Source organism: Micromonospora cremea, assembly GCF_900143515.1.
GTDB classification, from domain to species: domain Bacteria; phylum Actinomycetota; class Actinomycetes; order Mycobacteriales; family Micromonosporaceae; genus Micromonospora; species Micromonospora cremea.
Map to the genome: position 1 here is coordinate 57165 of NZ_FSQT01000001.1, position 922746 is coordinate 979910.

General features: G+C 68.8%; 792 protein-coding genes, 1 tRNA gene and 66 pseudogenes (2 of these 859 running past the window's edge). 501 read left to right on the forward strand and 358 right to left on the reverse strand.

The window, feature by feature from the left end; translation table 11 throughout:
- On the forward strand, window positions 1–208 hold the 3' portion of the coding sequence (locus BUS84_RS00270) for a DUF3037 domain-containing protein (RefSeq protein WP_074307742.1). It extends 161 nt beyond the left edge of the window; the window shows 208 of its 369 coding nt (coding positions 162–369); the start codon falls outside the window, past its left edge; its stop codon occupies window positions 206–208.
- Window positions 209–482: 274 nt separating this feature from the next.
- Window positions 483–1100, forward strand: a complete 618-nt coding sequence (gene wrbA / locus BUS84_RS00275; protein ID WP_074307744.1) for an NAD(P)H:quinone oxidoreductase — start codon at window positions 483–485, stop codon at window positions 1098–1100.
- A 105-nt stretch (window positions 1101–1205) separates the two neighbouring features.
- Here wrbA and BUS84_RS00280 read toward each other — a convergent pair whose 3' ends face one another.
- A complete protein-coding gene (locus BUS84_RS00280; RefSeq protein WP_074307746.1) occupies window positions 1206–3128 on the reverse strand; it encodes an anthranilate synthase family protein in 1923 nt (640 codons plus the stop codon).
- A gap of 263 nt (window positions 3129–3391) precedes the next feature.
- On the opposite strand from BUS84_RS00280, the gene BUS84_RS00285 reads away from it, so the two are divergent.
- The 3 genes from BUS84_RS00285 (at window position 3392) to BUS84_RS00295 (ending at window position 7863) form a co-directional block, all read left to right on the forward strand.
- Complete coding sequence (locus tag BUS84_RS00285; RefSeq protein WP_074307748.1) at window positions 3392–4804, forward strand: FGGY family carbohydrate kinase; 1413 nt, start codon at window positions 3392–3394, stop codon at window positions 4802–4804.
- A 99-nt stretch (window positions 4805–4903) separates the two neighbouring features.
- Window positions 4904–7444 carry a sensor histidine kinase gene (locus BUS84_RS40495; protein WP_280175081.1) on the forward strand — a complete coding sequence of 847 codons (2541 nt, stop codon included), beginning with the start codon at window positions 4904–4906 and terminating at the stop codon, window positions 7442–7444.
- Complete coding sequence (locus BUS84_RS00295; RefSeq protein ID WP_074307750.1) at window positions 7441–7863, forward strand: roadblock/LC7 domain-containing protein; 423 nt, start codon at window positions 7441–7443, stop codon at window positions 7861–7863. Before BUS84_RS40495 ends, BUS84_RS00295 begins: the two co-directional genes overlap by 4 nt.
- A gap of 76 nt (window positions 7864–7939) precedes the next feature.
- Here BUS84_RS00295 and BUS84_RS00300 read toward each other — a convergent pair whose 3' ends face one another.
- Window positions 7940–9283 carry a GH1 family beta-glucosidase gene (locus BUS84_RS00300; protein WP_074307752.1) on the reverse strand — a complete coding sequence of 448 codons (1344 nt, stop codon included), beginning with the start codon at window positions 9281–9283 and terminating at the stop codon, window positions 7940–7942.
- Window positions 9284–9468: 185 nt separating this feature from the next.
- Here BUS84_RS00300 and tnpB point away from each other — a divergent pair, with 185 nt between their 5' ends.
- The gene (gene tnpB, locus BUS84_RS00305; RefSeq protein ID WP_208869462.1) at window positions 9469–10452 is read left to right on the forward strand and encodes an IS607 family element RNA-guided endonuclease TnpB; all 984 of its coding nucleotides are present in this window, start codon (window positions 9469–9471) and stop codon (window positions 10450–10452) included.
- Window positions 10453–10971: 519 nt separating this feature from the next.
- On the opposite strand, the gene BUS84_RS00310 is transcribed toward tnpB, so the two are convergent.
- Window positions 10972–11637, reverse strand: a complete 666-nt coding sequence (locus BUS84_RS00310) for a DUF3159 domain-containing protein (protein WP_074311815.1) — start codon at window positions 11635–11637, stop codon at window positions 10972–10974.
- Window positions 11638–11789: 152 nt separating this feature from the next.
- On the opposite strand from BUS84_RS00310, the gene BUS84_RS00315 reads away from it, so the two are divergent.
- A complete protein-coding gene (locus tag BUS84_RS00315; protein ID WP_208869463.1) occupies window positions 11790–12677 on the forward strand; it encodes a phosphatase PAP2 family protein in 888 nt (295 codons plus the stop codon).
- On the forward strand, window positions 12674–13354 hold the full coding sequence (locus BUS84_RS00320) for a maleylpyruvate isomerase N-terminal domain-containing protein (protein WP_074307757.1): 681 nt from the start codon (window positions 12674–12676) through the stop codon (window positions 13352–13354). Before BUS84_RS00315 ends, BUS84_RS00320 begins: the two co-directional genes overlap by 4 nt.
- Before the next feature lie 6 nt (window positions 13355–13360).
- Here BUS84_RS00320 and BUS84_RS00325 read toward each other — a convergent pair whose 3' ends face one another.
- Together BUS84_RS00325 and BUS84_RS00330 are read right to left on the reverse strand one after the other, a co-directional pair.
- Window positions 13361–14224: a DUF1028 domain-containing protein gene (locus BUS84_RS00325; protein ID WP_074307760.1), complete on the reverse strand. Its 864-nt coding sequence runs from the start codon at window positions 14222–14224 to the stop codon at window positions 13361–13363.
- A gap of 51 nt (window positions 14225–14275) precedes the next feature.
- Complete coding sequence (locus BUS84_RS00330; protein ID WP_244298284.1) at window positions 14276–15496, reverse strand: low temperature requirement protein A; 1221 nt, start codon at window positions 15494–15496, stop codon at window positions 14276–14278.
- 155 nt (window positions 15497–15651) lie between these two features.
- Here BUS84_RS00330 and BUS84_RS00335 point away from each other — a divergent pair, with 155 nt between their 5' ends.
- The 3 genes from BUS84_RS00335 (at window position 15652) to BUS84_RS00345 (ending at window position 18516) form a co-directional block, all read left to right on the forward strand.
- Entirely contained in the window at window positions 15652–16635 is a 984-nt protein-coding gene (locus BUS84_RS00335) for an LLM class F420-dependent oxidoreductase (protein WP_074307763.1), read from the forward strand.
- Complete coding sequence (locus tag BUS84_RS00340) at window positions 16632–17423, forward strand: SDR family oxidoreductase (RefSeq protein WP_074307765.1); 792 nt, start codon at window positions 16632–16634, stop codon at window positions 17421–17423. Before BUS84_RS00335 ends, BUS84_RS00340 begins: the two co-directional genes overlap by 4 nt.
- Before the next feature lie 130 nt (window positions 17424–17553).
- Window positions 17554–18516, forward strand: coding sequence for a LysR family transcriptional regulator (locus BUS84_RS00345; protein WP_074307767.1), 963 nt, complete (start codon window positions 17554–17556; stop codon window positions 18514–18516).
- Window positions 18517–18604: 88 nt separating this feature from the next.
- Here BUS84_RS00345 and BUS84_RS00350 read toward each other — a convergent pair whose 3' ends face one another.
- The 6 genes and pseudogenes from BUS84_RS00350 to BUS84_RS41010 all read right to left on the reverse strand — a co-directional run.
- Window positions 18605–21049 carry a transglutaminaseTgpA domain-containing protein gene (locus tag BUS84_RS00350; protein ID WP_074311819.1) on the reverse strand — a complete coding sequence of 815 codons (2445 nt, stop codon included), beginning with the start codon at window positions 21047–21049 and terminating at the stop codon, window positions 18605–18607.
- Window positions 21050–21093: 44 nt separating this feature from the next.
- A complete protein-coding gene (locus BUS84_RS00355; protein ID WP_074307768.1) occupies window positions 21094–22293 on the reverse strand; it encodes a DUF58 domain-containing protein in 1200 nt (399 codons plus the stop codon).
- 14 nt (window positions 22294–22307) lie between these two features.
- Complete coding sequence (locus BUS84_RS00360; RefSeq protein WP_074307770.1) at window positions 22308–23303, reverse strand: AAA family ATPase; 996 nt, start codon at window positions 23301–23303, stop codon at window positions 22308–22310.
- 28 nt (window positions 23304–23331) lie between these two features.
- The gene (locus BUS84_RS00365) at window positions 23332–25956 is read right to left on the reverse strand and encodes a fibronectin type III domain-containing protein (protein ID WP_074307772.1); all 2625 of its coding nucleotides are present in this window, start codon (window positions 25954–25956) and stop codon (window positions 23332–23334) included.
- A 151-nt stretch (window positions 25957–26107) separates the two neighbouring features.
- Window positions 26108–27403: a hypothetical protein gene (locus tag BUS84_RS39250; protein ID WP_244298519.1), complete on the reverse strand. Its 1296-nt coding sequence runs from the start codon at window positions 27401–27403 to the stop codon at window positions 26108–26110.
- A gap of 1569 nt (window positions 27404–28972) precedes the next feature.
- Window positions 28973–29146: pseudogene (locus tag BUS84_RS41010) on the reverse strand (hypothetical protein); the annotation flags it as partial.
- Between the two features lie 233 nt (window positions 29147–29379).
- On the opposite strand from BUS84_RS41010, the gene BUS84_RS00375 reads away from it, so the two are divergent.
- A tRNA-Leu gene (locus BUS84_RS00375) sits at window positions 29380–29463 on the forward strand.
- Here BUS84_RS00375 and BUS84_RS38815 read toward each other — a convergent pair.
- A complete protein-coding gene (locus BUS84_RS38815) occupies window positions 29445–30656 on the reverse strand; it encodes a recombinase family protein (RefSeq protein WP_074307777.1) in 1212 nt (403 codons plus the stop codon). The two genes, BUS84_RS00375 and BUS84_RS38815, sit on opposite strands and share 19 nt — an antisense overlap.
- A gap of 65 nt (window positions 30657–30721) precedes the next feature.
- Window positions 30722–32089 carry an IS256 family transposase gene (locus tag BUS84_RS00385; RefSeq protein ID WP_074307779.1) on the reverse strand — a complete coding sequence of 456 codons (1368 nt, stop codon included), beginning with the start codon at window positions 32087–32089 and terminating at the stop codon, window positions 30722–30724.
- A 103-nt stretch (window positions 32090–32192) separates the two neighbouring features.
- Between BUS84_RS00385 and BUS84_RS00390 the strand changes: the two genes are divergently transcribed.
- Window positions 32193–34469 carry a family 43 glycosylhydrolase gene (locus BUS84_RS00390; RefSeq protein ID WP_244298286.1) on the forward strand — a complete coding sequence of 759 codons (2277 nt, stop codon included), beginning with the start codon at window positions 32193–32195 and terminating at the stop codon, window positions 34467–34469.
- A gap of 62 nt (window positions 34470–34531) precedes the next feature.
- Here the strand turns inward: BUS84_RS00390 and BUS84_RS00395 are convergent, their stop codons facing one another.
- The 5 genes from BUS84_RS00395 to BUS84_RS00410 form a co-directional block, all read right to left on the reverse strand.
- Complete coding sequence (locus tag BUS84_RS00395; protein ID WP_074307783.1) at window positions 34532–37267, reverse strand: beta-L-arabinofuranosidase domain-containing protein; 2736 nt, start codon at window positions 37265–37267, stop codon at window positions 34532–34534.
- Window positions 37268–37426: 159 nt separating this feature from the next.
- Window positions 37427–40141, reverse strand: coding sequence for an arabinofuranosidase catalytic domain-containing protein (locus BUS84_RS00400; protein WP_143728116.1), 2715 nt, complete (start codon window positions 40139–40141; stop codon window positions 37427–37429).
- 131 nt (window positions 40142–40272) lie between these two features.
- Window positions 40273–40449: a hypothetical protein gene (locus tag BUS84_RS36970; protein WP_159450934.1), complete on the reverse strand. Its 177-nt coding sequence runs from the start codon at window positions 40447–40449 to the stop codon at window positions 40273–40275.
- An 842-nt stretch (window positions 40450–41291) separates the two neighbouring features.
- Entirely contained in the window at window positions 41292–41384 is a 93-nt protein-coding gene (locus BUS84_RS40830; protein WP_342197056.1) for a hypothetical protein, read from the reverse strand.
- Window positions 41381–41596, reverse strand: a complete 216-nt coding sequence (locus BUS84_RS00410) for a hypothetical protein (RefSeq protein ID WP_074307787.1) — start codon at window positions 41594–41596, stop codon at window positions 41381–41383. The genes BUS84_RS40830 and BUS84_RS00410 overlap by 4 nt, the downstream gene beginning before the upstream one ends.
- Before the next feature lie 359 nt (window positions 41597–41955).
- Between BUS84_RS00410 and BUS84_RS00415 the strand changes: the two genes are divergently transcribed.
- The 3 genes from BUS84_RS00415 to BUS84_RS00425 all read left to right on the forward strand — a co-directional run bounded on the left by BUS84_RS00415 (window position 41956) and on the right by BUS84_RS00425 (window position 45054).
- Window positions 41956–42432, forward strand: a complete 477-nt coding sequence (locus BUS84_RS00415) for a hypothetical protein (protein WP_143728118.1) — start codon at window positions 41956–41958, stop codon at window positions 42430–42432.
- 264 nt (window positions 42433–42696) lie between these two features.
- A complete protein-coding gene (locus tag BUS84_RS00420) occupies window positions 42697–44007 on the forward strand; it encodes an IS110 family RNA-guided transposase (RefSeq protein ID WP_074307791.1) in 1311 nt (436 codons plus the stop codon).
- 657 nt (window positions 44008–44664) lie between these two features.
- Window positions 44665–45054 carry a hypothetical protein gene (locus tag BUS84_RS00425; protein ID WP_074307793.1) on the forward strand — a complete coding sequence of 130 codons (390 nt, stop codon included), beginning with the start codon at window positions 44665–44667 and terminating at the stop codon, window positions 45052–45054.
- Between the two features lie 47 nt (window positions 45055–45101).
- Here BUS84_RS00425 and BUS84_RS00430 read toward each other — a convergent pair whose 3' ends face one another.
- Window positions 45102–45917, reverse strand: coding sequence for a class I SAM-dependent methyltransferase (locus BUS84_RS00430; RefSeq protein ID WP_074307795.1), 816 nt, complete (start codon window positions 45915–45917; stop codon window positions 45102–45104).
- 205 nt (window positions 45918–46122) lie between these two features.
- Complete coding sequence (locus BUS84_RS00435; protein ID WP_074307797.1) at window positions 46123–46608, reverse strand: hypothetical protein; 486 nt, start codon at window positions 46606–46608, stop codon at window positions 46123–46125.
- Between the two features lie 852 nt (window positions 46609–47460).
- On the opposite strand from BUS84_RS00435, the gene BUS84_RS00440 reads away from it, so the two are divergent.
- Entirely contained in the window at window positions 47461–48261 is an 801-nt protein-coding gene (locus BUS84_RS00440; RefSeq protein WP_074311821.1) for a C39 family peptidase, read from the forward strand.
- Between the two features lie 258 nt (window positions 48262–48519).
- Here BUS84_RS00440 and BUS84_RS00445 read toward each other — a convergent pair whose 3' ends face one another.
- Window positions 48520–48717, reverse strand: a complete 198-nt coding sequence (locus BUS84_RS00445) for a hypothetical protein (protein ID WP_074307799.1) — start codon at window positions 48715–48717, stop codon at window positions 48520–48522.
- Window positions 48718–48916: 199 nt separating this feature from the next.
- Between BUS84_RS00445 and BUS84_RS00450 the strand changes: the two are divergent.
- Both BUS84_RS00450 and BUS84_RS00455 read left to right on the forward strand, forming a co-directional pair.
- Window positions 48917–49148: pseudogene (locus BUS84_RS00450) on the forward strand (ArsR/SmtB family transcription factor); the annotation flags it as partial.
- Window positions 49149–49289: 141 nt separating this feature from the next.
- Window positions 49290–50177, forward strand: coding sequence for a fructose bisphosphate aldolase (locus tag BUS84_RS00455; RefSeq protein WP_074307801.1), 888 nt, complete (start codon window positions 49290–49292; stop codon window positions 50175–50177).
- A 59-nt stretch (window positions 50178–50236) separates the two neighbouring features.
- On the opposite strand, the gene BUS84_RS41015 is transcribed toward BUS84_RS00455, so the two are convergent.
- Entirely contained in the window at window positions 50237–50839 is a 603-nt protein-coding gene (locus tag BUS84_RS41015) for a DUF305 domain-containing protein (RefSeq protein ID WP_143728119.1), read from the reverse strand.
- On the opposite strand from BUS84_RS41015, the gene BUS84_RS36975 reads away from it, so the two are divergent.
- From BUS84_RS36975 to recD2 (BUS84_RS00475), 4 genes and pseudogenes are all read left to right on the forward strand, one after another.
- Window positions 50798–51076, forward strand: coding sequence for a hypothetical protein (locus BUS84_RS36975; protein ID WP_143728120.1), 279 nt, complete (start codon window positions 50798–50800; stop codon window positions 51074–51076). The two genes, BUS84_RS41015 and BUS84_RS36975, sit on opposite strands and share 42 nt — an antisense overlap.
- Window positions 51077–51294: 218 nt before the next feature.
- Window positions 51295–51434, forward strand: a pseudogene (locus tag BUS84_RS00465) (transcriptional regulator); the annotation flags it as partial.
- A 413-nt stretch (window positions 51435–51847) separates the two neighbouring features.
- On the forward strand, window positions 51848–52528 hold the full coding sequence (locus BUS84_RS00470) for a hypothetical protein (protein WP_244298287.1): 681 nt from the start codon (window positions 51848–51850) through the stop codon (window positions 52526–52528).
- Window positions 52529–52894: 366 nt separating this feature from the next.
- Complete coding sequence (gene recD2, locus BUS84_RS00475) at window positions 52895–55108, forward strand: SF1B family DNA helicase RecD2 (RefSeq protein WP_074311826.1); 2214 nt, start codon at window positions 52895–52897, stop codon at window positions 55106–55108.
- 197 nt (window positions 55109–55305) lie between these two features.
- Here the strand turns inward: recD2 (BUS84_RS00475) and BUS84_RS36980 are convergent, their stop codons facing one another.
- Complete coding sequence (locus BUS84_RS36980; protein WP_244298288.1) at window positions 55306–55599, reverse strand: IS3 family transposase; 294 nt, start codon at window positions 55597–55599, stop codon at window positions 55306–55308.
- On the opposite strand from BUS84_RS36980, the pseudogene BUS84_RS38015 reads away from it, so the two are divergent.
- Window positions 55481–55756: pseudogene (locus tag BUS84_RS38015) on the forward strand (hypothetical protein); the annotation flags it as partial. The gene BUS84_RS36980 and the pseudogene BUS84_RS38015 overlap by 119 nt on opposite strands.
- Window positions 55757–55804: 48 nt before the next feature.
- Here the strand turns inward: BUS84_RS38015 and BUS84_RS36985 are convergent.
- Together BUS84_RS36985 and BUS84_RS38020 are read right to left on the reverse strand one after the other, a co-directional pair.
- Window positions 55805–56116 (reverse strand): hypothetical protein, encoded by a 312-nt coding sequence (locus tag BUS84_RS36985; RefSeq protein WP_143728122.1) that lies wholly within the window; start codon window positions 56114–56116, stop codon window positions 55805–55807.
- A 16-nt stretch (window positions 56117–56132) separates the two neighbouring features.
- The gene (locus BUS84_RS38020; protein WP_159450937.1) at window positions 56133–56273 is read right to left on the reverse strand and encodes a hypothetical protein; all 141 of its coding nucleotides are present in this window, start codon (window positions 56271–56273) and stop codon (window positions 56133–56135) included.
- 80 nt (window positions 56274–56353) lie between these two features.
- On the opposite strand from BUS84_RS38020, the pseudogene BUS84_RS41020 reads away from it, so the two are divergent.
- From BUS84_RS41020 to BUS84_RS00605, 23 genes and pseudogenes are all read left to right on the forward strand, one after another.
- A pseudogene (locus BUS84_RS41020) lies at window positions 56354–56620 on the forward strand (MFS transporter); the annotation flags it as partial.
- A 275-nt stretch (window positions 56621–56895) separates the two neighbouring features.
- The gene (locus tag BUS84_RS00500; RefSeq protein ID WP_208869465.1) at window positions 56896–58419 is read left to right on the forward strand and encodes an ABC transporter substrate-binding protein; all 1524 of its coding nucleotides are present in this window, start codon (window positions 56896–56898) and stop codon (window positions 58417–58419) included.
- Between the two features lie 110 nt (window positions 58420–58529).
- Complete coding sequence (locus tag BUS84_RS00505; RefSeq protein WP_074307812.1) at window positions 58530–59483, forward strand: ABC transporter permease; 954 nt, start codon at window positions 58530–58532, stop codon at window positions 59481–59483.
- Window positions 59480–60361, forward strand: a complete 882-nt coding sequence (locus tag BUS84_RS00510) for an ABC transporter permease (RefSeq protein WP_074307814.1) — start codon at window positions 59480–59482, stop codon at window positions 60359–60361. The genes BUS84_RS00505 and BUS84_RS00510 overlap by 4 nt, the downstream gene beginning before the upstream one ends.
- A complete protein-coding gene (locus BUS84_RS00515; RefSeq protein ID WP_074307815.1) occupies window positions 60361–61353 on the forward strand; it encodes an ABC transporter ATP-binding protein in 993 nt (330 codons plus the stop codon). The genes BUS84_RS00510 and BUS84_RS00515 overlap by 1 nt, the downstream gene beginning before the upstream one ends.
- On the forward strand, window positions 61311–62414 hold the full coding sequence (locus BUS84_RS00520; protein ID WP_208869466.1) for an oligopeptide/dipeptide ABC transporter ATP-binding protein: 1104 nt from the start codon (window positions 61311–61313) through the stop codon (window positions 62412–62414). The genes BUS84_RS00515 and BUS84_RS00520 overlap by 43 nt, the downstream gene beginning before the upstream one ends.
- Window positions 62411–63073 carry a hypothetical protein gene (locus BUS84_RS00525; protein WP_074307819.1) on the forward strand — a complete coding sequence of 221 codons (663 nt, stop codon included), beginning with the start codon at window positions 62411–62413 and terminating at the stop codon, window positions 63071–63073. The genes BUS84_RS00520 and BUS84_RS00525 overlap by 4 nt, the downstream gene beginning before the upstream one ends.
- Before the next feature lie 4 nt (window positions 63074–63077).
- A complete protein-coding gene (locus tag BUS84_RS00530; protein WP_074307821.1) occupies window positions 63078–64289 on the forward strand; it encodes a CaiB/BaiF CoA transferase family protein in 1212 nt (403 codons plus the stop codon).
- 68 nt (window positions 64290–64357) lie between these two features.
- Window positions 64358–65269 carry an isoaspartyl peptidase/L-asparaginase family protein gene (locus BUS84_RS00535; protein ID WP_074307823.1) on the forward strand — a complete coding sequence of 304 codons (912 nt, stop codon included), beginning with the start codon at window positions 64358–64360 and terminating at the stop codon, window positions 65267–65269.
- Between the two features lie 74 nt (window positions 65270–65343).
- The gene (locus tag BUS84_RS00540; protein ID WP_159450938.1) at window positions 65344–66237 is read left to right on the forward strand and encodes a MurR/RpiR family transcriptional regulator; all 894 of its coding nucleotides are present in this window, start codon (window positions 65344–65346) and stop codon (window positions 66235–66237) included.
- 91 nt (window positions 66238–66328) lie between these two features.
- Window positions 66329–67027, forward strand: a complete 699-nt coding sequence (locus BUS84_RS00545) for an SDR family NAD(P)-dependent oxidoreductase (protein ID WP_208869467.1) — start codon at window positions 66329–66331, stop codon at window positions 67025–67027.
- 9 nt (window positions 67028–67036) lie between these two features.
- On the forward strand, window positions 67037–68728 hold the full coding sequence (locus BUS84_RS00550) for a DUF885 domain-containing protein (protein WP_084756957.1): 1692 nt from the start codon (window positions 67037–67039) through the stop codon (window positions 68726–68728).
- Window positions 68729–68742: 14 nt separating this feature from the next.
- Window positions 68743–69594 (forward strand): alpha/beta fold hydrolase, encoded by an 852-nt coding sequence (locus tag BUS84_RS00555; protein ID WP_074307827.1) that lies wholly within the window; start codon window positions 68743–68745, stop codon window positions 69592–69594.
- Window positions 69591–70574: a ketopantoate reductase family protein gene (locus BUS84_RS00560; RefSeq protein ID WP_074307829.1), complete on the forward strand. Its 984-nt coding sequence runs from the start codon at window positions 69591–69593 to the stop codon at window positions 70572–70574. Before BUS84_RS00555 ends, BUS84_RS00560 begins: the two co-directional genes overlap by 4 nt.
- Window positions 70571–71281, forward strand: coding sequence for a creatininase family protein (locus BUS84_RS00565; RefSeq protein WP_074307831.1), 711 nt, complete (start codon window positions 70571–70573; stop codon window positions 71279–71281). Before BUS84_RS00560 ends, BUS84_RS00565 begins: the two co-directional genes overlap by 4 nt.
- The gene (locus BUS84_RS00570; RefSeq protein WP_208869468.1) at window positions 71278–72654 is read left to right on the forward strand and encodes a M20/M25/M40 family metallo-hydrolase; all 1377 of its coding nucleotides are present in this window, start codon (window positions 71278–71280) and stop codon (window positions 72652–72654) included. Before BUS84_RS00565 ends, BUS84_RS00570 begins: the two co-directional genes overlap by 4 nt.
- On the forward strand, window positions 72651–73829 hold the full coding sequence (locus tag BUS84_RS00575; RefSeq protein WP_074307833.1) for a dipeptidase: 1179 nt from the start codon (window positions 72651–72653) through the stop codon (window positions 73827–73829). The genes BUS84_RS00570 and BUS84_RS00575 overlap by 4 nt, the downstream gene beginning before the upstream one ends.
- A gap of 14 nt (window positions 73830–73843) precedes the next feature.
- The gene (locus BUS84_RS00580) at window positions 73844–75049 is read left to right on the forward strand and encodes a CaiB/BaiF CoA transferase family protein (RefSeq protein ID WP_244298289.1); all 1206 of its coding nucleotides are present in this window, start codon (window positions 73844–73846) and stop codon (window positions 75047–75049) included.
- Window positions 75049–75936 carry an HTD2 family dehydratase gene (locus BUS84_RS00585; protein ID WP_084756961.1) on the forward strand — a complete coding sequence of 296 codons (888 nt, stop codon included), beginning with the start codon at window positions 75049–75051 and terminating at the stop codon, window positions 75934–75936. The genes BUS84_RS00580 and BUS84_RS00585 overlap by 1 nt, the downstream gene beginning before the upstream one ends.
- A complete protein-coding gene (locus BUS84_RS00590; RefSeq protein ID WP_084756963.1) occupies window positions 75933–77198 on the forward strand; it encodes a methylaspartate ammonia-lyase in 1266 nt (421 codons plus the stop codon). Before BUS84_RS00585 ends, BUS84_RS00590 begins: the two co-directional genes overlap by 4 nt.
- Window positions 77191–78012, forward strand: a complete 822-nt coding sequence (locus BUS84_RS00595; RefSeq protein ID WP_074307835.1) for an HpcH/HpaI aldolase/citrate lyase family protein — start codon at window positions 77191–77193, stop codon at window positions 78010–78012. The genes BUS84_RS00590 and BUS84_RS00595 overlap by 8 nt, the downstream gene beginning before the upstream one ends.
- Window positions 78013–78030: 18 nt before the next feature.
- Window positions 78031–79347 carry an MFS transporter gene (locus BUS84_RS00600; RefSeq protein WP_074307837.1) on the forward strand — a complete coding sequence of 439 codons (1317 nt, stop codon included), beginning with the start codon at window positions 78031–78033 and terminating at the stop codon, window positions 79345–79347.
- Between the two features lie 327 nt (window positions 79348–79674).
- Window positions 79675–80055 (forward strand): MFS transporter, encoded by a 381-nt coding sequence (locus BUS84_RS00605; RefSeq protein ID WP_074307840.1) that lies wholly within the window; start codon window positions 79675–79677, stop codon window positions 80053–80055.
- Between the two features lie 994 nt (window positions 80056–81049).
- Here BUS84_RS00605 and BUS84_RS00610 read toward each other — a convergent pair.
- Window positions 81050–81931 carry a recombinase zinc beta ribbon domain-containing protein gene (locus tag BUS84_RS00610; RefSeq protein ID WP_074307842.1) on the reverse strand — a complete coding sequence of 294 codons (882 nt, stop codon included), beginning with the start codon at window positions 81929–81931 and terminating at the stop codon, window positions 81050–81052.
- A gap of 58 nt (window positions 81932–81989) precedes the next feature.
- Here BUS84_RS00610 and BUS84_RS00615 point away from each other — a divergent pair, with 58 nt between their 5' ends.
- The 3 genes from BUS84_RS00615 (at window position 81990) to BUS84_RS00625 (ending at window position 84957) form a co-directional block, all read left to right on the forward strand.
- Window positions 81990–82880 (forward strand): helix-turn-helix domain-containing protein, encoded by an 891-nt coding sequence (locus BUS84_RS00615; RefSeq protein ID WP_208869469.1) that lies wholly within the window; start codon window positions 81990–81992, stop codon window positions 82878–82880.
- 63 nt (window positions 82881–82943) lie between these two features.
- On the forward strand, window positions 82944–83525 hold the full coding sequence (locus BUS84_RS00620; RefSeq protein WP_074307846.1) for a dihydrofolate reductase family protein: 582 nt from the start codon (window positions 82944–82946) through the stop codon (window positions 83523–83525).
- 124 nt (window positions 83526–83649) lie between these two features.
- A complete protein-coding gene (locus BUS84_RS00625; protein WP_074307848.1) occupies window positions 83650–84957 on the forward strand; it encodes an ISL3 family transposase in 1308 nt (435 codons plus the stop codon).
- A 583-nt stretch (window positions 84958–85540) separates the two neighbouring features.
- Here the strand turns inward: BUS84_RS00625 and BUS84_RS00630 are convergent.
- The 4 genes from BUS84_RS00630 to BUS84_RS00645 all read right to left on the reverse strand — a co-directional run bounded on the left by BUS84_RS00630 (window position 85541) and on the right by BUS84_RS00645 (window position 88561).
- Window positions 85541–86698 (reverse strand): low temperature requirement protein A, encoded by a 1158-nt coding sequence (locus BUS84_RS00630; RefSeq protein ID WP_074311842.1) that lies wholly within the window; start codon window positions 86696–86698, stop codon window positions 85541–85543.
- A 244-nt stretch (window positions 86699–86942) separates the two neighbouring features.
- On the reverse strand, window positions 86943–87509 hold the full coding sequence (locus BUS84_RS36990; protein WP_208869470.1) for a DDE-type integrase/transposase/recombinase: 567 nt from the start codon (window positions 87507–87509) through the stop codon (window positions 86943–86945).
- Window positions 87506–87814, reverse strand: a complete 309-nt coding sequence (locus BUS84_RS39260) for an IS3 family transposase (protein WP_074307850.1) — start codon at window positions 87812–87814, stop codon at window positions 87506–87508. Before BUS84_RS39260 ends, BUS84_RS36990 begins: the two co-directional genes overlap by 4 nt.
- Before the next feature lie 45 nt (window positions 87815–87859).
- Window positions 87860–88561, reverse strand: a complete 702-nt coding sequence (locus BUS84_RS00645; protein WP_074307852.1) for a recombinase family protein — start codon at window positions 88559–88561, stop codon at window positions 87860–87862.
- 204 nt (window positions 88562–88765) lie between these two features.
- Between BUS84_RS00645 and BUS84_RS00650 the strand changes: the two genes are divergently transcribed.
- Window positions 88766–89545, forward strand: a complete 780-nt coding sequence (locus BUS84_RS00650; protein WP_084756967.1) for a transposase family protein — start codon at window positions 88766–88768, stop codon at window positions 89543–89545.
- 218 nt (window positions 89546–89763) lie between these two features.
- Here BUS84_RS00650 and BUS84_RS40500 read toward each other — a convergent pair whose 3' ends face one another.
- Window positions 89764–89892: a hypothetical protein gene (locus tag BUS84_RS40500; protein WP_280175082.1), complete on the reverse strand. Its 129-nt coding sequence runs from the start codon at window positions 89890–89892 to the stop codon at window positions 89764–89766.
- Between the two features lie 146 nt (window positions 89893–90038).
- On the opposite strand from BUS84_RS40500, the gene BUS84_RS00660 reads away from it, so the two are divergent.
- The 3 genes from BUS84_RS00660 to BUS84_RS00670 all read left to right on the forward strand — a co-directional run bounded on the left by BUS84_RS00660 (window position 90039) and on the right by BUS84_RS00670 (window position 92185).
- A complete protein-coding gene (locus BUS84_RS00660) occupies window positions 90039–90272 on the forward strand; it encodes a hypothetical protein (protein ID WP_074307855.1) in 234 nt (77 codons plus the stop codon).
- Between the two features lie 117 nt (window positions 90273–90389).
- The gene (locus tag BUS84_RS00665; RefSeq protein ID WP_074307857.1) at window positions 90390–91454 is read left to right on the forward strand and encodes an integrase core domain-containing protein; all 1065 of its coding nucleotides are present in this window, start codon (window positions 90390–90392) and stop codon (window positions 91452–91454) included.
- 182 nt (window positions 91455–91636) lie between these two features.
- The gene (locus BUS84_RS00670; RefSeq protein ID WP_208869471.1) at window positions 91637–92185 is read left to right on the forward strand and encodes an integrase core domain-containing protein; all 549 of its coding nucleotides are present in this window, start codon (window positions 91637–91639) and stop codon (window positions 92183–92185) included.
- A 474-nt stretch (window positions 92186–92659) separates the two neighbouring features.
- Here BUS84_RS00670 and BUS84_RS00675 read toward each other — a convergent pair whose 3' ends face one another.
- The gene (locus BUS84_RS00675; RefSeq protein ID WP_074307859.1) at window positions 92660–93655 is read right to left on the reverse strand and encodes a helix-turn-helix domain-containing protein; all 996 of its coding nucleotides are present in this window, start codon (window positions 93653–93655) and stop codon (window positions 92660–92662) included.
- A gap of 126 nt (window positions 93656–93781) precedes the next feature.
- Between BUS84_RS00675 and BUS84_RS00680 the strand changes: the two genes are divergently transcribed.
- A complete protein-coding gene (locus tag BUS84_RS00680; RefSeq protein ID WP_208869472.1) occupies window positions 93782–97498 on the forward strand; it encodes a S8 family serine peptidase in 3717 nt (1238 codons plus the stop codon).
- A gap of 532 nt (window positions 97499–98030) precedes the next feature.
- On the opposite strand, the gene BUS84_RS00685 is transcribed toward BUS84_RS00680, so the two are convergent.
- The 4 genes from BUS84_RS00685 to BUS84_RS39270 all read right to left on the reverse strand — a co-directional run bounded on the left by BUS84_RS00685 (window position 98031) and on the right by BUS84_RS39270 (window position 100095).
- Window positions 98031–98504 carry a hypothetical protein gene (locus tag BUS84_RS00685; RefSeq protein WP_143728126.1) on the reverse strand — a complete coding sequence of 158 codons (474 nt, stop codon included), beginning with the start codon at window positions 98502–98504 and terminating at the stop codon, window positions 98031–98033.
- Window positions 98505–98559: 55 nt separating this feature from the next.
- Window positions 98560–98892: a recombinase zinc beta ribbon domain-containing protein gene (locus BUS84_RS36995; protein WP_143728127.1), complete on the reverse strand. Its 333-nt coding sequence runs from the start codon at window positions 98890–98892 to the stop codon at window positions 98560–98562.
- Between the two features lie 104 nt (window positions 98893–98996).
- Window positions 98997–99947: an integrase core domain-containing protein gene (locus BUS84_RS39265; RefSeq protein WP_244298291.1), complete on the reverse strand. Its 951-nt coding sequence runs from the start codon at window positions 99945–99947 to the stop codon at window positions 98997–98999.
- Window positions 99928–100095: a hypothetical protein gene (locus BUS84_RS39270; protein ID WP_244298292.1), complete on the reverse strand. Its 168-nt coding sequence runs from the start codon at window positions 100093–100095 to the stop codon at window positions 99928–99930. The genes BUS84_RS39265 and BUS84_RS39270 overlap by 20 nt, the downstream gene beginning before the upstream one ends.
- A gap of 919 nt (window positions 100096–101014) precedes the next feature.
- Here BUS84_RS39270 and BUS84_RS00695 point away from each other — a divergent pair.
- The 4 genes and pseudogenes from BUS84_RS00695 to BUS84_RS00705 all read left to right on the forward strand — a co-directional run.
- Window positions 101015–101920: pseudogene (locus BUS84_RS00695) on the forward strand (glycoside hydrolase family 62 protein); the annotation flags it as partial.
- Entirely contained in the window at window positions 101903–102256 is a 354-nt protein-coding gene (locus BUS84_RS39275; RefSeq protein ID WP_280175119.1) for a PxKF domain-containing protein, read from the forward strand. The pseudogene BUS84_RS00695 and the gene BUS84_RS39275, both read left to right, overlap by 18 nt.
- An 83-nt stretch (window positions 102257–102339) precedes the next feature.
- A complete protein-coding gene (locus BUS84_RS00700; protein ID WP_074307863.1) occupies window positions 102340–104469 on the forward strand; it encodes a beta-xylosidase family glycoside hydrolase in 2130 nt (709 codons plus the stop codon).
- Between the two features lie 166 nt (window positions 104470–104635).
- Window positions 104636–105226 carry a helix-turn-helix domain-containing protein gene (locus BUS84_RS00705; protein ID WP_074307864.1) on the forward strand — a complete coding sequence of 197 codons (591 nt, stop codon included), beginning with the start codon at window positions 104636–104638 and terminating at the stop codon, window positions 105224–105226.
- Here the strand turns inward: BUS84_RS00705 and BUS84_RS36360 are convergent.
- Both BUS84_RS36360 and BUS84_RS36365 read right to left on the reverse strand, forming a co-directional pair.
- On the reverse strand, window positions 105216–105431 hold the full coding sequence (locus tag BUS84_RS36360; RefSeq protein WP_244298293.1) for an integrase core domain-containing protein: 216 nt from the start codon (window positions 105429–105431) through the stop codon (window positions 105216–105218). The two genes, BUS84_RS00705 and BUS84_RS36360, sit on opposite strands and share 11 nt — an antisense overlap.
- Window positions 105395–105970, reverse strand: a complete 576-nt coding sequence (locus BUS84_RS36365) for a DDE-type integrase/transposase/recombinase (protein ID WP_244298294.1) — start codon at window positions 105968–105970, stop codon at window positions 105395–105397. The genes BUS84_RS36360 and BUS84_RS36365 overlap by 37 nt, the downstream gene beginning before the upstream one ends.
- 300 nt (window positions 105971–106270) lie before the next feature.
- Between BUS84_RS36365 and BUS84_RS00725 the strand changes: the two genes are divergently transcribed.
- Window positions 106271–106498, forward strand: coding sequence for a sigma-70 family RNA polymerase sigma factor family protein (locus BUS84_RS00725; protein ID WP_143728128.1), 228 nt, complete (start codon window positions 106271–106273; stop codon window positions 106496–106498).
- Window positions 106499–106596: 98 nt separating this feature from the next.
- On the opposite strand, the gene BUS84_RS00730 is transcribed toward BUS84_RS00725, so the two are convergent.
- Window positions 106597–107607, reverse strand: a complete 1011-nt coding sequence (locus BUS84_RS00730; protein ID WP_208869474.1) for an alpha/beta fold hydrolase — start codon at window positions 107605–107607, stop codon at window positions 106597–106599.
- Window positions 107608–107661: 54 nt separating this feature from the next.
- Between BUS84_RS00730 and BUS84_RS00735 the strand changes: the two genes are divergently transcribed.
- Window positions 107662–108264 (forward strand): TetR/AcrR family transcriptional regulator, encoded by a 603-nt coding sequence (locus tag BUS84_RS00735; protein ID WP_074307868.1) that lies wholly within the window; start codon window positions 107662–107664, stop codon window positions 108262–108264.
- A gap of 237 nt (window positions 108265–108501) precedes the next feature.
- Here the strand turns inward: BUS84_RS00735 and BUS84_RS37000 are convergent, their stop codons facing one another.
- Window positions 108502–109830, reverse strand: a complete 1329-nt coding sequence (locus BUS84_RS37000; protein WP_074307870.1) for an LLM class flavin-dependent oxidoreductase — start codon at window positions 109828–109830, stop codon at window positions 108502–108504.
- 663 nt (window positions 109831–110493) lie between these two features.
- A complete protein-coding gene (locus BUS84_RS38830) occupies window positions 110494–111453 on the reverse strand; it encodes a hypothetical protein (RefSeq protein ID WP_208869475.1) in 960 nt (319 codons plus the stop codon).
- Window positions 111454–111856: 403 nt separating this feature from the next.
- On the opposite strand from BUS84_RS38830, the gene BUS84_RS00750 reads away from it, so the two are divergent.
- On the forward strand, window positions 111857–112465 hold the full coding sequence (locus tag BUS84_RS00750; RefSeq protein ID WP_084756975.1) for a hypothetical protein: 609 nt from the start codon (window positions 111857–111859) through the stop codon (window positions 112463–112465).
- 808 nt (window positions 112466–113273) lie between these two features.
- On the opposite strand, the pseudogene BUS84_RS00755 reads toward BUS84_RS00750, so the two are convergent.
- Both BUS84_RS00755 and BUS84_RS00760 read right to left on the reverse strand, forming a co-directional pair.
- Window positions 113274–114329: pseudogene (locus BUS84_RS00755) on the reverse strand (IS701 family transposase); the annotation flags it as partial.
- A gap of 589 nt (window positions 114330–114918) precedes the next feature.
- Complete coding sequence (locus tag BUS84_RS00760; protein WP_074307872.1) at window positions 114919–115917, reverse strand: helix-turn-helix domain-containing protein; 999 nt, start codon at window positions 115915–115917, stop codon at window positions 114919–114921.
- Window positions 115918–116101: 184 nt separating this feature from the next.
- Between BUS84_RS00760 and BUS84_RS38030 the strand changes: the two genes are divergently transcribed.
- Window positions 116102–120388, forward strand: coding sequence for a carboxypeptidase regulatory-like domain-containing protein (locus BUS84_RS38030; RefSeq protein ID WP_084756979.1), 4287 nt, complete (start codon window positions 116102–116104; stop codon window positions 120386–120388).
- A 477-nt stretch (window positions 120389–120865) separates the two neighbouring features.
- On the opposite strand, the gene recD2 (BUS84_RS00770) is transcribed toward BUS84_RS38030, so the two are convergent.
- Window positions 120866–123079, reverse strand: coding sequence for an SF1B family DNA helicase RecD2 (recD2, locus tag BUS84_RS00770; RefSeq protein ID WP_074311856.1), 2214 nt, complete (start codon window positions 123077–123079; stop codon window positions 120866–120868).
- Between the two features lie 174 nt (window positions 123080–123253).
- Here recD2 (BUS84_RS00770) and BUS84_RS00775 point away from each other — a divergent pair, with 174 nt between their 5' ends.
- From BUS84_RS00775 to BUS84_RS00800, 6 genes are all read left to right on the forward strand, one after another.
- The gene (locus BUS84_RS00775; RefSeq protein ID WP_084757393.1) at window positions 123254–123481 is read left to right on the forward strand and encodes a zinc-binding dehydrogenase; all 228 of its coding nucleotides are present in this window, start codon (window positions 123254–123256) and stop codon (window positions 123479–123481) included.
- Between the two features lie 334 nt (window positions 123482–123815).
- The gene (locus BUS84_RS00780) at window positions 123816–126548 is read left to right on the forward strand and encodes a winged helix-turn-helix domain-containing protein (RefSeq protein ID WP_074307874.1); all 2733 of its coding nucleotides are present in this window, start codon (window positions 123816–123818) and stop codon (window positions 126546–126548) included.
- Between the two features lie 209 nt (window positions 126549–126757).
- Window positions 126758–127045 carry a hypothetical protein gene (locus tag BUS84_RS00785; protein ID WP_074307876.1) on the forward strand — a complete coding sequence of 96 codons (288 nt, stop codon included), beginning with the start codon at window positions 126758–126760 and terminating at the stop codon, window positions 127043–127045.
- Window position 127046: 1 nt separating this feature from the next.
- Window positions 127047–127817, forward strand: a complete 771-nt coding sequence (locus BUS84_RS00790; protein WP_074307878.1) for a DUF4386 domain-containing protein — start codon at window positions 127047–127049, stop codon at window positions 127815–127817.
- A gap of 233 nt (window positions 127818–128050) precedes the next feature.
- Window positions 128051–128500 carry a hypothetical protein gene (locus tag BUS84_RS00795; protein ID WP_074307880.1) on the forward strand — a complete coding sequence of 150 codons (450 nt, stop codon included), beginning with the start codon at window positions 128051–128053 and terminating at the stop codon, window positions 128498–128500.
- Window positions 128501–128806: 306 nt separating this feature from the next.
- Window positions 128807–130312 carry a protein kinase domain-containing protein gene (locus BUS84_RS00800; RefSeq protein WP_074307883.1) on the forward strand — a complete coding sequence of 502 codons (1506 nt, stop codon included), beginning with the start codon at window positions 128807–128809 and terminating at the stop codon, window positions 130310–130312.
- 167 nt (window positions 130313–130479) lie between these two features.
- Here BUS84_RS00800 and BUS84_RS00805 read toward each other — a convergent pair whose 3' ends face one another.
- On the reverse strand, window positions 130480–131775 hold the full coding sequence (locus BUS84_RS00805) for an alkaline phosphatase family protein (protein WP_074307885.1): 1296 nt from the start codon (window positions 131773–131775) through the stop codon (window positions 130480–130482).
- Window positions 131776–132870: 1095 nt separating this feature from the next.
- Here BUS84_RS00805 and BUS84_RS00810 point away from each other — a divergent pair.
- The 4 genes from BUS84_RS00810 to BUS84_RS00830 all read left to right on the forward strand — a co-directional run bounded on the left by BUS84_RS00810 (window position 132871) and on the right by BUS84_RS00830 (window position 136775).
- A complete protein-coding gene (locus BUS84_RS00810) occupies window positions 132871–133650 on the forward strand; it encodes a transposase family protein (protein ID WP_084756982.1) in 780 nt (259 codons plus the stop codon).
- A 203-nt stretch (window positions 133651–133853) separates the two neighbouring features.
- The gene (locus tag BUS84_RS00820) at window positions 133854–134291 is read left to right on the forward strand and encodes a YunG family protein (RefSeq protein ID WP_244298296.1); all 438 of its coding nucleotides are present in this window, start codon (window positions 133854–133856) and stop codon (window positions 134289–134291) included.
- Window positions 134292–134439: 148 nt separating this feature from the next.
- The gene (locus BUS84_RS00825) at window positions 134440–134967 is read left to right on the forward strand and encodes a PH domain-containing protein (RefSeq protein ID WP_074307887.1); all 528 of its coding nucleotides are present in this window, start codon (window positions 134440–134442) and stop codon (window positions 134965–134967) included.
- Window positions 134968–135374: 407 nt separating this feature from the next.
- The gene (locus tag BUS84_RS00830; RefSeq protein WP_244298297.1) at window positions 135375–136775 is read left to right on the forward strand and encodes an alkaline phosphatase family protein; all 1401 of its coding nucleotides are present in this window, start codon (window positions 135375–135377) and stop codon (window positions 136773–136775) included.
- A gap of 347 nt (window positions 136776–137122) precedes the next feature.
- Here BUS84_RS00830 and BUS84_RS00835 read toward each other — a convergent pair whose 3' ends face one another.
- On the reverse strand, window positions 137123–137479 hold the full coding sequence (locus tag BUS84_RS00835; RefSeq protein ID WP_074307891.1) for a hypothetical protein: 357 nt from the start codon (window positions 137477–137479) through the stop codon (window positions 137123–137125).
- A 238-nt stretch (window positions 137480–137717) separates the two neighbouring features.
- Between BUS84_RS00835 and BUS84_RS00840 the strand changes: the two genes are divergently transcribed.
- The 4 genes from BUS84_RS00840 (at window position 137718) to BUS84_RS00855 (ending at window position 141109) form a co-directional block, all read left to right on the forward strand.
- Window positions 137718–138122, forward strand: a complete 405-nt coding sequence (locus tag BUS84_RS00840; RefSeq protein WP_074307893.1) for a cytidine deaminase — start codon at window positions 137718–137720, stop codon at window positions 138120–138122.
- Between the two features lie 277 nt (window positions 138123–138399).
- Window positions 138400–138741 carry a GIY-YIG nuclease family protein gene (locus tag BUS84_RS00845; RefSeq protein WP_074307895.1) on the forward strand — a complete coding sequence of 114 codons (342 nt, stop codon included), beginning with the start codon at window positions 138400–138402 and terminating at the stop codon, window positions 138739–138741.
- 185 nt (window positions 138742–138926) lie between these two features.
- Window positions 138927–140282, forward strand: a complete 1356-nt coding sequence (locus BUS84_RS00850; protein WP_074307897.1) for a hypothetical protein — start codon at window positions 138927–138929, stop codon at window positions 140280–140282.
- Window positions 140279–141109, forward strand: a complete 831-nt coding sequence (locus tag BUS84_RS00855) for a hypothetical protein (protein ID WP_074307899.1) — start codon at window positions 140279–140281, stop codon at window positions 141107–141109. Before BUS84_RS00850 ends, BUS84_RS00855 begins: the two co-directional genes overlap by 4 nt.
- 128 nt (window positions 141110–141237) lie before the next feature.
- Here BUS84_RS00855 and BUS84_RS00860 read toward each other — a convergent pair whose 3' ends face one another.
- Window positions 141238–141525, reverse strand: coding sequence for an HNH endonuclease (locus BUS84_RS00860; RefSeq protein ID WP_074307901.1), 288 nt, complete (start codon window positions 141523–141525; stop codon window positions 141238–141240).
- Between the two features lie 1028 nt (window positions 141526–142553).
- Between BUS84_RS00860 and BUS84_RS00865 the strand changes: the two genes are divergently transcribed.
- The 3 genes from BUS84_RS00865 to BUS84_RS00875 all read left to right on the forward strand — a co-directional run bounded on the left by BUS84_RS00865 (window position 142554) and on the right by BUS84_RS00875 (window position 147281).
- On the forward strand, window positions 142554–144137 hold the full coding sequence (locus BUS84_RS00865; RefSeq protein WP_084756983.1) for an amidohydrolase: 1584 nt from the start codon (window positions 142554–142556) through the stop codon (window positions 144135–144137).
- Between the two features lie 635 nt (window positions 144138–144772).
- A complete protein-coding gene (locus BUS84_RS00870; RefSeq protein WP_208869476.1) occupies window positions 144773–145375 on the forward strand; it encodes a hypothetical protein in 603 nt (200 codons plus the stop codon).
- Between the two features lie 328 nt (window positions 145376–145703).
- Window positions 145704–147281: a protein kinase domain-containing protein gene (locus tag BUS84_RS00875; protein ID WP_244298298.1), complete on the forward strand. Its 1578-nt coding sequence runs from the start codon at window positions 145704–145706 to the stop codon at window positions 147279–147281.
- Window positions 147282–147332: 51 nt separating this feature from the next.
- On the opposite strand, the gene BUS84_RS00880 is transcribed toward BUS84_RS00875, so the two are convergent.
- On the reverse strand, window positions 147333–147698 hold the full coding sequence (locus BUS84_RS00880) for a helix-turn-helix domain-containing protein (protein WP_074307909.1): 366 nt from the start codon (window positions 147696–147698) through the stop codon (window positions 147333–147335).
- A 1303-nt stretch (window positions 147699–149001) separates the two neighbouring features.
- Here BUS84_RS00880 and BUS84_RS00885 point away from each other — a divergent pair.
- From BUS84_RS00885 to BUS84_RS40505, 9 genes are all read left to right on the forward strand, one after another.
- Window positions 149002–153375 carry an ExeM/NucH family extracellular endonuclease gene (locus BUS84_RS00885; RefSeq protein ID WP_244298299.1) on the forward strand — a complete coding sequence of 1458 codons (4374 nt, stop codon included), beginning with the start codon at window positions 149002–149004 and terminating at the stop codon, window positions 153373–153375.
- Window positions 153376–153477: 102 nt separating this feature from the next.
- The gene (locus tag BUS84_RS00890) at window positions 153478–154047 is read left to right on the forward strand and encodes a hypothetical protein (protein ID WP_074307911.1); all 570 of its coding nucleotides are present in this window, start codon (window positions 153478–153480) and stop codon (window positions 154045–154047) included.
- Between the two features lie 782 nt (window positions 154048–154829).
- Entirely contained in the window at window positions 154830–156038 is a 1209-nt protein-coding gene (locus tag BUS84_RS00895; RefSeq protein WP_143728130.1) for a sensor histidine kinase, read from the forward strand.
- Window positions 156035–156499 carry a roadblock/LC7 domain-containing protein gene (locus BUS84_RS00900; RefSeq protein ID WP_074307915.1) on the forward strand — a complete coding sequence of 155 codons (465 nt, stop codon included), beginning with the start codon at window positions 156035–156037 and terminating at the stop codon, window positions 156497–156499. The genes BUS84_RS00895 and BUS84_RS00900 overlap by 4 nt, the downstream gene beginning before the upstream one ends.
- 24 nt (window positions 156500–156523) lie before the next feature.
- Window positions 156524–156868 carry a DUF742 domain-containing protein gene (locus tag BUS84_RS00905; RefSeq protein WP_208869477.1) on the forward strand — a complete coding sequence of 115 codons (345 nt, stop codon included), beginning with the start codon at window positions 156524–156526 and terminating at the stop codon, window positions 156866–156868.
- Window positions 156846–157451: a GTP-binding protein gene (locus BUS84_RS00910; RefSeq protein ID WP_208869478.1), complete on the forward strand. Its 606-nt coding sequence runs from the start codon at window positions 156846–156848 to the stop codon at window positions 157449–157451. Before BUS84_RS00905 ends, BUS84_RS00910 begins: the two co-directional genes overlap by 23 nt.
- A 21-nt stretch (window positions 157452–157472) precedes the next feature.
- A complete protein-coding gene (locus BUS84_RS00915; protein ID WP_074307919.1) occupies window positions 157473–158714 on the forward strand; it encodes a styrene monooxygenase/indole monooxygenase family protein in 1242 nt (413 codons plus the stop codon).
- A gap of 272 nt (window positions 158715–158986) precedes the next feature.
- On the forward strand, window positions 158987–160060 hold the full coding sequence (locus BUS84_RS00925; RefSeq protein ID WP_143728131.1) for an IniB N-terminal domain-containing protein: 1074 nt from the start codon (window positions 158987–158989) through the stop codon (window positions 160058–160060).
- Between the two features lie 1404 nt (window positions 160061–161464).
- Window positions 161465–161587 (forward strand): hypothetical protein, encoded by a 123-nt coding sequence (locus BUS84_RS40505; RefSeq protein WP_280175083.1) that lies wholly within the window; start codon window positions 161465–161467, stop codon window positions 161585–161587.
- Between the two features lie 274 nt (window positions 161588–161861).
- Here the strand turns inward: BUS84_RS40505 and BUS84_RS37020 are convergent, their stop codons facing one another.
- From BUS84_RS37020 to BUS84_RS00940, 3 genes are all read right to left on the reverse strand, one after another.
- Window positions 161862–162158 carry a hypothetical protein gene (locus BUS84_RS37020; protein ID WP_143728132.1) on the reverse strand — a complete coding sequence of 99 codons (297 nt, stop codon included), beginning with the start codon at window positions 162156–162158 and terminating at the stop codon, window positions 161862–161864.
- A 158-nt stretch (window positions 162159–162316) separates the two neighbouring features.
- Window positions 162317–162829 (reverse strand): hypothetical protein, encoded by a 513-nt coding sequence (locus BUS84_RS00935; RefSeq protein WP_143728133.1) that lies wholly within the window; start codon window positions 162827–162829, stop codon window positions 162317–162319.
- Window positions 162830–163076: 247 nt separating this feature from the next.
- Window positions 163077–163307 carry a hypothetical protein gene (locus tag BUS84_RS00940; RefSeq protein ID WP_074307928.1) on the reverse strand — a complete coding sequence of 77 codons (231 nt, stop codon included), beginning with the start codon at window positions 163305–163307 and terminating at the stop codon, window positions 163077–163079.
- A gap of 235 nt (window positions 163308–163542) precedes the next feature.
- On the opposite strand from BUS84_RS00940, the gene BUS84_RS38835 reads away from it, so the two are divergent.
- The 11 genes from BUS84_RS38835 (at window position 163543) to BUS84_RS00985 (ending at window position 169953) form a co-directional block, all read left to right on the forward strand.
- Window positions 163543–163728, forward strand: a complete 186-nt coding sequence (locus BUS84_RS38835) for a hypothetical protein (RefSeq protein WP_143728134.1) — start codon at window positions 163543–163545, stop codon at window positions 163726–163728.
- A gap of 554 nt (window positions 163729–164282) precedes the next feature.
- Entirely contained in the window at window positions 164283–165287 is a 1005-nt protein-coding gene (locus tag BUS84_RS00945) for a hypothetical protein (protein ID WP_074307930.1), read from the forward strand.
- A gap of 738 nt (window positions 165288–166025) precedes the next feature.
- Window positions 166026–166439: a cupin domain-containing protein gene (locus tag BUS84_RS00950; RefSeq protein ID WP_208869479.1), complete on the forward strand. Its 414-nt coding sequence runs from the start codon at window positions 166026–166028 to the stop codon at window positions 166437–166439.
- 180 nt (window positions 166440–166619) lie between these two features.
- Window positions 166620–166805 carry a hypothetical protein gene (locus BUS84_RS00955; RefSeq protein ID WP_074307934.1) on the forward strand — a complete coding sequence of 62 codons (186 nt, stop codon included), beginning with the start codon at window positions 166620–166622 and terminating at the stop codon, window positions 166803–166805.
- A gap of 111 nt (window positions 166806–166916) precedes the next feature.
- On the forward strand, window positions 166917–167537 hold the full coding sequence (locus BUS84_RS00960; RefSeq protein WP_074307936.1) for a hypothetical protein: 621 nt from the start codon (window positions 166917–166919) through the stop codon (window positions 167535–167537).
- Between the two features lie 5 nt (window positions 167538–167542).
- Entirely contained in the window at window positions 167543–167794 is a 252-nt protein-coding gene (locus tag BUS84_RS41025) for a KUP/HAK/KT family potassium transporter (RefSeq protein WP_425293433.1), read from the forward strand.
- 230 nt (window positions 167795–168024) lie between these two features.
- Window positions 168025–168351, forward strand: coding sequence for a PadR family transcriptional regulator (locus BUS84_RS00965; RefSeq protein WP_074307939.1), 327 nt, complete (start codon window positions 168025–168027; stop codon window positions 168349–168351).
- The gene (locus BUS84_RS00970) at window positions 168348–168704 is read left to right on the forward strand and encodes a DUF1048 domain-containing protein (RefSeq protein WP_074307941.1); all 357 of its coding nucleotides are present in this window, start codon (window positions 168348–168350) and stop codon (window positions 168702–168704) included. Before BUS84_RS00965 ends, BUS84_RS00970 begins: the two co-directional genes overlap by 4 nt.
- A gap of 1 nt (window position 168705) precedes the next feature.
- The gene (locus BUS84_RS00975; protein WP_074307943.1) at window positions 168706–169032 is read left to right on the forward strand and encodes a DUF1048 domain-containing protein; all 327 of its coding nucleotides are present in this window, start codon (window positions 168706–168708) and stop codon (window positions 169030–169032) included.
- A gap of 261 nt (window positions 169033–169293) precedes the next feature.
- Complete coding sequence (locus BUS84_RS00980; RefSeq protein ID WP_159451022.1) at window positions 169294–169545, forward strand: WD40 repeat domain-containing protein; 252 nt, start codon at window positions 169294–169296, stop codon at window positions 169543–169545.
- 60 nt (window positions 169546–169605) lie between these two features.
- On the forward strand, window positions 169606–169953 hold the full coding sequence (locus tag BUS84_RS00985; protein ID WP_074307947.1) for a hypothetical protein: 348 nt from the start codon (window positions 169606–169608) through the stop codon (window positions 169951–169953).
- On the opposite strand, the gene BUS84_RS00990 is transcribed toward BUS84_RS00985, so the two are convergent.
- Window positions 169926–170798 (reverse strand): hypothetical protein, encoded by an 873-nt coding sequence (locus BUS84_RS00990; protein WP_074307949.1) that lies wholly within the window; start codon window positions 170796–170798, stop codon window positions 169926–169928. The two genes, BUS84_RS00985 and BUS84_RS00990, sit on opposite strands and share 28 nt — an antisense overlap.
- A gap of 16 nt (window positions 170799–170814) precedes the next feature.
- Window positions 170815–171447: an RNA polymerase sigma factor gene (locus BUS84_RS00995; protein ID WP_074307954.1), complete on the reverse strand. Its 633-nt coding sequence runs from the start codon at window positions 171445–171447 to the stop codon at window positions 170815–170817.
- Between the two features lie 556 nt (window positions 171448–172003).
- On the opposite strand from BUS84_RS00995, the gene BUS84_RS01000 reads away from it, so the two are divergent.
- From BUS84_RS01000 to BUS84_RS01005, 3 genes are read left to right on the forward strand one after another with little or no spacing between them, the layout of a single operon-like run.
- On the forward strand, window positions 172004–174448 hold the full coding sequence (locus BUS84_RS01000; RefSeq protein WP_143728135.1) for a LysM peptidoglycan-binding domain-containing protein: 2445 nt from the start codon (window positions 172004–172006) through the stop codon (window positions 174446–174448).
- A gap of 2 nt (window positions 174449–174450) precedes the next feature.
- Window positions 174451–175212 (forward strand): AfsR/SARP family transcriptional regulator, encoded by a 762-nt coding sequence (locus tag BUS84_RS39280; protein ID WP_244298301.1) that lies wholly within the window; start codon window positions 174451–174453, stop codon window positions 175210–175212.
- Window positions 175209–176402: a DUF2637 domain-containing protein gene (locus BUS84_RS01005; protein ID WP_074307956.1), complete on the forward strand. Its 1194-nt coding sequence runs from the start codon at window positions 175209–175211 to the stop codon at window positions 176400–176402. The genes BUS84_RS39280 and BUS84_RS01005 overlap by 4 nt, the downstream gene beginning before the upstream one ends.
- On the opposite strand, the gene BUS84_RS01010 is transcribed toward BUS84_RS01005, so the two are convergent.
- Window positions 176368–177867: a purple acid phosphatase family protein gene (locus BUS84_RS01010; RefSeq protein WP_074307958.1), complete on the reverse strand. Its 1500-nt coding sequence runs from the start codon at window positions 177865–177867 to the stop codon at window positions 176368–176370. The genes BUS84_RS01005 and BUS84_RS01010 overlap by 35 nt on opposite strands.
- 455 nt (window positions 177868–178322) lie before the next feature.
- On the opposite strand from BUS84_RS01010, the gene BUS84_RS01015 reads away from it, so the two are divergent.
- From BUS84_RS01015 to BUS84_RS01035, 6 genes are all read left to right on the forward strand, one after another.
- Window positions 178323–180014, forward strand: coding sequence for an AfsR/SARP family transcriptional regulator (locus BUS84_RS01015; RefSeq protein WP_074307960.1), 1692 nt, complete (start codon window positions 178323–178325; stop codon window positions 180012–180014).
- A gap of 585 nt (window positions 180015–180599) precedes the next feature.
- Complete coding sequence (locus tag BUS84_RS01020; RefSeq protein WP_244298302.1) at window positions 180600–181946, forward strand: alkaline phosphatase; 1347 nt, start codon at window positions 180600–180602, stop codon at window positions 181944–181946.
- A gap of 315 nt (window positions 181947–182261) precedes the next feature.
- Window positions 182262–182945 (forward strand): hypothetical protein, encoded by a 684-nt coding sequence (locus tag BUS84_RS01025; RefSeq protein WP_074307962.1) that lies wholly within the window; start codon window positions 182262–182264, stop codon window positions 182943–182945.
- Window positions 182942–183304, forward strand: a complete 363-nt coding sequence (locus BUS84_RS01030) for a transcriptional regulator (RefSeq protein WP_074307964.1) — start codon at window positions 182942–182944, stop codon at window positions 183302–183304. Before BUS84_RS01025 ends, BUS84_RS01030 begins: the two co-directional genes overlap by 4 nt.
- Window positions 183301–183459, forward strand: coding sequence for a hypothetical protein (locus BUS84_RS38035; protein ID WP_159450940.1), 159 nt, complete (start codon window positions 183301–183303; stop codon window positions 183457–183459). The genes BUS84_RS01030 and BUS84_RS38035 overlap by 4 nt, the downstream gene beginning before the upstream one ends.
- A 94-nt stretch (window positions 183460–183553) precedes the next feature.
- Window positions 183554–183766 (forward strand): DUF1737 domain-containing protein, encoded by a 213-nt coding sequence (locus tag BUS84_RS01035; protein ID WP_074307966.1) that lies wholly within the window; start codon window positions 183554–183556, stop codon window positions 183764–183766.
- Between the two features lie 116 nt (window positions 183767–183882).
- Here the strand turns inward: BUS84_RS01035 and BUS84_RS01040 are convergent, their stop codons facing one another.
- On the reverse strand, window positions 183883–184980 hold the full coding sequence (locus BUS84_RS01040) for a hypothetical protein (RefSeq protein ID WP_143728136.1): 1098 nt from the start codon (window positions 184978–184980) through the stop codon (window positions 183883–183885).
- A gap of 212 nt (window positions 184981–185192) precedes the next feature.
- Between BUS84_RS01040 and BUS84_RS01045 the strand changes: the two genes are divergently transcribed.
- The 3 genes from BUS84_RS01045 to BUS84_RS01055 all read left to right on the forward strand — a co-directional run bounded on the left by BUS84_RS01045 (window position 185193) and on the right by BUS84_RS01055 (window position 187401).
- Complete coding sequence (locus tag BUS84_RS01045) at window positions 185193–185516, forward strand: transposase (RefSeq protein ID WP_084756988.1); 324 nt, start codon at window positions 185193–185195, stop codon at window positions 185514–185516.
- Entirely contained in the window at window positions 185513–186409 is an 897-nt protein-coding gene (locus BUS84_RS01050; protein ID WP_074307970.1) for an IS3 family transposase, read from the forward strand. The genes BUS84_RS01045 and BUS84_RS01050 overlap by 4 nt, the downstream gene beginning before the upstream one ends.
- Window positions 186410–186594: 185 nt before the next feature.
- A complete protein-coding gene (locus BUS84_RS01055; protein ID WP_159450941.1) occupies window positions 186595–187401 on the forward strand; it encodes a phosphotransferase family protein in 807 nt (268 codons plus the stop codon).
- Between the two features lie 57 nt (window positions 187402–187458).
- On the opposite strand, the gene BUS84_RS01060 is transcribed toward BUS84_RS01055, so the two are convergent.
- Window positions 187459–187902: a YunG family protein gene (locus BUS84_RS01060; RefSeq protein WP_244298303.1), complete on the reverse strand. Its 444-nt coding sequence runs from the start codon at window positions 187900–187902 to the stop codon at window positions 187459–187461.
- A gap of 370 nt (window positions 187903–188272) precedes the next feature.
- Complete coding sequence (locus BUS84_RS01065) at window positions 188273–188983, reverse strand: hypothetical protein (protein WP_208869480.1); 711 nt, start codon at window positions 188981–188983, stop codon at window positions 188273–188275.
- 56 nt (window positions 188984–189039) lie between these two features.
- Here BUS84_RS01065 and BUS84_RS01070 point away from each other — a divergent pair.
- From BUS84_RS01070 to BUS84_RS01090, 5 genes and pseudogenes are all read left to right on the forward strand, one after another.
- Window positions 189040–189309, forward strand: a pseudogene (locus BUS84_RS01070) (transposase family protein); the annotation flags it as partial.
- Between the two features lie 50 nt (window positions 189310–189359).
- Window positions 189360–189512 (forward strand): annotated as a pseudogene (locus BUS84_RS39285) (DUF1737 domain-containing protein); the annotation flags it as partial.
- Between the two features lie 76 nt (window positions 189513–189588).
- On the forward strand, window positions 189589–190323 hold the full coding sequence (locus BUS84_RS37035; RefSeq protein ID WP_084756990.1) for a tyrosine-type recombinase/integrase: 735 nt from the start codon (window positions 189589–189591) through the stop codon (window positions 190321–190323).
- 68 nt (window positions 190324–190391) lie between these two features.
- Window positions 190392–190733, forward strand: a complete 342-nt coding sequence (locus BUS84_RS01085; protein ID WP_074307976.1) for a hypothetical protein — start codon at window positions 190392–190394, stop codon at window positions 190731–190733.
- A 219-nt stretch (window positions 190734–190952) separates the two neighbouring features.
- Complete coding sequence (locus BUS84_RS01090; protein ID WP_074307978.1) at window positions 190953–191438, forward strand: hypothetical protein; 486 nt, start codon at window positions 190953–190955, stop codon at window positions 191436–191438.
- Between the two features lie 426 nt (window positions 191439–191864).
- On the opposite strand, the gene BUS84_RS01095 is transcribed toward BUS84_RS01090, so the two are convergent.
- On the reverse strand, window positions 191865–192107 hold the full coding sequence (locus BUS84_RS01095) for a carbon-nitrogen hydrolase family protein (protein WP_074307981.1): 243 nt from the start codon (window positions 192105–192107) through the stop codon (window positions 191865–191867).
- A gap of 145 nt (window positions 192108–192252) precedes the next feature.
- On the opposite strand from BUS84_RS01095, the pseudogene BUS84_RS01100 reads away from it, so the two are divergent.
- From BUS84_RS01100 to BUS84_RS01110, 3 genes and pseudogenes are all read left to right on the forward strand, one after another.
- A pseudogene (locus BUS84_RS01100) lies at window positions 192253–193033 on the forward strand (transposase family protein).
- Between the two features lie 127 nt (window positions 193034–193160).
- On the forward strand, window positions 193161–193676 hold the full coding sequence (locus tag BUS84_RS01105) for a SigE family RNA polymerase sigma factor (protein ID WP_074307983.1): 516 nt from the start codon (window positions 193161–193163) through the stop codon (window positions 193674–193676).
- A complete protein-coding gene (locus BUS84_RS01110) occupies window positions 193673–194872 on the forward strand; it encodes a hypothetical protein (protein WP_074307986.1) in 1200 nt (399 codons plus the stop codon). Before BUS84_RS01105 ends, BUS84_RS01110 begins: the two co-directional genes overlap by 4 nt.
- A gap of 204 nt (window positions 194873–195076) precedes the next feature.
- Here the strand turns inward: BUS84_RS01110 and BUS84_RS01115 are convergent, their stop codons facing one another.
- On the reverse strand, window positions 195077–195733 hold the full coding sequence (locus tag BUS84_RS01115) for a response regulator transcription factor (RefSeq protein ID WP_074307989.1): 657 nt from the start codon (window positions 195731–195733) through the stop codon (window positions 195077–195079).
- Between the two features lie 50 nt (window positions 195734–195783).
- The gene (locus BUS84_RS01120) at window positions 195784–196929 is read right to left on the reverse strand and encodes a sensor histidine kinase (RefSeq protein ID WP_074307992.1); all 1146 of its coding nucleotides are present in this window, start codon (window positions 196927–196929) and stop codon (window positions 195784–195786) included.
- An 86-nt stretch (window positions 196930–197015) separates the two neighbouring features.
- Here BUS84_RS01120 and BUS84_RS01125 point away from each other — a divergent pair, with 86 nt between their 5' ends.
- Entirely contained in the window at window positions 197016–198503 is a 1488-nt protein-coding gene (locus BUS84_RS01125; RefSeq protein ID WP_074307995.1) for a DUF1349 domain-containing protein, read from the forward strand.
- 382 nt (window positions 198504–198885) lie between these two features.
- Here the strand turns inward: BUS84_RS01125 and BUS84_RS01130 are convergent, their stop codons facing one another.
- Together BUS84_RS01130 and BUS84_RS01135 are read right to left on the reverse strand one after the other, a co-directional pair.
- The gene (locus tag BUS84_RS01130; RefSeq protein WP_074307998.1) at window positions 198886–199611 is read right to left on the reverse strand and encodes a transposase; all 726 of its coding nucleotides are present in this window, start codon (window positions 199609–199611) and stop codon (window positions 198886–198888) included.
- Entirely contained in the window at window positions 199589–200167 is a 579-nt protein-coding gene (locus BUS84_RS01135; RefSeq protein WP_244298523.1) for an IS110 family transposase, read from the reverse strand. Before BUS84_RS01135 ends, BUS84_RS01130 begins: the two co-directional genes overlap by 23 nt.
- A 272-nt stretch (window positions 200168–200439) precedes the next feature.
- Here BUS84_RS01135 and BUS84_RS01140 point away from each other — a divergent pair, with 272 nt between their 5' ends.
- The 3 genes from BUS84_RS01140 (at window position 200440) to BUS84_RS01150 (ending at window position 204270) form a co-directional block, all read left to right on the forward strand.
- Entirely contained in the window at window positions 200440–201354 is a 915-nt protein-coding gene (locus BUS84_RS01140) for an SMI1/KNR4 family protein (protein WP_244298304.1), read from the forward strand.
- A 538-nt stretch (window positions 201355–201892) separates the two neighbouring features.
- The gene (locus BUS84_RS01145; protein ID WP_074311870.1) at window positions 201893–202552 is read left to right on the forward strand and encodes an HAD family hydrolase; all 660 of its coding nucleotides are present in this window, start codon (window positions 201893–201895) and stop codon (window positions 202550–202552) included.
- A 278-nt stretch (window positions 202553–202830) separates the two neighbouring features.
- A complete protein-coding gene (locus BUS84_RS01150; RefSeq protein WP_074308008.1) occupies window positions 202831–204270 on the forward strand; it encodes a M20/M25/M40 family metallo-hydrolase in 1440 nt (479 codons plus the stop codon).
- Window positions 204271–204991: 721 nt separating this feature from the next.
- Here BUS84_RS01150 and BUS84_RS01155 read toward each other — a convergent pair.
- The 6 genes and pseudogenes from BUS84_RS01155 to BUS84_RS01180 form a co-directional block, all read right to left on the reverse strand.
- Window positions 204992–205744: a tyrosine-type recombinase/integrase gene (locus BUS84_RS01155; RefSeq protein WP_244298305.1), complete on the reverse strand. Its 753-nt coding sequence runs from the start codon at window positions 205742–205744 to the stop codon at window positions 204992–204994.
- Between the two features lie 220 nt (window positions 205745–205964).
- Window positions 205965–206624, reverse strand: a complete 660-nt coding sequence (locus BUS84_RS01160) for an NAD(P)-dependent oxidoreductase (RefSeq protein ID WP_143728138.1) — start codon at window positions 206622–206624, stop codon at window positions 205965–205967.
- Between the two features lie 39 nt (window positions 206625–206663).
- Complete coding sequence (locus BUS84_RS01165; RefSeq protein WP_074308015.1) at window positions 206664–207872, reverse strand: FAD-dependent oxidoreductase; 1209 nt, start codon at window positions 207870–207872, stop codon at window positions 206664–206666.
- Entirely contained in the window at window positions 207869–208495 is a 627-nt protein-coding gene (locus BUS84_RS01170) for a PadR family transcriptional regulator (RefSeq protein WP_074311872.1), read from the reverse strand. Before BUS84_RS01170 ends, BUS84_RS01165 begins: the two co-directional genes overlap by 4 nt.
- Window positions 208496–208553: 58 nt before the next feature.
- Window positions 208554–209021 (reverse strand): hypothetical protein, encoded by a 468-nt coding sequence (locus BUS84_RS01175; RefSeq protein WP_074308016.1) that lies wholly within the window; start codon window positions 209019–209021, stop codon window positions 208554–208556.
- Between the two features lie 343 nt (window positions 209022–209364).
- A pseudogene (locus BUS84_RS01180) lies at window positions 209365–209776 on the reverse strand (hypothetical protein); the annotation flags it as partial.
- Between the two features lie 565 nt (window positions 209777–210341).
- Between BUS84_RS01180 and BUS84_RS01185 the strand changes: the two are divergent.
- Window positions 210342–211496, forward strand: coding sequence for a CapA family protein (locus tag BUS84_RS01185; protein WP_074308018.1), 1155 nt, complete (start codon window positions 210342–210344; stop codon window positions 211494–211496).
- A 612-nt stretch (window positions 211497–212108) separates the two neighbouring features.
- On the opposite strand, the gene BUS84_RS01190 is transcribed toward BUS84_RS01185, so the two are convergent.
- On the reverse strand, window positions 212109–213188 hold the full coding sequence (locus BUS84_RS01190; RefSeq protein WP_143728139.1) for a hypothetical protein: 1080 nt from the start codon (window positions 213186–213188) through the stop codon (window positions 212109–212111).
- 75 nt (window positions 213189–213263) lie between these two features.
- Window positions 213264–213449 (reverse strand): hypothetical protein, encoded by a 186-nt coding sequence (locus tag BUS84_RS01195; protein WP_074308019.1) that lies wholly within the window; start codon window positions 213447–213449, stop codon window positions 213264–213266.
- 304 nt (window positions 213450–213753) lie between these two features.
- Here BUS84_RS01195 and BUS84_RS01200 point away from each other — a divergent pair, with 304 nt between their 5' ends.
- Window positions 213754–215034 (forward strand): low temperature requirement protein A, encoded by a 1281-nt coding sequence (locus tag BUS84_RS01200; RefSeq protein ID WP_244298306.1) that lies wholly within the window; start codon window positions 213754–213756, stop codon window positions 215032–215034.
- On the opposite strand, the gene BUS84_RS39290 is transcribed toward BUS84_RS01200, so the two are convergent.
- Window positions 215008–215298: a hypothetical protein gene (locus BUS84_RS39290; protein WP_074308022.1), complete on the reverse strand. Its 291-nt coding sequence runs from the start codon at window positions 215296–215298 to the stop codon at window positions 215008–215010. The genes BUS84_RS01200 and BUS84_RS39290 overlap by 27 nt on opposite strands.
- A 434-nt stretch (window positions 215299–215732) precedes the next feature.
- Here BUS84_RS39290 and BUS84_RS01210 point away from each other — a divergent pair, with 434 nt between their 5' ends.
- The gene (locus BUS84_RS01210) at window positions 215733–216464 is read left to right on the forward strand and encodes an AfsR/SARP family transcriptional regulator (RefSeq protein WP_280175121.1); all 732 of its coding nucleotides are present in this window, start codon (window positions 215733–215735) and stop codon (window positions 216462–216464) included.
- 69 nt (window positions 216465–216533) lie between these two features.
- Here the strand turns inward: BUS84_RS01210 and BUS84_RS01215 are convergent, their stop codons facing one another.
- From BUS84_RS01215 to BUS84_RS01225, 3 genes are all read right to left on the reverse strand, one after another.
- A complete protein-coding gene (locus tag BUS84_RS01215; protein WP_208869483.1) occupies window positions 216534–219728 on the reverse strand; it encodes an efflux RND transporter permease subunit in 3195 nt (1064 codons plus the stop codon).
- A 33-nt stretch (window positions 219729–219761) separates the two neighbouring features.
- Window positions 219762–220205: a hypothetical protein gene (locus BUS84_RS01220; RefSeq protein WP_208869484.1), complete on the reverse strand. Its 444-nt coding sequence runs from the start codon at window positions 220203–220205 to the stop codon at window positions 219762–219764.
- An 84-nt stretch (window positions 220206–220289) separates the two neighbouring features.
- A complete protein-coding gene (locus BUS84_RS01225; RefSeq protein ID WP_208869485.1) occupies window positions 220290–223466 on the reverse strand; it encodes an efflux RND transporter permease subunit in 3177 nt (1058 codons plus the stop codon).
- 604 nt (window positions 223467–224070) lie between these two features.
- Here BUS84_RS01225 and BUS84_RS01235 point away from each other — a divergent pair.
- On the forward strand, window positions 224071–224889 hold the full coding sequence (locus BUS84_RS01235; protein WP_084757008.1) for a TIGR03619 family F420-dependent LLM class oxidoreductase: 819 nt from the start codon (window positions 224071–224073) through the stop codon (window positions 224887–224889).
- 179 nt (window positions 224890–225068) lie between these two features.
- Here BUS84_RS01235 and BUS84_RS01240 read toward each other — a convergent pair whose 3' ends face one another.
- The 21 genes and pseudogenes from BUS84_RS01240 to BUS84_RS01340 form a co-directional block, all read right to left on the reverse strand.
- Window positions 225069–226091, reverse strand: a complete 1023-nt coding sequence (locus BUS84_RS01240) for a C40 family peptidase (protein ID WP_074308033.1) — start codon at window positions 226089–226091, stop codon at window positions 225069–225071.
- A complete protein-coding gene (locus tag BUS84_RS01245; protein WP_143728141.1) occupies window positions 226088–226507 on the reverse strand; it encodes a hypothetical protein in 420 nt (139 codons plus the stop codon). Before BUS84_RS01245 ends, BUS84_RS01240 begins: the two co-directional genes overlap by 4 nt.
- A gap of 74 nt (window positions 226508–226581) precedes the next feature.
- Complete coding sequence (locus BUS84_RS01250) at window positions 226582–226896, reverse strand: hypothetical protein (RefSeq protein ID WP_074308038.1); 315 nt, start codon at window positions 226894–226896, stop codon at window positions 226582–226584.
- Window positions 226897–226986: 90 nt separating this feature from the next.
- The gene (locus tag BUS84_RS01255) at window positions 226987–227388 is read right to left on the reverse strand and encodes a hypothetical protein (RefSeq protein WP_074308040.1); all 402 of its coding nucleotides are present in this window, start codon (window positions 227386–227388) and stop codon (window positions 226987–226989) included.
- A gap of 40 nt (window positions 227389–227428) precedes the next feature.
- A complete protein-coding gene (locus BUS84_RS01260) occupies window positions 227429–227773 on the reverse strand; it encodes a hypothetical protein (RefSeq protein ID WP_244298307.1) in 345 nt (114 codons plus the stop codon).
- A 163-nt stretch (window positions 227774–227936) separates the two neighbouring features.
- Entirely contained in the window at window positions 227937–228416 is a 480-nt protein-coding gene (locus tag BUS84_RS01265; RefSeq protein ID WP_244298524.1) for a DUF932 domain-containing protein, read from the reverse strand.
- Window positions 228413–230242 carry a group II intron reverse transcriptase/maturase gene (gene ltrA / locus BUS84_RS01270; protein WP_074308042.1) on the reverse strand — a complete coding sequence of 610 codons (1830 nt, stop codon included), beginning with the start codon at window positions 230240–230242 and terminating at the stop codon, window positions 228413–228415. Before ltrA ends, BUS84_RS01265 begins: the two co-directional genes overlap by 4 nt.
- 663 nt (window positions 230243–230905) lie before the next feature.
- Window positions 230906–231442: pseudogene (locus BUS84_RS01275) on the reverse strand (DUF932 domain-containing protein); the annotation flags it as partial.
- 77 nt (window positions 231443–231519) lie between these two features.
- Window positions 231520–232800, reverse strand: coding sequence for a helix-turn-helix domain-containing protein (locus tag BUS84_RS01280; RefSeq protein ID WP_074308044.1), 1281 nt, complete (start codon window positions 232798–232800; stop codon window positions 231520–231522).
- 172 nt (window positions 232801–232972) lie between these two features.
- Window positions 232973–233413 carry a hypothetical protein gene (locus tag BUS84_RS01285; RefSeq protein ID WP_074308046.1) on the reverse strand — a complete coding sequence of 147 codons (441 nt, stop codon included), beginning with the start codon at window positions 233411–233413 and terminating at the stop codon, window positions 232973–232975.
- Between the two features lie 162 nt (window positions 233414–233575).
- Window positions 233576–234304, reverse strand: coding sequence for a hypothetical protein (locus tag BUS84_RS01290; RefSeq protein WP_074308048.1), 729 nt, complete (start codon window positions 234302–234304; stop codon window positions 233576–233578).
- 89 nt (window positions 234305–234393) lie between these two features.
- Window positions 234394–235086, reverse strand: a complete 693-nt coding sequence (locus tag BUS84_RS01295; RefSeq protein ID WP_074308050.1) for a hypothetical protein — start codon at window positions 235084–235086, stop codon at window positions 234394–234396.
- Window positions 235087–235392: 306 nt separating this feature from the next.
- A complete protein-coding gene (locus BUS84_RS01300; RefSeq protein ID WP_074308052.1) occupies window positions 235393–236244 on the reverse strand; it encodes a replication-relaxation family protein in 852 nt (283 codons plus the stop codon).
- A gap of 205 nt (window positions 236245–236449) precedes the next feature.
- Window positions 236450–238918: a type IV secretory system conjugative DNA transfer family protein gene (locus BUS84_RS01305; RefSeq protein WP_074308054.1), complete on the reverse strand. Its 2469-nt coding sequence runs from the start codon at window positions 238916–238918 to the stop codon at window positions 236450–236452.
- On the reverse strand, window positions 238915–240618 hold the full coding sequence (locus tag BUS84_RS01310) for a VirB4 family type IV secretion system protein (protein ID WP_074311877.1): 1704 nt from the start codon (window positions 240616–240618) through the stop codon (window positions 238915–238917). The genes BUS84_RS01305 and BUS84_RS01310 overlap by 4 nt, the downstream gene beginning before the upstream one ends.
- A gap of 44 nt (window positions 240619–240662) precedes the next feature.
- Complete coding sequence (locus tag BUS84_RS01315) at window positions 240663–241553, reverse strand: PrgI family protein (protein WP_074308056.1); 891 nt, start codon at window positions 241551–241553, stop codon at window positions 240663–240665.
- On the reverse strand, window positions 241550–242467 hold the full coding sequence (locus BUS84_RS01320) for a conjugal transfer protein TrbL family protein (RefSeq protein WP_074308058.1): 918 nt from the start codon (window positions 242465–242467) through the stop codon (window positions 241550–241552). The genes BUS84_RS01315 and BUS84_RS01320 overlap by 4 nt, the downstream gene beginning before the upstream one ends.
- A 9-nt stretch (window positions 242468–242476) precedes the next feature.
- Window positions 242477–242773 carry a pilin gene (locus tag BUS84_RS01325; protein WP_074308060.1) on the reverse strand — a complete coding sequence of 99 codons (297 nt, stop codon included), beginning with the start codon at window positions 242771–242773 and terminating at the stop codon, window positions 242477–242479.
- 659 nt (window positions 242774–243432) lie between these two features.
- Complete coding sequence (locus tag BUS84_RS01330) at window positions 243433–243951, reverse strand: hypothetical protein (protein ID WP_074308062.1); 519 nt, start codon at window positions 243949–243951, stop codon at window positions 243433–243435.
- A gap of 64 nt (window positions 243952–244015) precedes the next feature.
- Window positions 244016–244795 carry an IS5/IS1182 family transposase gene (locus BUS84_RS01335; protein ID WP_074308064.1) on the reverse strand — a complete coding sequence of 260 codons (780 nt, stop codon included), beginning with the start codon at window positions 244793–244795 and terminating at the stop codon, window positions 244016–244018.
- A 163-nt stretch (window positions 244796–244958) separates the two neighbouring features.
- Window positions 244959–245357: a VOC family protein gene (locus tag BUS84_RS01340; RefSeq protein ID WP_074308066.1), complete on the reverse strand. Its 399-nt coding sequence runs from the start codon at window positions 245355–245357 to the stop codon at window positions 244959–244961.
- Window positions 245358–245598: 241 nt separating this feature from the next.
- Here BUS84_RS01340 and BUS84_RS01345 point away from each other — a divergent pair.
- Window positions 245599–246335 (forward strand): annotated as a pseudogene (locus BUS84_RS01345) (VOC family protein).
- Window positions 246336–246341: 6 nt separating this feature from the next.
- Here the strand turns inward: BUS84_RS01345 and BUS84_RS01350 are convergent.
- The 6 genes and pseudogenes from BUS84_RS01350 to BUS84_RS01365 all read right to left on the reverse strand — a co-directional run.
- Window positions 246342–246602, reverse strand: a pseudogene (locus BUS84_RS01350) (molybdenum cofactor biosysynthesis protein); the annotation flags it as partial.
- 11 nt (window positions 246603–246613) lie between these two features.
- A complete protein-coding gene (locus tag BUS84_RS01355) occupies window positions 246614–248221 on the reverse strand; it encodes an alpha/beta hydrolase fold domain-containing protein (RefSeq protein WP_074308068.1) in 1608 nt (535 codons plus the stop codon).
- A gap of 233 nt (window positions 248222–248454) precedes the next feature.
- Complete coding sequence (locus BUS84_RS41030) at window positions 248455–249012, reverse strand: DUF7586 domain-containing protein (RefSeq protein WP_425293434.1); 558 nt, start codon at window positions 249010–249012, stop codon at window positions 248455–248457.
- Window positions 249013–249088: 76 nt separating this feature from the next.
- The gene (locus BUS84_RS01360) at window positions 249089–250282 is read right to left on the reverse strand and encodes a hypothetical protein (protein ID WP_208869486.1); all 1194 of its coding nucleotides are present in this window, start codon (window positions 250280–250282) and stop codon (window positions 249089–249091) included.
- Window positions 250279–250410 (reverse strand): hypothetical protein, encoded by a 132-nt coding sequence (locus tag BUS84_RS40510; protein WP_280175084.1) that lies wholly within the window; start codon window positions 250408–250410, stop codon window positions 250279–250281. Before BUS84_RS40510 ends, BUS84_RS01360 begins: the two co-directional genes overlap by 4 nt.
- Before the next feature lie 94 nt (window positions 250411–250504).
- On the reverse strand, window positions 250505–251515 hold the full coding sequence (locus BUS84_RS01365; RefSeq protein WP_084757009.1) for a mechanosensitive ion channel family protein: 1011 nt from the start codon (window positions 251513–251515) through the stop codon (window positions 250505–250507).
- A gap of 400 nt (window positions 251516–251915) precedes the next feature.
- On the opposite strand from BUS84_RS01365, the gene BUS84_RS01370 reads away from it, so the two are divergent.
- Complete coding sequence (locus BUS84_RS01370) at window positions 251916–253355, forward strand: SMI1/KNR4 family protein (RefSeq protein ID WP_159450943.1); 1440 nt, start codon at window positions 251916–251918, stop codon at window positions 253353–253355.
- A gap of 851 nt (window positions 253356–254206) precedes the next feature.
- Entirely contained in the window at window positions 254207–255058 is an 852-nt protein-coding gene (locus tag BUS84_RS01380) for a DUF4262 domain-containing protein (protein WP_074308074.1), read from the forward strand.
- A 167-nt stretch (window positions 255059–255225) separates the two neighbouring features.
- On the opposite strand, the gene BUS84_RS01385 is transcribed toward BUS84_RS01380, so the two are convergent.
- Window positions 255226–255645, reverse strand: a complete 420-nt coding sequence (locus tag BUS84_RS01385; protein ID WP_074308076.1) for a hypothetical protein — start codon at window positions 255643–255645, stop codon at window positions 255226–255228.
- Between the two features lie 190 nt (window positions 255646–255835).
- On the opposite strand from BUS84_RS01385, the gene BUS84_RS01390 reads away from it, so the two are divergent.
- The 3 genes and pseudogenes from BUS84_RS01390 to BUS84_RS01400 form a co-directional block, all read left to right on the forward strand.
- Window positions 255836–256768, forward strand: coding sequence for a PKD domain-containing protein (locus BUS84_RS01390; protein ID WP_143728142.1), 933 nt, complete (start codon window positions 255836–255838; stop codon window positions 256766–256768).
- A gap of 76 nt (window positions 256769–256844) precedes the next feature.
- Window positions 256845–257300 (forward strand): hypothetical protein, encoded by a 456-nt coding sequence (locus tag BUS84_RS01395; RefSeq protein ID WP_143728143.1) that lies wholly within the window; start codon window positions 256845–256847, stop codon window positions 257298–257300.
- A gap of 193 nt (window positions 257301–257493) precedes the next feature.
- Window positions 257494–257706 (forward strand): annotated as a pseudogene (locus tag BUS84_RS01400) (transposase); the annotation flags it as partial.
- A 65-nt stretch (window positions 257707–257771) separates the two neighbouring features.
- On the opposite strand, the gene BUS84_RS01405 reads toward BUS84_RS01400, so the two are convergent.
- On the reverse strand, window positions 257772–258677 hold the full coding sequence (locus BUS84_RS01405; RefSeq protein ID WP_074308082.1) for a hypothetical protein: 906 nt from the start codon (window positions 258675–258677) through the stop codon (window positions 257772–257774).
- Between the two features lie 595 nt (window positions 258678–259272).
- Between BUS84_RS01405 and BUS84_RS40515 the strand changes: the two genes are divergently transcribed.
- Window positions 259273–259398, forward strand: coding sequence for a hypothetical protein (locus BUS84_RS40515; protein ID WP_280175085.1), 126 nt, complete (start codon window positions 259273–259275; stop codon window positions 259396–259398).
- Window positions 259399–259653: 255 nt separating this feature from the next.
- On the opposite strand, the pseudogene BUS84_RS01410 reads toward BUS84_RS40515, so the two are convergent.
- Window positions 259654–260341, reverse strand: a pseudogene (locus tag BUS84_RS01410) (IS6 family transposase).
- On the opposite strand from BUS84_RS01410, the gene BUS84_RS38525 reads away from it, so the two are divergent.
- Both BUS84_RS38525 and BUS84_RS01415 read left to right on the forward strand, forming a co-directional pair.
- Entirely contained in the window at window positions 260259–260519 is a 261-nt protein-coding gene (locus BUS84_RS38525) for a hypothetical protein (protein ID WP_167627008.1), read from the forward strand. The pseudogene BUS84_RS01410 and the gene BUS84_RS38525 overlap by 83 nt on opposite strands.
- 58 nt (window positions 260520–260577) lie before the next feature.
- Window positions 260578–260988, forward strand: a pseudogene (locus BUS84_RS01415) (hypothetical protein); the annotation flags it as partial.
- 174 nt (window positions 260989–261162) lie between these two features.
- On the opposite strand, the gene BUS84_RS39300 reads toward BUS84_RS01415, so the two are convergent.
- Entirely contained in the window at window positions 261163–261753 is a 591-nt protein-coding gene (locus BUS84_RS39300; RefSeq protein WP_244298310.1) for an IS110 family transposase, read from the reverse strand.
- Window positions 261754–261809: 56 nt separating this feature from the next.
- Here BUS84_RS39300 and BUS84_RS01425 point away from each other — a divergent pair, with 56 nt between their 5' ends.
- Window positions 261810–262367 carry a dihydrofolate reductase family protein gene (locus BUS84_RS01425; RefSeq protein WP_074308086.1) on the forward strand — a complete coding sequence of 186 codons (558 nt, stop codon included), beginning with the start codon at window positions 261810–261812 and terminating at the stop codon, window positions 262365–262367.
- 372 nt (window positions 262368–262739) lie between these two features.
- On the opposite strand, the gene BUS84_RS01430 is transcribed toward BUS84_RS01425, so the two are convergent.
- Window positions 262740–263195 (reverse strand): hypothetical protein, encoded by a 456-nt coding sequence (locus tag BUS84_RS01430; RefSeq protein WP_244298311.1) that lies wholly within the window; start codon window positions 263193–263195, stop codon window positions 262740–262742.
- A gap of 81 nt (window positions 263196–263276) precedes the next feature.
- Window positions 263277–263495: a hypothetical protein gene (locus tag BUS84_RS01435; RefSeq protein WP_074308090.1), complete on the reverse strand. Its 219-nt coding sequence runs from the start codon at window positions 263493–263495 to the stop codon at window positions 263277–263279.
- Window positions 263496–263701: 206 nt separating this feature from the next.
- On the opposite strand from BUS84_RS01435, the gene cspE reads away from it, so the two are divergent.
- A complete protein-coding gene (gene cspE, locus BUS84_RS01440; protein ID WP_013283833.1) occupies window positions 263702–263905 on the forward strand; it encodes a transcription antiterminator/RNA stability regulator CspE in 204 nt (67 codons plus the stop codon).
- Window positions 263906–264331: 426 nt separating this feature from the next.
- On the forward strand, window positions 264332–264613 hold the full coding sequence (locus BUS84_RS01445) for a hypothetical protein (RefSeq protein WP_074311884.1): 282 nt from the start codon (window positions 264332–264334) through the stop codon (window positions 264611–264613).
- Window positions 264614–264786: 173 nt separating this feature from the next.
- Here the strand turns inward: BUS84_RS01445 and BUS84_RS01450 are convergent, their stop codons facing one another.
- Both BUS84_RS01450 and BUS84_RS01455 read right to left on the reverse strand, forming a co-directional pair.
- Complete coding sequence (locus BUS84_RS01450; RefSeq protein WP_074308092.1) at window positions 264787–265485, reverse strand: SGNH/GDSL hydrolase family protein; 699 nt, start codon at window positions 265483–265485, stop codon at window positions 264787–264789.
- The gene (locus BUS84_RS01455; protein ID WP_074308094.1) at window positions 265482–266225 is read right to left on the reverse strand and encodes a class I SAM-dependent methyltransferase; all 744 of its coding nucleotides are present in this window, start codon (window positions 266223–266225) and stop codon (window positions 265482–265484) included. The genes BUS84_RS01450 and BUS84_RS01455 overlap by 4 nt, the downstream gene beginning before the upstream one ends.
- 93 nt (window positions 266226–266318) lie before the next feature.
- Between BUS84_RS01455 and BUS84_RS01460 the strand changes: the two genes are divergently transcribed.
- On the forward strand, window positions 266319–266918 hold the full coding sequence (locus BUS84_RS01460) for a TetR/AcrR family transcriptional regulator (protein ID WP_074308096.1): 600 nt from the start codon (window positions 266319–266321) through the stop codon (window positions 266916–266918).
- A 270-nt stretch (window positions 266919–267188) separates the two neighbouring features.
- On the opposite strand, the gene BUS84_RS01465 is transcribed toward BUS84_RS01460, so the two are convergent.
- Entirely contained in the window at window positions 267189–268124 is a 936-nt protein-coding gene (locus BUS84_RS01465) for an RNA polymerase subunit sigma-70 (RefSeq protein ID WP_074308098.1), read from the reverse strand.
- Window positions 268125–268181: 57 nt separating this feature from the next.
- Between BUS84_RS01465 and BUS84_RS01470 the strand changes: the two genes are divergently transcribed.
- The 16 genes from BUS84_RS01470 (at window position 268182) to BUS84_RS01545 (ending at window position 287158) form a co-directional block, all read left to right on the forward strand.
- On the forward strand, window positions 268182–268562 hold the full coding sequence (locus BUS84_RS01470; RefSeq protein WP_074308100.1) for a nuclear transport factor 2 family protein: 381 nt from the start codon (window positions 268182–268184) through the stop codon (window positions 268560–268562).
- Complete coding sequence (locus BUS84_RS01475) at window positions 268549–268881, forward strand: TfoX/Sxy family protein (RefSeq protein WP_074308102.1); 333 nt, start codon at window positions 268549–268551, stop codon at window positions 268879–268881. The genes BUS84_RS01470 and BUS84_RS01475 overlap by 14 nt, the downstream gene beginning before the upstream one ends.
- A 404-nt stretch (window positions 268882–269285) precedes the next feature.
- Complete coding sequence (locus tag BUS84_RS38850) at window positions 269286–271622, forward strand: hypothetical protein (protein ID WP_074308104.1); 2337 nt, start codon at window positions 269286–269288, stop codon at window positions 271620–271622.
- Window positions 271623–271922: 300 nt separating this feature from the next.
- Window positions 271923–272111 carry a hypothetical protein gene (locus BUS84_RS01485; RefSeq protein ID WP_143728145.1) on the forward strand — a complete coding sequence of 63 codons (189 nt, stop codon included), beginning with the start codon at window positions 271923–271925 and terminating at the stop codon, window positions 272109–272111.
- 783 nt (window positions 272112–272894) lie between these two features.
- Window positions 272895–273824, forward strand: a complete 930-nt coding sequence (locus BUS84_RS01490; protein ID WP_074308108.1) for a glycosyltransferase family 2 protein — start codon at window positions 272895–272897, stop codon at window positions 273822–273824.
- On the forward strand, window positions 273821–275137 hold the full coding sequence (locus tag BUS84_RS01495) for a hypothetical protein (RefSeq protein WP_143728146.1): 1317 nt from the start codon (window positions 273821–273823) through the stop codon (window positions 275135–275137). Before BUS84_RS01490 ends, BUS84_RS01495 begins: the two co-directional genes overlap by 4 nt.
- Window positions 275134–276243: a GNAT family N-acetyltransferase gene (locus tag BUS84_RS01500; protein WP_074308112.1), complete on the forward strand. Its 1110-nt coding sequence runs from the start codon at window positions 275134–275136 to the stop codon at window positions 276241–276243. The genes BUS84_RS01495 and BUS84_RS01500 overlap by 4 nt, the downstream gene beginning before the upstream one ends.
- 99 nt (window positions 276244–276342) lie before the next feature.
- The gene (locus BUS84_RS01505; RefSeq protein ID WP_159450944.1) at window positions 276343–277764 is read left to right on the forward strand and encodes a GH39 family glycosyl hydrolase; all 1422 of its coding nucleotides are present in this window, start codon (window positions 276343–276345) and stop codon (window positions 277762–277764) included.
- The gene (locus BUS84_RS01510; protein ID WP_074308116.1) at window positions 277761–279077 is read left to right on the forward strand and encodes a nucleoside/nucleotide kinase family protein; all 1317 of its coding nucleotides are present in this window, start codon (window positions 277761–277763) and stop codon (window positions 279075–279077) included. Before BUS84_RS01505 ends, BUS84_RS01510 begins: the two co-directional genes overlap by 4 nt.
- The gene (locus BUS84_RS01515; RefSeq protein ID WP_159450945.1) at window positions 279074–280114 is read left to right on the forward strand and encodes a phosphotransferase family protein; all 1041 of its coding nucleotides are present in this window, start codon (window positions 279074–279076) and stop codon (window positions 280112–280114) included. The genes BUS84_RS01510 and BUS84_RS01515 overlap by 4 nt, the downstream gene beginning before the upstream one ends.
- A gap of 55 nt (window positions 280115–280169) precedes the next feature.
- On the forward strand, window positions 280170–282464 hold the full coding sequence (locus BUS84_RS38040; RefSeq protein ID WP_074308120.1) for a glycosyltransferase family 2 protein: 2295 nt from the start codon (window positions 280170–280172) through the stop codon (window positions 282462–282464).
- Window positions 282461–283276, forward strand: a complete 816-nt coding sequence (locus tag BUS84_RS01525) for a polysaccharide deacetylase family protein (protein WP_074308122.1) — start codon at window positions 282461–282463, stop codon at window positions 283274–283276. The genes BUS84_RS38040 and BUS84_RS01525 overlap by 4 nt, the downstream gene beginning before the upstream one ends.
- Before the next feature lie 39 nt (window positions 283277–283315).
- Window positions 283316–284665, forward strand: coding sequence for a lipopolysaccharide biosynthesis protein (locus BUS84_RS01530; RefSeq protein ID WP_074308124.1), 1350 nt, complete (start codon window positions 283316–283318; stop codon window positions 284663–284665).
- Window positions 284662–286506, forward strand: a complete 1845-nt coding sequence (locus BUS84_RS01535; RefSeq protein ID WP_074308126.1) for a hypothetical protein — start codon at window positions 284662–284664, stop codon at window positions 286504–286506. Before BUS84_RS01530 ends, BUS84_RS01535 begins: the two co-directional genes overlap by 4 nt.
- Window positions 286507–286610: 104 nt before the next feature.
- Window positions 286611–286949, forward strand: coding sequence for a hypothetical protein (locus tag BUS84_RS01540; protein WP_074308128.1), 339 nt, complete (start codon window positions 286611–286613; stop codon window positions 286947–286949).
- The gene (locus tag BUS84_RS01545) at window positions 286946–287158 is read left to right on the forward strand and encodes a hypothetical protein (RefSeq protein ID WP_074308129.1); all 213 of its coding nucleotides are present in this window, start codon (window positions 286946–286948) and stop codon (window positions 287156–287158) included. The genes BUS84_RS01540 and BUS84_RS01545 overlap by 4 nt, the downstream gene beginning before the upstream one ends.
- Window positions 287159–287590: 432 nt before the next feature.
- Here the strand turns inward: BUS84_RS01545 and BUS84_RS01550 are convergent, their stop codons facing one another.
- Together BUS84_RS01550 and BUS84_RS01555 are read right to left on the reverse strand one after the other, a co-directional pair.
- On the reverse strand, window positions 287591–288472 hold the full coding sequence (locus tag BUS84_RS01550; protein WP_208869487.1) for an aminoglycoside phosphotransferase family protein: 882 nt from the start codon (window positions 288470–288472) through the stop codon (window positions 287591–287593).
- A 278-nt stretch (window positions 288473–288750) separates the two neighbouring features.
- The gene (locus BUS84_RS01555; protein ID WP_159450948.1) at window positions 288751–290202 is read right to left on the reverse strand and encodes a DUF4241 domain-containing protein; all 1452 of its coding nucleotides are present in this window, start codon (window positions 290200–290202) and stop codon (window positions 288751–288753) included.
- A 533-nt stretch (window positions 290203–290735) separates the two neighbouring features.
- On the opposite strand from BUS84_RS01555, the gene BUS84_RS37055 reads away from it, so the two are divergent.
- Both BUS84_RS37055 and BUS84_RS39305 read left to right on the forward strand, forming a co-directional pair.
- Complete coding sequence (locus tag BUS84_RS37055) at window positions 290736–290924, forward strand: hypothetical protein (RefSeq protein WP_143728148.1); 189 nt, start codon at window positions 290736–290738, stop codon at window positions 290922–290924.
- Window positions 290924–291262 (forward strand): hypothetical protein, encoded by a 339-nt coding sequence (locus BUS84_RS39305; RefSeq protein WP_074308134.1) that lies wholly within the window; start codon window positions 290924–290926, stop codon window positions 291260–291262. The genes BUS84_RS37055 and BUS84_RS39305 overlap by 1 nt, the downstream gene beginning before the upstream one ends.
- Window positions 291263–291692: 430 nt before the next feature.
- On the opposite strand, the gene BUS84_RS01565 is transcribed toward BUS84_RS39305, so the two are convergent.
- Window positions 291693–292472: an IS5/IS1182 family transposase gene (locus BUS84_RS01565; RefSeq protein ID WP_074308136.1), complete on the reverse strand. Its 780-nt coding sequence runs from the start codon at window positions 292470–292472 to the stop codon at window positions 291693–291695.
- A 166-nt stretch (window positions 292473–292638) separates the two neighbouring features.
- Here BUS84_RS01565 and BUS84_RS01570 point away from each other — a divergent pair, with 166 nt between their 5' ends.
- The 6 genes from BUS84_RS01570 to BUS84_RS01590 all read left to right on the forward strand — a co-directional run bounded on the left by BUS84_RS01570 (window position 292639) and on the right by BUS84_RS01590 (window position 295810).
- Window positions 292639–292923: a hypothetical protein gene (locus BUS84_RS01570; protein ID WP_425293417.1), complete on the forward strand. Its 285-nt coding sequence runs from the start codon at window positions 292639–292641 to the stop codon at window positions 292921–292923.
- Window positions 292920–293054, forward strand: a complete 135-nt coding sequence (locus BUS84_RS41035; RefSeq protein ID WP_244298313.1) for a S24 family peptidase — start codon at window positions 292920–292922, stop codon at window positions 293052–293054. The genes BUS84_RS01570 and BUS84_RS41035 overlap by 4 nt, the downstream gene beginning before the upstream one ends.
- 39 nt (window positions 293055–293093) lie before the next feature.
- On the forward strand, window positions 293094–293231 hold the full coding sequence (locus BUS84_RS41040; RefSeq protein WP_244298525.1) for a S26 family signal peptidase: 138 nt from the start codon (window positions 293094–293096) through the stop codon (window positions 293229–293231).
- Window positions 293232–293234: 3 nt separating this feature from the next.
- Window positions 293235–293849, forward strand: coding sequence for a MauE/DoxX family redox-associated membrane protein (locus tag BUS84_RS01580; protein WP_074308138.1), 615 nt, complete (start codon window positions 293235–293237; stop codon window positions 293847–293849).
- Between the two features lie 38 nt (window positions 293850–293887).
- Window positions 293888–294463, forward strand: coding sequence for a hypothetical protein (locus BUS84_RS01585; protein ID WP_074308140.1), 576 nt, complete (start codon window positions 293888–293890; stop codon window positions 294461–294463).
- Between the two features lie 420 nt (window positions 294464–294883).
- Window positions 294884–295810, forward strand: a complete 927-nt coding sequence (locus BUS84_RS01590) for an alpha/beta fold hydrolase (protein ID WP_074308142.1) — start codon at window positions 294884–294886, stop codon at window positions 295808–295810.
- A 50-nt stretch (window positions 295811–295860) separates the two neighbouring features.
- Here BUS84_RS01590 and fxsT read toward each other — a convergent pair whose 3' ends face one another.
- The 8 genes from fxsT to BUS84_RS39325 form a co-directional block, all read right to left on the reverse strand.
- Entirely contained in the window at window positions 295861–299745 is a 3885-nt protein-coding gene (gene fxsT, locus BUS84_RS01595) for an FxSxx-COOH system tetratricopeptide repeat protein (protein ID WP_074308144.1), read from the reverse strand.
- Window positions 299742–300983, reverse strand: a complete 1242-nt coding sequence (locus tag BUS84_RS01600; protein WP_074308146.1) for a TIR-like protein FxsC — start codon at window positions 300981–300983, stop codon at window positions 299742–299744. Before BUS84_RS01600 ends, fxsT begins: the two co-directional genes overlap by 4 nt.
- On the reverse strand, window positions 300980–301621 hold the full coding sequence (locus BUS84_RS01605; protein WP_159450949.1) for a TIR-like protein FxsC: 642 nt from the start codon (window positions 301619–301621) through the stop codon (window positions 300980–300982). Before BUS84_RS01605 ends, BUS84_RS01600 begins: the two co-directional genes overlap by 4 nt.
- A gap of 101 nt (window positions 301622–301722) precedes the next feature.
- Window positions 301723–302565 (reverse strand): AAC(3) family N-acetyltransferase, encoded by an 843-nt coding sequence (locus BUS84_RS01610; protein WP_074308148.1) that lies wholly within the window; start codon window positions 302563–302565, stop codon window positions 301723–301725.
- Window positions 302552–304921, reverse strand: a complete 2370-nt coding sequence (locus tag BUS84_RS01615) for an FxsB family cyclophane-forming radical SAM/SPASM peptide maturase (RefSeq protein ID WP_074308150.1) — start codon at window positions 304919–304921, stop codon at window positions 302552–302554. The genes BUS84_RS01610 and BUS84_RS01615 overlap by 14 nt, the downstream gene beginning before the upstream one ends.
- 3 nt (window positions 304922–304924) lie before the next feature.
- On the reverse strand, window positions 304925–305101 hold the full coding sequence (locus tag BUS84_RS38045) for a hypothetical protein (RefSeq protein WP_159450950.1): 177 nt from the start codon (window positions 305099–305101) through the stop codon (window positions 304925–304927).
- Window positions 305102–305286: 185 nt separating this feature from the next.
- Window positions 305287–306117 carry a hypothetical protein gene (locus tag BUS84_RS39320; protein ID WP_244298316.1) on the reverse strand — a complete coding sequence of 277 codons (831 nt, stop codon included), beginning with the start codon at window positions 306115–306117 and terminating at the stop codon, window positions 305287–305289.
- The gene (locus BUS84_RS39325) at window positions 306078–306344 is read right to left on the reverse strand and encodes a hypothetical protein (RefSeq protein ID WP_244298317.1); all 267 of its coding nucleotides are present in this window, start codon (window positions 306342–306344) and stop codon (window positions 306078–306080) included. The genes BUS84_RS39320 and BUS84_RS39325 overlap by 40 nt, the downstream gene beginning before the upstream one ends.
- A gap of 463 nt (window positions 306345–306807) precedes the next feature.
- On the opposite strand from BUS84_RS39325, the pseudogene BUS84_RS01625 reads away from it, so the two are divergent.
- From BUS84_RS01625 to BUS84_RS01635, 3 genes and pseudogenes are all read left to right on the forward strand, one after another.
- Window positions 306808–307149: pseudogene (locus tag BUS84_RS01625) on the forward strand (transposase family protein); the annotation flags it as partial.
- An 11-nt stretch (window positions 307150–307160) separates the two neighbouring features.
- Complete coding sequence (locus tag BUS84_RS01630) at window positions 307161–308186, forward strand: hypothetical protein (RefSeq protein ID WP_143728149.1); 1026 nt, start codon at window positions 307161–307163, stop codon at window positions 308184–308186.
- 108 nt (window positions 308187–308294) lie between these two features.
- Window positions 308295–308849, forward strand: a complete 555-nt coding sequence (locus BUS84_RS01635) for a UPF0158 family protein (RefSeq protein WP_208869488.1) — start codon at window positions 308295–308297, stop codon at window positions 308847–308849.
- Between the two features lie 398 nt (window positions 308850–309247).
- Here the strand turns inward: BUS84_RS01635 and BUS84_RS01640 are convergent, their stop codons facing one another.
- Together BUS84_RS01640 and BUS84_RS01645 are read right to left on the reverse strand one after the other, a co-directional pair.
- Complete coding sequence (locus BUS84_RS01640; protein WP_074308157.1) at window positions 309248–309883, reverse strand: response regulator; 636 nt, start codon at window positions 309881–309883, stop codon at window positions 309248–309250.
- Entirely contained in the window at window positions 309871–311118 is a 1248-nt protein-coding gene (locus BUS84_RS01645) for a sensor histidine kinase (protein ID WP_074308159.1), read from the reverse strand. The genes BUS84_RS01640 and BUS84_RS01645 overlap by 13 nt, the downstream gene beginning before the upstream one ends.
- 513 nt (window positions 311119–311631) lie before the next feature.
- On the opposite strand from BUS84_RS01645, the gene BUS84_RS01650 reads away from it, so the two are divergent.
- Window positions 311632–312840 (forward strand): alpha/beta hydrolase family protein, encoded by a 1209-nt coding sequence (locus tag BUS84_RS01650; RefSeq protein WP_208869489.1) that lies wholly within the window; start codon window positions 311632–311634, stop codon window positions 312838–312840.
- Window positions 312841–313180: 340 nt separating this feature from the next.
- Here the strand turns inward: BUS84_RS01650 and BUS84_RS01655 are convergent.
- A pseudogene (locus tag BUS84_RS01655) lies at window positions 313181–314484 on the reverse strand (IS701 family transposase).
- Window positions 314485–314631: 147 nt separating this feature from the next.
- Here BUS84_RS01655 and BUS84_RS01660 point away from each other — a divergent pair.
- Window positions 314632–315720 (forward strand): IS630 family transposase, encoded by a 1089-nt coding sequence (locus tag BUS84_RS01660; protein WP_074308161.1) that lies wholly within the window; start codon window positions 314632–314634, stop codon window positions 315718–315720.
- A 54-nt stretch (window positions 315721–315774) separates the two neighbouring features.
- Here BUS84_RS01660 and BUS84_RS01665 read toward each other — a convergent pair whose 3' ends face one another.
- Window positions 315775–317964 (reverse strand): S9 family peptidase, encoded by a 2190-nt coding sequence (locus tag BUS84_RS01665; RefSeq protein WP_084757399.1) that lies wholly within the window; start codon window positions 317962–317964, stop codon window positions 315775–315777.
- A 191-nt stretch (window positions 317965–318155) separates the two neighbouring features.
- Here BUS84_RS01665 and BUS84_RS01670 point away from each other — a divergent pair, with 191 nt between their 5' ends.
- On the forward strand, window positions 318156–318782 hold the full coding sequence (locus BUS84_RS01670; protein WP_143728150.1) for a hypothetical protein: 627 nt from the start codon (window positions 318156–318158) through the stop codon (window positions 318780–318782).
- Window positions 318783–318870: 88 nt separating this feature from the next.
- On the opposite strand, the gene BUS84_RS01675 is transcribed toward BUS84_RS01670, so the two are convergent.
- From BUS84_RS01675 to BUS84_RS01720, 10 genes are all read right to left on the reverse strand, one after another.
- Window positions 318871–319332: a hypothetical protein gene (locus tag BUS84_RS01675; RefSeq protein WP_074308167.1), complete on the reverse strand. Its 462-nt coding sequence runs from the start codon at window positions 319330–319332 to the stop codon at window positions 318871–318873.
- Between the two features lie 137 nt (window positions 319333–319469).
- Window positions 319470–319844 carry an isochorismatase family protein gene (locus BUS84_RS40520; protein ID WP_084757028.1) on the reverse strand — a complete coding sequence of 125 codons (375 nt, stop codon included), beginning with the start codon at window positions 319842–319844 and terminating at the stop codon, window positions 319470–319472.
- Window positions 319745–320887, reverse strand: a complete 1143-nt coding sequence (locus BUS84_RS39335; protein ID WP_244298319.1) for an IS630 family transposase — start codon at window positions 320885–320887, stop codon at window positions 319745–319747. Before BUS84_RS39335 ends, BUS84_RS40520 begins: the two co-directional genes overlap by 100 nt.
- Before the next feature lie 216 nt (window positions 320888–321103).
- Entirely contained in the window at window positions 321104–321961 is an 858-nt protein-coding gene (locus BUS84_RS01690; RefSeq protein ID WP_074308171.1) for a carbon-nitrogen hydrolase family protein, read from the reverse strand.
- A 110-nt stretch (window positions 321962–322071) separates the two neighbouring features.
- Window positions 322072–322440 carry an isochorismatase family protein gene (locus tag BUS84_RS01695; RefSeq protein WP_074308173.1) on the reverse strand — a complete coding sequence of 123 codons (369 nt, stop codon included), beginning with the start codon at window positions 322438–322440 and terminating at the stop codon, window positions 322072–322074.
- Between the two features lie 366 nt (window positions 322441–322806).
- Window positions 322807–324300: a xylulokinase gene (locus BUS84_RS01700; RefSeq protein ID WP_159450951.1), complete on the reverse strand. Its 1494-nt coding sequence runs from the start codon at window positions 324298–324300 to the stop codon at window positions 322807–322809.
- 38 nt (window positions 324301–324338) lie between these two features.
- Window positions 324339–325193, reverse strand: a complete 855-nt coding sequence (locus BUS84_RS01705; RefSeq protein ID WP_074308178.1) for a DeoR/GlpR family DNA-binding transcription regulator — start codon at window positions 325191–325193, stop codon at window positions 324339–324341.
- A gap of 128 nt (window positions 325194–325321) precedes the next feature.
- Window positions 325322–326428, reverse strand: a complete 1107-nt coding sequence (locus tag BUS84_RS01710) for a substrate-binding domain-containing protein (RefSeq protein WP_280175086.1) — start codon at window positions 326426–326428, stop codon at window positions 325322–325324.
- Complete coding sequence (locus tag BUS84_RS01715; protein WP_084757033.1) at window positions 326401–327426, reverse strand: ABC transporter permease; 1026 nt, start codon at window positions 327424–327426, stop codon at window positions 326401–326403. The genes BUS84_RS01710 and BUS84_RS01715 overlap by 28 nt, the downstream gene beginning before the upstream one ends.
- Before the next feature lie 44 nt (window positions 327427–327470).
- Entirely contained in the window at window positions 327471–328985 is a 1515-nt protein-coding gene (locus BUS84_RS01720; RefSeq protein WP_074308182.1) for a sugar ABC transporter ATP-binding protein, read from the reverse strand.
- A 172-nt stretch (window positions 328986–329157) separates the two neighbouring features.
- Here BUS84_RS01720 and BUS84_RS01725 point away from each other — a divergent pair, with 172 nt between their 5' ends.
- From BUS84_RS01725 to BUS84_RS01735, 3 genes are read left to right on the forward strand one after another with little or no spacing between them, the layout of a single operon-like run.
- Window positions 329158–330888: a dihydroxyacetone kinase family protein gene (locus tag BUS84_RS01725; RefSeq protein ID WP_074311896.1), complete on the forward strand. Its 1731-nt coding sequence runs from the start codon at window positions 329158–329160 to the stop codon at window positions 330886–330888.
- 11 nt (window positions 330889–330899) lie between these two features.
- Entirely contained in the window at window positions 330900–331379 is a 480-nt protein-coding gene (locus tag BUS84_RS01730; protein WP_244298320.1) for a ribose-5-phosphate isomerase, read from the forward strand.
- A gap of 4 nt (window positions 331380–331383) precedes the next feature.
- Window positions 331384–332142 (forward strand): GolD/DthD family dehydrogenase, encoded by a 759-nt coding sequence (locus tag BUS84_RS01735; RefSeq protein WP_084757035.1) that lies wholly within the window; start codon window positions 331384–331386, stop codon window positions 332140–332142.
- Window positions 332143–332505: 363 nt separating this feature from the next.
- Here the strand turns inward: BUS84_RS01735 and BUS84_RS41425 are convergent, their stop codons facing one another.
- Complete coding sequence (locus tag BUS84_RS41425; protein WP_074311898.1) at window positions 332506–332853, reverse strand: DUF3024 domain-containing protein; 348 nt, start codon at window positions 332851–332853, stop codon at window positions 332506–332508.
- Between the two features lie 200 nt (window positions 332854–333053).
- Here BUS84_RS41425 and BUS84_RS01745 point away from each other — a divergent pair, with 200 nt between their 5' ends.
- Window positions 333054–333524 carry a UPF0158 family protein gene (locus tag BUS84_RS01745; protein ID WP_074308188.1) on the forward strand — a complete coding sequence of 157 codons (471 nt, stop codon included), beginning with the start codon at window positions 333054–333056 and terminating at the stop codon, window positions 333522–333524.
- 728 nt (window positions 333525–334252) lie between these two features.
- On the opposite strand, the gene BUS84_RS01750 is transcribed toward BUS84_RS01745, so the two are convergent.
- Window positions 334253–334861: a hypothetical protein gene (locus tag BUS84_RS01750; protein ID WP_143728151.1), complete on the reverse strand. Its 609-nt coding sequence runs from the start codon at window positions 334859–334861 to the stop codon at window positions 334253–334255.
- A 174-nt stretch (window positions 334862–335035) separates the two neighbouring features.
- Window positions 335036–335518 (reverse strand): annotated as a pseudogene (locus tag BUS84_RS01755) (transposase family protein); the annotation flags it as partial.
- 278 nt (window positions 335519–335796) lie between these two features.
- Here BUS84_RS01755 and BUS84_RS01760 point away from each other — a divergent pair.
- Window positions 335797–336837, forward strand: a complete 1041-nt coding sequence (locus BUS84_RS01760; protein WP_244298321.1) for a carboxypeptidase-like regulatory domain-containing protein — start codon at window positions 335797–335799, stop codon at window positions 336835–336837.
- A 181-nt stretch (window positions 336838–337018) separates the two neighbouring features.
- On the opposite strand, the pseudogene BUS84_RS41045 reads toward BUS84_RS01760, so the two are convergent.
- A pseudogene (locus BUS84_RS41045) lies at window positions 337019–337164 on the reverse strand (IS701 family transposase); the annotation flags it as partial.
- A 486-nt stretch (window positions 337165–337650) separates the two neighbouring features.
- On the opposite strand from BUS84_RS41045, the gene BUS84_RS01765 reads away from it, so the two are divergent.
- Entirely contained in the window at window positions 337651–338769 is a 1119-nt protein-coding gene (locus BUS84_RS01765; protein ID WP_074308194.1) for an IS630 family transposase, read from the forward strand.
- A 30-nt stretch (window positions 338770–338799) separates the two neighbouring features.
- Here the strand turns inward: BUS84_RS01765 and BUS84_RS36410 are convergent, their stop codons facing one another.
- On the reverse strand, window positions 338800–340422 hold the full coding sequence (locus BUS84_RS36410; RefSeq protein WP_159450952.1) for a pentapeptide repeat-containing protein: 1623 nt from the start codon (window positions 340420–340422) through the stop codon (window positions 338800–338802).
- A 650-nt stretch (window positions 340423–341072) separates the two neighbouring features.
- Between BUS84_RS36410 and BUS84_RS01775 the strand changes: the two genes are divergently transcribed.
- The 3 genes from BUS84_RS01775 to BUS84_RS01780 all read left to right on the forward strand — a co-directional run bounded on the left by BUS84_RS01775 (window position 341073) and on the right by BUS84_RS01780 (window position 344979).
- On the forward strand, window positions 341073–344030 hold the full coding sequence (locus BUS84_RS01775; protein WP_074308196.1) for a M4 family metallopeptidase: 2958 nt from the start codon (window positions 341073–341075) through the stop codon (window positions 344028–344030).
- Entirely contained in the window at window positions 343945–344277 is a 333-nt protein-coding gene (locus BUS84_RS41050) for a proprotein convertase P-domain-containing protein (protein WP_208869491.1), read from the forward strand. The genes BUS84_RS01775 and BUS84_RS41050 overlap by 86 nt, the downstream gene beginning before the upstream one ends.
- A 234-nt stretch (window positions 344278–344511) precedes the next feature.
- Window positions 344512–344979 (forward strand): GNAT family N-acetyltransferase, encoded by a 468-nt coding sequence (locus BUS84_RS01780; RefSeq protein ID WP_244298322.1) that lies wholly within the window; start codon window positions 344512–344514, stop codon window positions 344977–344979.
- A gap of 177 nt (window positions 344980–345156) precedes the next feature.
- Here the strand turns inward: BUS84_RS01780 and BUS84_RS01785 are convergent, their stop codons facing one another.
- Window positions 345157–346137 carry a helix-turn-helix transcriptional regulator gene (locus BUS84_RS01785; RefSeq protein ID WP_208869492.1) on the reverse strand — a complete coding sequence of 327 codons (981 nt, stop codon included), beginning with the start codon at window positions 346135–346137 and terminating at the stop codon, window positions 345157–345159.
- Between the two features lie 168 nt (window positions 346138–346305).
- Window positions 346306–346590, reverse strand: coding sequence for a hypothetical protein (locus BUS84_RS38050; protein ID WP_159450953.1), 285 nt, complete (start codon window positions 346588–346590; stop codon window positions 346306–346308).
- Window positions 346591–347066: 476 nt separating this feature from the next.
- Here BUS84_RS38050 and BUS84_RS01790 point away from each other — a divergent pair, with 476 nt between their 5' ends.
- Window positions 347067–347942, forward strand: coding sequence for a DUF1963 domain-containing protein (locus BUS84_RS01790; protein ID WP_074308198.1), 876 nt, complete (start codon window positions 347067–347069; stop codon window positions 347940–347942).
- 200 nt (window positions 347943–348142) lie between these two features.
- Here the strand turns inward: BUS84_RS01790 and BUS84_RS01795 are convergent, their stop codons facing one another.
- Entirely contained in the window at window positions 348143–348646 is a 504-nt protein-coding gene (locus BUS84_RS01795; RefSeq protein WP_074308200.1) for a winged helix-turn-helix transcriptional regulator, read from the reverse strand.
- A 105-nt stretch (window positions 348647–348751) separates the two neighbouring features.
- Between BUS84_RS01795 and BUS84_RS01800 the strand changes: the two genes are divergently transcribed.
- From BUS84_RS01800 to BUS84_RS01810, 3 genes are all read left to right on the forward strand, one after another.
- Complete coding sequence (locus BUS84_RS01800) at window positions 348752–349531, forward strand: transposase family protein (RefSeq protein WP_084757041.1); 780 nt, start codon at window positions 348752–348754, stop codon at window positions 349529–349531.
- A 202-nt stretch (window positions 349532–349733) separates the two neighbouring features.
- Window positions 349734–350831 (forward strand): serine hydrolase domain-containing protein, encoded by a 1098-nt coding sequence (locus BUS84_RS01805; protein ID WP_084757043.1) that lies wholly within the window; start codon window positions 349734–349736, stop codon window positions 350829–350831.
- 55 nt (window positions 350832–350886) lie between these two features.
- Window positions 350887–351420, forward strand: coding sequence for a pyridoxamine 5'-phosphate oxidase family protein (locus tag BUS84_RS01810; protein ID WP_074308204.1), 534 nt, complete (start codon window positions 350887–350889; stop codon window positions 351418–351420).
- 751 nt (window positions 351421–352171) lie between these two features.
- Here BUS84_RS01810 and BUS84_RS01815 read toward each other — a convergent pair.
- A complete protein-coding gene (locus BUS84_RS01815; protein ID WP_074308206.1) occupies window positions 352172–353161 on the reverse strand; it encodes an ArsR/SmtB family transcription factor in 990 nt (329 codons plus the stop codon).
- A 56-nt stretch (window positions 353162–353217) separates the two neighbouring features.
- Between BUS84_RS01815 and BUS84_RS01820 the strand changes: the two genes are divergently transcribed.
- From BUS84_RS01820 to BUS84_RS01830, 3 genes are all read left to right on the forward strand, one after another.
- Window positions 353218–354015 (forward strand): SDR family NAD(P)-dependent oxidoreductase, encoded by a 798-nt coding sequence (locus tag BUS84_RS01820; protein WP_425293418.1) that lies wholly within the window; start codon window positions 353218–353220, stop codon window positions 354013–354015.
- A 332-nt stretch (window positions 354016–354347) separates the two neighbouring features.
- Window positions 354348–354860, forward strand: a complete 513-nt coding sequence (locus tag BUS84_RS39340) for an MFS transporter (protein ID WP_244298526.1) — start codon at window positions 354348–354350, stop codon at window positions 354858–354860.
- 60 nt (window positions 354861–354920) lie between these two features.
- Window positions 354921–355820, forward strand: coding sequence for an aminoglycoside phosphotransferase family protein (locus BUS84_RS01830; RefSeq protein ID WP_074311908.1), 900 nt, complete (start codon window positions 354921–354923; stop codon window positions 355818–355820).
- 618 nt (window positions 355821–356438) lie between these two features.
- On the opposite strand, the gene BUS84_RS01835 is transcribed toward BUS84_RS01830, so the two are convergent.
- Together BUS84_RS01835 and BUS84_RS01840 are read right to left on the reverse strand one after the other, a co-directional pair.
- On the reverse strand, window positions 356439–357716 hold the full coding sequence (locus tag BUS84_RS01835; protein WP_143728152.1) for an IS701 family transposase: 1278 nt from the start codon (window positions 357714–357716) through the stop codon (window positions 356439–356441).
- 79 nt (window positions 357717–357795) lie between these two features.
- Window positions 357796–358380: a GNAT family N-acetyltransferase gene (locus tag BUS84_RS01840; RefSeq protein ID WP_244298323.1), complete on the reverse strand. Its 585-nt coding sequence runs from the start codon at window positions 358378–358380 to the stop codon at window positions 357796–357798.
- A 55-nt stretch (window positions 358381–358435) separates the two neighbouring features.
- On the opposite strand from BUS84_RS01840, the gene BUS84_RS01845 reads away from it, so the two are divergent.
- The 3 genes from BUS84_RS01845 to lpdA all read left to right on the forward strand — a co-directional run bounded on the left by BUS84_RS01845 (window position 358436) and on the right by lpdA (window position 361566).
- Window positions 358436–359044 (forward strand): TetR/AcrR family transcriptional regulator, encoded by a 609-nt coding sequence (locus BUS84_RS01845; RefSeq protein WP_074308210.1) that lies wholly within the window; start codon window positions 358436–358438, stop codon window positions 359042–359044.
- Window positions 359045–359129: 85 nt separating this feature from the next.
- Entirely contained in the window at window positions 359130–360044 is a 915-nt protein-coding gene (locus BUS84_RS01850) for a tyrosine-type recombinase/integrase (RefSeq protein ID WP_074308212.1), read from the forward strand.
- A 118-nt stretch (window positions 360045–360162) separates the two neighbouring features.
- The gene (gene lpdA / locus BUS84_RS01855) at window positions 360163–361566 is read left to right on the forward strand and encodes a dihydrolipoyl dehydrogenase (protein ID WP_074308214.1); all 1404 of its coding nucleotides are present in this window, start codon (window positions 360163–360165) and stop codon (window positions 361564–361566) included.
- 231 nt (window positions 361567–361797) lie between these two features.
- Here the strand turns inward: lpdA and BUS84_RS01860 are convergent, their stop codons facing one another.
- A complete protein-coding gene (locus tag BUS84_RS01860) occupies window positions 361798–362607 on the reverse strand; it encodes an MBL fold metallo-hydrolase (RefSeq protein ID WP_244298324.1) in 810 nt (269 codons plus the stop codon).
- A gap of 291 nt (window positions 362608–362898) precedes the next feature.
- On the reverse strand, window positions 362899–363813 hold the full coding sequence (locus BUS84_RS01865) for a GNAT family N-acetyltransferase (protein WP_074308218.1): 915 nt from the start codon (window positions 363811–363813) through the stop codon (window positions 362899–362901).
- A 558-nt stretch (window positions 363814–364371) separates the two neighbouring features.
- Here BUS84_RS01865 and BUS84_RS01870 point away from each other — a divergent pair.
- Window positions 364372–365151 (forward strand): transposase family protein, encoded by a 780-nt coding sequence (locus BUS84_RS01870; RefSeq protein ID WP_084757045.1) that lies wholly within the window; start codon window positions 364372–364374, stop codon window positions 365149–365151.
- A gap of 349 nt (window positions 365152–365500) precedes the next feature.
- Here BUS84_RS01870 and BUS84_RS01875 read toward each other — a convergent pair whose 3' ends face one another.
- Both BUS84_RS01875 and BUS84_RS01880 read right to left on the reverse strand, forming a co-directional pair.
- Window positions 365501–366169: an NAD(P)-dependent oxidoreductase gene (locus BUS84_RS01875; RefSeq protein WP_074308220.1), complete on the reverse strand. Its 669-nt coding sequence runs from the start codon at window positions 366167–366169 to the stop codon at window positions 365501–365503.
- Complete coding sequence (locus BUS84_RS01880) at window positions 366166–366999, reverse strand: NAD(P)H-binding protein (protein ID WP_074308222.1); 834 nt, start codon at window positions 366997–366999, stop codon at window positions 366166–366168. The genes BUS84_RS01875 and BUS84_RS01880 overlap by 4 nt, the downstream gene beginning before the upstream one ends.
- A gap of 66 nt (window positions 367000–367065) precedes the next feature.
- Between BUS84_RS01880 and BUS84_RS01885 the strand changes: the two genes are divergently transcribed.
- The 5 genes from BUS84_RS01885 to BUS84_RS01900 all read left to right on the forward strand — a co-directional run bounded on the left by BUS84_RS01885 (window position 367066) and on the right by BUS84_RS01900 (window position 371784).
- Window positions 367066–367554 carry a MarR family transcriptional regulator gene (locus tag BUS84_RS01885; RefSeq protein ID WP_074308224.1) on the forward strand — a complete coding sequence of 163 codons (489 nt, stop codon included), beginning with the start codon at window positions 367066–367068 and terminating at the stop codon, window positions 367552–367554.
- Between the two features lie 299 nt (window positions 367555–367853).
- Entirely contained in the window at window positions 367854–368768 is a 915-nt protein-coding gene (locus BUS84_RS01890; protein ID WP_074308226.1) for a tyrosine-type recombinase/integrase, read from the forward strand.
- A gap of 270 nt (window positions 368769–369038) precedes the next feature.
- Window positions 369039–370283, forward strand: a complete 1245-nt coding sequence (locus BUS84_RS01895) for an IS701 family transposase (RefSeq protein WP_167627036.1) — start codon at window positions 369039–369041, stop codon at window positions 370281–370283.
- 173 nt (window positions 370284–370456) lie between these two features.
- The gene (locus BUS84_RS39345; protein ID WP_244298325.1) at window positions 370457–370834 is read left to right on the forward strand and encodes a transposase domain-containing protein; all 378 of its coding nucleotides are present in this window, start codon (window positions 370457–370459) and stop codon (window positions 370832–370834) included.
- A 14-nt stretch (window positions 370835–370848) separates the two neighbouring features.
- Entirely contained in the window at window positions 370849–371784 is a 936-nt protein-coding gene (locus BUS84_RS01900) for an IS4 family transposase (protein WP_244298527.1), read from the forward strand.
- 92 nt (window positions 371785–371876) lie between these two features.
- On the opposite strand, the gene BUS84_RS01905 is transcribed toward BUS84_RS01900, so the two are convergent.
- A complete protein-coding gene (locus BUS84_RS01905) occupies window positions 371877–372368 on the reverse strand; it encodes a hypothetical protein (protein WP_074308230.1) in 492 nt (163 codons plus the stop codon).
- A gap of 90 nt (window positions 372369–372458) precedes the next feature.
- Between BUS84_RS01905 and BUS84_RS01910 the strand changes: the two genes are divergently transcribed.
- From BUS84_RS01910 to BUS84_RS01920, 3 genes are all read left to right on the forward strand, one after another.
- Window positions 372459–372824, forward strand: a complete 366-nt coding sequence (locus BUS84_RS01910; protein WP_074308232.1) for a MerR family transcriptional regulator — start codon at window positions 372459–372461, stop codon at window positions 372822–372824.
- A 526-nt stretch (window positions 372825–373350) separates the two neighbouring features.
- A complete protein-coding gene (locus BUS84_RS01915; RefSeq protein ID WP_244298326.1) occupies window positions 373351–373698 on the forward strand; it encodes a PadR family transcriptional regulator in 348 nt (115 codons plus the stop codon).
- A complete protein-coding gene (locus tag BUS84_RS01920) occupies window positions 373695–374750 on the forward strand; it encodes a hypothetical protein (protein ID WP_074308236.1) in 1056 nt (351 codons plus the stop codon). Before BUS84_RS01915 ends, BUS84_RS01920 begins: the two co-directional genes overlap by 4 nt.
- A 292-nt stretch (window positions 374751–375042) precedes the next feature.
- Here the strand turns inward: BUS84_RS01920 and BUS84_RS01925 are convergent, their stop codons facing one another.
- The 3 genes from BUS84_RS01925 to BUS84_RS01935 all read right to left on the reverse strand — a co-directional run bounded on the left by BUS84_RS01925 (window position 375043) and on the right by BUS84_RS01935 (window position 377133).
- The gene (locus tag BUS84_RS01925) at window positions 375043–375768 is read right to left on the reverse strand and encodes a transposase (protein ID WP_074307998.1); all 726 of its coding nucleotides are present in this window, start codon (window positions 375766–375768) and stop codon (window positions 375043–375045) included.
- Window positions 375746–376324 carry an IS110 family transposase gene (locus tag BUS84_RS01930; protein WP_244298523.1) on the reverse strand — a complete coding sequence of 193 codons (579 nt, stop codon included), beginning with the start codon at window positions 376322–376324 and terminating at the stop codon, window positions 375746–375748. Before BUS84_RS01930 ends, BUS84_RS01925 begins: the two co-directional genes overlap by 23 nt.
- A gap of 284 nt (window positions 376325–376608) precedes the next feature.
- A complete protein-coding gene (locus tag BUS84_RS01935) occupies window positions 376609–377133 on the reverse strand; it encodes a DUF6069 family protein (RefSeq protein WP_074308238.1) in 525 nt (174 codons plus the stop codon).
- Window positions 377134–377303: 170 nt separating this feature from the next.
- On the opposite strand from BUS84_RS01935, the gene BUS84_RS01940 reads away from it, so the two are divergent.
- Complete coding sequence (locus BUS84_RS01940; RefSeq protein WP_074311912.1) at window positions 377304–377666, forward strand: YciI family protein; 363 nt, start codon at window positions 377304–377306, stop codon at window positions 377664–377666.
- Window positions 377663–378907: an RNA polymerase sigma factor gene (locus BUS84_RS01945; RefSeq protein ID WP_074308240.1), complete on the forward strand. Its 1245-nt coding sequence runs from the start codon at window positions 377663–377665 to the stop codon at window positions 378905–378907. The genes BUS84_RS01940 and BUS84_RS01945 overlap by 4 nt, the downstream gene beginning before the upstream one ends.
- 101 nt (window positions 378908–379008) lie before the next feature.
- On the opposite strand, the gene BUS84_RS01950 is transcribed toward BUS84_RS01945, so the two are convergent.
- The gene (locus tag BUS84_RS01950; RefSeq protein ID WP_074308242.1) at window positions 379009–379200 is read right to left on the reverse strand and encodes a hypothetical protein; all 192 of its coding nucleotides are present in this window, start codon (window positions 379198–379200) and stop codon (window positions 379009–379011) included.
- Window positions 379201–379302: 102 nt separating this feature from the next.
- On the opposite strand from BUS84_RS01950, the pseudogene BUS84_RS01955 reads away from it, so the two are divergent.
- Window positions 379303–379911, forward strand: a pseudogene (locus tag BUS84_RS01955) (YdeI/OmpD-associated family protein).
- 10 nt (window positions 379912–379921) lie between these two features.
- Here BUS84_RS01955 and BUS84_RS01960 read toward each other — a convergent pair.
- Window positions 379922–380293, reverse strand: coding sequence for a hypothetical protein (locus BUS84_RS01960; protein WP_074308244.1), 372 nt, complete (start codon window positions 380291–380293; stop codon window positions 379922–379924).
- A gap of 452 nt (window positions 380294–380745) precedes the next feature.
- Between BUS84_RS01960 and BUS84_RS39350 the strand changes: the two genes are divergently transcribed.
- The 5 genes from BUS84_RS39350 (at window position 380746) to BUS84_RS01980 (ending at window position 384075) form a co-directional block, all read left to right on the forward strand.
- Window positions 380746–381270 carry a carboxymuconolactone decarboxylase family protein gene (locus BUS84_RS39350; RefSeq protein ID WP_280175122.1) on the forward strand — a complete coding sequence of 175 codons (525 nt, stop codon included), beginning with the start codon at window positions 380746–380748 and terminating at the stop codon, window positions 381268–381270.
- Window positions 381267–382145, forward strand: a complete 879-nt coding sequence (locus BUS84_RS01970) for an RNA polymerase sigma-70 factor (RefSeq protein WP_074308245.1) — start codon at window positions 381267–381269, stop codon at window positions 382143–382145. Before BUS84_RS39350 ends, BUS84_RS01970 begins: the two co-directional genes overlap by 4 nt.
- 427 nt (window positions 382146–382572) lie before the next feature.
- Window positions 382573–383022: a hypothetical protein gene (locus BUS84_RS39355; protein ID WP_244298327.1), complete on the forward strand. Its 450-nt coding sequence runs from the start codon at window positions 382573–382575 to the stop codon at window positions 383020–383022.
- A gap of 9 nt (window positions 383023–383031) precedes the next feature.
- Window positions 383032–383469: a hypothetical protein gene (locus BUS84_RS39360; RefSeq protein ID WP_244298328.1), complete on the forward strand. Its 438-nt coding sequence runs from the start codon at window positions 383032–383034 to the stop codon at window positions 383467–383469.
- Window positions 383470–383550: 81 nt separating this feature from the next.
- Window positions 383551–384075, forward strand: a complete 525-nt coding sequence (locus BUS84_RS01980) for a GNAT family N-acetyltransferase (RefSeq protein ID WP_074308247.1) — start codon at window positions 383551–383553, stop codon at window positions 384073–384075.
- 569 nt (window positions 384076–384644) lie between these two features.
- On the opposite strand, the gene BUS84_RS01985 is transcribed toward BUS84_RS01980, so the two are convergent.
- Both BUS84_RS01985 and BUS84_RS01990 read right to left on the reverse strand, forming a co-directional pair.
- On the reverse strand, window positions 384645–385304 hold the full coding sequence (locus tag BUS84_RS01985; RefSeq protein WP_074308249.1) for a LuxR C-terminal-related transcriptional regulator: 660 nt from the start codon (window positions 385302–385304) through the stop codon (window positions 384645–384647).
- The gene (locus tag BUS84_RS01990) at window positions 385292–386479 is read right to left on the reverse strand and encodes a sensor histidine kinase (RefSeq protein WP_074308251.1); all 1188 of its coding nucleotides are present in this window, start codon (window positions 386477–386479) and stop codon (window positions 385292–385294) included. Before BUS84_RS01990 ends, BUS84_RS01985 begins: the two co-directional genes overlap by 13 nt.
- 252 nt (window positions 386480–386731) lie before the next feature.
- Here BUS84_RS01990 and BUS84_RS01995 point away from each other — a divergent pair, with 252 nt between their 5' ends.
- Together BUS84_RS01995 and BUS84_RS02000 are read left to right on the forward strand one after the other, a co-directional pair.
- Window positions 386732–387490: an ABC transporter ATP-binding protein gene (locus BUS84_RS01995; protein WP_074308253.1), complete on the forward strand. Its 759-nt coding sequence runs from the start codon at window positions 386732–386734 to the stop codon at window positions 387488–387490.
- Window positions 387490–390054 carry an ABC transporter permease gene (locus BUS84_RS02000; protein WP_074311916.1) on the forward strand — a complete coding sequence of 855 codons (2565 nt, stop codon included), beginning with the start codon at window positions 387490–387492 and terminating at the stop codon, window positions 390052–390054. The genes BUS84_RS01995 and BUS84_RS02000 overlap by 1 nt, the downstream gene beginning before the upstream one ends.
- Window positions 390055–390256: 202 nt before the next feature.
- On the opposite strand, the pseudogene BUS84_RS02005 reads toward BUS84_RS02000, so the two are convergent.
- Both BUS84_RS02005 and BUS84_RS02010 read right to left on the reverse strand, forming a co-directional pair.
- Window positions 390257–391504: pseudogene (locus BUS84_RS02005) on the reverse strand (IS701 family transposase).
- A gap of 174 nt (window positions 391505–391678) precedes the next feature.
- Entirely contained in the window at window positions 391679–392326 is a 648-nt protein-coding gene (locus BUS84_RS02010; protein WP_074308255.1) for a CatB-related O-acetyltransferase, read from the reverse strand.
- 182 nt (window positions 392327–392508) lie between these two features.
- On the opposite strand from BUS84_RS02010, the gene BUS84_RS41055 reads away from it, so the two are divergent.
- The gene (locus tag BUS84_RS41055) at window positions 392509–392811 is read left to right on the forward strand and encodes a serine hydrolase (protein ID WP_143728375.1); all 303 of its coding nucleotides are present in this window, start codon (window positions 392509–392511) and stop codon (window positions 392809–392811) included.
- Window positions 392812–392924: 113 nt separating this feature from the next.
- On the opposite strand, the gene BUS84_RS02020 is transcribed toward BUS84_RS41055, so the two are convergent.
- Window positions 392925–393371 (reverse strand): anthrone oxygenase family protein, encoded by a 447-nt coding sequence (locus BUS84_RS02020; RefSeq protein ID WP_074308258.1) that lies wholly within the window; start codon window positions 393369–393371, stop codon window positions 392925–392927.
- A gap of 91 nt (window positions 393372–393462) precedes the next feature.
- On the opposite strand from BUS84_RS02020, the gene BUS84_RS02025 reads away from it, so the two are divergent.
- The 3 genes from BUS84_RS02025 to BUS84_RS02035 all read left to right on the forward strand — a co-directional run bounded on the left by BUS84_RS02025 (window position 393463) and on the right by BUS84_RS02035 (window position 396044).
- Window positions 393463–394041 (forward strand): TetR/AcrR family transcriptional regulator, encoded by a 579-nt coding sequence (locus tag BUS84_RS02025; RefSeq protein WP_074308260.1) that lies wholly within the window; start codon window positions 393463–393465, stop codon window positions 394039–394041.
- Window positions 394042–394427: 386 nt separating this feature from the next.
- Window positions 394428–394994 (forward strand): MarR family winged helix-turn-helix transcriptional regulator, encoded by a 567-nt coding sequence (locus tag BUS84_RS02030; protein WP_244298329.1) that lies wholly within the window; start codon window positions 394428–394430, stop codon window positions 394992–394994.
- Window positions 394995–395063: 69 nt separating this feature from the next.
- The gene (locus BUS84_RS02035; RefSeq protein WP_208869494.1) at window positions 395064–396044 is read left to right on the forward strand and encodes a zinc-binding dehydrogenase; all 981 of its coding nucleotides are present in this window, start codon (window positions 395064–395066) and stop codon (window positions 396042–396044) included.
- 337 nt (window positions 396045–396381) lie between these two features.
- On the opposite strand, the gene BUS84_RS02040 is transcribed toward BUS84_RS02035, so the two are convergent.
- Window positions 396382–397158 (reverse strand): hypothetical protein, encoded by a 777-nt coding sequence (locus BUS84_RS02040; protein ID WP_074308264.1) that lies wholly within the window; start codon window positions 397156–397158, stop codon window positions 396382–396384.
- 268 nt (window positions 397159–397426) lie between these two features.
- Here BUS84_RS02040 and BUS84_RS02045 point away from each other — a divergent pair, with 268 nt between their 5' ends.
- Window positions 397427–397999, forward strand: coding sequence for a hypothetical protein (locus tag BUS84_RS02045; RefSeq protein ID WP_244298330.1), 573 nt, complete (start codon window positions 397427–397429; stop codon window positions 397997–397999).
- Window positions 397992–398834: a TRM11 family SAM-dependent methyltransferase gene (locus tag BUS84_RS02050; protein WP_074308266.1), complete on the forward strand. Its 843-nt coding sequence runs from the start codon at window positions 397992–397994 to the stop codon at window positions 398832–398834. The genes BUS84_RS02045 and BUS84_RS02050 overlap by 8 nt, the downstream gene beginning before the upstream one ends.
- A gap of 117 nt (window positions 398835–398951) precedes the next feature.
- Here BUS84_RS02050 and BUS84_RS38865 read toward each other — a convergent pair.
- A pseudogene (locus tag BUS84_RS38865) lies at window positions 398952–399413 on the reverse strand (transposase); the annotation flags it as partial.
- Window positions 399404–399799 (reverse strand): AMP-binding protein, encoded by a 396-nt coding sequence (locus BUS84_RS38870; protein WP_074308270.1) that lies wholly within the window; start codon window positions 399797–399799, stop codon window positions 399404–399406. The gene BUS84_RS38870 and the pseudogene BUS84_RS38865, both read right to left, overlap by 10 nt.
- A 364-nt stretch (window positions 399800–400163) precedes the next feature.
- Here BUS84_RS38870 and BUS84_RS02065 point away from each other — a divergent pair, with 364 nt between their 5' ends.
- The 12 genes and pseudogenes from BUS84_RS02065 (at window position 400164) to BUS84_RS02120 (ending at window position 414228) form a co-directional block, all read left to right on the forward strand.
- Complete coding sequence (locus BUS84_RS02065) at window positions 400164–403124, forward strand: 3-keto-alpha-glucoside-1,2-lyase-like domain-containing protein (protein WP_074308272.1); 2961 nt, start codon at window positions 400164–400166, stop codon at window positions 403122–403124.
- A 257-nt stretch (window positions 403125–403381) separates the two neighbouring features.
- Entirely contained in the window at window positions 403382–404200 is an 819-nt protein-coding gene (locus tag BUS84_RS39365) for a hypothetical protein (protein ID WP_244298529.1), read from the forward strand.
- Window positions 404201–404202: 2 nt separating this feature from the next.
- On the forward strand, window positions 404203–406119 hold the full coding sequence (locus tag BUS84_RS02075; protein ID WP_074311922.1) for a CocE/NonD family hydrolase: 1917 nt from the start codon (window positions 404203–404205) through the stop codon (window positions 406117–406119).
- A gap of 122 nt (window positions 406120–406241) precedes the next feature.
- Window positions 406242–406466, forward strand: a complete 225-nt coding sequence (locus tag BUS84_RS02080) for a hypothetical protein (protein ID WP_143728154.1) — start codon at window positions 406242–406244, stop codon at window positions 406464–406466.
- Entirely contained in the window at window positions 406408–406677 is a 270-nt protein-coding gene (locus BUS84_RS41060) for a DUF5946 family protein (protein WP_425293419.1), read from the forward strand. The genes BUS84_RS02080 and BUS84_RS41060 overlap by 59 nt, the downstream gene beginning before the upstream one ends.
- Window positions 406678–406828: 151 nt before the next feature.
- Window positions 406829–407929 carry an NADP-dependent oxidoreductase gene (locus BUS84_RS02085; RefSeq protein WP_208869495.1) on the forward strand — a complete coding sequence of 367 codons (1101 nt, stop codon included), beginning with the start codon at window positions 406829–406831 and terminating at the stop codon, window positions 407927–407929.
- A 728-nt stretch (window positions 407930–408657) separates the two neighbouring features.
- A complete protein-coding gene (locus tag BUS84_RS02095; RefSeq protein WP_143728155.1) occupies window positions 408658–409794 on the forward strand; it encodes a hypothetical protein in 1137 nt (378 codons plus the stop codon).
- Window positions 409795–409971: 177 nt separating this feature from the next.
- Window positions 409972–410993, forward strand: a pseudogene (locus tag BUS84_RS02100) (DUF4192 domain-containing protein).
- An 11-nt stretch (window positions 410994–411004) separates the two neighbouring features.
- Window positions 411005–411457, forward strand: coding sequence for a hypothetical protein (locus BUS84_RS02105; RefSeq protein WP_074308280.1), 453 nt, complete (start codon window positions 411005–411007; stop codon window positions 411455–411457).
- Window positions 411458–411707: 250 nt separating this feature from the next.
- Window positions 411708–411986, forward strand: coding sequence for a hypothetical protein (locus BUS84_RS02110; RefSeq protein WP_074308282.1), 279 nt, complete (start codon window positions 411708–411710; stop codon window positions 411984–411986).
- A gap of 257 nt (window positions 411987–412243) precedes the next feature.
- Window positions 412244–412939: a GGDEF domain-containing protein gene (locus BUS84_RS02115; RefSeq protein WP_074308284.1), complete on the forward strand. Its 696-nt coding sequence runs from the start codon at window positions 412244–412246 to the stop codon at window positions 412937–412939.
- Window positions 412936–414228 (forward strand): AcrVA2 family anti-CRISPR protein, encoded by a 1293-nt coding sequence (locus BUS84_RS02120; protein ID WP_074308286.1) that lies wholly within the window; start codon window positions 412936–412938, stop codon window positions 414226–414228. Before BUS84_RS02115 ends, BUS84_RS02120 begins: the two co-directional genes overlap by 4 nt.
- Before the next feature lie 188 nt (window positions 414229–414416).
- Here the strand turns inward: BUS84_RS02120 and BUS84_RS02125 are convergent, their stop codons facing one another.
- Complete coding sequence (locus tag BUS84_RS02125) at window positions 414417–414947, reverse strand: GNAT family N-acetyltransferase (protein ID WP_074308288.1); 531 nt, start codon at window positions 414945–414947, stop codon at window positions 414417–414419.
- 64 nt (window positions 414948–415011) lie between these two features.
- Window positions 415012–416211 (reverse strand): helix-turn-helix domain-containing protein, encoded by a 1200-nt coding sequence (locus tag BUS84_RS02130; protein ID WP_084757405.1) that lies wholly within the window; start codon window positions 416209–416211, stop codon window positions 415012–415014.
- Window positions 416212–416764: 553 nt separating this feature from the next.
- Between BUS84_RS02130 and BUS84_RS02135 the strand changes: the two genes are divergently transcribed.
- The 15 genes from BUS84_RS02135 (at window position 416765) to BUS84_RS37085 (ending at window position 432490) form a co-directional block, all read left to right on the forward strand.
- The gene (locus BUS84_RS02135) at window positions 416765–417973 is read left to right on the forward strand and encodes an FAD-binding oxidoreductase (RefSeq protein ID WP_074308290.1); all 1209 of its coding nucleotides are present in this window, start codon (window positions 416765–416767) and stop codon (window positions 417971–417973) included.
- Complete coding sequence (locus BUS84_RS02140) at window positions 417970–418662, forward strand: N-acetyltransferase (RefSeq protein ID WP_074308292.1); 693 nt, start codon at window positions 417970–417972, stop codon at window positions 418660–418662. Before BUS84_RS02135 ends, BUS84_RS02140 begins: the two co-directional genes overlap by 4 nt.
- A gap of 208 nt (window positions 418663–418870) precedes the next feature.
- Window positions 418871–419131 carry a hypothetical protein gene (locus BUS84_RS02145; protein ID WP_084757054.1) on the forward strand — a complete coding sequence of 87 codons (261 nt, stop codon included), beginning with the start codon at window positions 418871–418873 and terminating at the stop codon, window positions 419129–419131.
- 11 nt (window positions 419132–419142) lie between these two features.
- A complete protein-coding gene (locus BUS84_RS02150; protein WP_074308294.1) occupies window positions 419143–420588 on the forward strand; it encodes an APC family permease in 1446 nt (481 codons plus the stop codon).
- Between the two features lie 167 nt (window positions 420589–420755).
- Entirely contained in the window at window positions 420756–421613 is an 858-nt protein-coding gene (locus BUS84_RS02155) for a hypothetical protein (RefSeq protein WP_244298331.1), read from the forward strand.
- Window positions 421553–422809, forward strand: coding sequence for a histidine decarboxylase (locus BUS84_RS02160; protein ID WP_074311930.1), 1257 nt, complete (start codon window positions 421553–421555; stop codon window positions 422807–422809). Before BUS84_RS02155 ends, BUS84_RS02160 begins: the two co-directional genes overlap by 61 nt.
- 53 nt (window positions 422810–422862) lie before the next feature.
- Window positions 422863–424014 carry a class I SAM-dependent methyltransferase gene (locus tag BUS84_RS02165; RefSeq protein ID WP_074308296.1) on the forward strand — a complete coding sequence of 384 codons (1152 nt, stop codon included), beginning with the start codon at window positions 422863–422865 and terminating at the stop codon, window positions 424012–424014.
- Window positions 424015–424114: 100 nt separating this feature from the next.
- Window positions 424115–424366 (forward strand): DUF397 domain-containing protein, encoded by a 252-nt coding sequence (locus tag BUS84_RS02170; RefSeq protein ID WP_074311932.1) that lies wholly within the window; start codon window positions 424115–424117, stop codon window positions 424364–424366.
- A 27-nt stretch (window positions 424367–424393) separates the two neighbouring features.
- Window positions 424394–424975 carry a hypothetical protein gene (locus tag BUS84_RS36430; RefSeq protein WP_084757056.1) on the forward strand — a complete coding sequence of 194 codons (582 nt, stop codon included), beginning with the start codon at window positions 424394–424396 and terminating at the stop codon, window positions 424973–424975.
- 13 nt (window positions 424976–424988) lie between these two features.
- Window positions 424989–425891 (forward strand): JmjC domain-containing protein, encoded by a 903-nt coding sequence (locus BUS84_RS02180; protein WP_084757060.1) that lies wholly within the window; start codon window positions 424989–424991, stop codon window positions 425889–425891.
- A gap of 771 nt (window positions 425892–426662) precedes the next feature.
- On the forward strand, window positions 426663–428168 hold the full coding sequence (locus BUS84_RS02185) for an RNA-directed DNA polymerase (protein WP_143728157.1): 1506 nt from the start codon (window positions 426663–426665) through the stop codon (window positions 428166–428168).
- 10 nt (window positions 428169–428178) lie between these two features.
- Window positions 428179–428712, forward strand: coding sequence for a hypothetical protein (locus BUS84_RS02190; RefSeq protein WP_143728158.1), 534 nt, complete (start codon window positions 428179–428181; stop codon window positions 428710–428712).
- A 396-nt stretch (window positions 428713–429108) separates the two neighbouring features.
- The gene (locus BUS84_RS39370) at window positions 429109–429504 is read left to right on the forward strand and encodes a hypothetical protein (RefSeq protein ID WP_074308302.1); all 396 of its coding nucleotides are present in this window, start codon (window positions 429109–429111) and stop codon (window positions 429502–429504) included.
- Between the two features lie 536 nt (window positions 429505–430040).
- A complete protein-coding gene (locus BUS84_RS36435; RefSeq protein WP_084757061.1) occupies window positions 430041–431684 on the forward strand; it encodes a PD-(D/E)XK nuclease family protein in 1644 nt (547 codons plus the stop codon).
- Window positions 431685–431686: 2 nt separating this feature from the next.
- Window positions 431687–432490 (forward strand): hypothetical protein, encoded by an 804-nt coding sequence (locus BUS84_RS37085; protein ID WP_143728159.1) that lies wholly within the window; start codon window positions 431687–431689, stop codon window positions 432488–432490.
- On the opposite strand, the gene BUS84_RS36440 is transcribed toward BUS84_RS37085, so the two are convergent.
- The 10 genes from BUS84_RS36440 to BUS84_RS02250 form a co-directional block, all read right to left on the reverse strand.
- Window positions 432487–433692, reverse strand: coding sequence for an ImmA/IrrE family metallo-endopeptidase (locus BUS84_RS36440; protein ID WP_084757063.1), 1206 nt, complete (start codon window positions 433690–433692; stop codon window positions 432487–432489). The two genes, BUS84_RS37085 and BUS84_RS36440, sit on opposite strands and share 4 nt — an antisense overlap.
- Window positions 433693–434084: 392 nt before the next feature.
- Window positions 434085–434795 (reverse strand): DISARM system phospholipase D-like protein DrmC, encoded by a 711-nt coding sequence (gene drmC / locus BUS84_RS02210; protein ID WP_074308308.1) that lies wholly within the window; start codon window positions 434793–434795, stop codon window positions 434085–434087.
- Window positions 434785–436851: a DUF1998 domain-containing protein gene (drmB, locus tag BUS84_RS02215; RefSeq protein WP_244298332.1), complete on the reverse strand. Its 2067-nt coding sequence runs from the start codon at window positions 436849–436851 to the stop codon at window positions 434785–434787. The genes drmC and drmB overlap by 11 nt, the downstream gene beginning before the upstream one ends.
- Entirely contained in the window at window positions 436848–440549 is a 3702-nt protein-coding gene (drmA, locus tag BUS84_RS02220; RefSeq protein WP_074308311.1) for a DISARM system helicase DrmA, read from the reverse strand. The genes drmB and drmA overlap by 4 nt, the downstream gene beginning before the upstream one ends.
- Window positions 440546–444484, reverse strand: a complete 3939-nt coding sequence (locus tag BUS84_RS39375; protein ID WP_244298333.1) for an Eco57I restriction-modification methylase domain-containing protein — start codon at window positions 444482–444484, stop codon at window positions 440546–440548. Before BUS84_RS39375 ends, drmA begins: the two co-directional genes overlap by 4 nt.
- A 125-nt stretch (window positions 444485–444609) precedes the next feature.
- Window positions 444610–447780: a DISARM system SNF2-like helicase DrmD gene (drmD, locus tag BUS84_RS02230; RefSeq protein ID WP_074308315.1), complete on the reverse strand. Its 3171-nt coding sequence runs from the start codon at window positions 447778–447780 to the stop codon at window positions 444610–444612.
- 431 nt (window positions 447781–448211) lie between these two features.
- Entirely contained in the window at window positions 448212–451043 is a 2832-nt protein-coding gene (locus BUS84_RS02235) for a pPIWI_RE module domain-containing protein (protein ID WP_074308316.1), read from the reverse strand.
- A gap of 28 nt (window positions 451044–451071) precedes the next feature.
- Window positions 451072–454566, reverse strand: coding sequence for a pPIWI_RE_Z domain-containing protein (locus tag BUS84_RS02240; RefSeq protein ID WP_074308318.1), 3495 nt, complete (start codon window positions 454564–454566; stop codon window positions 451072–451074).
- Window positions 454559–455752, reverse strand: a complete 1194-nt coding sequence (locus tag BUS84_RS02245) for a pPIWI_RE_Y domain-containing protein (protein ID WP_244298334.1) — start codon at window positions 455750–455752, stop codon at window positions 454559–454561. Before BUS84_RS02245 ends, BUS84_RS02240 begins: the two co-directional genes overlap by 8 nt.
- Window positions 455688–457406, reverse strand: coding sequence for a PD-(D/E)XK nuclease family protein (locus BUS84_RS02250; RefSeq protein ID WP_143728161.1), 1719 nt, complete (start codon window positions 457404–457406; stop codon window positions 455688–455690). The genes BUS84_RS02245 and BUS84_RS02250 overlap by 65 nt, the downstream gene beginning before the upstream one ends.
- 441 nt (window positions 457407–457847) lie before the next feature.
- Between BUS84_RS02250 and BUS84_RS02255 the strand changes: the two genes are divergently transcribed.
- The 6 genes and pseudogenes from BUS84_RS02255 to BUS84_RS02275 all read left to right on the forward strand — a co-directional run bounded on the left by BUS84_RS02255 (window position 457848) and on the right by BUS84_RS02275 (window position 470717).
- Entirely contained in the window at window positions 457848–458567 is a 720-nt protein-coding gene (locus tag BUS84_RS02255) for an IS110 family transposase (protein WP_143728162.1), read from the forward strand.
- A 338-nt stretch (window positions 458568–458905) separates the two neighbouring features.
- Window positions 458906–461971 (forward strand): DEAD/DEAH box helicase, encoded by a 3066-nt coding sequence (locus BUS84_RS02260; protein ID WP_074308322.1) that lies wholly within the window; start codon window positions 458906–458908, stop codon window positions 461969–461971.
- Window positions 461961–462251: pseudogene (locus BUS84_RS41065) on the forward strand (sacsin N-terminal ATP-binding-like domain-containing protein); the annotation flags it as partial. The gene BUS84_RS02260 and the pseudogene BUS84_RS41065, both read left to right, overlap by 11 nt.
- Window positions 462252–462470: 219 nt before the next feature.
- Window positions 462471–465110 (forward strand): hypothetical protein, encoded by a 2640-nt coding sequence (locus tag BUS84_RS02265; RefSeq protein ID WP_143728164.1) that lies wholly within the window; start codon window positions 462471–462473, stop codon window positions 465108–465110.
- Complete coding sequence (locus tag BUS84_RS02270) at window positions 465107–468841, forward strand: GTPase (protein ID WP_074308326.1); 3735 nt, start codon at window positions 465107–465109, stop codon at window positions 468839–468841. Before BUS84_RS02265 ends, BUS84_RS02270 begins: the two co-directional genes overlap by 4 nt.
- On the forward strand, window positions 468834–470717 hold the full coding sequence (locus tag BUS84_RS02275) for a GTPase (protein WP_084757066.1): 1884 nt from the start codon (window positions 468834–468836) through the stop codon (window positions 470715–470717). The genes BUS84_RS02270 and BUS84_RS02275 overlap by 8 nt, the downstream gene beginning before the upstream one ends.
- Here the strand turns inward: BUS84_RS02275 and BUS84_RS41070 are convergent.
- From BUS84_RS41070 to BUS84_RS02305, 6 genes are all read right to left on the reverse strand, one after another.
- Window positions 470681–471097, reverse strand: coding sequence for a DUF1295 domain-containing protein (locus BUS84_RS41070; RefSeq protein ID WP_074308330.1), 417 nt, complete (start codon window positions 471095–471097; stop codon window positions 470681–470683). The genes BUS84_RS02275 and BUS84_RS41070 overlap by 37 nt on opposite strands.
- A gap of 723 nt (window positions 471098–471820) precedes the next feature.
- Window positions 471821–472495, reverse strand: a complete 675-nt coding sequence (locus BUS84_RS02285) for a hypothetical protein (RefSeq protein WP_074308332.1) — start codon at window positions 472493–472495, stop codon at window positions 471821–471823.
- A complete protein-coding gene (locus BUS84_RS02290; protein ID WP_074308334.1) occupies window positions 472486–472884 on the reverse strand; it encodes a hypothetical protein in 399 nt (132 codons plus the stop codon). Before BUS84_RS02290 ends, BUS84_RS02285 begins: the two co-directional genes overlap by 10 nt.
- A gap of 28 nt (window positions 472885–472912) precedes the next feature.
- Entirely contained in the window at window positions 472913–473323 is a 411-nt protein-coding gene (locus BUS84_RS02295) for a hypothetical protein (RefSeq protein WP_074308336.1), read from the reverse strand.
- Window positions 473320–473601, reverse strand: a complete 282-nt coding sequence (locus BUS84_RS38885) for a hypothetical protein (RefSeq protein WP_074308338.1) — start codon at window positions 473599–473601, stop codon at window positions 473320–473322. The genes BUS84_RS02295 and BUS84_RS38885 overlap by 4 nt, the downstream gene beginning before the upstream one ends.
- Before the next feature lie 341 nt (window positions 473602–473942).
- The gene (locus BUS84_RS02305; RefSeq protein WP_074308340.1) at window positions 473943–474362 is read right to left on the reverse strand and encodes a recombinase zinc beta ribbon domain-containing protein; all 420 of its coding nucleotides are present in this window, start codon (window positions 474360–474362) and stop codon (window positions 473943–473945) included.
- A 276-nt stretch (window positions 474363–474638) separates the two neighbouring features.
- Here BUS84_RS02305 and BUS84_RS36460 point away from each other — a divergent pair, with 276 nt between their 5' ends.
- Window positions 474639–477332: a CBS domain-containing anti-phage protein gene (locus BUS84_RS36460; RefSeq protein ID WP_143728166.1), complete on the forward strand. Its 2694-nt coding sequence runs from the start codon at window positions 474639–474641 to the stop codon at window positions 477330–477332.
- Between the two features lie 62 nt (window positions 477333–477394).
- Here BUS84_RS36460 and BUS84_RS36465 read toward each other — a convergent pair.
- A pseudogene (locus BUS84_RS36465) lies at window positions 477395–478130 on the reverse strand (transposase); the annotation flags it as partial.
- Between the two features lie 117 nt (window positions 478131–478247).
- Here BUS84_RS36465 and BUS84_RS38065 point away from each other — a divergent pair.
- The 5 genes from BUS84_RS38065 (at window position 478248) to BUS84_RS02350 (ending at window position 485621) form a co-directional block, all read left to right on the forward strand.
- Window positions 478248–479093: an ATP-binding protein gene (locus BUS84_RS38065; protein WP_074308345.1), complete on the forward strand. Its 846-nt coding sequence runs from the start codon at window positions 478248–478250 to the stop codon at window positions 479091–479093.
- A 34-nt stretch (window positions 479094–479127) separates the two neighbouring features.
- Window positions 479128–482451 (forward strand): protein NO VEIN domain-containing protein, encoded by a 3324-nt coding sequence (locus tag BUS84_RS02335; protein ID WP_074308347.1) that lies wholly within the window; start codon window positions 479128–479130, stop codon window positions 482449–482451.
- 494 nt (window positions 482452–482945) lie between these two features.
- Window positions 482946–483776 (forward strand): TnsA-like heteromeric transposase endonuclease subunit, encoded by an 831-nt coding sequence (locus BUS84_RS02340; RefSeq protein WP_084757071.1) that lies wholly within the window; start codon window positions 482946–482948, stop codon window positions 483774–483776.
- Between the two features lie 94 nt (window positions 483777–483870).
- Window positions 483871–484971: a threonine aldolase family protein gene (locus BUS84_RS02345; RefSeq protein ID WP_074308349.1), complete on the forward strand. Its 1101-nt coding sequence runs from the start codon at window positions 483871–483873 to the stop codon at window positions 484969–484971.
- 431 nt (window positions 484972–485402) lie between these two features.
- Window positions 485403–485621 carry a hypothetical protein gene (locus tag BUS84_RS02350; protein WP_074308351.1) on the forward strand — a complete coding sequence of 73 codons (219 nt, stop codon included), beginning with the start codon at window positions 485403–485405 and terminating at the stop codon, window positions 485619–485621.
- Window positions 485622–485898: 277 nt separating this feature from the next.
- On the opposite strand, the gene BUS84_RS38070 is transcribed toward BUS84_RS02350, so the two are convergent.
- Complete coding sequence (locus BUS84_RS38070) at window positions 485899–486075, reverse strand: hypothetical protein (protein WP_159450956.1); 177 nt, start codon at window positions 486073–486075, stop codon at window positions 485899–485901.
- A 55-nt stretch (window positions 486076–486130) separates the two neighbouring features.
- On the opposite strand from BUS84_RS38070, the gene BUS84_RS02355 reads away from it, so the two are divergent.
- The 3 genes from BUS84_RS02355 to BUS84_RS02365 all read left to right on the forward strand — a co-directional run bounded on the left by BUS84_RS02355 (window position 486131) and on the right by BUS84_RS02365 (window position 489396).
- Window positions 486131–486895, forward strand: coding sequence for an IS110 family transposase (locus BUS84_RS02355; RefSeq protein ID WP_280175087.1), 765 nt, complete (start codon window positions 486131–486133; stop codon window positions 486893–486895).
- A gap of 80 nt (window positions 486896–486975) precedes the next feature.
- Complete coding sequence (locus BUS84_RS02360) at window positions 486976–487569, forward strand: flavoprotein (RefSeq protein WP_074308355.1); 594 nt, start codon at window positions 486976–486978, stop codon at window positions 487567–487569.
- Window positions 487570–488616: 1047 nt separating this feature from the next.
- Complete coding sequence (locus BUS84_RS02365; RefSeq protein ID WP_084757075.1) at window positions 488617–489396, forward strand: class I SAM-dependent methyltransferase; 780 nt, start codon at window positions 488617–488619, stop codon at window positions 489394–489396.
- Between the two features lie 259 nt (window positions 489397–489655).
- Here the strand turns inward: BUS84_RS02365 and BUS84_RS02370 are convergent, their stop codons facing one another.
- Window positions 489656–490192: a TetR/AcrR family transcriptional regulator gene (locus BUS84_RS02370; RefSeq protein WP_074308356.1), complete on the reverse strand. Its 537-nt coding sequence runs from the start codon at window positions 490190–490192 to the stop codon at window positions 489656–489658.
- A gap of 67 nt (window positions 490193–490259) precedes the next feature.
- On the opposite strand from BUS84_RS02370, the gene BUS84_RS02375 reads away from it, so the two are divergent.
- Window positions 490260–490664 carry a nuclear transport factor 2 family protein gene (locus tag BUS84_RS02375; protein WP_074308358.1) on the forward strand — a complete coding sequence of 135 codons (405 nt, stop codon included), beginning with the start codon at window positions 490260–490262 and terminating at the stop codon, window positions 490662–490664.
- On the opposite strand, the gene BUS84_RS37115 is transcribed toward BUS84_RS02375, so the two are convergent.
- The gene (locus BUS84_RS37115; protein WP_143728168.1) at window positions 490655–490888 is read right to left on the reverse strand and encodes a hypothetical protein; all 234 of its coding nucleotides are present in this window, start codon (window positions 490886–490888) and stop codon (window positions 490655–490657) included. The two genes, BUS84_RS02375 and BUS84_RS37115, sit on opposite strands and share 10 nt — an antisense overlap.
- A 32-nt stretch (window positions 490889–490920) precedes the next feature.
- On the opposite strand from BUS84_RS37115, the gene BUS84_RS02380 reads away from it, so the two are divergent.
- Together BUS84_RS02380 and BUS84_RS02385 are read left to right on the forward strand one after the other, a co-directional pair.
- Entirely contained in the window at window positions 490921–491358 is a 438-nt protein-coding gene (locus BUS84_RS02380; RefSeq protein WP_074308360.1) for a hypothetical protein, read from the forward strand.
- 225 nt (window positions 491359–491583) lie between these two features.
- Window positions 491584–491973, forward strand: coding sequence for a hypothetical protein (locus BUS84_RS02385; RefSeq protein WP_143728169.1), 390 nt, complete (start codon window positions 491584–491586; stop codon window positions 491971–491973).
- A gap of 923 nt (window positions 491974–492896) precedes the next feature.
- Here BUS84_RS02385 and BUS84_RS02390 read toward each other — a convergent pair.
- Entirely contained in the window at window positions 492897–494300 is a 1404-nt protein-coding gene (locus tag BUS84_RS02390; RefSeq protein WP_074308364.1) for an alkaline phosphatase PhoX, read from the reverse strand.
- 267 nt (window positions 494301–494567) lie between these two features.
- On the opposite strand from BUS84_RS02390, the gene BUS84_RS02395 reads away from it, so the two are divergent.
- The 5 genes and pseudogenes from BUS84_RS02395 to BUS84_RS40525 form a co-directional block, all read left to right on the forward strand.
- Window positions 494568–495062 carry a hypothetical protein gene (locus BUS84_RS02395; protein ID WP_208869497.1) on the forward strand — a complete coding sequence of 165 codons (495 nt, stop codon included), beginning with the start codon at window positions 494568–494570 and terminating at the stop codon, window positions 495060–495062.
- A 403-nt stretch (window positions 495063–495465) separates the two neighbouring features.
- Window positions 495466–497010, forward strand: a complete 1545-nt coding sequence (locus BUS84_RS02400; protein WP_159450958.1) for a PQQ-dependent sugar dehydrogenase — start codon at window positions 495466–495468, stop codon at window positions 497008–497010.
- A gap of 625 nt (window positions 497011–497635) precedes the next feature.
- Window positions 497636–497866, forward strand: a complete 231-nt coding sequence (locus BUS84_RS02405) for a hypothetical protein (RefSeq protein ID WP_074308368.1) — start codon at window positions 497636–497638, stop codon at window positions 497864–497866.
- Window positions 497856–498059 (forward strand): anti-sigma factor, encoded by a 204-nt coding sequence (locus BUS84_RS02410; RefSeq protein WP_074308370.1) that lies wholly within the window; start codon window positions 497856–497858, stop codon window positions 498057–498059. The genes BUS84_RS02405 and BUS84_RS02410 overlap by 11 nt, the downstream gene beginning before the upstream one ends.
- A 67-nt stretch (window positions 498060–498126) precedes the next feature.
- Window positions 498127–498489, forward strand: a pseudogene (locus BUS84_RS40525) (helix-turn-helix domain-containing protein); the annotation flags it as partial.
- 111 nt (window positions 498490–498600) lie between these two features.
- Here the strand turns inward: BUS84_RS40525 and BUS84_RS41075 are convergent.
- The 4 genes and pseudogenes from BUS84_RS41075 to BUS84_RS02435 form a co-directional block, all read right to left on the reverse strand.
- A pseudogene (locus BUS84_RS41075) lies at window positions 498601–498723 on the reverse strand (FAD-dependent monooxygenase); the annotation flags it as partial.
- A gap of 358 nt (window positions 498724–499081) precedes the next feature.
- Window positions 499082–500008, reverse strand: coding sequence for a sigma-70 family RNA polymerase sigma factor (locus BUS84_RS02425; protein ID WP_074308376.1), 927 nt, complete (start codon window positions 500006–500008; stop codon window positions 499082–499084).
- A 505-nt stretch (window positions 500009–500513) separates the two neighbouring features.
- Complete coding sequence (locus BUS84_RS02430; RefSeq protein WP_074308378.1) at window positions 500514–500813, reverse strand: hypothetical protein; 300 nt, start codon at window positions 500811–500813, stop codon at window positions 500514–500516.
- A gap of 205 nt (window positions 500814–501018) precedes the next feature.
- On the reverse strand, window positions 501019–501474 hold the full coding sequence (locus BUS84_RS02435; RefSeq protein ID WP_208869498.1) for a hypothetical protein: 456 nt from the start codon (window positions 501472–501474) through the stop codon (window positions 501019–501021).
- A gap of 348 nt (window positions 501475–501822) precedes the next feature.
- Between BUS84_RS02435 and BUS84_RS37130 the strand changes: the two genes are divergently transcribed.
- Window positions 501823–502143, forward strand: a complete 321-nt coding sequence (locus BUS84_RS37130) for a hypothetical protein (protein ID WP_143728170.1) — start codon at window positions 501823–501825, stop codon at window positions 502141–502143.
- Here the strand turns inward: BUS84_RS37130 and BUS84_RS02445 are convergent.
- The 3 genes from BUS84_RS02445 to BUS84_RS02455 form a co-directional block, all read right to left on the reverse strand.
- Window positions 502124–502705: a carboxymuconolactone decarboxylase family protein gene (locus tag BUS84_RS02445; RefSeq protein ID WP_074308384.1), complete on the reverse strand. Its 582-nt coding sequence runs from the start codon at window positions 502703–502705 to the stop codon at window positions 502124–502126. The two genes, BUS84_RS37130 and BUS84_RS02445, sit on opposite strands and share 20 nt — an antisense overlap.
- Entirely contained in the window at window positions 502705–503028 is a 324-nt protein-coding gene (locus BUS84_RS02450; RefSeq protein WP_084757410.1) for a carboxymuconolactone decarboxylase family protein, read from the reverse strand. The genes BUS84_RS02445 and BUS84_RS02450 overlap by 1 nt, the downstream gene beginning before the upstream one ends.
- Window positions 503029–503630: 602 nt before the next feature.
- Complete coding sequence (locus tag BUS84_RS02455) at window positions 503631–504830, reverse strand: ROK family transcriptional regulator (RefSeq protein WP_280175088.1); 1200 nt, start codon at window positions 504828–504830, stop codon at window positions 503631–503633.
- A gap of 432 nt (window positions 504831–505262) precedes the next feature.
- On the opposite strand from BUS84_RS02455, the gene BUS84_RS02460 reads away from it, so the two are divergent.
- The 9 genes and pseudogenes from BUS84_RS02460 (at window position 505263) to BUS84_RS02505 (ending at window position 513319) form a co-directional block, all read left to right on the forward strand.
- Entirely contained in the window at window positions 505263–506333 is a 1071-nt protein-coding gene (locus tag BUS84_RS02460; RefSeq protein ID WP_244298338.1) for a substrate-binding domain-containing protein, read from the forward strand.
- A gap of 123 nt (window positions 506334–506456) precedes the next feature.
- A complete protein-coding gene (locus BUS84_RS02465) occupies window positions 506457–507449 on the forward strand; it encodes a phosphotriesterase family protein (RefSeq protein WP_074308389.1) in 993 nt (330 codons plus the stop codon).
- Entirely contained in the window at window positions 507449–508495 is a 1047-nt protein-coding gene (locus BUS84_RS02470; protein WP_074308392.1) for an ROK family protein, read from the forward strand. The genes BUS84_RS02465 and BUS84_RS02470 overlap by 1 nt, the downstream gene beginning before the upstream one ends.
- Complete coding sequence (locus BUS84_RS02475; RefSeq protein WP_074308394.1) at window positions 508496–509476, forward strand: ABC transporter permease; 981 nt, start codon at window positions 508496–508498, stop codon at window positions 509474–509476. It abuts the gene before it with no gap.
- 19 nt (window positions 509477–509495) lie between these two features.
- Window positions 509496–510761: an alanine racemase gene (locus tag BUS84_RS02480; RefSeq protein WP_074308396.1), complete on the forward strand. Its 1266-nt coding sequence runs from the start codon at window positions 509496–509498 to the stop codon at window positions 510759–510761.
- Window positions 510758–511558 carry an ATP-binding cassette domain-containing protein gene (locus BUS84_RS02485; protein WP_074308399.1) on the forward strand — a complete coding sequence of 267 codons (801 nt, stop codon included), beginning with the start codon at window positions 510758–510760 and terminating at the stop codon, window positions 511556–511558. Before BUS84_RS02480 ends, BUS84_RS02485 begins: the two co-directional genes overlap by 4 nt.
- Window positions 511559–511687: 129 nt before the next feature.
- Entirely contained in the window at window positions 511688–512098 is a 411-nt protein-coding gene (locus tag BUS84_RS38900; RefSeq protein WP_074308402.1) for a Rossmann-fold NAD(P)-binding domain-containing protein, read from the forward strand.
- A gap of 427 nt (window positions 512099–512525) precedes the next feature.
- Complete coding sequence (locus BUS84_RS02500; RefSeq protein ID WP_244298530.1) at window positions 512526–512774, forward strand: DNA methyltransferase; 249 nt, start codon at window positions 512526–512528, stop codon at window positions 512772–512774.
- 273 nt (window positions 512775–513047) lie between these two features.
- A pseudogene (locus BUS84_RS02505) lies at window positions 513048–513319 on the forward strand (GlsB/YeaQ/YmgE family stress response membrane protein).
- A 127-nt stretch (window positions 513320–513446) separates the two neighbouring features.
- Here BUS84_RS02505 and BUS84_RS02510 read toward each other — a convergent pair.
- From BUS84_RS02510 to BUS84_RS37135, 3 genes are read right to left on the reverse strand one after another with little or no spacing between them, the layout of a single operon-like run.
- Complete coding sequence (locus BUS84_RS02510) at window positions 513447–515888, reverse strand: low temperature requirement protein A (protein WP_084757079.1); 2442 nt, start codon at window positions 515886–515888, stop codon at window positions 513447–513449.
- Window positions 515889–515913: 25 nt separating this feature from the next.
- Window positions 515914–516372: an IS3 family transposase gene (locus BUS84_RS02515; protein WP_074308412.1), complete on the reverse strand. Its 459-nt coding sequence runs from the start codon at window positions 516370–516372 to the stop codon at window positions 515914–515916.
- Complete coding sequence (locus tag BUS84_RS37135) at window positions 516318–516704, reverse strand: hypothetical protein (protein ID WP_143728171.1); 387 nt, start codon at window positions 516702–516704, stop codon at window positions 516318–516320. Before BUS84_RS37135 ends, BUS84_RS02515 begins: the two co-directional genes overlap by 55 nt.
- 6 nt (window positions 516705–516710) lie before the next feature.
- Between BUS84_RS37135 and BUS84_RS02520 the strand changes: the two genes are divergently transcribed.
- Window positions 516711–517697, forward strand: a complete 987-nt coding sequence (locus BUS84_RS02520) for a hypothetical protein (protein WP_084757081.1) — start codon at window positions 516711–516713, stop codon at window positions 517695–517697.
- Between the two features lie 7 nt (window positions 517698–517704).
- On the opposite strand, the gene BUS84_RS41080 is transcribed toward BUS84_RS02520, so the two are convergent.
- Window positions 517705–518337 (reverse strand): transposase, encoded by a 633-nt coding sequence (locus BUS84_RS41080; RefSeq protein WP_425293420.1) that lies wholly within the window; start codon window positions 518335–518337, stop codon window positions 517705–517707.
- 351 nt (window positions 518338–518688) lie between these two features.
- Here BUS84_RS41080 and BUS84_RS02530 point away from each other — a divergent pair.
- From BUS84_RS02530 to BUS84_RS02575, 11 genes and pseudogenes are all read left to right on the forward strand, one after another.
- Window positions 518689–519366: pseudogene (locus BUS84_RS02530) on the forward strand (YdcF family protein).
- Window positions 519367–519628: 262 nt separating this feature from the next.
- On the forward strand, window positions 519629–520780 hold the full coding sequence (locus BUS84_RS02535) for a pyridoxal-phosphate-dependent aminotransferase family protein (protein WP_074308416.1): 1152 nt from the start codon (window positions 519629–519631) through the stop codon (window positions 520778–520780).
- Complete coding sequence (locus BUS84_RS02540) at window positions 520777–521463, forward strand: RraA family protein (RefSeq protein ID WP_074308418.1); 687 nt, start codon at window positions 520777–520779, stop codon at window positions 521461–521463. Before BUS84_RS02535 ends, BUS84_RS02540 begins: the two co-directional genes overlap by 4 nt.
- On the forward strand, window positions 521460–522284 hold the full coding sequence (locus BUS84_RS02545; RefSeq protein WP_074308420.1) for a cyclase family protein: 825 nt from the start codon (window positions 521460–521462) through the stop codon (window positions 522282–522284). The genes BUS84_RS02540 and BUS84_RS02545 overlap by 4 nt, the downstream gene beginning before the upstream one ends.
- Window positions 522281–523732 (forward strand): MmgE/PrpD family protein, encoded by a 1452-nt coding sequence (locus tag BUS84_RS02550; RefSeq protein WP_074308422.1) that lies wholly within the window; start codon window positions 522281–522283, stop codon window positions 523730–523732. The genes BUS84_RS02545 and BUS84_RS02550 overlap by 4 nt, the downstream gene beginning before the upstream one ends.
- Window positions 523732–524658 (forward strand): ABC transporter substrate-binding protein, encoded by a 927-nt coding sequence (locus BUS84_RS02555; RefSeq protein ID WP_074308424.1) that lies wholly within the window; start codon window positions 523732–523734, stop codon window positions 524656–524658. The genes BUS84_RS02550 and BUS84_RS02555 overlap by 1 nt, the downstream gene beginning before the upstream one ends.
- Before the next feature lie 74 nt (window positions 524659–524732).
- Window positions 524733–525536, forward strand: coding sequence for an amino acid ABC transporter permease (locus tag BUS84_RS02560; protein WP_159450960.1), 804 nt, complete (start codon window positions 524733–524735; stop codon window positions 525534–525536).
- Between the two features lie 54 nt (window positions 525537–525590).
- Window positions 525591–526343, forward strand: a complete 753-nt coding sequence (locus BUS84_RS02565) for an amino acid ABC transporter ATP-binding protein (protein ID WP_074308430.1) — start codon at window positions 525591–525593, stop codon at window positions 526341–526343.
- 104 nt (window positions 526344–526447) lie between these two features.
- Window positions 526448–527122: a GntR family transcriptional regulator gene (locus BUS84_RS02570; protein ID WP_084757082.1), complete on the forward strand. Its 675-nt coding sequence runs from the start codon at window positions 526448–526450 to the stop codon at window positions 527120–527122.
- A 247-nt stretch (window positions 527123–527369) separates the two neighbouring features.
- Window positions 527370–527537, forward strand: coding sequence for a hypothetical protein (locus BUS84_RS38075; RefSeq protein ID WP_159450961.1), 168 nt, complete (start codon window positions 527370–527372; stop codon window positions 527535–527537).
- A 57-nt stretch (window positions 527538–527594) separates the two neighbouring features.
- Window positions 527595–528374: a transposase family protein gene (locus BUS84_RS02575; protein ID WP_084757412.1), complete on the forward strand. Its 780-nt coding sequence runs from the start codon at window positions 527595–527597 to the stop codon at window positions 528372–528374.
- A gap of 2693 nt (window positions 528375–531067) precedes the next feature.
- On the opposite strand, the gene BUS84_RS37140 is transcribed toward BUS84_RS02575, so the two are convergent.
- The 3 genes from BUS84_RS37140 to BUS84_RS02590 form a co-directional block, all read right to left on the reverse strand.
- On the reverse strand, window positions 531068–531460 hold the full coding sequence (locus BUS84_RS37140) for a Rossmann-fold NAD(P)-binding domain-containing protein (protein ID WP_143728172.1): 393 nt from the start codon (window positions 531458–531460) through the stop codon (window positions 531068–531070).
- Between the two features lie 192 nt (window positions 531461–531652).
- Window positions 531653–532249 carry a hypothetical protein gene (locus BUS84_RS02585; protein WP_074308435.1) on the reverse strand — a complete coding sequence of 199 codons (597 nt, stop codon included), beginning with the start codon at window positions 532247–532249 and terminating at the stop codon, window positions 531653–531655.
- A 5-nt stretch (window positions 532250–532254) separates the two neighbouring features.
- The gene (locus BUS84_RS02590) at window positions 532255–533046 is read right to left on the reverse strand and encodes a DUF4386 domain-containing protein (protein ID WP_074308437.1); all 792 of its coding nucleotides are present in this window, start codon (window positions 533044–533046) and stop codon (window positions 532255–532257) included.
- Between the two features lie 76 nt (window positions 533047–533122).
- Between BUS84_RS02590 and BUS84_RS02595 the strand changes: the two genes are divergently transcribed.
- The 7 genes from BUS84_RS02595 to BUS84_RS02625 all read left to right on the forward strand — a co-directional run bounded on the left by BUS84_RS02595 (window position 533123) and on the right by BUS84_RS02625 (window position 539437).
- Complete coding sequence (locus BUS84_RS02595) at window positions 533123–533860, forward strand: TetR/AcrR family transcriptional regulator (RefSeq protein ID WP_074308439.1); 738 nt, start codon at window positions 533123–533125, stop codon at window positions 533858–533860.
- Between the two features lie 30 nt (window positions 533861–533890).
- Complete coding sequence (locus tag BUS84_RS02600; RefSeq protein WP_208869499.1) at window positions 533891–534766, forward strand: SDR family oxidoreductase; 876 nt, start codon at window positions 533891–533893, stop codon at window positions 534764–534766.
- Window positions 534767–534940: 174 nt separating this feature from the next.
- Window positions 534941–535906, forward strand: coding sequence for an NAD(P)-dependent alcohol dehydrogenase (locus BUS84_RS02605; protein WP_074308441.1), 966 nt, complete (start codon window positions 534941–534943; stop codon window positions 535904–535906).
- Between the two features lie 68 nt (window positions 535907–535974).
- Window positions 535975–536781 (forward strand): DUF4386 domain-containing protein, encoded by an 807-nt coding sequence (locus BUS84_RS02610; RefSeq protein ID WP_084757086.1) that lies wholly within the window; start codon window positions 535975–535977, stop codon window positions 536779–536781.
- Window positions 536782–536991: 210 nt separating this feature from the next.
- Entirely contained in the window at window positions 536992–537654 is a 663-nt protein-coding gene (locus BUS84_RS02615; RefSeq protein ID WP_074308445.1) for a DUF4389 domain-containing protein, read from the forward strand.
- 81 nt (window positions 537655–537735) lie between these two features.
- A complete protein-coding gene (locus BUS84_RS02620; protein WP_074308446.1) occupies window positions 537736–538344 on the forward strand; it encodes a DUF4386 domain-containing protein in 609 nt (202 codons plus the stop codon).
- Between the two features lie 340 nt (window positions 538345–538684).
- Window positions 538685–539437: a DUF4386 domain-containing protein gene (locus BUS84_RS02625; protein WP_244298339.1), complete on the forward strand. Its 753-nt coding sequence runs from the start codon at window positions 538685–538687 to the stop codon at window positions 539435–539437.
- Between the two features lie 143 nt (window positions 539438–539580).
- On the opposite strand, the gene BUS84_RS02630 is transcribed toward BUS84_RS02625, so the two are convergent.
- Window positions 539581–540180 (reverse strand): helix-turn-helix domain-containing protein, encoded by a 600-nt coding sequence (locus BUS84_RS02630; protein WP_074308450.1) that lies wholly within the window; start codon window positions 540178–540180, stop codon window positions 539581–539583.
- 76 nt (window positions 540181–540256) lie between these two features.
- On the opposite strand from BUS84_RS02630, the gene BUS84_RS02635 reads away from it, so the two are divergent.
- The 4 genes and pseudogenes from BUS84_RS02635 to BUS84_RS41085 form a co-directional block, all read left to right on the forward strand.
- Entirely contained in the window at window positions 540257–541192 is a 936-nt protein-coding gene (locus BUS84_RS02635) for an NAD(P)/FAD-dependent oxidoreductase (RefSeq protein WP_074308452.1), read from the forward strand.
- A gap of 26 nt (window positions 541193–541218) precedes the next feature.
- On the forward strand, window positions 541219–541488 hold the full coding sequence (locus tag BUS84_RS02640; protein ID WP_074308454.1) for a putative antibiotic biosynthesis monooxygenase: 270 nt from the start codon (window positions 541219–541221) through the stop codon (window positions 541486–541488).
- A gap of 95 nt (window positions 541489–541583) precedes the next feature.
- Complete coding sequence (locus tag BUS84_RS02645; RefSeq protein ID WP_208869666.1) at window positions 541584–542066, forward strand: hypothetical protein; 483 nt, start codon at window positions 541584–541586, stop codon at window positions 542064–542066.
- 375 nt (window positions 542067–542441) lie between these two features.
- A pseudogene (locus BUS84_RS41085) lies at window positions 542442–542603 on the forward strand (ISAs1 family transposase); the annotation flags it as partial.
- Window positions 542604–542872: 269 nt separating this feature from the next.
- Here BUS84_RS41085 and BUS84_RS40845 read toward each other — a convergent pair.
- A pseudogene (locus BUS84_RS40845) lies at window positions 542873–543175 on the reverse strand (helix-turn-helix domain-containing protein); the annotation flags it as partial.
- 290 nt (window positions 543176–543465) lie between these two features.
- Between BUS84_RS40845 and BUS84_RS02660 the strand changes: the two are divergent.
- The gene (locus tag BUS84_RS02660; protein ID WP_143728173.1) at window positions 543466–547509 is read left to right on the forward strand and encodes a family 43 glycosylhydrolase; all 4044 of its coding nucleotides are present in this window, start codon (window positions 543466–543468) and stop codon (window positions 547507–547509) included.
- Between the two features lie 126 nt (window positions 547510–547635).
- Here BUS84_RS02660 and BUS84_RS02665 read toward each other — a convergent pair whose 3' ends face one another.
- From BUS84_RS02665 to BUS84_RS02695, 7 genes and pseudogenes are all read right to left on the reverse strand, one after another.
- Window positions 547636–547863 (reverse strand): DDE-type integrase/transposase/recombinase, encoded by a 228-nt coding sequence (locus tag BUS84_RS02665; protein ID WP_084757091.1) that lies wholly within the window; start codon window positions 547861–547863, stop codon window positions 547636–547638.
- Window positions 547864–547935: 72 nt separating this feature from the next.
- A complete protein-coding gene (locus BUS84_RS02670; protein WP_425293435.1) occupies window positions 547936–548298 on the reverse strand; it encodes a DDE-type integrase/transposase/recombinase in 363 nt (120 codons plus the stop codon).
- Window positions 548232–549041 (reverse strand): annotated as a pseudogene (locus BUS84_RS02675) (IS256 family transposase); the annotation flags it as partial. The pseudogene BUS84_RS02675 and the gene BUS84_RS02670, both read right to left, overlap by 67 nt.
- Window positions 549042–549068: 27 nt before the next feature.
- Window positions 549069–550213: pseudogene (locus tag BUS84_RS02680) on the reverse strand (IS30 family transposase).
- Window positions 550214–550263: 50 nt separating this feature from the next.
- Window positions 550264–550767: pseudogene (locus BUS84_RS02685) on the reverse strand (transposase); the annotation flags it as partial.
- Between the two features lie 110 nt (window positions 550768–550877).
- Window positions 550878–551360 (reverse strand): annotated as a pseudogene (locus BUS84_RS02690) (IS6 family transposase); the annotation flags it as partial.
- Between the two features lie 98 nt (window positions 551361–551458).
- Complete coding sequence (locus BUS84_RS02695) at window positions 551459–552154, reverse strand: IS6 family transposase (RefSeq protein ID WP_074311954.1); 696 nt, start codon at window positions 552152–552154, stop codon at window positions 551459–551461.
- Window positions 552155–552271: 117 nt separating this feature from the next.
- Between BUS84_RS02695 and BUS84_RS02700 the strand changes: the two are divergent.
- Window positions 552272–552577: pseudogene (locus BUS84_RS02700) on the forward strand (transposase family protein); the annotation flags it as partial.
- Between the two features lie 87 nt (window positions 552578–552664).
- Here BUS84_RS02700 and BUS84_RS02705 read toward each other — a convergent pair.
- From BUS84_RS02705 to BUS84_RS02725, 5 genes are all read right to left on the reverse strand, one after another.
- Window positions 552665–553363 (reverse strand): hypothetical protein, encoded by a 699-nt coding sequence (locus tag BUS84_RS02705; protein ID WP_074308461.1) that lies wholly within the window; start codon window positions 553361–553363, stop codon window positions 552665–552667.
- A 63-nt stretch (window positions 553364–553426) separates the two neighbouring features.
- Entirely contained in the window at window positions 553427–554401 is a 975-nt protein-coding gene (locus tag BUS84_RS02710; RefSeq protein WP_074308463.1) for a hypothetical protein, read from the reverse strand.
- A 7-nt stretch (window positions 554402–554408) separates the two neighbouring features.
- Window positions 554409–554699: a hypothetical protein gene (locus BUS84_RS02715; RefSeq protein WP_143728174.1), complete on the reverse strand. Its 291-nt coding sequence runs from the start codon at window positions 554697–554699 to the stop codon at window positions 554409–554411.
- 650 nt (window positions 554700–555349) lie between these two features.
- A complete protein-coding gene (locus tag BUS84_RS02720; RefSeq protein ID WP_074308467.1) occupies window positions 555350–555850 on the reverse strand; it encodes a hypothetical protein in 501 nt (166 codons plus the stop codon).
- A 96-nt stretch (window positions 555851–555946) separates the two neighbouring features.
- Window positions 555947–556420, reverse strand: coding sequence for a VOC family protein (locus BUS84_RS02725; protein WP_244298342.1), 474 nt, complete (start codon window positions 556418–556420; stop codon window positions 555947–555949).
- Here BUS84_RS02725 and BUS84_RS02730 point away from each other — a divergent pair.
- A complete protein-coding gene (locus BUS84_RS02730; RefSeq protein ID WP_074308469.1) occupies window positions 556329–557612 on the forward strand; it encodes an IS256 family transposase in 1284 nt (427 codons plus the stop codon). The two genes, BUS84_RS02725 and BUS84_RS02730, sit on opposite strands and share 92 nt — an antisense overlap.
- An 80-nt stretch (window positions 557613–557692) precedes the next feature.
- On the opposite strand, the gene BUS84_RS02735 is transcribed toward BUS84_RS02730, so the two are convergent.
- The gene (locus tag BUS84_RS02735) at window positions 557693–558715 is read right to left on the reverse strand and encodes an ATP-dependent DNA ligase (protein WP_244298343.1); all 1023 of its coding nucleotides are present in this window, start codon (window positions 558713–558715) and stop codon (window positions 557693–557695) included.
- A 280-nt stretch (window positions 558716–558995) separates the two neighbouring features.
- Here BUS84_RS02735 and BUS84_RS02740 point away from each other — a divergent pair, with 280 nt between their 5' ends.
- Window positions 558996–559670, forward strand: coding sequence for an HNH endonuclease family protein (locus BUS84_RS02740; RefSeq protein ID WP_074308471.1), 675 nt, complete (start codon window positions 558996–558998; stop codon window positions 559668–559670).
- A 98-nt stretch (window positions 559671–559768) separates the two neighbouring features.
- On the opposite strand, the gene BUS84_RS02745 is transcribed toward BUS84_RS02740, so the two are convergent.
- Window positions 559769–559978 carry a hypothetical protein gene (locus BUS84_RS02745; protein ID WP_244298344.1) on the reverse strand — a complete coding sequence of 70 codons (210 nt, stop codon included), beginning with the start codon at window positions 559976–559978 and terminating at the stop codon, window positions 559769–559771.
- Between the two features lie 71 nt (window positions 559979–560049).
- Between BUS84_RS02745 and BUS84_RS02750 the strand changes: the two are divergent.
- A pseudogene (locus BUS84_RS02750) lies at window positions 560050–560640 on the forward strand (IS5 family transposase); the annotation flags it as partial.
- Here BUS84_RS02750 and BUS84_RS02755 read toward each other — a convergent pair.
- The gene (locus BUS84_RS02755; protein ID WP_074311963.1) at window positions 560624–561100 is read right to left on the reverse strand and encodes an HIT family protein; all 477 of its coding nucleotides are present in this window, start codon (window positions 561098–561100) and stop codon (window positions 560624–560626) included. The pseudogene BUS84_RS02750 and the gene BUS84_RS02755 sit on opposite strands and share 17 nt — an antisense overlap.
- A 338-nt stretch (window positions 561101–561438) precedes the next feature.
- Here BUS84_RS02755 and BUS84_RS02760 point away from each other — a divergent pair, with 338 nt between their 5' ends.
- On the forward strand, window positions 561439–562671 hold the full coding sequence (locus BUS84_RS02760; RefSeq protein WP_244298345.1) for an ROK family transcriptional regulator: 1233 nt from the start codon (window positions 561439–561441) through the stop codon (window positions 562669–562671).
- 386 nt (window positions 562672–563057) lie between these two features.
- Here the strand turns inward: BUS84_RS02760 and BUS84_RS02765 are convergent, their stop codons facing one another.
- From BUS84_RS02765 to BUS84_RS02795, 7 genes are all read right to left on the reverse strand, one after another.
- Window positions 563058–564470 (reverse strand): GH1 family beta-glucosidase, encoded by a 1413-nt coding sequence (locus BUS84_RS02765; RefSeq protein ID WP_074308475.1) that lies wholly within the window; start codon window positions 564468–564470, stop codon window positions 563058–563060.
- Between the two features lie 44 nt (window positions 564471–564514).
- Complete coding sequence (locus BUS84_RS02770) at window positions 564515–565519, reverse strand: ABC transporter ATP-binding protein (RefSeq protein WP_074308477.1); 1005 nt, start codon at window positions 565517–565519, stop codon at window positions 564515–564517.
- Complete coding sequence (locus BUS84_RS02775; RefSeq protein ID WP_074308479.1) at window positions 565516–566565, reverse strand: ABC transporter permease; 1050 nt, start codon at window positions 566563–566565, stop codon at window positions 565516–565518. Before BUS84_RS02775 ends, BUS84_RS02770 begins: the two co-directional genes overlap by 4 nt.
- 3 nt (window positions 566566–566568) lie before the next feature.
- Window positions 566569–567546 (reverse strand): ABC transporter permease, encoded by a 978-nt coding sequence (locus BUS84_RS02780; protein WP_074308481.1) that lies wholly within the window; start codon window positions 567544–567546, stop codon window positions 566569–566571.
- A complete protein-coding gene (locus BUS84_RS41090; protein ID WP_084757093.1) occupies window positions 567543–568706 on the reverse strand; it encodes an ABC transporter ATP-binding protein in 1164 nt (387 codons plus the stop codon). Before BUS84_RS41090 ends, BUS84_RS02780 begins: the two co-directional genes overlap by 4 nt.
- 75 nt (window positions 568707–568781) lie before the next feature.
- Window positions 568782–570458 (reverse strand): ABC transporter substrate-binding protein, encoded by a 1677-nt coding sequence (locus tag BUS84_RS02790; protein WP_074308482.1) that lies wholly within the window; start codon window positions 570456–570458, stop codon window positions 568782–568784.
- 123 nt (window positions 570459–570581) lie between these two features.
- Complete coding sequence (locus tag BUS84_RS02795) at window positions 570582–571583, reverse strand: LacI family DNA-binding transcriptional regulator (protein ID WP_074308484.1); 1002 nt, start codon at window positions 571581–571583, stop codon at window positions 570582–570584.
- A 328-nt stretch (window positions 571584–571911) separates the two neighbouring features.
- Between BUS84_RS02795 and BUS84_RS41095 the strand changes: the two are divergent.
- A pseudogene (locus BUS84_RS41095) lies at window positions 571912–572127 on the forward strand (IS6 family transposase); the annotation flags it as partial.
- Window positions 572128–572194: 67 nt separating this feature from the next.
- Complete coding sequence (locus BUS84_RS38080) at window positions 572195–572341, forward strand: hypothetical protein (RefSeq protein ID WP_159450962.1); 147 nt, start codon at window positions 572195–572197, stop codon at window positions 572339–572341.
- 558 nt (window positions 572342–572899) lie between these two features.
- Here BUS84_RS38080 and BUS84_RS02810 read toward each other — a convergent pair.
- On the reverse strand, window positions 572900–574003 hold the full coding sequence (locus BUS84_RS02810) for an endonuclease/exonuclease/phosphatase family protein (RefSeq protein ID WP_074308488.1): 1104 nt from the start codon (window positions 574001–574003) through the stop codon (window positions 572900–572902).
- 423 nt (window positions 574004–574426) lie between these two features.
- Window positions 574427–575422, reverse strand: coding sequence for an NAD-dependent epimerase/dehydratase family protein (locus tag BUS84_RS02815; protein WP_074308490.1), 996 nt, complete (start codon window positions 575420–575422; stop codon window positions 574427–574429).
- 293 nt (window positions 575423–575715) lie between these two features.
- Between BUS84_RS02815 and BUS84_RS02820 the strand changes: the two genes are divergently transcribed.
- From BUS84_RS02820 to BUS84_RS02850, 7 genes are all read left to right on the forward strand, one after another.
- Entirely contained in the window at window positions 575716–576843 is a 1128-nt protein-coding gene (locus BUS84_RS02820) for a Gfo/Idh/MocA family protein (protein WP_074308492.1), read from the forward strand.
- Complete coding sequence (locus tag BUS84_RS02825; protein WP_074308494.1) at window positions 576840–578342, forward strand: sugar ABC transporter ATP-binding protein; 1503 nt, start codon at window positions 576840–576842, stop codon at window positions 578340–578342. The genes BUS84_RS02820 and BUS84_RS02825 overlap by 4 nt, the downstream gene beginning before the upstream one ends.
- Complete coding sequence (locus BUS84_RS02830; protein ID WP_074308495.1) at window positions 578339–579364, forward strand: ABC transporter permease; 1026 nt, start codon at window positions 578339–578341, stop codon at window positions 579362–579364. The genes BUS84_RS02825 and BUS84_RS02830 overlap by 4 nt, the downstream gene beginning before the upstream one ends.
- On the forward strand, window positions 579361–580374 hold the full coding sequence (locus BUS84_RS02835; RefSeq protein WP_084757095.1) for an ABC transporter permease: 1014 nt from the start codon (window positions 579361–579363) through the stop codon (window positions 580372–580374). The genes BUS84_RS02830 and BUS84_RS02835 overlap by 4 nt, the downstream gene beginning before the upstream one ends.
- Before the next feature lie 32 nt (window positions 580375–580406).
- Window positions 580407–581579 carry a substrate-binding domain-containing protein gene (locus BUS84_RS02840; protein ID WP_074308497.1) on the forward strand — a complete coding sequence of 391 codons (1173 nt, stop codon included), beginning with the start codon at window positions 580407–580409 and terminating at the stop codon, window positions 581577–581579.
- On the forward strand, window positions 581576–582427 hold the full coding sequence (locus BUS84_RS02845; protein ID WP_074308499.1) for a sugar phosphate isomerase/epimerase family protein: 852 nt from the start codon (window positions 581576–581578) through the stop codon (window positions 582425–582427). The genes BUS84_RS02840 and BUS84_RS02845 overlap by 4 nt, the downstream gene beginning before the upstream one ends.
- Window positions 582428–582524: 97 nt before the next feature.
- On the forward strand, window positions 582525–588527 hold the full coding sequence (locus BUS84_RS02850; RefSeq protein ID WP_084757097.1) for a ThuA domain-containing protein: 6003 nt from the start codon (window positions 582525–582527) through the stop codon (window positions 588525–588527).
- 354 nt (window positions 588528–588881) lie between these two features.
- Here BUS84_RS02850 and BUS84_RS39420 read toward each other — a convergent pair whose 3' ends face one another.
- Window positions 588882–589895, reverse strand: coding sequence for an integrase core domain-containing protein (locus tag BUS84_RS39420; RefSeq protein ID WP_244298346.1), 1014 nt, complete (start codon window positions 589893–589895; stop codon window positions 588882–588884).
- A 233-nt stretch (window positions 589896–590128) separates the two neighbouring features.
- Between BUS84_RS39420 and BUS84_RS37145 the strand changes: the two genes are divergently transcribed.
- The 7 genes and pseudogenes from BUS84_RS37145 to BUS84_RS02895 all read left to right on the forward strand — a co-directional run bounded on the left by BUS84_RS37145 (window position 590129) and on the right by BUS84_RS02895 (window position 600144).
- A complete protein-coding gene (locus BUS84_RS37145) occupies window positions 590129–590476 on the forward strand; it encodes a hypothetical protein (RefSeq protein WP_143728175.1) in 348 nt (115 codons plus the stop codon).
- 427 nt (window positions 590477–590903) lie between these two features.
- Window positions 590904–591359: pseudogene (locus BUS84_RS02870) on the forward strand (transposase family protein); the annotation flags it as partial.
- 730 nt (window positions 591360–592089) lie between these two features.
- The gene (locus BUS84_RS02875) at window positions 592090–594279 is read left to right on the forward strand and encodes a bacterial Ig-like domain-containing protein (RefSeq protein WP_074308507.1); all 2190 of its coding nucleotides are present in this window, start codon (window positions 592090–592092) and stop codon (window positions 594277–594279) included.
- A gap of 34 nt (window positions 594280–594313) precedes the next feature.
- Window positions 594314–594541, forward strand: coding sequence for a hypothetical protein (locus tag BUS84_RS02880; protein ID WP_143728177.1), 228 nt, complete (start codon window positions 594314–594316; stop codon window positions 594539–594541).
- Between the two features lie 200 nt (window positions 594542–594741).
- Complete coding sequence (locus BUS84_RS02885) at window positions 594742–594894, forward strand: SRPBCC domain-containing protein (RefSeq protein ID WP_208869501.1); 153 nt, start codon at window positions 594742–594744, stop codon at window positions 594892–594894.
- A gap of 471 nt (window positions 594895–595365) precedes the next feature.
- Window positions 595366–596355 carry a LacI family DNA-binding transcriptional regulator gene (locus tag BUS84_RS02890; protein ID WP_208869623.1) on the forward strand — a complete coding sequence of 330 codons (990 nt, stop codon included), beginning with the start codon at window positions 595366–595368 and terminating at the stop codon, window positions 596353–596355.
- A 972-nt stretch (window positions 596356–597327) separates the two neighbouring features.
- Window positions 597328–600144, forward strand: a complete 2817-nt coding sequence (locus BUS84_RS02895; protein WP_074308514.1) for an immunoglobulin-like domain-containing protein — start codon at window positions 597328–597330, stop codon at window positions 600142–600144.
- A 222-nt stretch (window positions 600145–600366) separates the two neighbouring features.
- On the opposite strand, the gene BUS84_RS02900 is transcribed toward BUS84_RS02895, so the two are convergent.
- Window positions 600367–602043, reverse strand: a complete 1677-nt coding sequence (locus tag BUS84_RS02900) for a family 43 glycosylhydrolase (RefSeq protein ID WP_159450963.1) — start codon at window positions 602041–602043, stop codon at window positions 600367–600369.
- Between the two features lie 626 nt (window positions 602044–602669).
- On the opposite strand from BUS84_RS02900, the pseudogene BUS84_RS40535 reads away from it, so the two are divergent.
- A pseudogene (locus BUS84_RS40535) lies at window positions 602670–603032 on the forward strand (ABC transporter permease subunit); the annotation flags it as partial.
- Window positions 603033–603153: 121 nt separating this feature from the next.
- The gene (locus tag BUS84_RS40540; RefSeq protein WP_280175124.1) at window positions 603154–603579 is read left to right on the forward strand and encodes an ABC transporter permease; all 426 of its coding nucleotides are present in this window, start codon (window positions 603154–603156) and stop codon (window positions 603577–603579) included.
- A gap of 548 nt (window positions 603580–604127) precedes the next feature.
- Here BUS84_RS40540 and BUS84_RS39425 read toward each other — a convergent pair.
- A pseudogene (locus BUS84_RS39425) lies at window positions 604128–604718 on the reverse strand (replication initiator); the annotation flags it as partial.
- A gap of 543 nt (window positions 604719–605261) precedes the next feature.
- The gene (locus tag BUS84_RS02915) at window positions 605262–605579 is read right to left on the reverse strand and encodes a hypothetical protein (RefSeq protein ID WP_074308518.1); all 318 of its coding nucleotides are present in this window, start codon (window positions 605577–605579) and stop codon (window positions 605262–605264) included.
- Between the two features lie 464 nt (window positions 605580–606043).
- Here BUS84_RS02915 and BUS84_RS02920 point away from each other — a divergent pair, with 464 nt between their 5' ends.
- From BUS84_RS02920 to BUS84_RS02935, 4 genes are all read left to right on the forward strand, one after another.
- Window positions 606044–607717 (forward strand): FAD-binding oxidoreductase, encoded by a 1674-nt coding sequence (locus BUS84_RS02920; RefSeq protein WP_074308519.1) that lies wholly within the window; start codon window positions 606044–606046, stop codon window positions 607715–607717.
- Window positions 607718–608618: 901 nt separating this feature from the next.
- A complete protein-coding gene (locus BUS84_RS02925) occupies window positions 608619–610028 on the forward strand; it encodes a hypothetical protein (RefSeq protein WP_208869502.1) in 1410 nt (469 codons plus the stop codon).
- A gap of 85 nt (window positions 610029–610113) precedes the next feature.
- Window positions 610114–610608 (forward strand): RidA family protein, encoded by a 495-nt coding sequence (locus BUS84_RS02930; RefSeq protein ID WP_074308522.1) that lies wholly within the window; start codon window positions 610114–610116, stop codon window positions 610606–610608.
- Window positions 610609–610774: 166 nt separating this feature from the next.
- A complete protein-coding gene (locus tag BUS84_RS02935; protein WP_208869503.1) occupies window positions 610775–612037 on the forward strand; it encodes an amidohydrolase/deacetylase family metallohydrolase in 1263 nt (420 codons plus the stop codon).
- A gap of 86 nt (window positions 612038–612123) precedes the next feature.
- On the opposite strand, the gene BUS84_RS36475 is transcribed toward BUS84_RS02935, so the two are convergent.
- A complete protein-coding gene (locus tag BUS84_RS36475) occupies window positions 612124–612384 on the reverse strand; it encodes a hypothetical protein (RefSeq protein WP_084757415.1) in 261 nt (86 codons plus the stop codon).
- A gap of 226 nt (window positions 612385–612610) precedes the next feature.
- On the opposite strand from BUS84_RS36475, the pseudogene BUS84_RS37150 reads away from it, so the two are divergent.
- A pseudogene (locus BUS84_RS37150) lies at window positions 612611–612757 on the forward strand (IS5/IS1182 family transposase); the annotation flags it as partial.
- Between the two features lie 197 nt (window positions 612758–612954).
- Here BUS84_RS37150 and eda read toward each other — a convergent pair.
- The 4 genes from eda to BUS84_RS02960 all read right to left on the reverse strand — a co-directional run bounded on the left by eda (window position 612955) and on the right by BUS84_RS02960 (window position 617427).
- Complete coding sequence (gene eda / locus BUS84_RS02945; RefSeq protein ID WP_208869504.1) at window positions 612955–613617, reverse strand: bifunctional 4-hydroxy-2-oxoglutarate aldolase/2-dehydro-3-deoxy-phosphogluconate aldolase; 663 nt, start codon at window positions 613615–613617, stop codon at window positions 612955–612957.
- Between the two features lie 4 nt (window positions 613618–613621).
- On the reverse strand, window positions 613622–614086 hold the full coding sequence (locus BUS84_RS02950) for a 2,4'-dihydroxyacetophenone dioxygenase family protein (RefSeq protein ID WP_074308526.1): 465 nt from the start codon (window positions 614084–614086) through the stop codon (window positions 613622–613624).
- A gap of 121 nt (window positions 614087–614207) precedes the next feature.
- Complete coding sequence (gene groL / locus BUS84_RS02955) at window positions 614208–615899, reverse strand: chaperonin GroEL (protein ID WP_074308527.1); 1692 nt, start codon at window positions 615897–615899, stop codon at window positions 614208–614210.
- A gap of 76 nt (window positions 615900–615975) precedes the next feature.
- On the reverse strand, window positions 615976–617427 hold the full coding sequence (locus tag BUS84_RS02960) for a mannonate dehydratase (protein ID WP_074308529.1): 1452 nt from the start codon (window positions 617425–617427) through the stop codon (window positions 615976–615978).
- A 582-nt stretch (window positions 617428–618009) separates the two neighbouring features.
- On the opposite strand from BUS84_RS02960, the gene BUS84_RS02965 reads away from it, so the two are divergent.
- From BUS84_RS02965 to BUS84_RS36485, 13 genes and pseudogenes are all read left to right on the forward strand, one after another.
- On the forward strand, window positions 618010–618975 hold the full coding sequence (locus tag BUS84_RS02965; protein ID WP_074308530.1) for a LysR family transcriptional regulator: 966 nt from the start codon (window positions 618010–618012) through the stop codon (window positions 618973–618975).
- Window positions 618976–619103: 128 nt separating this feature from the next.
- Window positions 619104–619877, forward strand: coding sequence for an SDR family oxidoreductase (locus tag BUS84_RS02970; protein WP_074308532.1), 774 nt, complete (start codon window positions 619104–619106; stop codon window positions 619875–619877).
- A gap of 43 nt (window positions 619878–619920) precedes the next feature.
- Window positions 619921–620574, forward strand: a complete 654-nt coding sequence (locus BUS84_RS02975; RefSeq protein ID WP_074308534.1) for an RraA family protein — start codon at window positions 619921–619923, stop codon at window positions 620572–620574.
- Between the two features lie 5 nt (window positions 620575–620579).
- Complete coding sequence (locus BUS84_RS02980) at window positions 620580–621521, forward strand: sugar kinase (RefSeq protein WP_074308536.1); 942 nt, start codon at window positions 620580–620582, stop codon at window positions 621519–621521.
- 14 nt (window positions 621522–621535) lie between these two features.
- Window positions 621536–622672, forward strand: coding sequence for an ABC transporter substrate-binding protein (locus tag BUS84_RS02985; protein ID WP_074308538.1), 1137 nt, complete (start codon window positions 621536–621538; stop codon window positions 622670–622672).
- Window positions 622669–623511: an ABC transporter permease gene (locus BUS84_RS02990; protein WP_143728178.1), complete on the forward strand. Its 843-nt coding sequence runs from the start codon at window positions 622669–622671 to the stop codon at window positions 623509–623511. The genes BUS84_RS02985 and BUS84_RS02990 overlap by 4 nt, the downstream gene beginning before the upstream one ends.
- A gap of 1 nt (window position 623512) precedes the next feature.
- Window positions 623513–624400 carry an ABC transporter permease gene (locus BUS84_RS02995; protein ID WP_084757106.1) on the forward strand — a complete coding sequence of 296 codons (888 nt, stop codon included), beginning with the start codon at window positions 623513–623515 and terminating at the stop codon, window positions 624398–624400.
- Complete coding sequence (locus BUS84_RS03000) at window positions 624397–625194, forward strand: ABC transporter ATP-binding protein (protein ID WP_074308541.1); 798 nt, start codon at window positions 624397–624399, stop codon at window positions 625192–625194. Before BUS84_RS02995 ends, BUS84_RS03000 begins: the two co-directional genes overlap by 4 nt.
- A complete protein-coding gene (locus tag BUS84_RS03005; RefSeq protein WP_208869505.1) occupies window positions 625166–625510 on the forward strand; it encodes a hypothetical protein in 345 nt (114 codons plus the stop codon). Before BUS84_RS03000 ends, BUS84_RS03005 begins: the two co-directional genes overlap by 29 nt.
- A gap of 41 nt (window positions 625511–625551) precedes the next feature.
- Window positions 625552–626240 (forward strand): annotated as a pseudogene (locus BUS84_RS40850) (radical SAM protein); the annotation flags it as partial.
- On the forward strand, window positions 626237–626419 hold the full coding sequence (gene amcA / locus BUS84_RS03015) for a multiple cyclophane-containing RiPP AmcA (RefSeq protein ID WP_074308546.1): 183 nt from the start codon (window positions 626237–626239) through the stop codon (window positions 626417–626419). The pseudogene BUS84_RS40850 and the gene amcA, both read left to right, overlap by 4 nt.
- 71 nt (window positions 626420–626490) lie before the next feature.
- A pseudogene (locus BUS84_RS03020) lies at window positions 626491–626844 on the forward strand (pentapeptide repeat-containing protein); the annotation flags it as partial.
- A 1-nt stretch (window position 626845) separates the two neighbouring features.
- Window positions 626846–627487: a hypothetical protein gene (locus tag BUS84_RS36485; protein ID WP_143728179.1), complete on the forward strand. Its 642-nt coding sequence runs from the start codon at window positions 626846–626848 to the stop codon at window positions 627485–627487.
- Window positions 627488–627922: 435 nt separating this feature from the next.
- On the opposite strand, the gene BUS84_RS03035 is transcribed toward BUS84_RS36485, so the two are convergent.
- Complete coding sequence (locus tag BUS84_RS03035) at window positions 627923–628981, reverse strand: Acg family FMN-binding oxidoreductase (protein ID WP_074308550.1); 1059 nt, start codon at window positions 628979–628981, stop codon at window positions 627923–627925.
- Window positions 628982–629600: 619 nt separating this feature from the next.
- On the opposite strand from BUS84_RS03035, the gene BUS84_RS03040 reads away from it, so the two are divergent.
- From BUS84_RS03040 to BUS84_RS03050, 4 genes are all read left to right on the forward strand, one after another.
- On the forward strand, window positions 629601–630275 hold the full coding sequence (locus BUS84_RS03040) for a hypothetical protein (RefSeq protein ID WP_074308552.1): 675 nt from the start codon (window positions 629601–629603) through the stop codon (window positions 630273–630275).
- A gap of 53 nt (window positions 630276–630328) precedes the next feature.
- A complete protein-coding gene (locus BUS84_RS41100; protein WP_425293421.1) occupies window positions 630329–630604 on the forward strand; it encodes a universal stress protein in 276 nt (91 codons plus the stop codon).
- A gap of 100 nt (window positions 630605–630704) precedes the next feature.
- A complete protein-coding gene (locus BUS84_RS41105) occupies window positions 630705–630812 on the forward strand; it encodes a universal stress protein (RefSeq protein ID WP_244298348.1) in 108 nt (35 codons plus the stop codon).
- Window positions 630813–630817: 5 nt separating this feature from the next.
- Window positions 630818–631300: a YflT domain-containing protein gene (locus tag BUS84_RS03050; protein ID WP_074308554.1), complete on the forward strand. Its 483-nt coding sequence runs from the start codon at window positions 630818–630820 to the stop codon at window positions 631298–631300.
- A gap of 113 nt (window positions 631301–631413) precedes the next feature.
- On the opposite strand, the gene BUS84_RS37155 is transcribed toward BUS84_RS03050, so the two are convergent.
- Complete coding sequence (locus BUS84_RS37155) at window positions 631414–631725, reverse strand: MDR/zinc-dependent alcohol dehydrogenase-like family protein (RefSeq protein ID WP_143728180.1); 312 nt, start codon at window positions 631723–631725, stop codon at window positions 631414–631416.
- Window positions 631726–632132: 407 nt separating this feature from the next.
- Here BUS84_RS37155 and BUS84_RS03060 point away from each other — a divergent pair, with 407 nt between their 5' ends.
- On the forward strand, window positions 632133–632552 hold the full coding sequence (locus tag BUS84_RS03060; protein ID WP_143728181.1) for a sigma-70 family RNA polymerase sigma factor: 420 nt from the start codon (window positions 632133–632135) through the stop codon (window positions 632550–632552).
- A gap of 159 nt (window positions 632553–632711) precedes the next feature.
- On the opposite strand, the gene BUS84_RS03065 is transcribed toward BUS84_RS03060, so the two are convergent.
- The 3 genes from BUS84_RS03065 to BUS84_RS03075 are packed head-to-tail and all read right to left on the reverse strand — an operon-like array spanning window position 632712 to window position 634609.
- Window positions 632712–633608, reverse strand: coding sequence for an SPFH domain-containing protein (locus BUS84_RS03065; protein WP_074308559.1), 897 nt, complete (start codon window positions 633606–633608; stop codon window positions 632712–632714).
- Window positions 633605–634168: a DUF5994 family protein gene (locus BUS84_RS03070; RefSeq protein ID WP_143728182.1), complete on the reverse strand. Its 564-nt coding sequence runs from the start codon at window positions 634166–634168 to the stop codon at window positions 633605–633607. The genes BUS84_RS03065 and BUS84_RS03070 overlap by 4 nt, the downstream gene beginning before the upstream one ends.
- A gap of 3 nt (window positions 634169–634171) precedes the next feature.
- Window positions 634172–634609: a LapA family protein gene (locus BUS84_RS03075; RefSeq protein WP_084757111.1), complete on the reverse strand. Its 438-nt coding sequence runs from the start codon at window positions 634607–634609 to the stop codon at window positions 634172–634174.
- A 567-nt stretch (window positions 634610–635176) separates the two neighbouring features.
- Here BUS84_RS03075 and BUS84_RS03080 point away from each other — a divergent pair.
- The 4 genes from BUS84_RS03080 to BUS84_RS38555 all read left to right on the forward strand — a co-directional run bounded on the left by BUS84_RS03080 (window position 635177) and on the right by BUS84_RS38555 (window position 638387).
- The gene (locus BUS84_RS03080) at window positions 635177–635899 is read left to right on the forward strand and encodes a GAF and ANTAR domain-containing protein (protein ID WP_074308564.1); all 723 of its coding nucleotides are present in this window, start codon (window positions 635177–635179) and stop codon (window positions 635897–635899) included.
- A gap of 95 nt (window positions 635900–635994) precedes the next feature.
- Window positions 635995–636723 carry a GAF and ANTAR domain-containing protein gene (locus tag BUS84_RS03085; RefSeq protein WP_074308566.1) on the forward strand — a complete coding sequence of 243 codons (729 nt, stop codon included), beginning with the start codon at window positions 635995–635997 and terminating at the stop codon, window positions 636721–636723.
- A 157-nt stretch (window positions 636724–636880) separates the two neighbouring features.
- Window positions 636881–637726, forward strand: coding sequence for a SigB/SigF/SigG family RNA polymerase sigma factor (locus tag BUS84_RS03090; RefSeq protein WP_074308568.1), 846 nt, complete (start codon window positions 636881–636883; stop codon window positions 637724–637726).
- 487 nt (window positions 637727–638213) lie between these two features.
- Window positions 638214–638387: a hypothetical protein gene (locus BUS84_RS38555; protein ID WP_167627020.1), complete on the forward strand. Its 174-nt coding sequence runs from the start codon at window positions 638214–638216 to the stop codon at window positions 638385–638387.
- Window positions 638388–638714: 327 nt separating this feature from the next.
- Here the strand turns inward: BUS84_RS38555 and BUS84_RS03110 are convergent, their stop codons facing one another.
- The gene (locus BUS84_RS03110) at window positions 638715–639746 is read right to left on the reverse strand and encodes an integrase core domain-containing protein (protein ID WP_208869506.1); all 1032 of its coding nucleotides are present in this window, start codon (window positions 639744–639746) and stop codon (window positions 638715–638717) included.
- A gap of 404 nt (window positions 639747–640150) precedes the next feature.
- On the opposite strand from BUS84_RS03110, the gene BUS84_RS03115 reads away from it, so the two are divergent.
- The gene (locus tag BUS84_RS03115; RefSeq protein WP_074308576.1) at window positions 640151–640921 is read left to right on the forward strand and encodes a VOC family protein; all 771 of its coding nucleotides are present in this window, start codon (window positions 640151–640153) and stop codon (window positions 640919–640921) included.
- Here BUS84_RS03115 and BUS84_RS03120 read toward each other — a convergent pair.
- A pseudogene (locus BUS84_RS03120) lies at window positions 640905–641116 on the reverse strand (ABC transporter ATP-binding protein); the annotation flags it as partial. The gene BUS84_RS03115 and the pseudogene BUS84_RS03120 overlap by 17 nt on opposite strands.
- Window positions 641117–641151: 35 nt before the next feature.
- Here BUS84_RS03120 and BUS84_RS38925 point away from each other — a divergent pair.
- On the forward strand, window positions 641152–641367 hold the full coding sequence (locus tag BUS84_RS38925) for a GNAT family N-acetyltransferase (protein ID WP_208869667.1): 216 nt from the start codon (window positions 641152–641154) through the stop codon (window positions 641365–641367).
- Between the two features lie 261 nt (window positions 641368–641628).
- On the opposite strand, the gene BUS84_RS03130 is transcribed toward BUS84_RS38925, so the two are convergent.
- Window positions 641629–642063 (reverse strand): SAM-dependent methyltransferase, encoded by a 435-nt coding sequence (locus BUS84_RS03130; protein WP_074308578.1) that lies wholly within the window; start codon window positions 642061–642063, stop codon window positions 641629–641631.
- Between the two features lie 94 nt (window positions 642064–642157).
- Between BUS84_RS03130 and BUS84_RS03135 the strand changes: the two are divergent.
- Window positions 642158–642574: pseudogene (locus tag BUS84_RS03135) on the forward strand (IS6 family transposase); the annotation flags it as partial.
- A gap of 378 nt (window positions 642575–642952) precedes the next feature.
- Here BUS84_RS03135 and BUS84_RS03140 read toward each other — a convergent pair.
- From BUS84_RS03140 to BUS84_RS38930, 3 genes are all read right to left on the reverse strand, one after another.
- Complete coding sequence (locus BUS84_RS03140) at window positions 642953–643156, reverse strand: cold-shock protein (protein ID WP_074308580.1); 204 nt, start codon at window positions 643154–643156, stop codon at window positions 642953–642955.
- A 198-nt stretch (window positions 643157–643354) separates the two neighbouring features.
- Complete coding sequence (locus BUS84_RS03145) at window positions 643355–644779, reverse strand: DEAD/DEAH box helicase (protein ID WP_074308582.1); 1425 nt, start codon at window positions 644777–644779, stop codon at window positions 643355–643357.
- A gap of 555 nt (window positions 644780–645334) precedes the next feature.
- Complete coding sequence (locus BUS84_RS38930; RefSeq protein WP_143728183.1) at window positions 645335–645514, reverse strand: hypothetical protein; 180 nt, start codon at window positions 645512–645514, stop codon at window positions 645335–645337.
- 784 nt (window positions 645515–646298) lie between these two features.
- Between BUS84_RS38930 and BUS84_RS03155 the strand changes: the two are divergent.
- Window positions 646299–646543: pseudogene (locus tag BUS84_RS03155) on the forward strand (transposase); the annotation flags it as partial.
- 804 nt (window positions 646544–647347) lie between these two features.
- Here the strand turns inward: BUS84_RS03155 and BUS84_RS03160 are convergent.
- The gene (locus BUS84_RS03160) at window positions 647348–648187 is read right to left on the reverse strand and encodes a MerR family transcriptional regulator (protein WP_074308588.1); all 840 of its coding nucleotides are present in this window, start codon (window positions 648185–648187) and stop codon (window positions 647348–647350) included.
- 913 nt (window positions 648188–649100) lie between these two features.
- Between BUS84_RS03160 and BUS84_RS03165 the strand changes: the two genes are divergently transcribed.
- The 6 genes from BUS84_RS03165 (at window position 649101) to BUS84_RS03190 (ending at window position 654999) form a co-directional block, all read left to right on the forward strand.
- A complete protein-coding gene (locus BUS84_RS03165) occupies window positions 649101–649928 on the forward strand; it encodes a hypothetical protein (RefSeq protein ID WP_074308590.1) in 828 nt (275 codons plus the stop codon).
- Window positions 649919–650143 (forward strand): hypothetical protein, encoded by a 225-nt coding sequence (locus tag BUS84_RS39455; protein ID WP_074308591.1) that lies wholly within the window; start codon window positions 649919–649921, stop codon window positions 650141–650143. Before BUS84_RS03165 ends, BUS84_RS39455 begins: the two co-directional genes overlap by 10 nt.
- A 185-nt stretch (window positions 650144–650328) precedes the next feature.
- Window positions 650329–652449 (forward strand): hypothetical protein, encoded by a 2121-nt coding sequence (locus tag BUS84_RS03175; RefSeq protein ID WP_342197896.1) that lies wholly within the window; start codon window positions 650329–650331, stop codon window positions 652447–652449.
- Window positions 652450–652815: 366 nt separating this feature from the next.
- Window positions 652816–653322 carry a hypothetical protein gene (locus tag BUS84_RS03180; protein ID WP_244298349.1) on the forward strand — a complete coding sequence of 169 codons (507 nt, stop codon included), beginning with the start codon at window positions 652816–652818 and terminating at the stop codon, window positions 653320–653322.
- A gap of 220 nt (window positions 653323–653542) precedes the next feature.
- Window positions 653543–653824 carry a DNA-binding protein gene (locus tag BUS84_RS03185; protein ID WP_074308595.1) on the forward strand — a complete coding sequence of 94 codons (282 nt, stop codon included), beginning with the start codon at window positions 653543–653545 and terminating at the stop codon, window positions 653822–653824.
- Between the two features lie 284 nt (window positions 653825–654108).
- On the forward strand, window positions 654109–654999 hold the full coding sequence (locus tag BUS84_RS03190; RefSeq protein WP_074308597.1) for a peptidase M23: 891 nt from the start codon (window positions 654109–654111) through the stop codon (window positions 654997–654999).
- Between the two features lie 731 nt (window positions 655000–655730).
- On the opposite strand, the gene BUS84_RS03195 is transcribed toward BUS84_RS03190, so the two are convergent.
- Both BUS84_RS03195 and BUS84_RS39460 read right to left on the reverse strand, forming a co-directional pair.
- Window positions 655731–657341 (reverse strand): M28 family peptidase, encoded by a 1611-nt coding sequence (locus BUS84_RS03195; protein WP_159450967.1) that lies wholly within the window; start codon window positions 657339–657341, stop codon window positions 655731–655733.
- 435 nt (window positions 657342–657776) lie between these two features.
- Window positions 657777–658001 carry a low molecular weight phosphatase family protein gene (locus tag BUS84_RS39460; RefSeq protein ID WP_244298350.1) on the reverse strand — a complete coding sequence of 75 codons (225 nt, stop codon included), beginning with the start codon at window positions 657999–658001 and terminating at the stop codon, window positions 657777–657779.
- 570 nt (window positions 658002–658571) lie between these two features.
- On the opposite strand from BUS84_RS39460, the gene BUS84_RS03205 reads away from it, so the two are divergent.
- Window positions 658572–659666, forward strand: coding sequence for an ArsO family NAD(P)H-dependent flavin-containing monooxygenase (locus tag BUS84_RS03205; protein ID WP_074308599.1), 1095 nt, complete (start codon window positions 658572–658574; stop codon window positions 659664–659666).
- 148 nt (window positions 659667–659814) lie between these two features.
- Here the strand turns inward: BUS84_RS03205 and trxB are convergent.
- The 7 genes and pseudogenes from trxB to BUS84_RS03240 all read right to left on the reverse strand — a co-directional run bounded on the left by trxB (window position 659815) and on the right by BUS84_RS03240 (window position 664094).
- A pseudogene (gene trxB, locus BUS84_RS03210) lies at window positions 659815–660734 on the reverse strand (thioredoxin-disulfide reductase).
- A 67-nt stretch (window positions 660735–660801) separates the two neighbouring features.
- Window positions 660802–661209, reverse strand: coding sequence for an arsenate reductase ArsC (locus tag BUS84_RS03215; RefSeq protein WP_074308601.1), 408 nt, complete (start codon window positions 661207–661209; stop codon window positions 660802–660804).
- Window positions 661209–661394 (reverse strand): hypothetical protein, encoded by a 186-nt coding sequence (locus BUS84_RS03220; RefSeq protein ID WP_074308603.1) that lies wholly within the window; start codon window positions 661392–661394, stop codon window positions 661209–661211. Before BUS84_RS03220 ends, BUS84_RS03215 begins: the two co-directional genes overlap by 1 nt.
- On the reverse strand, window positions 661391–662137 hold the full coding sequence (locus BUS84_RS03225; protein WP_074308605.1) for an aquaporin: 747 nt from the start codon (window positions 662135–662137) through the stop codon (window positions 661391–661393). The genes BUS84_RS03220 and BUS84_RS03225 overlap by 4 nt, the downstream gene beginning before the upstream one ends.
- Window positions 662138–662196: 59 nt before the next feature.
- Entirely contained in the window at window positions 662197–662859 is a 663-nt protein-coding gene (locus BUS84_RS40860) for an arsenate reductase ArsC (protein WP_074308607.1), read from the reverse strand.
- Window positions 662852–663541 carry an arsenate reductase/protein-tyrosine-phosphatase family protein gene (locus tag BUS84_RS03235; protein ID WP_074308609.1) on the reverse strand — a complete coding sequence of 230 codons (690 nt, stop codon included), beginning with the start codon at window positions 663539–663541 and terminating at the stop codon, window positions 662852–662854. The genes BUS84_RS40860 and BUS84_RS03235 overlap by 8 nt, the downstream gene beginning before the upstream one ends.
- A 223-nt stretch (window positions 663542–663764) precedes the next feature.
- Window positions 663765–664094 carry an ArsR/SmtB family transcription factor gene (locus BUS84_RS03240; protein WP_084757117.1) on the reverse strand — a complete coding sequence of 110 codons (330 nt, stop codon included), beginning with the start codon at window positions 664092–664094 and terminating at the stop codon, window positions 663765–663767.
- 63 nt (window positions 664095–664157) lie between these two features.
- On the opposite strand from BUS84_RS03240, the gene BUS84_RS03245 reads away from it, so the two are divergent.
- A complete protein-coding gene (locus BUS84_RS03245; protein WP_208869507.1) occupies window positions 664158–665267 on the forward strand; it encodes a flavin-containing monooxygenase in 1110 nt (369 codons plus the stop codon).
- Here BUS84_RS03245 and BUS84_RS03250 read toward each other — a convergent pair.
- A complete protein-coding gene (locus BUS84_RS03250; protein ID WP_074308613.1) occupies window positions 665239–665616 on the reverse strand; it encodes an ArsR/SmtB family transcription factor in 378 nt (125 codons plus the stop codon). The genes BUS84_RS03245 and BUS84_RS03250 overlap by 29 nt on opposite strands.
- An 85-nt stretch (window positions 665617–665701) precedes the next feature.
- Here BUS84_RS03250 and BUS84_RS38095 point away from each other — a divergent pair, with 85 nt between their 5' ends.
- The 7 genes from BUS84_RS38095 (at window position 665702) to BUS84_RS03280 (ending at window position 670945) form a co-directional block, all read left to right on the forward strand.
- A complete protein-coding gene (locus BUS84_RS38095) occupies window positions 665702–665851 on the forward strand; it encodes a hypothetical protein (protein ID WP_159450968.1) in 150 nt (49 codons plus the stop codon).
- Between the two features lie 22 nt (window positions 665852–665873).
- Complete coding sequence (locus tag BUS84_RS03255) at window positions 665874–666131, forward strand: hypothetical protein (protein ID WP_074311973.1); 258 nt, start codon at window positions 665874–665876, stop codon at window positions 666129–666131.
- The gene (locus BUS84_RS03260; RefSeq protein WP_208869508.1) at window positions 666128–667384 is read left to right on the forward strand and encodes a M28 family metallopeptidase; all 1257 of its coding nucleotides are present in this window, start codon (window positions 666128–666130) and stop codon (window positions 667382–667384) included. Before BUS84_RS03255 ends, BUS84_RS03260 begins: the two co-directional genes overlap by 4 nt.
- A gap of 13 nt (window positions 667385–667397) precedes the next feature.
- Window positions 667398–667724 carry an ArsR/SmtB family transcription factor gene (locus tag BUS84_RS03265; RefSeq protein WP_425293422.1) on the forward strand — a complete coding sequence of 109 codons (327 nt, stop codon included), beginning with the start codon at window positions 667398–667400 and terminating at the stop codon, window positions 667722–667724.
- Window positions 667724–668221, forward strand: a complete 498-nt coding sequence (locus tag BUS84_RS03270) for a GNAT family N-acetyltransferase (protein WP_074308617.1) — start codon at window positions 667724–667726, stop codon at window positions 668219–668221. The genes BUS84_RS03265 and BUS84_RS03270 overlap by 1 nt, the downstream gene beginning before the upstream one ends.
- 76 nt (window positions 668222–668297) lie before the next feature.
- On the forward strand, window positions 668298–669713 hold the full coding sequence (locus BUS84_RS03275; protein ID WP_074308620.1) for an FAD-dependent oxidoreductase: 1416 nt from the start codon (window positions 668298–668300) through the stop codon (window positions 669711–669713).
- Window positions 669713–670945: an MFS transporter gene (locus tag BUS84_RS03280; protein WP_143728192.1), complete on the forward strand. Its 1233-nt coding sequence runs from the start codon at window positions 669713–669715 to the stop codon at window positions 670943–670945. The genes BUS84_RS03275 and BUS84_RS03280 overlap by 1 nt, the downstream gene beginning before the upstream one ends.
- A 24-nt stretch (window positions 670946–670969) precedes the next feature.
- Here BUS84_RS03280 and BUS84_RS03285 read toward each other — a convergent pair whose 3' ends face one another.
- Window positions 670970–671782, reverse strand: a complete 813-nt coding sequence (locus tag BUS84_RS03285; protein WP_074308621.1) for an ABC transporter permease — start codon at window positions 671780–671782, stop codon at window positions 670970–670972.
- Window positions 671779–672768 carry an ATP-binding cassette domain-containing protein gene (locus BUS84_RS03290; protein ID WP_074308623.1) on the reverse strand — a complete coding sequence of 330 codons (990 nt, stop codon included), beginning with the start codon at window positions 672766–672768 and terminating at the stop codon, window positions 671779–671781. Before BUS84_RS03290 ends, BUS84_RS03285 begins: the two co-directional genes overlap by 4 nt.
- 83 nt (window positions 672769–672851) lie before the next feature.
- Here BUS84_RS03290 and BUS84_RS03295 point away from each other — a divergent pair, with 83 nt between their 5' ends.
- The 5 genes from BUS84_RS03295 to BUS84_RS03315 all read left to right on the forward strand — a co-directional run bounded on the left by BUS84_RS03295 (window position 672852) and on the right by BUS84_RS03315 (window position 676534).
- Window positions 672852–673196 carry a PadR family transcriptional regulator gene (locus BUS84_RS03295; protein ID WP_425293423.1) on the forward strand — a complete coding sequence of 115 codons (345 nt, stop codon included), beginning with the start codon at window positions 672852–672854 and terminating at the stop codon, window positions 673194–673196.
- A complete protein-coding gene (locus BUS84_RS39470; RefSeq protein WP_084757120.1) occupies window positions 673178–673753 on the forward strand; it encodes a permease prefix domain 1-containing protein in 576 nt (191 codons plus the stop codon). The genes BUS84_RS03295 and BUS84_RS39470 overlap by 19 nt, the downstream gene beginning before the upstream one ends.
- Window positions 673754–674293: 540 nt before the next feature.
- Entirely contained in the window at window positions 674294–674854 is a 561-nt protein-coding gene (locus BUS84_RS03305) for an alkylmercury lyase family protein (RefSeq protein WP_159450969.1), read from the forward strand.
- Between the two features lie 646 nt (window positions 674855–675500).
- Complete coding sequence (locus BUS84_RS03310) at window positions 675501–675725, forward strand: transposase (RefSeq protein ID WP_084757124.1); 225 nt, start codon at window positions 675501–675503, stop codon at window positions 675723–675725.
- Between the two features lie 95 nt (window positions 675726–675820).
- A complete protein-coding gene (locus BUS84_RS03315) occupies window positions 675821–676534 on the forward strand; it encodes an IS3 family transposase (protein WP_074308630.1) in 714 nt (237 codons plus the stop codon).
- Here BUS84_RS03315 and BUS84_RS03320 read toward each other — a convergent pair.
- Window positions 676431–677831 (reverse strand): IS30 family transposase, encoded by a 1401-nt coding sequence (locus BUS84_RS03320; protein ID WP_074308642.1) that lies wholly within the window; start codon window positions 677829–677831, stop codon window positions 676431–676433. The two genes, BUS84_RS03315 and BUS84_RS03320, sit on opposite strands and share 104 nt — an antisense overlap.
- Before the next feature lie 20 nt (window positions 677832–677851).
- Between BUS84_RS03320 and BUS84_RS38100 the strand changes: the two genes are divergently transcribed.
- The 5 genes from BUS84_RS38100 to BUS84_RS03345 all read left to right on the forward strand — a co-directional run bounded on the left by BUS84_RS38100 (window position 677852) and on the right by BUS84_RS03345 (window position 683048).
- Window positions 677852–678175 (forward strand): integrase core domain-containing protein, encoded by a 324-nt coding sequence (locus BUS84_RS38100; RefSeq protein ID WP_159450970.1) that lies wholly within the window; start codon window positions 677852–677854, stop codon window positions 678173–678175.
- Window positions 678176–678244: 69 nt separating this feature from the next.
- Window positions 678245–678616, forward strand: a complete 372-nt coding sequence (locus BUS84_RS03330; protein ID WP_074308644.1) for an ArsR/SmtB family transcription factor — start codon at window positions 678245–678247, stop codon at window positions 678614–678616.
- Between the two features lie 1346 nt (window positions 678617–679962).
- On the forward strand, window positions 679963–680724 hold the full coding sequence (locus BUS84_RS03335; RefSeq protein ID WP_143728197.1) for a DUF4190 domain-containing protein: 762 nt from the start codon (window positions 679963–679965) through the stop codon (window positions 680722–680724).
- 95 nt (window positions 680725–680819) lie between these two features.
- Window positions 680820–681596: a DUF4184 family protein gene (locus BUS84_RS03340; RefSeq protein ID WP_074308646.1), complete on the forward strand. Its 777-nt coding sequence runs from the start codon at window positions 680820–680822 to the stop codon at window positions 681594–681596.
- Window positions 681597–682157: 561 nt separating this feature from the next.
- Window positions 682158–683048 carry a L,D-transpeptidase family protein gene (locus tag BUS84_RS03345; protein WP_143728198.1) on the forward strand — a complete coding sequence of 297 codons (891 nt, stop codon included), beginning with the start codon at window positions 682158–682160 and terminating at the stop codon, window positions 683046–683048.
- 150 nt (window positions 683049–683198) lie between these two features.
- Here BUS84_RS03345 and BUS84_RS03350 read toward each other — a convergent pair.
- Window positions 683199–683460 (reverse strand): annotated as a pseudogene (locus tag BUS84_RS03350) (transposase); the annotation flags it as partial.
- A 522-nt stretch (window positions 683461–683982) separates the two neighbouring features.
- Here BUS84_RS03350 and BUS84_RS03355 point away from each other — a divergent pair.
- Window positions 683983–684355, forward strand: a pseudogene (locus BUS84_RS03355) (transposase family protein); the annotation flags it as partial.
- 102 nt (window positions 684356–684457) lie between these two features.
- Here the strand turns inward: BUS84_RS03355 and BUS84_RS03360 are convergent.
- Window positions 684458–684859 (reverse strand): hypothetical protein, encoded by a 402-nt coding sequence (locus tag BUS84_RS03360; protein WP_143728199.1) that lies wholly within the window; start codon window positions 684857–684859, stop codon window positions 684458–684460.
- 85 nt (window positions 684860–684944) lie between these two features.
- On the opposite strand from BUS84_RS03360, the gene BUS84_RS03365 reads away from it, so the two are divergent.
- Window positions 684945–685361, forward strand: coding sequence for an ASCH domain-containing protein (locus BUS84_RS03365; RefSeq protein ID WP_074311983.1), 417 nt, complete (start codon window positions 684945–684947; stop codon window positions 685359–685361).
- A gap of 103 nt (window positions 685362–685464) precedes the next feature.
- On the opposite strand, the gene BUS84_RS03370 is transcribed toward BUS84_RS03365, so the two are convergent.
- From BUS84_RS03370 to BUS84_RS03375, 3 genes are all read right to left on the reverse strand, one after another.
- Window positions 685465–686307, reverse strand: a complete 843-nt coding sequence (locus BUS84_RS03370) for an IS5 family transposase (RefSeq protein WP_084757132.1) — start codon at window positions 686305–686307, stop codon at window positions 685465–685467.
- A 67-nt stretch (window positions 686308–686374) separates the two neighbouring features.
- Window positions 686375–686533, reverse strand: coding sequence for a hypothetical protein (locus BUS84_RS38105; RefSeq protein WP_159450971.1), 159 nt, complete (start codon window positions 686531–686533; stop codon window positions 686375–686377).
- Window positions 686534–686659: 126 nt separating this feature from the next.
- Window positions 686660–688123, reverse strand: coding sequence for an NF041680 family putative transposase (locus BUS84_RS03375; protein ID WP_074308652.1), 1464 nt, complete (start codon window positions 688121–688123; stop codon window positions 686660–686662).
- Between the two features lie 234 nt (window positions 688124–688357).
- On the opposite strand from BUS84_RS03375, the gene BUS84_RS03380 reads away from it, so the two are divergent.
- The gene (locus BUS84_RS03380; protein ID WP_074308654.1) at window positions 688358–689251 is read left to right on the forward strand and encodes an IS5 family transposase; all 894 of its coding nucleotides are present in this window, start codon (window positions 688358–688360) and stop codon (window positions 689249–689251) included.
- Window positions 689252–689308: 57 nt separating this feature from the next.
- Here the strand turns inward: BUS84_RS03380 and BUS84_RS03385 are convergent, their stop codons facing one another.
- On the reverse strand, window positions 689309–690673 hold the full coding sequence (locus tag BUS84_RS03385) for an NAD(P)/FAD-dependent oxidoreductase (RefSeq protein ID WP_074308657.1): 1365 nt from the start codon (window positions 690671–690673) through the stop codon (window positions 689309–689311).
- Between the two features lie 248 nt (window positions 690674–690921).
- Between BUS84_RS03385 and BUS84_RS03390 the strand changes: the two genes are divergently transcribed.
- A complete protein-coding gene (locus BUS84_RS03390) occupies window positions 690922–691134 on the forward strand; it encodes a hypothetical protein (RefSeq protein WP_074308659.1) in 213 nt (70 codons plus the stop codon).
- 14 nt (window positions 691135–691148) lie between these two features.
- Here BUS84_RS03390 and BUS84_RS03395 read toward each other — a convergent pair whose 3' ends face one another.
- Window positions 691149–692510, reverse strand: coding sequence for a cytochrome P450 family protein (locus BUS84_RS03395; RefSeq protein ID WP_143728201.1), 1362 nt, complete (start codon window positions 692508–692510; stop codon window positions 691149–691151).
- A 527-nt stretch (window positions 692511–693037) separates the two neighbouring features.
- Here BUS84_RS03395 and BUS84_RS03400 point away from each other — a divergent pair.
- The 11 genes from BUS84_RS03400 (at window position 693038) to BUS84_RS40545 (ending at window position 710268) form a co-directional block, all read left to right on the forward strand.
- A complete protein-coding gene (locus BUS84_RS03400) occupies window positions 693038–696136 on the forward strand; it encodes a beta-L-arabinofuranosidase domain-containing protein (protein WP_074308662.1) in 3099 nt (1032 codons plus the stop codon).
- 447 nt (window positions 696137–696583) lie between these two features.
- On the forward strand, window positions 696584–697522 hold the full coding sequence (locus BUS84_RS03405; protein WP_208869509.1) for an ABC transporter substrate-binding protein: 939 nt from the start codon (window positions 696584–696586) through the stop codon (window positions 697520–697522).
- A gap of 140 nt (window positions 697523–697662) precedes the next feature.
- Window positions 697663–699237, forward strand: a complete 1575-nt coding sequence (locus tag BUS84_RS03410; protein WP_074308667.1) for a sugar ABC transporter ATP-binding protein — start codon at window positions 697663–697665, stop codon at window positions 699235–699237.
- Complete coding sequence (locus BUS84_RS03415; RefSeq protein ID WP_074308669.1) at window positions 699234–700319, forward strand: ABC transporter permease; 1086 nt, start codon at window positions 699234–699236, stop codon at window positions 700317–700319. Before BUS84_RS03410 ends, BUS84_RS03415 begins: the two co-directional genes overlap by 4 nt.
- The gene (locus BUS84_RS03420; RefSeq protein ID WP_084757134.1) at window positions 700316–701371 is read left to right on the forward strand and encodes an ABC transporter permease subunit; all 1056 of its coding nucleotides are present in this window, start codon (window positions 700316–700318) and stop codon (window positions 701369–701371) included. Before BUS84_RS03415 ends, BUS84_RS03420 begins: the two co-directional genes overlap by 4 nt.
- 49 nt (window positions 701372–701420) lie before the next feature.
- A complete protein-coding gene (gene araB, locus BUS84_RS03425) occupies window positions 701421–703166 on the forward strand; it encodes a ribulokinase (RefSeq protein ID WP_074308671.1) in 1746 nt (581 codons plus the stop codon).
- A 20-nt stretch (window positions 703167–703186) separates the two neighbouring features.
- A complete protein-coding gene (locus tag BUS84_RS03430; protein WP_208869626.1) occupies window positions 703187–703918 on the forward strand; it encodes an L-ribulose-5-phosphate 4-epimerase in 732 nt (243 codons plus the stop codon).
- Complete coding sequence (gene araA, locus BUS84_RS03435) at window positions 703915–705429, forward strand: L-arabinose isomerase (RefSeq protein ID WP_074308673.1); 1515 nt, start codon at window positions 703915–703917, stop codon at window positions 705427–705429. The genes BUS84_RS03430 and araA overlap by 4 nt, the downstream gene beginning before the upstream one ends.
- The gene (locus BUS84_RS03440) at window positions 705426–706373 is read left to right on the forward strand and encodes an aldose 1-epimerase family protein (protein ID WP_074308675.1); all 948 of its coding nucleotides are present in this window, start codon (window positions 705426–705428) and stop codon (window positions 706371–706373) included. Before araA ends, BUS84_RS03440 begins: the two co-directional genes overlap by 4 nt.
- Window positions 706374–706744: 371 nt before the next feature.
- Window positions 706745–707731: a LacI family DNA-binding transcriptional regulator gene (locus tag BUS84_RS03445; protein ID WP_074311991.1), complete on the forward strand. Its 987-nt coding sequence runs from the start codon at window positions 706745–706747 to the stop codon at window positions 707729–707731.
- Window positions 707732–708003: 272 nt separating this feature from the next.
- Window positions 708004–710268, forward strand: coding sequence for an immunoglobulin-like domain-containing protein (locus BUS84_RS40545; protein WP_074308677.1), 2265 nt, complete (start codon window positions 708004–708006; stop codon window positions 710266–710268).
- 557 nt (window positions 710269–710825) lie between these two features.
- Here BUS84_RS40545 and BUS84_RS03455 read toward each other — a convergent pair.
- The 5 genes and pseudogenes from BUS84_RS03455 to BUS84_RS03480 all read right to left on the reverse strand — a co-directional run.
- Entirely contained in the window at window positions 710826–711278 is a 453-nt protein-coding gene (locus tag BUS84_RS03455; protein WP_074308678.1) for a ribosomal maturation YjgA family protein, read from the reverse strand.
- Between the two features lie 192 nt (window positions 711279–711470).
- The gene (locus tag BUS84_RS03460) at window positions 711471–711896 is read right to left on the reverse strand and encodes a hypothetical protein (RefSeq protein ID WP_074308680.1); all 426 of its coding nucleotides are present in this window, start codon (window positions 711894–711896) and stop codon (window positions 711471–711473) included.
- Window positions 711897–712325: 429 nt separating this feature from the next.
- Window positions 712326–712778: a hypothetical protein gene (locus BUS84_RS03470; RefSeq protein WP_074308682.1), complete on the reverse strand. Its 453-nt coding sequence runs from the start codon at window positions 712776–712778 to the stop codon at window positions 712326–712328.
- Window positions 712775–712960, reverse strand: coding sequence for a hypothetical protein (locus BUS84_RS03475; protein WP_074308684.1), 186 nt, complete (start codon window positions 712958–712960; stop codon window positions 712775–712777). Before BUS84_RS03475 ends, BUS84_RS03470 begins: the two co-directional genes overlap by 4 nt.
- 60 nt (window positions 712961–713020) lie before the next feature.
- A pseudogene (locus tag BUS84_RS03480) lies at window positions 713021–713287 on the reverse strand (site-specific integrase); the annotation flags it as partial.
- A 430-nt stretch (window positions 713288–713717) separates the two neighbouring features.
- On the opposite strand from BUS84_RS03480, the gene BUS84_RS03490 reads away from it, so the two are divergent.
- Window positions 713718–714512, forward strand: coding sequence for a class I SAM-dependent methyltransferase (locus tag BUS84_RS03490; protein ID WP_074308688.1), 795 nt, complete (start codon window positions 713718–713720; stop codon window positions 714510–714512).
- A 44-nt stretch (window positions 714513–714556) separates the two neighbouring features.
- Here BUS84_RS03490 and BUS84_RS37195 read toward each other — a convergent pair.
- The 3 genes and pseudogenes from BUS84_RS37195 to BUS84_RS03505 all read right to left on the reverse strand — a co-directional run.
- Window positions 714557–714685, reverse strand: a pseudogene (locus BUS84_RS37195) (DSD1 family PLP-dependent enzyme); the annotation flags it as partial.
- Between the two features lie 244 nt (window positions 714686–714929).
- On the reverse strand, window positions 714930–716021 hold the full coding sequence (locus tag BUS84_RS03500; RefSeq protein WP_074308691.1) for an IS630 family transposase: 1092 nt from the start codon (window positions 716019–716021) through the stop codon (window positions 714930–714932).
- Between the two features lie 60 nt (window positions 716022–716081).
- Window positions 716082–716687 carry a TetR/AcrR family transcriptional regulator gene (locus BUS84_RS03505; RefSeq protein ID WP_074308694.1) on the reverse strand — a complete coding sequence of 202 codons (606 nt, stop codon included), beginning with the start codon at window positions 716685–716687 and terminating at the stop codon, window positions 716082–716084.
- Between the two features lie 84 nt (window positions 716688–716771).
- On the opposite strand from BUS84_RS03505, the gene BUS84_RS03510 reads away from it, so the two are divergent.
- Window positions 716772–718184, forward strand: a complete 1413-nt coding sequence (locus BUS84_RS03510) for an MFS transporter (protein WP_244298353.1) — start codon at window positions 716772–716774, stop codon at window positions 718182–718184.
- 988 nt (window positions 718185–719172) lie between these two features.
- A complete protein-coding gene (locus BUS84_RS03520) occupies window positions 719173–719628 on the forward strand; it encodes a hypothetical protein (RefSeq protein WP_074308697.1) in 456 nt (151 codons plus the stop codon).
- Between the two features lie 381 nt (window positions 719629–720009).
- On the opposite strand, the pseudogene BUS84_RS03525 reads toward BUS84_RS03520, so the two are convergent.
- Window positions 720010–720290 (reverse strand): annotated as a pseudogene (locus BUS84_RS03525) (transposase); the annotation flags it as partial.
- A 174-nt stretch (window positions 720291–720464) separates the two neighbouring features.
- Here BUS84_RS03525 and BUS84_RS03530 point away from each other — a divergent pair.
- Both BUS84_RS03530 and BUS84_RS03535 read left to right on the forward strand, forming a co-directional pair.
- The gene (locus BUS84_RS03530) at window positions 720465–721001 is read left to right on the forward strand and encodes an SgcJ/EcaC family oxidoreductase (RefSeq protein ID WP_084757137.1); all 537 of its coding nucleotides are present in this window, start codon (window positions 720465–720467) and stop codon (window positions 720999–721001) included.
- Between the two features lie 688 nt (window positions 721002–721689).
- Window positions 721690–722889, forward strand: coding sequence for an NHL repeat-containing protein (locus tag BUS84_RS03535; RefSeq protein WP_143728203.1), 1200 nt, complete (start codon window positions 721690–721692; stop codon window positions 722887–722889).
- A 389-nt stretch (window positions 722890–723278) separates the two neighbouring features.
- Here BUS84_RS03535 and BUS84_RS03540 read toward each other — a convergent pair whose 3' ends face one another.
- The 3 genes from BUS84_RS03540 to BUS84_RS03550 all read right to left on the reverse strand — a co-directional run bounded on the left by BUS84_RS03540 (window position 723279) and on the right by BUS84_RS03550 (window position 726037).
- Window positions 723279–723551, reverse strand: a complete 273-nt coding sequence (locus BUS84_RS03540; RefSeq protein WP_143728204.1) for a hypothetical protein — start codon at window positions 723549–723551, stop codon at window positions 723279–723281.
- 305 nt (window positions 723552–723856) lie between these two features.
- Entirely contained in the window at window positions 723857–724483 is a 627-nt protein-coding gene (locus BUS84_RS03545; RefSeq protein WP_143728205.1) for a hypothetical protein, read from the reverse strand.
- A 385-nt stretch (window positions 724484–724868) separates the two neighbouring features.
- A protein-coding gene (locus tag BUS84_RS03550) for an IS3 family transposase (RefSeq protein WP_143728206.1) occupies window positions 724869–726037 on the reverse strand; the annotation gives its coding sequence in 2 pieces (ribosomal slippage) (window positions 724869–725750 and window positions 725753–726037; 1167 coding nt in all).
- A 184-nt stretch (window positions 726038–726221) separates the two neighbouring features.
- Between BUS84_RS03550 and BUS84_RS03560 the strand changes: the two genes are divergently transcribed.
- Window positions 726222–727490, forward strand: coding sequence for a low temperature requirement protein A (locus BUS84_RS03560; RefSeq protein ID WP_143728207.1), 1269 nt, complete (start codon window positions 726222–726224; stop codon window positions 727488–727490).
- A 400-nt stretch (window positions 727491–727890) separates the two neighbouring features.
- Here BUS84_RS03560 and BUS84_RS37205 read toward each other — a convergent pair whose 3' ends face one another.
- The 3 genes from BUS84_RS37205 to BUS84_RS03570 form a co-directional block, all read right to left on the reverse strand.
- Complete coding sequence (locus BUS84_RS37205; RefSeq protein WP_143728208.1) at window positions 727891–728808, reverse strand: hypothetical protein; 918 nt, start codon at window positions 728806–728808, stop codon at window positions 727891–727893.
- 654 nt (window positions 728809–729462) lie between these two features.
- Window positions 729463–730104: a hypothetical protein gene (locus tag BUS84_RS03565; protein ID WP_074308709.1), complete on the reverse strand. Its 642-nt coding sequence runs from the start codon at window positions 730102–730104 to the stop codon at window positions 729463–729465.
- A 573-nt stretch (window positions 730105–730677) separates the two neighbouring features.
- A complete protein-coding gene (locus BUS84_RS03570) occupies window positions 730678–731136 on the reverse strand; it encodes a hypothetical protein (protein ID WP_074308712.1) in 459 nt (152 codons plus the stop codon).
- Window positions 731137–731279: 143 nt separating this feature from the next.
- On the opposite strand from BUS84_RS03570, the gene BUS84_RS37210 reads away from it, so the two are divergent.
- Window positions 731280–731507 (forward strand): hypothetical protein, encoded by a 228-nt coding sequence (locus tag BUS84_RS37210; protein WP_143728209.1) that lies wholly within the window; start codon window positions 731280–731282, stop codon window positions 731505–731507.
- A 121-nt stretch (window positions 731508–731628) separates the two neighbouring features.
- Here BUS84_RS37210 and BUS84_RS03580 read toward each other — a convergent pair whose 3' ends face one another.
- Entirely contained in the window at window positions 731629–732534 is a 906-nt protein-coding gene (locus tag BUS84_RS03580; RefSeq protein WP_074308716.1) for a hypothetical protein, read from the reverse strand.
- Between the two features lie 549 nt (window positions 732535–733083).
- Between BUS84_RS03580 and BUS84_RS03585 the strand changes: the two genes are divergently transcribed.
- Window positions 733084–733380, forward strand: a complete 297-nt coding sequence (locus BUS84_RS03585) for a GYD domain-containing protein (protein ID WP_074308717.1) — start codon at window positions 733084–733086, stop codon at window positions 733378–733380.
- A 441-nt stretch (window positions 733381–733821) separates the two neighbouring features.
- The gene (locus tag BUS84_RS41110; protein WP_074308719.1) at window positions 733822–734070 is read left to right on the forward strand and encodes a hypothetical protein; all 249 of its coding nucleotides are present in this window, start codon (window positions 733822–733824) and stop codon (window positions 734068–734070) included.
- Window positions 734071–734609: 539 nt separating this feature from the next.
- Here BUS84_RS41110 and BUS84_RS03595 read toward each other — a convergent pair.
- From BUS84_RS03595 to BUS84_RS03625, 7 genes are all read right to left on the reverse strand, one after another.
- Window positions 734610–735716, reverse strand: a complete 1107-nt coding sequence (locus BUS84_RS03595) for a lipocalin-like domain-containing protein (RefSeq protein WP_074308721.1) — start codon at window positions 735714–735716, stop codon at window positions 734610–734612.
- Between the two features lie 199 nt (window positions 735717–735915).
- The gene (locus BUS84_RS03600) at window positions 735916–736731 is read right to left on the reverse strand and encodes an NAD-dependent epimerase/dehydratase family protein (RefSeq protein ID WP_074308722.1); all 816 of its coding nucleotides are present in this window, start codon (window positions 736729–736731) and stop codon (window positions 735916–735918) included.
- 15 nt (window positions 736732–736746) lie between these two features.
- Window positions 736747–737151, reverse strand: a complete 405-nt coding sequence (locus tag BUS84_RS03605) for a cupin domain-containing protein (RefSeq protein WP_084757139.1) — start codon at window positions 737149–737151, stop codon at window positions 736747–736749.
- A 41-nt stretch (window positions 737152–737192) separates the two neighbouring features.
- Entirely contained in the window at window positions 737193–738590 is a 1398-nt protein-coding gene (gene pdxR, locus BUS84_RS03610; RefSeq protein WP_074308724.1) for a MocR-like pyridoxine biosynthesis transcription factor PdxR, read from the reverse strand.
- 418 nt (window positions 738591–739008) lie between these two features.
- Window positions 739009–739983: an RNA polymerase sigma-70 factor gene (locus BUS84_RS03615; protein ID WP_244298354.1), complete on the reverse strand. Its 975-nt coding sequence runs from the start codon at window positions 739981–739983 to the stop codon at window positions 739009–739011.
- Window positions 739984–740006: 23 nt separating this feature from the next.
- Window positions 740007–740369, reverse strand: a complete 363-nt coding sequence (locus BUS84_RS41115) for a sigma factor (protein WP_074308728.1) — start codon at window positions 740367–740369, stop codon at window positions 740007–740009.
- A 29-nt stretch (window positions 740370–740398) separates the two neighbouring features.
- Window positions 740399–740833: a hypothetical protein gene (locus BUS84_RS03625; RefSeq protein WP_143728211.1), complete on the reverse strand. Its 435-nt coding sequence runs from the start codon at window positions 740831–740833 to the stop codon at window positions 740399–740401.
- A gap of 147 nt (window positions 740834–740980) precedes the next feature.
- On the opposite strand from BUS84_RS03625, the gene BUS84_RS03630 reads away from it, so the two are divergent.
- The 7 genes and pseudogenes from BUS84_RS03630 to BUS84_RS03655 form a co-directional block, all read left to right on the forward strand.
- The gene (locus tag BUS84_RS03630) at window positions 740981–741685 is read left to right on the forward strand and encodes a copper resistance CopC family protein (protein ID WP_074308733.1); all 705 of its coding nucleotides are present in this window, start codon (window positions 740981–740983) and stop codon (window positions 741683–741685) included.
- 264 nt (window positions 741686–741949) lie between these two features.
- On the forward strand, window positions 741950–742087 hold the full coding sequence (locus tag BUS84_RS38110) for a hypothetical protein (RefSeq protein WP_159450972.1): 138 nt from the start codon (window positions 741950–741952) through the stop codon (window positions 742085–742087).
- 71 nt (window positions 742088–742158) lie between these two features.
- The gene (locus BUS84_RS03635) at window positions 742159–742578 is read left to right on the forward strand and encodes a hypothetical protein (protein WP_074308735.1); all 420 of its coding nucleotides are present in this window, start codon (window positions 742159–742161) and stop codon (window positions 742576–742578) included.
- A gap of 130 nt (window positions 742579–742708) precedes the next feature.
- Window positions 742709–743854, forward strand: coding sequence for a low temperature requirement protein A (locus BUS84_RS03640; protein ID WP_074308737.1), 1146 nt, complete (start codon window positions 742709–742711; stop codon window positions 743852–743854).
- Window positions 743855–744246: 392 nt separating this feature from the next.
- A complete protein-coding gene (locus BUS84_RS03645) occupies window positions 744247–744579 on the forward strand; it encodes a helix-turn-helix domain-containing protein (RefSeq protein WP_244298356.1) in 333 nt (110 codons plus the stop codon).
- 237 nt (window positions 744580–744816) lie between these two features.
- Window positions 744817–746059: pseudogene (locus BUS84_RS03650) on the forward strand (IS110 family RNA-guided transposase).
- A gap of 23 nt (window positions 746060–746082) precedes the next feature.
- Window positions 746083–746967 (forward strand): annotated as a pseudogene (locus BUS84_RS03655) (IS630 family transposase); the annotation flags it as partial.
- A gap of 101 nt (window positions 746968–747068) precedes the next feature.
- Here the strand turns inward: BUS84_RS03655 and BUS84_RS03660 are convergent.
- From BUS84_RS03660 to BUS84_RS03680, 6 genes are all read right to left on the reverse strand, one after another.
- Entirely contained in the window at window positions 747069–748196 is a 1128-nt protein-coding gene (locus tag BUS84_RS03660; RefSeq protein ID WP_208869510.1) for a sugar phosphate isomerase/epimerase family protein, read from the reverse strand.
- A gap of 196 nt (window positions 748197–748392) precedes the next feature.
- Window positions 748393–751845 (reverse strand): ThuA domain-containing protein, encoded by a 3453-nt coding sequence (locus tag BUS84_RS03665; RefSeq protein ID WP_074308743.1) that lies wholly within the window; start codon window positions 751843–751845, stop codon window positions 748393–748395.
- 281 nt (window positions 751846–752126) lie between these two features.
- Entirely contained in the window at window positions 752127–753068 is a 942-nt protein-coding gene (locus BUS84_RS03670; RefSeq protein WP_074308745.1) for a sugar phosphate isomerase/epimerase family protein, read from the reverse strand.
- Window positions 753069–753087: 19 nt separating this feature from the next.
- A complete protein-coding gene (locus BUS84_RS03675) occupies window positions 753088–755193 on the reverse strand; it encodes a PQQ-dependent sugar dehydrogenase (RefSeq protein WP_074308747.1) in 2106 nt (701 codons plus the stop codon).
- Window positions 755194–755580: 387 nt separating this feature from the next.
- Window positions 755581–755889: a hypothetical protein gene (locus tag BUS84_RS37225; protein WP_143728215.1), complete on the reverse strand. Its 309-nt coding sequence runs from the start codon at window positions 755887–755889 to the stop codon at window positions 755581–755583.
- A complete protein-coding gene (locus tag BUS84_RS03680; RefSeq protein ID WP_074308749.1) occupies window positions 755886–756104 on the reverse strand; it encodes a hypothetical protein in 219 nt (72 codons plus the stop codon). The genes BUS84_RS37225 and BUS84_RS03680 overlap by 4 nt, the downstream gene beginning before the upstream one ends.
- A 428-nt stretch (window positions 756105–756532) precedes the next feature.
- Here BUS84_RS03680 and BUS84_RS03685 point away from each other — a divergent pair, with 428 nt between their 5' ends.
- Both BUS84_RS03685 and BUS84_RS03690 read left to right on the forward strand, forming a co-directional pair.
- Complete coding sequence (locus tag BUS84_RS03685; RefSeq protein WP_074308751.1) at window positions 756533–756874, forward strand: hypothetical protein; 342 nt, start codon at window positions 756533–756535, stop codon at window positions 756872–756874.
- Window positions 756875–757162: 288 nt separating this feature from the next.
- Window positions 757163–757705, forward strand: a complete 543-nt coding sequence (locus BUS84_RS03690) for an excalibur calcium-binding domain-containing protein (RefSeq protein ID WP_074308753.1) — start codon at window positions 757163–757165, stop codon at window positions 757703–757705.
- A 984-nt stretch (window positions 757706–758689) separates the two neighbouring features.
- Here BUS84_RS03690 and BUS84_RS03695 read toward each other — a convergent pair.
- Together BUS84_RS03695 and BUS84_RS03700 are read right to left on the reverse strand one after the other, a co-directional pair.
- Window positions 758690–759958: a low temperature requirement protein A gene (locus BUS84_RS03695; RefSeq protein ID WP_244298357.1), complete on the reverse strand. Its 1269-nt coding sequence runs from the start codon at window positions 759956–759958 to the stop codon at window positions 758690–758692.
- A 358-nt stretch (window positions 759959–760316) separates the two neighbouring features.
- Window positions 760317–761246, reverse strand: coding sequence for a cation diffusion facilitator family transporter (locus BUS84_RS03700; protein ID WP_074308759.1), 930 nt, complete (start codon window positions 761244–761246; stop codon window positions 760317–760319).
- An 806-nt stretch (window positions 761247–762052) separates the two neighbouring features.
- On the opposite strand from BUS84_RS03700, the gene BUS84_RS03705 reads away from it, so the two are divergent.
- Window positions 762053–762637 (forward strand): TetR/AcrR family transcriptional regulator, encoded by a 585-nt coding sequence (locus BUS84_RS03705; RefSeq protein WP_074308761.1) that lies wholly within the window; start codon window positions 762053–762055, stop codon window positions 762635–762637.
- A gap of 31 nt (window positions 762638–762668) precedes the next feature.
- Window positions 762669–763211: a dihydrofolate reductase family protein gene (locus BUS84_RS03710; protein WP_074308763.1), complete on the forward strand. Its 543-nt coding sequence runs from the start codon at window positions 762669–762671 to the stop codon at window positions 763209–763211.
- A gap of 198 nt (window positions 763212–763409) precedes the next feature.
- Here the strand turns inward: BUS84_RS03710 and BUS84_RS03715 are convergent, their stop codons facing one another.
- The 3 genes from BUS84_RS03715 to BUS84_RS03725 all read right to left on the reverse strand — a co-directional run bounded on the left by BUS84_RS03715 (window position 763410) and on the right by BUS84_RS03725 (window position 767846).
- The gene (locus BUS84_RS03715) at window positions 763410–765347 is read right to left on the reverse strand and encodes a potassium transporter Kup (protein WP_143728382.1); all 1938 of its coding nucleotides are present in this window, start codon (window positions 765345–765347) and stop codon (window positions 763410–763412) included.
- 456 nt (window positions 765348–765803) lie between these two features.
- Complete coding sequence (locus BUS84_RS03720) at window positions 765804–766760, reverse strand: sulfotransferase family protein (protein ID WP_074308765.1); 957 nt, start codon at window positions 766758–766760, stop codon at window positions 765804–765806.
- A gap of 321 nt (window positions 766761–767081) precedes the next feature.
- Window positions 767082–767846 carry a group II truncated hemoglobin gene (locus BUS84_RS03725; protein ID WP_074308766.1) on the reverse strand — a complete coding sequence of 255 codons (765 nt, stop codon included), beginning with the start codon at window positions 767844–767846 and terminating at the stop codon, window positions 767082–767084.
- A 194-nt stretch (window positions 767847–768040) separates the two neighbouring features.
- Between BUS84_RS03725 and BUS84_RS39490 the strand changes: the two genes are divergently transcribed.
- A complete protein-coding gene (locus BUS84_RS39490; RefSeq protein ID WP_244298534.1) occupies window positions 768041–768178 on the forward strand; it encodes a winged helix-turn-helix transcriptional regulator in 138 nt (45 codons plus the stop codon).
- Here the strand turns inward: BUS84_RS39490 and BUS84_RS39495 are convergent.
- Window positions 768162–768476, reverse strand: a pseudogene (locus BUS84_RS39495) (IS3-like element ISMyma3 family transposase); the annotation flags it as partial. The gene BUS84_RS39490 and the pseudogene BUS84_RS39495 sit on opposite strands and share 17 nt — an antisense overlap.
- A 41-nt stretch (window positions 768477–768517) precedes the next feature.
- Between BUS84_RS39495 and BUS84_RS37235 the strand changes: the two are divergent.
- The 6 genes and pseudogenes from BUS84_RS37235 to BUS84_RS03765 form a co-directional block, all read left to right on the forward strand.
- Window positions 768518–768667: pseudogene (locus BUS84_RS37235) on the forward strand (IS256 family transposase); the annotation flags it as partial.
- A 72-nt stretch (window positions 768668–768739) separates the two neighbouring features.
- A pseudogene (locus BUS84_RS03740) lies at window positions 768740–769318 on the forward strand (transposase); the annotation flags it as partial.
- 148 nt (window positions 769319–769466) lie between these two features.
- Window positions 769467–770960: an ISL3 family transposase gene (locus tag BUS84_RS03745; RefSeq protein ID WP_425293436.1), complete on the forward strand. Its 1494-nt coding sequence runs from the start codon at window positions 769467–769469 to the stop codon at window positions 770958–770960.
- A gap of 27 nt (window positions 770961–770987) precedes the next feature.
- Window positions 770988–771701 (forward strand): annotated as a pseudogene (locus BUS84_RS03750) (IS256 family transposase); the annotation flags it as partial.
- A 150-nt stretch (window positions 771702–771851) separates the two neighbouring features.
- On the forward strand, window positions 771852–772526 hold the full coding sequence (locus BUS84_RS03755; RefSeq protein WP_074308769.1) for a hypothetical protein: 675 nt from the start codon (window positions 771852–771854) through the stop codon (window positions 772524–772526).
- A 636-nt stretch (window positions 772527–773162) separates the two neighbouring features.
- A complete protein-coding gene (locus BUS84_RS03765) occupies window positions 773163–773492 on the forward strand; it encodes an ArsR/SmtB family transcription factor (protein ID WP_074308773.1) in 330 nt (109 codons plus the stop codon).
- Window positions 773493–773878: 386 nt separating this feature from the next.
- Here BUS84_RS03765 and BUS84_RS38115 read toward each other — a convergent pair whose 3' ends face one another.
- Window positions 773879–774133: a hypothetical protein gene (locus tag BUS84_RS38115; RefSeq protein ID WP_159450973.1), complete on the reverse strand. Its 255-nt coding sequence runs from the start codon at window positions 774131–774133 to the stop codon at window positions 773879–773881.
- On the opposite strand from BUS84_RS38115, the gene BUS84_RS03770 reads away from it, so the two are divergent.
- Both BUS84_RS03770 and BUS84_RS39510 read left to right on the forward strand, forming a co-directional pair.
- A complete protein-coding gene (locus BUS84_RS03770) occupies window positions 774132–775532 on the forward strand; it encodes a phenylacetate--CoA ligase family protein (protein WP_074308775.1) in 1401 nt (466 codons plus the stop codon). The genes BUS84_RS38115 and BUS84_RS03770 overlap by 2 nt on opposite strands.
- A gap of 67 nt (window positions 775533–775599) precedes the next feature.
- Window positions 775600–775873, forward strand: a pseudogene (locus BUS84_RS39510) (transposase); the annotation flags it as partial.
- Window positions 775874–776209: 336 nt separating this feature from the next.
- Here BUS84_RS39510 and BUS84_RS03785 read toward each other — a convergent pair.
- Complete coding sequence (locus BUS84_RS03785; protein WP_159450974.1) at window positions 776210–776473, reverse strand: hypothetical protein; 264 nt, start codon at window positions 776471–776473, stop codon at window positions 776210–776212.
- A gap of 163 nt (window positions 776474–776636) precedes the next feature.
- Here BUS84_RS03785 and BUS84_RS03790 point away from each other — a divergent pair, with 163 nt between their 5' ends.
- Window positions 776637–777344, forward strand: coding sequence for an alpha/beta fold hydrolase (locus tag BUS84_RS03790; RefSeq protein ID WP_074308778.1), 708 nt, complete (start codon window positions 776637–776639; stop codon window positions 777342–777344).
- Between the two features lie 50 nt (window positions 777345–777394).
- Here BUS84_RS03790 and BUS84_RS37240 read toward each other — a convergent pair whose 3' ends face one another.
- The gene (locus tag BUS84_RS37240; protein WP_143728216.1) at window positions 777395–777628 is read right to left on the reverse strand and encodes a hypothetical protein; all 234 of its coding nucleotides are present in this window, start codon (window positions 777626–777628) and stop codon (window positions 777395–777397) included.
- A 119-nt stretch (window positions 777629–777747) separates the two neighbouring features.
- Between BUS84_RS37240 and BUS84_RS03795 the strand changes: the two genes are divergently transcribed.
- A complete protein-coding gene (locus tag BUS84_RS03795; RefSeq protein ID WP_074308780.1) occupies window positions 777748–777987 on the forward strand; it encodes a hypothetical protein in 240 nt (79 codons plus the stop codon).
- 403 nt (window positions 777988–778390) lie between these two features.
- Here BUS84_RS03795 and BUS84_RS03800 read toward each other — a convergent pair whose 3' ends face one another.
- Both BUS84_RS03800 and BUS84_RS03805 read right to left on the reverse strand, forming a co-directional pair.
- Entirely contained in the window at window positions 778391–778858 is a 468-nt protein-coding gene (locus BUS84_RS03800) for a YkgB family protein (protein ID WP_074312006.1), read from the reverse strand.
- Between the two features lie 653 nt (window positions 778859–779511).
- Window positions 779512–780534 carry an ATP-dependent DNA ligase gene (locus tag BUS84_RS03805; RefSeq protein ID WP_244298359.1) on the reverse strand — a complete coding sequence of 341 codons (1023 nt, stop codon included), beginning with the start codon at window positions 780532–780534 and terminating at the stop codon, window positions 779512–779514.
- 280 nt (window positions 780535–780814) lie between these two features.
- Here BUS84_RS03805 and BUS84_RS03810 point away from each other — a divergent pair, with 280 nt between their 5' ends.
- Window positions 780815–781489 (forward strand): HNH endonuclease family protein, encoded by a 675-nt coding sequence (locus BUS84_RS03810; RefSeq protein WP_074308782.1) that lies wholly within the window; start codon window positions 780815–780817, stop codon window positions 781487–781489.
- A gap of 50 nt (window positions 781490–781539) precedes the next feature.
- On the opposite strand, the gene BUS84_RS03815 is transcribed toward BUS84_RS03810, so the two are convergent.
- Window positions 781540–781824 (reverse strand): hypothetical protein, encoded by a 285-nt coding sequence (locus tag BUS84_RS03815; protein WP_244298360.1) that lies wholly within the window; start codon window positions 781822–781824, stop codon window positions 781540–781542.
- 117 nt (window positions 781825–781941) lie between these two features.
- Here BUS84_RS03815 and BUS84_RS03820 point away from each other — a divergent pair, with 117 nt between their 5' ends.
- Window positions 781942–782376, forward strand: coding sequence for a glutaredoxin domain-containing protein (locus tag BUS84_RS03820; protein WP_074308784.1), 435 nt, complete (start codon window positions 781942–781944; stop codon window positions 782374–782376).
- Between the two features lie 89 nt (window positions 782377–782465).
- On the opposite strand, the gene BUS84_RS03825 is transcribed toward BUS84_RS03820, so the two are convergent.
- The 5 genes from BUS84_RS03825 to iolC all read right to left on the reverse strand — a co-directional run bounded on the left by BUS84_RS03825 (window position 782466) and on the right by iolC (window position 787517).
- Complete coding sequence (locus BUS84_RS03825) at window positions 782466–782750, reverse strand: hypothetical protein (RefSeq protein ID WP_074308786.1); 285 nt, start codon at window positions 782748–782750, stop codon at window positions 782466–782468.
- Between the two features lie 147 nt (window positions 782751–782897).
- Complete coding sequence (gene iolD / locus BUS84_RS03830; RefSeq protein ID WP_074312013.1) at window positions 782898–784745, reverse strand: 3D-(3,5/4)-trihydroxycyclohexane-1,2-dione acylhydrolase (decyclizing); 1848 nt, start codon at window positions 784743–784745, stop codon at window positions 782898–782900.
- Complete coding sequence (gene iolB / locus BUS84_RS03835) at window positions 784745–785653, reverse strand: 5-deoxy-glucuronate isomerase (protein ID WP_074308789.1); 909 nt, start codon at window positions 785651–785653, stop codon at window positions 784745–784747. Before iolB ends, iolD begins: the two co-directional genes overlap by 1 nt.
- Window positions 785650–786537: a Cgl0159 family (beta/alpha)8-fold protein gene (locus BUS84_RS03840; RefSeq protein WP_074308791.1), complete on the reverse strand. Its 888-nt coding sequence runs from the start codon at window positions 786535–786537 to the stop codon at window positions 785650–785652. Before BUS84_RS03840 ends, iolB begins: the two co-directional genes overlap by 4 nt.
- Window positions 786534–787517, reverse strand: a complete 984-nt coding sequence (iolC, locus tag BUS84_RS03845) for a 5-dehydro-2-deoxygluconokinase (protein WP_074308793.1) — start codon at window positions 787515–787517, stop codon at window positions 786534–786536. The genes BUS84_RS03840 and iolC overlap by 4 nt, the downstream gene beginning before the upstream one ends.
- A gap of 190 nt (window positions 787518–787707) precedes the next feature.
- On the opposite strand from iolC, the gene BUS84_RS03850 reads away from it, so the two are divergent.
- From BUS84_RS03850 to BUS84_RS03890, 9 genes are all read left to right on the forward strand, one after another.
- On the forward strand, window positions 787708–788445 hold the full coding sequence (locus BUS84_RS03850; RefSeq protein ID WP_074308795.1) for a GntR family transcriptional regulator: 738 nt from the start codon (window positions 787708–787710) through the stop codon (window positions 788443–788445).
- Window positions 788446–788598: 153 nt separating this feature from the next.
- Window positions 788599–789996, forward strand: coding sequence for an extracellular solute-binding protein (locus BUS84_RS03855; RefSeq protein WP_074308797.1), 1398 nt, complete (start codon window positions 788599–788601; stop codon window positions 789994–789996).
- Window positions 789971–790918: a carbohydrate ABC transporter permease gene (locus BUS84_RS03860; protein WP_208869513.1), complete on the forward strand. Its 948-nt coding sequence runs from the start codon at window positions 789971–789973 to the stop codon at window positions 790916–790918. Before BUS84_RS03855 ends, BUS84_RS03860 begins: the two co-directional genes overlap by 26 nt.
- On the forward strand, window positions 790915–791805 hold the full coding sequence (locus BUS84_RS03865) for a carbohydrate ABC transporter permease (RefSeq protein ID WP_084757143.1): 891 nt from the start codon (window positions 790915–790917) through the stop codon (window positions 791803–791805). The genes BUS84_RS03860 and BUS84_RS03865 overlap by 4 nt, the downstream gene beginning before the upstream one ends.
- Window positions 791805–792974 (forward strand): ABC transporter ATP-binding protein, encoded by a 1170-nt coding sequence (locus tag BUS84_RS03870; RefSeq protein WP_074308799.1) that lies wholly within the window; start codon window positions 791805–791807, stop codon window positions 792972–792974. The genes BUS84_RS03865 and BUS84_RS03870 overlap by 1 nt, the downstream gene beginning before the upstream one ends.
- Window positions 792975–792976: 2 nt before the next feature.
- On the forward strand, window positions 792977–794185 hold the full coding sequence (locus BUS84_RS03875; protein WP_074308802.1) for a CehA/McbA family metallohydrolase: 1209 nt from the start codon (window positions 792977–792979) through the stop codon (window positions 794183–794185).
- Window positions 794176–795087, forward strand: coding sequence for a sugar phosphate isomerase/epimerase family protein (locus BUS84_RS03880; RefSeq protein ID WP_074308805.1), 912 nt, complete (start codon window positions 794176–794178; stop codon window positions 795085–795087). Before BUS84_RS03875 ends, BUS84_RS03880 begins: the two co-directional genes overlap by 10 nt.
- Window positions 795084–796229, forward strand: a complete 1146-nt coding sequence (locus BUS84_RS03885; protein ID WP_074308808.1) for a Gfo/Idh/MocA family protein — start codon at window positions 795084–795086, stop codon at window positions 796227–796229. Before BUS84_RS03880 ends, BUS84_RS03885 begins: the two co-directional genes overlap by 4 nt.
- The gene (locus tag BUS84_RS03890; RefSeq protein ID WP_074308810.1) at window positions 796229–798979 is read left to right on the forward strand and encodes a glycoside hydrolase family 38 N-terminal domain-containing protein; all 2751 of its coding nucleotides are present in this window, start codon (window positions 796229–796231) and stop codon (window positions 798977–798979) included. The genes BUS84_RS03885 and BUS84_RS03890 overlap by 1 nt, the downstream gene beginning before the upstream one ends.
- A gap of 512 nt (window positions 798980–799491) precedes the next feature.
- On the opposite strand, the gene BUS84_RS03895 is transcribed toward BUS84_RS03890, so the two are convergent.
- Window positions 799492–800592, reverse strand: a complete 1101-nt coding sequence (locus BUS84_RS03895) for a CapA family protein (protein ID WP_074308812.1) — start codon at window positions 800590–800592, stop codon at window positions 799492–799494.
- A 120-nt stretch (window positions 800593–800712) separates the two neighbouring features.
- Here BUS84_RS03895 and BUS84_RS37245 point away from each other — a divergent pair, with 120 nt between their 5' ends.
- The 5 genes from BUS84_RS37245 (at window position 800713) to BUS84_RS03920 (ending at window position 805234) form a co-directional block, all read left to right on the forward strand.
- Window positions 800713–801423 (forward strand): hypothetical protein, encoded by a 711-nt coding sequence (locus BUS84_RS37245; protein ID WP_143728217.1) that lies wholly within the window; start codon window positions 800713–800715, stop codon window positions 801421–801423.
- A gap of 584 nt (window positions 801424–802007) precedes the next feature.
- Window positions 802008–803324 (forward strand): ferredoxin reductase family protein, encoded by a 1317-nt coding sequence (locus BUS84_RS03905; protein ID WP_084757145.1) that lies wholly within the window; start codon window positions 802008–802010, stop codon window positions 803322–803324.
- Between the two features lie 49 nt (window positions 803325–803373).
- On the forward strand, window positions 803374–803859 hold the full coding sequence (locus BUS84_RS03910) for an FMN-binding protein (RefSeq protein WP_074308818.1): 486 nt from the start codon (window positions 803374–803376) through the stop codon (window positions 803857–803859).
- Window positions 803856–804590 carry an FAD:protein FMN transferase gene (locus tag BUS84_RS03915; protein WP_208869514.1) on the forward strand — a complete coding sequence of 245 codons (735 nt, stop codon included), beginning with the start codon at window positions 803856–803858 and terminating at the stop codon, window positions 804588–804590. Before BUS84_RS03910 ends, BUS84_RS03915 begins: the two co-directional genes overlap by 4 nt.
- Window positions 804591–804859: 269 nt before the next feature.
- Window positions 804860–805234 (forward strand): hypothetical protein, encoded by a 375-nt coding sequence (locus tag BUS84_RS03920; RefSeq protein WP_074308820.1) that lies wholly within the window; start codon window positions 804860–804862, stop codon window positions 805232–805234.
- Here BUS84_RS03920 and BUS84_RS03925 read toward each other — a convergent pair.
- The 8 genes from BUS84_RS03925 to BUS84_RS41430 all read right to left on the reverse strand — a co-directional run bounded on the left by BUS84_RS03925 (window position 805223) and on the right by BUS84_RS41430 (window position 812153).
- Window positions 805223–805867 (reverse strand): response regulator transcription factor, encoded by a 645-nt coding sequence (locus BUS84_RS03925; RefSeq protein WP_074308821.1) that lies wholly within the window; start codon window positions 805865–805867, stop codon window positions 805223–805225. The genes BUS84_RS03920 and BUS84_RS03925 overlap by 12 nt on opposite strands.
- 1 nt (window position 805868) lies before the next feature.
- Window positions 805869–807080 carry a sensor histidine kinase gene (locus tag BUS84_RS03930; protein ID WP_084757147.1) on the reverse strand — a complete coding sequence of 404 codons (1212 nt, stop codon included), beginning with the start codon at window positions 807078–807080 and terminating at the stop codon, window positions 805869–805871.
- Entirely contained in the window at window positions 807077–808396 is a 1320-nt protein-coding gene (locus BUS84_RS03935) for an FtsX-like permease family protein (protein ID WP_074308823.1), read from the reverse strand. Before BUS84_RS03935 ends, BUS84_RS03930 begins: the two co-directional genes overlap by 4 nt.
- Window positions 808393–809112 (reverse strand): ABC transporter ATP-binding protein, encoded by a 720-nt coding sequence (locus BUS84_RS03940; protein WP_074308825.1) that lies wholly within the window; start codon window positions 809110–809112, stop codon window positions 808393–808395. Before BUS84_RS03940 ends, BUS84_RS03935 begins: the two co-directional genes overlap by 4 nt.
- A gap of 359 nt (window positions 809113–809471) precedes the next feature.
- The gene (locus BUS84_RS03945; protein WP_208869515.1) at window positions 809472–809753 is read right to left on the reverse strand and encodes an NAD(P)H-binding protein; all 282 of its coding nucleotides are present in this window, start codon (window positions 809751–809753) and stop codon (window positions 809472–809474) included.
- A gap of 1 nt (window position 809754) precedes the next feature.
- Window positions 809755–810081 carry a Rossmann-fold NAD(P)-binding domain-containing protein gene (locus BUS84_RS03950; protein ID WP_074308827.1) on the reverse strand — a complete coding sequence of 109 codons (327 nt, stop codon included), beginning with the start codon at window positions 810079–810081 and terminating at the stop codon, window positions 809755–809757.
- Between the two features lie 489 nt (window positions 810082–810570).
- Window positions 810571–811476, reverse strand: coding sequence for a ferritin-like domain-containing protein (locus BUS84_RS03955; RefSeq protein ID WP_074308828.1), 906 nt, complete (start codon window positions 811474–811476; stop codon window positions 810571–810573).
- A gap of 356 nt (window positions 811477–811832) precedes the next feature.
- Window positions 811833–812153 carry a methylated-DNA--[protein]-cysteine S-methyltransferase gene (locus BUS84_RS41430; RefSeq protein WP_084757149.1) on the reverse strand — a complete coding sequence of 107 codons (321 nt, stop codon included), beginning with the start codon at window positions 812151–812153 and terminating at the stop codon, window positions 811833–811835.
- Between BUS84_RS41430 and BUS84_RS39520 the strand changes: the two are divergent.
- From BUS84_RS39520 to BUS84_RS03990, 5 genes and pseudogenes are all read left to right on the forward strand, one after another.
- Window positions 812095–812241, forward strand: a pseudogene (locus BUS84_RS39520) (MFS transporter); the annotation flags it as partial. The gene BUS84_RS41430 and the pseudogene BUS84_RS39520 sit on opposite strands and share 59 nt — an antisense overlap.
- Before the next feature lie 891 nt (window positions 812242–813132).
- Complete coding sequence (locus BUS84_RS03975) at window positions 813133–813729, forward strand: molybdopterin-dependent oxidoreductase (RefSeq protein WP_074308838.1); 597 nt, start codon at window positions 813133–813135, stop codon at window positions 813727–813729.
- On the forward strand, window positions 813699–814439 hold the full coding sequence (locus BUS84_RS03980) for a ferredoxin reductase (protein ID WP_074308841.1): 741 nt from the start codon (window positions 813699–813701) through the stop codon (window positions 814437–814439). Before BUS84_RS03975 ends, BUS84_RS03980 begins: the two co-directional genes overlap by 31 nt.
- 2 nt (window positions 814440–814441) lie before the next feature.
- Complete coding sequence (locus BUS84_RS03985) at window positions 814442–814735, forward strand: DUF6510 family protein (protein WP_074308843.1); 294 nt, start codon at window positions 814442–814444, stop codon at window positions 814733–814735.
- Between the two features lie 156 nt (window positions 814736–814891).
- Window positions 814892–815302 carry a GNAT family N-acetyltransferase gene (locus tag BUS84_RS03990; protein WP_084757151.1) on the forward strand — a complete coding sequence of 137 codons (411 nt, stop codon included), beginning with the start codon at window positions 814892–814894 and terminating at the stop codon, window positions 815300–815302.
- Between the two features lie 1093 nt (window positions 815303–816395).
- Here BUS84_RS03990 and BUS84_RS04000 read toward each other — a convergent pair.
- Entirely contained in the window at window positions 816396–817313 is a 918-nt protein-coding gene (locus BUS84_RS04000) for an NADP-dependent oxidoreductase (protein WP_074308847.1), read from the reverse strand.
- Between the two features lie 218 nt (window positions 817314–817531).
- Window positions 817532–818275, reverse strand: coding sequence for an SDR family NAD(P)-dependent oxidoreductase (locus tag BUS84_RS04005; RefSeq protein WP_244298362.1), 744 nt, complete (start codon window positions 818273–818275; stop codon window positions 817532–817534).
- A gap of 438 nt (window positions 818276–818713) precedes the next feature.
- Between BUS84_RS04005 and msrB the strand changes: the two genes are divergently transcribed.
- From msrB to BUS84_RS04025, 4 genes are all read left to right on the forward strand, one after another.
- Window positions 818714–819193: a peptide-methionine (R)-S-oxide reductase MsrB gene (gene msrB / locus BUS84_RS04010; protein WP_074308850.1), complete on the forward strand. Its 480-nt coding sequence runs from the start codon at window positions 818714–818716 to the stop codon at window positions 819191–819193.
- Between the two features lie 9 nt (window positions 819194–819202).
- Window positions 819203–819709, forward strand: a complete 507-nt coding sequence (msrA, locus tag BUS84_RS04015) for a peptide-methionine (S)-S-oxide reductase MsrA (protein ID WP_074308852.1) — start codon at window positions 819203–819205, stop codon at window positions 819707–819709.
- A gap of 116 nt (window positions 819710–819825) precedes the next feature.
- On the forward strand, window positions 819826–819972 hold the full coding sequence (locus BUS84_RS38120; RefSeq protein WP_159450975.1) for a hypothetical protein: 147 nt from the start codon (window positions 819826–819828) through the stop codon (window positions 819970–819972).
- Between the two features lie 324 nt (window positions 819973–820296).
- Window positions 820297–820953: a TetR/AcrR family transcriptional regulator gene (locus tag BUS84_RS04025; protein ID WP_074308855.1), complete on the forward strand. Its 657-nt coding sequence runs from the start codon at window positions 820297–820299 to the stop codon at window positions 820951–820953.
- A 30-nt stretch (window positions 820954–820983) separates the two neighbouring features.
- On the opposite strand, the pseudogene BUS84_RS41125 reads toward BUS84_RS04025, so the two are convergent.
- Window positions 820984–821384 (reverse strand): annotated as a pseudogene (locus tag BUS84_RS41125) (Ada metal-binding domain-containing protein).
- 384 nt (window positions 821385–821768) lie between these two features.
- Here BUS84_RS41125 and BUS84_RS04035 point away from each other — a divergent pair.
- Window positions 821769–822197, forward strand: coding sequence for an OsmC family protein (locus BUS84_RS04035; protein ID WP_074308859.1), 429 nt, complete (start codon window positions 821769–821771; stop codon window positions 822195–822197).
- 401 nt (window positions 822198–822598) lie between these two features.
- On the opposite strand, the gene BUS84_RS38125 is transcribed toward BUS84_RS04035, so the two are convergent.
- On the reverse strand, window positions 822599–822745 hold the full coding sequence (locus BUS84_RS38125) for a hypothetical protein (protein WP_159450976.1): 147 nt from the start codon (window positions 822743–822745) through the stop codon (window positions 822599–822601).
- A 122-nt stretch (window positions 822746–822867) separates the two neighbouring features.
- Between BUS84_RS38125 and BUS84_RS04040 the strand changes: the two genes are divergently transcribed.
- From BUS84_RS04040 to BUS84_RS04050, 3 genes are all read left to right on the forward strand, one after another.
- Window positions 822868–823059, forward strand: coding sequence for a hypothetical protein (locus BUS84_RS04040; RefSeq protein ID WP_074308861.1), 192 nt, complete (start codon window positions 822868–822870; stop codon window positions 823057–823059).
- Window positions 823060–823099: 40 nt separating this feature from the next.
- Window positions 823100–824992 (forward strand): Na+/H+ antiporter NhaA, encoded by a 1893-nt coding sequence (gene nhaA, locus BUS84_RS04045; RefSeq protein WP_244298364.1) that lies wholly within the window; start codon window positions 823100–823102, stop codon window positions 824990–824992.
- Between the two features lie 372 nt (window positions 824993–825364).
- Window positions 825365–826540 (forward strand): low temperature requirement protein A, encoded by a 1176-nt coding sequence (locus BUS84_RS04050; protein ID WP_208869516.1) that lies wholly within the window; start codon window positions 825365–825367, stop codon window positions 826538–826540.
- A gap of 122 nt (window positions 826541–826662) precedes the next feature.
- On the opposite strand, the gene BUS84_RS04055 is transcribed toward BUS84_RS04050, so the two are convergent.
- The 6 genes from BUS84_RS04055 to BUS84_RS04080 form a co-directional block, all read right to left on the reverse strand.
- A complete protein-coding gene (locus tag BUS84_RS04055; RefSeq protein ID WP_074308864.1) occupies window positions 826663–827091 on the reverse strand; it encodes a carboxymuconolactone decarboxylase family protein in 429 nt (142 codons plus the stop codon).
- Between the two features lie 393 nt (window positions 827092–827484).
- Window positions 827485–830427: a beta-L-arabinofuranosidase domain-containing protein gene (locus BUS84_RS04060; RefSeq protein WP_074308866.1), complete on the reverse strand. Its 2943-nt coding sequence runs from the start codon at window positions 830425–830427 to the stop codon at window positions 827485–827487.
- Between the two features lie 766 nt (window positions 830428–831193).
- Window positions 831194–831586 carry an NPCBM/NEW2 domain-containing protein gene (locus BUS84_RS04065; RefSeq protein WP_074308868.1) on the reverse strand — a complete coding sequence of 131 codons (393 nt, stop codon included), beginning with the start codon at window positions 831584–831586 and terminating at the stop codon, window positions 831194–831196.
- Window positions 831587–831969: 383 nt separating this feature from the next.
- Window positions 831970–832644 carry a DUF2848 family protein gene (locus BUS84_RS04070; RefSeq protein WP_074308869.1) on the reverse strand — a complete coding sequence of 225 codons (675 nt, stop codon included), beginning with the start codon at window positions 832642–832644 and terminating at the stop codon, window positions 831970–831972.
- Between the two features lie 46 nt (window positions 832645–832690).
- Window positions 832691–833470: a carbon-nitrogen family hydrolase gene (locus tag BUS84_RS04075; RefSeq protein ID WP_244298365.1), complete on the reverse strand. Its 780-nt coding sequence runs from the start codon at window positions 833468–833470 to the stop codon at window positions 832691–832693.
- A gap of 79 nt (window positions 833471–833549) precedes the next feature.
- Entirely contained in the window at window positions 833550–835043 is a 1494-nt protein-coding gene (locus BUS84_RS04080; RefSeq protein ID WP_074308870.1) for an aldehyde dehydrogenase family protein, read from the reverse strand.
- Window positions 835044–835179: 136 nt separating this feature from the next.
- Between BUS84_RS04080 and BUS84_RS04085 the strand changes: the two genes are divergently transcribed.
- The 14 genes from BUS84_RS04085 to BUS84_RS04150 all read left to right on the forward strand — a co-directional run bounded on the left by BUS84_RS04085 (window position 835180) and on the right by BUS84_RS04150 (window position 848675).
- On the forward strand, window positions 835180–836097 hold the full coding sequence (locus tag BUS84_RS04085; RefSeq protein ID WP_074308871.1) for an ABC transporter substrate-binding protein: 918 nt from the start codon (window positions 835180–835182) through the stop codon (window positions 836095–836097).
- A 67-nt stretch (window positions 836098–836164) separates the two neighbouring features.
- Entirely contained in the window at window positions 836165–836509 is a 345-nt protein-coding gene (locus BUS84_RS04090) for a cupin domain-containing protein (RefSeq protein ID WP_074308873.1), read from the forward strand.
- Window positions 836510–836667: 158 nt separating this feature from the next.
- Window positions 836668–837681: an ABC transporter substrate-binding protein gene (locus tag BUS84_RS04095; RefSeq protein WP_074308875.1), complete on the forward strand. Its 1014-nt coding sequence runs from the start codon at window positions 836668–836670 to the stop codon at window positions 837679–837681.
- Between the two features lie 4 nt (window positions 837682–837685).
- Window positions 837686–838591, forward strand: a complete 906-nt coding sequence (locus BUS84_RS04100) for an ABC transporter ATP-binding protein (RefSeq protein ID WP_084757161.1) — start codon at window positions 837686–837688, stop codon at window positions 838589–838591.
- Window positions 838588–839442, forward strand: coding sequence for an ABC transporter permease (locus BUS84_RS04105; protein WP_084757163.1), 855 nt, complete (start codon window positions 838588–838590; stop codon window positions 839440–839442). Before BUS84_RS04100 ends, BUS84_RS04105 begins: the two co-directional genes overlap by 4 nt.
- Window positions 839439–840200, forward strand: a complete 762-nt coding sequence (locus BUS84_RS04110) for an isochorismatase family protein (protein WP_208869517.1) — start codon at window positions 839439–839441, stop codon at window positions 840198–840200. Before BUS84_RS04105 ends, BUS84_RS04110 begins: the two co-directional genes overlap by 4 nt.
- 1 nt (window position 840201) lies before the next feature.
- The gene (locus BUS84_RS04115) at window positions 840202–841404 is read left to right on the forward strand and encodes an FAD-dependent oxidoreductase (RefSeq protein WP_143728219.1); all 1203 of its coding nucleotides are present in this window, start codon (window positions 840202–840204) and stop codon (window positions 841402–841404) included.
- 65 nt (window positions 841405–841469) lie between these two features.
- Entirely contained in the window at window positions 841470–842648 is a 1179-nt protein-coding gene (locus BUS84_RS04120; protein ID WP_280175126.1) for an MFS transporter, read from the forward strand.
- A gap of 48 nt (window positions 842649–842696) precedes the next feature.
- Entirely contained in the window at window positions 842697–843353 is a 657-nt protein-coding gene (locus BUS84_RS04125; RefSeq protein ID WP_074308881.1) for a hypothetical protein, read from the forward strand.
- Window positions 843354–843603: 250 nt separating this feature from the next.
- Window positions 843604–844110, forward strand: a complete 507-nt coding sequence (locus BUS84_RS04130) for a MarR family winged helix-turn-helix transcriptional regulator (RefSeq protein WP_074308883.1) — start codon at window positions 843604–843606, stop codon at window positions 844108–844110.
- A 459-nt stretch (window positions 844111–844569) separates the two neighbouring features.
- Window positions 844570–845838: a flavin-dependent oxidoreductase gene (locus BUS84_RS04135; protein ID WP_074308885.1), complete on the forward strand. Its 1269-nt coding sequence runs from the start codon at window positions 844570–844572 to the stop codon at window positions 845836–845838.
- 11 nt (window positions 845839–845849) lie between these two features.
- The gene (locus BUS84_RS04140; protein WP_208869518.1) at window positions 845850–846752 is read left to right on the forward strand and encodes a dihydrodipicolinate synthase family protein; all 903 of its coding nucleotides are present in this window, start codon (window positions 845850–845852) and stop codon (window positions 846750–846752) included.
- A complete protein-coding gene (locus tag BUS84_RS04145; protein ID WP_074308888.1) occupies window positions 846752–847186 on the forward strand; it encodes a GlcG/HbpS family heme-binding protein in 435 nt (144 codons plus the stop codon). Before BUS84_RS04140 ends, BUS84_RS04145 begins: the two co-directional genes overlap by 1 nt.
- Before the next feature lie 97 nt (window positions 847187–847283).
- On the forward strand, window positions 847284–848675 hold the full coding sequence (locus BUS84_RS04150) for an NAD-dependent succinate-semialdehyde dehydrogenase (protein WP_244298367.1): 1392 nt from the start codon (window positions 847284–847286) through the stop codon (window positions 848673–848675).
- Window positions 848676–848802: 127 nt separating this feature from the next.
- Here BUS84_RS04150 and BUS84_RS39525 read toward each other — a convergent pair whose 3' ends face one another.
- The 5 genes and pseudogenes from BUS84_RS39525 to BUS84_RS04170 form a co-directional block, all read right to left on the reverse strand.
- A complete protein-coding gene (locus BUS84_RS39525) occupies window positions 848803–849030 on the reverse strand; it encodes a DUF6745 domain-containing protein (RefSeq protein WP_244298368.1) in 228 nt (75 codons plus the stop codon).
- 1090 nt (window positions 849031–850120) lie between these two features.
- Window positions 850121–850447 carry a LysR substrate-binding domain-containing protein gene (locus tag BUS84_RS39530; RefSeq protein WP_244298369.1) on the reverse strand — a complete coding sequence of 109 codons (327 nt, stop codon included), beginning with the start codon at window positions 850445–850447 and terminating at the stop codon, window positions 850121–850123.
- Window positions 850448–850714: 267 nt separating this feature from the next.
- Window positions 850715–851809: an alpha/beta hydrolase gene (locus tag BUS84_RS04165; RefSeq protein WP_143728220.1), complete on the reverse strand. Its 1095-nt coding sequence runs from the start codon at window positions 851807–851809 to the stop codon at window positions 850715–850717.
- A gap of 560 nt (window positions 851810–852369) precedes the next feature.
- Window positions 852370–852788, reverse strand: a pseudogene (locus BUS84_RS41130) (transposase); the annotation flags it as partial.
- Window positions 852789–853051: 263 nt separating this feature from the next.
- Complete coding sequence (locus tag BUS84_RS04170; RefSeq protein ID WP_084757170.1) at window positions 853052–854725, reverse strand: M14 family metallopeptidase; 1674 nt, start codon at window positions 854723–854725, stop codon at window positions 853052–853054.
- A gap of 301 nt (window positions 854726–855026) precedes the next feature.
- On the opposite strand from BUS84_RS04170, the gene BUS84_RS04175 reads away from it, so the two are divergent.
- The 8 genes from BUS84_RS04175 (at window position 855027) to BUS84_RS04210 (ending at window position 864469) form a co-directional block, all read left to right on the forward strand.
- Window positions 855027–856265 carry a Glu/Leu/Phe/Val family dehydrogenase gene (locus tag BUS84_RS04175; RefSeq protein ID WP_084757171.1) on the forward strand — a complete coding sequence of 413 codons (1239 nt, stop codon included), beginning with the start codon at window positions 855027–855029 and terminating at the stop codon, window positions 856263–856265.
- Window positions 856266–856297: 32 nt separating this feature from the next.
- On the forward strand, window positions 856298–857458 hold the full coding sequence (locus BUS84_RS04180) for an acyl-CoA dehydrogenase family protein (protein ID WP_208869628.1): 1161 nt from the start codon (window positions 856298–856300) through the stop codon (window positions 857456–857458).
- Between the two features lie 4 nt (window positions 857459–857462).
- A complete protein-coding gene (locus BUS84_RS04185) occupies window positions 857463–859679 on the forward strand; it encodes a thiamine pyrophosphate-dependent enzyme (RefSeq protein ID WP_074308898.1) in 2217 nt (738 codons plus the stop codon).
- Window positions 859680–859911: 232 nt separating this feature from the next.
- Window positions 859912–860727 (forward strand): amino acid ABC transporter ATP-binding protein, encoded by an 816-nt coding sequence (locus tag BUS84_RS04190; RefSeq protein ID WP_084757172.1) that lies wholly within the window; start codon window positions 859912–859914, stop codon window positions 860725–860727.
- A gap of 55 nt (window positions 860728–860782) precedes the next feature.
- Window positions 860783–861673 (forward strand): glutamate ABC transporter substrate-binding protein, encoded by an 891-nt coding sequence (locus BUS84_RS04195; protein WP_074308900.1) that lies wholly within the window; start codon window positions 860783–860785, stop codon window positions 861671–861673.
- A gap of 85 nt (window positions 861674–861758) precedes the next feature.
- The gene (locus BUS84_RS04200; RefSeq protein ID WP_425293437.1) at window positions 861759–862409 is read left to right on the forward strand and encodes an amino acid ABC transporter permease; all 651 of its coding nucleotides are present in this window, start codon (window positions 861759–861761) and stop codon (window positions 862407–862409) included.
- Window positions 862406–863308 carry an amino acid ABC transporter permease gene (locus BUS84_RS04205; protein WP_074308904.1) on the forward strand — a complete coding sequence of 301 codons (903 nt, stop codon included), beginning with the start codon at window positions 862406–862408 and terminating at the stop codon, window positions 863306–863308. Before BUS84_RS04200 ends, BUS84_RS04205 begins: the two co-directional genes overlap by 4 nt.
- Window positions 863309–863359: 51 nt before the next feature.
- Window positions 863360–864469 carry an IS630 family transposase gene (locus BUS84_RS04210; protein WP_143728221.1) on the forward strand — a complete coding sequence of 370 codons (1110 nt, stop codon included), beginning with the start codon at window positions 863360–863362 and terminating at the stop codon, window positions 864467–864469.
- Between the two features lie 165 nt (window positions 864470–864634).
- Here the strand turns inward: BUS84_RS04210 and BUS84_RS04215 are convergent, their stop codons facing one another.
- Window positions 864635–865555, reverse strand: a complete 921-nt coding sequence (locus BUS84_RS04215; protein WP_074312043.1) for a LysR family transcriptional regulator — start codon at window positions 865553–865555, stop codon at window positions 864635–864637.
- A gap of 586 nt (window positions 865556–866141) precedes the next feature.
- Here BUS84_RS04215 and BUS84_RS04220 point away from each other — a divergent pair.
- On the forward strand, window positions 866142–867068 hold the full coding sequence (locus tag BUS84_RS04220; protein WP_074308906.1) for a hypothetical protein: 927 nt from the start codon (window positions 866142–866144) through the stop codon (window positions 867066–867068).
- A 130-nt stretch (window positions 867069–867198) separates the two neighbouring features.
- Here the strand turns inward: BUS84_RS04220 and BUS84_RS37260 are convergent, their stop codons facing one another.
- Window positions 867199–867510 (reverse strand): hypothetical protein, encoded by a 312-nt coding sequence (locus BUS84_RS37260; protein ID WP_143728222.1) that lies wholly within the window; start codon window positions 867508–867510, stop codon window positions 867199–867201.
- Between the two features lie 227 nt (window positions 867511–867737).
- Between BUS84_RS37260 and BUS84_RS04225 the strand changes: the two genes are divergently transcribed.
- The 3 genes from BUS84_RS04225 to BUS84_RS04235 all read left to right on the forward strand — a co-directional run bounded on the left by BUS84_RS04225 (window position 867738) and on the right by BUS84_RS04235 (window position 876986).
- Window positions 867738–870860, forward strand: coding sequence for a golvesin C-terminal-like domain-containing protein (locus tag BUS84_RS04225; protein WP_074308908.1), 3123 nt, complete (start codon window positions 867738–867740; stop codon window positions 870858–870860).
- A 120-nt stretch (window positions 870861–870980) separates the two neighbouring features.
- Entirely contained in the window at window positions 870981–874076 is a 3096-nt protein-coding gene (locus tag BUS84_RS04230; protein WP_074308910.1) for a golvesin C-terminal-like domain-containing protein, read from the forward strand.
- A gap of 138 nt (window positions 874077–874214) precedes the next feature.
- A complete protein-coding gene (locus tag BUS84_RS04235; RefSeq protein WP_074308912.1) occupies window positions 874215–876986 on the forward strand; it encodes a hypothetical protein in 2772 nt (923 codons plus the stop codon).
- Between the two features lie 147 nt (window positions 876987–877133).
- Here the strand turns inward: BUS84_RS04235 and BUS84_RS38130 are convergent, their stop codons facing one another.
- Window positions 877134–877271, reverse strand: coding sequence for a hypothetical protein (locus BUS84_RS38130; protein WP_159450980.1), 138 nt, complete (start codon window positions 877269–877271; stop codon window positions 877134–877136).
- A gap of 143 nt (window positions 877272–877414) precedes the next feature.
- On the opposite strand from BUS84_RS38130, the gene BUS84_RS04240 reads away from it, so the two are divergent.
- The 3 genes and pseudogenes from BUS84_RS04240 to BUS84_RS40550 all read left to right on the forward strand — a co-directional run.
- A complete protein-coding gene (locus BUS84_RS04240) occupies window positions 877415–878236 on the forward strand; it encodes an IclR family transcriptional regulator (protein ID WP_074308914.1) in 822 nt (273 codons plus the stop codon).
- Entirely contained in the window at window positions 878172–878474 is a 303-nt protein-coding gene (locus BUS84_RS41135) for a hypothetical protein (protein ID WP_084757175.1), read from the forward strand. Before BUS84_RS04240 ends, BUS84_RS41135 begins: the two co-directional genes overlap by 65 nt.
- A gap of 29 nt (window positions 878475–878503) precedes the next feature.
- Window positions 878504–878854: pseudogene (locus BUS84_RS40550) on the forward strand (2-dehydro-3-deoxyphosphogluconate aldolase); the annotation flags it as partial.
- A gap of 86 nt (window positions 878855–878940) precedes the next feature.
- On the opposite strand, the gene BUS84_RS04250 reads toward BUS84_RS40550, so the two are convergent.
- The 6 genes from BUS84_RS04250 to BUS84_RS04275 are packed head-to-tail and all read right to left on the reverse strand — an operon-like array spanning window position 878941 to window position 884992.
- Complete coding sequence (locus BUS84_RS04250) at window positions 878941–880128, reverse strand: mandelate racemase/muconate lactonizing enzyme family protein (protein ID WP_074308915.1); 1188 nt, start codon at window positions 880126–880128, stop codon at window positions 878941–878943.
- Entirely contained in the window at window positions 880125–881093 is a 969-nt protein-coding gene (locus tag BUS84_RS04255) for a glycoside hydrolase family 88 protein (protein ID WP_074308917.1), read from the reverse strand. The genes BUS84_RS04250 and BUS84_RS04255 overlap by 4 nt, the downstream gene beginning before the upstream one ends.
- Window positions 881090–882373, reverse strand: a complete 1284-nt coding sequence (locus BUS84_RS04260; RefSeq protein ID WP_074308920.1) for an ABC transporter substrate-binding protein — start codon at window positions 882371–882373, stop codon at window positions 881090–881092. The genes BUS84_RS04255 and BUS84_RS04260 overlap by 4 nt, the downstream gene beginning before the upstream one ends.
- A 26-nt stretch (window positions 882374–882399) precedes the next feature.
- Window positions 882400–883245 carry a carbohydrate ABC transporter permease gene (locus tag BUS84_RS04265; RefSeq protein WP_244298370.1) on the reverse strand — a complete coding sequence of 282 codons (846 nt, stop codon included), beginning with the start codon at window positions 883243–883245 and terminating at the stop codon, window positions 882400–882402.
- Complete coding sequence (locus BUS84_RS04270; protein ID WP_074308924.1) at window positions 883242–884189, reverse strand: carbohydrate ABC transporter permease; 948 nt, start codon at window positions 884187–884189, stop codon at window positions 883242–883244. Before BUS84_RS04270 ends, BUS84_RS04265 begins: the two co-directional genes overlap by 4 nt.
- A complete protein-coding gene (locus BUS84_RS04275) occupies window positions 884186–884992 on the reverse strand; it encodes an IclR family transcriptional regulator (RefSeq protein ID WP_084757180.1) in 807 nt (268 codons plus the stop codon). The genes BUS84_RS04270 and BUS84_RS04275 overlap by 4 nt, the downstream gene beginning before the upstream one ends.
- Window positions 884993–885105: 113 nt before the next feature.
- On the opposite strand from BUS84_RS04275, the gene BUS84_RS04280 reads away from it, so the two are divergent.
- Genes BUS84_RS04280 through BUS84_RS04300 form a run of 5 tightly spaced genes read left to right on the forward strand, consistent with a single transcriptional unit; the run spans window position 885106 to window position 891963 of the window.
- Complete coding sequence (locus BUS84_RS04280) at window positions 885106–888363, forward strand: AGE family epimerase/isomerase (RefSeq protein WP_074308927.1); 3258 nt, start codon at window positions 885106–885108, stop codon at window positions 888361–888363.
- On the forward strand, window positions 888363–889523 hold the full coding sequence (locus BUS84_RS04285) for a mandelate racemase/muconate lactonizing enzyme family protein (RefSeq protein ID WP_074308929.1): 1161 nt from the start codon (window positions 888363–888365) through the stop codon (window positions 889521–889523). Before BUS84_RS04280 ends, BUS84_RS04285 begins: the two co-directional genes overlap by 1 nt.
- Entirely contained in the window at window positions 889524–890420 is an 897-nt protein-coding gene (locus BUS84_RS04290) for a dihydrodipicolinate synthase family protein (protein ID WP_074308931.1), read from the forward strand.
- Window positions 890417–891139 (forward strand): SDR family NAD(P)-dependent oxidoreductase, encoded by a 723-nt coding sequence (locus tag BUS84_RS04295; RefSeq protein ID WP_074308933.1) that lies wholly within the window; start codon window positions 890417–890419, stop codon window positions 891137–891139. Before BUS84_RS04290 ends, BUS84_RS04295 begins: the two co-directional genes overlap by 4 nt.
- The gene (locus BUS84_RS04300; protein ID WP_159450982.1) at window positions 891136–891963 is read left to right on the forward strand and encodes an SMP-30/gluconolactonase/LRE family protein; all 828 of its coding nucleotides are present in this window, start codon (window positions 891136–891138) and stop codon (window positions 891961–891963) included. Before BUS84_RS04295 ends, BUS84_RS04300 begins: the two co-directional genes overlap by 4 nt.
- Before the next feature lie 210 nt (window positions 891964–892173).
- Here the strand turns inward: BUS84_RS04300 and BUS84_RS04305 are convergent, their stop codons facing one another.
- Complete coding sequence (locus tag BUS84_RS04305; RefSeq protein ID WP_084757181.1) at window positions 892174–892875, reverse strand: DUF305 domain-containing protein; 702 nt, start codon at window positions 892873–892875, stop codon at window positions 892174–892176.
- A 278-nt stretch (window positions 892876–893153) separates the two neighbouring features.
- Between BUS84_RS04305 and BUS84_RS04310 the strand changes: the two genes are divergently transcribed.
- Entirely contained in the window at window positions 893154–894923 is a 1770-nt protein-coding gene (locus BUS84_RS04310) for an LVIVD repeat-containing protein (protein ID WP_244298371.1), read from the forward strand.
- A 311-nt stretch (window positions 894924–895234) separates the two neighbouring features.
- On the opposite strand, the gene BUS84_RS04315 is transcribed toward BUS84_RS04310, so the two are convergent.
- Entirely contained in the window at window positions 895235–895570 is a 336-nt protein-coding gene (locus tag BUS84_RS04315; protein WP_244298536.1) for a DUF4352 domain-containing protein, read from the reverse strand.
- A gap of 911 nt (window positions 895571–896481) precedes the next feature.
- Here BUS84_RS04315 and BUS84_RS04325 point away from each other — a divergent pair.
- The 7 genes from BUS84_RS04325 to BUS84_RS38135 all read left to right on the forward strand — a co-directional run bounded on the left by BUS84_RS04325 (window position 896482) and on the right by BUS84_RS38135 (window position 905737).
- Complete coding sequence (locus BUS84_RS04325) at window positions 896482–897459, forward strand: LacI family DNA-binding transcriptional regulator (RefSeq protein ID WP_280175089.1); 978 nt, start codon at window positions 896482–896484, stop codon at window positions 897457–897459.
- A gap of 318 nt (window positions 897460–897777) precedes the next feature.
- A complete protein-coding gene (locus BUS84_RS04330; RefSeq protein ID WP_244298373.1) occupies window positions 897778–899883 on the forward strand; it encodes a glycoside hydrolase family 36 protein in 2106 nt (701 codons plus the stop codon).
- Window positions 899884–899893: 10 nt separating this feature from the next.
- Window positions 899894–901201, forward strand: coding sequence for an ABC transporter substrate-binding protein (locus BUS84_RS04335; protein ID WP_074308937.1), 1308 nt, complete (start codon window positions 899894–899896; stop codon window positions 901199–901201).
- 60 nt (window positions 901202–901261) lie between these two features.
- A complete protein-coding gene (locus BUS84_RS04340) occupies window positions 901262–902221 on the forward strand; it encodes a carbohydrate ABC transporter permease (RefSeq protein ID WP_208869519.1) in 960 nt (319 codons plus the stop codon).
- Complete coding sequence (locus BUS84_RS04345; protein ID WP_244298374.1) at window positions 902218–903048, forward strand: carbohydrate ABC transporter permease; 831 nt, start codon at window positions 902218–902220, stop codon at window positions 903046–903048. Before BUS84_RS04340 ends, BUS84_RS04345 begins: the two co-directional genes overlap by 4 nt.
- 131 nt (window positions 903049–903179) lie before the next feature.
- Window positions 903180–905582 carry a CBM35 domain-containing protein gene (locus tag BUS84_RS04350; RefSeq protein WP_143728224.1) on the forward strand — a complete coding sequence of 801 codons (2403 nt, stop codon included), beginning with the start codon at window positions 903180–903182 and terminating at the stop codon, window positions 905580–905582.
- Window positions 905579–905737, forward strand: a complete 159-nt coding sequence (locus tag BUS84_RS38135) for a carbohydrate-binding protein (RefSeq protein ID WP_159450983.1) — start codon at window positions 905579–905581, stop codon at window positions 905735–905737. Before BUS84_RS04350 ends, BUS84_RS38135 begins: the two co-directional genes overlap by 4 nt.
- A gap of 400 nt (window positions 905738–906137) precedes the next feature.
- Here BUS84_RS38135 and BUS84_RS39545 read toward each other — a convergent pair whose 3' ends face one another.
- Window positions 906138–907850, reverse strand: a complete 1713-nt coding sequence (locus tag BUS84_RS39545; protein ID WP_244298375.1) for a discoidin domain-containing protein — start codon at window positions 907848–907850, stop codon at window positions 906138–906140.
- Window positions 907851–909209: 1359 nt separating this feature from the next.
- Here BUS84_RS39545 and BUS84_RS04360 point away from each other — a divergent pair.
- From BUS84_RS04360 to BUS84_RS40555, 6 genes are all read left to right on the forward strand, one after another.
- Window positions 909210–909650, forward strand: a complete 441-nt coding sequence (locus tag BUS84_RS04360; RefSeq protein WP_208869520.1) for a hypothetical protein — start codon at window positions 909210–909212, stop codon at window positions 909648–909650.
- Between the two features lie 343 nt (window positions 909651–909993).
- A complete protein-coding gene (locus BUS84_RS04365; protein ID WP_074308948.1) occupies window positions 909994–910647 on the forward strand; it encodes a GNAT family N-acetyltransferase in 654 nt (217 codons plus the stop codon).
- Between the two features lie 295 nt (window positions 910648–910942).
- The gene (locus BUS84_RS04370) at window positions 910943–911293 is read left to right on the forward strand and encodes a DoxX family protein (protein WP_074308950.1); all 351 of its coding nucleotides are present in this window, start codon (window positions 910943–910945) and stop codon (window positions 911291–911293) included.
- Window positions 911294–911813: 520 nt separating this feature from the next.
- Window positions 911814–912329: an inorganic diphosphatase gene (locus tag BUS84_RS04375; protein ID WP_074308952.1), complete on the forward strand. Its 516-nt coding sequence runs from the start codon at window positions 911814–911816 to the stop codon at window positions 912327–912329.
- A 603-nt stretch (window positions 912330–912932) separates the two neighbouring features.
- Entirely contained in the window at window positions 912933–913634 is a 702-nt protein-coding gene (locus BUS84_RS37275) for a hypothetical protein (protein ID WP_143728225.1), read from the forward strand.
- Between the two features lie 143 nt (window positions 913635–913777).
- Window positions 913778–913900: a hypothetical protein gene (locus BUS84_RS40555; RefSeq protein ID WP_280175090.1), complete on the forward strand. Its 123-nt coding sequence runs from the start codon at window positions 913778–913780 to the stop codon at window positions 913898–913900.
- 40 nt (window positions 913901–913940) lie between these two features.
- Here BUS84_RS40555 and BUS84_RS04390 read toward each other — a convergent pair whose 3' ends face one another.
- The 8 genes in view from BUS84_RS04390 to BUS84_RS04425 are tightly spaced (at most 39 nt apart) and all read right to left on the reverse strand, a layout consistent with a single transcriptional unit that may run on beyond the window.
- Window positions 913941–915581 carry a DUF4127 family protein gene (locus BUS84_RS04390; protein ID WP_074308956.1) on the reverse strand — a complete coding sequence of 547 codons (1641 nt, stop codon included), beginning with the start codon at window positions 915579–915581 and terminating at the stop codon, window positions 913941–913943.
- Between the two features lie 2 nt (window positions 915582–915583).
- Window positions 915584–916291, reverse strand: a complete 708-nt coding sequence (locus tag BUS84_RS04395; RefSeq protein ID WP_074308957.1) for an N-acetylmannosamine-6-phosphate 2-epimerase — start codon at window positions 916289–916291, stop codon at window positions 915584–915586.
- Window positions 916288–917202, reverse strand: coding sequence for an ROK family protein (locus BUS84_RS04400; RefSeq protein ID WP_074308959.1), 915 nt, complete (start codon window positions 917200–917202; stop codon window positions 916288–916290). The genes BUS84_RS04395 and BUS84_RS04400 overlap by 4 nt, the downstream gene beginning before the upstream one ends.
- The gene (locus tag BUS84_RS04405; protein ID WP_074308961.1) at window positions 917199–918041 is read right to left on the reverse strand and encodes a carbohydrate ABC transporter permease; all 843 of its coding nucleotides are present in this window, start codon (window positions 918039–918041) and stop codon (window positions 917199–917201) included. The genes BUS84_RS04400 and BUS84_RS04405 overlap by 4 nt, the downstream gene beginning before the upstream one ends.
- Window positions 918031–918978 carry a carbohydrate ABC transporter permease gene (locus tag BUS84_RS04410; protein ID WP_084757187.1) on the reverse strand — a complete coding sequence of 316 codons (948 nt, stop codon included), beginning with the start codon at window positions 918976–918978 and terminating at the stop codon, window positions 918031–918033. The genes BUS84_RS04405 and BUS84_RS04410 overlap by 11 nt, the downstream gene beginning before the upstream one ends.
- 11 nt (window positions 918979–918989) lie before the next feature.
- Window positions 918990–920273: an ABC transporter substrate-binding protein gene (locus tag BUS84_RS04415; RefSeq protein WP_074308963.1), complete on the reverse strand. Its 1284-nt coding sequence runs from the start codon at window positions 920271–920273 to the stop codon at window positions 918990–918992.
- A gap of 27 nt (window positions 920274–920300) precedes the next feature.
- Window positions 920301–921896, reverse strand: a complete 1596-nt coding sequence (locus tag BUS84_RS04420; RefSeq protein WP_074312062.1) for an FAD-dependent oxidoreductase — start codon at window positions 921894–921896, stop codon at window positions 920301–920303.
- A gap of 39 nt (window positions 921897–921935) precedes the next feature.
- A protein-coding gene (locus tag BUS84_RS04425; protein ID WP_074308965.1) for a LacI family DNA-binding transcriptional regulator crosses the window boundary here: on the reverse strand, window positions 921936–922746 show its 3' portion. Its footprint extends 236 nt past the window's final position; 811 of the gene's 1047 nt are visible here — the last part of the coding sequence; its start codon lies beyond the right edge, outside the window — the gene reads right to left on this strand; the stop codon is at window positions 921936–921938.

Below are 922746 nucleotides of genomic sequence, written 5' to 3' on the forward strand. Positions count from 1 at the left end.
CGACCTGCCGGCGGTGGCCGAGGTGCTGGACTCCTGGGACCGGACCTGCGCCGGTGACGGGCCGGCGGCCCGGATGCGGCTCGGCGAGCGGTTCCACTGGCTGGCCGCGCCGCGCAGCACGATGATCCAGACCGGGCCGGTGCACACCGGGCTCACCAACGACCCGGCGGCGGAGCTGGAGCGACTGATGGCGGCCCTGGTCCGCTGAACGGGGCGTGACCGGGCCACAGGCCCCTGACCGCGCTACGCCAGCCCCGTTGCCGGCGGAGCGCGATCCCCCGTTCAGGCGCCCGGCGGCGGATGCTCCCGTCGGCACCAGTGGGACCAGGATCGCGTCCCGTGCCCGCCGTGGGGCTGGCACGCCCGGTAACTTGCGGAAAAATTGAGCCCGCCGTCGGCGGGGCAGCGTGGGCCGGATGCCGTTTGACGGCGCAAGCAACGGGTAGTCGCCGGAGCTGACTCAGACAGAAGGGGAACATCTGATGGCTGCCCAGACCAAGGTAGCGGTGATCTACTACAGCGCCACCGGCACCACGTACCAGATGGCGCAGGCCGTGTGCGAGGCCGCCGGCGACGCCGGTGCCGACGTGCGCCTGCGCAAGGTACGCGAGCTGGCGCCGGACGAGGCGATTCGCTCCAATTCGGGTTGGCAGGCGCACCAACTGGAAACCCAGGACGTGCCCGAGGCGATGGTCGACGACCTGGCCTGGGCCGACGTGGCGATTCTCGGCGCGCCCACCCGGTACGGCATCATCGCCGCCCAGCTGAAGCAGTTCATCGACACCACCGGTCCGCTCTGGTCCCAGGGCGGTCTGGCCAACAAGGTCTACTCCGGCTTCACCTCGACGGGGACGGCGCACGGCGGCCACGAGACCACGCTGACCTCACTCTTCAACGTCTTCTACCACTGGGGTGGCATCGTGGTCACCCCCGGCTACACCGACACCAGCCAGTTCATCGCCGGCAACCCGTACGGCGCCTCGCACACCAGCAACAACGGGGAGATCGCCCCGGACAGCGTGGCACTCGGCGCCGCCGCGCTCACGGCCCGCCGGGCGGTGCAGATCGGCACCGCGCTGAAGAAGGGCCTGGCCAGCTGACCGAGGCGGGACCGGCTGACCGACGCGGGGACCGGCGGCGCGGGCGGGGGCTCTCGGCCCGTCCGCACCGCCGGTCGATGTCAGCCGTACCCCCGCGCGGGGTGACTATGCCCGCCCCCCGGCCGCGGACAGCTCGTCCGGGTGGGGCGCCGGCAGCAGGTCGCCCAGCAGCTCGGTCAGCACGGCGAGCCCGTCCGGGCTGAGCACCGACTCCGGATGGAACTGCACCCCGGCGAAGCCGCGCCCGCGTAGGGCGTGCACGGCGCCGTCGCCCGCGTCCCGGGCCAGCTCCACCGGCCCGTACGCGGTGTCCAGCCGGTCCGCCCCGGCACGAGCGGTGAACGTGGAGTAGAAGCCCACCCGGCGGGCGCGCCCGAACAGCGGCACCTCTCGTTGCAAGCCCTGGTACGGCGCCTCCCGACGGTGCAGCGGCAGCCCCAACAGCCCGGCCAGCACCTGATGGCCGAGGCACACCGCGAGCGTCGGCCGGCCGCTGGCCAGCAGCCCGGTCAGCAGCCCCCGCAGCGCCACTATCTTCGGCGCGTCCGGGCTGCCCGGGTCACCCGGTCCGGGCCCGGCCACCACGAGGTCGTAGGCGTCGAGGGGGCCGCTGGCGTGCCACGGTCGCAGCGTGACCACCAGACCCAACGCGCCCAGCTGGTGGGCCAGCATCCCGGTGAAGGTGTCCTCGGCGTCCACGATCAGCGCCCGGCGGCCGACCAGCCCGGGCAGCCCCGGCGCGTCCGGTGCCCGCTGGTCCAGCCAGAACCGCGCCAGCGGGGCGTTACGCGCGGCCAGCGCGTCGCGTACCGCCGGATCGTCGGCCAGCCGCGCGACCGGCCCGCGGCCGCCACCGGGCGCCGCCGGGCCGAGACCGAGCGCGGCCAGCACCCCGGCCGCCTTGGCGTGCGTCTCGGCCACCTCGCCGGCCGCCGTCGAGTGCCGGACCAGGGTGGCGCCCACCGGCACCCGCAGCCGGCCGGTGGGGGAGATCTCGGCGGTACGGATCAGGATCGGCGCGTCCAACGTCTGCCGGCCCGCGTCGTCGTGGCCGAGCAGGGCCAGCACACCCGCGTAGTAGCCCCGGCCGACGCGCTCGTGTCGGGCGATCACCCGGCACGCGTTCTCCATCGGGCTGCCGGTCACTGTGGGGGCGAACATCGTCTCCCGCAGCACCTCCCGCACGTCGCGGGTGCCCCGTCCGGCGAGCAGGTACTCGGTGTGCGCCAGGTGTGACATCTCCTTGAGGTACGGGCCGATCACCTGGCCGCCGTGCTCGGCGACGGTCGCCATCATCTTCAGCTCCTCGTCGAGCACCATGTACAGCTCCTCGACCTCCTTGGGATCGGCGAGGAAGCGCAGCAGCGCCGCCCGGTCCGAAGCGCCGCCGGCGGGCCGGAAGGTGCCGCTGATCGGGTTCATCATCACCAGCCCGTCGTCGACGCTGACGTGCCGCTCCGGGCTGGCGCCGACCAGGGTCCGGGCGCCGGTGTGCACCACGAACGTCCAGTAGGCGCCGCGCTCGGCGACCAGCAGCCGGCGCAGCGCGGCCAGCGCGGCCACCAGCGGCGGGCCCTGCACAGTGGCGTGCAGGGTGCGGTGGATGACGAAGTTGGCGCCCTCGCCACGGCCGATCTCGTCGGCCAGCACCCGCTGCACGGTCCCCGCATACTCCTCGTCGGTGACGTCGAACGCGGCGTCGACGGCGCGCACCGGCTCGTCGGGCAGCGCGGCCAGCGCGTCGGCCAGGGCGATCCGGTGGTGCTCGCGGACCTGGAGGCACTCCAGCGGGGCGCCGTCGTCGACGCAGGCGAACCCGCGTTCGGTGATCTGCCGGTAGGGCACGATGGCCAGCGTCCGCGCCCCGGGCATTCCGGGTGGCAGCGGAATGTCCGCCAGCTGGTCCACGGCGTCGACCGGGCCGGTGAACAGCTCCAGGTCGTCGGCGCCCTCGCGGCGCAGCAGCGCGAAGGGGCCGGGGTCGACGCCGCGGACGACGGCGGCGAGCAGGTCGGTCAGGTGGGTCATCGGAGTCTCCGTCGGGCCGGGCGCCGCCGGGTGGGGCGGCCATCGGGGCCGGGAGATCCGGCGGCCGCCTCGATGGCGGCCGCGTGGATGGAGCTACGCGCGGTAGGTGGCCGCCAGGTTGGCGGGCCACCAGCAGGTCAGGTGCGCGAGCATGCGATCCACCCTACGCGCCCACCGCCCGCCCGGGTAGCCGATCGGGCGTACCGGTGCGCCCGGCCGGACCAGCGTTCCGGCACGCCCGGTACCGGGTAACTTGACCGGCGATGAACATTCTCGCGCTCGACCTGGGCACCTCCTCGGTACGTGGGCTGGTGCTGGACGAGGACACCCAACCGCTGCCCGACGCACTGGCCCGGCGGAAGGTCAACCTCGCCCTCGGCGACGACGGCACCGGCACCCTCTCCGGTCCCGCCTACCTCGCCTGCCTGATCGAGTGCCTGGACGAGCTGGCCGAGGGCGGGCACCTGCGCGAGATCGAGCTGGTGGCCGTCTCCGCGCAGTGGCACTCGGTGCTCCCGCTGGACCGCGACGGCACCCCGCTGGGCCCGGTGATCACCTGGCTGGACACCCGGCCGGCGCCGCTCGACGGGGCACCCGGGCCGGCCGACCCGGACGACTTCCACCAACGCACCGGCTGCTGGTGGCACCGCTCCTACTGGTCGGTGCGGCTGCCCTGGCTGCGCGAGATGTCCGGCACCCCGATCACCCGGTTCGTCGGCCTGACCGAGTACGTGCTGGGCGAGCTGCTCGACGCGGCGCCCATGTCGGTCTCCCAGGCCTCCGGCACCGGCCTGCTGGACCTGGGCAACCTGCGCTGGGACGACGAGGCGCTGGCGCTGGCCGGTACGCGACCGCAGGAGCTGCCGCCCCTGGGCGAGCTGGAATGGCACGGCCGGCTACGGCCCGACCGTGCCCGCCGCTGGCCGCAGCTGGCCGAGGCTCGGTGGTCGCCGCCGGTGGGCGATGGCGCGGCCTCGAACGTCGGCTCGGGCTGTGTCGACCCGAGCCGCGCCGCGGTCACGGTCGGCACCTCCGCCGCCGTACGACTGATGCAGCGGGTCCCGGTCGGCATGCCGCTGCCACGGCTGCCCGAACGCTTGTGGCGCTATCGAGTCGACCACGACCACGTGGTGACCGGGGCGGCGTACTCCAGCGGCGGCAGCCTGTTCGCCTGGGCCGACCGGGAGCTGCGGTTGCCCCGGGGCGCCGACCTGGACGCGGCGCTGGCGCTGGTGCCGGCGGGCGGTGGGCGGCCGGCGGACCCCCGCTTCGGCGGCGACCGGGCGCCAGGGCTGGCCCCGGCGGGCACCGGCGAGGTGCGCGGGCTCAGCCTCGGCACCACCGCCGTGGACATCCTGGCCGGGCTGATGCAGGGTCTGTGCGAGCTGGTCGCCGAGGACCTGACGGTGCTGGAGTCCACCATCGACAAACCAGTCGAGGTGGTGCTCGGCGGCGGCGCGGTGGCCGCCTCGGTGTGGTGGCGGCAGGCGTTCGCCTCCGCGCTCGCGCCGCGACCGGTGTCGCACCAACGCAACCCGGAGATCGGCGCCACCGGAGCCGCGTTGGTGGCGCTGGGCCGATACGGTGACGCGGTCGAACTCGCCGACATCGGCCGGACGGACGAGCTGGTCTTACCGACGACGACAGGACCCTCCCACCCGCAGTATCCTTCCTAAACTTCCTCCCCGTCCGGACCGTTGACAGCGCTCCCGAGCCTGGTTGGATGGACTGCGCTCCCCGGACCGCGGTGGACGCGGCAGGACGGAGGAGGCAGGGTGGCGGTAGGTCCCGACCCGGTGAACGGCGCGGTGTCGAACCATCGCCGGCGTCGCTTCGATGTCCGGGTCGTTCCGCACCGGCGCCGCTCGCCGTTCCGCCTACGGGACTGGCGAATGAGCACCAAGCTGGCCACCGTGCTGGTGGTGCCGTCGGTGGCGTTCCTGGTGCTCGCCGGCGTGCAGACCAGCGCCCTGGTGGGGCGGACGACGGCGCTGAACGACTTCGCACGGCAGGTCGGCATCGGCCGGCAGATCACCGCGGTCGTGCACCAGCTCCAGCAGGAGCGGGACCGCTCGGCAGGCGAGCTGGGCGAGCTGCGTAAGGGTGGTGACCGCGAGGCCGCGTCCACCGCCCTGAAGCCGCTGCAGGCGGCGACCGATCGGGCCATCGTGGACCTGCGCCGGGCGGCGGAGCCGCTGGCCGACGCCGACGCGTCCTGGCGGGTCGCCTTCTCAGAGGTGCTGGAGGCGTACGACCAGGTCGTCGACATCCGGCCGGCGATCCCGCCCGCGGTGCTCAGCAGCGACACCATCCTGAGCAACTATCACCGCGCCGTCGACACGCTGCTCGACCTGCTCGCCGAGCCAACGCCGGGCCAGGAGCGGCCGGCGTTGAGCGACGCGGTGCTGCGCTACGTCCAGATCGCCCGGGTCAAGGAGCTCTCCTCGCGGGTCCGGGCCCAGCTCTACGCCGCCGCCCGCGCCAGCCGGTACGGCACAGAGGACCGGGTGCTCCTCACCGACCTGCGCGCCCAACAGTTGACCGCGCTCGGCGCGTTCCGGGTGGCCGCCACCACCGACCAGATCCGCCGGTACGACGAGACCTCGGTGGACCCGATGTTCCTGGTCGCCACCCAACTGGAGGAGCGCAGCCTGCCGGCCGGCGACGCGGCGCCGGAGGTGCTGCCCTCGGAGCAGTGGTGGGCGGCCAGCCAGCAGCGCCAGGAGTTGCTGCGCCAGGTCGAGGCTGGGGTGCTCGACGACGCTGTCCGGCAGGCCGACGGCGCCAGCAGCGGCCAGCTGAGGACCACCCTGCTGGTGGCCGGTGGGATCGTCGCCGTGCTGCTGGTCGCCCTGCTGATCTCGCTGCTCGTCGGGCGCTCGGTGGCCCGGTCGATGCGGCTGCTGCGCAGCCAGGCGCTGCGGATCGCGCAGGTCGAGCTGCCGGACGCGCTGGACCGGCTGCGGACCGTCACCGGCGGGGTGCCGGGCATCGAGGTCGCGCCGGCGGTGGTCCGCTCGCTCGACGAGATCGGCGAGCTGGCGGAGGCGTTCGTCGCGGTGCACCGCAGCGCGGTCACCGTCGCCGTCGAGCAGGCGACGATGCGGCGCAACGTCAACGCGATGTTCGTCAACCTGGCCCGGCGCAGCCAGGTGCTGGTGGAGCGCCAACTGGAGCTGCTGGACGACCTGGAGCGCGAGGAGAGCGACCCGGAGCAGCTGGAGAACCTGTTCAAGCTCGATCACCTGGCTGCCCGGATGCGCCGTAACGACGAGAGCCTGCTGGTGCTCGCCGGCACCGAGTCCACCCGCCGGTGGAACCGGCCGGTCGGCCTCGGCCCGGTGCTGCTGGCGGCCGCCGCCGAGATCGAGCAGTACCAGCGGGTCCGCCTCGAGTCGGTGGGCGACGTGCACGTGGTCGGGCATGCCGTCGGCGAGCTGGTGCACATGCTGGCAGAGCTGTTGGAGAACGCCACCGCATTCTCCCGCCCGGACACCGTCGTGTCGGTGACCGCCCGGGTCGAGGCCGCGGGCGCGCTGATCGAGATCACGGACCGTGGCCTGGGCATGAGCCCGGCTGCCCTGGCGGAGGCGAACGGGGTGCTGGCCAGCCCGCCGGCCGCGGACGTCGCGACCGTCGAGCGGATGGGCCTGTTCGTGGTCAGCCACCTGGCCGCCCGGCTCGGCGTGCGGGTCCGGTTGGACGGCGGCCAGGACGGCCTGGTCGCCCGGCTCGCGCTGCCCGCCGTGTTGCTGGCCCCGGCGGGCGCGGTGGAGTTGGATCCGCGGGCCCCGGCCCGGATGCTGGCGGCCGGCGCCGCTCGGGGAGTCAACGCGCAGCGGATGCCCGGGGCCGCCCGGGCCACGGGCTCGTCCGGGCCGGCCGTCGCGCCGCTGGACCTGCCGGTTGCGGGCCGCCCGCCCGTGGCTGCCGCGCCACGTCAGGCCCGCCAGGTGCCGGTCCGCGCCGAGGACGTGCTCGCCCCGGCCCCGTCGGGTGCCGGCGGCGGCTGGTGGTCCCGGGAGGGCCCGGTCGGACCGGCGGAGCCGGGGCCGGTCGTGCCGCCGGCCACCCCGGTGATCGCCGGCACCAACGAGCGGGGCCTGCCGATGCGGGTGCCGATGGCGCAGCTCTCCGCGGTCACGCGCCCGGCCCGGCCGGAGTCGGCTCCGGCGCGTGACGACCTGGACCCGGAAGCGGTCGGTGGCATGCTTTCCCGGCTCTACAACGGGGTACGGCGTGCTGAGGCCGAGGACACCACCGAGATACCCGTGCCACCGTCCGGGGGGCACGATGAAGGGGGACGACGACAGTGACGACGTTGAGCCAGGAGGCACGGGACCTGAGCTGGCTGGTGAGCGCGTTCGCGGAGCGGGTGCCGGGCGTGGCGCACGCGGTGGTGGTCTCCTCCGACGGGCTGCTGGTGGCGATCTCCGACAACCTGCCCCGCGACCACGCGGACAAGCTCGCCGCGGTGACCTCCGGGCTGATGAGCATCACCGCGGGCGCGGCCCAGATGTTCGACGGCGACGTCGTCAAGCAGACGGTGGTCGAGATGGGCCGGGGCTACTTCCTGGTGATGCAGGTCCGGGACGGTTCGATCCTGGCCACCCTGGCCGCCGGGGACGCGGACATCGGCGTGGTGGGCTACGAGATGGCCCGGCTGGCGAAGCAGGCGGGGGAGATGCTCACCCCGGCGCTGCGGGCGGAGTTGCAGCAGGCGCTGCCCCGCTGACCGGCCCGGCCGTGCCCCGGACGGTCACCGGCTCACCGGAGCCGGCCGCCGGGGCCCGGCTGTCCGGGCGGCCCGCTCAGAATCCGCCGTCGGCGATGACCGAGCGGTACCAGTGCGCGCTGCTCTTGAGCACCCGCCGCTGGGTCGGATAGTCCACGTAGACCAGTCCCCACCGCTGGTCGTACCCCTCGGCCCATTCGAAGTTGTCCAGCAGCGACCAGACGTGGAAGCTCTCCAGCGGCACCCCGGCGGCGATGGCCCGGTGCGCGGCGGCCAGGTGGTCGCGCAGGAAGCTGATCCGGCCGGCGTCGTCGACGCTGCCGTCCGCGGCCAGGGCGTCCGGTGTGGGCAGCCCGTTCTCGGTGACGGTGAGCGGGATCGGGCCGTATTCGCGGGTGACCCGGGTCAGGATGTCGTACATCCCGTCGGGGTAGATCTGCTGCCACTCGGCCTCCGAGGTCGGCCAGCGGTGCTCGGTGCCGCCGTCCGCGGTGACGTAGATCGGCGTGTAGTACTGCACGGCGAGCAGGTCGACCGGCGAGGAGATCACGGCCAGGTCGCCGTCGCGGATGCCGCGAACCATCCGGCTCTGCGGGCCCAGGTCGGCCAGCACGTCCTGCGGGTAGCTGCCCTTGAGCAGCGAGTCGAGGTAGAGGCGGTTCTCGTAGCCGTCGTAGAGCCGGGCCGCCGCGGCGGCCTCCGGTGAATCGTCGGCGGGGTAGCAGGGGTGCAGGTTGAGCGCGGGGCCGATCCGACCGGTGCCGCCGGCGGCGCGCAGCGCGCGGACCGCGAGCCCGTGGGCGAGTTGCAGGTGGTGGGCGACGAGGTAGGCCGCGTCCGGGTCCTGCCGGCCCGGGGCGTGGTGGCCACCGAGGTAGCCGTTCTGCACCACGGTCTTGGGCTCGTTGATGGTCAGCCAGACCGGGACGCGGTCGCCGAGTGCGCGGAACACCGCGTCGGCGTAGTCGGCGAAGCGGTTGGCGGTGTCGCGCGACTCCCAGCCGCCGGCGTCCTGCAGGGCCTGCGGCAGGTCCCAGTGGAACAGGGTGGCCATCGGGGCGATGCCGCGCTCGTGCAGGCCGTCCAGGAGGCGGCGGTAGAAGTCGAGCCCGCGCTGGTTGGGCGCGCCGCTGCCGTCGGGTTGGATCCGGGGCCAGGAGATGGAGAAGCGGTAGCTGCGCAGCCCGAGGTCGCGCATCAGGTCGAGGTCCTCGACGTACCGGTGGTAGTGGTCGGCGGCCACGTCGCCGGTGTCGCCGTTGCGGGTGCGCCCGGGGGTGCGGCTGAAGGTGTCCCAGACCGATTCGCCGCGGCCGTCCTCCTTGGCGGCGCCCTCGATCTGGTACGCGGAGGTGGCCGCGCCCCAGCCGAAGTCGAGGGGGAAGCGCAGCGGGCCGGCGGGCCCGGTAGGTATCGACATGGATTCTCCTCGTGGATACGGGGCAACCGCCGAAATTCGGGAGCGCTCCCAGAATAGGGCAGGGGCTGCGGGCCCGGTCAGCCGGCCGTCGTGTCGGCCGTCAGTGGCGCGTTGCGGCGGTGTGGGCCCCGGACAGCGAACGAGGCCGACCGGGCGGCGCGGCGCGCCTGTCCCGTCGTCCGAGTGTGCGGTTTACCACCGGCAGCATCCGCGTCGAGCCGGACCGCAAATATGTCGTATTGCCGCGCCTGGGCCGGTTGAAGGTGCACGAGTCGGCCCGCAAGCTGGCGCGTCGGTTGGAGGCGGGCACCGCGCGGATCCTCGCGGCGACGGTGCGCCGCGAGGGCGGCCGCTGGTATGTGTCGTTCACCTGCGAGGTCGTTCGGGCTGCGCGCACCCCGACCCGACCGGACTCTGTCGTCGGGGTGGATCTCGGGGTGACGCACCTGGCGGTGCTGTCCACCGGCGAGCAGGTGCCCAACCCCCGCCACCTGGTCGAGGCCACCGGGCGCCTGCGCCGGCTGGCCCGTCGGGTGTCCCGGCGCGTCGGCCCAGACCGCCGCGTACGACGAGACCCGTCGAACCGGTGGCAGCGGGCCACCCGTCAGCTGGCCCGGGCGCACGCCCGCGTCGCGAACCTGCGCCGCGACGGCCTGCACCACCTCACCACCCGCCTCGCCCGCGAACACGCCACCATCGTGGTCGAGGACCTGAACGTGGCGGGGATGCTGCGTAACCGGCGGCTGGCCCGGCACATCGCCGACGCCGGCTTCGCCGAACTCCGTCGACACCTCCACTACAAGACCGAATGGAACGGCGGACGGCTGATCATGGCCGACCGCTGGTTCCCGTCCAGCAAGACCTGCTCGGGCTGCGGCACGGTGACAACCAAGCTGGCCCTGGCCGAGCGGACCTACACCTGCACCACCTGCGGCCTGACCCTCGACCGGGACCTGAACGCCGCGATCAACCTCGCCGCCCTCGCGCGTGAGGTTATCGACGACCGGAGTGGCCGGGAGTCGCTAAACGGACGCCGAGCCGACCGTAAGCCCCCGCCCGCGGGGCTGGTGGCCGTGAAACGTCCACCCGGCACCGCCATGGCGGGTAACACCGGGACCGTCCCACCGCAAGGCGGGACTACCCCTCGACTGCTCGTTAAAGCGCACTGAGAGGTAACGGCAACCCCCGTCCCCACCGTAACTGCACACACGGGCGGAGTTGGGTCCTGCCGTGCGTGTCGCGCGGGAGCCGGGCCACGCGAGTGGCTCTGGTTCCACCTCCCTCCCTGTGGCGGGACGATGGCTGACGGCGGTGTCCGGGCTGGCCCATCGTCAGCCATCGGGCTGGTTCCCCGGGCCCGTCAGAGACGGTCCCGGTGATCTTCTCGTTGGTGGCGCGCCCCGCCCACCCCGGGGTCCGGCCGGGTCCGGGGGAACGACGGGACCCGGCCGGCGGACGGCCTGACACCCACGGTCAGGCCGGGGTGGGCCGGCCATCCGGCCGACGCAGCGGGTCGGCCGGCCCACCCCACCGCCCGGACTGGAGGAAGCCGCGAAAAAGCCCAGAAATTCGGGCCGTCACGGGATCACGTGGACGACCGTGACGGAGTAACGTACGTCACCGGAGAGGCCGCTCCCCCCGTGGCGGCCTCTCCACTTTTATGCCCTGGTTTCCCTGGCCGGGCCAAGTCACCGGGGCGGGGCGGCCGGGCTCTCGACGACCGGGTGACGCAACCCCGGGTGCCCGGGCGGCAGCGACCGACGCAGCACCATCCAGCTCACCGCCAGCGCCGCCGCGACCAGCGGCCAGGTCAGCGCGACCCGGGCCACCACCAGCGCGAGCACCTGTCCGCTCAGGTACAGCGGCACGAACACCGCCACCCGCAGCACGTAGGTCGCCGTCCACACCCAGCTCGCGCGGCCGTACCCGCGCAGCAGCGCCGGGTCGCGCCGCCACCGGGAGCGCTGGCCCAGCACCGCGCCGACCAGCACCCCGAGCAGCGGCCAGCGCACCACGATGCTCACCGCCCAGGCCAGCGCGCTGGCGGCGTTGGAGAGCAGCTGGATCAGGAAGAAGTTCTCGGCCCGGCCGGTGCGTACCGCGATCAACGCGGCGACGCAGACGGCGAGCAGCCCGATGAGCACCGAGCGCGGCCGGTCACCCCGACGCAGCCGGACGCCGGCCACCACCGCGCCGACGGCCAGGGCCGCGCCGACCCCGGCCCAGATCGACTCCCCGCCGAGCAGCCAGCCCGCCGCGAACGCCAACGGTGGCAGGGTGGCGTCGATGGCACCGCGACGCCCGCCCAGCAGATCCGCCAGCGACTCCGCCCGGACCGGCCGATCGGCGCCCACGCCGACCCCGGCCCGCTGCTCCGAATCGGGCCTGACCTGGCCGGCGTCCCCCTCCGGTGTGCCGCTCACCGCCACCTCCTCACCTCCGCCCCAACCTAACCGCCGCCGCCCGGTGGGCCACCGGCCGCCCGAGCCACACCGGCCGCTACGGTGTGCGAATGCGCGCGACGGCAAGGGGTTGGACCGCGGTCTGGTTGGTCGTCATGGCCCTCGTCCAGGCGGCCGCCTTCCTCGCCGTCTGGCGGGTGGCCGTGCACAGCGAGATCGGCCAGTGGATCGACACGGTCGCGCTGACCGGCAACCGGATCGGCCAGGACCGCATCGACGGCCCGGTGGACAAGCTCCTCAACGCGATGTCGGTGGTCTCCCTGCTGGCCGCCACCGCGACGATCGGGTTCATCGCGCTGATGCGGGGTCGGATCGCCCTCGCCATCACCGCGACCCTGCTGATCGCCGGCGCGAACGTCTCCACCCAGCTGCTCAAGTACGGGCTGAACCGGCCGGACTACGGCCTCGACCCGGAACGCGCGGGGGTGGGCAACAGCCTCCCCAGTGGGCACACCGCGGTGGCCGCGTCGGTGGCGGTCGCGCTGGTGCTCGTGCTGCCGCCCAAAGTGCGGGCCGTCGGCGCCTTCCTCGCCGCCGGTTACGCGGCCGTCGCCGGGGTGGCCACCCTCTCCGCCGGCTGGCACCGGCCCAGCGACGCGGTCGCCGCGTACCTGGTGGTGGGCGTCTGGGCGGCGCTGGCCGGGCTGGTCCTGCTGATCACCCAGCGGGAACGGGCGCAGGTCGCCCCCGGCGACGCGCACCGGCTCGCGGCCCTGCTGCTCGGCGCCGTCGGCGTGCTCGCCCTGATCGGCTGCGTGCTGGCGCTGTCCTGGCTGGTGGACCTGCGCAGCACCGGGCCGGACGAGCTGACCCGGCGGCCGCTCTTCGTCGGGTACGCGGGCAGCGCCGCCGGCATCGCCGGCACGATGGCGGTGGTGATGGCGTTGGTGCTCATCGTCGTGCACCGGCTGGTGCCGCGGGTCAAGGGATGAGCCTGCCGGTGGATCCCGTCCGCGCGGCCTTCCGCGCCGAGTGCGCCCGACTCACCGAGATCCTGGCCGAGCTGGACGACGCCGACCTCGACCGGCCGACCGGCTGCCCGCCGTGGACCGTCCGCGAGCTGATCGCGCACGTGCGTACCGGCACCGGCCGGCTGACCGACATGCTCGCCGCGCCGGCCCCGCCGCGCGCCGAGGTGGACGCCGCCGGCTACTTCGGCGCGGCGAAGTTCACCCCGGAGGTGGACGCCGAGCGGATCGCCGGCGGCCGGCGGGACGCGCGGCAGGTGGACCGGGCGACGTTGCCGACCGACCTCGACCGGACCTGGCGGGCCGCCGACGCCGCCGTCGCCGCGGCCCCGCCCGAGCGGGTGGTCCGGACCCGCCACGGGGACGCGATGTGCCTCACCGAGTTCCTGCGGACCCGGGTCGTCGAGGTGGGCGTGCACGGCCTCGACCTGGCCGCCGCGCTGGACCGCCCGCCGTGGCTCACAACGCAGGCGGCGGCGGTGATCGTCGACCTGCTCACCGACGGGCGGCCGGCGCCGGCCGAGTTGGGCTGGGACCACCTGACGCTGATCCGCAAGGCCACCGGGCGGGCGGCGTTGACCGCCCAGGAACGGGCCGTCGTCGACGCCGCCGAGTTCCGCTGGCTCGCCTTCGGCAGCTGACCCGGGTCAGCTCGCGGAGCGGGGCGCGGGCACGTGCGGGGCGACGCCGCGCAAGTGCGTCAGCACCACCGGGTCGATCCGCCCCGGCACCAGCCGCTCTTCCAGGTTTTCCAGCCCTGCCCAGGAGACCAGCGCGCCCTCCGGGCCGTCGTCGGCCACCGGGTGGCCCAGGGCGGTGAGCAACGCCGCCACCTCGTCGGCCACCGCGCCGCTCAGGTCCAGCAGCGTGGCCGGGTCGGGCCGGCTGAACAGCAGGGTGTGCACGGCGAGCAGCCGATCCAGCTCGGCCACCGGATCGGGGTGATCGTCGACCCGCAGGTCGATCAGCACGTCGCTCCTGCCGCCGTACCCGCCGCCGGGCTCGACCACCAGCAGGCCGGCGCTCTGCCGGCCCCGCCGGTCGCCGCCGGCCTCGTCACCGGCGCGCAGAGCGGCGACCAGCCGCTCGGCGAACGGCAGCGCCGCACCGGCCAGCCAGGCGTCGCCCAGCGCGTCGACGACCTCCGGGCCGGTGAGCACGTTGCCCTGCGCGGCCCAGCCATCGCCGGTGCGCCCACCGGCCCACGGGTGGCAGGCCGGCCCGGTCCAGCTGGCACCCGGACCGTTGGCTCCCACCACGCCGAGCTGGCGGTGCTCCCGCTCGGCGTCGGCGGCGATCAGACCGGCCACCACGTCGGCGGCCGGAACCCCGGTGCGCAGCAGGGTCAGGCCCTGCGGGCGATAGGCGAGGTTGACGTGCGCCTGGGTGGCCAGCGCGCCGACCTGGGCCTCCGCGGCCGGCACGAGCGCCCCGGCGGCGAGGAACTTGCTGGCCACGACGACGCCGTGCAACCGGGCGTCGGCAGAGCGGGCCACGAGGGAGAAGGTCACCCGCCGAGATTAACCTGTCGCGCCGACAAGGCATCCACGTATGTCGATTTCTCAGAACGGCGTCGCTGCCGCCTCCGGTGGGGCGCCACGCGCCCGCCGGGCGTCGGTGACCGCGACGGCCGCCAGCACCAGTACCCCGGCGGCGGTCGCCACCACACCGGGCAGGAACAGCAGCGGCACCGCCACCGCCGCCAGCACCAGGATGGCGATCCACCGGGACGGGGAGACCCGCCCGAACACCTCGTACTCGAAACGGGCCCGGCCGACCAGGAACAGCGCCGGCCCGCCGAGCACCATGGCCAGCCACGACCCGGGCATCCGTTCCAGCGGATGCTCGATGATCAGCTCGTAGCCGACCGCGGTGGCGGCCAGGCCGATCACCATCACCAGGTGGGTGTCCGCCGCCGACCGGCCGATGTGCGCCGGGTGCCGGGCCCGCGCGACGGCCTCGCCGAGGATCTGCCCGGCGCGCTGGAAGTAGATCCGCCACAGCACGATCGTGGTGGCCAGCGCCAACGCGAACGCCAACGCGTGCCCCGACTCGTACGGCACCTCGCTGTACGCGAAACCGGCCACCAGGATCGTCTCGCCCAGCGCGACGAGGAAGAACTGCTGGTAGCGCTCGGCCAGGTGCTCGCCGGCGATGTCCCACTTCGACATCGTCGACCGGCCCAGCCCCGGCACCGGCCAGCCACACCGGCCGGCCACGTATTCGATGGTCAGCGCGAGCGTCCAGGACACCACCTGCATGTTGGTCGACAGCATCGACCCACCGATCCAGAACACGCCGCTGGTGGCGTACACCACCGCCATCCGGATCTTCAGCCGGCGGTACTCATGCGGCCTGAGCGCGATCGCCAGGATCAGCGGCCGGGACACCTGCGCGACCACGTACGCCACCGCGAACATCAGCCCGGTCTGACTGAACGCCCGCGGGGTCGCCACCCCCATCACCAAACTGCAGACCAGCGCGATCATCACGACGGCCTGCAACGGCACCTTGTACGGGTCGTAACGGCTGGTCGTCCACGCGGTGCCCTGCCAGAGCGCCCAGAGCGCGAGCAGCAACAGCAGGGTCTTGCCGCTCCCGGTGACCGCCGACCAGCCATGGGCGCGACCCGGCTCGTGGGTGAGGTCCTCGAACGCGCGCGCGGAGATCCGTGTGAGCGCGAAGACGTAGACCAGGTCGAAGAAGAGCTCCAGGAAGGTGGCGCGGCCCGGTTCGCCCGCCCCCGATACCGGCTCCAGGCGTCCCGCTGCCCTGGAACCCACGATCAGCGGCCTGCGCCGTCGGTCCGGTCCACCGGGCAGTCGTAACACCGCCAGACGGGCCGGGCGGCCCGATACCGGCAATTCCGCCCGGTTCGGGGATCTTGCTCGCGGACCCCGTGAACGGGCACGATCGATCGGTGACGAATCGATGGGGCATGACGGTGCCGTTGGGCGGGATCCCGCTGGCCGACCACGCCGCGGTCTACGCGACGCTCGACCGGGCCGGGTTCACCGACGTCTGGTCGTCCGAGGTCGCCGGGACCGACGCGTTCACCCCGCTGGCGCTCGCCGCGGCCTGGCAACCCCGGCTGCGGCTGGGCACCGCGATCGCCCCGGTCTTCACCCGGGGGCCCGGGCTGCTGGCGATGAGCGCGGCGGCGCTGGCCGAGGCCGCGCCGGGCCGGTTCGCGCTCGGCATCGGCGCGTCCTCGCCGGTGCTGGTACGCGACTGGAACGCCGTGCGGTTCGATGAGCCGTTCCGGCGGACCCGGGATGTCCTGCGCTTCCTGCGCGCCGCGCTGCGCGGCGAGACCGTGGACGAGGTCTACGACACCTTCACCGTGCGCCGGTTCACTCTGGAACGGCCGCCGGCGGTGCCGCCGTCGATCCTGCTCGCGGCGCTGCGCCCGGGCATGCTCCGGCTGGCCGGCGCCGAGGCGGACGGGGTCATCCTCAACTGGCTCAGCGCCGACGACGTGCCGCGCGCCCTCGCCGAGCTGGGCGAGCGCCGCGCCGGCTTCGAGGTCGCCGCACGGATCTTCGTCTGTCCCACTGAGGACGCCGGGTACGCCCGCAAGCTGGGTCGCCGGCTGATCACCAGCTACCTCACCGTCCCCGCGTACGCCGAGTTTCACCGCTGGCTCGGCCGCGACGAGGTGCTGGCGCCGATGTGGGAGGCGTGGGCCGCAGGTGACCGGCGCGGCGCCAGCGCCGCGGTGCCGGACGAGGTGGTCGACGCGCTCGTGCTGCACGGCTCGCCGGAGCACTGCCGCGCCGAGGTGCGCCGCTACGCCGACGCCGGCGTGGAGGTGCCCGTCTTCGCGCTGCTGCCCACCCCGGAGGTGACCGCCGGCGGTGCGGCCGCGCTGACCACCCTCATTGCCCAGTTGGGCACCGACTCCGTAGGAGCGTCGACGTGAACCTCACCGACCGGATCGTGGTGGTCACCGGCGGCGCCGGCGGCATCGGCGCGGCGCTGTCCCGCCGGTTCGCCGCCGAGGGCGCCGCCGCCGTGGTGGTCGCCGACCTGGACGCCGACGCGGCCCGCGCGGTGGCCGAGGGCATCGGCCCGGTAGCGCACGCCACCGCGCTTGACGTCACCGACGAGGATCAGGTGCGTGCGCTGGTCGACGACACCGAGCGGCGGTACGGCCGGATCGACCTGTTCTGCGCCAACGCGGGCGTGACCACCGGCGGGGGAGTGGAGGTCGACGACGCCGGCTGGGACCGTGCGTGGCGGGTCAATGTGCTCGCCCACGTCTACTCCGCCCGCGCGGTGCTGCCCGGGATGCTCGCCCGTGGCGGCGGCCACCTGCTGCACACCTGCTCGGCGGCGGGCGTGCTGACCGCGGTGGGCGACGCCGCGTACACCGCGACGAAGCACGCCTCGGTGGGCTTCGCCGAGTGGCTGGCCATCACCTACCGGGACCGGGGCATCCGGGTCAGCGCGCTCTGCCCGCAGGGGGTCGACACCCCGATGCTCGCCGACGGGATCGTCGAGGGCCACCTGGGCGCCCGGGTGATCGCCGCCTCCGGTGCGGTGCTCACCCCGGACCAGGTCGCCGAGGCGACCATCGCCGGGCTGGCCGAGGAGCGTTTCCTGATCCTGCCGCACCCGGAGGTGGCCGACTACGCGCGTCGCCGCGCCGAGGACCCGGACGGCTGGCAGGCCGGCCTGCGCAAGCTGGTCCGCCGCCTCTCCACCTGACCCGCACGTGGTGACTCTTGCGCACAACCGATGTTTGGGTCCCTGGATCACATCGGCTGCTCGCGGGCAGGTCAGACAACCGTCTTTCGGCGAGCCACAACCATCAGTTGGGCGGCCATAGGCTGGACCAGTGGATACCGAGGCGGTGCGATCGTTCGTTCGGGCGGCCGAGCTGGGACAACTGCAACATGCGGCCGACGAGCTGGGCGTGACACAGCAGGCGGTCTCGAAGCGGATCGCCGCCTTGGAGCGTGAGCTGGAGGTCCGTCTGTTCACCCGTACCGCCCGAGGGGTCGAGCTGACGCTCGACGGCCAGGCGCTTCTCCCGCACGCCCGGAGCATCGTGGCGGGTGTCGAGCGTGCCATCACCGCGGTCAGGCCGGGTTCCCGGGCTCTTCGGATCGACGTGCTCGGCCTGCGAAGCGCGCAGGCCGTTGTCCTGCACGACTATTGGCGGTCGCATCCCGGAACCAGCCTCGACGTGGTGACCCTCAGGGTCAACGACCCGCGCGTGGCGGTCGCTGCCGTCGAAGCGGGCGATGTCGACGCCTCGTTCCGCACCGTCACCGACCCGGCCGCGCTTCCGCGCGGCGTGCGCATGATCCACGCGTTCGACTCTCCGCTGGAACTCGTCGTCGGCCCGAGACATCCGCTCGCCTCAGCGCGAACACTGACCCCGCTCCAGCTGCGCAAGCACCGGATCTGGGTGCCGGGTATCGCGCCGCGCAGCGAATGGGCGGATTTCTACGATCAGCTCGCCACCGACTTCGACCTCCGCATCGACGCGGCGGGTCCGCACTTCGGCGACGAAGTCCTCCTGGACACCCTCGCGGACTCGGCGAATGTGGCCACCCTCGTCGGGGCGCGTGACCGATACATCTGGCCGGCGAACCATGACCTACGCCGCATCCCGATCGTCAATCCGACGCTCGCGTACCCGCTCTCCCTCATCCTCCCCGCAACGAACCCACACCCGGGACTTCGGGCGATCATCAACCACTTCGCAAACCTGGCACCCGTCCCGGAGACGACCTGGCGCCCATCCTGGGCACCGACGCCACGCCGCAACGATGGCGATGCCGCGCGCGCCTGACGTTGACGACGCGCGCGCCCGGTGGGACCCGGGCAGCGTGATGACCGGTGGGAACCCAGGTTCCCGATCGCGCCGCCGGCAGGGCCGGTCAGCGGCGGCGTAGCGGGCCGGGGTGGATGGACCAGAGCAGCCGTCGCCACCACGGGCGGGCGGCGCGCAGCGCATCCACGTACGTGGTGGCCACCGCACCGGCGCGGTCGGCCTGGGCCGCGGTGGTCGCGCCGGGCGCGAACGCCACTTGGTTGAGCAGGGCGGCCAGCTCGTCGACCCCGGGGACGTCCGGGCTCGCGGCACCCGCCGTGGTCGTGCCGCCGCCGGGTCCACCGCCAGTTTCCGCGACGCCATGCGAGGTCAACGGCCCGCCGCCGCCGCCGGTCTGTCGGGCGTCGGCGAGGGCCTGCCGGGCCTGGCCGGCCACCTCGGTGGCCGCCAGGTCATCGCCGATTGGCCGCCCGGCCAGGCGTAGCGCGTCGGTGACCTCCCGCCAGGCGCCGGCGATGCGCTGGCCGGGATCGTCGCGGCCGAGCCGGGCGCGGGTGAGCGAGCGGCGCATCGCCAGCAGGGTGAGCAGCAGGGCCCCCACCAGCAGCAGCAGACCACCGCTGCCGCCCGCGACCAACACCGGGGTGGACACCCCACCTTGGCCGGCCGGCCCGTCGGGGGCGGCCACCGGCTCCGGCGACGCGGTCGGCTCCACGGTGGGCTCCGGCGCCTCCGACGGCGGCGGATCGTCCGGCGTCGGGCGGAAGTCCTCCTCCACCGGCCTCGGCTCGTTGTCCGGGCGGGGCAGCGGGTCGAACGCCACCCACCCCAACCCGTCGAAGAGCACCTCCGGCCAGGCGTACGCGTCGCCGGCCCGCACCGGCCCCTGCCCGGTGGACTCGAAGCCCACCACCACCCGGGTGGGCAGCCCGGAGAGCCGGCCGAGCACCGCGAACGCCGCGGCGAACTGCTCGGAGGTGCCCCGCTGCCCGCCGGCGTTGCGCGGGCCGAAGAGGAAGAAGCCCAGGTTCGGGTACGCGTGCCCGCTCGGCGCGTCCGCCACCACCCGGTAGTGCTCGGCCAGGAATTGCTCGATCGCCGTGGCCCGCGCGTACGGGGCGCCGTTCTCCTCGGCGAGCTGCGCGGCCAGCCGGCGCAGCGGGTCGGGCACCCCGTCGGCGACCCGCAGCACCCGGGCCACCTCCTCGCCGGCGGGCACGTTCGCGGTGGGCAGGAGGTTGTTGTCCGGCTGCTCGCGGGCCGAGGTCACCGTGTACCGCAGACCCGGGGTCAGCCCCTCCGGTCGGATCAGCGTCCCCGTCGCCGGGTCGTACGCCACCCGCGCGCCGCTGACCTCGCGGGGGGTCGCCACGGCGGGCAGCAGCCGGCCGCTGAGGTCGGCCACGGTGATCTGCTGCCGGATCGTCTGCACCGTGCTGTCCCGGGCCGGCGTCGCGGCCGGCAGGATCCGACCGGCGTTGCGGTACGTCGCGCCGACCCGCCAGGTCACCCCGTCGTAGTCGCTGAGCACCGCCAGGCGGATCCGCACACTGTCACTGGCGTCGACCGCCGTACCCGGCTGGTCGTCGGTGCCGCCCTCCGGCCCGGCGCCGGCCGGTGGTGTCGCGGCGCCGGGACCGACGGTGCTCACGTCGAGCAGCTTCTGCTCCGGGTGCAGGGCCCATCCGGAGATCCGGATCAGCGGGTTCTCGTCCAGCGTCTGCACCTGCGGAGGCTCCACGTACCGCCGAGGGTCCACCGGCCGCCCGTCGACCTGCCCGGCGATCACCGGGCCGAGCAGCGCCACCAGCCCGACCACCAGGGCCACCCCGAGCGCCGCGGTGGCGGCGAGCCGGACCCGCACCGCCGCGCGGACCCGGGGGGCGAGGCCGGCGGCCGGATCACCGCCGGCCGGGGGTGCACCGGCGGGTGCCGCCACGCCCACCGCGGCGACCGCGACGAACGCCAGCGTCGCCCCGATCGCCGGTTCGGCGTTCGGACCGACCACGTAGAGAGCGGCGGCGTAGAGCCCCGCCGCCGGCAGGTAGCCCAGCAGCACCCGGCCGGTACGCAGCGCCACTTCGGCGCCGGCCAACCCGGCCAGCCACGCGGCGACCACCGGCATCAGCACCGTGTCGGGTGTGGGCTCGACCGGGATCATCGCGGTGAGCAGCCGGGGAATGCCGTTGCGCGCCGCGTCCGCGGTCACCTCCAGCAGGCCGCCCGGCAGCTCGGCGCGGGCGGCGGCCAGCCGCAGTGACCAGAGTGTCCAGCCGGCCATCGCGGCCACCGACACCGGCGCCACGAGCCAGGAGGGCAGCCGCCGGGCGGCCACGCTGACCAGCACCGAACCGGCCGCGGCGCCGATGACCAGCCGGGTCAGCAGGTCTCCGGCGTACACCCGGCCGAGCACCACCCCGGCGAGCGCGGTCAGCCCGATCAACGCCAGCGGCACGATGGCGGCCCGCAGCACCTGCGCCACTCGACCGGTGCCCCGCTGCGCCGATCCGTTGCCCGGCGGCGCGCCCGGCTCCGCACTCGTCGCAAGCACCGGGTCGGCGGTGGTCGTGCCACCACGCTGCTGGCCGACGCCCGTCACCACCGGCGCACCCCGTCCCACTCGGCGGCGAACTGCGCGCCGTCGGCCGCGTCGACCACCACCAGACCGGCCGTACCGGCCGGCGTCGGCTCGGCCGCGCCGAACACCCCGACCACCACCGACGGGTACGCGCCGCGCAGCGCACCCACGTGCCCCAGCTCGCCGCGGCCACCCGGCCCGGTCAGGAAGATCAGCGTGTCACCGAGCCGGTCCTGCCGCAGTCGGGTGGTGGCCGCGCGCAGCGCGTCGTCGTCGCCGGAGAGCTCGGCGGCGGCGAGCCGGTCCAGCGGCCCGAGCGGGTGGTCCTCGTCGTCCACCGCCCCGTCGGCCCGGTCGCCGCGCCCCCGCTCAGCCGACGTGGCCAGTTCCGCGGCGACCAGCACCAACAGCACCGGCAGGTCCGCGCGGTGCGCGGCGGTGACGATCGACGCCGCCGCCTCGCAGCCCGACTCGAACGACTCCGCCACCCCGTCCACCCGCTGGGGGTGCGCGGCGGCGCGGTTGTCCAGCAGCACCACCAGGCGGGGCAGACTCGTGTCCACGTTCTCCCGCACCATCAGCTCGCCGACCCGTGCACTGGTGCGCCAGTGCACGCGGCGCAGCTCGTCGCCCACCACGTACTCCCGCAGCGAGTCGAAGGTGATCGACCCGTGCGGCACCCCGTCCACCCGGCCGTCGAGGCTGCGGCCCGCGCCGGTGGGCACTGCCGTCAGCGGGTGGATCCGGGGGTGCACCCAGACCGGCGTGCTCGCACCGTACGGGCGGGCCAGCGCCACCAGGCCCAGCGGGTCGCGCCGGGTCACCCGCAGCGGCCCGATCGGCACCACCCCACGGCGGTGGGTCGGCACGTCGTAGCGGACCTCGGTGTCCCGGCCCGGTCGCAGGCGCAGCAGCGGCACCGGCACCGAGCGGTCCCCGCACCGGTCCTCGGCCAGCAGGTTCGCCGACCGCAGCCGGCCGGTGTTGCGGACGGTCAACGTCATGCTCGCCGGCTCGCCGCGGGCCACCCGGTCCGGGTCGGCGCGGCGGGCCACCACCAGCCGGGGACGCCAGGCCGCGGTCAGCGCGGCGTAGCCGACGGCCGCGCCGGCCGCTGCCCCCAGCAGCGTCAACTCGGGGTACGCGAACCGGAAGCCCACCCCGAGCAGGACGACGGCGGCGACGAGCAGCCCGACCCCGCGGGCGGTGATCCCCATGCCGGTGCTGCCGGTCAGCCCTGCACCGGCGCGGGCTGCCCCGACGGCAGCGGCACCGGCACCGAGGCGATGGCCTGGCGCAGCACCTCCGCGGCGGTCATCCCACGCACCTGGGCGTCCGGGGTGAGCAGCAGCCGGTGGGCGAACACCGGTTCGGCGAGCGCCTTCAGGTCCTCCGGCATGATCCACCCACGCCCGCCGATCAGCGCGTACGCGCACGCGGCGCGGGTCAGCGCGATGACGCCCCGGGGGCTGACCCCGACGCGCACGTGCTGGTGGGTGCGGGTGGCGGCGGCCAACCGGACCGCGTACGCGTAGAGCGGCTCGGCGATGTGCACCCGGCGGGCCATCCGGACCATCTCCCCGATGGTGGCGGTGTCGGTGACCGGGGTGAGCGCCTCGGGGGAGCGGACGGTCGCGCCGCGCAGCACCTCCACCTCGACCGCCTCGTCCGGGTAGCCCACGGAGAGCTTGACCAGGAAGCGGTCCAGCTGCGCCTCGGGCAGCCGGTAGGTGCCGTCCATCTCCACCGGGTTCTGCGTGGCGACCACCAGGAACGGCGCGGGCACCGGGTGCCGGACCCCGTCCACGGTGACGGTGCGCTCCTCCATCACCTCCAGCAGCGCCGACTGGGTCTTCGGCGACGCCCGGTTGATCTCGTCGGCGATGACGATGTTGGCGAAGACCGGCCCGGGATGGAACTCGAAGTCCCGGGTCGCCTGGTTGAAGATCGTCACCCCGGACACGTCGGAGGGCAGCAGGTCGGGGGTGAACTGGATGCGCCGCCACTGACCCTTCACGGTGGCGGCGATGGCCCGCGCCAGGGTCGTCTTGCCGACGCCGGGGACGTCCTCCAGGAGCACGTGACCCTGCGCGAAGAGCGCGGTCAGCGCCAGCCGGACCACCTGGGGCTTGCCGAGCACCACCGCGTTGACGTTCTCGGCCAGCCGGGCGGCCAGCGCGGCGAAGCCCTGCACCTCCGGCTGGGTGAGCGGCTCGTGGGTGTTCACGTTCGGTGGTGCTCCTTGCCTGGCTGGTCTAGCAGGTGGGCAGGACGTTGATGTTGTCGCCGCCCTCCAGGTTGAGCCAGGCCCAGGGGATGTAGTTCTTCCCGCTGTACTCGACCTGCACCCACCAGGTGCTCTGCTTCTGGTTGTTGTAGATCCACGAGTCGACGTTCTGGCCGGACTTCTTGCAGTACGCCTTCAGCCGAGTGCCGGGCTTCGCCCAACCCTCCTGCTGGTCGTTGTCCTGCCGGGTGACCCTGAAGATCTCGTTGCCGTTGCGGCCGCTCACTTCCTGGTCGCAGTAGGTCCGCTGGTCACCGTCCGGCCCGTTGTTGCAGGTGGCGACGCCGTACAGCGGGTCGGTGTCCTGCCCTCTGGTCGCGGTGCCCTTGCCGGCGGCGTTGCTGGCGGTCACCGTGAACGTGTACTTCGTGCCCGGATTCAGGCCCGGCACCGTGATGCTGGAGCACGGCCCGGCCTTCGCCGGCTCGCCCGGCGTGCTCACCGAGCAGGTGGCCTGCCCGCCGCCGGCGTCCACGGTGAACGTGACGGTCGCCGAGGTGGCGGTGGCCGACGAGCCGGTGACGGTGACCCGTGGTTCGGCGACCGTGCGGGCGGTGGTGGTGGCCTCCGGGCCGGACCCGGCCTCGTTGACCGCCTTCACCTTCACGGTGACGTTCTGGCCGTTGCCCAGCCCGGTGACGGTGGTCCGGGTGTCGGTCACCTCGCTGCTGCGCCCGCCGACGTCCACCAGGTATTTGGTCACCGGTCGGCCGTTCGCCTCGGCCGGCGCCCACTGCACGGTGATCGCGCCGGGCTGGGCGGCGACCGTGCCGGCCCGCAATTCGAGTGGTCGGCCGGGCGCCGCGAACGGCACCACCGTGTTGCTGACCGGCGAGGCCGCCGAGCCGGCGCCCTTGTCGTTGACCGCGACCACGGTGAACGCGTACTGGGTGCCGAACTCCAGCTCCCCGGCGGGCACCACCAGCTCCGTCTTCGTCGATTCGCCGGCCGGCGCGTTCGTCCCGGCCGAGCTGGCCGTCACCGCGTACTTCGCGATCTTGTTGCCCTGCCCGTTCGCCGCCGGCCACTTCACCAGCACGGTGCCGTCCGGCCGCTCCTGGGCGGTGACGCTCGCGGGCGGGTCGGGCACGGCGGCGGTCGGGGTGACGGGGTTGCTGTTGCGCGACGGGCCGTCGCCCTTGGCGTTCACGGCGTGCACCGCGAACCGGTACGTCTCGCCGTTGGTCAGCCCCTTGACCTCCACCGCCCGCTGGTTGGCACCGACCTCCAGGCGCTGGCCGGCGCCCTGCACCACGTACTTCATGATCTCGGCGCCGTTCGCGGCGGCCGGCCGCCAGCTCACCCGGGCCTGGGCGTTGCCGGCGGCGGCGGTGACGCTGCGCGGCGCGCTCGGCTTGCCCACCCGGGGCTTCTTCGGCGGAGGTGGCGGCGGGGGAGCGGGCGGCGGGTCGCCGCCGAGCACGTCGTTGGCGTACTTGTTGACCTCGCGCACCTGGTGCTTGTCGTCCACCACCCGAGCGGTCGCCGAGTCCGGGGAGTTGATGAAGAGATGGTTTTCCCGCACCTCCAGCTCCAGCGGCCCGTTCGCCCGGCCACGGATGGTGTCGACCAGTTGACCGCCGGAGTCGAAGGAGTAGATGGTGCCGGTGGCCTCGTCGGCGCAGTAGAACCTGTCCGCCCAGGCCACCGCCGGGCTGAGCCGGTCGCCGCTGCCCGGCACGGTGATCGCCCGCTCCTCGCCGGCGTCACCCACCACCAGCACCCGCCGCTCGGCCGACACGGTGACCGGGACGCGCGAGCCGCTGGTGCGGGCCGGCAGCGCCGCCGGACCGGTCAGCTTCAGGGGCGTCGGGTGCACCTTGCCGCCCTGCACCCGCACCAGCTTCCCGGCGGTGCGATCGAGCACCGCGACCCCGTCGTCCAGCGTGGAGACCACCAGCTCGTGACTGGCCTCGGCGACGTCGTACGTCTCGACCCGCTCCGGGCTGAGCCCGGCACCGGCGGGCGCGGCCGAGGCCGGCGCGGACGGCAGCTTCGCGGCGGTGACCGCCGACACCGTGCCCTCGCTGGGCACCGCGATCCAGAGCCGGCCCTCGCCGTCGAAGGTGCCGCCGGTGATGCCCGGCGGGTAGCGGACCGGCTCGCCGACCGGCGCCAGCGACCGCGGGTCGAGCTGGCGCACGATCCCCTGCACGGCGTCCACGACGAACGCCGCGTCCTCGTGCAGGGCGACGCTCACGCCCAGCCCGGGGGTGGTCCGGCTGGTCGCGGTGAGCTGCAGGGTGGCCAGGTCCAGTGAGCTGACCTGCCCGGTCTGCAGGTCGCGCAGGATCAGCAGCCGGTCGGTCTGGGTGACCTGCATGGGGTGCCGGCGGGCGTTGGGGACCTCGGTGCGGGTGTCGACGCGGGCGGTGACCCCGTTGACCCGGGCCAGCTCGCTGCGCGCCGCGCTCCACAGCCAGGAACTCGCGTCGTAGTTGGCCACCGCGTTGTCCGCCGCGCCCAACCCGAGGACGGTCAGCCCCATGGCGGCCAGCAGCGCGGCCACCGTGCCCACGGTCACCAGCCCGCCGCGCAGCCGGGACCGCGAACGGGGGGCGTCGGTGCGCGCGGCGTCCTCGATGCTGGCCACAGCCGGCTGCCTCCCCTGAGTCGTGGCAGGTGGCGCGCCTCGCGGCGACCCCTCCCCTGAGCCGGGTGCCATCATATGGCCCGGCCGGTGGCGGGGGAACCCGCACGGTCACCCCTGTGGATACCGAGCGTGTGCGTTGTGGACGCCCAGCTCAGCTCGGTGGGGTGCTGCGCTCCCGCTCGGTGCAGACCTGCCCCGAGGTGGCGAAGCTGTCGGTGGAGTAGACCGCCAGCACCGTGAAGCAGTAGTCCACTCGGGAGTTCAACCCGTTGACCGTGTAGCTGGTCCGGCCCGGGTCCACGGTCGCCATCACTCCCAGCGCCTGCCCGGCCCGGCCACCGGCGACCATGAACGGCACCGCGCCCTCGGACGGGTCCGTCCAGGTCAGCGTGATCGTGACCGCGTCGTCCCGCAGCTTCAGGTCGCCCGGCGGGGGCCCGGCCGCCGTCGGCGCCGCCGCAGTCGGCGCCGCCGCGGTCGGCGCGGTCCCGGTCGTCGGCGGCGCGCCGTCGCGGTTCAACACCACCGCACCCAGGCCGGCCACTGCCACCACGGCCACCCCGGCGGCCACCACCGCGCCGATCAGCGTCGCCCGGCCGCGGCCCGTCGACCCCTTTTCGGTGTACGCCGGGCGGTACCCGTCCTGGCCCGGGTGGTACTGCTGGCCCGGGTACACCTCCTGACCCGGGTGGTACTGCTGGGCCGGGTACCGCTCCTGAATCGGGTACTGCTCCTGGATCGGGTACTGCTCGGGAGCCGGCGAGGGGGCGGTCGGCGGCGGGTAGGTCGGGCCTGCGGTGGCCGGTGACGCGAAGGGACCCGAAGCCGCCACGTCCGGCGGGGCCGATACCGGCTGGGGGTACCCGCCGGAGACCGGCGTCGCCGGGGCCGGATCGGCGCTCGGTGACCAGGCGGACGGTGCCGTCTCAACCGGAGACGCGACGGGGCTCGACTGTCGGGCGATCGGGTCCGGTTGGGCGAGGCCGGCGTCGGGCATTGCCGGACCGCCGCTGGCCGGCCCGACGGGCGGGAACACCTCGGTCGCGGCCAGCGGCGTCACGCCCGTCGAATGCGCCGGCGCGCCCGGCGGCATCGCCGTGGCACCGAGCCCACCTGGCTCAACCTCAGCGTGCGCCTCGGCCCGGCGCCCATCCACCTGGGACCCGCCCGCCAGGTCGTTGCCGGCCGTGGGCGACGGCTGCGGTGGCGCGGTGCGGCTCCACGGCGGCGCGGTCAACCCCCACGGCGGTACGGGCGGCCCGCTGACCGGCGGTGCGGATACGGGTGGGCCGGACACCGGGTAGTCGTGGCCGGGTGGCGCGGAGACGGGCCGGTCGTAACCCGGCGGCCCGGACACCGGATAGGGCTGGGCCGGTGGTGCGGAGACGGATAGGCCGTAGCCGGGTGGCCCCGACACCGGATAGGGCTGGCTCGGCGGTCCGGACACGGGATACGGGTGGGCGGGCACTCCAGACACGGGATGGCGGTGGCCGGGCGGTCCGGAGACGGGGTAAGGGTGCCCGGGCGGGCCGGACACGGGGTAGGGGCCTCCGGGCGGGCCGGACACGGGGTGGTTGTGGCCGGGTGGCGCGGAGACGGGCTGGCCGTAGCCAGGTGGTCCCGACGCGGGGGAAGGCAGGGCCGGCGACCCGGAGACCAGGTACGGGTGCCCGGGCGGCCCGGAGGCGGGCTGGGGATGGCTCCCCGGGCCAGGATGGCCGTGCGATGTGCCGAGCTGCGCCGGCCGTTCCGTGCCCGTTGGCATCGGCGGTCCGGGAGGCCCGGAGATGGGTTGCGGGGGAGCGGACGGACCGCTCAGCCGGTGGCCAGGTGGTGCGCTCACCGGGTGGCCAGGTGGCGCGTTCACCGGGTGCGCCGGCTCGGGAGGGGTGCTGGTCGCAGAGGGCCCGCCCGCCGCCCCGCCTGCCGCGTTGGTTGATCCGCTCGTCTCGGGCGGCGTGACTGCGACCCGGGCCATCTCTTCGGCCAGCAGCGGCTCGATCTGCTGAACCTGGATCGTCGGGTTGTCCCACCGGGGAGCCGGCGACGGCGGGACCGCCGGGGCTGACGGCACGCCGGCCGGCACCGCGGCCGGTGGCGTCGGCGGGGCCGTGTCGGCCGCTGGGTGCTGCGGTTGGTCGCCCACCCGCTGACGCGGCGGCACCGGTGATCCGGACCCGGACCGGGATGGCTGCTGCGGTCCGACCAGCAGCTGCGGCTGCGCCGGCTGACTCGCCGCGCGTGGTCGAGGCGACGGGTCGACCGGCGGTCGGCCTAGTCCCGGCTGCTGCTCGGTGCGCTGGCGCGGCGGCGCGGGAGGTGCCGGGGACGGGGGCGGGGGAGGTGCCGGCGGCGGGGGCGCGGAAGTTGCTGGGGGCGCGGGCGGTCCAGGCTGCGGTGGCGCCGGCGGGACGGAGGTCGAGGCCGGTCGGACTACCGGCTGGGTGGGCGTCACCCGGGAGGCGGGAGCCGGTACCGGCGGCGCACCGGCGTCGGTGGGTGGCGGCGGTGCGGCGGGTGCGCGTACCGCCGGAGGGGTTGCTCGGGGCGTGACCGGCGGTGGCGGTGGCGCCCAGGGCGACGCGGCGGCCGGTGGACCGCCCGTCGATGGTCGCATCGCGGCCAGAGTCGCCAGGGACAGTGTCGGACCGGACAGCGCGGAGCGCGTCCCGGCGTCGTCCGCCGGAACGGGATCGGCGGACAGGTTGTCCGGGGCCTGCCGGGGTGCTGGCGGCGACGGGTGCCGCGTGGCTGTTGCGGGAGCAGCATCGCCGAGGTAATGGCGGGCGGCGCGTACCGCCGGGTGGTGCTCCCCGAGCACGGCGGGCCCGGCGGTGGCGACCCGGGTGTAATTGCGGCGCGCCTCGTGCCGGTTGCCCAATTCCTCGGCGACCTCTGCGAGTTCGAAGGCGAGCGCGAGCATCGCCGGATCGGAGTGCTCCCAGCGCCGCTCGCCCGCGGCGAACGCCTCCTCCAGCAGTCGGCGGGCGGCGAGCGGGTCGTCGGCCTCCCGGTGCAGCCGGGCCAGCAGGTGCGCGGTGTGCAGCACCTCGGGGTGGTCCTCGCCGTACGGCGGGCGGGCGGATCCGACGGCCTCCGCGAGCAGCTGCCGGGCGGCGCTGAGGTCGCCCGAGGCGCGCAGGGCGAGGGCCCGGTGCTGGGCGGCTGCCAGAGGAGAGGGATGGGGCACGTGGCAATGCTGCCGTCAGAGGGCCGCCGGACGCTACCCGGACACGCCTTCGGCGGTGTGTCGGTGAGCCCTCGCGAGGCGGTCTGAGCAGCGGTGGGAACGCCTCGAAGGAGGGGTCGGACGGCGATGTGCATGATCCACCAGTGGCGTGTACAGTAACTCCCCGTGCGGCCCGCTGGCCGACTGTCGGGTGTCAAGATCATCCAGGTCGGCGAGGTAGGCTGAACGAGCAAGTCCGGGTGGCGGAATGGCAGACGCGCTAGCTTGAGGTGCTAGTGCCCGTATAGGGCGTGGGGGTTCAAGTCCCCCCTCGGACACGAACCATAACCCCACGGTGCGCGCTGAGATCCACTGCAGCGCGCACCGTTTGCGTATCTGTCTGGTAGGTGAGCCGGAGGCCGAGCTGCCGGTAGACCTCGGCTTTGTCGTCGGGGTCGGCGTTGCGCAGCACGGTGGCGATGTCGCCGAGTGCTCGGACCAGGTCGGCGATCTGGGAGCGGCTCATCCGGCGTGACTCCGCTCGCTGGGTCGATTGAAGATCGGCTTCGGCTCGTGCCCGTTCGGCCTGGGTTTGGGTGATCCAGCCGGTGACTAGTGCGGGATCTGCGCCGGCGTCGAGGGCGGCGCGGTATTGCGCGAGCTTCGTGTCACAGACGGCGATGGTGGCCTGGGCTGCGGCAGTATGCGGCGTGAGTTGGTCCACGGGCTGGGCGTTGGCCATGGCGGTGATCGTTTGTTCGAGGTGGTCCGGGGTGAACGCGCATGCTAGCCACGCGTCGAGCGGGTCGGTGAGGGCGTCTTCGCGGAGGTAGACGTTGCGGGGGTGTTCGACCTCGTTGGCGGGGGCGTATTCCTGGGGGAAGCGGCAGCGGTAGTAGGCGGCTCCGTGGTTGTACTGGCCTTGCATGCGTCGCTGACAGGCGGCGCAGTAGATCATTCCGCGAAAGATGTACGGGTTGCGGGTGCGGCGCTGGCGTTCCTGACGGTCGACGGCTCGTGCGCGGCGGGTGAGTAGAGCTTGAGCTTGCTCGAAGGTGTCGTCATCGATCAAGGGTGGGTGGGTGATGTCTTTGGAGATCACCCACTTGTCACGGGTGTTCCAGCGCATGACGCCGGTGTGGCCCAGTGCTACGTCATCGACGTCGAGGAGGACTTCGTCGGTGCGTTGCTTGTTCCATACCTGCCGGCCGGTGTAGCGGGGGTTAGTGAGGATGACGCGTATGGCGCTCTTGGACCAGGCGATGCCGCTGCGGTGTGGATTCCGTGCGCGGTCGTGTGCCGAGGGGCAGGGGACATGGTTGGCGGTGAGTCCTTCGGCGATGGCGAAGAGCCCGTAGCCGGCGAGGAACTCGTCGAAGATCCGGCGGACGACGGGGGCGGTCTGGGCGTCCGGGGTGAGTCCGCGTAGGTGCTTGCCGTCGGCCGCCTTGGCGGGGTTGGGGTGAGGGGTGAGTTCACGCAGCGTGTAGCCGTCCCGACGACGGATCACGGCCGTCGCGGCGGCCCTCACCCTGGCGGTGGGATCCGCCCGCCGTGGGCCTGTCAAGATTTCTGTGTAAGTTGATCTATGGGTTGTCAGGTCAGGTAGGGGCCGAGGCGGTCGGGGTAGGCCAGGGCGAGGGCGCCAAGGGCTTGGCGCCAGCCTGGGACGGTGGCGCCTTCGACGAGGCGGGCCTGGGCGCGGCGTTGGCCGGCGGGTAGGCCTTTCTCCTTGGCGCGGTCGCGGGCGCGTTTGTCTTCGATGTCGCGGATGGCCAGCCAGAGCAGCTTGATCACGGCGTCGTCGGTGGGGAAATGCCCCCGGTTCTTGATGATCTTCCGCAGTTGGAAGTTCAGCGACTCAATCGCGTTCGTGGTGTAAATGATCTTTCGGAGTTCGGGTGGGAACGCCAGGAACGGCACGAACCGCTGCCAGGCGTTGGTCCACGTCGCGACCGCCGCCGGGTAGCGGCGGCCGAGATCGGACTCGCCGAACGCGAGCAGTTCGGCCTCGGCGGCCTCAACCGTCGGCGCGGTGTAGATCGGCTTGAGGGCCGCGGCGACCTTCTTGCGGTCGGTGTAGGACACGAACCGCATCGCGGCCCGGATCAAATGCACGGTGCAGGTCTGCACCGTACTCAACGGCCAGGTCGCCTCGATCGCCTCGGCGAAGCCGGTCAACCCGTCACAGCAGACGATCAACACGTCGCGGATACCGCGGTTGCGCAGCTCGGCGCAGACCCCGGCCCAGAACTTCGCCCCTTCAGCGGCCTGCACCCAGATCCCGAGCACATGCTTAACCCCGTCAAGGTCGACACCGACAGCGATGTGCGCGGCCCGATTACGCACCTGATGCCCGTCACGGACCTTCACCACCAGGGCATCGAGGTAGAGGATCGGGTAGATCTCCTCCAGAGGCCGCGACTGCCAGGCCTTGACCTCGTCCAGGACCGAGTCGGTGATCTTCGAAATCGTCTCGTGGGACAGCTCAGTGCCCAGCGTGCGAGCCAGATGATGCCCGATGTCACGGACCGTCATCCCACCGGCATACAACGAAATGATCATGTCGTCGAGGCCGCCGGCGCGCCGAACCCCCTTGGGGACCAGCCGCGGCTCGAACGTGCCCGCCCGATCCCGCGGCACCTCCAACGGCACCGCACCGACCTCAGTCATCACCGTCTTCGGCGTACTGCCATTACGCGAGTTCGGCGACCCACGCCCGGCCGGATCACCCTTCTCATAACCCAGATGCCCCGTCAGCTCCGCCTGCAGACCCCGCTGCAACACCGCCTTGAGCATCTCCGGCAGAAACCCACCCTCACCGGTCAACGCCACCTCACCGGCATCCACCCGACGCATCACCTCGTCGAGCAAACCGGCATCAACCATCTCCTCGACCGCCGCACGAGCCAACGACGGCGACGACAACGACTCACTCCCGCGCTGATCACCAGTCACGGTCATCTGTGTACTCCTTCAGCTCACGCTGATCTCGTTACACAGACCATCTGACACGCCCGCCGCCGTCGCGGCGGCGCCCGTCCAGGCCGCCAGCCCGAACCTCATCGTGAACGGCGGGTTCGAGGACGGCCTCGCCAGCTGGTTCGCGAACGACGGCAACGCCTCGGACACCGCCACGCTGTCGACCACGACGGACGCCTACTCCGGCACGGGCGCGGTGCTCGTGACCAACCGGAGCACCACCGGATCCGGCCCCATGCAGAACCTCTCCGGCAAGGTGCAGGCCGGCAAGACCTACCTGGTCACGGCGCGGGTGAAATACGAGAACCCGAACAGCCCGGCGACCAAGCAGTTCTTCATCACCATGCACTACGGCGGCTCCACCTACACCAACCTCGGCACCGTCACCGTGCCGCGCGGACAGTGGGGGCTCATCCAGGGCACCTTCACGATTCCCGCTGGGCAGAACGTCAGCACCGCGCGGATCTTCGTCGAGACCCCGTGGACGGCGAACCCGTCGACCGCGCCGGACACCCACCTGATGAACTTCAAGGTCGACGACGTTACGCTCCAGGAATACGTCGTATCGAAGACCATCGAGGTGGTCGGTAAGCTGCCCGGCGAGCACAACCCGCTCATCGGGCACAAGTTCGGCGCCGACGGGTTCGGCTTCGTGCACGACGGCCGGGTCTACCTCTACATGACCAACGACACCCAGGGCTACGCACCCAACCCGGCCACCGGCGTCTCCCCGGGCATCAACTACGGCGACATCAACCAGATCACCGTGATCTCCTCGACCGACCTGGTGAACTGGACCGACCACGGCGAGATCCAGGTGGCCGGCCCGAACGGCGTGGCACCGTTCACCGGCAACTCGTGGGCGCCCGGCATCGCCAAGAAGGTCGTCAACGGCGAGGAGAAGTTCTTCCTCTACTACGCCAACGGCGGCGGCTCGACCAACGTGATCACGGGCAAGTCGCCGCTCGGCCCGTGGACCAGCGAGCGCACCAGCACCCTGATCAACGGCAGCACCCCGGGCGCCGAGGACGTGGCGTGGAAGTTCGACCCGGCGCCGCTCGTGGACGACGACGGCCAGGCGTACCTCTACTTCGGCGGTGGCCCGGCGTCGACGAGCATGCCGGCGGTCGAGCGCTTCAACAACCCGAAGAACATCCGCAGCATCAAGCTGGGCGACAACATGATCGCCACCGAGGGGCGGGCGGCCGTGGTCGACGCTCCGGTCGCCTTCGAGGCCGGCCATGTGTTCAAGCGCGAGGGCAAGTACTACTTCTCGTACTCCTCGCACTTCGGCGGGAATGACTTCGGTGGTAACCAGCCGCGGGTGCCCGGCTACCCCGGCGGCGGCCAGATCGGCTACATGATCTCCGACAACCCGATGTCGTGGCCGAAGGAGACCTACGCGGGCGTGCTGTTCCCCAACCAGTCACAGTTCTTTGGTGCCGGCACCGGCGGCAACAACCACCAGTCGGTGTTCGAGTTCGAGGGCAAGTACTACTTCACGTACCACGCCCCGACGCTGAACAAGCGCATCAACGGCAACACCACCCAGGGCTACCGCAGCCCCCACATCCAGGAGCTGACCTTCAACCCGGACGGCACCATCCAGCAGGTCGTCGGCGACTACGCCGGCGTGGACCAGGTGCGCAACTTCAACCCCTACCGGGTGTTCGAGGCCGAGACCGTGGGCTGGAGCAAGGGCATTGCCACCGGCAAGGTCGACAGCGCCTCCGCCGAGTTCGGCACCGCGGCGCCGAACCTGGTGGTGCGTGACATCGACGAGAGCGACTGGACGGCGCTGTCGGCGGTCGACTTCGGCGCCGACAGCGCGGCCAGCGTGACGGCCAAGGTGCGGGCGCTGGCCGCCGCTGGAAGCATCGAGGTGCGACTGGACAACGCGGGCGGCCCGGTGGTCGGCACCATCCCGGTCGACACCCCGACCGGTGAATGGGCCCAGGTGACCGCCGACCTGCAGGGCGCCACCGGCGTGCACGACGTCTACTTCACCTACCGCGGCCCGGCCGGGGACGACCTCTTCGAGATCGACTCCTGGGCGTTCGAGGCCGTACCGCCGCTGGACCTGTCCGTCACGGCGGACACCCGGTGCGTCGGCGAGAAGGTGATGGTGACGGTCCGGGCCGCGAACAACGAGGCGATCCACGTGACGGCCTCGGCGGAGTCGGCGTACGGGACGCGGCCGTTCGGGTCGGTGCCGCCCGGCAAGGAGAAGTTCCGGTCGTTCCCCACCGACACGGCCGCCGTGCCGGCGGGTGAGGTGACGGTGACGGCCACCGCGACGGTCGACGGCGGGCCCGTGTCTGCGTCGTACAAGGCGAGCTACGCGGCCCGCTCCTGCGGCTGATCATCCTGACAGTGGCGGCGGCCCGGCATCGCCGGGCCGCCGCCACTGGCGTTTAGCCACGATCAGATGAAGCGCCAGAGGTGATCGCCGGCGCCGTTGTCGTCCCCGAGCACGACCTGCGCTCCAGTGGCCGTGGAGGCGTCCGTGACGCCGAGGACCCGGCCGCCGACGGCGCACTGGATCCGGAAGTAGCCGCCGGTGCCGTAGCGCAGCCGCCACCGGTGGTCGCCGGCGCCGTTGTCGGCCCACTGCACGACGTGGGCCCCGTCGCTGCCGGCGTCACCCTCGACGCCGAGGACCTTGCCGCTGTGCGCGTTGCGCAGCCGCAGGTAGCCGTCAGTGTCCAGGACGGCGGTCCAGCGGTGGTCGGCGGCGCCCGTGTCACCCCGCTGAATGACCGGCGCGCCGTCGGCGGTCGACATGTTCTGCACCCCGAGCACCAGCCCGCTGGCCCGGTTCTGGACGCGGCAGGCGCCGTTGGGCACGAACCGCCACTGGTTGTCCGGCGTGCCGTTGTCCTGGTCCTGCACCGCCTGCGCGCCCCAGGTGGTCGACGCGTTGAGAATGGCGAGCAGCTTGCCGGTGTGCACGTTGCGCAGCTTGTGGGACCCGTCGCCGACGTCCACCACGGTCCACAGGTGGTCGGCGGTGCCGTTGTCGCTCCACTGCAGGACACGAGCGTTGTCGGCGGTGGACATGTTCTCCACGCCGAGGACCTTGCCGCTGTTGACGTTGCGCAGCCGGAGGGCGGTCCCGTCGACCACGAGCTGCCAGTCGTGGTCGGCGGTCCCGGTGTCACCCCACTGCAGCGCCAGCCCGCCGTCGGCCAGCGACATGTCCCGGATGCCCAGGACCAGGCCGGTGGCGGCGTTGACCAGGCGGAAGCTCGGCGGGCTCTCGCCACCCGGACCGGTGGCCCAGTAGACGGTGTAGTTGTGCCCGTGGGCGTCGTAGAACGGCCCGAGGTCGACCGTGCTCCCGTTCGCGGTGGCGGTGAAGGCGAGTGCGCTGGGGCTGGTGCGGGTGATCGAGGCGGGGTCGAGCGACGGCAGGCCGCTCAGGGCCGCGTCACCGTAGTTGCCCGAGAGGACCACCGGGCCGTACGTGATCGCGGCGATGTCGGCGTTGTCGTTGGTGGCCTCCAGCACGACCCGCATCGGCAGGCGGACCGTGACGACGTCCCCCGGCGACCAGGACCGGGTGAGGCTGGCGTACGTCCCGGGCGTGGTGGCGATGTCCTGCGTCGCGCCGTTGACCTGGATGCTGGCGCCGCTGGTCCAGGCCGGGATCCGGATGCGCATCGTCCACGACTCCCTGAGGTTGCCGCGCACAATGAGGGTGGTGGTGTCGCTGACGGGATAGGAGGTCTTCTGTTCGACCACGATGCCGCGCTGCGACCAGACCAGCTTCGACGGCAGGAACAGGTTCACCGTCAGGGTGCTGCCGTCGTGGAAGTAGATGGAGTCCGCCAGCTTGGTGTTGGTCTCGATGCCGGTGCCCTGGCAGCACCAGAAGGAGTCGTAGTCCGTGCTCCAGGTGCCACCGCCCCAGGCCGGCCCCACACCCCGGCGGCCACCGGGGTTCAGCGGCGTGAAGTACGTGATGTGCCCGTGCTCGTCGGCCGGGTTCTGCTGACCGATGAGGTGGTTGAGCAGGGCCCGCTCGTAGTAGTCGAAGTAGGCGACCCGGTCCGGGTCCAGCAGCCACAGTTCCCGCGTCAGCTTGAGCATGTTGTAGGTGTTGCACGCCTCGCAGGTGTCCTGTCGCAGGTAGCCGGCGATGGCGTTCGGAGCCCGGAAATGCTCGGCCTGGCTGTTGCCGCCGATGGCGTACGTGTGGGCGCCGACCGTGATGTCCCAGGCGTTGCTGGCGATGTCGCAGTAGCGGGTGGTGCCGGTGGCCTTGAACTCCCGGGCCGCGCCGATCCACTTCGGTACCTGGGTGTTGGCGTGCAGCCCGTTGAGCTGGTCCCGGTTGGCGGCGAGCGGGTTCAACACGGCGGCGTGGTCGAAGCGCTGGGCGACGGCGAGCCAGCGGTCGTCGCCGGTCTGCTGGTAAAGGTCGGCCAGGACGGCGCTCATGCCGCCGAACTCGGTGCCCAGCATGGCCTGCATCTGGGTGGCGGTGAGCCGGCCGGTGCGTTCGTCGACCCAGCCGGCCAGCGCCAGGAGCACGTCGCGGGCCTGGGTGTTGCCCATGTGCACCCAGACGTCGAGCAAACCCACCAGGGTCTTGTGGATGCAGTAGTACGGCACGTTGCCGTTGCGCAGCGTCCGTGCCTCCAGGGCGGTGAAGTCCGACTCCGGGAAGCCAGACAGATATCCCGGGTTGAACCCGACGGCGGCGTTGTTAGCCTGGCACTTTGCCAGCTCGGCGACCATCTGGTCGGCCTTGTCCCGGCAGGTGGTCTCGCCGAGCACCGCCCACGCCTGGGCCCAGGCGGTCAGGAAGTGCCCCTGCATGTGGGTGCGAAACGGGAACGTCGGGCTGTCCCAGCCACCGTTCGGCGCGGCGTCGCCGGTGGGCAGGCCGTGATTCGCGCGGAAGTTGTAGAGCAGCCGGTCGACGTCGACGAAGCGCAGATAGTTCACGGTGCGGGTCTGGTTGTCCAGCCAGCGACCTGGGGTCAGGCGTACCTGGGTGAGGTCGAACGGGAGGGCGCCGGCCCCGATGTCCGGCCGGGCCGGCCGTACGGCCGCGTTCGCCGGAGTGCCCATGGCGAAGGTCCCGGTGGCCGAGGCGGCGGCGATACCGGCGGCTTGCAACAGCCGGCGTCGACTGAGCGATCCAGATGACACGATGCCTCCTGAGGGTTGGGGAGAGGGTGGGTGGCGACCGGCCCACGGCTGGGCGGGACCGGTCGCCGGGCGTGCGGACGCGGTGCGGAACCGCACGCCCGAGACTTCCGGCGCCCGCCGTGTCAGGCGGACACCGGAAGTTGCCAGCGGTTGCCGGCGTTATCTGGCGTTGGCCGCGCCGGGCGTGGGGATCGTGGTCGTGACGAAGTCACGGCAGAGGCTGTCGGTGTCGCTGCCGTCGGGCCAGCGGGCGTTGCTGCGACCCGGGTTGGCGGCCGCGCCAGCCACCACCGCGATGCAGCCGCCGCCGGCCTGGTCGGCCTCGAGGACGGCGAGCTCGGGGCTGGTGATGGTGCCGTTACCGCTCGAGCTGCTCTGCTGAGAGCCGTAGACGATGGCGTCGACGACCACCGAGCCGGTGGCGTCCCGCAGCGCGATCGAGCCCGCGCTGACCGAGAGGCTGCCACCGAACCACTGGTCGGGTGCCGGCGACCCCTGGTAGCCCGCCGTGGTGATCTGGGGATCGACCACGGGCGCGCCGGTCGGGTGGTCGTTGGCGAGGGGCTGGTCGAGGGTGATGCCAGCGCCCAGCGCCTGCACCGACACGCCGCTGCTGTGCGGCCGGCCGGTCGGCGGCCAGAAGCTGACGCCCGTACCGTGGCCGGCCAGGTCGACGGCCGACCGGTGGGCGAACCGCAGCGGCGCGGTCAGGTCGACGCCGGTGCCGTTGGCGCCGGTGGTGCCGATCGCCGCGACCGTGACGGTCTCCTTGTATTCCCCAGCGTCCACCGTCAGGGTGTCACCGACGGTCAGGTTGGCGTTGGCCGCGACCTTGAGGTTGGTCGCGCCCGCGGCCGCCGGCGCCGACAGGGTCGTCTGGGTGGCCGCCTTGCCGACCGAGGTGACGGTTGCCTGCTCGTAGCCGGCGCCCGCGTCGATGCCGATCTGCTGGCCGACGGTGAAGCCGGCCGCGCTGGTGACCGGGATGGTGGTCGACCCGGCGGGGATCGTGATCGAGCCGTGGGTGACCGGCACGAACAGGGTGGTCGCGGCGGTGGCCGCCGAGCCGACGCCGACGATCGTACGGGTCTCCCGGGTGGAGCCGGTGCCAACCTGGATCTGCTGGCCGCCGGCGAGGCCGGTGGTGCTCCGGACGTTGACGGTGATGGCGCCCGCGGCGGCGGGAGCCGCCAGCCCCGAGCCGGAAAGGCCGAGCAGGTAGTAGTCGCCGCTCGCCAGCTTCGTCCCGGCTGGGATCGTGGCCAGCGTGACGGCGGCCGAGCCGCTCGGGGTGTTGGTCAGGGTCCAGTTGGAGAGGTCGACCTCGTCGGCGGAGGCATTGTAGACCTCGACGAACTGGTCGGTCGCGTTGCTGCTGGTGCGGAAGCGGACCTCGTTGACCCGGACCGGGAGGGCGCTGCGCACCGCCTGGCTGGTGACCGTCGACTGCCGGCCGCCGCGGGTCGGGTTCGTCCACTGGGCCCGGCCCGTCAAATAGTCGGCACTGGTCGTCGCCGAGGTGACGGTGAAGGTCGCGCTCACGCTCGCGCCGGGCGCGACCGGGTCCTCGAAGGTCACCGAGGTGTCGTCGGTGCCGTTGACCACGGCGGTCCACCCGGCCGGCGCGGACAGGCTCAACTTGACGCCCACTGCGGTAGAGCCCGTGGTGTTCGTGAACGTCTGGGTGACCTCCTGGGCCGAGCCCGGGGTGAACGTGGTGGCCCGCGACAGGCTGAGCCGCTGCACGTCGTACTTCGCGGCCACGACGTTGGCCTGGACGGCGTCGATGGTGGCGTCGGTCGGGTATCCGGTCGTCATCACACCCTCATAGAAGGTGCCGGCCGAACCGTTGCCGTTGTCGCCGCCGTTGCCGAGCTGGATGGCTCCCCGCCGGTGCATCGGGAAGTAGTTGCTGTTGGTGAGGGAGCCGGGGCGGATCCCGCTGTAGTACGTGGTCAGCGGGCCCTGCTGCGCGTTGCCGCCGCGCAGGTCCCACTGGTTGCCGCCACCGCCGTTGACCACGCCCGTCACGAAGCGCCAGGAGTCGATGGTCGGCGCGGCGTCGTTCTGCCGGGCGTTGTATCCGGAGAACAGTCCGGCCTCCATGTCGGACATGATCCACGGGCCGGGGCCGGTGCCGCGCCCCCAGGCGGTGGCGGTGCCGAAATAGACGGTCTCCATGGTGCCGGTGCCCACCGCGCGGCTGTTGGTCGAGGTGTTGCCGTAGTTGTAGCAGCAGCCGCTGTCGTAGTGGGTGCCGTCGAAGACCGTGTAGATGCCCTCCGGCTCGTCCTCCTTCGCGAGGTACGAGGCGTCGTTGTTGCGGTACCCCATGCCCGGGATGATGTAGACGCCGTACGCCTTGTGGCCGCCGATCGTGATCGGTGCCATGTCGGCGATCGAGAGGGTGTTGTAGCCGCCCACGTCGGGGCCGCGGAAGGTGCCGGGGGGCGCCTGGTAGAGGTGGTTGCCCTTGCCGGACTGGTCGTAGATGACGGTGATCAGGCAGAGCGTGTTCGCGCAGAACGCGTCCTGGGCGGCCGCGTCCGCGTATCCGCCGGCATCGGCGAACGGCAGCGCGGCGGGAGCGACCACGCCGATGTCCTTGACGGCGTTGTCGGAGGTGCGCCGGACCTGGTAGAGCGGGCCGTCGTAGGACGCGTACAGGGCTCGGGTCGAGCCGTGCGCGGCGACGCAGGGGGTGCCACCCGCGGCGTAGATGTCACAGGGTCCCTCTGCTCTGGGCGGCGCGGCCGGCTTCGTGGCCTGCGCCGCCGGCGCCATCATCAGCGTTGCGCCGACCATCGCGAGCGCCATGGCGGTACGAGCGGCGAGGGTTCTCGTGCGTGCAGGGCGGTTGGGGGGTCTGACCATGTCGCAACAGCTCCTTTTCGCGACTCCTGGGGTGGGTGTGGGGCGGGCGATTCCGGCGCCCACCGGCGACAGTGGGCACCGAAAGCGGTCGAGCCTGATGGATCGTGAGGTCGTGCTCGGGGGGCGTCCCCTCAAGGTCGATCAGTCGTGCGGGTGGTGCCTCCCGGTGCCGGGCCGCATGGCGCGGCGACCAGCCAGCTCGCGTCGTCGGCGAACGAGACGGTGGTGTCCCACTCGTTGGCGCCGGGCGGGCCGGCGAGGTAGACGCCGCCGCTGCAGGCGCGCAGGGACCGCGTCGGAAAGCTCACCGACTGGAACGAGGAGATAGTTCGACGAGCCACTGGGCGCCGTGGTCGGCAGCGAGACGCGGGACCCGGCGAGAGGGTGAAGCTGACTGAACATGAGGGTTAGCTCCGATCCGTTGTCTGCCGATCGAGTCGGTCTGGCCCAGTCCGAGGGGGGGTCTCGTGGATCTGCGGCCGCGCCACCCCTGTGGCGGTGGTCCTCAGGACCGTCCGGTAGGCGGTCGCAGTGGTGAGGGTTTCTGCGAACTGCAGCGGAATTGCATCATGTGGGAATCGCTCTCCTCCGCGTCGATCCACAGGTATGACTGTTAGCGCCAACTGGTGCCGGTTGGCGTGCTGCCGTTCGAATATCCGGCACGACGGAGCAGCCCTGAGTGGGCAGGGTGCTCGGCGTTGATTAGCGGCTCATTGACGAGAAGGTTAGCGTTAACATATGTCGCTCAGTTCATTGAAACACCGTCGACACATTAGTGTCAATCAACGTGTCCACCTGATTTGGTGGTCACGCTCCCAAAGCGTCCCAGGTGGGCGTGGCCGGCGACCTCAGCCACGAGGGCTGCCGGTGGGCTACCCGAGAAACCGGGGGAACCTCAGCCAAGTTGAGCGTGGGAAGTTCGTTCCCGAGGGTGACCAGCGTCTGCCACAGTCGGCGGACCCACCGGCTCATCGCCGGGCTCCGGGGGCAGGACGGGACGTGGATCGATGGAGATGCGCTCATACTCCGCCCGACGGGCGCGGTGGGCGCTGCGATCCGATCCACAGCAGGGAGCCCGGCCCAGCCCCCATTCGGGGCTGTGCCGGGCTCGCTCTGCCTCACCAGCTGTCTGGTCTCCTGCCGGGCGCCGTCAGTCGATGAGCGTCCACAGGCCGTAACGGTCGCCGGGGGCCTGTTTGCGGGTCCACCACTTTGCCTTGTAGACGTGGCCCGGGTGGGTCACGGTGTCGCCGGCGATGAAGATCCGGGATGCGGTCCAGAGTCATCGTGGTCGGCCCGGCCGTAGACGGCCCGGTACCTCGGCTTGGCGATGGCGTTCCAGCTCGGGGCGTCGAGGGCGGCGTCGAAGTCGTCGACACCCCAGGTCAGCAGGCGGGGCACGGTGCCTTGGTGGATGGGTTTGGTGCCGTAGCCGGGCTGCCAGTCGTTCCACACCCCGCGGAGCGAGGCGACGGCGGCGACCTGGATGCGGGTGGCGAGGATGCCGGCGTGCAGCGCCCCTTAGGAGCGGCCAGCTAGGCCGGTCTTCGCGGCTGGAAGCAGCACGGCTTTGTCGGGCCAATCGTCCGCGACGTCTACACCGCGCTGCTCGCCGACTTCACCGCCCTGGCCACCTGACCTCAAAGGAACATCGGGATGGACTACCGCCTAGCGGCATGCTTCGATTGCTGAGGGCATGTTCGGGTGTCCTTGGGCGGCTCCGCCTCCCAAGACAGCGGAGGCGACAGATCAAAGACGGACTAGGAGACCTACGCTTCGAGCGCTGGGCCGATGGCAGCGCTCTGGTCTACCTCGTGCCTACGCCAGAAAATGAGGCCCTCGCGAACGCCCCGGCGCTGCCCATCGAAACGGCGTCGCTCGGCCGACTCGTGAGGCGCTTCGCCGGCCTCGCTGTCGCAGCCACGATGCTGGCCACCGCCGGGCTGCTGGGCGGCGCCTGGCTGATCGCGAAGGACCGGCCGACCGCTGGCATCGTGGTGAGCGCAGGGAGCACCTTCCTTGGCGCATCGGGCCTGTTCTTGGTCTTCGGCACGACCATAACCCCCGTCACGCGGCGCGGTCATCACTTCTGGCTTGACCCGGTGTCCGCGGCGAGCTTCCAAGACTCCCTTGCCCGAACCTGCGAAACGCTCGGCGCGGCACCCGAGCCAGGCGACGTCGCGGCGGCTCAGCAGGCCATGTGGAAGGAGGCGTTCGAGTGGCACTACGACCTGCAATCGGCGACCGGGAACAAGTCTTCGCCCCACGACACCGAACGCCATCCGGGATGACGCATCGCGCCCGAGGCCGGGCGAACCACGCCGGGGTGTGGCTTGACCATCCATAGGAGTCTCCGATGTCTCTGTCGTGACGCCCGTGCCGTGCGTGAAAATTTGGGGTGGTCGCCCGCCGACGTCGTTGATGCTTGGCACCTTGAAGCCGCATAGGAGTCTGACGCTGGAAGCGTGATCATAGGGGCCCTGCATTGTTGCTTCGAGCACGCGAGTCCGCCTCTGTCCTTCCCCTCAATGCTTCCGCGGGCGACCGCCTAGTGGATGCCCGGGAACGAAGGGGTGGTGCACGTGGAGGAGATCACTGAAGAACCGGTCCAGGTCGTGGCGCGGGTCTGCGCGATCGACATCGGCAAGGCGGGGCTGGTGGCGTGTGTGCGCGTGCCGCATGACACCAGGCCGGATCGACGTGTGCAGGAGATCCGCGAGTACATGACGGTGACACCGGCGTTGCTGGAGTTAGCGGACTGGCTGCGGGTCGAGCGGGTCGAGCTGGTCGCGATGGAGGCCACGTCGGACTACTGGAAGCCGGTGTTCTACCTGCTCGAGGCGGAAGGCTTCGAGTGCTGGCTGCTCAACGCCAAACATGTCAAGAACGTGCCCGGTCGGCCGAAGACCGATCGGCTCGATGCGGTGTGGCTGGCCAAGGTCGTGGAACGCGGGATGTGCCGGCCCAGCCTGGTGCACCCCAAGCCGATCCGGCAACTACGGGATGTCACCCGCTACCGGCGCAGTCTGGTACGCGAGCAGACCAGGGAGAAGCAACGCCTGGAGAAGACCCTCGAAGACGCGCAGATCAAGCTGGACTCCGTCATCAGCGACCTGCACGGGGTGTCCGGTCGGCAGATGATGCAGGCGATGATCGACGGGCAGCGGGACCCGAAAGTCCTGGCCGAGATGGCCCACGGATCGATGCGCCGCAAGATCCCCCAACTACGCGAGGCGCTGACCGGCCACTTCGACGACCACCACGCGTTCATCTGCGCCACCATGCTGCGCCGCATCGATGCCCTCGCTGCCGACATCGCCAACCTGGACGCCCGGATCGAGGAGTTGATCGCCCCTTTCGCGGCGGTGGTGGAGAAGCTCGATGAGGTCACCGGCATCGGCGTGCAGTCCGCCCAGGAGATCATCGCCGAGATCGGCGTGAACATCACCGTCTTCCCCACCGCCGCGCACCTGGTGTCCTGGGCGAAGTTCAGCCCCATCGACGCCCAGTCCGCCGGCCGCAAGAAGGCCAACTCCACCGGCAAGGGCAACCCCTGGCTGGCCGCCACCCTGGGCGAGGTCGTCGCTGGGCTGTCCCGCACCAGCACGTTCCTCGGCGACCGCTACCGTCGCCTGGCCCGCCGAAGAGGCAAGAAACGGGCAGTCGTCGCAGTCGGCAACTCGGTACTGACCATCGTCTGGCACCTGCTGACCGACCCCGACGCTCGCTACCAGGACCTGGGCCCCGGCTTCCACGAGTCGAGGATCCGCAAGCAGCGCCGTCAACGTGATCTCATCCGTCAGCTCGAACAGCTCACCGGCCAGAAAGTCGATCTCCAGCCCCTACCGCAACCAGCCATCGCCTAACCAGAAGCCGTCAACCCGACCCGGCTCCGCTGCGCTCCGCCGGGTGCTGCCGCCTGCCCACTCACTCACCGATTTTCGAGTCAGCATCGGGATGGCTTCCCATCCGTGCTCAATGATGCACATCTCCAATCAAGGATGCCAGCGTATGGATGTACGCCAGGCGCATGGTGACAAGGTACTCACCACGCAGCATTCGACGCGGGCACGCCTTCGCGTCAGTTGGATGACGTCGCGCTCCGGCAAGAAGCTACGCGGCTCCATGTCATCGATTATGATTGCCAGAGACGCCGGCGCAATGGGCCGGCGAGAGCGAACGGGTCCGCAGCTATACCGAGCTAATCGTTGCTCATGCCAAGTGCGATGCGTTCGCGCTCATTACCGCATGTCACCAACGGTTGCGAGTAGCCGCGACCTGGGCACTCGGATCCTCACTCCCGCCTGAGGGATTGACAAGGGGCTGTCGGCACGAGAAATGGTCGTGGCGGCGCGAGGCATACCGCCGTGATGGCCGTCCGGCACGAGCGCCAGGCGGTGGACCAGTGCCCGAGTACCGACCCGCAGTACCTGGCTCGCGCCAGTGTTACCACCGCCATCGCTTAGGTCGATGAGACGAGCGAATCGGTGCGCGTAAGGCAATCGTTCGGCGACCATGGGTGGATGGGGCAATCGTCGGAGCCGGCGCAAACCCGGAGCATCCTGCGCAGCGAGGAGGACGCCCAGCAGGCCAGCTTCGTGGAACTGTTCTTCGACCTGGTGCTGGTCTTCGCCCTGCTCGGGGTCGTCAGCCGGATGGTGCCGGACCCCTTCACCGCCTCGCCGACGATCGCGAAGCAACCGTACGTGAGGTCGCCACGACCCAACTCGCCCGCCTGCGCCGGACGCGCTGATAGCGGATACGGCACCCGTGGCTCGTCGGTCGGCCCAGCGCGCGCTGCCATCGGCACGAGTGTGCGCCAGCCCGAAGTCAGGCGGGCCGTGGGACCCACGGAGCGTGACGGGCTGCCTGTGAGCCGCAGCGCACGGTCGGCGGCAGATCCGTGCACCTGATCTCGGTCGGCGAGCGGCCAGCGGATGCCTGTCCGCCTGCGTGTCCGTCAAGTCACGGAGGCGGAGGCGAGCAGGGCGGCTGTGGGCAGTGCGAGGTCGCCGTCTGGGCCGCGGTATGCCGTGATGTGCTGCTCGTACTGATCCCGGATGCGCTCAGTCGTGCTCGAATCCTGGCGCTGCATGAGCGTTCCCGTTGCGCCGATGCCGTTGGCGGGTCCGTTCCACCATGCCTCAGGGTCGGTTCGATGGATCCAGGTGATCGTGTCGCAGCCCACGTTGTCGAGCCCCGTGCGGTGTAGCAGCTCGGACAGTCCGTCGCGGGTTCGGGAGAAGTCCTTGTCACGTGTGAGCCTGGGCAGGGCGATGGGGCGCCCGACGTCGGCGGCGTCGAAGATCTGGGCCCAGAGTTGCTGGGCCGGTGGTGGCGGGTAGGGCCAGATCGTCACGGCGACGCGGCCGCCAGGCCGCACGACGCGCTGCAGTTCAACAAGGGTGGCTGCGGGATCGCCGACGTGGTTGATGACGAAATTGGCCACGGCTGCATCGAAGAAGTCGTCGCTGAACGGCAGGTCAGGCAGGATCGCGTGGCAGACGTCGGCGGCAGGAGCCTGCCGGCGTGCCAGCATGAGCATGCTGGGCTCGGCGTCGATGGCCGTGACCTGTGCGGCGCGCGAGCATGCCAGGGCAGCGACGGTGCCGGTGCCGGTGCCGACGTCGAGCAGCCGGGTGCCTGCCTTGACGCCGGCGGCGTCCAGCAGGAGTCCGGCGGGATGGGCGCACAAGGCAGCCAAGCTGTCCTGGTATGCCGTCGCCCGGCCTGCCCACTGCAACCGCTCGTGATCGTCGAAAGCTGTTGTCGTCACTGGATCGGGCTCCTTGACGGGCGGGCGTGGTCGTCGACGGTAGCCCACGGTCAGGGGCACCCGCTCTCCGCAAGAGCACCGTACTCGAGGCCGTGGTTGGTAACTGGACCAGCGTGTACGAACGGTGACGGCCGGGTCGCTGCCAACTGCGCCCGCATGGCGGATGCCGATGAGGATGTCGAGCCGGCAGGTCGCAGCGGAAAGATCAGCTGTGTGCCTGACTGATCAGCGCCTGTCTGAGCGCGTCGAGTAACCCTCGACTGAAGGGGCTGTCCGCGTCCGGCGTCACGATAGTGACCAGCGACAAGTCGGCGGTGACCAACGTCGCCGGGTACGGCTCGAAGCCGAGTCCCCTTCGTTCGTAGGGATTCTCATTGAGCTGGATCTCGAACGCCGGCTGGCTGGAGGACTCGTAGAGCACCGCGAACGGTCCCTCGGCGTGCTCCATGAGCGAGTACCCAACATCGTCCCAGCACCGCTCCATCTCCGCATCGCGCGCGACGTACACCTCACCTGCGCCGGCCGGCACCTGCGCACGCGTCCTCCGCCATGGAAGAAACGGCCCGACGTGCTCCCCGCCCAAGGCGACCAACATGTTCGGCCATCTGCCATGCAGATCGTCCAGCATGGCTCGGATGCCGGCGTCTACCGGCGCGCCAGTGATGAGAACCGTGTCGTATCCCGTGATCATCTGCGCTCCGCTCGGCCGCGGATCCGTCCGCTCGCCCGTGCTCTATTCGGCACGCGTCGTACTCGCGCCCATTCTCCGAAGAAGATGATCGCACTGAAGATCGTCCGAACGGCATCCTCAACTTCGCAGATGCGGATGCGCCACACGATCGGTGCCGGGTCGTTGGTAACGGAACGTCACGACGGCCGCCCCGTTCCTGTGGGTCTCGCTGAGTCCGCTGGTCGGCTCGCCGGCGGTTGAAGCGTCGGACGTCCTGCCGTGCGGTCACGCCGCGGGTCCTCGAACGTGACGGGGTGGTGTGACCATGCCCAGGCCGCACACGACCGCCCTGACGCCGGTCGGAACCGTCACCGAGCACGATGGGGAGACCCTCAGGGATCAAGGGAATGCGCTGGCCGCCCAGCGCCTGGTGAGCGTCCTTGCAACGCGGACGCCGGCGATCTGCTCAGCATCGAGGTTGAGGCGGGCATCCCGGCGCCGCGGAGGCCTACCTCGCCCTTCTCGAAGCGCAGAGGCATCCCGACCTGGCGGCGACGCTGGACGCGTACGGCCGGGAACCGGGAAGAGCCTGCCCGTTCCCGCCTGAGCCGCTGCCGGTGAAGACGAGGAAGGGCAGGAGGAGGATCGCTGAAATCTCGAAGGCACCGCTGAAATTTGCACCGAAAAGAATCTTGACGCACTGAAGCCTCCGGTGAGAACCGACACAGGTACCCGCCCCCGCGCCCGGCTGACCGGGCGCGCCCCTGTCCGAGCGGTCCAGTGCCGGCCACGTCGCCGTAGGCGTCGTCGCGCGTGAGCTCCTCCGCGCGTTCCGGCCGGTGGTTGCCGCTCCCACCCCCCGTGGAGGATTACGTGAAGCACCACCTCAAGCGTCAGCTGCGCCGTCTGGCCACCGAACGCCCGTACCAGATCGTCGCCGGTTCTGCCGCGGCGCTCGTGCTGGCCTCCAGCGGCGTCGTGCTCGCCACCACCGATGACACGCCTGTCCGCCAGGAGACGGCGGCCGCTGTGGCCGAGCTGGCTCCGCGCACCGACGGCGCCGTCACCCGCAACCAGGCCCGCATCGCGGGGTCCCCGTCAACGTCGCCCAGCGCCACCTCGGCCAAGCCGGACCCGGACCTGACCCGCGCGGCGAAGCCGAAGCCGCCGTCGACCAAGGTCCTCGACTACACCTACCAGGCGCAGATCAGCTACTGGAACTGCGGTCCGGCGGCGGTGCGCAACGCGCTCAGCGCCACTGGCATCGAGCGGACCCAGGATGAGCTCGTCGTCCCCCTCCGCGCAACCGAGAACGGCACCAACTCGGCCGAGGACACCACCCGCGGGCTGAACCAGATGGTCAAGGGCAGCCCCTACAAGACACGCATGATCCCTGGCGCACCCACCTCGGCCCAGATCGACCAGCTTCAGGCCGACATTGTGAACGCGGTGACGGATGGCCGTGCCGTCGTGGCCAACACCGTTGGCACTGGTGTCGACACGGATGGCGGCTGGCACTCGTTCCCCGGCGGTCACTACATCGCCGTCGTCGGCTACAAGGACAACGGCCGAACGGTGCGGATCGCCGACTCCGCGAACCCCGCGACCGCCGCCTACTGGAAGACCACCGCCGATTTGGCGAACTGGATGGCCACCCGGGGCTACTCCGCCTGATCCGGCTCCGGCTCTCGGGCTCCGGCTCGCCATTGAGAGTCGGTGCCCAAGGCCGCATCGGCCCACCGCCCACCGCATGTAGCCCCGCTGCTGCGCCGTCGGGAGCCATGCGACGAGTGCCTCGTTCCGGCCGGGGCAGGCTGCAGCCGCCGCCCAGTAGGTCGATCTGAGACCCGTTGCGCCGGCGGTATGCTCGCGTTTCCGGCTCGGCGGTTGCCGCTGGGTGGCGCATGGGCCTGATGCCTGCTCGTCATGACGTCACTCGCAGCGGTCCTCGGCGCCTCGGCCGTAGGGCTGGCAGCAGTCCGGACGGTGTCGGTACACGCGCAGGTCCCGCCCGAGCCGGCGACCGTACTCTGGCGTGATCTCGTACAGGCAGGCCTGCCACACGACGGTTTCCCCGCCGCCGGGCATCACCTGGCCGTTACCAGGACCGCCGCGCAGCAGCACCTCCACGTCTCGACCGTACGCAATCGGCTAGGGCGTTGCCCGGAACTGGAGGCACAGCGGGACCCGCCGGTCCGGTAGATCGTGCTGCGGGATGAGCTATGCCGTGGGTTGGATCTCGAGGCCGGCCGGATCAGACCGCCTGATACCGCCCGTAGAGGTAGGCGGATCGCCGATATGGGGTTGCGTGGATGCTTCCGGTGGAAGGATGGCAGATGTGGGAAACGCGCCGACTGGAACGACCGTGCCTCAAATCTCGCCGCTTGCCGGCGAGCCGATCAAGCGTGCCGACGCCAAGCGGCTCGCGGGGGTTCTCAAGGCCCTCGCGGACCCCCGCCCGGCTGCGCCTGCTCAGCCTGATCCAGTCGGCCCCCAAGGGCGAGGCGTCGGTCTCTGACCTGATTGCGCCGCTCGGGCTTTCGCAGCCGACGGTCAGCCACCGCTGAAAATCATCTTCGGCCGTCGCCGCGCCGGAGCCCAACCAGGTCGGCCCCGATCAGCGCCGCACCGACCGCGGCGCGCCACCCCGTGAACGTGGCCTGATTCGAGCATCCCAGGAATCCGCAGAGAGGGGTCCGGCCATGAATGAGGCACAGCGGCAGAAAATTGCGGACGGCGCAGGCTTCGTCGCCGCCCTCGACCAGAGCGGGGGCAGCACCCCGAAAGCCCTCGCGCTGTACGGCGTGCCCGAGGCGGCGTACTCGACCGAGGACGAGATGTTCGACCTCATGCACGAGTTCCGCAGCCGGATCATCACCGCCCCGGCCTTCAACGGTGACCGCATCCTGGGCGCGATCCTGTTCGAGCAGACGATGGACCGCCAGGTCAACGGCATGGCCGCAGCACAGTACCTGTGGCAACACAAGAAGGTGGTCCCGTTCGTCAAGGTCGATGAGGGGCTCGCGGTCGAGGCCGACGGCGCGCGGCTCATGAAGCCGATCACCATGCTGGAGAGTCTGCTGGAGCGTGCCGTTCACCAGCAGGTGTTCGGCACGAAGATGCGCTCGTTCATCCGTCGTGCCGATGTCGGCGGCATCACCGCCGTCCTGGATCAGCAATTCGCCTACGCCCTGCGGATCCTGGACCGTGACATGATGCCCATCATCGAACCCGAGATCGACGTCGCCAGCGCCGAGAAGCAGCAGGCGGAAGAACTGCTCAAGCAAGGCATAGTCGAACGCCTGAGCGACGTGCCGGACGGCCTTCAGGTGATGCTCAAGCTTTCCATCCCGACACAGGACGACTTTTACGCCGACCTGATCCGGCACCCGAAGGTCCTGCGGGTGGTTGCGCTCTCAGGCGGATACTCACAGCAGGAGGCCAACACCCGATTGGCGAGAAGCCACGGGCTGATCGCCAGCTTTTCGCGGGCCCTGACGGAGGGACTGCGGCGACAGCAGAGCGACGAGGAGTTCCAGCAGGTCCTCGCCGCGTCGATCCAGGGCATCTACGCGGCGTCGACGGCCTGACCCGGGGTGACCTGCGCCCACTGGCGCACCCGCTCGGGCCACCGGCACGGTGATCAGGTTCAGCACGCGGTTCTGTCAGAGTGCTCGTACGAAATCCCGCATCGAGCTCCGTCTCCGGGTTCGGCGGCCCGCCACCGGGCAGGGGTCACCCGCTCGATGCGCTGTCGTCCGTGGATCTGCTCGTCAGCCAGGGCGCGGATCATCGACGCGTACGCGACGGGGACGTCGGGTCGTAGTGTTTTGGCGGTCGCCAGTGGTCGGGCGGGCCTGGTATGCCGCGGGTCGCCGCGGTCAGGGCCGGCCGGCGTCAGGGCTTGCCAGTGCTGCACGGTTGGGATTGCCGGGACGTGCGGTGGCGGTGGCGCCCGGCGGCCGTGTGATGCCGCGGGTGCCGCCGATTGGCGCGTGGTCAGGCGAACCGGGCGTGCAGCCAGGTTCGCATGAGCCGGATTTCGTGCAGTTTGGGACCGCACGACGGCGAGCTCGAGGTCGGTGAGCCTGTCATGCACCGTGCCGGGTAGCGCGGCCTTCGACTCCTTCACCGCCATTGTGTGGTGCGGGATCATCAGCCGTAGGAACTGGATGTCCGTCGCGCTGCCGGGGGCGGCTGCCCTGAGTGGGTGCTGGTCGACGCCGGCGACCAGGGCCTGGCCAAAGACCATCCCGAGCAGGTCACCGCGCCGCCGCTCAAGCCCCACCCCGAGGCGCCGGTAGCCCGTCACCTCGAGTGGAAAACCGAACGCAAGGCCCAGTCCTCGCAACGCATCCCCGTCGAACACGCCATCGCCGAAGCGAAATGGTGGCGCGTCCTGCAACGCTTCACCGGCCGCCGTGAACTACTACCCGAAACGATCAACGCCGTCGCCGGACTCGTCTCCGACAGGGTCATCACCTGGTAAAACACACCCACCACGACCATCGATCAATTGCGCACAAGGTCGTAAGCAACGAGCAGAGACTCACCGACCTACACCACGTCACGGGACGTGACCGCCACGAGGCCGGGAGTACCTCTCACTCGCTCCATGTGCTGGCTGGAGCAACGGCTACGGCTTGAGCACGTCGAGCCAATCATGGCGATTAGCCCCGCTTGATTCGAGGCGCCCTGAGGCAGAGGCGCCTCATCGCCGAGGCCGGCTTACTGGAGCGGGAGAAGCGCGGTGTCTGGGCGTACTACCGGCTGGTGTCGAGCGCGATCGCGACGATCGCGGATCTGCTGACCCCCCATGAAAGCGATCAGCGCGGAGAAGCCGCTGACGCGCGAGCCAGATTCGCGCCGGAGCAACTGATCCATTGCGTCGCGACGGTGCGGTCGATCTGCCACGTCGTACCGTGGCGGCTCACCCGGTAGGTCAGTCCCTGCCCGTTACGGCCGCTTTCGGTCACAGCGAGCGGGATCTCGGCCCGGTCGCCGTCGATGCTGATCCGGCCGAGGGTGACCAGGACCCCGCCGTCGATGACGTTGAGGTTCTTGTCGGTGACGGTGATGGGTTGAAATAACAGTTCAGGAGGCCTGCGGTACTTTCTTCACCAACACCGATCGGTGAACAGGTGGGGTTCCTGCCGCGTTGCCGGACGTCTTACATGAGGCGACAGCCGGTATCCACATTGGAGGCCATGATTCGATGAGTTCGTACACCATCACAATCGCCGCAGACGATCCCAGTCGAGTGACCACAACCCTGAAGGTCGAGGTGAGTGACACCATCGCGCGCATCACCGAGCTGGTGGTGCGCGCTGGCCAGGGGGACGGGCTGACCGCGGGTCAGATCCCCGCTGTCGACCTGGACCTGCTCTTGAGGGCGATCGCGCCCGCCGCCAGCGGGCAGCAGCAGATTGCTACGCCGCCCATTGCCGCATCTGACGAGGTGCCCGCAGCCGGCGGTGTGTCCGTTGACGACGGTGAGCCCGCCGCCGAACCGACGGCGGTCCAGGCCACCGCCCCTACAGCGGCTGCGGATGAGCCGGCGACGACTAACCCTGAGGGTGCTGGTGCGGTTGACGTCGTGGTGCCCAAGCAGGCGTCACCGGCGACCAAGGCAAGGGAGGCGAAGAAGGCCGTCCGGGCGTCGGGCGCTGGCGCGACCCGCAGCCGAGCGGGCAGGGGGAAGACCGCAGCGGGCGCCAAGGCCACGACTAACGCGGGGAAGGCCATGAAGCGGTCCGCGGAAGGCGGGTCCTCCGGAGGTGAGGGGCGGGTGTACCGGCGCTCACCGGCCGATCTCGAAGCGGTCTACCAGCAAGCCGGGAGTGTGGCTGCCGTCGCCGACCACTACGACGTGCCGCGGCATACCGCCCAGGGGTGGATTCGCACCCTACGTCGCCGGCAAGCCGGGCCAGTTCCTGAGTAGGGGAACCGGGTACCGGGTCGGAACGGGCCAACAGGTGTGTCGATTCAAGGCGGGATAGAACCGGACGGCGGGGGTCGCCGTCCGGCGACAACCCCACCAGCTCCCGTGTCATGCTTCTGCGCCATTGGTATGGCAGCACTCCGGCTGGCGACAATTCGAGGACGCGGTGGAGATGAGCGTCGAACAGGTCCACCGTGTCCGCACACGCATCGAACGCATCGTCTGCGCGTAGCTCGCCGAAGTCCACGTTGCCAGAGCCAGAGCCTGATGTCAGTCCCCCGGAATCGTGGCCTCCACGCTATCTGGGGGACCTCACGGGCGACGTGAGAGAGGGTGGGTGGCAATGTCACAGCAGTGGGCGGCACGATAGGTGCCGTGACGGCTCCCACCCGCCCGCCCCTGGCGGTCTTGGACGCGGTGCTGGAGCGGTTGACCTACGTCAACGAGGAGACCGGCTACACCGTCGCCCGGGTAGCCACCGACCGCAGCAGCGACCTGTTGACGGTGGTCGGTGCCCTGCTCGGCGCCCAGCCCGGGGAGAGCTTGCGCCTGTCGGGGCGGTGGTCGTCGCACCCACAGTACGGGCGGCAGTTCGAGGTCGATTCCTACACCACCGTGCTGCCCGCCACCATCCAGGGCATCCAGCGTTACCTCGGCTCCGGCCTGGTCAAGGGCATCGGCCCGGTCTTCGCCGAGCGGATCGTCGCCCACTTCGGCCTCGACACCCTCCGGGTCATCGAGGAAGAACCCGCCCGGCTGGTCGAGGTGCCCGGCCTGGGGCCGAAGCGAACGGCGAAGATCACCGCAGCGTGGGAAGAGCAGAAGGCCATCAAGGAGGTGATGGTCTTCCTCCAAGGCGTCGGGGTGTCCACGTCCCTGGCCGTGCGGATCTTCAAGAAGTACGCCGACGCCTCGACCTCGGTGGTGCGCAACGAGCCGTACCGGCTGGCGGCCGACGTATGGGGCATCGGCTTCAAGACCGCCGACACCATCGCCCAAGCCGTCGGAATCCCACACGACAGCCCACAGCGGGTCAAGGCCGGCCTGCAGTACACCTTGTCGGAGGCCACCGACTCCGGGCACTGCTACCTGCCCGCCCCGCAGCTCGTCGCCGATGCCACCAAGATCCTGAACGTGCCCGGCGACCTCGTCGCCGGCTGCCTCGACGACCTGATCGCCGAGGAGGGCGTGGTCCGTGAGGTGCTGCCCGGCCCGGACGGGGAGCAGGTGCCGGCGGTGTACCTGCTGCCGTTCCACCGCGCCGAGCAGTCCCTGGCCGGGTCGCTGCAGCGGCTGCTGGGAGTCCGCGCCGACCGCCTGCCCCATTTCGCCGACGTCAACTGGGACAAAGCCCTGGCCTGGTTGAAGGTCCGGACCGGCGCCGACCTGGCCGCGGAGCAGGAGCAGGCGGTCCGGCTCGCGCTGACCTCCAAGGTCGCCGTGTTGACCGGCGGGCCTGGATGCGGCAAGAGCTTCACTGTGCGGTCGATCGTCGAACTCGCCGCCGCGAAGAAAGCCAAGGTGACTCTCGCCGCCCCGACCGGCCGCGCCGCGAAGCGCCTGTCCGAGCTGACCGGCCATCCCGCGGCCACCGTGCACCGGCTGCTGCAACTGCGCCCCGGCGGCGAGGCCACCTACGACCGGGACAACCCCCTCGACGTCGACCTCCTGGTCGTGGACGAGGCGTCGATGCTCGACCTCATCCTGGCCAACAAACTCGTCAAGGCCGTCCCACCGGGCGCGCACCTGCTCCTCGTCGGCGACGTCGACCAACTCCCCTCCGTCGGCGCTGGTGAAGTCCTGCGCGACCTCCTCGCCGCCCCGGCCATCCCCCGGGTCCGGCTGACGCAGATCTTCCGCCAGGCCGCCCAGTCCGGCGTCGTCACCAACGCCCACCGCATCAACGCCGGCAAACCACCCCTCCTGCAAGGCCTCGCCGACTTCTTCCTGTTCGCCTGCGACGACACCGACGCCACCGCCGCCCTGACCGTCGACGTCGCCTGCACCCGCATCCCCGCCAAGTTCGGGCTCGATCCGCGCCGCGACGTGCAGGTCCTCACCCCCATGCACCGGGGCCCCGCCGGCGCCGCCGCCCTCAACGGGCTGCTGCAGCAGCGGCTCACGCCGGGTCGGGAGGGGCAACCGGAACGGCGGATGGGCGGGCGGGTGTTCCGGATCGGCGACAAGGTCACCCAGATCCGCAACAACTACGACAAGGGCCAAGCCGGCGTGTTCAACGGCACCCTCGGCGTCGTCACCACCCTGTCCACCGAGGAACAGTCCCTGACCGTGCGCACCGACGAGGACGAGAGCATCGACTACGACTTCGACGAACTCGACGAACTCGCCCACGCGTACGCCATGACCATCCACCGCTCCCAAGGATCCGAATACCCCGCCGTCGTCATCCCGCTGACCACCAGCGCGTGGATGATGCTGCAACGCAACCTGCTCTACACCGCCGTCACCCGCGCCAAACAGCTCGTCGTCCTCGTCGGCTCCCGTCGCGCCCTCGCCGCCGCCGTCCGCACCGTCGGCGCCGGCCGCCGTCACACCGGCCTCAAGCACCGACTCGCCTGACACCAGCTGATGCCGACGTCGCCCGGCAACCACGAACCGGGGCAGTCCCCCTCGCCCACGACACCGTCCGCCAGTTCACCGAGCACCCAGCCGGTACCGATCTCCTCATCCTCGCCACCATTACCGAGCAACCGAACACCGACCCGAACTGGCTACAGCGCTACCCTCTCAATCCCCTGGAATCGTGGAGGGCTCCGTTATGCGGCCTGGGCCTCCAGGGCGCGAGTGGTTGATCGTTCGTAGTCGATGGGCGATCGCCAGTCGCAGACGGAGTGCCGGCGGCGCCGGTTGTAGAAGTCGGTGATCCAGGTGGCGATCTTCAGGCGGGCTTCGGTGCGGGTGCGGAACTGGCGGCGGTGGACGTACTCGACCTTGGCCGAGGCGTGGCGCTCCGGCGCCAGTTCCTGGACGACCAGCCGGCGGCAGAGCTTCGCCAACGACCTGACCCGTCCGCAGTTGATCGCGGTGACGGACAACGTCAACCAGGCCAAGGGTGACCAGGACCCGTCCACCTGGCAGCCGCCGCTGTCGTCGTATCGGTGCACCTACAGCAAGATGTGGATCACCGTGAAGTACAGCTGGGGCCTCACGTTGCAGTCGTCGGAGAAGTCCGCGCTGCAGAGCATGCTCAACACCTGCAGCTCCTGAGCGCGACCGGCGGCCGGCGGGGCGCCCTTTGACGCACCGCCGGTCGCGCTATGCCTCGTTGGATGGAGGGGGTGCGTTGTCGCCGGGTTGCTTGCGCCACTGGCCGCCCGCGTCGGCGGCGAGGAGGCGTTTGATGATGGCGAAGGCTTCGTCCTCGGTGTCGAACTCCCACCGCAAGATCCGGCCGGTTTCGCTGTCCCCGGCGCGGGCGGCGATCTTCCACCGGATCTCGCGGGTCAGCCACACATCCGGGCGGCCCAGGCACCCCCAGTGGGGTCGGGCCGAAGCGCGGTGCCGGGCTTTCGTCCGGTCCGTTTCTTCGGCCCGCCCTCCGAACCGGACGTGCAGTTCTCGCTGCATCCGGCTCTCCACAGACTCACGTCGGCTGGGTCAGGCGACGCGTCGACGGTGTCCAGGGGTTGGGGATCACGCTGCGGCGTCGGTACCGGGTCACGGTGACCGAGGCCGGGTTGAACAGGGTGAGCTGTCCGTCGGTGATCGTCCATCCGCCGGCCATGTAGCGCCGTCGGAGTTGCTTCCACGTCAGGCCCCGCCCTGTGGGGGTTCGGCTCGCTCGTCGGCGGCTTCATCTACGGAGTGCTGCCCAAGCCACCGAGGGCGGCGATCCTGCTCGCCGCGCTCGGCGTCTCGGCGCTGCTCGTCCTGCCCTCGCCCAGCATCGGGTGGTTCGTCGTCCTCATCACGGTGAGCGGCATGTTCTCCGCCCCGGTCGTCGTCGGCGCGTCTAACGAGATCTCCCACCTCGTGCCCGCCGCCCATTGCGGCGAGGCCATGAGCTGGCACGGCACGGCGACGATCCTGGGCAACGCGCTCGGCGGCCCGGTGGTCGGCGCCGCACTCGATGCCCACCGCTGGCGGGGCAGGATGGTCGTGGCGGCGCTCGGAGGCCTCCTCGTCGCGGGGATCGGACGGTCAACCCACAGGCGCCGTCGTTACCCAGATGTGACCTGGGGTTTCTGGTCGGCTCTCGACGCGAGGTCCATCGGGCCCTATGGTTCGGGAGATACAAGACTCTTTCATTCGGGCCCGTTGGTATCAGCCGGTACACGCGAGCGACATCGGCTCACGAAGGGAGCAACATGCGCAAGGCAATGGCGGCAAGCGCAGTCGGTCTGGTCATGGCGGTCGCAATCACCGCGTGCAACGGGCCCGCGGGCAGCAACGACTCGGGCCCTGCGACCATGGGCGGCAACCTCGTCATCGGCCGTGACGGCGAGGGCTCGACCCTCGACAACACGAACACCGACTTCGAGAACTACTCGATCGCCATCTTCCAGCAGATCGGCGAGTCGCTGTACGCGACGACGAATGACGGCCAGAAGCTCGAGCCGCTGCTGGCGGCCGACATGCCCGTGATTTCCAAGGACGGCCTCACCTACACGGTGAAGCTGCGCCAGGACGTCACCTTCAGCGACGGCACCCCCACGACCGCGAAGGACGTGAAGTTCTCCATCGACGCCGACACGGCGGGCGCGGGCGACGGTGGCTGGGGCTTCGTCAACGGCGCCATCGACAAGGTCACCGTCATCGACGACCACACGGTCGAGTTCAAGCTAAAGCACCCGTGGGCCCCGTTCGTGGCCGACCTGTCGATGTTCTCCAACGCGATCCTCCCGGACAACTACGGGGGCAAGACGAAGGAGGAGTTCTACAAGAACCCGATCGGCACCGGCCCGTTCATGTTCAAGGAATGGGTCAAGGGCGACCACGCGACCGTCGTCAAGAACCCGAAGTACTGGCAGAAGGGAATGCCGACGCTCGACTCGGTGACGTGGCGGGTCATGCCGGACGCGAACACCCGCAAGCTGGCCCTCCAGAGCGGCGAGATCCAGGTCGAGCAGGTCACCGACTGGTCGAGCTGGGACGAGATGTCCAACACCCCGGGCATCACCGCCAAGGCGTTCCCGTCGACTGAGGTCGACTACATCGGGATGAACGTCGACCGCCCGCCGCTCAACGACCCGCACGTGCGAGTCGCCATCGCCAACGCGCTCGACCGCGACGCCATCATCAAGGCGGTGCTCTACGGCAACGGCACCCCTGCGAACTCGATCATCCCCAAGGGTGTCCCGTTCTACAACCCGGACAACGCCGGCCCGACGTTTGACCTGAACAAGGCCAAGGCAGAGATGGCTGCTTCCACTGTGCCGAATGGCTTCACCTCGACGATGCTCATCAAGTCTGGCGACGCCACGCAGGCCGCCATCGCCCAGATCCTTCAGAGCCAGCTCAAGCCGCTCGGCATCACGCTCAAGATCGAGCAGCTGGAGGCCACGGCGCAAAAGGCGCGCCGGTTCGCTACTGACTACGACATCGCGATCGGTGCCTGGACAATGGACATCCCCGACCCCGACCAGTGGACGACGGCTGCGCTCGACCCCAAGGGTGGTCTCAAGTCGGCGTACACCAACTACAACAACCCCGACATCGTCGCCCTCAACGCCAAGGCGCAGCAGACGAACGACGACGCCACGCGCAAGGACCTGTACACCCAGATCCAGGCAGACGTCACGAAGGACTCGTCGCTCGCGCTCATGTACTACGTGCCCTACGGCTGGGTGTACTCCAATGACGTCCAGAACTTCTTCGTCACCCCGCTCGGGTACCTGGACCTCAAGAACGTCAAGCTCGCCGCCAAGTAACCCTCAGCAGCACGCAGCACGCAGGCGCGACATCGAATCACTCTTGGGTGCGGGCGCTGCTCCAAAGCGTCCGCACCCAAGTCACAACGAAGTGACGAGAGGACCGAAGTATGCTCAACCGTCTCGGCTTCATTCCCTGGCGCTTGCTGCAGGCGATCCCGATCGTCTTCGGGCTCACGATCATCGTCTTCTCCCTGTCGAAGCTCCTTCCGGGCGACGCCGCGGTCGCCATGCTCGGGGAACGAGCAGGGCCCGACGCGCTCGAAGCCCTCCGGGAGAAGCTCGGGCTCAATCGCCCGGCAGTTGAGCAGTACTTCCTCTATATCGGACGGCTGCTTCACGGCGACCTCGGCGACAGCTTGATGTACCACATGCCCGTCAAGGACGTGCTCCCGAGAGCCCTGCCGGTGACGCTGTCCCTCGTCGTCTACGCCGTCATCCTTGCGCTCATCATCTCCATCCCGCTCGCGAGCCTCGCCGCCTCCCGGCCCAACGGCGTGCGCGACCTCGGGGTGCGCGGCTACACGCTCGTCGCCCAGGGAATGCCGCAGATGTGGGTCGGCATCATGCTCATGCTCCTGCTGTCCCTGCACTTCAGGATCTTCCCCATCGGCAGGTACGGCTCCGGGCTGGAGAATGTCCGCAACCTCTTCCTGCCGGCCCTCACGCTCGCCATCGCGCTGAGCCCAACGCTCATTAGGAGCCTGAGGCAGTCGATTATCGAGGTGCGCGATGCGGACTTCGTCGCCACCGCGAGGTCCAAGGGGGCCGGAGGGTTTGCCCTCTTCCGCGGCCACATCCTCCGCAACGCCATTCTCCCGACCGTCTCGGTCGTCGGCGTGCACCTCAGCTATATCGTCGGCGGCTCGATCGTCATCGAGCGGGTGTTCAACCTGCCAGGCATCGGGCAGCTCATGATCCAGGCGATCCTCAACCGCGACTTCCCGCTCATGCAGGCGGTCACGCTCCTTATTGGCCTCCTCGTCATCGCCATCGGCATCCTCACCGATGTCGTCTACGCCTTGCTCGACCCGCGGGTCGCTGTCGGACGGAGCAAAGCATGAGCGCTGCATCGGCCGTCATCCGGGGCAAGGTGCCCACGGCCCGGACGCACACACGACAGTTGCGCCCCTGGTACCAGAACCCGTCGCTCATCGCGGGCATCGTCGTCACCGGGCTGCTCGTGCTCATCGCCGTGCTCGCGCCGCTCATCGCACCGCACGACCCGCTCGCGCAGGACCTTCTCAACGCACGGAAGGGCCCGAGTGCAGAACACTGGTTCGGCACCGACACGCTCGGGCGTGACATTGCCTCCCGGCTCATCTGGGGGGCCCGGGTCAACCTGCGCATCGGATTCCTCGCCGTCCTCATCCCGTTCGTCTTCGGAACGATGGTAGGGGCGATCGCCGGCTACTTCGGCGGCTGGTTCGACATCCTTATCATGCGGATCGTCGACATCTTCTTCGCGTTGCCTTTCTACGTCATCGTCATCGCACTCGTCTTCGCCCTCGGGGCCGGTGAGGCGAGCATCTACCTGGCGATTGCCATCGTCTCGTGGGTGGCGTACGCGAAGATCGTCCGAGGCGAGGTCATGGTCGCGCGGCAGCTCGACTACGTGCGAGGCGCCCGGCTCGGCGGCCTGCCCACGTGGCGCGTCCTGGTGCGCCACATCGGCCCCAACGTCCTGAGCCAGGTGATCGTCTACGCCATGAGCGACATCGTCATGGACATTCTCGCGGTGGTCACCCTCGGCTACCTCGGGCTCGGGATCACCCCGCCGACGGCGGAGTGGGGCGGCATGATCGTCGAAGGCCAGACCTTCATCACGACGAACTGGCTCATGGCGACGATCCCGGGTCTCGCCGTGGTCGTCACGAGCCTTGGACTGTCCTGGCTGGGCGATGGGCTGTCCGATCTCCTCAACCCCGACAGGAGGAAGTAATGGCAGCCGAGAGTCTCCTCGAGATCGAGGGCCTGACGGTCGGGATCGACCATCACGGACGTCAGGTGCGGATTGCCGAGGACGTCAACCTGGCCGTGAGCGGCGGTGAACGGGTCGGGCTCGTCGGCGAGTCCGGTGCCGGGAAGTCGATGGTGCTGCGGTCCATCGCCGGGCTGCTGCCCCGCGGCGTCAAGGTTCTGTCCGGCTCGATCCGCTACGACGGGAAGAACCTCCTCGACCTCAGGCAGTCGCAGCGACGCAAGCTCATGGGACCCGAGATCGCCATGGTCTTCCAGGAGCCGATGACGGCACTCAACCCGCTCATGCGGGTCGGCGACCAGATCGCGGAGGGTACGATCAGGTACCAGGGCCTCTCCCACAAGGCGGCGCGCGCGCGGGCCGTCGAGCTCATGGCCCACGTCGGGATTCCCGATCCCAGGAGCAGGGCTACCGCGTACCCCCACGAGCTGTCCGGCGGGCTACGTCAGCGGGTCATGATCGCCATGGCCATCTCGCTCAAGCCGCGCCTGCTGCTGTGCGACGAACCGACCACCGCCCTCGATGTCACGGTCCAGCACCAGGTGCTGCGCCTGCTGGCGGAGTTGTGCGACGAGGTCGGCGCGGCGCTCCTCTTCGTCACCCACGACCTTGCCGTCATCAACCAGACCTGCCGACGGCTGGCCGTCATGTACGCGGGCCGTGTCATAGAGTCCGGCACGACGCGCGAGGTCCTCCACGATCCGCGGCACCCGTACACCCGGGGTCTGCTCGAATCCGCGCCCGATTTCGACAACCCCGACCGCGAGCTCATCGCGATTGCCGGTTCCGCGCCGAACATCGCCGAGCGTCCTGCCGGGTGCGCGTTCGCTCCCCGCTGCCGCGACGTGGTGGCAGCATGCCGAGAGTCGGCGCCGGTGCTGCGTTCGACCGGCGACGGGCGCCACACGGCGTGCATCCGCGCCGACGAGCTATTCCAGAAGGTGATGGCATGAGTTCGCAGACCACGCCGGCGCAGGAGCCCCTGCTGCGCGGAGTCGACGTCACCAAGCGGTACCGCGCGGGGCGCTCCCTCGGTGACCGGCTCGGCAGGCGGCCCGAGCGGGCCCTGACCGCGCTCGACGGCGTGTCCGTCGACGTGTATCCGAGCGAGGTGCTCGCTGTCGTCGGCGAGTCCGGCTCCGGCAAGTCGACGCTCGCGAAGGTCCTCGTCGGCAGCGAGATCGCCACCTCGGGCAGCGTCGTCTTCGAGGGCAAGGCGCTGTCGCCGAAGCGCCACTCCGTCGATGCCCGGCGTATTCAGATGGTCTTCCAGGACCCCTACTCGTCGCTTAACCCGCGGCTGACGATCGGCAGCGTCTTGACCGAGCTGCTGCGGTACCACCAGATCGTGCCGCGCAACGAGGTCAAGGCCGAGGCCAGCCGGTTGCTCGCACTCGTCGGACTCGACGACGACGCGCTGACCGCCTACCCGAGCCAGTTCTCCGGCGGCCAGCGCCAGCGTCTGGCCATCGCGCGTGCACTCGCCGTGCGCCCCGACGTCCTCATCGCGGACGAGCCGGTCTCGGCGCTTGACGTGTCCGTCCAGGCGACGATCCTCGACCTCGTCTCCGACCTGCGCGACAAGCTCGGGCTGTCCGTCCTGTTCATCGCGCACAACCTCGCCGTCGTCCAGCACCTCAGCCAGCGCGTCGCAGTGATGTACCTCGGCCGCATCGTCGAGATCGGCACCGCCCCCGAACTGTTCGCGAACCCTTCCCATCCCTACACGCGCGCGCTCATCGCCTCGATCCCACGGATGCGGGAGGGCAGTGTCAATAGCGCGTTCGAGGTGGAGGGCGAGCCGCCGAGCCCGTACGCGATCCCGGTGGGATGCCGGTTCCACCCGCGCTGCCCTTTGGCGACCGACGAGTGCCGGGTCACCGACCCGCAGCTCGCGCCCGTCGCGCCGGAGGGCGCAGGGTCCACCCACCTCAGCGCGTGCCTGCGGGTCGACGCGCTGCCCGCGGTCCAGAACGCAACCCGAACGATCCCCGTCGAAAGGTCCTCCCGTTGAACGTCTTCGCGTCCCAGGCCGGCTCACCGTGGGCTCTCGCCATCCACGGCGGCGCCGGCGGGCGGGTCGAGGAGCTGAGCGTCCAGGGTGACGGCGAGTACGAAGAGGGTGACCTGGCGCTGGTCTGGGACCGCGGCGGGCAGCCGCAGGGTCGGTTGGCCTCGCCCGTCCGGCTGATCGAGGGGTGGTGGCAGGTGATCTCCTGGTCGGTCGACCCAGCCGCCGGTACGGTGTCGCTGGCGCACCGGCCGGCCCACCCCGCTCCCCGGGGCATCGGGCACTGGAGCGGCTCGGCCTCCGCCGAAGGACTGCCGTCGACCGCGCTGACGCAGCTGCTCATCGGTGCGGCCCGGGTCCCGTCGATACCCGCCGCATCCACGGTGCCCGGCCGGCCCAGTCAGGGAACCTCCTTCAACGGCAAGATCGACGCGCCGGTGCTCGTGGCCGCGGCGATCCCCGCGCCGGAGCTTGCCCTGGCCACCCCGGAACAGGACGTGCGGGCGGATCTCGTCGTCACCGAGCAGGCCGCCGGCGGCTTCGTGTTCGCGACCGGATCCATCTCCTGGGTGCAGAGCATGGCCGTGGACGAGTTCGACAACGACGTCGCGCGGATCACCGAGAACGCGTTGCGCGCGGCGCTCTCCCGCGCGAAGGCGTGAGTCGGTGAGCGTCCTCGACGGGGTCACCGTGGTTGCGCTGGAGCAGGCGGTCGCGGCTCCGTTCGCCACCCGCCAGCTGGCGGACCTGGGTGCCCGGGTCATCAAGATCGAGCGACCCGGGCGGGGCGACTTCGCCCGGGACTACGACCAGACGGTCCGCGGAATGTCCTCGCATTTCGTGTGGCTGAACCGATCCAAGCACTCGGTGGAACTCGACCTGAAGACGCCCGCGGGTCGCGACGCCGTGTTGTCGCTCGTGGAAACCGCGGACGTGTTCGTGCAGAACCTGGCGCCGGGCGCGGCCGAACGGCTCGGCCTAGGCCCCGGCGCCCTGCGCGAACGCAATCCCCGGCTCGTCTACTGCTCGATTTCCGGATATGGCCCGTCCGGTCCCTACGCGGACAAGAAGGCCTATGACCTGCTGGTGCAATGTGAAACGGGGTTCGTGTCGCTGACCGGAACCCCCGAGGCGCCCGCCAAGGCGGGCGTCGCGGTGGCCGACATCGCCGCCGGCATGTACGCCTACTCGGGGATCCTCGCGGCACTGCTGCGGCGGGCGAACACCGGCCAGGGGGCGACCCTCGAGGTGTCCATGCTGGAGGCGCTGGGCGAGTGGATGGGTTACCCGCTGTACTTTTCGCAGTACGGCGGGGACCCGCCGCCGCGCAGCGGCACGTCCCACGCCACCATCGCGCCGTACGGTCCCGTCCCCTGCGCCGACGGCACCGTCTTCATCGGGGTCCAGAACCAGCGGGAATGGTCGGCGTTGTGCTCGGCCCTGCTGCTGCGGCGGCCAGGTCTGGTCGAGGAACCGCGGTTCGCCACCAACAGCCTGCGCGTGCGGCACCGTGCGGAGCTCGACGACATCATCGGCTCCGTCACCGCTGAACTGACGACAGCGCAGGTGACCCGGCTGCTGGACGAGTGCGGGATCGCGAACGCGCGGCTGCGCACGGTGGACGAATTCGCCGATCACGAGCAGTTGCGGTCCCGCGACCGGTGGCGGGAGGTCGGCTCGCCGGTAGGCCTGCTGCGCACGCTGCTTCCGCCGGCCGTGCTCGACGGCGAGGCGCCCGTCCTAGGCCCGGTCCCTGAGCTGGGCGAACACACGGCCCAAGTGCTGAGCGAATTGCCGGCCAGGCCGCCGGGCTCCGCCGACCGGATGCCGGGCCACGGAGCCGAACCGGACGACCAGACGCGCGTCGGCCAGCGGTGAACCGCGCCCGCGTCGAGCGGGAACGAGCAGCCGTCAACGGGCCGACGACTCACAGCGAAGAGAGAGAGATGACGCAGATTTACCGCGCGACCGCGCAGCAGGAATGGTCGCTGGCCCTCCATGGTGGTGCCGGCGGCCGGGTCGAGGAGCTGGCCGTTCAGGGGGAGGGCGAGTACGAGGAGGGGCTCCGGCGGGCGTACAACGCCGGTTGCGACATCCTCGCCCGGAGCGGCAGCGCGATCGACGCAGTCTGCGCGACGGTGACCGTGCTCGAGGACGACCCGCTCTTCAACGCGGGCCGCGGATCGGCCCTGCGCCACGACGGCTCGATCGAGATGGATGCGGCCGTCATGTCGGGCTCGGGCCGGGCGGGTGCCGTGGCGGCGACCCCGTGGGCTCGCAACCCGGTGCTGGCGGCGCGCCGCGTCATGGAGGACGGCAGCTGCGTCCTCCGGGCACGGCTGTCCCGGGAAACGATCGAACAGTGGGGGCTGGCCACCGCGGAGCAGGAGTACTTCGTCACACCAGGGCGCCTCGCCCAGCTGCGCAACGTCCAGGCCGGACTCATCCAGCCGCAGCGGCACGGGACGGTCGGCGCCGTCGCGCGCGACAGTGCGGGCCGGGTCGCCGCGGCGACCTCCACCGGAGGGACGGTGAACCAGCAGGTCGGCCGGATCGGCGACTCCCCGATCATCGGTTCCGGAACCTACGCCCGCGATGATGTCGTCGCCGTCTCATGTACCGGCTATGGCGAGGCCTTCATGCAGGGCGTCGTCGCCCATGAGATCGCCGCACGCGTCCGGCACGCCGGGCAGTCCCTCGCGGACGCTGTGGTCGGCGTGCTCCGCGAGGAGATCGGGGCCCGTAACGCCACGGGCGGGGTCATCGCGGTCGGGGGCAACGGAGAGGTCGTCGTGGCGCACAACTCGCCCGCAATGTTCGCCGCGTTCCAGGACCAGGACATCGCCGTCATCACTTGATGGAGGCGAGTGACGGTGCGGGGGCCTCCCTACGCACGCGGACGGCGAGGGAGAAGGGCGCTAGGCTCCGCTCCGTGGACGACATTCGTGATATAGTCACCCGCCGGGTCAACGATCTGACACCGGCGGAGAAGCGCTGCGCTCGTGCACTGTTGGCGGATTACCCAGCGGCCGGACTTGGCTCCGCATCCTCTCTCGCCGAGGCTGCCGGCACGTCGACTCCGACAGTGCTCCGATTCCTCGCGCATCTTGGTTTCGGGAGCTATCGGACTTTTCAGCAGCGCCTGCGGGACGAGATCACGCGGACAGCCACGAGCCCGGTGCAGCGCGCCACGCGGAGCCGCGCCGAACGCTCGGCGCCGACGGACTTCACCGCAGCGGTGGACCAGCGGATTGGGATCGCCGAGCAGCTCGTAAGGGCCGTGCCGCAACCGGAGTTCGACGCCGCAGTGGCCCTTCTGGCTGGCCGTCCACGAAGGACGCTGGTGGCGGGAGGCTACTTCACCCACCACCTCGCCGCCTTGCTCGCCTCCCAGCTCGACCAGCTCCTCACCGGGGTCGACTTCACACGAGACCCATTGAGGGCCGACATCGGCAAATATCTTGACCTCGGCAAGGACGGAGTCGTCCTGCTCTTCGACTTCCGCCGTTACGAGAAGGATGCGAAGCAGCTCGCCGAGCTCGTGAAGGAGCAGGGGGGCCGGCTGGTCCTCCTGACCGATCACGAGCTGTCGCCTTCGGCCCAGCTGGCCGATGTCGTGCTTCCGGTCTATGTCGACGGCGTGCCCTTCGACTCCGACGCTGGTGTCCTCATTCTCCTGGAGAGTCTGGTCGAGTGCGTCTTCAATGCGCTGGGGCCAAAGGCGATCCGCCGTATGGAGCGCTGGGAGGCGAGCGTGGAGATCCCCCGTGTGTTCTCCGCGTCCAAGTCCCGTTCCATTGCCGAGGAGGTGATCTCTCCTTTGTAACGGTTGTTAGATGCTGAGCCATGTGACATGATGCTGTAACTAGCGGAACACAGCAGTGTGGCACGCGTCGATCGGCATCCAGGAGGTCTCGGTGGCGGTACTCGAGGGCATGGTCGCGGTGGTCACGGGGACCGCCCAGGGGATTGGTCGCCGGATCGGGGACGCAGTCGAGGCAGCGGGCGCCGTCGTCCACCGCGTGGACCGGGAGCAGGTCGACCTTTCGAAGTCGGACGAGGCCGTGTCGTACCTCAGGGACCTCGGAAAGGTCGACATCCTCGTCCACTCGGCCGGCGGCGTCTGCGGCCAGACCCACGCACCGATCGAAGAGATCACCGACGCGGCCTGGGACGAGGTGGTCGACGCCAACCTGCGCACTGCCTTCAACGCCGTCCGGGCCGTGGCCCCCGGGATGAAGGAGCGGGGCTACGGGCGGATCGTCACCATCTCCTCCGGCGCGGGCCGGAGCGTCAGCCTGACTGGTGTCCAGGCGTACACGTCGGCCAAGGCGGGGCTCATCGGCTTCACCCGCCAGATGGCCTGGGAACTCGGCCCGTACGGGATCACGGTCAACTGCATCGCGCCGGGCTTTGTGCTATCGAATCCGACGACCCAGAAGCAGTGGGACAGCTACGGGCCGGACGGCCAGGCGGCGCTCGTCTCGCGGATCGCGACCCGGCGGACCGGAATCCCCGAGGACATCGCGCGCGGTGCCCTCTTCTTCGTCGACCCCGACGCGGGATGGGTCAGTGGGCAGACCCTGTCCATCGACGGCGGCCACTCGCTCTTCTGAGGAGGACCGATGACGACACCGAACGACGACGCCGTCCTCCTGCGCGAGCTAGGGGAGCGCTACTTCCGGACTCAGCACACCTACGACCCGTGGAACGCCTCGCTGCTCGGCCTGACCGAGTACGACCCGCTCGTCGGTGACGTGCGGGTCGAGGCCGGGGAGCGCGCAGCTGACGACCTCGCCGCCGTTCGGCGGCGCGCCGAATCCATCGATCCCGTCCGCCTCACGCCCGCCGACCGGGTGGACCGTGACGTCCTCATCCACCTCGCGGGCGGTGCCGAGAACGACATCCGGGACGCGCTGTGGGCGGCGAACATCTCGGCCAAGAGCTACGTGAGCCGGCAGGGACTGGTCTTCCAGACCATCCCGATCATGAGCACCGAGAACGAGGCCGGACGCGCCGCCTACCTGGCCCGGCTCGACGGTCTGGCCGGCCTGTTCGCCGGCCTCGCCGAGCGCTACCGGGAGGAGCTGGCGCGTGGCCGGACGCCGACCCGCGTCGGTGTGCGGCACGCGATGGACCAGCTGAACGGGTACCTCGCGCTGCCTGTCGACGGTGATGTCCTGCTCGGGCCGGCCGCCGGCACCGGCTGCTACGACCAGGCCCGCGAGATCGTGCGGTCGCGGGTCCGCCCGGCCATGGCCCGCCTCGCCGAAGCGTTGGGCCGGGACATCCTGCCGCACGCCCGCCCCGACGACCGGGCAGGGATCAGCCACGTGCCCGGGGGCCGGGAAGCCTACGCGCGCGCCGTGGCCCGGCACACGACGACCGACCTGTCCCCGGAAGAGGTCCACCAGATCGGCCACGACGCGCTGGCCGAGCTGCAGAGCCAGTGGCGGACCGTCGGCGAGCGGGCGCTCGGCACGTCCGACTTCCCCGAGATCGTGCGTCGGCTCCGAACGGACCCTGCGCTCCGCTTCTCGACCAGCGACGAGATCGTCGCGGTGGCCCGGGAGGCGCTCGAACGGGCGACGGAGGCCCTGGGGCGCTACTACGAGGGTCCCGCAGTCGGCCCGTGCGAGATCGTCGAGATCAACGCCGTGGAGGCCGAGCACGCCTCAATGGCCTACTACCGCCCCCCCTCGGACGACGGCAGCAGGCCCGGTGCCCACTGCCTGCTGACGGCGGACCCGACGCAGCGCTTCCGCTACGAGTACGAGTCCCTGGCCTTCCACGAGTCGGTCCCGGGCCACCACCTCCAGTTGTCGCACTGCCAGCAGCTGGACATTCCCCGCTACCGCCGGCATCTCGACGTCGAGGCGTGCAGCTTCAACGAGGGTTGGGGCCTGTACAGCGAGGTCCTCGCCGAGGAACTCGGGCTCTACACGAGCGACCTGGACATCCTCGGTCGGCTGTCCTTCACGGCCCTGCGCGCGTGCCGTCTCGTCGTCGACACTGGCATGCACCACCTGGGCTGGTCGCGGGAGCGGGCCGTGGCGTTCATGCGCGAGAACACGGCCACGACCGAATCCAACATCCGCAACGAGGTGGACCGCTACATAGCGTGGCCGGGCCAGGCGCTGGCCTACATGGTCGGCCAGCGGGAGATCCTGCGCCTGCGCGAGGCCACGCGTAAGCGGCTCGGACCCCGCTTCTCGCTGCCGGAATTCCACCGCCGCGTCCTCGAGCACGGCGCGGTCCCGCTCGCCGTCCTGGCCGACAACGTGCACGTGTGGGAACCGACACCGACTGTTCACTGACACCAGGAGAAGCCATGGAACTGACGATTAACGGGTGCCGCCTCACGGTCGAGGACCTCGGCCCCAGGGACGCACCACTGATCATCGCCCATCACGGCGGGGGCGGCATCGGGTCGCTCAAGGAGCCGCGGGACACCTTCGGCCCGCTGTCCGACGAGTACCGCGTCATCGTGTTCGATGCTCGCGGGTGCGGTACGAGCGAAGCCTTGCCGCCCTACTCGCACCAGCAGTGGGCCGCCGATGTGGACGCGCTGCGCGAGTGGGCCGGAGCCGAGAAGGTCACGGTCGCGGGCGGGTCGTACGGCGGCTTCATCGCAATGGAGTACGCCCTCGCGTACCCCGACCGGATCCAGGCGCTCATGCTGCGGGACACGGCGGCTGACGGCACGAACCTTGAGACCGCCTTCGAGAACGCGCGGAACCAGAACCGCATCGAGATCAAGTGGGACAACTTCAACCGCTACTGGACCGGCCAGATCCGCGACGACGCTGACCTCAAACAGTGCTGGAGCGAGATGATCGGGCTCTACGACCACGACTACGACCCGGAGCGCTCGGCCCGCGCTGTGGAGGAGGGCACCTACCGGCACGAGGCCCACAACTGGTGCTTCCAGCACAACTGGGGCAACTACGACCTGAAGGACCGGCTCGGGTCCATCACGGTGCCAGTACTGGTCACCGTGGGACGCCATGACTGGGTCACCCCGGTCAGCTGCTCGGAGACGATCACCAAACTGGTGCCGAACGCCGAGCTTGTGATCTTCGAGAAGTCCGGGCACTCGCCGCAGAAGGAGGAGCGCGAGCTCTTCCAGCAGGTCATCCGCGGCTTCATTCACCGTGCCGTGCCGCTGGCGGCAAGCGCATGAGGTACGTCTTCATCGGCGGTGGGGCCATCGGTGGCACGCTCGCCGCGCACATGATACGAGCGGGTCACGACGTCCTGATCTGTGACGCCGACGTCGCGCATGTCGAGGCGATCCGTGCCAACGGGCTGCACATCGAGGGCCCGGTGAACGAGTTCACCGTCGACGTCCCCGCCGTCACTCCGGCCGAGCTGCCAGACCGGATCGACCGCGCCCTCGTCGCGGTCAAGAGCCTGCACACCGCGGAGGCCGCCGCGCTGCTCACGGACCGGCTGACCCCCGAGGGCCTCGTCCTCAGCGTCCAGAACGGGCTGACCGCGGACCACCTGATCCGGGCGGTCGGACGGGCCCGGGTCCTGTCGAGCTTCGTCAACTTCGGTGCGGACGTCATGGCCCCCGGGCGGATCATGCAGGGCAACATCGGCACCTTCCGGGTCGGCGAGCTCGACCCCGGGCCGATCACCGACCGGGTGCGCGAGTTCGTATCCATCCTCCCGTACGCCGAGGCCACCGAGAACGTGCTCGGGTACCTGTGGGGCAAGGAGGCGTACGGCGCGATGCTCTGGGCCGGCGCCGTGTCGGACCTGTCCATCGCCGACAGCCTCGAGGATCCGCGGTACCGACCGCTCATGCTGGCCGTCGCGCGCGAGGTCCTCGCCCAGGTGCCGGTTCCGGTGGAGAGCTTCGACGGGTTCGTCCCGGACGACCTCGAGGGCTCGCTGAACCGGCTGGTCGAGTTCAACCGGAAGAGCGCGAAGAGCCACAGCGGCATCTACCGCGACCTGGTCGTCCGCAAGCGGAAGACCGAGATCGACGAGATGCTCCGCGACCTCGACGGCCCGATCTTCCACAAGATCGGCGAGCTGATCCACGACATCGAACAGGGGCGGCGCGTCTGCGAGGTGGCGAACCTCGACGAACTGGCGGCCTACGTCGCCGACCTCCAGAAGGCCGACCAGACACCGGAAGGACCCCGACCGTGAGGCTGCACGACCGCAACTGGATGCAGATCCGCGACTACCTCAAGCACGACGACCGAGTGGTCCTGCCGATCGGCTCCACCGAGCAGCACGGCTACCTCTCCCTCGGGACGGACGCGATTCTCGCCGAACGGGTCGCCGTCGAGGCGGCCGAGCCGCTCGGCATCCCGGTGCTGCCCGCCCTGCCGTTCGGGATGACGCCCTATCTCGCCGCGTACCCGGGCAGCATGACCCTGCGGATGAGCACCTACATCGAGGTCATCCGCGATCTGCTCGACTGCCTTCACCTGCAGGGGTTCCGCCGGATCGCCATCGTCAACGGCCACGGCGGGAACAGCCCGGTGACCGGCCTGGTCCGCGAGTGGCTCGCCGAGCCGCGCGAGGAGCGCGTCGAGGTGCTCTTCCACAACTGGTGGAACGCGCCCCGGACCGCCGCAACCGCCTCGCAGTTCGACCCGGACCAGATGCACGGCGCGTGGGTGGAGAACTTCCCGTGGACGCGGTTGGTCGGGGTGGAGATCCCGACCGAGCCGATCCCCGTCCTCGACCGCGAGCTGCTCGGCCGGCTCTCCCGGGACGAGATGCTCCAGATCGCGCCGGACGGCAGCCACGGCGGGCCGTACCAGCGCTCCGACGAGGACATGGCGGTCGTCTGGGCGGCCGGCGTGGCGGAGGTCCGTGAGCAGCTCGAGAACGGGTGGCTCAAGTGACCGCGATCGTCACCTCCGGCCGGCTCACCTTCCCCGACGCCCGTGACCTTCTTCCCGAGCTGGCCGGGTACATCAGTATCCCGAGCGTCAGCCGCGACAGCGACCCGCAGGTGATGCGCCGGGCCGCCGAGTGGCTCCGCGACCAGCTCGGCTTCGCCGGTGCGCGCCTCGATGAGACGGCTGGCAACCCCATCGTCCGCGCCGACTGGCTCGGCGTCCCCGGGGCGCCGACGATCCTCGTCTACGGGCACTACGACGTCCAGCCGCCCGGCAGCCTCGCGGAGTGGAACAGCCCGCCGTTCGAGATGACGACCGACGGCGACGTCATCCGGGGCCGCGGCGTCACCGACGACAAGGGGCCGGTCTTTATCGTCCTCAAGCTGGCGCAGGCGTTCCTGGCCCAAGAGGGCGGGCTGCCGCTCAACGTTAAGTTCCTCTTCGAGGGCGAGGAGGAGATCGGCAGCCCCAACCTCGCCGACTACCTTCGGGCACACGCCGACGAGCTGGCGGCCGACCTGGTCGTCTCCGCGGACGGGGCGATGTGGCGCCCCACCGAACCGTCGGTGTCGGTGGCCTCGAAGGGCCTGGTGTCCCTGTCCGTCGTCGTGGAAGGGGCGGCCACCGACCTGCACTCGGGCCGCTTCGGCGGCACGGTCGCGAACCCGGTGCACCAGCTCGCCGCGCTGCTGGCGAGCCTGCACGACGCCGACGGCCGGGTGGCGGTCGACGGGTTCTACGAGGGCGTTCACGAGCTGAGCGACGCGCGCAAGGCGGAGATCGAGGCGGTGGCCTTCGACGAGGAGGCGTACCGGACCGACCTCGGGGTCCCGGCGCTGTTCGGGGAGGCGGGGCTGAGCACCCTAGAGCGGCTGTGGGAACGGCCGACCCTGGAGGTCAACGGCGTCGAGGCGGGTGGGAAGTACACGGTGATCCCGCGCCGGGCCGTCGCGCACCTCTCCTGCCGGCTCGTCCACGAGCAGTGCCCCGATGCGGTCTTCGAGGCCATCGACCGTCACCTCCGGGAGCGGGCGCACCCGGCGGTTACCGTGACGGTTCACCCGGACCCCGGAGGCGTCCCGGCCTACCGGGTCGACGGGGACCACCCATCCATCGTCTGCGCCGTCGCCGCCCTGGCCGAGGTCTACCCGGGCCAGGAGGTCCTCCGGGCCGTCATCGCCGGGACTCTGCCGGCGACGGCGTTGTTCGAGGAGGTGCTGGACGCGAAGACCCTCTTCTTCTCGTTCTCCACCGCGGACGAGAAGCTGCACGCACCGAACGAGTTCCTGCGGATCCGCCGGATCGACGAGGGCCTGCGCGCCTGGGAGGTCCTCTGGCGCGAGCTGGCCCGGGCGCTGCCCCGAGGTGCGTCATGAGCGATCCGTACGTCGCCTATTCCTACCTCGACGAACCGCCATGGCGCGGCGAACTCGCGCCGGAGGCCGGCCGGGTTCCGGCCTACCGGCACGGCCAGCCTGAGCCGGTCGTCGAGCGCGCGGAGCGGCTGTTGCGCGACCACGTGACGATCAGCCTGCACGACCACCCGGTGCGCTTCCCGGCCGACATGGCAGACACCCCGGCCTACAACCGGACCGGTCGCCAGCACACCGCCTACGCGGGCCTGCTCACGTCTGGGCTCACCGCGGTGTTCGACAACATGATGGACGGGACGGCGTGCGTCACCGGGTCGGCGCCGTGGCAGTGGGACGACGTCGTCACCGACCTCGGGATGCGCCAGGCCGACCTCGCGCAGCAGGACCTGGTCACGGTGGTGCGCCGGCTCCGGGACATCGACGACGCACACGAGCAGGGCCGGGTCGGTCTGGTCTTCGGCCTGGAGGCGGCGACGCCCATCGGCAACGAAGTCGACAAGCTGGACGTCCTCTACGGCCTCGGCGTGCGGCAGATCGGCATCGCCTACTCGGACTCGAACGCCCTCGGGTCGGGGTTGAACGAACGGGTCGACGGCGGCCTGACGCTCCTGGGCCAGCGCGCCGTCCGGCGGATGAACCAGCTGGGCCTAGCCATCGACATCTCCCACTCCGGGGACCAGACCGGCATCGACACCTGCCGGGCGTCCGACGCGCCCGTGCTCATGACGCACGCCGGGGCGCGCGCGCTGTGGGACATTCCCCGGCTCAAGGGCGACGACGTGCTGCGAGCCGTCGCCGACACCGGCGGTGTCATCGGGATCTCGGCGGCACCGCACACCACCTGCTCGACGGCGCACCCCAGGCACACCATCGAGTCCGTCCTGGACCACTTCAACTACTGCGTCGACCTTGTGGGCATCGATCACGTCGCCTTCGGCCCGGACACGCTCTACGGCGACCACGTCGGGCTCCACACCACCTTTGCGCACCTGTTGCGGACCGGCGCGGCGAGCCCGCCGCCGCACGAGAAGGTGCCCTATGTGGATGGTCTCGAGAACCCTTCCGAGTGCTTTCACAACCTTACCGTGTGCCTCGTTCGGGACGGGCACTCCGATGAGGACATCCGCAAGGTCCTCGGCGGCAACATCATGCGGGCGCTCGGCGAGATCTGGCACTGAAGGAGAGATAGGTCGTGACGCTGCCCCTGTCGGGTGTGCGCATCCTCGCGATCGAGCAGTACGGCGCCGGCCCCTTCGGGAGCTCGCACCTGGCTGATCTCGGCGCGGAGGTGATCAAGATCGAGGACCCCGGGAGCGGCGGCGACGTCGGGCGGACGGTCCCGCCGTACGCCGAGGACGAGGACTCGCTGTTCTTTGAGGCCTTCAACCGCGGCAAGAAGTCGATCTCCCTTGACCTCGCGGCTCCGTCCGGTCGCGCGGTCTTCGAGGAGCTGGTGCGGGTCAGCGACGCGGTCTATTCGAACCTGCGCGGCGATGTCCCCGAGAAGATCGGGATCACCTACGCCCAACTGGCCGCGGTCAACCCGAAGATCGTCTGCTGCTCGCTCAGCGGGTACGGCATGACCGGGCCGCGGCGCAACGATCCAGGCTACGACTACGTGGTTCAGGCGCTGACGGGGTGGATGGACCTCACCGGGGAGCCGGACGGTCCGCCGACGAAGTCCGGCCTGTCGCTCGTCGACTTCTCCGCCGGCTACGTCGCCGCCCTCGCCCTCGTCTCCGGCATCCTCGCCGCGCGGCGCGACGGCGTGGGGATGGACTGTGACGTCAGCCTCTTCGACACGGCGATGGCCATGCTGACCTACCCCGGGGTCTGGCACCTCAACGCCGGCTTCGAGCCCAGGCGCACCCGCCATTCGGCCCATCCGTCGATCATTCCCTTCCAGGCCTTCGAGACGGCCGACGGATGGATCGTCGTCGCCGCGCCGAAGGAGAAGTTCTGGCGCCGGTTCACGGAGGTCATCGAGCGGCCGGACCTCGCGACCGACCGGCGGTTCGCCACGCTCGCCGACCGGCAGCGCAACGCCGCCGCGCTGCTGCCGATCCTCGAGGAGACCATGCGGCTGCGGACGAGCGCCGACTGGGACGAGCGGCTGCGCGCCGCCGCCGTGCCCAGCGGCCAGGTTCGCAGCGTCGCCGAGGCGTTCGAGGATCCGCAGGCGGTCGCCCGCGGGCTGGTTGTGGAGGCCGACCATCCCCGGTACGGCACGGTCCGCACGATCGCCTCGCCGGTGCGGGTCGGCTCCGCTGCGGCCACCCCCCGGCGGGCTCCGCGCCGAGGCGAGCACACCGAGGACGTCGTGACCGACCTGCTCGGCTACTCCTCGGACGACATCGAGCGGGCGCGCCGCGACGGTGCCTTCGGACGGGGGCTCTGATGAGTGGCGGGCACACACCGACGCCGGAGGCCGTCGAGGAGCCGGACCGGTCCTGGCTCGAGGAGCCCTCGGTCGTGCACGGCGCCTGGCAGGCCAGCGTCGAGCGTGCCGAGGACGTCCTTAGCCCGACGGCGGTCACCAACCTCCATCACCTGCTCGACCGTGCCGGGGACCCGCCGCAGGCCATTCCGGTCATGTGGCACCTCGTTGCCTTCACCCCGCGCTGCCCCCAGGCCGAACTCTCCCCGGACGGTCACCCGTGGACCGGCTCGTTCCTGCCGCCCATGGCCGCCCGGCAGCGGATGTTCGCGGGCAGCCGGGTCCGCCGCCAAGGGGTCCTCAGGTCCGGCGACGTGCTGGAACAGGTCTCGCGGGTCACCTCGGTCGACGTCAAGCACGGGCGCGCTGGCGAACTCGTCTTCGTCGGTGTCCGGCATCTCCTGACCGGGCCCAGCGGCTGGATCTGCCAGGACGACACGATCGTCTACCGGGAGCCGGCCCCCTTGCGCACGCCGCCGCCGGCGGACGAGCCCGGCCCGTGGACCATGACGAAGGTCGTGGATCCCGTGCTCCTCTTCCGCTACTCGGCGATCACCTACAACGCCCATCGGATCCACTACGACCGTTCGTACGCCTGTGACGTCGAGGGGTACCCGGGCCTCGTCGTTCACGGCCCGCTCCAGGCCACCCTGCTCGCCGACCTCGCCGGTCGGCATGTCCCCGAGCACCTCATCGCCGACTTCAGCTTCCGGGCCACGGCTCCCGCCTTCGACACGGCGGACTTCGAGATGACCGGCCGGCCGATCGCCGGCGGCGTGGAGCTGACCGGCCGAAGCGGCGGAGCCGTCACCATGCGGGCGACGGCACGACTGAAGGAAGACACGTGACTGATCCCGTCATCCAGGACGTCGTCGCCGTGCCGGTGGCCGGCGGCTACTTCTTCGACGACCAGGCCGCCATCCGGGCCGGAGCCACCCGCGACGGTGGCCGCTACCTCGGCAGCCCCGTCACGCCCGGCTTCGCCCAGGTGCGCGAGCCCGCCGAGGCCGTCTCGATCATCCTCCGCCTCTCCGATGGCAAGGTCGTCGTCGGCGACTGCGCGACCGTGCAGTACTCCGGCGTCGCCGGGCGCGAGCCCCGGCTGCGCGCCAAGGAGCTGGCCGAGGCGATCGAGGCCCGGGTCGCGCCACGGTTGCGGGGCCTGCCGGTCGGGCGCTACCGGTCGGCCGACGAGCAGGCCCGGGCGATCTGCGCCGAGGTGCTGGAGAACCCCCTGGCGGCCGGGTACGGCCTGTCGCAGGCGCTCCTCGCCGCCGCCGCGCACGCTGCGGGCCACGGGATGATGGCCTGGACGGTCCAGGAGGAGTGGGGCATCGAGACTCCGCTGCGCCGGCTGCCGCTCTACGCGCAGAGCGGCGAGGCCCGCCGCAGCAACGTCGACACGATGATCATGAAGAGCGTCGGGGTGCTGCCGCACGGCCTCATCAACGCACCCGAACTGGTCGGGTCCGACGGCAGCGCACTGGCGGCCTACGTGGCGTGGGTCGCGGAGCGGATCGACGCGATCGGCGCCGCGGACTACGCGCCCGAACTGCATTTCGACGTGTACGGGCTGGTGGGCGCGGCGGCCGGCGGAGACATCGACCGCACCGTCGACATCCTGCTGCGCCTCGAGCGCGCGGCCGGGCGTCATCCGATCCGGATCGAGCACCCCATCGACGCGGGGAGCCGCGAGGGGCAGATCGCCGCCTTCGCGAAGATCAGGTCGGGCCTGGCGGAACGAGGCTCACGGCTGCGGATCGTCGCGGACGAGTGGGCCAACACGGTCGAGGACATCGCCGCGTTCTGCGCGGCCGGCGCCGCCGACCTGATCCAGGTGAAGACACCGGACCTGGGGTCGCTGACGAACACGATCGAGGCAGCGCTGCACTGTACGGCCCACGGGGTCGGCGTCGTGCTCGGCGGCACCTGCACCGAGACCGACGTGTCGGCCAGGGCGACCACGCACGTGGGGCTGGCCATCGGCGCGACCCAGCTGCTCGCTAAGCCCGGCATGGGGGTGGACGAGCCGCTCATGATCGTCGGCAACGAGATGGCCCGCTGCCTCCGCTTGGACGCCCTGGGCCGGCCGGGCGGCCGGCGTGGCTGACCCGGCCCTGCCGCGCACGCACCTGTACGTCCCCGGCGACCGTCCGGACCGGTTCGACAAGGCGGTGGCCGCCGGCGCGGACGTCGTCATCCTCGACCTCGAGGACGCCGTCGCTCCGGACGGCAAGCAGCCTGCCCTCGAGGCGGTGACCGGCTGGCTGGCGAGCCGGCCGACGGCCGCCGGGCCGCAGCTGTGGGTCCGCGTCAACCGGGGCGCGCTGGACGAGGTCGAGGTCCTCGCCCGACGCGCCGCCCTCGACGGCCTCTGCCTGCCGAAGGTCGAGTCGGCGGCCGAGGTCGAGGCCGTCCACGCCCTCGCGCCGAATGTGCGACTCGCGCCGCTCGTCGAGTCCGCGGTCGGCGTGGCGCGGCTGTCCGGGATCGCCTCGGCCGCCGGGGTGGTCTGGTTGCACCTCGGCGAGCTGGACCTGGCCGCCGACCTCGGCATGACGGTCAGCACGGGTGACGAGCTGGACGCGGTGCGCACCATGGTCGTCGTGGCGAGCCGCGCCGCCGGCCTCGCCGCGCCCCCGGCGCCGGTGAGCCCCGAGGTCGCCGACATGGACCGGTTCGCCGCCTCGACGCTGCGGCTGCGCAACCTCGGCTTCGCCGGTCGGGCCTGTATCCACCCCCGGCAGGTCGAGGTGGTCCATCGGCTGGCTGCGGCGCGCGCGGGCGACGTGGCGTGGGCCCGGCGGGTCCTCGTCGAGGCCTGCACGCACGACGGCGCGGCCTTCGTGTTCGAAGGGTCGATGATCGACGAGGCGGTTCTGCGCCGGGCGCGCGACATCGTGGCCGGCGATGCCGGGGCCTAGCGGCCGACGGGAGGGCGCGTGGCGGCGCTCCTCCTGATCGCCGCCGCCGGGCTGGGCCACTTCGGCTGGGGGACGATCCTTCCGTACCAGTACGTCTACGCCTCGGAGACGCGGGGCTGGGGTCCGCTCGTCGGCGCCCTCGCCTCGTCGCTCTTCTCCGTCGGGGCACTCGCCGCGGCGCCGATGGCCGGCCGGCTCACCGACCGCCGCCGGCCCGCGTCGATCCTCATCGCGGCTCAGGCCGTCGCCGCATGCGGCAGCATCGGCATGCTCGTCGCCAACCAGGCGTGGGCGTTCTGCGCCTCGTCGTTTATCTTTGGCTGCGGCATGACGGGGGCGAGCCCCGCCAAGTCGGTGCTCGTCCTCCGCTGGTCCTCGGGTGCCGACCGGAGGCGGGTCTTCGCCTACCGGTTCACCGGCGAGAGCGTCGGCATGGCGCTCGGCGCCCTGGCCTCCGGGGCGTTCGTCGACCTCTCCCGGCCCGACGGGATGACGACGTCGTACGTCACGGCCTGCGTCGCGCTCGGTCTGGCGATGCTCGTCGTCGCGATCGCAGCGCGCACGGCCCGAGACCGCTCATGGCGTGACGAGGCGCGGGCCCCGAGCCGGGTGGCCCTGCGCTCCGCCGTCAAGCAGATCGCCGTGATCCGGCCGCTGCGGTGGGTCGCCGTCATCACGGTCTCGTTGTCGCTGGCCTTCTACGCCCAGTTCGAGGCGGGGCTGCCGGCCTACGCGCTGTCGGTCCTCCACGTGGACGAGGTGATGATCGGGCTCGGCGCCGCGGTCAACTGCGCGACGATCGTCGCCCTCCAGCTCGTCATGCTGAAGCTCACGGCGAACCGGCAACCAGGGCCGTTGCTCATGCTCGTCGGCGGGATCTGGGTGCTCTGCTGGATCCTGCTCGGCCTGGCGCCGGGCTGGCCGGCGGTGTCCACGCTGATCTTCGTCTCGCTCTACGGTGTCTTCGCGGTGGGTGAGACGATCTTCGCGCCGCTCCTCAACCCGCTCGTCGCTCAGCTGGCACCCCCCGCCATCGTGGGGACGACCCTCGGCGCGTTCGCGGCGCTCCAGACGACCTTCTCCGCCGTGGGGCCGCTCGTCGCGGGGGTCCTCCTCGGTGGAGGACTGCCCGAGGCGTTCGTCGGCCTGCATCTGGCGATCAGCGTCATCGCGGTCGTGGCGGCCTGGCGCTTGCATCGGCTCCTCGGGATGCCTCCGCAGCAGAGGCGCACAAGATCTGAGCCGCGCCGGCCCCTTCCGGCGTCACCCGCGTTCGAGCCCGAGGTCCGTCGCGTCGAGGCACCCGATCCGTCGGGCGGCCGAAGAGCCGGCTGAGCCCGGGGACCTGGACCACCAATGCGGTAGGTCGTGAACGCGATCGCCCCACGGCCGTACACCGCACCGAGCACGCGACCTCTGCCGAGCGGCTGAACGCCGTGACCAAGCACGCTGCCCTGTGGCCACGCCTGCGCACGCTCGCCTCGCGCACCACAAGAGCTTCAGGAACCTGAGGGCGCCGCGAATGCGCACGGCCCTTGGTAGGTAAGGGGCGGCGGGGAGGAACACCGCTGGTACCGCGCCGGGATCGATCGCGTTCCGGTTTGTCCTCTTCATGGGGGTCGTCGACCTCTTCGTGACACCACCTACTCCGGTGGCGCGAGCATGAACGGATTGTTCCTCGCCTCGCTCGGCGCCGGCGCCGCCGTGATCAGCAGCGCGGGTGGGCTCAGCGAGTTCCTGAACTACCTCACCAGCGGGGTGTCCGGCTACTTCGCCGACCGGATAGGCCAGCGCTGGCCATTGGCGTTCGTCGGCTACGGCGTGAACCTTCTGGCCGTGCCGGCGCTGGCATTCGCCGGTCACTGGCAGGCCGCCGCCGGGCTGATCGTGGTGCAGGGCGTCGGGCGTGGGATCCGCAAGCCGCTCGTCCAGGCCATGTTGTCCTACACCACCAGGCAGTACGGCAAAGGGCGGGACTACGGGGTGAACACGGCGCTGGATCACACGGGACGTACCCTCGGCCCGCTGGTCATCGCTGGATAGCTCCTCCACGCGGCAGCATTCCGGGCGGCGTACGCGCTGCTCGTCATTCCGGCGGTACTGGCGTTGATGGCGTTGACCGTCGCGCGGATCCGGTTTCCTGCGCCCGCCTCGTTCGAACGGGAGCAGTCTCCCGAGCCGGCGTCGTCGCAGCAACAGCGGCACAGGGCGGGCGCCGAGGGATTCACCCGGTCGTACTGGCTCAACCTGGCGGCTGTGCGTCCTTCGGGGCGGGCCTGATGAACTTCGAGTTGATCTCGTTCCATCTGTCCCGGAGCGGAGCCACGCGCGACAGCGTGCCGCTCTCTCTCGCTGGCCACGAGCGTCGGCCAGTGCGGTTCTCACCCAGCCATCCGAACAACTTGTGCAGTTCTCGTACGAACAGGTCCGCCAAGCGTATCGACCCGGCACATGGACCCCGAACCCGGCAAACGCCGTAAGCCCAGACCGCACTGCCGACGAGCTATCAAGCCCGTTTCGCACCAGTGCTGCCGCGCGCGGCAAATGACGACGACTTGAAACCACCCGAGAACTCCCAGGCGGCGGCTGCCCAAGCTATTCTCCGGCTGTGCGAACTCGTCGCAGCGGAGACCGGAACCGACGCTGGACTCGCCCATCAGCTCGCCGACGTTGACATTACCGCGCTGACCACAGCTGCAACTGGGTCAGCAGCACATCTATGCAGCCTCGCTCATGCCGCGGCGATAGAGGCCGACCTTGCCGGCCTCCACCCACCGACCGCCGACCGGCTCGTTCGATCAGGCCGCAACGCTCGTGACCACTGCCCGGCGCGGAGATGGCCGAGCACCTCACATCTTTCCCCTTACGGTTCGGGGACCCAGTGGCCACCGACCCGAAGGCAGGATTGACGACTGGCTGACCCGCGTGGCGCGGGCCAGCCATTTCATGATGCCGCAGCATCGGCGTCAGCGTGCATGTCCATGCATCAGTCAACACAACTGCAAGTCAGCGGCCATTTTGATCATGTAGTTATAGTTCAGCTCGGGCCTCGGACACAAACCATTGCCCCACGGTGCGCGCTGAGATCCACTTCAGCGCGCACCATTTGCGTTCCAGGATGGTAGGCGAGCCGGAGTCCGAGTTGCCGGTAGACCTCGGCCTTGTCAGCCGGGTCGGCGTCGCGGAGCACGGCGGCGATGTCGCCGAGCGCGTTCACCAGGGCCGTGATCTCTGCTCGGCTCATCCGGCGCGGGGTGGTGCCCGCGTTCGCGCGCAGATCTGCTTCCGCCCGGGCGCGTTCGGCCTGTGTCTGGGCGATCCAGCCGGTGACGACCGCGGGGTCGGCACCAGCGTCGAGGGCGGCGCGGTAGCGCTCCAGCTTGGCGTCGCACTCGGTGATGATCGTCTGGGCTGCTGTGCCGGTTGCGGGCGGATGATCCAGGGGCTGGGCGTCGGCCATCGCGGTGATCGTTTGCTGGATGCGGTGGGGCGCGAAGGCGGAGGCCAGCCAGGTGTCGAGCGGGTCGGTGAGGGCGTCCTCCCGCAGGTACACGTTGCGGGGGTGTGGGACCTGGTTGGCGAGGGCGTACTCCTGCGGGAAGCGGCAGCGGTAGTAGGCGTCGCCGTGGTTGTACTGGCCCTGCATGCGTCGGTCACAGGCGGCGCAGTAGATCAGTCCGCGGAAGACGTACGGGTTGCGGGTGCGCTGCCTTACGTGTTGTCCACCGGTACCCCGGCCCCGCCGTTGCAGGATGGCTTGGGCCTGCTCGAAGGTCGCGTCGTCGATGAGTGGCTCGTGGGTGATCTCCTTGGAGACCACCCACTCGTCGCGAGCGTTCCAGCGCATCACCCCGGTGTGGCCCATCGCCACGTCGTCGACGTCGAGCAGCACCTCGTCGGTGCGTTGCTTGTTCCACACCTGCCGCCTTGGGGACCGGAATGCGCCAGGGCGCCCGTCAGGGATCGGCGCCGGCTCGATGCTGGCGGCGGCGCGTGATGCCGGATGGGCCGTCGGCAATGATGTCGGCGTGGAGTATGTGGCTAGGGTGCCCGGTCCGCCGCTGGACGGGCTGATCGTCGACCTCTATTACCTGGAGGGCGCTCCGCCGTACTCCCGGTTGATGCTGCCGGCGGCGCCCGCGCCATTGCTCATCGTCAACCTCGGAGCGCCGTTTCTCATCCGCGCAGGCACCGACGTAGACGCCGTGGAGTACGCCGACGGCTGCGCGGTCGCCACGCCCACGCGTGCGTGGGAGTTCAGCTATCCAACCCCGACCCGGTCCGTGGGCGTCCACTTCAGGCCGTGGGGCCTGGCACCGTTCCTTCCGATGCCCGCGTTCGAGTTGTGCGACCGACCTGCGACGGTGGAGCAGATCTGGGGCCAGCCCGCTATCGCTGAATTGCGACACCGACTGACCTTGGCGGACGCACCGCACGAAATGCTGATGTTGCTCGAGGAGGAACTGGTGCGACGGCTGCGGGTGATCGACGGTCTTGACCTGGTCCGCCAAATGAGCAGCGCCGTCGCGGCGACAGGCGGGACGGTGCCGATCAGCGACATCGGTGTGGCGGCCCGCGCCAGCAGCACGTATTTGGCGAAGCGGTTCAAGGCCGTAGTCGGTGTCACGCCAAAACGGCTGGCTCGCAGCTACCGCTTCAGCTCCACCGTGTTGGCGCTCGACGTCGCTGCACCGATCGACTGGGGAGACGTTGCCGCTGGCGCGGGCTACTTTGACCAGGCCCACTTCGTGCGCGAGTTCCGGGAGTTCACCGGGCTCACGCCGACCCGGTACGCCGAAGTCCGGCGGCGATTCCTGCGCGATCATCCCGACCACGTCCTGGACGGCTGGCCGCTCCCAGCCGATTGATTTCGTACAAGAGCGACAGCTCACGCCGCACAAGACTTGGGACTCCAAACAGAGGAGGAATCCATGGGGAAAGTGGTCATGAACGCGTCGGTTTCGGTGGATGGTTTCATCGCGGCTGAGAACGACGATCCCGGTCCGATCTTCGAGTGGCTGGTCAGCGGTGACGTGCCGTTGGACGACAGTGGCGTTCTGAAGGTGTCGCAGGCTTCGTTCGACTACGTCCGGCCGTACTGGGACGAGGTCGGGGTGACCATTGCCGGCCGTCACGCCTTCGACATCACCGACGGCTGGGATGGGACGCCTCCGAGTGGGATCGACCATGTGGTCGTGGTGAGTCACCGTGGTGCGCCCGAGGGCTGGGACCTCCCGGCGCCGTTCCACTTTGCCGACGGCATCGAGCCGGCCGTGGCCAAGGCGCGGGAGCTTGCGGGTGACCGCACTGTCGAGTTCGCTGCTGGCGACGTCGGCGGCCAGGCGCTCGCGGCAGGTTGGGTCGACGAGGTACGCATGGACGTTGCACCCGTCGTGCTCGGGTCCGGTAAGCGTTACTTCGGCTCCGTCGACGCGCAGCACCTGCTGGAAGGCCCAGACGTAGTTGTTCAGGGCAACCGGGTGCTTCACCTGCGCTATCGGGTGCGCCGTTGACCGATCTGAGTGGGTACGCGAAGAAGACCGCTGCGACGGTGACACGAGATCGGGCGTCCGGCTGCGTTTGTGCATCGCTGCCCCGGGACGGAAGTCGTGGTCTTCCAGATTGGCACACCTCGACTTGACTAACGCTACCTTTGCCTGCCCTGACCTGACCAAGTTCTGCCGGCTCGACGAGCTCGGCCTGGCCGTCACCGGCCAACGACTCAGGCCCGACCGTGCGGTGCTGGCATGCCGGGTCGTCGAGCCGGACCCGTGGTGCCGTCGCTGTGGTTGCGAAGGCGTACCGCGCGACACCGTGACCCGGGAGCTGGCCCACGAGCCGCTGGGCTGGCGGCCGACGATGCTCGTGGTGACCGTGCGCCGCTACCGGTGTACCGCTTGCGGTCACGTGTGGCGCCAGGACACCAGCCTCGCGGCTGAGCCGCGAGCGAAGCTGTCGCGTCGCGGGCTGCGGTGGGCACTCGAGGCGATCGTGTGCCAGCACTTGACCGTGGCCCGGGTCGCCGAGGGACTCGGGGTCGCCTGGAACACTGCCAACGACGCTGTCCTGGCCGAAGGCAAGCGGGTGCTGATCAACGACGAGAACCGCTTCGACGGTGTCAACGCGATCGGGGTAGACGAGCATGTGTGGCGCCACACCCGCCGCGGAGACAAGTTCGTCACCGTGATCGTCGATCTCACCGCCGTCCGTGATGGCACCGGTCCCGCCCGGCTGCTCGACATGGTCGAGGGCCGCTCCAAGCAAGCGTTCAAGTACTGGCTCGCTGACCGCGACGAGGCCTGGCGGAAGGCCGTGGACGTGGTCGCGATGGACGGCTTCACCGGCTTCAAGACCGCCACCGCCGACGAGCTCCCCGACGCGACAGCGGTCATGGATCCCTTCCACGTCGTGCGGCTGGCCGGCGATGCGCTGGACCGGTGCCGCCGCCGGGTCCAGTTGGCGATCCACGGCCACCGCGGCATGAAGAACGACCCCCTCTACTCCGCGCGTAGGACCCTGCACACAGGTGCCGGGCTGCTCACCGACAAGCAGGCCGCTCGGCTCACCGCGCTGTTCGCCGACGAGGCGCATGTCGAAGTCGAGGCGACCTGGGGCATCTACCAGCGAATGATCGCCGCCTACCGACACGAGGACCGGCGCCGTGGCCGCGAGTTGATGGTCAAGCTGATCGACACGATCAGCACCGGTGTCCCGAACGCACTGGTCGAGGTCACCACGCTCGGCCGCACGTTGAAGAAACGCGCAGCCGACGTGCTGGCCTACTTCGACCGTCCCGGCACCAGCAACGGCCCCACCGAGGCGATCAACGGCCGCCTCGAGCACCTGCGCGGTTCCGCACTCGGGTTCCGCAACCTCACGAACTACATCGCCAGATCGCTGCTCGAGACCGGAGGCTTCAGGCCGCAATTACACCCTCGATCGTGAAGAGCCACTTAACTACCGCGATCCGCGCGGCTGTGCCTCTTGGCAAGGTCGGAGAGGGACGTGGTTAGCTCGGCCGGTGAGATTCGACGTCGAAGACTGGGTACGCCGGACGTTTTCACAGTGGAACGCCGTCACGATTGCTGCCACCATCCTCGGCGTTCTCCTGTTCGGCGCGGGGCTCGTGATGGCGTCGAGGTAGGTCGGCCCGTACCGTCCTCTCTTGGCGCTGACCGCGCACCCGGACAACGTCCGCTCGTGCCAATGAGCGGATGCCGACGGACTGGCTGTCTGCATGACACCGGAGTTGGCCCTGCACGCGCTGGCCGACAACGGTGCCGTCGGCTGGGTCATATGCTCGCCGGTCCTACAACCTCACGCGCTTTCGAGGTCTGCCCGCCACCGTACGGCCCACGGCCAGCACCGTAGCTGCTGGGATAGCCGTCCGTCGAACGACGCCAGACGCCCGCGAACAGCCCTGAATGAAACGATGAGTGAAACGAGCGCGGCTCCACAAAGTGGCATGGCATCGACGCGGCAAACCTTCCATCCGCCGTCGATGCCCCGCTCTTGCTTGGGGCGGCGGTCAGCCGGGCGGCGACGGGACCTCCGGTGGCTTGCCCGCCGCGTTGCGCCAGTCCAGCAGGGCGATGAGCAGCAGCACTGCGGCGGCGGTGGTCGCGGTGGCCAGCGGCGACACCCGCCCCATCAGCGGGGCCGCCGCGGCCAGCAGGGCGACGCCGACGATCCTGCGCCGCGAGACCCGGGCGAACACCAGATGCTCCAGGCGAGCCCGGCCGACGAGGAACAGTGCCGGCCCGCCCAGGATTGTCGCCAGCCACGATGGGTGTGTCACCTGGGTGTGGCTGTGCTGCACGATCCCGTGTCCGATTGCGGTGGTGACGATGCCCAGCACCATCACCGCATGCGCGAACGCGACTCGTCGACCCCACCCCGCGGGATCGCCTGCCGCGTCGAGGGCCTTGGGCAGCAGCTCACCGGCCTTTTGGAAGTACACCCGCCACAGCAGCGTCGTGGTGGCGAAAGCGATCACCAGGCCAGCAGTCTCGTAGAGGCCGTGCGGGTGGGTGCTATAGCTGACCCCGACGGCGAGGATGGTCTCACCGAGGGCGATCATCAACAGCTGTGCGTTGCGGTCCGCCAGGTGGTGCCCGGCGACCTGCCAGATGGTGTTCCGATGCCGACCCAGCCCGGGCGCTGGCCAGCCCAACCCCGCCGATCCCAGATCCACCACCGCCGCAACCGCCCACCACACCAGCTGGGCGGCGCCGCCGGCCAGCCCGCCGCCTACCCAAAACACCCCGGCCAGGCATGACCACGCCGTTACCCGCCAGTACAACCGGCGCAACCGGTGCGACCCCAGACCCAGCGAGATCACGGCCGGGCGCGCCACCCGCACCGTCACGAACACCACCGCGAACACCAGACCTTCACCGGCGAACGCCCCCGGCACAGCCGTCCCCATGATCATCATGGCGAAGGTGCTGAACAGCAGCATCACTTGGGTGCCCGCGCGGTGTGGCTCGAACCGGCCGGTGAGGTACGCGGTGGTGGTCCACAGGTACATCACCGGTATGAACAGCAACAGCGTCCGGCCGGCATTGCCCCACCGCCGCGCCGGGTCGTCGTTGAAGAAACCGGGCAACGACCCCGCGACCACACGGTCGAGCGCGAACACCACCGCCAGATCGAAGAACAACTCCACGAACGTCGCCTGCTGCATGCTGCCGCTCCGCCGCAGCAAACCCACCGCCCGACCCGCGGCCCGCCGTCGCCTCGCAACCCGGCTGCCCATTTGACCCATTCAACTGCCCGGCATGCCCGAACACACCCGATACCGCCAAGTCAACCGTGGCGGCCCGCGACTCCAGGCGACGCCTTGAGCGTGAGCATCACCCATGCACACCAGGGACCAGGCCGAGCCAGTGTGGCGGCGCGATTTGAACCCGCGGGGGGGGCGTAAACCCTCACACGCTTTCGAGGTCTGAGATGCAGCCAGCCAGGTCATCGCGCCGGGCAGCGGCGTTGTCCAGCGCGGCGACGGCCAGGCGGGACTTCATCCGCGAGTCGATGGAGTAGCCCACGATCCGGTTGGACCAGACGTCCTTGATCGCGCACAGGTAGAGCTTGCCTTCGGCGGTGTGGTGCTCGGTGATGTCGGCCAGCCACAGCTGGTTTGCCAGTGGCGCGGTGAAGTCGCGGCGCATGAGATCGTCATGCACCGGCGGGCTGACCCTGCGCCCCTTGCCGCGACGCTTCTTGCCGAACGCGCTGCACCAACCGTTCCCGGAGCAGATCCGCCACGCGGTTCGATCGGCCATCGGCTGTCCAGCGGCGCGGGCCTCGTCGACCAGGAACCGGTAGTCGAACTCCGGATCATGACGGTGGGCGTCGAACAACGCGTTGGCCCGATACGCCGACACCTGCTCGGCGTCGTGACTGGTCGGGCCAGCCACCGGTAGTAGGGCTGGCGAGCGATCTTCAAGACCCGGCGTCACCGCCAGAGGGATACCGTCGGCGGTCAGCTCGCTCACGAGCGGGTAGAGTCTTTTCCCGGCACATGCGCCTGCGACAAGTAGGCGGCGGCCCGGCGCAGAACCTCGTTCTCCTGCTCCAGCAACCTGATCCGCTTCCGAGCCTCGCGCAGCTCGGCCGACTCACTGCCGGCCACGCCGGGCGTGGCACCGGCCTCGATATCGTCCTGACGCAGACACTTGAACAACGTCATCGGGTGCACCCCGAAGTCCTTCGCGATCTGCTCGACGGTCACTCCCGCATCGCGGTTACGGGCCACCCGCACGACGTCATCGCGGAACTCTCGAGGGTATGGCCACGGCACAGCGAGATCCTTTCAGCCCGCCCACAGGGCAAGCCATCTCAGATGTCACCTACTGATGCAGCAGACCCGATCGTCGATTCCGCAGACGATGGAGACGTGTTGCTGCCGGAGTCGCTCCACGAGCTGCTCGTCTGTGCGTTTCGGCGCGAGCTGCTCGGCGAGCGGGAACAGCGCACCGCCGAGGCTGGCTGCGGCCTGCAGGTGGCCCAGGAGGTGGTCCTGCCGGCGGTAGAGGGTCGGACCTGCCTGCGGCGCCGACCGTGGTTTGGTGCTGTTGCGTCCGTGGCGGCATCGGTACCCGGCGCGGTCGTGGGTCCAGTGCGTTTCCATCCGCCGGTCACAGACGCCACAGCGCAGCAGCTCGGTGAGCAGGTAGGTGCGGGTGCTGCCGTCTTCCGGCTTCGGCACCGCGCGGATGCTCTGGGCCGCGACGAAGTCCTGTTCGCTGACCAGCGCTGAATGGGCCTGGCTCTTGGAGATCACCCATTCGTCAGGCAGGCTCCAGTGCCGCGGCGGCTGCCGATCCGCGAGCCGGGCCTCGACGTCGTCCTCGGCCGGGTGCCGCTTGTTCTGCCGGTTCCACACCTGGCGGCCGGTGTAGCGGGCGTCGCCCAGGATCGACGCGACAGTACGTAGCGACCAGGAGTGGTTGTGCCGGTGTGGGTTGCGTTCCGGGTCGGCATCCGACGGGCACGGCACCCCGGCCTCGTTGAGCGCGCGGGCGATGCCCGCGTAGCTGCTGCCCAAGGCGCTCCGCTTCGGTCCTCGGCCCGGTCGAGCCGACCAGCCTCTTCATCGCTTCGCCGCCGCGGATGTCGAGCGCCGCGAAGCGGAGGCGCCGGAGGATCCGCTCGGAGCGGTCCTCCGGGGCGAGAAGCCATACGGCCGCGCTAAGGGATGTCTCGCAACCCTGGCGTTTGTCCGCTGAGGACGTTGCGTCAGGATGCCTGGGTGCAGGTGATCACGGCAGCCCGTCCGGAGTGGGTCTTCCCGTTCACCGGGTTGCAGCCCGCCCAGTTCCGCCGGCTGGTCCGGCTGGTCGCCGAGCGTGGCGGTGACGGCATCGCCGACGGCCGGCCGGGCCGGCAGTGGGCCCTTGACCTCGCTGACCGGGTGCTGCTGGTGGCCGCCTACTGGCGCACGAACCTGACGATGCGGCAGATCGGCCCGCTGTTCGGGGTGTCGCACTCCGCGGCCCACCGGGTCATCGACACCCTCGCCCCGCTACTGGCCCTGGCGCCGGTGCGTAAACGGCCGGTCGAGCAGATCGCGATCGTCGACGGCACGCTGATCCCTACCCGCGATCACCGCCTGGCCGTCCGGAGCAAGAACTACCGGTACTCGACGAACCTGCAGGTCGCCATCGACGCCAGCACCCGCCTGGTCATCGCCGTCGGCGATCCGCAGCCGGGCAACCGCAACGACACGATCGTCTACCGCAGCTCAGGGATCGACCAGAAGTTGGACGGGCGGCCGGTGATGGCCGACGGCGGCTACCGCGGCAACCCCGAGGTGATCATCCCGTACCGCAAGCCCTCCGACGGCAGCGATCTGCCGGACTGGAAGGAAGCCCTGAACGTCGAACACCGGACCGTCCGGGCAGGGGTCGAACATGCCCTGGCCAGGATGAAGTGCTTCAAGATCCTTCGCGACTACCGCCGCGCCGCCCACACATTGGCCGACGCCGCTTCCGGCATCGCCAACCTCCACAACATCATCCTCGCCGGCTGACCACCAGCCCGGTGCCGGGCAACGCCTTCACCCAGTTACGAGACGTCCCTTAGCGTTCTCCAGCGCGGCACGGGCCAGGGAGTACGGGGCGTACATGTGCATCACGTGCGCGTCCTTCAGTACGGTGCGCAGGCAGTGCAGGTGGTCGACGGCGTGCGAGAGCGAGTGCCAGGCGGCCTGGCTGAGTTGGTGCGGGTGCGTCTCTTTGTTGTCGCGGCTCAGCTGGCTGCGTTCCTGAGGGCGCTCGTGCGGCCCTCGTCAGGGTCCATGCGCTTGAGCCACGGTTCGATCCTGTCGAGGTGCCGGAACATCTCGGCGAAGAACTGCTGCTCCCCGTCGGTGGTCATGACCCGACGGTATGGCGTCGTGGGGCGCTGGGAAACGCGATTCGGCGGCCAGTGAGCCAGCGGGGGTGCCCCGTTCTGCCGATGCGGGCACGTGCCAGATAGGCGAAACCGCTTCGCCACCACGCCGCGCCCTTGATGATCGGGGCATGTGGGAGCGGGTCGACGTGCCGGCCGTCGGGGGTCCCGTCGACGGCCGGAACCTGCTGGTGTCTGTCGATGAGGACGGCGTCCCGCCCGAGATCATCGACCAGAACTGGCTGTGGGTCGAGTACGGCGGGGACCTGCTCGACGCCGACGTCGTGGGGGTGTACGAGCTTGAGCCGGTTGCAGGCGCCGGTCCGCCGTGGGTGTACGTCTGGGTGCCGGCGGCCCCGGGATGACCGGGGGCGACTGGTCCGGGGTGGACCGACCGTGTTGGGCTCGTAAATTCGGTTCGGTGGCTGTGACGTGCGGCTTTGTGCGAGGTCGGCCCAATCGGGGCGGCGACGATCCAAGGTATGGCAGTCTCGCTGGTGTACCTGCTCCTGCGTCAGGTCCTGCAGATGCTGACCCAGCTCGCCCGGGACGGCGGGGCGAAGGACGTCGAACTCCTGGTCTTACGGCGTCAGGTGGCGGTGCTGCGCCGGCAGGTGCACCGACCCGATCTCCAGCCCGCGGACCGGGTGGTGCTGGCGGCGTTGTCGCGGCTGCTGCCTCGGCAACACTGGGCGGCGTTCTTCGTCACCCCGGCGACCCTGCTGCGCTGGCATCGACAGCTGATCGCACGACATTGGACCTACCCACACGCGCGACCCGGCCGGCCGCCCGTAGACCGCGAGATCCGGGAACTGGTCCTGCGCCTGGCTGCGGAGAACCCGACCTGGGGGCATCGCCGGGTGCAGGGTGAGCTGGCTCGTCTGGGCTACCGGCTCGCGGCCAGCGCGGTATGGAAGATCCTGCACCAGGCCGGCGTCGACCCGGCACCCCGCCGAACGGGACCGACCTGGAAGCAGTTCCTGACCGCTCAGGCGCACACCATCTTGGCCTGCGACTACTTCACCGTCGACACCGTGCTCCTGAAACGGATCTACGTACTGTTCTTCATCGAGCTCGCCACGCGCCACGTCCACGTCGTCGGTGTCACCGCACACCCGACCGGCACCTGGGTCACTCAGCAAGCACGGAACCTGCTCATGAGCCTCGACCAGCGCGCCGAGGGGATCCGGTTCCTGCTCCGCGATCGCGACACGAAGTTCACCGCCGCCTTCGACACGGTCTTCACCGCAGCGGACATCGACGTGATTAGGATACCGCCACAAGCGCCGAGGGCGAACGCCTACGCGGAACGGTGGGTCGGCACGGTGCGGCGTGAGTGCACTGACCGGATGCTCATCGCCGGCGAACGGCACCTGTCGAGCGTCCTGACCGAGTACACCAAGCATTACAACGGCCACCGGCCACACCGATCACTCGGCCAGCGACCACCGAACCCGCCACCGCAGGTCGTTGATCTCAGCAGTGCTCGCGTCCAACGACGCCCGATCCTGGGCGGATTGATCAACGAATACTCGCACGCAGCGTAGGCCGAATCTGATTTACGAGCCCGACAGGCTACCTACGCATCCAAGGCGAACTACTCGGACTCGGCCACCGCGTGGGTGCCTCCACGATCCGCCGGATCCTCAAACGACTCGGCATACCACCAGCGCCGCTACGCCGCGACCACACCACCTGGCGGCGGTTCCTGCGCACCCAGGCGTCGACCATGCTGGCCTGCGACTTCTTCCACGTGGACTGCACACTCACCCCCCAACGCCTGTACGTGTTCTTCGTCATCGAGGTCGACAGCCGCTACGTGCACATCCTCGGCATCACCACCAACCCCAACGGGCCGTGGACCAACCAGGCGGCCCGTAACCTCCTTATGGACCTTGGTGAACGCGCCGACCAGTTCAAGGTCCTCATCCGTGACCGAGCCGGCCAGTTCACCGCCGCCTTCGACGCCGTACTGGCCGATGCCGGCGTGACCGTGTGCAAGATCCCCCCGCAATGCCCGCGGGCGAACGCGCCTGCGGAACGGTTCGTCCCGACCGCCCGCAGCGAGGTGACCGACCGCATGCTCATCTTCGGCGAACGACATCTACGCCGAACACTCAATCAGTACGCACGTCACTACAACGGCCACCGTCCGCATCGGGCCCTGCAGTTGCAGCCCCCACGGTCCGACCGTCCCATCGTTGACCTCACGCATGAGCGGATCAAACGCCGACCCGTCCTCGGCGGGCTGATCAACGAGTACGAACGAGCCGCGTAGAAGTCCAGCTCGGGCCCCATGACAGGGATTCGGCACCCCACAGGGGTGCCCTCAGCAGAGTGTCGGCGTCAATTAGGTCAACCGCTCGTCGTGCTTTGACGAGGCGGTCGGAGAGCGCGCCTCCGAGATCGAAAACGTTGAAGACTCCGCGAGCGGGAAGCCGCATTCCAACGATTCTTCCATGTACCCGGTCAACGAGTGCTACGCACAGGAGGCACTCGCAGAGGCGCGGCGAGCTCTTCGGCCGGGAAGCATGACCGGCTAACTGCCAAGAACGCGGCGGATCTCGTCACGCAGGCTGGCGGGGTGCGCGGCGCAGCGCTCAAGTTCGGCGATCACCGTCCGCTCGCGACAATGAATCTGCCCGGAACCTCTGCGAACAGACAGGATCAAGAGAGGACCAGCAGGTCGATAGGCAGCAGCACGAGCCAAATTCCTCGCGGACGGACCGCCTGGCCGCACCAGGTCGCCCGCTCACAGCCAGCCGCGGCGTTCCGCCAGGCAGCCTGCTTGGAACCGGCTCGACGCTCCGAGCTCGGTCATCACGCGCTGGAGCCGGCGGTACGTCGTCCGGGTGCTCCAGCCGTTCACGCGCGCGATCGCCGTGTCGGTCAACCCCGCCATCATCATCGTGAGCAGTGATCGGGTTTCCTCGTCCGGCCGAGTGAGGCCACCAAAAGCACTCGGCGTCACCGCGGACGCGTCGAGCGGGGCGGCCTGGGCCCATTCGCCCTCGAACAGAGCTTCGAGGGCGGTGAGCAGCGGGGAGTGCCGGACGAGGTAGGCGACCTGCAGGCCGCTCCGGCTGAGGTCGAACGGGATGAGGGCGTCCTGGTCGTCGCGGATGATCAGCTTGATGGGCAGGGTCCGCCGGGTCCGGGCTTCTTCGCCGCCGCGTACGGCGGGCAGGATGTCCGTTTCCAGCTTCTGGGGCCAGGCCACCGCGTCCAGGCTGTAGATCACGCGGTGCGCCACGCCGTCCTTCTGGTGGCGGACGATCTGCGCCTGGGTGTTCCTGGCGGCGCCTGCGCCCCCGGGCACCTCGTAGTAGGGCGGCGTGTCGAACACCCGGACCTGCTGGTGCGCCTCGGATTCCAGGTGGGCGACGGCCGCGGCGATCGTTTCCCGGTCGGTCAGCTGCTCGATCACGAGTTCGGGGCTCGTCCGGTGCGCGCTGCGGTGAATTTCCGAGAGCGAGTGCACCTTCGCGCGCGCCGCGCTCAGTTCGCGTTCCCGCAGCTGCACGAGCTGGTTGATCGCGATGTCAGGGGGAGCGGCCAGGTACCGCGCCGGGCTCCCACTACCGGCCGCCAGGTGCTTCGCGTTGAGGGCGGCAAGGGTCCGCTGCACCGGGCCCGCCGGGGTCGACAAGTGGTCGGCGAGCGCGGCGACCGTTGACCCGGGCAGGGCGACCAGCGCTTCGTAGACCCGCTCCTCGTCAGCGGACAACCCCAGGACTGCGAGCTTCATTGTCGAGATTGTGCCAGGTGGCAGTATGCAGCCACGAGGGGATCTTGCGGCGTTGATCGACGGCTGGCACTGTTCGGCCGCAGTGGCGCCCGTTGAGCTGCGCCCGCGCAGGAAGGAACCCCACCATTGAAAACTTCACGCACGCGTCGGGCCATCGCGGCGGCCGCATGCCTCGCGTTGTCGCTCGGCTCGATCGTGGTCGCCGGTTCGGCGTCGGCCGCTCCCGGCGGATCATCGGGGCGCACCGCCCCGCAGACCCACACTGTCACCCTGATCACTGGTGATGTCGTCACGGTGAACGCGACCGGTGACGCCGGTGACATCGGAGGGACGATCTCGGTCAACGGACCGGACGGCGGACCCGCCGACGCGAGGATCTTGGAGTCGGCGGGAGACGTGTACGTCTTTCCGTCCTCGGCGCTGACCTACCTCGGCAAAGGCGTGCTCGACCGGCGGCTCTTCAACGTCACGGACCTGATCGCCGACGGCTACGACGACGCTCACCGCGCCGACCTGCCCCTGATCGTCTCCTACGCCACCCAGTCGGCGGGGTTCCGTGCGAACGCCGCGCCACGGGGATCGGCGCTGGTCCGTCCACTCACAAGTGTCGACGGTGCCGCCATCACCGAGAACCGCGTGCAGGCGCGCGATTTCTGGGCCGCGGTGACGGCAGGCACGCCGTCGTTCTTCGCGGCGGGTGAGGTGACCCCGGCTTTCGCGAACGGCATCAAGCAGATCTGGCTCGACGGCAAGGTGTACGCGGACCTGGCCGAATCGGTCGCGCAAATCGGCACGCCGGAGGTCTGGGCCGGCGGCGACACCGGGCAGGGCGTCGACGTCGCGGTCCTCGACACGGGTGTCGACGAAGGCCACCCCGATCTGGCGGGACGCATCGTCGAGACCCGCAGCTTCATCGCCGGCGAGGACGTCCAGGACGTCCTCGGCCATGGCACCCACGTCGCTTCCACCATCGCCGGCACGGGCGTCGCGTCCGGCGGCGCCGAGAAGGGTGTCGCCCCCGGCGCTCGCCTGCACATCGGAAAGGTGCTGGCGAACTCCGGCTCCGGCAGCGACTCCCAGGTCCTCGCCGGCATGGAGTGGGCGGCGGTCGAGCAGCACGCCAAGATCATCAACATGAGCCTGGGTACGCAGGAGCCTTCCGACGGTACGGATCCGTTGTCGCAGGCCGTGAACCGGCTCAGCGCGCAGACCGGCGCGCTGTTCGTGATCGCGGCGGGCAACACCTCCGGCCCCGGTACGGTCAGCTCGCCAGGTGGAGCCGACGCGGCACTCACCGTGGGCGCCGTGGACAGCGGTGACCACCTCGCCGATTTCTCGAGCCAGGGTCCCCGGGTCGGCGACGGCGCGCTCAAGCCGGAGATCACCGCCCCCGGCGTCGGCATCCTGGCCGCGCGGTCGCAGTACACCGCCGAAGGGGAGGGCTTTTACCAAACGATGAGCGGCACGTCGATGGCCACGCCGCACGTGGTCGGCGCTGCCGCGCTGCTCGCCGCGAAGCACCCCGAACTCACCGGCGCCCAGCTGAAGGACCTGCTGACCAGCACCGCCAAGCAGACTCCCGACTACACCGCGTTTCAGGCCGGCAGCGGCCGCGTGGACGTGGCAACCGCCGCCCGTGCCGGGATCTTCGCTTCGGCCACCGCCTCCGCCGGGCAGAACGAAGCCGGCCCGGTCCGCCGCCCGGTGACGTACACCAACCTCGGTGGCACGCCGACGACGCTCGCACTGTCGGTCGCGGCCTCCGGCGTACCCGAGGGAATGTTCCGGCTCTCGGACGACCGGGTCACCGTGCCCGCGCACGGCACCGTTACGGCCACCGTGACCATCGATCCGTCGGCCGCGCCCGGCGGGTCCAACGGCTTCAGTGCCCAGATCCTGGCCACCGAACCGGACGGCGCGCTCGCCGCGCACACCGCGGTCTCGGTCGGCGCGCCGGCGCACCTGCTGACCATCAACGTCAAGGACGCCGCGGGCAAACCCGCGTCGGCGTTCGTCATCGTGCTCCGGGCGGGCGATCCAAACCCGATACCGGTGCCGGTCGACGGCACGGTGAGCTTCTACACACCGGAGGACCAGTACTCGGCGCTCGGCTACCTGGCCGTGTCCGGGGTCCACGGCCCGAACTCACAGGGGCTGGCGCTGCTCGGCGATCCCGACTTCACGTTCACCCGGGACCGCACGATCACGCTGGACGCCGGCCGCGTCCGGCTGGTCGACGAGACCACCCCGCAGCCCGGCGTCCCCACCTACCTGCGGCTCGAGTACTCGCGGATGGTCCACGAGGACGGCCGCTGGCACGACTTCGTTCTCGCGAACGAAAGCGTCGACAGCCTGTGGATCCAGCCGCAAGGCAAGGTGACGCACGGCGACTTCATCGTCGGTGCGCGGTGGCGCAAGGAACAGCCGGCGCTGACGGTGTCCGCCCGGGGGACCGACTACACCGACGTCCTCCGGCAGCGGGGCGTCACCGCACTGCCCGACGGAACCCGGACCCTGCAGTTGGTCTTCGCGGGTGCGGGGGCGCCGTCGGACTACGCCGGCCTTGACACGAGGGGCAAGGCGGTGGTCATCCGGCGGTCCGCGTCGGCGACCCCGTCCGCGCTCGCCGAGGCGGCGGCTGACGCGGGCGCCAAGCTGCTGCTGGTGGCCAACGACCGGCCCGGCCGGCAGAGCCTCTACTTCGGGACGGACTCGGGGCAGCCGAGCCCCATCGACGTCGGGCTCCTCAGCTCCGACGAGGGCGAGAAGCTGATCGCCCAGGCGCGGCAGCGCAACGCGCTGCGCACGGAGTCGCACCCGGCGCCGGCCTACGTCTACGACCTCATGCACACCTGGGACAACGAGTTGCCCAAGAGCATGGTCGTCCGCGCTTCGAGCAAGAACCTCGCGCGCATCGACCAGACGTTCGCCGGCGCCGTCCCCGCTGGTGCGGGCGAGGAGTGGCGGTACGACTTCCCGGCGTACTCGGAATGGGGTATCGGGAACTACGTCGCCATGGCCGCCAGCGGCCGCCGCACGGACTGGGTCAGCACCGACGGTGCGAACCGGTGGGGCCACGAGGTCTACGACGGCCTCCTGGGCCAGTGGGGCGTCCGCCGGAGGTACAAAGCCGGCACCGTGTCGGACGACGAGTGGTTCACGCCCATCCAGCGGCCCTACCTCAACAACAACTACCTCGGGCCGGCGCGTACGGAGAACGAGATGCGGATCGACGTGCCGGGGTACGGCAACGCCGACCACACCGGCGCGATCTCGGACTTTCAGCACGCAAGTCAGACCGTGACCCTCTACCAGGGCGACACCCACCTGGGCACGTCCAGCAACGGGCTCATCATGTACCCGACGGCCCCCAGCGCCGGGCCGCGGCAGTACCGCCTGGTCGTCGAGAACCAGCGCGACGCGTCCGTCAGCCCCTACTCGTCCTCGACCACGACAGCATGGACGTTCACCTCCGCCGCCCCGAAGGTCCCCGGCCAACGGGACCTGCTCCCGCTACTGCAGATCCGCTACGCCGTTGACCCGGACGCCTCCGGATCCGTGCCCCGCGACTCGACGTTCGGCGTCACCGTCGAACAACGCGCCCCTGTCTCAGTCGGCCTGACCGCGGTAACGGTCGCCGGCGGCGGCACCCCTCGCTCGCCCGGCGTCGAGGTCTCCTACGACGACGGCGCCACCTGGACCCGCCTCCGCGACGACCACCGAGGCGCCTACCGCCTGGACGCACCGAAAAAGGCGCACTTCGCCTCCCTCCGGGTTACCGGCACCGATTCCGCCGGTAACTCCGTCACCCAAACAATCCTTCGCGCCCTCGGCCTCCACTAACCCTTACCCTTGCGGCCCGCCCCAAGGGGCGGGCCGCAAGTACGCGAACCTCAACGTTCTTTCGCGGTCACTTGCCCTGTGGGGTGCCAAATGGGTTTGTCTCGCGAACGGTGTTTCCGGCGGTCTTCTAGTAGGTCTCAGCGGGGGACTGTACAAATAACGACTGATCGACCGATCAAGGGAGAGACGCCAGATGACGACCGAGATCACCTCGGGGCAGGAGCCGGCCGGCGGGCCGGCGGGTCGGTGGGTGCGGTCACGGACCCCGGTTACGTCATTGCGGGGGTGGCTCACGCTCAGTGACATGGGGACGCGTACGGCATCGCAGGAGCGTAGCGCCGCCACTCGTCGGGACTGATCGGATCGCCGACGCTTGCGCAGATTTCGATGTGCAGCTTTGCGGGTGAGCGTGCTGGCGCGGGCCGCGATTTCGTCATCTGGGACGCCGATCCAACGGGCGATGTCCTGACCAGGCTCTTCGACCTGGAGACGACCTCATCGGCGGCCCCGAAGAGGTCACCTCCGGCTAGGCTCATGTGAGCTTCAGAGTTGTGCCGAGCCTCATCGATGGTGGGGCAATGGGTCGTGCCGCCCCTCGGACACGAACCATAACCCCACGGTGCGCGCTGAGATCCACTGCAGCGCGCACCGTTTGCGTTTCTGTCTGGTAGGTCAGCCGGAGGCCTAGCTGCCGGTAGACCTCGGCTTTGTCGTCGGGGTCGGCGTTGCGCAGCACGGTGGCGATGTCGCCGAGCGCTCGGACCAAGTCGGCGATCTGGGAGCGGCTCATCCGGCGTGGCTCCGTCTGCTGGGTCGATTGAAGATCGGCTTCGGCTCGTGCTCGTTCGGCCTGGGTTTGGGTGATCCAGCCGGTGACTAGTGCGGGATCTGCGCCGGCGTCAAGGGCAGCCCTGTACTGCGCGAGCTTCGTGTCACAGGCCGCGATGGTGGCCCGGGCTGCGGCCGTAACTGGCGTGAGTTGATCCACGGGCTGGGCGTCGGCCATGGCGGTGATCGTTTGTTCGAGGTGGTCCGGGGCGAACGCGGACGCCAGCCACTCGTCAAGCGGGTCGCTGAGGGCGTCCTCGCGCAGGTAGACGTTGCGGGGGGTGTTCGACCTCGTTGGCGAGGGCGTACTCCTGCGGAAAACGGCAGCGGTAGTAGGCAACGCCGTGGCTGTACTGGCCTTGCATCCGGCGCTGGCAGACGGCGCAGTAGATCAATCCGCGGAAGATATAGGGGTTGCGGGTGCGGCGGTGGCGTTCCTGACGGTCGACGGCTCGTGCGCGACGGGTGAGCAGGGCTTGGGCTTGCTCGAAGGTGTCGTCATCGATCAGAGGTGGGTGAGTGATGTCTTTGGAGATCACCCACTTGTCAGCGGTGTTCCAGCGCATGACTCCGGTGTGGCCCAGTGCTACATCGTCGACGTCGAGGAGGACTTCGTCGGTGCGTTGTTTGTTCCATACCTTGCCCTTGCCGAAAAACTCGTCCGCGCAGGTCAGGCGGCATGTCGGTACTCGTGGAGGATGCCGCCGAGGCGATCGCGTCGTCGTATGTCGAGGCGGGTTATCTTGTTCGGGTCGGCGATCTGCGCTGGCAACGGGCACAGCGGGCGGGCGTTGGCGATGCCCTGGTGCGGGCGGTGTCCGTTGTAGAACTGTTCGAACTCGCGCAGCGCGTGGAGCAGGTGCGGCTGGTTCCAGTTCAAGGTGCGGTCCAGTAGTTCGCGACGGCAGGTCTGTACCCAGCGTTCCATGATTGAGTTCATTCTTGGCATCTGGATGCCGCTGAGTACGACGTCGATGCCCGCGTCGGCGAGGATGGCGTCGAACATCTCGGGGAACTTGGCGTCGTGGTCGCAGATTATGAAGCGTGCCCGGCAGCCGGTGTCCTCGAGGTCCATGACGAGGTTCTTCGCGGCTTGCACCACCCAGGAGGCGGTCGGGTGCGCGGTAGCTCCCAGGACCCGGATCCTGCGGCTGGCGTGCTCGATCGCCGCGAACACGTACATCCGTGTCCCGGTGAGGGTGAACGTTTCCAGGAAGTCGCAGGCCAGGAGGGCGTCGGCTTGGGAGCGAAGGAAGTCGGCCCAGGTACTGGCCGCCCGCTCGGGCGCCGGGTCGATCCCGGCCTCCTGCAAGATCTCCCATACGGTCGACGCGGCCACCTTCACCCCTAGCACCAGCAGTTCGCCGTGCAGACGCCGGTAGCCCCAGCTGGGATTCTCCCGAGCCAGGCGCAGTACCAGGGCACGTATGGAACGAACCGTGCGCGGCCGGCCCGGGCGCTTGGGCCGGGAGGCAACTGCGTGCCGGCGGGCCAGCAGATCGCGATGCCAGCGCAGCACCGTGTCGGGGCGCACTAGCAACCGCAACCGCCGCAGCACGTCGCGCGGCAGCCGGTGCAGCAGGAACGCCAGGAACGCCCGATCACTCGCGTCGAGGCGCACCTTCTCCTTGCCCAGTTGGCGCTCCAGCACCGTGGATCTGATGGCGCAGGGCACGGATCTCCACGTCCTTGTCCCGGTCGCTCATCGGCAGCAGTCGCAGCACCGCGAACGCCTTCGTCATGCCCAGATACACCAGTCGCAGCAGCACGGCAGCCCATCATGCCGCATCGATCACCAGCTACGCGCGGACTCGCGCCCAGCAACCGGGCCAACGTCTCCGACACCACACACCGGTCCTCACCAGGGCGGATGGAGTTTTCGGCAGGGGCAAGGTCATCCACCAGCGAATCCCTGATGTTTTAAAGTCGATTGCGGTAGTGGCACAACCTTGCGGCCTTGCTCCAGGGCTCGACCCGGTCAGGCGCGTGGCGCCGACCGAGCGCGGGCGCGAGAAGCCGGCGTGGGAGCGCGCCCACGCCGTGTCGCCACTCGCGGTGGCCGCAATGCCGTCACCACAACGGGTACCGGTCACGTTCATCCACGTTGGATATTGGCTGGCTCAGGACGCGAACGTGGTCCCGTGACCCTTGACACCTTTGTGTCGGGGGTGTTAACAATAACTACGCACACAATGTTAGCGCCAACATGGCAACCTAACCGCAACAGGGTCTGAGTGAGCCCATCCGTACCTCACTCCAACCACTCGGTGTTGTCTCATCTCCACTAGAGATCGGATCGCTATGTTAGCGCTAACACACGCCTCAGGCGGGATGGTCCGTGTCGTGTTGGGTGGCTGACTTCGGGGTCAACTGGCGGCCTGCAGGCCGCGCACCGTGGCGGTCACATAGAACCGCCAGCCCTGGTCGGGCCACGCCGCTCCCCGTCAGCAGGGGGAGGAGCACGGTCCATCCCAACGAAGGCGAACGCAGTTCGTTGGCTCCGGCGACCCGCTGGCAAGTCCCCAGCCGGCGGGCAACAAAAGAACAGGAGTACCAGTGAGAGTGAAGAAACCCAGTATCCGTTCGTTAGGTCTTGCCGCCGTCATAACGCTGGCTGCGTTCGTGCCAGTATCGACCCAAGTTGCTTCCGCCGACGTCGACGACGCTCCGCTGGCCAACTCGTCCACGTCGTGTCCGCTTCCTTCAAAGTACAGTTGGACGTCCACGGGGTCACTCGCGACTCCGAAGGCGGGATCGGTCTCGCTCAAGGACTTCTCCACGGTCGAGTACAACGGCCAGCATCTCGTCTACGCGACCACCCACGACACGGGAACGTCGTGGGGCTCGATGAACTTCAGCCTCTTCGACGACTGGTCTGACATGGCCACCGCCACGCAGAACACGATGACCTCTTCCACGGTTGCGCCGTCGCTGTTCTACTTCGCTCCCAAGGACATCTGGGTCCTGGCCTATCAGTGGGGCCCGTGGCCCTTCATCTACCGGACCTCCCACGACCCCACCAACGCGAACGGGTGGTCGGCCGCGAGCCCACTGTTCACTGGAAGAATCTCCAACTCCGGCACGGGGCCGATCGACCAGGCGGTCATCGGTGATGACACCGACATGTACCTGTTCTTCGCCGGGGACAACGGCAACATCTATCGGGCCAGCATGCCGATCGGCAACTTCCCCGGCAATTTCGGTGCCGCCTCAACGATCGTGATGAGCGACACCCGCAACAACCTGTTCGAGGCGGTCCAGGTCTACAAGGTGCAGGGCCAGGACCAGTACATGATGATCGTCGAAGCGATCGGCGCCAACGGGCGGTACTTCCGCTCGTTCACCGCCACCAGCCTTGACGGTACGTGGACCCCGCAGGCCGCGACCGAGAGCAACCCCTTCGCCGGCAAGGCCAACAGCGGCGCCACCTGGACCAACGACATCAGCCACGGCGAACTGATTCGCACCAGCGCCGACCAGACCATGACCATCGACGCCTGCAACTTGCAGCTGCTCTACCAGGGCCGCGATCCGAGCTCGGGCGGTGACTATGGCCTCCTGCCCTACCGGCCGGGCCTGCTCACGCAGAAGAAGACCCTCAGCGGCTTCTACCAGCCAGTCGAAATGGACGGGGTGGTCAACGCCGTCAAGGCCGGAAGCACTGTACCGATGAAGTTCGAGGTCTACTCGGACGCCACGGAGCTGACCGACCCCGCCCTCGTAACCATGACAGTGGCCGATGTCGCCTGCGACGCCAGCGCGCCGACGGAAGAAGTCGAGTCTCTCACCACCGGCGAGACATCGCTTACCTACACCGACGGTCACTTCCAGTACAACTGGAAGACCCCGAAGAGCCCCGGCACCTGCTATGCCATTGCCGCCACGACAGAGGACGGATCGAGCATTACCGCTCAGTTCAGCCTCCGCTAGTCACGACACCGACAGGGAGGGGTTCCGCTCCGTCTCCTGCACCCCCTTCGTGAATCTCTAGAGTCGACAGTCCGGTCCAACTCGTGGACCGGACTGTCGAGTGTAAGGAAAGGAAGAGGTGCATTATGCCTTATCTGTTGACAAGAAGGCGGAGGGCCATCTTCGTCATGATGGCGCTCATCCTAGCTGTCGGGGGCCTGGCAACTGCCCAGCCCGCGCACGCAGATACGCAGGTCATCGGCTCGTCTGACAATGGTGACGGGACGTATGACAACCCAATGATCTGGGCAGACGTGCCCGATACGGACGTCATCCGGGTCGGTGACGCCTTCTACATGTCGAGCACGACAATGCATATGAACCCGGGTGTTCCGATCATGAAGTCATACGACCTCGTGAACTGGGAGATCATCAGCTACGCGTACCTGATCATGGATGACAGGCCGGCGACTACGCTGAAGAACAACCAGAACATGTACAGCCAAGGGACCTGGGCTAGCAGCCTAAGGTACAAGGACGGAATCTTCTACATCGTTGTCCCGTCACCGACAACGAACAAGACCTATTTCTTCCAGACCGAGGATCCAGAGCACCAACCGTGGCGCCGAACAGAGGTCAACACCCGGTACCACGACGGCAGCCTCCTGATGGACGACGACGGACGCAACTGGCTCGTCTACGGCAACAATCCCCTCAGGATCATTGAGGTCAACCAGACTGTGACCGGCATCGCCGCGGGCGCCCAGTCGCGGGTGCTCATCCAGAACATCCACGCGCCGGACCCGATCACTGGAATTACGCCCACGAGCGGGCTTGCAGAGGGCTGCCACATCCAGAAGATCGACGGCACCTACTACGTTGAGTGCATCACGTGGCCTTCCGGGAAGCCGCGTACCCAGGTTGCCCACCGCGCGAGTAGTCTCGAGGGCCCTTGGGAGTCCAAGACAATCGCCCAGGAGAATGTCCGGGTCGGGAATGGCACTGGCGGGCCAGCCCAGGGCAACATCGTCGACGACGGGCAGGGTAACTGGTACGGCGTAGTTTTCCGCGACAGCGGTTCAGTCGGCCGAATCCCTTGGGTCATGCCAATCCACTGGACCGATGGCTGGCCGATGTACGGTGACGACGAGACTGGCCTTCACCTTACGCGGGGTGGCCCGAAGCCAATTCAGGGCTTCGAGATGAAGAGCGTTGTCTCGTCAGATGAGTTCACCAATAGCGAGCCAAGGCCGACTTACAACGACGCGGTCCTGAATCCTCTTTTGCCGGAGTATGTATACAATGGTTCGAACCTCAAGCTCGAATGGCAGTGGAACCACAATCCAGACAATCGGTACTGGTCGCTGACCGAGCGCCCGGGTTGGCTGCGGCTTACAACGGGGCAGATGGCCACGAACATGCTAGATGCACGGAACTCGCTGACGCAGCGAACGTTTGGGCCAGCGTCCTCCGCTCAGGTAGCGCTCGATGTCAGTAGCATGAAGAACGGCGATCGTGCGGGCCTCGCGCTCTTCACTGCTAGATACGGCACGATCGAGGTGCGAATGGACAATGGTGCCAAGACCATCGTCATGATGAACAGCTCTTCGACCACGAACCACACCGATGTCGCGAGTTTTCCTCTCTGGTCGAACACCGTCTATCTTAAGGCGGATGCGGACTTCGCAGGTCAGTTGGACCGAGGAACGTTCTACTACAGCCTTGACGGCGTGCACTGGACCCAACTGGGTAACACCCAGCAGATGAGTTACAGCACGAATAACCACTTCATGGGGTACCGCTTCGCCCTGTACAACTACGCGACGACCGAACTCGGCGGTCACGTGGACTTCGACTACTACCGGATCAGCGACGAACTGCAGGGTGCAACGCCGCTGACGATCAGGGGCTTCTACCAGCCAGTCGACATGGACGGGGTGGTCAACGCCGTCAAGGCCGGAAGCACCGTACCGATGAAGTTCGAGGTCTACTCGGACACCACGGAGCTGGCCGACCCCGCCCTCGTAACCATGACAGTGGCCAATGTCGCCTGCAACGCCAGCGCGCCGACGGAAGAAGTCGAGTCTCTCACCACCGGCGAGACATCGCTTACCTACACCGACGGTCACTTCCAGTACAACTGGAAGACCCCGAAGAGCCCTGGCACCTGCTACGCCGTTGCCGCCACAATACAAGACGGATCGAGCATTACAGCTCAGTTCAACCTCCGCTAACACGACACCGACACGGAGGGGCTGCGCACACCGCAGCCCCTCCCGTCTTGTGCACTTCGCTCCTTCACCACAAAGTGAACCTGTTGGGCTCGTAAATTCGGTTCGGTGGCTGTGACGTGCGGCTTTGTGCGAGGTCGGCCCAATCAGGGCGGCGACGATCCAAGGTATGGCAGTCTCGCTGGTGTACCTGCTCCTGCGTCAGATCCTGCAGATGCTGACCCAGCTCGCCCGGGACGGCGGGGCGAAGGACGTCGAACTCCTGGTCTTACGGCGTCAGGTGGCGGTGCTGCGCCGGCAGGTGCACCGACCCGATCTCCAGCCCGCGGACCGGGTGGTGCTGGCGGCGTTGTCGCGGCTGCTGCCTCGGCAACACTGGGCGGCGTTCTTCGTCACCCCGGCGACCCTGCTGCGCTGGCATCGACAGCTGATCGCACGACATTGGACCTACCCACACGCGCGACCCGGCCGGCCGCCCGTAGACCGCGAGATCCGGGAACTGGTCCTGCGCCTGGCTGCGGAGAACCCGACCTGGGGGCATCGCCGGGTGCAGGGTGAGCTCGTTCGTCTGGGCTACCCGCTCGCGGCCAGCACGGTATGGAAGATCCTGCACCGGGCCGGCGTCGACCCGGCACCCCGCCGAACGGGACCGACCTGGAAGCAGTTCCTGACCGCTCAGGCGCACACCATCTGGGCCTGCGACTTCTTCACCGTCGACAGCGTGAACCGCCCCGGGTCTGGTGGAGTCCTCAGACTGTGACCAGTTCCGGCTGGTCGGGCTGGTGGTGAGCGTAGAACATCGATTCGTGTTCGGCGGGCGGGCGGTGTCCGATCGCGGAGTGCAGGCGGTGGTGGTTGTACCAGTCGACCCATTCGGCGGTGGCCAGCTCGACCTGGGCGAGGCTGCGCCAAGGCCGTCGCGGTTTGATCAGTTCGGTCTTGTACAGGCCGATCGTGGATTCCATGAGCGCGTTGTCGAGGGCGTCTCCGACGGTGCCGATGGAGGCGTCGATGCCGGCGGCGACGAGGTGGGTGGTGAACCGGAATGACGTGTATTGCGATCCGCGTCGCTGTGGTGGATCAAGCCCCGCGTCACGGTCCGGCCGTCGCGATCACGGCGCCAGAGGCCCATGTCGAGGGCATCGAGAACCAGGGGTGTGCGCTTGTTCGTCGCCGCTGACCAACCCACGATCGCCCGGGAGTACACGTCCACGACGAACGCGACGTAGACGACGCCGGCGAAGGTGGCGCAGTAGATCAGTCCGCGGAAGACGTAAGGATTGCGGGTGCGCTGCCTGATGTGTTGACCGCCGGTTCCCCGTCCCCGCCGTTGCAGTATCGCTTGGGCCTGCTCAAAGTCCGCGTCGTCGATGAGTGGTTCGTGGGTGATCTCCCTGGAGACCACCCACTTGTCGCGGGCGTTCCAGCGCATGACGCCGGTGTGGCCCATCGCCACGTCGTCGACGTCGAGCAGCACTTCATCGGTGCGTTGCTTGTTCCACACCTGCCGCCCGGTGTAGCGGGGGTTGGTGAGGATGACGCGGACGGAACAAGTACTACCAGTTCACCGCGATCGACGACTGCACCGGCCTGCGGGTGCTGCGCATCTACCCGACCCTCAACCAGAAGACGGCGATCCAGTTCGTGGACTACGTGCTGCAGCGGCTGCCGTTTCAGGTGCAGGTCATCCAGACCGACAACGGCGCCGAGTTCCAGTCGGCGTTCCACTGGCACGTGCTGGACAACGGCATCGCCGACACCTACATCAAGCTGCGGCAAGGGACCCGCCACCAGCCTGCAACCGGTGCACGGGCGCGACGAGGTGGCGCGGCTGCTCGTCGCGGTCGCCGCCAATGTCCCGGCGGGACTCGACATCCGCTACCGGTCGGTTAACGGCGATCCGGCCTCGATCCTGTTCGAACGCGGCGTCCCGTTCGCGGTCCTCGTGCTCGACCTTAACCCCGAGCGGGACGCGGTCCGCCGGGTCTTCTCCGTCACCAACCCCGACGAGCTCTCCCGGGTCGGCGGATGAGGCCGCGGCGCGGGCCGATCCGGGGAGGTTTCGTCGATCCCGCTACTCGATCCCGGCGACGAGTAGTAAGGGTCGTTCGGGCGTGGCGTGCCGTCCGGTCAGCTGTGTGGAGTGACGAGGTTGGCGATGTCGGTGGCGATCTGCTCGGGGCGTTCGCCGTTGACGGCGTGCGAGGCGCCCGGGTAGTGATGGACGGTGCCCTGGGGTAGAGCACGTCGGGCGGTCTGCGTTGCCGCCTGCGCGTCGTGCATGACGGAGTCGCTGGCGATGATCGCCAGGACGGGCAGGTTGAGCGCGCCGAGCTGCTTTTCGGTGATCCTGGTGGGTTGAGGTAGCCGTAGGGTGTAGTGCTGCATTCCGGCCTCGATCATGTCTGCCACAGGTACGTCCTCGACGGGAGCGCCACCGGCGGTGTAGGAGTTGAAGCTGTCGCGCCACGACTTCGGCAGCCAGGGCAGTGAGGCCGGCAGAGATCGCAGGATCGTGCCCAGCGGCATGTCCGCGAAGACGTAGACCGGGTCGACGAGGGTGAGCGTCGCGATGCCTGTCGGGTCGTGCAGCGCGAGGTTGACTGCTGTCCATCCACCGATGGAGACCCCGACGAGGTGGTACTCCTTCTCAGGCAGTGCGGCGAGGGTCTGGTGCAGCCAGACGGCCTGCTCCTCGTCGCTGGTGATGGGACGTTCCTGGATGCTCATGCCAGGCTCGCCGAGCAGGTCGATGGTGTAGACGTCGGCGATCTTCAGCAGGGACGGCAGGTTGTCGGCCCACATCGGTGAGGCCGACGCGCGCCCGGGAAGCAGCACGAGAGGTGCGCTGGTGTGACCGGTGCCGGCGAAGCGGTAGACCCGCACGATGCCAAAGTCCGTGCGTACGTCGATGCTTTCGGCGGGGGAGGGCATGTCGGCGAAGGCTTCGGCATAGGCGGCGCGGAAGCGGTCCTGGCCCTCGGCGCTGTCCCAGTAGCCGACCGGGGAGGGTGTGCGGATCGCGAAGGCGACGACCAGCGCGAGGAGCGCGCATGCCGTGACCGTGATGAGTGTGCGGCGTTTCCAGCGGCGGGCACGAGGTGCCGGGGTTTCGATCTCGATCTCGGTGTCGTCCGACACGTCTCGCTCCTAACCGTTCGGTAGATTTTCTAACCGTACGGTAGGCTGAGCTCCATGGCAAAACGACGAGACGAGGCATCGGAGGGGCCGCGGCGTGAGCTGACGTTCACCGAGCGCGCCCGGCGAGGGCAGTTGATCGAGTCCACGATCGAACTGGTCGCCGACAACGGCTACGCCGGCACGTCATTGGCGGGGATTGCCGAGCACGCCGGCATCACCAAGGCCGCCGTGCTCTATCACTTCCCGTCGAAGGACGCGCTGGTGCGCGACGCGTACGGGCACGTTCTGGGCGCGCTCGTCAGTGAGATCGCCGCCGTGGTCGGGGCCGCCGAGGTCGCCGACGGTCCCGCAGCCTACGTTCGGTCGATGATCGGCTATCTGCGTGATCATCCCCGGCATACCCGCATGATCGTCGAGGCGATGAGCCATGGTGATGGTGACCACGCCTCCAACGCGCGCTGGGGTCCGCTCGCCGAGATCATCACCGCCGCGCAGTCGGCCCGGGGTGTGCGGGCCGGTGACGCCCGGACCATCGCGATCATCGTCGGCGGGGCCATCGACGCGATCGTTGCCGAACGTCTCCATGACCCTGGCTACGACACCGTGACCGCAGCCGAGCGGCTCGTCCAGATAGTCGACGTGGCGCTGGCGCTGTAGGCGGCGCCCTTCCGAACTGCCGATCGCCGCGACGGAGACGATCCGGCTGGCGATCGCGGTCAACACCTATCGGATGGGGAGAGCCCCTCGACGAACCCCTTCGACGGCTTCCAAATCTCTCACCGAGGGTGTTCCCGACCGCGCCGGTCTAGGCTCAGTCAGGCAGCCGTCCACGGTGCACCCGTCGGGCGGTGGCGGCGCCGCGGCGCCGCGTGCCGTTGCGAATGTGGACTGCTCTCAGCCGTCGACGATGGCGCGCAGCTGCTCGACCTGCCGGACAGGGTCGCCGGCGATCGGGGTCACTTCCAAGATCGTAACCCCCGCCTCCCCGTACGCGGCCACTCGCTCGGCGACGTGCGACCGCGGGCCCACGAGGCTGGTCCGCTCCAGGAAGTCCATCGGCACGAGCCGCTCCGCCTCGTGCTTGTGCCCGGCCAGGTACAGGTCCTGGATCTTGATCGCCTCGCTCTCGTAGCCGTACCGGCAGGCCAGGTCGAAGTAGAAGTTCTTCCCGCGGGCTCCCATCCCGCCGATGTATAGCGCGAACGTGGACCGTAACTGGTCGAGCAGCCCCGACGTCTCCTCACCGATCGCCAAGGCGCCACCGGCCACCACCTGCAACGGCTCCAGGGTCGAGTCCCGCTCGCGGGAACCGGCTCGCAGAGGCTCGCCCCACACCTTCCCGGCGTACTCGGGGATGAAGAAGATCGGCATCCAACCGTCAGCCTGGCTCGCCGCCAGCCGCACGGTCTTCTCGCCCAGTGCCGCCAAGAAGATCGGCACGTTCGACCGCTCCGGCGTTGTCAGCAGCTTCAGCGGCTTCCCGAGCCCCGTTCCGTCCGGCGTTGGGATTGGGTGAGGGCCGTCGATCTGCAGCACGTCCCGGCGGAGGGCAGATCGCACCGTTCGGAGGATCTGGTCAGCGCGACCGAGCGGCTTCGTGTACGGCACACGGCCGGTGAAGCGCTGCAACTGTCGCCACCATTTCAGCTCGGCGATGGCATGTTCGACGGGAATCCGTTGTGATGACTGCTGTTTGCGTTCAGCTTCCCATGCGGTCTGACGTGCCGGTGGTGCACCGGGTCGTAGTTTCAGTGGCGGTGCGACGACCTGGCCCGGATGGGCCTTGGCCAAGCCTTGATAGCCGGCGTCGACCAGCACTGTCACCTGCGGGTAGGCGTCCAGCAGGGCATCAATGCCCTCGACCCGGGCGGCGGTGGTGTCATGCATCCGCCCCGGCCGGTGCCCACCGCACCACAGCGTCGACCCGTACTCGTCACTGACAACGGTGCTCTTGATCGTGTTCTGCTTCACCTTGCCGGACACGAACGCCTTCCGCCCGGGCCGCCCTACACGTGGGCGGCGGACCCGGATCTCGGTGGCGTCCAGGCGCAGGGTGACGCCTTCGGCGGCGGCGTAGGCGAACACGTCCGCCAGGGTGTGCAGTCGTATCCCGGTGGGCCGGGCATACCCTCGACGAGCCAGCAGCGGCCGGACCTGCCCGATCGCCCGGGTCACGGTCGAACGGTCCACCCCGAACGCCGCCGCCAGGGCTTCGTGCGGCACCCAGCCGCAGATGGGCGAGGGTGAGTATCAGCCGGTCGGTGAACCGCAGGGTCAGACGGCGACCGGCACCTGCCGCCCGCCGCCCGCCGCCGGCGATGCCCGCCCCGACGGGCATGCAACCGGCCCTCCGGTCCGGCCAGCCAGACCGGATACACCTCGGTTCGTAGCAGGTACAGATGCCGGCGGGAGATCCCACTGAACGCGGGATGACTGAACACACGACGCGCCCACCGGTTCGACACCCGAAGATCGTCACCCATACCAGGCTCACGCCACCGACCGTCCTATTGCGCACGAAGTCGTTAGCCCTCGTGCTCGCCGAGAATGGCTCCAGCCCACGGCTCGAAGAACTCCTGAGCTACGGCACGGCTAACGTCATTCCCGCCCAGCATGACAACGCCGTGAGATTCGCCGAATGGGTGCGGAACCGCGCAGCACGTTCAGCGTGAGCGGTCTGGCGACGTCCGCTCACTGGCGCGAGGCGCGCTGTCGTGCCGATGAGCGAGCGCATCCTCCGAAGAGGCAATCGTGCAGAGGAGCTGGTTGGCGTCATGCGGGCCGTGCCGGTGCCTCATGTCCACGATGGTTCGGCCTCGTTGTTGGTGGCCAGTTGAAACTCGCCATCGGCGGCCAGTCGGTGGGGAGCTAATTGGCCGCTGGCGGTCACTGTGCGTCACCATGCACAGGAGTGGTCCGAAGCCAGTACGAGCGGGCCGCGATGACCAGTGCGATCCCGTATGCAGCAAACGCGGCCAAGCCGATCCAGCCGACCAGCAGTGCGTCGCCTGAGGAGTGAAAGTCTCCGCGCCGTATCGTCACCACACCTGCGGTGGCCAGGGCTAGGTAGCCGACGCCGAGCACTCCGTACGGAGCGAGGGTGGCCGCACCTATCAGAGCCGGGGTCAGGGGGAGCCAGCGGGGGACGCGGCGACCGTGGAGGAACAGTGTCCACCGCGGGAAGATCTGACCCCACGGGCGGACCAGGCCCCAGAGCAGGAAGACGCCGAGTGCGGCCAGCAGCGCGGTGGCGTCCAGGCCCCAGGACTCCAGGGTGAGCCAGATCCCCGAGGCGCCGTTGCGTTCAGAGATCGCGCGCATCTCCTTGCCGCTGACCCCGGCGAAGGTACCGCCGGACGCCCAGACCAGCTTCATCATCGCGTACGGAAGGAAGGCCACCGTCCCAACGCAGGCGGCGAGTTGGACCGGCCCGGATGCGGCGGAGTGTGCCCGAAGGGGGGCCGCAGTGGACGGGCGGTGGTCCGACCGGGCGGTGGCCGCCAACAGGAGCATCCCCGCAGCCGCCAGCGCATGGTTCGCGGCGGACGTCCAACTTTCCACCGCCTGGCCGAACATCAGCGTGATCATGTCCATCAGCAGGCCGAACGCGGCCATACCCGCCAGCCCACACAACACCCACAGCAGCGCCCGCAGTATGGGCCGCAGCCCGTACCGCGCCGCCACCCCACATACCGGCGCCGCCAGTGCACCCCCGGCCGCGACCGCCCAACCCAGCGCGGAGGACCCCTGATGGCCGCCGAGAGAGAGCAGCGGGGTTCCGCTCAACGCGCACGCCAGGCCGAAGGCGGTGTACACCGCCGCCCAGAACATCGTTACCCCGCTCACCCAGCGCGGCCATAGCTGCCACCACCTACGCCACGACGTCCTCATCATCTGAAGACCACCAGTCATGCCCTGACCATCGCATCGACCGAGGCGCACAGCCTCCCTCGCCAGAGCGATCCCTCTCCCCCTGCCGAGTCCAGCCTTGCCGCGCAAACCGTGTCATGGAACGTGACAACGACTGGCCGTCGGTGGGGAATTTGAACGGGCCGCTGTCGCCTCGTCCGCCGTGCGTGTGGTCCAGGTCCCTCTTCCCCCGCGCGCGTGATCCGGTCCCCTCTCGAGGGGATGCGTGGGGCTCGGCGTGGCTGCGATCTTGAAACAGCAACGCTAGGCATTGCCCACCGGCTCGCGGGGTGCACATGGCCATCCGCAACGATCAGCGTTTGGACAAGGAGATTTCCCTATGACCGCTCGCACCATCCTGAGGAAGCTGCACGGCCGGACGGCGGTGGACGTGCCCCGCTGGGCCATGCTGGCCGCATACGCCGCCGCCCTGACCACGCTGCCCTCCACCATCTGGCGAATCACGGCCTTCGTCATCGAGGCTCCGCTCGTGAAGCGCGTGGACGCCCCGCCGCCAGGCCACGGTCCGATCCTGTTCGAAGGGGTCTGGTACATCATCACGCTCAGCCTGGTCAGCGAGGTGCTGGCACTCCTCGCCCTCGGGCTGGTGTGCGAGTGGGGCGAGGTGTGGCCGAGGTGGATCCCGGGCCTGCGCGGCCGCCGGGTACCGACCCTCGCCGCCGTCATCCCCGCCAGCCTCGGTGCGACCGCCCTGCTGATCTTCCCGTACGCGCTGGCCATGGTGGCCTCTGGCCGGATGCTCAACGGCAACCCGATCACGCCGATCACAGAGGGCTGGCAGAGCGTCGCGTTGTGGATCGCCTACCTGCCGCTGGTCGCCTGGGGACCGCTGCTCGGCATCTTGACCGTTCACTACTACCGGCGCCGCCGAGCTGCCCAGTCCGCCGCCGTCGGGTCCCGAGAGGCCGAGGTCGCCCTGGCCGGATGACAGGCCCATCCGAAGACGGCTCACAGCGTGCTCGATCATCTATCCGAATCACAATGCCCATGATTCGTGGCAGCGGGCTGACGCCGTCCGTACATCGGCGGGTGCTGGCCGCTGACGGATCAGCTAGCCGCAAGCCGCGCGGCCATCCTGATCTGCCGCCGACCGGGCGTGCCGTCGAGCCAGGAGCCGTCACACTCAGTGGTCGGTGCTCCCCGCTCGGCACTTTGAATTGCCGAGTCGATCTGCCGGCCGTGCTCCGGGCCGGCCGTGGTCCGTCGCCGCAGCACGCACCCCCGTCGGACCGCTCGCCTAGAGTCAGCCGCATGTACTTCGTGTGCCGGTGGCGTGAGGAATCGCCGTTCAGTAGACCTCGCCTACTACTTCATCGACGACGAGGCCGCCGCCGCATCGCCCGACCGGCTTGCCTTTCTGCTGCACGACACCTGCCCGCTGGCGTCGCCGCACCCGGCTCGGTCTTCAGCCACAGTGTGCCGGTCCGTACCGTCCGACCGGCCCCGCCCGGGCCGGACTCCGTCTACTCGGTCCGCCTGTGCTGGGAATCGTCCGGTACCGACCGGAATCTGGACCTGGCCGGCGCCGTGGTGTTCCCTGGCTTGACCCTGCCGGAACTAGTACTGCAACGGCAGTTATGGCGGGTAGCTGCGGTGGCGGTAGTGGCTGGTGCGGGCTTGGTGTTGGCGTCGGCGTCGCCAGTGTGACCAGGCCCAGATGCGGGCTGGGCAGGGTGGGGTGGTGAGGATCAGGGACACCATGAGTCGGCGGATTTCCGGTACGGTGTAGCCGATCATCATGCCCTCGCCGGTGCCGGTTCCCCTTTTGTTGTAAGGGTTTTGGCGGCGGCGAGCCAGGCGTGAGTGGCCATGGCGAGGGTGATGTGGGCGTGCCAGGCCCGCCAGTCGCGGACCTGGTAGTCGTCCAGGCCGGCTTCTTGTTTGGCTTGCTGGAAGCATTCCTCGATGGCCCACCGGCTGCCCGCGATGCGGGCCAGGTCGATCAGGCGGGTGCGGCGGGGTCCGTAGCAGACGTAGTAGGCGATCTCCCCGGTGGTGATGCTGCTCCGGGCGAGAAGCGAGTGGCCACGGCCGGCCCGCCAGCAGATGCGGATCGGCAGGCGGGCCTAGTCGTAGTCGCGGGGGCCGTGCGCGCCGGCGCCGGCGGACAGCCGGCACCATGCCTGGGCGGGTAGGGCGGCGATCAGCTGGTCGGCGCGGCAGGTGCCCATCGTGGTGGTGATCATGTCGTCGTTGCGGCGGGTGGCCAGCACATAGCCCACGTCTCGCTCTTCCAGCCAGACCCGCAGGCCTTTGACCTGCCCGTAAGCTTCGTCGGCGGTGACCCACCCGACCGGCACCCCGGCGTCCAGGGCCCGGGCCAGCATGGTCTTGGCGATCTGCGGCTTGGTCGCGAACTCGACGTCGTCCGGGATGCCCGCGGCGCGGCACCGCTGGCGGTCGTCGGTCCACACCGCGGGCAGATACAACTGCCGGTCGATCAGCCCGTGACCCTTGACCGTGCGGTAGGCCAGGAACACCCCGACCTGGCAGTTCTCGACCCGGCCGGCGGTGCCGGAGTACTGGCTGGGCCACCCCCGCCGAGCGGACACCCTCTTCAGGAACCCCGTGTCGTCGACGATCAGCACCCCTTGCGGGTCGCCGAGGTGCTCGACCAGGTAGTCCCGCACGTCATCGCGGACCGCCTCGACATCCCAGTCCGCCCACCGCAGCAACCGCTGCATCCCATCCGGCGACACCTCGCCCGCACGCTCGGCCAAGGTCCAGCCGTTCTTTCGCTGCAGCCCAGCGGCCAGCCCGCACAGGTATTGCCGCACCCGAGCCCGTGGCTCCTAGAGGGTGTGCGCCAGTGCTGCGGGCTTGCATGCAGGTGAGCATGCGAAGGGAGGCTTCCACCGCCGTCATCTCTCCGCGATCATTCGCTCGGTCGCAACGAGGGCCGGAAGGATCTGTGTGGCGGTGCCGCGCGTCGTCTGGGGTCATCTTCAGCCGCTGTTGGCACGGCGACGGCGCGCCCGCTGAAGGAGCTCCCGGAGCCAGGCGAGTCCCGGCCAACCCTGGACTCGCCTGGACCTGCTTGAGTTGCTATCAGTCGAGCGAGATGGCACCCAACAGGCGCAACCCCGGTTGGGTATCGGTTCGTGTCGATCATCGGACACCAGTACGTGTGGACATCCGCGCGAGATCAGCTCCCCTCGCGTGGGTCCTCGAGCAGACGCGAAGCACCTGTGCGCACCGGACCCTGGGAGTCGCTGCCACCTGCGCTGACACCACTGCATCCGCGGTGGCGGGGGCATAGGTGAGTTGCGACAGGCCGCGTCCTCGCTGGCACGACGAGCAGCTCGTCGAGGCGCTCGTGCCCACCCCGCGGTCGGTCGCACCACCGCAGCCGGCGCCGCTACTCCTGCCCGCGGATCCGGGTCAAAGCAGGCCGCGCTGGACCGCGCGAACACCGGCCTGGAACCGGCCGGAGGCGTCGAGTTCGTCGAGCAGCGCGGCGATCCGGCGACGGACCGTCCGCGGGCTCACCCCGAGGTGGCGCGCGATCGACTCGTCCTTCATCCCCGCGTTGAGCAGGTCGACGAGTTCGCTCGTGTCGGCGTCGCGGGCCACCGTGACGCCTTGGCGGCCCGACCCGAACCGGATGGGGCTGGCGTGCGACCACAGTTGCTCGAAGATGGCCTGGAGACCGTCGGTCAGCGCGGAACGCGCCGCCACGACCGAAAGGGTTTCCGGCGCGGTCTCTTCGCCAGCGAGGAGCACCACGGCGGTCTCCCGATCGACTACCAGCAACTTCATGGGTACCTGCGGCAGTGTCCGGGCCTCCTCGCCGTTGTCGACCATCCACTGGATACGGGCGACCAGCGCCGGTTCGTCGAGGACCTGGCTGGCGTACAGCGAGCGGAACCGAACGCCTCGGCGCAGCAGATTGAGTTCGGCGTCGCTGACGGGCGTGCTGTTCGGCGCGACGTACGGCGGGGTGTCGATCCCGACCACCTCCGTCCTCGCCGAACCGAGCAGGTCGTGGATGCGGCTCGCGGTCGCCGTGCGCCCCTCGACCACCTCGAACAGTCGTCGTGGTTCGGTGCGCATCAGTCCGGCGGCGAACACCCGTGACAACTCGTACGACGCGGCCTCGAGCCGGTCCAGGGCATGGCGGCGTTCCCGCACCAACGCGGCCAGGCCGGCGAGGGGGTCCACGGCCTGGTAACGGCCGTCGGTCTCGGTATCGCGGCGTATCAGGCCCAACGAGGTCAGACGGTCCAGCGCGGCGTGTACGTGCGCGGTCGAACACCGCAGCGCGTCGGCGTGGGACTCGGCGTCGGCCCTGGGGTCGAGCAGGAGCCGTCGGTACACCTGTTGGTCCAGGTCGGACAGCCCGACCAGGTCCCACGCTCCCCGCTCACCGTTGTCCGTCACAGCGCGAGCATAGGTCCGTGCGTCCGGATCGGGCACCTGGCCGAATCGGGCACCGTTGCGCGCCATCACGCTGTTATTGTCTCGCCGCCGGTGATCTAGGTGCATGAAGAGCATGTGGGATCCCCTCATGACGACGCGTGACCACCGTGACGCTCGGTGCCGGCACGATTGAGGAGGAGCAATCATGTCCCGTCGTCTGTTACGCGCGCTCGCGGTGACCGCCATCGCTGTCAGCACACTGGTCGCCCAAGGTTTTCCCGGTGCCATGGGCGTGGCCCACGCGGCTCCGCTGACCACGACATCCACAGGTTTCGCCACCACCGTGACCGGCCCCGGCCCGTCCAGCGAGTGGCGGCTCGAGCGAGTGTGCAGCGGGCCGGTGCGGGCGGGGTACGCACAGTGCCATTCGATCCGCCGCACCCCGCCCACGGCGTCGACGCAGCCGTCGCCTTCGACGTCCAGGCAGGCCGGCGCCGCCGAAACGGTCTACGGGTACGGGCCGGCCGACCTCGCCTCGGCGTACAACCTCCCCGCCGCGGCGGGTGACGGCGTCACCGTCGCGGTCGTGGCCGCCTTCGACAACCCTACGGCCGAGGCCGACCTCGCGGTCTATCGGGAACACTGGGGCCTGCCCCCGTGCACGACCGACAACGGCTGCTTTAAGAAGATCGACCAGCGCGGCGGCCAGACGTACCCCAGACCAGATGAATCGTGGGCAGGGGAGATCTCGCTCGATCTCGACTCCGTGTCGGCGGTGTGCCCGCGCTGCCACCTCCTGTTGGTCGAGGCCGACACCAACTCAGCCGAAGATCTGGGCCAGGCCGTCGATCAGGCCGTCGCCAGCGGCGCGCACGTGGTGTCGAACTCCTACGGCGGTCCCGAGGACGCCGACGTGAGCTCCACCTACGGGAAGCACTACCGGCACCCGGGGGTGGCGATCGTGGCGTCCTCCGGCGACAACGGGTACGGCATGTCCTTTCCCGCCTCGTCGCCGCACGTGACGGCCATCGGTGGCACCTCGCTCTCCCGCGACGACACCACCGGCCGCGGCTGGACCGAGCAGGTGTGGAACAACTACTCCGGGGCGCCGGGCAGCGGATGTTCTGCGGTGGAATCGAAGCCCTACTTCCAGGCCGATCCCGGATGCGACAAGCGCAGTGTCGCGGACGTGTCCGCCCTCGCCGACCCGCTCAACGGTCTGGCCGTCTACCAGACCTTCGGCGGCTACGGCTGGGCGCAGTACGGGGGCACGAGCCTCGCCGCCCCGATCATCGCCGGCGTGTACGCACTCGCCGGTCAGACGCCGGCCGGCGACATGCCGAACTGGTACCCCTACGCCGCGTCGGCCGGCAGCCTCAACGACATCACCACGGGCAGGAACGGCACCTGCGAGCCGGCGGCGGCGTACCTGTGCACCGCCAGTGAGGGGTTCGACGGCCCGACGGGCCTCGGGACCCCGAACGGTGTCTCCGCATTTCGGGCACCCGGCCCCCACGGCCATGTCGCGGGCACCGTGACCGACGCGAGCAGCCACGCGCCGGTCGCGAACGCCACCGTCACGGTGAGCGGCAGCGGTCGCAGCGTCACCGCCACCACCGATGCCGCCGGGCGGTACTACGTCACCGAACCCGTCGGCACGTTCACCGTGGCGGTCACCGCGTTCGGCTACGTCGACGTGGCCCGTAGCGTCGAGGTCGCCGACGGGCAGACGTCCACGGTGGATTTCGCGCTGCACGCCCAGCCGCTGGTCACGCTCTCCGGCACGGTGAAAGACGGTTCCGGGCACGGCTGGCCGCTGTACGCCACGGTGTCCGCACCCGGCACGCCACTGCCGGCCGTGCGCACCGATCCCTTCACCGGCCGCTACCGCATGCGGGTGCCCGTACAGTCCGCCCTGACCCTGCGCGTACGGGCCGAGCCGGCCGGATACCGGACCGCCGACGCGCCGGTCACCATCGACGCCACCGACGTCGGCCGGGACATCGCGGTGCCCGTGGAGGACGAGATCTGCACGGCCGCCGGCTATCACCACAACTACGCCGGCATGCCCGCCCAACCGTTCGAATCCACCGACGTGCCGGAGGGCTGGCGGGCCGGCAACGCGACAGAGAACGGCGGGTGGGAGTTCAACCGGGGCACGGTGATCCCGCGTACCAACGAGACGACGGGCAGCGGAAACTTCGCCCTCATCGACACCCAGTTCCAGAACCGCAAGGACACCACGCTCACCACACCGCCGGTCGACCTCACCGACGTCGACCATCCCGTCGTTGGGCTGCGCACCCGCTTCGTCGGGTACCTGCCGACGCAGTCGGCCGACGTTGGCGTGTCCATCGACGGCGGTTCCACCTGGTCGACGATCTGGAAGCAGGACGGGCTGGCCATCATCAACGGGCCGCTGGCCCTGCCGATCCCGCAGGCGGCCAACCGCCGCGGGGTGCTGGTGCGGTTCCACTACGCCGGGCAGTTCGCCCGCTACTGGGAACTCGACGACGTCTACGTCGGCAGGCGTACCTGTGACCCGGTGGCCGGCGGGATCGTCGCCGGACGGGTCCTCGACGCGACCACCGGCGACGGCGTCAACGGGGCCACCGTCGCGGCGGTCGCCCACCCGGACGCGCAGGCCAGGTCGGTGGCCACGCCCGACGACGACAACGTCGGCGACGGTTACTTCACCCTGTTCACGCCGGGCGACGGTGACCAGCAGTTCACCGCATCGGCGCGCAACCGGGTCAGCCTCACCCGGTCGGTGCACGTCGCCACCAACACGGTCACCGTGGCCGACTTCTCGCTGGCCGCCGCAGCGCTCACCGTCAGCCCGGCGACGGTGACGCGGAACGTGCGGCTCGGCGAGAGCGGGCAGGCGAAGTTCACCGTCACCAACTCCGGGTCGGCGGAAGCGCACGTCTCCCTCGTGGAGCAGCCCGGCGGCTTCACCCCGCTCGGCGCGCCGCCCGCCGCAGCAGCGGCGGTTCCGGTGCGACGGGTCCCCGGCGTCGCCGCCGGCGGCCGGCGCAGCGCCGGCGGGCAGCGGGCCAGCGCAGCGCCGACCGTCACCTCCCCGCCGGCCATGAGCGCCTCGGCAGCGTCCGGCGGTCCGGCGTGGGCGCCGCTGGCCGACTATCCGGGCGGCCCCATCATGGACAACGCGATGGCCCGCGGCGACGACGGCAAGGTCTACGTCGTCGGTGGCACGCCTGACGGGTACGGACCCACGGCGAAGGGATACGTCTACGACCCGGTCCGGCTGCTGTGGTCGGCACTGCCGGACCTGCCAGTGCCCGTGCAGAAGCCGGTGGCGGCGTTCGTCGCCGGCCGACTTGTCGTCGCCGGCGGCTGGGGACCTCTGGACGCGGTCACCGACGTGCAGATCTACGACCCGGCGACCGGAGCGTGGACGCGCGGCGCGCCGCTGCCCGCACCGCGCGGCGCCGCGGGCAGTGCCGTGCTCGACGGCTTGCTGTACGTGGTCTCCGGCTGCGACGTCGGCGACTGCATGACCGCCACCACCAGCGTCTTCGTGTACGACCCGGTACGCGACCGGTGGAGCAGCAGGGCGAACTACCCGGCCAGCGAGGCGTTCATGTCCTGCGGCGGACTGGCCGGACGGGTCATCTGCGCCGGAGGTGTCGACTTCGGGACCGGCAACGGGTCGGCCGCCGCCTACTCGTACGAGCCGCGCACGGACGTGTGGACCCGCGTCGCCGACCTGCCGACCGGCTGGTGGGGCGCGGCGTCGACGGTCGCCAACGGGCAGCTGCTGCTGAGTGGCGGCGTCGCCGGTGGCATGGGCCCGACGTCGTCCGTCACCAACGAGGGACACGCGTACGATCCGGTGGCCGGCAAATGGCACGCCCTGCCGAACGCACCCGCGCCGTTCTATCGCGGCGCTGCCGTGTGTGGCGTCTACCGGGTCGGCGGGGCGCGGCAACACTTCGAGGCCACGGCGAGCACCCAGGAGCTGCCGGGATACGACATCTGCGGGCCGTCCGGCGACGTGCCGTGGCTCTCCGAGAGCGACAGCGCCTTCACCCTTCGGCCTGGGGAGAGCAAGACCGTGACGCTCAAGCTGGACGCCGGCAACGCGTCAACCGTGGACCAGCCGGGCGACTACAGCGCCGCACTGGCGGTCCGGGTCGACGGCCCAGTGCAGCCCGCACCGGTCCAGGTCACGATGCACGCCGATCCGCCGAAGAGTTGGGGCCGGCTGAGCGGCACGGTCAGCGGTGCCGGGTGTACCGATTCCGTCGGGCCGCTGTCGCGCGTCACCGTCGCGGTTCGGACGAAACGCTCCACCACCACCCTGTGGACCGACGAGGCCGGCAACTGGTCGGTCTGGGTCGACAAGCGGGACAGCCCGATCACGCTGGTCTACTCCAAGGACGGATTCGGCAGTCTGACAAAGAGGGTCAAGGTGCGATCCGGTAGCACGGTCAGCACCGACGTGGTCCTGCAGCCAGCCCACTGCTGAGCCTGTGGGCACGGGCCGGCCAACGCTTCGGCGACGACCGGCCCGTGCCCGTTGGGTGCCTGATGGGTCACGGCGGACTGGGTCATGCCGGCCGCCCCTGCCAGCGCGGGCCTCATCAGCCGGGACCCTGATGACCCCGGCCAACGCGGCGTCGTCGTGTGGGAACCAGGCGAGTAGTTCGGCGGCGTTGGCCAACGTCGTTCGGCCGGTAAGGCCGCCACCTTGTCCCCGTCCGAGGAGGCTGGCGGTCTACGACTGCCGACAAGGTAATCCGCCGCAGTTCCAGCTTCGTTCGCCAGACACGGCGGCAGATGGAGATTGGCGGCTACCTACCGTGCTCGGTGGGTGACATGCAGTTCGCTCCTGTCATGCCTAGCCGGGCCGGCAGCGGCGCGGGTGTGAGCCCCGAATTGGGGGAGCAGGCTGGGGGCAGCAGGGTGCACTGAACGGCCGTGAACTGCGCCCAACGGACTGGTGTCAGGTAAGTCGGTGGTCTAGGGCGGTGTGACGGCGGCCGGCGCCGACGGTGCGGACGGCGGCGGCGAGGGCGCGACGGGAGCCGACGAGGACGACGAGTTTTTTGGCGCGGGTGACGGCGGTGTAGAGCAGGTTGCGTTGCAGCATCATCCACGCGCTGGTGGTCAGCGGGATGACGACGGCGGGGTATTCGGATCCTTGGGAGCGGTGGATGGTCATGGCGTACGCGTGGGCGAGTTCGTCGAGTTCGTCGAAGTCGTAGTCGATGCTCTCGTCCTCGTCGGTGCGCACGGTCAGGGACTGTTCCTCGGTGGACAGGGTGGTGACGACGCCGACGGTGCCGTTGAACACGCCGGCTTGGCCCTTGTCGTAGTTGTTGCGGATCTGGGTGACCTTGTCGCCGATCCGGAACACCCGCCCGCCCATCCGCCGTTCCGGTTGCCCGTCGCGGGTGGGGGTGAGGCGGTGTTGCAGCAGCCCGTTGAGGGCGGCGGCGCCGGCGGGGCCCCGGTGCATGGGGGTGAGGACCTGCACGTCGCGGCGCGGGTCGAGCCCGAACTTGGCGGGGATGCGGGTGCAGGCGACGTCGACGGTGAGGGTGGCGGTGGCGTCGGTGTCGTCGCAGGCGAACAGGAAGAAGTCGGCGAGGCCTTGCAGGAGGGGTGGTTTGCCGGCGTTGATGCGGTGGGCGTTGGTGACGACGCCGGACTGGGCGGCCTGGCGGAAGATCTGCGTGAGCCGGACGCGGGGGATCGTCGGGGCGGCGAGGAGGTCGCGCAGGACTTCGCCGGCGCCGACGGAGGGGAGTTGGTCGACGTCGCCGACGAGGAGCAGGTGCGCGCCGGGTGGGACGGCTTTGACGAGTTTGTTGGCCAGGATGAGGTCGAGCATCGACGCCTCGTCCACGACGAGAAGGTCGACGTCGAGGGGGTTGTCCCGGTCGTAGGCGGGCTCGCCGCCGGGGCGCAGCTGCAGCAGCCGGTGCACGGTGGCCGCGGGATGCCCGGTCAGCTCCGACAGGCGCTTCGCGGCGCGGCCGGTCGGGGCGGCCAGGATGACCTTGGCCTTCTTCGCGGTGGCGAGTTCGACGATGGAGCGGACGGTGAAGCTCTTGCCGCAGCCGGGCCCGCCGGTCAGCACGGCGACCTTGGAGGTGAGCGCGAGCCGGACCGCCTGCTCCTGCTCCGCGGCGAGGTCGGCGCCGGTGCGGGCTTTCAACCATGCCAGGGCTTTGTCCCAGTTGACGTCGGCAAAGTGAGGCAGCCGGTCGGCGTGGACTCCCAGCAGCCGCTGCAGCGATGCGGCCAGGGACTGTTCGGCGCGGTGGAACGGCACCAGGTACACCGCCGGCAGTGGCTCGCCGTCTCCGCCGGGCAGCACCTCGCGGACGACACCCTCCTCGGCGATCAGGTCGTCGAGGCAGCCGGCGACGAGGTCGCCGGGCACGTTCAGGATCTTGGTGGCGTCGGCGACGAGCTGCGGGGCGGGCAGGTAGCAGTGCCCGGAGTCGGTGGCCTTCGACAAGGTGTACTGCAGGCCGGCCTTGACCCGCTGTGGGCTGTCATGCGGGATGCCGACGGCCTGGGCGATGGTGTCGGCGGTCTTGAAGCCGATGCCCCACACGTCGGCCGCCAACCGGTACGGCTCGTTGCGCACCACCGAGATCGAGGCGTCGGCGTACTTCTTGAAGATCCGCACGGCCAGAGACGTGGACACGCCGACGCCCTGGAGGAAGACCATCACCTCCTTGATGGCCTTCTGCTCTTCCCACGCGGCGGTGATCTTCGCCGTGCGCTTCGGGCCCAGGCCGGGCACCTCCACCAGCCGGGCAGGTTTCTCCTCGATGACCCGGAGGGTGTCAAGGCCGAAGTGAGCGACGATCCGCTCGGCGAAGACCGGGCCGATGCCCTTGACCAGGCCGGAGCCGAGGTAACGCTGGATGCCCTGGATGGTGGCGGGCAGCACGGTGGTGTAGGAGTCGACCTCGAACTGCCGCCCGTACTGCGGGTGCGACGACCACCGCCCCTGGAGGCGCAGGCTCTCCCCGGGCTGGGCGCCGAGCAGCGCACCGACCACCGTCAACAGATCGGAACCGCGGTCGGTGGCCACGCGGGCGACGGTGTACCCGGTCTCCTCGTTGACGTAGGTCAACCGCTCCAGCACCGCGTCCAGTACCGCCAGGGGCGGGCGGGCGGGAGCGGTCACGGCCACTATGGTGCCGCCTCCAACGGGTGCGCTGCTACCCGGCGTCGACGTGACTGTGCCGTGTGGCGGTGGCGGCCAGGGGACGGTCAGGTTGCCGGGGTGGTTGCGCGGGCGAGGTAGTGCAGCAGGTCCTGGATCTGGTGATTCTCGGCCTCGGGGGACAGCGGCTCGTTCTCGGGCGGCATGAACCGTCAACTGCGGGGCCTGGCCCTGTCACGGTTCGTGCGCCAGCGAATCACCACCTTCATCGCCAGACAGCGCGCCATCGACCTCGAACGCCTCACCGATCTCCTCGAGGCGGGCAAGCTGACGCCCAGCATCGGCCGAACCTATCCCCTCGAGCAGGTCCCGCAGGCCATGCGCCACCTCGCGGACGGTAAGACACGAGGCAAGGTCGCCATCACCATCTGAGCGCGAACCACGGCACGTCGAAGCACTGCCCACTGGATCGATCTTCCGTACGCCCAAAGCACCCTGTTTCGCTTCGCGGGCGCCATCGGATTCACGTAGCACAGCGTCGCACTCGCCCAGCGAACGACCAACCGTCCGAACGCAGCGGCAACCGGGCGGCCTCGCCACCACCTACCCGCTCAGGCCGGTGGTGGCGAGCCGGCGTTTGCGGTCGGTCTTCAGGCCTTCCCCCTCCGGCTCAACGGCGGTGTAAGCCCTCGAGAGTGCCGTGCGGCACGGCTGGGTGCTCTACTCTCGGGCGCATCCCCGCCGAGGGCCCACGAGGGGAGCTGTGATGGCAAGCCCCCTGGTCGAGACCAAGCTGTACATCCCCAAGCTCCGCCACAGTCTGGTGGCACGCCAGCGACTGAGCGAGCGCCTGAGCCGCGGGGCAGAGTCGCGGCTGACGCTCATCTCCGCCCCCGCCGGCTTCGGCAAGACGACACTGCTGAGCGCGTGGCTGGCCGCCTCAGGCGCTGAGCAACGGTCCGTGGCGTGGCTCTCCCTCGAGGAGAGCGACAGCCAGCCCGGCCTGTTCTGGACCTACGCGATCACCGCCCTGCAGAACGTCGTGCCAGGCGTCGGCGCCGGCGCGCTGCCGCTCCTGCAGTCAGCCCAGACGCCGATCGAGACCGTCCTCGCCACCCTGCTCAACGAGCTCAGCGCCGCGCCGAACGAGATCCACCTGGTGCTCGACGACTACCACCTCGTCGACGGGCCCAACGTCGAGACCGGCATGGTGTTCCTGCTGGAGCACCTCCCGCCACACGTGCACCTGGTGATCAGCAGCCGGGCCGACCCGGCGCTGCCGCTGGCGCGGCTGCGGGCTCGCGGCGAGCTGGTCGAGGTCCGCGCCGCCGAGCTGCGCTTCACCCTGGACGAGGTCACGGACTACCTCAACGAGGTCATCGGGTTGAACCTGACCGCGAACGACATCGCAGCCCTGGAGGGTCGCACGGAGGGGTGGATCGCCGCGCTCCAGCTGGCAGCGCTGTCGATGCAGGGACGAGCCGATGTCGCCGGCTTCATCGCCGGCTTCGCAGGCGATGACCGATACATCGTCGACTACCTGGTCGAGGAGGTTCTGAGGCGCCAACCCGACCATGTCCGGACCTTCCTGGTCCAGACCTCGATCTTGGACCGGTTGAGCGGTCCGCTGTGTGACGCCGTCACCGCGCAGCACGGCGGCAAGGCCATGCTGGAGTCGCTGGACCGCGCCAACCTTTTCGTAGTCCCGCTCGACGACAGCCGCCGGTGGTACCGCTACCACCACCTCTTCGCGGACGTCCTGCAGACGCATCTGCTGAATGAACGCGCCGACGAGGCCGCGGACCTGCACCGCCGCGCGAGCCAGTGGTACGACCAGAACGGTGAGCCGTCGCCCGCAGTTCGCCACGCCCTGGCTGCCGGGGACGTCGAGCGCGCAGCGGGACTGGTCGAGCTGGCGATGCCGGCTCTGCGCCGGGACAGGCAGGATCCCACGATCCGTGGCTGGCTCGACGCCATCCCCGACGAGGTGGTCCGGGTCAGGCCAGTGCTTGCCGTCGGCCTGATCGGCGCGTTGATGTCGGGAGGCGAGTTCGAGGGCATCGAGGATCGACTGCGGGACGCCGAGCAGTTGCTGGACAAACCCCCCACCGACCGCGCGGAGATGGTCGTCGTCGACGAGGAGGAGCTCCTCCGCCTCCCGGGGGTGATCCAGATGTACCGAGCCGCGCTGGCATTGGTTCGAGGCGACACACCCGCCACCATCAGGCACGCCCATCGTGCTATCGACCGGACGGCGGTCGACGACCACCTCACGCGGGCCGGGGCATCGGCCCTCCTGGGGCTCGCGTTCTGGGGCAACGGAGACCTCGAGGCCGCGCATCAGGCCTACTCCGCCTGTGTCGAGGGGATGCGGCGGGTCGGGCACATCTCCGACGTCCTCGGCTGCTCGATCACGCTGGCGGACATCCGCATCACGCAGGGACGCCTCGGGGAGGCGCTGCGCACCTACGAGCAGGCTCTGCAGCTCGCCTCCCACCACGGCGGACCAGTGCTGCGCGGAATGGCGGACATGTACGTGGGGATGAGTCAGATCGCCTGCGAGCGCAACGACCTGGATGCCGCCACCCAGCACCTTCGGCGCAGCCAGGAGCTTGGCGAGCACACCGGGTTGCCGCAGAACCCCTATCGCTGGCGAGTCTCGATGGCCCGGGTCCTGCAGGCCCAGGGCGATCTGCGCGGAGCACTCCAACTGCTCGAGGAGGCACAGCACGTGTACGTGGGTGACTTCTCCCCGAACGTGCGGCCGGTCCCGGCGTTGACGGCACGCCTGCTGGCCGTGCAGGGTCGGATCGGCGAAGCGCTCAGTTGGGCGCGAGAGCAGGGTCTGTCCGTCGACGACGACGTGTCCTACCTGCGGGAGTTCGAGCACGCCACCCTGGCCAGAGTGCTTCTGGCGCAGTACACGGCGCACCGCGCAGGAGCCTCCGCCACCGAGGCGGCCCGACTCCTGGAGCGCCTTCTGACGGCTGCGGAAGCGGGGGAGCGGACGGGAAGCGTCATCGAGATCCTGGTGCTCCAGGCGCTCACCCACCACGCCCGCGGCGACACCCCGGGTGCCCTGGCCCCGCTGGAACGTGCGTTGACCCTGGCCGAACCGGAGGGCTATGTCCGCGTGTTCGCGGGCGAGGGACCACCGATGGTCTCCTTGCTCAAAGCGGTCGCGAAACAGCGGGTCTCCTGGGACTACGTTCGTCGACTCGTGAACGCCTGCGGCCACGCCGGCGAGACCCCGGTCAACCAGCCCCGGCGCCTCACACAGGGCCTCGTAGAGCCCCTCAGCGAACGCGAGCTGGAGGTGCTCCGGCTGCTCGGAACCGACCTGGACGGCCCAGCCATCGCGCGTGAGCTTGTGGTGTCCCTGAACACCCTGCGGACCCACACCAGGAACATCTACGCCAAACTCGGCGTCAACAGCCGACGGGCAGCGGTGCGTCAAGCCGGGAAGCTCAACCTGTTGTCGCGCACCCGCGAGCGGTGACCTCGGCACCACACGCTCCAGGAGCCCGGCCGCGCGTCGTCGCCTGCCGGGGCGCCCACCTCGCGGTGGCCTCGATCCAATAGTTCACCACGCTCGTCACCACACGTGGTGATGTCCGCTAATCAGGTCCGCTCCTAACGTGCGGTTATCCCGAAGGTCCGCCAAGCCGGCGGAGACCCCTGCGGACCCAGCACGGCAAGAGGAGCACCATGAGCGACACATCAGCCGGGCACCCGGACAAGCCGGGGCGGTACGAGATCCGCATCAAGGGACACCTTGCCTCCCGCTGGGCCACCTGGTTCGACGGGATGACCCTCACCGCCAACAGCGACGGCACCACCGTCCTCGACGGCCCCGTCGCGGACCAGGCCGCGCTACACGGACTGCTGCACAAGGTGCGCGACATCGGTCTGCCGCTGCTCTCGGTCGCCCAGCTCGACACCGATCAGCCGACGTGCCCGCCACCGAACCCCGACGACTCACACCCAGGAGACTGACATGACCACGACCGTAGGAATCGTAGCGCCAACGCGAGTCCCGGTGGACTCGACGAGGAAGACCTCCCTGGTAGCGGGCGCGCTCTACCTGATCACCTTCGCCAGCTCGATCCCCGCGGTGTTCCTTCTCAGTCCCGTGCTGAGCAACCCCGACTACATCGTCAGCGCCGGCGCCGACACCAGCGTGCTCCTGGGCTGCTTCCTCGACGTGGTCAACGCCCTCGCCTGTATCGGCACCGCCGTCGCCCTGTACTCGGTGGTCAAGCGGCAGCACGAAGGCTTCGCGCTCGGCTTCGTCACCACCCGCCTCCTCGAAGCCGCCATCATCGTGATCGGCGTCGTCAGCCTCCTGTCGGTCGTGACACTGCGGCAGAACCTGGCGGGAACGGCGAGAGCGGACGAGGCATCGCTCGTCGCCGTCGGGCAGTCGCTCGTCGCGGTCCGTGATTGGACGTTCCTGCTCGGACCCAACCTCATGGCAGCGCTGAACGCCCTGCTGCTCGGCACCCTGATGTACCGGTCCGGACTCGTGCCACGCCTCATCCCCACGATGGGACTCATCGGAGGCGTCCTACTCCTCGCCGACGTCACCGCCATCTTCTTCGGCAGCTACGAGCTTGGCGCCCTGTGGCATGGGATCGCGGCCGCCCCGATCTTCTCCTGGGAGCTGTCGCTCGGCGTCTGGCTGGTCGTCAAGGGCTTCAAGCCCTCCCCGATCACCACGAACACCGTCCCGGCAGGCGCCGCGCACCCCTCCTTCCCGGTCGCCTGACAACCCGCACCAGCGGGTGCCGCGGCGCTCCCGACACGGCAGCGCAGATCGCCGGAGCGGCCCACCGTGAATCGGTGGGCCGCTCCGCGCCCAACCAGAAGGTGCACGTCGCCCGCCCCCAGGGTCGGGCACCCCACGACCGCCCCGACCCGCCGACCCCGTGAGGAAGTTCCCCCGTCGAAGGTGGACCGTCCCTGGCGCCGGCCGCAACGCGACCGGTCCGCGAATGGATCGTGCTGGCTGCGGGCATCGCGGCCGTCATTGGCTCGTTCATACCCTGGGCGAAGGTCACCGCGCCGATCTTGGGCAGCATGTCGTTGTCCGGTACGGATGGGAAGGACGGCTGGATCGTTGTTGTACTCGGCCTCGTGGTGGCTGCCTACGGCGGGTTGAGTCTGCGGCGCCAGAGCGTGCCCATCGTCGCGCCGATCTTCGCTGGCCTCGCCGCCCTCGCATTGTTCGGAATCGGCGTGTGGAAGATTGTGGATCTGCAGGCGACAGAGGCGCAGATGCGGGAGAGCATGTCCGGTGAGGATGACCCGCTGGGAATCGGCAAGGCGATCAGCGCCGCCGCCCAGGTGAGCGTCGGTGCCGGGCTTTGGCTGGTCACGCTCGCTGGACTGTTGGGCGCCGCCGCCACGGCGCTGGTCATGCTCAGCCGTTACCGCGCCGCTGCCAGCTGATGTGACAGTTGCAGGTGGCGTCGCCAGCGGCACGCCTGGGTGACCTGCCAGGTTCAACCGGGGGCCGAGAACCGCAGCTCAGGGCCCCGGGTTGTTGTGCCAGCAGGCCCAAGTCCGACGCTCAGGACCCCATTCCTCCAAGCTGTCAGCGACGCCGGTCGTTTCCTCGGTGCCGATGGCGCGTTGACCAGCGTGGGGGATCGTCCACCACGAGGAACCCCTGAGGGTTCGTTCAATGACCCCGATGCCGGCCGCCGCGTCACCGCCCCCGTGTAGCGGCGCGCAGGGTTGGAGCAGTGAGGCCCCGTGCTGGGACGTCTGCTGGATGGCCGCTACCAGGCCGAGGAGCTACTGGGCAGCGGCGGCATGGGTGAGGTGTGGCGCGGTCGCGACCTGCGCCTGGACCGCCCGGTGGCGATCAAGGTGCTCGCCGAGGCCGGCCTGAAGGAGCCGATGGCCGCGGAACGCTTCGGCCGCGAGGCCCGTGCGGCGGCCGGGTTGACCCATCCGCACATCGTCGCTGTCCACGACTTCGGCGCCGAGGAGAATGACTCCTACCTGATCATGGAGCTGGTGGAGGGGCGGACCGTGTCCGCCCTGATCGCCGACGGCCCGCTCCCCGTCCTGCAGGCGTTGTCGATCGCCGTACAGGCCTGCGACGGGATCGCCGCCGCGCACGCGGCCGGGGTGGTGCACCGGGACGTGAAGCCGGGCAACCTGATCGTCACTGCCACCGGCACAGTGAAGATCTGCGACTTCGGCATCGCCCGACTTCCTTGGGCAGAGGGGGAGAAGACCCTCACCGAGCCGGCGACCAAGCTCGGCACCAGCTCGTACATGTCTCCCGAGCAGGCCCTCTGCCGGCCGGTGGACCACCGCACCGACCTGTACGGGCTGGGCTGCACCCTCTACGCCATGCTCGCCGGCGGTCCGCCGTTCGTCGGCGAGCAGCTCAGCGTGCTGCATCAGCACGTCAACGAGCCACCCCAGCCGCTGCGCGAGCGCCGGCCCGACGTACCCGCCGAGCTCGAAGCGCTGGTCGCCGAACTGCTGGCCAAAGATCCGGCCGACCGGCCGGGCGACGCGGCCGAAGTCCGGGACCGCCTCGCAGCCCTGCTGCCCCGGGCCGGCACTCCGGTTCCCCTCGTGCCGGTCACGCCGGCGGATCCGGGCCAGCCGGGACGGTCCACGCCGGTGATCGCTCTTCCGCCCATGCCGGACGCAGTCGGCCCAGCACGCCCCAGGCCGGGCTACCGCCCGGCACGGCGTCGCCGCGAAGCGCTGCTGGCGACGGCCCTGCTCGGCGTCGCGCTGCTCGCCGTGACCGGCTTCACGCTGCTCGACCGCGACGACCACACCTCGGTCGCGGGACCGACCACGCCGCCGGCATCGGCCACCACCGTCGTGGCGCCCCGCGTGCCGGCTGTGCCGGTCACCGTCGCGCCCGCCACGCCGACCCTGCGGGCCGTCGCGTCTGCCACCCGCACCCCGGCCAGCCCGACACCGAGCCCTCGGGCCACCTCCCGAAGGCCGAGCCCCACCCCACCCGCTGACCCGATCGCCGGCGTGCGCCAGTCGATCCGGGAGCAGGTGGAAGCCGGCCGGTTGAACCCGGATGCCGCGAAGGACCTGCACACGAAGGTGGACGCGATCGCGAAAGAGATCGCCGAGAGCGACACCGACCATGCCGAGGACCAGCTCAAGAAGCTGCGCGAGAAGCTCAGCGACCTGCGACGTGACGGCAAACTCACCGCCGACGGCTACGACGCCCTGACCGCCGACGCCGACCGGATCGCCGCCGATCTACGGTAAAACAGCGACAGCCCGGGGTTGTCCGGGCTGTCGCTGCTGTCGCCAGTCACGCATTTCGCGGCTGGGGGCCGGTCACAGGGTGACGACGGCGTCCTCGGCGAAGCCTCGGCGGCCGAGGGCGGAAACGCCGTGACGATGGAGGTCACCGCCACGGCGACGCTCCGGCGTCAGTCGCGGATCGACTCGCTCAGGACCCGACCCTGCGCGCCCGACGGCGGCTGGATGCCGAGCAGCGCGGCGATCGTCGGGGCGATGTCGACGTGGTGCGGGTCGACGGGGTGCACACCGGGCAGGACGCCGGCGCCGGAGAGCACCAGCGGGATGTGCAGCTCGGTCGTGGCGCCGTGACGGCCGGCGACGCCGCCCGCCGGGTCGCCGCCGATCGACCAGCCGGGCTCCGGCTCGATGACGAGCTCACCGAAGCGGGGGCTCATGTGCATCGCCTGCTGGGCGGCCTTGTCGAACACCTTGCTCACGTGCGGGGTCGCCTCGAGCGCGGCCTTGATCTTCGCGACGGCCTGCGGGTCGTTCTTCGCGGCGCCGACCAGGTGCAGGCTGCCGATGCCGCCGACGACGATGACGGCGTCGGTGTCGGGCATGGGCGTCTTGCCGGTCCCGAGGAGCTCGGCCTTGTAGCCGGCCTTGGCGATCGCGTCGATCACCTGCGTGCCGAAGCCCTTGGTGAACGTGGTCATGCCGTGGTCGCCGGTGATGACGAAGGTGGTGCGACCGAAGATGTCGGCGTCCTTGGTGGCCTGCACGATCCGGCCGATCTGGGCGTCGAGATCCGCCAGAGCGCCCGGGATCCGCGGGTCGTGGTCGCCACCCTCGTGGCCGATCGCGTCGAGCGCGTCGCAGTAGACCGCCATGAGGTCGGGGATCTTCGGGGCCGTGACCATGATGGCGCCGCTCTTGACGGGCTCGCCCTTGATCACCTTCACGATGTCCTCGACGCGACGCGAGCAGTCACCGCCGGGCTGGGTGTAGATGCCCTCCGGGTCGCCGTACGCCGTCCCGTGGTTCTGCACGATGAACCACTGCGACGACATCACGGTGCCGCCCTGGGCGCGGACCGCCTCCGCGATGGTGGGCACCGCGAGATCGCGCTCCTGGCCGCGGGCGCTGTGCGACACCGGGTCGTAGACGTAGGCGGTGTTGAGGTGCCGCTCCGGCCAGGCGCCGGTCGCGATCGAGGACCAGGACGGGTTGGTGATCGACTGCATGACGCCGGTCGACTCGGTGACGCTGCCACGCTTGACGAGCTGGTCGATGTTGGGCGTCGGCACCTCGCCCAGGTAGTCGTAGTCGAAGCCGTCGAGGCCGATGAAGATCACGTGGTCGGCCGCCGGCGCCGCCTGCGCCGGTAGGGAGTCCGGCACGGCGGCGTACGCCGGCAGCGACGTGAGCAGAGGGAGGGCGAGGACCGCGGTGACGCGGCCCAGGGTGCGGAGAGTTCGGATCATGGAGTGCACTGAATCGGGTCGGGTTGGCGCCCCCATGAGCCCAAGGTGGCGACGTCGTGAACGTGCAACGTGGTTTCGCGTCGTTCACACCTCGTCGCCCGGGAGCTTTGCCGGGCGCCCGGTCGGCAGGCCGCGGGCCTGCTTGGCCGCGCGGGCGCCGGCGGCACGCTCCAGCCGGAGCCGCCCAGCGGACCAAGGACCCTGCGATCCCCGAGCAAGTCGCCGCCGACCTCGGCATCAGCCGCTCCACGCTGTACCGAGAATTCCGCAAACACCGCGAAGGCTCCGCTACCGAAACCATCGTCGAGGAAGGCTGACCAACGGGCAGACCATCATCACTGTTGGTCAGGGATATCCGTTGTTTTGCGGCCATTACTACGGCGACCCCGAACAGGCCGCAGGTGGCGCCCAAGCTAACGATCACTCACCGTCGATCAACCCCGACCCAGCCTGGCGCCCAAAGAACCTGCCCTACTGGTGCCCGATCAAGGTGCCGAAATCACCCGGTCACCGTGGCCGCCCGTCTTGATCCGGCATGCCTCGGCGAGCAGTGCTGAGCGCGTCACACTCGGCCTCGGGGATGGCTGGCGTGGCTGCCGGATGCTCGGGCAACGAGGAGATCACTCTGCGGACGAGTGCGCTGGCGATGTGCCGCCGTTCCGCCCGGAGTACCCAGGCCCACGCAGCAGCTCCCGTCCGCCACCACCGTACGCGCCGAAACTTGCCTTGAATCACGGCCCTGAGTATGCGCCCGCGCGTCCAGCGGTGTTGGTAGCCAGGCGGTTGCTAGATCTGTACTCCGTACAGGACTCATGGTGGATGGGTCTCATGCGTCCTCGTCAGGGTCGTCGCTGAGGGAGGCCAGGGTCTCCCGCGCCAGCGCCCAGGACGGTACGGGTCGACCTACCTCGACGCCATCACGAGCCCCGCGCCGAACAGGAGCACGCCGAGGATGGTGGCAGCAATCGTGACGGCGTTCCACTGTGAAAGCGTCCGGCGTGCCCAGTCTTCGAAGTCGAATCTCACCGGCCGAGCTAAGGGACGTCTCGTAACCCTGGTGTCTGTCTGCTGAGGACGATCGGTCAGGATACCTGGGTGCAGGTGATCACCGCGGCGCACCCTGAGTGGATCTTCCCGTTCACGGGGCTGCAGCCCGCCCAGTTCCGCAAGCTGGTCCGTCTTGTCGCCGAGCGGGGCGGTGCCACGATCGCCGACGGCCGGCCGGGCCGGCAGTGGGCTCTGGACCTCGCCGATCGGGTGCTTCTGGTTGCCGCGTACTGGCGCACGAACCTGACGATGCGCCAGATCGGCCCGCTGTTCGGGGTGTCGCACTCCGCCGCTCACCGGGTCATCGACACCCTCGGCCCGCTGCTGGCCCTCGCGCCGGTGCGCCGGCGGCCGGTCGAGCAGATCGCCATCGTCGACGGCACCCTGATCCCCACCCGTGATCACCGCCTGGCCGCCCGGAGCAAGAACTACCGGTACTCGACGAACCTGCAGGTCGCCATCGACGCCTCCACCCGCCTGGTCATCGCCGTCGGCGACCCGCAGCCCGGCAACCGCATCGACACGATCGTCTACCGCACCAGCGGCATCGAGGAGAAGCTTGACGGGCGGCCGGTGATGGCCGACGGCGGCTACCGCGGCAACCCCGAGGTGATCATCCCGTACCGCAAGCCCGCCGACGGCAGCGACCTGCCGGACTGGAAGCAAGCCCTCAACGTCGAACACCGGACCGTCCGCGCAGGGGTCGAACATGCTCTGGCCAGGATGAAGTGCTTCAAGATCCTGCGCGACTACCGCCGCGCCGCCCACACATTGACCGACGCCGCTTCCGGCATCGCCAACCTCCACAACATCATCCTCGCTGGCTGACCGCCGGGCCCGTGCCGGGCAACACCTTCACCCAGTTACGAGACGTCCCTTAACCACGTCCCTCTCCGACCTTGCCAAGAGGCACAGCCGGGCGGATCGCGGTAGTTGGGTACGCCCGGCGGTGGCGCTCTTCGGCCAACCGGGAAACCCGTGGCCCGAGGTCTACTTGACCCTCGACCCGGTCGAGGGCTCACTCTGCATGGGTGACGTCCGGAGAAGGCGACAAGCGAACAGACCCGCTCTTGATTAGCCTGGAATTGCTGCAGCCGATACTGCGGGCCGGCTGGGGAGCGGATACCTGCGACCCGCATGATGTGCAGGACTGGCATCCAGACAACGCAGCCCGTGGTCAATGCGGAGTGACCGCACTGATCATTCAGGACCTGCTCGGCGGGGAACTGATCCTCGGTGAGGTCTTCGCCAGAGACGCCAAGGTCGGCTACCACTATTGGAATCGGTTACCCGACGGCCGCGACGTCGACCTCACCGCTGATCAGTTCTACCTGCAGGAAGTCGTTGTCGGCGGTCAGGTGCAGCAGCGCCCGCCCGGCCCTCCCCGGCGGTGTCGCCAGCAGTACGAGATCTTGCGGCATCGTGTCCTCGCCACCCTGTACGGCAGCACGGCAGAGGAACCCGCGTAGCGGTGACAGTCGACCAACAGCCACGCGCACGGTCGGCGGCAGATCCGTGCGTCGGATCTTGACGGTGGCCCGTTGGTCCGATGACGCGACGCCGCAGCCCGACGGACTACTCCGTTGCCCGCACGGGCCATCCGTACCATGTCCCGCCATGAGCCGCATCGTCATCAGGCCACGCATCCAGATCCCGATCCTGGTCGTCCTCTTCACTGTGTGGACCCTGCTGGGCGTCACGTACTTCACCTCCGGGGACGTAGTGGCCGAGCGCGAATGGTTCGGCATGGTGCTGGGATGCGTGCTCGTCACGAGCGGCGTGGCCGGAATCTGGCGGGCTCTTCGACTCGGCGTGGTCATCGACGCAGGCGGTGTCCGCGTTCGCGGCTTCGACAGCCGTGACAAGGTCACACCCTGGAGTGCGATCCAGGCGGTCGACTGCGCGCAGATCGACGTACGAGGAGGCTTGCCGCTCTATGCTCCGGTCCTCCGCCTCGGTGACGACGCCGACGCCGCCATGCCCCTCTCGGCGCTTGCCTCGTACTCACGGCAGGACGCCGAACGCAAGGTCGAACAGATGCGGAGCCTCAAGCGCTGCGCCCCGAGTTCCGGATCGGGATGCAGAGGCGGACGCCCGACCAGCGGCATGAGCGAGCATGCCGCTTCAGTGGCTCTCGCGGTGTGACGCGGCTGCGCTATCGGGTCTTGGGATCCCCACGCTCCCACGAATCGATCGGGGTGCACGGCAATGCCCCGAGGGGTGCGGGGCGCCAGGTTGGCTCTCCGATGTGCTGGCGATGGCACTGATGATCGGGGCTGACGACAAGACACCGTGCAAGTGAGAGCACCTCAACGATCTGCCGCACCAGCGCTCCACGGAACCCTGTACCGAGTCCGACAGTTCGCCGCCTTTCTTTCTGGGCCGTAGGTGCTGGTTAGGGTCCCGTTCACGCTTCTCGAAGATGATCAACGAGTCCGCAGTCAGCCCGGAGAGCAGAGGACTCCACCCCTATGCCAGAGAGCCCATCCCGATTCACCCGTCGACGACTTCTCGGGAGCGGGGCTGCTGCCGCCGCCCTCGGTGCTGCGTCGTTGGCGCTGCCGCCGAACGTGCAGAAGGCGCTTGCCACGCCGCCGACGACCTCCGGTCGTCTCAGCGACATCAAGCACGTCGTGATGTTGATGCAGGAGAACCGCAGCTTCGACCACTACTTCGGCACGATGTCGGGCGTCTGCGGCTTCGACGACCCGAATGCGCTGATCCTGGGGAACGGCCGTTCCGTCTTCCACCAGCCCTGGGATGGTCACCCGGACGGTTACGTGCTGCCGTTCCACCTTGACACCAAGAAGCTCGCCGGCCACGCGCTGCCCTCTACCGACCACGGCTGGCAGGGCCAGCACGAGGCGTGGAACGGCGGCAAGATGGACAACTGGATCCCGGCGCACATTCCGAGCGACGGCGAGAACGCTCCGTTCACCATGGGCTACCTGACCCGTGAGGACATCCCGTTCCACTACGCACTGGCTGAGTCCTTCACCATCCTGGACCACTACCACTGCTCGGTGATCGGCCCGACCGGCCCGAACCGGCACATGTGGATGTCGGGCACGATCGATGTCGACGGTCTGGCCGGCGGCCCCTCGCTGACCACCGGTGGTCCGGCCAACCAGTTCTCCTGGAAGACCTACCCGAAGCGACTCAGCGAAGCCGGCGTGAGCTGGAAGGTCTACCGCCAGCCCGGCGGCCTCACCGGATCGTCCGCGATCAGCAAGTTCACCGACTTCGCCCAGGCCCAGCCCGGCGACGGCTTCTACGAGAACGGCGTGGCGACCCAGCCCCTGGGTCAGTTCGAGTACGACTGCCTGAACGACTCGCTGCCGACGGTCAGCTGGATCCTGCCACCGTCCGGTTACGACGAGCACCCCTCCACCCCGGGCTCGGCCGCGGCCGGTGCGCAGTTCATCGCGGGCAAGATCGACGCCATCGCGTCGAACCCCGAGGTGTGGGCCAAGACCGTCTTCATCCTGTCCTACGACGAGAACGACGGCCTCTTCGACCACGTCGTTCCGCCGACCCCGCCGGCCGGCACCCCGGACGAGTTCGTCTTCAAGACCTCCAACGTCGGTGAGCAGGGCCGGGGATGGCCCAACGGCCTCGGTTACCGCGTGCCGTGCATCATCGTGTCGCCATGGACCGCGGGCGGTTACGTCTGCTCCGAGGTCTCCGACCACACCTCGCAGTTGCAGTTCCTGGAGCACATCACCGGGGTCAAGGAGACCAACATCAGCGCGTGGCGCCGGGAAACCTGTGGTGACCTGACCGCGGCGTTCCGGTTCAACAACGGGCGGGCCGAGGCCCCGACGATGCCGGACACTGTGGGCGACTACAACTTCACCCAGTACGCGATCAAGAACCTGCCGATGCCGGAAGGGCCACCGGCGAAGCAGCAGATGCCCACGCAGGAGAAGGGCAACCGGCCTCACGTCGGCTGACACCTACCGAGGCTCTTCGAAGGCCCGGCCGGGAAGCACTTCCCGGCCGGGCCTTCACCCTCTACGCGGGCACCCGGTACACCAATCATCCAGACGACCTCGACTTGTCCGGCGCTACCTTCGCGGTGGAAGTGCCGATCGTTGGATGAGAGGTTGCCTGGTCCAACTGGAGGGTGCTGACGGGCGTCTCGTCCAATGCGCGTCTAGTTCGGGCGCAAGTGCGTTGTAGAGGAACGACGAGTTCTTCTTCCGGACCCGCCGGTGTCGTGCGGGTAGCCCTCGACCAGGCCGCCGCCGGCCTGCGCGATTAGCTCGATGGCTCCGCGCAGGGCGATCGCCGCCAGGCCCTAACCGCGAAGGCCGCGTTCGACCAGGATGCAGGTGACCCGGTAGTCGGGCAGTCGCTCGGCAGTGGCGACGTACTCCTTGCGGTGATGGATGTTGGGCAGTTCCTCGGGTGTTCCGTACTCCGCCCAGGCGACGGCCCGGTCGCCGTCGTAGACCAGCGCCGCGTGCGCGATCCCGTCGGCCACCAGACGTTGCTTGAGCGCCCGGTTCCCCTCGGCGCTTTGGCCCTTCTCCGCGCAGTCGGGCCGGAAATACGTGCACCAGCAGCTGGTGAACATGCCCGTGTTCCGCTCGACGAGAGCGGCGAAGTCGTCGAACGTCTCCGGCGTGAGCGCCTTGATCGTGAAGTCGGACATGCCGGCAACGTACCCCCGGATTGCGGACGTTCACGCTCATCGGCAGATCCGTGCGCTCATGCTTCGCCGACCTGCCGCTAGGCCCTAGACCCCTGTCGCACATCACGTGACGAAGATGTGTAGCGAATCAGTTGGCGGATCACACCCTTGCGGGGGTGTGTCCGGTCCTCAGCACCTCCCTGACAGATCGGTATCAGGACCTCCATGGCGCTCCCTGGCGTGGCTGTAGCGTCACACTATGGATCTTGACCAGCACCTCGTCGATGCAGCTGTTGATCAGATGAACCGCCGCTGGCCGGCCGACGAGTACGGCGGGGCAGCGGCCGTGTACCTCGAGGACGGTCAGATCCTGACCAGTGTCTGCCTCGACAACCTCAACGCCGGGGTCACTCTGTGCCACGAAACCGGAGCTATTTGCCAGGCCTACACGCTGAACAAGCGGGTGACTGCGTCGGTGTGCGTGGGAAGAGAAGCGGACAGCACGGACATCTTTGTTCTGGCGCCCTGCGGGATCTGCCAGGAGCGTCTTGCCCTGTGGGGGCCGGAGGTTCAGGTGGGCGTAAGTGACCCTCTCAGCCCGTCTGGATGGACGGCGCGGACGCCCACCGGACAGTTGGCCTTTTCCAAACGGCAACTTTTATAGCCGCGGCAGTCGGACAGCGCGGACGCTATCCCGAGTCGCGACGCGTGTGAACGGCAAAACAGGGGCACGCAGTCTCTTGTAAGTCAGTCGTCAGGTAGCGAGGCGCAGGAGACAGCGCGAGCCTCGGTGCGAGTTGAACCGGGTCCTTGCAACAGCGGCACCCGGTGCTGCGGCGGCACCTGGCCGATGATCGGCCGGCAGCAGGCGGTGGTCAGCATTCCCGGTAGGTGGGCAGCCTGAGCGCGGCGCGCACCCTGCCGGCCTCCTTGGCTTCGCTGTGCGCCGCTACACGATGGAGGCTGTCGCCGACGCTCCCCGCGCACCCGGCGTGCACGTGGTCCTCGACGGCGGCACGGTGATCTACGTCGGCCGGACCGGAAACCTCCGCAACCGCCTCCGGCAGCACCTGACCGGTAACCGCGAGCCGTCGGTGTTGCACGAGCAGGTCGGCCAGCTCCTCGACGAGCAGGGCCCGGTGGCGACAGCGCAGGACATCGCCGGCTGGCTGGGTCGCTGCGAGGTCCGCTGGCAGGAGACCGACAACCCGGAGGGTACGAAGGAGGCCCTGGTCCTGGCCCTCAATCCCCGCTTCAACCGGCAGGTGCCGAAGCCGCGCTGATGAAACCCGCGGAGCTGGCAGGCGGCCGAGGCGGTGCGGAGGCTCGTGCGCCCCATCGTCCACCGCGGGTGGACGGGACCTAGATCAAGAGCGGGGCGGGCGGTGGGGTACAGCGCCAGTGGCGAGCCCGGTACTAGGATCTCGCCTGGCCGTCGGTACGCGGCTGGCCGACACGGGGAGGTGCCATGCGACGTCGTCAACTGCTGGCGTCCGGGATAACCGCGGCCATCGGGCTCAGTGCCGGGGAGCTACTGAGAGCAGCGCCGGCCGCCGCCGCGGGGGCCCCGCTGAGGAGCGTCGGCGTCCAGCTGCCGGTGGACGACCTGCGCGCGATCGAGCTCGACGAGGCGCGCGGCCGCCTCTACCTCGCACAGGGGGTCGGTGGCGGACTGCCGCTGGTGGTGACCGACCTCGACGGCCGGCTGCTGTCCCGGATCACCGCCGTCGCTGACATCTCCGACCTCGTCCTCAGCGACGACGGACGCATCCTGTACGCGGCCCAGGGCTTCAACCGGATCATCGCGTTGGACGCCGCCACGCTCACCATCATCGCCAGCTATCCCGCACCCGTCGGCGCCCACCTGTACACGGTCGAACCGACCGGCCAGAAGGTCATCGGCGGGTTCATCGACGCCGGCATCGGCTCCGGCGGTCTGCTGATCTGGTCCGCGCCCGGAATCCCGCCAGTGGTCTACACCGAAGGCCCCAACTACCACCCGATCATCGACGCCAGCCCCGGCGCGCCCGGTCTCCTCGTCGCCGGCGACACCGGGTATTCGCCCGTCACCACGTACGTCATCGACGTCTCCGGCGACAGCCCGACGATCGTCGCCCGGCGGGACAACACCGGCAGCAACCTCATCGACTACGCCGTGAGCCCGGACGGCACCGAGGTGGTGGAGACGGTCGGCCACCCGTACGAGCACCACTCGTACCGGCTGCCGGATCTCGCCGACGCCACCGTCTATCCGAGCGGCGTCTATCCGCAGGACGCCGCCTGGTCCGGGGACGGCTCGACCGTCGCCATCGGCCGCGCCTCGACCTCCTCCGGTGACGCCGACGTCTACCTCTACGGCAAGGGCAGCACGGTCCCGACGTACGCCGTCGACTTCCGCAGCGGCGACAGCCTCTGGGAGGGCACGCTGCTGGTCAACCGGGACGGCACCCGGGCCTGGGCGGTCACCTCGGCCGACCCCTACCAGGAAACCCAGCTGCTGCACTCCTTCGGGCCGGCGCACCCGCCGAAGCCGCCGGTCACCGATCTGGCCGTCACCGCCCAGGTCGGGACCGGCAAGGACAAGCAGACCGCGCAGCTCACCGTGACCTGGAGCTCCCCCATCGGTGACGACAATTACTGGTGGATCACCGCGTCGACCAACGGCGGGGCGGAGCGGGAGTTTTGGCGCAGCAAGCTGGACGCCAGCGGCAAATACACCCTCACCTACTCGCTGCCTCGCGGCACCACCACCTTCACGGTCCGGTACCGCGACTACTACGAGTTCTATCCTGACGGCTACGCAACCGCGACGCTGCAGCGATGAGCGCACCCGTCCGGCGGCGCCGTCCGCTCCTCCGCTACGGCGTACTGGCGCCGCTGCTGCTCGCCACGGGCGCTGCCGGCTGCGGCGAATCCGGTGCTGCCGGAGCCGTCTGGGCCACCCCGGCGCCCACCGTCGTGGCGACGGCGCCCACCGTCGTGGCGACGGCGCCCACCGCGGCGGCGACGACGAGTGCCGCCACGGCGGTGACCCCCACGCCCAGCAACCTGCCCGCGAGCGCCTCCCCGACGCCCAAGCCGCGCACGTCGGCGACAGCGCGGGCCGGCTCGGCCGCCGCCCCGGCCCCCGCCGGTAGGGCCACCCCGGCCCCGGAATTCCCCCGCGGCTACACCCTGCTGTCGCAGACCTGCACCCTTCAGGCCGGCAATCAGGTGTACGTCTCGCTCAGCGGCAAGACGAAGGGAAACTTCCGCTTCTGCACCCAGCGGCTGCGCAAGAACGACACGGGCGCCTACCACCTCAACCCGTACGTCTTCGTCGAGCCCTTCTTCTACGACGACGGCCGATGGACCCCGGACTCGCGTGAGCCGCTGAGCCTGACCATCACCTGCCGGGTCAGCCACGCCGGCGAACAGGACTACTCCCTCACCGCCACCTCACCGAGCGGGAACGGGCCCGGGCACACCGCGTCCTGCGGCCGGCTGGTCCCGCACGCGGTCACCCCGACGACGGGCAGCGACGCTTACACGATCCGATTCAGCGGATACACCTCGGGCGGTTACTACGGGGTGCTCGCCTTCGACACCGAGGTGCACTTCCCGGGCGCCGGCAAGCCGACCCCGGAGCAGCGGGTGACCGTACCGGACTGACGCGCACGTACCACCATTACGCCCCTAACTACGCCGACATCGAGTTCTCTACTCGTGCCCGGCAGATCATGGGCCTCGACAACGGGCCCGCGGCGGAAGTCCTCAACGAACCCCCTCCGCAGTAGTCATCAGCGACGGGCTCCTGCCCTATGCGCGTATAGCTTCTCCTTGTCCGGCCAGTCCGCGCGGCTGACTGGCCGCCGGAGTTCCTTACCATCGAGGTCCTTGTAGTGGCGCGACACCAGCTCGGACGAGGTGCGAATGCGATAGTTGCCGTCGATCCACATCAGGCCCTTGTCGAAGAGGTTGTGCACGTCTGCGCGAAGCAGCAAACCGTTGGTCACATCGTTGTTCCTGCCGCTGTACGGCTCGATGTGGGCGGCTTGCAACGCGTCCTCCGCGTCGCAGCCCGTCATCGCGCGATGTGGATCGTGGCTTCGGAGCTGGTCGGCAGGATGCCAGGATCAGCGCGGCACCCTCTTCTGCCGCAGAGGGCATCTCTTGGCGAACCTGCCGGGACCGGGACTGTACAAATAACGGCTGATCGACCGATCAAGGGAGAGATGCCAGATGACGACCGAGATCACCCCGGGCGGCCAGAATCGCGGGACGGGCCACGCGGACACCAACGATCACGAGGCGAGCGCCCAGCGGCCACGAGCGGGCGCGAGAAGCAACCCGGCCCGTTGCAACTGAAGGCGCGCGGCGCGAAGCTCGCCGGCACACGAGCATGCTCTGCCAGTCCCTCTGCGGTGCGGGGCCGAGAAAACCACAGGTGACGAGGTCGAAGGTCATGGAGCCGAAGCTTGGTCGCTTCTCGTACTCAAGGGCGAGAAGCGGCGTGATCGGTCAATCAGCCGATTGCGACTGATGGAGGGCGTGGTCATGTCGGCTCCTGGGGGAGTTTGGTTTGCGAAGTTCCATCGGTTACGGGGTCTTGGCAGCACCGCGCCGACCGGTACCCCTGTACCTTTTTGGGAACCAGTCACCTCACAGGCTTCATCCAGCCAGACGTACATGATCGGTCAGGTCTCGGTGACCGCCCGGCAGGCTGTCCTCGTCGAGGGCGACCAGCAGCACCATCGCGCACGGTCAGGCGCCAGGCGCCGCACATCCAGCTCACCCGCGTGGCATGGCGACGAATCGTTTCATCGATCTTGACCATTGAACTCGGCCGTTGATAGCGTCGTGGCGAAGGAAGCGGTCGACGGAATGGACCTCTGTCGGGCCCACGTCGCCCGCCCGTCGCGTGGACGACCCACGCTGCTCAATCCTCTGAGGAGTCTCCGTGTGTGAGGCCTGCGCCACTCCGCCCCCCACTCCCACCCTCACACGGGCGCAGCTCCTGAAATTGCTCGGCGTCGGCGTTGGCGCCGCCGTTCTTCCGGCACTGCCCGCCAGCGCGGCCCAGGCTGCCACGCCACATAGCACGGGACGAGGGCCGATGCTCGTGGACAACGTCCGCGGCTACACCCTCACCCGCAAGGGGCGGCTGCGCGAGTTCTCCAGCATCCTGATCGCCTCGAACGGGAAGGTCGCCGGGCTCGACGCCCACGCGGGCCGCGGCGTACGACGCATCAACGGCAAGGGCCGCATCCTGCTCCCCGGCATGCACGACGCCCACGGCCACCTCTGGAGCTACGGCGCCCTGGCATCGGAACTCGACCTCAGCGGCACCCGGTCCCTCGCGGAGGCACAGCAGGCACTCGCCGCGTACGCCGCGGCCCACCCGGACCTGGCCTGGATCACCGGACGCGGATGGAACCAGGTCATCTGGGGACTGGGGCGATTCCCGACGGCCGCCGACCTTGACGTGGTCGTCAGCGACCGTCCGGTGTGGCTGACCCGGGTGGACGGCCACGCGGGTGTGGCCAACACCGCCGCGCTGGCTCTCGCCGGCGTCACCCGGGGCATCCCCGACCCTGCCGGAGGTCAGATCATCCGCGACGCGGGGGGCAACCCGACCGGGACTCTGATCGACAACGCAATGGGCCTGGTCTCCTCCAAGCTTCCCGCGCCGACCATCGAGGACGTACGACAGCGCGCCCTCACCGCACAGCAGAAGCTCAACGCCGTCGGCATCACCTCCGTCTCCGACGCCGGGACCGACGCGGCCGGCTACGCCGTTCTGCGCGAGCTGGCGGGCGCGGGCACGCTGACGATGCGGGTGAATGCCTTCCTGACCTGGGACGCGTTCGCCGAGGTCGGTGCCGATGTCCGCACGGACTCGTTCGCAGCCGACATGCTTCGCGTCCGGACCGTGAAGCTCTACGTCGACGGAGCGTTGGGCAGCCGAGGTGCCGCCCTGCTCGAGCCATACAGCGACGACCCCGCCAACACCGGGTTGCTGCGTATCGAGCCCGAGGAGTTGGACAGGCGCGTCGTGGCGATCCTCCGCCAGGGCTACCAGGCGGCGGTCCACGCCATCGGTGACCGCGGCAACCGGCTCGTCCTCGACGCATACGAGAAGGCCTTCCGCAGGGTCGGCGACCGGGGCCTGCGGCACCGGATCGAACACGCCCAGGTCGTCGCGCTCGACGACATTCCTCGCTTCAAGGACCTGGACCTCATCGCGTCGATGCAGCCGGTGCACGCGACGGACGACATGAACATGGCCGAGGACCGGGTGGGTCCGGAGCGCATCAAGGGCGCGTACGCGTGGCGCAAAATGCTCGACCAGGGGACGATCATCGCCTCCGGATCGGACTTCCCGGTGTCCTCCGCCCTGCCCTTCGAGGGGATGCACGCCGCCGTCACCCGCACGGACCGGGAGGGTAGGCCGGCTGGTGGGTGGTACTCCGAGGAGGCCATGACGCCGGTCGAGGCGCTGCGCTCGTTCACCCTGGACGCCGCGTACGCGGCACACCAGGAGCGGGTGATCGGCAGCCTTGAACCGGGTAAGTGGGCCGATTTCACAATCACCGACCTGGATCCCTTCTGCCTGCCGGCCAACCGGCCGATGTGGCAGACCGGAATCCTGCAGACCTGGGTCGGCGGGCGGCGGGTCGGCGAATACGGCGACCTCTGAGCCGTTTCGGGCGTGACCGCTCGGGTTCGGGGAGCCAGTGGCGACCGGAGCCTTCGCCGGGTTGCTCGCCAGCGAGGAGGCGAGGCAGGTTGCGGGCGGCACCGGATGCTCCTACGGATCAGAAGGTTAGGGGTTCGAGTCCCTTCGGGCGCACAAGATCAAGAGGCGTTTGACCTGCCAAATGGCGGTCAGGCGCCTCTTGTCGTTCTATGCCGGTGAACGCAATGGTGCTCGATTGGTGATCGTACGACGAGCCCGTCCTACGTCCCGGCCTGTCCCTACGGCTGGCGGCAGCTGGCATCGATTCCAGCATGGGACATCCCTCGCGAGCCACGTCAATTCACCCGTCGCGGCCCCGGCTTTCCCGGCGAACTCGGGCGGGAAGCCGCTCTCATCAAACTTTCAAGAAACACCCCGGGTCTTCTCATCCGTGCCACGCATCGTTGAGGTCGCGCCGCCCGCCGGCGGCGCGTGGTGAGGCACTGGACGCCTGCCTCGACGGACGCCGTCACGTATTTGAGGAGACTGCCACCATGCCAAGTGGGAGCCGAAAGGCCGGGGCCGCCGCAGCTCGTAAGGCGGTCGAGCGGGCGCGCGCGCAGGAGAGCCGGCGACGGCGGCTCTTCGCTGGCGGCATGATCGGCTTGGTCGCGCTGATCGTTCTCTCCTTCGCACTGGTGCTCGATTTCCGTCAACCGGACAGGGGGATGGCCTCCCCGGCAATTCCGGCTTCTCCGGCGACAACCGCCGACGGCCGTGCGGACCAGCCGCCCTGGGCGGCGCCAGCGGATGCCATTGCCCAGGTGAACGCCGCCGGGCTGCCCATGCTCGGCGCGGAAGGCACAACCGAGCACATCCACGCCCACCTCGACGTCATCGTCAACGGACAGCCGGTCGTCGTGCCTGCAGGCATCGGCATTGACGAGGCTGCCCAACAGCTCAGTCCGTTGCACACACACGACACCACAGGGGTACTCCATGTTGAGTCGCCGGTGAAGGCTGACTTCAATCTGGGTCAGCTCTTCACGGAGTGGCAGGTCTCGCTGTCCGCCGACCACATCGGCGGTCTCAAGGTCGGCGACGGCAAGGCGCTCCAGGCATACGTCAACGGCAAGCCGTACCAGGGCGATCCAGCAGGCATCATCCTGCATGCGCACGATGAGATCGCGCTCGTGTACGGCACTTCCGCCCAGCAGGCCAACCCGCCGTCAAGCTACGCATTCCCCGCCGGATTGTAAGCCGCCAACGCCTGGCCTCGGACACCAAGCCCAGCCGCAAGAGCGGGTCCCACGGAAAATGGGCCTGGCATCCGGAACGAGCCGGGCATGATTCGGGAGGATCAGCGGAGCTGACGGAACGCAGGCACGAGACTCGCGGAGCGGGCGAGCCCGTCCCTTAGATCGCGGATTGTCATCACGACATTGTTGACGTCGCGCATCCTGACCAGTCCGCGGGGAGACGAGGCAGAGGACGTGCTCGGCGTGGTACTCGCCTTCTGCCTCCCAGCAGTCACGGTCGACCGGTTCTTCAGCCCGATCGCCGTGCGCGTGGGGCAGGTGCGAATGGGTGGCTCCTTTCAGCGCCGCCGCCGTACCCCAGTGGTGTCTCCTCGGCGCGCTCAGCCCGGCGGTGGCGGGGCGGTTGATGGCTGGTGCTGCCGGGCGGGCAAACTGGACGGCCATGTCGCCGTTCACGCCCACTCTGCGGTTGCACGATCGGTACGTCCTGCGCGAGCGCATCGGCCTCGGCGGGATGTCCGAGGTGTGGCGCGCCGACGACGAGGTGCTCGGCCGGCCCGTCGCCGTGAAGGCGCTCGCCGGTGAGTTCGCCGTCAACCCGCAACTGCGGGCCACCATTCAGCGCGAGGCCCGCGCCGCCGCCCGGCTGACCCACCCCCACATCACCCAGGTGTACGACTACGGCGAGGCGACCCTGGCCGGCGGCACGGTGGTGCCGTACCTGGTGATGGAGCTGGTCGACGGGCGCAACCTCGCCGAGCGGCTCACCGGCGGCCCGCTCGCCTGGCCCGAGGCGGTCCGGATGGCGGGCCAGGTCGCGGCGGCGCTCGCCGCCGCACACCGGATCGGGGTGGTGCACCGCGACATCAAGCCGGGCAACGTGATGCTCACCGACACCGGCGCGAAGGTGCTCGACTTCGGCATCGCCGCGCTCGCCGGCCCGCACCACCCGCTCGCCGGCCAGACAGGCGAACTGCTGATGGGCACCCCGGCCTACTTCGCCCCGGAGCGGCTGGCCGTCGGCCCGCCCAACCCGGCCAGCGACGTCTACGCCCTCGGTGCGCTGCTCTACCGATCCCTGGCCGGCCGGGCCCCGCTGCCCGTGCAGACCTGGGAGGACGCGCTCGAGGTGCACGCCGGGCGCAGCCCGGTACCGCCGCTGCGCATCCCCGGCCTGCCCGCCGACATCGCCGAGCTCAGCCTCGCCTGCCTGGCGGCCGACCCGGCCCGCCGGCCTACGGCGGCACTGCTCGCTACCCGGTTCGGCGCCGGCCAGCCGGCCGATCCGCCCACTGCGGTCCTGCCCACCCTGCCGGCCGGACGGGCGGCCGTCGCGCCCGCGCACCCGCCCACGCTGATCGACCGGTCGCTGCCCACGGCGCGACCGGTGCGCGCCGCATCGCCGGCAGGCCAGTCGCGCCGGTCGAATCGGCTGCTCGCGGTGCTCGTCGCGGCCGGCCTCGCCCTCGTCGTCGGGGTGGTCGGAATGCTTACCTTCGGCGGCGAACCGGACAGTCCGCCCGCGGCGCCACCGGTCGCCGTCGCACCCGTCGAGCAGCCGGCGTCGGAGGCGCCGGGCGGTTCGTCCGATCCGGGTAGCGCTCCGCCAACGACCGGCGGGCTCACGCCGGTCACCCTGCGGCAGCTGGCCGCCGAGCTGACGGCGGTGATCGACAACGCGGAGAGCCGGAGCGAGATCGACCCGAAGACGGCCGAGGAGCTGCGGGACAAGCTCGCCGATCTGGACCGAGGCAAGCCCAAGGACCGCGCCAAGCGGGTTCGGGAACTGAGCGAGCGGGTCGCCGACGCGGCCGACGGGGGCCGGATCAGCGCCGACACCGCCACCCGCCTTCAGGACCTGCTCGCCGGGTACTCGCAGGCGCGGGGCGAGGAAGACGACAACTGACAGCTCAGGCGCAGGCTGATGCGGTCGGTTGTCCGAGGCAGGCGAGGGCTGCTAACCGACCGGCGTTCCGTTGAGGTGTCGTCGCGCCGTCCGGTCGGTGACGCCAGCTCGCCGGGCGATGTCCGCCACGGTGGCGGTGGGGTCGGCGGCGCGCGCGGCGAGCACGCGGGCGGCAGCGGACGGCCGGGTGCCGTTGCCAGCTGGCGGAGTCTTCACCGGCCGGTCCTGCCGGTGGTCGGCACGCGGTTGTGAAGTCGGCGGTGCGATGACCGGGCCTGGGTCCTCCGGAGCACTGGTGGGAGGCTCTTCCACCTCCTTGCCGCTGTCGGCCGGAGTGCCTGCCGGCCGACCGCCGGTCAGCATCTCCACCACCAGCAGCAGCGCCGGGGCTGGCCAGGCGGAGATGACCCGGGCCACCAGGTTGTCCGGCGCCGCCAGAACGTTTTACGACGATCGACGCCACCACACCGATCAGGAAGGACACCCGCGCCGACATCCGCCCCGGCCGCCCGCCGGCGCGGTCGGTGCACTCGTTACGGCTAGGAACAAGGCGAAGGCGGCAGGCAGGCAGCTTGTCGTCACCAATCCCGGTAGGAACGCCCGTCGGGTCCTGGTTATCACCGGCGTTCTGGACGTCCTCTCATCCGGCAGTAGCTGACCAGCGGCCCCACCCATACTCCGCGGGCACCACGGGACCCGCTCGCAGTTGGTGGGCTCGGCGTCACTGGCGACCTGGGTGGCAGGGTGGATGGTGTCGCCGGCCTGGCTGGCGGCGTGGCCCGGGACGTTGGCGGCCTGGGCGGAACGGTGCGCGGTGTCACCGGCCTGACTGGCGGTGTGACCGGTGAGGTTGGCGGCACGCTGGACGGCACCGCCGGCCGTCTCGGCGTCGCTGGCGTGACCGGCGATTTGGGCGGCGCCGTGCACGACGTTGGCAGTGCCGCTGGCGACGTCGGTGTTCACGGCGACGCGCCTGAACCTCCTGAACAGGCCATCCGACCTCGCCGAGGAGGGGTGATCCGGGCCGCGAAGAAGGCGGCGGCGACACGTACGTCTCCGAGCCCAGAAGCGCGAGTGCCGCTGGCCCCGGCCCCGCCTCCGGGTCCGCTCGTTGTGCCGGCCGTCCGCTGGGCTCTCTCGGTCAGGTCGACGTGCAACCGTTTCTTGCGGATCACCCCGTCGAAGGCTGCGGTCGTCCGCCGGCCGGGCCCGGAGGTGGTCATCGCCGTGCAGGACCAGCTGCAACGCTCGACCACCCCGGGGTCAAGCCCGGGGGCGCCGCAGAACGACAGATCGTTGACCGATTGCATGGTTGGCCGGCAACCGGCCGGGCTGCGTGGCCAGGATCCCCGGCGGCATGTCGCACCTGCCGTGAGGTTGCCCTTGTCCTCGCCGTCGACAACGGAGTCCCACAACCGCGGCTAACAAGGTTCACCAAATGATCAACTGACCGCAAGGTTGCTCGGGGAAACGACTGAACCAGCCTGCACCGGACCTGTTTCGAGCGGCATTCCGGCCACTGGCGCTCCGAGCGGTCATCCGGCGGGTCTGTCGCTAATGGCCATTCGGCCGAGCGATCGCCACAATCGGTCGGCAGCCTCGATCAGTTCTGTTCATCTAGCCGTGATCAATCCGCTCCATACACCCGGCGGCTCTTGGGCGGACAGAAAAAGGCCTCTAATCTCCACCTGGCCAACCCCCGCCATCGGAGGCGAACTTAATGGACTGGAACCGGCGCAAACGAACACGCAACGTGTTCAGCGTCCTCCTCGCAAGCGGCGCGCTCCTTCTGACCAGCGGAGCACCCGCGCTGGCGGAGCCAGCGGCATCGGACCCCTTTATCAGTGAGATCCACTATGACAACGCTGGTACCGACACCGGCGAGGCCATCGAGATCGAGGCGCCCGCCGGCTTCGATCTGACCGGCTGGCAGATCGTTCTGTACAACGGCGCAAACGGTGCGGCCTACAACACCCGCACGCTGAGCGGCCCGATGCCGGCGGCCGGTGTGGTCGTCGCTACGTACCCGACGGACGGCATCCAGAACGGGTCGCCCGACGGCGTAGCGCTCGTCGCCCCGGGCGGTGCCGTGGCGGAGTTCCTCACCTACGAGGGGACGATGACCGCCGTCGGCGGGCCGGCCAATGGGCTGACCGGCGTCGACATCGGCGTCGCGGAGACCGCGACCACGCCGGCCGGCGAATCGCTGCAGAAGATCGACGGTACGTGGCGGGCCCCCGCGCCGAGCAGCTTCGGCGCCGTGAACACCGTCCCGGGCGGCGGTGATCCCGACCCGGATCCGGCTCCGGGCTGCACCGTCACCGTTGACCACACCATTGGCGAGGTCCAGGGCGGCGGAGACGCCACGCCGCTCGCGGGCGCCCGGGTCACCGTCGAAGGCGTGGTGACCGCCGACCATCGCAGCGGTGGCTACAACGGCGTCTACGTGCAGACCGCGGGCAGCGGCGGGGACCGTCCCGTTGCCGCGGGCACCGCCTCGGACGGCATCTTCGTCTACCTGACGACCAGCACGGCCAACCACCCGTCGGTCGCGATCGGCGACCGGGTCCGGGTTAGCGGCACCCCGAGCGAGTTCAACGGGCTCACCGAGCTCACCATCGGCGCGAAGGCCGACGTGCAGGTCTGCGAGCACAGCGTGACGCTGCCCGCGCCCGTCCCGGTCGGCCTGCCGCTGGCCGACGGCGTCCGCGAGTCGGTCGAGTCGATGCTGGTGTCGCCGGTCGGCCAGTACACCGTCTCCGAGGTGTACAACACCAACCGCTACGGCGAGGTCGTGCTCACCGCCGGTGATCGTCCGGCTGCCAACCCCACGGACGTCGCCCGTACGGGCTCGGACGAGGCGAAGCAGGTGGCCGCCGTGAACAAGCTCGCGCGGATCCTGCTCGACGACGGTCGGACCACCAACCTGTCCACCGCCAGCCTGCTGCCGCCGTACCTGTCGAAGGCCAGCCCGCTGCGGGTCGGCGACTCGGTAGAGGCATTCGGGTCGTCGGTGCTCTCGTACGGCTTCAACGAGTGGCGCCTGCAGCCCACCACCCCGGTCGACGCGGACACCGCGCCGCCCGCCCGGACCAGCTTCAAGACCACCAACCCGCGTACCCCGCAGCCGGTGGACGTCGGCGGCGACGTGCGGGTGGGCAGCTTCAATGTGCTGAACTACTTCGTGCACTTCGGCGGGGACGCCCGCGGCGCCGCTGACGAGGCCGGTCTGGCCAAGCAGGAGGCGAAGATCGTCTCGGCGATCAGCGCGCTGGGTGCCGACGTGGTAGCGCTCGAGGAGATCGAGAACTCGGTCCGGTTCGACGCAGGCGACCCGCAGCAGGCGCTCAAGCGCCTGGTCGCCGCCCTGAACACCAAGGACGGCAACGGCACCTGGGACTACGTCCGCAGCCCGGCCAACCTGCCCGGCCCGACCCAGCAGGACTTCATCACCACGGCGATCATCTTCAAGCCGGCGAAGGTACAGCCCAAGGGCCCGTCGCGGTCGGTGAACGACGAGACCGTCTGGTCCAACGCCCGCGAGCCCATCGCACAGACCTTCACCGCGGGGAAGATCGCCTTCACCGTGGTCGCCAACCACCTCAAGTCCAAGAGCGGCACCGGGACCGGCGACAACGCCGACACCGGCGACGGCCAGGGCTCGTGGAACGGCGACCGGGTCCGTCAGGCGCGGGCGCTGGCCGCCTTCGTCGACCAGGTCAAGGCGGACAGCGGCACCGACGACGTGCTGCTGCTCGGCGACTTCAACGCCTACACGCACGAGGACCCGATGCAGGTCCTCTACGACAAGCAGTACCGGGACCTGAACAACACCGGCAAGGCCACCTACGTCTTCAGCGGCGAGTCCGGCTCCCTCGACCACGCCCTCGCCTCCCCGTCGCTCGCGGCCCGGGTCACCGGCGTCGACGTGTGGCAGATCAACGCGGTCGAGTCGTACGCGTTCCAATACGACGGGCTGTCCGCCTTCTACGAGGCGAACCCGTACCGGGCCAGCGACCACAACCCGCTCGTGGTGGGCATCAACACCCGCGCGAACCCGGTCAACCTGCAGCTGCTCAGCATCAACGACTTCCACGGCCGGCTGGAATCCCCAGCCACCGTCGGCGGCCAGCCGGTCGGCGGCGCCGCCCAGCTCGCCGGCCTGGTCGGGCAGCTGCGCGCGCAGAACCCGAACACCGCGTTCGTGTCCGCCGGCGACAACATCGGCGCATCCACGTTCATCTCGGCGATCGACGGGGACAACCCGACGATCGACGCGCTGAACCAGGCCGGCCTCGCCGCCTCGGCGGTGGGCAACCACGAGTTCGACAAGGGCATCGCCGACCTCACCGGCCGGGTGTCCGACCGCGCCGACTTCCCGTACCTGGGCGCCAACGTGTACCGGGGCGACGCCCGGGCGCTGCCGGCGTACTCCGTCAGCACGGTGGGCGGGGTGAGGGTGGGCTTCGTCGGCGTGGTGACCGAGCAAACCAAGTCGCTGGTCAGCCCCGACGGTATCGCCGGGCTGACTTTCCGCGACCCGGTCGCCGAGGCCAACCTGGTCGCCGGCCAGCTCAAGGACGGCAACCCGGACAACGGGGAGGCCGACGTGGTGGTGCTGCTCGCGCACGAGGGCGCCGCGACGGAGAACATCACCTCCGCCGAGGCGCTGGCCAACGACCCGGTCTTCGGCAAGTTCACCCGGGTCGACGCCACCATCGACGCGATCTTCAGCGGCCACACCCACCAGCCGTACGCGTTCGAGCTCCCGGTCCCCGGATCGGACCGGCTGCGTCCGGTGGTACAGGCCGAGGACTACGGCAAGCGGCTGGGCAAGGTCGCGCTGACCTACGACCCGAACACGGGCCAGGTCACGACGGCCGACGCGCAGCTGATCGACGTGGTCGGCGCGCCGCAGGACCAGGCGGTGGCCGACATCGTGGCCGCCGCCAAGACCAAGGCAGGCGAGCTCGGCAAGCAGCAGCTGGGCTCGATCACTGCGGACATCAAGCGGGCCTACACCAACGGCAACGAGGACCGGGGCACGGAGTCGGCGCTCGGCAACTTCATTGCCGACGTGCAACTCGCCGGCACGAAGGACCCGGGCCGGGGTGGGGCGCAGATCGCGTTCATGAACCCCGGTGGCCTACGCGCCGACCTGCTCTACCGCACCGACGGCATGGTGACCTACGCGGACGCCTTCGCCGTCCAGCCGTTCGCCAACGACGTGGTGACGAAGAGCTACACCGGCGCCCAGATCAAGCAGGTGCTGGAGGAGCAGTGGCAGCCAGACGGGGCGTCCCGTCCGGTGCTGTGGCTGGGTGTCTCGAAGGGGTTCAGCTACACCTACAACCCCGACGCGCCGAAGGGTTCGCGGATCACCTCGATCAAGCTCAATGGCGCGCCGCTCGACCCGGCGGGCACGTACCGGGTCACGGTGAACTCGTTCCTCGCCACGGGCGGTGACAACTTCGCCACCCTCGACGACGGCGCCGACCCGGCGACCACCGGCGACAACGACCTCACCATGCTGGTGAGCTACTTCGCGGCGAACTCGCCGGTCACCGCGGACCCCCAGCCGCGGTCAGCCGTCGGGCAGGCCGGTCCGCAGTGCACCACGACCATCACCGGCGCGTACCGCAAGCCGCTGGTGGTCACCGCGGGCCTGACCTGCCTGGAGAACGCCGCGATCGGCGGCTCCGTCACGGTCAACCCGGGTGCCTCGCTGGTGGTCACCGGCGGCACCATCAGCGGCCCGGTGTACGCCACCCGCCCGGTCCTGTTCGATCTCACCAGCGCCACCGTGTCCGGCCCGGTCACCGTCACCAACGCGACCGGCCAGCTGAACATCACCAAGGGCAAGGTGAACGGCCCAGTGTCGGTCACCGCCAACACCGGTGGAGTCCGGATCGACACCGTCACCGTCAACGGTCCGATCACCGTCGACAAAAACGCCGGCAGCCAACCGGTAGTCGTCGCCGCCAACACCATCAGCGGACCCCTCGCCTGCTCGGGCAACACCCCGGCCCCGGCAAACGAGAGCCGACCCAACACCGTTAAGGGCCCCGCATCAGGCCAGTGCGCGCGACTGTAATCCACATGTGATCCGCGGGCAGCGGCTGGAGCCTGCCAGGCTCCGGCCGCTGACCCGTCTCGGGATCCTCCAGCGATTGCCGTCGAGGTCGAATCCGTCGGCGTGCTGTGGGACCTGGCCACCTTCTGGCCCCGCGCGGCCCACCCATTCGCGCCACCCAGCTACGCCGAACGCGTAGTCCCGGACCTGGTGCGACGGACCCGCTACCTCGCCGAGCAGGGCGGGGTCCTGCTGTCCGGGCACAGCCACGGCTCGGCGCTCCTGGCCGCCACCATCCTGCAACTGCCGCCGGAGACGCTACGCCGGGTCGCCCTGCTGACCTACGGATCTCCGCTGCACTCCATCTACGCCCGACTCTTCCCGGCCTATGCGAGCGACGACACGCTGCGCGAGGTGGGAGATCGGGTGGACTGGCGTTGGCTGAACCTGTGGCGCGACACCGATCCCATCGGCGGCTGGATCTTCTCCCCCCACCGCCTCGGCGCGCAACCCACGGTCAACGGCCCACCCGGAGGCGTCGACCGGCGTCTGCGGGACCCGCGTGACGTGACTCTGGATGAATCCGACACCGTCCCTCCCGAGATCAACCGGCACTCGCGATACCACGCAGACGACCAGTTCAACGGGGCCGTGCGCGAACAGGTGGCGCGGCTAGACGCGGTGTACCCGTAGGTGTTCTGCGAAGGATTGGGCGAAGCTCTCGTAGGGCTCGTCCTGAGGTTGCCGCCCTGGCGACCTCCGGCCGGCATCGGCCGGGCCGGCCGGCCGCATTGAGGAACGAACAGGGCTCCGAAGACCTCGAAATTCCGCTCCACGCTTCCCTGGTCCTGATCCTGCAAGAGCCGCTGCAACGTCGGACTCCAGAATCCACTCACTTGGATGCTTTGGAATGTGCCCATCCTCGTGCCTGGAGTTCGGGTCCTCGGGCCTTGTCCGGCTGCCCGCACCCCCGCCGTCGGCCTGCCTGATGCCTAAACCTCGATTACGGCTGGGGCTGTCAACGCCATGCCGTCGCCGGCACCTGCTGACACCGACAGGGACATCCTGGTCGGGGCGGACCGTAACGACAACCGGACCATCGACGCCTGTTCCTCTGGAGGTCGGGGTGCGCGACATCCATGGCGGGCGGGACTCACGACCTCCGGGTCCCGGTCCGCCAGTAACCGACAGCACCGTGAGGCACACCGGGGAGTAGCCATTTTTTAGCCGACACCGCGCCCCTTTCACCGCAGTGCTGCACTCAGAACGATGGCGTTGGTGCGACAGGACGCCGAGACGGTCCTGCCGGGACCGACCGGACGGGATAGGGCAGAGCGAATAGGAAGATTTCTCCCACTCGGGCCTGAAGCGTTGCGATCGGTGGAAGACGGTGGTTGACTGCTGCACCATGCCAGACACGAGATAACCGATTGGTCGGGTAGATCGTGAAACATCAAGCCGTGGCAACTCACTCGATGGATGAGCATCCGGTGACGTGGCGGCAACGGTTGGCCAGACGGCTGGACCCCACCGTGGCGCAATGGGCGGTCGCTCAAGAGCAGGGGTCGACCCCACCGGACCCGTCGCCACCACCGGAGCGTGTCGAGACCCTGTGGCCCGCGATCTGCGAGCAGTTCGCGCTGCGCATTCTGGCGTCGGCCTACCAGATGGGCAGCCACCTCGAGGTTGTCGAGGCCGATGAGCAGGATCCTGAGCGGCTCGAGCGGCTCTACCGCATCGACCACGCGAATACCCGCATCCGCCGCCACGCGGAGAACCTGCAGGTTCTGTTGGGGCGGCGTGTCGAGGACGCCGACCGGCAGACGGTCGCCTTAGTCGATGTCATTCGGGCCGCGACATCGGCTACCGAGTACTACGCGCGAATTCGTGTCGGACATGTGGTTGGCCTCGGGGTCGTGGAGTTCGCAGCCGACGACGTGATTCGGGTGCTGACTGAGCTGCTGGATAACGCAACCCGCTTCTCCCCGCCGACCTCGTCGGTGATCGTGTCGGCGTTCATCACCGAGGACGGCAGCGTGCTGCTTCGTGTCGAGGACGCGGGCGTCGGTGTCAGGCCCGACCAGCTCGCTGCGCTCAACGCCATGCTGGCCGGGAACACATCGGCGCCGGTCGCGGATAACCCGGCAGCGCATCTGGGCCTTGTCGTCGTTTCGTACCTGGCCCGCGCCCATCACCTGCGGGTCGCGCTGACAAACCGACCCTCAGGCGGCACGACCGCGACCGTGCTGGTTCCCGCGCCGCTGCTATGTGAGATGGCACCCGCACCCCCTCCACCCTCGCATCCCCAACGTGCGGCGCCGGTGGCCCACCGCCCGTCGATCCAAACCGGAGCCCGTGAAGGAGTGGGGCAGGTGGAGGCGTCTCACCCGAGCGCGCAAGCTTCCACCTCTCGCCTGACGCTCGTACACGGCCGGCCGGCCGGTCACGGCCACCGCGTCGCAGCGCAATCGGTCGCCAGTGGCGGTGGTCTTCCCCGTCGCGTACCGGAGAGTGTGCGCGCTGACGGCCGCCCCGATGGCGGGATTGAAAACGCCCTTGCCGCGTCGGGGGGTCGCTCCTCGCCAGATCGGGACACGTGGCCGGACGAGACGATTGCTTTCGCCGCCGGCGTCACCGATGCACAGGTACCACCAACCGTGAAACCCGAAGGACACCTGCCATGACTCACCCGAACGGCGGCAGCGGCGGACCGCACGCGGCGGCCTCCGGGCACCAGGACTTCGCGTGGCTGGTGCGCCAGTTCGCCGACGACGTGCCCGGTGTCACCCATGCTTTGATCGTGTCCCTCGACGGTCTGCAGCTCGCCGCTTCCCGCGGGGTTTCCCGCGACCTGGGCGATCAGTTGGCTGCCTTGACCGCGGGACTGCTCAGCATGGCCGACCGCAGCGCAGATCTACTCGATCTGGGTCCGTCGGAATATCTGACTGTTCGCCTGCCGCGCGGACACCTCATGTTCATGCGGGTCGGCGAGTCCGCGGGGCTGACCGTGGCCGCTGCCGCCGGTTGTGACCTGCGGGTCGTCTCGTACCACATGACGCAGTTCGTCGGCGCCGTCGGGCACGTCCTGACCCCACAGGTCCGCCACGACCTGCACCGCCTCACCGTCAGCCAGCCGCCCGGCTGAATGGCCAGAGCCGAGGGAGCGAAAGTGCCCACCACCTACTGGAAGGTGCGGCCCTACGTGTTGACCGGGGGACGCGCACGCACCCGGCAGCATCTGCTGGTGCACACCCTGGTGTCGGTGCCGTTCTATGACGCGGTCTTCGCCTCAGGGCTGCTGCCCGAGGCGCGGTCACTGTACGAGCAAGCCCGCCAAACCAGATCGGTTGCCGAACTGTCGGCGGTATGCGGCATGTCGCTGGGCGTGACCCGGGTCGTGCTCGACGACCTCGCCGCCACCGACCGGCTGCAGATCCACGACGGCCACTACACCACCCAGTTCGATCTTCACCTCCTGGAGAGACTGCGCGATGGCCTCCGCCAGCTTGCCTGACAGCCCCCTGCTGACCTCGGCGAAGATCGTCATCGCCGGCGGCTTCGGCGTCGGTAAGACCACCTGCGTCCAGTCCATCTCCGAGATTCCCCCAATCAACACCGAGGCGTGGATGACGGCGGCGAGCGAGACGGTGGACCGGCTGGATCCGGGAATCGACAAGACGACCACGACCGTGGCCATGGACTTCGGCCGGCTGACGATCGGCACCGACCTCGTGCTGTACCTGTTCGGCACACCCGGGCAGCCACGGTTCTGGCCGATGTGGGACGACCTGTGCCGGGGCGCGGTCGGCGCGCTGGTGCTGGCCGACACCCGGAACCTGGAGGCATCGTTCCCGGCGTTCAACTACTTCGAGCAAGACAGCGAAGTGCCGTTCGTGGTCTGCGTCAACCTCTTCGACGGCGTACTGACGCACCAGCTAGAGGACATCCGCGCCGCCCTCACGCTATCCGCCGAGGTTCCGCTGATCACCTGCGACGCCCGCGACCCGTCGTCGGTCGCCAGGGCCCTGCTGGCAGTCGTCGAACACACCATGGCACGCACCACCGGCGCGGTCCCGGACGCACTCGCGGCCCGATAGCTCAACCACCTGGAGGCACCAATGCGGAAGATTCTGATCGTGGGGGCCGGACAGTCCGGGCTGCAACTCGGGCTGAGCCTGCTCGCCGAAGGGTACGACGTGACCATCATGTCGGCCCGTACCCCCGATGAGATCCGCCGCGGCTGGGTGATGAGCACCCAGGCGATGTTCGCCGCGGCGCTGGACACCGAGCGCGAGTACGGGCTGGATCTCTGGCAGGAGCAGACACCGCACATCGAGGGGCTGCAACTGTCCCTGTCCGCCCCACCCGGCGAGCGGGCGCTGCGCTTTTCTGGCCCTCTGGATCGCTACGCCCAAAGCACCGACCAGCGCCTGAAGATGGCCACCTGGCTGGAACTGTTCGAGCAGCGCGGCGGCACCGTGCACTACCAGGGTGTGACGACCGCGGACCTGGACGGCCTCACCAAGCTGCGCCGCTACGATCTGACCATCGTCGCCGCCGGCAAGGGCGACCTGGTTGGCGTCTTCGACCGCGACCCGCAGCGGTCGGTGTACACCGCACCCCAGCGAGGACTCGCCGTCGCCTACGTGCACGGCATGACACCGGACCCGCTGTGGCCGGTCCCGCATGTCAGCTTCAACGCGGTACCCGGACTCGGGGAACTTTTCGTCATCCCCGGGCTGACCCTGTCCGGGCCCTGCGAGATTCTCTTCTGGGAAGCCGTGCCCGACGGCCCGCTTGACCTGTGGAAAGACCGGCGGGACCCGGCGGAGCATCTCAAGCTGACCCTCGAGCTCGTGCGCCAGTACACCCCATGGATCTATGACCGGTGCGCCGATGTGGAGCTGACCGACGGGCGGGCCACCCTGTCCGGTCGATACACGCCAACCGTGCGCCACCCCGTGGCGGAGCTGCCCTCGGGCGGCCTCGTCCTGGGCATGGCCGACGTCGTGGTCGCCAACGACCCCATCACCGGGCAGGGCAGCAACACCGCCGCCAAGTGCGCCTACTCATACCTTGGGTCCATCCTGGAGCGGGGGGACCAGCCGTTCGACGGACCCTGGATGACTCAGACGTTCGAGCGGTTCTGGGAGAGCGCCGGGCAGGCCGTGACCACCTGGACCAACGCCATGCTCCAGCCGTTACCCCCGCACGTACAGCAGATCCTCGGCGCCGCCTCCACCAACCCGACCATCGCCCGCCGGTTCGCCAACGGCTTCTCCGACCCCAACGACTTCCAGAACTGGTTCATGACACCTGACGCCGCGGACACCTACCTGGCCACAGTCTCCGCCGACTGATCCACCGACGACAGGCTGATCGTCCCATCGAAGATCCGTCGATGCCTGGCCCGACCGGCTGCTGCGCCTCACCACCCTGGGGCTATCGACGGGGGATTTCGCCCAGGAACCCGGTAATCCCCTAACGCCAAACGCCACCCATGCCCTAACCCGGCGGGACAACGTTGGGGTGCACCCCCGATGCCCGATACCCCTGTTCAACCTACGGTCGATCGTGGGTCGGGCGAGCTTGCCTGGACCACGTCCTAAAACCCATCGAGGGGACCGGCAACATGAGCGAAAGCGCCAGCACAAATTCAACTGCCGACGTGAACTCCACCACTGCCGCCAATTGGACCGGCAACACGGAGGTAACTGCCGACGCGAACTCGACGACCAGTCTGGAGTCCACCGCCAACGCGGGGTCGACCGCCGAAATGGGCGTAACCGCTGGAATGATGGCGCCGCAGAACCTGCAGGATTTCGTATTCGGCCTGCTCACCAACGTCGACGCCCGGGCCGGGTACGAGGCGGACCCGCAAGGTGCGCTGGACGGCGCGGGCCTCAACGATGTGACCCCGGCCGACGTGCAGGACATCGTTCCGCTGGTCGCCGACTACGTTCCTGTCCAGGGCGTCACGTCCCTTCTGCCCGGAGACAGCCTCGGAGCTAGCGCGGGTGCCACCGTCGACGGACTGGCGCTCGGCGGCGTGGCCGGCACCCTCGACAGCACCTTGGGCGGCCTCGGCCTTACCGGTGTGACCGGCGACGTGGGCGCCACCCTCGACAGCGTGAGCCTCAGCGGCGTGACCGGCGCCCTGGACAACACCGTCGGTGGACTTGGTGTCAGCGGAGTCACCGGCGGCCTGGGCGGCACGGCGCACGGCGCCACCGCCCTGGCAGCCGGCGTGACCGGCGACGTCGGTGGCACCTTGGACAGCACCGTCGGCGGGCTCGGTGTCAGCGGCGTGATCGGTGACGTCGGTGGGACTTTGGACGGCACGGTCGGCGGGCTCGGTGTCGGTGGTGTGACGGGCGATCTGGGCGGCACGGTGCATGGCGTGACCGGCTTGGCTGGCGGCGTCACCGGTGATGTCGGTGGGACTTTGGACGGCACGGTCGGCGGGCTCGGCGTCGGTGGTGTGACGGGCGATCTGGGCGGCACGGTGCATGGCGTGACCGGCTTGGCTGGCGGCGTCACCGGTGACCTCGGCGGGATTCTCGACGGCACGGTCGGCGGGCTCGGCGTCGATGGCGTGACCGGCGACCTGGGCGGCACGGTGCACGGCATCGGCAGCATCGCGGGGGACCTCGGTGTCAACGGCGACGCGCATGCCAGCGTGGATGGCGGGCTCCTGGGCGCCTGACCGGCGGCCCGCTTGAGCTGGGCCTTTGCGGAATGCGGGGGCCGGGGTCGCGTTTCATCGCGCGGTTCCCGGCCTCCGCAGGGCTTTGCCGGGGCCTCGTTGACGTGCGGTGCGGCTGGGCGGGCGCGACCCCGGCGGGGCCGTTTGCTGTGTCGGGCCGGCTCTCTACGACCAGGGGCCGTCACCGTACAGGTCGCCGCACACGTCCAGAACGTCAAGCTGCGCCTGGGCGATGTCAACGTTCGTGTCCGGCCCGGGCGCTGCACTTGCCGCTCCCGCCGCCTTTAACAAATCCCGTCCAGCCAGGGGAGAACCTAGTGTCAGCAACCCGCTCGGCGACCTGGCCAGCGGCCAAGTTGGCGGCCGGGTCAAATTCGAGGTCGTTGCCGAGGTCAGCGACGTCCTCGGTTTCAGCTACGCGGCCTGGGAGTATTTGTTGATCAGGCCGTTGAGGATCTTTCCGTCAGGGCCGACCCGCCTCGGCCGACTGGGTGTTCGACCGGATCAGAAGGTTAGGGGTTCGAGTCCCTTCGGGCGCACAAGATTATGAGGCGGTTGACCTGCCACAACAGGGGTCAGCCGCCTCTTGTTGTTCGTCCTGATGGACGTGTTGGTGCTCGAATGGTGCTCGTACGACGAGCGTGCCCTACGTCCCGGCCCGTCCGTCTCGGCCCATCTGGCTACGATCTGACTCGATCAACTAGGCGACCCCTGTCGCAGGGCGGACGACCTGGCGCGGTGCGGGGCCGCCAGGGACTGGAACCCTGAACCCCTCCGGCGTGGTGCTGATCGACTCCGATCGGGCGGATTGGCCGCCTGACCTCGGCGAGATCTTCCGCTGCGTTACGGCGGTTGACAGCCGTTGTCGGCGTCACTTGTGCCCGCGTGTGCCCGATGATCATGCCGAGGTCATGGGCTATTGCCGCCCAGATCGCTACCGGGCATGCGGTCGGCCATAAATCACGAGGATCGGTTGCAGCAAATGGTTGAGGATCTCCGATGGACCGGAACCGAGACCGCCGATGACTAGGACCGGCGATCCCCGAGCACGACAAGATGTTGGCTCCGGCCCGCCTTCCATCGTGGTCCGGTCCCCACGCACGTAGGTCGTCGGGCCGGTGAGCCGAGCCCGGGTGTGCAACGATGATCGTCATGTCGACTCCACGAAAGGGCAATGCCGCGTAGGCGCCCCGCACAACTGCGTGCCGACTCCATCTACCGGCGATCGCTCGACGGGTCCACCTCTGTCATCCCCGGGCTCTCGGCCCGCGGCTTGAAAGCCATCGCCTACCTCGAACGCACCCGCCTCTGGAACCAGGCCTGTCTGATGCACTACGAGCCTGGTCATGGTTCGTGCGCCACCCCTGGCATCGCTTATGGGACCCGACGGCCGGCTGTGGGGTGATGGAGTGTTGTCCGAACCCGCCCGAGTTGCGCTGGATCCTGGACGTCGCCGTTGCCGTCCTGCCGCCGAAGGACTCCCGAACCCTCCGCAAGCAGTTCGCGGCCCTCGATGAGCTGTGGTGACCCGCCGCAACGCATCTCATCCGGTCGGGCGCGCCTCCGACCTGTCGTTCATGACCCCCGTCGGGGGGAGCCTGGTCGGCGTTGTCGGCCAATGTCAACGGGTGTCGTTCCCTGTGGTCCTGCCCTCGGTGTCATGCCGACTGTGACCATTGGAGTCGGTCGCGCAGCACAGCGTTCGCTGACTTTCTGCTGACGCGGCACCTTCTGGTCCGGGTAACGGGCTGTCACCTCCTCTATGTCGACGTCACGACAAGTCGGCGACGTCGCCCGCGCTCTACCGGCTATGTGACGGAGCCGCCGAAGACGGTGACGGCGATGGCGATGGCGACGGGCCCTCGGTCGAGTTGCTGGATGCGGCCGCCCATGCGGAGCCAACCATCCAGGCCAAGGCGACGGCAAGGATCACGAAAGCCCCCCGCACGGCCGCCCAGAACGCCTTCAACCGCTGTGGTACGAGCGCCTTGGCCTTCTTGTAGTCCGACCAGGCCCGGTGAGCGACCTGATAGCCCCGGCCGGCCAGAAACCCGATCGCAACACTGATGATGACTAGAACGGACGCGTTCGTGGTCATCCACACACGTTTGCATGACACATCACTGATAGTCACTGGACCGAAACAGCAGCAGCGGTGACGGGTTGCCGACACCTGCGCGTGAGACGAATGCTCTAAAGGGTCCTGACGGGACGATCCGCGCATTACGAGTCGGCACCGGAGCAGTGGTCGCTCGCCTACTTGGCCTGCGTAGAGTGCTGCGCTGGTCCGCGGTCGTCCGCTGATGGTCGCCGGCTTGGCTGCTCGCTTGGCTGCTCGTGCCCCAGCCCGGCACCACCCCTCCTTCGTCTGCGGTCGCCTCGCAGGCGGAGGAGGTAAGCCAAGATCTCCGCTGAGTATTGGCTAATGGTTTCGGGCTCGTAGTAGTACCGCCTGACGCCTTGGTCGATCACCATCACTCGGGCTAGCGCTTCTCGAGCGAGCATGTTCTTGGCGTTGTGGTTCTCGATGGCCGCCCTGATCACCGAGTGCTCCAGGGCCACGCGCTCGGCGTCAGGCAAGTGCTCCACCCCTCGGACCGCTGTTATTGCCGACCGGCTTGCCTCCTCCATTGCCACAGCCCCGATGGCAGCGTTGATCAGCTCCTCGACTTGCGACGCCTTGCGTGTCCGCACGTTGAGCCAGTAGGTGAGGACTGCACCCACTGCTATCGAGGCAAGCGGCACGACGACGCTCGTGAGCAAGTTCATGGGGACATGGTCCGTCGAGCAGCACCGCTGCCGCGACCCCCCAGCCAGGCCGCCACGCCACTGCATCGCCGCCTTGCGGCACCCGTCGGACATCTCGCTTACAAGTTCTGGGCGCTCCGTCCGGCGGGGTCCGCCCTCGTCCGCGACCTCGGAAGACTGGCCGGGGCCGGCGGCCAACGGTCGCCCCAGTCCGGGTCAGTTGCTGTCAGCGTTGCTGTCGACAGCTCCGCACAGTCTCATCTGACCGTCACCAGCCCATGTCTCGACTGACCTCTGCCTTCGCCGCCTCGATCTCGTCGTGCGAAGCCCCCGCTGCGTCCGTCTCCTCCAGACGGGTCAGGAGGTCCATCAACGCCTGCTTCTGAGCCGAATGGCTGATCGGCACAGCGTTCAGGTCGACGTCCTGGAGCCAGTCGAACAGAACGAGCGCATCGGCCCGCCAGAGTTCTAGTGCGACCTTCGGAAGATCCTCGTTCACACCAGCAGTATCCGGCGTACAGGTCGACTCGTCCGTCGCCTACCAGGCCAGCCGCCCTCTCATGGCGGCTGGCCTGCTGTTTCTTCGGCCACTGCTGGTCGTCGTCGGTCGCCATTGGTCGTCGTTCGACGGCCCACTGACGGCCCCGACGGCCCAGCGGCGGCCCAGGTTCGCCGAGCAAGTGGCGTTGGCCTGAGGTGCCGTCAACATTGCCGCCAGCCCATAGAGTGCCGCTGTGGATACGAGATCAGGTCGGGGTGTAGGCATCGTCGGGACGATCGCAGCGGTTGTTGGTGCCTGCTGGCTCGTGTTGCTCGCCGACCGCGGTTTCCCCGAGTGGCGGTTCGTGGCCGCCGTCACGCTGGTTAGCGGGCTGCTGCTGCGCATCGAGGCGGCAGTGCGAGAACGCGGACGCCTCTGAGGGTTGCAACCAAGTCGGGGAGTTGAAGCGGAACATAGAGCCGCTGTCCCGCCACCAGCGTGAACGGCTTGCGACACCTGCTCACACGGCGTCTCGGGCTGCCAGCGTTGGTGGATGGTTGACGACGTTTGACAGCGTCTTGTGCCCCCCGTGTGCCCCACACTGCCAGCAGCGGGCGAGGCCTGGTCAACCTCGCCCGCCGCTGCTCACCGACTCCGCCAAGGTACGGACATGTCCGCCGGGATGCACTGCCTTGGCTACTCGCGTGGCTACTCGTCCACGAGCGGGGAGCGTTACTCGGCGGGCTGCTCACCATGCTGTGCCACCGGCCCGCTGGCGGCACAAAGGTTCCTTTCCGCCTGCAGTAGGTGCACGTCATACGTCTGCCACACCCTCATGATCAGTCTTGTCAGGGGCATGATCTATGGTCCCCGCTACAACCAGGACGTACGGCGACAGCCCTTGGATGTCCAGTGGGCTCAAGAGCGGCCACGTCCTAGCCAACCCGTCTTCAGTAGTGGCGGGACAGCTCAGACGGCATCAGGAGAAGAAGCATGGACGGCGACCTCCTTTATGAGATTGCCCGCTACAGCCCCCGAGGCGACGAAGAGCAGCTGCTCGAGCGCACACAGGTGCTGCGGAGGGGCGAGACGCTGTGGCGACGCGGTGCCGAAGGGGACGAGATCCGTTGTCCTGACAAGGATGTAGCTGCACTCATCGGCTCCGACCCCACGCTCGGCGAGGTTCACCCGGACCAAATCACCAGAATTCAGGCGAGCCGGGAGTCGCTACGAGACTTGTCGCTGGTCCTCTCCGCACCCGGTGGCGGCGAACTGGTCGATGAAAGCCGGTGGTCCCCGATGATGTGGGAGCAGCACATCGAACAAGCCGCGAGTGCACGAGAAAGAGACGTGCACCGGGTGCTGTACGTGAACGGAGCACGCTGGCCTGTTTTCTCCACTTCCGAGGGGGAGCGGTTTCTCCCCGAGGATCCCAAGTCGTGGGGAACGGAACCGCTTTTGACCCCTCAGTGGGGCGAGCTGAGATTCACCGAAACGGGCAGCATGACGTCCGGCATCGACCGGACGGCGATCGGCCTTGTCACTCCCGGTGTCATCGCCAGCACCACTCACTTGGACGAGACGGAGCCCCAAGACGTCAGACTCGAACGACGCACTGACGACGCGGTCGTCTTCGTCGAGTGGCTCTTGGATGGCTCACTCTCGACAACCTTCTTCGAAACGCCTCGGGGGGAGGAGATGCTTGCGCAGCTGTTCGTCGAGGCCAGTGTGGGAGGCCACAACGGCGAGGCCGTTCCGGGAAGCCGCCTCGTCGAGTTCGACCAAGAGAACCGCGATTTCGGCTGCTACGACAGCAGCGAGTGGACGTTGGAGCTGGCGCTGGAGCCGCCCGTGGTGAATGCCGTCCTCGACGTGCTTGCCGGTCGCGGCCCGCGGCTGGCAGAGATCGTAGAGGCTGCACGCCGCCCAGACTCGCCTGCGGGCCTCGCGAGGAGAGCGCGGCTAGAGCAGTGGGAGCGGGATCGCGGAGCGGCATAGGGTCACGTCCGTGGTGTAGGCGCAGTGCGTGAGGGCTCTCCCGATACGGGCCCGTTGCTGTCGCCGTTGCTGTCTGGGGTCTGCGTCTGCCGACGGTCGCGTGTCAAGCTGTATGGGGCAGCAGGGTCGTCCGCACGGTAATGGGCGAGACCCGGGGTGCGATCTGGGCCGTCAGCCCTGCTGCCCAACCCCGTCGGCCGTCATCCGCGTCTGACCCCCGCCGGGGGGAGCCTGGTCGGCGTTGTCGGCCAGTGTCAGCGGGTGTTGTTCCCTGTGGTCCTGCCCTCGGTGTCTGCCGGCCGCGACCGTCGCCGTCGATCGCGCACCATGGCGTTCGCTGACTTCCTGCTGACTCGTGGGGCATTGGGCCCGACGGCGCGTCGCGGTGTTTCCACCGCCGACCTTCCGATTTTCAGATCCAGGCAACCGGACCTGTGCCTGCTTGCCTGATGAGTAGGCGGCCGATGCGCGTCCTGTCTGGCGGTCTCGGTGAGGGTCGTTGTCGTCATGTTGCCGTCGGTCGAGGCCCTCCTCTTCTTCTCGTCCTGTCGAGGTCGGCCGGAGACGCAGCGCGAGGCGCGCCGGCCCCTCGGCTCCGACGGGGGACAATCCGGCAAGAATCGGACCAGCATTACGGACAAGCAGTACCGTCGCACCCGTACCGGATTTTCAGTGCCGGTCACATGATCATGTTGACTCGGGATCCATCTTGTGAGCGCACGCCGGAGGGGCGAGGGAATGGACAAGTTCGGGACGGTCTCAGCGGACGGGGCGGATCCCGTTCCCGACGAACTGAGGAGCTTGTTCAACAAGCCGGACAACGTACGGGTCCAGATGCTCCCGAATGAGCTGCCAGACTGGGGATCGTTGGCGGTGCATTTCGGCGCCGGAGCGAGGACCGTGCCGCACCTGCACCGCAACGGTCAGCACTTGATCGTCACCGACGGCGTCGGCGTGGTTGCCGACGAGCAAGGCGTGCATGTGGTCCGAGCGGGGGACGTCATCAGCAACCCACCTGGGACGTGGCACTGGCACGGTGCGACTCCGAGCACTGCGATGACTCATGTCACCGTCGAGACTCCCGGTGACTTCGACCTCGACGTGGAACGTCGGGACTGGGAAGAGACCTACTCTCCTGATCTCGGCAAGTGACCAGACGTCGTCCACATGCGCCAGCTTGATCGGCCCGAATCCCCAACTTCGGTCGCGCCATCTCCAGTTCGCGTGCATCCGTTTGCTTTCCCGTGACTGCTCGGGCACGGGCTCGGTGGCGCACCAACCATCCGCCTGACTGTCTTAGTCGCCCAGGTCAAACCTATCGACGGACGGATCATGGCGGTCGAGGCCGCGGCCGCGGGACTGTTACCCGACGTCGTCAGGGTGCCGCAAACGGGCATGTATGTCGGCGCAAGCGACGTCCCGGCACCCGCCGTAGAACACCTCTACGGCCGGGTCGGTGAGTTGGCCGGCGAGGTGGTGTACCAGTACCGCGGATGTCGTCCGTCGGCGGCGAGCTGATACCCGACCCGCACGCCGGTCCCGCACGCTGACCTCTTCGTCCCGAACTCTCGGCGGTGGCTTCTGGTAAGGCTGCGTCCGGGGTCAAGCGGCTTGTACCGGTCGAGAGCGGTGGAGCAGAGGGCCGGCTGGCAGCAATACCTCGACCAGCGGTGGCAGCAGCTGTGCAGCAACAACGCGGATGTAGTTCTGGAAACCCTGGAAGAAGCCTTCGACGACAACGAGGCCCCCAGCGCCGCCGTCGGGGTCACCGGAGACGAGGTCTCCCTCGTAGTTCTCGTGCCGACCGTCGAGCAGGTCGTGCCCGAGCGCATGCCCACCACCACCCAGGCCGGCAACCTGTCCCTGCGGAAGCTGCCCCAGCGTGACCGCGCCGCCTACTACCGGCAGTTCGTCTGCGGGCAGGTCCCCGTCACCGTCCGGGAGGCCTTCGCTGTCGCACCCGCGATCGGCTCCGCGCGGGTGGCCGTACTGCGCCACGAGGGGCCGGACAGCTACGCCCGACCCCTCGTGTCCTGCCTTCTCGCCACCAGGATCCACCGCGCTTCGCTGAACGGCGTGCGATGGGCGGACGCCGACGCCGCTGCGATCGTCAACGACGCCAGCAATGAATTGCTGCTCAACCCCCGACCTCGAACCGGCGAGCTGCTACCCCTTAACCTCGCCAGCGAGCCGGCAATCACCGAACTCATCAACGCCGTCGACCTGGCCGAACTGACCGCGGGCCAGTAGTCGACATTGTCCGAGGTTGTACAACGCACCGCGTCGCCCTTGGCGCTGTTCGGCCTCGTCTTCGGCTCAACCTCGACCCCAACCAGGTCTCCTACTTCGTCTCAAGGATCACCCTGCGTTGCACCCGTCAGCCCGGCATGGCCATCTGGCGCAAACGCCTGTTCATCGCCCTCGCCCACAACGCCGCCAGCCACGCCGAGTTCATCCACCTGCCGGAGGAACGCACGATCGTCCTCAGCGCCGAAGTCGCTGTCTGAACCTTTCCAAGCCGCCCCGGTCGTGTGGGTGGCCTTCAACGACTTTCGCAGAGCGCTCGGCAGGAAATCGCTGATCCCGTCACAGCCGGAGGGCGAAGCGCGCCTGGCGAAGATCCAGGCCGAGGAACTGTTCCACGCGCTACTTGGTACTACCGTATAGCGGTACTCGGTGCTACGGTATAGTGGTACTCGGTAGTACCGGGTACCAGGGGGACCGAAGAGGAGTCGCGATGGACGACCTGACGGAGATGCTGAAGGGCACGCTCGAGGGCTGCGTGCTCGAGATCATCGGCGGCGAGGAGACCTACGGCTACGCCATCACGCGTCGGCTGAACGAGCTCGGCTTCACCGACGTCATCGAGGGGACGGTGTACACCATCTTGCTGCGGCTGGAGCGGAACGGACTCGTCCAGGTGACCAAACGACCATCCGAGGTGGGCCCGCCGCGCAAGTTCTACGCGCTCAACGACGCCGGGCGCGAGGAACTCGCGACGTTCTGGGCGAAATGGCAGTACGTCTCATCACGCATCGACAGGCTCAAGGAGGGCGGGAGATGAGCTTCTGGGACACCATCACGGGCAACGATCTCACCAGGGAATGGAAGGTGTTCGAAGCCCGGGCAGAGGCGTTGCCGGCCGACTACCAGGCGGCGTGGGAACAGATCAAGGGCCACCTCTTGCCCTACGGGGGCTTCACCGGTCGCAACCTGATGCCGATCCTCGACGCCGCCCTGGGGCTGCTCGAAGAAGCATCGGCGGACCGGCAGAGCATCCACGAGGTGCTCGGCGACGACATCCCGGGCTTCTGTACGGCGTTGGCCGGCGGAGAGGGGGCCCGGACCTATCGCGACCGGTGGCGCGAGCAGTTGAACAGGAACCTCGCAAGGAAACTGGGCCGGCTAGGAGGCTGACGTGGGCATCCAAGACATCATCGAGGGCAAGAAGCAGTGGCGGGCGCACGTGGCTCGGGTCAAGGCGCTCCCGCCGGACTACCAGATCGTCTACAAGGAGATGCAGAAATACCTGTTCAAGGTCGGACCGATCGACCTGCCTGACGGGCCCCTGCTCCCCGGGATCGTCGACTTCTTCGAGGAGGGCGCCGCGGCCGGCAAGGGGGTTCTGGAACTCATCGGCAGCGACGTCGCCGCCTTCTGCGACGACCTGGTCAAGGACTCGCGCACCTACGCGGACGTCTATCAGGAATCCATCAGCGCGAACCCCGACACGAACAAGAAGTAGCCCCCGTTGTCATCATGCCGGCGGGCGTAAGCCCGCACGACGCGCTGGCGAGCCGAGTAGCTCGCCAGCGCGTCGGCAGATCCGCGCTTCCCATGCCGGCATGCCGTCAACGAGAGCGCGGACCGGCGAAAATCGGGCGAATTGACGGCACCTGCGGCAGCAGCCCGAGTGGCGATCCGCTGTGCATCACGCGCGGGCGGGCGTGCCACGGGAACATCGCTCGCCTTCCCACACCACCAGCTCGCCGTCGAGGACGGCTGGGTGGGGGCGTTGGTGACAGCGCCGGACGGGTCTTGGCTGGCCAGCGGCGCTCACGATGGCACGGTGCAGATCTGGAATCCGACCATCGGCACCGTCCGGCACATCCATACCGACCACAAGGGCGTCTCGGCGTTGGTGGCAGCGTCGGACGGGTCCTGGCTGGTCAGCAGCTCATACGACAGGACGGTGCGGATCTGGGATCCGGCCACCGGCACCCTCCGGCAGACCCTCAACGGCCACAGGTCCCCGTGATGGCCCTGATGAAGGCGCCGGACGGATTCTGGCTCGCTAGCGCCGGACCCGACAGATGGCATGATCAGCGCCGCGAACCCGTCGGCGAGCCAGTTCTTCGCTGCTGCGGCCCAGCATCATGCCGAGTTCAGTACCAAGTTCCCCGAAGGGCCGGCCTCGTTCCATTCCTTCCTTGCCGACATCCGGCAGTCACAGGCCAGCATGCAGGCTCCAGGTCCGCTCGGCGCGGCGATTCTGCTAACACCCCTCGTGATGTGCGTGGTTGGTGCTGTCGCCATCGCCCTCTTCGCCAAGAATCCCAATCCGGCACCGGGGTGGATGCGTGAGGTGTGGGCTACCTGGATGATCGTAGCCTGCGTGGCGTTGCTGCCGGCTCTCATCTACGCCCGCTTCCGCTCGCGGCGCTGAGCCTCGTCAGCCCAGCGGTGTCGCTGTGCCGGCCCGTGACCGGGTGAGCCGGCTTGACCTTCGCCGGGCCCGGCCGTCGCGGCGGGCTTTTTCCCCGCGCCGGACCCGTTTCCAGTGCCGGCGCCATTCTTCGTGCCGCGCTCGTTGGTGCCGGGCCCGTTCCCCGTGCCGGACCCATTCTTGCTGCCGGGGTTGGCGTCGGGGACCAGGCGCTGGCAGTACCCCTCGACCTGAGCGGCGCTACCGGCGGCGACGACCAGCGGTTGGAACCTCGGGGTATTCAGCGCCTTTTCCCGTTGGTCTGGTTTCTTGGCGATGTAAGCCCGGCAGAGCCCGCCGAGCGGTGTGGTGTGCGCCTGGCCGCTGCTGGGACTCGGCGGGGACGACGGGGCGGTCGGGGATCCGCTGCGGTCGCCGCTGGTGGGCGTGCCGCCTTCGGTCGGCGATCCGCCTGGGTGGCCGGTGGTGGGGGCCGGAGTGGCCGGGCCGGGCGGTGGGTTCGTCTCCCGAGGAGCGTCCAAGGTGACCGCCGCGAAGGCGGCGCCGGCTGTCGCGGTGGCGAAAATCCCGGCGACCCAGGCCAGGGCGCCGGCGGTGAACTGGCGGCGGCCGGGGGCCCGGGCGGGCGCGGATGCTGGGGCAGCGCGGGCCGCCCGGAAGGCCGCCAGCGCCGCCTGCTCCCCGGCCAGCTCCTGCGGGCGCGCCGGGGCGGCCGCCGCGGCGAGCAGCCCGGCGAGCGGGTCGGCCCGAGCGGCACCCTCCGTGGGCTTTGCGGCGTGCGCCGCATCGAGGAGCCGGTCGGCCGCGGCGCGGTCGACGAGTCGGCCGGAGCGGCGGAAACTCATCCTGAATCCCCTCACGTCAACCATCCGCCGGTTCGGCGTGCGGCACCTGCCGGCGCCGGTCGCCGCGCGGCCGCGGCGGCGCGCTGCTCTCGGGCGCGCCCGGTTGCTGGCTCGGGTCGTAGCGCTCGATCAGCCCGGCGAGCCGCCGCAACCCCCGGTGCGCGGCGGTCCGCACCGCGCCGGGCCGCCGGCCGAGCACCCGCCCGGCGGTCTCGGCGTCCAAGCCGATGACGGCCCGGAGCAGGACCGCCTCGGCTTCCCGGGGTGGCAGCGTGGCGATCAGCGCGAGCGCGGCGTCGGTGCCTATGGTCTCCCCGGCCCGCTCGGCGGTGTCGGCGTCGCCAGCCAGCTCGCTGAGCGCGTGCACCGGCACCGGCAACGACGGGCGCCGGCTTTGCCGGCGCAGGTGGTCCATGGCCCGGTTCCGTGCGATGGTGACGGTCCAGGCCCGGAACTCGCCGCCGGTGAAGCTGGGCAGGTCCCGGGAGATCTGCAACCAGGTTTCCGACGCCACATCTTCCGCGTCGGCGCCCACCAGCGCGGTCAGGTAGCGCAGCAGGCTCGGCTGCAGGGTGCGGTAGAGGAAGCGGAAGGCGTCCTCGTCACCGGCCTGCGCTGCGGCGACGGCCTCGCTCAGCTCACCGGCCATGCCATGCCCGTTCCCCGGTCACGGGAACCGGCGGACGCCGGAGCCGGCGAACCCGATGACTGCCTGGTCCGCTGACCGGACCTGAGTCCACGCCTCTTAGCCCCCCACTGACCTGATCGCGTTCGCGGCTGCGGCGGCCCGGGTGGCACGTCCAGACACTCGCCACGACGAACGGCCAACGGCGCACTGCCACGCCGGCGCGGTGAAGCGGCACCAAGTCGGGCAACGCCAGGAGCTCACCACCCCGCCAATAGGTCGGCACCGCGTCACAGTAACGCCACCCCATGTGCGGGCGGAAGCACCGGAGGGAGCCCAAGCTCCTTACGTAGTTTCCTAGGGAAGGGCGTGGGCGAGTGCCTCGGGAGGCCCTCGACTCCTCTCTGGTGGTCGCGGCGCGGGCCTCTGACCTGCTGATGTGAGGTCGTGTAACGCCGTGTGAGGCACTGTCAGCCCTCACGACACCTTCCTCGACCGCCTGTGGTCATACCGTCGACCCACCAGCCACGCACCCCAACTCACGTCCGTCGCCCCTGTAGCTCCACGCCTGCGATTTCCCGTGATCGCGCAGATCAGCCAGGCGACACCAATCAGGCAGGAGGCAGTGATGCGAACCAGAGCAGGTTCTATCGCCACAACGATGGCATCCGTGCTCCTGGTCGCGGCCGTTCCGGCCGCGCTCCTGCACCTCGGTGGATGGCCAACGCCTGACGTGCCACCGACCGGGGCGATGCGGGACTGGGTCCGACAACCGCTGACCGCCGGATTCCTCGCCGGCCTCGCGCAAAGCGCCGCCTGGCTGATCTGGGCGCTGCTCGTCACCGCCGTCGGTGCCCGCGCCTACACGCGGGTCACCCGCACGCTGCGGTGGCCACCCACGCTGCACCTGCCGGGACCGCTGCAGGGACTGACCGCGGCCATGCTGGGAGCCACCGCGGTCAGCGCCAGCACGGGCGCCATCCCCGCCCACGCCGCCGCGCCCGCCAACGCCGACATGACCAACTCGCCCGACGCGGTGCACCTCACCCCGCCGCAAGCCAGTCACACCCTCCCCAGCCACGCGACGGCGAGCGGCACAAAGCTCACCCGTGTCGCGACCGGCCAGGGGGATATCTACATCGTCAAGCGTGGAGACACGCTGTCCGAGATCGCCGAGCGGTGCCTGGGCGACGCCCGCCGCTGGCCGGACATCTTCGCCCTCAACCGTGGCGCCCGCTTTCCCGCCGTCGGCGGGACGCTGCGCAACCCGAACCTGATCTATCCCGGCTGGACCCTCAACCTGCCAGCCCACACCAGCCCACACGGCCCCCCAAGAGATGCGGGGCCGCCTAAGCCGCCGACCGATCAACCGGACGCCGAGGCATCACAACCCTCGCTGAACAGGCCCACCCCGGCCCCAGGCAGCTCGGCTCCGGCCCCGGTCACGCCGAACACACCCGCGTCGACCACGACGGCCGCACCGCCGAGCGGCGGCGCCCCGGAACCCGCCCCCACCGCGACCGGCTCTGCCGCCAACGCCGATGCGGGCGATGTCCCCACCCACGATCGGGATGCGCGCGGCGTGTCTCTGCCGAGCGGCAGCTGGGTAGACATCGGCCTGGCCCTGGCCATCGCGGGCGCGGTGGCGCTGGTGTGGGCGCACCGCCAGCGCCGCTACATTCCCCGGCCGCCCACGGCCACCACGCGCACGACCGACGACCCCGACCTCGCGCCGATGCCGCCGGTGATCAGCCAGATCCGCCGAGGACTGCGCCGGCTCACCGCAGGCCACGCCAACGCGCCGACCAGCGACGCCCCCCACACGATCACCGAGGCGGGCGTCGACATGCACCCCGATGACCTCACCGTAGGCAGTGGCGCCGCCACGGAGAACGAAGGCAACGGCACGCACCCCGATACCCGTCCCGGCGCTGACGAGCCGAACCAGGCCGACGCCCGCCGCGAAACCACAGCAAGCGGCGACGTGCCTCCGGTCGTGCCGTCGCTGGCCAAGCCGCTGTCGGCTCTGTGGCCGCCCGCCGGACTCGGACTCACCGGTCCCGGTGCGCACGCCGCCGCCCGCGGGTTCCTCACCGCCGCCCTGGCCGCCGGCGGCCTGCACGACCCCGACGCCCGCACCGAGGTGGTGATGCCGTCCCCGACCGCGGCCACGCCGCTCGGTCCCGCGGCGGTCAACCTGCCGCGCACACCCCGGCTGACCATCACCACCGGGCTCGACGAAGCCCTTCAGATCCTCGAAGCGCAGACCATGCACCGTGCCCGGCTGCTCGACCGGCACGAGGTGAACACCGTCGCCGAGCTGCGGCACACCGAACCCTACGAGGAGCCGCAGCCGCCGATCATGCTCCTGGCCGACGCGAGCACCCGCCACGAACGCGCCCGCGTCGCCGCACTGCTCGCGCAGGGCCAACGCCTGGACATCCACGGGGTGCTGCTCGGCCCATGGTCCGACGGCAACACCGTCATGGTGGCCGACGACGGCGTCACCACCCCCGCCGATGGAGAGAGCCAGCGCCCTGGCAGGCATCCCGCCGACGTCGGCCGGCTCGCGATCCTGACGGCTGCTGAAACCGCGGACCTGCTGGCCACCCTCGCCGAGTCGCACACCGGCCAACCTCAGCCGCCGCCCCCGACCGAGCCCGCACCACCGCCGCTCCGGGGCGCGACTCCGACCTTTGCGGCGGCTGCGGCCACACCGACAGACACGCCGGTGGTCGCACCGGCTGACGCGGACGCCGACGCCGAGCAGGACGTGGAGGCCGGCCACGACCGGCGCGGCGACACCTACAAGACACAGTCCCAGGCCGGTGCCGTTGGCGTCACCGACGTCTCGGTTCCCGTTGAGCTGAGCGCCGCAGCCAGCCAGGGCTGCGACGCCCGCCCAACAGACGACGCGACGGCGACAGTCAACCACCGGAGGGCTGCCGTCGGCGGGCGGTCGCCAGCGCAGGGCACCGCGGCGTCGACGCCGAGCCGACGACGCAGCCGGGAAGGGTGGCGGTGAGGGTGCTCGGGATACCCGGCATCGTCGATGGCGACCCGCAGCGCAGCCTGCACGCGAAGTCCCTCGAACTGCTGGTGTATCTAGCGGTCCGCGATGGCAGCGCGTCCACGGAGGCAATCCTGGACGACTTGCTGCCTGACGCGCCCGCCAGCAAGGCCGTGCACCGGCTGCACACCTACGTCTCGGACCTGCGCGGCGTCCTGCGGGACAACGGCGGCCCCGGCACCTACCTCACCCACCCCCACCGCCGATACGAGCTCAACCCTGAACGCTTTGACATCGACCTGTGGCGGATGCGCGCCGCGATCCGTGCCGCCGACGCCGCCGGATCCAAACTCGAACGGGTAGCGGCGCTGCGCCGCGCCGTTGACACCTACCCGCCACTCGGCGAGGGCCGCGAATACGAATGGCTCGAGCCCTACCGGGAGACCGTGCGCCACGACGCGCTCGACGCTGCCGTGGCCCTCGCCGAGGAACTCGCCGGTCAACCCACGGAGCAACTCGCCGTCCTCGACGCCGCGATCAGCCAACACCCCTACGCCGAACAGCTGTACCAGGCCGCCATGCGCGCCCGCGCGCAACTCGGCCACCTCGACGCCATCCGCGCGCTACGCCGGACGTTGACCCGCCGGCTCGCCGAGATCGACGCCGAACCCGCCGACGACACCCTCGCCCTGGCCGACCAGCTCACCGCCGACCTGCGCCGCTCCGGCCAAGACGCACGGACACGAAGCTCCGCCCGCACAGACGGAGCGTCCGCATGAACACCGCACCGCACACCGGCAATCCGACCAGCACCGCCGGCGCTGCGGCGTCGGCTGACACCGGCGCGCATCTGCGGCGGCTGCGCTGGGCCGTACGGGCCACGCTCACCCTCGGCGTCGCCGCCTCCGTGGCGGCAAAGGTCCTGCACGCCCGACCGAACCCGATCAGCCAGATCATCGCCGCATGGCCACCACAGGCGCTGCTGCTCACCGTCGAACTGATCTCCCGCGTCCCGCACCACCGCCGCTCCCTCGGCACCATCCGGATCATCGCGACCGCCATCATCGCCGCCATCGCGACATGGGTGAGCTACTGGCATCTCGTCGGCGTCGCCACGCGGTACGGGGAGACCGAAGCCGCCGCCGCATACCTGCTGCCCATATCCGTCGACGGACTCGTCATCGTCGCCAGCGTCAGCCTCGTCGAGCTCACCGCCAGGATCCGCGCGTCGACAGGTGACCACCGGCCTGCGCTGATCGCGTCGCCCGAATCCCCACCGGCCGCCACAGAGCCCGCCACCCACGTGATCCGACAGGGTTCGGCGCAGCCCAGCACACTCGCTCCCGAGCAGCGCCCCGCCGCTCGGGCGGAGGGCGCGCCACCCGGCACACGGACTCGGCGGCCGCTCAGAGCCGTCACCGTGCCAACCGCCTCGCCAAGGGCTTGCGGACCCACCGCGGCACCTGACGGTGCCCGCCAGGATGCCGGAGACACGGCCGACGTTGATTCCGCTGCGCGCGGCATTGACCAGCCGCCGCAGGCGGCCGCTGCCAGGGTCCCCGCCACGCCGGTCGACACCGTCAACGGGAAGGCGTCCCGCTCTGCGCGCCCGCACCAGCGATCCGCGAACCTCCAGCCGATAGATCGGCTCGACGACGCGCAGCGCGTGGATCCACCGCAACGAAGGCCGGGCAAGGGACCCAGGACGCAGACCGATACAGCAGAAGGCGCGGTCTCCGATGGGGGACCCGCCAATCACGATCGGCACGACCCTGGGACTCAGACAGCTATAGCCGGCACCGTTCACGGCCTGAGTTGGGCCCCCGATTGGCCCGCCCCAGTTGAGAGGCCGGGGCGGGCTGCCGTACCGAGGTTGGCCGGGTGCCGGCCCAGATCACGGTCGGGGCGTCGCCGCCGTGCCCGCGGCTCGGGTGTTACGGGTGCTCGGGGTGGTTGTTCGGGCGCTTGAGGTGGGACAGGTCGTGCTTGGCCATCATGTTGCGGTCCGCGACGGACGCGCCCAACGCGAACTGCGGCCAGTAACCCATGATCTCCTGCCGGCTGCGCTCGCTCCATCGACGGGCGAGTTCGCTGCGGGATTTGTAGAAGTTCAACGCGTAACCACCGGTGTAGAGCCGCAGGAGCGAGTAGCCGCCGGGGTACTCCTTGACCGCGGCTACCTCCATCTGCGTGACGTTCGGCGCGATCGGGCTGACCGTACGCTTGTTGCGGTGGGTATGCCCCGCGTGGTGCAGGAAGACGCCGGGTGTCTTGGCGTAGTCGTTCAGAATGGTCGTCGCCTGGTCTGCCTGCAGTGAGCTGCCGGCGGTGATGGGGAATGCGGAGTCCTGCATGACCAGGGGGTGGTGGCCGAACACGAGCGTGGGCTGCTCGGCGTGCTTGGCCAGGTCGGCGCGGAACCAGGCGAGTTGGTCGGCCGAGAGGGCTCCCGCGTCGCCCCCGTTGCCTGGCTTGTCGTACGTGTCAAGGCCGATGACGTGCAGACCGGAGAGGTCCCGGGAGAAGTAGGTCAGCTTGTTCCGCGAGAAGAATCCGTCGTGAAAGCAGTCGTTGCCCTGCCACTGGCCGACCCGGCAGGTGGAATACGGGTCACCGGTGTGCGCCCGGTCGTGGTTGCCACGGGTCACGAAGTAGTCGGTGCCGTAATCGCCGAAGCCGTCGAGTAGTTGTCCGGCGCGGCTGAGGTCGGACGGCACGGCCTCGGCGGAGATGTCGCCGGCGGCCAGCAGGTAGGACGGCTTGTGTCGCCGTACGTCCTCGACCAGGGCCTGAAGCATGACCTCTGGGTACGGGGGGAGCCCGAGTTCCTGGGTTATGCCGATGTACTGGGGCTGGCCCCCGACGAGCCCGGCCTGCGTCTCTCCCATGTGCAGGTCGTTGCAGAGCACGATAGAGAAGAGGTACTTCCCGGGTGGCGGCTGCGGGGTGGTGAACGAGAAAGGTCCCACCTCCGTGTCCAGCCCGTACGGTGAGGTGCCGACCGCGTTGCCGCTGATCAGCGTGAACGGGGTGGGTGACGCGGCTCGGCCACGGGACCGGGCTTGGTAGTAGTAGGTCTGTCCGGGTTCGAGCCCGGTGAGTTCGACGTAGTGGTAGGCGGTGTTGGAGCTGATTCCCCGGGCGACCCGGTTCAGCCGCGAGGGGTGGGTGCCGTAAATGATCTCGCCATCGGCGGGAGCGGGCTGCATACGCCCGAGGCCATCATCGGTGCCCGGTAGGCCGGTGTACCAGGTGATGACGGCGTGGTCCTCGGCCAGGGTCACGAGTTCCAGATTGACGGGCAGAACATCTCCTGGCCGGCCCCGGTCCGCCTCGGCGGCACGGGCGGGGCTGGCGAGGGCTAGCGGACCGGCGGCGGCGGCCAAGGCCGTCCAACGCAGCAGGTCGCGACGGGTGAAATCGCAAGCGGGCATGACCGAGAAACCTAGGTGGGACGGATAACAAGATCTCGGGCGTGATCTGACCGGATGGTGTCTAGGAAGAGAAGAATGGCGCCGCGACCTGCATGGATGAGCCGTAAGTTACCAACAGGTCGCCGAACGGGAAGAGCAGCTGGACGTTCTGTTGCCTTCCCGGTTGAAGGGCGGAGGCACAGTTGACGGGTGGAGCATCGGCGCTATCGTCGTCCGTGGTCGCGACCGAGGTCAGCGTTCGCTGCGCCGCCGGAATATCGCGGCGGTGGATAGGACATCGACGACTCACCTGAGCCACTGATTGATCTTGTGCATGTGCTCCCGACCGCCTGACGCGCGGGACCGGTAGTGAGGCCGTTCCGTGGCCCGGTCGAAGACGAAGGAGACTTCGACGTGGGAGAAGCTGGCCAGGCCGAGCAACAGTCTTCACCGAACCACGGGTCGCCGACCAGACCATGGTCGCCTCCGCCGGGCCCGGCGACACCACGATGCCGGGTGGCTGGATACCGCACACCAGCGCCGAACAGGTCGCCGCGGCCGCAGCACTCGTGTGGCTGCGCCGCCGGCGCGCCTACCGCCCGGATGAGGCCGGGCCGGCGCAACGCGACAACCTCGACCTCGCCCCGCTGCCAGAGACCGTCACCGCAGCCCACGCAGCGTTGGCCGCCTCTGACGGCACCGGTCCATCCGATCTCACCGCACCGGATCAGCGCACGGAACAGCCGCCGGACTCGTTGCTGGCGGATGTGCCGCCAACGGGCGTCGGGCTCACAGGGGTTGCCGCCGACGATGCCGCTCGCGGCCTTCTCGTCACCGTCCTTCTGCGCGCCCTGCACCGCCGCAGCGCAGGGACGGCGCTCATCACCACAATCGGGGACCTGACCAGGCTGCTCGGCCCCTCCGCACAACGGATCCACTCGGTTTCGGGTCTCACCGTCGCCGCATCACTTCAGGAAGCAGTGACGGTGCTGGAGGAACACCCGCACCATCAGACTCCTGACACCACCACTGGGCGGGGCAGCAGCTCGGCGAATGGGCCATCCCGCCAGGCGCCCCGGGTCTTGCTCACCCACACGCCGCAGGATCCCGGCACCGCACGCCGCCTCAAGGCCGCGCTCGCAGCCGCCGGCGGCACCGCCGTCGCGGTCCTCGTCGGAGCCTGGCCACCCGGCGCGACCTGGGAGATCACGGCAACCGGTCACGCCTCCAACGGCACCCAGGAGCAGCCGGCACCGCCAAGAATGTGCGTTCTCAACGCGGCGGCTGCCACCGATCTGCTCACCGTGATCAGCCAGGCCCAGCCCCACCCGGGACCCAACACGCCACTCGCTCCGGCAGCCGACCCACCGCCGACCCGGGCGCGCGTCCCACGGCAGACCGCTCGAGGCCAAGCGCCAACCACGCCCCGCCACACCACCAAACAGCCTCTGCACCTGCAAATCCTCGGCGACACCACGCTGCAGAGCCACGGCCAGCCGTTGACGATCCGACGCACCGCGGCCCTCCAAGCCCTGGTCTTCCTCGCCGTGTCTCCCGGCGGCGCCAACAGCCGAGACCTGACAACCGCCATCTGGCCCGGCCTTCCCGCACACACCGTCACCGCCCGCCTCTACACCACCCTCAACGACCTCAGAAAAGCCGTCGCCGCCGTCAGCGAGATTCCGCTCATCGAGCACACCGGCGACCGCTACCGCCTGCGCCGCGACCACATCGAGGTAGACCTGTGGCGGTTCCACGCTGCGGTAGAACATGCCGCCACCGCAGTGACCGAACGCCCCGCCGCCTGGCAGGCCGTCATCAACGCCTACACCGGCGACCTCGCCGCCGAACACGACTGGCCGTGGCTCAACCCGCCACGAGAAGCCCTACGCAGGCACGTCATCGACGCCTACACCGCCCTGGCCGCCACCCAGCCCGACCCGCGGCGCACCCTGTCCCTGCTGCAAGACGCGATCCGCGTCGACCCGTACAACGAAGACCTGCACCGCCGCGCCATACACGCCCTCGCCGCGCTCGGCGACCACGCCGCTGCCGACGACCTGCTCACCACCTTCAACCGCCGACTGACCGACGCCGGCCTGGAGCACGTCATCCCCGAAGAAGAAGTCCGGCAGCCGCGCGCCGCATCGAGCGGGCAAAAGCACTAGCAGCCCGCCCCGGCCTGCCGACGGCTCCCGGCCGGCACCGGCCGGGCCTGCCTGCCACGCTGATCGGCACAAAACCTTGGGAAGACCTCGGGGACCGCCCCGAACCCCCGACCCCTCCTCAGACATCAGCCGCGGATCCCCTCGCCGGGCACCACCAGACCGTCCAGCCTTCCCGGACGGGGCCAAGGTCGTCCGGTAGTGCGCTCCGCCCTTGGCCTCGCCCGGGGATGCTGGACGGTCTGGCGACTGCCCGACGGGGTGGAAGCAGTGCAGCCCGTCGTGCCTGGCGACGCAGACCCGGCCCGCGTCGTGGACGCGTACGCCGTCAAAGGAGCCGGCGTCGCAGGTGCCGAAGACCTCGCCCGCGCGCAGTGCGCCGCCGTCGGTGACGGTGAACCGGCGCAGGCCCCGTCGACCACGTAGACGCACGACGGCGGCCACGCCCGGGGCCGGATGCCATGCCGTTGCTCGGGGCAACAGAAGTCGGAGAACCGCCGTCCCGCGTTAACTTGCAGGTCAGGCGCCTGACCGGCGGTTGTGGTTGCGTGGTGACCGCCAAACGCCCGTCCGTCAGGAGGACAACCCGTGACTTTCCGTTCCAGCCGCTGGCTGCTGGCCCCCGTGGTCGCGGGGGCGGTCGCCGCCGCCGGCCTGAGCCTGGTCAACCCGATCACCGCGGCCGACGCCGGCCCGGCCAAGGGCAAGGCTCGCAACGTCATCTTCATCAACGGTGACGGTATGGCCGCTGCCCAGCGCGAGGCCGCCCGCCTCTACCTGGCCGGTCTCGACGGCCAGCTCACCATGGACAAGCTTCCCTATTCCGGCCAGCTCACCACCAGCCCGCACGACCCCGCATCGCCGATCACCGACTCCGCCGCCGCCGCGACCGCCTGGGCCACCGGCGAGAAGACCTACAACGGCGCGATCAGCGTCGACGTGGACGGCAACCCGCTGCCCACCCTCGGCGCCCAGGCAAAGGCCGCCGGCAAGGCGACCGGCCTGGTCACCACCGCCCAGGTCACCGACGCCAGCCCGGCCGCCTTCTTCGCCAACACCGCCAACCGCTCCGCCCAGGACGAGATCGCCCGGCAGTACCTCGAGGTCACCAAGCCGGACGTCATCCTGGGCGGCGGCGAGGACTGGTGGCTGCCGGCCGGCGCCGCCGGGGCGTATCCGGACAAGCCGGCCGAGGACACGTCCGAGGCCAGCAAGGGCACCAAGGGCGACCTGATCACCGAGGCGAAGGCCAAGGGCTACCAGTACGTATCCACCGCCGATCAGCTGCAGGCCGCCAAGGGCGGCAAGCTGCTCGGCCTCTTCGCCAACGAGGAGCTGTTCCAGCAGCGCCCCGAAGGCGAGGGCGACGTCTACAACCCGCCGGCCAGCCTGGCCACGATGACCGACAAGGCCCTGTCCACCCTGTCGAAGAACAAGCAGGGTTTCTTCCTCTTCGTCGAGGAGGAGGGCATCGACGAGTTCGCCCACGCGAACAATGGCACCCGAATGCTCCAGGCCCTCGGCGAGCTGGAGAAGGCCGTCGCGGTGGCCCGCAACTACGCGGCCAGCCACCCGGACACCCTGGTCGTGGTGACCGGTGACCACGAGTGCGGCGGCCTGACCGTCGAGGACACCGCCACCTCCGACGAGTCGGGCGACGGCATCTCGGCCGAGGATGGCCCCTTCCCGATCAAGGGCAGCAGCCTGAGCTTCAACCTGGACTGGACCACCAGCGGGCACACCGGCGCCGACGTGCCGTCACCGCGGTCGGTCCGCTGGCCGAGCAGTTCAGCGGCAAGCACCCGAACACCCACGTGCACGACGTGCTCGCCCAGATCCTCACCCGCTGACCCGCCCGGCCGCGCCCTCCCGTCTCGCATCAGGGACGGGAGGGCGCTCCGGTCAGCGCCACCAGACCGGTTCGCGCCGGGCTGACCACCCGCACCCTGCTACGGGGCGCTGGTTCGGTCGCGGGCTTTGACACCACCTGATCGCACCACCCACTCCTCATGGGGAAGGCCAGTTCTCCCCTGGGCGGCGGCGGGGGGACATCTGAGTGCCTGCGGGCGCACTCACATGCCGATGAGCGGATATCTGATCTTGATCGCGGTGTCGGTGTGCGATGACTAACGTGTCGCGTCCTTGCGCGGAGCCGAGACCCACGCGGGCTGGTACTGCTGCGGGCTGATTGTGCGGTACCCGCCCAGGCTAGTACTAGCGGAAACGGGTTTGCTATGGAAACCTATTGGCATGACCACTGATTCGGTACCCGCCGGCGGCGATCCCCGCCGGCTGCTGTCGGAGGCGCGCGGCCTCGCCCGCCGGGTGCGGGTCGACCAGCGGGTGACCTGGTTCGCGCTGCTGGTGCTGGCCGCGGTGACGTTCGTGGGGATCCCGTTCGACTGGTATTTCCTCGTCCTCCACTGCGTCGGCGACGGCACCGTGTGCCAGTTCTCGCGTCAAGGCGTGCTGTACTACTGGCCGCCGGCGCTGCTGCTGGCGTACGCGGCGATCGCCGTCTGCTACGTGCGGGTCGCCCGGTCGCGGGGGCTGGGCGCCCGGGTGCTGCCGTACGCGATCACCGGCGTCACGCTGACCGTCCTGTTCACCGCCGCCTGGGTGGCGGCGCGCCTGTACCTCCCGAGCCACCCCCGCCAGGACCCGTTCCCGTACTGGATGCTCGTGCTGGACCGGCTGATCGCACCGTGGGGCACCATCGGGGTGGCGCTGCTGGTGCTGGCCCGGCTGGAGCGCAACGTCGGGCTGCTGGTGTTCACCCTCGGCTACCTGACGGTGGCGCTAGTGCCGATCGACTTCGGCTGGCACTGGCAGGGCCAGGACAGCAAGGCGTTCCTGCCGCAGCAGATCATCAACGGCACCGTGCTGCTGCTGGGCGCGATCGGCTTCTGGCTGGCCGGCCGGCGGCGCCGGTGACCGCCGAGAACGGGGCCCCGGACCCGCACGAGCCGTCCGCCCACCCGGTCAATGGGCTGGACGAGGTGGTGCACCAGCGGGTCCGGCTGGGCATCCTCACCATCGCGCACGAGGCCCGCCGGGCGGAGTTCGGCTACCTGCGCACCCAGCTGGACCTGACCGCCGGGAACCTCTCCAAACACCTGAGCGTGCTAGAAGCGGCCGGCCTGATCGAGGTCGAGAAGGGGTACGCCGGCCGGCGGGGCCGTACCTGGATCACGCTCACCGCCGCCGGCAGCACCGCGCTCGCCGACGAGATCGCGCGACTCAAGCAGCTCATCGCCCGCGTCGAAACCACCGACACCCCGGAGGACCGATGACCACCGCACTGACCCCCCGACACCTGCTCACAGCCGCGCTCGCCACAGCCGCGCTCGCCACCGGGGTCGCCGTGCCGCTCGTCGGCGCCGGCCGCGGGTGGGCGGCGGCGGCGCCGGCCGCGCCCGGCACGGCACGGCTAAGCGACACCATTTGATCGGGTACACGGATCTGCCGCTGGTCGCGCGCGAGCACGACTGGCTGGTGGCCACGACTGTTGCTCAGGCACGACCGAGCGGCACAATGCGACGGTGTCAGATCATTCTGAGCCGCTCGGCTACCGGCTTATCACCGGACCCGATGACGCTGACTTCTGCGCCCGCGTCAGCGGCCTCATCGACCAGGGCTACCAGCTTTACGGCTCACCGGCGCTGGCCTTCGACGGGGAACGCGTCATCGCCGCTCAAGCGTTGGTCCTGCCAAACTTAGCCGGGCCCGAGTCGGCCGAGGGCAGCTCCAGATAGGGGCGGACGCTCATGGTCGCCGACCGAGTGTCACGGTAAGTGACGGGCGAACGGCAGCGCTCGACGCGCGGTCCTGCCGATGTGCGGATGCGGAGGTCGGGCCTGGCCGGGGTCAGTCACAGCAGGCCGCGCTCGCGTAGCCGGGCGAGCCGGTCCGGCGGCAGGCAGTCGGCCAGGTTCCGCTCCAAGCCGACCAGCTCAAGGTCGACCGGGTACACCACGAAGTCGTCGGCGACTGGCAGCGTGTCCGACCAGTCGCGGAGGTTGAGCCGAGCCGCCACCGTGCACAACAGTCGCCGGCCCACCTCGGATCCGGCGGCGGCATCGAGGTCGCCGGCGTCGAGCAGGGCGAGCTCCTGTCGTACCAGCCGCACCGATCCTGCGTCGTCGAGGTCGACGTCGGTACTGGCCTCGAAGTCGGCCGGCGACCATGCTGCCTGGGCGTCGATCGCCGCTAGGGCGGCGCGCTCGTCCTCAGTAACCCCGTGGACCTCGAAGGACAGCGCGTCCGATCGGTAGTAGCTTAGCGCGACGCAGGCGGCGGGACCGTCGACCGCCAGGCGCGCCACGGCGTCCGGGATCAGCGTGAGGAGTGCGTCTTCGATGGTCCGGCACGCCGCTTCGAGGTCGAATCCGGCCGGCGGCCGCTCATAGCGCACCTCGGACCGACGGCCCATGACCTCGACGACGCGGACCAGGCCGCGGTCGTCGTGCTCCGCCGTCAGCACCGAAGGCGCCTGGCCGTCGTGCTCGATCTCGATGCGGCTGATCCGCCCATCGGTGTATGCGTACGACTCCCGCCCCGAGCCGCCCCGCGCGACCGTGTCGGCCGAGCGCATCAACTCGTCCACAGAGCGGTACTCGTGCAGGTAGATGGGCCCGTCCGTATCGAAGTGCGCCGCCTCGACGACGTCGCCGTCGTGGCCGACGAACGTCTCGTAGTACAGGCGGCCGTGAAGAAAGCCGCTGTACTCCTCGATTACCACCGCGCGGCCCTCGGCGTCGAACCCGATGCGTAGGACATCCCGATCCACCGGCGGTCTGGCGTCCAACCGGCGGCCAGCCTTGAGTAGGTCCCGTTCGAAGTGCAACGGACGAAGATCAAGGCCCGGCCAGGTGTACCAGTCCCAGCGCCCGACGAGCGCGGTCGCCGCTCCCTTTCGGGAGTCGTACTCGCCAGCGAGCTGGGCGAACCGCGCAGCAAGATCGGACATGTCCGGGATCCTACTGGTCGCCTCGCCGGACTGGCCGCCGCGCACATCCGGATCCGCCGCGATCCGATCGCTACGGGGCGTGGCAGCCCATCGCCGGCGGTTCGGCCATGCCGCGATGCGCGCCCGTGTCGCGGACCGTGAAGGCTTCCGCGGCTGGGCCTGCCCCGTTTTGACGGACATCCGAGATCAGGGGACCTGGGGTCTCCGGGAGGATGTCCAGCATCATGGAGAACGTGGGGAAGAAGCGGTCGCGGCCTCGGCGGTCGTTCACGGCGCAATTCAAGGCCGAGATCGTCGAGTTGTGTCAGCGTGGTGACCGCACGATCAGGCAGGTCAGCCAGGATTTCGACTTGACCGAGACCGCGGTGCGTGAATGGGTCAAGCAGGCCGAACTCGACAGCGGCGCCCGTACTGACGGGTTGACCTCGGATGAGCGAGACGAACTCGCGCAGCTTCGGCGTGAGAACCGCCGGCTGCGTGAAGACGTCGATATTTTGAAGCGGGCAACGGCTTTCTTCGCGAAGGAGACCCGGTGAACGTGTACCCGTTCATCGAGGCGGAGCAAGCCGGCGAGCACAACGTCAAGCGCGCGTGCGAGCTACTCGAGGTCTCCCGGTCCGCCTACTACCAGCAGCAACGCGGCGTCCAGTCCCAGCGGCAGCGCGTCGACGCACAGCTCACCGCGAAGATCACGCAGGTGCACGCGGTGTCGAAAGGCACCTACGGAGCACCGCGGATCCACGCCGACCTCGCCGACGCCGGGCTGCGACACGGCCGTAAACGCGTCGCCCGGCTGATGCGGTGCGCCGGGCTGGCCGGCAAGAGTCCACGCCGATGGCGAACGACCACGGTGCCTGACCCGAACGCCGGCAGGCGACCTGACCTGGTCAACCGTGACTTCGGCACCGACCCGGCGGGGATCGACACCCGCTGGTGCGGCGACATCACCTACATCAACACCTGGCAAGGCTGGCTGTATCTGGCCACCGTCATCGACCTGGCCTCGCGCCGGGTCGTGGGCTGGGCGGTCGCCGAGCACCTACGCACCGACCTGATCGACGCCGCGCTCACCGATGCCCTCGTGCGGCGCCGGCCGCCGTCCGGGCTGGTGTTCCACTCCGACCGCGGCTGTCAATACACCAGCGACCAACACGCCCGCCTCGCCGCTGCCCACGGCATCCGCCTCTCTGTCGGCCGGCGTGGGCAGTGCTGGGACAACGCGGTCGCCGAGTCGTTCTTCGCCACCATCAAAACCGAACTGCTACACCGCCAACCCTGGCCCACCCATCGCGCCGCCTGCCAGGCAATATTCGAGTACATCGAAGGCTGGTACAACACCCGCCGTCGACACTCCACTCTCGGCTACCTCAGCCCCGCCGCGTTCGAGGCCACCGATTTGCACCGGCTACCGACAAGCCAAGCAGCCTGAATAAGATCAACACATCGACCCTGTCCGTCAAAACGGGTCAAGCCCAAGAGCGCAGTGAGGCAGTTCGAGGTGTAACTGGTCTGATGTCGAGTGATTTCATAACGAGCATTCTCGATAGGTTGGGGCTGGTCGGCGAGGTGTCTGGGGCTCGGCTCGAGTCTCGGTCTGGCGCCGGGGTCCGTGCTGTGCGTACGCCCGGCGGGCAGGCCGCGTACCTCAAGGTCACACCCGCCGCGTTGGGGCCGACGGCGCTGGCCGCAGCTCGGCGGGAACTGCGCTTCTACCGGGACGTCGCGCCGGTCACCTCGGTGCGCACGCCGAGGCTTCTCGATTGCGTGGATGCCGAGGATGTTGTAGTCGTGCTGCTTGAGGCGGCGGGCGAGCCCGAGGAGGCGCCATCATGGACTGCGGGCATGTGGGCAAACCTGGGCCGGGAGCTGGCCACGCTACACAGCATGCCGCTACCGACGGGCACGGGCTGGAACCGCCCCGATGCGCTACTTGAGGTCCTGGCCAACGCGGATCTGGAAGAAATCCGGGCTTTCTGGGCCCCCGTGCTACCGCAGCTTGCCGATCTCGTCTCACGGCGCTTTGAACTTGAGGATCAAATCGGGGCACTACCGCCGGTCTTCATCCACGGCGACTGCCACACAGACAACATCGTGCACTCCGCCGGCTCACTGGTGTTCTGTGACTGGCAGGCGGCCGGCATCGGTCGAGCTGTGTCCGACCTGGCCTTCCTCAGCGTCCGTGTCACACCCGCTGGCGTGACCGTTCCCCGAGCTCTGGTCGACACCTACCTGGATGGTCGGCCGGGCGAACGCCGCGCGCTGCAGCGTGCGCTGCTGGCGGAAGAGCTCGCCATCCTCGTCTTCCTGTGGCCGCCGTTCGCTGCGTTCAACAGCCAGCCGGGAATCGCCCACGTCCACCGCAGGGCACGCGAACTCACGGCGCGGTGGTTCGAGACATCAGCCCGACAGGACGCTGGTTGAAACCCTCGCAGGCATCCTCATCTGCCGCCGACCGTGCGCGTGGCTGTTGGTCGACTGTCACAGCGACGCGGGTTCCTCTGCCGTGCTGCCGTACAGGGTGGCGAGGACACGATGCCGCAAGATCTCGTACTGCTGGCGACATCGCCGGGGAGGGCCGGGCGGGCGCTGCTGCACCTGACCGCCGACAACGACTTCCTGCAGGTAGAACTGATCAGCGGTGAGGTCGACGTCGCGGCCGTCGGGTAACCGATTCCAATAGTGGTAGCCGACCTTGGCGTCTCTGGCGAAGACCTCACCGAGGATCAGTTCCCCGCCGAGCAGGTCCTGAATGATCAGTGCGGTCACTCCGCATTGACCACGGGCTGCGTTGTCTGGATGCCAGTCCTGCACATCATGCGGGTCGCAGGTATCCGCTCCCCAGCCGGCCCGCAGTATCGGCTGCAGCAATTCCAGGCTAATCAAGAGCGGGTCTGTTCTCTTGTCGCGTTCTCCGGACGTCACCCATGCAGAGTGAGCCCTCGACCGGGTCGAGGGTCAAGTAAACCTCGGGCCACGGGTTTCCCGGTTGGCCGAAGAGCGCCACCGCCGGGCGTACCCAACTGCCGCGAAGCGCTCGTCACCGAGGGTGAGGACGGGCGCCGGTCGCCGGCGTCCGGACGTGCCGATGAGCGGATGTCTGGGTGTCGGCAGAACGCCGCCGTGAGTGCGTCGCAGACCAGCGATCGTGCAGTCGGTCGCCGGGCGTTTGATCCTGACTTGGTGCTGCCGATCTACAGGTTGTCCCGTAAGTGATCTATGGAGTGTTGGCTGACCTGCTCGTTGTAGCGGGATCGGCGGTGATGGAGGTGTGCAGGGCGGTGATGCGGAGGGGTCAGTTCTGGTTCACCGGCCAGACCGCCGCCGGATCGCAGTGGGCCGGGCACGCCAGCAGGTAGACCTCGTTGCCAAGAAACAGCCAGTAGGTGTCGGCGCGGATGCTGTAGGGCTGCTCTGGCTGGCCGGGGTGGACGGCGAACTCCATGCCCTCCGGCACCTGGCAGACGTACACCAGATCGGCGCCGCACGCGCACCTGTAGTACTCGGGATCCTGCGCCCAGGACGGAGTACCACCCACCTTGAAACTCTGGGTTCCGAGCCCTCGCGAGTTGGGGGTATCCATGAAGGGTCGCAGCGTCAGCGGCAGGGCGCACAAGGACGGTTCGGCCTCCGCCGCTGGCAGCGCCGCGTGGCGCTGGAGCAGCACACGCCAGAACGGGCGCGGGTAGGGCGGCTGCGGAGCGTCCCAGTACCGGGGTACAAGCCGACCATTGGCCGACTCGGGTTCGGATGCGTCGTTGTGCGCACGGCAGTGGAAGACCAGCAGGTGGTCTCCGCCGAAAATCTCCACGTCCGGGGGTATGTCGAGTTGAAAGAACAGAGCCATCCGCTCGCCGCAGAAACACTCGGGCCATTCCTGGGCGTCGTCGAGGAATGGCCAGCCGCCCACTGAGTTCCGCATCGGCCGGTCCAGCGGCTCGGTCCCGACCTCGACCACGTGGGCAGGCAACAACGCCCGCACCGTCCTCACATCATGTTCGACCACCCGCTCACCCTAAGGGCTGTCGTATGGCTGCTGGTCGCGGGCGAGATGGTCTTGGAATGGCTGGTGTGATCACGGCGTCGCAGTCGTCCTGGATAGCCCCGTTCACCGGGCTGAGCCCGCGCAGTTTCGGCAAGTTGGCGACCATGCTGCGGCGTGAAGGAACGGACGCGGTCCGCCGGGGCCGGCCGTGGGGCCTGCCGTTGGAAGATCGGGTGCTGCCGGTCGCGGCGTACTGGCGCACCAACCTGACACTGCGCCAGCTCGCCCCGCTCTTCGGGCATGCGACACCCTCTTCTGCCGCTGGTCGTGCGGCCGACCAAGACGGAGTGGTAGCCGGGACTGGGTTCAGGCATAGCCGAGCGGGCACACTGCGACAGTGTCAGATCTCTCTGAGCCGCTCGGCTACCGCCTTATCACCGGACCCGATGATGCTGAATCCTGCGCCCGCGTCAGCGGCCTTCTCGACCAGGGCTATCAGCTGTATGGGTCCCCGGCGCTGACCTTCAACGGTGAACGCGTCATCGCCGCTCAAGCGTTGGTGCTGCCGCACTACGTCGGCCCCGAGGCGTCCGAGGCAGGACTTGGAGCCGCTGTCGGTTGCTCGCGTGGACATCGAGCGGTATGTGCGCTGGCTGCAGGACGTACGCCGCTTCCAGCCCTCGACCGTTTCCCGCCGGCTGTCGGTGGTGGTTGGCTTCTACCGCGTCTGCGTCATCGACGGCATCCTGCCGCACTCACCGGCCGACTACGTCCGCAGACCGGTAGTGCCACCCGAATCACCCACTCTCGGGTTGGGCCATCTACAGTTCGAAGCTCTGATCACCACGGCACGGCAGTCGGCCAACCCGAACGACTTCGCGCTGATCGCCATGCTCGGACTCCTCGGGTTGCGGATCTTCGAAGCCTGCGGTGCGAACATTGGCGACCTCGGTGAGGAGCACGGCCATCGCGTCCTGCGGGTGCGCGGCAAGGGCGGCAAGGTCGTCCTCATCCCGCTGCCGCCCGCGGTGGCCAGGGCCGTGGACCGTGCGGTCGACGGGCGCCTCGATGGTCCGATCCTGCGCAACACCCTCGGGGCGCGGATGGACCGGCATGCCGCAACCCGCCGGCTCAAGCACCTCGCTGCCAGCGCCGGGATCCGGATGCCGAGGATGCACCCGCACATGCTGCGCTACACCTTCGTCACCACCATGCTCGACGCTGGCGTGAGCCTGCGCGACGTGCAGATCGCCGCCCGCCACGCCGATCCGCGGACGACCATGCGCTACGACCGCGCCCGCAAGAACCTCGACCGACACCCCAACTACATCCTCGCCGCCTACATGGCCTCCGGAACGTGACGTGGCGACGTGCGACTCTGCCGATGAGCGTGCGTTCGGGGCTCTGCACGAGCGTCTAGGCTGAACCGGTGACGTATCCCGCGGATAGCCCGGTCGTCGCCGTACGCGTCGAGCGGGCCGGCGAGCAGTACCAGATCGACATGCGCCGGGCCGACGGTGAGATGACCGTCGTCCACGGGGCCACCGTCACCGGCGGCCTGCGCCACCCCGGCGAGGTGCTGATCCACCTCCTTGCCCACGGCGTGCCAATGGATGACGCGGCGCACTGTGTCGAGAAGTTGGAACCCAATTTAGACCCGTGGGCGGAGCTGACACGGCGCTCAGAGACCGACATGGCGGCGTGGCGCCTAGCCGATCATTTACGCCGCGAGGAACTCAAGGCTCAATTCCGCCGAGACCGCGGGGTCTGAAGGCAGCGCACGCTCATGCCGCGATCCGCGCTCAATGAAGTGCGTTATATCGCCCGCGTTATCAATCGGAAGTCCCGACACTTCCAACGGTGAACACGCCGACGGACCGGCGACGAGACCATACGGGCGACGGCCCTCAAGCGCACACGCTCCGACGAGCGTCGCGCCGCCGCCGGGACCGATCGCTATGATGCCGGGCGGACCAGGGGAGGAGACAACATGGCGCTGACCGTGCGGGTCCGGCCGAACGCCGCGTCCCTGTCGTTCCTACTGCTCGGCGCGGCGCTGATCGTGATCGGGGCAATGAGCGGCGGCGTGCTGGGCCTGGCGCTGGTCGTGTGGGGCGCGGTCTTCGCGGTGCTGCTCGGTTACCCGGTGGCGGCCAGCACGTTGTTGCGGGTGCCGGCGGTGGTGGTCGGTCCGGACGGGATCCGGCTGCCGCTGATGGGTGTCCGGCTCGAATGGCCCGAGATCGCCGAGGTGCGGCCGGGCGTCAAGATGCGCGGCCGGACACAGACCCCCGTGCTGCTGGTGGTACCCACCGACCCGGTCGCCACGGTCTCGCAGGCGCGCTGGTGGCTGCGCTGGGAGGCCCGCAACGATTTGGCCTCGCTCGGCGCCCCGGTGGTCATTGACGACCGCTCCCTCGATCACACCCTCACCGAGATCAGGTCCGCGGTCAGCGCCCACGCACCCGCCCGCTGAGGTGGATCGGGCCGCCGATTCCACCAGTCAGCGGCCCGCAATGCCCGTTCCCGCAGAGGTCAATTCGCCCGTCGGCGCGGGGGCACTTGAGCCAGTTCACGCTCGCCAACAGGTCGGAGAGCTACACCCGCGAGATGCTGCGTGCGACGTTGCCGCGCAAGCAAACGCACTGACATGCCGCGATCCGCGCGGTCATGCCGAGATGAGTGCACGGACAGGGCTTGGTGAAGAGGCTTGCCCGGAGCGGGCGGTGGACACGGCATCTTCTGGGTCGTGAAGCGCCGAGAACCGCGAAAACCTAGTGATGGAGCTGGAGGACGCCGCCCGCCGAGCACGGTTCCTGATCCGATACAGCGACGGACGCGGTAGGGCGTCACGGACGCCGCTCGGTTCACGCTGAACCAGATCCAAGACTCATCGACGGATTCAGATCACGGCGAGGATGACCAGCGCGGCGGTCATCATCACGCAGCACCACGCGAACCAGTCGCCGAACCGGCCGTAGGCGGTCTTCACCTCCGGCATGGGGACGACCGCGTCCAGCGAGACGCCTTGGGCGGTATCCGCCTCGGCGATCACCCGACCGTATGCGTCGCTGATCGTAGCCAGCCCACCGCGAGCGATGCGAGCCAGCGCGAGCCCGGACTCCACACCTCGTACCACCGCCATCCCGACTGTGCAACCAGCCGTCACTGTCGAAGTCCCATGCGGGCGCAAGTATCATTCGCGCGCCGCCGTGACGATACGCCCTGGCTAAGGGACGTCTCGTAACCCCGATGTCTGTCCGTTGAGGATGATCGGTCAGGATGCCTGGGTGCAGGTGATCACCGCAGCCCACCCTGAGTGGATCGTTTCCGTTCACCGGGCTGCAGCCCGCCCAGTTCCGCCGGCTGGTCCGTCTGGTAGCCGAGCGTGGCGGTGGTGCGATCGCTGATGGCCGGCCGGGCCGGCAGTGGGCCTTGGACCTGCCGGATCGGGTGTTGCTGGTGGCGGCGTACTGGCGCACCAACCTGACGATGCGCCAGATCGGGCCGCTGTTCGGGGTGTCGCACTCGGCTGCGCACCGGGTCATTGACGCCCTCGGCCCGCTGCTCGCTCTGGCGCCGGTGCGCCGGCGCCCGGTCGAGCAGATCGCCATCGTCGACGGCACTCTGATCCCTACCCGTGATCACCGCCTGGCCGCCCGGAGCAAAAACTACCGGTACTCGACGAACCTGCAGGTCGCCATTGACGCCTCCACCCGCCTGGTCGTCGCCGTCGGCGATCCGCAGCCCGGCAACCGCAACGACACGATCGTCTACCGCAGCTCAGGCATCCAGGAGAAGCTGGACGGGCGGCCTGTGATGGCCGACGGCGGCTACCGCGGCAACCCCGAGGTGATCATCCCGTACCGCAAGCCCGCCGACGGCAGCGACCTGCCGCACTGGAAGCAAGCCCTCAACGTCGAACACCGGACCGTTCGAGCAGGGGTCGAACATGCCTTGGCCAGGATGAAGTGCTTCAAGATCCTGCGCGACTACCGCCGCGCCGCCCACACATTGGCCGACGCCGCTTCCGGCATCGCCAACCTCCACAACATCATCCTCGCTGGCTGACCACCGACCCGGCGCCGGGCAACGCCTTCACACAGTTACGAGACGTCCCTTAGTAGGCCGACGGACAACCGATCGGTAAGTGGCTGCGTCCTTCATTCGAGCGGTCGGATTGGCTGGTGGAGGTTCGATGGACGAGGTTGCCGAAGACGCGTTCCGGGGGTTTGTCGCAGCGCGTTCGGCGGCGTTGCTGCGCAGCGCGTACCTGCTGGTCGGCGACCGGGGCAGGGCCGAGGACCTGCTGCAGACGGTGCTCGTCAAGACGTATGTCAAGTGGCCGCGTATCCGAGACCCCGCTGCGGTCGAGGGGTATGTGCGACGCGCGATGGTCAATACCGCGACGTCGTGGTGGCGGGGCCGGTCGCACCGAGAACGACTGGTCGACACGCTGCCTGAGCGCGGCGACGCGGACGAGATGGATGCGCGGCTGGAGCGCGACACGATGTGGCAGCACCTGCGGGCCCTGCCCGTGAAGCAGCGCGCCGTGCTGGTGCTGCGCTACTACGAGGGCATGGCCGAAGCGGAGATCGCCGAGGTGTTGGACATCTCGCGCGGCACGGTAAAAAGCCACGCATCGCGAGGCCTTGCCGCGCTGCGCCGACAGCTACACGAAGAAGACGCGGAGAAGGAGGCGGTGACGCCGTGAATGACCGGCTGGATGATCGGCTTGGCCGCACGCTGGAGCGTCGGGCCGGCCTGATCGTGGACGGACCGCGGTTCTCCGCGGAGGAGATTGTGCAGGCCGGGCGGGCAGCGGCTCGGCGGCGGACCTCGCAGATGTGGATATCGGCCGCGGCGGTGGTTGGCGTCACCGTGCTGGCAAGCGTGGCCGCGCCCACCGTGGTCGACTCGGTGCCACAGCCGGCCCACCCGGCGCCGGTCGCGTCCAGGCCCACCACGCCGCCGCGCGGCCTGCCCACACGCTGCCCGGTCGAACGGCTGGCGGTGCCGGCACGCAGCATCATGGACATGGTGATCGGGATGGACCCGACCGGGCGCTACATCGTGGGTCGGACCAACCCAGGTGGCAAAAGCCCAATACTCGACATGCTGATCTGGGACAACGGCCTGCTCCATGTGGTTCACGTGCCCGGGGACCAGCAACTACCCACCGACATCAACACCAGCGGCGTGGCGGTTGGCGTCAGCGGTACCACGGGTGAACAGGCCTGGATGTACCGCGACGGCGCGGCGACGTATCTGCCGGGCCAGCGCCCTACCAGGGCCAACGCCATCAATGATGGCGGTGTGGTGGTCGGTTCGGCCGGCCGTGGACAGCCCGTGGTGTGGCGATCACCGTCGACCGAGCCGACCGTGCTGCCGATGCCGAGCGGCGCCTGGGAGGGTGAGGCGAGGGACATCGCCGCCGACGGCACGATCGTCGGCACGCTCAACCGCCAGGGCGCCAGCATGCCGCAGGCGTATGCCTGGTTGCCCAACGGCACGCTCAGAAAACTACGGCTACCGGTCATTGACGGCGCGAAGGCCACCACGTCGCGCGCCATGTCCATCTCGGACGGCTGGGTCGCAGGTACCGCGAGGGGCCCGCACGGCGATGTCCCGACGCGGTGGAACCTGCGCACCGGGGAGGTCCAGACCTTCCCAGAGATGAGCATCGGCGGCCGGAGCGTCAGCGCCGACGGCTGGCTCGTTGGGAACAACCGGGAAGGGCGGGCGGTGCTCGCCAGCCACCCGGGCACGCTGACACTGCCGGACCTGAACAACCACAACAGCAGCCTGGCCAACTACGCCGTGGCGATCAGCCGGAACGGTCACCTCATCGCGGGCGACGGATCGCCCGCCGGCGACCTACCCGTCCCGGTGATCTGGCGCTGCGGGTGACAGCCCGCACACCCCACCCGCGGCAACGCACTCATCGAGCCGCTGATGGGGCCTTGGTGAATCCGCGTGCGGGACACGTCCGACTTTGCCGAGATGAGTGTGTCGGCTCGTCCAGTTAGGGTGTCACGCTCGAATCATTCGCCTGGGTGCCGTTGTGTGTGGGGGGGGGGGGGGGGGGGGGGGGGGGGGGGGGGGGGGGGGGGATTAGGCGATCCGGTAGCCGATTCCTGGCGTCGTCGCGATGACTGGTGGACCGCCGAGTTTGCGCCGCAGCCGGCCCACCGTCACTGTAACGGTGTTGGTGAACGGGTCGGCGTTCTCGTCCCAGACCTGTTCGAGCAGGGTCTCGGTGCTCAGGAAGCCCGGGCTTGCCCGCAGCAGCGCCTCCAGCACGGCGAACTCCTTCACCGAGAGGTTGAGTTGCCGTCCGTCGCGAACGGCGGTCCGGCGTATCGGGTCTAGCTCGATCCCGGCTGCGTGCAGCGTCCGGGGCCGGGCGTCTGGCTTGCGGCGGGCCAGCGCGTGGATGCGCAGGATCAGCTCCGGGAAGTGGAAGGGTTTGGCGAGATAGTCGTCCGCGCCCAGGGTCAGCCCGCTGACCCGGTCGCCGGGCGCGCTCGCCGCGGTCAGCATCAGCACCATCGGTCGGTCTGCCCGCTCGGTGATCATCTGGCACAGCGTGTCGCCGTGGAGGCCGGGCAGGTCCCGGTCCAGGACCACCACGTCGTGCGCGGTGAGGTCGAGCTTGGCGGCGGCGGTCAGCCCGTCGTGGGCGAGGTCGACGGCCATTCCCTGGTCGCGCAGCCCTTCCGCGACGACCTCGGCGAGTGCGTGATCGTCTTCGACGACGAGAATCCTCATGCCGACCTACCTTCCAACCAGGAAGACCGCGGCATGCCGCGCTCTGCACGTCATGCCGCCGGTACCTTCGCGACCGGAAACGTGATCGTTACGCGCAGGCCGCCCTCCGGCCGGGCGAGCAGGATGAGCCGGCCGCTGTGGGCGGCGGCAACGCCGGCCACAATGGACAGGCCTAGTCCCGAGGAGCCGGTGCGCTCGTCGCCGAGCCGCTCGAAGGGCTGCGTCAGCCGGTCGACCTCCCGCTGGTCGAGGACGCGCCCGCCGGTTTCGACGACGAGCACCGTCTCCTCCTCGCTCGCGGACCCGGTGATTCCGATCCATCCGCCGTTCTCGTTGTGCGTTACGGCGTTGTCGACGACGTTCTCCACTAACCGCGCCAGCAGCGCCGGGCTGCCCTGGGTCGCCGTTCCCGGCGGCACGTCCACCGTTACGCTCAGCCGCTTCGTCTCCACGTCGGCGTACCTGTCGCACAGTGCCGCGCCGATGAGGTCGCCGAGGTCGACCGGGGCGGCGTCGGCCAGCGCGCCGTGCTGTGCCCGGGCCAGCACGAGGAACCCGTCGAGCAGGTGATCGACCCGGTCCAGTTGCGTACGCAGGCGGTCCGCGAGCGCCACCGTCGAGGCGGCCGGGTCGGGCTTGGCGACCGCGACGTCCAGCGACGCCCGCATGGTCGTCAGCGGCGTACGCAGCTCATGGGAGGCGTTGGCGACGAAGCGGCGCTGTGCGGCGAACGACACTTCGAGCCGTTCGAGCAGTTCGTCGATGGTGTCGGCGAGGTCTTTCACCTCGTCGGCCGGGCCGATGACGGCAAGCCGCCGGTCCAGGCTGTCGGCGGAGATGCGCCGCGTGGCGCTGGTGATGATCCGCAGCGGCCGCAGGACGCGCCTAGCCAGCGCCCGGCCGAGCAGCAGTGACACGACGGCCATCACGATCAGCGCCACCAGCGAACCGGCGAGCAGCTGACTGGCCTGCTGCGCGTGCACCTCGGCCAGCTGGTCCTCCAGCTCCCGGATGCGCTGCTGCGCCACAGCGAAGCTGCCGTGGGCGGGGGGATTCCCGGCGGGGGCGACGCTGCTCAGGCTGCCGTCAGAGAGCAGAAAGGTCAGGCCGAGCAGCCCGACACCCGACAGGAGGAACACAACGGCGTACAGGATCGTGAACCTTACCCCCACGGTCCCGTTGCGCAGCCTGATCATGCCTCCAGCATGCCTTGGAAGACCTAACAACAGCATGACAGAGCCGGTTCGGGCCGTGTTACGCGCCGATCCGTAAAACGGACGGCATGTCGACCACTGAACTCCTCCGGCGGGAATGGACCGCATTCCGCCGCCCGGGCCGCCTGATCGCCCTGGCCGCCGCGGCCCTCACCGTCATCGCGCTGGGCCTGCTGTTCACCTCCGGCACCCGTGCGTCCTGCGACGGGCCCTGCCCGGCCGCTCCCGTCGCCGGCGACGGCTCCATCGTCAGCGACCGGTTCTGGTTCCTGCATCGCGACCTGGGCCGCGAGGGGAGCATCACGGTACGGATGACCTTGATGACCGGGACGATCACCTATCCCCCGCCGAACCACGACCAGATCGTGTCCGGGCTGGTGCCGTGGGCGAAGGCCGGGATCATCGTCAAGGACGGCGTGCGGCAGGGCTCGCACTACGCGGCGCTCATGATGACCGGCAGCCACGGCGTGCGCTTCCAGTACGACTACAAGCACGACGTCGCCGGAGGTTCAGGCGGCGTCTCGGAGCAGTCCCCGCGCTGGCTGCGCCTGACCCGCTCGGGCGACACCATCACTGGTTCCGAGTCGGCCGACGGCGAGCAGTGGCACACCGTCGGAACGGCGAAGCTCGACGGGCTGCCGGACAACGTGCAGGTCGGCCTCTTCGCCACGTCCCCTGGCGACCTCACGCTCCGGGAAATCGGCCTCGGCGGCGCTATCGAGGAGGTCCGGTTCACCCAGGCCGTCGGCGTCTTCGACAACGTCGCCGTCGAGGGCGGCGCCACCGGCGCGTGGGCCAGCGACTCGATCGGCCAGATGAACCACACCGACTGGGAGAAGTACCACAACGCTTCCGGAGCCGTGGAAAAGGACGACGTCATCACGGTCAGCGGCACCGGCGACATTGGGCCGTTCAGCGACGAGGGCGCGCGGAGCGTCGAGAACACCTTGCTCGGCCTGACGGTCGCGCTGATCATCGTGCTCATCGCCGCGGCCCGCTACGGCGCCCGCACGGCTCGCGAGACGGCCTCCCGGCGGGTGATCGCCACCCGGGCGGCCGTCGTCGGGGCGGCCACCTTCGTCACCGGTCTGGTCGCCGTCGGCGTCGTCCTCCCGACGAGCATGGCGATCCTGAAGGGCAACGGCATCCCGGTGCAGCCTGTGCCGGTGCTGACCGGCGCTCGGGTGATCGTCGGCGTCGCGGCGGTGCTCGCCCTCTGCGCCGTCCTCGCGTACGGGCTCGGCGTGTGGCTGCGCCGTGTCTGGGCAGCAATCCTCATCGGACTGTCGCTGGCAGCCCTGCCCTACGCCGTCGCGGCGTTCCCGCTACTGCCCGACACACTCTCCGAGTGGCTGCTGCGGCTCACCCCGGCCGCAGGCTTCGCCGTCAAGCAGACGATGGTGGAGTATCCGCAGGTGACCGCGCATTATGCGCCGTCGGCCGGGTACTTCCCGCTCCCCGGGTGGGCCGGGCTCGCCGTGCTCTGCGCGTACACCGTGATCGTGATGCGGATGGCCGTCGGCCGCAAGCAGGCTGCGCACACCGACTGGCGATAGTGGACGGCGCGGGGGCACGGCCCCCGCATCGTCTCAGACTACGAGGAGGACGACGCCGTCGGCGTCGGCGAGGTGCTCCGTGAGCGGGAAGCAGCCCGCCGCCAGCGGCTGGTCCCTGCGCGACTACATGAGTGGCCGGTAGGACTTGCCAAGATCAGGCACACTGTCATCAGCGTAAGTCGTTTTGGTCAAGCTTCTGGTCGGTGCCTCGGCCGTCGTCTGTCCCTGCATAGCGGTGATGGGGTTGGTCCCCGGCAGCGTGTAATCGGGTTGATGAGACGACGGGCCGGGGCTGCCCATGATGACAGGCGAGGTCACAGTGCGTGTCTCAATGCCGCGTAGGGCTCGCCCCGGCCGTCAGCTTGAACGCCGCGACGAAGAATCAGGCGGCTAGAGCCACCTGCCTGCGGTGGTGGCTGCCGTAGGTGGCGATGTCGGCGTTCCACGCTCGTCCGGTGGTGATGACGGCGTGCAACTGGCGCAGGATCGCCGCGGCGATGACGGTCTGGGCTTGGGTCGCCGTGAGCTTGTTGGTCTCCCGGGTGGTCAAATGCTGGTAGCGGGCGGCATAGACGGCATTGCTGCGCTGGGCGCCCCAGACTGCCCGCCAGGCGGCCAGACGCAGCGCGGGTCGGCCCTGGCCGGTGAGTTTGGTGCGGCCGACGAACGTGCCGGACAGTTTCTCCCGCGGTGCGAGGCCGGCGTGCTTGACCAGGGCGCGGGCGGTGGCGAACCGGTTCGGGTCACCCGTCTCGGCGAGGATCGCCGCGGCGCCGACGGCCGATAGGCCGGGGAGGGAGGTGGCCAGATCGGTCAGCTTGAGCTCGTCGAGGACGCGGGTCATCCGGGTCTCGGTGTCGGTGAGCTTGTCGGTGGCGGTGTGCCAGTCCTGCAGCAGGAACGCGACCCGCTCCAGTGCACCGGGCCGGTGGGCGATCACCCCGGTGGGGTCGGCCAAGGCGGTGAACAGGTGCCGCAGGATGCGCAGCGAGGGTTTGCACCCGCCGCGGCGGGTGATCTCACGGCGCACGGCCTGCTCGAACCGGGCCGCACCGAGGCGTCGGGTGCGGGCGAGGTCGCCGCCGTCACGCTGGCAGATCACCGTCATCGCTGCAGCCCAGGTGCGCCGACCGAAACGGCTGCTTGGCGGTATCGAGCGCGGCGGGCCAGACACACTCGAGCAGGGCGCGAATCTGCTGGACCTGGCTGACCATCTCGATGATGAGCTGTTCGCGGCGGGCGCCCAGATGCCGCAGCCGGCCCCAGGTCTCATCGATCGGCTCCGGCACGTAGCAGCGCAGCTGCGCGGTCAGCCGAGCGATGAGCACAGCGTCCTTCTCATCGGTTTTGTCCGAGGTCAGGTCCTCGCTGCGCCGCGCCCACGAGGTCAGCATCGGCTGCACGCACACGAACGGCATCGCCCGGTCCGCAGCGAGCTGGCCGAGGACCCGCCAGCGGTGCCCGGTCGGCTCGCACGCCACCGTCACCCCCGCCCAGCCTTTCGCCGCGGCCCGCTCGGCGGCCCAGTCCAACACTGCCCCGAGATTCCAGGCGCGGCAGCGGAATGTCTTACGGGCCAACACTTTCGAGTCGTGATCGGTGACTACGACCATCTGCTTCGCGTCGGCCAAGTCGATCCCCACGATCGCGTTGGTCACCGGCACCAACGCCCGCAGCCGAGCAAGCCGCGCGTTGCGGTTGCGATCACCCCGGGACACACCGCTACCGTTACCCATGAACGTCCTCCTCCTGCGATGGGACACCAAGCCCGACAAGCGCATCAGGGGGACGTTCCTACGTCCTGCATCGACACGCAGAACGTCTTTCTATGCCGCGGAGCGAGCGTCACGTTGCGCGATGGCCGTGCGGTGCGCTCGACGTGCGCGGACATGCCGAAGAGCGGATGTCGGTGGAAAGCGGTGGGGCCGGATGACGGGTGCCACGCCAGCCGTGCAAGATACCGTTTGTGCGTAGGGAGCGTCTGAGCTTCTCCGTTGAGTCGGTCCAGGCAGTGCCGGGAGGCTGGCGGCTGGAGGGTGAGCCGGATTATCACCCGCGGCATCGGGATCGCCCGGGAGACCGCTTCGACCGTGCCTGCCGCGAGCACGGCCGCAAGCCGCGGGATGTGGACCTGGTCGTGGTTGAGCTCACCGGGTCATTCGCCATCGTCACCGGCGTCGGTGGCGACCTACTCAGGCCCGACGACATCGTCTCCGGCGAGCGTCTCGTCGACGACAGCGGCCGGGCCGGCGAAAGGCTCCAGCCGCCGGTTGATGCCACTGAACGCCTGTCCCAGATTCTGGGTCTGCCAGCGCTCGCCACGGCAGCCGAGACCGGATGCGACTGGTCGCCGGCCGAGACAGAGCTGGGCGTTGTGCTTCCGGACGACTACAAGATGTTCGTCGACGCGTACGGCGCCGGCTCCGTCGATGACCAGGTCATCGTCTGCGCCCCTGACGCGGCCCACGACTGGGCGGACCTGGTGCAACACAACACCTGGGCGCACGAGTGCGTCCGCCTCGACTTCGCGGGGCCCGGCAGCTGGTCCGGAGACTGGCCGCTGGGTGACGCATCGCGTTGGACACCGAACCGTGAAGATGTCCCGTCCTGGTTCGAGCCCGGTGACAACCTGATCTCGTGGGGGAGCTCCGTCAACGGTGACTTCCTCTTCTGGCACGTCAGGCACGGCACGGCGCCTTACGACTGGCCTGTGGTGCTGAAGGAACGAGGGCCGTACTGGGAGCAGTACCGCGTCGGATTCTCCGCGACACTGGTCGGCCTGCTCACCGGCGAAATTCAATCCGAGTACCTCAGCCGTTGGCTCGGCGGACCGCACTCCTACGCTCTCTGACGACGTGATCGTGGCTTACAGCCACCTTCACACTCATGTGCACTGATCTGCCGCGATGAGCGCGGCCCTGTCGCGGACTGTGAGCGCCTCCGCGATGCGTCTTGAAGATCATGTCAAGCGTCTGGTGGGCCGCGAGTGTCAAGCACGTCACGTGACGGGACACGGCCCAGACCGCCCAGACCGCATTTGCGTTGCCGAATTCCGCTCTATCAGATCAAGGCGGCCCGCAAGCGGGCCGCGCCGGCCCGGCCCCGGCCTGCTGGCGACCTCCGGCCGGCATCGGCCGGGCCGGCCGGCCACACTGACAGACGCAGGATCTTTGAAGACCTCGGGGCTCCGCCCCGAACCCCGACCCTCCTCAGAGATGCCGCCACGGATCACCTCGCCGGGCACCACAAGGGCTACCAGCCTCCCGGGACGGGGCCAAGGTCGTTCGTCCGGTAGGGCGCTCCACCTTGTCCCCGTCCCGGGAGGCTGGACGGTCTGACGACTGCCCGACGAGGAGATCCGCTCTACCCGCCCGGTACGGTTGTTGACCATGCAGCGGTTGGCGCTTTTCGATCTCGACAACACGCTCGTGGACCGTTCGGAAGCATTCCGGCGCTGGGCGGTCGAGTTCTGCGCCGATCGCGAACTGCCGGACGACGCGTTGGCCTGGCTGATCGCTACGGATCAGGACGGGACCGTGCCCCGTGACTGGTTCTTCGGCGAGGTGACGGAGCGTTTCGGACTGGCATCGGCGGAAGACACATGGAGGCAGTACCGACGCCGGATGCCGGAGTTGGTGAGCTGCCGCCAAGAGGTGCTGAGGTCGCTGACGCTACTGCGTGACGAGGGCTGGACGGTGGCGATCGTGACCAACGGCCAGGCCGACAACCAGTTGGGCAAGATCAGGCGTACCGGACTGGACCGATGCGTCGATGCCTGGGCAGTGTCCGGAGAGCTGGGTATCCGGAAGCCAGCATGCGAGATCTTTGAGGCGGCGGCCCGTGGGTGCGGCCTCGATCTGCTGCGCGGGGGCTGGGCGATCGGTGACAGCCCTGTACTTGATGTCGAGGGTGGCCGCGCGGCAGGACTTGCCACCCTTTGGGTCAGTCGAGGGAAGGAATGGCCGGCGGAACTCACCCCGCCGGACCGCACCGTCACGGACGTAGTGGCCGCTGTCGAGGTACTGCGAGGCGAGGACTCCGGCCTGTAGCTGTACAGCCATCCGTACAGCCAAGACCACCTGCTGACGCCGACGCCACCCGACAACGGCAGACGCGCCGACCAGGCACGCAGCTACCTGACCAGCCATCCGTGATCTTCTTCTAACCCCAAGGCCGTCATGGGCCATCCACGGGCCAGTAAGCGGGGTGCGCAGCGGTCATGAGCGGGCACGAGCGGCCGAAACCGCACCGAGGCGCTCAAACGTCCGGGTCGCGTGAACGGCCGAAAACATTGACAGTTTTCGCGTCGACTGATCACTATACGTGAATGACTTCCTCAGAGCCGCTCGGCGTCCGACCCACGAAGCCGAGCCGACGCGCCTTCCTGTCCGCCTCCGCCGCCACGGCCGCCGCCGCCATCGCCGTACCGCTGATCGCCGAGCCGACCCGCGCCGGCGCATCCGCCGACGGCACCGGCCCCGGCCAGCCGATCACCCCGCAGCCGCCGGACCCCGAGCTGCTCGACCTGCTCCGGGAAGTCGACGAGCAGCGGATCGAGGCGATCATCCGCCGGCTCGCCGCCTTCGGCACCCGGCACACCCTGTCCAGCCAGGACGACCCGGTTCGCGGGATCGGCGCGGCCCGGGACTGGATCTATCAGCAGATGCAGGGCTACGCGGCCCTCTCCGGCGGGCGGATGACCGTGGAGTTGCAGTCCTACATCCAGCAGCCGGCCTCCCGGATCCCGGTTCCGACCCGGATCACCAACGTGGTCGCCACCCTGCACGGTGAGACCAACCCGGAGCGGATATACGTCGTCACCGGCCACTACGACTCACGCTGCAGCGACGTGATGGACTTCACCAGCGACTCGCCCGGGGCCGACGACGACGCCTCCGGCGTGGCGGTCGCGATGGAGCTGGCCCGGGTGATGGCGACCCGGCGGCCCAAGGCGACCATCGTCTTCGCCGCCGTCGCCGGTGAGGAGCAGGGCCTCTACGGCTCCGATTACATGGCCGCACAGTTCAAGGCGGCCAACGCCGACATACAGGGCATGTTCAGCTGTGACATCGTCGGCAGCGGCAAGGGCGACGACGGCGAGCAGAGCGACCCGCGCACGGTCCGGCTCTTCGCCGAGGGCGTGCCGACCTCGGAGACGTCGGCGCAGGCGAACACCCGGCGGTCGGTCGGCGGCGAAAACGACGGGGCGAGCCGGCAGCTCGCCCGGTTCGTGACCGATGTCGCGCAAAACGGCGCCACCGGAATGAACGTCCGGGTGATCTACCGCCGGGACCGCTATGGGCGCGGCAGCGACCACATCTCGTTCCTGGAGCAGGGCTACCCGGCCGCCCGGTTCACCGAGCCGATCGAGGACTTCGCCCACCAACACCAGGACGTCCGGGTGGAGGACGGCAAGCAGTTCGGCGACCTGCCGGAGTTCTGCGACTTCGCGTTCATCACCCGGGTTGCCAAGGTCAACGGCGCGGCGCTCTGGTCGCTGTCTCAGGCCCCCGGTACGCCGAAGGGGGCCAGGATGAGCTCCAGCCAGTCGAACGACACCGAACTGCGCTGGCTGCGCGGCACCGAGCCGGACCTCGCCGGTTACGAGATCGTCTGGCGGGAGACGACCTCGCCGGATTGGACCCACGTCATTCCGGTCGGCGACGTCACCACGGCGACCATCATCAACCTGTCCAAGGACAACATCTTCTTCGGCGTCCGGGCCGTCGACCGGGACGGCCACCGCAGCCCGGTCGCCTTCACGTAACCGGGCAGCTGATCCGCCTTCCGCTGGCCAGCTGGTGCTACCGCTGGTGACCGGATCGGAGATCCGCGACCGGGGCGGGCGGGAGACCCGCACACCCCGGTCGCGGCACTCCGGCGGGACGCTGGCCGGGCCGAGCCCGGATCGAGCGGGCCCGACCCGGATCGACGCGAGGCGGGATCATGAGCGCCGACGAGCCGACAGCAGTCTTGATCTTTGCAAGGCAGGGGAGCGGCGTGCCCGTTGCGTGCCCGTTGGCACGGAAGCCGAGGGTCAATGGCGGTCAGCTCCTGGGCGTGGGTGCCGGCATGGCGATGCAGGTCAAGCCAGGTCATTGCCGAACGACTTCCGCCCATGTCCACACTTCCTAAACCGTGATGCTGAGCGGGGGTCAGGTGACCCCAGCTTGACCCCAGCGGAGCGCAACGCCGCGCCGTCCCAGGAACGCCGGCACCAAGCCGGCGGCGAGGTGATCGGCAGGGCCGCCCGCCACGCTCGCTCCCACGGATCAGAGGACCCGCCGGGCCATCCACGGGCCACAACGTGGTGTCACCGGGGGCCAAACCAGGCCACCTGAGAGCGCGTTGAACAGGCGTATCGCCACGCTCCGAGCCGATCTTGTGAGATTCCCAAGCTGACAGTGCGGGTTCGATTCCCGTCACCCGCTCCAGCGTGAGGCCCCAGCTCAGGACATGTTTCCTGGCTGGGGCCTCATCCGTTGCTATCACTCGTTGCGCTTACCGTGCCCGCTACGTGCCCGATCCTGGCTCTTCTTGATCTGCGAAGTGAGCGCGTCGGCGATCTGCTTGTCCTGCTCGCGGGCGGTGTGCTGGTAGATCATCGCGGTGCGGGTGGAGGCGTGGCCCATGCGCGCCATCAGGTCGGCGAGGCTTGCCCCGGTCCGCGAGGCGAGGGTGTTGCCGGTGTGCCGCAGGTCGTGAAAGTGGAAACCGGGCAGGCCGACCGCCGCCACGGACACCCGCCAATTGCTGGTGCGCTGAAAGTTGGAGCGGCGCAGTACCGCGCCGGTCGCGCCAATGAATACGAGCGCGTCCTGGTCCTCGTCGACGAAGTCATCCAGGTGCGCGCGCACATCTCGGCGGATGGCCGCAGGGATGGTGACGGTTCGCATGCCGGCATCGGTCTTGGGCGGGCCGAAAAGAAGGGTGCCGTCTTGGCGCTCGACCAGAGTCGCGCGGACCGTCAGGGTCTGACAGCGCGAGTCGAAGTCGCGACGGCGCAGGGCCGCCAGTTCTCCGTATCGGAGGCGGGCGAAGGCGGCAAGCACGATGAGGACGCGGAGGCGTCCGGGAACGATGTCGGCGAGATGGAAGACCTGGGCGACGGTGGCAGTCGGCCGCTCCGTGGGCCGTTCGATGCCCGCGCCCTGGATGCGGCAGGGGTCGCGCCGGATCAGTTCGTCGTCAACGGCGGTATTCAGGACGGCGCGAAGAAGGCGGTACGCCTTGGCCGTCATTGTGGCGCTCACCCCGTCAGCGAGGAGGTCCGCGCGCCAAGCCCGAATCGCACCGGGCGTCAGATCAGTTCAGTAAGGAAGTAGTCGCCGAGCCCAGGCGCGTGCCCCCGGCATCCGCTTCTGCCGATGAGCGGATGGGCAGCGTCGGTCGCCGGGTTGGGGGTCGGGCGGTCGTATCGGTGCCGGGTTCGCATCTGCGTCGCAGTCCTGGCCCGGACTCTCAACGGGTACCGGCGATGTTGATCGCGGTCTTGGCGAGGGTTTCGTCTTTGACGATGTCGAGCAGTGCTGCGGCCGCGTCGGTGCGTGTGATCGCGAAGGGTCGGTCCAGTAGGGCGCGGCTGGTGTAAAACGTCCCGTGTGGAGGCTTGTCGGTCAGCCGGTTGAGACGCGCGATGGTCCAGTCCAGGCTGCTCGTGGAGACGATGTCCTCCATCGCGGCGCAGTCGGCGTATGCGTCGGCAAACACCAGCTTGAGCAGCGCGATGGGCAGTCGCGGCTTAGTGGCGACGATGGGGTAGACGCTGGTGACTACCAGACGCCGGACGCCGGTCGCGGACATCGTGTCGGTGACGGTGCGGGCGACGTCGGCGACGTGGTGCGGGCCTTTGCGGGAGGCCGCGGCGATGATGGCGACGACCGCGTCGGCGTCGGCGACGGCGGTGCGAACGGCGTCCGGATCACGTCCGTCACCGGCCACGACGGCCGCCAGCGCCGCCGGGTCGGCGATGGTATCGGGACGGCGGGTGAACGCGGTGATCCGGTGGCCGCGGCGGATACCCTCGGCCAAGACTTGGCGGCCGGTACGGCCGGTGGATCCGAAGATGGTGAGTCTCATCTGGCCTCCCATAATGGGTCTGTCGTCGGCGACGGCGGGCACCGGTCGCCGGTCGGTGTGGTTCAGCCGATGTGACGGCGGTCAGGCAGCCGCGAGGGTGGGGCTGTCCCAGTCGATGTGGTAGTCGTAGGTCTGCTTGAGTGCTTTGCTGTCGGCGGTCATCTTCAGGATCATCGGCAGCGTGGCGTCGCGGAACGCCCTGGCGACGGGGCCGGCGGCCTTGCTGTTGTTGATGCGGGCGGCCCATTTGATGATGCGTTCGACCCGGGGCCGGCGCGCCGCCTCGTACCCGGCGAACGCCGCCTGCGGGTCGGGCAGGTCGCGCAGGCATTTGGCGAGCACGACAGCGTCCTCTATGGACAGCGAGGCGCCCTGTCCGGAGGTGGGCGAGGGGGCGTGCGCGGCGTCCCCGATGATGACCATCCGTCCGTTGTGCCAGGCGGGCAGGTGCGGGACGGCGTGGATGGGGCTCATCCTCGCCATCTCGAGTGTGGCCTGGATGAGCGGGACGGCGGGCCCGGCGTCCTCGGCGTAGAGCCGCAGCAGCCGGCGTCGCCATTCTTCGCCGCTGATGGCCCTCATCTCGCCGCAGGCGGGCTCGTCGCGGCGGGGCACGTTGGCAAACCACCACACCTCCCCGTTCGGGGCCATGGCGTAGCCGAAGAATGCGCGTTTGCCGAAGATCATCTCGTAGCTGCCGGGCTCGGTGTCCACCCGCACGCCGCGCACGTAGCCACCGTTGGTGAGCAGCCCGGCGTAGGTCGGAGCGGGCGCGGCGGGATCGATGATGCGCCGGACGGTGGAGTGGACGCCGTCGCAGCCGATGAGCACGTCGCCGACAGCCTCGCTACCGTCGGCGAACACCGCCCGTACCCCGCCGCCGGTCTCCTCGGCCGCGACCAAGCGCTTGCCGTGCTCAATGCGCACGCCCCGGCTGCTAGCCTCCTCGTGAAGCACCCGGTACAGGTCGGCGCGCTTGATGGTCTGGCTGGTCGTACCGTCGGGCAGCGACTGGCCGGTGCGGCTCTCGCCGAGGTGCTTGCCGGTACGGCTGCGCAGCGTGATCGCTGGGCTGGGGAACCCCGCGGCCAGGGCACCCCTGTCCGCGCCGAGGACACGTAGCGCGTCAACCCCGTTGGAACCCAGGGTGAGGAACACGCCGATGCCGTCGGCGCGGGCGGGGTGGGCCTCGTAGACCACGGGGTCGATGCCGGCCTTCTGCAGCGCGACTGCGGCGACTGGGCCGGCGATGCCGCCGCCGATGACCAGCGCGGTCCGTGTACGGGTCATGACTGCTGCCTTTCCTCGTTGGGAGCGGGCTCGCCGTGGAACTCGGCCCACATGAGACCCCAGCCGGTCTCCGGATTGGTGATCTGTTCGATGAACCGCTCGATGAACGACGACTCGGCCTCCAGCAGGGTGAGCCGGTACTCCTCCTCTACCAGGAACAGCCCGGGCACGCCTGTGGCCAGCGTGTCGCCGACCATGGTGCGGATTTCGGTGCACTGCTCGGCGAGCAGGTCAAGCCGCCGGCGCAGCAGCGTGAGAACCTCGCTGGGGGGCAGCGCCGCGATCAGCGAGAGCGCGGCGACGAAGTGCGGGTACTCGTGTTGCGGCTGCTCGATGAGCTCGCGCAGCCAGTCGCGCAACTCGTGCCGGCCGGCGTCAGTGAGCGCGTACACGGTGCGTTCCGGGCGCTGCCCCTCGCGGCTCGTTTCCTGCTCGACAATGAAGCCGGCCTTCGCCAACTGCCCGACCACCATGTACAGCGAGCCGTGGTTGAACTTGATGCTTCGGGCGTCGCCGTTCTCGCGCAGTGAGCGACTCAGCTCGTACGGGTGCATGGGCCGCTGGGTCAGGTAGGACAGCACGGCCAGCGCCAGCAGGTTGCCGACCTTCCGCTTCTTCGCCATATCTTCCTCCGCCATGCGTGCCGCGCGCCGCGGCACGCGCCTTCGATGTGGTGAGTGGTCAGGGCGTGTGGGCCGGGTCGGCCACGGTCGGGGTCCGGCCCTCCTTGCGCGCCCGCCGCAAGTCGGCCAGGAATTCGCGGGAGAACATGGCCGACAGGACGGCGATGCCGCCACGGTGGACCCGGATCTCACCGTGGCGCATCTGACCGGTGATCACGATGCGCCGATCACCGGGCGTGTTCGGACGTTCCGAGTCCTTGACCCCGCCGCGGCCGATGCGCCGCACGTCCCAGTCGTAGATCACCGCGTTGTCGGCAACCAGCAGCTTGAGCACGGCATGGTCGAGGTCGATGTCGACCTGGATGTCGCCGGCCGGGATCTGCGGGGAACGCAGGTCCAGCACCGCGTACCCGCGGTGGGCGCGCACCTGGAACCGGCGCGAGGTGGTCCAGTTGCCGAGCCGCTTGGTCACCGTGTGGTTCGTCGCGATCCGGACGGGGGCAGGGGCCGCTTGGGTTGCGTTCATCGCAGTGTTCCTCCCTGGAACCAGACACCGATCTCTCTATGGTTATCTCCGACTATCCACTTCTGACTAGTTAATGTCAACTATCAGCTGGGGACGACCTGGCAGGCGACCGCAGTCGGGCTACCTGGCCGCAACCGCCCGACCTGCACCGCGCATCCACTGTGGAATTGTTCGGGCATACGTTGCCGCCGCAAACTCCCGCCGGGCGCGGTCGTGCGCGTCCCTCCGGCGATGAACGAGCCGCGAGGGACAACATCAAGACCGGCGGGTGAGCGGTCGTGATGGCGGGTAGGCCGGTGGCCGGCGCCCCGTTGGGGGGTGCCGGCCAGCGGTGGTGGTGTGGTCAGCTGTTCCAGTAGGTTGCGACGAGTTCCGCGGACTGCCGTTCCCACTGGGCGTAGGCGTCGGGGTAGGCCGAGACCGGTACGGTCTGGGCGGCCTCGGTCAGCGGCATGCGCTTCCAGCCGTCAACCTGGAGTAGGCCCTTGAGGAATGCCCTGGTGCTGTAGGAGGGGATGGTGGCCTGCGCCGCGTTGCCCGAGCCGCTGGAGGGACGCTGCTGGAACTGACCCAGCGAGTCGTGGTCGTTGCGGGAACCCAGGTGGCCCAGGTTCTGCAGCTTGGACTCCTGCATCGCGGTGGCGACCGCGATGACCGCCGCGCGCTGGCCCATTCCCGACTTTCTTCGTTGTGGCGATGATCGCCTTAGCGTTACGTGTCCGCGTCTTGCTCAGGTGGATACGCGACTGCGGGCCGTGCGCATGGGATGCCACCGACATCGACGTGCTCGTTTGCGTCAGCCGAATCGACACGAGTGAGACGCGGAGGGTCGCCCAACGGCGCCCGGAGCGGCCGGGTGTGCCGGTGAACTTTGGGGAAGACATACGTGTGAACCTTGGCCGGCGGGGAAGGTGTAGCGGGCGACGCTTTCGACGCTTGACGCACGTGGCCCTTTGAAACGCACGGTATGCGACGTCTGACCAATCGCCGAGACTGATCGACAATATCCACCGGCGGACGCATCGCGGGATGCTGGAAGCAGTAACCTCGCCCTTTCTCCTGAATTTGAGGGCTTGGGACATGCCGTCCGTGTCATTGCAACGCGGAGCGGCAACGCAGCGCTGCCGCTGACCGGGTGCGGCGGTTCTCGGCGTCGCGCCAGGGCAGTCGTAGCGCGCAAGGCACGATCTCGTTGAACGACGGCGCGTTGCTCCGGCAGGCCTCGTGCACCTCGCCCTGTGATCTAGCTCAGGGCGGCGGCGGATCGTCCCTGCAGACGGCGCGCGAGAGACGATGCCTCCGCAGGAAGGAGGAGACGCAATGCGAGCAACCTTCGTCCGCGTCATGGCAGCATTCGTCGCGGCCGTATCGGGCTTTCCCGCGGCACACGGCCCGCAGAGCCTGTCAACCCATGTACCAATAGTCGCCGAAAACCGGGATCCTGCGAAACAACGCGAGTTCAGCATATTGGGATCCGGCGACATTCTTGTGCATCCACCGACCTGGCGACAGGCGCAGGTTGATGCGAGATCGGAAGGTGAGTCGGGTTACGACTTCGATCAGATGTTGGCGTCGATCCGTCCGACTGTCGAATCGGCGGACCTAGCGATCTGTCACCTGGAGGCACCGATGGGACCGGGCGAGCCCAAGGACTTCCCGCGTTTCAACGCTCCTGTGCAACTGGCACCTGCGGTCAAGAAAGCTGGTTACGACGCTTGCTCCACCGCCAGCAATCATGCGTTTGATCAGGGCGAGCGAGGCGTGTACGACAACCTCGACGCGCTCGACCGAGCCGGCCTGCGCCACTCGGGCACCTTCCGCAGCGCAGCGGAGCAGGCAACCCCGACGATCTACCAGCTGCACGGAGTCTCAGTTGGTCATCTCTCCTGGTCACTGCATTTCAACGGCATCGAACCACCTCCGGGCAAGGCGTGGCTAGCTAACCGGATCGACGTCAACGCGATTCGCGCCGCAGCAGCGGCCACCCGCAAGGCGGGTGCCGAAATCATCGTGCTCTCTGCCCATTGGGGCACCGAAATGGTCAACACACCGGACGGTAAGCAAATATCGTGGGCCAAAGAACTCATCGCGGACCCCAACATTGACCTGATCATCGGTCATCACGCCCACGTCGTGCAGCCCATGGAGCGGGTGGGCGACAAGTGGATCGCCTACGGAGTGGGGAATCTGCTCGCTCGCCACGATTTTCCCCGCGACGCCAACCGCGAGGGTGTCCTCGCCAAATTCACGTTCACTCGGCAGTCGAATGGACGGTGGCTCGTCACCCGCGCTGAGGCAGTTCCTACCTGGCTCTCTCTCAAACCGAACATCCGTGTCCTGGACCTGTCCTCGGAGCTAGGTTCCCTGCCCAGCGCCGATCGTCGGCATGCTCTGTACACCGCGGCTCAGGATCGCGTTGTCGGCCACCTCGGCAGCCGCGGCGCGATCACCGAGGGCCTTGCGGTGAGGCGCTAAGGGCACGTTGCGCCCCACCGCGCGCTGTGGACGTCCCGAGCGCCGGCGTTCGAGTCAACCCGACGTGTCCTTGGTGCGTGCAACGCAGCCGGGAGGGCCGACTTCGTCCGGGTGACACCACGGGGCACGTTCGTCTTGGACGAGCGGATCGCGGCTCGCGTGCCGCGTTGTCACGCGACGGTGAGGTTCGTGCGCTCGGCCAACCCGCGTGACGCGGTTGGACGGCTCACCATTGCTGCCGCAACCTGCTGCTACCGCACCGGGGCGTCAACGGCGTCAGCGAACTTTCAGCTGCACGTTGACACGGTCGGGGCATGGTGAGCGTGGCAGCAGCGATACACACCCGCCGGCCGGCGGTCGCGCGCTGGCCGGATGGTCGCTCGCGTGGTTCGTGATCATGCGCGGAACGGCGGCAGTTCCTGGCACTTGGGACTTCACCAAGGTGGTCGAGGCGCAGGGAGCCGCCGAGGAGGAAGGACTCACACAGCGGCTGCTGGCGCTGCTCGAACGCAGGCTGGGTGAGCTCGGACGCACCCTCACAGTCCCCAGCGCCCGCGGCGGTATGCCCGTCATAGACCTTCGCGCTATCGGGCCGCGCTCTGAACTGCCAAGTCAGCGGGTCGCGCCGGAGCTGCGGCTCACCATCAATTCGGTAGCGTCGATAACCTCGAAGTCATTGCCGCGCAGAGCGCCCAGCGTGTGCAGCGCGTCGTTGTCCCATCGCCTGTCGGGTGTACCCGAGATGAACCGCGCCGAGCCGTGGTCGGCGACGATGACGCCGTACCGCTGCATTGCCTCGGCGACGATCCTGGCTTGCCGAGGTAGCCGGGCGACGTCGACAGAGCGCGTGAGTCGCAGTCGCTGACCCAGCTGAGGCAACGAGGGCTCCTTGTTGCCGGATGCGGAGTGCGACGCCGGCCAGGTCCAACCGCTGCGGGTGCGTGGCACGGTGACCCGGATCGCGTGGTCAATCCGCCCGGCGGCCACCTCGTCGTAGCGGACCAGACCGGCGAGGATCGAGAGTCCGGCGGCGTCGGCGGAGGTCCAACCGGCCGGCCGCATGCGGTTGGAGCGCAGGTCGAAGACCGCCCCGGATCCAGCTCGCCAGCCTTCTCCGGCCGGATGGGCGTCGAAGAGCTCGTACACGCGGCACGCGTCGCGGTCCCAGACGATGACGTGCCGGTCACCGTCGCCACGCGGCCTGCCCTCGACCGCTGCGTCCGGCGGGATCGGATATGGCCCGGGGTCGCTTTCGTCGCCGTAGGAGAAGGTGACCGGCACCCGTCGCTGCCCGGCGTCGACGACGGTGACCGGGATGCCGATCGGTGCGCCCTGCCATGTGCCGGCGCCGAAGTCGGCGTGCACGGCGGCGGCCGGGCCGATGCTGCCGATGATGGCCGTGGAGCGGGAGTGCACGGGTAGCCGGGAGATATCGGCGTGCCACACGTTGTCGGCGGGGAATACGGGGCACGCCGAGACGGGCGGGCGCGGGCGGGCGCCGATGCCGGTCCGTGCGGTCGGGCTTGGCGCCGGTACGGTCGGTGCGGCGCTCTGCGCCGCGGCCGTGCCCGGGACGGGAACGCTGGAGGTGGGTGCGGCGGTGGTCGTCCGCTGCGGGGTTCCACAACCGGCCATCAGGACGACGGACAGCGTTGCGACGATGCTGGCGCGGCGCGGGATCGGTGCGAGCATCTCGCGCATCCTGCCTCGACGGTGGTGACAGCGTCCACCGCGATGCCCTCCGCGCCGCTGCCGCGCGGGTAGCGATCAGGTCAGGCCCTGGTTGATGCCGAGCAGGACGTTGGCGGCGACGACCCAGCCCCACGACGGGGCCCAGATCAGCAGGAGTGGCGCGGGCAGGCCGCAAAGCCATCCGGCGACCTGGACGGGTTTGCGCCCGAACCGGTCCGTGATGGCCAGTTCGCGGTACTCGCCGCCGGTGTGTTGCAGCACGGTCAGGGTGAGTGGGTCGGCGCCGGCCTCGCACGGAGCACACAGGATCCGTCGGGGCGGTTGCTGGGGGAGTTGACAGGTGGGCGGCGAGGGCGGCGGATGCGGTGACCAGGCGCGGGGCGGGCAGGCCGGCCCGTGCTGCCGCGTCCTGTAGTCGTTGCCTGCGGCGGGGTCATCCCTGCGCGGAACGCGCATAGCACGTCGGTCAGCTGGCCGTTGCCTTAATGGGAGAGCACGATGCTGGGCGCGGCGGCAGCCCTCGTCGGCCGTCAGGCCCTTTAGTCATCGGGGGTGCGTCTTATCCGTGGGCGGCGCGGCGACGTGGTACGACTGCTTCAGCGACAAAGCCGACGAAGCGGGCGGGCCGGTGACGACGAATAGAGTGGCCAATCTGCTGCGCAGGCGTGAGAGTCCGCAGCGGCCGACGTTCCTGGAACTGTTCTTCGATCTGGTGTACGTCTTCGCGCTCACCCGGATCGTGCACGAGTTGGTGCTGGACTACACCAGGGGTCACGTCGCCGAGACGTTGACCACTTCCCTTTCGGAAAACGGCGAGACTCTGCTGCTGCTCCTGGCCCTCTGGTGGATCTGGACCCAGACGGCGTGGATGACCAGCAGATTCGATCCGTTCCAGCCGGAGATCCAGTTCGTTGTCCTCGCGACGATGCTTGGGAGCCTGTTCCTGGCGGTCGCGATATCCGGGGCTCTCGCGGAGACTGGCCTGCTCTTCGCGAGCACGTACGTCGCGATTCAGGTGGGCCGTACCCTCTTCTTCGTCCTCGTCGTGCGGGGTCACGATCTGCGCCGCGTCAACATGCTGGCGCTCGTCTGGTTCGGCGCGTCGGCCGTGCCGTGGCTCACCGGAGCTTTCGTCGCACCTGAGGTGACGCGCAATTCGCTGTGGACGCTAGCCTTGGCGATCGACTACCTGGGGGCCAGACTCGGCTGGCCGGTACCGCGGCTGGGTCGCTCGCGGGTGTCCCCGTGGGCCGTCGCGGGCGAGCACCTGGCCGAACGCTACTGGCAGCTCGTCATCGTCGCGCTTGGTGAGACGATCCTGACCTCCGGATCGAGTCTTCTACGCGGTCCGATCGTGGCTGAACGAACATTGGCCCTCACATTGTCGTTCCTCACCACGGTGTTGCTGTGGCGGATCTACTTCTACCGAGCCGGCCAGATCTTGGGCGAGGCCATCGCGGCATCCGCCGACCCCGGCCGGCTCGGTCGGTTGGCCGAGTTCTCACACCTGCTCATGGTGGCCGGCATTCTCGCCACCTCAGCCGGTTCCGAACTCGTCCTCATGGATCCGTCCGGACACGCCAAACCCGCCTGGGTCGGCGCCATCCTCGGCGGGCCCGCGCTCTACCTCGCCGGGCGCTCAGTATTCGAGTACGTGGCCTTCGCCCGCGTGTCCCGGCCACGGCCGATCGGGATCCTCGTCCTCGCGGCCATGGCGCCGGTGATGGTCGGCCTGCCGCCACTCGGGGTCGTTGCAGCAGCTGCCGCCGTCCTGCTCGGCGTCGCCGTCTCGGACGCGATCCGAGCCCACGGACGCCCATTAGAGCAGGCCTCGCCGCCACGCTGACGCGGGTGACAAGCTGCCCAACGAGCGGGACCTGGCCGACCGGTTGGAGGTCGGCCGGGCCTGTCCGTCGCGCAGGTCGTAGTAGACGAGGGTGAGCAGCTTGCGGGCCACCGCGACGGTGGCGATGTTGCCTCCGCGTCGTTCGGCGATGCGGGCGCGGGTGCAGGTCAGCCAGGCGGCGGTGTGCGGGACGCCGTGGGCGGCCTCGACCGCGGCCCACCGCACCAGGGTGGAGCCCTGCTTGGTGATCCGTCCCCGGTGCACGACAAGGTTGGGTTCGTCATCTGCTTACCTGCGCGCTGACCGAGGACCTCGCTCGGGGTGATCCGACGACTTCTCACAAAATTGCAAAGGCCGTGAGGGCGCGCACAGGCATTTGCCGGCGGATATTCCTAGCGATCCAGCGAACCTCTTGACCAGCCAATCAGCTGAGCTGCAACATAGCATTACAAAGTAGACTTAACTTCACGGTCCCGCGTAGATCGTATTACAGCCCAGTTTACACCCGTTCAGGCGCGTTGACCCCGTTTACCACGTGCGGCTCGTGTCGGCGGAATACGGCGAACGTGACAATCGGCCGATCAGCCTGACCATCACGAGCGCCCACGGCGTGGTTCCGTGACCCTGCGCAGCGAGGCGGAGGAGGTGCAGACGCATCAGGGGGGTGTGAGGTTGTGGAGTTCCGGCTCTTGGGGGCAGTGGAGGTATGGGCGGGGGATCGACAAGTCGATCTCGGGCCACGCCAACAGCGGCTAATGCTGGCGATCCTCGCGCTGAACGTGAATCAGCTCGTGCCGCTCGACCGCCTCGTTGACCTGACATGGCCTGAATCGCCGCCACAGACCGCACGTCATGCCATCCACGTCCGCGTCTCGCAACTGCGCACCGTCCTTGCCATGGCTGGTGCGGACCGTGAAGGCGTGAAGATCACCACGCGCGGCCCGACGTATCTCCTGCGGGCCGACCCGATGAGCGTGGACACCCACCGCTTCCGCGCCCTCCTCGCCGGGGCTCGTCTTGAGACGGACGACCTGGAGAAGGCGGCGATGTTGCGGCGCGCGCTCGATTTGTGGCACGGACCTCCGCTGGCCGACGTGGCGACCCCGCGAGTCGAAGATCTGTGCCGGGGACTGGAGGAAGCGCGGTTGACGGCCGTGGAGGACTGGCTGGACGCGCAGTTGCGGCTCGGCCGGCACGAGGCCGTACTCGACGAACTCGCCGAGTACGCCGGGCAGTATCCGTACCGCCAACGACTGCTCGCGCAGCTCATGCTGGCCCTGTACCGCGCCGGCCGCGCCGCCGACGCGCTGGTCGCCTACCGGCTTGCGCGGAGCCGGCTCGTCGAGGAACTCGGACTCGACCCAGCGCCGCAGCTGCAGCAGCTGGAGAGGGCGATACTTCGCGGCGATCCTCGGCTGGACCTGCCGTGACCCAACGGCCCCGGCCGACCCGTCGGCAACTACGGCGACTCGTCGTGGCTGCCGATGAGGGTCCGCTGGTCAGGCATGGGCCGCTCCGGGCCGCCGGGCTGTCGGCCAGACGCGCTTTGCAAGCGGAGGTCGGTGAGGCGTGGACGAATCCTCGTGTCGTCCGAAGCGCAGATAGAGGGACGGTAGGACGAACAGGTTCAGCAGCGTCGAGGTGACCAGGCCGCCCAGAATCACAACGGCCATCGGGTGTTCTATCTCGTGACCGGGAAGGCTGCCGGCGATGACCAGGGGAACTAGGGCGAGCCCGGTCGCCAACGAGGTCATGAGAATCGGCGAGAGTCGCTCCTTCGCGCCGCGGAGGACCAGACTTCGGCCGAATTGTTCCGATTCCTCGCTTTCCAGGTACTGGAAATGATTGATCATCAGGATGCCGTTGCGGGCAGCGATGCCCAGCACGGTGAAGAATCCCACCAGCGAGCCGAGCGAGAGGATGCCGCCACCGAGGTATGCCGCGAGGACCCCGCCGACCAGAGCCATGGGCAGCGTGAGGAGGACGAGGAACGCCAGCCGCCAGCTGTTGAAGGCGGTGGTCAGCAGGAAGAGGATCCCGATAACCGCGACGCCGGCGAAGAGCAGCAGCCGGTCCTGGGCGCTCGTGGCCTCCTTGTACTCACCGAGCAGCTGGGGGTGGTAGCCGGGCGGGAACTCCACCGTCGACAAGCGGCGCTCGACCTCGGCCGCGACGTCACCCAGGGCCTTTCCCGCCGCCACGTTGGCGCCCACATTGATGTACCGCGACCCGTTCTCCCGCAGGACCTGGTTCGGCGTGGGCACCATCTTGACCTCGGCCAGCTCACCCACCGGGACCTTGCGCCCGTCTGCCGCGTCGATCAGAAGGTTGCGGACACTCTCGATGCTGTACCGCGCACTCGGCACGCTCCACACGTGCACCTCGGTGTTCTTGCCGTTCCGCCAGATGTCGCCCGCCTCCTCGCTGGCGATGAACGTGGCGGCGGTTCGGCGTACGTCGCCCGGCTTGATCCCGTACCGTGCCGCCTTGGCCAGGTCGACCTGGACATCCACCTGAGGAACGTTGGTCTGCAGCGTCACGTGTTCGTCGATGATGCCGTCGACCCCGGCGATGAGCTCCTTGACCTCGTTGGCCTTGTCGCGCAGCACGTCGAGGTCGTCCCCGACGATCCGGATGATGATGGCGTCGCTGGAGCCGGTGAGCACCTCCTTCGTGCGCTCCTTCAGGTAGGTCTGCACATCGCGCTGCAGTCCGGGGTATCCGTCGACCACCTTCTGCACGGCGGCATGAGTCTCGTCGTAGTCGACCTTCGGGTCGATACTGATCCAGTTTTCGGTGAAGTTCATGCCGACGACCTCGTCGGCCAACGTGCCCTGCCCGATGTGGGCGCCGAAGTTCCGGACCCCGGGGATCGCCCTCAGCTCCTTGCTGACCTGTTCCGTGATGCGGACGCTCTCCTCACGCGAGGTGCCGGGCTGGGTCACCCAGTGCATGAGGAAGTCCCGCTCCTTGAACGCGGGGAACAGGTTCTGCCCCAGCATCGGTACCACCATGACGCCGGCCGCCAGCGCGAGCGCGACGCTCGCGTAGGCGACAGCGGGACGCGGAATGATGCGTGCCAGCAACGCGGTGTAGCCGCGCTGGAGCCAGCGCACCAGGGGCGATTCCCGCCGCTCGATCGGCGACCTGGCCAGCAGCATCAGGGCGAGCGCCGGGATGACCGTCAAGGCCACCAGCAGCGAGGCCAGGACCGCCAGCCCGTAGGAGAACGCCATGGGCCGGAAGAACGAGCCGGTGAGCCCGGTGAGCAGGAAGATCGGGACCGTGCTGACCAGGATGATCATCGTGGCTTGGACGATCGGGCCCCGCACCTCCACCGACGCGTCGAGAACGATGGCGGCGGTCGACTTCGTGCTGCCCGCTCGTCGATGCTCGCGGATGCGGCGCACGATGTTCTCGACGTCGATGATGGCGTCGTCGACGAGCACGCCGAGGGCAATCACGAGCCCCGCCAGGATCATGGTATTTATGGTGGCCCCGGTCCAGTGCAGGACGAGTCCCGCAGTGACGAGGGAGAGCGGGATCGAAATGGCGCTGATCAGCGCCACCCGCCACTCGAAAAGGAAGAAGACCAGGATCAGCACCACTAGGACGAACCCGATGACCATCGCCCGACCGAGGTTCTCGACCGAGGTCTCGATGAAGCTCGCAGGCCGGAAGATCTCGGTATCCACGTTCAGGCCCTGCATGCCCGGCGCCATCTCCTTCAGCGCGGCCTCGACCCCGCGGGTCACCTCGAGGGTGTTGCCCCAGGGCAGCTTCTCGACGATGAGCATGAGGCCGGGGCCGTCGTTGATGACTGCGTCGCCGGTGAGCAGTGACGGCGGCATGATGTCGTCCGTGATGTAGGCGACGTCCTTGAGGTAGACCGGCTTGGCGCCCTTCGGCACCTCGATGGGAATCTCGGCCAGTTGCTGTCCTGTCAGGGCGGGCAACTGGTGTTGCACCTGGAGCCGCTGGTTGGGGGTGTCGACCCACCCGCCGGTGCCGATCTCGAACCCGCCGTTGAACTTGAGCTGGCCCACGTCCACCGCGTCTCCGGCGGCCTCCATGACCTGGGCCAGCGTGACGTTGTGCTGCTTCATGAGCTCGGGGTCGACGAGAGCCTGCTTGACGTGCCATCGATCGCCCCAGATAGCCACGTTCGCCACCCCGGGTACCCGCATCAAGCGGGGTCGGACCGTCCAGTACGCCTGCAGCGCCATGTCGACGTGAGCCGCATCGGACTTGTCCGCCTGGGATATCCCGATCTTCATGACCCGGCTGGTCGAAGACAGCGGTTGGATCATGAAAGGCGCGTTGGCCCAGCGCGGCAGCCTCGGCGTGATGGCGGTGAGGCGTTCCTGGATCAGCAGACGGGCCGCCATGAGGTCGGTCCCGGGCTTGAAGATCAGGACGATCGACGAGAGCTGGGAGACCGACTTGGAGCGCATCACGTCCAGGCCCTCGACCCCAGAGAGCCCCTGCTCCAGCGGGACGGAGACAAGCTCCTCGACGTCCTGCGCGGACAGCCCGATGCAGATCGTCTGTATCTCCACCCGAGGCGGCGCGAACTCGGGGAAAGCGTCGACGGGCATGTCGCGGATCTGCAGCACACCGAAGAACATCAACATCGAGGCGCCCACGACGACCAGGAACCGGAGCTTCAAACTCGTTTCGATGATCCAACGCATCACGGGTTCCCTACCCTCATACCCATTGATGGGTTACTTGCCGACCCCGAGTTCGGCCCCGTAGAGCTCCATCACACCGGTCGTCACGATCATCGTCCCCGCCGGCGGCGCCTCTGAGAGCACCGCCTCTGTCCCGTCAGCCCCCCCTACGGTGACGACCACGACCTTCTGCCGCACGTAGGACAACGGCTGGGGAACGGCGTAGACCCACGTCTCGCCGTTCGGGTCGTACAGCACCGCGGCATAGGGCACCACGGTCGCCGGCATATCCGGCGATGGGCTCGGCGCGCCCGTCGGTGCTGTCTGCGCGGCACCGATCGTGACCGTCTGGATGTCCAGGCGTTGCGCCGCCTGCGCCGTCAAGATCACCTTCTTGACGTCCTTGCCCGGGATCGCCATCACGCTGACGGGGCTCTCCGTGTGGCCGTCCGTGGCGGTCGAGGCGGCCGACGCGCAGCCCGCCGACGCCAGGCCCATCGTGATTAGCATCGCTGTCGTCCATCGACCACCGTGTCGCATGCGGCCGCCTCCTTGTTCGCGCATCGGAACTCCCTTTTCCCGTCAGGCCGGGGCCGGAGTTGGACCTGTATCCGTGCCGGGGGCACCGGATCGCGGCCTGGACGCAGGTGGTGCTCCGGCCGGAGGTTCAGAGCGGGCTACCGGTCGAGACCGAAGCACGAAGCGCAGATACAGAACGGGCAGGACGAGCAGGTTCAACAGCGCCGTCGTGACCAGGCCGCCAACGATGATCAGGGCCAGCGGGCTCACGATCTCGAGGCCGGCGACGCTGCCGTAGATCACCATGGGAAGCAGAGCCAGCCCCGCCGCCAGGATGCCCGTCACGGCGGGGATGAACTGCTGCCGTGACCCGAGCGCGACCAGTTCGGCACCGTGCGCATGGCCTTCGTCCGCCAGCCGCTGGTACCGCCTGATCTGCAGGGTGCCGCCCCGAACGGCCATGGCCAGCACGGTGAGCAGCCCCAGCAGCGCGACCACCGAGACGGCCGACCGGTCGATGGCCGCCAGCACCAGCCCGCCTGCCAGCGCGGTCGGCAGGAGCAGGAAGTACAGCGACGCCACCCGCCAGCTACCGAAGCCGGCCTGCAGCAGGAAGAAGATCAGGATCACGGCGCCGATCACGAAGGTCCACACCCGGAGATCCGAGCTCGCCTGTGCCTGCCCCTCTCCGAGCACTTCAAGGTGGTGCTCACGGGGAAAGGTCACCTGCTGGAGGCGGTCCTTGACCTCGCTGGTGACGGCACCCAGACCCCGCCCGCGTACGTTCGCGACGACGTCCATGCTGCGGGAGACCTGGTCGTGCGTGATGACCTCCGGCTTCGCCACGACTCTGACGTCGGCGACGTCGGCCAGGCGCACCTGGGCCGGGCCGCCGCCCGGGCCACCGACCGGCGCGTCGATCAGCAGGTTCTGGATGGTGGAGAGGTTCTGGCGCACCTCGGGGACGCCCCACACCACGACCTCGAAGACCTTCTGGTCGTCGAAGAGGTTGCCCGCGACGGTGGACGAGATGAGGGTGGCGGCCGCCCGGCGCACGTCGCCCGGCTTGAGGCCGTACTTCGCGGCCTCGGCGACGGAGACCTCGATCTCCATGGTCGGCGCGACCTGCGCGGTCCGTACCCGTGGCTCGGTGACGCCGTCGATGCCGGAGATGATGCCGAGGACCTCCTGGGCCTTCTCGTTGAGAACGGCATAGTCGTTGCCGTAGATGCGCACGATGAGGTCCTCCGTCGCACCGCGGGTCACCACCTCCCGGATCCGCTTGTCCGAGTAGGTGATCACGTCGCTCTGCACCCCGGGATAGCCATCCACCACCCGCTGCACGGCGGCAATAGTTGTGCCGTATTCGGCCCCCGGATCGACGCTGAGCCACACCTCGCTTGAGTTCATGTTGACGACCTGGTCGGACGCCAGTGCCCGCCCGGTGTGGGCGCCGACGTTGCGTACCCCCTGGACGGCACGCAGTTCCGCACTGAGCGCGCTCGTGATCCGGTTCATCTCCGGTCGGGACGTGCCGGGCGGCGCCTGCCAGGTGATCAGCAGGTCCCGCTCCTGAAGCGTCGGCGACAATGGCCGCGAACCGAGGAACGGCAGGGCGACCAGGCCCGGCATCACGAGGAGGCCGACCAGGGCGTAGGACCAGACGGGCCGGTGGAGGAGCCGGGGCAGCAGCGCGCCGTACGCTCGCTCCAGCGCTCGGGCGAGCGGCGACTGGCCGTGCTGCAGCGACGCCCGGGAGAGCAGGAGCGTGGCCAGCACGGGGGCGACCGTCAGCGCGACCACCAGTGAGACCACCGTGGCGGCCAGGAAGCCCTGGGCGACCGGAGTGAGGAACGCCCCGCGCACCCCGTCGAGGATGAGGAGGGGCACCATCGAGACCGCGGCGATCAGGGCCGCGACGAAAAGCGGGCCGCGTACGTCGAGGATGGCTCCCCGGATGGTGTCGGAGGCGGGCTCGTCGGAGCCATCCTCGTGGCGCTGCCGCAGCCGTTGCCTGACGTTGTCGACGGCGACCACCGCGTCGTCCACGACGATGGCGAGGGCCATCACCAGCCCCGCCAGCGACATCATGTTGAGGGGTACGCCGAACCAGGACAGCACGAGCACCGTAACCGCCACGGAGGACGCGATGGTCAGCAGGCTGACCAGCGCAGTGCGCCAGCTGAACAGGAAGGCGCCGAGCACCAGCAGCAGGAGGATGATGCCGAGGATCAGCGTCGTGGTGAGGTGGTCGACCATCTTTTCAATGAACGTGGCCGGCCGGTACACCGTGGTGTCGATCTCGACGCTCGGCATGGCGGGTCGCAGCTCGTCGAGCGCGGCCTCCACGTCCCGGGTCACGTCGGCGACCTTGGCGCCCGGGAACCTCTCCACCACGAGCATGAGGCTCGGGGCGTCCTTGACGACCGCGTCGCCGATGAGAAGTTGGTGGTCCTCGATGATCTGGGTGACATCGCCCAGCAGCACCCCGCGGTCCTCGGCACCCTGAACGGTGACCTTGCCGAGATCTGCCGCGGTCTTGATCGGCTGGTTGTGCTGGATCTCGATCCGTTGGTTGGCGGTGTCGATGAAACCGCCGAGTCCAGGGGTCGACGCCTCCACGAAGGTCAGCGGCGAGACCCACAGCGCGTTCGCCGACGTGCGCAGCACCTGGTCCAGCGTGACGCCGTTCTGCATCAGCTTGGCGGGATCGACCTGCACCTGCAGTTGACGGTCACGGAACCCCCAGATGGCCACATTAGCGACGCCAGGGACGCTCAGCAGGCGGGGCGCGATCGTCCAGCGCGACAGCAGCGACATGTCGATCAGTGACTGATCCTGGGACGAGAGACCGATCATCATGAGCCGACCGGTCGACGAGAGGGGCTGCACCACCAGCGGTGGCCTCGACGAGGCGGCCGGCAGCATGGCGACCATGGTCAGCCGCTCCTGCACGACCTGCCTGGCCCGGATCGGGTCGGTGCCGGGCTCGAACGTCATCTCCATCGACGACAGTCCCGGGAGGGTGCGGGATTCGAGCTTCATCAGCCACGGGATCCCATTGAAGAACTCGTTCTCCATCGGGTTGGTGATCAGATTCTCCACCTCTTCGGCGGATAGCCCGAGCGCCTCGACCTGCACGTCCACCCGCACCGGCCCGAACTCCGGCAGGGCCTCGACCGACGAGTTGCGAAGCTGTACGAAGCCGACGGCCATCAGGGCGACGGCGATGGCGACCACCAGCCGTTGATATCTGACGCTTGACCCGACGATCCACCGCATCATGGCCCGAGACCTCTCAGTTGGAGTTCGTCGGTCTGCCGACCAGGGTCAAGATTGACGACGGCCGCTCACGCTCTGCTCACAGTGGGCTCACACCCGCAGTAGCCGCACGCGGGTCGTCCACCTGCTGCGGGCGAGCTTCTGCTATGCCGGCCGCCAGCACTGGGACGCGATCGCGAAGGCCATCAGACCGGTCTGCACCGCGGCGACCGAAGCCGCCGCCAAGCGGGCCGGCGGGGAAGGCTGAAGTATCCGTTGCCAGCGTGCAGTCGGCACCAGCGCGACCGGAGTGGGGGTGGTTCTGCATGGCGGTGCCGAGGTGGGCGGGCGATCGCGTTGTGGAGGGCAGTCTGGGCTGTGGTCTCGCAGGGGGCAGTTGAGAGGGGCGTCCCCGCGACCCACCAGGCTCGGGAAGCGGCGGCGCGATCACCGCCCATGCCTCGTCGGTCGCCTCACCACGACGCACCACCGGCACCGCTACAAGATCGGCAGGGCACGCCCTAGGTGTTCTGCCCAGGGAGGTTGGTCGAGGTTGTGTGACGACACGACGTAGATAGGCGTGATGACGAAGGTCTCCGGTTGTGGAGTGGAGCTGTCGAGGAACTGCTCCGTCAAGCCGCTGGAGACGCTGAGCTATGTCGCCGCCGTGACCGAGCGGATCAAGCTGGGCAGCGCGGTCATGGTGGCGCCGCTGCACGTACCCGTGTCGCTCGCCCGCCGGTTCGCCACCCTGGACCAGTTCAGCGGCGGCCGGGTCATCGCCGGCCTTGGACAGGGCTGGCAGCGGCGCGAGTTCGAGACGGCGAACGTGCCGACCAGCCGCAAGGGCGCCCGCACGGAGGAGTTTATTACGGCGATGCGGGCCGCGTGGGGCGCGGACCCGGTCCGGCACGAAGGCGAGTTTTACCAGATCGCGCCGTCAGAGGTGAACCCAAAGCCGGTCCAGGCCCACATTCCGGTGCTGCTGGCCGCGTTTGCGCCGGCCGCCGTCAAACGCGCCGGCCGGATCGCGGACGGCCTGATCCCGGTCGCCTCCTCGGCGGAGGACCTGCGCGGCATCGTGTCCACGTTTCATGACGCGGCCCGGGAGGCGGGCCGCGACCCCAAGGACCTCGTGGTGGTCAACCAGGCGCCCTGGCCGGTCACTCCAATCACCCGTGAGCCGATCGGGGACGGCCTGACCTTCCTCAGCGGATCGCCTCAGCAGATCGCCGAAGACCTCATGGTCGCCCGCGAGATCGGTGCGACCCAGGTGTACCTCTGCGGCGGCCAGGGCCTCGGGCTCGACGAGGGCCTGCAGGCCGGCGACGTGGACCAATGGCTCGGGCTGCTCGGTGAGGTGATCGAGGCGGCCGACCGCCTCGGCGTTCTCGCGCCGTGAGGATCAGCGTGCAGCGGGCGCCGGCGCCCACCGGACCGGAGCACCGGACCTCCCGTGGATCGCCTGACAATTCCAAGGATCCGGTTCGACTGTCAGCACCAGCCCGAGAAAGCTGCCATCCCGTCTGCCATTGACTCGCCCACCGGGGAGCGGGCCGCGGTGATTCGGCCCACCGGCGATCAGCGAATCTCGATGCGACGAATCGCCGCGACCTCGTCGATCCAACTGCTCAACTCGCTGATCTTGACGATGTCGCCGGTTCTCGTGGCTTGGATGATGAGCCCCTCGCCGATGTACATGCCGACGTGGCGTGGGTTGGCCATGGTGCCTTGGCTGCCGGGGATGAAGACGAGGTCGCCGGGTAGGAGAAGCGTCGGGTCGGCCACCGGCTTGCCGGCGTTGACCTGGTCGGTGGTGACGCGCGGGATGGAGATGCCGGCGGCCCGGTATGCCGATTGCATCAGCGATGAGCAGTCGCATTGTTTGTCGGGGTCACTGGAGTGCGGGTCGGTGCAGGAGCCGCCGAAGTGGTAGGGCGTGCCGAGTTGGTTCACGGCCCAGACGATGGCGGTTGCTACGGCGGGTGGGGTGTTGGCGGGTAACGCGAACCCGGCGGGGAGCGCGTCGAGGGTGTCGGTGGCGCAGTCGGCGAGGGTGTTGGTCGTCTGCTCCACGAGGTGCAGGGCATGGTCGGTCCACGTGGCGTAGGCGTCGGGGAATGCGGACAACTGGACGGCTTGCGCGGCTTGGGTGAGCGGCATCGTCTGCCAGCCGGGCACGGTCTGGAGCTTGTCGAAGAACTTGCCGGCCTGGTAGGCGGGCTCGGACAGTTGCGCGACGGTGCCCCAGCCTTGGCTGGGGCGTTGCTGGAAGACGCCGATGGAGTCGTGGTCGTTGCGTTCGCCGAGGTAGGGCAGGTTGCGCAGGCCGGATTCCTGCATTGCGGTGGCGACGGCGACGATCCAGCCCCAGCGGGGTATGCCTTTGGCGACCCCGACGTCGATGATCGTGGCGGCGATGTCGAGTTGCTCGGTGTCCCATCGGCCGGCACCGGACGGCTGCCCGAAGGGGCGCACGGCGGGCGGGGCGGCGATGGCACATCCGCCGGGGCCGCCGCCGGTGACGGAGGACAGCAGCAGGAGGGGCAGGCCGAAGCAGGCGATGATGACGACGGTGACGACGCCGATGACGATCTTTGTCATGGTGATGACCTCTCGGGATAGCAAGAAAGGGCCGGTCTGCGTGCAGGTGCGCGGCCGGACGCCGCAACGTGCGTTCTAGAGGCGTAGAAAAGGGGGAGTAGTTCGGTGTAGGTCGCGCGGAGGAAGTCGGCGATCAGGGTGCTGGCCGGGAACAGCGGGTGGCCCATGTCGACGGGGGTGGCGTAGCGCCAGTCCCAGTGGCCGGGTTCTGAGCTGGGCAGGTACCAGAGGGCGTTGGCGGCATCGAGGAACACGGCGCCGTTGATCTGTGGGGCGAGCAGGGTCATGGGTTGGCTGGGGCAGGTGGCCAGGCAGTGGCAGTCGGGGTTGTTGTAGATCGAGCGTGGTTGGCCGTGGTGGATCGGGCAGCGGCAGTCGCAGGCGCGCTCGCGGGCATTGCGGTAGGTGCACTGCATAGATGTCTCCCTCGGCCGTGAAGCACGAAAAGGTCGTGGGCCGCCGGGTGGGCGGCCCACCTTGAGCGGTCTGGTCAGTCGGTGGACGTGCCGAGGACGTTGGCGGCCTGGCGTAGCAGGTGCTCGATGACGACGTCGGCGCGGGTGTCGATCGCGGTGGCGTTGTCCCAGTCCCAGGTGCCGTTGGCCATGCCGGGGACGCGCCAGAGGTCGCCGCCCTGGTCGAGGAAGAATGCGCGGCCCCGCTGGTGGGCCATCAGCGTGAGGGGTTGGGTGGCGCAGGTGATGGTGCAGGCGCAGCCGGGCTCGTTGTAGGTGGTGCGCGGCAGGCGGTGGTGAATGATGCAGCGGCAGTCGCAGACCCTGCGCCACGGTGGCGTGTACGTCACGGGTTCCTCCGCAAGGGGTGAATGCGCGTACGCCTCGGTCGCCGCCGACGGAGGGGCGGCTTCCGAGGCGTGCGCGGTGGTGTCGGGCCGTCATCGGGTCGACGGCGAGGTGCTGGAGGTTCCGTGTGGTCCGAGGAGCAGGTCGTCCCGGATTTGGCAGGTCTCCTGCACGGTGAGCAGGTGGGCCGGCAGGCGGGGCACGTGTTCGCGCCAGGCCCGGTAGAGGCGGTGGGTCCCGTCGATGAGAAGCGGACCGGGCGACGCTCCGTTGACGCTGATCTGCGCCACGATCAGAGGCTTGGTCAGGTCGGTGGTCATGGCGTAGGTCCGGTTGAGGGCGGTGCTGGTCGGGCCGATGAGGCTGGTTGCCCACGGATTGGGGTTGTCGAGATGGGCAAGGCCGTACGCGGCGGCCCACGCCGGCACGTCCAGGGGCCGGGTGTCGCGGGGCGACGCCGCGATCAGCGCCTGCGCGGCGTCGATCGAGAACACCCACGGCCCGAAGTGGAACCACGGGGTAGTCGAGGGCCGGTCACTGGTGGTCCTTCGTCGCGGTGACGCGGGTGTAGATCGCGATGCAGCGCAGGATCAGCTCGTGTGACGGCAGCCTCAGCAGCCGTTGCCGCTTGTCGTCGCGCAGCTGGTCCCAGATGAGGACGGTGACGCTGGCCGACCAGAGGTCGACGAGAACGCCGTCGATCTTGGCGTGCTGCCGGTTGGCGACGATGCGCCGCAGCGTGTCAATGAGCGTGGGGTCTCCGGGTGGGTGGTTGGCGTCGTCGGGTCGTTGCGCTTCGGGCAGCAGGGTGTAGAAGTCCTCGCAGGTGGACTCGACGCGTGGCGGGACCCCTGGACGACGGCGGCGGGCAGGCCGCACACGGACTGTCGGAGGTCGCGGGTGTGGCGGATGTGGCGGATCATCGGCGGGCCGTCTCGTCTGATCCGCGCCGTGGGTTGCTCGGCGGTGCCATGGGTGTGTCCGCTCCGTGCGGGTCGGGGCAGCGGTCGGTGGACCGCTGCCCCGACGGGTCGAGGTGCGGTCAGACCTTCAGCAGGTCGAAGGCGGCCACCTTGAGCTCGCCGGCGTTGCCGGTGAGCACCCGGTTGGCGCGGGCGATGTCGTTCTTGGCGGGTTGGTAGTGGTCGAGGTACTCGGTGATGGCCTGGTAGCCGGCCCACCGGCTGCCGGCGATGGCCTTCTGGGTGTCGGCCTCGCGGATCAGGTACTTCAGGGTGCCGAGGCGCTGCTTGGCGTTGTTGCGGGTCTGCTCGGACGCGTTGTCCTTGACCGGCCACACCTGGCCGACGACCTTCTCGAACTCGCGCATGGTCAGCTCGGTCTGCAGCATCCGCTCGGCGGCCTTCTCGAAGGTCGCCATGTACTTCCACATCAGGCCCAGCGCCTCGCGCGCCTGGCTGATCTGCGAGGTGACGTTGGAGGTGTGCCGGAACGTGTAGTGACCGACCGAGTGGGCGAAGGCCGCGCGCTGGGTGTGTCGGGTAGGCCCCTGCCCTCTCAGGCAGAGGCCCCCCTCAGAACCGGACGTGCGACTCTCATCGCATCCGGCTCAAGCGGACCCTGGGGCGGCACTTGGGAATCGTGACTGGCACCCTTAGCGGAACCATGGTGCTTCCGGTGGCAGTCGGAGTGGATGAGTACACGGTTGGATTTGTGATCCGATCCTCCGCGTGAGCGGTAGGTCAGATGGTGCGCGTTGACAGTTCTTGCGGTCGCGATGAACCAGTCGGCCCATTCGCGGACGCTGTCGGGCTCGTATGCGGCCCCTTCGATCAGGTCCAGCCCGCACAGCGGGCACAGACCTTTCTGTTGCGCAGCCAGGTAGACATTCAGCTGCCGATCTGTCTGGGGGTACGTGCCCTTCCTGGTGCGCTCGGCCCAGTACGTTGACAGTGCCGGATCGTCCTTGGAGGCCGAGTCCTTCACCATCACGTGCCTGCGTATGCGCGTCCAGGAGAACTTTCGCAGATGCGCGCCGGTCTCCTTCTCACCGAAGACCCACTTGTCCTTGCGGGTGGGATTGAAGCGCCCGAAGTAGTTGTGCACGATCCAGTCCGTGCTCTTCATCGGGTGCCGCCGTTTGGCCCACCGCATCATCCGCCAGTACATCCAGTTCTCCAGACCGTCGAAGGTCCAGCTGGACGCAACGTGGCAGTAGTAGGTGGTCCATCCCTTAATCAGAGGGTTGAGACGCCGGATGAGGTCTCCGGTGGTGGCCGTGGCCATCTCCTTGACGATCACCCGGATCTTCGTCTTGACCCTCTTGACCGCGTCCTTACTCGGCTTGATCAAGAGCTTTCCGTCGTACCGCCTGACATTGAAGCCCAGGAAGTCGAAGCCTTCGTCGATGTGGACGACCTTGGTCTTCTCATCGTTGAACGCCAGACCTCTGGGTTCCAGCCACGCGGCCAGGTCCGCCTTGATCTTTAGTGCTTCCTCCTGTGTGGTGCACAGCACCACGAAGTCGTCGGCGTACCGGATCAGGAAGGGACTGTTCCTCCACAGTCGTTGCTCAGTGGTGAAACTGGGATCATCCCCTGCGGCCGTTCCCATACCGTGTAGTGCGATGTTGAGCAACAGAGGGCTGATCACACCACCTTGCGGTGTGCCGTCCTCTGTCGGGGCGAAGCGCCCGTGCTCCATCACCCCGGCCGTGAGCCATCCCTCGATCTCCCTGCGGGCAGGGAAATCGCCGATGGCCTCCAGCAGGCGATCGTGGTTGATTCGGTCGAACGCACTCGACAGGTCCGCATCCAGCACCCACAGTCTGCGGGAGTCTTTCCGCGACACCGTCTTGAAGATCCGCTCGACCGCGTCGTGGCACCCTCGTCCGGGCCTGAAGCCGTAGCTCCGGCCTTCGAAGCGCGCCTCCCATTCCGGCTCCAGGGCGTTCTTCACCCTGGCTTGCTCTACCCGGTCCCTCATGGTCGGGATGCCGAGCGGTCGCATCTTGCCGTTCGCCTTTGGGATGTGCACCCGCCGCACTGGCAGCTTGCTGAACCTCGGTTTGCCGGAGAGCTGTCTGAGCAGCGATCCCCTCTCGATGTCCCGCAGTGCGATGAACCCGTCCACGCCGGGTGTGCGGCGGCCCATGCTGCGTTGCGTCACCCGCCTGATGGAGACCACCAGGTTGCTGCGGGAGCGCAGCATCAGCCTCTGTAGATTCCTGACCTTCTTCAGGTCGTTGTCCTGTGCCGCCTTGAAGATGCGCTGCCTCAGTCGCCGTACGTCATCCTCTGCCTTGGCCCAATCGATGCTGTGCCAGAGCTGGGTGTCGTTCAAGTCCTTCTTCACTCCGGGGGCCTCTACGGCCACTGTCGCGGTCATGTCGACCTCCTTTGCGTCTAATCGGGTTTTCTTGATGCTGGCTGCTGTGCTTTGTCCTCTTCAAAGGTCCACCAAGTCCGCGTCAGCTCCCTTTCGGGCCGGGCCATATAGGCGCCCGTATCCACCGGGTTATGGACGGAGGGCCAAGGTGCCCTGCGTTCCGTCATTTCCCCTAGGCTTTCGCCCCAGTGGCATTCGCTTCTCGGACCCTCCTTCGCCCGCAGCGGGATTCGGCCTTCGTTGCCTCAGGCTTACCAGGTTGCCCTGGACCGCTACGGGGTTGTCCTGTTCCACTCCGTCCAGGTGCGGACCGGGAGGATGCCTCCTATACCCCGGGGCCGTGGTGACCGTCCGACCGCTGCGCAAGTAGCTGGCCGGCACGTTGGCTTTACAGCCATTGCCCTACCGCCGTGTTCTGCACCATGCGGCGTTGTCGTTGACGAGGCCTCGTCAGAGGTTCACTCTCGTTCATCCTTCGGTCCTTCCCCTTACCTTGTGCCAGGTGATGGCCCACCCGGTCTTGAGGTCTCTTTATCGGAGGGCTCCGAACGGCTCCGTTACCAGAACCGCCCGCCTCCTAGGGGACTCGCCCTTGGTCACTGGCGAGGGGATAGGCATTCCTTATTTACCTATCCCACTGGAGTGGAGCGGCTTTCAGGCCGCACTCGCGCACACCACCCGGATCGGGCTGGCGTCGACCCGCAGGGCGGCGGTGCCGTCGTGGGAGGTCGTGCCGATGAGGTAGAGGTCCAGCCGGTCCACCCCGGCGATCTCCATGGCGTCCGGCAGCTTCATCGTGACGAACACGCTCTTGCCGCGGCGGAGGCTGCCGGCGGTCTCGAAATGGGCGCCGCCCACCTGATCGACCAGGCGATCGAGCATCTCGGCGCACTGCTCGTTCTGGACCACGGTGTAGTCGGTGCCGACGATGCCCAGGTACTCCGTATCGCCGGTGACGGGGTTGCGGCGCACGGTCATCCGCTTGTCGTCGGCGGGGATCTGCACCTCGACCCCGTTGACGATGTCGATGCCGACGGTGCGGATGGTGCGTACGCCCCAGTCGCCGAGCCGGGCGGCGGACATGATCTCCTCTGCCTTCATCGTGTCCTGGGTGACGGTGCCCAGCTGGTGCCAGGCCGACAGGCGGGCGCTGGCGAAGGCGGTTGTTCCGTCGGCGTACGTCTCGAGTTCGTGCGGCACGGGGTTCTCCTTTTCGATGTGCCGCGGGGGCCGAGCGCAGGCGCTCGGCCCCCGCGATGGGTTGGGGATGGTGCGGGTCAGGACTGCTCGGCGTCGTTGTTGTCCTGGCCGGGGTGGTCCGCGCTGGTGTTCGGGGTGGGGTTCTGGTCGGGCTGGGCCGGGTAGGCGAAGGTCAGCGGCGCGTCGGAGACCAGGAGGATCCGGCCGGCGGCGGCGGCCTTGGTGCAGTTGTTGCGTACCGCCCCGGAGCTGACCGCGCGACCGAGCCGTCCGCTGATGGCGGTGGCGATGTCCTGCGGGCTCATCGCCTGGCCCGGGGTCGCGGCCAAGACGTCAAGGGTCAGCTTCTCCAACTCGCCCCGGCCGAACGGCTGGCTGCCGTCGGCGTTGGCGGTCGCGTCGCTGCGGCGGCCCACGCCCGCGGTGATGCCCGGCGCGCGCGGCGGCGTGCGCCGGGGCAGGGTGACGACGTGGGTCTCGCCGTCCGGCGCGAGGACGTGCAGGGTGCCGTCCGTCCGGATCAGGGGCAGCACCGCCGCCGTGGCGCTCGGCGCAGTCGCCAGGCCACGGATGACCTGGTAGCACAGCGGGCAGCGGGGCGGCTGCGGGTTCGGGTCGACCTCGCTGGCCTTGGTCGGGCCGGCGATCCACCGCTGCGGCAGGTCGGGCAGCCGGCGGGCGGCGTCGGCCTGCTCCATCGCGGTCAGCAGCCGCGAGGCGCTCGGGTGACTGATACCGCTCTCGGCCACGATCACGTCGAGACTCGCGCCGTCGTCGCCGTAGTCGGCCAGGACACCCTTGATGGCCATGACCTTGCGGTCACCAGGGCGAGTGGGCTGCACGGCGGCGACCGTCGGTGCCTGCTCGTCCTTGCCACTGTCGGCGTCGTCGTCGGGCGTGTCGTCGTGGTCGGTGGCGTCGTCGCTGTCGATCTGGCTGCCCGGCTGCTCGGTCGTCTCGGTGACCGGCTTGGCATCGCTGCCGTGGTCCGGTCGGTCGTTCTCGGCGTCGTGGACCACTTCGGTGCGCTGGTCGCTCAACTCCGTGTCCGGACGGTCGGCCGCGTTGTCGGCGTCAGGGTCGCCGAAGTCGGTCTCGTCGGCGGCGTCGACGGGCGTGCGGGCGGTGGCGTCGGTCGGCGCGGCGAGGGTCCACCGTGTGGGGGTGCCCTCGGCGGGGTCGGCGTCGGTGTCCGCCGCGACGATGACACCGGCGTCGGCCAGGGTTTTGATCGCCTTGTCGGTGGTCGAGCGGGCCTTGCCGGACTTATCGGCCAACTCGTGGAGGTTGCCCTGACCGAGGTCGGTCAGGGCGTCGAGGACGGCCTGCGTGGCAGGCGTCAGGGACAGGTGTTCCATCAGGGTTTCCTCCTCGGGAACTGGTGGGGACGTCCGGCACGGTGGGGTGCCGGGCGGTGGTGTGCCGGGTCGCGGGCAGCGGTCAACGCGGCAGGCGCGTGTCGTGGTGCGCTGCTAAGGGGTGCCGCTCAGGTGCGGCCCGGTGGTCGTGGCGGTGGGCCGGACCGGCCGGTCAGTGGCCGGGGACGGCCTCGTCGTCGGCGGCCTGCAGGATGTAGAGGCGGTCCTCGGTCGGGTCGCGGTAGATCCCGGCGTCGGCGTGGGACAGCCACAGCGGGTTGACGCTGCCGGGCGGGCGGAGCATGGCGTCGGACGGGCCGACCCTGATGTGGGTGGCGTGCCCGGCGAGGTTCTGTCGGCGGCAGAAGTCGGTGTGGGGCAGGACGACCAGGACCGGGTCACCGGGGTTGACGTAGCGCCGCCGCACCGACCGGCCCGGGTTCGCTTCGGCGTACGCTGCCCGCGCCTCGTCGCCGATGAGGGTGTCGATCCAGTTGCGGGTGTACCGGTACTCGCGGGCCAGCTCCCTGATGGTCTGCACCGGGCCGGCGACCGTGTCGGTGGAACCGTTCAGGTCGTCTTCGTTGATCAGTAGGGCGCGCAGCCGGTCCACCGCGAGCAGCAGCTCGGTGCGCAGGTGCCGCAGATTGCGGCGGCTTCGGGCAGGTGCGCGGCGGCGGGGACGGGGTCGGCGGCGTGTTGGTCGAGGGTGCGGTCGGTTGTCGCGGTGATCCAGCGGCTGATGGTGTCGCAGTGCGGCATGGGGTCCCCCGCTTCAGGTGGTGAGGTGGGCGAGTTCGGCGGGGTCGAGTTGGTTCGGGGTGCGGTTGCGCCAGGTGTCGGAGTGGCGCAGGTGCCACCAGCGCAGCAGGGACCGGCAGGCCGGGGCGAGGTCGTCGCACGCGGGTAGGGGATACGCCATCGTGGGCGGGGGCTGGTGCAGCGAGGCGATGTATGCGGTTGGCGTCCACCCAAGGGCGCTTTCGCTGACCTCGCCGATGACGCGGTCCGAGTAAGGGATGTCGAAGGCGCTGCTGGCTTCGCTGTCGGGCACCACCAACCACGTGCGGGGCTCGCGCCGCCGCAGGGTGGCCACACCGTGCGATGGGTCACCCGGGTACAGCAGGAGGTGCCGCTGGTCGTCGTCGCTGATTGGCCGGTGGTTGCGCCAGGCCCGGTAGGCGACAAGGAGCGCAGGTCCGAGGACGAGGTGCCGCTCGCGGGCGACGAGCGCGTCGGTGAGGGTTTGGTGATAGCCAGCGAGGTGCAGGTCGGCGCGGGCAGCCAATCCGTGTCGTGCCTGCTCGGCGAGTGCACCAGTGCGAGCAAGGGCCTGGTCGAGCGCGGTGGTGCTGGCGGTGAACTCGCGGGCGGTTTTGTGCAGGACGCGGGCGAGGTCGCCGAGGGCGTCGAGGGTGGCCGTGTCGTGGCGCCAGAGGTGCTCGGGTAGGACGTCGTTGGTGTCGGCGGCGATGCGCCGCAGCGCGGGATCGGTCAGGAACACGAGGTCTCTCCTTTGCAGGCGGTCGGGTGGTGGGCATGGCGAAGGCCGGCCGCAGCGGGGCTGCGACCGGTCCTGGGTGCTTCAGGCGGTTAGGCGATGGCGACGGCGCACAGTCGGGCGCGGGATTGCAGGCTGCGCAGGTAGCCGCACGCGTCGTTGAGGAAGCGGAACTGGTCAGCGACGGAGTCACTGGCCGGGGTGAGCAGTCGGCCGTCGGTGGTGATCAGCGCGTCGCCGATCAGGGCGATGCGCCAGTGCAGCCCGACGTAGGTGGCTTCGCCGGCTTGGTAGACGGACAGCTCGTACGGGTCGAAGGAGAGGGCGAGCATCGCCAGGACTCGGGGTTGCTGCTCGAAGCGGCGGCGGGCTTCGGCCAGGCGGAGCTTGGTCGGGTCGGCGTGGTGCTGGGCGAGGTAGTCCTCCCACGGTTGAGCCGGACGGGTCGCCGCAGCGATGTGGGTGTTCCAGGCACGCCAGCGCAGGGCGGCGTCGTTGGCGGCCTTGGCCGCGGTGCCGGTCAGGTCGAGGCGACCCTTGCGGCCGCCGGCGGCCATGGTGACCGCGCCGAAGCGGCGGGCGGCGTCGAGCAGGTAGTAACCGAGGAAGCGGGTCAGCCAGCCGATGAGGCGGCGGTGGCGGACGTGGTAGCGGCGGGCCGGGGTGCCGTTGGCGTGCAGGAGGTCGTTGACCTTTTCCGAGGCGGCGAACCAGTCGGCGTCCTCGCCGGGGGCAAAGCAGACGGTGACGACGACCTGTTCGGACTGCGGTATGGGCGTGGGCATGGCAGGGTGCTCCCTTCGACAGGGGTGGGCCGGGATGGGTTGCGTCGTGGTGCCACCGATCGCGGTGTCTGTGCTGGGAAGCTGCCGTGGGAGGCGCGGGGCGTGGATCACGAGCCGACCGGGAGGTGGGCTGGGTGATCCTGCTGGCGCGGGCAGGTCCAGGGGGAACAGATGGGCGGCGGTGCGAGCAGAGAGAGAAGAAGCTGCACCGTAGCTGCGTGACCTGACAGCACCAGCTCTGTCAGGAGTGGCGAGCATGCCTTTGAGCTGCATTGACAGGATTCGTCGCGGGACTGTCAGGCTCTGTCAGAGCACGAAGCCGCTCTCGTCGTAGTTCGGGTTGTCCGCCACGGGCTGGCCGTGGTCGCTGGGCAGTTCGGTGAGCCGGACTCGGCCGGTGCCGCCGCCAGTAAGCCAGACCGCTTCGGCAGGGTCGGTGGGGTGGGTGGCGGTCGCAAGGGGAGCGCTGTCGCGCCGGCCGCGCAGGAGCCGGTGCAGGTGTTCCTCGCGTTGTTCACTGCCGAGCCAGAACAGCACCGGGTAGCGGGGGCCGCCGCGGTGGATCAGTTGTGCGTACCGGTCGAGCTTGGCCACCACCCTGCCGAGGGGTTCGGTGCCGGTGTCGGCCTCCAGGAAGAACCCGACCGTGGTGTCGGTGGCGCTCCACAGGCCGTGTCCGTCAGCGGTGATGGTGCGGAACTGCTTGGTGGTCATCGTCTCGGACCACCACCGGTCCAGGCGCGCCTCGGGGTGCCAGCGGGCGTACACGGTGAGCCGGACGAAGAACTCGTTGGCCGTGAGCAGGTGGGTCAGGTTCGGGTTGGCCGAGAGCCGGTCGACGCTCTGGCGGCTGGCGCGGACGGTGGGCTCGGGGCGGTGGTGAGCGGCGGCCTGGAAACGCTGCCCTTGGTGGCCGAGCGTCCAGTGCCACGGATGGCTGCCGCCTCCGGCGCGGGCGAACCGGAACCGGTCCAGCAGGCCCAGGGCGGTCAGCTCGCCGAGGCGGATCTGACAGGTCCGGCGGGCGAGGAACAGCATGCGGTGGATCTGATCGGTGGTGAGGACCCGGTGGTCGTCGAGCAGTTGGAGCAGCTGACGGTCACGGCTGGTGATGTGGGGGTAGATGGCCAGCAGGCTGGCCGAGCGAGATTGAGGCATAGGTGGATTCGCCCTTGGAGAGAGAGTCCCGTAGGGAGTCTGGATGAGTTGATCTCGGCTTTGGTTCTGCCGTGGGGTGGGTTGGGGCAGGTCAGGCACCTGACAGGCCAGGTGTGGAGGGCTCGTGTGGGGGCTCGTGTCGCGGACACCCCCACACGAGCCCCCGGTGCCGCACCCAACCGAGCCCCGGCAGGAGCGGCGGGCATCAGCGGTCGCGGTCGGTCATGCGCCGTTTCATCGCCGTACGGGCGAGCTGCTGCATCGGCGGCTCACCGTTGGTGCGGCTGTGGGCGGCGGTGCACTCCTGCCGGATCGCGGTCGCCTCGCCCACGACTGGCGTCGGCGGGTTGGTCACGAAGGTGAACGCGGGCAGCTCCCGGTTGCCGACCAACAGCCGGGCGGCGGCGGTGTAGGCGTCGAGGTGGGCCAGGTCGTGCTCGTCCAGCTCTGGTTTGGTGTGCCGGGACAGCTCCCGCGCGTCGGCCGGGTCGACGTTGAAGAACAGCTTCGTGCGTGCGTTGGCCGACACCGCCGCGGCGATGTCGTGGGGCAGTTGCGCCAGGTCCTGGTGGGCCAGGACGAGCCCGAGCCGAAAACCGCGCGCTTCGGCCAGCATGTCCCCGACGCTGCCGGGCAGCGTGAGGAAGTTGTGGCACTCGTCCACGTACAAACTGGCGTCTCGTCGCTGGTCCTCGGCGACGGTGGCCCGCGCGATGGCGGCTTGCCACACCCGGGCGACGATCATCGAGCCGAGGATTCGGCTGGTCTCTTCGCCGAGGATGCCCTTGGGTAGCCGGCACAGCAGCACTCCGCCGTCGAGGATGCGGCCCATGTCGAACGACGAGTGGGCGTTGCCGATCACGCTCTTGACGAAGTCCCGCAGCAGGAAGGCCCGGAGTCGGGCCAGGACGGGTGCGATGACCTGACCGCGGAACTGCTCGTTGATGCCGTCGTACCAGAGCCAGAACCCGCCAAGCCCGTCCGGGTCGTCCAGGCCGTGAGTGAACCGGGCCCGGAAGTCCCGGTCCTGCAGCAGCGACGGGACGAGGCTCAGGGTCGGTTTGGCGTGCCGCATCAGCGTGAGGCAGGCCACCCGCATGGTGTCGTCCATGCGCGGCCCCCACTGGCCCTGAAAGATCTTGGCGAAGATCCCGACCAGGTTGTCCACGGCCAGGTGGGGATCGCCGCCGTCATCAAGGGGGTTGAAGCAGCCGGGATTCTCCTGGTCGGGGTCGATGATGACGATCTTATTGGCGTACGACGTCGGAAGCCGGTCGAGGATGTCGGTGATCAGATCTCCGCGCGGGTCGATGACCACCGTCCCGCGTCCTGCCTTGATGTCGCCGAGGATCATGTTCAGCAGCAGCGTGGACTTGCCGACGCCGGTCTTGCCGACGACATGTACGTGCTGGCGGGCGTCGGTGACGGTCAGGCCGACGCTGTGATGGCCGATCTGCGAGCGGCCCAGCACCTTCACGCCTCGCCCGCCGGAGGGCACCTGCACGGGCGCCGGCACGGCCTTGGCCCGGGCCCGATCAAGTCCCGCGACGGCGAGGTCTTGCGGCAACGCGGCCAGGGCCGCGAGTTCCGCAACGGTGGCCAGGAACCCATACCGCAGGCGCCGTGCGGCGATCGTGGCCACCGGCTGCGGCATCTTCATGCGCCGTAGCCGGTTGGGGCCGGTGTACGTCGCGGCGGCTGAGGCGATGGTGTGTCTGAGCCCGCCGAGGCGTGCGCGGACCTGGGTGGCCCGTTGCGGGTCTGGTGGGGACGTGCCGGCGTCGGCCGCTACGGCGAACCGGACCGCGATCTCGTAGTGCGGCACCCGCACGGCCTTGTCCACGATGGTGCGGGCATCCGCGGTGGCCACCGGGTCCCGCTCGGCCGCACGCACCACCGGGGCGCGGCCCGCGGTGCGTGCCCGCGACGAGCCGGGCGTGAACACGTCGAGGAACCACAGCAGGGGCTCGATGGCCAGCCGCACCGCCCCGGCGACGGCGCGGGTGGGCAGGTCAGGCCGCCCGCGGGGATAGTTGCTGGTGCTCGCCGCGGCCCTGCGGGCCGCGCGGACGCGGCGGGTGGGTGCCGGGCGGGCGAGGATCTGCACACACGCGTGTTCGCGGTGGCGTACCTGCGCCCCGGCGGCGAGCAACGCCCGCAGCGGGTCGGTGTCGTGCTCGCTGCGCAGCGGCAGCCCGTCGGTGTGCTGCGGCCAGTGCGCCCCACCCACCTCCTCGGCGACGGTGCGCGGAATCGGCGGCGCGGCGTCCGTGGTGGTGAGGGTGGCCGCGGGCCAGGCCGCCCGGACGGCCGCCTCGACCGCGCCGTCCGGCACCGTGCCGGGCACCCAGACCCGGATGGTCAGGGATCGGCCGGTCCAGATGTACTCCCACCCGACGTGCGGGATGCCGAACAGGCGCTGCTGCCACCCCGAGGACGTCAGCACGCCGACCAGCGTGGTCCAGAACGCCGCGGCAGCCTCGGCGGTGACCTGCGGCGGTGCGGCGATGGTCAGCCACCGTGCGCCGGTCGCGAACCGCTTGTGCCGCCAGGCGAGCACCCGGTCGTGGCCGAACACCGCGCTGACGATCGCGGCGGCGGCGATGAAGCCCAGCCACGGCCGGGCGATGATCCACTGCCCGACGTCGGCGGGCCAGCTGGGGGTGGTCATCATCCGGCCTCCCCGATTCCGGTCACGGCGAGCTTGTGCTCGGCGGCCGATCCGACACTGCGAAACGGAATCCGGCTCCGACCAGCGACGAGCAGGCCCTCACCGCGCGGCGTGGACAGCAGCAGCCTCGACTCCCCGGCGGTCAGGCCGAACGCCTCGGACACCGCGTCGATGGACTGCGTGGACTGGCGCATCAGCACCTGGGTGGCGGCGTTGGACACCACCGCCAGGCCGAGATCGGTCGACAGGACGTCGGAGGCGTCCTGGGTGATGACGCACAGCCCGGCGGACCGCTTGCGGGCGGCCTTGGCCATCCGGAACAGGAACCGGGCGCCCTCGCCATCGCGCATCAGCAGCCACGCCTCGTCCACGATGACGAGCCGTCGACGCCGGCGGGCGCCGGCGGGCGCAGTGTCGATGCCGGTCCAGATCGCATCGAGAGCGAGCAGAGTTCCCACGGTGCGCAGCTCGTCGGGCAGGTGCCGCAGGCTCCACACCACCAGGTGGCCCTGCGGCCGGGTGGATGTCGGCCCGTCGAACATGCTGGCGAAGTTGCCGAGTGTCCACGGCGCGAGCCGGGCGGCCAGTTGCCCGGCGGCGGGGTCGTCGTCCGCGTCGAGGGTTGCGGCCAGGTCGCGCAGCAGCGGCGCGGGTTTGGTCCAGGTGCCCGGGTCGCCGTTGATCCCGGCCCGGTTGTAGGTGGCGGTGAGGGCCCGGTCGAGCGCGGCGCGTTCCGCCGGCGGCGGGGGCGCGCCGAGCATGACCGAGATCAGCGTGTGCAGGTACAGCCCGCGCCGGGTCAGGGTGTCGGGACGGTTGTCGGCGGGCAGGTCGAACGGGTTGACCCTGACGCCGGGCTGACCGAGCTGCACGACGCTGCCGCCGACGTGCTCGGCCAGCGGCGCGTACTCGTCCTCGGGGTCGATGACCGACACCGTCGTGCCCTGGTACAGGTTGCGCAGCACCTCAAGCTTGACGAAGTAGGACTTCCCGGCGCCGCTGCGCGCCAGGACCACGCTGTTGTGGTTGTCCTGCGCCCACCGGTTCCAGATCACGACGCCGTTGCTGGTGGTGTTGACCCCGTACAGCACACCTTCTGGCGGGGCGACGGTGCCCGGGGCCGGGGCGGCGAGATCCGCCGAGGCGAGGGGGAACGCCGCCGCGAGGGCGGTGGTGTCGAGGATGCGCCGCATCCGCAGCGGGTCCACGCCGACCGGCAGCGTGGCCACCCAGCCCTGCTGGTGGCGGAACGTCGCCGGCTGCAGGTCGAGCAGCACGCTGGCGGCGGCGGACTTCACGCCCGCGGTGACGGTGGCGAGTTCGTCGAGGGTCCGGGCGTGGATGGTGACGTAGATGCCGACGTCGAACAGCTTCGCCGCCCCGCGGGCGACGCGCTCGGCGAGGTCGGCGGCGTCGGCCGCTGCCGCCTCGACCATCGGGTCACCGAGGCGGCCCTGCTCAGCGTCGAGGCGGCGCGAGGACTCCAGGCGGGCGCGCTGGCGCTTGAGCATCGGCGCGGCCAGTTGCGGTGCGACCGGGAACAGGTGCACCGCGACGTCGACCCGCCCGGGGTAGGACAGCAGCGGGTCGAGCCAGGCGGGGCCGACCTCGGCCGGGTAGCCGCACACCGCGTAGGTCGCGGCGTACCCGTCACCGACCCGCACATGCCACGGGGTGACCGACAGGGCAGCCGGGCAGGGCATGCCCTCCCCGGCCGCGACACTGTTCTTCTTGAGCTTCACCAGGTTCACGATGGGCTCCGTAGGGTGATCGGGGCGCCGGGCACCGCTCGCGGGCCAGGCACCGGTGGGCTGAACGGATCGACGGCGTTGGCCAGGGCCGAGGCGACCGCCGGCCCGTCCAAGGCGGCGGCCTCCACGCCGAGCGCAGACAGGGCGCGCACGGCGGTATCGGCCGCGTGCTCACCGGTGACGACGGCAAGGACCTGGCGGCGCAGCGGATCACGTTGGCTGTCGAGGTCGAGCAGGAACTGCGCGTAGTTGTCGGCGGCGGCCCGCAACGCCGGATGCGGCAGGCGCAGCGCGTGCTCGACGATGGCCTGCGCGTAGACGCTCAGGTCGTGCCGCTGCGCGGCCACGACGATCTGCGCCGCGCCGGTCAGGCTGTTCAGGAACCGGCCGAACCCGTCCAGCAGCGCCCCCTGCTCGCCGCCGCTGCGCAGGTGGATGTTGGTGGTGCCGCAGCCGATCAGCACCTTGGCGCCGCCCTCGCTGGTGAGGACTCCGGTCGGGCTGACGGTCGTGACCGCAGAGCGCAGCGGCGCCGGAACGATCGCCTTGCCAGCCACGACCGCGACGGAGCTGGCCCGAGCCGCACCCGGGGTGAGAGTGCGGGGGCTGCGGCTGAGCGTGAACCCGTGTCGCAGCCACACGTCCAGGGGCAGGCCGTCACGTCGGCCGAGCGCCACCACGATCGCGACAGCGAACACGATGACCCCGGCGACGATCCAGACCACCGCAGGCAGCAGATGACCCATCGTGCGGTAGCAACCGAACCCGGCCATCCCGGCGCCGCCGATGATGGCGAGCTGCCGGAACGTCAGCCCGAACGCGATGCGGTCCGGCTCGTTGACATTGGCTGGGACGACAGCACGCGGGGCAGCGTCCTCGGCGTTCATCGCCCGCCTCGCAGGGCGGCGCGCCCCAACCGGCTGAGCGGCAGGTGGCGGGTGACGCCCTGGACAACCACCGCACGCAGCAGAACCCCGCCGGAGTTCGACGACCCGGCGCCGCTGACGTAGCGGCGCATCATCGTGGGGACCTTGAGCGTGACCCACAGCACGACGATGACGAGCATGAGGTTCACCGTGTCCGAGCCGGGCAGGCCGAGCAGGATCGGCAGGTTTGACCCGGGATCGATCAGCAGGTTGATGCCCGCCGAGAACGCGACCGCCTGCAGCGTGGGAGTGGCCAGACAACCCAGCAGGGTGCGCCACCACAGCTCCGCGGCGCCCTGCGTCCACGGGGTGGCGTAGCAGGCCAGCGCCACCGGCGCGACCCCGGCCAGGATGACCAGCACCCCGATTCGCACCAGCCAGGTGCCGACGAGCATGAACATCAGCACGACGATGAGCAGGCCGATGATGACCGTGAGCAGGGCGGCGCCCTGGTCGGTCATCGCCGAGGCGATGCGAGCCTGGGCGAAGGTGACCGCCTCGGTGGTTGGCGCCGACTCACCAGCCATCGACACCGTCAAAGCGTTGGCGACGCCGATAAGCACAGCGGTCAACGGGAGGGCGAACGTGGACAGGACGAACCCGACGACGAGCCGGGGGACCAGCTCCTTGATGCCGTAGCGCACCTCGACCGAGCTGCTGAGCATCGTGGTGATACCCACGGTGATGATCGCGAGGATGAAGCAGGCGCTGACGACCAGGGCGCCCTTCTCGGCGATCGACTGCACCTGCGGCAGGACGGTGAAGTCCGGCGATACGAAGATCGACGATGCCAGGAAGGCCAGCAGGCCGCCGAGCAGGTCGGTGACGTTCTCGGCGAGCCAGCTGACCAGGCCGCTCATGAGCCAATCAACCATGACGGCGCCTCAGCCGCCGATGATGCCCTGCAGCACCTGCAGGATGACCGGAGACAGCACAGCCAGGGCGTAGCCCATCAGCGCGGACTTGACGTTGCCCTTGGCCTGCTCGACCTGAGCGGGGTCCCCGCCGGCCGCCATGTAGCGCAGGCCGCCGATGACCAGGAACATCGTCGCGACCAACGCGATGATGCCCATGACCCAGCCCGTTATTCCGGAGATGACCTCGTTGATGCTCTTGGGAGCCGCCAAGGGCTGTGGCACGGCGGCGGCGAGGTCGGACAGGAGGGAGAGAGACGTGTGCATTGCAGCGCTCCACAAGGAATATGCGGGCCGCCGCGGTGGGGACCAGAGCGAGGACTTGTCCGGTCCGGTGGGGGCGCTCCTCCCTCGCATGTGGCGATGGATTGCGGTGTCAGTACGCCGCGCCAGCCGTGCCGGACCGTAGGCCTCACCGGATGGGCAGGTCCCCACCGGGCGGGCATGTCGTGGATGACATGCACCGCCCAGGTCTCGGCTGTCAGGTCGGACGAACTCGCCGGCCGCCTGTCACGGCCTGACAAGATCGGTCAGCGACTCACGTTGTGTGCAAGGTTGGGGTGGACCGACAACGCAAAGAGGTCGCGCCGGGCGCTCGCCCCCAGACGGTTCTGCGCCGAAACCAGTAGGGGATCGGCGTGCGGCACACGAACGGAGCCGGAAAAGCTCGAAGTGAAGCCTCGCAGCAGGCCGGCCTTCCTTCAGCGATCAACTGTCCGAGGTCCGCGGCATCTGACGGTCAGCCCCGTGGGCACCCAATGTGTTGGACGCCCTGTGCGCGGCTGACCGCTCGGCTTTCGAACCTGGCCGATGAGCGGATGGGTCGTGCGGGCAGTTAAGAACCTTGCCATGGGTCTCCGAGCAGACGCCGTTGTCCGACGTCCGAGAGCCCGTGGCCGGCCCGTGCCAAAGACCGGTGAGGCGGCTCAGCGGCGACTTCCCCATGTCTTGTGCCAGTAGCCGGCGTTGTCGCTGCCCACACGAAGTACAGCATCCGGCGCCGCTGGCGCAGGCCACAGTTCGATGAGATACCTATCAACCACCTCGTCGGCGAACTCGCCCTGCGCGCCGGCGTCCCGACCCGCGGCCGACACTCTCAGACGGTATTGCCCTGGCGGCACGGCGAGCGGCCCGCCGGACTCGCCCGCCCAGGTCGACCATCGCATGACGCGACCTAGGGGCAAATCGAACGATGCCTCGACGACGTCTTCCCAGTCGGCACTTGCTCTTGGCTCGGTGGCCTCCAGCACGATGCGTACGGGGGAACCGCCTGACCGACGGGCAAGCATGATCACGACGTTGTCGGGGACCGCCGCGCCGACGAGCCCGTTCTGTTGGTCCTTGAAGAATCGATCAGCGTCGCCGTCCCAGATATCTTCGCCCCACTCCAACGTCAGCTGGCCGTAGTCGGTGTACACGACTTGGTTGAGCAGTTCTTCACTCATGGCGGCCCAGCCTAAGGGACGTCTCGTAACCGGGTGAAGGCGTTGCCCGGCGCCGGGTCGGTGGTCAGCCAGCGAGGATGATGTTGTGGAGGTTGGCGATGCCGGAAGCGGCGTCGGTCAATGTGTGGGCGGCGCGGCGGTAGTCGCGCAGGATCTTGAAGCACTTCATCCTGGCCAAGGCATGTTCGACCCCTGCTCGAACGGTCCGGTGTTCGACGTTGAGGGCTTGCTTCCAGTGCGGCAGGTCGCTGCCGTCGGCGGGCTTGCGGTACGGGATGATCACCTCGGGGTTGCCGCGGTAGCCGCCGTCGGCCATGACCGGCCGTCCGTCCAGCTTCTCCTGGATGCCTGAGCTGCGGTAGACGATCGTGTCGTTGCGGTTGCCGGGCTGCGGATCGCCGACGGCGATGACCAGGCGGGTGCTGGCGTCGATGGCGACCTGCAGGTTCGTCGAGTACCGGTAATTCTTGCTCGGGGCGGCCAGGCGGTGATCACGGGTGGGGATCAGGGTGCCGTCGACGATGGCGATCTGGTCAACCGGCCGGCGGCGCACCGGCGCCAGTGCCAGTAGCGGGCCGAGGGTGTCGATGACCCGGTGCGCAGCGGAGTGAGACACCCCGAACAGCGGGCCGATCTGCCGCATCGTCAGGTTGGTGCGCCAGTACGCGGCGACCAGCAGCACCCGGTCGGCGAGGTCCAGGGCCCACTGCCGGCCCGGCCGGCCATCGGCGACGGCGTCCCCGCCACGCTCCGCGACCAAGCGGACCAGTGTGCGGAACTGGGCGGGCTGCAACCCCGTGAACGGAAATACCCATGCCGGCCGGGCCGCGGTGATCACCTGCATCCAGGCATCCTGACCGACCGTCCTCACCAGACAGACACCGGGGTTACGAGACGTCCCTTAGGCCCGGGGCCTACGACCACAGGTCCCAACATCCGCATCTGCCGTGAACCGCGCGTTCGTTCTCGCCGCTCGGTGCGCAGTCGTGCCGAGAAGAGCGCGCCGCTTATGCGGCCGGTCCGCTCGTTTGGGGCCTCATGTCAACCCATGTCGTGAGACAGAACGGATGACCGGCCGGATCCGCGTACACATAGCATTGCTCGCTGTTGGGCTGGAACTCGTACTTGCTCGCTCCCGCCTTCAACACGCGCAATTCTGCGACGGCGCGGTCTTCGACGTAGAACTCAAGGTGCAACTGGATGGACGATGTGGGGTCGGGCCAAATCGGGGGCGTGTAACCGACCACCCGCTGGAAGTCCATGCGGCCGGTCCGGCAGATGACCGTGGCCCAGTGGTCATCCAGATTGGTAATCGTGCCACCGGTGATCTCGGCATAGAAGGTCGCCATCAGCTTCGTGTCGGGACAGTCCAGCGTGACCGAGGCGAGCCGGATGGAGTCGGACATGGTTGTCTCCCTGGGAGGAAAGTGCGTCCTACCCTGGGGACGCGTCTCAGCATCGGCGCCGGATCGATCGCGGACGCTACCAGGTTCACTGATCTGCCGCCGTTCGTGCGCGTCGGCGTCGGAGCGCCCCGTCACTCTAGGTAGCCGCCAGCGGTGGTACGTGCGGGCGCGAGGACGTCCGGTCGTGCCGAGATCAGTACGGCTGATCTTGACGTGCCAGACTGCCGCTAGCATCGTCGGGATGGCAACGCGGCTTGTTCAGATCAACATGAAGGCTCGGGACGACTCCGCGCTGGGCGTTTCTGGGCGGAGGCGCTCGGCTGGGGAGTCTCCAGCGAGGGACCCGGCGTGACCAACCTCGAACCTGAGGGCTTCGTCTACCCCGACCCTGTCGCTGTCTGCCTTGACCTCATCGTCTCCCCGGAACCCAAGACGGTGAAGAACCGCGTGCACGTCGACCTCGCCACCAGCTCGGCTGCCCATCAGGCGGAGGTGGTCGCGCGCCTGAAGGATCTCGGCGCAACACCTGCCGACGTAGGCCAGGGTGACGTCCCATGGACGGTCATGGTCGACCCAGAGGGCAACGAGTTCTGTGTGCTGGACCCCCGACCGCTCTACCGAGACACCGGACCGATCGCCGCGGTAGTGGTCGACTGCGCGGATCCGCGAGCCATGGCCCGCTTCTGGGGCGAGGCCATGGACTGGGCCCTGCACGAGGTGACCGATCACAAGGCGGTACTGCGCTCCGCCAAGGGCGTCGGCCCATATCTGCAGTTCCTCCGCACACCCGACGTGAAGACCGTGTGGAACCGCGTCCACCTCGACGTCCGCCCATACTCAGGTGACGACCTGGAGGCCGAGGCGGCCAGACTGCGGACTCTCGGCGCCACCGCCATCGACCTAGGCCAAAACGATGTCCCGTGGACCGTCCTCGCAGACCCGCAAGGCAACGAATTCTGCCTCCTCACCCCAGGCTGACCCAAAAACGGCGATGCCGGCAGTGAGGACGTTGCGCCGGACCTGCACCAGATCAACGCCGGGTGGCAAGGACTCCTGCGCGATCACGGTCACGCTCGCGTTGCGATGCGCCTGCTTGCCGAAGTACCGGTCGCCGACGATGCCCAGGCCCGCCCGAATCCGGACCTCCTCGACCAGTTCGCCCGACGGCGCCGGCGCCGGACCGTCCGCGGGCCGGCCCACATACCGATGTACGGGCGAGGCCAGCAGCTGGACGATCCGCGGCATGGCAGCCAGCGTCACCCGATGACCTTGGGCCCTCGCATTGGCGCACCATCCAACGGATGTGCGGCCGGGGCCTCCCCGAACGCCTGGCGCAGGTGCAGGGCGACCTCCTCTTGGGCGTGCGCGGCCTTGTCCAGCACCGCGGCAAGGCCGAAGAAGTCGTGCATCACTGCCCCGTAACGGACCGACGTGGCCCGCACGCCGGCGGCCTCCAAGCGGGCGCACCACTCGTCGCCCTGGCTCTGCAGCACGTCGCGGTCGGTGGTGACGATCAGTGTCGGCGGCAGACCGGCGAGGCTCTGCGCGGAGAGCGGGAGCAGATCGACCCTGGGGTCTTTCAGGCTGTCGGTCACGCCACGGAAGGCGTGCATCATCAGCCAGGACAGCAGTGGACGATTCAGCGGCCGGGCGTCTGCGGCGTCCCGCATGGACGCGCCGTACTGGGCGGTGGTGGTCAGCGGGCAGACGAGCACCTGCGCCACGGGCAGTGGCTCACCTGCCTGCTTGAGCTGACCGCAGGTCGCGGCCGCCATGTTCGCCCCGACGCCCTCGCCACCGATGGCGATGCGTGACGGGTCGCCGCCGAGCCCGGTGGCGTTGGTCCGCAGCCACCGGTAGGTGGCCAGCACGTCCTCGTGGGCGGCCGGGAACACGTGCTCGGGAGCCTTGCGATACTCCGGCGACACCACGATGGCGCCCGTCCGGTTGACCAGGGCGCGGCAGGACGCGTCATAGTCGTCGTTCGTGAACAGGATCCACCCGCCACCGTGCACCCACATCACGACGGGCACCGGATCGGAGGTCTGGCCGAGCGGCTTGTAGACGCGTACGACCAGATCACCACCCGGGCCGGGCACGGTGACGTCCGCTGCCGATCCGACCTCCTCGGGGTCCGTCGGCCGCCCGTCCTGCTGCAGGATCTCCATCGCCGCGTCGGCGAGGCTCGGCTGCTGGCGGGCCTGCTCGACGGTGAGGAGCTCGTACGGGGCCAGTACCAGTCGGGACCAGGTGTCGAGGATCCGCTGCGCCTGGGTGTCGAGCAGCCAGGAGGCGTCGGTCGACAGGACGTTGCTGCGGCCGGATACCCGGTCGCGTACCTTGTCCATGAACCCGGCGGCCACGTGCATGAGGCTGCGACGGCGTCCGGTGGGCGGGACGGTGGGATGCGAGCGGGCCGGGGCCGACCGCTTGGCGGCGAGGTACCGCTCGCCGAGCCGACCCATCTCCTCCGCGCCCACCGCCCGACGCAGCGCCGGCAGGAACTCCCGTTCCTCCTTCTCGATGTGGTGCCGGATACCGCCGATCAGCTTGTTCAGCGCCCGCTCGAATTTGTGGCTGCCGGGATCCGCATGGTCGAGCAGGACGAGCAGCCTCTTGAGGGCCTGGTGCTCGTCCCGCCCCTCCTCGGCGTCCGCGGCGGCGCCGATCTCGGCCAGCGCCGGATACAACACCTCCTCCTCGGCGTGGGCGTGCAGGGCGCGGCCGTAACTCACCTGGTCGACCAGCATGCGCCGGTCACCGCGTCCGGCCTCGAGGTGCTCGAAGATGCGGTTCGCCACCACGTGCTCGTCGGCGATCAGGTGGTCGAGGTCGCCCGGCAAGGTCGCGTACGGCAGCGTCATCGGACACCTCCTCCTCCACACTTACCGCAACCGGCACCGCCTTCGCGGAATAACCTGGCATGTCGCCAAGAACCCGAACGGGCGGGTCGAACGGGCGGGTGATCGAGTATCCGGATCTGCCGCCGATCGTGCGCGTCGGCGTCGGAGGGCCCCGGCACCCTAGGTAGCCGCCAGCGGTGGGTACGTCCGGGTGCGAGGACGTCCGGTCGTGCCGGATCAGTGCGTTCATAGGGTCAGCCGACTCGCCAAGCGGCCGGGTCGACACCGCCGGCACCGGCGCCGTCGAGTTGTAGGGGCTGCCGGGTGCAGACGAAGGTGCCGAGGTCGAGGTGGCTCACCGCGCCTGCGGCGTCGCGCTCGACCCGCAGCCGCACGCCGGCGAAGTAGCCGTTGAGGCCCTCCCACCGGCCGTCGCGGTCGGGCGCAGCCGGGTGCCGCGCCCGCCTCGGGACAGCGGGGCAGCTCCAAGACGCCGTCGGCCAGCGGCCGCAGCACGTAGGGGACCGCCCCCCAGTACCCAGGGGATGGCGAGGTTCAGCAGCTCCGGGTCGACCGCGGGCAGCGGCGCCACGGCACCGGATCCGCGGCTCCCGCTCGGCGACCGTCCGCAGCAGGTCAGCGGCGGTTCGCTGGGTCGCGAACGCTCCGGTCGACGCCCGCCGTCGTTCGCCGCCGCCCGTCGGCGTGCGTCGCGGTTTATCACTCCGTTGGGCGCGCACCCACGCCCGTCCCGGCCCGCGGTGCGCCACCGTGATAGCCAGCCTCACCGCGGACCAGCCCACCGACGGCATCGCCCTGCTGGCGATGATCCGGGCCGCCGAGGGCAACGCCGTGACCGGGTCCTGATCACAGCGCCGACCAGGGCCGTCAGCCGGCCTCGTGGTTCCGCTCCGGCTCAGACCTGCCTCTGCGCGGCGACCCGGACTCGCCGCTCGGTCCCGGTCCGGCCCCGCCGGTCGGGTCCGGCCGACCCTGCTCGCCGGTCAGCTCCGCGTCGGGCTGATAGCGGTACGCCGCCTCGCGTACCGCCGAGTCGGACTCTAGTCCGGCGCCGAGCGCGCCGCCGACCGTCGCCAGCGAGCTGGCCAGCCAGCCCAGCTTGACCTGGTGGGCGACGCCGGCCGGTCGGCCGGTGGATTCAGCGAGCAGGTCCCAGGGGACGAGGGCGATCGCCCCGACGATGGTCAGCGCGGCGAGCGCCACATACAGCGCGAGGACGCCGATCACCACGGTGAGCACGCTGACCACGTTGAAGAGGACGACCTGCTCCCGGGCCCCCGGGTCGCGCGGAACCCGCTCCCAGAGGCGCGCGCCGAGCACCATGGTCAGCACCACCGCCAGGACGGAGCCGGCCGCGAGCAGGCCGAGCCGCAGGTTGCCCAAAGCCGCCGACAGCTGCCAAATATCGGCGCTCACCAGGGCGAGGACGGCGGTCGCGAAGGCACCAACCAGCAGCCGGGAGAGCCGGACGGCCAGCCGCCACGGCCGGTTCGCCCGGAGCATGCCGAGCAGCAGCCGCAGGTTGCCGCCGATCACCCCGGCCAGCAGGCCGATGCCGGACGCCTGGGGGTTCACGCGCGCGCCGAGTTCCCGGGCCCGCCGTCCGGTGGCCAGGCGCCGGCGGCGCGGGCCAGCCCGTACCGGATCGCCGACGGCGTCGGTATCGCCGAGCAGTGCCGCGAGGAGCCGGTCCCCGGCCTCGGCCATCCGCCGGGCCACGGCGACAGGGCCGAGCGCGGGCATGGAAAGGACCGCGACGCCGTGGGTGGTGCTGGCGTGCGCGACCACGGGCCGCCGCGCGGTCTGCAACGGCAGGTCCGTCACGCAGAGGACCAGACTCCAGCCCTCGGCCAGCATCCGGCGCCGGGCTGCCTCGATGAGCTGGCCGAGGTCGGCCGGCCCTTCGACGAGCCGCGCCACCTGGAGGCGTACCGCCCAGTCGACCTCCGGGACCCGGTTGCGGAGCCGGTCGGCGAGCTCCGTGGCGGCCTCCCGCGCCAGGTCGGCCGCGGCCCCGGGGGCGGCCACGACACCCACGACCACGGACCCACGCCCGGTCACCACACTCCCGCAGCCGGCTCGGCCGCTCCCCCGGGCGCGGCGCCGGTCCGTGGCGCCGTCGCCAACACGGTACCGGTGACCCAGACGAAGTCGTCCCCCACCTCGGTGCAGTCCCGGTCGACGCCCATCGCCGCCTCCCGTCTCTGTCGGCCCGGTCCAGCTAGTCCCCGGTAGGCGCCGACTCATTCATCTGCGCCCGGGCGGCCACGCCGGACCCGCAGGTCAGGGCTGGTACTGGCTACGGGTGCGGGGCAGCCACTGGGGGTGCTGGTCGCGCAGGTAGCGGACCAGTCCCTCGCGTAGGTCGCAGCGCAGGTCCCAGGCGCTGGCGCCGTCCGCGGCCGAGGCCTGCACCTGGATGACCACGGTCTGCGGGGTGGCGTCGACCATCTGGAGCACCCACTGGTCTCGATCCCACAGCGGTGAGGACTCGACCAATCGGCGGGCCTCCCGGCGCAGTTCGTCCAGGTCGGCGGTGTGGTCGACATGGATCTGGATTTTGCCGACCACCCGGGACTCGTTCCGGGTCCAGTTCTGGAACGGCCGCTCGGTGAAGTACGTGGTCGGCAGGATGAGCATCCGCTCGTCCCAGAGCCGGATCACCACGTTGGTCAGCTTCACCTCCTCGACTCGGCCCCATTCGCCGTCCACTACCAGCACGTCGCCGACGTGCATCCCGTCGGCGAAGGCGACCTGGATGCCGGCGAACGCGTTGCCGAGCGCGGTTCGCGCGGAGAGGCCGATCACCGCGCCGATCACGCCGGCCGAGGTCAGAATGGAGATGCCGGCGAGGCGTACCGGCCGGAAGGTGATCAGGATCAGGCCGATTGCGACGACCGTAATCACGGCGACGGTGAGCCGCCGCACGGGGCGGATCTGGGTCCGGGCCCGCCGGATCCGTCGGCTGGTGACCAGATCGCTCGGCAGCTTGCTGAACGAGACCGTTTCGGCGACGTTCAATGTCCTGATCACCAGCCACGAGCTGAGGGCGATCAGGACCAGCAGGACGGTGTGCCGCAGATAACGCTGCCACTCGGCCGGTCCGGGCGGCAGCGCGTAGTACAGCGCCCCGACCAGCAGGGCCGCGCCCGCTGGGCGGCGGCAGGCGTGCCGCAGCGGTTCCAGCAGCCACTTGTAGCGGCCACGGGCAGCCCGGCGGATCAGCACGCCGGTGACCAGGTCCACGACCACGGCCGCCGCCAGCGCGGCCAACACGATCAACGCGGTACGCATCAGAGGCCGTCCACGTGATTCCGATGCCGCCTCTCCTGAACGCGCGACCGCACTCCCCGCGTTCAGGGTGTCATCGGATCCGGGTGGCAAGCGGCGGATATCGGGAATGCCAACCGGCCGTGACCGACGTCCGGCGGCTGGACGAACGAGACGGCGGGCCTGCCCGCAGGCTCCCTGCGAGCCGGCGCAAGATGCGTGATCGGCGCCCTACGGCCGGTCGCCGACCTGCCGGGGGGCACCGCTCATGCAGCCCCATCGGCGAGGTTGTGTTCAGTCCGCCGGTGCGGTCTCTGCGGCCTCATCCCTGGCCGTGACAGATGCACTGATCTGCCGCTGGTCGCGCGGTCATGCCGGAACAGTGCGCGCTATCTTGTTCGTGGATCTTGGGGAGGGATCGGCGATGACGGATCTGCGTGGGCTGGTGGGAGACATGGCGTCGGCGTTGGCCGGCACGGGCGTGGCGGTCCTGCAGGGGTGTCACCGACCCGGGGCCGGCAGTTCGTTGCACACGTTCGATGCTGCCGGCCGGTCAGCGTTCGCGGACACCGGGTTCGCCGTGCACGACCTGCTGCGTCGGGTGGACGAGGTGCTGCGCCCGGACGGCGAGGGCCGCCCGATCGTGGTCGAACTCGCCCGTGACGAGGCAGGACGCGCGGAGCTGCGGTACACCTTCGACTTGCCCACCGTGGCGCCGGTGCGGCTGGTACTCGATCCCGATTACCGGCACCCCAACCACCCCGCGTCGCCGATGCCGGCACCGCCCGGTGCCGCTGTCACTGACCGGCCCACCGACCCGGAAGTCCTCGCCACCATTCGCGCCCTCGTGGCGGAGTTCGCGCTCGGCTACACGCGGAAGACGGGGCGCACGCCCGACTTCGGCGCCGGGCATTCGGAAGAGGAGATCCGCGCCGCTGAGGCTGCCATGGGCCTGCGGCTGCCCGAGGACCTGCGGGCGCTGTACCGCACCGTATCCGACGATGAGGAGTACGGGCTGCTCGGCGCGGGGGCCCTGCTGTCGTTGGACTCCGTGGTGGCGGAGTACCTGAGCGGCAAGCCCGGGACCGGCCTCGGGTCCGACGACCTGTTCGCGGTGTTCCCGGTCGTCTACGAGGCGTACCCGCCCGGCCGGGTGCGGCGGGTCTCCCGCAATGACTGGTGGGTGGAGGTCGGCACCGACTGGGGCGGCAACTACTGCGCGGTCGACCTCGATCCCGGGCCGCAGGGCACGTCCGGGCAGATCATCCAGTACGGCAGAGACTTCTACGGGCCGGTGGGGTATACCGCCGAGTCCGTGACGGCGGCGCTGCACGACAGGCTCGCGGTGCTGCGGGACGACGGTACCCCGCGGCGCGCCTCGATCCATCCGCAGTACAGCCACTCCGAGCAGGTGGGGGAGCGGCGGGTCGCTGACGTCGTCGCCGGACTCGACGTGCAGGAGCTCTACCTCAACGACGGCGGTCGCCTCAATCTGGCGGAGCTTGCGCCGCTCCGCCACCTGCGCAGCGTCTCGATCAACCGTGCGACAGCGGTCACGGCGAGCCTCCCGTCCGGCGTGCCGATCGAGTGGCTGTCGATCGACGCCGCCGAGATTGACCTTCCGCCGCTGGGCGGGCATCCGACCCTGTGGGGGCTGAAGCTCGCGTCCCGTTCCCCGGTCGCGATCGCGGCGCTGGCCGGCCTGCCGGCCCTGGCCCACCTCGACCTGTCCGGGGCCGACGTCAGCGACCTGCACCGGGTCGCGGAGTTGCCGGGCCTGCGGGTGCTGGAGCTCAACCTGGCGCAGTGGCGGGAGTGGGTGGGCGCGGTTCATTGCCGGCCGGGCTGGCGGCCGCAGCGCTGAACGGGTTCGCCCGGCTGGAGGAGGCCGACCAGTGGGCCGACTGGCTGCGGGGAGCCGCCAGGCAGCGGTGAGCGGGCGGGGCCGGCAGTGGCCGCTGGACGGCAAGTCCACCCGGAGGGCTCATCCGAACGCTGCGAGTCAGCTTGCCGCTGGTCCTTGGCGTAGCCGAGCGGGCGCGGTCCAGACTTGATCAGGTGCGCACATCTGCCGCGGATAATGGGCGCCAAGCGAAGCGCTCCATCACCGTCCGTACGCACCTCCCAGATCTATACCTGAATTCGTTACGCCGATGGGCCACCACGCGCGGAAGGGCTGCCCGGTAGGCCTCAAGCACGCCGGTGCCACCAGGGCTTTTGGGGTGGCGCCTGCGGATCGTGGATCGTGCGGCGTTCGAAGACCTCGTCCAGCGGGCGGAGCCGCTTTAGCAGTTCGCGGCGTGCCCGCGGGCCCAGCGCTCCCAGCGCTTTGGCCAACACGTCGCGGTGCTCCAGGGGGTCGCAGCACGGACACCCGGCCTGCGCGGCGTCCTGCAAGAGGCGTGCGACCGGCCGGTGGACGGCTCGTTTCCAATCCGCCAGAGCACGGGCCACGGCACCAGGCCACAGGGACGAACGCTCGTACCGCGAAATCTGTCTGGCGGCTGCGACAGGGAGCCCGTCTATCTCGGGTACTTTGATGTGGCGATCAGCCCGACGTGGACGTGCAGCGCGCACCCCCGAAGGCGGCCTACGCGCCACAGTCCTTTCTGATCATCGTCATGCTGACGATGATTGCACGAGACCACGCCGTTCTCCAACGGATTGGAATCCTCATTAGCCGCTAACCGGGTGGTCGCCTTGTATGCTCCGCGGATGCCCGACGCGCCCGACCGCGAGTGTCATTGCCTCCTCTGCGAGGGCGACGGCGCACCGCGGGTTCGGTGGCGGCGGGCAGAGAAGTCCTGGCCGGAGCGCGAGCGCCGCAATGCCCGGCTGGTTCGTGAGTACGGTTGGGGCGTCACCGGCGTTCTTGGCATGACCACGCCCGACTGGGCCTACTCGATCGGTCTGTGGCACAGCTACGGCAGCGTCGAGTTGTGCCTGCTCGGCATCCCGCAGCAGCGGGCCATGGAGATCGTCAACACGGTCGGCCGCCTGATCCGTGACGGGCGGCCGCTGACCCCCGGCCGCAGGCTGGCAGGCGTCATCGACGGGTACGAGCTCGCGCTCGCTCCGGTGCACAGCAGTTGGTACGGGCAACTGTTCGGCGCGGCCATCGATTACTATCAGCGTCCGCCGTTTCCGGTCGTGCAACTGCTGTGGCCGGACAGGGCCGGCCGCTACCCGGGTCACCCCGAGCTCGATGACGGCGCGCATGAGACCCAGCCGTCGCTGTGGCTGCCGATGGACGAGCACCCGCGCAGTATGTGGACCGAGCCGACGCCGCCATGGATGTACCCGAAACTTGATCCTTGCCAGGTCGTGTTCACGCTCAAGCGCATCATGGACGGCGGCCGCCCGGTCAACCGTGTGATCCACGATCACGACGGGAGCTGGCAGTTCCTCGACGGCGACGCGATGGAGCAGCCGGACGTGACCACCGCGCATCTGGTCCACCTCGTCGCCCACCACGACGTCGGCCAGTTGCTGGACCTGCCGGTGGGTTGGCGCGCCTGGCGGCAGCCCGACGGCAGCTGGCTACGCTCGACCGTCGAGCCGCAGTAAGCCTGCCAGTCCCACTGCGGGCCCGGGCCGAGCAGCGAGGACCTGACCAATGGACGCCTGGCTCCAGGTCGAGCTGCCCGCAACCGACGGAGTCGGAGCAACTGCTCGCCGGTCTGCAAGGAGCGGATGCGGCAGATGATCTGACGCTGCCACGCTGTCCGGAACGCTCACCGCTGCACGCTTGTGCCGCCGGTCGTGCGCGCTCGCCGTCGCACTGGGCGTCGCTGCAGCAGCAGCAGCCTCGGCTCCGGCAAAGTGCGGACCTCACGATGGCTCCGGCGGTCGCACGTGCGGAGCCAGACCCGGCCGTGTACCACCTCGACCGACCCTGCTGCGACGAGACAGGAAGGAAGATCGCCCCCGGCCGGTGCATCGACGTCGAAGGCAACGACCACTGGTGATTCTTCACCGACGTGCCGACGCACCAGTGCGCGCTCGTCGAGGGTGGGATCTCGGAACCGAGGATCCCAGAACTGGGTCGGGCAGGCCATGTATGCGACGTCGGTGAAGATCACCTCGAGACCGTGGTGGTAGGTCAGGTCGTGTCCCGCGGCCAACCGAAGCTGGGAGCCGTCGAAGTGCAGCACGTCCCAGTCCCACCATGATCCCCCAGGCAGTTCAATCACACCGCCGATCCTCGCATCGGCGAGCAGTCAATGGACCGTGCCGATCGTCCGTACTCTGCCGGAGGTGCAGGGCCTGGAAGGGGAGCCGATCGGGCTGTACGTTTCCGGCTCCGGCGGCGCCGTGTCCTGGACCTACCGCCCGGACGGGGACGTGGACCCGGGGACGTCCTGCGTCTTCAGCGACAGCGCGAGTCGCAACCCGACCATCACCTGCAATGACAGCGGCACGTTCATCGCGACAGTCGTGCTGGACGACGGCGTGAGCACGCCGGTCACCGCGCAGACGAAGGTCATCGTCCGCAACGATCCGCCTCAAGTAAGCTTCACCACTCCGACCCCGTGGCAGTTGTTCCGGGTCGGCGAGCCGGTCGTGTTCGACGCCCCCATCACCGACAGTGGCAGCAACGACGTGCACCGCTGTCAGTACGGGTGGGACGATGGCGAAGCGTGGGACGAGCAGTTCGACGCCAACGGCCGTAACTGCGGGGTGACGCACACCTACGAGCACGCCGGCATGTACACGGTCGACCTGGTCGTGACCGACGACGACCTGGCACAGGGCTCGACGTCGGTAATGATCGTCGTATACGACCCGAACGAGGGGCCGGCGAGCATCGCCGGTAGCACCGCCACTCCGACCGGCGCACTGGCCACCGATCCGAACGCGAGTGGCGAGACCTCGGTCCACTACGCCGCGCAATACCCAATGGGCGGGCGGGTTCCAGTCACCGAGGTGAACGGCCAGACGCTCGCCTGGGTCGACGGGACTAGCTTCCGCCTGCAACTTGAGGCGATGGAGTGGTTCGTAATCACCGAGGACGGCAAGGTCGCTGGCCGAGGGACCAGCACAGTGGACGGAAAGGTCGGTTACACCTGGGTCCTCTACGGCTGGGACTATTGTGACGGATCGAACAGCCCCGGCTGCCAGAATATTCCGTCGGACAAGATCCGACTGGTCGTCTTCGAGAGTGCCACCGGGAAGGTCGTCTACGATCACAGCCCCGGCAGCAATGAGTTCGATGTCGACCGCATCTCACCGACGGTGATGAACTCGGGCGCGGTTCGCGTGCGACGCAGCCCCTAGTGAATGTCGGGGGGCGGGCGCACCTCGCGTGCGCCCGCCCCCGCAGTCCCGCCTAAACGACGACGATGGAGAAGCGGTGGCACAACTGACCGGGATGGCGACCGGACGGGTGAAGCCTGACCATCGGCTCATCAGCATCCTCGGCACGGGCTATACCGACAGCTTCGCGCCCGAGTTCACCCGCGACCGGTTTTGCTACGCTGACCGTGACATCGTCTACCTGACCAGCATCAGCCAGCACCATCGGGCGATGGTGACCCTGGAGGCGTGGGACGATGCGCCGGCGGTGCGCCGCGCCGACGAGGCGTTCGAGACGGTGGAGCTCGAGCTGACGACCGGCCAGGTGTATGTCTGCTCGATGATGGAAACTCGCGTCAGCCCGGTGCTGACCGTCGGACCACCGGGCGCATACGTGGCCCGCGCTGAGGTCTCCGGGCGCGCCGAGCTGCGTGAGCGCCTGGCCCACATGGACATGTCCGAGAGACTCGACGACATCGAACAGTTCCGCGTCCGCTTCTGGCCGAGGCGGTGAACCGCGTGACCCCGCAGCAGGGCAGGCCGCCCGCCGACGCCTGCAGCGAGGGTATGTCCGAGCAGCGGCGGTCGGCGGAGACCGACGAACCGCCCCCAACCTCCCGCGAAACGCGGCTTGAGCCCTCTGTCGATAATCGCGGTCGGCACGGTCGTGGTCGGCATGCTAATCGGCGCGGCGCTTGTCGCCCCGTTTCTGCGACCCGCACTCACCCTGGCAAGGCGGCTCCAACGAGAACACCAACGGACTGCTGCGCCAATACTTCCCCAAAGGCACCGACCTGGCCGTCCACACCCGCGAACACCTCGCCGCCGTCGCCGCCGAACTCAACGCCCGCCCACGCAAAACGCTCGGCTGGGACACCCCAGCCGAGCGCCTCGCTAAGCTCCTAGCCGTCACCAGCTAGACCTCGTGTTGCAACGACCCCTCGAAACCGCCCCCAGTGATAGGCGGCCGGGGGCCATTTTGTCGTCAGGCTGCGAAGCGGGCCTTCCAACGGCGCGCTAGGAGCACCGCGCCAAGGCCAAGGACCAGGGCGCCCAGGCCGATACCAGCGAGGGTCCCACCGCTGGCACCCGTGACCGGGAGACCGCCGCCAGCGCCAGGCGCAGGAACGGGAGGTGCCGGCGTGTACGTGGCGGTCGGGGTGGGCTTCGGCGTGGGCTTCGTGGGCTTGCTGGGCTTCAGCGGGTTGGACTCGCAGCCGATACCCGGAATGCCCTGGTTGCCGTCCAGACCCCACGGGTCGTTCTTCACGTCGACCAGGGTGACGTGGTACTTCACGTCGGAGCAGTTGACCTTGCCGGGCGGGTTCGGGAAGTCGGCGCACAGGTTCTGCTTCGTGCCGGTGTAGAGGTACGCCTCGCAGTCGCGCGGCTCCGGCGGGCCGGGCACCCGAGCCCGGAAGTTGACCAGCTCGTCACCGATTTGCAAGTCGCTCACCACCACGGTGCCGGCGGTGCCGTTGTCGTACACGACGCCGGCCTCCTTGATCGTGCCGGGCGTTGCGACGGTGAAGGAGACATCGCCGTCCTCACCGCACTGCGTGTTGCCACCGATGAGCTGATCCCAGGAGTTGGTGTTGACGCCGTTCACGACCAGGTAGACCCGGGGAGCGCCAGCGCTGCACGTCGCGCCGTCGGCCAGCTCGTAGTGGAAACTGACGGTGGTCGCCGCCGCCATTTCCATGTTGAGATTCGCGGTCTCGACGGACGTGTTGGCCCCCTTGAGCGTGACCTCGTTCTTGCCGGTGATGGCGGACGCCCCGTTGGCCGTCCACACCGGGTCGCCGGGCTTGGCCTGAGCGGGGGCGCTCAGCATCAGGGTGCTGAGTGTCAGTGCGCCGAGTGCGGCACCGATCGTCTTGAGCGTGCGCAATTGATCTCCCTCGTTGGCGGATGGTGCGGCCGGGCTGAACGGGGCCAGACGCTAGCCGCGCCACACGCAAGGGTCAATCAGGCAGAAGTGGCCCTTGACCAGCGGAAACACCACCAGGCGCTGCCTGCCGATGACGGAGGGGCCCAAAAGCCTTAGGGGGCAACACCTTTGTCGCGACTTAGGGGACCTTTAGGAAAGACTTACCCGAGACATGTCCGTGTTCGCAGATAGCGAAAACGACCCGGCTATTCACTGATGGGCGGGCGGTCATTCGTTTGATCGGTCAGGGCACCGTTGCCCGCGCAGGAGTTGAGCTACGGACATGTGTGCCTACCTGGAAGGTTTGCGGATGATCGCCGCGCCAAGGGTGTAACGGCATGCAAACGGGCAGCGCCTGTGGTGGTGGAAGGCCGAGGTGCGTGACCTTTCGACCGGGCGGGACTGCTCAACCCCCGTAGTCCCCGCCCGGATCACAGCCGAACAGCGCATCACCACGCTCCCGCGGAGGCATTGCACGATGGCTGACTCGACATCGCACAACCCCCCGCCGCGCTGGCCCGGCCGAAACGGGGTGGCTGCACCTCCGGCATGGAACATGCCGACCCAGCCTCTTCGGCCGCAGCCGCACCGCTCCGGCGAGCGGTGGCCGTACCTCATCTTCGGCGGAGCCACCTTGCTGCTCGGGGCCCTCGCCACGCTGGTTGTCGTCCTGGCCAGATGAACCCGTCCGAGGTGCGGCAGCACGACCCTGTAACGCGGCACGCGCGCTTGTATTCATTACGCCCCAAGGGGTTGAGCGTGTCACCGCTACGGCTTGGCGGCTGGCACCGACTTCGGTGCCGCCGCCAGGGGCGGGAACACCCCACACTGCCCAAGCTGGCGTTGCCGACGACTGCCCCGGTGCGGATCGAGTCTAGGAACGGCGGTGTTGCGTTGGGGGACCGGCGGACATGTTGAACCTGTGTCGGGTCGGCGGTCAGGTCGCTTGGGCGAGTTCGGTAACCGCAGCGGCGACCCGCAGAGCGGGCGGGGTGTCGACGGCGAGTTCGTAGTGTCCGCGTCGGAGGTTCTGCATGAAGGCGTGTCCAGCGATGCTCACCTGTGCTGTCTTGTCCGTTCGTAGCCCGCGCATCGGTTTCAATCGGTGTTTGAGCTGGATGTGATCAGCCTCGATCGGGTTGTTGGCGTACTGCTCGACGTGGTGCCACGCGGACGGGATCAGCTCGTCGAGGACGCCGGGGTAGACGGCGGCGGCGTGGGTGACCACCACGGTGGGTGTCACTTCAACGTCGACAGCGCCCGGCGGAAGAACCGCCGGGCAGCGCCGGCGTCCCGGCGGGCCGAGACGAGCACGTCGGTGACCTGCCCGTACTGGTCGACCGCCCGGTACACGTAGCGCCACACCCGTTGACCTTGACGTACGTCTCATCAACGTGCCACCTGTCGCCTGGTGAGTGCCGGCAGAAGCGGGCGGCGTCGGCCAGCAGCGGGGTGAACCGCCGCACGCAGCGGTAGACCGTGACGTGACCGACCAACACGCCGCGCTCGACCAGCAACTCCTCATCGTCGCGATAGGACAGGTTGAACCGCAGATACCACCGCACCGCGACCACGATCACCTCCGGCGGGAACCGGAACCCGGAGAACGCCGACTTCGGAGGCAGCCACGGGTCAGGCCGGGTCGATGGCTTCACTGCTCAAGCCTGCCTCGCTCTTGCCAACGCTCAACGCAACAGTGCCCGCGACGGCACCTGGTACGTGGAGTACCGCAAGGTTCGTCCGGCCGGCGACGGCTGGCACTACGAGGCCACCGGCGGGATGGACAAACAGGACGAGGAGTGACGTCGGCGGCGCGGGCCTGATCCGGGTTTCCGTCCCCGGCACGGGGGAAGCCAGCGGCATGGCCGAGACCTTCGCGGATCAGGACCTCACGACCCTGCGGTCGATTGCGCGCGGTGCGGGGATACCGGACACGGACCGGATGCCGCACGACGAGCTGGTCGAGATGTTGCGCCGGGCCGGACTGGCCGAGCCGGCCGGCCGGCCGGTCGACACCAACCTGGCCGAGCAGGGCGGCGCACCGACCTCGGGCACGTACCGCGCCGAGGGCGTCGGACGCCGCGAGTCGGCCGGCGGATCGGGCGCGCAGACGGCCGCCGCCGTCGACCAGCCGACGCAGGATCCGGCCGGGTTGTCCGGCCTGCCCCGCAGCAGTCTGGACCTGGGTGACGAGAGCACTGGCGGTCGGGCCGCCGAGGAGGCGGTCGGTGCCCGGCGGGGCGAGTCGGTGGTCGACGACCGCGCCCAGGACGCGCGGGGCGTGCAGGGTGAGAACCAGGACGCGGCCGGACTGTCGGGCCTGCCCCGCAGCAGTCTGGACCTGGGTGACGAGAGCACTGGCGGTCGGGCCGCCGAGGAGGCGATCGGGGCCCGGCCCGGCGAGTCCGGCACCGAGATCGACCGCACGCGGCGCTGACACCGCTGTTCACGCGGTTGATCTGCCGGTTCCCGCCGCGGGAGGGCCGATGGCGGACCTGCTCGCCGCGGGACGCGTCGATGGGGGCGGTGCCGTTCCAGGAGGCGAATTGGGCCGGTTCGGGAACCGGGTGATGTCGCCGACCTCGGCCAGCAACCGGGCGGCGCCGGACGGTCCAATGCCATGCAGGTTCATCAGCGTGGTGCCGGTGGAGGCCACCAGTTCGGTCAGTTCCTTGTCTGCCTCCCTGGGGCGCCGGTAGACCCGTTCGAAGTCACCGATCAGCTCCGCGGCCACCCGGCGTCGGGCCTTGCCGACCGCGTCGCGAGGCCGGATCGTGGCCAGCAGTGCTTTGGCCTGGGCAGCGGACAGACTCTTCTTCGCTCCACCCGGAATTAGTTCCAGCAGCAGTTGTTGCAGCTGGGAGACCATCCGGGTGTGGTCCTCGCCAAGACAGCGGCGCCGGTCGACCAAAATCCGCATCAGGGCCAGCTGCTCATCGTTAACCACCGGGCGCAGCCCGGCCATGCGGGTGCCGACCAGCGCGATGGAGTGGGCGTCGGTGGCGTCGGTCTTGCGGCCCTGCCCGGTGGCGAACACCCGCGCCTTGGCGGACAGCCTGGGCCGACGCCGTAGTGGCGTTAGACTCGCCGGCCATGGGACCGCTCATCTTCAGCCTCAACCTCACCCTGGACGGTTGCGTCGACCACCAGGAGGGGATCGCCGACGACGAGACGCACGCCTTCTTCACCCGTCTCATGGACGAGGGCGGGGCAATGCTGTGGGGTCGCGTCACCTACGAGATGATGGAGAGCTACTGGCCGGCCGTCGCCCGCGGCGACGAGGAGGCGCCGCCGGCCATGCGCGAGTGGGCGGTCAAGCTGGAGGCCAAACCCAAGTACGTGGTGTCGTCGACGCGCAAGGACTTCCCGTGGGCCAACAGCCACCACATCGCCGGTGATCTGCGCGAGGGCGTGCAGAAGCTTAAGGACGCGACCCCGGCCGGGGTCCTCCTCGGAAGCGGCAAGCTCGCGACCGAGCTCGACCGGCTGGACCTGATCGACGAGTACAAGATGCTCGTCCATCCCAGGATCGCCGGCCACGGCCCGACGCTGTACCAGGGCGGGCTGCCCGGCACGCGCCAGCTCGAGCTGCTCTCGGCGGAGCCGCTCCGCAACGGCGTGGTGGCCATGCACTACCGCCGCGCGCGCTGAATCACAGGAGTCCATCGCCGCCAGCTCACCGGCAGCGCGGCGTCCTCCTCGCGCTCGCCGTGCAGCGCCGAACGACTCCTCGAAGGCGAGGACGTCTTCGAAGAGCCCGGTCGAGGGCTCCGTGGATGTCGCCAGCGGCGCAGCATCGGCCCGAACGGCTACTACGAGGTCGATGCCCTTCTCCGCGGCCACGACATCATCGGCGACCCCGGCTAATTGATCGACATCCTTGCGCTCACCCGCCGACGCCTCCAGGACGGGACCCAAATTCCCGCACATTGATCATGGAGAAACACTCCGCCCTGGGTCCAGAAGAGACGCCTATCTGGGCCCCGTTTCCACGACCGAAGCCACCTGATTATGAAACACGCCTTAGTCGAGGCAGTGGACGCGGACGGCGATGTGCTGTGGCTGACCGCCCGTGTCTCGGTGTAGGACCTCAAGCTCGACTCGGTGCCGGTCCATTGAGACGGGGTCGTCCTTCTCGCCGGCCAGGCAGGTTGGATAGGTGCCGTCCTGGTGCAGTGTCCCGTTCACGTCCTGCCAGCTTTCGGCGATCACTGAATAGATCGTGTCGCCATCGAGAGGGCCCCGTAGGGCCCCGTTCTCCTCGAAGGCGATGGACCTAGTCTGGTCATTCGACCAGGTGACCGTCCCAGCGAGCAGCTCCGGCTTGGCGGTGTGCGGATCGTCGGCAAGCTTGGCTGCTCCGAAGCCGCCGATCAGCCCTACGGCGACCAGCGCTAGGGAGAACGCGAGCGTGGCGAGGCGGCGATGTGGTGGGGTAGCGACCACAGCTTGCAGCGAGTCGGCGGATGCCACTGGCATGTCTGCAAGGTACGCGATCAGCGCCGACGGAGCTGGCCCAGAATGCACTCTCTTGCCGCCGACCGTGCGTCACGTGGACGACTACGCCGTTGTGACTCCGGCAACGGCGTTGTGCTGCTGGTTTGCTGCGGTGCGCCGGACGACCTGGATACCGGCGGTCGTGGTGGTCACGAGTGCCACGGATGCGGCGACCAGCAGCAGGGTGGTCTCGGCCAGTACGGTGCGCATGTACTCGCCCCCGTTTGCGGTGGCGGACAGGTACTGCACGCGGCGTGGCAGCAGACGAGTGACCAGGTCCACTCACTGCCATGGGATCGACGACAGATCATGTGCTACGGTAACCGAGTTGCAGTTTTGATTTCCGTAGACGTTTTCCGGCGCCTGATGGGGCATCTGAAACCCATCCAGGCGCTTTTCGTTTTTCGTGTCGTTTCGACGCGGGTGATCAACGCGGCGGCGTAAGGGTCCGCAGAGTGCGGTCTCTAACAGCCTGCGAAGGAGCAGACATGACTACAGGTACCGTGAAGTGGTTCAACGCCGACAAGGGCTTCGGCTTCATCAGCCCGGACGACGGCGGCGCCGACGTCTTCGCCCACTTCTCTGCAATCTCGGCGAGCGGCTTCCGCAGCCTCGACGAGAATCAGAAGGTGGAGTTCGACATCACCCAAGGCCAGAAGGGCCCGCAGGCGGAGAACATCCGCCCGCTTTGATCCACACTGCGAACGGCGGCCCGACTGGTTCAGCGGGCCGCCGTTCGGCGTTTCATGCGCTCACCACGGCATCGCGAAAATCTTCTGATCGGCAGAAGGCCGGCCATCTCGGTGTGGAGCGAGCTCAGCATTGGCCCCGTGTTCTCTTCTTCGGATCGATTCGGACCTCGGGCGCTAGTCTGCCCAGGCCGATTGTCAGCTCTCGCCCAAGGCGCGCCTTTGGCTCATGAACCAGATAGACACAGACGTCGACCCTTATCGCTGACGAGTCGAATTCCGCATCGCCGTCGTCCTGACGGTCGAGGCACGTACGGTCGCGGTCCAAGTGGAGCACACCATGGTCGGACTCGACGCCTCGCCTCCTGATGACTGTCAGACAGCCGGGACCCGGGGTGCGCGACGTTACATCCTGAAGGGTTGATGACTATGACGACGACCTACTCGGGTCCTGCGAGGCTGATCCTGGTCGACGGCGCATGCATATCCGGCATGGCTTCCCTCAGTACCAACCAGCGCGGAGGACTCAACGGCTGGGGCGGCACGTTCCGTCCGGACGAGATCACGACAGACCTTCGCAACGCAGTCGAAGGGCTGCAATTGGAACTGCCCTACGATCGGATGGGGACAGTCGCCGTCACCGGCATACGCAAGCTACTCGCCACGCAGGTGTTGATGTCGTTGACAGGCCGCGGACCCGCACCATTCTGATCGTGTGCCGCACGGCCGCCGCACATCGCCGCCGCGACGCGGTCTCCCTGCTCTCACGCAGCGACGAGGGCAGGACCGTGTTGATCGGTAGACTTTGCCAGAAACCGTTAACTCTCATGCCGCGATCCGCGCGGTCATGCCGAGATGAGTGCGTGGGTAGAGGGATAAGCAAATCATTGAGCCGGGATAACACGGGCGGCGACGTCCTGGGCCCAAAGCCGGTATCCGAGGGCTGATGGGTGGAAGCGGTCGGCGCCGAAGAAGTCGGGCGGCGGCGTCCCGGCGGGCGCACCGATGAATGTTGTTCGCTCCGGGTTTCGTCCGCACACCTCCCGGGAGACCGCGTCCAGAGCGTCCGCACGCTCGCCGAGGTAGCGCGCGAGCCTCGCCGGAATGGAGGGGAACCGCGTGAACGGCGGGATCCCGGCGATCACCAACCGGTGGGTGCGGTGGGCGAGGTCGGTAAGGATGCCGGTCAGATCGTCGCGCCACAAAGCCGGCCCGCGCCCGGCCATCACGTCGTTGGCGCCGGCGAGCAGGACGACGATGTCAAGGTCGTCGCCGAGGCGCGGTACAAGCCGGAAGCGGATGCGCCGGGCCGTGGCGCCGAACTGGCCCACCACCTGCCAGTTGGTCGGCCGCCGTGTGCGGGCGGCGATCTCCCGCGCGAACCCGGCCGCGAACGCCTCGTCGTCGCCGGTGACGCCGCAGCCCGCGGCGGTGGAGTCGCCGAGTACGGCCAGGCGCAGCGGCGTGCCTGCGGGCCCGGGCGCGGTGCCGCTGGTTCCGCCGCCCGGCGCCAAAGTGAGCCGAAGAGTGGAGCGCAGCCATAGCCCCTGGATGGCGACGACCGGCAGCCAGATCGGGTTCACGGGGTCACCCCGGCGGAGTTGCGGGCCAGCGTCAGGCTGGTCCCCAGGTCAAGCACCACGGTGCCGCCGAAGTCGTCGATCAACCGGCCGAGCAGGTCGAGGCCGCGCTGCTGCAGTTCCGGCGGGCGGGCCAGGAACGGGCCGAGGGTGCGTACCAGCGCGAGGTACCGGTCCCGGGTGAGCGGCACGTCGAGGCGGAACCGTTCCACGCGGACGTCGGCGAACTCACCGCCGGCCATCACGTCGTGGTACATCCAGTCCGCCGGGCGCTCTTTCATAGTCGGGTCGAGTGAGTGGAGCAACGACCGGATCGCGGCGGCCTGCCGGGCGTCGGCGTAGCCGTACCGGTGCCCGAACAGGGCGAGGACCCCGCCCCGCGTCAGGGCGTCGCGTGCTTGCGCGTTACGGGTGACCGGGTCGAGCCAGTGCCAAGCCATTGCGCAGCCCAGCGCGGCCACCCCGCCGGGCGGCGGGGTCCACTGCTCGAACTTGCCGACGTGCACCTGTGCCTGCGGAAACTTGGCACTGAGCAGGTCAGCCATCCGCGGGTCCGGCTCAATGCAGGTCAGCGGAGCGCCGATGGCGGCGAGGACCTCGGTGCCCTTTCCCGTGCCGGCGCCGATTTCAGCCACCGAGGCGGGAACGCCGCCGTGGTACGCGATGATCGCGTCGGCGACCTCAGCCGGATAACCGGGCCGCTCCTTCTCGTACAGCTCTGCCACCGAACCGAAGACATCCATGACGCCCCTCCCGAGTGGCCGATTGACCTCATATACGCTGCCGTACAGGGCGAGGATATCGGCCATATACGGTGGCGTATACGCTAGAGTGAGGTGAGTCACATCAAGTTCGAGACGCGCACGCCGCGAGACCGATGGATCGAGGCCGGGCTGGAAGCGCTCGCGGCCGGCGGCCCGGACGCGGTCCGTGTCGAAGCATTGGCCAAGCAGCTCGGCGTCACGAAGGGCGGCTTCTACGGATTCTTCACCGACCGCGACGCGCTGCTGACGGCCATGCTGGACACGTGGGAGCGGGAAAGCACCGACGAGGTGCTCGATCGCATCGAACGCGAAGGCGGCCACCCGAAGACCCGGATTGCCAGGGCCGGCGTTCTGACCTTCTCCAGTGACCGACTCCTGCCGATCGACCTCGCGATCCGCGACTGGTCCCGCCGCGACCAGGCGGTCGCCGATCGCCTACGCCGGGTCGACAACCGGCGGATGGGTCTGCTGCGGGAAATGATCGGCACCTTTTGCGACGATCCGGAGGAGGTGGAGGCCCGCAGCGTGCTCGCGTTCTGCCTACTCATCGGAGAACACTTCCTAGCCGCCGACCACGGCGACCGCACCCGCGCGCAGGTGGTGCGTCGCGCCGGCGATCTCATCCTCGACCGGCGGCCGGGCAACGGCACAGGCATCCGCCTCCCGACCTGAAGCCAGACTTCAATCCGCCCCAAATTTCTTCAGTTTCACCTGGCAGTAGCAGCACTCCTTCCAAGATCGACATCACTCTCATGCCGCGGAGCGAGCGTCACGTTGCGCGATGGCCGTGCGGTGCGCTCGACGTGCGCGGACATGCCGAGATCAGCGCATCCGATCTTGACGGCATGGCGCCTCAACCGCCACCGTGGCAGCCCGTTCGGGCCTTCGAGATCTTGGCGAGGCGATAGCCGTAGCCGTCGAGCAGTCGCCAGGGAACTGGGCTCAGATGTCGTGAAGGAACAGGGTCATGCCGCTCAGGCGGTCGCCGGCCAGGGTGAGCACCACCAGCCCGCCAGGTCGCTCGGTGCCGTCCCCGACGAGGTGCGAGACAAACGCAGGCTGCCCGTTCATGCGAGTAGGGCGCAGCCGGATTCTTAGCCTTTGGCTGACGCGCCAAGCGGCGCTGGTCCGCAGGAACGAGATGATGGCGGCCACGCCGTGGTATTCGTGCGGGGCGGGCGGCATGGCCAGCCATGCCTCGTCGGTGAGCAGACTGACCAGGGTGTCAAAATCGTTACCTGCGAAGGCTTCGGCGAAGCGCTCGACTACCTGACGTTCCCGCGTCGATCCAGGCGCGGGCGGCGCCTCACCGGCGGGGTCGCGGTGACGTTCGATCGCGCCGCGTGCCCGCTGCAGCAGACCTTTGATCGCGGTCGGTGTGGTGTCCAGCATCGGCGCGACCTCACCGAGCGGGTAACCGAGCACATCGCAGAGCACCAGCACGGCGGCCTGCCGCGGTGTGAGGCGCTGCAACGCCGCGATGAACGCCAACTCGATGTCCTCCCGCGCGCCGTAGCGCGCCTCGGGGCCGCGGTCGGCGTCGGGCACGTGCTCCAGCAGCGCGTCCGGGTAGGGCTGCAGCCAGGTCACGTGAGTGCGGCGGCTGGGTTCCGGCGGCTGAAACGGCGGCTGCGGCTCGGACGGTATCCGTCGGCCGCGATCCCGCAGCGCGTTGAGGCAGCGGTTGGTGGCGATCCGGTAGAGCCACGACCGCAGCGATGAGCGGCCCTCGAACCCGTCCAGGCCGCGCCAGGCCGCCAGCAGCGCCTCCTGCAACACGTCCTCGGCATCGGTCACCGAGCCCAGCAGGCGGTAGCAGTGCACCAGCAACTCGCGCCGGTGCTCTGCCACCAGATCCTCGAACGTGACCTGCGTCACAGCCGTTCCGTTTCCCGGCTCGGAGGTGTCGTAACGGGCGACACCGAAGGAGAGATCATGACCAGCCCAGCATTGCAGATCGCCTTAGCTCATCACCGCGCGTGGACCGGCAAGAACCTCGAAACGGCGATGACCTACATCGCGGACAACGTCGTGCTCGATGCCCCTCCCGGGCGACTCGCCGGCATCCACGCCTACCGTGAGTTTCTCGTGCCGTTCGCGGAACAGTTCCTGATCAGCGCGGAGATGATCGCCGCATTCGGGGACGACAGCACAGCCCTGCTCATGTACGACACCGAAACGATCCCGGCCAAAAGCGCACCGGCGGCCGAGTGCGTCACGGTCCGGGGCGGAAAGATCGTCCACAACCGGTTCATCTTCGACCGTCTGCCGTTCGAAGAGTTCCAACGCCGGCGGGCCAGTGATGGTGTTCGATGACCAACTGGCCGCCCGGGTGCGGGAGGCCCTCGCCGACCAGTCAGGCGTTACCGAGAAGCGGATGTTCGGCGGGCTCGCCTGGCTGGTGCACGGCCACATGGCCGTCGTCGCCCTCAACGGCGGAGGCCTGATGGTGCGGGTCGCCCGAGCCGACCACGAGATGATGCTCGCCGAACCTGGTACCGCCACAATGGTGATGCGCAGCCGACCCTTGCGGGGCTGGATCACAGTGGCCGAGCAGGCCTGTGCCACGCGTTCGGACCTGGTCACCTGGGTACGGCGCGGGCTGACCTACGCGTTGACCTTGCCAGGCCGGTAGGCGTCAGCTCACCCGCCGGTACCGCGTACCAGCGGGCGAGCTGGCCATCCACTTATGGCACTTATGGCAAGGCGCCGCTCGAACCAAGGGTTTAGGGTGGTTGGTGGCGGGTCCGGGAAGTGGCTTGTCCGAAGGGCCGATGTCCGGGGTCAGGTCGGTCACGCTGGATTGCAGAGTCGTCCCCGAGTGCCCTCCCGGATCCGCCGCCTGCCGTCGTTTCTGGTCGGCGACCATCCGGGCGTAGTCCACGTTGGACAGTCGCCGCTTCAGCGCGCGCTGGTGGCTCCGGTGCTGTGGACCGTCGGGGCCGACGGGCGGTTCTCACGACTGGTTGGCCTGACGCGCTTGTTGCTGCCCCGGCTGCCGCCTTACGGTCACGGCCGGATTTTGCTAGGTTGACCGCCGTGGCCGTCGTACGGGTGTTCGAGCACGACGATTACTCTCCCGAATATGGACTCGTCGTCCTGCGGGACCCGGACGACCCGGGGGAGCCGGGCGACGATCCGGAGTTGCCGCGCGGGCGTGACCGTGAAGACGAGCCGACCGGCACGTTCGCCGGAGCTGGCGCCGGCTGGATCCTGTGTCAGGCCGGCGACGGCCACCACATGGTGCGTTTGGAGCTGCACGACGGCCCGCCGCCAGCTGACCACGCAGGCTTCGACGATGTGCTGGAGACTCCCTACCGTGCGAGCTCCGGGGGTCTGTCGCTGACCGTGCTGACCGGCGGCGCCGGTCCGGCCGACCTCGAGCTGGGTGGCGCCGGCTGCTACCGGGTCCGGGTGGCGCGCCGGCGGGGCGGCACCGAGGACGGGTTCGGGGATCGCTGGTTGCTGCGTTTCTGGCCGGATCTGGCACCTGAGCCGCCGGTCTGGCTGGCGCGCGGCCGGCCCGCCGTCGGTCCGGGCTACGACGGCTGGCAGTCCGAGCTGCAGTACGAGCCGATGGAATTCGCCGGCATTGTCAACGCCGCGGCCCGTGAGCACGGCGGACCGGTGACCGTGGAGCACATCGACGACTGGGGCCGGACGCACTCGCGCCCGTCGGGATGGCTCGACGCGCCGCTGTGGCAACCACCCCGGGAGCCGTTGACCACCGGCCACGCCGACCTCGATGAGCGCAACGCCGCCCAGCGCGCGGAGGTGGTGGCTCGGCTGGCCGGGCAGCAGCGTCGGCTTGACGAAATCGCTGCCGAGCTGGGCGTGCCGCTGGTGCGCCGCAAGCGTGACCTGCTGCCGCTGCTGGCCGCGGCCGGCATCCTGGTTCGCGAGGGCCCGGACGGCTACCGCGCCGGGCGCCCGGCCCGGGTGGACACGGTGCTGTCGTTGCCGCCCGACCGGGTCCGGTCCGTGCGGCTGCAGGACGCCCGCAGCCGGTACGGCCCGCTGGCCGAGGATCTCGAGGCGGTGCTGAGGTGGGCATTCCCGGCACCGCTGCAGACCACGGCCGCCGAGCTGGCCGAACGGCTGCTGGTGAGCGAGGCAGAGCTGCGCGACGGGCTGGTCTTCGCGCAGCGGACGGGCCTGCTGCACGCCGACGGCGGGGAGCCGCTGCGGCTGTGGCTGGGACGCCGCCCGAGCCCGGCGTCGGCCGCCCCGACCGCGCCGGCCGCCCCAACCGTACCGGCCGTCCCGACCGCGCCGGCCGCGCCCGTTACACCGACCAGGATGTCGGTCGCCGCGCCGATGCTGTCCGGTCCGGCGCCGAACTCGGCCGGCCGCTCGACCAGAAGCTTCATGCTGGGTGCGATGGCGCGGGTGGCAGGCGACGCAGCGGACGGCCGCGGGATGTTGGTGAGGTTCCCGCAGCGCAACCGGGAGGAGCCGCCCGGCCCGCCGTTCGGTGCGCCGCCGCGGGCCGGTGTGATCGAGGCGAACGGCACACTGGTCGGGTGGCGCGACGGCGCGCGGGTGGACCTGGCCCGGCTCGAAGCCGCGCGCTGGAGCCGGGCACTGCAAACCAGGCAGGGCGTGCTTGTGGTGAGCCACGGGCACCCGGCCCGGTTGGTCTCCGCGGCCGGCGAGGTGACCGAGATCGACGAGGTGCGGATGCCGGGCGTGATGCTGCTGGGCGACGGGCGGCGGGTGGCGGTGGTCGACAGTCAGCACCGCCGGCGGGTGTCGCGGTACCAGCTGCGGGTGATCGACCTGGGCGGCGGCCCGGTGGAGACCATGCCATGGCCAGACGATCGGGGGATCAGCCTCGTCGGGGCGTACCGCGGCACGGTCTTCTTCACCGACCACCAGGCCCGGTGGGCCACAATGCGCTGGACACCCGGCACCGACCCGGAGCGGTACGCGCACCCGGTGCAGCAGGTCGACCCGCTCACCGGCACCGGCAGTGCGCGGAAGGTGGAGGGGATCACCGTAGTTCGGCCAGACGGGACGACGGTGACGGTGCCGGTCGACCAGATGGCCCGGCTCGCGCCCGGCGGTGACCGGTTGTGGACGGTGCGCTCCAACCCGCCGGCGCTCACGCTGTTCCCGGTCGAGCCGGGAGCTACGGTGCAGCCGCAGGTGTGGTGGTTACCTGAGGACCGCCGGCGGTCCCCACAGGGGACGTATCGGGAGCCGGTCTGGGAGGACACCGAACACGTGCTGTTCGGCTACCACCCCTGGCACTTCCCGCGCGAACCCGCGAGCGGAGTGCGGCTGTCGGTGCGCGACGGCGCGGTCGAGCGGCTACCCTCCACCGGCCCGCGTGGGCACTCGGTGAAGTTCGTGGAGCCGCTGTTGACGCCGTAGCCCTTGTGCAAGGACGCCAATGTGGACTTTCAGATAAAGGCGGCCACGACGATGACGCCCGCTACCCAACGGATCACGCCGATCGTTGCCCCTCGCCGAAGATCAGACACACGGATCTGCCGATGAGCCGGCGTTTCGGGGTGTGGGCACATCGCGCTAGAACTCGAACACGGTGTTGGGGTCGTCCATGGCGCGCCTCAGTTCGCCGAGGTTGCCGATAATGCGAGAGGCGATGTGCGTGCCACTTCGACGATTCCCCCGACGGCCGGGTCCGACGCGCTGGGGGTACAGGCCTTCCGGGTGGAGGTCCTGGTCGACGGGGTTTGGCAGTCGGCGGGCACGGTCGGGCAGAACAGCGCCAACCCGGCCCGGCTCGACCTGAGCGGTGCGCCGCGCGGCATCCAACAGGCACGGCTGGTGTTCACGCAGCCCAGCCCGACCGACAATCTGGCCAGGGTCATCGAGATGGAGATCTACGGCTGGCGTTGACTCACGTGACGCGCGCAAGCCCCGCTACCGGGCGGAGGGGCTGCGGGAGCAGTCCCTCCGCCCGGCCGCCGACACCTACGCTGCCGCCTGACGTCCTCGTTAGTTGGGTCTAGCTGGGCCCCACCGCCGCCGGTCCCTTATCGTGGCGATCTACCGGTACTGCCCTACCAGGCAATATAGAGTTTGCTGACTCCCGGGTCAGTGTCCGTCGTGTTGCATGGTCTGCGACACGCAAATTGCAGGTCGGGCCGGCACCATTCAGAACTGTTCGGCACCAGTTGAGCGCGACCGCCTGCCGTTCCACCCATGCCGCCGCCTGCGCGGGACGTGCCCTCGCCGACCCGGCATCGATGGCACCTCGGCGAGTGCTCCGTCTCGAGGTGTGTCCCCTCCGCAGCCTGCGGTCCACGGCTCGGACCGCGCCCGCGACGGGGGTGGCGGCCACTCCGACCGACCACGTCGGCCGACCGCCTGACCAGGTCAGGCCGGGCGGCGGGTGGCGCAGCCGCCGCCTCGTCCACAATCGTCCGATCCATCACGAAAACCCGGCATGTTCGACTTTGCGCAATGTTAGCTTTGCCTCCTGTTTACCCCGGTTTGCCCGGGGCGGAATAGCCCGAATTGGCGTAATCCGGACACCACGGACTAAATAGCCCGGAGCTGCGAGCATCAACGAGATGAGGGGCCCATGAGAGACAAACCGAACGTCACCGCCAGCGGTACGGGGGAGACCGACCTCGCACCGCGGCGCGGCCGCACAGCGTCCCTCGGGAAGGGGATGCGGTGACCCTGAACCGGGACATCGACGCCCACGTCCCCAGCCTGCTGTCCGACCCCCCACTCACCACGCCGACGGGGCATCGTGACCGGCAGCGGAGCATCTTGCGGATGCGGGAGCGCCCCGCCGGCGACGCCGGACTGGTGAACGCTCATTCCGAGCGACAGACGGTGAGCGTGGTCATCCCGACGCTCAACGAGGAGAAGAACATCGCCTGGGTGCTCGAGCGCATGCCGCGGATCGTCGACGAGGTGGTCCTCGTCGACGGGCACTCGTCGGATCGCACGGTCGAGGTCGCCCGCGCCATCCGGCCGGACATCGTGGTGCTGACGCAGCACTGCCGGGGCAAGGGCGACGCGGCGCGGGTGGCGTTCGCCGCAGCCAGCGGCGACCTGATCGTGATGATCGACGCCGACGGCAGCATGGATCCCGCCGAGATCCACCGCTTCGTGACCCCTCTCATGAACGGCTACGACTTTGTCAAGGGCTCCCGGTTTCTGGCCGGCGGCGGATCAACCGACCTGACTGCGCTGCGCCGGACCGGGAACCAGATGCTTGTGCGACTGACGAACAGCTTCTTCCTCGTCCGCTTCACCGACCTGTGCTACGGGTTCTGTTCCTTCCGTCGCAGCTGCCTGCCGGCGCTCGCCCTGACCGCGCACGGCTTCGAGATCGAGACCGAGCTCGTAGTCCACGCGCTCAAGGCGAACCTGCGCATCGCCGAGGTGCCGAGCATGGAATTCCCCCGCCGCTGCGGCGTCTCCAACCTGCACACCTTCCGCGACGGTCAGCGGGTGCTCCGCACGCTGATCCGGGAGCGGGTCCTACGGCGCCCTCGACCGGTGGTGGACCCGATCGACCACCGCGTGCTGCACCGGTGGCAACCCCTCGCCGCCGACACGACCAGTCCGGCGCTGACTGAGGTGGCCCCATGACGAGTCCTCTGCGGCGCGCCCCGGTGGCACGCGGCGCCTACACCCTCGCCCTGCTGCTGGGCGTGCTGTTCGGCGCCACACCCGTACCCGCCGGGCTGGCCACACCGGCCGCAGCGGCCCCCGGCGACCTCGGCTACGTCGGTCCGTCCACCTCAGGCGACGGCTCGGCGGCGACCGGTGAGAAGCCGGAGAGCAAGCTGTGGTGGAACGACGGCGCCTGGTGGGCGGTTCTCTTCCACACCGGCAGCCAGACCCACCACATCTTCCGACTCGACCGCTCCAGCCAGCAGTGGATGGACACCGGAACCATCGTCGACAACCGGCCGAAGACCCGCTCCGACGTGCTGTGGGACGGCACCAAGCTCTACGTCTCCTCGCACGTCCGGGCCAGCTCCTCGACGGGCGCGGCCTCCGGAAACCCGGCGCGGCTCTATCGCTTCAGCTACGACGTCGCGACGAAGACCTACACCCGCGACACCGGCTTCCCGGCACAGATCACCAACTACTCCAGCGAGACCCTGACCATCGACAAGGATTCGACGGGCGTGCTCTGGGCGACCTGGACACAGGGCTCCAAGGTCTACGTCAACAACACGACCGGCGCAGACACGATCTGGGGAGCGCCGTTCGTGCTCCCGGTCACCGACGCCGCCAACCTGTCGAGCGACGACATCTCGTCGGTGGTGAGCTTCGGCGGCACAGCAATCGGTGTGATGTGGAGCAACCAGGCGAAATCCGCGGTGTACTTCGCCGAGCACACCGATGGCATGCCGCTCTCCACCTGGAACGTCACGCGTACGGCAATCCAGGGTCCGAACAGTGCCGACGACCACATCAACATCAAGGCACTCCAGGCCGACGCCTCCGGGCGGGTCTTCGCGGTCGTCAAGACCGGGCTCGACGACGCCGGCGGCACGTCCTCGGCGCCCTTGATCATGCTTCTCGCCCGGGACGCGTCGACCGGCGACTGGTCCAGCTACCCGGTCGGGCGGATCAGGGACTGCCAGACCCGGCCGGTCCTGCTGCTCGACTCCGAGCATCAAACGCTGTACGTCTTCATGACCGCACCGGACAGCGGATGCCCCTACTCGGGCTACCCGGGAACGATCTTCATGAAGAGTTCTCCGATGGGCAGCATCACCTTCCCTGACGGCCGCGGTACGCCGGTCATCAGGGACGCCCTCTCGCCGAACATGAACAACGTGACGACCACCAAGCAGGACGTCACCAGCACCACCGGCATGGTGGTCGTGGCCAGCAACGACTCCACCCAGCGGTACTGGCACGCCGAACTCCAGCTGGGCTCGTCGTGAGCGCCGGGACCAGCCTCGAGCCCCGCCTCGGGCTGGCACCGGGCGCCCTGCGACCGCTACGGGTTACGAGTCCAGCACCGGTCGGCGCCTGGGAGCAGGTGCTCGCCTCCGCGTCGAACGCCCTGCCCAGTCAGACGCCGACCTGGCTGCGCTGCGTGTGCACGGTAGAAGGCTACGAGGACGTCTCGCGGCTCTACGAGACCGCCGACGGAAGGCGCCTGGTTCTTCCGCTCGTACGACGCCCGGGGCTCGGTCCGATCCTCGCGACGGACTTCGGACTCCCCATCGGGTGGGGACCCGGCGGGCTCGTCTGCGACGGCGGAGAGCTCCGCCCGGAGGACGTCCGCATGGTGGTAGGCGACCTCGCGCAGCGGTACGTGCTGAGCACCATGATCCGCCCCGACCCCGCGACGGCCGGGACGTGGGAGGCGGCGGTGCCAGCGAGCGTGCTACGCGAGGAGCGGATGACGCAGACGGTCGTCCTCGACGGCGGACTTGACGAAGTGTGGCGCAAACGGTTCCGCAGCGACACGCGCAACCGGATCCGCCGTGCGGAGCGCGCCGGCGTCCACGTCGAGTGTGACGACGAGGGCCGCCTGGTCCCCGTCTTCCAGCAGCTCTACCACCAGTCCGTCGACCGCTGGGCGCGGCGGGAACGCCTCCCGCTCCCGCTCGCCCGGCGGCTGTCGGCGCGGCGGGAGCCGAACCGGAAGCTGCCCACCGTCGCGGCCATGCTCGGCCCCCGGTGCCGGATATACGTCGCATACCACGAGGGACAACCGGTCGCCGCGATCGTCGTGCTGCGCGCAGCGACGACGGCGATGTACTGGCGCGGCGCGATGCTGGAGAAGCTCGCCGGCCCGGTCTACGCCAACTACCTGCTGCACAAGACGGCAATCGCGGACGCAATCGAGGCCGGGTGCGCGACCTACAACATGGGCGACTCGGCACGGGTCTCCTCGTTGGCACTGTTCAAGAGCCGCTTCGGAGCCGTCAGCCAGGACTACGCCAGCTACCGCATCGAGCGCCTGCCGATCACCCCGCTGGCCCGGCGCGTTCGCGTCGGCGTACGGCGGATTCTCGCGCTCCGGCCCGTGCGGGGGTAGGTCATGAGCCGTACACCGCCTCGCTGCCCGCTTCCGACCCGAGCGACCGCACTCCGCTGGCTGGCCCTTCCCGCAGTGTTGACCGTGATCACCCTGCTCGTGACTACCAGCGGCCCCACGCCAGAGGCTCCCCGCGCCGGCGAACCCTCACCGGTCGGCGCCGACCCGGTCGGATACGACTGGTCAGCGCCACAGGGCCACCGCCCCGACCCGCGCACCCTGTCCGTGGGCGTCACCCACACCCAGTACTCAATCGACGACTGGGGCGGCCCGCCCGCCACCGTCTCCGCCAAGGCCGTCCTGACAGCGACGGCCAGCTACCAGAACCAGCACATCTTCGGCTGGGGGGCGGAAAACCCGCAGCCGAGCCCGGGCAGGTTCGACTGGTCCTCGCTGGACCGGCGGATGGAACTGATCAGGTCGACCGGGGGCACACCGGTCATCACGCTCTGCTGCGCGCCGGACTGGATGAAGGGTGGACGCCCCGGGGAGACCAACTGGGACCGGCTGCACGACGCGCCCCGCCCACAGCACTACGCCGACTTCGCCGCGCTCGCCGCGGCGGTCGCCCGACGCTATCCCGACGTGCGGCACTTTCAGGTCTGGAACGAGATGAAGGGCTTTTGGAACGATGCCCGGAACCGGTGGGACTACGAGTCCTACACCAACCTGTACAACACCGTGTACGACGCGCTCAAGGCGGTGGACCCCACCATCGCCGTCGGTGGTCCGTACGTCGTCATCGACACCTGGGCGAGACGGACGACCACCTCTCACCCGTCGGCGCTCGCCGGCGCCTGCGGCGTGGTCGACCAGCGTGGTCTCGACGTGCTGGACTACTGGCTGCGGCACAAGCACGGCGCGGACTTCGTCGCCGTCGACGCCGGACTGTCCACCCGCGACCAGGGGAGGATCACGGCGACCACCACCAGTAGCGCCCTGTTCGGCGCACTCACCCGGTGGCTACGCCAGCGGACGTCCCTGCCCATCTGGTGGAGCGAGTTCCACGTGGGCCGGGCCGAAGCGGGCGGTCAACCCAAGCTGACCGCCCGCGCCGTCGCCGCGCTGCTGCACATGGCTGACCAGGGCGCGACGACGGCACTGATCTGGGAACCCCAGCGCGACACCGACGAGACGCACGGGCCGGCGCTCTGGAGCTCGACGGACGGCCACGGCGGGGGGCGTCCCCTCGCATACGCGGAGGCGGTCGCCCGGCTGCAGCAAGTGCTCGCAGGCCGTACCGGGCCCGACACGGTCTCCTGGCCGGTGCCGGAGCTGGGCCTGGCCCAGGGCCGGGAGGGCGTTCTCCTGGTGCACACCGAAGACGACCGGATCGACCTGCAGGTACAGGGACGGCCCCTCCGCCTCGAGCCGTACGAGGTGCGATACGTCGCGCTGCGGACCGACGCACCGGTGGAGTTTGCGTTCCCCGTCACCCCCCGCCCGTCGGCTCCCGCCGTACCGACGGGCCAGTGCCTGCGCCTGACCGACGCAGCCGCGCAGCCTTCGGAGACACGATGAGAGGCGACGACACGACCGCGCCGACGACGATCGCGGTGGCGGGCCATCCGGAACCACCACGGCCAGCGGAACCCTCGCCGGCCGCTCACCGGTTCGCCCGGGCGCTGCTGGCCGGCCTCGACGAGGCCGGCGTGCGCTGGTGCCTGCTGCGCGGCGGTCCGGAGACGCTCAACGCCCCCGGGGACCTGGACCTCCTCGTCGCGCCGGTCGATCTCGCGCGGTCCATTGCCGTCATGCAGGCCCATGGCCTGATCCGCCTGGCCAGTCACGGCCGGGGCAGTCACCGGTTCTTCCTCGGGCTCGACGCAGCCACCAGCTCGTGGGTCGAACTCGACCTGGTGACGGAACTCGCCTACGGCCGTGGATTCGAGGTACGCACCCGGGCCGGCGACCAGTGCCTGAGCCGCCGGGTACGCCAGGACGACATGTGGCTACTCCCACCCGCAGACGAATTCTGGGCGCTGCTCCTGCACTGCGTTCTCGACAAGGGCGCCGTCCCCGGCCACCACCTCCGTCGACTGCGAGAACTGGAGGACCACGCCACGCTCGACAGCCCACTCGCCCGGGCGCTACCGGACCGGGCGGCCCGGATGCTGCTGGCCTACTGGCGGGCCGGCCGTCCGACGGCGCTGGCGGCCGTACGTCGGAACCTGCTCACCGCCTGGTGGCGGACCCACCCGGGCAGCGCGGCCCGTCGTCTCGTCACCTCGGCCGCCCTGCGCTCGATCGAGCGGCCGTTGCAGGCATGGAGCCGTCGAGGTGTCAGCGTCGCCCTGATCGGCCCCGACGGATCGGGAAAGTCCACCCTGGCCCGAAGCATCCAGTCGGCGTTCTACTTTCCGGTACGCCGCGTCTATATGGGGCTATGGCCGTCTAACGAGGCACCGCGCAGCATCGCGGAGCAGGGCGTACGAATTCTGCTGCGCCCGTTCGCCGTGTGGCGTCGCTACTTCGCGGCGGTGCGCCACCGGGCGCTGGGCCGGACGGTGGTCTTCGACCGCTACGTCTACGACGCCCTGCTGCCGCCACGCGGGCCGCTCGTCTGGCTCAAACGGCCGTACTTCCATCTGCTGAGCCGACTCTGCCCGGCACCCGACGTGGTGCTGTTCCTGGACGTTCCAGGGCCGGTCATGTACCGCCGCTCCGGCGAGTACGACCCCGAGCACCTTGAGCGGGAACGTGAGCAGTACCGGCGGCTACGCCGGCGAGTTCCGCACCTCGAGCGCTTGGACGCCGAGCGGGCGCCGGAACTGGTGCTCGCCGACGCGCTCGGCCGGATCTGGCGGCACTACGCCGAACGGACCGCCCGGTGAGAGGAGCCGTACAGTGGGCGCAGCCAGTGCTCCGGGACAAACTCACCCGCCTGCTGCACGGGCGCGAACGCAGCTGGACCGCCGCCGTCGCCCCACGCCTGGTCGCCCAGGCGACCGCCACCGACAACACGCGGTGGCGAACCGAGACCGTCGCCTTCACCAGCACGTCCGTCGCCGTGGCCACGGTACGGTGCCGGGCGACCGGCTGCCGCTACGTGGTCAAGGTGCCCTGGACCGATCAGGCCGTCGAAGGGCTGCGGCGCCAGGCCGAGGTGCTCGACCTGCTGGGGAGCAACCAGCGCCTGCCCGACCTACGTTCTCTCCTGCCGTCCTGCGCGGCGCAGGGGGAAGTCGAGGGGCGCTACTACTGCGTGGAGGGGGCGCTGCGGGGTGTCGCGGCGAGCGGGCTGATGCTGCGGCGTACCCGACGCGCCGCGCTGCTCGCCTCCGCCAGCCGGGTGATCCGCGACCTGCACCAGCGCACGCGGGAACGGACCCTGCTCGACCGGGACGCCGTGGCGGACTGGGTCGACGCCCCGCTCCGACGGCTGGAGAAGTACGTTGCCACCCACCCCCGACGTGACCGGCTCCTCGACACGGTGTGGCGACTACGGGAGGAACTCCTCGCCGCGCTCGTCGGCCGCACCGTCAGCATCTCCTGGATCCACGGCGACTTCTGGCCCGGCAACCTGCTGGCCACCTCATCCGGCGAGGTGACCGGGATCGTCGACTGGGACCGGGCCGCGGCCCGCCAACTCCCCCTGCACGACCTGCTGCACCTGCACATCCTCGCCCGTCGCCTGGCCCGCGGCGATGAACTCGGCGAGATCGTCGTCCACGCGCTGCGGCACGGCATCGACCGGACGCTCGACGTCCCGGCCGCCGAGGCGGCCAGCTGGCTGGACGGCATCCCGCCACGACCGGCCCTGCTCCTCTACTGGCTACGCCACATGCTGCTCTTCATCGACTCGGAAGGTGACCATGACGATCCACGCTGGATCCGCAGCAACGTCGAACGCGTCCTCGTCGACGTCTGACCCGGTCACGGTCCTCGATCCGCAAGCGCCGGCCGGGCCCGGCTCGACTCTGACCGTGACCGTGGTCATCTGCGTCTACACCGACCGGCGGTGGCCACAGATCGTCAAAGCGGTCCGCTCGGTGCTGACACAGAACGTACCGGCGGCACAGGTCGTCGTGGTCGTCGACCACAACCCGGCGCTGATGGCGCGGGTGCGGGCCACGTTCCCCGAGCTGACCGTCGTCGCGAACAGCGGCCCGCGCGGCCTCTCGGCGGCCCGCAACACCGGAACGGGCCGGGCGACCGGCGACATCGTCGCCTTCCTCGACGACGACGCCGAGGCGGAGCCCGACTGGCTGGCCCGGCTGCTGCCGCACTACCGGGACGAGCGGGTGCTCGCGGTCGGCGGGCACGCCGCACCGGCCTGGGAGGAGGAACGGCCGCTGTGGCTGCCTCCCGAGTTCGACTGGGTTGTCGGATGCAGCTTCACCGGCCTGCCCACGCAGGTCGCCCCCGTGCGGAACGTCATCGGCTGCAACATGTCCTTCCGCCGGTCGGTCCTGGACCGCACCACCGGCTTCGACCCGGCGCTCGGCCGGGTCGGTCGGACGCCGGTCGGCTGCGAGGAGACCGAGCTCTGCATCCGCGTCCGGCAGCTCGAACCGGATGCAGTTGTGCTCTACGATCCCGCGGCGCGGGTCCGGCACAGGGTGACCGTCGACCGGGGGACCTGGCGCTACTTCCGGCAGCGCTGCTTCTCCGAGGGACGCTCGAAGGCCGTCGTCGCCCGGCTGGTCGGTAGCGACGCCGGGCTCGCCACGGAGCGCACGTACACCCGCCGCACCCTGCCCGCCGGTGTGCGCCGCGGCCTGCGCCAGGTCCGCGACGGCGATCGCGCCGGGCTGCTGCGGTCTGGCGCGATCGTCGCCGGGCTGCTGGTCACCGCCGCCGGCTACCTCACCGCCCGCGCCCGGCGCGCCTCTCACGCGGTCGGCGAGCAGGCCCCCCGGCGCCGGCCAGGTCCGCCGCCGGTACGGGTGCTTGCCGTCGAGCTCTCCGAGGGCGTTCCGGACGTGCCTGACACGGGCGGGCCGGACGGCAGCCGGTACGGCGCAACGCAGGCCCTGGTCCGGCTGCACGGGCAGCCGCTCGGGCTGGTCGATGTCACGCTGCCGGCCGGCGGGCTGACCGCGCCGGCGCTCACCGCCGCGATCCGGGCCCGCCTCTCCGCGGCGATCGACGCACACCTGCGACAGGACGGCCTTCCCACGCTCGACCGGCTCGACCCCGGCCCGCCCGGAGAGACCGGCGGCCCCGGACCGGCGGGTGTCGCCGAATTGGCGGCAGCCGCTGCCACCGGATCGTGTCCCTCCCGCCGGCCGGCGGTGCAGTACGCCCCGTTTGTCAGCGTGGTCGTGCCCACCTGTGGAGGCACCCCGCTCTTCGCATCCACCCTCGACTCGCTCTCCGCGCTCGAATACCCCCACTACGAGATCGTCGTCGTGGACAACGCGCCGCATCCCACCGATACGGCACGGATCCTCATCAGTCGCTCCGCCGACGATCCCCGGTTCCGCTACACCCGGGAACCACGGCCCGGCGTCGCGCACGCCCGCAACCGCGGGCTGGCCGAGGCACGGGGCGCGTTCGTGGCCTTCGCCGACGACGACCTCCTCCTCGACCGCGGGTGGCTGCGCGCCCTCGTCGACGGCTTCACCGACGACGACGTGGCCGGGGTGACCGGTCAGGTCCTCGCCCGGGAACTGGACACGCCATCGCAGATCTGGCTGGAGCAGTACGGCGGTTACGGCAAGGGCTGCCAGCAGCGGCGGTTCAACCGGGCCGGGTCCACCACGGTCGAGGTGGGGGGTGCTCATCGGGTCGAGCCACGGCGGTCGCTCCACCCCTACCTGCCCGGATCGTACGGATCCGGCGCCAACATGGCGTTCCGTACCGACGTGCTGCGCCGACTCGGCGGCTTCGATCCGCGGCTGCGCAGCGGGGAGGACATCGACGTGCTGCTGCGTACGGTGCTCGCCGGACACACGCTGGCCTACGAGCCGGGGGCCATGGTCTGGCACACGCACCGCCGTGAGCTTCGGGCACTGCGACGGACGATGTACCAGTACGGCGTCGGGCTCGGCGCCGTCCTCACGAAGTGCATCGCAAGCGACCCCACCACCCGTCGCGATCTACTGCGGCGGCTGCCTCGCGGCCTCGCCTACGCCCTCTGGCCCGGATCGGCGAAGAACGGCGGGAAGCAGAAGGGCTATCCCGCCTCGCTGACCGCCCTCGAGCTCTGCGGGCTGGTGCTTGGGCCGGCGTACTACGCCGCCGCGGCGGCCCGATCCGGACGGAGCCGCGCGTGAACCGTTCACCGAAGACCGTCGTGCCCGTTTTCTGCTACCACAGCGTCGGGGACGTACGCCGAGACGGCACGCTGCGCTGGTCGGTGTCGCCCGGCGACTTCGACGAGCAGATGACACTGATCCGGGAACGCGGGCGTACGCCCATGACGGTGAGCGGCTACGCGACGGTGCTGCGCGGGCACGCTCCGCTGCCGCCGCGACCAGTGTTGATCACCTTCGACGACGGCTTCCCCGACCTCGCCGAGACTGCACTGCCGGTGCTACGCCGGCACCAGCTCACGGCGACCGCATACGTCATCGCCGCGCGGGTGGGCGCGGCGCCCCCGCCGCGCGGAGATCCGTCACTCGACTGGGACGGCCTCCGTGCGCTGCACTCGCACGGGGTGGAGATCGGGTCGCACAGTCGGAGCCACCAGGCGCTCGACTGTCTCGGCCCTGTCGAGCTGCACCGGGAGGTCACCGGAAGCCGAGAGTTGCTGGAGGACGGTATCGGAACGTCGGTCCGATCGTTCGCCTATCCGTACGGCTACCACAGCGTCACCGTGCGGACCGCGGTAGGCGCCGCCGGCTACTCCTCGGCCTGTGGAGTCAAGAACGCGCTGAGCCACCCGGACGATGACGTCTTCGCCATCGCCCGGGTGCTGATCGAGCGGGACACCGGCGTCGCCGGAATCCGGACCCTGCTCGACGGCACCGGCTGGCCGCTGGCCTGGCGCGGCGAGCGCTTGCGCACCCGGGGCTGGCGCGCGTACCGACGCGCCCGCCACCTTTTGCACACGGCGCGTCCGCGGCTGAGCCAGCCGACCTCCTGACGGGCGGGAGATCGCGCCAGGGACGGGAGGAGGGGTGACGTGGTGAGCAGCCAACGCGCCGGGACCGCCGGGGACCCGGCGCTCGGCCGCGCGGCTCCCGGCGTTGGCACCGTCGCCGAGCCGATCGCCGTCCGGCTGCGCCAGCACCTGCGCGACCCGCTGAACGGCAACGTCTACGCGCTGATGCTCAACACGGCGCTGAGCTCGCTGCTCGGCATCGCGTACTGGGCGCTCGCCGCCCGCCTCTACTCGCCCGCCCAGCTCGGTGTCGGGGCGGCGACGGTGTCGACGATGACATTCCTGAGCAACCTCTCCCAACTCAACCTGAACGGAGCCCTCGCCCGCTTCCTGCCTGCCGCGGGCGGACAGGGCAGCCGGCTGGTTGGATACGCGTACGGGGTCACCTGTCTCGCGGCGCTCGTCCTGAGCACCGGCTTCCTGCTGCTCGCCCCGCTGGTCTCGGACCAGCTCGACTTCCTGCACCGCAGCCCCCTGATCGCGTTGGCGTTCGCCCTTTCCGTCGCCGGCTGGTGCGTCTTCACGCTGCAGGACAGCGTGCTGACCGCCCTGCGCGGTGTCGTCTGGGTCCCGCTCGAGAACACCGTCTTCGGGCTTGCCAAGATCGCGCTGCTGGTGCTGCTCGCCGGCGCCGTACCGAGCCTGGGCATCTTCATCTCGTGGAACCTGGCGGTCGTCGCGGCGCTCATCCCCGTCAACGTGCTGGTCTTCCGCCGGCTGCTGCCCCGGCAGCGGGCACGGCCCACCGGAGCGGCGCTACCGCACCGCCGGGTGCTCGCCCGGTTCGTGGCGCTGGACTACGTCGGATACCTGTTCATGCAGGCCGGCACGAACGCTCTGCCGTTGATCGTGACCGCCCGGCTGGGCGCGGAGGCCAACGGCGTCTTCTACGTGGCCTGGCTGCTCGGCGGCTCCCTGGAACTGGTGGCGTACCACTTCGGCACCTCCCTGACAGTGGAGGCCGCCACAGACGAATCGCGGCTCGCGGCATACGCGCGGCAGGTGCTGCGACGCGGCCTGCTCCTCTTCGTGCCGGCGGTCGTCCTGCTCTGCCTGTCAGCGCCACTGCTGCTGGCGCTGTTCGGCGGCGACTACGCCTCAACCGGCGCGGACACCCTGCGCCTCTTCGCTGTCGCGGTGCTCCCCAAGCTGGTGCTGACCATCTTCGTCGCGGCGTCCCGGGTGCAACGCCGGGTGGGGCGCATCATCGCCGTGCAAGCGTCCACGAGCACCCTGGTCGTGGCGCTGGCACTGGTCGCAATGGCCGAGGTCGGCGTTGCCGGGGTCGGCATCGCCTACCTTGCCGGACAGATCGTGGTGACGGCTGCCGTCCTGCCGTCGATGATGCGCCTGCTGAAAGGTCCATCGTGAGCGGCGACGCCACCCTGCTGACCGCCGGTGCGGCAGCCGGTCAGCGCATACGACACGGCCTGCTCGCCGGAGCCGAGTGGGCTGCGCCTGCGGCCGCGCTCGCGCTCGGGGTCTGGGCCCTGCGGCGGGGGGACGTCGCCGACATCGGGTCGCTCGGACTGGTCACGGCGCTGCGCCCCGAGCTGTACGTCGCACTGGCCCTGCTGACCGCGGGCTTCCTCCACGGCGTGTTCCGCACCCGCCCGGCTTCCGACGCCCTGCTCGCCGCGTACGTGATCGTGCTCGTCGTCCTGCTCTTCGGTGCGGCGCCGTTCATCGAGCCACTGCCGCGCATGATCCCGGGCTGGCTGCACGTCGGCTTCGCCGACTACATCGCCCGTACCGGAGAGACGTTGCCGGAGTTGGACGCCCGCTTCAGCTGGCCCGGATTCTTCGCGTTGACGGCCATGGCGACGCGGGTGGCCGGCATGCCGGACGCCATGCCGCTGCTCGCCTGGGCTCCCGTGGGGTTCAACCTGGCCTACGGCATCGCGGTATTCCGGCTGGCCCGATTGACATCGCCGGACGCGCGGGCGGCGTGGCTCGCCCTCTGGCTGTTCTTCCCGGCCAATTGGGTGGGACAGGACTACCTCGGTCCCCAGGCCATGAACTACCTCTTCTATCTGGTCCTGCTGATGATGCTGCTGCGCTGGTTCCGCCCAGGCCGGCGCGACGGCTCGCACCGCGAGCGGTCCCCGAGGAGTCCGCTCGGTCTGCTGCTGCGCCTGCTCCTGCTCCCACCCAGGCCGCTGCGGCTCGAACCGGTGACCCACCGCTCCAGCCCAGCGTCGCTGGTCGGTCTGGTGGCGGTCGTCCTCGCCGTCTTCATGGCCAGCACCGTGAGCCACCAGCTCACCCCCATAGCGATAGTGGTCTGCGTCGGTGCGCTGGTGCTGGTCCGCCGCTGCACGCTCCGCACGCTGCCGGTCCTGTTCGCCGTCGTGCTGATGGCCTACATCAGCTACGGCGCCGTCGCATACTGGGCGGGGCACCTGGACGACATGTTCGGCTCCGTCGGGAACGTCGGCGGCACCATCAACCACGGGGCGGTACAACGGGTACGGGGCGACGAGGGCCACCAGACGGTGGTGCTACTGCGACTCGTCCTCACGCTGGTGGTCTGGGGGCTGGCGGTCGTCGGCGCATGGCGACGCATGCGCCGGGGACACGCCGACCTGGGGCTTCTGACGCTCGCCGGGGCACCGTTCCTCCTCCTGGCGATGCAGAGCTACGGCGGTGAGATCTTCCTTCGGGTCTACGCCTTCGCCCTGCCGTTCATGGCGATCCTCCTGTCCGCACTGCTGGTCCCGGCGTGGCCCGCACGGCGGCGGGTTCCCGCGGCCCTCCTGGCGGGCACGCTGAGCACCGTCCTCATCGCCGCGTTCTTCGTCGCCCGATACGGGAACGAAGCCTTCGAGCAGGTGCGCCCGGCCGACCACCGGGCGGTGGAGTGGCTCTACGCGCACGCCCCAGCGGGCGTCTCGTTCGTCTCGGTGACCTCCAACGTCCCCTGGCGGGCGCAGGGCGTCGAACGGTACCGGTACCGACCGCTCGGCGAGGATCTCGGCCCGACGACGGTCGGTGCGATCGAGGAGGAGATGCGGCACAACCCGAAGGGCGCCTACCTGATCATCACGGAGGGGCAGTTCGTCTTCGCGGAGTCGTTCCTGGGCAAGCCGCGGGGCTGGGGCGAGAACCTGGAACGCGAAGTGGTCGACTCAGGACAATTTAGGCTTGTCTACACCAACCCCGAGGCGAGGGTCTACGTCCTGGCCAGCACCAGCGAAAGGGGTGACCGGTGACAGAGACCGCCGAGGTCGGTTCAGACGTCAATCGAGGTTCCGGAGGCCAACGGCCATCCTCTTCGCTGGCGGGCTTTCCGCCGCGTACGGCCTGGCCGGCGTTGATGACGCTCCTCGCCAGCGGCGGTGTTCTCGCCCTCGTCGTCTGGGACGTCCCGGGCATCCTGCGGGCGGTCAGCGTCCTGGTCTACATCGCGGCGGCGCCGGGACTGGCCTGCGCGCGTCTCATCCGGATACCCGACGGCCCCAGCCGTTTCGTCGTCGGCGTCGCGCTCAGCCTCGCCCTCGGCGTCCTGGTTGCGCAGGGGATGATCCACCTGCATCGATGGTCGCCGCTGCTCGGGCTCGCCACCCTCACGACGATCGCGTCGCTGGTCGCCCTCATCGAGCTGGCTCAGGTCGTGCTGCACCACCATCGGTGGCGACGGACGGAGGCGGAATGACTGATGCCGCCCTCAGCGTGGCGCGGGCCGGACCCGTCCAGGCGACCGTGCTCAGCCTGCTGGTGCTGGCGCTCACTGCGCGGATCGTGGTGCAGCTCACCGCACGGCAGGCTCGGCGAAAAACCCTCCTGATCCTCGACGTGCTCGCCGCGCCGCTGCTCGTCGCACTCGTCATCATCATCCTTCAGCGATTCCGTGACTTGAGCTGACGCCCACCCCGGACGGCGAGAGGATCAGTTCGCCCGCGGAGGCCCGCCCCACCCCCTGGTAGGGAGTCGCTCGCCCGCAACGGCGAGGATCCACAACACCACCGCAAACCCGGTGATCGTTAGTGAACACCGCACTAGCGCCCACGGGATTACACCGACTGGCTCAGAACGAGTCGCCGCTGCGCGACCGGATAACCGGCTCGGGCGAACGTGGCTGCCATCGGCGTTTTCGTCACGTCGGTGAGAAGCAGCACGCCGTGGGATGGTCCGAACGACGTGCCATCCGTAATCGAGTCGGCGGAGTCATGGTGGAGCTGACGACCAGGCGCACCCGGGACGGCGTCCGACGTCCGCAACTGCCGATGAGCGGGCGTTTACGGGCGGTGCATCCTCCCGCTCTACTTCGCGGTGCCCGGGCGCGGCTGTGGTGACCTACGCGAGCAGGGCGTCGAGGGTGCGGTGCCCTATCTCCGCCATCAGCGGGTTGTCAGCCGAGTGGGCCAGGAACGCGAGTGACAGCGCGAGCGCCCAGCCACGGGCCCGTGCCCAGGTGTCGTCGTGGGCCGCGTACTCGTTGGCCGCGCGGTAGGCGTCCTGGAAAGCACCGTGGCACTCAGCTGGCAGGAGCATCCAGGCCACTGACAGGTCCGTGGCAGGGTCACCCGAGGTGACATCGCCGAAGTCGATCACCCCGCTGACGCGGCTGCAGTCGACCAGGATATTGGCGGGGTGGAGGTCGCCGTGCAGCCACAGTGGCGGACTGTCCCACTCCGGCGCTGCTACAGCGCCCTCCCACACACGCATCACCGCGGCCCGGTCGATCATGCTCTCCAGCTGGCTCACCCGAGTAGTGACCGCCTCACTACGGCTCGCGAGCGCAACGCCGCGGTACGGGTTGGCAGGGGCGTCCGATGGAGCCGGAACATGCAACGCCCCCAGAAACCTCCCAAGGACGACCGCCGCCTCCCATAGGTCGGCTGGGGGATTGCGTGCGGCAACCTGCCCCGGCAGAAACGGGACGATGCTCCACGACCACGGGTAACCAAATGCCGGCCGTCCGACCCGCACGGGCGCCGGAACTGGCAGCGGCAGCCGAGGCGCAAGAACCGGGAGCCACCGCTGTTCGTGAACGACGAGCTCGGCGGACAGGGCACGCCTGGGTAGGCGAACGACGAGCTCGTCGCCGAGCCGGCACATGAGGTTGTCCCACCCGTTCGCCATCACCTCGATGGGCAGGTGAGCAACGTCCGGGTGCTGGGCGACCAAGAGCCGGCGCACCAGGTCCAGGGAGACGCGTACGTCGGCAGCCGGCATGCGGTGAGGTCCCACACTGTGACCGTAGCGGGGGAGTACGCCGTGGTGAATGACCGGATCTGCCGCTGGTCGTGCGTTGGAAGCTCAGGTAGTGGCGTACGTCCGAAACTGTCGAGTTGAGGACGTTTGGCCGGCACGGTGACCGGCGGGGCGCATGCCGAATATCGCTATTAGGACCTCTTTGTCCGGTCGACCCGGCAGGGGCGGACCGGGACCTTCGGCCTGGGCCCGCCGGCGGGGCTTCGCCGGGACCGGGACGCCGTTGGGCGGGCGGTAGGTCAGCGACGGCTGACCTGCTCCTGCTTGGCTTCGATGCTGGCAGCCACGGTGGCCAGGAACTCGGCGGTTGCCTCGGGTTCTGCTGGCTTCGGCTCCGGCCGCACGCCGCTGAGCGTCGGGGTGGGGGTGAGGAAGACGGTGGTGTCGGGTGCGGTGGGCGGCAGGGGCTTCATGTCGTGGAGGACGAGCATGTCGGCCACCAGACAGGTGACCTCGCCGTCGGCGGTGCGGCCGATCCAGACCGGGTAGGAGCCGTCGCCTCTCCCGCTCGGGTAGGCGATCAGATTGGTGCCGGTGTTCGGATCGGCGATCTCCGGCTCCTTGTCGTCGTCCCAGGCGTCGCTCTGCTGCCGGTGCTCGTACGCCGTGGCGAGGGCGTCCCGCCCTGACGCGTCCAGGAATGCACCCATGCCGCTGTCCACTCCGAAGCCGTAGAACTCGTCGTCGCCGAGCAGCCGTATGTCCTGCCCGGGACGGACCGCGAGTTCCCAGCTCGCGGTGGGCGTGTCGAGGATCCGCAGCATCGCGGCGGTCGTCTCGCCCCAGCCTCTGCTCTCCCACCGCATGCCGGCGATCAGCACCGGGTAGTCCCCAGCCGGGACCATCACCGTGAACGGCTCGTCGCTGCCGCGGAGGGTGCCGGGGTCGGCAGCGATCACCGCACCGGTGGGCAGCCGCAGCATTCTGGCGGGTTCGGGTTCGGAAACGATCGCGGTGCCGAGTTCGGTGTCTGAGAACCGACTGCCCGGGGTGAACATCGCCTGCAGATCGCGGGGACGCATGCCCGATGGAGCCCTCCACAGCGGCGTTGGGGCCTCCCGGTGCCCCTGATCTTCCTTGTGCCTGGCGGGTACGAGCGTCACGTCGCCGGCGCCCCCCGCACTGCGTTTGAAACCGAGCAGCCGGCCGTCCGCGTACGCCGTCCAGTCGCCGAACGGGGCCCTGCGCAGGGTGCGGTGCCGCTCCGGGATGTCGTGGCCGGTCTGGAAAAGGCCGCCATGGTCCAGCTGCACATCGGCGGTGTCACTGTCCGGCCGGGCCGTGAGGGTGAAGTGCCAGCCGCGCTCGGGGAATTCCGGCTCGTCCGCAGACGCATAGCGCCACTGCTCGTAGTGGCGCAGATCGAGCAGGCCCGGCTCGTCGAGCTCGCGGTAGTCAAAGGCACGGTCGCGGCGGCTGTGCTCGTCGAAGAGGAACAGGCCCAGGTAGCGCCGCCCCCAGTCGATCTGCAGCAGCGCCCTCGGCCGTGCGTCGGCGGTGAGCAGCACCGCGTAAGGCTCTCCGGCCGAATCGCGCTTGCGCGCCGCGTCCACACCCATCACGCCGACGGGCTTTCGGCTCCCCGGATCCCATCCCGCGCAGTAGGTGACCTCGACCGCGATCTCCTCGGCCACGCCCTGCTCCGCTCTCGCGATCAGGGACGAGCTGATCCGGACAGTAGCCGCCGCCACGGAGAGTCCGCTTACCAGCGCTAGGCAGGTCAGGAACACCAGACCGGATCGCCCGCGGCCGAAAGCCTCGCCGGCCGAACCAAACTTCCGCAGACTTCCCCATGAACCACCACGATCTGCAACTCCTCGGGCCCGGTCGGTCGCCTGAGCGTCACCGGGATCATGCTGGGTCGACATGACGTCATGATCCCATTGGTCTCCAGCCATCCATCCGGCTCCCACCGCCGCAGACACGACCGCTTCTGCCGCCGATCGTGCGCGTCGGCGTCGGAGCGCCCCGTCACCGTAGGTAGCCGCCAGCGGTGGCACGTCCGGGTGCGAGGACGTCCGGTCGTGCCGATGACAAGGCGTTTCCAGGTGGCGTTTGCCCCGGCGGCGTAGAACAGTGGCAGTCAGCCAGATCCGTGGAGGGGCCTCGACGTGACAAGGCAACCATGGAAAGACATCCAGTGCCGGATCGTCGATGGCTTCCGCCGCCCGGACACGCCCAGCGCGAGCGGCACTACCCCGTGAAGGGTCAGGACACGGACCCGGTGGCGCAGGCACTTGAAGTCTGGCTCGATGCCCGATCTCGTCTCGAAGCCGCGATGGAGCCCATCTTCCAACGAATCAGTACCCCGCTCGACCTGGTGCAACTGAACGATCTCCGGATAGAAGAGAACGTGGCCTGGGACCGCTTCCGTACCGTCCGCCTGACCGACACGACCGAAGGTGGTCAGTAGTGGGCGACAGGGACATCCTCGATGCGCTCAACACGATCGAGGCCGCCAGCAAGGGCATCGACCAGGCTCTCCAGGCCGCGCAGGACCACAGCGGGAAGCTGAACCCGATGCTGCTCGACATCGAGCTCGTCGAACGGCACCGCTACTACTTCCGGATGGGACTTGACTACTTCGAGGAGTCATACGGCGGCAGGCGTCCGGCGGATGACCCGACAGACGAGGAGTACGACAGCCTGCGGCGACGCAGGTTCGGGCAGCTGCCCGAACGCCTTTCGCCGGCCAAGTTAGTCGAGCTGGCCGAGACCGATCCTCGCCGCGAGACGCACGAACTTGACTGACGGCGTCCGCACATGCCGCATTGAGGAGGCGTTGGACTGCGGGCGACGGGTGCTGATCAGGGCACTCGTCGGCGTCCTCGTCCGCAAGATGCGCTGCGGCACTGCTGTCCGCAGCTCGGTAGGTTTCGCATTCCGGCGCGCCGATCTCGCGCATCACGCATCCAGCATCCCAGCGAACCCTCACGGGACGACGCACGCACTCTTCTGCCGCCGATCGTGCGCGTCGGCATCGGAGCGCCCCGTCACCCTAGGTAGCCGCCAGCGGTGGTACGTCCGGGTGCGAGGACGTCCGGTCGTGCCGAATTGAGGGCGTTGGTCGCAGTCTCATGCTGGTCTTCAGCACGGGAACGACTCCGTGAGACCGAACGCTAAGATCGCCGGATGCTGTTCAAGGCGGACCTGGGCAAGCGGGTCGACAACTGAGCCATTTTCATCCTGCGTAGCGGTTCGCTTCGACGTGGTGCAGGACGAGGATGGCCTGCACGATCGCGGTGGCGCGGCGTGGGCAGCAGCGCAGCTTGGCCAGGATCTTCCAGGTCTTGAGCGTGGCGATGGCCCGTTCGCCGCGGGCCCGGAGCTTCGCATGCGCCCGGTTGACCGCCTTCTGCCGGCGCGACAATTTGGGCCGGAAGCGGCGCCGCTTGAACGGGGTGCGCACGCTGCCCCGGGCGCCCTGGTAGCCCTTGTCGGCGAAGGTCATCACGTCCGCGCTGGTTAGCGCGTCGATGATGCCGTGGATACGGGCGGCGGTGAGGTCGTGCGCCGAGCCCGCCAGTGGTGAGGCCCATACGAGCCGGCCGGCGGCGTCGGCGATGACCTGCACGTTCACGCCATGCCTCTTGTGCTTGCCCGAGTAGTAGGGCTTCTGGTCTGCCACGCGGTCGATCGGAATCAGCGTGCCGTCCAGGATCGCGTACGCCAGTTGCCGGATGCGCCGCATCGCCCTGGCCAGGTCCTCGGCGACCGCTGCGAGCAGCATGATCGCTTCCTGTACGTAGCGCCAGGCGGTGGCGACGCCGACGGCGAACCCGGCGGCGAGCCGGGTGTAGGTGTCGCCGTTGCGCAGGTGGGCAAGGGCGAGCAGCGACTGCCGGCCCGGGTCGAGGCGCCGCCACCGGGATCGATGCTGGTTGCGGTGCTGGCGGTTGAGGTCAGCGAGGTGGTTCAGGGTGCGGCTGGACAGCGAGATCGTGGAAGGGTAAGACAGCACAGGCGAGGCTCCCGGTCGGGGCATCGGATCTTGGTCGACTGCTGTCTTACGTGGAGCCTCGCCCTCATCGATCTCCGGGCTCGCCGCACCCGCCCTGAGCTGCAAGATCAGCTTGGAAGGGCTCACTGATTGTCTCGGGCGTGATGGGGCCCTGGCCAGGTCCCTGATGCGCGCCGACGCCGACTTGCTCATCCTGGACAAGCCCAGCTCCGGGCTCGACGCGGACGCCGAAACCCGGGTGCACGCGTCCCTGACCCGGATCCGTCGGGGCCGCACGGGGCTCCTGATCTCCCACCGGCTCAGCACCCTGCGCGACGCGCAACGCATCGTCGTGCTGGACGACGGACGCGTCATCGAGTCCGGCGCACACGACGAGCTGATGACGGCCGACGGCGAGTACGCGCGGCTGTTCCGCCTCCAGGCCGACGGCTACCAGCTGACGGTGTCATGAGGAGCTGGCTGTGCCGCCGGTGGCGGCTGGTGGTGGTCCGCGGGCACAGCATGGCGCCGACCCTGCGCGACGGCGACCGGCTCGTCGTCCGCGTCGGGCGCGGGCCGACCCCCGGTGATTTGGTCGTCTAACGGGCGCGCGACGTCGTGCCCGACGCCGACCTGACCTGGATGGTCAAACGCGTGGACCGGATCGAGCCGGACGGCGCCGTGACCGTACGCGGCGACAACACCCACAGCCAGGACTCGCGGCATTTCGGGACGGTGCCACGCGGGGCGGTCCTCGGCGTGGCCCTGAGGAGGCGATGACACGTGTACGTCGAGATCGGATCTCGGGTGCTGCTCGGCTCGGTGCTGCTGGCGGCGGCCGTCGGTAAGGCCAGCGGTCGGGCCGCCTTCCGCGAGTTCACGCGCTCGGTGCGCGACCTGGGCTACCGACCGGCCAACCCACTCGCCGGGGCCGTGGTCGCCGCCGAGTTCACCGCCGTCGTCCTGCTGGCGGTGTTCCCGCCGGCCGGCTTCCTCCTGTCGGCCGCCCTGCTGCTCGCCTTCACCGTCGCCATCGCCACGAACCTGCGGCGGGGCGGTGCCACCTGCCGCTGTTTCGGCCGCACCGCCGCGCCGCTGGGCCGGCACCACGCGTGGCGCAACGTGTTCCTCGTCGGCTGTGCCATCGCTGGCGCGCTGGCACCGGCCGGGCACGTACGCCCGGGCGAAGCGGTCGCGTCACGGGCTGGACCGACCGGTGCCACGGCATCAGCGAGGTCGAGTTGTTCTTCGGCTCCATGCAGCGGGAACTGCTCGACCGCCAGCTCCGGCCAACTGGAAGACCGGCGGACGGATTCGAGTTCACCCGGATCTGGACTGGCGCGGCGGCATGCGGCAGGGTCTGATTCCTGTGGAGAGTGGCGGGTGTCGGCCCCATGACGGACTGGTGGCCTGGCCGGCCTCGACGGGAGCGTGGCATGACGACGGCTGTGATCACAGCCAGCGCAAGCATTGTGGTCGCGGTGCTGGTCTTTGTACTCAACCAGCGTGCTCAGCTGCGAGCCGAACGTCGGCTCGCCCGTCTAGACCGGGTCGCCAGGCAGTTGCGTGACCTCTACGGTCCGCTGCATGCACTGGTCGATGTCAACGAACGTCTCTGGCGAGCCCTCCGTGACGTCGACCTTCCCGACAGCGAGCAGCGCAAATCCGACGATCCCCTGCCGGTCGAGCAGCAGGAACAGTGGATGCGCTGGCTCCAGCACGCCCTCGTGCCGGCGAACATTAGGATGCGCGATCTCATCATCGGCCATGCTGACCTGGTGATCGAGGACGGCATGCCGGAACCGCTGCGAGGGTTCTGTGCCCACGTCGCCGCGTACGAGGTGATGTTGTCCAGTCCGGATCAGGGTGTGGGTCAGCGGCGGAAGACCCTGATCAGGCACCCCGGCGCCCCATACGTCGACTACGTACGACGGTCATTCGATGCGTTGAAGCGCGAGCAGCGGCAACTGATGGCGACGCAACGAAAGCGCTGGCGTTTCACTGCCGGCTAGTTGCGGCACCGAAGACGCCCGATATAGACAATAATAGGTTGATAGATCGGCTGTGTCTGTTCATGCAGGGCACGTAGCGCAACGAGATCCGAGCAACTGCCTCCGGAGCGACGAATCCGCCGGTCACCGGCCTGCCCCCGCAGCCTCGCATCGGGGTGCGGAGGAACCCGGGCCACGCTCCGGTGATCAACGATCCGGGAGTGGATCTGCTGGTCAGGGGCAACACGGGCCCTGGCGGGGCCGCCCGGCACGGGTCCGGCGTGTCTCTCCGGACTGCTGGTGTACCTGCCTCGACAGGCGATACGCTGAGTTCTTCAGGAATCAGCCCCATCACAATCGACGGGGGAGCCTCAGCCGAGGCGGTGCGTGCTGGTGTGCCCACCGACGCCGCCTTCCAGGAGGTTCGAGGGAGGGCACAGGGTGTCACAGGAGCGGCCGACTGAGTGGGACGTCCCACTGGACGACCGAACCCTCGCCGTCGAGACATCGGGAAAAGCGGACGGTTTTCCGGTCTTCCTGATGCACGGGATGCCCGGCAGCCGCAGTGGCCCGAAGCCTCGGAGCATGATCCTGCATCTGCTTGGCATCAGGCTGATCTGCTACGACCGACCTGGCTACGGCAGATCAACCCGCCACCCCGGCCGGCGCGTCGTCGATGCCGCCCTGGACGTGCAGGCGATCGCCAATCACCTTGAGCTGGACAAGTTCGCCGTGGTGGGCCGCTCCGGGGGTGGGCCCCACGCCCTCGCCTGCGCCGCCAGTGACCTGTTCACCGACCGGCTGACCCGGGTCGCGGTCCTGGTCTCCCCAGCCCCCACTGACGCACCCGGCCTTGACTGGTACGCCGGCATGGCTCCCTCCAACATCCAGGCGTATCGGGAGGCGATGTCCGACCAGCGCAGCTTGATCGAGTCGCTGACGATCCGGGCCGACCGCACGCGACGGGATCCGGCGAGCGTGGTCAGCTTCATCGACGGCGAGTTGAGCGCCGCCGACCGGAACGTGGTCGAGGACGTCGCGCTGCGCCGCCAGCTTACCGAGAGCTACGCCGAGGCGGTGCGCTTCGGCGCCGACGGCTGGATCGATGACGCGCTGGCGCTCAGCCAGGACTGGGGCTTCCTCCCGTCGTCGATCAAGGTGCCGGTCCGACTCTGGCACGGTGCCGAGGATGCCTTCTCGCCGGTCGCCCACACCCGTTGGCTCAAGTCGCAGATCCAGCATGCCGAGTTCGAGGAGCAACCCGGGGTGGGTCACTTCGCCGCGATGCTGATCCTGCCGGACATTCTCGCCTGGCTGGCCGCACCACAGCCGGAACTGGTCGACGCCCGCCCCGCCCGCCGGGTCTGACCCGACCACCCGGGCGGTCGCCACGTGCCGCCCGGGCCGCGGACGACGGATTAGAACGGGTGTGGGTCCAGGACCCGGTCGAGCAGCCTCCGGTGGCCCATCGCGCGCACGTCCGGGTGGCTGCCGCCGAGCCGCTCGACCAGTTCCGCCACGGCCGCCTCCAGTTCCTCCGGTCCGGAGTCCGGCTCGCGCAGACTCCGGATCAACGCCCGGTTGGCCGCAGCACGCAGGGTGTCAGGGTGCCGGATACCGAGCGACGTGCGCATCACCTTGTGCAGGTTGTCCACCATGTCGAACGCCCCAGCGAGATCGCCGGTCTCCGCCTTGCAGACCGCTAGATTCATCTGCGCGGCGAGCACGAACGGATGCTCCGGGTGCAGCATCTCGCCCAGTCCGCTGACGGCCACATGGGCCGACATGCGGGCGGCCTCCAGGTGGCCCTGCGCCCGAGCTGCCCCCGCCAGGTTGTTCTCGCAGATGAGCGTGTGCGGGTGACGGGGACCGAGCAGCGCCCGGTAGAGCGCCTGCACCGCCCGCAACTCCTCCTCGGCCCCGGCGGCGTCGTCGAGCGCCAGCCGGTTCGTCGCCCGGCTCAGCCGGGCCGCCAGCGTGTCCGGGCTGTCCTCGCCGAACGTCGTCTGCAGCGTGTCGCACGCGGCATCGAGCAACCGGGCCGCCTCGACCGGCCGACCGACGGTTCGCAGCGCGACCCCCAGGTTCGTCTGTGCACCCAACGTGGCCAGCGCGTTCGGTCCGGACAGGCTCTGATAGTCGGTCAGGGCCTCCTGTGACTGCACGAGTGAACGCTCGTACTCACCGGACTCCCGCAGGTCGCGTGCCAGGTTTACGGCTGAGGCGAGCGTCCAGTGGTTGTTGCGGCCGAGCACCACCCGGCGCCGCTCGTACGCCTGATCGTCGAGCCGCTGGGCCTCCTTCGCCCTGCCGGCCAGCCGCATCGAGGCAGCCAGGTTGTTCAGTGCCGTCAGGGTGCGCGGGAAGTCGTTACCGAAGTCCCGCGACCACATCCGATAGGTCTGCTCGTCCCGGGCCAGGGCCTCGCCGTACCGGCCCAGGCCGCGCAGGTCGCCGGCCAGGCCACCGGCGGTCATTAGTGCGTCGGCGTGCGTCTCGCCCAGCAGTTCCTGCTGCTGGGCCAGGGTCTCCTCGTCGTACGTGTAGGCCTGCTGGAAGTGGCCCTGGGAGCGCAGGATGTTGCCGAAGTTGAAGCGCAGCCGCAGCAGCGGCGGACGCAGCATCTCGCGCTCGTCCGGGTCGGTGCTCGATTCGAACCGGGCGGTCCACGCTTTCAGAATCCGCTCGGCCAGATCGCGGGCCTGGCTGAGCACGCCCCGCAGCCAGATGTAGCGGACACGCTCGACCAGCAGATCCAGCACGGCCGGGTCGTCGGAGTCGAGCGCGGCGCGCATGGCCACCTCGGACTCCTCCAGGTGGGGCCAGAGCATCCGGAACCGCTCCCAGCTGTCCGCCAAATCCACGTCGCTGTCTGGGCGGGCCGCGGCCAGAGCGCTGATCACCTCCCGCCGGATGGTTTGCTGCTCATCCTCGGTCATCCGCCGCTGCACGGCGTCGCGCAACAGCCGGTGGATCTCGATCTGCTGCGCCCGGGTGTCGAGCCGGAGCAGTGCCAGCCGGTTGATGCGCTGGATCAGCCTCGCGGCGCCCGACCGGGTCGGCACCGACGGGTCGGCCTGCCGTAGCAGCTTCCCGATGCCCTTGCTGTTCAGCAGTTCGATGGAGACCTTCACCGACAGCACCGAACAGATCTCCAGCAGGCGATAGGCGCCTGGCGAGTCCTGCCTGAGTCGGTCCAGCGATGGCCCCCAGGTGTCCAGGGAGGCGCCGTGCTCGGCCAACTGGGCCAGGTAGTCGTCCACCGCGATGCCGCTGTCGGCCATCAGGGCGCCACCGAGGGCGAGGGCGATCGGTAGGTCACCGAGTGCCTCGGCAACCCGATCGGCGTCGCGCGGGGAGATGCCGGGCACCTGTCGCTGGAGGTGCTCGACGCTCTCGGCCCGGCTGAACGGGCTGATCTCGATCGTCTCCGCGCTCTCCTCCCAGGTCTTCTCCCGGGCGGTGATGATGATGTGGCCCCGACCGCCCATGGGCAGGAAGTCCTCGATCTGCCGGTAGTCCGCGACGTTGTCGAAGACCAGCAGCCATCGTGGGTAGCGGTCGCCGCGAACCAGCGTGTCGTGCACCTGACGGATCGCGGCCGGGATGTTCGCCGGCTCCGGCAGGCCCATCCGCTCGCCGAGATCGACAAGCGTCGAGTCGACGAAGATCTGCGGATCGGCCTCGATCCAGAACACCAGGTCGTACGCCGTCCGGAAGCGGTGGACGTACTCCAGGGCGATCTGGGTCTTGCCCACGCCACCCATGCCACGTAGGGCGACGAGCGAGTATCCGCGACTGACGCCGGACTGGAGCAGGTGCCGCAGCCTGCGCAGATCCTCGTCGCGCCCGATGAACTGGACGTTGGCCACCGGCGTCTTCTGCAGCTCCGGACCAATGCCGGGATAGCGGGCCCCGCTCGCCGTGGGCACTTTGTCGGCGGACAACTCGACCCGGCCCACGAGCCGCAGCAGACTCGCCGCCGCGTCGCTCGCCCTCGTCAGCCCGTTGAGGAAGACCGACGTCTCCGGCACGAACTCGGGCAGCGGCCTAACGTCGTCGACGTACACCGCGAGCGGAGTCCCCGAGCCGGGACTCTCGGCCGGCGGCAGCGCACCCGGCGTGGTCTCCGCGTAGGCCGTCGAGACGACGGTCAGCGTCCTGGTCGGGACGACGTCACGGCCCGTGTCCGCCGATCCCGCGTCGATGACCTGGATGCCAACCAGGCCGAGGACCCGCTCGATCCACTCCGCCCAGGCCTGGTCCTTCGGGGCGTACCGCAGCAGGATCTCCCCCTGCGCCAGGAACCTCTTGCGTTCGAACTGGGACCGCAGCTGGTTCCGCACGGCGTCGTCGAGCCGCGGCAGCGACCGGACCTCACCCTCCGTGATGGCCGAGGTCAGTCGCTCGTACGCCGAGAGCATCGCCCGATCGGTGCCGAACGTCGCCAGCGTCTCCTCGTACGCGTAGTAGGCCACGTATGGCACCTCGACCTCGGCCCAGTAGTCGCGCCGATCCGCCTCGCTCAGCCCGCCGGGCAGACCGGCGAAACGGTGCATGGCAAACGCCCGTCCGGCGTTGGCCTTGTCCTGTTCGGCCGGGTCGACCCGCATCGGGGCCGGCAGCACCCGGATCCGCCGGTTGGTGTATCGGTTGGTCACCTCGCGGGCCACTCGCGCCGCGCCTTCGATTCCCTGGTCGCTGAAGGTGAAGCAATCAACCAGCACGTCCGGCAGGTGGATGGTGCAGATACTGGCCACGTCACTCAGCCCGGTCCGGCTGTCGATAAGCGTGTAGTCGTAGTTGCGGCGCATGTCCGCCCGCAACGCGTCGATGAACGCCTCCCCGCCCAGCCCGTCGTAGAAGACGTCCCAGTCCAGCCCGCTGATCCCGGCGGCATAGTCCTGGTTCTGCCGACCGGCGGAGAGGAAGTCGAGGCTGCCTCCGCCGGGGAAGGTGTAGTTCAGCGAAAACGCGAAATGCCGCACCCGCGCGAATTCCGCCTCCCAGCCGTTGGGGAGGGAGCGGCTCTTCGGCAGACCGTCGGCGTCCTTCGCCGAGGCCTGATTCTCAAAGCCGCGGATCATGTCGATGACGCCGCCGGTGCCGGGCAGGACGCTCAGGTCGATGAAGGGGTGATAGAACCGGTGCAGACCGGGCGATTCCAGATCCCAGTCCGCGACCAGCACCTTCTTGCCGTTCGCCGCCAGGATCCAGGCCACATTGGCTAGTGCCATGGTCCTGCCGGTACCACCCTTGAACGAGTAGAACGTGACCACTTGGCCGTTGCGTTCGTCAGTCATCGTTCCTCTTCCGTGCCTGGGAATGCGCTGCCCGACGATTCGGGCCGGCCGAGCTGCGGTCGCCGGACGCGGGGCCGGTCCGACGGAACGACGGGTGCGTTCTTCAGATACTGACGGCGTGCCTCGGTCACCAGCTCCGGCATGATCTGGACGAATTCCGGTAGCTGGGTGACCCGCTTCGCCGGCGGCCGATTCGCCCGCTGGAGCATCCGCGCGACCCGGTCGGCGAACCGGTCGCCCTCGCCCGCGGTCAGCGGATCGTCCCCGTTCAGCACCATCAGCGGAATCACCCACCGGGGCAGGCGCTTCAACACGAGCGCCAGACCGTGCTCGCCGGCGCTGTCGCTGACGATCCACGGATCGATGAGCAGCACGGAGGGACAGCGGGCCATCACGTCCCCGGCATCGGCGAAGCTGGTGATGTGGGTGGCCAGACCCAGCCGCTCGGCGGTGCTGGCCACGTACTTGGCCGCGGGCAGCGCCTGGTCCTGCCCGAACGGGCGCCACTGCTCGCTGCGCTCGGCATAGACCCCGGCCTCGTGATCCACCGGCACCTCGGCTCCCGTCGGTGCGGCGACGACGACCACGAACTGGGCGTCCGCCCGCGAGGTGTGGCGCGCCTCGGCCACCTTCGGTACCACGGAGGGTGGCAGCGGATACCGCTGCGCGATCCGGGTGACCTCCGTCGCGATCCGACCCAGAACCTGCTCGTACGCCGGGCGGTAGCTGGCGAGCATGCAGAGCGCCCGCAGCCCGTTCTCGGCGTACCCGGCGACGTCCCCGGCGAGTTCGAGTGCCTCGCGGGTCTCGGCCGTCTGGTCCCAGGACGGCAGCGGAATCCACAGCACCGGGACGATGTGCCGATACTTCTCGACGATCGGGGACGCCCTCAACCGGCGGCGGAACGCCTCCAGCTCACCGAGCGGCCAGGAGTTGCTGAGATAGGCGGGCGAGTAGAGCGGAACGAAGACCTGGGTGTTGCCGAGCGCTACGGTCAGCGTCTCCTCCCAGTCGGCTCCGGAGCTCAGCTGCGCGTCGAAGAACCCCACCCGCCGGTCGTCCGGGGCGGAGATCTGACCACGCACCGCCGCCGACAGGTCGTCGAAGAAGACCTTGACCCACTTGTCGGGGTCGAGGCGAGGATCCTCCAGCATCGGAGCGGAGTGGGCGTAGCTGAGGAAGAAGTAGGTGCTCTGGTCGGTCGCCACCGGCGCCGCGGCTGCCCCGATCCCGCTCATGCACCCCTCCTGGAGAACTTCCTGGCGAGCCCGTTGGGGGCGGTCAGGACCCGCGGCTCGACCCAGTGCGATCGGGACAGCTCGACGACGCGCTGAGCGAGTTTCCAGATCACGACATCGCTGGCGTCGTACTTCATGGAGAGCAGCCCGTACAGGCCCTCCTGGTGGTAGTTCGGGACCACGTCCTCGTCGGGCGTGCCGTCGGGGGAGAACCACTGGAGGCGGTTGGGTGGCTCACAGGAATCCGCAGGCGCCCAGCTCACCGGCAGGATGCCGGTCTCGTGGGTGGGCCGGCCGTCGCGGCGCACGATCGTACGGCTGGCGAAGAGGTCCCATTCCATCGCACACCACTCACTGTCGAGATAGGCCGGCGACAACAGCGCGACGAAGACCTGGCAGGTGCCGACGGCCTCCAGGAGTTCCGGCGTCCACCTCTCGCCACCGCGCATGTTCCGGTTGATGAAGCCCGGATCCGCGCCGGCCGGTCGGCTCACCAGGGCATTGACATGGATCGACAGCTCGGTGAATAGCCGCAGGGCGTTCGAGTTGGCCTCCCGCCGGCCCCCCGTCGCCCGCCCCGGCGGCTTGATCACGGCATAGCTGACAAAGAACAGCGGAGCGAGCGGATCGTCCACCACCCTGCCATCGTCCAACTGCCATTCTCCCACCATCGACCGCGGGTCTCGCCCGTTCCTGTTGCCCAAGGTAAGCACACCGACACCCGCGGGTCCAGACCGCTTTACGGTCGCCGATGCCCGGCCATCCAGGTTGTCGCGAAATCGACCGCGACGCGAAGATCAAGAAGCCTCGACGGTGCGGCGCCCACGAGGCCCCGCCCAACGGGCAGACAGGCCTCCATCGCCGCACCGATCTCGGGAAAATCGCTCGCGTCGAGCAGCGGCGCACGGAAGTCCCGCCGCTCCCGCCGGCCGCCCACCAGCACGTAACAGCGATACATTCGCTCCGGAGGGGGGCCCGCCGGCCGGCGCGCTTCGGGCCGGTACTCCGCCAGGTGCAGCGCGGTGCACCTGGCGTAACCCACGCCGAGCAGCAGGACTGCGGCCCCCGCCGTGAACAGATTGCCAAGTGGGGAGCGTTCCCCGAGGTGACAGTCGAGGTCGTGGATCTCGGTGAACTCGACCGCACGCCGGCCCAGGGCCGCGAAGGACGTGATCGGGTGGCCGCTGCGGGCCGCATCAGGCTGCTGCCGGACGTATTCGGCGAGGATCCCCATCCCCTCAGACGGCGTGGTCGCCGGATCGAATCCGGTCAGCCCGGCCTCGTACGCGGCCCGGCCCGCCGCGTTCAGACCGCTGGTGGCAGCGCGGAATGCCGGACCTGTCGTGGAATTACCGACCGTGTGCGCCGGCACGACAACCGTCGCGTCCGGACCGGCCACCCGGCGCAGCGCCGCCAGCAGTGTCGCCGGGCCCCCCACCACCGGCCCGATCCGCCGCATCGAGCAGTGCACCAACAGGTCCTGGCCGGCCCGCACCCCGACTGCGGCCAGATCGGCGGTGAGCCGGTTGACGTCTCGGGGGTCGGCGTGACCAACACGGGTCGGCCGGTCAGCGCGGGTCATCGGACCACGAGTCCACGGTCTCGCGCATGCGCCGGACGAACCGTTCCCCGTGCGCGGTCAGCGCGCCGGTGGCGGCCAGCTCATCGAGCGTACGTACCGTCCACCCGCGATACTGGCGGTACTGCTGCCGAGAACGGGCGCCGGGCTGGGCCCGCCAGATGTCGGCGACGGCCAGATGCGCGTACGTGCCTTGGAGCACCCCCTCCAGCGGTCGCGGCTCGTCCCGCCAAGGGACGGTGAGCCGCGGCGCGTACGTCGGGTCGTACAGGACGCTCACATCCAGTAGGGCGCCGAGCTTCACGTGCTGGAACTCGTGCACCAGCAGCTCCGCGAGCGGGCCGGCATCGGTCGGCACGGCGCCGAGCGCACCGAAGGTGTCCCGGGACGCGGCACTGCGCAGTCGGCCGGCGGGATCGACCCGCAGCGGTGTGACGGCCCGCAGCCCCGCCCGAATGCCGGGAGCCTGCCCGGGTACGAGGCGCTGGATCCGGCTCCACGCAGCCGCCAGCGATCGCTGCCAGAACGCCAGCTGCGCCGGGTCGAGCCGGTCAGCCACCGGCCACTCGTAGCAGTCCCGGTACAGGTCGAGATCCTCGACGACGACCCGCCAGCCGTCCAGCTCGGCCTGCCGCACCGGTAACCAGGCCGCCGGTGGCGGCGCAAGCCCGGCCAGCGGCACCGTGACGGCCGAAGTCCCGGCGCGGGCCGTGAAACCGCCGCCCGCGATCGACAGGCGCGCTTCCTGCTCCCCCGGTTCGTCGAGCGCGAGCGCGCCGAGGCCCGGCAGGTGAACCAGACCGGACCGTACCGGCACCTCGAGGTCGACGTCGGCGCCGGCACGGACCGCCACCGCCGCGGCCAGCGCGCTGAGGTGCGCCAAGTCGGAGGACTCGCCTGCGGGCGGGGTGAGGCAGTGTCGCGCCCACCGTCGCAGGAACGGATGGGCGAAGGCGACCGCCACCGCGTCGGGCGCGTCCTCGTCGAGCCGGGCAATCAGGTCCCAGGCCTCGGCGATCGGCGTACCGGCGACCCGGTCGGCGATCCCGACCAGCAGTCCCCGGACATAGGCGACCTGGGCGGTCGCCAGCCGCCGCAGGTTGGCCGCCGAGCCGTAGCCGGTGCCAAGATCGTCGAGCAGGTCGTCGGCTGGCAGGCCATCGAGCAGCCCGTCGCCGCCGGGCCCGCCCGCGTCGAACGGCGCGCCGGCGCGCACTGCGCTCGTCGAGGATTCTCGGTTGATCGACGTGATCAGCTCCTTCAGGTCGGCGCAGTAGACGGATGGGTTGTCGAACCCGCCGGCATCGGAGTAGCGGTGCGCCCGCAGCCCGCCACCGCACTGGTCGACGACGGGGCAGTCCCGGCAGATCCGGCAGAGCTGGGCCAGGCCACGCCGGCTGCGGGCGAACTCCGGATGGGCGGCCACGGCGTCCGCCGGATGGCGGAAGACGTCCAGCCCGGTTCCGGCCGCACCGTCGAACGCGGTCTTCATTGAATCGGCCAGTTCCCACGCGCCGTCCGTCTCGATCACTGCGAGGCCCGCCGGATCGAGCCCGACGGATTCGGTGCCGCTCTGCCCGCCCGCTGCGGTCGCCAACAGCGAGTCGAACAGCCGAATGTCGACCGGCATGCCGTCGCGGACCCACCGTCGGTAGATGCACAGCAGCCAGCCGGCGTACGGGGTGGCCCCGTCGGGTCGCGGAGGCGGACTGTTCCAGGTGGCGTGCGGAAGGAGGAAGTCGATCCGGGGCGGCGCCTCGGCCAGCAGCGCCTCGTAGACCTGGATCGGGTCGTTGCGCACATCGACCGTGCAGAGGATGCCCGCGTAAATGTGGCGGTACTCCGGGCGACGGAGCAGGGCCAGCGCCCGTCGTACCTGGGCGTGGCTGCTCGCCCCGCCGGCGAAGCGTCGGTGCCGGTCGTTGGCGGCGGCGTCACCGTCCAGCGAGATACCGACCCGTACGCCGTGCGTCACGAACAGGTCGCACAACTGCGGGGTGAGCAGCAACCCGTTGGACTGCATCCGCAGGTCCGGTTCGGCGAACGGCTCGATGGCAGCGCGCAGCCGGGTCAGCACCATCGCCAGTCCGGCCGCCCCGAGGAGCAGCGGTTCTCCGCCGTGCAGCACCAGGCGGACCCGGCGCAGTCCGTGTTTCCGGGCGTGCTCGGCGATCCGGGTGGCGGCGGCATCGACGGTCGCCGGGGCGATCGCCCGCGGCCGAGCACGCCAGCTCTGGTCCGCGTGCTCGTAGACGTAGCAGTGGTCGCAGGCCAGATCACACCGGCTGTGCACCTTGAGGACGTACTGGTTCAGTGGCAGCGGCCGCACCTCGAATGCCTCTGGCGTGGTGGACACCATGCATCAGATCGCCGAATTGAACGCAGCCACATCGACCGCCTCGGAGCGGTTGCGGTCCTCGACGATCCGCCGTACGAGGGGACGAACCTGGTCCGGGGTGAGCTGGCGCAGCGGTGTACGCAGGAGCAGAGTGAGATCGGAAAACGTCTGCTGGGCCTCGACGGGTACGGCATGGGCCACGGCGGTTCCCCCTCAATGCCGGTACGAGCGGACAGATCGGTCGGCGACGGAGCGATGAGCGTCACTCCACCTAGCAGCATAGAGACGACCTGGCGTCATGTCATCGGTCGATCACGTGCCGTGCGGAGCCTGCCGGATTTTCTGCGGTTGGGGATGTAGCTGTTTGGATGATTGATGGTGGTTGCTCAATGGGGTCGACGTCCGGGCAAGTGGATGGCGAGGGCATTGCCGGCTCGTTTCCAGCCCCCGGTGCTGGTGCCGGGGTTGCCGCCTCGTCGGCCGCTGATGTTGCCGATCCCGCTGTGGAGCGGCCTACCGCGGTACGGCACGGAACCACGCGTCCCGGTCGCCCGGCTGGGGTCCGCGCTGCTCGTCTCGAGGTATCTGCCGGCGACGGCGGTGTCGTGGACCACCGCCCCCAGCCGGCCGAGCAACGCCATCACCGTCACCACCGCATGCTGCGGAAGGCTGACGTCGAACCGCTCGATCGGTTGACACACTCGAATACCGGATTGGCGCAGCGCCGCGGCAACCACGACCGGGGCGAGATTGCGGAAGGCCGCCGCCACGGTCGAAACGGACTTGTCGAACTTCTGATGCGGCTTGCTCTGTCGCTGCCAGTACCGGGATGCCGTCATGGTGACCGTGCAGTCGGCGATCGGCCAGCCGTGCCGGCCCTGCCGGAGTCCGGCCCGCACGCCTTCCTCCGTGGCGACGACGAATGCCGGCGGCAGCCGGCCGGGCTCGATCCCGGGGTGGAACTCGAAGCCGTGCCCGACCGGGGCGGCCTCGATGCGCAAACCCAGCCCGGCCAGGTACGGGTTGCCGCGCTCGTGCACCCGATCCTCGGCGGCTCCGGTGCCGGCGACCCGTTCGATACAGGCCGTTAGCGTGCCGGAGAACCGCACGGGGACGCCGTACCGGTCCTGCATGGGAGCTGCAAGCACCTCTTTCTGGACCTCGCCGTGCAGACGGATCACCGCCTCCGCCTGCTGCTCGTCAAGCCGCAGGTCCACCAGTGGTCCTCGTCGGCCAGCTCGGCCAGGCCGGCGAACATCGCCAACCGCTGCTCCGGTTCCACCGGCTCGACGACCGCCTGCCTGATCGGTGGTGGGAACCGGTAGACGTGCCGCCGTGGCGGGTCCCCGATGTGCTGGCCGATCCGGGCCGAAACGCCGCGCACCGCGGCGATCTGCCCGGCGGGCACCGAGGGGCGCACCAGCACGCCTTCGGGTTCGATCACGGCGATCTCAGTCACCGTCTGGGGGCGGGCTCCAACGACCTGCACCCGATCCCGTGCCCGCAGACGCCCGGACCCACAATCGCAGCCAGGCCCCGCCGGCCGTGGCCGTCCCGGTCAACGGCGAAGACCATACCCGCCGGCGGACCGTCCCGCTCCTCGCTCCGCGGCAGCAGGTCGGCCAGGAGGTGGCACAGCTGACGTACGCCTGCTCCGGTTATCGCCGAGCCGCACGCCACCGGGGTGAGCTCGGCGCGGCGCACCCGCGTTCCGGATCGCAATGGCGCGCAGGGCCAGTCGACCGCCTGGAGAACTGACCTGCCGTCGCGATGACGCCGCTTTCGATCACCGGAACGCCGCCGGCGTCACCGGCCGCACCGCCGGCAACCGCCCGGGGAGATACCTCCTGACGCCGCGTCCCGTACAAACTTTCCCGCCCAGTGCGGCCAGTGGCAGCAGCGCATCCTCCAAGGGGTCAGTCCACCTCACCGCCGCCCGCAGCCACGGCATCATCGACGCGTTGACCAGCGCGGACGTGATGACTTTCGCCGACAAGGGCTACCAGGGCGCCCGGGGCAGCGTGCGCACTCCGTTCAAGCGGCGCCGCTTCCGCCCGAAGCTGTCACGCCGGCAGAGGGCGGTCAACCGGGCACACGCGAGGATCCGAGCCCGCGGAGAACGCGCCATCGCCACCCTCAAGACCTGGAAAACCCTTGCCAAACTGCGCTGCTGCACGCGCCGCGCCACCGCGATCGCGCAGGCCATCCTCGTCCTGCACCACGTCGAAGCGAACCGCTACGCACGATGAAAATGGCTCACTTGGTCGGCGCGGTGGACAGCCGCGACGACAAGCGGTTCAGCGCGGCCCTGCGGGGCATCGCGGGTGCCACGCCGAAGGCGCGCCCTGACGAGGTCGACGCGGCCCTGGCCAGGTTGACTTCGGTGCTCGCCGAGATCCCGCTCGGGATGGGCGGCGACCTGGCCCAGATTGCCGGCAGCATGGCGGACTACGGCACCGATGCGGCGGTGGTGGTGCCGACGCTCGTTAGTCGGGCCGCCAACGCGATGGAGCAGGCGGCACGCTTCGCCGAGTTGTACGGTGCGGTGTTCGGGGACCTGCCCGACCCCGATGATGCGGGGCAGATCGGCCCGACGATCGAGCGGTTCGTCGAGACGGCGCCCAACCGGGGGATGGCCCAGCCGGACGCCTATAACCTGGTGCAGGCGTGGTTCTCCGGCGGCAAGTGGGTTCAGCCGGTGCTGTACCTCTCGCAGCGCAAGGACGTGCGGGCCGTGCTGCCCGAGCGGTCGCGGCTTACCGCCGCCATCGACGCGACGCGTGAGCACTTCGGCACGGCGCATTGGTTGTACGGGCTGCTGCTTGTCCTGGACGACGAACCGCTGGTCGTGCTGCACCGCGCGACCCGACGCGGCTATCGGGTGACGATAAGCGGCGTCGGCGACAACTTTCAGCTGCACACGCTCCTCGCCGCCGCCCTGATCGGCGACGAGTCGCAGGGCCTGGTGCCCGGTCAACGGCCAAGCGCCGCGGAGATCGCGGCGGCCTCCGACGGCGAGGACTTGACACCGGCAGGCGGCATCCGAGGCAACTTCAACCTGGTCGACGCCCACGGCGAATGGATCTGGAACGAGGGTCGTCCTGCGGATATCCCGAAGCTGGAAGGAAAGCGAGTCGCCGTCATCGATCCGCCGCCGTACCCGCGGAGTTGGAACGCCGGCCGGCCATACCCGTTGATGCGCCCGACGGTAACCGCGGATGGCATGCTGCCGGCCGATGAGGCCGCGCATTGGCTCGCTCGGGTCAAACCTTCGCAGCGCGGGTAGCCCTCACACAGCTCCGGCTTGACAGCGCCATGAAACCTTCGCACGGGTCGGCTGGCGCTACGAGCGCCGACGCCCGCCAGCTGAGCTGCCGAGCATGTGCCGTCTCGATTGATCGAGGCTGACTGGCGCTTCTGCCGCTGGTCCCGCGGTCGCTGGTGGAAGCGCGGCGGGCAGCGGGTTTATGGTGGCCGGATGCTTGACCTGAGCCGGCTAGACCTGGAGGAGATCGCCGCCGCGCTCGAGGACCAGACCGACTACGAGCACCGATGGCTGATCAACCCCCAGACCGGCGAGACCGTGTTCTGGACGACGGACGGCGGCATCGATGGACACACGCCCGTCGACCTTGACGACCTCGACCTGATCGGCATCGACCCGCTGCCGTCCTACGTCTGGTATCAGGACATGGCCGACTTCGCTGAGAGGATCAGTGACGCGGTGGCCGGCCGCCGACTTGCGCGAGCTATCCAGGGCAAGGGCGCCTTCCGCCGGTTCAAGAACGAGTTGCACGAGGAGTATCCGCACCTGCTGTCGGCGTGGTACGCCTTCCGCGGCGTGCGCGCGAAGCGGCGGGCGATTGAATGGCTGGTCGACAACTCGCTGGTCGACGACGAAACGGGCGAGCGTTTCGTGGCCGAGCACCCAGATCCCGACCTTCCATGAGCTGGCGCCCGCGCCGCGCGACTTCCTGTACGACGAACACACGCATCTGCCGCCGACTGGGCGTCACGGTCCGTCACGAATTCGCGGTGGCACTCGAGGCGCGGCCGTGCCGGTGACCGCGCACCCGGACAACGTCCGCTCGTGCCGAGATGAGTGCGTGGCTGCTGTGAAACCTCGACGCCGATCAGCAACTGCGGTAACGCCTGCCGCGGCTTGCCGCTTTGGGGTGCCATAAGCGTGCGTTTCGGGGCAATGGCTGAGGGGTGACACTTGTCAGCACGGGGGGGGGGGGGGGGGGGGTAGCTTCCTCGGCTCACACGCCAGGCTGGCTCCTTAGAACGACAGTCATGGTCTATGTGAGGCGGGCGGGGGTTCCCAGATGCTGCCGTCGGCCCGGTTTACTGGTCGAGGTAGGTCAAAACGGCGAGTACGCGGCGGTGGCCGCTGCCTGATGGTGGTAAGCCGAGTTTGGCGAAGAGCGTGTTGATGTGGTTGCTGACCGATTTTTCGGTGATGACCATGTGTTCGGCGATCGCGGCGTTGGTGCGCCCCTCGGCCATCAGGCCGAGCACGTCCCGCTCTCGTGGGGTAAGCGCGGCCAGGGTGTCGCGCTGGTGTAGCAGTTGGGCGACGACCTCTGGGTCCATGACCGTCCCGCCGGCGGCGATCTGACGGATCGCGTCGATGAACTGTCGTACGTCGCCGACCCGGTCCTTGAGGAGGTATCCGACCGCACCGGCACGGTCAGAGAGCAGTTCACGGGCGTAGAGGCGTTCGACGTACTGGGAGAGGATCAGGACGGGCAGGCCGGGTACCTCGGCGCGGGCGGCGATAGCGGCGCGTAGCCCTTCGTCGGTGAAGGTGGGCGGTAGGCGCACGTCGACCACGGCGACGTCTGGCCGGAGCGAGACGAGCGCCTCGACCAGCTGTGAACCGTCGTCGATGGCGGCCACCACGTCGAAACCGTACGCGGTCAACATCCGGGTCAGCCCGTCGCGCAGCAGTAGTTGGTCTTCGGCGATCAGGACGCGCATGGCAGTTCCATGTCCAGCACGGTAGGCCCGCCCAGGGGGCTGGTGATGTGGAGGGTTCCGTCGAAGGCGGACAACCTCCGTTGGATGCCACGCAGTCCGGTGCCGCGTGACGGGTCGGCGCCGCCGTGACCGTTGTCGCCGACGGTGATGTGCAGCAGGTTCCCCTGGTCGGTGACGGTGACCTGGATGTGCTGGGCGCTGCTGTGCCGCAGGGCGTTGCCGAGCGACTCGGCAATGACGAAGTACGCCGCCGACTCCACCGGCGCGGCCAGCCGTCGGTCGAGTCGCAGATCCAGCTCGATCGTGATGCCGCTGGTCAGCTTCAGTGCCAGGGCCTGGACCGCCCCGGTCAGGCCCCGATCGGCCAGCACCGGCGGGTGGATGCCGCGTACCAGGTCGCGGAGTTCCGTGAGGGCGGCGCCGACGCTGGCCTTCGCCTCGGCCATTAGGACCTTGGCGCCGGCCGGGTCGGCGTCGATGACGTCCTCGGCCATGCCGAGGTTCATGGTTGCCGCGACGAGGCGTACCTGCGCGCCGTCATGCAGATCACGCTCGACGCGGCGAAGCTCTACGGCGGACGCGTCAACGGCAGCGGCCCTGGTGGCGGTCAACCGGTCGACCCGGGCGGACAGCCGGGCGGTGGACGTGGGTCCCAGCAGCGCGCTCGCCAGCCGGGCCTGACCGGTGAGGAGGTGCCGGGGCAGGCGGTAGGCGAGCACCACCAACCCGACGCCGACCGGCACCATCAGCCACGTCAACGGGCCGGACCTGCCGGTGATCTCCAGCACCACGGGATCGAAGCTCGTGCGGGTCGGCTGCAGCGCCCGCAACAACGGCGCGAACAGGCACTCCGCTGCCCCCAGCCACAGCCCGATCGCCACCGTCACACTCAGCAGAGCCACCGGGAACTGGCACAGTATCCAGGCCAGATCGCGCCAGGTGGCCGGCTCGCCGATCAACGTCCGGGCCCGGGCAAGTACGCCCTTGGGCAACGGGAGGTAGGGGGACGGCACCGGTTCAGCCAGCACCGTAGCGGCTCGGTGGCGTTGCAGATCGGCCAGTCGACGGGTCAGCCACACCACGCCGACGAAGAGCAAGATGCCCAGGCCCGCCGCAAGGCTCGACGGCACCGAGACCAGCGTCAGGAACAGCAGGAACGGCGCGGCCAGCCCGATGGCCGTACCGGCGAGCAACTGTCCGAGTTCGTTGGCCCCGCGTATAAGTTTCTGCCGCATTTTGATGATTCTTTCAGTCGTATTCGCGGACGCCAGGTCGGACGTCCCTTACCGAACAGAGATCGACACTATTTGCCGTGCCGGTCGGAGTCGATGAGGCAGATACCCCGATCCGTTCAGGTGCCTGCACCCCTACGACCTCAGGTGCGGCGGCCCTGGTCCGTGTCCGGCGAGCAGGCGAGTCTGAATGCCGCGAATGGCGCGCCGCCGGACGCGTCCAACAACCTGAAGAGGATGGCTGCAATGCGGCACACAACGGCTCGTACGAGCGTGACGGGTCGAACCGGGGGAACCACCGTATCCAGAACGGGCTGGGCCTGGCTCTTGCCGCGGATCCTGGCGGCTCTTACCGTACTCGTCTGCTCGGTCCTCGTCCTTCCGGCTGCTCCCGCGAACGCCGCGCCTGACGGACCGACCGCCACCGAAGTGTCCTTCGCCGGCAACGGTGGCGTGGTCCTGCACGGCACCGTCCTGGCACCAGTGTCGACGACACAGCGCCGACCAGCGATGGTCATGATCGAGGGAGCGGGCAATCGAGGCCGACGGGAGCTGCGCCTCGCGGCCGAAGCACTCGCCCAGCGCGGAATTGTCACGCTCATTTACGACAAGCGGACCGAAGGCTACAACCTGTTACATCGCGACTATTCGGTGCTGGCCGAAGATGCGCTCGCCGGCCTGCGACTGCTGCGCTCCCGCGCCGACGTCGATCCGGCCCGGCTCGGGATGTGGGCGCTGTCCGAGGGGGCGTTTGTCGCACCACTGGCCGCGAGCCGCTCCACCGACGTGAAATTCCTGATCACTGCCGGCGCGGTCGGTATCACTCCGGCCGCCCAGACCGCGTGGGGTTACGACGAGCAACTGCGGCACGCCGGAGTCTCCGGGTCCTTCACGCACACGATGCGGGTGACCGCCGTGCGGATGACGATCGGCGCGGGCATCTTCCCCGAGGCCTTCTTCGACCCGGCACCGGTCTGGGAACAGGTACGCCAGCCGGTACTCGCCCAATGGGGTGAACTCGACCGAGAAGCCCTCCCGAGGGAGAGCAGCCAGATCATCCGGCAGGCGTTGGAGCGTGGCGGCAACACCCATTACACGATCCGGTTCGTCCCCGAGGTCCGGCACAACCTGTACGTCACCGCCAACGGCGGGTTCGACCGACTCGCCAGAATCCCGGCCAACTACGGCGACTACGAGGCGTCCTGGATCGACCGCCTGACGCACGCCCTGCCCAACGCAAGCGCCGACCCGGCGCCGCCTCAGCACATTCCCAGCCCGACCCTCACGCCGCTGGCCTGGTACGAGTCGCCCTGGCTCCAACTCGCCGCCCTGCTGGTGTTTCTGGTGGCCTTCGCCGGCTACCCGTTGACCGCCGCCGTACGCCGGATCCGTGGCCGCCGCGGCGCACCGCCGGTACGGCGTCCCGCGCGCTGGCTGGCCGCCACCGGCCTGGCAACCACACTGGGTTTCCTGGTCTACCTCTTCTTCGTGATGGCCACCGCAGCGCACGTCGTCGGACCCGTTCTGATCGGCCGCCCGATAGCCTGGCTCGTTCTACAGGTCCTCGCCGTCGCCACCGTCGTGGCCACCGTCGCGACCGCGCTGTCCTGGCGACGTCACCGCCGCGATCTCACGCGCGCCGACCGAGCCCGACTCGGCCTACTCGCCGCAGCCGGCCTGCTGTTCCTACCCTGGGCGGCCTATTGGGGACTACTCATCCCGTGACGGCCGCAGGCCTCAACGGCCCGCGCAAGAACAGTCAACAGCCACGCAGAAGACTCACGCTCATCGGTTGCTTGTTGACTGGCGGTACGACCGCAGCCCGGCCAGGCTTGGTCGAGGTGACCGGCGGGATAGCTTCCATTTCGGCTGCCCACCGCGGTTTGGTGTGGCTCTCATCTGGCATGCGCCCCGCCGGTCACCGTGAACCGCCCCGGGTTCTGTGGAGACTGATGTGCCCCGGGTTCCGTGGAGTCGTGTTGGTGGACTCAGGCTGCGGACGTGATGAACGGGTGCGGCTCGGGCGGTATGGCGCTTCACGAAAACCGACGTTAGTACTCCAACGTCACTTCGCCCGTCGGCTGGCGTGATGGCCGAGTCTGCGCTGGTAGTGGGATCGGCGGGCTCGGGCTTGGGATGTTCGACGCCAGGTTGACCAATGCAGGGTGTGCGCCGGCGGTAGCGGCAGGGCGAGGACGAAGGCGTTGAGGAGTCGGCGGATCTCCGCCACGGTCACCCGCGATCTGCCGGTCGGGGTCGGCTTGGTCAGCGGAGGTGACGGCGAGGATGGTCAGTAGGGCCAGGGCGAGCATGGCCAGGGTGATGAACCGGTGCCAGCCGGTCCAGCCGCGGACCTGGTAGTGGTCCAGGCCAACCTGGCCTTTGCCTGTTTGGAACAGCTCCTCGATGCTCCAGCGGGACCCGGCGACCCGGACGAGGGTGTGCAGCGGAACCGGCGTCGCCGACCAGCACAGGTCTCGCCGGTGGTGCGATTGCGGCGGATGAGTAGCCATCGGTGCTCACCGTTCAGGCTGGTGGTGATCCAGGCCCACAGGTAGTCGCGGGGTCCCTTCGCGCCGAGGCCGCAGCTGTGGAGCTGCCATTCACGGGTGGGTATCCGGCCGGCGAGGTCGTCAACGCGCACAAGGGTGCGGCCGTCGTTGACGGTGACGCGCCGGTCGCAACCGACCGCGAGGACATAGCCCACGCCGCGATGCTCCAGGTCAGCGCGCAGTCCGGGATCGGCGCAATAGACCTCGTCGCCGGTGACCCACCCGGCCGGAACGCCGGCATCCAACGCCGCTGCGATCATCTGCCGGGCAAGGGCCGGTTTCGTGGCGAAGCCGACCTCGTCAGGGACACCAGCGGCGGTGCGGCGGGCAGGGCGATCGCACCATGTCGTCTCGGGCAGGTAGAGCCTGCGGTCGATCAGCCCACGTCCGAGAGGTGAGGCGTAGGCCAGGAACACCCCGACCTGGCTGTTCTCGATCCTGCCGGCAGTACCGGTGTACTGCCGCAGCACGCCCACAGAGCCCACGCCCTTCTTCAGGAACCCCGTCTCGTCGGTGACCAGAACGCCATCCGGGTGCCCGACATGCTCGATCAGCCAGGCACGGACATCGTCGCGGACAGCCTCGGCGTCCCACACCGCAGTGCGCAGAAGCCGCTGCATCGCCTGGGGATCGGTGTGGCCGGCGCGTTCGGCCAGGGACCAGCACGTCTTACGTTCCACACCGACAGCAGTCCCTCGACAAACGCTGCCATGCTCCGGCGTGGCTCGGCGCGAGCGAACCGGCCAGCCGCACGCGCTACCGCCGCGTCGAGGATGTTCCGCCATCGGTCAGGGTCCACGCTGTGGCCCGCAGCCACCGCACGATCTTCGGGTTGTCTTCACAAACCATCGATGATCACGCGGTGGCCGTCTTCATGCCTGCCACGCCCAACGCCGAAGCCAAGTGACGTTGGAGCACTAGTGTCCTGAGTCGTTAATCCGCCGACAGATAGTAGGCTGTCGGGATGGCTGGTCGTCCGCGTGGTGTGGTGGAACTGACTGATGACGAGCGTGCGTGTCTGACCCGGTGGGCGCGGCGGGGTAAGTCATCGCAGGCGTTGGCGTTGCGGTCGAAGATCGTGTTGTTGTGCGCCGATGGCCTGGTCAACACGCATGTCGCGGAGCGGTTGGGTGTCTCGCGGGACATGGTGGGCAAGTGGCGTAGCCGGTTCCTGGACCGCCGGTTGCAGGGGTTGACCGATGAGCCTCGACCTGGGGCGCCCCGTCGGATCACCGACGACCGGGTCGAGGAGGTCATCGTCCGCACGTTGGAGCAGCAGCCGTCCAACCAGGACAGTCACTGGTCGACGCGGTCGATGGCCAAGGAGACCGGGCTGTCGCAGACCGCGGTGTCGCGGATCTGGCGGGCGTTCGGCCTCAAGCCGCATCTGGTGGACACGTGGAAGCTCTCGGCTGACCCGTTGTTCGTAGAGAAGGTCCGCGACGTGGTGGGCCTGTATCTCGATCCGCCGGTCAAGGCGATGGTCCTGTGCGTGGACGAGAAGTCGCAGATGCAGGCACTCGAGCGGACCCGACCGATGCTGCCGATGATGCCCACGGTCCCCGCCCGGCAGACCCACGACTACGTCCGCCACGGTGTGGCCAGCCTGTTCGCCGCGTTCGACCCGGCGACCGGCACGGTCATCGGGCAGGTCCACCGCAAGCACCGCCATCAGGAGTTCCTCAAGTTCCTGAAGGTCGTCGACGCGAACACGCCCGCAGAGTTGGATCTGCACCTGGTCCTGGACAATTACGCCACCCACAAGACGCCCGCGGTGCAGCGGTGGCTGGCCGCGCATCCCCGGTTCCACCTGCACTTCACGCCGACCTCGGCGTCCTGGCTCAACCTCGTCGAGCGCTGGTTCGCCGAACTGACCGACCGCAAGCTCCGCAGGTCAAGCCACCGCAGCCTCGCCGAACTCGAAGCGGACGTCCGCACCTGGATCGACGCGTGGAACGCCGACCCGAAGCCCTTCGTGTGGACCAGAACCGCCGACGACATCCTCAACAGCCTCGCCACGTACTGCCGGCGAATTAACGACTCAGGACACTAGCTGTCGCGGTCAGCCGCATCGGTCGTGGTGGGTCGTGGCGGTCGGACGTCGGGGTCATCCGAGCCACCGGTCGAACCAGGCGCGGGTGCGGCGGAGCACGTCGAGTTGGTGGTTGCGTTCGCGGATCGAGTGGTTCTCTCGGGGATATACGACGTACTTGTGCTCGACTCCGAACCTGCGTAGCGCGCGGTGGAAGAACTCCGCCTGTGATACCGGGACGTTCGTGTCGTTCTCGCCGTGCAGGATCAGCACGGGCGTGCGGACCTTGGAGGCGTACGAGATCGGGCTGAGCCGGTCGTGGCGGTGTGGACCTGTTCCTTCCCAGCCGCTGCTGCCGCCGAGGGCGGACTCGAATGGTCCCTCTTCTCCGGTTGCGGCGAGCATTCCCCAGTCGCTGATGCCGGCGCCCATCACGGCGGCCTTGAACCGGTTGGTCTGCCCGACCGCCCAGGCGGCCATGAACCCGCCGTGGCTCCAGCCGCCGATGCCCAGCCGGTCGGGGTTGGCGACGCCGTCGGCGATGAGCAGGTCGATGCCGGCGCAAATGTCGGTCCACTCGTCGAGGCCGACCGCGCCGGCGACGAGCGCCGCGAAGTCGTGGCCGTGCCCTTGGCCGCCGCGCGGGTTCGGCAGGAACACGGCGTAGCCGGCGGTCGCCAGCCACTGGCCGGACGGGTCCCAGCCGAGCATGAGCCGGTCGGCGTGCCGGTCATACGGGCCGCCGTGAACCAGCGTCACTAGTGGAAAGGGCCCGTCCTTGTGGGACCGGCCGGCGGGCAGGATCAGCAGGCCGTCGAGGGCCAGCCCGTCGGATGCCTCGTATGACAGGCGTTCCTGGACACCCCACCGGACGTCGTGGAGTTCGGGCCTGAGGTCGGTCAGCCTCGTCAGCGGCCCGCAAGTGGGGCCGGCGTAGACGTTTCCGGGCTCGTAGGACGTGCTGACCACCGCCGCGACGGCGTCACCGTGCCGGTTCGTGGCCAACGACTTCGCGAGGCCGTCGACCCGGGACAGCTCGACGAGGTTGCGCCCGACCGGATCAAGCCGGTGGATCGCGGTATCGAGCCCGTCGGCGACCAGCACCAGCGGCGGACCGGCGTCGACCTGAACCAGGTTGCTCGGGCAGACGACCGTGCCGGCGGTCAGGTTACGGTGCTCGCCCACCGGCCCGCTCACCGGTTCGGTGACATCGAGAACCGCGTGTCCGCCCACCAGGGCTGGCGGGGTCTTCGCGACATATGCCAGGTGCCAGCCGTCGTCGGCGGACCACCAGACGAGTGACGACGCGTCCGCCGCGGCCGGGCCGAGGTCCCGCGTCATGCCGCTGCCCGGGTCGAGCAGGTGCAGACCGGGCTTGACCAGGCCCGGGTCCACGTCGGGGGTTGACCAGGTGAGGACCGCCAGCATCCCATCGTCGGGCCGCTGGGCCACCTCGACGACATGGCGATCGCCGAACGCATCCGGTGTCCGAACCTCCCGGCTCCGTACGTCGAGCAGCCGCAGCCGGTCCGGGTGTACGCGTTCACCCCACACCCGAGCGTCGTCACGCTCCCTGTCCCGACGTTCGTCCTCAGCGGACGGTTCATCGGCTGCGATCACGACGACCAGGTCGGGATCGGCCAGTGGGAGGTGACTTGACACCCCACTGGCCCAGGACGTCACCGCCTCCACGACACCGTCGACCAGCCCGACCCGGTGTACTTGCGCCGTGCCACGCTCGGCCCGTTCGGAGAGAAAGTAGACCAGCAGCGAATCTGCGGCCCACCGCGGCGCCGAATCGTGCGCCTCACCCGAAGTTAATCGTCGCGGCGACCCGGTCCCGTCGGTGGCGGCGACCCAGAGTTCGCTAACGGGGTGATCACCAGCCCTCCCGACCGGGGTGACCACGTAGGCGACCCACTTGCCGTCCGGCGACAGCGCCAATGCGCGCGGAACACGACCGTCAACCACCAACTCGGCGGTGAGCTGTGTACGGGCCACCGATGCACAGTAACGATCAACCACCACGGCGACCAACCGCTGCCGCAACGCCTCCGCAGCATGGCTGCGGCGCCCCTCCCAGGGGCTGTCCCGATCTCGACAACAACGCCAGGAGGAGACGATCTGGCTGCTTGATCGGGTTCGCACATCAGCCGCGATCCGCGCGGTTGTGCCTCCTAGCGAGCGTGGTTGGCTCGGCCGGTGAGACTTGACTTCGAAGACTGGGCTCGCCGGACGTTTTTCACGGTGGAACGCCGTCACCATCGCTGCCACCATCCTCGGCGTGCTCCTGTTCGGCGTTGGGCTCGCGATGACGTCGCGGTAAGTTGGCCCGTCCCGTCCTCTCATACTGCGATCCGCGCGCTACACAGCGTCACGCCGAGCTGGCCCGGTTGCCGTCCGGACGTGTCGATGAGCGGACGTTTGGTTCTGGGGTGTGCCGGTAGGGTCCGCTCGTGGATCCGTCATGGGTTGAAGCTGGAGCCGTGTTCCGATGGCCGGACCGCGACGGGCTGATGCGTGCGCTCGTACACGACGGTGCTGTCGTCATGTACGACGCCTGGTGGTCGCATTTGGGCAACTGGGGACTGGCGGACCTTCAGAAGATCAAGCAGGGGCGTGTCAGCTACTACGTCGTGCACAGCTCCGTGTTGGCGGAGAAGGCAACGTTCGTGCGGTCGGAGCCGTTGACGGCCGACGAGCGGGCGGTCCATCGTCCTGACCTCCCGTTCGCCGTCGCGCAGAGCGCCAGGCTGTCTTGGCCGGCCAAGGTGTCGCAGACACCGGCCTGGGCTGCCGAGTTTCGCGCCACCACCGGCCGCCCGGACGGTGCAGGGTTGCAGACGCCTGAGGTGTACTTGTGCCCGTTCGGTCCCAAAGGCGGCTCGAAGGCGGGTGTCCGCGTGCGAGCGGACAGCGGGATCTCCTTCACCGCCGAGGAATTGATACGGAAGGCCGCTACCATCCAGGCGCCGAACGTCGGGGATGCAGTGCCGGTGCATGGAGTCGGGATCTACCGACTGGGACTGCAGCGCGGTGTCCCTGCCTTCTACCTGTGGGGAGCCGAGAGCAGGATGCTGTGATTGCGTCCGGCTGCGTCGTCGAGCCCGCGCTCTCATGCTGCGTCCCGCGCGACCACGCCGATTTTGCTGGTAGACGACCTGCTCGCGGTCAGGTGCTATAGAGCCCGTCCCACGGCTCGGAGAACCCGAGACCGTCTGGGTACAACTCAACCCAGTCGCCCCGCTCGACATCGGATTCGTCGATCAGACCGAACGTGACACCATCGTAGAGCATGTGAAACGGCCGGATCGAGACGTCGGTGAACTGGCGGTCAGACAGCTGATCGAGCAGTGCCGTCAGGCGGCGCTCAGCCTGCTCGCCGAGTTCGCCTCGCAAGTTCGGGGCGATGCCGATCAGCGAAATCTCGGATCTGCGGTGACGCCCGTCAGCGTCGAAGAGATGTAGGTAGGCATACCACCGGATGCGTTCCCGGCCCATGTCAGGCTCGTGATCGTCATCGCGGCGGACGCCGTGCACCGCCGCGTAAAACTGGCCGTCGGCATACCGTCCGATCGTGTCTGTGCGGTAGCCGGGTTCGCGCGCTATCGGGATGAGGTCTGGGGCTGGCATGCTGGCGAGGGTAACGACCAGTGAGTGCGCTCTTCTGCCGCGATCCGCGCGGTCATGCCGAATAGAGGATCGCCCGGCACGGACGGCGAGTACACGCGCCTCTGGCTCCTGCAGAGTTGCCGGCCGGGCTGTTCGGGTCAGCCGAACAAGTCGGCCGCGTCGTGGGATGCGATACCGAAGGTTTGGCCGGGATAGCGCAGGCCCTTCATATACATGTTGGTGTGCGCGACGATCTGTTCACCGGTGACCTGCACGCCGTCGAACTCGGAGTCCTCCGTGGTGTGGCAGTCACGCACGAGAGTGACGTCGTAGCCGTCGGCCGCGGCCCGCTGCATGGTCGTGCGTAGGCAGTAGTCGGAGGCGGCACCGGCCACAACTAAGTGGTCGGCTCCGTAAGTCCTTCGGGGGTTGATCAAGCTGCCAGGGCGACGGAGGATTCGTCTGGGTGATCGGCGGTGTGCCGGTCGAGCCTGGCCAGCAGATCGTCCAGGTCGGAGGTGGTGAACTTCCACTGGAACGGCTGTGCCGTGGCGTTGTAGCGGACTTCGAAGGCTCGGAGCCGGTCCCCGACCTGGGCAAGGTCGGTGAAGTCGTTGGGCGAGACGACCTTGCGCTGCACGACGGAGAAGAAGATCTCCACCTGGTTCAACCAGGAGGCGTGCACCGGAGTGTGGACCAGCACCGCGTTGGGGAACGCGGCGGTCAGCCGGTCGGCGGCCTTCTTGCCGCGGTGGGAGGAGCCGTTGTCCACGATCCAGAACACGCGCTTGGCGCTGACGTACGGTTCCTGGCTCATGACCTGGGCGACCAGGGCCATGAACGGGTTGATGCCGGTGCGCGGTTCGCAGCGGCCGAACACCTTCGCGTGGTGGACGTCGTAGGCGGCCAGGTAGGCCAGCGCGCCACCGCGGCCGTAGGTGTGGTTCACCCGCATCGCCCGGGCCTGCCCCGGTGCGAGGGTGGGGTGACAGCGGCAGCGGGCCTGAATGGAGGTCTTCTCGTCCGCGCTGATGACGTACTCGCCCGCGTCCAGTGTCCGGCCCTGCCAGGTGCGGGCGTACAGGTCCAGCACGCGCTCGGCCTTGGTGCGGAAGTCGGGATCGGTGATGAAGATCCAGGAGCGGTACTGCCAGGGCTTGAGCGCGTCCCGGGCGAGCCAGCGGCGCACGGTGGAGGCCGACATGGCGCCGACGATGCCGCGCGCGACCACCTCACGGGCCAGCTCCGGGCAGGTCCAGCGCGAGAGCGGCGCCCCGGTTTCGGGCGGGAGCTGGCAGGCCAGCGCCTTCACCTGGGCGGCTTGCAACGCAGTGAAGGAGGCAGGCCGGCCCGGACGCTTGCGATCGGCCAGACCGGGCAGGCCCAGCTCGGCGAAGCGGCCCCGCCAGGTGCGCACGGTGTCCACGTGCACCCCCGCCCGCTCAGCGATCCGAGCGTTCGGTAGCGGCCGGGCCGCGAGCAACACGATCTGGGCCCTGATCCTGGCCTGGTGAGGCGTCTTGTGACCGTATGCCGATTTCTTGAGCCGGTGCCGCTCGGCGGCGGTCAAGGTCACCGGGCACGCGGGTATCGCAGGCATCAGGGCGGTGGCCGATCTCGATGAGTGGACCACGGGGGCGCGACGGACCGTCAGCAACCGGTCGGGATCGCACGTTTCCGGTGTCCTGACGTCGACGTGGACGTTGTGGCAGAGCGATGCGCAATGACGACGGACTGGCGTGGCGACCGGGGTCTGGACCGTGCGTCGTGCAGGGTTCCCGCTTCGGCCGTCTCAGACGAGGGTGATGCCGCTTCGGGGGTATGCCGGGGTGCTGAGTGAGGGGTCGACCAGTACCGGTTCCTCGGCCCGGCACCTCGCCAGGACCTGCGGATCGAGACGGGCGGTGGCCAGTCCGGGGTCGGCGGTGCCCGCGTCAACGAGCAAGGTGCCGTCCGGGTTCCAGACCGCACTTTGGCCACAGCCGTGGTACGGGCCGCTGGGTCCGCTGTGGTTGGCGAGGAGAACGTAGCTGGTGTTGTCCAGGGCCCGTGCCGGGAAGACCGTGGCGCGTTGATGGGCACCGGAGCCTCGGCCGAACATCGCGCCAACCAGGTACGCGTGGCAGCCGTCCAGCGCGGCAGCACGGGCATGCTCGGGAAAGCCGGAGTCCCAGCAGATGCCGAGTCCAAGACGCCAGCCGTCGAGGGTGAGGGTGCACCCGCTGGTGCCGGGGCTGAAGCCGGCGGCGCGCTCGCTTGGCGTGGTGTGCTGCTTGTCGTAGTGGGCGGCGAATCGGCCATCGAGGCCCAGGACCAGGGCGGAGATGTGCAGCCGCCCGGACTCGGGGTTGCGGGTGGGGGCTCCGGCCACCACGGCGGTGCGGGTCTCGTGGCAGACGGCGGCCAGCGGGTCCAATCGGGGGTCCGTGGAGTTCAGGGTGTAGGTCTCGGGGTCGGCCGTGATTTCTGGCAGCTCGTAGCCGGTGAGGAAGAGCTCCGGAAGGACCAGCAGGTCAGCTCCCTGGTCGGCGGCGCGGCGGACCAAGTCGGCGGCGATGGCGACGTTCGCGGGGATATCCAGTGCGGTGCAGGTCGCCTGACCGGCCGCCACGGTGAGCGGGCCAGAGGCCAGGGCATGAAGATCATCCATGGTGGGCCAAACTACCCCGAGCAGGCGCTGAGGGGAGCGTCCGGGGCATCCTCATGCCTGACTCACGCTCCAGCCCGCGAAGGACGGACCATCACCAAGTGGACGCAGCTTCACGGGTGCCCAGGGATGGTCCGCACGTCAGGCACGACGCGCACCCCCAGAGCAACCCCCGAAGGACTTACGGAGCCGACTACTAAGTGGGAAACTTCGAGTTCGGCGAGGACGCCCTCCAGCCCCGTACCGGCAAAGGAATCCCGATACTCCTTGGACACGACAGGCTCACCCGGGGCGGGCGCGATGCCGTCGGCGAGCTGCCAGCCGGCGGTGCCCGGCTGAAGATCCGTATCCTGGTGCTGGACGAAGACGACAGGCACCCTTTCGACCCTGGCCCGGTCGATCAAGGCGGCGGTCCTGCTCAGCACACCGTCCCGATCGACACACTCGGCGACCACATCCACCTGCAGATCGATGACCAGCAAGCAGGCCCCACCGCCACGCCGCAACGTCGCCACCGCCCATGCCTCCCGCGCTCATAGGAACCGGGCGAGAGTATCCCAACCCACCATCCCTCGACCTAGCCACGGGCGTTCCTGCGGCGAAGGAAACGTACGCTCATCAGCCGCGAAGCGCTCGTCGCCGAAGGTGACATCGGCGCCGGTCGCCGGCGTCCGGACGTGCCGAGATCAGTAAGTCTGCCTCTCTCCGCCCGACACATCGGAGGGCGCGGTCTTCGCGGATGGGGTTTTCGGCGGGGGGCAAGGTCACCGAACGAAGACCCGGCACCTCACATGTCAGGATTCAGGATCAACACCGGATGCGGTCTCGTTCGTGCTCGACGCAGGTCGTCACAGGCGGCGCAGGGCGGTCAGCGCCGCAGTCGCGGTGTCGAAGGTGGACAGCACGTCGGCGCGCAGATGGTACGCGGCCTCGTAGAACTTCACATCGGCCGGGTTGGGCGAGATGGGCGTTGCCGTGCGGGTCATGGTGCGCGCCGCCTCGCGGACGGAGCGGTACGGCGTCTGGTGGCCGCCTACGGCCGCGATGATGGCTGCGCCGAGCGCGGTGCCCTCGCGCTCGGGTGCGGCAGACACGGGCACGCCGAGCACGTTCGCGAAGATCTGCGCGATCAGCGTGGATTGGGCTAACCCGCCGGTGATGGTGATGCGCTTCACGTCGGCGCCCACCTGCTGTTCGAGGTGGTTGAGGCTGTCGCGCTGGTCGTACGCGAGCCCTTCGATCACTGCACGCAGCAGCTCGGGCCGACCGTGCTCGACGCCCAGCCCGAAGAAGGCCGCGCGCACGTCGGGCAGGTGGCGGGGCGTCTCGCGGCCGCCGAGATACGGGAGGAAGAGGAGGCCGTTCGCGCCCGGCGGGACCTGGGCCGCGGCGGCCTGCAGGTCCGGGTCGTCCGCGTCGAGGAGCTTTTGCCGGAGCCAGGTCATCGTCATGCCGCCGCTGGTCAGCAGCGTCTCGACGGCGGAGGCGTCGGGCGCGGCGGTCGCGACCGTCCGCAGGCCGGGGTAGGTCGAGTGCCCAGCCACGAACGCGCCCAGGGAGAAGCTGGTGCCGAGGTTCAGGTACGCGGTGCCTGACTCGAGCGCGCCCACGCCGATTCCGGCGCATTGGCCGTCGCCCGCGCCGGCCACGACCGGCAGCCCCGGCGGCAGCCCCGTACGTCGGGCGACGTCGGGCAGCAGGCCGGCGATGGTGTCGCCCGGCGCGGCCAGCCGCGGGACCTGATCCGGAGTGAGGCCGCAGAGACCTAGGAGGTACGGCGACCAGGTCCGGGTGCTCAGATCGACCAGCGCCGTGGAGTCCGCGCTGGCCCACGAAGTCACGGCCTCGCCAGTCAAGCACCGCGCCACGTACGCGTGCACGTCGAGCACCTGGTGGGTGCGCCGGATGGTGTCGGGCTCGTGCTCCGCGAGCCAGGCCAGCTTGTACAGCGACGGCACGGTCGACGGCGGCTTGCCGGTCAACGCGTGCACGTCGGGCGCGCCGAGGCGGGCGACCTGGTCCTCGGCCCGGTTGTCGAGCCAGAGGATGGCCGGGCGGATCGGCTGCCAATTCCGGTCGACGCAGACGAAGGTCTCGCGCTGGTGCGTGATGCCGAGCGCGACAGGCTGCTGCTCAGGGAGCAACAGGTCGACGACGGACGTCAGCGCGTCCGTCGCGGCCTCCCACCACTCATGCGGGTCCTGCTCGTACCACCCCGGCTGGGGCGAGGTCGTGGTCACGTAGCGGCGCGACTCGCAGACCGTGCGGCCTTCAAGGTCGAACACGACGGCCTTGCACGCGGTCGTGGAGCAATCGAGCGCCACGATGACGGGAACGGTCACGCTCATATGATCGCATTTGGGCCCACGCTGGCGGACCGTCAGGCCTCAGCGGCCACCGGGACGCCGACGGAGAGGTCGGGGGCAACGATGATCTTGGCCCCGTCGCGCTGCAGCGACTGCACGTGCTCGTCGGCCGTCTTCGAGTCCACGATCACGACGTCGAAGTCGCTCAGCGGCCCCAGCGCGTGCAGAGCGCGCCGCTCGAACTTGGAGTGGTCGACGTACGCGACCCGGGTCCGCGCGGACTCGAACATCGCCCGCTTGACCAGGACGGTGTCGTGGTGCTGGTGGAAGCAGATGCCGTCGGTGACTGCGGAGGTGGACATGAAGAAGATGTCGGCCCGGATGTTGCGCAGCGCGTCCAGGGTCACCGAGCCCATGTACGAGCGGCACCAGGGGTAGTACTGGCCGCCGAGGGCGAGCAGGGTCAACTCCGGATGGGTGACGACGGCGTCCATGACCGGCTGGAAATTGGTGATCACGGTAAGTGGCTGCCGCTCCGACAACTGGGCGGCCAGATGCAGGCCGGTCGTCGAGTCGTCGAGGATGACCGACTGCCCGGGCTCGACCATGGTCATCGCGACAGCTGCGACGGCAGCCTTGTCGCTCGCGTTGAGCCGGTTGCGGTATTCGGTGCTGGACTCCGAAAGAGTGCTGGCTAGCGCGGTCGCCATGCCGCGGGTCTTGCGCAGCAGCCCCTGGGCGGCAAGCGCGTCGAGATCGCGGTGCACCGTCATGAGGCTCACGCCGAAGGACTCGGCGAGCACCTCGATCCGGACCGAGCCGGCGGACATCACCATCTCGGTGATGGCGTGATGCCGCGCGTCTCGTCCGACGCGCATGTCGTCGTTGCCGTTGCGCCTGAGACGACCGACGTCGGCCGGTTCCCCCATGCGGATCGCCCTCCCGGTGTTCCGTCCGGATGTCATTGTGATCCTAGCGGGATCGCATGTTAAATCAATCGCCCGTTATATGAGCGCCGGCTCGCGGTCGCGAGGTGCCACGAGCCGGCGCTCGCGGATCACTTCTCGTTGGCGATGTCGCCCGAGGCGAGGTTCTTTGCGATGAGCTCGGGGAGGCGCTGCAGGAACGCGTCCTTCTGGCTGACGACGTTCTGGTAGTACTCGTCGACGTTCTCGGGCGTGATGGCCGGCATGGTGTAGGTGTAGGTCTTCTCGACCGCCTCACCCTTTGCCACCTGCTGGGCCACGGCGAGGCCGGTCGCCAGTTCGACGCGGCCGTGTTGCAGCGACGACCCGATGAACGTGCCGTTCTTGACTGCGTCCAGTCCGTCCTGGATGCCGTCGATGCCAACCACGGGCAGGGGCTTCTTGGCCTCGGACAGCGCCTGCAGCGCGCCCAGGCCCATGTCGTCGTTCTCCGCGACGATTCCGTCGAGCTGGTCGCCGAAGCTGGAGAGCCAGTTCTTGGTCTTGTTCACTGCCTCGTCGCGCTTCCAGTTGGCCGTGTCCTTGGCCAGCACCTTGATGTCCGGGTACTTGGCCAGGGTCTGGGTGATGCCCTTGGTGCGGTCGAGCTCGGGAGACGAACCGAGCGGGCCCTGCAGGATGACGATGTTGCCCTTGCCGTTCAGCTTCTTGGCCATCATCTCCATCTCCTGCGCGCCCGCGGCCACGTCGTCCGGAAGCACGGACGAGGTGAGGGAGCCGGTGTCGGAGAGCGCGGTGTTGACGGCGATCACGGGGATATTGGCGTTCTTCGCTGCGGCCATCTGCGGTCCGAGCGAGTCGGCCTGCACCGGCACGATGATGATGGCGTCGACCTTCTGGTTGACCAGCTGGTCGACCTGACTGGCCTGAGCGGACACGTCGCCGCCGGCCGAGTTCCAGAGCAGCTGGATGTTGTTGGCCTTGGCGTACGAGTTCATGCCCTCCTGGCCCTGGCTGATGAAGGAGGACATGTCGTAGACCGTGATGCCCACCCGGAGCTGCTTCTCGCCGCCCTGCTGGGCGGATGGGTCGCCCGCGCCACATGCGGCGGTGGCGACGGCGAGAGAGAGCGGTACGGCGGCGAAGCCGATCCGCCGCAGGAGTGACGAAGGCATGGTGCGCCCTTTCAATGATGGGGGAACGGAAGTGTTCAGCTGCTGCGTCGTTTGGTCGCCCACACGTCCACCGCCACGGCGGCGACGATCAGGACGCCGCTGATGACGGACTGCCAGTACGCGGGGACGATGAGAATGTCGAGGCCGTTGTTGAGGGTCTGGATCAGCAGGAGACCGAGCAGGGTGCCCCAGACCGAGCCGCGGCCGCCGAGCAGGCTGGCCCCGCCGATCACCACGGCGGCGATGGCGTCCAGCTCGTACCCGGAGCCCAGGTTCGGGGGGCCGGAGATGACGCGAGAGGACAGCACGACGCCGGACAGGCCCGCGAGTCCACCGCTGATGACGTAGACGCTGGTCAGAATGCGCCTGGTCCGCACGCCGGCCACCTCGGCTGCAGTCCGGTTGCCGCCGACCGCGTAGACCCGCAGGCCGAAGGACGTCTTGCGCAGGACCAGGTAGGCGATGACGAAGCCGACGATCATGATGAGTACGGGGATCTGGATGCCGAGGATCGCAGTGTTGGCGATCTTTCCATAGCTCTGCGGCAGGCCGTTGATCGGCGCACCGTGCCCGATCACGTACGCGAGACCGGACCCGGCTGTCAGCGTGCCCAGCGTTGCGACGAACGGCGCGACGTTCAGCCGGCTCACGACCAGGCCGTTGATGAGACCCAGGAGGAGTCCGACCCCGATGCCGGCGATCACGGCGAGCCAGGGGGCGTCGGGCTGCTTGACCACCACCGAGGCGGCGGTCATGGCGCTGGCGGCGATCACGCTACCGATGGACAGGTCGATGCCGCCGGTGAGGATGACGAATGTCTGTCCCAGCGCGACGAGCGCGAACGGGGCCGCGGACACCAGGATGGTCTGGGCATTCTCGGGTGTGGCAAAGCGGATGCTGCGGTAGCTGAAGTACGCCATGACCAGGATCAGCACCAGCACCATCGAGTTGCGGATGGCGAAGTTGGTCAACGAGGTCCGGTCCAACCGCTTCTTCTCCGGAACGGCGTCCGCGGCCGGTAGCTGTAGCTGTTCCATGGTGGGCGTTGGCGTGCTGGTCATAGGAACTCCGGGTCAGGTCGAGTGGCGCGTTACGGAGGGCGCGATCAGGCGGCGACGGCCGCTTCCTGGCCGCTCGCGTAGCGGAAGATCTTTTCCTGGGCGTCGTTGGCGTCGAGTTCGTCGCGGGACAGCTCGCCCGCGATGCCACCGGCGCGCAGCACGTACACCCGGTGGCTCAGGCCGACGAGCTCGGGCATGTCGGAGCTGACCAGAACGACGGCCAGCCCGTTCGCGGCCAGCTTGCGGACGATCGCGTAGATCTCGCCGCGGGCGCCGACGTCGACGCCCCGGGTCGGCTCGTCCAGCAGCAGCACGGAGCAGTTCTCGGTCAGCCAGCGCGCCAGCACGATCTTCTGCTGGTTCCCGCCGGAGAGGTTGCCGACGAGCTGGCCGAGTCCCCTCGACTTGAGCCGGACCGACCGGGTCGCCTCGGCGACCGCCTCCGTGCGCTTGCGGTTGCGCAGCCAGCCGAGGGCGGAGAATGAGTCAAGGTGCGGAAGGCTGCCGTTGTCCAGCACCGACTGGGTCAGTACGAGTCCGGCACCCTTGCGGTCCTCCGGCACCAGCGCGACGCCGCTGCGGATGGCCGCGGCGACCTGGCCGCGCCGGACCGGACGGCCGCCGACCTCGACCGTCCCGGCCACCGACGGCCGGATGCCGAAGATGGCCTCGACGACCTCGGTGCGGCCGGCGCCGACCAGGCCGCCGAGGCCGAGGATCTCGCCCTTGCGGACCTCGAAGCTGACGTCGGGGCCGCTGTTGTCCAGCCGGAGCCCGGAGATACGCAGGCCGATCTGCTCCCGGGGCGGCGTGACGTCGGGGAAAAGGTCGTCCAGCTCGCGGCCGATCATTGCCCGCACGATGCCGTCCTCGGTCGTGTCGGCGAGCGGTGCCTGCAGCACCAGTTGGCCGTCGCGCAGGACGATCACGTGGTCCGCCAACTCCTGGATCTCGGCCATGCGGTGGGTCGTGTAGAGCATGGCGACGCCCTGCTGCTTGAGCGTGCGCACGACGTCGTAGAGGCGCTCCACCTCTCGGTCGGGAATGGCGGACGTGGGCTCGTCCAGCAACAGCACCGTCGCGCCCCAGGTCGTCGCCTTGGCGATCTCGACCAGTTGGACCAGCGCGATCGACAGGTCGCCGATCCGCTTGCGGGGATCGATGTCGACGCCGTACGTGTCGAGCATGGCCCGCGCCCGCTTGATCATCTCGCGCCGGTCCAAACCGCCCATGCGGTTGCGCAGCTCCCGTCCGACGAAGAGGTTCTCGTAGACGGTGAGGTCTGGATAGGGTGCCAGCTCCTGCGGCACAATGCCCACCCCGAGGGCGCGGGCGTGCTGGGGGTCGGCTCGCTCCAGCGGCTGTCCGCCGACGGCGACCTCGCCAGCGTCGGGCTTCAGCTGGCCGGTGATGATCTTCATGAGCGTCGACTTGCCGGCGCCGTTCTCCCCGGCCAGGACGGTGAGTTCGCCGCCGTTCAGGTCGAAGGAAATGTCCCGCAGGACGGGCACACCGCCGAACCCTTTGGCCAGGTCACTGAGGTGAAGCGCGGGCGTCATCGGGTCGTCTCCTCTCATGGCCGCCGGGTCGAGCCCGGCCGGACGTGAGCGGAGACTATGTTAGGTTCTTGTTAGAAGTCAACGCCTTGACGTCATCTCTCACGCCTGCCATGTTAACTAGGCCGTAACGTCGCTCGACTGTCACGGTGTCCCGCGGACAGAAGGCGTGATCATGACGAAGTTGTACGACGATCCTGACCGCTTCAGCGACGACATGCTGGCGGGCTTCCTCGACGCCCACGCCGACCGCGTGGTCGGAGTGCCCGGAGGCGTGGTCCGCGCGACGGAGACGCCGGCCGGGAAGGTCGCCGTGGTGGTCGGCGGAGGCTCCGGCCACTACCCTGCCTTCTGCGGCGTCGTCGGGCCCGGCTTCGCGGACGGCGCCGTCGTCGGCAACATCTTCACGTCGCCGTCGGCCCAGGAGGCGTACACCGTCGGCCGGGCCGCGGCGAACACCGGCGGCCTGCTCTTCAGCACGGGCAACTACGCGGGCGACGTCATGAACTTCACGCTCGCCCAGCAGAAGCTCCAGCAGGAGGGCGTCGATACCCGCGTCGTCTTCGTCACCGACGACATCGCCAGCGCGCCGGCCACCGAGATCGAACGCCGGCGCGGCATCGCCGGCGACTTCGTGGTTTTCAAGGTGGCCGGAGCCGCCGCCGAGGCGGGATACGACCTCGACGGTGTCGAGCGCGTGGCCCGGCTCGCGAACGACCGCACCCGCACTCTCGGGGTCGCGTTCGCCGGCTGCACGCTGCCGGGCGCGGCGACGCCGCTGTTCGACGTCGCGGACGGCACCATGGGCGTGGGGCTCGGCATCCACGGCGAGCCCGGCATCGAGGACGCCGCCCTACCGTCCGCCGCCGACCTGGCCCGCCAGCTCGTCGACGGGGTGCTCGCCGAGGCGCCGCAGGAGCAGAGCCGCCGGATCGGCGTGATCCTCAACGGCCTGGGCGCCACCAAGTACGAGGAACTCTTCGTGCTCTGGCGCACTGTCGCCCGGCTGCTCCGCGACGCCGGTTACACCATCGTGGACCCCGAGGTCGGCGAGCTCGTCACCAGCCTCGACATGGCCGGGTGCTCGCTCACCGTCGTGTACCTCGACGAGGAGTTGGAGCGGCTCTGGCACGCACCCGCCGACACTCCGGCGTACCGCAAAGGTGTCTTGTCGCCGGATTCCGTGCGCGATCGACGGACGGTGACCGAGGCCGAGCAGGGCACCATCGCGCAGGGTGTCGCCGATGACGCCACCCGCGCCGCGGCCGACATCGTCGTCGCGGCCCTGTCCGCGATGGCGGCCGCAGTCGCGGACAAAGAGGAGGAGCTCGGCCGGATCGACGCCGTCGCCGGCGACGGCGACCACGGCCGAGGGATGGTACGTGGAACGGCCGCCGCCGTGGACGCGGCGCGAAAGTCGCAGGCCGCCGGGAACGGGCCGGGTCGTGTCCTGGTCGCCGCCGGCGAGGCCTGGGCGGCCCGGGCCGGCGGCACCTCCGGCGTTCTGTGGGGCGCGGCGCTGGCCGCGCTCGGAAGCCGGATCGGCGACGGGAAGCCGGACGCGACCGCCGTCGTCGAGGGTGTCCGCGCGAGCTACGGCGCCCTGACCGCCCTCGGCGGCGCGAAACCCGGCGACAAGACGATGTTGGACGCTCTGCTGCCGTTCGCCGACAGCCTGGCCGCGTCCGCCGCGGCCGGCGAGCCGCTGACTGCAGCGTGGACTGGCGCCGCCCAGGCGTCGGAGGAGGCCGCACAGGCCACGGCGCAACTGCGCCCCCAGGTGGGCCGGGCCCGGCCGCTGGCCGAGAAGAGCGTCGGTACGCCCGACGCCGGCGCCGTGTCGATGGCCCTGTGCCTGCGGGTGGTCGGCGGTGTGCTGGCCGACACTCGCGTCAACTCACGATGAAAGGACAGTCAGTGGCAGAGACCAAGCTCCGTATCGTCGTCGGCAGCGACGACGCGGGAGTCCGGTACAAGGAGGCCCTGAGCCGGGACCTCAAGGCCGACGACCGGGTCAGCGAGGTGATCGACGTCGGCATCGACCTCGACGAGCACACCTACTACCCGCACATCGCCGTCGCGGCCGCCCACCTCATCACCGAGGGCAAGGCCGACCGGGCCCTACTCATCTGCGGCACGGGCCTCGGCGTTGCGATCAGCGCCAACAAGATCTCCGGCATCCGGGCCGTGACCGCGCACGACAGCTACTCGGTCGAGCGCTCCGTGCTGAGCAACGACGCACAGGTCCTGTGCTTCGGCGAGCGCGTGGTCGGCCTGGAGCTCGCGCGCCGCCTTGCCAAGGAATGGCTGGACTACCGGTTCGACCCCCAGTCGGCCTCCGCCGCCAAGGTTGCCGCCATCAACGACTACGAGTCCGCAGTACAGCCGAAGGAGTGACGTCGTGACCAGGGTTGATCTGAATTTCGGCCTCGATGGCAAGGTCGCGGTCATCACCGGCGGCGCCTCCGGCATCGGCGCGGCCATTGCCGAGGCGTACGCCGCCAAGGGCGCGTCCGTTGTCGTTCTCGATCTCGCCGTTCCGTCCGACGACGAGCGCGTCGCCAAGCTGGGCGCCAGTAGCGCGGCCTTCAAGTGCGACGTCACCGACGAGGCGTCGGTCGCGGACGTGGTGGCCCAGATCGCGGAGCGGTACGGGCAAATCGACATCTTGGTGAACAGCGCCGGCGTGGCACTGCTGGCGCCGGCTGAGGAGCTGAGCCTGTCCTCGTGGAACACGACGCTCGCCGTCAACCTCACCGGTGCGTTCCTGCTCTCCCAGGCCGTTGGCCGGGTCATGCTCGGGCAGGGGCGCGGCAAGGTGATCAACCTGGCCTCGCAGGCCGCCAGTGTCGCGCTGCTGGAGCACGCCGCCTACTGCGCGTCCAAGTTCGGGCTGGTCGGCCTCACCAAGGTGCTCGCGTCGGAGTGGGCCGGCCGGGGCGTCACCGCCAACACCATCAGCCCGACCGTGGTGCTCACCGACCTCGGCCGCAAGGCCTGGGCGGGGCCCAAGGGCGACGCGCACAAGGCCGAGATTCCCACCGGACGGTTCGCCTTCCCGGAGGAGATCGCCGCGACGGCCGTATTCCTCGCCTCCGACGCCGCCGACATGATCAACGGTGCCGACCTGGTGGTGGACGGCGGTTTCACGATCCGCTGATCAGATCACGGCGATTGGGCCACGATCGCCTCCGCGTGCTCGGAGGTTCAAGCCCTCCTCGAAGCTGGCCGCATCCGAGTGGGTCTGCCACGACGTGCACCTTGTAGCGCTCGGAAACCCGGTTCGGCCCGATGAGTTTTGTGCGGCCCGGCCAACCCGTTCGCCGGCCTCGCCCCGGCGATCTGACCTCGGACCCGACCCAGGTTCAACGCGTCCGTCGATCCCACAACGCAACTGTGAGCCAAACAGCGGTGGGCAGCCGCTGAGAGAGCGACCCTGCCGATCACCTCGACCAAGCCTGGCCGGGTTGCGGTCGTACCACCAGTAGATAAGTAGCCGCTGGTCGCGCGGTTAGGCCAGGTGTCAACCCCAGAAGATGCCCGTAGGGTCCTGGTCAAGTTCGTTGAGCAGGTAGTTGATGTTCGTGGTGGGCGGGGCGAGGTCGTATCGGTGGAAGCGCAGGTTGCGGTCTCGGTAGTACAGGGCCCACGTGCCGTTGCTCTTGGTGTACCTCATGCGTGCGAGGGGGAGCCTCGTCCACTCCGGCCCGATGTGGGCACGCCACGGCGCTCGGCATTCGACGACGGTGACGTGCCGAGCCGCCTCCTCGCATTCAATGCGTACCTGGTCGCGGGCACGTTCAGGGACGCGCTGGTCGCACCAACGGCGGACGCGGGCCACGTCGAGTTCGGGGAGTCCGGTAGCTGCCATCCGTGCAGTCTCCCGTGCGAGGAAGTCCTCGATCGTCGGCCTGCCGCCGAGCCGGAGCAAATCACTTTTCGGCCGCCGTCCGCGGTTGACGTGCCGTCGTCACAGGTCATGCGACGAAGAGCGCGACCCTGCTTACTCTGGGCTGCGCGTGTGGGGTCGTTCGTTCGAAGCTTTGCCGGGAGCAGGATTATCGTGGCCCGATGCTTGATTTCAGCAGGTTTGACCTGGAGGAGATCGCCACCGCGCTGGCGGACCAGACTGACTACGAGCACCGATGGCTGATCAACCCGCAGACGGGCGCGATTGTGTTCTGGACGGCGGACGATGGCGTCGATGGGCGGACGCCGGTTGACCTCGACGATTTGGATCTGGTGTGTATCGAGCCGCTGCCGTCCTACGTCTGGTACCAGGACATGGCCGACTTCGCCGAGAGGATCAGCGACGAGGCAGCCGGGCGGGGACTGGCGCGAGCCATCCAGGGCAAGGGCGCCTTCCGCCGGTTCAAGGACGAGCTGCACGAGGAGTATCCGCACCTGCTGCCGGTGTGGCACACCTTCCGCGACGCCCGCGCCCAGCGTCGGGCAGTTGAGTGGCTCGCCGACAACTCGCTCATCGACGACGAAACGGCCACGCGATTCGTGACCGAGCACCCGGACCCCGATCTGCCCTGACTCGGGTGCCCAGACAGCGGTGATCCCGAACGCCAACCGCGTAGATCTGCCGGCACGGGGGAGCAGATGGGGAGCAGCAGGGTGCACTGAACGCCGCGCAACTGCACTCAACAGCGTTGAACTACTGTGAACGGCACTGGCCCGACCTGCGGTTCTACGTTTTAGCTGGTCAGAGGCGGTGCAGCGTCCCGGTTCACACAGCAGTGCTCAACGGCTTTGAACGGACGTCAACTGCTGTCTATGTCGTCTGGTGGGGGAGTGTGAGCAGGTCAGGGCGGTAACGACCCGGTGTGGTGGTCGCGCCTTGCGTTGGGAGCAGATTGGGTGCAGGCCGGCGAAGTGGTCACCGTTGCGAAGAGCTCACGCGGCCGTGTCCCGGCCAAGCGGCTGAGCAGCAACGATGTCGCACTCCGGAGCGATTGACCTCCCAGTGGACGCCGAAGTGGTCAGGGCTCGCTGCTCCCAGGATGGCTCGTGTCTGCCGGGGTCACGGGTCGCCTAGCGTCACAGAGGGAGACGTGCCATTCACCGACAGGGGTCGTCTTGCCCGCCATGCCGAACCGGTAGCTGGTCCCGTCAGCTGAGACCCGGATCCCACCTGCAAAACGCCATGACCAGCGCATCGGTCGTGGTGACCTCTTCGGCCGACCCGAAGGTGTCAGCGTTGGTGCTTCCGGTTGTCAGTCGGGCGACGTCCGCACATGTCGAAGAGCGGATGCCCAGGGCCTCTACTGACAGCGTTCGAAAGTCGCTGCGATAACCTCCGCAGCTTCGCGAGTTTGTGTCGAATGCGCCAAGAGCGCCTGAGCCGTCAAGACCAAGACCCGGTCCGAGTCGTACGAGATCGTCCAGTGCCCCTGCCACCACGGCTCTTCGTTGTGCTGATAGCCCAACTCGATCAATCTGGAGCCGTCGTCGGCCACGCGCTGATCCAGAACCGTCTGCCCAGCGGCGACAAGGGCGTGCGGATCTACCAGTCGTTCCTTCGCTACCGGGCCTTGAGGGAAGACGGTCGCCTCGCCCGGGCCGTGCAGGTAGAACGGTGTGCCGTCGCCTTGGTCCTGCGGTGACTCAACGGTGAACTGAGTGGGCCAGCGCAGACGGAAGGCAGACGTCTCGACGAACCAGCAGGGATGGCTCGGCCCAACTGCAACGTCCACGACGTCTCCACCGTCGGTGAGTTGATGGGGATCGATTACCACCTGTGCGGGTCCGGAGGGAGTCCAGCGAGTGACCCGTACGGCGGCCGAGCCGGCCTGGTGTCGCTCGAACATGTACGGCCAGTGCGGTGTCAGCGCTATTCCGTAGCCGGCCAACCGGGCGAAGGCATGTCCCACGGTGTCGCAGCCTAGCTGATCATCGTACGAACCTTGCCCGCCGAGATCAGGTGCACGGATCTGCCGCGATCCGCGCGCTGCGGAGCGTGATCGCCCAGCAGCAGCCCTCGGAGGGTCCGGACATGCCGAGTTGAGTACGTCGAGACGCTCGGATAGGCCCTCATCTCTGAATTTTCATCCTGTGTAGCGGTTGGCTTGGACGTGGTGCAGGACGAGGATGGCCTGCACGATGGCGGTCGCGCGGCGTGGGCAACAGCGCAGCTTGGTGAGGATCTTCCAGGTCTTGAGGGTGACGATGGCGCGTTCGCCGCGGGCGTGGATCCTGGCGTGTGCTCGGTTGACCGCCTTCTGCCTGCGTGACAGTTTCGGGTGGCGCCGGTGCCGCTTGAACGGGGTGCGCACGCTGCCCCGGGCGCCTTGGTAGCCCTTGTCGGCGAACGTCATCACATCCGCGTTGGTTGGCGCGTCGATGATGTCATGGGTGCGCGCGGCGGTCAGGTCGTGGGTTGAGCCCGGCAGCGCCGGCGATGCCCACCCGAGTCGGCCGAACGCGTCTGCGACGACCTGCACGTTCACGCCATGGCGCTTGTGCTTACCCGAGTAGTACGGCTTGTGATCCGCGACGCGGTCGATCGGGATCAGCGTGCCGTCCAGGATGGCACGAGGCTGCATATCAAGCAGCGCCCAGCGCGAGGTCCCCCTGCGAGAGGCCGGGTAGGGGCCCGCGAGTCGCGCAACCCATCCCCGACAGGGCATAGTGTCCCGCGGCGTCATCGGCCGATGTCGCCTGCCCGTGGAGAGGGTGGTAGGAAGTGACGACGCGCTTACGTGCCCGATGGGCCCGGGCCGCCGTATTGATCGCGCTGACCGGGGGGACGCTCGCGGTTTCCGCGGCACCCGTGGCGGGCGCCCCGGCACCCATCAGCATCCTGAGCGTGTCGGCGGAGAACGTGAAGCCCGGCGACAAGGTTCGCGTTCAGTTCCGCGTCACGAACAACGGGAGCGGGGCCGAAACGGCCATCGTGGTGGTCAGTGGCGGCCTGCAATGCACCACGGGCTGCCGGGCGGAGCCGAACCTCAAACCCGGCCAGAGCCAGGACTTCCAGGCCACCGTCGTCGCGCCCCAGGTGAACGCGGGCGAGACCCTCGGTCTCAACATCTCGGTCGCCGTACGGCTCGGCGGGCAGAACAGCTTCGACTACAAGATGGTCTACATTCACGGCCCGGGCACGTCGCAACCCGGCGCGGGCACGTCGCAACCCGGCGCGGGCGCGCCGCAACCCGGTGCGGACAAGCCATCGTCCGAGGTGGACGGGGTGTCCGGCCAGGTGGGCGACACCAGCGGCAAGGCGATCGGCGGCGTGGCCCTGACCGTCCGGGACAGCGCCGGGCACGAATACCGTACGACGAGCGACCGGAGCGGCCGGTTCTCGATCAAGTCGGGCGCCGGCAAGACGATCGCCGAGGGCCGGATCACGGTCGTCGCGGCCCTGGACGGCTATCGCACCACCCGCACGACCGTACGGGGCTCCGCCGGTGACACCGCGAGCGTTCGGCTGACCTTGGCCGCCGTGGCCGCGCCCGCCAAGACCCCGCCGTCGCCCACCGCAACGGCGACAGCGGACGAGGCTCCCGAGCCGGAGACCAGCGTAGCCGCGGCGGCACCCCCCGCCCTCGAAGCTGTCAGCGACGAGGGCAGCGGTTCGCTGCCGTTCATCCTGGGCGGCCTGCTGGTCGCCGCCGGCCTGGGCGCACTGGCCCTGATGGTGAACCGCCGCCGGAACACGCCGGACAAGCCGGCTCCGCACGCGGCGACTCAGCTGACGGCGCCGGCCGGAGCGGGCATGAGCGACGCACCGACCGCGGTGCTGCACACGAGGCCGCCGGCCGACGGGTTCCCCGGCCCGTACAGCGGGCCCCCGCAGGGCGGCATCCAGCAGCTCAGCCACGACCCATACGGCGGGCCGGCCCTCTAATACTGTTGCGGCGGTTCGTAGCTTCCGAGCGTGCTGAGTCGTATGCGGTAGTGGAAGTTACGGGCTCGTTGGAGGCAGCCGCGGCGGAAGGTCGGCCAGGTCAGTACGTGTTCGGCGGTGTGCTGGATGGTCAGGACGAGCGCGGCGAGTAGGCGCCTGATCTCGTTGACGGTCAGCGGGATCAGGCCGTCCTCGTCGCTGTCGCCGGGTGTTTGCTGGTGGCGTTCCCAGTGGTGCGGGTGACGATGAGGAACGCGGCGGCCATGGCCAGGGTGATGTGGGCGTACCAGACGTCGTAGCGGCGGAGATCTGGTACTGGTCGAGTGCCTCCGGGAGCTGGGCGTTTTCTCGGGGGAGTCCACGGCGACGGAGGTCAGTCGAAGTGGCAGCGGTCGGCGACACGCGTTCCAGGTTCGCTGAGGCAGTCGAACGTGCGCAGGGCGAGGGGTCGACGCCGCTGCTCGCGGATCGTACGCATCGCGTTGCCAACCGCCGACTTACTCAACTGCCGCGATCCGCGCGCTACCCGGCGTCACGAAGTGCCGACTCGACCGGCATACGCACATGCCGATGTGCGTGCACGGAATCATGTTGTCGAACGCAGCGACGTTTACTCAGCTCCGCTAGTCGTGGTGACGGCCGAGGGGGCGTGCGTGGACGTTGCGGAAGGCTGCGCCACAGCCGATAGGTCGTGGGTTTGGGCGCGGACTGTAGATCCGTCGGCTAGTGCCCTGACCACAAACGTTGGCCGGGTTGGGTGACACACCGGGCCGGGTCCGCTGCGTGGACCCGGGGCCGGTCAAGGCTGTGTAGGTGGCAGAACCCGTTCGAGTACGCCGATTGAGCGATCCAGAAGGCCAGAAGCTGCAACGCCTCGTGCGTCGCGGGACCGGTTCAGCGGTCCGGCTGCGCCGGGCGATGGTCGTGCTGGCCTCCGCCGGCGGCAACAGCGTGCCGGTCATCGCCCGGCTGGTCCAAGCCGACGAGGACTCCGTCCGTGGTGTCATTCACCGGTTCAACGAGATGGGAATGCCCAGCCTGGACCCTCAGTGGGCGGGTGGCCGTCCCCGCCAGATCAGTCCTGACGACGAGCAGTTCATCGTCTCGACGGCCAACACCCGCCCGACCAAACTCCGGCGCCCATTCACCCGCTGGAGTATCCGCAAACTCGCCGAGTACCTGGCCACCAACCCCGACCGGAGCGTCCTGGTGGGCCGCGAACGACTGCGGCAACTCCTGCGCAAACACGAGATCACCTTCCAGCGCACGAAGACGTGGAAGGAGTCGAACGACCCGCAACGTGAGGCGAAACTGGCCCGCATCGAGCACGTCATGCACCACTTCCCGCACCGGGTGTTCGCGTTCGACGAGTTCGGGCCGCTGGCGATCCGACCGCAGGCCGGGTCCGGATGGCAGCGCAAAAACCATCCGGACCGGCTGCCTGCGAACTACCACAAACTGCACGGCGTCCGGCAGTTCCACGGCTGCTACTCCGTCGGTGACGACACCATGTTCGGCGTCATCCACCAGCAGAAATCCGCGGCCAACACCCTCGCCGCCCTGAAATCGATCCGCGCGAAACGGCCGGACGGCGCCCCGATCTACGTCATCCTCGACAATCTGTCCGCGCACAAAGGCGCCGCCATCCGGCAGTGGGCGACCCGGAACAAGGTCGAGCTCTGCTTCACCCCGACCTACGCATCCTGGGCCAACCCGATCGAGGCCCACTTCGGCCCGCTGCGCACCTTCGTCATCGCCGGATCCGACCACCAAAACCACGTCGCCCTCGGTCGCCACCTGCATCAATACCTACGCTGGCGCAACGCCAACGCCCGCCACCCCGACGTCCTGACCGCTCAACGCCGCGAACGCGCACGCGTCCGCAGCGAACGACAACACCGCTGGGGCCACCCCGCAGCCAAGGCCGCCTAACCAACCCGGCGAACGTTTGTGGTCAGGGCACTAGCTCGCGACTTCCTCGGCCTTGCCGCTCTGAGAGCCTAGCCGTACCGCAGCGCTATCGGCGGGCAGCCCGATCGGCGGCACTGACCATCCGTCAACGAGCTCGAAGTCGACCGTGCCGCCAGAGAACTTCGCGCCGTGGAAGTTGACCGTGCCGCCAGAGAACAACGCGTACGGGAAGCCGACGGCGCAGCCAGAGAACTTCGCGTCGTCGAAGTTGACCGTGCCGCCGGAGAACATAACCTCGTAGAAGCTGACCATGCCGCCCGAGAACCTCGCGTACCGGAAGTCGACCGTGCCGCCAGAGAACGTCGCGTACGGGAAGCCGACCGTGCCGCCGGAGAACGTCGTGCCGTGGAAGTCGACCGTGCCGCCGGAGAACGTCGCGCCGTGGAAGTCGACCGTGCCGCCGGAGAACGTCGCGCTGTGGAAGTCGACCGTGCCGCCGGAGAACGTCGCGCCGTGGAAGTCGACCGTGCCGCCGGAGAACGTCGCGCCGTGGAAGTCGACCGTGCCGCCGGAGAACGTCGCGCCGTGGAAGTCGACCGCGCCGCCGGAGAACGTCGTGCCGTCGAAGTCGAGCGTCGTGCCGTTGGCGATGTCGATGCCGCTGAGATTGCCTTCGTGGAAATCGGCGCCGGTGAAGTCGAACTGGTGTCCCTGCCATCGCTCAACATCGCTCCGCTTCCCGAGTCGGAGATGGTCACGAATCACGCGGATGATCGTGTGCCGCACCTGCCGTTCCTCAGCGATCTCCCGCCCGGTCACGACCGAGGCGGCGACCGTGCCGTCCTCGGGCTGCGATGATTCCGTATCGGCCGGTTCCTGCGGCGGCGGCAGTTCCGGCCACGGCATCCGGATGTAGGCGCACAGCACGTCGATGCACGTTTGCCGACCCTCGCGCCAATCATCCGCAAGGCCGGCCAGCGCATACACACCCGCGAGCCGGACGGCGGCCCTGTCCGAGCCGAGCTGATCAGCGGCTTTGCCAAAGCGTTCGTTGTACAGCTTCGTGTCTTCCCGATGCTCGGCCGCCTCGCCCTGATCCTGCTTGCGGTACGCGACCGTCAACGCCACCACCGCGCCGACCCCGGCCACCACCGACAACACAATCTTCATCGCGTCGAACGTGTTAGCCACCGTCCACGCTGGCGCACCCAACCCGGTCGGCAACGGCTCAAGCCTCGGACGGCCCAGCGCCCACCACAGCAGCGCTCCCATCCCGACCGCGATCGCGACCGACAGCACCAGCAAACCGCCGACGTGCGCCCAAAGTGGCAACCAGACCATCGTCGGCACGCGCCGATCCCGCCGGACCGACTCCGGCCACCGGCGCCGGTGCAATGTCCGTATCGCCCACCAGACCAGGACGAGGGCACCGCCACCGAGCAGTAGCCCCGGCGGCCAGTGCCGGCCCGCCCACGTGATCGCGGTCCGCCCGACCGCACCCCACCAGCTCGGCGCGACCGTGACCGCACCGACCGCGAGCAGGAGCGCGCTGAACGGCAACAGCCAGCATCGCGAGCGCGCACGAAACCCATCCCATAGACCACGCAGCCACGTACCCGCCGTTGCTGCCCATCGACGCGTCATGTCGTCCATTGCATCGAGATTCGGCAACATCCGGCTCCCCCATGTGGGCGAGGCCGCAGGAAGTCGTACGGACATTCCGCGGACAGAACTTGCCCGAGCGGGCGTCCGCTGCAGGTCATTGCCACTTTGACGCATGGGCTGTAAACCCGTCGCCGCTCGCTCGCCCCCAGCTGCCAGCTCATCGATTCTTGGCATCCGCTCATCCGCTGAGAACGCTCGAGCCGCTCGCTGCCGTCGACGCACTGTGAACGGCGGGGGATGTCGTGGGTGGTGAAGCAGCGCTGGTGTTGTCGGGTCCGGGCTGCCCTGGTCGGCGGCAGCCCGCCGACCAGGGCCACCGGTCAGCGGCGACCGTCTCGCGGCCATCCGGCCGAGATCTGTCAGCGTCGGTTCGGTGGCGGAGGTGACCTGCTGCTCGGTCACCTCGACCTCGGCGATCGGGTGGCTTCGGGTCGCCTACGCTCCGACGAAGTCGATGTCGGACGCCTTGCGGATGGCACTGCGCCCACCATCGGCCCCGACCAGGTATGCCGTTCGGATCGGCTCTCCCTCGGTGAGCTTCCGACTTGTGCAGCTGCGCAAAGTGGTCCTTGTGGCGGTGGCGACACCGCGGTGAGGGTGAGCGCAACCCGTGCCGCAAGGAGTCGGCCGGGCGCTGGACCACCTTGCAGGAGCAACAGATGCGCAGACCCAAGGCACCACCCGCCCTCGCCATCCTGGCGGCGGCCGCCCTCCTCGGAACCACCGCCCAGGCCGCGAACGCGGCGACCCCGTCTCCGACGGGCATGACGACGGCCGCGGAGGCGTTCCTTCCGGTCACCGTGGCGCCCGCTACGGACACCCCCGCGCTCGTGGAAGACCTGGCCGACCCGGTCGACGCCACGATCGCACCGAACAAGGCCGCCAAGGCTCACCTCGCGGGCCACAAGGACCGCTACAAGATCGCCGACCCGGCCGGCACGCTCACCACAGCGAGCGTCGACACGCAGGGCGCGCGGGAGACGGTCCGGCTGAACCAGAAGTACAAGGGCCTGCCCGTGTTCGGCGCCCAGTACGTGGTGCGTATGGAGAAGAAGGCCGGCAAGCGCACGGTCACCGGCACGTCGGGCAACTACTTCACGGACCTCGACGTCGACACGACGGGCACCACGATGCCCGCGAACGTTGCGATCTCCCGAGCGGTCGAGGACGTGCGCAAGAGCCTGCACCCCGGCGCGGCCGTCGTGGCCGGCGCCCCGCGGCCCGGCACGACGCCCGACGCGGCCCACGCCGACCTCAGGGGCACCGACCAGGGGCTCGTGGTCATGCCGACCGGCACCGGCCTGCTCGCGCGGCGCGTGCTCGTCAAGGGCAAGGACGTCGCCACGGGCCAGCCCGTGCTCCGCGACGTGTACGTGGGCGCGAAGAACGGGATGACGCTGCTCAGCGTCAGCCGGATCAAGGCGTTCGCCACCGCGCAGCAGGCCGCCGCCCTGGCCGCCGACGGGACCGCCGTCGCGCCGCATGCCGCGACGGAGTCGACCCCGGCGGGCAACGGCACGACGCCGGTCGTCGGCGAGGGCACGAGCCTGCACGGCGCCACGGTGCCGGTCCCGCTCGTCCGGACCGACGACGCCAGCTCCTACCTCATGATCGACCAGACCCACACCATCGCGGACGGCCGGACGGTGCCGATCACCACCTGGGACGCTCGGGGCCGGGACTACTACGAACTGCTCGACGGCCAGCTGCCCGAGGGCGTGGGCCCGTTCGCGTCGCCGTCCAGCACGCTCGGCGCGGACCTGACCGACGCCGGCGCCGTGGACGCGGCCTGGGACGCCGCGAAGGTGTTCGAGTGGTTCCAGACGAAGCTCGGGCGCAACAGCCTGGACGACGACGGCATGCCAATCAACTCGATCGTCGGCATCACCTACGGCGGCTACCCGTTCGTCAACGCGTACTGGGACGGCACCCGCATGGTGTACGGCAGCGGCGACGACGAGTACCTGCCGCTGGCCGCCGACCCGGACGTCGTGGGCCACGAGATGACGCACGGTGTGGTGGAGAACTCCGCCAGCCTCGTTTACGCCGGCCAGCCGGGCGCGCTCAACGAGGCGATCGCCGACTACTTCGGCAACGCCATCGACCTCGACGCGGCGGGCACGTCGATGTCCGACCCCGAGGCGAGCCTGATCGGCGGCGACCTCTGCCGCACCCTGGCGCCCACCAGGTGCGCCCTGCGCAACCTCGACGACGGCGCCACCACGGCGGACTTCCAGCACCTCATGGACACGCCGCAGATGGACGACGGCGGCGTGCACCTCAACTCGACGATCGTATCCGGGGCGCTGTGGGACCTGCGCCAGGCGTTCGGCGGCCCGGTGGCCGACAAGATCGTCTACCGGGCGCTCACCGACTACCTCACGCCCATGTCCGACTTCGTCGACGCCCGTGACGCGGTGCTCGCCTCCGCCAAGTCCGCCGGGCTGAGCAACAAGGACCTCAAGGTGGTGCAGGCGGCGTTCGACTCGCGCGGGATCACCGCGACGTGGAAGGCGAACCTGTACGGCAAGAACACCGACCTCCTGGTCGACCGGCTCAACACCGGGCTGTACGTCGACATGACGGCGAGCATGGCCGGCGGCTGGTTCACCGTGCCGCGGTCGGACGCGAACCACACCCAGCCGCCGTCGATCTGGGTGGGCCGAACCGACGGGAAGGTTGCGCCGTACCGGATCTCCCCGAACGACGGGAACAGGCACAGCTTCCCGCACACCGATGGCAAGCGGGTCGTGTGGCTGTCGGTCGAGGAAAACCCCGACTCGCCGACGTGGGAGATCAACCGCATCCTGTCGGCGCCCATCGGCGGCGGCACCGTCGAGGAGCTCTACAGCTCCCCGTACGGGATCGACGGCCTGGGCTTCGACGGCACGGTCGTCGCGTGGAGCCAGTACGAGCCGACCCAGGGGTACCGCGACGTCGTGCGCTACCTGCAGGGCAGCTCGCGGACCGTCCACACCCTCGCGCACCCCGATTGGCTCGGGAACGCGACGGCCCCGAGCGTCAAGAACGGGAAGATCTCCTACGTCCGGTACGAGGACTACGCGCAGCCCGACGCCAACGGCAACCGGTGGTCGCTGGGCGTCGAGGTGTACGACATCGGGGCCGGGAAGACGACCTTCGCCGGCGGTGACCCTGGCGCCGAGACGATGAGCTACCCGCAGGTGTCCGGCACCGGCGTCGCCTGGGTGATCAACCGCGACTACGGCTCGTACGTTGACGGCGAGTGGAGCCAGGGGACGTTCAACGACTCCGTGCGGCTCTTCGACTTCGCCGCCGGCACGAGCCGCCTGCTCTTCGAGGAGAACTCGCCGCAGGCGATCCGTGCCGACGTCCTCACGCTGTCCGACACGACCCTGACGGTCACCGAGGAGGCCCCCGCGGACCTCTGGCTCGGGACGGGCGGCTACCCGGACAACTCGCTCAACCCGAAGCTCAAGCAGTACACGTTCAACGGAACGTACGTCGGTCCGGCGTCGTGCAGCCCGGGCGCGCAGATGTTCGCGACCGCGGGTGCCGGGCGCGAGGTCATCTTCATGGACTCGTCGGCGGGCGGTTTCGGCCTGGCGTACGCGAAGGGAGCCAAGTCCTGCCAGTGAGTCCCAGCTAGGGAAGTGCGACGCACGACGGGCGCCGGGAGCTCCTCTGAGGAGGTCCCGGCGCGACCGTCATCAACGTCAAGCCCTGGGGACCCTGGGTGCTGACCCCCGACTGCACGAGACCTACACGGTCGACGCCTGGGCGGTCCCGACGGTCGGCACCTGGAAGCTGCGCGTCACCGACGGCACGCCGGGCTTCTACGACCTGGATGCGGGCCATCTCCAGCGCTGGAGCCTGACCTTCTGAGGCTTCGGCCCAACGGTCGTCACCGGCGTCCGCCCCGGTAGAGGGCGTAACGGCCACCGCTTGGTCACGAGGGGTTGTGACCCTTGGAGATCATGCGGTGGCCGTGCGCCTTGGCGCGGGCGGAGTTCAACGAACCTTTGAACCACCTCGCCGACCTCATCCGAGCGCACCGTGACGAGCCACCACGTCGAAGCGAACCGCTACGCAGGAAGACAGTGGCTTTACGCTCGTCGCGTGATCGATACCGAGGTGACGGTGCGCCGGGCCTCCGACGCGGATGCGCCCGCCCTGGCGGGGCTGCGCTGGCGGCGGGCAATCCAGGAGCGCGGCTACCAGGGCGACAACCTGGACGAGTTCGTCGCGACGCTCGGTGATTGGATGCGTGGCCACCCAGAGCACCGGGCGTTCGTGGCCGAGGCCGACGGAGAGGTGATCGGGATGGCCTGGCTGGCAGTACTCGACCGTGTGCCCACAGCGAACAAGTACGCCCGGCGCGGCGGCGACGTGCAGTCCGTTTTCGTCGTCCCCGAGCTTCGCGACCGCCGGGTCGGCGCGCTGCTCATGTCGGCCGTGCTGGACGAGGCCCGTCGCCTCAAGTTGGAGCACGTGACGGTGCACTCCAGCACCCGGGCGGTGCCCTTTTACGAGCGCAACGGCTGGGGTCACGATCCCGAGTGGCTCAGCTGGGCCTCTGAGGCGTAGAGCCAGCCGCCCGTGCCGGCCCACCCAATCGGTCCGGTACATCGTGTCGCCGGCCCGGCGCAGCGCGTCCCGCGGGTCGGTGCCGTGCGGCGGCGGCAGTGCGATGCCAAGCTACGCAGTTGCCCGCGCCGCGCAACTGAGATCGCGCAACCCTCCTCGTCCTGGGGAAGCCAACCGCTACGCAGGATGAAAGTGGCTCAATGAAGGAGGGGCGGCTGCGGGTGCCGGAGCGACTGGCCCTGGGCCAAATCCTGTTCCCACCGACTCCTTCAGCCACCCCCGCTCCGCCGCCAGCAGCGCGATCTGGAACCGGGTCCGGGCGCCGAGCAGGGAACCCGCATCGCTGACATGTTTCTGCACGGTGCGGCGGCTCACCTTGAGCACGCGGGCGATCGCCTCGTCCTTCATCCCGGTTGCCATCATGTGCAGGATCTCCCGTGTTCGCCGGTCCGGCCCCACGGTCGTCAGACTGCCCTTCGGGGCCGGCCCATCGTGTCGGCTCGCCAGCGACACCGGGTCGGCGCGTTCCCACACGCTCTCGAACAGCGCCACCAGCGCCAACACCAGCGGGCGCGTGCACCACCAATGAACCCGCCGCAGGGCGGTCCCCGCGCACCGGCAGCAGAGCCGCCGCTTGGTCGAACACACCAACTTCACCGGCAGCCGGGACGCCAGCCGCAGTTCACCGCCCTGACCCGTACCGCGCAGCGCCGTCTTGAGGGACACTGCGTCGGTAAAGCCCTCCGTCTCGTACACCGACCGCATCCGCACCCCGGGCGCCACTCCCGACTCGCCGACGGACGCCTGCGTGGCCGTCACGTACGGTGGCTTTGCCAGATGCAGTACCTCGACCGAAGTCCCCTTCAGCAGTTGCCCGTAGCGCGCCGGCACCTCATCCTCGCGGTCCAGCACCTCCACCAGGTGCGCAGCGCGCGGCCCGGACACCGCCTCGTACACCTCGTGAAGCCGCTCCACGAGACCCTCGACGTGGGCCAGTTCGGCCCGCCGCCGCGCCAGCAGGGCGCTGAGCGATGACCGCGGGGGGCCGGCCGTCCATCGCGGTGCCGTGCCGTCGATCTGCAGCACCAGTGCGGAGTCCGCAAGCTGCCGCAGTGCCTGTTCCGCCTGCGCCCGGGACACCCCGACCGCCGCGGCCACCTCGCCGACCTCCGCCGAGGGCACCGCCACCAGGTGCTCCAACACCCGCCCGGCCAGTGGATCCAGACCGGTTACCGCCCACGGGCTGCCTGCAGTTCCGTCCATACGTTCTGACACTCCTGTGGTCTGCGCTCGTACCGCTTCGACCGGCCACCCTCGTTGTGGTGGTCAGACCGCCAGGGCGGCCTCGTGGTCGGTGGGACTGCGGTGGCCCAGGCTGCTGTGCAGCCGTGCAAGTTGTACCAGCCGTCTGGCAACCGAGGACGCCCGTACCAACCGATGGCCGTCGAGCCGGGAGAGCGAGATCGGCGCCTCGTTGAGGATCATGACCAATGCCGACGCCGATGGAACCCTCGGAGCGGTGACCCTGGAGATCGAAATGGACGCGTGGCCGTCATGGTGATCGACGAGGTGTTCACCCGCCCATCCCGATGCAAGGGCCATGATCAGCATGCCTGGTCTCGGCGTGCCAACTCGGCGCCTGGCTACTGGCCGAATCCCGACGACAGATGCCCACTCCTTCGAGTCGACTCAGCCCAGATCCCGCGACTGGAGGAAATCCACGCCCAACCTCGCCGATCGACCTCAGGAGGCCAAGGAGCATGGCTGGAGGGGCGAGGTCGCAGCGATCGAGACCACCATGGCCGCCGCAGCCCAGAAGCTCGCAGCCATGCGAATCGCCAGCCAGGCGCCCGTCTCTCTCGGCATGCCGGACGTCCGCCGGTCGGCCGATCCAACTGGCGCGAGGCGCGGCGATGAAGGCCCCAGCCGCTCAAGCGCGATCCTTCGACGAATCAGGCAACCCTGATGTCAAGCGGGTCGGGCAATTTCGCTTAAGCCTGCATCCGCTGCCCCGTCCTTGAACCGAGCCCAGCCATGCTGCCACGCCTCGACGAGATCGTTGTGTCTTCGTGGCACCATGTTGCGCTATGGATCATGAGGGGCAGTTTCGTCGTGCAGCGCTCGCGTTGGGCATCCCGGACGACGAGGTCAGCCGGTTCATCCAGCACCTCCGTTTGTCGATCCGGTTGAGCGGGGGATCCGGCGGTGTTCCGGTCGGGCAGTTCGGTGGGTTGCCCCGGCTGCCGGTGGGCATGGACTGGCCGTCCGACGGGGTCAGTCCGTTGCCGTTCATCTTCTCGGTTGACTGTGCGGCGCTGCCAAGAGTCGACGGCTTCGGCCTGCCGGCAGACGGCTCGCTGCTGTTTTTCCTGGACCACGAGCAGGCCGCTGCTACCGGGGAGCGGAGGTACGGGCGAGTCGTGTATGTGCCGGCCGGTACCGATACCGAGGTGGCGACAGGATCCACCGACGACGCGTTCGTCGGCGAGCAGTACGACGTCGGCGCCACGCTGCGCGCGGAGTTCCCCGATTGGTTCGGGGCGGACGATGAGGACGAGGACGACCTGTCGCCCTTTCAGCAGCAGTTGGCCCGTGACATCGAGCGTGACCTGCCGCACCTGGATGAACTCTGTGCTCTGGCCAACGATCTCTGGCCGCCTGACAACGGGTACGCCAGCGCCTATATCGGCGGGTATGCCGACGAGGAGGTAGTCAAGAGTTTTGCGGAGCAGACCCTCGCGTGGCGCGAGAAGACCGGCGAGATCGTCATCCCGGTCGCGAAATGGTATTCCCATGTGGAGGAGGAGACGCACCGGCTGACGAGTGAGTGGGTGTCGCTCGCTCGCTTTCCCGTAGATAACGAGTTCTATTACCGGAGTGACGGTAGTTTCGTGATCCGTCACGACGACCTGGCCGCTGGTCGGCTGGACGAGGCGCTTTCCGTGGCTGAGTTGATCCCATAGAACACCGGCGGCGCCGGATACGGCCACGATCTGCGTTGCCGGCGATGCCGACGTCATATGCTGGGCATCCGCTATTGCCGAATACAGCGCACCTGATGTTGGTTGCTCGCAGTCGGTGTCTCGTTGGGACCGCTGGCATCAGCCGGCCCGTGGAGGGCCGGCAACGCCAGTCGCTCGTGCTTGCCTTCGCGCGGCGAGGGCTACATAGCAACGTTGACGCACATGGCGTTGTCGTAGGCCGCTTGGAGCCGTTGGCTCGGGGGCGGCGCGATGGGGTCTGGTCGCGGGATGCCGAGGTGGAGCTCGCGGAGCTCGTCCATCATCTCGGCCACGAGCTTGGGGCCGCCGTCGCGCAGAAGTTCGGCGCGGACACGCAAACGCTGGGAACCGTCCCGGTATGCGAGGCCCCAGTTGCCCAGGGCGACCATGATGGGCAGGACCTGAATCCCCGCCTCAGTCAGGGAGTACATCGCCCGCTGCCCTCGGTGGGCGTCCTCGCGGGTCAGCAGACCCGCGGCGGTGAGCTGTTTGAGCCGGCTGCTCAGGATGTTGCTCGCGATCCCCTCCTCGGAGCCCAGGAGCAGCTCCCGGAAGTACCGGCGATTGCCGAACATGACATCGCGCAGCACCAGCATCGCCCACGAATCGCCGAGCACCTCGACGGCGGCATTGATCGGACATCCCGAACGCGGCGCCCTGTGCATCTGCCACCCTCCCGGCTAGTGGTTGCAATCTACCACCACGCCGCCTAAGGGACGTCTCGTAACCCCGGTGTCTGTCGGCTGAGGACGATCATCGAGGATGCCCGGGTGCAGGTGATCTCCGCAGCGCGCCCTGAGTGGATTTTCCCGTTCACTGGTCTGCAGCCCGCCCAGTTCCGCCGGCTGGTCCGGCTGGTCGCCGAACGCGGCGGAGACACGATTGCTGACGGCCGGCCGGGCCGGCAGTGGGCCCTCGACCTGCCGGATCGGGTGTTGCTGGTGGCCGTGTACTGGCGCACGAACATGACGATGCGCCAGATCGGCCCGCTGTTCGGGGTGTCGCACTCCGCGGCGCACCGGGTCATCGACGCCCTCGGCCCGCTGCTCGCTCTGGCGCCGGTGCGCCGACGGCCGCTCGAGCAGATCGCCATCGTCGACGGCACCCTGATCCCTACCCGCGATCACCGCCTGGCCGCCCGGAGCAAAAACTACCGGTACTCGACGAACCTGCAGGTCGCCATTGACGCCTCCACCCGCCTGGTCGTCGCCGTCGGCGATCCGCAGCCCGGCAACCGCAACGACACGATCGTCTACCGCAGCTCAGGGATCGAGGAGAAGCTGGACGGGCGGCCGGTGATGGCCGATGGCGGCTACCGCGGCAACCCTGAGGTGATCATCCCGTACCGCAAGCCCGCCGACGGCAGCGACCTGCCGCACTGGAAGCAAGCCCTGAACGTCGAACACCGGACCGTTCGAGCAGGGGTCGAACATGCCTTGGCCAGGATGAAGTGCTTCAAGATCCTGCGCGACTACCGCCGCGCCGCCCACACATTGGCCGACGCCGCTTCCGGCATCGCCAACCTCCACAACATCATCCTGGCCGGCTGACCGCCGGGCCCGTGCCGGGCAACGCCTTCACCAGTTACGAGACGTCCCTTAGCATCGGCACTGATTGCAATCCACAATCACTAGGAGAGGCCTCCGGAGACACCACGGCGGCCGATGTGGCTTGCTGGGCGGGAGGGTGCGGGCGGGCGGCGGCGCTCCGGGGGAGGTGCGAATCCTCCGCGGTCGGGGGAGAGTGACGAGGATGGCGATGGGTGAGATACAGGAACAGATTCAGCGTCATATCGATACGCTGGTCGGTACCGGCGCGGAGACCGGTGTGCAGGTCGCTGTCTATCGGGATGGCGCGCTGATCGTCGACGCGGTGGCCGGCACGGCCGACCCGGCCAGCGGCCGACCAGTTACCTCCGACACGCCGATCTTCAGTTTCTCCACTGGCAAGAACGTGGCGGCCACGCTCGCGCACCTACTCGTCGCGCGGGGTTTCCTCGACTACGACAGCCCGGTCACGGACCTGTGGCCCGAGTTCGGTGTGCACGGCAAGGCCACGGCGACACTGCGGCACGTGCTGACCCACACGGTCGGTCTGCCGGCCATGCCGCGCGAGATCACCCCGGGCGAGCTTCCCGACTGGTCCAGGGTATGTGAGTCGCTGGCCGCCGCCGAACCGCGCTGGCGGCCGGGCACCGCCATGGGCTATCACTCCTACACCTTCGGCTACCTCGTCGGCGAGCTGGCCCGCCGCGCGACCGGGCGGCCCATGTGCGAGCTGCTGCGTGAGTGGATCACTGCGCCGCTCGGTATCGAGGGGCAGCTCTACTTCGCCGCTCCGAAGGATTCCCTGCCAGGGTTGGCGCGCCTGGAGCAGCAGGCGCGGCAATGGCCTGCCGGCCCGGACGACGGTGACGCGATCCTCGCGCCGTGGGAAAACCAGCCGAGTGCCGATTTCGGCAACAACGGCGAGATCCTGCGCGCCGACATACCGTCGGTGGGCATCGCCACCGCGCACGGCCTTGCCGCGATGTACAACGCCGTGCTGCAGGGCAAGCTCGTGGATTCTGCGCGCCTGGCGGAACTGTCCGCGCTCGCGTTCGAGGGCGTGGACCAGGTTTTCGGCACTCCGGCGCGGATGGCGTTGGGCTTCCCGATCGGCAGGATCGGTGCCCCTGCCGAGGAGAACTCCGTGGCGTTCGGATGGCCGGGCGGGGGCGGAAGCTACGCCTACGCGGACCCCGCGCGGGGAGTCGCCTTCGCGCTGACGAAAACCCGGCTCGTTCCGAACTTCGACACCGCGCTGTCGGTCACCACGATCCTGGCCGTCCATTTTGCCGGGACCCGCTGAACCTTCCCTGCGGATGCGCCGGGGCGGAATTCGCCGACGATCACAAGGAGAAATCATGTCCGCTCATCCGGCCGACGACTCGACCGCGCCGCAGACCAGCCTCGGTCCGTTCTCCTCGCCAGGCGCCACCCCGACGCCGTGGGAGGCGACGGAGTGGGCACTGCGCCGGATCCAGAAATTCCAGCTGTGCACGGTGCGCCGAGACGGCCGCCCACACTTGACACCGTTGCTGGCGATCTGGTCGCACGGCGCGATGTGGTTCACCACCGGCGACAACGAGCAGAAAGCCAAGAATCTCAGCGCCAACCCGCACTGCGCGCTAACCGCCGGAACCGGCACCCTGACCGGCATGGACTACATCATCGAAGGCACTGCGAGCCTGGTCACCGACCAGGCCACCAGGGAAGCCGTGGCGACCGCGTTCGAGCAGGCCTATGGCTGGCAGCTCACCCGCGAGGACGGAACCTGGTATCAACTGGGCGACGCCGTTCGGACCGGCAATGTTCAGCTCTACCGGGTCCAGCCGGACAAGGGGTTCGCCTTCGTCACGGGTAGCGAGTCGTCCCAGACTCGCTACCGGTGGAGCTGAGGGCACATCGCCTGGCTGCTCACGCCGCCGTGGGCAGCTCGGCCTCCGCGATCGACGACCGAGCAACGGCTTTCCCAGCACCTTGAGCACGAAGCCGGGCGAATCAGCGACCCGTAGCAGGGCACGACGCGATAGAGAAGGACCCGGCCGTGATGGTGCGCCGGCTGCGCCCAAGACTTCCTGATCCACATTCGTGGCCTGCGTGAGCACGGGATTGACACCCGTTCCTCGGTCGGGATGGCGATGGCGGATCCATTCGTGCGGCGATCCGCCAAGCCACCGAGCGTGGCATCGCGACCGGATGGCTGCCCGGGCAGCCCGCAACGGTACGCCGTCGGCCGACGGCGGCCAGGCGGGATCACGCCCACGCAAGCCGTGATCAGGCGCGCACATCTGCCGCTGTCCGCGCGGGCCGCTCGACCGAGAGCGGTCACACTCGGTGACTGGCCCCTGGGACCGGCAGCATCCTGAACTGCCGATGTGAGTACGTCGTGTTCAGCGAATTGGGTGGCGTTCGACTTCGTCGATCGCAATGATTCCGGCGTCGATCAGCGTCCGCCTCGTTTGATCGAGATCATTTGCAGTGCATCTGAGGCAGATCCACTTGGAGGGGCCCCGGCATACCCGGACATTCGCTAATGATCTTGCGCCGGCTGTCGGGAAGCTGATCTTTATCGGATGAGCGACTCGGCTCTGTCGATGCGTGGACAGTGCCGAGAGTTGATCTGCAGTCCGACAGGTCGGTGCCTGGTCATTGGTTGACCGACTGGCCGGCTAGCTGATCGCCAAGAGGGCTGCGCCGGTACAGCACGTGCCGTCCGTCGCGGGCGCGAGTGATCAGGCCTGTCGCGTGGAGGACCTTTAGGTGCTGTGACACGGCGCTGGGTGTGACTGTGAGCCGGCGGGCGATCTCCACGGTCGGTAGCGGTTCGGCAAGGAGGTGGAGCAGCCGCGCTCTGGGCGCGCCGAGGAGCGATGTGACGGCGGTCGCGTCGGCGGCCGGTGTCGGCGCCCAGAGCGTTGCTACTCCACGGCAGGGGTATGCCAGCAGTGGGGGGTCGTCCGGGCTGACTGGCGGGGCGGGCCTGTGGGAGAAGATGGATGGCACCAGCAGCAGTCCTCGGCCGGCTGCCGCGACGTGGTGCCTGCCGATCAGCTTGTCGATGTGCAGGACGCCGTCCTGCCAGCGCAGATTCGGATGCATGTCGGCGAAGAGCAGGCGTGCGCCACCTACGGCCAGTTGTCGGGCGCGGTAGGTCGTGTCCGCTTCCAGGACGAGTCGCATCTGCGGCCAGGTCGGCTTGATCGCTGCTTGCCAATAGTGGTGCAGGCGGTCGCAGATGGCGTCGCGGAGTGCGAGCACCGGCTCATCCTCGTTCGCGGTGATTTCCTGAAAGACGGCCGGTAGCCCGCCACGTGGGTACACGGCCAGCACGTCGCGGCGTACGACGTCCGGAGGTGTTCGGCGTACGGCGGCCAGTTCGTCCTCGAAGGTCGCGGCGAAGCTCGCCGGCCGGGGCGTGAGGAAGTCCGGAACGCAGCGGTCTGGCCCGACCAGGGACATCAGCAGGTCGGCGCCGGGCGCGTCGAGTCTGCCGAGAACCGACCTGCGCCAGGGCACATGCAGCGCGTACAGGCCAGGCTCACGTAACACTCGCAGGCTGAGCACGGCCTCGTGGATCGGCGAGATCGCGAAGCGGGTGTCCGCGAGGTCTTCGACGCCGAGCCTGAAGCTGATCATTAAGCTGCATGCTACATCGCTTGGCGATCGCGCCAGGGTGCCGTGGACTCTCCGGCATGACACAGATCAACATGACACAGATCAACATGACAGACCAGGCCATTCGGCGCACAGCGATCGTCACGGGCGCGGCACGCGGCATCGGCGCTGGAGTGGCCAGGCGTTTGGCGCGTGATGGCCTCGCGGTCGCCGTGGTCGACCTGGTCGAGGAAGACTGCGCCGGCACCGTGGATGCCATCACCCGCGACGGCGGAACAGCGGCGGCGTTCGCCGCCGACGTCAACGACGAGTCGGCCGTGACCGCCGCTGTCGCTCGGATCGCCGCCGAGTTGGGACCACCGACGGTGCTGATCAACAACGCCGGCATCGGCGGCCCCAACGCCGGCGTCGAGGAGACGAGCACCCAGCAGTGGGACGCGGTCGTCGGGGTCAGCCTGCGCGGGGCGTTCTTCCTCACCCGGGCCGTGACCCCCTACATGATGGCGGCCGGCTGGGGACGGATCGTCAACATGTCGAGCATCTCCGCGCTCGGCGATTCCGGCCGCGTTGACTACGCCGCCGCAAAGGCCGGTCTGATCGGCTTCACCAAATCGCTCGCGCTGCGGCTCGGGCAGCACGGCGTGACGGCGAACGCCATCGGCCCGGGCTTCGTGGTCAGCGACATGACCAGGGTCGGGGCCCAGCGGCGGGGCCGCAGCTTCGAGGAGCACCAGCGGATCGTGGCGCAAACCATCCCGGTGCGCCGGGTCGGCCAGCCCGAGGACATCGCGCACACCGCGTCGTACCTGGTCAGCACCGAAGCCGGGTTCGTCTCCGGCCAGGTCATCTACGTCGCCGGCGGGCCGGTGGACTGACGTGATCGACGCTTTCGGACAGGCGGTTCGCAAATGAGTCGCAGGCTGCTGATGCTCCTCGCCCTCACCTGCGGAGTCGCCGTCGGAAACATCTACTTCCCCCAGACGATCAGCCCGCTGGTCGCCGCCAGCCTGCACGTCAGCGCTGACTCGGCCGCCCCGGTGGTGACCGCGGTGCAGTTCGGCTATGCCGCCGGGATCTTCCTGTTGGTGCCGCTCGGCGACCGGCTCCCGCACCGCCCGCTGATCGTCACCCTGCTCGGTGCCGCTCCTGCTTCTACCAGGCGACGGTCTTCGCCGGTTTCTCCGCGGTCTGGACCGCCGTCGCGCTGCTGCTCACCGGACCCACATACGACTTGGGCGCACCGGCGGTCGGAACGCTCGCACTGGTCAACGCGGCGACAATGCTGTGCACCCCGGTCGCCGGACGGCAGGTGGACCGTCGGGGCAGCGACGCGGTGAACCTGGTCTGCCTGCTTGGGATCATCGCCTCGGCCGCCGTCCTCGCGTTCGCCAGTCTCGGCGGGGCGGGGGGCCTCGCGGCGCTGGCGCTCGGCACGTTGCTGCTCGACGTCGGAATGCAGTGCGGCATGGTCGCCAACCAGGTACGCATCTACGCCCTGCGGCCCGAAGCCCGGAGCAGACTCAACACCGCCTACATGACCTGCGCCTACCTCGGCGGCAGCCTCGGCTCCTGGCTCGGAGCCCGCGCCTACGCCCACTTCGGGTGGCTGGGCGTATGCGCGGTCCTGGCGCTCCTCGCCGCGATCGCTCTTGCCCGCCACCTGGCGTCAAGCCCTGCCACCGGCCACCCTCGAGCCACAGTCGCCGCCCAGAACACCTGACTAAGGATGATTGTCGTGCCAGCCTCTACCCACCGCGCACCCCTATCGCCGGATGTGCCGATGCACGATGGCCAGCTCACAGTCTCACTCAACGCGGTGCGTGAGCTGGTGGACGCGCAGTTCCCCGAGTGGCGGAGCCTGCCTCTCAGGCGCGTCGCTTCGCAGGGAACGGTCAATGCCATCTTCCGTATCGGGGAACGGTTCACGGCCCGGTTCCCCCTTCAGCCTCGTGAGGTCGACGCGGCGCAGGGCTGGCTGGAACGCGAAGCGGAAGCGGCCCGAGAACTGATGGGTCGTACGCGATTTCCCACCCCCGAGCCGGTCGCCATCGGTGAACCCGGCGCCGGCTACCCGCTTCCATGGTCGGTACAGACGTGGGTACCCGGTGTGGTAGCCACCGATAAGGACCCAGGCGACTCGGTCGCGTTCGCGCACGATCTGGCCGAGTTCGTCAGTGGCGTGCGAGCCATCGACACACGGGGACGCCCGTTTACAGGCCAGGGTCGCGGTGGCGAGCTACCAGCGCACGACGGGTGGATGGAAACCTGCTTCGGGCACAGCGAGACGCTGCTGGACGTCCCGCTGCTCCGCCGGATCTGGGAGGTCATGAGGGAACTGCCGCGGGGCGAGGCCCCGGACAGGATGAACCATGGTGATCTCATTCCGGGAAACGTCCTCGTCTCCGACGGGCGGCTGGCCGGGGTTCTCGACGTGGGCGGACTGGGGGCTGCCGACCCTGCCCTTGACCTCGTAAGTGCCTGGCACCTGCTCGAACGCGAGCCACGCCAGGCATTTCGGCAGCAACTCGGCTGCGACGATCTCGAATGGGAACGCGGCAAAGCGTGGGCCTTCCAGCAGGCAATGGGGGTGGTTTGGTACTACCACCAGACCAACCCAGCCATGAGTCGGATGGGCCGACGCACTCTCGCGCGCATCATCGCCGACCCGCCATCAGCCTGAGCCGGCACGCGGCACGCATCGTCGCAGCCAGCGGATACCGACGCGGCGGCCCGTCGCGCCGGTATCCGCTCATGGCACCCCTTTATGTCAAGGCGCCGCTGACTTCAGGGGGTTAGGGTGGTTGGTGGCGGGTCCGGGAAGTGGCTTGTCCGAAGGCCCGATGTCCGGGGTCAGGTCGGTCACGCTGGATTGCAGAATCGTCCCCGAGTGCCCTCCCGGATCCGCCGCCTGTCGGCGTTTCTGGTCGTGACGATGCGGGCGTAGACGACGTTGGACAGCCGCCGTTTCAGCGCGCGCATGGCTTCCATGGAGGTCTTCCCGGCGGCCTTCTTCGCGTCGAAGTAGGCGCGGCCTTCGGTTCGAGCCGGGAGGGCAACGCTACTTCGAGCCGAGAAAACCCCTTTTTAGCCTCTCCCCGCCTTGGGGCGACGCCCGAGTCGCGCAGGCCAGATGAGAGCCACACGACCAGCGTGGGCAGCCGAAAAGTGAGCGACAGCCCGGGCGCCTCGACCGAAGCCTGGCCGGGCTACGGTCGCAGGTCAATGAAACAAGTAGCCGATGAGCGGATGTCGGCTCTTACCTGACGATCGAGCTTAGTACGGCAGCCGCCGTTCGGGATCATGGCTGAAGGTCGGCGTTGAGGCGTCGTTCGTAGTGGGCTTGTCGGGCTCGGGCTTGATGGCGGCGCCGCCACTGTGACCAGCGCAGACGGTGGGCGAGTTCGTGGATCGGTCGGATGATGAAGGCGTTGATCAAACGACGGACTTCGTTGACGGTCAGCTTGATCAAGTCGCTCTTCGGGGGTTCGTCGGCGGCGTCGGCGGCGCAGATCGCCAGGATGGCGAGGGCGGCCAGGGCGAGAGTGGTGAAGCGGTGCCAGGAGTCCCAGCGGCGGACCTGGTGCTGATCGAGGCCGACCTGACTCTTGGCGGCTTGGAAGGCTACCTCTACGGTCCAGCGGATCCCGGCGACCCGGACGAGTTGGGCGAGGGTGGCCGATTGCGGTGTCCAGCAGCGGTAGAAGGCCAGTTCCCCGGTGGAGGTGTTGCGCCTGATCAGGAGGCTGTGTCGGCCGCTGTCGTCAGGGTCGGCGTCGGTGGTGACCTCGTCGAGCCAGGCCCAGTCGTAGAAGCGCGGGCCCTTGGATCCGGCGCCCGCGCTGCGGCGCTGCCAGGCCGAGGCTGGTAGGTCGGCGGCGACATGGTCGGCCCGGACCTTGACCTTGCCGCCGTCGAGGGGCACCAGGTGGCTGCGGGACACGGCCAGGACATAACCGAGTCGGTGTTGGCGCAGGTGAGCTCGGAAAGCGCTGCTGTTGCCGTAGGCCTCGTCCGCAGCGACCCACCGTGCGGGCACGTCGGCGTCGACCGCCGCGGTGACCATGTCGGCTGCCAGCTCGGGTTTCGTGGCGAACTCGACCTCGTCCGGGACACCGGCATCCTGGCAGCGGTCCCGGTCCTCGGTCCACGACACCGGCAGATAGACCCTGCGGTCGATCAGGGTGTGCCCGTGCTCGCTGGCGTAGCCGAGGAACACCCCGACCTGCGCGTTCTCGATCCTGCCGGCGGTGCCGGTGTACTGGCGTTGCACCCCGACCGAGTGAACGCCCTTCTTCAGATCCCCGGTCTCGTCGACGACCAGGACCCCGTCCGGGTCACCGAACCGTTCGACGATCACCTGACGCAGGTCGTCACGGACGGCGTCAGCGTCCCACACCGCCCGATACAACAACCTTTGCATCGCATCCGGCCGAGCATGCCCAGCCTGCTCCGCCAACTGCCAACACGTCTTGACCTCGATATCGGCCAGCAGCCCGGTCACGAACGCCACCGCCGTGCGACGCGGCTCGACCCGTCCGAACCTGCCCGCGAAGGAGGCGAGCACCCCAGCCAGCACTCGTCGCCACCCGGCAGGGTTTACGCTGTGACCCGCGGCCACCGCCAGATCTGAAGTTATGTCCACAACATACAGACGATCACGCGGTGGCCGCCTTGCGTCCACCCCGCTCTACCAGCGGCATCTCAAACGGCGGCTGCCGTATTAGATGTTCCAGTTCGAGGGTCCAGGTCTGGCCGACGAGGTCGTGGCCGAAGCTGCGGTGTGGTTCCTCGCCGGTGAGGGTGAACCCGAAGGCCTGGTAGATCCTGCGTGCGGACACGAGCACGTCGTTGGTCCAGAGGACGACCCGTCGGTAGTGGGCGTTGCGGGCGAAGGTGAGGCATTCGTCGACCAGGCGGGTGCCGATGCCGAGGCCGCGGGAAGTCGGAGTGACCAGCAGGATACGCAGCTTGGCCGTTTCTGGTTCGTCGCCCGAGACCAGAAAGACGCAGCCGGCCCGTTCGCCGTCGACTTCGGCGATCCAGGCCGCTTCGCGAGCCGGGTCGTGGTCGATGGCGAAGTCGGCGACGATTCTGGCTACCAGCGCCTCGAAGTCGATGTTCCATCCGAACTGCCGGTCGTAGATCTCACCATGGGCCATCACCACCCAGCCCAGGTCGCCGGGGTGGTCGGCTCGGCGCACGGTCACGTTCGCCGGCGGCTGGTTCTGCTGCGCCATCATGAACCCCTCCCAAGGGCACTGACACGACTGTTTCAGTGGAGGGTAGGCTACGCCCGTGTTCGAGGAGACGACATTCGCGTCCGCGCGGAAGATCGAACTGCTGGAAGCCGCCTATCGGTACTCGCTCGCGCACGGCCTGGCCGACCTGTCACTACGCCCGCTGGCTGCGGCGATCGGCTCCAGCCCCCGGGTGCTCATGTTCCTGTTCGGGAACAAGGACGGCCTGTTGCGAGAGTTGCTGGAACGCGCCCGCATCGACGAACTTGCGATGCTCGACCACATCCAAGAGCCGAGCAACACTACGGCCATCGGCCTAGCCGCCGCCATCGAGCGCCTCTGGGCGTGGCTCGCCACCGATGAGCATCGGCAGTTGCTGAGGCTGTGGGCCGAGGCGTACACCCGCTCCCTGATCGAACCCGACGGAGTGTGGGGTGGCTTCGCCGCCACCACGGTGAGCGACTGGCTCGCCGTCCTCGCTGCATGCCAGCCCCCGCGCGAGAGGGACAGCGAGAAGGGCGCCGCCCGCCGCACCCTTGCCCTCGCCATACTCAGAGGCGCCCTGCTCGACCTGCTGGCCACCGAAGACCACGACCGCGTCACGGCTGCGGTCTACCACCAACTCGCCCTGTTCCATCACCGACGTGCCGCAGTACCCCGGCCCTAACCACCTGCGCCGTCATGATCACGTGCGCGGATCTGCCGCGCGGAGGGCGTTGGCGCTGACTGTGACTGGTGACGCACCGTGAGGTATGACTACCTCCCCCGCCTCCGGTCCCGGTGTCGTCTCTCCTGATCGTGTTGTTCTCCGTGCCGCGGTTTCTGCCTACCTCGGTCGGTACCGCGGTGACTCGCGGCTGCACGCCGAGTCTGACCTGCGCGTCTACCTGACCTGGTGCACCAACCAGGTGGACCCGCTGTCGGTTGCTCGCAGGGACATCGAGCGGTACGTGCGCTGGCTCCAGGACGTACGCCGCTTCCAGCCCTCGACCGTCTCCCGCCGCCTGTCGGTGGTGGTCGGCTTCTACCGCGTCTGTGTCATCGACGGCATCCTGCCGCATTCACCAGCCGACTACGTCCGCAGACCAACAGTGTCACCCGAATCACCCACCCTCGGGCTGGGCCACCTGCAGTTCGAAGCCCTGATCACCACCGCACGGCAGTCGGCCAACCCGAACGACTTCGCGCTGATCGCCATGCTCGGCCTGCTCGGGTTGCGGATCTTCGAAGCCTGCGGCGCCAACATCGGCGACCTCGGCGAGGAACACGGCCACCGCGTCCTTCGCGTCCGCGGCAAGGGCGGCAAAGTCGTCCTCGTCCCGCTCCCGCCCGCGGTGGCCAGGGCCGTGGACCGTGCAGTGGACGGCCGCATCGACGGTCCGATTCTGCGCAACGCCATCGGGGCGCGGATGGACCGGCATGCGGCGACCCGCCGGCTCAAGCACCTGGCTGCCGCCGCCGGGATCCGGATGCCGAGGATGCACCCGCACATGCTGCGACACACCTTCGTCACCACCATGCTCGACGCCGGTGTGAGCCTGCGCGACGTGCAGATCGCCGCCCGTCACGCCGATCCCCGTACGACCATGCGCTACGACCGCGCCCGCAAGAACCTCGACCGGCACCCCAACTACATCCTCGCCGCCTACATGGCCTCCGGAACGTAGCGACCACAACGAGCGGATCTGCCGATGACAGTGCACCGGGCGGCCTTCGATGGAGACGGTCGCCACACCCCGACCGCCGCCATCGACAGCGGGTGCGGGCGGCGCGTTGGATCGGGGTATGTCTGCACACTTTGACGTGGTGGTGCTCGGGGCGGGTCCGGGAGGCTATGTCGCCGCGATCCGCGCGGCTCAACTGGGATTGTCGACGGCCATCATCGAGGAGCGGTACTGGGGCGGCGTGTGCCTCAACGTCGGCTGCATCCCGTCCAAGGCGCTGCTTCGCAACGCCGAACTGGCCTACCTGGTCACCCACGAGGCGAGGACGTACGGCATCCGGGTCGACGGGCAGGTCAGCCTCGACTACCGTGCCGCGTTCGACCGCAGCCGTAAGATTGCCGACGGGCGCGCCAAGGGCGTCCGGTACCTCATGAGGAAGAACGCGATCGCCGAGTACGAGGGACGGGCCAGCTTCACCGACCCGCGCACCCTGGCCGTGGCCCGCAACGACGGCGGCACCGACACCGTCACGTTCGACCACTGCATCATCGCCACCGGGGCGACCACCCGGCTGCTGCCCGGCACCGCGCTCAGCGACCGGGTCGTCACGTACGAGCAGCAGATTCTCTCCCCGGAGCTGCCGGAAAGCATCGTCATCGCCGGGGCGGGCGCGATCGGCGTCGAGTTCGCGTACGTCCTGCACAACTACGGCGTGCGCGTGACGATCGTGGAGTTCCTCGACCGGATGCTGCCGCTGGAGGACGAGGAAATCTCGGCCGAACTTGCCCGCCGCTACAAGCGGCTCGGCATCGAGGTACTCACGTCGACCCGGGTGGAGTCGATCGACGAGACCGACGACCGGGTCTGGGTGACCGTGTCGTCCAAGGGCGGCGAGCAGCGCGTGCTCGAGACCGACAGGGTGCTACAGGCGATCGGCTTCGCGCCCCGCGTCGATGACTACGGCCTGGAGAAGACCGGGGTCCGACTCACCGAACGGGGCGCCGTCGACGTCGACGCCCGCTGCCGGACCAGCGTGCCGCACCTGTTCGCGATCGGCGACGTGACTGCGAAGCTGATGCTCGCGCACGCCGCCGAGACGATGGGCATCGTTGCCGCCGAAACGATCGCCGGCGCCGAGACGATGGAGCTGGACTACACCATGATCCCGCGGGCGACGTACTGCCAGCCGCAGGTGGCCAGCTTCGGCCTCACCGAGGCGCAGGCCCGCGAGCGAGGCCACGACGTGCGGATGGCGAAGTTCCCCTTCAGCGCCAACGGCAAGGCGCACGGCCTGGGCGACACTGTCGGCTTCGTCAAGCTGATCAGTGACGCCAGGTACGGCGAACTGCTCGGCGGGCACATGATCGGTCCGGACGTCACCGAACTGCTGCCCGAGCTGACCCTGGCGCAGCAGTGGGACCTGACCGTGCACGAGCTTGCCCGCAACGTGCACGCCCACCCGACCCTGGGCGAGGCGGTCAAGGACGCCCTGCACGGGCTCGCCGGACACATGATCAACATGTGACGCCGCGAGCGGCGGCGCGACCGGCTGGGAGGGCGCACGGCCATGCGGCTGGCCCTGGGTCGACGGCAAGGTCAGGTGCGCGCTTCTGCCGCCGACCGCGCGCTACCGAGCGTCACGGCAAGCGGATCCAAGCCGGCGTCCGATCGTGCCGATGAGCGTACGTTTGCGAACTGTGACGGAGCGAAAGTTCGTCCGGCGTGGACGCTTCTGAGGCCGAGGGAACGCCGAGGTCTAGGGCAGGTCCCGGACTAGGTCAGCATTGGCGACGCCGATCTCACCGTCGTACCTGTCACCGGCCGCGGCTCGCGCAGCCGCCGGATCCGTGCCTGGCCACAGGTGGGTCAGTAGTAGGTGTCTGACGCCGGCATCGGCGGCCTGCCGACCTACCTGGCGCGCACTCGACAGGTAGCGCCGCGAGTCCTCCGGCACCTCATCCACGTAGGTGGCCTCGGCCAGCAGCAGGTCGGCGTCGCGCGCCAGTTCCACCACGTCGGGGCTCGGGCCGGTGTCACCGGTGTACGCGAGAACCCCGTCGCCCGCAGCCAGCCGTACGCCGGCATTTGGCACCCAGTGCGGCAGCAAACGGGTCTGGGCCCGGAACGGGCCGATGTCGAGGCGGCTGCCGACGGTGATCTCATGCAGAACGTAGGCGGCAGCCAGCATCCCGGGGCGGTCCAGCGCTAACACCGCATCCAGCGCGCCAGGCAGCGCGTACACCGGTAGCGGCGCCGGCGGATCATCACGCAACGCTCGCGCCCGTAGCAGCGGGTTCAGGTCGGCGCAGTGATCGGGATGTCCGTGGCTGATGTACACCGCGTCGACCTGGTCCGCGGTGATGTGTTCCAGCAGCCGCGGCACGGTCGCGTAGCCGAGATCGACGAGCAGCCGGAACCCGTCGTGCTCCACGAGGTAGCCGCTGCATGCCTGGCGCGCCTCTGGCCATGCACCGCACCCGCCGAGAACCCTTAGCCGCACCCGAAAGACCCTACCGGCCGGTTCGCCAACTGTTCCAGTTGACTGGGCATGCCGCTGCCCGAACATCCTCAACTACCGCTGACCGCGCGTCCGAGACGACCGGATCTGCCGAGTTGAGTGCGTGCGTTGGTGGAGTCACGAGGCGGCCGTGCGTCGCGTATGGGTTCGCTGGGCCATCGCCCGCCCCGGCGGGAAGGGCGACGACTGGATCGTGATCGAGCCTCTTCCAGGAGAGCCCGGCGCTGCCATCGACGCGGAGGTTTCGGCGTAGCGCGTCGATCACCGGCCGATGAGGCGTCCATGGCCAACGGCATGAGGCCCACGGCTGGCTGGCCATGAGCCTCATGCCGTACCGGATTACGCCGGCTGGCTCAGAATGAGTCGCCGCTGCGCCACCGGATACCCGGCTCGGGCGAACGTGGCGGCCATCGGTGTGTTCGTCAGGTCGGTGTCGGCAGTGATAGCCTCTGCGCCCTGCTCGACCAGGATGTGGGTGCCCTCGGCGAGCAGGTCGTACGCGTAGCCGTGCCCCCGCGCCTCCGGCAGCACGCCGACGTAGGCGATGATCGGCGAGGCGTGGTTGCGTGCGGGTATCACGATGCCGGTGAGGTTGCCGGCCGTGTCGCGAGCCAGGCGCCACCAGTCGCGTGGACTCGGCAGCCAGGTCAGGAACTCCAGGTCGTCGGCGAGGGCCGCCTCGACGCCGTCCCGCTCGATCGCCTGATGCTGGTGGAAGTCCAGGCTGCCGGTCAGGATGCGGCGCAGCACGTCGTGGAGTACCGCGTCGTCGGAGACGGGGTGGTACGTCAGCCGCGCCGGGCGCTCTGGCAGGCCGTCGGCCAGCGTCCACCGGTACCGCAGCCGCTCCAGGACCGGGATGAATCCCGCGGCGCCGGCGGCGGTGATGCGCGACTGGGCCGCGCGGTGCGTCTCGGGGACGTCGCGCCAGTCGGGCGGCAGCATGAGGTGGTAGTCGACGGTGAAACTGGCGGCGCGGAGCAACTCCGCACCCACCATCGGGTCGGTGCCGGGATCGAACCAGTCCAGCGCCACCGGGGCGCTGTCGTCGGGCCCGCCCCACCAGGCGGCCCGCGCGATGACCGTGTCGCCGTCGAGGGCTACCCAGGTCCACTCGGGACGGTACTGGCGGGCGGCCATGGTCTCGGCGAAGTCGCGGCCGAGCAGGGCCATGCCGACGGTGGGCGACTCGGGCATGGACTGGAACAGCGTGTGCTCGCCCGCGCGCAGCGGGCGGATGACCAGGTCGGTCACGGGAACATCCTCTACGGGAGAAGTGGTGTGCTCCCGTGAATCAGCGGTCACCCGGACGGGATGGGAGCACGGACGAACGGAACACCATCGCGCTCACCTCCTTCGTCGCTACGGGCGCGGTGGCGAACCTATCACGCCGTCGGGTATCGCTTCGACACCAGAGAAAGCCAGTTCCGTCCGGCGCCATGGGTCCAGCGATGATGCTCGGTTTCGAGCAGGTTCGCCGCCGCGGACCGTCGCCTTCGGCAGCAGGCAGGTCGAGGCGGGTGGGTGCCGGCGAGGGCGGCGGCCAGGTCGTTGCCAATGCGGACGGCGAGGATCAGGTCAGCGTGCGATGAACGGAACATCCGCTCACTGGTGGAGCCTGGTCGTGCTCGTGACCTCTTGCGGCTGTGTGTCGGCTCTTACCAGAGAGTTCAGTGGGCAGCGTCTGTGACCTGCGGTTTGAAATCTCTCCGGAGGGCTGCTCGTTGGACTTTCTCCCACTCAACATTCCACTAAGGGACGTCTCGTAACCCCGGTGTCTGTCGGCTGAGGACGATCATCGAGGATGCCCGGGTGCAGGTGATCTCCGCAGCGCGCCCTGAGCGGATTTTCCCGTTCACTGGTCTGCAGCCCGCCCAGTTCCGCCGGCTGGTCCGGCTGGTCGCCGAACGCGGCGGAGACACGATTGCTGACGGCCGGCCGGGCCGGCAGTGGGCCCTCGACCTGCCGGATCGGGTGTTGCTGGTGGCCGTGTACTGGCGCACGAACATGACGATGCGCCAGATCGGCCCGCTGTTCGGGGTGTCGCACTCCGCGGCGCACCGGGTCATCGACGCCCTCGGCCCGCTGCTCGCTCTGGCGCCGGTGCGCCGACGGCCGCTCGAGCAGATCGCCATCGTCGACGGCACCCTGATCCCTACCCGCGATCACCGCCTGGCCGCCCGGAGCAAAAACTACCGGTACTCGACGAACCTGCAGGTCGCCATTGACGCCTCCACCCGCCTGGTCGTCGCCGTCGGCGATCCGCAGCCCGGCAACCGCAACGACACGATCGTCTACCGCAGCTCAGGGATCGAGGAGAAGCTGGACGGGCGGCCGGTGATGGCCGATGGCGGCTACCGCGGCAACCCTGAGGTGATCATCCCGTACCGCAAGCCCGCCGACGGCAGCGACCTGCCGCACTGGAAGCAAGCCCTGAACGTCGAACACCGGACCGTTCGAGCAGGGGTCGAACATGCCTTGGCCAGGATGAAGTGCTTCAAGATCCTTCGCGACTACCGCCGCGCCGCCCACACATTGGCCGACGCCGCTTCCGGCATCGCCAACCTCCACAACATCATCCTGGCCGGCTGACCGCCGGGCCCGTGCCGGGCAACGCCTTCACCAGTTACGAGACGTCCCTTAGGCACACCGTGCTGAAAGCGCCGTGGTGGCGGGACGTGCGAGAGAGGCCCGCGGGGGCAGCAGGGCGTTGTCGTAGAGCCGGTCAGTACCCTGCGGGCCTTCCACGCCGACCAGGGTGGGGCCAGCATGCCTGAACGCACGCACATGCCGAGATGAGTGCGCTCGATCTTGGCGGGATGAAGCCGCTCGTCGTCTCTTCGCTATCGAACCAATCGGCGAGCAGGCGCTTGCGCCGGCTCGGAGGGTTCCCGCTGTGGGGAACCCTCCGGTGGTCCAACTCCATCCGTAGCTTGAACTCTTAGCTCGCGATTCCGACGATCTGCTTGGTCGTCTCCGGCTGGTTCACCATGGCGAGCATGTGGTGTGCGACGTCGGCGCGAGGCACGGAGAACCCGCCCCGGATGTTGCGGTTCAATGCGGTCCGGTACGTGCGGGTCAGCGGCTTGTCGGTGAGCTTCGGCGGGCGCGAAACCGTCCACTCCAGACCGCTGTCCCGTAGGATCTGCTCGGTCACGGCGAGGTCGGCGTAGTGCCGGCCGAACAGCGTCCGAGCGAACCGGCTGCCCAGGTGCCGCATGAAGAAGCCGTCTCCGGGATCGTGCTTGGATGGTGTCGGCTGGCCGGGCACCGGTACCGGCCCGACCGGTGCGGCGCTGACGATGATGATCCGCCGGACGTGCTCGGCCTGCATGGCCGCGACGATCGCGCGGGTGCCGCGCGAGGTGATACCCACGTCCGCGCGTGGGTCCCGCGGGCCGAGCGCGGATAGCACGGCGTCGGCTCCGCGCACGGTTGAGGCGAGCGCCGGCATGTCGGGCTGGGCGAAGTCGACGGCGACCGCCCGGACGCCGGCCGGCAGGTCACGCGGGTGGCGGGCCACGGCGGTCACCTCATGCCCACCGGCCACTGCCTGCTCTACCAGGTGCCTGCCGATGCCGCCGGTGGCGGCCACGATCGTGAGCTTCATCGGTGTCCCTCTCCGGCGAAGGCGGCGCTGTGATCCATTGCCCACGTGGCGTAGGCCCGCGCCGGGCGGCCCAGCAGTCGCCGCACGGTGTCGGTAGTGGGGCCGGCTTCACGCGCGTAGTCGGCCAGCGAGCCGAGCAGCCGGTCGGGTACCTCGTCGGGTAGGCCGGCGGCGAGCATGCCGCGGTGTATTTCGTCCGGTCCGGCCTCGACGAACGACAGCGTTCGGCCAAGCGCTCCACCGATTGCGGCGACCTTCTCCGACTGGGTCAGCGACTGCTCGCCGGTGAGCAGATACGTCTGACCCGCGTGTTCTGGGTAGGTCAGGGCGAGGGTGGCCACCGCGGCGATGTCCCGCTCGTCGACGGTCGAGGTCCTGGCGCTCGGGTACGCACCCCGCACGGTCCCCGTCGCTTGGATCTGCCTGGCCCAGACGAGCGTGTTGGCAGCGAAGTCGGTGCAGCGCAGAATCGTCCAGTCCAAGCCGCAGTCCCTAGCGATGTTCTCAACGGCCTGAAACTGCTGCCGGAAGCGTGCGTGCCCGGCCGGGTACTGCACGGTCACGGCGGACAGGACCACGACTCTCCTCGTACCTGTCTTGCCGCGATGGGCCAGCAGGCCGGCGGCGGCGGCTCCGACGGCGCGCGGGCTGAGCAGGATGCCCTCCACGCCGTGCAGGGCGGAAACCTCGTCGGGATGGACGAGCTGCGCGCCCGCGGGGAGGTCGGCGTTCGGATTGCGGGTGACGGCGGCTACCTTCGTTCCTCCGTCGAGCAGCAGCCGGATGGCTTCCCGGCCGACGACGCCGGTAGCGCCGGTAACCAAGATCATAAGCCGAATCCCTTCAATGTCGTATTATACGGTCGTCATACTAACTGAGTTTGGAACCCAAACAATATGAGTAACGTAACATCTGGAGACCGGCGCGTCCGGAGGCATCTCACCGCAGAGATCAAGAGCTCCCTGCGCGACCTGCGCAACCAGCTGTCGATGCTGAACCGGCAGGTCGGGATCCAGCTCGACCTCAAGGACATCGACATGGACTGCCTCGACCTCATTAGCCGGCACGGGCCGCTGAGCCCCAGCACCCTGGCCCGCCGGGCCGGGCTGCACCCGGCCACCGTGACCGGGATCCTCGACCGGCTGGAACGCGCCGGCTGGATCGCCCGCGAACGCGACCCCGCGGACCGGCGTGCCGTCACCGTCCGGGCGCTTCCCGACCGCGGAAAGGAGGTCTACCGGTTGTTCTCCGGGATGAACTCGGCGATGGACTCGATTTGTGCCGACTACGACGAGGAGCAACTCAAACTGCTCGCTGACTTCCTCCGCAAGAGCACCGACGCCGGACTCACCGCAACCCGCGACCTCTCGGCCAGCGGTGCCTGACTACACCCCCAACGACCAGCGTCGACGGCTGGGGCGCACACGATTGCGTCGCGAACACGCGCAGACGGCCGTCCAGGATCAGCGGAGCAGCACGAAGCTGGGCGACAACTCCGGCGCTGGCTGCCGCTGGCGGTACGTTGCCTCCGCCGCCGAAACCCACGACCCGGGTCGGACCCACACTGTCGTCAATAACCACCAGTTACACCGAAAATCGGATAGCCCCGATCCAAGATCAGGAACACTCAACTGCCGCGCAGCGGGCGTTGACACTGACTATGTGTGGTAACGCACCGTGAGGTATGACTACCTCTCCCGCTTCCGGCTCAGTCGTCTCCCCTGATCGTGTTGTTCGGCGTGCGGCGGTAGCTGCCTACCTCGGCCGCTACCGCGGTGACACACGGCTGCACACCCAGTCCGACCTGCGCGTCTACCTGACCTGGTGCACCGACCATGACCTGGATCCGCTGTCGGTTGCACGCACGGACATCGAGCGGTACGTGCGTTGGCTGCAGGACGTACGCCGATTCCAGCCCTCGACCGCCTCCCGCCGCCTGTCGATCGTGGTCGGCTTCTACCGAGTCTGCGTCATCGACGGCATCCTGCCGAACTCTCCCGCCGACTACGTCCGCAGACCTACAATGCCGCCCGAATCACCCACCCTCGGACTCGGCCACCTACAGTTCGAAGCCCTGATCACCACTGCACGCCTATCGGCCAACCCGAACGACTTCGCCCTGGTCGCCATGCTCGGCCTGCTCGGGCTACGGATCTTCGAAGCATGCGGCGCCAACATCGCCGACCTCGGCGAGGAACACCGCCACCGCGTCCTACGCGTCCGCGGCAAGGGCGGCAAGGTCGTCCTGGTTCCGCTGCCACCCGCAGTTGCCAGGGCCGTGGACCGGGCGGTCGACGGCCGCCTCGACGGTCCGATCTTGCGCAACACCCTCGGGACGCGGATGGACCGGCACGCTGCAACCCGCCGGCTCAAACACCTCGCCGCCAGCGCCGGGATTCGGATGCCGAGGATGCACCCACATATGCTGCGTCACAACTTCGTCACCACCATGCTCGACGCCGGCGTCAGCCTTCGCGACGTGCAGATCGCCGCCCGCCATGCCGATCCCCGTACGACCATGCGCTACGACCGCGCCCGCAAGAACCTCGACCGCCATCCCAACTACATCCTCGCCGCCTACATGGCCTCCGGAACATAGCAAAACATGACGAGCGGATCTGCCGATGAGCGAATACTCGACCTTGCTGCGATTCTGCTCGGTCGGTCCTGAGCCAGCATCCGCCGGGGAACCGTCCTCTAGTACTCCAGCCGGGGATGTTGACCTTGGCTGAGCTGCGGTTCGATGCGGTGTGGGTACGGGGGCAGCCACCGTCGATCATGGACGGTTGTGTGGACTGACCATGACGCAGCGGTGGCTGCCGGATACAGGGTAGACGCCCAGCGGTGGCGTGTGTTGTTCGACGATCTGATGTTGACGGTTGGGCAGCGTTTCCGCAGGCCCGAGCCGCGTCGCCGGGTGCGTGACTTCGTTCGAGGGCTGTTGGCGCCGCTACCGCGGAAGAACTGCTGGACCATCGCCGAGCACGCCGGGGACGCTGGCCCGGACGGGATGCAGGACTTGCTGATGCGGGTGATGTGGGACGACGCCGAGGTTCGTGCCGATGTCCGCGAGTTCGTCGGTGAGCATCTCGGTGATGTCGAGGCCGTGCTGGTCATTGACGAGACGGGTGATCTGAAGAAGGGCCGGCACACCGTCGGTGTGCAGCGGCAGTATTCGGGCACGGCCGGGAAGATCGAGAACTGTCAGCTCGCCGTGCACCTGGTCTATGCCACCGAGACTGCTCACGCGATGCTCGACACGGCCCTCTACCTGCCGAAGTCGTGGTGCGACGATCCCGATCGCCGCGCCGAGGCCGGTGTTCCTGAGCAGGTGCGCTTCGCGACCAAACCGCAGCTGGCGACCCACATGATCGAGGCCGCGGTCACCGCTGGGCTGCCGTGCCGGTGGGCGGCCGGCGACGAGGCCTACGGCAACGATCCCCGCCTGGCCGCCCGGCTGCGTCAGCTGCGACTGGCCTATGTCCTGGCCGTGGCCTGCTCACATCAGGTGATCACCGGCCTCGGCGTCTACCGCGTCGACGCTCTCGCCGCCGAGCTGCCCGCCACCGCCTGGCAGCGGGTGTCCGCTGGTCAGGGCGCGAAAGGCCACCGCTACTACGACTGGTCCTTCATCGCCCTGCCCCACGCCACCGACGGCCAGGGCGGGCACCACTGGCTGCTGATCCGCCGCAGCCGCCGCACCGGTGAGCTGGCCTTCTACCGCTGCTGGGCACCCGAGTTCGTCACGCTCGGCACTCTCGTCGCGGTCGCCGGCCGACGCTGGAAGATCGAGGAATCGTTCCAGTCCGCGAAGACCGGCCTCGGCCTGGACCAGCACCAACACCGCCGCTGGGCCTCCTGGCACCGCTGGACCACTCTGGCCATCCTCGCCCACGCGTTCCTCGCCGCCGCGACCGCCGAGCACCGCAACCGCTACAAGCCGGTCGGGCTGATCCCGCTGACCGTCAACGAGCTACGCCACCTGTTCCACGTTCTGATCACCGAACCCGCCCGCCGACGCTGCGACCCGCTCTCCTGGTCCATCCGCCGACGCCGCCACCAAGCCAGAGCCATGACCAGCCACTACGCCCGACAAGCCCTCATCGAGCCGTGATCACGATCCCCGGCTGGAGTACTAGACGCAACGCCGTTCAGTTAGGCGGCGTGGTGGGTTGTCAAGCGTGTCGTGGAGACGAAGCAGCGGAGCTCCGGTATAGAGGGTGGTCACTCTAAGACGCCCTTGCACCTGGAGCTCCGCTGGCTGATCAGATTGCCATAACTCGGACGGTGACGGTAGCCGCGGGTGTGTTCGCGCCAGGTCACCTGGGCGAGTTGACTCGTCTGGTGCCGTTCGAGATGGTCGATGATGTCCTGGCCTCGACCAGGCGTACCGAGTCACGGGTCCGGCTGTTGCCGGCCCGGGTCGTGATGTATTTACTGCTCGCGGGATGCCTGTTCGCCGAACTGGGATACCAGCAGGTATGGCGCAAGCTGACCAGCGGATTGTCCGGCCTGCCGATCGTCTCGCCCAGCGGCAGCGCGTTGCGCCAGGCCCGGCAACGCCTCGGCCCGCAACCGGTGCGGGCGTTGTTCGATCTGCTGCGTGGCCCGGCCGCCACCAACGCCGCCCAGGTGCGCTGGCGTGGTGTCTGCTGCTGGCCGTAATCGACGGAACCCTCCTGACGGTCGCGGACTCAGCCGCGAACACCGGCCGCTATGCCAAACAGCGATGCAACAACGGCGCATCCGGCTACCCCCAACTACGGCTCAGCGCCCTGAAGTCCTGCGGCACCCGCTCGGTCCTGGACGCCGTGTTCGACCCGGTCAGCACCGGCGAACTCGACCAGGCCCGCCACCTCGCCCGCAGCCTACGGCCCGGGATGCTGCTGCTGGCCGACCGAAACTACGCCGCCGCCGACCTGGTCACCACCCTGGCCGCGACCGGCGCGCACCTGCTCATCCGCTGCAAGAACGGCCGCAAACTACCGACTCTGCGCCGCCACCGCGACGGCTCCTTCTCCTCGGTCATCGGCGGGCTACCGATCCGGGTCATCGACGCGCAGATCAGCATCACCACCACCGAGGACACCCGCACCAGCGGCTACCGACTGATCACCACGTTGCTCAACCCGCTCACCCATCCCGGCGCCGAACTGATCCGGCTCTACCACCAGCGCTGGGAGATCGAGACCGCCTACCTCGAACTCAAATCCTCGATCCTGGGCGGACGTGTCCTACGCGCCCGCACCCCCGACGGCGTTCAGCAAGAGATCTACGCCCTGCTCAGCGTCTACCAACTACTCCGCACCGCGATGGTCGACGCCACCGACAGCCGGCCCGGCCTCGACCCCGACCGGGCCAGCTTCACCACCGCCCTGAACACCGCCCGCGACCAGATCGTGCACGCCGCCGGCGTCATCGCCGACACCGCCATCGACCTCGTCGGCGTCATCGGCGCCGATGTTCTGGCCCACCTGCTCCCCGACCGCCGCCTGCGCACCAAGACACGCATGATCAAACGCTCGAACAGCAAATACCAAGCCCGCGGCCCCAACACCGACCGACGCAGCTATCAAGCCACCACCAGCATCGACATCGTCATCCCCGACCCTTGACGCCCGCACCAACCGCCTAACTGAACGGCGTTGGTACTAGACGCGCTCGGTTTGTTCAGTTGCCCGCTGCCAACGCCCACAAGGTGGGTTGGTCACGCGTCAGGTCGCTCGAATGCCGTACCCGATCGCGGACTGCGCGGGAGCGTGTGCTGAATCCCTGCTGGTGTGGCGCGCCGGACGCGCCACCACGGCCCGAGCTGCACGATACCGAACGACACCTCGACGACGAGAAACAGCCACAGCAAACCCGAGACACCCTGCGCGAGCGCGTACCCCTGCCATATCGCGAACAAGGCGCGCGCGACCCCGTCGAGGAGCCCATGCACCGGCATCGGCCTGACGATGCGCAGCGCTGCCCAGACGACCACAACGGAACCCATCAGGTTCGCATACAAGGTCTGCATGGGGTCGACGGGCGGTAGTGCGCCCAACCCGAGCGCCTCGCCCAACGACGTCAGCAAGCGGTGCAGCAGCACATATGTCCAGGGTGTGGCGAACCCTGCGGTGACGACGAGGTCGTACCAGGCGCTCGCGCGCACGACGTGAAGGTAGGCAGGGCGGAAGGGGTCGCGAACGCGGATCACGGAGGCTCCTGCTGGCTCGGGACTTGACGCCTCACGCTAAAGGGTGGAGTACGGTCCAAGGTCAAGCTCGAGCTTGCGAGGAGAGAGAGCATGCGTATCGGCGAGTTGGCCGCGCAGGCGGGCACAACCAGGGACACCGTTCGGTTCTACGAGAAGCTCGGCCTCGTCGTGGGGCGGCGGCTGACAAACGGATACCGCGATTATCCGCCCGAGGCGGTGACCTGGTTGCGACACGTCCGCACCGCGCAGAGGCTCGGTTTCTCCTTGGCGGAAATCGCTCAGCACGGTGAGCAACTGCGCGACGCGACGGATGACGGACCAGCGTTGTCGGCGCTGTTGGAGGAGAAGATTCGGATCATCGACGAGCGCATGGCCGCGCTAGCGGCGCTGCGGGCCGACCTGTCCGCTCGCATAGGTGCGGCATGTCCGTTGCAGGCGGCAGGTCAGGTCGGCTGAACGAGCCGCTTTACGACCCATGCCGAAAGGTCCCGGAGCCACGTGTCTCGGTCGGATGCACGCTTCTGCCGCGAAGCGCTCGTCACCGAAGGTGACGTCGGCACCGGTCTGCGACGTCCGGACGTGCCGACCCGGTCATTCGCTAGCTTCCGGGCCCCGTTACGGATGATCGTCGGCGCTGCCCGTGAATCCACTCCAGCTCCGCCGCCAAGGTCACTGCTTGCGACTGGGGGCAGCGGCCGAACCCGTTGCGGGGTCCCGGGCAGTATGACCTGACCGCTGTATCCGGGACCCAGGACGATGGCCGCCCCGTTGGTGGGCGGGGCGCCGACGACGCTGCTCTCCACCGCCGGTATCGCAGGAGCGAAATCCGGCCCGCCCAGGTCTCCGGCGTCCGCCGCGTCACCGTCGCCCATGATCACTCCTTCTTGTCGTGGGCTCCGCGCCTGCCGGGGCCCGGTGAACCCGCCCGCGCCAGCTCGGCCTCCGGCACACAGCATATCTTGTCTTCCACTATATTAGGTGGATGAGTTCTCGGACGATGACGGAACCAGCCTTCTTCATCCTCACCGCGCTGCTCGACGCTCCGCGCCACGGCTACGGGATCGTCGCGGAGGTGGCAGAACTGTCGCGGGGGCGGGTGCAGCTGAAAATCGGCTCCCTGTACGGGGTCTTGGACCGACTCGTCGGTGATGGCCTGGTCGAGCTGGACCGCGAGGAGGCATGGCAAGGACGGTTACGCCGGTACTACCGGTTGACCGAACAAGGCCGCGACGCCCTCGACGCAGAGGCTCAACGGCTGGCCGCCAACGCGCGCCTCGCCTCGACCCGGTTGCGCGAGCGGCGGAACCCGATCACGGGGACGCCGTCGTGAGCCGGCTGGAGGAGCGCTACCGGTTCGTTCTTCGGCTGCTGCCCGCCGCATACCGGCAGGAATGGGAAGACGACATGGTCGCCGCCTTCCTGGACAGCATGGACACCGGCGACTCCGAGACCACCGCGTATGTCACGGACTACGGCCGGCCGAGCCTGTCCGAGGTCGCCAGCATCGTGTCCCTCGCCGTGCGGTTGCGTCTCGGCGGGGCGGACGCGCCACCCCGCTCGTACGCCTGGGGGCAGGCCGCGCGACTGGCGACCCTGATGGCGATGCTGACCCACGCCGTCATGGTCACCGCCAGCATCGCCGTCACACTGTGGCTCTCCGGGAAGATCGCCTGGTTGCCGGCGCCTGCACCCGAATGGGCACTCATCCCGCCGGGGAGCATCTGGCACACCGCGTGGGACCTGGCCGGCTACGCCTGGTTACCGGCCTACATCGCGCTCGTCCTCGGACACCGACGCGTGGCCCAGGCAGTCGCCCTGCTCGCCGTCGTGCCTCCCGCCATCACCACCGCCGTGCAACAAGCCGGTGATGTACCGCTGTCCGTGTCGCCCTGGGCGATGCTGCTCATCGACGTCGTCTTGCTACTCGCCATGGCGGCCTTCCACCACGGCGCCCCACCGGTGCCGCGCCGCCCCTGGCTCCTCGCGCTGCCGATCGGCATCCTCCTCGTCCCCGTGCCGCTGTTCACCATCCAGGCGACCACACCGGCGCTGAGGCTCGTGGACTGGCCGGGCCTGTCCTGCGCGGCGGTTACTGCTGCCATGGTGATACACCTGACCGTTCGAGTATCCCGTCGTCGTCCTCGCACGCTGCCGTGGTCGCTGGCGCTCACCCTGCTCGCCGTAGCCACGCTCGCCCTGCGAACCGCAACCCTGCTCGATTACAGCGACCAGGCACAGCACACAACCCTCGCCACGATCGCTTCCGTGCAGGCAATCGCCGTCCTGGCGGTGGGCGTACCGCTCGCCGTAATAGCCATCCGGGCACTGCGCCGACTTCCATCGATCCCCACCGTCGCCCCAAGACCCACCACACCGACGTAGGAACTCGCCCAACCTCGGCACCACCGGCCCGAGACGCAAGCCCCATCGGCCGCGCAGACCACAACGGAACGTACTGTCATCAGCGTAAGTCGTTTTGGTCAAGCTTCTGGTCGGTGCCTCGGCCGTCGTCTGTCCCTGCATAGCGGTGATGGGGTTGGTCCCCGGCAGCGTGTAATCGGGTTGATGAGACGACGGGCCGGGGCTGCCCATGATGACAGGCGAGGTCACAGTGCGTGTCTCAATGCCGCGTAGGGCTCGCCCCGGCCGTCAGCTTGAACGCCGCGACGAAGAATCAGGCGGCTAGAGCCACCTGCCTGCGGTGGTGGCTGCCGTAGGTGGCGATGTCGGCGTTCCACGCTCGTCCGGTGGTGATGACGGCGTGCAACTGGCGCAGGATCGCCGCGGCGATGACGGTCTGGGCTTGGGTCGCCGTGAGCTTGTTGGTCTCCCGGGTGGTCAAATGCTGGTAGCGGGCGGCATAGACGGCATTGCTGCGCTGGGCGCCCCAGACTGCCCGCCAGGCGGCCAGACGCAGCGCGGGTCGGCCCTGGCCGGTGAGTTTGGTGCGGCCGACGAACGTGCCGGACAGTTTCTCCCGCGGTGCGAGGCCGGCGTGCTTGACCAGGGCGCGGGCGGTGGCGAACCGGTTCGGGTCACCCGTCTCGGCGAGGATCGCCGCGGCGCCGACGGCCGATAGGCCGGGGAGGGAGGTGGCCAGATCGGTCAGCTTGAGCTCGTCGAGGACGCGGGTCATCCGGGTCTCGGTGTCGGTGAGCTTGTCGGTGGCGGTGTGCCAGTCCTGCAGCAGGAACGCGACCCGCTCCAGTGCACCGGGCCGGTGGGCGATCACCCCGGTGGGGTCGGCCAAGGCGGTGAACAGGTGCCGCAGGATGCGCAGCGAGGGTTTGCACCCGCCGCGGCGGGTGATCTCACGGCGCACGGCCTGCTCGAACCGGGCCGCACCGAGGCGTCGGGTGCGGGCGAGGTCGCCGCCGTCACGCTGGCAGATCACCGTCATCGCTGCAGCCCAGGTGCGCCGACCGAAACGGCTGCTTGGCGGTATCGAGCGCGGCGGGCCAGACACACTCGAGCAGGGCGCGAATCTGCTGGACCTGGCTGACCATCTCGATGATGAGCTGTTCGCGGCGGGCGCCCAGATGCCGCAGCCGGCCCCAGGTCTCATCGATCGGCTCCGGCACGTAGCAGCGCAGCTGCGCGGTCAGCCGAGCGATGAGCACAGCGTCCTTCTCATCGGTTTTGTCCGAGGTCAGGTCCTCGCTGCGCCGCGCCCACGAGGTCAGCATCGGCTGCACGCACACGAACGGCATCGCCCGGTCCGCAGCGAGCTGGCCGAGGACCCGCCAGCGGTGCCCGGTCGGCTCGCACGCCACCGTCACCCCCGCCCAGCCTTTCGCCGCGGCCCGCTCGGCGGCCCAGTCCAACACTGCCCCGAGATTCCAGGCGCGGCAGCGGAATGTCTTACGGGCCAACACTTTCGAGTCGTGATCGGTGACTACGACCATCTGCTTCGCGTCGGCCAAGTCGATCCCCACGATCGCGTTGGTCACCGGCACCAACGCCCGCAGCCGAGCAAGCCGCGCGTTGCGGTTGCGATCACCCCGGGACACACCGCTACCGTTACCCATGAACGTCCTCCTCCTGCGATGGGACACCAAGCCCGACAAGCGCATCAGGGGGACGTTCCTACGTCCTGCATCGACACGCAGAACGTCTTTCTATGCCGCGAAGCGCTCGTCACCGAAGGTGAGGTCGGGCACCGGTCGCCGGCGTCCGGACGTGCCGATGAGCGGACGTTCGATGCGGTTCCGTGTCTGCGCGGCGGTCGCAGAATCTCATCTCAGTCCTGTTGCCGGTCGGCTGGGTGGACCAGCCTCTCAGCGCCCACCGCCGGGCGGCGGCCCGCCCGTCCCGACACCGTTGAGACGGCCGGGGAGTGACTTAGCCGACCGGTGACGACGGGTATGACGATCGCCGCAGCGATGATGTGTGCCAGGGCGAGCATCAGCTTGGTCGAGGTCGCGGTGGCACCGGCGAAGTACGGCCCGGCCATGGACACCGCGGTCAGTGCGATGGTGGTCCATAGGTAGGTGCGGGCTGGGCGGCGGGCGTAACGGGCGAGAAGCACCGCGAGGATCGTGCCCCAGAACACCGACGTCGCCGTGCCCATGGCGAACATGCCAATGGTGATAGGCCCGGAGACGGAGGCACCGATGGTGCCCGCCACCATCGGTATCCCCACCGCGCGGGCGGCCAGGCCGTAGAGCTCGGTCGCGACGGCTGCGGCTAGTCCGGCCAGCACGCTGATCAGCCACACCGGCCGGGTGGCGAGGACGTCGGTGGACGGGACCGTCGTGGTACCCATGATGGTTCTCCCTTGGTCGTGGCTGCCTTCTCCAAATGGACGGAGCGGTGACCCTGGGCTCGACATCGCCGGCACAGAAGAATTTTGGTAGGGATGTCGAGGGTGGCGTGCCGGCTCCGTTTGCGAAGTGACAGCGCGCCGGCTGTGGCGCGGACGGAAGGATGAGCCTGATGAAGTACATGCTGCTGATCTATGGCAACCAGGAGAAGTGGAGCTCGATCCCGGCTGAGACCTGGCCCGCGGAAATCGCCAAGCAGGACGCGTTCAACAAGAAATACCAAGGGACCGGCGAACTGCTGGGCGCATACGGCCTGGCCGACGCCGCAGCGGCCCGCCTGGTGCGGCGCACGGACGGTGCCCCGGCGGTCACCGACGGGCCGTACCTGGAGACGAAGGAGTACCTCGCCAGCTTCTACCTGCTGGACTGCGAGAACGAACAGCGGGCGTACGAGATCGCCGCGGACATGCCGTGGGCCGACGTCGAGCCGGTCGAGGTGTGGCCGGTCCTGCACGAGGCGGCCGCCGACCTGTGATTCCTGACCGGGACGTCGAGGACCTGCTGCGCGAGCTGGCGCCGCAGGTCCTCGGCGCGTTGGTTCGCCGGTACGGGCAGTTCGACACCTGCGAGGACGCGACGCAGGAGGCGCTTCTTCGGGCCGCGACGCGGTGGCCCGCCGAGGGCCCTCCGGACAACCCCCGCGGGTGGCTGGTCACCGTCGCGTCCCACCGGTTGCTCGACGAGGTCCGCAGCGACCAGGCCCGGCGGCGGCGCGAAGACGCGATCATCGCCGCCACCCCGCAGTCGGAGCTGCTGGGCCGGCCCGCGGACGCCGAGCCGGGCGCCGACCGCGACGACTCCCTGACCCTGCTGTTCCTGTGCTGCCACCCGGCGCTGTCGCCGCCCAGCCAGATTGCGCTGACCCTGCGCGCGGTCGGCGGCCTCACCACCGCGCAGGTCGCTGCCGCGTTCCTGGTCCCGCAGGCGACCATGGCGCAACGCATCAGCAGAGCAAAACAAAGCATCAGAACCAGCGGTACGACGTTCGTGATGCCGAAGGGCCCGGAGCGCGCCGAGCGGCTGCGCGCCGTGCTGCACGTTCTGTACCTGCTCTTCAACGAGGGCTACACCGCCACTACCGGCCCGGACCTCACCGCGCCTCAGCTGTCCAACGAGGCGATCCGGCTCACCACCTGGTTGCGACGGCTGCTCCCCGACGACGGCGAGGTGAGCGGGCTGCTGGCCCTGATGCTGCTCACTGAGGCGCGCCGACCCGCCCGTACAACACCGGACGGTGCGTTGGTGCCGCTTGCCGAGCAGGACCGCAGCAACTGGGACCGGAAGCTCATCGCCAATGGGGTCGCACTCGTCACCGAGACGCTGGCCCGGGGCCCGGTCGGCCCGTACCAGGTGCAGGCGGCCATCGCCGCGGTCCACGACGAGGCCGAGCACATGGAATCGACCGACTGGCCGCAGATCCTCGCCCTGTACGAACTGTTAGAGCAGCTCGCGCCGGGGCCGATGGTCACGCTCAACCGTGCGGTCGCCGTCGCCATGGTGCACGGCCCGTCAGCAGGGCTGGTTCTGCTGGCAGCGCTGGAATCCGACCAGCGGATGGCACGCCACCACCGCCTCCTCGCGACCCGCGCCCACCTGCGCGAACTGGCAGGCGAGCACACCACAGCCGCGGCCGAATACCGCGAGGCCGCGCGACGCGCCACCAGCCTGCCCGAGCGCCGCCATCTCACCGCTTGCGCCATGCGACTCGGATCATGAGGGCGTCCCACCACTCAAGTTGATGAACCGGGGCCGCCCAACCTTGGCCGATAGTCTGCCGTGAAATTGCGGAACTCGATCTGCTTAAGAACATGCGCTCATCAGCCGCAGACCGAGCGGTTGAGGTGCGCGGCTGGATCACCGGGCGTCGCCGCCTCGTACGGCGTCTGGCCGCCACCGTGGATGGCGCTGGCGATTGTCAGAGGCCCGTGGTCGTGGACGACGCTCGCCGCAACCGGCACGTGCACGAGGAGTCCGACATGCCGGCCCGACGTCGAGACCGTCGTGAGCATCGAGGCCCTGCCCCGACGGTACGCCGAGCGACCGGCAGCCCGGCGAGTCGGGCGGTCCAACAGGCAGAGGCTGCGGCCACGGCGCAGCGATAGCCTGCCGTCATGGCGAGTGCCGAACTGGATGAGTTGATCGTCGCGGACGCCGACGCGCTGCGCGTGGTTGTTGGCCAACCACGCCACGTCGCCCGGCTCGCCCTGAGCAGGAAGGGCGGCACAGTCACGACGCTGACCTGGCAGCAGGCGGTCGACGAGGCCCTGTGTTTCGGCTGGATCGACGGGCAGGCCCGTAAACGGGATCAGGAAACCTCCTGGATCCGGTTCACCCCGCGCAGGCCCCGCAGTTCCTGGTCACAACGCAACGTCGCCCACGCGGCCCGGCTGGGGGCGCAGGGACGAATGCTGCCCCCAGGCCGCGTCGCGGTAGAAGCCGCGAAGGCGGACGGGCGGTGGGCGGCCGCCTACGCCCCGCCGTCGGAGGCCGAGGTGCCGGCCGACCTCCTCGCCGCCATCGCTGCCGACCCCGCCCAGGCCATGTTCGACGTACTCACCAAAACCAACCGGTTCGCTCTCATCCACCGCGTCAACGCCGTCAAACGGGCGCAGACCCGCGAGCGGAAGATCGGCGAGTTCGTTGCCATGCTGGCCCGTCACGAGACGATTTGCCCGCAGACGGCCAAGCCTCCGAACTGGCCGCAATCGGCATCTTCATGATCATGTGCACTCATCTGCCGCCGAGCGGGCGCGCTGGCTTCTCCTCCTCCTCGCTAAACGGCTCGTCGCTCCACCGCCACCACGCCTCGTTACCATCGATGTGAAGTAGGAACTCAGGAACCTCCTGGCCCGCCGGGTACCTAAGCGTCACGGCGTTCCGAACTGCCTCGTACGCGCGCTCCCAGGACTCCACGTCCTCATCGACACCATCGAGCAGCCGCAGCTCCTCGGCGAAGAGCGTCCGGACCTCCGCGAGCCCTTCCCTCGGGTCGACACGAGCGTTCAGCCACGGGAAGTCGCCACCGGTCACCACGAGACCAGCAAGTACCCGGCCGTCGTCGCGCCGGTGCAGCGTCCAAGTGCCGCCGTGATGATCGCTCACGATGACGACCCTAGCGACTGCAGAGGATTCCCTGCTGACCCGTGCCCGGCTTCGGCTTCGCCACTGGTCGCACCTCGGCCATGATCAGATGCACGCTTCTGCCGCGTTCCGCTCGCCCGTACGGAAGGTCATTCCGCTGCGCCCCGGCCGCGGCACTCAAGTCGGGCGCGGACGTCTCGGTCACCGTGCGCTTGGACGCCAAGGTCAAGACCGCGATCTCCTCGATCCCGAAGGACGCCTGGACCACGATCGAGTACACCGACGCCGACTACGACGAACAGACCAGTCGTTTCTCCCGCTCGCTGTCACATCCGCGGCCCGGCCGGTGTCTCCATGGCATGACGACCTATCACCCCGTCGACACAGCCACCGACACAGGAGGAGACATGGAGCACACGACCCGCATCCCCCCGGCCGAGATCACCGGCGTCAAGGGAGCCCTGATCAAGCGGATGATCGAGAAGAAACTGGGCAAGGTGCCGACGGCGGTGGGCGTCTACTGGCACAACCCCAAGGTGCTGTTCGCCAGCTTCGGCCTCGGCGGCAAGCTGCAGAAGTGGGACGCCTGCGACGAGGGCCTGAAGTCGTTCGCCCACATGGCGGTCGCGTCGCTAGTCGGCTGCACGTGGTGCCTGGACTTCAACTACTTCGAGACCCGCAACAAGGGGCTCGACGTGGAGAAGGCGCGCGAGATCCCGCGGTGGCGGGAGGTGGACGTCTTCACTCCGCTGGAGCGGGACGTCCTGGAGTACGCCGAGGCGATGAGCCAGACACCGCCGACCGTGACCGACGAGCTGGTGGACCGGCTGCACGCCGAGCTGGGACCTTCCGCCGTGGTCGAGCTCACCTCGGTGATCGCATTCGCGAACATGAGCACGCGTGGCAACGTGGCGCTCGGCATCGAGTCCGACGGCTTCGCCGCCACGTGCGGCTTAAAGCCGCTGGCCGAGCGACCGGGAGTAGCGTCCGCGTCATGAGCGAGGATCCCTTCGTCGCCCACCGCAGCCTGCTGTTCACCGTCGCCTACGAGATGCTCGGCTCGGTCGCCGACGCCGAGGACGTGGTGCAGGAGACCTGGATGCGGTGGGCAGCCTTGGTCGATGCCGAGCGCTGCGAGGTCCGGGACCCTCGGGCGTACCTCGTGCGGATCGTGACCCGGCTCTGCCTCAACCGGCTGCGCACGCTCGCGCGGCAGCGCGAGGAGTACGTGGGCGAGTGGCTGCCCGAGCCCGTGCTGACCAGCCCGGACGTCGCCGAGGACGTCGAGCTTGCGGAGAGCGTGTCGATCGCCATGCTGGCGGTACTCGAGACGCTGCTGCCGACGGAGCGCGCGGTCTTCGTGCTCCGCGAGGTCTTCGACGTGCCGTACGACGAGATCGCCGAGGCGCTGGACAAGTCGCCGGCGGCGGTGCGCCAGATCGCGACGCGGGCCCGCAAGCACGTGGCGGCGCGCCGGCCGCGGATGTCGGTGAGCCGCACCGAGCAGGAGCAGGTGGTCGAGCGGTTCCTCGCCGCGCTGACCACCGGCGACGTGCCCGGACTGCTCGAGGTGCTGGCTCCCGACGTGCTCGTCGTGGGCGACGGCGGCGGCCTGGCCCCGACAATCCCGAAGCCGGTCCGCGGGGCCGCGAAGCTCGCCCCGGTGATGGCCCGCTTCGCCGAGGTCGCGCCCGGCGCCGGGGCTTTCATCGTCGACCTCAACGGCGGCATCGCGGCGCGCATCGACCCCGGCGGCGAGAACGACACGGCCGTGTCGTTCGTCATCGAGGACGGCCGGATCACCCAGATCTACGCGATCCGCAACCCGCACAAGCTCGAGCGGCTGGGCGAGGTGGCCGAGCTTCGACGGTGAGTCCGGGCTTACGCATCCTCGCATCTGCCGCGATCCGCGCGCTGCGGAGCGTGATCGCCCAGCAGCTGCCCTCGGAGTGTCCGGACATGCCGATGATGCCTTGTCCGCGCCTGAGGGGTGATGGGCGCCTTGATGCCTTGGGGTGTAGCAGTCGGTAGCGGGAACCCGGGCATCTCGCCTTACGGAGGTGGAACGTCTCGTCGCGCTAAGCAGCAATCACAAAAGATCTGACCGGATGTCCAGCGGGCTCTGTGACGGCTCCTCTCCTGTCAGCGCCACGTGGTTGGATGCAGGCCGGTGATCAGGAGAGGGAATCATGACGCGCACCACCCCACCGCGTCCGTTGGATGTGGTCTCGTTGTTTCCGGAACTGGCAGCGAGGGCCAGGACCGCCACCCGCCTTCATCCCCGCCCAGGAGACCCGACCGTGCATGACAGCTCGGTGGGTGGGCCTTTGCTGTGGCCGGTAGGCGAGGCCTGGCCGACATGCAGCGACGAGCACGAGCCGTACGAGTTGACGACGCTGGAGGACGTCCGCACGCGTCGACGCATCCTCGCCGCGGCGTGGCAACGGCCCAGGCCGCCGGGAACGAATCTGCTCACTCCCGATGAGAAGGTGGTCGTAGACCGCGTAGCTGCCGGTTACGACCCGGCGCTGCTGCCGGGGGAGCCGCTGCCGCTCATCCCGCTGGCGCAGCTCTACGCCCGGGACGTCCCTGATCTGCCCTGTCCCGATGGCACGGACATGCTTCAGGTGCTGTGGTGCCCGTTCGACGAAATCATGGATGCGCGGTCGGCGGTGCACCTACGGTGGCGGCGGTCCACAAGCGTGCGGAACCTGCTGATGCACCCGCCCGAGCCGGCCTTCGTCGGCTAGGGCTATTACGTGCCGGAACCTTGCGTTCTGCACCCAGAGCAGGTCATCGAGTACCCGGCTTATCACGAGCTGGATGACAAGCTGGCGGAACGCATCATTTCCCGAGAAAGGGAGCTTCTCCAGTCACCGGACGAGAAGCAACCGGGTTACAGGGGCGATCTGTCAATCGCTCCCGGTTGGAAGGTCGGTGGCTGGTCCGCCTTCTTTACCTTCCGGAGCCCGGCGGGCCCTGATGAGCTCCGGTGCTGCGGCGCTCCGCTGGAACCCCTTCTCACCATCCCCAGCGACGAATGGGACGGCGACAGCCGCAGCTGGCGTCCCATCACTGAGGAGGACGAGTCGGTCGACCACACCCCGACCCAGGTGGAAATTGGTCGTGGCTACACACTCCAGGTCTACCGTTGCACCGCCTCGCAGGAGCACCCACCGGTCACCATCATGCAGTAACTGAGTCGATGAACTCTCATGCCGCGATCCGCGCGGTCATGCCGATGACACGCCGTCTTGCCTCTGTGAAAAGGTGAGGATGTGGCTTCCCCGCTGATCCGTTCGGCAAGACAGTCGGAGCTCGATGACTTGGCCCTGCTTGAGGTCCAGGCTGGCGAGCTCTTCCGCTCGGTTGGCATGTCAGAGGTGGCCGACCATGTCCCCGATCAGCAGGCCCTGAGTCGAAGTCAGCAGCAAGGGCTGATCTGGGTTGCCGAGGAAGACGGGAAGATTGCCGGCTACATCGTGGCAAGGGTGCTGGACGGTAATGCCCACATAGAGCAGGTATCGGTAGCTCCCACTCACGCTCGGCGGGGCATCGGCCGCCGGCTCATATCGCACCTCGAGACATGGGGCAGGCGCAACGATCGGCCAGCGACGACCCTGACGACATTTCGCGACGTGCCCTGGAACGGCCCCTACTACCGGACACTTGGGTACCGAGAGCTACTCGGCGCGGAGATCGGACGCGAGCTGGCAGCCGCGATGCAACACGAAGCGTCGCTGCCCGGAATAGATGCTTCCCGTCGCTGCGCGATGATCAAGTGCAACGGCGACGTTTCTTGACGTGCGTCGTCAGGTGCCGCCGGTGGTCGCCCTCCCCGCGTCATCCTCAACTGCCGCCGATCGTGCGCGTCGGCGTCGGAGCGCCCCGTCACGGCTAGGTAGCCGCCGAAGGTGGTTCGTCCGAGTGCGAGGACGTCCGGTCGTGCCGATGGGCGGGTGTCGGGTGATTGATCGAACTGCACCCTCCGACGTCTCAGTAGTTGGTGTCTGGCGGGCCGATTTTTGGAGCTCCAGGGCCGCTGTGGGGTGCCTAGACTTCCAAGTTTCGGAATGGGCCCCGGGCTTGCCCTTGGGTGCCGCTGACCAAGCACAAACGTACGTGATCATGGAAGTGGGCGGTCGGTGGGCCGTGATCACGTGAGTTCTGTGCGGCTGGGCACTCTTTTATGGGATTCATGGAGTGTGCATGGGCAGGCGGCGTGATCACGTGGAGTTGTTGCTCGCGGAGTCAGTCGCGCGTACGTCATCGGCCTCGTCGCCGAGTTGGAGATCCTTCTGCCGTGGAGAAAGCTCGGATGCGCGCTGCCCCGGCGGCGCTGGTCGCCGCGGTTGAGGAGTCACCGGCGTACTCAGTCGCCGCCGATCTGGCCCGCGCCGTTGAGGTAGGTGAGAACGGCGAGGACGCGGCGGTGGCCGCTGTCGGTGGCGGCGAGGCCGAGCTTGTTGAAGATGTTGCCGATGTGCTTGTGCACGGCGTTGTCGGTGATGAAAAGCCGGTCAGCGATGGTGTTGTTGTCGTGTCCCTGTGCCATCAGCGCGAGTACCTCGCGTTCGCGAGGGGTGAGGACGGCGATCGGGTGGCCGCGGTTGGCGAGGAGTTGGGCGATGACTTCGGTGTCCATGGCGGTGCCACCGGCGGCCACTCGGCGCAGCGCGTCGACGAACTCATCCACCCGGCTGACGCGATCCTTGAGGAGGTAGCCGACGCCGCCGCCGGTGGTGGAGAGGAGTTCGGCGGCGTACTGCTGCTCGACGTACTGCGACAGCACCAACACCGGCAGGCCAGGGTGCTCTCGACGGGCCTGCAGGGCGGCTCGGATGCCCTCGTCGCGAAATGACGGCGGCAGCCGGACGTCGACGATGGTGACGTCGGGCCGATGGTCCCGCACGGCGGTGAGGAAGCCCGTCGCGTCGCCCGCGATGGCGGCGATGTCGAACCCCACGCTGTTGAGCAGCAGTTCCAGTCCGGTGGCCAGCAGCACGTTGTCTTCGGCGATTACAACCCGCACGGCAGCTCCATGGTGATCGTCGTCGGCCCGCCGGCCGGACTATCGACCTCGACGGTGCCGTCGAGAGCGAGCACCCGGCGACGGATCCCGGCCAGGCCGGTGCCCAGCCGATCGTCGGCGCCGCCAGCGCCATTGTCGGTGATCACCACCGATAACCGGTCTGCCGTGTGGCTCACCCGTACGCCGGCCGTAGTCGCTTGGCTGTGCTTGGCGACGTTAGTGAGTGCCTCGGCGACGGCGAAGTAGACGATAGACTCCACGGCCGCCGGTACCGTTTCGAGGTTGTCGATGTCCAGCCGGGTTGGCACGCCGCAACGAGCCGTCACTGCGGTCAGTGCACCGGTGAGGCCGCGGTCGGCGAGGATCGGCGGGTAGACGGTTCGGATCACGTCGCGGAGTTCGGTCATCGCCTCCTCGGTTCCTTCGTGCGCGTCCCGAAGAAGTCCTTCCAGGAACTGCTCGTTTCGTGGATTGCCGGACAGTGCCCGCCGGGCCACGGCCAGCCGCATCGCGATGGCCACCAGCCGCGCCTGGGTGCCGTCGTGCAGGTCGCGCTCGATCCGGCGCAGCTCTGCGCCGTGTGCGTCGAGCACGTCTGCCCGGGTGCGGGTCAACACGGCGACCCGGTCGGCGAGCTGTTCGGCCGCCGAGTGCGACAGCACGACCAGGCAGATCCGGGCGTGTGCGCGAGCGATCGGCGCGAAGGCCAGGTACGCCAGCGCGGTGAGCAGGACGATCTGCAGTGGACCGAGTGTGAGGGCTGTCGCCCAACTGGTCACCGGAATATCGATGAACAGCCGTGGCCGATCCTGCGGTGCGAACGCCCACCACAGTGGTGTAGCGATTGCGGCGGTCAGGAGATTGCCGACGCACAGCAGCGCGAGCAGGCCGAGCGGCACTGCGGTGATGGCGTTCACCGGCAGCCAGAGCAGGTCGCGGGGCGCCGCCGGATCGGCCCATGCTCGGCGTCCCGTCGCGCGCAGGGCAGGACGCGATGCCAACGGCGTCTCGAGCAGTCGGCCGGCGCGGTCACGGTGCCAATTCGCCCATCGCCGGGCGCGCCTCGGATGGCACAGCAGCGGCAGCGCGAGCAGCGTGGCGACCCCGGTGGCCAGTGATCTCAGCAGGTAGGCCCCGCCACGCCACGCCTGCACCCACCGTCGACCCGACGTCACAGGATGCCCTTTCTGCGTACCCTCCTCGGGGCAGCGTCCCTTCGCGTTCCCGACACGGCGCCAAGTCTGCCCCGTGGCCGCCGCCCGCAGCACTACAGCCAGCTGTACCTCACATCGGGTGGTACGGGATATCGGTATCCGACGACGCGGAATCTAGCGTCGGACCACATGAGATTCAACAGCAGAAACCCATCGAGACGACGCGGGGCGCTGGTCGAGGCCACCGCGACCCACTCGCTATACCCGGATGCAATGCCGACATTTACGACCCATCCGTACGCAGTGCAGTTGGATTCGGTGTCAAAGGTATACGGGTCGGGCAGGAATGAGGTACGCGCTCTCGACGGGGTAACAGCCGGATTCCCGCGCGGTACGTTCACCGCCGTCATGGGCCCGTCCGGGTCCGGCAAGAGCACGTTTCTGAACTGCGCGGCCGGTCTGGACCGCCCGACATCGGGCCGGGTCGTGCTGGGTGACACGGAGCTGTCCGGCCGGTCGGAGACCGAGTTGACCGAGCTGCGCCGGGACCGGATCGGGTTCGTCTTTCAGGCGTACAACCTGCTCGGTGCGCTGAGCGTGGCGGACAACGTCACGTTGCCCGTCCGGTTGGCCGAGAAACCGGTCGATCCCGAGCAACTAGCGAGTGTCCTCGCCGCGGTCGGGCTCGCCGAGCATCACGACCGGCGCCCGAGTCAGCTCTCCGGTGGCCAGCAACAGCGGGTGGCGATCGCCAGAGCGCTCATCAACCGGCCCGACCTGGTGTGCGCCGACGAGCCGACGGGCGCGCTGGACAGCGGCACCGGCCGCCAGGTCCTGGCACTGCTCAGGAAGATCGTCGACGACCTGGGGCAGACCGTGCTGATGGTCACGCACGATCCGGTGGCGGCCGCGCAGGCTGACACCGTGGTGTTCCTCGCAGACGGCCGGTTGGCCGGCGAGATGCCCCGGCCGTCCGCCGAGCAGATCGCCGAGCGGATGACTCACCTAGGCGAGCCGTGGGCCGCCGCGTGATGTCCAAGCGCATGCTGGCGCTGGCCTGGAGCACGGTCAAGGGACGAAAGGGCGGGTTCGTCGCGGCGTTCGTGGCAGTGCTGTTCGGCTCGGCGGTGATCACGGCCTGCGGGATCCTGCTGGAAAGCAGCGAACGCTCGGGCGTGCCGACCGAGCGCTATCAGGCTGCCGACCTGGTGGTGGGCGCCCCGCAGGCACTGCCGGTGGCCGACGACGTGGATCCCAGATTCGGCGAGCGGGCCACCCTGCCGGCCGACCGGGTCGGCGATATCGCGCGAGTGCCTGGCGTCCGGGCGGCGATCGCCGACGTCAACGTCCCGGTCAGCCTCGTGATGGCCGACGCCGAGGTGCTCGCCGGGCCGGACGGCACCCCCGCGCTCGGGCATGGCTGGCAGTCGGCCACGCTCGGCCCGTTCACCACGAGCGCCGGCCGGGCCCCGACCGGGCCGGACGACGTGGTGCTGGACTCCGCGCTGGCCGAGCGGGCCGGCGTCACCGTCGGCGCGTCGGTTCGGCTCGTGCTCGGCTCGAACACGTCGACGTACCGGGTGACGGGCATCGCGGGTCTGCCTGCAGGCAGTCTCGTCCGGCAGTCCGCACTGTTCTTCACCGATGACCGGGCCCGGGAACTGACCGGCCAACCGGACCGGGTGGACGCGATCGGCGTGCTGGCCGCGCCCGGTGTCAATGCCGACGAGTTGGCAAGCGCCATCAAGGCGGCGGCCGCCGATGTGGTCGTCTACACCGGCAGTGACCGCAGCGAGGTCGAGTTCCTCGCCATCGGCAGCACGCGTTCGTTCATCAGCGAACTGTCGCTGGCGTTCGGCGGCAGCATGGTCTTGGTGATCATGATCGTCGTGGCGAGCACACTCGCCCTGTCCGTTCGGCAGCGGCTGCGGGAACTGGCGCTGCTGAGGGCGATCGGCGCGACCCCGAAGCAGGTGCTCGGCATGATCGCCGCCGAGACCATGGTGGTGGGCACGCTCGGGGCAGTGCTCGGCGTGATTCCGGGCATCGGGCTGAGTTTCCTCTTCCACGAAACCTTCACCCTGGTCGGCGCGGTACCGGACGACTTCGAACTGTCGATCAGCCCGCTTCCGGTACTCGTGGCGATGGTGCTCTGCCTGGTCGGCGCCCGTCTGGGCGGCTGGATAGCCGCCCGGCGAGCGGCCAAGCTCAGGCCGGTGGACGCGCTCGGCGAGGCCGCGGTGGAGCCGCCCAAACTCGGATGGCTTCGGTTGACCATCGGCTTGCTGCTGGTCCCCGTCGGTCTCGCCACCGCGGCCGTGCTGCCGCTGGTGCTACCCGGTGAAGGGGCCGTTGAAAGCGCGGCCTTCTCGGCGTTCCTGCTCGTCTTCGCCGTCGCGCTGCTGGGGCCGCGGTTGCTCGGCGGTGCCGTCACCGTGCTGGGCCCCTCGCTGAACCGCAGGTCGGGCGTCAGCGGGTTCCTCGCGACCGCGAACGCGCACGCCAACTCCCGGCGGCTCGCCGCGGCGACCACTCCTGTGATCATGGGCATCACCCTGGCCGCCGCGCAGCTCTTCAGCGCGACGACCTCGAGCTCGGCCGCGCAGGATCAGGCCGCGGACGGACTGCGCGCGGACTACGTCGTCACGTCCACGTCCGCCGGTGTCTCGCCCGAGGTCGCGGACGTGCTCCGGGACGTGCCCGGCGTCTCGGCGGTGACCCCGGTCGTCCGCACGCGGACGCTGGCGTTCACCTCGGGAGACGACCCTCAGATCAGGACCTACCCGGCGCAGGGGACCATCGGCCACCGGCTCGCCGAGACCATGGATCTCGCCGTTCTCCAGGGCGATGTCGCGGATGTGCGGGGCAACACGGTGGCGTTGAGCCGGATCGCGGCGGGCACCCTCGGCGCTGCTCTCGGCGACACCGTGGACCTCCGTCTCGGTGACGGCACGCCGATCAGACCCACGGTGGTGGCGCTCTACGAGAGAGGACTCGGCTTCGGTGACGTCACGCTGCCGCACGACCTCGTCCTGGAGCACACCACCGACCGCCTGGACTTCGCGGTGCTGATCGCGCCGGCCACGGGAACCGACGTCGGGGCACTCGGCGATGCGTTGCGATCGGCTGTCCAACACCTCCCGAGCGTCCAGGTCAACAACCGCGAGTCGTTCGTCGCCGCGCAGCGCGATGCCGCCACCGGCGAGTCGGCGGTCGGCCTCATCCTCAACGCGGTCATGCTCGGCTACCTCGCGATCGCCGTGGTGAACACCCTGGTGATGGCGACCGCCGCACGCTTTCGCGAATTCGCCCTGCTTCAACTGGTCGGCGCCACCCGTCGCCAGGTGTTCGCGATGATGCGCAGCGAGACGAGGATCATCGTCGTCGCAGCCGTTCTTATCGGTACCCTGGCCGCGATCCCGTCGTTGATCGGCACGAGCATCGGGCTGACCAGGACGCTGATCCCGTCCATCCCACTGCTCATCTACCTGGGAATCGTCGCGGTCGCCGCGCTGCTCGGCTGGGCCGCCATCATGACCTCGACCCGGATCGCCATGCGGTCGCAGCCGGTCGACGCGATTGGCGTTCGCGAGTGACGCCGGCGACGCCACAGCCAGCTGTACCGCATATCGGGTGGTACGAGGTATCGGTCCGCGTCAACGCCGCTCCTAGCGTCAGTGCCATGAGACTGAACAGCAGAAACCTATCGAGGCAGCGGGTCGCGCTGGGTGCGACGGCGGGCCTTGTCGCCCTCACGTTCACGGTCACCGGGCTCGACCCGGGCCTAATACTCCAACGTCACTTGATCTTTCGGCTGGCGATGTGACTGGGTCTGCGCTGGTAGTGGGATCGTCGGGCTCGGGCTTGGGATGTTCGTCGCCAGGTGGACCAGCGCAGGGTGTGCGCTGGTGGTAGCGGCAGGGCGAGGACGAAGGCGTTCAGGAGTCGGCGGATCTCGGCGACGGTCAACGCGATGACCTGCGGGTCGGCGTCGGATTGCTGGGCGACGAGGATAGTCAGGACGGCCATGGCGAGCATGGCCAGGGTGATGTGCCGGTGCCAGCCGGTCCAGCCGCGGACCTGGTCCAGGCCGACCTGACCTTTGACGGTCTGGAACAGCTCCTCGATGCTCCAGCGGGAGCCGGCCACCCTGACGAGGGTGTGCAGCGGCACCGGGCGGGGTGACCAGCACAGGTAGAAGGCCAGCTCGCCGGTGGCGCGGTTGCGGCGGACGAGCAGCCACCGATACTCGCCGGGCTGGGTGGCGGTGGTGATCCAGGCCCACAGGTAGTCACGGGGTCCTTTCGCTCCTGGCCCGCAACTGTGCAGCTGCCACGCCCGGCTGGGGATCCGCTGCGCGACTTCGTTGACGCGCACAAGGGTGCGGCCGCCGTTGACCGCCACGCGTCGGTCGCAGCCGACCGCCAGGACGTTGCCGATCCTCCGGTGTTCCAGGTCAGCGCGCAGGCCAGGGTCGGCGCCGTAGACCTCGTCGCCGGTCACCCACCCGACCGGAACACCGGCGTCAAGGGCGGGCGGCGATCATCTGCCGGGCCAGGGCCGGCTTCGTGGCGAACCCGACCTGGTCCGGGACACCGGCGGCGGCGAGACGGTCGGGGGCGATCGCACCAGGTCGCCTCAGGAAGGTAGAGCCGGCGGTCGATCATGGCTCGCCCTTTGGGTGAGACGTAGGCCAGGAACACTCCGACCTGGCTGTTCTCGATCCGGCCGGCGGTGCCGGTGTACTGCCGCTGCACCCCGACCGAGCCCACGCCCCTTCTTCAGGAAGCCGGTCTCGTCGGTGACCAGCACAGCGTCGGGGTGGCCGAGCTGCTCCACCAGCCAGGAACGCACGTCATCGCGGACGTCGGCATTCCACACCGTCGTACGCAGCAGCCGCTGCATCGCCTGCGGATCGGCGTGACCAGCCCGTTCCGCCAACGACCAGCAGGTCTTCCGATCTACGCCCGACAGCAGCCCTTCCACGAACTGCCCGACAGTCCGACGCGGCTCCTCCCGAACGAAGCCGCCAGCGACGCGCGTCACCGCCTCGTTCAGGATGACCCGCCACCGGTCAAGGTCCGGCCTGTGGCCCTCGGCACCGGATGATCTTCGGTTGTTCCCACCATGATCGATGATCAACGCGGTAGTCGTCCTCATGCCCTCGCCACGCCCAGCACCCGACTGGTATGGGTCAGCCCGCCCAGGCTCGACCTGGCACTACCGATGCTTGGGCGCCACGGCCTCGAGGTCGTCGATGCTGCCGGACATGATCGTGCGAAGGTGCTCGGTGATGTCCTGAGTTGGCCAGTCCCACCAGGCAAGTGCCAGAAGGCGGGCGACGTCTTCCTCGCTGTAGCGGCGGCGGATGAGCCTGGCTGGGTTGCCGCCGACGATGCCGTAGTCGGGGACGTCGTCGACGACGACGGACCCGGAAGCGATGACCGCTCCGCTGCCGATCTGGACGCCGGGCATCACCATGGCTCGGTATCCGAACCACACGTCGTTGCCAACCACAGTGTCACCCCGTCCGGGCAGGTTGGTGATGAGATCGAAGTGTTCGACCCAGGAACCACCCATGATCGGGAACGGAAAGGTCGACGGGCCGTCCATGCGGTGGTTGGCGCCGTTCATGATGAACCGCACGCCCTCGCCCAGCGCGCAGAACTTCCCGATGATCAGCTTCTCCGGCCCGTAGTGATACAGCACGTTGCGGGTCTCGAAGGCGGTTGGATCATCCGGGTCGTCGTAGTAGGTGAACTCCCCAACCTCGATCAGTGGCGAGGTGACCAGCGGCTTCAGTAGCACCACGCGCGGCTGTTCGGGCATCGGATGCAGCACGCCCGGATCGGCCGGAACACCTGCCATCGTGAATCTCCTCATCGGGCCGCTGAAGGGACGCAACCAAGATCGCAAAGACTCGCCGCACGCTACCACCGCACCCGTCTACACGGAGCGCACTGCCTCGATGTCGCTATCCGGTCCAGGAGCACCGCGCGAATCCCGCTTGATGAGGACGACTTCAGCCAAGTGACGTTGGAGTATTAAGGATCGGCGACCGGTTCCGGCCACGCCACGGCCCGGTTGCGACGGGACACCGACGCGATCCACGCCCTCGGGGTGACCGGCGTTCAAGCCCGAGTGACCACTCCGACGGCCGGCACCTCGTCGCCACCAGCGGGGTCGCCGATCGTGACACCAGGCGCCCGGTGTCACCCAACGGACGCTTCCGAATCGCCAGTACCCGCAAGGCGTTCGAAGCCACCGTCGTCCTGCAACGTGCCTCGGTGATCTGGATCAAAGACCTCACCCGAACCAGAGCCGAGAGCCGCGCAGGTCATCGAGGGGCGTAGCTCGTCGGGATCCAGTTGGGGGCTCTCAGCGGCAGCTGTATTCCCGGATGTCGGGCCCGCTGCCGCCCGGGGAGTGGGGATTGTGCCCACCGGCGCGGTGTCGGCCCGCGGGCTCAGGTGAGGGCGGCGACCAGCAGGGCGAAGGCGGCGATGATGACGGCGACGCGGACGTAGTGCAAGCGGTCCCAGCGGTTCATCTGCTGCTTCCAGTCGGCGGGCCGGTTCTCGGGGGTCCACGTCTTGCCCCGGTTGTTGATCGGGACGAGCAGCAGGATCGACATGATCACGCTGAGGATCAGCAGTGCGCCAGCGGTGACGACGAGGCCGGTGCCGTGGTGGTGCCATCCGGCGATGGCCCAGACCGCGACGAGGACGAGCGAGCCGATGTACCAGACCGGCATCACGGCGCCGAGCATCCGGCCCCCGTGGGCGCGGCCGAGTTGGCCACTGTCCTCCGGGAGGGCGTTGAAGATCGGGTTGATGACGAAGGCGACGGAGAACTCCACCCCCACCATCACGCCGACGACCACGGTGGTGAACACCTCGAGTGCGTTGAGCATGAAAAGCCCTCCTGGAACCTAGCGTTGATAGCTGGCGTGGCAACGCTAGCACTGCTGCCGCTCGATCGTCTAGCGGTGCTAGGATCGAATCATGTCGGTACAGGAACGCAAGGAGCGCGAACGGGCGGACCGCGAGCGCCTCATCGTGGCCACGGCCCGCGAACTCGCCGAGCAGCAGGGCTGGGACGCGGTCACCACCCGCCGGCTCGCCGAGCGCATCGAATACAGCCAGCCCGTCCTCTACAGCCACTTCCGCGGCAAGCGCGAGATCATCGGCGCCGTCGCCCTGCAGGGCGCCGCCGAGATGGCCGCGGCGGTGCGGGCCGCGACCGCCGCCGCGGACGGCCCTCGTACCCGGGTCACCGCCCTCGCCCGCGCCTACCTCGACTTCGCCGCACGCAACCCGGCGGTCTACGACGCCATCTTCCAGCTCGACGGCGGCCTGGCGTTCGCGCACGAGGACACCCCGGCACCTCTCAAGGACGCCTTCGCCGCGCTACTGGAGAGCCTCGGCGAGGTCGCCGGCGACGGCGTCCACCCGGGGCTGTTCACCGAGACCTTCTGGGCGGCCCTGCACGGGCTGGCCACCCTGACCCGGGCCGGACGGCTGCCGCCGGAGCACACCGAGCAGAGGGTGGAACTGCTGGTGGACCGGCTCGCCTTGCTCTGACGCACCGTCCCGGCGGGCACACACCCGGGGGTCCTCGGGCCCCGCTGCCTGCCTGCGGCATCGCTTCCGGTCACTCGCGCCCGTCGGGGGTCCGGGGCCCGGCGATCTGCGGCTGCGCCGTGGCCTACCGGCGTGCTTTCCGCTCTGTCGATACCTCCGCGCGCTGACACGGTCGCGGCGGGGTGCCGGCACCGATCCCCGACCCGTGTCCTGTCCCCTCTGGCGATGATCTTGACCTGCTCGACCAACGGGCCGTCACTGGTGACCGGGCACAACGGCGCGGGCCGTCAACACCTCACAGCAAACAAGTCCGCCCATGTGGCTCAGAAACGAAACACACATGAAGGCCGCATACTCGCACAAGCATCGCTTTCTCATCATTAAGCGTGCCAGCGGAGACGGTCGACCTCGCGCAAGAGATGATCGGGGATGTGACCGATCCAAAGGCCCATAGGGATACTCATTCGACACCGAGCGCGAACGGACCAGCCCGAGCGCCGCGCGAGGCGATGACGAAACAACAGTTGGCGGTGTGGCGCTCCCTCCTCGATACGACGTCGGCGCTCGCTCGTGCCTTGACTGCCGAACTGGCGCTTGAGTCAGGACTCTCGTCGGGCGACTACCAGGTGCTGCTCGCCCTCGTGGAGGCCCCCGGGAAGAGGATCCGCTCGTCCGAGTTGGCCGACAGCATCGATTGGGAACGCAGTCGCTTGTCGCATCACCTTCGACGCATGGAGATGCGTGGCTTGGTTCGTCGCGAGGGCTCCGGTCCACATGACAGTCGGGCAACCCACGTGACGCTGACAACACAGGGCGAGACCCGTTTTCAAACAGCCAGCAAGATCCACACGGCGACTGTCAAGCGCTACTTCGCCGACGCACTGAGTGCGCAGCAGTTCGCGTCGTTGGCCGAGATTCTGGATGCCTTGGATCGACACCTGACCTCTATGTGATACGTCAGTCATTGACGTGTCATCAGACCGGGGTAACGTTGGTGACGCGTCAACACGGCGTGTCGGAGCGTGGACGATCCCGTCGCCTCGGCCCATGATGAGAGAGGTGTGCCGCAAATGAAAGCGTGGCAGTTCATAGGTGTGGGGAGCCCTCTGACCTTGCGTGATGTCGATGTGCCCGAAGCGGGGCCGGGCCAGGTCCTTATCGATGTCAAGGCTTCAGGGCTCTGCCACAGCGACATCGGATATCTCGAGGGGACGATCACGCATCTTCCGTTCGCTCCCATCACGCTAGGGCACGAGATGTCGGGGGTCATCGCCCAAGTCGGCGCCGGCGTTACCGGATTCAAGATCGGACAGCGGGTCGCGATCCCGTCCACTCTCGAGACCCCGGGTAATGCCAGCGATGGCGGCTTCGCCGAGTATGTGGTCGCCCGCCAGGAACACATCCTTGGGATACCGGACGACGTCGACTTTGTCCACGCGGCACTCGCAATGGACGCCGGGATGACGTCGTACCACGCGGTCCGGTACGGCGGGACGAAGCAGGGCACGCGGATCGGTATTATCGGGCTGGGCGGTCTGGGGTTTCTCGGAGCACAGTTCGCGCTGGCCCTCGGTGCCGAGGTGTACGGGGTCGAGATCAACGAAGACGTCTGGCCCCGTGCTCTCGACGTCGGCGTAGCCGACGTCGCGAGGAGCATCGGCGAATTCGCCGACAAGAACCTCGAAGTCATCATTGACTTCGCCGGTTTCGGGACGACGACGGCGGAAGCATTCGAGGCAATCGGCCACGGGGGCACCGTCGTTCAGGTCGGACTCGGTCGCAGTACCGCCACCATATCTACCTGGGCGCTGTTGTCGAAGGAGTTGCGCTACCTCGGGTCGGCTGGCGGCACCTTCGACGACGTCCGGGCCGTACTCGATTTGTTTAGCCGCAACAAGGTGAAACCTCTGCTCAGTACTGTCTCTTTCGAGCAGATCGGCGAAGCGATCGGGCGGCTGGAACGCGGACGGGTCGACGGCCGCATCGTCGCCGTCCAGCACTGACGTACGACCGCTGTCGAGGTCAACTCCGGGGGCGGCGAGGTTTGCCCTCTGGGTCCTCGCCGCCTCCGGCTGTGCTTCCGCGAAGCAAACGGTCCACCTTTGCCCAGCAGTCCGCGCGACCAGCGAATGCGGCAGCACGACGACTGCTGACCATATCCGGGCACTCGACCCGGCGCTGTCGCAACCGCGGGACACCCATACCGGTTTCCGCACCGCTGATACGACATGCGGCGCCGCGTCCGCGCATCCGCAGCGACGACCCGGCACTCGCTCGGTCTGCGTGCTCATGAACAACACAACCGATGTGCTCAACCTGTATGCCCACAGGGCGGTGTTGTCAGGCCGCCATGGCGGTTTCTTGGCAGCCGGACGAGCGGCTCGGGCCGGACAGGTCGCCCCGCGTGACTGCGGCGGCCACGACGCGTTCGGCGCGGCGGCGGCGCATCCGCAGGACCGACGCGGTGACGCCCTTCTCGGCGGCCAACTGCTCAATCAGCGCGTCTCCGAAGCGGGTGGCGCTGATCAGCTCAGCGGCCTCGGCGGTGATCAGGCCCGCGGCGGCTGCCCGGCCGAGCAACAGGTCCGGATGCCCGTAGGGCATCCTCGGCGATCGCGAGCCGGTGGGCAGGTCCAGCGGCAGTTCCTCGCCGTCGTCGGCCTTGACGACCGCGGCCCCGGCGCGCCAGGCCGCCCAGCACAGCCGCAGCCATAACCGGGGCGGGGTGAGGTCCGCCGCACGCAGTGCCTGAAGGAACCCGGCGAGGACCGCGGAGTCGACGTCGTCGGCGTGCCGGGTGTAGCCGCGGCTGATCTTCGCTGCGAGGTGTGTCAGGGCGGGCAGGGCCACGCCGATCGCGCCGACGACCCAGGCCGGTCCCCATTCGCGGGCGTGGTGGGCCAACTGCCGCCACAGCTCATCGGTGGTGTTGCTGTCGTAGCGTCCGTCCATCAGCAGCTTGCGTAGCTCGTGCAGCGGCATCGTCGTGTCCGGCAGACCTGGTACCGGGCGAGCGTCGAACACCAGCGGAGCCGGTTCGCAGGTCAGTAGCTCGAAGGCTGTCTCGGCAGTGGTCAGCGCCGTGTCGCCTGTCCTCGTGCGGGGGGTTGTGGCCATGGTGATGCCTCCTTTACGGGAGCGCTTCGCCCTGCGCGAACGCTTCGAGACCCCCGATTGGGACAGCCCGACCTGACACCACGAGCGTGTGTCAGACCAGGACAGGTCGTGTCCGCTCGTGTCAGGTTCGCCGGTGCGCCGCCTGCCCGCGGGGCTGTCTGGCGGCCGGGCTGACCGTTCCTGTCAGGGGAGGGGCGGGTTCGATGGGCCTGTCAGCGGCGCACTGGGGATCGTCAGTACGCCCGCCGGTCCGGGGGCCACCGTGCCCATGACCGATAGAAGCGTCCACCGCGCACCGGTCCCCGTGGGGGACGTGGTGCCCGGCGACCCGCCCGTGCCGATCACCGTCTGGCCGGTCCCTGCTGCGCAGGAGGGCGAGACCATGTCCAACGCGATGGGCGTGCGGCTCGTCCACAACCTCACCCACCCGTGCGACCTCATCATCGACCTGGCCGAGGGGCCGCAGTTGGCCCGCGCGGTCATCGCGGCACACCGCCGCAACCACCTGCAGACGGCCCGCCCGGTTGGCTGGGGGCGGGAGCCGGCGACGCTGATCGTCACCGGCTGGCCGGTCGCCTACCCCTGCCCGGTTGAGTTCTTTCTCCGCTGCCGCGCCCGCCTCGCGCCGGGTGGCTGCGTGGCGGTGCTGCTGCCGCACGGAGATGTCACCCTGCCGGTCGACGTCGTCGTCGCCGCGAAGCGGGCCGGGCTGGCATACCTGCAGCACATCGTGGCGGCCGACCGGCCGCCCCGGCGTGGCCAGCAGGCGCAGCTGGCGATCCACACCGACGTGCTGATCCTGACCCGCAGCGCGATGGCGACCGGGCGCGCCGATGGCTGAGACGCTGCCGGTCACCTCGGTGTGGCTGACCTGCCAGATACCCGCCCGTGACCAGCGGCGAGGCCGTTACGTCCGAGAAACCTCCCGCCATCCGGCGAAGATGCTGCCCCACCTGGCCGCCCACGCGATCAGCTCGTACAGCGCGCCGGGCGATGTGGTGTTCGACCCGATGTGCGGGTGCGGCACCACGTTGGTGGAGGCCATGCACCTCGGGCGGCAGGGCATCGGGATCGACATCGAGCCCCGCTACACCGCACTTGCCGAGGCCAACGTCGCCCTCGCCGCGTCGCAGGGCGCCGCCGGAACGGCGACGGTGTTCACCGGGGACGCCACAGGTCTGCTCGACCTCGTGCCCGCGTCCGCGGTCGGCCGGGTGAGCCTTGTGCTCACGTCGCCACCTTATGGGCGCGGAACGCATGGCCTCGTGCAGACCACGAGTACCGGGGTACGCAAGCGGAACCACCTGTATGGGGACCGCGAGCGTGGCAATCTAGCCTATGCGGGATGGTCCCGCCTGCTCGACGGATTCGCCGCGATCCTGGCCGCCAGCTACCAGCTGCTGCGTCCCGGCGGCACCGTGGTGATCACCTCCCGACCGGTACGCCGCCAACGCGATGACCTGATCGACCTGCCCGGCGAGCTGCTCGCCGTCGCGCAGTCAGCCGGGCTTGTCCCGGTGGAGCGGACGGCTGCGATGCTCGCCGCCGTCCGCGACGGGCAGATCGTGCACCGAGCCAACATGTTCGGACTCCTAGCCGTGCGCCGCGCCCGCGACGAAGGCATCCCCGTGCACCTGGTGGCGCACGAGGACGTGCTGGTCCTTCGCCGCCGCTGAAAGCCTTGCCATGCTCAGGAGCTGTCGGGCCTGGCAAGGCAGACGCCGGAGCTCTTCACCAAGCCGCGGTAGTCGCCCACGGCGGCCCGGGTCTAGGTGAGCGTTCGGGAACTTCGGTTACCAGTTGCCGGTGCGGGCGAGTCGGCGTGACATGGTCATGATCAGCGAGATGTAGACCATGGCTTCGTGGTGGTCGGGTCGGGTTTCGTAGTCGCGGACGCAGCGGCGATGCTTGCTGATCCAGGCCAGGGTCCGCTCGACGACCCATCTGCGGGGCAGGACTTTGAAGCCGTTGACGTCGTCGGTGCGTTTCACGATCTCGACGGTCATCGCCAGGACCTCGCGTGCCCAGATGACCAGGCGCCCGGCGTAGCCGCCATCGGCCCAGCAGTGCGTGATGGTGGAGAACTTCTCCCGGACCGGTGCGAGGAGGCGGTGTCCGGCATCGCGGTCCTGGACTGCGGCGATGGTGACGATCACGGCGAGGAGCAGGCCGCCGGTATCCACGGCGATGTGACGCTTACGACCGTTGATCTTCTTCCCGGCGTCGTAGCCGCGGCTGGCACGTGTCACGGTGTCGCCCGCGCGTACCGACTAGGAGTCGATGACCGCGGCGGTGGGCAGCGGGTCTCGGCCCTCGTAGACGCGCACCAGATCGCGTAGCGCGTCGTGGATCGCAGCCCAGGCTCCGGCGCGTGCCTATCGGTGGAACAGGTCGTAGCGGGGGACTCGGGGTTGATCGGCACGAAGGCGGCCCCGGCCTTCCCCACGCCGAGTAACGCCACGTACGTGTCGACCGAACGCTGCAGCAGGATGGCCACCCGCGCGCCACCCACGACGCCGAAGGAACGCAGGTGGTGGGCCAGCCGGTTCGCGCGCTCGTCCAGTTCCCGGTAGGTCAGCTGCTCGTCGCCGCACTCGAGTGCTATGGCAGATGGATCTTTGTCGCAGGCGGACTCGAACACGTGGTGCAGACGCCGAATTCTCGTGACGCAGCCCTCGTCGCCTGGCCCGCCCGTCGAATCGACGACCGGCGCACCGATGACGACGCCCGCTTCCGCATCCGACCCCTCTGGACCACGCTGCGCGCTGCCCAGATGCAGCCAAGGACATCGACCAGCAGGGGGTAACTTCCATCCACAAATCTAAAAGTTCCGTTCAATCAATGCAAAGTGTTAACGTCAGCGATCGATCTTTTGTCCTCGGAGACCGTACTGGCCGGTCCAGGGGAGAAAGCTCCCCGGCTCCTACCTCGGCCAGGACCCGCACCCACCGGGAGGAAGCATGACCGCACCGAACCGATGGCGCCGACGCCGTCGCGTCAGGCTCGTGGCCGCAGGTGCCGCTCTATCGACCCTGCTCGCCGCGGTCACCATCACCCCAGCCGGGGCCGCACCCGTCACCGTCGATGTCCCGCCGCAGGAACCCGGCGTCACCCTGCGTTCGTACGACATGGGAACTCCGCTGTCGACGTTGTGCACCCTCAAGCCGGCGCAGACACCGAACGTCGACAAGCTCATGCCGATGATCAACTGGAACACCACAGACGAGTTCGGACTCTCGGACCGGTTCATCAGCCACGTCATCGCCAATCTCGCCGCGCCCGTCGATGGCGACTACACATTCCGGCTGACGAGCGACGACGGGTCACGGCTGACGATCGGCGATCAGCGTGTCGTCGACCACGACGGTCTGCACGGCGAAACCTTCAAGGAAGGGTCGACCACCCTCAGCGCCGGCCTGCACCCACTTCGCCTCGAGTTCTTCGACAATGGCGGCGGCCAGGTGTTGCGGCTCGAATGGCGCCGCCCGGGTGCAGCCGACTTCGAGCTCGTACCGAACTCCGCGTTGAGCACCGACGCCGGTGTCGTACGCGTCACCGCCCCGGGATGGAAGTACTGCGAGGGGGCGACCGACTCGGCCGGCGACGGCCTGCCGCTCGACCGGGTGCACCCGGGCTACACCCTCACCGACCTGCGCCCCGAAGGGCTCCAGCCGCAGGTCACCGGCATGGCGTTCCTGCCTGAGGGCGACCTGATGATCTCCACCTGGGGCGGCACCGACACCGCGACCGGCGAGGTCTACGTGGTCGAGGGCGTCACCGGCCAGACCGGCCCCGGGCAGGTGACATACCGCAAGTTCGCAGACGGGCTGCGCGAACCCCAGGGCGTTGCGGTGGTCGACGGCACCGTCTACGTCAGCCAGAAGCACGAGCTGACGGCCCTGCGCGACACCGACGGCGACGGCCTCGCCGACGACCGCCGCACCGTTGCCACCTGGCCATGGGGCGGCAACTTCCATGAGTTCGCGTTCGGCCTGCTCCACCGGGACGGGTACTTCTACCTCAACCTGTCAGTCGCCATCAACCAGGGCGGCGCCACCACCGTGCCCCAGCCCGCTCCGAATCGCGGAACCTCGATCAAGGTGAACGCCAAGACCGGCGAAATCACGTATGTCGCCGGAGGGCTGCGCACCCCCAACGGGATCGGGTGGGGCCCCCGCGGCGAGGTCTTCGTCACCGACAACCAGGGCGGCTGGCTGCCAGCATCCAAGCTGGTCCAGATCCAGCAGGGGGCGTTCTACAACCACTACACGACGCCTGTGGGTCCGTTCGACGACAAGCCGGTGACGCGTCCCATCGTCTGGATCCCGCAGAACGAAATCGGCAACTCACCGTCCACTCCCGTGCTGTTGAAGCAGGGGCCGTACGCGGGACAACTGGTCGTCGGCGACGTGACCTACGGCGGCCTGCAGCGCGTCTTCCTTGAAAAGATCGAGGGGCAGTACCAGGGCGCGGTGTTCCGGCACACGCAGGGCCTGGAGGCCGGCGTCAACGAGGTCACCCTCGGCCCCGACGGCGCGCTCTACACCGGTGGCCTGGGCGCTGGCGGCAACTGGGGCCAGGAGGGCAAGCTCACCTACGGCCTGCAGAAGCTCACACCCAACGGCACCTCGGTCTTCGAGGTCAAGCAGATGCGCGCGTCGCACGTCGGGTTCGAGCTGGAATACACCAAGCCGCTGTCGGCCGAGACCGCGCAGGAACTCCCCGACGCGTACCAGGTGACGCAGTGGCGCTACGGCGCGACGAGCCAGTACGGCGGTCCCAAGCTCGAGCTGGAGACGCTCAAGGTGGCCAAGGCCGAGCTGTCGGCCGACGGCCGCACCGTCAAGCTCCAGATCCCGGGCCTGAAGGAGAACCGCGTGGTGCACGTGCGCTCCCCGCGTCCGTTCTCATCCGCCGGCGGCGAGGAGCTGTGGAACACTGAGGCCTGGTACACGCTCAACGAGATCCCGGGCCGGGTGGTGCAGCCGCAAACCTTCTTCGAGGCCGAGGAGGGCCGTACGGCCGGCGTCGGCATGGCGACCGACCACGCCGCCTACTCCGGCGCCGGCTTCGCCGCCGGGTTCGCCGGCGACGGCGCGTCGACCCGCATGTCCGTCGATGTCCGCGAGGCCGGGACGTACGACCTGGCGATGCGCTACAGCAACGGCCCGAATCCCTACTCCGGCGAGAAGCAGCTGAGCCTGTTCGTCAACGGCGAACGGGTCGAGCAGATGGTCTTCCCCTCCACCGTGACCTGGGAGGAGTGGGGCACCGTCAGCACCAAGGTGCGCCTGAACAAGGGTCGCAACCTGGTCGAGTACCGCAAGGAGGCTGCGGACTCCGGGCACGTGAACCTGGACGTGCTCGCCGTTCGGCCGCACGGCAAGCGCATCACGCTGTTCGACGGTGGCGAGCTCACCGAGTGGCAGCACAGCGACGGGCGCGAACCGGAGTGGGCGATCGCCGACGGCGCCATGACTGTGCGCAACGGGGACCTGCGTACGGTGCAGGCCTTCGGCGACTTCCGGCTGCACGTGGAGTTCAACCTGCCGCTGTACCCGCCGGACGTGACCGGCCAGGCGCGCGCCAACAGTGGGGTGTACCTGCAGGACCGCTACGAGATCCAGGTGCTGGACTCCTTCGGCATCGACCCGCCGCAGACCAACGACGCCGCGGCCATCTACACGCAGAAGGCCCCCGACGTGAACGCGGCGCTGCCGCCGCAGGCCTGGCAGACGTACGACATCGTGTACCGGCAGGCCCGCTACGACGCATCCGGAAACAAGGTCGACAACCCCCGCGTCACCGTGGTGTGGAACGGCGTCAGGGTGCACGACGACGTCGAGATCCTCGGCCCGACTGGCGGCAGCCGGCCCGAGGGCCCGGCGACGGGTGCCATCCGACTGCAGGACCACGGCAATCCGGTCCAGTACCGCAACATCTGGATCGAGCCGCTGGACCGGTAGCTTCGCCAGCTGCCAGAACGCGGATGGCCGGGTACCGGCGCGCCGGCCCGGCCGTCCGCAGCAGAGCCTCGGCCCAGGCATGCTGGGCCGAGGCTTGGACATGGTCGAGGAGGCTCTGCTCGCCACGCTGGCTGCAGGGCCCGGTTCCTGATCCGGGACCGTGACGGGAAGATCCTGCCCTGTTCGACGCCGTCCTGAAGGACGCGGGCGTCGACGTCGTCCTCGGCGGCGCCCGGATGCCCCGTATGAACTCGATCATGGAACGCTGGCTACAGACCTGCCGGCGTGAACTCCTGGACCGCACCCTGATCTGGAACCAGCGGCATCTCCTGCACGCCCTGAAAGAGTTCGAGGACTTCTACAACTCCCACCGGCCCTCTCCAAGGCATCGCCAACGCACCCCCGTTACACCCGATGCCCGCGCAGCTCGCCGACCCGAACGACTCGCCCGCCTCGCCATACGCAGACACGACCGTCTCGGCGGTGTTCTCCCACGAATGCAAGCATGCTGCGTGACCTGCACGGACGAGATTTCGGCAAGTGCAGGGTGGTGGTCGCAGGGCATCGAAGGAGGTCTTGCACACATCTTCGTATACAACATACGCTCCCAGAGTCGCCGACTCGAGGAGTTGCCATCGAACCCCTGCCCGAGCGAAACGAGCCCACGCAGGCTCCGTCCACTCCGGATCGTGGTGGTGACGGTCGCCCTTGCCCTGCACCGTCGCAGCCTGCTCTCCGGTGTCGGACAGCGGGGGCGGCAGCACATCCGGCGAGAACCAGGCGGCCCTACAGCAGGGCCGCCGACGACTCGACCGACGCACTGCTCGACGGAGGCCCGCGCGGTCGTGGACTTCGACGCGCGAAAGGCGCTACCAGCAGGCCATCGAGGAGATTCTCGAACGCCGCAGCACGATCCACCACTACCACCCGAACGGCTTCGTGGCGGGCACCTCGGCCATGACCGGCTTCGAGTTCCCCGGCAACTGGCTGCCCCGCCTGAAAACCGCCCGCCTCACCGACTCGTCGGTGGTCCCGACACGTCCTGCCCATGCCCTGCGCACCGAAGGAGCCCGTGACCATGCATCTGCCCATCCATCGACAGCGACGATCACGACCACGAAACTGGCTGCCCGGCGCCGTAGCGCTGGCGCTCGTTGCCTCGATTGGGTTCGCCGCCCCGGCGGCCGGCGCCCAGGAGCAGCCGACCGGGCAGCGCCCTGTGTTCGAGAACGGCCGAGCCCAGCCGGTGTACGCCGGTGAAGAGATCATCACCCAGAATGTCTGGGTCGAGGTCGAGGGCATGGACACCGACCGGGACGGTGCCAATGACCGCATCCGGGTGCAGATCCGGCGACCGGCGTCGACCGACAAGGGCATCCAGCTGCCGATCATCATGCAGGCGAGCCCTTACTGGGGCGACGGAGGGGAGTTCCTGAACAACGAGGTCCACGTCCCGCTCTACGCCCCGGAGCGGCCGGGCTACGCGCCGCCGCCGGATCCCGGCCCGTTCCCGTACTTCCCGCCGCCGGACAAGCCGTACGACGGCACCGAGCCACCGCACCAGACAATCAACGGCGGCACGTACCAGAACGAGTTCCTCTCACGCGGCTTCATCTTCGCCCACGCACAGATGCTCGGTACGGGCAGCTCGACGGGGTGCACTACTGGGGGTGGTCCCGAGGAGCACAATTCGCTCAAGGCGGTCATCGATTGGTTCAATGGCCGGGCCGACGCCTATGACATCGACGGCAACCCGGTCGAGGCGAACTGGACCACCGGTCTGGTCGGGATGATCGGCACGTCCTATGACGGCACGCTACCGATCGGGGTGGCCACGACCGGTGTGAAGGAACTGCGGGCAATCGTGCCCATCGCGGCGATCTCCAGCTACTACGACTACCGCCGGATGAACGGCACGCCGATCTCGACCAACACCAACGTTGGGGGCGACCAGAACTCCAACCACAACTCCAACATCTCGCGGAAGTACCCGGAGGTGTGTGACTACACCAAGGAAGAGGTCCGGCGGGGTCAGGACCGGCTCACCGGTGAATACAACCAATGGTGGCACGAGCGCAACTACCTGCCGAACATCGGCAACATCGCGGGCGGCGTCCTGGTGCAGCACGGCCTGAACGACCAAAACGTGAAGCTTCGCAACGCCGCCCAGCTCGTTGACGCCCTCGAAGAGAACGGCATCCCTCACCAGGTGTGGCTGCACCAGGGCGGGCACGGCGACCGGGCGCTCTCGAACAACCGGGCAGCCTGGCTGGACCTGCTCAACCGCTGGTGGACCTACTGGCTGCACGGGGTGAACAACGATGTGCTGGACGAGCCCGCAGCAGTCATCGAGCGCGAAGACGGCACCTGGACGCCGTACGACAGCTGGCCGACGCCCGGCTCTGCCTCCACACCGCTCTTCCTAGGAGCCAGTGGCGACAACACCACCGGCAGGCTCACGCTGACACGCAACGCCGCAGACAGACCGGTCACCGAGACCTTCACCGACGACATGACGATCGACGCGACGTCCTTCGCCCGCGCCGAGCAGTCGCCGAACCGCCTCGCCTACCGCACCCCGGCGCTCACCGAGCCCGTCCATCTCAGCGGGACGGTGCATGTCTCGACGCGGATGTCGATCAACGCCCGGGCCGGGATCGTCAGCGCGATGCTGGTCGAGTACCCGAAGTCGGGCAACCCGAAGATCATCGCGCGGGGCTGGTCGGACCCGCTGAAGCGGTTCGGCTTGGATCGCAGCTACGGCATCATGCCGGGAGCCCCGTTCACTCACAACTTCGACCTGCAGCCGCACGACTACGTGTTCAACGAAGGTAGCCAGATCGGGCTCGTCGTGTACTCCAGCGACCGGGTCTTCACCCTCCGGCCGCCGCCAGGCACGCAGCTGAGCCTGTACACACACCACAGCCAAACCACAGTCGACCTCCCGATCGTCGGGGGCAAATCCGCACTCGCGTCCGCCCTCGGCGGCGAGTAAGGCCAATTGCTTCGGCCCGGTCCGGGCGGCGGGTTTCCGCCCACTCGGACCGGGCCGGGCATTTTTGAAGATGCTCACGTTCGCCCGCCGCGGACGGCGCATCTCTGTTGGCGCTGGCGAGCATGCTGGTGTTCGTCAGCATCCGGGCCTTGCCCGGCGACCCGGCCCTGGCGCTGGCCGGTGAGGAGCGCGACCCGGAGTCACCGGCGCAGATCCGGCTCACGCAAGCGCTGGACGACGCGCCCCGGGCACCGCTGGTAGCGACCCGGTTCGGGCAGCAACGGCTCGATGCGCTGCCACAACCCGTCCGGCACGATCCACGGCGGCCGCTCACCACGCCGACGTAACTCTCATCGCCATCGACGCCGCGACGATCAGGACCGACCACTGTTCTACGCGGCTCGACCCATGCCACAGCGTCGGGCACCCGCGGCGTTTGAGACAACCATCGTCGACGTGGCCGTTGACGGCAGCTTTCCAGCCCGGGGTTACGAACTCAGGGTCCGTGCCTGGGCCGAACGCACCTTCGCTGCGTGGGCCGACGACGATGGGCGATGACTGGAAACTGTTTGATCACAGGTTGATGAAGGCGCGCGTGTAGCGGGCAGAGTTGGACGAGCTCCCGGTAAATCGGCGGTTGCCTACGCCAACCGTCCACCGGGAGCTCGCCGTGTCATTGTCGCCTGCCTGTGCCTGCGTGTCGTGCCCGATGAACGCGGTCGTCCTTGACCGGTTCGGCGGAGTCGACGAACTCTCGTCGCGCCGGATACCGCTCCCCGAGGTCGGCGACGACGACGTCCTCATCCGGGTGGAGTTCGCAGGGGTCGGGTCCTGGGACGCGGCCGAGCGGGAGGGGGACTACGACGGCGCTTTCGGCGTCCAGTCGACCTTTCCCTATGTCCTCGGCTGGGACGCGGCGGGCACGGTGGCCGCGCTCGGACGCAACGTCACCCGGTTCGACGTGGGTGAGCGTGTCTACGCTGCGACGATGCCGGTACCGCGTGGCGGCTTCTACGCCGATTACGGCGTCGTTGAGGCGGAGTTCGTGGCGCGCGTGCCCGACCGGCTGCCGGCCGAGCAGGCCGGCGCGATGGCTTGGGATGCCCTGACTGCACTGAGCGGCCTCGATCTGCTTGGCCTGCGGCCGGACGAGACGCTTATGGTCTTCGGGGCCAGCGGGGGTATCGGGCACATGGCCGTGCAGCTGGCGCGGCACAGCGGCATCCGAGCGCTGGCCGTGGCTTCTGGTGACGACGGTGTCGCCCTGGCCCGGCGGTTGGGCGCCGACGACGCCATCGACGGTCGCAAAGACGATGTGTTGGCTGCGGCATTCGAGTTCGCACCAGGCGGGCTCGATGCGGCTCTGGTCACGATGGGAGGCGAGGCTGCCGAACGGTCTCTTCGCGCGATCAAGAACTCGGGACGGATCGCCTGGCCGAACGGTGTCCTGCCCGTGCCTGTAACGTCGCCGGGCGCGACGGTGTCCTACTACGACGGGGATCGAAGCCGCACCGCCACCGATCGGCTGAACGCGATCATCGAGGCCAGCTCCCTCGAGGTCCACGTCGCACGGACCTTCCCGTTGGAGCGAGTCAAGGATGCGCATCGCCCCTCAATGATCACTATGTCGGCAAGCTGGCCCTCAAGGTCGGATAGGACGCAACAAGCGGCCCGAGGCTCCGGTGTCAGCGGCTCAAGCCACCGTCCCCGCCTTATGTCTGGCCCGTCGCGGCGGTGGCCCAGAGGGTGGGCGGTCTCGCTGGCCGGTTCCGCTGCACAGGTCACCAGCTGCCTACCAGGTGATCGGTAGGCCCGCCCCGGTCCGGTTCACAGCGGGACCGGTCGCGCCGCCCGCGGCGAAGAGTCCCGCAGCGGTCTCCCGTCACCGGCCGAGCAGCGAAGGCTCGCTGGCTGACGAGATCAGTCAGGCGGGCCGCAGGTCCGGCGGATTCCACTCCGGCCAGCAGCCCTGACACGGGGGAGGGGATTGCCGGGCTGTCAGGTCCTGCCAGGAGGCCGCACCTGACAGCCCAGCCGAAGGCGCTCCCGCAACGGCTACCTTGAGAGCTCCCCTTACTTCCACGTGCCTCTGATCTGACGCCTCGCGCGACGGCATCGCGCCCACCAGCTACGGTCGGCCGCCGCTGCCAGCCTCGGATCTGGCACGCACAAACCCCACGCCCCTCGCCCACGCGACTGGGGCGCGGCACCACCATCCCTTCAGGCGGCCACCAACCGGTGGCCGCCTTCTTGCTGTCCTACGGAGGACACCATGCTTCATCCCACCCGGCACCTGAGAGACGGTGACCTCCCCGCCGACCTCCACCATGCCACCTCGCCCGACCTCCTGCGCAGCACCACCGCGGCCGTCGGCGAACACACCGAAATGCGCCCAGCCCGCGACATGGCCACCGTGCGGGTGGCTACGTGCGCCGGGTTGGTCACGGGCACGCCCTCGGCTACTGCCGGCAGTCGGGCGGCGCAGCGATGACCGGCGGGACCCCGGCGGACCAGGTCCCTACCCTGCATGCCGAAACGATGGCTGCCATCGAGCAACGGGCGGCTCTGGCCGTCGAGGCCCGCTCCGGCCTCATCGCCGCGCTGCGCAACAGGCTGGTCTGCCGCCCGGGATGCGATGACGCCCTCGCGACATGGGGCCTGGAACCGCTGCCGCAACGGTGGACGATCTCCGCCCAAGCGCACCTGTCGTACACGCGGTCGCACACCGACGAGGACGAGGCCCGCGAGCAAGCGCGCTGGGGTGCACCGGACGAGGTGCGCCTGCTGCAGCCGGCGATGGCGGTCTACCCGCAACACGTCATCGACGTGGCACCCACGTTCAACGCCAACGACGAGCCTGGGCCGCACCGATACCGCGTCACCGTGCAGGTCACGCTCCAGACCTGGGCCACGGCGACCCGGGAGGCGGACGCGCGCGACGCCGCTCGCACGACGATGGACACCCATCTACAGGAGCTGGCTGACCCCAGCATCACCCTGACCAGGCTGACCTGGCAGACCGCCGACAGCCCTGACGAGGCCCCGCCGGATGACATCGACACCGATGCGCAACCCCTGGTCGGCGCGGTAAACCTGACCGACGTCGACCGCCTCACCGCTGCGACGGCGGCACGGGACGCCGCCGTACAGGCCCTCACCGGCCTGCGGCGCAGCATCCGCGTTCGCGCGATCCGCGCCCTGGTCGACGACGAGTTCGGCGGCATCTATCAGCACGCCGCGCAGCGGGTCGACCAGTTCCTCGTCGACCTCGGGCTCGACCCCCTGCCTCGAGCACACCACGTCACGGTGATCGCCGACCTCACGCTGCCGGTCGGCGACGGCACCGCCCGCGATGCCTGCGACGCGGCACGACACAGGATGCGCACGGTCACCGCCAGCAGCCCGGACCAGGCACGGCCGTGGACCGCATACGGCTGGACCCTCCCTGCGCACGCCACCGTCGACCAGGACGGCTGGCGAATTCCGTGGCAGCACGAGTACGAGATGTGGCTACGCGGACACTCCACCCCCGCCGACGCCACCACCGCAGCCGAAGCCCTCGTCCGCGCGGACCTGTCCCGGGCACTGGTCGGCATCAACCATCACCTGGTCACGGTGACCGCCACCGTCGAGAGCCGCGGCATCGACCTGCACCTGCACCCCGACAGCGACTAAACCGCCCGCCGGATATCTCCACGGCTGAGCAGGCGCCATCCGAGCCCTGCTTCCCACGGGCAGACCTCAGTTGGCGCCTGCTCGCGAATCGACGCTGCGCGCGGCGCCAGCCACGACTACGCCATCCGGCCGACATCCCACTCCTCTACCGAACCCACCTTCTGTTGGGAGACCATCGTGTCGCTCTCCGAGAACAAACTGACCGTCCGATCCTCAGCCGACCTGGCGACCGCGGCGCCGTACCTCATCGGCTTCCATCCCGGCGACGGCAGCATCGTCGTGATCGCCTGCCGAGACCGGCGGATCGTGTTCGCCGCCCGAGGCGACCTGCCGGCCCCCGGATCCCCCGCCCACCAGCTGCGCGAACTCACCGCTCACCTCGTCCCGGTCGTGCAGCGGCAGCAGCCGATCACCGACCTCGTGATCGTCGGCTACGGCGCGCAGGCACACGTCGACCCGGCACTGGGTGCCGTCGGCGGTGCGTTCACCTCCGCAGGCCTGGCCGTGCGGGAACTGCTGCGGGTCACCGAAACCCGCATCTTCAGCCTCACCTGCGACGATCCCGACTGCTGCCCACCGGACGGACCCCCTTCGACCCCACCACCTCGCTCGTCGCCGTGCAAGCGACCGTCGCCGGGCTCGTCGCACGGCCTGACCGGGCGGCAGTGGCCAGCCGCTTCACCGCGGTCGACAGCACCGGTGACGGCATCCGACAGGCCACGAACGACGCGACCGCCCGCATGGCGGCCTTGAAAACCGCAGGCAGCGCCGCGGTGTACGAGGCCGGCATGCACGCGGTCCGCGGCGCGCTGCGACAGCACGACGGCGGCACGCGTCTCACCGACGGCGAGGTGGCCTGGCTGACCGTGCTGCTGACGCACAGGCCCGTGCGGGACCTCGCCCCCAACCTCACCCAACCGCACGACCAGCACGTCACCTTCTGGGCCGAGATCACCCGCCGCGCCGACGAGCCGCTCGTGCCAGCGCCCGCGACCGTACTCGCGCTCACCGCATGGCGCTGCGGTGACGGCGTCCTGGCCGCCATGGCCGCCGAGCGTGCCCTGCAGGTCAACCCCGACTACCAGCTCGCCGCCCTGCTCCTACAGGCCCTGCACGCCGGTCTGCCGCCATCCGCCGTCGAGCAGGCAATCACCGGCACCCACCCCAGCCCATCGACCCCGAATACGCCCTCAGAATAGGAGTAACCACGGTGGATCCCATCCGCAGCATCCTGCTGTCTCTCGCCCGCACCGCCGAAGAAGCCCGACTGCGCTGGCACGCCGAACGCGCCGCCCGGCGCGCCCGCGGCGAAACGCCCACCCGCACCGAGGCATTCGCCTACGACATCCAGGCCAACCTGTGCCTGATCACCGCGATCACCGCAGCGAACCTTCCGGCGAACTTCCGCCTCTACGACACCACCCTGTCCCGAGACCCGCTCACCGCAGCCGCACAGCTTCGCCAGGTCACCTCCGCCTATGACCACAGCGGGCCGATCGAGGCCGCACACGAGGCAGCGCGGCTGGCCTACAAGGCGGCGTTCGCCGAGCCGCTAACCGTGCAGGAACAGCACTACGTCGACCTGCTCGTCGACCTGCCCGCTGCGCGACGCGACAAGATCATCGAAATGGCGGAGGAATGCGCCCGCCACCTGCCGGCATGAGCATCGGCGCACCTGCCGCCGGCACACCCACTCGCCCTTCAACCCGAAGCGCAACAGCACGCCGTGCTCACTCCCCGGCTGCGGCGGACGAGGCCCGGCCGGCGCCTAACAGCGTGGGCCATGACGGGGGAGTGAGCCACGACGGCGCAACCCGCCTGGGCAGAACCATCAAGGTCAGCGGCCGCTGCTACACGACCTGCCGGGGCGCAGGACGTGCCGGGCAGGGGTAGCAACCCCAGGAAAGGAACTCATGAGCCTTCACACCCTCACACCCAAACCCGGGTTCGAGCGGTACACCATCCAGGTCGGCTGGAACCCCCACCGCACCTACGTCGCCACCGTCGTCGACTTCACCTGGGACCCGGTCACCGAACCCCACCACAAACCCGACACCATCCACCTCGGCCGGATCGAGACGATTCTCGACCCGGCCGAGGTGCTTCTGGCCGTCGAACCCTACGCCGAGATACCAGCCGACCTACCCGCCAGACTTTGCGCCGACCAGGCCGCGCACCCGGTGCCCCGCTGACACCAACTCCCGGTCGGCGGATGTCGCATCGCGCGCCAACGGCGGCAACCAACTCGCAGGTACGCCGCGACGAGCAGTGCTGACTGAACCGCCCCGATGACGCCTCCTCAGGGGAGGTCGTCGTCACCGATGCCGTGAGCCCGAGCGGCACGAACCCGTAACCCGGTCCGCCCAAGGCGGGCCGTCGTCGTATCAGGACCCGGGACGCGCCGCCTGGAAACGTCCGCGTCCCGGGTTCTCCATGAAGGAGGAGCCCAGTGTCCCTACCACTGATCATGATCGCCACCGCGGTGGTGGCGCTCGCCCTGGGAAGGCTCACCGCCTGGCCCACGATCCGCGGCCTCCGCACCCAACTCGCCGACGCCACCAGGTCGATGCTCCACGACCCGCTCACCGGCATGCTCAACCGCGCCGGCCTGCAGGCCGCGCACGCGACCCTCGCCAAAACCGCCCCCGCGCAGCCCATCATTGTCGCCCTGATCGACCTCGACGACTTCAAACGTGTCAACGACACCCACGGCCACGGCCGGGGAGACGACCTCCTCATCGAAGTCGGTGACCGCATCACCGACATCGCCGCTCTTCACGGAGGCGCCGCCGCCCGACTCGCCGGCGACGAATACGCCGCGCTCCTGCCGGCCCGCACCGACGACCTGGACCGCATCGCCGACACCTTCGCCACAATCATCTCCCAGCCCATCGCGCTTCCCGCAGACGACAGCCCCGCCACGGTCACCATCACCGCCAGCGTGGGCCTGGCACTCGTCGACACCAGCGACCCCTTCACTGAGATCGCCCTGCACCGCGCCGACATCGCCATGTACCACGCCAAAGGAAATGGCTGGAACCGCCACGCCATCTACCAGCCGGGCATGACCATGCCGCCCGCACAGCACCGTCGCGGACCTCGCCTCCGCGACCGCCGCCAGCCGACCGACGGGGTCACGGCATGACCGCCCCGCACGAAGAGATGGCCTGCCATACCTGCCTCTCCCCGCTGAACACCCTCGGCGTGCCACCCACCTACGTACACCCGACCCACCTCGCCACCGACGGACACGAACCAGCGCCCATCCCGGTCAGCAAGCTCGACACCGTCCGCCGAAGCTGCGACTTCTGCGGCGACCCTTACCCGATCTGGACACTGCACGGCGGCGACGTCACCGCCATCGCCATCGGCCCCACCGCGGGGCTGGTCCAAGACTTCGGCCACTCCTGGGCAGCATGCGCGGCGTGCCAAACTCACATCGACGAAGGCCGCACCGACAAGGTCATCGACCGCGCGGTACGGGCACTCGGCCACGCCAACCATCCACAGGCACGAGAACGAATCGAGGAACTGCACCAAGCGTTCCTCAACGCCCGACTCCCCGGCCGAACACTCATCACGACGACCGCATGGCCGGCAACCACCATCACCCCCGGCGAGCTGCCCAAGGTCCGTGACCGGCTCACCCGCTTCTATCGAAGCCCCGACAACCTGCCCGCCGCGCTCGCAATCACCGACCCACGGGACCAGATCGCCTCCGGCCTCGAGCGATCACACCTGTACTGGATCGACAACGACTTCACCGACCTGGCCGAGCACGCCGCAGCGCAACTTCCCGACATACGCATCGGCCGCGACCTCATCCCCTCGGCAGACGGAATGCTCATCTGGCCCCGGCCGGTGACACACCGGCAGCTCACCGGCGCATCCTGGACCGACACCATCGACGGCTGGCACGTCGTCCTCTACCGCACCATCGGCGCGGGACTGCATGGCAAACCGCTGCAGCGGCTACGCGAACAGGTCGGCTGGCTCGCACCGATGAACGCAGCCCACCTCTCGGAACAGCACCTGATACCCGGTGACCATCCGGCGGCAGCGCTGATCTCGACGTGGCTGCTGATCGCACAGCAAACCGCAGAAGTCACCACGACAGGAGTCGACAAAGCCGTCGCCAAGACCTACGCCCGCACCAACCGGCCCGTACCCGAACTGCGCATCGTGCGCATCCGCGGCCGCCGCACCAACCCAGGGCCGGACGAGAAACCGACGCCAGACAGCCAAGAGCGCTCTCAGACCAGCCGGTTCTGGGTCTCCGGCCACTGGCGTAACCAAGCCCACGGCCCCGGCCGATCGCTGCGCCGCCCTGTCTACATCCACCCCTTCCTCAGGGGGCCCGACGATGCGCCGATCAAGCTGAGCACCACCGTACGCATGCTCAGCAGCCGCCGTCCGAGCCCCGAAGAGCAGTAGTAGACAGCGATGCCGGTGGTGGCGTCGGTCACCGAGCTTCGCCATCACCGGCATCGCATGCAAACGCCGCAGATAGCTGAACGGCCGCCGCCTCGCGCGTACCTCCGCCTGCGGTGCAACAACTCCTTCAGGAACGCGGGGAGACTCGGGGAAATCCTCGCACCCTCGGCGTGGTCCCAACGGACGCGTCAAACGTCGACGACCGGCAGCGGTAGGACCAGAAGGTCCATGGGCGGCCCCCACGGGAGCACCGACGTGGCAACCTGTCTCCATCCGGCTCGGTCGTACATTGCTCGGGCGGGCGACCGGGGATCCGAAGCGAGGGTCGCCCAATCTTCGAGCCGGTCTGCGAGCAAGCGCCGCATTAGCTCCGAACCAACGCCCTCGCCTCGACGCTCGGGATGCACGATCCACTCCATCACTGCGAACTTGGCTGCGTCGAGCATCTCGCGGGAGGGTTCCTGCTCGGCGCGGGACCACCAGGTGCCAGCCGGCATCGTCCATCCGTACGCCGCTCCGATCAGATGCCCACCTTCCTCCGCAGCAATCAACGTGAACCCGGGCCGGATGGCTTCCTCAGGTAGCCCCTCGCGAAATCTGGCGACCTGCTCCGGCCCCTCGTTGTAGGGGGGCTCCGCATACACGAGGGCGTACAGGCTTTCGAGAGGACCGAAAAGAGGGCTGGCGGCAGGGCCAGTGCGGGCGGTGTAGCTGAGCATGACCGGATGTTACGGGCCGATCCCTGCGGTGCGGCAGCGCTGGCGAGTTGTGCTCGTGTGGCAGTCAGTGCCGTACCTGGCTGAGCAGATCGTCGTATAGTGGCCGGCTTCGCTCGGCCTCGGGCACGGCTGCAGCGACTTGTCGGGCGACGCTACGAACTATTTCGTTGTGCTGTTCGGCCGGTAGCCCGTCCAGCAGGTCGGCAGCGAGACGCAGCCCGTCCGGCACATGCCCGCTGCGGATAAGCGCCGCCGCCTGGTGTAACTGCACCTGAGTGCGTAGCCGCGTCTGCGACGCTGGATACAGCGTGAGCGCGCGGTCCTGCGCTTGCTCTGCCCTTCGGTAGTTGCCCGCGTGTGTGTACACCCACGACTCGGTGTGTCGAAGCCGATGCTCTGGCCAGCCCCACAAGCTCTCTACGTCGTCGACTACCGCCGCCGGGAGCTGATCAACCCTGCTACCGAGCTGTTCCACCGTGCTGATCGCCTCCGCGTGCCTGCCGGCCAGAGAGAGTGACTGGGCCCGCCCGGCGAGCAGGCCACACGTCGCAGCGGTGGCTTGCCCGCGGAGCAGCGGCAGCACCTCGCTCGACAGCAACACCACTTGGCCAGCAGGCCGGCCGTCGTAACAGCCGTTCACTACGTCCCAGGCTCGCACGAGCACCTGCGTGTCCGGATCACCAGACTCGTCGGCGACCCGCTGCGCGGTCTGCCACCACCGGCGAGCCACCATCACTTGGCCGGATGCGACCAGCCCGAGAGCAATGATGACCGACAGTCGGCCGGCAGCCTGTAGCAGCAGAAGCCGGCGGTCGCCGCGATCGACGGCAATCTGATGCTGTAACACGGCCATATCGCGTCCCAGCTGGTCCATTACCTGGCTCTGCGGCTGCTGATAGTAGCTTCGGCCGTACGCGGCGACTATGTCAGTCCACTCGTCGTGCTCCACGTTGACGGCGGCGCCGAGGCCGTGCCGTAACGCTTCCAAGCCGACGACCCGGTCCACAGTGGGTGCTGCGGCGAGCGCACCCATGGCTTGGAGAACGGTGCGTCTGCGCATGTCGGTGTCACCTGACTGCTCACGTAGGTATGCCGCTACCAGTACGCCCCCGGCCGCTAGGGCCCGCTCGCACGCGTCTGCCATTGCCTGGGTGGGACGGCGTTCCCCGCGTTCTACCTGGGAGATGTGGCTGTACTGGAACCTCACGAGGACTGCGAGGTCTCGTAGCGACAAGCCGGCTGCGGTGCGGTGCTGCCTGAGCATGTGCCCGAAAGATTCCACGTCGCCCCCAAGCGTTGTGTGCAGCTGCGTGTGCACACGGTGCACGCCTGCTGTCGGCCCAGTTTATCGACGACGCTACGTCCATCGGCAGACCCGACACGACGGAAATAGGCGCGGTAGGCGGTGGCCAGTGCGACGAGGCCCATCGAGCCCGACGTTCGTGTGGTGTCGGCATTTGTTTGGCCAAGGACGGTCATGGCCCTGCTGAAAGGTGGCGATCGTGGAGAAGGGTGGCGTGGAATGCGGCGGAGAAAATGGTTCCTTCCAGCCGACGACCGGTCGTTCGACCCGATCGGCGATGTTCCACCCGAGCACGGAATTACCAGGCCGTTGATCCAGGCGATCGATGACAGTTCGAAGGCAAAGCGGCCGACAGGCAGCTCCCACAATCCCAACTCCGTCGGCGATCAGACTGGCCGTGATCATGTCGGCTTTAGTTCTTGGGTTGCAGCGAACGGCCGTCGTGACTCGTTCATAGATTCGTCATGGTTGGCGCAGCCTCAGGGTGGCCTTCGTCTGAGGAACGGTTGCCACGATGGCTGACCCGGAGGCACCGCTGGAGATGGCACTCGCTGCGCACGACCTGGCCGCAGATCACTTCTGGTCGTACATGGAGGACCGCAGCGTGCGGTTCCTCCCGCAACAACTTGCGCCGATGTTCTTCTCGACGCTCGGGCGTGTGGTAACTGGTCGGGGCGACCCAGCTGGTCGGCGTGCCGCTTTGGCGGTGTTGGGTCGGATGCACAGGCGTTTCGGGCTGTACCCGTACCACGGGACCGTTGTCGCGGCGGCAATGGCGGACACGGTGCGGCGATTCTCGGGCGCGAGTTGGGAGCCGGAGCTGGCGACCTATTGGGAGCGGGGTTGTCGACGAGCGATCCGTCTGGCGGAGAGGGCGGCGGAGGCCATGGGCGATGGTCCCCACGTGACGGTCGGCGAAGTTGTGGCATGCGACGCGGCGGCCGATGACGTCGCAGTCTTGACCGTCCGGCCGATGCGGCGCCTTCGCTACCTACCTGGCCAGGCGATGCCGGTCTGCACACCTCGACTGCCGGGTCAGTGGCGATGGTATTCGCCCGCCAACGCTCCTCGCCCAGACGGGACGGTGGACTTTCACATCCGGGCGCTCGCGGACGGTGCGGTTTCGCCCGTGCTGGTCGAGCGGGTGGCACCGGGGGAGCTGCTGTGGTTGGGGCCGGCAATCGATGTCGGGCTGTCGCTGGAGGCCGCCGGTGAGGCCGATCTGCTGCTGGCGGCGGGGGGCACCGGTCTTGCGCCGATGCGTGCGCTGGTGGAGCAGGTGGCCGCGTCGCCGATCAACCGGCGGGTGACCTTGGTCGTGGGCTCACGCACGCTGCTCGATCTTTACGACGCGGTGGCATTGGACGAGCTTCAGCAGGCGCATGCTGACTGGCTGACGGTGGTGTTGGCGTTCTCCGACGACCGTGACGTCGAACCGGCCGTGCAGGGCGACCTGCTCAGCGTGGCCCTGTACCACCATCGCGCAGGGCAGGCGTTCTACGTCTGCGGCTCACCGCGGTTGATCGAGGTCGCCCGGGAGCGCCTGCCCGTGGCAGGGGTCGCACCCGACAGCCTGCACCTCGCCGCCACCTTCCAGCGTGCGCTCGATTCGGCGCTGTGGGTGTCCCGCCAACGGTCAGCACGCGCCGTGGAGGCCACGTTAGGGCTGGACACGGCGGCCGAAGGCACCGGCCCCGACCGCACACCGAGGGACGCGCCATGAAGCTGGTGGAAGCGGCGGTACGCCCCGCAGTCGAAGAGGACTTCCCGGCGCTGTCGACGGTCATGGCGGACGCGTTTGTCGCCCGGCCCATAGGGGCCTGGCTGGTTCCGGACGTGGCCGAGCGGCCGGCCCTCTTGCACCGCTATGCGCATCTCGTACTGACGCACGGGTTCGAGCACGGCCAGGTCGACACCACCGACGACCTGGCTGCTGTGACGGTCTGGTACAGGCGGCTGGAACCAGCCCCGCCGGCTGCGACGTGGATGTACGACCTGGACCGTCTCCTCGGACCGCACGCTCCCCGGTTCGCCCTGCTGCACGCCTACGTCGACGCGGTGCTGCCCCATACACCACACCACCATCTCGCGCATGTCGCGGCCCGTCCTGGGCAGGGCGGTGCCGCGAGAGCGTTGCTGGTCAGCCACCACCTGAGGCTGGATGCGGAGGGGTTGCCGGCGTACACGGAGATCAGCAGCACCCGTCCTCGAGAGGACCTGTTCGCCTGGCTCGGTTACGAGCCACGCTCGCCGATCCTGCTGGAGCCGGGCGGCCCGGCGCTGTGGCGGATGTGGCGGCCTCAGCCAGGCGAGCGGCTACCCGGCGGACTACCGCGCCGGGTGCGCCTGCATCGCTCCGCGACGCCGTTTCGCGGTCGGGTCGCAGCGGCGGCAGCACCTCGTTTTCCCTGACCGTCAGGTCGAGCACCAGTTGTTGATCACCTGCCGTGCTGGCTTTGCGGCAGTCCGCCCTTGCATGCCCTGATCGAAGGAGGCACCCGTCATGCTGTCTGCTATTACCCGTTCCAACTCCACGTGCCCACCAAGTCGGCTGAAGGTCGGGCGATGGTTGGCCCGGTTGCCCACCGCGCGTACCACCACCGTCAGGAGAACGGGGGACGTGACGTCGATGGAGTACGCGTGGGGGTACGCGGTCCGGCGGCAGTGGCCGGACGATGCTCACGACCTGTTCGGGTTCACACCTCAGGCCGACCTCGCGCGGCGGCGGCTCGACCGGGATCGGGGCTACTGGCGTAGCGGGCCGATCAGGCCGACGGCGGTGTACCTCGTGGCCGCCAACGCCGCCGACGTGAGCCGGCATCCGGTGAACGGCTGCCGGCACTCCTGCTGCCCGGACTCCACGCAGCGGGGGCAGCGGTGAAGTCGAGGCACATGCAGGTGGCCCTCGCACGGCGGACGCTGACTCCGTTCGGGTTGTGGGTGTTCGGGGCGGCGGCGTCGGCGCCCATGGTGGTGCTCGCCGGAGGCATCGTGGCCACGTATGCGACCACGAGGGTGACGGCCCTGCCGCTGACCTTTCTGCTCGTGGCCGGCACGGTCGCGGTGCTTGCGGTCGGGTACACCGCGATGGCTCGCCAGCTCGGCCACCCGGCGGCCTACTACGGCATCCTCGCCAACGGGCTCGGCCGTGGCTGGGGTGTCGCCGCCGGCATGGTCGCCCTCGTGGCGTACAACGCCATCCAGACCAGCCTGTTCGGGCTGTTCGGGGCGACGATGGCCGCGCAGTTGGGCGGCGCGTGGTGGGTGTGGGCGGGCATCGCCCTAGCCGTGGTCGGGGTGATGGGGGTGCGGGCGATCGTGCTGTCCACCCGGGTGTTGGCTGCCGTTCTGACGGTGTCGCTGCTGATCGTCGCGGCGTTCGTGCTGGCCTGTGTCGGACGGCCTGCGGCCGGTGGGCTGTCCTGGGAGGGCTTCGATGCCTCGGGACTGGCGGTCAGTGGCATCGGCGGTGCGGTCGCGTTCTGCGTGGCCGCGTTCATGGGAGTTGACGCCCCGGGGTCGTTCGTCGAAGAGGCCATCGACCGCACGTCGGTCGGCCGGGCCACCATCGGGGGAGTGGTCGTCCTGGGCGGGGTCTATGCGCTCGCCGCGTGGGCGATGGGTGTGGCGGTTGGCCCCGGCTCCGTTGCCGAGGCGGCTGCCGACCCTGCGGCCGGGCTGCCGTTCGCGGTGTTGGAGCGTCTCGGCGGCTGGTGGGTTCCCCTCGCGGAGCTGGTGCTGATCTTCGCGGTCGTCACCTCGATGCTGGCCTTTCACAGCGTTGTCGCCCGGTACGTGTTCGCGATGGCCCGCGAAGGTGTCCTGCCCGCCGGCCTGGCGCAGACCGGCAGCGCGATGAGGGTCAGCGCGCCGCGCGGCGGGTCGCTGACGCAGACCGGCACTGCGACCGTGGTGGTGGGCGCGTTCGCGCTGGCCGGCGCTGACCCGATCGGGGTGATGTTCACCTGGCTGTCGACGCTGGGAGCGATGGGCCTGCTGTGCCTGCTGCTGGCCGCCTCCGTGGCCGCGATGACGGCCCCGGCTAGGGTGCGCGGCCCGCAGGCCGGTGCGTGGGAGTGGCGGCTCGCCCCCGCCTTGGGCGTGCTCGGCGGATCGGTGGTGCTGGCCCTGATGGTCGGCAACGTCGGCTCCCTGCTCGGTGCCGCCCCCGGGCCGATGTATCCGTTCTTCCTGCCAGCGATCCTCACCGCCACCGCCATCGTGGGCGGGGTGTGGGCCGGGCACCTACGGCAGGCCAAGCCGGAGGTCTACCCCGGCATCGGCCGTGGCATCCCGAAGACACACGCCGTCCCCGACGCCATCAACGTCTCGATCTGAAAGGGGCGACGATGATGACCCACGCTGCGGTGCCACCTGCTGGCAGGCATGACGCCGTCGATTCCGTCAACTCGGGCTGGCAATTAGAGCACTCACCGGCGGCATCGCCCGCCGGCCCGCCTGGGTTCGCGGCCCACGTGCCACCGCCGGGCTACCGAGGGGCTCGTGTGCCTGCCGAGTATCCGCGACCGCCTGAGGCCCTGGTCACCCCGCCACCGCCCCCGCTTCGTCCGCCCGCGCCGTCGTCGGCGTACGAGCAGGCGCCGGTCGGCGACGAGGTGTCGCCGGAGGTCCGTCGCTGGGCTGACCTTCGCAAGCAGGTCGCGTACCGGTGCAAGCGGATCAACACCGGCCACATGGTGGAGGCGGATCAGCGTTTCGGGCAACCCGACGCGATCGGCCCGCACGGGGTGGTGTTGTTCTTCGTCTCCGACGCCCTCGCCGAGCCGCACGGCTACCAGCTGCACACCGCCTACCGGCTGTGGCTGGCCTCCCCAGAAGCCGACGACCTTCCTCGGCTGCTCGCCGACCTCGCCGAGGTGGCCAGCGAGAATATCGCGCGGGGGGCCTCTACGCGGCGCCGCTGGCATCCCCTTGGGCCGGACGGCTCAATGGTCAACGGCGGGGACATGAGCCTGCCTCATGGGTCGACCTACGTCGGCGTCGGCGTCAGCACCCTCGACTCCGACCAGGGCCGCTGGTACCAGCTCGCCCACACGTTGCGCGACCTGCCGGCGACCGGTCGCCGCCTGTCGGTCTTCGACCTCAAAGGCCAGTGCTACGTGCTGCTGACCGACGGCACTGCGATGCACATCGACCGCGATCCGCACGCGCGCCTCGGCGTGGACGGTATCCGCTGCAACCGGACCCTCGACCCGGACCGGGTCACCTACTTCAACCGGCACGAGAACCTGACCGAGGACTGTGACGAGGCCATCCGGCATGTGTGGCGGCAGCTGGGCGCATTGGACCGTACCCTCACCGCCCACCTGCACTCCAGGCGGCCGGTGCGACTCACACCCTGAACCTTGCCGACGCCGCGGACCTCGGCCGAGCTCCGATCGACGTCGCAGATGTCCTCGACCACCTCGTACGCGAGGCCGATGCCGCCGCGGCCACGAGCATCGGGTTTCCCGGCGCCGTGGACCTCGACCACAGCGAGGTCATGGCCCGCCTCGGCAACCGCTTGTGGAACAACATCGGCGACCCGGCCGACGCAGGTGGAACCGCGCACACACGAGTGCTGGAGCGGGCCGTCATCGCCTGGATCGCCGACATCCTCGCCATGCCGGCGGACGACCGGTGGGGTTATGTGACCACCGGTGGCACGGAGGGCAACCTGTCCGCCCTGCACGCCGCCTACCGCCGCCACCCCACAGCCCGAATCTACTACTCGAGCGCCGCGCACTACTCGATTCCCAAGACCGTCGGAGTGCTCGGCGCGCGGTGTGTCGTCATCGGCGCCCGCACCGACGGGGAGATGGACTACGCGCATCTCGCCGCGGAGCTCCGCACGCGGCGCCGCTGGCCCGCCATCGTCGTGGCCACCGCCGGCACCACCATGACCGAGGCGGTCGACGACACCGCTCGCATCCGCGCCGTCCTGGCCGAGCACACCGGTGGCGGACACCTGCACGTCGACGCGGCCCTGTCCGGCATCCCCCTCGCCCTCGACGGGCGGCTGCGTCTCGATGACGCCGGCGGCATCGGCAGCATCGCCATCAGCGGCCACAAGTTCCTCGGCGTGCCCACACCGTGCGGAGTCGTCCTTATCCGCGACCACCTGCGCACCCACCATCCTCACGTCGCCTACACCGCCACCGTCGACACCACGATCACCGGCTCGCGGTGCGGCCTGGCCGCCGCGCTGCTGTGGCACGCCATCGCCACTCACGGCCGGGAAGGACACCGCTGGCGGGCCACCCACGCCCGCCGACTCGCGGCCTACACCGTCGAGCAGCTCACCGCCGTCGGCTGGCCCGCCTGGCGACACCCGCACGCCTTCACCGTCGTCCTGCCCACCCCACCCGAGCAGGTACGCAAAAAGTGGCTACTCGCCACCGACGGCGATACCAGCCACCTCATCTGCATGCCCGGAATAACCCACGGCCAGATCGACGCCTTCGTCGCCGACCTCACCGCCACCGCACCACCGAGGCCGATCCCGCGCCCCCGGCAGCAACCGCACCACCACCACACCACCACACACGAATCGTTCTAGGAGCACCGCGATGGCGACTACTCACAGCGGCCAACTGCGGCCTGCCCGGCTGCGTGAACTGCTCGACCCGATCATCCCGTCAGGAGCTGGACCGGCTCGACATCCAACCCGGCCAGCGCGTCCTGGAAATCGGCGCGGGCGGCGGCGAGGTCACCGCCTACCTGGCCCGCCTTGTCGGCCCCCACGCCAGGTTCACCGCGGTCGACATGGACACCAACTACCTCAACCCAACGAGCATCATCGACGTCTATCAACGGGACCTTAACGGTGATGACCTTCCCGGCGAGCCCGACAGCTTCGATGTCGTCGTCGCCCGATGGTTGCACGGTGCACTGCCACGCCGGGCCGAGGCGCTGGAACAGATGATCGCCCGACTGCGCCCTGGTGGCTGGCTCGTCCTGGCCGACGTCACAGACACCCCACCACGAATCGTCCGGGCAACCGGAGACGACACCCGGCTGATCCACACCGTCATGCGACGCATCTACCGCACCATCGCCGGGTTCGGCAGCGCCGGCACCTGGATGCCATACGCCCCCGCCCTGCTCGTCGGCAAGGGCATGGCGCAGGTGCGCGTCCACGCGTCGACCGAGACCTGGACCGGAGGCGGTCCCGGATGCCAGCTGCTCGCCGACGCCGTCGACCACCTCCGCCCCGTCCTGACCACACCCGAGGCCACCGATGCCGAACTCGACCGGTTTGTCACGCTCATGGCCGACCCAAACGTGCTCCTGGCCTCCTACGAACGCAGGGCTGTCCACGCCCGCAAAGGCAACCCCACGACATGCGCCGTACAGGATGCGGGCGAGGCGCTGCCGCCGACAGAACCTGCGGCACGCACAACGGCAAGCACCGCACTTTCCTACTCCAAGACAGGGGCCGCTGGGAGGCCGACACCTCCCACCAGCCCTCACCCGGTAGTCGCCGTGCGGCGACTGCCCGATCGGCCGCAGTTCGGCGCGGCGGCCGGTCCCGGTCGGCGGCAGGGGCACCCCCGTCCCCCTGCCGCCGGCCGCCCCCGTCCCGCGCTTGAACGGGCCACGCCCGAGTATCCCGAGGATGAGGTAGCCCAGGCCGTCGAGGGACAACTGCGGGCCGCCTTCGCCCGGTCTCGGATGCCGAATCGGGAGCCGGAAGCGGTGGCTATGTGGCGGCACCACCTGGTCATCGAGGGAATCAAAAGGGTGCCGCCAGCACACCCATGAACCCCCGGGCGGGCCGTTGTTTTGAGGGACGCGGCCCGTCCGGGTGCACAACGGCGCGGAGACCGACTCTCCGCACGCCATCGAGGATCGGAGGATCCTGATGAAGAACGACCCTAGCGCGATCGACCTGTACGGCCTGCCGGTCGAGGGGGTGCAGCTGAGCAACTTCTGCGGCGGCAACCTCGGCAGCGAAACCCAGCAGTGTGTCGAGGTCGGCGCGATCCCGGGAGCCGGGGGCGCGTACGTCCTTGGCGACAGCAAGAACCCGGACGCCGGGCAGCTCCGCTTCACCGAGGGTGAGCTGGACGACTTCGCCCTCGGCTACATCGCGAAGCGTGGCCTGACCGCCTGACCGTTCGGCCTACGGCACCATCACAGCATGAAGCGGGCCGCCCCCGCCCCCATCGGGGGGCGGCCCGCCTGCCAGCGGGAGGCGCAGATGATCAACTGGAGCGGACACTGGCACGGGTTCGGGCCCTGGGTCGGCGCGCGGGACGAGTTCAACAAGGAGTACCTGCGACGGCCGGGCGCGAACCTTACGGACGCGCACATCCGGGAACACCTATCCCGCGAGATGGCGCCCGGCGCATTCCGTCAATGGCTTCTGACCCAAGGCGGAGCCAACGACTACACCAGAACGTTCCTCGCGAACGACATGACCCCGGTGCAGCTCGGCCACTCGCTGCTGAAGCTGACCAAGGTGTCCGCCGATCGGACGTGGACCGACATCGACGACGCCCTGAGCTGGCTCGCCAAGACCTGGATCGACAATCCGCCCGGCGGCGACGTCCTGCCGCTGGAGAAGACGATTGAGTACAAGCGAGAAGCGCTCCTGCTCGGCAGCGACGTCTGCACCGGCTACTACACCCCTGGCTTCAGCTACGTCGACTTCACGATCATCTGCTGCCCGAACCGCTTCTTCCCGAACATTCCCTGCCCCTTGCCACCCCCGAAGCCATGAGAAGGGAGGGAGTATGTCGCTCAAGCTTCTGCTCCCCGAGGCCGGCGTCAAGGACCTGATGACCACTTGGCCGGACGAGGTCCGCGTCTACGACGGCGTGCCCGCTGAATTGGACCGCGTGGTCAGCACCGAGGATCTGTACGACTGGATCGACACCGGATGCGTGCCCGCCGCCGAGGTCGCAGTCGTGAAGTCGCCGAGCCCGTCAATCAATCCGCTGTCGTTTAGCGCCAACGGCCGGACCACGCCCGGTCGGCTGCGCTACCTGCTCGACAACGGCTACACCATCCGCTTCGGCCACATGGAACGCGTCACCCCGAAGATCCATCGACTGGCGAAAGCCGTGCAGCAGGAGACGGGCTACAGCACCTTCGTTCACGCGTTCGTGACTCCTGCCGGTGAGCAGGGTCTGCGGCACCACTGGGACCAGCAGATGACCCTCGCCATCCAACTGGCTGGCGAGAAGCGATGGAACCTGTGGGAGCCGCTCTTCCCCGCCCCGATGCGCGACTACCATGACTCGTCACTGACCTGGCAGGAGAAATGGCGCGAGGACTGGACCGCGGCCGGCCCGGACGTCACCATCGACCTCAAGGCCGGCCAGATCCTGGTCCTGCCCCGAGGCTGGGTGCACGACCCACACAACATCGGCGACACAGAGGACAGCGTGCACCTGACCATCGCCATTGGCGAGCGCACCCCGTACTGGGCAGCCGAAGAGATGATCAAGGATGCAATCAACGACGAGTCTCTGCGCCGCACCATTGCGCCCGCCGAGATGACCGGACTCGGACTGCATGACGTCGTCGAGGACACACGCAGCAAGCTGATCGCGTACCTGCAGACCTTGGACACGGAGGCGTTCACCAGCCACCTGCGGCACCTGGGCTACACCACGCTGGAATACAACCACTGATCGACGCCGCACCGACACGACCAGGGCCCCCGGAGATCCGTCTCCGGGGGCCCTGGTCGTGTCCGGTCATTGAACTGAGTGTTCGCTCGCGGGCGACTCTGCGCGACCACCGCGCCGCCCGTGGCACGCAACCCACAACACAGAAATGCCCGGCGCTCTGGCCTGGGGCATCTCCTTCAACTAGCTGCTGCAAAACACGCTTCCACGACTAGTGATTGACCTGCCACGCTGCGCTTTGGTGGTCCTGCGAGGTACGCAGGCAGGGCACCAACTGCGCGATCATTCCGTCCCGGTCCCCACCGGCGATCGCGACAGCGCCCTCCGAAAAACCTGTGCTGGGCATTGACCACGAATGACAAGTAATGATCGACGGCTGGTTGTGTTTTTGCAGGCCAACGCTGGTTCTTGACGGAACAGTGTTGCAGCTTCCCGCTGGCGGGTCCATGCCGCACCATGTGTTTGACGCTCCAGCCACAGCAACCGCAGCAGCGCCAACTGCGCAAAGTCTAGCCCGGCAACGGCCGTTGCATCTTGCGGCCATGGGCACGGGTAGCGACGTAACAGGCACGCCGCCGGATACGGGCACGTCGAAGCAGGTCGGGATACGGCAACACGCTGCGGAGGACCGTCCGGGTGATCATCAGCACGATGGGGTCACAGCACGCAGCATCACAGATCCACCACGCGATGCACCCGCGGAAGTTCCCAGACACGCCGCCGTTCGACGGCCGAGCCGTTCCTTTATCGCGTCAGATGCTGTAGACCTGAGCGGTGAAGATCGACCCCATCTTGCTGCAAGGTCTTAATCTCGCCGGTTCTTTAGACCGGCAGATCGACAAGCCTCCGCGCATGCTGCCACAGAATTTCGCCTTGCAAGCGTTGTCGCGACGCCGCCCTAAGGCGGCGACGTGGGTGCAGCAGGTCGTGGGCGGCAGGTTTCTGCCGTCTGTAGAGGAGACGGTCGTTGCCAGCAAGATCAACCATGGGGTCCGCCCGGTAGCGATCTGGGACATGCCAACCCGGGTCCTCTACGGCGCGTTGGCGATGCGCCTCGAACCCTCCCTGCCGTCAGTCGACCGTGGACAGGCGCAATGGGCTGCGTTCAAACGGGCGCCGCTAGACCATGACGGCTCGTACATCATCGCCACCGACATCGCTTCCTGCTACCAGTACATCGATCACAACATCCTGATGGACGAACTGCTGGTACAAGTAGGCGAGCATGCCACCGTCAACACGCTCGGCGAGCTCCTCTCGACCACTCAAGGCCGGACGTACGGGATCCCGCAACAATCGGCGGCCAGCGACCTGCTCGCAGAGGTAGTGCTGGACCGCTTAGAGCGCGTGTTGGTTCGCCGAGGGATCCAGGCAGCCAGGTACAACGACGACTTCCGGTTCACCTGCCGGTCCTGGTCGGATGCGGTACGCGCGATCGAGGTCTTCTCCGAGGAAACGCGACGGCACGGCCTTACCATGAACGATCTAAAGACCCTCACCTGGAAGCGTGCCACCTACCAGCGGTCCCTCGATGAGGCCGAGGATCTCCGCGAGGAGATCGCCGCCGACGCTCAATATGACCTGACGTTGTTTGAGTATGACCCGTACGGCGACGAGACCGGTTCACAGCCGCCGGACCCAACCGATGTCGATCGAGAAGCCGCCGCGCGGATCATCGAGCGTTGGGCCAAGGTGGGTGGTCGCAGCCAGGTCGCAACGAGGCGAGTAAAGGAACATCGAGCCTTGCTCGAACTGTTGCCCTCAGCCCTGGCGACGCTCGAGACGGAACCTACGACAGACCCCGAAACCTTGAATCACCTCATGCGGATGTTGCGATTCGCCCGCCAAATGACACCGGCGGTCTGCCGGTACCTCGCGGAACGCGCGGATCCCGCTCCAGTGATCGCCGCCTTCGACAAACTGTTAACATCCAGGGCTTACCTGAACGAATGGCAGTGTTGGTGGCTACAGTCGGCAATCGCCTCCAACCCAGCCTTCGGGATCGGTGAACGCGCCAATCGAAGGATCCAGTGGGTTCACGCGGCTCTTGGAGCGCAGGCCCCAACACCGCGCGCGCACGCGGCCCTCACCCTCGCCCGCCACGGCCAGATCAACGCTGACGAGCTACTTCGTTTATACGACCGGACAGGTGTCACTGCCCGCCCGTTGCTGGTCGCCGCCATCGCGCTGACGAAGCCCTCCACCCGCATTACCAAAGCGGTCACTCAGGACAACCCGCTGCACCGGTGGGTGTATGAATGGGCGCACACCAGTGCCTAGCACCGCCGGCATGACCGCTCTCGGAGAGGCGGCCCTCGGGCAGCTCGTCATCCGTACCGCTGACTACTACACCCTCCTGCGACTGGAAGGAAGCGCGCCCAACGGCCGCAGTGGTCGACACCTCCGAGGATTTGCTGCGGTGCGGCACGGCAACGCCCTCACCGACATCGTCGCTGTCCTGGAATCCTTTACGGTCAATCGGTTGCTCAACCTGCGGCCCGGGATCGCATATAACAAAGTCATGAAATGGACCGACCGCATCAAGATGTGGAAGAAGTATGGCGGCGTAGACCTGGCCGCCTACCCGCGGTTCCAGGCCGTTCTAGGCTTTGTTGAGGTCCGGAACGCCCTTGAGCATGGCCTAGGCCGGCTCACCGAACGTCAACTTGACCAACATCGGGACGAAGTGATTAGGCAGCTCGCAGCCGCCGGGGTGCGGCTCGACGGCGACAGAGTGCTTATCATGCCCGAAGATGTAGAGCGATGCCGCGACGTAGGCGGAGAGTTCGTCAAGTTCTTGGACCTCAACGCGCCCAGGACCTAGCAAAGCCTGTCAGACCGGTTCGGCCTGCATGACATATCCCAGCGAGCGAGCCAACCAGCGGTTGCAGAGCTACTGATACAGGAGCCAGTTCGGGCGGGCGTGCGAAGGCCAGGGCTGTTACACCAAGCTGATGATGGGACCCTCACCGCGGCGGTCAGCGGCTGGCTCGCCAGCCGGACCATAGCCACACCGTCAGCGGGCAGGCGAGCGATCGCGCTCGACGGCAAGGCCCTGCGCGGCTCCCCGCACCACCAGCACTCCGGCCCGGCACGTCCTGGCCGCCTGCGACCAGGCCACCGGAGTAGTCCCTGGCCAGCACCGACGTCGACGGCAAGACCAACGAGATCAGGTGCTTCGCACCGCTGCTGGACCAGATCAGCGACCTCCGCGGACACCGTGATCACCGCCGACGCGCTGCACTGCCAACGTGACCACGTCGCCTACCTCGCCGAACGCGGCGCGCACTGGATCCTCACCGTCAAAGGCAACCAGCCCAGCCTGCACGCCCAACTCGCCGGCCTGCCCTGGCAAGCCGTCCCCGACGCCACCCGCGACACCGACCGCGGCCACGGCCGCCGCGAGATCCGCACCTGCAAAATCCTCACCATCGCGGCCGGGATCGACTTCCCACACGCCGCCCAGGCCCTCCAGATCCGCCGCCAGAGCCGCCGCCTCGACCAGCCAAAACGCTTCACCACCGAAACCGTCTACGCGCGATCACCGACCTGCGCGTGCACCAGGCCAAACCCACCCAACTGGCGGGATGGATCCGCGGTCACTGGTCGATCGTGAACAAGGTCCACTGGGTGCGAGACGTCACCTCCGACGAAGACCGATCCCAGATCCGCACGGCACCGAACCCCAGGTCATGGCCGCACTGCGCAACGCCGCCATCGGCGCCCTACGCCTGACCGGGTCACCAACATCGCCGCCGCCAACCGGCATCACGCCCGCGACAGCACCCGCCCGCTGGCACTGCTCGGCATCACCTGACGACTTTGCCCGGGCCCTGGCTGCCGGGGCCTGTCGTAGGCGTCCTCACCTCGGTCAGGAAGGTACGCGTCAGATAGACCGGCTTCCTTGGCGCTGCGCTTGTCGTGGGGTTGTCCCGCGGCCCAGAGTCTGTCCCTCCAACATCGGATTGCTGGCCTCCGGGTCCGCCGGCCGACACTGGATCAGTCTTTCCTGCCGTCGCGGCACTCGGCCACAGCCGCAGGCGGGCTAAGCCATTCGACAGGAGATCTTGACGAAGCTCCCAAGGGTACCCAGTAGCCCCCAGTGTGTGCGAAACTACTCTGCCGGGGGCCGGCTCGGGGGGAGGGGCAGACATGCCGCTTTGGCGACCGTCCGGATTTGATCTTACTCCGGCAACACTCCTGAAGGTCAGCGCGTCAGACGTAGACAATGATGAGATCTGCCCTCAACACGCGTATGTCAAGACACACGTCGACTCGCAGATCATTGGGGCGCACGGCTGGTCAAAGACCTACGACCCCGAGGACATACCGCTTAAGCAGTTCTTGGCTGCGCTCGACAAGTTCCACGCCGAACGGAGGAGTGGAGCTTCGTTCGCGTCTGCGCAGTCCGCCGCAGCCGCAGTGATTCAGCCGCCTCATCCTGGGCTGCGCGCCTACCTGAGTAGGGCTCTTGACAACTACTTGGACTTTTTCGAGTCGAGGGAAGAAGCTCACACCGCCCCGCTCCATTATCTGGGACACAACATCACTCGAAGGACAACCCAACGAGGGGCACTCTCTTTCTGGGGGGCGCCAACGTACCGAAGTGGTGCAGGCGACATCGAGGTGCACCGGCTTCGAATTAAGCAGGCGCGGCCCAACGTCACTAGGTGGGCGGTTCTTGCCGCGTATGTCGTTTCCCAGCTCGGCGGTCGGCCGGCGAATTCGGTAACGGTGATAGATGTGAGTCTCCATCACTCCTCGCTGATCCGACACAACGAAGCCATGCTTCTGGAGCGCGTGTCGCCGGCAGAGTCGGATGGCCTGTTTCAGGCGACTGCCCGTCCCCGGGCGCTGGAACTCATTGAAGGCGGAGACCCGACACCCGGCCGGGACTGCGCGAGCTGCAAAGCCGTTGGCGTGTGTGATGGGCTGATCCCAATGGACGGTGTTCTGGGTCAGGTGGAGAAGGGGCCGTACACCAGATCGGTTTCAGCCACAGACCTTCGGACCTATGAAAGATGCCCGGCGCGCTGGTACATGCAGCAGAAGCTGCACCTGCCGGCCGACGAGGAGGCCGAGTCTCATGGCACCGATGCGGATCGCGGGAGAGCGGTTCACCTGTGGCTGAAGATCGCGCATTCGCGGGGTATCCGATGTGATGAAGCAGACTTGCCAGATGTGAGAGATCCGCACCACGTAGCGGCCAGCGAGCTGGACGAAGATAGCTATGGTGCAGCATTACCTTTCCTGCGTCAGCACCTAGAACACTGCCCCCTGGGGGAAAGTGTTCGGATATTGTCTGCTGATGAACGCCAATACGGCTGGGATGTAACAGCAGACGCCGTGGTCGTATCGAAGCCAGACTTGCTTTACATGCGAGACGGCAACTTGGTAGTCCGAGAGACGAAGACCACGAACCTCGGCTTACCTGGGGATGAAGCGTCGGCTAGGGACAGCTTCGATGAGATCGTTTACTGGCTCCTCTCGCTTGTGGACCGAGGCTGGCGTCAGCATTACGGTGTTGAGTCCGCGACGGTTGAGCTAGAGGTGCTCGGTCGTTCCGGCTCTGCCCTGTATTCGTATCCGACAACTGACTCAACCCTGATGCTCATTGCCGATACCCGCATCATGCATAGGGTTGCAGGCTGGCACTACGATACCGAATGGCGAACCAAGCCAAGCGAGCACTGTAGGACTTGCCCGATGGCGTTGTGGTGCCCTGATCGCGAGCGCTATCTCGACGCGCCGCCGCACGGCTCGACGCGCTTCGATGAGACGGGGGCCACGCTCTGATGATGCCCAGCAACCAGCGCCCGAACCCGAGCATGTTCAAACACAGGCGTGTGAATGCAGTGCCGGCGGCGCCGGGTGTTTCCCGCCAGCCAGTACACGCTTTTAGGGGAAACGTAGTGCCGCGAGGAAACCGAAAACTATCTGCCCTCGTCGACTCTGGCATCTTCTTCTCTCTGGGCGCCGCAGTGAATATAAATGCCGTAGCCCTGTTCCACAGTCTCTACGATAGTCGAGCTGCAACGACGGATGCAATTCGTGATGAGGTACGCACGAATGCGCTGAAGGGAAAGCCCGACAAGCCTGACCTTCGGCCGGCGGCTACCCTCGCTCGCAATTATTTTATAAACTCCGGACGGGTGGCGATACATGTCGTTGAGGCTTCTCAGTCGTTTGCGGCAAGCCTTCAGCTAATTCTCGCCCAGCTCAGGAATCATGAGGCGGCGCGATCGGCTCTTTCGGGATTCCAAGGAGCGAGTTCACTGCAAAAGCACGCCGGCGAGGCCACGCTGATCGCGCTAGCATTGACCCAAAACAACGTGGTGATACTCACGAACGATAGCGGTGCCAGCTTCGTTGCCGGCGCTCAGCAACCTAGCATCCCATCCTTGCATTTTGCTGATGTGCTGAAGGAGTTGGTTTGTGACAGCCGTGGTGGCATTACCGCTGCTGCCGCTGCTGCCGCCTTCGACCTTGCGTGCGCCGTCTCCGATATCACGTCGAGCGCAAAGCCCGCAGATGCCACGGCTTTCCTGACGTGCGCATTTGATGATGTCGGCCAAAGATGTAGCGCCTGCGACGTGAGCTAGATTCTGCTGTTCACGTGCCAGCCCTGTGCTCGCAGATCTTCTCTGACTGCCTCTTCGGGCTGCCCTAGCACTGAAGCGACGACTCCAACGGGAACTAGCTCCTGCTGATACAAGTTCAGGGCTGCTTCGAGAAGCCAGACAGATGCACTTGGCTCGCTTTGCTCATCGACCAGGTCCTGCCATACCTGGCCAAGTCCTGATGACTCCATTTGATCGCCAACGGAGGGCTGCCGAAAGCTAGCCGCAGCCTCGGCCGATATCAGCTGCCCACTTTGCAAAATTCGCAAGGCAGCTTGGCGACTGATTCCAAAGTGCAGCATGAACTCGCACAGCGCTTGGGCGCCGTCACCTCTGCTGGCTCGCAAATTCGACAGCCATACCCGGCGCGCCTCGGGGGCAGGTGCCAAAAAGTGGCGTGCGAAGAACTCTGCCCTCGACTCCTCGTCTTGAGTGCTGTCTTCAACGCCGTCGTCGTTCACAGATACGAGGCCCGAGTCGCGAAACAGAACATGGCACAGCTCATGCGCCAACGTGTAACGCTGCCGAACCCAAAAGTCCTGAACGCGGATAATGATTGCGCAGTCCCAGTTCCCGAGTGATTCATCGTGAACAGTTATTCCGTGAATTCCCTCCGGTAGGTCGGTGCTCAGCTCAACAGGTATGCCTAGGGACTCCGCAAGGGAAACCAAGTCTCCGACCGGCCCACTTCTCCTTACGAGGCCGAGTCGATCAAGCATCGCACGAACCTGTTGAGCGGTATTCCTGCCCGCATGAGGGGCAAAGGCGTCTCGGGAGACAACAGCGCGGGCGGCGGCCAAGTGGGACGCCTTCGCTGCAGCATCGGCACCGAGCCATGAGCAGATCAGGCGCGAGGCCTCAATCAACTGAACTCCGCGGCGCTGCGCTTGCGCCGTGATCGCGGAAGGGTTTGCAAGGGTGCCAGCACGTAATGCGACGCCTGTGCTGCGAGCCGGGTCGACGGTTCCTGCCAAGACCGAGATCGGAATCGAGGTGACAGCAGAAAGAATAAGGTAGCCATACGCGGACGGAGCGGCGGAGCCGCTTAGGGCGTCAGCTAGCCACTCTGGTTCGTCTCCGAGCTCAGCGGAAACGCGGGCCCGCACCTCATCAGTTGTGTATCGCGCAGCGCCAAGTGCAGTGAGCAGTGAGTCGTACCATGCAGAACGGCTAACGGAGCTCATGGCTGACACCTCCTTAGCTGTCGACACAGCGTACGGGCTCACAGGCTGGTCCGCAGACCGTCCTCGCGATCTGCTACATCGCGCCGCAGGGCTGGGCCGGCAGGTTGCGTGGTCTTGGCCAACCGGTCGACCTGACTACCATCAAGAGTAGTACATGTGTACGACAGAATCGATGGCTGGATATGGGTCGGCACGACACGTCCGTGTGCGTGTGATCCGACAGCGGATGTGAGACGCAGCTCTGCGCCAGAGGGCTCCTGGGCAACTGGTGGTTCGAGCGGTCGGCCTGCCGCAGGTAAGGCCTGCGAGCCCGGAAGGAGTCTTCGTCTCCTGCGACGGCGGAATTGTGATGCGCGGCATTGGGTGATCTTGGTAGGTCGCGCGTGCACCTGTCAGCTCACTTGCTCGTAGAGCACCCCGTGCTTGCTCCGCATGAGAGCTTCGATCGACGCGGCGAGGTTGGTGTCGTGCACCAGCAGCCCCAGTTCGATGTTGGTGTTCTCGGCGCTGTAGGAGAAGTTCGCGCTGGTTAGCAGCGTGATCACGCGGTCGACGACGATGAACTTGGCGTGGCTGACCAGCGGATGGTGGCCTCCGGGCGGGGTCAGCGTTCGGAGTACGGTTGCCTTCGGCAGGTGGGCCGCGACGGCTGCCGGGGAGCCGGCGTGGGCGTCGAGGTACACCGTGACGATCAGGCCGGGGCGCACTGCGGCGTTCTTGAGGGCAGTCCACATGCCCGAGTGCGGCGTGAAGTTGAAGCTGGAGCAGACGATCGACATGCGTGCGTCGTCGATGATGCGCTGAGCTTCGCTGGTGAGGCGGCCGGTCGTGGCTTCGACGCCGGGCATGGTCCAGACGGGGGAGATGGCGGTCCGGACGGATCGTGCGCCGGCGATGGCCCGGAGTACGGCGATCGAGTCGTCCCGGTGCTCCGGACTGAGTTCGGCTGCGAGGAGTAGGCGCTTCGCCTCGCTGCGGCGGGCGGCGTGTACTTCTTTTAGTGCCTGGCCAGTGGTTCCGCCGGCTTGTAGGACGGTGGCGAGTCGTTGTGCCTCGTAGGCGGTCAGGAAGGCGCCGAGCGCCGTGTAGGGGTCAGTAGACATCGATGGTGCCGAAGAATCCGGGGACCCGTTCGTCGTCGATGGTGGGCAGGGTGAGCAGGAATCGGCGGTCGAGGAATCGGTTGGCGCGTTCGCAGGAGGTTTCCGAGGCGAAGCTGCAGCAGTGGCAGGCCGCGCCGTGCAGGAAGTCCTCGCCGTGCCGTGGTGTGCGTTGCCCGCAGACGGGGTCGGAGGAGCAGCGGGCTGCTCTGCGCAGCGCGTCGAGCAGGAGCCCGTGCAGCCGTTCCGGCTGGCTGAGCGCGACCAGGCCACCGAGGGTTCCCTCGCTGTCAGAGGCCGTGGTGCAGATGAGCAGTCCAGCGGCGGCGGGCCGATCGGGGGTGGCAGGCCAGGCGTAGAGGCGTTCGCTGAGGCTGGCAGCGCCATAACCGCAGGACATCGCCATCTCGCGGATGAGGATGTGCGCCAGGCTGTGGATCAGCCAGTAGCGCGGGGCGGGGAAGCGGGTGTCGGGGTCGATCTGGGCGGCGGTAGCGGAGAAGCGCCGGGAGAAGTTGTGCCGGTGGGCTTCGCGGTGCGCCCGCCACAGCGCGGTGGGCAGGATCTGTGCTTCCCAGGCGGCGACGGCGGCCTCGTCCAGTTGTAGGAAGATGCCCTCGCCGCGGTCCTCGGTGGCCGGCACCCAGGTGGGGCGGCCGTCCCGGGTGAGCTTGACGAGTCGGCTCGCGAGGTCGTTGACCCGGTCCATCTCGTCGATGCGGGTGAAGCCGATCACCGCGTTGACCTTCTTCATTCGGTTCACGGCGATGACCCGGTGCACCTGCTTCGGGAGGGCCACGGCGGTGGGCATCTCGGTGACCATCAGCCCGCTGGCGTCCTGCTGCTGCGCGAACAGGCTCGGCTTCTGCAGGTAGTCCCACTCCGGGACGAGCAGCTCGACCGGGTCCCACTGGCGTAGCTTCTCCTGGCGCTCCTCCTCCGACGGTGGCGGAGCCAGTGCCTCGGCCGCCGCTGCGGTGAGCTCCTCATCGGTGACTCCGGCGATGTCGCACTTGTGTGCGACGAGTAGCGAACGCAGCACCTTCGGCATGGTCGCGTAGTCGGTCAGTTCCTCCGGGGTCAGGTGCGTGCGTAGTCTCGTGGCGAGCGCGGTCTGGTCCTGCTCCGGAGTGCGGGGCATGACGATGATCGACTGGGTGGAGGCGAACCAGAGGTTGGACGCGCCCATCATCATCAGCGAGGTGTCCAGCCCACACTTGGGGTCAAAGGCGTTCAAATGCGGATGCCGGCCCCGACAGGTCGGCAGCTTCCGTTTGCCGGCCTCGCCCTGCGCCTCGCTCATGCCGCGCCGCTGTTGGCAACGTTCGCAGGTGACGACTGCGCCGGCTCCCTGACCGATGTTGCTGTCGCGCAGTTTCAGGTCCGGGTGCGGGGCGGCGGGGCAGGTTCTGCCGCGGTGTACCCACAGCGCGTACGGGAACTCGTCGAGGTGGCCGTTGGCGCAGGCGAGCAGGTAACGGGCGGGCACCGCCGGGCTGCGCCTAGCCTTTCCCTTCGCGGGAGCTTTGGTCTTTCCTTTCGCCGCTCCCACGAACGTGCGGCCGGGACAGTTGACGTGTTCGAAGGTCGCCAGGTCGGGCCGGAACGGATGGGTGTTGGTGTAGCTGAACCGCGACAGTGGCCCGAGGTAGTCGCAGCCGGTGCAGCGCAGCCACTGCGGGAATACCCGGGCCGGGATGCCGAGGTCGGAGCCTTCCTGTGACATTGCGCGGGCCTTGGGCTGCCAGGGGAACGGCCGCAGTTGCTGCACGCGGGACCCGAGGTGAAGCTGGACCACCTTGAGCAGCCGTGGTTCCTCGATCGTCGGGACGGTTGGCCGCCGTCGCCAGATTGGCTCCCAGTCGTCGAGGCCAGCCGGCATGATCGAGAACTGCGGCAGGTCCATGATCGAGCCGACGCCGTAGGTGTAGAGCAGTGACGACGGGCGGGCCGAGCCGACCTTGGCCCGGTTCTTGACGTTCGACTGCTCGCTGTCGGCGAGCGGGTCCAACGGCTGCGCCGACTCGAAGATCATCTGCGCCGCGTCATCGTCCGTCACTCGTCTTCTCCTTGGGGCAGCTCCCAGGACGGCGCGTCGTCGGGTTCGACGACGAACAGTCGCTCGGATATGGGGCTGACCAGCAGGTTGATCTCCGGCTGGACCTCCCGCATCGAGTGCGCGACGACGAACGGCGCGCGGTCCGGCTGACCCTGGTGGGCCTTTGCGTTCTCCGGGCTGATCAGTAACGGCAGGTAGCTGTCGTTGTCACCGGTGCGCTCGTACACCAGGGTCTTGCTGAGCTTCCCGGCGTACTTTCCCCGAGCGTTCCACTGGTCCAGCCGGTTGATCAGCCGCTGGTGCGCCTGTGCCATCAGGTCGTCCAGCTGGGCCGCCGGCCGGATTCGGGCGTAGAGCCGATCGACCAGGGCGACGAGAGCGTCCTGTTCGTCACGGACCCGCCACGCGGCCCGTTCCGGCGACAGCCCGTCGTCGTGGTGCGCCTGCAGCACCCGCGCCGCGCTGACCAGCACCCCGTCGATGCCCCGGTCGAGAGCCGTCGGCGAGAACGGGGTGACCGACAGCGCCTCCACCTGCGCGTAGAACGTCTCGTGGTAGTGCCGGAACTGCTCGTAGTGGGCCAGGTCGCGGGGCCGCGCCCAGTTCCCGAGCGCCACGACCAGCCCGGGTCGGCCGCAGTCCTCACCCGGGCGGCCGACATCACGGCCCACCCGCGAGGACGCCTGGATGTACTCGGCGGTGTTCTTCGGCTGCCCGACCACCAGCATCAGTCCGAGCCGCTGCACGTCGACGCCGACCTGCAGCATCGAGGTGGCCAGCACCACGTCGAACGGGTCGGCCTTCGGCCGCTCCATTCGCCCGCCGGCCTCCTGCTGTTCGAGCCGCTGCCGCATTGCCGCGGTCGTGGCGTAGTCGGGGTCGAACTCCAGGGCCAGGTTGTCCAGGGTGCGTCCGATGTCGACCGAGGCGATGCGGGAGGTCAGCTCGCCGGTGACCAGGCGACCGTACGAGCCGAGCCGCCGTGGGAAACCTGAGCCAGGGCGGGGCTGCCGGACCCGGTTCTGCACGTCGTCGGCCATGTAGCGGGCCATACCGGCCAGTTCACGGGTCGCGTTGAAGTAGCCCACCAACGTCATGTACGGATCGGCGGCGGAACCACTGCGGTCGAACAGCAACTGCCCGGCAAGCAGCAACACCTCGGCGACCCGGATCTCCGCGCTCGACAGCCGCACTCCCTGCGCACTCACCCCGATGTAACGCCGGCCCGGGGTGGTCGGCCCGATCGGCAGCTCCTGCGAGAAGTACGTGTCCGCCACATCCAACACCTGCGGCGGGAAGATTTGGACGCCGCGCCCGTACAGCCCTCGCACCTGATCGTCCGCGCGGCGCACGGTGGCCGTCGACGCCACGATCATCGGCCGGACCGATTTGCCGTCGGCGGTCTCCCACGACGCGAGGGTCTCCACGACCACCTCGAACAGCCCCACGGCGGTGCCCAGCGCCCCGGTGATCAGGTGCAGCTCATCCTGAATGATCAGATCCGGGGGCCGGAGCCGTCCCACCGGCCGTACAGTCGCGGCGGGTAGGCCGGGCTCAGCCTGGTGACCGGTGGTCACACTGCAACTGGCGTAGTCCGGGTGAACGTAGCCGTGCCGACCGCAGTACCGGCCGACGTAGCCGAACAGCGATGCCGCCTCACCCTCGCGCGCCAACCGAGCGAACTTGTCTACCGTCGCGATCACGAACGCCGGCGGCATCCGGTAGATCTCCTCGTCCACCGTCAGCATCGGCAGGCCCTCATCCACCTGACCGCCCTTGGCGAACGGGCACTGCCCCATATCGTCGCCGCAGAAGACCAGCACCCGCCGAGTCGTCTTGACCGGCTTTACGCTCGCGGCGCCGATCGGACTGCCGCACCACGGGCACCGCTGCACCTGCAACACCGTCAACCGGTGCCCGCCGTACGCGTTGGCCTTGCGCAACTGCTCGTCCGCCTCGTCCCACCGCTTCGGGCTCACGTCGGTGCCGACCCACAACCCGATCCGGAACGGCTTGCTACCCCAGGTTGCCTCGTCCCGGCGGCGAACCAGCTCCGCCGCACACACCAGCGTGGTGGCCCGCTGGAACTGCTGCGCGGTGAGCAGCCGCAACGTGTACCGCATCAACACGGCCACCCCGTCACGCCCGTCCAACGGCCCATCGGAGGACGCCACCACCTGCTGCCGGCGCCGGATCGCGAACGTGTACGCCGCCAGACCCAGGTACGCCTCGGTCTTGCCACCACCGGTCGGGAAGAACAACAACTCCACCCGCGACAGCTCGCCGCTGCGCGCCGCCGCGGTGGGATCGGTCAGCGCTGGCAGCTGCATGAGGATGAACGCCAGCTGGAATGGTCGCCACGACGACGGCTTCTCCCGCTCGTCGGCCTCGACCTGATCGCGGGCGTCGTCGAACGACAGGCTCGGGTCGGAGCTACGCAACGCCCCGATCCGGGAGTGGACCCGCTGGTCCCGCATGACCTCGTTCATGAACCGGAAGCACGCCAACGCCTCCGGATCAGCCACCACGTGCGCCAGCCCGTCCGCCAGCCGCTGCTGTGCCGCGCGTGCCTCGTCCACGACCTCCTCGGCCAGGTCCCGCAGATGCTCGGGGAGCTGCGCCGCCTTCGTAGCCTCACCGTCGAGCCAGGTCCGGTACCCGTCAACCAGCGGGGCAAGACCGTCACGAACCTGTTCAGGGCTGGCCTTGGCCAGTGCGTCCATGGACAGCATTGCGCCCGTGACCGACCGTGCCTGCGTCTGGGGTGTCTCCGCGACCGGCAGCCACGTCGTCCACACCGCCGTCGCCCGCCGTGCCCCCGGCTCCGCCCGCCAGTCCACCGAGCAGGTCCGCCCGACCGCGAACTCCAGCCGGTTGCGGTACTGCAAGTGCAGCCGGCGCATTTCGTCGTCGTGCTCCGGCCACTCCTGCTCCATGACGTCGCGCACCGGCAGGAACACCGCCGCACCGCCCGCGTCGACGTGCAGCTTCGTCTGGAACAGCCACTCGTGCACCGGGATCGTCGGCGGCGTTTCCCGGTCATTGACCAGCGCGATCTCGATCAACCGCCGGCCGAAACGCGCGTCGTCATAGGCATCAATCCGCAAACAGATCTGCCCGGTCAGCACCCGCGTGTACGTCCGGCCCGACGTCAACTCGGCCGCCGCGATCTTCTCGACGATCCCAACCGGCGTGCGCCGATACCGCCGCACCGCCCGGCCCCGCTTGTCGACCTCACCGGTCTTCACACTCTCGTAGGTGCCCCACGACGCGGTCACCGTGAACTCCGCCAGATCGTTCGGCACCTGGAACCGCAACCCCATCGACGACGGAATCATCAGCCCCTGCCTCGGAGCCTTGTCGTCGGCGTCATCCTCCTCACCCTCGACGTCGGTGACATCGGCGGACTCGGCCGGAATCCCACGCTGCGCATGAAAACCTGCCGCATCGGATCGGATGCCCACCAGGCCATACCCGTCCTCAGAACCGGCTAAATCAGCATCGGGCTCGGTCAGCTTCACCGGCGCGATATGCCCCACCACGTACAGCTGACGCGGGCTCACCGCCAACAGCTCCTCCGGACCACCTGATGGCCCGAGCAACTCCCGATCCAGGACGTCGACCAGGTTCTCCCGCACGTTGTACGAGGTGCCATCCGGCTCATGCGCGAGCCGGAAACCCGGTGCCGAGTCAGTCACAGCAGCGGCTCCTGGCCCTCGTGGACCACCGGCTTCCGCTGGCGGGCAGTCGCCTTCTTCGCCGCCTTCGGCCGCTGCGCTGCCGCGCGGCGCAGGTTCTCCGCGAGCAACCGGTCCAAGATCTCCACCCGCGCCGCCGGGCTCACCGTCCATCGCGTCATCTGGCGGTACGTATGGAAGCCATGCTTCAGCGGCACATCCGACCAGTCGTACGCCGCCATCACCGCCTCGTCCAGTTCGACGTGAATCCGCCGCAACCGGGCCACGTCCGCGTCGTCGTACTCAGCGATCCCCGGGTCGTTGACCAGGTTGTACAGCTTCGTCAACCCGAGCCCGCGACGCAGCATGGCCGCTCGCCGCTCCTCATCCAGCATCTGGCCTAGTTCGTCCAGCTGAACCGTTGGTTCCGGCCGTGGGAACGTCTCAAATACATCAGATGGCGTGTATCTCGGATCGCTCCGGATGCCGGAGCCATACCTGATTGCCCACATCTGATGTGGGCTGCTCGAGAGAATTGCTTGATCCGCGTATGAGTCAGTAGCAAATACTGCCAGTCCGTGGCTCGGAATCCATGTCGTCGATATCCGTGCGGGCATGAGAGTCTTGCCATGGAGAGTGATTGCCAAGACTTCACTCAGGCCGGAGATGGCCCGGCGGAGGCCTGGGCGGCCTTCAGCGTGTTGCCACCAGTGATCCCGATATAGCTTCCGGTTGTTTTCCATCCTTTTTGGCTTGACTAACTCCGTTACGCGGGAGTATGCCCAGTCGAAGTGAGCGGCCTCCTCCTCCGACTTTCCATAGAAGTCGATCACCCAACGCGAAGGCGTGCAGTCCGCTCTTGAGTTCAAGTCCTCGCCGCTCAAGTACGGCAACACAATTTCGGCGTATCGCGGGTCAGTCCTCAGCCACTCCCTTGCTTCGCTGTCGGAGACGACAAAACCGATGCCGTCGATCTTGATGCCCTGGAATGCGACTTCACGGTTGGCGCTCAGGCGATTCGGGCTCCCTGCCGTGCGGCCAGCTGGCTCAAGGAGGCTCGTTATTCGCTCCACCTCGATCCCGTCGACCCATCTGCTAACTGTGGACGGCACCTTGTTGCGGGTTCCCCAGATGGCCGAGTATTCGAGGTTGACCGTAGCGACAGGCCACTTCTTGCTCTGTATTGCCCGGGTTATCTCAACGCCTTGAATGAGCATCTGATCTAGGCCGACCTCGCGGGTGTCGCCCTGAGCGATGGTGTTGGTGGCGATCAGACCCATATTGCCATCGTTGCGCAGGAGTTCGACCGATCGGAGGAAGAAGTAGGCCACAAGATCAGCGTTTCCGCGCCGGCCTCCTGCGATCTGGTGCACAAGCCAATCTCGGAAGTTGCCGCCCATGGCCCCGGAGATGCTAGATCCAGCAACGAAGGGTGGGTTTCCGATGATCGCATCGAAGCCGCCATGGTCGATCAAGACGTCCGGAACTTCGAGCACCCAGTGCAACGGTTGCCAACGTCCGTAGTCAGTTAGGGCGGTTGGCGTCAGACCCTCATTGAGGATCGATCGCAGGAACTTGATATCTGCGGCCATGTCGTTGGTCGGCATCGCGGCGGCCACTGCCTCGGCCAGGTTCTCGTATGCTTCGTTCAGGGCCTTGCCGGGTTTGCCGCCGAGACGGAGCCCGGCAGCAATCACCCCGTCGGCTGCGGCACGTAGGTCGGCGGTGAGCGTGCGAGTCTGATTGAGCTGGCGGCGCTTTGCGGTGGTGCTACGCATGGGGTCGTGTTCGCGTACCTCGCTGGCGAGGTTGCGGCGGATATCGACAGCCCGCCGGATGGTGCCGTCCACGTCCTTCGCCGTCAGCCTGGGCTGCTGGTGGGTGGGCCCTTCGATGTGCAGGGTGCGGAGTTGGCGTAGGTCGGTGAGGCCGAGTAGGGAGTTGCCGTGCAGGATCTTGTCGTCGACGAAGGAGAACGGCAGGTCGCGGTCGAGGGAGACCAGCCAGAGCGACAGCTTGCACATCTCGACGGCCATCGCGTTGATGTCGGCGCCGTACAGGCAGCGGGCGACGACTTCACGGATCGCGTGTTGGCCGAGGTCGTGCTGCCCGGCGTTGGCGGGGTCCTCGTCAATCCATGCCTCGACGAGGCGGGCGGCGAGGTAGCGGGCGGCGGCGACCAGGAATGCGCCGGAGCCAGCGGCGATGTCGGCCACCTTGAGGTTGAGGATCTCGTCCGAGCCGCGCAGTTTCCACGCGCCGCTGCTCTCGGGGACCTGGTGCGGGCCGGGGGAGTAGCAGAGCGGTTCGAGGGCGTGCTTGACGACGTCCTCGGCAAGGTCTTTCGGGGTGTAGTGGGCGCCGGCGTTGCGCCGCGACGGCGTCTCAATGACCACCAGACCGCCCTCCAGGATGACGGTGGGGCGGTCGCGTAGGTCGGGCCGGGTGATGGTGGCCCAGGGGAGCAGGCGTGCGCGTAGGTCGTCGTCATCGGTCACCGCGCGCAGCATGCGGTCGGCGTCGTCGCCGGGCGTGGTTGCGAGCCGCTTCGCCAAGACGTTTGCGCTCGGCGGGGTGGCAGCGGGCTGGTTCTCCTTGAGCCAGGCGATGATCGCGGTGGCCAGTTTCGCCGGAGTCGTATTGGCGTTGGCGAGCTGCTCCAGCACGGTCAGCGGGATCTCCGGCTCGGCGCCGGTCGCGCCGACGAGGCCGACCAGGGTGTCGCCGGTGACCCGGGTGCAGGAGTAGCCGAGCAGCCCTTCGTAGATGTAGCCGATCTGTTCCACGTCGACGTCACGGAACGAGATTCGGCGAGCGTCGCTGCCCTTGAGCTGGGCGACCTGCACCGAGCGTAGGACGTGCAGCATGACCCGGTCGGAGACGGGCAGGGCGAGGGTGCCGTTGTCGCTCGACGCGGTCAGGAACGGGTACCGCTCCGGGTCGAACAGCGATCCGCCGTACGCGGGCATTCGCATGTTCTCGAACGACGCGCCCCAGTAGAGGGCCTGGCTGGTGGCGAGCAGCCGGTGCCAGGTCAGATAGGTGCTGTCCAGCGATTCCTCGCCGTCCCGCAGCCGGCGCTGTTCCAGGTCGTCGAGTTCACCGCTGATGCCGTACCCCTGCAGGAAGAGCTCGCTCTGCGGCAGCAGGCCGCGCTCCTCGGCGAAGAGCAGGAAGACGACGCGCATCATGACCGTGACGGCCGCGGAGTAGGTGTCGTGCGGGTCGTCCGGGAGCGGATCACGCAGACCGCGCCTGTGGTGGTCGGCGGCGGTCTCGGCGAACGCCTGGATCAGCAGCTCGACGGCGCGGCGGACCTGGGCGCCGAGAGCTTCGGTGATCTCCTCGGCGGCGGCGACGGACTCCTCGAACAGCTTGGGGAGCCGCTCGTTGGGGTCACCGCCGATGGTGTACTGCCGGGCGACGACGGTGAGGAAGGCGTTGCGGGTCAACGGTTCCTCGACCCAGGTCTGGGCGTCGACGATGCCGGAGGCGACCATCGTGTCCGGCCGGGCGCAGACCAGCGCCCACCAGCGGCCGTCGGTGACGATGCCGATCGCGACGCCGGCGCCGCGCAGCATCGCTTCCATCCGGTCGATAGCGGTGGCGGCCCAGCCGTCGGTGCCGGTGGCGTGCAGGCTGTCGCACTTGTCGACCACGCCGACCAGCGCGCCGATGCCGTCCGGCCCGTGCAGCGCGGCCTGCGGGGTGACGGAGATCCGCCGGTCGGGCGAGTGCGCGGCCACCCCGGGCGCGCAGTCGGGACCCCAGGCCAGCGAGGTACGCCAACCGACGACGTCCCGCAGGACGGTCTGCACCCAGACGTCGCGGACCTCGGCGTACTTGGCCTGAACGATCTCGTCGTCCGGGTCGATGTCGAGGGCCTCCCAGGCGTGGTCGAACGCCGGCCTGGCCTCACGGAGGACGTCGAGGCGTTCAGGAGCCAGGGCGGGCATGCCCTGCGGCCACACCCGTTTCAGCGGCGGGATCGCCAGGAACGGGCCGTCTGTCTCGACCAGTTCCAGCCACGCCCGGTGCAGCTCGGTGGCCGTCTTCGGGCGGAAGGTACGGGCGGTCCGCATCAGCGTGAACCTCCTCGCCGGGCGTCGGCCGGGGTGAGCGCGAACACCACCGCCGCGGCGGTGGTGTGTGGCTTGACGTCGCGGTACCGCTCGGTGATCGCCGCGATCTCCCGCTGCTCCTCGTCGCCGAGCTCTTCCTGCCGGCGGCGCATCGTTTCGATGTCGCGGCGGCGCTGCCGCTGCTGATCATCGGGGAAGAGAGCCAGTTGGTCCTGCATCTCGGCGCTGGTGAGCTGGTCCAGCGACTCGTTCAGGTTGCGGCGGAACGCGGCGAAGATCTCCCGCGCCCGGGTGACGTCGGCCTCCTCACGTTTGGCGAGCTGGTCGCTGACCCGCTGATGGCGGGACTCGGCGCGTCGCGTCATCGAGTCGAGCAGCCGGGACCGCAGCGGGGACTCCGGCTCGTTCCACTCCCTGGCCAGGTCGGCGCGGACGTCCGCAGCGGCCAACGTCAGCCTGCCGGCGTCGAGGGCCTGGTCGAGCAGCTGCTCGGCGCGTTCCTCCGCGATGGTCCGGCGGCCCCGCAGGCGTACGCCAGCGAGGAAGATCTCCTCGTGCAGGCGTAGCCCGCCCCGGCCGACCAGCACCATCCGGGTGACGGCCGCGACAAAGGACTCCTCCAGCCCATCCACCACGACTGCCGTGACTCGGTGCAACGGCGCGTCCGCGCTCCACAGCGACCGGCGTAGCAGCCGCTGAGCCTTTTTCACCAGCGGATGACCCAGGTGGACGTAGACCAGGTCCTTGCGACCGGCCGCAGCCTTGTCGTCGAACGTGATCGGCCGCAATACGCCCGGCTCGGAGCGGGTGCCCAGGCCCTTCAACGTCGACTGCCAGGCCGGACCGAGCGGCGGCACGGTGAACACGGCTGCATCGGTCCGGTCGTCGCCGACCACCACCAGGGGCGGCTGGTGGCTGATCCGCAGCGCGGTGTCGACCACCCGCCGCAGATTCTCCGGCTCCAGGTGCAGCTCCGCCCGACTGTCGGCGTAGCCCTTCTCCAACTGGGTCAACCGGCTGTTCAGGTCTAACCCGCCGGCCAACGCCTTGTTGATCACGGCGTTGCCGTCGAACGCGCCCTTCTTACGCCGTCCCGCTGAGGAACGGGTGAAGTGGTCCTGGATCTCGTCGGCGATGACCTGGTTGACCGACCCGAGGTCACGCGCGACCGTCACCACCTTGCGGGCGATCCGGCCCATGAACTCCATGTCGGCGGCGTACAGGGTCGCCGAGCGGTCCGGGGAGAACTGGAACACCAGCGGGGTCTGCTGCTGCCCGTACCGGTCGATCCGGCCGATGCGCTGCTCCAACCGTGACGGGTTGAACGGGATGTCCAGGTTGATCAGCCGGTGGCAGTGGTCCTGCAGGTCGATTCCTTCACCGGCTGCGTCGGTGGCCAGCAGCACCCGCACGGGGTTCTTCGCCGACGGTTCGGTGGTGAAGTGCTCGCGGATCAGCTCCCGCTCGTCGGTTGGCGTCTGCCCCTGGATGACCTCCAGCACGTCGCCGTAGCCCTGCTGGACCAGCACCCGGTGCACCCATTCCAGAGTGTGGGCGTACTCGGTGAACACCACGACGCGCTCGTTGGACCAGAACCCGCCCGGTCGGCAGATTGCGTCCAGGGCCGTGATCAGCTCATTGAGGCGGGAATCGGGTCGGCTCTCGAAACTCAGCCCCCACTCGGCCAGCCGCTGCAACTCGCCTGGCGCGGCGGCGACCAGCGGGTCGGTGGACTTGCTGTGCCGCAGGGCTGTCGCCTCGTCCTGCTCCCACAGGCCTTCCTCCTCGTCGGCCTGCCCCTCGCCGAGGATGTCGTCGTAGTCCCAGTCCGTCGGCGCCTGGCCCACCGACCGCGCGGCGAGGTACGACTGCAAGGTCATGCCGAAAGCCCACGGGCTCGACAAGAACCGCTTCTTGAACAGCATCGCGGTGATGTCACCGGACTCGCCGGTCCCGTTAGCCTTCGCACTCTCGGTGAGAATCCGATGCAGCAGAGCGAACATCTCCTGCTCGTCGGCGCGCGGCGTGAACGGGATGATCCGCAGCTCCCGAGGGCGGAAACCCTTCTCCGGCAGATCCGACTTCAACCGCCGAACCGTCACCTCCCGCAACGCCCGCTCGTCTAGCAGCGCACCACGGCTGAACCGGCGCGAATCGATCATCTCCAACAGTGCTGTGAACGACTCCGGATGCCCGTTGTGGGGGGTGGCGCTGAGGAACAGGCGATGCTCACACTTGTCCGCCAGCTCCCGGATCGCGATCGTGCGCTGCGTGTCCACGGCGTAGCCGCGCCCACCCCCGATCGCCGACGGGCTGGCCGGCGCCACATGATGCGCCTCGTCCACGATCAGAATGTCGAACGCGTACCGCCGGGCGGTCTTCGTGCTCGCCGCCTGCGCGTACACGTCACGCAGCATCCGTTGGGCGCGCACCTGCGGCAGCCACGCCATGCTCACGATCACTCGAGGATAGAGCTGGAACGGGTTTGCGTGCAGTCCGTAGCGGCGCCGTACCTCGCGCATCATGTCGCTGTTGATGATCGTAAAGTCCAGACCGAACTTGTCCCGCATCTCGTCTTGCCACTTCAGGGACAAGCTCGGCGGGCACACCACGATCGCGGTACGCGCCCGGTGCCGCAGCAGCAGCTCCTGCACCACCAAACCGGCCTCGATGGTCTTACCCAAACCCACGTCGTCGGCCAGCAGCAGGTTCGTCCGGGGAGACGACAATGCCCGCCGCAACGGCTCCAACTGGTAAGCCTCGACGGCGACACCGCTGTGGAACGGAGCCTGCACACTTCGGTCGTCTGCCGAGGTCACCGCACCCCAGCGCATCGCGTCGACGAACCCGGCCAGGGTGTTCGGGTCGTCGAAGGCGTCCGGGTTGACCTGCGTCGGCAGTCCTTGAGCGGGCGTGACGGTGTGTCCGACCTCCAGCTCCCAGACGACCGTCAACTCCTCACCCAACCGGTCTTCGTCGAGCGCCTGGAGGGTTACTGCGTGGTTCAGCGAGGCCACGGCTTCGTCCGCCGGGCTCCGCGGCAGTCCTTGCGGCTTGACCTGCGCCACCGCCCAGGTCGACCCGCGTACTTCGACAACCTGACCCGGCTCGGGAACGGCAAGTACGGCGACCCCTGACGTGGCGGTCGCCCTGGTGGGCGAGAGTGTCACCGAAGCACCCTAACCTGTGCGCTTATGCGACCTCACCCCTCGTGTGGTGGCGCTCGCCGACCGAGTCGGCCTCCAGGCGGCCCAATCGTCCATGCCGCCCGGCTACGGCCTGCCAGGGATGATCGGCCCTTTATCAGATGCCCTGCCGCCCAACCTTGCCCTGCGGACCCGACGCCGCTTGACGCATAGGCACCACGCCACGGTGCCGCTGCACCGCCATACCGGCTATCGGGGGACGCACCTGGAACGGCGGCGAGCGGGTGCAAGGGGTACGAGCGGGACGCCTGCGCCGATGATCGGCTGGTTGGATGACCTCATGCACGCGGTTATCGAATGGCTCGAATGCAGGGACCAAGGGGGCAGCCGGAAGGCCACCCCCTGGGAGATTGCGTGGGACTCGCTGTCGCGACGGGACCGCCGTACCCGGTGGCTCAGATGTCAAAATCGAAGGCGAGCTGTTTCTCCGCTGGCTCGGCCGGCTCGGCTGGGTCGTCGTCGCCCTGGTCGCCGTCATCGGCAGGGATGGCGTACTCGGTGGCCAGTTCGGCAAGGTGGAGGATCAGTGGTTGGCTGAGAGCGGCGCGGTAGTCGTCGAAGCAGAAGCGTTGTTGGTGGAGGAATCCGGCCCAGGTCGCGGGATCCTCACCTGCGGGTAGCGCGGCGACGATGAGTTCCAGCAGTTCTGGGTTCCAGGCGCTTTTCGACGGGTCATAGAGGTCCCTCTCTTTTCGGTCATCGGGACCTGCGCCCTCGACGACCTTTTGGTGGTGGGTCAGCTTGGCGAGTTCAACCGCAATCTTGGTATGGGTGGCGGGTTTCTCAACGGTGCTGTAGAAGACCCGTGCTCCCGTGGTGTCGCCGTTGCCGTCGGGCCGCGCCCAGAGCCCTTCGGAGATACCGACGCGGTCATCGCCGGCGGCCCAGCTTTGCGGTGTTTCGAGGCGTTCGCTGCCACTGACGCGGACAAGGCGGAGATGTTTGCCGAAGAGGCTGAGTCGTTGTGGGCTGACGTCGCCGAACTGGATCTGCTCGTGGATCAGGTGGGCGTTCTGGAGCGCAGGGAGCCGGTACCGGATGTTATGGGCCTGGGTGACGATCAACGTCTGTGTGTTCCGGAACTGGGTGATCGTCGCTCGGATGAACGCGGCGAGCGTTCTTTGTTGGTCGTCCTCGTTGCTGGGGCTGGCCTGGTAGTCGGAGTCGGAGAGGTGCTTGAGCAGGTCGGGGTAAGGCACCCATTTGTCCATGCCGTCGGCTTTGCCCATGATGTGGTCCTGGCCGGGGCGGATGAGCACGGCGATCGGGACGAAGAGCTGGTGGGTGTTGGTGTCGTCGTTTCGGCGCTTGATGATCCAGAAGGCGAGCTGCTGAAGGTCGTCCGGGATGCCGGTGGTGATGCGGTGCTTGGGTACGAATCGCACTCCGAGTTGTCGGAACCCGTCCTGCCATGCGGCTTCGGCGCGGTGTTGCGTGCTGGCGACGTCATCGTCCGTGCCGGTGTCGGGACGAATGAACTGGCTCACCATGTTGGCATCGGCGCATCCCAGCCGCAGGGCGAACTTGGGATCGGTGGTACGCATCTTGAAGGCTTTGGCGCCGTCGAGTTCCACCAGAGCGAGTTGAGCCGTGTCCCCCGTTGTCTCCGTCATCTTGCGCAGGGTCGTCTCCACGTCGCGGCGACGGGTGGCCACGGCCGCGTCGTGTTTGTGCCCTCGGGTGGGGTTGGTGCCGTTGCCGAGTGGGGCGCCGAGAGCGCCGAGCGCCCGGGCGTGGATCGTGAGGACGAAGTCGTCCTGCCGCCACGTCCAGCTGTTGGCGGACGGTGTGCGGGGTGGCAGGTCGAGGAGCTTCTCGATGGTGTCGAGCAGCCGGTTGCGCATTCTGCTGCCTTCTCCTTGGTGGAGGAGGAAGACAGTCAGGTGGCCATCCGGAACGGCTTTGGTGAGGTGAGCGCGCCGGGTCCGCGCGTTCTCTGTGTCGAGTTCCTCATTGTGCTCTCGGACGGTGTTCTGGCGGGCGGCGAGTTCCTCCAGTTCGGCATCGCTCATGCCGGCCTTCGGTTTCGGCACGCTGGCGTGCTTGTGCAGCGCTCTGGTCGGCTTGCCGCCGGTCTTCACTCGGGCGAGAGGCTTGTCGAGATCGAAGCGAGGAGCCAGGCATTCTCGTACCCATTGCGTCAGGCGGCTCCGTTCCAGGGGCATGAGGCCGGTGCCGACTTCGTGGTCGGGACCGCGCATGGTGGTGTGGTAGGCGACGGCGGCGGTGACGCCGTCGCGGCCGAACATCCATGCGTCGGACTTACGGCCGAGTAGGTCGGGCGCCGGGAGGCGTTCCAGGGCGCCCACCCTGGTGAGCAACTGTCCCGGTCCGCCGTTGCGCCAATCCATGTCCTTCGTGTGGCGGTTCCAGAACAGGTTCGCCACTGCGAACTTCTGGGGAGTCGGATCGCCGGCCACGAACGGGCTGGTCGACAGCAGGTAGGTGGAGGCCCCGTAGCGGCCCTTGGTGTGTACCTCACCGGCAGTCCAGCGGCGGATGCCGCTGTTGACGTGCAGCCGCAGGGTCGTGTCGCCGACGACGGTCCGCAGGGCGACCTTGATGGTGGCGCTGTAGTACCAGCTGCGGCTCGTCCCCTTGTAGGTCTTCTTGTGTTCCAGCGGGGGCCAGGAGACGAGTTCGGCGCAGTCGCTGGCCGGGTTGACGGCGATCTGCCGGAACCTCAGGCTCCGTCCGTCGTGCTCGTACGGGACGTCGGCGGCGGCGATGAGCCCTGCTACGTAGTCGGCCAGGAGGGTGTAGAGGTGTGGCTGCGGGAGCGCGGTGCCGCCGGGAGAAACGTTGTGGGCAAGCAGGTCGACGGTGTCGGGCTGCCATTGCAGCGCCGCGGGGTCGAGCTTGTCGATCGTCGGGAGGATGAGCGCCTTGCCCTCGTCCGTGTAGGGCAGGTCGTGGAGCCAGGCGAAGAAGAAGGTCCGCAGGACGGCTGGGGAGAACGGGCGGGTAGCGAAGAGCCACGGGTTTGCCTCGTCGAGGCCAGCGCGGGTGGTGGTCGAGACCAGGTCGGGCGCCGCGGTGCGCAGCAGGGCGTTGAGCCGCCTGATGGGGACCTGACGAGCGCGGGCGCGTGCTGACTCACCGCGTCCCGCAGTGTGGAGGTCGAGGATCGGCTGGCGCCATGACGCAGGGATCGTGAGGGTTTGCAGGGGGATCTTCAGCTCCTGGGTCGCGATGAACGCCGCCGGCTGGATGTTGTTGTAGGCCACTTGGATCCTTCCTGAAGGGCACGGGCGGTCAGTTCATGTCGCGGAGGGCCTGGTAGAGCGGTTCGTAGAGTGCCCTCACCAACGAGCGGTCGATCGGGCTGATCGCGGAGGCCGGGTCGAAGTATGGCTCGAGTTCCTGTCGCATGCTGATGAGGAGACTGGTCGCGGGGGTGTCGTCGCCCTTGAGGCCCGCTTCGCGCGGTGAGAACGCGCCGTCGACGAAGTGGACGCGGGCAGGGACGCCGCCGCGGACGAGTCGGCCGATGACTTGCCAGATGACGACGAGTTGGTCCCAGGTGAACGCCGACTTCTCGTCCTGGGGCAGGCTAGTCCAGGACAGGCGGCGGGTCAGGAAACGGTGCCATTTTTTGGCGGCGGCGGCGCGGAATCGGGTTCCGGCGGCGCCGGGGCTTCCGGCGGCGAGGGCGAGCTGGTGGAACTCTCGTCCGGGGCCCCGTACCTGCCGCACCGCCCAGTCATTGATCGCCTGCGTGGCGAGGGTGATGTCGTCGGGCCGGTGGTGGGGTCGGGCCAGGAAGTAGACGCTGCCGATGGCGGCCTTCCCACCGGGCACCACGATGTTGTGCCCGCGCTCGACTGACAGCAGCGGGGCGATGAGCAGTTGCCCACCTGTGTCGGGGAAGGCGGTGACGTCGCCTCGTCGCAGGTGCAGGCGTGGTTTGTCGGTGGGGAGGGTGTTCCAGGACTGGTCGAGGTCGGCGTCGTCAGAGACGAGCACGGTGACGTTGCCGGCCCACTCGGGCTGGTTGTTGAGGTAGGCGCCGGCCCGGTCGGCTTCGGCGTAGCTTCCGACGAGGAGCAGGATCCGGCGGCGTTGCGGATCCTCGATCTCCTCTAGTTCCTGGTGCAGGAGCGAGGTTGATCCGGTGAGGCTGCGGTCGGGCACGGCGAGGGCGTGCAGCATCTGTTCCAGTTGTTGGGGGCGTTTGTCGGGGTCGACGCCGGACAGGCGTAGGGCGGTGGTGACGCCGTTCGGGTAGAGGAACTGCCGGTGGAAGGTGCTGCCCTTGATGGCGTCGATTTCGCTGTCGTGGGGGCGCAGGATGGCGTCGACCTGGGCGTGCAGGTGGTAGCGGCTCGACGTGCCCGCCCAGCTGGTCGCGGACATGAGGAGCACGTGCGGGCCGGGCCGGTTGTCGACGGCGGGGATGTTCCCGAGCTCGAGGAGGAGCTCTCGGCCTACGCCGTTGCAGCGGAAGAAGCGCAGTTCACCGCTGCGGTCTCCGTCGGGGTTGGGATCGCCGGCCTGGAACTGGAATCCGAGGACGTTCCCCATCGGGGATTCGGGGACTACCGGCATGTAGTCCTTGGGCGGGCGACGCGACAAAACGTTAGAGGTCGATTCGAGGTTGAGGGCGGCCTCAACCCTGGGCCACACGGTCGTCATGAAGCTGAGGCGGTTGTGTAGGACCGCCAGAACCAGGGTGAACTCGAAGCGGTGCAGGTTGGCGTCGAAGTCACCGAGGACCTGCTTGTTGCCGGGCACGACTTCCCGGAGCAGACCCTTGAGGCGTTCCCGGCTGTACTCCCGGACGAACACTGTCCGCTGAGCGTGCAGGAGTTCGGTGGCCATCCCGACGAGTCGGTTCACGACCGGAGTGGTCGCGTCATCCGGTCCGGCGAGGCGGACGGGCGTCAGCGGGTTGTCGCGGAATCCGTCGAGGATCGCGCTGACACGGCTCATCTCAGCCCATAGTTGGGCGAGGTCCTCGGACTGCGCGTCAGGCGTTCCGGGGTCGACCGAGGTTTCCGGTTCGGAGATGTCGCGAGTGCGCCGAAGGCTGGGGAACCACTCGTTGAGCAGCCATTGGTGCAGGGTCTGGGCGCTGAAGTAGTCCTGGGTGATCCATCGGCGTAGCGGCTCGTCGTTGATGAGCATCGAGTAGATCCGGTCGGTGGCGGTGATCACGGTGTTGATCGCGTTGTTCCAGTCGTCGATGTCGTGACTGGACAGCTGCAGTCGGCCTTGGCGGGCGAGTTCGGTCAGCTTGTGCTTGCCGACCTCGTCGAGCCAGGATTCGGCGCCGCGGGCCACCAGGGTGGCAGCAGGTGCGAACGCGGTGTCGAGCTGCATCTGGACCCGGTCGGCCTCATCCACGATGACGAGGTCGCTACGCCGGCAGGCGAGTTCCAGGTATCGCAGGTTCTCCGCGTTGAGGTGGTCCGGAACGCGGGTATGGACCAGGGAGGCGGGCGTGGCGACCCAGATCTGCGCGTCGACCAGGTCCCGCGAGCCCCCGTGGCGGGGGCAGGTGAACCACAGCGGGCAGCCGTGCCGTTTGGGCTTCGCCGGCGGGCGCCGCCGTCGGAACACGGTTGAATCTGGCTCGGTTTCGCGGGCCGACTCTGCCTTCTCGATGTCGTCCGCGCTGTGCAGCCCGCTGCACGGGGCGTCGTTGATGCGCAGTGCCCGTCGCGCTTCGAAGCCGCGCAGCGCGTCCAGCGGGCAGGCGCTGGAGAGGTACGCGAAGCCAGCATGGTGCTGGGTGAGCATCGTGTCGGCCGGTGTTTCGGAACGGCGGTGCAGCCGCTGGATGTTGCGTTCGAGGGTGGACTGGCCCAGGACCGGCGCCGCGGGGACACGGAGCCGGCGGAACTGCTCGGTGACGGTCAGGACCTCGGCGACGTCACCCACCACGATGGTGATCCGACGCTTGCGGTCCTGGTCGGTGACGAGGTGGTAGGCGAGGATGTCGCGGATCGTGGACTTACCGGCGCCCACCATGCCCACCATGTGCATCAAGCGGTCGACGGTCAGCGTCCGGCTGGTCGTGAACTCGCCGAGGATCTCGTCGCGGACCAGCAGCGCCACCCTGTTGAGCCGTTTGGCCCAGGAGTTGATCTTGCCAGGCGTTCCGGCTTCCAGGCCGTCCATCGCCGAGGCCGCTGACTCGAGTTGCTCCCAGGTGACGGTGATCGGTTCCCCGTTGCCGGCGGGGAGCGCGTCGATGTCGTGGCGAGGCCGGGGTTGTTCGCTGAGGAGGTCGGCCGGGATGTTCGCGGAGTGTCGCTGATCGCGTACGTAGAAGATGTGGTCGCCGGCGCCGGCGATCGGCAGAGCCCGTTCCTCGAGTGGTGGCGGCTGAGTCAGCAGCCCGGCGTACACGGTGTGTCGGTCGGCTGCCCACGACGGCTGTAGTCGGCGGGGAAGGTCGTCGAGGTCATCGAACGCGAATCCGCGGAGGTTCTCGTCGACACCGAGGTAGGCGGTCAGTGAGTTGTGCCAGGTGTAACGGCGGCTGCGGTCCCAGAGGTAGTGCCGTGCCCGGCGAACCATGAGCTGCGCCTGCGGCGTGCGGACGTCGCCGAACGCCTCCTCGTAGGGGTATCCGCTCAGCAGTGTCCACGCGTCGGCGACAGGTCGTGTGGGCATCACCTGCGTCAGCAGGTGCAGGCCCAGCTCGACGTCGAGGAGGTCGCCGGGTTGCATTCCGTAGCCTTGCTGCCACCTCGGCCGCACCTCGCCGAGGAGCCCTTCGTGCCAGCTGCTGCGGTTACGCACGCGCGTCTCCGTTGCTGGTGGAGTTGGGCAGCCGCTTCAGCGTCCTAACGAGATGCCTCAGGAACGCATTGTCGCTCATGAGCGTGACCTGCCGCTTGACGTCGGGCGGGCAGTAGTGGTCGAACACCCGCTTGTAGTCCTCGCGGTCGTCGAACCGGTACTGCGGTACCACGAGGAACGCGGTGTCGTAGCGAGGTTCCCGCCGGAACGCGGTTGCGCCGTAGCCGAGTAGGGCAGGGTTCGCGCGGTCCTTGACGTCGATGGCCCATACCTGGCGGTTCGGCAGCGTGATCCGCAGGTCGTAGGCGTCGCAGCCGGGCCACATCTCCGCGACGAGGCCCTTCTTCTTCAGCGCCTCCTCCAAGTCGACCTCGGCGAGCCCTGGTCCGGTGATGAACAGCCGCAGCGGCGCCCGGAGCTGGAGCAGGCCGCTGGTCATCCGGTCATCGATGTGCTTCTCGACCGCCGCGTAGGTCTCGCGCCGGCACCGATCCAGTTCGCAGCGCCACCCCGCGCCGAGCGGCTTGAGCAGGCACTTGCATCTTGCGCACGTGGCGAAAAGACCGTCGTGACCGCGGAACGCGGCCGGGGCGGGTTCGTAGCACTGCTTCACCGTCTCGAGCACGATGCCCAACGCGGGTGTCTCACCGATGAGGCTTGCCATCTCCAGGCCGGTCAGCACCGGCCTGTTGACCAGCAGGTAGCGGAACGCTGTGTACGCCTGCGGCGACTTCGCCGTCTCGCATTGCACGAACACCTGGCGGATGATCTCGTTCTCGAACAGTTCCGCCGCAGCGTCGGGACCGGCCACCTCCCACTCGTAGCAGCGCTGGGTCGGCACCTTCGTGACCGGATCCACGAGGAACTCGTCCAGGCTCTCCGCGTCGGGCGGCAGGTCCAGCGGCCATTCGGCGAGCGGTCGGGTCGCGGCCCACCGCGCCATGTCCGGAACGCTCGGCGGCGGATCGACCTGGTGTCGCAGGCATTGCACCACGAGGTGGTTGTACGCCTTTTGCACCTTGTCCGAATAGATCGGATCCGGCAGTCGACTCCGTCGAGAGAGATCAACAAGTGCTGTCGCGACCATGCGCAGCAACTTGACGCCCGTGAACGCTGCCAGATCAGGTTCCGGGGGGCTGGTTATCACCACAGGGGGTTTCCTCCAAGAGCGGCGGCGCTGCCGCAACTGAGCTCGGACACCACATGCGTACCGGACAGGTATGACACCTTCCCCCCGGACGTGCAGGGAAGGTACTGTCCTCGCGCCACGGCCGGGTGAGTTTGCCGAGTAAGGCGTGGGCTTCTGCGACCTGAGTCGGGTCGGACGGATCGACCAGAATCAGGTCCGCGCCGGTCGGCCGTAGCACCTCGACCTCCACCCTCGACCCGTCGACCGAGCCGCCGAGCAATCCTCGACTCAGCACTGCGGTGGCGAGGGCGATCTGGGGGTACACGTTGAGCACGCTGTGGCCGCGAGCCGGGCGCTGCGTTGTTTTCGTCTCGCGCCAGACCCACGATGACCCGTCGCGGTGAACGAGGTCCGCCTTGGCGATCACGAGCGCCTGCGCCGCGGTGTCGTAGAAGGTGAAAGTCTTCTCGACGCAGACGTCGGTGACGCCGGCCTGGATAGGGCACACCTGTGGGTGATGGGCCAGCATCTTCGCGCCGATCATCGCGTCTTGCTCGTCCAGTGCCCACGTCGCGCCGAGCCAGGATGCGTCGACCGGCATGTCAGCCGCGACGCAGGGGCCGGAGTGCCGCCGATGAAGGCGTTCCAAATAGTCGTGGACCGCAAGACCCAGCCGCGCCTCCGCGCTGTACTCATTCGATTTCGGCAGCCGCATCGCCTGGAGGTGGTACTGCGCCGGGCAGCAGTCGTGGTAGCGAAGATCACTCACAGAGACCGACCGAAGTTTCGCCTTCGGGTAGGCCGGCAGGCCCAGCAACCCGGGAGCCCGTGGAACTTCGGGACACACCGCCAACAGCCTGCACTTGAGGCAGTCCCCGCCCGCCCTGCGGCTGGTACCGTCGACCGACTTGGCAACCGGCAGCTGGCCGGTCTGCGCGTACAGCCCGCTCGCTTCTGCCGCTGTGCCGTCGAACAGCACAGACCGCACCCCGTCGGCCAGGCTGACTTCGGCGACGACCACATTCGACACTTGAGGCTGCCCACCGACCGCGAAGTGCCGTTCCCAGGGGTCCGGCCACTGAGCGGGACGGCCATACGCGGCGACGTAGGCGGCCACCGCCACCTCCGCGGCGTTACGCCGCTGCGGGTCCGCCCAGCCGAATCGTAGGAATCGGAGTTCGCGCCGACTGCCATCCGGCGAGCTGTACCGACGACCCCACGCCCACAGCTCGCGCACGACGTCATCACGATGCTGAACAACCCACCACTGGCGAACCGGAACGAGATCCTGCGAAGAATCGGTGGCTGACAGATAGGCCTGCACCGCCGAGGTCACGTAGGATGTCAGGCCCTCGTGCCAGAAGACGGCACCGCGAACTGAAGTCACGGCGGCCTCGACAGATTCTCCAGACTCGACACGGTCCAGTACGTCCATGACGTGGCCCAATGCCATCGGCGGCTCTTCAACCTTGGGCTTCGCCGCAGCCTTCAATGCGGGGCGTGCCTTGACAGAGCGCTGCAGGGGACAGGCATAGGCAGCGCCACTCCCGACGGCGCTGGAACCCACCCGAATCAGCGACACGTCCCCGGAAAGACCTGGCGGCGACACCCAGGTCCCCCGGCCATCGCTATGCGGCGACGACACCCGCGGCGGAGGAACTGTCCTCCCGGCATCACCCTGACCGGAAACCGAGTGCAGGCTGTCGGACATCGTTTCCCCCGGAGGCCCCTGAGCCCCACCCGCAGCCCATTCGAACACCTGATCGCATATCGTGAAGAGCTAGTCGCTCCACACAACAAGCTAGCAGGGTTTGACACATCGGAATATCGACACGAACAGGCAATTATTGCCGCCGGCATCCGCGCCGGCAACGACTCTCCTGACGCCAAGGTGGAAGTCGATGACTTCGTCCTGACTCTAATAAGAACTACCGGGTCGGCGATGAGTCAGACTCGGATCCGGTAGCCGCCGGCGGGTGAGCACTCCCTGACCCAGGACGCTTGCAGTCCTATGTCAAGACCGTGCCCCCGCTGGTGGTCGGGAGAGCGGACCGCTTATGGGATGCCGTGCCCGCTGACGGTTGGCGTGAGCACTCGTCTATTAGGTCGCTGGTAGTTCTTCCGCTCGCTATGCGCGGCGACACTGTTCACTATGGGCCAGGTCCTGGGCAGGGCGAAGCTGCCCGAGGGCGTCGCGGGTATCGCCCGGCTGCACGCGATGATCGGTGAGCCCCTCGGCGACGAGCAGGACGACGACGCGACGGTGGCGGTCGGGATCGAGACCGACCGCGGGCCTTGGGTGCAGGCGCTGATCGCGGCCGGCTACCAGATCTACGCGATCAACCCGCTGCAGGTGGCCCGCTACCGCGAACGGCACAGCGTGTCCGGGGCCAAGAGCGACACCGCCGACGCGCACGTTCTGGCTGACATGATGCGCACGGACCGCCACCTGCTACGCCCCATCGCCGACGACAGCGTGCAGGCCGAGGCGATCAAGGTCCTCACTCGGGCACACATGACAATGATCTGGGAAGGCACCCGTTACCTGCTGCGGCTGCGTCACGCGCTGCGCGAGTTCTTCCCTGCAGCGTTGGTCGCCTTCGATGACCTCACCGCCGTCGACACCCTCGAGCTGCTCGGCGCCGCGCCCGACCCCGCCTCGGCCGCTGCCCTGACCATCGAACAGATCACCGGCGCGCTCAGGCATGCCCGCCGCCGCAACAGCGCCGCGGAGGCCGAGGTGATCGTCGCCGCGTTGCGCGGCGAGTACCTGGGCCAGCCGCCCACCGAACCGGGGCAGTCCCCGGTGCCACTTGAGGATGGTGTGGGGCGCACCAGCAGCCGCGGGCCCACCTGTTCGTACTCATCCTGAGCGCCGTCCAACACCGGGGACGCGGGTGCAGCAAGCGCTGCGGGCAGATGACCGGTCCGCAGGCTCGAACCGGATCTTCTGTTGCCAAGTTGGCGGAATTCGATAGATCCGGATTTCAACAACACGGTCAGGTTGCATCAGGGCGTCGGATATCGGAGGACGAGCACCACGGCCGTGGCCGAGCCATCCGTGACGCCCGCGTCAAGGGCATGCGGGCCGCGGTCGAGGCAGGGGTTGCCTTCCGCCGTCGGCTACGGCAAGATCCGCCGTGAATTTCGACTTCCTAGCTGGCTGAACTGGTCAGACACGCGTCGGGTCGGTGAAGCAGAGGTAGTCCGGTGGTGTTCGCGGTCGGCAATATCGTGGTGGTGCGGGCGGACCAGTCGAGGATCGGGCCGGTGGTCGAGGTGCTGCCGGCCGTCGACGGGCTGGCACGCTACCGGGTGTTCCATGCCCCGGGCAACATCCGCGACTACGCCGAGGACCAGCTCGTCCCCGCGCCGCCGGAACCGGTCGGTGACCAGGTCTTGCTCGACGCGGAAGAGTTCCGGACCGGGCTCACCGCGGCACGGTTGCGCCATCCGTTGACCGACCACATCTACGCGCTGCGGGCGGCGCGCATCCAGTACGTGCCGTTCCAGTTCCGCCCGCTGCTGCGGCTTGCCCGGGCCGATGAGCCGCGGTTGCTCATCGCCGACGACGTGGGCGTCGGCAAGACGATCGAGGCGGGGCTCATCCTCAAGGAGCTGGCGGCGCGGCAGCCGTTGGAGACCGTACTGGTCGTCTGCTCCAAGGCGCTGGTCGTCAAATGGCGCGAGGAGATGCGCCGCTTCGACGAGGAGTTCCGGATCCTTGACGCGGCCAGTCTGCGCTACTGCCTGAACGAGGCGGAGGTGGAGGGCCGGTGGCCGCAGGAGTATCGGCGGTCGATCGTCCACTATGAACTTATGCGGCTCGATCCCTACCTGCGTGGCGAGGGGGAGGGGCGGCGGCGGCGGGTGGGACTCTTCGACCTGGACCCGGCGCCGCACTTCGACCTGGTGATCGCCGACGAGGCCCATCATGTGCGCACCCCAGGCACCAACGGGCATCTGCTCGCCGAGTACCTCAGCGAGGCCAGCACGGCCATGCTGCTGCTGTCGGCGACTCCGATCCAGACCAGCTCACGCGATCTGTTCACCCTGCTACGGCTGCTGCGGCCCGACCTGTTCCCCGAGCCGCAGTCGTTGGCCGACATGCTGGAGCCCAACCGCTACCTGACCGCCGCGGCCCGGGTGCTGCGGCAGGCAGGCGACGGCTCAGCCCAGCAGGCGGCTCGATACCTGGAGTTGGCGGCGGCGACCGGGTGGGGAACGCGGACCCTCCCGATAAACCCGAGGTACCAGACCGTGCGGGCTCGGCTTGACGGGCAACCCCAATTGACTGGCGACGAGCGGGTGCGTTGTGTCACCGACATCGAGGAACTGAACTTGCTGTCGCACTTGGTGAACCGGACGCGGCGCCGGGACATCGGGCCGTTCACCCTGCGCGAGCCGCACACCGTCGCGGTGCCGTTCACGCCTGCGCAGCAGGAGCTCTACGACCGGCTCATCCAGGCGCGGCGCGACGAGCTGTTGCTGCGGCACGACCCGACCGCGGCCGGGCTGGTGCTGGTGACGCTAGAGCGCCAGGCGGCCAGTTGCCTGCCCGCCCTGGCCGCGCGGCTGGCGACGGGAGAGACGCTCACGGCCCAGGACCTGACCGACGCGCCTGAGGCGGAGGGCGACGCGCGGGACGCGGCGCTGCCCGCCGACCTCCAGCTGCGCGCGTTGGCCCGCGCGTTGCCGGCCGACGACCCGAAGTTCGACCGGCTGCTCCGGATCGCTCGGAGCGCGCTAGCCGCGGACGGGCCGGGCAAGGTGCTGGTCTTCTCTTTCTTCCTGAGCACGTTGGATTACCTCGCCGAGCGGCTGGCCTCTGCCGGGGTGCGGGTCGGTCTGGTTACTGGGCGCACCGACGAAGTCGAGCGCGAGAGCTTGCGCGACCGGTTCCGGGCCGACCGGGCCGATCCCGATGCGCTGGACGCGCTGCTGTCCAGCGAGGTCGGCTGCGAGGGTCTGGACTACGAGTTCTGTGACCGGCTGGTCAACTATGACATCCCATGGAACCCGATGCGCGTGGAGCAGCGAATCGGCCGCATCGACCGGTTCGGCCAGCGAAGTCCGAAGGTGCTCGTGTTCAACTTCGTCACGCCGGGCACGGTCGAAGAGCGCGTGTTTCACCGTTGCTGGGAGCGGCTGGGGCTCTTCCAGGACACGCTCGGCGACCTGGAGGGTGTGCTTGGCGACGTCGTGCAGGACCTGAACAACCTGCTCGCCAGTACCGAGCTGACACCGTCCCAGGTGGACGAGAGGGCTCGGCAGCTCGCCGACAACGCCGTGCGCCTGGCCGAGGAGACCCGCAATGTCGACGAGGCGGCCGCAGACCTGCTTGGCCTCGACGACAGCCTGACCCGCGACCTGGACGACCTGGTGGCGCAAGGTCGGGCCGTCACCGAGCAACAACTGGAGGAGCTACTAAGGGCGTTCCTGGCTGCGCCACCGTTGCAGGGCACGCTGCAGGCCACATCAGACACCGTACGCCGGATCCACCTGAACAAGGCGGCCCGCACCGAGCTCGCCGGGATGCTGGAGGTACGGCCGTCGCTGCTCGCCGGGCGGCCGGGTCGGCAGTTGCGCGACTGGCTCGCCGGCGGCGGGCCGGGCCTGCCGGTGACGTTCTCGGTCGACGAAGCCACCAACCACCGGTCGCTGGCTTTCGTCACCGCCACCCATCCGCTGATCCGGCTGGCGGTGGCGTCCCTGGCCCCGCGCGACGGGCATGTGCTGGCCGCGCGGCTCGAGGTCGCCGACGCCAGCGTGCCGGCGGGGGAGTACGCCTTCGCCGTCCATGCGTGGGAAACGATCGCTGCCCGCCCCGAGGTATGCGCGGTCGGGTTCGCCGTGCACACCGCCACCCTCGCGCCGGCACCGGCGGTGGAGCGGCTGCTGCTGGCGCTCCTGGCCGGCACGGCGACGATGCGGACCCCACCCGGTGTCGCCTTCGACAAGGCCCGTGATGTGCTCGACGCGCACGCTGAGCAGCGCCGGCGCGCGGCGGCGACCGCCGCCGCGGAGACCAGCGAGGTCTACGCGGCGGGACGGCTGGCCAGTCTCGACGCGCACCATCAGCGGGTCGCGCAGCGCCTAGACGAGCGGGTGACGTCGGCAGCGGAGCCCCGGATCGCGCGCATGCGTGCCGCGCAACGTGAGCGAGTCGAGCAGGACTACCGCCGGCGCCGCCGTGACCTCGAGGAGCGCCGCGGGGCCGACATCGTCAGCCATCGCATCACCGAAGGAGTGCTGAGGGTCATCCATGACCAGTGACTACGCGCGCATCCGCCAGGAGAACATCCGGGAATACGGCGAAGGCACCCGTCACCTCGGCTTCCTGCAACGCCTCTACGCCGACCGAACGCACTTCATCTTCGAGCTGCTGCAGAACGCCGAGGACGCCCGCGCGACGCAGGTGAGCTTCGTACTCGAACCGGAGCGGCTCATTGTCAGCCACGACGGGCGGCCCTTCGACGAGGCCGATGTGCGGGGCATCTGCGGAGTCGGCGAATCCACGAAGGACGGTGACCTGACCGCGATCGGGCGGTTCGGCATCGGCTTCAAGGCAGTCTATGCCTACACCACCATGCCCGAGGTGCACTCCGGCGACGAGCACCTCCGGATCCGGCACTACGTGCGCCCCGAACCCGCCGATCCGCACGAGGAGGTGGCTGACGACTGTACGGTCTTCGTCTTTCCCTTCGACCGCCCCGACGTGCCCGCAGAGTCGGCGTACGAGGAGATCTCCGACGGCCTGTGGGACCTGGACTCCGTGGCTCTCCTGTTCCTGCACAACATCCAGAGCCTTAGTTTCGAGTGCGACGACGGTTCGTTTCGGATGAGCCGGATCCGCGACGAGAACGACCCTACGAGGGTCGCCTTGGAATGCCAGGTCGACGGTGACGTGTCGGAGACCGAACACTGGTGGGTCTACGGTCGCACGATGGATCGAGAGGACCTGGCCGGCCGGCGAGTCGAGGTCGCGTTCCAGAGGTCCGGTCCCGAGGCAGGCGCCCCGTTCGAACGCCCGGGCTCGTCACCGCTTGTCGCGTACTTTCCCACCGACAAGGAGACCCGGCTCGGGTTCCTCCTGCAGGCGCCATTCCGGACCACACCGGCGCGCGACAACGTGCCCGAGCGCGATCCGCTCAACATCGCCCTCATCGATGAGGCGACCGGGCTGCTCGTCAACGCGCTACAGACCCTGCGCGACGATGGCCTCTTGGACCTCGATGTTCTCGACGCCCTGCCGATCGACCCTGGCGCATTCCCGGAGGGTGGTCTGCTGCGCCGCCTCTTCGACGGTGTGCGCGATGCCCTGCGGGACGAGGGCGAGGCGTTTTTCCCTACCGCTGACGGCGGCTTCTACGTGTCCATCGACCTGCTCAGATTACCGCGTGGTGCCGGTATCAGAGAGTTGCTCTCGCCGGAGCTGTTGGGTCGCCTGGTCGGCGCGGATGAGCCTGTGTGCTGGCCGCCCGCCGAGCTGAGCTACGAACGGCACCGCACGCTGTGGGACTACCTGAACCGTGAGCTCGGGGTCGCAGTGATCACCCCAGACTGGTTGGTCGGTCACCTCAATCCGGAGTTCCTGAGCACCGCTGACGATGGCTGGTTGATCCGGCTCTACGCGGTGCTCGCGCGCAGCCCGCACCTTCTGTCGCAGCTCAGACGGATGCCCTCGTTGATCCGGCTGGAGGACGGCTCGCACGCGGCGGCGTTCGGGGCCGACGACCGGCCGGGCGCCTACCTGCCCGGGCCGACACCGAGCGAGTACCCGACGGTCCGCCGCACCATCGTCGCCGACGCGACCGCCCGGCATTTCCTGACCAGCCTGGGCCTGAAGGAACCCGATCTGGTGGACGAGGTGCTCGACAAGGTCCTGCCCCGCTACCGCGGGTCCACCGTGTCCGTCGACGACACCCGCCACCGCCAGGACCTCGACATGATCCAGCAGGCGTTGCGGGACGTCTCAAGGGAACGCCGGTCCGCGCTGGTCGAACAGCTACGGCAGACAGCGATCGTGCGGGCAAGGGCCTCCAACGGCACGGCTACCGCCTACCGCTTGCCTCGAGGATGCTATTGGGCTGACGAGGACCTGGAGCACTACTTCAAGCCGACCACGCGCTGGTTCCTTGGCGAAGACTACGAGCCCTATCGCGCGATGCTCACCGAGTTGGGCGTCAGTGAGCACGTGTACGTCGCCGAGCGCTTGGCTACCGCCGCCGGTTACGTTGTGGATGCGCATTTCCGGGGCTTTCACCAACGCGGCATCCGTGGCTTCGACCCGGACCTAGATGTCGACGGGCTTGATGCAGCACTGGCTAACCCCGATCTCCGGCGCAGCGCGTACGTGTGGAACCGCCTGCTCGCCCGGCGCGCCGACCGGCTCCGGGGATTCGTCGAGACCGCGACCAGGGCCACGTACGAGAACGCGACACGTCGGAGAAAGGTGACGCTCCCCTACCGCTACGCGACCGAGCATGCGTGGCTCCCTGCTCCTGCGGGTGGTTGGGCGAGACCCGATGAGCTCTGTCTGGAAGATCTGCCGGCGGAGTTCCAGCGCCACCAGGGACTCGCCGATGCGCTCGGCATGATTAGCTCCGAGGTCGAGCAGCTCAGCAGCCACGTCGGCCTGCCGGTCGACATGCTCCGCTTCCTCGCCGAGAACCCAGAGATCCGCACCGAACTGGAGCGGAAGATGGCCAAAGCCCTAGCAACCGCGAAGCCGTCCACAGAGAATATTTCTGAAGTGGTCGCGGCGCTCGACTACGCCGCCGAGTTGGCGAGCGCCTTCGCCCGACCCAGCGACGGCGTCGCGTTCGACGACGACGCCCCGGCGCACGGCCATGGTCAAATCGGCGTACCAGACCTGCGCCGGCAACGGACCGTCGTCGACATCGCCGACGCACGGGAGGCCGAGCCGCTGCCGGCGGACCGCCACCGCGTCCTGCCCAGGAAGGTCTGGGACGCCAAGGACACCGCCGTCCGGCCGTTCCTCATGGAGCAGTACGCCGGGCGGTGCCAGATCTGCGACGACACCTTCCCCAAGCGCGACGGCCAGCCCTACTTCGAGGCCGTGTCCCTTGTCCCCTACACCAAGGCGGCGTGGGTCGACCGACCCGGTAACGCGCTGTGCCTGTGCGCTACCTGTGCAGCCAAGCTCCTGCACGGTGACGTCGCCGGACTCGACGTGCTCGACCAGATTCGGTCCTGGCGGACGAAGGTCGACGGCGGTGACGAGGCGGTCCTGCATCTGGTCCTGTGTGGGCAGCCGCATACCCTGAACTACACCGAGAAACACCTGCTCGACCTGCAGATCCTGCTGACCGAAGCCGAGATGACCCACGACCGCTACCTCCAGGCGCCGGAAGGGCTGGCCGCCGCTCAGGCGGGAGGGGACCACCCATGACGACCCCCGACCCCAGCATCACGGCGCTGCAGGCAGCCTGCCGCGACGCCGTTGCCCGTAGCCGCCCCGAAGCCGAGCGGCTGCGTCGCCGGCTTGAACGCGTCATCGCCGACCTCGGCACCCTGGCATCGGACTGCACCGACGAGGGTGTACGGCAGCTACTCCGTGTCGAGGTGGACGTGGCTGCGCTGTCGGTCGACAAGTTCCGGCAGATCGTTGACGAGCGGCTGACCGAGGTCGGCGACTTCACCGTGGTCATGTTCGGGCGTACCGGAGCCGGCAAGACCACGCTGATCAACGCCTTCGTCAGCGGGGACGGCTCAGGCATCTCGCCCGGCGAGAACGACTGGACCGTCGAGGTCGCCGACGTGACCTGGCCCGGCGGCGTACTCGTGGACACCCCGGGCATCCTGGGCTGGGGTCGTGCCAACGGGGTCGAAGAGCTGCGCGAGCAGGCCTACCGCGGCCTCATCCGGGCGGACCTGGTCCTGCTGTGCTTCGACACTTCCAACGCCACCGCCGCCGAGTTCGACCAGGTCGCCCGCTGGGTCGCCAACTACGGCAAGCACGCCGTTGCCGTGCTCAACGTCCGCGAGCACGAGTGGCGCCGCCCCGACCGCGTGCCCCGGCTGCAGGGCCGCCTGGACATGAGCCAGGACGTCGCCGACCATGCCGAACGAGTCCGCGCCGAACTGGCCGTCCTCGGTCTGCCCGACGTTCCCGTCGTGGCCGTGAGCAGCATGCGCGCTGCGTTCGCCCGCGGCGATGTCTACCTGGGGCCCGCCGCCGAGACCCGCGACCTGCTGCGCCGACGGTTCGGCACCTCGACCGTGCTCACCTGGTCCAACCTCCATCGGTTGGAGCTGCTGCTCACCGAGACCATCCGGGAGCACGCGGTGGCCCTGCGGCTGGGGTCACAGCAGCGTCAGATCGCCGGTGAAGCCCACGCACTGGCGGCCACCTGGCACGACCTCGCCGTCACCGCGGCCGGCGCCGCCGCGACGGTCGAGGACGCGATCAACCAGATCCAGCTCATGGTCGGCGACCCGGCGCTGCTCGGCCCCGACGCCATGAACCCCGCCACCGCCCTCGGCCGCCTCGTACGTCGCCTGCGCGAACTCGAACGTGGGCGCGGTGAACCGCTGAGCCCCGGCGGTCAGGGCTCGATCAGCCTCTACGCCGAGAACCTGGTCGGCGCGAAACTGGGCGCGGTCCGCGCCGAGGCCCGAGCCCAAGGCGAGCTCATCGTCGACCGGCTGATGGCCAAAGGGGAGGTCGCCGACGCGGCGACCCTGCTGTCGCAGATCCTGCCGCACAAGGCGATCGACGACGCGGTGACCGAGGTGGGGCAGACCTTCGCCGAACATGTCAAGCACCGGCTGAACGTCGTCGCGAAGCGGATGGAACTGGCCACCGGTCCGGCGTCCCGCTACCCGCTGGGCGTCGACGGCAAGGCCGGGCGCAGGCTTCGCGGTGCCGGGTACGCCGTACCGGGCGCGATCGCGATCGGGGCGGTGGCCGCGGCGGTGCTGCTGGGCCCAGTCGGCATCCTCGCCGGCGCGGTCGCGGGCCTGCTCGGCGACCTGATCGGCCGGTTCCTGCGCAGCCGAGCCGCGCAGAAGCTCGAAGAGTCCCGGGCAGCGGCCAAGGCACAGGTACGCGCAGCCATCGAGAGCCACTTCGACGAGCTCGAACGGGAACTGTGCGCCGAGCTGGTCCTGCGTACCGTCGACGCCCTCGCCGCGCAGGTGACCGGCCTCATCGATGTGGGGCTGGCGGTCCACGCGCTGCGCCGGCGGTCCGAGGCACATGTGGGGCGCCTGCGCAAACTCACCGATGAACTCGCCGCGGAGCGGGTAACCCGGACCCTGGCCGCGCGGACAGCCGCTCGGCTGGCCGCCGCGTGGCGCATGGACGACCGCCAGTGCCGTCACGAGGTGTGGCTCGGGGAGGACTGGTGCGCCGACCCCGCCTTCCTCAGCGACACCGACACTGACGACTATCCGCCCGCAGAGCCGTTCCCCGCCGAGCACCGCCTCGTGGGCCCACGGACCGGCGCGTTGCTCACGCGGATCGCCGGCTCGCCTCCGCCCGGCAGCGCTCGCACGTGGCTGGACAGCCTGACCGGGCTCTCGGGTGACTTCCGGGCCCGGGACGTGCTGCGGGAGCTGACCGCGGCGAGCGGGGGCAGGCCGCCGCGGATCGTGCTGTGCGGCGACTACAGCAGCGGCAAGACCTCGTTCGTGCGGCGGTTGTTCCGGGAGGCGGGCGCGGCGGTCCCGGACGGTCTGGTCGTCGGCGCCGCCCCGACCACTGACCATGTCCGTGTCTACGCGTGGGAGTCGTACTCGGTGATCGACACGCCGGGGTTCCAGTCCGGGACCGAAGCGCACCGCGCCGCCGCGCGGGTCGCCCTCGAACAGGCCGACCTGATCGTCTACCTGTTCACTCCCAACATCACCGTCGGCGACCGCGCCGAACTCCAGGCGCTGCTGCTGGGTGACCCCGAGGCCGGGCTCACCGCCAAACACGGTCGCTGCCTGTTCGTGATCCACCGTGTCGACGAGATCGGCATCGACCCCATCGACGCGCCGCTGACCTTCGCCGCCCGCTGCCGCCGAAGGGAGCGGGAACTGTCCGGCGAGCTGACCAGACTCATGACCGAGGGTGGCGCCGACCCCGGCGGCATCGCCGAGCAGGTCGTCAGCATGGCCGCCGACCCGTTCCGCTACGCCCGCGGCAGCCAGGACTGGGACGGGTTCGCCGACCTGGTCGAGGTGCTGCGTGACCGCCGCGCCGCCCTGGCGGCCAACGGCACCGACGCCGCGGTGCTGCACCTGGGCGTGGCCCGGTTCACCGCCCTGCGGCAGGAGGCACAGGCGCAGGAAGCGGCGATTTCTGCCCGAGCCGAGCAGCGCGCCATGTTGGCGGCTGACGCCGAGCAGCGGACCGACGCGGCCGACGTGCTCGCGGCGCAGCGACGCCTGGCCCTGTCGGCGAGCCTGAACGACCTGGTGGACCGCCTGCTCATGGACTGCGAACAGGCCACCACGCCCGAACGCAAGGCCAGTGTCCAGAAAATGATCAAAGAGCTGGACACCCACCCGGAGGCTTTGCAGATCATCGACGAATGGCGTACCGCCACCAGGAGCGCCATCGAGGCCTGGGGCCTGGCCACCGCGGCCGTCGTCGACCGGCGCACCGAGCAGGCGGACTTCCGGGCGGCGTTCGAGACTCCGCAGGCCGCCGTCTCGGCCGGGTTCCTCGGCCGCCACGGCGCGCTCCTCCAGTTCGGCGACCTGGGCCGGCTGTCGGCGTTGGTCGGCCGGTTAGCCAAAGCGGCCCCGGTGGTGGCCAAGGCGGGCCGGTTCGCGACCTTGCTGGGCCGCGTCGCCAGGGTCGCTCCGTACCTGGGGGTCGTGACGACCTTCGCTGACCTCGGGTACAGCTGGATGAAGGAGGGCAAGTCCGCCAAGGCCCGGGAGAAGGGCCTCAAGGAACTTCGGGAGGTCGTCGAGCTCAGGGCCAACGGGATCGTCGACTCCGAGCCCCAGCTCGCCGAGCTGGGCGCCCAGCGCGCCGCATTGGCAGAACTCTCCGCCGACCTGCGCGGCGAAGGCCAGCACGACCAGCGGGACCTCGCCGAAGCGCAGACCCGCGCCCACCGGTATGCCGCTGCGGCGGACTCCGCCGCCGCCCATCTGAGCAAGGGGAGCAACATCGATGTCTGAAGTCTGGGCGCCGACCGAGGTGACCACGGCGGCGGCGACCGTCCTCGGTTCCACCACGGTCGATCAGTGGCACGGCCGGTGGCAGGAGTTCGCCGGCACCCCGTCGGTGCGGATCACCGTTGCCGGACCGTACAACACCGGCAAGTCCAGCCTGCTCAAGAGGTTGCTGGTGGATGCCGGCGCGACCGTGCCCGGGTGGCTGACCGCCAGTGCCCGCCGCGAGACGTTCCTGGCCGAGGCGGTGGCCGCGGGTGACATCACCTATGTGGACACCCCCGGACTTGACAGCGGAGAGGGAAGCCATGACGCGGCCGCGGCGCACGCCATCGCCCTCACCGACGCGCTGGTGCTGCTGATCGGGCCACAGTTGGTGCTCAACGACGTCGAGCGCGCCGCAGCACTGGTCGAGGGGACGTTCCTCGCCGCGGCAGGCGGCGCGGTGTTCCCGCCGGGAGCGCTGCTACTGGTGATCGCCCGGGGCGACACCATGGGCACGGACCCGGTCGACGGTCCGGAGGGCTACCGGCAGCTGTGTGAACGCAAGCGGGCGCAGTTGCACTCTGCCCTGCAGCGGGCGCTGCCCGGGCGTCTCCTGCCGGAGATCGTCGTCATCGCCGCGGACAGCAGCGGGGCACAGGCGCGCCGCGCGCAACCCCAGCCGGCCGCGTACGACCGCTCCCGCCCGTGGGACGGCGTGGGTGCGCTCAGCTCGGCCCTGGCCGGCCTCTCCGCTCGCAGGTCGGAGCTGCGCACCGCTGCCGCGGCACGCCACTGGCGGCACCTGGCCGACGCCGCGATCACCGAGGCCGGCATCGAGATCGAGCGGCTGACCGCCGAAGTGGATGGGCGCCGGGCACTGACCGAGCAGCTAGCGGCGTTGCGGCACGAACTGGACACCGCCGACGCGAGCGCTCGCACGCGTCTGCAGAGTCTCATCGTGCGTGAGTTGACCGCCGTGGTGCACGTCTCGGTCGGAGAGGACCAGAACGTCCTGGTGAACGAGGCCATTCGCCGCATCGAACAGCACGTCGAGGCGTGGCTGGCCCAGTCGAACAAGATCCTGGTCGACCTGACGCGCCGGGCCAAGGTCGAACTGCAAAGCGGGACCCAGGCCCAGTTGCCCACCGAGTATCTGCGTGGCACGGTGAACGAACTGCTGGCCCAGCGTCATGCACCGGCGGCGGGCACCGAACGCGGCACCGAGCGGCTGATGAAAGCGGTCGACCTGCTGGCGGGCAACGCCCAGACGATATTGAGCAAGGTCTATGAGGCGGGCGCCGGTATGACGCTGGAGAACGCGCGCCTGGAGCTCGGCCGCTTTGACGCGCTGGTGGCGGCGCTCAAGCCGGAGACCGCCAAGGAAGCCCTGAAACTGCTGGACCAGGCCGATGTGTTCACCAGCGACGCGGCGGCGGGCCAACTCGCGAAACTGAAGGACGATGGTCCCGCCCGCCAGCTAATCGAGTTCCTGAGCCGGCCCGGCGGCGTGACCAGCCCGGCGCATGCCGCCAATCTCGCCAAGCGGCTGCGCTGGACGTCGGCGATCGGTGAGGCGGCACCGGTCCTGTTCTCGCTGACCCGTCTGGGCATCAGCGACCACAAGGGCGAGCAGCTCAGCCGAGAGCAGCAGCGCAAGCGCGAGGAGCTGACCCACCAGATCGCCGCCCGTGCGCCCGAGATCGCCGAGCTTATGCTCGACGGCCCCGGCGCGCCATGGGCAGAATCGATCACGGAGGTACGTGAGGCGCTGCGCCTGGCCGCACCGTTCGAGAACGAGACGGCGGCCATCGAAGCGCGCCGTGCCGAGTTCGCGACGGCCCGGGCGACGCTCACCTCGGCCTATACGCGCCACCGCCCGCTCGGTGAGGCCGCCTGACCCCGTCGTGGGTCGTCACCGACCCGCACGTGCCCACGCCGTGAGGCGTGGGCACGTGCGGGTCGCGTCGCGGCGGCCAGGGCACGATCGGCGAGGTGACCGCCTGGTGTCGGCGTACTCCGGGTAGCGGGAGCGGGTGATGCTCTCCGTGAGACCGTCGAGCCGACGAACAGTGCGGTGAGCAGGACCGCACCCAGAACCGTCCACTGCGTCACCGAACCGGCGGCGACCGTGCCGAAGCCGAACACCACCCGCCATTGCGCCTGCTCGAAGAAAAAGATGGGGTGGCGCAAGTACCGGAACAGGCCCGTGCGCGCGAACCGCGACTCGGGCTCGCGACCGGTCGCAATCGTCGCGTGCTTGCGTCGGTGGAGTTCCACTGCTGCTGGTCGGCGACGGTCTTACCGGCGAGGAACACCACCGCGAGCACGGCGTCGAGCGGCCCCTAACGGCCGCGGATGGGTCAGCGCCGTGTACGCGGGCAGGCGCGCCCGAAGGATTGCCCACCGGTAGTCCTCGCCGCCGGGGGCGTACCCGCTGCGCCGGCCGAAGTAAAAGTCAACCGCGCCCCCACAGCAGTACCAGTACAGCCAGTACATTCAGCCGGGTGCCGGCGAAGTCGGCGTCTCGGTAGGTGGGGGACCGCCGACCAAGATGGGTGGCGGCACGGTCAAACGACCGTGGCCGGGTGCATGTGTCGTACTTCCGTCCCGGCGGCCGGCTGATTGGCGACCTGCTCGCGCTGGAGTAGGCCGCACGCTGGGCAGTCTGGCAGGAACACGGGCGTTGCCGGCATACGTTCACGATCACGAGTGCGCCCGGGCGGCGAACCTGGCAACTGGCCGACGCGCCAAGGAGCCGCCACGCCCACGACGACTGGCTACCCGCACTCGCCGAGGATGTACTCGGCTAGGTGATCTCCGCTGTGATGAAAGTAGAACCGGCGCGATCCGCACTCGTCGGCGCACATGCGATTACAGCCGCCTATGCATCAGCCGCTCAGGGTGGCATGCCGTACCGCCTGCCGAACGCACGCAGCTGACTCCTTTGATCCGGACCGGTGAGGTTCCAGGGACGATGACGACGGTCTCACAAGCTACGCCCTACATCGGCTCGTGGATGAAGTCGACCCCGAACACCTGCCCTGCCTTGTCATACTCGGCGACGGTCGGGTCCGTTGAGTAGACAGCGAACACGGAAGCCGGATCGGCCGCGACGTCCCTACGCGGCCAGATGGAGAACGACGTCGGCCGGGGTTCCCTCAGGTAGCTGAGTTCGCGCCGGACTCCGAGTGCCGCACGCATCATGTGCTTCTGGAACGCAGTGTTCTTGCACTCCACGGCCATCCGGATCACGTGGTGGGGAGGGTAGCCCGACTTGAAGCCAGCCGGGAGGATCACGATGTCAAGTTCATGGCAGTCGCCCCGCTGCGGGGGCAACTCACCTCGGCGGAGGTGGTGGCTCAATGTCAGAAACTCGATGTCGGTCCAGACCTCCAACACTGACTGGCCCCATTGACGCAGCTCAAAGTGCGCGAACGAACGATCGATGGGTCCGCCTGATGAGCGAAGCCGCATTTTGTCTGAGCCGACGAGGATGACCTCGTATCGCTCGCGGGTCCGTAGGTTCTCCAGGATCACACTGAGGACCCACGCTTCGTAGAGCTTCCCGGGGGTCATGCTGAGTGTGAGACCTCCTGCGGATGTGACGGAGGCATGCCGGTAGCGGGCCATGACCGCGTCAATGCGCTTTTTGATGTCGTCAACCGTCAGTCCCATTGCTCCTCGCCTTCGTTCAGCAGCGCAATCAGGTCGTCGAGTTCCTGGACGGCGGCGTCGAGATCTGGTGAACCCACCAGGTCGATCGTCGCCGTGCCGTAGGCGAGTTGGTCGGCGGGCGTCAGGTCGAGGACGATGCCTTCCACTGGGCCGCCGGACTCGGTGCGGACGTGAGCGAGGCGCTCCATGATGCGACGTGCTGTGCGGTCGCTGCCGAGGCGCATCTCGTCGCGCAGCCCGTGCAGGTAGCTCATCAGCTGCCGTCGCGCGGTTGGCGGGTCGGCCGAGCGGGCCGATCCGACCAGGAGTTGGTCCAGGTCGCCGCGCCGCGATTCGATCACCGCGTCACGAATGTATTGCAGCAGCTCGGCGTACTCGTCCTCGGTCATACTTCGTCCCTCTGGCGGATTGCGGTGATCAGCGCTCGAACAGCGACCAATGGTCGCGCCACTGCGCGACGTGGGCTGGCTCGATTGCTGCGTGTCGGCTCTGCGGATTGCGCGGACGGGTACCACCGACGCGTTCGAGGAAGGACTCGTGTCGCTCCCGTACGCCCTTGCGGAGTTCGTCACCGGGCACGAGGTAGAGGGCTGTCATTGCGTCGGTGACATCGACGAGGATGTAGCGCTCCTGGCCGGAGCTGATGAAGTCAGTGACGTCAGCGATCTGCCAGGCGCCCATACCGGCGAGCATGACGACTGCGGACAGGCCGTTGACCTCGACGTACCGGTGCGAGCCCACGATCTCGGCAGAGTAGCCGTGCAGCATGGCGTGTGCGACCGCGAGGTGGCGGCCGGCCTGGTGCTTCTGGTGGTTCGTGGGGGTCACGCGTCCTCCTTGGACACCTTGAAGCTGCCGAGCGTAGCGGTGCCGACGTCGCACCACGCACCGCAGAACGGGCGGCTGCGGCCGCCGATCATCGCGCCGTGCAGAGACTGATGGACAGATTCAGCAGCCGCCGCGTAAATGGTGTCGAAGGGGGAGGCTCGCGTCCGCTGCTGTTCCTCGACGTGGGCGGAACGCTCGTACCGCTCGTCGGCGCCGGGCGGCAGATGGGCGGTAACGTCTACCCGTTGCTGGCCGGGCTCAACCCCGAAGACAGCCACAGGCCCCGATCATCGACTGGCCGGACGACGATGACGACGGCGGTCGGCTGCGCTGGAAGACGCGCCGCCTCGTCGAGTGGCCGCGGGACGCCGATTCGTCTGGGTCGACCATGAGATCACCGATGCCGATCGGACGTGGGTGGCAGCGAGCTACAGCCTTTATGCAGAACCGGAGAACAGGAGTGGAGAGGGGGAAGGGCCCACAAATTCATAGGGGCTGGCAAGGCGGCGCCCCCAGGAGCTGCTCAACCGTGAAGGTGTCGAGACTCGGAACGCCGCCGTGTGTAGCTGCTAAATCAACTGGATCGACGCCGACAGCGTCGGACTCGGACTCGGACACGTTATTTCCACACGAGGCGTGATGGTTCTTCGTGTTTGACCTGATCCCCATCCCGTTGGGCGGGGATTTTCGCTGTGGCGGCGAGGAAGCACCCCGCAGGGTTGAGCGGGTAGATTGCAGTCTCGGATTCGACGGTCCAGGTGTGCTGGTCGCACACGATGATCATGTGGTTGGCGCGCAGGTAGGTGGCGACCTTTTCCGGATCGGGGCTGCGCAGCGCGGGGTGGTGACGGTGTAGCCCGCGGTCGTGCTGGACGCGGTCCAGGAGGTGGTCCGAGCGCATGTAGAGGATCTTCGGCTGTGGTGAGGTTTTGGTGCGGCTGCTGGTGTGGCCGTGCCGGCAGCGGTAACCGGGACGGCCATGGACCCAGTGCGAGTCCATGATCCGACCGCAAACGCCGCAGCACACGAGGCCGGCCATGAGGTAGCGGCGAGCAGCGCCATCAGCGGGGATGGGCGCGGTGTGGATCGCCTGAGCTGCGACGAACTGCTCCTCGCTGCGGTCCGGTTCAGCCGGATCGAGCCCGCAGGGCGCGCCGGGTTCGTGACCGGGCTCCTCGCGGGCCTGCAGATTCCCTACGTTTGTGATCGCGTGGCAGGCTGGTACCGCAGACTGGCCGGTCCAGGGCCCCTTGCCACGGAGATCTACAAAGGACCAGCTGATCGTGCGGCGCAGTGAGGTCCGTAGGCTGTGTGGGTGGCGATTGACGATGACAACAACTCCGCTACGCCGTCACCCGACCATAGGGACTCTCCACCACCCGCGCGGGTCTTGCTCCGCTCGGCGCAGATCGGGGCTATGGACGCCATCATGGCCTTTCTCGCCGGTGAGAATCCACGCCGGGCATTGGTCCAGGCGCCGGTCGGGTTCGGCAAGACGATCATCATCGCTGAGCTGTGTTCGCGCCTGATCCAGGCCGGGCGAGCACGAAAGATCCTGATAGTCACCGATCTGAGGTGGGACGCGGTAGCCATCTATGACGCTCTTCGCCGCTACCACCCGGCTGGTGACCGAGGCCGCCCGGGCGGGCCGCTCCACGTCGGCCAGTACGTCGGCGGGGCCTCTGCGCCTGGGAACGTCATGGTTGCCACCAGTCAACGTCTTCTCAGCCATGCGAAGGCCCAGGAGCAAGGTGACCGGGCCTCCCTGATCGACGACGAGATCCTCGACGGAATCGACCTTGTTCTTGTCTACGAAGCCCACCGGACAACGCAATCCGCTCTGGTCGAATTTTCGGACAAGATAGCCGCTCCCCTCATCGCCTTCGGCATCAGTGCCGATAAGCGGACGCTCGACCTGTTCGGCGGGGAGCCGCTCTGGAAGCAGAGCTTCGAGCAGGCAATACTCGAGGGATACAACCTTCCTCCTCGCATCTATCGCCTGACGTCCGCGCCGGAGACGGCTGCAGGGTCGGCCGGGCCGCGGGCGAGGATCCACGAAGTAGTGACCGAGTTCCGGGACAAGTTGTTCTCGGAAGCCTTCCCGGATCGCACGATGGTCCCAAAAACACTGATATTCGCGATGAGCGACGCGCACGCGAATGCCGTCGTCGAAGCCTGCCAGCAGGTGTTCGAGGAGACGCAGGACTTCGCGGTGAAGATCACTGCTCATCTGACGAACCCCTATGAAGTGCTGGACCGTTTCCGCACGGAGCGGGGACCCCGAATCGCCGTCTCGGTCGACATGTTGGCGTCAGGCGTCGACATGCCCGCCGTGGAGTGTCTCGTGTTTCTGCGGCCCATCAGGTCGGAGCTGCTCTACCAGCAGATGTTGGGCCGGGGAACCCGCCGTATCGACAGTGACTCTCTGCAGGCTGTGACTCCCGATGCCAGGGAGAAGACCTTCTTCGCAGTCTTCGACGCGGTCGGGGTCACGGCCGAAGGACACTTCGCCACGGCCGACCGCATACCCCGGCAGGACCATCACCGTCTCACCACGCGGCGGTTCCGGCTGTCGGATCTCCTTACCGGCGGTGTCCTGTCGGTCGGTGCCTACCTCAGGTTCAAGTCCCGCCGCACGGGATCGGTCACGACGGCGGTGGTGCGTGACGACGGCAGCCTCGATCTCCTCGACGGACGAGTGTTCTTGTCTCCGTCCGCCGCAGCCTCGGCTGTGGCGGGCTACCCGGTCAACGGGTGGACCGCCTGGGTCACGGAGGAAGAGGACGCGCCGCTGGATCAGCTGCGACAGACGATGCTCAGCGCAGCTGTGGACGACCTCGACAAATTGGGTCAGGAGTCCGCGACCCTCCGGAAGGCCACCGACGCCGAGGAGTCGGGAAGCTCCGATGGGTCGGATTCCGAGGCGGGCAGTGAGACAGAGGAGCGGGTCAGATGCCTGGCCGAGCTGAGGAGACTGCGCCGGGACGCGGATGCCGGCAAGCCACACACGCTGAGTGTCCGGGAGTTCATCGCACTCTGGGGCGCCCGTGGGCGCGACGCCCATCTGATCGAAATCATCGAAACTGATCTCTCAAACCACGGACTCGTCACGGTTCCCGATTTCCGCCTGATCACCATGGAGGATCAGGTCACGGTCGGACTGTCGGCCGACGCGGCCACCTCGCCGTCGGACGCCGCTGAACCGGACGCCGTGGATACTCCTCTAACAGCGGCGACCGGGACGACGAGGATCACCGAGAGGACAAAGCCCTCGAAGATCCGGCAGCGGCCGGAACGCGGTCTGGTGGTCGGCAACCTTCCCTCCGCGAGTCTGGGCGTCGAGTCGGTGAAACCGGCGGCCACGATCGAGCAGGCCATCACCACGATGCTGCTCCACGACTATTCGCAGCTGGCGGTGATGTCCGGGCAGCGGAACCTGAGCGGCGCGGTCACCTGGAAGTCGATCGCCAAGGCCCGTCACCAGAAGCGGGACGCCCCTCTGTCCGCCGCCGTCATCCCAGCGGTGGAGGTGAGCTATGCGGAGGACCTGATCGACGCCCTCCCCAAGATCACAGCCCATGACTTCGTCTTCGTCCGGGGGCCGCACAACACCATCTCGGGAATCGTCACGGCCAGTGATGTTGTGCAGACCTACGGGGTGATGACGTCACCGTTCTTCATCATCGGGGAGATCGATCAGATTCTCCGCTGGATCCTCGAGGACGCCATCGACATCGAGCAGGTCCAGGTGCTCTGCGACGCGGACGGGACACGGCAGATCGACGGCTTCTCCCGGCTGACGATGGGCGATTACCAGCGGGTCCTGGAGAACCCCGAGGCGTGGGCGGCGCTCGGTTGGCCACTGGACCGGAGGGTGTTCTCCCAGTGGCTCCGGAGGATCTGCGAGATGCGGAACAACATCATGCACTTCAACGGCGACCCCCTGCCCGATGACATGGTCACCATGTTGAAGAACTTCCTGTCCCTGCTCCGCGAATACTGCCCCTGACGGCCGGCCGCGCCGCCGGGGCCGCGACGTCGCGTAGCGGTGAGCATGCAGGTCACGCTGCCAGCGTGGGATCGTGTCGGGCCGCACCAGGAGCCGCGGGCTCGGATTGCTTCACGCACGGGTTCGGTATCGCGGCGCCGACACTGAATCGGATGTTCATCTGCTGCTCGCGTAGCTCCCGGATCTGGGCGAGGAACCCGTGGCTGGAGCCGGCCGAATCAGCACGCAGCAGCATCCGGGTGCCCGTGCCGATACTCGTCGGGGATCTGGGCGAGGGTCTGGTCGAGGACGGTGATGAGGTCGGTGATGGTGTTCGATCCGGCGCGGCCCTCGCTCAGCAGTCCGGCGAGGGCTTCGCCGGTTTTGTCCAGAAAGCACAGCAGAGGGTGGAAGCCGAAAGTCCTCATCCACGTGCGGGTCGCCGGCTCTTTGTCGGTGGCAGATCACGATCGTCGCGTCGATGTTCTCCCGGGCCTGAGCCCGCGCGGCCCGCAGTTCGGCCAGCATCGCAGCGTCCAACCGTGACAGCAGCGGCCACGCAGGCGGGTCAGACGCGACCGGCTCGAAAAGACCGGCCTGGTCACGCAAGACCGCGAGATCGGCGATAGCCTCACCGCCGTCGCCGAGTATCACCGCGAGATCGACCGCGATCCGGCCCGGGTCGTGCCCGCCGCTACGCTGCCGCAGACCCGTTAGAGCGGAACTGAACGTCTGGTCAACCCCGCCACGTCGGCGAGATCGGCGAGCAGCCGGGCACCGGAATGGCCGACTCACATCGCGCCCACCTCCGGTCACCATGATCTTCTTAACCGCGCGTCGCTGCAGAGGGCTGTGGCTGAACCGACGATTGGTGGATTCGCGGACGCTGCCACATGCGGCATCCTTCTTTGGGGGTCGGTCGGGAGGAGTCCGGAGATGGATTTGGCGACGCGGTTGCGCGAGGAGGAGTTTGCGGCGATCCGCGTCCAGTTGGAAGGGGGCCTCCGCGAGAACATCCTGAAAAGCCTCGACGAGCGCGGCGGTGCGCAGGAGTTGGTACGCCAGCAGTACTCGGGTCGTTATCCGTTTGAACTGCTCCAAAACGCCAACGACGCGGCGGTCGACGCCGGCATTCGAGGCCGTGCTTACTTCCTGCTGACGGACTCCGCCTTGATCGTGGCGGACGACGGGTCGGGCTTCGGCGATCGGCAAGTGGACGCCATCTGCTCGTTGGGGCGATCGTCGAAGGGCCCCGGAACAGCCGTTGGGCACAAAGGGCTCGGCTTCAAGTCGGTCGGCGAGATTACCGACCGCCCGCAGGTCGTGTCGGCGCAGACGTCGTTCCAGTTCGACGGCGAGAGGCTGCGACGCGAGGTACTCGAACTGCTCAGGACGCTGCCCGCCGAGCAGAGATTCCCCGTCTACGCATTCCCCTTTCCTGTCGCAGACGTGGATCTCGGATCGGATGCGGCGCAGGTGCGCCGGCTCCAGGCCGAAGGGTTTCGGACGATCATCCGGTTGCCACTGCGCGACGGTGTCGACCGGAAGACGGTCGCCGCACACCTGGTGGAGAACCTTCGTCCGCGGCTGCTGCTGTTCCTGCCCGGTATCGACCGACTCGACCTGCACGGAACACGCTCGGACTTCACCGCAACGGTCGTTCGCCGCGAGGACGGCGGCGCGGAGCACGTTGTGCTCGATGCCGGCGGGGAAGTCGAAGAATGGCTCATTCTACCGCAGCGAGGCAACTCCCGACCAAGGCGTCTTGGAACCGCTGGGTGAGGCGTGGACCAGGCTCAAGACTGTCCGATGGGCAGTGGCAGTTCCCCTCGACGAGGCATGCCAGCCGCAGACGGATGAGACGTTTCCCCTGCACGTCTACTTTCCGACTGAGGAGGCTCCAGGCCTGCACGTCATAGTGCACGCCGAGTGGGTGCTGGGCATGGATCGGCGCCAACTGGCCGCAACGCCGGAGGCCAGACCCTACAACCAAATGCTCCTGGCCCACGTAGTGGAGTTCCTGGAGAACCGCGTCGCGGTCGACCTCGTTGTCCGCAGCCGGGCCAGCGCGGCCGCTGTAGCGGCGGTCGTGCCAGCTACCAAGCCGCCAAGCGCGGGAGCCGGAGCTCAGCTGCGCCAGCTGTGGGAGGAGGCGCTGAAGCGAACCCGCTTTCTTCCGGTCGTCGATGGATCGCTGGCCAGGCCCGCCGACGTGTGCCTGCTTCCACCCCGCATGCCCAGCCTGGCCCAGGCCCATGCGCTAGCGGTTCTTGACGGCAGCCGTACGTTGCGACCTGACATCGAGGAGTTGGCAGCCGCGAAAAAGTTTCTCATGTCGGGCTCGGTGGCCCGCGTCATGGGAGTCGATGAATTTCTGGCGCACCTCAAGCCGCCCAGCCACGACTCCATCAGCGACTACTACCGGTTCCTTCTCAACTGGCGCGACCAAATCGGGCAGCAGTTGGTCGCGACGCTGCGCATGAAGTCACGGGTGCTGACCACGAGCGGGCAGCTTGTGACGCCCGCCGGGCAGCCGGTGTTCTTCCCGCGGGGACGCAGCGACTCGTCTATTCCCGAGGATATGCCGGTGCCGATCGCCGAGGTTCCCCCGATCGAGGGCGTCGAGGCGTTCCTGAAGGACCTGGGAGTGAGGCCGTTCGAGTGGCGCGATCTGATCCGAGACTTCTTGGTCAGGATTCTGGCCGACCCGAAGGCCGACCCGGAGGAACGCCACCGAGCAATGTTCGGCCTGCGGGCGTACCACCAGGTACGCCAGTCCGGGAACGAGGAACTGGCGCCGGTGTTGGGGCGCGTTCTGTTACTGGTTCGCTCCGCTGATGGCACGCGGCGGGAGCTGCGGGCCGCGGCCGAGGTGTACTTCGGTGCCGACTGGACGCGGTCGAACGATCTGGAGGTGCTCTACGGGCCATTCGGGCGGGCTGAATTCCTTGATGTCGAGGTTGCGCAGGACTCCGATTGCCGTCAGGTCGACATCAGCTTCTATCGGATGCTCGGCGTTGCCGACCATCCGCGGCTGGACGAGGCGAAACCCGCCGATCCCTACGGCTACATGGTCGGGCACTATCGCCACCCCCATCGTGGGCCCCTGTTCGATGAATGGATGACGCAGCCCCACGTCAGGGAGGCGGCGCAGTGCCCGCAAGGCCATCCGCAGTCCCAGCAACTGCGGCTGTCCTACCAGCTTGATCGGCACTTGGACCTCATCGAAAGCCGGGATGAGCACCGGCTCTTCGCACTGTGGAGACAGTTTGCCACACGCTGGGGTGCCACCTACGAGCCAGCGATGGAGGCGATCTTTCGCTGCGTCCACGGCAGCCACTCGGGCGATCGAAACCGCACCTGCGAGTCCTTGTTCGCCTACACCCTCCGCTCCCGGCCGTGGGTTCCGGTCGCCCGCGGCCCCAACACCGACGTCGTACGCCCCGAGGACGCATGGGTCGACGCGACCGACGCGCCCCGCCGCATCAAGGACCGCATCCCCCGAATCAGCGGGACGATGTACCAGATGCACGGCGGCGCCGCGCTCGTGGCCGCTCTGGGGCTCACGGACGCCGGGCGACCAAAGGTCAAGGACCTCCTCGCGCTGCTTAACAGCATCGCCGCCGAAGCGGACGAACTCGGTGAAACCAACCGGGAGATCGAACTCGCCGCCCGCTACGTCCAGCGCACCCTCGACGACGTCCTCGACGGCGAGCCGAAACCGCACCCCGCGCCAGAGACTGTCCGTGTGCTCGCCAGCCACAACGGCCGGTCGACCTTCGTCGCACAGCCGCTGGTCGCCGACGACCCACTGCTACGGGACACCTGGGAGCGGAAGTTTCCCGTCCTCAGCGCCGAGGCTCGGCTTAACCGGCTCGTGCGATATCTGTCACTGACCAAACTAGACAACGTCGTCACGGCCTCCGCCATGCCCTACGGCCACCACCTTTACGACGCCCCCTCCACCGCAGTCCACAGCCTGCTCGACGACGTCAAGCCCTACCTCCTGGCGCTGGTACGGGCAGAGAGCCTCCGGGCCGAAAGCATGGCCCGCAATGCCCTCAAACGGCTGGAACTGGTCATCTGTGACAGTCTCGTGCTCCGCTACGAGTACGACGGCGTCACGGTTGAACGCGACGATGCGGTCTGCTACATCGCTACCCGTCCAGAGCGCGGCGGCCGGACGAACCAGATCGGCACCGCCTACCTCGAACTCGATCCCACCACCGGGGCACCTCACTGGTTCCCGTTCGGCCGCCAGCTCGCCCAGCACCTCGGCACTCCTGCTCTGGCCGACGCCGTCACGATGTTGCTCACCGCCAAGGCGGACGACCGGCAGCGCATGATGACCGATCGGCAGATTCGGCCCAAGGACATCACCGAGGCCCGCGAGCAACTCGGGCTCACGGCTGACGACGACGAACCAGGCAACATCCTCGACTCGCTCCTGTCACAGGTCGACCGACAGGCATCGACCCCGCCGGTGAACGCCACGACGGCGCCAGCCTCAGCGCCCATGTCTCCGCCGCCCTCGTCCACACCTGCCGCCGCGAAGCCAACCGGAACCCCTCAACATTCGCTGGCGACAACGCCGCCGGCAACCGTGGACTACAGCAAGGTGCGTATCGTCGACGGGCAGCTGGGCGAGTTTCTTCCTCCGACGGGCGGCAACAGCCAAAGTTGGGCGGGCGGCGAGATTTCCACCGCCCCCTCCGTACAGTCAGAGGCAGAGAAACGACAAATTGGCAAGCGCGGCGAAGAGGTGGTGTTCCACAAGGAACGCGAGAGGCTACGCGAAGCGGGGAAGAACCCAGACCTCGTCGTCTGGGTATCGAATGACGACGAGCTGTCACCGTTCGACATCCAAAGCGTCGACGCCGATGATCAACTCATTTACATCGAGGTCAAATCCACTAAAGCCGACAACCCCGACGAGCCCTTCTACCTCTCCCAGGCCGAACTCCTCGAAGCCAGCCTCCACGGCAGCCGCTATTACATCTACCGCGTCACCAATGCCGTCGCCGAAGCTCCGACCATCACCCGCGTTGCCGACCCGCTACGGAAGGTCAAGGAGGGGAGGGGGCGCCTGCTGCTGGACCGAGCGCGAATGACGCTCGCCCTGTCGAAGACCAGCGAATGAGCGGCCGAGATGAAGCGTACCGCGAGGCGAGCACTGGCTGCGCTTGGCGCAGCTTGCGGTGCTGCGCCGGATCAGGCGCGCGTTAGGTCAGTGGTTCGCAAGACGTACTCTATCGGGGGATGCTGGAGAGCCGCCCGGTCCGCTATTTTAGTAATACGTCGATATCCAATAGCGGCGGCCATGGGGTAATGATTTGTGTCGATCAGCGGAGGTGAACTCCCACGCTTCCAGCGCCCGAACGACCGCACGTGCGGAAGGACTGTCCGCGTGACCAGTGGCGGAACCGCAACATAAACACTCTTATGGTCACCGGTCGCGTGGCAGATGACTACCTCGGCTCGCCAATGGCGGCGTGGCGCCGGTACTCCCGACCTTCGCCCCCAGGGAGGGTGTCTGCTGCCAGTTGATGTGAGGCATTGCCAGCGTGTCTGAGGCATGTCGCGGTTTCTGCCATTTAAGTTGAGGCACCTTGAAGGTGGCGTCAGCGAGGCAGGGTGGCGGTGCAGGCTGCGAGGGCGGCGGTTTCGCCGGCGAGGCCGGGTGACGGGTTCGAGCTGGCCTATGTCGATGGTGCTGGCGTACGCCAGCGCGAGCCGTTGGGGTCGTGCTGGAGTGTCTCGTTCGAGCGTGCCGGCGCGGTGCGCCGGTTCACGTCGCGGCAAGGGCAGCGCAGTTTCTCCGGGTTGTGGTTCTTCGCGTCCAGCGGTGAACATGTGGGATTCGAGTCGTGGCTGGAGCGCGATCGGCTGATGGTGCTGGACGCTGACCCGGATGTTGTCGCGGTGGCTTCCCAGCCGTTTTGGCTGCATTGGGATGGTCCGGAGGAGCGTCCGCTACGGCATGCGCCGGACTTCTTCGTCCGGCGGCGTGACGGCTCGGCGGTGATGATCGACGTCCGCGCCGATGATCGGATCGCGCCTGACGACGCCGTGAAGTTTGCGGCTACGGCGCGGGCTTGCGAGTCGGTGGGCTGGGGCTATGAGCGGGTCGGGGCGCTGGAGCCGGTGCTCGCGGCGAATCTGCGCTGGTTGTCGGGCTACCGGCATCCCCGGTACTACCGGCCGGAAGAAGCTGGTCGATTGCGGCGGGTGTTCGCGCGACCGACCGCGTTGATGGAGGGCGTGACCGCTGCCGGTAATCCGCTGGGTGCTGAGCGCCCTGGCCCGGCACTACCGCATCCCTGTGGCCGGGCTCGGGCGGGCAGCCTGCTTCGGGACCTACGCCGATGTCGTCCAGCCAGGCCGACTCCGACTGGGGCAGCTCGTTCGCTAAAGACCCGTAGCTGGTCGCCGACGTCCTCTATTACGCAGATGCGGTCGTCGTAGCGACCGCTCGGTGGCAACTTGACTGCGCGACGCTGATCGCCTGCCGCTGGAAAACCGATTGGCCCCTGTTGCGCTGACATGCGACGATCCGCCGATGTCCCACAACACCAGGCAGCGTCGGCTTGCCGCGCTGCGCGCCTGCGACCAGATCCTTTCCGGCATCCGGCCCACGACCATGAGGGAGCGGCTCGCGGACATGGACGCAGGCGGTGATCTGGACGGTCAGCCCGACTTCTACGGCGACGGTCCGGTGAACACGCTGGAAGAACGCGTGGCAGAACTACTGGGAACCGAGGCCGCGGTCTTCTTCCCCACCGGCACGATGGCCCAGCAGGTCGCGCTGCGCTATGGCGCTGACCGCACCGGGCACCCGACGGTCGCTCTCCACCCGCTCGGCCACCTGGAGGTGGACGAACGGCATGCCTACGCCCACCTGAGCGGCCTGCGCAGTACCTGGCCGACCACCGCGCCCCGCAACCCCACCGCCGAGGAGATCACCGCCCTCGCCGAACCCGTGAGCACCGTCGTCATCGAACTCCCGCTGCGCGACGCCGGCTTCGTCCTCCTCTCCTGGGACGAGCTCGCCGCCGCATCCGCCGCAGCGCGCGCCATCGGCGCCCGCGTACATTTCGACGGCGCCCGAATCTGGGAATCCACCCCACACCTGGCACACACCCTCAGCGAGATCGCCGACCTCGCCGACAGCACCTACGTCTCGTTCTACAAGACGATCGGCGGTATCAGCGGGGCGGCGCTCGCGGGCACCACGCAGCTCGCCTCCTACGCCCGCATCTGGCGGCACCGCTACGGCGGCGAGGTGTTCCAGCAGTGGCCAGCCGCTCTGACCGCACTCGCCGGCCTCGACAGGGAGCTGCCACGCATCCCCGAGTATGTGCGGCACGCGCGAACAGTCGCCGCGGCACTCACCGCGCTTCCCGGCGCGCGGGTGTATCCAGAACCTCCGCACACCCATCGATTCCGCCTCTGGCTGCCCCACCCGGCGCAGGCGCTCAACGACGCTACGCTGGCACTCGCCGAGGAGGAAAAGGTGTGGTTTGTCGCCGGATGGCAGGAAACAGCCGTGCCGGGTATGGCGATGACCGAGGTCACCGTCGCCACACCCGCCCTCGAGTGGACCGCCGAGGACATCGCCGAGGTTGGTGAGCGCTTCCTCGGCCGCGTCGTCGACCATTGACCTTCAGGTGCCTGCCACAGCGGCGCTCGGCGAGCTCGCGCATCTGCGCTGCGGCCAACACGTCAATCACCGACCGGCAACCGCTGGCGAAATTGGCCCCAGTACTGACGCCCTCATCTCGGCAGATCCGCGCACCCCGCACCCGGGTCGCTTCATGATCATTTGCACGGAGGGTGAACGGGCTCTGGAGCTACCGCCGGCACCACTGGCGGTCAAGATCCACGAGTGGGCCGGTTCTCACGAACATCTCGGCACGCGGTGACAGCAACGTGGCGCCGAAAGTCGCGCACATCTGGCGCCCAATCTCGCGAACGAAGCCAAGCGCGACCAGCTCGTCGCCCGTTTCCCGGCTGGCCACGACAGACCTGGAACAACTCCAGGACCAGGACATATACGTCACCGTCACCGGGGGTCCGACCTACGCGAGCCTCATGACCCTCGACGCCATCAACGCCGTGCTACGCCGATGGGAACAGACCGGCGAAGCGGCAGGAGGCCAATACTTCTACACAACGGACCTCGTCATCACGCCCCGGCCCGGCGTCACCGCGATGATCGAAGCCATCGACGGACTCGTCCGCGAGGGAGAGATCGCCAACGCCTGCCAGGTCATCCCCGATCCGGAAGGAAGCCGAGATGCCGCAGATTGAATGGCAGAAAGCATCCCCAGCGTCTGCCAGTTCTTCTGAGGCACCGCAGGTCACGCGCAAGGTGGTGCCTCAGAACAACTGGCAGACGACAGAGGGCCAGGACCTGCTGGCATGTCTGGTGAGAAGCGGGTCTGCATGCGGCAGCGCGGTGGGACCGTTCCGGTCGGTGGTGGACATGGTGCCGTGACCGTGGACATGCGCTCGGGTTCGACGGCGGGGCTTCCTGGGTCGCAGCCAAGGTCCTCATCTCGACTAGGCCGGGGCCTGGAGCGTGGAGTCAGCGTCCGTCGGGGCACAGGTAGTGGTACCAGTCGATCGACAGGTCGACGGTGTCGATGCCCAGCAGAATCGCGGTCCTGCAGGCGCCGAAGGTGTCCTTGAAGGAACCGATGCCCGGCAACACCGGAAACAAGTAGCCGCCACGGCGGCCGACGGCGGGCCCGTACCGGATCACCGGTGCGGGTCCGCCCGCCGTATCCGCTCCCGCCACCGGCCGGTCGCGACGGCCCGTGGCGGTTGGCCTCGGTGCCGCGGCCGGTTCCCGGCACGTACACCACCAGCCGAGGGGTGGCTCGCCCACCTGCTTGCCGGCCAGCAGTGGGTCAGCATGGTTGCACGGGTCGCTGTGCTCCGGCTGGGATGCGCGACCCTGCCCTAATCCCGCTGATGCCACCGGCCGGCAGTTGACGGTCAGACGCGTGGCGGTCAACGCCGGCACCTACAAGACGTTGATGGGGTGGGCCGCCCGCTGGCCGCAGCGGCGGTCTGCCGTGGAAGGCGCCGCCGGTCTCGGCCGCGGCATCGCCCAGCTGCTCGTCGGTGGCGGCGAAGACGTCGTCGACGTGCCGGCCACGCTCGCCGCTCGCGCCCGGCTGCTGGACACCGGCGGTGCCCGCAAGAGCGATCCCGCCGACGCCGCCAGCGTCGCGCACGCCGCGATGCGCCACAAGCGGTTGCGCGCGGTGGTCGCCGAGGACCACACCACCCAGCTGCGGCTGCTGGCCGAACGCCGTGACGACCCGGCCGGTGAACGCATTCGCGTCCTCAACCGCCTGCACGTCCTGGTCCGCGACCTGATTCCCGGCGGCGCGCCGCCGAATCCTCCACTTAAGGACGCCCGGCCGACCGCTCGGTCAGTCCCTCGGATGGAGCGGCGCCACATCCATCCAGCCAGTTCACTGGATAACGGCTCGCGTTCGCAGCCGGCTCGATACTCTCGGCTTCGGGATCCACACGGACATCCGGAGCCACTCGATCGGCGAGATCGCCGGTGACGCGGGCGATCGACGTCCCGGCGCGCAGCCGGCTCTCGCCACGACTGGCGCCGGGGACCTCTCAGGCCGATAGGAGCGCCATGCCCGGGAAGTTACGATCGCCTGTCCTGCACCTCGTCGTTTGCCACGCCGAGCCCGCTGTCGAGCTCGGACCGTTCATCACGGCCTGCCAGGAGTTGAGGTGGGAGGTCCACCTCATCGCCACCCCGGACGCGGTCGACTCGATCGACCGGGACGGGCTCGCCGATCTCACCCACCATCCGGTACGCGAGGACGACCAGCCGGAGACGCTCCATCCCCTGCCGCCGGCCGACGCCTTCGCCGTCGTGCCGGCCAGCTTCGACCTGGTGAACAAGTGGGCGTACGGCCTCAACGACAACCTGGGCCTGCGGCTGCTCAACGAGGCGATCGCCGTCGGCCTGCCGGTCGTCGCCGTGCCGGCCCCGGAGCCGGCGCTCGCCCGGCACCCCGCCTTCCTGGAGAGCCTGGAGCGGCTGCGGCACTGGGGCGTGACGGTGACCCGGCCCGCCGAGCCCTCCGAGGTCGCCGACCCGGTTCCGTGGCACGCCGCCGTACAGGTGATCTCCGCCTGGACGCGGTTCGCCCGGGTCCCCGGACAGCCCACCGGAGAGCGACAGCGCACCGCCGACAACTTGGCGCGGCAGTCCGGCTAGCGCCTCATCATGCAGCCTTGAACGGGTAGTCCGGGTGGCGGATCTTGGAGTTGATGGCGAATCCGGATTTCGGTTGGGCGCGGTAGATGCGCCAACGGATGTACGCGCCGTCGGACCGTCGAACTCCGCCGCAGCACCTCGGGTAGGCAAAGACGAACGCGGTGGCGGTTGGCCTTCATGGAGCGCGCCGGTGTGCCGTGATCCGGGACGCTGATCCCACGGGCAACGCCCTGACCAGGCACTTCTGGTTGGAGACCTCTTCGGCGGGCCCGAAGGCCTCAGCGATGGTGGCTTGCGCTTCGCGGGCGACGTCTGCTCATGGCCGATGAGCGAGCACGTCGTTCCGTCCACCCTGCCGAGAACCATTGCGAGTGGCCGGCACCGGACGGCTGGTTGATCGGCCACCGTTCACCGGAAGGAAATGACCCCATGTCGCTGCCCCACTCCCACGCTGCACAGCCCTCGCCTTCGCCTGCGTCCCGTCAACGACGCGGATGCAAACGATCTCATCGTGTTGCAGCGCAGCGCCTACGTGCTGCGCTGCTGGGACGCGCCACCGTGGAGCGATCGCGTGCGCGGCGAGCGGTTCATCACGGCTTGCCGGCAGATGGCAGAGGAGGCACCGGGGCGCGCTGACTTGCCTTTCCTCCTCAGGGATCTGTGGATAGGGCTTGCGGCCGGTCGTTCCGGGGCGGGACGCCCGTTCGAGCGAGGGTGGCCATGGGTACGCCGGCGATGCTCAAGGCCGTTGCTGGGAGACGGCGCGGCGGTATTCGAACCGCGCGGTATTCCTCCAACGGCCACCTCCGGTCGGAGGAAGGCTGCGGCTCAGGCGGGCATGTCGGTGGCTGGAATTACGTGCTCGTATGGCTGCACGGATGGACGACGCGGGCGACATCGCATCTGCCGTGCGGGCGACTGCTCTGCGTGCAGGCCGGCATGCCCCGGGGTCTTCGCTCAGATCGGCTGATCGGAGCCTGCGGGTATGCCGACACTGGCCATCGCGTAGGAAGGCCCCCCGCGGGCTCCGGCAGGTACCCTTGGTCGGTGTTTTCGCCTCAGGGTCCGTCTCTGCGTGAACTCTGCATCCAGGCGTTGTCCTCGGTCGAGCGCGGCTATGACCTGCTAGCTCCGAAGTTTGACCACACGCCCTTTCGCACGCCGGATAGCTTTCTCGGCGCGACCGCCGACGCGCTGTCCGAACTCGGGCCGTTCGATCATGGGCTGGACGTGTGCTGCGGTACCGGCGCGGGCATGCTGGTTCTCAGGTCTGTGTGCCAAGGAGGCATCACGGGCGTGGACTTCAGCGCTGGCATGCTCGCGCAGGCGCGGAGCGCTCACCCGGACGCCACGTGGGTTCGGGCCGACGCTCGGGCCCTGCCATTCACTGAGTACTTCAACCTCGCCGTCAGCTTCGGAGCGCTCGGGCACTTTCTGCCAACCGAGCGACCGGCACTCTTCGAGGGGGTGTACCGCGCGCTGCGGCCCGGCGGGCTCTTCGCCTTGCCGATCGGCGCACCGCCGCCCCTGGCCTCGGTCTCGCACTTGGCCACGCTCGGATTCGACCTGGCCATGCGGGTACGCAATGCCGTGTGGCGACCGCCGTTCGTAATGTACTACCGCACCAGCCCGCTGCCCGCACTCCGCGACAACCTGACAGCGGCTGGCTTTACCGTGACGGCCGTCGCCTTGACCGTCCTGGGCCGGCGCCGGGACGGCAGCTCACGGTGCACGCTGATCCTCGCGCGTAAGCCGGCAGACCTCACGGATGCCCACTCGCGGACCATGTCGCCGCCTTTGGTCCGGGATTGCGTCACATCCACCTAACCGACGGCCGTCCGGATTAACAGACATCCGCTCATGCCGATGTGCGGATGCTCGATCAAGCACTGGAAGGTGCATCGGGCAGCCCGGCCGCTGCGGTCAGGTAGCGTCGCTGGCCCAGCGCGTCGGCGACGTCCAGGCGTTCACAGCCGACTCGACCACCCGCGTAGTGAGGAACTCCCGCAGCGGTACCGCGTCGCCTTGACGACGATTCGGTCGATCGGTGCCTGCCAGGGGCGCACCTGATCCACGAGGCTGGCGGTCAGTCGCGCTTCAGGCCGGCGAAGACGACCGCGAGCGTACGGGCTTGCAGCTGCTCGTCCCATCCACCCTGCAGGGCGCCCTGACACACGCTGGCAAGGAGCGCCATCACCTCGGGTAGCCGTACCGAGTCGGCGACGGCTCCGGCGGCCTGGGCCTGTTCCAGCAGCCTGCCCACCGCCTCCTCCAGGTGACCTACCGCGTCCGGAAGCCGGATGTCCACCCCGGACCCGGCGAGCAGGTCGACGACGGTCTTCTTTGCCGCGGCCTGCGCCACCATGTGCGTGAAGAACGCGAAGAGGTCATGTTTTCCGGCCTCCTCGACGAGCTGCGCGAGCAGTCGCTTCATGATCGCGGCGAGCAGGTCGTGCTTGGTGGGGAAGTGACGAAAGACCGTGCCGATGGCAACGCCGGCCCTCCGGGCCACCTCCTCGGTGGAGGCGCGGGTGCCGAACTCGGCGAAGACCGCCTCGGCGGCGTCCAGGATGCGTGCCCGGTTGCGCTGCGCGTCGGCACGCAGCGGCGACCCCTCTACCAAAGTGAGTCTCCACTCATTATTCTCGGTCGTGCAAGTCGAGTCATGACTCATTATCCAGGAGGACGACATGACACCAAGCGAGATCTTCGACAGCATGCGCGCCCGGTGGCTCGCGAACCTGCCCACCTGCGAGGCAGACTCGCTCGCCGACGACGTGGTGATCGAGACACCGTTCGCCGCACCCGGCCGCCCTACACGTACCGAGGGGAAGCAACGGGTCCTTGAGTACACGCAAGCGGGCCGGGCGGTGTTCCCGGTCCGGTTCGACGACTGCCGCAACGTGGTCGTGCACGAGACCGCTGACCCCGAGGTGATCGTGGTCGAGTACGAACTGGTCGGCACGCATACGGCGACCGGGGTAACCGCCTCGGCGCCGTTCATCGGGGTGCTGCGGACCCGGGACGGCAAACTGGCCCACTGGCGCGAGTATCAGCACACCCTCGCCATCGCTCAGGCCGTCGGTCAGGCATAGCCCCGGATCAAGATCAGGCTGCCCATGGCGATGAAGATGAGCGGGGCCAGCCGGTAGCCCCAGCGCTGCACACCGTTGTGCCCGGCACCGGGCGTACCTTTGATCAGCGCTTGGCGATCGCCTTGCGGTAGTCGGCGTTCAGGCGCTGCCCCGCTCGGCGGACGCTGGAGCTTGTTGACCGGGTCGAAAGCATCCGTCATGCCGCTGACCGCGTGGTCAGCCATCGACGGCGACCCTTTCTCCCTACGCTGGCAGTATGGCCACGTGGACATGGTCGGATGCCTGGGTCTTTTCGTCGATCAAGGGCACCGGTCCGGACGATGGTTACAGGCTGAGCGAGATCCTCATGACGGCCGACACCATCAATCACGCCGTCCTGACCGAAGCCGAGTTCACCCGTGCAGTGCCCCGCCTTCTGGCCGTGGGCCTAATCGGGGCCGATGCCGAAGCCGACCGCTACTGGCTTACTGAGACCGGTCGGGCGCTGTACCGACAGCGGATGAAACGACGCGGCCTGTTCGGCTGGATGGACGCGATCCCTCCGGCGTTGGGCCGACTCGGCGAGCCGCAGGACAGCGCTTGGTCTCTGCCCGCGGGTGCCTTCGACCAGGCGGTTCGTGAGTACCTCAAGCAGGCCAAGCAGACCCTCAAACGGCTGGGCGGTCCAACAGTCCAAGATCCGCCACTGTCGTGATGCAGCTTCTCGGTTACTCGAAGCGCCTCCCTGACGCGTGGACGCAGCCTCCAACGGACGTACTCTCCGCTGCCCGCGACCGGGGCCCGGGATCTGCTGGCCGCACTCGCTGGAGAGGAGCGGCTGGCCGCGGATCCGGCCGCTACCTCCACGTTGGTCGGCCTCTGCGGCGGTCTGATGCTGGCGTTGCGAGTCGCCGGCTCGCGGCTTGCCCGGTGGCCATCGATGCCGGTGGCCGCACTGGTCAGCCAACTCGACAACAGCCGGGACCGGTTGGACCTGCTGGCCTACGAGGACCTGTCGGTACGGGCCAGCCTGGCGAAGGGCGTGGCCGCCGTCCGCACCGACGACGAGGTGGCGGGTCGGCTGCTCGAACTGCTCGGTGCGTCACCCGACGCGCCGATCGTGGTGGAGCGGACCGCCGCGCAGCTCGGCGCGTCCGCGCAGCGGGTGCGTCAAGCCCTTGAGCACCTTGCCGACGCGCACCTGGTCCAACGGGAAGGGCCCGGCGGCTACCGGCTGCCAGCGTTGGTCCGCGACTATGCCGCCGAACTGGCCGCGACGCCGTCCACGCCACCGCTGATTGGCTGGCGGGGCGACCCGGCCGCGGCCTGACGGCCCCACCTCTCGGCCGCGTCCACCGGAGGCAAGCGAGGGCGTCGCTTATGTAAGCAGGCTTTCGGCAGCCGGGCCCAGGCACGGCGCCCGACCAGCGCTTGTGCCAGTTAAGGCACTGGGCTGGCAGCGCCCGATCCGTCGGCGGTAGGCGGCTCGGTGCGAGCCCGGTTCGGGGGAGCAGGTCGGGAGCAGCCGGGTGCCCTGAACGGCCTTGAACAGCGTCCAACGGCATCGGACGGTGCTCACCTGCACCCACGCCTGCCTGTGGCTTCACGTTTCCGCAGCTCAGAGAGGCTGCGGCGTCCTGTTTCACACGGAGTGCTCAACGACTTTAACCAGACGGCAACTGCTGTCTATCTGGCCTGGTGGGGGAGCGTGAGCAGGTCAGGGCGGTAACGACCGGGTGCAGCGGCTGGGCCTTGCGTTGGGAGCAGATTGGGTGCAGACCAGCGAAGTGGTCACCCGATCGAAGAGCTCACCCGGCCGTATCGCAGTGAAGCTGCTGAGCAGCAACGACGCCGCGCTCCGGGGCGCTTGACCTCCCAGTGACGTCCGAAGTGGTCACCTGTCGCTGCTCCCAAGACGGCTAGCGCCGTCCGACATCTCGGACCGTCGAACTCCGCCGCAGCACCTCGGGTAGGCATAGACAAACGCGGTTGCGGTTGGCCTTCATGGAGCGCGCCGGTGTGCCGTTATCCGGGACGCTGATCCCACGGGCAACGCCCTGACCAGGCACTTCTGGTTGGAGACCTCTTCGGCGGGCCCGAAGGCCTCAGCGATGGTGGCTTGCGCTTCGCGGGCGACGTCGCCGACGGCGATTTCTGACCCGCCGGTACGTGTGGGTTGATCTCAGGCCCGCCGGCTGGCGCGGTGCCGCCCCGGTCTGCCGAGCGGGGCGGCACCATGCTGTCATGCGGTGATCACTGCTCGGCGTTGCTCGGCTGACCCCACGGCCCGGTGATGGCGAACACGTAGCCAGGGGTCTGGATGTTGGCGTAGAGGATCTTGCCGTCCTCGCTGAACGTCGGGCCGGTGAACTCGCTCGTGTTGAGCTCGTTGCGGCCGATCGGGTAGGCCTTGCCCTCGTCGGTGACGCCGACCAGGTGCGAGAGACCCTCGCCGTCCTCGGCCAGGATCACCCCACCGTACGGGGAGACGGTGATGTTGTCCGGACCATCGTAGTTGGTGTCCTGGTCCGGGTCCGGGTTCACGCCGAAGATGGTCTTCAGCGTGATCGTCTCCGACTTCGGGTCGTAGAACCACACCTGCCCGTCGTGCTCGTTCACGCTGCCGTCGTCGTGCCGGGCGAAGCTGGCGACGAAGTAGGCCCCACCGTCAGACCACCAGGCGCCCTCAAGCTTGTGGCTCCGGGTGACCTGGTCGTCGGTGAACTGCTTGCGCACCGAAACGGCTGTCCCGTTGCGGTCGGGCACCTCGACCCACGTCACGTTGTACCGGGTGCCCGGCTGGGTAGCCTCGGCCAGATCGGCGATGTGCTTGCTGCCCTTGAAGCAGTTCATCGCCTGCAATGTACCGGCGGTGTCGCCGCCCAGGCTGAGCGCGAGCGCCCGCAGCGCGCCCTTGCCACCGCGGAAGCCGGCCGGCGGGGTCCAGCGGAAGTACAGCCCGTTCGGGCCGCCCGCGTCCTCGGTCTCGTAGATCGCGTGGGTGTCCGGGTCGACCGCGACGGCCTCGTGCGCGAACCGGCCGAGGAACTTCAGCGGCACCGGGTTCTTGTTGGCCTCGCGATCGAACGCGTCGACCTCGAAGACGTACCCGTGGTCCTTCTGGAACGCCCCGCCGGCACGCTGCTCGGTCTCCTCGCAGGTCAACCAGGTGCCCCAGGGGGTAATACCACCGGCGCAGTTCTGCACCGTGCCAGCCACGCTGACGTACTCGCGGACCCGGTTGCCGTCGGAGTCCACCTCGATGTTGGTGGTGCCGCCGCGCGCACCCGGGTCGTAGGTCAGGCCCGGCAGGGCTGGCACGCCGTAGGGCTCGTCGCCGCCGATCTCGTGGTTGTTGACCAGGACGCCGCCGTTCTGGCTGCGGAAGAAGCCGGTGCCGTCGGCGTCGCTCGGGGTCGGCTCGCCCGATTCGAGCAGCGTCACCCCGGCCTGGGCGACGATTTTGTAGGAGAAGCCGGGCGGGAGGGAGAGCAGCTTGGCCGCGTCCGGAACGAGGGCGCCGTAGCCGACCGACCCGCGGGCGGCCTGGGCGGCACCGGAACCGGCGATCGCCTCGATACTGCCGGCGAAGACGATGCCGAGGCCACCCGCCGCGCCGGAGCGCAGCAGGTTGCGACGGGAGATGGAGGAGGTCAAGGGAGAACGTCCTTCCGCTGAAGATCCATACGTACGACCCGACTCAAGTCCTCCGGTGCGAATGCCTCGCAGGTGGCGGTAGACATTTGCGCGAACACGCGGCAAACTCCCAGGTCGGATGCCGCGTCGCGGCTCCACGCGGAAGGCACCGTGGCCTCCTCTCGGCGACGCGGCATTCACGATGCTGATGAGGGCGAGGGCCGTCAGGCGGCGGGTACTGCCGCCTACGCGGCGAGGCAGACATCGACATTCGGTGGGTCCGCAGCCATGTCGACGTTCCCGACCCTACAAGCGGGCGGCGGCTGTTCAGCCGCCGCCGTGCTGTCCGCGCTGACGCGGTTGCTGCCCCGCGCACTGCGTGCGCACCGGATCGTCACCCCGGCCACGGCGTTCACCCAGAACGCGGACCTCACGCCGTTCACCGCGCTGCCCAACCGGACCTCGCTGACCGCGGGTCTGAAGACCCCGCCTGCCTGCGTCCTGGACACCCCGGCTCCGCAGAACCCCAACGCCGCAGCCGCGCCGTCGGCGATTGTGCCGGCGGACAAGCAGGAGGTCGCGACGAAGTGGGAGGACTGGAAGTCGCAGCAGCGGCTGACCGGGCCCGACGCCAAGCCGGACTTCGCGAACCCCGCGCAGATGAACCACTTCACGTGGTACGAGACGCACGAGTGGACGAAGCCGTACCCCGGCGAGGACAAGATCTTCGCAACGGAGGACGTGCCGGGCGCCTACATCCCGTCGGCGGAGTCCGACGGCTGACGTAGGCTGATCGCCTCAAAGGGGCCCCTGTCCGGCATGACCGCTGGCCAGGGGCCTCTTCGTTGCCCTGCCCTGCCTCCGTCGAATTTCTTCGATCGAAGGTGAACCGGGTGTACCAGGGGTGCGTGCCTACCAGTGAGACCCGAGGTCCCGGCGCGCCTTCCCCGACGATCGTTCTGCGGGCTGTCGACCTCAGGCCATGCCGGGTCTCCACGGCGGGAGACCCGGTAGCCACCAGCAGACTCGCCCGGACGCAACGGCCCCCCGGCCGTCGGCCGCGCCCGGATTGAACGGAAGGGGGAGCACCACAACACAACCGCGCCAAGCGGCGGCAGTCGGATGGCACCCCGGCCCCCGCCGCCCGCAGAACACTCGCCACCACTCGGGCAAGAGGGAGCTTGGCATGCACGCACGACCTCGCCGTACCGTCGTCCCACGCCGCAAGACCCTGCAAGTGCCGAATGGATCACCCAACGGCGTAACACCCGCCCGCCGCCGAACCCGAGCCGCCACCGTGATGCTGGCCCTGGCCGCATCAGCCCTGTCCATGACCGCCATCGGCGCCCCAGCCCACGCCGAGGGCGGCCCGACAATGCTCGACCCGAAGCTGGCCGTGCGGACTGCCGCAACGGGGTTGACCAGCCCCACCGGCCTGGCATTCATCGGCGACAACGACATGTTCGTGCTCGAGAAGACGACCGGGCGGATCCAACGCGTCGTCAACGGAGCCGTCGCCAGCACGCCACTGGACCTCGCCGTCAACTCCGGCTCCGAGCGAGGCCTGCTCGGGATCGCCCTACACCCCAACTTCCCCGCGAACCCCGGGGTCTACCTGTACTGGACGGAGAGCACGACCGGCGCGGACACCACCGTCCTCAGCGAAACCCCACTGCTCGGTAACCGGGTCGACCGGTTCCTATGGAACGGCAGCACACTCACCTTCGACCGCAACCTGATCCGCATCCGAGCCCGTCAGGAGGACGCCGGCCAGCCCGCACGCGCCAACCACAACGGCGGAGTGATCGACTTCGGCCGCGACGGGAAGCTGTACACCTTCACCGGCGACCTCGGCCGGCGTGGCCACCTGCAAAACCTCACCTGCGGCCCCACCGCCGTCTGCCCCGGACCGACCGTGCCCGACGACCAGTTCGGCGGCCCGCAAACAGACAACGCCCACCTCAGCGGCGTCGTCCTGCGCCTCAACGACGACGGCACCACACCCACCGACAACCCCTTCTACGGTCCCGGCGCCGCCATGGGCGGCGAGGTCGGCGCCACCTTACAGAAGATCTTCTCCTACGGTCACCGCAACGGCTTCGGCATGGCCGTCGACCCCGACACCGGCAACGTGTGGATGCAGGAGAACGGCGACGACAGCTTCAGCGAGATCAACCGGCTGGAGCCGGGCATGAACGGCGGCTGGATCCAGATCGCAGGACCGGTGCAGCGCGTCGCCCAGTTCAAGGAGATCGAGACGACGTTCGGCGGGCAGAACCTTCAGCAACTGCGCTGGCCGCCGAGCAACATCGCCGACAGCACGCAACAAGCGCTCGGCAGGCTGTACATGCTCCCCGGGGCGCACTACAGCGATCCCGAGTTCAGCTGGAAGTGGGAGGTCGCACCCGGCGGGATGGGCTTCCTCAACAGCCGAGCGCTCGGGGCGCAGTTCAAGGGTGACCTGTTCATGGGCGCCGCGACGCCCGCCCTCAACGGCGGCTACCTGTTCCACTTCAACCTGACCGGCAACGGCCAGAAGATCGCCGTCGACGACCCACGACTGAACGACCGGGTGGCGGACAACCTCGCCAAGCACGAGATCACCGAGAGCGAGAGCCTTCTGATCGGCCGTGACTTCGGGGTCGTCACGGACATCGAGACCGCCCCGGACGGGAACCTGTCCGTTCTCTCGCTGACTAACGGCGCGGTCTACACGGTCTACCGCCGCTGACGAGTCTGACCCGGAGACCCGCCCGCCCGGCATGTCGGACGGGCGGGTCACCCGCGAAGCGGCGGTGCCGACCATCGAAGTGGTCAGCCCATCTCGGGGCGCCGACATCGACGCGGCCCGGACCTCGGAGCCAGACGACTCGGCGACAGCGCCCCTCGCAACCGGAACCCGATCCGAACTGGCTGCAACGTCGAGCAGGCATCAACTAGGCGTTCGACCAAGAGACGTCACCGCTCGACCTGGTGACCCCATCGCCCGGGTCCCGTCGGGCATACCCTGCGCTGCCTCGACCAGCCGGACAAGGGCGCGCTTCTCGATGTCACACCGTGGTCGGGTCGGGTCCAGCAGCTCTCTTACCCCGCCCCGGTCGAGTTGGCCGTGTCAGCCGATCGACCGCCGCCGGTCTCGCGGGCCGAAATTGGGGAGCAGGTTGGGAGCAACCGGGTGCACTGAACGGCGTTAAACAGCGCTCAACGGCACTGAACGGCATCCAACTGCACCCACCACGACCTGCGGGTCCTCGTTTTCGCAGGTCAGAGCCGGTGCGGCGTCCTGCTTCACACCGAAGAGGTCACTGGTTCGGTCCCAGTATCGCCCACCATCAATATCCGCAGGTAGGAAGCTCGTGGTCACCGGTGGCCCCTGGTTCGTCTGGCTGCAGCGGGTGCACCGCTGGGCCACGTACCTCATCACGCCGGTCCTCATCGGACACATCGTCATCGCTGCCGGCCTCCCGCCCGGCTACCGCGGCGTGGCCCGAGCCATGCACCTCGGTGGCCGCCTGCCGCTACAGGTCGCCCAGCGGCTCTGGCCGGGCTGGCTCGATCGGCAACGCGGAGCCCACCATGACAGCTGAGCCGCCGTGCCCGTTCACGACCTCGGTCGCCTCGCTGCTCATCGGCGCCCTCGGCCCGCTCGAACGGCAGGAACTCGAAACCCACCTGCGGCAGTGCCCGATGTGCCTGGAGGAACTCATCCTCCTCGCGCCGCTGCCCGGCCTGCTGCACAGAGCAACGCCGCCTGAGTTGTGCCCCCGATGGGACCCCTGAACGACGGGATGGCGACGGGCGTCGGGGTCGGGCTCGCGGTCGGTGTCCGCGTCGGCAGCTCGGCCGGCTGCTGCGCCAGTTTCGCACCGAGTCCGGCATGACCCTGGGCGCCGCCGCCGAGGCCCTCGAATACAGCCGGCGGAGGATCTGGCGCATCGAGCGCGCCTCACGCAACCAGCGACCGGTCCGGTGGAGCGGAGTGACCTACCGCTCCACAGCGCACACCAGCCTGCTGCCCTGGCAGGTGCGCGAGCGCCGCTTCAAGCTGGTCGGGCTCGGACGCCGCGGCCTGGACCCCTCCGAGGTGTACGCCCGTCTTTGACCGGGTCGCCGACGACGTGGCGGCCGCTACGCGGAACGCACCGTCACCCGGCTGGAGACCAGGCCGATCAAGGCCGCGCTGCACCGCTGGCGGCCCGACCACCCGCGACCGTCGCACCCCCACTGTCCACGTCCCGATGGCCAAGCCCGGCACCCAGCCGAGGATCCGCATCACCTCGCGGTCGAGAGTGGCAGCACGCGGCCTCGGATAGGGCTCGTGGTTCTGGTCGACCACCACCACACCGGTTCCGTGGACACCGAGAAGCGCCGCCAACACTCCACCAACCGGTCCGCATCCGACGACCAGCACGTCAACCTCGACGTCGCTGCGGCCCCTCGGCATCCGAACCTGGCCGAGGACTTCGAGAAGTTGAAGCTGCGTGCCGTCTCGCTCTTCGAGCACATGAGCGAGGAGGTCCTCGAAGCGGGCTTCGCTAGCATCGAGGCAGTGCTGCCCTTACTCGACGACGGGCCTCAATACGAGACCAGCGAGCTGCTCGTCTTCCAGCGCAAGCAGGGTCGGTCCGTCCGCCTGAGCGCTCGCGGGCCATGTTCGCAAGCCTTGGCCGCGGTCCGAAGTGGGTCGTCCCATGGCGGACGGTCCCGTTCGAGGTCGCCTCCTGCTGCCGCCCCGCAAGGTGAACCGCGATAGCGGTGCATAGCCGTGTCACCCCGTACCGGAACCGTCGATCACACATCGATCACACAATTCCGTCGCCGCTACCGCATCGCGTCGCAGTCGCGACAACTACGTCTGGCCGCAGGACGGTGGCCGCGACTCGGCGGACGCGGCCGGGATCGCGGATGCCGTCGATCGCGACGATCTTGTCGTTGACGACGGTGAAGGCCAGGATGGCGGACGGCCGCCCGTTAACGGTGATCACCGTTCCGACTGTGCCGTTGACCAGCGCGGGGTGCAGCTGGGCGCCGCGCGGGGCGCGGGCCAGTTTGGCCACGGCCGGCACGCCGCGGATGACAGTTGGCGGCCGGCCGGAGCCGACGTCGGCACGCAGTACGACGTCGGGGGCGAGGACCTCGACGAGGGCGTCGAAGTCGCCGGCCCGCGCCGCCGTGAAGAAGGCGTCGACAACCTGCCGCTGGCGCGCCAGATCCGGGTCGGGCTGCGGGATCTCGGCGCCGATTACGCGGCGCCGTGCTCGGCTGGCGAGCTGTCGCGCGGCGGCGGGGGTGCGGCCCACCATGCCGGCGATCTCCTCGAAGGGCACCTCGAACATGTCGTGGAGCACGAACGCCAACCGCTCGGCCGGCGTGAGACGGTCGAGCACGACGAGCAGGGCCAGGCCCACCGAGTCGGCCAGCAACGCCTCCTGCTCGGGGTCGAGGTCCCCGTCAGGAATGAGGACCGGGTCGGGCGAGTGCGCTGGGAACGAATCCTCCCGGCGGTGTCGGCGGGAGCGCAGCATGTGCAGGCACTCTCGGGCCACGACGGTGGTCAGCCATCCGCCGAGGTTGTCGATCCGTTCCGCCTCGGATCGGCTCAGCCGTATCCAGGCGTCCTGGACGGCGTCGTCGGCCTCGGCAAGCGAACCGAGCATCCGATAGGCCACCGCCCGCAGCCGGGGGCGGTGCTGCTCGAAGCGCTCGGCCAGCCACTCGGTCTCGTCCATGGGTCACACCATCCCGTCGCCAGCGTTCATAAGAGGTGAACCTTCAGACACCACGAATGTGACAAGCAGCGGGGTTGTGCGAGATCAACCGCAGAGCCCAGCCCGCCTCCTCCTCGCCACGATCGGATAATCCGGCCTAGCACCAACACTCCGACGGGGCCGCAGTGCTCGCTTGCGCTTGACGTGCACAAGCGAGGTAGAACACAGCGGGTCCAATAGGCGGCAGGTTCGAGCACCCATGACGCCCTGACGGGGTGTCGGGATCGAGGGTGCGGCTCTGGAGTGAGCGGGTGGACGACGGACATGGCGCGCTGCCACCCGGCTCCAGCACCTGCGGTCTGCGCCTGGCGGCCGAGGTGAGGATCGTCAGTCCGAGTGTCAGGGGTCCTCGGCCACCCTGTCGGCCAGCAGCAGACGGCCAGGCTTACCGAGGCCGATCTACTCGGTCGCCTAGCGACGAGAGGGAGCTGGCCCCGAAGGCCACCCCTCGGCACGTGGTGCATGCTCAGAAGAGCCGGTACGAGCCGATGACTGTGAGCGCTTCCGACGTCGCCGGTTCGGCCAGCCAGCTCTTCAGCTTCTCCTGGAACTCTTTGGCCTCGGGCAGTGCCGGGAGGGGATTCTCCATGCCGTCCTCGAGCTCCAGGAGGTTCAAGTAGGTCACGCCGTCGGGAAGTCGGCACGAGGCGTAGCGGATGCCCTGGAGCTGCTCCCGATCTATCGCCGAGAACAGCTTCCTTCCCGCCGCCTCGATCTCGTCGATGCTGTCCGTCTTGATCTTGGCCCGAACCATCATCAGTTTCATCGGGCAACCTCCTTTGGCTTCGCCGGGCGGTCCTTGTTGCATCGACCGGCTGTGGTTTCACTCCTTATGAGCCTCGGCGGTGGCGAGATGTGACGGACGAAGGAGCGAAGTGGGGTCGCAGTCGCGACGTCGCCCGGCACCAGCTCGGTAACCTCTCGGAATTGCCCGGCAAATCCTGTGACAATGGGCCGCCCCATGGCCACAGTTACGGCCGTTGGGCGAGATAGATCGTATTGGTGGAGTTGCGACGCTGCAGGGGGTTGTCGAACGTGACGACGTGCGCCCGGGCGGCGCCGAACGTGTCGTCGGGTGGGTCGTTGGACCAAAGCCCGAACACGCCGCCCGGGTGCAGGTGGTGAGCCAGCCGCCGCGACCCGTCCACTGTGTAGAACGCGGCATGGCTGGGATGCAGCCGGTGGCTTGGGCTATGGTCGATGTCGACCAGCACTGCATGGAACCGTCGGCCCAGGCGCTGTGGGTCGAGGCCGCCGGGTTCGGCGGTCATGGCGAAGAAGTCGCCGTGGTGAAGCCGGCTGCGCGGGGCGGAGACGACGGCCGCGGAGAATGGCAGCAGGCGGCGCTGTTGCATTAAGCCATCGCGCCGTCTCGGCGCTGCAGATCTTCCCGTCACGAGGTTCCAGACGGGCGGCAGGGCGGCCATCGGTCGCTGGATAGTGCAGCCAATAGGACACCTTTTGTCCCGATCCTGTAGCCCGAGATGTGGGCCCCAAGCTCGATCTTGCAGGAAGTCTTGCGACAAGTGATCTTGACGATCCCTTAACGCAACAGCGCCGGGTGTGGGCTGCCACCTCAGCCCAGCTCTTATCCCCGGTGGATGGCGCGGCGAAGCTCGGCAGGGCGCGCCCGGCCCGGGGCCGCCAGCCGGCGATCAACGCGGCGAAGGTCGAGGCGATCCTGCGCGCCGCACTGCGCGACAGGCGCTCCAGGTGCGGGCGCCGCGCTGGCCAGGCGCTATGTGGCCGACTGGCGGACAGCAGACGCTCTGGAGGTGACCAGCGAGGCCGTCGCCATCGTGCAGCGCAAGCAGATCTGGATGTGGGCCGCCGAGATCGTCTCCCGCCCCCGCACCGTTGCGCCGATCGCGGCCAGCGCACCGGTGAGGCGGCCCAGCTGGTCACCGCGTTCGCCCGCGGCCTGCCCGGCCGTAGGATCCCTGCGGCTCAGGCCGCCCTGGCGGTGTGTGCTGCGCCATCTGGCCGAGGCCAAGGGCGAGCACACCCGGCCGCGTCCCTGGACGGCCGGGCCGCCGTGGCCCGGCAAAGGCGCCGCTGCGGCGGGCGCTGCACGCGCTATCGGTAACCGCGCTTGAGCAGGTACTTGGCTCCTGCCTGGAAGCCCTCGGGGCTGAGCACCTCGAAGCCGAAGGCGTCGGCAAGCCGGTCGGTCGTGTTGAACGCGACGCAGACCGCCAGCGCGTCCTCGACCTGCCGGGGTGAGACGCCGGCGGACAGCACTTCCCGCATGTCCCCGGCGCTCACCTTTCCTTCGGCGGTCAGCTTGCCCAGCATCCGCAGCGTTGCCCGCAGCGGCTCCTCGACGGGGGCCGATTCCAGGTCGGCCAGCACCGCCGCGACCCGCAGCCCGTCCTGGTACGCCTGACTTGCGGTCGCGGTGTGCGCGCCGACGCAGAACGCGGACTCGTTCACCTTGGACACGTAGGCCGCCATCAGCTCCCGGTCGCCCACCGACCAGTCAGACGGGCCGCGCATCGCCTCGTGGGTGAACTCCTTCGCCCGGGCGCCGTAGAAATCGGGCCGGTAGAAGACCAGCTTCGCGGCGTCCGGTACCGGGTGCCCGGAGAACAGACGGATGAGCGCGAAGAGCACCTTGGTTGCGGGGCTGTAGCCGCGGTTGAGGATGTCAAGTCGCATTATCCGGCCTCTCCGTTGACGGTTGCTTCGGCCAGGGCCGCCAGTCCCGCTTCATAGAGCCGGGCGGACTGGCCGACCGCAGCGCATATCACCAGCTCGAAAAGCTGGTCCTCGCTGAGGCCCAACGCCTTTGCTGCGGCGAAGTCCGCCTCGGTGACTTGCGCGGGCCTCGTGGCGACCTTGCTGATCAGCGTGTCCAACGGCGGGGACAGGCCGTCGTTGCCGAAGGCATGGGCTCGCTGCTGCGCGGCTGCCCTGCCCTCTCCGTTCAGGATGCGATCCACCAGCGCTCGGTGCGCTGCTCGCGTCATGTCGTCCGGCACGGCGCCCTCCACCTTCTCTGCAGCTCGGCTATCTGTCCTCATGTATATGACGATCGGCGCGCCGCCGAACACGAGACGCGGCCGAAGAAATCCGCCAGACTACACCTGCCGCTCAGATGTGCCCGAAGGCCAGGCGACAGTCGGGCAAACATTCTCCTGGCGGCCGTCTCAAGCGCTCGTCCGCCGATCGTCTGGCTAGTAGAAGGCGGATCCAAGCCGCCGGGGCCACAGCGCGAAGATCGGCAAAGATCGCATCGGGCACCTGTTGACCATATCGACCACCAGGCGTCCCGACGACAGGAATACGGCCGCCGCCGAGATGCACTCTCATGCCGCGATCGATGCCGAAGCCGAGCCGGACGGCGACCTCTGCGTACGGCTTATGGATCCGATTGACCGTCCGCTGTCACGTCGTTAACCGGTGTGGGTGGTGGCCGTCGTCCAGGAGCCGCTGGCGACGAACCGGCCGAACCGTGCTTGTCGTAGCCGACGTGGTCGGTGCTCTAGCCGTCCAGCGTGGATTCCGGGACCCGCTTGGTCCGTGACCGCGTCCGCCGGCCGGCTGTCCCACAGAGGCCTCATGGCGGTGGGCTACTGACGGACTACGCGATCACCTTGGCGGACAACGCGGGCAGGTCGGAGCGGGCGAGGGCGTCCGACTGGGGTACGTGGGCGAGGTCGAGTTCGGCGAGCCCGAGTCGCCCGTACGCGGTGTGCAACGCCGCCACCACGGCACCCAACGCACCGGAGAGGTCCCCAAGCTCCGCGCTGTGTACGACCGCCGCAGCGGCGGGCACGATCTCCCGCAACCGGCCGCCCAGCCGGCCGAGGTCGGGTTTGAGCGCGTGGGAGATGCCGCCGCCAAGGACGATCACCTCGGGTTCGTAGGCGACCACCGCCGCGGTGAGGATGATCAGCAGCGCCTGCTCGACGTACTGCTTGACCGGCACCAGTCGGGAGTCTTTGGAGTGGAACACGTCGGCCGGGTTGTCGAACGGTAGGCCGAGGTCTCGGGCGCGGGCGAGGATGCCGGGCCCGGTGATGATCTGTTCGAGTGCGACTCCCAGCGGACCGGCCGGCAGGTGCCCGAACTCGCCGACCAGGCCGCTGCGACCCCGGAACAGCCGCCGTTCGATGGCGACGCCGGCGCCGAGGCCAGCCCCGATGGTGAACATCACCGCGGTCTGCGCGTCGCGGGCGGCGCCGAAGCGTAGCTCGCCGAGGAGCGCGTAGTTGGAGTCGTTGTCCACCTCGACCCCGGTCGCCAGCCGCTTCTCCAGCAGCCGGAGGAACTCCGGGTCCTCCACCTGAGGAAGGTTCGGCGCGTTGGATACGGTGCGGTCGTGCTGCCGGACGGCGCCGGGTAGCCCAACCGCCACGCAGTCGAGCCGGTCCAGGTTGTCCCCGACGGTCTGCCGGATCAGGTCGGCCAGCCACTGAGCCAGCCGAGGGGCGTCGTAGCCGGCCGGAGTGGGGACGGTCCGGCCGACCAGCGGCGTGGCGGCGAGGTCGGCCACCACCAAGCGGACGTTGGAACCGCCAACGTCGACCCCGCAGACCACGCCCCGTCCGGCGGCGATCGCCACCCGGGTCGCCCGTCGGCCCCGGGTAGCGGTCGGGGCGCCATCGGTCTCGGTCAGCAGCCCCTCGTCAAGGAGCTGTTCGACGATGCGCGAGACAGTGGCGGGGGAGAGGTCGGTCTCCTGGCCGATGGCCGTGCGGGTCACCGGGCCGTGTGTCAGGACGTGGGCCAGCACGGTCGACCGGTTCGCGCGCCGAGGTGCTCGGGCTTCCACGTCCACCCCGCTTTCTTTTCCGTCCGAATGCTAAGGCCGCGCCGCTACTTGGGCAATACCCGATCCCGTGCCGGCTCGGCGAGTCGCGGCTGCCGCTGGCCGTTCGCCCCGCACCGACCGTGCCACCGCCGCCCGGCCCGCTGCCCGCAACATATGGATCTTTTGGGTCGAAGCGATTGGACGGAATCTCCGACCAACCCCCTTGACGAGCATGACGACCACGTTAATACTTTCAGCCTGAACGGAAATGGAGGCCGCCGCCTCACCGGTACGCACCGGAGCCCGGGGTGACGGCACGGGTCCCTGTCACGTGCCGTGCCGGTCGCGCCGGAACCCCGTGTCAGTCCGGAGCCACCGGTTCCGGGACCCGTTGCTGTGGAGGGAAGAGCTATGAAACTCACCCGTAGACGTGGGGCCGCCCTGGGCGCAATATGTGCCTTGGCGCTCCTGGTCAGCGCCTGCTCGAACGAGACGTCCAGCGACGGTGGCGGCGCGTCGAGCGGCCCCCGCACCGAACCGAGTTTGTCGTTCGTCGGCCCCGGCGGGGAGACGCCGACCGCCGCCGACCAGCTTTCGCTGACCCCCGAGGAGCAGCAGAAGGTCAAGGACGGCAACTACTCGGCCGCCTTCGTCTGGCACGAGGGTTCCGCGCTGACCAAGGCGGTGGAGTCCGGGGTCCGCAAGGAGTTCGACCAGCTCGGCATCAAGGTGCTGGCCAGCACCAGCGCCGAGTTCGACGCGGCCCGGCAGGCCAACAACGTGCAGACCGTCCTGGCGCTCAAGCCCGACCTGATCGTCACCATCGCGGTCGATCCCACCGCGGCGGCCGCGGCCTTCAAGCCCGCCGTGGACGCCGGCGTCAAGCTGGTCGTGATGACCACACCGCCGAAGGACTACAAGGCCGGGGAGCAGATCGTCGGGATCGTCACCGCCGACCTGACCGCGTTCGGCAAAGCCAATGCGGAGATGCTCGGCAAGGCGCTCGGAGGCAAGGGCAAGGTCGGCTACATCTACCACGACGCCGACTTCTGGTTCACCAACCAGCGCGACAAGGCGTTCAAGGACTGGCTGGGCTACCTCTACCCGGACATCAAGATCGTCGAGGAGACGGGCTTCTCCGACCCGGCGCGGACCGAGGACATCGCCACCGCGATGCTGACCCGCCACTCCGACCTCAACGGCGTCTACGTCGCCTGGGCCACCGCCGCCGAGGGCGTGCTCGCCGCAACCCGGCAGCAGGGGCGTACCGACGTCAAGATCGTCACCAATGACCTGGAGGCGAACCTCGCCGCCGACATGGTCAAGGGCGGAAACATCGCTGGCGTCGTCGCCAACGGCTCCACCCGGCTCGGCCAGAACCTGGGCATCGTCGCCGCCTACGGGCTGATCGGCAAGAAGGCTCCGGAGCTGGTCGTCGGATCGCCGATGGCCGCCACCAAGGAGAACATCGCCGAGGCCTGGCGCGACGACTACGGCCAGGAGCCGCCGGCCGAGGTGCGCGGCAACTGACGGCAGGTAACGCGAGGTCCGGGGCCTTTTCTGGGAAGAGGCCTCGGACCTCACCCCGGCCACGCGACACGGCCTCGGCCGTATACGCGGTGGCCGCTGCGAAGCGATGGAAGGAAAAGCCAGATGGGGTACGTCCAGACAGTCCTCGGGCCGGTGTCCCCCGAGTCGCTCGGCCGGGTGCTGAGTCACGAGCACCTCGGCGCGCTGGTGCCCGGGCCGTGGCTGTCCGGCGGTGCCGGCGACGACCGCGCGGACCTCGCCGTCGACGCGGTACGGGCTCTGCCGGAACTGGGCTTCGGCACGATCGTGGATCTGTCCCCGTACGAAGTGGTGGGTCACGACGTGGCCCTGCTCCGCGAGGTGGCCCGGCGTACCGGTCTGCACGTCGTCGCCGGGTCGGCGATCTACCTGGAGCCGTACTCGCCGGGCTGGGCGCTCAACGCCAGTGTGGACGAGATGCGGGAGCGGTTCGTCGCCGACGCCACGATCGGGGTGGGGGACACCGGTGTCAAGGTCGGCATCTTCGGGGAGCAGGCCACCGGGCTGAACGAGATCACCCCGCACGAGGAGAAGTGCCTGCGGGCCGCCGCCCGCGCCCACGTCGCCACCGGGCTGTCGGTGAACACCCACACCACGCACGGCACGATGGCGCTGGAGCAGGTCGAGATCCTGCGCCAGGAAAAGGCCGACCTCTCCCGGATCGTCATCGGCCACCTGGACATCAACCCCGACCCGGACTACCTGCGGGCGGTGCTGGCGACCGGCGTCAACATCGCCTTCGACACGCTCGGCAAGCAGTTCTGGGACTTCGTGCTCGCTCCGCTGCCCGAGAACCCGCCGGAGGGCGAGTTCGGCAAGCGGGCGTACCACCGGCCGGACCACGCCCGGTTGGACATGCTCGCCGGGTTGGTCCGGGACGGGTACGCCGACCGGATCCTGCTCTCGATGGACCTGACCGGCGCCGAGGCGTACCTGAACCCGGGCACGCACGGCCGCCTCGGGTACTCGTATCTGGGCCGGGAGATCGTGCCGGGGCTCGCCCGGCTCGGCGTGCCGCCGGAGGCGCTCGACCAGATGTTGGTGGCCAACCCGGCCCGACTCCTGACGGTCGGCTGATGGCCGGGAACTCGCGCCCGCCGTCCGGTCCGGCCGGGTACGTCGCCGGGGTGGACCTCGGCGGCACCAAGCTCCGGGCTGCGCTCGCGGATCTCGCCGGTCACATCGTGACCGAGGATGTGCTGGCCACCGACCCCCGCGGTGGGGTGGCGGTCGCCGCGCAGATCGACGCCCTGCTCCGCGACCTGGCCGCCCGGGGCGGCGTGGACTGGTCCGACATCCGGGCCAGCGCGATCGGCCTGCCCGGCGCCCCGCACCCGACGACCGGCACCATTGACCTCGCCCCGAACGTCTCCGAACTCGGGGCCATCGACGTGCGGGCCGAGCTGACCCGCCGGCTGGGACACCCGGTGGTGCTGGACAACGACGTCAACATGGCGGCCGCCGGTGAGCGGTGGCTGGGCAGCGGACGTACCCACCGGCACTTCGTGTTCGTGGCGGTCGGCACCGGGATCGGCATGGGCATCGTGCTAAACGGGGAGCTGGTCCGCGGGGCTCGTGGCGCGGCGGGGGAGATCTCCTACCTGCCGCTGGGTACCGACCCGTTCGACCCGGCGAACCAGGTCCATGGCGCGCTGGAGGAGGCGGTGGCCGGCGCCGCCCTCGCCGCCCGGTACCGAGCGCTGAGCGGCGAGCAGGCCACCGTGCCCGATGTCTTCGACCGGGCCGCGGCCGGCGATCACGGCGCCCAGGCGGCCATCGACGAGGAGGCCCGGTTTATCGCACTGGCCGTCGTCGCGGTCACCGCCGTCCTCGACCCGGAGGTGGTCATCCTCGGCGGTGGGATCGGCTCCCGGGTCGAGCTGGTCGAGCCGGTCCGGCGCTGGGTCGCCGCGCTGAGCGCGGACGTCCCGGCGATCAAGACCAGCCAGCTCGGCGACCGGGCCGGCCTGCTCGGCGCCGTCGCGGTCGCCCGCCAGGAGGCCGGAACCCACCCCGATCTGCCGGCCAAGCCCGTTCTGCCGGCCCACCCCGATTCGGCGGCGTGGCCCGTTGCGACCCAGCCCGACCGGAACACCTCTTTCGAATCAGTGGAGGGACGATAGATGACCCAGACCGATGCGGCGGTGAAGGCCAGAAGCGGACCGGCCTGGAGCAGGGTCAACTGGCGCGACTACGTGGTCTATATCGGCTTCGCCGTCGTGTTCCTGTTCTTTGCCATCACCCAGGGCAGCAACGGCTTCCTGACCACCAGCAACCTCACCAATATCGTCATCCAGACCGCACCGATCACGGTCATGGCGGTCGGGTTGGTCTTCGTGCTGGCAGCCGGCGAGATCGACCTGTCGATCGGCTCGGTCGTCGCGCTCTCCGCGCTGGTCGGCGCGGTGACGTTGCGAGAAACCGACAGCATGCTGCTCGGCGCGGCCGCGGGGCTGGCTGCCGGCGCGGCGGTCGGCCTGGTCAACGGGGTCTTCGTCACCCTCGTCCGGCTGCCCTCCTTCCTGGTCACCCTCGCCACGATGGGGGCGGTGGCCGGCCTGGCCCGCGAGGTGACCGGCCTGCAGTCGGTGCCGGTCGGCAACGACGCGTTCCTCACACTCTTCGGCCAGGGCGAGATCTTCGGCATTCCCGGCCTGGTGCTCTGGTCGGTGGCGGCCGTGGTCGTCGGCTACATCGTGCTGCGGCAGACCCGGTACGGGGCGCACACCCTCGCGATCGGCGACAACGTGGCCGCGGCCCGGGTCAGCGGCATCAAGGTGGTCCGCGTCAAGATTATGGTGCTGATGGGCAGCGCGATGTGCGCCGCTCTCGCCGGCCTGCTGTACGCGGGCCGCCTGCAGGGCGCCCGGTACACCCTTGGCGAGGCCGACCTGATGTCCGTGATCGCCGCCGTGATCGTCGGCGGGACCAGCCTGTTCGGCGGCAAGGGCTCCATCGTCGGGGCGCTGCTGGGCAGCCTGCTGATGGGCATGCTCAACAACGGCCTGATCCTGGCCGGGCTGTCCGTGTCCCAGCAGATGATGGCGCGCGGCGCGATCATCCTCGTGGCCGTCTCCCTCTCGCTGCGCGAGAGGCGCGGCTGACCCGGAAGGAAGCAAGCGCATGTTTCTGGATCTGCTGCGACGCCGCAACCCGGGCCTCCTGGCTGCTGCCGCGCACCTGCATCAGAGGGGCGACCTGCCGACCAACTGCTACGCGCTGGATCTGGACACCGTCGCGGCCAACGCCGCCGCCATCCGTCGCGAGGCCGACCGCCTCGGGCTGTCCGCGTACGCGATGACCAAGCAGGTCGGGCGGAATCCCGACTTCTGCCGGACGATCCGCGACGCCGGCATCACCGAGGCGGTCGGCGTCGACCTGCAGTGCGCGCTCGCCGACCGGCGCGGCGGGCTCGGCATCGGCCACCTCGGTCACCTGGTGCAGATCCCCCGGCACGAGGCGGCCACCGCCGCCGCGCTCGCCCCGAAGTACTGGACCGTCTTCAACGACACCAAGGCCGGCGAGGCGGCGGCCGCGAATGCCGCGACCGGGCGGGAGCAGGCGCTGCTCGCCCGGGTCATGGCCCCCGGCGACCGCTTCTACCGGGGTCACGAGGGCGGCTACCCGGCCGACGAGATCGTCGAGGTCGCCGACCGGCTCGACGCCCTTCCCGGGGCTCGGTTCGCGGGTGTCACCAGCTTCCCGACCCAGCTGTTCGACCCGGCCGCCGGCCGGGTCGTGCCGACCCCCAACCTCGACACCCTGCGGACCGCCGCCGCCGCGCTACGCGCAGCCGGGCGGTCGCACGTCGAGATCAACGCCCCGGGTACGACGTCCACCGCGATACTGGCCATGCTCGCCGAGGCCGGCGCCACGCAGGTCGAGCCCGGCCACGGGCTGACCGGCACGACGCCCTGGCACGCGGTCACCGACCTGGTCGAGGAGCCGGCCGTGCTCTACGTCAGCGAGGTGTCCCACCTGTGGGACGGTCGGGCCTACGTCTTCGGCGGCGGACTCTACGTCGACCCCGTGCTCGGCCTGGGCGGCACCCGCGCCCTGATCGTGCCCCGGGGCGGCGGTCTCGACGACGCGCATCTGGTCGACGTGGAGATGCCCGCGCCGGAGGCGATCGACTACTACGCGATGGCCGACGTCGGTGCCGTACCGGCCGTCGCGCCCGGCGACACGGTCCTGTTCGGGTTCCGGCCACAGGTGTTCGTCACCCGGGCACTGACCGCGGGAGTGACCGGCGTCCGGTCCGGTACCCCGGCCGTGCCCGGCGTCTACGCCGCCGACGGGTCCACGCCGATCCGGATCGACGGCACCGACACACCGAGCGGCACCGATGCGCGCAACCACGCGGCTGGCAGCACAGGGAGGGCATCATGAGCACGGTCACCCAGAACACCGTTCCGGCCGGCGACGCGGCCGGAACGGGCACCCCGCCGTTGCAACTACGCGACATCCGCAAGCAGTTTGGCGGGGTCGTCGCGATCGAGCGCTTCGACCTGGAACTGGCCGCCGGGGAGATCACCGCACTGGTCGGCGACAACGGCGCAGGCAAGTCCACCCTCGTGAAGATCATTTCCGGGGTGTACCAGCCGACCGAGGGCGAGCTGCGGATGCACGGCCGGACGGTGGCGTTCCGGGACGCCTCCGACGCCCGGCGGCAGGGTGTCGAGGTGGTCTACCAGGACCTGGCCCTGGCCGACTCGCAGCCGGTCTACATGAACATGTTCCTCGGCCGGGAACTGACCCGCGGCCCGCTGCGGCTGCTCGACCGGCGCCGGATGGCGCGGGAGACCCAGGAGTTGGTGGATGCCCTGGACGTCCGCATCCCCAGCGCGAAGGCGACGATCCGGGACCTCTCCGGCGGGCAGCGGCAGGCGGTGGCGATCTGCCGTGCCACGCACTGGGCGAGCGGCCTGGTGCTGATGGATGAGCCGACCGCCGCGCTGGGTGTGGCCGAAACCGCCAAGGTGGAGCAGTTGATCATGAAGTTGCGTGACCGCGGTGCCGCCGTGCTGGTCGTCAGCCACAACCTCGACCAGGTGTTCCGGATCGCCGACCGGGTGGCCGTGCTGCGCCGGGGGCGCCAGGTCGGTGTCCGGCACATCGAGGAGACCAGCCGCAACGAGATCGTCTCGATGATCACCGGTGCGTCGGCGGAGGTCGAGCGGCCCTGAGCGGCATTCGAGGGATCGACCAGTCGGGAAGCGGCGCCCCCCCGTCCGGGCTGTCCCCGAGCTGATCGCCGCCGGCCACAAGGTCACCGGGCTGGCACGCTCGGATGCGGCGGCCAATCCCTGCGGGCGATGGGGGCCGAGGTCCGCCCGGGATCACTCGACGATCTCGACGCCCTGCGCGACGCGGCTGCCTCCTCCGACGGCGTCGTCCACCTCGCGTTCAAGCACGACACGTTCTTCGCCGGCGACTTCGCCGGCGCCACCGACGCCGATCGCGCGGCGATCGATGTCGCCGGCGAAGCCCTCGCCGGCACCGACAAGCCGTTCGTCATGGCCTCCGGCATGTTCGGTGTGCTCGGGCTACCGTCCGGTGTCGTCGCCACGGAACGCGACGGGGCTGGCCTCGGACGCTGGCAGCACGGGCCCGATCAGAGGCGCCGGCGGACGGATGGCGAACGCCCGTCACGCTCTCGCGCTCGCCGGCCACGGGGTCCGCTCCTCAATCGTGCGGCTCCCACCCGCCATGCACGGCAAGGGTGACAACGGCCTCACCACCACCGCGATCGGCTTCGCCCGCCAGAAGGGCGCCGCTGCGTACGTCGGCGACGGCAGCAACCGCTGGCCCGCCGTCCACCGAGATGACGCCGCGCGCCTGTTCCGCCTCGCGGTCGAGTCTGCGCCGACCGGCTCCGTGCTGCACGCGGTCGGCGACGACGGCGTGCCGATCCGTGTGGTCGCCGAGGCGTTCGCCAGCCGATGCCGCTCAGGCCAGCATCCGCGACACCGACGTGCTGATCCTGACCCGCAGCGCGACGGAGACCGGAGGCGCCGATGGCTGAGACGCTGCCGATCACCTCGGTGTGCCTGACCTGCCCAATACCCCGTCCGCGACCAACGGCGAGGCCGCTACGTCCGAGAAACCTCCAGCCATCCGGCCAAGAAGCTGCCTCACCTGGCCGCGCACGCAATCAACTCGTACAGCGAGCCGGGCGATGTGGTGTTCGACCCGATGTGCGGGTGCGGCACCACATTGGTGGAGGCCATGCACCTCGGCCGGCAGGGCATCGGGATCGACATTGAACCCCGCTACACGGCACGGCCGAGGTCAATGTCGCCCTTGCCGCGTCGCAGGACGCCACCGGCACGGCGACGGTATTCACCGGGGACGCAACCGGTCTGCTCGACCTGGTGCCCGCGTCCGCGGTCGGCCGGGTGAGCCTTGTGCTCACGTCGCCACCTATGCGCAGCCTCTTTCGCTGCTGAGCAACCGTTGCGCCGGGTCTATTGGCGAGGATGGCAACGCCAAGCTGATCGCAGCACTGAAAGCTGGACGGTCCTGCGCCTGCCGCGCGTCTGCTTGAACGCCCCGACGGTCGCCCGGCGCCGCCCGTGCCTCTGTCGGAGCGCGCTGCAGACCTCCGATAGTTTTGCCCCACGTGGGCTGGGCAATGATCGGGCCGACGACGACCCCTCTGGAGGGACGGCCCTCGTGGAAGTCACGGGCTTCTTCACGGCCATCATCACCGGTCCTTTCATCGGCGCGCTGGCCGGCTGGTCGTACCGGGCATGCAGAACATCCCGATCTGGCTGACCTTGCTCATCGGCGTGGTCACCGCGATCCTGGGCACCCTCGTCGCCGGAGTCCTCGGCGTCGACGACACCTGCGGTATCGACTGGATCGAGCTGAACCTCCAGGTCGCCTTCGCCGCCATCGGCGTCGCGATCGCCGCTGGCGCCTACGGCCGTCGGCGCGTCCGCTGACCTTCACACCACCGCGCCGGCTCGTCCGCTGGGGAGGGTCGGCGCGATGGTGTGCGTACCGCCAGCCGCGTTCGCACCGCGGGGGACGACCAGGGCAACAGGGACAGGGCCTGTCTCGCATGCCACGTCATGGCCTGTCGCTGAGTACCGTGTCCAGTGGCGGGGTGGCCGAACGCCCGAGCACGTGAGCGGCGAGCAGCGCCAATGTGAGCGCGACCAACGCCCACAATATTGGCATCAGTATCGTCACCGGCGACAGCGCGGCGACCACTAGACTCACTGCCCGCCGGCGACCCACTGGGCGGCGGGCGCGCCGCCATATGAGGTGATCGGCGAGTAGGTAGACAATGATTCCGCACACCAGTGTGGCCTGCCCCATCATCACAGCGGCACCTAAATGCTGCGTCGGATGCGGCAAGGTCGTGCGCAGCCCGAAGGCGACCAGCACGAGGCCGACGACGAGGAACAGGTGAAGGTACGCGTAGGCATCTCGGGCCAGGGCGCCGCGTTGGCGGCTGGTGGCGAGTTCGGCGAATCGTTGGCCGATGACGACGTCGGTGCCGACGTAGGTCCACCACAACGTGAAGAGCAGTCCGGCGCTGAGTGCGACGGCGCCGAGGCTGGCAATCGAGATGGGCGGATCGCCGATGGCCGTTCCGGTGGAGATGACCGCTTGGCCGAGCGCGATGAGGATTATCAGGTTGTAGCGACCCATCCATCGACTGACGGAATGCAACCACCAGTTTCGGGATCCGATGAGGTACCCGCCGCCAACGTCAATGAGAATGGCGGCGGCCCAGCACAATGTGGTGAACGGGGTGAGCGGATCACCAGTGGCTTGGGCGGGCACCACCGCGCAGAGCAGCAGGACTATTCCCACCCCGGTCGGTCCGGCCGCCCTGACCACGGGGGCGCGAAGGGTGGCGTCGCGCCGGACCGCCAGCCAGGACGACACCAGATGCAGGAGGCGCACCGCCGCATACGAGGTGACGACGATCAGCGGCCCGGGCAGCCCTGCGGATACATAGCTGAACGCCTGTGGCGTGGCGATGCCCAGCATCAGGATCAGGGCCACCGCGGCGAGGACGACCAGCCGCAGCAGGTTTCCCGCGCTGCGGATCGTCGTGGTGAACCAGGTGTAGTTGACCCAGGACCACCACAGCAGCGCCAGGACAGCTAGTCCCTGGAGCACTCCGCTCATCGAAGGGTGCCGGGTCATCAGCACGGTGACTTGGATGAACGCATACACGAAGACCAGATCCAGGAAGAGTTCCTCCGGGGTGGCATCGACCTCCTGACCGACCGTTACCGCGATAGCGCGGTGCAGTTGGCGGTGGCGCCGTCGCAGCAGCGTCACATGGGCGAGCACCACGCAGACCAGGGCGCCGGCGAGGAGCGCGAGGGATCCCGGAGCTGTCAGGTGACGGGCAGGCGCAACCAGCAGTGCGACGAGGACAAGGCCGAGTACTGGACCGCGGCCGACCCGTCGGACGATGCGCCATTCGAACGCCACCAGCCCTAGTAGGTACAGGACCACACCACCGTAAAGAGATGCCAGGTCGGTCACATCCCACCGTTCGAGGTGGCCGACCGGGCCTCCGCTCAGCGCCTTCTTGAGCCCGAACGCGACCAGGATGAGCCCACCGATCATCGGCAGGTGCAAAAGTGAATAGGCGTCGCGGGCGAGACGGGACCGCGCGTGATGTGAGGTGGACTGCAATGCCTGCTCACCGCTGGGTGCTGCGATGTCGAAGTACGCCCACCACAGGAACGCCACGACGACAAGACCGAGCACCGACCCGCCGAGCACGGACCAGGTGATCGGATGGTCGCCGGTGAGGCCGCGACTCGTGCCGATCGAGATGATCGTCTCGCCTAAGGCGATGAGCATGATCAGGTTGTGTCGCTCGGCCCAATGTCGCACCGATGTCAGCTGCCAACTACCGGTACCTGGCGCGCGCAGGCCCGCGTAGTCGATGACGATCGCGACCGCGAAGAGCAGAAGTTGAAGAACTTCCGCGTTCCGGCCCGGTGGTAGGTGGTGGGGCAGCAGGACCGCGCACAGCAGCAGTGGGGCGCTGCCGGCCAGCGGGAGCCACGCGCGCCTGGCTGGAGCGGACGATTTTGCCGAGCCTCGTTGCTCGCGAGAGATGATCAACAGGGACCCGACTCGAGCCGCCAAGAAGCCGACCACGAAAACGAGGGGCCCGGATAGCCCACCCGGCTGGTCAACGAAGACCTCCGGGATGGCGACGGCGGCGAGCAAAATTGCGGTGGCCGCCGCGAATATGGTGACCGGCAGGCTGCCCCGGTCAAGCCTCACCAGGTTTCCCACCCAGGCGTAGCCGATCCAACTGCGCCAGAGCAGCAGCACCACCAACCCTCCCTGAAGCAGCGCGTCCAGAGCTGGGCGTTCCGACATGAGATGGGTGACGTTGATGAAGGCGTAGACGAATACCAGATCCAGAAAGAGCTCCGGGCGCGTCACCCCGCCATGCGTCGCGGCCTTGATCCGCCCAGCCGGCGGGAAGGCGCCGCGCGACGCCACTTCCCCATCGCCGCCACCCACCCGACTACTGTGTCAACGATTGACATCAGGGGGCACATAAATCGATGAGCCACAGGATGTTCCAGTAGGTCCTGACCGCGCACCCCTTCAGACAAGATAGAGCCGTCAACGCGTCGCGGACCGCGGCGAGCCAGAACACGCCCTTGCCGTAGGGGATGCGGGTGGCGTCGGCGACCCAGAGCCGGTTCGGCCGGGCGGCGGTGAACTGCCGGTTGACCAGATCCGGTGCTGGCGTGTGCCGCGGGTCCTGCTTCGTGGAGCCGCCGCGCCAGCCTCGACGCAGGAACGCGCCCTGCCAGCCCTGGTCGGCCATCAGCCGCTCAACCCGCTTGCGGCCGACGCGGATGCCGTCGCGGCGTAGCTGCCGGTGCACCCGGTCCGCGCCGTAGGTGTGCCCGGACGCCTCCCAGATCTCGTGGATGTTGGAGATCAGGCCAGGTCGACCACGTCGCGGTCGCAGGGCTGTTCGGCCTGCTTGACCCATGCGTAGTAGGTCGAGGCGCCGATGCTCAGGACCCGTAGCAGGAGCGCGACCGCGAACTGGTCACGGTGTTCAAAAAAAGGGTCTTGTGACGTGTCTGTGGGTGGTTGGGCGCGTCGTTCATGGCGCACGCCGTTGTCCTGCCTAGGTTCTCCGCGGATGCCGCGTCGTGGTAGAAACGGGCCGTGCCTATCGCCGTTGATGATGATCTGTTCGACCGTGCGGGTGAGCTGAAGCAGCAGCTGGTGGCGTTCTCGCAGCAGCGACGTTATGAGCGAGCGTTCGACGATGTGCTGGCGGATCAGCATGACGAGCGGGCTCCGCTCGACGAGCACACCTTAATGATCTTGTGGGACTACTTCGTCCTGGAGCATCGGCTGCGTGACGGCCGGACGGTGGTGGAACAGTTCGTCGCCGCGCACCCGGAGTTGTCCGAGCCGGAGCACCGGATGCTCCTCGGGTGGCGGGACGTGGTGCAGGGGCCCTTCGAGGTGCAGAAGCGCGACGGGGCGACGCTGGTCGTGGTGAACCTTGTGGATGACCTGACCTACCGGGTGCGTTCCAACATGGGTCCGTCGGTGTTCCGGCGCACGCCGCGTCGGTCGTTTCTGCTCGCTCGGCTGGTAGCGGTGGGTGAGGAGTGGATGATCAGCGGCCCGATGAGCGTGTGGCGGGCACAGGAGCGGGGCGTCGCGTACCAGATGGCGTTGGAGGTGTCGCTGCGCGCGCCGGAGGCGGTGTACCGGAACCCGGAGAAGCTGGCTCAGGCGTGGGAGCTGCAACATCAGGATCGGGACCGGTTTGTGCGGTTCTTCGGCAGCGACCTGGTGGTGGTGGCCGGCGATCAGGTGGCCGACCGGATGACCGACTTCTACGCCTTCTGCCGTGCCGAAGTGTCTGGCACGTCGTCCTCCACGGTGGCTGTTGACGAGACGGTGTTCGAGTTGCCGCCGGATGTCGTGGACGCGGAGACGGTCGCGATGCTCTACGACGAGGTCGACGGGTTGGGTTTCTACGCCGAGTTCGGGCTGGTGGAGGCGGTGTTCGCGGACCCGGATCTGCTGCGCCGCCGCCGCTACCGGGAGCACACGCTGGCGTACCTGCAGGATGACAGCGTCGACCCTCTGGTGCTGCGTCGGCTGGCCGCGCCTGATCCCGAGCGGGCCAGTGTGGTGCTCCGGCGGCTGCTGCGCAAGCCGCGTTTCGACTGGACCCGCGACGGCGAGGAACTTCTCCGCGCGTACAAGCCGGAGCACTTCCGACGGGCGCCGCGACCGCGGGTCAGCCCGGTCAGCGAGCGGCTGGCCGCGCACGCCCGCCGTCGCTGAGGCGCCGTCACGTGCCGGGCCAGGTCCACTCGGGCCTGGGCTTGGCCGGGAATGGCGTGAGGCCGAGGTAGCGCCGGTAGGCGGCGTGGATCCAGGCGGTGACCGTGTGCGGCGGAAACGCCAGGTCGGCGAGGGTGACCTCACCCGCACCACCCGCCTTGGCAAATGGCGACGATGCCGCGTGCCTCGTTCGTGTAGTCGATCGAGGTGACGGTGACCGGGGTGAGCAGCAGGGCGGCCGCGGTGGGCAGGAGTGTTTCGTCCTCGAACACGGTGAGGAAAGCGCTGTGTTGTTCGTCGGCGCCGTAGGCGTCAACGACGATCGCCTCGATCGCGTTGTCCAGATCCTGGTTATTCGGCACACCCACAGGACCACGGATCGCTTGAGGACATCACGCTCCATCGCCAGCTCCGCATTCTCCCGCCGCAGCCGGGCCAGCTCCGCCCGCTCATCCTCCGACAACCGCCCGGCAGCGGCTTTACCGCGAGTCTCGCGGTCCTTCTTCACCCAGTTGGCAAGGGTCCCGTCGTTGATCCCCAGGTCACGCGCGACCTGGGGGATCGACTTACCCGTCTCGCGCACGATGCGCACCGCGCCCGCCCGGACCTCCGGATCGAACTGGCGTCTCGTCTCAGCCATGAACCTCTATCCCTCAAGCTTTGGCCTCCACGCCCGAGGGGAATGGCAGTTGCGACGACCACAGGCCGGGTGGCCTGGAGCGTGGAGTCAGCGTCGCCCTGCTGCCTTGCCACCCCTACGCTGGCGGCATGAGGGAACCCAGCGCGGGCCGGACTTACCCCACGCCTGACGACCTTCCGGTGTCGGCTGTGCTGCCTGAATTGCTGCGGAGCGTGCGCGAGGGCCAGGTCGTGTGCCTCAGTGAGCGGGATGAGCTGGTGGCCGCCGTCGTTCCTCTGGAGGTGGCGAGGGCGGGCCTGGCGTCCTTGGGCAGGTCCGACGAGGGTTCGCGGTGACGGTCCTGTCTGGTAGGTGCTGATGGAGCGGCATGCGGCGCCGGCCGAGGCGATCCCTGACGCGATCCGGGCCGACGTGGAGACGTTGTGGCGCTACCACGACATGCACCACGAGTTGCGCCCGTGCGACGTGGGGATCGGGCTGGGCAGCCACGATCTCGGCGTCGCGGTGATCGCGACGCGCCTGTTTCATGCGGGCCTGTTCCCGTGAATCGTGTTCACCGGTGCGAACGCGCCGACGACCGTTGAGCGGTTCCCGCGTGGAGAGGCGGTGCACTACCGCGAGTACGCGGTCGAGCAGGGCGTGCCGGCGGAGTCGATTCTCGTGGAGCCGCGGGCGACGAACACCGCCGAGAACCTGGAGTACTCGCGTCAGCTCCTGGGTGTACGGCGTATCGCGGTGAAGTCGGTGCTGATCATGTCGCGGCCGTACCAGCAGCGACGGGCTTACGCCACCTGCAAGCTGATCTGGCCAGAGGTGGATGTGGTGTGCGCGTCGAATCCTCTGGACCTTGACGACTACGTGCGCAGCATCGGCGACCCACAGCGGGTGGTGAACATGCTGGTCGGTGACACGCAGCGGATCGAGGTGTATGCGGAGCGCGGGTTCGCGGTTCCGCAGGAGATGCCGGACGAGGTACAGGCGGCCTTTGGTCGCCTGGTGGCGGCCGGTTACACGAGCCGGCTGATCTGAGTCTCCGCTACCAGTGAGGTCCTCCCGACCGGACGCCCATCCACCCCGGTCGGAGCTGACCGCGTCGTCTGCTCACGCAACGTCACACCGGCGCCGGCCCTGGGCGGCGGAGTCGCAGCGTGCCGTGCAATCCCGTCTGAACACACGGGATACGCACCTCCACGACTTGCTCAAAACGTGGCTGTATTGCACCGGCAGCCTATTGCATACGTCTGTTCACGGCTGTATACAGGCATGGATGCAAAGTGATGAGAGGTAACGCATGCGACTTCGGGTTCCGGGACCAACTCCAGTCCCACCACGGGTGCTACGGGCACTGGGCCAGCAGGTGATCTATCACCGCAGCTCGGAGTTCAAGGAGCTCCTCCACGACACGGCGGCCATGTTGCAGCCGCTGTTCGGGACCAGGACGGCCAACCCGATCGTGCTCACGTCGTCCGGGACCGGCGCCCTGGAGGCCGTGCTCGCCAACAGTCTGCGACCTGGCGACCGGGTGCTCACCCTCGACAACGGTCACTGGGGGGCACGCTTCGGCCGCCTCGCCGCCTCGCTCGGCGCGTCCGTTGAAGCTATGTCCTCCTCCTGGGGCGGTGGCGCCGATGCCGAGGCACTGCGTCGGCGTCTGTCGGCTCCGGATGGTGGAGAGTTCGTCGCCGTCCTGGTGGCACACAACGACACCTTCACCGGGGCGGTCACGGACCTGGCCGCGATCAGCGACGTCGTACGGGACACCTCGGCCCTGCTGGTCGTTGACGCCGTGTCCAGCCTCGGCTGCCTCCCGATCGAGGTGGACGCCTGGGGTTTGGACCTGGTCGTCTCTGCCTCGCAGAAGGGTCTGATGTGCCCGCCAGGGCTTGCCCTCGTGACTGCCTCGGAGAAGGCCTGGAGGCGCATCGACAAGGTGGATCCACGCGGGGAGTACTTCGACCTGCGCCGAGCGCGCGACATGGCGGCGCAGGGACAGGCGACCTTCACCCCGGCCGTCAACCTCGTCCGCGCCCTGCACGAGGCGCTGAGGATGGTGCACGAGACCGGCCTCACCCAGACCTTCGTTCGACAGGCGCACCTGGGCCGAGCACTGGCGGCTGGCGTCGCCGAACTCGGGCTGTCGCTGTATCCCAACGCCGACGTTGCGTCCCCCTGCGTCAGCGTGCTCCGCGCGCCAGAGGGAGTCGACGCCGCCAAGATCGTCGCCACGATGCGCGACCGTTATGGCACGCAGATCGCCGGCGCTCGCCGTTCTCGGCTCGACGGAACCGTCATCCGGATCGGGACCATGGGCTACTGCCGACCCGACGATATCCGCCTGGACGTCTGGCAGCTCGCCGGCGCCGTACAGGAGCAGGGGCACGTGGTGGACGTAGCCACAGCCATCGCCGCCACGGAGCGCGAGCTCGAGGAGGTCGCAGCATGAGCGGAACGCCGGGATTTCGCATCACCTCAGAGTGGACCCGACCCAACCCCACCACCGTCGCCGCCTTCGCCGACGTGCCGTCGCCCAACATCGGCGACGCCATGAACCGGCTCGGCGTGGTCGATCCGCGCATCCAGGCCGTCTGGCCAGGCGCACGATGCGCCGGGTCGGCCCTGCCGGTTTGGACCCGGGCCGGCGACAACCTGATGATCCATAAGGCGATCGACATGGCCGAGCCAGGTGACGTGATCGTCGTCAACGGCCAAGGAGACCTCACCCGTGCCCTGTTCGGAGAACTGATGGCGCACAGCGCCGCCGCGCTCGGCGTGGGTGGCCTGGTCTTCGACGGATCCGTCCGCGACGTCGCGTCCCTGGCGGAGCTGCGGCTGCCCGTGTTCGCCTGCGGCGTGAGCCCTGCCGGCCCCTTCAAGCAGGGGCCTGGCGAGATCGGGCGACCGGTCGCCATCGGCGGCGTGGTCTGCGCTCCGGGCGACCTCGTCGTGGCCGACGCCGACGGCGTGGTCATCGTCCCCCACGAGGACGTCGACGCCGTGCTCGCCGAAGCACAGGCGATCCAGCAACGGGAGGCCAAACGCCTTCAGGAGATCCGGGGCGGCTCACCCCGACGAGCCGGCATCGACGAGGAACTGATCCGGCGCGGCGTACTCGGGAAGGCATCGTGACCGCGAGTCCCGCCCTAGCGTCAGTCCTGGCAAGCCTGTCCGCCGGCAAGGTCTACGACCTCGCCCAGACCCTGCAGACCGGGATGGCCTGCTCACCCAACCACCCCGGCTTCCGCATGGCGCTGCAACGCCGCCACGGTGACCAGAACCGCGCCGACGGCACCTCCTCGGCCAGCGAACTCATCATTACCGGTGGGCACGTCGGCACCCACATCGACGCGCTCTCCCACTTCTCTGACGCGGGATGCCTGCACGGAGGAGTCGATGCGGCAGCCGCCCAGCAGACCGGACGGTTCACCAAGCACGGCGCCGAAACCATCCCACCGTTCCTGCACCGAGGTGTGTTGCTGGACGTCGCGGCAACTGCCGGCGTCGAAGTCCTCGCCCCCGGAGTATCGGTCGACACCGCCACTTTGCAGACCACGGCCGCCGCTGCCGGCGTCGAGGTACGCGCCGGCGACGTTGTGCTTGTCCGCACCGGCTGGTCCCGCCACTTCGCCGACGCGCAACGGTTCCTCGGCCTCCACGACGGCGTACCCGGCATCACGACCGACGCGGCTGCCTGGCTCGCCGACACCGGTGTGGTGGCCGTTGGCGGCGACACGACATCGGTTGAACAGATCCCCGCCGGGCAGGGGCATTCGCTGTTGCCCGTGCACCGGTTGCTCCTCGTCGAACGCGGCATCTACCTCATCGAGATGCTCGACCTCGAAAAGCTCGCGGCCGACAACATCGCGGAGTTCCTGTTCGTCGCGATTCCGCTGAAGATCCTCGGCGGCACGGGATCGCCCCTGCGTCCGCTGGCGGTGACGGCACAATGACCTCCCACGACAAACCGATCGCGCACCTGCTCGCCCGCTTTGCCGCGGACCATCGCGCCAACCCCATGCTGGTGGAGCGGTTCGGCGAAGACATCCACGGCCGGATCGTCGACGTTCTCGGTAACTCCCTCGCGGCCACCACCACAGCCGTGTTCCCGGTGACCTCGACCGTCGTGCGCACCTGGGGCGGCGCCCCACACGCCACCGCGATCGGGCTCAACCAGCGTGTGCCGACCGCCTCCGCGACTTTCCACAACGGAACCCTCGCCCACGCCCTCGATTTCGACGACACCCACCTGCCGTCGGTCCTACACCCTAGCGCCTCGGTCATTCCGGCGGTGATTGCCACCGCCGAAGCCGTGGACGCCTCTTACGACGCCCTCGTGGCGGCCGCGACGGTCGGGATCGAGATCACCAACCGGCTCGGCATGGCAGGCTACGACGACGCACTCGGCAACTCCGTCTTCTTCGAACGCGGCCTGCACGCGACCTCGATCTGCGGCACCCTCGGATCCGCCGTCGCGGTGGCGATGCTGCTCGGAGGCGACCAGGACGTCATCGGGCACGCGATCGGGCTCGCGGCGAGCATGGGCGCCGGCCTGCTGGAGGCCAACCGCACCGGCGGCACGGTGAAAAAAATCCACTGTGGATGGGCCGCCCACGCAGGCACGGTGGCGGCCGAACTGGCCGTTGCCGGGCTCACCGGCCCGCCCACCGTGCTCGAGGGACGGTTCGGGTTCCTGCAGGCTCACTGCGGTGACCGGGTCGACCTCGCCGCCCTGACCGACGACCTGGGGACCAGCTGGACGCTGGGCGACGTCGGCTTCAAGCCGTACCCCTGCAACATCTACACGCACCCGGTGATCGATGCCGCGCTCATGCTCCGCGAGCGCGGCATCACCGCCGACCAACTCGACTGGGTCGAGGCCGGAGTCGCCAAGCCCACGTTGCGGACCATCGCCGAACCGCCGGAGAAGAAGGCCAATCCGACCACCGGCTACGAGGCCCAGTTCAGCGGGCCCTACGCCTTCGCGGCCGCGATGCTCGGGGGCGGTGGGCTCGGGGTGGGCCTGCAGGACTTTACCGACGCCGCCGCGGTCGAGCCACAGCGGCGGGCGCTCGCGGGACGTGTACGCATGGTCGAATCGGACACCGCCACCGCCGCCTTCCCCCGAAGGATCTCCTGCGTCCTGCGCTACGGCACCCAGCAGGGCCAGGAGGGGGAGATCGCAATCCCAGTCAACCGCGGTTTCGGCGCTCGCACGCTCACCGCCGACGAGCACCTCATGAAGTTCCGCTCCAACGCCTCGACCGCACTGCCTGCGCCGCAGGTGGAGGCACTCGAAAAGGCGCTCCAGCGGCTCCCACAGACGTCGATGACCGACCTCATGTCGGGCCTTCGACAGCTTGCCCCCAGTCACGGGTCACCGGACAGAAAAGGTTACTGATGCCCAACCAACGTCCCAAACGTACGTACTCCATCGCCACCGCGACCCTGGCCAGCGCGGCCCTGCTCCTCGGGGCGGCCGCCTGCGGATCGACCGACCAAACGACCGACGCAAGCTCCACCGGTACCCCCGGTCCAGTGAGCACCCTGCTGCCCGAGAGCGTTCAGGAGGCGGGAACCCTGACCATCGCCACGGACGCCCAACTTCCGCCCAACAACTTCGTCGGCCCGGACGGCAAGACCATCATCGGCGTGAGCGTCGACATGGGCAACGCGGTCGCCAAGGCACTCGGCGTGAAGGCGACGTTCGTCAACACGAAGTTCGCCTCCCTTATCACGGGCCTGCAGGCCGGCCGCTACGACATCGCGATGTCCGGCATCACCGACACCGCCGAACGGCAGAAGCAGGTCGACTTCGTCGACTTCATCGAGTCGGGTCAGGTCTTCATCGTCCCGAAGGGAAACCCCGGCAAGGTCGACTCCCAGGACGCCATGTGCGGAAAGACCCTCAGCCTGGTCACCGGCACCATCTCCGTGGACCTCGCCGAGGCCCAGTCGGCCAAGTGCGTCCAGGCGGGCCAGGAGCAGGTCACGATCCTGAAGTTCCCGACGGTCGCCGACGCCCTTCTGCAGCTGACGAACGGACGGGCTGACGCCAACATCGCCAACCTCGGGAAGGCCGCCTACCAGTCGAAGGAGTCCGGCGGGAAGCTTGAAGTCGCCGGGAAGCCGTTCGCGACCTCATACGACGCGGTCGCGGTGAAAAAGGGCGACAAAGAGATGATCGCCGCGCTGCAGTACGGCTTCGACAAGATCATTAAGGACGGCACCTACCAGAAGATCCTGGAGAAGTGGGACGTCCAGGACAGCGCCGTGGACAAGGTCGTCGTCAACGGCGGCGACTCGCTGGAGGGGAGCACCAGCTGACCATGGCTCCCCAGAATGAGATCCGCGCCAAACCGGTCCCGCGGCCCGGACTGTGGGCGCTGACGGTGGTCGCAGTGCTGGTCGCGGCGTTCCTCGTCTGGACGTTCGCTTCCAGTCCCAACGTGCACTGGGACGTCATCGCGAATTACCAGTTCTCCGACGCCATCCTGCAGGGCCTGCTGGTGACGCTGAAGCTGGCGGTGATCTGCGAGATCACCGGTCTGCTGCTTGGAATCGGACTCGCCGTGATGCGGCTGTCGAGCAGCCGGGTGCTGTCCTGGCTGAGTGGAATCTACGTCTGGGTCTTTCGCAGCGTCCCCCTGCTCGTGCAGCTCGTCCTCTGGTTCAACCTCGGGCTGCTGTTCCCAAACATCGGCATCCCAGGTACGTCGTTCGTCGTCGAGACCAACGACGTCATCACCGGATTCGTCGCCGCGCTCCTGGGCCTGACGCTGCACGAGGCCGCCTACAACGCCGAAATCGTCCGCGGCGGCATCGCCGCTGTCGACCGCGGCCAGGTGGAGGCCGCGCAGGCCCTCGGTATGAACCGAGCGCTCCTGCTACGCCGGGTGGTGCTTCCCCAGGCACTTCGAGTGATCGTGCCGCCCGCCGGCAACCAGTTCATCTCCTTGCTCAAGAACACCTCGCTCGTGGCGTTCATCGCCGGGGGAGACCTGCTCTCGACCGCGCAGAACATCTACTCCGGAAACTTCGAGATCATCGCCCTGCTCATCGTCGCCAGCCTGTGGTACCTCCTGCTGGTCTCGATCACCTCATTCCTGCAGGGCCGCCTGGAACGGCACATCGGGCGGTCTTCGGCGCAGTCGAGCAAGCCACGGCGGGACGAACCCGCGCCGGCTGCGGTGGCCGGTGCCTGAACAGTGGAGACGACATTGACGACCGAAATCGCATCATCGAGCCTGTCGGGCCCGATGGTCCGCGCCGAGGGCGTACGCAAGTCCTTCGGCCGGGTCGAGGTTCTTAAGGGGATCTCCCTCGAGGTAGCCCGAGGCGAGGTCACGTGCGTGATCGGACCGTCCGGCTCGGGGAAGTCCACGTTCCTGCGCTGCATCAACCACCTGGAGAAGATCCAGGCCGGCCGCATCTGGATCGACGGCGATCTCATCGGCTACCGCCAGGTCGGCGAGAACCTCCACGAACTGCGTGACCGGGAGGTGTGCCGGCAGCGTGCCGAGGTGGGGATGGTCTTCCAGCAGTGGAACCTCTTCCCCCACCTGACCGTTCTCGGCAACTGCCTGGAGGCCGCCGTACGGGTCAAGAAGGACTCGCGGCAGTTGGCGACCGAGCGGGCTCAGCGGCTGTTGGAGCGGGTTGGTCTCGCCCACAAGGCGGACAGCTACCCGAGCCAACTCTCCGGCGGCCAGCAGCAGCGCGTTGCCATCGCCCGCGCCCTGATGATGGAGCCCAAGCTGATGCTCTTCGACGAACCGACCAGTGCGCTGGACCCGGAACTCGTCGGCGAGGTCCTGGACGTGATGAAGTCGCTGGCGGCAGAGGGCATGACCATGGTCGTCGTCACCCACGAGATGAGCTTCGCCCGGGAGGTCGCCGACACGGTCGTGTTCATGGACGAGGGAGTCGTTGTCGAGTACGGCGACCCGCAGCAAGTTCTGGCCCGACCGCAAAATGGCCGCACGCAGTCGTTCCTTTCAAAGGTGCTATAAACGGGGATGGTATCGCGCATCGTGATGGAGATCGGCTCTCCTGCAGAGCTGGATTTATGGCTCCCGTCGAGCAATGAAGGCAGAGATGTGGGAGGGACGAAGGGGTGACCAACGGTTCGAGAGAGTTGGCCGCCGACGTCTACGCGACGCTGCGGGACGACATCATCAGCGGCGAACTCGAAGCCGGGGCGCCGCTGGTCGTGACGACGGTCGCGACGCGCATGGGCGTCAGCCGGACACCAGTTCGGGAGGCCCTGCGCCTGCTTACCAGTGACGGCCTCGTCGAGTCATCAGAGCGGCAACTCCGCGTTGCCGGCCGCAGTGCCCAGGCACTCTTCGACATCTACGAGGTACGTATTCCGCTGGAGGCCGCGGCCGCCCGTGGGGCCGCGGAGCGGCACACCAGCTTCGACCGGATGCAGCTCATCCGACTGCACGAGATCCTGCGAGAGGTTCCGCCCGACGACGTGGCCGCGCTGAACGCCGCGAACCGGAAGTTCCACGAAGCCATCTGGGCGGCCACGCACAACAGCGCACTGATCGACTTCCTGAAGCGCCTCGACCTCTACCTCCGCCGTTATCCGGCGACGGCGCTTCACCACGCCGGGAGATACCAGGACTCCCGCGACGAGCACGAGGCGCTGTTGGAGGCGATCCTGGCTCGCGATGTCGAAGTAGCGGGCGAACGCGCCAACGTCCACTTCACGGCGGCTCGCGACGTTCGGCTGCGCTTCTACGACTCTGCCGACCCCGTGTCCCGGGGAAACACCCAGTCCTGACCCTTCACCCCGCCCGGCTGAGGAACCAGCGTTCCTCGGCCGGGCGCTCTGTTGTTCGCGGTCGCGCCGCTTCCGCCAGGGACGCGGAATCTCTGTCGCTCGGGGGATGGCGAGCCCCCACAGATAAGGAGTCTGTCTACGCCAAATCGGATACCTTCGGCGTCGTAACGAGACCACCGCGAATGGTTGACGATCATTGCGGTTCGGTTCCGGGTGAGGCGATGACCGTGATGGCGGAGGGAATGCGATGTCGATCAGTCACCGACCACCCGGCTTTAGAGAAGGAGGCGGTGCCTCCAAGGCCGGCAGGACCGCAGGCGGCGGTGAGCAGCTGGCCGCCGACCCGGCCACCGGCCAGCGTCGAGTGCTGACCTCGCTGCCCGACCGTGCACTGGTGATCCTCCCCGGCGACTAAGGGACGTCTCGTAACCCCGATGTCTGTCCGTTGAGGATGATCGGTCAGGATGCCTGGGTGCAGGTGATCACCGCAGCCCACCCTGAGTGGATCTTTCCGTTCACCGGGCTGCAGCCCGCCCAGTTCCGCCGGCTGGTCCGTCTGGTAGCCGAGCGTGGCGGTGGTGCGATCGCTGATGGCCGGCCGGGCCGGCAGTGGGCCTTGGACCTGCCGGATCGGGTGTTGCTGGTGGCGGCGTACTGGCGCACGAACCTGACGATGCGCCAGATCGGGCCGCTGTTCGGGGTGTCGCACTCGGCTGCGCACCGGGTCATCGACGCCCTCGGCCCGCTGCTCGCACTGGCGCCGGTGCGCCGGCGGCCGCTCGAGCAGATCGCCATCGTCGACGGCACTCTGATCCCCACCCGCGACCACCGCCTGGCCACCCGGAGCAAAAACTACCGGTACTCGACGAACCTGCAGGTCGCCATCAACGCCAACACCCGCCTGGTCATCGCCGTCGGCGACCCACAGCCCGGCAACCGCAACGACACGATCGTCTACCGCAGCTCAGGGATCGACCAAAAGTTGGACGGGCGGCCCGTGATGGCCGACGGCGGCTACCGCGGCAACCCTGAGGTGATCATCCCGTACCGCAAGCCCGCCGACGGCAGTGACCTGCCGGACTGGAAGCAAGCCCTGAACGTCGAACACCGGACCGTTCGAGCCGGGGTCGAACATGCCTTGGCCAGGATGAAGTGCTTCAAGATCCTGCGCGACTACTGCCGCGCCGCCCATACATTGGCCGACGCCGCTTGCGGCATCGCCAACCTCCACAACATCATCCTCGCTGGCTGACCGCCGGGCCCGTGCCGGCAACGCCTTCACCCAGTTACGAGACGTCCCTTAGTCGTGGGTGCCCCACGGTACCCGGACACAGTGAAGGGCCCTCAGAAACGTTCTGAGGGCCCCTACACGGGTGGGCTAGCCGAGTTGCGGATACCCCGGCCCCTTGCGCGCCTGGCTCAGTGCTCGCCGATGGTTGTGGTGGTGGGAATTGGGCTGGTTGTGGTCTAGGCGGTTGGTGGCGGGGGACCAGTCAAAACTGTGAAAGGCCCGTTGTCAATGATGGGATACTCGGATTCGCCTGCCTCCAGACAGTCCGTGCTAAGGCCCGGGGCGGGCCCGCGGCCGGTGCAGACCTTCTCGTTCATGTCCACGAAGAGGGTGCTGGTGTGAGTGCCGGGGCCAAGCGGATGAAAGACAGGAGACACGGGTACGACGAAGGGCAGCCCGCCGGTTCCCGGCGGCTGCACCACATCAACGGGAACCATCCCGGATTGCAAGATTTCCGGGCCCGCCGTGACGGACTGCTCTTGGGCGGTCCCGGCGTCGATCACATAGCGGGCGCTCTTAAAGTTGGTGACGAAAGCATCCCGTTCGGTCGGCGTCGCCGTGATCCAGGGCGGGACGGCCCGGACCCACTGGTCCCCGACCAGCGCCGTGCGGCAGCCAGGCCCTCCGGGGGGGTCAGCTATATCGTCGGTCGCGGGCGCAGGAGGGCCGATGATCCGTTCGCTGACGCCGTAGCGCTGGTTTAGATCCCGCCATTCCTCGCTCCCTCCGAGGAAAATGGGGCTGGTGCACTGGTGGTTGCGGGGTGGCCCTGCCTCCGCGACGCCGGTCATAAGACCCACGCTTAACCCCAGCGTCGTCAGGATTGCCCCCGCTTTTGCGGACCGTGAGACAGCAGTAGTCATGGTTTGACCCCCTGTAGCTCGTACGTTGTTTCCCTGTGGTCGTGCGCCTCGGCTGGCGCGTGAGTACCGGGGGGGACCTGGCTCACCCCTGCGCCGCCCGGTTTAGGTGTCTTTGCCCGAAGCTAGCCTGCTGCCGCCGTCCCGCCGGGCGTTTCGGGCGCCTTCACCCCCTCGAGTCCGGCTCAGCACTCTCGGGTCAGCCTGGCGAGGCTACTTTCGGTTTCCACACAGCACAGTTGAAGATGGCACCCCGCGCTCACCACGGGCTCATATCACGCTCACAGCCGGCGCATGGTCGGCTCATCGATTCAGGGCGGGCCGACCAGGGCTCGCTAGTCATCGCGCACGGAGTGTGGCGAGAAGCCCCCAGGGAGGGCCAGGACCGGCTGGCATGTGAGAAGCGGGTCTGCATGCGGCAGCGCGGTGGGACCGTTCCGGTCGGTGGTGGACATGGTGCCGTGACCGTGGACATGCGCTCGGGTCCGACGGCGGGGCTTCCTGGGTCGCAGCCAAGGTCCTCATCTCGACTAGGCCGGGGCCTGGAGCGTGGAGTCAGCGGCGTCCGTCGGGGCACAGGTAGTGGTACCAGTCGATCGACAGGTCGACGGTGTCGATGCCCAGCAGAATCGCGGTCCTGCAGGCGCCGAAGGGGCCTCGTACAGCGCGACGTACCGATCTTCGGCGTTGCGCGGTCGAGTCGCAGAACGATGTCATCGCGCATACGCAGACCCTAATCGCGCGTCACGCGACACCGCTTAGCCAAGGCCGGGATGCGCTAATTTGCTGCTGACAGTGCGCGCAGGCGCCATCCGCACATGCAGGGACCTCGGGGGAGGCTGGAGTTGCTCCGTGCGCTGGAGCGGCCGCGGCCGGCTCGACCAGCCTACTGGCGTATCCGTGGGGGAGCGGGTTGGGCGCTACGGGCGCGCTGGCCCGCGGGGGCGCCTGCGTCGCGGCCGAGTGGAGTGCCGGCGCCGCGTGGTGGCGAGGCGGTCCGTACGGCGTCGGGCTGCCCGAGGGGAGGCCGGTCCAGGCGATCAGTTGTCCCCGGCTCCGAGGCCCGAAACTGGGGAGCAGATTGGGAGCAACCGCCTGCACTGAACGGCGTTGAACAGCGCTCAACGGCACCGAATCGCACTCAACTGCGCCCACCCTGACCTGCGGGTTCTCGTTTTCGCAGGTCAGGGTGGGTGCGGCGTCCTGTTTCACACAAAGTGCTCCGCGGCTTTGTGCAGTGGTCGAGAGCTATCTATGTCGCCTGGCGGGGGAGTATGTGCAGGTCAAGGCGGTAAGGAGCTGCTGGATGGCCTGGCCTTGCAGTGGGAGCAGATTGGGCGCAGGTTGGCGAAGTGGTCACCGCGCCCGAAGAGCTCACCGAGGCCGGGCAGAACGGAGGTCCCTGACATGCGGTGATACAGGCGAGCGGTCCGGCGTGACCTCCCAGAGGAGACCGAAGTGGTCAGCCGCCCGGCTTGTAGGCGCTGAGCCACGTCAGAAACCAAGGCGTGGGCTGGGGCGCGCCGGCGGTGCAGTCGAACAATAGGTGACTGTCTCTGAGTGAGTCTGTGTGTCAGTCTGGAGTCGTCCTGCTTTCTGGAAGATCAATCTCAGCGGCACGGCCCTGACCGGGGCTTCCTGCTCGGTGACCTCATTGGGGGACCCCGTAGGCGTCAGCTGATGCGAACAGCGGTCTCCGGGCTATGGCTCACGAGACGGTGCCGGCGTCGTGGTGCACACTGTGCTCGCACGTTACGAACGCGACCAGGCCCGGCGAGGTGACCTAAGCCGACGTCAAGACGGGCGGGTCTTTGCCAATGCTGGGTGGTGGTCTGTTCGTACCATCAAGGGCATGCGACGGTAGGAACCGATGTCGGTCGGTGTACAGAGGACGCCGACGAACGATGATGGCCACGACGGCCCGCTGGCAGAGTTCTCCGCCTTGCGGCAGTGTGCGGCAAGGAGTTCGCCGGCCATCCGGGCACGCAGCCGCCCTTTGGTGGTGTGGGCGGCGTTGGGACGGTCCTCGGTGAGCGGTCGGCCGTTGGGGCGGCCGTACATGTAGACGGTTTCCATGCTGAGCAGGCGGGCGCCGGTGGCTTGGGCCGCGGCGAGCACGCCGGCCTGCAGTGGGGGCCGCTGCGCCGTCCATTCGTGGTATGGCGGGTTGAGGGTCTGGTAGAGCAACGGTGGCACCCTGAGCGACGGCGCAGGTGAATGCGGAGTCACGCGCGTCGCCACCGATGACCTCGACGTCGTCGGGTACGCGGGCGTGGCCGGAGCGGTTGACGAGCCGGACGGATTCGCCGCGTCGGCGCAGGGCGTCGTAGGTGGCCAGGCCGATCGCGCCGGTGCCGAAGATGACGTGCCGTGCGGTGGTCATGCCGTCGCCTCGATCGGGGTGCTGGCGGGGCGTGGCCCGACGGCGGTGCGGTACGGCAGCAGCTGGTGCAGCAGGAGCCCGGACAGCGCGGACACGGTCAGGGCGCCGCTGAGGCCGACGGCGGTGAACTGTTCGTCGACGTTGACACCGATGAGGGTGGTCATTGCCCAGCCCAGGGCCCATACGACGGGCATGGCGGCAGCCCAGACCCACCGGGATCGGGTACGGCGGGGTAGGGCGGCGGTTTGCGCGGCGCCGAGCAGCAGGCCGGTTATCGCGCCCATCAGCATCAGGTCGGTGAGGGAGGTGCGGTAGTCGACCGCGGCGGCTCCGAGGAGCAGACCGAGGCCCATCCCGATGGTGGTCGCCGGGATCCACCGGCGCGGGTCGAGACGCCGGCGGCTGAGCATCGCTTGGCCGGTGCCGATGATCAACCCGACGACCGCGCCACCGGTGAGTGCCGACATTGGGCTGTCGACCCGGCCGGCCACGGCGGTACCCGCCAGGCCGGCGAGGGGGAACACCAGTGTTCCTGCGGTCCAGATCAGCCAGGTGCGCAGGAACGACGGTGGGGATGTTTCGGAGCGGGTCATGGTGCTCAGCTCCTCGGGCCGATCGTGATTGGCCGGCGTGGGGTGGAGGTGCGTGCCAAGGGGGCGTCGCTGGTGTCCGGGATCGGGTTGGAGATCGGTCGGCGTAGGAGCGTCACGCCGAGGGCGGCGATCCACAGCCCCCAGCTGGTGCTGCCGAGCAGCCCGGCCAGGTCCCAGACGGGGAAGCCCGGGACGGCGGTGGCGAGGATGTCGCCCTGGTTGAGCAGGTAGATCGTGCTGACGGCGAGGCCGGTGATGCCGAGCCAGCGTGGCAGTACCCGGCTGCGCAGGATGGTCATGCTGAGGGTGACCGACCAGCCGATGATGAGCAGTTGGCCGAGGTGTTCGCCGAGCGGCGCGCCGCCGAACTGGTGTTGGGCGGTCCAGGCGGCGTCCACCGCGGCCTGGGTGGTGGCGTCGCCGGTGACGTAGGCGTGGGCCAGCGGCGGGACGGCGAAGACCCAGCGCAGGAACCCGACCAGCGAGAGCACCACCGAGGTGGCGCCGAGGTAGGTGGCCGCCCGCAGCACCGGGTCGTCGCGCCGGCGGAGTACAGCAGGCAGCAACAGGATCGGCACGGCCAGGATCGCGTACGTCCATGCGGTCGCGAACCAGGTCCACACCAGGCTGGTGCCGCCGGCGGCGAAGGCCGGCAGGACCACACTGCCGGGCTCCCGCAGGATGTGCGGCCAGTCGAACGTCGAGGACAACACCGTCGCGGCGGCGGCGAACGCGACGGCCCCTGTCAGGAGTAGCCCGCCGGTCGCTCGGCGGAGGCCCGTTCCGGTAGCTGTCATCTCGGTCCGATCTGCTCGCCGATCGCGCTGGACACTGTACAAATAGTGTACGCTGTGAAGAGTGACAGGAGGGATCATGGAAGCATCGGTCAAACGCCGTCCTCGCGGTCCGCGGCGGGCGTTCACCGAGGACGAGATCCTCGACGCCGCGTTGACCCTGCTCGACGAGGGCGGCCCGAACGCCGCGACCCTGCGAGGCATCGCCGCCAAGGTGGACGTGTCCCCCAATGCGGTGTACACCTACTTCCCCGACAAGGCCGCCGTGTTCAAAGCGCTGGTCGAGCGCCTGCTCGGCCAGGTCGACCACGGCGTCTTCGCCGACCGTGGCGAACCGTGGCGGCAACGGGTGGAATCCCTCGCACTGGAACTGCGAGCCCGACTGACCGCCCACCCCGGCGCGGTCGGCCTCGTGATCGGCGGGCCGATGGACGGGCCGCAGGCTCGGGCCCTCAACGAACGGCTCCTCGAACTCCTCGCCGACGCCGGACTGACCACCTTCGACGCCGCACGGGCGGCTCACCTGCTGCTCGTCTACGTGTTCGGATCCATCGCCCTCGAGGTCGCCGACCACGGGCAGGCCGGACCCCTGCCCCCAGAAGCGGAACGAACGGACAGCCGGCACCGCGCGTCTGCCGCCGCAGAGCCCGACCGGTTTCCCCGTTCCGCTGCCGCAGCGGACGTGATGGCCGGATACGTCTCCACCCAGCAATACATCTGGGGACTGCACCGCATGCTCGACGGCATCACCGCGAGCGCGGTCGGCAACCCGGAACGTTCACCCTCATCCACGGCCGAGGACACTACGGGGCACTGAGTTCGGCCACGCGCCGAAGGAGCACGAACCATGAAGCTGATCCGCGGCAGGCCGATGGCCGGCCGCACAGTGCTGATCACCGGTGGCAGCGCAGGCATCGGCAAGGCGACCGCCCTGGGCCTGGCCACCATGGGCGCCCACGTCGCTGTCACCGGACGGGACCGCGATCGCGCCAACGCCGCGGCCGCCGAGATCCGGGCAGCCGGCGGCGGGCGGGTCGACGTGTTCGTCGCGGACCTGTCGTCCCAGGCGGAGGTACGACGGCTTGCCGACCAGGTCCTTCACGCCCTCACCAGAATCGACGTGCTGGTCAACAACGTCGGGGGGTACTGGAACACCCGGCACGTGACGGCCGACGGGCTCGAGCACACGTTCGCCCTCAACCACCTCGCGCCGTTCCTGCTCACGACGCTGCTCCTCGACCAGTTGAAGCACAGTGCGCCGGCTCGCGTGGTCACGGTCTCGTCCAACGCGCACGCCATGGGGCGCATCGACTTCGACGACCTCCAGGGCGAACGGTCCTACTCCGGCGCACACGCCTACAACCAGTCCAAACTGGCGAACGTCCTGTTCACCTACGAGCTCGCCAGGCGGATGCCGGCCGCCTCGATCACCGCCAACGCGCTGCACCCCGGCGTGGTCAGCACCTCGTTCGGAGCCGACGACCCGGCCGTTGTACAGCGCCTGCTCGTGCCGTTCCTGCGGCCCTTCATGAAGACCCCGAACCGGGGTGCCGCCACCTCGATCCACGTAGCCTCCGCTCCCGATCTCGCGCAGGTGACGGGTCGCTTCTTCGCCCACAGCAGACCCAGGAAATCGTCCGAGCGCAGCTACGACCGGGCCGTCGCGACACGGCTCTGGCAGGTGAGCGCCGACCTGGTCGCCGCGGATTCGCCGGTGGTCTGACGCTCCGGCAGCCGGAGTGGCACAACATGCTCTCCACAGCGCGGGGTCTGCACCCGGCGCTGACAGGCCCCGAACGGGCAAGCCAACAGCAAAGAGGTCACGATGAGGACCGACAGGCGGAACCCAGCGGTACATGCATCGACCGTGACACCAGCGGCCGACACGGTGACGGCGATGGTGCGGGACGAGTACGGCGAGGCCGAGGACGTCCTGCGACTCGAACAGATCGACCGGCCCGAGATCGCCGACGGCCAGGTTCTGGTTCGCGTCCATGCGGCGGGGCTGGATCGGGGTGTCTGGCACGCCATGGCCGGCCTGCCCTACCCGATCCGGCTGGCGGGTTACGGCCTGCGCACGCCCAACAACCGGGTCCCGGGTACCGACGTCGCCGGACGCGTCGAGTCGGTCGGCGCGACCGTGACCGGGCTGCGGGTCGGGGACGAGGTGTTCGGCGTCGCCCGGGGCTCGTTCGCGCAGTACGCCTGCGCCGCAGCGGACAAGCTCGTACTCAAGCCGAAGCGGCTCACCTTCGAGCAGGCGGCGGCCATTCCCGTCTCCGCCTGCACGGCCCTGCAGGGCGTTCGTGACCACGGCCGGGTCCGATCCGGACAGCACGTCTTGGTAATCGGCGCGTCGGGCGGCGTCGGCACGTTCACCGTGCAAATCGCCAAGGCGTTCGGAGCCGAGGTCACCGGCGTGTGCAGCACCTCCAAGCTCGACCTGGTCCGGTCCATCGGCGCCGACCACGTCGTCGACTACACGCGCGGCGACGTCACCGACGGGCGGCAACGCTACGACGTCATCCTCGACATCGGAGGCAACCGCTCACTGACGCGGTTGCGGCAGGCCCTGACGCCCAGGGGAACGCTGGTCATCATGGGCGGCGAGACAGACGGCCGATGGCTGGGCGGCAGCGACCGGCAGCTACGGGCGATGGCCGTTTCCCCGTTCGTCGGCCAGAAGCTCGGGACGTTCGTGGCCACGCAGAGCGCACCGGACCTGACCGCCCTCGCCGAACTCGTCGAGGCCGGCAAGGTGACACCCGTCATCGACCGGACCTACCCGCTCGGCGACCTCGCCGCAGCCATCCGCTACCTGCAGCAGGGCCGCGCCAGGGGCAAAGTCGTCATCCGGGTCTGAGGCAAGCGGCGAAGGTCGCGACGTTCGTGCTCGCTCGATCAAGGGAACGATAAGCAGGAAGATCTGACATGAGAAACGATCTTGCCAACCTCTCACCGCGCACAGCGGTGGGAATCGACGTCTCACCGCGCCTCGCCGGAAGAATCGCCGGATGGGGAATCCTGGCGATGGCTCTCATCGCGCCGTTCGCCGAGTTCTACGTCCGTCAGCGCCTCGTGGTGCCGGGAGACGCAGGCGCCACGGCCACGAACATCACTGCCCACGAAGCCCTGTTCCGCCTCGGCATCGTCGCCTTCCTCGTGGTGATCATCCTCGACGTGGTGGTGGCGTGGGGGCTGTACGTCCTGCTCAAGCCGGTCAGCAGAAGCGTCTCCGTCCTCATGGCCTGGTCCCGGCTCGTGTTCGCCGTGATCTTCGCGGTCGCCGTCGTCAACCTCCTCAGTGCCGTCCACCTCGTCACCGATCCGACCTACCGGGCCGCCTTCGAACCCACCCAGCTGAACGCGCAGATGATGGCGTCCCTCAATGCCTTCAGCGCCGGCTGGGCCGTCGCACTGGTGTTCTTCGGCATCCACCTGATCCTGGTCGGATATCTCGCGCTGAAGTCCGGCTACGTGCCGAAGCTGGTGGGCATCCTGCTGGTCATCGCAGGTCTGGGCTACGCCGCGGACAGCTCCATCGTCTTCCTGGTGCCCGAATATGTCGCCACAGCGGCCCTGTTCACGTTCGTCGGCGAACTCGTGCTCGCCCTCTGGCTGGTGATCAGAGGCAAGACGATTCCGGACACGACCGACACCCGGACCAGCCGACCGAGCGGTCACCGCGAGACCGGCACGAGCGGAGGCGTCAAGGACCCGGTGACCGCTCGGGCCTGACACGGGTTCTCCTGCGGTCACGGCTGCTGGCAGCAGACGCTGCGGCCACCAGCCGGCCGCCGGATTGGCCGGCGGCAAGCAGGCCCACACCTACAAGGCGCACACCAGAAGGCAATCCATCAACCGCTTGGGCCCGCCGGGCTCCCCACCTGCAGGCCAGCGTTAGAGAGGTAGACCATCATGACTGTAGCGACCGCTTATCCAGTACGCGTGGACGCACACCTCGACCCGCACCTGTCCCGCTGGCTGTGGCTCGTCAAATGGGTCCTGGTCATCCCGCACGTCATCGTGCTGTTCTTCCTGTGGATCGCGTTCACCGCGCTGTCCATCGTCGCGTTCTTCGCGATCCTGTTCACCGCCCGGTATCCGCGACCGATCTTCGAGTTCAACGTCGGCGTCCTGCGCTGGACCTGGCGCGTCAACTACTACGCGTACAGCGCCCTCGGCACCGACCAGTACCCGCCCTTCACCCTGGCCGAGGTCCCCGACAACCCCGCGCAACTGCACGTGCCCTACCCCGACCACCTGTCGCGCGGGCTCGTCCTGGTGAAATGGTGGCTGCTCGCACTGCCGCACCTGCTGATCGTCGGCATCCTCATCGGCGGCGGCGCCTCCCTCGCCAGCAGCTCCGACACCCGCAGCTACACCTGGACCGCCGCCGGCCTCATCGGGCTCCTGGTCCTCATCGCCGCCGTCACCCTGGCCTTCACCGGCCGCTACCCCCGCGGCCTCTACGACCTCATCCTCGGCCTGAACCGCTGGGTACTGCGGGTCGCCGCGTACACCTCACTCATGACGGACGCCTACCCACCGTTCCGACTGGACTCCGGCGGCACAGACCCGGCAACCGCGGTCATCACACCGGCCAGGTAGCCGATCCGACGACATCGCCGCCATGTGGGCTCGGCGCGGCTGAATCACCGTCCAAACGAAGGGAGCGTCATGTCACGAAGGATGATCGCGGTCACCGTGGGCATTCTGTTTTTCATCCAGATGGCCACCGCCATCGTCGGCACTTCACTGATCCAGGCATTTGAGGACGGGAACACCGACCGAGGGCCGCTGACAGTCGGCGTTCTGTTCATGATGTGTTCCGGCATTGCCGTCGTCGGCATCGGCCTGCTGATGTACCAGGTCTTGGAGCCCGTCAATCAACAACTGGCTCTCTGGTACCCGGGACTCAGAATTGTCGAGTTCGCCGTCTCCACCGCATGCGGCGTATACCTGCTGGCCCAACTTCAGGTAGTCCCGAACCACCTCTTGTGGGTCTATATACCGACCGGCATCGGCGGAGTGATCCTTACCTACCTCCTCTATGTGTCACAGCTGGTCCCTCGACCCATCGCAATACTCGGCCTCATAGGGTATGCATCGCTTCTCTTGGGAGTACCGCTCGACCTGCTCGGCGTCCTCGACATGAACGCGGGGCCAGGGCTCGCATTACTTGCTCCCGGCGGACTGTTCGAGTTCGTGTTCCTGCCTATTTGGTTGATCGCGAAGGGATTCAAGTCACCACCGACCGCGAAGGAATTCAAGCCACCAGCGTTGGCGACAGCGAGCTGACACCCGTGGAGTCACGTGATCTCAACCCCGACCGCGGGCTCATGCTGATCATGTCCGGCGAGAAGGACCACACCGTCCCACCGACCGTCTCCAACGCCATCCAGGACAAGCAGCAACGCAACTCTGGCATGACCGAGTTCGTCGAGATGCCCAACGGGGGACACTCTCTGACCGTCGACTACGGCTGGGCGCGAGGTCACCGACACTGCACTCACGTTCGTCAAGCGCTTCCCGTGGGCGACCGCGGCCCTGGGGCGTTGCTCGCGGTGACCGCTGCCCAGGGACGTTCCGCACGGCGGAGAACGCCAAAGTCACCGCACGATCTACGAAGGAGACCGATATGTCCACCACCGCCATTCGACCCCCACCGGCCACAGCTGTTCCGATGACCTCGCTGAGGAAGACCGCGCTCGTCGCGGGCGCGTTCTACCTGCTCAGCTTTGTGTCGATCCCGACCCTTTCTCTGTACGCTCCGATTCGCGATGCGAGCTACATCGTCGGTCCCAACCCGGGCACCGGCGTTATCTGGGGCGGTGTCCTGGAAATGATCGTGGCCCTTGCCGGCATCGGCACCGCGGTCGCGCTGTACCCCGTGGTCAAGAAGCAGAACCAAAGCCTCGCTTTGGGCTTCGTCGGCACGCGAGTCCTGGAAGCCGCCACCATCATCTCCGGCGTCGTGATCGTGATGACGATCGTGAGCTTAGGGCAGGCGGGCGCCGGACCAGATGCAGTGGTCACCGGCAACGCGCTGATCGCCATGCACAACTGGACGTTCCTGCTCGGACAGGGCTTCATTCCCGCCGTCAATGCCCTGCTGCTGGGCTCCCTGCTGTACCAGTCCCGCCTTGTCCCGCGGATCCTTCCGCTGGTCGGCTTCATCGGAGCGCCTCTGCTCGTCACTTCCGTCATCGCTACGCTGTTCGGCTTCTGGACCCAGGTGTCCACGCGGTCGGCGCTGCTGACCATCCCGATCGCTCTGTGGGAGTTCTCGCTGGGCGTCTACCTGATCGTCAAGGGCTTCAAACCCTCACCCATCACCGCCGCGATGGCCCCTCTCAGCACGCCCACCGACCGCCAGGTCGTCCCGGTCTGACCGTCGCCAACCCGGCCGGGCGCACCAACGCCCGGCCGCGGCAGGTTCGGTCGGCATCACTCCACCCGTACGCGAGCGTTCCATCGACGCCGGTCCCCGTTGTCGTGGCGGCGAGTACCATGGGGCGGCGCCGCAGACCCGGCTCAGTGGCCGCCGCTGTGCTGGTGGCCGGACTCCGCACATACATGGATGCGTTCACCCGGTCGGCCAAAGATGCTCAGGACCTCCGCCGAGCCCTCGCCGGTGCTGCCGAACCAGTGCGGCAGCTGAGTGTCGAACTCGGCCGCCTCGCCCACGCCGAGGACGAAATCTCGGTCGCCGAGGATCAGCCGCATCCGGCCCGAAAGCATATACAGCCATTCATAGCCGTCGTGAATTCGCGGGTTCGGTGTCGACTGACTGGCCGGAATGACAATCTTCCATGCTTGGACGCCGTTCGGTTGCTGGGTGAGCGGGAGCACCGTGCGACCGTGCACCCGTCGCGGCTTGAGCCGGATCCGGGGGTCGCCCACCTCCGGGGCGCCGACGAGGTCGTCCAGCGGCACCCGGTAGGCCTGGGCGAGGGGGAGGAGCAGTTCGAGGCTGGGGCGGCGTTGGCCGTTTTCGAGCCGGGACAGGGTGCTCTTGGAGATGCCGGTGCGCTCCGACAGATCGGTCAGGGTGACACCACGCTGGGCGCGGATCCGCTTCAGCCGCGGCCCCACCAGGTCAAGCGCGGCAGCGATCCGCGATGGGTCGTCCACCTGCTCATCCCACGCCGGTTTCCCGGAAATAGCAACAAACGTTGTCGCCGTCCCCGCAGGCGCCCACGCTGATGACATGAGCGAGTACGACGTAGTGATCATCGGCGGCGGCGCTGCCGGACTGTCAGCGGCCCTGGTCCTCGCCCGTGCCCGGCGCCGCGTTGCGGTAGTCGACGCCGGCGCACCACGCAACGCTCCGGCCACCCACATGCACGGTTTCCTCTCCCGCGACGGCCTCCCCCCGCACGACCTTCTCGCCACCGGGCGCAAGGAGGTGCAAGGTTACGGTGGCCACCTGATCGGCGGCCAGGTCACCGGTATCGACCCCGATACGGGTGCGGGCTTTCACGTTCGCTTGGCCGACGGCCCCACGTTGAGCACCCGCCGCATCCTGATCACCACCGGCCTGCGTGACGAACTCCCGGACATCCCCGGTGTGCGTGAGCGCTGGGGACGGGATCTGCTGCACTGCCCCTACTGCCACGGGTACGAGGTGCGCGACCAGCCGGTCGCCGTGCTGGGCGGAACGCCGGACGCCGTCGCACACGCCCAACTCGTCCGACAGTGGTCGGCCGACATTGTCCTCTTCCCGCACACCGACACCCTGACGGTCGACCAGCGCCACCAGCTGGCGGCCCGGGCCATCGGCGTCGTGGACGGTCACGTGCGCCGGCTCGTCGTGGGCGACGACCGGTTGAGCGGTGTCGAACTCGAAGACGGTCGCCTCATCCGCCGCGCCGCGGTGTTTGTCCGACCGCGCTTCGTCCCCAACAACGACCTGCTCCTGGCGATGGGCTGTGCCGTGGATGACCGCGGATGGGTCGTGATCGACGCTGCCGGCCGCACCACAGTCTCCGGTGTCTGGGTGGCCGGCAATGTGACCAACCCGCGGGCTCAGGTCATCACCGCCGCCGGTGAGGGTTCCGCTGCTGCCATCGCGATCAATGCGGACCTGGTCACCGACGACATCCGCGATGCGGTCCAGAACCATCCGAGCACCATCCAGCCCTGACGTCATTCCTAAAAGGAGTTCCGACGATGTCCCCTGAGCGGACGACCCCGCAGCGCACGCCCGTCCCACCACCGTCGAAGCACCAACTGGCGGTCATGATTTGGCTGGCCGTCTTCCCCACCCTGGTCGCCCTCAACCTGGTCCTCGGCGGCTCGTTGGACGGACTACCTGCCGTCGCGAGGACCTTCGTCCTCGTCACGATCGCAGTCCCGATCGTCATCTACGGCCTCATGCCCCAGCTCCACCGACTCCGCGCACGTCTCGTCACCGGCCGCGCCCAGTCATCCCGCTCGTAAGGCACCGGCTGCTGCTCAGCAGCGAGGGTCCCGTCGACCCCGGCCAGTCCCGGCAGCCATTCCCGTCAGGTCTCGAACACTAACCAGGAGCCATCATGCTGCACATACGGAAACCACCACTGACCACGTCGCCGACGCCGGAACGGCCCGAGGCGCGCGGTGCACGCGCCCCGGCGCAGCTCGCCCTCTGGCAGCTGAACCTGCTTCGCGTGGGCTACTTCGTCATGGGGGTAGGCCTCGCAGTAGTCAAGTGGCCACTGCTCTTCGCTGACAAGCCGTGGGGGCTGATGGACGGCACCACCGAATGCCTGCTCGTGGCGATGTCGATCCTGGCACTGATCGGCCTCCGGTACCCCCAGCGCATGCTTCCCGTCCTGCTGTTCGAAGTCGCATGGAAGCTGCTCTGGCTCGGCATCGTCGCCCTACCGCTGTGGCTGGACAACCAGCTCGAAGGCGCCACCCGCAAGCAGGCCGCGGCGGTCCTCTGGGTCGGGATCATCATCGCCGTCATCCCCTGGCGCCATGTGCTGACCCAGTACGTGCTGGCGCCCGGGGAGCCATGGCGTCGGAGTCGGTAGGAACCTCTAGTGCCGTGACCACAAACGTTGGCCGGGATGGGCGAGATTCCGATACCGGGTCCGCTCTGCGGACCCAGTATCGGAACAGGGCCCCGGCAAGTTGACGTCTTGGCCGTGTTGGGTGCGGTTCGTGTGAGGCTGTCCCGACCAGCGATGGTTCTTTGACATACAGGCACGGCACCAGTAGATCGCGAAGTATCTGACGCTTCGTAATCTGCAAGGGGTGCCGTGCCTGCCCTGACATCATCACCTACTACCACCACGCTGGGAAAGACCGGCCCGGCCGGTGTGGAACCGGCCCGCCTGATCAGCCTCGCGGAGGCGTTCGCCGCGGTGCCCGACCCGCGCTCGCCCCGCGGCCGTTGGCATCCGCTGGTGGCGGTCTTGCTGATCGCGGCGTTTGCGGTGACCTGCGACGCTGACGGTTTCACCGCGGTGTGGCAGTGGGCCGACGACGCCCCGCAGCCGGTCCTGGCCCGGCTGGGCGTGCGGGTCTGCCCGCTGACCGGGTTGGGTAAGCCGCCCTCGGAACGCACGATCCGCCGCACGGTCGCCCGCGTTGATGCGCAGGCCCTCGAGGATGCCGCCGGCGGGTTCGTCGCCTGCCGGCTGCGAGCTTTCGGCCTGGGCTCGGCCGCCCGAACGCCGGCACGCGAGCGGGAGGCCCGCCGCGCCCAACGCGCCGTCGCCGATGACCGCACCCGCCCACACCGGCAGCGACAACGCCGCCGGATCGCCTTCGACGGCAAGGTCATGCACGGGGCCAGACGCCCTGACTGCACGCGGGTCACCCTGCAACCACGCTCGGCCAGCAGCGGGCGCACCTCCGCGACGCTGCGCGTGATCGTCGAGCGGTGCACCCCGAACCACGCGGCCACCACGTCATGCGTCAACCCGTGCCGCAGATGCACCAGCGTGGCCATCAGCCGATCCGGGAACCCGAACCGGTACCTCGCGCCGGCGCCGATGCGGCGACGACGCGCACGGCCGGCGAGCCGGTCACGGTGCCGGGCTTGCCACCGCGGCGCCAGCTCCGCGACCAAGCCCTCAGTCACCTGCCGAGACAGCCCTGTCATCCGACGATCCATCATGATCGCAGCACCAACCATGGCTCGATCATCGATACTCAAGGATTCGCAACTGTGCACGAGGTCGTTAGCTCCGCCACCCGGGCTGCTCTACCACTGGCACCGAAGTGCGCGCGTTAACATTCCATTTCGCCAACCCCCAGACTCCTTCTCAGGCAGGGCGTTGACATTTCAACAAGGGCTGCATATGTTAGCGCTCACTTCGAGCGAGGTCGCCCTCACCGTGCGCGTCTACTTCGGACACAACACTCGGCTGCATGACCCGTCCCGACGCCCGGCCTCGGCCGGGCGCCCACAGGAGGAAGCCCGGCATGTCCCTATCCCATTCCAGTCGGGCTCGGCAGCCCGCGCGCTACCGTGTCCGCCCCCTGCTCGCCGGCCTCACCGCTCTGGCCACCAGCCTGGTCGGTCTCGTGGCCCTGTCCTCACCCGGCATGGCGGCCAACCTCGACGACGGCCTCGTCCTGCGCTACGACCTCACCCAGGCCAGCGGCACGACCGTCACCGACAGTTCCGGCCGCGGCCACAACGGCTCGCTCAGCGGCGACGCGACCTGGCAAGGCGCGGACGGCCTGCGCCTCGGCGGTACCAACGGCCACGTCCGCCTGCCCGACAACGTCATGCAGGGCCTCACCGACATCACCGTCTCGGTGCAGGTCAACATGGCGACCGACCAGCTCGCTCCGTACTTCATCTGGGGCCTCGGCAACACCCTCAACGGGGTCGGCAACGGCTACCTGTTCACCACCGGCAACGCCCTTCGGGCCTCCATCGCCAGCGGCAACTGGTCGACCGAACAGACCATCAACACCGGCCGGAACCTCAGCCGCGGCAGCTGGCGCACCATCACCTACACCCTCGGCGGCGGCACCGCGGCGCTCTACGAGGACGGCGTCGAGGTCGCCCGCCAGACCGGCATCACGCTGACCCCCGGCTCGATCGGTGGCGGCACCACCAGGGCCAACTACCTCGGCCGCTCCGTCTACACCGCTGACCGGTACCTCAAGGGACAGGTCCGTGACTTCCGCATCTACGACCGTGCGGTGACCGCCGACGAGGCCCACGCCCTCGGTGAGCAGACCGCCGCCGGGCGGGCCACCGCCGACGCGGCAGCCCTCGACCTGGGCGACACCTCCGCGGTGACCGAGAACCTCAGCCTGCCCACCCGGGCCGCCGGCGGCTCCGCTGTCTCCTGGTCTTCCAGCAACCCGGCCGTGGTGTCGAGCACCGGCGTGGTCACCCGTCCCGCGGCGGGCTCCGGCAACGCCACCGTGACGCTGACCGCCACCGTCTCCTACGCCGGCTACACCGCCAGCCGGAACTTCGCCGTCACCGTCGTCCAGGACATCACCGACCAGGAGAAGGTCGACAACGCTCTCGCGGCCGTCGTCATCCACGATCAGAACGCCATCCGGGGCAACATCACCCTGCCCATCAAGGGGGCACGCGACGTCGCCTTCACCTGGACCGCGAAGGACCCCGACGTCGTCACGAAGACCGGTGAGATCAGCCGCCCGCCGTATGGTTCGCGCGCGGTTAAGGCCCGCCTCAGCGTACGCGCGACCAAGGGTTCGGCCAGCGCGGTACGCAACTTCACCCTGACCGTCCTCCCGCTGCCAAAGGAGCAGCCGCTCGAGGGCTACGCCTTCGCCTACTTCACCGGCGAGGGCACGGCCGACGGCGAGCAGATCTACTTCGCTGCGAGCCGCGGCAACGACCCGCTCAAGTACGACGAGCTCAACGGCGGCCGCCCTGTCCTCACCTCGAACGAAGGTGACGAGGGTGTGCGCGACCCGTTCATCATCCGCAGCCCCGAGGGCGACAAGTTCTACCTCATCGCCACCGACCTCAAGATCAACGGCAACGGCGACTGGGACGCCAGCCAGCGCACCGGAAGCAAGTACATCGAGGTCTGGGAGTCGACCGACCTGGTGAACTGGTCGCAGCAGCGCCACGTGCGCGTCGCGCCCGACACCGCCGGCAACACCTGGGCCCCGGAGGCCTACTACGACGACACCATCGGCGCCTACGTCGTGTTCTGGGCCTCCAAGCTCTACGCGCCGGAGGACACCGCCCACGCCGGCAACACCTATAACCGCATGCTCTACGCGACGACTCGCGACTTCCGTACGTTCAGCGAGCCCAACGTGTGGGTCGACCCCGGCTACTCGGTGATCGACTCGACCGTCGTCAAGCACAACGGCACCTACTACCGCTTCACCAAGGACGAGCGGAACAACACCTCGAGCACCCCGTGCAGCAAGTTCGTCCTCGAGGAGAAGTCGACCCAGCTGCGTAGCACGAACTGGGACTTCGTCAAGGACTGCATCGGCAAGGCGACGGACACCTCCGCGGGCATCAACCAAGGTGAGGGCCCGACGATCTTCAAGAGCAACACCGAGGACAAGTGGTACGTGTTCATCGACGAGTTCGGCGGGCGCGGCTACGTGCCGTTCGAGACCACCGACCTCGACGGCGGGCAGTTCACCATGTCGACCGGGTATGACCTGCCAACACACCCGCGGCACGGCACGGTTCTGCCGGTCAGCAAGGCCGAGCTCGAGCGCCTCCGCCAGGGTCCTCCACCCGTGCCGGCGACCAAGAAGGGCGTCATCGCCGACTACCGGCTCGCGGGAGGCACCGGCACGACGGTGGTCGACAGTTCCGGCAACGGCCGTGACGCCACCATCCGCGGCGGCGTCACCCGAGGCAGCGACGCGATGACCTTCGGCGGTACCGACGGCTACGTCGACCTGCCCGACAACCTGCTGACCGGCCTCACCAACGTCAGTGTCTCCGCCCAGGTCTGGGTCGACCCCGCGCAGTCCACCCCCAACTTCATCTGGGGCCTGGGCAACACCACCGACGGCGCCGGCAACGGCTACCTCTTCACGACCGGGAACTCCTACCGCACCGCCATCGCGAGCGGCAACTGGACGACCGAACAGAACACCGACGCCGGTCGTGACCTCGGACGGGGCGGCTGGCACACCATCACCTACACCCTGTCGGGTGGGGTGGCCCGCCTCTACGACAACGGTGTCGAGGTGGCCAAAAACAGCGGCGTCACGACGAAGCCGGGCGACCTGGGGGGCGGCATCACCACGGCCAACTACCTGGGCCGCTCCCTCTACACCGGCGACAACAACTTCAAGGGCAGGATGCGCAGCTTCACGCTGTGGAACCGTGGCCTGTCAGCCAACGACGTCCTCTCCCTCGCGGGGAACGAAACCGCCATCGGCTCGGTCAAGCTGGACGCCCTCAAGACCGCGGCCATCATCAACGGCGACACGAACACCGTGACCCTGCCCGTCAAGCCGGGCACCGACGTGACCGCGCTCGCGCCGGTCTTCGGGATCAGCGACGGCGCCCGCCTCGCCCCGGGCAACGGCTCGACGCAGGACTTGACGAAGCCCGTCACCTACACGGTCACCGGCGCGAACGGCACCAGCCGCGCCTGGACCGTCAAGGCGGTCGTCATGAACAGCCCCGTCCTGCCCGGATACAACGCCGACCCCAACATCGTGCGCTTCGGCGACACCTACTACATCTACGCCACCACCGACGGCTTCCCGGGCTGGTCCAGCACCACCTTCAAGACCTGGTCCAGCAAGGACCTGGTCCACTGGACCGAGCACCCGACCATCCTCGACCTGGGGCCGGACGTGTCCTGGGCCGACGGGCGGGCCTGGGCGCCGGCCGCGATCGAGAAGAACGGCAAGTACTACCTGTACTTCTGCGCAGACGCCAAGATCGGCGTAGCCGTCGCCGACTCCCCCACCGGTCCGTTTGTCGACGCGCTGGGCAAGCCGCTGGTCGCCGCCAACCCGGACGGCGGCCAGGCGATCGATCCCGCGGTCTTCACCGACGACGACGGCCAGAGCTACCTCTACTGGGGCAACGGCAACGCCTACGTCGTGCCGCTCAACCCCGACATGACGTCGTTCGACTCGACCAAGGTCAAGCGGATCACCGGTCTGACCGGCTTCCGCGAGGGCCTCTTCATGGCCAAGCGCGGCGGCACGTATTACCTCAGCTGGTCCATCGACGACACCGGCAGCGAGAACTACCGGGTCGGCTACGCCACCGCGACGAGCCCGATGGCCGGGGGGCTTGTCAACCGGGGCGAGATCCTCACCAAGGACGGCACGCTCGGCATCCTCGGCACCGGGCATCACAGCATGATCCAGGTGCCGGGCACCGATGACTGGTACATCGCCTACCACCGCTTCGCCATCCCTGGGGGTAACGGCACGCACCGCGAGGTGACCATCGACCGCCTGCGCTTCAACGCGGACGGGACCATCGCCAAGGTCGTGCCGACGCTGGAGAGCGTCCCGCCGCTGACGCACTGACGTCCGGGGCGGACGTCACGGCGACCCCGTGACGTCCGCCTCCATCCACCATTCACAGGGAGGCCATCAGGCGCTGTCGCATTGTCGGATTTGGAGACGCGTTGGACCTGGGGCTCCGGCCCGGGGTTAGATCGCTCGGGCGAGTTCGGTGAGCGCTGCGGCGACCCGCAGAGCGGGTGGGGCGTCGAGTCCGAGTTCGAAGTGTCCGCGGCGGAGGTTCTGCATGAAGGCGTGCCCGGCAATGATCAACTGCTCTGTCCGATCAGTTTGTAGCCCACGCATCGGCCGTAACCGGTGTTTGAGCTGGCTGTGATCAGCTTCTATCGGGGTTGTTCGCATGTTGCTCGACGTCATGCCACGCGGAGGGAATGGCGCTGTTGCGTTGGGGGACCGGCGGACGTGTTGAGCCTGTGTCGGATCGGCGGGTCAGATCGCTTGGGCGAGTTCGGTGAACGCAGCGGCGACTCGCAGAGCGGGCGGGGCGTCAACGCCGAGTTCGTAGTGTCCGCGTCGGAGGTTCTGCATGAACGCGTGTCCGGCGATGATGACCTGTGCGGTCTTGTCGGTTCGTAGCCCGCGCATCGGTCTCAACCGCTGTTTGAGCTGGCTGTGATCGGCTTCTATCGGGTTGTTCGCGTGTTGTTCGACGTGGTGCCATGCCTGCGGGATCAGCTCATCCAGCGGGCCTGTCAAGATTTCTGTGTAAGTTGATCTATGGGTTGTCAGGTCAGGTAGGGGCCGAGGCGGTCGGGGTAGGCCAGGGCGAGGGCGCCGAGGGCTTGGCGCCAGCCTGGGACGGTGGCGCCTTCGACGAGGCGGGCCTGGGCGCGGCGTTGGCCGGCGGGTAGGCCTTTCTCCTTGGCGCGGTCGCGGGCGCGTTTGTCTTCGATGTCGCGGATGGCCAGCCAGAGCAGCTTGATCACGGCGTCGTCGGTGGGGAAATGCCCCCGGTTCTTGATGATCTTCCGCAGTTGGTAGTTCAGCGACTCAATCGCGTTCGTGGTGTAAATGATCTTTCGGAGTTCGGGTGGGAACGCCAGGAACGGCACGAACCGCTGCCAGGCGTTGGTCCACGTCGCGACCGCCGCCGGGTAGCGGCGGCCGAGATCGGACTCGCCGAACGCGAGCAGTTCGGCCTCGGCGGCCTCAACCGTCGGCGCGGTGTAGATCGGCTTGAGGGCCGCGGCGACCTTCTTGCGGTCGGTGTAGGACACGAACCGCATCGCGGCCCGGATCACATGCACGGTGCAGGTCTGCACCGTACTCAACGGCCAGGTCGCCTCGATCGCCTCGGCGAAGCCGGTCAACCCGTCACAGCAGACGATCAACACGTCGCGGATACCGCGGTTGCGCAGCTCGGCGCAGACCCCGGCCCAGAACTTCGCCCCTTCAGCGGCCTGCACCCAGATCCCGAGCACATGCTTAACCCCGTCAAGGTCGACACCGACAGCGATGTGCGCGGCCCGATTACGCACCTGGTGCCCGTCACGGACCTTCACCACCAGGGCATCGAGGTAGAGGATCGGGTAGATCTGGCGGTTTCTACCGGTCGTTGCGAATCAGCTCGTTGTCATTTGGCGTTGCCATTGTCCCATCATCTGCTGCGGCGTCTTGTCGTTCAGGCACAGGCGTGGCCGTTCGTTGAGCTCGCCGGCGATCTCTTGGAGTTGATCGTCGGTCCATCTGCTCAGGTCGGTGCCTTTCGGCAGGTACTGGCGCAGAAGCCCGTTCGTGTTCTCGTTGGAGCCACGCTGCCAGGGCGAGTGTGGGTCAGCGAAGAAGATTCTGAGGCCGGTCGCTTGCTCGATGCGCTCGTGGTGGAACATCTCGTTGCCTTGATCCCAGGTCAACGTGCGCCGCAGCCTGGCAGGTAGTTTCGCGAACGTGCTGATCAGCGCGTCGCCGACGGACCGGGCACTGTGATCGCCGGGCAGCCTCACCAGCAGGGTGAACCTGGTCTTGCGCTCCACCAGCGTTGCGATCGCTGATCGGTGACCGGCACCCATGATCAGGTCGCCCTCCCAATGCCCCGCCTGACGGCGGGACTCGACCGCGGCTGGCCGCTCACGGATCGACTTCATGTTGGTTGACTGTTTCAGCGCGCCCTCGCGAGACCGGCCCCGGCCACGGCGACGCCGATAGGTGCGGCCAGTACGCAGATTGACGGGATCGGCGTGAAGGACCAGGCCTCGATAGACCGCCTCGTAGATCGTCTCGGCGCACACCTGCCACGCCAGCCGGCGCGGGTATCGCCGTCGCAGCCACCGGCTGATCTGCGCAGGCGACCATCCCCGATGCAGTTTGCCGGCAACCGCCTCGCGCAACGCGTTGTCGGCCGCCAGCCGCCGGGCTTCGGGCGCCGTCGGCGCACATGAGCCTGGTTGTGTGCATACCACGGCTGATACCGGCCGTCGGGTTTGCGGTTGCGAGCGATCTCCCGGTACACGCTCTGGTAGCTCTTGCCGATCCGGGCGGCGATCGACTTGACCTGCTCTCCTCGGGCGAGCCCGTCGGCGATCTCGATCCTGTCGTCCTGGCTCAGATACCGTCCGCTGATCGGGGTCTCGACATAGCTCACGCTGCCAGCGTCGATGAACCACAATGATCCACAACTCAGCGACACGCCCACTTCCTGGGCGGCTCGAGCACCCCGCACTCCTGTCCTGATCAGTTCGAAATAGCGACGCTTGACGTCCGTCGACATCTTGTTCGGCGCGTATCTCGGCATGCGAACCCCGTCCCATCAGGATTCGCAACGACCGGTAGAAACCGCCTCTCCTCCAGAGGCCGCGACTGCCAGGCCTTGACCTCGTCCAGGACCGAGTCGGTGATCTTCGAAATCGTCTCGTGGGACAGCTCAGTGCCCAGCGTGCGAACCAGATGATGCCCGATGTCACGGACCGTCATCCCACCGGCATACAACGAAATGATCATGTCGTCGAGGCCGCCGGCGCGCCGAACCCCCTTGGGGACCAGCCGCGGCTCGAACGTGCCCGCCCGATCCCGCGGCACCTCCAACGGCACCGCACCGACCTCAGTCATCACCGTCTTCGGCGTGCTGCCATTACGCGAGTTCGGCGACCCACGCCCGGCCGGATCACCCTTCTCATAACCCAGATGCCCCGTCAGCTCCGCCGGCAGACCCCGCTGCAACACCGCCTTGAGCATCTCCGCCAGAAACCCACCCTCACCGGTCAACGCCACCTCACCGGCATCCACCCGACGCATCACCTCGTCGAACAAACCGGCATCAACCATCTCCTCGACCGCCGCACGAGCCAACGACGGCGACGACAACGACTCACTCCCGCGCTGATCACCAGTCACGGCCATCTGTGTACTCCTTCAGCTCACGCTGATCTCGTTACACAGACCATCTGACACGCCCCATCCAGCACGCCGGGGTAGACCGCCGCGGCATCCGTGACCACCTCGTTGGGCGTCACCTTCAGCGTGGACAGCGCGCGTCGGAAGAACCGCCGGGCCGCGGCGGCGTCGCGGCGGGTCGAGACCAGCACGTTGATGACCTGCCCGTACTGGTCAATCGCCCGGTACACGTACCGCCACACCCCGTTCACCTTGACGTACGTCTCATCATCGTGCCACCGGTCGCCCGGTGAGTGGCGGCAGAATCGGGCGGCGTCAGCCAGCAGCGGGGCGAACCGCTGGACCCACCGGAACACGGTGACGTGATCGACCTCCACGCCGCGCTCGACCAGCAGCTCCTCAACGTCCCGGTAGGACAAGCAGTAGCGCAGATACCAGCGTGCCGCGAGCACGATCACCTCCGCAGGGAACCGGAACCCGGCGAACGCCGACTTCGGAGGTAGCCACGGCCGAGAGCGGGTCAACGACTTCACTGCTCAAGCCTGCCTCGATCTTGCCAACGCTCAACGCAACGGAGCCTGCCGGATCGATGAACGCGTTGTACCCCGGGTGGGGGCCGAGGTCAGATCGCCTGGGCGAGCTCAGCAAACGCCGTCGACACCCGCGTTGCCGGCGGGGCATCGACGGCGAGTTCGTAGTGGCCACGTCGTAGGTTCTGCATGAAGGCGTGTCCAGCGATGATCACCTGCGTTGTCCTGTCGGTTCGTAGTCCGCGCGTCGGTCTCAACCGGTGTTTGAGCTGGCTGTGGTCGGCCTCGATCGGGTTGTTCGCGTACTGCTCGACGTGGTGCCACGCTTGCGGGATCAGCTCGTCGAGGACTCTGGGGTAGACCGGCGCGGCGTCGGTGACGACCTCGCTCGGTGTCACCTTCAACGTCGACGTCGACAGCGCCCGGCGGAAGAACCGGCGTGCCGCGTCGGCGTCCCGTCGGGTGGAGACGAGCGCGTCGATGACCTGCCCGTACTGGTCGACCGCTCGGTACACGTAACGCCACACAGCGTTGATCTTGAGGTAGGTTTCGTCGACGAACCACCGGTCACCTGGGGAGTGCCGGCAGGATCGGGCGGCGTCGGCCAGCAGTGGAGTGAACCGCTGCACCCACCGGTAGACCGTGACGTGGTCGACCTCGACTCCGCGTTCAACCAGCAACTCTTCAAGATCGTGGTAGGAGAGGTTGAACCGTAGATACCAACGGACCGCGACGACGATCACCTCGGACGGGAAACGGAAACCGGCGAACGCCGACTTCGGTGGCAGCCACGGTCGCGGACGGGTCGACAGTTTCACCAGGCAAGCTTGCCTTGGCCTTGCCAACGCTCAACGCAACAGAGCCAGGACAACCCCAGGAACCACCTTGACAAACATAGGGGCATCACCATCGTCTACCGCACCAGCGGCATCGACCAGAAGCTGGCCGGACGGCCGGTCATGGCCGACGGCGCCTACCGCGGCAACCCAGAGGTGATCATCCCGTACCGCAAGCCAGCCGACGGCAGCGAGCTACCCGAGTGGAAGGCCGACCTGAACAGACAGCACCGCACCGTCCGAGCACAGGTGGAACACGCCCTGGCCAGGATGAAGTGCTCCAAGATCCTGCGCGACTACCGCCGCGCCGCCCACACATTGACCGACGCTGCTTCCGGCATCGCCCATCTCCACAACATCATCCTCACCGGCTGAACCGCCAGCCCCGACGGGGCAACACCTTCAGCGAGTTACGAGACGTCCTTTAGGTACCGGATGCAAGCCCCGGATCAAGCCCTTGGCTCAGCGTGCCGGCGCGGGCGTCCCCACAGCGGACCGCCGCGAGGCGGCTTCGGCGCGTTCGCCGCGGACCAGCCAGGTCAGCACGACGAAGGTCAGCAGACCCCAGACAAAGTAGATCGTCGTCAGGGTGACAGTGGAGAAATTCCACCAGTTCGTCCGATCTATCAGCAGCAGGCCAGTGGCGAGGAACATCGTGCCGGGCTTGACGATGAAGAACTTTTGCGAGTACGCCGTGAATGCGTGGTGGCCGAGGAGCAGGACGGTGAGGTAGATCCACGTCCACTGCACGGTGACGGCGAGCCAGCTGGTGCCCACCACGAGCGGTACCGCCACCAGGCAGAGAAGCGCTGCGCGCCAGGCAATTTCGGTGTTCATCCGTCGCCGGACCGCGGTAAGGGAGCGCCTCGGCCGTCCAGACCAGCGCAGCAGGGAGGGCCGGGGGAACCGCCACAGGTCGACGCTGCGGTCCTCGTCTCGGGCGCGGTCGTAATAGATCATCGACACCTGCCCGTCTCGGCAATGGAACGAGGCTCCGGACGGCGCGGCGGCTATGACCTTGCGGAGTCGCAGCAGCATGCGGAGAAGGCCCACGTTGCCGAGTGTGACCAGCGTGAGGAAGGCGTGTGCCACGATCCAAAGCCCGGCCGCGATGAGCAGTGTCGTACCGAGGTCTGCGAAGAACGCGACGATGGCATCCATCGGCTGCTCCAAAGGGGTGCGTCGACGCCCGGCGGTTGTCGGGGACGAGCGGGAAGACGGGGGTCAATGAAACAGTTCGTCGATGATGTTGTCGATTAGGTTGGCTCCGTCGCCCTGCCTGTCGGGGGCGAGCCGACGGCCGCCGTGAATGGTCTGTTCACCATTCGTCGAGGTACCGGCGACGGCTTCCTCGAACACCTGGGTCAGCGGGTTGTGTTGTCGGTTGCGCATCCACTCCCAGACGAGATCGACCGTGTGATCGACCGTGGCGATGCCGAGGCCGGCCGCCGCCCCCGCGAGGAACCATGTGAAGATGTTCCTCGCGCTGGTCTCCCGGGGTGGCGCGGGGTAGCCGGCGGCGAGGGCCAGCGGAGTGAGGTAGGCGCCGCCGAGACGAGGATCGCTGAAGTCCTCGAGCAGGCTCAGCACCCCGTGTGCGAACGGCTTGTCCGCGATCTCGCGCGCGAAGGCCTGCATGGTCGCCTCGGGCTGGCGGGCATGCCCGATGCGGGCTCGCGCCACCAGTCTGGCCAGCCGGGGCGAGGTGATTTCCGCGAGTTCCACTTCCCATCCATCTGGCAGCGACGGTGCCTGCACGACCGGCCAGAGCGCGAAGACCGTGAAGTCCAGGACAATGTGTTCGGGAAGCGCGTTCTGCGGCAGAGGGCCGGTCCGGAACAGGTATTGTGCTGCGCCGGCCGCGAGGAAGTGACGCAGCACCGTCATTGGGTCGGTCCGGCCCGGTGCGCCGGCCACGCTGCCGGCGATCGAGGCGAGCCGGTTGGCCTGGGTGGCGGTTTCCCGGCGACGAGCGGGTCGCCGACCCGCGGAGATGAGGTCGCGGTAGTCGGCGGCCATGCGATCGATCCAGAGCCGGAGGTTGGCCGGATCCAGCGGCTTGCGTCCTAGTTCCGCCGGATAGTGGTGGTGGATGACCTGGGTGCCGTACCCGACCTGATAGGCGCGAGCGGTGCCGTCAACGCGGGCGTGGAGATGCACGGTGGTCTCGGTCGGCGGATCGCGGTCGGCGGTCGTCATACCCGGATCACCGTTCTTCGATGTGCTGGTCGCGTGCGGACTGGAACACCCGCCCGTGGTCATTGACCTCCGCATTCATGTGGACGGTGAAGTCGCGGGCCCCACGAGTTGTTGACATGGCACCTCCCTCTGCGAGGTCTGTAGCGGGTGCCGCACTGTCGCTACGGTTTCCGTCGCTGCGGCCCATAAGCAAGCCGCACGCGGTTGCGCCGAGCCCGGCGACTCCGATGAGGGCCCCGATCGACGATGCCAGCTTGTCGGCCTCGTCGAGGCCGACCGAGAGGAAGTACGCGGACATCACGGTGACTGTGAGCGCGGTGGCTGACGCTCCGGCCCACACCAGGGCACGTCGACGTCTCTCCACTGTCATCCTCCCCACGGTGTTTGATGCCGGTGCCCGTTGAGCGCCGTCGTCTGCGTGGCTGGTCGCCGAAGCGGTGTGGACAAACCGGTACCACTGGCGTGATCGATTGCGGTGTTGAACCACTATCCCGTGGTGATTGGATGGCCGGTTGGGCGCCGGCATGGGGTGCGAGGCGGGCACGTCGAGGGGGCTTCGGCTTGCTCGCGATGCTACTCGGGGCTGCTCCCTGGCGGCGCTCTCCGGACGGTGCCGACGCTGTCGGAAAGGCGACCTGGCCTCGCAGGCGACCCTCGGGCGGCGATGACGGCGCGGCGCCCTGGTTCGCTCCAATTCCGCTCCGGCCGGACTGGCGAGGGCAGAGTCACCCACATGAGGCAGCAGACCAGTAGGGCTTCGGGATGGGCGGACCGGGCCCGGGCACCCGAACGGCGCATGTCTTTCCTACCGTCGCGCAATCAGCCGCAGCCGCCGGTGCGCCTACCCGACCTAGATTGTGCTGCCCGAACTTGCGACGATCTGGTGCCGCATCTCGCGACCAGCTTCACCCGAACCTGGCCAGGCCAGCGCCCAGCCCTGCAATGACGTCAACGATCGACGTCCGTCTGCACCACTAGGTCGTCCGCGAGCAAGTTCGCGTTGACCATGACCTGGTGGCGCTGAGTGTTCAGAATCCGTGCCCTAAGCGCCTCAGGAATCTCCACGACGAACAGTTCGACGCCGAACTCCGCAGCTGCCCGGGCGAGCCAGCCCGAGATTGAGTCGCGTGCGTCATGACTGGCGAAGGCGATGATCGTCCGGGTGCCCTCCCAGCCGGGCTCCCGCTTGAGCAGAGCCAGCTTGAGCACATCCTGCGCGATCTTCTTCGGCTGCGCCCCCTTCAACCTGCCCTGCCGGGCGTATGCCTCGACCACCACACCCATGTCCGGTGTCGCCGCATCCACCTCGACGAACACACCCCCAGACAGAGCGATTCTCGCCGGCTTGGTCAGGACCACACCCAGAGACGCGGCAAGCCCCGCAACGATCTCCTCCTCAGCCCGGCGCTGCGTCTGCGAGTCACTCTGATGTGGAGCTTCCTCAGGCATGGCGCCAGCCTAAGGGCCCCAGCAGCGCCGCGGCACAAGCCAGCTCGTATCGGAACCGTACGGATCTGCCGATGAGCGCGCCTCCGTACGCCACCGTCAGCTGTAGTACTGAACGAGGCAGAACTCGTGGTCCTCCGAGTCGGCCATGACAACGACCACACCCTCGTCATAGTCGTGCCGTTCACCGGTGAACCGGCCACCGAGATTGATGACCATGGCAACAGCGTCGTCGATGTCGTCGACGGAGATGTCGAGGTGAATCCGCACCTTGCCTGTTTGAGGCTCCGACACTGGCTGGAACACAAGCCGCGGCTGAGAGTCACCTCGCTCGCCGAGGTAGACCCAACCCTTCTGTGACGGGTCCCGAGCCGTCGCCGTACCGGCGGAACCGGCCCTTCGGAGATCACGAGGGCCTGTGGATTTAAGGGTGTTTCCGGCCTGACCCGCCGGGCTTGTGCCTGGTGAGGAAGGTGCCTTGATGACGACACTGGACGACGTGACCGCGAGGAAGAAGGAACCGCAGCCGTCAGCGGAGGCAGCCGCCGCGGCGGAGCTGGTGCGCCTGGCCAAGGAACAGGGCTTGTCGCTGACCGGCCCGGACGGGCTGCTAAAGCAGTTCACCAAGACGGTCCTGGAGACCGCCCTCAGCGAGGAGATGACTGAGCACCTCGGCTATGAAAAGCGCGACCCTGCCGGGGCTGGGTCAGGCAACATCCGCAACGGGACCAGGCCGAAGACGGTGCTGACCGACGCGACGGGTCATGTCGAGATCGACGTGCCGCGTGATCGGGCCGGCACATTCGAGCCGCAGATCGTCAAGAAGCGGCAGCGCCGGCTGACCGGCGTCGACGAGATCGTGCTGTCGCTGTATGCCAAAGGCTTGACCACCGGGGAGATCAGCGCCCACTTCGCCGAAATCTACGGCGCCTCGGTCAGCCGGGAGACGGTCTCGCGGATCACCGACAAGGTGATCGAGGAGATGAACGACTGGACCGTGCGCCCGCTCGACGCTGTCTACGCGGCCGTGTTCATCGACGCCATCGTGGTCAAGGTGCGTGACGGTCAAGTCGCGAACCGGCCGGTCTACGCCGCTATCGGGGTCACCCTCGACGGGGAGAAAGACGTCCTCGGCCTCTGGGCCGGCTCGGGTGGTGAGGGCGCCAAGTTCTGGATGAGTGTCCTGACCGACCTGCGTAACCGCGGTGTCAAGGATGTGTTCTTCGTGGTCTGCGACGGGCTCAAGGGCCTGCCCGAGGTAGTCGCGAACGTATGGCCGCAGACGATCGTGCAGACCTGCATCATCCATCTGATCCGTAACACGTTCCGGCTGGCCTCGAAACGGGACTGGCCGGCGCTGCAACGCGACATCAAACCGATCTACACCGCCGTCAACGCCACCGCGGCCCGGGCTGCGTTCGACCGACTCGCCGAGACCTGGGGAACCCGCTACGGCGCGATCATCAGGCTCTGGGACAACGCCTGGCAAGAGTTCATCCCGTTCCTCGACTATGACCTGGAGATCCGCCGGGTGCTCTGCAGCACCAACGCGATCGAGTCGCTGAACGCCCGTTACCGCCGGGCGATCAAGGCCCGCGGTCACTTCCCCTCCGAGCAAGCCGCGTTGAAGTGCCTCTACCTGGTGACCAGATCACTGGACCCGACCGGGCAAGGGCGGGCACGATGGGCGATGCGGTGGAAGCCAGCCCTGAACGCGTTCTCGATCACCTTCGGCGACCGGTTCCCGGCCGCCGAAACCTACTAACCGAAGACGCCGGAAACACCTTTAGCGAGACAGACCCGATCACGACGAGTACGCCGACGACCGGATGGTTATAGCCGCGGTCAGGGGCGCTGGTCGGCCTGCGGTACGTCGGCGGGGGTGAGGTCGAGGCGGGGGCGTAGGTAGCGGACGTGGTGTCGCCACCGGTGGTGTTCGTAGGCGGTGTCGACGTCGATTTCGGCGACGATGGTGGGGAGCACGGGGCTGTAGGGGAGGGGTTGGGGGCGGTCGAGTTGTCCGGTCCACGCGGCGGGGAGGGGTTGCGGCCAGGGGTGTGCCCCCGTCGGGTCGATGGGCGTGAGCAGGGCGGCCAGTTCGGCACGTTGTGCGGGTCGTAGGGGGTTGGTTCGGCCGGTGTAGCGCAGTCGTCCGTGTTGGTCGCAGCGGCCGAGCAGGAGGGTCTCGGGGTTGTCGGTGCTGGGGGTGACGCCGCCGATGATCGCTTCGGTGGTGCGGTAGGCGCGGACTTTCTGCCATCCTCGTCGGCCGGGTTCGTAGCGCCCGTCGAGGCGTTTGATCACGATGCCCTCGATGCCCGCGGCGGTCCAGGTGGTCAACCATTCGGCGGCTTGGTCGAGGTCGGTGGTCTGTGGGGACAGGGTGAGTTGGGCGGGTGTGTCGGCGAGTAGCTGTGTGAGTAGGGCACGTCGTTCGTGCAGGGTCCGGTCCAGTAGTGGTTGGCCCGGTGGGGTGCTGAGCAGGTCGAAGACGACGTAGTGCGCGGGGTGGCGTCGGGCGATGTCGGGGAGCTGGCCGCCGGCGGTGACTCGTCGCTGCAGGTGGGCGAAGTTGGTTCGCTCGCCTTCCCACACCACCAGCTCGCCGTCGAGGACGGCACCCGGCTCGACGGCTTCGGTGACGGCTCGGGTGATGTCGGGGAAGTAGGTGGTGATGTCCCGGCCGGCTCTGGACTGCAGGTACACGCTGTCGGGCCGGCGGAAGGCCAGTGCCCGCCAGCCGTCCCACTTGGGCTCGTAGGCCAGATCCGATGCCTCAGGGACAGCGTCGACGGCCTTGGCCAGCATCGGTGTGAGCGGCGGACGCAGCGCTTCGGTGGTGCCGACACGCCGGCGGGCTGGAGTCACCGCAGGACCGACCCACGACATCGAACTCGAATTTCACTCACCTCCGCTCTCATGGTTGAGGGGCGTACGGGGGTGGCGCTGGAAGATGCCGAACGCTCGATGGCGGCATGCGGAACGAGAGGCAGGACGAGGTCTGCCGGGTGCGCCCAGCTCGTGTCCGCACGCCAGCGCAGCGCTTCGAAGTTTTGTCGCCGATTCCGCACCCCTTCCCAAACACGTCCTTCGATGGACATGCTCGTCAGAGACGGTTGCCGTCCACCCAGTGCCGAGGAGGCCCCCCATGCGGGTAACCCGAGTCTCAGCCCGTTTCCCACGCGTCACGCGTCACGCCGCCGCAGTCGTCCTCGCCGCCATCGCAGGCGCCGGTCTGGTCGGCGTCAGCGCGCAGCCCGCGTCGGCCACACCTCCCGGGATCCCGTCGAAGGCGACGGCCCAGTCTCAGCTCAACGCCCTGACCGTGGCGGCGCAGGGCTCCACCAGCGGCTACTCGCGGGACCTGTTCCCGCACTGGGTCACGATCAGCGGTAGCTGCAACACCCGCGAGCAGGTCCTCAAGCGCGACGGCACCTCCGTCGTGGTCGACAGCTCCTGCGCCGCCACCTCCGGCCGCTGGTACAGCCCCTACGACGGCGCGACCTGGACGGCGGCCTCCGACGTCGACATCGACCACGTCGTACCCCTTGCCGAGGCGTGGCGCTCCGGCGCCAACTCCTGGACGACCAGCCGCCGGCAGAGCTTCGCCAACGACCTGAGCCGCCCACAGCTGATCGCGGTGACGGACAACGTCAACCAATCCAAGGGCGACCAGGACCCCTCCACCTGGCAGCCGTCCCTGTCGTCATACCGGTGCACCTACGGCAAAATGTGGATCACCGTGAAGTACAACTGGGGCTTGAAGCTGCAATCGTCGGAGAAGTCAGCCCTGCAGAGCATGCTCAACACCTGCAGCTCCTGACAGCCCCGAGACCGGCGGGGCGTCCTCCGCGGGACGCCCCGCCGACCGGACTATGCCTGCTGTGGCGAAGACGGTGCGCTGTCGCCGGCCTGCTTGCGCTACTGGCCGCCCGCGTCGACGGCCAGGAGGCGCTTGACCATCGCCAGGGCGTCCGCCTCGGTGTCGAACTCCCAGCGCAGCACCCGGCCGTTCTCGCTGTCTCCGGCGCGGGCGACGACCTTCCACCGGACCTCACGGGTCAGCCACACATCCCGGCGGCCCAAGCGCCCCCAGATGCCGTTCCACCAGCGTCCCGCCACGTCCTCCACCAGCGCATCGTACAAGTGTTCGATTGCCGGTGGGTGCGGGGTGGCGAGGTCGCCAACCTGGAGAGCCTCACGTCAGCGTCGACTCCACGATCACCCGTGCTCACCGGCAAGCCGCCGGCGCCCGGATCCGGCCGCAGGAGCAGAAGGAGCCGCCCGGCGGCATCGAGGACGAACCCGCCGACCACGCCCTGGGTCGTTCCCGCGGCGGGCTAACCACCAAGCTGCACCTGGGCGGCGAGCAAGGCCAGAAACCTCTCGCGGTGGTGGTGACCGGTGGGCAGCGCGGTGACAGCCCCCAGTTCACCCGGGTCCTGGCTCGTATCCGGGTGCCGCGTGGCCGGGGGTGGGCGTCCGCGGACCCGCCCGGACCGGGTCCTGGCCGACAGGGCGTACAGCTCGGCCGCCAACCGCGAGCACCTGCGAAAGCGCGAGATCAAGGCGACGATCCCGATCAAGGACGATCAGGCCGCCAACAGGCGCAAGAAGGGGTCGAAGGGCGGTCGGCCACCGTCCTTCGACCCTGAGATCTACAAGCAGCGCATGTCCTCGAGTGCGGCATCATTCGGCTCAAGCGCCACCGCGGCCTGGCCACCCGGTACGACAAGCTCGCAGTCCGCTACCAGGCGACCATCCACGTCGCCGTGGTCAATGAGTGGCTGTAGCACTGCGAGCCATTCCCACCGATTGGAGATGTGCCCGTAACGCCAGCGTGAGTTCGCTCTTGTGCTCGTCGCCCACGCGCAGTTCGCGTGAGGGATCCAGGTACCCGAACACCCCACCGCCACGCCGATCGTCAGGAAGATCGGCCATCCGCGGGACGACGTGGAAGTGGACGTGGCTGACGCCTTCCTTCTCAGCGAACTGCGCCACGTAGGTCTTCATGCACCCAGTCACCGTCCCCAACGCACGAGACAGGCGCACCTGCCAGGCGCCGAGGTCCGCAGCTTCGGCATCGGTCAAGTCGGCGATGGACGTGACATGCCTGCGTGGGATGAGGACCAGCCATCCGGGCAGTGCAGTGTCGATCGCATGCGCCACCCGCCAGTACTCATCTGCAGCGATCCGCTCCCACTCCGGCAGCACGTCAAACCGGTCATTGTTGTCACACACCCAACAGTTCATGATCGGCACAGTAGACAACAGCGGGTCGATGCAAGAGCTCGACGACTTCTGAAACGCGACCTAGCCTAGGCCGGCGCGGAGCAGACCACCAAGGCGGTCTGCGGGGCGGCGAGCCCGGTGTAGCGAGCCGCGCGACGCCGCCGAGCGCGGCGGTCAACCCACGTCTAAGTCGCATGACATGCCTCCTGATCAATGCGCCGGAGGCAAGCAGTTAACTTTGTTAAATGTGAATGCGCAGTAATCTGTCAGCACTTGGTTCACGGTGTGAAGCAGGCCGCCGGGGCGGCCGGGAGAGGATGGCGGCGGACGTGGACGCCAGACGCACCACCGTGCGCGACATGCGTCGTGCTAACCGGTCGGTCCTGCTCACCCGGATCTGGCTGGACGGCCCGCTGAGCCGCCACGAGCTGGGGCAGTCCACCGCGCTGAGCCTGGCCAGCGTGAGCAACCTGGTCGGCGAGATGATCGCCGAGGGCCTGGTCGAGGAGGCCGGCTTGGTCGAGTCCGACGGCGGCCGCCCGCGGGTGCTGCTGCGGGTCGCCCCCGGCTACGGCTACCTGGTCGGAGCCGACGTCGGCGAGACCCGGGTGCAGGTCGAACTTTTCGACCTGGCGATGACCGCCCTCGCCAAGGCGGAGTACCCGATCGCCGCCGCCGAGCCCGACCCCCGGCAGGTCACCGACCACCTGCTGCACGGTCTCACCGCGGTGATCGAGCAGGCCGGCATCGACCCGGCGGCGGTGCTCGGCTTCGGCGTCGCCGTCTCCGGCACCGTCGAGCGTGCCGCCGACGCCGTGGTGCACGCGCAGACCCTCGGCTGGGACGGCGTGCCACTCGGCGCCATGCTGCGCGCCGGCACCGACATCCCGGTGCACATCGACAACGGCGCGAAGACCCTCGGCCAGGCCGAGATGTGGTTCGGCGCGGGCCGCGACGTCCGGCACGCGGTCGTTGCCCTGGTCGGCTCCGGCGTCGGGGCCTGCGTGATGGCCAACGGCGTGGGCTACCGCGGCGCGCACAGCAGCGCCGGCGAGTGGGGGCACACCACCATCGTGTACGGGGGCCGCCGCTGCCGCTGCGGCAACCTCGGCTGCCTCGAGGCGTACGTCGGGGCGGAAGGGGTGCTCGACCGGTTCCGCCAGGCCAACCGCGGTCGCCCGGCGACCGGCGGCGACGAGGAGACCGCCTTCGGCGAACTGCTGCGCGCCACCAGCCGCACCGCCGCCAAGGTGCTCGACGAGACGGTCGGCTACCTCGGCGCTGGGGTGGCGAACCTGGTGAACCTGTTCAACCCCGAGCGGGTGGTGCTGGGCGGCTGGGCCGGCCTGGCCCTGGGCGAGCGCTACCTGCCGCAGATCCGCGAGGTCACCGCGCGGCACGCGCTGCGCCAGCCGTACGCCCAGACCTCGATCGAGCTGTGCCGGCTCGGACCGGACGCGGTCGCGATGGGCGCGGCCACCCTGCCAATGGCCCGGCTGCTGCGCGACGGCGGCGTGCCGCGCGAGCCGGCCGCCCGGGTGACCTTGGCGCCGGCGCTGACGGCGCGGCGGCCCCGGTCGCGGACCCGCTGAGCCACCGGCCCGGCGGCGGGAGTGCCGCCGACCCGGCCCCGGCTCAGGACGGGAGGGTTCTGCTTGGCCCCGCTGGTGCAGCTCCAGATCTGCGTCTTCCACGCCCTCGGCGGGGCAAAGGAGTGGCGGGAAGGCACCTTCTCACCGACTGGCTGCGCTGTCGATATCTCGCAAGCAGCACCACTGCATGGGTCCGGGTTGCGGTACTCGGGCGCTCTGATTAATCGGGCCAGCGTCGAAGCTGCCTCCGGTGCTGAAAGTGTCGTCAGGTGCCCGAGGAATGTTTGGGTAGTACTCGATCGTTCGACGTTCTCTCCGCGATGAAGCACGGTGGACGCCAGTGCGGCCGCCCGGGAGATCCCGAGCGGCCGCCCCGAGCGGCCGGGTCAGCGCTCCCCGCGCACCCGCCGGACAGTGTCGCGGTACCACTGCGCGCTGCGCTTCGGCGTACGCCGCTGGGTGTCGTAGTCCACCCGGACAATGCCGAACCGCCTGTCGTAGCCGTACGCCCACTCGAAGTTGTCCAGCAGCGACCAGGCGAAGTAGCCGCGCACGTCCGCGCCGGCCTGCCGGGCCCGGGCCACCGCCCGCAGGTGCTCGGTCAGGTACGCCACCCGGTCGTCATCGGCCACGAACCCGTCGGCGTCCGGCTTGTCGTCGAAGGCCGCCCCGTTCTCGGTGATCACCAGCGGCACGCCCGGGTAGTCCCGGTGCAGCCGGACCAGCAGCTCGGTGAAGGACTCCGGCACGATCTCCCAGTCCATCGCGGTGCGCGGCAGGTCCCGGCGGATCACCCGGCGCACCGGCTTGCCGTGCTCGTCCCGGTCCCGGCCCTGCTCGTCCACCCCGGAGTGGACCTGCCCGAAGTAGAAGTTCACGCCGAGCACGTCGATCGGGGCCGAAATGACCTCCAGGTCGCCCTCCTGCACCGGGACGCGGACCCCCTCGGCGGCCAGGTCGGCCACCACGTCCTGCGGGTAGGAGCCACGGAACACCGGATCGAGGTAGAGCCGGTTGCCCAGCCCGTCGGCGGCCCGGGCGGCGTCCCGGTCGGTCGCGCTGTCGGTGGCCGGGTCGGCGGTGGACAGGTTGACGGTCAGGCCAAGCTCGATCGGGGTGGCCGCCGCCGCACGCAGCCGCTGCACCGCCAGCCCGTGCCCGAGCAGCAGGTGGTGCGCCGCGGCGATCCCGTCGCCCAGGTTCCGCCGGCCCGGGGCGTGGTTGCCGTACGCGTACCCGAGCATCGCCGAGCACCACGGCTCGTTCAGCGTGGTCCAGGTCTTCACCCGGTCGCCGAGGGCGCCGAAGACCAGCTCCGCGTAGTCGGCGAACCGGTAGGCGGTGTCCCGGTTCGGCCAGCCGCCCGCGTCCTCCAGCTCCTGCGGCAGGTCCCAGTGGTAGAGCGTCACCCACGGGTCGACCCCGCGGCCCAGCAGCTCGTCCACCAGGCGGTCGTAGAAGGCCAGCCCGGCCGGGTTGGCCGGCCCGCGCCCGCCCGGCTGCACCCGCGGCCAGGCCACCGAGAAGCGGTAGGTGTCCAGGCCCAGGTCGGCGATGAGCGCGACGTCCTGCGGCATCCGGTGGTAGTGGTCGCAGGCCACGTCGCCGTGGTCGCCGTTGGCCACCGCCCCGGGGACCCGGCAGAAGGTGTCCCAGATCGATGGCGTCCGGCCGTCCTCGGCCACCGCGCCCTCGATCTGGTACGACGAGGTCGCCACCCCCCACCGAAAGGTCGGCGGGAGGGTGTCGATCGGGTCGGCCTGCCCGGTGGTGGTCGGGCGGGTGAGGTCGGTGTCCATGGTTCTCCTAGCGGTTGCGGGTAGTTCGGTCGGACGAAGGGAGGTCAGTGGGGGACCGGCGTGGCGGCGGGGTGCAGCCAGCAGGCGACGGCCCGGCCTGGGTCGCCGCCGGGCGCTCCCAGTGCCGGCACTTTCTTGTCGCACGGGTCGAACGCTTTTGGACAGCGCGGGTGGAACGCGCAGCCCTCCGGCATGGCCCGTAGGTCCGGCGGGGAGCCGGGGATGCCGGTCAGCTCGCGGCGCGGGCCGCGCAGCGCCGGGAAGGAGTGCAGCAACCCCTCGGTGTACGGGTGCAGGGCCCGCCCGTACAGCTGCGCGGCGGGCGCCTCCTCGACGATCCGGCCGCCGTACATGATGGCGATCCGGTCGGAGAACTCGACCAGCAGCGACAGGTCGTGGGTGATGAACAGCACCGCGAAGTCCAGCCGCTCCCGCAGCTCGGCGAGCTGACCGAGGATCTGCCGCTGCATTACCACGTCCAGCGCGGTGGTCGGCTCGTCCATGATGACCACCTGCGGCTCCAGCGCCAGCGCCATGGCGATCATGACCCGCTGCCGCATCCCGCCGGAGAGCTGATGCGGGTAGCTGTCCAGCCGGTCGGCGGCGATGCCGACCAGGCGGAGCAGGTCCCGGGCCCGGGCCAGCCGACTCGCCGCCGTGCTCCGCGGCTCGTGCGCCTTGATCACGTCGAGCAGCTGGGTGGAGACCTTGTGCACCGGGTTCAGCGAGTTCATCGCGCCCTGGAACACGATCGAGGTCTCCGCCCAGCGGAACTGCCGCAGCTGGGCCGGGCTGAGGGTGAGCACGTCGACCGGCGGGCCGTCGACCGGGTGGTAGACGACCTGGCCGCCGCTGACCACGCCGGGCGGCGGCAGCAGCCGGGTCAGCCCGTACGCCAGGGTGGACTTGCCGCTGCCGCTCTCCCCGGCCAGCCCCAGCACCTCGCCCCGGTGCAGGGTCAGGTCGACGTCGCGCACGGCGTGCACCGCCGCGTCGCCGAGCCCGTAGTCGACGCGCAGTCCGCGGATCTCCAGCACCGGATCGCTCATCGCACAACGTCCTCTCGGGTGGTGGCAGCCCGTGGCGTCGGGACGGACGGGGTCGGGGCCAGCACGGGGGTGAAGCCGACCCGCATCCGCACGCTGCGGCCGTCGGCGGTGCGGATCCGGGTTTTGCCGGCGCTGCGTAGCCGGGGGCTGACGAACTCGTCGATGCCGAAGTTGATCAGGGCGAGGGCGGTGCCGAGCACCGCGATGGCCAGCCCGGCCGGGACGAACCACCACCAGGCGCCCTGCGCGAGGGCCTGCTGGCCCTGGGCCCAGAACAGGATGGTGCCCCAGTTCCAGGACGAGATCGACGAGATGCCGATGAAGGCCAGGGTGATCTCCGACATGACGGCGAAGATGACGGTGCCGACGAAGCCGGACGCGATGATCGCGGTGAGGTTGGGCAGGATCTCGAACAGGATGATGCGCCACGGCCGCTCGCCGGTGGCCCGGGCCGCCTCGACGTAGTCGCGGCGCCGCAGGGACAATGTCTGGGCGCGCAGCACCCGGGCGCCCCACGCCCACGAGGTGCAGCCGATGATGAGCGCGACCAGCGTGTCGCTGGCCTGCTCGACGATCGACGTCACGATGATGATCAGCGGCAGCGCGGGGATGACCAGGAACACGTTGGACAGGGCCGACAGGCCCTCGTCGGCCGCGCCGCCGATGTAGCCGGCGGTCACGCCGATGAGGATGGACAGGATCGTCGCCAGCACGCCGGCCACCAGTCCCACCACCATGACGCTGCGCGCGCCGACCAGGATCTGGCTGAAGATGTCCTGACCGAGGTGGGTGGTGCCGAACCAGTGCCGCAGCGACGGCGCCTGGAGCACGTCGCCGCTGCGCGCGTCCGGGTTGTACGGCGCCACCCACGGCCCGATCACCGCGAAGAGGCAGTAGATGCCCAGGATGACCAGCCCCGTGGCGGCCTTGGCGTTGGCGATGAACCGGAACCGGCGCCGCTTCGCCCGGCCCGGCGCGGCCGACGGCTGGGCCATCGCCCCCTGACCGGGGATGACCTGCTCGATGCTCGACGGTGAGATTGTCATCGCTCAGCTCTTTCGGGTCCGCGGGTCGAGAAGCAGGTACGCGACGTCGGCGAGCAGGTTCGCCACCAGCACGGAGATCGTGATGATCAGGAAGATGCCCTGCATCAGCGGGTAGTCCTTGGCGCCAACGGCCTGGAAGAGCTGGTAGCCGAGCCCGGGGTAGGAGAAGACGATCTCCACCAGCAGCGTGCCGCCGACGATGAATCCGAGCGACAGGGCGAAGCCCGAGACGTTGGGCAGCAGCGCGTTGCGGGCCGCGTAGCTGAGGGCGACCCGGCGCTCGGACAACCCCTTCGCGTGGGCGACCGTGATGTAGTCCTCCGAGGAGACGGTGACCATCATGTTGCGCATGCTGAGGATCCACCCGCTCATCGAGGAGACCAGGATGGTGGCGGCGGGCAGGATGCTGTGCTGGATCGCGCTCGGGATGAAGTACTGGTCGAACGCCGGCACCAGGCCCGCCTCGTAGCCGCCGGAGGACGGGAAGACGCTTCCCGGGCCGGCGAACAGGGCGATGGCGACGAGGCCCAGCCAGAAGTACGGGATCGAGGACAGGAACGTGGTGGCCGGCAGCAGGCCGTCGACCCAGGAGCCGCGCCGCCAGCCGGCGCCGACGCCGAGCGCGGTGCCGAGGAGGAAGCTGATGATCGTGGTGATGCCGACCAGGCCGACCGTCCACGGCAGGCTGTCGCCGATCACCGTCGACACCGGCGCCGGGAAGAAGGTGAACGACAGCCCTAGGTCGCCGTGGAGGAGCTGTCCCCAGTAGTGCAGGTACTGCCGCCAGGCGTTCTCGTTCGCGTCCAGCCCGAACAGCACGCGCAGCGACTCGATGGCGTCGGCGCTGATCCGGCCCTGGTTGCGCGAGATGAGGGACTGCACCGGGTCGCCCGGGACCAGCCGCGGAATGAAGAAGTTGAGCGTGATGGCCGCCCACGCGGTGAACAGGTAGAAGGCCGTGCGCTGCAGGAGGAATCTCATCGTGTCTCCCCCCTGGCGGCGGTGTCGTCCCGCTCGACCGCCGCCGGCGGCGCTGGCACGGCCGGATCGGCGTCGGGCGCGGCGGAGCCGGGAGTGTCGGCGGCGACGGTGGCCGGGTCGTAAAGCCAGCAGGCCGCCCAGTGACCGAGCCGGTCGATGGTCAGCCGTGGCGGCAGGTCCACCGTGCAGCGCCGCATGGCGTGCGGACACCGGGGGTGGAACCGGCAGCCCGCGGGCGGGGTGATCAGGCTCGGCGGCTCGCCCTGACCGCGGTCCTCCCCGGCGGCCGCGTCGACGCCGGCGCCGTCGCCGGTGATGCGCTCGGGGTCCGGCGCCGAATCGGTGAGCAGCCGGGTGTACGGATGGGCCGGGTTCTGGGTGACGGTCTCGCTGTCGCCGCCCTCGACCATCCGGCCCGCGTACATCACGATCGTCTCGTCGGCGAAGTAGCGGGCCGAGGCGATGTCGTGCGTGATGTAGAGGATGGCGATGTTGAGCCGCTCCTTGAGGTCTTGGAGCAGGTTGAGCACGCCGAGGCGGATCGACACGTCGAGCATGGAGACCGGCTCGTCGGCGAGGAGCACCTCCGGGTCGGCGCCGAGCGCCCGGGCGATGGCGACGCGCTGCCGCTGGCCGCCGGAGAGCTCGTGCGGGAAGGCGTCCAGGTAGCGCTCGGGCGGGGTGAGACTGACCCGGGTGAGCAGCTTGCCGAGGGCCGCCTCCAGCTCCTCGGCGCCGCGCCCGGCGTTGCCGTGGATCCGCAGCGACCGGGTGAGGTGGTAGCGGACGGTGTGCACCGGATTCAACGACGCGAACGGGTCCTGCAGGATCAGCTGGACCCGCCGCACGTACGACCGGAACGGACGACCGCCGCGCACCCTGGTCGACGTGCCGTGCAGGCGGAGGTCGCCGGCGGTGCGGGGGTAGAGCTGGGCCAGCAGCCGGGCCACCGTGGACTTGCCGGAGCCGGACTCCCCGACCAGCGCGGTCACCCGGCCGCGACGCAGCGCGAACGATACGTCGTCGACGGCGTGCACGACTGCCGGCGTCCGGGAGAAGAGGCCACGCAGCCGCCTGCGGACGGGGAAGTGCTTGGTCAGGCCGACGGCGTCCAGCACCACCTCGTCGGCCGGCGCCGCCGCGCTCTCGCTCAACGTCATGCCGAGTTCCTGTCTGAGTGTGGGGTGCGCCTCCCCGGCCGGCCGGGGAGCCGGCCGGGGAGGCGCTTGGCGAGGTCAGCCGTTGGCGGGCTTGAGGTGCAGGACCACGTCCAGCGCGTTGGGCTGGGTGGGCTGCATGGCGCCGTACGGGTTCGAGTCGTCCGGCCAGCCGGTCCAGTTCTTCGTGCTGTACGCGCCGCCGATGTTGTCCGCGCCGACTGGGATCATCGGCATCTGGTCGACGAAGATCTTCTGCAGCGTGTTCATCGCGGTGGTGCGCGCGGCGTCGTCGGTCGCGTTCGCGTAGGCGACCAGGGCGTCGGTCGCCTCCTTGTTGTTGAAGCGGCCGAAGTTGCCGGCGGGGGAGGCGGTGCCGATTGGCTTGAGCTGCCGTCCGTCCATGACGGTCCGGTAGATGTCGTACGGCGTGGCGCCGCCCTCGGTCCACCGGAAGGTCGCCTCGAAGTTGCCCTGCTCGACGTTTCGGAACCAGGCGTCCTGGTTGGCCTTGTCGACCGTGGCGGCGATGCCGATCTTCGACAGGTTGTCCTTCACAATCTCCAGGCTGGTCTGGTAGTCGGACCAGCCGGCCGGGTCGGTCAGCTTCAGCGTGACGGCCTTACCGGTCTTGTCCTTGAGGGTGTTGCCCTCGAGCTTGTAGCCGGCGCCGGTCAGCAGCGCCTTGGCGCCCTCGACGTCGACCTTGTGCTCCTGCCCCTTGAACTCGGGCGCGACGAACGAGTCACCGGCCGGGCTGGGCAGGCCGGTCACGCTCTTCACCAGCGGGTGGAAGTAGCCGGCCTCGGCCGTGGTGAAGATGTCGGCACGGTCAATGACCATGTTCATGGCGCGGCGCAACGTGGGGTCGTCGAACGGCTTCTTCGTGGTGTTGAGGTAGAGGCCGTGGATGCCCAGGATCGCCGGCGCCCACACCTTGTGGTGCTCCTGGTCCTTGGCCACGAAGACGGCCTGGTAGTTGGGGATGAAGACGAAGCTCCACTCCGACTCGCCGTTGGCCAGCGCGGTGGTCTGCGCGCTGTTGTCCGTGTAGGACGTGTAGCGCAGCTCCTTGACCTTCGGCAGGTCCTGCCAGTAGCCGCTGTCGCGCACCGCCAGGGTCATGCTGGCCGGGGTGAACGACTTCAGGGTGTACGGGCCGCTGCCGATCGGCTGCTTGACGGTGTCGGTCGTCGGGTCGCTGATCTTCTCCCAGATGTGCTTGGGCACGATCGGCACCCGCCACAGCACCTTCTGCTGGTTCACGAACTGCGGGCTGGCCATCTTGATGGTGACCTCGTTGCCGCTGGCGGTCGCGTCCGTGTAGGGCACGCCCTGGTCGTTGAGCGCCGGGTACTTCTTGACCAGGTTGTAGGTGAAGGCGACGTCCTCGGCGGTGACCTTCTGCCCGTCCGACCAGGTGGCGTTGTCTCGGATAGTGACCTTGACCGAGGTGTAGTCCGACGACCACTCGGCCTTGGTCGCCAGCCACGGCTTGAACGGGTCGGCCGGCTTCACCGGGTTCCACATCATCAGCGGCTCGAAGATCTGCCAGCGGTAGCCCAGCGAGGCCGCGGCGGACGTGGTGAGGAACGGGTTGTTGTTCTCGGCCTGCGGGCCGTTCGGCATGCCGACGTTCAGCACCGTGGCCGCCTGGCCGTTGTTCTTGTTCGCGTTCGGGCTGTCGCCGCACGCGGCGACGCCGGTGGCCATCGCGCCGGCCAGCGCGACGGCGAGGAACTGCCTTCTTCTCATGGAGGTCTCCCTCGGTGCTCCCGCAATCCTCGAGCGGGATGTGGTGGATGGAGGGTGTGCGGTGTTGCCACCGGTGGGCGCGGTGCTCCGCCGGTGTGGGTGGTGGATACAGCGGTGGAGAGGTCAGGTAACGCCGGTCGAGGCGCGGACGGTGAACTTGGTGGGAATGACGGTCGGGGTGTCCGGCAGCGGCGTGCCGGCGAGGTGGGCGATGAGGGTGCGGGCGGCGGCCGCCCCCATCTCCCGCAACGGCTGACGGACCGAGCTCAGCGGTGGGTGGGTGTGCCCGGCCAGGGGCAGGTCGTCGAAGCCGACCACCGCCACGTCGTCCGGGACCCGCCGGCCGGCGTCGCGCAGCGCCTGGAGCGCCCCGGCGGCGGAGAGGTCGTTGTGCGCGAAGACGGCGTCGAACGGCACGCCGTCGGCGAGCAGGCGTTCCACCGCGATCCGCCCGCACTCAAAGGTGAAGTCGCCCTCCACGACGAGGGCGGGGTCGATGGGCAGGCCGGCGTCGGCGTAGCCGTCCGCGAAGCCGGCCAGCCGCTCCCGGGTGCAGCCGAAGCGGCTCAGGCCGGTGACGACCAGCGGCCGCTTCCGCCCGTGCGCCAGCAGGTGCGCCGCCGCGGCTCGCGCGCCGGACTCGTTGGTGGTGCGCACCGACGGGAAGCCGGGCTGGTGGCCGCGGTCGTCGATGAGGATGACCGGCAGGCCGCGCTCGTGCAGCTCGGTGATGTAGTCGAGGGTGCCCTCCGGCTCGACCACGAGCAGGCCGTCGAAGGACTTTGCGGAGACCTGGGAGGCGAACCGCCGCATCGACTCGTCGCCGTGGGTGCAGGTGAACAGCAGCATGCCGTACCCCTCGGCCTCGACCACGTCGGCCGCGCCCTGGAGCACCTCGCCCATCCAGGGCCAGGTCAGGGCGGGCACCAGCATGCCGACCACCCGGGTACGCCCGCGGGCCAGGCCGACCGCGCGGGCGCTCGGCACGTACCCGAGGGCGTTGATGACCGCGCGGACCCGGTCGGCGGTGCGGACGCGCACCTCGCCCTTGCCGTTGAGCACCCGGGAGACCGTCGTCTTGCTCACCCCCGCGCGGGCGGCGACATCGGCGATGGTTATCGGCACGTCACGCTCCCGGGTCGAAGGGGTGAGGGCGTTGTTTCGGAACCGGTTGCGGAAGCGGTTCCGTCGCAGTCAACCGAAGTGGCGGCGGTCACGTCAATAACGGCCGCGTAACAAAACACGGCTAAGTTCGATACCTGAAAAAAGTCCCCATGGACAGCGCGGCCGATCCAGGGTGTGGCCAGCGTCGATGCGAGAAAGCCGGGTCGTCCGCGAGGCGTGCCGGCGCCTACAGCTCCGTTGCGTTGAGCGTTGGCAAGATCGAGGCAGGCTTGAGCAGTGACGTCATCGACCGAAGTCGGCGTTCGCCGGGTTCCGGTTCCCGCCGGAGGTGATCGTGGTCGCGGTCCGCTGGTATCTGCGGTTCAACCTGTCCTATCGCGACGTTGAGGAGTTGCTGGTCGAGCGCGGCGTGGAGGTTGATCACGTCACCGTCTACCGATGGGTGCAGCGGCTCACGCCGCTCCTGGGCGACGCGGCCCGCCTTTGCCGGCACTCGCCAGGCGACAGGCGGCTCGTTGACGAGACGTACGTCAAGGTCAACGGAGGCGGACGTGTGCGACGTGGACCCCGGTTTCCCGCTCGCGGTTGAAGTCCGCGCCAGCCTGCGCGCGATGATCGACATCTGGCGCGGCTACTCGACATGGGCCGACGCCCTGCGTGGCGGCACGGTCGAGCTGCAGGGTCCGGAGGCGTTGCGCAGGGCGGTGCCCCACTGGTTCTCCCTGTCCCCGCTCGCGTCGGTGCCACGGCCGGCGTGACGCGAGGCAGCGTCCGTTCTCGGCCACGGGGACGCGCTGTCAGACGGCGAGGACGGCGTACCGGCCGTTGCGGTCGAGCAGGCCCTGGTGCGTACCCGATTCGATGATGCGTCCGTGGTCGACCACCGCGATCTGGTCGGCGTCGCGCAGGGTCGACAACCGGTAGGCGATCGTGATCGTGGTGCGGCGGTAGCGCGGGCAACGGCGGCGCTGGCGGGGTTGCCGGGATCGGTGCGCAGGATCACTTGCTGCATGCGGAGTTGCTGGTAGACCTACGCGGTCGTCAGTCGGACGGCGCGCCAGATCATTCCTTGCCGGCGTTGGGCTGCGCCGACGGCGTAGGCGACCCTTGCGTTGCGGCCGTGGCCTTCGGCGCGGCGGGTGCGGGTTTGGTCGAGGTTGTTTCGCGCGGCTGTCCGGTCGAGCGGGTAGGCCAGCGGCGTCCATCGGGCTACGGCGGGGTCGTCGAAGAGTTCGACGATGACGGGCAACCTCGAATGCAGGCGGAACGAGAATTGCCTGGGGCCCTCGCCAGCCAGCACGATCGTGGTGCCAGCGTCAGTCGAGGTCGAGGTCGATGTATGCGGGGTCGTGGTCGGAGCCGTCGCCGCTGATCTGCGTGCGGCGCATGACGTGCGCGGCAGTGACTGTCAGGTCCGGGCTGGTCCAGATCTGGTCGTAGAGGGCGTAGGTGGTGACGGCCTTGGCGCGGTGCCGGTAGGTCCAAATGGTGGGGGACAGGTCGACGAACGTGTCGTCGATCAGGGTGCCGTTGCGGTTGGGCCCGGCGACGGTGCTGCCCTGGTGGACCTGCTCTGCGAGGTCTGCATGGCGGAGCGCGGTGAGGGTCTCGGCGTCTGGTAGGTCGTTCAGGTCGCCGGTCACCACGATGCGGCGGGTCAGCCGCTGCCGGCGCAGGATCTGGGTGACCGCCTTGGCCTGTTCGCTGCGTCGTTCGGCGATGGCTTCTCGTTCGGCCGTGACCTCAGCCGGGGTGAGCGTGTGCTCGTCGGCGATGAAGTTGCTCTTGAGATGGTTGACGAACACGTGCAGGGGTTTGCCGTCGGGGGCGGCGATCTGCGCTTGGAGCAGGTCGCGGCCGAACACCGGCTCTCCTGATGGGGCGGGCCAGAACCGCCACGAGCTGATGCGGGTGATGGGCAGGCGGGAGCAGATGGCGACGTCGATGCGGCGCGGGTCGTTGCCTTCCACCACAACGCGGTAGCGGTAGTCGACGTCGAGGGGACGCAGGTCGTCGCGGTTGAATGTGTCCAGGGCGTCCTGGTCTTCGACTTCCTGCAGGCACAGCACATCGGCGTTCATGGCGGCGATGCGTTGGGCGATCCACGCCCGGGCTTTGGGGTCTTTGCCTTTGACGAGTTTGCCGCGGAAGGTGCGCAGCACGCCGCTCATGTGGGTGCCGTCAGGCAGGACCACCTCGACGACCGATGGTTGCCCGCTGCTGGCGTCCCCTGCGCCGCCCGTCGTGCCGTCGGCGGCGATCTCGGCGATCGGCGGGTTGGCGACGGTCCGCGGAATCTCTGCCTGGAACGACCAGCGAGAGAACAGGTTGTTGGCGTTGAACGTCGCGATCCTCACCGCCACCGCCCGCTTCCTCTGCCACGGATCAGCCCGCTTGATGCGCTCGACGATACGACCCACCCGCTCGAACGGGCATCAACTATCAGCAAGCCGCCAATCCCGGATCGGGCCTGTCCCGATCTGTGACCACTTCGGCGGACCCGAAGGCGTCAGCATTGGTGGCTCCCGCTTGTCAGGCGGGAGACGTCTGCACATGCCGAGAAGAGTGCGCCTCGGGAACCGCGCAGATCCGGCAGCGCATTAGTTGAGCCAGCCAGTTTCATCGCTGAGCACCGTGACATTCCTACCTGTTGACCTGTGCGACAGGGTGCGCGGCCCTCTACTCTGAGCGATGGTTAGCTTGCTACGTCGAGGCCGGCCTCCACGCCCGGTACGCGATTCCGATCCCGCACGCCTCGGCCACGAGCACCACGGCCGTCCGGCGGTGCGCCGCGAGTAGCCGTTGCGGCTGGTCCGGATGAAGGGGTCAGAAATCTAGGCCGGTCAGAGTCCTAGCAATTTTGCCTCGGCTTCGGCGGACAGGCCCGGGGCCGGTCGGTCCGATCGCCGCGGTGGCTCACGGTCTAGGCTGGACAACCAAGCCCAGGTATCCGCGATCGTCTCCGCCACCGGACGGCACCGCAGCCCCGCCGCGAGCGCCTTGGACACGTCGCCTCGGTGCAGGAGGTCGTGCAACTCGCCGGGCGGCAGCCAGATCGGCAACTCGGTCCAGGGCTCGACCCCGGCGGCGAGAACCGCCTCCGGGGTGACCCAATGTAGCTGCGTAACGTTGCCGGTCACCTGCACGCAGGTGTCGAGCAGCTCACCCATCGTGGTGTGTCCGGAATCGCTGACCACGTTGTACGGCCCACTCAACCCTGCCTTGACAGCGTCCAGGGTCCACTGGGCAAGGTCCCGCGCGTCGACGTACTGCAGGTCCAAGTCGTGCGGTCCGGGCGCCGGTACCGGGCCGCCCCGGGCGAGGCGACGCAGCCACCACGGCAGCCGACCCACGTCCTCGTGTGGCCCCAGAATCAGACCGGCCCGTACCAGCAGGCTCCGGTTGCCGAAGGCGGCTTCGGCCGCAAGTTCCCCGCCGCGCTTGGCTGGCCCGTACTCGACCTCCTCGCCGTCGGCGCCGGCATCGGCGGAGGCCTCGACTAACGGGCCCTTCTCTGTGAGGTACCGCCCGCCCGGGTCGGCGTACACCGACCGGCTGGACATGTACGCATACCGGTCTACCCGGCCCTTGAGTAGCTGGGCCGCGTTGTGCACCGCGACCGGCGCCGCGCTCCAGGTGTCGACCGCGATGTCCCAATCGCCGTCGGCCAAGGTGGCCAAGCCGCCCGGCTGGTCCCGATCGCCGCGCAGGGAGGTGACGCCCGGCGGAGGTACGGTATGGCCCCGGTTGAACACCGTCACCTGTGCCCCGCGGGAGAGCGCCTCGGCGACGACGGCCCGACCGACGAAGTTGGTTCCGCCCAGGACCAGAAGCCTCATGCCGCCGACTCTGCCCGCAGCCGGCCGACAGCGGAAGCGATCTACGCTCTCAGCGCAACGCCCAGGGGTTGTACACCAGCCGACCGAGTTGCTCACCGTCGGTGGCTGCGGTTGTCAGCAGCGTCTGGGGCGCCCGACCCGAGCCGGCTGGCGAGGATGGCCCTCCTCTGGGTCCATCCCTCGCCCGCGTTGTGCTCCGTCGGTCCGGACTTTCGTCATCAACCGTCTAACTATCCGCTGTGGCGGCATGACTTTTGGTTGACTACTACAGAAGTCGTCGCTACCGTCGACGTATGTCTATGGCCGATCTGGCAATGGCGTCCGATGGGCTCGAATCCGATCAGCAGACGGTGCGCGTGGCGGTTGTCGGCGCGGGATTCATGGGGCAGGTGCACGCGGAGGCGGCCCGGCGTGCCGGGGCACGTGTCGTCGCCGCGGTGGCGTCACGTCCCGACGGCGCCGCCGCCGCGGCTCGCGCCGTCGGCGCCGACGAGGGCTACCCGGACCTGGCGGCCCTGCTCGGCAACGCCCAGATCGACGTGCTGCACGTGTGTACGCCCAACGCGTCGCACGCCTCCGTCGTCGCCGCCGCGCTCTCCGCCGGCGTGCACGTCGTCTGCGAGAAACCACTCGCCACCGGGAGCGTCGAGGCCGCAGCGCTGGTGCAGGCGGCCGGAGTTCGGGTTGCCACGGTGCCATTCGTCTACCGCTTCCACCCAGTGGTGCGCGAGTTGCGGGCCCGGCTGGCCGCCGGCGATGCCGGCGTCGTCGCCAGCGTGACCGGCAGCTACCTCCAGGACTGGCTGTCCCGCCCATCCGACGACGACTGGCGGGTCGACGCGGCGCTCGGTGGGCCGTCGCGGGCGTTCGCCGACATCGGCTCGCATTGGTGCGACCTGTTCGAATTCGTGGCGGACGACCGGATCGCCCGCCTGTCCGCCCGCACCGCGGTCGTCCACGAGCGGGCCCGCAGCAACGGCACCCCCACCGAGGACCTGGCCGCCGTGCACTTCACCACCGCCGCCGGCACGGTGGGCACGCTGGTGGTGTCGCAGGTCGCCGCGGGCCGCAAGAACCGGCTGCACCTGGAGCTGTCCGGCACCGAGGCGAGCTTCGGCTTCGACCAGGAGGATCCGGAGCGGCTGTGGGTCGGCCGGCGTGAGGGCGGCCAGACGGTGCTGCGTGACCCCGGAACACTGCACCCCTCCGCCGCCCGCTACGTCCGGCTGCCCGCCGGGCACGCGCAGGGCTACCAGGACTGCTTCGACGCGTTCGTCGCCGACACCTACCGGGCGGTGCGCGGCGAGGACGTCCCCGACGGCCTGCCCACGTTCACCGACGGCCTGCGCGCCGCCCGGATCACCGACACGGTGCTGGCCTCCGCGGCCGCGGACGGCGCGTGGACAGAGGTGCCGACATGACGTCCGGCACCGCGACGTACGTGCGGCTGACCGGGATCACCAAGTCCTTCCTCGGCGTACCGGTGCTGCACGGCGTGGACCTGGAGCTGCGCGGCGGCGAGGTGCACGCGGTGATGGGCGAGAACGGCGCGGGCAAGTCCACGCTGCTCAAGGTGCTGGCCGGGGTGCACCGGCCGGACGGCGGCACCATCGAGGTCGACGGCGCCGCGGTGTCCTTCGCCGGCCCCACGGACGCGCAGCGGGCCGGCATCGCGATCATCCATCAGGAGTTCACCCTGCTGCCGCATCGCAGCGTCGCCGAGAACGTCTACCTCGGTCGCGAGCCCGTCCGGAGGATGCAGGTTGACCGGCGGCGCATGGTGGCCGACACCCGCGAGCTGTTGGACTGGCTCGGCGAGGACGGCATCGACCCGAACGACGCCGTGTCGTCGCTGTCGGTCGCCCAGCGGCAGGTCGTCGAGATCGTCAAGGCGCTGTCGACCAACGCCCGGGTGCTCGGCATGGACGAGCCGACCGCCGCGCTCGCCGACCACGAGGTCGAGCTGCTCTACGACCTGGTGCGCCGGCTGCGCGAGCGCGGCATCGCGATCCTCTACGTCTCGCACCGCATGCGCGAGGTGTTCGACCTCTCCGACCGGATCACCGTGCTCAAGGACGGCCGGTTCGTCACGTGCGCCCCAACGGGCGAGCTGACCTCGGAGGACCTCGTCCGGCACATGGTGGGCCGCGACCTGGGCGAGTACTACCCGGATCGGGCGGGCCCCGACGACCTCGGGCCCGTCCGGCTCGCGCTGCGCGGCGCCGGCAACGCCCGGGTACGCGACCTGAGCATCGAGGTACGCGCCGGGGAGATCGTCGGGCTGGCCGGGTTGCAAGGGTCGGGCCGCTCCGCGGTCGCCCGTGCGGTGTTCGGTGTCGAGCCGTTCACGCGCGGGGTGGTGGAGGTGGACGGGACGCCGCAGCGGGTTACCCGGCCCCGCACCGCCGTACGCCTCGGGATCGCGCTGGTCACCGAGGATCGCAAGGGGGACGGGCTGGCGCTTCGCCAGTCCGTACGGGACAACACGTTGCTGGTGCGTCGCGCCGCGCTGCGCGGCGCGCGCTCCCGCGCCCGGTCGGACCTGCCGGCGTTGCTCGACATGGTGACCGTGGTGGCTCGCGGCGAGCACCAGGAGGTGCGCTTTCTGTCCGGCGGCAACCAGCAGAAGGTGGTTCTCGCCAAGTGGCTGGCGGTCGAGCCGAGGGTGCTGATCGTCGACGAGCCGACGCGCGGCATCGACGTGGGCGCCAAGCGGGCCGTGCACGAGTTGCTGCGCGATCTCGCGAGGCGCGGCGTGGCGGTGCTGATGATCTCCTCGGAGTTGCCCGAGCTGATCGGCATGAGCGACCGGATCCTCGTCTTGCACGACGGCACGCTGGCCGGCGAGCTACCGGCCGGCGCGAGCGAGGGCGCCGTCATGGCGCTCGCCACCGGGCACGGGATTGGTGAGGTGGCATGAGCATTCTCCAGGAGAACGTCTCCCCGGCTCGACCGACCACCGCCCGGCCGGCGGTGCGCCGGCGGTTCACCCCCGTCGTCATCGTCTACCTCGCGCTTGTCGCGCTGCTTGTCGTCGGCAGCGTCCTCGTCGGGCTGCGGGGCGAGGTCCTGCTCGACCAGGCCGGCATCCTCAACATCCTCACCCGGGCCACCGCGCTCGGCGTCGTCGCCGTCGGCCAGACGATGGTGATCCTCACCGGATCCCTCGACCTGTCCGTCGCCTACCTGATCGGCCTCACCTCGCTGATAGCGGCGGAGACGATGGCCGGGCGGGAGGGCATGATCCTGCCTGGCGTGCTGCTCGCGCTCGCCGTGGCCGCCGGCGTCGGCCTGGTCAACGGCCTGGTCATCACCGTGCTGAAGGCAAACGCGTTCATCGCGACGCTCGGCGTGGCGCTCATCCTGCGCGGCTACCTCGAACACAACTACACCGGCCCGGCCGGCGACGTCCCGCGCGGCTTCCAACACCTCGGGTACGACCGGATCGGCCCGGTGCCGGTCGCGGCGCTGCTCATGCTGGCCGTCGCCGTGCTGTCCTGGTGGTACCTGACACGGACCCGCCCCGGCTACCACATCTACGCCGTGGGCGGCGACATCGAGGTGGCCCGGCTGTCCGGGGTGCCCACCCGTCGGGTCGTCGTCACCGCGCACGTGCTGTGTTCGGTCGCCGCCGGCCTCGCCGGCATCTACCTCGCCAGCCGGCTCGGGTCGGGCGCCCCGTACGTCGGCACCGACGCCGGGTACGACCTGGAGTCGATCGCCGCCGTCGTGCTCGGTGGGACGCTGCTCGCCGGCGGCCGGGGCGGTGTCGTCGGCACCCTCGGCGGGGTCCTCATCCTGGCCACCCTGGACACGATCTTCGACGACCTCGAGGTCGACCCGTTCTTCAAGGACGTGGTACGCGGTGTCGTCCTCGTGACCGCGGTCGCGCTGTACGCCCACCGCATGATGGCCGATCGCGCCCGCGGGAGGTTGGCATGACCTGGCGTCCACGCCTGGCCGAGGGCACCGCGCCGGTGCTCGTCGTCCTGCTTCTCTTGCTCGTCGGCCTCGCGATCGCCGGCCCGGCCTACGACGGGCCGTCCGGCTACCTGGCACTGCTCAAGCGAGCCGCGCCGCTGATGATCCTCGCGATCGGGCAGTACTTCGTCATCGTCTCCGGCGGGTTCGACCTGTCGGTCGGCGCACTGGTGACCGCCGGGGTGGTCATCGCGGCCCGGCTCATCGACGGCAGCGAGTCCGCGACGACCTGGGTGATCTTCCTCGTGCTCGGGTTCGGCCTACTGGTCGGCCTGGTCAACGGGCTAATCACGACGAAGCTTTTAGTGCCGTCGTTCATCGTCACGCTCGGCATGCTGCTCGTGCTCGACGGCGCGACCTTCCTGTGGACCGACGGCGCCCCCCGGGGTGCGCTGTCCGCCGGCTTCCGGACGTTCGGGCGGGGCGCCCTGGATGTCCCGGTGCTCGGCGAGGTCCCCTGGTCGGTGCTCATCCTGCTGGCGATCCTGGTGGCCGCGGTGCTGTTCATGCGCAGCGGCACCGGCCGGGCGCTGGTGGCGGTCGGCGACAACGAGGCCGCCGTACGGCTTTCCGGCGGCCAGGTCGACCAGCTCCGGCTGCTCGCGTTCGTCCTCTCCGGGCTGCTCGCCGCAATCGCCGCGATCCTGCTCGGCGGGTTCGCCGGCGTCTCGGCCCAGGTCGGCAACGGCCTGGAGTTCCGTGCGATCACCGCCGTCGTGCTCGGCGGCGTGCTCCTCGGCGGCGGGCGCGGGTCGGTCGTCGCGGCCGCCGCCGGCGCGCTGTCCCTGGAGGCTCTGTTCACGCTGCTGAACCTGCTCGGTGTGAGCGGCGCCCTCGAGTCGGCCGTCCAGGGCGTGATCATCATCGGCGCCGTCGCCTACGCCTCCCTCGGCGGCGGCCTACGACAACGGCTGCGGTTGTGGCCGAAACAGCGAAACAGCGTGCAACCTGCGCGACCCGCTCCCTCCTGACGTCCCACCGGCTGGTAAGGAGATCGAGAACTATGACCAAGAGATGGGCCCTGGTGGCCCTGGCGGGCGTGCTCGCCCTCGCCGGATGTTCGAGCGATCTGCCCGAGGAGCCCTCGGGCAGCGGATCAGCCAGTTCCGACACGCGTAAGTCGGAGTTCTTCGACCAGGCCGAGTACGACCGCCAACTCGTGTTCCGTAACACCACGCCGCAGGGCCCGGACGGCAAGCCGTGGGAGCAGATGCTCGAGCCGCAGATGGTCGACACCGCGAAGTTCGCCAAACCCGGCGGCAAGTACACCCTCTGCTTCTCCAACGCCGCCGTAGACAACCCGTGGCGCCAGGTGGGCTTCAAGACCATGCAGCAGGAGGTGAAGCTCCACCCGGAGATCACCGACTTCGTCGTCCTGGACGCGGAGGCCAAGGACGACAAGCAGATCAGCGACATCCAGTCGCTGACCGGCCGCAACTGCTCCGCGATCATCATCTCGCCGAACACCACCGCCACCCTGACGCCGGCCGTCGAGCAGGCGTGCGCGACCGGCGTGCCGGTGATCGTGTTCGACCGGGGCGTCAACACCAACTGCCCGGTCACCTTCATCCACCCCATCGGCGGGTTCGCCTTCGGCGCCAACGGCGCCGAGTTCCTCAAGGAGAAGGTCAAGCCGGGCGGCAAGGTCCTCGCCCTGCGCATCCTGCCCGGCGTGGACGTGCTCGAGCAGCGGTGGGCGGCCGCCAACGAAATCTTTGGCGGCAGCGAGCTCGACGTGGTTGGCGTGGAGTTCACCGACGGCGACGCGGCCAAGACCAAGAGCATCGTGTCCGACTACATCCAGCGCGAGGGACAGATCGACGGCGTGTGGATGGACGCCGGCGCGACCGCCGTCGCCGCGGTCGAGGCGTTCCAGGACGCCGGCGTCGACGTGCCCGCCATCGTCGGCGAGGACCAGCAGGACTTCCTGCGACTCTGGGTCGACGAGAGCCTGAACGCCATCGCGCCCACGTATCCCACCTACCAGTGGCGCACCCCGGTCATCGCCGCGGTGAAGATCCTCAAGGGCGAGCAGGTGCCGAAGGAGTGGGTGCTGCCGCAGCCGCGGATCACCAGCGACAACGTCCGGGAGTATGTCAAGCAGGACATGCCGCCGCTGCACTACGCGATGTGCGGCTGTGAGGACATGCCGGGCTACCCGGGGCCGTGGAAGTGAGCGGACATCCGCTCGGGGTCAACACCTGGGTGTGGACCTCGCCGCTGACCGACGCGACCTTGGCCGCCCTCGCGGCCAAGGTCGCGGGGTGGGGCTTCGACGTGCTCGAACTCCCCGTGGAGAACCCGGGGGACTGGGACCCGGAGCAGGCCGCGCAGGTGCTCGCCGACCACGGTCTCGGCGCCACCGTTTGCCTCGTCATGCCACCGGGTCGTGAGCTCGTCGCGGCGGATGAGGCCACGGTCCGGTCCACACAGGACTACCTGCGCACAGTGGTGGACGTCGCCGCGACGGTCGGCTCGGCGGTGATCGCCGGGCCGGCGTACGCGTCGGTCGGGCGCACCTGGCGGCTGTCACCGGCCGAGCGGGCCGCGGCCTACGCCCAGCTGCGGGAGAGCCTCACCCCGGTCGTCGAGCACGCGGGCGCGGCCGGTGTCACGCTGGTCGTCGAACCGCTCAACCGCTACGAGACGAGCCTGCTCAACACCATCGGTCAGACCCTCGAGGCGATCGGCGACCTGCCGCACTGCGGGGTCGCGCTCGACCTCTACCACCAGAACATCGAGGAGACCGACATCCCGGCAGCGATCCGCGCGGCCGCCGGCCGGGTGGCACACGTCCAGGTCTGCGGCAACGACCGCGGCACACCCGGCACCGACCACCTGGACTGGCCGGCCATCCTCGCCGCGATCGACTACACGGGTTACACCGGCCCGCTGTGCATCGAGTCGTTCACCGCGGACAACGCGACGATCGCCACCGCCGCCTCTATCTGGCGTCCCCTCGGCGAGAGCCAGGACGCGATCGCCGTGGACGGCCTGAAGTTCCTACGGGCGGTGATGCCTTAGACCCGACAAACCCGCGCTCTACACAGCCTGACGGCGCCGGCACGCCGCCTGGTCACGACAGCATCAATTCCTCGCGTCCCAGGAGGTTCCGCACCCCATGAACGTGACCCGGCGTCCCCGGTGGGGACGGTTGCTCGCGATGCCGGTCGCCGCCGCACTCGCGATGTCCATGATCAGCCCAACGCCGGCGGCCGCCCACCCGGGCGCGCACGGCGACGCCCACGTGCTGATCTTTACCAAGACCACCCAGTTCCGGCACACCGAGGCGATTGAGCAGGGCGTTCCCGTCCTGCAGGCCGCCTTCGCCGACGCCGGCATTACGTCGGAGCACACCGAGGACTCGTCGATCTTCAACGACGAGGACCTGGCGCACTTCGACGCCCTGGTGATGTTCCAGGCCTCCGGCGACCCGTGGACCGCCGACCAGAAGGCGGCGATGGAGCGCTACACGCAGGCCGGCCACGGCATCGTCGCCATCCACAACGCGACCGACATGCGCGGGAACTACGCGTGGTGGGACAACATGATCGGCACGCTGATGCCCGGGCACGCCGCCACCGGCAGCAGCCCTGGCCTGCCCGGCACCGTCCGCGTCGAGGACCACGCCCACCCGTCGACCAGCCACCTGCCCCAGCGGTGGCAGCGCGCCGACGAGTGGTACAACTACGCGCTCAACGTCCGCGGCGACGCGCACGTGCTCGCAACGATGGACGAGACGACGTACGACCCGGGTGGCAACGCCATGGGCTACGACCACCCGATCTCCTGGTGCAAGCCGTACGACGGCGGCCGCGCCTGGATGACCGGCATGGGCCACTTCGGCGCGCACTACACCGGCGAGCCGCAGCTCGTGCAGCACATCACCGGCGGCGTGAAGTGGGCGGCCGGCATGGTCCAGGGCGACTGCGGCGGGACGACGTGGGACAAGTTCGAGCGTGTGCCGCTGGACCAGAACACCAGCGCGCCGTACGCCATGGACGTCGCGCCGGACGGCCGGGTGTTCTACACCGAGCTCGTCCGCGGCGAGATCCGGGTGTACGACCCGCGCACCCAGACTACGTCGACCGCCGTCACCATCCCGGTGTACTCCGGCGGTGAGGATGGCCTGCTGGGCATCACGATCGATCCGAACTTCGCGGACAACGGCCATCTCTACGTCTACTACTCGCCGGCGAGCAGCGACGACACGAACCCGGCCAGCTTCGTCAACCGGCTGTCCCGCCTGACCGTCGGCGAGGGCTCGCAGATCGACCGGGCCAGCGAAAAGGTGCTGCTGGAGGTGCCCGCGCGACGGCTGCCCGACGAGCCGGGGCACACCGGCGGCGGGCTGGACTTCGGCCTCGACGGCAACCTGTACCTCGGCGTGGGCGACGACGTGAACCCGCACTCCGAGCCCTCCGGCGGCTACGCGCCGCTGTCCGAGCGGGACGGCACGTTCCACGACGCGCGGGCGACCTCGGCCAACACCAACGACCTGCGCGGCAAGGTCCTGCGGATCCACCCGGAGCCGGAGGGCACCTACACCATCCCCGAGGGCAACATGTTCCCGCCGGGCACCGAGAAGACCCGCCCGGAGATCTACGCGATGGGCTTCCGCAACCCGTTCCGGTTCGCCATCGACCCGCAGACCGGTGCGCTGGCCATGGCCGACTACTCGCCGGACAACGGCAACGACAACCCCGACCGCGGCCCGGCGGGCATCGCCGAGTGGAACCTCATCACCGAGCCCGGCTTCTACGGCTGGCCGCTGTGCATGGGCAACAACGAACCCTTCCGCGACGTCGACTATCGCACCAACCCAGTGACCGTCGGCGCGTACTTCGACTGCGCCAACCCGGTCAACGACTCGATCCGCAACACTGGCCTCACGCAGCTGCCGGCGGCCAAGCCGGCCAAGATGTGGTACGGCTACAAGCGGTCCTCGGTGCCGTCGGTCATTCCGCAGGGCGGTGGCCTCGCGCCGATGGGCGGGCCGTTCTACCAGTACGACCCGCAGCTGCAGTCGGACACGAAGTTCCCGGCGTACTACGACGGCAAGCCCTTCTTCTACGAGTGGTCCCGCAACAAGATGTACTCGATCATCCCGACCGGCGACGGGAACGTGGAGAAGGTCAACCCGTTCCTGCCGCAGGAGCAGTTCCTCGCGCCTATCGACTCGAAGTTCGGCCCCGAGGGCTCCCTGTACGTGCTCGACTGGGGCGGTGGCTTCGGCCGCGACAACCCCAACTCGGGCCTGTACCGCATCGACTACATCTCCGGCTCGCGCTCCCCGGAGGCGAAGGCCACGGCCACGCCGGACTCCGGGCACGCGCCGCTCGAGGTGCGCTTCGACGGCGCGCCGTCGTCCGACCCGGAGGGCGAGCCGCTGATGTACGCATGGGACTTCGACGGCGACGCGACAATCGACTCGACCGAGCGGGCGCCGACCCACACGTACACCGACAACGGCGTCTACAACGCGCGGCTCACGGTGACCGACCCGCACGGCAAAACCGGCACCACGACGGTGCCGATCACGGTCGGCAACAAGCGGCCCGAGGTGAGCTTCGAGCTGCCGCCGACCGGCGCGTTCTTCGACTTCGGTGACGAGATCAGCTGGAACCTGCAGGTCACCGACGCCGAGGACACCCAGATCGACGACGCCGACGTGGTGATCCAACCGGCGCTCGGCCACGACGAACACGCCCACCCCGCCGAACCGCTGCACGGACGCACCGGCACGGTGGCCGCCTCGCTGGGCGGCGGGCACAGCGACGACATGAACGTCTTCTATGCCCTCGACGGCCGCTACACCGACTCCGGCGGCCCTGGCGGCATCCCGCCGCTCACCGGGTCGGACACCACGCTGCTGTTCCCGAAACAGCGGGAGGCAGAGTTCTTCGACACCTCCCAGGGCGTCACCGTGGCGCCCTCGCGGGACGTGGAGGGCCACGCCAACGCCATCACCGGCCAGAACGACGCCTGGGCGTCGTACGACCCGGTGAACCTGCGCGGCGTCGACAAGCTGGTCCTGCGCGTCAGCGCGGCCAGCGCGGGCACCGTCGAGCTGCGCCGCGGCGCACCGGACGGCGCCCTTCTCGGCACCGCGCAGGTGCCGGCGACCGCCGCCGGCCGCTACCTAGACGTACCGGTCGCCGTCACCGACCCCGGCGAGACGTTCGCCCTGTACGCGGTCTTCCCCGGCGCGGGGGAGCGGCGGCTGAACTTCATCGAGGCCGACGGCAAGGGCGTCTCACCGACGAGCAAGCCGAAGGTCACGGTAACCGCCCCGACTCCGGACGACGACCTGGAGCCGGGGGCGATCCAGGTCACCGCCGACGCGAGCGACGCCGAGAACACGATCACGAAGGTCGAGTTCTTCGTCGGCACCACGTCGATCGGCACCGACACCACGGCGCCGTACTCGCTGACGTGGAACGCCACGACCGAGCAGCGCTACCGGCTGACCGCGGTCGCCACCAACGACAGGGGCGCCAGCGCCACCTCACGCATCGTCGAGGTGGAGGTCGGCGACCTGTACGGCGACTGGCAGACCTTCAGCAACACCAACGCCACGTACGACCGGCCGGACACCGACACCTGGGTGATCAACTCCGGCGGCGCAAACATGTGGCAGGGCACCGACCAGTACGGCTCGGTGTACCTCCCGGCCGCCGCGGGCAACCAGTGGACCGCCACGGTGAAAATCGAACGACAGACCAACTCCAACCCCTCCGCCAAGGCCGGGCTCATCGTCCGCAACGACGTCACCCAGCCCGGCACCTCGCCCGGCTACGCGGCGATGACGTTGCGGGCCGGACTCGGCTTCGAGTGGCTGCGCGACACCGACGGCAACGGGCAGCTCGACGCCAGCACCGGCGCCAGCACGACGAGCTACCCGGCATGGGTACGGATCGTGCGCGACGGCAACCAGTACTACGGCTACTGGAGCAAGGACGGCGTGACCTTCACCCGGGTCGGCGACCCGGTGACGCTGCCCGGCGCCGCAAGCCCGCAGGACATCGGGCTCGCGGTGACCGCACACAGCACTTCGGCCACCAGCGAGGCGGAGTTCTCCGGGTTCAGCCTGGTGGACGAGGCCATCCACCCCGGGCCGGATCCCGAGCCCGAGCCAGGACCGGGCTGCGTCGTCAAGGGCTCGGACACGTTCGACGGCGCGACGCTCGACACCACCCGCTGGACGGTGGTGCGCAACGCGCCGAACCTGCCGGCGCGGGTAGCGGACGGCGCCCTGGCGCTGCCGGTGACCAACGGTGACATCAACGAGGATGCGACCGGCCCGATCAGCTACGTCGGCCAGCCGGCACGGGCCGGCGCGTGGACGGTCGAGACGAAGGTGTCGATCGCGCACAGCCGGGAATGGCAGCATGCCGGGTTGCTGATGCACGGCAGCGACAACGACTACGTGAAGCTGGCGTTCACCCGCAACTCGTCCGGCGGCCGGCTACTCGAGTTCCAGACCGAAGCGGCAGGCACCCGCAGATGGCACGCCACCGTGGAGGTGCCCGCGGACTTTCCGTCAACCGTCCACCTGCAGTTGGTCAGCGACGGATCGAAGCTGACCGCGGCGTACTCGACCGACGGCGCCAGCTGGACGGCGCTGGCCGGCGAAGCGACGGTGATCCCGCGCGCCACCATCGGCCTGATGGCCGCCGGCGACACGGAGACCGCCGCGGCCAACGCGGTGTTCGACGACTTCACCGTCACACCCGACTCGACCGACGACGGCGTGCGCGGGCCGACCGACGAGTTCGACGGCGACGCGCTCGACGGCTGCCGGTGGGACGCCGTGGTGCGCTACGACTCGTCGAAGGTCGCGGTGACCGACGGCCAACTGCGCATCGAGACGCAGCCGGGCGACGTCAACGGCGGCAACACGCTCTCGCCGCGCAACTTCATCCTCCAGGACCTGCCCGACGGCGACTGGACGATCCAGACCCGGCTGACGCCCACGATGCTGCACCGCTGGCAGCTGGCCGGGTTCCTGATGTACGCCGATGACGACAACTACGTGAAGTTCGACGTGGTGGCGACGAACACCAGCGGCGCACCGAGCGATCTGCGGGCCGAGCTGGTGTCCGAGCGCAACGGGGAGTTCGGCAACGGCGGCAACCGGTCGATCGACGTCGCGGAGGCGACCGAGAGCGGCTGGTACGACCTGCGGCTCACGCGGACCGGGAACACCTACTCTGCCGACATCAGCGACGGCGGGGTCAACTGGACCTCGCTGGGTGCCCCGGTGACCAACGACGCCGCGATGACGTCGTTTGGTCTGATGGCGCTCGGCCCGGAGCAGGTGTCGCCGGTGACGGTGGCGTTCGACTACTTCCGGGTGGTCGACACAACGCCGCCAACGGTGTCGGTGGCGGTCGACCCGGCGGCACCGAACGGGAAGGACGGCTGGTACGTCTCGCCCATCACCATGTCGGCCACCGGGACGGACGACCGCACCGGCCCGGTCGGCATCTCCTACGCCGTCGGCGACGGCGCATGGGCCGACTACCGGGAACCGGTGAAGGTGACCGAGGACGGCACGCACGAGCTGCGGTTCCGGGCCGTCGACGAGGCGGGCAACACCTCGCCGGAGTCAGCCGTGTCGCTGCGGGTCGACTCGACGGCACCCGTGGTGTCGTTCGCCGGCGTGACGGACGGTGGCTCCTACCAACTGGGCAAGATGTTGCCGATCTCGGCGTCGGCGAAGGACCCGGCATCCGGCGTCGCGTCTCTCGTCGTACGGCTCGATGGCGAACCGGTCACGGCGGCGGTCGCGCCGACCGCCGGCACCCACCAGGTGGCCGCGGTCGCGACCGACAAGGCTGGCAATGAAGTCGAGTCGACGGCGTCGTTCGAGGTGGTCGCGACGTTTGCGAACACCGAGGCGCTCATCGACCGGTACCGCGAGGAGGGGCTGATCCTGCCGCACCGGGAGGCTGCCTTGAAGGGCCAGCTCAAGGTGGCCGAGCGCATGGCGAAGGCCGGGCAGAAGCCGCAGGCCGAGGCCGCACTCGACCGGTTCGCGACGTTCGCCCGTACCATCGCCGACGAGCAGGCACGCACCCAGTTGCTTGCGGCCGGCGCCTACCTGCGAGTCCAACTCTGAGGAGATGACGGCGAGCCGGTGCCGGCCGGCTCCCGACCGGTGCCGGGGCACGCGTGGCGTGCTCCGGCACTCGGTCTTCTGGCGCGCAACGTGAGCCGCCGCCGCCGGCGGGAACGAGCATTGGTTGCGATTGGTTGTTGGCCGACTACGCTGCCCACGTGGCGCGAGTTTCTGCAGTTCGTTGAGCCACACGACGGTGCGTGGGGTCGGCGCGGCGGCCAGCTTGTGAATGTCGGTGGGGTTGCCGAGGTGAGCCAGCCACCAGTCGGCCAATGTGGTGCGGACCGCCTCGTAGAGGGCCCGCATTTTACCCACCGACGACCCTGCCCTTGCCGAAAAACTCGTCCGCGCAGGTCAGGCGGCATGTCGGTACTCGTGGAGGATGCCGCCGAGGCGATCGCGTCGTCGTATGTCGAGGCGGGTTATCTTGTTCGGGTCGGCGATCTGCGCTGGCAACGGGCACACCGGGCGGGCGTTGGCGATGCCCTGATGCGGGCGGTGTCCGTTGTAGAACTGTTCGAACTCGCGCAGCGCGTGGAGCAGGTGCGGCTGGCTCCAGTTCAAGGTGCGGTCCAGTAGTTCGCGACGGCAGGTCTGTACCCAGCGTTCCATGATTGAGTTCATTCTTGGCATCTGGATGCCGCTGAGTACGACGTCGATGCCCGCGTCGGCGAGGATGGCGTCGAACATCTCGGGGAACTTGGCGTCGCGGTCGCGGATTATGAAGCGTGCCCGGCAGCCGGTGTCCTCGAGGTCCATGACGAGGTTCTTCGCGGCTTGCACCACCCAGGAGGCGGTCGGGTGCGCGGTAGCTCCCAGGACCCGGATCCTGCGGCTGGCGTGCTCGATCGCCGCGAACACGTACATCCGTGTCCCGGTGAGGGTGAACGTTTCCAGGAAGTCGCAGGCCAGGAGGGCGTCGGCTTGGGACCGAAGGAAGTCGGCCCAGGTACTGGCCGCCCGCTCGGGCGCCGGGTCGATCCCGGCCTCCTGCAAGATCTCCCATACGGTCGACGCGGCCACCTTCACCCCTAGCACCAGCAGTTCGCCGTGCAGACGCCGGTAGCCCCAGCTGGGATTCTCCCGAGCCAGGCGCAGTACCAGGGCACGTATGGAACGAACCGTGCGCGGCCGGCCCGGGCGCTTGGGCCGGGAGGCAACTGCGTGCCGGCGGGCCAGCAGATCGCGATGCCAGCGCAGCACCGTGTCGGGGCGCACTAGCAACCGCAACCGCCGCAGCACGTCGCGCGGCAGCCGGTGCAGCAGGAACGCCAGGAACGCCCGATCACTCGCGTCGAGGCGCACCTTCTCCTTGCCCAGTTGGCGCTCCAGCACCGTGATCTGATGGCGCAGGGCAAGGATCTCCACGTCCTAGTCCCAGTCGCTCATCGGCAGCAGTCGCAGCACCGCGAACGCCTTCGTCATGCCCAGATACACCAGTCGCAGCAGCACGGCAGCCCATCATGCCGCATCGATCACCAGCTACGCGCGGACTCAGCGCCCAGCAACCGGGCCAACGTCTCCGACACCACACACCGGTCCTCACCAGGGCGGATGGGGTTTTCGGCAGGGGCAGGGTCGGCTTCAACCGTCGCCCACTGTTGACGCCAACGTCGCCGCTGCCGCCGCTCAGGCTGAGAAGGAACTCGATCCGACCCCCCGTCTGGGACGTTGAGGTTGAAGCCGGCAGCCGGCACATCGGCACCAATGCCTACGTCACGGTCAACGCCCGCAATGCCGACGACGTGCCGCTCACCATCGAGCTGATCACGTCCTACGCTTCCCGGACGGTGGCCGGCGTCGTCCCGGGCAAGGCCGCCTACCAGGCGTTCAATACACGGTCAACGTTGGTGCCGGCCGGCATCGCGACCGTAAAGGTCACCGGCACGCGTGACGGATCCACGGTGACTGCACAGATTGAGGCGCCGTACGGCGCCCTCGGCGGCTAGCTTGACGGCGGTGGCGGCGCCCTCTGGTCGGCGCCGTCACCGTCCCGGGCAGACCACGGGTAGCAAAGCCAGAGGCTTGGCAGAAAAGCGCCATCCCGCTTGCAGACCGGGAACGAGAACCGATGTCGATCCCCGATCCTGTCCGGGAGCGGCCACAGGAAGCGGCGCACGGCAAGGGGCCCCAAACCGTCCACGCCAGCGCCTGGACCGTCCGTGGGCCGGTTCACTGGTCATCGGAGGTGGCGAGTGGCACGAAGGGACAAGGAAGCGCGGTTCACAGCGCTGTTGCATCACGTTGACCTGAGCCGTCTGCGTGTGGCCTCCTGGGCGATAAGCCCGAACGCCGCGGCGGGTGTGGACGGGGTGACGTGGGACGTCTCGTAACCCTGGCGTGTGTCTGTTGAGGACGATGATCGAGGATGTCGGGGTGCAGGTGATCTCCGCAGCCCGCCCGGAGTGGATCTTCCCGTTCACTGGTTTGCAGCCGGCCCAGTTTCGTCGGCTGGTCCGCGTGGTCGCCGACCGGGGCGGAGACGCCATCGCGGATGGCCGGCCGGGCCGGCGGTGGGCCCTCGACCTTGCCGACCGGGTGTTGCTGGTGGCCACGTACTGGCGCACGAACCTGACGATGCGCCAGATCGGTCCGCTGTTCGGGGTGTCGCACTCCGCCGCGTATCGGGTGATCGACTCCCTCGGGCCGCTGCTGGCCCTCGCCCCGGTGCGCCGGCGGCCGGTCGACCAGATCGCCATCGTCGACGGGACCCTGATCCCGACCCGGGACCACCGCCTGGCCGCCCGGAGCAAGAACTACCGGTACTCGACGAACCTGCAGGTCGCCATTGATGCCAGCACCCGCCTGGTGATCGCCGTCGGCGACCCGCGAAGCCCCGCCGGATCCCTCGGCGGCAGCGGCGGCGCCGGGTGGTCCCAACACCGCAGCGGCGCCGCCACCGACACCGACGAGGCTAGCTGCCTTGAGAACGCCCCGGCGAGCTACGCCACCGCTGGTGGCGGAGTCGCGTGTCATAGTCCTGACCTCCAGTCTGCTCCGTTGTGAGCGCCCACAATCAGCGCCCTGTCACCAAGCACCACCCGGCTGCAAACGGCGTTGTGGCCCTTGGGCCCATGGAAGGATGTCCAACATGGAGGACCGGGGCAAGAAGTCGCGTCGGCCGCGTTGAGCGCTCACGCCGGAGTTCAAGGCGGAGATCGTTGAGGTGTACAGCCCGTGCGGACCAGTCGATCGAGCAGGTCGCGCCGCACTGCGATCGACCGATGGCACCGCATATCGGAGAGCTCGGGCGACAAGGGCCACCCCTGCGTGGAAATCCGCGTTAGCGCCGAGGCCGTTGACCGAGGGGCCTGTTACCGCTAACGTCCGGCCTGTTAGCGCTCGCTTTCGGAATGTTAGCGCTAACATCGACTACCACGCCGGCTCAGCCGTGGCGTACGCAGCGATGTCCGTGGGCACTGCAGTCATGGCCCAAGACCAAGATCGGCGCGGATCGAGTTGCTCAGAGAGGAGAACGAGATGGCTACGGATTCTGGTTCGCAGGAGAGGGTGCGGCATGGCTCGTAGAACCCCCGCTCGTGCAGTCAGGCTGGTCGTTGGCATGGCGTTGCTGTCGACCGGGTTGGCCGTCGTCAATGTTGAGACGGCGCTCGCGGCTGGACCTAATGCTGCCACCGAGGCCCTGGCCGCCATCGACATCCCGAATTCAGATGATGTGCGAGGGGATGTCTATCTGCCGCTGAAGGTCGGCGACGCCGATGTGACTTGGAAGTCATCCAATCCGCGCATTGTGAGTGACAGGGCTAACGGCAAGATCGCCGCGGGTGTCGTCAGCCGGCCTGCGGCGGGAAGTGAGCCCGCAAACGTCATCCTGACTGCCTGTACGGTCGTTGACTCTGCTCACGGCTGCCGCGACATCGAGTTGACGGTCAGGCCGTCGATAGGTGACATGGCGGAATTCACCGGCTACGGCATGTACACATTCCAGAATTCCGCCTCAGAGAAGATCTACGGGGCGAGCAGCGTTGGGAACGATGCTCTCACGTGGGAGGCCATCAATTCTGGCAACCCTGTGTTCACGTCAGCCCTCGGCTCCACCGGACTGCGTGATCCGTCGATCGTGCGGTCGCCGGAAGGGGACAAGTTCTATCTCGTGGCCACGGACCTGTGGACGCAGGATCCGAACTTCAACGCCAAGGGCGGCTGGGGATGGGCCCAGACGGGCGGCAGCCAGTACATCGAAGTATGGGAATCAACCGACCTGAAGACTTGGTCGAACCAGCGGCACGTGCTGGTGAACACCTCTCCCGAGACTGGCATGACCTTCGCCCCCGAGGCCATCTGGGATCCGGAGTTGGGTCAGTACATCGTCTACTGGTCGTCGGCCATCTATCCCGAGGGCACGTACTACACAACAGATCTCACCGATCCGAATCGCAGGGACACTGATTCGATGAAGTGGGGCCGTAATGTCACGTACTACACAACTACGCGCGATTTCGTGCATTTCTCGGAATCCAAGCGGATGTACGACCGTTGCGGCAGTAATGGCTGTGACTGGGATTACGGGTACGGGAATCTTGACCCAGTGATTGTATACAACCCCGACGACGGCTACTACTACCGTGCCGTCCAGGACCGTTGGGACAAGATCTTCGAGAGGCTTTACCCCAACTGCCTGCAGACGACCACCGACCTGTACATCGAGCGCTCCCGCTCGATTCTCGCCGACGCGCAGGACTGGCAGTTGATCGCAGGATGCCTGACGATCAACGCGATCAACGGCGCTGGCCTTGGGACCGCCTCCTACAACGAGGGCCCCAATGTGGTGAAGACCAACCCGGGTGACGTCAACGGTCAGGGTTTCTACATGATGGCCGACGGTGGCTGGACGGGTACTGACGGCGTTCGCCATCGGGGCCTCCAGCCGTATTTCGCGACTGACATCACAACGGGCAACTTCGCGGCCTCGCTTAAGTGGAATCCCCCGATCTTCACTGGGCAGACCTCCGCTCGAGCCGCACATGGCAACGTGTTCTCGCTAACCGCTGCCGAACACGCGGCGTTCCGTGGCGCGGACCTGGAGTCGCTGTTGGTGACGAAGGCGCCGGACAAGACCACGTATGCCTCGGGTGAGGCTCTGGACACCACTGGCCTGGAAGTGGCGGCGACGTACTCCGACGGCAAGCCTGGGATCGAGATCGCCGAAGGTTTCGGTGGCTACTCGGTGTCCGGCTACGATCCGGACAAGGCGGGAACCCAGCAGGTGACGGTCTCCTTCACGGTGGCCGACACCACCCGGACCGCAGCCTTCCAGGTGACTGTGCAGCCTGGCGAGCCGAAGGTGGAAGTGAAGGTGCTGAAGGCCATGATCGCGGCAGCCGACGGCTTGGTCGGGAACCTCGGCGGGTTCACGGATGCGTCAGCTGACGCGTTGCGCCAGGCGTTGTCGGATGCAAAGGCCACCTACGCTGACCGGAAGAACGAGTCTCAGGCTCAACTCGACAACGCGTCGTCGGATCTTCGGACGGCGTTGAACGGGCTGGTTGCGAAGGCCCCAGTTGCTGACAAGTCGGTGTTGCAGCATGTGTACGACAGCGTGAAGAAGCTGTCGAATTCCGGCATCAAGTACACCGCCGCGTCCTGGTCCAACCTCCAGGCCGAGATCTCCGACGCCAAGCGGGTGCTCGACAACTCGTCGGCCACGCAAACGGAGATCAGCCGGGCGGTCGAGGATCTGACCTCGGCAGTGACCGGCCTATCGCCGGCCCCGCCGGCGCCGGTGAGGTGAAGGTGGGAACAAGCCGACGTCCAAGGTGACGAAGGTGACCGCCAGCGAGCCGAAGTCGTTGAAGGTCGGCCAGACGGTCTACACCGCGGGGAAGTGCTCCCCGTGGGGGGCGACCGGTGTGAAGGTGACGTATGCGACTTCGGAGGCTGACATTCTGGTGATCGACAAGGTCGGTTGGATGGTGGCCAAGACCAAGGGCACTGAGTACGTCCTAGTCAAGGCCGGCGGCAAGACCGCGAAGTATGAGATCACCATCAAGTAGGGTCAAGAAGGATCCCTCGCTGCGGGGGCCGGCTGACGCCGGCCCCCGCACGTCTTCGGGGGCTCGTCACACCTGCGGGGGCCGAGTTGGCTCAGACCTGGTGACAAGTTGCTGATGGTTCAGGGATAGGAATCGCAACGCTCCGGGTCCGCCGGTCCGTCGCCAACGTCATCCGCGTGGGTATGGCACTGAGTCGTCCGATGACGATGACGACCACCCTTACCGAGGCCGATGGGGGCACCGACGTCCTCATCGTCCACGAGGGAGTGCCCGACGTCATCTCACCCGAAGCCAACGAGGTGGGAACTCGCATGGCGCTGGACAACCTCGCCGCCCTCGTCGAACGCGGCTGACCAGTCTTCGGCTAACTAACGCCGAACCGAGCGGGGGCCAACACCGCCCACCATGCGATTGATGACTTCTGAAGCTGATGTGACTGCCTCGCACCTGTTCATCACCGGATATGGCCTGGGAAACGTGCGACTCAACTGTCACCGGGCAATGGCCACGAAACATCGCCACATCTACGCTGACATCGACTTGTTACGATGCACCGTACTGAGCGCACGACACGCGTCCACCAACAACCTCGGCTCCTACAATCGCTTCGGACTCCTGGCATGTTCCGATGGGGGCAGCCCGGCCACGCCATGGCAGGTGCGGAAACTGCCGTAGACTGTCGGTGATCTAGCGCTGGCCAGGCGGAACCACGCCAACCGGGCAGCTGCGAGAGAACCTCGGGTAGCTGATTCAGTCAACGTCGGCGGTCCGCGGTGTGCGACAGGTAGGCCGAGGAGAGTGACATGACCGTACGCGATCCCGCGATGACGGACGTGGCTCGCCTCGCCGGTGTCTCCCATCAGACGGTGTCACGGGTGCTTAACGGGCATCCCAACGTGCGCGAAAAGACCCGCCTGCGGGTGCAGGCCGCGATCGCCGAACTCGGCTATCGCCCCAACCGCGCGGCGCGCGCGCTGGTCACCGGTCGATCGCAGGTGATCGGCGTGGTGGCCCAGAACACCACCCTCTACGGTCCGGCGTCGCTGCTCGCCGCCCTCGAACAGGCGGCTGCCGAGGCGGGCTTCGCGGTCAGCGTCGGCAGCGTGCGCAACCTCGACCACCAGTCCATCTCCGCGGCGGTGGAGCGGCACCTGGGGCACCGGGTCGCCGGCATCGTCGTGATCGCGCCGGTCGAATCGGCCGGTGAGGCGCTGGAGCGCCTACCCAAGGATGTTCCGCTGGTCACCATCGACGGCGACCCGCAGCGGCCGGTGCCGCTGGTGACGGTCGATCAGGTCGCCGGTGCCCGGGCCGCCACACAGCATTTGCTCGAGGCGGGGCACCGGACGGTCTGGCACGTGTCCGGGCCGCCGGGCTGGTTCGACAGCGCCGGTCGCATCGAAGGCTGGCGGGAGGCGTTGCAGGCGGCGGGCGCGGAGGTGCCGCCCTTGCTGCCGGCGGACTGGTCCGCGGCGGCCGGGTACCGGTGCGGGCAGATGTTGGCCCGGATGCCGGAGGTCACCGCCGTCTTCGCGGCCAACGATCACCTGGCCCTCGGTGTGCTGCGCGCCGTGCACGAACACGGCCGGCGGGTGCCGGACGACATCAGCGTGGTCGGTTTCGACGACGTGCCGGAGGCCTCGTTCTTCATCCCACCGCTGACCACCATCCAGCCGGACTTCGCGGCGGTGGCCCGGGCGAGTCTGGAGATGCTGCTCACCCAGATCGAGACGGACACCGTCGGTGCGTTGCGCCAGACCATCGCGCCGACCCTGGTCGCCCGGCAGAGCGTGGCGGGGCCGGCCCGCCGTTGACGGGTGCCCGGTGTCCGCGCGCCGCAGCCCCGGCGAACGGTCGCGACGGGTGCGGGGTGGAAACAAGAGGGAATCGCGGCACCCCGATTAAACAATCTTGTTAGCGCTAACGCGGAAGGAAGCGGCACCGGCCTCTGGCCGGTGCCGCTCGCCATTGGCCGCCGCATGGCGCCGGGACATACTCCCATCGGTACCGGCGGCGGCGCCGGCATCGTCAGTGTCCCGTCCACTTCGCGACGGAGTTCCGGGTAAGCCCCTGCGGCGGCATATGGCGGTTTTCCGGCGCGGAGCGACTTTCCCGAGCGATGCATTTGTCGTCACTTTCGGGCGTCATGCATAGCGAGTGCGGCCATCTCCGCGCGATCAGTTGGCCGGGGGACAGTGCCGCCGGTGCGACCACGTCCGATCTCGTAACACCAACGGGATCCCGAGCGCTGTCCCAGAGATGCGCGGACTGTCGAGTGTGTTCCCGGCGGTCTTCGCGGCGACGGCGCCGACCCGGACCGGCGCGCCGGCTGCGGCCTGTGCCTGTGTGTGGCGGGTGGTCGGTGCCGAGGTCGGGCGGACCGGGCGAGCGGTCTGCGGCGTCGTGGTGCCCGCCGGACCAGCGGGTTCCGGGTGATCTGGGCGGCCCGTGGCAGGACTGGGCCGACCTCCCGCCGGCCCCCCGACCTTTAGGTGCGAAACACGAGATCCCCAACCGGCGACGCAACTCCAGGAGCTCGGACCGCAACGCATCGTCTCGTTGACCTTGTAGTGCCGTCATTGTTAGCGTGAACAACGCTCATCCACTTCAGAGGGAGTCTCACACCGACCAAGGAGGATCAATTGAGATTGCGACAGCAAAGGTCACGTCACACGCTGAGTCGGAAGGGTAGAGGTGTCGCGGGCCTGGTACTGGGTGCGCTTCTCTCGGTCTCGTTCGCAGCGACGCCCTCGCACGCGGCCGCGGAGGGGCTCAACGAGGGTCTGGTGCACCACTTCGCCCTCGACGAGACCAGTGGGACGACGCTGGTCAACTCGGGTAGCGCGGGCTCGGCGGCGAACGCCACGCTCGTGAATCCGGAGAAGGCGACGTTGACCGGGAAGGGAGTCAGGTTCAACCCCGACTCCTACGAGAGCGCCCTCAACGGTGCGTACGTGGCCCTGCCGAAAGACATCACCGCCGGCATGTCGAACCTCACCGTCGACTATGACGTGTGGATTGACCCGGCGAACGTCGGCGAGCACCAGATGTGGGGCTTCGGCGCCAAGTCCGGCTCGTGCGACGTCGACACCGGCGCCCAAGGCTCCATCTTCGCGTCGAACACCCAGCGGTTCCGCGTCGCGGTGGGTTCGGCGAACCTCCAACAGACCCGGGTCCGCATGCCCGAGGGAGCGTGGACGCACGTCACCTTCACCCAGTCACTGAACCCGAACGGCACGAGCTGGACCGGCAGGCTCTACCTCGACGGCGTGCTGCACGCGATGTCGACGAACCTGACCACGCCGCCTTCGGTGAACGCAGCGGGGACCAACTGCAACTTCCTCGCTCGCTCGCAGACGTCGGGCCACTACTCATTCCGCGGAACGATCCGGGACTTCCGGGTCTACGACCGAGCAGTGAGCCTCGATGAGACACTCGCCTTGGCGGAAAGGACCGTCTCCACTGGCGTTCACGCCGACGCCGACGCCATCGACCTCGGCCTGACCAGTGCGATCGTACGCGACATCACTCTGCCCAAGGTGGGCTCCGTGGCGGGCTCGGCCATCACGTGGACGAGTTCGGACCCGTCGGTCGTCGCGATCTACACCCCGCCAGCCGTCGCCAGCGCACGCAAAGTTGCGGTGACCGGCAGGATCACCCGCCCCGCGCAGGGGCAGCCGGACGCGACGGCCACGCTCACGGCGACTGTCCGCAAGGGCACCAATCAGGTCACCACACGGGAGATCCCCATCGTGGTGAAGGCCGAGTTCGACGACGCGCAGGCGGTCGACCGTGACAGGTTCGACCTGACCCTGTACGACACCGACGACGTGCGCGGAAACATCAACCTCCCTGCCAACGGCGAGTTCGGATCCAAGATCACCTGGACGTCGACCACCGAGCTCGTCACCCCGACGGGTGAGGTGACCCGCCCGGCCTTCGGCCGTGCGGATGTTGCCGCCACCCTGACGTCGACCATCACCAAGGGTTCAGCCTCGCAGACGAGGTCGTTCCCGGTGACCATCACCGCCATGCCCCGCTCCGAGGAGTACGAGCGGTACTTCATGGGGTACTTCAAGGGCGAGGGAATCGCCGACGGTGAACAGATCATGTTCGCAACGTCCAACGGAAACACCGCTCTGGACTGGACCGGTCTGACCGGAGGCTGGCCGTCGCTCACTTCCCAGCTGGGCGACCAGGGCCTTCGTGACCCGCACATCGTCCGCTCACCCGGCGGCGACACGTACTACATGATCGCCACCGACCTGAACTGGTACGACCAGGGCGGATACGCCATCAACGACACCCAGTACATCGAGGTGTTCGAGTCGCACGACCTCGTGCACTGGACTCCTCAGCGGCACGTGAAGGTCGCGCCCGACAACGCGGGCAACGCCTTCGCGCCCGAGTCGCTGTGGGTCGACGAGATCGGCGCCTACGCCGTGTTCTGGGCACAGTCGCTGTGGAACGACCCCGTGAACCGCACCGGTCAGGGGAACGCGCAGATGTGGTACACCACGACGCGCGACTTCCAGACGTTCTCCGGTCCCAAGGTCTGGCAGAACCCGGCCCCTAAGTCGCGGATCGACACGACCGCGATCCGGGTCGGTGACTACTACTACCGCGTGACCAAGAACGAGGCCGGCAACCAGGGCTCGGACATCTTCTCCGAGAAGCACACCGACTTCCTGGACAGCAACATCGACAACTGGAAGTTGGTCGCTCCGGCTCTGGGCCGCACGACCTGGGTCGCCAATCAGGGGTACGAGGGGCCGGTCATTTTCAAGGCCAACCCTGGTGACACCTCCTGCCCCGGCCAGTTCTACCTCTGGGGTGACCGGTACACGAACGGCGGTGGATACCAGGCCGCGTGCCACGAGAACATCGAAGCTCCGACCTGGAACGCCAAGGCGATCACGATGACGAACGCGGGTGTTGTCCGTCCGCGCCACGGCACCGTGATCCCGCTCACCCTCCGCGAGTGGAACGACATCCGAAAGATCCCGAACAGCGACGTCACGACCACCACTGAGGTGGCTGTCGAGCCGTACGCGAGCGGGGCCCAGACGACCACGGCCACCGCCACGGTCAAGGCAGCCGACGGGTTCGAGACCGGCGGTCAGGTGCGGTTCAGCATCGGCTCGTGGTCGAAGCTCGCCTACCTGAACGACGGCGCGGCCACGGTCACGCTGCCGACGGGTCTGCCTGCGGGCGCCCGGACCGTTAAGGCCGAGTACCTCGGCTTCGACTACCTGAAGGCGTCGGAAGGTACGGCGTCGTTCAAGGTGCCCTCCGGCCCGGCCGCCGTCAAGGTCCAGGCGAGAACCGCGCCGGCATCGGTTGTCCGCGGGGACACGTTCAGCCTGAACGTGACGGTTGGGCCGGCGGGCGGGCAGAAGCAGCAGGCTCCGACCCCGACCGGCGAGGTCACCGTCACCTTCGGCGGCACCGTGCAGGTCGTACCACTGACGGACGGCAAGGCCATCGTCACACCGCAGACTGCCGATCTACAGCCCGGGAGGTACAGGGTCCACGTTGCCTACTCCGGCAACCCGACCTACCAGCCCTACGCCGCCAACTATCAGAATTTGACGGTGCGGTAGCCAGCATAGAAAGTTCTTGATCCACAGGTCTTGGCGATAGCTCCCTTGCTCGGTCCGGTTCCGCAGGTTCCCGGGCCTGAGCTTGAGCACCGTCCCAGGTCTGTCGTCACATCCACCTTCTGCAGGCGGACTTGGAGGCAACCCGAGGCGTGCTGAGATGAGCGACAAAAAGGAGCGGGCGAGATCGATTGATCTCGCCCGCTCCCTACCTACTGCTTCAGACTAAGGGGTGATCATGCCCTTTGAGGCAACCAGGTTGTAGTTCTCCCCAAACACGTTGAGCTCATGGACTCCGACCTTGACGTCCTCGGTCGTACCCAGGATCTTCAGCCTGACTGCGTTCGTCAGCACCCGGTCGAAGGTGACGTAGTCAGCCGTGTACGCAGTGGTGTTCGTACTCCTGTCGACCAGCGGCCGCCACGTGTTCGTAGCGATGTCCTTGTACTCCAGCGTGTACTGCACGGCATTGTCCTTTGTGAACGCGCGCCCGAGCTCCTTCCACTGCATCTGCGCAGCAGAGATGTGGAAGACAGTCCCGAAGCCCCTGATGTACGTCGGCGCAGTGTCGCTGTCAGCCGGCTCCCACCAGGTCGATAGGGATCGGTCCCCTCCGTAGTACGGATTGCGCCCGGGGGCATAGCTGCTTGCCCAGTACACCTGGCTGTTGGTAGCCACATTGTAGAGCCCGACGTCGTCCCTACCCGAGATCTTCTTCCCGGGAGCCAGTTGCGGCGTGTTGGACAACTCGCAATCGATTGCTCCCTCTTGCGGGCCAGCGGGAATTACGTTGCAGATGTCCATTCCCAGTCGTCGCTCGAAGAACTCCTCGTATGCGATGACATAGGTGTAGAAGAACACCAGGTTACCGGACTTGTCGAGTACAAAACTGCCGTGCCCGGCGTTAGGATATACCGCACTGGGGTGGTTGTTCCCGTAGCCGATCGGGTTCTGCTGCGTTACTTTGAACCCTGAAAGCGGTTTGTCCGACGACATGACCCCCGTCGAGTACGTGGTGTACTCGGTGCCACCGGACGCGACCGAGAGGTAATACGTATCCCCCACCTTGAACAGCTGCGAACCCTCCACGTACCCATGCGTGTAGGTCGCCTTGTTGTCACCGATGTGCTGCCACTCCTGGAGCGGGTCAAAAGTCCACAGCACGACCGGGTCGCCGATGAGCTGCCGAGGATTGTTCGGGTCGAGTTCGGCGCCCATGATCGGCGAGCCGATGTTGTACGTCAAGTACAGCCGACCGTCCGTGTCAAGGAAGAACTGCACGTCGCCGACGCTCAGGGTCTGGCCGGTCGGGCGCAGGAAATTCCCCATGCTGGTCCACGGCCCAATGGGCGAGTCCGCTTGATAGACCGGCGTGTTGTTGCCAGCCATGTAGAACTTGTCGCCGATCTGCACCACGGTTGGTGCGACCAGGCCCAGGTTCATCTGATGGGGCGTCCACGTGAGGTAGTCGGTAGTGGACCAGACCGTGCGGTTGTTGTTCGGTGCGTTCTGCATGGCGCCGGATGCGTAGAGATAGATGGTCCCGTCGACGTTCAGCGCGGACCAGTCCGCCCCGGTCCGGGCCGAGTTCTCCGAAATCCTGGTGAAACCGACGGTGGATCGGCTCGCGAGAGTCCGCCCGGACGCTGCCGTCCACGTCTCCAGGTTCAAGCTGGCTGGAATTTGCGATGTGTTTGCAACATTCGCGTCCGTGGCCGGCATCGTCCCTACGATGTTGCGGACCGCCATTCCGGGCAGATTAATCGGGTTCACATACGTCTGCGCCATGTCGACACCAGTCAGCGGCACCTTGGCGGACGGGGTCTGGGGTCCGACGCCCTGCGTCCCCGGCTGCACGGGCTTCTCCGCCGAGGCCGGCACAATTGGTGTCAGTTGGCCCACCCCTACTCCTACCGCGAGAGCAAGGCCAATAGCCGCTAAACCTCGACGGCTCTTTCCAGCAGTTCTCTCGATAGCCATTAGGCTCCTAACCTTCCGTCTGGGTTGCGTGAGTTCTGGAACACGGGCCAACTCGCTGTTAGCGTTAACATTTCGTGCCATGTTAGCGCTGCCATCCAGAGGGTGTCAAGGGTGTCAATGCGGCGTAGGCTAAGTTGATCACTGTATTGGGCTGGGCGTTTGTGGTGGTGGCGTGGCGGCGTGACATACGGCCGCTGGCGATCACAGGCCTCCCGCCGGCAACCAACGCCTAGCGGTGATCGCGTCAAAGCCGGAGCCGGTAGGAATTGCCGGAAGGCGCGTCACCGAGCTGTATGTCGGGAATTGTCATCATGAACGGTAGGGGATGTAACCATCACCGTCATTCTGGGCGCTGGCTGCGGGCATGAGGGGGGCGCCTCCGCCGCAACGGCCTGCTGTGGCCCCTGGTGGCGATCGTGGTGCTGCTCGCGGCCAACGCGATCGTCCGCCCGTCGTTCCTGGCCCTGCGCTTCCAGGACGGCCACCTCCACGGCAGCCTCGTCGACATCCTGAAGAACGGCGCGCCGACGATGCTCATCGCCCTCGGCATGTGCCCCGTCATCGCCACCCGGGGGATCGACCTCTCGGTGGGCGCGGTCGTCGCCATCGCCGCAGCGGTCACCTGCTCCTGGATCGCCGACGCGGGCGACCCCACCAGCGCCGGGACCGCCTTCACCGCCATGGGCAACGCGCCCGCGCTCTGCGTCGAGCTCGGCCTGTGGAACGGCTTCCTCGTCGCCGTCCTCGGCATCCAGCCGATCATCGCCACGCTGGTGCTCATGACGGCCGGCCGGGGCATCGCGATGCTCATCACCGACGGCCAGATCATCACCGTACGCAACCCGACGTTCCGCACCGTCGGCGCCGGCTTCCTGGTGCTGCCCGTCTCGATCCTCATCGCCATCGCCGTGTTCGTCATCGTTGCGCTGGTGACCCGGCGGACCGCGCTCGGCCTGCTCATCGAGGCAGTCGGCGTCAACCCCCAAGGCCAGCAGGCTGCCCGGCCTGGGGGCCCGGACCATCCGGTGGACCGTGTACGTGTTCGCCGCGGTCTGCGCCGGGGTCGCCGGCCTGATGATCAGCTCCAACGTCAGCGCCGCCGACGCCAACAACGCCGGCCTGTGGACCGAAATGGACGCCATCCTCGCCGTCGTCATCGGCGGCACCTCACTGGCCGGCGGCCGCTACAGCCTCACCGGCACCCTGCTCGGCGCGCTCATCATCCAGACGCTCACCACCACGGTCTACAGCATGGGCATCGCGCCCGAGATCACGCTGGTCTTCAAGGCCGTCGTCGTCATCGCCGTGTGCCTGTTGCAGGCACCCAAGGTGCGAGCGGCCCTGAGCCGCCGCGGCCGGCGGCGGCAGCTGCCCGCGGAGGCGGACGCCGAACTCGCCGCCCGGCGGCCGGCGCAGACCCCGACCGAACCGATCGCCGAGAAGGTGGCCGTGTCATGACGACCACAACCGCACCGGTCAAGGACAAGACCGAGCTCGGGCGCCTGCCGGGTGGCCGGTCGATCCCCGCCCGGTTGCTGCCGGTGATCGCCACCTTCGTGCTCTTCGTGTTCCTCTTCGGCGCCGGCGCCGGCCGCTACGAGGGCTTCGCTAATGACATGTTCCGTGAAGTCGGGCCACAGTGTCCCGCTCGCTTACGCCTCTGTCTTGAGCAGCGGCACGGTACCCGCTCGAAAGAGATCCTCGCCGTCCGCCACAGCTTCTTGCAGTTGCTCGACGAGTTGGCGCAGGCTCGCGTCGAGGTCGACCTGGTCTCTCGTCTCCGCGACGATCGCTTCACGCACGTCGTCGACGAACGGCTGCCAGGTGTCGCGAGCGCGCTGCGTGCACTCAGTGACGACCTCTTGTCGCTTCTCGGCCGCCGCCTTGTCCTGGTTCAGGCGCGCGTGGGCGCCCTTGCGGTACCAGCGTTAGCCCTCTTCTGGAACCCCGTAGGTTGGGTACTCGGCGCAGCTGCCGCGGGCGTCGTCGCAGGACAGCTCCCAGCAGCATTTCGGCAACTCCAGGCACAACGGCTGGCCGAGCCGCGGATCGTCGGCGTCGTGGCGGGCGAAGCACACCGCAGGCTGCCCGTGCTCGCAAATGCCGACCTGTCGGCGGGCGCGGCATGCGGCGGGGCGGCAGTCGCAGCGCGGCCGGCTGCTGCAGGTGTGGCGGGGGATGTGCCGGTGGTGGACCGGGCCGAAGGAGGGGGCGGTGAAGGTGGCAAAGACGACCGGGTGCCGGCCGACCGAGGCGGGGACACCCTTGCCGCCACTCAGGCCGCAGCGGACCACCTGGTAGGCGTCGCCCGCGTAGACCCAGGCGCAGTCCGGGCACTGGCTTTCGCGGCGGTTGCCGCATGCCTTGTAGAGCGCTTGGTCGGGCAGCTCGTCGGTTTGCTGCTCGCGCAGGATCCTGCCGCTGTCGGCGTCAACGGCGGCGATGGTGCCAGTGAGGCGGATCGGGCGGGCGCAGCCGCCCGCAGGAGCGGTGTGCTCCAGCCATCCGGAGAACTCCGGCAGGGTGGCGCGAAGCAGCGCTCGGGCGTCGCGGCCGGCGGCGAGACCGGGCGGGTACAGGTCGAGCGGGATGGACAGGACTTCCTCCTCAGGGGTGGCAGGGACGGGAGACGAACACCATCAGCCGTGGACGTTGGTCCGCTGGTGGTGTTCGTCGTGTCTCCTGGCACCGCAGGGAGGGCGGCTGACGCCGGAGGGCGGATTGTGGTGGTGCCACTTCCCGCCGATGGGTCGTGTCCTTTCGCGCTCGTGGACTCGTTGATCGTGCCGGCACGGGTGGGGAGCCTGAGATGTCGGCATCCGGCGGGTTGCCGCAGGCTGCCCCACCCGTGAGACGTGCGCGAATCCGGGCCATCATGGACGGCAGGCAAAGGCCGTGCTGGGCCGCGCAGCGGATTCATGGGACCGGCACAGCGGCCGGTGCGATCGAGAGCCGGCGGGACTCCGCCCGCATCAGCGGCAGGAAGGCCGCTCGGCGTCTCGGAGGTCGAGTTCAGCGATCCGACGGGAGGGCCGCGCTGGTTTACACGACGAGCGCCAGAGTAGCACCGGGCACTGACACGTCAACCCGCCGTGAAACTGCTGTCGGGCCAATCGGTCGCAGGCTTGGTTCGGCGCTGCCTATAGAGCGATGCAATTTTCGACCGATCGATGAACCGGACCGGTGTACTCAATGAGGCTGAAGCGGCGATGTCCATCGGCGGCATGCACGGTGACGGCGACAGCACTCTCGTCTTCGAATCGCAGCGTGAAGACGGGGTCGAGGTCGCACAGGAATGCGAACGCGTCGCGGTCCTCGTTGCGGTCGCTGACCAGGTGACCGCGGGCCTCCCAGCCGGCGTCGGCGGCGGTAATCACGACGGCCACCTCGATGCTGACGAGCAGGGTGGATGAGTTCGCCCACCAGTCCAGCCAGCAGCGGCCCTCGACGCGGTCCATGCCGTCATCCTTGCAGGGCGAGGCCGGGCCGGCTGCCGGCCGAGTGGGAGAACTCTCCTTACATCGATCAAGGCGGCCCGCTAACGGGCCGCACGCGCCGCCGCCAGGGCGCGCGCCGGCCGCTGCCGCTTGCGCTCTGCGGTCGCCGCGCCTGATGTGCCGGGCATTATCAGAGTGCCTGATGTAGACATCAATAATTGACTATTTACCCGTTGCATGGGACGTAATAGAGTCGGACCCGGGCCCGGTTCAAGAATCTGGCTGCGCCAGGAAATGAGCCAAGCGCGGACGTCCGGCAGCACTCGAACTGCAGCTTTCGGAAATAGCTGACCGGGGCATCGACATCAGGCCGACCGAAATTCCGGCCAGATTGATGAATGACGTACGGATCAGGAGCCCAGGCTGGCGCTGTCGTCCGTCGGCTGTGGGGCGGCCCGATTACCTCCTATGGATGGGAGTTGTGGATGAGTGACGTGTCCCGTCGGAAAGTGCTTCTGGGTGGCGCGGCGGCGCTGGGCGGCGCGGCCGGGATCGGCCTGAGCGCCGGCGCGCCAGCTCGCCCCGCCGCAGCCGGCCTGCCGGTGGGCGCACCGCAGCTCACCAGCTCGGGAGAAGCGGTCACGGTGACTCCGAGCGACGCCCGATATGCAGACATGGTCTACGGGAGCAATCGGCGGTGGACCGGCAGCCCGGAGTACATCCGGGTGGTGCAGAACACTCAGCAGGTGGTCGACGCGGTCCAGGACGCGGTACGAGCCCGCAAGCGCCTGTCGGTACGCAGCGGCGGGCACTGTTACGAGGACTTCGTCTACAACGCGGACGTGGAAGTCGTCATCGACCTGTCGGTCATGCGTGCCGTGTACTACGACGACGCGCGACGCGCATTTGTCGTCGAGGCCGGCGCGACGCTCTACGAGGTCTACCTGGAGCTGTATCGGTCCCAGGGTGTGACGATACCGGGCGGGTCCTGTGGTTCGGTGGGCGCCGGCGGCCACATCTGCGGCGGCGGTTTCGGGCTGCTCTCCCGGCTGCACGGGCTGACCGTCGACCATGTGTACGGGGTCGAAGTCGTGGTGGTGGACCAGCGCGGCCGGGCCCGTTCGGTGATCGCCACTTGGGACCAGGGTGATCCCAACCGCGACCTGTGGTGGGCGCATACCGGTGCCGGCGGGGGGAACTTCGGTATCGTCACCCGCTATTTCCTCCGCACCCCGGGCACTGAGAACCGGCCGCCGAGCGAGCAGTTGCCGAAGCCACCGGGACAGGTGTACTCGCACTCCCTCTCCTGGGACTGGGCCGACATGACGGAGAGCAGGTTCCGTACGCTGCTGAAGAACTTCGGGACCTGGCACGAGGCCAACAGTTCCCCGGGCTCGCCCTATGCGGGACTGCACAGCTCGTTGGCGCTGAACACGGCGGCGAGCGGCGAGATCTCGATGTCTACTCAGATGGAGGCCAGCAGGCCGGGCGCGGCGCAGCGGCTGGAGGCGTTCATCAGTGCGGTCAGCGCGGGGTTGAGCGCGCCGCGACCGATGCGGGTCCGGGCCGGCGAGCAGGAGGCCAGGCCAGAGTTCTTCGTTCCGCAGGCGGTGCAGTGGTACCAGTCGATCAGATCTTCCGGCGGTGGGGGCAGTTGGACGCGACGCTCGGACTACAAGTCGACGTACATGCTCACCGGTTTCCCGGACGACCAGATCGCCACCATCTACCGACACCTGACCAACACCGAGAACAGCAGCGATCTGCTCCAGGTCAGCTCGTACGGCTGTCAGATTAACGCGGTGCAGGCGGGCGCGACCGCGGTGGCGCACCGCAACTCGATCCTGAAGCTGCAGTATCAGAACTATTGGAGCGATCCGGCAGAGGAGGCCGGTAAAGTCGCCTGGCTGCGCGATTTCTACCGCGACGTCTACCGCAGCACTGGCGGCGTTCCCGTCTTCAACGGGGTGACCGACGGGTGCTACGTCAACTACCCGGATGCCGATCTCAATGATCCACAGTGGAACACATCGGGCGTGCCGTGGCACGACCTCTACTACAAGGAGAACTACCCCAGGCTCCAGCAGGTGAAGCGGCGCTGGGACCCGACCAACACCTTCCGGCACACCCAGTCCGTACGCCTGCCGGGCGTCGCGTAGAGCGCCAGGTGCCCGCGGCGGCCCGCCTTCACCGTCGTCTCGTCCAGCGGTGAGGGCGGGCCCACCGCCGGCTTCCCCGGTCGGTACGGGTGATCGGCGTGCCCGTCCCGTTGCCTTCGCTCACGTCCTCAGTGACACCGCCAGCCGCCGTGGACAAACGGGAATGTCGCCGTGGATATGGCCGGGCGCGATGGCGTGACCATGCGAAGCGTGAGCGCCAACGGTGCCGCCCATCCGTCGTACCCATCCGCTCCCTTCATGGCGACCGGTGCGCCGACGACAGTAGGTGAGGTGTCGCGCCGTGAATAACGAAAATGGAATGGACCCATCCAGGCAACTGATGAACGCCTGCCCGACGAGGTCGCGGCCGTCCGGTGGACCCTCACGCGCTGGGTGCGCAGACCCCCTACGGGGGGTGTTTCCGCAGTTCCCGGCCGTTTGCAGGGGCCGTGCGGGGGCGGGCAGGGTCGATGTCGATCACCCTTCGGAAACGATACGAGCCATTGATCAACGCAACTCAGCGTGTGGATCAGATTTGCTGATACTCGCATCAGGGAGATGCGCTTAACGCCTCGCCAAAGCCATCGTACGGTGGTCGCCAACCGCCGTCTCGATTGTCCGCTGCGGGCCCGCCGTGGAGGCGCCGCACAATTTCGGAGCCCCGCAGGAGCCGGCACAAGCATCCGCGTCCGCGCGATGGACTGGAGGAGCTGTGAAAAAGGTAGGCACACTGAACCGACGTGAGTTGCTGAAACGCGGAGGCGTCGTGGGCGGCGTACTCGCCCTGAGTCCACTTCTGCAGGAAGTGGCAATGGCGGCCCCCACAATGGCGAGCGCGCCGGCAGGTGGCGACGGACTCCGCATTGGTAAGCGAATCTACGAGTCGATCGGCGTGCGTCCGATGATCAACGCTCGTGGCACGTTCACCATCATCAGCGGATCCCTGATGCTGCCCGAGGTGCGGGACGCGATCGACGCGGCCGCGCGGCACTACGTACACCTGGACGAGCTGGCGGACGCGGTCGGCACCCGACTGGCGGAGCTGACCGGCGCGGAGTTCGGCCTGGTCAGCTCCGGCTGTTCGGCGGGGTTGACCCATGCGACCGCCGCCTGCGTCGCCGGCGGCAACCCCGACCTGCACGTTCGCATTCCCGACCTGGCGGGTTTCCAGAAGACCGAGGTGATCATCCCTCGGCACTCCCGCAACGTCTACGAGGCCGCGGTCAGCGCCGTCGGCGTACGCGTGGTCGAGGTGAACACCCGCGCCGAGCTCGAGGCGGCAATCGGGCCGCAGACCGCAATGGTCTACGTGATGGCCGGACCACGTGTGGACGACAGCGAACTCCACACCCGGGCGATCGCGGATATCACCGAGCCGCGCGGGGTGCCGCTCCTGGTGGACGCCGCCGCCGAGATCCTCACCATCCCCAACGTCCACCTGCGCAACGGCGCGACGCTCGTCGCGTACAGCGGTGGCAAGGCCATCCGGGGCCCGCAATCGGCCGGGCTGGTGCTCGGCCGCGAGGACCTGGTGCGCGCGGCCTGGGTGCACAGCGCCCCGCACCACGGCTTCGCCCGCGGCTTCAAGGTCGGCAAGGAGGAGGCCATCGGCATGCTGATGGCCGTGGAGATGTGGGTACGGCGTGACCACGACGCCGAGTGGGCGCAATGGACGTCATGGCTCGAGCACATCGCCAGCCGGGTGGAAAAGGTCCGGGGCGTCACGACGAGGATCGTGCAGCCAACGGGCCTGTCCAATCGGACACCGTCGCTTCGGGTGCTCTGGAACGAGAAGGAGCTCCGCCTGTCCGGCAGTACCGCCGTCAGCGCGCTCGACGCCGGCGAACCCCGGATCGCCTGCAGCTCGACCAGCAGTGACGGACTGACCGGGGTTTCGATCACCCCGTACATGATGATGCCCGGCGATGAGCGGACGGTGGCGAACGAGCTCTACAAGCTGCTGAAGAACCCGCCACCCCAGCCGGAGACGCCGACGCTGCCGCCGGCGGTCGACCTCACCGGTCGGTGGGAGGTCCAGATCGAGTACCTGGCCAGCTCGTCCACCCACGTCTTCGAGCTGACTCAGCAGGGCAACGAGGTCACCGGTACACACCAGGGCGAGTTCGTCTCGCGAACACTCTCCGGGACGATCAGCGACCGCCAGGTCCGGTTCCGCAGCAACTACCCGGAGTCGAACGGCGATGCCCTCAGCTTCACCTTCACCGGCACGGCCGGCGGCCAGGCGATGGCCGGCGCCCTCGACATGGGGGAGTACCTGGCCGCCAAGTGGTCCGCCAAACGACGTGGGTGACGGCGTTGCCGAGCGGCGCGGGCCAGTCAGTCCGTCACGCCATACACACAAATAGCACCGCACAAAATCAGCAAGAGGGAGGAACATGAGCGAGTCGACTAGGCGGGAGTTCATCCGCCGAGCTCCCGCAGTGGCCGCCGTGGCTGCCGTTGTACCGGGCGCCGTCGCCCTGGACCGACAGGACGACGACCACCGCAACAAGTGCAAGTGCAAGCCGCCAGTCAAGGAGGCCCACTGGCCAGGCGGGGAACCTCCGGAGAACCCGCTCTTCAGCCCGGTCGTCACCTTCGGGAACCTGGTGTTTCTCTCCGGTATCGGCGCCCACTTTGACGGTGACATCACCTCGCACACCGAGCACGTGCTCAACGAGCTCGAGCGCAACCTCGAAGCGGTCGGGTCGTCGATGGAAAAGGTGCTCAAGGTCAACGTGTACCTGAACAGTCTGGACGACTACGACGGCATGAACGCCGTCTACCTCGGTCGCTTCGGAAAGAGGCCCGGGGTGCGGACCACCATCGCGGCTGCTGCGGGCATCCCAGGCGATTCCCTGGTCGAGATCGACTGCATCGCCGCCATCTGACACATCCCATGGGGTCATTTCGGACGCCCGGTGAACCGCACCGGGCGTCCGATCAGCACCAGCGGCGAGAACGCGCCGCAGGTGCAACGTTCGGAGAAGGAGTCAGCTGATGAAACTGAATTCATGGCGTCGGAAGGTCGCTCTGGCCGCCTCGGTCATCCTCCCGATGGGGTTGGTCGGGGCTGGGCAGGTCACCCAGGCGAGTGCGACACCGATCCAGCAGCCTGGCACGGCCGGCACCGCAGCCGAGCCCCGCTACGACCTCATCCTCGACAACGGTCACGTGATCGACCCCAAGAACAACATCGACGGTGTCCGGGACATCGCGGTGCGCGACGGACGCATCGTGGCCGTCGCCAAGTCTCTCAACCCGAAAGGCGCCGAGCAGGTCGTCAACGCCCGGGGCAAGTACGTCACGCCGGGCATCATCGACATGCACGCCCATATGTTCGTCGGACCAGCCAACGACTACGCCGCCGGCTGGAACAGCGTCGCCCCGGACGGGTTCACGTTCCGGGCCGGTGTCACCACCGCAGTGGACACCGGTTCCGCCGGCTGGGAGAACTTCGAGGAATTCAAGACGAACGTCATCGATCGATCGAAGACCCGGGTGCTTTCGTTCCTCAACATCGTCGGCAAGGGCATGGCCGGGGGAGAGCGGGAGCAGGATCTCGAGAACATGCAGGCGGGGCCGGCCGCCGAAGTAGCACTGCAAAACCCGGACCACATCGTCGGCATCAAGACAGCGCACTACTCCGGTCCGGAGTGGGATCCGGTGCGCCGCTCGGTTCAAGCCGGCGAGATCGCCGATGTTCCGGTCATGGTCGATTTTGGATCGGACTCGGAACAGCGCACCATCGAGCAGCTGCTGACCCAGGAGCTTAGGCCGGGTGACGTCTACACGCACGTGTATTCCGGCCTCCGTCGGGAGCTTGGCGACGACGGTCGCCTCAATCCTGCCCTGCATGCGGGTAGGGAGCGGGGAATCGTCTACGACGTCGGCCACGGCGGCGGAAGCTTCTCGTGGGACGTGGCGGTTCAGGGCATGAAGGAAGACTTGCCGCCGGACACGATTTCCACGGACCTGCACATCACGTCGATGAACAGCGGCATGAAGGACATGGCGAACGTGATGTCCAAGATGGTGACCCTCGGCATGTCGCTGGAAGACGTGGTGAAGGCGAGCACGTGGACGCCGGCACAGGTGATCCAGCGCCCCGATCTGGGGCACCTGTCGGTCGGGGCGCCTGCCGACGTCGCGGTGTTCAGCCTTGACCGGGGACGGTTCGGATTCGTCGACTCCTTCGGCTTCCGGCTGGATGGAAAAGAGAAGCTGACCGCTGAGCTGACCCTGCGGGAAGGCGACGTCGTCTGGGACCTCAACGGGATCGCTGCCACCGAGTGGAAGCCCGGCCGGGACCGGGACTAGGTAACTGGTGTAGAACGATGGCCGCTACCAGCGTAGCGGTCATCGTTCTCTATCTACTTCGAGTAGTTGCTGCGGCGCCGATGCCCCTATGTTTGGCAAGCCGTTCGGGGAAACTCGGTGGTGGGGTTGAGCTGTCGGATCAGGTTGTAGATTTCGCGGGCGACGTAGCGTTTGACGCAGCGGATGGTTTCGCGGCGGGTGAGGCCTTGGGCGGTGCGTCGGTCGAGGTAGTCGCGGGTGCGTCGGTCGCAGCGTGATCGGGTCAGGGCGATGCGGTGGGCGGCGTTGGCGCGGCGGTCGCCGCCGCGGTTGAGGCGACGTCGGCGGGTGCCCGAGGACGCCTCGATGGGGCTGACGCCGCAGAGGGCGGCGAAGGGATGCTTCGTTGTTCATCCGGTCGCGGTTGTCGCCGGCGGTGATGAGCAGGGCGGGCGGCGCTGTCGGGACCGACGCCTTTGCATTGCAGCAGGTGCGGGGCGTGGGCGTCGATGACCGCGGTGATCTGTAGTTCCAGTTCACGGGCTTCCCGGGTGAGGTTCTGGATGCGCCTGACCGCGGCCACGCCCCCCGTAAATACGCGCCCGGGGTGAACGTGCCAACGCGACCCTCAAAGGCTGGAAGATCCTGTCCAAGCTGCGCTGCTGCCCACGCCGAGCCACCGCGATCGTGCAGGCAATCCTCGTTCTGCACCACGTCGAGGCCAACCGCTACCCAGGATGAAAAGGGCTCAACGATTCGTTATTTACGCATCGGAAACGATGGATTAGGGCCGTCCCCAGTCAGTGAAACCCAGCAAACGCGAAGGCTTGCAGCGCGATCGCCCCTTCACCGCTGGAAGTTAAACTACTTATCGCCCGAGTGGGATTATCGCCGGGTACGGGTTGCCCTGGAGTGGCTCGGATACCAGGTGGCGACGGTCAGCCGGCCGGCGCGCCGGGGGTGGGCTGCAGCGCCACCGCCTCGCGGGCCAGCGCCGTGACCGCTTCCCCGTCGCGTGTTCGGACCGCGGTGGCGGACGTCAACCAGGACCCGCCGACGCAGGCAACGTTGGGCAGTGCGAGCCAGTCGGGTGCCGTGGTCGCGGTGATGCCGCCGGTGGGGCAGAAGGTCAGGTGAGGGAGCGGCTGGGCGACCGACGCCAGGTAGGCGCGGCCGCCGCTCGCTGCCGCCGGGAAGAACTTGATCGTGGTGAGGCCGAGCTCGGCCAGTGTCATCATCTCGCTGACCGTGCCGGCACCGGGCAGGAAGGGCAGCCCGGAGTCGACCGCGGCCCGGGCGAGCCCCACGGTCGCGCCCGGGCTGACTAGGAACCGTGCGCCTGCCGCGACGGCCTCGTCCACCTGGTCGGCCGTGAGCACGGTGCCGGCGCCCACCACCATCTCGGGCACCTCGGCGGCCACCGCCCGCAGCGCGGGAAGCGCGGCCGGCGTCCGGAGGGTGATCTCCATGGTCCGGACGCCGCCGCGCAGCAGGGCCCGCGCCAGGGTTGCGGCGTCGTCGGCGCGGTGCAGCACGACGACCGGGATGATCGGTCCGAGGCGGGCCAGTGCAGATGCGGTGAGGGACTCCGATTGCATCATCGCGTCAAAAGACGATCGGCTGCGCAGCGATGCCGTGCTCGCGACAGTGGTCCTCGTACCGCTTCAGCTTCGTCTCCGCCGTCTCTACGTACGCGACGTCGCCGCTCTCCGTCACGTACTCGATCGGTCCGTGGATGGCGAACAGGGTCAACATTGCCTCCTCGTCGGTCACGTCGGCGACCAGCGTGTGGACGTCGCCCGGCGGTTCGTAGACGTACGAGCCAGGCTCGGCCTGCCAGTCATGCTCCTCGTAGTGCCAACGGCCTTGGATGACCCAGCCCTCCACCTCCGAAAGGTGGCGGTGCCGGCTGACCACCCCGCTGCGGGCAACCTTGAGCAGGTTGACCCAACTTCCTGTGTGCGGGGAGATCCGCAGCGGCTTGAACCAGACGTTGGCGGAGCCCTGCGGGATCCAGGGCAGATCCGCTGCCCGGACCAGCGCGTCCGCGACGGGGTGAAGGTTTCCCATGACTCTCCTTGAGGTGCGATGGAATGCGGCTGCCGGTACCTTGCAGGGCATGACGGGCGGTCCGGCCGATGCGGATCAGTCGTCGACGGTCAGGCCCGTCGGTTGGAAGCTTCCGGGCCGCTCAGTGCACGTGGTCGTGGCCGTGCGCGCGGCTGTGGCTGTCGCCGTGCACGTGGGCCTGGCCGTGGTGGCCGTGGTGGCCGTCCTCGCTGTGGCTGTGTCCGACGTTGAAGTCGACCACCCGGCTGCTCGCCGTGCCGATCACGGCCGCCTCGGTGGTGAGCAGCATCCCGGTCACCGAGGCGGCGTTGCGCAGGGCGCAGAGCGTCACGTTGACCGGGTCGGCGACGCCCTCGGCCAGCAGGTCGAGATACCTGCCGGTGCGTGCGTCGTACCCGACGTGCTCCGGCAGTTCGGCGACGTGCTCGGCGACCGCCGGCCCGTCCGCGCCGCCGTTCGCCGCGATCCATCGCAGCGGCTCGGCGAGCGCGCGCCGGACCATGCCCACCCCCGTTCGCTCATCGCCGCTTGCCGGCAGGTTGTCCAGTGCCGCCCGTGCCTTTACCAACGCGGTCCCGCCTCCGGCGACGACACCGCCGCGGGCTGCCGCGCGGGTGGCAGACACGGCCTCGTCCACCCGCTGCTTGCGTTCACGCCGCTCGAGCTCGGTGTGCCCGCCGACGCGGAGCACGCAGACCCCGCCGGCCAGCCGGGCTATCCGCATGCGGTGCCGTTCCCGTTCCCAATCGGAGGTAGCTACGGCGAGTTCGGTGCGGATCTGGGCGATGTGCCGGTGCACTGCGGCCACGTCCCCGGCGCCGCCGATGATGGTGGTGTCCTCGCGGGTGACGACGATGCGGCGGGCTCGGCCGAGCACCTCCAAGCCGACCTGGTCGAGCCGCAGGCCGGCCTCCGGCGTGATCATTTCGCCGCCGGTCAGTGCCGCCACGTCCCGCAGGATCGACTTGCGGCTGTTGCCGAGCTCGGGCGCCTTGACTGCGACGCTGCGGAACGAGCCCTCCACGTTGTTGAGCAGCAGGGTGGCCAGGGCATCGTTGACCACATCGTCGGCGACCACGAGCAGGGACCGCCCGGTCGCCACTACCCGCTCCAGCAGCGGCAAGAACTCCGCCAGCGTGTCGATCCGGCCGTAGTGCAGCAGGACGTAGGGGTCATCGAGGACCGCCGTCAACCGCTGCGGATTGGTGACCATGTACGGGCTCAGGTAGCCGGTGGGCAGCCGCAACCCGTCGAGAAGATCCAGCTCGGTGCGGGCCGCCTCCGACTCCTCGACGGTGACCACCCCGTCCGGCCCGGCCTTTTCGAGCGCGGTGGCGACCAACTCGCCGATCTCCCGGTCTTGAGCCGCGTTGGTTGCGACCGCGGCGAGGTCGGCGTATCCGGCCACGGGCCGGGCGCTGCGCCGCAGATGCCCGCTGGCCGAGTCCACCGCGGCGTCCATGCCGCGCCGGACGGCGACCGGGGAGGCGCCTGCGGCGATCGCCCGTAACCCGTGCCGGGTCATCGCCTGGACGAGCACGATCGCGGTCGTGGTGCCGTCGCCGGCCTCGGTCTTCGTGGCGCCGGTGACCTCTCGTGCCAGGCGCGCGCCCAGGTCGGCGTAAGGATCGCCGAGGGTGAGTTCCGCGGCGACGCTGGCGCCATCGGTGGTGATGCTCGGCGGTCCGCCCGGTCTGCCGAGCACGACGGTGCGGCCCCGGGGACCGAGCGTCACCTTGACGGCGTCGGCCAGCGCGTCGATGCCTGCTTGGAGGCGACGCCGGGCGGGCTCATCAAACAGGATCTCGGGCATGGGCGCGCGTCCTTCCGGCCGTGGGCGGTGGGAAGGGGAGCCGACGCGCAGGCCGGCTCCCCTTACGAGGGCGGCGTCAGTTGGGGATCTGCGCCTTGAGGTATGCGGCCATCGAGGTCAGCGAGGTGCGCGCTTCCGCATCCTCGATGCCCTGGGCGACGCCGGCGAACCGGTCGATCGCCGCCTCGCTCTGCTCGGCCAGCTGATCGGCCACTTTCAGGTTGGCCTGGAGGCGGGCGCGGTCGCTGAGCTTGACCGCGCCGGCAGCGTAGAAACGGTTCACTAGCGTCTCAGCGTCGTCGAGCACCGGCTTGCGACCGCGTTCCATGATGAGCGCGGCCTGGAGCATGGCGCGGGCGTACCCGGTGTCGTAGAGTTCGCCGCCGTGCCCGCCGCCACCGACACCGGCGTACTGGCCGCCGATCGAGCCGTTCTCCCGGTCGAAGTCGAGCGCCCGCGGGTGCTCGGCGAGGACGCCGCGGTCGTAGCCCTGCCGGACCAGCTCCCGCATGAAGGCGAACATGTCCGTCTCGCCGGTGTCGGGGAACACCTCCGCGTACCGCTCCCGCGGCTTGTCCACGGTCACGTTGCGGTAGTGGATGTGGTTCACCCGGTCCTTGGCGCCCACGTAGCGCAGGAAGTCGACCGCGTCGTGGCCCACCTCCGGCGTCACCCCAGCGTGCACGGTCAGCCCGTTGGCGGGGCTGTCGTACGTGTCGATGAGCCGCTTCCAGTCGGCGACCGAGGCCAGCACCTGCGGGTTGCCGCGGCTGATCACCGCAGGCGGGTCGTTGGGGTGCACGGCGAGCCGGACGCCGGCCGCCTCGGCAACGGGCATCACCCGGTCGAGGAAGTACTTGTAGTTGTCCCAGACCTGCTCGTAGGTCAGCAGCGGTGTGCCGGGCCGCGGCGGCAGGTCCTTCACGGGCACGCCGTCGACCTCACGGTGATAGTCGAACGCCGTGTAGCCGGCGCCTAGCCGATCCTCATTGTCGATCAGCTCGTAGTAGCCCTCAGTGAGGCGGTGGACGTAGAAATTGTATTCAACCACGCGAATGCCGGCCTGGCCGGCCGCGACCAGCGACTGCTTGATGTACTCAATCTGCTGGTCCCGGCCTTCCTGACCGCGCACGATGCTGTCTGTGATGCTGATCAGATAGGCGGTGATGTGCAGCCCGGCCGCCTCCAGTCGCTGCCGATCGGCGATGAGGGTGGCCGCGGTCCAGGGCAGCGGCGGGGGATTGGTGATCAGGGCGCCCGTGACTCCGGCCTGCCGCCACCGACGCACGGTCGCCTGGGTCGGGTTGCGGGAGAACCACTGGCACAGCCGCGGTGTGTTCGTGCTCTCCTTCACCTGCTCGGGCCACTTCAGGTAGGGGTAGGGCATGCCACCCGGCCCGGTCGTTACGGTCTCCGCGGGTGCCGCCGCGGCGGCGGCCGCGCCGCTACTGGCGACGGTCAGACCGGCAGCCGAGAGGGCGGCCAGTGATGCGCCTTGCTTGAGGACGTCCCGGCGGGATTGCGCCATGATGCGGTACCTCTCGTTCGTCGGCGTTGGTGCCGGTGGGCGAAGGCGGAACGGAGCGATCATCGGGTAGCCCGAAACCATTTCTCCGGGCCGTCGAGGACCGCTTTCGGGACAGAATCGAACGATGCCAAGGTACGGACGATCGGGTGCAGAAATTCGTTCAACGCGTTCGGTGGTAACGGGTGCCTTCCGCGGGCCGAAGCATGTCGCCATGTGCTATCTGGGGGTGGATCCCCCTTTTCCGCTGCCTCGGCCGGGGCCGAAGACGCCGCCACAACCTGCTGAGATGCCACCCGTTCCGCCGATCGGGTCTCCTGCCACGGTTCCTCCCGGTGGCGGTCGAATGACCACTCTCGACAGACCGGACCGCCGTCGGCCGGGGCCGATCGATTCCCATAACAACGCAGTAACGATCAACCTGGGTTCGTGTTGGCAGACGCTAGCCTCGACCGTCGTCGCTTGTTAAGAACGAGTTACGAATGGAGTCATCCGCATCCTTGATTACTCGTCATCGGTGGTGGTCCTCGCCCTGACCTGCGGCGTGCGAACCGGAGCGGCGGCGTGCCTGCGAGGGGGTTCTACGTGCTCAGGACGGATACCCGGCTCGAGTGGTTCGTCTCGTTCCTCGGGGTCGTCGACACCGGCAGCTTCGTGGCCGCCGCCGAGGCGACTCACCGCTCCCAGCCGCGGGTAAGCATGCACGTGGCCGCGCTGGAGCGCGAGGTCGGCCTCCCCCTTTTCGACCGCCGCAAGCGGCCTGTCGAGCTGACCGGGGCCGGCGCGGTCCTCGCCATGCACGCCCGGGCGGTGCTGCGCGAGTTCGAAGCCGCCGAGGCGGCGATGGCGCCATGGCGCGGCGGCGCTCGCGGCCTGGTCACGCTCGGCTGCTACCCGAGCGCCAGCGCGGCATTCGTTCCGGCGCTGCTTCGCGATCTCTCTCGAACCAGCCCGGACGTTAAGGTGGTGCTGGTCGAGCGCGCGACGCTGGAACTCGACCACGCGCTGACCACCGGTGAGGTGGACATCTGCCTGCGGCCGATGTCGCCTCCGCCCACGGCGCCGTCGATGGTGGGCCATCCACTGTGGCGCGAGCCGCTGGTCGTGCTGCACCCGCCGGACCACCAGCTCGCCGAGCTTCCTGAGCCGCTGACCGTCGCTGCCGTGGCGACGCATCCGCTGATCTCCATCGGACGGCTCGACGACGCGCAGTCCGCGGAGTTCGAGGTCTACCGGCTCTTCCGCGAGCACAACTTCGAGCTCGAACCGGTGCAGGCGACCAACCAGCCGCAGACCCTCGTCGAGTTGATCCGTGCGGGACTCGGGGTGGGCGTGACCAACTGGCTGGCCGTGCACATCGCCGACACCGAGGGCGTGTGGATACGCCGGATCGAGGGCAACTGCGGGCGCCAGGTGGCCGCGTATCGCGACATGTCCCGACCGATGAACCCGGCCGCACGCAGCCTTCTTCAGCGCATCGTCCAGGCGCCGCGGCCGCCGGGCACACAGCCGCCCCAGTCCGGGGCGGAGACCGTTGCCGCGCCCGGGTGAGCAGGCGTCCCGCCGATCCGTTATGCGGATGGGACCATCCCGTTTCCGTTGTTAACGCCCCGCAACAACTCGCCTAGTGTCATCGGCACACATCCACCGGACGCGGTCCGAGGAGGGGAGGAGGGACGGTGCGCACGTCGCAGGAGCCAGCTCCGACCTTCACCCTCAACGGGCGGCAGGCGCTGGTGACCGGCGCCGCAACCGGCATCGGCCGAGCGATCGCGGTCGCCTACGCGGCGGCCGGCGCTGACCTGGTGCTGCTGTCGGAGCGGGACAATCTCGACGAGGTGGCGGCAGTGGTGCAGGCACTCGGTGCCAAGGCCGCCTGCGTACGATTCGACCTGGCCGACGCCGACGGTCGTACGGGCTTCGTCGAGGCACTCCTCGACGACCACGACATCGACGTCCTAGTCAACAACGCCGGACTGATCCGGCGCGCGCCGAGTGAGACCTTCGCCGACGACGACTGGTACGACGTCATCGAGGTCAACACCCACGCCGCCTTCCACTTGGCCCGCGCGGCCGGCCGGCGGATGCTCGAGCGCGGCGGCGGGAAAATCATAAACATCGCCTCGGTGCTCAGCTTCCAAGGCGGCATGTTCGTCCCGTCCTACGCCGCCAGCAAGCACGCCCTCGCCGGCCTCACCCGGGCGCTAGCCAACGAGTGGGCCGGACGCGGCGTCAACGTCAACGCCATCGCGCCCGGTTACGTCGAGACCGCAGTCACCGAGGACCTGCGCGACGACCGGCAGCGCCAGGCCCAGATCACCGCCCGCATCCCGGCCGGCCGATGGGCCACCCCGCGAGACATCGCCGGGCCGGCGATCTTTCTCGCCTCCGCGGCGGCCGACTACGTCCACGGGCACATCCTCGTCGTCGACGGTGGTTGGCTCTGCCGCTGACGCACGGTTTCTGTCGACAACCCAGAAAGGAGCGGGAACCGACGTGACTCCGGTACTCACGCAGGAAATCATCGAGGCGTACCGCGGCCTGGCCACCGCCTCCGTCGCCGACGCCGTCGAGAAGACCGGTGAGCGCGGCTATATGACCGGCGCCATCGGTCCGGTCCTGCCCGGCAAGCTGGTCGGCCCGGCGGTGACCGTGCTCGAGGAACCGTGCGACACCGCGGAGCCGCCGACGCTCGCTCTGCGGGCCATCGACGACTCGCCCGCTGGTAGCGTTCTGTGCATCGCCGCCGGTGCGGCGGACGTCGCGGTCTTTGGCGGGTTGATGGCCGCCGGCGCAGTAGTCAACGGAATCGCCGGCGCCGTCCTCGACGCCCGGGTTCGCGACATCGAGGAAATCCGTCGCGATTACCCCCAGCTTCCGATCTACGCCCGAGGCGGGGTCCCGTCAACCACAGTGGGCCGCTACCGCACGGTCAGCCTGAACGAGCCGGTCGAGCTCGGCGGGGTGGTGGTGGCCCCGGGTGATCTCATCGTTGGTGACAGCGACGGCGTCGTCCGGGTGTCGGCGGCGCGGATCATCGAAACCTTGGAGATCGCGCAGCTCATCGAGAAAGCCGAGCGGGAGCAGACTCAGCTGATCCACGAGTCGAAGTCGCTGCTCACCGGCCTCGCCAAGCATAACCGGGTCTGACCGCGATGGACATCCTGGCCATCGGTGAGCCGCTGCTGGAGTTCAGCGTCACCGACGAGCAGTCGTTGGACGCGGCGGAGAGCTTTGCGGTCGGTTACGGCGGGGACACCTCCAACTTCCTCGTATCGGCCAGCCGCTGCGGCGCCGCCGCCGGCTACGTCAGCCGAATCGGCGACGACCACTTCGGCACGGCACTGCTAGGGCTCTGGCAGCGCGAGGGGGTGCGGACCGATCATGTCGTCCGCGAGCCTGGCGGCCGCACCGGCATCTACTTCATCTCCCGCCACGCCGCGCACAGCTCTTTCACTTACTACCGTGCAGGCTCCCCGGCGAGCCGACTGAGCCCGGCAGATGTACCGGAGACGGCAATCGCCACGGCCCGAGCGCTGCACGTTTCAGGAATCACTCAGGCGATCAGCGCGTCGGCCTGTGATGCGGGGTTCCACGCCATGAAGGTGGCTCGGCGACACAACACGCTGGTCAGCTACGACCCGAACTACCGGCCCGCCCTCTGGCCACTGGACCGGGCCCGCGCGATCGTCGCGCGCAGCGTCGAGCTCAGCGACGTCGCCCTGCCCAACCTTGAGGAGGGGCGCGCCCTGACCGACCTAGACGATCCCAGGGCGATCCTCGCCTGGTTTGCCGCACTCGGGCCCCGGACCGTAGTTCTGAAGATGGGTGACCAGGGCGCGCTGCTGTGGGACGACGGCCGGACCAGTGAGATACCACCGCACTCGGTGGTCCCGGTGGACAGTACCGGTGCCGGTGACGCGTTCGACGGGGCGTTCGTCACCCGGTTGGTCCAGGGAGCCACACCGGCCGACGCCGCCCGGTACGCCGCGGTCGCCGGCGCCCTGACCACGCAGGGCCACGGAGCCGTTCATCCGATCCCCCGGGACGCGGCAATTCGCTCGGCCCTGGAGAAGGACCCGATTCTGAACCATTAGCGGAGGCGATATCGATGTCCATTGCGAAGGGTTTGCGGCTGGCCGCCGCCACCACGGCTGCGGCCCTGCTGACTGCCGCCTGTGGCGGTGGCTCCACGGTCGACGACGACAATGGCGCCGGCGGCGACGGGGCGGCGCTGACCAAGGTACGCGCCGGCTACGTATCCGCCATCGACCAGATCGGCCTTCCGGTCGGCCTCGAGGGCGGCTACTTCGAGGAGGAGGGCCTCGACGTCGAGCTCGCACAGCCGTTCCCGACCGGCGTCGACGCGCTCAACGCACTGCAGGCCGGCACCATCGACATCATCCAGGTCGGCACGCCACTCATCGCCGCCGCGCAAAAGGGCATCGACCTGGTGCTGCTTGGCAACTACACCGGCTCGTCGACCCAGCGCAGCATCGACGAGACGATGGCGGTGGTGGCTGCTCCCAACGCCGACATTGACGGCGCCAACCTCACCACGCTGCGCGGCAAGCGGATCGGCGTGTCCGTCGCCTCCATCAACCATCTCTACCTGCTGGGCCTGCTCGAATCCGCCGGCCTGTCGGCCAGCGAGGTGAAGATCGTCAACACCGCGCCGCCGGACATGGGTGTGGCCCTGCAGACCGGCGGCATCGACGCGGCGATCATCTGGGACCCGTGGCCGATCGTGGTCACCGAGCAGGTCCAGGGCGCCCGAGAGGTGCTGCGCGGCGGCGGGCACATCCCGTTCGTCGGCTACATCGCCACCACTCGGCAGTTCGCCGACCAGAACCCCGAGCTGATCAAGAAGTTCCTCACCGCCCGGGCGGCGGTCGACCAGTGGATGCGCAAGAACCCCGATCAGGCCGGCGAGTCGGCGACCCGATGGCTGCCCGGCACCAAGCCGGAGGTGGCGAAGAAGGCAATGCAGTACAACACCACGCAGCTGGACCCGCGGCTCAGCGCGTGTAACTACCTCGCCCTCGACACGATCAGCGCCCTGCTCGCCGAGCAGAAGGTGGTGCAGCCCGGCTTCGATGTGAGCCGGTACTTCGAGCCGGAGCCGATCCTCGGCGTCATGTCCGCCGAGCCGGCGCTCTTCGACGACCTGGCCCCCGTGCCGGCCACTGCGGCGATCGGCCCCAGCTTCACCTTCAGTCGGGACGAGGCGGTGAAGGCTTGTCCATGACCCTCACCCGGACAGCCCGCCGAGACCCGCGGAGACGAACATCCTCCCCGGCGGGCAGGGGCACCCGGGCGCGCCTGGTATCCGCGTTCTGGTTCGTGCTGCCCTTCGCCCTGCTCCTGATGGTCTGGGCGGTCGTGGTCGCGGCGACCGACACGCCGATGCGGATCTTCCCGCAGGTAAGCGACGTGGGGGCCGCCATCCGGGACATGTGGGCCAGCGGCGACCTCCTGCGGCACCTTGGTGCCAGCCTGCGGCGGGTCGGGGTCGGCGCTCTGCTCGCCGTGGCGACGGCCCTGCCGTTCGGCATCGCGCTCGGCGCTAGCCCCCGACTCGCGGCGTTCTTCACGCCACTGCTGCGCTTCTCGGTCGCCCTGGCCGGCATCGCGTGGATCCCGATCGCGACGCTCTGGCTCGGCTACACCGACAAAGCGGTGATCTTCATCGTGTGGAACGCGATGTTCTTCGCGCTCACCTACAACGCGCTGCTCGGCGTCCAGCAAATTCCGATCGAACTGATCCGCGCGGCGCGGTCGATGGGTACCGGCCGGCTACGGATGTTCTGGGAGATCCTGCTGCCAGGGGCGCTGCCCAGCGTGGTGACCGGGCTGCGGATCGGCCTCGGCTACGGCTGGCGCGGCCTGGTCGCTGCCGAGATCATCGCCAGCAGCGCGGGCCTTGGGTACGCGCTGTTCCTGGCGCAGAAGAGCTTCGACACCGACGTGGTCATCGCCTCCATGGCGATCATCGGCGTGCTCTGGCTGCTGATGGACCGGTTGGTCCTGGCGCCGCTGGAGCGGCGCACGGTTGAGCGGTGGGGCATGAAGATGGCGGTGAGCTGAGATGGCGGACGCAGTCGCAAACCGGGACCGCGCCGGTCGGGGCGGCGCCCTCCCAGGGCGAGCCGCGAAGCGCGGCCGCAACCGTCGGATCACCGCCTGGCGGCACCGGATCACCCGTAACGGCCTGGTCCGGACGCTAGGCCCCTTCGTGCCGATCATGTTCCTCTGGTGGCTCGCCGCAGAGCTGGAGCTCTTCCCGGGAGCGTTCTTCGTCGGCCCGGACGCCGTGCTGGCCGAGTTCCTCGACCTAGTTCGCAAGGGCGTGTTGCCGGGCTATCTCTCGGACTCGCTCACCCGGCTCGCCTACGGGGTGGGCGTCGGGCTGCTCATCGGCCTACCGCTGGGCTTCCTGGTGGCGATCTCGGCCTGGGCCCGGCGGCTGACCTGGCCGCTGCTGCTCTTCTTCCAGGCCATCGCCGACATCGCCTGGCTGCCCATTGTGATCGTCTGGTTCGGCTTCAGCCTGACCGCGGTCACCTTCGTCATCGTCTACACCATCGTCTTCCCGCTAATCCTCGCCGTCGTCGCGGGTGTCGAGCAGGTGCCCCAGGAACTGCTCCGGGCCGCGCGCAGCCTCGGCGCCGGCCGGTTCCGGGTCTTCGTGGAGGTCATCGTGCCAGGGGCGCTCCCGTCGGTGGCCGGCGGCATCCGGACGGGTCTCGGCTACGGCTGGCGGGCCCTGATCGCCGCCGAGATCATCGTCGGCACCAGCGGCATCGGCTTCATGATGTTCGACGCGCGCCGGGTCGGCGACGTCTCGGAGGTGTTCCTCGGCATGATCGTTCTCGGCGTCCTGTGGTACGCGATGGACGCCCTCATCCTGGCCCCGTTCGAGCGGGCCACCGTGGAGCGTTGGGGAATGGTGCGACAAGTGGAGGCAGCGAAGTGACCGCGCTTGAGATCAGTGAGCTCGCCAAGGACTACGTCGACAGCTACACCGGTGACCAGGTCACGGCGATCGGCAACGTCTCCTTCACCGTCGAGGAGGGCGAGTTCGTCTCGATCCTCGGCCCCAGCGGTTGCGGGAAGACCACGGTGCTGAACATCATCGCGGGCTTCGTGGAGCAGACCTCGGGCGTGGTAAAGGTCGGCGGGCGAGTGGTTGACGGCCCGGGCCCGGACCGCGGCGTGGTGTTCCAGAGCCACGCCCTCTTTCCATGGAAGACGGTGCTGGGCAACGCGGTCTTCGGGCTGCGCATGAAGGGCGTGCCAGCCGCGCAGCGCCGGGCCACCGCGTTGGAGTACCTGGACCTGGTCGGGCTGGCGGGCTTCGAGAACAAATACCCGCATGAGCTCTCCGGCGGTATGCAGCAGCGCCTCGGGGTTGCCCGGGTGCTGGCCAACGAACCGGCCGTCATGCTGATGGACGAACCGTTCGCGAGCATCGACGCTCAGACCCGGCGCAAGCTCCAGGACGACCTCACCCGGGTGTTCGAGCTGCGCCGGCCCACCGTCTTCTTCGTGACCCACGACATCGACGAGGCGGTGTTCCTCTCCGATCGGGTGATCGTGCTGTCCCGGCGACCGAGCCGGGTCCGGGAGATCGTGACCGTCGACCTGCCCCGGCCCCGACAGTGGCAGGCGACCACCGAACTCCCCGGGTTCCGCCGCATCGCTAACCACATCACTGAGCTGCTGTCGGAGGGAGGGGAAAGTGAAGGGTCTGAGCTCGCTGCTGCGTAGGGCCTGGCGGACGCCCACCGCCCGGCGGATGGCCATCGTCCTGCTCCTGGTGGTCGGCTATCAGGCCTGGTTGGGGATACAAGCAGCGGGCAAGGTCGCCCCGGGCGTCGGCGACCAGCGCGACGTCCGCGGCCGGTTCGCGGTCAACGTCGAGCTCGACTTCGCCCCGGAGCGCTACCACATCCTCGAGCTGCAGAAGCACGGCCGGATCGCCGGCACCGACGGCAACACCGTGCGGCTGCGCTCGGTGTCAAAGGCCGGCGTCAACGCGCTGGCACGGGAGTACTGGATCGAACGGATCGCGCCCGGTCGCTGACCCGTAGGCCGCAGCCGGGCGCGCACCCCAGCCCGGTTGGCTTACCCCCCCGCCGCCTCATGAGCAACGCGGTCGCGCAGGCGTGCGCCGAATCGATCGCGCAGCAGAACAGCAACTTCCCCGTGGGTGTCGTGTGGCACGGAGGCGAACCCACCGCCACACCCGTCGACGTGTTCCGGGATCTGTTGGCCCCATTCGAGGACCTGCGGCGTGCAGGGAGTGTGCGGCACGAAATCCAGACGAACGCCACGCTGATCAACCGGCGGTGGTGCAAGCTGTTCGCCGCCTACGGATTCGACGTCGGGGTCAGCATCGACGGGCCCGGCCCGCTGAACCGCAACCGCCTGGACCGGGCCGGCAACCCGACGGACAGCCGGACCCTGCGTGGGATGCGGACCCAAGGCCGGTCTGCAGTATTCGGTGATCTGTGTCGTCACACCGGAGACCATTGATCACGCCGACACCCTCGTCGACGTCTTCACCGACCTGCCGGGCTGCCAGTCGGTGGGCTTCAACATCGCACCTGCGTTACGTCACCGAATTCGTCACCGCCCTCAACGGCTGCGCCGACCACTGCACCTTCCACGACTTCTGCGGTGGCGCCCAAGCCGGGAACCGCTACTTCGAGCACGCGACGTTCACCGCCCGCGAGACCACCTACTGCCGCACCACCCGACAAGCCCTCGTCCGCGCCACCGCGGACCACCTCATCCCTGAAGGAGGACCATGACCAGCGCACTGGCCACACTCGTCAACGCCGCACCGGAACAGCTCGCCCGCCTCGGCGTCGACCCAGACCGGTCGGTAGCGTCGATCGGCGCAGCGAAGTTCGACAACCGCCCTGCCTGGGCCAACAAGGGCAAGTTCGACAGCCGGCCAGGCTGGGGCAACTGGAACAAGAAGAAGTAGCCGCTGTAGGAGAGAACGACCGGATGCGCGGGGTGGCGTGCCCACCCCGCGCCCACACAGGTTGAGGACACATGCGCACCACGACAGTCGGCGACGTGAAGATCCTGCTACCGGACCTCGACCCGGAGGACCTCGACCGCGTGACCGACCTGGCCGATGGCCTCACCGAGGCTTTCGTTGAGGGCGCGTCGTGGCGCGGTGTGCAGCTGGAGAACTGCAGCATCCGCAGCAGCCTGATCACCGGTGGCGACCTCAGTGAGAGCACCTGGGAAGCCGGCAGCCTCTACGGCTGCGACATCACCCGCACCGACTTCTCCGGCGCGGCCCTGACCGGCGTCACCATCGAACGGTGCGCCATCACCGGCTCACGGTTCACCGGCACCAGGCTCACCGACGTACGCCTCAAGGACGTCCTGTTCGACGGCTATGCTCGGTCTGACCGAACGCGACGACCGGCTGCGCGCTGTCCTGGTCCGCGAGTTCATCGGCGGCGGCCACGGCCTGATCACCGTCCACCTGGGTGACGGCGTCGTGATGGCCGAGTGGAGCGACAAGGGCCTGCTGGCGATGAACCGAGACGGTGTGCAGACCGGGCGGGCCAGACTGTCCACCGCTGACGCCGCCGACGAAGAGTTGACCCGGGTGGCCACGGCGGTCGGCGTGCCGCCGGACCAGCTGGTCCGGGTGATCGACACCACCGTCGCCTTCGACGCGAACGACCTGGTGCCCACCTCGAGTGGGTCACCACCGGTGGTCGGCTTTGAAGAAGCGGAGCATGTCGTCGAGGCAGATCTCGACTTAGCGACCGGAGCGGTTTCGGTTGTCGGCTGTACCGAATCACCAAGCCTGGATGACGCGCCGCACGCCGAACCGGGACGGTACCGCGTACGGGTGGCGTACGTACCGGCGGCTGCACCGGCAAAGGTCAAGCCAGCCTGGACCACTACCAAATCCGCGGCTGGACCGGCTGGCACCGAGACATCGGCCTGGCCGTGCTCGCCTGGCCGTGCTGACGGTAGGAGCGGCAGTCAACTCAACTGCAGGTCAGCGGCCATCCTGATCATGTAGTTGGGGTTGAACGCGCCCCACCGACACGAACCCCTTTGCCTGCGGTAGGCCGGTCGCGACGGGTAGGCGCACGTCGTTCTCTTGGTGACGGGACGTCCCGAGGGTGGGGAGCGGGGCGCGGTGGGACCCCGCGCGAAGGGCGCTGTTGATGCGTTCGAACGCAACTCAACAACCGCTGTCCGCCGCCCGTGCCATTCCGCAACGGTGGTGCGGGATGGTCGGGCTCAACCTCGGCTCGCGACAGTTCATGCCGAATACCCGTTGGGGGTGAACCGCACCCCTGCCGGCGGGCGCGTGTCCGCGACGCTGCCGGCGGCCGGCAGTTCCTCGGCCGCGTCGGCAGCGTAGGTCGCCGAGTCAGCATGCGACCCGAACACCGGGGTGACCGAGTCGGCCAGGCGTTGTCCGGAGGTGCGGTGATCGTGCCGGTGCTGGTCAGCGGGGTGTCGGTGGTGATGCGGGGTCATGTCGGCCGCCACCCTTCGGCCCGGAGGGCCTGTCGTCTTCAGCCCGGCCGGGACGAGATGCCTTCGGCGGCGGCCGGTCGATGCGCGGCTGGGCGGGCAGTCGCGGCGCGTGCGGCGGCCCGACGTCGTCGGTGTCGAGCATTCCCAGTCGCAGCACCAGGTACGGATGACCGAGGTCGGCCACCAGCCGGCGCACCGACTGGCGGGTGCCGGCCACCTCGACGGCGGCGCTGAGCGGCAGGACGGACACCCCGAGCTCGACCGCGGTGAGCCAGGCCGACGACAGGGCTTCGCCCGCGCGCAGCCAGTCCACTGACTGGTCATTGGGACCGTAGAGCACCGCGTACACGGCATTGCGATCGTGCCCGGTGCTCACGGGTAGGTCGCCGCGGTGGCCGAAGTCGCGGCCGGGCACGGTGGTCTGCGGAGCACGGAGGGGAATCGTGTCGTCGGGAACACCGGTGCCCGCTGGTCGGGTGCCACCGGTCCAGTAGGCCAGCTCCGCCTGCCACGCCGGATCGGCGGTCTCCGTATGTTGGGCGTGACTGGCCGCGGCGGCGAGGTCCATCACCTGGTCTGGTCGCAGAACGTGCAGCCACGCGCCTTCGGCCTTTACCGCGTCGGCAATGGCGCGCAGGTCGTCGGACCCGACCGGCGGTCCGGTCACCGGGCGGCGATCGGTGTGCCGTAGCCGGATCGTGTGCGTACGGCGGACGGCCTGCAGTTCGACCGGCGCCCGCCCGACGACGCGTAGCTGCGCGAGATGGTCGGGTTCGGTGGGGTCGGGGATCCGGGTCACGATGGCGCGCCAGCCCTGGGCCGCCAGGGCGATCCGGGCGTGCTGCAGGGCGGACCCGCAGCTCAGCGTCGCGAGCCGGGCGTCGGGGTCGGTGACGGCGAGCGCCCGGGCGCGGTCGGCGAAGAGGCTCAACCGGGTCCCGCCCACCCGCCACCGCCAGGGCTGGGTGTTGTGGATCGACGGCGCGTAGCCCGCCACGGTTGCTGCTCCGACCAGCGCCTGGGTCACGGCCCGAGCGTCGGTTGGTTGAGTCTGCGTCGGCACGACAGCGTCCCTTCGTGGATCTCTGTGTCGCCGGGCGATGCCGGTCACGCGCCTCGCTCGGTCATGGCGCGGCCCGAGGCGCAGCGGTTGGTGGCATCGGTTCATTGCGCCCGGCTCGACCGGCGAGGCCTGTGGCGGGAGTGATCCGCGACGTCGCGCCGCGATTGCGTCCCAGAAGGGGAACAGGCCGCCATCGGGACCTCAACCGAGGGCGCGTGCACCAGCGGTGAATTGTCAGCCACCGGGGTCCCGAGCGACACCCGTAGCCTACGCTCCCGCACCGCTGGCGGTGATGATCGGATTGAACCCGCTTCCGGACCAGCCCGGTCGATGCGTCCCCGTTCGCGCGGTGCCTTTCCCGCTGACTGCGCGTATGGTGACGGTGTCGCTCGGGCCCCCGGTGGCTGCCCGCCCGCCGCCGTCGATCCGCCCACGAGCCGACCAGGTTCCGTTGCTGTCGCACCGCGCTGCGCGCGGCCGACTGACCCGTTGTGGCACAGACTCGCTGGCCAGACCAAACGACTCACCCACGGCCGTTCGCTTCGTGGGACTGCTCGATGAGCATCGAAGGAATGTGAGCGCGATGGCCTACATCGCCAAGGACCACAACAGCACCCTACGCACCCCCGTACCGAGCGCCGGGCCGGCACCGCTGGTGCCGGACGTTGCCGGACTTCAGCCCGCGGGGGAGCAGGTCAGGCCGATCGGCACCGCCACCGACCGCGGCCGTGGATCGGCGCCGACCGCCAGGACCGAGGTCGGCCCACACCTGAGCGCGCCGGTGCGGTATCTGCTCGCGGGCATCCGGCTCGCGCTGGGCTGGATCTTCCTGTGGGCGTTCCTGGACAAGATGTTCGGCCTGGGGCACGAGACGACCGCCGCGAAGTCCTGGGTCAACGGTGGCAGCCCCACGGAGGGGTTCCTGGGATCCGCCACCCAGGGTCCGTTCGCCGGCTTCTACCACTCGATCGCCGGGGCCGGCCTGACCGACCTGCTGTTCATGGGCGCTCTGCTCGCCATCGGCGGCGCTCTGATCCTGGGCGTCGCGATGCGGCTGGCAGCCGGTGGCGGAGCGCTGCTGACCCTGATGATGTGGACCGCGGTCCTCCCGCCGGCCAGCAATCCGTTCATGGACGACCACCTCATCTACGCGGCCGTGCTGATCGTCCTGGCCCTGCTGGGCGCCGGCAGCACCCTCGGACTCGGCGCCATCTGGGCCGCGATCCCGTTGGTGCGACGCACCGCCTGGCTGAAGTAGGGACCGGCCGGTAGCCCATGCGGGACGCGGGCAACAGCATCGAGGAGTCCGACATGAACCAGGTTGCGGAGCATGACCGACGCATCGTCGTCGGGGTCGACGGATCGCCGGGATCCAGGGCGGCGCTGCGGTGGGCGGTGACCCAGGCGGAGCTGACCGACGCGAGGGTCGAGGCCGTGAGCGCGTGGCAGGACCCGGCGGTGTACGGGTTCGCGTCCGGCTGGTCGCCGGCGGTGTTCGAGGAGTCAGCGTCGCCGCGGTCACCGAGAAGATCCTCGCGGAGTCGGTCGCGGACGAGGCCGGGGATGCCGCACCCGTCCCGGTCCTGACCCGTGTGCTGCACGGCCATCCCGCCCAGGTGCTGCTCGACGCGGCCGGTGGGGCGCAGCTGTTGGTGGTGGGTAGCCGAGGGCACGGTGCCTTGCCGGGATGCTGCTCGGGTCGGTCAGCCAGCACTGCGTCCAGCACGCGTCGTGCCCGGTGGTGGTCGTGCCACCGGCGGAGCGGACACACGAGCAGGCCGGGAGGCGATCATGAGGCGTATGACCAGATTGGCTGGTCGGGGCGAACTGCCTGCCCGGCCACCCGTTGAGCAGGTGCCCCTCGGCAGCTATCCCACCTACGCCGAGGCCCAGCAGGTGGTCGACTGTCTCGCCGAGCATCACCTCGAGGTGGGGACTACCCAGATCATCGGCAGTGACCTGCGGCTGGTGGAGCAGATCACCGGGCGGCTGACCTGGCCGCGGGCGCTGCTGTCCGGTGCCGCGAGCGGCGCCTGGTTCGGCGTCTTCGTCGGGCTGCTCCTCGGCGTCCTGGGCACCATCGGATTCGTCCGAGCCATGACCCTGGGTCTCGCCTGGGGTGTGCTGTTCGGGATGGCGTTCGCCGCGGCCGGCTATGCCCTGACCGGCGGGCGTCGCGACTTCACCTCCAGGAGCGCCACCGTACCCAGCCGCTTCGAGGTTCTCGTCGCCGTCGGGTACGGCGAACGGGCCCGCACCGTGCTGGAGGGTGCGGCGCGGTAGCCCGGCGTGGTGTTCCGACCTGGCCGGAGGTACCGGCATTGATAGACACCGTCCGTGACAGCCCACGAGGGCTGTCACGGACGGTGTCGGTGAACGGCTGGCTGGGCAGTCGGTCAGCTCCGGCTGAGGACGACCTCCAACGCTCCGGTCTCCCGAGCGTTGGAGAACGTGTCGTGGGCCCGGATGAACTCGCCGAAGTCGAAGCGGTTGGGTGCCGAAGCGCCGAGCGTAGATCTGGTTGCTGGCGCCTCGTGCCCCATGATCCGTCCCATCGCCGGCACGTCGCCCTTGAGAATGTGCAGGTCAGTCCCGAAGATGGTGGTCGTGTCGACCCGCACGGTCGCGTCGCTGTCAGCGACGAGTTCGGGAAGGGTGACGTCCTCCCAGGCCTTCGCACCTGGTCCGTGATAGACGAGTGCCTTCATGGCGAACTCCGAGATCCCTCGAATGGCGGGGTTGGCTGCCACCGGGGACTGGAGCGACAACATACGCCCCATCGACCTGAGAAGCACCGTGCCGACGGCCCACCCGTGCACGCTGCGGCCTCGATGTCGGCCGCATCAGTGCAGCCTGTGGGCGCACGGCGGTAGCGGTGCGACCGGCGGCCGATCCTCGATGGAGCGCCGTACCAGATGCTGGCTGCCTATGAGGGTGGGAACAATGGCCTTGGCATGACCCTCGCATACGGGCTGCTCCCCGCCGAGCCATCGACCGTGAAAGTGGACGCCCGATGCGCTCCGTGGCCTGCCCGGTGGCGTAGGGTGAGGGACGCAGTAGCTGCCCTGGTCCCTGGCGGTGCCCCAACCCGCAGGCACACCACCAGGAGCATCGGATGCCTGTCCCACGCATCTACGTCTTGCCGGGTACTGAGTCCGTCAACGATCTCGTCAAGCGGATCGCCGACCGCGACCAGGCCGCTTTCCGCCGTTTCCACCGTCGTCTCGTCCGCGCGGTCTTCGCTCAGGTGTGTGAGAGCCTCGGCAGCCCGGCGCTCGCCGTAGCGGTGACCCGGGCGGTGTTCGTCGAGGTGTGGCAGCTCGCGCCGATGCCCGCCTCCCGTCAGCTCGACGGCACCGCATGGGTGACCGCCATCGCCGCTCGCCGGGCCGCAGACCGGCTCCGCGAGATCAACGGCACTATGCCGGATCTCGGCGTCGCCTATGACGATCTTCTCGGTCGCGAACTCGCCGTCGCGCTGGGAGCCGAACCGCTGGCACAGCTCGAAACCTTCTTCCACACACCGACCGACTGACCGCCGTTTGCCCTCTTGCCGTCAACTGACTCGCGGCGCGCTGTCAGCCGTTGTGGCCGCAGATCCGATCCTGTTTTGGTGAGCACCCGGGTCGTAGCCGATCCCACCGATGTCGGCGCCCGTTGCCGATGGGGTCACCGGGGTCGGGACCACGTCCGGTCAGGCCACCGGCATCGGCGTGGCCTCGGGATCGGGCTCGCTGGTCACGCGTCGCACGTCCGGCATCGTCACGGTCTCCGGGGCCCGCGGCCGGGTCGCGACGACCGGCGCCGGCGTGCTCGCGGCGGGCGTGACGCGGTCCAGGAAGCGCAGCAGTTCGACGGGGAATGGCATGACGAGGGTGCTGTTCTTCTCGGCGGCGACCTCCACGACTGTCTGCAGCAGTCGCAGTTGCAGGGCGGCGGGGTCGGCGGCCATGGTGGCGGCGGCCTGGGCGAGTTTGGTGGCAGCCTGGTATTCGCCGTCCGCGGCGATGACCCGGGCGCGGCGTTCGCGTTCGGCCTCCGCCTGGCGGGACATGGACCGCTTCATGGATTCGGGCAGCGCGACGTCCTTGACCTCGACACGTTCGACCTTCACACCCCACGGTCCTTCGGTCGGTGCGTCGATGATGCTGGTGAGTTCGGAGTTGAGCTTGTCCCGGTCGGAGAGCAGTTCGTCGAGGTCGGCGCGGCCGATCACCGCGCGCAGCGAGGTCTGGGCAACTTGGGAAACGGCGTAAAGATAGTTCTGCACGTTCACCAGAGCCTTGACGGGGTCGACGACGCGGAAGTAGACGACCGCGTCGACGCGTACGGAGACGTTGTCGCGGGTGATGCCGTCCTGGGCGGGAACGCTGAGGGTGGTGATCTGCAGGTTGACCTTCACCAGCCGGTCGACGCCGGGGACGATGAGGGTCAGCCCCGGGCTGCGGCTGCCCTTCTGCACCCGGCCGAAGCGGAAGACCACCCCGCGTTCGTACTGCTGGACGACGCGCACCGCTCGGGCGGCGGTGATGAGGCCGATGATGCCGATCGCCACGATCGCGATCACGATGGTTGTCTCTAGAGCGTTCATGCGGGCACCCCAGTGCGGGGACGGGTGGTGGATTCGGTGTGGCCTCGGTGGATTCGGGCCGACGCGGGGCTGCCGCCCTCGTTGTCCCACACCGCGTACGCGTCGGAGCTGGTCGTCGTTGTCGCGTCCTGTGGGGTCGGTCCGGTGGTGAGGATGTCGGGTGCGTGCCTGAGGTTGGTCGGGTCGGCGGCGGTGGCCATGGCCCGCTCGGCTGCCTCGGGTGTCGTGGCGGGAGGGACGACGAGCAGGTCGACCTGGTCGTCGCGGCCGGTGGTGACGATCAGCAGGGCGGGGTCGAGGGTGTCGAACCAGCCGATCCGGACCACGTCCGGTCCGACGGCCAACCGGCGGATCCGGCTGTCCCAGGTGTGGATGTTGAGCATGATGTGCCGGATCCGGCCATGCCGTTCGGTCAGGGTGAGGACGAGGCCGGGGAGTTCGGCCACCGGGTCCCAGGAACGCGGCCACCATCCGCCGTCCAGGACCGTCCGGCCCCTGGTGGGAGCGAGGGACAGTCGGGGCCGGGAGGGCGGCGACGGGGGGATCACGGTGGTGGGCATGGCTCACCTGTCCTGGCGGTACGTACGCGGCGGCGTAACGCGGGCGGTGCCGGTCACCGTCCGGGACAGCGGACCGGGCCTGGGTCGGGCGTCGGGGTTTCCGGCGGGACGGCGTTGGAGCATCCGGAGCTGCACGATGCGGGCGGTGCCGGGGAGGGCGACGAGCAGGATCCCGAAGACCGCGGCTAGCAGCAGGGCAACGCCCATCGGGAGGTGTCCGTGCGCGCCGAGGAACGACACCTCGACACGCTGGCCGTTCTGCAGCACGAAGATCAGGAGCAGCAGGAGCACGAACGCGAACACCACAGCGGCGACCCACAGGCCGCCCATCCGGGAGCGTGCCGCCGCCGGTCGGTCCGGCGTGGGCCAGGAAGCGGCGTCGGTGCCGTCGCGGCCGTTAATCGGGGGAACCGGGTCAGGATGGTTGCGGGGTGCGGTCATCACAAACCGCCGCCTTCCAAGGAGCAGCTGACATGCCTGAATGCCGTGAGGAGCCAGCGCAGGCATGGGCGATGGCGGGCGTGTGACGCGGTGTCCCAGTCCGGAACGCCGGTGCGACGGGACGGGTCGGGTCCAGGGGGCGCACGAGGAGGCCGGCGACGTGACCGGTTGATGTCGTGCGTCGGGCGGCCAACACGGCGACCTCGATCGGTGGGGTGCGTCCGCCAGCGGCGAACTGTCAGCCACCGGGGTCCCGAGCGACAACTACCATCGTACGCTTCTGCGTGCCTGCCGCTGATCGTGTCGGCTACCGCCTTCGCGGCCAAGGTCGCCGGGTGCCCGCCGCGCAGGGGCGCTGCTCAGGAGTAAGGTGTGAACGTCGCCCGGGACCCCGGTCATCCGCACGGCATATGTCCGCTTCGGACGACCCGGGTCGGAGCCAGTCTTGGACGAGCGAATCAGCGAGACCCGTCCCCGCTTGCGAGTCGCTTCTCGCACCCGCGTGCCTGTGCTCCGATTGACCGCGTCCGATTGTGGTCGCGGGGCCGATCCCGGTACGGCGAACCGATGAACTCCGATCGCAGAATCCGGCTGTGGACCCTGGTCGTGGACGTGGCCCGGGGCGGGACGGTCGCGGTCGAGCACGTCTGCGCCGCGTCGGTGGCGGTCGCCGGCGTCGACTCTGCCGCTGTCGCGGTGACGCTGCGCGCCACCCCCCGCGAGATGCTGTGTGCCAGTGACCGGACCGCGTCGGAACTGGAGGACCTGACCCTCACCCTCGGTGAGGGTCCGTGCGTGGACGCGATCACCGGCGGGCCGCATCTGGTCGCCGATCTGGCGGCGCCGGAATGCCTGGCCCGCTGGCCGGCGTTCGCCCCGGCGGCGGTGCGCGCCGGGGTCCGTGCGGTGTTCGCGCTGCCGCTCCAGGTCGGCGGGATCCGTCTCGGTGTACTGGACCTCTACCGTGCGCGGTCTGGCGGCCTCGACGGCGAGCAGCTGACCGACGCCCTGGTGTTGGCTGACACGGCGTGCGCGGTGCTGCTCGATGGCGCGCGGCCGGACCGGCACGAGCGTTGGCCCGAGCAGGCCGGTCTGCAGCATCCCGAGGTGCACCAGGCCACGGGGATGGTCACGGTCCAGTTGGGGGTGACCGCGGCGGTGGCGCTGATCCGGTTACGCGCCTTCGCCTACTCCCACGGCCGGCGCCTGCGGGATGTGGCAGGTGACGTGGTAGCCCGCCGCCTGCGTTTCGACTCCACCGACGACGCACGGGATGGCGGGGCCGGGTGAGAGCCCGACCGCGGCCGTCGCGAGGCGGCGGCGCCGACCACGGCCCCGTACCGCCGGAGAACCGACGGGACTATGGTACGACGAGGGTGAGTGACATGGGCGAGAGCCAGCTGGCGGACGTGTTCGTGGAAATGGCCGACACGCTCGTCGACGATTTCGACGTGATCGAGTTCCTGCACGTGCTGACCGAGAGGTGTGTCGAACTGCTGGGTGTGTCGGCGGCCGGGCTGCTCCTGACGGACCAGCGGGACACGCTGCAGGTGGTCGCCGCCTCCTCCGAACGCACCCGACTGCTGGAGCTGTTCCAGCTCCAGACCGACCAGGGTCCCTGCCTGGACTGCTTCCGTACCGGTCAAGCGGTGTCGGTCGCCGACCTGCCAACCGCCAATCGCTGGCCAAGGTTCACCGCCGCCGCGGCCGAGGTCGGCTTCGCTGCGGTGCACGCCCTGCCCATGCGCCTGCGCTCCGAGGTCATCGGCGCGCTGAACCTCTTCGATGTCCAGCCGGGGGTCCTCGACGAGGGCAAGCTCCGCATCGGCCAGGCGCTCGCCGATGTGGCAACCATCGGACTGCTGCAACAGCGCGCCATCCACCGGCGTGACATGCTCGCCGAACAGCTGCAGACCGCACTGAACAGCCGTGTCCTGATCGAGCAGGCCAAGGGGGTCCTGGCCGAACGCCTTCGGGTGGACGTGGGCGAAGCCTTCGCGCTGCTGCGCGACGGCGCCCGCAGCCGCAACCGGCGGCTGTCCGAACTGTCCCAGGCGATCGTCGACGGTTCCGAGCAGTTCGCGCCGGGACCGGCCGTCAACCGGCCCGGCTGACGACCGGCCCCGGGCCGGCCCCGCTGAACAGCCGGCTCCCGGGAGTGCTGCCGGCGGAGGGTGCCGATCCGCGAGATGAGGCGTACGGTGGGCATGTCGCCCGGGTCCCCGGTGGCCGCCAGTGTCGCCGCCACCAGCCCGTAAGGGGCGTTGAACAATGGTCACCCCCATCGCGACCGCGACGGCAGTTATCCCTCCTCCGCCTCCGAACGCGGTAACGGGGCACAGCGAACAACTGCTGCGTCGACGCGCGGCCCTGGCCGCCAACGATCCCGACCGCGCGCGGCTGCGAGCCCGGATCATTGAGGCCAACCTGCCGATGGCCGGTCGACTGGCTCGCCGCTACTCCGGTCGCGGAGAGCCTTACGAGGACCTGGCACAGGTCGGCGCGCTCGCCCTGATCAGGGCCGTCGACGGATACGACACCGACCGAGGGACGCCGTTCGCCAGCTATGCCATCCCGACCATCCTCGGCGCCATCCGGCGGCACTTCCGTGACACGGCCTGGGCGATCCGGGTGCCGCGCGCGTCCCAGGAACTGAATTACCGGGTGTCCGCCGCCCGGGGCGAGCTCGGGCAGCAACGGGGTCGCCTACCGACTGACGGAGAGCTCGCTGACCACCTCGAGGTGACCGTCGCCGAACTCCTGGCCGCCCTCGTCGCCTCCGAGGTCTACCGGTTGCCGTCGCTGAACGAGCTACAGCCCCTGACCAATCACGTCGAGCGCATCGCGCTCATCGGCGCCGTCGATCCGGGATACGCCGCCGTGGACGACCATTTGACACTCCGGCTGCTCCTCGCGGCGCTTCCCCCGCGTGAGCGTCGGATCCTGACCATGCGGTTCTACGGCGACCTGACCCAGGCGCAGATCGCCAGCCGGGTCGGGTTGTCACAGATGCACGTCTCCCGGCTGCTGAAGCGCTCCCTGGCCCAGCTCAGGGCCGGGTGCTCAGCTGACCGGTCATCCTCCCGGACCGTTCAGGCACCAGGGCCGGATCGTTGAGATCACCAGGAGAGGGTGTCATGGCCGTTCGTCCGATCGCCGCGACCGGGCCATCCCCGCCCGTCAAAGGGGAATCCGTCCCCTCGACATTCGGTGTACGGGTCAGGCGGGCTGTCGACGTCCGCGCGCTCCGTATGCGGGTGTTCCTCCTGGTGACCGTCCTGCTCCTGCCTTTGGTGCTCATCACGGTGTTCGCTGACCGCTGACCCGTCTCAGGGGATCATCTCAGTGACGCCCGGCACGCCGGGCCGGACCGGCGTAGCCTGGGTTGTCCCAGACTCGACGACATTCCACATCTGAGGCGCCCGCCACGCCGGCTCCGCCCCCTGAAGATGCCACGCCCGTACCGCACGATTCGCCGGTCACGGTGAGAGCTCGAAGGCCCGCCGCGCACCTCGGCGCCGTGGTGATGGGGATTCGACCAGCGCCTCCACGCCGCTACCCGGTGACCATGACCGTCCCGAACGGCTTCACAAGGGAGCAGACGATGACGATCGCCAAGCACAGGGTCGTTGCAGCTCTACGCGAGCGCGGCCAGCAGGCCAGGGCCGATTGGGTCGAGCGCGAGCTGCCGGAGCGGGTGGACTCCGACAAGCACGTCGGGCTGCTCGCGACCCTGCGTCTTGATCCGGCTGACCTCGCCGAGGCGACATCCCCGTGAGGGTGGCTCTGCTCGGGCCGGTCGCCTGGCGGACACCCCGTACCACTATGGCCCCTGGGAGCAGGTGACCGGTATGGCCCCTGGGAGCAGGTGACCGGGCTGCTCGCCGAGGGGCTGGCCACCCGTGGCGTTGACGTGACACTCTTCGCGACGCTGGACTCGGTCACCTCCGCCTTCCCCGACGGTGTGTGCCCCCGCGTGTACGCCGACGAGCCGAGCATGGACGGCCGGGTGTGGGAGGCGATGCACGTCTCGCACGCGATGGCCCGCTCGGCGCAATTCGACCTGGTGCACAACCTGTGGGGCTCGGAAAGTCGTCGCTGCCGGTCAAGCGGCATAGCGGTACTCGTTGATGACGCCGCCGAGGATGCGGGTACGCAGGAGTCGGCGGCTTTCGAGCTCGTGCACGGTGATGGGCTGTTGGTCAGCGCCCGGCGGGAGTTGGTTGCGGGCCCGGTGGGGCCGGTGCTCGTTGTAGTGCCGCTCGTAGGTGGCCAGGACGTGCCGGGCGTGGGCCTCGTTCATGATGAGCACATGGTTCAGGGCCTCGCGCCGGATGCTGCCGATGACCCGCTCGCAGTGGGCGTTCATCCGAGGGGCCTGCGGTGCACACTTGAGGATCTCCATCTCCTCGGCCTCGAAGACGGCGTCGAAGGACTGGCCGTACTTGCCGTCGCGGTCGCGCAGCACGAAGCGCAGGGACTCCATGCGCGTGCCGAGGTCGGCGGCCAGGTTCCGGGCCTGTTGTACCGCCCACTCCCGGGTGGGGTGGGCGGTGACGCCGGCGATGTGCAGGCGCCGGCTGCCGTGTTCGAGGAACGCCAGCGCATACAGGCGCCTGCCGAGGGCGGTGTCGATATGCAGGAAGTCGACGGCGATGATGCCCTGGGCCTGGTTGGTGAGGAACTGGCGCCAGGTCGGGCCGGTACGGCGTGGGGCTGGGTCGATGCCCGCCGCGTGGAGGATCTCCCAGACCGTCGAGGCGGCGATGGGGTGACCGAGTCGGGCCAGCTCGCCTTGGATCCGCCTGTGCCCCCATTTCGCGTTGTCTTGAGCGAGCTGCAGGACCAGCTTCTTGAGTGCTGCCTTGGTCGGCGGGCGTCCGGTGCGGGCGCGCCGGGCCCTGTAGTCCCACTTGGCGGCGATGAACCTGCGGTGCCAGGCCAGCAGGGTCCCGGGCGTGACAAGGAAGACCTCACGCCAGCGGCAGCGGGGTATCAGGCCGAAGAGGGCGGCCAGCCAGAACCGGTCCGCGGGCTTGTAGCGGACTGAGCCGGCGATCTGACGGCGCAGCACCGCGTTCTCATGCCGGAGTACAAGCAACTCGGCGTCCTTGGCCGTGTCGCGGCGCAGCAGCACTCCGGGGAAGGACAGCAGCCGGGCGGGCCGCCGTGTAGAGCATCGAGATGATCACGCGGACATGGTTCCAGCCGAGATCTCGTTACCATCCCGACCTGCGGCGATGACTTTACGAGCCCCCGAGGGCCTGTGGAGGCGCAGTTTCTGAACCACGTGCACTTCCTGGCGTTCCGGGCGCCCTTCGTACGCGTGTACGCCGTCGGAATGCCGGAGATCCAGGGACGTTTCGTCCGTTTCCGCCACGCACGCCAGCGGGTCGGTGCCACGATGCCGGCAGGGCGTGCCGGCGATGGCCGCCCCCAGCATCGCCCTAGCCAGCACCGGTGCCGGCTGACGACGGTCGGGCCCGCCCGCCGGCATCCCGCCCAGAGCCGCCCCACGAGCAGAGGAAGTAAACCGAAGCCATGACGGATATTCCACCGGGAGCACCCGCCTGGGTCGACCTGTTCACCACCGACCTCGCTGGCGCGGCGCGCTTCTACGCGCCCCTGTTCGGCTGGGCCGTCGCCGAGGCGGACCGGCAACCCCCGGCTGACGGTCACGTCGTCTTCCACCAGCAGGGCAAACCGGTGGCCGGTGCCGGGCCGGGAGCCGGCCCGCAACTTCCGCTTGCCTGGATGCCCTACCTGGCGACCGACGACGCCGACGGGGCCGGCCGGCGGGTGACCGCCGCCGGCGGCCGGGTTCTGACCGAGCCCTTCGACGTCCTCGGCTCCCGGCGGACGGCGCTCTTCGCCGACCCGGCCGGCGCACCGTTCGGGGTGTGGCAGTCGCTTGGCATCCCGGGGGCCGGGGTGTTCGATGTACCCGGCTCGCTGACCTGGGCGGAGCTGACCACGCGGGAGTGGGACCGGGCGAAGGAGTTCTACGGCTCGGTGTTCGGCTGGACGGCGGACGACCAACCGATGGGCCCGATCACCTACACCACCTGGCAGCTGGATGGCAGCCCCGTCGCCGGGATGATGCCCATGATCGGCGAAGATTGGGGTGACCTCCCGTCGCACTGGATGGTCTACTTCGCGGTGTCGGACACCGACGCCGTCGCGGACGAGGCGCAACGGTTGGGCGGGGCGGTCTCCGTCCAGCCGACCGATCTGAGGCGGGGCCGGTTCGCCGTGCTCACCGATCCGCAGGGGGCGTTCTTCTCGATCCTCGGGCCTACTCTGCCGACCTGACCGTGCGGGGCTCCGGCCGCACGGACACCACCAGCGGCCCGTGCTCGCCGTCGACCACCCGCACGCTTGCCCGGTAGTGCTCGGCGGGCAGCTTCTCGGTGAGCGCTTCCCGGGGGTGCCTGCGGCGACGCCCCGGCCGTCGGCGAGCAGCACCATCCGGTCGGCGTACTCGCCGGCGATGGAGAGGTCGTAGACGACGTCGGAGGCTCGTGCTCCAGCGGTGCTGCTGGGTGCAGGAAGCCCTCGCGAACGACACCCTCGACCTGGAACCGCTACGGGATACACTCGATGATCTGCGCGCATCGATGTCGACCTGGCAGCTGTGGTGCGTACGCCGGCACGGACGCCTCGTCGCGGCAGTCCGAGCCGGGGCACACGGGCGGGCGTGGCTGATCGGCCGCCTCATGGTGGCTCCCGACCAGGCCGGGAATGGCATCGGTTCCTGACTGCTCTCGCACGTCGAAGAGCAGGCCCCGAGGAGACCACGCACTGCGAACTGTTCACCGGCCACCGCAGCGCACGCAACATCGAGCTGTACGAGCGCGCGGGCCATGCCCTCACCGCCACCGTCGGCGCCCCGGACGGCAGCGTCTACCTCACCAAGGAGAAATTGCCGATACTTGTGGATGAGAAATCTTGACTTGACTGCGGTGAGGGCACCCGTTGGCCGCCCTCCAGCACTGACCGCTGTGTCCCTTCGACCGGCCTTACGACCGTGGGATGGGTAGTTCACGAAGCGGATCGCCGCCGTCGATGAAGAGCCGGGCGTCTGCCGTGGTCGCCATGGCGATACGCTGCAGTACCCGCTGACCGACCTGGGGATGTCGCCCGTCGAGAGCGCCGACGCGGACAGCGAACACTACGTCGTACGGTTCTTCGTGAGCCTGCGGGACGAACTCTTCGGCAGCGACATGGCGGACAGTCATGCGGCCAGATGCGACTTCCTCTACAGAGGCGGCTTCTGCTTGGGCGATGGCGGTGGCCGATCGGTCGATTGCCAGGATGTGGCCAGTGGTGAGTCGAGCCGCGATCGCTCGTGCGGCTGACCCGGGCCCGCATCCGATTTCGAGGACGCGGGAGTGCGGCTGGAGGGGAAGCGCGTTCACGATCGCGGCGAGGCGGGGCGAAAGACTCGCCGGCATGAGCGGAAGGATAAGTGAGGGGGGTCTGTTGCGTTGCCCGTGTCGAGGGATCGAGGCAGGCTTGACTGGTGCAGTGGTCGGGTCGTCATCGTCCCTGGTCGCCGCCGAAGTCGGTGGGTTCCGATTCCCCGCAGAGGCGATCGTCGTCGCGGTCCGCTGGTACCTGCGGCACAACCTCTCCTACCGGAACGTGGAGGAGGTCCTGGCTGAGCGCGGTGTCGAGATTGATCACGTCAGCGTCTTTCTGTGGCCGCAACGGTTCACCCCGTTGCTGGCCGACGCCGCCCGGTTCGGTCGCCACTTCCCGGGTGATCGGTGGTTCGTCGACGAGACGTATGTGAAGGTCAACGGGGTGTGGCGGTACGTCTACCGGGCGGTCGACCAGCACGGGCAGGTCATCGAGGTGCTCGTCTCGGCTCGCCGTGATGCCGCCGCTGCCCGGCGGTTCTTGCAGAAGGCCCTGCGGGTGCTGAAGTTGACGCCTACCGTAGCGACCAGTCGGGAGCCGGTTGCGACGTCGAGGACATGGCGACCGGCCACGGTGTCCGGGTGATCGAGGATGTAACGCGCGAGACTCTGCCCGCCGGTCCAGGCCGACGCCTAGAACGGTGGCGGGAGGACGTGCCCCGCCTCGGCTTCGAGCCGGGCCTAGAGGGCGATCGCGTCCTCGGCTATGACCAGTCGCACCTCTGGCACCAGGGCCAGCCGGAGCCGGTCGATGCTGGCGGTCCCGGCCGCGACTCGGGGCTTACAGCGCGTGCAGCACCAGCGGTTCGAGGCCGGGCAGGATCGCGGTGTCGGAACGGATCGGCATTCGCCGGTCCGTTGGTCTCAGCCACCGCCGTGGCGACGGGCGAGGCCTCGTCGCCACGCACGGCGGAGTCAAACGTCAGACCAGACGGATGTTGGCGGCCTGAAGGCCCTTCTGGCCCTGCTCGACGTCGAACTCGACCCGCTGGTTCTCGTCCAGGCTGCGGAACCCGCTCGATGAGATGGCGGAGAAGTGGGCGAAGACGTCAGCGCCGCCGCCATCCTGCGTGATGAAGCCGAAGCCCTTGTCCGCGTTGAACCACTTGACTGTGCCGAATGCCATGTCTTCTCCTCTGAGTAGCTGATGGAGCCACGTATACGGGCCCTCGGTTGTCGCCGCTGCTGGTCCGGAAGGACCGGCAGAACAGAGAGCGCCTGGCGGGTTAGGTACCCACCAGGCGCTGGCAAAGTATGCGACAAACCAAAAGTTGCAACGCGGGCAGGCTAGCACGAGCAAGCCGCCCGCGCGGTGTCTTCGCTGTCAACGCTGACCGCGCCGGCTACCAACCCGCGTGCCGGAAGAGAACGCCGCGGCGCCCCGTGGCGCGGACGTGGTTTCCACGGCACTCGCCCGACGACTTTCCGAGCCTGTCCCGCGCGCCGCCCGGGCGGTCGATCCGCCCGTCGCTGTGCGCGGCGAGCGCTGCGTGGCGCTGTCGCCTCGTCTGTGATGCGGTGCCGTCGTCGCTACGGGAGGCGTCACGAAGCGGCGCTCGCCCGGGGCGAGTTCGGTGAGCAGCGAGTCACCGGGGCCAAGCCGGGTGATCGTCGGGTTGATGCCGGCCTGGCGGGTGAGGTCGCGCACGTCGGTGACCTGGTCGTCGGTCATCAGGGTGACGACGGTGCCGCTCGCTCCGGCACGCGCGGTCCGCCCCGAGCGGTGCAGGTATGCCTTGTGCTCGGCTGGCGGGTCGGCGTGGATCACGAGAGCCACATCGTCGACGTGGATACCGCGCGCCGCGATGTCGGTCGCGACAAGTGTGCGGGCGTCGCCGGCGGAGAACGCCGCCAGATTGCGGGTTCGGGCGTTTTGCGCCAGGTTGCCGTGCAGCTCGACGGCGGGCACGCCGGAGGCGACCAGTTGACTGGTCAGCTTCTTGGCGCCCCGCTTCGTGCGGGTGAACACGAGCGTGCGCCCCGGGGCGGCCGTCAGGTCGATCAAGACGGGGAGCCGGTCATCGTGACGGACCCGGAGTACGTGGTGGGTCATCGCGGCGACCGGGGACATCGCCGAGTCGACGCTGTGGGTGACTGGGTTGGAGAGGTACCGCCGCACGAGGACGTCGACGCCCGCGTCGAGCGTCGCCGAGAACAGCAGCCGCTGGGAGCGGGGCGGTGTTGTGTCGAGGAGTCGCCGTACGACCGGCAGGAAGCCGAGGTCGGCCATGTGGTCCGCCTCGTCGAGCACTGTGACCTCGACGGCGTCGAGGATTGCGTGGCCGGTCGACACGTGGTCGGCGAGCCGGCCGGGACAGGCGATGAGGATATCGACCCCGGCACGCAGTGCACCGACCTGTGGCCGCGCGCTCACCCCGCCGAAGATCGTCAGGGTCCGCAGCGACAGCGCGGTGGCCAGCGGTGCGATCGCCGCTTCGATCTGGGTCGCCAGCTCGCGAGTGGGCGCCAGGATGAGCGAGCGCGGGCGGCCGGGCAGCCGTGGAGACGTGGCGGCCGAGAGCCGGGCGAGGACCGGGAGAGCGAAGGCGTATGTCTTGCCCGATCCCGTGCGGCCACGACCGAGCACGTCGCGTCCGGCGAGTGAATCCGGGAGCGTCGCGGCCTGGATCGGGAATGGCGTGCTGATGCCCGCCTGCTCGAGCGCGGCGACCAGGCGGCCGGGCACGCCGAGGTCAGCGAAGGAGGTGGGTGTGACAAGGGGTGTCTTGCTGGGGCGGCGTGCCGCCATGGGAGTCTCCGAACGTGGAAGGGCTCGCCGTGCACGGCGCTGACCGATTGGTCGCGGCGCGTGGTGGTCGACGTCAGATGCAGGCCGGGTAGAAAACCGGCGGGCTGCTTGATCAATTCTACCCACACCCAGCCCAAGCCGTAAACGATGGCTTTTCTGGGTTAGGGTTACGGGCCGAGCGAAACGGATCCCGGCGAGCGGCCGGATGCGCCCCGCTCATTTCCGCACCCGGCTTGCATGTGCGAACGGGTCGCGCGTTGGCGCGCCAAACTTGGAGCAGTTCTTGACTGATGTAACCGCGCATGACTCGAATTTGTTCCGTGAAGCACCGGGAGCAGATGCGCCTTTCGACCACACACCCGCAGTTGACGCAAGTTCGGTGCGATGACCCGCCTGCGCACCCCGTTCCGTGTCGAGGGTGACGCCGACCGGAAGCCGACGACCGCCCCCATCGCCCGCTCGTTAGGCATCACGACGCCACGGAGCCCAGTCAGTAATGGCTACCACGCGTGTCGGTTCGACGCGTCGTAGGTACCGACGTCCTGTGCAGGTGGATCAGCACATCTCCACGACTGGACCAGCAGATGGGGCGGTGGCGGCGGACCGCCGCTCGGCCTTGCCCGCATACATTGTCGCGTCGGCCATCCCGATCAACGTGTCCCCGTCGAGGGTGCTGCCGCGACCCGCGACCGCCGCACCCATCGTGCCCCCGGTCGGGGTGATCGCCCAGTGCAACGGCGCACGGTGCAGGCGCCGCCCGCTGAGAAGCAGGTCGCGATTGCCGAGGCGGCCAAGGACGAAGCGCGGCGCTCCGCTGACGCCGTTCATTAGTCGCTGTGGATCGAGGCGCGGCGCGACCATCACTTCTTCGGGCCGGCGTCGGTGTCGGTCACCCAGACCATTCGGCGGAGGAACCCCGCGCGACCCCAATCGGCCGAACCTTTTCCTGATCGTCAAGAACAATGGGCGGCATCCGTTCACCCTCGCCGGGCGGCTGCATCTTAAGAGCGGCGGCTACCGGCCGTCGGGTTCCGACCGCCTCGACGCCGGCGGCACCACGGAGGTGTATCTGGACGACCCGATCGACAAGTGGGATCGGTTCGAGGCGTGGTTCGACGGCGAGTGTTCGTGTGACGAGGCTGAGAGTAACGAGGGGCACTGGCGGCGGGAGTTCCCCATTCCGCGGCCTAGTACTCCAGCCGGGGATTGTGATCATGGCCTTTCGTCGACCCGTCATCCAGTCGACGCACCAACTCGTGCGCGCGTGCTAAGGCCCGCCAATTGACCGGGACGATGCACTCCACGTTGCCATAACCCCTTCCGCGCACAAGAATCGCTGCCGGCTCATCGACGATGTTGCGCAAAATTACGAGAGTGGTTGAGCTGCGGTCGATGCGGCGCGGAGAATAAGGACAGCCACCGTCGATCGTGGACGGTTGTGTGGACTGACCATGACGCAGCGGCGGCTGCCGGATATAGGGGGGACGCCCGACGGTGGCGGGTGTTGTTCGACGAGCTGATGTTGACGGTCGGGCAGCGTTTCCGCAGGCCTGAGCCGCGTCGCCGGTGCGCGAGTTCGTCCGTGGTTTGCTGGCGCCGTTGCCGAGGAAGAACTGCTGGACGATCGCGGAGCATGTCGGGGACGCCGGCCCGGACGGGATGCACGATCTGCTGTCCAGGGTGAAGTGGGACGACACCGAGGTTCGTGTTGATGTCCGCGAGTTCGTCGGTGAGCACCTCGGTGAGGCCGAGGCCGTGCCGGTGCGTTGAACTGGCCGCGGGGCCGGAGACCGCCACGTCAGGCGGCGGTGTCCGAACGCGCCGCCCGCGACCGGACCAGTGACCTACTCATTCGAGGGGTGTTCTCCCGTTGGGGGCGGGACCTGCCCGCGATGACGGTGTAGTCGATGTCCAGTCGGCGTCGACACCGAGGGTGTCGCCGGGGAGGGCAGCGTAGTCCGAGGCTGATGAATGAGTGCTGGCTCGTCGGGTACGCGGGCTGCGATACGAAGGATCACGCCACATGATGCCCCGCGCCGCAGTCACACCGGGGCCACCCGCCCCATTGTTCGGCGCGGAACCGCAATGGCTGATCTGACGTTCGCGAGAAGGGAGACTGGCGATGAGGGTCAGAGTCTTACAAGGGTTGAGAAGAAGGGCGAAATCGATCGTGGTGCGCCGCAGGGGCAAGGATGCCGTAATTAACAAGCCGACCAAAGCCAGAAGGCCCGGCCGGCGCTTTCAATGAGAGCGCCACCCGCTGGCAACTGGTGGCCGCCCAGCCGTCCGGCCGGCGGCGACCTTTTCTATCCTCGATGAGCACGCCCTCGATGATGCCTGCCGGGCGCTAATGGCTGATGCTGACACCCGGATATGCCGCTGAGCGGGCGCTGCCGAACGACCGGACATGCCGATGTGAGTGCGTCGTCGAGGCAGCGTGGTGCCTGAGTCTCTGGGGTCAGGTTCGGCTTCTACACGAGGCGGGGCTTGATATCGAACCACTCGCGCAGTTGGCTGGCACGCCCCCGAGTACCGCTCCCGCTGCCACCCAGCCGCCGATCGCAACCGTCAGGGGCGGGCGACCCCGAGCTGGAGCTCGTGTACCCAGTTCACCGGGTTCTCCGGGTCGAACTCGAGGCAGACCTCGCGGGCGTACCCGACCGGCGTGTAGCCGTTGTCGTCGATCCAGCGGGCCAGGATCTGCATGCTGCGGAACGCCTCGTCCATCGGGCCCCGGTGCACGATCGTGGCGGCGGACTGGATCCCGGGCAGGTCGAGGATGTCGAGGGTGCCGTCGCCGGCAGGCGTGTTAGCGGCCACCTCGACGGCCGCGTGCACCCGAACCTCCTGGCCGTCGCCGTCCGCGCCGGGTTCCGGCACGTAGTAGGCGATCGGCGAACCGGTCACCGTCGCGCCGGTCTGTTTCAGCCGCCGCCACATCTCCTGGTACAGCGGCCCGATCACCGGCCCGATGTCCGGCCCTTCGTAGCTGGCGGCCACCGCCGAAAGCTCGGCGACGCGCGCCTGCGGGATGCGCTTCAACACGACGTCTTCGGTACTCATGTGCCCCTCCTGTTCAATCATGCGCAGCCGCGCCTCGATGCCGGCCAGCCGGGCGGCATCGGCGCTGAGCTGCTCCTCCAGTTGTGCGCGCCGCAGCCGGAGCATGCCGTGCAGCTCATCGACGGTGACCTTGTTGTCGAGGATGTCGGCAACCTGCGCGAGCGTGAGTCCCAGGTCCTTCAGGGCGATGATCCGGTTGAGCCGGCGCAGCTGGTCGGCGCGGTAGTAGCGGTACCCGCTGACCGGATCCGTCGCGGCGGGCCGCAAGAGGCCGATCGCGTCGTAGTGGCGCAGCATGCGCACCGACACGCGGCCGAGTGCGGCGAAGTCTCCGATGCTGAACACCGCCTTATCCTGCGGCCTAACACGGTGTCAGGGTCAACACCGGACACGAGGGAGCGCCGGCGGCGGATACGCGGTGAACCGGCGGTAGACCATCAGCTCGTGGTCGCGGCGGGCTACCCAGTACGGGCCGGTGGCGGGTGAGCAGTTTCGCCACCACCGGCCGGCCGCCGCGGCGTCCGGCCGCGACGACCGCCTTGTCGGTGTGTGGCACGATCCGCTCGCAGACGACGCCCGCATGCGCCGTATGCCCGTGCATGTCGACGCGGTCGTTCTCCAGGTTGCTGCCAGCGGTCACGGCGGGTCCCCACATGCCGGGGAGACTGCCGATCGCATCATGGGCTCGGTACGTTTATCACCCGCTTGGGCGGCTGCGCTTAGGACGTCACGGCCCGGTGCCGTCGAACCAAGTCCACGTGCCGCGGGCTCGTGGTGCTGGTGTCCGCTCAGGGCCAATCGGCGGGGTGAGGTATCAGCATCTGCCGCTGGTCGGGCGTCGTGGCGTCCGCTCGTGCCAATGCCTTACCCAGCCGATCGATCCCCGGGGTATGGGAGTTGGACCCCTGTGCGCGTCGTGACCGGCGGCTCGTACCTGGTCACCCGCAAGATCCGGCCCAGTGCACAAGGGCGGCGGCTTGAAGCCCTGCGGTATCTGGTCAACCGACCTGGCGTGGGCCGGGGCGTCGAAGACGAGAATGTCCCAACCCACAGCATCCTCCGGCGTGCTCAAGCGACCTGGGCAGGTTACTCGTCGTCGTCGCACGACGGGCCGCCTGCCACCCGCTTCTGCCGTGACAAAGACGCGGCGTTGGTGAGCGTGCTTTCCAAGCGACCATGCGGCTGCGGGAACCAGCGCCGGCGCCAGCCAAGCTGCTGGGCCGGCAACTCACGATCCGTCGGCGGTCGGCGGTCGGCGATGACCGCGACCCGGCGGACCGCGTCGACCGCCGCAGCCGTACTGCTCACCGTCGCCTTCGCGGTGCTGGTGTCGGGCTTCGTTCGCACCTCCACCGCGGTCTACGCGGCGGGCCGGCTGAGCGCCGTCAGCGCCGCCTGGATGGCCCTCCCGGACCGGGCGCCCGGCCTCACCCACCAGGCCGCCGCGGCGACCCCCGGCGCGGCCGTGCTGCCGACCACGGTCTTCGTCACCGACGACGCCGCGCCAACGCCGATCCGGCCGCTCACCGCGCTCGGCGTCGACCTGGCGGCGTTCACCGCGGCAACCGCGCGCTCACCGTCCTCACCGGATCGCTGGCGGAGCTGCGCGGCGACGACACGGTGGGTCACCGCCTCGGCGGCGCCGTCACCCGGGCTGCCCACCCAGCCCTACCCGGTGGTCTCCGCCGACGGGGAACAAGTGGCGCTGCGCGTCGTCGCGGCGGTGACCGACGACTCGCTCCCCGGTGACCTGCTCCTGCCCCGGGCCGCCGTACGGGCGCACGACTCCTCGGCGCTGACGTCGGCGGTCTACCTGGCCGAACCGGTCGACCCGCCGGCTGGGGCGCGGGTGGTCGACGTGGCCGCCTGGGCCCGAGGCGGACCAGGCGGAGGACCGGCTGGTCTGGCTCGCCACCCTGCTGCTGATCGGGGTGTCGGCCGGTTACGGGGGCATCGCGGTGGTCAACACGCCGCTGATGGCCGCGGCCGGGCGGGCCGCGGACCTGCGGCTGGGCCGGCTGGCCGGGGCGACCCGGCGGCAGGTCGTCCGGCTGGTCGCCGCGGAGTCGGCCGCTGGTGGTGCTGATCGGCGCGGTGCTCGGCGGGTCCGTGGCGTTCGCCGGTCTGCTGAGCATCCGGGCCGGCCTCGCCGAGCAGGTCGGGGCGCCGGTCGACCTGGTCGTGCCGTGGCCGGTGGTCGGGAGCGTCCTCGGCCTGTGCATGCTTCTCGCGCTCGCGGCGAGCGTCGCGCCGACCTGGCGGCTGCTGCGCCGCCGGGCAATCACCGAACCCGCCGGATGACTCGTCTTCGTGACGCAGCTGTGACTTAAGGGGCCTGTGCAGTCACCGTCCGAAGTGGTCTGCTGAGCACATATTCCCTGCTCAGGCGCGGGTTTGAGGCAGCGTCGCAGGGCTCGAAAGTGTTACATCAACGACTGGGCGGCCCGATCCGCCCAGCCTCACTCGCAGGAGGCAGCCGCGTGCGAATGAAACGAGCGAGCCGGATCGCGGCCGCGATGGCGGGCGTGACCGCGCTCGCCTTCACGGTCTCGGCCCCCGCACAGGCGGACGACCACTTGAACCTTCCCGGAGAGCCGACCATCACGCTGCCGATCAACGACAGCGCGGCGGGTGGGACGTACAACCAGGACTTCACCCGGGTGTACGCCAACACCACCCCCGACGGCACCCCGGTCTACATCTACGTCCCGGAGGGCACCCCGCTGGACGGCTCCGCGCCGGCCGGGGTGGCCAGCCTGGACCCGCAGTTCGACCACAACCCGGCCGACGGGTTCACCCCCTGCGCCACCGCCACGGCGGCCCAGTTCGCCCTCACCCAGGCGCAGATCGACTACGTCGGCGACAAGCTCGCCGGCCAGATCGTCGCCGTGGACGAGGAGCACTTCGGCCTGATGGACGCGGCCGACCCTGACGAGCCGGCCAGCGACTCGCTGGTGATGGTCCTCTACAACATCCAGGACGAGGCGTACTACGACTGCGCTCAGACGTCCTACACGGCAGGCTACTTCGCCCCGGACTTCATCGACAGCAACGGGATGAACGTCATCGTGGTCGACGCCCTCGACTGGGCCAACCGGGTCGGGCCGAACGACGCGCCGTGGCGCGACGCCGACCCGGCCAACGACCGGCCCGAGCTGTACGAGGGCACCGTCGCCCACGAGCTGGAGCACCTGCTGCACAACTACAGCGACCCGGGCGAGCTCTCCTGGGTCGACGAGGGGCTGGCCGACTTCGCCATCTTCCTCAACGGGCTCGACGCCGGCGGCTCGCACCTGACCAACCACCAGGTCTTCTACGAGGAGACCTCGCTGACCCGGTGGGGCGGCACGTTGGCCAACTACGGCGCCTCCTTCACCTACTTCCAGTACCTCTGGGAGCAGGCCGGGGGCAACGGCGACGGCACCTACACCCCGGACAAGCAGTACGACGCCGCCGGCGGTGACCTGCTCATCAAGACCATCTTCGAAGAGCAGGCCGACGGCATGGCCGGCGTGCAGAACGCCATCAACACCTTCAACGCGGCGACGGGCGCCAACCTGCGCAGCGCCGAGGCGCTATTCCGGGACTGGTCGGTGGCGGTCTACCTGGACGACGAGGACTCGCCGGTCTACGACATCAAGGCATTCAACTTCGGCGACCCGGCCGACACGACGTGGACCATCGACATCGCCGACGGTTCCTTCTGGGCGGGCCGGGGCAGCTACCAGGGAGCCACCCCGGAGGCGAAGTGGGCCCGGCTGAAGAACCGGCCAGACACCACCGCCGTGCCGTTCGGCATGTCGGTCGAGCGGTTCCGCAACCCGGGCCCGACCGTCGCGCTCGCCTTCGACGGCGAGGACGAGACGACCATCGCCCCGCACACCGGCACCACCCACTGGTACGCCGGCTACGAGAGCCAGTCCGACAACATCCTCGACGTCGACACCGCCGGCCCGGTTACCTCGCTGGACTTCTGGAGCTGGAACTTCATTGAGGAAGGCTGGGACTACGGCTTCGTCGAGGCCCTGGTCGGCGGCGAGTGGGTCACCGTGCCGCTGCGGAATGATGCGGGGCAGGTCGTCACCACCGACGACAACCCGCACGGCAACAACACCGAGGGCAACGGCCTCACCGGCACCTCCGGCGGCGCGTACTTCGTGGACGACCCGGTCTACGTGCACCTCACCGCCGCCGTGCCGGCGGGCGCCACCGACGTTCGGTTCCGCTACTCCACCGACGCCGCCTACCTGGACACCGGCTGGTTCGTCGACGACGTGCGGGTCAACGGCGCCGACGCCGCCCTCTCCTCGGCGACCGGTGACTGGTTCACCACCACCGGCACACAGGACAACAACTGGACCGTCCAGGTGGTCGCGCACTGTGACCTCACGCCCGGCACCACCACGGCGGGGGAGACCACCGACGGCGCGGGCAACTGGGTCTACCGGTCCACCGGGGACCAGTTCACCGCCAGCAACCTGAAGACCAGATGCGCCAACGGCAACCAGGACGACTTCGCCGTCCTGGTCTCCAACCTGCCGACCGGCGACCTGACCTTCCTCGACGCGGACTACACGTTCCGGGTCAGCAACACCGGAAACAAGTAGCCGCCACGGCGGCCGACGGCGGGCCCGTACCGGATCACCGGTGCGGGCCCGCCCGCCGTAACCGCTCCCGCCACCGGCCGGTCGCGACGGCCCGTGGCGGCGCCCGTGACGGCAAAGGCCCCGGCCACCAGCACGGCCTGCCCGACCTGATCGAGCCCCACCGACTCGACGCACGGGCTCCTGCCCCCATCCACGGTCGCCGGCAGCCGGTCGTCGGCCAACCCCACCGCGGGCCGCATCACGCCCATCTCGCACGCTGGCGGGACGCTGACCGACGCGGCTCGGCTTCTGCCCACCCCGCAAGCCAGCGACACCGGCACCCCGGGCCGGCGGGCCGGCAAGGGATTCCGGCCCCCGCTGTCGCAGGTGCTCCTACCCACCCCGCGGGCCACCGACGGGGAGAAGGGCTGCCCCGGACAACGAGGTTCCCACGGCGACCTCACCCTGCCCGCCGCGGCAGTGCGGGTCCCCGCCCAGACGCTGCCCACGCCACGCGCCTCCGACGGGCGCGGGCCCGGCCAGCACGGCGACGGCGGCGCCGACCTGCGCACCACCATTGCCGGTCTGTCCAACAGGCTGGGGCACCTCGATGAGGGCAGGTGGGGCGTCTACGCCGCCGCCGTGGCCCGGTGGGAGCTGCTGCTCGGCCGGTCCGCGCCGGAGCCGATGCACACCGGCCGGCACGGCGAGCCCGTCCTCGCCCCGCCGTTCGTGGAATGGCTGATGGGTCTTCAGGACGGCCACGTCACCGACCCCACGCTGGGCCTGCCGCGCACCCTCGCGCTGCGAGTCCTCGGCAACGGCGTCGTACCGCAGCAAGCCGCTGCCGCACTGCGGCTGCTCCGGTGCCCCCACCGCTGGCAGCTGCCGTGACCGCCTGGTCTGGGCAGCCTTTCGCCATCAGGCATACCGGCACCGGCAGATCGGCCGGCTCGCCTTGTACCTCGGAGACGGCCTCGAGGTACTCACCGGATGCCGGACGCATCCCTCGACCCAATCGAACCCGGCCACCCACCTGGTCACCGCGCCACGACGGGACCGGCCGGCTCACTGCCGCCAACACCGCAATTCGCACAGAAGGAGAACTGCCCTCATGAACTCCGACGACCCCCCGGCGGCCGCCGCGGCCAACGACGGCCCATCGCAGGTGTGGACGGTGGAGCGGATCCGCGCGCTCGGCGCGGTCACCGACATCACCACGGCCGGCCACATCTTCGGACTGTCCCGCAGCCGTGCCTACGAACTCGCCACCACCGACACCTTCCCCGCTCGGGTACTACGAGTCGGGTCCCGCTACCGAGTCTCCGTCGCCGCCATCCTCACCGCCCTCGTGGAGGGAACCGGCCATGACAGCGCCTCACGAGTCGGTGATTGAATGCGGGCGAATACGCCGATCTGGTACCGCCTCTTCGGCGGATGGACGAGCTAAATATCACCCGAAAGGGTGAGTTAATGGATCATCCGAGGGAGGTCAACTTCTCGCGCTGTTTCTGCCTTGTGCGGCTGGACTGCTCGGGATTGGGGGATTCGACCGAATGGCGAGTGTTCTCCCTGGAGCCGGCTGACCACACCTGAGGCTCCGGTTGCAGGCGTGAAAATGTGAGCATCACCACCTGATCACCCAGGGTGATCAACGCTCCTCTTGCCTAGCCTCGTCGGATGCGTAACGACGGCAACCCCGACGACTCAAACAGCCTTAGCGGCCCGGCTGACCGTTCGGACGATACCCCCTCCATCGTTTGGACAACCAGCACGTCACAGCCCCGACTCTCCAGATCTCTGCTTTCCCGCCTCGGCGGCCTGGGCAACCTCTTCGCCGCCCGAACGGGCCGCGCCCGGGTGACGGTGGCGACCGGAGCCGTGTGCTGCCTGGGGCTGGTGGGCGTCACCCTGATCGGCGCCGACCCCGCCGGAGAGTCACTGACCCCCGATCAGCGCATCGAGATCGCCCAGCGTGCGGAAGCCGACGCCGCCTCCCGCGGCCTTGCCCGCCAATCCGCCGCCCCGGTCACCGAAACCCCTGCCCCCGAAAGCCCCCCGTCACCGACGACCAAGGCCAAGCCCAAGCCGACGTCGAAGCCGAAGCCGAAGCCGAAGCCGAAGCCGAAGCGGATTGTCCCAGTGGCCGGGCTGGACCAGGCCCAGATGGACAACGCCAAGCGGATCGTCCGCGCCGGGCAGGAGATGGGCGTGCCCCGCCGGGCGCTGGTGATCGCGGTGGCCACCGCGATGCAGGAGAGCAACCTCTACAACTACGCCAGTGGCGTGCTGCCCGAGTCGCAGAACTACCCCCACCAAGCCATCGGCTGGGACCACGACTCCGTCGGACTTTTCCAGCAGCGGCCCAGCAGTGGCTGGGGCAGCGTGCAGGACCTGATGAAGCCCGAGTTCGCCACCCGCCAATTCCTTACCGCCCTGCAGGAGATCCCCGGCTGGCAGGACCTCCCGTTGACCGACGCGGCCCAAGCCGTGCAGGTGTCGGCGTTCGGGTGGCTGTACGCCCAGCACGAGTGGCGAGCCATTGAGGTCGTGGACGCGATCCTCGCCTGACCAGGGCCGCCGCCGGGCTGCCCATGCTCGGAACGGAAGGCACAACCGAGCACATCCACGCCCCACCTCGACGTCATCGTCAACGGACAGCCGGCCATCGTGCCTGAAGGCATCGGCATAGACGAGACTGCCCAACAGCTGAGTCCGTTGCACACACACGACACCACCGGGGTACTCCATGTCGAGTCGCCGGTGAAGGCCGACTTCAGCCTGGGGCCAGTTCTTCACCGAGCGGCACGTCTCGCTGTCCGCCGACCACACCGGCGGGCTCGAGGTCAGCGACGGCAAGGTGCTCCAGGCCTACGTCAACGGCAAGCCATACCAGGGCGATCCTGCAGGCATGATCTTGCATGCGCACGACGAGATCGCGCTCGTGTACGGCACTCCGGCCCAACAGGCCAACCCGCAGTCAAGCGACGCATGCCCCACTGGGCTGTAAGTTCGCAAGCCGACCGGCCACCGGCAATGTTGACGTTGCCGTTCCGGTGCAGGCAGCGCGGGTCGGAGTGCGAGCGAGTCGGTGGGTAGGCGCGCGATGCCTGAGTGGCCCCTTCGCCGCCTCCCGCAAGCGGGTCAAGACCATCCAGAATCTGCTGCTGACGGCCACGGCAGCAAGCGGACGCCCTTAGGTCCAAACCCGGACGCGGCGCCGAAGGGCAGCGTGGCTCCGTCGGGGATAGAGGCGAGCCCGGGTCAGTGACACTGCAGACTGGCCCGGGCTCGCCGGTGCTTCACTGAAGAGCGTTGCCGTGGGCGTCCTCGCTGCTGCCCGCGCCGTGGGACTTACCGGGCGATCGCGGCACCCCGTTCACGATGGAGGTGTCGTACGCGAACGTGATCAACGCGGTGGCGATGGCGTCGGCGTTCACGTCGAGCGCGTACGTATTGATGTTGCCGTAGAGGTCGTACTCCGCCTCCAGTTGCGCGTAGAGGGCGGCGTTACCGCCGTCCGCGACCGGGTCCAGGCTGTCACACGGCTCGTGGTAGCACGGGTCGTATTGCGCGCCCTGCACCCCGCCGTACTTGGCCACGTCCTCCACGGTCTTGAGCACCTCGGCGCCGGTGAACAGTCCACCCGCCGGAATGCCGACGGCGATGAACGGGCCATAGTCGGACCGGCCGGTAAAGTCGGCTGCGTTGGTGGGCAGCCCGCGGCTGGCAAAGAACCCCTCGAACACGTCCTCGACCTGAGCAGAGCCGGCCGGGCCGGGGCCGGAGCCGGACTGCGCGGAGTCATCGCCGTCGTAGACGCCGAACACGTAGTTGGGCGAGCCGACCATGTCGAAGTTGAGGTAAAGGCCGATGTCCTCGACCCGCTCGTCTTCCAGGCTGTTGACGTAGAAGGTCGACCCCACCAGGTTGGCCTCCTCGGCCCCCCACCACGCGAACCGGAGCCGGTTGTTGGGCTTGACCTTCGCCATCTGCAACGCGACCTCGAGGAGGGCCGCGCTGCCGCTGCCGTTGTCGTTGATGCCCGCCGTGTCCGGTTCGGAGTCCAGGTGCGCCCCAGCCATCACCACGTTGTCGCCGCGACCCGTGGTGCTCTCCGCGATGACGTTCTCGGTCGAACGAACCTCGGAGGTCGTGTTGGCGGTGATCCTTACGGTCAGGCCAGGCGTGGCGGCGAACTGCGCGCCGAGGAAGTACGAGACCGACACCGCCGGGATGCCCACCGGCGCGCCGAGCGTGCCGGCGAACAACGCGTACCGGTCCACGTTGGTAACCGGGTCGCCGTCACCCTGGTTCATCAAAATCACACCTATCGCCCCGGCGGCCTCGGCATTGGACACCTTCTGCCCGAACGGACAGCCCCCGCGCTGCAGGAGCGCGATCTCTCCGGCCACGGCCGCCGAGAAGTCCGTCGTCTCACAGCCCGACGTGGAGGCCCGCGGCGGGGTGAGGGCGAGGTCGACCGGTACGACGAGACCCGTGACGTCCCCAGCTCCTGAGAAGTCCATCAGGTCGTAGTCGGTGCCGGCCACGTACGCGGTCGCCGGAGGCGGGGAGATTCGGCCGAAGCTCGATCCGAACTCCTCGAAGAAGTTGAAGTCGAACGGCTGCCGGCCCACGCGGTAGCCCGCGTCCTCCAGCATCCCAGCCACGTAATCGGCGCTCGCGTCGTACCCCGGCAGGCCGGACCCGCGGTTGCCGCCGTTGGCGTCGGCGATCGCTTGGAACGCGTCGAGGTGGCGGAGCACCCCGTGCAGCGTCACCGCCTTGGTGAGCTTCTTCGCCGAGTTGTTGTTGGGATCAGCCTGCGCCGGGTTGACCAGCGTCAGCGACCCCACCAGAGTCGCGACCGCAGTCGCGGCCAGCGTCCGTCTGAGCTTTGGAGACACCACGATGTGCCTCTCCTTACCGCTGCGGCGTCCGGCCCCCACGCCCCCGCACCGGACGAACCTCGACGGTCGCATAGACAACCGATGATCAGAACCGTCGTTCGGCCGAAGCATGACGCCAAGCGGAAGCCTCCGCAGGTCGAGGCGAGTACGCGGACCGATCAAGGGATCGAAGGGTAGCCATCGCCAGTGCTTCACCTATCGAGGCTTCGCTTACAACCGAACGCGTAGATCACCTCGCCGTCACGAACCATGTCTTTGTCACCCTCTAGCAACCTGGTCAGATCGGCGGTGTAGGCGTCGCGGAATGCTTCCAGCTGAACGGGGTCAGGGCTCTCGGCGACCTCATGGCGAGAGCCCTGGACGTGAGCCTCCCAGGCGTGGTCGAGATTTGTTCGCGAGAACCGGATGCGGGACGTGCAGCCCGTCGAGTAGGCATCAAACGCGGCGTTCGATCTCGTCGCGGATCGACCGGACATCGGCCAGGTTGAGGCCGGCAGGGTCGTCGAGGTCCCAGTTCTCGTAGCGGATACCGGGGAAGACAGGGCAGGCGTCGAACGCGGCGTCGATGTTGACGCGGACCGGGTCGGGCACCGACCAGTGCAGCCGGGGCCGGACCGGGCCGGTGAGTTCCTCGTGGGCGTTGTCGCAGACCGCGATCACCAGGTCCCCGTCGTGCGCGACCTGGTCGATGTGGGCGGTGCCGGTGGGGGTTGAGGTCGAATCCGTGGTGGTGGGCCACGGCGACGGCGCGGGGGTGATCCCGGGATGCGGGCTTCGTCTCGGCGGAGGCGGCCGGAGGGCCGGGAGGCGATATTGCTCTCTGCGGCCGGCGTCGCGGCCTTGCTCGTCTGACGTGCGACGGCGACCGCTCAGATGGGCAGAGCTCAGGGATCGACTGGTGCTCCGGTGGTGATCGGACGTCGGCGAACTGGGGTGGACGGGCCGGTACCCCACTGGACTTGCGTCTCATCCAGAGAAGCTTCGGCTCATCGTTTCCGGTGAGCACATTGCCCCGACGAAGGCGTTGAGGAGCCGGCGGATCTCGGCGACGGTCATCCCGATGATCTCTGGGTTGGCGTTCGGTTGCTGGGCGGTGGTGGCGGCGAGGACGGTCAGAACCCTGGGCGAGCATGGCCAGGGTGATGAAGCGGTACCAGCCGGTCCATCGGGACTGCCCCGGGTTTGGTTAACCGCGCCTGCCCCTGTCTCCGAGTTCCTGGATCACTCGGCATGATGATCGGCGGACACAAGGAGGTGCCGCGCACGCCTGAGTCGTGTGACGTCGTGGTGATTGGCGGCGGTCAGGCGGGCCTGGCGGCGGGCTACTATCTGCGCCGCGCCGGATTGGACTACGTCATCCTCGACGCCCAGTCCCGGCCGGGCGGGGCGTGGGGCCATGGCTGGAACTCCCTGCGCCTGTTTTCCCCGGCTGAGTACAGCCCTCTTCCGGGATGGGGCATGCCGCGACAGGAGGGCGAGGGGTTCCCCACCTCCGACCACGTGGTGGACTACCTACGCGCCTACGAGCAGCGCTACGACCTGCCGCTGCGCCGGCCGGTCCGGGTGCAGGCCGTGCGGCCGGCGGGTGAACGGCTGGCGGTGCAGACCACCGCCAGTAGCTGGTTAGCCCGGTACGTCATCTCCGCCACCGGCACGTGGGAGTGCCCGTACCTGCCCGACATACCCGAGCGCCATGATTTCGCCGGACGGCAGCTGCACACCGTGGACTACACCTCGCCGGAAGAGTTCCGCGGGCAGCGCGCCGTGATCGTCGACGGGGGTAACTCCGCGGCCCAGATCCTGGCCGAGGTGTCCCGGGTCGCCGACACCACCTGGGTCACCCTGCGCCCTCCGCGGTTGATGCCGGACGACGTCGACGGCCGGGTCCTGTTCGGCGTGGCCACCCGCCACGCCGCCCAGGACGGCGTGGCGGGTGGCGGCGTCGCCGGCCTCGGCGACATCGTCATGGTGCCCAGCGTCCGCGACGCCCGCGACCGGGATGTCCTGCACGCCCAACCCATGTTCCAGCGACTCACCACCCACGGCATCGCATGGCCCGATGGCACCGAGCAGCCCTGCGACGCCGTGGTGTGGTGCACCGGCTTCCGCCCGAACCTCACCCACCTCGAGCCCCTCGGATTGCCACGGCACGACGGCGTGGTCGCCACTGCGGGCACCCGCTCGGTCGACGAACCCCGCCTCTACCTGTTGGGGTACGGCGACTGGACCGGTCCCGCGTCGGCCACTCTGGTGGGCGCCGGCCGCACCGCGAAGGCCACCGTCGCCGACATCGCCACCCGGATCAGCGCTCAGGCAACACCGTGACGCCACTGCCGCGTCCACCCGTGCTCCCCGCTCATCGCTGAGGTCGTGGTCCAAACTCAGGGCACACTGCTACGTCGCGACGGCGGATCTTCCCGTTGCCACACGGGCCTGCCGGACAGTTGATCGGCAGGCCCATGTGTGCGGGGGTTCAGGAGTTGGCGGCGAGGTACCGCTCGGCGTCGAGGGCGGCGGCGCAGCCGGTGCCGGCGGCGGTGATGGCCTGGAGGTAGGTGTGATCGACGAGGTCGCCGGCGGCGAACACGCCGGGCAGGTTGGTGCGGGTGCCGGGGGAGTCGACGGTGACGTAGCCGTCATCGTCGAGGTCGACCTGGCCGCGGAACAGGTCGCTGCGCGGGTCGTGGCCGATGGCGACGAAGACGCCGGTGACGTCCAGGATCCGGGTCTCGCCGGTGTGGACGTCCCGCAGGCGGGCGCCGACAACGGTGCCGTCGTGGCCGAGGATCTCCGCGACGACGCTGTTCCACGCCACCTGGATCTTGTCGTTGCTCAGCGCCCGGTCGGCCATGATCTGGCTGGCGCGGAACGTGTCGCGGCGGTGAATGATGGTGACGCTGCGGGCAAAGCGGGTGAGGAAGGTGGCTTCCTCCATGGCGGTGTCGCCGCCGCCGATCACGGCGATGTCCTGGTCGCGGAAGAAGAACCCGTCGCAGGTGGCGCAGGAGGACACGCCGTGGCCGAGGAGCTCCTGTTCACCGGGGACGCCGAGGGGCCGCCAGGCGGAGCCGGTGGCGAGGATGACCCCGTGCGCCTGGTGGGCCTGCTCGCCGACCCACACGGTCTTGGCCTGGTTGGTGAGGTCGACGCGGGTGACGTCGTCGGTGATGAACTGGGCGCCGAAGCGGTCGGCTTGCCTGCGGAGGTTGTCCATCACTTCAGGGCCGGTGATGCCGCCGGGGAAGTTCTCCACCTCGGTGGTGGTCATCAGCGCGCCGCCGGACTGGCTGCCCTCGATGAGCAGGGGTGCGGGGTTGGCGCGGGCGGGTAGAGGGCGGCGGTGTATCCGGCGGGTCCGGAGCCGATGACGATCAGGCGGTGCGGGTCGGACACGAGGGGCTCCTGCTCAGGGTGCAGCCGCCCGCCGATGGTGGTCGGCGGGCGGGCGGTGGTGACAGGGTCAGGCGGTGGGGCGCAGCTCGGCGAGGAGCTGCTCCACCCGGGCGCGGATCTCGTCGCGGATGGGGCGTACGGCTTCGACGCCCTTGCCGGCGGGGTCGTCGAGCTTCCAATCCTCGTAGCGCTTGCCGGGGAAGACCGGGCAGGCGTCACCGCAGCCCATGGTCACGATGACGTCCGAGGACTCCGCGGTCTCGTACTCGAGGAGCTTGGGGGTCTGGTCGGTGATGTCGATGCCGACCTCCCGCATGGCCTGCACCGCGGCGGGGTTGACCGTCTCGGCCGGGGCGGAGCCGGCGGAGCGGACTTCGACGGTGTCGCCGGCGAGGTGGCGCAGCCAGCCGGCGGCCATCTGGGAGCGGCCGGCGTTGTGTACGCAGACGAACAGGACGCTGGGCTTGTCGGACATCAGGAGCCTCTCTCGAGGTACGGGTCGCCGGGCCGGTTCACTGGCGCCTCGGGGTGGGCTGTGGGCAGGGACCGGTCGGGGTCGCTGTTGCGGTCGAGCAGCCGGTAGCGGCAGGCCGGACGCGGCGGATTGAGCAGGCCGCGGTACGACCTCTCCGCTCCACCGTCCTGCGGAATGGTGGTCATGCGCGGTGGTCGAGTGCCGGGTCGCGCTCCGCGGTGGGCACGACGACCTGGTCGGCGGCCTGCCCGGCGTCGGGGTAGAGCGCGGCCAGGAGACCGATGCCCACGGCGAGGCCGACGAGCTGGGCGATGACGAAGCCGGGAACCGAGGCGGGGGCGATGCCGGCGAAGGTGTCGGTGAACGCCCGGCCGATCGTCACCGCCGGGTTGGCGAACGAGGTCGACGAGGTGAACCAGTACGCGGCGCCGATGTAGGCGCCGACCGCGGCGGGGGCGACCGGGGCACGGCTGGAGCGGGCCAGGGCGAAGATCAGCAGGATCAGGCCGGCGGTGGCGACGACCTCGCCGAGCCAGAGGTGCCCAGCGGCGCGGTCCTTGCCGGAGAAGTCGACGGCGGCCAGGTCGAACATCAGGTTGGCCAGGATCGACCCGCCGATGGCCCCGGTGACTTGGGCGGCGACGTAGCCGCCGAGGTCGCGGCCGGTCAGCCCGGTGCCGGCGCGCCGGCCGAGGAACCAGTCCGCAGCGGAGACGACGGGATTGAAGTGGGCGCCGGAGACCGGGCCGAAGATCAAGATCAGCGCGCCCAGGGCGAACGCGGTGGCGATCGAGTTCTCCAAGAGCTGCAACCCGACGTCGTCGGGGGAGAGGGTGGTGGCCATGATGCCGGAGCCGACCACGGCGGTGACCAGCAGGGCGGTGCCGGTGAACTCGGCCAGCAGGCGCCGCCAAAGTGCGATGGTCATCAGTCTGTTCTCTCCCATTTCAGTGACGTCGCGGGCCGCGTATCGGCGCGGCGTGGGGTCTAGCGGGTGGCGGGGACGCGCAGTTCGTCGAGCAGCCGGCGGACGCGGCGTTCGATCTCGTCGCGGATCGGCCGGACGTCGGCGAGGCTCAGGCCGGCGGGGTCGTCGAGGTCCCAGTTCTCATACCGGGTGCCGGGGAAGACCGGGCAGGCGTCGCCGCAGCCCATGGTGACCACCACGTCGGCGGCGCGGATGACCTCGTCGGTCCAGGGCTTGGGGGACTCCTCGGAGATGTCGATGCCGCGCTCGGCCATCGCCGCGACCGCCGCGGGGTTGACCTCGATGCTGGGTTCGCTGCCGCCGGACCAGGCCACCGCTTGCTCGCCGGCGAGGTGGGTGAAGAAGCCCAGCGCCATCTGGGAGCGGCCGGCGTTGTGGGTGCACATGAACAGGGCGACCGGGCGGCCGTCGCGGTGGTGCCCCTCGACGCGGGCGAGGGCCTGCAGGCGCTGGCGGGTGAAGCGTTCGGCGAGCAGCGGCAGGTAGTTGGGGAGGCTGCCGACGGTGGCGAACTGGTCGTAGCTGGCGTGCAGGAACGGCTCCACTGTCTCGGTGCCGTAGGTGCCGTCGAACTCCGCCGCGAGGCGGGTGGAGGCGGTGCGCAGGGCGAGCTGCTGGTTGACGGAGAGGTCTTCACGCAGGTACGGGCTGGTGTCAGCCATGACGGTCTCCCGAATTGATGACGGGGGCGAGCCGGTCGACGCGGGCGGCGAGGTCGGTGAAGGCGGCCTCGAACGCGGCGTCGGTGTCGAGCCGGACCGGGTCGGGCACCGACCAGTGCAGCCGGGGCCGGACCGGGCCGGTGAGTTCCTCGTGGGCGTTGTCGCAGACCGCGATCACCAGGTCCCCGTCGTGCGCGACCTGGTTGATGTGGGCGGTGCCGGTGGGGTCGAGGTGGAGTCCGTGGCGGTGGGCCACGGCGACGGCGCGGGGGTGAACCCGGGATGCGGGCTTCGTGCCCGCGGAGGCGGCCGGCGTGCCAGCCCGGCTCGCCCACAGCGCGGCCGCGAGCTGGGAGCGGGCGGAGTTGCGGGTGCACACGAACAGCACCCGACCGACGTCGCTCAGCGGCGGCGGAGTCAGCGTGGCCAGCGCTTCGGGCCGCAGGCGCAGGTAGGTGCGGCGGCGGTCGCCCTCGGACCGGCCGCGGACGACCAGTCCGGCTTCGGTGAGGACCTTGACGTGGTGGGCGACCAGGTTGGTGGGCATGCCCAGGTCGTGGGAGATCTCGCCGGGGGAGGCGTCGCCCAGGGTGAGCGCGTCCACGATCGCCAAGCGCGCCGGGTCACCGAGAGCGGCGTGGATCCGGGCACGCCCCTGCAGGGAAGCAAGCTCAGCAGTCATTGACTCAACTATCGCTGAGCAAATGTGAGCTGTCAAGCGGAAGTGCGTCGTGGTCGTTCGGGTGCGGATCCGCGCGCCCCGCCCGGGCGGATAGGCCGCCAGCCGACCGGAGCCTGCCCCCCTGAGCCCTGGACGTTTGGTTCTTGCGTGGCAACTCGCCCCGAGAGGTTGTCCCTCAGTGGTGGAGGTGAAGCCGCCGTGCCGGCTCGGTGGCGAAGTGCGGTCAGCAGCAGGTCATCAGGTATGACTGCAGTTCGGCCAGCGCCGCGAGTGTGCCGTCGCGGTCGGCCCGGTAGTACACGGTCTTCCCGTCGCGGCGCGACGTCACCACGCGCCCTCGGCGCAGCAGGGTCAGCTGCTGTGAGGCGGTGGCCTGGCTGATGCCCGTGCGCTCGGCCACCTCCCCGACCGACAGCTCGGCGCCCTGCGCGAACAGCATCATGATCCGCTGTCGCGTCGGGCTGCCCAGCGCCTTGAGGAACTCCTGCGTGTCCAGTCCCAACCCGCTCTGTCCGGTGCCGGGCACCTCGGCTCTACGCGTTGGCTGGTCCATAACTCCTACCCTCCCGCACCATCATCATATTGTCATTCAACAAAACGACGATATGATGTTGGGGTGAGCACCGCTTCGGAACCCGTGATCATCGTGGGCGGCGGCCAGTCCGGCCTCGCCGCCGCTCGCGCCGCCCTGTCCGCGCGCCTGCGCCCCATCGTGCTGCAAGCTGGTGCGGAGCCGGTCGGCTCGTGGCCGGACTACTACGACAGCCTCACCCTGTTCTCCCCGGCCCGCTACAGTTCACTGCCCGGCTTGGCGTTCGGCGGGGGAGATCCTGACCGCTACCCGGCCCGCGACGAGGTTGTCTCCTACCTGCGCCGCTACGCCGCCAGCATCGACGCCGACATCCGCACCGGCGTCCGCGTCACCGCCGTGCACCCCCGTCCGGGCGGCGGCTACCTCGTCCACGCCGACTTTGGCGAGGAGATCGCGGCGGCGGGCGTGGTTGCCGCCAGCGGGTCCTTCGGCAACCCGCACCTGCCGGTGCTGTTCGGCCAGGAGGCCTACGCCGGCGAGGTGCGGCACGTCGCGCACTACCGGCGGCCCGACCCTTACGTTGGCAAGCGGGTCATCGTGGTCGGTGCCGGCAACTCGGCGGTGCAGGTGGCCCACGAACTGGCGCCGCAGGCGAGGGTCACCCTGGCCACCCGGGCGCCGATCAAGTTCGTGCCCCAGCGCATCCGCGGCCGAGACCTGCATCACTGGCTCCACGTCACTGGCGCCGACCGCCTCCCGCGCTCGGTGCTCACCCGCTTGGTCCGCCACGCCGCCGTGCTCGACACCGGCGTCTACCGCGACGCCATCGCCTCCGGCCAGCTCGCCCGCCGGGAGATGTTCACCGCCTTCACCCCCGACGGCGTCACCTGGCCCGACGGCACGTCTGAGCAGGTCGACGCGGTGATCTTCGCAACCGGCTACCGCCCCAACCTCGACTACCTAGCCCCACTCGGAGCGCTTGAGCGCAGCGGGATGCCTCGGCAGGTGGGCGGGGTCTCCACGACCCATGCCGGGCTGGTCTACCTGGGGCTGGAGTTCCAGCGGTCGTTCTCGTCGAACACCCTGCGCGGCGTCGGCCGCGACGCCACCCACGTCATCGCCGCCCTGGCCGAGCACGTGCGTAACGCGGGCCGGGGGCCACGGTTTATGCAGCGGTTGCCGGTTCGACGGTGAGCAGTGCCGCGAGCTGGCGCAGGATGGCCGGCCGGGCCCGGTAGTACACCCAGGTACCCCGCCGCTCGGCGTCGACGAGGCCTGCCTCGCGCAGCGTCTTCAGGTGATGCGAGATGGTCGGCCCGGTCAGGTCGAACGCGGGGGTCAGGTCACAAACGCACGCCTCCCCACCTTCGGCGGAGGCGATCATCGACATCAACTGCAGCCGCACCGGGTCGCCGAGCGCCTTGAACGCGGGCGCGAGGACGGCGGCGGTCTCGGCCGGTACCCGGCGCTGCGCCAGGGGCGGGCAGCACGGCGTGTCGGAGGTGAGGTCGATGACGGGAAGCGACGCCGGTTGCTTTGACATGCCTCTAGGTTGACATCTGTCTAAGCAACGTGCAACTCTCTGATTCGACGGACGTCAAGACAGACGCCGTGGGAAGGGGATCGTCATGTTCGGCAAGTCTCGGCGGCCAGCGGCCGCCCAGGTGGGAGTGCGGTTCTGCGACTCCTGCGCCGAGGTGTCCACCTCGGCGCAGCGGGTGGAGCGTCGCTATGAAAGTGCCCGCACCAGTGCGTACACCCTGATCGGCCGTCGGTAACCCTGATCGGAAGGACATGGTGATGAGCGAGAACACCCAGACCACCCCCGCGACGGGCGGGTTCTTCGGGGACCCGGCCGATGCCCTGGCCGTGACCGGCTCCGGTTCCTGCTGCGGCAGCCCGGCGCAGGCGCTCGGATCGATCCTCCCGCCCGCTGGCGAGGCGGCGACCGCCGGACCGTGCTGCGGCAGCCAGCAGGCCGCCGAAGCGGCGGGCTCCTGCTGCGGTACTGAGGCGAAGGTCGAGGCCGTGAACGCGGGTCAGGGGTGCTGCGGATGACCCCGGTATCGGGATCGGCCGCCCAGGTGGAGGCGATCCTCGCGACGGTGTCGGCCGGGCGGATGGCCGCCACGATCACCACCCTTGCCTCGGAGGAGTTCGCCGGCCGGCGGGTCGGCACGGACGGCGGGGCCGCCGCCCGTGCCTGGCTCGCCGACCACCTCGCGGCGCTCGGCGCGACGGTCGAGACCGACGACTTCCCGGTCCGTGCCGTGCCCGACGTGTATGCGGCGCCGACGGTCGTGTGGGGCGAAGGAGCGACCTCGACGCTCCTGGTCTTCGGCCGGGAGGTCGCGGTCCACTCGGCCTCCTCCGACGCCGTAGAGGTCAGGCGCGGCCCATTGACTGCGGCCGGTAGCGGCGATCCGACGGGCCGGTGGCTGGTGGTGCCCACGGGGATGAGTCTGTTCGACGCCTACGGTGACGCCCAGGGTGCCGCCGGCCTGCTGGTGAGCCGGGCTGTGGATGCCGACGGTTGGCAGTACACGACCCTCGCCGGCCCGGATCCGGGACCGCTGCCCATCCTGACGCTCGACGAGGACACCCACCGCGCCGTCCTGGCCGCTGCCGTGACCGGTGCGGGCTGGCTGAGCGCAAACGCTCCGCTGCGCCGTCTGGACGTCACCGGCACGAACATCCACGCCACCGTCCACGCGGCGCCGCCGGGTGGGGTCGACCTGCTGCTGACCGCCCACTACGACGGCGTCGGCGACCACCCTGGCTTGCGTCAGCCTGGCGCGGCGGACAATGCCAGCGGCGTCGCGGTGGTCCTGGAGGCCGCCCGGATCCTGTCCGCCGCGCCGCCCGCCGGGGTTGGGCTGTCTGTCGCGCTGCTCGACGCCGAGGAGGTCGGCGCGCTGGGCTCCGCCCACCACAGCCAGCGGCTGCGTGCCAGCGACGCTCACCCGCTGGTCATCAACGTCGACGGCGCCGGCCGACTCGATCAGGCCGCCGCGGTCGAGGCTGGTGGGCCGGCCCACGGGCTGCTCGCCCTGCTCGACCAGGCCGGCCGGCACACCGGCGTCCCCCTCGTCGCCGGACCGGTCGCCTCCGACAACCGCCGCTACGGCGCCGCCGGCCTCGCGGCGGTGGGCATCGGTGCCGGCATGGGCGGGTACCACAGCCCGGCCGACGCCCCGGACCGCGTCGATCCGGACACTCTCACGGCGATCGCCCGCCTGGTTGTCGCCACCGTCTGCCTCGCGGCGGCCGCGCCCGCTACACTTTCATCGTCAATCGGCGATAAACGATAGAGGGAGACGTTTGGTGGACGAGTTGCTCGACCGGGCGACGGCGCAGACATACGCGTCGTGGTTCCGCGCCCTGGCCGACCCGACCCGGGTGCAGATCGTCGAGTACCTCGCCCGTCACGCCCGACCGATGAGCGTCGGGGAGATCGTCGCCGCGGTCGGGCTGGCCCAGTCCACCGTCTCCCAGCACCTGAAGATCCTCACCGAGGTGCGGTTCGTCCTAATGGAGCCGGTCGGAACGGCCCGTCACTACCGGATCAACGACGCCTGCGTCGGGTGCTTCCCGTCCGCCGCCGACGTCGTCATGGGCCGACCCGCCCCCAGCCCGAACGGAGCCTGCTGATGGCCGACATCACCGTCCGCCCGATGACGGCCGACGACGCCGAACGGGTCCTGGCGATCTACCAGGCCGGCCTCGACGGCGGCCACGCCAGCTTCGAGACCACCGCACCCATCTGGGCGGCATTCGACGCCGGCAAGCTACCGGAACATCGCTTCGTGGCCGTCGACGGCGACGACATCGTGGTCGGCTGGATCGCGGTCTCGCCGACCTCGACGCGGGCGGTCTACGCCGGGGTGGTCGAGCATTCCGTCTACGTCGACCCCGCCGCCCAGGGCCGTGGGGTGGCCCGGCTGTTACTGGAGGCATTGATCGCCTCAACTGAGGCCGCCGGGATCTGGACCATCCAGTCCGGCGTCTTCCCGGAGAACATCGCCAGCCTCGCCGCGCACGAGCGGGTTGGGTTCCGGGTCATCGGCGTCCGTGAGCGGGTTGGCTGCCATCACGGCCGGTGGCGCGATGTCGTCCTCCTCGAACGACGCAGCCCCGCCATCACCTGACCAACCAGTGGCCCACCAGTCGGGGCCGCCGTCCACCCACTTGATTCGACAGTTTTCAACACGGAGGAGTTATCTGATGAGCGCCCCGAACGAGCTGCCCGTCGTGGTGATCGGTGCCGGTCCGGTAGGCCTGGCCGCCGCCGCGCACCTGCACGAGCGCGGCATCCCCTTCACCGTCCTCGAAGCCGGCGACACCGCCGGCGCTGCGGTGCGGCAGTGGGGGCACGTGCGGGTGTTCTCCCCGTGGCGCTACAACATCGACCCGGCCGCCCGCCGACTCCTGGACGAGGCCGGCTGGATCGCCCCCGACCTGGAAGCCCTGCCCACCGGCGGGGAGTTGGTCGGCGACTACCTCCAACCGCTCGCCGAACTGCCGCAGCTCAAGCCTCACCTGCGCTACGGCGCACGCATCGAGGCGATCAGCCGCCTGGGCCTGGACCGGCTGCGCACCGCAGGCCGGGACACCGCCCCGTTCCTGATCCGTCTCGCCGACGACGACGAGATCCTCGCCCGGGCCGTCATCGACGCCTCCGGCACCTGGGGCACCCCGAACGTCCTCGGCGCCTCCGGCCTGCCCGCCCGGGGAGAGACCGCCGTCGCCGCGTACCTGGAGCACGCCCTGCCCGACGTGCTCCGTGCCGACCGGGACCGCTTCGCCGGCCGGCACACCCTCGTCGTCGGCGCCGGCCACTCCGCCGCCAACACCCTGCTCTCCCTCGCGGAGCTGGCCGCCGACCAGCCGGGGACCGAGGTGACCTGGGCGATCCGGTCCGCCTCGCCGGCGCGCACCTACGGTGGCGGCGACGCCGACGCACTGCCCGCCCGCGGCGCCCTCGGTTCCCGCCTACGGGAGCATGTGGACGCCGGGCGGATCCGGCTGCTCACCGGCTTCTCCGTGCACGCCCTCACCCCGGCCGGGAACCGGGTCGCCGTGGTCGTGCGGCACGCCGACGGCGGCGAGGAGGCGGTCACCGTGGACCGGATCGTCGCGGCCACCGGCTTCCGCCCGGACCACTCCATCGCCGCCGAGCTGCGGCTGGACCTCGACCCGGTCATGGGCGCCACCCGAGCCCTCGCGCCGCTGATCGACCCGAACGAGCACTCCTGCGGCACCGTCCCTCCACACGGCGTGGACGAGCTCACCCACCCGGAGATCGGCTACTACGCGGTCGGCATGAAGAGCTACGGTCGGGCGCCGACGTTCCTGATGGCCACCGGCTACGAGCAGGTCCGCTCCGTCGTCGCCGCCCTCGCCGGAGACTGGGAGGCAGCCCGCGACGTCCAGCTCGACCTGCCCGAAACCGGCGTCTGCAACAGCAACCCCGCCGACTCCGCCACCGGCGACAGCTGCTGCGGACCGGCCCCGACCGCCGACCCGGCAGCGCGCGGGCTCGCCACCGGCATCTCCGGGGGCCTGCTGTCCGCACCCCTGAGCCTCATCACCCTCGACGCCGCCCCCACCGGCCAGGCCGGCGGCTGCTGCGGCAGCTGATGTCCACCACCGCCATCACGGTGCCCGCCGACTCGACGGTCGGCGGGCATCGCGCCCAGGGTTGGCGGATCGTCGCCGCCCTCGCCGTCACCCAAACCGTCGGCTACGGCACCCTCTACTACGCCTACGCGGTCCTGCTCCGCCCGATCGCCGCCACCCTCGGCGCCTCCACCACCGCCGTCACCGGCGCACTGACCGCATCGGTCCTCGCTGGCGCGATCTTGGCCATCCCCGTCGGACGGTGGCTCGACCGGCACGGTGGACGCGCCCTGATGACCGTCGGCTCGCTCACCGCCACCGCCCTACTGCTCGCCTGGTCCCAGGTCCACACCATCGGGCAGCTCTACGCCGTGATGATCGGCATTGGCGTCACCGGCGCGATGGTCCTCTACGAACCCGCCTTCGCCGTTATCGTCTCCTGGTTCACCCCCGACCGGCGAAGCACCGCCCTGCTCGCGGTCACCATCGTCGCCGGCTTCGCCAGCACCATCTTCCTTCCCCTGACCGGGATCCTCGTCGAACACCTCGACTGGCGCGGCGCGCTGCTGGTCCTCGCCACCATTCACGGCCTGCTCACCGTGCCCCTGCACACGCTCGTCATCCGAAGAACGCCGCGCAGCCCGGTAGCATCCGACGCCCCGTCGGACCAGTCGGCGAGGGCGGCGATGCGGGACGCCAGGTTCTGGATCCTGGCCGTCACCTTCATCGCCCACGGCGCGGCGACGAGCACCATGGCGGTGCACCTCGTTGGCTACCTCACCAGCCGCGGCCACCCGCCCACCTTCGCCGCCACCACCGCCGGGCTGCTCGGCGTCCTCTCCGTCACCGGCCGGCTCGTGCTCACCGGCGCCCGACGCCGAGTGCGGGTCACCACCATCGTGGCCGTCATCTTCGCCGTCCAGGCTGTCGCTGTCCTCGCGATGCCCCTGCTCGCGGGTACCCGCAGCGGCGCGGTCATCAGCGTCATCGGCTTCGGGCTCGGCTTCGGCGTCGCCAGCCTCGCCACCCCCGCACTCCTCGCCAATCGCTACGGGACTACCGCGTACGCCAGCATCGCCGGCCGACTCGCCGCACCCGTCACCATCGCCAAAGCCACCGCGCCCCTCGCCGCTGCCGCCCTCCTGCACACCACTGGCGACTACCCCCTCCTGCTCGCGCCGTCGTCGCCGCCTGCTGCGGCATCGCCGCCACCGGCATGCGCACCCGCAGGTGACGCCGTTGGTGGAGGGTAGTTGGTCGCCGCGGCGGCTGAGTGTTTATGTGGCGCCGGTGCGCCGATAGCAGACGACAGCTGCGGGTATGGCCACCGCGAGCAGCCCACCGATCCAGATCACGGCCTGCCACACGTAGGTGGCGGTCGGGCCGCCCAGGCACAGCGCCCGCAGCGCGTCGACGGTCACGGTGATCGGGTTGACAGTGGCGAAGGCTTGCAGCCAGCCAGGGAAGGTGGCCACCGGGACGAACGTGGAGCTGGTGAAGATCAGCGGGATGACCGCCAGGAGTCCGCCGATACCCGCCGACTCGGGATCGCGGACGAGCAGCCCGAGCAGCGCGAAGATCCACGAGAACGCTATCCCGACCCCCAGGGCGAGCCCGATCGCGGCCAGCGCCGCAGCTGGGCCGGCATGGAACCGGAACCCGATCGCGTAGCCGACGCCGGTCATCAGGGCGAGGACGAACAGGTTGCGGGCGGCGTCCGCGGCGACGCGGCCGGCCAGGACGGCGGAGCGGGCCATCGGCAGTGCCCGGAACCGGTCGATCATGCCGGTGGACAGGTCGTCGGCGAGCGCGACCCCGGTCTGGGAGGCGCCGAACGCGATGGCGAGGACCCAGATGCCGGGCAGCGCGTAGTCGATGTAGCGGGTGACGCCGGGCGGGTGGATGGCGCCGCCCCACGCGTAGGTGAACAGCAGGACGAACAGCACCGGCTGCACGGTCGCGAACGCGATCAGCGTCGGTACCCGCACCAGGCGGTGCAGGTTGCGGCCGGTGACCGTGGCAACGTTCGCCAGCAGCCAGCCGGGCCCGCTCATTCGCACGACGCTGTCCGGCGTGATAGTCGCGGTCATCGGACGCTCCCGGCCGTAATCGTGTCCGATGCCGACGGCGCAGTCGTGGACTGCCCGGTGAGGGTGAGGAACACGTCGTCGAGCGTGGGACGGCGCAAAGCGAGGTCCGATACCCGCAGCCCGCTCGCGGCGAGGCGAGCGGCGACCTCAGGCAGGACGCCCGGCCCATCGGCGACCGGAACGACCACACGGCCGGCCTCGACGTCAACCGTTGGCGGCGCCAAGCCGAGGCCGGCCATCGCTCCGGCGAGCGAATGCGGGTCGGCGCCGGGAGGTGACTGCAACTCCAAGCGGTCACCGCCGACTCGGGCCTTCAGCTCGTCGGCGGTGCCGGTCGCGATCACCCGGCCACGGTCGAGGACCACGATGGCGTCGGCGAGCCGGTCGGCCTCCTCCAGATACTGGGTGGTCAACAATATGCTCGTGCCCTGCGTGGTCAGCTCACCGAGCAGTCGCCACAGCCCGAGCCGCCCGCGCGGGTCCAGACCGGTGGTGGGCTCGTCCAGGAACAGCACGGCAGGCGCGGCGACCAGGCTCGCGGCCACGTCGAGGCGGCGGCGCATCCCGCCGGAGTAGGTCCGGGCGGTGCGACCGGCAGCGTCGGTGAGGTCGAACAACTCCAGCAGGTCATCGGCCCGCCGCCGCGCGGCGGCCCGGCGCAGTCCGGACAGCCGACCCATCATGCGCAGGTTCTCCCGCCCGGTCAGGTAGGCGTCCACGGCGGCGTACTGACCCGACAGGCCGATGACCCGTCGCACCGCGTCCGCCTGACGCACCACGTCCAAGCCCATCACCCTGGCCCGCCCGGCGTCCGGGGTCAGCAGCGTGGTCAGGATCCGCACCGCCGTGGTTTTGCCCGCCCCGTTCGGGCCGAGTAGCCCGAGCACCCCGCCGGTCGGCACCTGCAGGTCCACGCCGGCCAGGGCGGGCACCTCACCGAACCGTTTGACCAGGCCCTGCGCCTCGACCGCCGGTCGTTTACCCATCCCGACCACCCATCAATAGCTAGGATTGCTACCTATTGGCCGGACAGTAGCATAACTACCTATGTAGGGGATAGGCTCCGCTCATGAAGGTGGGTGCGCAGGAGCTCAAGGGCCATCTGGACGTGCTGCTCCTCGCCGCGTTGGAGGGCGGTCCGCGGCACGGGTACGCGGTCAAGGAGGCCCTGCGGGAGGGCAGCGGCGGCCGGTTCGACCTGCCCACCGGCACCATCTACCCGGCCCTGCACCGCTTGGAAAGCGCCGGTCTGATCGCCGGGTCCTGGTCGAGTGTGGACGGCCGGCGCCGGCGCACTTACCAGCTCACCCCGGCCGGCGTTCGGCGGCTGCACGCCGACCGCAACAACTGGCGCGAGTTCGCCACCGCAATCACCACACTGCTGGAGACCAAGCCGTGGCCAGCCACCAGCTGATCGACGCCCACCTCGGCGTCCTGGCCCGCCGTCTGCCCTCCGGCACGGTCGACGAACTCGCCGACGGGCTGACCGAGACCTGGCGCCACCACCTCGCCGCCGGGCTGCCGCCGGCGGACGCGGCCCGCGCCGCAATCGCCGAATTCGGCACGGTCGACCAGATCACCGACGCGTTCGTCGTGCACTCCCCGAGCCGGCGGACCGCCCGGATGCTGCTGGCCACGGGCCCCCTTGTCGGTGCCAGCTGGGGCGCCACCCTCGTCGCCGCCCACGCCTGGAGCTGGCCAGTTCCCGCGCCGGCTGCAGCCGTGTTCGGCCTCACGCTGCTGGCCGTCGTCGCCTCGTTGATCACTGCGGCGACCAGCCGGCGTAGCTATCGGCGCGCTCGGCTAGGGGACGCCGGCGGTCTCGGCCTTGTCGCCCTCGACGTGGCGATGGTGGCCGCCGTTCTGCTTGTCGCCCCGACCCTGGTGTGGCCAATGCTCGTGGCGGTTCCGGTAAGCCTGGCCCGCATCGGCCTGACCCTGCAATCCCTGCCCCGAGCACGCGCACACTGACCGACCTGGTCCGCGCCGAGGCGGGCAGCAGGCCGCGCCGTTCGGAGAAGCGCAGAATCTCGGCCGTGACTCCGGTGGCGGCTGCCACTTGCCCGGTCCGCGTGGTGCCAGTGCGCCCAGCCGTGGCCTTGCCCCTGCAGTCAGATACAGGGTTCACACTGGTGGGGTGATCGTCGAACTTCGCTCAGTGCCGGACTGCCCCAATCTCGCCCCGGTCCGGAAGGCGCTGTACACGTCGTTGGCCGCCCTCGGGCTTTCAGCCGAAGTGACCGAGGTGGTGGGCGACTATCCGTCGCCCTCGGTGCTGGTCAACGGCGTGGATGTGATGGGCGGGGTGGTTGACGACGGGGCGGCGTGTCGGCTCGACCTCCCGACCGCCGAGCACCTTCGGGCAGCCCTGCAGCAGGCGATGACGTCGGAACCAGCGGCGGGCCCGGCTGGGGCGGGCCTGCAAGCGGTGGACTATTGCGCCCAGCCGGGCAACGCCATCCGTCTCGACCGGCCCCGCCGCGCACACAGCTGCCGGATGGTTTGCGTCAGGTGTATCGGGCGGTCCTGCGCCATTTCGCCGCCACCGGGACCGCCCCCAGCCATACCGAGACCAGCTCGGCCGCCGACGCGGTCGGCCTCCACGCGGCAGCCGCCCTACGGCAACTCAGTGCCGTGGATCTGCTCGCTGTCGACGACGGCGGCCGGCTGATCGCCGCCTACCCGTTCTCCCCGGTGCCGACACCGCATACGGTGTCGCTCGGTGAGGTCGACGTGTTCGCGATGTGCGCCATCGACGCGCTGGGCATGCCGTTCATGCTCGACACCGACGCGCTCATCACCTCCGCAGACCCGCACACCGGCCAACCCATCCAGGTCACCGTCGCCGAAGGCGCCGCCACCTACCAGCCGCCGGAAGCGGTGGTGGTGTACGCGGCGAGCCATGCGACCGGCCGCTCGGTAAACACCTGCTGCTCCACCATCAACTTCTTCACCTCAGCCGAAAACGCCCAGGTGTGGATCACCGCCCATCCCACCCTCACCGCCACCGTCCTCGACCAGGACCAGGCCACCACGCTGGCCCGTGACATCTTCGAGCCCCTGCTCGCCTAAGAGTCGACAACCACAGGTTGTCCCTCCGAAGTCACAACCTAAAGTCGCCGGAGCGCCCTGTGCCCGCTCCGCAGGCCCCGCGCCGCTCCAATGGTGCTCGGCTGGGGATCGGACGTCGAAGAAGCGACAAGGACACAGCCGGACTAGCCAGGACTTGCACCGGTCCAGATGGATGCGCAAAAAGCATGGCTAGCTGCCTATGTAGCCGCCGGACCTGCGGGTATCCGCGCGGGACGCACCCCGGACGGGGGACGCGGCCGGACTCTGGGGCGCTACGGATCAGAAGGTTAGGGGTTCGAATCTCTTCGGGCGCACAAAATCAAGAGGGGCCTGACCTGCTTCCGGGCGGGTCAGGCCCCTTCTGCTGTCTGGCCTCTCGAGGCGGCGGGTGTCACGTGGGTGCGATGCGGGTGTCGGCGTCTGCGCGCGCTTTCCGTCGCCGCGCGGGACTTCTGACCTGCGTGTTTGAAACGGAGAGGCGGGCGAGGTCGGGTTCGGTGTAGAGCCCGAAGCCGCCCTCGCTTCGAGCCGAGGGAAGGTGTCCCTCCCGAGGAACTCAGCGTGATCCAGCCCTCGTTGCACGGTCTATGGGCCTGCCCCGTTTTGACGGACATCCGAGATCAGGGGACCTGGGGTCTCCGGGAGGATGTCCAGCATCATGGAGAACGTGGGGAAGAAGCGGTCGCGGCCTCGGCGGTCGTTCACGGCGCAATTCAAGGCCGAGATCGTCGAGTTGTGTCAGCGTGGTGACCGCACGATCAGGCAGGTCAGCCAGGATTTCGACTTGACCGAGACCGCGGTGCGTGAATGGGTCAAGCAGGCCGAACTCGACAGCGGCGCCCGTACTGACGGGTTGACCTCGGATGAGTGAGACGAACTCGCGCAGCTTCGGCGTGAGAACCGCCGGCTGCGTGAAGACGTCGATATTTTGAAGCGGGCAACGGCTTTCTTCGCGAAGGAGACCCGGTGAACGTGTACCCGTTCATCGAGGCGGAGCAAGCCGGCGAGCACAACGTCAAGCGCGCGTGCGAGCTACTCGAGGTCTCCCGGTCCGCCTACTACCAGCAGCAACGCGGCGTCCAGTCCCAGCGGCAGCGCGTCGACGCACAGCTCACCGCGAAGATCACGCAGGTGCACGCGGTGTCGAAAGGCACCTACGGAGCACCGCGGATCCACGCCGACCTCGCCGACGCCGGGCTGCGACACGGCCGTAAACGCGTCGCCCGGCTGATGCGGTGCGCCGGGCTGGCCGGCAAGAGTCCACGCCGATGGCGAACGACCACGGTGCCTGACCCGAACGCCGGCAGGCGACCTGACCTGGTCAACCGTGACTTCGGCACCGACCCGGCGGGGATCGACACCCGCTGGTGCGGCGACATCACCTACATCAACACCTGGCAAGGCTGGCTGTATCTGGCCACCGTCATCGACCTGGCCTCGCGCCGGGTCGTGGGCTGGGCGGTCGCCGAGCACCTACGCACCGACCTGATCGACGCCGCGCTCACCGATGCCCTTGTGCGGCGCCGGCCGCCGTCCGGGCTGGTGTTCCACTCCGACCGCGGCTGTCAACTTAGGTTCAAGGAGTCGTTGCAACACCGGCCTGTTGGATTGATCTTAGGTGTTCGTCCAGGGCCTCTGCTGGCGTTCTCCACTCCAGAGACTTGCGGGGCCGACTGTTGAGCACGGCGGCGATGGCCTCGAGGTCGGTGATGCTGTGTCGTGATAGGTCGGTGCCTTTAGGGAAGTACTGGCGCAGCAGTCCGTTGGTGTTCTCGTTGGTGCCGCGCTGCCAGGGACTGTGCGGGTCGCAGAAGTAGACCTCGAGACCGATGTCCAGACGCAGCTGGACATGTTGGGCCATCTCGGCTCCCTGGTCCCAGGTCAGCGAGCGGCGTAGCTGCTCGGGCAGGTTGGTGATCTGGTCGGCGATAGCGTCTCGGACCGCTTCGGCGCCGTGCCCGGCCAGCGGCGGGCCGTTCTTCACCACAGGCTGCTGACCGTAGCCATCCATGCGGGGCAGGTGCAGAAGCATCGTGAACCGGGTGCTGCGCTCGACCAGCGTGCCGATGGCCGAGCGTTCCAGGCCGATGATCAGGTCGCCCTCCCAATGGCCTGGCACGGCCCGGTCGGTGACCTCTGCCGGCCGTTGGCTGATCATGACCTCTGGGCTGAGGAAGTGCTTGCCCCGTCTACGGGTGCGCGCCTGCGGCACCCGTAACGCCCGGCCGGTGCGCAAGCACGCCGTCAGCTCACGGCGCAGCGCACCGCGGCTTTGAACGTAGAGCGACTGATAGATCGCCTCGTGCGAGATCCGCATCGACTCATCATCCGGGAAGTCCACCCGCAACCGCCGACTGATCTGTTCCGGGCTCCAGGCCGTGCCCCATCGCCGATCTGCGCGACGCCCGTGCCGGCGTCCCTTCCACGGCACGTTCGGGCCCGGGATCGGCCGACCATCAACGTCGGTGATCGTGCCGGCGAGCCGCTTCTGCACGTAGTCGCGCAGCAGCTGGTTCGCCGCCAGCTTCGCGGTTTTCGGGCGACGGCCACGACGCTCGGCATGCCACTGCGCGGCCACGGCACGGTAGTCCAGGCTGCCGCCACGAGTCACGGCGTTGCGGCGCAGCTCTCGCGAAATCGTCGACGCGTCACGGCCTACCGCTCGAGCGATCTCTCGCACGCCCTTGCCTTGTGCTTTGAGCAGCGCGACCTCTTCACGCTCGGCGAAGGACAGATACCGGCCCGACGGCGGAACCAGCGACAAAGGTGCCATACCGCCACCCTGACGAAACCAGCGCCCACCCACCGGCTGCGACACACCACACGCCGCCGCAGCTTCCTCGCTCGACAGACCTTCGGCGATCCGACGCCAGAACTGCCGCCGCACCTCCCGGTGCTCGTTCACACCCGGCCGGCCCGGCGATCGCATCGCTGGCCTGCCCGTCACCTCCGTCACCCAACCTGGTGGCCTACCCATGCACACACCCCTTGATTGAGGTGTTGCAACGACCACTGGAATCCGCCCAATACACCAGCGACCAACACGCCCGCCTCGCCGCTGCCCACGGCATCCGCCTCTCTGTCGGCCGGCGTGGGCAGTGCTGGGACAACGCGGTCGCCGAGTCGTTCTTCGCCACCATCAAAACCGAACTGCTACACCGCCAACCCTGGCCCACCCATAGCGCCGCCCGCCAGGCAATATTCGAGTACATCGAAGGCTGGTACAACACCCGCCGTCGACACTCCACTCTCGGCTACCTCAGCCCCGCCGCGTTCGAGGCCACCGATTTGCACCGGCTACCGACAAGCCAAGCAGCCTGAATAAGATCAACACATCGACCCTGTCCGTCAAAACGGGTCAAGCCCACTACCGGTGGTGTTGCTGCAACGATGCAAGACGTGGGAACCGCGGAAATCACGACGCCTGCCATCTCGCCCCTTGCTGGTGAGCCGATCAAGCGCGCCGATGCCGAGCGGCTCGCGGGAGTGCTGAAGGCGTTCGCCGACCCAGCCCGCCTGCGACTGCTCAGCCTGATCCAGTCGTCACCGGTGGGCGAGGCGTCCGTGAGTGACCTCACCGCGCCGCTAGGTCTCTCGCAGCCGACCGTAAGTCACCACCTTCGGATCCTCACCGAGGCCGGCCTGCTCGAGCGCGAGAAGCGCGGCGTCTGGGCGTACTACCGCCTAGTGCCGTCCGCGATCGCCGCGATCGCCGAGCTGTTGACGCCGCCCCGCAAGCGGGCGACGAAGAAGACCCGCTGAGCAACACCGTCGAAGACCGGCGCTATGCCGGCTGACCCGGCACCTACCGGCGCATCCTGATCGACCCGCGTCAGGAATCGGCAAATGATGGTCGAGTGCCACCTGTGGAGAAGCGCTCGCGGCTGCGACTGGGCTACCACCAGCCTCGGCCTGAGAATTGGTGCTAACAGCAGGGCCTACCCGCTGTGTCACGACAAGCCGCGACCTCGTCTGGCCTGAACCACGATGCGAAGAGCCGGCCGAGTGGCCTGGTGGTGCGCCAGCCGGTCCCCGCGCGGCTCCCTCGCCGGCGGCCATTGCTCGGTCCGAATCCCTGCCCGCCCGGGACCTCGTCGCCCGCGGCTTTGATGCCTCCAACGACGCGACCACCCGATTCCCGGCATTCGGACTGACCTGTAACGGAATCTGGCCTGGCGTCGCCATAAGGGGGACCGGCGTTGCCGAGCCGGTCGGCCGGGGTGGGCACTTCCCCCCAAGAGTCGCCCCAACCCACCCCGGCCACTCGCGACACCCCGGCTTGTTACCCATGTACTGACCGCGTTGGGCCGCACTGTAAATCCGTCGCGAAAGCTACAGAGGTTCGAATCCTCTACCGCCGCCAGGCGCGAAGACAGGCCCTGATCAGCAGAAATGCGGGCAGGGGACGATCTTGTCTGGTCCCACTGAGTCCAGCCGCTACCCGCCGTCGCTCAGCGTCCAGGGGCGTATCGGGGGTGAACCGGGAGAGGGTGGGACTAGACATGCCGTCCCCTGATCGGCGGCGTCCTAATCGGGCCAGTGGTTGGCGGTCACCGGTGGGGCTTCCCACTGGGTGTACGCCCGGTCCGCCTGCGCTGTGCCCGGCGAGTATAAGCGGTCTGGGGGATCGGGACGGCGGTGGAAGGGTCAGGACCTGCTGCAACGTCGCGAGGACGTGCGGCAGGTCAACTTCCTGGAACTGGTCGTCGACCTGGTGTTGGTGTTCGCCCTGGCCGGGGTCGTCGCCCGGGTCGCGGGACATCGTCAGCGAAGACGTTGTGGTCCGGACGATGGCCTTCCTGCCGGTGCTGTCGCTCCGCTGATCTGGTTGTGGCGGGGGGTTCCTCTACAGATGGCTTCTCGCGCCATCGCCTCACGCTACCAATCAACGGCTTCGGTCCACAGGTCGCCGATCACGTCGCCGCGCGGTTCCCACTCCGCCACCGAGCCATCCGCCGACGGCAGCACCGCCGGCTGCTCCGGCGACCGCGTCCGGACCGGTCCAGCTTGTGGCGGCGCCCACTGCAGCGCCCGCGGACCCGCCGCCGAAGCTACCGAGGGCGGTGGTGCCCCCTCTGACCTTGAGCAGCACGTGAAAGTGCGCTGCAGTGGGTCTGCTCCTGCCCAAGATCGTTGATATGGTCCCGGCCGTGGCCCAACTCGATCCGCCCGGTCAACCCGGGCTGGCGCCGTACCCGTCCGCGCCGTCCGGCGACGGGAGGTCTCCTTACCGGCCGTATCCGCAGTACCCGCCCTACCCGCCGGTGACGCCCGACCCGGGCATGAACGGCTTCGCGGTGGCCTCCCTGGTGCTGGGGATCATTGGTGGGGTCCTGCTCAGCGTGATTTTCGGCATCGTCGCGCTCGTCCAGATGCGTACCCGGCCCTACCGTGGCAAGGGGCTGGCGATCGCCGGTCTGGTGCTTTCCGGTGTTTGGGTGCTGGGCCTGGCCGCACTGATCGTGGTGGCCATCGCGTCGGGTGCCGACCGCGACCCCGCCGGCGAGCTGACCGGCGGCGGTTCGGTGAGTGCCCGGCAGTTGCGGCCGGGCGACTGTGTCAACGACCTCGAAGACAGCGACAACGTTCTCAGTCTGCCGGCGGTTCCCTGTGCGCAACCACACGAGGGCGAGGTCTTCGCCGCCTTCGCGTTGTCCGAAAGGGACTGGCCGGGCGAGGGGCAGGTGTTGGAGAAGGCGGACCAGGGCTGCCACGACCGTTTCGAGTCCTACGCCCCGACGGCGGACTTTGAATCCTTGGAACTCTTCGTTCTCTATCCGACGCAGCGGGCGTGGATGAGAGGCGACCACAACGTCACCTGCGTCGCAATGGATCCCGCCGGCAAGAGCACCGGCTCCCTACGCGGCTGACCCCCCCGGCACAGGGCCACACCGCTGTGCCCGGCCCATACACCGTCAAACAGCGGTGACAGCGCACCAGGATCCATCCAAGCGAGGGAGGCGAGGTGCCGTTCACCGGTAGTCACGTCGCGGCCGTGCTGCCGCTGGCACGGTCAGCCTGGCTGGCGCCGTCGGCCCTCGTGCTCGGGAGCATGGTTCCCGACCTGCCCTACTACCTGCCGCTGCCGGTGCAGGCGACGCTGACCCACTCGCTCGCCGGCGTCCTCGGCGTCGACGTGGTGCTGGGTTTAGCGGCAGTGGCCCTGTGGCATGGGCTGCTGGCCCGCTTCCTGATCGCCATCTCGCCGATCCGGCTACGCGATCGCCTACCCCCGCCCGCGCGTCACCGTCATCGGCCGGCTGTCCGCGTGGCGATACTGGTCGTCTCGCTGGTGCTCGGCGCGGCGACCCACGTGCTGTGGGACTCGTTCACACACGACGGGATGTGGGGGGCCACGCACATCGGCTGGCTGGCCGAGTCGCACCTCGGCATGCCCGGCTATCGCTGGGCGCAGCGGGTGAGCGACGTCGTCGGCGCTTGCGCCGTCGTGGTCTGGCTGGTCCGATGGTGGCGTACGCAGTCGCCCGCGGCCGCGACCGCGCACTGGCCGTCGGCCGATCGGGTGCTCGTGGTGCTGGCCTGGACGGCCATCGGCCTCGCCGCCGCTGCCGGCGCCGCGCTGGCCGCCACGGAAGATGTGGCACCGCAGCGAATGGTGTTCCTGGCCGTCACCCGTGCCGGCGGTGCCGCTATGACAACCGCGATCGTCCTCGCGGCCTGCTACACCGTCCTGGCCCGGCACGACCACCGATCCCGCGCTGGCCGCAGCCGCTCAAGCTAGCCCAGGTTCGAAGCTGTCAAACTCTTACGCCTCGCCCTGATGCCATCCTGATTACCGCAAAAGCGACCACGGCATCCAGGTGAGGGAGTGCAGCGCCCCTGGCTGGGCGGCCCGCAGCTGATTGCCGAACTCGACGACCGCCGCCTCGTTTCCTCGTGCCGGGCATTCCGACCGCAGGACTTCACCTCGACCCTTCGGCGCGCCGTGCCGGTCTCTGGAGCATCATTCCCTTGGAGGGGGTGACCGAGACGTGGTCGGCTCGCTGGCCCGGCTGGGGCCTGGAGTTGTGGGCCGACGATTACGGGCAGCAGGTCACCTGCTGCAGCGGGGCCCCTCAGACTTCCCGCTGTCGACCTCACGGCAGCCGCGTTCGGGAGGAAGAGGTTGCTGCTGCGCGCCATGGATCGTCGTGCGGACCGACCGACAGCAGCCGAGACGACCTGGGCGTCGACATGGGTATCGGAAACACTATGCTCCCTGCGGCGGTGGCGGACATCAAAAACCATTGAAGGAGTAGGAATGCGAACGCCGTTCAGGCGGGCTGTGTTCGGTGCCATCGCGGTGGCGCTGCTCGGCGGGCTCGGACTCACGTCCTGCGCAGCTCCGGGCCAGAGCGACACGGTGGACGCCGGATCGACTTCAGTCGATACCTCGGTGACCGGCGCCCCCGGACCGACTGACTCCGCAATTCCCTCCCCGTCGCCTTCGGCGAGCCGGTCCCCGTCGCTTTCGGCTAGCCGGTCCTCGTCGCCTTCGGCGAGCCGGTCCACGAAGCCGTCTCTCAGCCGGTCGCCGTCGCACGTCCCGACCAGCAAGGCCGCGACGCCGGCCGCAGAGAGCAACATCGCCTCCCGGCTACACACCATTCCGGCCAGCACCCGCCAGCTCATCGTCGTCTACAGCAGCGGCTACGGCACGAGCGTCGCGTCCCTCGAGACGTTCGAAAAGGTGAACGGCGTGTGGCGGCCGAAGCTCGGGGTGATGAGCGCGCGGATCGGCACCAAGGGATTCAGCGACAGCCATATGGAGGGCGTCCCCACGACGCCCACAGGTGTCTATGGCATCGGCTCCACCATGTACGGCGTGCACGCCAACCCTGGCGTCAAGTACAGCTACCACCAGCTCGTGGCGAACGACTACTGGGACGAGAACCCCAGCTCGTCCACGTACAACAGCTTCGTGCACGGCACGAACCCGGGCGGGTACAGCGAGGCGCTGTGGCAGACCGTGCCGCAGTACAACTACTTCGCGGTCATCAACTACAACATCCCGGTGAGGGCAGCCACCCCGGCCCGCGGCAGCGGCATCTTCCTGCACGTCATGGGGAGCGGCGGTACCGCCGGCTGTGTCTCGTTGGCACAGTCAAACCTGCTCCGGGTACTGGAGTGGCTGGACCCGGCCGCCTCTCCACGCATCGTGATGGCACCTAGCCAGAACCTCGGCCGCTACTGACCGCCCCGAGGGCCGCGCGGTCGGCCGGCGGGGCAGCGGGCAGGAAGCAAGACTCGTAGCAACAGCTGCGGCCAGGCGCCGCCGGACAGAGGCTGGCCGGCCCAATGGGCCGCCGCTCCTACCAGTCCCTGGTCGATCGAGATGTCTGGCAGCATGGCGGTCGGGGAAGATCCCGACGACGTCGGCGCGGCGGCGGATCTCGCGGTTGAGGCGTTCCTGCGGGTCGTTCGACCAGATCTGCCGCCAGATCTGCCTCGGGAAGCCGGGTGAAGGCCAGGACGTCGTCACGGGCAGCTTCGAGATGGTCCGCGACGGCGGGCAGCTTGCCGGCCACGGTGTCGATGAGGCGGTCGTACTGGACGTGCACGGATGCGGCGTCGGGTTGGTCGTAGACGCTGTGCAGTAACGTTTTTGACCGGCTGCAGCCCGGTGAACGGGAAGATCCACTCCGGGTGGGCTGCCGAGACCACCTGGACGCCGACATGATCCACCATGGACCGGCCGCCGAGCTACGAGACATCCCTTAGCGAAACCCAGCACGTGGTCGTTGCGGACTGGTCGGATCAGTCCCGCCCCTCGCTCCTTCGCTACGCCGACGCCAGGGCCACCGAGTGAGCTGGTCGAAACCCGCAAGCTGCTCTACCCGGACGGGAGGCCAGGTAGAGCAGCCAAAAGCCGATGGTAGGACAGCGCGGGCCCGCGCGTGACCCGCTGAGGCCGGGCCTGAACGTGGGCGGCCAGCAATCGGGCAACGGCCTGTCGTGCTTTGCCGTATAGAGGCTGCTCATGGCGCCGCGCACTCAGTAATTGCGATACGGGGACCGCGGGCCAACCGGCGACCGCATGCGTTGTCCTCAGCCCGGGCCCCGGGCATTCCCGGGGCCCGGGCCCGCTGATGGGCGTGTCAGGAGAAGTACTTGGAGACCACGCCGGCGTCGCCATCGACGCCCACACCCGCCTCGTGGTGGCCCTCGGCGACCCGCAACCCGGCAACCGCAACGACCATCGTCTACCGCACCAGCGGCATCGACCAGAAGCTGGCCGGACGGCCCGTCATGGCCGACGGCGCCTACCGCGGCAACCCAGAGGTGATCATCCCGTACCGCAAGCCAGCCGACGGCAGCGAGCTACCCGAGTGGAAGGCCGACCTGAACAGACAGCACCGCACCGTCCGAGCACAGGTGGAACACGCCCTGGCCAGGATGAAGTGCTTCAAGATCCTGCGCGACTACCGCCGCGCCGCCCACACATTGACCGACGCTGCTTCCGGCATCGCCCATCTCCACAACATCATCCTCGCCGGCTGAACCGCAAGCCCGGGCGGGGCAACACCTTCAGCGAGTTACGAGACGTCCTTTAGGCACGTCCGCTGCGCCGGCCACTGCGTCGGGCCGCGCTGTTTTAGCCGCCTACCAGCTTGCCGTCCAGGTGTACCAGCTTCCCTCGATCAGTTCGAACTGCGGCGCCTCCCAGGCACCGTTTCCAAGGTCACCGTTCGGACCAGCAGGGAAGTAACCCCACCCGGAATCGTCGAAGCCAGGGCTCTCGCCGTAGAAGATGTAGCCGCCCGTCACACCGTACGACCCGAGAATGCGACACGAGCCGATCTTGCTAGGTGCGTCGACCGGGTCGTACGCCTCTGAGTCGGTCGGCGGTGCCGGTAGCTTCGCCACCACCTGGTCGAATGTCGCGCGGTCAAAAGAGCACCCTGGGCGGATGACCTGCGGCAGTACGACGACGAGCACGGTCGCCACAACCACGGCGACCACGGCCGTAACCCCGATGATCCACCACCAGCGCGCGATTCGCATTCACAGAGTCTGCCTGCTGTTGGGTGTCGGGGCCAGCGAGGCGATGAGCATTGATCAACGCGAGCGGGTTTCGTACCATCTCCCGATGGGACATGACGATCTTCCGACTCTTGAACTGGCTTTTCCCGGACCAGAACGTGACCGTGGCGTGGCGGCGATCCTGAGCGGTCAGAAGACCGCGCTCACGGGCCTCCTGGAAATTTATGAGCACGCCGGAGAGGCAGTGCCGCAGACCGGCCAGCGGTTCTCAGTGCTCGATTCCGATGGTCGTCCGGCCGTCACTATCGAGTTCGTCGACGTACGGGTCGTTCCCATGAACGAAATCGACGATGACTTCGCGCGAGCCGAGGGGCGCGGCTACTCCGACGTTGCACAGTGGCGAACAGCCCACGAAGAGTTCTTCCAGAGCGATGGCGTGAGCGAGTTCCTGGGTCGCACCCCCGTCATTGACGATGACACTCTCGTCGTTGCCGAACGCTTCCGAGTGGTCAAGCCTGTGTGATCGGTGGCTGGCATCCGGCACGACGAGAGTCCGGGAGGATCAGCTGGACAGGGTGTAACCCGCTGCAGGCCAATTGGCTAAGAGCGTGTTTGAGATGGGCTGATCAGGTCCAGATGAAGGTGCGTCGGGCTGGGCGTCGGGCGGGTCGACCCCGGGTGATGCGGCGTGCGATGCCGGCGATGGCGGCCCAGCGGATGATGGCTTCGGAGACCTCGGGGTGGCGTTCGTAGTCGCGGGCCAGTCGGCGGCAGGCGGTGAGCCAGGCCAGAGTGCGTTCGACGACCCAGCGGCGGGGATGCACGGCGAAGCCGCGCTGGTCGGTGGGCTTGCGGACGATCTCGAGGGTGGTGCGCAGGATGTCGCGGGTCCAGTCGACGAGTCGTCCGGTGAAGCCCTGGTCGGCGAAGACGTGTCGGATCGGGGCGGCCATGTAGGCGCTGAGCAGAGCGGTCTTGGCGCCGTCGCGGTCCTGCCAGCTTGCGGCGAGGACAGTCACGGTGACCAGCAGGCCCAAGGTGTCGGTGACGATGAACCGCTTGCGGCCGTTGACCTTCTTCCCGGCGTCGTAGCCCCGGCTGTCTCGGCCGACGGTGTCAGCGCCCTTCACTGACTGGGAGTCAATGATTCCCGCCGACGGCTGCGGCTCGCGGCCCTGCTGCACCCGCGCCTTGATACGCAGCGCCGCCAGGAGCTTCTCCGTCACGCCGGCGTCTTCCCACCGGGTGAAGTACCAGTACACCGTCTGCCACGGCGGAAGATCCGCCGGCAGATACCGCCACGGACACCCAGCCCGCACCACATACAGGATCGCGTTGACGATCTCCCGACGAGGATGCTTTTCCCGCCGCCCGTCCGTGTTTGGCTCCGGCAGCAGCGCCTCGATCAGCGCCCACTGGGCATCGGTCAGGTCCGAGGGATAACCACGACGAGCAGACACCCGAGCCACCCTGCCCGCTGAAGATCCTCGGGGTCACGCCAACACGCCGTCCACAACAGACCTTCTCAAACACGCTCTAAGCGATCCCGAGGACGGCGACCCTGGCGTCGGCGGTCTTGATGCCGACCACCGCGATAGCCTGGCCGGAGCGGCGCAGGGCCAGCCCGGCACGGCCGTTGACAGCCTCGATCGTCAGTTCGGCGTCCGGTTGCCCGTCCAGCAGGACCGCGGCCATCTGGGCAACTCTTCCGCGCCGTGAATGGGACTCATCGCGGCGGGCAGCAGCCCGCGCCGTCGCACACCGCGATCGCGTCAGCGTCCAGGGCCGCCCGGAGCGCGGCGATGTCTCCTAACTTGATCTTTAACCTGTGCGGCGTGGACGGGGATTGACGGACTTCGTCTTCTTCGCGGCGGGTGTCTTGGCGTTCGTGGTGGTCGCGATGTGGACGTCGTAGCGCGGGGTGGGGTGGTTGTTGCGGCGGCCGGGTGGTCGCCCCGGGCCTGGCCGGGAGGGTTTGGGTGCGCCGGCCGGACTGGTGGTCTTCGCGCGCAGGTGCCGAAACCCTCGGCGGACGCGGGCGGGCGAGAGACGCTCGGGTGGTGCGGGTTTCTCCCAGGGGCGGCGCAGGTCGGCGGCGAGGGCGCGGGCCAGCCGGAGTTGGGTGTAGGCGGCGAGGATCATCCAGGTCCAGCGGTCGGCGGCTTGCGGGGTGCGGATCTTGGGGCAGGTCCAGCCGAGGGTCTGTTTGAACAGGCGGAATGTGTGTTCGATGTCGAAGCGGCGCAGGAACGTCTGCCAGAGCCGGTCGACATCAGCGCTGGTGGCGTCGACGCCGGAGCACCACAGCCAGACCGGCTTCGGGGTCGCGCCGCTGGGTAGGTGGTCGACTTCCAGGCGGATGACGGTTCCCTCGATGACCGGCAGTGCCTTCGCCGAGTCGATCCAGGCGTTGCGGTGGGTCAGCCGGGGGTGCAGCCGGTCCCAGGCTCGGGCCCACGCCGTGCCGTAGAGGCGGGTGTCGGCAACGGTGGCTGCGTTCGGTTCACCCCAGGTCGCGGGGTCGCCGAAGATGAACTCGCCGCCGTGCCGGGGTGGCCGGCCGATCGTCCCGGGCTGCCGAGGTGGCACGGCCCGGCGGAGTACTCGGTCTGAGCGCATCCGCGCGAGGATCTGCACGGGCAGGTCACGCAGGAGGAACGCCAGCCGGGGCGCGTCGTAGCCGGCGTCGGCCACGACCAGGATGTCCAGGTCACCGGGCTGCCACTGCCCGGCCGCGATCAGACGACCCACGATGTCCCGCAGCTGCCCAGCGGTGACCGTGGCCGCGTCATCACCAGGCGCCAGCCGCACCGCGTCCAGCGGCGCGGTCCACGAACTGCGACCCGATTCCAGGGCCACGACCATCGAATACGGCCAGCCCGGGATCATGATGCTCTGATCCTTGCCGCGGCCGTAGGTGTGACACAGGATCCGCTGCGGTGAGGTGTGAGCGTCCGGCCGCAGCCAGCAGGTGACGTCCACCGCCAGGACCAACCGGCCGTCGGCTGCCCGCGGCAACGGCACCGCCGCCAAAGCGGTGCGCAGCCGATCGATGTCCAGTCGCCCGCACGCGAGGGCGTCATACAACGCCCCGTGACCGCGACGGTGTTCACCCACCAGCGACAACTCCACCAGCGACCGGACCGGCCCGTCGGCGCACAACACCGCGTCCGTCAGGTCGAACAACGCGTCAGCCCGCGCCGTCAGACATCCGTAGAACTCCCGCCGGAACCTGTCCAACTCCCCGACCACACCCGCCGGACCACGGTCATGCACACTGGTCACCAGAACAGCCCTTGGTTATTGATGTTCTTCCCTAGACAAGAAGATCATCAACCAAGGGCTGTTTCCGTGCTCGGTCGGGGTCTCAACAGGACCCACGAGGTTAAAGATCAAGCTAAGGCGTGTTTCGTAAGTCGAGGGATCCGTACGAAGTCACGGCGTGGCGATGGTCGATAACTGAAGAGGTCTCCGGTATCTGGTTCTGCGACCAAGCAAGAACTTCATACCGGAGACCTCGTGCCCAGCGTAGCGGTGACGAGGCGGCATGACCTGACCGACAGGCAGTGGGCTGTTCTGGCCCTGCTGTTGCCTGCCGCGCCGGCGACAGGTCGTCCGCCGAAGTGGGAGAAACGGCAGCTCATCGACGGGATCCGGAGGCGGATCCGGATCGGTGCCCCATGGCGGGACGTCCCGGGCGAGTACGCGCCCTGGCAGACGATCTACGGCCTGTTCCGCCGCTGGCAGCGTGACGGAACCTGGGACAAGATCCTGTCCGCGTTGCAGGCGGCCGGCGACGCGCAGGACCGGATCGCCTGGACGGTGAGCGTGGACTCGATGACCAGCCGCGCCCACCAGCACGCCGCCGGCGCCCGCACCGACGGCCATCTGCAGAAGGAAACACCCGGCGGTGTGCACGACGAACCCGCCGACCACGCGCTGGGCCGGTCCCGCGGCGGGCTGACCACCAAAACTCATCTGGCCTGCGAGCAGGGACAGAAGGTCCTCTCCCTGACCGTGACCGCCGGGCACCGTGGAGACAGCCCGCAGTTCATCCCCGTCCTGCGCCGCATCCGCGTGACCCGCCTCGGTGTCGGCCGGCCCCGCACCTGCCCCGACCTGGTCCTGGCCGACAAGGCCTACACCAGCCGCGGCAACCGCAGATACCTGCGCTCACGCGGGATCAAGGCCTGCATCCCCAGCAAGAAGGACCAGGACGCCCACCGCAAGGCCAAAGGCTCCAACGGTGGCCGCCCACCCGCGTTCGACAAGGATCTCTACCGGCTACGCCACGCCGTTGAGAACGGCATCAACCGGCTCAAACGCCACCGCGGCGTTGCCACTCGCTACGACAAACTCGCCGTCCGCTTCCAAGCCGTCCTGACCATCACCATCATCACCGAGTGGCTCTGACCCGCTTATGAAACACGCCTTAGCCGGCAGGCCTCGGCGAACCTGCGCACGACATCGTCATGCCGATTGAACATGCTGGGACCGGATAGGCGGCTGCGCGGGTGGCTCCACCGGTTCGTCGCCGGTGACGAATGCGCGGCGGGGATCCTGCACCGAGGCCAGCGAGACGATGTCGCGGCCGAACAACGCGGCGGTCAGCCAGACCGCCAGCACCCGGGTTTTCCGTTCCCAGCTCGGTACGGCGAGGACGTGGTACCCCCGGTGCATCAGCCAGGCCGGCAGCCCCTTGATAACGATGCCCCGGTACTGGAAGATGCCCCGACCGAGGCCCAGCGTGGCGACGGTGCCGAGGCTGTGATGCACGTACTGCTTCGGCTTCCGCCCGCGGAGGGTGGCCACGATGTTCCTCGCCAGAAGCTTTCCCTGCCGCACGGCGTGCTGGGCGTTCGGCACCGTCACGGCGCCGGGCCGGCTCACGGCAAGGTCCGGAATCGCCGCGTCGTCGCCGGCACCCCAGGCGTCCGGCACCGGTTCGCTCTCGGTGCCGACCCGCAGGTCGGCTCGTACGATCAGCATCCCGCGCCCGTCGATGGGCAGATCGGTGTGGCTGCGCACCATCGGATTGGCGGCGTTGCCGACGGTCCACACGATCAGATCGGAGTCGAATTCCTCTCCGGTCGACAGCACCACGTGACCGTCGCGCGCGGAGATCAATTGGGCATTGAGGTGTATGCGTGCGCCGCGCTTCTCCAGCGACCGCACTACCCATTGCCCGGGTCCGTCGGAGACCTCGGGAAGGATCCGGTCCCGGGCCTCCACCAGGTGGAACTGCAGCTCGGCAGGGTTCAGCTCGGGGTACGCCCGCATCAGCGATGTCGCCAGGGACAGCAGCTCACCGAAGCCCTCGACGCCGGAGAACCCACCGCCCACGAACGTCACGGTGAGCAGCCGCCGGCGCAGCGGCCCCGGCTCGAGCGTCGAGGCCCGGTCGAAGGCGGTCAGCAGCCGATCCCGGATCGCCACCGCCTCCTCGACGTGCTTCATACCGATCGCCTGCTCCGCCACGCCGGGAATGGCCAGCTTGCGGGTCACCGCGCCGGCGGTGACGACGATGATGTCGTAGCCGAGCGCGAACTCTGGACCCTCGGCCGGCTGCACAGTAGCCGTCCGGTGTGCATGATCGACCGCGACGACCGTACCCGAAATGAGCGTGGCCCGGCGTAGGTGCCGGCGCAGCGACACCGCGGCGTGTCGCGCCTCGACCGATCCGGCCAGCACCTCGGGGAGAAACGGCTGATACGTCATGTACGGGCGCGGATCGACCACGACGACCCGTGCCTCGTCCCGCCGAAGCTTCTTCTCCAGCTTCCAGGCCGTGTAGAAGCCAGCGTAGCCGCCGCCGGCCACCAGAATCGTTCGCACGGTGTCCTCTGTTTCTCTCGCACTCGACACCTATATGACCAGGTAGCGCGCTGGTTTGTGACGTCGGCGGATCAGGCCAGTCCGGACACCGCTGAGGTCCTTCTCGGGGTTCATTATCCACAGCACGTGATGCCCTCGATCGAGGCGCTGACCATGAGCACGGCGGCCAAGGTGCCGTCGCGCCGCAGCACGGCGAGGTCTGGCCGTTCGTGTTCGCCCACCCCACGTCGAGGCCGTCCCAGAACCACGTGATCGCGATCAGGAACTTCGCCACGCGCACCACTCCCGCCAGCGGCCGGCGGGCGACGCCCAACGCGCCGTTGCCGTCGGAGAGGCTGGTCACGTTCGCCGCGAAGAGCCGCTCCAGCGCGGTCATGTCGCCCGAGCGGGCGGCCGCGATGAACGTGGTCAGCAGCTCCCGTTGTGCGGTGGTGTTCGCTGGTGTGCGCGGGACGGCGTGACCGAGCGTCCCGCTTCAAACCTCCAGCGGCAGTCCGTCGTGATGTAGACGAAAGCCGTCAAGAACAGCGGGATCGACCGCGAGACGCAGGTCAGGAAGCTGTTGCGCGATTCGTTCGAACATGATCCGGCTCTCCAGCCGGGCCAGGTGGGCGCCGAGGCAGAAGTGGATCCCGTGCCCGAAGGCGATGTGCTTGCGAACGTCGGTGCGGTGGATGTCGAACACGTGCGGCCGGTCGAACACTGTGGGGTCACGGTTGGCTCCCCACAACGACAATCCCACGCGGTCGAACGCAGGGATCCGCCCACCAGCTATCTCGACGTCCTCGAGGGCAAATCGCGGTGGCACGATCTCGACCGGGCCCCGGAACCGGAGTGTCTCCTCGACCACCGCTGCCGCCAGCAGCGGATCGTCCCGCAGTGCCTGCCATTGGTCGGGATGGGTGAGCAGGAGTCGAATGCCGTTGCTGATCAGGTCGACGGTTGTCTCCTGGCCGGCGATGAGCAGCAGCTGCACCAGCGCCACCAGTTCGTCCCGGTCGAGTCGGTCGCCCTGTTCCTCGTGGGCCACCAGTTGCGATATCAGGTCATCGGCGGGGACGGCCCGCCGCCGGGCCGCCAGCTCGTCGAGGTATGCCGCGAATGCCAGCGTGGCGGCCGAGCTGTCGATGCTGGCCGACACGATCGCCGCCGACCAGGCGCGGAACTGTGGCCGGTCCGGTTCCGGAATGCCGATTAGCTCGGCGATGACGTTGACCGGCACCGGGTCGGCAAGGTCGGCGATCCCGTCGATCCGTCCCTGCTGGCGCGCCCGCGCGACCAGCCGGTCGGCGAGTTGGCTGATCCACGGCTCCAACCGGGCCACTGCCCGTGCCGTGAAGCCGCCGCTGACCAGCCCTCGCAGGCGGGTGTGGTCGGGCGGATCAAGGCTGATGAGCTGGCGGGCCTCGATCCTCGCTACCTCCGACAGTTCGTGCCAGGCGGGTTGCCTACCGCCGGGGCAACGCCGGTGAACCTCGTGTCCGATCGCCGGGTGACGCAGCCCTTCCAGCACATCGGCATGTCCGGCGATCACCCAGAACCGGTTGCCTGCGGGATCGATCTGAAGGACCGGCCTGCCAGTGGCTCGCACCCGGTCGTAGAACCTGTGCGGGTCACGGCGCACCACCGGATCCCACAACTCCGAGACGCCGAACTCGGTGGCCACGTCGCCTCCATGAGCGGGAAGTGCACTGTGTGCTCCGGTCGCCTTGCGCATCCTGTCGGATGGCGCACGCCTGGTCACCACGTCGTACGTCTGGCTTCGGAGCGGACGGCTGACGGCCGACCAGCCAGGCCGGTTGAGCGCTAACATAGAGATCTTTCCGGCACGTGTCAATCGAGAGTTTTTGCTTGCCCGACGGCACTGCCGACCTTAGAGTTAGCGCTCACATTGGTTGGTGATCAAGGCCCCCCGCCGCTGACTCAGCGCCTTCCGTGGGCCGCCGCGGGCACCGGCGTCTGTGGGCCAGCACAACGGTTTAGTGGAGGAGCTTCGATGAGATAGCGCCAACCCATCGACGAGCCTTGTCACGGCTTGGAGGGCGGAACGCGCCGAGCACCGCGGCGTCCCTCCTTGCAGTCGCCGGGCTCGCGCCGCACGCATGACACCTGCACACGAGACGGACCGCCACGGGGGCCAACCGTCGACAACTCCCTGAACGACTACCCCAACACGCCCAGCGGCATCCCGCCCGCTACTGGCCGACCGCTGTCATCCGGGCCCATCATTCGCTCGGTCATCGCTACCTCCGTCCGGCATGACAGCTGACCACCCCGGCCGAGGCCCATCCATCAAGCGGATCGACCGCGAGCAAGAGGCTGGCCGAGCGGTCAGTACGGACCGACATGTGAGGACGATTCCAAGTGACCCAACCCGACAAGCGCCCCATCAGTCGGCGCAAAGTTCTTCAGGCATCAGCCATCGGTGTGGCCGCGGCGGCCACCGCAGGCGCGTTGCCGGCGACAGCCGCCGAGGCGGCACCAGCCGTCGAGGCGACAGCAGGCCTGACCGCGCTCGCCGCGACCCCGGCCGATCTCGGCCCCGGCGCTACCGCCCCGGTCAGGCCGTTCCAGCTGCGGGACGTGAAGCTGGGCGACGGCCTGCTCCAGGAGAAGCGTGACCGCATGAAGGCCTGGCTCCGGCAGTTCGACGAGCGGCGCTTCCTTGTGCTGTTCAACAACCAGGCTGGTCGGCCGAACCCGGCGGGCGTCTCCGTCCCGGGGGGCTGGGAGGACGGTGGTCTGCTCAGCGGTCACTGGGCCGGCCACTTCATGACGGCCTTGGCGCAGGGCTACGCCGACCTTGGCGAGCCGATCTTCAAGAGCAAGCTCGACTGGATGGTCGATGAGCTCGCGGCGTGCCAGGCCGCGATCACCGCGCGGATGGGCGATGGTGGTCCGGGCGATGAGGAGCCGCAGGAGCCGCAGATCGGCCGGGTGCCGGGCCGCTTCGGCAGCGCGCTGCGCCTGAACGGCCCCAGCCGCGCGCAGCACGTGACCCTGCCGCAGGAGGCGATCAGCCAGCTCGCCGACTTCACGATCGCCACCTGGGTGAACCTCGGCTCCACCCAGAGCTTTAGCCGGCTGTTCGATTTCGGTCAGAACACCACGGTCAACATGTTCCTGACTCCGCGCGCCGGTGTCACCGGCAACGTGCCGCGGTTCGCGATCACGGTCAGCGGCAGCGGTGGCGAGCAACGGATCGACGGTAACGCGGCGTTGCCGACCAACCAGTGGGTGCACCTGGCCGTCACCCTCACCCAGCAGACTGGCACGCTGTACGTCAACGGTCAGCAGGCCGGCCAGAACACGAACATGACCCTCAGCCCGGCCAACCTCGGGAACCCCGGCAACCGGTGGATCGGGCGGTCGCAGTACGGCGATGCGTTCCTGGACGCGAGCATCGACGAGTTCCACATCTTCGACCGGGCCCTGAGCCAGGCCGAGGTCCAGTCGATGCTGGACTCGCCGACCGGGAGCACCGCCGGCGGGTCGATCGCCTGGTACCGGTTCGAGGAGCAGGGCGGTACCGCGATCAAGGACGCCTCGCCCAACGGCCGGGACGGCGGCATCGTCGTGGCCCAGAGCAGCGGGGCCGCCGACTGGGTGCCGACCCACCCGGGTTATCTGGGCGCGCTGCCGGAGGACACGGTGCTGCGGCTCGGTCCGCCGCGGTGGGCCGTCTACGGCGGCAACGCGGCTACCAACACGTGGGCGCCGTGGTACACGCAGCACAAGATCATGCGTGGTCTGCTCGACGCGTATTACCACACCGACAACCACAAGGCCCTCGACGTCGTGGTCAAGATGGCCGACTGGGCGCACCTCGCGCTGACCATCGGGGACAAGAACCACCCCGCGTACGCGGGCCCGATCACCCGGGACAACCTGAACTACATGTGGGACCTTTACATCGCCGGCGAGTCCGGCGGCGCGAACGAGGTGTTCCCCGAGATCTACGCGCTCACCGGCGACGCGAAGCACCTGGACACCGCCAAGCGTTTCGACAACCGCGAGTCGCTCTTCGACGCCTGCGTCGAGAACCGCGACATCCTGGTCACGACGCCGGCCACCAGGCCCGGTCGGCGCCGCCCGGATCGGCTGCACGTCAACATGCACATGCCGCAGTTCGTCGGCTACATGCGTGTCTACGAGCACAGCGGGGACCCCGAGTACTTCCAGGCCGCCAAGAACTTCTTCGGCATGCTCGTGCCGCACCGCAGGTACGCACACGGTGGTTTGGGCGGCAACTACCCCGGCTCCAACAACAACACCGAGTTGTTCCAGAACCGGGACAACATCGCGAACTCGATCGCCCAGGGCGGCGCGGAAACCTGCAGCGCGTACAACCTGCTCAAGCTGGCCCGCAATCTGTTCCTGCACGAGCACGACCCGGCGTACATGGACCACTACGAGCGGGGGCTGTTCAACCAGATCGCCGGCTCGCGGGCCGACACGACCAGCGTCAGCAACCCACAGGTCACCTACTTCCAACCGTTGACCCCGGGCATCACCCGCAGCTACGGCAACACCGGGACCTGCTGCGGCGGGACGGGCCTGGAGAACCACACCAAGTACCAGGAGACGGTCTACTTCAAGTCCGCCGACGGCAACACCCTGTGGGTCAACCTGTACGTACCGTCGACCCTCACCTGGGCCGAGAAGGGCTTCGTCGTCACTCAGGAGACCAACTACCCGCGCGAGGACCACACCAAGCTGACCGTCAACGGCAGCGGGCCGCTCGACATCAAGCTGCGGGTGCCGGGCTGGGTCCAGAAGGGCTTCCACGTCACCATCAACGGCGTCAGCCAGGACGTCGACGCGAAACCCGCCAGCTACCTGACGTTGAGCCGTACCTGGGCGCCGGGCGACACCATCGAAATCCGGATGCCGTTCAGCATCCGGATCGAACGGGCGATCGACCGTCCCGACACGCAGTCGATCTTCTGGGGGCCCCTCCTCATGCAGATCCTCGGCAACCCCGGCAGCGGCAACTACCGCGAACTGTCCCTCTACCGCCACCTCAAGCGCGACGGAGACTACTCCCGCGCGGCGATCACCCAGGCCAGCACCACGGCGGGGGGTGACCTGCTCTTCACCACCCACGGCTTCAACCTGCGGCCGTACCACATCGGCGACACCCAGGCCGCCTCGTCGTACTTCCGGCGGATCGAGCCGACGATCGTGTTCGGGTCGGTCGACACCGGCGTACCGAACCACAAGCGCAACGACGGCCTGCCGAACTACGACGTACCCGTGCAGGGAATCACCTCACCCGGCACCGACGGCCCGACCTTCCTCGACCTGGTCTGGGATGAGGCGCCCTTCGAGAATCACGGCCAGTTCGTCAGCACCGTCACCCGCATCGCCGAGGAGTTCCTCGATGCGGGCGTCTTCACCGCCGCGGAGAATGACCTCATCGTCTCCCACGCAGCCCGGTCGAACAACGAACTCGCTCCATAGGAGACACCGGCCGTCGTCGAATCCGCCCACCAAAGGCCGCGGCCCGATCGACTCGAGTCGACCGGGCCGCGGTATCGCCCACATTCCGCTGGGCAAACGCCTTGACGCTCAATAACGCCCGGCAATTTCGTGGGCAGCAATCGCTATTTCAACCACGCCGCGCAGTCCCTGGGCGGCGCAGTAACCGTGCTCCGGTTCGAACTGGCAACTCCCGGTTACAGCTCCTATCGGTCGCACGAACCCGTCATTTCAACCGATTCCAATGAGGCTTGTGTCCCGACAGTGTTAGCGATAACATCTGCTCGCTTGTCAGCGCACACCGAACGCGACTGCACGATATTGACCACCACCCGGCTCGGGACTGCGTCGAGCCGATTTTGAGGAGGAGACCAGATGGCGAGGAACAGGAGATTCCGCCGGCTACTCAGCGTCGTTAGCGCGGGAGTCATGGCGATTGGCCTGTCGGCGTGTTCCAGCGGTGGAGACGACACCGGCGCAGGCGACGAGCTGACCACGATCGGCTTTGTGGCCGTCGGTCCGGAGGGTGCATGGCGGCAGGCCAACGAGGCCAACATGCAGGAGACCTTCACCAAGGAGGCCGGCTTCGACCTGAAGTACGCCCCGGCTACGAACCTGGACCAGAAGTCGCAGATCGACGCGTTCACGTCCTTTGTGGACGAGGGCGTGGATGTCATCCTGCTGTCGGCGACGGAGGGCTCGGGCTGGGAGGACTCGCTCAAGCGCGCCCAGGAGGCGGAGATTCCCGTCATCCTGATCGACCGTGGCATCGAGCCCGACGCGACCGACCTCTACGCCACCCGCATCGCGCCCGACAACTTGCAGGTCAGCAAGTCGGTCGCCGGATGGGCCGCGGAGACCTTCCCCCAGGGGGCGAACTACTTCGTGATCGAGGGGCCCGCGGGCGTCTCCGTCGTCAACGAGCGCAACCGTGGCTGGAACGAGACGATCGGCGCGAAGACCGAGTTCAAGAAGCTCGGCGCGCAGACGGCCAACTGGTCGACGGAGGAGGCGAAGAGCGTCTTCGAGACGGTGCTCAAGTCGAACAAGAACAACGTCCAGCTCGTCTTCGCGCAGAACGACGAGATGGGCCTCGGCGCTGTCCTCGCTGTCGAGGAGGCTGGCCTGGTGCCCGGCAAGGACGTGAAGATCGCCACGATCGACGGCACGCACAACGCCGTCCAGGCGCTGGCGGACGGCAAGCTGAGCTTCGTCGCGGAGTACAACCCGTTGTTCGGTGAGACGGCCCTGGACGCGGTGAAGAAGGTTCTCGCTGGTGACAAGGTCGAGCCGTACATCATCGTGCCGAGCCTGACGTTCAACTCGCCGGATGCGGCCAAGACGGCGCTGCCCAGCCGGAAGTACTAGTTCCGGGCGGCGCCCGATCGGCCCCGATCTGGGCCGGCGGTGCCGGGGCCTTCCGAACCGGGGGAGGCCCCGGCACCGCGTGACATCACCACTGCGAGTCGATCGTGGTGGTTGCAGGCGGCAGCTGCGAGGTAGGGAAAATGACAGGATCACCACCGATCGTCGAGATGCAGGGCATCTCCATCGCGTTCCCCGGGGTGAAGGCGCTCGACAACGTCGACTTCCGACTCTTTCAGGGGGAAGTCCACACCCTGATGGGTGAGAACGGCGCCGGCAAGTCCACTCTCATCAAAGCGCTGACAGGCGTCTATCGGATCGATGCCGGGTCCATCCTGATCGCGGGGCAGGGGCGGCGCCTGAACGGCACCGCCGACGCCCAGGCGGCGGGCATCTCCACCGTGTACCAGGAGGTGAACCTGTGTACGAACCTGACGATCGGTGAGAACGTCATGCTCGGACACGAGGTGCGCGGCCGGATCGGCGTGAACTGGCGGGCCACCAACAAGGCGGCGACGGAAGCGCTCGCCAAGCTGGGGCTCGGGCATCTCAACCCGCGCCGACCCCTTTCCAGTGTCTCGCTGGCGATGCAGCAGCTGGTGGCGATCAGCCGGGCGATGGTCACGGACTCCAAGGTGCTCATCCTCGACGAGCCCACGTCGAGCCTCGACGCGAACGAGGTCGACGGGCTGTTCCGGGTGATCCGCCGGCTGCGTGACCAGGGGGTGGCGATCCTCTTCGTGTCGCACTTCCTCGATCAGGTGTACGCGATCAGTGATCGCCTGACGGTGCTGCGGAACGGGAAGTACGAGGGCGAGTACCTCACCCGCGAACTGGACCGCACCGTGCTCATCTCGAAGATGATCGGCAAGGATCTCGCGGCGCTGAAGTCCTTGGGATCCAACCGTCAGACCCAGGAGCGCGACCGGACCGTCATCCCCCTCGTGAAGGCGACCGGGATCGGCCGGACGGGTTCGATCGAGCCCACGGATCTGGACCTGCATCGGGGCGAGATCGTCGGGTTCGCCGGGCTACTCGGATCGGGTCGCACCGAACTCGCTCGGCTGCTCTACGGGGCGGACCGGCCGGACAGCGGCGAGGTGGAGATCGACGGAAAGAAGTCCGAGATCCACACCCCGGTCGACGGCCTCGAGCACCGCATCGCGTTCTCCACCGAAAACCGCCGTGACGAAGGCATCCTCGGCGATCTCACCGTCCGCGAAAACCTCATCCTGGCTGTTCAGGCCAAGCGAGGGTGGGCGCGGCCGCTGCCGCGCCGTGAGCAGGACGCGATCGTCAGCAAATACATGGCTGCCCTGAACGTGCGACCCGCCGACCCCGAGCGGCCGATCAAGAATCTCTCCGGCGGCAACCAGCAGAAGGTACTGCTCGGCCGTTGGCTCGCGACGAACCCGGAGCTCCTGATACTCGACGAGCCAACCCGGGGGATCGATGTGGGCGCCAAGGCCGAGATCCAGGAGAGCGTCGCGGAGCTCGCCGGAGGCGGCGTCGCTGTCGTGTTCATCTCCTCCGAGCTCGAGGAGGTGATTCGGCTGAGCGATCGCATCGTCGTCCTGAAGGACCACCGCAAGATCGGGGAGATCATCAACGGACCCGATGTCACCGCCCAGGAGGTCGTCGACATCATCGCCGCGCATGGGGAAGCCGCTCTCGAAAGCGACATCATCGATCCGGACGGGAAGGACAGCACCGCGTGAGTACGACAGAGAGGCGGACCGGCGCGGGGGGGCGAGACCTGATCCGGCGGCCTTACTTCTGGGGGATCATCGCGATCCTGTTGCTCCTCCTGGTAAACGTCCTCAAGGACCCATCCTTCCTTGCGGTTTCGGTCAACTCGGCCAACGGCAACCTGGTGGGCAACCTCCTCGACATCCTTCGGGCATCCGCGCCGATCCTGATGATCGCGGTCGGCATGTCGTTGGTCATCGCGACCGGTGGGATCGACCTGTCGGTCGGCTCCGTCATGGTCGTCGCCGGCGCGGTCTCCATGGAGTTCCTCAAGGCGAGCGGTGACTCGACCTCCAGCGGAGTGGCGCTCGGCGCACTGGGCCTGGCTCTGGCGGTGAGTGCGCTGCTGGGCGTCGTCAACGGCATCCTGGTCTCCGTCGTCGGGCTTCAGCCGTTCATCTCGACGCTCGTCATGATGCTTGCCGGCCGTGGGCTGGCGAAGGTGATCACCTCGGGGCAGAACACAGCCGCCTCCAACGGACCGTTCCGATGGATCGCGAACGGATACGTCATCGGTTTGCCGGTTGTGGTGCTGCTTGCCGTCGTGGTGGTGGTCATCGTTGCTGTCGTCGTCCGCCGCAGCGCGCTCGGTCTGATGATCGAGGCTATCGGCATCAATCCGAAGGCCAGCCGGATGGCGGGGATCAGACCGCGCGGCCTGCTCATCACGGTTTACGCGGTCAGCGGCATCCTGGCCGGGGTCGCCGGTGTCTTCGCGACGGCGAGCGTGATGACCGTCGACGTTTCCAGGACCGGATACCAGCTCGAGTTGGACGCAATCCTCGCCGTGGTGATCGGCGGCGCCTCGCTCGCCGGTGGCAAGTTCTCCATGGGCGGCGCGGTCGTCGGTGGGCTGCTGATCGCGACGCTGGACAAGACGATCGTGTTCCTCGGCGTCTCCTCCTCGGCGACGCCCGCCTTCAAGGCGGCGGTCATCATCGTGCTGTGCCTACTTCAGTCCGAGCGGGTACGAAATCTGTTCACGCAGCGCCCCGTACCAACCGCTCGCGCGCCTAAGGCTCGCGCGCCTAAGGAGAGCGTGACCGCATGACCATCACGATGCTCCCCGATCCCCCCGGGGCGGAGACGAAGTCACGGATCGGTCGGCTGACGGATGTCGCGGCGCGGACGTGGCGGACGAACCTGACCACCGTGCCGACCCTCGCGGCCGTCGTGATCTTCATCGCCATGATGATCTATGGCGAGCTCGCCTACGGGCGCATCCTGCAGTACAACACGCTGTCGAACCTGCTCATCAACAACGCCCATCTGGTGATCATCGCGGTAGGCATGACGTTCGTCATCCTGACCGGCGGAGTCGACCTGTCGGTGGGCGCCGTGATCGCGTTCTCCAGCGTCGCCGGGTTGCTCCTGGCCAACGCCGGGTGGAACCCGTGGGTCGTGATGGTGCTGATGATCGGGATCGGCACGGCCTTCGGTGTCGCGTCTGGCGTCCTGGTCCAGTACTTCAAGGTGCAGCCCTTCATCGCGACCCTCGCGATGATGTTCCTCGCCCGCGGTCTCGCCTCGACACTGAGCACCACACCCGAACGGCTCGCCGACGACTCGTCCATCAGATCGCTGGCGACGAAGTTGAAGATCATAGACGGCGAAAAGGTCAATGACCTGGTCCTGACACCGGGCGTGCTGATCGCCGTCCTCGTCGTCGTCGTCGGATTCTTCGTGCTCCACCGGACCCGAACCGGCCGCACCGTTTACGCCATCGGCGGCTCCGAGCAGTCCGCCGCGCTGATGGGCCTGCCCGTGGTACGCACCAAGCTCTGGGTGTACGCGATCAGCGGAACGCTCGCCGGCCTGGCCGCGGTCGTCTACACCTCGCGGTTGGGTATCGCGCAGAACATCACGGGCATCGGCTGGGAACTGGACGCGATCGCGGCCGTCGTGATCGGCGGCACGCTCCTGACCGGGGGCGCGGGGTACGTCCTCGGGTCGGTGGTCGGCGCGCTCGTTCTCGGTCTGATGAACGTGCTGATCACCCGGGACGGCGGGATCAGGCCGGAGGCCACGACCATCATCACCGGTGGCATCTTGCTCGTCTTCGTGCTGCTGCAGCGAGCACTGACCGCACGCAGACGCGAGTGAGGACGGTAACGATCGTGCAGGTTCGGGACTCGTTGACGGAGGTGGCCGGGTGAAGGTACAGAGTGGTGGTATTCAAGAGCGGTACGTGATCGGCGTCGACTTCGGCACCCTGTCCGGCCGGGCGATCGTGGTCCGCGTCTCGGACGGAGCGGAGCTCGGCTCGGCCGTCCACGAGTACGAGCACGGCGTCATGGACGACGTCCTCACCGCCGCACCGGCCGCCGCAGGGCGGGTGCAGCTCGGTTCAGACTGGGCACTGCAGGCGCCGCAGGACTACGTCGAGGTGCTCAAGCACGCGGTGCCGGCCGCGGTCGCTGCCTCCGGAGTCGATCCGGGCGAGGTGATCGGCATTGGCACGGACTTCACGGCATGCACGATGGTGCCCACCCTCGCCGACGGGACCCCACTGAGCGACCTGCCCGAGTTCGCGGCGCGGCCGCACGCGTACGTCAAGCTGTGGCGGCACCACGCCGCCCAGCCGCATGCGGACCGCATCAACGCCCTGGCGCATGACCGGCGCGAGCCGTGGATCACGCGCTACGGCGGTCTCATCTCGAGCGAGTGGGAGTTCGCGAAGGGACTACAGCTGTGCGAGGAGGACCCCGAGCTCTACTCCCGGATGGAGCACTGGGTCGAGGCGGCCGACTGGATCGTATGGCAGCTGACCGGCATGTACGTGCGCAACGGCTGCACGGCCGGCTACAAGGGCATCTATCAGGATGGCGCGTACCCGAGCCGGGAGTTCCTGGCGGCGCTGAATCCCGACTTCGCGGGGTTCGCCGACGACAAGGTCGCCCACCAGATCGGACAGCTCGGGGACGCTGCGGGCACCCTGAGCGCCCGGGCGGCGGCGTGGACCGGGTTGCCTGAGGGCATCGCCGTGGCGGTGGGCAACGTCGACGCGCACGTCACCGCGCCCGCCGCCCAGGCCGTCCGGCCCGGCCAGATGGTCGCGATCATGGGAACCTCGACCTGCCATGTGATGAGCCACGACCAGCTCGCCGAGGTTCCGGGCATGTGCGGCGTCGTCGACGGCGGGATCGTTTCGGGACTGTACGGCTACGAGGCTGGCCAGTCCGGGGTCGGCGACATCTTCGCGTGGTACGTGAACAACCAGGTGCCCGGGCGCCTGCACGACGAGGCCGCCGCCGCGGGCAAGAGCATCCATCAGCACCTGACCGATCTGGCGTACGCCGAGCCCGTCGGCGCCCACGGCCTCGTGGCGCTCGACTGGCATTCGGGTAACCGTTCGGTGCTCGTCGACCACGAACTGTCGGGCGTGATCGTGGGGCAGACCCTCGCAACCCGTCCCGAACAGGGCTACCGGGCGCTGCTGGAGGCGACCGCGTTCGGCACGCGGGTCATTGTCGAGACCTTCGCCGCCGCCGGTGTGCCCGTGACCGAGTTCATCGTCGCCGGCGGGCTGCTGAAGAACCCGCAGCTCATGCAGACGTACGCGGACGTGCTGCGCCTGCCGATCTCGACGATCGCGAGCGAGCAGGGTCCCGCGCTCGGCTCGGCGATCCATGCGGCCCTCGCTGCCGGGGCGTATCCCGACATCCGCGCCGCCGCCGCCGCGATGGGCGCGGTCGACCGTTCGGTCTACACCCCGAACGAGACGGCTGCCGCGGTATACGACCAGCTCTTCGCTGAGTACCGCACGCTGCACGACTACTTCGGCCGGGGCGCGACCGGGGCGATGAAGCGGCTGCGGGCACTTCGTCGCGACGCGCTCCAGGTCGCCAACTGGGCGGCGGAGTCCGTCCCCGAGCTGGTCGAAGGGGTCAGTGCGTGAGCGGGATCTTCAGCCATGACGTGCAATCGGCAATCGAAGCCACCCGGGTGGAGGTGGCGCGCCTCCACGGGGAGCTGACCCGGTACGGGCTCGTCGTCTGGACGGCCGGCAACGTGTCGGGCCGGGTCCCGGGCGCCGATCTGTTCGTCATCAAGCCGTCCGGCGTCTCTTACGACGCGCTGGCGCCCGAGAACATGATCCTCTGCGACCTGGACGGCACCGTCATCCCCGAGACCCCCGGCAGCGAGCGGGTACCCTCGAGCGACACCGCGGCACACGCATACGTGTACCGCCACATGGCCGGCGTGGGCGGTGTCGTGCACACGCACTCCACCTACGCGGTGGGGTGGGCGGCGCGCGGCGAGGAGATCCCTTGTGTCATCACCGCGATGGCGGACGAGTTCGGGGGGCCCATCCCGATCGGGCCGTTCGCGATCATCGGTGACGACTCGATCGGCCGCGGCATCGTCGAGACCCTCACGGGCCATCGCTCGCGGGCCGTACTGATGCAGAACCACGGGCCGTTCACGATCGGGGCGACGCCGAAGGACGCCGTGAAGGCCGCCGTCATGGTCGAGGATGTCGCGCGCACCGTGCACCTCGCCCGTGAGGCGGGCACCCTCATCCCGATTCCGCAGGAGGCGATCGACCGCCTCTACGACCGCTACCAGAACGTGTACGGGCAGGCCGATGATGCCCGCCGCGCCACCCCCGCCGCAAACGCGCCCGAGCAGGAAGAGATCTACGCATGACCCGCACCGCGCTCGCCACGTCCTTCGAGTCCTATGAGGTGTGGTTCCTTACCGGGAGCCAGGACCTGTACGGCGAGGAGACGCTCCGCCAGGTCGCCGAGCAGTCCCGCGTGATCGCCGACGAGCTCGGCGCCGGCGTGCCGGTCCGCGTCGTTTGGAAGCCCGTCCTCACCAGCTCCGACGCCATCCGGCGCCTTGCTCTCGAGGCGAACGCGGCGGACGGTGTCATCGGCGTCGTGGTGTGGATGCACACGTTCAGCCCCGCCAAGATGTGGATCGCTGGACTTGACGCGCTGCAGAAGCCGATCCTGCACATGCACACGCAGGCGAACGTCGAGCTGCCGTGGAGCGACATCGACTTCGACTTCATGAACCTGAACCAGGCCGCGCACGGCGATCGCGAATTCGGCTACATCCAGACGCGCCTCGGCGTGGCGCGCAAGACGGTCGTCGGCCACGTCTCGAACCCGCAGGTCGTCCGGCAGGTCGAGGACTGGCAGCGCGCGGCCGCGGGGTGGGCGGCGGTCCACAGCCTCAAGCTCGCCCGGTTCGGCGACAACATGCGCTACGTGGCCGTCACGGAGGGCGACAAGGTGGAGGCCGAGCTGCGCTTCGGCGTGCAGGTGAACACGTGGGGCGTCAACGAGCTGGCCGATGCTGTCGACGCGGCAGCCGACGCCGACATCGACGCCCTGGTCGCAGAGTACGAGCAGACGTACGACGTCGTCCCCGAGCTGCGGGCCGGCGGCGAGCGGCACGCGTCGCTGCGCAACGGCGCCGCGATCGAGCTCGGCCTGCGTTCGTTCCTCGAGGAGGGCGGTTTCGGGGCGTTCACCACGAGCTTCGAGGACCTTGGCACGCTGAAGCAGCTACCGGGGCTCGCGGTGCAGCGCCTCATGGCCGAGGGCTACGGCTTCGGGGCGGAGGGCGACTGGAAGACCGCGATTCTCGTCCGCGTCGCGAACGTGATGGGCGCGGGTCTTCCCGGCGGCGCGAGTCTCATGGAGGACTACACGTACGATCTCGTGCCCGGCTCGGAGCGCATCCTCGGCGCCCACATGCTTGAGGTCTCGCCGTCGCTCGCGACCACGAAGCCGCGCCTGGAGATCCACCCGCTGGGCATCGGCGGCAAGGAGGACCCGGTCCGCCTGGTCTTCACGGCGGCTCCCGGCCCCGCCCTCGTCGTCGCGATGAGCGACGTGCGCGACCGCTTCCGGCTCGTCGCGAACGTCGTCGAGAACGTTCAGGCTCCCGACCTGCCGAAGCTCCCGGTCGGCCGCGCCGTGTGGCGCCCCCAGCCCGACTTCGCGACCTCGGCAGCGTGCTGGCTCGCCGCCGGTGCCGCCCACCACACCGTCATGACGACTGCCGTGGGGATCGACGTGTTCCGTGACTTTGCCGAGATCGCGAAGACCGAGCTCGTCGTCATCGACGAGAAGACGACCGTCCGGGACTTCCAGCGAGAGCTCCGGTGGAACCAGGCCTACTACCGTCTGAGCCAGGGACTATGAGCGGAGCCGCACCGCTTTCAGGCACGCAGCACACCATCCGTGCTGGCCACTACACCGCGACAATCGCCAGCGTCGGTGCCTCGCTGCGGGTGCTGCGGTTCCAAGCGCGTGACCTCGTGGTGCCCTTTGAGGCGGATCAGGTGCGGCCCGCTTATCGGGGTGCCACGCTGGCACCATGGCCCAACCGCGTGGTGGACGGCCGTTACACGTTCGCCGGGCTGGAACAGATCCTCGCGCTGACGGAGCCATCCCGCGGTCACGCGCTCCATGGCCTTGCCGCGTGGCTCGACTTCAAACAAATCGAAAAGGGATCCGGCCACGTCGTGCTCGCCACCACGATCGAGGCACAGGCTGGCTATCCCTTCCAGGTCGGGCTCGAGACCACCTACGCCCTGAATGGCTCCGGACTCACGCAGACGGTGCGCGCGACCAACCTCGGCGCGCAGACCGCTCCATTCGGCACCGGACCGCACCCCTACCTCGTCGCGGGACCGGGTTCCCTCGACGCCTGGACGCTGGAACTGCCGGCGGATCAGGTCTCCGCAGTGACCGCGGACCGCCTGATACCGGCAGGCATGCGCGCGGTGGACGAGGACGAACCCGCCCGCTTCGATTTCCGGGTCCCACGCCGTATCGCCGACGCGCGTATCGACCATGCCTTTACGGATCTGCGCGCCGATGCGAACGGGCGGTATGCCGTTCGCGTGACCAACGACTCCGGTTCCGGTGTCCAAATGACATGGGATCACAGGTGCCGATGGGTGCAGGTCCACACCGCTGACCTGCCGGGAACAACCCACGATCGCGTCGGACTCGCGGTCGAACCCATGACTTGCCCGCCCGATGCCTTCAACTCTCACCAGGACCTCATCCTTCTCGATCCTGGCGAGTCCACGACTGTGTCATGGACGATTGCGGCGATCGAGTCGAGCGCGGACGAATAGGAGCGTCGGATGCCCGCACTACTTTGGAAAATTGATCTGTGGCACGAAGTGTCTGACAAAACGAACGGCTCCAGCACGGAGGTGGTGGTCGCGGTGGGTGATATATGCGAGCATAAATCCGCTGTCGACTCACCGCCTCGCCTGCCCGCCGGCTGATCGGTCCGACGGCGATCATCACCGCCGCCTTCGGCCTGAGCGATGTGTGCGAGGGATGGCTGGGGCGGCGGCGCGCGACGGGCTCAAGGTCGTCGTCCAGTGCGGGCAGTAGTGGTGAACGTGATGGAACGGTGGGAATCGAGCATGATGAGCCATAGACGGCACGGCTGGAAGCGATCGGAGTGAGCGTGTCGAGCAACCGTCGGTTGCCGCTGATGAGTGATGTCGCGCGGCTGGCGGGCGTCTCCCACATGACCGTTTCCCGGGTTCTCAACAAGCCGGAGACGGTCCGGCCGGAGACTCGCGAGCGGGTCCAACTCGCTATCGAGCAGCTTGGCTACCGGCGCAACAGCGCCGCGCGCAGCCTGGTCACCCGCCGGTCCCAGACACTCGGCGTCGTCTGCTTCGATACCACGCTGTACGGGCCTGCCTCCACGCTCAGTGGCATCGAGCACGCGGCCGAGGACGCGGGGTACGCCGTCAGCGTCGCGATTTTGCGTCGTCCGACGCCCGAGGCGGCGGCGCAGGCCGTGCAGCGCCTGGTCGACCAGTCCGTGGAGGGACTGGTCCTCATCGCCCCGCAGGCCTCCGCTGCGGTCGCGCTCATCCGTGCTGTGCCGACGAACCTGCCCGTCGTCGCGGTGGAGAGTGCGCTTCCGCACGTCACCAGCGTCTCGGTAGACCAGGTGCTCGGCGCCCGCATGCTCACCGACTACCTGCTATCGCTCGGCCACGAGACCGTGCACCACGTGCGTGGTCCGACCGACTGGAGCGAGGCGAACGGTCGTGTGGAGGGCTGGCTGGCCGCGCTGGAGGCACAGGGCCGGACGGCGCCGAAGGCGCTGCCCGGTGACTGGAGCGCAAAATCGGGTTACCTTGCTGGCCAGACGATAGCCAAGGCCGGCGTCGCCACCGCCGTGTTCGCAGCCAACGACTCAACGGCGTTGGGTGTGCTCCGGGCGCTGCACGAGGCCGGTGTCCGGGTGCCCGAGGACGTCAGCATCGTGGGCTTCGACGACATCCCGGAGGCCGCGTACATGACGCCCCCGTTGACCACCGTCAGTCAGCCGTTCCGCGAAGTCGGGCAACGCAGCCTCGAGATCCTGCTCGCCGAGATCGAGGGAGACGGCGAGAGCGGCAGCTCGACCGTCATCCCGCCAGACCTGGTGGTCCGGCAGAGCGCGCTCGGTCGCGCACCCTGAACGCCGGCACTGTCGCGGCCGTGAAGAAGACCGATGGACCGCACACGACTGGCCTCACATGGCCCAGGGCGCGAGCGCTAACAGGGATGGCGTCAACCCCACGACGACGAAATTTTGATGATTGACACAAGATGTTGACATTCATATGTTAACGCTAACCATTGACCACCCGCCGCATCCTCCGCCTCAGCGGGGAAGGGTCGACGTCAACACCCCTACACCCTGGCCACTGGCGGACGACCTGCGCGTCGCCCGACAGGAGAACGACGTCCATGTTGCAATCGAGCTACCGCGCCGGCCCACGCCGCCGGCTCCTACGTCTCGCCATGCCCCTCGCCCTCGCCGGAATCGGCCTGAGTCTGGGCACCTCGGCGGCCCACGGGGAGGCGGTCCCCGCCGACGGCCTGATCGTGCACTACCCGATGGACCAGACAGCAGGTGGCACCGTTACCGACACGTCCGGGAACGGTCGGAATGCCGCCGTCAGTGGTGACATCACCTGGCGCGGCGCCGAGGGCCTGCAGCTCGGGGGTACCAACGGTCACGTCAAGCTGCCCGACAACCTGATGCGTGATCTTTCGCAGATCACGGTATCGCTCGACGTACGGATCGCTGCCGACCAGGCCAGCCCCTACTTCATCTGGGGCTTGGGCAACAGCAGCAACGGGGCGGGCAACGGCTACCTATTTACCACCGGAAACGCCTACCGCACCTCGATCGCGACCGGGAACTGGTCCACCGAGCAGACCGTGTCCGCCAACCACAACGTCGTTCGCGAGCAGTGGAAGACTCTCACCTACACCCTTGACGGCGGCGCCGCCGTGCTCTACGAGGACGGCGTGGAGGTAGCCCGCAAGACCGGGGTGACTATCACGCCCGGCGCAATCGGCGGCGGCACAACCACGGCAAATTACATCGGCCGCTCCCTCTACAGCGGCGACAAGTACGTCAAGGGCCAGGTCCGCGACTTCCGGCTCTACGACCACGCCCTGACCGCTGCCGAGGTGTTGGAACTCAACGCGGTCAGTGACCCCGAGCGCGTCGCCCGCGACATCGCCGCCCTCGACCTCGGCGACACCTCGGCCGTCACCGACAACCTCACCCTGCCCACCACGGGACCGAACGGTTCGCACATCACCTGGGCTTCCAGCGACGATGCCGTGGTCGCCCCCGACGGCACCGTCACCCGACCCGCCCCGGGCAACGACGACTCCACCGTCGTTCTCACCGCCACCATCGCCTCTGGCGAGGTCCACCAGGACAAGCAGTTCACGGTCGTAGTACCGGCCGAACTGACGGCTCAGGAGAAGGTCACCGAAGCAGCTGACGCCCTGCGTGTGTGGAACGCCGACGACATCCGCGGCAACATCACGCTGCCCACTTCCGGGCTGCACGGCACCGCCATCTCCTGGAAGACGACAGAGCCCGAGAGCGTCACGCCAACCGGCGAGGTCACGCGTCCCGCGTACGGCGCCCAGCCCGTAGCCGTCAAGCTCACCGCGACCGTGCGTCTCGGCAATGAGCAAACCAAGCGGCGCTTCGACCTCACGGTCCGGCCACTGCCGAAGCGGGAGCCGCTCAAGGGATACGCGTTCCCCTACTTCACCGGCGAAGGCTCCGCCAACGGCGAGCAGATCTACCTCGCCGCCAGCCGCGGCAACGACCCTCTGCATTGGGACGAGCTCAACGGCGGACAGCCGATCCTTACCTCCACCTTCGGTGACAAGGGTGTCCGCGACCCCTTCATCATCCGCTCGCCCGAGGGCGACAAGTTCTACCTCATCGCCACCGACCTCAAAATCTTCGGCAATGGCAACTGGGACGCCGCCCAGCGCACCGGCAGCAAGTACATCGAGGTCTGGGAGTCCACCGACCTGGTCAACTGGTCCGAGCAGCGGCACGTCCGGGTATCGCCGGACACCGCGGGCAACACCTGGGCACCGGAGGCCTACTACGACGAGTCGATCGGCGCCTACGTCGTCTTCTGGGCATCCAAGCTCTACAGCCAGGACGACCCAAACCACACCGGCGGCACCTACAACCGGATGATGTACGCCACCACCCGCGACTTCCGCACCTTCTCTGAGCCCCAGGTGTGGGTCGACCCCGGTTACTCGGTCATCGACTCCACGGTGATCAAGGAAGGCGACACCTTCTACCGGTTCACCAAGGACGAGCGGAACAACACCTCGACCACACCGTGCAGCAAGTTCATCACCGCGGAGAAGTCGACCGAGCTGCGAGACCTCGACTGGGACTTCGTCGCCGACTGCATCGGCAAGGGCGACGACGGCGAGCCCGGCATCAACCAAGGTGAGGGGCCGACGATCTTCAAATCCAACACCGAGGACAAGTGGTACCTGTTCATCGACGAGTTCGGTGGCCGCGGCTACGTGCCGTTCGAAAGCACCGACCTCGACAGCGGCGAGTGGACGATGTCGACCAACTACCAGCTGCCCTCCCGCCCGCGGCACGGGACGGTCCTGCCGGTCACCCAGGCCGAGCTCGACCGGGTACGGGCGTTCCACCTGCGTTGACGTCGACACCGGACGCAGGCTGATCGCGCAGTAGTCACTCGTGGGGCGGGCCGGACACCGTCGGGCCCGCCCTGCCGGCACCGCACCGCGAGGCATGGATGGCTGGCGGACGCGAGCCGCGTCGTGTCGGCCGCACTCGAGGCACACCTACGATCAGCGTCGGCCCGGAAGCTACATGAGGCGTCGGACATCGCCCGGTATGCCTACGCCTTCTGGGATCTGCGCGGGCCAGAGCGCCCACATACTCCTGTGGGAACTGCTCGAGTCCCCGGAATGGACACTGGAAGACCTGCTCGCAACCCTCGTGCCAGTCGGGCAGACCAGCGACGGCAGACGAAGCTAACAGAACCTGGGCTATCTAAAGGCTGGAAACGTCGACGAGCTCCTTGGCCTTGAGCGGGTGCTCGCGGCGCTGCCCGAGACCGGTACGGAGGATGCGGACGAGTCCGATGTCTCGTTCGAGAACCCCAGGCGCCTTGCGCTGCGGGCGATGGAGCGCGTACGCGCCATTCCTGCGACAAGTGGGACGCGAGGTGCCGCGGCGGCTCCGATGGCAGCTACGGGCGGGTGTCAACCGGGAGGGCAGCCGGTGGCGGTACGACGTCGCGCGGCAGTCGCGACGCGGGGCGGGTTCGGGCGCGCAGCAGGTGGTGCAGCACCACCAGGGGAGCCACGCCGGCCGGATACCAGGCCAGGTCGACGGGGTCGAACTGCACACCGAGCGCCAGTCTCGCTGCGAGGCTCTGGGCCGACAGTTCGGCCGGCACCCCGGTCAGCTGCGCGCACTCCACCACCCAGCAGAAGACGGTGGCGACCATCCCGGCCGGCACCGGCGCGGTTCGCGGTCGCAGGAACAGCACCCCGGCCCAGACCATCGACGCGTACAGCGCGGTGCCGGAGTATTGCCGCAGTGCCCCGTCGTCGACGACGCGGATCAGCAGTGCGAGGCCCAGGAACAGCAGCGCGGCCACCGGCATGAGCAGCCGCACCGTACGGGCCGTGATCGGCACTCTCGCGATGGTAGCCACCGCACCAACGTACGCGTCCAGTCCGCCGCGCCCTCGCCGACCGTTGACGGGGTTCGCCGGTCTCGGCGGACCCCGGTCGCACCGTCGGCCGTCGACGACGATCGCCGTCACGATCGCCGGTCCGCGCCCTTAGCTCGACGCGCCCGAGGGCGCACAAAGCATCAGAGCAAGCCTTCAGGGTTTGCTTGAGCCGGTTGCCCGGAAATCGGGCACGTCCGGTTCTGAGATGAAACTGGACCTTGCGTGGGCAGGCGGCAGCACCCCGGCGGAGCCGGGGTGGGTTCTTGTCGCTGCTGAGGCGGTGGCGGTGAGCTGGACGTGGTAGCCGAGAGCTTCGAGGTTGTGGATCAGGCGGCGCTTCGCGGCCTCGGGGTGGTTGTGGCGGATGAAGTAATCGTGGCCGAGTTCGCGGTAGGGGGCCTGGTCGTGCAGGACGTGCCAGACGACCACGATGAGGGTATGGGCGGCTGCGATGGCAGCCTTGCCGCCACCGTTCTTGCCGAACCGGCGGTGGAGGCGGTGGAACTGGGCGCCGATGTAGCTGCGGGGCTTGCCTGCCGACCAGGCGCATTCGGTCAGGATGTCGCGCAGTCCTGCCATCGTCCGCCCGTGCCTCATGCGTCAACAGTCTCCCGGGCCTACAAACGGCTACGCAACAGAGCCACTCGCGGGCCGGGCGCGGGCTCCAGCGCCCAGCGCACCGCGGCCGGCGCGTAGTCCGGGCGATGCTCGGCGTATGCGACCGCCGCTGCGCCGAACGACGAGGCCTGAAGTAGCCGCGCGTCCTGTTCCATGCGGTTACCCCATACCACCCCCGGGCGCCGACCAGCCGGCCCCGGCGACGGAGGGTGGCAGCTTCCGGCCGTACGCGGGCTCCCGGCGGACTTGAGCGCCGATCACGGCCGGAACGCCGCCGCCAGGTGGTCGTCCACCGCCCGCACGTGGGCCTCGAACCGGGTGGGCGGAACCCCGGCACAGGCTGCTGTATTGGAGGCTCACGGTGTACTGGCCGTAGCGGGCCTAGTAGACCTAGATCTTGCAGCCGGCCCGGTCGGTGCCGGCGCAGGAGACGGCGGACGCGGATGCGGACAGCGGCAGCCGGCAGTCGGCGATCACCGCTTCTCTGCCGAGCTGCCGCGCGATCTGCTCCGCCAGGTCGTCGGATCGGCGGCTCTGTTCCGCCTCCGCCGCGCTGCGGTGCCGGTCGACGCGTTGCGTGAGTTCCGGCTCCCGGCCCTGGGCCGACCACCGCCGGATCAGGTTCGGCACGGCGGTGGCCGGGTCGCTCCAGGTGCGTTCGACGCTCCCGCGGGCCGGATCGCCCACGACCCCGGCCGGCGGGTCGGTCAGGACCAGCCGGTCGAGGTCGAACACCGGCCGGTCGTCGGCCGGCTCGTCGTCGCGCGCGAGGAACCAGGCGGTGGCGGTGACAGCGAATACCGCGGTCACCGCCACGATCACCCAGCGGGCGGTCCTGGTCACTTCCGGAGTTTCACCTGTACGGCGCCGGGTGTCAGGTACAGATCCAGCAACTTGGCCCGAATCGCGTAGTCGATGTCGTTCGAGCTCAATTCGTCCGGTGCGATCCGGTGGCTCAGATCGATGCCGATCTGCGTGGTGATGATGTCGCCCCCGTCGTTGGTGCCGGTTCCGGGCAGGCCCATCGACGGGCCGTATTGTTGTGCCGTCCGCTGCGCGCCGATACCGCTGCCGTTGGTGCGCGCTTACGCCGCGCCGTCCTCGCTGGCATCGGTCGGTGCGGCTGGCTCTGTCTGCCGGGATGCTCGGCGCTTGGCGAGGACGTGGGCGGGGCCGCGGTCGAGGTTGTGCCGGTCGCGGTCGTAGCGGCGGGTGCGCGGGTCGGCGTGGCCCATCGCGTCCTGCACGTCCTCCAGTGGCACCCCCTCGGCGCGGGCCGAGGCGGCGAACGCGTGCCGCAGCGAGTGCGGTGACAGTCGGTCGGCCGACGGGATGCCCGCGGCCTTCGACAAGTCCAATAAGGGCGCCGGCATATTAGCCATGAGTGGCGCTCACGGTAGCGCAACGCTGACGAATGTGACCATCACCAACTCGGCCACCCGGTAACATCGTGCGAGAACCAGGATCGGGCTTCGTGATACGGGCGGTTAGCCCTTTGCCAATCGCTCGGACATGAACGCCTACCTGAGGTTTGGTGGTTGAACCGACCAGCCATGTGGCGTGTTCCCGGTCGGGTTCGACCGGGAACACGCTCCTGGCTGGTCGTACCGAGGTCATCGGGACGACTACTACCGGTGGGTCGTGCGGGACGATCTTGCTGGGCGGCTGAGCCGCGGTTCTCACCTGGCCGGCGTCGAGAAGGCGGCGCGGGAGACGGGCCAGGGCTTGAACTCTGGCTGACACATCGCCCGGACGCGCCCGGTCAATTCATGGAGGAGCGAGATGGACGGAGCGGATCTGGACTGCTGGTCCGCCGTCGCCGCCGGCTGGGCCGAGTCCTGGGGCGGGTTCCCCGAGCCCGCCTGGAGTGCCGTGGTCCAGGCGAGCGGGATCGGCCCGGGCTCGCGCGTGCTCGACGTGGGGTGCGGCAGCGGCGAACTCCTCGCGTACCTCGACCGGCTCGGCGCCTCGACGGCGGGCGTTGACCCGGCGCCCGGCATGGTCGAGGTCGCCCGGGCCCGGGCGACCGGGGCCGACATCCGGCTCGGCCGTGCTGAGCAGCTTCCCTGGCCGGACGGGGAGTTCGACCTGGTGACGTCGTTCAACGCCCTGCAATTTGCCGACGACATCCTTGACGCCCTCACCGAGTTCGTCCGCGTCGCGGCGCCCGGCGGCCTCGTCGCGATCTCCAACTGGGCCGAGGCCGCCCGCAACGACCTGAACACGATCGAGGACGCCGTCGCGTACGCCGCCGGCGAGCAGCCGCGACCCGTCGGCGGACTATGGCAACCCGGTGGTCTCGGCGAGTTGCTCGGCGCCGGGGGTCTCGACGTCGTGTCCGCGGGGCTCGTCGAGGTCCCCTGGCACGCACCCGATGACGACGCGCTCGTCCGGGGCGTGCTGTTGGGCGAAGATCCAGCCACCATGGCTACCGTGGCACCCACGGTGATCGCCGCCGCCCGACGGTTCCGGACCCCGCCCGGGGGCTACCGCCTCGTCAACGCGTTTCGGTACGCCGTCGGGCGTACGCCGGGCGACGCTGTCGAGTCGAGGGTCGGCACGATGGGGGAGGCCTGAGCGATGGTGTCCTCGACCCCTGCTTGGTGCCCCGGTGGCCGGCGCTACCAGCCGCGCAGTCGTGGCCAGCCCGCGCGGACCGTCCGCGTGCCGGGCTCGCGTACCTGATAAACGTCGTGCTGTGTGGCCGTCGCGCACGCGTGGATCGGCAGCACTCGCACCTGCGTGCCGACCGGAAGGTCGGGTAGGCCGCGTAGTGCTTCAAAATGGCTTCACTGGCTCTGAGCTGGGGCTTGGGGCCCGGTCAGCTTGCTCTGCGGTACCGCACGAGGCGTTGCAGCCGCTGACCCTCTTGATCACTTAACCGGCGTACTCGAACTGGTTCTGCCACCCACACAGCCTCAACCGCACCCGTCGCCACCGTGCGGACCCGACCCGGTGTGTCACCCAACCCGGCCAACGTTTGTGGTCAAGGCACTAGTGTCCCGCGTCGGAAATACGTCGACAATATCGGGCGAGGGAGTCGAGGATTTCCTCGGCGGTCTTGGCCCACACGAACGGTTTCGGGTTGTTGTTCCAGCTCCGGATCCAGGCTCGGATGTCGGCTTCGAGGGCTTGGACGCTCTTGTGGACGCCGCGGCGGATGAGTTGTTCGGTGAGGTAGCCGAACCAGCGTTCGACCTGGTTGATCCATGAGGATCCGGTCGGGGTGAAGTGCACGTGGAAGCGGGGGTGGCGGGCCAGCCAGGCCTTGATGGCTGGGGTTTTGTGGGTGCCGTAGTTGTCGCAGACCAGGTGGACGTCCAGCTCGGCCGGCACGGCCTTGTCGATCGTGGTCAGGAACTTCTTGAACTCGGTGGCGCGGTGCTGGCGGTGCAGTTCGCTGATCACCGTGCCGTCGGCGATGGTGAACGCGGCGAACAGGCTGGTGATGCCGTTGCGCACGTAGTCGTGCGTGCGTCGTTCGGGCATGCCGGGCATCATCGGCAGCACCGGCTGCGACCGGTCCAGGGCTTGGACCTGGCTCTTCTCGTCCACACAGAGGACCACCGCCCGCTCGGGCGGGTTGTGGTACAGCCCCACCACGTCGACGACCTTGTCCACGAACAGTGGGTCGGTGGACAGCTTGAACGTCTGCGCCCGGTGCGGTTTGAGGCCGAAGTCGCGCCAGATCCGACCGATCGTGGACTTCGACAGCCCGGTCCGCTCGGCCATCGAAGTCCGCGACCAGTGCGTGGCGTTGCGCGGGGTCTGCTCCAGGGTCGCCACCACCACGTCCTCGACCTGATCCAGCGTGACCGACGGCGGACGGCCCGGCCGATCCTCATCGACAAGGCCGTCCAACCGCCGAGCGAGAAACCGCGACCGCCACTTACCGACCGTGGTGCGGTCCACCCCCAGACGGTCAGCAACCTCCACATTGGATAAGCCGTCAGCACACGCCAACACGATCCGACACCGCAAGGCGAGGGCTTGCGACGACTTCGCCCGTTGCGCCCAACGCCGCAACGTCGAACGCTCATCCTCGCTGAGAATCAACTCGGTCTTCGGACGCCCACGACCCGCCATCCACACAGCCTACAATTAGATGGCGAATTTCCAACGCACGACACTAGCCGAGCTGCCGACTCAACCGGGAACACGACTTCCCGGCGGGGTGAAGGCCGCCAGCACGGTCGCGGTGATGAACGCGGCGGCCTTCTCGGAGTCCAGACGGCCGGCGTTGATCTCATCGGCAGCGTTGTGCATCACGCTGTGCAAAACCCCGACCAACCAGGGAGTGGAGAGATCGCTCCTGAACACACCCTCGTCCCGGCCACGCTTTACAAGGCCTTCGACGCGCTCCACAGGGCCGGCATGAAGGATTCGGATCCGTCCTGGTGGAAGAACTCCCTGAGCCGCGAGCAACAGGGAGCGGGACCGGTTGACCAAGAGCCAGCTGGAGTCAATCAGCCGGGCGAGCGCCTGCCGGGGATCGCCGGTCAGGTCAACTGAATCGAGCGCCGCGTGGCCCTTCTCGATGGCGCTGGCGAGCGCCGCCTCCACCAGGTCGACCCGGTTCGGGAAGTGGCCGTAGAGCGTGACTCGGCCGACGCCGGCCGCCTTCGCGATCTCGCTGACGCTGGCCTCCGGGTTGCGGCTCAAAGCGCTCACAGCGGCCTCGAGAATCGCCGCGATACTGCGCTGCGCATCGGCTCGCCTGGCCGGACCCTTCGCCTGCTTCGCTCCCGTCACACGAACTCCCTTGTCGAACAGTGCTGTGCGAGTTACCGTACCCGACGGAAATCAAACAGTCCTGTTCGAGATGGAGGGGGCGCCGTGTCCGCACAGGCCGTCGACCAACCGGAAACCACCGCCGCCAATCCAACCCGCTGGCGGATGCTGGCACTGCTGGGCATCGCGCAGTTCATGCTCATCCTGGATGTCACCGTGGTGGCGATCGCGCTGCCGCACATCGGCGCGGACCTCGGCCTGGAGCGCGACACACTGACCTGGGTGGTCAGTGCCTACACCTTGATGTTCGGCGGCCTGATGCTGCTCGGCGGGCGGGCGGCGGATCTGTTCGGCTCCCGCCGCGTGGTGCTGCTCGGCTTGCTTCTGTTCACTATGGCGTCCCTGCTCACCGGCCTGGCCGCTGGTGCCGCGATGCTGATCGGTGGGCGGATCGCGCAAGGCGTCGGCGCCGCGATGCTGTCGCCCGCAGCGCTGTCGGTGGTGGCGAGAACGTTCCACGGGCAGGAGCGCAACAAGGCACTCGGCATCTGGTCCGCGCTCGGCGGTGGAGGCTCAGCAATCGGTGTCCTGCTCGGTGGTGTCCTGACCGCTGGCCCTGGCTGGCAGTGGGTGTTCTACATCAACGTGCCCATCGGCCTTATCGTGCTGGTGGCACTGACCCGGATGCTGCCGAAGGACCTGCCGCAGGGGAGCCGTGCACGTCTCGATGTGCCGGGCGCCATTCTTGTCACGGCCGCCACCGGCACGGCGATCTACGCGCTGATCAACGCGGGGGACCGGGGCTGGTTGACTGCCTCGACCCTCGGGACTCTGGCCGGCGCCGTCGCCTTGTACGCCGTGTTCGCGATCGTGCAACGCACCGTGCGATCGCCACTGATGAACCTGCGCATCCTGACCCGCCGGCCGGTGGCCGCGGGCACCTTCCTCATCCTGGTAGCGACGGCGTTGATGATCGCAGTGTTCTTCCTCGGGTCGTTCTTCCTGCAGCACCACATGGGTTACGGGGCGCTGCGCACTGGGCTGCTGTTCCTGCCCGTCGCCGTGGCGACGATAGTCGGAGCCCAGGTAGCCGGCCACGTCGTCGGCCGCCTCGGCGCCCGGGCGGTAGCAGGGATAGGCCTTGCGGTCGCAGCGCTCGGCACCGCGGTCGCCGCAATCTGGGACGGCTCGGCGGCGGTGGTGACGGGGATGAGCATCGGCGCTGCGGGCATCGGCGTCGCCTTCGTCGCCTCCTCCGCGACTGCCCTGACGCAGGTCGCCCACGAGGAGGCCGGGGTCGCCTCTGGACTCCTCAGCACCTTCCACGAGTTCGGCGCCGCCCTTGGAGTCTCGCTGGTATCCAGCATCGCCGCGGCGAGTGTCGCCGGCAGCAGCGGCACCGGGTTCACTCATGGCTTCACCTTCGCCGCGGTGACGGCTGCGGCGTCGGCTGTTCTGGCGCTGCTCATCGTCCCGGCCCTGAAGTCCCCGTCCGTGGTAAAGGCCAACGCGCACTGAGCGCACGGGCAACGGCGCTAGTTGGCGGTCAGATTTGACGTATCCGATACGGCGCTTTGACGAAAAACGCCTGGCGTGTCAGACCTGTTGGTTGCAACCGATACGAAGGTCCCGCGCAGATGAAGGGTCGGGATCACACTCGGCAGCGGTCCCTCGCAGAAGGCGAGGGACCGCTGCCGAGTTGGGTGCCTGCTCCTGCGCGGGCCGCCCAAGGCGTGGCCGTCCGCCTCGACCACCGCGCTGGACCGGTATCCGGTCACCGCGCAGAGAATTAGCGCGCCGGACGCAGGCTCGGCGTCGCCGGCGGCGCCGCTGCCTATACCTGGTTACGGCAGGGGCAGGCCATTGGCGGTGGCTCGACCACCGTCAACCCGGACGGAACCTGGTCGATCACCGCCCGCACCGAGCTGCTGTACGAGGTCTGGCTGGAGGCAGCCGCCACGTACGGTCGGACTGTCGAGGACGTGGGTGACGACGCCACAGAGTCAGACATGGTGACCTCGTACCAGTTCGGGCTCTGCTCGTCGCAGCGAGGTCACCGACCGCATGCCTATCTTCAGCGAACGACATCTACGCAGAACGCTTGGTGAATGCGCCTGTCACTACAACGGGCGGCGGCCACACCGAGCCCTGCAGTTGCAGTCCCCGCGATCCGACCGTCCCGTCGTTGACCTGACCCACGAGCGGATCAAACGCCGGCCCGTCCTCGGCGGGCTGATCACCGAGTACGAACGAGCCCGCATAGAAGCCCAGGCCAGGTTAAGTGGCAGGGTTTGGAACCCCACAGGTAGCCAAGTCGGCGGCGGATCGCCGGTCCGGCGGGCCCGCGTCGCGATCGTTGTTGGACCCCGCTGCGGCAAACAAGCTACACCCGTCGCGGAGCGGTGAACTCGCTCGACCCGAGTGCCCCGCGACCCGGAGGGCACGGTCTCGCCGGACGCCATTCGGGGTAGCGCGACTCCCACGGGACCCGCTACCCTCCGCCCTCATGGCTACCTCCAACAAGATCAACGAGTGGCGGACCAAGGTTTTTGTCTGGATCGGCCTGCCCGTCATCGCCATCGCGGGGCTGATGTTCGGCGCTTTCGATCTGGTTCCGACATGGCAGGCGAAGGCCGGTCAGGGTACGCCGGGCACCTTCACCGCGGTCCGCGAGGACTGTGGGCGGCGCAGCTGCACCTGGTACGGCGACTTCGCCGCTACCGAGGGTGGTGGCCAGCGGACCGACGTCATCCTCTACGACGAACCCGACGGGCTGGCGGCAGGCGACACCGTTCCGGTGCGCGACACCGGTGCACGCAACGGCGTCTTCGCCACGGCGGGTGGGTCCACCTGGCTGCTGCTGACGGGGTTCGTCGTCGCGGGCGTGATCGCGGCCGTGGCCTGGGTCATCATCCTGGTGCGAACGGTCAGCCGGCGACGCGCGCCCGCCCCGGCCGTCTGACATCTGCTCAGCTCATCCCGGCTGGAAGGCCGCTCCCGTCGATCGGGAGCGGCCTTCTCGTTCCAGCTCGCTCAGATCAACCATGTGGTCACATTCGGCCTGGTATCCCATCGTGTACGGCTCGAACACGGGGAAGGCAGGCCAGGGCGCCCGCTGTGAGCCGGCGGCGGCCCGGGACCCGGGCGGTTGCCGGCGCCGGGGCAGCGCGGGCCGCCCGGAAGGCCGCCAGCGCGGCCTGCTCCCCGGCCACCTCCTCCGGGCGACCCCGGGAGGCCGCTGCGGCGAGCAGTCCGGCGAGCCGGTCGGTCGGGGCGACGCTCGGTCCCGTTGTCGCGGCGGCACGCGCTCCATCCAGGAGCCGATCGGCCTCGGCGCGGTCGGCACCCAGATCCCGAGCACATGCTTAACTCCGTCAAGGTCGACACCGACAGCGATTTGCGCGGCCCGGTTGCGCACCTGGTGCCCGTCACGGACCTTCACTACCAGGGCATCGAGGTAGAGGATCGGGTAGATCTCCTCCAGAGGCCGCGACTGCAGGCCTTGACCTCGTCGAGGACCGAGTCGGTGATCTTCGGAGTCGTCTCGTGGGACAGCTCAGTGCCCAGCGTGCGAGCCAGATGATGCCCGATGTCGCGGACCGTCATCCCACCGGCGCCGTTGCTGACCCTTGTTGACCGCAGGTCGGGCACGCATCGGGCACCGACCTCCTCGTCCCGAACGGTCTCGCCGCCCACCCGGGAGCACCTCGGCAATGTCAGGGAAATCCCCGATCTATAAGTAGTTCGGCTACATGTAGGTTGCCTCAATAAGACAGCCCCACTTCACCGGAGGATCACGTGACCACACCCAGCCATTGGCGGCGTACCACCGTCGCCGTCAGCGTCGCCGTCACCGCCGCCGTCGCCCTTCTCAGCAGCGTGCCGTCTGCAGCTTCGCCGTCCGCGTCCGCCGATCAGGCCCAAGCGTCCGCAACACATCAGGCTGACCTGACCGCCCTGCGCCACCTGCGGGAGAAGCAGGAGGACGCCTGGGCCCGGGGCGATGGCTCCGCCTACGCCGCGATCCACACGGCCGACGCCGATGTCGTCACGTTCAACGGCGGCCACCTGCGCACCCGGCAGGGTATCGCCACCGGAATGCAGCGCTACTTCGACGAATTCCTGCAAGGCACCCGGATCATGACGCTGACTGAACAGACCCGCTTTTCCGAGCCCGACATCGCGATCATCGTGCGTACCGGCTGCGTCCTCTGGCCCGGCGAGTCCACCTGCTCGGCGGAGGCGCTGTCCATCAACACCAACATCGCTCTGAAGCGTCACGGCAAGTGGCTGTACACGTCCTTCCAGAACACCCGGATCCGGCCGCTGTCATAGCCGAGCGAGTTCAGTTCGGCAAGCCAGACTCCCGGTCCGGGCCGGAAGTTCGTCGGCCGGGGCCGGGACGGCCCGTGCCACCTGACCCCGTAGCTCGGATGCTGCTGTTGTCCGTTCCGACCCATGAGCCAGGCTCCCGATCCTGCCCCCGGATACGCCCCGGAACCGTGAGCGACGGCGGGTAATGGCTGGACTCGGCGGGACCAAACAAGATCGGCCCCCGACCGCATCTCCGCTCAGGTGGCGTTCGGTGTCGTTCAGCTTGTGCCATGGTGGCGGAGTCGGCGTACCCACCTGGTTGGACGACCTCGCCGGCTCGGCCGCAGGGCAGGTGCGGTAGCACCGAGCTGAGCCAGTGCCAACCGTGAGGTGTGGGGCACAGGGGCGGTCGCGTGCCCGACGCATGCCCGTTCGGTTTCCTCAGCAGGGGTCAACAACGGAGCCTCGACCGGACGGCCCGACACGGAAAGCTACGGCTACCCCTGGTCTGCCGCCCTGCTCGAGCGACCAAGGGTGCAGATCAAGGCACCTTCCAAACTTGACGGTGGCGGGCGGGGCGGTTGGCCCTGGAGTGTTGCAGGGCCACTTCACCGCCACGGGTTGTAGTTGTCAGCTTTTGGAGGAGACGCAACCCCGGGGCGGGTGGTAGGGGGTAGCAGGAGCGATTGCGTTCTGTCAGGGTGTCCCGGTGGCTGGACTGCGTGATGTGCGGTGGCGTGCGCTCGTGTTGTGTGCGGCGGCATTGATCACGGCTAGTTCCCTGGCGTCGTGCTCTTGGCTGCGGCCGACGACCGACAACTGCATGGGCGACGGGAATGTGCCGGTCGGGCGGGACTCGACCGGGCCGGCGGCGCCCGGCCAGCCCTCACCAGTGGCCGAGGCGCTGTGGGTGGCCGACGAGTCCGGTGTGCTGCGCGCCTTCGACGGGCGTACCAACGAAGTCTCAGCGCGCGTCGATATCGGTCGTTCGGCCTTCCCGCCGGTGCTCGGCGTAGGCGGTGGCTTGGTTTGGGTGTACCGGGACGACGGGGGCGTTGTGTTGGTCGATCCGGTCACGGCTCGGGTGACGCGGCGGGCCATGGTTGTGCCGGCCAGGCCGCTGGCAGATAACCGGTTGTCCTACGCGCATAGGGCGCTGTGGATAGCGCAGCCGGGGCGGCTGTGGCGGGTGAGCACGTCCGGCAAGGTGTCTTCGATTCAGCTTCCGGCCGATTTCAAGGCCACGGTTGCGGCGGCAACCGACCGGTGGCTGTGGCTGGCCGGCGGCCGGCGGCTGGTACGCGTGGACCCGGAGGGGCAGACCGTGACGGTGGCAGGTGAGCTTCCCGTCGACGTCGAAATCGGTCACCTTTCAGACGCTCGGAGCAGACTGTTGGCGGTTGGTTGGAACAAGTCGGAAATTTGGGTGCTTGATCCGGACTCTGGTGCCCTGGAATCGTCGATCAAGATTCCCGACGGGGAGCTGGTCATGTCGGTCGTCAGTGCGGGTGACGATGTGTGGGCGATGGGAAACTGCGGCCATGCCGTGAGAGTGACCGGGACCGAACATCCCCAGGTCCACAAGGTGCAAGTATCCAACGTGTCGCAGGATCTTGGTGCAGCAGCTGCGATCGGATCGCTGTGGGTCGCCGATGAAGGACGCTCTGAACTGGTACGGATCGACCTGCAGACGGCAGAGGTTATCGCCCGGCTGCCGGTCACTGCTGCCGATCCCGACGACCCAGCCTTTGCCGTTGTCGCTGGTCAACACAGCGTATGGCTGATCGACACCAACCTGGCTAACGGTGTCCTACACGTCGATCCGACGACCAACCGCGTCTTACGCCTCACCTCGTCCATAGGCGTGTCGCTTGGCGTGTCTGCCGTCGTTGCCCCGCCACCGCCCTGACCGCCCCGCGTGACCCAGCCAGCCTGTGCCGATTGTTCGTAGTCCGCTCCCGACCCCGGCCTGCTGGTGACCTCGGGCCGGCATCGGCCGGGGTCGGCCGGTCACGCTGACAAGGGAGCGGCGTGCCAGATCCCATGCCAGGCCAGTAGGTCGCGGTTGGTGATTGACGGGGGCTGGCGGGGAGCGTGACCGCTGGGCCGCAGGTCACGGCCACCGTAGGCCAGGGCGATTCGAGAAAGCCCCCAGGCAATGGTGTGGTTCTACCAGGAGCAGCCAACGGAGCAGCCAAACCGGCGAGCACGAGCGGACGACCGTGGACAGGGCCGCCATGTTGAGCGCCAAGGCCAGGCGTTAGACCAGAGGCCGGGTACGAACTCGTAATGCGCAGGTTAGCCAACCTCGGGCCGCTTGTATCCGCCGCCGTAGATCTCAGCCCAGCAGTGCTCGCACCAGATGTAGTCCGCATGCTCCACGAGGTGCACCTTGTCGCTTAGTGGTAGAGCGCGAACGACAGCGAAGTCAATCGGCTTGGTCAATTGGCAGTAGTAGCCGCCCTGGCTTGGACGGAAGGCTTCGTCGGTTGCCGGATGAGGTTCCAGGGCGTTGCCGTCGGCAAGCAAGGCGTCCACGAGGGGCAGTAGGTGCCGGTGATCGTCGCCCATGTCAGCCATCCTGGCAGCCGGATGTCCTTGCCGCGATGTCGGGGCTGAGGGCTCGACTACCTCGAGGCCATCGTGTCAGCCAAAAGTCAGCGAGCTCGGTGATTCGTGACCCATGCCAACGGTCATAGCAGGTAAGACGCCGGAGGCTGGACCACAGGAAACGACATCTCCCGACGCTAGTCAACAGCACGGACGAGGCTCCCCCCGACGGGGTCGTCCCTTGCCGGAGCGCTCCAACCCAGCCCACATCGCGCCTGTCCCGACGCCGTCCAGCCGAGCAGTTGCGGCACGCTCGGACCGATGGGCTACTGCTGCTGGAAGCGGCTCAGGAACTCGTCCACCAGGTGCGGTTTGGTGTAATCCATCCGGGTCCGAGTGCCCGACGTGAGGCCGCCCGCCCGGCCGCCACACGTGTAGATCAGCGGCACTGGTGGCCGGTCCGGGTAGCGCAGCACGAACGAGTGCTCGCGGCTGTATCCGATTAAGGGGCAGGCCTCGCCCATCGGCTCTGGGGCGGCATCGGGCCACCAGCCGCTGTGTCGCCGCTGCCACTGCCGCCAGGCATCGTTGCGGGTGGGTAGTCGGTTGAGCAGCGCGGCGAAGTCGGCGGCCCCGGCACGCAGCACCCGCTGACGCGGTGGGTGCGCCACCCCGGGACGCTGGATAGGCAGTGCCGTGGGTGTGGTGCACAGCAGCACCTCCGTGGCGCCGGGCGGCACCAGCGGGCCATGGGCGTCGACGAACTGGCGCCGCTCGTCGATGACCGGGCAGCCATCCGATCCGAGTGGAATTTCATATGGAGTGCCGGCCATTGCTGGCCAAGGCGACGCGGTACGCCGGACCCAGGCGATCGTGACCACACCCGCGGCCACCGCGACCACCGTCACCACGACGACCACCGCCCAACGTCGGCGTGGGCTCCATTTGGTCACTGGTCACCTCCAGCTCGACGATTGCCACCGAGGCGCGCCGTCCCGCCTTTGTCTCACTTGTCGTCTCGTTCGTCAGCGTACGAGGCGAGCGCAGACGAAGGCCGGTCGAGTTGGCCTAGGTGGCGAACCGGCCCGGTCAAGGCCGTATGGGGCCGAGCAGACTTGGAAAGCGTGTTGGGTTAACACCCTCACGAGTTCGACGCCAGGCGTAGCCAGCAGCGAGTCAGCAAACCGCTCGCCACGCGAACGATGACGGGCGGAACGAGCAGCACGACCGAGCATGCGCGCACACGACGCGGCCTGTTTGGCACTGCCTGACAAGGGCGACCAGCCTCCCCCGCTGGGGTCGTCCCGGGTCTGCTGCACCGATAGGTGACAGTTTCAGTCACGCGGCCTGAGTGGCCGGTGCGGTCATGATGGTCTCGTACTCGATAGGGGTCAACCGGGACAGAGCGTGTTGTCGTCGGCGGCGGTGGTAGGTCCGTTCGATCCAGGTCACGATCGCGGTCCTCAGTTGCTGGCGGGTGGTCCAGGTCCGCCGGTCGAGGACGTTGTTCTGCAGCAGGCCGAAGAACGATTCCATGGCGGCGTTGTCGCCGGCGGCACCGACTCTGCCCATCGACCCGATCATGTGATGCTGGTGCAGGGCGCGGACGAACTTCCGGCTGCGAAACTGCGACCCGCGGTCGGTGTGGAGCACGCAGCTGGCCACTCGGCCGCGTCGGGCTACGGCGTTGTGCAGCGCGTTGACGGCCAGCCGGTACTTCATCCGTGAGTCGATGGAGTAGCCGACGATCCGGTTCGACCACACGTCCTTGATCGCACACAGGTAGAGCTTGCCCTCGCCGGTGCGGTGTTCGGTGATGTCGGCCAGCCACAACCGGTTCGGGCCGTCGGCGGTGAAGTCTCGTTTCACGAGGTCGTCATGCACCGGCGGACCGACCTTGCCACCCTTGCCGCGCCTCTTGCGCTTGCCGAAGGCGCTCCACCACCCGTTGTCCGAGCAGATCTTCCACGCCGTGCGCTCAGCCATCGCCTGTCCGGCGGTGCGGGCCTCATCGACCAGGAACCGGTACCCGAACTCCGGGTCATCGCGGTGAGCGTCGACCAGGGCGTTCGCGCGGTAAGCGGCAACGAGTTCGGCGTCGCCGACGGGCCGGGCGAGCCACCGGTAGTAGGGCTGACGAGCGATCTTCAATACCCGGCACGTCACCGCCACGGGGATTCCATCGGCGGCCAGCTCGCTCACGAGCGGGTAGAGCCTTTTCCCGGCAGGTTCGCCTGTGACAGGTAGGCAGCGGCCCGGCGCAGGACCTCGTTCTCCTGCTCCAGCAGCTTGATCCGCTTGCGGGCCTCGCGCAGCTCGGCTGACTCGCTGCCGCTGACACCCGGTTTGGTTCCAGCGTCAACGTCAGCCTGGCGCAGCCATTTGAACAACGTCATCGGGTGGACTCCGAAGTCCTTCGCGATCTGCTCGACCGTCACGCCCGGATCACGGTCACGGTCCACCCGCGCGACATCATCGCGGAACTCACGAGGGTAGGGCTTGGGCACAGCAACATCCTTCCAGCCCGCCACCAGGGCAAGCCATCTCAGATGTCACCTATCGGTGCAGCAGACCCTCCCCTTCCGAGGGAAGCACTCCTGCTGGTCTGCGGACAGCGGCGCTGAGTTCCGCTTCAACGCCTGACACTTCCGCCTGAGTGACCAACTGGGTAACGATCGGCGCAGGCAAGGGATGGACGCCTGGCAGACATGCGTCGGAGGCCCGAGCGGCGTGGTACGACTGGGTCAATACTGGGGCAAGCTGACGGAAGATGAGCGGCAGATGACGGTCGGTGGCTCGCGCGGGCTGCTGCACGGCCGTGAGGGGGAGCTGCTCCTCGATCTGGTTTATGTCTTCGTGCTCACCCGATTCTCGCAGCGCCTGGTTGAGGACTTCACCACGGAACGTCGGATCGTCCTGCCTGAAGTCGGTCAGACGACGCTGCTGCTACTGGCCCTGTGGTTGATCTGGGTCCACGCGGCATTTGTGACCAGCAGAGCCGATCCACAACAACCCGTGACCCAGCTGTTGGTCGTCTGGACCATGTTCGGCAGCATGATCATGGCGGTCACGTTGCCCCATGCGTTCGGCGATCGAGCTGTGGTCTTCGCGGTCACGTACGTCGCCATCCAGGCCGGCAAGCCCGTCATCCTCCTGCTCGCCCGGCGTGACCCTGGGCGGCACAGCCCCGCGCGCCACCTTTGCTGGGCCGCGGTATCCGCCGTGCCCTGGATCGTCGGAGCGGCGCTATTCCCGCAGAGTCCCGCGCGCGGGGTGCTCTGGACGCTAGCGATCGCACTGGACTACACGGGACTCGTACTCGGCTGGCCCGTACCGGGGCTTGGTCGGACCGGAGCGGAGGACTGGAGACGCGCGGGCAAGCACCTCGCCGAGCGCTACCAGCAGTTCATCATCATCACGATCGGCGAAACGATCCTGCTCACGGGAATCACATTCGCCGACAAGTTCACTCCCGACCGGGTGGCTCCCACCGTGATGTCCTTCGCCACCGCCGTGCTGATGTGGCGAATCTATTTCCACCGCGCCGGGACGGTGTTCCCCGCCGCCATCGAGGGCGCCTCCCATCCAAACCGCCTCGTTAAGTCTGGGTACTACACCCACCTGGTCATGGTGACCGGCATTCTCGCCACCGGCGTCGGCTACGCACTCGTCATCGACCAACCGCGCGGACACCAGGATCCGCTCTGGCTCGCGGTCATCCTCGGCGGGCCCGCGCTGTTCCTGGCCGGGCGGTCCCGCCTCGAGTACGAAGTGTTCGCCCGGGTGTCCCCATCCCGGGTGATCGGACTGCTCGCGCTTGTCGCCTTGACGCCGGCGATGGTCGGCCGGGCGCCGGTGATCGTCGCCGCCGCCGCAGCCGTCGTCCTGGCCGGGGTTACGGCGTGGGACGGCACACGCGAATGGAGACACCCAGACGAGGCGCCCTCGCCACAGCGCTAGGTGGGCCGCAACGGATGCCCCCGGCTGAGGTAGAGGCAGCAAGAAGGCTGCGGTCAAGGCTGTGAAGCCCCGGCAGCTAACGGCAGGCAGCGGGCGATTTTCAGCACTGCTTGATACCCGATTTCACTGGTCGGCACCCTGTTTCCGTTTCAACCCCAACGGAGGTCAACTGGCCCTGGAGCCGCGCTAGTACGGCGACTGCCCCGAGTGTGGGCATGGCTGGCGCGGACATCAGCCGCCGGAGCCATATAGCAAGTGCCGGTACGAGATTGGGCATGAGAAGCGGAGGCTCCCATTAGACGACCTGACGGAGATTGTTGGCGAGATCTCAGGCGCGCTAATGGCGGTGATACTTGGAGGACAAGGACCCTGTGAAGATTGGCCGTCCCGCTCTAGCAATCTATCCGTCCAGTCGGGTTAACAACTGCTTGCGCAGGGGCCAGGACTCGTCGTTGATGCACTCTGCTAAGCAGGCCAGCCCAAGTGCCAGAGGCCAGGAAATTGCCTGTCGATGCTCAGGCAGCATGTCGAGTGGTCGGCTGGGATCCCAATGCCGCAACGGTGCGAGGCTGACCGGCATGAACTCGTGAACGTAAGATTGCTCTACTCGCCGCGGTGAACGGTCGAGCATCTGATCACCTGTAAGGCGAAGGAGAGTTACGGCGCAGAATTCGGGCATGGCTCCCCTGCTGATCCACCGACCGTGGCCAACAACCGAACTGCCTTCTATCTCGCTTGGTTTCAGGTGGCACTCTTCTCGAAGCTCGCGCTCAGCTCCATTGCTTACAATCCTCTGGATGGTCCAATCGGCCATGTTGGCAGGCACGTCTTTGGGTTCGAGCGCGCCAGAGCCGGACGGAGCGAGCAAACCAGGGCTGCCAATGTTGTCGTGGGTCTGCGCCACGAGGAGCAACCGCCCGTCGGTGGTGAATGCCAGCGTCGATACGCCGATGAGGTTAGCTAGGCGACTGCGCTTAAGAGAAATTAACTGGCCATCCGGGTCGAGGATGAGGTCCCGACCACGAAGGACGGGGCTCTTTCGCCCGGCCTCCCAGATGTCCAGCGGGGCGAACAGGTTGCTGCACATGAAGTCGAAGTAGCGACCGGCCCTTAGCTTGACGACATCGTCGCCCAAGAGATCCGACGCAAGACAGAGCACTTGATCGTTATATATTTTCCCCGTCTTTGCCCGCCGGCTCAGGTAGTCGAGGGACCAGGTTCGCAGATCGCGGGGAAGTCTGTAATCGGGACTCTGGATAATGGCTCTGAGGGGGCGCTTGCGTAGTTCGCTGTTCTCGCGTGACAGCAAGATACCCACGTCACGGACGCTCTCCACGGCCGGTCCGTGACCCTCCGAATTGCCAATTACATCCCGGTAGGTGTCACCCTCACGTGGCTGGAACCGCACTTCTCTCGAACGACGGCGGTTGGCCCGAGTCTCCATGAGGGAGAGAGTAGCGCCAGCAAGGCCGGCGACCACGCTGACCGGCCGGGGCGGGTCGACTAGCGCGGTCGCCATCCCGAATGAGGCTAGAAGCAGGCCGACGGTGGTGAGCCTGTATCGCCACAGTCTGTAGCGCCAGATGGCGGTCTTCGTCCTCGCCGATCTCCTAGCTCCAAGCATCCGCGCCCTCCGTCGGTGCGACGTGCCTCGGGGGCTGCATCGTAGCGGCGAGCTGGGAATCCGTCGCGCGCCCGGAAAGTCGGAATCCCTGGAGATCTAGGACAATCCTGAACACGGCAGGCGGCCAAGGTCAGATTCGCTGCGTTCACGTCAGATATCTGACTGGCTTAGGCGTGTGCCAGGCGAGGCTGGCCCGCCTTTGCCAGCTCCTGACAGTCCGCGTGCCCGTTGCGTGCCCGATCTGACGGGCGACGAGGGTCAACGACGGTCAAAGCTCGCTGGATAGCGACAGCTGTGACCAGCGCTAACAGCAAGTCAGCCAGCAGAGGCCTGCGAAGCAGAGAATTCCTAAACCGTGTGTCGCGGCGGCAAGTCAGCCGAGACCGAGCCGGTGCAGCGCGAGGGCCACGAACCCGCGCACCGACCGGTCCCAGCCGGGTACTTCGGCGTCGAAGTCCGAGCTGCGGGCGTCGGTGAGGACGTCGAGGGCCAGGTCGGGTAGCTGGTCGCCGAGCCGGTACGCCAGTCCCACTGCCGCCGTGACCCGGACGACCGCTGCGTTCGCGGACAGCAGCTCGCGGAGGCAGGCGTCGGCTCCGAGCCGACCGGACAGTGGGCGAGGGTCAGGTTGGCGCTCGCACGGGTGGCGGCGCGGGTCTCGTTGCCGGGGACCGCAGTCAGCCCGGCGGCCAACGCGGCCTCGTCGGGTGCGAACCAGACGAGTAGTTCGGCGGCATACCCGGCGAGCTGCGGGTCCGGAGCCGTGAGCCAGCGGACGTACCGATCGGTGTGCCGGGCTCCAGCGTGGAAGGCGTCGGCCTCCCAGCGGACCGCCACGTTGTCAGCCAGCTCCGCGACCTCCTCGTGCTCGAACAGGTCTTCGGCCTCCAGATACCGCTCCACCAAGGCCGCCTGTTCGTCGGTGATCCCCTCGGCGGCGGCGAAGTGCCGCCGCGGATCGAACGGCAGCTCGTCCGTCGCGCCGGTCACCAAGCACCACCGAACGGAGCAGGGCGGCCACCCCTGCCCGGTCCGGGGTATCCGGGTCGTCAGCGAGCGCCACCAGGAACGGCACCACGTGACAGTCGCCCCCAGCGCGTGCCCTGGTGGTAGACGTTGCCGGGCTGTCCAACGTCACCGCGGCGCAGTTCGAACTCGCCCGGTCGATTGCGGAGATCGCCGCGGTGACCGCCCAGTACAACATTGGCAACCGCACCGGTGCGGACCTGCTTGCGGCGGCGGAGCGGACCAGAGCGGTGTTCTCGCCCTGGCACCCGGTCAGCCTGCACGACGGCGGGGACAACGCCGGCCAGGTCGCCGCCGCCCTCGCGCCGATCGCCGCCCGGCACGCGGCCACGCCCCAGCAGATCGCGCTGGCCTGCGTGCTGCACCGCTCTCCGGCGATGCTGCCCACGACAGCAGGCGGGGCCGTAGCCAGGCTGAGAGGGACGGGACGACAACCGGTGGCAACAGACGATGCGCCGCAGCGGCGTTCGGGACGAAGAGTTCAACACTTGCATCTGGGCGTCCCAAGCAGCCCGGGCGGAGGTGGTGGATGGCCCACTAGCCCGGATGGTCGTGAAGGAACGACTTCGCCGTCGCCTTCATGGCCGCCACCGCTCCGTCCGGCTGGTCGTACATTGCGCCCCAACCGGCGTAAAGCTCAAGGAAGCGATCGCCAACCGCTCGTAGCCCCGGCAATCCGGAATAGCAGGCCTGCCAGTAGATCTCGTGCGCCAGGTCCTCGGGATCGCCCCGTCCAGCAAGAAGGTCCGACGCTGCCTTACGCATCAGGTGCAGCCGTGCGGCGCTCTCGTCCGGGACCGCCCAGCCAAGCTCCTCCATCGCCTGCCGGAACAGGTCAACCGCTTCCCGCGGCTGTCCCTTCGACAGGCCGGCAAGCTCGCGCAAGGCCGGAGAATCGAAGCCGCCGGTCAGGGCATAAGCGGCCGCTATCGGCAGGTCATCTCCGACGGACTCTCCCAAGGCCAGTCGAATGGCAAGGTCGCGCAGCTGCTCCACGGCGCAGAGGCTAGCGGTGCGTGCATCGCGGGCCAGAGAGTCGGGTCGGGTTCGGGCTCGGGTTCGGCTGGGCGTGCCGGCGGAGTTGCATGGGCTTGGCGCGCGGGAGCACGTGCTGACTCGACGCGGGGCATCATGTGCGGGTGAAGGACTGGGACCATCTGAACAGGCTCATCGTCGAAGGCCGCAGGATCCAGGCTGTGCAAGCAATCCGAGCATCCTGCGGGTGCGCCATCCCCGAGGCCCTGGACATGCTGGCTGAACGGTACGCATTGCTTCGGGCGGCTCGTCCCGACGACTTCAAGCAGAGCCACGATGACTACTGGCAGGGTGTATTCCTGACCCATCCTTGCCCGGTCCGGTGTTCATGATCCGGAAAATGTGCGGAATGATCATGTAGGTTGCTGGTCGTGCTGCTCTTATTCGGGCAGGTAGGCCAGCTGTGGTGACCAGCCGCTAACTCCTTCCTAAACCGTGTGTCGCAGCGGCAAGTCAGCCGAGACCGAGCCGGTGCAACCCGAGCGCCACGAACCCGCGCACCGACCGGTCCCAGCCGGGTACGTCGGCATCGAAGTCCGAGCTGCGGGCGTCGGTGAGGACGTCGAGGGCCAGGTCGGGTAGCTGGTCGCCGCGCCGGTATGCCAACGCCACCGCCGCTGTGACCCGGACGACCGCAGTATTCGCGGACAGTAGCTCGCTGAGGCGTGCGTCGATCCGCTCCGAACCGACCGGACAGTGGCCGAGCGTCAAGTTGGCGCTGGCGCGGGTGGCGGCGCGGACGTCATCACCAGGGACCGCGATGAGCCCGGCCAGCGCGGCCTCGTCGGATGCGAACCAGGCGAGTAGTTCGGCGGCGTATCCGGCCAGCTGCGGGTCCGGATCGGTCAGCCAGCCGACGTACCGGTTGATGTGCCGGGCTCCGGCATGGAAGGCGTCGGCGTCCCAACGGACCGCCACCTTGTCGGCCAGCTCTGCGGCCTCCTCGTGCTCGAACAGGTCTTCGGCCTCCAGATGCCGCTCCACCAGCGCCGCCTGTTCGTCGGTGATCCCCTCGGCGGCGGCGAAGGTTCGCCGCGGATCAAACGGCAGCTTGTCGTCGCGCCGGTCGCCGAGCACCACCGAACGGAAAAGGTCGACCACCGCTGCCCGGTCCGGGGTGTCCGGGTCGTCGACGAGCGCTACCAGGAACGGCACCACATGGCAGCTCGCCCCCCACCGCGTGCCCTGGTGGTAGACGTTGCCGAACAGCTCGGACAACGCACGGCGTCGGACCGACACGTCCACCGAGCGCAACGCTCGCAACTGGTCCGGTACGTCGACGGCCGGCCCATACGCATGATGCAGCGACTCCCACGGGACGTCGTCGAGCCCGGCCAGCGGGTCGGTTGGTTGATCCATCCGGCGGTTCTACCAGCAGCGGGCAGGGAGCCGGAAGTTGCTGCTGACATCAGTCGTTGACATCAACGGTGGTGGCCGAAGCTGGATGAGTGCGAACGGATGTCGACTTCGACCCGAACCCACTGGACGACAGCGGACACTACGACTCTCGCCGGGAGCACCTTACAGACGAGGGGTCGGGGTAAGCGCGTCAAACAGGGTCTTCAGCCGGTTGTCGATGTCGCCTCCGGACCTGACACTCTGCCCTGGCGCTTCCGGCCTCAGCATGAGAATGTCCAGCTTGGCGTTGAAGTGCCAGTCTGGATGGACGACCGAGCCGAACTCATGGCCGGCGACGGTCCGGAGGTGGGCGCTTCCTGGCTTGGCCTTCGAGTAGAACTGAATGAGCGGTTGGTGTTCCCACAGCTCCTTGAGCTGAGGGCGCTCGCCGAGAGCACGCGGCGCAGGTGCGGGCCCGCAGCGGGCGGTAGGCCGACTGGTGACCAGATTTCGGCCATTATGCCCAGAATTAACCTTACGATGAGGTCTCTTCAATGGAGGTGAAGGACCATGACGACGTATATCGCGTTGCTGAGCTGGACCGATCAGGGGATCCGAGGCTACAAGGACACCGCGACGCGCGCCGAGGCCTTCGCCGCAGCGACACAGAAGCTCGGGGCGAATCTCCTGAGCATTTACTGGACCGTCGGTCCGTACGACCTCGTGGCCGTCGTCGAGGCGCCCGACGACGAAACCGCCACCGCGGCGCTCCTGCAGCTCGGCGGGGCGGGCAACGTCCGTACCACGACCCTTCGGGCCTTCGGTCGAGGGGAGATGGATCGCATCGTCGCCAAAGCCGCTGGCTAAGCCCTGCACACACTGCCAGGCTGGCGCCCGGCGAGCCGGCCCAGCCATCGCTTTTAAAAGGTGTCTCGTAACCCTGTTGTTTGAGGGCGACCGACCAAGATGCCCGGGTGCATTTGGATCGAACATCAGTGCCCCTCAATCCTCGGCCTCGTCTTTGGTGGTACTCGCGCCACGGCGCTGCGCCTGGCGGAACCTGGCGACGCCGGCTTCCACGCCACAGACCCCGAAGTGCCTCCCGGGGGGATCGCGGCAGTACGTGTTGGCCAATGGTCAGGTCGATCAGTACAGCGATCGCGACACGGTCGAGGTCCGCCACGTCGTGCCGATCGTGGTTCACTTCCTCGCTACCACCGACGCCACGTTGGTGTCCTATGGGACCTGGGCACGTTCTGGCCCCGGGCCGCCCACCCGTTCGCGCCACCCTGCTACGCCGAACGAGCTGTGCCGGAGCTGACCCGACGAATCACGTACCTGGTCGGATGCGGCAACGCCGTGCTGCTCTCCGCACACAGCCACGGTTCGGTCCTGGCCGCCACGACAGTGCTCCAGTTACCGCCCCAGGTCTGCCGGCGAGTCGCCCTCCTCACCCACGCGTCACCACTCCGCCGCCTCTACGCGCGGCTGTTCCCCGCCTACGTCGACGACGAGGTGCTGCACGAGATCGGCTCCGAGTCGAGTGGCGGTGGGTGAACCTGTGGCGCGACACCGACCCGATCGGCGGCTGGATTTTCTCCGCCCACCAGACAATCGCGCCGGTCACCGTCGCCCACCCGGCGGCAACAGTGGACCGCCGGCTGCGAGCGATCCCGCCGATGTGGTGGCTCCCCCTGGCGACAGCGTCCCGCCACCGATCCAGGGACACCGGCCCTGCGGATCGGACCAGCGGTACGCCGAGGCGGCGCAAAAGTTGGTCGAGCGCCTCCGCAAGCCGATGGAGCCAGGGCTTCGTCCAGGCGACCCACCGACCGGGCCATGAATTCGTCGCCTCTGCCTCCCCGATCAGGCTCGATGAGAGTCACCTGCCGTTGCCATGGGGCGTAGTCCAAGACCACAGCCCGGGTCCACGCGTGCCGTACGTGTGCGAATGCCCCCCGGACGCACGGCAGCGCGGATCTGCCGAACCAGAACAGTCCCGGACGGCGGCGCGGACCAGTTGGTGACCCTGCCAAGCGATGGCAAGGAAAAGGTGGCGGCCGATGTGGATGGCAACGGTCAGAGCGGCGCGCACATCAATTACTTGACGGATCCGCGCAAGTGACGCGGGCGTGCCCGAAGTACATGAGCTCCCAGATCGCGTCCTCGGCGAACTCCTCGACCACGCGTCCGCCCTTGTGGTGCTCAATCGTTAGCAGGCCGGCGAAGCGCAGGTAGGCGCCGTCGAACCGGATCAGCCGGGCCGCGGTCCGCTTCAGCCAGGGCAGGTCCTTGGTGAGCGGGTTGCGGACCAGGTCGCGCTTGCGGTCGAAGGTCACCACGTACGTGTCGTCGTCGTCCACGTAGGTGTACTGGACGATTCCCGCCACCGGCTTGCCGGTCTTCGCGTCGGTGTAGACCGCCTGGCGTTCGAACGTCATCTTCTCCGGGTCGTCGCCGATGATCCGGCCGTCGCGGGCCAGCATGAAGATGGGGATCTCGGCGAAGCCGTACTTCTCGGCGCTCGTGATGAACGACGCGATGACCGTGTACGGCCCGGCCTGCCCCCGCCCCCAGTACCAGTCATTGACGATTTTCTGCAGCCCGACGTTGCCCCAGTTGTGGTCGTGGTAGCCGACGCCGGTCGTCTCGTGCCGCACCCCGTCGATCGTGTACGAGCCCCGCACGGCTCCGTGCGGCACCGAGGGCAGCCAGTTGAACTCAAGTCCGCGCTTCGCGCCGAACAGCATGTGCCCGGTGGCCGGACGCCAAGCCGGAGCCTCGGACGTCAGCGTGAAGTCGACCCGCAGCCTGCCGGCGGTCGCCTGGATCCGGTACTCGCGCAGGTTCTCGCCCTGGAAGCGGTTGCCCGGCCCCATCCGGACGTCCGTACGCCCGCTCGCCGCCGACCACTCGGCCGCGGGGATCGCGATCGTGTTGTGGGACATCGTGCCGTCGGGCAGTTCCAGGTTGACCCGGAGCTGCGGCGACAGCGGGCTACTCGCCGCGCCGAGGTCCTTGTTCATGAACACCACGACCACCTTCGCGCCGTCGTCGAGGTGGGCGTCGAAGTACCACCACTCGTACGACCCGGGGTGATCGTCGGTGCGGGCGCCGTCCTCCCATTCGCGTACGACATCGCACTCCAGCCCGAAGCGTGCGTAGTCGTCGCTCAGCGCGGCCAGTTTGAGATGATCCGGCATGACTCTTCGTCTCCGTTGCTTCCACAAGATCAAGATATGTGGCCCGTTCTCGAACCAACTCCTACGTCCCTGTATCGAGCGGTCCTCGATCTCGAAGTCCATCGCTCTCCCGAAGATCGGGCATTGCGCCGACTCCTAGAACCCAAGGCCCCTAGCACGGCCTTTCCGACTGGGGCGTCCGCCAGCGGCAGCGGACGGCTCACAGGGTGGCGAAGCCCTCTCGCCAGGAGGGATAAGTCGGGATCCAGCCGAGGTGCTTGCGGGCGTAGTGGTTGCTCGCGCCCCGTGCCCAGCCGTGCCGCTCGCCCACAGTCACCGCTGGCGCTGGGACACCGGCCGCCGCGCAGAACGCGGGCACCCACTCCGAGGCTGCGGCGGGCTCGTCGTCGCAGACGTTAACTGCACCGGCGGGCCACTCCAGGGCCGCGACCGCGGCGGCGACGGCGTCGTCGATATGCAGCAAGCTACTCACGTCCGCGTCAGCGGGGACCCTGCCGGCGGCGGCGAACTGGGCCATCAGGCCGTCGCGGGCATACCAGGTGTCCGGGCCGTAGAGGGTGCCGTACCGCAGCACGACCCACTCAGGTGCCTCCCGAACGGCGGATTCGAGCGCGGCGACACCGGCCACGCTGGTTTGCCGCGGCTCGGCGGCACCGAGGTCGAGCGGGGTCTCCTCGGTCGCGGGCTCGGCGCCCGGCTCGTACGCCCAGGCGATGCCCTGTGCCACGATCCGGCGTACCCCGACAGCGAGCGCCGCGTCGACCAGGTTGCGGGTTCCGTCCCGGCGCAGCCGCGCATTCGCCACGAGGTCGCCCGTGCTCAGGCTGGTCAGCTGGTGCATCACCACGTCGGGCCGGGCGTCGCGGACGGCGGCCGCCACCGCGTCCCGGTCGAGCACGTCGACGGGGACCGGGCCGTTGCGGGCCAGCCCGATGACCTCGTGCCCCTGGTCGGTCAGGAGCGGCTCGAGCCGGCGACCGATGACGCCGGTCGAACCGGCAAGAAGGATGCGCATGACGGTGCTCCCGTATCAGTTCGGCCGGGGCGCCCGGCGGTCCTTGCGCTGTTCGAGTTCCTCGGGGCTGACAAACACCAGCATCTCCTGGTTGGGTGCGCAGACCATGACAGCCAGGAACTTGGTCGTCCGGTCCGGCAGGTTGTTGGCGGCCTGGTAGTGAATGACGTCGCCGCCGGGCTCCCAGAACGCCTCACCGGCCTTGATCACCCGTTCCGGCTCGCCCTCCAGCTCGAAGATCATCTCGCCCTCGAGCATGTAGCCGAAGACCGGGCCGGAGTGCCGATGCGGCGGCGAGCCGGGGTCACCCGGTGGTAGTTCGACTGTCCCGGTCATCACGTGCGAGCCCTCCGGCAGCACCGGCGGCATGGCCGTGCCCAGGAGCACGACCTCGTTGTTTCCCATCTTCATCGTCTGCATGTATCGAACGTAGCCCGGTCCGGACCAACAGAATGGACCACTCAGCGACTGTTCTGATGGACCAGTTCCGCAAGGCCGGTCAGCGCCGCCTTCCAGGCATGCGATGGCGGCGCCGCGTACCCGAGGACCAGGGCCGCCGCTTGCCGCTCATCCGCCGGATCGTGCCAGTAGCCGTTGCTGTGCAGGCCGATCAGGTGCAGGCCCTGGCGGCGCCCGGCCTGGACCAGCCGGCGCTCCTGCGCCGCCGAGGCCAGCGGCAGCAGCGCGTGCATGCCGGCCGCTATGCCCTCCAGCGGGATAGTGGTCACCTCGGCCAGGCGGTCGGCCAGCTCCGCCCGGCGACGCCGGTAGGTCAGGCGCATGCGGCGGATGTGCCGGTCGTACTCGCCGTGCGTGAGCAGGTCGGCCATCGCGAGCTGGTCGATCGCGGAGACTGCGGCGCCGGCCTCCAGGATCGCCGCCGCCAGGTCGCGGCGCAGCGGCTCGGGTACGACGAACCAGCCCAGGCGTACGCCCGGCGCCAGCGACTTGCTTGTGCTGCCCGCGTATACGATCCGCTCCGGCGCGAGCGCCTGCATCGCGCCCACCGGCCGCTGGTCGTAGCGGAACTCGCCGTCGTAGTCGTCCTCGATCAGGAACGCGTCGTGTTTCCGCGCCCAGGCGATGAACCGGTAGCGGTGCTGCGGGGCGAGCACCACCCCCGTCGGATGCTGGTGCGCCGGGGTGAGCAGGGCGGCCTGGCCCGCCGCCTCGTCTGGGTCGGCCCCGCCCGCACCGACGGTGAGCGGGGTGACCGTCAGGCCCGCGGCACGGAGCACCATGCGGTGGTGGGGCAGGCCGGGGTTTTCGGTGGCGATGGCACGCAGGCCGCGCCGGTGTAGCGCCCGCGCCAGCAGGGAGAGCCCCTGGGTGAAGCCGGCGGTGATCACCACCGCGTCGGGGTCGCAGAGCACCCCGCGGGTACGCGCGAGATAGCCGGCCACCGCCGCCCGCAACCCGGGCAGCCCCGTCGGCTCGGTGTAGTCCAGCGCGCTGCGCGACGCCGTCGCGAGCGCCCGGCGGACACTGCCGGCCCAGACCGTACGCGGGAACGAACCGAGATCGGGAATCCCCGGCCGCAGCTCGATCACCGGCCCGGAGACCGTCGACGGCTGCGGTTCCCGGCGCGAGCCGGGTGGATCATGGGGCACAGCCGCGACCCGGGTGCCGGAGCCCGGCGCCGACACCAGCCACCCTTCCGCCACCAACTGCGCGTACGCCCGCACGACCGTGCCCCGGGCCAGGCCCAGGTCGGTGGCTAGGCTCCGGCTCCCGGGCAGACGCGACCCGGCCCGCAGCCGGCCGGTCCGAATGCTCTCCCGTAACGCGCTCTCCAGCGAACGACCCGGGAAACCCGCACCCCGATCAAACTCCAGATGCAGGTCGAGGGACTCCACCACCCGCCAACGATCTCACTCGTGCGGCAGCGACGCCGGGTTCGGCGACGATTCAGACGCCAGACCCCGTCGACCTTGACGTACGTGCCGTCGACGAACCATGGGGGCACCGGGTGGGCGCCGGTGGAATCGGGCGGCGTCGGCCAGCAGTGAGGTGAACCGCCGCCTCCACCGGAACGCCGTCACGTGATCCATCTCGACCGCGCGTTCGACCAGGAGTTGTTCCACGTTCCGACAAGAGAGTTTGCATCTTGGGTACCGGCGGACCCGCGAGGACGATCACCTGGGTCGTGAAGAGCGTAAGAGCTGTGCTCCCGCGGGCCAGAGTCGGTCAGGTCACCGTTCGTGACAGCGCAGACGGCCGCATGCGACCGTGCCAGCCGGACCGGGCTGCCCGTCGCTGTGTCACCGGTGCCGGCGGTTACCGCTGGAACTGGGTTAGTTTCTGCGGATTGAGGACGATCAGCACTCGTTCGATTCCGGCGGGTGAGGCATCGATGTTGACCAACGCGATCGCTGTTCCGGCCTGCGACACGAGGATCGCGGCCTGACCATTGGATTCGACGATCTCCAGCGTAAGGTCGCGGCCGAACTTCCGAATCACTCCCAGGATGTAACGCGCGACGTTGTCGCGTCCGACGACGGGTACCTGGGCGGCGCGGACGGTGCCGCCGCCGTCGGCGTAGGAGGTGGCAGTCTCGGCGAGCAGTTCCTCGAGCCGGGGCAGGTCTCCGGAGCGGGCTGCGGCGAGGAATGCACGCAGAAGACGGCCGTGGTCGGCGTAGCCGACCGGATCGCGCCGCTCTTGGGCCAAGTGCGTACGGGCGCGTCGGCCGAGCTGCCGCGCGTTCGCCTCGCTGATGCCGAGTACCTCGCCGATCCGCCGGTACGGGTAGTCGAACGCCTCGCGCAGCACGTACACCGCCCGCTCGGCCGGGGTGAGCCGTTCCAACAGAAGCAGCACGGCGAGTTCGAGTGACTCGTTGCGTTCGGCCTGCAGTGTCGGGTCGGCGGAGGTGTCGACGGGCTCGGGTAGCCACGGTCCGGGGTACAGCTCACGTCGGGCGCGAGCCGATGTCGCGGCGTTCAGAGCGAGCCGAGAAGTCGTCGTGACCAGGAACCCGATCGGGTCCCGTACCTGGCTGCGATCGGTCTGTTGCCACCGAAGCCAGGCTTCCTGCACGACGTCCTCCGCCTCCGCGACACTTCCGAGCATCCGGTAGGCAATGCCGAAGAGCCGCGGTCGGACCGCGCCGAAGATGCCTAACGCGCCGACCAGTGTCCCGTCTTTCCCTCGCCCCACCATGACCGTCCGCCTCGTCGCTTCTATCCCTGAATATGCAGGTGAGCTCGAACTACCGCCGATATCGCTGCTGTCCGTTGGGCGCCAACGCATACAGATACCCCTGGGCGGCCGCATTACAGCATCGGCGCACCGCGCCAGGCCCCCCACCTCTGAGGCGGAGGGCCCGCAACATGGAGGCGACCCGCTCGATCGGCGGTCTGGCCACCGGCTCGGGGCGGCGACGATTCGAGCAGACCGATACAGATCCGCACGAGCGTGCTGACGAGCCAGCTGAAGGGGCTGCCGATGCCATCCTGTTGGTCGTCCGGCATCGTGTACCAGCCGGTGTACGTCTCTTGCACCGCGTGTTCGGCGATTTCGACCGAACCGAGTAGGTGATATGCGAGGTTCTTGAGGAGGCGTCGTTCGGCGACGACGACGCAGAACGCGCTGGGTAGCGCGTTTGACCGACGTGGCCGGCGGGGTTCGGGAACCATCGGTTCTCCCAGTGGTTGACGCGGAAGGTTCAGTGGGCGGCCCGAGCCGAGGGGAAGCCGCGCCGGACCGCTCGACGGTCACGCAGCACCGTCAGCAGGATGATCACCAGGCCGACGAGCGCCACGGCCGCGTTTGCGGTGGTGAGGAGGATCGCCTCACCTACGGTCGCCGTCTCCATGTTCGTGAGGTGGTAAAAGAAGTGCGGCACCGCGAAGACGGAATAGGCACCCGCGGCGGGGATGACGAAGTGGGACTTGGGTTTGACCGCCGCGATGCCCAGCAGCAGGGCGATCGCCAGTGATGCCGTACCGAAGTCCCGCGCGTAGTGCTCGCTGAACGGCGGGGTGAGGTCCACTGTCGGGAAGTTCGTGTAGAAGCTGGCCGGCCAGATCGCGTTCCAGGCCCCGACCACGAAGTTGTCGACAAACAAGATCGCCAGTGCGATGCGAATGATGATGGTCACGGGTTGTTGCTCCTTGCGCTGTCCCGGCTCGGCGTCCGAGGTGTCGCCCTTGACGGGCCAGCCGACGTAGCTGGACACATCGGATACCCGCCAGTGGTGGGCGAGTGTCACCAGTTACGGACCGAGCAGGTCTCCGATTCGTGACAGATGGCCAGCGGCAAGCTCTGCTGTCACGAATTGGGGGCCCGCTCGGTCCAGTTCGCAGATGCCGCGGTCGTTCGCGGCGGTGGGGAGCACGCCATGAAGAGAAGCGTTGCGGCGCGCGTGACCGGCGAGTCAGACACCGCTCGGGTGCCTCGCATTCGTCGTACCGTCGGATTGATCGTCACGGTCGCGCTTGCTGCCGGTCTCCCGCTGGCGGTCACGCCCGCTCCCGCGTTCGCCCACGGCGCGACGCATTCGATCACGCCGGCCGCCGGTGCCGCGCTCGCGACTGCCCCGGAACGGGTCGAGGTGGTGTTCGCTGCCGAGATCACGTCTGACAGCGCCGTCACGATCATGGACCGCGCGGGAACGGATTGGGCCGGCGGTCGGCCGGCTGTCCAAGGGGCGACGCTGATCGGTCAGGTGAAAGCGGGTATGCCTGACGGCAGGTACGAGATCAGTTGGCGAGCAACCTTCACCGACGGACATCCGGTAGCCGGCACGGCGGAGTTCACTGTGGGAGCGGACGCTGCGGCGGCGGCCGCAGCAAATCCGTTTCGGGCCCGGGTCACGCACGGCGGGGTCGTCGCGTTCTACGCCGCCGCAGGCGTGGCCGTACTTGCTCTCCTTCTCGCGATCATGACGCTCTCGCGCGGTGTGTACGCCGCAAGCACGCGCGCGGCCACACGTGACGGCTCCACCCTTTAGGGCGACTTGCGCAGTTTCAGCCCCGGCGAGAAATCTTGGAGAGCTAGAACCAACAGTGACATCACAGCGGTTGATTCCCCTTTCACCCCGGCGCCCGGTCCGGGCGACGCACCCCCGCGGCGTTACGGCGAACGCGGATCGGGAGGTAGCTCAGTGCGTATCGCGGTAGCTGGCGGGACCGGCTGGGTCGGAAGTCTCGCCGTCGACGCCGTACGGGCTGCCGGCCACGAGCCGGTCATACTCGTCCGCTCCACAGGCGTAGACATGATCCGCCGTTCCGGGCTGGACGAGGCGCTGACCGGCGGCCTGCTGCCCACCGGCCCCGGTCCTCAGGGCAAACAGACCTTCGACCAGTGGCGTGCCAGCCCGGCAGCGCAGAACACCACCGGGCGGACCCGATGAACGGAGGCCAGTCACCCATCCCCGCCGCACCGCAGGTCGCGTCAACAGACGGACGGGGCTCTGCGCTGACCGTGCTGATCCGGATCGCCCTTGCCGTCCTCTTCCTCGACGAACTCGTTGTCGGGTTCTGGAACCAGGCCTTCCCCGAAAACTTCTACAACAACTTCCCGACTGTCACCCTTACCCCGCCGCTCAGCGAGCACTACGCGCGAGACTTCGGCGGAGCTACCCTCGGCCTGGCCGTCGTCCTTGGCATAGCGCTCGTCGCACCTCGAGCCGCATTCACCATCCCCGCGGCGGCGGCATTCTCCACCTTCGCCATACCCCACTTTTTCTTCCACCTGACCCACCTCGACCACGCCAGCCTTAGCGAGGCGGTGTTCCTCACGACCGCCAATGCCGTCGTCGCCCTGCTCGGCCTTCTCGTCATCGCCCTGACGCTCATCCGAGACGCCAGGCATCGCCGGTCCCAGCTCGACGCCAGCGGATAATCGACTGGTAGCAGAGCTGACTGGACGCCCGCGGCGTTGGCTGCACCGCGCCACCCGGCGTCGGGCTGCCGACAAGCGGAAGTTGGCGCGCCCCGGAATTCCACCGTCAGGACAGCCCAGTGGCACAGTGATGGGAGACGAGCAACCAGGCGGGCTGCTCAGGGCGCCCCGGGAACGCCAGCCGGTAGCGCTCCTGGAGCTGTTCTTCGACCTGGCATTCGTCTTCGCCCTCACGCAACTGTCCCGAAATCTGGTCGAGGATCTGACCTGGGCAGGGGCCTACCAGACCGGCGTGCTGCTCCTCGCGGTGTGGTGGGTCTGGACCCTGACGGCGTGGCTGACCAACCGGCTGGACCCTCGCCACCTCACAGTTCAGGTCGTCGTCCTGGGAACCATGATCGCCAGCCTCGTGATGGCAGCCGTGTTAACCGACGCCTTCGACGAGCACGGCATTGTTTTCGCGAGTGTTTCCGCCGTACTGCACGTCGCGGTGATGCTCTTCCTCATCGTCGCCCTGCCCCATCCAGAAAGGCGCACCGGATGGCGACTACTCCTCTGGTCCAGCGGCACCGCAGCACTCTGGTTCGCTGGCGGTGTCACCGTCGGCACCGCACGTTCGTTGCTGTGGACCCTCGCCGCAGCTGTCGACTACGCCGCATTCACACTCCGGTTTCCCACACCACGGCTCGGACGGGTAACCGCATCCGACTGGCCCGTCGCCGCCGAGCATCTGGCGGAACGTCACCGCCAACTCCTCATCATCGCCCTCGGCGAGATGATCACCGTCACGGGTCTCACATTCACCCAGACAGAGTTCACCGCCGAGCGAATCGGCGCCTTCGCAGCCTCGATCCTCACCAGCATCCTTTTTTGGAGGATCTACGTCTACCGCGCTGGAGAACTACTGGCCAAAGCCATCGCCGCTGCCTCCGATCCCGTGAGGCTGACCCGTCCCATGGCACACGCCCACCTGGCGATGGTGGCCGGCATCGTTGTTACCGCAGTCGGCGACGAACTCGTCATCACCCACCCGCTCGACCACAGCCACCTGGCGTGGGTCGCTGTCCTCCTCGGCGGACCCGCGCTGTTCGTACTGGGACGAGCCCGCCTACAACGCGCAGTGTTCAGTCGTGTGCCGCCAAGCTTGCCGATCGCCCTGCTCGCACTGCTCCTACTATCGGCACCGCTGCTGTTCGCCCCACCACTGCTAACCGCTATCGCCGTTGCCGCAGTCCTCGCCGCTATCGTCCTATCCGACGCGAGTGACCGACGATGAAACCCTTGTTAGCGCCGCCTCAATCCCAAGTTCACGTCCGCGATGACCTGGGCGGAGCTGCTCGCCGCAGCGGCGCTGCCGGATGAGCGGCTGGCCTGGGCGCAGCGGCTCATCCTGATGCTGCCGATGCCAGGTCCGCAGGAACTGCCCGAGGATGCCGATGAGGTTATGCACAGGGCGCTGTCTGCCAGCCGGGCACGGTCTGGAGCTTGTCGAAGAACTTGCCGGCTTGGTAGGCGGCTCGGACAGTTGCGCGATGGTGCTCCAGCCTTGGCTGGGGCGTTGCTGGAAGACGCCGATGGAGTCATGGTCGTTGCGGTCGCCGACCGAGCAGCAGGTAGCCGAGGAAGCCGACGGCGGCGCTAGTGCCTTGACCACGAACGTTCACGGTGTTGAATGACACGCCGCCCGGCCTGTCGGCCGGGCGGCGTCGCGGCGGTCAGGCTGTGGCGGTGGCAGATCCTGTACGCGTGCGGCGGCTGAGTGATCAGGAAGGTCAGCAGCTGCTCAGAATCACCCGCCGGGGAACCGGTTCACCAATCCGACTACGTCGGGCCATGGTCGTGCTCGCGTCTGCCGGCGGGAACACGGTGCCGGCGATCGCCCGTCTCGTTCAGGCCGACGAGGACACGATCCGGCAGGTCGTCCACCGGTTCAACGAGATGGGGATGGCCAGCCTGGACCCTAATGGGCCTTACCGGGAACCGGGCGGCATTGCTTCTTGATGTTGCTGCGGGAGACTCGGGCGGTAGCCGCTGGCGGGTGAGCACTCTTGGACCCTGGACGTTGAGTCCTGCACTGAGACCGTGCCCCCGTCGGTGTCCCGGGGAGGCTTGACCGTTGATGGGGTGTCGTGCCGTCCGAGCGTTGGATGCCGCTCGGGATGAGCACTGATCCATTAGGGCGCGTGCTGTCCTCCTCCTGGCTGCTGGTCGATGCCATCGAGGGTGAGGAAGGCAACGTTGCTGTTCGTCGGTGATGACTGGGCCGAGGACCACCATGACGTGGAGCTGCAAGACGAGGCCGGACGAGTGCTGGCGCGGCGACGGCTTCCCGAAGGAATCATAGGGATTGCCGGGCTTCACGCCATGGTTGCCGAACGTGTAGCTGGGTCGGAAGGCGCCGGGGAAGGCCGAGGCGATGTGAGCGTGGTGGTGGGTATCGAGACCGATCGGGGACCGTGGGTCGAAGCGCTGATCGCTGCCGGCTATCAGGTCTTCGCGATCAACCCGAAGCAGGCGAGCCGGTTCAAGGAGCGTTACGGCGTTTCGGGAGCCAAGAGCGACAAGGGCGACGCGCACGCCTTGGCGGACATGGTCCGCATCGACCGGGCGCAGCTGCGCCCGGTGGCCGGCGACACGTCGTCAGCTCAAGCGATCAAGGTGGTCGCCCGGGCGCATCAGACGATGGTCTGGGAACGAACCCGCGCGATGCTTCGGCTGCGGTCGGCACTACGGGAGTACTTCCCGGCCGCGTTGGTCGCCTACGAGAAGTTGGGGCTGGCCGGCGCCGACACTCTTGAGTTGCTGCAGGCTGCGCCATCTCCAGCACAGGCAGCGGCACTGGGACATCGAGGTGGTCGTCGCGGCGCTGCGGCGGGGCCACCGGCACAAAGTCCACAACAAAGCCGCGGCCATCACCGCAGCCCTGCGCAGTGAACACCTTGGCCGCTCAGCAGCGGTTACTGAGGCTTACGCCGCGACGGTTGCCGCGCTGAGCGCGGTGATCACTGTCTTCAACACTCAGATCAAGCAGCTGGAACGGCAGGTCGAGGCGCATTTCATCGAGCACCCGCAGGCCGGCGTCTATCGGTCACAGCCAGGCATCGGTGTGGTTACCGGAGCTCGGCTGCTGGCGGAGTTCGGCGACGACCCTGACCGTTACGCCAGCGCCAAGGCGCGCAAGAACTATGCCGCGACCAGCCCGGTTACCCGGGCATCCGGCAGGAGCAAGGTGGTCATGGCCCGATTCGTGCACAACGACCGCTTGGTCGACGCGCTGCACGCCCAGGCGTTCTCGGCCATCAACGGCTCACCCGGCGCCCGCGCCTACTACGACAAACAACGGGCCCGCGACGTCGACCACGGCCGGGCCTTGCGGCAAGTCGCCAACCGACTGGTCGGCATCCTGCACGGCTGCCTCAAGACCGGCACCGCTTACGACGAAAACACCGCCTGGACGCACCAGTCGGTTGGCTCTGCTTGACACCGAATCGGCATGGGGTGTCTCAGTGGGCGGGTGGCCGTCCCCGCCAGATCAGTCCTGACGAGGAACAGTTCATCGTCGAGACGGCCAACACCCGCCCCGAGAAACTGGGGCGTCCGTTCACCCGCTGGAGCATCCGCAAGCTCGCCGATCACCTGCGCGCTCATTCCACCCGCCGGGTCCGGATCGAGCGGGAACGGCTGCGGCAGATCCTGCACCGGCACCGGATCACCTTCCAGCGGACCAAGACGTGGAAGGAGTCCACGGATCCGCAGCGCGACGCCAAACTCGCCCGGATCGAGTACGTGAGCACCTGTTTCCCGCAGCGGGTGTTCGCGTTCGACGAGTTCGGGCCCCTGGTGATCCGTCCGCAGGCCGGCGCAGGTTGGGCGCCGGCCGGGCACCCGCACCGGTTGCCCGCGAACTACCACAAGCTGCACGGGGTCCGGCAGTTCCACGGCTGCTACTCCGTCGGTGACGACCAACTCTGGGGCGTCGTGCGGCGCCGCAAGAGTGCCGCGAACACCCTGGCCGCACTCACGTCGATCCGCGCCGCGCGTCCGGACGGGGCGCCGATCTACGTAATCCTGGACAACCTGTCCGCGCACAAAGGTCTCAAGATTCGCAGGTGGGCGGCCCGGAACAAGGTCAAACTCTGCTTCACCCCGACCTACGCCTCCTGGGCCAACCCGATCGAGGCCCAGTTCGGGCCGCTACGCACCTTCGTGATCGCCGGCTCGAACCACCCCAACCACACCGTCCTGGCCCGTCGGCTGCAGGCCTACCTACGCTGGCGCAACGCCAACGCCCGCCACCCCGACGTCCTGGCCGCCCAACGCCGCGAACGCGCCCGCATCCGCAGCGAACGCCAACGACGATGGGGCCAACCCGCCACCCGAGCAGCCTGACCCCAACACCGTGAACGTTCGTGGTCAGAGCACTAGGCAGAAGATCGCCCGCTCCAGCCGACACGCCGGATCGGCCGGAGCGGGCGAATCTGTGGGAGTTGTCAGTAGCGCAGGGCGCGGAGGTTTGCGTAGCTGTCGCAGGCGGACGAGACGCCGTCCGGGCGGGGGCTGTCGTTCTCGGTCAGGTAGAGGCCGACTCCGCTCATCTGGCTGTAGGCGAAGATGCGGGCGAAGTCGATGGTGCCCTCGCCCACGTCGGCGAAGGAGCCGTCGGCGGCCATGTCCTTGACGTGGAACAGCGAGAACCGGCCCGGGTACTGCTTGATCAGCTCCACCGGATCGACGCCGACGCTGGCCGCCCAGTAGAGGTCGAGCTCCATCGCCACCAGGTTCGGGTCGGTCTCGCGGACCAGCACGTCGTAGCCGCGTACGCCGTTCTGGGCGGTGAACTCGAAGCCGTGGTTGTGGTACGCGACGGTGATGCCGGCCTGCTTGAGCGTGGCGCCGACGGTGTTGAGGGTCGCGGCCACCCTGGAGTAGTCGGCCAGGGTCCAGGAGCCCGATCCGGAGATGCGAACGTACTTCGCGCCGAACGCCTTGGCGTTGGCGATGACGCCGTCGAGGTTGTTCTGAAGGTCGCCGAGGCCGATCCCGATGGAGGGAACGGACAGTCCGGCGTCGGCCACCAGGGGCGCGAGCGCGGTGGCCGTCCTGCCGTAGAAGTTGTTGACCGCGCCCGAGGGTTCCGCGTTGCGGTAGCCGCAGGCGGCGAGCGCGCCGAGGGTGGCTTCGGGTGCGCTCGACATGGTGGCCCGGACCGTGTAGAGGACGAGGCCGATGCGGTCGTCGGGTAGCGCGCGGGTCCCCGATGCCGGCTGCGGTGTGCCGATCTCGGAGCTGGCTGCCGCTCGTACGATGCTCGCGCTCTCCTGCGGTGTGATGACGTCGTCCTGCCGGAGCGTGTTGGTCAGGCCGCTGACGGTGCTCACGAAGCTGCCGTGGTCGGCGAACGGGGCGTTCGCCCAGACGGCGTCCAGGATGGTGCACCCGTTGCCGAGGTCGCGGTTGGGTACGCCTGAGTCGGCGCCGGCACGGCCGAAGAAGACCGTGGACGAGGTGGTGTAGCCCCACGGGCAGAGGTCGGCGGCGACCTGTTCCGCGGCGGACGTGTCGGGTTCGGCGGCCGACGCCGGAGCCGCGGTGAGCGGCAGGAGTGTCGCTGCGAGCAACACGGCGAGGTGACGGGCTCGCGGTCGATGGTGGGACGGGCGGGCGGAGCTGGAGTTCATCGTGTGTCTCCCGGAAGTCGGAGGGGCAGGTGGAGGCCATCGAGGGCAGCGCCACGGATGGCGGTTGCTGGAGGCTGTCGGGGCCGCGCCGGGTCGGTGGTGGCGGGGCGGCGTTCCGCCCCGCCACCCGTGGCGCTCAGCTCACCGTCACGACCACGATCGAGGACGTCGTCGCCCCGACGCTGTCGGTGACGGTCAGTCGTGCCGTGTACGTGCCTCGGCGGGCGTACGTGTGACTGGCCGACGCCCCGTGCGCGACGGCTGAGTTGTCGCCGAAGTCCCACGCGTGATCCGTGATGGTGCGTCCGGCCGCCGGCGAGGCTGTGCCGGCGAAGGCGACCGCCAGCGGCGCGGTGCCGGTGGTGGGCGTGGCCGAGGCCGAAACGGTGGCGTCGGTCTGTTCGCGTACCCCGGCGCCGTTGAAGCGCAGCCAGTCCAGCGCCATCAGGTCGGGGGTGCCACCGGTCTGGTTCGGGTTGAGGAAGGCGAGGTAGAGGGTGGTTGTGCGGCCCGGATCGGTCAGCTCGACGGTGGGCGAGACGACGTTGTCCCAGCCGCCGGTGCCGCCGATGGTGGCCCGGCCGAGGAGTTGGCCGGTGGGGGAGTCGGCCCTGATCTCGATGTCGCCGCCGCTGCTGCCCGAGGCGACTCCGAAGGTGACCGAGTCGATGTTGCGGAGGTTGACCGGGCCGAAGTTGATCCACTCGCCGTTGTCGATGTCGCCGATGCGCTTGCCGGCGCTCGCTGTGGCGCGGTCGAGGACCTGGATGCCGCTCTGGCCGTCGAAGTGCTCGGCCTCCTTGCTCTTGGTCTGCAGCTCGGCCCGGGTCGAGCCGACCAGGTTCGGTGCCCCGTTCGCCCCGCCGTCGGTGTACTGGGCGGAGAGCAGCGTGTAGAGGTTCTGTCCCGGGCCGTGCCCGTCGCCGCCGTTGCTCTCGGTCACTGCCACCCCGGCGCACCCGACGTAGTTGTCCAGCGGGTGGGCGTGTGAGTCATGGCCGAGCTGGGTCTGCACGACCACCTTGGAGCAGTCGATGGTGCTCTCCTCCGGGTCGGTGACCGTCACCGTGTACGGGATGCGGTCACCGAAATCGAAGAAGGCCCCGTCGGGGACGCTGAGGGTCACCGTCGGGCGCGTGTTGCCGGCCGTGATCTCCTGTACGGCGACGGCGGTCTGCCCGTTGGTGGCGGTGACGGTGAGCCGGGCGGTGAAGCGCCCCGGTGTGCTGTAGGTGTGGCTGGGGTTGGCGGCGGTGGAGTCGATGCTGCCGTTGCCGTCGAAGTCCCAGGCGTACTGGATTGCGGTGCCGTCCGGCCCGCTGGAGCCGGCGCTGGAGAAGGCGACGGTCAGTGGCGCCGGGCCGCTGTCCTTGTCGACGGCCAGCTTGGCCACTGGCGGCCGGCTGTTGGCGACGTAGTCGATGCGGTAGATGCCGGCGCCCTCGTTGCTGCCGCCCCGACCGCTGCCGCTGCCCTCGCCGAAGTCGATGACGTAGAGGGAGCCGTCCGGCCCGAACTCCGCCTCGAATGGCTGGATCCACGACATGTTGCCGAGGATCCCGTTGATGGACTGCAGGTCACCGGCGTTGGTGGGGCCGAAGCGGGGATCGCTGAACGTCTGGGCGGTGTCGTGGATCGACAGCGTCTTGAACCACCTGCGGGTTAGCTCGTAGACGATCCACTTGCCCTCGTAGTACTGGGGGAACTTGGTCAGCCGCTTGTTGGACGGGTCGTAGTCGTAGACGGGCCCGCTCATGGGGCCGCCGCCGCCCGTGCCCAGCTCCGGGAACTGCGGGGAGGCCGAGTAGGCGTACGAGATTAGGGCCGGCCGGGTTGCCGGGAGGTTGGTCAGGCCGGTGTTGTTGGGGGAGTCGTTGACCGGCGCGGCGCAGTCGAACTTCGGCCCCGAGGTGGCGGTGGCGAAGTCGTAGTCGTTGAACGGGATGTTGTTGCCGATGCAGTAGGGCCAGCCGTAGTTGCCGGCGCTGGTGATCCGGTTGAACTCGACCGTGCCCTCCGGTCCGCGGGCCGGGTTGGCGGACCGGGCGTCGGGGCCGTAGTCGGCGACGAGCAGCGCGTTCGTCTTGGAGTCGACGGTGATGCGGAACGGGTTGCGCATACCCATCGCATAGATCTCGGGTTTGGTGCGGGCCGTGCCCGGGGCGAACAGGTTGCCGTCGGGAATGGCGTACTTGCCGTTGGGTAGGGGCTTGATCCGCAGGATTTTGCCGCGCAGGTCGTTGGTGTTGCCGGCGGTGCCCTGGGCGTCGTACGCGCGACGGCCGGTTCGCTCGTCGATCGGGGTGAAGCCGCTGGACTCGAAGGGGTCGGTGTTGTCACCGATCGCGGCGTACAGGTTGCCCTGCTGGTCCATCGTCAGCGAGCCGCCCATGTGCGAGTTGGCGCGAGCCTCACCGCGCCAGGTCGGGATCGTGAGCAGGCGCTTCTCCGAGGCGAGGCTGACGCTGTCGCCGTCGACGGTGAAGCGGGACAGGTTCAGCTGATTCTCCACCCGGTCGGACCAGAGCAGATAGAGCCAGTTGTTCTCGGCGAAGTGTCGGTCCAGAGTCATGCCGAGCAGCCCGTCGGACTGACTGGTCTGCGCCGGCGTGTAGGCGAAGTCCAGCAGCGTGGTGACCGCGAGGGTGTCCTGGTTGACGACCTTCAGCGCGCCGGTGCGCTCGATGTAGAAGACCCGGCGGTCCGGCGCCACCGCCAGTTCAAACGGGTCGGAGAGGTCCTGGTTGACCAGGGGGATCCGCTCGAAGTTGGTGGTCCTGGTGGCGCCGCAGTCACCGGGGGCGGCGCCGGCGGCCCACTTGATGCCGCCCAGCAGGTGCGCGAGGAAGGCCGGCTCCTGGAACGACGAGGAGCTGTGCCCGCCGGCGGTGAACCAGGAGCGCCCGCCGTCGTAGTTCTGGCACCACGAGTAGGCATGGTCGGTGCCCTCGTCGAGCCCGGCAATGCCGTCGCGCACCTTGATCTGGGCGAGCGTGTGGACCTTGCCGGTGGGGTTGGTGCGCCAGTTGTACCACTCCTCGCTGCGCTCCCAGAGCTCCGGAAGGTCCTTCGTGGACGGGTGGGCGTGGTCGAGGACCTTGATCCGGCCCGGGAAGGTGCCGCCCGTGGCGGAGAAGTCCGGGTGCTGGTCGAAGATGGTCCCGACCAGTCCCTCGTACCAGGTCCAGTTCCGCTCGCTGGCCGACGCGGCGTGCAGGCCGACCCAGCCACCGCCGTTACGGATGAACCTCTGCAGCGCGGCCCGCTGGTCGGCGTCGAGGAGGTCGCCGGACGCCGGGGTGGAGTTGGTGTTGTTGAACACGAGAGCGTCGAAGCGGGCGAGGTTGGCGTCGGTGAACGCGCCCGCGTCGGTGGTCGCCTCGACGGCGAATCCCTGTTGGTCGCCGAGCTGCCGGATGGCGGCGACGCCGGCCGGGATGGAGTCGTGGTAGAAGTTCGTGACCTTGGAGAAGACCAGCACCCGGAAATTGGCGGCGGTCGCGGATTCGGCGGCGGTCGCTGCGGTGCTCGGCAACAGAAGTGTGACGGCCACGAGCAGGGCGAACAGTAGCGTGCGTTGGCGTCTCATACACGCGCTCCTTGGCGAGGGTCGGTGGTAAGAAAGCGCTTTCCACGTGCCCTGAACCCTACGAGATCAATTTCGGCAGGTCAATATTCCGACGGCGTCCGCATTCGGCGTTGGCGCATTTCTTGCTGTCGTTTCATGGCATGCCGATAACCACTCTCCTCGCGAGGAGGGAGTGGTTATCGCGGTCAGTTTGATATCGACAATAAATGCTGGTCGGGCACCAGAGCCCACATTTCCGGCCGCCGGCCCTGGTGCCCGTCAGCACTCCTCTCGGCGGTTCCTCAGAACCGCAGCTTGCGCAGGTAGCGGTAGCCGATCTCGGCCGTCTGCTGCGGTGTCACGTCGGGCGTGTCGTTCTCGACGATGTATTCCAGGACCGAGTGCTCGCGGAAGATCCGGGCGAAGTCGACGGTCCCGGTACCCAGGTCGGCCATGTCGCCGGTGGTCTCGTCCCGGTCCTTGACGTGGTACTGCAGGACGCGCTGCGGCGCGGAGCGGATGACGTCGAGGGTGAAGCCCTCGGGGTCCGCGACGCCGTCGCCGGAGTTGATGCCGCCGGTGACCGCCCAGTAGAGGTCGACCTCCAGGTGCACGAGTTTCGGGTCGAGTTCGGCGGTCAGCACGTCCCACGGCCGCTTGCCGCCGCCGAGGTCGATGGTGAACTCGTGGGCGTGGTTGTGGTAGCCGTAGCGCAGGCCGGCTGCCTGCGCCGCCGCGGCCTCGACGTTCATCTGCTCCGCCCAGCGTTTCCAGTCGTCCGTGCTCTCGGAGTACAGGTAAGGCACCACCATGAACTGCTGGCCCAGGGTGACCGCGTTCTGGACCTTCTGCTCCAGCTCCGCGGCAGTACCGCTGATCCCGTCGTGGCTGGAGCTGGCCCTGATGCCGATGCCGTCCAGGAACTGGCGCAGCTGGGCGGCGGTCCGACCGAAGTAGCCGAGCGCCAGCTCCACGCGCGGATATCCGATCCGGGCCAGGTGGGTGAGGGTGGCGTCGTAGCCGGGCGCACCCCCCAGGGCGTCGCGCATGGTCCACAGCTGGATGCTGATCAGACCCGGGGGTACGTGGTGCCGTCCGGTCCGGTGGGCGGTGGCCGACGCGGCCGTCGCGCCGAGGCCGGACGAGGCGAGCCCGACGCCGACGGCGGCCAGCGTGCCGCGCAGCAGGCTGCGCCGGTCGACGGAGCGCCGCAGCGCGGCCATCCCATCATGTCCGTAACACATGCTCTCTCCTTCTCGAACGTTATGCGCTGGGGACGAGGACGACCTCATCGGTGCCGGTCAGGGACGGCAGGCCGTCACCGCCGGGGTCGGTGTAGGACGCGACGAACACCCCGGTCAGGTGGTCGGTCGCCGGGTCGTGACCGGACGGCACCGTCGTCTGGATCGAGCCGGTGCAGCCGTTCGCGGTGGTCTGCGGGTGCCCGTGGGTGTCGTGGCCGAGGATGTACGTGACGCTGACCCGGGAGCAGTCCACCGGCTGGTCGTCGGTCACCCGTACCTCGAACTGCACGGTGTCGCCGAAGGCGAAGGGCTGGCCCGCGACCGGCTTGACGAGCTCCACCACCGGCGGGGCGTTACCGACCACCACCGGCACCGACGCGGCGGCCGAGAGCCCACCCGGGTCGGTCACCCGCAGGGTGGCGTTGTAGAGCCCGTTGTCCCGGTACGTGAACGTCGGGTTCGCCGCTCGCGAGTCGACCTTGCCGTCGTTGTCGAAGTCCCACGCAAACTTCAGCCGGTCGCCGTCATAATCCGTGGTGCCGTCGCTGGAAAACGTGACGGTCAGCGGCGCGAGCCCGGCGGTGGGCGTGGCCGAGACCTGCGGCGCCGGAGTGTGGTTGCCCGTCCAGCCCGTGTAGTCGATCCGGGCCAGCTGCGCGTCCGGGTTCTCACTGAAGTAGCCGTCGCCGTACTCCAGCACGTAGAGCGCCCCGTCCGGACCGAACTCCAGGTCCATCGGGTTGTCGAACGTGAACGACGGCAGCACCGGCTCGATTCCGGTCAGGTCGCCGCCAGCGTCCAGCCGCAGGCCCTTCACGTAGTCGCGAGTCCACTCGGCCAGGAGCGGGACGCCGTCGTAGTAGGCCGGCCACGCCACCGGCGCGTGCCCCTGCGTCCCTGGCGGGCTGAACTGGTACGCCGGCCCGGCCATCGGACCGATGCCGCCGGTGCCCAGCTCGGGGAACTGCGCCGACTGGCCGTAGGTGTACCACACCTGCGGCTGCGCCACCGGCGGCAGTTCCCGCAGGCCGGTGTTGTGCGGCGACTCGTTGACCGGCGCGGAGCAGTTGAACGGCGCCCCGGACACGCCCGTCGCGAAGTCGTAGTCGGTGTACGGCAGCGCCGCGGTGGCGCAGTAGGGCCACCCGTAGTTGCCGGCCTCGCGGGCGGCGAGCCACTTGCCGTGCCCGGCCGGTCCGCGCAGCGGGTCCGCCTGGCGCGCGTCCGGCGAGTAGTCGGCGACGTACAGTTCGCCGGTCTCGCGGTTCAGCTCGATCCGGAACGGGTTGCGCAGGCCCATCAGGTAGATCTCCGGACGGGTGCCGGCCGTGCCCTGCGGGAACAGGTTTCCGTCCGGGATGCTGTACCCGCCGTTGGCGCCGACCTTGATGCGCAGGATCTTGCCGCGCAGGTCGTTGGTGTTGGCCGAGGTGCGCTGCGCGTCGTATGCCGGGTTTCGGCCCGCGCGCTCGTCCAGCGGCGCGTAGCCACCGGACTCGAAGGGGTTGGTGTCGTCGCCGGTGGACAGGTACAGATTGCCCTCGGCGTCGAAGCCGATGTCGCCGCCGACGTGGCAGCAGATGCCCCGGTCGACCGGTACGTCGAGGATCTGCTGCTCGGTGGTGAGGTCCAGCTTGTCCTTGACCAGCCGGAACCGGGAAAGCCGGAGGGCTCCCTTGAATTTCGCGAAGTCCGCAGCGGTGCCCCAGGCCGGTGCGTCGCCCTCGTTGACGTTCGGCGTCGACGGGTCGTCGACCGGGGTGTTCATGGGCGGGGAGTAGTACAGGTAGACCCAGTTGTTGCCGGCCCTGCCGAAGTTCGGGTCGATCGCGACGTTCTGCAGGCCCTCCTCGTCGTGCCGGTAGACGTCCAGGGTCGCGGCGATCGTGTTGCGGCCGGTGTCCGGGTCGTGCAGCCGGACCTCACCGGCGCGGGTCACGTGCAGCACCCGGCGGTCGGGCAGCACCGCGAGGTCCATCGGCTCGCCCGGGTTGTCGTTGAGGGTCACCTTCTGGAAGTCGCCCTCGGGCGGCGGGCTGGTCGGCGCGGCCGTCGCGACGGTGGGGGTGGCGACGAGCGCGATGGTCGTCAGACCCGCTACTGCGAGCGCGAGTCGTCTCTTCATCTGCCTCTCCTTGCTCGGGACTGGTCGGGGCGGGTCGAGGAAGCCAACAACTCCTTGATGGACCTGTGCGGGCATGGCTGAGCCGCCCGTCGCCACGCACGCCGCCACCGCGGCGTCGAGCAGGTTGCCGACGGCCTCGCGGCTGAGTGGTCGGGAACGGGCGGAGGACAGGGGTAGGGGGACAGGTGCGGTCAGATGTCGGCCGGCAGCCAGGGCCGCCAACGCCGCGGTTAACCGCGACGAAACACCATCGACCTGGCCGACGCTACAAAAGACATGTAGACGTGTCTATAACTTTCCTTCAACTCAACCGAACTTTCGTCCGAGACGGACGAAAGTAGTTCTTCGTGCGCGGTTGCCAATGGAGTCGGTAGGCTCGCGCGCCGGTCAACCGTGAGCCGCGGGTACAGCGAAGCCGGTTCGGAGGGCGGATGCACCTGGCCCCGCTATCGGCAAGCTGTCGAAGCTCGCTGACCGGTTCGGATAGTCGTCCGGGGCTGTCATGTCACGCGCGGTGGGCGGCAGATCCGGACACCTGAACAACGTCAAGGCAGGCAGAAAGCCGGATGCCCTGTTGGTCGCATCGCTGGCCTGTGCCCACTCCAGCAACTGGTTCGGACTGCCGATCCCGCCCGCGCACAGCAGCAGCACGGCGATCACCGCAGCGCTGATCGCGGCGAGGGCGCGGGCGTTCACCGCGGCGCTCCCGCAGCCGGCCGGCGATCGCAGGGCAGCTGTGGACCGCGGTCCACGCTGGGCGGGGTCAGGCAGCCGGCGAGCCGATAGGAGGCAACACGGGTGCCGTCGCCGGTGTGCATGGCGATGGCGGCGGCGCCCCGGTCGATGAGGTAGATCCGTTCGGCGTCGAGGTGACCGGCGTGGCACAGCGGGAAGACGCTGACCTTCCGCACCCAGGATGAGCTGGCCGAGGAGAAAGGAACACCGTGGACCGGCGGCCCTTGGACGGAAGACATGCGCGGCACCGAAATGCCCGGGATTTGAGCATTCCTCCAGGTTGGTGGTGAAGCACGTACTCTACGTACGGCCGGGGCATCGAGGAATCGGTGTTCACCACCGCCGGTGTGCCGCGACCCGGCATCCCCGTCGAGGAAGTACCCATGACCGTTCCCAGATTCGACTGGTACCTGCAGCACCTTCACGAGCAGGTCATCACCACCGCCGTCAGCGCTTCCCCCGCGAAGCTGTACGAGCGTGGCCACTGGGTCCGCCCGGGGCGGCGCAGAGCCCGACCTGGGGTAGGGCGTGTCGGACCTGCTCGGGCCCGCAGCCGCGGTCGCCGACCGGACCCGCTCTCATCGCGGAAAGGGGTGAATCCTGCGTGCAGGTCTTTCAGGTCAGTCTCATCCTCTTGATCACCGCACCCGAGGACGGCTCGCTGCCGGCATTCATCGACGATCTGCGCGATCAGCTGACGCTGCTTCAGCACCGGTGGGAAGGCGTTATCGCGCCGACCGTGCGCGGCATGATCGAAACAAGCACCTGCGAGGTGACCCTGAGCGTCATGGCCGACGACATCACCACCGCCCCCATAGCCGCAGGCCGGGCAGTCGCTTACACCGCCGATCGTGCGGCGGCCTCCTGGCGGGTCGCTATCGAGCGCATCACCGTTCAGAGACCACCTCGGCCAACTACCCTCGCAGACCTGCCGCCGCTTCCCTGACCCGGCCAGGCCCGGGGTGCAGGTGCTGTCCACGCTCTCCGCCCGCATCCGCGAACCCGAACCAGGCACAGCAAATTGGACGCACATGACGCACAGCGCGACGCCGGCGCCCGACCCGGTGACGCTGCGGGTTGCTCTCACCGCGCCGAGCGCCACGGGCGCCACACCCGAGCGCCTCATCACGGTCCTCGCGACACAGGAAATCAAGAAATACTGCTGTCCGTCGGCCAGGCAACAGGCCTGGCCGACCAGATCGTCTCCTACTCGACCGGCAGAAAGTCGCCACTGATGACCCCCGAACCCCACCGGGCGCCGCAGAGTGACACCGTCCAGCTACCCATCTACCAGCCCCCGCCATCAGCCAGGAAGAAGGCGGTCCCATGGGTGATCGCCGCCTGCGTCCTCCTCAGTCTCTGCTGCTGCGGGGGTTTCATCGCCCTCAACGACGATGAACCGAGCCGCCCCTCCGCCGGAAACAGCCCCACCCAGACCGGCCCCTCCGCCGCTGCACCCCCCGACGGCGGCGCGACCGCCACCACCGACTCAAACGTCCTCCAGCAACTGCCCACACCGACACGAGCTACCCCGACCACGCCCGCGGCGCGGCCGAGCCCGTCATCAGCCCGGCCGAAGCCGACCGCCACCCACAGCACGCCACGGCCGGCGCCCACCAGTTCCCAGCCGAAGCCTCCACCCGCGCCCACGACCGACCCGCGATTCGGCACCTGCAAAGAGGCCAACACCGCCGGCTACGGCCCGTACTACCGCGGCGTCGACCCCGAGTACGCCTGGTACATCGACCGGAACAAGGACGGCGTGGTGTGCGACTGATAAGTCCCCAGCCCCGGCGCAACGGAGCAACCGAGCATCACTTGCGCCCACCGCTACGCCCTGCCGCTCCTGGCCGTACCCGAGCCGAGTGCGCGCACGGTGAGTGCGGCGAAGGCGGCGAAGGGGGCGGCGCCGGACGAGTGTAGATGTAACGCCCCACATTCCCGCGACGCCTGTAAATGATGGAAAGGTCGGGTGCGCGGCCTGACGAACGGGCGGGACCGCACCACCCCCCGCGATCTCGCCCGGCACCTGGTCCGAACAGCGCACCATCAAGCCCGTCGGGAGACATCCCCTATGGCTAATTCGACACCTCGTACCCCACCGCCGCGCTGGCCGGGCAGCCGCAACGGCGTTGCCGCACCTGCCGTCTGGAACCTGCCAACCCAGCCACTTCCCCAACGGCCGCAACGCTCGGGCGAGTGGTGGCCCTATGCGGTGTTCGGCACAGTGACCCTACTGCTCGGGTGCTTGGCGATGGTGGTCGTCCTGCTGGCCAGGTAGCCCGCGGGGCGCAGTTTCTTACCGGGCCGGAGGCTGAGGCGTTCGGCCGCTTCGGAGTGTGGGACGGAAGCCGCTACCACCTGCGGTTCTCGGACGGCCCGCAGCCGGCATAGCACCCCGTGGGATCACGGGCGCCGACGGCATCCCGTCCACGGTCGGCGCCGCTGCTGGCTGCTGCGAGGACGGGCGAGGCGGTGGTCGCGGTATACCCCCGGTCATCTCCCGCCGTTCTGGCCCGGGCGGCTCCGCGTCAAGAACCAGGCAATTCAGTCGCGGGGATGGACTGGCTGATACGGCAGGCCGCTCTGCTGGTGGTCAAACCACCTCACTGTCCGCCGGCCCGTCGCCGGTTTCGCCGATCGACCGAGACAAGGACGGCGTGGTGTGTGACAAGTCGGCCTCAGCCCGGCAAAGGCGCAATCGGTCACGACATGTCCCTCCGCTACGCCGCGCTGCTCCACCCGCGGCCCGTTACGATGGTCACCCGGGCGGCGACGGCGCCTCGGGTGGACGCCCACGTGCGCGGGCGGCGTCGGCGACAGCAATCCCGGCCAGGACCGCCGTGGCGGCGAGGGCGGCCACCAATGGCGGCACCAGGAGCATCGCCGGTGCCGCCGCGGCCAGCACGAGCAGCCCGATCGTCCGATCCCGGGACACGCGGCCGAACACCAGGTATTCGAAGAGAGCACGCCCGGCCAGGAACAGTGCGGGTCCGCCGAGGATGACGGCGACCCAGGACGGCTGTGTGTGCACGAGCGGGTGGGCGATGACAACCTCCTCGCCGACGGCGGTTACGACGATGCCGGCCACCATGACCACATGGGCGTATACCGCCAACAGGCCGACGCGGAGCGGGTCGCGGGCCGCGGTAAGGGCTGCGGCCAACAACTGACCTGCCCGATAAATGTAGATCCGCCACAGCAGCACGATGGCCGCGAACGACACCACGGCCGCCGCGCTCCGGTCAGCCTCGAATCCGCTCCTGCTCAACGCCAGCCCGGTCACCAGGATCAACTCGCCGAGCGCGATGATGAAGAACTGCCGGTAGCGCTCGGCCAGGTGCTCGCCAAGGATCGCAAGCTCTGCTGCCCTCATCCGTCCGAAGCCCGGTGTGGGCAAGAGGAGTGCGGTCGCCGTGTAATCCACCGCCACCGCCAGCGTCCACAGCGCCACACGCGCCGTGTCGTGTGCGAGAGCCCCCGCGATCCACGGCACCGCGGATATGCCGGACCAGAAGAGTAGCCGCACGAAGGCGCGCTGCGCCTCGTGGCCACGCAAAGCGATCTTGAAGTAGAGGGCCTGGCCGATCAGGATGGCGACGTACGCGCCCGCGAAAACCAGGCCCCGCTCGCCGAAGGCCTCCGGCACCGCGGCGGCCATCACCAGAGTGCCGAGCATGGACGCGATGACCAGCAGCTGTATCGACGGTCGCTGCGGGTCGAACCTGTCCGTTACTCCCGACGTGCGGGACCAGACCCACCAGAGGGCCAGCAGCAACACCAGCGTCTGGTAGGCACCGCTCCAGGTGAGATGATCCAGCAGCGCCTGGGAGAGCCGGGCGAGGGCGAGGACGAACACGAGGTCGAAGAACAGTTCCAGGAAAGCTGCCCGTGGATCCCCTGGTCTCCGCAGCAGCTCTCCTGCCGCGCTCGTCGTCATCAGGGCCGCCCGTTCTGCCGGCTTTGGGCAAAGGTTGAGGCATTCGTACCACGCTGCGGGGCGTCCGTGTGCCGACACGGCAATCGCCAAATGGCCACTCCCGGGCCTCTGTGGAGGACATCAACACCTGCAGTTCTTGATCCAGCTCTGACTCTCTCTCGCGGTGCCGTCCAAAGGGCGCAACTGGGGCGCACAGGCGACCTGATGGTGGTGCGGCCGGCCGCCAGATCAGTGAATCCGCAGCCGGTAACGTCCAAGAGCGAGGAACCTAGTCGCGGGGCCCTCCGTGCTGGAGGAGATCAAGCGGACAACCGCGGAGGTCACCACGAAGCTGATCTCCGTCGACCCCACAGGGCGGCATAACTGCCACGCAGCGCGGCGGCTGCTCGACGACGCCGACACAGCGTGCAGAACGCCGACTGCCCAGCCGCCATCAACTGCCCGCAGGTCAGGAGCCGGCGCCCGTCGGGCTGAGGAAGACGAACCGGATCGCCGGGTTAAGCGCGGTGAGCCGTCGTCTGGCGTCGTCGGCTAGGTCCTCGATGTCGGCCGCCCTGACTTGGTCGGCAAAGTCAATCTTCGCGACAACGAGAATGTCGTCGGGACCGAGCTGCAGGGTCAGCAGCTCCACGATGCCTTGCACGTTTGGCAGGGCGGCCAATTCCCGGCGAATCTCGTCTTGAATTGGCTCCCTTGCTGACCGGCCGACAAGCAGGGCGAGGTTGTTGCGGGCCAGAATGGTGGCCACCACGAGGAGCAGTACACCGATGGCGACCGATGCGATGCCATCCCAAACCGGGTCACCGGTCAGCTCGGCGAGCCCCAGGCCTGCACCGGCCAACCCCAGGCCGATCAGGGCGGCGATGTCCTCCAGGAACACCGCCTTGATGGCGGTGTTGGGCGTGCGCCGCAGGACCCTAGCTGGACTGATGCCCCAGCGCTTGGCCCGGCGCAGTACCTGCCGCACCGTGCGCGTCAGGGACACCGACTCCAGGACGAAGGAGACGACCAGCACCGCGTACGAGACGATGTAGTCTCCAGTCTCCTTGTTCGTTGCGATGACGTGCACGCCGTGGGTGATGGAGAAGCCGGCGCCGCTGACGAACGTGAAAACCGCGGCGAGCAGGGCCCAGATGTAGCTCTCCCGGCCGTAGCCGAAAGGGCGCGCGGGGTCGGCCCGGCGGCCGCCACGACGCAGCGCCACGAACAGCAGCACCTCGGTCGTGGTGTCGGCGAACGAATGCGCGGCTTCCGACAGCATGGCCGCCGAACCCGCCAGCAGACCCGCAACCACCTTGGCCACGGCGACAGCGACGTTGACGGAGCCGGCCACGATCACCGTGCGGACGCTCTGCGACTGCCCGTCCGATTCGGCCATGAAGCCAGGCTATGGGCCGGGTGTCGACCGGGCGGACAAACCGACGGGCACACGCGGTGCCCGCCGGCTGAGCCTCGGCAACGACCTCACCCTTCCGCGGAAAAGTTGTGTCGTCTCCGTGTCGTTCTATGTGGGCGAGGGGCGCTAGTGCTGGTCAGGGCGGCGTTGGCGCTCTGTAAATCCGTCTCGAAAGCTACAGAGGTTCGGATTTTCTACCCGCCACCAGGTGCGAGAACGGCCCCTGACCAGCAGAAATGCGGTCGGGGGTCATCTTGTTTGGTCCAACTGAGTCCACCCGTCACTCGCCGTCGATCACAGTCCGGGGGCGTATCGGGGGAGCCGCCGCCCACCCGGGCCGGTCCGCCGACGACGACGAGTAGCGAATGCTCGCCCCACGAGCAACCGCTTTCCCGCCTTCTTCCCGCCGCGCTCCTTCGGGGCCAATCACATCCGCACGCCGAACACGATCAGCGAGATGACAATCGCCCCGATCGTCGCTGAGACCGTGACCGGCGCCGGCGCGTCGACGAGCCGGAGGAGGCACGCCACCCCGGCGGGTCACATCAGGGCCTCAAGCACCTCGAGCATGTGCGACCCAGCTCTAAGAAGTCTCGCCGGCGCCGTCGCGCAGCTGGACCTTCTCCTGGAACGGGCCGACCTTCAGCTCGGCCTCGGCCCCCGATGTCATCGCTCCGCCCCTCGGGGTTGTTCACTCTTTCGACCGAGTAAACGAACATACATTTGTAAACGGTGCCCCGGGGAGCTAGGTTTACGAACAGACGTTCACAAACGGAGGGAGTGCGGCGTTGGCCCGACCCCGTACCACCAGCGACGAGGCGATCCTGGCCGCCACCGCCCGCGCCGTCAGCCGCCGCGGGCCCGCACGGCTGACGCTCGCGGCGGTGGCCGAGGAGGCGGGGCTGGCGCCGGCCACCCTCGTGCAGCGCTTCGGGTCCAAGCGCAACCTGCTGCTCGCCTTGGCCCGGCAGGCCGAGCAGCACACCGGCGCGGTGTTCGACCGCGCCCGCCGGGAGCACGGCTCCGGGCTCGCCGCGGTGCACGCCGCAACGGCGGCCATGGCCGCAGGCGTGCAGACCCCCGAGGAGATGGCCGGCAGCCTCGGCTTCTTGCAACTCGACCTCACCGACCCGGAGTTCCGCGCGCACGCGGCTGCACAAGCACACCGGATGCGCGCCGAGGTCACCGCCCTGCTCACGGACGCCGTCGCGGCAGGCGAACTCGCCGATGGCACCGACGTCGTGGGCCTCGCCCGCGGCGTCCAGGTCTCGTACAACGGTGCCCTGCTGCTGTGGGCAGTGGAGGGCGGTGGCTCACCCGCCGAGCTGATCCGCGCCGAACTCGACCGTCTGCTGCGCCCGCATCAGGCCTGACGACCGACCCCATCCGGAAAGGACATGATCCGTGCCCAGCACGCACCAATTCACCGTCTCCGTCTTCATCGGCATCAGCCTCGACGGGTTCATCGCCCGCCCCGACGGCGGCATCGACTGGCTCACCAGCCGCGCCGAGGGCGCCGGCGACTACGGCTACGACGCTTTCACGGCTGACATAGACACCGTCGTGATGGGCCGCGCCACGTACGAGGTGGTTACCGGATTTGGCCCACAGATGTGGCCGTACGACGGCAAGGACGTACACGTGCTGAGCACCCAACTGGACGCGCACGCCGACGACCGCATCACGGTCCACCGGGACTTCGACGAGCTGGTTGCCGGCCTCGACCTGCGCGGCGCCAAGCGCATCTACGCCGACGGCGGGCAACTGATCCAGACGTTCCTGCAGGCCGGCCTGGTGTCGGACATCACGATCACCCGAGCGCCCGTGCTGATCGGCAGCGGACTTCCGCTCTTCGGCCCTCTGAACGCCGACATCGACCTCACGCACCGCTCGACCCGCGTGCTGGGCGCCGGCTTCACACAGTCCACATACAGCGTGGCCCGCTGACGGTCCGCCCGAACAGCCCGAGGCGGCGCGCACACCGGTCAACGGACGGGCGCGCCGCTTCCAGTCGGGGTGTGAACCCAGCCGCGACCGCCACGAAGGCCACAGGAGTCTCCTCCCTCCAGATCGCGCATACGCAGCACCAACAGCCCCGCACCGGCGACGCTGGAGACAATGTCGAGGTGGTCCACGAGTGCGGGTCTAAACGGGGACTTCGGCGCTGAGGACGATGGTGAGCTCCTCCGGAAGGTGCAGGAACTCGGCGTGGCTGGCGGCGTTGTGGGCAAGGCCGATGAACAGCCGTTTACGCCAGGTGGCCATACCCGGGCTACGGGTGCAGCGCAGCGTGATCCGCGAGACGAAGTAGGAGACCTGCTCGCAGTCGATTCCTTCGGCGAGGGGGTGGGTGGCGCTGCGGCGCAGGACCTCGGGGAAGTCGGTGGGGTCCTGGAAGCCGAAGACGGCGCTGATGTGGATGATGCCGTCGTCTGGGTCGCCGAGATCGTCGATGGTGAGGCGCTGGTCCCACGGGATGTGGGGGACGTTCGCGGTGCTACCGGTGACGATGACGATCTTCTCGTGGCGTACGTGGTTGTGCGCGACGTTCGCCCGCAGCGCCAGGGGAGTGGTCTCCTTGTTCGGGTGAGGGAAAACGGCGGTGCCCGGAACCCGCGGGATGTTCGCTGCGTGCAGGGTGTCGATGAAGTCGCGCAGGGGGCCTTCGCGCTCGATGCGCCGGGCGGTGACCAGTTGCGCTCCGCGCCGCCAGGTCAGCAGGAGAGTGAACAGGACGATCGCGATGAGCAGGGTCAGCCACCCGCCGTGGGTCACCTTGGCCAGGTTCGCGGTGAAGAAGGTCAGCTCGAGGCTACCGAAGACGACCCCGAACAGCACCAGTCGCCAGAAGGGCCAATGCCACTGGACCCGGGCGACGACGAGGAACAGGGTCGTGGTGATCAGGAACGTGCCGGTGACTGCTACCCCGTACGCGGCGGCGAGGTTCGTGGATGAGCCGAACGCGAACACCACCAGCAGGACTGCCGCGAACAGGCCCCAATTCACCCCGGGCGCGTAGATCTGCCCGTACTGGTGGGACGAGGTCTGCCGGATGCGCAGGCGCGGCAGGAAGCCCAACCGCATGGCCTCCCGAGACACGGAGAACGCCCCGGAGATCACCGACTGGGACGCGATGACGGTGGCCACGGTCGCCAGGACGACCATCGGCAGCTGCGCCCAGTCCGGTAGCAGCAGGAAGAACGGGTTCTCCCGGCCGGCGGGTGCGCGCAGGATCAACGCGCCTTGGCCGAGGTAGTTGAGCGTCAAGGCGGGAAACACGATCGCGAACCAGGCCCGGCGGATCGGGGCGCGGCCGAAGTGTCCCATGTCGGCGTAGAGCGCTTCGGCGCCGGTGATCGCCAGCACCACGGCGCCCATGGCGATGAACGCGATGACGGGGTGCTCCACGAAGAACAGAACCGCATAGCTGGGGGACAGCGCGGCCAGCACGCCCGGATGACGGATCACCTCAGCCGCGCCGGCGACGCCCAGACTGGCGAACCAGAGCAGCATGATCGGCCCGAACACCGCCCCGACCCGTCCGGTGCCCCAACGCTGGATGGCGAACAGCAGGGTGAGGATCACCGCAGACACCGGGAGCACCACCACCGCCCACGCCGGGGAGATGACCTCAAGACCTTCCACCGCCGACAGCACCGAGATCGCCGGGGTGATCACGCTGTCGCCGTAGAACAGCGCAGCACCCAAGGCACCCAGCGCCAGCACAGTGGCGGCGCGCCTTTCGCTGCCCTTGAGCAGCACTCTCCCGGCAAGCGCGGCCAGGGCCATCACCCCGCCCTCGCCCTCGTTGTCGGCCCGCAGGACGAAGATGACGTACTTGACCGACACGATCAGGATGATCGACCAGAAGACCAGCGAGATCACGCCGAACACGTCCGGCGCGGTCGGTACCAGGCCACGGTCGAGGGTGAACACCGTCTTCAACGCGTACAGCGGGCTTGTCCCGATATCGCCGTACACCACGCCCAACGCGCCTAACGTCAGCCCGAGCCTCGCCGTCCGACGACCCGCAGACGCTGTCCGGGATGTCGGCTCACCGCTCTTCGCCGGCCCCTGGTTCAGGCTGGGCTGTTCGTCGTCCGCTAGCTCCGCCACCCGACAGGCATACCAACCAACACGCAACCGGCTGGGTCGTATGTCGGAATCGGTGGCGCGGGGCACCGACCTGTCGCACCAGCAGGAATGGCACCACCGCCGAGATCTCCGCTACCGCGCCGGCGGCCTGAACAGCAAGAGGTTGCCCCACCTGGCTGGTTGACGCCGACTTCGCCTGGCGTGAGGGCCGGGAGTACCGGATGGCGGACCACCAAGATCCGCGAGGCAGCCGCTAGCGCAATCACTCGCTCCGACGCCGACTCGCACGATCGGCGGCAGAACGTGCACCCGCCCAAAAGCGCGGGCTCAAAAGACGGCCGGAAGTTACGAACGAGTGGTCTGCGATGCGGTTCGGCTGAACCAGCGTTTACCGGGCGTTCGTGGGGCGCGACGCGGCGTCGTCAAGGTCCAGAGCCAGAGCCGTCACTCATATCCCATGGCCGCGATGACCTCGCCGAGTGCTCCTTCGATGAACTCGCGGGTTTCGTCGTCGAATTGGTCGTTGCGGTTTGTCAGCTTGTGCGACTGAAACGTTGACGGGGTGGCGAAGTCGTCGACGTCGAGCCGCTCGAACAGGGCGCGGCGCTGCCCGGGCCAGTCGGCTGCGAGATCTTCTGCTTTCACCTCGATGTATCGCCTGCCCGTCAGCTCGACCGTGTTCTTCCAGGTGAGCCATCGGTGGTAGACCGGCTTGAGGTAGGCGATCGCGCCGTCGACGGTGGGCGGTGCCCATGGCTGGGCCAGGTGGGACGCGAGCACTGAGACCGGGTGACGTTTGATGTGCACGATTGTCGCTTCGGGGACCAGTTCCCAGAGGAACTCCATGCACAGCAGGTTGAACGGTGTCTTCTCGCACCAGGTCGGCTTGCCCGCGTCGGCGGCTGCTCCGCCGAACATGGTGTCGATCAGGCCCCGCAAGATTCTGAGCAGTTCGCCCCGGTCGCTGAAATACCTGGGTAGTACCCGCCGGCGGCTCAGCGGCTCGAACGGCTCGGCAGGCCGGTCGGCGTTCCCGAAGCCTTCCGCGGGCGCAGGTTCGTCGTATGTGTATGCGATCAACTGCGGCCAGAGCTGTTGCACCGCGTCCCGGTAGCGTCGCTCGCCGACCAGCTCGGGAATGGTTTTGCCGCGATCGTCGCGCCGGCCGGGCACTCGTACGGTGAGGAAGTCGCTCAGCCGGTGCAGGGCGTCCTCACCGACGGTGGGGTCGTATCGATCGGTGAGCGCGTCGGCCAGGTCCCGCAGGCCACCCGGGTCGATGAGAAACCGGGTCTCCATGGGAATCCGATGGATCAGCGGATGTTCGCCGATGATGTCGGCGATCCGTGACGTTCCCGAACGACCCGTACCCGCAACGAAGATCGGTGAGGGGAAAGGCATGGCGAGCAGTCAAACTCTCAGCCCGGCGCCTGTGCAACCCATTTATCCCCTTCACCCGCTGCTACGGGCCGGACCCGCACCCGCCGCGCCGAGTGCGTGCCGCACGGCCGCCTCCAACAAGCGAGCAACGAATTATCGAAGCTTCCCAACGCGCCGCATCCCTCACACACTGATGCGCTGATCTCGACACGTGCGTATGCCCGCCGGGTCGGCATCTCGTGACACGGTGTAGCGCGGGGATCGCGGCATGTGAGGACTTGGCCGTGCTGAGAGTTGGACCATGATCAGCGACTGCTGGCACGGGGTCAGGCGGGATGCGGGTCATCCCTGGTAAGGCGGGGCAACACCCCAGCCCCAGCGTGGTACCGGTGCCTGCCGGATCGGATCTGCGTCGGGCTGGGAATTGCGTACCGCCAACCGGGTGCCCCACTCGAGGTAGCTCGTGAAGGCGGCCCGGAACTCCGGATCGTCGGGTAGGCCGACCTCGTCGGCGGCGTCCATCATCAGGTTGACCCACCGCCGACGCTGCGCCTCGCTGATTGCCTTGCCCAGGTGCTGGCCAAGCATGTGGCGGTAGCCGCCGCGCTCCAAGGTGTAGGCAGCCGGACCGCCGAAGACCTCAGCAAGCCATACCGCTACATACCGGGCGTGATCGGGGTCCATGTGCGCGAACACCGGCGCGAGTAGATCGTCGGAGCGAACCAGGCGGTAGAACGCATCGCAGAGCTTCATGAACGCGTCGGTGCCGCCGGCCCACTCGTACAAGCTCGGCGGCGCGGCGCCACCAGGGCCGGCAATCGAGGTTTGGACGTAGTGCCGCATCTCCTCGATGTCCTGGACGTACGGCTTGATCGCGGCGAAGAACTGCCCGAACACCGGGCCACCCCGAAACCCGCCCAGGTGCTCGTCTACTGATGTCCAAATGATGCGCAGCAGGTAGCAGGCGGGATCGTCCAAGCAGCGGCTCAACTCGTAGTCCACGCACTGCGGCGCAGCGCGTAGCGCGTCAGCGGCCCGCTCGTACGCGGCCTCGAAACCGTCCAGCCGCTCCTGCGGTACGCGGTACCTGATGTACTCGATGACCATGGGTACAGCCCAACACCCGCAGCGACGACAATCAAGTACGCACCATCTGGTACGTGCTTAAGGGAGCCCACGATGTCCAAGCGATACCACTGCCCGGTGGAGCTTGCCGTCGACGTCATCGGCGGCAAATGGCGCCGGTGATCCAGTCCCATCTCACGGTGGGCGTACACCGCTATGGCGAACTGCGCCGCCCGATGCCAGGGGTGGGCGAAAAGATGCTGACCCAGCGTCTGCGCGAGATGGAGGCCAACGGCCTCGTCGTGCGGCACGACCACGAGACCACCACCCTCGCGGCTCGACTCCGCCGAAGCGGGCCTTGTGCTCGTCGATGAAACTCACGAGCGTGTGTGTAGCCGGTCGAGCTCGGCCGCGAAGAAAGCCGACGCGGCCTTCCTCATTCGCCCGACGCAGCTCGGCGTTCTCCCGCTTCAACCGGCGCAGCTCCGCCGACTCATCGCTGGTGACCCCGGCGCGCCGCCCGGCGTCGACCTCGGCCTGGCGCACCCACCTACGCAGCGTCTCGGCCGACCCGATCGACTCCCACTCGGTTGCGTAGTCGCCCCGGTGCCCCAGCACCAGACGCACCGCCCGCTCCCGCAGGTCTCTCGGGTACTGCTTCGGCACGGTCAGATCCTCTCAAGCAAAGAGGTCTCTACCAGCCCGAGGCGGTTCAGGCCGCGTTGAAGTGTCTGTACCTGGTAACCAGGTCCCTGGACCCCACCGGAGCAGGCAGAACCCGATGGACGACGCGCTGGAAACCCGCGTTGAACGCCTTCGCCATCACCTTCAGCGACCGCTTCCCAGCCGCTGAAACCTACTAACCAGGGCCTGTGGATTTAAGGGTGTTTCCGGCCTGACCCGCCGGGCTTGTGCCTGGTGAGGAAGGTGCCGTGATGACGACACTGGACGACGTGACCGCGAGGAAGAAGGAACCGCAGCCGTCAGCGGAGGCAGCCGCCGCGGCGGAGCTGGTGCGCCTGGCCAAGGAACAGGGCTTGTCGCTGACCGGCCCGGACGGGCTGCTAAAGCAGTTCACCAAGACGGTCCTGGAGACCGCCCTCAGCGAGGAGATGACTGAGCACCTCGGCTATGAAAAGCGCGACCCTGCCGGGGCTGGGTCAGGCAACATCCGCAACGGGACCAGGCCGAAGACGGTGCTGACCGACGCGACGGGTCATGTCGAGATCGACGTGCCGCGTGATCGGGCCGGCACATTCGAGCCGCAGATCGTCAAGAAGCGGCAGCGCCGGCTGACCGGCGTCGACGAGATCGTGCTGTCGCTGTATGCCAAAGGCTTGACCACCGGGGAGATCAGCGCCCACTTCGCCGAAATCTACGGCGCCTCGGTCAGCCGGGAGACGGTCTCGCGGATCACCGACAAGGTGATCGAGGAGATGAACGACTGGACCGTGCGCCCGCTCGACGCTGTCTACGCGGCCGTGTTCATCGACGCCATCGTGGTCAAGGTGCGGGCTCTGTCGCCGATCTTGTGATGTGGACGGTTCCGTCGCCCGCTCGGCGCTTCGTTGATCATGTCTGGCGTGCTCGTTTGTGGAGCGGTTGCTGCCGCATCTGTCGAAGCTGTCGATCGAGGTCGTTGAGCAGCGTGAGGGCGTGGTGGTGTTGTCAGGTCGGGTCCGGGCGGCGACCGCGCGGTGCGGACGGTGCCGGCAGTGGTCGAGCAGGGTGCATGGGCGTTATCAGCGCCGCTTGCGCGATGTCGCGATAGCCGGGACTGGGTTGCTGCTGCAGGTGCAGATCCGGCGGTTTCGCTGCGACAACGCCAGCTGCCCGGCAAGGACTTTCGCCGAGCAGGTCGATGGGCTGACCGCTGCGCACGCGCGGTTGACGCCGGGGCTGCGCGACCTGCTCACGCAGATCGGCTTGGCGCTGGCCGGCCGGGCCGGTTCTCGACTGGCGTCGGTCATCGGGGCCGCCGCAGGCCGCGACACGTTGCTGCGGCTGGTCAAAGCATTACCTGACCCGCCGAAGACACCGATCACGGTCGTCGGCGTCGACGATTTCGCGTTCCGGCGGGGACGTCATTACGGCACGGTGCTGATCGATATGGTCAGCCACCGTCCGGTTGACATGTTCGACGGCCGCGACGGCGACAGCCTCGCCGCGTGGCTGCGGCAACATCCCGAAATCCAGGTGATCTGCCGCGACCGCGCCGGCGGCTATGGCGAAGGCGCCCGCTGCGGCGCCCCGGATGCGGTGCAGGTCGCGGACCGGTTCCACCTCTGGCAGAACTTGGGGCAGGCGGTCGAAAAGACCGTTAACGCCTATCGTTCCCGGCTCGTCGCGCCCGCACCGCCACTGCCAGACGAGACCATGCCCGCCGAGGTGCAGCCGCTACCCGAGAAAAAGATCGTGACCCGCCTTCGTGAGCACCACACTGCCGTTCACGAACTCGCCGCTCAGGGACTGAACAAGTCGGCGATCGGCCGCAAACTCGGCCTGCACCAGGCCACAGTCCGCAAATATCTCAACGCCGCCAGCGTCGCCGAACTGACCGCGGTCACCGAGCAACGCGCGCACCTGGTCGATGACTACATCGCCTACCTGCACCAGCGCTGGAACGACGGAGAACGCAACGCCACCCAACTGTTCCGCGAGATCAAACAGCAGGGCTACCCCGGCGGGGAACTCGCCGTCCAGCGATACCTACGCCGCTTCCGCAAAGGGCTCGGTCACGCCCCGCACCCCGGCCCGAAACCACCATCGGTGCGCCAGATCACCTCATGGATCATGACTCATCCCGACCACCTCGACCCCCGCGACACGGCCAAGCTACGCGACGTTCGAAGCCGCGACCGAGACCTGAACCGCCTGGTCAAACACGTGCGGGCCTTCGCGATCATGATGACCGGCCGACACGGCGACCGCCTTGACGCGTGGATCACCACGGTCGAGCACGACACCCTCACGCCCCTGGCGGGATTCGCCCGCAACCTCCGTCGTGATCTCGACGCCGTCCGCAACGGCCTGACCCTGCCGCACAGCTCCGGACCGGTCGAAGGCAACATCAACCGCCTCAAGATGATCAAACGCCAGATGTTCGGCCGCGCTGGCCTCGACCTACTCCGCAAACGCGTCCTACTCGCGCACTGAACGCTTCACACAACCGGCGACAGAGCCAAGGTGCGTGACGGTCAAGTCGCGAACCGGCCGGTCTACGCCGCTATCGGGGTCACCCTCGACGGGGAGAAAGACGTCCTCGGCCTCTGGGCCGGCTCGGGTGGTGAGGGCGCCAAGTTCTGGATGAGTGTCCTGACCGACCTGCGTAACCGCGGTGTCAAGGATGTGTTCTTCGTGGTCTGCGACGGGCTCAAGGGCCTGCCCGAGGTAGTCGCGAACGTATGGCCGCAGACGATCGTGCAGACCTGCATCATCCATCTGATCCGTAACACGTTCCGGCTGGCCTCGAAACGGGACTGGCCGGCGCTGCAACGCGACATCAAACCGATCTACACCGCCGTCAACGCCACCGCGGCCCGGGCTGCGTTCGACCACCTCGCCGAGACCTGGGGAACCCGCTACGGCGCGATCATCAGGCTCTGGGACAACGCCTGGCAAGAGTTCATCCCGTTCCTCGACTATGACCTGGAGATCCGCCGGGTGCTCTGCAGCACCAACGCGATCGAGTCGCTGAACGCCCGTTACCGCCGGGCGATCAAGGCCCGCGGTCACTTCCCCTCCGAGCAAGCCGCGTTGAAGTGCCTCTACCTGGTGACCAGATCACTGGACCCGACCGGGCAAGGGCGGGCACGATGGGCGATGCGGTGGAAGCCAGCCCTGAACGCGTTCTCGATCACCTTCGGCGACCGGTTCCCGGCCGCCGAAACCTACTAACCGAAGACGCCGGAAACACCTTTAGCGAGACAGACCCACTAACCAAGATCGCCGGAAACACCGTTAGCGAGACAACCCCGGATTCCTTCACGATGTGAGTCCGGTGTGGGGTAGGTGGACGGCAGTCTGACTTGTTGGTTAGATCGCGCCGTGACGACGGTGGAGGAGTTGTTAGCGGAGGCGGCGGCCGACCCGCGTGCGGCGGCGTGGGGCGTGTTGTATGAGCGGGCTTGCCAGGAGGGCTTTGACGAAGCAGGAGAGGCGTTGCTCATCGCGCGGCTGGCGAACATCGCTTCTGAGTTCTTGCCTGCTGATCGTGACGAGGTGCTGGTCCTCGCCGGGAAGCTAGCGGTCGACATGGATGAGCGGTCTCACCGCCGGCACGCCGACACCCTCGCGCAGCTGCGTCACCTGGCCACCGACTGGCTGCCGACGCCGACTGACGCGCAGTCGTTTATCTACCGTCTCCGCGCGGTCATGGCGCTGGAGGGCGACATGCTCTGGGGCGAAGAACTCGAACGGCTCATCCACGACGAGGTCGAGGTTGAGTGCCCGCAGTGTGAGACTTCGCTGTTCATAGCGTTCGGCGATCGGGGTCACTTCGCCACGCACGAGGACTATGCGACGAAGTCGGACGTGGCGCAGACGCCGTTGCTGCCGGCTACATCCGTTGATCTTGAGGGCGTCGGCCTGCGGTTGTATCGCATGAGCACCGAAGTCGGACAGCAGTCCGTCGCCGAAGCGGTCACCCACGTATTCGGCCGCGCCACCTGCACCCACTGCGGTAACACGTTCCGGGTGTCGGACCAGGTCGAGCGGTATTAGTACGGCGCTCACGCTTGGTTGCTGAGCTGCTCCAAACTCACGACGGCGGTAGTGACTGATTCGCGCGAGGACTTGGTGTCGGCGTCGCCAGCAGGGCCAGCGCACGAGGGGGCGTGTATCGAAAGTGGATCTTAGGCTGGAATGATCTTGGTCCGTGGCACGTGGAGATCTGAACGATGCGCAGTGGGCGCGCCTGGAGCCGTTGTTGCCCAGGGGCAAGAAGCCGGGACGCCCGCCGGTATGGACGAGGCGTCAGTTGATCGACTGATTCCAGCACCTTGATCGGGCAGACGGGAGGAACGCAAAGCCGTCGCGGTGGCCTCCAACGCGCCGTTTTCCGAATGGGGCCGCACGTTCACCGAGGAGCGCCTCTGCTCCGCAATCGGGGACCACTCACCTTCAACGGCTACCTCATCGAGACCGGCACCGACTTCTACCGGCTACAGGCCACCCCTCGAACGTCGGCAGCACTGACCCCTGTCGCCCGCCGCCGAGAACAGGGAAGAGTTGGTGGCACGTTCAGGCCCGGCCGTAGCTTCCAGCGAAAAACCAACGACTACGTGTTCGCCACCTGACGATCCGCCCCTGTCATAGTTCATTCCTTGCTGAATACAGAGTTTGCTGTATGGTCTAAGTATGGAGACGTTGACGCACGGGCAGGTGCTGGCGCGCTTCGGCCATGCCCTGTCTGATCCGGTGCGGGCCCGGCTTCTGCTGGCGCTGCGCGGGGGGCCGGGGTATCCGGCGGAGCTGGCTGAGTTGCTGGGCACCAGCCGTCAGAACCTGTCCAACCATCTGGCTTGTCTGCGCGGTTGTGGGTTGGTCGTTGCCGTGCCGGAGGGGCGGCGCACCCGCTACGAGCTGGCTGATGCCCGGTTGACGCACGCCCTGGGTGACCTGCTCGGACTCGTGTTGGCGGTGGATCCGGCGGCGTGTCCGGCCGCGCCCGAACAGGGCTGCTGCTGATGGCCACTCCGATCTGGCTAGAGCCCGCCGGGCCGCCGGCGGCCCGGCGGGGCGGTGCCTACCCGGCTGGTGGTCGCCGCGACCATCACCTACAACGTCGTCTGCACCCGTTCCCGGCACCATCCGACTACCTCGACACCGCCATCACCCCCGCGCCCTAATCAGCCCGATCCACGCCCCAACATGCAGAAGGCGGCCGACCGATGCCGCCCCACGAACGCGGGTGTACCGGAACCGCAAGGTAATCGCGGACAACCACGCCGGCATCCGTCCGCACTAACCTGACGAACCGCAGGCCAGCGCACCCCCAGCTCGCAGGGTTGGATCGGGCGCGACAAGTGCGGGGCCGGTGGTCGGTAGGACCAGTCATACCCCAGACCGACCGACTACGGGTAGTGCGCGGCGGCCACACAGCGCTGGCCCGGCCCGCCTACCGCGCCCCGTTCGATCATCCGGAGCACGATCAGTTCACCGCCGGGGAGTTCCTGGCCCCGAGCTGCCTCGGCACGGCCTGCCAGGCCGGACCGCGGTAGGTCACCCGGACGGCGACCCTGCTTGGCGTTGCCCACCGCACCACGCCCCAGCGCCACCACCACCAGCGGCGCCGCCAGCGCCGCCAGCGAGGAAGGACCACAGCACATGAAGGTCTCGACGTTGCGGCTGCTTGCCGATGCCCGCTCCGCGAAAGTGGGCGGCGAGCAGGCGATGGCCGCCCGGCAGCGGGCCCGCCTGGCCGAGCTCGTGGCCTGGGCGCGCACCCGCTCGCCCTACTACCGGCACCTGTACCGGGGCCTGCCGGCCAGGGTGAACGACCCGGCCCTGTTGCCGGTCACAGCCAAGAGCGAGCTGATGGCCGTCTTCGACGACTGGGTTACCGACCCGGCCGTCACCCTGGCACAGGCGCGAGCGTTCGTCGACGACCCGGCGCGCATCGGGGAGCCCTTCGCCGGCCGCTACACGCTGACCACCACCTCCGGCACCACCGGCACGCACGGCATCTTCCTGCAAGACTCCCGCGCGAGCGCGGTGACCTCCGCGATGATGGCGCGGATGCTGGCCGGCATGCTGAGCATGCGGGACGTGATCCGCATCGCCCGCGGCGGCGCCCGGATGGCGCTGGTGGCGCCGGTCGGCGGGCACTTCGCCTCCACCGTGGCCGCTGCCCGCCTGCGCGGCCGCTCTCGCATCGCCGCCTTCAGCGTGCACCAGCCGCTGGACGACCTCGTGGCCGAACTCAACGCGTTCCGCCCGGCGGTGCTGGCCCCGTACGCGAGCATCGGCGCGCTGCTGGCCAGCGAGGCCGAGGCGGGACGGCTGCACATCAACCCCACCCTCGTGATGCTCAGCGCCGAGGGTCTGCCCACGTCGGAGTACACGCGCATCGCGGCCGCCCTGTCGGCGAAGGTGCGCACCAGCTACGCCTGCAACGAGTGCCCGTTCCTCAGCTACGGCTGCGCCGAAAGCTGGATGCACCTCAACGCCGACTGGGCCATCCTCGAACCCGTCGACGAGCAGCATCGGCCGGTGCCACCCGGCGAGCCATCACATACCGTCCTGCTGACCAACTTGGCCAACCATCTACAGCCGATCCTGCGCTACGACCTCGGCGACGCCGTCCTCGCACGCCCCGACGCCTGCCCGTGCGGCAACCCCGGACCGGCCATCCGCGTCCAGGGCCGCGCCGCCGACCTGCTCACCTTCCCCCGCCCCGGCCCGGCGGGGGGAAAGGCGCCGGTCACCCTCGCCCCACTCCCGCTGGCCACGCTGCTGGAAGCGGTGCCCGGCCTGGAGCTATTCCAGATCGTCCAAACCGCGCCGACCGCGCTGCGCATCCGGCTGCACCCCGCGCCCGGGGCTGACCCCGACGCCCTCTGGCGCCAGGTCGAGACCCGCGTACGAGACCTGCTGACCCGCCACGGCCTCAGCCACGTCAGCATCGAGCGCGCCAGCGAGCCGCCGCAACAGAACGCTGGCGGCAAATACCGCGCCGTCATCCCCGTCGCCGCGCCCAACTCCAGGCCGGCGGTCGACGCCCGGTGACGATCACCACGACACCCCCACTCACAACGCCCGCGACCTCGCCGCCCCGCGTACGGCAGGCACTCCCGTCATAACTGCCGGACAGCGTGGGGACTCCCCGCAGGTCGAGCCCGTCCTGAAGGCGATCCGCGTGCCTCGCATTGGGTCGGGCCGACCACGCACCCGGCCCGACCGAGTCCGGGCAGACATGGCATACGCGTCCGCAAGAACCGCGACTACCTGCGGCGACGCGGAAGTAGATACCGGAGAAGGGTGACCAGGTCCGAAACCGCAAGAAGCGGGGCTCCGCCGGCGGTCGGCCGCCGAAGTTCGACAAGACCGACTACAAGGAAAGGCCGGCGAGCCAGCTACGGGCCTGCTTCTCGGGCACCCCTGCCCATCCCGCAGCATCCAACTCCGAGACCTGGAGGTTGTCCAGGGCCCCGGTGGCGTACGCGTCCTCAGCACCGGCCAAGTCATCTTGATGCCCGAGGAAGCCCGCCAGGAAGACTGACGAGCTTGTCCTCGGGACCAGGGTGCCATCGATATCGCAGCGCCCACATGATCAGAAACGATGGCGGGGAGCACGGGCCTGTACGGGAGGGGTTGGGGGCGGTCGAGTTGTCCGGTCCACGCGGCGGGGAGGGGTTGCGGCCAGGGGTGTGCCCACGTCGGATCGATGGGGGTGAACAGGACGCCTATTCGGCGCGGTGTGCGGGTCGTAGGGGGTTGGTGCGGCCGGTGTAGCGGAGTCGTCCGTGCTGGTCGCAGCGGCCGAGCAGGAGGGTCTCGGGGTTGTTGATGCTGGGGGTGACGCCGCCGATGATCGCTTCGGTGGTGCGGTAGGCGCGGACTTTCTGCCATCCTCGTCGGCCGGCCGTCGGCCGCCACACCGAGAGGGCGGCGATCGTGGCGGGCGGCCGGTGCATCGGGTTTGTTTCCTCGGCATCGCCGAATGGCATGCGGGGGTCAGGGTCTTGCCCGCATCGCCGTGGCCAATCCAAAGGTTGGCAGGAAGCCCGGGAGCCGGGGGAATCGGACGTTTCACCCTCGCGTAACGGGTATTCACGCGTGCTGGCCGCGGCCGGCGGGTGAACAGCGTTACGGAATGAGGGAGTGTGTGTCATGTCCGATCCGCAGCCCACCATCGTCCTCGTGCACGGCGCGTTCGCTGAGTCGGCGAGCTGGAACGGTGTGATCGAGCGGCTGGGCGCCGCGTACGACGTGGTGGCCGCCGCCAACCCGCTGCGGGGCATCGCAAGCGACGCCGCGTACGTGCGGGACGTGATACACGGGATCGGCGGCCCGGTCATCCTCGTCGGCCATTCGTACGCCGGCATGGTGATCACACAGGCCGCGGCTGACGAATCATCGGTGCGGGCCCTCGTGTACGTCAACGCCTTCTGCCCGGACACCGGCGAGTCGGCGCTGTCACTGTCCGGGAAGTTCCCCGGCAGTACGCTCGCCGACACGCTGGTGCAGTACCCCGTGTCGAGCGGTGGTAACGAGGTGGCAATCGGCCAGAACGCCTACCACGCGCAGTTCGCCGCGGACGTGCCGGCCGACCTTGCCGCGCTGATGGCCCGGACCCAGCGGCCGATCACCGAACAGGGCCTGAATGACGCGCTCTCCGGCGACCCAGCCTGGCGATTGCTGCCCAGCTGGTTCGTGTTCGGAGACGCCGACAAAAACATCCCGGTCGCCGCGCATCGGTTCATGGCCGAGCGGGCCGACCCGCGGGGCCAGCGCGAGGTCGCTGGCGGCTCGCACGCGATGGCGGTGTCCCGGCCAAGCGAGGTCGCTGAGACGATCATCGAGGCGGTCCGAGCATGAGCACGCCAACGAAGCAGTGGCCGGGGCCTGGCCACCGCCCGTGGGAACAGTCAGCGGCTCCGGGCGCGCCACTCCTCGGTGGTGATGCCACCGATCCGGGCGCCGTCGCCGGCGGGCACCAGGGCGCCCTTGTCGAGCATGGCGCCAAAGTGCCGGACGGCCGGGTCGCTACGGGCCCGCTGGGTGTCGCCGGCGGCGGCGAGCGCGGAGCGATCCAGCTCGTCGAGGCGGAATCGCTCCAGACCTACGCCGACTGAAAGCTCAACTACTCGCCCAGCTGCCACCTCATGGCCCGGGTTTGACAGGGCTGATGCGGTCATCTGGGCGTGAGTTGCAGTTCGCCATGAACGGCGATCATGGATTTGAGTCAACGTCCCCCTCGGACACACACCATTACCCCACGGTGCTCGTTGAGATCGACCGCAGCGCACACCGTTTGCGTTTCAGGCTGGTAGTTCAGGCGGAGGCCGAGTTGCCGGTAGACCTCGGCCTTGCCGGCGGGATCGGCATCGCGGAGCACGGCGGCCACCTCGCCGAGCGCTTGGACCAAGCCCCTGATTTCTGCTCGGCTCATTCGTCGGGGCTGTTGCCCGCGTTGGCGCGGATGTCGGCTTCCGCGCAGGCGCGTTCGGCCTGGGTCTGAGCGATCCATGCGGTGACGACCGCTGGGTCGGCGCCGGCGTCGAGGGCTGCCGGTAGCGTTCCAGCTTGGCGTCGATGATCGTTCGCGGCGATGGTTGGAGTGGGTGGGTGTTCCAGGTGGACAACGCCGGACGAAGCGCGCAGAAACTTGTAAACGAGAAGTCAAAGCGGTCCGCGTCGCTGGCCTTGGGCGACCGTCCGCGATGCTCCTGTGGATGTCAAGACTCCGCCAGCAGCTTCACCGGCCGAGCTTGACCTCTCCGTCCCGAAGGAACTTCCGGGCCGCCTGGACCAGCTTCGATGTGGGCGGGGAGCCGTGGGGCCTGCTGCCCTCTCGCTGCCTTGCGACGGCCTAAACACTGTCATTGTTTACGCGTCCACCGCTCGTAGCGCCCTTCCGGGGATCATTGAGAGCGGGCGGCGCGCAGCGACTCGGCAGCGGTCAGGAGAGCGGCACCGAGAAGCACTGTGTCCTTCAACAGGAATTGTCCCAGTTGGGAAAGGTTCAAGATCCCCTGCCCTTCCTGCCGAATCTCGGGCGTCGTGGCCAGGAAACTGAGCGTGGTGAGGAACATCCCGACCGCCCCGAAGCTACCGATCGCCGACGCTTTGGGCGCAAACGGCTTTGCGGCGATGAGAGAGCCCACGGTGATCTCCGTGACACCGATGAGTCGGTTGAGCTGTTGTGCGCCCAGCTTCTCGCGGACCCGCAGGAACAACGGACTCGAGGTGACCAGGGGCTCGTTGTTTTCGACCTCGTACTGCTTGAACTTGAGCGCACCGATCCACAAGATATTCGTTGCCAGTGCGGAGCGCAGGACCGAGAAGCCTACGGAAGCGAGGTTATCGGCCGAGGCGTGTCGTGTGCGCATCACTCGCTCCTAGTCGCTGTGTCGATGGTCAACGTGCCTGGGACCATTACCCGCTGCGGCCCGCCACACGCAGCCACGGCGCGCCCACTGCAGTGTCGCCTGGCTGCGCCAAGGGTACTGACATCGTCCCGGGGGGCGGCCAATGTTCTGGCCCGCGTCTGTGGCGGTGAGTAAGGGCAGGCAGGGCGGCGTTGACGCGATGAACGACGAGGTGCGTCGGCTGCGGGCGAATCAGACCCACGCCGGACGGCCACCTGCCTGGACGGTCCGGTTCAGTACACCAGCGCGTACAACCTCTGCTGATCGCGCCCGCACCTTCGCACGACTTTCGGCGATATATGCAGCCAGGGTGGCCGAAGTACCGGCACAGGCGGGAAAGCTGGCGATTGGGCGACCGCACTGGGGTCTGCGGACGAACAGCGGCGTGCGCGGGACCTGACCCGCATTCTCGCCTCCCACCGGTCCGGTGGCACCGCCCTGTGGGCCTCGGCGCGCCGCCGGCTCGTGCTGACGGCGGGCGCAATGTCGACGTCACGGTAAGCCTTGCCAGTAACAGGCTCTCCTGAAGATCACCTGACGGACGTTACACAAGCTAACCAGTCGGCAGGTCGTCTGCTGCGACATGCGGGTGCAGCGGGTCCTCGCACCGGGCCTCAACGTTGACCGTCGGCCGGTGGCACGTCGGCGGGGGCGAGGTCGAGGCGGGGGCGTAGGTAGCGGACGTGGTGTCGCCACCGGTGGTGTTCGTAGGCGGTGTCGACGTCGATTTCGGCAACGATGGTGGGGAGCACGGGGCTGTAGGGGAGGGGTTGGGGGCGGTCGAGTTGTCCGGTCCACGCGGCGGGGAGAGGTTGCGGCCACGGGTGTGACCCCTCCGGGTTGACGGGCGTGAGCAGGGCGGCCAGTTCGGCGCGTTGTACCGGTCTTAGCGGGGTGGTTCGGCCGGTGTAGCGCAGTCGTCCGTGTTGGTCGCAGCGGCCGAGCAGGAGGGTCTCGGGGTTGTCGGTGCTGGGGGTGACGCCGCCGATGATTGCTTCGGTGGTGCGGTATGCCCGGACTTTCAGCCATCCTCGTCGGCCGGGCTCGTAGCGCCCGTCGAGGCGTTTGATCACGATGCCCTCGATGCCCGCGGCGGTCCAGGTGGTCAACCATTCGGCGGCTTGGTCGAGGTCGGTGGTCTGTGGGGACAGGGTGAGTTGGGCGGGTGCGTCGGCGAGTAGCTGTGTGAGTAGGGCACGTCGTTCGTGCAGGGTCCGGTCCAGTAGTGGTCGGCCTGGTGGGGTGCTGAGCAGGTCGAAGACGACGTAGTGCGCGGGGTGGCGTCGGGCGATGTCGGGGAGCTGGCCGCCGGCGGTGACTCGTCGCTGCAGGTGGGCGAAGTTGGTTCGCTCGCCTTCCCACACCACCAGCTCGCCGTCGAGGACGGCACCCGGCTCGACGGCTTCGGTGACGGCTCGGGTGATGTCGGGGAAGTAGGTGGTGATGTCCCGGCCGGCTCTGGACTGCAGGTACACGCTGTCGGGCCGGCGGAAGGCCAGTGCCCGCCAGCCGTCCCACTTGGGCTCGTAGGCCAGATCCGATGCCTCAGGGACAGCGTCGACGGCCTTGGCCAGCATCGGTGTGAGCGGCGGACGCAGCCCCTGGGTGGTGCCGACACGGCGGCGGGCTGGAGTCACCGCAGGACCGACCCACGACATCGAACTCGAATTTCACTCACCTCCTCTCTCATGGTTGAGGGGCGTACGGGGGTGGCGCTGGAAGATGCCGAACAGTCGATGGCGGTATGCGGAATGAAAGGCGGACGAGGTCCGGTTGGGTCCGTCCAGCTCGTGTCCGCACGCCAGCGCAGCGCTTCGAAGTTTTGTCGCCGATTCCGCACCCCTTCCCAAACACGTCCTTCGATGGACATGCTCGTCAGAGACCGTTGCCATCCACCCAGCGCCCAGGAGGCCCCCCATGCGGGTAACCCGAGTCTCAGCCCGTTTCCCACGCGTCACGCGTCACGCCGCCGCAGTCGTCCTCGCCGCCATCGCAGGCGCCGGTCTGGTCGGCGTCAGCGCGCAACCCGCGTCGGCCACACCTCCCGGGATCCCGTCGAAGGCGACAGCCCAGTCTCAGCTCAACGCCCTGACCGTGGCGGCGCAGGGCTCCACCAGCGGCTACTCACGGGACCTGTTCCCGCACTGGATCACGATCAGCGGTAGCTGCAACACCCGCGAGCAGGTCCTCAAGCGCGACGGCACCTCCGTCGTGGTCGACAGCTCCTGCGCAGCGACCTCGGGTCGCTGGTACAGCCCGTACGACGGGGCGACCTGGACGGCGGCCTCCGACGTCGACATCGACCACGTCGTACCCCTCGCTGAGGCGTGGCGCTCCGGCGCCAGCTCCTGGACAACCAGCCGCCGGCAGAGCTTCGCCAACGACCTCACTCGTCCGCAGTTGATTGCGGTGACGGACAACGTCAACCAATCCAAGGGCGACCAGGACCCCTCCACCTGGCAGCCGTCCCTGTCGTCGTACCGGTGCACCTACAGCAAGATGTGGATCACCGTGAAGTACAGCTGGGGCTTGAAGCTGCAATCGTCGGAGAAGTCAGCCCTGCAGAGCATGCTCAACACCTGCAGCTCCTGACAGCCCCGAGACCGGCGGGGCGTCCTCCGCGGGACGCCCCGCCGACCGGACTATGCCTGCTGTGGCGAAGACGGTGCGCTGTCGCCGGCCTGCTTGCGCCACTGGCCGCCCACGTCGACGGCCAGGAGGCGCTTGACCATCGCCAGGGCGTCCGCCTCGGTGTCGAACTCCCAGCGCAGCACCCGGCCGTTCTCGCTGTCGCCAGCGCGAGCGACGACCTTCCACCGGACCTCACGGGTCAGCCACACATCCCGGCGGCCCAAGCGCCCCCAGATGCCGTTCCACCAGCGTCCCGCCACGTCCTCCACCAGCGCATCGTACAAGTGTTCGATCATGCGATCGGGGCTGACCGCGTTACTGCCAGGCTCTGATCGATGATGCGGGAGACGCTGCGGGTCGGGGGTGACGAGCGATGACGGCCCATCCGCGTGTCTGACGGTAGGGTTCCCGGCGTGTTGCGACGGTGGACCCTGACGATCCTGATGGCGGCGTGCGGCGTGCTGGTGGCGGTGGCGCAACTGGCCGCCGATATGCCCGCCGTCGGCGGCGCCGAGTTGCTGATCTTCCTGGCGCTGGCACTGCTGCTGTCGCCGTGGGCCTTCCCCCGCTCGGTGGCCGCCGCCGAAGCGCAGCGGGCCAGCGCGGCGGACGGCCGGCCGATCGTGTACTGGCGCCCCGGCTGCCGCTACTGCCTCCAACTCCGGTTCTCCCTCGGCCGGCTCGCCCGGCGGGCGCACTGGGTGGACATCTGGCACGACCCGGCGGGTGCTGCCGCCGTCCGGGCGGTAGCCGACGGCAACGAGACCGTGCCCACCGTCGTGCTCGGCGGTCAGGCTGTCGTAAACCCCAACCGGGCCTGGCTCCGCGAGCAGCTCCGCTCATCCTGAACACGCCCGTCACCCGGCGAGGGTCGACCGATGGCGCCGCCGCACCCGGAACTTAACCAAGACGGCTGTCTCGGGACTCGGGTGGCGCGTCAGGCCGGGCGATCGTCGTAGTCGATTGATCCGGCGTAGTGGAACGTCGGCGGATCGTCGGTCGAGATGAGGATGTATCGATGCGGGATGGTCGCGTTCGGCTGGTCGTCGGCGCCGACATAGACCCCGCTCTGTTGCAGCACCACTGCTGCGGGCAGCTGTCCCAAGGCGTCGAGCTCGATCGGCGTGATGCGGTCGTCGGCGGGACCGCCCAGGAGCCATCCCTCGGTGGCTGGCCGCCGCGCCGGCCGCTCCCGCCAGTTTGCGCCTGCAGACGCCGTCATGGCGCCTCCCGTCGCAGCCCTCGATCGAACCAGCTTCGATCCCTGCGACCGTGTCGGTGAGGCAAAGCCGGCGGCCAGCGAACGGGCGTCAGCGGTGATCGGCCGTGCGGCGAGCGGTCGATGGAGGCCTTCTTCGTGTCCGCTGTCTCATCCCGGCCGCAGGTGCGTGCGGCGTGCCTTGCGCCCCGCCTCGTACCCGGCGCGCGCGGCCTGCGTCTCGCCGCGCGCGGAGACCTCGGCGACCGGTACGTCCCACCAGGCCCCGGCGTCCGGTCCGGCGACGAGCGGGTCCGTCTCGACATGGATGACGGTCGTCCGGTCGGCCGCCTTCGCGGTGGCCAGCGCTGCCCTCAGCTCCTCGATCGTCGCCACCCGGATAAGGTCCGCGCCGAGGCTCGCCGCATTGGCACCGAGGTCGACGGCAAGGGGAGCACCCGACCGGTCCCGGTAGGCGGTGCCGAGCCGCTGCGCGCCGACGCTCTCGGAGAGCCGGCCGATCGAGGCGAAGCCCCGGTTGTCGACCAGCACGACGACCAGCTTGACCCCCTCCGCCACCGCGGTGATCAGCTCAGTGGGCAGCATGAGGTAGGAGCCGTCGCCGACCAGCACGAAGACCTCCCGGTCCGGCGCGGCCAGCTTGACCCCGATCCCGCCGGCGATCTCATAGCCCATGCACGAGTACCCGTATTCGACGTGGTAGCTCTTGGGGTCGGCGCTGCGCCACAACCGGTGCAGGTCGCCAGGCATCGACCCGGCCGCGCATACCACCACGTCACGCGGCCCGGCGGCGTCGTTGACCGCGCCGATGACGGCGGTCTGGGTGGGCCGCGCGTCAGGGTCGGCGTGCAGGGCCCGATCCGCCACGGCCGTCCACCGCTGGCCCAGCTCCGCGACCGACGCGCCGTAGGCCGGCTCGGTGGCCCAGCCGGCGCACGCCGCCCCGAGGGCCGCGAGGCTTTCCCGGGCGTCGCCGACGACCTGCAGGCCGGAGAGCTTGGCGGCGTCGAATCCGGTGACGTTGAGGTTGACGAAACGGGTGTCCCCGCCGAACAGGGTGCCCGAGGCGGTGGTGAAGTCGCTGTAGCGGGTACCGATCCCGATCACCAGGTCCGCGCCAGCGGCGATCTCGTTGGCCGCGCTGGTGCCGGTGACTCCCACGGCGCCGAGGGCGAGCGGATGGTCGGACGGCAGGGCGCCCTTGCCGGCCTGGGTCTCGGCGACCGGCACACCGTGCTCCTCGGCGAAGCGGCGCAGCGCGTCGCAGGCTCCGCTGTAGATCACCCCGCCGCCGGCCACCACCACCGGCCGGCGCGCCGCCGTGACGACCCGGGCCGCCCGGGCGACTGCCGCGTCGTCCGGACGGGGGCGTGGAACATGCCAGACCCGGTCGGCGAAGAGCTCCTCGGGCCAGTCGTATGCCTCGGCCTGCACATCCTGCGGCAGGGCGAGGGTGACCGCGCCGGTCTCCACCGGATCAGTCAGCACCCGCATGGCCGCCAGCAGCGCCGCCGGGAGCTGCTCCGGTCGGTTGATCCTGTCCCAGTAGCGGGAGACCGGCCGCAGCGCGTCGGTGACGCTCACATCGTAGGAACGCGGGTCCTCCAGCTCCTGGAGCACAGGGTTGGCCGGCCGGGAGGCGAAGATGTCTCCGGGGAGAAGCAGCACCGGCAGCCGGTTGACCGTGGCGCCCGCCGCTCCGGTGACGAGGTTCGTCGCGCCCGGGCCGATCGAGGTGGTGCAGGCCAGAGTGCTCAGCCGGTCGCTCATCCGGGCGTACGCCGCCGCGGTGTGCACCATGCCCTGCTCGGTGCGGCACAGGTGGTACGGCAGGTCCGTCCCCGCCGGCCCGGCCAGCGCCTCGCCGATCCCGGCGACATTGCCGTGCCCGAAGATGCCGAAGCAGGCCGGAATCAGCCGCAGCCGGTGCCCGTCCCGTTCGGACCACTGCCGGGCGAGGAAGGTCACGAGCGCCTGCGCCACCGTGAGCCTGGGCATCACGCGCCTCCCTGGGTGGGTCCGGCCAGCGGCAATCGGGGATCGATCGGCTGGTCGGCCCAGCTGCCGCGGATCCAGCCGTGACGGGGGTCGTCCACGCAGGCCATGCTTCGCGCCGGGGCGGGCCCGGCCAGCACATTCAGGTAGTAGAGGTGATAGCCCGGCGCGGCCATCGACGGCCCGTGGTAGCCGTACGGAACGAGTATCACGTCGCCGCCGCGCACCTCCGCCAGCACGTCAATTGGCCGACGTGTGGTGCCGTAGACCCGTTGGTAGCCGACCGGGCCGTCGGGGTCGCCGGGCGCCCCGCCGGCCACCTCGAAGTAGTAGATCTCCTCCAGCTCCGCCTCGACTCGGCCGTCGTCGTACGCCCGGTCCTCCTCGTGCTTGTGGGGCGGGTAGGACGACCAGTTGCCGGCGGGGGTGAGCACCTCCACGGCGACCAGGCGGTCGCAGTCGAAGGCGTTCGGCGCGCAGAAGTTGTTGACCTGACGGCTGGCCGGACCGGCGCCGCGCAGCTCGACGGGCACGTCCCGGGCGGCGGCGTAGCGGGGCGAGAGACGTCGGGTGGCGCGAGCCGACGGCAGGGCGAACCGGCCCTCGCCCCGGACGGTCACGGTGGCGTCCCGGGGGAGATACGCGAAGTCGGTGACGGCGGCGAAGACCGAGGCGCGGCCGGTCAGCACGAGCCGCAACCGGTCGCAGTGCACGGTTGCGGCGCCGGCCAGCGGCAGCACCAGCATTTCCTCGTCGCCGGTGTCGAAGGTGACCTGGCCGCCCTGGGGCAGGGAGAGCACGCGCAGCCCGGCGTAGGTCCAGCCGGCCCGCTCGGGGGTGATCTCCACCGCCCAGGGCGCCCGCGCGGTCGTCCCCCAGGGCAGGTGGGCGTCGGGGTTCCGTGTGCTCATGCCGGCTCGCCCGTGGGCAGCAGCGAGTGGGCCAGATCGACGGCGGCGGCCACGTCGTCGTCCGGTGGGTAGAGCAGCGCCCGGCCGACCACCAGCCCGCGGACGCCGGGCAGGCGCAACGCCCGCTCCCATCGCGCGTAGACCATGTCCGGCGCCTCCACCGGGTCGCCGCCGAGCAGCAGGACCGGCAGCGTGGTCGCGGCCATCACCTGCTCCATCTCATCGATCGCCGGCAGCTTCAACCAGGTGTACGCCGATGTGGCGCCGAGGGCCTGACCGACGCTGACGCCCTTGATGACCGCCTCCGGCCGCAGGTCGGCGTGGACCCGCCCGTCGCTGCGCCCCACCCAGAGCGGCTCGACGAGAGCGATCGTGCGGTGGGCGGCCAGCGCGGTGACCGCCCGGGCGCAGGCGTGCAGGGTCGAGGCGCTGCCCGGGTCGTCCGGGTCGATGCGGCACAGCATCTTGCCGCCGTCGTAACGCATGGCGGCGATGCTGTCGGCGTCGTACGCGGTGAACCGGTCGTCGAGCTCGAAGCTGGCGCCGGAGAGGCCGCCGCGGTTCATCGAGCCGATGGCCAGGCGGTTCTCCAATGCGCCGAGCAGCAGCAGGTCCTCCAGGATGTCCGGGGTGCCGAGCACGCCGTCGACGCCGGGCCGGGACAGCGCCAGGCGCAACCGGTCCAGCAGGTCGCCGCGCCCGGCCATAGCCATCGGCCGGTCCCGGACGCCGAGGGCGCCCCGCGCGGGGTGGTCCGCGGCGATGATGAACAGCGGCTGTCCGTGGTCGGGCCACGGCCGGCGGTTGCGGCCGGCGGCGGCTTCGGCGATCGCCTGCGGCCGGTGGGCGCGGGTGAGGGTCAGCGCGTCGTACTCGGTGCTCACCGGGCTTCTCCTCTGACGGCGGCGGTCGACGGCGCCGGTTCCGGCTGGTCTGTCCGGGCCATCGCCGCGGTCTCGGCATGGTCGGGCATGGCGGCCGAGCAGGCCAGACGGGAGGCGACGATGGCGCCGGCGGCGTTGGCGAAGCGCAGGGTCCGCTCCAACGGCCAGTCGCGCAGCAGCCCCAGGCAGAGCGCACCGCCGAACGCGTCGCCGGCGCCGAGCCCGTTGACCACCTTCAACGGCACCGGTGGCACCCGGACGGTCTGCGTGTCGGTGCGGGCGAGGACCCCTTCCGGCCCGAGCTTCACCACGGCCAGCCGGGGCCCGCGCTCGAGCAGCAGCCCGGCGGCCTGGTCGGGGTCGCGGGTGCCGACCGCCACCTGCACCTCGTCAAGGTTGCCGACCACCACGGTGACCTGCGGCAGCGCCTCGGCGATCGCCGCCGTGGCCGCGGCCGGGTCGGGCCAGAACATCGGCCGGAAGTCCAGGTCGAGCACGGTGTGCGGGCGGCGGTCCCGAGCGGCCAGCGCGGCGGCGTGGGCGTCGCGGCTCGGCTGCTGGCACAGGCCCGTCCCGCTGAGCCAGAAGACCCCGGCAGCGGCGATCGCGTCGACGTCCAGCTCCTCGGGCCGGATCTGCAGGTCGGGGGCGGTCGGGGTGCGGTAGAACCAGAGCGGGAAGTGGTCGGGCGGGAAGATCTCGCAGAAGGTCACCGGGGTGGGGAGCCCGTCGACCGGGCGTACCTGACTGTCGTCGACGCCGAAGTCGCGCAGCGCCCGGTGCACGTAGTCGCCGAAGGCGTCGGCGCCGGTGCGGGTGATGACTCCGGCGCGCAGGCCCTGCCGGCTGGCCGCCACGGCCACATTGGTGGGGCTGCCGCCGAGGAACTTGCCGAACGTCTCGACCTCGGCCAGCGGCGTGGCGATCTGCAGTGGATAGATGTCCACCCCCACCCGGCCGATGGTGAGCACATCAAGCATGTGGCGTCCTTCGTCCCGGCCGGCGACGGCGTGCCCGCCAGCTCGCTGCTGTCCCTGATTGGTAACAGTGCTCTATGAGTTGTGTCAATGTGTTGTCATGACATCCGCCTCTGCGGTCGGTGACCGCTTCGGTACAGTGGCGCCCATCATCGCGCCGTGAGATCCCGCGCAGCCGAGGCGAGGAGGTGCCGTGACGGGCCCTGATTTCGCGGTCGACCGGAGCAGCCCGGTCCCGCTCTACTTCCAGGTCGCGGAGCAGTTCGCCGCGGCGATTCAGCGTGGCGACCTCGCGCCGGGCGATCGCCTGGACAGCGAGTTGCAACTGGCCGACCGGCTGGGGCTCTCCCGCCCCACCGTGCGGCAGGCCATCCAACACCTGGTCGACAAGGGACTCATCGTCCGCCGCCGAGGCGTCGGCACCCAAGTGGTGCGCGGCGAAATCCGGCGAGCGGTGGAGCTGACCAGCCTGCACGACGACCTGCTGCGGGCAGGCCAGCAACCGTCCACCTCAGTGCTCGAACTGGCCACCGTGCCCTGCCCGCCGGAGGTAGCCAAGGCACTCGGCGTGCCGCCCGGCGACGACGTGCAGCACCTGCGCCGGCTGCGGTTCTCCGACGGGGAACCCCTCGCCGTGATGGAGAACTGGCTCCCCGCCGACCTGGTGCGGCTCAGCATGGACGCGTTGCAGGCAAACGGCCTGTACGGGATCCTGCGCGCTAGTGGCATGCGGATCCGCGGCGCCCACCAGCGGATCGGGGCGCGGGCGGCGACCGCCGCCGAGGCGCAGATGCTCGGCGAGCGGCGCGGGGCGCCACTGCTCACCATGACCCGCACCGCGTACGACGACCAGGGCCGCTACGTCGAGCACGGCGCCCACATCTACCGGGCCACCCGCTACTCCCTCGAGGTGACCGTCGCAGAGCGGTGACGGTGGATGTTTCGCGCTCATTTCAGTGACAGGTATTTACGTCGTCAGGCTGTCATGACATTGTGGCCGCTAAGCACCGCCGGCGGCTGACCTGCGGCCGGCGGGTGATTCGCGAGTCTCTTCGAAGTCGCTCCTTGCGAAGGGAAACAGCCCATGTCAGCCAAGCCGAGACACGCAGCGGCCGTGCTCGCCGCGTTAACCGCCGTCGCCCTCGCCGCTACCGCCTGCGGCGACTCGTCCGAGCCCGCCGGCAAGGACGCCAAGAACATCACCCTCACCATCGCCGCCAACTCGATCGTGGGCGGCAAGAGCTCCGCCGGCGCCGAGTGGATCGAGAAGTGGGTCATCCCCAAGTTCATCGAGGCCCAGAAGGCCAAGGGCGTCACCGCGAAGGTCACCTTCGTGCCCAGCGGCGTCGACGACGAGCAGTACAAGACCAAGCAGGCCCTCGACCTGCGCTCCAAGGGCGGCGCCGACGTGATCGCCCTGGACGGCATCTGGGTGGGCGAGTTCGTCCAGGCCGGCTACCTCAAGCCCCTGTCCGATGTGGCTGGCTCGGAGGTGGACTCCTGGGAGGGCTGGTCGCAGATTCCCGAGACCGTGCAGGGCCTCGGCTCATTCGACGGCAAGCGCTACGGCATCCCGCTCGGCACCGACGGCCGGGTCCTCTACTACAACAAGAAGCTGTTCGCCCAGGCCGGCCTGCCCGCCGACTGGCAGCCGAAGAGCTGGCAGGAGATCCTCGACGCCGGCACCAAGCTCAAGGCCCTTCCCGGGGTGACCCCGATCCAGATCAACGCCGGCACGGCGATGGGCGAGGCCACCAGCATGCAGGGCGCGTTGCCGCTGCTCGTCGGCGCCGGCGGCGAGATCTACAAGGACAACAAGTGGGCCGGCGCCAGCCAGCCGGTCAAGGACGTGCTCGACTTCTACACGAAGGTCTACGGCGGGGGCCTCGGCGACCCGAAGCTCCAGCAGGAGGCGAAGGGGCGCGACAAGTCCTTCGCGGAGTTCGCCGCCGGCAAGATCGGCATCCTGGGCGAGGGTGACTACTTCTGGCGCAGCGTCGTCAATCCGAGCGGCGGCATCGCCAAGATGGCCGACCGGGACACCACCGTCGGCTACGCGCTGATCCCCGCCAAACAGCCCGGCGCCGGCATCCGCGGGCAGGACTTTGTGAGCATGTCCGGCGGCGGCGTGCGGGTGCTCAACCCCAACTCCAAGTTCCCGTCGCACGCGTGGGAACTGCTGTCGTTCATGCACTCGGCGGAGGGCGTCAAGGCCGAACTCGCCGGTGAGAAGCGGATCACCGCGCGCACGGACGTCAACAAAGAGGTCCTCGCAGGCGACCCGATGCTGAGCTTCATCACCGACAAGGTGCTGCCCGTCACGGCGTACCGGCCGCCGCTGGCGGTCTACCCGCAGGTGTCGGTCGCGCTTCAGGAGGCGACCGCGGACGTGGCCGGCGGCAAGAGCGTCGACGAGGCGGCCACCGCGTACCAGAAGAAGGTCGAAGGGATCGTCGGTGGCCCAGGTAACGTCACCTCCTGACCAGGTGGTGGAGGGGAGGCGCCCGGCCACGGGCGCCTCCCCGGCCCCCGACGCCGCCGGCCTCGGCCGGGCCCGGGCCACCGGGTTCCTGGTGCCGAGCATGGTGCTGATCCTGCTCTTCCTCGTGGTGCCGGCCGCCTGGACGATCTACCTGGGCATCACCAACTACCGGCTCACCGGCCTGGCCGCCGCCAACCCGGAGATCGTCGGCCTGGACAACTACACCCGGGCCCTGGGCGACGAGCGGTTCGGCAGCTCGCTGGTGCTGACCCTCCAGTTCGTGCTCGGCTCGGCGGTCATCGGCCAGGCCGGGCTCGGCTTCGCCATCGCGTTCGCGCTGCGCGACCGCCGCGGCCCGCTGCGCCGGGTGGTCGAGGCGTTCGTCCTGCTCTCCTGGATCCTGCCCAGCTCGGTGGTCGCGTTCCTGTGGATCGCCCTGCTCGACCGGGACGCCGGCACGCTCAACACGCTGCTCGGCATCCCCGGCACCGCCTGGCTGCTCGACCACCCGATGCTGTCGATCATCATCTTCAACACGTGGCGCGGCACGGCGTTCTCGATGATGCTCTACGCCGCCGCGCTGGAGAACGTCCCCCGCTCGCACCTGGAGACCGCCCGGCTGGCCGGCGCGTCCACCTGGCAGCAACTGCGCGACGTGGTCTTCCCGCGCATCCGCGGGCACGTGCTGACCAACCTGCTGCTGATCAGTCTCTGGACGTTCAACGACTTCGCGCCGTTCCTCATCACCGCCGGCGGCCCCGAGCAGCGCTCGGAGATCCTGCCGGTCTACGTCTACAAGGTGGCGCTCTCCGGCGGTGATCTGGGCTTCGGTGCCGCGATCTCGTTCATCATGCTGCTGATCAATCTGGTCATCGCGCTGGTCTACCTGCGCATGCTGGGCCGCCGGAAGGAAAAGGCATGAACACCGGTACCGCGCCGGCGCCGGCGCCGGCACCGGCCACCGATCCGGCCGGCGAGGGCCCCACCATCGCCGTACGCCACCTGCTCGCCCAGATCGGGCGCTACACCTTCCTCTGCGCCGTCCTCGGGTTCTTCGCGCTGCCGCTGCTGTGGCTGGCGACCGCGCCTTTCGACGACACCCCGACGATCACCGCGTCGCTGCCGCGGTTCACCCTCGACAACTTCCGCGCCCTGTTGGACAACCCGTACGCGCTCAGCTCGCTGCTCAACTCGGTCTACCTGGCCGCCGGCACCGCCGCCCTGGTGGTCACGTTCGCGGCGCTGGCCGCGTACGCGCTGAGCCGGGTGCGGGTGCCCGGCCGCGACGCGCTGCTCTACGGGCTGCTGCTGCTCTCATCGATCGTGACCGGCACGGCCACCATGGTGCCGCTGTTCGAGCTGGCGTTCCGGCTCAACCTGATCGACTCTCGGCTCGGCGTCATCCTGATCCTCAGCGGCGGGCTGCTGCCCGCGGCGATCTTCATCCTCAAGGACTTCATGGATTCGACACCGACGTCCTACGAGGAGTCGGCGCGGGTCTTCGGCGCCAGCGCGCTGCAGATCATGCGGCACATCGTGGTGCCGGTGGTCCGGCCCGGGTTGGCCACCGTGGGGGTCTGGGCGGTGGCCAACGTCTGGGGCAACTTCCTGGTGCCGTACCTGCTGCTGCGCGGGCCGGAGAAGGCGCCCGCCGCGGTGATCATGTACACCCTCTACACCGAGGGCGGCCAGGCCGACCTGCGGTTGCTCTCCACGTTCTCGCTGCTCTACTCGCTGCCGGTGGCGCTCATGTTCGTCTTCGTCAGCAGCCGGTACGGGTTTCGCTTCCACGGAGGAATCAAGCGCTGATGTCCGCCATTGCCATGCGCGAGCTGACCAAGGTCTACCCCAACGGGGTGCGGGCCCTGGACGCCCTCGACCTGGAGATTGCCGACGGCGAGTTCTTCGCCCTTCTCGGCCCGTCCGGCTGCGGCAAGACCACGCTGCTGCGCACCATCGCCGGGCTGGAGGTGGCCTCCGCCGGCAGCGTGCTCATCGGCGAGCGCACCGTCACCAATCTGCCGCCGGGAAAGCGGGACGTGGCGATGGTCTTCCAGGACTACGCGCTCTATCCGCACATGACCGTTCAGGAGAACATCGCCTACCCGCTGCGGATCAGGAAGGTGGACCGCCGCAGCCGCGCCGCCAAGGCCGCGGATACGGCCAACGAGTTGGGCCTGTCCGCGCTGCTCGAGCGCCGCCCGGGGCAGCTCTCCGGCGGTCAGCAGCAGCGGGTGGCACTCGCTCGGGCGATGGCCTGCCACCCTCAGGTGTTCCTCCTCGACGAGCCGCTGTCCAACCTCGACGCTCGGCTGCGCCTGGAGGCGCGCACGTTCCTCAAGCGGCTTCAACGCGAGCTGGGTGTCACCACCGTCTTCGTCACTCACGACCAGGCCGAGGCGCTCGCCCTCGCCGACCGCATCGCAGTGATGGAGGGCGGCCGAATCCGCCAGGTCGGCACCCCCACCGAGGTTTTCCGCCGCCCGGCCAACACGTTCGTCGCTGGGTTCATCGGCTCCACCCCGATGAACCTGGTCGACGCCGAGGTGCACGACGGCGAGTTGGCCGTCGCCGGTACGCGGCTGCCGATGCCGCAGGACGCCGACGACCGGGTGACCGACGGCGAGAAGCTGGTCTACGGAATCCGGCCCGAGTACCTCGACTACTCCCCGGAACCGGTACCCGGTGCCCTCAGCGGGCAGGTGGTGGTAGTGGAGAACCTGGGCAGCTTCTCGCTGGTCTCCCTCGACGTGCCGACCGGGGACGCGGTGATGGACGGCGCCGGTGACGCCGTCGGGGTCGCGGGAACCAGCCTCCAGGTCGTCGTGCCCGAGGGACGCGAACCCGAGCCCGGTGACACCGGGTGGGTGGTACCGCGGCCCGGACGATCGCTGCTCTACCGGGACGGGGAACTGGTGAGCACAGCGCCGGCACCGGCCGTGCCTACCGCCCGGACCGGCGTTGACGCGGAGCGGTGACCATGGCGGTGCACCGGGGCAGGTGGACGTTGCGGGACCGCGCCGAAAGTGTGCTGCGGACCCTCCCGGTCACCGTCCCGCCCGGCACCGCCGCCCTGACCGTACGACTGGACTACCCCCGACAGACCGGCGTGCTGGACCTCGGCTGCCTCGGCCCGGCCGGCTTCCGGGGCTGGTCAGGTGGCGCCCGGGACGGCTATACCGTGGCCCCCGACTGGGCCACCCCCGGCTACCTGCCCGGCGAGCTGGAACCTGGTGAGTGGCAGGTGCTGCTCCGGCTGCACCGGATCCCGCCGGACGGGCTGGACTTCGAGGTCACCGCCACCGTGAGCACCAAAAGACCCGAGGCGCCGGCGCAGCCGGCCGCTCCGCCGCGCCCCGACCGCCCGCCCCGCCGGGCGCTGCCCGCCGTGGACGGCCAGCGGTGGATCCCCGGGGACCTGCACGCACACACCGTGCACAGCGACGGCGTGCAGACCATCGACGAGCTGGCCGCCCTGGCGGCCTCCCGCGGACTGGACTTCCTCGCCGTCACCGACCACAACACGGTCAGCCACCACCCCTGGCTGCCCGATTCCTCGGCCCGGTACGGCATCGCGCTGGTGCCCGGGCAGGAGGTGACCACCGACCGGGGACACGCCAATGTGTTCGGCCGGGTCGGCTGGATCGACTTTCGGCAGCCGCCGGACGAGTGGCTGGCCACCGCGGAACGGGCCGGCGGGCTGATGTCGGTGAACCATCCCCTGGGCGCCGACTGCGCCTGGCGGCAGCCGTTGACCGCCCGCACCCGGCTGGCCGAGGTCTGGCACTCAGGCTGGTGGGACCGCACCTGGGGCGCCCCGCTGGCGTGGGCGCAGGCGTGGCGTCCGGACGTCGTACCGGTCGGCGGTAGCGACTTCCACCGCCCCGGCGACGGCGTGTCGCCCGGCTCGCCCACGACCTGGGTACTGGTCGACGGCGACTCGCCGCCCGACAGCGCCGTGCTGGACGCGCTGCGCGCCGGTCGTACCGCTGTCTCCGCCGGTCCCGACGAACCCCTGCTGCTCCGCCTCGGCGAGGAACTGCTGGCGCTCGACGCCGACGGGACGCTGCTCGGCTACCCCGACGGCAGCCACCGAGCGGTCCGCGGTGACCGGTGCCTGTTCCCGGCCGGCGACGGCCTGCACGTCCTGGAGTCCCACCGCATGGAGGTGATCGCACTATGCATCTGACCGGACGCACGCGGGTGGCCGGCGCACCCGTCAACTACGGCATCTATCAGTCGGCCGGCGCATCCCCGGGCCCCGACGAGCTGCTGGCGGCCCTCAACCGGGACGGATACGCCGGAGTGGACTCCGGGCCGATCGGCTACCTCGGCACCGGCAAGCTGCTGGCCCAGCGGCTGGGCGATAACGGCATCGGGCTCGCCGGCGGCTGGGTCGACCTGCGGTTCGCTGACCCGGACGGCTTCACCGACGACCTGGCCCAGCTCGACGCGGCACTCGACGTGTTCGCCGCCGCCCCCGTCGACGACCCCCGGTTCGCGCCCCGACCCACACTCGCCTGCCCCGGCAACCCCGCAAGGATGGCCCGACCGGGCATCCCGCCGGACCTGACCTCGGCGCTGCCGGCCAGCGCCTGGCCGGACTTCGCCGCCCGGGTCCAGCAGGCCGTCGACCGCTGCCGGGACCGTGGCCTCGAGCCGGTGTTCCACTACCACCTCGGTACCGACGTGGAGACCGAAGCCGAGGCTGACCGGCTGCTCGAACTCACCGACGTCGCCGTCTGCCTGGACACCGGGCACCTGCTGCTGGCCGGCGGGGACCCGGTCGCGGCGGTACGCCGGTGGGCCGGCCGGATCGGGCAGGTGCACCTGAAGGACGGCGACCTGACCGTCCACGAGCGGGTCCGGGCGGCCGGCGGCGGCCTGACCGAGGTGGTGGCCGCCGGCGGCTTCTGCCCCCTGGGCACCGGCGACGTCGACTTCGCCGGGGTGCTCGCCGCACTCGACGCCATCGGCTACACCGGCTGGCTGGTGATCGAACAGGACGCGCCGGCGCTCGGCCGGGACCTGGACCGGATCCTGGCCGATCAGCGCGCCAACCGGCGGTGGCTCGAGGAGGCGGCCCGATGACGGAGCCGGGCAAGCGGATCAGGATCGCGGTGGCCGGGCTCGGAGTCGTCGCCCGTACGGTGCATCTGCCGCTGCTGCAGCGGCGTGCGGACCTGTTCGAGGTCATCGCGCTCGGCGACCTCTCTGCCTCCCGGGTGGCCGAGCTCGGCCACCGGTACGGCGTCGAACCGGAGCGGCGGTACACCGACGCCAGCGCGATGCTGGTTGAGGGCGGATACGACGCGGCGCTGCTGGCGACCTCCGGCTCGCATGGTGAGCTGGCCGCGCTGGCGCTGCGCTCGGGCGTGCCGGTGCTCTGCGAGAAGCCACTCGCCTACACCCTCGCCGAGGCGGCCCGGCTGACCGAGCTGAGCGGCGCGACGCCGTCGCTGATGGTCGGCTACATGAAGCAGTACGACCCGGCAGTCACCGAGGCCGCGCGTCTGCTCGACGAGCTCGGCGGCGCCGAGCGGATCCACGCGGTGGAGGTGACCGTCCTGCACCCCGGGGGTGAGGGGCAACTGGCGTTCGCCAACCTGCCGCCGGCCCCCGGCGACGTGCCGCCCGGCGCGGGGGACCGGTTGCGGGCGGCCGATTCGCGGCTACTCGACGCCGCGGTGGGCGGCGACCCCGCTGCACGGACGCTCTACCAGATCTTGATCAACAGCATCTCCCACGACTTGTCGCTGCTGCGGCTTTTCACCGGCCCGCCGGCCACCGTGGAGCACGTCGCGACCTGGCCCGTCGCACCGAACGGCCCGGTCGAGCCGTCGGTGGAGGTCAGCGGACGGCTGAGCGGTGGTGCCCGCTACGGCATCCGGTGGCTCAACCTGCCGGACTATCCCGCCTACCGGGAGACGGTCACCCTGCACCACGCCCGGGGCTCCCTGGAGCTGGTCTTCCCCTCGCCGTACCTGCTCAACGCGCCCACCACGCTGACCGCGGTGGACTCCCAGCACGGTGGCGAGCGACGGGCCGCGTTCCGGTCGGTGACCGAGGCGTTCGAGCAGCAACTCGTCGCGTTCCACGCGATGGTCACCGCGGGCGCCCCGCCGTTGACCGGGGTCGCCGAGGGCGCGACCGACCTACGCACGAGCCAACAGGTGGTACGCCGCTTCGGGGAGCTGACCGGGGCGGCGATCGGCGGAGAGGCGGCACGCTGATGGCGGAAGCAGTCGAGATCATCGTGGTACCGCACACCCACTGGGACCGGGAGTGGTACGAGCCCTTCCAGCGGTTCCGGCTGCGGTTGGTGGGCCTGCTCGACGACGTGTTCGAGCGGATGGAGCACGACCCGCGCCAGCGCTTCACCCTGGACGGGCAGCTCGCCGCGGTGGACGACTACCTGGAGGTCCGCCCGGAGCGGCGGGAGCAGGTCGCGGCGCTGGTACGCGCCGGACGGCTGGCCATCGGGCCCTGGCAGATCCTGCTCGACGAGTTCCTCTGCTCCGGGGAGAACATCGTCCGTAACCTGGAGCGCGGGCTGGCCCGCAGCGCTGACCTGGGCGGAGCCATGCCGGTCGGCTACCTGCCCGACATGTTCGGTCACATCGCGCAGATGCCGCAGATCCTGGCCGGGGCCCGGCTGGCGCACGCCTGCGTGTTCCGCGGCGTACCTGACCGGGTCCGCACCCATGCGTTCGCCTGGCAGGCCCCGGACGGCACGGCCGTGCGCACCGAGTACCTGCCCGGCGGGTATGGCAACGCGGCCGGCCTGATGGACGACGCCACGCTCGTCACCCGCCGGGCCACCGACCTGGCCGCCCGGCTCGGTGCCTGGCGACCGGACGGCAACGGCAGCCCGATCCTCGCCATGTACGGCACCGACCACGCGGCGCCGGCCCCCGACGCCCCTGACCTGCTCGCCGCCGCCGATCTCAACGGCACCCGGCTGCGGCTGGGCACCCTCGCCGAGTACTTCGCCACCCAGCCGTCCACCGTGGACGGGCTGCCCGTCGTGGCTGGCGAGCTGCGCTCGCACGCCCGGGCCAACATCCTGCCCGGTGTGATCTCCGTACGCACCCACCTGAAGCAGGCGATGGGCCGCGCCGAGCGCCGGGTCGAGCGGTACGCCGAACCCCTCGCCGCGCTCTGGCACGACCCGTCCGTGCAGCGCTTCCTGGACATGGCGTGGACCCGGCTGATCGACGCCAGCTGCCACGACTCGGTGACCGGGTGCGGCTGCGACGAGACCGCCGAGCAGGTGGCCGCCCGCCTCGCCGAGGCCGATCAGCTCGGCCGGGCGGTCTGCGACCTGGTCGGCGCCCGACTGGCCGCCGCCGTGCCGCACGACGGATACCTGCTGTTCAACCCCAGCCCGACCCCCCGGACCGCCCTGGTACGCCTGGACGTCGAGGCGCCCGGCGACGCGGCGCCGGGGCTGGCCGGCGCGGACGGCCAGGTGGTGACCGCGCAGGTCCTCGACCGGGCCCGGACGCTGCTCGCGGACGACCTGGTGCCGACCGCCGAGCTACCGGCGGTGCTCACCCGGGTCCATGGCCGGGAACTCTACGGCCAGGAGATCAGCCGCTGGTCGGTGTCGCGCGCCGACGCCACCCTCACCTTCGAGGTGGCCCGGCACGGCGACCCCGCCTTCGACGTCGAGGACGTCCGGCTGGCGCTGGCCGACGCCGGGCAGCCGGACCAGTGGCGGGTCCGCATCGTCGCCGCCCCCCGGCTGACCGTCGCCGCGCTGGTGGACGTACCCGCGCTCGGGCACGCCGCCGTGCGGCCGGTGGCGCTGCCGGCCGGTGCTGCGATGGCGTCCGGAGCGGTGACGGTCGACGACCGCGCCATGGACAACGGCCTGCTCCGCGTCGAGGTCGTCGAGGACGGCACCCTGCGGCTGTCCACTTCGGACGGCCTGACCGTGCACGGGGTGGGCCGCATCGTCGATGGCGGCGACGTGGGCGACAGCTACAACTACGCCCCACCGGCTGCTGACGAGCTGATCGACAAGCCCCGGGCGGTACGGACGGTGTTGCGGCACGAGGGGCCGCTCGTCGCCGTCGTCGACGTGGTCCGCGAGTACCGCTGGCCGGCGGCGGCCGACGTCGACGCCGGCTCGCGCGCGGTGGACCGGGAGACGATCATCGTCACCACCCGGGTGGAACTCCGCGCCGGTGAGCGGTTTGCCCGGCTGCGCATCGACTTCGAAAACCGCTGCGACGACCATCGGGTACGCCTGCACCTGCCGCTGCCGTCACCGGCCCGGTCGTCGTACGCGGAGGGCCAGTTCGCCGTCGTCGAACGGGGGCTGACGGCGGAGGGCGGCGGGGGAGAGGTACCGCTGCCGACGTTCCCAGCGGCGGGGTTCGTGGCCGCCGGCGGCCCGGAGGGGTCGCTGGCCGTGCTGCTGACCCAGCCGACGGAGTACGAACTGACCGACTCGGGTCGCGAACTCGCCGTCACCCTGCTGCGCTCGATCGGGATGCTGTCCCGCAACCGGCACGCCCTGCGCGACGAGCCCGCCGGCCCGCAGCTACCCACGGCGCTGGCGCAGTGCCGCGGGGGGCGCAGCATCGAGCTGGCGATGCTGCCGTTCCGGGGCGCCTGGCATGAGGCAGGGGTGGTGGAGGCGACCGAGGCCTACCGACACGAGCTGCTGGCCTTCTCCGGCACGGCCGAGCCGTCCACCGCGCTGCCGGCCCCGGTGACCGGACTGGCGGTGGACGGCCCCGGCGTCGCGTTGACGAGTGTCCGCGACCGAGGCGGCCGTACCGAGCTGCGGGTGGTGGCGCAGACACCGGCGGACAGCGTCGCCGTCATCCGGGCCGGGCGGGCCCTGCAGGGCGCGTGGCGGGCCGACCTGCTCGGCCGGCGGGGTGCACAGCTGGTCGTCGACGGCGATGGCATCGTGCGCCTTCCAATGCGCGCCTGGGAGATCGCCACCGTGCAGCTCGACCCGGCCTGAGCGCGCCCTCGGCGGACCAGCAGGCAACGGCACCCGCGCCCCCTCCTGGCGCAACGATCTATCACCGCACCTGATTAGCGAGAGGAAGAGCGAGTGAAACCCAACCCCACCGTCGTCACTGCCGCGTATTCGGTCCTCAAGCGCGTCGCAAAGGAACGCTGCACGATGTCGTACTCCGCCTTGAGCGACAAGGTCCCTGGGCTCTCCCGTCGAGGCCCTTCGATGGTCGCGACGCTGATCGCAGTCGCTGAATGCTCGTGGGCGGAGAGGCATGTGCTCCTGCCGGTACTGGCCGTAAAGGCGGGTCGCAATGGGCTCCCCAGCTCCGGCTTCTACGAGTCATTGACGACCTACCGGCCAGAAGACGATCAATCCGACCCGAGAAGGGCTGCTCGCCGGGAGCGCGAGAGGGTCTACGCGGCCTACCCGCCAGACCAACAATAGAAGCTACGGCACCATTGCATTGAGGTTGGCGAGATCGAGGCAGGCTTGAGCAGCGCGGGCCACCCGGGTCAGTCGCCGGCCAGAGTGAGCAGCCCGTCGGCGTCGACCTCGAAACGGGTGCCGAGGCGGCTGAGCAGATCGGCGAGCCAGCGCGCCTCGTCGGGGCTCGCGGTCTCCAGACGCATCCGGCGGATCCGCACCGGGGCGGCCCGCAGGCCGCGCAGCCGGCCGGTGTCCGGGTCGAGGGCGGGCAGCCAGAGCAGCCGCAGTTCAGGCCGGTACACCTCCTGCCCGCTGATGCCCTCGTAGTCGTCGACCAGGTCCCCGCAGCCGTAGAGGATCAGCCGGTCCCGGTAGACCTCCACCGGTCGGAGGTGGTGCGACGAGTGCCCGTGCACCACGTCCACGCCGGCGTCGAGCAGGCGGTGCGCGAACTCGACGTGCTCGGCCGGCACCTCGTACCCCCAGTTGGTGCCCCAGTGCACGGAGACCAGCACCCGGTCGGCGGGCTCGGCCTCGGCGGCGATCCGCCGCGCCAGCTGCTCGGCGGTGGCGGCGGAGGTCTCCGGCAGGTACGCCACCCCGGGCCCATCGGCGGTGGCCGCCCAGTACGGGGGCACCCCGCTGGACGGGGCGGCCACCGAGAAGACCAGCATCCGGCGACCTCGGCCGAGGTCCACCCGGGCCGGCTCCCACGCCGCCGCGGCGTCCCGGCCGGCGCCGGCGGCGGCGATCCCAGCCCCGGCCAGCGCGTCGAGGGTGTCGGTGAGGCCCACCGGGCCGAAGTCGAGCACGTGGTTGTTGGCCAACGCGCAGACGTCGAGCCGGGCGGCGGCCAGGCAGGACACGTTGTCCGGGTGCATCCGGTAGTGCACCGACTTGGCCGGCGCGTGCTCGCCCCGGCCGGTCACCGCGGTCTCCAGGTTCACGATCCGCGCGTCCGGCCGCAGCTGGTCCAGCAGTGACAGGGCGACGCCCCAGGGCCACCGCGGTGGCACCGGCCGAGCAATCGGCCCGCTGACCGACTCGGCCAGCCCGACGTAGGTCTCCGCGTCACGGACCGCGCCTTCGCGCAGGTCGGACGGGCCCGGCCGGGGCAGGATCCGGTCCACCCCACGGCCGGTCATCACGTCGCCCGCGAGAAAGAGGGTCAGCGCATCGTCGGCCATCCGGCCGCCTTCCCCGCTGCACCCGACCCTCACCTGCCAACGAGCGGCGACGCGCGGCTGGACCGGGTTCGGGCCGATACCACCGCCGACTTCCTCGCCTCGGCCCCGCCGCGACCGTTTATGCGGCGGGCCCTGCGGCTGGCCGCCGCTGTGGCCGCAGCCCTGGTGTTGGTGACGGCGCTGTGGATTCGGCAGTCGCAACGCAGGGCCGAACAGTGCGCTCTGGTCGCTGACAAGGTCCTGTATCGCGAGCGAGCGGAGGTACGCGATATCGAAGGCATCATTGCCCGCGCCCGCGCCGCCGTCGTGGCGCGATGGTTCGAGGAGGCCCAACAATTGATCGATCAGGCCCAGCAGGATCTGACCCGGATCACCGGCCCGGCCGAGGTCGATCGCCTGCGCGCCGACATCGACGCCGTCCTGGACGACCTGACCGCTCAGGCCGGTTGCCCCACCTGGCCCGGTGCGCGGCCATCCCGACTCCCTCGGCGCCGTCGCCGGTCGCCTCGACGGTCAGTGGCGTCCAGGCAACCCGCAGCCGGGCGCCGCCGCGTCGCCGCCGCGTCCAGCCGCACCTTCCCCCTCATCCACGTTCTGGTCCAACCCCTTGCCGCCGGCGCCCGAGCTTCCCCCGCCCCCGCGGCCAGCGCCGTCGCCCTCGGTATTGATGCCGCTGCCCACTGGAGATCTGCTCGACCTGACCGCCTCAGAGCCATCCGCTTGGCGTACGCCGGCAGCGACGGGCCATCGGCGTGCGGCTCAGCAGGGCGAGCTGGCTCCGCCGCTGACATGAACGGCGCGAATGCGGGAAGAAGCGGTTCTCCGTCGTGAAGGATTGGGTCGAGGAGGCAGTCGTACGCGCGACGGCTGGGTCCGGGAGTAACAGGACCGGGCGGCGACTTCGTCCTGTCCAGGCGCGCGGTGGTCCGGTTGCTGGTGGGGCCGGCCGCCGCGTCCGGGAGCCTCGACGTGGTCTGCCGGAACCGACTCGGTGCTTTCTTCGCCAGCGTGATCATCGGCAACCTTGTGCGGTGGCCATGCGGTCGCCACGGCGGAGGCCCCCCGGGCGTCGCCGTAGGGGACTGGTGGGCGGTCGAGCCGGTGCTGCTGGTCTGTGTCGCAGCCCGGCTGGTCGAGCACGGCACGGCCTGGATGCGGTAGGCCTGCACCGCCGCAGGACGGCGACGCACACGGGGACGGCCTCGTCCTGACTCCCCAGTGAATAGACGCAAACGGGCCCAATCATCTCCGATGGCACCACACGCCGGCCGGCGGGTCCCGGAAGGGGCGATGGGAAACCGACCGCTCACGGGCGAATAGGCGGTGCGGGAGGGGGTCTTGTGACTGGTGGGGCGCAGTCGGCCGACGCGGCGGTCAGGCCCGTACGAACCGCCGCGTGGTCGTGGTGGGCCGATGTGATCGCGTCGGTCGGCGCGGTCAGCGTGCTGATCGTCGTCGCGCTCTGGGTGCGGGGCGGCGGCGTGCAGGAGCTTCGTGGCTGGGCGGAGGGCCTGACGTCGCTGGGTCGGTTGACCGGGCTTGTCGCGGCGGACCTGCTGCTCATCCAGGTGCTGCTGATGGCGCGCGTGCCGTGGATCGAGCGCACCTACGGGCAGGACCGACTCGCCCGTTGGCACCGCGTCGTCGGGTTCGTCTCCTTCAACCTCCTGCTCGCACACATCGTGCTGATCACGGTCGGGTACGCCGAGACAGGTGGGGTTTCCGTGACAGCCGAGGCGTGGAGCCTCGTCACCACGTTCCCGGGAGTACTGCTGGCGGTCGCCGGGGCGGTGGCCCTGACGATGGTCGTGCTCACCTCCCTGCGGGCCGCTCGGCGGCGGCTGCGCTACGAGGCGTGGCACCTGCTGCACCTGTACGCCTACCTCGGCGTCGGCCTGGCGCTGCCACATCAGCTCTGGACCGGGGCCGACTTCACCAGCTCCCGGGCCGCGACACTGTACTGGTGGACCGCGTACGCCGCGTGCGCCGGCGCGGTTGTCGCCTTCCGGCTCGGCCTACCGGCCTGGCGGACGCTGCGGCACCGACTCACAGTGGCCGCAGTGGTCGCAGAGGCACCGGGCGTTCATTCGATCTACATGCGGGGACGCCACCTGGACCAGTTGCCGGCACACGCGGGGCAGTTCTTCCAGTGGCGCTTCCTCAGCGGCCCGGGTTGGAGTCGCGGCCACCCGTACTCGTTGTCCGCTGTGCCGCATGACGACACGTTGCGGATCACGGTGCGATCCCGCGGCGAGGGCAGCGAGAAGGTGTCTGAGTTACGGCCGGGAACTCATGTGTTGATTGAGGGGCCGTACGGTCGGCTGACCGCCGCCCGGCGCACGGCTGCGCGGGTCACCATGATCGCGTCCGGGATTGGAATTACCCCGCTGCGGACCTTGTTGGAAGAGTTGCCGTACGCGCCAGGCGAAGCCACGCTGCTGTACCGGGCGCGCTCGGCGGAAGACCTGGTGTTCCGCCAGGAACTGGACCGCCTCTCGGCCGTCCGTGGCCTGCGTGTGGAGTACCTGTTGGGGTCCCGCGGGCGCAAGAACTCATGGTTGCCGGCCGGATTCGGCGATGATGCGAAAGCCTTGAGTGAGCTTGTTCCGGACATCGCGCAGCACGACGTGTTCGTGTGCGGACCGGACGAGTGGATGCAGACGGTGGTACGCGCGGCGCGACAGACAGGCGTGCCCGAGAAGCGCATTCATCTTGAACGCTTCACCTGGTAGATCGGCCACCCATCCTCATGGGCTCACAGTCCGACCTGAGGAGGACGACATGCGTAAGATCACTTTGTGGTTGCTCGCCACGATCGCCGTGGTGGTACTTCTTTTCAGCTACAAGACGTCGACCGGATCCGACAGCTCGCCTCTGGCCGAGACTGTCAGTGGCGCGAACGCGCCGGCCACGGAGACCGGCCTCGGCTCGGCGACGACGCCCGGGACGTCACGGGGCACCGTCGCACGGTCCGGTTCCACCACCGTCGCCGACGGCCCGGTCGTGCAGACGAAGCGGGGGAACGTCCAGGTGCGGGCCAGCATCAACGGCGGCCGGATCACCGAGATCACGCCGGTGACGGTGCCGAGCACGAACAGCCGCTCCCGCGATATCAACAAGCACGCGGTGCCGCAGCTGCGCACGGAGGCGCTCGCCGCACAGAGCGCGCAGATCGACGCGGTGTCCGGTGCGACGCTGACCAGCGACGGCTACACGAAGTCGCTCCAGGCCGCGCTGGACGACGCTCACTTCAAGGCCAAGCCGTGACCCGGCAGGCGTTCGTCGAGCAGATCATGGGTCTGCCCGTCAGCGCGCACGTGCGCGGTCCCGGTGCCGACTCCCCGGCGGCGGCGAACGCCGTCGCCGGGGCCTTCGCCGAACTGCGCGCGATGGACGCCGTCTTCAGCCTGTACCGCCCAGACAGCCAGCTGAGCGCCCTGAACCGGGGAGAGCCGGTGGACGACCCGTTGGTCGACGCGGTGATCGACCTGTGCGAGCAGGCGCGGCAGCGTACGAACGGCTACTTCAACGCGTACCTGCCCGTACCCGGCGGTGGCAGCCACTTCGACCCGTCCGGCCTCGTCAAGGGCTGGGCCGTCGAACGCGCCGCAGAGCACCTGGAAGGGTACGAGTTCTACCTGAACGCCGGTGGGGACATGACGGTACGCGGATCCTGGCGCATAGGCGTAGAGGATCCGGCACAGCCCGATCAGCTCCTCACCACCCTCGAGATCGTCGACGGGGCCATCGCGACCTCGGGCAGTGCACACCGCGGAGCACACATCGTAGATCCATACACCGGCGCCCCCGCCCGAGGCCTGCGCTCGGTCACCGTCATCGGCCCGTCTCTGACCTGGGCGGACGTGTACGCCACCGCAGCGGCTGCGCAGGGGCCTGAGGCGGTGACCTGGCTCGCGACGCTACCCGGGTACGAGGCCCTGCTCGTCGACGACGATGGCGCCCTACTGGCCACCCCCGGCTGGCCACTACCCGCGTAAGGGCGTGGCCGGCAGGGTGGGCGCGTTGCTCGGCCAGCACAGCCGCGTCGTTTCGGCGCTGTCGGGTATCGCCCCTGGTGGCCGCCTCGTTGGCGAACCGATTCGGGGTCTTCGAGGGCGGCGTCGCGTCTGCCAGATGTTCGGCAGGGCGGTGGCGTGATGGCAAGGACGGCCGGCGGACGACCATCCGGGTGTTCGATCACGACCCGTCCGAAGGGGGCAAGCCAGTTCAGCGGGGACTGGAAGGGTAGGTGCACTGCGGCAACGCGATGGGCAAGGCTGGCGGAGCGGCCGCTGCCATCGGGCGCAGCCTCCTCGCGGTTGTCGCCGACGTACCGGAGGCATGGCGAGGCAACGCCGCAGACGGATTCCGCGAGTTCGAGCTCACGCCCGCTACGGCGACCGTGAGTCTGGAGACGGTGTGCGAGTACTGCAACTGTCTCTACGAGCGGGCCGCAGAGGCGACCAAGAAGCTGTACGACGTCTCCGCCAGTGCGATCGACGACCTGCTCGACCTGCTTCTGGTGATCAGCGGATGTCTGGCCGCCGGCACCGCCACGATCGAGATCATTCTCGGCCCGATCGCCGGCTACTCGATCGCCGCGTTCGGGTGGTTCGATCAGGATTCCTCTTTAGGCGCGTAGGTGACGCAGGACGGCCAGAACCCGGCGGTGGTCGGAGCGGTCGTGTGGCAGGTCGAGCTTGGTGAAGATGGCGGTGACGTGCTTCTCCACGCTGCGCTCGGCCAGCCGCAGCGTCTCTGCGATGGCGATGTTGGACCGGCCCTCGGCGAGCAGACCGAGAATCTCGCGCTCGCGGGCGGACAGCCGGGCCAGGCCCGCGTCGGCCGCGGGGGCGGCGAGCAGGTGCCGGACGACCTCCGGGTCGAGGGCGGTGCCGCCGGCTGCCACCCGTCGCAGCGCCTCGATGAACTCGCCGGTGCTCACGATCCGGTCTTTGAGCAGGTAGCCGACGTGGCCGCTGTGCTCGGACAGCAGCCGCCGGGCGTAGCTGGTCTCGATCCACTGGGAGAAGACGAGCACCGCCACTCGGGGGTGATCGGCTCGGATGGTCAGGGCGGCCCGCAGTCCCTCGTCGGTCTGGGTGGGTGGCATTCGGACGTCCACGACGGCGACGTCCGGCTGCTCGGCAGCGACTGCGGTGAGCAGCGCTTCCGCGTTGTCGACCGCGGCGACCACCTCGATGTCGTGGTCGCCGAACAGCAGCGCGATCCCGTCGCGCAGCAGCGGGTTGTCCTCGGCTATGACGACGCGCATCTCACTCCCGGGGGACGGTCATGGTCACGGTAGTGGGGCCGCCAACGGGGGAGTCGATGTGCAGGCGGCCATCGAGGGCCTCGGCGCGGCGGGCGAGTCCGCTCAGGCCGGTGCCACCCGCCCCGGTGGTCGCCCCGCCTCGGCCGTCGTCGCGCACCGCCAGAGTTAGTCTGTCGTCGTCGTCGAAAAGCCAAATCTCGGCGCGAGTCGCGTCCGCGTGCCGGGCGATGTTGGTGAGCAGTTCCGCCGCGGCGAAATAGAGCGCCGACGCGGTGGCGTCCGGTGGCCTCGTGCGCAGGTTTACCGCGACCGAGGCGGGCGCCGCGCTGCGCCCGGCCAGGGTGGTCAGGGCAACGTCGAGGCCGTCGTCCAGGGCCGGCGGGTGCAGGCCGCGCACGATGTCACGCAGTTCGGCGAGTGCCTCGGTCGCCGTGCGCCGGGCCTCGAAGGCGAGGTCTCGTACCGGTTGCTCGGTGCTGCGGTGCTCGATGCGGGACAGGGCGACGCCGAGCGAAACCATTCGGGCCTGGGTGCCATCGTGCAGGTCACGTTCGACGCGGCGCAGCAGCGCCGTGGCGTCCGCCTGCAGCGCCGTCCGGGCCGCCTCGAGTTCGGCGATGCGCCGCGCGGCCGGACCCGGATGCAGCAGACCGCGCACGAGCAGGCCGTCGACGGATACGACGAGGCGCAGGATCCACGGCACGACCAGTAGCAGGAGCAGGCCGAGCCCGGCCTCCCGCCACGTCTGCACCCAGGTGTGTGGCTCCACCCCCAACCACTCCGGGCTGAGGAACCACCAGGCCGGGTACGTCATCGCCGCCAGGCCGCTGCCGAGAGCGATCACCGTGCCGTACGCACCGAGTAAGATCAACGGGAAGCTCAGGAAGCAGTACGCGAGAGCGCGCCACGCGGTGGGGTCGCCGAAAACCGCGGTGAACCGCCCCCAGCTGGTCTGCGCTGGCAGCGGCGGCGGATCGGGCCAGTCCCAGCCGAGGATCCGGCGGGCCGGGGCGCGGAACCACCCCGGCGTACGCCGGGCCAGGAACAGCACACCGGCGAGCAACGCCAGTCCGAAGATCAGAACCGACAGTGCACCCGTGACGATTCCGAGCAAGGCCAGCACGAACGCCGGCAGCCGGAGCACCGCCGCGGTGAGCACGTACAGCAGTTCCCGCCACATGCGGTGGCTCGTCCAGACGCGTAGCAGGATCACCCAACGACCTCGATCGGTGCGCGCCGCAGGCCGGCCGCCGCCGGCACGACCATTGCGGCTAACACCAGTGCGAGGGTCGCCGCGACCCCGGCGACCAGCCAGGACAATGGCAGCCACGGCCGCCACGTGCCCAGTGCGGTATGCAGCAGCGGCAGCAGGGTGGTCGCGGCGACCACGGCCCCGGCCGCCAGCGCGGTACTGGTCACGACCAGAGCCTCGCAGATCACGATCGCCAGCGTGCGCCCGCGGGTTCCGCCAGCCAGCCGGATGACCGCCAATTCGTGCCGACGGCCGTGCATGACTGTCACCAACGTGTTCACCGCAGCGATCGCCGCGAACGCCGTGTACGCGCCGGTCCCCGAATACTCCAGCCAGCGGTCCGCAGCCGGCGAGGAAACGCTGGTGACGTGCGCAGTTGTGGTGCCGCGCACGATCGTGACCGCGGCGAAGGCCACCGCCAGGGTGAGCGGGACGAGCGCACCTGACAACGACCCCGCGCGGGCGGTCAGCGAGTCGGCCGCCAGGGCACCGGTGGAGCCGACCCGTCGGATCGCCGGGACCGCGACGCGCAGCAGCACCGGACCCAACAGGCCCATCCCCACGGACATGGCCAGCATGACGAAGAGCCCGGCCTGGTCAGCCGTCTGGGCGTCGAGGTCGCTGATCACCACGGCCAGGGCGATGCCGCCGGCCACCAGGAGCAGACCGAGCGGCGTACGCACCCGGCTCGCCCCTCGTCTGGACGCCATCGCCTCAGTCAGCGCCACCGCGGGCCGCAACCGCGACGGGCGGATCGCGGCGACCATCGCGCCGAGCAGCGAGGTTCCCACGGTCACCACGTACGCGATCGGAACGGCGCCGCCGGGCACGCGGAAGGACACCTCGGCCGGCACCACCCCGTACCCGACCAAGCCGTGCAGCCACGCGTGGCCGGCGAGCAGGCCTACCGGGATGCCGGCCGCGGTCGCCGGCAGCGCTACCAGAGCGGCCTGGCCGGCGATTGCTCGCCGGACCCGCGCCGGCGTGGCGCCGATTGTACGGACCAGAGCCAGGTCCCGCGCCTGGTCGGCGATCGCCGTGCCCATAGTCACGCCGACGATCAACACCGCCAGATAGACCGAGGAGAGCGTAAAGATCAGTCCGAGGTCCCCCACTCCGCTGTCGGTCAGCGCGACCCGCTGTTCCGGGGAAAGCGGAGCACCGTCGAACGAGGCGAGCAGGCACAGCCCGGTGGTGATCAGTGCGGCGGCGAGTGCCTGCGTCGCGGCGGGGCCGAGGAACGCCCACAAGTTCGCCCGGAACGCCTGGCGGATCACGCAGCCACCGCCGACACGCCGCGCAGTCGCTCGGCGATGCTCGCCGCGTCGGGGGTTGGCCCGTCGTGCACCACAGCACCCTCGCGTAGCAGAACGAGCCGGTCGCTCCACGCCGCCGCCGCTGGGTCGTGCGTCACCATCAGGACGGTCACCCCATCGCGGTCCGCGGCCGCGCGCAGCAGCGCCAGGATGCGCGCACCGGTCGCCGGGTCCAGCGCACCCGTCGGCTCATCCGCGAAGATCACCCTCGGCGCGGTGACCAGCGCCCGAGCCACCGCGACCCGCTGCCGCTGGCCGCCGGAGAGTTCGCCCACCGGGCGCTCGCCCAGACCGGCCAGACCCACCTGGCTGAGCACCTCGTCGGCGGCCCGGGCACGCGGGCCGCCGAGCCGCACCGGCAGCACCACGTTCTGCCGTACGGTCAGCTGGGAGAGCAGGTTGTACGCCTGGAAGACGAACCCGGCCCGATCCCGCCGCAGACGGGTGAGGCGCGCCTCGCGCATGCGGGTGATGTCCTGTCCAGCGAGGCGCACCCGCCCGCCGTTAGGCCGGTCCAGACCGGCCGCGCAGTGCAGCAGCGTGCTCTTGCCCGAGCCGGTCGCGCCCATGACAGCGACGAACTGGCCGGACGGGACGTCGAGGGACACGTCGTGTAACGCGCGCACGCCACGGGGATAGCGTCGCGACACCGAGGCCAGCGAGATCACGGAATCCATGCCTCCACTCTGGCTGGCGCCCAGCCGCGGCACATCCGTGTGAGCCGCCCAAGGCGAGTGGCGGTTAGCCGCACCTGCTGGTGCGGCTAACCACTCGGCGGGGCTGGCAAATCAGCCGAGCCGGATGGTGCCGTGAAAGTCCAGCCCGTGTTGGGTAGTCGGCTCGTGTGGATCCACCGACACGAACCCCCTTGCCTGCGGTAGGCGTGTCGCGACCCGTCGGCGCACGTCGTCCTCTTGGTGACGGTACGTCCCGATGGTTGGGGGGAGCGGGGCGCGTTGGGACCCGCGCTTTCCTGCCGGCCTGCCCCCGGCACCGGCGTGAGGTCGGTTGGCAGTCTGCTGTACGTGCTCTCGGGTCAGTTGCTGATGGCCGGCGCGGCGTGGTGGAAGCGGTCGTCGGTGAGCTGCACGGCGGTGAAGGCGGCGATGTCGGCGTGAGTCACAGCGATGCCAATCTTGTTGGTACCGAAGAAGCCGTAGCGGTTCACGCCGCGTGCGGGGCCGTCCTTGGGCGCGCTGAACCGCACGATGGTCCAGTCGAGGCCGTTGTTCATGATGAGGTCGGACATGCCCAGCAGCTCCTGGTAGGCGCGGCTCAGCAGGTTTCGGCCCATGAACCCGATGAGCTTCTGCTGCACGTTAGGCCTGTCGCGCTTGTCGACGATGCTGGGCGTTCCGCTGCTTCGGCCAGGGACATGGTGCGGTGTCCGATGAGGCGGGTGAGGTCGCCGGCGTAGGCCATGATCCCGGCGCCCATGTTGCCGTCAAGGGTGGCGAAAATCCGGCGGTTCCCTCATCCAGGCCGGCGCCGGTCAGGATGGCCTGGTAATGCTCCGCGCTGACCGGCTGGTATCGCACCGGTTTGCCGAGGACCTTCGCCGTGGCGTCGGCGAGATCGGCGTACGTGTAGTCGGTGTCGCCGGTGAGGCTGTAGGTCGTGTTGTCGTGGTCGTCGGTGGTGACCACGGCGGCGAGGCTTCGGCGAAGCCGCGTCGGCCGGCCGGGGCGACGCGGCCGTCGCCGACAGCGGCGGTGAAGACGCCGGTCTGCGCGGCACCCTGCATAGCCTGGATGTAGTTCTCGATGTACCAGCCGTTGCGCAGGATGGTGTAGCGCAGACCGGACTGCTTGATGGCGTTCTCAGTGGCCTTGTGGTCGGCGCCGAGCGCGAAGCTCGGATCGTCGGCGCGGACGCCGCTGGTGTAGTAGAAGTGCTGCGGCAGCCGCGGCGGTGTCGATAACGGCGCAGTGTTGCTGCAGCCGGTGGGGGTCCTTGCCGGAGATGAGCACCACCTGGTCGTGTCCGGCGATGGCGGCGCGGATCTGGTCGGCGTCGCCGAGGTCACGGTGCGATAGCCATCGGCGGCCAGGGCGTCGAGGACCTGCTGGGTGCGGCCGGTACACAGCTGCAGTTCAGCGGCCTCCTCAAGGGACCAGCTTGGGCGACTTGAACCCTCAGGCCGTCCCGGCGCTCACCACGATCTCGCCGTTCATGCCGGCTGGGTAGAAGCCACCCGAAGCCGCCGGGGTCGGGCTCAAGTACGCGATGTTCAAAACGGACTGGGCCGATCGGCCGTAGCACATCCCGTTTTCATCCGTGGGGATGAAATTCGGGTCTTCCGCCGTGCCGACACCTTGGTCGTCGTCCGCCGGACCATCAAGACTGTTACGCGCGTCGGAGATCTTTTGTACCGAGTCAAATACTGTGTCGTCGGCGAGTCCGGCGCTGTAGAGCGCGGATCGGACAATCCCCGCGTGGTATGCCTCGGTGGCCAGCAGGCCGGCTGCCGCATCAAGGTACGTTTTGTTTGACAACAGTGACGCGGATCCTTTGAAGGCCGAGACTCCGACGTCTTCGAAGAGGAACGCCGCAAAGAGGAAGTTAAGGTCGTTCGCGTACGGGTCGAAGCTTTCGCCTTGCTTGGTTAGACCAGCGGCAGTCGCCGCCGCAGTGAAGCTAGCGTCCAGCGAAATCGCGGGACGGGCAACAGCGGCATTGCCGAGCGCGGATCGCAAGAAGGCCACGTGCTGCATCTCGTCGGAGGCGATCTCCTTTGCGAACTTCTGCACTAAGTTGCTGCTGAAGTTGACTGATCCTCCGCCTGACACCTCGCCGCGCACCCCGACGCCGGTAGTCATCTCGTCAGGAAGCCCGGATCCCGTCGTCGCGCGGAGATAGAACTCAGCTTCGAGATATTCGAGATTGAGTGCGAAGTTGAGGATAGCCGCGTCGCTCGGCGCCCCGCCACCCGCCGGGTCGGCTTTGCACATCCCTGGATCTACCAAGGCCGCGAGCCTTCGCCGATCCGTTTCGGATTCTGCACTGCGTGACACCGCCTCTGAGAGGAACCAGTTGTCCATGCTGCCTCCGTTTTGATGCATCCAGGTCTCCTAGCTGTCCGCGCCGGCCGACCTGACTGGAAGGGATGACACTCACGTTAGTTGCGCGGACGAACCCTCAGGAATTGTTTGCCGAAGGCGGTACGGGAGAACTCAAGCTTCGACTACGCTCCGCGCGGTGGACCGTGCACCGGTCGCGGCGCGCGCAGTCGCCAGGGCACGCCGGGTGCTGCGGAATTTCCGTCCGGATGCTCCGCGTCGGCGGTGCTCGCGCCCCGAATCCGTCCCGGAAGGACTCCCCGTGCCGGCCGGGCTTGCCGTGTCCTCTCTTGTCGGCCAGCTAACCGTGGGTGCCGGTCACCGCGGGTGTGCGCTGGTCATACGGCACTTTCAACGTCGAGCAGGGCGTGTTTGGCGACGGGGCCGCTGCGGTAGCTCCCTATCGTGCCGTCGGACCGGGCGACGCGATGAAAGGGCACGATGATGGGGATGGGGATGGGGTTGGTGGCGCAGGCGGTGCCGACGGCGCGGAGGGCTTTGGGATTGCCGGTTAGGCCGGCCAGCGAGCCATAGCTGGCGATGCGGCCGCCGATGTCGGTGGCCAGATGGTGCCGCACGGTGCGGCGAAATCCGCGCGACATGGAAACCAACGTCTCCCGCGTCGCCGGCCTCGGCATGCTCGCCGGGCCCGCAATCATGGGACCCCTCACCTACCTCATGCCACTGAACTACACGTTCTTCCTTCCAGTGGCCTTCTGTGTAGTTGCCGCCCTCACTGCCCAAGTCGCCGCAGTTCCCGCAGCTCCGCCAACTCGGGGCTGGTGGTGCCAGGGGGATCGCGTCGTCGGTGTCGTTCCAGTCAGGAGCGCATCCTCACCGGTTAGGAGTCAACCGAACCGGGGGCAGCCCCATCATCGGTACCGGCCGTCGTAGCGGACTCCGCTCCGGGTATCCGTGAAGCTGATGCCCACCCGCACTCCGTCCTCGACGATCCACCGAACGGTGTACGCCGCCCGGTACGTGGGCGGCCAGAATGAAGCGAAGGTCCCGTCACCCGTCACAGACCACTCGCCAGCTGACGGTGTGCCCCTGTCGACGTAGGCTGTTCGACCATCCGCCGTGAATGTTTGAGTTGCACCGTCTTGGAACACAAGCTGTGCAGCGCTCAGGGCGGCGATCATGTCCACCGCATCGACCGGCTGGCCATCGACAACGTCCCCACCGGAAGGAACAGGGCCCATCGAACTCTCCTGACATCGGGCAAGACACTGGCCGCCGCCATCTTGCAGCGGCAAACGACATGTCGAACGACCAACTCGGAACACTCTCTAGCCGCACCCTTCGGACGGTATAGTCCACTATACGCCCGCTGCGGAAGGCAATCGCCAGATAGGGAGCATCGCCACGACCGTCAGGCGCTGCTGCCGCTGCTGCTCCAAACCCACCGCTGGCCAGCGTGGCTTGCAGACCGGTGCCACGCCAGCCTACTCTGGACGTGATGGTCCAGTTAATGTATTCCGGATTGCGGTCGACCACGTCCCCACCGCGGAGAATCTCATCACCGGGGCACTCGCTGACGATGACGTCGTGGGCGGGTACTACATCCACATCCACCAGCCGAGTGGAAGCACGGGCGGCAGCGGGATCGCAGCTGCCCGGTTACCTGGGGAGGGGCGCATGGCAGTGATCACACGCGGCTTCGGCGGCCGCCGACGCGACGACACCGACCTCCCACCTGGCCAGTACCGCACGGACGACTTTCCGGTGCTGTCGGCGGGACCGACACCGCGCATCGGCCTCGACGAGTGGGAGCTCGCCGTCGTCACCGAGACCGGCGAGCGGAGCACGTGGTCATGGGCGGAGTTCACCGCCCTTCCTGCCGACGAGCCGACCGTGGACATCCATTGCGTCACGCACTGGTCGAAGTTCGGCACGAGCTGGCGAGGCGTCTCGGTGGACACGTTGCTGGCTGACGTCGAGACTGCGGCCGAGTACGTCGTCGCCCACTCCTACGGCGGCTACACCACGAACGTCCCGCTGGAGGACCTTCTCGACGGCCAGGCCTGGGTGGCGTACGAGTTTGACGGCGAGCCGCTGGTGCCGGTGCACGGCGGGCCAGCTCGTCTCCTCGTTCCTCACCTGTACTTCTGGAAGAGCGCGAAATGGCTGCGAGCTCTGGAACTGCGTCTCGACGACGAGCCCGGGTTCTGGGAGACGGCCGGCTACCACAACGACGGCGACCCATGGCGCGAGCAGCGGTACCGGGCAGACTGACCTGGCAGCCGGCGACCGTCGCCGCCATCCGGGCGGAGACTGCGACGGCGCGGACCCTGGTCCTTGACGTTGACGGCTGGACAGGTCACGTGCCGGGCCAGCACGTCGACGTGCGGTTGACGGCTCCCGACGGCTACACGGCGTACCGCAGCTACTCGATCTCGTCCGCCCCGGGGCCAGACCGGCTCGAGGTGACCGTTCAGGCGGTGACCGACGGTGAGGTCTCGCCGTACCTCGTCGACGTTGCAGAGCCGGGTGACCAACTCGAGGTCCGTGGGCCGCTCGGCGGCTGGTTCGTACGCCGACCCGCCGATCCGCGCCCGGCGTTGCTGATCGGCGGCGGGTCCGGCGTGGCGCCCCTGATGTCGATGGTGCGTGCGGCGACGAATCCCACCAGGCTGCTCTACTCGACCCGATCCCCGTCCGATGCGCTGTTCTCTGCGGATCTTGCAACTGCAGGAGCCGCAGGCGATGGTCGCATCACCGTCGCACATGTCTATACCAGGGTCGCGCCCCCCGGCTGGCCGGCCCCACCCCGACGACTGGACGCGGACGCCCTCGCCCGCGTCGCCTGGCCCCGCGACGCCGACGCTGTGGCGTTCGTCTGCGGGCCCACCGGGTTCGTCGAGACCGTGGCCGACCTCCTCGTCGACATCGGCCACGACCCCGCGAACATCCGCACCGAACGCTTTGGACCCACCGGAGGATGACCATGTCGACCACCAACGTCGCAGCAGACGACGCACCCTGGGTGGACGGTAACGCCCTCGCCGGACCGCTCGGCGAGATCATGGGGACCGACCTCACCGCTGCCGAGCTCACCTGCGCCGGCTGCCGGACGACCCGTCCGCTAGCCGCGATGCGCGTGTTCGACCGAGCGCCCGGCCTCGTCGCCCGATGTCCCGGCTGCGAGGACGTCGTCATGCGCGTGGTACGCATGGCCAACCGGGTCCTGGTCGAGCTGCGTGGTTCGCTCGTCGTCAGCCTCCCGGCGCCGACTGCCTGAGTGCTAAGGATCCGGTCAATCGTGGCGAACCCGGATGATGTCAACGTCTCTGACGTCGGTTAACGCAATAGTCCGAGGCGGGTCACTCCTGCCACTTCATCCGACCTGACTGGGCACTCCCAGGTCGCTGACCAGACGCGAGATTCAGGAGACAACATGGCGGGCAATGCCGAGGATATGGTCACGTTGACCAGTGCCGAGCATGATGTGGGTGGCTCGAACCTGTCGGTAGCCACCGGGCCCGACGCGGAAGACTTCGTCATCACCAACAACAGTGCGCTCGGCATCTACGAGGCCGCGATAGGGGGCCGGACAGCCGCTGGGCTCGTCTACAGCAAGGTCGGGAGCCGCGTCGTACTGTTGGCGACATCCGTGCTCCCCGAGTTCCGGGGAAAGGGGGTAGCCGCCAGGCTCATCGGCGGCGTCCTCGACGAGCTGCGCATGCAAGGAAAGACCGCCACCGTCACGTGTCCGTTCGCGACAGCATTCGTCAATGCTCATCCGGAATATGCCGACGTTCTAGACCCGGCATTCCCTCGGTCGCACACAGCCGGGCATGGGCATTGAGCACGCGTCGTCGCGTCTGAACGCGCCGACCGCTGAGAAGGTTCAGGCGTCCCCAACGGCCGGGTACATCGCGTGAAGGCTAGCTGGCGCCGGCGACGAGTACCGCGATGCGCTCGGCAAGCTCGTCGACGTCACGCTGGAGCAGCGCCAGCTGGCCAGGGCGCGCAAGGACTACACGACGGCCGACGCTCCGCGGGACGGGCTGGCGGCGGCCGGGGTCGTCTACAACACGCCGAACGGGCCGCGCTGGTCGCCCGGACGGTGAAGATGGATCGGGCCGCCGAGGCGCGTGCTCCTCAAGGTGGCCGACCTGCGGATGCTGCCAAAGTACGTGCCCCCGAGCTCCAAGTTGCGGTGGGTGCCCGACGTCTTGCCGCTCGCCACGCCCGGCACGGCCGCGGTGCCAGGCCTGACGTGGCCGCTCTCGATCGTCACCCATGGCCGCACAGCCGCCAGTCGGGACGCGGGCACGCATTCGTGCACCGTAACGCGCGCCCCGATCTAGCGTGACAACGTCGTCGGGACCGGACCGCACTACCTTCGACCCACCAACCGGGACTGTCTCGGTCTCGCCGTACACGACCGGGTAGGCGTCCCGTGGTAGTGCGCAGGCCGCGATGAGCTGCTGCTCGCCGATGAACCACCCGAAGTAGCGGCCGGGGTGGGCCTTGGCGAACTGGTCGGCATGCATGGAGTCGCTGATGTCAGCATCGATCGCGACCACGCGCGGGTCGGCCGAGCCACGGTCTCGCCGAATTTGCTGGTGGTTTCCCCGCGGGCGCGGGCTGCGGACGCGTACGGGCACGTCCGCAGCCCAGCCGGCGTGATCCCGGCGTCACGTTTCGAGGGTCAGCTGCGGCCGCCCATGATGTCGACGTCGGCGATGACGCCGGTCATCCAGCTCGACTTGTCCGACAGCAGGAACGACACCCCGTTCGTGATGTCCTCCGTGCTGCCGGGAGCTGGTCACGCCGGGTGCCCACCCAGGTGGCGCACCAGTCCGGTGACGTCTTCCGGTACGAGTCGCCCGACCTGGCCACGCGGTTGACGCTGATCCACAAGGAGGGCAGGACCGCTCGCTGTCCCCGAGTCCTTACGGACGAACGTGGATGATCGTCTTCCCGGTGATCCGCTCGGTCGGGTTGAAGGCGGCGACGGCGTCGTCGAGGGTCGCGACGTTGCCGATGTTCGTCCGCAGTCGTCCGTCCCGCACCCGCCGGACGATCTCACCCAGTTGGGCGCGATCGGCCTCGACGACGAAATCGACCGCCAGGCCGTCCGCGGGCCGCGCCTGGGGCGGCCCGACGACAGACACCAGCGTTCCTCCGGCTCGAATCAGGCCTGCGGACCGCTTCCCGATGTCACCGCCGATGACATCGAAAACCAGATCGACTCCGCCGACGTCTTCCAGGGCGTCGGCGCCGAGGTCGACGAACTCCTGCGCGCCGAAGTCGAGCGCGGTCTGACGGTCGGCAGCGCGTCCGGTGCCGATGACGTAGGCACCGAACTCACGTGCGAGCTGCGTCACCATCGAACCGACTGCGCCGGCCGCGCCGTGCACGAGGACGCTCTGCCCCGCCTGAAGGCGGCCGTGCTCGAACAGTCCCTGCCACGCGGTCAGGCCCGAGATCGGCAGGCTCGCGCCCACCGTGAAGTCGACGTCGGCGGGCAGCGGCGCGAGGTTACGTGCCTCGACGGCCACATACTCCGCCAGGGTGCCGTCGCGAGTCCAGTCCGTGAGGCCGAACACCCGCTGTCCCACAGACAGTCCCGTCGTGCCATAGCCGAGAGCGGTGACCACTCCGGCCAGCTCGTGCCCAGGGATCGACGGCGTCCGGTCACGGCCGAGGCGATCGGTCCAGGTCGAGGGCCATGCCAGCTCAGTTGGGACGAATCCCGACGCATGAACCTGAACGACGACGTCGTTCAGCGCCGGTTCCGGCTCGGGCCGCTCCACCAGCGTCATCCCGGCCGTTCCCGCAGCCTCGTCTGTTACCACAATCGCCTTCATCCGGTACCTCCTTTTATCCAGTCCTCGTTTGCACGGTCACGAGGAGCAAATTTCGTTTTACCAGCATTAGCGGCGCCAGGCCTCGGTGTCTTACCACGTTGATCGGTAGCGGTTGTGGCGCGAGGGTGTCGAGGAACGAGCGCGACAGCGGAGTCGTCGGTAAGACGGTGCCGGAGTCGAGGCCCCGCCGGCGCGATCCCGGCGTTACGTTTCGAGGGTCAGTTGCGGCCGGCCATGATGCCGCCGTCGACGTCGACGATGGCGCCGGTCATCCAGCTCGACTTGTCCGACAGCAGGAACGACACCGCGTTCGCGATGTCCGCCGGGCTGCCGACACGCCCCAGCGGGTGGAAGCTGTCGAAGCTGCTGACGGTCTCATCGAGCTTGTCCGCCGGGACGAAGCGTAGGTACAGGGGTGTCTTCACGACCGCAGGCGCGACCGCGTTGACCCGGATGCTGTGCGGCGCCAGCTCGATCGCGAGGGCCTTAGTGAACGAGTGCAGGCCGCCCTTCTGCATCGAGTAGCCGGAATGCGGCGTCGCCGCGATGCCCTGGTGCGCCCACATCGAGCCGATGTTGACAATGGCGCCGCCCCGGCCCCCGGCGACCATGCCCGCGACGACGGTCTGCGTTATGAAGAACAGCGCGCGGTTCAGTTCGTTGTACGAGTCGTAGAAGGCTTCGTCGTACTCGCTGAACGCCTTCGGGATGAAGAAACCCGCGGCGTTGACGAGCAGGGTCGCGTCGGAGTGCTCGGCGGCGAGCTGCTTTCGGACCTCGGGCACGTGGTCGCGGTCGGTCAGCTCGGCTGTGATGCCCCATGCCTTTCCGTTCTGGGACAAGGCTTCGACCGCGGCCCCGACCTTGTCCTGGTCCCGGCCGGTGATCACGGCGGTGCCGCCCCCGGCGACGACTTGGTGGGCCGTGGCGAGGCCCATGCCGCTGCTGCCGCCGACGACCACGACCTTACGGCCCTCGAAACTCTCACTCATGACGGTTGATCCTTCCCCACTGAATCGCGGTTTGTGTTGGCAGCACCCGGTTCCCCGGAAGTGGCGCGAGTCCGTAGAACTCGGCGCCAAGGGGCAAGTCGGACCGCTCGTCGCTAGCGGAGGCACATAGCCGGAGTCCCCGAACCTAGTCACGGTAGAACTGGTCGGTCAAGTCCACTCTCGGGGTCAGGCGGGTGCTACTGTGGCGGCGAGGCCGCCCCAGGCCACCAGCCCTAACGACGGCGCTCAGCCGGTCACTCCTGGGCCACATTGTCCGGACCTTATGGTCCAAAGTAGGTAGGGGCTGCGGGAATACAACTGGCCCGTGGGGTGTCTGTATATTTGCGCGTCCAGGTGTGTTTCGCCTGGTTCCCCAGCTTCGCGGCGAAAGGCCGGGAAGGGAGAGCTGTGCCACAGCAGGCCCAGTACCATAAGACCCGGGAAGCCGTTTCGCGGCTCGGCCCGGAGCAGTACCGCGTGACGCAGCAGGATGGCACCGAGCGCCCGTTCGCCAACGCCTACTGGGATAACCACGAGCCCGGCATTTACGTCGACGTCGTGTCCGGCGAGCCGCTGTTCGCATCGGTCGACAAGTACGACAGCAACTCCGGCTGGCCGAGCTTCACGAAGCCGATCGCCAAGACGAACGTCGTCGAGCGAAAAGACTCCAGCCACGGGATGATGCGGACTGAGGCCCGCTCGCTGCACGGGGACAGCCACCTCGGCCACGTCTTCACCGACGGTCTCCCCGACAAGGGTGGACTGCGCTACTGCATCAACTCCGCGTCGTTGCGGTTCATCCACCTCGACGACCTGGAGAACGCAGGGTACGGCGAATACCGCACCCTGTTCACGAGTGACACCAACACTGACACCGACGACAAGTAAGGAGACGACGTGACCACCGAAAAGGCAATCCTCGCCGGCGGCTGCTTCTGGGGCATGGAGGAGCTGTTCCGCCACCAGCCCGGCGTCGTGTCCACGCGCGTCGGCTACAGCGGCGGCGACGTCCCGAACGCCACCTACCGCAACCACGGCACCCACGCGGAGTCCATCGAGGTCGTCTACGACACCGAGAAGACGGACTTCCGCGCGCTGCTCGAGTTCTTCTTCCAGATCCACGACCCCTCGACGAAGAACCGCCAGGGCAACGACATTGGCGCCAGCTACCGCTCGGCGATCTTCTACACCAACGACGAACAAAAGCGGGTCGCCGAGGACACGATCGCCGACGTCGACGCCTCGGGCCTGTGGCCCGGTAAGGTCGTCACCGAGGTCACTCCGGCAGGCGACTTCTGGGAGGCTGAGCCCGAGCACCAGGACTACCTGCAGACCTACCCCAACGGTTACACCTGCCACTTCCCCCGTCCCGGGTGGAAGCTCCCGAAGCGGGCGACGGCCTGACACCTCCGGCGCGCGGACCTCGGGTCCGCGCGCCGGCCCACGCCGACGTGGTCGGCCTGGACGCGGAGTCAGCCGGATGGGTGCAGGCTCTCTCCGGCCCCGGTGCCGAGCGAGACGTGGCATTCGATCGGCTGCACGAGATGCTGGTGCGCGCGGCGTTGCGGGAGGTGCGCCGGCTCGCCGCCGCTGCTGCCCTCGTCCTGACCGGGATCGCCATATCCGGCGCAGCCCGCGCCCGCACGAGCCGCCGTCATCACCATTGATTCCCTTCTGTTGTTGCATGTCCGCAGCCAGGTCAGCTGCGGGTGATGCGTGTGACGTGCAGACGCGGGTCAACGAGCGTTGACCTCCGGCGCGCCGCTCACGACACATCGCCGAGCAACCCTTGAGCAGCAGCTTGCCGCAAAAAGGACCAAAGAGTCCAGGAAGACGCGCCCTGTCGATGGTCTCGCGGACATTGCACCGTTCAATCAAGCCGGTGACGCATGCATTCGTCCTTCACCATCCCGCGAATGCGACATGACGCCGGATGGACTCCAAGGTCCCATTCTCCATGGATTATCTGGCGCGCTGGATACACTTGACCGATGAGCGACGAGCGGGTGGCTGCGCCGACGAATCAGCGGAGGATCAGTCAACGGGGCATCGCGACGCGAGAGCGGATCCTCGAGGCGGCGAACCGGCTGATGTTCGTGCGCGGAGTCAACGCGACGACCCTTGACGACGTCCGCGAGGCAAGCCAGACGAGCAAGTCTCAGCTCTACCACCACTTCGCCGACAAGCAGGAGCTCGTGCGCGCGTTGGTCAAATACCGAGGCGCGCTTGTGCTTCAGCGCGAGCGCGGAGGACTCGAACGACTGAGATCGTTCTCAGGGCTGGTGCGGTGGCGTAACGCGCTGGTCCAGGCCAACTCGCTGAACAACGGCAAATACGGGTGCGGCCTCGGGTCGATGGCTGTTGAGCTGTCGGATCAAGATGAGCAGGCTCGATCGATGCTGTTGGAGACGTTTGCGGCATGGGAAAAGCTGATTAGTGATGGTCTGCACCGGATGCGGGACAGCGGTGCACTGCGCCAGGACGCCGACCCGGAGAAGTTGGCCACGGGGTTGATGGCAGCTTTGCAAGGCGGCTACCTGCTGGCGAACGCCGCGCACAACGTCGCACCCATGGAAGTTGCTCTAGACATGGCGCTGGAGCACATCAAATCGTTCCTTTCGGAGCCGTCCGGCGAGCCAACCCGTTAACTGAGCCCCGTTTCATCGTGATCAGGCTGGTCACGGCGGGCGCGAGCAGCCCGCAGATCGATGAGGGCGAGGCCCAAGGGAAGCAGCAGTCGAACCAGGATTCCGATGCCCCGACCGGAACCGATCCCACCCCGATTGACCACGCCGTCTCCGATGAGCGCTCCAGTACGCCTGACGAGCGTCCACTGGCCAGGCGCTGGCCGGGGCCGGGGTCGCCGCGTCGGGGGAGCAACGCTTGCAGGCTCTGTGTCCAGCGAGCTGGGCGCTGGCCGCTGTCGGGTGGAAATCGACGTTTTCCGTGCGAGGGGTCTTGGCGCGACACGATGCCGACAGTAGGTGCCGGTCGTCTTCACCGCGGTGAGAAAAGTGCCATCGAGTCGTTCCTCGCGTCGTTGGATCGCCTCGTACTGCGACTGCGGATCATTGAGCATCGATGTTCCTCATGGTGTCCGGATTTGAGTCCGCCCGATGAGGATCGCCGGCCTGATGCGTGAACGACGGCACATCCTAGCCCCTAACGGACCAATGAGTCCATCTCGGGGTTTGGCGGTGAACGAGTTCACCTGGGGGCATCGTGGTCCTAGCCGCCTCTCAGTGCACCTTAACACCCTGAGGTGATGGTTTCACGAGGGCCGAGCGGTTCTAGCAACGAGTGCTCGACTTGGACTATCCAGTCCACGGAGGTTAGCCTGCGGAGGTACCCGGTCATGCAGTGATACGCCCGGCCGCTGCCCCCGCTCAGACAGCGACACGGCTGCCGCTGGATCCGCGTATCTCGACCGTCACTACCCAGGATCTACAGGAAGGCACGGCAGATGGAAACCGATCGGGATCGTGTCGTCGCATCCGCCCGAGCTGTCCTTCCGGCCACTGAGCGCCGGCGCACGGACATGACCACCCGCGGCTTCACGTTCGTCGCCGATGAACCGCACCACGGCGCACTCGGCGACGGCCCGACGCCGACGGAGTACCTGTTGATGGCGCTCGCGTCGTGCACCGCTCAGACCCTCAGGCAGTACGTCGACTACAAGTACGACACCGCCGGCGACATCACCGTCGAGATCGACTACCACGAACCCGAGCAGGACGGCGCAGAGCGCTACCTGCAGCGCACGATCACACTGAGCGAAGACCCTGACCCCGACGACTTGAAGGTGATGCATGACATCGCCGACAAGTCCCCGGTGACCCTGCTGATCCAGTTCGCATGGAGCGTGAGGACCGAATTCATCGGACCGCGCTGAAATCAAGCCACTGGCCGCTCGACGATCACGGCAAGTGCAGCAAGCAGTTGTCGTTCCGCCCCAGGCGGCGACAGTGAATCCATCGACCGCGACAGCTTGAACGCGATGCGGCGCCGTGCATGCGGCGCAGGTACTGGTCCTGGCGATGGCCGGTGACTCGTGCCGGCAGCTCAGAACAGACTCGGTGCGGTCGGCTCGGTGACGGTGGAGCGTCTGCCGAGCAGGGCGAACTTGTCGGAGGCCGTGTCGTCGGGGATCGGCAGCCTGTGGCGCTGCAATGCCTGGTTCACCCGTGTCCGGACGAGGCCGCGGTAATGACGGGGCGTGCGCGAGCCGAATGTTGCCTGCCCCTGCGTCGGCCAGGGTGCCGATCAACTCGTCGGTCTGCTCGGTGCTGTCTGTCAGTTCGGGCAGGATCGGCGCGACGAACACGGTGGGGTGAGGCCGGCGTCGTACATGGCTCGCAGTGTGATCAGCTGGGCCACGGTGGACGGTGCGCCGCGTTCGAGCGAGCGTTGCAGTGCCTCGTCGAGGAAGGCGATGGACATGCCGGGCTCGACGTTGACGCGCTGAGCTGTGCCAGCGAGCTGATCCAGGTCGCGGCCTGGCCGCGCTGATCCTGCTGGCCAGCGCGCTCGGCGACCGCTACGGCCGCAGGAGAATCTTCCTCGTGGGTATCGCCGGGTTCACCATCGCTCCGATCATGTGCGCGGTCGTCCCGCCCATGAGCTCACTGAAAGTCGCCTGCGCCCTGCAGGGCATCGCGGGCCTCGTCGCTCTCTCCGCAGCCGGCCACAGCTGGGGCAGCGCGATCAGTACTGAACCGAGCGGTCGCGTGCCCGCATTGCGGCACGTGATCTAGCTATCCATGCTGGCCCGGCCAGCGCGTCGGAAGGTGACGTGTGACCGAAACCAAGATGAGCGGCCGAACGATCTGGAAGCCGGATCTAGCGCCATCGCTGCGAGCCTTTCTGCGAACTGAGTCCGGCAGCGCCGGCGTGCTCGTGGCCGCCATCATCGCCGCACTGCTCTGGGCCAACATCGACCTCGGCTCCTACGAAGCCGTCTGGCGCACCCAACTGTCCCTGCGCCTCGGGCACCTCGAGCTCTCCCGCGACCTGCAGACCTGGATCAACAGCGGCTTGATGACGCTGTTCTTCCTGGTCGTCGGCCTTGAGACGCGGCGCGAGTTCGACCTCGGCGACCTACGCGACCGGCGACGTTTCGTGCTGCCCAGCGTGGCCGGCGTGATCGGCATGCTGATCCCGGTGCTGATCTTCCTGGTGATCAACCACGGCGGGCCGGGCGCGCAAGGCTGGGGCGTGGCGATGTCAACCGACACCGCCCTCGCGTTGGGTCTGCTGGCACTGCTCGGCCGGGGCGTGCCCGACCAGGTTCGGATCTTCCTGCTCACCGTGTTCGTGGTCGACGACTTGATCGCACTCATCGTCATCGCCCTGGTCTACAGCGACGACATCACGATGATGCCCATCGTGGTGGCCGTAGCCGCGTTCGCGGTCATGCTGGCCATCCGCGCAGCCGGCGTCCGACGTGGCTCGGCGTACGCGCCGGTCGCCATCGTGATGTGGGGCGCGCTGCTGGTCAGCGGAGTCGACCCGGTGGTGGCCGGACTGGCCATCGGGTTGACGGCCTTCGCCTACTCTCCCGGCCGAGCTGAGCTCGAGCAGGTCAGCGGGCTGTTCCGGTCGTTCCGTGAGCAGCCGACGCCCAAGCTCGCGCGTACGGCTTCGATCGGCCTCGCGAATACGCTCTCGCCCAACGACCGCCTTCGGCGCATCTACCACCCTTGGTCCAGCTACGTCATCGTGCCGCTGTTCGGCCTGGCCAACGCTGGCATCATCATCGATGGTCCGTTCCTCGCCCAGGCGTTCGCGTCGCCTGTCACCTGGGGCGTGCTGCTCGGGTATGTCGTCGGCAAGCCGCTCGCCGTGATCGGCACCTCGGCCGGGCTCACCTGGATCTCACACGGCCGCATCCGTCCGGCCGTGGGCTGGGCGGGCGTTCTCGGCAGCGGCACGATCGCCGGTGTCAGCTTCACGGTGTCACTGCTGATCGCCAGCCTGGCCTTCACCGGCGACCAACTGGCCGAGGCCAAAGTCGGGGTGCTCAGCGCCTCGATCGTATCCTCAGCGCTGACCTGGACCGCGTTTCGCGTCACCAACATGTTGCCCAAGGACAAGCGCACCCGGGCGCTCATCGGCGACATGACGGAGCTGATCGACCTCATCCCAGAAGTCGACGAGAAGCGGGACCACGTCCGCGGCCCAGCCGGTGCGTCGGTAACGCTGGTGCAGTACGGCGACTTCCAGTGCCCGTACTGCGGGAAGGCCGAGCCAGTCGTCCGGCAGTTGTTGGGCCACGCCGACCTGCGTTTCGTGTGGCGTCACCTGCCTCTGTCAGACGTGCACCCGCAAGCCGGGCTAGCAGCCGAGGCCGCCGAAGCAGCGGCCGCTCAGGGCAAGTTCTGGCAGATGCACGACCTGCTGCTCGAACACCACGACAAGCTGAACATCACTGATCTGATCAAATACGCCGGCGACCTCGACCTGGATCAGAAACGCTTCCACGACGATCTGATAAGCCACGCCCACGCCGGCCGCATCGAAAGCGACATCGACTCGGCCGACAACAGCGGAGTGTCCGGCACCCCGACGTTCTTCATCAACGGCCGCCGCCACTACGGCGCCTACGACATCACGACCTTGACCGCCGCCATTCGTATGGCCCGAGCCCGGGCCCGCCTCGGCCGGGAGGCACCAGCGACCCGTAAATAAGCGCGTTTCATTGACGGCGTAGCCGATCGACGGTGGCCTGGGCCGAAGCCGAGTAGCGCCGTCACCAGCAGCGGGTCGACGGTGCGGGCAGGGTGGCGCGGTGCCTGCTCGTCGTGGCTGATCGAGTTGACCATGCTAGCCAGGCGCGCTGGTACCGGGATGAGGGCCTGGACGGGTTGGCAGATGTCGCACGCGCGCATCCTCATCGCGCCCAGAGCAGTCGAGAGGTCGAAGTGGCGTATCTGCGAGCTGCGCCGAAGTCATCCGTGGTGGACAGCGGCGGCTGCCGGGTTAAATGTTGAATCCGGATCTGTCGGATGGTGGGCGAACAAAGATTGGCCTATGAGGCACATCTTCCGGGCCGGGCCGCCGGTGCCGACCGAGGAAACCCATCGGACCACGCCGTTCGAGGTGTTCTTCGACCTGGTGTTCGTGTTCGCCTTCATTCGGGTGGCGACGTTCACGGCACAGGCGCCGACGCCACTCGGGCTGGCGCATAGCCTTGTGCTCCTGCTGCTGCTGTGGTGGCCGTTCACTAACTACGCTTGGTTGGCCAACCAGGTCCGCGCCGACGTGGGCCTGGTCCGCGCCGGAAACTCCGCTGTGATGGCCGCGATGTTCGTGGCCGCCCTGGTCCTCCCCGAGGCGTGGCGGCATGGCACCCAGTCACTGGCCGCGCCCATGACGCTGGCCTTCGTCTACATCGTCGTCCGGGCGGTATATCTGGCCCTCATCTGGCACATATCGGCCGGTAAAACGCAGCTACGCGCTTCGCTGCGCCTCCGGGTCATCCCGGTCGTGGTGGGCGTGCCTGCGCTGCTGTTCGGCGCGGTGTTCGGCGGCGCCACGCAGACGCTGTTGTGGGCCGCGGCGTTCCTCATCGACTGCGTCGGCGGCCTATTCATCGCGGTGTCTGCCGGACGCGCTCCGTTGCCCAGCCCCAGTCATTTCGCCGAGCGGCACGGCCTGATGGTAATCATTGCTCTGGGCGAGTCGCTGATCTCGGTGGGCGTCGGCGCCGGATCGGCGGTCACTCGTTGGCCGGTCCTGATCGCTGCGCTGCTCGCCCTGACCACGGCGCTGGCCCTGTGGTGGCTGTACTTCGAAAACGCCGCTGCACCTGCCGGACAAGCCCTGGCGCGGATCCCCGCTCCCGACCGGGCTCGGACCGGCAGCATCGCCTACAGCTTGACTCACTTCGCGCTCATCGCCGGGATCATCTACCTGGCCCTCGGCATCGAGGTGGTCCTCGTCCACGTAGCCCACCACCCACCCCAGCAGCCAGCTGGGACCCCGCTGGACTGGAGTTCAACCGCAGCCCTGTTCGGCGGCCCGGCCCTCTACCTCATTGGTCGGGCCCTGTTCCTTCAACTCACCGTCCGGCACACCCCACCCGCCCCGATCCTCGCGGCCGGCACCATCCTCGCGCTGCTGCCCGTCGCCCGACACCTTCCCCCCCTCGCCGCCCTCGCTCTGGTCGCCATCATCTTGATCGCCCTGGTCTGCTATGAACGAATCAGTTGGCAGCCAACCGCTGCGGCGAAATGACCACGTATCCAGGCGTGCCGAACCCCGAAGACCGGCAATCTGGCCAAGCTTCGAGTTCGAGGTCGCCAGCAGGCAGACCGGCCGGCTGCCAGCCTGCTCCGATGACAGGGCCGGGTATCAACTCACGCGGGAGGCGCCGTCGTGGGCATGGCACCCTCGGCGAGCTTGAGTCGCGTCCAGATGTTCATGTTGATCACAGCGGCCACGATCTCCAGGATCTCGTCCTCCGTGAAGTGTGTAGCCATCCTGTCGTGTGCCTCCTGGACCCGGTTGTTGACGGTGGCGTCGGCCGCTCGGGTCAACGCCTCGGCGTAGGCCAACGCGGCTCGCTCCTCCTCGGTGAACAGGTGCGTCTCCCACCACGCGGTGAGGGTCTCGACCTTGGACGGCGGGATGTCGGCGGTGCGGGCAGCGGCGTGATGCACCAGAAGGCAGTAGCTGCAATTGTTGATCTGTGCGACGCGTAACCGCAGAAGCTGGGCCAGGGCCCGGTCCACCTGGAGTGTGGCGGTATGGCCGAAAGCTGCGGCCCCGGCGTTTGCCAGAGCCATGAGTTGCTCGTTTGACGTGGCGTTCAGTCGGACGTTCTGGATCCTGGTATCCAAGAGATGACCTCCTGTAGGTCACAACGACAACACCAGTGGTGGGGACGTCCACGTGGGTGGACAGGGACAGCCGTATCGGGATTCCCAGCACCCTTGATAGGCGGGCGTAGGTCGTGTACCGCGTCTTTCAGGTGCGCAAGCGCGCCCCGCTACCACCCCCCGCCCCGCTGCCCACGCCCAGGTGCGACATTGCGCGATCATCGGCTGCCGCCACGGCATCACAACTTCCGGATCGCGTTCCTGATCACGGCCGTCGCCGGGGGCCCAGGATGGGGTTGGCCGCAGCGCGGGGCCGGTCCGGACGGTGACACCGCCCGGACCGGACTCGTGCGACGACGCTCAGCCGTCCAGGTCGCGCCGCGCCTGGGTGGCGGCGTCGAGGATCGCCTGCCGCTGCTCCTCGGTGTGCCGGCCGGCGGTGACCCACTCGGTCGAAACCTGCCGCACACGGTGGAGGAAGTGCCCGTGGCTGGCGAACGGTGCCTCGGCCCAGACCCGGTCGAGGAAGGTCTCGCCGTTCTCGTCGCGTACGCCGTCGTTGGGCACTCCCGACCCGACCGTGCCGAAGACCACCTCGGGCTCGATCCGCTTGACGTACGGGTGGTAGGCGTTGAACTCGCCGGGCACCGGGTCGGAGATGTAGTACGGCGCCAGTGTGTAGCCGTGCGTGGTGAAGTGCATCGGCACGTCGGTCGATTGGATCGAATTGGCCAGATCGCCGTTGAGCTTGAGGTCGCGATAGAAGCTGAACTCGCGGTAGCTCGGCGTCGCGTCGCGGACCACCATCAGGGTCGGGCCATACATGATCGACTGGACCGACTTGTCGTCGAGGGCCTTCTCCACCCGGAAGCTCATCGGCATGTCGATGTCGATCGTGTCGCCGCGGTTCCAGCGCCGGTCGAGGGTGACGTAGCTGCCGGGCTCGGCCTCCAGCCGCTGGCCGCGCCCGTTGACCCGTACCGTGTAGCCCTGCGTCGCCCACGCCGGCACCCGCAGCCGGACCTTCAACCGCCCGCCACCCTGCTCGAAGCGGAGCCGGCTCAAACCCTCGGTCGGGTACCGCGTCTCCTGGGTGATGACAAAGCCCCGGTCGCGCCAGGTGAGAGTCGAGGCGATGAAGAGATTGACATAGAGCGTCGACTCGTCGGCCGAATGGAAATAGATGGTCTCCTGGTACTTGGTGTGGCTCTCCAGTCCCGTGCCGTTGCAGCAACTGCCGTTGCCGCCGTACCGGCTGTATTCGACGGTGTTACCGATCCGGCGGGAGCGGCCCGGCCACATGTTCTGGTGGTACGTCACCTCGGTGCTGGTCACGCTGTCCACGTCCCGCCGCGAGCTGAGGATCTGGTTGTGCAGGGCCTTCTCGTAGAAGTCCATGTAGGCCGGATCCGGGTCGTGGAAGAAAAGGTTCCGGGTCAGCCGCAGCATGTTGTAGGCGCAGCAGGTCTCAGCGTGTCTCGGGTCCGACGATGAGGTGAATCCGGCGGTGATGACGCCGCGCGGGCCGAAGTGCTCGCTCCGGCCGGCACCGCCGTTGCTGAAGGTGCGGTGCGGCACCACCATCGACCAGAAGTGCTTGGCCGCGACGTGGAAGTCCCGGTCACCGGTCCCCTCGAAAATCCGCAGGTAGCCGATGTTCGGCGCCATGTACTGGTTGGCGTGGCGCCCGTTGAGCTCGTCGCGCTCGGCGATGGAGGCGTCGAACAGGGTGGTGAAGGTGAAAGCCTTCGCCGTCGCCAGGTACTGCGCCCGTTTCTCGGAGCCGTGGGCCAGCGCCGAGAGTTCCGCCATCACCTCGTTCATCGACCCGGCCTCGCCCGCACTGTAGATATTCCACATTCGATCTAGCTCATCCTGGCTGTACCGGCTGAGCCGCTGGTGGGCCCAGTCGCCCATCCGGAAGGCGATGTCGAGGGCTTCCTCGTTGCCGGTCAGGTGGTACGCGTTGAGCAGCCCTCGCATGATCTTGTGGCAGGTGTACCAGACCGCCCAGACCGCGTTCGGCCCGCTGTTGGGCTGCAGTGTCGGCGGCTCGAGGCGGCTGAACTGGCCCTCCGGGAACGCGGCCAGGAAACCGTGGTAGCTGGTGCCGATGATCGTCGCGTCCCGCCGGTTGCCCGAGTGGTCGCTTGCGGTCTCGCCGTCGGTGTCGAAGCGGTACCAGGCGACCAGGTCTGCCGGGGACCCGGCCGGGGCCGACGCCTGTTCAGCAGCGAGCGCCTGCACCTCGGTCCCGCTCAGCGCCCGACGATAGATCCGGAAGTCGTCGACCGACGTGTTCAGCAGCGGATCGTTGTTGCTCTGCCCGCGCCCGATCCAGTTGTTGCCGGTCGCACCGAGGCTCGCCGGGGTGAGCGTGATGGCGGCCGTGCCGGCCTCGACCCCGTTGACGTAGAGCCGACCGGTGCCGTCCGCGGCGGAGAGGGTGACCGCGACGTGCGCCCACTGACCGACTGGGACGGGAATGCTGTCGCCGGCGATCCGCTGCTCGGCGCTGGTGCCGCTGTTGGTGATCGCGAAACGCGGACCGGGGTTGGTCGCCGAGACCCGCGCGATCAGTGAGAGGTGGACGTTTCCACCCGTGCCAAAGCTGAAGACCTTGGCGTTGTTCTGCGCCGCCACGAGGTTCACCCAGGCTGTGATGGTGACGTCCGCGACGTCCGCCAGGATGCCCGCGGGCAGCAGGACGTACTGGTTGGGGTGCGGGTCGCTGAGCCGTACCGCCTTGCCCGAACGGCCCGGCACCCTACCCACCGGCCGGGCATCCAGCGCCCGTTGACACTTGCCCAGTTCCTCGACCAGGTAGTCGAGCTTGTCGAGGAAGACCTCCTCGCCCGTGTCGGCCCAACATTGCGACAGCATCGTCAGGTAGTGGCCGGTGAAGTGGCCGCGCAGCAGGTGATTTGGCGTGTCCCAACCGCCCGGCCAGGTCCCGGGAGCGGACAGGCCGGCGTTGACCCGGAACAGGTGCAGCATGCGGTCCGGCCCGTCGAAAACACCGCCGGTGCCGGGGTAGTTCCGGGCGTAGTTGAGCATCCGGTCGCGCTTCTGCTGGAAGATGCCGTCGCGCAGAGCGACCTGGTTCAGCGCGAAGGGCTTGACCCGCCAGTTGGCGGCCTCCCAGCCCGGCCGTGGGTGTTTGCTTCCGGCGCCGCCCCGGTCGCCGGGGGTACCGCCCGAACCGATTGCGGGCGCGGTTGGCGCGAGGGTCATCGCGGCCGGGGCGGCGGCCGCCAACGCGCCAATGCGCAACAGGTTCCGCCGGGAGAATTGCTTGCTCACGTCACTCTCCTTGTTCTGGGGCTGTGACCAGCTCGCTGGCCGGGACGGGACACACCGGCCACCCCGCCGCCAGAAGGAGATGTTCGCGCTAACATCGCGGCGCATTGGGCGACGGCTTGGCAGACGATGGCGGGGGCATTAGCTCAGGCAGGACGGAGTCTTATCGATGGTGAGAGCGCTACTGCCGTGCGTGCTCCCCATGTTAGCGATCACTTCCGCACCGTCAAGAGGTCCGCGCGCGTCGATGACCCCGCCCGTCGTTGCCACCCACCCCGACGTCACCGAATTTGTCCACACCGGAACCGACCGCCCCGCCTGCCCCCGGGGCCGGCCGGCCCGAGCGGCTTCGCCGCACTGGGTGCGAACGACACGCCGGTGCACACCTGCGACATCGCCAGGGACTGGGATCAGTTGGAGTCCATCGCATCTCTCTTGCGAAGGCTTCGGACTCCCGAGGGCGGCGGCGTTGCATTCCGCGCGGTGACCTCGGTCCTGCCATCGGCCAGGGCACCCGAAGCCGGTAGAGGAGGCCGAGTCCGCTCAGGACCAAGGCGAGCAAGGTGACCACCACGACGATGCTGGCCAGCGCCGGCCGGAGTCGAGATGTCCGCCGTGAGCCGGGGGTAAGGGGTGGGCCCGCCGCCGCCTGACCACCCTCTCGCACCTCCCATCGGAGTGAGCCGGCGGGATCGGGATGGCCCGGTGTCTGGTGACCGGACCCTCCTGATCCCTCGTCGGCTCTCCCGGCGGCCCGCTTATGCGCAGGTCACCCGAACCTCGCCCCAGTCGGCGTGGTCGAAGTTCCTCCGCCCCCACCGTCGGTGACCTTCAAGGTCACCATGCGCACTCCGCCGACGTCGACGCCGAGCGGGCCGGACGACCCCGGTGTCGGCGAGTTGCCGACCGTCGCCGAAGACCTGGAACGCGACCGAGCCGGACTGGGCGCCTCGTCGTCGATGCCGACCGCGGCTCGCAACTGGCTGCACGCGCCGCCCAGCCACACGGTGACGTCGCTGGGCGCGTGAGTGCCGATGCCCTTGGCGTACGTCGTGCCGTCGATGGCCAGCGTCTGCCCGTCGACGGCGTCCATCTCCCCGCCGCGTAGGCTGACCGACTTTCTGACACCTACAAGATCAGACTCTGCGAACGGCGTGATCATGCAGGTGGAGCCGACGCGGGCGCACGCCCGTCGTCGCCGTCTCGGGCAAGGGCTCCGGCCGGATCTCGATTGCAGGGCTGGTCTGCCTCAAGCCCGGACGACGCGGCCGGCTGCACGCGGTGTGCTTCGCCTCTATCCAGGCAGCTTCAGCTGGAGCCAGCCGATAGAGCTCGAGCCCGGACGCTGAACGGCCGACAGCGACGTTCGGGGCCGTGTCGAGAAAGCGGCACAGCCCCACGGCGCCGGGTGTCCCGTACCTGCCCCTGATCGCATCAGGCGTCGACAAACTTCGCCGACGCCTGATCACATGCCCAAGCAGGTACCGCGCTGCAGAAACCACAGCCTTCGCGGAAGCGGTTGAGCACTTCTGATTGCCGCCCGCATCAGACGCTCCTGTTCTTTACCTGGTAGGCGTGCGTCAGCGACTGGCCGTCGGGCAGGTGCATCTCCATCTCGTACCTGGTCCCGTAGACGAACTCTCCGGTCAGCAACGGCAGGGTCCCGCAGAACATCACCGTGTCCGCCGTGAGCTTCGTGCCATTGGCCTCCAACTTGCCGAGCAGCTGTTGGGGCGTCAGCATCGCCGCCAGGCGGCCCTGCTGGTACGGCTGGCGATCGGTTCGGCACGTCACGACGATTTCGTCCCATCGGTCTTCGATGGACACCAGCGGCACCACTGCGGCGCCCATCGGTTTGGGCGCCGCCGCCTTTGAGTTGGCGATGCTCTGGGTTTCGAGTTCGCGGTCCGTGTGGTCACTGCCAACACCGAGGTAGAAGCGCCCCCGGTGGAACACCAGAACCGGTTCCACCTCCCCAGAGGTCTTGTCACCGGCTACGTCGACGGAGGCGTCCGTCGTTAGGAGGTCAGCGTTCAGCTCGTAGAACATCGGGACGCGTGGTGGCGGTGTGACGCCGATGTGGGCCAGTTCGTCAATGTGCGCTTGGACCGCTTGGTGGTCGCGGCCGGTGTAGCCCGCCACGATGAGCCTGGGATCGGAGAGGTGGATCTGGTCGGCTGTGCCGGCGACTGTGAGAGTGATCAGGGGCGTGTCAGGCACGAAATGTCCTTCCCTTTGGGTTCGTCTAGACGAGATGGAAAGCTGTTCAGCCGAAGGCCGCCTGATTGCGTAGCCGGCGGTCTTGAAGCACGGGGAACTCGTGCCGTATTTCCGTGACTGTGGCACGGTCGATCTCGGTGTACAGGACCTCCTCGCCGGAGCCTGCTTCGGCCAGCACGCGTCCCCAGGGATCGACCACGACGCTGTGGCCGGCCAGCTCGACGTCGCCCTGCTTCCCGACGGCGTTGCAGGCCAGCAAGAACACCTGGTTCTCGACCGCACGGGTTCGGGTGAAGAGCTTCCAGTGCTCAAGGCGTGCGGCCGGCCAGGCGGCCGGCACGATGACGAGCTCTGCACCCTGGTCGACGAGGTGCCGGTACAGCTCCGGGAAGCGGAGGTCGTAGCAGGTCGTCATGCCGACCTGGCCGATGGCGGTGTCCGCCACGTCCGCCCGCTGACCGGCGCTGAGGAGTTTCGACTCGAGGGACTGATAGCCGAAAACGTGGATCTTGCGGTAGTCCAACAGCACCTCACCGGTCGGATCGACGAGTACGGCGGTGTTGTGAAGGCGACCGGTTGGGTCCCGTTCGAGCACGCTGCCGGCGTGCAAGTGGGCCCCGATCGCTCGGGCCCAGCCCCTGATCGTGGAGAGGAGCGGTCCGTCGAGGTGCTGCGCAAGTTCGTCATAGCGGTCGAATGCGAAGTAGCCAGGGGCCCACAACTCCGGGAGGACCACCAGGTCGACGTCGGTGAGGCCGGCAACAAGGTCGCCGACACGCTCGATGCGACCTTCGACCGGCTCGTCCAAAGGGCTGGCGACCTGCACCAAGGCTGCTTTCATGACCATCCACTCCGTTTGTCGTCGGCTGATCTCATCGGGAACACCGTTTCTTTGGCCCGCCGCGTCAGGCGGTGAGCTTCACGTGGACGCTCTTGGTCTGCAGGTAGCTCAACAGCTCCTCCATGCACTCCTCCCGTCCGAGGCCGCTGTTCTTCCATCCGCCGAAGGGCGTTCCCCAGTAGTGGGTCGTGCTGTCGTTGACCCAGACGTAACCCGCTTCCACGTCATCGGCGAGTCGGAGCGCGTTGCTCACGTCATTCGTCCAGACGCTTGCGGTGAGTCCGTACTCGACGCTGTTCACGTCGCGCAACATCGTCGTGTAGTCGCTCCAGCGGAACACGGACACCACCGGACCGAAGACCTCCTCCTGCGCGATCCTCGAATGCGGCTCGACGTCGGTGAAGAGGGTCGGAGCGACGAAGAAGCCCTGTTGCGGAACACGGGGGTCGTCGAGTCCGCCCGAGATTAGGGTCGCGCCTTCCGCGGCCGCTCCCTTGATGAAGTCGCGTGTTCTGCCGGCATGACGGGCGTTGATCAGAGGGCCCATGTCGACGGCGCGGTCGTAGGCGGGGCCCAGCGTCAGGGCGGAGAACTCACGGGCCAACGCCTCGACGAACGCGTCGTGCACGTCGGCGTGGACGAACAGCCGTGACGTTGAGCCGCATGACTGGCCGGCGTTGGCGCGCAGATTCATCGCCTTCACGACCTCACGGGCGGTGCGCGCTACGTCAACGTCAGCGAAGACGATCATTGGGTTCTTTCCGCCCAGTTCCAGCGACACCGATCGCACGGCCTGTTCGGCGGCACGGCGCTGGATGAGGCGGCCTGTCGCTGCGCTGCCGGTGAAACCGATGCGGCGGACGTCAGGATGCGTCACCAGCGCGTCGCCGGTGTGCGCGTCGCCGGTGATGATGTTGAAGACTCCTGGAGGGAAGGTCTCCCGGACCAGGTCTCCGAGAAGCAGCGCCGACATGGGCGTTTGGTCGGCGACCTTCAGCACTACGGCGTTGCCCGCGGTGAGCGCTGCCAGGCTGCCTTTGACCGCGAACAGGAAAGGGTGGTTGTAGGCCACGATCTTGGCCACGACCCCGTACGGCTTGTAGCGCGTGTAGTGCAGGGTGTCATCGTCGGGCAGGACGTCACCTCGTAGCGCGCCCGCGAGCCCTGGCCAACCTCGCAGTGACCTCGTCGCCCCGGCGATATCGCCGAACATTCGCTGGATGGGCAGCCCGGCGTCGATCGCGTCCACCACGGCGATCTCGTGGGCGCGGTTCTCGATGGCCAGCGCGAGGCGCTCGAAGCAGCGAGCTCGTTCACCGAGCGTCGTGCGCGCCCAGGTTCGCTGGGCGTCCCTGGCCGCGTCGACCGCGGCGGCCACGTCGACCGGACCGGCGACGGCGTAGCTGGCGAACTCGGTGCCGGTGGAAGGGTTCAGTGTGCGGCGCACGGCCCCGGAGGAGGGCGTGACCCACTCGTTGTCGATCAGCAGGCGCGGGGCCCGGGCCGCCAGCGAGTCAAAGACGGTCGAGAGTTCGGGGTGCTGCGTCGGGTCGTGCATGCGTGCCCTCTCCGCCAGGACGTCGTACGGAGCGGGCCAGTGGGCCGGAAGTCCGTCGCGGCTGTATCCGCCGAAGTCCTTGACTCTAGGTACCGTACCTAGATTAACTAAATCACAACCGACCGAGGAGCGCGAGATGCGACTGGCTGTTCCCGACCTGATCTCGAACTCGTACTTTCCTGCCGTTGCGGCGGTGGAGCTTGGTCTCATGCGCGAGGAAGGCCTCGACGTCACGTTGGAGCTGCTCTTCCCGGTCACCGACGCGGCCGCCGCGCTGCGCGATGGCGAGATCGACTTCCTGGCTGGTGCCGCGCATGCGCCGCTGTACGACGTGCGAGCGTGGGACGACACGACGCTCGTCGCCGCGCTGTCGAGCAACATGTACTGGTACCTCGTCGTGGCGGCGGACTCGCCCATTGACGCCGGCTCGTGGACATCGCTGCGCGACGTGCGGATCGGCGCGGCGCCCGGCCCTGACACAGGTCTCCGCCAGCTCCTGGTCGATGCCGGCCTCGATCTCGACGAGGCTCGGATCGACATCGCTCCGGTTCCGGGCGCTGACGCCCCCAGCGTTTCGTTCGGCGTCACCGCCGCACAGGCGCTCGAGCAAGGCCGCATCGACGCGTTCTGGGCCAACGGCATGGGCGCCGAGGTCGCGGTTCGCGACGGCATCGGCAAGATCATCTTCGACGCACGGCGCTGCGACGGCGAAGCCGCTGGCTTCACGTTCCCTGCCCTCATGACGTCGCGGAGGCTGGCTGCCACGTCGCCAGAGGTCGTGTCCGCCGCCGTCCGCGCGATCGTCCGCGCACAGCGGGCCCTCCGGAAGGATCCGTCTCTGGCCGAGAAGGTCGCCGACGGCCTCTTCCCGCCAATGGAGACAGGGCTGATCGCGAACCTCGTAGAGCGAGACCTTCCCTTCTACAACCCCGCCATCAACGACAGCGCCGTTGCGAGCCTGCGGGACTTCGCGTGCCGCGCTGCCCTGCCAGGGGCCGGGGGCTCCTTCGTGCGAGCGGTCGCTAGGGAGTTCGCCCCCCTGTGGTCCTCATGAGGAGGCACCGCGCTGCTCCGCGGCGTTCCTGACCATCACCCACCGTAGATAAGGCCGAGAGGAAGACATGCCGAAGCCCGAGCTGGAGTTCGTCTCCATTGAAAAGACCGCGTTCACACCGTGTGAGGGCGTGGTACCCCAGCTGACCGAAAGAGTCCTCGCCCGCGACCCGGAGCGCGGCGTGGCGACGCGGATCCTCCGCTTCGAGCCGCAGACGGACACGACGCCGAACGGTGTGCAGTCTCATGACTTCTGGGAGGAGGTCTACATCCTGGAGGGCTCCATCACGGACCTGCGGTTGGGGCAGACGTTCACCGCAGGGGACTACGCGTGTCGCCCGCCCGGCATGAAGCACGGCCCGTGGAAGTCCGAGGAGGGCTGCCTCACCTTTGAGGTCAGGTACGAGGCGTGAGCCGCGGCGGTGCCGAGGAGCGGCTGGACGCCCGAGGACGCCGCCACTCCGTCCCACGCCATCGAACAGCGTTGTCGATCACGAATCGCCAAAGTAGGTCACCAAAAATTCAACCGAAATAACTTACCTGGCTTAACCACCCCTTAGGGAGTCCCCCGATGAAGCTGAGAGCCGTCCCCCGCCTCGCAGCTGTCTTCGCCATCAGCGCGGCCACGATGCTCAGTGGATGCAGCGCTGGATCCGGCAAGGGCAGCGCGTCGAACGGCACCACCTGGAAGGTGGGTGTCATGCCCTGTACCAGCGACTGCGGCTTCTTGCGCATGGCGCAGGCAAAGGGCTTTTACAAGGAGCAGGGCGTCAACGTCGAGTTCGTCGAGCTCAAGAGCGCGGAGCAGGTCTACCCGGCGCTGGCTTCCGGCGAGGTGGACGCCATCGAGCAGAGCCCCGGCGGACTCTACATCGCCGCGCAGCAAGGAGGTCTCAACGCAAAGGTGATTGGTTCCTCAATGGAGGGCAACCCTTTCGCGATCTTCGCTAACAAGAAGTACGACTCGATTTCGGACCTCAAGGGCAAGAGTGTGGGCATCTCGTCGCCGACAGGACTTCCAGCCCTCGTTGCCAAGCTGATGCTGAAAGACGCCGGCGTCGACTGGACGTCGGTCCAGAAGGTGAACGCGGGCGGCAACCCCGACCGGTACCGGGCGGTGGTGGCGGGCACGGTCGACGCGACGGCCGACGCCACGGACTACGTCCCCCGGGCCGAGAAGGACGGCGTGAACGTCCTCGGCCTTTCCGCCGACATCATCCCCGACTATCCGCGCTACATGATCATCGCTCGCGAGGACAGCCTCAAGAAGAAGGACGACCTGGCCACGGGGTACCTGGCGGGCCTAATCGAGGGTCTGCGGTACGCGTACGACCACCCGGACGAGGCCAGGAAGATCTCCGCGGAGGCGCTGAAGGTGAGCCCGGACGACCCCATGGTCACGTTCACCCACGACGTCATCGTCGAGAAGAAGCTGGTCGATCCCGACGCCGGCATCGACATGAAAAAGCTCGAGTACCTGGAAAAGGTGCTGCAGGAGTCCGGTGATCTCAAGAAGTCGATCGATGTGAAGTCCCTCGTCGATGACTCGTACCAGCAAGCCGCGCTGAAGCGTTTGGAGGACTGAAGCCATGCAGGCAAGCAGCACCGCCGGGAAGACGCAGGCGAGCCCTCCGACGACTCCACCGGCCCAGTCGCAGCCGAGGGTCGTCATCGACAGCGTCTCCAAGGACTTCACCGTCTCGGATCGCAAGGGAAGTCAGCCTCTGAAGGCCCTGGACCGAGTGTCGTTGTCGATCAACGACGGCGAGATCGTCGCCCTGACCGGCTTGAGCGGCTGCGGCAAGACCACCTTGCTGCGCATCATCATGGGGTTGGAGCGGGCGACCAGCGGCACCGTGACCGTGGGCGACAAAGTGGTCACTGGATGCGGTTTTGACCGCGGTCTGGTGTTCCAGCACGCCGAGCTCTTCCCGTGGCGGACGGCCCTTCAGAATGTGGAGTTCGGGCTCGAGGTGAAGGGCGTGCCGAAGGCGGAGCGTCGCCGAATCGCCCGCGAGAAGCTCGAACTCGTGGGCCTGGGCGCCGCGATGGACAGGCGTCCCAACCAGCTTTCCGGTGGCATGAAGCAGCGTGTCGGTCTGGCCCGGGCGCTCAGCATTGAACCGCAAGTGCTCCTCATGGACGAGCCCTTCGGAGCGCTCGACGCGCAGACTCGCGAGGGTCTTCAGCTCGAGGTGCTGCGCGTTCACCGCGAGACCGGCAAGACAATCATCTTCGTCACGCACGACCTGGACGAAGCCGTTCTGCTCGCGGACCGGGTCGTGCTGATGTCGCCGAACCCGGGCCGCGTGGATCACATCTTCGACATTCCGATCTCCGGGCCGCGCGAGGACCTGTTCGCGATCCGCGGTCTCGACGAGTTCGCCCACACGAGGTACGAGATCTGGCGCCGGCTCATGGCGCGGGTCCACGAGAACAGTGAAGCCGCGCACGGCATCGACCCGCAGGGCCGCGATCGAGGAGGAGACCGATGACTTCCCTAGCGCAGAAACGCACTTCCACCCGTCAGGGACCGGACCCCACCGCTGTCGCGAAGCGGCGCCGGGTCCTGCGCGGCCGACACACCTACACGCTGGTGACCATCGCCTCCCTGTTGGTCCTGCTCGTGGCGTGGGAGATCTTCGGGCGACGGATGAACCCCATCTTCGCCTCGTACCCGACGGCCATCGCCGTCTCGTTCCGCGACCAACTCGCCGACGGGACGCTCTTCACGGCACTGCTCGACAGCCTCAAGCCGCTGCTACTCGGCTACCTGATCGCTGCTGTCGCAGGCATCCCCGTCGGCCTGCTGTTGGGCCGGTACCGGGCCGTCGAGGCAGCCCTCGGCATCTACGTGACGGGCGGCTACGCCATGCCGATGGTGGCGTTCATCCCCCTGCTGATCCTCTGGTTCGGACTCGGCTTCGCCGTCAAGGTGGCGGTGGTCGTAGTCATGACGGTCTTCCCAATCGTGATCAGTACGTGGGCGGGGGTCAACGCCGTCTCCAAGCCCCTCCTCGAGGTCGGTAAGTCCTTCATGGCCAGCGAGACCGCCATCATGCGGAAGATCATCCTGCCCGCGACAGTGCCTCACATCATGACGGGTCTGCGCCTGGGTATCGGACGCGCTGTCATCGGCATCGTGATCGCCGAGTTCTTCACCTCGATCGGTGGCCTCGGCGGCTTGATCATCAACGCGGGCCAGCGGTTTGACACGTCAGCGCTGTTCGTCCCGGTCGTCGTCCTGATGGTGCTCGGCATCGGCCTGACGCGGGGGGTCGGCTGGCTGGAGTCGCGGGTTGCCCCTTGGTACGCCGGCGTCAGCGGCGGGCGGGACCCGGAGTGAGCGCCGCGATCCACGTCGAGGTGCTGGAAGGCCTGCTCGACGAGCATGAGCGCGCGGTCTTCGAGACGGCGGGCTACGGGCAGCGCGCCGGCTTCGGCGAACGCCCGGTCCTGCTGGTCGTCGACGTCAACTACAACTTCTGTGGCGACCGCCCCGAGCCGATCCTGGACTCCATCAGGTCGTGGCGGAACAGCTGTGGCGAGCATGCCTGGGACGCGCTGCCGGACATCGGCAGGCTCACCGCTGCCGCTCGGCGGCGCGGGATTCCGGTCATCTACAGCACGGGCCAGGATCCCCGTCCCGACGGACTCGACTCCGGACGCTGGGCGGACAAGAACCGCCGGCGAGCTGAGGACGCAGTCGTCACACGGGGGCGCGGCAACCAGATCGTGGAGCAGATTGCTCCTGAGGATCCCGACATCGTCATCTCAAAGCCGAAGCCCAGCGCCTTCTTCGCCACACAGCTCAACAGCTTACTCGTGGAGCTGAAGGCCGACTCCGTCCTGGTGTGCGGCGCCACGACCAGTGGCTGCGTGCGGGCCACCGTCATTGACGGCTTCTCCAACAACTACCGGATGGCCGTGGTCGCCGACTGCACCTTTGACCGCGTGCAGCTGTCGCACCGGGTGAACCTGCTGGACATGCATCAAAAGTACGCCGACGTGGTGACCCTCGACGAGACCCTCGAGTTCCTGGACTCGCTCCCGGACAGTCTCTTCCCGTGGTTCTCTCCGGCACGAACGAAAGAGTGTGGATGACATGGGGCACGTGATCGTCGTCGGTGGGGGACCGGTCGGTGTCGTCGCCGCCCTCGCCGCTGCACGAAGCGGCTTCGAGGTAACCGTGCTGGAGGCTGCGGAGCAGGTCCAGGACGACCCGCGAGCCTCCACCCTGCACCCCTCGACCCTCGAGATGCTCGACGACCTGGGCCTGGTCGACGAGTTGATCAGCGTCGGTCTGGTCGCCCGTCACTTCGACTTCTGGGACAAGCCGAGCCGGAGTCTCGTTGCACGGCTCGACCACGACGTCCTGCGTCACGAGACGAGGTTCCCCTTCGTCGTACAGACCGAGCAGCACAAGCTCGCCCGCATCGGCCTGCACAGGCTCGCGGAGATGCCGAATGTCGAAGTGCGGCTAGGGTGCACGTTCACGAGTCTGGAGCAGTCTGCCGACTCTGTCGTCGTCCATGCGCAGACCGCCGACGGGCCGGTCCGGCTTACGGGCGACTGGGTCATCGGGTGCGACGGCGGCCGCAGCGCCGTTCGCAAGGGGCTCGGCATCGAGTTCGAGGGCTACACCTGGCCGGAGCGGTTCGTGGTGCTGACCTCCCTCTTCGACTTCGCCGATGCCATGTCCTGCAGCTACCGCAGCTACTTCGCGGATCCGTCCGAGTGGTCCAACCTGTTCAAGGTCGCAGGCGAGGACCTGAAGGGGCGCTGGCGGGTGGTGCTTCCCACATCAGTCGGGGAGTCCGACGAACAGGCCCTGAGCGACGAGGCGTCCATGCAGCGGCTCGAGCGCATTTGCCCCGGCGCGTCGCAGGGGGAGATCGTGCACCGCAAGATCTACCGGGTGCATCAGCGCGTGGCGGCCCAGTTCAGGGTAGGCCGGGCCTTCCTCGCCGGCGATGCGGCCCACGTGAACAACCCGATCGGCGGCCTCGGGCTCAATTGCGGAATCCACGACGCCGTCGAGCTCCTCGAGGCGTTGGACGACTTCCGCGGCTCCCGAAACGAGGACGTGCTCGACGCCTACGAACGCCGCCGGCGGGACCTCAACATCCGCTATGTGCAGCAGCAGACTGTGAGCAACAAGAAGCGGCTCGAGGAGAAGGACCCGGTCGTGCGAGCCCAGCGGCTCGACGAGCTACGTGCCATCGCGAGCAGCGAGGAGTCGCAGCGGGTGTTCCTGCGCAGGACATCCTTGCTCGAGAGCGTGCGAGAGCCGCACGCCAGCGCATGAGAGGGCACGGCGGCACTCCGTCGACCGCCTATGAGCCGCTCCTCGCCGGATACCTCGCGCTGGGGATGGGGGTCGGTCCGCTGACGCACTATGCCTTGAGTGCGCTGGGTCCCTTGGTCGTCTCCGACCTCGGGTTGTCGGCGACCGAGTTCGGCGGCCTCTGGCTTGTCGCCTTCGGTACGGCGGCCGCCTGCACCCCCGGATTCGGGCGGCTCACCGACCACCTCGGTGCCCAACGGATGCTTCGGCTCACCTTCGTCTGTGCGGGGGCGGCCATGGTGGCCGTGAGCATGTCGCACTCGCTGGTCCCACTGGTGCTCGGCGTGGGTCTCGCCGGCATGGCGGTCGCCAGCTCCAACCCTGCGACGAACCTCGCGGTGGCCGGCTCGGTGACCGTCGGGCGACAAGGGCTCGTCGTGGGAGCGAAGCAGTCAGGGGTGCAGGCAAGCCAACTGCTGGCAGGTCTCGCCCTCCCAGGACTTGCCGTGGTGCTCGGCTGGCGCGTGGCGATTCTGCTCTGTGGGGCGTTGGCGGTCCTCGGGTTCGCGGCCACCCGATGGGTCGTGGGCCCCGCGGCTCCACGCGCCGCGCGAGCCGGCGCCCCCCGTGCGGCCATGGACCCCAGCGTGTGGTGGTTGGCCACCTACGCGCTGGTGACCGGTGCCGTCATCCAGGCGACGAACGTCTACCTGCCGCTCTATGCCCACGACGTGCTCGGCCACTCGGTGAGCGAGGCCGGGCTGGTCTCGGCCACGCTCGGCGGGACCGGCGTGCTGGCACGCCTTGTGTGGGGGCGGGTGATGGACCGCATCCTCGATACGCCGTCGCTCCTGACCGGGTTGGCGGTCCTGGCGGGCGTGGGCTTGGCGGTATGCGGTCTCGCCGCCGCCGTCAGTGACCTGATGGTCTGGCTGGGTGCCGCGATCTTCGGAGCGAGTGCCTTGGCTGCGAACGTCGTGATCATGATGACGGTGGTGCGCACCGCGCCCAGTGGCTCGGTAGGCCGCGCCACCGGTTGGACCTCACTGGGGCTCTATGCCGGCTTCATGGTCGGGCCGCTCACTTTCGGCATGTTCGTCGACTCGGCGGCCGGCTACCGCGGCGCGTGGTCGTACCTGTGCGCACTGACCGTAATCCTCGTCGTCATCACGGCCTGCTGGAAGCAGTTCGGTAGGCACGCCGATGACGCCAGTGGGTCCGAGGCCGCCCGGGCCGGCGCCGGCGGTGCGCGAGGACCTGGCTAGAGCCGCCTTTTCACACAACGACGCACAACAATCCAAGGAGCTACAACTGTGAGCGCAGCAGTACTTCTCGCGGTCCTCCGCCCGAAGGCCGACGACGTGGACGACTTTTTCACGTGGTACGAGGCCGAGCACGTCACCGGACGACTGGCGATGCCGGGCTTTCTCGACGCCCATAGGTACGTCTCTGAAGACGATCACGACATGGGTTTGGTGATCTACGACCTCGCGAGTCTGGATGTGCTGAGCACGGAGGCGTACCGAGCCCTGCAGGCCAGGACGGCCGCGACCACGCAGACGCGGATGGGGGGACTGGACCAGTTTGTCAGGGTCACGGGGGAAGTCATCCAGGAGCACGGCGACGTCGCCGCTGCGGTACCCCTGCTCTTCGTCGTGGCGTTCTCGGCACCGCGGAGCGACCTGGACGACCTCGACGCGTGGTACCGCGAGGAACACGCACCCATGCTCCTCAAGGCCGCGGCCTGGCGCGGGGTCAGCCTGGTCGATGTGACGGGATCCAACACTCCGTGGACCCGGGTGGCGATCCACCGGCTCGCCGATGCGTCTGCGCTCGAATCGCCGGAGCGCCGTGCAGCGGGGGAGGCGCCGCGGCGACAGCAGCTTGCTGCCCGACCCTGGTTCAACGCCGGCACCCGCTACAGAGTCAGGGCCGTGGATCGTCTGGACTCCGCCTCGAGGCGTCGCTAGACGGGCAGATGTTAACCGTGGGAGGCCTCCGATAAAGTCAGCAGGGCGCCCCAGGAGGCGAATATGACGCCTGGCCGCGCATTCGCGATCGCGAACGTGTAGGGACACGTTCGCGACCGACCGGCCACGATTTAGAAGCGTAGGTATAGCTGTGGCTCGTCGAACAGTACGGAACCCAGGGCGCGTAGGCCGCGGCGTCGCCGCCACCATCTCCGCGCTCAGGGGCGGCCCTGGCGGAACCCCCGCCGAGGTGGATGCCTACTTCGAGGGTGTCGCACGCGCTCGCTACATCATCCGGCGCACCTTCCGGATCTTCGACGAGGTGGCCCGCAACTCGGACCTCGAGCCGCTTCAGCACCAGGCGCTCATCCAGATCCTCGGTGGCGGCGTCACCGAGGGAGCCCTCCCCGTGAGCCGGATCGCCGAGCGCCTCAACGTCACGAGTGCCTTCGCGTCGCGACTCGTCCAAGACCTCGAGGCCAAGGAGTTGGTCGTCCGGCGTCCCTCGGAAGTGGACCGCCGGGTCATCCTGGTGGAGGCGACTGCGCACGGTCGCCGGTGCCTCACGACGGTGTCCGACGGCGTCCGGCGCGACGTGGCCTACTTCCAGTCGCACTTGACGGAGGAAGACCGCGCGGCTGCCCTGACCGTCATGGCGTTCTACGTCGGCGTGCCGCTCAACGACGACGACCTGGAGTCCATCAGGAGCCTCGTCCAGTCGGCCATCCACGCACAGCGAGAGGCGGCCGCGAGATGAGTGTTCCGGCCTGAGACCTTGGAGAGCGGCTGGCGGCTGGTCGAGCGCCGAGTGCGGCGTGAGCCTGGTGTCGTAGGCGTGTAGCCGGGCGGACATGGCGGCGCTCGGGCGGTCCGCGAGGGAGACGGCTTGGCGTAGGGCCGCGTTCCGGCGGCGACGGCGCGATCGCCCCTGCCCTGCTGACGCCCGCGAACGCGCCAGCCGCCGTTGTCGAAACGTTGCCCAGCTCCGAAGCTCGGCCCACCGCTTCGCCGCGGTCGGCTGACGTGGAACCGCTGCCGGGCTCGACGCTGCGGCCAGCCGTCCTTCACGGCGTAGCGGGCCAGAGGTAGACGCATCCGTCTCGCGGACCGGTGCCGCACACCTATTTCGCCGCTCCTCACCTCTTGACCCTCCTCATCCAGATACTTAATCTAGGTAACGTACAAAGGTCAGTGATTTCCTCCATAGGAGCGCTGGATGACCCATGCAACGAAGGACACCGAGGTTCTGATCGTCGGTGCAGGAGCGGGTGGCCTGATCCTCGCCCTCAGCCTCAAAGAGATCGGCATACAGTGCCGCGTGTACGACGCGGTGCCCGAGCTGACGGCCGTGGGTGTCGGTATCAACCTGCTTCCCCACGCCGTTCGTGAACTCGACGAACTCGGCCTGGTGCCGGCGCTTGACGAAGTCGGTATCCGCACCAAGGACGCGTCCTACTACAACCGGTTCGGCCAGCACATCTTCACCGAGCCCGCAGGCGAAGCGGCCGGCTACCCGTGGCCGCAGTTCTCTCTACACCGCGGTGACATGCAGATGGTGTTCCTGAACGCCGTGCGCGAGCGGCTCGGCGAGGACAGCGTCGTCACCGGTCACCGACTCACCCACGTCGACCTCGGTGACGACACGGTCACCGCCCACTTCATCGGGCCGAACGGCGAGGACCTTCCCTCTGTCCGCGCCTCGGTCCTTGTCGGAGCCGACGGCATCAAGTCCGCGCTGCGCAAGCAGTTCTATCCGGACGAGGGCGACCCCCTCTACTCCGGCCTCACCATCTGGCGCGGCGCGACCCCCATGCCGCCCTTCCTGAGCGGAGCCAACACCGTCCGCATGGGCTGGATGAGCGTCGGCAAGCTCATGGTGTACCCGATCAGGAACAACATCGATGGCCAGGGCAACCAGCTGATGAACTTCGTCGCGACCCTGGAGCGGCCCCGACCCGACTTGTACGACTGGAACGCCAAGGGCAGGCTCGAGGACTTCTTCCCAACCTTCAAGGACTGGCACTTCGACTTCCTCGACGTGCCTGGCATGCTCCAGAAGACCGACCCGATCCTGATCTACCCCATGGTGGACCGCGACCCACTTCCCACGTGGACCTTCGGTCGCGCGACGTTGCTGGGTGACGCCGCCCACCCGATGTACCCGCGAGGCTCCAACGGCGCAGGCCAGGCGATCCTCGACGCACGGATCCTCGCCGGCAGCTTCAAGCGCCATGGCGTGACCGACGAGGCACTCCACGAGTACGACGTCACGCGTGTCGAGGCGACGGGCAAAGTCGTCCGCATGAACCGGGCCAACCCGCCAGACGCCATCCTGCGCGAGGTGCACGAGCGCAGCGGTGACAAGCCGTTCGAGCGCCTGAGCGACATCGTCTCCGACGAGGAACTGCGTGCGATCACGGAGCGGTACAAGACCGTCGCGGGCTTCCAGGTCGACCAGCTCAAGCGGAGGCGGTCGCTCGTATGACAAGCACCGTCATGACCATCCCCGGTCTCGTGGTTCCCCCGCTGACTCCGTTCACCGCAGAGCTGACCGTGGACTACGACGCGCTGAAGCACGGTGTCGACTACGTGGTGAAAGACTGTGACGCTGCCATGGTGATCGCGGCGGGCGTCGAGGCGCAGGAGTACCAGTACCTCGACCTCCCGCAGCGGCGGGAGCTGATCCGCAAAACGATCGAGTTCGTCGATGGGCGCCGACCGGTCGTGGTCGGCGTCTCCCACCCGTCGTTCAAAGTCAGCATCGACCTCACTCACTTCGCAGAGGAGCTGGGCGCAAGCGCCGTGCAACTGCTGGCGCCGCTTCGGCCCTTCGGCGGCGAGCCTTCACCCCGGGATCTGGAGCGCTACGTCGACGCCGTGGCCGGCGAGACATCGCTGCCGCTCATGCTCTACCTCAACGCCGGAGCCGGAGCCACCGTGTCCCCCGAAGCGACCATCGCGCTCGCGAGCCGGGACAGCATCGGGTTCGTCAAGGAGAGTTCACGCGATCTCTCAAGAGTGTCGCGGCTGATCGAAGAAATTGACCAGGCCGGCCTGGCGCACTACTTCACCACCGTGCAGATGATGCTGATCAGCCTTCAGCTCGGCGGATCCGGTGTGACGCTGCCGCCGCCCGCCGCGAAGATCGCATCGCTGATCCTGCAGTCGTTCCTCAAGGGCGACGTTGCCGAGGCGGTACGGCTACAACGGCAGTTCTCGCTGTATCCGGCGAAGTGGATGCGATACGGCCTGACACCAACGATGAAGGCGTCGCTGAATCTTCTGGGCGTGCCAGCCGGTGCCCCGTACCCGCCGTACTCGCCGGTGACCGGAGAGGACCTCGACGACCTGCGTGCCTTCCTCACGACGACCGACCTAGAGATAGTGGAGGAACTCTGATGCTGACCGTCATCAGGCTCGGACGAGACGACGCCGCCGTACTCGTGGAGGGCGCGCGTCAGGCCGCCGTCGACCTGGGCATCCCGATGAGCATCGCGGTGACCGACGAAAGCGGACACCTGATCATGTTCGAGCAGATGGACGGCGCCAAGGTGAGCAGCATCGCCACCGCGATCGACAAGGCCTTCACCGGTGCCGCCGCTCGCAAGGGGACCCATATCTACAACCAGCTCTGTGTCCCCGGGGAGCCGACCTTCGGCATCCACAACACGAACGGCGGTCGTTTCTCCGTGATCGGCGGTGGACTCCCCGTCGTCGTCGACGACCAGGTGGTCGGCGGCATCGGCATCAGCTCCGGAACCGCGGGGGAGGACCTCGAGGTGGCCCAGGCTGCCGTCAACCACTTCATGAAGTTCCATGCCGACCGTGGTTGAGAGCCCCGGGACCCAGCACTTAGTGGACGGTACCGCAGAGGCGAAGCGCCTCCTTCTGTCCTCCGTGCCCACCGGGTCGTTCATCGGCGGACAGTGGGTGAGCACGGACGCCACGTTCGATGTGCGGAATCCTTCCACGGGCCAACCGCTCGCGGCAGTGACCGACGCCGGTCCGGCCCACGGCATGGATGCCCTGGCCGCGGCGTCGCGAGCGCAGGACCGCTGGGCCGCCGTTCCACCACGGACCCGGGGCGAGATCCTGCTCCGGGTGCACGACCTGCTCCATAAGCGGGCCGACGACTTCGCCATGCTCATGGCACTGGAGATGGGAAAGACCATCTCCGAGGCCCGGGGGGAGGTCGGCTACGGCGCCGAGTTCTTCCGGTGGTTCTCCGAGGAGGCCGTCCGCGTCGGTGGCGGATATTCGCAGTCGCCCACGGGCGGCAGTCGGATCCTCACCATACGCCAGCCGGTCGGGCCGGTTCTCGCCATCACGCCGTGGAACTTCCCGCTCGCCATGGGCGCTCGCAAGATCGCGCCCGCGTTGGCAGCCGGATGCACCGTTGTGGTCAAGCCCTCCGAGCTCGCACCGTTGACCACTCTTGCGTTGGCGCAGGTCCTCGTCGAGGCCGGCGTGCCCGACGGCGTGGTCAACGTCGTGACAACCAGCCGGGCCGGCGGTGTCGCCGAGCCGCTCATTCGGGATCAGCGCCTGCGTAAGTTGACGTTCACCGGCTCAACTGCTGTCGGCAAGCGCCTGATCGCCCAGTCAGCAGACTCCGTGCTGCGCGTGTCCATGGAGCTGGGAGGAAACGCCCCGTTCATCGTCTTCGACGATGTCGACCTGGACGCTGCGGTGGAAGGTGCCCTTCTCGCCAAGATGCGCAACGGCGGCCAAGCCTGTACTGCGGCGAACCGCTTCCTCGTGCACGAGGCCGTCGTCGAGCAGTTCTCGCAGCGCCTAGCCGACCGAATGAGCGCTCTCCTCGTCGGATCAGCGACCGACGAGGAGACGCAGGCCGGCCCACTGGTCAGCGAGGCCGCGGTGCGGAAGGTGGAGCGGCTGGTCTCCGACGCGGCGACGGAGGGAGCCCGGGTTCTGACCGGGGGCTGCCGACTCGAGAGTGAAGGCTTCTTCTACGCGCCGACCGTGCTGATCGATGTGCCGGTCGACGCACGGCTGCAGTCGGAGGAGATCTTCGGTCCGGTCGCTCCGATCACCAGCTTTTCCGACGACGAGCAGGCAACAGCTCTTGCCAACGACACACAGTATGGCCTCGCCGCCTACATCTTCACCCGCGACCTGAATAAAGCGATCCGGCTGGCTGAGCGGCTTGAAACGGGAATGGTCGGTATCAACCAGGGAGTGATCTCCAACCCGGCCGCGCCGTTCGGTGGTATGAAGGCGTCGGGCCTCGGTAGAGAGGGTGGAACCCAGGGAATCGAGGAATATCTCGAGAGCAAGTACGTGGGAATCGCCTTTTCCTAGCCTGCCCGCGACGTCTCGTGCGTGCTCTTTCCGTGGGTGAAAAGCGTAGGGGAAGCGGCTGGCTGGTGGACGGCGGTGCCGGCCGGGCCTGATGGGAGCCCTGGACCCGGCCGGCTATCGGCTCAGGTCACAGTTTCAGGAGCGGGTGCCAGCCGCCGCGGTAGCGCACACCACGAGGTCGCAGTCGGACCGGCTCGTGCACCATTGCGGAGACCGGCTCGGTTTGGATCTCCGAGGGCCGGTCCACCACGACGCAGACGTCCTCGCCCGGCCACCACCAGCCGCAGGAGCGGGCCAGGTTGGCCCACGCGTCGAGGTGCTCGGCCTCGTCCGGCCCGTACCGGGGCAAGACCAAGCCGATGCAGCGTGTCGTAGTAGGCGACCCAGGACGCTTCCTGCTGGCCGTACCAGCAAACGGGGACCGGACCGCTGCCGGCCAATGCGGCACGCACGGGTAGGTAGTACCCGTGCGCGAGGCTCCGGTGCAGTGCCGTGCGTACGCCTTGGTGCAGCACGACACCGAGCGGAAGGCCGCTGTCGAGCGCGTGTAGCGGCGGCAGTTCGGACCATGGTTCTTTGATCTTGCCCGCGCGCATCGGTGACAGCTCCGGGTCAATGTAAGTGACGCTCGCGCTCAGCGCGCCAGGGAGCTGGGAGGTAACCATGGCGAGATCGCTCGCCATTGGTGGTGTTCCGCGCGGCCGAGGGTCGCGGAACCACTCGTAGAGTTGGTCGAGGGTGGGCCATCCGGTGATCAGGGGAGCATGCCTTGTCGGGCGACTCGACACATTCAAATCGGGGTCGCGGCCGCTTCATTCTGGCGTAAGTGGCGGTCAAACAGCGTTCGGCGGTCGGCTTGTCAGCCGGTTCTGTGGACAAAGCGTGGCCAAGCCCGCTCCTGCCAGATCCCGACGGCCTGCTGCCACAGGTCACGAACGTCGTTGTTGCTTTAGACGGCCTGTGCAGGCATCGCGGCGTCGTTGCACCGCGCGGGGGCGCTCATCACGCCTGGGCGTCGCCGCCCTGCCGTGAAGAGATCATCAGTGACTATGACCCACCACGCGACACAGACGCAAGCGGCTTCGAAAGCCATCTGGGGAAGGAGCCTGGGGTGAAGTGATCGGTCGCGGCTCGATAGCTTTGCCGCAGCGCGTGAGGAGCGAGCCGGAACGGCGCTGACGGCTGGTGGGTCCTTGGCGTCCCGCTCGGGTCAGAACGTCCTGGGCCGGAGGCGGTCAGCGTGCCCGACGGCGGTCGGGCATGTGATCCGGACCCGACTCAGGTGAGCTTGTGCGCCTAATCTGTCACGGCGGCCAGAAGGGCGGTCAGGGCGGGAGCCGGCGGGGTGTCTCGGGTGACCACGACCAGACGGCGCCTGAGGTTGGCTTCGGCAACGTCACGGACAGCGAGAGCAGGGTCGTTGGCCGGTAGGGTCAATGCCGGCATCAACGCGACGGCTCCCGTGACGGGGACGAGTTCGAGTTGAACGTCGCGTCGTTGGAGCGGTGCAGCAGGTCGGACTGGTATCCGCCGAGGGACCGGCAGATCCCGACGACCATGGCGTGATGGCCGGTCCCCTCGGCAGAGGTGGCCCAGACGTCGGACCGCAGCAAGGCGACCGCGACAGGTTCTCCTGGCCCGGCCAGCGGGTGCGTCGCTGGCAACACCACCTTCAGTGGCTCCTCATGCAGGAGTACGAAGCGCAGCCCTGCCGGGCGGGGCCGTGGATGCCCGTCATACTCGTCGCCGATCACGAGGTCGACCGCACCCAAGCGCAGGCCGGGTAGGGGCCTGTTCGAGCTCGAAGATCTCCGCGCGCCTGGGGATGGTCGACCATCATGCGGGCCACGGCCGGCACCAACAGGCGACGGGCCGCCGACTGCAGTGACGCCTGGCGCCGTTGTCGCGCCGACGAGTCGGACAGCAGCGGACCGCCGTCGCTCAAGGCAGGCGCCGGCCGTGCGACGGATCGGCATGCCCGGGCTCGACAACGGCGGTCCACTGGCCGGCCCCGGTCGGAGCAACCAGGGGTGGTTCGATCAGAGGCCCAGGCTCTTCAGCCAGCTCACTTCGGCTTCGAGTACGGCCTCGGGGTTCTCGTTGAGGCTGTGGCTGCCGCCGGGGATCTCCACGAACTTGATGCTCGGGACCAGCGAGCCCTCGGAATTGGCCTCGGCCAGTAGCCAGTTGGGCTCGAAGTCCCGGATGGTGGTGTCCTGGTCGCCACGCATCATGAGGATGGGGACGGGAATGCGCTTGATCCAGTAGGTGCCGTCCGCGGCGCTGGTGGCCTCCCACCGGTAGGACAGGAAGTGCTGCCCGGTCACCGGTCCAGTCCGGCTCGGACTCCCGCCGCCGCCGCGCATCTCGGTCGGCAGGATCTCGTCAACTCGTCCCGCCGCCAGGAACTGCATCGACTCGTTGAAGAGCTGGTTGTAGTTCTGCTCGTCTTGGGTGAGGAGATGACGCGACTTCCACGGCAGTTTGGCGAACATCGACGGTAGGATGACTCCGCGAATGCGGGGGTCCCAGTTCGTGGCGGCGTAGAACTGGACCTGGATGTTGCCGAGGCTGCGACCGTTCAGGACGATCTTCTTGTATCCCAGGTCGACGGCGGTGAAGAAGGCTGCCTCGATGTCCTTCCGGATGTCGAAGAAGTTGTCTGTCTCGCCGTTGTCGTCGTGTTGCCGGGTGTTGATCGCCAGTACGGCGTAGCCCGCCGCCGACAACCCTGGCATCTCGAATCCCAGGTAGTTTCCGCCGCTGCCGTGGACCCTGAGCACCAGCGTGGTGTCGCTCGGCTTCTTGTTACTGGGTTCGAAGAGTACGGCGTCGACCTTGAACCCGTCGATGGCGTCGATGGTGAGGAACTGCTGCCGTGCGTTCTTCGGCGCCACGAAGTCGTCGGGCACCCAACCGGGCCTGGAGGTCGTCCGGTAGGTGATCGCCGCGACGGACTTGCCGCCATGACCGGCGGCGGCCATGTCCGCCTGGCCCTCGGGCTGGAGTTGGCCCTCGGCGACGCCACCCCCTGCCATCGCCGGGCTCGCGGTGGCGCCAATCGCTGCCGCCGTAGCCGTTCCCGCGGCCGCCCCGAGGAAACTCCGGCGGGTCAGATCGTGTGCTTTGCCCATTCTTCTCCTTCTTCCGTCCCTGGCACTCGCGCCCGGGTGTGCGGACAGGCGGGACCGGATCTACAGGCCAAGCTCTTTGGTTGCATCCGACGGCTGCGGATCGTCGTCGGTTTTGGCGATCGACTGAGGCGGTTGCCGGCCTGGGGGCTGCCGGGTGAGCGCCGTGTTGTTCGGTCACCGGGGTTCCGCCGAGGTGTGGACCTCCTTAGGTAGATCCGATGGCGCTAACTCTACACTGAGGTGTAGTACCTAGATCAATGACTTATGTTGATGACTGCAGTTACGTTATCGATTCGATGGTCGTCGCCAGACACTCTCTGTCCCTTGCGGACGGCGACCGCACCTTAGTTGCACCTCGGTCGCGCCGCGGTGCTCGTGGGGCGTGGCCGACGCCCCCCGGGGGCGACCCCTGGCCTGCCGCCCGGTAGTTGCCAACCGGGCAGAACGTTGATGACGTCCGGCGAAGGTTCGTCCGCCCCGGCCGAGGCGTCCATGCTCTGGACCCACGCCGACGAGGTCAACAACGCGCTGCTCGCCTTCCTCGCCAGGTGATGGCCTCGCCGCCGCTGGTACGAACTCGGCCGCTCGACGGGGCGCCTCGACCGTGCCGCTGAACTCGCTCCCTTGGCGGCCCGGCCGGCGACCTGGTCCGATCGTTCAGGGATGACGTGGCGGATGCCGCGTTGTCGCAACGCTCGGCGAGTCGAGTCGTGGGCGTAGCCCTTGTCCGCGATCAGCACCTCGGGCAGCTTGCGGGGCCGTCCCGGTCCCGGCTCGTTGACGCAGATCGCGTCCAGCAGCGCCAACGGTTGCTGTTGTCGCCGGCCTGGCCTGGGGTGAGCAAGACCGACAGCGGGCGTCCGCGTCCGTCGACGGCGAGGTGGGCCTTCGTGCTCAGTCCTCCGCGGGATCGGCCGATGGCCTCGCCATCTTGCGCACCAGGTGTCGCTGGACTTGTCGGGAGCCCCTTTTGGCGGGCGCGTTGACTGACGCTGAGTGGGAAGCGCTGTCGCGATACGTGGCGTGAGCGGTGACCGGTCGCCCGAGGGCCGATGATGGGCACGTGTTCAGGGCGATCCTCGGGCCGGCGGGCGTGGATGTTCTGGTAGGGGAGCGGGTCGGCGATGGCCGGAAGCTGCCGCCGGGCTTGGGGCCCGAGACCGGGGAGCCGGGTGGGAGCAGCCGGCCCAGTCGGCCGGAGCCGACTGGGCCAGATCTGGAGCGTGCGGGAAACCCCACCCGCTAAGGGCTCGGCACGGATGACGGTCGCAGGGTGGAACAGTCATCCACGGGTGTGGCCTCGATCTCGTTGGAGCCGGCGGCCCGCGCGTCGACCATCATCGGGATCACCGCGGAGGAAGCCTGCCACATGGGTACGAATGCCTCGTATCCCGGTACCGAGGTCTCCTGGCTTACCACGTTGAACAGGTCCGCCCACTGGGCCCGGTCCGCCGCCTGCTCGCCGGTGAGCAGGTATCCGCATGGGACGCGCATGATGAACGCGTCCGGCGGCAGCGGCTCCGAGGATTCGGAGTTCCCGGTGAAGAAGTAGGGGCCGGCCTGGGTGTAACCCATCTCGATGTTCCGCCGGTCGGCGTTGACGGCGGCCGCCGCCATCTCGTCGCGCTGCGCGCGATGCTGCCGGATCGTCTCGTGGATGGTCAGGGCTTGGACCTTCACCCGCCGCAGCTGCGAGGACTGCTGCGTCTCCCCCTCCGCGGTCAGCACCGAGGTGTTCGTCTCGCTGATCACGCCGTTCAGGTTGCGCATCATTGCGCCGTTGGTCAGCGTGGTGTTCTCCGCCGTGCCCGGGTTTGCCAGGTACGGGCCGGTGGTGAAGCCCGCTGCCTCCACTCGTGGGCGGACCCAGTCGAGGCCCCACGACCGGCCGTACGCACGGACCTCCTCGTCGATGACCATGTGCCGTCCCCAGATGACCTCAAGGTGCGGGCGGGTCTGGCCGGACATCTCGTGCAGGTCGTGGACGATCTCGGGACGGGCGTCCCGCATCACCTTGGCGATCATGCGGGTCTCCGGCTCCTCCAGCCGCAGGTGGTCACGGTTGAGGTCCACATCGTTGGCGTTGCGCCGGGTGTTTGCCGCGCTCCCGTCCGGGTTAGCCGACGGGATGACCAGAACGGTGTTCTCCGCGAGGTAGTCACGGGTGCGCGCGTCCGAACTCAGCGCCAACCGACGCGCCTGCTCGAAGCACGCCTGACGGCCGGACGGCTCGTTGCCGTGCTGCGAGCAGACCAGCAGCACTGTGTCGCCATCGAGGTCCGCATACGACCGCGATGCGCCGGCGCCGATCGTGAGCAGGTTGTACGGCCGGCCGTTCACCGTCTCGCCGAGGACCGTCAGGCTGGTCCGGGAGGACCCGGCCGCCACGGCGGCGAGGAAGGACTGCTCCTGCTCGAAGGTGGTCCACGTCGTTCCCTCGGTGGACTCGAACCCGGTCGGCAGGCCATGATCCTCGATGGTCACGCCGCTGCGGACGTCTCCCTTAGCGACCACCTTGCCGTCCTCGCCGACGACCCGGACCCGCAGGTCATACTCGCCGGCCCCGGTTCCCAAGGGGGCCTCCGCCAGCACGGTCACCGGACCCGCAGCGACCACTTGGTTCAGCGCCTCGGTGGCTACCTTCAGCGGTATCCATTCTTTCCTGCCGGACACCGCCCGGATCTCCGCGGTGAGCGTCCCCGCCCGCAGCACCTCGACATCGATGTCGAACCCCTCGCCAGCCTGAGCCGCCGCCGCACCGGAGGATGACGGATACACCACGGTGACGCCCTCCTTGGGCGCACTGGCTGTGGCGGAGGCGGCGGGTGCCATGCCCCCGACGGACAGCACCCCGGCGCCGAGCACAGCCAGCGAGCTTCGGTATAACGCCGTACTTCGCAGCTTGGTGAAACTCATCAGTGCCGCCTCCTACGTCTGGCATTAACGGACATGCCTTACCTGGTTCGCGAGACTCGGCCCCACGTATTTGAACGTCTTGGCGGGGGAGGAACGTGCGCCTGGGACGCCAGACCGTTCGAATGCCGTCCCGACGAATAGTCGGGCTGCTCTGTTTCCAGGAAGGTTGGTGTGACGCTAGCCACGGCCCGGGCGGACCCACAAGGGGTGGCGCTGCGGTCAAGGCCAAGAATGTCTGTCGGTGACACAAACGAAATGGTGCGCCAACGGCCTTGGCAGTGCGCTTGGAGACTGTGATGGTATGGCAACGGCCGCTATCAGGGCGGGGCGGGGCGTGTCTTCGCGGCAGGCATACGGTCCGAGTGAAGGGTCCATTTACGTGACATCCGACATCTTCTCGTTGATGGATGAGTGGGGTCCGGAGAAGATCGTGTGCGTTTCCAGCACCCGGACCGGCATGAAGGGCGCGCTGGTGATAGACAACACCTCGCGCGGTATGGGCAAGGGCGGGACCCGTATGGCTCCCGACGTAACCGTTGAGGAGATTTCCCGGCTGGCTCGGGTCATGACGTGGAAATGGGCCGGCGTCGACCTGTTCTTTGGTGGCGCGAAGGCGGGAATTGTGTCCGATCCGGCCGGCCCGGACAAGGAGTTGGTGTTGCGTTCCTTCGTTCGCGCGCTGGCGAACGAGGTGCCGAAGGAGTACGTGCTCGGCCTCGACATGGGCCTTACGGAGCGCGACGCGGCGATCGTGCAGGACGAACTCGGCGACCGGGGCGCCGCCGTCGGCAGCCCGCACGACCTCGGGGGGGTGCCGTACGACGAGCTCGGCCTGACCGGATTCGGGGTGGCCGAGGCGGCGGACGCGGCGGGGGAGTGCCTCGGTTTTAGCCTTCGCGGTGCCAGGGTGGTCGTCCAAGGGTTCGGGGCGGTCGGATCGGCGGCGGCGAGGCGGCTCACTGAACTCGGCGCGGTCGTGGTCGCCGTCTCCACCGTCCACGACGCGCTGTACGACCCCGACGGCCTGGACATCGGCGCCCTGCTTGAGTTGCGGGCCGAGCGTGGTGATGCGGCGGTCAAGGAGTACGACGGCGGGACGATCATCCCGGTTGGGGACGAACTGCTGGTTCCGGCCGACATTCTGGTGCCCGCCGCGATCCAGGACGTCATCGACGTGGCTACCGCCACGCGGGTCAAGGCGCGGCTCGTGGTCGAGGGCGCGAATCTACCCACCGACCCGGCCGCGCAGGAGGTGCTCCGCGAGCGTGGCATCGCCGTCGTACCCGATTTCATCGCCAACGCCGGCGGGGTCGTGGCGGCCGCCTACGCGATGGAGGCGAGACGATCCCCTTTCCGCCCGGACCCCGGCGCCATCTACACCTACATCTCGGAGAAGCTGCGCAGTAACACCGCGCAGGTGCTCGCCGATGCCCGCCGGCTGGGCATCACCCCGCACGCCACGGCGCGTTGCCTCGCCGAACGGCGGATCCGCGCGGCGATGGAGCTGCGGGGACGGGTATGGCGTGGTGGCGCGCGGTGAGTGGGGGCGCAAGCATGTCGCCAGCCACGACGGTGACCCCGGACGCGCTGTTCGCCATCGACTCGCTCCTGACCGAGGAGGAGCTGGCGATCCGGGAGACGGTGCGCCGCGTCGTCGACGACCACGTCCGGCCACACGTAGCCGGCTGGTACGAATCCGGCGACCTGCCGGCCCGCGAGCTGGCCCGCCTGCTCGGGTCTGCCGGCCTGCTCGGGATGCATCTGCGAGGCTACGGCTGCGCTGGCACGTCTGCCACCGCGTACGGCCTCGCGTGCTTGGAACTGGAGGCGGGCGACTCGGGGGTGCGCTCGCTGGTCAGCGTGCAGGGCTCGCTGGCCATGTACGCCATTCACACGTACGGCGACGAGGCGCAGAAGGCGTACTGGCTGCCACGGATGGCCAGCGGCGACAGCATCGGATGCTTCGGGCTCACCGAGCCCGACGCCGGCTCGGACCCGGCCGGTATGCGCTCGACTGCGAAACGGCACGGCACTGACTGGATCCTCGACGGTACCAAGATGTGGATCACGAACGGCTCGGTCGCCGACGTCGCCGTCGTGTGGGCGCGCGCCGACGACGGGATCCGGGGGTTCGTCGTACCGACCAACACTCCCGGCTTCACTGCAAATGCGGTGAAGTCCAAACTATCGCTACGCGCCTCGGTCACCAGTGAGCTGGTCCTCGACGGGGTCCGGCTGCCCGCCGCGGCGCTGCTGCCCGGTGCGCGAGGGCTGTCCGGCCCGCTCGGATGCCTGTCCGAGGCGCGTTTCGGCATCATCTTCGGTGCGATGGGAGCCGCGCGGGATTGCCTGGAGGCGGCCATCGGCTACGCGCTGAGCCGGGAGCAGTTCGGCCGGCCGATCGCCGCGTTCCAGCTGACCCAGGCGAAGCTCGCCGACACGGCGCTCGAACTCGGCAAGGGAATGCTGCTCGCGCTGCATTTGGGCCGGCTCAAGGACGCCGGCCGGCTTGCACCTGAGCAGGTGAGCGCTGGCAAGCTCAATAACGTGCGGGAGGCGCTCGGCGTCGCCCGCGAATGCAGGAGCATCCTGGGAGCCAATGGGATCATGCTCGATTACTCGCCCCTGCGGCACGCGTGCAACCTCGAGTCGGTCCTGACCTACGAGGGCACCAGCGAGATCCATACCCTCGTGGTCGGGCACGCCCTCACCGCACTCCCGGCCTTCCGCTGACGGCATGACCGAGCCAATCGACGCGCACTTCCTGCGGATCGTACCGCGCCTGGTCTGCGGCACGTCCGCCCCGTCACAGCCGCTGCCCTGGGCGGGTTCCATTCTGGACGCCGACAGGTGCCTTGAGCTGTTCGACGCGCAACTCGGCAGCCGGCACTTGGACCTGGCCGCACGCTGGTTGCAGGGCCAGGGCAAGGGGTTTTACACGATCGGGTCGTCCGGACACGAGGGCAACGCCGCCGTCGCCGCCGCGCTGCGGCCCACCGACCCGGCACTGCTGCACTACCGCTCCGGTGCCTTCTATCTGGAGCGGGCCCGCCAGGTGCCGGGCCAGGACCCGCTGCGGGATGTGCTGCTGGGCGTCGTCGCCGCGGCCGCCGAGCCGATCTCCGGTGGGCGGCACAAGGTCTTCGGCCATCAGGGGCTCGCCGTGATCCCGCAGACCTCCACGATCGCCTCGCACCTGCCGCGGGCCGTCGGCGTCGCGTTCGCCATCGAACGCGCGCGGAAGTTGGGGGTCGCCAGCCCATGGCCGCGCGATGCGCTAGCGGTGTGTAGCTTCGGGGACGCGTCGGCGAACCACTCCACCGCGCTGGGGGCGATCAACGCCGCAGCGTACTGCGCGTACCAGGGTCAGTCGCTGCCTTTGCTGCTGCTCTGCGAGGACAACGGGCTTGGCATCAGCGTCCCCACACCGGCGGGATGGATCGGGTCGGCGCACGGCAACCGCGCCGGCCTGAAATACTTCGAAGCCGACGGCGGCGACCTGACCGCCGTGTTCGACGCGGCGTTGGCGGCCGGGCAGTGGGTCCGTACCCGCCGCGCCCCGGCGTTCCTGCACCTGCGGACGGTGCGGTTGATGGGGCATGCCGGATCGGACGTCGAACACGCCTACCGCAGCCAGCGGGAGATTGCCGCGGACTACGGGCGCGACCCCCTGGTCAGGACGGCCGAGCTGCTCATCGGAGCCGGGCTGCTCACCCCCAATGAGGTCCTCGCGCGCTACGAGGCGAAGCGGGTCGAGGTGCTGGCCATCGCCGCGGAGGTCGCCAAGGCACCGAAGCTCGGATCGGCCGAGGAGATCATGGCCCCACTCGCGCACCACGTCGCGGCGAACGTGACGGCTGTGGCCACGGCGCCGGCCCCGCGCGACGGGCGGTGGCGGATGTTCGGTGGCACGCTGCCGGAGTCGGAGGGACCGTTGACGCTCGCCCAGGCGATCAATCGCGCGCTGCTCGACGTGCTGGCCTACCATCCACAGTCGATGGTGTTCGGCGAGGACGTCGGGCGCAAGGGCGGCGTGTACGGCGTCACCCGCGGGCTCGGCAAGCGGGCCGGCCGGGCGCGGGTCTTCGACACGCTGCTGGACGAGCAGAGCATTCTCGGCCTCGCCCTCGGTGCGGGGATCTCCGGACTCCTGCCGATCCCGGAGATTCAGTACCTGGCGTATCTGCACAACGCGGAGGACCAGTTGCGCGGTGAGGCCGCGACGCTTCCGTTCTTCTCCGCCGGCCAGTACCACAATCCTATGGTCCTACGCATTGCCGGATACGGATATCAAAAGGGTTTTGGCGGGCACTTCCACAACGACAACTCGCTGGCCGTCCTCCGGGATATCCCGGGGCTCGTCGTGGCGTCCCCGGCACGGCCGGACGATGCCGCGGCCATGTTGCGGACCTGCGCGGCAGCGGCAAGTCTGGATGGGCGCACCTCCGTCTTCTTGGAGCCGATCGCGCTGTACCACACCCGGGACCTGTTCGCGGACGGCGACGGGGAATGGTTGGTACGGTACGCCGGCCCGCGGGAGTGGGCGGCGACCGATGCACCGATCGGCCGGGGACGCACGCACGGCGACGGCGGCGAATTGACGCTGGTCACCTTCGCCAACGGCCTGCACATGAGCCTGCGGGTCGCGCGCCGGCTCGAACGCGCGGGAGTTGGCTGCCGGGTGCTCGACCTGCGGTGGTTGGCACCGTTACCGGTCGAGGATCTGATGCGGGAGGCCGAGGCCACCGGCCGCGTCCTCGTAGTGGACGAGACGCGGCGCTCGGGCGGCGTCTCGGAAGGGGTCGTCACGGCGCTCGTGGATCGCGGGTTCCGGGGCGCGATCAGCCGGGTGACGAGCGAAGACAGCTTCATCCCGCTGGGCGCTGCGGCGCTGCGCGTGCTGCTATCCGAGGCCGCCATCGAGAAGGCGGCGATGGAGCTGGTTGGCTCCTGACCGACCCGTTGCCGCACCGGCACCGCCAGCAGCGAAAGAGTTTCTGACGCTGTGCATAAGAGAAGCAATGCCGACACCGTCTACCGGAACTCTTAGCGGTACGCCACGCTCATCACAAGGTCATGTTTCAGCCCCCGTGAGACGCAGGCCCTTCGCTTTCGTGAAAGAAGAACAAGAATGCACAGCTTCCTACACCCAATCCGATTAGAGTTCGCACACTCCCAGAAGTGCCATGGCGGATAAGCTGAATGACGCGGTGAACCGTGTGATTGCTGGCGGAGCCGCCGACTGGCCGCAGGCTGGCGTCAGCGGCCCGCCCCTGGTCGAACTGGAAAAGGTGAACAAGCGGTTCGGCGACCTGCACGTGCTTAAAAATATCGATCTGGCCGTGTTCGCCGGAGAGGTCGTGGTCATCATCGGCCCGTCCGGGTCGGGCAAGTCCACGCTGTGCCGCACCATCAACGGACTGGAGGCTCACGACTCCGGGACGATCTGCATGGCGGGCAAACCGTTGCCCACCGACGGCAGGAATCTGGCCAGGCTGCGCGCCGATGTCGGGATGGTCTTCCAGTCGTTCAACCTGTTCGCGCACAAAACGGTGCTGGAGAACGTCACCCTGGGCCAGATCCGGGTGCGCCGGCGCAAGAGGGCGGAAGCCGAGCGGCGCGGCATGGCGTTGCTCGATCGCGTGGGCGTTGCCGAGCAGGCCGGCAAGTATCCGGCCCAACTCTCCGGCGGCCAGCAGCAGCGGGTCTCCATCGCCAGGGCGCTGGCCATGGATCCGAAGGTGATGCTCTTCGACGAACCGACCTCGGCACTCGACCCAGAAATGATCAACGAGGTGCTCGGCGTCATGACCGCGCTGGCCGGCACCGGCATGACCATGCTCGTCGTCACCCATGAGATGGGTTTCGCCCGGCGCGCCGCCGACCGGGTCGCGTTCATGGCCGACGGCGAGATCGTCGAGTCCGGCGCTCCCGAGCGCTTCTTCGATTCCCCGACGAGCGAGCGGGCTAGGGATTTCTTGTCCAAGGTCCTGACCCACTGACCCGGCGCCAGTGGGCGCGGGGCCCAGCCGATCCGTGATTCGAGAAAGGAGCACGATGGGTATACGACGCGTATCCATCCTGGCCGTCGTGACCGCGGCCAGCCTGGCCATCGCCGCCTGCGGGGGTGGCGGCGATCCGGCGGCGGGACCGGTCGCCGACGCACCGCAGTTCCCGGCCGGGTCCACGATGGCCCGGATCGCCGAGGCCGGCACCCTGAGGGCGGGCGTCAAGTTCGACCAGGCCGGCTTCGGTATGACGGGCCTGTCGGACAAGCCGGCCGGGTTCGAGGTCGAACTGGTCAAGATGATCGCCGCGAAGCTGGGCGTCAAGGAGGAGAACATCCAGTACACCGAGGCTCCGGCCCGGGTCCGCGAGGAGATCATCGAACGCAAGGAGGTGGACCTCGTCGCGGCCACGTACACCATCAACGACGAGCGCAAGAAGCGGATCTCGTTCGCCGGGCCGTATTACCTGGCGGGTCAACAGGTGATGGTCGCCAAGGACGACAACAAGATCGACGGGCCGCAGGCCCTGCGGAACGACACGGCTGCCAAGGTGTGCTCCACCGAGGGCTCCGTCCCCTCAGAGAGGATCAAGCCGTACCTGGCCAACCCGGACCAACTGGTCCTGTTCGACGTGAACTCCAAGTGCGCGGACGCGCTGCGCACCGGGCAGATCCGGGCGGTGACGTCCGACAACGTCATCCTCCTGGGCCTGGTCAGCAAGTCCAACGGCGCCTTCAAGCTCGTGGGTGAGCGCTTCAGCGACGAGCCGTACGGCATCGGCATCGCCAAGGGCGACGTGCAGTTCTGCGAGTTCATTAACCAGGTGCTGAGGGAAGCGGCGCAGTCCGGCGCGTACGAGAAGGCCTGGACCTCCACGGCCGGCAAGCTCGCCGACAACGTCGAGACGCCGGCACTGCCCAGCATCGGCACGTGTAGCTGATCATCGTGTGGCGGGGCGGGGGCCGGGTCAGGCCCCCACCCGATCCACGTCGATGCCTGGACGATCGACGGCGGAGGTCCGGTACGTGGACGCGTTCACCGACAACATCGACCTTTTCTGGTCCGGGTACCTGCGCTCGGTCGGCATCTGCCTGTGGGCGCTGGTCGGCTCGCTCGCCCTGGGCTTGGTGCTGGCCGCGATGCGGGTATCACCGATCCCACCGCTGCGCGCCCTCGCCGCAGGATTCGTCAACGCGCTACGCAACACACCACTCGCGCTGGTCCTGTTCTTCATGGCGTTTGGCCTGCCCGAACTCGGTATCAATGCCTCGTACTACCTGTTCGCCGTGGCCGGGTTGATTCTCTACACCGCCGCCTTCGTGTGCGAGGCGGTCCGCTCCGGCATCAACACCGTGCCCGCGGGCCAGGCCGAGGCGGCCCGATCGATCGGGATGACGTTCGCCCAGAGCCTGTCGACCGTGGTGCTCCCGCAGGCGGTGCGAACGGTCGTACCGCCGCTGGCCAGCGTGATCATCGCGATGTTCAAGAATTCCGCCGTGGTGGGTGCGTTCGGCGTCGGGCGGGACCTGTTCTCGGTGAGCGGCACGCTCACCAGCGCGCAGGGCTATCCGAACCTGCCGGTGCTGACCGGCGTCGCCGTGGGATACCTCGCCATCACCATCCCCGCCGCGCTCCTCCTCCACGTGATCGAACGAAGGGTGGCGTTTACACAATGAGCGCGGCACCAAGCATCCTCTACGACGAGCCCGGGCCGCGGGCCCGCCGCCGGATTCGCGTTAGCAGCGCCGCGGCCGTGGTGGTCATCCTCATCGCGCTGGCCGTCGCTGCCCTGCGCCTGCGCGACGGGGGGCAGTTCGCGGCGGAGAAGTGGAGCCCGCTGTTCGACCCCGACGATGAGAGCTTCGCGGCGGTGTGGCAGATCATCGGCCGCGGCCTGCGGCGCACGCTGGTCGCAGCCGCGCTCGCCATCGCGTGCTCGCTGGCCGTCGGTACCCTGATCGCGGTCGCCCGGTTCATGCTCGGGCGCGCCGGCCGGATCCTGCTCGTCGGTTTGGTCGAGCTGCTGCGTGGCCTGCCCGTCGTCATCACCATCTACTTCGCCGCGCGCGTGCTGCCCGACCTCGGCCTGACGTTCGCCAACGCACCCGGTGGTCGCTTCCTGTGGTACCTGGTCATCGGGCTGACCGCCTACAACGGCGTGGTCATAGCGGAGATCATCCGCGCCGGCGTGCAGGCGCTCCCGCGCGGGCAGTGTGAGGCGGCGTCGGCGATCGGCCTGTCCCGGTGGCAGACCCTGCGCCTCGTACTGTTGCCACAGGCCTTCCGCGTGATGCTGCCCGCCCTGATCAGTCAGGTCGTCGTGGTGCTCAAGGACACCTCGCTCGCGGCGCTGATCCTCGGTCAGTACCCCGAGTTGCTGCGCTCGGGCAACCTCGCCGTGCAGGAGTTGGGCAACCCCATCCAGATGTTCCTGGTGATCGCGGTCATGTACGTCGCCGTCGGGTACGCGCTGTCGAGGCTGGCGCAGTACACCGACCGTCGCCTGTCGCGGCCGGAACGGCGGGCGCGGCGATCGGTGTCTGGACCGCTGAGCGTAGCCGGCGCGGCCAAGTAGGTACCAGCCGTCTAGTGTCCTGAGTCGTTGGTTCATTGCTAGATTGATGGCGTGGGTGATGGTCGTGGTCCGAAGTTGGCGTTGCTGGCGTTGACCGCTGAGGAGCGGGACGTGTTGCAGGGCTGGGCTCGTCGTGGAAAGACGGCGCAGGCGTTGGCGTTACGGGCGCGGATCGTGTTGGCGTGCGCGGATGGCCTGTCCAACAGCGAGGTATCACGGCAGCTCGGGGCGTCGCTGCCGACGGTTGGTAAGTGGCGCAAGCGGTTCATCACGCAGCGACTGGCAGGGCTGCAGGACGAGCCTCGTCCTGGCGCGCCGCGGAAGATTACCGACGCGCAGGTCGAGGCGGTCATCGTCAAGACCCTCGAAGAGGCGCCGTCCAACCGGGATAGCCACTGGTCGACCCGGTCGATGGCGAAGGCGGCCGGGCTCAACCAGACGGCCGTGTCGCGGATCTGGCGGGCGTTCGGGCTCAAACCGCACCTGGTTGACACCTGGAAGCTGTCCACCGATCCGTTGTTCATCGACAAGGTTCGTGACGTGGTCGGGTTGTACCTCGATCCGCCGGACAAGGCGATGGTCCTCGCAGTCGACGAGAAATCCCCGATGCAGGCCCTCGATCGCACCGCGCCGATGCTGCCGATGATGCCGGGCGCGCCTGAGCGCCGCACCCACGACTACGTGCGGCACGGCACCGTGAGCCTGTTCGCCGCGCTGGACATCGCCACCGGCAAGGTGATCGGCCAGCACCAGCGTCGGCACCGCCATCAGGAGTTCCTGCGCTTGCTCAAGACCATCGACGCCAGCACGCCGCCCGAGTTGGACCTGCACCTGATCTGCGACAACTACGCCACCCACAAGACCCCGGCGATCCGCGCCTGGCTGGCTGCACATCCCCGCTTCCACCTGCACTTCACACCAACCTCCGGCAGCTGGCTCAACCTGGTCGAACGCTGGTTCGCTGAACTGACCAACCGCAAGCTCCGCCGCTGCACGCACCGCAGCGTCAAAGCCCTCGAAGACGACGTCAACGCCTGGATCGCGGCATGGAACGACGACCCGAAACCCTTTGTCTGGACCAAAACCGCCGACCAGATCCTCGACAACCTCGCCAACTACTGCGCCCGGATCAATAAAGCTTCCAACGACTCAGGACACTAGTAGTGCTTGTTAGGTCGGCATGTCGTGGGTCGTCGCGAGCTTGGCGGTAGTGTCATCGTCCGGTGACCCGCACGAGCTTTCGGTTGTGCCGCAACGACTGGAGAACGAGGGATTACACGATCAACGTTAAGAGATGAGGCACTAGCCGGCCGCGAGGGCGGGTCGTTAGATACCGCCGTGCTGTGCGGCATCGACGGTCCTGGCCGCCACGAGCAGGCAGCCGATCAGCTTGCGGAGCAGCGGGTTGGGGTTGCCGTCCCGGTGCAGCGTGCTGATCTGCCGCCGCGGGGTGCGCCGACGGATCCGTAGGTCCCGTACGCCCGGTTCCGGCCGGTGCGCCAGCCGCGGTACCAGGGCGATACCCAGCTTCGCCCGCACGAACCCGCGCACCACGTCATAGTCGTTGCTGCGGAAGGCGACGCGGGGAATGAAGCCGGCCCTGGTGCAGAGGCAGACCAATGCCCTGGCACCGGCTGTCTCCTCCCGGCTCGCGATCCAGGTCTCCTCGGATAGGTCGGCGAGCCGAACCGACGACTGGCCTGCGAAGGGGTGCGACTCCGGCACCAGCAGTACCAGCTCGTCGGTGGTGAGTGCGGTGGGCACGACCGCGTCCGGCCAGGTCCGCGGTGCCAGGTCGTAGCTGTACACGAGCACCAGGTCGAGCTTCCCGGCGAGGAGGGGCGGCAGCAGCTCGTCCGGCTCACCTTCGTCCAGATGCACCTCGGCCTCGGGCGCCATCCGCGACAGGCTGGCCAACCCCGTCGGCAGGATCCTCTGGCTCGCCGTCGGGAAGCTGCCTAATGTTATCCGCCCCTGCTGGGCCGCGGACAGGCTCTGCATCTCCTGGCGCAGGCTCTCCAGCGAGGCCAGGATGTCATTGCCCCGGCACGCCAGCACTCTCGCCGCATGGGTCGGCTGTACGCTGCTGGCACTGCGCTCGAACAGCGCGACGCCTATCTTGTGCTCAAGCGCGGAGATCTGCTGCGAGACAGCGGAACTGGTGTAGCCCAGGTTGCGGGCGGCGTTGGCGAACGACCCAACCCGCAGCACCTCCCGGAGCGTCTGAATGTGCAGCGGATTGATCACGTTCACACACCTTGTCGGGTCGCACCGGGGCTCCAGGGGCGAAGCCTCGTCCGCGACGCAATCCTGACTGCCCGAACGGGAGACACCGCAGAGCGACTGCTGGAGCAAACGTTCTCAAAGGGGGTGGACAGAACAAGGTCATTTTAGCTGGCGGCAGCGCGGTCACCAGAGGTGGCGACCATCATCTTGACTTGGGGTCAGGAATACATCCAGTAACCCTCCACAGGGTTGCCTACCCAACCGATCCCGCCCGGTCGCGTGCCGAGCCAGCGGTGTAACTCGCGTTCGCGCCCGACCGCCGGGCGGTGGCTGCGGGCGTGGGTGAGCGTGCCATGGGCCGGGGTTCGCCTGCCGGCGGTAGGTCAGCGGGCCCGGACTCAGCCGCAGCTGGAGATTTGTTGCACCGCCCAGCCGTTACCGTCCGGGTCGGTGAAGAAGAGGAGTTGTGCCCGACGGACATCCGGCCACCTAGTCGCACCGCAATAGCGATCAGTTGAACCCCAACGGGTAGTTGCCCAATCAATGCCTTGTGGTCAGGCTCAATCGAGTCGGATGCCGATGCCCTCGAACGACACGGGAGGCTCCCATGGTCGTTGCGGAACCGCTCACCAACATTAGCGCTACCGCTGGCCTCTATTCCCAGATTGCTGGCGTCCTGGCTGGCTTCGCCTTCACCGCCCTGCTGCTTTACCTCAACCGGACGCCGGACACGCCGGAACAGGTAAAGGAGGTCGATCCATCGCAGGCTGACGAGGCCACCCGGGTCCATCGCCAAGTGACCGTCGTTCTGTTCAACACACTCGGTGCGCTGATCATCTGCGCAGTCCAATATGGGGTGCTTGCCGGCGGGCCACCCGACTCCGGGAACTCGCTTTCCGGCACGATGCTCAACGGTCCGGCCTTCAGCCTGGCAATCCTCGGCATGTTCTACGCCACGGCGCTGGCAGCCGCACCCTTTGGCCATCTTGCGCCGATGCTCGCGTCAGCCCGAATCCTCGTCGGCGCAATCGGTCCGGTGATCGCGATGCTCCTCATCGCCTCCGCAGCGCTGGACATCCACATAAGTGGATGCGTTGCTCGAGCCGCCGCCAGCCAGGGCACCACGACGGTGTGCCGTACCGACACGGAGATCGCCCTCGACCGTCCCTATGGGTTTGCGCTCGCGCTCACAGCGCTCATGCTCCTGATCGGAGTGCTAGCGCTGACGGTGTTCCGCCAACCGACCAGGCCTGCGCCACTGTGGATCCCCAAGGCCATGGCTCACCTCATCATCGGCGCTGCGGCCATCACAACCTTCGGCACGGTCTTCCTAGGCACGAGGCCGGTCAGCTATCTGCTTCCGAGTCCCGCCCTGTTCGCCGTGCTGACCTCTGCCTTCGCCATCCTTACGTCATTCGCCGTCATGGCCGCCCGCAGCTGCCATCACATCCAAGACGCCCAACCAGGCGGGGCTCACCGTGACGGTGCCACTCCTCCGGCGGTACTGCGACCGATACCCAGTACCCCCGCGTAGCAGAGTCGTGCGGGCATCAGGGCCTAGCTCCGGCTCGCCGGGCGGTGCGGCCGTCGACGTCATGAATTGCAATGGTGAAGTGGCGGTGCGGCCGGGCGTTAGGGCCGATGTGAACTCTGCGGTGGCCAGTTTACGCCCGTCCAGGAATGCCAGCATCCGGCGGTTTGGCGTCCCGCCGTAACGCCGGTGGGCGCAGCTCGCCCCCGGGCAGGGTGAACGCTGCGTACGCCTCGTCGGCGCCGGAGGGTTGCCCGAGCAGCAACGCCTGTCCGTCGGTCGACTGCTGCAGCGACTCGTACCCGGGCGGGACGGCGCGCTCGGTGATCTCGGTGAGGTCGCGGATCCACCACTGCCAGTCTCGGCGCTGGGCGGACCACCGCCCGTCCGGGGCCGTGCGTCTACGGACGCCATAGGACCACGATCCACGTCTCGACGCGCTCAATCCTAACCGGTACTTCCACAACGCGGTTGACCACATGCAGCATGCGGGATATCTTTCCGTACCAGGCAAGCGAAATCCAGATTGGATGTTGTCAGGTCCTTCGCACCGAAAGCTCCGCCCCACGCGCTGGCACAGCCCGCCGCTGCGGCCCTACCGCAGCCGACTTCGCACGACGCTCGGCGTGAACCCGCCCTGCCGCATCGCGACGCTCTCAGCTAGGAGCCACCATGCTGAAACGCCCCGCACTGTCGGTTCACCTCGTCGCCGCGGTCACCGTCGGGTCGGGCCTGGTCGGGGCGGTCCCCGCTGCCGGCTGGACCGGCGGCGACCCGCCGCGCCAGCGAGTGGTGGACGTCGGTGACAGCATCGTGATCACCGGCGAGACCTACCGGATGCGGATCATCAAGGACCGCTTCCGGTACTCGTTCGATAATTCCTCCGGCGCCGCGGTTGCACCGGCGCATCCGGACTCGGGTCTGCGGATCAGGTACGCCGGCGGGCAGGACGTCAACGACGCCGAGGACACTCGGCTCGTCTCCGGTCCAAGGTCGAGGTCCGGCACGGCCGTGCTGAACGTGACGATGACGGACGGGTCGCAGGTCAAAGTGCACGTGCTTCCATCCGACAGCTACGCGCGGATCCTGGTGCCGAACCTGCCCGGAGCCAGCAGCACGATCGACTTCCGTACCGGTGCGGTCGCCCCGGCGTACGGGCTCGGCGACTACGGGTCGTTCGCCGACGGCCAACCTGAGCAGGGGACGCCCTGCAGTGGAAACGTCGAGGCCAGGCCGAGTACGGAGCTGACGGGGCTGGTGCTGGACAACCTGACGAACGAGGGCAGTTGCAAGCGCTTCGTCAGCAACTTCACCGTGTTCCCAAAGCAGCGGTTCGCTCAGGTGTGGTTCGAGGACGGGCGGAAACGAGTCGGCCTCACCGGAACCGAGAACCGGCTCGGCGCCGCCGACGTGGACTCCGTCGACAGCCTGTACTACTTCGTCGGCCGTGACCTGCCGCAGGTGTACGCCGACTACAAGCAGGTCCGCAACCGGCACGGCTACCTGGACTCCCGGCCGGACGAGTCGTTCTTCGGACTCGGCTGGGAGGCGTACGGCGCACTCGGCTGGGACACCTACCAGTCGTCCGTCGTCGAGACGGTGCAGGAATTCCTCGCGCACGGCTATCCGCTCAGTTGGGGCGTGGTCGGATCCGGCTTCTGGCCTGGCCCCCGCGGCAACAAGGTCGAGGGCACCACGAACAGTTTTGGCATGTGGGACGACACCGCAGAGGACGGGCGCGCGGACGGACTGCCGAACCCGCGATACCCGGATCCTGACGCGTTGAAGCGGCTCTTCGCCGACAACGACATCAAGCTGCTGCTGGGGGCGCGAAACAACATCAAGGCTCTGCCAGCCGACGGCGGCAACTACAACCTGCGGTACGACGGGCCGTTCCTGCAGGAGGCGCTGGAGCGCGGCTTCCTGCTACGCAACGGCGACGGCGCGCCCCGTGTCGTGACTCGGGCGCAGTTCCCCGCCGGCGCCAGCTACGTGCTGGACGGATCCAACCCGGAGGCGGTGCGCTGGTTCGTCGACCGGCTGCGCGCCTGGGGTGTGGACGGGTGGAAGGAGGACACGATGCTCTACGACCCGAACCTCCACCTCGACGGCAACTGGAACCCGGTGCAGATCGCGATGCACGATGCTGGCGACCTGGTGATGGTGCGGAACGCCGGGTACTCCGTTCCGGGCGACATCATCCGGATCAACGACACCATCTACGGCACCGGCGAGGTCTACCACGAGGACCCGGACCGGATGCCGGTCAACCTCCTCAACTACGCCGCATCCAGTGCCGGCAACCTGTACGGCGACTACGTGGGTGGCACGCCAGGGCCGTCGATGCAGGACCCGGCGTACCAGCAGTACTTCGTCCGCAACGCGCAGTTCAGCGCCATGTTGCCGGTGATGGCGTTCGGCAAGGGCCCGTGGGAACTCGGCTGCGGCGACTACGCGGCAGCGGTGAAAAAGATGGCGTTGTGGCACGAGGCGCTGCGCCCGTACATCTACGACGCGGTGCTGGACGGGCACGAGAGCGGGTTCCCCGCCGCCGTGACCCCGTTGCCACTGGCCTATCCCGACGATCCGAACACCTACGGGCTGGCGAACGACACCACCCGCCAGTACGAGTGGATGTTCGGCGAGTCCCTGCTCGCCGTGCCGGTGTTCGGCGCCGACTTCGAAACAGCGCAGGCCCGGGACGTGTACCTGCCGGCCGGCAAGTGGATCGACGTCCAGAGCGGCGCGGTGTTCCACGGGCCGACGACGCTGCGGAACTACGCGATCGGCACCGACCGGATCCCAGCGTTCGCTGGCGGCAAGGGCGTTCTGGTGACCACGCAGGCTGGAGCGCTGACGGCCGAGGTGTACCCGGTGTCGACCGGATCCCGCTACACCGCCGGGCGTGGGGATGACGCGATCACCATCGAGAATGCCAACACCGGCTGGGACACCGGCTCCCTCGCCGTCGTCGACCGCACGAGCGGGCAGTCGGTCGCGTACCGGGTCGACCAGGTCACCGGCGTGTTGCGGTTCCCGGTGACCGTGGGCCACACCTACCTCCTTGTGGGCGGTGGGACCGCTGAGCACACCGTCGGGCTGGACACCACCGCTCCCGGGCAGGTCACCGGAGTCGGGCACCGCACGGTCGACGGGATCACGACACTGAACTGGGACGCCACCGACAATGCCCGGGGCTACGTCGTGACCGCATCGCTGAAGCAGGCGTGCGTTGTCGCCCCGGAACGGATCATCGGATCTTCGACCGGCACGAGCCTGGTACTGGGCAGCGACGCTGTGGCGGGCACGTACCGGGTGACGGCAACGAACAGCGCGGGCAGCGGACCGCCGTCCGCGCTTCACGTGATCACACCGACGACCGGTGGTGGCGGTGCCGCGGCGGTCGTCGTGACGAACGAAGGCACCCCGCCGACCTGCGATGCCGAGAATCCGGCCTACAGCGAGGAGGGACGCTGGCTGTCGAGCAGCTTGAAAGGATTCGACGGCTCCGGCACCCGCTACACCTCGACCGCCGGCCTGACCGTGACCTGGCGAGCTGACCTGCCTGCGGGGACCTACCAGGTCGACGTCTGGTCACCGAAGCACACCAGCTGCAGCACCAGCACGACGTACACCGTCGCCGGCGCGAGCGTCCCCGTCGATCAGTGCGCCACCGGCGGCGAATGGCATTCGATCGGCACGCATCAGCTGACCGAGGGGATCACGGCGGTCACCCTGACGTCCGGCTCGGGCACCACCCGCGCCGATGCGGTCCGCTTCACGCCGACCGGATGACCGTCCCACCGCGGCCGTTCGCTCAACCCGGCGGTGCGGCGCGCCCGACGGTAGCCCATCGCCTGAGGATGGAGTAAACAGATGTTCGCCCGTCCACCACTTCGTGTCCTTCTCACGATGATGACGGCGCTCCTGGTGCCGTTCGCAGTCGTCGTCCCGTCGTCCCCGGCAGCGGCCGCCGAGGCAGTCGTCGTCACCCCCTCGACTCCCGGCGCCTACTCTGAGACCGGAACCTGGGCGAACGCCCGAGACCCCGGTCACGACGGCTCTCCCTCGCGGTACAGCCGGACTCCCGGTTCCACGGCCACCTGGACCGTCGTGGCACCCGCCTCCGCCAGGTACGACCTGGCCGTCTACTACAGCGCGAGCGTGGACAACGCCAAGGTGGAGTACGCCTGGACCGGAGGACCGGACACCCCGACGGTGGTCAACCAGGCCGTCGGCGGCAACGCCTGGCGCCAGATCGGCTCCATTTACCTCGACGAGGGGCAGACCTTCACCCTGACCGTCACCGCGACCGCGGGTCCGGCGGTGACCACCCCCAACCTCAACGTCATCACCCGGGCCAACGCTGTGCGGTTGCTCGAGGTGGCCAGCGACGAGGAACCGGTCGCCGACTGCGGTACGGACGAAACGGCGGCACCGATCGTCGACGCGGCGGAACAGCGCTTCCCCTCCTACCGGCTGTCGCAGCACGGCACCATGGTCTCGCTGGCTGGCGACGGCTGGAACGTGTCAATCGACCGTCGAGGCTTCCGCTACGGACTCCAGGTCGACGGCGCGTCGGCCGCGGCGCCGCATCCGACAGCCGGGTTGCAACTGGCCGTCCCGGGCCGTGCCCCGTGCGACGCCGTCGCGGCGACGCTCACGGCGGCGGACGCGTCGAGCACGCGGTTCTCCGTGACCTTCTCCAACGGCCGCCGGGCAGACGTCACGGTGGTGCCGGCGGACCATTCCGTGAACCTGCGGGTCACCGCCGCGGACGCGAGCACTGGCAGCGTGCGGGCGCAGGTGGCCGGCGGCATGAACCCCGCGTACGGGCTCGGTGACCTGGGCGGATTCCGGACCGACCTGAACGCCTATGGCATCCGCAACCTCGACTACTACGCCCAGAACAGCGCGGGCACGACGAACCAGCGCTTCGTCTCGACGTTCACCGTCTTCCCCGGCCGGAAGCTCGCCCAGGTCGTGCTCTCGGACGAGAGCCTGGCCGTGCAGGTCGACAGCGCCGCCACCCTGCTCGGTGTCAACGGCCCGCAGATGTCCGGGCTGCACTACTTCTTCGGGGACATGCAGACGATCTACCGGCGCTACGCCGAAGTCCGGCAGAGCGCGGGCTATGTCAACTCCAAGCCGGACTACACGCTCTTCGGCGTCGGCTACGAGTCCTACGGAGCGCTCGGCTACAACACCAACCAGCAGACCATCACCGACTCGGTGACGACGTACCTGGACAAGGGCTTCCCCCTCAGCTGGGTGGTGACCGGCTCGGGGTTCTGGCCGTACGGTTCGGGGACCGCCCAGGGCACGACCTCGAGCTTCGGCCTCTGGGGCGGAAAGTACCCGGATCCCGACCGATACAAGAAGTTCCTGCACGACAACGGGATCAAGCTACTGCTCGGAGCCCGGCAGTCCTTCCGCGCGCTGCCGGCCGACGGCGGCACGTACGACCCCGCTCTGGACGGTGACGGCACCGCCGTGGGCATCGAACAGGGCTACTTCATCAAGGACGCGAACGGCAAGCCGCGGGTGTTCCGGCCGGTGTCGTTCCCCAACACTGCTGCGATGTACCTGATCGATCCGCACAACGAGGCGGCTGTCCGGTGGTTCGTGGCCCGCAGCCGGGAGTGGGGCGCGGACGGGTACAAGGAAGACCACATGTTCGACGGCACCGCGAACCGGTACGTCAACAACGCGCTGGTGAACCCGATCAATGAGGGCCTCGAAGACGACGGAAAGCTCATGATGGTGCGCAACAGCGCCTTCTCGGTGGCGGGCTCCATCCTGCGGATCAACGACACCGACTACAACCACGGGCCGGGGGACCGCGACCGCACGGTCGTCAACGGGCTCGCCTACGCCGCCAGCGGTCAGCCCAACTTCTATCCGGACATCATCGGCGGTCGGATCATCGGCGACCTGGAGACCAACACCTCGAAGCAGCGGTACCTGACCCGGAACGCCATGATGGCCGCCATGTCGCCGGCGATGTCCTTCGGCAACGAGCCGTGGCGGATGAATGACCCCGCCCTGGTGGCGGCGACCCGGAAGGCCGCACAGTGGCACGCCGAGTATCAGCCCTACATCTACTCGGCGGCCGTCACCTCGTACGAGACCGGCTTCCCCTCAACGGCAACGCCGCTGCCCGTGGCGTTCCCCGACGACCCCCGGGTCCGCGACCTGGCGTCCGCGGCCAGGAAACAGTACGAGTGGATGTTCGGTCCGTCACTGCTGGTCGCACCGCTGTACGGCGCCGACACCGACACGGCCATGTCCCGTGACGTCTACCTTCCGGCCGGTGAGTGGATGGACATCGAGACCGGTGAGCGGTTCTCCGGCCCCATCACCCTCACCGCCTACCAGCAGCCGTTCGGCAAGATTCCCGCCTTCGTCGGCGGTACGGGCATCCTCGTCCACGATCCCGGAGCGCGGGATCCGGGCGACGCCGTCGCCGCCGGGAACCTACGGGCCAGCGTCTACCCCGTCGCCGCACCCGGCGCCACCTTCACCTGCACCAGCAGCGACGGACACGCCCGAAGCCGGATCACCGCGAAGAACACCTCGTGGTCGGCGGAGGACATCGTCGTGCGGGACTCGTCGGGCACCGACATCGCCTTCAGCAGGAACCCGGTCACCGGGGCGATCGAATTTTCCGTCGAGGCGGGGCTGGACTACGTGATCTCGGACGCTGATTCTCCCGAGTGGGGCCTCGAGGTCGTCGACGTCCGGCCGGCCGGGCCGGTCGTCACCGACCGGGCAGTGCCCGTGCAGTTCGGACTTGTGGATCAGTCCGGGTCCCCCGCCGGCCGCGGCGTCACCGAGGTGGTGCAGGCGGCACCGGACGGCGCCGAACGGCAACTGGAGTTCGACACGGACGACCAGAACCGGATCCACACCGTCCTGAGGACGCAGGCCGGCGTCGCGGGAGCCTACGTCGTCGTCGTGAAGGCGGCGGACGGGCGCCGGTTGGCGCATTTCACCGTGAAGGTCACCTGACACGCTGACAAGGAGATTCTGTTGACGACACCTGCGCGAGCGTGGACCAATGCGGCTATGGCGCCGATTTTGATGGCGACCGTGGGTCTGACGGCGGCGTCAGCCGCGGCCGCCGCACCTGAATCGGCAGCGGCACCCGTGTTCACCGACGACTTCACCACCGGGCTCAGCCGGTGGCGGGCGCTGACCGGAGCGCTGACGGAGTGGACGGGCACCACCGCCGAGTTCCCCTACGTCTCGATCGACACCCGCACCCAGCCGTCGGGCCGGTACATCACCCCGGTCACGCCGGTGGGCTTGCCCGACGCGTACGAGCTGCGCACCAGGGTCCGCGTCGATGCGGCAAGCGACTCACCCGCCGTCTCCGTGCTCACCGACTTCCGGGAACCGTACGCCGTCACCCAGAACAACTTCGCGGCGCAGCTGACCGGCTGGTCCGGAGTGCAGATCTCCGCCCCGGTGACGCAGACGGTGTGCCGCGGCCCCGCCCCTGTGCGGCAGGGGGAGTGGCACGAGATGGTCATCCGCCGGGCCAACAACATCACGGTCGTGGAGATCGACGCCCAACGGGTCGCCGTGGTGACCGCGCCCGCCGCCGGTGGGACGATCGGCCTCGGCGTCTACCACGCCCGGGCGTCGTTCGCCGCCGTCGCGGTCACCGCGCTGCCCACCGTGCCCGCCGACCACCCCACGACCGCATCGGGCTGTTCCTGGACCGAGCCGGGCGAGCCCGAGGTCGACCAGCCCATCCTGGTCAACCAGAGCGGCTACAACCTCGGCCAGGTCAAGCGGTTCACTGCACCCCGCGCCGTCGACGGCGAGCAGTTCCGGATCATCGACGCCGCCGGCAACGTTCGCCACGAGGGCACCGTCCGCGGCCAGGTCGGCGACTTCACCGACTTCGACCCGGCGGAGCCCGGGCCATACACGGTGGAGGTTCAGGGCGCTGCCGGGACCGGCCGGTCCGATCCGTTCGGTATCGGCGCCGACTGGATCGAGCGCGTCTCCTACCGCCGCGCCGTGCAGTTCATGACCGACGTGCGCTGCTACTACGGCGACTTCAGCAGGATGGTCTACGGCGGCACCGATCCGCAGAACTGCTACCTCGGCGTTGGCTGGCGCGACTCGCACCAGATGTCCTTCGAGTTGCCGTCGCTGATCGACATGTACCTGGCCAACCCTTCCGCCTTCGCGCAGATCAAGGACCCGGAGGCGCGGTACGTGGGGCTGCCGGTGCAGCTGCCGGCGGACACCCCGGAGATCGTCCGGCTGATCCATTGGGCCGTCGAGGTGTACCTGGGCGGGCGGGTGAACCACACGCTGCTCAAGGAACAGCTGGCCGCCTTCCTCTACGCCTATCCGTACCTGGCGGACTACATTCCCCACAGCGTCTACGAGCGGGCGCGCGACTACCTCTTCCCGATCTGGGACGACCCGGCGAAGGACCGCTTCGCTTGGTACGACACCACTCCCCACACCGCCGACCTGCTGCAGGTCTACACCCAGATGGGTTCCGGCAAGGGGGAGCTGCCACCCGGCCATTCGGTGTGGCCGAACGTGATGATGTACGAGGTCGCCAAGCGGGAGGGTCGCGCTGACGCGGAGCGGTATCTGGCCACCGCGAAGGCCCAGGCCACCTGGCTGATCGGCAACCTCGACGTCGCCGATCCGACCGTCACGAAGGGTCAGCGGCAGGGCGAGTACCACCTGGTCACCGGCCTCGCACGGCTGCTGCTGTCGCACCGCGACCAAGCGCCGCCCGGCACCCGGGACTTCATCCGCCGCTGGGCCGAGGTCGTTGCGGAACGCTCGGCGAACCTATGGGACTTCCGCAAGTACTCCGCGGACCGGTGGACCATCCCGTCCTTCACCGGCGGCGGTTCGGCCAGCGACCCCAACGAAACGGGCAACGTGGCCGGCTTCGCCGCCCCGGCCCTGGCCGCTGCGCAGGTGCTCGGCGACGATCCGCTCGCCGCGCGGCTGCGGCAGATCGCGGTGGCCCATGTGGACAACGTCTTCGGCCGTAACCCCACCGGCCGGCACGCCTCGTACCGCGGGCCGACGGAGCAGTGGGGCTTCGAAGGCGTGGAACGCGGCTGGTACTCGGAGTTCCAGGGCGGGGCGGGTCGCCTCCAAGGCGCCCGCGGGGTGCTCGACGGCAGCCCCAAGAACGGGCAGTACCCGTACAACCCGGGCGTCGGCAACATCGGCCACTCCGAGGGCTGGGTCACCTTCAACACCGCCTGGAACGAGACACTGGCCTGGCGGGCCGTCGACACCACCACGGTACGGGTGGTGGACACCGCCGGAGGGCCGCTGGACCGGGTGCCGGAGGGCAGCCGCGCGAGCGTACGCCTGACCGCGCCGCTGAACCTCGACCCGGCCGCGCTCGACCGGGGCGAGCTTGAGGTCCGCGTCGGCGACCGCGCACCGCAGCGGCTGGGCGCCGTGCAGGACGGGCTGAACACCACCACGTACACGGCAGAGTTGGACCTGGCCGCTCTCGGCGCGACGCTCGGCGACACGGTGACCGTCTCCTACGGCCTCGGTTACTTCGCGCGTCAGGTCACCGTGACCGTCGCGGCGCCGCTGTGCGCGGGCCGGGAGCCCACCATCATCGGAACCGACGGCCCGGACCGGCTCGTGGGCACGGCCGGGGCCGACGTGATCGCCGGCCGGGGTGGCGACGACGTGGTCGTCGGCCTCGGCGGCGATGACGTGATCTGCGGAGGTGGGGGCGCGGACCGGCTGGTCGGCGGACCCGGCGGCGCAACCCTGCTCGGCGGGCCGGGCCCGGACGTCGTCGTCGGCGGACCCGGCGACGATCGGCTCCACGGCGGCGCCGACCGGGACGTGGTCGTCGGCGGCGGCGGGACCGACCAGATCGACCAGGACGGTCCGGACGCCTGACCCGCTCGCGGTGCCGGGCGGCTGGGCCGCCCGGCACCGTACCGGATCCGTACCGCCGTGCGGTCGCCGGTCAGCCGTCGACGGCCCGCGCCAGCAGCGCCGTTGCGGTCGCGCTCGGGGAGGCCGGTGGTGTCGCCGGGGCGGCGATCACGCCGTCGGCGAGAGCGCTGCCCGGGCAAGCCGCGCCCGCACGTCCGTGGCCTGCCGCTCAGTGCCCGCGACGTGCACCTCGACGGTGGCCGTTTCGGCGATTACCTGGCCGGGCGGCGGCTGGAACAACGCCATCGCCTCGCCCAGCCCGGCGACCTTTTAGGTCCGGCGCCATGCCCGTCTCGCGTCACCCGTTTCACCCCGTACCATGGTCAAGCTCGTGCACAGTGCAGAATTAGGTGCCACATATCGCAAGCAGATTCCAGAGAGGGGTCGGCATGCCGGCCGAACCGGGCAGTAATCAAAGCGTCGAGCGGGCCCTGACCGTGCTCCGCGCCCTCGCGGCCGGCCGCACCGAACTCCGCGTCTCCGACGTCGCCAGAGCCACCGGACTCGGCCTCTCCACCGCCTCCCGGCTCCTCGCCACCCTCGAAGGAATGGGCTTCGTCGACCGCAACCCCGTCAGCGGCCTGTACCGGCTCGGACTCGACATGGTCTCGTTTGGCGGCGCGGTGCTCAACAACCACCCCGTCCACCGCGAGGCCCGGCAGACCGCCCAGGACCTCGCCGCTGAACTCGGCCTCGGTGTCAACGTGGCGTTACGCCGCGGCGACCGGCTCTTCTACCTGCTCAACTTCGAAGGCCGGCAGGCACCCCGCCCGTTCCTCCTCGCCGGACAGTACAACCCGCTCCACGCCACCGGGCTCGGCAAGGCACTCCTGACCGGGCTGACCGGGGACGAGCGGCGCACCCTGCTACCCGACGCGGCCCTGCACGCCTACACCCACCGCACCATCACCACCCACGAACAGCTCGACGAGGAACTCACCCGCACCCTCTCCCGGGGCTACGCCACCGAGATCGAGGAACTCGCCCTCGGCCGCGCCTGCATCGCCGCCGCCATCCGCGACGGCTCGGGCGAGGTGGTGGCGGCCCTCTCGGTGTCCGGCCCGCTCTCCGCCATCGATCTGCCCAACCGCGAGACCGAACTCGTCCAGTCGGTGATCGAGGCGGCCGACTCCGTCAGCATCAACCTTGGGTACGTCGGGCCAGCCCACGTCGTGCCCCAGCAGGCCGTCGCCTCAGAGGTCGTGTCATGATCGTCCAGCTCGGCCGCGTCATCGCCATCATCCGGCTCCCCGGCCCGAGGACGTCGTCCGCGCTGGCCGGGAACTCGCCGAGGCGGGCCTGGACAGCATCGAGGTCACCCTCACCACGCCCACGGCGCTCGAGGCCATTGCCGAGCTGCGGAACGCGGTGGCCGGCACCTGCGCCGTCGGTGCCGGCAGCGTCCGTACTCCCGGGGACGTGAGCGCCGCCCGTGACGCCGGGGCCTAGCTGCCCCCACCACCCGCCTCGAGGTTCTCACCGAGGCGGCGGCCGCGGACCTGCCCGTGGTCTGCAGCGCGTTCACGCCGACCGAGGTCGACGTCGCCTGGTCGTCGGGAGCCACCCTGGTCAAGCTCTTCCCCGCCAGTCACGTCGGCCCGGCGTACCTGCCGGAACTGCGTGCCCCACTGCCCGACGTGCGGCTCGCGCCTACCGGCGGGATCACGCCTGGGTCGGTGGGGGAGTGGGCCGCGGCCGGCGCGGTCGCCGTCGGCGCCGGCAGCGCACTGGTCGACCCGACCGACGTGGCTGCCGGGGACTGGCCGGCGCTCCGGCGCCGCGCCCATGCCTCCCTGGGCGCCACCGCAGCGGCACCCTGGGCCAGGTGAGATCCCCGGCCGGCGGCCGGTGCTACCGCCGGCCGGATGCCGTCCCCGTGGCGTCTCAACGGGACCGGCGGACAACGGGCTTGCCGTCAGGCGCCCGCCAAGGCCCGTACGACGTCCTCGTCGACCGTGATGCCGAGGCCAGCGCCGCTCGGCACCTCGCATCGCCCGCAAACCGGCGCGACCGCGTCCGGGGCGACCGCGGTGAGCGGGTTGGTGCCGATCCAGTGTTCGAGCACCGCGAAGTTGGGCATCGCCGCGGCGCACTGGACGCTGGCGTACCAGTGCACGGCCGAGCCGATGCTGACGTGCGGGGTGGCCTGGGCGCCGAACGCGTCGGCGAGGGCGGCGATCCGCATCGTCTCGGTGATGCCACCGGCCCGGCACACATCGGGTTGGAGCACCCGCAGCGCGCCGGCGCGGAGGAACTCCAGCGCCCGGTGCCGGGTGGCCAGCGAGTCGAGCGCGAGCGGGATGTCCAACCGCGCGGCCAGGGTGGCGTACCCGTCGAGGTCTTCCGGCGGCAGCGGCATCTCGAAGAACCCGACGCCGGCCTCCTGGAGGGCGCGGCCGACCCGCAGCGCCTGCGGCACCTCGTACTGGCCGGCGGCGTCGGCGTAGACGGAGGCCTGCTCGCCGAAGACGTCCCGGACGGTCTGCACGGAGGCGATGTCGTCCTCGGGCCGGGCGCCGATGGCCACCTTGACCGCGTCGTAGCCGAGGTCGCGCAACCGCTCGGCCTCCTGGCGCACCACACGCTGGCCCTCGGCGCCGGAGCCGGCAGGCGCGGCGGGCACGCCGGACGCGTACAGCCGCAGGGTGTCCCGGTACCGGCCGCCGAGCAGGGCGTGCAGGGGCTGGCCGAGGGTCCGGGCCCAGGCGTCCCACAGGGCGATGTCGAGGCCGGCCAGAGCCTCCAGCCAGAATCCGCTGTCGTGCCCGCGTACCCGCATGCCGGTGTAGACGCGGTCCCAGGTGCGGCTGATCTCGTCGAGCCGGGAACCGACAGCCAGCGGCGCGATCAGGTCGTCGAGGATCGCGGCGGTGGCGCGGGCTCCGACCGGTGCCTTCGCCTCGCCCCAGCCGACCACGCCGTCGGCGGTCTCGACGCGGACCAGTACCGTGTCGATGGTGTCGCTGTAGACGTAGCGGCGCCGCTGCATCGGCGGGTAGTCCACCAGCTTGCTGCCGTGGTCGGCGCTCCACGCCCGGGCACCCCAGTAGGTCTCCGCCGGCTTCGCCCGGACGGCGTAGCTGCGGACGTCGACAACCTTCATTCGTCCTCCTCGAGGGTGATCCGGTCCAGCGCCGCGTGCAGCACCGGGGCCTGGCCCCACGGAAAGACGCCGAGGGCGCGGTGGTGGTAGTCGCGAGCCGCGCCGACCGGTGTCGCCTCGGACACGGTGAGCGCCCCGCCGCTGAGCCGGCGCCGGGTGGCGGCCCAGGCCCGGTCGGCCATCGCCCTGTGGGCGGGGTCGACCAGGCCGGCGTCGATCACGTGGGGGACCGCCCAGGCGAGGTACGCGGCGACGCTCGCCTCGACCGGGGCGCGCGGGTCGTCAACCACGGTCGACCACTGCCCGTCGCGTTCGTGCGTGGCGAGGGCGTCGACCAGTCGGGTCAGCCGCTCGGCGAGCCGATCGTCGTACGCCCGGACCAGGGTGTCGGTGAGGCCGATCAGCGCCCACGCCTGCCCACGGCCCCAGGCGACGCCGTTGCCCCGCTCGGCCACGGCGTCGTAACCGTGCTGGAACAGGCCGCTCGGCAGTTGCAGCGCGGCGGCGTACTCGATGGTGTGGGCGACGGCCTCGTCATGGTGGCCCAGCGCGGCCAGGCCTGGCCCGTCGGTGTGCATGCAGTCGACCCACACCGTGGACCGCCACGGCGGCAGGTCCGGCCGGTGCACCCGCGGGCCGCCCGGGTGGGCGGGCCGGGCGTGGCGGACCGCCGCCAGCCATCGCCTGCAGGCGTCGGCGACGTCGAGGTCGGGGCGCCGGGCGGCGAGGGCGAGCAGCGCCTCCACCGCGATGAGGTGGTCGGTGGGGTCCGGCGGCGCGGTCAGCGACGGCGTGATCAGGTCGACGACCCGCTGCGTCAGGTCGGGGCGGCGCAGCGCGTCGCCCGCCCGGAGCAGGGCGGTGAGGGTGCCGCCGACGCCGAAGCCCCAGATCCGCGGCGTGGTGGCGGCCGTCACTTCGGCGATCGCCGCCACCAGCCGGGTGTCGAGCGCGGTGTCGGTCACTTGATGAGGGCCTGCACCGCCCGGCCGGCCTCGCGCATGGCGTCGGCGGGCTTCGTCCTGCCCACCAGCACGGCCTGGACCTGCTCGGAGATGGCTGACTCCATCTGCGCGTACTGGGGGTACTTCCAGAACGGGTTCGGGGTGGCGGTGGCGGTGATCCGCTCGCTGAACTGCGAGGTGAACTGGTCGGTTTTCACCTGCTCGGAGGCGAGCGCCGTGGTGGTGGTGGGCGGCAGCGAGAGGTCCTTGAAGTAGCCGAGGACGGTCTGCTCGTCGGAGGTGAGCCACTTGGCGAAGTCGGTGGCGGTGTTGGCGCCCTCGCCCTCGACGACCACGACGGCGTGGCCCCACTGCACGGCCCGGGGCTTGTCGCCGGCGTTCTTCACCGGCCGGGCGATGGGGTCGAGCTTGTCGGCGATGGACTTGTCGGGGGAGCCCTTCACCACGAAGTCCCGCCCGACGATGGCGTCGTCGTACATCGCGGTCTTGCCCTGGGCGAAGAGGGTACGGGCGTCGATTCGCTCCACGTCAGGGGCGATCAGCTTCTCGTCGTAGAGCTTCTTGTACCAGGTGACCGCCTCGACGCTGGCGTCGTCGCCGACGGTGACCTTGTCCCCGTCGAGCAGCGGGCTGCCGAAGGTCTGCATCCAGATGAGGATGTCCTTGAGCTGGGCGACCTTCGTCGACGCGGCGTACGGGATGACGCCGGTGCCCTTGAGGGCGCGCAGCGCCGCCTCGAAGTCGGCGATGGTCGCGGGCGCACTGCTGATGCCGGCCTTCTGCATCAGGTCGCGGTTGACGATCAGGCCGATCGCGGCGGTGGTCCAGGGCAGGCCGACCTGCTTGCCGTCCACCTGGCCGGAGGTGAGCGCGGCCTCGGTGTAGCCGGCGTCCTTGGCGATGTCGCCGAGGTCCCGCAGCTTGCCGAGCGCGGCGAGGCCGGCCAGCCAGGCGATGTCCATCTGGGCCGCGCCCGTGAACTGGCCGCCGCGCACCTGGAGGGTGAGCTGGTTCAGATAGTTGTTGTAGGCCAGCGGCACGCCGTTGACGGTGATGCCCGCCTTGCTGCCGTACCCGCTCATCAACTTTTCGATGGTGGCCTTCGAGGCGTTGTCGGCCAGGCTCCAGGACGCGAACGAGAACGGGGTGGCGGACTTGGCGGTGTCCTCCTCGGGGCCGTCGGCGCTCGGCGCGCAGGCGGCCATCCCGCCGAAGCCGACGGCGCCGGCGCCGAGTCCGACGAGGCGGAGCATGTCCCTGCGGGAAAGGTTGCTACTCATTGGTGGACCTCCGGGACGGGTGGGGGTTATCCCTTGATGGCGCCGGCGGTGATGCCGCCGACCAGGAATCGTTGGAGTGCGATGAACGCGACGACGACGGGCAGGGACGCGATCAGGGACGCGGCCATGAGTTCGGCCCACTGCGCGGTCGCCTCGCCGAGGAAGGCGTTGACCAGTCCCGGCGGCAGCGTCGTCTTCTCGCGGCCGGCGAGGGTGAGGGCGAAGATGAAGTCGTTCCAGCCGCGGACGAAGGCGAACAGTCCGGCGGCGATGAGGCCGGGCGCCGACAGCGGCAGGATGACCGAGTGGATGGTGCGCAGCCGGGACGCGCCGTCGACGCGGGCGGCCTCGACGAGGGTGTCAGGGATGGTGTCGAAGAAGCCCTTGAGCATCCAGACGCAGAGCGGCAGCGTGAACGTGGTGAACGACAGCACCAGCGCGGTATAGGTGTCGAGCAGGTGATAGGCGCTGAACAGGGCGTAGAGGGTGACCAGCAGCAGCGCCTGGGGAAACATCTGTGAGCTGAGCACGAAGTACATCAGGCTGCGCCGGCCGCGGAAGCGGAACTTGGAGAAGGCGTAGCCCATGTAGGCGGAGACGATGACGCTCAGCACCGCGGTGATGACCGAGACGACCAGGCTGTTGAACAGGTAGCGGGCCAGCGCGGGCTCGTCGGCGAGCCGCGCGAAGTTGTCCAGGGTGAGCTGGGTGGGGATGAACGACGGCGGGTAGCGGAAGGTTTGCTGGGCCGGCGTGAACGCGGTGGCGAGCATCCAGTAGACGGGCAGCAGCCCGAAGCCGCCGAGGACGACCACGGCGATCCAGGCCGCGGTGCGCGAGCCACGGGTGTCGCGTGCGGAGCGCTTGCTCACAGCTGTCCCTCCCGCTCGGACCGGCGGACGTAGATGGCGACCATGCCGAGCAGCAGCACCATCCACAGCAGGCCGAGCGCGCCCGCGCGACCGAGGTCGAAGCCTTGGAAGGCGGTCTCGTAGACGGCGGTGGCGAAAGTCTCGGTCGCACCGGCCGGGCCGCCACCGGTCATCACGTAGATCAGGTCGAAGTGCTGGAAGTTCCAGATCAGTTCCAGCAGCAGGACGATGCCGATGATGCCGCGCAGGTGCGGCAGGGTGACGGCGAAGAACCGCTGCACGGCGCCGGCGCCGTCGGTCTCGGCCGCCTCGTGCAGCTCGACCGGCACGGTCTGGAGGCCGGCGAGAAGCATCACCATGATCCAGGGAAAGCTGGCCCAGGTCTTGGCGATGATGACGGCGGTCATCGCGGTGCCCGGCGCGGCGAGCCAGGCCCGCGGGGCGTCGATCAGCCCGAGGGCCTCCAGGGCGCCGTTGGCCAGGCCGTAGTTCGCGTTGAAGATCCACATCCAGAGGAACGACACGACGACGCTGGGCACCAGCCAGGGGATGAGCAGCAGCCCACGCAGCGTGGCCCGGCCACGGATGCGGGTGTTGAGCGCCAGGGCCAGGCCGAGACCGACGAGGAAAGGCGCGACGGTGGCGCCGACGGTGAACACCAGGGTCTGGCGCAGCAGCCGCCAGAAGTCGCCGCCGAGCAGATCGGTGATGTTCTGCAGGCCCACGAAGGTGCGGCCGGGCTCGACGAGGCTCTGCTCGAAGAACGCGGTGACCAGGGAGGCGACCAGCGGATAGACGACGATGGCGGCGAGCATCGCCAGGGCCGGCAGCATGAGCAGCGCGGCGAAGGCGCCGTCGCCGAGCGACCGGGGCGGCCGACCGCCGGCCGGCGGTGGCGCCGGTGTACCGCCGTCGGTGTCGCGGGGGGCGGTCTCCGTGCTCATCGGACGGCCTGCAGCCGGGTGGGGATGCGGTCGGCGGGACCGAGGTAACCCAGTCCCGTGCTGATCGCGTCGGCGGCTTCGATGACCATGCGGGACAACTCGGCCTCCCGGGTGTCGAGGTCGATCGCGGAGAGCGGGCCGGAGACCGACAGGGCGGCGCATACGGCGCCGGTGCGGTCGAGGATCGGGGAGGCGACGCAGGCGCGGCCGAGGGCGAGTTCCTCGACCTCGGTGGCGTAGCGCCGCTGCGCGGCCTGTTCGACGGCCGTGTCGAGGGCGGCGTGGTCGGTGATGGTGGACGGGGTGTAGGGCGGCAGGTCGGGCAGGAGCGCCCGGCGCTGCTCGGCGTCGGTGCCGATCAGCAGGCACTTGCCGAGCCCGGTGGCGTGCAGCGGGTTGTGCTGACCCATGAGGACGAACGACCGCGGCGCGAGGGTGCCCTCGAAGTTGCACAGGTAGAACAGCGTCGCGCCGCTGCGGACCGCGACGTTGGCGCCGAGGCCGAGTTCGGCGGCGAGGTTCTGCGCGCGTTGGCGCGCCTCGCGGTGCACCGGGTGGCTGTTGAGGGCGACGCCGGCCATGGTGATTAGCGCGGGACCGAGCTGGTAGAGGCCGCTGAGCTGGTCGCGTTGCACGAGGTCGCAGGCTTCGAGGGTGGCCAGCAGGCGGGACGCGGTCGACTGGCCGAGTCCGGCGTGGCGGGCCACGTCGGACACGCGCAGTGCGGGCTGGCCGGCGAGGAAGGCGTTCAGCACGGCGGCCGCCTTCTCCACGCTCTGGTTGGTGCCCTGATCACTCGCCACCGGCTCTCCTTCTGGACGTTCCATCCATTGCTGTGTCAGAGTGGCGCTCATGTTGCATCGTGTCAACCGCCGATTGCATACGAGTTGCAGGACCACGCCGCGGGGGCGGTTCTGTGACATCTGAACGTGGATTCCTGGCCTTCGACGGCCCGACGGAGGTCGACGGCCACGGCCACCCGGACGGGCGGCACCTGCTCAGCGCGGCGCTGCCGGCGATGGCGGGCAACTACGCGGTCCGCACCGCCGTGCGGGTGCCCGAACCGCGACACGGGACCGGCGTCAGCGCCGCCGAACTGCGGGTCAACGCCGACGCCGAGCGCTGGTACGCGATCCAGCTGCGGATCCGCACCGGTGTGCGGTACCTGTCGGTGTTGCGGCACGCCGACGGACGCGCCGAGCTGCTCGCCGACGACATCCTGTCCTTCGACTTCGCGCGGTATCTGCCCGTCGAGGTCACCGTCGTCGACGGCCGGCTCACCGTCGCGGTGGACGGGCGGACGGCGGCGGTCGTCACCGACGGGGAGCCGCTCGACGGCGGCGGGGTGGGCATCGGGGCGACCGGGATGGCCGCCGGGTTCGCTCCGGTGGAGGTGGTCGATCTCGGTCCGCGCACGCCGATCCCCGCCGACCGCGCCGACGCAGTCGGACCGGATCCGACCACAGCCGTGGTCGAGTCGTACGCCGCGGTCGAGGGTGCCGCGCACCGCCTCGAAATCGCCCGGCTGCGGTGGGCCGGCGGGTCCGGGTACGCCGCCGAGCTGCTCGTCCGGGCGGACGGCGGCTGGGAACCGGTGAGCGGCGACCGGTTCGGCGAGCGGTGGCTGGTGCTGCACGGCGACGGAGGCAGCCGCCGCAATCCACAGCGGAGCCTCGACCGGCACCCGGTGACCTTCGACCAGGTCGAGCTGCTCGCCCCGGACGCGGTCCGGCTGCGCGGCGGGCACCCAGAGCTGTTCACCCTCACGGTCACCTGGCGGCTGGCCGGGCCGCACCCCACGGTGGAGATCGAGCTGACCCCGCAGCTCGACGGCCGCTTGGTGGTCGCCTACCGGGCGTTCGCCGCCGTGCCCGTCGACGAGGTCGAGGAGGTGCTGTGCGGGCCGCTGCGGCACGCCCGGATGGTCGGCGGGCCGGCGTCCGTCGGCCGCGACGAGCTGTTCGCGCCGCTCTGCCTGGTGCAGCGCGGCCCCGTCACCACCGGGCTGTTCGCCCCGGCCGCGGAGCTGCCGTTCGAGTACGAGTCGGCCCGCGGCGACGACGACCAGCCGTTCGGGATGAGCATCGGCACCCCCGAGGGCACCGTGCAGCCCACTCTCTACGCCCCGCAGTACGGCCGGCGGGCCGACCTGCGCGCCGGCGAGCCGTACCGGTTCACCGTCGGGGTGTACGCCGGCCGCGCCGAGCTGTACGACGCCTACCGCGACCTGCTGCGCGGTGAGTACGGCTACACCGCCTACCGGCGCAACGTCCACGCCTCGCTGACCGACACGGTGCACAACCTGATCGACCTGATGAAGGCCGGCCCGGACACCGACGACCGGGTCGACTACCAGGATTCGCCGAGCGGCTGGTGGAGCCGGGCGAAGGGCTTCATCGACATCGAGAATGACCAGGCGGTCCGGGCGACCACCACGTCGGTGCTGCTCGGCGCGTACCAGCTGACCGGTGACGACGAGCTGTACGAGACCCGGGCGCTGCCGACGGTCGAGTTCCACCTGTCCCGCAACGCGTACGGATGGACGCCGCGCCAGGAGGCCACCGTCTACGGCGACCCGACGAAGAACACGCTGTGCGGCACTCCGTTCGGCGCGCCCGCGCTCGGCCCGCTGTACGCGCTGTCCCGGGGCGGGCTCACCGCCGCCCGGGAGCTGGCGCTCTCCGCCCTCGACGCGCAGGACTACTGGCTGAAGCGGACGCCGATGAGCGCGCCGCTGGCCGCGTACCGGATGACCCGGGATCCGAAGCTGCGGCAGCAGGCCGAGGAGGCCGCCGAGCGGTACCTCGCGGAGGAACTCGACCAGCCATACGGCGGCGAGGCCGACCCGCACGACTTCGCGATCTACTACTGCCGCGCGTGGATCGAGCTGCTGGAGATGTACACCGAGACCGGCCGCCGCCGCTACCTCGACGCCGCGCACCGCGAGGCGAAACGGTTCGTCACCATGGTGTTCGCCCGCCCGGTGCCAGACGGCACGATGACCGTGCCGCAGCGGCCGCTCTTCGTCGACCGGCAGATCGAGCTCACCGGTTGGTGGGACCCGGCCGATCTCTACGACTACCCGGCCACCGATGTGCCCGACGAGCAGGTGCCCGGCTGGCAGGTTTCACCGACCGGGCTGAGCATCGAGGCGATGAACACCTACCGGTTCAACGGGTTCACCCTCAACCCGGCGTGGGCGCCGTTCCTGCTCCGCCTCGCCGCGCACACCGGCGACGACCTGCTGCGGGACGTGGCGCACAACGCGCTGGTCGGCCGGTTCACCAACTACCCCGGCTACTACTACCGGCAGCTGACGGTCCACCACCTGCGCCCGGACTTCCCCTGGACCGGTCCGTTCGGCAACACCACCATCTACTACCACCACGCACCCGCCCAACTCGGCATGGCCATCGACTACCTCATCGCCGAGCACGAGACCCGCTCCGGCGGCGCGATCACCTTCCCCGCCGAGTTCGAGCAGAACTACGTCTGGTTCGCCTACCACGTCTACGGCCACCGGCCCGGCCGCTTCCACGGCGAGGACGGCGTCTGGCTGTGGCTGCCCAAGGGCCTGGTGCGGCTGGACACCGAGCAGGTCAACTGGATCGCCGCCGAGGGCGGGGACCGGCTCTGCGTCAGCCTCACCAACGCGTCGGCCACCCCGACCACGGTCACTGTCACGCTGGACCCGGCACGGGTGCCCATGACGGCCGCCACCCGGTACCGGGCAACGGTGATCCGCGACCGCTGCGCACCGCAGGAGGCGACCATGGTCGACCACCAGCTCACCGTCGAGGTGTCCGGGCACGGCATCACCGCGATCGTCGTACATGGCGTCGGCCCGCTGGACGTACCGCTGCACCGCACCGACGCGGCGCCGGTCGGCGCGCACCACTTCGACGACGGCCCAGTGGGTCCGGTGCGCGGCATCTTGATCCCCAAGCCGGACGGCAGCCGCTACCACGCCTACGTGCAGGCGGCCCACCGCGAGCCGGCGACCCTGCACTGGTCGCTCGACGACGGCGCCACCTGGCGGCAGCTCGACCGCACCGTGCACCCCAACGAGTGGACCGTGCCCGTGGACGACCTGTCCGCAGCGTTCACCTACGTCCTGCAAATCGGCGACCGGCGGTCCCGGCCGGTGCGGCTGGCCTGCGGACAGGAGGCGTGATGCGAGTCCGCGAGGTGCGCACCCACGTGCTGAAGGTACGCGCTGACGAGGCGTACCTGGGGCCGAAGAGCGACGGGAGCGCCATCGGCGGCGGCTACGAGGTCCGCGAGCCGTGGCGCAGCCTCTACTCGTCCCGCTACGAGACGCTGCTGGTGGAGGTGGTGGCCGAGGACGGCACCACCGGCTGGGGAGAGGCCCTCGCGCCGGTGGCGCCGGAAGTGCCGGCCGCCGTGATCGACCTGCTGCTCGCGCCGGTGCTGGTCGGCATGGACGCCACCGCGCCGCGCCCGGCCTGGTACCGACTGCGCGACCTGATGCGCGAACGCGGGCACCTGGTCGGCCACCAAGCCGACGCGCTCGCCGCCGTGGACATCGCACTCTGGGACGTCGCCGGACGCCTGACCGGGCTCAGCATCGCCCAGCTGCTCGGCGGCGCGTTCCGCACCCGGCTGCCCACGTACGTCTCCGGACTGCCCCGCCCCACCGACCCGCAGCGCGCGGCGCTGGCCCGCAACTGGGCCGAGCGGGGCGCCGCTGCGGTCAAGCTGCATCTCGGCCACGGCGTCGCCGCCGACCTGGCCACCGTCGACGCGGTCCGGGACGCCGCGCCCGGCCTGCGGATCGCGGTCGACGGGCACTGGGCGTACGGGGTGGACGAGGCGGTCGCGCTGGCCCGGGGGCTCGCCGACCGGAGCGCCTGGTTCCTGGAGGCGCCCCTGGCCCCGGAGGACATCGCCGGGCACGCCGAACTCGCGGCCCGCGCCACCGTTCCGATCGCGGTCGGCGAGGCGCTACGCAACCGGTACGAGTTCGCGCAGTGGCTCGACGCCCGGGCGCTGCGGATCGCCCAGCCGGACGTGGCCCGCACCGGCATCACCGAGGCGATGGCCATCGCCGAACTGTGCGCTGCCCGGCACGTGCCCGTCGCCCCGCACCACTCCGTCGGCATGGGCGTCGCCCTCGCCGCCGGCCTGCACGTCGCCGCGGCGGTCGCCGACCTCGCCGCGTTCGAGTACCAGCCGACCTCCACGGAGGTCGGATCCCGCATCCTCACCGGGCCGGTGCCCCTGCACCCGGCCGCGTTCGACCTGCCCGCGGGACCCGGACTCGGCGTCGACGTCGACGTCGAGACGGTTCGCGCCCTGGCCAAGGAGTCCTGAGTGCCCCACACCGTCCACGGCCTCGTGCCGATTCTTGCCACCCCGTTCGGGCCGGACGGCGGGCTGGACCTGCCCAGCCTGCGTCGGCTCACCGAGTTCCAGCTCGCCAGCGGCGTCACCGGTGTCGCGGTCTTCGGCATGGCCAGCGAAGGCTTCGCGCTCACCACCGACGAGCGGACCCGGATCCTCGCCACCGTCACCGAGGTGGTCGCCGGCGCGGTCCCAGTCGTCGCCGGGGTCAACGGCACGTCGACGGTGACCGCGATCGAACAGGCCGGCGCCGCGGTGGCCGGCGGCGCGACCGCGCTGATGGTGCTTCCTCCGTTCATGGTGAAGCCGACCCCCGACCAGCTGCTCGCCTTTTACGGCGACGTGGCCGCCGCTGCCGGGGTCGAGGTCATGGTCCAGGACGCGCCCGGCGCCACCGGCGTGACGATGCCGCCCACCCTCATCGCCGAGCTCGGCAAGCTCGACGGCGTCACCTCCGTCAAGGTGGAATCGCCGCCGACCGCGCCCAAGGTGGTCGCGGTGGTCGCCGCCCGCGCCGACGACCGCTTCGCCGTGCTCGGCGGTCAGAACGCCCAGTTCTGCCTGGAGGAGTACGCCCGCGGAGCGATCGGCACCATGCCCGCCTGCGAGTTCCCCGACCTGCTCGGCCCGGTGCTCGCAGACTGGCAGGCCGGCCGGCACGCCGACGCCCGCGCAGGCTTCGCCCGGCTGCTGCCGCTGATCCTGTTCGGCCTGCAGCAGGGCATCGCCTGGGCAGTGCACAAGGAGGTGCTGGTGCGGCGTGGCCTCATCGCCGACGCCACCGTCCGCTCGCCGGCCCGCCCGCTCGACCCGGCCAGCCGCGACTCACTCGCCACCATCCTCGCCGACCTTGGGCTCGCCCGGTGAGCGGACGCGGCATCCTCGTCATCGGTGCCTCCTCGCCGATCGGCACCGCGATCGCCCGCGCCTTCACCGAATCCGGCGATCGCGTCGTGGGCGTCTCCCTCGAACAGCACAGCGACCCCGCCTTCGCGGCGGAACTGGTGGCCGACTGCGCCGACCCGGAGGCTGCGGCCCGCGCCGTCGCCGACGCCCACCGCACTCTCGGCCGACTCGACGTGATCGTGCCCGCCGCCGCGGTCATGCCCGTCGCTCCGGCGACGCGGACCACCGACGCGCAGTGGCGGGCGGCCCTCGACGCGACCCTCGGCTCGACGTTCTATGTCGTCCGCGCTGCCCTGCCCCTGCTGCCGCGCGGCGGCGCCGTCGTCGCGGTCAGCTCCGTCAACGCCACCCTCGCCGCGCCCGGCCTGCCCGGCTACGCGGCCGCGAAAGCCGGCGTGGAGGGACTCGTCCGCCAGCTCGCGCTCGAGTACGGTCCCGCCGGCATCCGCGTCAACGCCGTCGCCCCCGGCATGATCGGCAAGGCCGACCTGCCCTCGGTCACCGAGGGCTACCCACTGCGGCGGGTCGGCCGACCCGACGACGTCGCCGCCGCCGTAACGTTCCTCGCCTCGCCGGCAGCGGACTTCATCACCGGCGTCGTGCTGCCCGTCGACGGTGGCCTGTCGATCGCCTCACCAGCGGCGTGGCTCCGCCCCGACCTGCGAGCGAGATGGCTGTGACATCTGGGGACTGGGCGGTGCTGGCTGACCTGCGCTGTGAGCTGGGGGAGTGTCCGGTCTGGGACGAGGCCTCGGCCCGCCTGCACCTGGTGGACATTGACGACCGGCGCCTCTGGGCCCTCGATCCCGCCGCCGGCACCGCCTCCGGCGCGACCTGCGACCGGCCGGTCACCGCCCTGGTGCCGCGGGCCGACGGGGGATGGCTCGGCGTCTCCGGGCGGGACATCGGCACCCTCGACCCGGACGACGGAACCTTCCAACCTCTGCTGTCCCTGCCCGGGCCGCCCGACCTGGCACTGAACGACGCGGTGTGCGGACGCGACGGCAACCTCTACGTCGGGTCGATCGACCGTACCCGGGCCGAACGCGCCGCCCTGTACGTGGTGGAGCCGGACCTGAACCATCGCGTCCTTGGCGGGCACGTGGGCGCATCCAACGGCGTCGACACCAGCCCGGACGGGCGCCTCCTCTATCACGCTGACAGCTTCGCCGACACGGTCACCGCGTACGGGCCCGACGGCCGTCCCGTTGCCGCGGTGCGGGTTGAGCACCCCGACGGGATCGCCGTCGACGCCGACGGCGGGGTCTGGGTGGCCTCGTGGGGGTCCGGCATGGTGTTCCGCTACACGCCCGACCTCGCTCCGGACCGCACGCTACGCCTGCCCGCGCCGCTGGTCACGAACATGTCGTTCGGCGGTCCCGGCTATCGATGGATCTTCGTCACGACCGCCCGGTCGGACGGCGCCGAGCTGTCCGGAGCCGTGTTCACCGCGGACGTCGGCGTAGCTGGTCTTCCGGCCGCCCGCTTCGCCGTCCAGCGCTGACGGCCGCGCCTTCCGGCGCCGCAAGCGCCCTGTCGACAACGTGCGGTAGCCCGCGTAGCCGAGGACGTATGGGCGCAACGCGCTGCGCGCCAGCCGGCTCGTCGTCGCACCGCAGCCGGGGTACGGCTCAGCGGGCGACCGGTGGAGCAGCGGCAGCACACGTCCATCATGCCGGGCGGGATGGCGCCTGGCACGGTGTCGGAGAAGGGGCTACTTCGCGCCGGTGAGGGTCTCCCGCATCCGGTTGATCTCGGCGCCCTGCTCGACCACGACGCTGCTGGCCGTCTCGTTGACGATGACGTTGACGCCGAGCGCCAGCACCTCGCCCGCCATGTCGATCGCGCCCTGATGGTGCTCGACCATCATGTCGACGAACATCCGGTCGAACTCGGCGCCTCGGGCGGCGGTGAGGAGTTCCAGCGCCTCCGCCGTCTGCATGCCGGCCATGCTGTGCTGGTGGCCGCCGCTGGAGTTCCGGTCCAGGCCTCGGTCCGTCAACCAGGTCTCCAGTGTCTTGATCTCCGGTTCCTGGGCCGCCAGGATCCGGTCGGCAATGATCTTGAGTTGCGGGTTCGCTGCCCGGTCCGCCGCCAGTCGGGCCATCACGAGCGCCTGCTCGTGATGCGGAATCATCATCGTGACGAACCGGATGTCGGCGTTGTTGTACGTCGGGCGCGGCGCGGGCGACTTCTCGTTCGCCCGGACGGTCTTCGCCGGCTCGCCGGGCGCCCCGGGCATCAGCACCGGCGCGGTCGCGTCCGGCAGACCGGGCAGGTCGAGAGATGCCTGGGGGTTGGCCGTCGCGGCCGATTCCGGTCGGCCCTCAGGCCACCAGACGACCACCGCGGCCCCGACGGCCAGCACGGCGAGCACCGCCAGCTCGACGAGGACAATCGCCCGCGAGCGTCCCAAAAGTGCTCGGATCCGTACACTTAGCACAACTCGACTCCCGCCATCTGACCGAGGTTGGCCGGGATGTTAGCGCGAGCCTGACCTGCACGGGGAAGATCACGGCAGCGAAAAGGTTCTATTAGCCCCACCTGCGGTTATTCGTGCCGCCGCACGCCCACCAGGTTTGCGTAACCGTGACCAGGAGCCCGCACAATATGTGAGCTGGGTCACAATCTCGGCACCGAACACCGGGTTATCGTCCCGCTACTCGCCGACCCGAACAACGAAGGGTGTCCACAATGATCAAACGAAATCCACAAGGGAGCCGGAGGCTGGCCATCGGCCTGGCCGCCACAGGCGCCCTTCTCCTCACGGCCGTCGTGGCCGCGGCGCCAGCGAGCGGCGCCACCGATACCAGCGGCAGCACAGACATCTGCGAATCGTTTGAGGCCGCCGGCGACAACTTCGCCGAATACTGCATCGCCGAGGAGGCGGCCAACGACGTGGCCGCCGCGAACACCACTCCGGGCGTCGACGAGATCGCCAGCAGCCCCAACATCCGGCAGATCGCCAACATCCCCAAGTTCGGCGGGTTCGCCAGCGAGGGGGCGTACAACTCGGACCTGGCCTTCCAGGGCAACTACGTCTTCGCCGGCAACTACGAAGGCTTCAACGTTTTCGACGTCAGCAACCCCAGCTCGCCTCAGGTGGTCAGCCAGGTGGTCTGCTCGGGCTCGCAGGGCGACCCGTCGGTCATGGGCAACCTGCTGTTCCTCGCGGTCGACGCGCCCCGCAGCAACGACTCGTGCAACAGCACGAGCGGCTCCTCCGCGCAGCAGAGCTCGTGGGAGGGCGTGCGGATCTTCGACATCAGCGACAAGGCGAATCCGCGGTACGTCAAGTCGGTCCGGACCGACTGCGGTTCGCACACCCAGACGCTGGTGCCGAGCAAGGACGGAAAGAGCGTCTACGTCTACGTCCAGTCGTACGGCCCGTCGAGCGGCGCCTTCTACTGCAAGCCGCCGCACGACAAGATCTCGATCATCAAGGTGCCGGTGGACAACCCGGCCAGCGCTTCCGTGGTCGCCACCCCGGTTCTCTTCCCGGGAACCAACGGCGCCGGCTCCACCAGCGGCTGCCACGACATCACCGCCTACCCGGAGCTCGACCTGGCCGCCGGCGCCTGCATGGGTGACGGCGTCCTGTTCGACATCTCCGACCGGGAGAACCCGGTGATCCTCAGCCAGGTCCGGGACACGAACTTCGCGTTCTGGCACTCGGCCACGTTCAACAACGCCGGCACCAAGGTGGTCTTCACCGACGAGCTCGGCGGCGGCAGCAGCGCGATCTGCACCAGCACCTACCGGGCCAACCAGGGCGCGGACGCGATCTACGACATCGTGGGTTCCGGTGCCGACCGCGAGCTGGTCTTCAAGAGCTACTTCAAGATCCCACGGTTGAACACGACCCTGGAGAACTGCGTCGCGCACAACGGCTCGCTGATCCCCGCCATGGGTCGTGACGTCATGGTCCAGGCCTGGTACCAGGGCGGCATTTCGGTAATCGACTTCACCGACTCGGCCAACCCGGTCGAGATCGCCTACTGGGAGCGGGGCCCGCTCTCCGACACCCGCCGCATCCTCGGTGGGGCGTGGTCGACGTACTACCACAACGGGTACATCTACTCGAACGACATCCAGAAGGGCTTCGACGTCCTCAAGCTGGACGACCCGCGAACGAACAACGCCCGGGCGGTCTCCTTCGCCGAGCTGAACGTGCAGACGCAGCCCAGCTACCCGGCCTGCACCACCGTCCTGCGCAACCCGCAGAACGGCGACCTCACCGTCACGTCCGGCATCACCTGCCTCGACGGTGCGACCGTCAACGGCAAGATCAAGGTCGCTCCGGGCGCCGGACTGATCGCCTTCAACTCGACCCTCAACGGCTCGGTCACCGCAACCGACGCCTCGGTGGTGTCGATCGTGGAGAGCCGTGTGAACGGCTCGGTGCACGCCCTCGGTGGCACCGTGCGGGACAGCAAGGTCAACGGTTCCGTGACGACGAGCTGAAGCACGGCCCGTCAACAGCATGACGGCTCCGGCCCGGCGGATCTCCGCCGGGCCGGAGCCCGTCTCCGGGGCGACACCGTCACCACCCCTTACCGGGCGCGGAGGCGGGCCGCGACGTCCTGCACCGCGCGGCCCATGTAGCGGGCGGCGTCGTCCTGGTCGGTGCCGAACTCGGCGTCGCCACGCGGGGCCCGACCGACGTGACGTAGCCGACGACCACACGGACATACCGATGACTCCGCCGGAAGGCAGCATCGCATGTCAGAGGGTGAATCAGGCCGGCCGGGTGACCCGCTCCTACATCGTCACTGTCAGAGTGTGACGACGGCGTCCTCGGCGAGGGTGAACAGGCCGGCGTCGAACGTGATCGTCTTCAGCTTGGTGCCCTTCGGCACGTCGAAGTAGACGTTCGCGGTCACCGCGTTGCCGGGGTTGATCTCGTCGAGGAAGCCCTGCCCATCGCTGTTGCCGTAGATTCCGGCCTCCCCGTCGGCCTCGTACTCCCGGCCGCTGGCGTCCTGTGCGGTGAGAGTCCCGTCGGCGTGGAAGGTGTGCGCGCTCTTGGTGACGTTCTTGACGGTCACGCTGACCTTGCAGAAGGTGCCCTGCGCCTTGATGTTCAGGAACTGGGAGCCGACCTGCGAGATCCCACACTTCTCGCTCTTGACGGTGAACTCGAAGTCACCGCCGCGGACATTGTCGCTCGGCGTCCACTTCGATCTAAGCCACCGCTGTCGGTTTCACCTGCACGTAGCGCTGCGGCTCGGGTCGGTCCAGCTGCCCGTTCCAACTCGCCGGCAGCGGCTGTGGCCAGGGGTGCGCGACGATTCCCCGGCGCGGCACCCGGGCGGGGACAGCAGCGGCGCGAGCTCCCGGCGTTGGGCCATCGCCAACGGGTGCGTCCTTGCCGTGTAGCGCAGCTGTCCCCGCCGATCGAACCGGCCGAGGAGCAGCGTGCTCGGATTGGCGAGGCTGCCGGTGACCCGCCGATGATCGCCTCGGTCGCCGCGGGCACGGTGAAGCCCTGGTCGGCCGCACGGAGTCCTCGTCGGCCTGCACCAGCCGGGCGATGGCCAGCACCGTGTTCCCGCCCGCCGAGGCAACCACGACCATGGCCCGATGCAGCCGGGCCACCGACCCGGTACCGCGCCGCACGAGGCGTTGCAGCCGTTGACCTTCTTGATTACTTAACCGGCGTACTCGAACTGGTTCTGCCACCCGCACAGCCTCAACCGCACCGTTCATCACCGCGCGGATCCGGCCCGGTGTGTCACCCCCGGCAACGTTTGTGGTCAAGGCATTAGCTGACCGCTTTCCACGGCGAATGATCCTATGTCCGAGGTTGACGCCGTCAACTGGCGTAGCCCTCGAGGTCACCCAGGGGACCGGCGCGCAGTCGACCGGACGTGAGGGGCCCGGTGGCCTGGTCACGACTGCGGTTTCTCGTGCGACGGGTGTCTTTGACCCCGACACCTCGACGGCTCACGATGGTGCTGTGACGCGATCTTTTTCCGGCCGGCCGGTTCGGCGGCGCGAGGCTCCGCCGAGCATCCGTGATGTGGCGGCTGCCGCAGGGGTTTCGTACCAGACGGTTTCCAGGGTGCTGAACGACTCGCCCAGGGTCAGCCCCGATACGCGGCAGTTGGTCCTGGAGGCCATCGGTCGGTTGGACTACCGCCCGAACAGGGCGGCGCGGGCGCTCGGTTCGGGCCGGGCGAGCGCGGTCACCGTGGTTACGGCGAACACCATGCTGTACGGCTACGCGTCCACGCTGCAGGGCATCGAGGAGGCCGCCCGGCTGAAGGGCTTGGCGGTCGGCGTCCGAGTGGTCGAGTCGGATCGACCGGTCGACGTCCGCCAAGCAGTCGAGTACGTCAGTGACCGGAGCGCGGGCAGCGTGATCGTCGTCGCGTTCGATGCGGCCGGTGCCGGGGTCCTGCGGGCGCTGCCGGCGGACATACCTGCGGTAGCGGCCACGGAGGCCGGTGGGCTGGCGGATACCCCGCGCACGATGCTCTTCTTGGACGAGCGGCAGGCCGCCGCGGAGGCGACGCGGTATCTGCTCGGGCTGGGGCACCGCACCGTGCACCATGTGGCGATCCCGTCCGAGACCGGTACGAGCGCGCGTCAGGCGGGCTGGCGTGATGCTCTTGAGGATGTCGGCGCTCCGGTCCCCACGGTCCTGCGGGGCGGTTGGGATCTGCGGTCCGCCTATCTCGCGGGGCGGCAGTTGGCAGCCGATCAGCACGTCACGGCGATCCTCTGCGGCAACGATGACACCGCGCTGGCGGTGCGTCGGGCCCTGTTCGAGGCGGGCCGGGACGTCCCGGGAGACGTGAGCCTGGTGGGCTTTGACGACGTGCCTGGGGCGGCTTACTGGACGCCGGCCCTCACGACGGTGCGGATGGACTTCGTGGCGCTGGGGCGGGTCTGTCTGGCCGCGGTGGTGGCCGAGGTGACCGGTGTGTCGGAGCCGCCGGTGGCGCTCGCCGCACCGCGCCTGGTCGTCCGCGAGTCGACGGCGCCGCCGAGGTGAGTTGAGGAAATGCGCGCGTAACAATGAGGTAACGCCCCCTTCCCGCAGTACATGTGACCGATCACACTTTCTAATCATGCGTGTGACCGGTCACATGGATGGCGGTGGGTTGATGAGGGCGAGAGTGGACTTCCGCGCGGTGCTGGCGGCGGGCCAGCCCGGCGCCGCTACCTCGCATGTGGTGGTTGACCTGCCGGCCGGCGTGAGGCTCCGCACCACAGCGCGAACGGCATCAGTCCGCGTCCGATCAACATTGTCGGGACCTGCCGCAACCAATGGCTGGCCGGAAACTCGTCCAGACATCGAACAGGAGCAGTAGTGATCTCGTCGGAACCCGTCACGAGCCTGGTCTGGGGCCACTCGGCGTTGAGGCTCGTCGTCGACGTGTCCCCGGACGGCCCGGTCGCGATCTCGTCCTTGTCAGACGGTGTTCGGCAGAGCCAGTCGCCGGCGACGCAGCCGCTGGTGGAGCTGCTGGTCGCCGGTGAGGGCCGCGCCCGGGCCTCGCACCGCTTCTCCGAGACCGCCATCGGACGGCGCCTGGCCTACGTTGGTAGCAGCCAGGCCCGCGACGGGGCGTGGTGCGAGCTGCGCGTCGACCTGCGCGACGAGCGGACCGGCCTGACCATCGAGACCCTCTTCCGGTCGGCCGAGGGTGTCAGCGCCTGCCAGGTCCGCACGCGGGTGACCAACCAGGGAGCGGCGCCGGTACTGCTCCTGGGCGTGACCTCGTTCGCCACCGGGATCGGCGGGTATCCGGTCGACGAGCTCGACGTGATACGGGCCGACAGTGAGTGGCTCGGCGAGAGCCGGTGGACCCGTCAACGGCTGCGCGACGATGTACCCGACCTGAACCTCCCGCTGCACGGCCAGGACGGTCGCGGCCGGTTGGCGGTCGTCAGCAGGGGGACCTGGTCCACCGGCACCCACCTGCCGACCGGCGGCATAATCCACCGCGGGGGCGGGCCGGCCTGGCTGTGGCAGGTGGAACACAACGGGGCCTGGCGATGGGAGGTCGGGGAGCGGCTCGACGGGTCCTATCTGGCTCTGCTCGGCCCAACCGATATCGACCACCAGTGGCAGCACCGTGTCGCGCCCGGCGAGAGCTTCACGACGGTACCGGTGTCGGTAGCCGTATCAGCGGACGGCTTGGACGGCGCGGTCGCCGCGCTGACCGCGCACCGGCGGGCGCTGGTTCGCCCGCACCGGGACCGGTCCGCGCTGCCGGTGGTGTTCAACGACTACATGAACACGTTGATGGGCGACCCGACCACCGCGAAGCTGCTGCCGCTGATCGACGCCGCCGCGGACGCCGGAGCGGAGGTGTTCTGCATCGACGCCGGCTGGTACGACAACGGCACCGCCTGGTGGGACAGCGTCGGCGAGTGGCAGCCGTCGCAGACCCGGTTCCCGCGCGGCATCGAGGAGGTACTCGCCCGAATCCGCCACCGGAAAATGGTGCCCGGCCTGTGGCTGGAGCCGGAGGTGATCGGGGTACGCAGCCCGATGGCCGACAAGCTGCCGAAGCAGGCCTTCCTGCAGCGCGGCGGCGTGCGGCTGGTCGAGCACGGCCGGTACCACCTGGACCTGCGCCATCCCCGCGCGGTCGCACACCTCGACGAGGTGGTGGACCGGCTGGTCGAGCAGCTCGGGGTCGGTTACCTCAAGCTGGACTACAACATCGACCCCGGCCCGGGCACCGACCTGGACGCGGACAGCGTCGGGGCCGGGCTGCTGGGCCACAACCGGGCTCACCTGGCGTGGCTGGACCGGCTTCTCGACCGGCACCCCGACCTGATCTTGGAGAACTGCGCGTCGGGTGCCATGCGGATGGACTACGCCCTGCTGTCCCGCATGCAGCTGCAGTCCACCAGCGACCAGCAGGACTACCTGCGGTACCCGCCGGTCGCCGTGGCCGCGCCGATGTCGGTGCTGCCCGAGCAGTCGGCGAGCTGGGCGTACCCGCAGCCAGACATGTCCGGCGAGCAACTCGCGTACACGATGTGCACCGGCTTTCTCGGCCGTCTCTACCTGTCGGGCCGTCTGGACGGCATGGACGCTGATCAGACGGAGTCCGTGCGCGCCGCCGTACAGGTCCACCGGGAGATTCGCGGCGACCTGGCGGCCGCGGTGCCGCTGTGGCCGCTGGGCCTGCCAGGGTGGGACGACCCGTGGCTCAGTCTCGCCCTTCGCGCGGGCGACGTCGTGTACCTGGCGGTGTGGCGGCGGGCCGGCGGCACACCGGCCACGACGCTGTCCCTGCCGCACCTGCGCGGCCGGGACGTCGAGATCGACCTCCTCTATCCGCGGCGGCTGCCGGCCTGGCGGTGCGACTGGGCCGCCGGCACGGGCTCGCTGACCGTCAGCCCCAACCGCCCCGAACCGGCAGCAGCGCGGCTGTTTCGGATCGTCCCCACCACGTAAGGAATACACGATGAAAAATTGGATCAAGATCGGCGCCGCGGCGGCGCTCACGCTCGGTCTCGCGGCATGCAGCGACCCAGCCGCGGAGGCTCCCACCGACACCACCGTCACGTGGGCGGACCCGACGGCGAAGCTCGACGGGGTCAAGTTGACGATCTGGGCGGCCCAGAACAGCAACACGGTGCCCAGCAAGGTAGTGGACGGGTTCGAGCAGGCGACCGGCGCCACCGTCGAGGTTGTCACGATCCCGGACCCGTACGAGCAGGGCATCCAGACCAAGGTCGCCACCGGCGACAAGCCGGACCTCGCGTTCTGGCAGCCGACCGCCTCCATGCTGACCGCGATCAACGCCAAGGCCAACCTGCAACCGCTCAATGAGGCGCCCTGGCTGTCCAAGCTCTCGCCGGACCTGCGCGACATCACCGGCATCCTCGACGGCACCCGCTACGCCGCCTTGATCACCAGCCCGGCCGTCGAGGGCGTCTACTACAACAAGGAGGTCTTCGCCGCCAACGGCATCGCCGCGCCGCCGAAGAACTTCAACGAGATGGTCACCCTCGCTCGTACGCTCAAGGCAAAGGGCGTCACCCCGTTCTACGAGATGGCCGCCGACCGGTGGGGCACCCAGTGGTGGGTGCAGATCCAGCTCGCCGACGCCGCGAAGGCCGGCCTGTGGGAGAAGATCAACAAGGGTGAGGAGACGCTCACCAGTCCCGTCGTGCTCGACTCGATCAAGACCTACAAGTCGCTGATCGACGAGGGACTGTTCAACTCCAACATCAAGACGGCCAAGTTCGAGGACCAGGGTACGGCGCTGCTCGCTGGCGAGGCCGCCATGGTGGTTCAGGTCAACTCCTTCTTCGGCCAGCTCCAAGCCAAGGCCGACACCGCAACCCTGGACAAGAAGATCGGATTCTTCCCGATTTCTCCGTCCGGCAACATCGGTACGTTCATTCCGGACCAGTCCAACGCCCTGGTCGCCTTCAAGACCGGCGACGCCAAGCGGGAGGCCGCGGCCCGGCAACTGCTGTCGTACTGGATGGGCCCGGGCTACCAGGACTTCGTCACCGACCGCAACACGATCTCGCTGCAGACCGCGGTGCCGAACCCGCCGGGCGTGCCCAAGGCCCTGCTCGACGTGCACGCCGCACTGCCGACATCGGTCGGTTCCATGCAGGCACTGGCGGTCGCCAACCCCGACCTGTACATCAACCTCGCTGACATGATCACTGGCTCCATGACGCCGGAACAGGTGGCCCAGGCCACCCAGGAACAGTTCGCCCAGTTGGCCAAGGCAGCCGGCGCGCCCGGCTTCTGAGCAATCGCACGTCGGGCGCGGCGCGTCCGCGCCCGACCTGCTGAAGGAGTGCCAGTAATGATGCCCACGGCAGCACAGGCGCGGGTGGGGGAGCGGAGCACCCCACCGGCTCCCGCCCCGGCAGGCGCCCGGCGCCGCCCCACGACGGGCGCCATCAACCGGCAGACGCATCCGATGTGGTTCCTGGCTCCGGCGTTCGCGATCCTGTTGGTCTTCTTCTTCCTGCCGACCGTCTTCAACTTCATCTACGCCTTCACCGACTGGTCCGGCTTCAAGAGCGAAATCAACCCGGTCGGGCTGGACAACTTCGCCGACCTCGCCGCCAGCGGAACCCTCTTCCGCGCCCTGCGGATCACCGTCGTGTACGCGGTCCTGGTGGCCATCTTTCAGAACCTGTTCGGATTCGGCCTGGCTGTCCTGCTAGAGCGCGACACCTGGCTCAACCGCCTGGCCAGGATCTTCTTCCTCATTCCCGTGCTCATGTCCGCCCTCGCCGTCGGCTACATCTTCCAGGCGCTTCTCAAGCCCGATGGCAGCCTCAACCAACTGATCGGCGCGGTTGCCCGAAGCCCGTTCGACTACGCGTGGCTCGGCGACACCACCTGGACGATCGTCGTGGTGGCGGTGATCCACGCGTGGAAGTGGATGGGACTGGCGATGCTCATCTACCTGGCGGGGCTGAAGACGATCCCCGAGGACGTCATGGAAGCGGCGCGCATCGACGGCGCCTCCCGCTGGCGGACATTCTGGACCATCAGATCCCCGCTGATGGCGCCGGCGGTCACCTTCAACGTCGCCACGGCGTTGCTGGGATCAATGAACGGCTTCGACATCGTGCAGGCCACCACCGGCGGCGGGCCGGCCCGCACCACGGAGATCCTCAACATCTTCATCTTCCGCACGTTCGGGCAGGGCCTGTTCGCCCAGGCCACCACCATGAGCCTGATCCTGTTCCTGCTCGTCGCCTTCATGGCTTTCCCCGTGATCTATGTACTGCGTAAGCGGGAGGAGATCCTGTGATCAGCGATGCGCGCCTCTGGCGCCGGCTGCAGCCGGCCGTCACCATCGTGCTCGGGCTGGCCGTCATCGGGATCCCGCTGTGGCTCGTCGTGGTGACCGCCGGCAAGTCTCGGAGCGAGGCGTTGACCCCGGACCTGTCCCTGCCATCCGAGTGGCACCTGTGGGAGAACCTTCGTCAGGTGTGGACGGACGGCGAGGTTCCGGCCGCTTTTCTCGGCAGCCTGCTGGTCGTCGTACCCACGGTCTTCGGGGTCCTCGCCCTCGGATCCATGGCCTCCTGGGTGCTGGCCCGCCACGCCACCCGCCTCAACGCCGTCCTGTACGCCCTGGCGATCAGCGGCATCATCCTGCCCCCGGCGGTCGTCACCGTGGTACTCCTGCTTCGCCAACTCGGCCTCGCCGGCACCGCCATCGGCATGATCGGCGTCTACATGGGCATCTATATGTCCACTGTCGTCTTCTTCGTCACCGGCTTTATCCGTACCATCCCCACGTCACTGGAGGAGGCGGCCCAGGTCGACGGCGCCAGCCCGCTGACGGTGTTCCGGCGCATCGTGCTGCCGATGCTCCGGCCGGTGCTCGCCACCGCCACCGTCCTGATCAGCCTGTACGTCTGGAACGACGTCTTCTACGCGTTCTTCGTCGTCGGCGGGCGCCTCGACACCCTGCCGCTCAACCTCTTCAGCGTCGCCAGCGCCGGTCTCTACCTCAACAACTGGCACCTCATCTTTGCCTACGTCATCTTGATGAGCCTGCCCCTGATCGTCGTGTTCGCCGTGGCCCAACGAAAGATCATTTCCGGCATCACCAATGGCGCCGTCAAATAGCAGAACCTCTCCCGCGAGGAAGTGAGACGTCGAGGGAGTCGTGGGTTCACATTGCCATGACCCGTGAAAGGGAGGCGAGGAATCGAACCGCAGTTCCGAAGGATGTCTGAATCGAACGAAATGAGGATGACGTGCAAAAATGGATCGCCTCGATCACTGCGTTGAGCGTTGCGATGGGCGTGAGCGGTGCGACGGCCGCGCCACCTCAGCAGGAAGCGCGCGCCGACAACGTCAAGCAGCTACTCGTCGATCTCGGTGAGCGCACCGGCCCGTTCGTCGGCGCCGGCGGCGGGACTCTCTACGGACTCAGCGACGAGGGCGTACCCAGCGACAACACCCTCGAACCGCTCCGGATCCACAGCATCGCACAGAAGCCGCCGGCGGGCGCCCAGCACCCGAACGGCGACGCGATGGTGGTCGCGGAGCCGTTCTTCCGGACAGGCGGTGAGTACATCCAGATCTACGTCCAGGACATGTACGCGTCGTGGCCCTACGAGAACCCGGGCGGTGTGGTCCCCTGCAACGAGGTCTGCTTCGACGACTTCATGCAGAAGTTGGCCTGGGTGGTCGACCGGGCGTCAAACAGCCCGCATGCCGACCGTTTCGTCTACGTGCCGTTCAACGAGCCGGATCACATCTGGTACGAGTTGGGTACCGGCAACAACGCGGCCTACCGGACCCGCATGGACGCCTTCCTCAACCACTGGAAGAGGGCTGTCGAGTACATCCGCGCGCATCATCCCGAGGCGCGGGTGATGGGAATGAACGACGCCACATTTCGTCAGCGCAACTACGCCGACTTCCTGACGTTCGCTCGAGACAACAACGTCCTGCCGGACATCGTCTCGTGGCACCAGTTGCCATCCAACAGCCTGGACCCGGCGAGCACCAACTATTTCCGCACCACCTTCCGGACCTACCGCAACCTTGAGCGGGAGCGCGGCATTACGCCGATTCCGATCAACATCAACGAGTACGCGGGGAACCGTGACCTCACGGTGCCCGGACAGCTCATCAAATGGACCGCGATGTTCGAGGAGGCGAAGGTCGCCGCCGGCGGCAAGGCCTACTGGACCGCGGCCGGCGGCCTCGCCGGTGACGTCGTCCAGACCAACAAGCCAGGTGGCGGCTGGTGGTTCTACAAGATGTACGCGGACCTGAAGGGCGGCGACACGGTCCGCGTCACCCGTCCAGACACCACCACCATCGACGCCCTGGACGGGATCGCCGTCGTCGACGACGACAGACGGCAGGCCCGGATCGTGGCGGGAGGCGGCGCCGAGGACTTCGACGTCGTCATCGACAACGTCGACGCCGACCTGTTCGGCAAGAAGGTCGGCGTCACGATGTCCGCCACGACCTGGAGTGGCCAGAACTCCGACGCTCCGCCGCCCGTCGTCCTGCTCGACTCCGATGTCGCCGTCAAGGACGGCAAGATCACGGTGCCGGTCCGCGGCCTGGGGGTGCACGGCGACGGCGGTGCGAACACGGACCTGATGGCCGCGTACGAGATCGTCCTCTCGCCCGGTGGCCGGGGCTCCCGGCAGCCGATCGATCGCCCGTGGCAGGGGTCCTACGAGGCGGAGAGCGCGACCATCACCGCCGGGCAGGTGTACACGCAGGGCACCGTACAGAACTGGAACGGCGCCGCCGCGTCGGGCAATCGCGATGTCGGTTCCCTGAACAGGTCCGACAGTGCCGTAGACTTTAATGTGGACGTCCCGCAGGCCGGCACCTACCGGCTGGGCATCATGTACGGCAACCAGACCGGGCAGCCGTCCCAGCAGGTGCTGACCGTCAACGGTGGCCAGGCGCAGTTCGTCGACTACGAGGCGACAATGAACTGGACGTGGCGCACGCGCAAGGACGTCAACGTCGAGCTCAATCAGGGGACCAACCACATCCGCCTCGCCAAGTCGCACCCTGAGCTAGGCGCGGCCGTCGGTGAGGCGACCCTGGACCGTGTCGATCTGGAGCTCGTATCGCGCGCGGGGCCCGGGACCCGGCGCTACGAGGCCGAGCTGTCCCAGGCGACGGCAGGCTCCGTCACCCACGAGTACGACCATCCGCAGCAGTCCGGCGCCGGACACCTGGTGCTCAAGCGCGGTGGCGAAGCCATGTTCACCGTCTACGCCGAGGAGGACGGCTACTACGACATCCAGTTCCGGCACAACAGTCCCGGTAAACGCGATACCGCCGTCGCCCAAATCGGCCTCGACCGCCGTCCCGTCGACGGGGCGCACCTGCGCGCCACGCCGGGCGGTACGTTCTGGGACACCGACACCCATCGGCTCTTCCTGTCCGCCGGGGTCAACCGAGTCACTGTGCAGGGGATAACACCGACACCCGTACGACTCGACGCGATCATCGTCACGCGGGCCGTGACGGGCGCTCAACCGGTGCGGTCGCACGAGGCTGAGAGTGCAGTCCTGAAGGGTTCCGCGGCCGTCGAAAGCCACGGTTACGCCTCCGGCGGCCAGTACGTCGGCGGGGTCGGTCATGGGGGAACTGGTGGGCCAGGGGAGTGCCGGTGACCCTCAAGGCCGGCCGGAACGAGATCACCCTCTACAACGACCCGGCCAACAGTGCTACGGCGCCGGGCTGCCCGTCGCCGTGCCGGGCGAGGCTCGACAGTGAATGGGCGCCGAACCTCGATCGCTTCGAAATCGCGCCGGTGCGGGTCGGCTGATCGGACCCGAGTTCCAGGCTCGCCCCGTGCCAACGGGGCGAGCCTGGCACGCAACAGCGGCCCGCCGAAGGGTTGCCCGGCAGGGGGAGTGGCGTCGCTCAGGTGATCTGATGGATGACTGCGGACCCGATCCGGGCGTACGCGTCTCCGGATCAGTTAATGCGACCGCGCCCACAAACCGCACTTCAGACGGCCGAACCGACTATTCGAGCTCCACACCCGCAATGACGGCCACGGCCACCGCCCCACATCGAAGATCTTGATGAATCTCGACGATCAGGCGGTGGCCGCTCTACGTCACGTCCACACACCGAACCAACCAGCGGTCACCGGCAGCACCCCGACTCGGGAGTCGAATCGCCAGTGACCCCGTTGCCGGTATGAATGGACGCACCGCACATCACGATGGCGGGTAAGCCTCCAGCTCGTAGATGCGGGCCGAGGGATCAGTCGTCTGCGCCGGGGCGGTGACATTGAGTCGGACATAGCGGCCAAATGCGTCCACGTAGTGGGTACTGACATTCGCCGTGTTCGCGGTCACGGTGACGACCGTCCACCACTGTATGGCGTCAGCGCTCATCTGGATGTTGAAGGCGCGGGTGTTGAACGACGTCGCCTCCCCGCCGGCGCCAGCATGACGCAGCACAAACTTCCTGATGTTCACAAGCGAGCCCCCAGGGGAACCAAGATCGACACGTAGCCACTTGCCAACCCCTGTGGAACACCACTTGTCCGACGCGCCGCCGGTCGAGCTACCGTTGACCGCCTTCTGCGGGCCTTGGGTCAGCGCGCACTGACTGTCCGCGATCGCGGGCTTGTTCAGCGCGAGATTAACCTCCGGCGGCAGTGACCCGGCCTGACCGTAGACCTCCAGCTCGTAGATGCGGGCCGAGGGGTCAGTGGTCTGTGTCGGGGTGGTGATGTTGAGGCGGACGTAGCGGGCGGTTGCCGTCACGTCGTGGGTGGTGACGCTCGCGGTGTTCGCGGTCACGGTGACGGCCGTCGTCCACGTTGTGCTGTCAGCGCTCATCTGGATGTTGAAGGCGCGGGTGTTGAACGACGTCGGCTCCCCACCGGCGCCAGCATGACGCACCACGACCCGCCTGATGGTCGCACTGGATCCGAAATCGACGCGCAGCCACCTGCTGGCCCCCGTGGAGCACCACTTGTCCGACAGGCCGCCGGTCGAGCTACCGTTGACTGCCTTCTCGGGGCCCTGGGACAGCGCGCACTGGCTGTCCGCGGTCGTGGGCTTGTTCAGTGCGAGATTGACCCCGCCGTAGACCTCCAGCTCGTAGATGCGGGCCGAGGGGTCAGTGGTCTGTGTCGGGGTGGTGATGTTGAGGCGGACGTAGCGGGCGGTTGCCGTCACGTCGTGGGTGGTGACGCTCGCGGTGTTCGCGGTCACGGTGACGGCCGTCGTCCACGTTGTGCTGTCAGCGCTCATCTGGATGTTGAAGGCGCGGGTGTTGAACGACGTCGGCTCCCCGCCGGCGCCAGCATGACGCAGCACAAACTGTCTGATGTTCGTACTGGATCCGAGGTCGACGCGCAGCCACTTGCTGGCCCCCGTGGAGCACCACCTGTCCGACGGGCCGCCGGTCCAGCTACCGTTGATTGCCTTCTCCGGGCCCTGGGACAGCGCGCACTGACTGTCCGCGATCGCGGGCTTGTTCCACGCGAGATTGATGTCGGGCGTGAGTGGAATCGCCAAACAGGTTTGGCTCACGGTGAAGTCGCCTATTGGGTTGCCCGTGACCTCGGCGCTGCCGTTGATGATCTGCAACCCTGCCTGCACCCTGACCCGGGCCTGCGGCGTGCCCTGGGTGATGTCGCCGTCGGGTCCGGGAACGATGACGGGGGCGAGCTCTTGGCCTTCCGGCGTCATGAAGTACAGGGTCAGCCCCTTGAACTCACCCTGCTCAGGGGTTGGCAGTCGGAAGGTCCAGACATCCAGGCCGACAAAGGGACCATTTCCGGGCTCCTGGCAGTTCGGTGGGAAGCCGTCCGCGCTACGCCCCGCCTGCTCGGACCAGAGAGGGACCTGAGGGCTGGGCTGGGCCCAGGCCGGTGTGGCGGCCGAAAGACCGATCATGCAGATCAGCAGCGCCACGATTAAACGGAACAAATCACGCACATGCATGGGAATCACCATTAGCTTTATCTGTCGAGACTGGATGGTCGTACCGAATGTCGTCGTCCGCGTGAACCACCTATCCACGGGCAACGAACGTGTGCTCGTGTGGGTGCATACTGATCGAGTAGTTTTTGGAACAGTTCAAGCTGGCCGGCGTCACCCTCTTCCTCCACCACGAGGCGGCCGTTTGGTCTGGTCGTCCGTCATCTTGAGCGTCTGCTTCGACATCTGGTGCAGGGTTTTTGCACATTCACAGATGGTCGAATGTTCGCGCACGCGTAGTAGCGATTGTCGGTGGCGTGGTTGCCGCTCAATCGCTATTCTTTCCGGGCCCAATGGCCGGACGCAGGTCAGGGTGGTCCTGCTATCGGCGCAGGTCAAGGCCTATCCGCGACAAGACTAGTGGGGCGACAGCCGGGATCAGTATCTGGAACAAGGCCGTTTTCGGTCACGCGACGGGCAATGCCTGGAAACCCCTTGTCCCGTAAGGGGGTCCGCAAGATTTCCCGTCAGTTAACCCCCTGTCCCAGCAACTTAATCAGGCTACTTTCGAACACCAATGCGGATTAGCCGATCTGTTGCTACTGGAGGACGAAACGACGGATGCTCATATAGCCGACTTGCCCTACGTGTCGCATCAGGTCGGGCAACAATTCATGGTGTACGACGGTATTTTTCGGCAGGGGGCTAGCTTGCTGAGCGGACCAATCGGTCTCACGCCTCGGCCCGCCCCTTGCTTGTATCGCAGTCCGCGCCGAACGGCGGCTGCACTTGTGCGTCGGGGCGCATGCGGCAGCCGAGGGCGAGTGCCGGCCGCAGCGGCACGGCCACCAGTCCCGCTTCGGCATGGTCGCCGAGCCGCCGGCGTAGCCGTGCCCGCTGTGGCGCTCGCCCGGCTTGTCCCCGACCAGTGGCGGACCTGGCGGTAGGAAAAGGCGACTTGTTCACAAACGCCGAGGGCCTCCTCGGCGCGGTGCCGGGGCGGCCTTTCAGGGGCGGGTGCGGGCTAGGTTCTTTCTTCCTCAGCTCCTCGAGCCGAGCCCGGAGGAGGGCCGTCTCAGCCTCCAGCCGCGCGCCTCGGCCCTCGAGACGCGCTCGTCGGCCTTTGACGAGCGCCCTGCACGCGGCCGCGCCGCATCCCCATCGCGACCTCATCGGCGCGTCCCGCTCTGCCGCGCGGCGAGCGCCACGCTCGGGGTTGATGGTCCCCCGAGCGAGCGAGGCAGTTGGTTCTGCGGGGGGAGTCCGGTCGCGGGCGCTCAGGGAAGGGTGATGGGCAGTCGATGATTGGAGGGAGCCGTGAGTCCCACCCCCGTCCGCCCGTCTCGTTGGGCGGTGGCGGCTGCCTACGCTGTGCCGCTGTGTGTTCTTCCGTCGGCCATCTGGCGGGTGACGGCACCTGTGGGCGGCACGGTCGGCTGGTATCTGATCTTCCTGTCCGTGTTGTCCATGGCCCTGGCCGTGCTGACGCTCGGGCTCGTGCATCAGTGGGGTCAGCGTCTTCCTCGGTGGCTGGGCGGCAGACCACTTGCGCCTGGCGCGGTGACCCGGCTGGCGATCACTGGCGGCCTACTGCTCGTGGTCATCTGCGTCTACTTCTTGCTGAACCAGGCGTTCCATTTCGTCGATCGGGGGTGGAGTCCGACAGCGGTGCAGGACGCTGTCGTGCACGATCGGCCGGGCTGGGACATCTTGCGGTACTACGTTCCCCTGCTCGCCTGGGGTCCGCTGCTGATTGCCGTCGCCGTGGACTATCGCAGGCGCGCCATGCGGTGAAGGCGACCAGGGTGACGACGTCGGACCGAGGAGCAACACCCAAACGTCCGGGGTTCAAGTCGCCCCTCGGACACTGACCGAACCCCAACGGCGCAACCACGGCTGCGGTGGTTACCGGGGTGCCCGTTGCAGCTCTGTCTGGACGACGATCATGGATTCGGGGTCGACGTCGCCCCGCCTCACCTACCACGCTCGGGGAGTGGCTGCTCATGGAGTCCGCACTGCTTCATCCAGGTACCTACCGGGCGAGTTCCAGGACACCATGGCGACTGCCGGCCTGCAATGCTCTGGCTCGTCCGGAGACTCGCCCCTCCGTGCCACCGCAACCAGGAGAACAATGATCATGAACGCTGTATTGGCCGACATCCTGGACGCGGCAGCACACGGGCACTTCCCTCCGCCGGACGGCGGGACCAGCGTGGTGCCGCAGCCAAGCCACCGCGACGCCGGAGTGATCGCATTTACGGCCCACTCCGTGGTGTTCACGGACGAGGACCCTCAGTGGGTACGCGGCATCCTGGCCGCTCAGGACTGCGACGCCCTGGCGGCCACGATGAATCCGGGCTTCCTGGGCGCGCTGCTCGACCGCACCCGGAGGTCCATGGACACGATCGACCTACTGACAGTTGCGAGCCCGCTGGCCGGTGCGCCCCCACTCACGTTGACCGAGCTTCCGGACGCCGGTCATCCACGTACGGCCAGGGCACGCAAGCGTCGTGATGACGTCCGTGTCTGGGCGGCGGACGGCGGGGTGGTCATTCTTGGTCGGGGCGTGGCTGGCCGTTGGGAGGCGTCGATAGAGGTCGACGAGGGAAATCGTCACCGGGGCCTGGGGCGGGCGCTGGCGATGGCCGCTCGGCATCTGGTGCCCGACGAGCAGCCAGTCTGGTCACAGCAGGCCGCCGGCAACGCGCGCAGTGTGCGGGCCTTCCAAGCCGCCGGGTTTCGACCGGTGGGAGCCGAAGCGCTGCTCCTCGGTCCGCCAACCGGGCCATGACAAAGCTTCTAGGCACGCGCATGCTCAGCTTGTGGTCTTCGCCTACGAATCCGGCCGGGTCAGCCCCCGGAACCGCTGACCGCTCAGTTGGCGGGGCGAGCTGGGTCCGGATATCGCGGTTGCGGCGACGGTTGCCGCCGAGGCAGCAATGCCGGGTACGTACCGACCCGGCAGTCCTTTTGTCTATTCGGCGTGACGCCGAACGCGAGGACGTCGGGTCCGGCGCTCGACTTCGGCACCCGTGCCTTCGTGGCCTCAACTCAGCCTTCACGCCAACACTCACCACGGGGATCCCATGTTTGCCACCTACGTCACGGTCACCATTCTCGACTCGGTCTTCAACGGCATCGCCGCCTTCACCTACCTGAGCGGCCACGACTATCCGAAAGCCCAAGCGGACATAAAGCGCGTACCACGGTCGTGGTTACCGGTGTTGGGCATGCTGCTGGCGGCAGGCTCGCTGGGGCTGCTGGCAGGGCTCGCCGTTCCACTGCTGGGGACGCTTGCCGCCGTCGGTCTCGTGCTGTACTTCCTCGGTGCGCTCGTTGCTCACCTGCGGGTCGGTTCCCGCCGGCTTGTGGGATGGGCCGTCTTCTTCTTCACTGCGGTCGCCGCACTGGCCGTCAACCTGAGCTACCACCGGTGATCCGCGAAGGCAGTGCGACACCAGCGCCGGGCAAGCCGCAGTGCTCAAGGCTTGTGCTCAGCCGACAATTGGAGTGACAGAGCTGCGCTGCGTTGCCGTAACTTCCCTCGCTTTCATGCGCGCTATGAAGACGGGGCGTTCTGACCGGGCGTGCGTTGGCGATGCCTTGATGAGGGTCGGTGGGAGTTGTAGAAGTCCTCGAACTTCCCGTCACGGTCCCGGATCCAGGAACCGGGCCCTGCAGGTCCTCGCTCTGCTCCTTCCTCTGTTGCGCTCACCTTGCTCCTGGGCGAACTGACCTACCACAACGGTCCCGCATCGATCGAATGCCGGCGGGCCCCCACCGCGGCGGAACACTCTCGGGGTGCCTGCATTGCCCCGCCGAACCAGCCGTTACAGCTACTGGCCGGCCGCGTTGTTGTCGGTGTTCGACACTCGCACGACAGCGAGATCGTCATGTTCATCACCGACCAGGCCAATAGCCGGTCCGAGACTGAGGTCCGAAGGGCGGAGCAGCCGCATGGAGTTCGACGTCACCATCGAGGTCCCCAAGGGAACACGCAACAAGTACGAGATGGATCGCCAGACCGGTCGGATCCGGCTGAACCGCACCCTGTTCACCGCGACTCAGTACCCGGCCGACTACGGCTTCATCGAAGACACCCTCGGCGAAGACACCGACCCCCTCGACGCGCTGGTACTGGTACAGGAACCGACCTTTCCCGGTTGCCTCATCCAATGCCGGGCCATCGGGATGTTCCGGATGCGGGACGAGAAGGGTCCCGACCCGAAGGTGCTGTGCGTGCCCACGGCTGACCCCCGCCTCGCGTACCTAGGCGACATCACGGATCTGGAACACTTCCACAAGCTGGAGATCCAACACTTCTTCGAGGTGTACAAGGACCTGGAGCCGGGCAAAAGCGTCGACGTCGAACGCGGGATCTGGGCCGGCCGCACCGAATCCGAGGCGGAGATCAGACGCTCACAGGAACGCGCACGCCAGCCGACCTCTGCCCCGCCGTGCTCGACGAACTGATCTCGTCGGCATGGCACCACGTCCATCAGTACGCCAATAATCCGATTGAGGCTGATCACAGCCAGCTCAAACACCGGTTGAGGCCGATGCGCGGGCTATGAACGGACAACACATCGCAGGTGATCATCGCCGGCCACGCGTTCATGCAGAACCTCCGCCGCGGCCACTACGAACTCCCCGTCGACGCCCCGCCGGGTACGCGGGTCGCCCTTGCGTTTACCGAACTCGCCCAAGCGACCTGACCGCGGGCCCTGCACGGGCTCAATGTGGCTTTCGATCCCCAATGCAACGGTGCCGCAAGGGTCAAGCGTTTCAGCACCGGCCGGCGCAGGGCTGACGGCAGGACACGGGCGCGCCCCGCCCACCAACAGGTGGGCGGGGCGCGGCCGGCGTTGAGTGGGGTCCCGCAGAACGGCAGTACCCGCGGGGCCTCCGCCGCCGAGATTATGCCTTGGCGTCGACGTCCGACGGCGGCCGGCCCGGCGCCGACCCGGACACCTTGGGACTACCTGCCGGCCTGACGTAACGCGGCGAGGCGCGGCGACGCAGGTGGACCGGGGCCCCTGGCAGGCCCGGCCCACCTACGGAAGGAAACGCTCCGCGATGCGTCGCCCTGTTGTGTCGATCATTCTGTCGCTGCTTGTCGTAGGCGGCCTTGCAGCCTGTGGCGCCGCGGAGCCAGCCGGGGCGCAGTGGCAGGCGGCGGCGACCCCCGCTTCGCCGACGGCCAAGCCGGCGCCACCACCGCCTCGACCCGCGCCGAAGAACAAGGAGGAGGCGGGCCGGCAGGCGCGGCTCGCGCTTGCCGACCTGTCGACGTTTCGCCAGGAGACTGCGGAGCACACCAGCGAGAACTCCGACGATTGGCGGCTGCGTTCGCTCTGTCGCGACATCCTGCCGTCGGATCGACTCGCCTCCGCTGGTCGCGAACGCCGCTGGGTGAAGTCGCCGATCTGGATCCGCCAGCACGTCGTCGGCTACCTGACCGTGCCCGGCCGCAAGCTGATCGGTGAGCTGCGAACGGTGTTGAAGACGTGCCGGTCGTATCGAACGAGCGAAGGCCGGACCGCGACGATCGTGCCATGGACCCCGGCCGGGGTACCGGCGAATCCGGACGTGGTGACCTTCTGCGAGCGCCAGCAGACGGACGACGGCCCTCTCAGCCAGTGCACGATCATGATGGCGCGCGGTTCCTACGTGCTCAACCTGGACGCCTCCGACGGCGACGGGGACCTCAAGAAGTCCCAGGCGATGGTCGCCAAGCTCTATCCCCTGGTCACCGAGGCGTTCGTCAAGGCCACCTGACCGGGCAGCCCGCGGCCGGGGCCTGGCTATGGCCGTGGCGCTCGATGTCGGCTCGATCTGGCTGGTCTACGTGGTGGCGTTCGGCGTCGGCACCGCCGCGATCAAGGAGGACCAGGCCGCCAGTCCGGGCGAGAGGAGCTCCGTTGGGATCGCACCCACAGGCTCTCTCGGCCGGCACCGTGCCGCCGAATTCGCCGGCGACCGGAGTGGTCGTCGACGAGGCATCGGTGCTCACCGAGGAGCAGTTGAACCGCGCTCCTCGGTGAGGTCGCCGGTGTGCAGCGCCTGGTGCTCGTCGGGCGCCTGTCAGGACAGTTGCAGCTGAGGCTCGAGGATCACCTCGAAGAGCCGGTCCCACGGCAGCTCGACACGTGCCGACTCGAAGCGAGCGAGGGTCGCTGTGAACGTCTTCGCGCCTCGCTGGCCAAGCACCATGCGGTGCCCGGCGAAGTGGTCGGCGAAGTACCGCTCGGTCAGCGGCACCAGCCGTTCGCTGACCCAGCCGTCGAAGTAGCTCTTCTGCTCGGGGGTGAGCGCGAGCGGGTCCCAGCCCTGCGCCCGTGCGTGCGCGTACGCCTCGACCTGCACGATGTTCTTCCACGGGTCGTCCTTGACGAACCGGTAGAGCAGGTACTCGGCGTGCGCCTGACCGGGCCCGCGCAGGTCGGGCACACCGGACCCACTGCCGGAGGAGCGGAGGTACGCCCACCGGGCGGTGCCGTGCCCGAGCGCCAGGCCGAGGGCGTTGCCGCCGGTGTTCCACCCCGAGTACGACAGCAGCGCCGCGAGATCCAGGCGGCTCTCCATCCGCGCGACCAGGTCGTGGTCCGCCTTGTTCACGATGAGCGGGTCTACCACGATGACCGGGGTGCCGGCAGCCAGCAGCGTGCCGATCCGCCCGACGAAGGCGTCTAGGTCAGCGGCCCGCTGCCCGGGTGCCGACGAGGGGGTGTTCACGGCGAGCACGATGTCCGCGTCGCCGCTCACGACCCGTCCCCCCAGGGCGGCCACGTGCCGGCGGATGTTCTCCGCGAACGGGATGCCCTCCAGTTGAGCGGTCCAGTCCTCGCCCGAGACGCCGGCGTACTCCACCCGGTAGGTGGGCGCGGTGCGGGCCGCGATCACCCGCGCGACCAGCAACGCGTCGACCTCGTCGGCGCCGGGGAAGATTTCCACCCGGTCGCCGACGTCGAGTTGGGCGACAAGCGCCTCCAGTTCCACCCGCTCGGCTCGGGCCAGGCCGACCGGCGCGGTGTCGTCCTCGGAGAGCACGAGGTGACTGATGGTGCCGTCGGCGACCCACTCGACCATCAGCCGGTTGACCTGGTGGTTGCGGGCCCGCGCGGCGAGATAGTCCTCAACGACCTGGTCGGGGATCCGCGCCCGGGCGGCGTCGAGCTGGGCCCGCAGCTCCTCCTGCCCGAGGTTCACCACCTGGTCGTAGAGCTTCGCCCAGGTGACCAGCAGGTCGCGGTACTTGTCCAGCTCGGTGCCGGTGCTGGTGATGGCGAGGCGCTGGATGGTGTCGTGCACCTCGATCACCGCCCCCGGCCGGGTCGAGCGAAGGTTACGGATCGCGGCCAGGTTCTCCAGGGCGGCGGCCAGGGTCGGGGCGGCGGTGCGTGAGGCGATCAGGCCGCCGTAGGCGAGCATGCTGACCGAGATCACGTACCCGTCGACGCCGTCGGTGGTGCCGAGCCAGCGGGCGATGGCGGCTCCGTCGCCGGGGGTGAAGAAGCGGCCCAGCATTTCGCGCGGCGGCAGCTGCACCTGGGCGCCGGCGCTCGCCGCGGTCATCTGCGGTGCGTAGGTGTTGACCGGCCGGTCGTCCAAGGGCACCAGCGCCACGGTCAGCTGCTGGTTGGCGGGCCCGGCGAATGCGGGTCGGCCGATCGCCACGGTGGCCAGCCCGGCCATGCCGGTGGCCAGGAGGGTACGCCTTCTCATGCTCACTCCTTCTTTGTCGGTGCGCTCGCCGCGCGGGGGGTGGCCGGCACGAGCCGGCGGGTGATCCACAGCGGTGAGGTGACGGCGTTGCCCATCACCACCGCGTGCGCACCGGCCTCGAAGGCCCGGCCGATCTGTTCCGTGGTGCGGTACCGCCCTTCGGCGACCACCGGCACGGGTAGCAGTGCGGCGAGTCGCGCCACGAGCCCGAGGTCGGGCCCGTCAGTCGGTGGGCTGGCCGGGGTGTAGCCGGACAGTGTGGTGGCGACGGCGTCCGCGCCAGCCTCGACGGCGGAGACGCCCTCGGTTGTGGTGGAGACGTCGGCCAGGATCAGTGCGTCGGTCCGTTCGCGGATCACGCGGACCGTCTCGGCGAAGGGGCGCCCGTCCGGTCGGGGGCGGTCGGTGGCGTCGATCGCGATGATGTCCGCCCCGGCCAGCGCCACCTCGAGCGCGTGGGCCGCAGTCGGGGTGATGAAGACGTCCTCGGTGCCGTGCTTGTACAGCCCGATCACCGGAACGTCGACGGCGGCGCGTACCGCTCTGACGTCGTCCGGTCCGTTGACCCGGACCGCCACCGCGCCGCCGCGTACCACCGCGGCCGCCACCCGGGCCTGGACGTACGGGTCACGCATCGGGTCGTCAGGCTCGTCAGGCAGCGGTTGGCAGGACACCACCAGCCCGCCGGCCAGGTCGTCAAGCACGGTCACCCGTTCGTCCTTTCGATGTCGCGAATGTCCATGACCAGTCGGGCCGCGCCGACCACGACGGCGTCGGCGCCCAGCGTGGCGGGCAGCAGCGGAACGCCGGCCCAGCCCGCGGGCAACTCGGCCGAGTAGGCGACCGACGCGGCGGGCAGCAGGGCGCCGGCCGCGCCACCGGCCACCAGGACAGCTTCCGGATCGAGCAGGGCCACCAACCCCGCCAGGGTCGCGCCGAGGACGGTTCCGGCCCGCTCCACGACCCGCTGGGCGACCCGGTCCCCGGCCGCGGCGCGGTCCGCCACAGCCCGCCCGGTGACGCGGGTGCCGGTCTCGATGGAGTACGCGGCGGCCAGCCCGCTGCCGGAGGCGATCGCCTCCAGATGCCCGTACCGGCCGCACCCGCACCGCAGCCGTTCGGCGCCCGGGGCCGGCAGATGCCCGACCTCGCCAGCGGCGCCGCGGGCACCGGCCTCGACGCGGCCGTTCCGGACGACCGCCCCGCCCAGCCCGGTGCCCACGGCCACCAGCAGCACATGAGCGCGCTCCCGTCCCGCACCGGCCCAGCATTCGCCCAGCGCGGCGGCGTTCACGTCGTTGGTGACCAGCACGGGTCGACCCAGCCGGGCGGCCAGCGCGTCGGCGACCGGGGTGCCAGTCCAGCCGGGCAGGCTGTCGGTGGCGTACCGGATGCCGCCGGTTGCGGGGTCGACCGTGCCGGCGGTGCCCACCCCCACCGGCCCGGCCGCCACGCCGAGCAGGTCGGTGGCCAGGCGGGCGGCGGCGTCCAGCACGGCCCCAGGCCCGGACCGGGCGGGCGTGGGCACCTCGCGGCGCTCCACCACCTGCCCGCCCCGGTCGACCAGCGCGGCCGCCGTCTTGGTGCCGCCGATGTCGATGCCGACCACCGGTGTCGTCATCCCTTGAGGCCGGTGTGCGCGAGGCCCTCGACGAACTGCTTCTGCGCGATGACGAAAACCACCAGGACGGGCAGCGCGGTCATCGACGCCGCGGCCATCTGGACGTCCCACATGGGGCCGCCGTAGGCGTCGACGAACTGGGTGAGCGCCTGGGGCAGGGTGAACTTCTCCGGCGAGGAGAGGAACACGATCGGTTCCAGGTAGAGGTTCCAGCTGTGCAGGAAGGTGAAGATGGCCACCGCGCCCAGTGCCGGCCGCGACAGCGGCAGGGCGATCCGCCAGAAGGTGGCGAAGCGGCCCAGCCCGTCGACGCGGGCCGCCTCCTCCAGCTCGCCGGGGAGGCTGATGAAGAACTGCCGCATGATGAACGTCGCCAGGACGCTCGGCGCGCCGAAGATCGGCACCAGGATCAGCGGCCAGTGGGTGTTGACCAGGCCGAGTTTGAAGAACATCTGGAACATCGGCACGATCGTCACCTCGCTGGGAATGAGCAGGCCCGCGAGGACGACCAGGAACAACACGTTCTGGCCCCGGAACCGGATGCGCGCGAAGGCGTACCCGGCCAGCGCCGACACGGCCATGGTGCCGACCGTGACGACCAGCGCGATGTAGAGGCTGTTCAAGTACTGCTGCCCGAACGGCTGCAACTCGAACACCCGCTCGTAGGCGTCGAGCCGCGGGTGGGTCGGCAAAAGCTTCGGCGGGAACGCGAAGATGTCCGCCACCGGCTTCAGCGACGAGGTGACCATCCACCAGGTCGGGAAGACGAACGGGATCGCCAGGACCAGCAGTACCCCGTAGAGGACCAGCTTGCTCCGCCGGGACAGCTCACGATTCATGGAAGACCCACCTCTTGCGCATCTGCCACTGCAGCACGGTGAGAGCGAGCACGATGACGAACAGCAGGATCGACAGCGTGGCGCCGTAGCCGAAGTGATGGAACTGGAAGGCCTGCTGGTACAGGTAGTAGACGAGCACCGTCGTCGATGTGCCGGGTCCGCCCTGGGTGAGCACCGCGATCTGCGCGAAGACCTGCAGCGACCCGACCACGGTGATGATCGACGTCAGCAGGATCGTCGGGCTGATCAGCGGTACGGTGATCCGCCAGAACTGGCGCATCCGACTCGCCCCGTCCACCTCCGCGGCCTCGTACAGCTCCGCCGGCACGCCCTGCAGGGCGGCCAGGAACAGCACCATGTTCAGGCCGACGTTCTTGAACACCTGCACGACGATCACGGACACCATCGCGGTGCCCTCGCCGCGCAGCCAGTTCGGCCCGTCCACGCCGACGGTGTCGAGCAGGCCGTTGATCCCGCCGTTGTCCTGAAGCAGGAAGCCCCAGACGATGGTCCAGGCCACCAGCGAGACCACCACCGGGGAGAAGAACAGCGTGCGGAACAGGATCGTGCCCCGCAGCCTCTGGTTCAGCAGGACGGCCAGCAGCAAGGCCAGGCCGAGGTTGACCACCACCAGGCCGATCGAGAACAGCCCGGTGGCGCGCAGCACCGCGCCGAGGTTGGGATCCTCGGCGAGAGCCTTGTAGTTGTCGGTGCCGACGAATTCGAAGGTGCCCGCGAGCACGTTCCACTCGTGCAGGCTGTACCAGAGCACGAGGATCAGCGGCAGGATCACGAAGACGACGCTGCCGATCAGTTGCGGGGCGATGAACACATAACCGGCGAGCTGGTCCCGGCGGCGGCTGGTCCAGAACGGCCGGGCCGGGCCCGGGGCGGGCCCGGCAGTAGCCGAGCCCACCCTGGTGTCCGTCTGGGTCATGATCGTTGGCCTTACTTCGCCAGCAGCGGCTGGATCTTGGCGCAGACGCCGTCGAGTACGGCCTTGACGTCCGCGTTCGGCTGCCACAGCGGGTCGAGGCCGGCGCGGACCTGCTGGCTCAGCTCGGCCTGTCCGGAGTGGTTGGGCTTGACCACGCCGTTGGTGATGCCGTCGATGACGACCTTCTGCAACTGCTCCGGCTTGAGCTTCGGGTTCGTCTTGGCGAGTGTCTCGGCGGTCAGCTGCGACTGTCGGGGCGCCGGGAAGAACTGGGCGAGCTTCGCCGAGTTCGTGGGGTTGGTGAAGAAGGCCAGGAAGTCGGCCGCCTGCTTGGCGTGCGGGCTCTTCTTCATCACCCCGAGGCCGGCCTGGCCGACCACCGCGTAGTCTCCCTTCGGCCCGGCCGGCAGCGGCACCAGGTCCCACCCGAAGCCGCCGTCCTTGAGCAGCGAGGCGCGGGAGATCTGGGTGATCGTCATGGCCGAGTCACCGGCGAAGAAGTCGGCGGTCGTGCCCGGGCCGGGCAGCGCCTTCTGGGTGAAGGTGGCCTTGTGCAGGGTGGTCATCGCGTCGACCATCTCCGGGCTGTTGAAGCCGCAGGTCTTGCCGTCCTCGCTCCATGCCTGGGCTCCCCACCCGGTCCAGAAGGTGGACAGGTTGTCCCAGCCCTTGTAGTCGAAGTCCCGAATGACCAGGCCGGCCTTGCCGGAATTCGCCGCCGTCGCCGCAGCGGTGGCCAGGGCGTTGTCCCAGGTCCACTGACCGGCCGCGATCAGCTCGGCCGGCGTCTTCTGCCCGGCCTTCTTGAGCAGGTCGGTATTGACGAAAACCCCGAACGGCGAGGTGGAGAAGGGGTACGCGAACAACTTCCCGTCGTTCTGCCAGAGCTTGAGGGTGGCGGGGGAGATGTCCTCGTACTGGTAACCCTCGGCCTTCTTGAGCGTGTCGTCGAGGGGCAGCAGCGCGCCCGAGGCGACGAAGTCCGGCGCGGAGTTCTCGAACACCCACGCGAGGTCGGGCGCGTTCCCGCCCGCGATCTGGGTGGTCAGGGTCGTGGTGTAGGTGTCGAACGGCAGCGGGTCGAACTTGATCTCAGCCACGTCCGGGTGGCTCTTGCGGTACTCCTCGGCGATCTCGTTGAACAGCTTGAGGTGCGCCTCGTTGGCCGACCAGACGGTCATCCGCAGCTTCGCCGGGCCGCTGTCGGCGGCCTCGCCACCGCCGCCGCAGGCGGTCAGGGCGAGTGCGCCGGCCAGTGCCACGGCGACGCCGCGCAGGGCCTTTCCTGCTCTCACAATTTTCTCCTCACCGGGGGTGTGTATTTAGTAGCCCGCGATCCGCGGCCAGCGCTGTTCCACGCCGGCCGCGGTGAGGCGGTCCTGGAAGTCGGCCAGCAGACCGGGGGTGTTGCGGACCGCACGCGGGGACTCGCCCCGCGCCAGACAGAAGTCGGCGAGCAGACCGGCGACCTCGCCGACGTTCCACTCGACCGGGTGCAGCCGGTAGCTGCCGTTGGTGACGTGGGTGGTGCCGATGTTCTTGCCGGCCGGCAGCAGGTTCTCCATCCGCCGCGGGATCAGCGCGCCGAGCGGGATCTCGAACGGGCAGGAGCCGACGTCGATGTAGTTGTCGCCGCCGGTCGACGGGTGCAGGTCGATCCGGTACATGCCCACGCCCACCGCGTCCGGGTAGCTGACCGCGCCGCGATCGCCCCGGACCGCCAGGGACAGGTCCTGCTCGGCCACGGTGTACTCGGCCCGGATCCGGCGGGACTCGCGGATGTACGGGGCCTGGGCCAGGCCGTCCGAGCTGCCGGTCACGTCGCCGCGCAGCCGCAGCCCCGGGAAGCCGGTGCCGCCGTCCGGCCGGGGCGCCTCCGTCTGCAGCCAGTAGAGCACCGAGTACGACAGCTCGCGGGCCTTGGACAGGTGCCACGACGCGTTCGGCACGTCGATGACCGGACCCTCGAAGTAGTCGATCATCGGCCAGTTGACCAGCGTGATGTCGCTGCCGTACGCGCCGTCGGTGAAGTTGCGTCGCGCAGCGATCCGCCGAAACGTCCACAGGTTGCCGTCACCGGGGTTGACGCGTTGATCGGCGTTGACGCTCAGCGGGTCGTCGTCCGGGTTGGGGGTGAAGCTGCGCTCGACGATCTCCAGCGTGCGAGGGTGCGGCGACTTCCAGGACAGCAGCCGGTCACCCCAGAAGTCGGGCTTGTAGTCGCGCCAGAAGTCGTACCCCGCGGGGCGGTCGATGGTGTGGTCGCCGTCGACGTGGTCGAGGGCGAAGCAGACGGACACCGCCTGCATGTTCATCGGCTGGGCCACGGCCGGGGCGCTCGGCTCACCGGTCTCCGCCTGCGACTCGAACCCGGTGACGTACTCGGTGCCCGTCAGCGGCAGCAACTCGCCGGTCTCGGTGGCGTCCAGGACGTACGGCGCGACCACGTCGATCCGCTCGTCCCGGTCGCGGTGCGCCAGCGTCACGCCGGTCACCCGGTCCCCGTCGGTCTCGGCGGCGACCGGCCGGTACGGCTGCAGCACCCGCAGCCGGCCCGAACCGAGGTACGGGGCGAGCATCTGTTCGAGGACGGCGACCGCCACCCGCGGCTCGTGGCAGATCCGGCTGACCCAACCCGCACCGGGGTTGAGGTCCGTCCAGGCCCGGGACCGTTCGGTCAACGGGTAGTGGCGACGGTAGTAGTCGCGGATGCCGTTGCGCAGCGCCCGGTAGCTGGCGGTGGCGCCGAACTGCTCGATCCAGGAGTGTTCGTCCGGCGGGACGGCCTGGCTGGTGAGTTGCCCGCCGAGCCAGTCGAACTCCTCGGTCAGGATGACGGACCGGCCGGCCCGGGCCGCGGCGAGCGCCGCGGCGACGCCGCCCAGTCCGCCCCCGACGACGAGGACGTCCGTACGCATGATGACCACTTGCTTCCTTCCAGTTGCGCGGCCGACCGCTCAGCGTCGGTCGACCGCCCGATCAGGGGTGCCGAGGGTGATGCCCTCGACGATCTCGCAGGCGAGAAGTCGCTGCTGGAGGCCGGGGGCGCTGCCATCGATGACGCCCGTCAACACCTCGACCGACTGTCGGCCCATCTCCTCGCGGGGGATGCGGAACCCGGTGAACGCGATGTCGGTGGGGACCGGGACCGTCGGGTCGCCGAGGGTCACGATCGACAGGTCCCCGGGCACGGTCAGGCCGCGCCGACGGGCGGCCGACTCCAGCGCGACCGCCGTGGCGAAGTCCTCCACGAAGACGACGGTGGTCCCGTCGGCCATCAGGGTGTCGACGATCGTGTCGGCCTCCCCGGCCAGCGCCGACAGCTGCCCGGCGCTCTCCGCGGTCGTCGCGGCGGCGCGGAACCCACGGAGCCGGTCTTCGGAGGATTCCGCGGTGGTGCCCATGCTCACGTACGTCAGGCGGCGGTGACCGCGGCTCAGCGCCACCTCGACGAGCCGGGCCACCGCCGAGGCGTAGTCGGCGCCGACGTAGGGGACCGGCCCGCCGGCGTCGTTGCGGCGCCCGACGGCGACGTACGGATATCCGTCACGGTTGAGCCGGTGCAGCTCGGCGCCGTCGATCTCGCGCCCGAGCAGGATGCACCCGTCGGCCAGACGCAGCCGGTTGTCCTGGTGGAAGATGCGTCGCCGGCCGTCCACCACCGGTGCGCTGGTGAGCAGCAGCAGGTCGCAGCCGACCCGCTCGGCGTTCTCCTCGATACCGAGCAGGAACGGGTGGAAGAAGTCCCGGCTGCCGCTGGGGAAGGCG

Excerpts from the sequence above, each read along its gene's own strand:
- wrbA (WP_074307744.1), top strand. The coding sequence starts at position 483 with ATGGCTGCCCAGACCAAGGTAGCGGTGATCTACTACAGCGCCACCGGC.
- BUS84_RS00280 (WP_074307746.1), bottom strand. The coding sequence starts at position 3,128 with ATGACCCACCTGACCGACCTGCTCGCCGCCGTCGTCCGCGGCGTCGAC.
- BUS84_RS00285 (WP_074307748.1), top strand. The coding sequence starts at position 3,392 with ATGAACATTCTCGCGCTCGACCTGGGCACCTCCTCGGTACGTGGGCTG.
- BUS84_RS00300 (WP_074307752.1), bottom strand. The coding sequence starts at position 9,283 with ATGTCGATACCTACCGGGCCCGCCGGCCCGCTGCGCTTCCCCCTCGAC.
- BUS84_RS00320 (WP_074307757.1), top strand. The coding sequence starts at position 12,674 with ATGAGCCTGCCGGTGGATCCCGTCCGCGCGGCCTTCCGCGCCGAGTGC.
- BUS84_RS00335 (WP_074307763.1), top strand. The coding sequence starts at position 15,652 with ATGACGGTGCCGTTGGGCGGGATCCCGCTGGCCGACCACGCCGCGGTC.
- BUS84_RS00355 (WP_074307768.1), bottom strand. The coding sequence starts at position 22,293 with ATGGGGATCACCGCCCGCGGGGTCGGGCTGCTCGTCGCCGCCGTCGTC.
- BUS84_RS00385 (WP_074307779.1), bottom strand. The coding sequence starts at position 32,089 with ATGACCGTGACTGGTGATCAGCGCGGGAGTGAGTCGTTGTCGTCGCCG.
- BUS84_RS00400 (WP_143728116.1), bottom strand. The coding sequence starts at position 40,141 with ATGGTCAGACCCCCCAACCGCCCTGCACGCACGAGAACCCTCGCCGCT.
- BUS84_RS00420 (WP_074307791.1), top strand. The coding sequence starts at position 42,697 with ATGCCCGGGAACGAAGGGGTGGTGCACGTGGAGGAGATCACTGAAGAA.
- BUS84_RS00425 (WP_074307793.1), top strand. The coding sequence starts at position 44,665 with ATGGGGCAATCGTCGGAGCCGGCGCAAACCCGGAGCATCCTGCGCAGC.
- BUS84_RS00435 (WP_074307797.1), bottom strand. The coding sequence starts at position 46,608 with ATGATCACGGGATACGACACGGTTCTCATCACTGGCGCGCCGGTAGAC.
- BUS84_RS00455 (WP_074307801.1), top strand. The coding sequence starts at position 49,290 with ATGAATGAGGCACAGCGGCAGAAAATTGCGGACGGCGCAGGCTTCGTC.
- BUS84_RS41015 (WP_143728119.1), bottom strand. The coding sequence starts at position 50,839 with ATGGTCTTTGGCCAGGCCCTGGTCGCCGGCGTCGACCAGCACCCACTC.
- BUS84_RS36985 (WP_143728122.1), bottom strand. The coding sequence starts at position 56,116 with ATGCAGCGAGAACTGCACGTCCGGTTCGGAGGGCGGGCCGAAGAAACG.
- BUS84_RS38020 (WP_159450937.1), bottom strand. The coding sequence starts at position 56,273 with ATGGCCGGCGGATGGACGATCACCGACGGACAGCTCACCCTGTTCAAC.
- BUS84_RS00500 (WP_208869465.1), top strand. The coding sequence starts at position 56,896 with ATGGCGGTCGCAATCACCGCGTGCAACGGGCCCGCGGGCAGCAACGAC.
- BUS84_RS00505 (WP_074307812.1), top strand. The coding sequence starts at position 58,530 with ATGCTCAACCGTCTCGGCTTCATTCCCTGGCGCTTGCTGCAGGCGATC.
- BUS84_RS00510 (WP_074307814.1), top strand. The coding sequence starts at position 59,480 with ATGAGCGCTGCATCGGCCGTCATCCGGGGCAAGGTGCCCACGGCCCGG.
- BUS84_RS00515 (WP_074307815.1), top strand. The coding sequence starts at position 60,361 with ATGGCAGCCGAGAGTCTCCTCGAGATCGAGGGCCTGACGGTCGGGATC.
- BUS84_RS00535 (WP_074307823.1), top strand. The coding sequence starts at position 64,358 with ATGACGCAGATTTACCGCGCGACCGCGCAGCAGGAATGGTCGCTGGCC.
- BUS84_RS00550 (WP_084756957.1), top strand. The coding sequence starts at position 67,037 with ATGACGACACCGAACGACGACGCCGTCCTCCTGCGCGAGCTAGGGGAG.
- BUS84_RS00555 (WP_074307827.1), top strand. The coding sequence starts at position 68,743 with ATGGAACTGACGATTAACGGGTGCCGCCTCACGGTCGAGGACCTCGGC.
- BUS84_RS00560 (WP_074307829.1), top strand. The coding sequence starts at position 69,591 with ATGAGGTACGTCTTCATCGGCGGTGGGGCCATCGGTGGCACGCTCGCC.
- BUS84_RS00575 (WP_074307833.1), top strand. The coding sequence starts at position 72,651 with ATGAGCGATCCGTACGTCGCCTATTCCTACCTCGACGAACCGCCATGG.
- BUS84_RS00585 (WP_084756961.1), top strand. The coding sequence starts at position 75,049 with ATGAGTGGCGGGCACACACCGACGCCGGAGGCCGTCGAGGAGCCGGAC.
- BUS84_RS00605 (WP_074307840.1), top strand. The coding sequence starts at position 79,675 with ATGAACGGATTGTTCCTCGCCTCGCTCGGCGCCGGCGCCGCCGTGATC.
- BUS84_RS00615 (WP_208869469.1), top strand. The coding sequence starts at position 81,990 with ATGCTGGCGGCGGCGCGTGATGCCGGATGGGCCGTCGGCAATGATGTC.
- BUS84_RS00620 (WP_074307846.1), top strand. The coding sequence starts at position 82,944 with ATGGGGAAAGTGGTCATGAACGCGTCGGTTTCGGTGGATGGTTTCATC.
- BUS84_RS00630 (WP_074311842.1), bottom strand. The coding sequence starts at position 86,698 with ATGCAGCAGGCGACGTTCGTGGAGTTGTTCTTCGATCTGGCGGTGGTG.
- BUS84_RS40500 (WP_280175082.1), bottom strand. The coding sequence starts at position 89,892 with ATGACCACCGACGGGGAGCAGCAGTTCTTCGCCGAGATGTTCCGGCAC.
- BUS84_RS00660 (WP_074307855.1), top strand. The coding sequence starts at position 90,039 with ATGTGGGAGCGGGTCGACGTGCCGGCCGTCGGGGGTCCCGTCGACGGC.
- BUS84_RS00665 (WP_074307857.1), top strand. The coding sequence starts at position 90,390 with ATGGCAGTCTCGCTGGTGTACCTGCTCCTGCGTCAGGTCCTGCAGATG.
- BUS84_RS00670 (WP_208869471.1), top strand. The coding sequence starts at position 91,637 with ATGCTGGCCTGCGACTTCTTCCACGTGGACTGCACACTCACCCCCCAA.
- BUS84_RS00675 (WP_074307859.1), bottom strand. The coding sequence starts at position 93,655 with ATGAAGCTCGCAGTCCTGGGGTTGTCCGCTGACGAGGAGCGGGTCTAC.
- BUS84_RS00685 (WP_143728126.1), bottom strand. The coding sequence starts at position 98,504 with ATGGCCGACGCCCAGCCCGTGGATCAACTCACGCCAGTTACGGCCGCA.
- BUS84_RS36995 (WP_143728127.1), bottom strand. The coding sequence starts at position 98,892 with ATGCGCTGGAACACCGCTGACAAGTGGGTGATCTCCAAAGACATCACT.
- BUS84_RS00705 (WP_074307864.1), top strand. The coding sequence starts at position 104,636 with ATGGCAGTCTCGCTGGTGTACCTGCTCCTGCGTCAGATCCTGCAGATG.
- BUS84_RS36360 (WP_244298293.1), bottom strand. The coding sequence starts at position 105,431 with ATGGAATCCACGATCGGCCTGTACAAGACCGAACTGATCAAACCGCGA.
- BUS84_RS00735 (WP_074307868.1), top strand. The coding sequence starts at position 107,662 with ATGGCAAAACGACGAGACGAGGCATCGGAGGGGCCGCGGCGTGAGCTG.
- BUS84_RS00750 (WP_084756975.1), top strand. The coding sequence starts at position 111,857 with ATGACCGCTCGCACCATCCTGAGGAAGCTGCACGGCCGGACGGCGGTG.
- BUS84_RS38030 (WP_084756979.1), top strand. The coding sequence starts at position 116,102 with ATGTCCCGTCGTCTGTTACGCGCGCTCGCGGTGACCGCCATCGCTGTC.
- BUS84_RS00775 (WP_084757393.1), top strand. The coding sequence starts at position 123,254 with ATGAACCGTCAACTGCGGGGCCTGGCCCTGTCACGGTTCGTGCGCCAG.
- BUS84_RS00780 (WP_074307874.1), top strand. The coding sequence starts at position 123,816 with ATGGCAAGCCCCCTGGTCGAGACCAAGCTGTACATCCCCAAGCTCCGC.
- BUS84_RS00785 (WP_074307876.1), top strand. The coding sequence starts at position 126,758 with ATGAGCGACACATCAGCCGGGCACCCGGACAAGCCGGGGCGGTACGAG.
- BUS84_RS00790 (WP_074307878.1), top strand. The coding sequence starts at position 127,047 with ATGACCACGACCGTAGGAATCGTAGCGCCAACGCGAGTCCCGGTGGAC.
- BUS84_RS00805 (WP_074307885.1), bottom strand. The coding sequence starts at position 131,775 with ATGATCCGAACTCTCCGCACCCTGGGCCGCGTCACCGCGGTCCTCGCC.
- BUS84_RS00825 (WP_074307887.1), top strand. The coding sequence starts at position 134,440 with ATGAGCCGCATCGTCATCAGGCCACGCATCCAGATCCCGATCCTGGTC.
- BUS84_RS00835 (WP_074307891.1), bottom strand. The coding sequence starts at position 137,479 with ATGTCCGACTTCACGATCAAGGCGCTCACGCCGGAGACGTTCGACGAC.
- BUS84_RS00840 (WP_074307893.1), top strand. The coding sequence starts at position 137,718 with ATGGATCTTGACCAGCACCTCGTCGATGCAGCTGTTGATCAGATGAAC.
- BUS84_RS00850 (WP_074307897.1), top strand. The coding sequence starts at position 138,927 with ATGCGACGTCGTCAACTGCTGGCGTCCGGGATAACCGCGGCCATCGGG.
- BUS84_RS00855 (WP_074307899.1), top strand. The coding sequence starts at position 140,279 with ATGAGCGCACCCGTCCGGCGGCGCCGTCCGCTCCTCCGCTACGGCGTA.
- BUS84_RS00860 (WP_074307901.1), bottom strand. The coding sequence starts at position 141,525 with ATGACGGGCTGCGACGCGGAGGACGCGTTGCAAGCCGCCCACATCGAG.
- BUS84_RS00865 (WP_084756983.1), top strand. The coding sequence starts at position 142,554 with ATGCTCGTGGACAACGTCCGCGGCTACACCCTCACCCGCAAGGGGCGG.
- BUS84_RS00870 (WP_208869476.1), top strand. The coding sequence starts at position 144,773 with ATGATCGGCTTGGTCGCGCTGATCGTTCTCTCCTTCGCACTGGTGCTC.
- BUS84_RS00885 (WP_244298299.1), top strand. The coding sequence starts at position 149,002 with ATGGACTGGAACCGGCGCAAACGAACACGCAACGTGTTCAGCGTCCTC.
- BUS84_RS00895 (WP_143728130.1), top strand. The coding sequence starts at position 154,830 with ATGGATGAGCATCCGGTGACGTGGCGGCAACGGTTGGCCAGACGGCTG.
- BUS84_RS00900 (WP_074307915.1), top strand. The coding sequence starts at position 156,035 with ATGACTCACCCGAACGGCGGCAGCGGCGGACCGCACGCGGCGGCCTCC.
- BUS84_RS00910 (WP_208869478.1), top strand. The coding sequence starts at position 156,846 with ATGGCCTCCGCCAGCTTGCCTGACAGCCCCCTGCTGACCTCGGCGAAG.
- BUS84_RS00915 (WP_074307919.1), top strand. The coding sequence starts at position 157,473 with ATGCGGAAGATTCTGATCGTGGGGGCCGGACAGTCCGGGCTGCAACTC.
- BUS84_RS00925 (WP_143728131.1), top strand. The coding sequence starts at position 158,987 with ATGAGCGAAAGCGCCAGCACAAATTCAACTGCCGACGTGAACTCCACC.
- BUS84_RS40505 (WP_280175083.1), top strand. The coding sequence starts at position 161,465 with ATGGAGTGTTGTCCGAACCCGCCCGAGTTGCGCTGGATCCTGGACGTC.
- BUS84_RS37020 (WP_143728132.1), bottom strand. The coding sequence starts at position 162,158 with ATGACCACGAACGCGTCCGTTCTAGTCATCATCAGTGTTGCGATCGGG.
- BUS84_RS00935 (WP_143728133.1), bottom strand. The coding sequence starts at position 162,829 with ATGAACTTGCTCACGAGCGTCGTCGTGCCGCTTGCCTCGATAGCAGTG.
- BUS84_RS00945 (WP_074307930.1), top strand. The coding sequence starts at position 164,283 with ATGGACGGCGACCTCCTTTATGAGATTGCCCGCTACAGCCCCCGAGGC.
- BUS84_RS00950 (WP_208869479.1), top strand. The coding sequence starts at position 166,026 with ATGGACAAGTTCGGGACGGTCTCAGCGGACGGGGCGGATCCCGTTCCC.
- BUS84_RS00955 (WP_074307934.1), top strand. The coding sequence starts at position 166,620 with ATGGCGGTCGAGGCCGCGGCCGCGGGACTGTTACCCGACGTCGTCAGG.
- BUS84_RS00965 (WP_074307939.1), top strand. The coding sequence starts at position 168,025 with ATGGACGACCTGACGGAGATGCTGAAGGGCACGCTCGAGGGCTGCGTG.
- BUS84_RS00970 (WP_074307941.1), top strand. The coding sequence starts at position 168,348 with ATGAGCTTCTGGGACACCATCACGGGCAACGATCTCACCAGGGAATGG.
- BUS84_RS00985 (WP_074307947.1), top strand. The coding sequence starts at position 169,606 with ATGATCAGCGCCGCGAACCCGTCGGCGAGCCAGTTCTTCGCTGCTGCG.
- BUS84_RS00990 (WP_074307949.1), bottom strand. The coding sequence starts at position 170,798 with ATGAGTTTCCGCCGCTCCGGCCGACTCGTCGACCGCGCCGCGGCCGAC.
- BUS84_RS00995 (WP_074307954.1), bottom strand. The coding sequence starts at position 171,447 with ATGGCCGGTGAGCTGAGCGAGGCCGTCGCCGCAGCGCAGGCCGGTGAC.
- BUS84_RS01005 (WP_074307956.1), top strand. The coding sequence starts at position 175,209 with ATGAACACCGCACCGCACACCGGCAATCCGACCAGCACCGCCGGCGCT.
- BUS84_RS01010 (WP_074307958.1), bottom strand. The coding sequence starts at position 177,867 with ATGCCCGCTTGCGATTTCACCCGTCGCGACCTGCTGCGTTGGACGGCC.
- BUS84_RS01015 (WP_074307960.1), top strand. The coding sequence starts at position 178,323 with ATGGTCGCCTCCGCCGGGCCCGGCGACACCACGATGCCGGGTGGCTGG.
- BUS84_RS01025 (WP_074307962.1), top strand. The coding sequence starts at position 182,262 with ATGACCACTGATTCGGTACCCGCCGGCGGCGATCCCCGCCGGCTGCTG.
- BUS84_RS38035 (WP_159450940.1), top strand. The coding sequence starts at position 183,301 with ATGACCACCGCACTGACCCCCCGACACCTGCTCACAGCCGCGCTCGCC.
- BUS84_RS01040 (WP_143728136.1), bottom strand. The coding sequence starts at position 184,980 with ATGTCCGATCTTGCTGCGCGGTTCGCCCAGCTCGCTGGCGAGTACGAC.
- BUS84_RS01045 (WP_084756988.1), top strand. The coding sequence starts at position 185,193 with ATGTCCAGCATCATGGAGAACGTGGGGAAGAAGCGGTCGCGGCCTCGG.
- BUS84_RS01090 (WP_074307978.1), top strand. The coding sequence starts at position 190,953 with ATGGCGCTGACCGTGCGGGTCCGGCCGAACGCCGCGTCCCTGTCGTTC.
- BUS84_RS01095 (WP_074307981.1), bottom strand. The coding sequence starts at position 192,107 with ATGGCGGTGGTACGAGGTGTGGAGTCCGGGCTCGCGCTGGCTCGCATC.
- BUS84_RS01105 (WP_074307983.1), top strand. The coding sequence starts at position 193,161 with ATGGACGAGGTTGCCGAAGACGCGTTCCGGGGGTTTGTCGCAGCGCGT.
- BUS84_RS01115 (WP_074307989.1), bottom strand. The coding sequence starts at position 195,733 with ATGAGGATTCTCGTCGTCGAAGACGATCACGCACTCGCCGAGGTCGTC.
- BUS84_RS01120 (WP_074307992.1), bottom strand. The coding sequence starts at position 196,929 with ATGATCAGGCTGCGCAACGGGACCGTGGGGGTAAGGTTCACGATCCTG.
- BUS84_RS01125 (WP_074307995.1), top strand. The coding sequence starts at position 197,016 with ATGTCGACCACTGAACTCCTCCGGCGGGAATGGACCGCATTCCGCCGC.
- BUS84_RS01130 (WP_074307998.1), bottom strand. The coding sequence starts at position 199,611 with ATGACGGTGATCTGCCAGCGTGACGGCGGCGACCTCGCCCGCACCCGA.
- BUS84_RS01145 (WP_074311870.1), top strand. The coding sequence starts at position 201,893 with ATGCAGCGGTTGGCGCTTTTCGATCTCGACAACACGCTCGTGGACCGT.
- BUS84_RS01150 (WP_074308008.1), top strand. The coding sequence starts at position 202,831 with ATGACTTCCTCAGAGCCGCTCGGCGTCCGACCCACGAAGCCGAGCCGA.
- BUS84_RS01155 (WP_244298305.1), bottom strand. The coding sequence starts at position 205,744 with ATGACGGCCAAGGCGTACCGCCTTCTTCGCGCCGTCCTGAATACCGCC.
- BUS84_RS01165 (WP_074308015.1), bottom strand. The coding sequence starts at position 207,872 with ATGACCCGTACACGGACCGCGCTGGTCATCGGCGGCGGCATCGCCGGC.
- BUS84_RS01170 (WP_074311872.1), bottom strand. The coding sequence starts at position 208,495 with ATGGCGAAGAAGCGGAAGGTCGGCAACCTGCTGGCGCTGGCCGTGCTG.
- BUS84_RS01175 (WP_074308016.1), bottom strand. The coding sequence starts at position 209,021 with ATGAACGCAACCCAAGCGGCCCCTGCCCCCGTCCGGATCGCGACGAAC.
- BUS84_RS01185 (WP_074308018.1), top strand. The coding sequence starts at position 210,342 with ATGCGAGCAACCTTCGTCCGCGTCATGGCAGCATTCGTCGCGGCCGTA.
- BUS84_RS01190 (WP_143728139.1), bottom strand. The coding sequence starts at position 213,188 with ATGCTCGCACCGATCCCGCGCCGCGCCAGCATCGTCGCAACGCTGTCC.
- BUS84_RS01215 (WP_208869483.1), bottom strand. The coding sequence starts at position 219,728 with ATGCGTTGGATCATCGAAACGAGTTTGAAGCTCCGGTTCCTGGTCGTC.
- BUS84_RS01220 (WP_208869484.1), bottom strand. The coding sequence starts at position 220,205 with ATGGGCCTGGCGTCGGCGGGCTGCGCGTCGGCCGCCTCGACCGCCACG.
- BUS84_RS01235 (WP_084757008.1), top strand. The coding sequence starts at position 224,071 with ATGACGAAGGTCTCCGGTTGTGGAGTGGAGCTGTCGAGGAACTGCTCC.
- BUS84_RS01240 (WP_074308033.1), bottom strand. The coding sequence starts at position 226,091 with ATGACAAAGATCGTCATCGGCGTCGTCACCGTCGTCATCATCGCCTGC.
- BUS84_RS01245 (WP_143728141.1), bottom strand. The coding sequence starts at position 226,507 with ATGCAGTGCACCTACCGCAATGCCCGCGAGCGCGCCTGCGACTGCCGC.
- ltrA (WP_074308042.1), bottom strand. The coding sequence starts at position 230,242 with ATGACCGCGACAGTGGCCGTAGAGGCCCCCGGAGTGAAGAAGGACTTG.
- BUS84_RS01280 (WP_074308044.1), bottom strand. The coding sequence starts at position 232,800 with ATGGAACACCTGTCCCTGACGCCTGCCACGCAGGCCGTCCTCGACGCC.
- BUS84_RS01295 (WP_074308050.1), bottom strand. The coding sequence starts at position 235,086 with ATGCCCACGCCCATACCGCAGTCCGAACAGGTCGTCGTCACCGTCTGC.
- BUS84_RS01300 (WP_074308052.1), bottom strand. The coding sequence starts at position 236,244 with ATGCCTCAATCTCGCTCGGCCAGCCTGCTGGCCATCTACCCCCACATC.
- BUS84_RS01305 (WP_074308054.1), bottom strand. The coding sequence starts at position 238,918 with ATGATGACCACCCCCAGCTGGCCCGCCGACGTCGGGCAGTGGATCATC.
- BUS84_RS01310 (WP_074311877.1), bottom strand. The coding sequence starts at position 240,618 with ATGCCCTGCCCGGCTGCCCTGTCGGTCACCCCGTGGCATGTGCGGGTC.
- BUS84_RS01315 (WP_074308056.1), bottom strand. The coding sequence starts at position 241,553 with ATGAACGCCGAGGACGCTGCCCCGCGTGCTGTCGTCCCAGCCAATGTC.
- BUS84_RS01320 (WP_074308058.1), bottom strand. The coding sequence starts at position 242,467 with ATGGTTGATTGGCTCATGAGCGGCCTGGTCAGCTGGCTCGCCGAGAAC.
- BUS84_RS01325 (WP_074308060.1), bottom strand. The coding sequence starts at position 242,773 with ATGCACACGTCTCTCTCCCTCCTGTCCGACCTCGCCGCCGCCGTGCCA.
- BUS84_RS01330 (WP_074308062.1), bottom strand. The coding sequence starts at position 243,951 with ATGAGTGAAGAACTGCTCAACCAAGTCGTGTACACCGACTACGGCCAG.
- BUS84_RS01335 (WP_074308064.1), bottom strand. The coding sequence starts at position 244,795 with ATGCAGGTGATCACCGCGGCCCGGCCGGCATGGGTATTTCCGTTCACG.
- BUS84_RS01340 (WP_074308066.1), bottom strand. The coding sequence starts at position 245,357 with ATGTCCGACTCCATCCGGCTCGCCTCGGTCACGCTGGACTGTCCCGAC.
- BUS84_RS01355 (WP_074308068.1), bottom strand. The coding sequence starts at position 248,221 with ATGACGCTGCCGTACGCGACCTTGCCGGGCGACCTCGACCACCTGATC.
- BUS84_RS41030 (WP_425293434.1), bottom strand. The coding sequence starts at position 249,012 with ATGCCGTCGGTGGGCTGGTCCGCGGTGAGGCTGGCTATCACGGTGGCG.
- BUS84_RS40510 (WP_280175084.1), bottom strand. The coding sequence starts at position 250,410 with ATGGGCGTCGACCGGGACTGCACCGAGGTGGGGGACGACTTCGTCTGG.
- BUS84_RS01365 (WP_084757009.1), bottom strand. The coding sequence starts at position 251,515 with ATGCGTACCGCGTTGATCGTGTTGGCCGCGCTGGCGGCGGCCGTGGTC.
- BUS84_RS01370 (WP_159450943.1), top strand. The coding sequence starts at position 251,916 with ATGACGGATCTGCGTGGGCTGGTGGGAGACATGGCGTCGGCGTTGGCC.
- BUS84_RS01380 (WP_074308074.1), top strand. The coding sequence starts at position 254,207 with ATGCCCGACGCGCCCGACCGCGAGTGTCATTGCCTCCTCTGCGAGGGC.
- BUS84_RS40515 (WP_280175085.1), top strand. The coding sequence starts at position 259,273 with ATGCCGACCCAGCCTCTTCGGCCGCAGCCGCACCGCTCCGGCGAGCGG.
- BUS84_RS01425 (WP_074308086.1), top strand. The coding sequence starts at position 261,810 with ATGGGACCGCTCATCTTCAGCCTCAACCTCACCCTGGACGGTTGCGTC.
- BUS84_RS01430 (WP_244298311.1), bottom strand. The coding sequence starts at position 263,195 with ATGCCAGTGGCATCCGCCGACTCGCTGCAAGCTGTGGTCGCTACCCCA.
- cspE (WP_013283833.1), top strand. The coding sequence starts at position 263,702 with ATGACTACAGGTACCGTGAAGTGGTTCAACGCCGACAAGGGCTTCGGC.
- BUS84_RS01445 (WP_074311884.1), top strand. The coding sequence starts at position 264,332 with ATGACGACGACCTACTCGGGTCCTGCGAGGCTGATCCTGGTCGACGGC.
- BUS84_RS01455 (WP_074308094.1), bottom strand. The coding sequence starts at position 266,225 with ATGGATGTCTTCGGTTCGGTGGCAGAGCTGTACGAGAAGGAGCGGCCC.
- BUS84_RS01470 (WP_074308100.1), top strand. The coding sequence starts at position 268,182 with ATGACCAGCCCAGCATTGCAGATCGCCTTAGCTCATCACCGCGCGTGG.
- BUS84_RS01475 (WP_074308102.1), top strand. The coding sequence starts at position 268,549 with ATGGTGTTCGATGACCAACTGGCCGCCCGGGTGCGGGAGGCCCTCGCC.
- BUS84_RS01495 (WP_143728146.1), top strand. The coding sequence starts at position 273,821 with ATGACGAGTCCTCTGCGGCGCGCCCCGGTGGCACGCGGCGCCTACACC.
- BUS84_RS01510 (WP_074308116.1), top strand. The coding sequence starts at position 277,761 with ATGAGAGGCGACGACACGACCGCGCCGACGACGATCGCGGTGGCGGGC.
- BUS84_RS01540 (WP_074308128.1), top strand. The coding sequence starts at position 286,611 with ATGACGCTCCTCGCCAGCGGCGGTGTTCTCGCCCTCGTCGTCTGGGAC.
- BUS84_RS01545 (WP_074308129.1), top strand. The coding sequence starts at position 286,946 with ATGACTGATGCCGCCCTCAGCGTGGCGCGGGCCGGACCCGTCCAGGCG.
- BUS84_RS01550 (WP_208869487.1), bottom strand. The coding sequence starts at position 288,472 with ATGCCGGCTGCCGACGTACGCGTCTCCCTGGACCTGGTGCGCCGGCTC.
- BUS84_RS01570 (WP_425293417.1), top strand. The coding sequence starts at position 292,639 with ATGCGCGCCGACGCCGACTTGCTCATCCTGGACAAGCCCAGCTCCGGG.
- BUS84_RS41035 (WP_244298313.1), top strand. The coding sequence starts at position 292,920 with ATGAGGAGCTGGCTGTGCCGCCGGTGGCGGCTGGTGGTGGTCCGCGGG.
- BUS84_RS41040 (WP_244298525.1), top strand. The coding sequence starts at position 293,094 with ATGGTCAAACGCGTGGACCGGATCGAGCCGGACGGCGCCGTGACCGTA.
- BUS84_RS01585 (WP_074308140.1), top strand. The coding sequence starts at position 293,888 with ATGACGACGGCTGTGATCACAGCCAGCGCAAGCATTGTGGTCGCGGTG.
- fxsT (WP_074308144.1), bottom strand. The coding sequence starts at position 299,745 with ATGACTGACGAACGCAACGGCCAAGTGGTCACGTTCTACTCGTTCAAG.
- BUS84_RS01600 (WP_074308146.1), bottom strand. The coding sequence starts at position 300,983 with ATGAGCGGGATCGGGGCAGCCGCGGCGCCGGTGGCGACCGACCAGAGC.
- BUS84_RS01610 (WP_074308148.1), bottom strand. The coding sequence starts at position 302,565 with ATGACCCGCGCTGACCGGCCGACCCGTGTTGGTCACGCCGACCCCCGA.
- BUS84_RS01615 (WP_074308150.1), bottom strand. The coding sequence starts at position 304,921 with ATGGTGTCCACCACGCCAGAGGCATTCGAGGTGCGGCCGCTGCCACTG.
- BUS84_RS01640 (WP_074308157.1), bottom strand. The coding sequence starts at position 309,883 with ATGCGCGTCCTGATCGCCGAAGACCAACTACTGCTGCGCGACGGGCTG.
- BUS84_RS01645 (WP_074308159.1), bottom strand. The coding sequence starts at position 311,118 with ATGCGGCAGAAACTTATACGCGGGGCCAACGAACTCGGACAGTTGCTC.
- BUS84_RS01650 (WP_208869489.1), top strand. The coding sequence starts at position 311,632 with ATGATCGAGGGAGCGGGCAATCGAGGCCGACGGGAGCTGCGCCTCGCG.
- BUS84_RS01660 (WP_074308161.1), top strand. The coding sequence starts at position 314,632 with ATGGCTGGTCGTCCGCGTGGTGTGGTGGAACTGACTGATGACGAGCGT.
- BUS84_RS01665 (WP_084757399.1), bottom strand. The coding sequence starts at position 317,964 with ATGGTGACGGCGTTCCACCGTGAAAAACGTCCGGCGAGCCCAGTCTTC.
- BUS84_RS01675 (WP_074308167.1), bottom strand. The coding sequence starts at position 319,332 with ATGCCAGCCCCAGACCTCATCCCGATAGCGCGCGAACCCGGCTACCGC.
- BUS84_RS01690 (WP_074308171.1), bottom strand. The coding sequence starts at position 321,961 with ATGGATGATCTTCATGCCCTGGCCTCTGGCCCGCTCACCGTGGCGGCC.
- BUS84_RS01705 (WP_074308178.1), bottom strand. The coding sequence starts at position 325,193 with ATGGGGGAACCGGCCGACGTCGGTCGTCTCAGGCGCAACGGCAACGAC.
- BUS84_RS01715 (WP_084757033.1), bottom strand. The coding sequence starts at position 327,426 with ATGACCAGCACGCCAACGCCCACCATGGAACAGCTACAGCTACCGGCC.
- BUS84_RS01720 (WP_074308182.1), bottom strand. The coding sequence starts at position 328,985 with ATGACGCCCGCGCTTCACCTCAGTGACCTGGCCAAAGGGTTCGGCGGT.
- BUS84_RS01725 (WP_074311896.1), top strand. The coding sequence starts at position 329,158 with ATGACGAAGTTGTACGACGATCCTGACCGCTTCAGCGACGACATGCTG.
- BUS84_RS41425 (WP_074311898.1), bottom strand. The coding sequence starts at position 332,853 with ATGGCAGCTACCGGACTCCCCGAACTCGACGTGGCCCGCGTCCGCCGT.
- BUS84_RS01745 (WP_074308188.1), top strand. The coding sequence starts at position 333,054 with ATGCTTGATTTCAGCAGGTTTGACCTGGAGGAGATCGCCACCGCGCTG.
- BUS84_RS36410 (WP_159450952.1), bottom strand. The coding sequence starts at position 340,422 with ATGTTGCCGAATCTCGATGCAATGGACGACATGACGCGTCGATGGGCA.
- BUS84_RS01775 (WP_074308196.1), top strand. The coding sequence starts at position 341,073 with ATGCGCAGACCCAAGGCACCACCCGCCCTCGCCATCCTGGCGGCGGCC.
- BUS84_RS38050 (WP_159450953.1), bottom strand. The coding sequence starts at position 346,590 with ATGCTGATCATGGCCCTTGCATCGGGATGGGCGGGTGAACACCTCGTC.
- BUS84_RS01790 (WP_074308198.1), top strand. The coding sequence starts at position 347,067 with ATGGATCATGAGGGGCAGTTTCGTCGTGCAGCGCTCGCGTTGGGCATC.
- BUS84_RS01795 (WP_074308200.1), bottom strand. The coding sequence starts at position 348,646 with ATGCACAGGGCGCCGCGTTCGGGATGTCCGATCAATGCCGCCGTCGAG.
- BUS84_RS01805 (WP_084757043.1), top strand. The coding sequence starts at position 349,734 with ATGGCGATGGGTGAGATACAGGAACAGATTCAGCGTCATATCGATACG.
- BUS84_RS01810 (WP_074308204.1), top strand. The coding sequence starts at position 350,887 with ATGTCCGCTCATCCGGCCGACGACTCGACCGCGCCGCAGACCAGCCTC.
- BUS84_RS01815 (WP_074308206.1), bottom strand. The coding sequence starts at position 353,161 with ATGATCAGCTTCAGGCTCGGCGTCGAAGACCTCGCGGACACCCGCTTC.
- BUS84_RS01820 (WP_425293418.1), top strand. The coding sequence starts at position 353,218 with ATGACACAGATCAACATGACACAGATCAACATGACAGACCAGGCCATT.
- BUS84_RS01830 (WP_074311908.1), top strand. The coding sequence starts at position 354,921 with ATGCACGATGGCCAGCTCACAGTCTCACTCAACGCGGTGCGTGAGCTG.
- BUS84_RS01840 (WP_244298323.1), bottom strand. The coding sequence starts at position 358,380 with ATGATGGCGCAGCAGAACCAGCCGCCGGCGAACGTGACCGTGCGCCGA.
- BUS84_RS01850 (WP_074308212.1), top strand. The coding sequence starts at position 359,130 with ATGACTACCTCCCCCGCCTCCGGTCCCGGTGTCGTCTCTCCTGATCGT.
- lpdA (WP_074308214.1), top strand. The coding sequence starts at position 360,163 with ATGTCTGCACACTTTGACGTGGTGGTGCTCGGGGCGGGTCCGGGAGGC.
- BUS84_RS01860 (WP_244298324.1), bottom strand. The coding sequence starts at position 362,607 with ATGTTCGGGCAGCGGCATGCCCAGTCAACTGGAACAGTTGGCGAACCG.
- BUS84_RS01875 (WP_074308220.1), bottom strand. The coding sequence starts at position 366,169 with ATGAAGCTCACGATCGTGGCCGCCACCGGCGGCATCGGCAGGCACCTG.
- BUS84_RS01880 (WP_074308222.1), bottom strand. The coding sequence starts at position 366,999 with ATGATCTTGGTTACCGGCGCTACCGGCGTCGTCGGCCGGGAAGCCATC.
- BUS84_RS01885 (WP_074308224.1), top strand. The coding sequence starts at position 367,066 with ATGAGTAACGTAACATCTGGAGACCGGCGCGTCCGGAGGCATCTCACC.
- BUS84_RS01890 (WP_074308226.1), top strand. The coding sequence starts at position 367,854 with ATGACTACCTCTCCCGCTTCCGGCTCAGTCGTCTCCCCTGATCGTGTT.
- BUS84_RS01895 (WP_167627036.1), top strand. The coding sequence starts at position 369,039 with ATGTTGACGGTTGGGCAGCGTTTCCGCAGGCCCGAGCCGCGTCGCCGG.
- BUS84_RS01910 (WP_074308232.1), top strand. The coding sequence starts at position 372,459 with ATGCGTATCGGCGAGTTGGCCGCGCAGGCGGGCACAACCAGGGACACC.
- BUS84_RS01915 (WP_244298326.1), top strand. The coding sequence starts at position 373,351 with ATGAGTTCTCGGACGATGACGGAACCAGCCTTCTTCATCCTCACCGCG.
- BUS84_RS01925 (WP_074307998.1), bottom strand. The coding sequence starts at position 375,768 with ATGACGGTGATCTGCCAGCGTGACGGCGGCGACCTCGCCCGCACCCGA.
- BUS84_RS01935 (WP_074308238.1), bottom strand. The coding sequence starts at position 377,133 with ATGGGTACCACGACGGTCCCGTCCACCGACGTCCTCGCCACCCGGCCG.
- BUS84_RS01940 (WP_074311912.1), top strand. The coding sequence starts at position 377,304 with ATGAAGTACATGCTGCTGATCTATGGCAACCAGGAGAAGTGGAGCTCG.
- BUS84_RS01950 (WP_074308242.1), bottom strand. The coding sequence starts at position 379,200 with ATGCTCACGACGGTCTCGACGTCGGGCCGGCATGTCGGACTCCTCGTG.
- BUS84_RS39350 (WP_280175122.1), top strand. The coding sequence starts at position 380,746 with ATGATCGAGAAGAAACTGGGCAAGGTGCCGACGGCGGTGGGCGTCTAC.
- BUS84_RS01970 (WP_074308245.1), top strand. The coding sequence starts at position 381,267 with ATGAGCGAGGATCCCTTCGTCGCCCACCGCAGCCTGCTGTTCACCGTC.
- BUS84_RS01995 (WP_074308253.1), top strand. The coding sequence starts at position 386,732 with ATGCCGACATTTACGACCCATCCGTACGCAGTGCAGTTGGATTCGGTG.
- BUS84_RS02000 (WP_074311916.1), top strand. The coding sequence starts at position 387,490 with ATGTCCAAGCGCATGCTGGCGCTGGCCTGGAGCACGGTCAAGGGACGA.
- BUS84_RS02010 (WP_074308255.1), bottom strand. The coding sequence starts at position 392,326 with ATGGCAGGTGTTCCGGCCGATCCGGGCGTGCTGCATCCGATGCCCGAA.
- BUS84_RS02020 (WP_074308258.1), bottom strand. The coding sequence starts at position 393,371 with ATGCTCAACGCACTCGAGGTGTTCACCACCGTGGTCGTCGGCGTGATG.
- BUS84_RS02025 (WP_074308260.1), top strand. The coding sequence starts at position 393,463 with ATGTCGGTACAGGAACGCAAGGAGCGCGAACGGGCGGACCGCGAGCGC.
- BUS84_RS02040 (WP_074308264.1), bottom strand. The coding sequence starts at position 397,158 with ATGGCCACAACCCCCCGCACGAGGACAGGCGACACGGCGCTGACCACT.
- BUS84_RS02045 (WP_244298330.1), top strand. The coding sequence starts at position 397,427 with ATGACCGATAGAAGCGTCCACCGCGCACCGGTCCCCGTGGGGGACGTG.
- BUS84_RS02050 (WP_074308266.1), top strand. The coding sequence starts at position 397,992 with ATGGCTGAGACGCTGCCGGTCACCTCGGTGTGGCTGACCTGCCAGATA.
- BUS84_RS39365 (WP_244298529.1), top strand. The coding sequence starts at position 403,382 with ATGGAACGCTGGCTACAGACCTGCCGGCGTGAACTCCTGGACCGCACC.
- BUS84_RS02075 (WP_074311922.1), top strand. The coding sequence starts at position 404,203 with ATGCATCTGCCCATCCATCGACAGCGACGATCACGACCACGAAACTGG.
- BUS84_RS02080 (WP_143728154.1), top strand. The coding sequence starts at position 406,242 with ATGCTGGTGTTCGTCAGCATCCGGGCCTTGCCCGGCGACCCGGCCCTG.
- BUS84_RS41060 (WP_425293419.1), top strand. The coding sequence starts at position 406,408 with ATGCGCTGCCACAACCCGTCCGGCACGATCCACGGCGGCCGCTCACCA.
- BUS84_RS02085 (WP_208869495.1), top strand. The coding sequence starts at position 406,829 with ATGAACGCGGTCGTCCTTGACCGGTTCGGCGGAGTCGACGAACTCTCG.
- BUS84_RS02095 (WP_143728155.1), top strand. The coding sequence starts at position 408,658 with ATGGCTGCCATCGAGCAACGGGCGGCTCTGGCCGTCGAGGCCCGCTCC.
- BUS84_RS02110 (WP_074308282.1), top strand. The coding sequence starts at position 411,708 with ATGAGCCTTCACACCCTCACACCCAAACCCGGGTTCGAGCGGTACACC.
- BUS84_RS02120 (WP_074308286.1), top strand. The coding sequence starts at position 412,936 with ATGACCGCCCCGCACGAAGAGATGGCCTGCCATACCTGCCTCTCCCCG.
- BUS84_RS02125 (WP_074308288.1), bottom strand. The coding sequence starts at position 414,947 with ATGCTCAGCTACACCGCCCGCACTGGCCCTGCCGCCAGCCCTCTTTTC.
- BUS84_RS02130 (WP_084757405.1), bottom strand. The coding sequence starts at position 416,211 with ATGCTCAGGCAGCACCGCACCGCAGCCGGCTTGTCGCTACGAGACCTC.
- BUS84_RS02135 (WP_074308290.1), top strand. The coding sequence starts at position 416,765 with ATGGCTGACCCGGAGGCACCGCTGGAGATGGCACTCGCTGCGCACGAC.
- BUS84_RS02140 (WP_074308292.1), top strand. The coding sequence starts at position 417,970 with ATGAAGCTGGTGGAAGCGGCGGTACGCCCCGCAGTCGAAGAGGACTTC.
- BUS84_RS02150 (WP_074308294.1), top strand. The coding sequence starts at position 419,143 with ATGCAGGTGGCCCTCGCACGGCGGACGCTGACTCCGTTCGGGTTGTGG.
- BUS84_RS02170 (WP_074311932.1), top strand. The coding sequence starts at position 424,115 with ATGAAGAACGACCCTAGCGCGATCGACCTGTACGGCCTGCCGGTCGAG.
- BUS84_RS36430 (WP_084757056.1), top strand. The coding sequence starts at position 424,394 with ATGAAGCGGGCCGCCCCCGCCCCCATCGGGGGGCGGCCCGCCTGCCAG.
- BUS84_RS02180 (WP_084757060.1), top strand. The coding sequence starts at position 424,989 with ATGTCGCTCAAGCTTCTGCTCCCCGAGGCCGGCGTCAAGGACCTGATG.
- BUS84_RS02190 (WP_143728158.1), top strand. The coding sequence starts at position 428,179 with ATGACCGCTCTCGGAGAGGCGGCCCTCGGGCAGCTCGTCATCCGTACC.
- BUS84_RS36435 (WP_084757061.1), top strand. The coding sequence starts at position 430,041 with ATGCCGCTTTGGCGACCGTCCGGATTTGATCTTACTCCGGCAACACTC.
- BUS84_RS37085 (WP_143728159.1), top strand. The coding sequence starts at position 431,687 with ATGCCCAGCAACCAGCGCCCGAACCCGAGCATGTTCAAACACAGGCGT.
- BUS84_RS36440 (WP_084757063.1), bottom strand. The coding sequence starts at position 433,692 with ATGAGCTCCGTTAGCCGTTCTGCATGGTACGACTCACTGCTCACTGCA.
- drmC (WP_074308308.1), bottom strand. The coding sequence starts at position 434,795 with ATGTCTACTGACCCCTACACGGCGCTCGGCGCCTTCCTGACCGCCTAC.
- BUS84_RS39375 (WP_244298333.1), bottom strand. The coding sequence starts at position 444,484 with ATGCCCGCCCTGGCTCCTGAACGCCTCGACGTCCTCCGTGAGGCCAGG.
- BUS84_RS02250 (WP_143728161.1), bottom strand. The coding sequence starts at position 457,406 with ATGTCCGACAGCCTGCACTCGGTTTCCGGTCAGGGTGATGCCGGGAGG.
- BUS84_RS02255 (WP_143728162.1), top strand. The coding sequence starts at position 457,848 with ATGGGCCAGGTCCTGGGCAGGGCGAAGCTGCCCGAGGGCGTCGCGGGT.
- BUS84_RS02270 (WP_074308326.1), top strand. The coding sequence starts at position 465,107 with ATGACGACCCCCGACCCCAGCATCACGGCGCTGCAGGCAGCCTGCCGC.
- BUS84_RS02275 (WP_084757066.1), top strand. The coding sequence starts at position 468,834 with ATGTCTGAAGTCTGGGCGCCGACCGAGGTGACCACGGCGGCGGCGACC.
- BUS84_RS02285 (WP_074308332.1), bottom strand. The coding sequence starts at position 472,495 with ATGGGACTGACGGTTGACGACATCAAAAAGCGCATTGACGCGGTCATG.
- BUS84_RS02290 (WP_074308334.1), bottom strand. The coding sequence starts at position 472,884 with ATGACCGAGGACGAGTACGCCGAGCTGCTGCAATACATTCGTGACGCG.
- BUS84_RS02305 (WP_074308340.1), bottom strand. The coding sequence starts at position 474,362 with ATGGCCGGCCTCGTGTGCTGCGGCGTTTGCGGTCGGATCATGGACTCG.
- BUS84_RS38065 (WP_074308345.1), top strand. The coding sequence starts at position 478,248 with ATGGATTTGGCGACGCGGTTGCGCGAGGAGGAGTTTGCGGCGATCCGC.
- BUS84_RS02345 (WP_074308349.1), top strand. The coding sequence starts at position 483,871 with ATGTCCCACAACACCAGGCAGCGTCGGCTTGCCGCGCTGCGCGCCTGC.
- BUS84_RS02350 (WP_074308351.1), top strand. The coding sequence starts at position 485,403 with ATGACCCTCGACGCCATCAACGCCGTGCTACGCCGATGGGAACAGACC.
- BUS84_RS02360 (WP_074308355.1), top strand. The coding sequence starts at position 486,976 with ATGCCCGGGAAGTTACGATCGCCTGTCCTGCACCTCGTCGTTTGCCAC.
- BUS84_RS02375 (WP_074308358.1), top strand. The coding sequence starts at position 490,260 with ATGACACCAAGCGAGATCTTCGACAGCATGCGCGCCCGGTGGCTCGCG.
- BUS84_RS37115 (WP_143728168.1), bottom strand. The coding sequence starts at position 490,888 with ATGGCTGACCACGCGGTCAGCGGCATGACGGATGCTTTCGACCCGGTC.
- BUS84_RS02380 (WP_074308360.1), top strand. The coding sequence starts at position 490,921 with ATGGCCACGTGGACATGGTCGGATGCCTGGGTCTTTTCGTCGATCAAG.
- BUS84_RS02385 (WP_143728169.1), top strand. The coding sequence starts at position 491,584 with ATGCCGGTGGCCGCACTGGTCAGCCAACTCGACAACAGCCGGGACCGG.
- BUS84_RS02395 (WP_208869497.1), top strand. The coding sequence starts at position 494,568 with ATGTCGACGTTCCCGACCCTACAAGCGGGCGGCGGCTGTTCAGCCGCC.
- BUS84_RS02400 (WP_159450958.1), top strand. The coding sequence starts at position 495,466 with ATGCACGCACGACCTCGCCGTACCGTCGTCCCACGCCGCAAGACCCTG.
- BUS84_RS02410 (WP_074308370.1), top strand. The coding sequence starts at position 497,856 with ATGACAGCTGAGCCGCCGTGCCCGTTCACGACCTCGGTCGCCTCGCTG.
- BUS84_RS02425 (WP_074308376.1), bottom strand. The coding sequence starts at position 500,008 with ATGGACGAGACCGAGTGGCTGGCCGAGCGCTTCGAGCAGCACCGCCCC.
- BUS84_RS02430 (WP_074308378.1), bottom strand. The coding sequence starts at position 500,813 with ATGAAACTGATGATGGTTCGGGCCAAGATCAAGACGGACAGCATCGAC.
- BUS84_RS02435 (WP_208869498.1), bottom strand. The coding sequence starts at position 501,474 with ATGGCCGCCCTGCCGCCCGTCTGGAACCTCGTGACGGGAAGATCTGCA.
- BUS84_RS02445 (WP_074308384.1), bottom strand. The coding sequence starts at position 502,705 with ATGCGACTTGACATCCTCAACCGCGGCTACAGCCCCGCAACCAAGGTG.
- BUS84_RS02465 (WP_074308389.1), top strand. The coding sequence starts at position 506,457 with ATGGGGTACGTCCAGACAGTCCTCGGGCCGGTGTCCCCCGAGTCGCTC.
- BUS84_RS02470 (WP_074308392.1), top strand. The coding sequence starts at position 507,449 with ATGGCCGGGAACTCGCGCCCGCCGTCCGGTCCGGCCGGGTACGTCGCC.
- BUS84_RS02475 (WP_074308394.1), top strand. The coding sequence starts at position 508,496 with ATGACCCAGACCGATGCGGCGGTGAAGGCCAGAAGCGGACCGGCCTGG.
- BUS84_RS02480 (WP_074308396.1), top strand. The coding sequence starts at position 509,496 with ATGTTTCTGGATCTGCTGCGACGCCGCAACCCGGGCCTCCTGGCTGCT.
- BUS84_RS02485 (WP_074308399.1), top strand. The coding sequence starts at position 510,758 with ATGAGCACGGTCACCCAGAACACCGTTCCGGCCGGCGACGCGGCCGGA.
- BUS84_RS38900 (WP_074308402.1), top strand. The coding sequence starts at position 511,688 with ATGGGGGCCGAGGTCCGCCCGGGATCACTCGACGATCTCGACGCCCTG.
- BUS84_RS02515 (WP_074308412.1), bottom strand. The coding sequence starts at position 516,372 with ATGGGTCAAGCAGGCCGAACAGCCCTGCGACCGCGACGTGGTCGACCT.
- BUS84_RS02520 (WP_084757081.1), top strand. The coding sequence starts at position 516,711 with ATGATCTTGTGGGACTACTTCGTCCTGGAGCATCGGCTGCGTGACGGC.
- BUS84_RS41080 (WP_425293420.1), bottom strand. The coding sequence starts at position 518,337 with ATGGCTGAGACGAGACGCCAGTTCGATCCGGAGGTCCGGGCGGGCGCG.
- BUS84_RS02535 (WP_074308416.1), top strand. The coding sequence starts at position 519,629 with ATGCGACTTCGGGTTCCGGGACCAACTCCAGTCCCACCACGGGTGCTA.
- BUS84_RS02540 (WP_074308418.1), top strand. The coding sequence starts at position 520,777 with ATGAGCGGAACGCCGGGATTTCGCATCACCTCAGAGTGGACCCGACCC.
- BUS84_RS02550 (WP_074308422.1), top strand. The coding sequence starts at position 522,281 with ATGACCTCCCACGACAAACCGATCGCGCACCTGCTCGCCCGCTTTGCC.
- BUS84_RS02555 (WP_074308424.1), top strand. The coding sequence starts at position 523,732 with ATGCCCAACCAACGTCCCAAACGTACGTACTCCATCGCCACCGCGACC.
- BUS84_RS02565 (WP_074308430.1), top strand. The coding sequence starts at position 525,591 with ATGGTCCGCGCCGAGGGCGTACGCAAGTCCTTCGGCCGGGTCGAGGTT.
- BUS84_RS38075 (WP_159450961.1), top strand. The coding sequence starts at position 527,370 with ATGTCGATCAGTCACCGACCACCCGGCTTTAGAGAAGGAGGCGGTGCC.
- BUS84_RS02585 (WP_074308435.1), bottom strand. The coding sequence starts at position 532,249 with ATGACCCGCTCCGAAACATCCCCACCGTCGTTCCTGCGCACCTGGCTG.
- BUS84_RS02590 (WP_074308437.1), bottom strand. The coding sequence starts at position 533,046 with ATGACAGCTACCGGAACGGGCCTCCGCCGAGCGACCGGCGGGCTACTC.
- BUS84_RS02595 (WP_074308439.1), top strand. The coding sequence starts at position 533,123 with ATGGAAGCATCGGTCAAACGCCGTCCTCGCGGTCCGCGGCGGGCGTTC.
- BUS84_RS02600 (WP_208869499.1), top strand. The coding sequence starts at position 533,891 with ATGAAGCTGATCCGCGGCAGGCCGATGGCCGGCCGCACAGTGCTGATC.
- BUS84_RS02605 (WP_074308441.1), top strand. The coding sequence starts at position 534,941 with ATGGTGCGGGACGAGTACGGCGAGGCCGAGGACGTCCTGCGACTCGAA.
- BUS84_RS02610 (WP_084757086.1), top strand. The coding sequence starts at position 535,975 with ATGAGAAACGATCTTGCCAACCTCTCACCGCGCACAGCGGTGGGAATC.
- BUS84_RS02620 (WP_074308446.1), top strand. The coding sequence starts at position 537,736 with ATGATCGCGGTCACCGTGGGCATTCTGTTTTTCATCCAGATGGCCACC.
- BUS84_RS02625 (WP_244298339.1), top strand. The coding sequence starts at position 538,685 with ATGTCCACCACCGCCATTCGACCCCCACCGGCCACAGCTGTTCCGATG.
- BUS84_RS02635 (WP_074308452.1), top strand. The coding sequence starts at position 540,257 with ATGAGCGAGTACGACGTAGTGATCATCGGCGGCGGCGCTGCCGGACTG.
- BUS84_RS02640 (WP_074308454.1), top strand. The coding sequence starts at position 541,219 with ATGTCCCCTGAGCGGACGACCCCGCAGCGCACGCCCGTCCCACCACCG.
- BUS84_RS02645 (WP_208869666.1), top strand. The coding sequence starts at position 541,584 with ATGCTGCACATACGGAAACCACCACTGACCACGTCGCCGACGCCGGAA.
- BUS84_RS02660 (WP_143728173.1), top strand. The coding sequence starts at position 543,466 with ATGTCCCTATCCCATTCCAGTCGGGCTCGGCAGCCCGCGCGCTACCGT.
- BUS84_RS02665 (WP_084757091.1), bottom strand. The coding sequence starts at position 547,863 with ATGACGTCGAGCAACATGCGAACAACCCCGATAGAAGCTGATCACAGC.
- BUS84_RS02705 (WP_074308461.1), bottom strand. The coding sequence starts at position 553,363 with ATGGATGCCATCGTCGCGTTCTTCGCAGACCTCGGTACGACACTGCTC.
- BUS84_RS02710 (WP_074308463.1), bottom strand. The coding sequence starts at position 554,401 with ATGACGACCGCCGACCGCGATCCGCCGACCGAGACCACCGTGCATCTC.
- BUS84_RS02715 (WP_143728174.1), bottom strand. The coding sequence starts at position 554,699 with ATGTCCGCGTACTTCCTCTCGGTCGGCCTCGACGAGGCCGACAAGCTG.
- BUS84_RS02720 (WP_074308467.1), bottom strand. The coding sequence starts at position 555,850 with ATGCCTGAGGAAGCTCCACATCAGAGTGACTCGCAGACGCAGCGCCGG.
- BUS84_RS02730 (WP_074308469.1), top strand. The coding sequence starts at position 556,329 with ATGACGACACTGGACGACGTGACCGCGAGGAAGAAGGAACCGCAGCCG.
- BUS84_RS02740 (WP_074308471.1), top strand. The coding sequence starts at position 558,996 with ATGCGGGTAACCCGAGTCTCAGCCCGTTTCCCACGCGTCACGCGTCAC.
- BUS84_RS02755 (WP_074311963.1), bottom strand. The coding sequence starts at position 561,100 with ATGAACTGTTGGGTGTGTGACAACAATGACCGGTTTGACGTGCTGCCG.
- BUS84_RS02760 (WP_244298345.1), top strand. The coding sequence starts at position 561,439 with ATGCGTCGTGCTAACCGGTCGGTCCTGCTCACCCGGATCTGGCTGGAC.
- BUS84_RS02765 (WP_074308475.1), bottom strand. The coding sequence starts at position 564,470 with ATGGACACCGACCTCACCCGCCCGACCACCACCGGGCAGGCCGACCCG.
- BUS84_RS02770 (WP_074308477.1), bottom strand. The coding sequence starts at position 565,519 with ATGAGCGATCCGGTGCTGGAGATCCGCGGACTGCGCGTCGACTACGGG.
- BUS84_RS02775 (WP_074308479.1), bottom strand. The coding sequence starts at position 566,565 with ATGACAATCTCACCGTCGAGCATCGAGCAGGTCATCCCCGGTCAGGGG.
- BUS84_RS02780 (WP_074308481.1), bottom strand. The coding sequence starts at position 567,546 with ATGAGATTCCTCCTGCAGCGCACGGCCTTCTACCTGTTCACCGCGTGG.
- BUS84_RS41090 (WP_084757093.1), bottom strand. The coding sequence starts at position 568,706 with ATGACGTTGAGCGAGAGCGCGGCGGCGCCGGCCGACGAGGTGGTGCTG.
- BUS84_RS02790 (WP_074308482.1), bottom strand. The coding sequence starts at position 570,458 with ATGAGAAGAAGGCAGTTCCTCGCCGTCGCGCTGGCCGGCGCGATGGCC.
- BUS84_RS38080 (WP_159450962.1), top strand. The coding sequence starts at position 572,195 with ATGATCGACATCTGGCGCGGCTACTCGACATGGGCCGACGCCCTGCGT.
- BUS84_RS02815 (WP_074308490.1), bottom strand. The coding sequence starts at position 575,422 with ATGAGGCTTCTGGTCCTGGGCGGAACCAACTTCGTCGGTCGGGCCGTC.
- BUS84_RS02820 (WP_074308492.1), top strand. The coding sequence starts at position 575,716 with ATGTCTATGGCCGATCTGGCAATGGCGTCCGATGGGCTCGAATCCGAT.
- BUS84_RS02825 (WP_074308494.1), top strand. The coding sequence starts at position 576,840 with ATGACGTCCGGCACCGCGACGTACGTGCGGCTGACCGGGATCACCAAG.
- BUS84_RS02830 (WP_074308495.1), top strand. The coding sequence starts at position 578,339 with ATGAGCATTCTCCAGGAGAACGTCTCCCCGGCTCGACCGACCACCGCC.
- BUS84_RS02835 (WP_084757095.1), top strand. The coding sequence starts at position 579,361 with ATGACCTGGCGTCCACGCCTGGCCGAGGGCACCGCGCCGGTGCTCGTC.
- BUS84_RS02840 (WP_074308497.1), top strand. The coding sequence starts at position 580,407 with ATGACCAAGAGATGGGCCCTGGTGGCCCTGGCGGGCGTGCTCGCCCTC.
- BUS84_RS02850 (WP_084757097.1), top strand. The coding sequence starts at position 582,525 with ATGAACGTGACCCGGCGTCCCCGGTGGGGACGGTTGCTCGCGATGCCG.
- BUS84_RS02875 (WP_074308507.1), top strand. The coding sequence starts at position 592,090 with ATGGCGTTGCTGTCGACCGGGTTGGCCGTCGTCAATGTTGAGACGGCG.
- BUS84_RS02885 (WP_208869501.1), top strand. The coding sequence starts at position 594,742 with ATGACGATGACGACCACCCTTACCGAGGCCGATGGGGGCACCGACGTC.
- BUS84_RS02890 (WP_208869623.1), top strand. The coding sequence starts at position 595,366 with ATGACGGACGTGGCTCGCCTCGCCGGTGTCTCCCATCAGACGGTGTCA.
- BUS84_RS02915 (WP_074308518.1), bottom strand. The coding sequence starts at position 605,579 with ATGGACCGCGTCGAGGGCCGCTGCTGGCTGGACTGGTGGGCGAACTCA.
- BUS84_RS02920 (WP_074308519.1), top strand. The coding sequence starts at position 606,044 with ATGAGTGACGTGTCCCGTCGGAAAGTGCTTCTGGGTGGCGCGGCGGCG.
- BUS84_RS02925 (WP_208869502.1), top strand. The coding sequence starts at position 608,619 with ATGATCAACGCTCGTGGCACGTTCACCATCATCAGCGGATCCCTGATG.
- BUS84_RS02930 (WP_074308522.1), top strand. The coding sequence starts at position 610,114 with ATGAGCGAGTCGACTAGGCGGGAGTTCATCCGCCGAGCTCCCGCAGTG.
- BUS84_RS02935 (WP_208869503.1), top strand. The coding sequence starts at position 610,775 with ATGGGGTTGGTCGGGGCTGGGCAGGTCACCCAGGCGAGTGCGACACCG.
- eda (WP_208869504.1), bottom strand. The coding sequence starts at position 613,617 with ATGATGCAATCGGAGTCCCTCACCGCATCTGCACTGGCCCGCCTCGGA.
- BUS84_RS02950 (WP_074308526.1), bottom strand. The coding sequence starts at position 614,086 with ATGGGAAACCTTCACCCCGTCGCGGACGCGCTGGTCCGGGCAGCGGAT.
- groL (WP_074308527.1), bottom strand. The coding sequence starts at position 615,899 with ATGCCCGAGATCCTGTTTGATGAGCCCGCCCGGCGTCGCCTCCAAGCA.
- BUS84_RS02960 (WP_074308529.1), bottom strand. The coding sequence starts at position 617,427 with ATGGCGCAATCCCGCCGGGACGTCCTCAAGCAAGGCGCATCACTGGCC.
- BUS84_RS02980 (WP_074308536.1), top strand. The coding sequence starts at position 620,580 with ATGGACATCCTGGCCATCGGTGAGCCGCTGCTGGAGTTCAGCGTCACC.
- BUS84_RS02985 (WP_074308538.1), top strand. The coding sequence starts at position 621,536 with ATGTCCATTGCGAAGGGTTTGCGGCTGGCCGCCGCCACCACGGCTGCG.
- BUS84_RS02990 (WP_143728178.1), top strand. The coding sequence starts at position 622,669 with ATGACCCTCACCCGGACAGCCCGCCGAGACCCGCGGAGACGAACATCC.
- BUS84_RS02995 (WP_084757106.1), top strand. The coding sequence starts at position 623,513 with ATGGCGGACGCAGTCGCAAACCGGGACCGCGCCGGTCGGGGCGGCGCC.
- amcA (WP_074308546.1), top strand. The coding sequence starts at position 626,237 with ATGACCAGCGCACTGGCCACACTCGTCAACGCCGCACCGGAACAGCTC.
- BUS84_RS36485 (WP_143728179.1), top strand. The coding sequence starts at position 626,846 with ATGCTCGGTCTGACCGAACGCGACGACCGGCTGCGCGCTGTCCTGGTC.
- BUS84_RS03040 (WP_074308552.1), top strand. The coding sequence starts at position 629,601 with ATGGCCTACATCGCCAAGGACCACAACAGCACCCTACGCACCCCCGTA.
- BUS84_RS41100 (WP_425293421.1), top strand. The coding sequence starts at position 630,329 with ATGAACCAGGTTGCGGAGCATGACCGACGCATCGTCGTCGGGGTCGAC.
- BUS84_RS41105 (WP_244298348.1), top strand. The coding sequence starts at position 630,705 with ATGCTGCTCGGGTCGGTCAGCCAGCACTGCGTCCAGCACGCGTCGTGC.
- BUS84_RS03050 (WP_074308554.1), top strand. The coding sequence starts at position 630,818 with ATGACCAGATTGGCTGGTCGGGGCGAACTGCCTGCCCGGCCACCCGTT.
- BUS84_RS37155 (WP_143728180.1), bottom strand. The coding sequence starts at position 631,725 with ATGAAGGCACTCGTCTATCACGGACCAGGTGCGAAGGCCTGGGAGGAC.
- BUS84_RS03060 (WP_143728181.1), top strand. The coding sequence starts at position 632,133 with ATGCCTGTCCCACGCATCTACGTCTTGCCGGGTACTGAGTCCGTCAAC.
- BUS84_RS03065 (WP_074308559.1), bottom strand. The coding sequence starts at position 633,608 with ATGAACGCTCTAGAGACAACCATCGTGATCGCGATCGTGGCGATCGGC.
- BUS84_RS03070 (WP_143728182.1), bottom strand. The coding sequence starts at position 634,168 with ATGCCCACCACCGTGATCCCCCCGTCGCCGCCCTCCCGGCCCCGACTG.
- BUS84_RS03075 (WP_084757111.1), bottom strand. The coding sequence starts at position 634,609 with ATGACCGCACCCCGCAACCATCCTGACCCGGTTCCCCCGATTAACGGC.
- BUS84_RS03080 (WP_074308564.1), top strand. The coding sequence starts at position 635,177 with ATGAACTCCGATCGCAGAATCCGGCTGTGGACCCTGGTCGTGGACGTG.
- BUS84_RS03085 (WP_074308566.1), top strand. The coding sequence starts at position 635,995 with ATGGGCGAGAGCCAGCTGGCGGACGTGTTCGTGGAAATGGCCGACACG.
- BUS84_RS03090 (WP_074308568.1), top strand. The coding sequence starts at position 636,881 with ATGGTCACCCCCATCGCGACCGCGACGGCAGTTATCCCTCCTCCGCCT.
- BUS84_RS38555 (WP_167627020.1), top strand. The coding sequence starts at position 638,214 with ATGACGATCGCCAAGCACAGGGTCGTTGCAGCTCTACGCGAGCGCGGC.
- BUS84_RS03115 (WP_074308576.1), top strand. The coding sequence starts at position 640,151 with ATGACGGATATTCCACCGGGAGCACCCGCCTGGGTCGACCTGTTCACC.
- BUS84_RS03130 (WP_074308578.1), bottom strand. The coding sequence starts at position 642,063 with ATGCCGGCGAGTCTTTCGCCCCGCCTCGCCGCGATCGTGAACGCGCTT.
- BUS84_RS03140 (WP_074308580.1), bottom strand. The coding sequence starts at position 643,156 with ATGGCATTCGGCACAGTCAAGTGGTTCAACGCGGACAAGGGCTTCGGC.
- BUS84_RS03145 (WP_074308582.1), bottom strand. The coding sequence starts at position 644,779 with ATGGCGGCACGCCGCCCCAGCAAGACACCCCTTGTCACACCCACCTCC.
- BUS84_RS03165 (WP_074308590.1), top strand. The coding sequence starts at position 649,101 with ATGACCGCGACCCGGCGGACCGCGTCGACCGCCGCAGCCGTACTGCTC.
- BUS84_RS03175 (WP_342197896.1), top strand. The coding sequence starts at position 650,329 with ATGAAACGAGCGAGCCGGATCGCGGCCGCGATGGCGGGCGTGACCGCG.
- BUS84_RS03185 (WP_074308595.1), top strand. The coding sequence starts at position 653,543 with ATGAACTCCGACGACCCCCCGGCGGCCGCCGCGGCCAACGACGGCCCA.
- BUS84_RS03190 (WP_074308597.1), top strand. The coding sequence starts at position 654,109 with ATGCGTAACGACGGCAACCCCGACGACTCAAACAGCCTTAGCGGCCCG.
- BUS84_RS03205 (WP_074308599.1), top strand. The coding sequence starts at position 658,572 with ATGATGATCGGCGGACACAAGGAGGTGCCGCGCACGCCTGAGTCGTGT.
- BUS84_RS03215 (WP_074308601.1), bottom strand. The coding sequence starts at position 661,209 with ATGTCCGACAAGCCCAGCGTCCTGTTCGTCTGCGTACACAACGCCGGC.
- BUS84_RS03220 (WP_074308603.1), bottom strand. The coding sequence starts at position 661,394 with ATGACCACCATTCCGCAGGACGGTGGAGCGGAGAGGTCGTACCGCGGC.
- BUS84_RS03225 (WP_074308605.1), bottom strand. The coding sequence starts at position 662,137 with ATGACCATCGCACTTTGGCGGCGCCTGCTGGCCGAGTTCACCGGCACC.
- BUS84_RS40860 (WP_074308607.1), bottom strand. The coding sequence starts at position 662,859 with ATGGCTGACACCAGCCCGTACCTGCGTGAAGACCTCTCCGTCAACCAG.
- BUS84_RS03235 (WP_074308609.1), bottom strand. The coding sequence starts at position 663,541 with ATGACTGCTGAGCTTGCTTCCCTGCAGGGGCGTGCCCGGATCCACGCC.
- BUS84_RS03240 (WP_084757117.1), bottom strand. The coding sequence starts at position 664,094 with ATGGACCAGCCAACGCGTAGAGCCGAGGTGCCCGGCACCGGACAGAGC.
- BUS84_RS03250 (WP_074308613.1), bottom strand. The coding sequence starts at position 665,616 with ATGTCAAAGCAACCGGCGTCGCTTCCCGTCATCGACCTCACCTCCGAC.
- BUS84_RS38095 (WP_159450968.1), top strand. The coding sequence starts at position 665,702 with ATGTTCGGCAAGTCTCGGCGGCCAGCGGCCGCCCAGGTGGGAGTGCGG.
- BUS84_RS03255 (WP_074311973.1), top strand. The coding sequence starts at position 665,874 with ATGAGCGAGAACACCCAGACCACCCCCGCGACGGGCGGGTTCTTCGGG.
- BUS84_RS03260 (WP_208869508.1), top strand. The coding sequence starts at position 666,128 with ATGACCCCGGTATCGGGATCGGCCGCCCAGGTGGAGGCGATCCTCGCG.
- BUS84_RS03270 (WP_074308617.1), top strand. The coding sequence starts at position 667,724 with ATGGCCGACATCACCGTCCGCCCGATGACGGCCGACGACGCCGAACGG.
- BUS84_RS03275 (WP_074308620.1), top strand. The coding sequence starts at position 668,298 with ATGAGCGCCCCGAACGAGCTGCCCGTCGTGGTGATCGGTGCCGGTCCG.
- BUS84_RS03280 (WP_143728192.1), top strand. The coding sequence starts at position 669,713 with ATGTCCACCACCGCCATCACGGTGCCCGCCGACTCGACGGTCGGCGGG.
- BUS84_RS03285 (WP_074308621.1), bottom strand. The coding sequence starts at position 671,782 with ATGACCGCGACTATCACGCCGGACAGCGTCGTGCGAATGAGCGGGCCC.
- BUS84_RS03290 (WP_074308623.1), bottom strand. The coding sequence starts at position 672,768 with ATGGGTAAACGACCGGCGGTCGAGGCGCAGGGCCTGGTCAAACGGTTC.
- BUS84_RS03295 (WP_425293423.1), top strand. The coding sequence starts at position 672,852 with ATGAAGGTGGGTGCGCAGGAGCTCAAGGGCCATCTGGACGTGCTGCTC.
- BUS84_RS03310 (WP_084757124.1), top strand. The coding sequence starts at position 675,501 with ATGTCCAGCATCATGGAGAACGTGGGGAAGAAGCGGTCGCGGCCTCGG.
- BUS84_RS03320 (WP_074308642.1), bottom strand. The coding sequence starts at position 677,831 with ATGGGTAGGCCACCAGGTTGGGTGACGGAGGTGACGGGCAGGCCAGCG.
- BUS84_RS03330 (WP_074308644.1), top strand. The coding sequence starts at position 678,245 with ATGCAAGACGTGGGAACCGCGGAAATCACGACGCCTGCCATCTCGCCC.
- BUS84_RS03360 (WP_143728199.1), bottom strand. The coding sequence starts at position 684,859 with ATGCGAATCGCGCGCTGGTGGTGGATCATCGGGGTTACGGCCGTGGTC.
- BUS84_RS03365 (WP_074311983.1), top strand. The coding sequence starts at position 684,945 with ATGGGACATGACGATCTTCCGACTCTTGAACTGGCTTTTCCCGGACCA.
- BUS84_RS38105 (WP_159450971.1), bottom strand. The coding sequence starts at position 686,533 with ATGGCCGCGGTCCTGCTGGACGGGCAACCGGACGCCGAACTGACGATC.
- BUS84_RS03405 (WP_208869509.1), top strand. The coding sequence starts at position 696,584 with ATGGCGATTGGCCTGTCGGCGTGTTCCAGCGGTGGAGACGACACCGGC.
- BUS84_RS03410 (WP_074308667.1), top strand. The coding sequence starts at position 697,663 with ATGACAGGATCACCACCGATCGTCGAGATGCAGGGCATCTCCATCGCG.
- BUS84_RS03420 (WP_084757134.1), top strand. The coding sequence starts at position 700,316 with ATGACCATCACGATGCTCCCCGATCCCCCCGGGGCGGAGACGAAGTCA.
- araA (WP_074308673.1), top strand. The coding sequence starts at position 703,915 with ATGACCCGCACCGCGCTCGCCACGTCCTTCGAGTCCTATGAGGTGTGG.
- BUS84_RS03440 (WP_074308675.1), top strand. The coding sequence starts at position 705,426 with ATGAGCGGAGCCGCACCGCTTTCAGGCACGCAGCACACCATCCGTGCT.
- BUS84_RS03445 (WP_074311991.1), top strand. The coding sequence starts at position 706,745 with ATGAGTGATGTCGCGCGGCTGGCGGGCGTCTCCCACATGACCGTTTCC.
- BUS84_RS40545 (WP_074308677.1), top strand. The coding sequence starts at position 708,004 with ATGTTGCAATCGAGCTACCGCGCCGGCCCACGCCGCCGGCTCCTACGT.
- BUS84_RS03460 (WP_074308680.1), bottom strand. The coding sequence starts at position 711,896 with ATGGCAGGACTGCGCGACATCCTGACCGAATGCGCCTGGTCGGCAGGC.
- BUS84_RS03475 (WP_074308684.1), bottom strand. The coding sequence starts at position 712,960 with ATGGGCCTGCCCGGAACCGGCACCAACGACGGGGGCGACATCATCACC.
- BUS84_RS03490 (WP_074308688.1), top strand. The coding sequence starts at position 713,718 with ATGGACGGAGCGGATCTGGACTGCTGGTCCGCCGTCGCCGCCGGCTGG.
- BUS84_RS03500 (WP_074308691.1), bottom strand. The coding sequence starts at position 716,021 with ATGGCGGGTCGTGGGCGTCCGAAGACCGAGTTGATTCTCAGCGAGGAT.
- BUS84_RS03520 (WP_074308697.1), top strand. The coding sequence starts at position 719,173 with ATGGCTACCTCCAACAAGATCAACGAGTGGCGGACCAAGGTTTTTGTC.
- BUS84_RS03540 (WP_143728204.1), bottom strand. The coding sequence starts at position 723,551 with ATGGGCGACGATCACCGGCACCTACTGCCCCTCGTGGACGCCTTGCTT.
- BUS84_RS03560 (WP_143728207.1), top strand. The coding sequence starts at position 726,222 with ATGGACGCCTGGCAGACATGCGTCGGAGGCCCGAGCGGCGTGGTACGA.
- BUS84_RS03580 (WP_074308716.1), bottom strand. The coding sequence starts at position 732,534 with ATGGATCAACCAACCGACCCGCTGGCCGGGCTCGACGACGTCCCGTGG.
- BUS84_RS03585 (WP_074308717.1), top strand. The coding sequence starts at position 733,084 with ATGACGACGTATATCGCGTTGCTGAGCTGGACCGATCAGGGGATCCGA.
- BUS84_RS03595 (WP_074308721.1), bottom strand. The coding sequence starts at position 735,716 with ATGCCGGATCATCTCAAACTGGCCGCGCTGAGCGACGACTACGCACGC.
- BUS84_RS03600 (WP_074308722.1), bottom strand. The coding sequence starts at position 736,731 with ATGCGCATCCTTCTTGCCGGTTCGACCGGCGTCATCGGTCGCCGGCTC.
- BUS84_RS03605 (WP_084757139.1), bottom strand. The coding sequence starts at position 737,151 with ATGCAGACGATGAAGATGGGAAACAACGAGGTCGTGCTCCTGGGCACG.
- BUS84_RS03615 (WP_244298354.1), bottom strand. The coding sequence starts at position 739,983 with ATGCGTTGGCGCCCAACGGACAGCAGCGATATCGGCGGTAGTTCGAGC.
- BUS84_RS41115 (WP_074308728.1), bottom strand. The coding sequence starts at position 740,369 with ATGGTTCCCGAACCCCGCCGGCCACGTCGGTCAAACGCGCTACCCAGC.
- BUS84_RS03630 (WP_074308733.1), top strand. The coding sequence starts at position 740,981 with ATGGCCAGCGGCAAGCTCTGCTGTCACGAATTGGGGGCCCGCTCGGTC.
- BUS84_RS38110 (WP_159450972.1), top strand. The coding sequence starts at position 741,950 with ATGATCCGCCGTTCCGGGCTGGACGAGGCGCTGACCGGCGGCCTGCTG.
- BUS84_RS03640 (WP_074308737.1), top strand. The coding sequence starts at position 742,709 with ATGGGAGACGAGCAACCAGGCGGGCTGCTCAGGGCGCCCCGGGAACGC.
- BUS84_RS03665 (WP_074308743.1), bottom strand. The coding sequence starts at position 751,845 with ATGAGACGCCAACGCACGCTACTGTTCGCCCTGCTCGTGGCCGTCACA.
- BUS84_RS03670 (WP_074308745.1), bottom strand. The coding sequence starts at position 753,068 with ATGTGTTACGGACATGATGGGATGGCCGCGCTGCGGCGCTCCGTCGAC.
- BUS84_RS03675 (WP_074308747.1), bottom strand. The coding sequence starts at position 755,193 with ATGAAGAGACGACTCGCGCTCGCAGTAGCGGGTCTGACGACCATCGCG.
- BUS84_RS03690 (WP_074308753.1), top strand. The coding sequence starts at position 757,163 with ATGACCCCCGAACCCCACCGGGCGCCGCAGAGTGACACCGTCCAGCTA.
- BUS84_RS03700 (WP_074308759.1), bottom strand. The coding sequence starts at position 761,246 with ATGGCCGAATCGGACGGGCAGTCGCAGAGCGTCCGCACGGTGATCGTG.
- BUS84_RS03720 (WP_074308765.1), bottom strand. The coding sequence starts at position 766,760 with ATGCCTTTCCCCTCACCGATCTTCGTTGCGGGTACGGGTCGTTCGGGA.
- BUS84_RS03725 (WP_074308766.1), bottom strand. The coding sequence starts at position 767,846 with ATGGTCATCGAGTACATCAGGTACCGCGTACCGCAGGAGCGGCTGGAC.
- BUS84_RS39490 (WP_244298534.1), top strand. The coding sequence starts at position 768,041 with ATGCCAGGGGTGGGCGAAAAGATGCTGACCCAGCGTCTGCGCGAGATG.
- BUS84_RS03765 (WP_074308773.1), top strand. The coding sequence starts at position 773,163 with ATGGAGACGTTGACGCACGGGCAGGTGCTGGCGCGCTTCGGCCATGCC.
- BUS84_RS03770 (WP_074308775.1), top strand. The coding sequence starts at position 774,132 with ATGAAGGTCTCGACGTTGCGGCTGCTTGCCGATGCCCGCTCCGCGAAA.
- BUS84_RS38115 (WP_159450973.1), bottom strand. The coding sequence starts at position 774,133 with ATGTGCTGTGGTCCTTCCTCGCTGGCGGCGCTGGCGGCGCCGCTGGTG.
- BUS84_RS03785 (WP_159450974.1), bottom strand. The coding sequence starts at position 776,473 with ATGCCATTCGGCGATGCCGAGGAAACAAACCCGATGCACCGGCCGCCC.
- BUS84_RS03790 (WP_074308778.1), top strand. The coding sequence starts at position 776,637 with ATGTCCGATCCGCAGCCCACCATCGTCCTCGTGCACGGCGCGTTCGCT.
- BUS84_RS03800 (WP_074312006.1), bottom strand. The coding sequence starts at position 778,858 with ATGCGCACACGACACGCCTCGGCCGATAACCTCGCTTCCGTAGGCTTC.
- BUS84_RS03810 (WP_074308782.1), top strand. The coding sequence starts at position 780,815 with ATGCGGGTAACCCGAGTCTCAGCCCGTTTCCCACGCGTCACGCGTCAC.
- BUS84_RS03815 (WP_244298360.1), bottom strand. The coding sequence starts at position 781,824 with ATGATCGAACACTTGTACGATGCGCTGGTGGAGGACGTGGCGGGACGC.
- BUS84_RS03825 (WP_074308786.1), bottom strand. The coding sequence starts at position 782,750 with ATGACGGCGTCTGCAGGCGCAAACTGGCGGGAGCGGCCGGCGCGGCGG.
- iolD (WP_074312013.1), bottom strand. The coding sequence starts at position 784,745 with ATGCCCAGGCTCACGGTGGCGCAGGCGCTCGTGACCTTCCTCGCCCGG.
- iolB (WP_074308789.1), bottom strand. The coding sequence starts at position 785,653 with ATGAGCACACGGAACCCCGACGCCCACCTGCCCTGGGGGACGACCGCG.
- iolC (WP_074308793.1), bottom strand. The coding sequence starts at position 787,517 with ATGCTTGATGTGCTCACCATCGGCCGGGTGGGGGTGGACATCTATCCA.
- BUS84_RS03855 (WP_074308797.1), top strand. The coding sequence starts at position 788,599 with ATGTCAGCCAAGCCGAGACACGCAGCGGCCGTGCTCGCCGCGTTAACC.
- BUS84_RS03865 (WP_084757143.1), top strand. The coding sequence starts at position 790,915 with ATGAACACCGGTACCGCGCCGGCGCCGGCGCCGGCACCGGCCACCGAT.
- BUS84_RS03870 (WP_074308799.1), top strand. The coding sequence starts at position 791,805 with ATGTCCGCCATTGCCATGCGCGAGCTGACCAAGGTCTACCCCAACGGG.
- BUS84_RS03875 (WP_074308802.1), top strand. The coding sequence starts at position 792,977 with ATGGCGGTGCACCGGGGCAGGTGGACGTTGCGGGACCGCGCCGAAAGT.
- BUS84_RS03880 (WP_074308805.1), top strand. The coding sequence starts at position 794,176 with ATGCATCTGACCGGACGCACGCGGGTGGCCGGCGCACCCGTCAACTAC.
- BUS84_RS03885 (WP_074308808.1), top strand. The coding sequence starts at position 795,084 with ATGACGGAGCCGGGCAAGCGGATCAGGATCGCGGTGGCCGGGCTCGGA.
- BUS84_RS03890 (WP_074308810.1), top strand. The coding sequence starts at position 796,229 with ATGGCGGAAGCAGTCGAGATCATCGTGGTACCGCACACCCACTGGGAC.
- BUS84_RS03895 (WP_074308812.1), bottom strand. The coding sequence starts at position 800,592 with ATGGCCGACGATGCGCTGACCCTCTTTCTCGCGGGCGACGTGATGACC.
- BUS84_RS37245 (WP_143728217.1), top strand. The coding sequence starts at position 800,713 with ATGCGGCGGGCCCTGCGGCTGGCCGCCGCTGTGGCCGCAGCCCTGGTG.
- BUS84_RS03910 (WP_074308818.1), top strand. The coding sequence starts at position 803,374 with ATGCGTAAGATCACTTTGTGGTTGCTCGCCACGATCGCCGTGGTGGTA.
- BUS84_RS03920 (WP_074308820.1), top strand. The coding sequence starts at position 804,860 with ATGGGCAAGGCTGGCGGAGCGGCCGCTGCCATCGGGCGCAGCCTCCTC.
- BUS84_RS03925 (WP_074308821.1), bottom strand. The coding sequence starts at position 805,867 with ATGCGCGTCGTCATAGCCGAGGACAACCCGCTGCTGCGCGACGGGATC.
- BUS84_RS03940 (WP_074308825.1), bottom strand. The coding sequence starts at position 809,112 with ATGGATTCCGTGATCTCGCTGGCCTCGGTGTCGCGACGCTATCCCCGT.
- BUS84_RS03955 (WP_074308828.1), bottom strand. The coding sequence starts at position 811,476 with ATGGACAACTGGTTCCTCTCAGAGGCGGTGTCACGCAGTGCAGAATCC.
- BUS84_RS41430 (WP_084757149.1), bottom strand. The coding sequence starts at position 812,153 with ATGATTGCGGGCCCGGCGAGCATGCCGAGGCCGGCGACGCGGGAGACG.
- BUS84_RS03975 (WP_074308838.1), top strand. The coding sequence starts at position 813,133 with ATGGCAGTGATCACACGCGGCTTCGGCGGCCGCCGACGCGACGACACC.
- BUS84_RS03980 (WP_074308841.1), top strand. The coding sequence starts at position 813,699 with ATGGCGCGAGCAGCGGTACCGGGCAGACTGACCTGGCAGCCGGCGACC.
- BUS84_RS03985 (WP_074308843.1), top strand. The coding sequence starts at position 814,442 with ATGTCGACCACCAACGTCGCAGCAGACGACGCACCCTGGGTGGACGGT.
- BUS84_RS03990 (WP_084757151.1), top strand. The coding sequence starts at position 814,892 with ATGGCGGGCAATGCCGAGGATATGGTCACGTTGACCAGTGCCGAGCAT.
- BUS84_RS04000 (WP_074308847.1), bottom strand. The coding sequence starts at position 817,313 with ATGAAGGCGATTGTGGTAACAGACGAGGCTGCGGGAACGGCCGGGATG.
- BUS84_RS04025 (WP_074308855.1), top strand. The coding sequence starts at position 820,297 with ATGAGCGACGAGCGGGTGGCTGCGCCGACGAATCAGCGGAGGATCAGT.
- BUS84_RS04035 (WP_074308859.1), top strand. The coding sequence starts at position 821,769 with ATGGAAACCGATCGGGATCGTGTCGTCGCATCCGCCCGAGCTGTCCTT.
- BUS84_RS38125 (WP_159450976.1), bottom strand. The coding sequence starts at position 822,745 with ATGTCCATCGCCTTCCTCGACGAGGCACTGCAACGCTCGCTCGAACGC.
- BUS84_RS04055 (WP_074308864.1), bottom strand. The coding sequence starts at position 827,091 with ATGGCTCTGGCAAACGCCGGGGCCGCAGCTTTCGGCCATACCGCCACA.
- BUS84_RS04065 (WP_074308868.1), bottom strand. The coding sequence starts at position 831,586 with ATGATCACGCCGTTCGCAGAGTCTGATCTTGTAGGTGTCAGAAAGTCG.
- BUS84_RS04080 (WP_074308870.1), bottom strand. The coding sequence starts at position 835,043 with ATGCACGACCCGACGCAGCACCCCGAACTCTCGACCGTCTTTGACTCG.
- BUS84_RS04085 (WP_074308871.1), top strand. The coding sequence starts at position 835,180 with ATGCGACTGGCTGTTCCCGACCTGATCTCGAACTCGTACTTTCCTGCC.
- BUS84_RS04090 (WP_074308873.1), top strand. The coding sequence starts at position 836,165 with ATGCCGAAGCCCGAGCTGGAGTTCGTCTCCATTGAAAAGACCGCGTTC.
- BUS84_RS04095 (WP_074308875.1), top strand. The coding sequence starts at position 836,668 with ATGAAGCTGAGAGCCGTCCCCCGCCTCGCAGCTGTCTTCGCCATCAGC.
- BUS84_RS04100 (WP_084757161.1), top strand. The coding sequence starts at position 837,686 with ATGCAGGCAAGCAGCACCGCCGGGAAGACGCAGGCGAGCCCTCCGACG.
- BUS84_RS04105 (WP_084757163.1), top strand. The coding sequence starts at position 838,588 with ATGACTTCCCTAGCGCAGAAACGCACTTCCACCCGTCAGGGACCGGAC.
- BUS84_RS04115 (WP_143728219.1), top strand. The coding sequence starts at position 840,202 with ATGGGGCACGTGATCGTCGTCGGTGGGGGACCGGTCGGTGTCGTCGCC.
- BUS84_RS04120 (WP_280175126.1), top strand. The coding sequence starts at position 841,470 with ATGGGGGTCGGTCCGCTGACGCACTATGCCTTGAGTGCGCTGGGTCCC.
- BUS84_RS04135 (WP_074308885.1), top strand. The coding sequence starts at position 844,570 with ATGACCCATGCAACGAAGGACACCGAGGTTCTGATCGTCGGTGCAGGA.
- BUS84_RS04140 (WP_208869518.1), top strand. The coding sequence starts at position 845,850 with ATGACCATCCCCGGTCTCGTGGTTCCCCCGCTGACTCCGTTCACCGCA.
- BUS84_RS04145 (WP_074308888.1), top strand. The coding sequence starts at position 846,752 with ATGCTGACCGTCATCAGGCTCGGACGAGACGACGCCGCCGTACTCGTG.
- BUS84_RS04165 (WP_143728220.1), bottom strand. The coding sequence starts at position 851,809 with ATGGGCAAAGCACACGATCTGACCCGCCGGAGTTTCCTCGGGGCGGCC.
- BUS84_RS04170 (WP_084757170.1), bottom strand. The coding sequence starts at position 854,725 with ATGAGTTTCACCAAGCTGCGAAGTACGGCGTTATACCGAAGCTCGCTG.
- BUS84_RS04175 (WP_084757171.1), top strand. The coding sequence starts at position 855,027 with ATGGCAACGGCCGCTATCAGGGCGGGGCGGGGCGTGTCTTCGCGGCAG.
- BUS84_RS04185 (WP_074308898.1), top strand. The coding sequence starts at position 857,463 with ATGACCGAGCCAATCGACGCGCACTTCCTGCGGATCGTACCGCGCCTG.
- BUS84_RS04190 (WP_084757172.1), top strand. The coding sequence starts at position 859,912 with ATGGCGGATAAGCTGAATGACGCGGTGAACCGTGTGATTGCTGGCGGA.
- BUS84_RS04195 (WP_074308900.1), top strand. The coding sequence starts at position 860,783 with ATGGGTATACGACGCGTATCCATCCTGGCCGTCGTGACCGCGGCCAGC.
- BUS84_RS04205 (WP_074308904.1), top strand. The coding sequence starts at position 862,406 with ATGAGCGCGGCACCAAGCATCCTCTACGACGAGCCCGGGCCGCGGGCC.
- BUS84_RS04220 (WP_074308906.1), top strand. The coding sequence starts at position 866,142 with ATGGTCGTTGCGGAACCGCTCACCAACATTAGCGCTACCGCTGGCCTC.
- BUS84_RS04225 (WP_074308908.1), top strand. The coding sequence starts at position 867,738 with ATGCTGAAACGCCCCGCACTGTCGGTTCACCTCGTCGCCGCGGTCACC.
- BUS84_RS04230 (WP_074308910.1), top strand. The coding sequence starts at position 870,981 with ATGACGGCGCTCCTGGTGCCGTTCGCAGTCGTCGTCCCGTCGTCCCCG.
- BUS84_RS38130 (WP_159450980.1), bottom strand. The coding sequence starts at position 877,271 with ATGGCGTTGTTCCAGCCGCCGCCCGGCCAGGTAATCGCCGAAACGGCC.
- BUS84_RS04240 (WP_074308914.1), top strand. The coding sequence starts at position 877,415 with ATGCCGGCCGAACCGGGCAGTAATCAAAGCGTCGAGCGGGCCCTGACC.
- BUS84_RS04250 (WP_074308915.1), bottom strand. The coding sequence starts at position 880,128 with ATGAAGGTTGTCGACGTCCGCAGCTACGCCGTCCGGGCGAAGCCGGCG.
- BUS84_RS04260 (WP_074308920.1), bottom strand. The coding sequence starts at position 882,373 with ATGAGTAGCAACCTTTCCCGCAGGGACATGCTCCGCCTCGTCGGACTC.
- BUS84_RS04270 (WP_074308924.1), bottom strand. The coding sequence starts at position 884,189 with ATGAGCACGGAGACCGCCCCCCGCGACACCGACGGCGGTACACCGGCG.
- BUS84_RS04285 (WP_074308929.1), top strand. The coding sequence starts at position 888,363 with ATGCGAGTCCGCGAGGTGCGCACCCACGTGCTGAAGGTACGCGCTGAC.
- BUS84_RS04310 (WP_244298371.1), top strand. The coding sequence starts at position 893,154 with ATGATCAAACGAAATCCACAAGGGAGCCGGAGGCTGGCCATCGGCCTG.
- BUS84_RS04335 (WP_074308937.1), top strand. The coding sequence starts at position 899,894 with ATGAAAAATTGGATCAAGATCGGCGCCGCGGCGGCGCTCACGCTCGGT.
- BUS84_RS04340 (WP_208869519.1), top strand. The coding sequence starts at position 901,262 with ATGCCCACGGCAGCACAGGCGCGGGTGGGGGAGCGGAGCACCCCACCG.
- BUS84_RS04365 (WP_074308948.1), top strand. The coding sequence starts at position 909,994 with ATGAACGCTGTATTGGCCGACATCCTGGACGCGGCAGCACACGGGCAC.
- BUS84_RS04370 (WP_074308950.1), top strand. The coding sequence starts at position 910,943 with ATGTTTGCCACCTACGTCACGGTCACCATTCTCGACTCGGTCTTCAAC.
- BUS84_RS04375 (WP_074308952.1), top strand. The coding sequence starts at position 911,814 with ATGGAGTTCGACGTCACCATCGAGGTCCCCAAGGGAACACGCAACAAG.
- BUS84_RS37275 (WP_143728225.1), top strand. The coding sequence starts at position 912,933 with ATGCGTCGCCCTGTTGTGTCGATCATTCTGTCGCTGCTTGTCGTAGGC.
- BUS84_RS04390 (WP_074308956.1), bottom strand. The coding sequence starts at position 915,581 with ATGAGAAGGCGTACCCTCCTGGCCACCGGCATGGCCGGGCTGGCCACC.
- BUS84_RS04400 (WP_074308959.1), bottom strand. The coding sequence starts at position 917,202 with ATGACGACACCGGTGGTCGGCATCGACATCGGCGGCACCAAGACGGCG.
- BUS84_RS04405 (WP_074308961.1), bottom strand. The coding sequence starts at position 918,041 with ATGAATCGTGAGCTGTCCCGGCGGAGCAAGCTGGTCCTCTACGGGGTA.
- BUS84_RS04410 (WP_084757187.1), bottom strand. The coding sequence starts at position 918,978 with ATGACCCAGACGGACACCAGGGTGGGCTCGGCTACTGCCGGGCCCGCC.
- BUS84_RS04420 (WP_074312062.1), bottom strand. The coding sequence starts at position 921,896 with ATGCGTACGGACGTCCTCGTCGTCGGGGGCGGACTGGGCGGCGTCGCC.